Source organism: Ruegeria sp. BG7 (genome assembly GCF_056535685.1).
Map to the genome: position 1 here is coordinate 2,444,769 of NZ_JBQFIU010000001.1, position 902,742 is coordinate 3,347,510.

The following is a 902,742-nucleotide window of genomic DNA, read 5'->3' on the forward strand; positions in this document are numbered from 1 at the left end:
ACGTAAGGGCCATGACTGGATCGGTCAGGATGTGGGCACGGCCATGGGTGGTCAGGCGCTGGGCGTCACCGTCACCGATGACCCGCTAGAGGCGTTTGCGCAAGCGCAGGCGGTGATCGATTTCACCGCGCCCGAAGCGACTTTGGAATTTGCCGCTCTGGCTGCGCAGGCGCGCTGTGTTCATGTCATCGGCACCACGGGCATGTCCGACGAACAAATCGCGGCACTTGAACCGGCATCACGCCACGCCGTGATCGTGCGGGCGGGCAATATGAGCCTTGGTGTAAACCTGCTGGTGCAACTGACAAAGAAAGTCGCTGCCGCATTGGATGAAGATTTCGATATCGAGATCATCGAAGGCCACCACCACCACAAGGTCGACGCGCCCTCGGGCACAGCGTTGATGCTGGGTGAGGCGGCCGCGGAAGGGCGCGGCGTCAATCTGGCGGATGTGTCTGATCGAGGCCGTGATGGCATCACCGGTGCGCGCAAGCGGGGTGATATCGGCTTCCACGCCATTCGCGGCGGCGATATCGTTGGTGAACATGATGTGCTGTTCGCTGCCCCTGGAGAACGCATCGTCCTGCGCCATTTGGCCTCGGACCGCGCGATCTTTGCCCGCGGCGCGCTGAAGGCGGCGCTGTGGGGGCAGGGCAAAGCGCCGGGTCAGTATGACATGGTGGATGTGCTGGGTTTGTAGGCCCTTAGACGGATCGCCTTAAGGCGCTAAGGTCAGATCATGCGGATCCTGAAATCGCGTGTGGCAATCGGATTGTTGTTGGCAGTGTTCTATCTGACGCTGCTGCCGTTTGTGCTGCATGGCTTTGGTATGATCAGCATTGGGCTGTCGCATGATGCGCCTGCGCAAAGCTATTTGTTTGCAGACGGTCAGAGCGTCGGCAACGCGGCGATGATTCTACATATCTTTGCCGGAACGGTGTTGGTAATACTGGTGCCGCTGCAACTGGTCCGCGCCCTTCGGCAACGCTTCAACTGGTTTCACCGCGCCTTGGGTGTTGTGCTGATTGCGCTGGCTCTGATCACCGGGCTGGCCGGGATGACCTATATTCCCCTGCGTGGAACAATCGGTGGTCCAGTCATGACTGCCGGCTTTTTCCTGTATGGCCTGTGCCTGTTTGCCTCGGCGCTGATGTTGGCGCGCATGGCGCTCAGCAATGATCGCGCGGGGCACTGGGCCTGGGGGCTGCGGCTGTTCTGGCTGGCGCTGGGATCATGGCTTTACCGGGTGCATTACACGCTGTGGTATCTGCTGACCGGCGGATTGGGGTCAGAGCCCGACTTCTCGGGCCCTTTCGATCTGGTTCAGAACTTTGCGTTCTTTGTGCCCTATTTGCTGGCCGCGCAGATCTGGATCATGCGCAAACGGTCAGAGCATCAAGGGGCTTTGGTTACAGGTCCTTGATCCTGTCTTCGCGCAATGGGCAGGCCAGGTACACACCGAACTCTTTCCCGATATCAGCGCTGACTCGTGCGTGAACCGCACCCTGTCGGTCTAGGAATCTTTGGTCATCTTCGACCGGGAATATCCCCTCGTGCCAGATGCCCGGATGGATATAGAGGCCACGCGAGCCGTCGCACCAGAACGCCACCACCTTGTCGGGCGTCAGGTTGTCACCGGGCAGAGCGGCGGGGACAATGAAAGGCTTGTTGTCCAGAGGCCAAAACATCTGTCCGCCATCGGGGTGATAGTTCATGTGCCAGAGCAATACCTGATCACGGGGCGCGGTTTGCCGATCCGTCTGCGCGGTTTGCGGATCCGTGGACCAGCCAAGAACGTAATGCCCTTTGACGGCTTCGTTCTCGCCATACAGCACGTCGCCTCGCCAGTCACATTTGAACGTGCCTTCGACCCAGCCGCCTTCGTCGCCGGTGCCTTCGTCTATGGGGCGCCAACCTTGTTGCGGCCAGCGGACGATCTCGATTTCAAACGTCTCGGGGTCATCGACCAGACAGCCATAGCCTTTGACCGTCTCTTCCGTTGCGCGGATCAGAGGAACTTCGTGCCAGGGTAACGAGGGCTTGGAACTGGCCTCGAAGATGTATTCAGGTGCAGTCATGACGTGCCCAGATGTTTGTCGACCATGCGCTGCACCATGGGTGCAAAATGAGCGAAATCGGGGGTCTCCATATCCGCGCGTTTACCGGCCTCATCCAGATAGCGAACCTGAATGATCTCTTTCAGGTTTGGGTTGGATTCGAATGCGGTAACCTCTTCTTCGCTCATCGGGCCGCCCTGCAGTTCCAGCGTATGAACCGAGGCGGCAGACAAGCGCTGGAAATACTCGGGCTTGGTGGCGCAGAGATACCGTTTGGCCGCCACGTGATAGCGGCAGCAATCGGTGATGACCGAGGGGAAGAACTGTTCCAGCACCTCGGCCCCTGCATCCTCGTGATGGCGGTCTTCGGTATCGTCGGGGTGATAGGTGCCAAATTCGGAGGTGAAATGGCCAATGTCGTGCAGCAACGCGCCGACGATGATTTCTTCAGGCTGGCCGTTCTGCTCGGCGATGGTGGCCCCTTGCAGCATGTGTTGGGCCATGGTGACAGGTTCGCCCAAATATTCCTCATCGCCGCGGCGCTCGAAAATATCACCGATGAACTCTACGATATTGTCGCGGTTTAACGTCGAGAAATCGGGTTTCATTCAGCGGCCTCCGGGTGCGTTATTTCCATCGCGGCGAGTGTGGACAGCAAGCCGTCCTTGTCAGCATAGCATCCCTGCAACCAGCGTGAGCCCGCGCCGGAATAGCCCAGCCGCGCATGCAAGACGCGGGTGTTGTCGACGATGAAGCTTTCGCCGGGTTCAAGCTTGAACGACACGCCCATAGCCGGGTCGTCGATGATCTCGCCGAATTGACGGTAGGCGGCATAATACGCTTCCATCTGTTCGAAGGGGATGTCCACAAACGGCGCAGTTGAGCGGTTGTTGAAACGGACGCCGATCAACTCTCCGTCCGGAGACAGTTCGATCATCGGACGGCGCGACTGCAGCCAAACCCCGTCTGAACCCTTGTATTCGAACCGCGCCGGGTAGCCGGCCAACAGGGCAAAGCCTTCGGGATTCTGCACACGCAGCTTTTCGGCCGCGCGGAAACCATCGACTACGATCGAATCTCCGCCTTCGGCAGAATTCTCAAGGCAATAAAGGATTTGCAGCGTTGGCACCGGATCGCGATACGGGTTGTCGGTATGCGCCTGCAAGCCAAGTCCGGTATAGGCAAGGTTGGTCGGGTTCACCTCATTCCGCACTTCGAAATAGGGTCCATAGTTCGTCTCGCGTACATAGCCGAACAAATCAGCCACTTTCAGCAGCGATTCAGGTTCGGTCGGGCCACCTGTTAACTTGGCAAACCCGAATTCCGCGACGGCTGCCAGCCAATCACGCTTGGCGGTCGGGCTGACGTGAACTTCATTCCAGTCGCCGCTGGGTGCATTGATGCCGCTTTCCCACGTGGTGATGCCCGGGGCGATGCGACCAAACGCGTTTTCCTGATCGCGGTCATAGATGTGGTCTGCCAACCATTCGGCGGGGAAGACCACGGTCTTTTCCTCGGGCTGGAACGTGATCTTCAGATCGCCAGAAACAACCTCGGCCGCGCTGATTGAGACGTCGGACGGAATGTCGCCGATCGTGATCAGGCGCTGACCGTTTCCGGGTGAGCGGGTCTCAGGATCAAGCGCGTTGTCGCGCAACCAGATCGCGTGAAAGCGGGCTTCGGCTCCGGTGTCGAATGCGACGGTCACGACCGAAGCGTCATAAGTGGCGGTGCGCAGCATTGGGGGGTCTCCTGTTCGGCGCGAGCTTTGGTTGAGCAGATACGCCGTTCATGGCATTACGACAATTAATCCTTATTTCGGCTGAGGCTTGGAAAAACTTATGGCTAAGAAAAAGATCGGACTGCCGCCGCTGGACTGGTTGCGCGTGTTCGAAGCTGCGGGGCGTTTGGGTGGATTCTCGGCTGCGGCCAAAGAGTTTGGTTTGACTCAGGCCGCTGTAAGCCAAAGGATCGGTAATCTCGAGGCATGGCTGGGCCGGTCTTTGTTCGTGCGCGAAGCGCGGGGCGTGTCGCTGACGGTGGAAGGCGAGAGCTATTTGCCTTTGGTGCAAGACAGCTTGCAGGCGTTAGAGCGCAATACCGAGGATCTGTTCGGAAAGTCCCCACGAGAGCTGCGCGTCGCCGGATTGTCGTCCAACATTCACGCGCTTGTCCTGCCGGCCTTGCCAGCGTTTCAAAAACTGCGGCCCGAGGTTCGGGTGCTGACCGATTCAGGGGCACGCCGGTCGACTTTGGATGAAGAGCGGACCTGGCTGCAAATCCGATATGGCCGTGGCATTTGGGCCGGGCGCGATGCGGCCTTGATCGCGCATGAGGTTCTTGTGCCTATGGCGGCACCGGGAATCGAGTGGGGTGCGCCTTTGATCGATTTGCGCGGAGAACGCCCCGGATGGCGGGAATGGGCCCAGAAATGCAATCAGGAGGATGCACCGCCGTCCCAAATCAGTTTTGATTCGATGGAACACGCGATCTCGGCAGCGCGGCGCGGGCTGGGAGTGGTGCTGGGATCGGTTCCTCTGGCTTTCGCCGACCTTCAAGAGGGCCGGTTGCGCAGGATGGGCCTGCCGGAGTTGCAAACCAAAGACGGGTATTGGCTAACCTGGCCCGAAGATCGGGCGAAGTCCAAAAAACAACGCGCATTGATCGAAGACTTTTTACAGGCGCTGCGCGGCTGAGCGCTTAGAAATCGATGGCGATGCCCTTCTTTTCCCAATCGCCATAGCGGGCCGGGTCCGGTCCATCGCGACCGCCCAATTCCTTGGGCAACGCCTTGGCCTCAGCCTCGGCTTTGCGCCGGCGTTCTTCCGCTTCGGCCAGTGCGCGTTGGGCGGCTGGGGGCAGGTCTTTGCGGTCGTCACTCATGACATCGGGTTCCTTTCCGTGCTGTGTCTTGATATACGCCCGCGTCCGCCATTGGCAATGCGGGCGCAAGTCACAGTAAGGCGGTACCATGGCAAACAGCGCAACAGCAGCACGGCGCAGCGCAATCTTTCTTCTCGATCAGGTTCTGGGTGAGGGTCGCCTGTTGTCCGAATGTCTTGCCGCAGGTGCATTGGACCGGCTGGGGCCTGAAGATCGCGCGCGTGCTCAACGGTTGGCGTTGGAGACCTTGCGCGGGCTGGAACGCGCCGACAGGTTGCTGGACAATCACTTGAACCGCACGCCTGCTCTGACAGTCCATAACGCGCTCAGGCTGGGCGCAGTCGAGCTGTGTAACGGTGAAGCGGCGCATGGTGTGGTGAATTCCATGGTCGAGATCATTAGCCGTTCGCGCAAGCATGGGCGTCTGAAGGGCCTGGTGAATGCGGTTCTGCGCAAGGTGGCCGCCGAAGGCCCTGAAGCCTGGCCCAAAATGCGTGTCCCGCGTTTGCCGGAATGGCTTCGTGATCCCTTGATCATGGCGTGGGGCGCGGGTGCCGTGGCTGGAATGGAACAGGCGCATTTCACAGGCGCACCGCTTGATCTGACTTTGAAGCCAGGGTCGAATGGTCCCGCGGGCGACGTGCTGCCGACAGGCTCAATTCGTCTGCAGGATGCCGGTCAGGTTTCGGCCCTGCCGGGATACAAAGCCGGGGACTGGTGGGTGCAGGATGCGGCGGCGGCCTTGCCGGTTCGCGTCCTGGCTCCGAAGGCAGGTGAGAACGTGCTGGATCTTTGCGCTGCTCCCGGCGGCAAAACGATGCAACTGGCTGCAGCGGGAGCGGACGTTACGGCCTTGGATGTTTCAGAAGCTCGGACGGAGCGGGTGCGCGAAAACCTTGCACGGACGGGTCTGACAGCGCAGGTCATTGTCGGCGATGCGCTGGAACATGAAGGACAGTATGACGCGATTCTGCTGGACGCACCGTGTTCGGCAACAGGTACGATACGGCGGCACCCGGATTTGCCCTTCGCCAAGGATGGGTCTGAATTTGGCGGCTTGATCGAGCTTCAGACGCAGATGCTGGCCTATGCATGGGGTTTGCTGAAACCCGGCGGGCGTCTGGTTTATTGCACCTGTTCTTTGTTGCCGGACGAAGGGGAAGTGCAGATCGAAGAGGCGTTGGAGATGTATCCCGACATGAGCGTGGATCGCGACGCAGTGAACATATCAGGTGTTGATACGGATTGGATAACAGAAGAAGGCGGCCTGCGACTACGGCCTGATTATTGGCCGGATCGCGGTGGCATGGACGGGTTCTACATCGCCTGTCTGACCAAATCCGCCTAAGCGCACGCTTTTCGATGACTTGACGATCGGCGCGGTCTATCGTTGGGTCTCAAGCGCCAGCAGAGCGCAAGGGGCAGAGTAACACACGTCATGTCGAACTCGGACACCATGACCAGTCGGTGGATGCGGTTTCAGAACCGTTTCTACGCGCGCCTGAGCCAGCGGCAAAAGGCGGTCACGGGGTTTGTCGCGCAACCGGATCCGCGCACTGTGGGCTCGTTTGCGCGTGGTCGGCAACTGGTTGCCGGAAACCTTTTGTTCGCCGGGTATCTGGTCGAGGCGGAAGACACCGGGTTGTGGGACGTCGCGGCCCCCAGCGCGGGCTTTGACGACGAACGCCATGGTTTTGCCTGGTTGGACGATCTGGCTGCGGTTGGAGACATGCGCGCACGTGAAAAGGCGCAGCGCTGGGTTTTTGGCTGGATCGAAGCGCATGGTCGTGGCCAAGGTCCCGGCTGGGTGCCTGATCTGACCGGTCGGCGCGTCATGCGCTGGATCAACCACGCGATTTTTCTGTTGCGTGGGGCAGATGACAGGCAAAGCAAGTTGTTCTTCCGCTCGCTGGCGCAACAGACATGGTTTCTGTCCAAACGCTGGCAGGCGGCGACCCCCGGCCTGCCCCGATTTGAAGCTTTGGCGGGTCTGGTTCAGGCCGGCTTGGCGTTGGAAGGGTTGGAGCATATGGCCGATCCGGCGTTGCGGGCGCTTGCCAGCGAATGTGATCGGCAGGTGGACGCGCAGGGTGGTATTCCAACGCGCAACCCAGAGGAGTTGCTGGAAGTTTTCACACTGCTGAGTTGGACGACGGCGGCGCTGAATGATCTGGGGCGCGGAGCGCCTGTCGCGCAGGTCAATGCAATCAAGCGGATCGCGCCGACCCTGCGCAGCTTGCGCCACGCGGATGGTGCTTTGGCGCGGTTCCACGGTGGTGGGCGCGGAGTCGAGGGGCGTCTGGAACAGGCCCTTGCCCAAAGCGGCGTCAAGCACAAGGCGGCGACCGAATTGCCGATGGGCTATGCGCGCCTGTCTGCCGCGCGCACCACGGTAATCGTTGATTCCAGCGCGCCGCCCACTGGTGCGGCCTCGTTCAATGCACATGCCTCTACGCTGGCGTTCGAGTTGACCTCGGGGCGGCGTCCGTTGATCGTGAATTGCGGGTCTGGGGCCAGCTTCGGGTTGGAATGGCGACGCGCTGGGCGGGCAACGCCCTCGCATTCGACATTGTGCCTGGATGGGTTTTCCAGCGCGCGGTTGGCCAATCCATTGCCGGGCCGCGAAAGTCAGGCGTTGGTGGATGCGCCACAGGACGTGCCAGTTGATTTCGAGGACGCGTTTGAAGGCATCCGCTTCATGGCCGGTCATGACGGATATGCCAAAGTGTTCGGCCTGACCCATGCCCGGACTTTTGAGTTGCGCTTCGATGGCCGCGAGCTTGCGGTCGAAGATATTCTGCTGACCGCAACCGACAAGGCGAAGCGCCAATTCGACAAGGCGATGGACGCCTCAGCGCTCAAGGGGATCGGGTACGATATCCGTTTTCATCTGCATCCTGACGTGGATGCGGCGCTGGATTTAGGCGGGGCGGCTGTGTCTATGGCGCTCAAAAGCGGCGAGATTTGGGTTTTCCGTCATGATGGCATTGGAAAATTGTCCGTCGAGCCAAGCGTTTACCTTGAAAAAGGGCGATTAAAGCCACGCGCGACAAAACAGATCGTTCTATCCGGGCGCGCAATGGAGTATGCGACGCGCATCCGGTGGACGTTAAGCAAGGCACAGGACACAGCCTATGCCGTGCGCGATACGCACCGGGACGAGCCAGAATTCGACTGACGCCAAAAGGACCTTTGGACCCATGACCGATCTTCACCCCGTGCGCCGCGCGCTGCTTTCCGTATCCGACAAAACCGGGCTGATCGAGCTGGGCAAGGCGCTGGCCGAGCGCGGGGTCGAACTGCTGTCGACCGGCGGCACGGCCAAGACGCTGCGCGATGCCGGGCTTGCGGTGAAGGACGTAAGCGAAGTCACCGGCTTCCCTGAGATGATGGATGGTCGGGTCAAGACTCTGCACCCGATGGTGCATGGTGGGCTGCTGGCGTTGCGCGACAACGACACTCATGTCGCTGCGATGACCGAGCACGGGATTGGCGCGATCGATCTGCTTGTCGTGAACCTTTATCCGTTTGAGGCTACCGTCGCCAAAGGAGCCGATTATGATGAATGTGTCGAGAACATCGACATTGGTGGCCCCGCGATGATCCGCGCGGCGGCCAAGAACCATGCCTTTGTGAACGTTGTGGTTGATGTTGAGGATTACGAAAAATTGCTGGGCGACATGGATCAGCACAACGGTGCAACTTGCCCGAAATTCCGGCGTAAGCTGGCACAGAAAGCCTATGCCCGTACAGCTGCTTACGACACCGCCGTGTCCAACTGGTTGGCTGACGCGCTGGAACTTGAAGCACCTAAACGCCGTGCCTTTGCAGGCGAATTGAAGCAGACCCTGCGCTATGGCGAGAACAGCCATCAACAGGCTGCCTTCTATACGGACGGGACCAACCGCCCGGGTGTGGCCACTGCCGTGCAGCATCAGGGCAAGGAACTCAGCTACAACAACATCAATGACACCGATGCGGCGTTTGAGCTGGTTGCTGAATTCGACCCTGCTCAGGGCGCGGCTTGTGCTATTATCAAACATGCCAACCCTTGTGGGGTGGCCACGGGCGCTACGCTGCTTGAGGCATACAAGGCCGCGTTCGACTGCGACCGCACCTCGGCCTTTGGTGGGATCGTGGCATTGAACCAGCCGCTGGATGCGGAAACCGCGCAAGAGATCACCGGGATTTTCACCGAGGTCGTGATTGCCCCCGGAGCATCTGACGAAGCCAAGGCAATCTTTGCGGCCAAAAAGAACCTCCGCCTGCTGACGACCGACGGTCTGCCAGACGTGACCGCCGGTGGTAAAACCGTTCGTCAGGTAGCTGGTGGCTTGCTGGTTCAGGACAAGGATAACGGGTTTGTCGGCATGGATGATCTGACGGTCGTCACCAAGAAAGCCCCGACGGACGAACAGATGCGCGATCTGCTTTTTGCCTGGAAAGTGGCCAAACACGTCAAGTCCAACGCCATTGTCTACGTCAAAGATGGTGCAACCGTGGGCGTGGGTGCGGGTCAGATGAGCCGGGTGGATTCGGCCCTGATCGCCGCCAAGAAAGCCGAACGGATGGCGGATGTGCTAGGCCTGCCTCAGCCGCTGACCATCGGATCTGCTGTCGCCTCTGACGCCTTCTTTCCTTTCCCCGACGGTCTGATGGAAGCCGCCGAGGCCGGTGCAACCTGCGTCATTCAACCCGGTGGCTCCATGCGCGACGACGAGGTGATTGCTGCTGCGGATGAGGCCGGTCTGGCCATGGTCTTCACCGGCATGCGGCATTTCCGTCACTGATGCGGTCTGGCCTGCTTCTCTGGGCGGCGATTGCCGCCTTTGCGATCGACCAGATCAGCAAGTATCTGGTCGTGCATGTCATGCGCGCGGCCGAACAACCCGGTGGTATCGACGTTCTGCCCCCGCTGCTGGTTTTCAAATACGGCGAGAATCGCGGTATCAATTTCGGTCTGTTTCAGGGGAATTCCGACGCCGCGCGTTGGGTGCTGATCGGTATCTCGATTGCGATCTGTGTTGGCGTTCTCATCTGGCTCAGCCGTACAGCCGCATCAAAACTCATGCTCTTTTGCGCAGGTCTGTTGATAGGCGGTGCGCTTGGAAACGTGGTGGACCGGCTGTTATACGGCTATGTGCTGGATTTCCTGAACATGTCATGTTGCGGCATCAACAACCCGTTTGTGTTCAACCTTGCTGATGTGTTCATATTTGCAGGCGCTTTGGGGTTGGTTCTGTTCGACAGCAAAAAGCCCTCGTGACGCGCGGAATTATATGAGATAAAAGCGCCAGAAACAGGTTGGAGAAACCAATGCGGATGCCGCGCGCCATATTTGTTCTGACTGTTGTCGCAGCGGTTGCGGCATGTTCGAATCCCGGTCTGCGGGATCTGGCGCCTCCGGGGCAGGGTCCGGATGAGTTTTCGGTCTTGCCGGTCAAACCGCTGACGCAGCCTCAGGATTATGCGTTTTTGCCTGCACCCACACCGGGCGGTGGCAACCTGACAGATCCGAACCCCAATGCCGAGGCCGTTGCCGCACTAGGTGGAAACCCTGCCGCGTTGAACCCAAATGCGGCGGTACCGTCGTCCGACGCAGCACTGGTCACAGCCTCCAGCCGGTATGGCGTCGCGCCTGATGCCCGCCAGGTTGTCGAAGCCGAAGATGCCGCGTTCCGCAAGCGCCGTGGTCGTTGGACCGGATTGCGCCTGTTCCCGGTGGATCGCTACGGTCAGGTCTATGAACGGCAATCGATCAATCCGTACGCGGAAACCGATGCAGCCCGTAGTGCCGGTATTGAAACGCCGTCCTCTCCTCCGAATGAATAATTCTTAACTTTCCGTCATCGGGCTTGAACCCGGGCCGCACCACCGTAGTTTCAATACCAGAAACGAAACGGAGGATGCCCCATGGTTCGGGCCCTAGCCCTGTCGGCTGCCCTTATCGCTGCCACCCCGGTCTTGGCCGAGGGCGGAAAAGAAGCGGTTACCACATTCACTTTGGACAACGGCATGGATGTCGTCGTCGTCGAAGACCACCGTGCACCAGTTGTGCAACACATGGTCTGGTATCGCGCCGGATCTGCGGATGAACCGGTGGGGACATCCGGGATTGCGCACTTCCTGGAACACCTGCTGTTCAAGGGCACCGATACGCTTGCTCCGGGCGAGTTTTCGGCCACAGTTGCGGCCAATGGTGGCAATGACAATGCGTTCACCTCATACGACTACACCGCGTATTTCCAGCGCGTCGCGACTGATCGGCTTGAGTTGATGATGCAAATGGAATCCGATCGGATGCGGAACCTTCGCCTGAGCGAAGAGGATATCCTGACCGAGCGTGATGTGATCCTTGAAGAGCGTAACCAAAGGACCGAGAACAACCCGCGCTCTTTGTTTGGGGAACAGATGAACGCTGCGCAATACCTCAACCACAGCTACGGCGTGCCGATCATTGGCTGGAAGCACGAGATGGAAGAGCTGGACATGGAAGATGCATTGTCATTCTACCAAACTCATTACGCGCCCAACAACGCCATCCTGGTGGTCACAGGCGATGTCGAACCTGATGAGGTCCGCGCGCTTGCCGAACAGTATTACGGTGTGATCCCGGCCAACCCGGACTTGCCCGAGCGGATGCGGGCGCAAGAACCACCTCAAACGGCCGAACGGCGACTGACTTACAAAGATCCGCGTGTAGCGCAGCCCTATGTGCAGCGCAGTTATCTGGCCCCCGAACGCGATCCGGGTGAACAGGAGAAGGCGGCGGCCCTGTTCCTGTTGGCCGAACTTCTGGGTGGCAGCACCACGTCTTATCTGAACGAAAAACTCCAGTTCGATCAGCAAAAGGCCGTCTATGCAGGCGCATTCTACCGCGGTGTCTCGCTGGATGACACGACCTTCGATTTGCTGGTTGTTCCGGCGCAGGGTGTGTCACTGCAAGAGGCCGAAGATGCCATGGATCAGGCGGTCGCTGATTTTATCGCTGAAGGTGTGAAAGAAGACGATCTGAACCGCATCAAGATGCAACTGCGCGCGTCCCAGATTTATGCCCGCGACAATGTTGATGGGATCGGCAACCGGTATGGCCGCGCCCTGACCAGCGGTTTGACGGTCGAGGATGTGCAGGCTTGGCCCGACATTCTTCAGGCCGTGACCGGAGAAGAGATCATCGCCGCTGCCCGCGAAGTCCTGCAACCAGAAACATCTGTCACGGGATGGCTGATGCGTGATGATGAGGTGACGCAATGAAACGGTTTCTTGCAACTCTGATCGCCTGCGTGGTTGCTCTGCCGGCCCTGGCTGAGATCGAGATCAAAGAGGTGACTTCACCTGGCGGGATCAAGGCCTGGTTGGTCGAAGACCACGCGATCCCCTTCACTGCGTTGGAATTGCGGTTCCGTGGCGGGACGTCGCTGGACGATCCGGACAAGCGCGGTGCTGTGAATTTGATGAGCGGCCTGATCGAAGAAGGCGCGGGCGAAATGGACGCCCAGACCTATGCCCGCGAACTGGAAGCTCTGGCCGCGTCTTTCTCGTATGATGCGGGTGATGATACTGTGTCAATCTCGGCGCGATTTCTGACCGAAAACCGGGATGAGGTGGTCGACCTTTTGCACACCACGTTGCACGAACCGCGTTTCGATCAGGATGCGATTGAGCGCGTGCGCGCGCAAATCCTTTCTGGATTGCGCTCGGATCAGACCGACCCGAATGAGATTGCTGGCCTGAACTTTGCTCAGATGGCCTATGGCGACCATCCTTATGGGTCTGAAGGGAAGGGCACGATCGAAAGCGTCTCGGCCCTGACGCGGGATGACGTGGTGGCCGCGTATGACAGCGTCTTTGCCAGGGACCGCCTGTATGTCGGGGCGGTGGGCGACATTACGGCGGAAGAACTGGGCACGTTGCTGGACAAATTACTCGCCGATTTACCGGAATCCGGGAAACCCATTCCTGACAAAGCCGATGTGTCCATTCCGGGTGGCGTCAGCGTCGTCGAGTTCGACACGCCGCAATCCGTGGCCCTGTTTGGTCATGCCGGGATTGATCGGGATGACCCGGATTTCTTCGCTGCGTTTGTCTTGAATCACATTCTTGGCGGGGGCGGGTTTGAAAGCCGTCTGATGCAGGAGGTGCGTGAAAAACGTGGTCTGACATATGGGATCGGAACCTATCTGGTGCCCAAGGATCTGGCATCTGTCTATCTTGGGTCAGTTTCGTCGGCCAATGACCGCATTGCCGAGGCGGTTGAGGTGATCCGTGACGAATGGGCCAGGGCCGCGACCGAAGGCGTAACCCAGAAAGAGCTGGATGATGCCAAGACTTATCTGACTGGTGCATATCCGCTTCGGTTTGATGGCAACGGGCGGATTGCCGGGATCATGGTCGGGATGCAGATGGAAGACCTGCCAATCGACTATATCGCAACCCGCAACGACAAGGTGAATGCCGTAACGCTGGAAGACGTGAACCGCGTTGCGTCCGAATTGCTGGACCCGGACGGGCTGCATTTTACCATCGTCGGAAAACCTGTCGGTCTTGAAACCACGAACTGAGCATGAGGGGGTGAGCGTGTCTCACCCCCTCATGCTGCGCAGCATCTCACCCATCATCTGTCCAAACTTGCCCGAACCGCGTTGATACAACGCGCCATCCACGGCCAGAACCGTGCCGCTGATATAGCTGGCCAGATCCGAGCAGAGGAACAGGCAGGCATTGGCCACGTCCTGAGGTTGACCCCAGCGGCCCAACGGTACATCGCGGCGCAGCGCTTCACCGGCGTCCGGGGTGGGGGCCAGACGTTTTGCGCCTTCGGTGCCTTCGATGAATCCCGGCACGACCGAGTTCACGCGAATCCCTTCAACACCCCATTCCATCGACAGCGTCCGGGTAATCTGATCGACACCTGCCTTCGCGGCACAGACATGGGCTTGGCCTTCATAAGGCAGGTAAGATTGCGGGGCCGAGATGTTGATGATGCTGGCACCGGGGCGTTTCAGGTAAGGGTAGGCCCCTTTCATCACGTGGATCGTGCCCATCAGGTCAATGTCGATCACCGTTTTGAACGCGTTGACTGACATCTCGGATGCCAGCGCCGGGAAGTTCCCCGCAGCGCCGGACACCAGCACGTCGAAATCGCCATAGGCGTTGTGAAACTGTTTCAGACCAGCGGCGACAGCATCCGGATCACGCACGTCAAAGGCCGCCCCGATGGCGTCCTGTGCGCCTGCGGCTTTCAGCGCGGCCACAGTGTCGTCCACCTTTTCCCGTGACCGGCTGGCGACGGCCAGTTTGGCACCCGAGGCCGCAAAGGCCTCGGCAATGCCTCGATTGATACCGCTGGTTCCGCCAACGACGATGACGGTTTTTCCTGCAAAGTCCATATGGGCCTCCCGTGATGCGCGGGGGCCCTACTCGCCGTAGGGCACCCAGATGTTTTTCACCTCGGTCGCAGCCTGAAGGAAGCGGCGGGAATGATCCATGCTCCAGTCAAATGCCGTTGCGTTATTGACCCAGGTCCGTTTCAGGTTCCCGGCCGAGACCGCTTCGACCTCTTTCGAAAGGTCAGTGGACGAGAAGGACCAGACCGCGTCCACGTTCAGATGCGAGGCCAGAGGTTTCGCCAGTTCCGCGTGGCTGCCGGTCAGTATGTTGACCACGCCTGCGGGGACGTCCGAGGTCTCAAGAATCTGGTAGAAATCGGTTGCTGCCAGCGGGTAGGGCTCGGATGCCGCCAGAACCACCCGGTTACCCATCGCAATCGCAGGCGCCATCGCCGAGACCAGACCCAGCAGAGGCGCTTCATCGGCACAAAGCGCGCCGATAACACCCACAGGTTCCTTCATGGCAATGGCCACACCCCGGATCGGGACGCCATGTACCTGACCGTCATATTTGTCGGCCCAGGCAGCTGCGTTGAACAAGCGTTGGATCGAGGTTTCGACCTCTTTCGCGCCATCCTTCTTGCCGGTCATGGTGTCGATGCGCGCGGCGAATTCACTCGCACGGGCCGAGAGGTTCTCGCCGATGTAATACAGAATCTGTGCCCGCAGATGGCCGGTGGTCTTGGACCAGCCTTTCGCACCTGCCGCGGCCTCGACCGCGTTGCGCACGTCTTTGCGATTGGCCAGACCCACGTGGCCAAGCAGACCGGACTTGCCCCAAACGGGTTTAGAATAGCCACCGTCGGGCCGCGCCTGCTTGCCACCGACATACATCTTGGCAGTTCGGTCAATCGGATCGACCGGAGCCCCTTCGCCGATTGTAGCTTCGACCTTTGCCAGAGGTTTGGCCTTGCCTTTGGACTTGGTGTAAGCCGTCAGACCTTCCCAGCCGCCTTCGCGGCCAAAGCCACTTTCGCGCACGCCGCCAAAGCCTGCGGCGGCGTCGAACAGGTTGGTGGCATTCACCCAAACCACACCTGCAACCAACTTGGGCGCGATATCCAGCGCAAGGTTCACATTCTCAGTCCAGACTGTCGCGGCCAGCCCGTAACGGGTGTTGTTGGCCAGTTCGACCGCTTCAGCCGGGGTGCGGAAGGTCGAGGAGACCAGCACCGGGCCGAAGATTTCCTCTTGCATCAGCGGGTCGGATGTCTCGAGCCCCGAGATCAGCGTTGGCGGGTAGTAGCAGCCATTTGCGGGCAGTTCACAGGCGGCCTGATGCACGTGACCCGCCGTATTGCTTTCGACCATGCCCTTGATGGTCTGCAACTGAACCGGATCCACAACCGCGCCCACGTCGATGCATTTGTCCAGAGGATTACCCACCCGCAAACCATCCATCCGCGCGCGCAGCTTCTCGTGGAACCGATCTGCAATGCCTTCCTGCACCAGCAGGCGAGACCCCGCGCAGCAGACCTGACCCTGATTGAACCAGATCGCATCGACCAGACCCTCGATGGCACTGTCAATATCGGCATCGTCGAACACGATGTAAGCGGACTTGCCGCCCAGTTCCAACGTCAGTTCCTTGCCTGAGCCAGCCGTTGCTTCGCGAATACGCCGACCCACGACGGTCGAGCCGGTAAAGGCGATCTTGTCCACGTCGGCGTTCACGATCATCTCGCCCACCGCGCCGTCGCCGGTCACGATGTTGACGACACCCTTCGGCAGCCCGGCTTGCGAGCAGATATCTGCAAACAACAACGCAGTCAGCGAGGTGTACTCGGCCGGTTTCAGAACCACCGTATTCCCCATCGCCAGCGCAGGTGCGATTTTCCAGGCCAGCATCAACAGTGGGAAATTCCACGGGATGATCTGACCACAAACGCCCAAAGCCTGCGCATCGGGCAACTCGGCCTCCATCAACTGCGCCATGCCTGCGTGGTAGTAGAAATGCCGCTGCGCCAGAGGGATGTCGATGTCCCGCGATTCACGTATCGGTTTGCCGTTGTCCATGCTTTCCAGCACCGCAAACAGGCGTGCGTGTTTCTGCAAAAGCCGTGCAATGGCATAGAGATACCGCGCACGACCCGCACCGCCTAGCTTCTCCCATTTCGGTTGCGCTTTGCGGGCAGCGGCCACGGCGGCGTCCACATCGGCCTGTTTCGCCTGCGTCAGTTTAGCCAGCACCTCTCCGGTCGCCGGGTTGCGGCTTTCAAACCCTTTGCCGGGTTTGGTAAAGCCGCCATCGATATAGTGACCGAACTTGTCGCCCTGATCGACCAGCCAGGCCAGCGCCTCGGCAGCGCTTTCTGGGGCGGGGCCATAGTCCATGGTCTCGAAGATTTCTTTGACTGTCATAACTTCATCTTTTCCCAAATACTCACTGTCCAGACATTTCAGCAGGCTCAGCCCATCGAATGTCTGTATCCAGCCGAGTAAGCCCCAGTCACATAGTGTTCCAACTGCCGCTCGATGTCGCCCAGCAGAGAAGAGGCACCGAAGCGGAACAGGTCGGGTTCCAGCCAGCGATCGCCCAACTCATCCTTGATCAGCGACAAGTACACCAGCGCGTCCTTGGCTTTTGAAATACCACCGGCGGGCTTGTACCCAACGCGATACCCGGTGCGATCATAGAAATCCCGAATGGCGCGGATCATGACCAGCGAAACGGGTAGGGTTGCGTTGACGCTTTCCTTGCCGGTTGAAGTCTTGATGAAATCCGCGCCAGCCATCATGCAGACCAGCGAGGCGCGGGCGACGTTACGCAAGCTGCCCAGCTCTCCGGTTGCCAGAATGGCTTTGACATGGGCATCGCCGCAGGCCACGCGGAAGGCTTTCATCTCATCATACAACGCCTGCCAGTCCCCTGACAGCACATGACGGCGCGAAATGACGATGTCGATCTCTTCGGCACCGGCTTTCACGCTTTCCTCAATCTCGGCCACGCGCAGGTGGAACGGCGACAGGCCGGCCGGGAAGCCAGTGGATACCGCAGCGACCGGAATGCCGGTGCCTTTCAGGGCATCCACCGCGGTTTCTATCATGTCGTGATAGACGCAGACGGCACCCGTGGTAATCTGCGGCATATCCAGCGCCTGCAAGACGGAACTCGCAACCGGCTGCCGCGCCTTCGCGCAAAGGCGGCGCACGCGGCCTACTGTGTCATCGCCTGACAGCGTGGTCAGGTCGATCATCGTAACCGCCTTCAGCAGCCACGCCGCCTGATAGTCCTTTTTGACCGACCGCCGACCGGGAAGGGTCGCAGCCCGGCGCTCAATGGCCGAGGTATTGGCTTGAACGGCGCGGACCCAGTCAAGATCAAGATCCACTCCCGGATTTCGGGGTTCGGTTACTTGCGGCAGATGCGCGGTGCGCACGGGGCTTTCTGAGCTCTGCGTATCCATAGTCACGTCCTTTGGGAGGTTTGCGACAAATTCGCACGGCAGACCGGGGAATGGAAGGTGTTGGATGTATTTGAATGGCAATTTTTTGACCATTTGGACAAAAAGAGCGTGCTTTCTTGCGAATAATTCGCATTAGCGTTGACTTAGTTGCGAATGGTTCTCATATTCAGTCTCAACAGGACGCAAAACTGAGGTCGAAGATGATTCGTCGGAGTTTTCTTGCAGCGTTGGCGTTGGCCCTTTCGATGCCAATCGCCGCTTGGGCTGAAGCGCCACTCAAAGTGGTCGCGACAACAGGCATGATCGCGGATGCAGCGCGCCAGGTGGGCGGTGATCAGGTTGAGGTCACAGGTCTGATGGGGCCGGGCGTTGACCCTCATGCCTATCGACAGACCCGCAGCGACATCGTTGCCATGACCCGCGCTGACCTGATCCTTTGGCACGGTTTGTATCTGGAAGCACAGATGGAAGATTTCTTCCACGATCTCGAACGCAAACGCGCTGTGGTCGCAGTGGCCGAAGGGGTCGATAAATCCAAACTGCGTGCCCATGACGATTACGCAGATAAATACGACCCGCATTTGTGGATGTCGCCCGTGCTTTGGCGCGAAGTTGTGCTAGAGGTTCAGGATGCCTTGACCGACGTTCGTCCCGAAGCGGCAGGCGTGTTTGCAGCCAATGCACAGGCCCATCTGGCCGATATTGACCGTTTGGCGGCTTATGCCGAGGATGTCCTGTCTTCGGTGCCCGAGAACAGCAGAGTACTGCTTACCGCCCACGACGCATTTGGCTATTTCGGTCAGAGCTACGGGTTCGAGGTTCTGGGCATTCAGGGCATCTCGACCCAGTCCGAGGCGGGTTTGAACCGGATCAGCGAATTGGTTGACCTGCTGGTTGACCGCCAAATCACGGCTGTCTTTGTCGAAAGCTCGGTCTCGGATCGCTCAATTCGCGCATTGATCGAAGGGGCAGCGGCCAAGGGGCACAAAGTGACCATCGGTGGTGAGCTTTTTTCGGATGCGATGGGCGCAGAAGGCACCTATGAGGGTACCTATATCGGGATGCTGGATCACAACATCACAGTCATTGGCGGTGCGTTGAACGGCGACGCCCCCGGTCGAGGCATGGACGGCAAACTGTCTGCGGGGTTTTGAATAATGCTGGGTCTGGTCAGCAATGACGGTGTGACGCTTGAGGATCGCGGGCTGGGCGACAGCCCGCTTGCGGTGCGAGGCCTGACCGTTTCCTACGGACAAAAGCCTGCTGTGTTTTCGGTTGATATGACCGTCCAGCCCGGTGCCATGACTGCCATCATTGGCCCAAACGGTGCGGGCAAGTCCACGCTTCTCAAGGCGGCGCTGGGAATCGTCACCCCCTTATCCGGTCAGGTGACGGTATTTGGACGGCCGCTGGAGGCGCAGCGCGCGCGTATTGCCTATGTTCCGCAACGGGCCAGCGTGGATTGGGATTTCCCAACGCGCGTGATTGATGTTGTGCTGATGGGTCTGTCGCGCGAGCTTGGGCTTCTGGGGCGCGTACGTGCCCGCCACAAGGCATGTGCGATGGACTGTTTGAACCGTGTCGGGATGCGGGACTTCGCGGACCGTCAGATCGGCCAGTTGTCCGGCGGCCAGCAGCAGCGCGTGTTTCTGGCTCGTGCTTTGGCGCAAGGCGCGGATCTGTACTTGCTGGATGAACCTTTCGCCGGGGTGGATGCCGCCACCGAGAAGGCCATCATCGCGGTGCTGAAATCTCTGAAAGAAGCCGGCAAGACGGTTGTGGTGGTGCATCACGATCTGGCGACCGTGACCGACTACTTCGACCACGTTTTCCTGATCAATACCCGCAAAGTGGCCGAAGGGCCGGTGTCCGAGGCGTTCACTGCGGAAACGTTGCAAGCGGCCTATGGCGGGCGTTTGGCAACTGCGCAGATCGATCAGATATCGCGCGCGCTGGGATAACACATGATTTGGGACGCTCTGACCCTGCAGCTTGGCTATAACGCCACGCTGGTCGCAGTTGGTGCGACGTTGCTGGGTGTATCGGCCGGTGTGACAGGGACATTCCTGTTCCTACGCAAACGTGCGCTGGTCAGCGATGCCATCAGTCATGCAACTCTGCCGGGCGTCTGTCTGGCCTTTATGGTCTTGGTCGCGCTGGGCGGGGATGGGCGCAATCTGCTGGGCTTGCTGGCAGGGTCTGCAATTTCAGCGTGGGTTGGGCTTCTTTGCATGAACTGGTTGACACGGCGCACCCGACTTGCCGAAGACGCAGCAATCGGTGCAGTTCTGTCTGTCTTTTTTGGCTTTGGGATCGTTCTACTGACGATCATTCAAACCATGGGCGTCGGGCGTCAGGCAGGTTTGGAGGGTTTCCTGTTAGGCTCGACCGCCGGAATGCTGTGGGCAGATGCCATGATCATCGCCATCGGTGGTGCGGCGACGCTGCTTCTGGTTCTGATCCTGCGTCGCCCCATGACCCTTGTCGCCTTTGACCCGGAATATGCTGCCACCCGTGGCTTGCCGATCCATCGCATCGATCTTGCGATGATGGGGCTGGTCATGGCGGTCACTGTGGTCGGCCTGAAAATTGTGGGCTTGATCCTGATTGTGGCGCTTCTGATCATTCCGGCAGTCACAGCGCGGTTCTGGTCCGAGCGTTCCGAGCACGTCGTCCTGCTTGCGGGGCTTGCCGGAGGTCTGGCCGGGTACATCGGTGCTGCCGTTTCCGCTTCTGCCCCCAACTTGCCGACTGGACCGATCATCGTGCTGGTCAGCTTTGCATTCTTCGTCCTGTCCTTGTTCTGCGCCCCAAAGCGCGGGGTTCTGGCGGCGGTGTTGCGGCATCTGCGCTTCCAGCGCCGGGTGCATATCCGCCAGGGTCTGTTGGCGCTGGCGCAGGGGCAGAAGATTTATGAACCGCTTACACTGCGCCTGCTGCGTCGTGCGGGTCTGGTCCGGCCAGACGGGGTCGTCACGGACACTGGCAAGGCGCGGGCGGCCAAGGCGCTGCGCGATGAAAAACGCTGGGAAATCGTCCGCGCGGATCAGGCGCATGAGGCGACAGCTGCGCTCTATGACGGGCTGCGGGACATCGAGACCGTTCTGACCCGTGATCAGATCGCTGAAATCGACCGTCAAATCGGTGGGCCGCAAGGAGTGCCGGCATGAGTGGTGAGGAGTTCGTCCCACTGTCGCTGACGCCACTGCTGATTGGCACATTTGCGGCCATCGCCTGCGCCTTGCCCGGCAACTTTCTGGTGCTGCGCAAACAAGCGCTGATTGGCGACGCGATCAGCCATGTGGTGCTGCCGGGTATCGTGGTGGCGTTCCTGTTGACCGGGGCGATATCGACCTGGCCAATGATGCTGGGCGCTGCAGGGGCGGCGATTGTGGCTGTGGTTCTGATCGAAGCCATTCGCCGACTGGGTCAGATCGAACCCGGTGCTGCCATGGGTGTTGTCTTTACCACAATGTTTGCGGCGGGTGTTTTGCTGCTTGAGCAAACAGATACCTCGACTGTGCATCTGGACGTTGAACATGCGCTTTACGGCAATCTGGAAAGCCTGATCTGGCTGGACGCAACAGGTTGGGGATCGTTGCTGGATGTCGACGCTCTTGCGGGTCTGCCACCTGAACTGCCTCGGATTGCTTTAACTCTGGTGGGCGTGTCTGTGTTCACCTGGCTGTTCTGGCGACCGCTAAAGATTTCCACCTTCGATGAAGGATTTGCGCGCACGATCGGCATTCGCACGGGTGCTCTGAGCATGGCATTGGTGATAACAGCGGCCATCGCGGCGGTGGCGGCATTTGACGCGGTGGGCTCGATCATCGTGATCGCCATGTTCATCTGCCCTCCGGCGGCGGCGCGGATGCTAACTAACCGGCTCGAGGCGCAGATTGTATGGAGCATAGTGTTCGCCACGGCCTCGGCAGTGTCGGGCTATGTATTGGCTGGGTACGGCCCCTTGTGGTTGGGCGGGTCGGATGCAGTCAGCGCGGCTGGCATGATTGCCACGATGTCTGGTCTGATACTTGCCGCAGCCGCCATGTTCGGACCGTGCCGCACGCGTATCGGGGCGCACACTTCTGCGTGATCGGGCATGTTCCCGCCGCACCTGTCCGCACGTCATCGGCCAATCTCTGCCCAGATGCCCAAATGATGAATCTTAAGCAGCATTTAATACCGGCACATGTTACACGCCGTCCATTCATTAGCTGAATCACACCACTCACTTGGTACGTCCGGGTGGACCTGAGCGCTAAGCCGTTCACGGCCATCCGGACACCCCCTCTCTGATCAAAAGACCTGCGTAAACCAGTGGCAGAATCGCGCAAGGCTGTGCTAGGTCTAGGGGTATGGCGCAGGCAAACCCCAATATCAGCGAAAATCGCCCGGTAATTCGGCAACTGGATGACGCTGCAATCAACAGGATTGCAGCCGGTGAGGTGGTGGAACGTCCGGCCTCTGCCGTGAAGGAACTGGTCGAGAACGCAATCGATGCAGGAGCCACGCGGATCGCCATCGATATTGCGGATGGGGGCAAGACTCTGATCCGCGTCACAGATGACGGCTGCGGTATTTCGGCAGATGATCTGCCGCTGGCGTTGTCCCGCCATGCCACGTCAAAGATTGACGGATCGGACCTGCTGAACATCCATACCTTTGGGTTTCGCGGAGAGGCGCTGCCTTCTTTGGGTGCGGTCGGGCGTCTGACCATCTCCAGCCGCGTACCGGGTGCCGAGGCGGCGCAGATCCACGTTGCGGGCGGCAAGATGGGCGCGGTCAAACCCGCCGCCCTGCGCGCGGGCACAGTCGTCGAACTGCGCGATCTGTTCTTTGCCACGCCCGCCCGGCTGAAGTTTATGCGCACCGACCGGGCCGAGACGCAAGCCATCACCGATACGGTGAAACGGCTGGCCATGGCCGAGCCATCCGTAACCTTCACGCTGCGCGATGTGTCCGGTGGCGGTGAAGGTCGTGTGACCTTCCGCGCGGATCGCGAGAACGGAGATCTCTTCGATGCGCTCCACGCCCGCCTGGCCCGCGTGATCGGGCGCGAGTTTGCCGAGAATGCGCTGCAAATCGACGCCACGCGCGAAGGCATCCGGCTTTATGGCTATGCTGCCTTGCCGACCTATTCGCGCGGTGCTGCGGTGGCGCAGTATCTTTTTGTTAATGGCCGCCCTGTGCGTGACAAGATGCTGACTGGCGCTTTGCGGGCCGCCTATTTCGATTTCCTTAGCCGGGATCGGCATCCGGCGGCGGCTTTGTTCATCGACTGTGACCCGACGCTGGTGGATGTGAACGTTCATCCCGCCAAATCCGAGGTACGGTTCCGCGACCCCGGCGTTGCGCGCGGTCTGATTGTGTCCAGCCTGCGCCATGCTCTGGCCGAGGCCGGGCATCGGGCATCCTCGACCGTGGCCAATGCGACCCTGGGGGCGATGCGGCCCGAACCTGCGCAATCTGCCCCGGCCCGTGTGTATCAGATGGATCGACCTTCGCCAGCAGCGCGGCAGGCGGCGTATCGGGCGCAATCTCCGGGCTTTGCTGAACTGGCTCAGGATTACAGCGGCAGCATTGTCGAGCCCACCCCGGTTTCGCCGATTGCCGAGACAGAAGAACCTCAACCGCAGGACCTGCCATTGGGGGCTGCGCGGGGGCAGGTGCACGAGAATTACATTATCGCGCAAACCGCTGACGGTATGGTGATCGTGGATCAACACGCCGCACATGAACGGCTGGTTTATGAAAAGCTCAAAAACCAGATGGCGGAAAACGGCGTTGCGGCGCAGGCGCTTCTGATCCCGGAAATCGTGGAGCTGTCTGAAGGCGATTGTGCGCGTCTGATGGCCGTAGCTGATAACCTGACGCGCTTTGGTCTGACCATCGAACCCTTCGGCGGCGGGGCCATCGCTGTGCGTGAAACTCCTGCCATTTTGGGCGAGGTCGATGCCCGCGCGATGATCCTGGATATCCTTGATGAGTTGGCTGATCAGGGCGAAAGCCAGATGGTTCAGGCAAAGATCGAGGCAATCCTCAGCCGGGTGGCCTGCCACGGCTCTGTCCGCTCGGGTCGCCGGATGCGCGCCGAAGAGATGAACGCCCTGCTGCGCGAGATGGAGGCAACGCCGCATTCCGGTCAGTGCAACCATGGGCGGCCGACTTACGTGGAATTGAAGCTCAGCGATATCGAGCGGTTGTTCGGGCGCAGTTGATCCGTCGTTCAGAACCTATTAAGAAGATCGAAACAAAACGAGAACATAAAGACTGACATGATCCAGATTGCAGGCACCCAAATCCCTTTGAATGACCCGGTTCTTCTGACCGGTGGCGGGGTTGTCCTGCTGATCCTGCTGCTTTTGTTCCTGTCGCTGCGGGCGGCCAATCGCTCGGCCCGGATGGCAGAACCTCTGGCGCGGCAGATGGCGCATCTGGGACAGCATGTGCAGCAACTGGGGCAGGGGCAGGAACAATTGCGCGGCGGTCTTCAGCATGTCTCGGACACGCAGGCCAATGCGCAGGTGCAAGTGATCCAAACGGTTGAAGCGCGCCTGTCCTCGGTTCAGCAGCAGATGAATGACCGGCTGGCGGACAACGCGATGAAGTCTGCACGCGCGCTGGCCGAAATGCAGGAGCGGATGAAAGAATCGCTGCATGGGTCATCGAAACAGACCGCGACATCCCTGACCCAATTGCAGGAGCGTCTGGCCGCGATCGACAAAGCGCAGGACAATATCACCAAACTGTCTGGTGACGTTCTCAGTCTGCAGGATATCCTGTCGAACAAGCAGACGCGTGGAGCGTTTGGCGAAATCCAGCTGACGGACATTGTCTCAAAGGCACTGCCAAGGGACAGTTTCCAGTTGCAGGCTACCCTGTCGAATGGGCGTCGTGCGGACTGCCTTATCCATCTGCCGAACCCGCCCGGCCCCATCGTGATCGACAGCAAATTCCCGCTGGAGGCGTATGAAGCGCTGATCGGCGCAACCAATGACGCTGAGCTGAAAGCGGCGTTGCAGATGTTCCGCAGCACAGTGCGTAAACATATCAACGACATTGCCGAGAAGTACATCCTGGACGGTGAAACCGCCGATGGTGCGCTGATGTTCCTGCCGTCCGAGGCCGTTTACGCCGAGCTTCACGCAAAGTTCCCTGAGCTGGTTCAGGAAAGTTTCAGCAAGCGCGTGTGGATCGTTTCACCCACCACCTGTATGGCGACGCTGAACACGATGCGCGCGATCCTGAAAGATGCCCGGATGCGCGAACAGGCAGGTGCGATCCGCAAAGAATTGGGACTGCTGCACAAGGATGTGGAGCGTTTGGGTGATCGTGTGACCAATCTTGATCGTCATTTTGGTCAGGCGGCCAAGGATATCTCGGAAATCAAGATCAGTGCGGAGAAAGCTGGCCGACGGGCGCAGCGTCTGGACAATTTCGATTTCGAAGAAATCGCACCTGATGCCGCGTCAGACGTTGTGCCTTTGGCGCGTCACGAAGGTTGAGACTTACTGGATTGACAAGTCCAGGTTATACCCGACGGTTTTGCCGGTATCTCGGTCATTGCCCATCAGATAGACACGGATTGTATAGTCTCCGTCCTCTGGCAGGTTAATCCGGGCGGTGTTGCCGTCAATCGATCCATTGTAGATCGCGACCCCATCACTGCCCGGGGGCAGGATATTGAAATAGACCACGCCGTTCCCATTGGTGTCACTGACCTGAAGGTCGGCAAACATCTCCTGACCGGCTTTTGCACCCAACACATAGTCGAAGTATTCGTCGCCAGTGACAGCCCCGTTGACCATGGTGCCATAATTGCCGGACTGAAATTGCACCTCTGCGGTCATCTGGGCAAACGCCGCAGGCGCGAAACAAAGCAGAAGGGCCGACAAAAGAAGTTTTCCTGTCATATCTGTTTCCTTTCAAGCTTCGCTTTGGCCGGAACCCACCAGCAGTCAGATGCGCAGGAAGGGCTGAAACAAACGCGGCATAAGCTTGTTGAATTTCAACGGTGCATCTGTGACTGCAAGACAAATGCAGTCTTCCGAGATATCCGCGACAGGTGTGTGTTCCAGATCCTCGTCAGCGATCTCAACATCGCCGCGTGCAAAGTGATCCACCTCGTCCGAAAACGCACCCTGCAAAACCATAGTCAGTTCCATGCCCTGATGACCGTGATCCGGGACCGCAGCACCGGCCGGGATGAACAACAACCGTGCCGTGGCCTCTTTGGTGGTCGGCAGAATGGCCTGCTTCACACCCATTCCAATGGATTTCCAGCGGATGTCCGCGACGGTTCCGCCCACATAGTCCTGCAAAGGGGTAGGCAGCACGGCGCAGCCCGGTCGCGCGGGCTTGGGGGTCGGCGCACCCTGCGCAATCAAGGCCATGGTCGCCGCGAGTGAGGCGTTAGACATGGCGACCGAGCCTGCCTGATCATCCAGAACCTGCCCGCCAACGGCGTCAAAGCTCTCGGCCCGTGCGCGGCAATGGTCACACAGGGAAAGATGGGTTGCGACCATCAGATCGAACGCCTCGGGCAGAGTTCCTGCGGCATATGCCATCAGCAGGTCATCTGTCAGGTGATGTTTAATCGACTTGCTCATCTTACTCATCTCAGTTCATCGCGTGGCGCAAGCGGTCCAGCGCCAGCCTAATACGTGACTTGATCGTTCCCAGGGGCAACCCGGTCTGAGACGCAATTTCGCGGTGACTCAGGTCGCCGAAATACGCCTTTTCGATCAGCTCTCTCTGCGCCTCGGGCAACGCCAACATGGCGGTGCGCAGCTGCGCGGTTTCCTGTTGCAGCGCGATCACGTCGTCCTGTTCAGGCTCGGCCTCGGGTCCCCATCCCAGTTCCTCGGGTTCGGGGCGGCGTTGCTTGCGCAGAACGTCGATGCGCTTGTTCCGAGCAATCGTGAAAACCCACGTGGCTACGGTGGCCCGTGTTGGATCGAACAAATGGGCCTTGTGCCACAAGGTCGCCATCACCTCTTGTGCGCATTCTTCGGCCATGGTGGCATCAGACCCTGATTTTATCAGGAACGCCTTGATGCGTGGCGCGAAGTGTTGGAACAGCTCGGCAAAGGCCGACTGGTCCTGCGCATCCCGGATGCGTTTGACGTGTTCCACCCACTCGGTTCTGGTGTCGCAACTGGCTTTCGTTCCGTTCACCTGTCTACCCTTGATGCGTTTCTTCCCGCGCCAAGGCTGAGGGGCGGCTGTGTCAGCCGCAGGTTCGTCCAAGGTCGCAGTATTGATCTCGGTAAACATAACCACATTACGGGCCGCGCCCCAAGCCGGATCACTTTATCGGGACATTATGATCCAACTCGCGCTATTTTCCGTAACACTACTATACAAATACGGCGGAAAACGATGCTGTTTTAAGCGGTTATGGGCAGGTCTGAAAACACACGATGGCAAAAGAAATAGATCATATCGCGGGCCACACTTATCACGGGCGCAAGGGCGGGATAGAAAACGCGTTTCGGTATTCGGTCGATTACATCCTGTTCGACCCCGAGGCCAAGTTGACAACACCCCTTTTGTTTTCACGTGACCGCGCAAACCTCGCCAATTGGCGTACGCGCGATCATGGCGGCGCGCCCAGTCAGGGCGAAGGTGCCGCGTGGGTGCGTACCCGCCTTGACGAGATGGCCGTGCCGCAACCGGCGCGGATAATGTTGCTGACACAGCCACGGGTTCTGGGGCATGTGTTCAACCCTGTCAGCTTTTGGTTCTGCTTTGACGGGAACGACCGACTCTATGCGGTGGTGGCCGAAGTGACGAACACCTTTGGGACACGTCACAGCTATCTATGCCACAAGCCTGGCTTTGCGGTCATCGAGCCATCGGATCGGGTGGTGGCGGACAAGCTGATGCATGTTTCGCCATTCCAGAAGATCGAAGGAAGCTATACGTTTCGGTTTGATTTCCGCCCTGACAGGGTTGGTGTTTGGATCGACTATACTCGACCTGACGGTGGGTTGATCGCCACCTTGACAGGGCCCCGTCAACCGCTGACCAATCGGGTGATCCTGTGGTCCTTGCTGCGGCGTCCGTTTGGGGCCCGGCGGACATTTACTCTGATTGTTTGGCAAGCGTTCAAACTGTGGCTGAAAAAGGCAACCTTCCGCCCGTTCCGCTCCCAGCCTGTCCCCGATCAGCCAATGTCGCGCGTTCGGGACTGACCCGCAGTTTGCGTAAGATCAAAGACTCAGGCCCCTGTCGATGATTGTGATGGTTTGACAACCGCGAACAACAGGAGCTGAGGACATGTTGGAAATTTCGGCAAGGAAAGTTGCCCAGGTGGCCATGATGGGCCGCGAACTGAACCGGGCCGAGGGCGAGCTGCGGGCGTTCATTGATCGCATGGGCGAAGACGAGCAGGCCGAACTGGTCGCCATCATGTGGATCGGTCGCGAAAGCTTTTTCGCCGAAGATTTGGCCGAAGCCATCGCCACCGCCAAGTCCGAAGCCTCGACTCCCTGCGCCGACTACCTGATTGGAACCCCACACTTGTCGGATCACCTGGAGAACGGGTTGGATGCTTTGGGCATTTCGGCTGAGGATGTTGAGAACGACCTGATGTAGTTCGTTTTCCAAGCCAAATACGAGGATGGCGGTTTTGCCGCCATCTGGGCTTTATCTATGATTGAGATACACTTTGCTGGCGTAAATTGCGGACACGCCTCGGCATAACTCATCCTCCGCATGCTTTCTCCGGCCCAGACTTAAACAAACCTTAATGATGCGCTTTGATAACGTTAAGGCGGCGTCCCCAAATTTGATGTCACCAAGACAACGCAAATCAAGTTTAGGAGGACAAAGACATGGTACATACCCAAGCAGTAAACACCCAGAACGGCCTTCTCGATGGTCTGTTTTCGAAGTACGCCGACAAAAAGGTCGAGCACTTCCGTCGCCGAATTCTTGCAAAAACTGTGCGTGATCTTGAGGCGCTGGATGATCAACAACTTGCCGATATCGGGGTTCAGCGGGACCAGATCAATCGATGCGCGTATGAGAGTGTTTACCACAACAAACCCTACCGCCAGTGATGGAGCGTTTGCCCTGAGTTAACACATCCCCAGGTCTATGTTTGTGAGGTTATCCGTATGTTTGACGTTATCCCGCCCACCAATCAGCCGGCACCGGCTGCCAGTGCATTGCTGTTGTTCGACCGTGCCATGCGTATCCGATCGATCAGCTCCGACATTGTTCGTGCGGCACAGCATCTCAATGCGCTGACGGATCATCAATTGTCCGAGCTTGGCATCAATCGAAGCGACATCGAAGACACGATTGAGCGGTACATCTGAAGGCCCGAAAGGGAATGCAAGTCATGCCTAGCCAAGAACTATGAAAGCCATTCCAGCAAAACTGGGATGGCTTTCACCTTTCAATCAGGCCAAGTGATCGACGATCTGCAAATGTTGTGCCAGCGTGTCGATCTCTCCCATCCAACCCTGTACAAGCTTCGGATCGCTGGGCGCGGCGTGAACGCCCGCCGGGATCGCGCGATTCAGAACCGCTTCGACGGCCAGAGACACCGGGATCGACACCAGACGCGCCATCGCGGTGCCGCGTGCATCCCCCCAGGCATCCATGACATAGGTCTTGTTCCAGACCTCAATGCCGTCTTTTTCCGCCTTCAGACCAACGCACAGCACAACGCGGTCTGGTTCGCCCTCATCATAGGCGTTTTCGTCCCAGAACTGGTCCGACATCACTTTCAGGCGGGCGTCGCCTTCGGGCCCGGAAAGAGTTTCGATCTCGGTGAACACGTCCGACCATGCTTCGGCCCAGCCGTTCAGACGCAGAGTGCCGCGGACGAATTCCTTGACCGGCCAGTGATCCTCGAAATGGTACTGCGCCATGAACGGGATCGAGTCGCGGTTCGGGTAAACCTCGAAGCTTTCCGGTGTGGGCAGCGGAGCGATATAGCTGCTGATGGCGTCCCACGGACGGGCAACATCCAGCGGGGCATAGTCGCGGATTGACTTCGAGGGCGAGCGCAGCGCTTTCAGAACACCCAGAGGTGACCAGCTGAACTTGTAGCGGAACGGGTTGGGCGTTTTCGGGATCCCGCCGCAATACGAGATAAAGCTCAGGTGGTTTTCAGGATCGAACGCATCTGAAGCGCGATAGTCGTCGACCAACGCATGTGCCATCAGGTGATCGATGCCCGGATCCAGTCCAACCTCGTTGACCAGCGCGACACCAGCCTCACGTGCCTTGTCGTCCAGCGCGCGCATCTCGGGCGCGATGTAAGAAGATGAGACGAAGTTGGCCTGTTTCGAGATCGCCAGCTCTGCCAGCGGAACATGCCAGTCGCCCGGCAGCATCGAGACGATCACGTCGCCCTTGCCCAGCACCTCTCCCAGGGCGTCGATGTCGAAGGCCCGGATGTCGTCGGTCAGGTCTCCGACCTCAGCCTTGGCTTTTTCGATGGTTCGGTTCCAGACGGTGACCTTGTGCCCGCCTTCGATCAGGCGGCGCAGGCCGGGAATGGCCGACAGGCCGGTGCCACACCAGTGAATCGTCATCGTTCAGATCCCTTCAATATGCGTTTTGTAGGTTGCTTCTGCCCGACCCCAGACGCCGCTGTCCAGATCGGTCAGAGTCAACAAGGACGGCAGCAGTTGCGCGGCATAGTCTTCCGAGCTTTCGACCGGCAGCATGGACGGCAGATTGTCGATGGCCATCACGTCCATCACCGGATCATTCGCCACGCGAAGGGCAGGCGCGTCCCATGTAGTTGCGCGGTCGTAGACCGGCACCGGGTTGTAATCGCTGTCCGGGTCGCAGGCGACGTCGCCTATGGCGGTCAGCTTTCGCGGTTCGGTCAGCGCCTCACGCGGAACAAAAACCGGCGTGCCGGGACGCGCGAAAATGCAATTCAGAAACAGATCGTGGTCCAGAATCTCAGGGAACGGCCCGCCGCTGGCGGTCTCGGCCATGTCCCATTTGGTAACGGCAACACCCATGGCTTCGCACAGATCGGCAGCGCCGGTGCCAACGCGGCCCAAGGCGCCGATGACAATGGCGGTTGGTCGTTCGGCCCCTGTGGCGTCCAGTTCTGCCAGCAAATCGGCATTCAGCGCGTCCTTACCGGCATAAATCCCAACAGGAGGGCATTGCTCGCCCCGTTGCTGCGCAGCCCAGGTTTTCAGCGTGACTGCCGCACCGGCATACCCGGCCCAATAGCCAAAGGCCGCAACCCGGCGACCATCTTCATCCACCAGATATTCCAGATCATACAGCGTGCCGCCCCCGGCCTTGAACCGTTCCAGCAAAGCGCGGCCGGAATGCTGGCCCTTGTAGGCATGTCCGAACATGATGTGGCGGTGGGGCAGGGGCGTGCCATCTTCGGGCAACTCTTTGAGGCCGAAAATGATCGCGTCCGCCGGGGCGTCGGGCCACGTGTTTTCAGGTGCGATCTCGCAGCCTGCGTCCTTGTAGCCGTCGATTGGAATGGCGCGGACATGGCTTTCCTCGACCGTCACGCGGATGCCAGCCGCGATCAGCGCTGCGGCCCCTTCGGGGGTCAGCCCAACCCGTTCCTCGTTCGGGCGCTGTTCTGCCCGGACCCAGAGATGTGTCATCGTAATTCCTTTTGTCAGAGCATTCCGGCGGCACGGACCGCCTGAACCGAAGGCCGCGCCTCCATCGCCTCGCGGAAGGCAAGAATTTTGGGAAAGGCCGAGACATCGACGCCATCGCCTTCCAGCCAGCTGCAAACCACATAAAGATAGGCATCTGCCAGCGAGAATGCCTCACCCAGAACAAACGGCCCACGCAGGCCGTTTGAACAGATGTATTCACAGGATGCTGTCATTGTTTGTGGGACCTTGTCCTTCATGTCTTTCCAGCTGGGCTTCTTGTCCGCCCATCGCGCTCCGCGCACCTTGTGCGCGTGGTTCACGTGCATGGTCGACGCAAGATAGAACATCACTTCACGCATGCGCGCGGCCATGACTGGATCAGCAGGGACTAAATCTGCCGACGGCGCTTGGGCAGCGATAAATTCCAGCAACGCTCCGGTTTCGGTCAGGATGCCACCGTCAACCACTAGCGCCGGAACCCGACCTTTGGGGTTGATCTGACGGTAAGCCGGTTTGGTCTGCTCGCCCCCGGCGAAATCCAGTTGGATCGCCTCATACTCCAACCCTGCCTCTTCCAGAGCAATCACAACAGCGACCGAGATCGTGCGAGGGGCAAAATAAAGCTGCATGGGGTATCTCCGATCTGACTACAGGTGGGTTTGCGCGAATTGCCGGTCGGGTGCCTCAAGATGCGGGACAGCATTGAACAGAACCGGACTCAGCTGGGTGCCAATCGGGTGCAGACGATGCATCGACGTGTTCATGATGGCAAGGGCTACCCGCGCCATCGATGGAATATCCAACCCCATCGCCTGCCGTACCACCATCGAGATCAGCCCGCCCGAGGTGACAACAATGGCGGGTCCGCCTTCGGTTCCGATTTCACTCAGCGCATCACGAACACGGGTCTCGAACTCTTCGAAGGTTTCGGGCGTGTTCTTGATGTCGCCATTGGCCCAGGCGGCAAAGGTCTTGGGCAGATGTTCGACAAACCCCTCGCGATCCGTTGGGATTGCAATGCCGTGCTGTTCTTCGAGCAATTGTGCCAGTGTGAAATACTCGATCTCATTCAATCGTGCATCACGGATAGGGTCAGACAGCCCCATGCTTTGGGCGGTTTCTGCATGGCGAGTCAGAGTGCCGCAATAAACACGGGTATAGTGGCTGCGCGTGTCGCGCAGATGTGCGCCCAGCCAACGAGCTTGCTGATGCCCCAAGTCGCTAAGCCTGTCGTAACTTACTTCGTCGCGCGCTGCGGTATTGGCCTGCCCGTGCCGCACCAATGTGATATGTGACATGTTGGTCCCTCTTGCGCAGACGTCTTAGGGCAGGTTCCACCCCGGGACCAGAGGGGTTTCACCTGCCACAGAAAAAATCCTCGCCGCAGTTTTATTTGTGGCTATGGTCTGCCCACGGAAAATTCGGAGGGTGTCATGCCAGTCAATCACGAACGGTTCTTGGCGGATTTGCACAAGCTGCGTGAATTTGGGGCGTCGGGTGTCGGCAAGGGCGTAGTCCGGCCGGCCTATTCACAAGCGGACATCGACGCGCGCAATTGGCTTGCTGAGCGTATGGTGGACGCCGGGCTGACACCACATTTCGACCCGGTCGGAAATCTGTTCGGGTTGACCGAAGGTTCCTCGTTGCTGATGGGGTCGCATTCCGACAGCCAGCCCGAAGGTGGCTGGCTGGACGGCGCGCTGGGCGTCATCGCCGCGCTTGAAATCGCGCGTTCCAGCGACCGGCCAATCTCGGTTGTCAGCTTTCAGGACGAAGAAGGCCGGTTTGGTGTAACCACAGGCTCGGCCGTTTGGTCAGGCGGCCTGCCATTGGATCAGGCAGATGGTTTGAAAGATGGCGCGGGCGTCAGTTTTGGGGCCGCGCGGTCTTCGATGTCCGAATTGTCTGGTGCTTTTGTGGACCCGTCCCGGTTCAACGGCTTTATCGAGATGCATATCGAACAAGGCCCGTCCCTGGACGCGGCAGGCGAGCAGATTGGCGTCGTCACCGATATTGTCGGTATCCGTGATATGTTGATCACTTTTGAGGGTCAGCAGAACCATGCAGGCACAACGCCGATGCACCTGCGCCGGGATGCGTTTCAGGCGCTGTCCTTGTTCAACACCCGTCTCAATGAACGCTTCCGCAATGTGGTAACGCCACAGACTGTCTGGACCATCGGGCGTGTCGATGTGCATCCCAATGCCTCGTCTATCGTTCCGGGTCGGGTTCGGTTCTCGATGCAATGGCGCGATGGCGACGCGGATCGGCTGGTTCGGATGGAAGAGATCATTCGCGCAACAGCTCAGGAAGTCGCTGAAGAACAAGGGATGGCATTGGATTATGGCCCGATGCTGGGGCTCGAGCCTGTTGCCATGGACCAGACATTGCGGGAAGCGCTTGAAAGTGGTGCGCGGCAAGTGGCGCCGGAGAAATGGCGCAAGATGCCGTCGGGCGCATTACACGACGCGACGAACGTGTCCCGCCTGATGCCGGTTGCCATGCTGTTTGTGCCTTCGATCAACGGAATCAGCCATGATTTCGCTGAAGATACCGCAGAATGTGATCTGCTTGCTGGTCTCAATGTGTTGGATGTCGCCGTACAGGCGCTTGGTGGGTGACGATGTAAGGTGAAGTAAAAAATGATTACTTATCAATATCTTAAATCCGTACAGAATAGGGCCGCGCCCGAAAAGTGAGCAGCATCAGATGTCGAGACGGAAACGGTCAGATAAGGAGTGTTGCCTAAGGGAAAAAAGTTTCCTATAGGAACATCAATGTGCATACGCCTGTATGCAGACGTGTCGCAAAGGCAGTGTTTAAGGCGCAAGCTGACTGGAATCGTTGCAATCTTTTCAGCTTGGGGCAGACTGACGAGGCGGCACTCTAAACGCTAGATACGGAAAGTACCCGCCATGACCGATATTAGACGCACGCCCTTGTACGATTTGCACGTTGAGTTGGGTGGTAAGATGGTTGATTTTGCGGGTTGGGAGATGCCTGTCCAGTATCCGATGGGGATTATGGGAGAGCATAAGCAGTGTCGTGAGAAGGCGGCGTTGTTTGATGTATCTCACATGGGTCAGGTGATTTTGCGCGGTGAGAATGTGGGTGAGAAGCTAGAAGCTTTGTGCCCTCAGGCTTATGCGACGCTGAAGGAAGGCAAGGCGCGGTACGGGTTCTTTACGAACGCCGATGGCGGGATCATGGATGACCTGATCGTGTCGAATGCGGGCGATCATTACTTTGTGGTGGTGAACGCGGCGCTGCGGCATCAGGACATTCCGCATATGCAGGCCAATCTGGACGGCGTCGAAGTGACCGAGATCTTCGACCGCGCGCTGGTGGCGGTGCAGGGTCCCAAGGCCGAGGATGTGGTGGGGGAACTTTGCCCCGCTGCCCGCGATCTGAAGTTCATGGAAACCACCGTGGCCGATATCAACGGCGTTGAATGCCGCATCTCGCGTCTGGGCTATACCGGCGAGGATGGCTACGAGATCTCGATCCCCGAGGACAAGGCGATCGAGATCAGCAAGGCGTTCCTGGCCCATGAAGATTGCGAACCGGCGGGTCTGGGCGCGCGCGACAGCCTGCGGCTCGAGGCGGGGCTGTGCCTCTATGGCAATGACATTGATCAGAGCACCTCGCCCATCGAAGCATCCTTGGGCTGGGCCATTCAGAAACGCCGCAAGGAAGAAGGCGGCTTTCCGGGCGCGGATCGCGTGCAAAAGGAACTGGCCGAGGGCGCAGCCCGCAAGCTGGTGGGCATCAAGCCCGAAGGTCGCGCACCGGCGCGTCAGGGCGTCGAGGTGCAATGCCTTGAGGGCAACACGATTGGTCAGATCACCTCGGGCAGCTTTGGCCCCACGGTGGGTGGCCCGGTTGCGATGGGTTATGTGAGCAAAGGCCATGGCGCGCCCGGTGAGAAGGTGAACCTGATCATCCGGGGCAAGGCGCAACCGGCCGAGATCGTGGCGCTGCCCTTCGTCACACAGAATTACAAGCGTTGAAGTCAGGAGAGAGACAAGATGGCAACCTATTATTCCGAAGAACATGAATGGCTGACCGTTGAGGGCGACACCGCCACGCTGGGCATCACCAAACACGCGGCTGAACAGCTGGGTGAGGTGGTGTTTGTCGAGCAGCAGGAAGTGGGCGACGAGTTCGAGAAAGACGGCGAGATCGGCGTGATCGAATCCGTCAAGGCGGCCTCGGAACTTTACGCTCCGGTCGATGGTGAGATCGTCGAAGTGAACGAAGCGCTGGCCGACAACCCCGGCGCGCTGAACGACGACCCCGAGGGCGAAGCCTGGATCTACAAGGTCAAGATTGCGGACGCGTCGCAGCTTGAAGACCTGATGGACGAGGCCGGATACAAAGCCTTCATCGGGTGACCCAAACCCGGAGCCCCGTCTTTGGGGCTCCCCCGCTTCATCTTTTTCCAAATACTCCCGCCGGAGGCTCCCGCAGTCTCCGCCGGCCCTGACCTATCCGTGAGGAGCGCAAAGATGGCCTTCAAACTGACCGACTACGAAGCCTATGACTTCGCCAATCGCCGCCACATTGGCCCAAGCCCAACCGAGATGCGCGACATGCTCAAGGTGATCGGCTTCAAGACGCTGGACGAACTGATCGACGCCACCGTCCCGCCCGCGATCCGGCAGAAAGAGCCGCTGGACTGGGGTCCGGCGATGACGGAACGTGATGCTCTGTTCCACATGAAAGAGGTGGCGAGCAAGAACAAGGTTCTGACCTCGCTGATCGGTCAGGGCTATTACGGCACCACCACACCCGCGCCGATCCTGCGCAACATTCTGGAAAACCCGGCCTGGTACACCGCCTACACGCCGTACCAGCCCGAGATCAGCCAGGGTCGTCTTGAGGCGCTGTTGAACTTCCAGACCATGGTCTCTGACCTGACCGGGCTGGACGTGGCCAACGCCTCCTTGCTGGACGAAGCCACAGCGGCTGCCGAAGCCATGGCCATGGCCAAGCGTGGCGGGCGGTCCAAGGCCAACAACGCGGCCTTCTTTGTCGACAAGAATTGCCACCCGCAGACCATCGCGGTCATTAAGACGCGCGCCGAGCCTCTGGGCATCGACGTGCAGGTGGGTGATCCCGACGGCCTGGATGCGGGCGCGGTCTTTGGTGCGATCTTCCAATACCCGGGCACCCATGGTCACGTGCGCGACTTCACATCGGAAATCGCCGCGCTGCACGAACATAAAGCCATTGCCATCGTCGCCGCCGACATCCTGTCGCTGGCGCTGCTGAAGTCCCCGGGTGAGATGGGCGCGGACATCGCCATCGGCTCGACCCAGCGCTTTGGCGTTCCGATGGGTTATGGCGGCCCGCACGCCGCCTATATGGCAACCACCGACAAGCTGAAGCGCTCGATGCCGGGCCGGATCATCGGTGTCAGCATCGACAGCCGTGGCAACAAGGCCTATCGCCTGTCGCTGCAAACCCGCGAGCAGCATATCCGCCGTGAGAAGGCGAACTCGAACGTCTGCACCGCGCAGGCGCTGCTGGCGGTCATTGCCTCGATGTATGCCGTGTACCATGGCCCCGACGGCATCAAGGCCATCGCGCAATCGGTGCACCGCAAGACCTCGCGCCTGGCCGCTGGTCTGGAAGAGGCGGGCTTTGCCGTTGAGCCGGAGGTGTTCTTCGACACCATCACGGTTGAGGTTGGCCACCTGCAGAAGACCGTCATGGAGGCTGCCGTGGCGCGCGGTGTCAACCTGCGCAAGGTTGGCGAGACCAAGGTCGGCATCAGCCTGGACGAACAGACCCGCCCCGAGACCATCGAGGCCGTCTGGGGTGCCTTTGGCATCGACCGCACCGATGACAGCTCGAACAAGCAGTACCGCCTGCCGGACTATGCGCTGCGGGAAAGCGAATACCTGACCCACCCGATCTTCCACAAGAACCGGGCCGAGGCCGAGATCACGCGTTATATGCGCCGTCTGGCCGACCGCGATCTGGCGCTGGACCGGGCGATGATCCCGCTGGGCTCGTGCACCATGAAGCTGAACGCCACGATCGAGATGATCCCGGTCACCTGGCCCGAGTTTGGCAATCTGCACCCGTTCTGCCCCGAAGATCAGGCGCAGGGCTATCACGAGATGATCGCCGATCTGAACGACAAGCTGTGCCAGATCACCGGCTATGACGCGATCTCCCAGCAGCCCAACTCGGGCGCGCAGGGCGAATATGCGGGCCTTCTGACCATCCGCAACTACCACTTCGCGCGCGGCGAAGGGCAGCGCAATGTCTGCCTGATCCCAACCTCGGCGCATGGCACCAACCCGGCTTCGGCCCAGATGGTGGGCTGGCAGGTTGTGCCGGTTCTGGCGGATGAGAACGGCAATATCGATGTGGCCGACTTCCGCGCCAAGGCGGAAAAGCATTCGGACAACCTGGCCGCCTGCATGATCACCTACCCGTCGACCCATGGCGTGTTCGAGACCACCGTGCAGGAGGTCTGCCAGATCACCCATGATCACGGCGGTCAGGTCTATATCGACGGCGCCAACATGAACGCCATGGTGGGTCTGTCGCGTCCGGGGGATATTGGCGGTGACGTCAGCCACCTGAACCTGCACAAAACCTTCTGCATTCCGCATGGCGGTGGCGGCCCCGGCATGGGTCCGATCGGCGTCAAGGCGCACCTGGAAGAGCACCTGCCGGGCCACCCGGAATACGGCACCGCCGTGGGTCCGGTCTCGGCAGCGCCCTTCGGCTCGCCCTCGATCCTGCCGGTCAGCTGGGCTTATGTGCTGCTGATGGGCGGCGCGGGTCTGACGCAGGCGACCAAAGTGGCGATCCTGAACGCCAACTACATCGCTGCGCGCCTGAAGGACGCCTATCCGATCCTCTACACCTCGGAAACGGGGCGTGTGGCGCATGAATGCATCCTCGACACCCGTCCGCTGGACGAAGCGGCGCATGTCACCGTCGACGATGTGGCCAAGCGTCTGGTCGATTCAGGCTTCCACGCGCCGACCATGAGCTGGCCGGTGGCGGGCACCCTGATGGTGGAACCCACGGAATCGGAACCCATGGCCGAACTGGATCGTTTCTGCGATGCCATGCTGTCCATCCGGGCGGAAGCGCAGGACATCATCGACGGCAAGATCGACGCGGAGAACAACCCGCTGAAAAACGCCCCCCACACGGTGCGCGATCTGGTCGGCGACTGGGACCGCCCCTACACCCGTGAACAGGCCTGCTTCCCTCCGGGCTCCATGGGCGTCGACAAATACTGGTCCCCCGTCAACCGCGTCGACAACGCATATGGCGACAGAAACCTCGTCTGCACATGCCCCCCAATGGAAGAATATCTCGACGCAGCCGAGTAAACCCAAAACAAAACCCCGCCAAATCAATGGCGGGGTTTTCGCCAATCGGAAACAAGCGTTCCGATGTGATGCCTCTTCAAATGTCGTTTTTGCCCGGCCAAGCGTCTTTTCTGCTTGCTGCAGCTGCAAAGCCCCCATAGCTCTGTCCGTGGGACACCCCTCCCCAACGAGGGGCGTGTATCTGGAAGGGTAATACAGATGACGATTGAACAACCGGCAACGCGGCCGGGAAATCCGCGTTTTTCCTCGGGCCCTTGTGCCAAACCCCCCACATTTGAGCTGTCCAAGCTGGCCGATGCTGCGCTGGGTCGTTCTCACCGCGCTGCTGTTGGCAAGGATAAGCTGAAAGCTGCCATCGAAGGCACGCGTGAGGTGCTGGGCATTCCTGCGGATTACAAGATCGGCATCGTTCCTGCCTCGGACACCGGCGCTGTTGAGATGGCGCTGTGGTCGCTGCTAGGTGAGCGCAAGGTCGAGATGCTGGCTTGGGAGAGCTTTGGTGCGGGCTGGGTGACGGATGTGGTTAAGCAGCTAAAGATCGATGCCGAGGTTAAAACCGCCGATTACGGGAATATCGTCGATCTTGATTCGGTCGATTTCGCCAATGACGTCGTGTTTACGTGGAACGGCACCACCTCTGGCGTGCGGGTTCCCAACGGCGACTGGATCGCAGATGACCGTCAGGGTCTGACAATCTGCGATGCCACCTCGGCGGCCTTTGCAATGGACCTGCCCTGGGACAAGCTGGATGTGACCACCTTTAGCTGGCAAAAGGTTCTGGGCGGCGAAGCAGCGCATGGGATGTTGATCCTGAGCCCTCGTGCCGTTGAACGGCTGGAAAGCTACACCCCAGCATGGCCGCTGCCCAAGATTTTCCGTCTGACCAAAGGCGGAAAGCTGATCGACGGTATCTTTACCGGTGCCACGATCAACACGCCTTCTATGTTGGCGGTCGAGGATTACCTGTTTGCGCTGGACTGGGCGCGCTCGGTCGGTGGCTTGCAGGGTTTGATTGCTCGTGCGGACGCAAATGCCAATGCGGTTCATGTGTTCTGTGCACAAAATGACTGGATTGCCAATCTGGCCGAAGACGCGGCGACGCGGTCGAACACATCCGTGTGCCTGAAGTTCACCGACGCGCGCATTCAGGACGGAGCCAGCTTCGCCAAGGCTGTGGCCAAACGGCTTGAGGTTGAGAATATCGCGCTGGACATCGGGGCCTATCGCGACGCGCCTGCGGGTCTGCGTATCTGGTGCGGCGGTACGGTTGAGACCTCGGATATCGAGGCGATGTTGCCTTGGTTGGCCTGGGCCTTCGAGGCCGAGATCGCAGCGCAAACCGAAGCTGCCTGACCTTTTTTGCCGGGCCGGTTCAGGCCCGGACCTTCCATACAATTCAAGGACCAGAGATATGGCCCCTAAAGTACTCGTATCTGACAAGCTCAGCGAAACCGCCGTGCAGATTTTCCGCGATCGCGGCATCGATGTGGATTTCATGCCCGATCTGGGCAAGGACAAAGACAAGCTGGCCGAGGTGATCGGTCAGTATGACGGTCTTGCCATTCGTTCCGCCACCAAGGTCACACCGACCATTCTGGAGAAAGCCGACAAGCTGAAGGTCATTGGCCGCGCTGGTATCGGCACGGACAATATCGACAAGGATGCGGCCTCAAAAAAAGGCGTGATTGTGATGAACACGCCGTTCGGCAACATGATCACGACCGCAGAACATGCGATTGCGATGATGTTTGCCGTGGCGCGGCAAATCCCTGAGGCCTCTACCTCGACCCATGCGGGCAAGTGGGAAAAATCCAAGTTCATGGGGATCGAGCTGACCAACAAGACGCTCGGCGTAATTGGTGCTGGCAACATTGGTGGTATCGTCTGCGAGCGCGCATTGGGCCTGAAGATGAAGGTCGTCGCCTATGACCCCTATCTGGGCGAAGAGAAAGCTGCGCAAATGGGCGTGGAAAAAGTCGAGCTGGACGAGTTGCTGTCGCGCGCCGACTTCATCACTTTGCACGTGCCGCTGACCGACCAGACCCGCAATATTCTGAGCCGCGAGAACCTTGCCAAAACCAAGAAAGGCGTGCGCATCATCAACTGTGCCCGTGGTGGATTGGTTGATGAAGACGCTTTGGCCGAAGCGCTGCAATCCGGTCACGTGGCCGGGGCGGCTTTTGACGTGTTCAGTGAGGAACCCGCCAAGGAAAACGCGCTGTTCAATCTGCCCAACGTGGTCTGCACGCCCCACCTTGGTGCGGCTACGACCGAAGCGCAGGAAAACGTGGCGTTGCAGGTGGCCGAGCAGATCTCGAACTACCTGCTGACCGGTGCTGTGGAAAATGCGTTGAACATGCCCAGCGTGACGGCGGAAGAGGCGAAAGTCATGGGCCCGTGGATCAAGCTGGCCGGTCATCTGGGCAGCTTCATCGGCCAGATGACGGATGAGCCGGTCAAGGCGATCAACATCCTCTACGATGGTGTGGCTGCTGAAATGAACCTTGCCGCGTTGAACTGCGCCGTAGTCGCGGGGATCATGAAGAAGTTCAATCCCGAGGTGAATATGGTTTCAGCCCCGGTTGTCGCCAAGGAACGCGGGATCAAAATCTCGACCACCAATCAGGACAAATCGGGCGCGTTTGAGGGCTACATCAAAGTCACCGTTGTAACCGATAAGCGCGAACGTTCGATCGGGGGCACCGTGTTCAGCGACGGCAAGCCGCGCTTTATCCAGATCAAGGGCATCAATATCGATGCCGAGATCGGCGCTCATATGCTGTACACGACCAACGAAGACGTTCCGGGTATCATTGGTGCGCTGGGTCAGACTATGGGTGAGAACAACGTTAACATCGCGAACTTTACCCTTGGTCGGTCCGAGGCAGGCGGTGAAGCCATTGCGCTGCTTTACGTGGACGAACCGGTTCCGGCCGAGGCACGCGCCAAGCTGGCGGAAACGGGCTTGTTCACGCAGATCAAACCATTGGTGTTTGATGTCGCCTGACGTGGCCTGTTGAGTTTGAGAAACAGTTCAGGACCCGGTTTTGAAAAGATCCGGGTCCTTTGTTCGCTGAAATCGTGTTCTGAGGCACAAGCGAGCTGAACCTTACCGGCGGAGGATGTCAATGACACAGCCTGTCTATGTAATCGGCGATTTGCACGGGCAGGTGGCCGAGCTAGAGCGCGCACTTTCTCTGATCCAACATGATGGTGGCCCGGATGCTCAGGTGGTGTTTTTAGGGGATTATGTGGATCGCGGCCCCGATAGTCGGGGCTTGATTGATCACCTGATCACCGGGCGTGATGCGGGTCGGAACTGGATCACCCTGCTGGGCAATCACGACCGTATGTTCGCCTGGTTCATGGAAGACATCCCGCGCCACGATCCGCATCTACTTGTGGGGTATCACTGGCTACATGACCGGTTGGGCGGAATCGAGACACTACGTAGTTACGGAGTGGAGTTTGAAGGTCAAATACGGTTGGAAGACTTGCACCGGATGGCAAAGGGGGCAGTGCCGAAATCGCACCTGACCTTCCTGCGCGATCTGGTGTTGATGCACCAAACGCCCGAACTTGCTTTTGTTCATGCGGGCATTCGCCCGGGCGTGCCGCTCAATGAACAACGGGCAAGTGATCTGGTCTGGATCAGGCAGGAATTTCACAACCATCGAGGTACGCATCCCAAGCTGATCGTGCATGGTCACACGCCAGTGGATCAGGCGAAGCATTATGGAAATCGCGTCAACCTGGATACAGGCGCGGGCTATGGGCGTCCGGTGGGTGTGGCCGTGTTTGAGGGGCAGACCTGTTGGGAACTGACTGAACAAGGACGCAGTCTTTTGATCCCTTAGTTCGCCGCACACGCGCAAGGTATTGGAGAATGAATATGTATGTCGCAACTTTGCTGACCAATCCTGCAGCGCCTTCGCTGGACAGTGCCCTGCCCGAGTCGTTGCGCAATGCGTGGGGTGGTGGGGATGTTATCTGGCTCAGCCCGGATGAGGCGGTAGAGTTTGAACTGAGCGACATGCCCGACAATCGCTGGGACGTCTGGGCGGACTTGCAGGGCATGGGTGTCGACCTGATCGTGCAACCTGCAGAAGGACGGCGCAAAAAGATGCTGCTGGCCGATATGGACAGCACGATGATCCAGCAAGAATGCATCGATGAACTGGCGGATGAAGCGGGTGTAGGTGAGCGGGTCAAGTACATCACTGCCCGCGCCATGAACGGAGAGCTGGATTTCGAAGGGGCGCTGATCGAACGGGTCGGTTTGCTCAAGGATCTAGATGAAAGCGTCATTGGAAAAGTTTTGGCCGAACGGATCACCCTCATGCCGGGTGGTAAGGCATTGCTGGCCACGATGCGGTCGAACGGTGCCTATGCTGCGTTGGTATCGGGCGGGTTCACAGCCTTTACGGCACGGGTGGCAGAGTTGCTGGAGTTTGATGAAAACCGGGCCAATACGCTGTTGGCTGAAGACGGGAAACTGACGGGCGATGTTGCGCGTCCGATTTTAGGGCGTCAGGCCAAGATCGAAGCACTTGAACAGATCTCAACCCGGCTTGGGCTGTCTGAGAAAGACGTGATGGCAGTGGGCGACGGGGCAAATGACCTTGGAATGCTGGGCCGGGCAGGAACCGGAGTTGCCCTTCATGCCAAGCCTTCGGTTGCCGCCCAATGCGACGTGCGCGTGAATCACGGTGACCTGACGGCGCTGCTTTATCTGCAAGGTTACAGCCGCGCTGACTTTGCAGACGAATAACCGAGGCTATCTTTTATTTAACATTTATGTTAAATAGGGGTCATGAGAACGCTTCTGACCGCCTTTTCAGCACTGTCTGACGCCACCCGATTCTCGATTGTTGAACAATTGATGGAACAGGGTGAACTGCCTGCCGGTGACCTGATCGAAGGGCGAGGTGTCTCGGGGGCTGCGATCTCGCGCCATTTAAAGGTCTTGCGTGAAGCTGGTTTGGTGCAGCAGCGCGTCCAGGGCACACAGCGGATGTATTCTGTCCGTCCCGAAGGGCTGCGGATGATCGCCGATTGGACCATATCCAAACGTCAATTCTGGGAAAGCAGCCTCGATCGTCTGAGTGACATTATCGAAAGGGAGAATTCATGGCCGACCTGAAACTGGAGCGGGACTTCCCCGTCAGCCCTGAAGATTTGTTTGCATGGATCAGCGACGGCAGCAGGTTGTTGCAGTGGTGGGGTCCCGAAGGAATGCACGTGCCCGAACACAATCTGGATTTTTCACGAACAGGCCCATGGTATTCGGTTATGGAAAACAGCGAGGGACAGCAATACAAGGTTTCAGGCCATGTGACCCATGTCGATCCACCCAAATCAGTGGGCTTCACATGGGGCTGGCATGATGATCAGGACCAGCGTGGCAACGAAAGCCACGTGACCTTGTCGGTTGCGGAGACAAGCACCGGATCACGACTGACACTGGACCACAAAGAACTGGCCGATGCCGAAGCGGCGGCCAACCACAATCAGGGTTGGACATCTTCGCTGCGTAAACTCGAAGCACTTTGCAAATAGGTTTTCATCAGGGAGGAGCGACATGCCCCAATTTTTGTTTGTCTATCATGGGGGTCACACCCCAACCGACCCCGTCGAGATTGAGGCGACCATGGCCGCCTGGGGTGCCTGGTTTCAGGACATGGGTGAGGCGCTGGAGATCCCCGGCAACCCGGTGGGACAATCCTATACCGTCAGCAGCAGCGGGGTCGTTGACAACGGCGGTGCGAACCCGGCCTCGGGCTTTACGGTGATCAAGGCCGACAGCATCGACGTAGCGACAGCGATGGCCAAGGGCTGTCCGATGGTCGTCAACGGTTCAGGCTCGGTCGAAGTGGCCGAGGTGCATGAGATCGAGATGTGAGGACCTTAGCCGGGGAAGCCCGGCGCAGGTTTGATCACACCGCATTCCAGCCCGCGACGGCTGTATTGTGTGGCGTTCATGAATTTGCGGGTGTCCGGGTGATCGGCCTCCAGCACACCAAGGCTGACTAGAATGGCAGCAATCGCGCATTCGCTGGCGCGGGTGGTGCCGTCGGTGATCTTCAGCGCAACGCCCATGCGTTTTTCCGGGATTATGGCCACAAAGACGGCCTCGGCCCCGGTCTTGATGGCGACGCGGCCGTTCATTGCGCGCATCAGTTCGGTGCAGGCGCGGGTCTCACCGGCCACCAGTTCGGGGTGCTTGACCATGGCCGCAACCAGTTGTGCCGCAGCATCGCTGGACCGGTCCGAGCGGTCTGCCGCGCTGGCAAACCACGCCATCGACCGTGCCAACCCCGCAAGTGAGGTCGCGAAATTCGGAGCAGAACACCCGTCGATGCCATAGCCGGGACTGGTTTCACCGGTTGTCTCTTCGACGGCTGACAGGCACGCCTGTTGTACAGGGTGGTCAATTTCCAGATATTCCGGTCCTGCGCCCATATGCTGACCCAGTGTCAGAAATCCGCAGTGTTTGCCCGAGCAATTGTTGTGGATCTGGCAAGGCGTATCATCAGCCAGAATCAGCCGGTCCCGCGCAGCGGTGTCCGCCGGTTCCTGTGGGCCGCAGCGCAGATCATGCTCGGTCAGCCCCAGGTGATCCAGCCATGCTGTTACCCGATCGGTGTGGATCGCGGCACCGTTATGTGAGGCGCAAGCGAGTGCAAGATGTTCGCTGTTCAACCCGTATTTCGCCGCTGCGCCCGATGTCACCAAAGGAAGCGCTTGGATCATCTTGGCCGAAGACCGTGGATAGACCACAGCCTTTGGATCGCCCCAGCTGCGCACGATCTCACCCGTGTCATCACAAATGACCGCGTGACCCAGATGCAGGCTTTCCAGCAAAGACCCACGCCACAGTTCTGTCATTGGTACGGGTTGCGTCATCTGGACCTCCGAAATTATGCGCAAAATTCTGCCAATCGCCCTTTCGCCTGTGGCGAAATCTGCGTTAGTGTGTGTATGTCGGCAATCATCGGAATGCGCAACGGAATAGACGGGCCAGAAGGGTTCGCAGCCATGTCCGATGGGTTTGAGGTATGGGTCGAGCTAGGAGGCTGGACAAATGGGATCAATGCTCGTTCGTGTGATTGCGGGCCTGTCTTTGGCAGGGACGGTCACGACAACTGCAATCGCTCAGCAGGCAAGCAGCACCAACCGTGTTGCCGTGAAGACGGATTGGAGCGTCTTTGTCGAAGAAGACCCAACAGAATGCTGGAGCGTTGCAACCCCGGATGAAACCGTCAATACGCGCGGCGGTCGCGTGGTGTCCGTGCGGCGTAGTGACATTTTGCTGTTCGTGGTGTTCCGCCCCGGTGAGGACGTAAATGGAACAGTGTCGTTTACGGGTGGGTATCCGTTTGCGGCGGGTTCGACCGTCAACGTCAAGATCGACGACGCCGAATTCGAATTCATAACCGATGGCGAATGGGCCTGGCCTTCGACACAAGGGCAGGAACCCAAAGTGATCGAAGCGATGAAGCGCGGGAACGAGGCTGTTCTAACGGCGCGCTCGGAACGCGGGACGCAGACGAAAGACACGTTCTCGTTGCTGGGCTTTACTGCGGCAATTGACGATGCGAAGCAACGCTGCACCAATTAAGTCAGCGTATTTCGGTGCAGGCCCCGTCGGTATGGCGGGGCTTTTCTTTTTTATGCTGTCCGGCGCGCCAGCATTACGCTACGTCCGCGCCCGCACTTGATCCGTATCAAAGTAAGCTCTCGCTCTTTTTGAACTAATTAGTTCAGAGGAAACGAAGGAGTTGCCCCGATGCTGAACAAATTTCTTGCTGCGCTCATGATGATCTCGGCCATGGTGCTAAGCGCTTGTGAAAACACAGGTGAGACATACCCGGTGACTGGCGAACAGTGCGGTCCGGAAGACCCGGTTAAGACTCTGGATGCCGAAGATTGCTACATTCCGCCGGCAGGTGTCTGATCGGGCTTTGATCTGCACGGATTGAAACAAGCCGAAGGCCGCAGTGACACCGTTACTGCGGCTTTTCTGTGCAGGTCCGCCAATTGTCACGAATCCTTTTGATCTTTGCGCAGGTTCCTATATAGAGGCGCATCCCAAGCCAGAATCCTTCGAGATACGCCTCAGAGAGCCCAAAATGTCGCCCAAAGCGCCGATCACTCAAGATGTCCTGACCCTCCCTCGCAAGCTGCCTGAGGGCAAGATCAACCTTGTCGGGCTGACCCGCGACCAGTTGCGTGCCGTTCTGATCGAACATGGCACGCCGGAAAAGCAGGCAAAGATGCGCACCGGTCAGATCTGGCAGTGGATCTATCAATGGGGTGTGCGCGACTTTGCCGAGATGACCAATCTGGCCAAAGCCTACCGCGCGCAACTGGCCGAGCATTTCGTGATCGAAATCCCCGAAGTTGTGACCCGCCAGGTGTCCGAGGACGGCACCCGCAAATATCTTTGCCGTATTGCTGGCGGGCATGAGGTTGAGGTCGTCTATATCCCCGAAGAAGATCGCGGCACGCTCTGTATCTCGTCTCAGGTCGGGTGCACGCTGACTTGTTCGTTCTGCCACACGGGCACGCAGAAACTGGTGCGCAATCTGACAGCGGCCGAGATCGTCGGTCAGGTCATGATGGCCCGCGATGACCTTGACGAATGGCCCACCCCCGGCGCGCCCAAGGATGAAACGCGCCTGCTGTCGAACATCGTTCTGATGGGTATGGGCGAGCCGCTTTACAATTTCGAAAACGTCCGCGACGCGATGAAAATCGCGATGGACCCAGAGGGGATTTCCCTGTCGCGCCGCCGTATCACGCTGTCGACGTCGGGCGTGGTGCCCGAGATCGCGCGCACGGCTGAGGAAATCGGCTGTTTGCTGGCGATCTCATTCCATGCCACCACGGATGAGACCCGCGACGTGCTGGTGCCGATCAACAAGCGTTGGAACATTGAAGAATTGCTGCAGGCGCTGGCCAGCTATCCCAATGCGTCGAACTCGGAACGGATTACCTTTGAATACGTGATGCTGGATGGCGTCAACGACAGTGATGAGGATGCACACCGCCTGATCGATCACATCAAGCGTCACAACATCCCGGCCAAGATCAACCTGATCCCGTTCAACGAATGGCCCGGCGCGCCGTATAAGCGCAGCTCGAATAATCGCATCCGGGCTTTTGCGAATATTATCTACCATGCGGGCTATGCATCGCCCATTCGCAAGACGCGTGGCGAGGATATCATGGCAGCCTGTGGGCAACTGAAATCGGCCACGGAACGCGCCCGCAAATCCCGCAAACAGATCGAGGCCGAAACAGGGTTGAGCCAATAAGGTTTTCCTTCTCGGGCCCGGATTGATCAGATCACGTAACAGGTGATTTCAACTGCGGTCTGCACGCCATAAGTGTGCCTGTAAACTTAATGTTTCAGGTGCTGAAACCACATGCATAATTTGCTATGTTTCCCATGCCCGCCACTGGCATGTGCTTTTTCAAATCGATGCACAAGTCGGTGAACTGACCGGGCCGAAGCTGGCAAGTTATTGCGGTGCCGCTAGACTTACGAATGCGCTGTCAAGCGGTGCACAGGCGAACTGATTTTCAGGTGGGCCACTATTATGAACCAAAGTTTTTCAAGGATTATCCGGAGCGGAACCGCTGTGCTTGTATTGGCAACAGGCTCTGGCTTGGCTTTTGCTGACAGTGAAAACGCTCATATCGCAATTGAAAACCCTGCTGAGCTGAGCAAGGAAGAGGCATTAAGGCATTACAAGTCGCTCAATCGTCGAATGGCGCGCGGCTATGCAGCGGCGCAACTGGACCTGATCCTGAACTACCAAAGCTGGCCGCTGTTCAACGATGCACCCTATATTTCAGCAACTCATGGCCAGCGGTTTGTGAACAGTTATGCCAACCGCATGGCTCATAACTATGCGACTTTGCTGGAAGGCGAGGAACTGCCAATGGGTTCGGTTCTGGCCAAAGATAGCATGACGGTGACGGATGAAGGCCACATTCACCCCGGCGCTATGTTCATAATGGAGAAACTGGCAAACGGGGCGAACCCGGATACAGCGGATTGGCGTTATATCATGGTTCTGCCAGACGGCTCGGTTTTTGGCGACACTTTGGGTGATCGCGCCGGTGAAGTGGCCTATTGCCATGTCTGCCACGAACAGGTGGCGGATCGCGACTATACGTTTTACGTGCCGGAGGAGTATCGCAAGAGCGAATGACCGGATCAGGCCGGTTCGCCCGGTAGCTTCAATTCCGTCGCCTCGCGGCGGCTGAGTTGTTCGCCTTGTTTGCGTTTTGACAGAACTTCTCGAGCCAGCGCATATTTCTCATCCTGCCAGAAGATCAGGCACCCGTTGCACCCCTTGCCACAGCAGCCTTCGGTGCCGATACGGTTGGTCTTGAACCGGCGTTCATTTCCATCCTCGCCGATCTTTTCAACCAGTTCGTCGCGACGACGGGCGTAAGCCGTCGGGTTGTCGCGGCCCGTGGCTTCCAGCCCTTGAACCAGTTTGTCGAAACGAATGCGGCTCCAGTGTTCATCGGTCAGGGCGCGTTCCTTGCGCAGAACCGAGTAAACCGGGAAGCGCGCGCGCAGATCGTCAATGTCTTCGTGATCGAACAGGGTGAAAGGCAGCCGGATGGCTGTCTTCGTGCTGCCATGCACCACATCCAGCCGCTTGCCGTCAGACGCGCGTTCGAAATCGTAGACCCGCAGCAGAACCGTATCGCGTGAGATAGGCGAGACAAAATCCAACACGTCGCCCGGTTCCAGCTTGTTCTTCACCTCGACCAGAAAGGCGTCTTCAGTCACTTCGGTGACGATCCCCGCATACTCCCACTGCGCGATCGAAGCGGTGTGTTCATAGTCATGCGCGAAGTTGGTCAGACGTCCTTCGTGGAAGGCGAGAGTGTAGCCTCGGTTTCCGACGGTTTCCAGTTCGCGCATATAGGGCTTCGGGTCCCAGTTCTCGGGGTCGGCGTTGTAGTCATCGATGGCCATCCGATACGCCCGTGCAACGATGGCGGCGTAATACTCCGACTTGCCGCGCCCTTCGACCTTGAGGCTGTCGACACCGATCTTCAGGTATTCATCCAGCTTCGGCATGATACACAGATCGCGCGAGTTCAGGATGTATGACCCCCGGTCATCCTCTTCGATGGGCATCAAGTCACCGGGGCGGCAACCTTCTTCCAGCAGGAATTCAAACAGGTCGGCGTTTTCATCGGTGATGCGCAGTTCCTGATGTGTGCCGTCCTTCAGGCGCAGCTTCAGGCCATAGTTCCAGCGGCAGGAATTGGCGCAATTGCCCTGGTTAGCCCCGCGTTCCGCCATGAAATTCGACAGCAGGCAACGACCGGAATAGGTCATGCACATGGCGCCGTGCACGAAAGCCTCAAGCTTGATGTCAGGGCACTTCTCGCGGATTTCTGCAAGTTCGGGGTACGAGACTTCGCGCGCCAGAACCACCAGTTCTGCGCCCTGGTCCTGCCAGAACTTCACCGACAGCCAGGAACAGATATTGGCCTGGGTCGAGATATGCAGCGGCAGTTCGGGTGCGCGTTCGCGGACATATTGGAACACACCCGGATCAGCAATGATCAGCCCGTCGGGCTGCACCTTGCGCACCGTGTCGATATATTCATCCAGTTTCGGGATGTCTTTGTTGTGCGAAAACAGGTTCAGCGTCAGATAGGCGCGTCGGCCATGGCTATGGCAGAACTCAATTCCTTCGATCACCTCGTCCAGCGAGAACTCGGATTTCGTGCGCAACGACATATCGGGTGTGCCCAGATACACCGCGTCTGCGCCGTAAAGGATGGCGAGCTTCAACTTGCGCAGATTGCCCGCAGGCATCAGCAATTCGGATCGGGACTGGGTCATTTGGCCACCTGGCAAAGGATCAAGGCGGCCTTCTACGCCATATAGGCCGAGTCCAAAACCCCGTTATCTGCGACGGAATCGCGCTGTGCCGATCACTTCAACCAGTTGCTGACGCACCGGTTCGGGTTGAGCCTCGACCGCGTTCAGAACCTCGCGCAGTTCGGCCCGCAGCCCGTGCATCTGATCAATCAGTGAGATCATCATCGACAGCGCATCCGCCTCCATGTCGTACTGTTCGTGCAACTCGCAGGCCAGTTCCAGACGGGCGACGTCGATACTGTGATAGATCAGCCCTTGGTCTGATTGTTCGGGGATCACAATCTCTGCCGCCAGATACTCGGTCAGTCGGTCCGAGGTCAGTCGGGCGACGGTTTCGATCAGTTCCTTCTCGGTCAAGGTCATGACGGCATTCCTTTCCGCGGGTCGTAGCTGTGCGTCTCGCGCCAGGTCTCCATGAACTGTTTCAGATCGTCATCGATTGTGTCGGGCATCGAGACGGTCAGTTCGATCAACTGATCCCCACGCTCGGACGAGCCGCGTTTTTTGACACCCTTGCCCCGCAATCGCAGGGTTTTACCACTGCTTGTGCCTGCCGGGACGCTGACATTCACGCCGCCATCAATCGTAGGGGCCGGTACTTTGCCACCCAGAATCGCCTCATCAATGGTGATGGGCAGCTTGATGTGAATGTCGTCGCCCTGACGATCAAACACCGGATGACTGGCCACCGAAACAGTTACCAGAGCATCGCCTGGAGGGCCTTCACCATATCCCGGTGCCCCTTTGCCCCGCAGGCGGATGGTTTGGCCATCGGTTATACCTGCGGGGATTTTGACTTCGATCCGGTCGCCGTCTGGCAAGGTCAGTTTCTGGCTGGCACCGAATACGGCATCCAGAAAGCTGATCTGCAGCGAATAGTTCAGGTTGTGCCCCGGCGCGTGAAACTCATGGCCGCGCTGGCCGCCAAACCCACCACGGCCCCTCATGAACTCGGCGAAGATGTCGGACATGTCGTCCGGGTCTGCCTGACGTCCGCGATAGGGGTTTCCAGCGGCTTCAGCATATTCACGGTAGTACTGTTGTTGCGGGCGTTCCTGACCCGAGGCGTCAATCTCACCATTGTCATACCGGGCACGGGTTTCCGGGTCTTTCAGCAAGTCATATGCAGCTGCAGCGGCTTTGAACTTTGCCTCAGCCTCTGCATCGCCGGGCTTCAGGTCCGGATGGCATTCCTTGGCAATGCGCCGATAGGCTTTCTTGATCTCGGCGGCGCTGGCGTCTTTGGCCACGCCAAGAACGGAATAGGGATCGTCGCTCATCTCACACTCATGGCTCAGGGACAGGTCTGATCTTGATGAATGTGTTCTACCATGCGATTTCAACGGGTCAAAAGGAAGAGGCGATTGAATTGCCTCGTAAAATCCTGCAGGTCTGTTAACATCTGCATGTTTCTAATTGTTGATTGACGGAGATCGTCACATGTCGCGTAGAATTAAATCGGCTTTGGCCTTGCTGGCAGGGAATGCCATTGGGTTGTTGCTTGCCTCGCTGATACTGTCAGGATTTGCGATCAAGCCGATCTCTTTCATCGTCGTTGTAATCGTCTTCACCGTCGTGCAGCTGATTGCCGAACCCCTGATCCTGAAGCTGGGTGAAAAGAAAGCGCCTGCGCTGAAGGGCGGGATTGCTTTGATCGTGACCTTTGTGGGCCTGTTGGTGACTGATCTGATAACCGCTGGGCTGACCGTAGGTGGAGTTGCGAACCTGTTGGGAGCAACGCTGTTGGTCTGGCTGGGGGCGCTGATCGCCAGCGTTGTGCTGCCGATCTACGTGTTCAAAGAACTGCGCGAAGCCAAGAAGTAATCATAGCGCGTTCAAGCTGGCCTCGATGGCTTGCCACAGTTCTTCTACAGGTTCGCATCCGACGGACAGGCGGATGAAGGCGGGATCGACATCGTCGCCCCATCGCGCGCGACGTTCGGCTGAACTGTGGACGCCCCCGAAAGAAGTGGCGGAGCGCAGAAGAGGGCAATCGTTAATGAAGGCTTCGGCTTTCTCTTCACTTTCCAGTGTCAGGGACAGCAGAAACCCAAAGCGTGCCGTCTGTGCCTGCGCCAGCTTGTGGGATGGATCGCCCGGCAGACCTGGATAGCGGACCTGTTTCACTGCGGGGTGTGCCGCCAATTGTTCCGCTAATACCTGTGCCGAGCTACACATGCGGTCGAAGCGTACATCCAGCGTTTCCAGCCCGCGATGCAGCAGCCACGCCTCATGCGGTCCGGGGATTGATCCGGACACTTTTCGCCATTCCTCGACCCGTTCCATGATATCGTTGTTGCGGCAGGCCACATGGCCCATCAGCATGTCGGAATGCCCGCCCATCGCCTTGGTATCTGACGAGACAACCACATCAATGCCCAGTTCCAGTGGGCGTTGACCCAGCGGGGTCATCGTCGTGTTGTCGGCAATTGTCACTCCCCCGGCGGCGCGCACCTGTTCGGCAACCACTGCCAGATCGATCATATCCAAACCGGGGTTCGAGGGGCTTTCTACAAAGACAACATCGAACCCACCAAAACCGCCGTTGGTAAAGGCGACAGTGGGTCGTTCCTCAACGGTCACGTCCAGACGTGAAAGGAAACGATTGGCCAGCAGGCGTGTCACGTAGTACCCGTCCGACGGGATCAGCAGGCGTGATCCGGCCTTGAGGGTCGCGAACAACGCTGCCGAGATCGCTGCCATCCCCGAAGGGAATGTCAGGCAGGGTGCGTCCTCCAGATGGGCCAGAACATGTTCCAGATGCTCCCAGGTTGGGTTGTCGACGCGGCCATAAGTCCGCAAACCTTCTGTCACGCCGGGCAGGTGGTACATGCTGCTTTGGGTCAGCGGCAGGGTTACCGGCTCACCGGCGTTCAACGCGTTGCCGCGCAGGTGCAGCATCTCTCCGGTTTTAGAAGCCATAGCTCAGCGCCCCGGAATTTCGTCGCGGGGCGGGGCGGGTTCCCAGTTCTCGATGATCTCGACCGCCTCTTGCGCAGTGTCGACAAAGCGGAACAGGTCGAGGTCTTCGTCCGAGATGGTGCCGGCATCGGCCAGCGCTTCCCAATTGATGACCTTTTCCCAGAATTCGCGGCCAAACAGCAGGAAGGGCACGCGGTCCATCCGCCCGGTCTGGATCAGGGTCAGGGATTCGAACAGTTCATCCATGGTGCCAAAACCGCCGGGGAAGATGGTGATGGCGCGGGCGCGCATCAGGAAATGCATCTTGCGAATGGCAAAGTAATGGAAGTTGAAGCTGAGGTCCGGCGTCACATAGAGGTTCGGCGCCTGTTCATGCGGCAGCACGATATTCAAGCCGATCGAACACCCACCCGCGTCCTGCGCGCCACGGTTTCCGGCCTCCATCACACCGGGACCACCGCCGGTGACGATGACGTTCTCACGGCATCCGGTTTCGTTTGACTTTTCGGTCATTAGCCGCGAGAACTCACGCGCCTCATCGTAATATTGTGACAACCCGGCCAAAGTCTCTGTTCGAGCGGTGTGTTTCTGCGACGGTTCCGGAATGCGCGCGCCGCCGAACATCACAATGGTCGAGGTGATGTCGCGCTCGGTCATGATCATCTCGGGCTTCAGCAATTCCAGTTGCAGACGCACCGGGCGCAATTCGTCCCGGCACAGGAATTCGTCATCGGCAAAGGCAAGGCGATAGGCAGGTGAACGCGTCTGCGGCGTGTCCGGAACCTCACTCGCGGTCGAGCGGTCGGTCTGCGCGTCGCGGAACGGGTTGTGGCGGTCTTCTCTCATAGGTGATCGATCCCTGCTTGCGTGTTTGACAAACAGCTATAGGGTTCGCGATCAGAGCGCCAGTCACGGAAAGACAAGAATGAATTGGAAAAGTGAAATTTCAAAAGCCCGCGACCGTATCGCCGGATATGCACAAGTGACCCCAGTGATGGAAAGCCGCATTCCGGGCTATCCGATCGAGCTGAAGCTGGAGCACATGCAGCACACTGGCAGTTTCAAGGCGCGGGGGGCGTTCAACACGCTGCTCAGCATGGAGATGTCACAAGCCGGTTTGGTTGCGGCGTCTGGTGGCAATCATGGTGCGGCGGCGGCGTATGCCGCGCAGGCGTTGGGCTATCCCGCCAAGATATTCGTGCCAGAACTGGCAGGCCCGTCGAAAATAGCGTTGATCCGGCAAACCGGCGCGGATTTGAGCGTTGTATCTGGTGAATATGCCAACGCGCTGACCGCGGCGCAGGAACATGAGGCGGCTACCGGTGCCATGCAAATCCACGCCTATGACGCACCGGCTACAGTGGCAGGGCAAGGGACTTGTTTTGCCGAATGGGATGCTCAGGGGTTGCAGGCCGATACGGTTCTGGTTGCTGTCGGTGGCGGCGGTCTGATTGCCGGTGCGCTGGCGTGGTTTGACGGCGCGCGCAAGGTTGTGGCGGTCGAACCTGAAACCTCTTGCGCCTTGAACGCTGCCTTACAGGCGGGTGAGCCGGTGGATGTCTCGGTCTCGGGAATTGCAGCCAATGCGTTGGGCGCGCGGCGGATCGGACAGATCTGTTTCGATCTGGCGCAGGGGATGAGCTCGGTTCTGGTGTCGGACGACGCGATTGCGGATGCGCAAAAGGCGCTTTGGCAAAGCCATCGTATTCTGGTGGAGCCTGCGGGTGCAACGGCGTTAGCGGCGTTGACGTCAGGAGTTTACCAACCCGAACCGGGCGAACGTGTTGCTGTGTTGGTATGTGGTGCGAATATTGCGCCAGATCCGCTTGCCGGGTGAATTATCGGCTTGTGAACGGGTAGGGTGAATTTTATCTATAATCCATGTCCGCTACGATTTCCGACACGATCTATCAAAGCCTGAGCCAGCAAATCATCACCGGAGAGCTTGAGGCCGGGGAAAAGCTGCGGCAGGACCATATTGCCCGCCAGTTTGACACCAGCCATGTCCCGGTGCGTGAAGCCTTGTTGCGGCTCGAAGCGCATGGGTTGGCCCGGCATGAGCCTCGCCGCGGGATGCGCGTCACTGCGCTGGACCCGGCAGAAGTGCGTGAGGTGATCGAAATGCGCGTGGCGCTGGAAACCCTGGCGTTGCAGCAATCGGTGCAGAACATGTCTCCGGTCGCATTGGACAAGATCGATCACGCACGCATCGCCTGTGATGAGGCGCAAACGATGCCGCAATGGGAAGCTTTGAACCGAGCCTTCCATCGCGCCATTTTGACGCCGTGCGGCTTGCCCCGGCTTTTACACGCCATCGACGATCTGCATATCGCAAGCGCCCGTCATCTGTTTGCGCATTGGCGGTCAAAATGGGTGCAACAGGTGGACAAGGATCATGCGGCACTTGTTCAGGCCCTCAAGCGCAAGGACCTAAGCACTGCAAAAGGTATCCTGACCCGCCATATCCGCCGCGCCAGCTGATTCCAGACCTTTCAGACGCAAAATGACCTGTGTTCGTCGCATTGCGCCATGGGTTCCACTTGCGTATAGGCCAAACCGACACGAACAGATTCTGTAGGGAGACGCCCCATGTCCAACGCGCAACTGGAAGCCGCCATCGAAACCGCCTGGGAGGCGCGCGACACAATCACGCCCGCCACCACCGGCGAACAGCGTGAAGCGATCGAGGATACGCTGAACGCGCTGGACAGCGGGTCGCTGCGCGTTGCGGAAAAGCTTGAGAATGGCGACTGGCATGTGAACCAGTGGGCCAAGAAAGCGGTTCTGTTGGGCTTCCGCATCAAGGATATGGAAATCCAGTCCGGTGGTCCGCAGGCTGGCGGCTGGTGGGACAAGGTGGACAGCAAGTTCGCCGGTTGGGACGCAAGCCAATGGCAAGCAGCCGGGTTCCGCGCCGTTCCGAACTGCGTTGTCCGCAAGTCTGCTTATATCGCGCCTGGCGCCGTTCTGATGCCGTCTTTTGTGAACCTGGGCGCTTATGTCGACGAAGGCACCATGGTTGATACATGGGCCACGGTCGGATCCTGCGCGCAGATTGGCAAAAACGTTCATCTGTCCGGTGGTGTCGGCATTGGCGGCGTGCTGGAACCGATGCAAGCTGGCCCGACCATCATCGAGGACAACTGCTTTATCGGCGCACGTTCGGAAGTGGTCGAAGGTTGCATCGTCCGCGAAGGTTCTGTTCTGGGAATGGGCGTGTTCATCGGTAAATCCACCAAGATCGTGGACCGTGAAACCGGAGAAGTCACCTATGGCGAAGTACCGCCCTATTCGGTGGTCGTTGCCGGTTCGATGCCTTCGAAGAATAACATCAGCCTGTACTGCGCCGTGATCGTGAAGCGAGTGGACGAAAAGACCCGCTCAAAAACAGGCATCAACGAGCTGCTGCGCGACTAAAACCGCCAAAACATCAATGAAGGGCTGTCGCTTTTGCAGCAGCCCTTTTTTTGTGATTCAGACTTTGATCGGATAGCGGTCCGGTTCTTCAAAAACGTCGATCACCCGAGTACCCGCCTTGATCTTACCGCCATGTTCGACCCCCGATGGGATCGAATAGCTGTCGCCCGGGCGGTATGTTTTGGTCTCTGCACCGATAGTCAGTTCAACTTCGCCTTCAATTACCGTTCCCCATTGGGCTTTGTGGGAATGTGCAGGCAGTTCGAAGTCCTTGAGAAACGTGAAAAACGCGACCAATCCTGCATCCGACCGTATCACGGCGGTTTGAACGACGTCTTCTGGGAACGGCACATCGAGGCTGGGAAATGCTGTGATGAAATCGGGATAGGTCATGAAATTGTCCTGTTTTGTCATGGTTCGGCTGTTTCCCGGCACTATGGACGCCAGATTGCCTGTCTGCAATTCCGGGCTTCTTGACCGTCGGCGGGCACGCAGCTATGGCCCTGCGCATGGAAAAGCAAAAGAAACCTTCGCGTCAGCAAGTTTATACTCTTCTGGTCCAGATCGGCCGCAAGGATGGTGACGGGCTGCCCGAAGGGGCGACCGGCGCGGCGTTGATCTGCTATGCCAGTGGCGTCGACGAGGCCGAGGCCGTGCGCGAAACGGTAGCGATACTGAAGCAGGCCGACACGGCACCGTTGGACGTCACCGGGTATGGCACACTCGCCGAACGCGAGGCGCAGGGGCACGATATCGAACCGGACGAACGTGCCCTAATGCAGCGCGCGCTGGACGAAAATGCTGTAATCGTTGCGCAGATGACGCCGTTTTTTGGAGACGAGGCAGAAGCCTAGTTCCGCATCCCGAACCATTTGCGGTAAATTTCGTCATAGGTTCCGTCTTCGCGCAGTGCCAGCAGGGCCTGATTGACATCCTCGACCAGCGGCGAGCCTGTCGGGAAGGCGATACCGTAATTCTCGCGCAGGAAGATGCCACCCGTCATAGACGCGATCCGCCGTCCCTCATGCGAGGCGAAATAGGACAGGACAGGCGCGTCAAACACGACGGCGTCAAGTTCCTCGGCCTTGAAGGCGTCCAGCATCTGCTCCAGTCCGGGATAGCCGGTGAACTCGATCTCGCGCCGGTTTAGAAAACTTGCCGCGGTCGAGTTGGAAATGGTGCCGACATTTTTGCCATAGAGATCGTTGACCGAGTTCACGCTGCCGGTAATCGCGTCCACCGTCATGACCGAGGTGATGCGTGCGGTAAAAACCGATACGATGAACAATGACGATACAACCAGCACAACCCCCAACATTCGCCCAAACGGGGTACGGGGCATACGTTCCTCGAAACCGCCATTCACAACCAGGTTCAGCGCCCACCAGAACGATGGAAACCAGGCTTCGTTCAGTTTGCGGTCGAAATAGGGTTGGGCACGGCGCTCAAAGCTCCACATCAACATGCCGCCGCCAAGGAGAATGGCGAAGGCCAGACCGATAGCGATGAAGAGTTCTTTGGACAGCAGTGCCTGTACCAAGGAAGGCTGGCGAACTGCGTCTGACGGCACCATGATCTGCAGCCCGGCCTCAAAGATCGGCTGGCTGAAATCCATTTGTGTTTCACGCATCGCCGTGATCGAGATATTGGCGATTGCAAGGTCAGCAGACCCGTCCTGCACAGCGCCCAGCATATCTGCAAAGGCATCCACGCGGTTGACGGTGTAATCCCAATTCAGGGACTCAGCCAGTGCAGCCAGCAAGTCCATCGAGAAACCCGTTTCGGCCCCGTCTTCGACATAGGAAAACGGAGGGCGGGTCACGGTTGTGACAGAAAGGGACTGTGCCAGGCTCTGCTGTGCGATGACGGCGAAAGTCAGGCAGATCAGAGCGTATAAAGCGCGCTTCATATTCAATTCACCTGTTTCGCGGCCCTGTAACGCGATTGTGCGGCGCACGGCAAGGTGGTCGCTGGGTAAATTGTCATATGGGGTTGGGGTATCGCTTTGACACCTTTGCATTCAGGTGATCGATTTTTTTGCCATTTGGGGTTGGAAAACCGGCCAATTCGTTGAATCTGTGCGCGAACCCGCAAAAGACGTAGCTTCTGAGGCCCCTGCATGACCGACCCTGTTCAATTGACAGCTGACCTGATCCGTTGCCCATCGGTCACACCTGAAGAGGGCGGCGCGCTTGAATTGCTTGGGTCGGTTCTGTCGGATGCGGGCTTTGAGTGCACGCGCGCCGACCGTGGGGGCATCAGTAACTTGTTCGCTCGGTGGGGCCAGAAAGGCCATGCGCGCAGCTTTGGGTTCAACGGCCATACCGATGTTGTTCCGATAGGCGACGAAGCGGCCTGGACGATGCCGCCTTTCGGAGCCGAGGTGCGGGATGGTGTGATGTACGGGCGCGGCACTACCGATATGAAATCAGGCGTTGCGGCCTTTGCCGCCGCTGCGGTGGATTTCGTGCGCGACACGCCGCCGGACGGGGCCATCATCCTGACGATCACGGGTGATGAAGAAGGTGATGCGCTGGACGGTACCACTGCTTTACTCGACTACATGAGCAGCGCGGATGAGCGCATGTCGGTCTGTCTGGTCGGTGAGCCAACATGCCCGAACACGATGGGCGAGATGATGAAGATCGGCCGTCGCGGCTCGATGACGGCATGGTTCACGATAACCGGAGTGCAGGGGCATTCGGCCTATCCGCATCGGGCCAGGAACCCTTTACCTGCGATTGCGCGGCTGATGGATCGGCTGGCAAGTCACGAGCTGGATCAGGGCACGGACCACTTCGACGCCTCTACATTGGCAGTTGTTACGATCGACACCGGGAACGCTGCCACCAACGTGATCCCAGCCCGGTGCAGCGGCGCGGTGAATATCCGTTTCAACGATTTGCATTCCGGTGCAAGCCTAAGCGATTGGTTGCGAGCAGAGGCCGATCAGGTGGCTGCCGAGTACGGCGTTGAGATGGATGTAAAAATCAAGATTTCCGGCGAAAGCTTTCTGACCCCGCCGGGGCCACTGTCTGATCTGGTGGCCAAAGCGGTCGAAGCGGAAACCGGTGTTACGCCCGAGTTGTCGACAACAGGGGGCACATCGGATGCGCGTTTCGTCAAAAACCACTGCCCGGTGGTCGAGTTCGGGCTGGTCGGGCGCACCATGCACCAGGTGGATGAATGCGTTGAGGTGGCCCAGATCGAGCAGCTCAAGGCGATCTATACGCGCATCCTGACGGACTATTTTGCCTAAGCCATGCAGCGCACATTGGTGATCATGGTGAAAGAGCCGCGTCCGGGTCGTGTGAAAACACGGCTGGGGCGTGATATCGGCATGGTTGGTGCGGCCTGGTGGTTCCGGCATCAGACCCGGACTTTGATCCTTCGGCTGCGTGATCCGCGTTGGCAAATCGTCCTTGCCGTGGCGCCAGATGCCGAGGGTCTGACCAGCCGTATCTGGCCAGCTGACCTGCCGCGCGCGGGACAGGGGCGTGGTGATCTTGGACAGCGCATGGGTCGCATGCTGCGGGGCATGCCTAAAGGTCCGGTTTGCCTGATTGGTGCCGATATTCCGGGGATTACGCGCAGACATATTGCCGGTGCTTTTGACGCGCTAGGGCGATCTCAAATGGTGTTCGGCCCTGCACCGGATGGGGGGTACTGGCTGGTTGGTGCGCAACGCTATGCGGCCTTGCCGGTAGGTCTGTTTCGCAATGTGCGCTGGTCGACAGAACACGCTTTGTCGGACACGTTGGCCACGGTTCCCGGCGCGCGGGTTTCGTTGCTGGATCACCTGCGCGATGTGGATACATTAGCCGATCTGAAAGCCTGAAGTTTTTTGATCATGACGCGGTCGCAAACGCGTGATAGGCCGAAGATATGACTCGCATCCCCACCAAGCAGGAGGTCCTTGACTGGATCTCGGCGAACCCAACCCTAACGTCGAAACGCGATATCGCCAAGGCCTTTGGCATCAAGGGCGCGGATCGGATCGATCTCAAGCGCATTCTCAAAGAGCTTGAGGCAGAAGGGCATCTGGAAAAGCGCAAGCGCAGCTATCGTGACCCGGATCGCCTGCCGCCCGTCAGCGTGTTGCAGGTGAAGGCCCCGAATGAAGATGGTGATCTGTTCGCGCGTCCCCTGGAATGGCATGGCGAAGGTGTCGAGCCCATCGTTCTGCTGATCACCCGCGCAAGCGATCCGGCATTGGGTGAAGGCGACCGAATTCTGGCCCGCCTGACTGTGGTGCATGAAGAAGATCACAATTACGAGGCCCGCCTGATCCGCCGCATCGGTACTAATCCGCGCAAGATCGTCGGTATCTTCCGCAAGGGGGCCGAGGGCGGGCGGATTGTGCCCATCGACAAGGCAAGCTCTTCTGAATGGCTGGTGCCTGAAGGCGCGGTTTTGGGCGCCAAAGACGGCGAGTTGGTCGAAGCTGAACAGGCGGGACCTAAAAACCGCATGGGTCTGCCGCGGGCGCGCATTGTTGAACGCTTGGGTGATCCGACCGCGCCCAAGGCGGTGTCACTGATCGCGATTCATCAGCATGGCATCCCGGACGATTTCCCCGACAAAGTGATCGATGAGGCTGACAAGGCCAAGCCTGTTGGTTTGAAAGGCCGCGAAGACCTGCGGGACATGCCGCTGCTGACCATCGACCCCTCGGACGCGCGGGATCATGACGATGCATGCTATGCCCATACCGACGACGATCCCAAGAACCCCGGCGGGCACGTGATCTGGGTCGCCATTGCCGATGTCGCCGCCTATGTGCAGCCCGGAACGGCCCTGGATCGTGAGGCGCGAAAGCGGGGCAACTCCAGCTATTTCCCGGATCGTGTTGTGCCGATGCTGCCGGATCGCTTGTCGGGCGATTTGTGTTCCCTGCACGAAGGGGTGCCCCGCGCCTGTATCGCTGTGCGAATGCAGATCGATGCGGATGGGAACAAGATTGGGCACAGGTTTGTGCGTGGTCTGATGCGGTCGGCTGCGTCTCTGAACTATACCGAGGTGCAGGAGGCCATCGACGGCAACCCGAATGACCGTACCGGCCCGTTGCTGGAAACGGTTCTGAAACCGCTCTACGCCGCTTATACTGCTTTGAAGAAGGCGCGGGCTGTGCGGCAGCCCTTGGAGCTGGATCTGCCCGAGCGTAAAATCGTGCTGTCCGAAACCGGGGAAGTGACGAGCGTGGCGTTCCGCGACCGGCTGGACGCCCATAAGCTGATCGAGGAGTTCATGATCCTCGCCAATGTCGCCGCTGCTGAAACCCTGATTGCCAAGCGCCGCCCGCTGCTGTTCCGTGTGCACGAGGAACCCGCGCCTGAGAAGTTGGAAAGCTTGCGGGAAACAGCACAGGCGGCGGGTTTGAACCTGGCCAAGGGGCAGGTATTGCAGACCCGGCATCTGAACGCATTGCTGAACGCAGCTGCGGGGACAGAGGACGCGGAACTCATTAACCTGACCACTCTGCGGTCGATGGCGCAGGCTTATTATAATCCTGAGAACTTCGGGCATTTCGGGTTGGCGCTGCGCAACTATGCACATTTCACCTCACCTATCCGCCGCTATGCCGACCTGATCGTACATCGCGCTCTGATCTCGGCCCATGGCTGGGGCAAGGACGGGCTGACCGAGGATGAAATCATGCGCTTGGACGAGACAGCCACGCACATCTCGGACACTGAGCGCCGCTCGATGATGGCCGAGCGGGACACAACTGACCGCTATCTGGCAGCCTATCTAAGCGAGCGGGTGGGCAATGAGTTCTCTGGTCGGATCAGCGGCATCGCCCGGTTCGGGGCCTTCGTGAAGATGGACGAGACCGGCGCGGACGGGCTGGTGCCAGTGCGTTCGCTTGGGCGTGAGTTCTTTCATTTCGATCGAGAGGCCGGGACGCTGATGGGATCGGATACCGGTCTGATCATCGCCATCGGCCAGCGCGTCACAGTACGGTTGACAGAGGCGACGCCTGTAACCGGTGGTCTGGAACTGGAACTCTTGTCGATCGACGATCAGGCGCTGCCGCGCGGACGGGGTCATTCCAAGCGGGCGACCCGCCGAAAGGCTGTCAGCACCAAGCGTAAAAAAGACAAGATCAAGCGCAAGGTGGAACGCAAGCGCCGTCAGAGGTGATAGGTCAGCGCCCGGGCGATCAGCCACCCGTGGCGGTTCGGATCTATCTGATGCGGGTCGTCGAACAGAACGGCGCGGGTTCCGTCAATGCGATCTTCATTCGGGAAGGCTGAAGTGAAGTCACCCATCAATCGGCTTTGACAATGCACAAACAGTGCAAAATTGGCCGCCTTGTGTGCCCCCAGTCGGATCGTTGATCCTTTGGGCGCCAGGTACGCAGGTTGGCCCCAGCGCAGCTCCTCTCGCAGCGGGTTGGCGGCGGGCAGAGTTGTTGCCGTGTCAATGATCAGGTCACGCAGCGCAAGGGCCCCTGCGCGCGCGGGCGGTGCCAGGGCCTCGAATGCTGCGGCGACTTTGGGGTTATCAAAAGGTTTCAAACGGGTATCGCCTGTTCCATCCGGTCCACGTAACTGTTCAACACATTATCCTGTTTGATGCGCCGGGTCAGCGGGGTATCCGCAGGCGTTGCGCGCATTGCAGCTAGCATTGGACCGACGCTCATGTCCGCAGACGTCGGCTGATCCCCCAGCAGGAAGGAGGATTGCCAAAGATAGGCCGAGATCGCCTCGAGATCGCGTTCAACCCTGTCCAACCGTTCGGACAGCGAAAACCGCCCAATCCCTTGAGACGTGATCCCCTTCAGAACAGACTTTCGGATTGCGTTGGACGCCGGCTTGCGGATCAGGGCCGGTATCCCGGTAAAGAAGGTTTCACGCAGGATCGGCCATACGTCGTCATTGCCCCAACGATCCAGAACGATGTGAAAATACAGATGTTCTTCGGCCATCCTGACCAAAGCGCGGGATTGCGCTTTTTCAACATCTGTAAGCCCATGATCGAAATCCGCACCCTGGTCTTGTTCCAGCCAGTCACGGATCAGGTCACTGTCGGGGATCAACCGATCGGGCGTGCGCAGAACGGGTAGTTTCTGGTGCGGCATCTTTCGGGGATCAAGCATGTCAGAGCGCTGCCATTTCTGGCCGGAATGTTGCAGCATTAAAGCCGTTTTGACGCAGAACGGGCTGGCACTGAACAGGCCGAAGGCAGAAGGATAGGTGAGAAGGGTCAGCATCACTTTGCTCCGTCTAAGGGGATGCTTGATACCTAGTCGGCACTGATGACAGTTACTGACATCAGGTTTAAGCTAGGGTGTATCATGTCTCGCACAGCACGACTGTTCCAATTGATGCAGGCCCTGCGTTCTGGCCCGTCGCCGAAAACCTCGGCGCAACTGGCGCAGGATCTGGATGTGTCTGCCCGGACGATCCATCGCGATATCGATGCGCTACGTGGTCTGGGGGCCGTTATCGACGGCGAAGCGGGGTTTGGGTTTACCCTGATCGAGGATGCAACATTGCCCCCGCTGGGTTTCACCGATGATGAGCTTGAGGCGCTGGTTCTGGGCCTGCGCGAAGTACAGGTTATTGGTGACCCGGCCTTGGCGGATGCCGCCAGTGCCGCACTGCGAAAGTTGCAGGGCCGCTTGCCACCGCGTCAGTCGCACAGGCTGAGTCACGCAATTCTGGCGGCCACCCGATTTAATCGTCCTCCGGCACCGACGATAGACGCTTCAACCCTGCGGCAGGCAGCCTGGGACGAGCGCACGGTAGAGTTTTCGTATACCGACGCAAAGGGAGAGGCCACGCGTCGGCGCGTGGATCCGCTTAGCATCGTCTATATGGACCGCTCGAATGTGTTGCTCAGCTGGTGCCATCTGAGGCAGGATTTTCGCGTTTTTCGCCTGGACCGGATGCAGGATATGTGCGTGACGGATCAAAGCTTTAGGCCAAACCGGGTGCCGATGCTGCGCGATGTGCTGGCCCGCATCCGCGCCGACCGGGAAGCACAAGACTGCGAGACAGGTGCCTGAGCGCTTTGTGATTTGCCGATTTTGCGCTACCTTAGGGTTGAGCAGTAATCAGGAAAAATCGGTATGCATAAATGCGTAGGCGGCGTCATGACCGTCGCATTATGGGCATCCATGGTGCAGGCGGACACAACAGACACTGGAAAATGGTCGGGCAGTGATGCTCTTGGCGAAACGATACAGCTGGCTTCGGCAGACTTGGCTGTTTCGCTTCGACCCGTTCCGCGACCATCGATCGAGGCGCTGCAGGTTTCTGCAGCAGCGGCAGCACGGTTTCAGGTCTGGCTGAGCGCGTTTCAGGATAGGGCGCGGCAGCAGGGAATATCGCAACGGACGCTGTCTCAGGTGTTTTCGGATATAACCTTTGACGAAGACATCATCGCGCGGGATCGAAATCAGGCCGAATTCTCGAAGCCGATTTGGGCTTATTTGGATTCGGCGGTTTCGGACACGCGATTGTCAAACGGGCGAGCCGCCATGCAACGGCACCGGCAAGTGCTGAAGCGGATTGAGGCTGAATATGGTGTCGAGAAAGAGGTTGTAACGGCAATCTGGGGGCTGGAAACCTCGTTTGGGTCTTATCGTGGCAGTAGCCGCACGCTCAGGTCTCTGGCGACACTGGCCTTTGACGCAAGGCGTGCTCAGTTCTTCGAAACCCAGTTGATCGCTGCCCTGCAGATCGTGCAGGCAGGTGATGTCAGCGCTGCGAACATGTTAGGCAGCTGGGCGGGTGCGATGGGCCACACGCAATTCATGCCGACCTCGTATCTGGATCATGCGGTCGACTTTGACGGAGATGGCCGCCGCGACATCTGGTCAGACGATCCAACGGATGCATTGGCCTCGGCGGCGTCGTATCTGGCACAGCACGGTTGGACCAAGGGGCAACCTTGGGGGGTTGAGGTGCGATTGCCCGCAGGCTTTGACTACGCTTCGGCCCGGCGAGACTTCACCCGGATGCCGTCCGAATGGGCTGCACAGGGTGTTGTGGGAACCGATGGCAACGCTGTTCCAGACCACGGTCAGGCGGCGATCCTGCTTCCGGCCGGAGGGCAGGGCGTTGCCTTGATGATCTTTGACAATTTCAGCGTGATCGAAGCGTATAACGGGGCAGACGCCTATGTGATCGGTATCGGGCATCTGTCTGACCGGCTTGCCGGAGGCGTGTCGTTTCAATCCAACTGGCCGCGCGCGGACAGAGTGTTGAGTTTTTCCGAGAAAAAGGAACTGCAAACCCGCCTGACCGAAGCCGGGTTCGACACAAAGGGCATTGATGGGCGTACCGGACCAAATACTATCAACGCCGTGCGAGCCTATCAGCTGGCACAGGGGTTGCGCCCGGACGGGTATCCGACTGTGAAACTGTTGGATCGGTTGAGGTGACCGAGTAGCGGGCCGTCTATGTTTGCTTGAGCCGGGTGTGCGCGACGCAACTGCGTTAAGCCAATTCTTCAACCAGCCTGTTGTAGGCAGTGTCCTCAGGCGTTGTGTCAAACGGTGTCGAAAACCATTCCCGATCAATTGCAAGCCTATGGACAGGCACGAGCTGACGGGCGATGTCAGACGGCGTCGTTTGATCCGTCGTTCCGGTTTCCCAATCGTGAAGCGCAGTTGAGTATCGAACAACGGCGCCGCTGTTCGGCAATTCGATCAAGCCGCCTTCCGCAAAGAACTTGAGCCCGTCGCCCATTTCTTCACCGACGATCGTCAGCTTGTGCCCAAGCCGATACCTGAGGATCGCGACAAAGACGATTGCTGCAGAAAAGGTGAATTTGTCCACCAACACCGCACATCCGCACCGCTGGGTACTTTCGGTGATTGCATCGATCAGAGGCATGGTTGCCAAAAAGTCGCCCCCGGTGTTGCTCCGAACATCGATGACAAGGAAATTGTCGCGGCGGGCCCGAACCTGTGTGGCGGCTTTATCGATTGCTTCGGCAAGCGCGCTTTCACTGGGATCGAAGAAACTTGGCAGCTTCAAAGCGAGACCATTTTCAGAACAGTCGTGGATTTCCACGAACCCTTTGTCATTCCTTAGGGGATCGACTTTGCCGTGTTCGTTCCGTGGATACATTTCTGACGCCAGAACAGTATCGCCGTTCGCCACACTTACTGAGTGTCTGCGCCCGTCAGCGCCTTGAAGGTGATACTGTGTCTCATGGTCGAATGGTGCGAAACCCAGTTCGGCCAACGCTGCTGGCCAGGCAAATATCAAAGGTCCAATTACACGCTTTCGTTGCGGTGTTCCTGACAGAAGAGAGGCTGCCGCGCGTTCGATCTTTTCTACAGGTGTACCGTTAACGCCGAGCAGCTTACTGGGCGCAAGTTCCGCAAATGGCGCTGAGGATTTGGTTAGAAAAACCGATCTCCCAAAGCTCACAAATCGCAGCGGCAGGACTGAGATCGCGTCGTTCGGGATCAGGCGCGTGTGGCCGTTGCCGGAAAGGGCCAAGAGGCGCATTGCCGACAGCAAGAACGGCTCTCGCGCATTCCGAGTCGCGTGCTTCCGCGCAGCTTCGATATTGGCGTCGATCTTTCCTGGATCGACCGTCGCAAAGCTTGGGTCGGTTCGTTTCACGACGTCCAGAATGGATTCGAAGTCTTGGCTCAGCGACACAAAGGATCCTAACGTCCCGGGAAAAAGGAATGTCTAACAAGGGCTAAACTGGACAGTATCATCTGGCCAAGCCCAAAAACAAAAGGCGGCCATTCCAGCCGCCTTTACCGTGTTCCCGACCGCGCCGATTAAGACGCCGCTTTCATTAAACCCTGTGCAATAATCTCGGCCTGCGCTTCATCCAATGACTTGTGGATCCGCACAAACATCTCATCGATGTCTGCCGGAGTCAGGATCAGGGGCGGTGAGATAATCATCCGGTCGCCGACATGACGCATGATCAGGTTATTGGCAAAACAACGGTCGCGGCAGATATAGCCCACGGTGCCCGGTTCGGATGCGAACTTGGCGCGGCTGGCCTTGTCTGGGGTCAACGCGATCGACGCCATCATGCCAACGATTTTCGCCTCACCCACCAGCGGATGATCAGCCAGCGCCTCCCATTTCTGTTTCAGATAGGGCGCTGCTACGTCGCGGACATGCTCGACGATTTTCTCTTCTTCGAGGATGCGTAGGTTCTCCAGCGCCACAGCAGCGGCGACAGGGTGGCCGGAATAGGTGTAACCGTGGTTGAACTCGGTGCCGCCGATCACTTGGGCGATCTCGTCATTCACGATGGACCCGCCGATCGGCGCGTAGCCCGAGCTAAGCCCTTTGGCGATGGTCATGATATGCGGCTTGATTCCAACGGTTTGCGAACCGAACCAATTGCCGGTACGGCCAAATCCGCAGATGACCTCATCCGCGATCAACAGGATGTCGTACTTGTCACAGATGCGTTGGATTTCCGGCCAATACGTATCCGGCGCAACGATCACGCCGCCTGCGCCCTGCACGGGTTCGGCGATAAAGGCTGCAACGCGGTCTTCGCCTAGTTCCAGAATAGCCTCTTCCAGCTCGCGAGCACGGGCCAGTCCGAAGTCTTCGGGCGACATGTCACCACCTTCGGCCCACCAATTGGGTTGGTTGATGTGGTGAATGTTCGGGATCGGGATGCCACCTTGCGCATGCATCCCTGCCATGCCGCCCAGCGAAGCAGACCCCACGGAAGACCCGTGATAAGCGTTGTGGCGGCTGATGATGATGTTCTTGTCCGGCTGGCCCTTTTCGGCCCAATAGGTGCGCACCAGACGAATATTTGTATCGTTAGCCTCGGACCCGCCCGCAGCAAAGAAGACGTGGTTCAGATCGCCCGGTGCCAGCTCGGCAATTTTTGCGGCCAGCGCAATGGCCGGAACATGGGTCGTTTTGAAAAACGTGTTGTAATAGGGCAGTTCACGCATCTGACGCGCGGCAACTTCTGCCAGTTCATCGCGACCGTACCCGATATTGACGCACCACAAACCTGCCATGGCGTCCAAAATCTCTTCACCCTCACTATCGGTCAGGTAAACCCCTTTGGCACGGGTAATCACACGCGCACCTTCCTGACCCAGCGCGCCATTGGCGGAAAACGGATGGAGGTGATGCGCTGCATCCAGCGCCTGCAACTCGGCGGTCGGCATATGGTTGGTGATGGTGGACATCAGAGATTCTCCCACAAAAGCAGTTGGGGATCACAATATGATCAAATTTTACACTGTCAATCGAATCGGAGGGAATTAGGCGGAATTGAGGGACTCCGAGATCAGCTCCATACCTTGCTCAATGTCCTGAGCCGTTGCTTTTGCCGCCATTTCAGCGTCGCCGTTACGCAATGCAGTGATGATATCTTTGTGCCGGTCAGGAAGGCTCTGTGTGCCAAAGCGACCGCAAACAACCCGCAAAGACGGGCCAAAGCGCAACCACAGCCGTTCGGCAAGATCAATGAGGATAGCGGCATTGGCGTGGGAGTAGAGTGTTTCATGAAACGTTTGGTTCAAACGCAGATATCCGCCAACGTCGCCATCTGCGATCATGCGATCCAAATGCTTGTCGATGCGTTCCAGATGATCAATGTTTTCCGCCTGCAAATTGCCAGTTGCGCGTCTGGAAAGCTCTGATTCTATTGAAATTCTGGCAAAAATCATCTGCTCGATATCGGCGGCGCTCAAAAGCGGAACGCTGACGCGGCGGTTGCCCTGAAACACCAGTGCCCCATCCGAGATCAAACGTCGGATCGCTTCGCGTACCGGGGTCATTCCAACACCCAGCGAATCAGTCAAACCTTGGATTGTGACGGGCTGCCCCGGGACCAGTTCCCCAAACAGGATCTGATATCTGAGGGTTTGATAAACCTGCTCATGTGCGGGTTGTTTTCCGCTGTCGGTTGGAGTTGCAGATGCCTTATTTTTGATCAAATCCAATTGGTTCATCCTATTTCGACTAACCCTGACTTGTCAGGTGACAGACCTCGTGAAACCATACGCTGGATCAGGGGAAAACGCAAAACTTGATCAAATCCAAAAAAACGGGAAAATAGCCGTACACTTGCAGGGAGAAGAATATGACAATCAAAACGCTGACCATGACAGCGGTCATCGCATTGGGGACTTCGGCGGCTTTCGCTGAAGAGGTGCGTGTCTACAACTGGTCCGACTACATCGACGAAGAGCTTCTGAGCAAATTCGAGGAAGAAACTGGTCTGACCCTCATCTACGACGTGTTTGACAGCAACGAGGTTCTGGAAACCAAGATGCTGGCTGGTGGTTCGGGCTATGACGTGGTGGTGCCTTCTGGCACGTTCCTTCAACGTCAAATTCAGGCAGGGGCGTTTCAGGAACTGGATGCGGCCAAACTGTCGAATGCGGGCAACCTTTGGGACGTTATTCAAGAGCGAACTGCAGGGTATGACCCAAACAACGCCTATTCGATTAACTATATGTGGGGCACCACGGGTATTGGTGTGAATGTCGACAAGGTCAAGGAAGCCTTGGGCGACGATGTGGCACTGAACAGCATGGATCTGGTTTTGAAGCCAGAGAACATGGAAAAACTGGCGTCGTGTGGTGTTCATTTCCTTGATGCGCCAGCCGAAATGATACCGATGACCTTGCAGTATATCGGTGAAGACCCGGACAGCCACGATCCGGATGTGATCAAGAAAGCCGAAGACGTTCTGATGGGCGTTCGTCCGCACATCCAAAAGTTCCACAGTTCGGAATACATCAACGCGCTGGCGAATGGCGACATTTGCGTTGCCGTGGGTTGGTCTGGTGACATCCTGCAGGCGCGAGACCGCGCAGCCGAAGCCGAGAACGGTGTAAACATCGAATATCATCCGTTCGCGGAAGGATCGCTGATGTGGTTTGACCAAATGGCGATCCCGGCGGATGCACCGAATCCGGAAGGCGCGCATAAGTTCCTGAATTTCATCCTGGATGCCAACAACATGGCTGCCGCGTCCAATTACGTCTACTACGCCAATGGCAACAAAGCCTCGCAGGAATTCCTTGAGGAAGACGTGATTGGTGATCCGGCAATCTATCCGGATGATACGACAATGCAAAACCTGTACATCACGACGCCTTACCCTGCGAAAACGCAGCGTGTCGTGACCCGCCTTTGGACCAAGATCAAGTCAGGTACCTGATCCGGTTTCACGGCGCGGGGCGGTCGAATGACGGCCCCGCACACAAAATGTCCAAACTGACTATGCGGGGGCTGCCTTGAATTCTGACGTCTTTGCGCCGTGGGATGACCCACAGGCGAAACCCTTGATCCAGTTTCAGAACGTGACCAAGCGCTTCGGCGAGTTCACGGCGATCGACAATCTGTCACTGGATATATTCGAGCGTGAATTCTTTGCCCTGCTTGGTCCGTCGGGATGCGGCAAGACAACGATGATGCGGATGCTTGCCGGGTTCGAAACCCCAACCGAAGGTCATATCCTGTTGGGCGGTCAGGATATTGACCCTATTCCACCCAACAAGCGCGCTGTGAACATGATGTTCCAGTCATATGCTCTTTTCCCGCATCTCAGCGTCTGGGAAAACATCGCGTTTGGTCTGCGTCGGGACAATATGCCGAAACACGACCTTGAAGAACGGGTTGAAGAAATGCTGCGCCTGACCCGATTGGAGCAGTTTGCCCGCCGTAAGCCGCATCAGATTTCAGGTGGACAACGACAGCGCGTTGCTTTGGCGCGCTCTTTGGCGAAGGCTCCAAAACTTCTGCTGTTGGATGAACCGCTGGGCGCGCTCGACAAGAAACTGCGCCAAGATACGCAGTTCGAATTGATGGATATTCAAGAGAAAACCGGCACCACATTTGTGATCGTCACCCACGATCAGGAAGAGGCCATGACAGTCGCCAGCCGAGTGGCGGTGATGGATCAGGGACAATTGATGCAGGTTGCTACGCCCGACCGGATCTACGAGAACCCGGCCTCGGTTTATGTTGCTGATTTCATTGGGGATGTGAATATTATCGAAGGCCGTGCAGCCCCATCGGGTGAGGATACTTATCAGATTGATTGGGCCGAAGGTCAGGCTCCTATAACGGCGTCATCATCAACGGGCTTCTCAAACGGTCAGTCCTGTCATCTGGCTATCCGCCCCGAGAAGGTGACCATCTCAGCCGAGAGGCCAGCCGATGCGGTCAACGCTGTTCAGGGCAAGGTTCATGACATTGCCTATCTGGGCAATCTGTCCACCTATCATGTGGAATTGGCAAACGGCACAATCATCAAGGCGCAGACGGCCAACACCCGCCGAATCTCGCGCCGTTCGTTCACTTGGGAAGACCCGGTCTGGCTGTCGTGGACAGCGACGGCTGCGGTTTTGCTGGCGAACTGATGCGCCGCGCCGTTCTAATCGCCATCCCTTATGTCTGGTTGCTGGCACTGTTTCTGGTGCCATTCTTCATCGTTCTGAAGATATCGCTGTCAGACACCGCACTTGCCATCCCGCCTTATACTCCGACGCTAGACCTGTCCGCCGGTTGGGCGGGGATCAAAGAGTTTTTCAGCGAACTGGATTTTGAGAACTATGTCTGGCTGACTGAGGATGATTTGTATTGGAAAGCCTACCTGTCCAGCGTCAAGATCGCTTTGATCTCGACCTTCTTTACATTGCTGGTCGGCTATCCCATCGCCTATGGCATGGCCCGCGCGCCTCAGGAATGGCGGCCAACGCTTATGATGCTGGTGATCCTGCCCTTCTGGACCTCATTCCTGATCCGAGTTTACGCGTGGATGGGTATCCTTTCGAACGAAGGGTATCTGAATCAAATCTTGCTGTTGACGGGTCTCATTTCGACGCCGCTGACGATCCTGAATACCTCGACCGCTGTCTATATTGGCATCGTTTACACCTATCTGCCCTTCATGATTCTGCCGATCTATTCGGCGTTGGAACGTTTGGATGGGTCGCTGATTGAGGCGGCCGAAGATCTGGGCTGTTCGCGTTTGCAAGCCTTCTGGCTGGTGACCATTCCACTGTCCAAACCCGGCATCATTGCAGGTTGCTTCCTTGTAATGATCCCGGTGATCGGTGAGTTCGTGATCCCCTCGCTTCTGGGCGGTTCGGGCACGCTGATGATTGGCAAGGTGTTGTGGGAAGAGTTCTTCTCGAACCGTGACTGGCCGGTGGCCAGTGCAGTGGCGATTATCTTGCTACTGATCTTGGTGGTTCCCATCGTGCTGTTCCAGCGCAACCAGCAGAAACAGGCGGAGAGTGACGGATGAACAGGTTAAGCTGGTTCAATACTGTTTCGCTGACGCTGGGATTTGCGTTCCTTTACATCCCGATGATCATCCTGATCGTTTTCAGCTTCAACGAAAGCAAACTGGTTACGGTCTGGGCCGGGTTTTCCACCAAGTGGTACGGAGAGCTTCTACAGAACGAGGCGTTTTTGGATGCCGCCTGGGTCACAGTCCGGGTAGCGGTTTTTTCGTCAACACTGGCAACCATTTTGGGAACGGCTGCTGCATATGTGCTGGTCCGCAGCGGGCGTTTTTTTGGTCGGACGCTGTTTTCTGGCATGATCTACGCGCCGCTGGTGATGCCCGAAGTGATCACCGGCCTTTCGTTGTTGCTGCTGTTTATCGGCATCGGTCTGGATCGAGGAATTCTGACCATCGTTCTGGCGCACACCACCTTCTCAATGTGTTTCGTGTCGGTGGTTGTATCCTCGCGTCTCATCACATTTGACCGGTCATTGGAAGAAGCAGCGCTTGATCTCGGATGCTCACCCGCGCAAGCTTTCCGCCTTGTCACACTGCCGATCATCGCACCGGCGGTGATTTCGGGCTGGTTGCTTGCCTTCACCTTGTCGCTGGATGATCTGGTGATTGCGTCTTTCACATCAGGGCCGTCTGCGACGACCTTGCCGATCAAAATTTTCTCGGCCGTGCGTCTTGGTGTAAGCCCGGAAATCAACGCGCTGTCCACGATCATGATTGCTGTGGTGACGGTTGGGGTCATCACGGCCTCGCTTGTAACCAAACGAGCAATGGTTCGTCAGCGGCAGGACGAATTAGCCGCTGCGCGCACCGAATGAAGCGGATTTTTCCGAACTACGCGTACAGCAACGCACCACGCGACGGGTGTTGGTGGGATGAAACGGTTTCCGGCCCCGATTGGCCAGAGGTTCAGGAAGACCTGCAAGTAGATGTCGCCGTGATCGGCGGTGGTTTTACGGGGATTTCTGCGGCCTTGCATTTGGCTGAAACCACTTCGGTTGCGGTATTCGAAGCTGGCCCTCCGGGATGGGGTGCGTCCGGACGCAATGGCGGCTTTTGCTGCTTGGGTGGCTCAAAACTGAACGATGCCGCGATGGCACGACGGCATGGTCGCGCCGAGGCGCTGGCCTATGAAACAGCCGAAGCAGATGCCGTGCAGTTGGTCGCCGATCTTCTGGCGCGGTATCACATTGATGCGGACACGCATTCGAACGGTGAAACCCAACTTGCGCATTCAAAACACGCGATGGATGTGTTGCGCCAAAAGTCAGACAAGACCGGGATAGTGCACGAGGCCAAAGACTTGCCCGCGCTGGGAATGGAGGGGGCATTTTACGGGGGGTACACGATGCCCGTCGGATTTGGGTTGAACCCACGGAAGTACCTTTTCGGGATCGCACGCGCCGCCAAGACCAAAGGTGCACATCTGTTTCAGAACAGCCCGGTTTTGGGTGTCAATAAAACCGCTTCGGGGTTTGCATTGCGAACCCCAGGAGGGCAGGTCAATGCGCAAGTTGTTTTGGTTTGTACCAACGGGTATTCCAGCGAAGATATCCCGGATTGGATGTCAGGGCGTTACCTGCCAGCACAATCGACCGTTATGGTCACGCGACCGCTCAGCCAGACCGAGCAATTGGAACAGGGCTGGACCTCGGCCCAGATGTGCTATGATACGCGTAATCTTCTGCATTATTTCCGCTTGATGCCGGACGGGCGATTTCTGTTTGGTATGAGGGGTGGGTTGCGCTCTTCTGCCCGTTCAGAGGCATCAATCCGGGCAAAGGTTCAGCAGGATTTCAAAAAGATGTTTCCCGCCTGGTCGAAGGTCGAAGCCACGCATATGTGGTCCGGCTTGGTGTGTATGTCGCGTGCGTTGACGCCCTATGTTGGACCTGTACAGGGGCAACCGGGTATGTTTGCCGGCTTTGCTTATCACGGAAATGGCGTTGCCATGGGAACCTACAGCGGACGGGCGCTGGCCAGGTTGGCCCTGGGGCAGAGTGCCGGTTTGCCTGCAGCTATGTGCCAAACGCCTGAAAAATTCCCACTGGGGCGCTGGCGTCGCGCGCTCATGCCGCCAGCCTATGCCCTGATGGGCCTTGCGGATCTTAGATAAAGGCGAAAGTCACAGGGCCGCTGCTTCCAGCTTCAGTCCTTCGGCATAATCGGGCGCGCCGTTTTCCGCGCGCCACAGGCAATAGGTGGCCATGCGCCACGCATACCAAGGTTTTAAGCGCAGGTAACGGTCCGCAATTTCCGGATCGCCGTAGGCGTTCAGAAACTGCTCTTCTTCGAACTTTGCCAAAGCGGCCCCTCGGTACAGGCGTTGCATGGCCGGAGAAAGAAACAGTGCCAAATCCTCGGTTGGATCACCAAGGGCAGGGCATTGCCAGTCGATCAGTGTCAGGTTTGTTCCTGCAACCAGGATGTTCCCAGCTACCGGGTCGCCATGAATCAGGCACGTCTTTTTCGCAGGCGCCACCGTTTCCATGGGTTGCTGTTCCAACAATTTGTGCCGCGTCTCGGATGAGCAGCCCTGCAGAATACGAACCCCATGCGCCCTGAGGTCCTCACTGCCGTTGCATCCGGCTGGGGCTGAAAAAGAAAGCGTGAGGTCGTGTAACCTGCGCAGCAACGCACCAACCTTGTCGGCTCCTTCCTGCCAGGGTGTTCCAGGGGCATGGTCATAGAAGACCCAATGCGCATCTTTGTACCGTCCTGAGTCGCGCAACCTTGGTACGAACCCTTCTGGCCCGAGGGTTTTGAGGCATTGCGCCTCTAACTCTGGGTCATTGCGAAACAAGGGGTTGCGAAGGGCCGTGTTGTACAGCTTCAATACCTTGTCGCCGCTGTCTTCCAAAACCTTCCATACCCGATTGGTGCGCCCGCCATAGAGTGTTTCAAATCGCGCGCGCGCGCTGACCAACCCCTGAGCGCAGAGGTGGTCAACCAGATCGCGAGGAGGGGCAGGCGTTTCAGGCAGGGGTCTTGTCACTTCTTTTGGCGAGTCAATTTGCCAAGCTTTGGACGCTCCAGCGCCCTAGATCAAGCGCCAGTTCGGACGGCGTTTACGTCGCTTGCTGAAATCACTTCCCCGCCGCTAAGGGTTAGAAGCACTGTATTACCGCCAACCTGAGCCTCTATGACGCGGTTGTAGGCTTCGACTGGTGTTTGGGTCAGCAGCTCTCCATTTTTGAAGCTTTCCAGCGCCGCTGTGTAGTTGCCGGTGCTCATTGGATTTCCCGAAGAGGTAACGCCGGCCCACACAAATTCGGATTGAGCAGGGGGTACAGTTACTTTGTCGAGCACGGTCCCGTTTTCGTCACGTATCACCAGCTTGGCTGTATCAGCTTGTGGATCAGCCTGGGCAAACAAGGTCTTGGGCTGTCCGTCAAAGTGAAAGGCGGAAGTTGATCGGACGTCCATACCGACCCAGCTTGCAAGGTCACTAAGGTTCACACTGCCCAGCGTGCTTGCCAACGATGACAGATGATCATTGGTCTGAACTTGCTGCTCGACCATCGAGAACTGGGCCAGTTGCGACGCGTATTGTGTCGAGTCCATCGGCTCAAGCGGATCCTGATTCTGGGCTTGCGCTGTGAGCATCATCAAAAAGGTTTCGAAATCCGATGTAATCGCGGACGTCTGTGCGTTGTTTGCAGACGGCTGAGAGCTTGCTGCCTGCGCCGTATTCACTGGGGTGATCATGTGTCAAAACCTCATATCGATGCCCCGGCTTGGGACTAAAATTTGTGGTAGAGAGTCGGTTTGAACATCCGAATCGCCTTTTATCGGTTCAAAGACGGATCCCGACTCGGTCTTGTTGGTGTTAGCCCAGCCCGTGTCCGCGTCGGAGGCTGTACCCAGATCAAAGCTCAACGCACCGTATCCCAGTTTCTGAAACTCTTCCGTAAGTAAGGAAATGTGACGTCGCATCAGCTCCAGGGTTTCTGGGCGTTCCAAGGCAATGGTCATGTGCAGCCCGTCATCGCGCCCGTTCAGAACAATGGAAACACGCCCCAATTCTTCGGGGTTCAATGCAATTTCAGTTATCCCGGCCCCCGGACGCGTCTGAATGGTCGCCGCCAACTGCCCGGCGATTGCACGGGCGAGCTCGGCGCGAGCTGACGCAGACGGCGCAGAAAGCTGCGGCGTTGTTTCTCTCGGAGCAAGTTGGAGCGGTTCGTCCTTGGCGAAAACTGTTGGCTCAGCTTCCTGAACAAGGGTGTTCTGTTCATTTTCGGCAAGCGTTGCCATCAGTTGAAGCTGTGCAACGGGTGGCGCGCGATCTGGTATTGCTGGTTTGGACGTTGCGGGTGTGACTTCTGTTGGTTGTACAGGGTCAGTGTTTTGAAAGTTGGGACCGATGTCCGGCACGCTTAATTTGCCGTTTGCTTTGGTCATTTGCTCGATAGGTCGGCCATTCTCGGCTACCTTCACAGGTATCCGCTGTTGGGCCACAGCAGTGTGAACCAATCCTGCATCAGATCGCGCTGCTGTGGGTGCAACAGGATCGGCGATGTTATGCTGGCCCGGGGACGTAGAAATGTGCGGTTGCTCAGGCAGCTCACTGCCAGAAATACGCCGAACGCCCGCCTTTAGCAGAGTGCTTGGATGCTGATCTCCTTCAGGAATGAACATCCTGTCGGCACGTTTTGTTGAGTTGCCCGCCAGAGTCGCAACAAGTTGCGGTTCCGCAATCGGGGCAGCTTGGGGCTCTGTTTGATCTGCTGATTCTGTTTCAGTTCCCGAGTCTTGCATTTCAGGAGCAGTAACCAGCAGCTCGGGTTCAGGCGGCTCATCGCCGCCCGTTTCTTGCCCAAGAATGTCTTCAAAGCTTGTCACTTCACCGTTCTGGCCAGCCTCATTGCGCGTCGAGGCGGGTTTGGCAACGGCTGTCGACGTCGTCGTGGGCAGCATAACTGGGTTGGGCATTTTGCTCCGGCTCCGTGTGATTGCTCTGCACTCTGCCGGTAGGAAGTTACGTTTATTTTAACTGCTTTCGCCTTTGATCAAGAAAGTTCGAAGCAAATTTCGGAGAAAACAATGCAGGTTTCCAAGAGCCTCTCAACGGGTCCGGCACCTTTGACTCACACCCGCCTCAAAAACGCAGCCATTGAGTTGGAGGCGGCTTTTTTAAGTGAAATGCTTAAATCAGCTGGGCTGGCGCAGACACGACAGAGTTTCGGCGGCGGGGTCGGCGAAGACCAGTTTGGATCGCTTCTTGTTCAGCACCAGGCGCAACAACTGGCTCAGTCCGGGGGCGTAGGGTTGTCTGAAATCCTGCTCAAGTCACTGATGGAGAAAGCCGATGACATTTGAAGCCGACATGACGCTGATCAAATCACTGGAAGAAGTTCTGGATCTTGAGCGCGCGGCTCTTGTGCAAGGGGATCTCGATCGTCTGGCCCATATGGTGCCGGAAAAAGAGAAACTGATCGGTGCAATCAACGATCTTCAAGTGCAGGACAGTGACGCGTTGATTCGCGTCCAGCGCAAGGTCGAGCGGAATCAGGCGTTGCTGAACAGTGCAGCCGACGGCATTCGGGCGGTTGCCACCCGTATGGCCGAACTGCGGCGTGTTCGACAGGAATTCAGCACCTATGGCGCCGACGGTCAACGCAGTCAATTTGCAGTTCGCAGCACTGTGAAGTTGGAAAAGAGGGCATAGGCAGAAGTTTGATTCAAATCCGAAATTATGGGTTCTGAGGTTTTAGCATTCCGTTAGGGGGTCTGGTTCAAAAGTGGTGCTGCACCTGGAAACGGCAGGTGGCGCGAACGGCCAAGTGGCGCGTCGCACAGGTCAGAAAGACACCAAAGCCCGCAGGTCTTGTGGGGTGAACATGGGCAAAATGGCCCAAACGGAAAAGGATGAAAGCTATGTCCAGCATTCTGACAAACAATGGCGCGATGGTTGCGCTGCAAACGCTGAAGTCTGTGAACAAGAACCTGGCGATGACCCAGAACGCGATTTCGACCGGCAAAGACGTCGCGACGGCCAAGGATAACTCGGCGGTTTGGGCGATTTCGAAAGTGATGGAATCGGATGTCAAAGGTTTCAACGCCATCAAGGACAGCTTGGCGTTGGGTGAATCGACAGTCGCCGTTGCACGGAACGCGTCTGAAACCGTCACAGATCTGTTGACGCAGATGAAAAGCAAGATTGTCGCCGCGCAGGAAGACAACGTTGATCGGGGTAAAATCAACGATGACGTGACAGCATTGAAAGAGCAGATCGCATCGGTTGTCAGCGCCGCCCAGTTCAACGGCCTGAACCTGGTTGATGGATCAGCAGGCTCAGCCTCGATTCTGGCGTCGTTGGATCGCGACAATACCGGTGCAGTTACGGCATCTTCCATCTCGGTATCCGGGCAGAACCTGTCCACTGGCGGCTACGCCACAAAACAGGTCTTTGATGGGTCAACCGGTGCGTCGACCGGCAATGACCGTGTTGGCGCAACCATTGACAACGGTGCGACCGCTGCGACCGCGTTGGTGACCGATGAATCTAGCGGTGCCTTTGCCGCCGGGGACAAGGTTGTCGTCGCAATCAATGATCAGGTTGTCTCGTACACTGTGTCCGCAGAGGACGCTGCGGCGACAACCACTGGTGACCTTGTCGCAGTGGGGCTGAAGTCAAAGATTGAAGAACTTGGAATTACTGGCCTGACGGTCGACTATGATTCTGGTACGGCCGGAACCTTGTCAGTGACCAACGGCACTGGTTCTGACCTCTCGTTCTCTGCTCAGTTCGTGAACGCGGGTGCTGGTGGTCTTGGCGCTCTGGCCGGTATTGATGTGTCGACAGGTGCGGGGGCGACCGCTGCATTGGCTGCAGTCGAGTCGCTGATCGACACGTCGATTGACGCATCGGCCGCGTTTGGTTCGGCGCAAGGCCGAATTGAGACCCAGAAAGAGTTCATTTCGAACCTGTCTGACTCGTTCAAGTCCGGTATCGGCTCGCTTGTCGATGCAGATATGGAAGAGACCTCGGCTCGTCTGCAGGCGCTTCAGGTACAGCAGCAGCTGGCAACTCAGTCGCTGTCGATCGCCAACCAGGCCCCGCAGTCGATCCTGTCGCTGTTCCGCTAATCAAAAAAGCAGGCCGGGGCACGATGTTTGTGCCCCGGCCCTGATCGCCTGACGGCGACCCTTTGGAAGGATTTCAAGTGACACTGCAAACCCTCGCTCAACACAGCTATGCGCAAACCGCCACGCCAACGCGGACGCCTCGCGATACCGAATATGAAGCTATCTCCAGAATCACGCGGCGTCTCAAGGCTGCAACAGCACGCAAAGCGACGGATTTCTCGGCGTTTGCGCAGGCGGTGCATGAGAATCGGCGGCTTTGGGGGGTGCTGGCAACAGGCGTTGCGGATTCCGCAAACGCGTTGCCGAACGATCTGCGGGCGCGCATATTCTACCTTGCCGAGTTTACCGAACAACACAGCAGTCGTGTATTGGGAGATGGGGCAGCGGTTGAACCATTGTTGGAAATCAACACGGCTGTCTTGCGCGGCCTGCGTCAGATGAGGGCAACTTAATGAGTGGACTGGTCCTGAAACTTGCCCCGAAAGAAAGAGTGCTGATCAACGGCGTGGTTATCGAAAACGGGGATCGCCGCAGCAGGTTTTCAATCATGACGCCGCAGGCCAATGTCCTGCGTTTAAAGGATGCGATCCATCCGGACGAAGCCAACACGCCGGTGCGTCGCGTTTGTTATGCGGCACAATTGGTTTTGTCCGGTGACATGGAACCGGAACACGCCCGGCAGCAACTGCTGCGCCGTGTAGAGGAGTTGAGTCAGGTCTTTACGGATGCAGACAGCCGCCGCGTTCTGTCTGAGGCTACCGACGCGCCGGTGGCCGAGCACTATTACAAATGCCTCAAATCCCTCCGTTCGCTTCTGCCAAGAGAAGAGCGCTTGATGGCGTATCAGCAATGACCTTTCAGCCTGTTGTCCCTTCCGGAGGAATCGTTGGCTGGCGATTTCTTCAACGCACTTACGAAGGCCAGTTTCAAAGCTTTTCCTCGTCAGCGGCGAATGATCGAGAGACGAAATATTTCATGGAAAACATTGGCAAAGTTCAATCAGCAGAAGACCTGGTATCGGATCGCAGGCTGTTGCAGGTCGCTTTGGGTGCGTTCGGACTGGAAGGCGATTTGGATAACAGGTTTTTTGTTCATAAGATCCTTGAAGATGGCACGCAGGCTGACGACGCTTTGTCAAATCGCCTTGCAGACAAGCGGTATCGCGAGTTTTCAGACGCTTTCGGGTTCGGCCCGGGGGCTGCCAGGAAAACGGCGCTTAGAACAAATATGGAAGAAATTGCGCAGGCCAATTTGTCTGCTCGGTTCGAAATCGCCGTAGGCGCTTCGGATGAGACGATGCGTATCGCGCTTTATGCTCAGCGGGAACTCGCAGACCTGGCAAACAGCACGTCCAGCGCGGATACTAAGTGGTTCGATCTGATGGGATTGCCGCCCTTGCGCAGCATGATGGAGACAGCGCTTGGGTTGCCTCCGTCCTTTGCTCAGCTGGACATTGACGCGCAATTGGTCGAATTCAAAGACAGGTTGTTTCAATTGACCGGATCGGAAGATCTGGCGCAGTTCTCGGATCAGAACGCTATCACGGAACTGACCGACACCTATCTGGCCCGCAGCCAGATTGCACAGCTTCAGAACACGATTTCACCGGCACAGACTGCGTTGATCCTGCTTGGGGCTGTGTGAACGGAACGTTCCGCCTGAGGTCGGATTGCGTCTGATGTTGGGCTGGATCACCGGACGCCAGATGAATTGTCAGAGCACAAGTATCAGCCTTAGCCGTCGAGTATAGCATCCGCCGCAGTGCGCAAGGCGTAAGATACGACTGGTTGAGACACATTGTGTAACGCTACCGCACCCAGCGGCAAAGCGTTGGAGCATGCTGGTTCAATGTCTTCGGACACAACAATCCGATGCCCTTTTGTTTTGCCAAATTCACCCAAACGCGCGGCTATATTTGCGGCTTGACCGATAACCGTGAAATCCAGGCGCTCGCGCGACCCCACGTTGCCATAAGTCACGCGCCCGTAAGCCACGCCGATTGAACAGTCGCAATGTGCATCAGAGCCGTCTTTTCGCAGTTCACCCAACGTTTCCACGATTTGAATTGCCGAACGTTGTGCATTCACCCGAGCGGTCGTGGCGTCCTCTTCCGAAACTGGAAAGACGGCCAAAACAGCGTCGCCGATGAACTTCAGAACTTCTCCTCCGTTGTCGTGCACGATGCCCGACACCGTTTCAAAGAACGCATTCAGCACATTGATGTAAGCGGCTCGGCCCAGTTTCTCTTCAAGGCTAGTCGAGTTGCGGAGATCGCAGAACATGATCGCCGCGTCGATTTCATCCCCATCGCCGCGCCGGATCTCTCCGCCCAAAACGCGGGCGCCTGTGCGTTTGCCGACATATGTTTCCAGCAAAACCTGCGCGTTTTCACGTTGCATGAAAACTTCGTAGAACCGAGCGATCACCGCAGAACACTCGAACACCAGGCCCAGGTTTTCCGTGGTAAATCCATCCGGATGATCACAGGTCAGCGTCAGAACATTTGTCCGCCCATCGGAAAATGGCAGCGGCATGGCGACATAATCGGTCGCGCCTTTGGCCCGTAAATCCTCCATGATCGGGAAGCTGTTATGCGGGTTGTCATCGTTCAGCCGTTGCCGCACGCCGCCAAGACCGTTCGAAACATGGCGCAGTGGGCTGTTGATAAAGGCCGGATGATCATAGATTTCGTAGGTGGGTGCTCGGGTCAGAATCTCTCCTTCGCCTTTTTCCCAGATATAATGCTTGCCCACGATCAAGGGGTGTAGGGACCATGCCAAAATACTCAGACGCTGGATCGCGATACCGTGCTCCAGCATTTTTTCAGCTAGTGCTTCGGTAAAGCTCTCTGGTGTCGTCGCTGTCGACGCACCGCGCATCAGCCAATCAATCAGAGGCCCGCTGATGTTGCCATCATCAACTTCACGCAGGCGGTTGTCGCCTAAATCTATCCGTGTATACGCGCCAGCTGTAAAACCGATGCAGCCTTGTATTGCTTTGCTTTCCGGCAAAGTGTCTTCGTAGGCCCAGACGGAATTGGCCAGCGTTTCACCTGGCAGGCTGATGTCGTGATAGGTGGCGGTGCCCTTGAACGGGCAGAAGGTTTGCAGTTCGGTTTCTGCGCTCAAATCTACACATACGTCCGAACGCGGCACGTAAACCGTGGGCGGCAAGCGCGTTTCATACATAACCTTGGCATTTGTGCTTTCAGCCAAAAGGACGTCATCGCGGTAAATCGCAATCCTGCCGCTCAGAGGCTCGACAGAGATTCCGTAACCGGTCATCTTTGGTGCGGCGTGGACGTTCATAAGCGACCTCCCTTGCCTTTGGTATATACAGAATGGGCGTTCCCATCGCACTTTCCAAGAGGCTGAAATGGGATTTTACCGAATGCGAGCGTGGGCTGCCACGTGATCAAACCATCTGAATGACGTCTTTTTCTATGGACAGCATATAGCCTTTCTTGGCGATATTCTTGACCAGAAGTTCGCTGACCATTTGATTTCCAAGCGCGTCGCGCAGCCGTTTGATCCGCGTTGCGCCTGCGGCTTCGTCGCAGTCGGCAGCGTCGCGACCGGAAATCATTCCTTCGATCTGGGCACCGGACAGAACCTCGTCATCCAGCCGTGATTCCGCCAGAACGGACAGGGTTTCCATGGCGGCGGGCGTCAGTTTGAAATCCATATTGTTGAGGTAAACGGTGTTTTCCTCACGGCTGATCAGCAGGGATGTCACCTGAATGCCGGTGCGTTCGATCTGTGCCATGCGTCGATTCATCAGAACCAGCATCACCAGAAAGACCAGTGCCGAGATCATCATCGCGCTGGCGAAAACCAGCAATACGTAGATGACCATCCGGTAACTGGACAAGGTGTCGGCAAAGGCTGTGCCCGATTGGGCCAAGATCTCAAGTAACCGGATTTCTGTTTGCGAGGTCAGGTCAGCCTCGACAAACAAACGCTCGACACGCGCGTTAAACGCATTTGCATCTGGCAAGGTCCAGAACAGAAAAATGGCGGCCGTAATCAGAATAAGAACGATGGCAGCGATGCCCAGCACAACCAGCCGGACGCCCGACCGGCGCGCATCAGAAACGGAGATAGAATTGTCCGGCATTGCCCTTCCTCTGATCCAACCCTTCTGGTCCAAAAACGGACTGAACCTCAAGCAGGGTCCAGCCTGACGCGCTCAGGCGCTGGGCGATTTCTGCTCGGGCCTGACCCTTATCGCAGTTCGAGACTTGAATAACCCCGTAATGCAAACGCAGAGGGTTGTCCTTTTTCGCCTTGTAATCCGCATAGCAATCCGCTGCAGACGCAGCAGAGCCAAGCGATATCAGGGCCACAAAGGTCAGAGAAGAGCGGAGCTGTTTCATAGGCCGCATCCTGCGCATGAGTTGCCGCGATATTCAATAACCTAAGGGGTTTGCGGGATCTGATATCCGATAACACCGGGCCGTTATTGCTTGGCAGGAACGGCTGCCCCCAGTGTCAGGGCAATCAGGACGCGGTCTGTCACACGGTCGCTCAAACAATCAGAAGGACACGCCTCATGCATAAGAAATTCATCGCTTTGATCATTGCGACCGCGGTTGCCATTACCGGCGTCTCGGCCTCTCAGGCGCGGGCAGCGGATGCAAAGGACATTCTGGGTGGTCTGGCGGCTATTGCGATCATCGGGGCCGGAGTTCACTACTATAACAAGGAAAAGGATAAGAACCGGGCGGCACGCCATCAAACGTATACTCCGAAACCTTACAAGCCCCAGCCGGTGCGCCCATTGCCGCCGCGCGTAGCCCGGTACGATCTGCCCCAGCGCTGCTTGCGTACGTATAACAGCTATTCACAGGACCATTTGTTGCTTGGTCCGAAGTGCCTCAAGAAACACTACAAACATGCCAATAGCCTGCCCCAAGAGTGCAAGGTTGGTTTCTGGAATGGCAAAAAGGTCAAGCGGGCATACGAACCTGCGTGCCTGCGCCAGAAGGGATACCGCGTCGTTTACCAGTAACATCGGTTGAGCAGGAGCGGTGCCAAAGAAGTGCCGCGTTGGAGAGGGCAGTGTGGGCTGCCCTCTCTTTTTACTTGCGGTGCTGCGTGAAACGCGGTTTTCCGATGGCATGACAAAGCCAGATTTCGAACTTGAGCAAGCGCTGCTGGAGCGGGGCCATATCCGTATCGCCGGAGTGGATGAAGTCGGGCGCGGCCCTTTGGCCGGACCGGTTGTTGCCGCCGCCGTGATTCTGAACGCAGAGGATATTCCCGAGGGGTTGAATGACTCTAAGAAGCTAACTGCAAAACGTCGGGCTGCACTGGACGCAGAGATTCGCGCCAGCGCCAAGTTTGCTGTCGCAGAGGCCACGGTTGCCGAGATTGATGAGATCAACATCTTGCGGGCCTCGCATCTGGCGATGCTGCGCGCGGTCGAGGCACTGACACCGGCCCCCGATTTCCTGCTGATCGACGGAAATATGATTCCGCGTGGTATGAAGATCCCGTCGCAGGCTGTTGTAAAGGGCGATGCCCGTTCGGTGTCGATTGCAGCTGCTTCGATCCTTGCAAAAAACTGGCGCGATCAGGTGATGGTGGATTTGGCGCAACAGCATCCGGGTTATGGATGGGAAACCAACGCCGGTTATCCGTCAAAACAACACAAAGAAGCGCTGCAAAATCTTGGCGTGACCCCACACCATAGACGTTCGTTCAAGCCGGTGCACAATATCTTGTATCAAGAGTAAATCGTAAGCTGCTGATTCAAAAAAGAAATTGACGGCGAATCGTCTTTGACTCATCCTTGTCTCAACCAAATGAGCGCAAAAGCGCCGTGGATACTTGAGGCAGTGATATGACAACGACCACCAAAAAGGGCGCAAAAGCGCTCCCTTTAAACACGATTCTATCCGGGGACTGCATCGAAGTGATGAACAGTCTGCCCGAGGCGTCGGTTGACCTGATTTTTGCGGATCCGCCCTATAATCTGCAGTTGAAAGGCCAGTTGCACCGCCCGGATAACTCTCAGGTGGATGCGGTTGATGATCACTGGGATCAGTTTTCCAGCTTTGGGGCTTATGACCAGTTCACCCGCGAATGGCTGAAGGCGGCGCACCGACTGCTGAAGCCCAACGGCGCGATCTGGGTTATTGGGTCTTATCACAACATTTTCCGTGTGGGTTCGGCCCTGCAGGACGCGGGGTACTGGATTTTGAACGACGTTGTATGGCGCAAGTCGAACCCGATGCCGAATTTCCGGGGTAAACGCTTTACCAACGCGCATGAGACGATGATCTGGGCCAGCAAGCGCGAAGGTGCAAAATACACCTTCAACTATGAAGCTTTGAAAGCGCTGAACGAAGGCGTGCAAATGCGCAGTGACTGGGTGCTGCCGATCTGCACCGGGCATGAGCGTCTGAAGGATGAAAACGGCGACAAAGCGCATCCAACACAAAAGCCAGAGTCCTTGTTGCACCGCGTATTGATTGGCTCGACCAATCCGGGCGATGTGATTTTGGATCCGTTCTTTGGCACAGGTACAACCGGTGCAGTCGCCAAAATGCTAGGTCGCGAGTTCATCGGTATCGAGCGCGAGGAAAGCTATCGCAAAGTGGCCGAGAAACGCATCGCCAAGGTGCGCAAGTTCGACCGCGAGGCGCTGGAAGTCAGCGCCAGCAAACGTGCCGAACCGCGCGTACCCTTTGGCCAACTGGTCGAACGTGGGATGCTGAGACCCGGCGAAGAGCTGTATTCCATGAACCAGCGCCACAAGGCCAAAGTGCGCGCCGATGGCACGCTGGTCGGTCAAAACGTCAAAGGCTCGATCCATCAGGTTGGCGCGCATCTGGAAAACGCCCCTTCCTGCAACGGCTGGACATACTGGTGCTTCAAGCGTGATGGAAAAACCGTACCCATCGACGTTCTGCGTCAGCAGATCCGGGCCGAGATGAACTGATTTCAAGAACACCGCCGGTGCCTGTGGCCTGACACTAGGCACTAAGCCTTGCCCCGCCGATCCTACGGCGGGGTCTTTTGTTTTGGCATCAACAGTGATTGCATGACAATGACCCTGACACTGCAAGAAAGATCACGGCCATGACCGAGACGACCGCGCAGCCCCGCCGCAGCCTGTTTTTTACACAGCCTGATACATACGATCTGGATAACAAATATACCGAGGCCGCGTTAGAACGGCATAAGCGCGAAGGGTTGGAACTGGCCGTGCGTGCCCGTTGGGTGGCGATGGCGCTGACTGGCGTTCTTCTGATTTTCCTGAACCCGCAGTGGGAGGTGCTTTGGTATCACTTCATCCTGCTTTTGATCTGCGCGAACGGTTGGCTGATCCGTCGGGCCGGTCGCGTTGGGCAATCCCGTGCCGAGCTGTTTTTGATCTTCGTCGATCTGCTGATCATGACGCTTGGAATGATCGTACCTAACCCGTTCAGCGATGATGTCCGGCCGCTGGCGATGCAATATCGGTTCGATAACTTCCAATATTTCTTCATCATTCTCGCTGCTGGGACTCTGGCCTATTCTTGGCGCACGGTGATTGCCATCGGCTCCTGGACCGCGATGATGTGGACGGCGGGCTGGATCATTGCCTGGTGGGTGGCGACACCCATTCCGGGGATCAGCGAAAAGGTTGCAACGGCATTGCAGGGCTATCCGGACGTTGCCGAATTGTTGGACCCCAACAGCTTCATGGCCCCGCAGCGTATCCAGCAGGTCATCGTTTTTGTCATGGTTGCAGTGACATTGGGTATCTCGATGCGGCGACTGAACCAGCTGCTGATGAGCAACGCCGGTTTGGAACGGGAACGGGCCAATCTGTCGCGATATTTCTCACCCAACGTGGTGGATGAACTCAGCCAGAATGACGAACCGCTGAAACAGGTCCGTAAAGAGAATGTGGCGGTCTTGTTCATCGACATCGTGGGTTTCACAAAATACGCCGCTGGCCGTGATCCTTATGAGGTCATCGAGGTGCTGCGGGGCTTCCACGCCCGAATGGAGACCGAGGTGTTCCGGCACCACGGAACCCTGGACAAGTATCTGGGTGACGGGCTGATGGCGACCTTTGGCACGCCGGTGCCGACGCCCTTGGATGCAAGCAATGCGCTGGGCTGCGCGCGCGCGATGGTGAAGGTGATCGACCGCTGGAATCTGGATCGTCGGCGTGCGGGAGAATCCGAAATCCAAGTTGGTATTGGGGTGCACTATGGCTCGGTCGTTTTGGGGGACATCGGCGCCAACCGGCTGGAGTTCGCAGTGATCGGTGATGCGGTTAATGTGGCGGCCAAGCTGGAAGCGCTGACGCGCGAGTTTCAGGCAAACATAGTTGTCAGCGATGCTGTGCGGGAACGGGTAGCCGAAGAAAATCCCACTGTGCCAGATGCGATGGAAGGTTTCACTGCACATCGCGATCAATCTGTCCGCGGGGTAGAGGCTCCGATGAATATCTGGGTGATGAAGAACTGAAACCCTCCCGCCCATCAGAACAGCATCGAAGATGCCGTGCTGACAGTTGGGCCAGACAGCGCGCAGACGCGCGCTGCGGTCACGCTTTGGGCATCTGGTTCATAGCCTTGTTATAAGGGTGCCAATCCGTAATTTCGGGATAGTAGTGACGTCTCCATTCCCGAACACGCGGGTTCATCACCCGCCGCCAAAGCGGAGGGATCATCGCCGCAACGGTCATCACCGGATAGCCATACGGCAATTGTGGGGCTGAGTCTGGTCTGTGATGTTGCAACAGGGGAAACCGACGGTTGGGTTTGTAGTGATGGTCGGAATGGCGCTGCAGATTGATCAGCAACCAATTTGACGCTTTATGCGCCGCATTCCAGGAATGACGCGGCAAGACGTGTTCGTACCGACCGTCGCCCAGGTATTTACGAGTTAGGCCGTAGTGTTCGACGTAGTTGACCAGCTCAAGCTGCCAGATCGCAACTCCGGCTTGCAGCAGAAACAGGGCCAAACCAGCCCACCCTCCGATCAGCGCAGCCAGCGCCAGCATCGCGCCTTGCAGGGCCCAGTATCGCCAAAACGGGTTGGAGCGATCCGTCCATGGCCGGTCTTTACGGGCCAGCTTGTCGCGTTCGGCGTTGAAGGCTGACAAAAAGCATTGCCACAGAACGCGGGGATAAAAGCGGTGGAACCCTTCGTTGTACCGCGCCGTCACCGGATCGCGCGGTGTGCCCACGTAACGGTGATGGACCAGCAGATGTTCGGACCGGAAATGAGAATACAGCACCATGGCCAAAAGGATGTCACCCAGCCATCGTTCGCCCCTACTTTTCTGGTGCATAAGCTCGTGGCTGTAGTTGATCCCGATTGTACCGGACAGGACGCCCATACCGAAAAACAGACCGATTTTTGCGGGCGTCGACAGATGGTTGGTGTGGGTTGCATACCAGATCAGGCCAAAGAGCGTCAGGAATTGAAGCGGCACCCAAAGCTTTGTCAGTAGGATGTACCAGTGCAACACATCATCAGATGTCTCCGGATCCGCATTCTGCTCGTTCAGGCCGGTGATCCGGTCCAGAACCGCAAACGCCCACCAAGTCGAAAGAGGGATCAACAGGACCCACCAGCCTCCGGCAATTGCGGTGAACCAGATTAGCGGGATCAATAGCAGAGACACCCAGAAAGGGGATGCGGACTGCCAGCGGGACAGTGTGCCTGTTGCGATCATCTTCTCTGCTCCGACTTTTTCGAACATAACCTAGCCGCGACCCAATGGATTGCACAGCGGTCTTATTGTTGTCTCCACAGATCATAGGCTTTGCGCATCACCGTGGGCAGATCGCTGGGCTTGAAACTATGCTTGTCCAACACTGTCAGGTGCTCGGGGACGTTGTCATCTTCGATATCGGCGGACCAAACCCTGAGTATCAAATGGAAATGCGTGAAGGTATGGCGAACTTCAGCCGGCAGGATCGCCCAATCTGCCGGGAACGGGGCGCTTTCGGCTGGCGCATCGTTCCACTCTGATCCGGGCCAGCCCAGCATTCCGCCCAGAAGGCCCTTATCCGGCCGACGCTCCAAAACCATGGCCCCGTCTGCCTTACGCGCAATATAGACGTGGCCATAACGGGTGGGTTTGGGCCTTTTCGGCGTTTTTCGGGGAAGGTCGGCCTGGGTTCCTGCGATGCGGGCCTGACAGGGGTCACGCAACGGACATATGCCGCAGGCCGGAGATTTCGGCGTGCAGATCGTGGCCCCCAAATCCATAACAGCCTGAGCATAATCCCCGGGTCGCGTGGTCGGCGTCAGGGTCTCGGCCTTTTCTTTCAGCAAAGATTTGGACCCTGGCAAAGGGTCGTGAATGTCATAAAACCGGGCCATGACCCGTTCGACATTGCCGTCCAGCACTGTTTCGGGCTGATCAAATGCAATGGCCGAGATCGCAGCGGCGGTATACGGGCCGATGCCGGGCAGTTTCAGCAATGCATCATAGGTGTCAGGAAACTGGCCATCGTGGTCTTGGGCCACAGCACGGGCGCATTTCAGCAGGTTACGGGCACGGGCATAATACCCAAGCCCAGCCCATTCCCCCATCACCTGTTCATCCGGCGCAGCGGCCAGCGCCTGAACCGTTGGCCAGCGGGTAGTGAAACGCAGGAAGTAATCGCGCACGGCCGCCACGGTGGTCTGCTGCAACATCACTTCGGATAGCCAGACCCGATAGGGGTCAGGGCGCACCCCTACGGCCCGATCCGCGGGGCTGACGCGCCATGGCATGTCGCGCGCGTGGCGGTCATACCACTCCAAAAGCGCGGCGCTGACGGTGAATTCAGGGGAATCACGCAAGTTTTATTCATCTCCTTGTCGGGTTTCGCTGGCACCCGATGGTCTGCCTATTACAATAGCGGTGTAGGAGTGGGAAACCAGATGCAACGCAGACGTTCCTCGACCCGCGGGTTCAAACGCACCGCGTCTTTGCTGAATGATCAGATCCGGCGCGCCGGTGAAAGCCGGGGCTTTGCTGTGTCGCGGTTGTTGACCCATTGGGCCGAGATTGTAGGTCAGGACACCGCTGCCATCGCGCGCCCGGTCAATGTGGGCTATGGTAAGGGCGGCTTTGGTGCGACCCTGACCGTGCTGACCACCGGCCCGCAGGCACCGATGCTGGAAATGCAGAAGGAACAACTGCGCGGTAAGGTCAATGCGGTTTACGGATACAACGCCATCAGCCGCATCCGCATCACCCAGACCGCCCCGACCGGATTTGCCGAGGGGCAAGCCAGTTTCGACCACAAGCCGAAGCAGGCAAAACCCCAGATTGCACCTGACGTTGCCGCCGAAGCAGATAAAGTGTCACGCGACGTGAATGATGAAGATTTGCGCGCGGCTCTTGAACGTCTTGCATGCAACGTTTTATCCAAACAGAAACGCTGAGAAAGGGCTGAGAATGAGCCGTATTGCAACCGTAATCTGTGCGGCCGTCGCCGTCGCCGCTGGCGGCTATTGGCTGTCGCTGTCAAATTCCAATTCGTCCAACCTGTTGGTGGGCACTGCCGAGGCGCAGGAGGCGGATATTGATACCTCGACCATCATCGAAATGGTGCAGGGTGCCGAAGACGCACCGGTCGAGATCATCGAATATGCCTCTTACACCTGCCCGCATTGTGCGAATTTTCATCAGGGCGCGTATAAGCAGCTTAAGAAAGACTTTATCGATACCGGAAAGGTAAAATTCACCTATCGTGAGGTGTATTTTGACCGTTACGGTTTGTGGGCGTCGATGGTTGCGCGTTGCGCGGGACCGGAGAAGTTTTTTGGCCTCACCGACGTGATCTACGAGAAGCAGTCCGAGTGGACACGCGCGGGCGGTCCGGCTGAGATCGTTGACGAGCTGCGCAAGATCGGTCGTTTGGCCGGGATCGACGGCGACCAGCTTGAAGCGTGCCTGCAAGACGGCACCAAAGCGCGTACGCTTGCTGCATGGTATCAGGAAAACGCTGAGCGCGACGGCATTCAGTCGACCCCGTCCTTCATTGTGAACGGCAAGAAGGTCGACAATCAATCCTACGCGGATTTCAAGAAGCTGATCGAAGCCGAGCTTGGCAGCTGATCTTCTTCCGGTCGACCCCAATGGGGTCGGCCGAACCTACTTAGGTGACGGGGCTACGGTTAGCAGCATTTCTTTCACCTTTTCGCCTTGCGGTATCTGCAGCCGGACCGGCAGCGTGATCACTTTGCTACGGAAAGCACGGGGCAGGCGCACAGCGTCTTTTTCGGTCGTAATCATCTGAGCCCCTAACATACGTGCTTCGTTTTCCAGCCGGGTCATCAGGGCCTGGGTCAGGGGCTGGTGATCGTCCAATGCTTCGGCCCGCACCAGCTCGACACCCAGACGGCGCAGGGTCTGAAAGAATTTTTCGGGATAGCCGATACCTGCAAAGGCCAGTGCGCGGGTCCCTGTCCAATCCATGCCGGTCTGCAAAGGTTCAATGTCTCCGGCGACATGCGGAACGGTTAGATGGGTGCTCCATTGCGAAGAAAACGCCTTCTGCGCGGCCTTATCGCCTAGTGACAGCACCAGATCGGCGCGTTGCAAGCCAACGTTCACAGGTTCGCGTAAAGGACCGGCGGGCAAGCAAAGCCCATTTCCAAATCCGCGTTGAGCATCGACAACGATGATGGAAAAATCTTTGGTGACCGAAGGGTTTTGAAACCCATCGTCCAGCACGATCACCGTCGCGCCCGCAGCCGCAGCCGCCCGAGCACCAGCAGCCCGGTCCTTGGCGACCCAAACCTCACCAAACATTGCCAGCAACAGCGGCTCATCTCCGACCTCGGAGGCGGTGTGTTTGGCAGGATCGACCAGCACCGGGCCTTCCAGCGACCCCCCATGCCCACGCGTGACGACATGTGGCTCGTGCCATGCATTTCTAAGCTGTTCGAGGGTCCAGATCACCGTAGGTGTCTTGCCAGTCCCACCGGCATTGAGGTTGCCGATACAGATCACCGGCACGCCCGGCTGTTCACCGACCTTTGAAGCGACCCTGCGGGCCGTGGCAGCGGCATAAAGATGACCGAACGGTGCCAGCAGACGCGCCCTGAAGTCCAGATGATCCGGCGCGGTGTTCCAAAAATCAGGTGCCCGCATGTTCCGCACTCCGCTGATCCAGAATATCCTGCACCATTTCGATCAGGGCATCTGCTTGTGGTGCGCCTTCGGTTATCATCTGCCATCCCGCCAATGCCATGCCTGCCGCAAGATCCGGTGCCAGAAGTTCGATCAGAGCATCCCCCAGTTCGGTTGCTGTCTTGACCTGTTTGGCAGCACCAGCCTGCCGCAGCTGAGAATACAAAGCGTCGTGGCGATGAACAAACGGCCCGTAAATAATAGCAGATCCCAATGCAATCGACTCAGAGGGATCACGACCGCCCGCGCCACGCTCCAGCGAACTGGCCATAAAAGTGACGGTGGACACGCGACACCACAGGCCCAGGTTTTCTGGGTCCGATGTCAGTATTACCTGCGTGGTATCTTCAATCTCTTCTCCGGCGTCCCAATTGACGCAGCGCAGGTCCATAGTTTCAAGCCGCCGTTTCAGCGGCCCGACCTCTAGTTCATCAGCCACGTGCAACACAAGGACAAGCCGGTGCAGCATGCGAAGGGCCTGCCGGTGTGCGGTCAGAACTGAGATAAATTCTTTGTCCTGAACCCAGGCCGCCAGCCAGACGGGTCGCCCGGCAAGGGTGTGATTGGTTTCAATCAGCTCGTCCTCGGGCCATGGCCTGGGGTTGGGGCTGATGCGCAGGGGAGGCGATTCATGGACTTTGGCGGATGGAATGCCCAGTCGGCGGATCTGGCGCGCTGTTTCTGGCGATGCAGTCATGACGTGTTGAAAACAGTCAAACGTCGCCCGCGTGATATCCGGCAACCAGCGTGCGCTTCGGGCTAAGGTAACGCTGAACTGAGCATCGAACAGAACCAGTGGGATGTTGTGTTCATCGGCTCGGGTCAGAATGTTCGGCATCAGATCACCGCCCACCCAAAGCCCCATAGACGGACGCCAGTGGTCCAGGAAGCCGCGCACAGCACCGCTTTGGTCCTGAGACAGGTTGACCAGCAGGAAATCATGTTGCGGCCAGCTGTCCAAATCTGTGTCAGGAGGTGTTGTCAGGACGAAGTTCAGATCGGATCGAACTTGCAGCATCCGGTGGCAAAAATCGTTCACCGCGCGCAAACGACCCGGAGTGGCCACATGGACCCAGAGAAGCTCGCCTTCGGGACGTGGCAGGTTGGTATGTTGCCCGACGCTGTTGCGCATTCCCCATGACAGAACCCGGTAGGCCGCAAGGCTTAAAGATCGCGGTTTGCTCATGCTCCGATCCCGGGTCCGGTTGGATCCAGCCGTTTTGACAGCTCTTCGTGAAGCGTCGCATTCGCAGCGATAACACCGTTCAGCCTGGGGTGGGCATTGTTGAACACCAAGGGCTGCCCCGCCCGATCGGAACAGATACCGCCTGCCTCGCGGATGATCAGATCACCGGCGGCGATATCCCATTCCCAGCTGGGGCGCAGGGTCAGCATCGCATCGAACCGTCCCTGCGCGACCAGAGCCATGCGATAGGCCAGCGACGGTCGATAGGCGCGTTCGAAATGGGGCACATGCCCATCGCGCCAATGCCGCGTATCGAGATTTGGTTTGGCAGCCAGAATTTCCGAGCGCTGCAAGTCTGCAATGGCCGAGGTGGTGATCGTCTCACCATTCAGCGTAGCGCCCTTTCCTTGGGCGGCGGCATACAGCAGATCCCGCATCGGAAGGTAAACCACAGCAGCCGTCACCCGACCTTCATCGGCGACGGCAATGGAATGCGCCCAAGTGCGTGCGCCTTCGGCAAAGCTGCGGGTGCCGTCAATCGGATCGATGATGAAGGCACTGCGGCACTCCAGCCGTTCTGCCGTATCCTCAGATTCTTCGCTCAACCAACCATACCCTGGCCGAGCGGCGCGCAGCCGCTCCTCGAGCATCGCATTGACCGCCAGATCGGCCTCGGTCACCGGACCGGCGCCATCGGGTTTATCCCAGCGCTGCGCCTGCGTCCCGGAATACCGTGTGGCGATCTTGCCGGCCTCAAGCGCTGCGTCAATCAGCAGGGACAGGTCAGTTGCCGGCAAGTGTCATTCCTTCGATCAGCAACGACGGAACCACGCGCGACAGATATGGGCGGGCGTCATTGGCCGGAACAATCCGGCGCAGCATGTCGCGCAGGTTACCTGCGATGGTGCATTCATTGACCGGATGCGTGATTTCGCCGTTTTCCACCCAGAACCCAGAGGCCCCACGGGAATAGTCACCGGTGTTGGGGTTGATCGTCGATCCGATCATGGATGTGACCAGCAAGCCGGTGCCCATATCCCGCAACAGATCAGCGCGGGTTTGGTCGCCTTGCGTCAGGCTGAGGTTCCAGTTGCTGGGCGACGGCGGGCCGGACACGCCGCGCGCGGCGTTACCTGTCGACACCATGTCCAGCTTGCGGGCGCTGGACAGGTCCAGCGTCCAGCCGGTGAGGACACCGTTTTCTACAATCGCTCGACGCTGTGTCGGCAAGCCCTCGGCATCAAAAGGGCGCGAGCCCGAGATCCGCGGGCGATGGGGGTCTTCGATGATGGACAGGTGCGCGGGCAGAACCTCTTGACCCAGACAATCCTTCAGCCAGGACGCACCCCGCGCAATAGCCGCGCCATTACTGGCGGCCAGCATATGGCCGATAAGAGACGACGAGATGCGTTCATCAAACAACACTGGGAAACTGCCGGTTTCGGGCTTGCGTGCGCCAACCTGTTGTACGGCGCGTTCGCCTGCCGTGCGCCCGATTTCGTCGGCGCTGCGCAGATCGGACTGAAACGTCCGACTGTCGCCGTCGTAATCCCGTTCCATCCCGGTGCCTTCGCCCGAAATCGCAACGCAAGACACAGACCGGCTGCTGCGTTCGTATCCGCCGGCAAACCCATTTGTGGCTGCCAGATGCACGCGGTGGGTTCCATAGCTTGCCGCCGCATCTGAGACCTGAGTGACACCCGGCACAGCCATTGCTGCGGCTTCGGCTGTCAGAGCATCCTGCATCAGGGTTTCGGCGGATGGGGCGGGGGTTGGGTCCAGCATCTCAAGCGATTGCACATCCCAGTCACTTACCAACTGGTCACTTTCTGCCAGCCCGGAAAAGGGATCTTCAGGGGCTTCTTTGGCCATGGCCACAGCGCGTTCAGCCATTGCGTGCAGGGTTTCCGGGCGGCTGTCGGAACTGGATACGATGGCAGACCGTTTACCCAGAAAAACCCGCAGCCCCAGATCTGTGCCTTCCGAGCGTTCCGCATGTTCCAGTGCGCCGCTGCGCACCTCAACCGCGACCGAGGAGCCGTCAAGCACGATGGCATCTGCTGCCTCCGCGCCTGCCTTGCGGGCCACATCAAGCAATTGCTGGCTGATTTCTTCTGGTGTGCGGGTCATGTGGCCTCCGGATTTATGTCCAACGACCTAGCCTTGGACCGCCCGTGTCGCAAGACCCGTGACCGGATTGTGTGATGAGGATTTTGAAGAACCCACCCGGTTACAGTGATTTTGGGTGGAAAACGTAAGAAAGGGCTGCAAGGTATGCAGCCCTTTTCCCAACTTTACTTAAGGCGCTGACCATTTGCCAGAATCTGGCCATCTTCGGTAAATTCGATGGTCGAGTTCAGTGTGTCGGGTTGTTCGCCCGGAACTGCCATCAGACCCATCATCATCCGGGCGCCCAAGGCGTCATTGTCCGAAATGATGCCCATGCCGATCAGGGTGTCGATCAACTGGTTGGCGCCGACAAGCTGAAGGTTCGCAACGCCGCTTGGGCTGGGCAGACCGTCAAATTCTTCGGTGTTCGAATTGTCGAACGCGAAATCGCCATCACCTGTCAGTTTCGCACCGACCAAAGACACCAGAAGCTCGTTGATTTTCAGAGAATGCAGCTCTCCCGGAGCTTCGTCTGACTCGATGTCGATTTCCGGATCAAAGATGTTCATCAGAACCTTTGCCGTTCCGGTTGCATCCAGGGCAATCGTTGCCGGATCACGCGGCAGCGCACCTGCGGGGTCGAAAATGCCCCACAGCACGTCTGACATCGTGAAATCGGTCAGATTGAATCCCAACCCAAACGGCTGAACCTCGTCCGATTGCTGAACCGGGAACTCAAAGTTGAGCCCGGCCTTGGCCATTGAGATCTCAATCGGGAAGGGCAGGTCTGCGGTCGTCACCGCAAGTTTCGTGCTGTTTTGGTCGATATCATAGACCAGTTTCTGAGAGTCGATGGTAGCGGCAAAGCGTCCGCCTTCCGACGTACTGTTCATCGAGAACGCCTGACCTTCGCTGGTGCCGCTCAAGTCGGTGCTGCCCGAAGCGTAGGTAAAGATGCCGTCGAAGGCAAAACCGGCCTCGTAGAAGGACTGCGGATCCGAAAGGTCAATGTCTTTCGGAAACACGTTTTCGCCCTCGAACGCCAGTTGGTCCAGCTGACCATTGATCAATCCGGTTTCGCCACTTTCAGGATCCTGAAAATTCATGTTGTAGGTCAGGCTGGCTGCGTTGAACGTCTGGGTGAGATCGCGGTTTTCTGCAATCTGCATGCGTGAGCTGCCTGTCAGATCATTCGCCTCAACCGCCAGGTTAAAGACATCATCCGGGACCGCTTCGCCCTCGACCTCGATCGAGTCCAATACTACACCCAGCGTATCGGCGGTGTAGTCATAGGTCATGTCTTCGGGAGAGCCCGAAACCACCATGTTCAACTGTTTGTGAGTGTAGTTCACAGTCGCCGAAAAGTCGCCTTCCTCAGCCTGACCCGTGACGACCATTGGAAAGTTTTCCGGCACACCGACAGTCACTGTTCCGTCACCGTTTTCCGTCAGCGTCATCTCTGGCATGACCATTTGGAATTGCCCGTCCTCTTCGGGCAGTGCCAATGAAAGTGTCATGTTCGAAATGGTGGTTACGCCACCTGTCGAGCTTTCGTCGCCCGTGACGGTGTATCCCATCGAGGTGAAATAGCCTTGCCAATTGGCCCAGACATCATCAGCCGTCAGGTCGGCAAACGCACCCTGAATGGCTAAGGCATAGGCCAAAGCTGCACCGCAACTGCGGCGTAAGAAAACGGACATAAGGTAACCCTTCTTGATCAATTTGTGGCGCATGGTCGGGTTTGTGGCGGGTATCGTCAAGGGGGCAAGGGCTGGACCCTTTCCCCGTTTCCGCGCTACGGCTGTAGCCGACAGCAATTGCAGCGCGCGAGGAGGGGCAGATGCAGGGTAAAACGGTACTCATTACAGGGGCCAGCCGGGGAATCGGGGCCGAAGCGGGGCGCGTTTTTGCCGCGGCCGGGGCAAATGTCGCCTTGGTGGCACGTAGCCACGACCAGATCGACGCTTTGGCTGCTGCGCTGGGCGATCAGGCCATCGCGTTGGCGTGTGATGTCAGCGATTTTGCTCAGGTCGAACAGGCTGTGGCCACGTGCGTGGATCATTTCGGTGGGTTGGATGTTTTAATTGGTAATGCCGGTGTGATCGATCCGATCTTTCATCTCTCGAACGCGGATGTAGAGGCTTGGAGCAAGGCGATCGACATCAACCTTAAAGGTGTCTTTTACGGAATGCGCGCCGCGCTGCCGATCATGCGGGCCGCTGGCGGGGGAAGCATTCTGACCATCTCGTCCGGGGCGGCATCAAATCCGGTTGAAGCTTGGAGCCACTACTGCGCCTCCAAGGCCGGGGCTAAAATACTGACGGAATGTCTACATCTGGAAGAGGCCCATAACGGCATTCGCGCTATGGGCTTGTCACCGGGAACTGTGGCCACGGATATGCAGCGGTCGATCAAGGCCAGCGGCATCAATCCGGTCAGTCAACTGGATTGGGATGTGCACATTCCCGCAGACTGGCCCGCGCGGGCGCTGCTCTGGATGTGTTCCGATGATGCGGATGAGTTTTTGGGCACCGAAATCTCGCTGCGGTTGGAAGACATCCGCAAACGGGTTGGGCTGATATGATCGATCTGACCAAAGAGGATGGTCTTTGGATCACCAAGATCAACAACCCGGACAAAGCCAACGCTCTGACCGGGGCGATGCTGGCGGAACTGGCTGAGATCGTCGAAGCTGCGACTGAGGCAAAGGCGTTGATCCTGACAGGTGCAGGCAAGGTGTTCAGTGCCGGTGCCGATCTTGATGAGGCGCGCGCCGGTCTGGCCACGTCGGATGTCTGGGAGCGTCTGTCTGGCGCTATTGCGGCTTTGCCCTGCCTGACCGTTGCAGCGTTGAACGGAACCCTGGCTGGTGGGGCCAACGGGATGGCCCTGGCCTGCGATCTGCGTATCGCGGTGCCTTCGGCCAAATTCTTTTATCCTGTGATGAAACTGGGATTTCTGCCGCAACCCTCCGATCCCAAAAGGCTGGCGGCTTTGGTCGGACCGGCGCGCGCAAAGCTGATTCTGATGGCGGGTCAAAAGATCACCGCGCAAGAGGCTTATGCGTTTGGATTGGTAGACCGGATTGTCGAGGCTGATCACCTGATGCAAACCGCACGCGATCTGGTGGCCGATAGCGTCAACGCCGACCCAAAGATTGCCGCCGGAATCGCTAGGTTGTGTTCATGAGGACCTCTGCCCTGCGTCTGCGGGTCGATGATCCGCGCCAGTTGGCGGCCTTTTATCGAGACATTTTGGGCATGTCCGTCAGGGAAGAAGGCGCAAACGTTCGTGTAGGTTATGCGGGCGAGGATGCAGACCTTCTGTTGCTGCCCGACGGCGGTGGATACACGCATGACCGGGGCCAGCGTTATTGGAAAATCGGCATAACCGTACCGGATGTTGATCTTGCTGCGACCCATCTGCGCGCGCGGGGTGTTCCGGTAAGCGATCCGAACCAGTTCCTGGATATCGGCTACATGTGTCATCTGGCCGACCCTGAAGGCTTTGTCATCGAGCTGCTGCAACATGATTTCGAAGGCAACCGGCCTTTGCACGCTGCTGATCCCGATGAGCCGTTCGCGCAGGCGCGGATCGGTCAGATCACTTTGCGGACCGGGGACATCGCGGCTGAAGACGAGTTTTGGCGCGGGCAAGGCATGTCGTTGTTATCCATGCAAGACGTTGCGCCATACGGATTTGACCTGCATTTCTATGCCTTCACGCAGGAAACGCCTCCAAATCCCGATCTATGGTCGGTTGAAAACCGGGAATGGCTGTGGAAACGGCCCTATACAACGCTGGAATTTCAGCACGTTGCGGGGGCTCAGTTCGGGCCTGTGCCAGATTATCAGGGCATTGAAATCGAAGGCGTGCCTGAACCTCTGACTGACGCCTTTGGTGATCCGATCCTGCCGGGTTGATCACCGTCCGCGCCGTTTGCCTGGAACCTTTGACCGAAAGCCGGGTGGGCGTTTGCGAACCCAGTTCAGGAACTTTTCCAGCCTTGGATGCGCGCGCAGGGCTTCGACTGTGTTGAAATTGCGTGCCAGTTCGGCCTCGGTCAGGGTGGCGTGGACCTCTTTATGGCAGATCTGATGCAAAAGAACGGTTGGTCCGCCCTTGCCTCCTTTGAGTTTTGGGATCAGATGATGCAGGCTGCCGCCTCCGTCGGGGATCGGGCGGTCGCAGAGCGGGCAGATCGGATCGCTGTTCGTCATGATGGTTAGAAACTTGCGCCTGAAAGCGGCGAAGGCAAGAGGGTGTGAATGGCGCAGGCAGTGGTGATCGGAGCAGGCCCCGCCGGGTTGATGGCCGCTGAACAACTGGCCGCTGCAGGGCATTCCGTGCTGGTGGCCGAGGCCAAACCGTCAGTCGCGCGTAAGTTCCTGATGGCTGGAAAATCCGGGCTGAACCTGACCAAAGATGAGCCGTTCGGTACCTTGATCCGCGCATACGGCGAGGCTGCGGATTGGTTGAATCCGATGATTTCTGCTTTCGATTCCGAGGCAGTACAGCGCTGGGCGCGTGACTTGGGTCAGCCCTTGTTTACGGGTTCAACAGGCCGGGTTTTTCCCGAGGTTATGAAAGCCTCTCCCTTGTTGCGGGCCTGGCTGGCCCGGTTAAGCGATGCAAAGGTTGAGGTCAAAACCCGCTGGCGCTGGACAGGTTGGGAAGGCGAGGCGCTGATATTTAACACACCCGACGGGCCGCGCAGTATTTCACCAGATGCCACCGTACTGGCGCTGGGTGGGGCAAGCTGGGCACGCCTTGGCTCGGATGGTCAGTGGTCAGAGGCTCTTGCGAGCAGAGGTGTGGCTCTGGCTCCTTTCGAGCCTGCGAATTCTGCCCTGTCCGTGGATTGGAGCGACCATATGCGGCCGCATTTTGGGGCCGCGTTGAAATCGGTCCGTTGGATAGCAGGCGATTCTGAAAGTCGCGGGGAAGCCGCAATTTCTGCAAAGGGGCTGGAGGGCGGCGGGCTGTATTCGCTCACCCCAACCTTGCGTGCCGGACAGCCGTTGTTTGTGGATTTGGTGCCCGATCTGGATCAGCAGACCCTTGAGGCGCGCTATGGCGCGAAACGGTCGAAGGTTACAATGTCCCAATGGCTTAGAAAGTCGCTGAACCTATCGCCTCAGAAGGTTGCGTTGTTTCATGAGATGGTGAAACGCAGCGGCACAGGTCAACCAGATCAGATTGCAGTGTTAAAGAAACTGCCCATCCTGCACGCTGGTCTGCGCCCGATAGACGAAGCAATCTCGACAGCAGGGGGCGTAAAAAGGGCGTCATTGGATGACGGGCTGATGCTGACCGCGTTGCCGGGTGTGTTCTGCGCCGGAGAGATGTTGGACTGGGAGGCCCCGACAGGGGGTTATTTGCTGACAGCCTGCCTGGCTACGGGGCGTCGGGCTGGTCTGGCAGCCGCAGATTGGCTGGAAAAGACCCGGTAGTTCAACGTGATCGCGCCAGCATCGCAAGGCGGATCATGGCGCGTTCCACCAGGGCCATAGCGGGTGCCGTTTGACCCGCAGACCGAAGCGATAGATCCGTGTCGGTCAGAACCGTCAGCGCAGTTTCCAGCTTGGGTGCACCCCATCCCTGCGCCTGTCGCAGAATACGGTCCCGCCGCTTGCCATAAACCGGCGGGCGCAGCTTTCCGATACCTTGTGCCGCGCCGCCCGGATCCGAGGCGCAGGCATAAAGCGTGCGAAAATGGCGGGTGGCCCCAATGCACAATGTCACGCCATTTGTCCCTTGCGCCTGCAAGCGCCGGATCAATGGTCCGATATCGCCCGCGCGGCCTTCGGCCACTACGTTCAAAACATCGTCCAAAGCAGCCTCGGTCGAGCGCGGGGCGCAAGCTTCGACGTCTTCGATGGTCAGTTCTGAACTGTCCCCGCGCTTGTAAAGCGACAGTTTCTCAACGGTTTGGGCGAAATCGCCAGGGCTGAGGCTGACGGCCAGCTCGCTGATGGCAGACATGACATCGCGGGGTATGTTCTTCAGGCCCGATTCGGTCAGAATCCGTTCCACCTCGGCGCGGGATGGCGGGTCGTCATAGATGCCTACCGCATAAGCCGCCGGATGTGCTTCGAACGCTTTGCGAATTTTCGAACTGGGTTTCAGCTGCCCGGCCGTGACGATGATCTGGGCGTCTCCGGGGGCCCAATCCTCAAGCGCAGCCAGTATCGAAGGTGCTGCGGTTTCGGTGGCCTCTTCGACAAATACCGCGCGGGGACCGGGAAAGAACCCAACGGCCTTGACGGCATCCAGCAACAACGCGGGATCGCCGCGCAGGTCGCTGCCGGGCAGGCGTGTCAGGCGCATTTCCTCTTCGGCACCGGGGCCAAGCAAAGCTGCCAGAACCTGCTGACGCTTGAGCGCGACCCGCATGGAATCTGCGCCATAGATCAGCAACCCGGTCTTGTCCGCGTCCGGCTTGGAGAAATATCCATCAGCCTCGCGCGGGCTCAGCTTCATGTGGCCAGATCCGGTGTTGCATTCAGTCGGTTCACGATCTGGCTCGACAGAATAACCATCAGGCGGTCTTTGGCGTCGCGCTCATCAGCCAGTGTGGAAACGGTTGAACCTGCGGCGGAGTAAGACACAAAGTCGGAGGCCGTGCCCGAGGCTACGATTTGTCCGGTTTCGTTGGACCGCAGCGTATACTGGGCCCGCCCGTCAATCGTGTACCGTTGCGTTTCATTCGTCGTGGTGATCGCGGCCCCACGCGTCACGGTCGTGACCCGCACGTCCAGTTTGTACGCGCTGACCGCACCGGCGCTGCGACCCAGTTGCTGTTCCAGATTCTGGACCAGAAGATAGCTGTCGACATTGTTCGGCTCGGACACAGCAACTTTGCCGTAGAGTTGCGAACCCGTTCCCCCGGGTGCGTAGACCGGTTGGAAGCCACAGGCCGCACCAAGGAAACAGGCGGCCAGCGGCATCAGCAAAAGGGTCCTGCGGTTAAACAACGACATTCACGATCCGACCTGGAACTACGATCACTTTCTTGGGCGCGTTACCATCCAGCGCCTTTTGCACAGCTTCGGTGCTGAGCGCGATTTTTTCAACCTCGTCCTTGGCCAGATCCTTGGAGACGCTGATTTCCGCACGACGCTTGCCATTGATTTGAATCGGCAGGGTGACGGTGTCGTCGACCAACATCGCCTCATCGGCGACAGGCCACGCTGCGGTGGCCACCAGACCTTCGCCACCTAGCAGCTGCCAAAGCTCTTCAGACAGGTGCGGGGTCATCGGCGACATCAGTTGCGCCAGCGTTTTGGCTGCTTCGCGTTTGGCCGCGGTGCCAGCTTTGGACTTGGCCAGCGTGTTGGTGAAGGCATACAGCTTGGCGATCGATGCGTTGAAGCCAAAGGATTCGACGCCACCCGACACGTCGTGGATCGCCTTGTGCATTTCGCGCAGCAGGGCTTCGTCCTCGGCATTGGCCGGAACGTCCGACTCGGCGATTTCCGACGCGATGCGATGCACACGGCTGAGGTGCTTGAATGCAGCCTCAGCGCCCGATGCGGTCCATTCCACGTCCCGCTCGGGCGGCGAATCGGACAGCACGAACCAGCGCGCGGTGTCGGCACCGAAGGCCGAGATGATGCTGACCGGGTCCACCACGTTCTTCTTGGATTTCGACATCTTGGCCGAAGGGATAATCTCGACCTCAGTGCCATCAGCCAGCTTGCCGTCAGTCACATCCTCGGGCAGGTGATAGACGGGGCGGCCGTTTGCATCGCGAGTCTGGTAGATCTCATGCGTCACCATGCCTTGGGTGAACAGCGCATCGAACGGCTCGATAGCCTTTTTCGGCAGGTGACCGGTTGTGTTCATCGCGCGTGCAAAGAATCGGGAATAGAGCAGGTGCAGAATCGCGTGCTCGATGCCGCCGATATACTGATCGACATTCATCCAGTATTCAGCTTCGGCCAGATCGGTGGGCGTTTCGGCGCGCGGCGCAGTGAAACGGGCGAAATACCAAGACGAATCGACAAAGGTGTCCATCGTATCGGTTTCGCGCTTGGCCGGAGCCCCACATTTCGGGCAGGCACAGTCGCGCCAGGTCGGGTGGCGGTCCAACGGGTTGCCCGGTTTGTCGAATGTCACATCGTCGGGCAGGCGGACTGGCAGGTTTTCTTTCTTCTCGGGCACGACACCGCAGCTGTCGCAGTGCACAACTGGAATCGGGCAGCCCCAATAGCGCTGGCGGCTAAGGCCCCAGTCACGCAGGCGGTATTTGGTGACGCCAGCGCCCCAACCGGCCTTTTCAGCGAAATCGACAGTAGCATTGATGGCCTCGTCGCCCGTTGCTTCGGTCAGGCCCGCGAAATGGTTCACCCAGCGGACTTTTTCGGTTTTTGGCGGAACGAAAGCGATTTTGTCGACCGGCGTGTCGTCGTCCAGAGCAAAGAACGTATCGACCACCGGCAGACCGTATTTGCGGCAGAAATCAAGATCGCGCTGGTCGTGCGCCGGGCAGGCAAAGATTGCGCCGGTGCCGTAGTCCATCAGGATGAAGTTCGCGATCCAAACCGGCAGTTCCCAGTTCGGGTCCAGCGGGTGCTTGACGCGAATACCGGTGTCATAGCCCAGCTTTTCTGCCGTCTCGATGGCCTCTTCGGTGGTACCACCTTTGCGGCATTCGGCAACAAATTCAGCAACTTCTGGGTTTTCGGCCTCGAGCTGCTTGGCAATCGGATGATCCGGCGAGATACCAACAAAAGACGCGCCCAGCAGCGTGTCGGGACGAGTCGTGTAAACCGTGATTGGGTCGCCACCATCGGTGCGTTCAAACCCGAATTGCAGGCCGCGCGACTTGCCGATCCAGTTTTCCTGCATCAGGCGCACTTTGGCGGGCCAGTTGTCCAATGTATCCAGCGCGTCGAGCAATTCTTCTGAATAGTCCGAAATCTTGAAGAACCATTGGGTCAGTTCGCGACGCTCGACCAACGCGCCCGAACGCCAACCGCGTCCGTTTTCCACCTGTTCATTGGCCAGAACGGTCATATCGACCGGGTCCCAGTTCACCACGGCGTTTTTGCGGTAAACCAGCCCGGCTTCGAGCATATCCAGAAACAACGCCTGCTGCTGGCCGTAATATTCAGGGTCGCAGGTGGCGAATTCACGAGACCAGTCGATGGACAGGCCCAAAGGCTTCATCTGCCCGCGCATGTCGGCGATGTTGCCGTAAGTCCAGTCTTTGGGGTGGCCACCAATGGCCATCGCGGCGTTTTCCGCAGGCATCCCGAAGGCGTCCCAGCCCATCGGGTGCAGCACGTTATGTCCTGTCGCCAGCTTGTGACGCGCAATCACGTCACCCATGGTGTAGTTGCGCACATGCCCCATATGGATTCGGCCCGAGGGGTAGGGGAACATCTCAAGCACATAATACTTTGGCTTGTCCGCCTTGTGGTTGGCGGTGAAGATTCCGGCCTTGTCCCAGGCCTCTTGCCATTTTGCTTCGATTTCGTTGGCCGAGTAGCGCGACATCGTGCGGTCCTTCGTGAATGAAAACGCCGGGTAGGAACCCGGCGTGGTATTAGTGTGATTTTCGGCGGGTTGCTAGAACTTGTTGTCCGCGATGCGTAGCTGGCGGGCACGAGACAGAATCGCATCCTCGACTGCACGCGTCGTCGCCGCGCTGACCGGAGAGCCTCCGCTGGATTGCAGGGCAACCGACAATGACCGTGCCGCAAGGGCCGGGTCGCTGATGTGAACCGTGGCCCTATAAGAGCGTCCTCCACCCGGTGGTGTGCCGTAACCCGTTACGATCACACCGGTAAATGGATCGACCTCTTGAACCGGCAGGAAGTTCAGCACATCAAGTGAAGCCGCCCACAGGTAGCGGTTCACATTTGTCACCTGCTCGGCTGTGCTGCGGTCGAAAATATCCCAAATCGTCGAGCGGTTAGGGTCATTCAACTCTCGCTCGTCGGAATTTCCGCCTGCGAGATTGGGCGTATAAGTCGTCGTGGCGCTTTGATTCTGCCCGCATGCCGAAATAGTGGCGGTCAGCATGATCAATCCCAAAATCGTCGGCAGGCGCATTGTAAACAGGTCCTGTTTCACTTGTTGTGCAGTATTCAAGGGATACTCCTAGCCAAGGACCCCCGCTGCAACAAGCCTATTCTTGCGAAATCCCGGTAGGTGGCTGGTCTTGGGGGGAAATGGACTGTGGCATCCTTGCACCAATTTGCCCCCAATGACACCGCAGCGTTTATGCCAAGCTTGCGCAAAGGGGGCAAAAAGAGCGAAACGGTGTCCGTGCTGAGACATATGCCGAGGCATGTGTCGAGTAGATAACTCTTTTTGAAACCGAGGGAAACAAGATGAAAAAAGTTCTCTTCGCAACTACGGCGCTGATCGCGACCGCAGGCGTTGCAGCAGCTGAAGTTAAATTCAGCGGTTACGGCCGTTTTGGTCTGGGCTACGTTGAAGATCGTTCCGGTACCGTTCCGAACATCTCCACTTCGGGTGGCGTTGTTACCACCATCAACTCCGCAGTTGTTGACACCGACGACGCAATCCTGGTTTCGCGTTTCCGTCTGAACATCGACGGCATCGTAGAAACTGACGGTGGCGTTCGTTTCGAAGGTCGTGTTCGTCTGCAAGCTGACGAAGACAGCAGCACCGGTGAAGCAAACTCGGCCGGCCTGAACGGCGCACGCTTCTCGGTCATCTTCGGCGGTCTGCGTGTTGACGCGGGCAACGTTGCAGGTGCCTTCGACAACTTGGCAAACTACTATGGCAACGAAGTAGGTCTGGAACTGTTCGCAGGCCAGTACTCGGGTGTTAACTACAGCTTCCTGGGTTACTCGTCGACCGGTTCGGGTTCGAACGCTGTGTTCTTCCAGTACTCGGTTGGTGACTTCGCATTCGGCGCGTCGTACGACCAAGGCACCATTGGTCTGAACGGTGTTGCAACCGACGTTGACCGTTGGGACATCAGCGCGACCTACACCTTTAACAACATCACCGCCGCTGTGGCCTATGGTCAGACCGACGCTGGTATTTCTGGTGTTAGCGATCCGAGCCTGACCGTTCTGACCCTGGGTGCAGAATTCGGTGACTTCTCGGGTACTCTGTTCGTTGCAGACGACGCAACCGAGGTCGCAGCAACTGACGGCACCGCATGGGGTCTGTCGGCAGCCTACAACCTGGGCGCTGCAACCACCCTGCTGTTCACCTACGGTGACGGTAACGCTGATGCCGACCTGCAGCAGGTTGCCATTGGTGCGACCTACGACCTGGGTGGCGGTGCATCGCTGCGCGGTGGTATCGGTGTAAACGACTGCGACATCTGCGCAGACTCGACCATCGTTGCTGACTTCGGTGCTCAGTTCAACTTCTAAGCTGATCTGAACCGTAAGGTTTGAGGGCGGGTCTTCGGACTCGCCCTTTTCTTTTGTGCCGACTTGGTGTTTTTCTGCGCCAAATACAGATTGAGGATCCCATGTCGCTGCAAGACATCACCGCACGTATCGCCAAAGCAGAATCCAAATCCGAGCGTCCGGTTGGTTCAGTGAAACTGATCGCTGTGTCCAAAGTGCAGCCGAATGAACGCGTGCAGGCAGTTCTGGAACAGGGCCACAGGTGTTTCGGAGAGAACCGGGTGCAAGAGGCCGCCGGCAAATGGCCCGCCTTCAAAGAGCAGTTCGAAGGAACTGATCTGCACCTTATCGGCCCGTTGCAAACCAACAAGGCCCGGCAGGCGATGGAACTGTGCGATGCGATTCATTCGGTGGATCGTCCCAAACTGGCCAAAACACTGGCCCGCTTGGCGCAAGAGATGGGAACCTGCCCTGATCTGTTCATTCAGGTCAATACAGGTGAAGAGGAACAAAAGGCCGGTATTCTTCCCGCCGACGCGGATAAGTTCATTGCTGATTGCAAAGCGCTCGATCTTCCTGTGTGTGGATTGATGTGCATTCCCCCTGTCGACGAAGAACCCTCTTTGCATTTTGCGCTTCTGGCCAAGATTGCTGCACGCAACGGTCTGGAGGGGTTGTCGATGGGGATGAGTGGCGATTTCGAGCAAGCCATTGCCTTGGGTGCAACCCATGTGCGTGTTGGTTCGGCCATTTTCGGCGAACGGGTCAAACCTCAGGAATAATCAGGCGGGTTCCCGGGGCAACGCGATCAGCGATCCAATGCAGGTGATCTCGGCGAAAGGCGACACACCCTTCGGTCGGAAATCCGGGGCGGCGCCATTGATGCAAAAAGATGGCTGACCCTTTCCCAGGGACGGCATTAGGCCAGTTCCAGTCCGTCAAAAGAACCAGATCGTAAAGCGGGTCGGCTCGTTGCAGTTTTTCGTGGCTAAAGGCATAAGGCGCGGCCACCATGTGGTTGTAGTTGGTGTCAGATACGTCATCCGACCATAAATCCTGAGGGCCAATCGGGTGCGCCCAGTACGTTGGGCGCGCAATCCTGTCCGCGCGGTAGAGCATCCCGACAATCCGGTGATGCCCGGTGGGGGTGGCACCATCGCCTTCACGCTTGAACTTGCTCACTCCGCCCTTGCCAATGGTGCAAGGGAAAACCCTGCCCAGAAACCGAACGCCACGCGGGGTCAGCACAAGATCGCTGGGGGTCAAAGCAAATGCCCCGATTTCGCGGCTTTTGTCGCCAGATACCCCCGGTTATGAGCCGTTTCACCCACTTTCAAAGGCACGCGTTCGGTTACAGCGATCCCTGTCCGCTCCATCATGGCGATCTTGGCGGGGTTGTTTGTCAAAAGACGAACTGAATTGAACCCCAGTGACTTCAGAATGTCCGAACCAAGCCGGAAATCGCGCTCATCGTCCTCAAAGCCAAGCCTGTGGTTTGCTTCGACCGTGTCAAAGCCTTGATCCTGAAGGAAATAGGCCCGCATTTTGTTGGCCAACCCAATGCCGCGACCTTCCTGATTGAGATACAGCAGAACACCAGCGCCTTCAGATCCCATCTGTGCCAATGCTCCGCGTAACTGCGGACCGCAGTCGCATTTCAAACTGCCCATCAGGTCGCCGGTAAAACAGGCCGAGTGCAAACGGGCCAGTACCGGCTTGTCCCGATCTGGACGGCCGATTTCGACGGCATAATGTTCTTCGCCACCGTCTTCGGGGCGGAAGATGTGCAGGCGACCGGCCTCGGACACTTCCATTGGCAGGCGCGCGGCAACCACTTCGTGCAATGCGCTGCGATCTGCCAGATGTGGTGCCGCGCGCGTGTGATCGATGCATGTCAGGCCGTGCGTGGCAGCAAAGGAACGCCCGTCTTCGATGGAAACAACCACAGCTGCAGGAAGGATACGCGCGGATTTTGCCAGCGCGATTGCGATACGGTGCAGATTGGCATTGCCCTGCCGCTCGGTCATCAACGGACCTTTCATCGGCGCGTTCAAGTCGTCCGAAGGATCTGCCACCGCCTGAACCCAGGTAATATCCGCATCTGCGGGAACCAAAACCCGCGCGAGATCTCCGTCATAGGCGCGTGCCTTTAGCGTCTCGGCCCGCCGTCCGGTTATGGCCACAACCGGCGTTCCCAATGCCTTCAGATCGGCCAGACGCTGCGGGCTGAGCGTTTCCGCAGACACAGCAAGTACGCTGTAGCCACTGTCATCGGTAAGGGCCACGGGAACACCCATACGCAGATCAGCCCGTGCGCGGGCCAGCAATTCAGAAATATCGGGGGTGAGGCTCATCTAGGTTACCCTACAACGTTCAGCCCTTTTCCTATCTCTTACGAAAGGAAATGTGAAACATTTCTGCAAACTCTGACACGAAGGCGTGAAACGATTGCAGTAAAGCTTGTTGAATTCGTATTCCACACGCAAGTGATGGAAAAGCGTTTGGAGGACCGGGAAATGGCTCAGCTCAAGAAAATCCTGTTGGTGGACGATGACGAGGATCTGCGCGAGGCGCTCAGCGAGCAACTTGTAATGACCGAGGATTTCGATGTGTTCGAAGCCTCTGACGGGACCTCGGCGATGGAACGTGCGCGTGAGGCGATCTATGACCTTGTCATTCTGGATGTCGGCCTGCCTGATACCGACGGGCGCGAGTTGTGCCGCCTGATGCGCAAACAAGGCGTTAAAAGCCCCATCCTGATGCTGACCGGTCATGACAGCGATGCCGATACCATCCTTGGGCTGGATGCAGGTGCGAACGACTATGTCTCCAAACCTTTCAAATTCCCGGTTCTTCTGGCCCGCATCCGTGCCCAGCTGCGCCAGCATGAGCAGTCAGAAGATGCCGTCTTTGTGCTTGGCCCCTATACGTTCAAACCGGCGATGAAGATGTTGATCACCGAAGATGACCGCAAAATTCGCCTGACCGAAAAGGAAACGAACATTCTCAAGTTCCTGTACCGCTCGACCGACGGCGTCGTGGCGCGGGACGTGCTGCTGCACGAGGTCTGGGGTTATAACGCCGGTGTGACGACCCACACGCTGGAAACCCACATCTACCGTCTGCGTCAGAAAATCGAGCCCGATCCGTCCAATGCGCGCCTTTTGGTCACAGAATCGGGTGGATATCGGCTGGTGTCTTAACTGGGTGTGGATTGACTTGGATCAAAGTGATACCCTGTACTCATAATTAGGTTACTCCCAACCCGCGCATGTCTGGGTTATGACATGCACCTCCCTGTTGGACTGCCGGGCCGAATGGCCCGGCTTTTTTTGTGGGGTGGTTGGCAAGATGGCTGCTTAGAGCCCAAAGCGGTCACCTGTTTTAACGTTGACCATATATTTTGTTTCTGGTCTTTAAATTGCTGTTTGGTAGTTTTTTTTGGTCAAAATGAAGCAAAGCTCGCCTTCGTATTTCCTCTTTGATTGTGGAGGGCAGAACACCGGAAAAACTGCGCACAAGATTTCTTCTCGTCCTAAGTTTCACCTGCTTCTTCAAGCTTATCCAAAAATTTGTAGTCTGTTGGCGGATCGTCGCAAATACCTGGTCCACACTCCAACAGAGCTGAGCCTGCGTTGGCAACTCCCAAAGATAAGATCAACATGAACGCCGTTTTGGCCAACTTGCTTCCACCGAACCGCTCCGATGCCCTGACGTCCGCAGCCAGATCGTATTGCTTTTCAAAGACAAGCATCACCGCGGTCCCGAGTATTATCAATCCGAAGGCTATGCCGGCCCAAGTGTAAAAATGCAGACCAAGAACCGGAGCCCCATAGTGCCCAGTGCCGGGCACAATATGTAGTAGGATTTGGCGGATCGAAACGCTGATGCCAAATATTGCTGCCACAAGGACTATTCCGTAATTCCGTGCACGCGTACCCCACAAGAGATTTAGCCCGAGCCCAAATCCCACTGCCACGAAACCGACACGCTGCAGTAAACACAACGGACAAGGTAGTTCGTAGAGAACAAGTTGAAAATAGAATGCGAGAACCAACACTAGGCAAACAGCCAGAACACCAAGCGCGTTCATATTTCGGGCAAATTCAGGTGACATGGAACAATCTCACAATTGGATTGAAAGCGGCGTTGTTGCATGAAATTTTAGCCAATAAACGCTCGCCAAAAGCGTTACTGCGAAGAGTGCGTATGAAAGGCGAACGAGTTTGTAGTAAGCGAGCCCCAAGGCGCATGTGAACAACGCAAATAGTAATGCAATCATATTGATCCCTTTGACTTTTTGGCCTTGTCGATACTAGCAGGCACTGAGGACACCGTTTTCTTTTTCGAAAATAGGTTCTGAGCTCCAGAACAAATCTCGCATAATCTTCCGCCTTGTTTGAGATATTGTCCCCTTTGGGGTTTTGCTCTAAGCCTCAGGATTCTCCGAAGAACTCCCGAGCTTGGCGAGTTCGTCCCAAACGCCTTCAGGGATGGGCCACTCTGCCCATTCCATTGCCTGTTGAACATGCTGAGGCCATGTCACTCCGCAAACCGTCGAAGTAATGTCGTCGTTTTTTAAAGAGTATTGCAACGCGACCGCTCCGACTGGGACATCGTAATGCCCGCATACCTCTTCAACAGCACGTATTGGCGCAAGTACTTCATCATCTGCAGGTCGATAGACATAAAAGCGATGGATCGCGCTGCCTCGGGCCAGTGCACCTCCGGAATACGGTGCTGCGTTCAATATCGAAACGCCTCGTGATTTCGCGAGCTTCATTAGAGGTGCCGCGTTATCGTTCACCACAGTATGCCTGTTGTGTGTCAGGACCACGTCAAAATCCCAAATCTCCAAAATTGGCATCATCAAGTCGATACGTCCCGCCGCGATTCCGACCGCCTTGGCCAGACCTTCCTCCTTGATACGGAACAACTCTTCAATCGCGCCACCCCGCCCTTTGACCTCAGATAGGTCACTTGCATATTCGAAATCATGGACGTGGAGTATATCAACGCTGTCGACGCTTAAGGCCGTAAGACTTTCCTCGAATGATCTACGTGCCTGAGAACCATCAAAAGCACCGGTTTCCATGTCCCGGTCGATTTTGGTGGAAAGCACTCGCCCTTCCGACCACCCACCAAGCTCACGAATGACTTGACCTATGCGCTCTTCACTTCGTCCCATGGCATAGCAACGGGAAGTGTCCAGGAACGCATTTGGCTGCGAAAGAATTGCCCGAATTGTATCAATCGCGCGGTCTTCCTCAACTTCATACCCATAGATTTCCGGAATACTCCCCAACCCCGTCGATCCAAACCCGATGCGAGGAACCCGTACCCCAGTCTTGCCAATTTCGCCTAGCTCTGCCATGCCAACCTCCCAATTGGTTCAGGACATTCATAGATGTTGCGCCAGTAGTTTATTGAAAACAAGTCAGGCTTGTTGCTGGAGTTACTCTCAGGCCTCAACGCAATCGTTCAAGCCGAAAATTCACAAAGCTTTTTCGCGAATGGCAGAAATGTCCGCGTTGCCGACTTTGGAAGACCTGATGGGCCACGAAACAATGCGAATGACCGTTTTGAGCCCAAAGCGGACTACTAGATATCCGATCTCAGTAGGTGGCAAAAGAACCAGACTGTCGTTAGCAACCTTCGAGATGCAGCATTCGGATCGACAGCAAGTTCACGGCAAAAATATTAGAGTTTTCACCTGAAAATTTCCACTATTTGTTCTAGAGAGAAGTAACTGGACCACTTGCCAAGTTACGTTCAAGGCGACCTAATAGATTTCCAAAAAAATCCGCAGGACGACTCTCAACCTTTTTATGGAGCTTGTGAATGAATCAGGGTTCAAATGATAAAGGTCCCGCTCCAGGTTTCTGGGGGCTCACTTTCTGGTATCAGTTGGTCGTCCTTGTGTTCTTGACAATAGCGTCGTTAGTCCTCGCTTCGTCTGTACTGGTTCCCCTGTTTTTTGCGGCTCTCCTGTTCGTTCTCCTCACAGCGACTGCAGATCGCATTGGTAGATTCAAGATATTTGGAAAGACTGTCCCGAAGTGGTTTGCGCATTTGGCCGCAATTTCAATTGTGTTAATCGGCCTCTCGCTTGTTCTGTCGATACTATCCAGTCAAGCCGGTGAGGTTTCGGAAGCTTTTCCGCGCTACGAGGAACGGTTTTCCAGCATAGTAGCAAAGCTGGTTTCACTTGTTGGGCAAGACAACTATGCAGCCGCGGTAAAGGCTTTGGAACAAATCAACCTGGCTGGGTTCGCGACAGGAGTGATCGGGTCTGCTGGGGCGTTCCTAAGCGCTTTTTTCCTGGTGCTGCTCTATGTGCCATTCATGTTGGTTGAACGCGTTCCAATGCGCGCCAAAATCAAGCTCGCAATCAAAGACAGGGAAGCCGCTGAAAAAGTTCGTCGTGTTCTTGAGAGCACGTCGGACAGCATTCAAAAATATGTTGGCATCAAAACGCTGGTGAGTGCACTAACTGGCTTGGGCAGTTATACCGTGATGGCATCCGTCGGCCTGGACTTCTCTGAAACCTGGGCGGTTCTTGCGTTTTTGTTGAATTTTATCCCGACAGTCGGCTCTATCGTCGGCGTCGCGCTTCCTTCCATTGTCGCACTGGTACAGTTTGAAGAAGTCGTGCCCTTTCTTGTGGTTCTGATTGGTTGTGGCGCGGTTCAATTCTCTATCGGCAATATCCTGGAGCCAATGCTACTTGGGAAAAGCCTGAATTTATCGCCATTCATGGTCATTTTGGCGCTCACTTTTTGGACTGCGATCTGGGGCATTGCCGGAGCGTTGATGAGCGTCCCGATCACCGTGTGCATCATGATTGTGCTTTCGAATATCCCGTCAACGCAGCCAATCGCGATACTGATGTCCGGTGATGGGAAGATAAACGACACTGACGCAGTGAACAGCTAAGCGCGAGAGACGTTCGCCAAAATGGATGGCGGCTTTTTACCTGACTCTATCGGCGAGTGTATGTGCCAGCCCCGAATAAAACGTTGGAAACACCGTGCGAAGTCTGAGTTTAAGGAGAGACCCGCACTACTTACCGCTTGGGAAAACGAAGTTCAGCGCTTTTGGTTTAATTGAAACCTCAAAGCGTTGATCAATCATCGGTTCGCCGTCCAAATTCATATGAAACGGCTGGGAGGTTTCCAAAACCATAGATCTCAGACGAGAGCGTTGCACAACACCCTCTTCGGGGTCCGAAAAATCCGGTAGCCTGCCAAAGGGCAGGTTTTCTGGCATCAATCGCTCCGTGGAGAGCACGCTTAAATCGAGCAACCCATCGGAGATGTTCGCTTCTGGTGCCACGTCAAAACCGCCACCTGCATAGCGGCTGTTCGCAATCGCTATTGCGGAAATGGAAACGTCGTACGGGTCTTTTTCATCAATTGAGATCTTTGCTGGAACAGATTTTGCATCAGATAGGCGAGCAAGCCCAAACAGTGTGTACGCGAGGCCGCCGAGCCTTTTCTTCATTTCCTTGGGTGTCGTTGCAGTGATCATCGCTCCAAAACCGCCGCTTGCAACATTCACAAATGGACTGCCGTTTATGTATCCGACATCAATTGGTTGCGCGTCTTCCGATGCTGCAACTCGAACAGATGTTGCCAAGTCCAAACCCTTATCACCATACGACCGGGCGAAATCATTTGCTGTCCCCAACGGAACAAGACCTAGCGAGACAGGCGACCTTGACTTCAACTTCAAAACAGCATCCGCGACCGAGTTCAAAGTGCCGTCACCGCCGCCCGCGATCACCCTGGTTACGCCATCGCTTACGGCTTCTCGAAGGGTCTTCCTCAAGTCTTTTCCTGACCAAGGAATACAAACCCTAATGCCAAGCTCTTTTTCCAATGGGCGGACAGCTGAACGCAGTTCGGGTCTTGCTGCGGACTTCCTATTGAGAACTAGCAGGGTACGTTTGGCCATAGTTCCAGCATAAAGCTCTAACAAGTTGGAGCAACCGCCTTAACATTTCTTAATGCAGGGGCGCTCCGGCAATTGAAACTTTATTTGCGCTAGCCAACCCCTAAATGACAGTAGTCAGCTTTGTCCGCAACTCGGACGTAGGTTCTTTTCAAATCAAAGTCCAGTTCCTGCATAAGCGGTCAGTGGGGCGTCAAAGTATACGTTGCCGCGTGCAGACCGGTATTGAGCGTCCGGTTTGAGCCGCTTTGTGGACATCCGACAAAAGTGTTCAGATGACCGCGTTGAGCCCAAAGCGGTCGCAGCTTCTGCGCACGAAACTTGAACAGATGGCGCTAGAGTAGGTTTGGCTCTTTTGAAGCATCAAGGCGACTTACCCGTTTTTGTATCTGTAGCATTGCTTCGAGCTCGGGGATACCCATGCCATTATCGATGAAGGGCCGTTGTCGCCGCAGCCAACCTGAATGTCCAGCCAACAGTGGCGCATCTTGAACGGGGTACAATAAGTGCTTGGAGTAATTATAGAAGTTGTGAAGATCGTCTTCGCGATGTGCTACTTTGGCGGTCCCGCTCCTCAGATCCTTGGCGAACGAAACTGGATTAGTATAGGTGTTTAACCATGCACCGGTAGCCACGCTGCTGATCTGAAAAACTGGTTTAGAGAAAAAGCATCTCAAAAAGACAGTTTTTGAGTCCGTTACGGACAAGCCATCGACATGCTGCGCAAGCCTCCACGATGGGAAGCGCGCGTGCTGATCGGGAGTTACGAAGTGCACATTGGGGAGATGGGAGAAGCGTTTCAGAATTGTGTTCTCTTCTCCTGCACCGAATTTAGTCGGATGATCGGAAACCAATAGGTTAAAATCACTAAGGTGTTTCACCAACAAATCTACGAAATCCTCGTTTTTTGTCCTTAGGTCAACGGTTTGTAGCAACCGTGAACCAAGTTTTCTGGTGCTGTAACGAGCAATTGAGGTTGATGCGCCAAAGTGGATGCACTACCGGCTGGCTTAGCGGTCACACATGTTTCAGTTCCAGACATGCGGAAACTTAACAATCATTGACAATCTCTTCATTGACCAAACAATAAATGACGGAGCATGCGAACCAAAAAAATTACTCATTAGTGTGCGGTACAACAATTCAGTGTTGGGCAGTCACGAAGTGGCTCTATAAGTTTTAGGCTGTTTTGTCCGCAGAGCTGCCTTTGTAGAAGCCTGCAGCCAATTACTACTTCGAGCCCATACCTACCAAATGCTGCAAACACCATGAACGGCAGCAACTCGCACAAAGCGTTCATCGGCATCAAAGCGTTATCGAAGACGTTTCAGTGAACCGCTACAATCGCTAAGAATGTATTGTGAGCTGTGTTGCTGGGATTATTGGCAACCAAAGTACTGACGCTTTGTGAATAGAAGTCGGCAAAAAATTTTGCTGAATCCTACTAGGGCGAAAATAATGGTTTTGTTGAGGTTAAACATGGCGCTGTTCTAACTTCTGTATAAAACTTGTTTAGCGCCATTTTGGAGCATGACGGAACAGGCATTCAGCTGAAGCATGGAAATGAACTCATCCGGCTTGTGCCCCTGTTCAGCCATTGAGCCAGGACCGCACACGACGGTTGGAATGCCCAGGCTGGAAAGAACGCCTGCCTCCGTGCCAAAGGCCACATGGGTCGTGTCGCCGCCGCACCAGGACCGCGCGAGCGAGACCACCGGGTCGGATGCTGCCATAGACAGGCCGGGATATCCCGCCAAAGCCTGAAGCGAGATTTGCGCGGCAGGCGGAAACTCAGCCGTGACCGCCTCTGCCGCCTGCCGAAGCTGCACTTCGATCTCCTCCGGGTCATCTTCGGCCAGATGTCTGAACTCACAGAGAAGCGTAGCTTTGTCGGGGACGAAGTTCAGCGCTGTTCCGCCGGACAGCTGACCGACATGGAATGTCGTGTAAGGCACGTCATAGGCCGCGTTGCGGGCTCCGGTATCGCGCGCGACCTTCTGCATGCCTCGCATCTTGCCAACAAAATCGACTGCCACATGCAGCGCGTTGACAAAAGTCGGTGCCAGCGCGGAATGACCGACCTCTCCCCGAATGTCCGCACGATAAGCGCGCTTGCCTTTGTGACCAATGGCCACCTGCATCTCGGTCGGCTCACCAACGATGGCCAGTCGCGGACGTCCCAGCAGCGGCGGCAGACGGTCCTTCATCCGCGTAATCCCGACGCAGCCAATCTCTTCGTCGTAGGACACTAAAAGCTTCAACGGCGCTTTCAGGTCTCGGGCGTGCACCGCATCTGCGACGGCCAGCATCTCTGCCAGAAACCCTTTCATATCGGTCGTGCCGCGCCCGAAAAGCCGCTCGCCTTGTCGGGTCAGCTTGAAGGGCGGGACGCTCCAGTCTTGACCTGTAACTGGCACCACATCGGAATGCGCCGACAGCAGCAGGCCGCCGTCAACCGATGGCCCGATCTCGGCAAAAAGGCCCGCTTTCTCCTCCTCCGCATCAACAATGCGCTGCACCCGGAACCCGCGAGAGCGCAGAAAATCCTCGACATAGACGATCATGGCAAGGTTCGAGCGATCGCTGACCGTGTTAAAAGCGACCAATCGCTCTAGCACCTCCAGTGACAGCGTCACGTCAGCGCCTCCCCACTAATGGCGTCGAACGCGCCGGAGCGTACCTGATCCCGCGCATAGTCGATAAACGCCTGCACCGTGCGGGATTTCTCCGCGCCATGCGTGGTCAAAAGGCCCATGCGCAGCGACCGGACGGGCCCCGAGATCGGCACGCAGACCAGCGGGCTGCCATCCGGTGATATATCGCTTTGCGGCCGCACATTCGCGATGGAGTAACCGAAAGCATTGCCCACCATCGACCGCATCACCGCCATGTCACGCGTCCGCTCCACGATGCGGGGCTGTTGTACTGTCGCCGAGAACAGCGACAAGAAGTAATCCGCGCTGATCGGCAGATCGAGCAGGACCATCGGCAACTCCGCCAAATCGGCAATCGACACGGACGCGCGTTCGGCCAGCTCATGCCCAGCATGCAACAAGGCAAACGGAGTGAGACGTACAAGCCCGATGAAGTTCAGATCCGTCGGGATATCCATGTCATAGGTCAGCGCGATATCGATTTCGGAGCGCTGCAAGGCGTGCAAGATTTCCGCTTGGTTCAATTCCTTCTGGACGACCCTGACATCGGGGTAACCGCTTTCAAACCCGCGTCTGAGCCGTGGCAACACGAGTTGCGCGAAGGTCAGTAAACACCCCACCGCCAATGGGCCCCGCGCAACGCCGGAGATGTCAGCGGCTATGTTCGCGATCTCGCGCGCGCCATTCAGGACTTGGCGCGCTTGGTCAGACACCCTCTGCCCGCCTTGGGTGAGCGAAAGGCCCTGAGCGTGCTGACGCACAAAAAGCAAAATGCCCAGTTCGTCCTCAAGCTGGGTGATAGCTGAAGAGATTGATGGCGGCGACACATTCAACCGGTCCGCCGCCCGCGCAATGCTGCCGGTTTCGCCAACGGCGACAAGATACTCTAACTGCCTGAGGGTCAGCCGCGACATGTCAGCGCTCCGGAAGGGTCGCTGGATGAGCGGGTGTCGAGACAGCGCACCCCGTCAAGCCGCGCTAAGGGCAGCATCTTGCCGGGCAAGCCATATCTGAAAGTCCCGGATAGTGCCTTCATAGTCATCCCCGGCCAGCGGACCTTCGATTGCATGGGCAGAATGCAGCGAGACCTGCATGCGCTCAAGCTTTTCCCGGTCCTCCCGATTGACCTCTTCCCAAAGCGCGATGCGCTGCTGGATCGTATCATGATCCAGATTGTCGCGATAAACGGACATGGTCCATTTGACGCGGATCAGGTTGGCGTGGATCGGGAAGATCGACAACGACACCAGCAGACTTGCGGCCTGGCTGGCGACTTGGGTCGGGAACTTGGCAAAAAGGGAAGACCTTTTGCGTTCCGCCTCACTCAGCCCCGGGGCCCCGTCCCCGCGCGGTGTAATGTTGTCGGGGTAATTTGCGGCATAAGACGTATAGCCATCCCCGCTTATCAGCTTGCGGGACAGCCCTGACGGCGTATAGCCATGAAGCGTTTGCGGATGGACCACGCTCAGGTGATAGCCCTCCATGAAGTTCTCAACGAGGCATTTCCAGTTGGTTTGCCAGTCTTCCTCGGCCACATGAACGAGGCGGAAGTCCGCCGTCTCGTAAGGCGCCAGCATGTCGTCGAGTTCGGCGTGCTCAAAAGGTTCCGCGCTTGCGTCAAGGTTCACGTAGATGAAGCCGTTCCAAAGCTGCACCGTGTGTTCCGGCAGCTTGCAGGACTTGGCATCGAATCCGGCATTTTCCATTCGCGGCGCGCGCAGCAGGCCGCCATCACGCCCATACGCCCATGCGTGATACGAGCAGACAAACCGCTTCGTGTTGCCACGCCCCTCCGCCAGCGGCATACCGCGGTGGCGGCAGACATTGGCCAGCACCCGAACGGCGCTGTCATCGCCGCGCACCACGAGCAACGGTTCATTTAAAATCTGCGCGGTAAAGAAGTCACCTGGCTCCGGGACTTCATCAACCCGGCCCAGACAATGCCAGCCGCTGCGCAAAACAGTGCGCGCCTCATGCTCGAACTGGTCCTGCGACGTGTAAAAGCCTCCGGGCATTCCCATAGGCCGGTCCGGAGGCAAAGCAGCCAGTGTTTGAAGTTTATCTCGCAGATAGGTCATACCATCCTCCTGTGTGCTGCTGTTCATGCGTCGCCCGGAACCCCGTAGGAAGGCGCCGCGCCGGGGTCCAGCGCGCGCCGCACGTAATCGTCCAGTTGCGGCTTGTACATATCCCAGGAGGTGGCCATCGCATCGATCGGGCACTGCTCCGTCCAGTCGCAGCGCAGATCGGCCACGGGCCACGCGACCTGATCAACCAGCAGCATGCCAGCAGAGTGCACCGGACCAGCCTCACCGCCTGCGTCGAGGCCTGCGCGCATCGCAGCAATCAGGCGGTCGCCCAGATGTCCGATCGAAGCCTCAAAAGCAGCAACGATTGCAGCCGGTACACCGTCATGGGCCAGCAGGTTACCGCCAGAGGCGACATTGATCCCCTGGGCCTCGTTCCAGTTGCCCAGAACGTTTTTTCCAGAATGAATGGCCGTGCTCCCGGCTGCATCAATTGCCAAGAGCTGTCGGTACTCGATATGCGCAGCTTCGCTTGTGACTGTATGTACCGCATCGGCTGCCGACGCGCCCTGTTCCATCAGATCCAGCGTCACCGGCCCAAGACGCGGGTCGGTCACGTTCTGGCTGGCAACGGCCCCAACGCCCGCGCGCGCATAGGCACAGCGCGCCGCCACGGCGGGCGAGGAGGAGGAAATTGCCATGCCAAACATCCCGGTTTTGGCGCAACGGGCCACGAGTGAAAAAGTCATTGCGCCTAATCCGGGATCACAGCGGTAGCATCAATCTCCACCAACCATTCGGGGCGCGCAAGCGCCTGCACGACAAGCCCCGTGGACACCGGATGCACGCCTTTAATGTATTCGCCCATCGTGCGATAGACCGCCTCGCGGTTCCGCACATCGGTGATGTAGACGACAACCTTGACCAGATGCGCCATCTCGCCACCGGCCTCTTCGATCAACTGCTGGATGTTTTGCATCACCTTGTGGGTCTGCTCCCTTGGGTCATGGCTGTCGATGTTCTTGGCGTCGTCCAGATTCTGCGGGCATTGCCCCCGCATCCAGACGGTGCGCCCGCCGCGTGTGACAACCGCCTGACAGAGATCGTTGTCGAGCGACTGTTCGGGATAGGTATCGGCGGCATTGAAACACCGGATTCGCTCATGAGCCATGTTGCGCCGCGCTCCCTGCATCAATCTTTGCCATCAGATATTGAGCGAAATCGTAATTGGGACGCTCCAGATGGCTGAGGTGTCCGGGCGTGGCGGCATCCGAGCACAGCCCGTTATAGACCTTCTCTGTGCATCCCCGATCCTCGACATTTACATCATCCAGCAGCGCTTTAAGCGCTGTGAAGTTCTCTTGTGCGTTCGGGTCATCAGCAAAATCGTTCGACATGCCGCCGCCAAAACGAATATGTACCTGACCAGGGCCTTTGGGGTGCAGAGACAGATACCAGAAATAGCCCGGTGTCAGCGTGATCATCAAGCTGGGATAGAGCGCCAGAAGGTAGGTCGTGCGCCGCTCATCGCCGTGGAGCCGGTCATTCTCCGGATGCGCCATCGCAATGCGCAACGATTCATCTTTTAGGATCGTATGATAATTGAACGCTGCATGGCCCGGCGGACAGATCATATCCTCTAACCGCGACAGGCCGCCAATCGTCCCGGCATGGCACACCGGCAGATGGTAGCTCTCCATGAAGTTTTCGGCTAGCACCTTCCAGTTCGTGTCCCAGACATGCTCTTCGTAAAACGCTTCCGAGTAGTTGGCCATGTCATAGCCTTCAATCATGCGGGCCACTTCGGACAGTTGCTCCGCCACTGGGGCGGCCTCGGGATCAAGGCAGACAAACACCCAACCCAGCCACTCTTCGCAGCGCACCTGCGGCAGCGCGTAGTGGTCTTTGCAAAACCCCTCGTTCTGGGCCATCGCAGGCGCGCCACGCAACTTGCCGTCAAGGTTGTACGTCCAGGCATGATAGGGGCACACGATCGTCTTGGCATTGCCACGCCCGTGCAAAAGCGTGGACATGCGGTGTAGGCAGACATTGCTCATGGCGCGCAATTCACCGTCGCGATCCCGAAGCACGACGATCGGCTGATCCGCCAATTCGCACGCGACGTAATCCCCCGGTGCCGCCAACGCGTCGGCGCGCCCTACGCAATACCAATCCTTGTGAAAGATATATTCGAGCTCTGCATCGACAAAGCTCTCCTCGGTATAAACCTCTGTTGGCATAGCGCGCGCGCGCTCAAACGGGACCGAGGTATTTTTCCTCAGGGCATCTATTGGATCCACATGGTCTTTCGGCATGAACACACTCCTGATCTGAGCCGTTGGCCAACGCTCCGCGCATAATTTAACGGCTGTGGCGGCAAACAAAGAACAAGTCCAGCTTATCGATGATTAGACAAAAACTAATCGACATAAGGCAAGAGAAAATCAATGTCTGTCCAGGGCGCATGGCGGGACAAGGTCAGCGCCCTAAGAGTGTTCAATGTGCGAAGGGTCTGTAGCATGGAAAAGTTCGACGCTGTTGTTATTGGCGCTGGCCAGGCGGGCATAGCAACCAGCGAACACCTGCGCGCTCAAGGCATTGAGCATGTCGTCTTGGAGCGCGGCCGTATCGCCGAGCGCTGGCGATCCGAAAGATGGGACTCGCTGGTTGCGAACGGTCCTGCCTGGCACGACCGTTTCCCCGGCATGGCTTTCAGCTGCGAAAGCGACAGCTTTCCTGACAAGGAAAGCGTCGCCCGTTACTTTGAAGATTATGCTCAGCTGATCGACGCGCCCGTGCGCACCGGTGTCACGGTGGAAAAAGCCCGCCCCCATGCTGATCGGCCGGGATTTCTGATCGAGACGTCGAGGGGTACACTCGAAGCACGCCACCTCGTCAGCGCCACGGGCCCATTCCAGAAACCCGCCATCCCGCAAATCATTCCGCAGACCACGGACGTCACGCAAATGCACTCGACCGCCTACCGAAACCCCGGCGCCTTGCCGGACGGCGCGGTTCTAGTAATCGGCGGCGGATCGTCTGGCTCGCAGATTGCAGCAGAGCTGCACGAGGCCGGGCGCAAGGTCTTCTTCTCCATCGGCCCGCACGACCGGCCGCCGCGCAGGTACCGTGGCCGCGACAATGTTTGGTGGCTGGGTGTGCTGGGCATTTGGAACCTCGACACTCCGGCACCCGGCACCGAACACGTAACAATCGCCGTCAGCGGTGCGCAAGGCGGAAAAACGGTAGATTTCAGGCACCTTGCAGACCGTGGGATCACGCTTTTGGGCATGTCTTCAGGGTATGAGAACGGTATCTTGCAGATTGCTGACGATCTCAAAACCAACCTCGACGCGGGTGACGAGAACATGCTGTCCTTGCTGAAGGCGGCAGACGCCTACGTGGCACGAACAGGGATGGATTTGCCGGAAGAGCCGGAGGCGTGGACTATTCCAAACGATCCGGATTGTGTCATCAACCCAATCCGTGAACTCAACCTCGCGGATCACGGCATTGGAACAATTATTTGGGCCACCGGTTTTCAGTTCGACTATGGGTGGCTCGAAGCCGACACGTTGGATGAACGGGGCCGCCCGATCCATCAACGCGGTGTCTCGCCGGTTCCCGGGCTATATTTTGTGGGATTGCCCTGGCAATCGCGCCGCGGGTCCTCGTTCATTTGGGGTGTTTGGCACGATGCAAAGTTCATCGTCGATCAAATCGCTATTCAAGAAAACTACTTGGCTTACCGGCCGGCACCTTTGTAATTTTTCGTCGATCCGGTAGAGAAGTTCTATCCTCTCGCAAACATCGACAAAAAACTAGCTGAGCCGCAACCAAGATTTCAGCCAGCTTCGTTACCATTTGAATTGGCAATGCGCCTGAACCGGAGATCTGCACGTGTTATCGGAACGGCAGGTTTGTCCGCATAGCGGTCATTCGTTGACCTGGCTTTTGGGGCCTTTTCCCATGGCACCCCGTCCCACACCACGCTAACCTCCGCCCAACCGCGACAGAGGATTCCCCCATGCCCTTCACCCTTGCCACCTGGAACATCAACTCGGTCCGCCTGCGCGAGCCCATCGTGCTGAAGCTACTTCAGGACGAAGCGCCGGATGTTTTGTGCCTGCAGGAATGTAAATCGCCTGTCGAAAAGATCCCGACGGAAGGGTTTGCCGAGCTGGGCTATACCCACATGGTTGCGCGCGGTCAGAAGGGCTATAACGGCGTCGCGATCCTGTCGCGCCTACCGATGGAGGAGGTGGGCGACAAGGATTTCGCCGGTTTGGGCCACGCGCGCCACATCGCCGGACGGTTGGAAAACGGTGTTACCATCCACAACTTCTATGTCCCGGCAGGTGGTGACGTGCCGGATCGGGATGTGAATGAGAAGTTCGGCCAGAAACTCGATTACCTCACCGACATGCGCGACTGGTTCCATGCGGAGAAGCCTCAGAAATCCATTCTGGTCGGCGACCTGAACATCGCCCCGCGTGAAGATGATGTCTGGTCGCATAAACAACTGCTCAAGGTTGTCTCGCACACACCGATCGAAGTTGAACATCTGGCTGAAACACAGGACGCAGGTGGTTGGGTCGACATTACGCGGCAGGATATTCCCGAGGGGCAGCTTTATAGCTGGTGGTCGTATCGCGCACGCGACTGGGATGCAGCGGATAAAGGGCGACGGCTGGATCATGTCTGGGCCACGCCGGATATTTCCAACGCAGGCCATTCCAGCCGCATCCTGCGGGACGCGCGCGGGTGGGAAAAGCCCAGCGATCATGCTCCGGTCTTTGCGACCTTTGACGTCTGAGATGTAACTCTGCCCTTGGTTTCTGCTGCAAGCGATTGCATATAGGGCGCAAGTTCGAACGAGAGAGTGATTGCCATGGACCTTCTGAACGGCGCAGACGCCCCAGCCACCGATCTGATCAAAGACGGGAGCGAGGCCACTTTCATGGCCGACGTGGTCGAAGCTTCGCAGGAAACACCCGTTATCGTTGATTTCTGGGCACCTTGGTGTGGTCCGTGCAAAACTTTGGGTCCAATGCTGGAAGAGGCCGTAACTGCCGCAAAAGGCGCGGTGAAGATGGTCAAGATCAACGTGGATGAGGCGCAGATGATCGCCTCGCAAATGCGGATCCAGTCGATTCCAACCGTTTACGCCTTTTTCAAGGGCCAACCGGTCGATGGGTTTCAGGGCGCACTGCCGGGGTCCGAGATCAAGGCGTTTGTCGACCGTGTAATCGAAGCGGCTGGCGGTGAAAGCCCAGGCGGTCAGCTGGATGATGCCGTGCAAGCCGCCGAGGAAATGCTGACCGAAGGCGCGGCTGCAGACGCGGCGCAGACCTTTTCAGCCATTCTGGGTGAAGACCCCAACCACGCGGCGGCCTATGGCGGCTTGGTGCGTGCGCATATCGCCACCGGCGATCTGGAACAGGCCGAGGCGATCCTGAATGGCGCCCCGGCCGAGATTTCGACATCCGCCGAGCTGGAGGCTGCTCATGCACAGCTAGAGCTGGCCAAGCAGGCCGCGGATGCAGGCCCTGTTGCTGAACTGACGGCTGCTGTTGAGGCTGATCCTGAAAACCAACAAGCCCGGTTTGATCTGGCCCAGGCCCTGCACGCAAACGGTGAAGTGGAGGAGGCAGTGTCGCAACTGCTGGAGCTGTTCCGCCGGGACCGTGAGTGGAATGACGGCGCAGCTAAGGCGCAGCTATTTACCATTTTTGATGCGCTCAAACCCAATGATCCGATCGTTCTGAACGGGCGTCGCAAACTCAGCTCGATGATATTTGCCTAATCTCTGATCAGAGCTAGAATTGGGTACATGATGCATCCCGCCGACCTGCCGGATACGGTATCCGTTTTTCCTTTGCCCGGGGCACTGCTGTTGCCTCGGTCGCCGTTGCCTCTGCATATCTTCGAGCCGCGCTATCTACAGATGCTGGACGATGCGCTGAAAACCAAGGAAAGACTGATCGCAATGGTTCAGCCGAACCCTTCGATCAGTGACGAGAAAAAGCTGCACCGCATTGGATGTGCAGGGCGTGTAACGCAGTTTTCCGAAACAGAAGACGGTCGCTATCTGATCACTTTGACCGGAGTGTCCCGCTTCCGCATTGTGTCAGAGTTGGACGCGTTCACACCCTATCGCCGGTGTGCTGTCTCGTGGGATGGATTCGATCGCGATCTTGGTAAGGCCGAGAAAGACGACGGGTTCAATCGCACAAAATTCCTGACCCTTTTGGAACGCTTCTTTTTGTCCAGGCAATTGTCGACCGATTGGGAGTCTATGAAAGACGCAGAGGATGAGTTGCTTGTGAACTCATTGTCCATGCTTTTGGATTTCGATCCCGAAGAAAAACAAGCTCTTTTGGAGGCCCCCTGCCTGCGCACCCGGCGTGAGACCTTGGTGACGCTGATTGAATTCGCCATGCGCGGCGGATCGAATGAGGAAAAACTACAATGACCGACTCTGACCACGCTTTTGATCGGCATATGCTCGAAGCGTTGATCTGCCCGCAGACCCACACCACTCTGCACTATGACGCGGAAAAACAAGAGCTTGTGTCAAAAGCTGCCGGGCTGGCCTTTCCCATTCGCAACGGGATCCCGGTCATACTGATCGATGAGGCGCGGCAGCTCGACTAAATTGCTCGTCCTTGCAACAATTTGGGCAGATCTCCGGTCAACCCGGCGGCCTCTCGCACAAAGCCACGGCGCAATCCGGGCAATGACCCGACAATGCCCATTCCAATATCTCGACCGAGACGCAGCAAGGGATTGTCGTTGGAAAACAGCTTGTTGAAGACATCCGTCGCCATCGCAAGCGAGGCGGTGTCAAAGCGACGCCATTCCTGATAACGCTCTAGCACCATGACCGAGCCGATATCCTCACCGCGCCGCCCGGCGAGTGTCACAACCTCAGCCAAAGCCCCGACATCGCGCAGGCCGGCATTTAGGCCCTGACCGGCAATGGGGTGCATCCCGTGGGCGGCGTCCCCAACCAGTGCCATGCGGTCGCCGATGAAGGAATTGGCGATGGTCAGGTTCAGCGGGTATGTGAAACGGTCGCCTGCCAAGCGTATCTCACCTAGAAAATCGCCGAAACGCGGGCGTAGCACTTGCAGATAATCTTCTTCAGACATGGCGTTGATCCGTGCCGCAGTCTCGGTACGCTCGCTCCAGACGATAGAGCTGCGGTTTCCGGTCAGCGGCAGAATCGCAAGCGGACCGGGGGGCATGAAGAACTGATGTGCAATACCATTGTGCGGCAGATCATGTTCGATGGCACAGACCAGCGCGGTCTGACCATAATCCCAACCGGTGCGTTTGATGCCCGCCCGTGACGCGGTGCCACTGCGGCGGCCGTCGCACCCAACCAGCAGGCTGCCGCCCACGGTTGTGCCGTCGTCCAACGTTAAGGTCACCCCAGTGGCGTCGCTCTGTTGGGATACAACTGTCTTGCCGCTTATCTGGGTGATGCGCGGCTCCTCGGCCATCGCGTCCAGAAAAGCGCGGCGCAGATGGCGGTCTTCGACCATATACCCCATCGGGCCTTCTTCGATCTCGGCATGGTCGAAATGCATAAAAAAGGGTGAGGGGCCTGCGCCCGCGTGACCGTCTGTGACCTTGATTTCCAGCATTGGTTGGGCGTGCTCAGCCACGTGCGCCCACACTCCTGTCGCATCCAGCAAGCGTTGTGAGGCCAAAGCCAACGCATAGGCACGGCCGTCAAAGGCGGCGTTCTTCCGGACCTTTTCGGCCAACGCATCGATCACCGTGACTGAGTGACCTGTTTGTGCCAGTGCCAGCGCCAAAGCGGGGCCGTTCAGCCCGCCGCCCACGATCAGAATATCAGATGCCTGTGTCATGCCATGCAATATGCGCGCCCTTTCGGGATTGTCCATGTGCAGTCCTGTCGCTACCGTCGCCCAAAGCTGAAAATTCCGGAGGGGCAAGATGCAGGATTGGTTGACCATGACCGCGTGTGATTTGGGCCGTGGCATTGGGATGGGTCAGATTGACCCGGTTGAACTGACGGAAACCTACCTGTCTGCCATCGACTCTCATCCGCATCGGGACCGCATCTATGCCCGTGTCACCCATGAGCGCGCCCGGTCCGAGGCTGAAGCAGCCCAGCAGCGCGCCAAACTGGGCCTGCGCCGGTCCTTGCTGGACGGCGTTCCGGTCAGTTGGAAAGATCTGTTCGATACGGCGGGGACAGTGACCGAGGCGGGTTCGGCGCTGCTAAAGGATCGTGTGCCGGATGCGGATGCGCTGGTGTTGCGCAATGCGACTCAGATGGGCACCGTCTGTCTGGGCAAAACACATATGAGCGAGTTGGCCTTCTCTGGTCTTGGCCTCAACCCGATCACTGAAACACCGCCCTGCATTAACGATGAATCTGCAGTGCCCGGAGGGTCGTCTTCAGGGGCGGCCGCCTCGGTCGCTTGGGGTTTGGCCGCTTGTGGCATTGGCTCGGACACCGGCGGGTCGGTACGGATCCCGTCGGCTTGGAATGATCTGGTCGGTCTGAAAACCACTGCCGGACGTTTGAGCCTGGAGGGTGTGGTGCCGCTCTGCCTGCGGTTTGACACGGTCGGGCCGCTGGCGCGGTCGGTTGAGGACGCCGCGCAAATGTTGGCTTTGCTCGAAGGTGGAACGCCAGCCGATCTGCGCGGTGCGTCGCTGAAAGGCCGACGCTTTGCCGATTTGCAGAACATCGCCAAAGACGATCTGCGCGACACGCCGCGTAAGGCATACGAGGAAGCGCTTGCAAAACTCGCAGACGCCGGGGCTGAAATCGTGCCGTTGGAAGTGCCCGCACTGAACGAGGCCATGACCCTGACCAGCACCATCTACACAACCGAGGCCTATGGGCTGTGGCGCGACGTGATCGAGGCAAACCCCGAAGCGATGTACCCAGAGATCCTTGAACGGTTCCGTATTGGTATGGGGTTCTCTGGCCCCGACTACGTGGCCGCCTGGTCCAAGCTCAAGGCTTGCCGCACAGCATGGGATGCAGCAACCGCCGGGTTTGACGCGGTTCTGGCCCCTACGGCCCCGATTCTGCCGCCTAATCTGGAGCGCTTGATGAGCGACCACGACTACTACGTGACCGAGAATCTACTGGCCCTACGCAACACGCGGATTGGCAATCTGATGGGTCTTGCAGCGCTGAGCCTACCCACCGGAACCCCCAGTTGCGGGTTGATGATGTTGGGTTATCCCGGCTCGGAAGAGGCCCTTTTGCGGTTGGGTTCAGCAGCGGAAGCGGTACTGGCCTGAATGCCACAATCCCCTGATTCGGAACCTCTTTGTCTGGACGAAGAGGGGCCCGGGCTGTAATCTGCCAAAAAAACGGGGCGTAAATGACCCCGATATTGAGGCAGTATTATGGATTTCCCCGAGCGGTTTTCGAACCTACCGGCTTATGCATTCCCGCGTCTGCGCGCCCTGTTGGATCATCACCAGCCGGGCGGTGACGTCGTTCACATGACGATTGGTGCACCCACGCATGATTTTCCGGCATGGGTGACAGATGTCATAATGGAAAACGCCTCTGGGTTTCAGGGCTATCCGCCGAACGAAGGTTCGGAAGACCTGCGTGGTGCGATCACGGATTGGATTCATCACCGCTATGGCGTTCAGATGGACCCGGATGCCAACGTGATGGCGCTGAACGGGACCCGTGAGGGGTTGTATAACGCCGCTATGGCGCTGTGCCCGGAACAAAAGAACGGCCAGCAACCGATCATCCTGTGCCCGAATCCGTTTTATCAGGTCTACATGGTCGCTTCGCTTTCGGTAGGCGCGCAGCCCTATTTTGTGCCTGCAACCGCCGCAACCGGTCATCTGCCAGATTATGCCGGTCTACCGGCTGAGGTGCTGAATCGCACCGCTGTGGCCTATATCTGCTCACCTGCCAACCCGCAGGGGGCCGTCGCCTCGCGCGATTACTGGGCTGAATTGATCCGTTTGGCCGAGCAATACGATTTCCGCATCTTCGCCGACGAATGTTATTCCGAGATTTACCGGGACACGGCCCCAACAGGTATTCTGACCGTCGCACAAGAACTGGGCGCTGATCCTGAACGGATCACGCTGTTCAACTCGCTTTCCAAACGCTCGAACCTGGCCGGGTTACGGTCGGGGCTGATCGCGGGCGGGCCGGAGACGATCAAACAGGTCAAGCAATTGCGCACTTATGCCGGGTCGCCTTTGCCGTTGCCCTTGCAGGCCGCTGCGGCAAAGGTCTGGGCAGATGAAGAACACGTCCGTGAAAACCGCGCGCTCTATCAGGAAAAATACGCCATCGCGGATGAGGTGTTCGCGGGCGTGCAGGGATACATGTCGCCAAAGGCCGGGTTCTTTTTGTGGCTGCCGGTCGACAACGGCGAAGACACCGCATTGAAGGTCTGGAAGGACACCGGGGTTCGGGTCCTGCCGGGCGCATATCTTTCACAAGGTGATCCGGGGAACAACCCGGGCAAAGGCTTTATCCGGGTTGCATTGGTAGCCCCAAAAACAGAGTTGCAGCGTGGTCTGATCACACTCCGCGACTGCATCTATTCGTGAGGTACGAGGGCAAAATGGCATCATATAACGCGCGCAATCGCGATCCATTGTTGGACAGCACCACGCAAGCCGCCTTGGAGCGACGCAGCAAGGAACTGATCGGCATCGCCCTTATCCTGCTGGGTTTGGCTGCGGCCGCGATGATCTGGTCCTACACCCCCGATGATCCGAACTGGATGGTTTCGACCGACGCGCCGGTGCAGAACTGGATGGGGCGAATAGGCGCATCGATCGCTGCGCCCCTTTTCATGATCGTGGGCTGGGGCAGCTGGGGTGTTGCGCTCGTGCTGATTGGTTGGGGTTTGCGTTTCGCGGGTCATTTCGGTGAAGACCGCGCCATTGCCCGGTTGATCTTTGCCCCAATCTGGATCGCCGTTGTCTCGGTTTACGCTGCGACCCTTGTTCCCGGTGCCGAATGGCGCGCGACGCACAGCTATGGTCTGGGAGGTCTGTTCGGCGACACGGTCATGGGCGCGTTGTTGACGCTTTTGCCGATCTCTTCGCATTTTCTGGTCAAGCTGATGTCTCTTGCCATGGCGGTCGGAATGATCGCGCTGGGCATCTTTGTTCTCGGCTTTACTAAAGCCGACGTGAAACGCGGCTTCCGTGCGTTCCTTTTGGGTTTGGTGATGGCCTACGACCTGCTGATGAATCTGCTGGGCCGTGGTGCCTCGGCGACTGCGCGGGCTGCGCGGGATCGACAGGCGCAATGGAAAGAACACCGCGCCGCGCGGGTGGAACCAGTTTTGAATGATGATATCGCCTTCGGTGATCCCGTCTTTGAAGAACTGGAAGAAGAGCCCGAACCTGCGCCCAAAACCGGCCTTTTGGCGCGCATGCCGTCGTTGATCCGCCGCCCGGAACCGCTGCCTGAGCCTGAATTGGTCGATCCAGAACCGATTCCGGGCTTTGACGAAATGCCCGGCGAAGATCGCATCCGCTCAAAAATCTCGGCTGCTGTGCGCAATCGCAAAGTTGCAACTGGCGAGATGACGCCCGAACCGGACCCGAGCCTGCCTTTGACCAAAGGCCGAGGCCGTCGACCCGACCCGCTGATCCTGAATGCGCATCAGCCGGATGAATTGCCGGCCGAGCCACCGGTGACCACCAGCGGGTTGCCGCCCGAACCTCCGATGACAGCAGGAGCCGCACCCGAGTGGCATGATCCGGCCCCGGTCGAGTATGCGCCCGAGATCCAGCAAGACCAATACGCGCCTATGGCGGATCTGGACGATGAGCCACTTGTCGAGGACATGGAAGACTCTGTGCCGCAGTCGCGCCCTGCGACGAAGATCCCAGTGGCGGAGCCGCGCAAGCCCGTGGTCGCACAGCCCGTGCGCCGCACACCGCCGCCGTCGCGCCGTGCGCAGGCCGAGGCGCAACCGGCACTGTCTTTTGAGGATAAGCATTCGGATTTCGAGCTGCCTCCGCTGGGGCTGTTGTCGAACCCGGCCAGCATTCAGCGCCATCATCTGAGTGATGAGGCGTTGGAAGAAAACGCGCGGATGCTGGAAAACGTTTTGGATGACTACGGCGTCAAGGGCGAGATCGTTAGCGTGCGCCCCGGTCCTGTGGTCACCATGTACGAATTGGAACCGGCTCCGGGTTTGAAAGCCAGCCGGGTGATTGGTCTGGCGGATGACATTGCGCGTTCAATGTCGGCGCTGTCGGCACGGGTTTCGACCTTGCCGGGCCGTTCGGTCATCGGCATCGAACTGCCTAACGAAAACCGTGAGATGGTGGTGCTGCGCGAAATCCTCGCCAGCCGTGATTTTGGCGATGGCAATCATGCACTGCCGCTGGCGCTGGGCAAGGACATCGGTGGCGAATCCGTCGTGGCCAACCTGGCCAAGATGCCTCACCTGCTGATTGCAGGTACGACCGGCTCGGGTAAGTCGGTGGCGATCAACACCATGATCCTGTCTCTGCTGTACAAACTGTCGCCGGATGAATGCCGCCTGATCATGATCGATCCGAAAATGCTGGAATTGTCGGTGTATGATGGCATCCCACATCTGCTGTCCCCTGTCGTCACCGACCCGAAAAAGGCGGTTGTGGCTCTGAAGTGGGTCGTGGGTGAGATGGAAGACCGCTATCGCAAGATGTCCAAAATGGGCGTCCGCAACATCGCGGGCTACAATGGCCGCGTGAAGGACGCGTTGGACAAAGGCGAGATGTTCAGCCGCACGGTGCAGACCGGGTTTGATGATGAAACCGGCGAGCCCACCTTTGAGACCGAAGAATTCGCCCCCGAAGCGATGCCCTATATCGTTGTCATCGTCGACGAGATGGCTGACTTGATGATGGTCGCGGGCAAGGAAATCGAAGCCTGCATCCAGCGACTGGCGCAGATGGCACGGGCCTCGGGCATTCACTTGATCATGGCGACGCAACGCCCCTCGGTCGACGTGATTACCGGCACGATCAAGGCGAACTTCCCGACGCGGATCTCGTTCCAGGTGACCTCGAAAGTCGATAGCCGCACGATTTTGGGCGAAATGGGTGCCGAGCAGCTGCTGGGGCAGGGCGATATGCTGTATATGGCGGGCGGGGCCAAGATTACTCGATGCCACGGTCCCTTTGTGTCGGACGAGGAGGTCGAGGAAATCGTCAACCACCTGAAACAGTTCGGCCCACCCGACTACATGAGCGGTGTGGTCGATGGCCCAGCCGAGGAAAAGGCTGAAAACATCGATGCCGTTCTGGGTCTGAACACCGGGGGTAACACGAACGGCGAGGATGCCCTGTACGATCAGGCGGTGGCGATTGTGATCAAGGATCGCAAATGCTCGACCTCGTATATCCAGCGGAAACTTGCCATCGGCTACAACAAGGCGGCGCGCCTGGTTGAGCAGATGGAGGACGAAGGCGTTGTTTCTGCGGCAAATCACGTCGGTAAGCGGGAAATCCTCGTCCCCGAGCAGTAAGATATTTAATAACAAGGGCAGAAGGCCTATCTGTACGGCATGAAACAGATTGCTTTTGCCCTTGCTTTGACACTGGCCGCACCTGCCGCATGGGCGGCGGATAAGTTGCCGCTTTCGCAGATTTCCAATTACCTGAACGGATTGAAAACGGTTGAGACGACCTTCACGCAAGTGAACGACGATGGATCGCTGAGCACCGGTAAGCTGTGGATGCAGCGCCCGGGCAAGATGCGGTTTGAATATGATCCACCCAACAGTGCAGTGGTACTTGCGCGTTCCGGCAGTGTTCAGATTTTCGATCCGAAATCAAATCAACCGCCCGAGCAATACCCGCTGAAGCGGACGCCCCTGTCCATCGTACTGGCGCGGAACGTGAACTTGGGGCAGGCTAATATGGTTGTGGGGCACAGTTTTGACGGCACCGCCACTGTGGTCACGGCGCAAGACCCTAAGAACCCAGAAGCAGGGCGGATTGATCTGATGTTCACAGACGATCCGGTCGAGCTGCGTAAATGGGTGATTCACGACAATGCTGGGGGTCAGACAACTGTTCTTCTGGGTGCTCTGACCGAAGGCGGGCGCCTCGATCAGGACTTGTTCTCGAACAGAAAAAGGGTCGGGTCAGGCAATCGCTGACCCGATCAAGCTTTGTCAGTACCGGCAGTTGGCCAACTGCGCCTGGTATAATTGCGCGCGCGCATCCACGTCACTAGCCACGTTCAACAACCAGGACTTGCTGTTGTAACTTCCACGCGCGAAGCCGGTATGGCCTTCGTGATAAGCGAGATATTGATTGCGTGTATCTGCCGGGTGAATACCGTTACGTTCGTAACTTTTATTCATGTACCAGCCGATAAAATCCGACGCGTCGCGAATCCGATCCCGCTTGGCGCGGCGTTTTCCGGTTTCACGTTGGTATTGCTCCCACGTACCGTCAAGCGCTTGGCCATAGCCATAAGCACTGCTTTGTCGGCCCATCGGGATGACGCCCAGAACGTATCTGTGCGGGGTGCGCGCATCGTGGCGATAGCGGCTTTCCTGATAGATCGTGGCCATCTGAACGTGCACGGGAACACCCCATTTACGTTCGGTGTTCTTGAAAGCCCTGATATAGTCGGGTTTTTCGCGCGCAATGCTGCACGCGTCATTCAATTTGCTGGGCGGCTGTTTCGAGCCGCCCCCACAGGATGCCAAAAGCAGCACCCCGAAGAGTACGATAAGAATTCTGCTCATGTGCCTCATGCCTTTTTTTGCACATTCTAGCGCAGATTGAGCGATTATGAAATCACAATCGTTACAAAACGATAGCCAGGATGGCAGGCAGTGCCGCAACGGAAAGAACGGTCGATACCATCACCATACCGGCAACGGCATCTGCGTCGGCGCCAAACCGTTCCGCCAACAGGTATGACGTCACCGCAACGGGTGTGCACATCTGCAGCACCAGAACGCCAAAGGCGATGGTGTCGAGATCGAAAAGAACACCGATCCCCCATCCCAGAGTAAAACAAACGGCCAGCTTCAACGCCGATAGCCAAATAGCGTGCCCGATACTGCGCGAAGTCAGGCGGGCGATTGCCACACCCACTGTCACCAACATCAATGGGACTGCCATCTGCCCCAACAGGTCAAGCGTGTTGGTCAGGAAGGTGGGTGTTTGCCACCCTTGCCACAGGAAAATGGCCCCCAAAATGGTGGCCCATGCCATCGGCTGGCGCAAAACTTGCCCCCACGCGCCTTTCCCGGCAACCAGATAGATTCCGTAAGTAAAGGAAAATAAGGCAGTAACAGACAGGAAGATTACCGCATATCCCAATCCGACCTGACCAAAGGCAAAGATACACAAGGGCAGACCAAGATTGCCGGTATTCCCGAATATCAACGGTGACAGATATGTCCGTTGGTTCAGGTGCAACACCCGAACGATCACCCAGAACACCCCGGCCAGCAAAAGATTTGCAATCAGAGTTGCCATCGTGAAGCGCGAAAGGTCTCCGCCCGGAATTTCAGTTTGCATCAGAGCCACAAAGATCAGGCTGGGCATTGCCAGGGTCGTCGCAAACCGGGTTACGAACTGAAGGCGGTACTCGAATCCCAGCTTTACCCAGGCAAAACCAATCCCTGACAACAGAAAGACCGGCGCCACAATTTCGAACACTGTTAGTATTAGGTTCACAGACTGTTTCCCTGAGTTTCACATCAATGATTGGCTTTTCCGGCCAGAAACGGGTAGTAAATGCTTTGGGGGCTGAAACAATGCTAAAGACACGTGCAAAATACGGCTTAGGCCAGGTGGTTCGTCATAAAAAACACCCTTTTCGAGGGGTGATTTTTGACGTGGACCCAGAATTTTCGAACACCGAGGAATGGTATCAGGCCATTCCCGAAGACAGCCGCCCGCGGAAAGAGCAACCGTTTTATCACCTGTTGGCTGAGAACGACCAATCCTTCTATGTTGCTTATGTTTCAGAACAAAATCTGGTTGCGGACTATTCTGGTGAGCCTGTTGAGCACCCCGATATTCCCAATATGTTCGGCCCGTTCGAAGACGGCTCGTACCCATTGCATTTCCATCTGAACTAAAGTCGTCCAACCGCGAAGGTCCGCGTTGGTTGGCTCTAGTATCCAAGGGCGCAACCGTCCTTGCGCGGGTCGCTGGCACCCTCCAAAATACCGTCTTCTCGGATTCGGATCGCTTGCGCCCCACCAAGTGGAGTTTCCGGCACTTCGATAGTATGCCCAATTTCTGACAATTGTTTCGCTACATCATCGGGGTAGCCGCGTTCCAGTTTCAGAACCGATCCGTCGAAAAACGCGCGTGGGGCGTTGATGCTCTCTTGTAGCTCAAGGCCGAAATCCCTGAGGTTTGACACAAAACGCGCGTGGCCGGTGGGCTGGTACGCTCCGCCCATCACACCAAAGGGCATCATGACACGGTCGTTTTCGGTCAGCATCCCTGGAATGATCGTGTGCATCGGGCGCTTACCTCCAGCCAACTCGTTTGGATGGCCAGGGTCCAGCGTGAAGCCAGCGCCTCGGTTCTGGAGCAAAATGCCGTACTTCTCCGAGGCGATCCCTGATCCGAAACTATGGAAAATCGAATAGATCATCGAAACCGCCATCTGGTAGCGATCCACAACGGTGATGTAGACGGTGTCCTTGTGAATGGCTTCGGTCAGTGGTGCTGCCGCAGGCATGGCACGTTTCGGATCTATAAGCGCGGCCAGTTTGGCGGCCAGTTCAGGGTCAAGGAAACGCTCTGCACGCGCCATGTGGTCAGGATCCGCGATAAACCGGTTGCGCGCATCATAGGCCAGCTTGGTGGCCTCAGCCTCGATATGCACCCTCTCAGCGCCAAAGGGGTCCATGTTGGCCACGTCAAAATGCTTCAGAATATTGAGCAAAAGAATTGCGGTCGCGCCCTGACCGTTTGGCGGATGTTCGACCAGATCGACCCCTTGATAGGCGCCCTGCATTGGCTGCGTTTCTGTGTATTTCGTGTTTTGAAAATCCTCAGCGGTGTGAACTCCACCCCGAATGGAAAGGGCAGCAATCATGTCCTCGGCAATATCGCCGGAATAAAACGCGTCACGCCCTTCTTTGGCGATCCGACGCAACACTTCGGCCTGACCCGGCGCGCGAAAAATCTGCCCGACTGAGGGGGCTTGCCCGTCGATCAGATAGTGGTCTCGGGCTGGGCCTTGCAAGGTAGCCGCTCCGATCTTCCAATCAAACGCAACGCGGGGTGCAACCGGAACGCCTGCCTCCGCATAGTGAATTGCTGGGGTCAGGATCGCGTCCAACCCCAAGCGCCCTTCCGTTTCTGCCAAATGACAGAAAGCGTCCACGGCACCGGGAATCGTCACTGCATCCGGCCCGTTCAAAGGCACAGATGACACGCCTTGATCGCGCAAAGGCTGTGCCTGCGCGGCAGCCGGAGATCGGCCCGAGCCGTTCAGGGCACGTATTTGATGTTCGCCCGCGCGGTTGAAAAGAACAAAACAATCGCCACCCAAACCGGTCATCTGCGGTTCGCAGATGCCCAACAGGACCGCACCGGCAATCGCTGCGTCCATTGCGTTGCCACCCTGCTCAAGAATGCCGATTGCCGCATTGGCCGCCAGCGGGTGAGAGGTTGCGCACATCCCCTGCGTTGCAAACACTTCTGACCGGCCCGGTTTATGCAAATCCCGCATGGCGAATTCTCTCTCTTTTGAACAAGGGAAAGCTATTCACTGATTGGGGATTGTCCAGAGATTTCAGGGGGAGAAGTTCCTCGGCGCCTTTCACTGGGTGGGGGCTGTGATAATTGGCGCCGAGGGAAGCTATCTGAGCTACGAGTCACTGTATGGCGGTTGTTTGAGGCGCGACAATGTTTCGAAAATGGCGTTATTGTGACCAATTGGGCCTGATTAGGCGTTTTTGCCGAAGTTAAACCTCAGGGACAGCCGGTTGCACCCATCCCGGTGTTCATATCGAATGTCACTGGTAAGCTGATGAATCAGGAACCAGCCAAACCCCCCTTCCGGCAGATCTTGTGTTGTTTCCGCCAGCGGTGCGGGTGTTCCGTCCGGCATTTGTAAACCAGGAAGCGGGTGCCCGGTGTCAGAGATCAGGATGTCCAGCCGATCCCGATCCAGCCGACACGTAACCTGAACATTGGCCGGTGCAATGCCCTTGTATGCGTGTTCCACCACATTGTTGATTGCTTCAGCCAATGCAATCTTAACATCGTCCGATTTATGAGGTGGCAATCCATGGTTTGCCAGACCACTACTAAGCTGCGCGATACCTGCACTTGCTTCTGTGTCTGTGGCCGGGAAGCTTAGTTCCAGACAGGTCTTGTTACAAATTGGCTCCACGCCCATCCACTCCTGCCTTGGTTACGCGTCTGGCGAGGACAGCGCGTCGTCCAGTGTCGCAAACAACCGAAAGACCGTATCCATGCGTGTCAAGCGAAAGACTTTCTCAACCACGGGCTGCGGTCCGGCCAAATCCAGCCTCCTGTCTTTGCCCAATTGTTTCATCGACGCGACAATTGCGCCCAAACCGCTGGAATCAATGAATTCGACGCTGGACAAATCCAGGACAACCCGAATTGCGCCGGTTTCGGTTTCCGACCGCATGTCTTCCTTGAACTGAATGGCCATCGCGGCATCAATCCGATTGGAATGAACGGTGATGATCTGTGTTGCGCCGCTTGATGTGCTGGTCAACCCCATAGTCCGGCACCCTCCAATCAAAAAATTGAGTCGTAGAAATACGCTAGACGCCAATTCTTACCATTCGGTATTCAAGGGCCGTGAAGCAGGAGGAAAACCCGGATGAAAGACGTTGTGATTGCAGGGGCCGCAAGAACGCCAATGGGGGGCTTTCAGGGCATGTTTGACGGAGTTGCCGCGGCTGACCTTGGCGGTGAAGCGATCCGGGCTGCGTTAAGCCAGGCGCGGGCGCAGACCGTTGATGAAGTGCTGATGGGATGTGTGTTGCCAGCAGGTCAGGGTCAAGCCCCTGCGCGTCAGGCTGGTTTTGCTGCTGGGTTAGGGGAAGAGGTCCCGGCAACCACTCTGAACAAGATGTGCGGTTCGGGCATGAAAGCGGCGATGATGGCCTTTGACCAGATTGCGTTGGGTCACGCGGATACAATGGTTGCAGGCGGAATGGAGAGTATGACGAATGCCCCTTACCTGCTGCCCAAAATGCGTGGTGGTGCCCGAATAGGTCATGGTCAGGTGGTCGATCACATGTTCCTCGACGGGCTCGAGGACGCTTATGAGAAAGGCCGCCTGATGGGAACCTTTGCCGAAGACTGTGCTGAAGCCTATCAGTTTACGCGCGAAGCTCAGGATGAGTATGCGCTCCAATCTCTGTCCAATGCCCTTGCGGCGCAGGAAAACGGCGCATTTGAACATGAGGTTGCGCCTGTCACAGTTCGCACGCGAAAAGGTGAGGTTGTGCAGGACACAGACGAACAACCAAAATCCGCCCGCCCTGAAAAGATACCCACCTTGAAGCCCGCGTTTCGTAAGGATGGCACCGTGACGGCTGCCAACTCGTCGTCGATTTCTGACGGTGCTGCTGCGCTTGTTCTGGCTTCGGCCGAAGCTGCCAAAGCCCAAGGGCTGGCGGTGCGCGCCCGTATTTTGGGTCATGCCAGTCACGCGCAAGCGCCCGGACTGTTCACCACTGCGCCGGTTCCGGCCGCACAGAAACTCTTGTCCAGCATCGGTTGGAACAAGGAGGATGTTGATCTTTGGGAGGTCAATGAAGCCTTTGCAGTTGTGCCGATGGCGTTCATGCACGAGATGGGTCTGCCGCGCGACAAAGTGAACGTGAATGGCGGGGCCTGTGCGTTGGGCCATCCTATTGGTGCCTCGGGTGCGCGCATCATGGTGACACTGTTGAACGCGTTGGAAAAGCGAGACCTCAAACGCGGTGTCGCGGCCATCTGCATCGGCGGCGGTGAAGGCACTGCAATTGCGATCGAACGCGTTTGACCCTTCATCTTTTTCCAAATACTCCGGGGGTGCGGGGGTAGCGCCCCCGCGCGGCCCCAATGGATTAGACACGATGAAAACCGATTATGAAACTCTGGCCAAAACCATCGCGGCGTTGACCGAAGGCGAAACGGATCAGGTCGCTTTGATGGCCACGGTTGCGTGCGAAGTGCATCATTCCGATGACCGCTTTGACTGGACCGGATTCTACCGTGTTGTGGAACCCGGTCTGTTGAAAATCGGCCCTTACCAAGGCGGGCATGGGTGCCTTGTCATTCCGTTCGAACGCGGCGTTTGTGGTGCTGCCGCCCGGACGGGTGAAGTGCAGCTCGTCCCAGACGTGGACGCTTTCCCAGGCCATATTGCGTGCGCATCTTCAACCCGGTCCGAACTGGTGTTGCCCGTCCACAATGCTGCCGGTGAAGTGATTGCGGTTTTTGACATCGACAGCGATCAACCGGATGCATTTTCAGTCGATGACGCAGAATACCTGTCGGGGATTCTGTCCAGGACCTTCGCTCAGGTTTAACCAAAGCAGGGCAGGCTTGCGCCTGACTATAGTGCGCCGTGTTTCGGTTTTGCCCGGTACCCGTTAAAATGCCACCGTCCCCAACAGGTTGGAGCAGGCATGGGCCTAGACCAATTCCTCACACGACGCCTTTCGGTTTTTCACTGGAGAGATGAACTCCGGGACCCTTTGTTGCGTGAAAGTCTGGAAGACGAGCTCATCACGATTTTGACCCCAAATGTGCTTAGATCCCTGCCGCCGTCCATGCAGGTGCAGGACCGGGGCATATCTCATTGGATCAATGATCGTTGCGCAGAAAGTGATGTTTTGGTGGTTCGCCAAAGACATGACCGTCATCTGATCGGCCTGATGATACTGGCACTGGATTCTGCCCATAAATCTGTGCAGACGGTCCATCTAGGCTACCTGATTTCTGAAACGGCATGGGGCAAAGGCTATGCCTCAGAGCTTTTGGACGGATTTGTCGCCGCGTGTACTTCGGGCCCAGCCGTTCGCTTGGTCGCGGGGGTTGGACGCGACAACCCGGCCTCTGCCCGCGTTTTGCAAAAATCGGGTTTTACACCCTACCGCGACGACTCGACTGTGGAAACAGAGATTTACGTCCGCGAAATCGGCGCACCGATGGTGCCTTAAGTCCACGAACCGTTCCGTGACAGTGTTCTCCACACAAACTGACAACGTGCATCGCACTTGGCGCAGGTGACCAGATGAAAAAATGCTTGGAAATTTCATCAATTTGCCCCATCGTGAAAAACAGATGTAAAATTTCACGAGATTCGGAGCAACTGTGTGAACAGCCAAGCCCCACAAAGCGCGACATTGGGTGCTGATTTAAGGGCCTTGCGCAAAGCGCGCGGGTTGACCCTGACCGAGATCGCGACCCGCCTTGATCGTTCGGTCGGTTGGCTCAGTCAGGTTGAACGGGACATGTCCGATCCTTCGATCTCGGATCTGCGTCAGATTGCTGAATGCCTTGGCGTGCCGATGTCGATGCTGTTTGCCCATGCAGCGGTTCCGGTTGAGGAAAAGGGTTATGTCGTTCGTGCGGGCACACGTCGTCCCATGGGGTCGGGTGAAGAAGGGTTGATAGAGGAACTGCTTTCGCCTGATCTGACCGATGATTTTGAAATGGTACATTCCACGTTCGAGCCCAACTCGAAGATGCAGACCCCAGCCCATCGCCCGACACAGGAAGTCGGCTACATGATCTCGGGCCGATTGGATCTGACCATCGGGTCGCGGGCTTTCACTGTCGGTCCGGGTGACAGCTTTCGGATCAAACACGAACCTTATCAATGGTCTAACCCCTATGATGAGCCCGCAGTAGCCATCTGGGTCATCGCGCCACCGGTGTACTGATGAGCTTTGAGGCCTGGACCATATTCGCGTTGTTCTGGGTGGTGTTCGTAACCGCCCCAGGCCCGAACGCGGTCAACTGCATCTCAAACGGGATGAGCTTACCGTTTCCCAAAGCAATGCTTGGGGTGCTGGCAATCGTGACGCAAGCCAGCGCGTTCCTGATCCTGTCGGCGCTGGGCATCACCGCACTGATCGCGGCGTCACCGACCGGGTTCTTCGTGGCCAAACTTGTGGGGGCCGCTTTCCTGATTTGGGTCGGCATCCGAGGCTGGATGAACGCTACGAAACCAGCGCCAGCCTCTGAACGCCCTGCGCGGCATGTCTATTTTCACGCGCTGGCGGTGGCGACGATAAATCCCAAAAGCGTGGCAGGGTACCTGGCGGCCTTTTCGCAATTCGTGCAGCCCGACGTGCCGATCTGGCAGCAGATGGGAGTCATCATGCCCACGGCGCTGATCATCACCACGCTCAGTTATACCGGCTTCACCCTACTGGGCGCGCTCATGGGCAAGGCCGCACTAGGGGCTGTGTTCAACATCTGGGTTCGCCGTGTGATGGCGACCTGTTTCATCATCTATGGCGTGTTGCTGGGGGCCAGCTCCACGCCCGCAGCAAGGGGGTAATTGTATGCACACGGGTTCCTGCCTGTGCGGCGCGGTCGCGTTTACCATCGACGGAGAGCTGTCGCCGCCCTCGGCATGCCATTGCGGCCAGTGCCGCAAGCAGTCGGGCCACATCTGGTCCTCGACCTCGACCCATGAGGACAACCTGAGCTTTACCGCCAGCGACACGCTGCGTTGGTTCCGTGCGTCAGATACCGCGCGGCGTGGCTTTTGCAGTGTATGTGGCTCTTTCCTGTTCTGGCAGCACAATGCCGAAGACACGATTTCGATTTCCATGGGTGCGCTCAGCGAACCTACGGGCCTGAAACTCTCAAAGCACATCTTTGTCGCTGACAAAGGTGACTACTACGACATCTCAGACGATCTGCCCCAGCGGGCACAGTAACAGAGGATCAAAACACATGAGTGATTTTCCAACCAAAGCCCGTGTTGTCATCATCGGTGGCGGCGTCGTGGGCTGCTCGTCCCTTTATCATCTGGCCAAGAAGGGCTGGACCGACTGCGTTCTGCTGGAAAAGAACGAGCTGACTGCTGGCTCGACTTGGCACGCGGCGGGCAACGTGCCGACCTTCTCGACCTCATGGGCGATCATGAACATGCAGCGCTACTCGACCGAGCTGTATTCGCGCTTGGCCGAAGAAGTTGACTATCCGATGAACTACCACGTTTCGGGTTCCATTCGTCTGGCGCATAGCAAAGAGCGGATGCAAGAGTTCGAGCGCGCCATGTCCATGGGCCGCTATCAGGGCATCCCGATGGAGATGTGGACCCCGGAACAGGCCAAGGAGCATTATCCGTTCCTTGAGACGCATGACCTTGAGGGCGTGTTGTACGATCCGACCGATGGCGATATCGACCCGGCGCAGCTGACGCAGGCGTTGGCCAAAGGCGCGCGCGATCTGGGCCAGAAGATCATCCGTTTCTGCCCGGGCACCGATGTGACACAGCATGACGATGGCAGCTGGACCGTGCATACGGAAAAGGGCGACATCGCCTGTGACTATGTGGTGAACGCCGCCGGCTACTATGCGCAGCGCGTGGGCGAGATGTTCAAGCCATTCGGCGGCCGCACCGTTCCCGCGATGGTCATGAGCCATCAATACCTGCTGACCGACGAGGTGCCCGAGGTTGAGGCGTGGTCGAAAGAGCATGGCGGCAAGCTGCCGCTGCTGCGCGACGTCGATGTCTCCTACTATCTGCGGCAAGAGAAGAACGGCTTCAACCTCGGCCCCTATGAGCCCAACTGCAAGGGCCACTGGATGACCGAAGACGATCCGATGCCCGAGGATTTCAGCTTCCAGCTTTGGAATGACGATCTGGACCGGATTGAGGATATCGTCACCGACGCCATGGAGCGGGTGCCGCTGATGGCAACCTCGGGCGTTGGACGTGTAATCAACGGTCCGATCCCCTACGCGCCTGATGGCCTGCCGCTGATCGGTCCGATGCCCGGTGTGAAAAACGCTTTTGAGGCACACAGTTTTACCTTTGGCATCGCGCAGGGCGGTGGCGCGGGCAAGGTGCTGGCGGAATGGATCGTTGACGGCGCGACCGAATGGGATATGTGGGCCGTCGATCCACGCCGCTACACCGATTACACCGATCAGGACTATTGCAACCAGAAAGGCATGGAAGTCTACGGCAACGAATACGCCATGCATTTCCCGCACCACGAATGGCCTGCCGCGCGTGACAAAAAGCTGTCGCCGGTTCATGATAAGGTCAAAGCGCTGGGCGGCGTGATGGGCGTTTACAACGGTTGGGAACGCGCCAACTGGTTCGCGCAGCCGGGTGATGACACCACGCTTGAGGCAACGCATACCTGGGGCCGTTCCGGCCCGTGGGAGCAGCGGATCAAAGAAGAATGCGAGGCGGTGCGCGACCATTGCGGCGTGCTTGACCTGCCAGGGTTCTCGCGTTTCATGGTCAAAGGCGAAGGCGCTGCCGAGGCACTGCGTGGCCTAGTAGCTGGTGGATTGCCTAAAGTGGGCCGTATCAATCTGGTCTACATCTCGGATGACCGCGGCCGCATCCTGACAGAGATGTCCTGTCTGCGCCTGGGCGAAGATGAATTCGTCATGATCACTGCCGCGACCGCGCAATGGCATGACCGGGATATTCTGGTGAATGCAATGCCCGCCAGCGTATCGGTTGAGGACGTCACCACAACCCGCGACACACTGATCGTCACCGGCCCGAAATCGCGTGAGATCCTGTCGGGTTTGACCGACGCCGATCTGTCCTCGGGCTGGCTGACCCATCAGGCCGCAACCGTGGCTGGCCAACCGGCCCACCTGATCCGCGTTTCTTTTGCTGGTGAGTTGGGGTGGGAAGTACACGCACTCAACGCGGATATGCCTGCGATCTACGACGCGATCCTCGGTGCAGGGGCCAAGCCGTTCGGCATGTACGCCCTGAACTCGCTGCGCATCGAGAAAGGTTACCGCGCGTGGAAAGGCGACTTGTCGACCGATTACTCGCTGCTCGAAGGGGGGCTGGAGCGGTTCGTCAAACTGGACAAGCCGCAGGACTTCCCCGGCAAGGCCGCGATCCTGAGCGAGAAGCAGCAAGGCGTGAAGAAGTCGTTCGTCACCCTGACTGTTGAGGCTGGTGATTGCGACGCGCCTTACATGTCCTGCATCTGGCAGGGCGATGAGATCGTCGGTGAGACGACGTCGGGTGCATGGGGGTACCGTGTCGGCAAATCCATCGCTCTGGGCATGATCAAGGCTGAGCTTGCGAACCCGGGTACCGAGCTTGAGGTCGAAATCTACGGCCAAAAGTGCCGCGCTGTGGTAGAGCAGGATCAACCGCTTTGGGATCCCGAGAACGAGCGGTTGCGCGCTTAACCTCTTGCGGAGACCGCCATGAGCAAACGATACGCCAAACTGGGGCCCGGCGAGGGCCCCAACTATGACTGGGAAAACGATCATACCTTCGTGAAGGTGTCAGGTCAGGACACAGACGGCGCATACACGCTTATGGAAGACAACTTGAAGGCCAGCTTTGCGCTTGGCCTTCATCGCCATGATACGCACGCCGAAACCTTCTATTTTCTGGAAGGTGAAGTTGACTTCTATGTCGACGGCGACTGGCATCGATGCGGGCAGGGCACCACGATGCATGTGCCACCCGGAGTACCGCACGCGTGCCGCGTTGCAGGTGATGCGCCAGCCAAGATGCTCATGATCTTTCAGCCCTCGGGGTTTGATGGGTTCCTTGCTGAACTTGCAAAGATGACCGAGGCAGACTTTGCGGACGAGGCCAAGATGGCCGAGGTCAATGCGCGCTACGACATTGTTCCCATGGGTCCTGTCCCGCCGCATCCGGATGATGAGGTCTGAGATGGCTATTCCAAAAACCATGTCTGGTGTCTATCTGACGGGTCACGGTGGACCCGAAGTCTTGGAGTGGCGCGAAGATATTCCGGTGCCAAAGCCCGGTCCCGGGCAGGTCCTTGTTCGGGTTGCCGCTGCCGGTGTGAACAACACTGATATCAATACGCGGGTTGGCTGGTATTCGTCGGATGTGACCGGCGCTACGGATGCTGTGGATCAGGACGTCGAAGCCGGCGGGTGGGGTGGCGCCCTACGTTTCCCACGCATTCAGGGTGGGGATCTGTGCGGCATCATCGAGGCAGTGGGCGATAGGGTCCATTTCAGTCCAGGCCAACGCGTGACCTGCCCGATCAACCTGCCGCGTCCGCGTCCCGGTCAGCCTCAGGGCTTTATTGCATTGGGGTCCGAGATCGACGGGGCGTTTGCCCAATACTGTCTGGTAGAGGCGGATGACCTGTACGACGTCAGCGCATCCCCTTTGTCCGACGTTGAAATTGCAGCCATCCCCTGCGCATTTGGGACCGCTGAAAACCTGCTGACCCGCGCAGGGGTCACATCAGGCCAAAAGGTCCTGATCACTGGCGCGTCTGGTGGTGTTGGGATGGCCGCTGTGCAGCTTGCTGCGTTGCGTGGGGCCACTGTCTGGGGCGTGACGGGGTCCGCAAAGGCTGAGGTCGTGAAATCCCAAGGTGCCGCAGGAACCTTCGAGCGTGATGAACCGTTGCCGCATGACATGTTCGACGTGGTGATTGATGTGGTTGGTGGGCCCGCGTGGGCATCGTTGATCCTGTCGCTGAAACCCGGTGGGCATTACGCCGTATCAGGCGCAATTGCCGGCCCGATGGTGCAGGCGGATCTTAGGGATATCTACTTGCGCGACATAACCATTCATGGCTGTACGCATCAGACACCCGAAGTATTTGGCCGCCTTGTCGAATTGATGAATGCCGGGCGCATCCGGCCATTGATCTCGCGCACCTATCCGTTAAGGGACATCGCACTGGCGCAATCGGATTTTCAATCCAAGACCTTTCCGGGCAAGCTGGTGCTGATCCCCTGAGGAGCAATGACATGACAGATATCACCCTCTTGGATGGTTCAATCGGCCAGGAATTGGTCAAACGCAGCGGGGATACGCCAACAGCGCTTTGGTCAACTCGGGTCATGATTGATCGCCCCGAGCTGGTGCGCGAAGTACACGAAGAGTATTTCAGGTGCGGCGCGACAATAGCGACAACGAATACCTATGCGGTTCACCGGTCCCGATTGCGGTTCGAAGACATCGAAGATCAGTTGGAACCCCTCGTTGATGCGGCCTTGTCACAAGCACAAGCCGCGTGCATTGGAACAAAGGGGCGCGTCGCGGGTTCTCTGGGGCCTTTGTTGGCCACATACAGGCCCGACCTGAAGCCCGACCCAATCGATGCGGGCGAAAAATTTGCGGAACTGGTAAGCCTTATGGCGGATCGGGTGGATCTGTTTCTCATCGAGACGGTGTCCTCTGTGCTTGAAGCCGAAGGCGCGCTGCGGGGAACATCGGGATGTGGCAAGCCGGTTTGGTTGTCTCTTTCCGTCAACGATGACGACGGCACCCGTCTCAGGTCGGGTGAGCCCCTGGCGGACATAGCGCCGTTGGTCAAAACGTACGCGCCGGATGCGCTGTTGATCAATTGCTCGCGCCCCGAAGCGATCCCAGCAGCGTTGGACATCCTGTCCAGCATGTCCTTGCCATTTGGGGCCTATGCAAATGGGTTCACGCATATCTCGGCCGGGTTTCTTGAAGATGCGCCAACAGTTGATGCGCTGGAACAACGCCATGATCTTGGGCCCCATGCATACGCGGATCACGTCATGGCATGGATTGATCAGGGGGCAACGATTGTCGGCGGATGCTGTGAAATCGGACCGGAGCACATCGAAACGCTCGCCACCCGGTTGCGGGCAGCCGGACACAACATCGTCTGAGCACGAAGATGACAGGTGAGACGGCGCAAAAAGGCTTGAAGCAAAAGATCCGGCATTTCGACATTCTTGTCGCGCCGGGGTTTGTGTTGCTTGAACTCGCCTCGCTTGTGGATGTTCTGCGGGTGGCAAACCGGGTCTGTGCCTCGCCGCCTTTCACCTATACCTACCGGTCTTTGCGCGGTGGCGATATTGCCAGCAGCAGTGACGCTTTTGTTTCGACCTCAACGGTACCATCGCAACCTACGGCTGACTATTTGTTCGTCATCGGCAACACGGACCCGGATCAGCCAGACCTGTCGTTGGGCCGTATTGTGTCGGACTATACTTTCCGTGGCGCACAGGTCTTTTTGCTGTCTGAAGCGGCCAGTCGTTACATAAAAGAACAGGGCACGGAAGATTTGGCAACCCATTGGGAAAATGCCTCGTTCCTGCGTGAACGCGGTGCCCGGTTCGAGGCGAAGCTTTTGATCGCGACCGAGATCGGACCCGTAGTGACCTGTGCCGGTATGAGCGCCACGGCAGACATTGCACTGTCGGTTATCGGGCGACACATCTCGGGGCCAGCCAAAATGACGGTCGCCGATATCATGCTGCATGAGCAGATTCGCGATTTCTCATCCATGCAGCCGTTTTCCGGGGCAAAAACCACAGCCACCGGCGACGCCAAGCTGGATCAGTGCATTAAGCTGATGCAAGAGAATATTGAGGAACCCTTGCCAATCCGCCAGATTGTCGAGGACTTGAACCTGTCAAATCGGTCACTGGAACGTAAGTTCAAATCCTTCTTCGGCACAACTCCCAACGGGTTCTATCGCGAAATGCGTTTGGCCAAGGCCAATAACCTTCTGATGAACACAACAATGAGCGTACGCGAGATTGGGATGGCTTGCGGATTTCCCAACGGGTTTTCATCTGTTTACAAAAGCTTTTTCGGGGTCACGCCATTTGTCATGAGACGGGACAGGCGTCAGACCACACAAAGATGATTTTCTCTGACATCGCGACGCTTTTGATGCATTTCTTGTCGATCCTTCGTGGCATTCTACCCCAAACCAAACACTAGCGGAGTCGTCACAATGGTTGATCTTCCCAGCAAGGCCCGAGTGGTCATTATTGGCGGCGGCGTCATCGGATGCTCGGTCGCCTATCACCTGACCAAAAAGGGCTGGAAAGATGTCGTGCTGCTTGAACGTAAACAGCTGACCAGTGGCACAACCTGGCACGCGGCCGGTCTGATCGCGCAGTTGCGGGCCACAGCAAACATGACCAAGCTGGCGAAGTACAGCCAGGAGCTTTACGGTTCTTTGGAAGAAGAAACCGGTGTTGCCACCGGGTTCAAACGCTGCGGTTCTATCACCGTCGCCCTGACCGAAGAGCGCAAGGAAGAGATCTACCGTCAGGCGGCCATGGCCCGCGCCTTTGGCGTTGAGGTCGACGAAATTTCAAATGAGCGGGTGCAAGAACTGTACCCACACATCAATCTCGACGGTATCAAAGGGGCCGTTTACCTGCCGCTGGACGGGCAGGGCGATCCCGCCAATATCGCTCTGGCGCTGGCTAAGGGTGCGCGCCAGCGCGGCGCTGTTGTGAAGGAACGGGTTAAAGTCACAGACATCGTCAAGCAGGGCCGTACTGTCACCGGGGTGGATTGGGTCGCGGATGACGGCAGTGCCTCGGGCCACATCGAATGCGACATGGTGGTGAACTGCGCCGGGATGTGGGGTCATGAGGTTGGCCGCATGGCGGGCACCAACGTGCCGCTTCATGCGTGCGAGCATTTCTATATCGTGACCGAAAATATCGATGGTCTGACCCAACTGCCAGTGCTGCGCGTGCCTGACGAATGCGCGTATTACAAAGAAGATGCAGGTAAAATCCTGCTGGGTGCGTTCGAACCCAACGCTAAACCCTGGGCAATGGACGGCATCCCGGACACGTTCGAATTCGATCAACTCCCCGAAGATTTCGATCATTTTGAGCCGATCCTCGAAGCCGCATGTGAACGGATGCCGATGCTGGCCGAAGCCGGTATTCACACTTTCTTCAACGGCCCGGAATCGTTCACTCCGGACGACGCTTACCATCTGGGTCTGGCGCCTGAGATGGATAATGTATGGGTCGCCGCCGGGTTCAATTCGATCGGCATCCAATCCGCCGGTGGTGCGGGCATGGCGCTGGCTGAATGGATGGACACAGGCGAGAAACCCTTTGACCTTGGCGACGTAGACGTCAGCCGGATGCAGCCGTTTCAGGGTAACAAAAAGTACCTCTTCGAACGCTCGAAAGAGACGCTGGGGCTGCTCTATGCAGACCACTTCCCCTATCGCCAAAAAGCCACTGCGCGCGGCGTGCGCCGGACGCCGTTCCACCACCACCTTCTGGAACAGGGGGCCGTCATGGGCGAGCTGGCCGGCTGGGAACGCGCCAACTGGTTCGCGAATGAAGGACAGGAACGGGAATACCAGTACAGCTGGAAGCGCCAGAACTGGATCGAAAACTCGGCTGCTGAACACCGCGCGGTGCGCGAGAATGTCGGCATGTATGACATGTCGTCTTTCGGCAAGATCCGAGTCGAAGGTCCCGATGCCGAGAAGTTCATGAATTATATCGGCGGCGGCGACTACTCGGTACCTACTGGCAAGATCGTCTACACGCAGTTTCTGAACCGCACAGGCGGGATTGAGGCGGACGTCACCGTTACGCGCCAGACCGAAACCGCTTATCTGGTTGTGACCCCCGCTGCGACCCGTCTGGCAGATCAAACATGGATGATGCGCAACGCGGGCAATTTCAATGTGGTGATCACGGATGTCACGGCGGGTGAAGGTGTTCTGGCTGTCATGGGGCCCAACTCGCGCGCTTTGCTCGAGAAAGTATCGCCCAACGATTTCACCAACGCGGCCAACCCCTTCGGCACTGCGCAGGAGATCGAGATCGGTATGGGCCTGGCGCGTGCTCATCGCGTCACCTATGTGGGCGAGCTTGGATGGGAGATCTATGTCTCTGCGGACATGGCAGGCCATGTATTCGAAACCTTCCTTGAGGCCGGGCAGGATATGGGGCTGAAGCTGTGCGGTATGCACATGATGGACAGCTGCAGGATCGAAAAAGGCTTTCGCCATTTTGGCCATGACATCACCTGCGAGGATCACGTGGTTGATGCGGGCTTGGGCTTTGCCGTCAAGGTCGACAAAGGCAGCGACTTCATAGGACGGGAAGCGGTGATTGCGCGCAAGGAAAGCGGCCCTAAAAACCGGCTGGTGCAGTTCAAGTTGACTGACGCTGAGCCGTTGCTGTTCCACAACGAGCCGATTGTCCGCGATGGCGAATATGTGGGTTACCTGAGTTCAGGCAACTATGGCCACACGTTGGGCGGTGCCATTGGTCTGGGCTATGTCCCGTGCGAAGGCGAAAAGGCTGCGGACGTTCTGGCATCTTCTTACGAGATCGATGTCTGTGGGGTGAAGGTTAAAGCGGAAGCTTCGCTCAAGCCGATGTACGACCCGAAATCAGAGCGTGTGAAAGTCTGACATGCGAGAGGGGGGCTCTGCCCCCGCCGCCCGTTCCGGGCGACTCCCCCGAGGTATTTAGGGCCAGATGAATGAGGGATCCCTTGTTCATCTGGCTAAAATACCTCGGAGCGCGAGGCAGCGCCTCGCTGCGCCAACATGAGTTTCAACGCGGCATCCGAGATCGACCCATCACTATTCGTTATGTGTTACTTCAACGTTTTCAGAGTTTTCAAGCTGATGTGAACTGCCGTAAATGTGTCCGGTATCAACCGGAGATTTGCTGTGGCCGACACGCCCATTCCCTCTCAGAATTCCGACACACCTAAGGGTCTGGCGCTGGCGGTAACCGCATATGTCCTTTGGGGATTTTTGCCGCTCTACCTGAAAGCGCTGGACCATATTGGCCCAGTCGAAGTCGTGGCCCATCGCATCATCTGGTCTGTTCCGGTGGCCGGGTTGTTGTTGGTCATTTTGGGGCGCACTCGCGACCTCAAGGCAGCGCTCGGAAATCCGAAGATGCTGGGAATGGCGGCTTTGACAGCTGCTTTGATTACTGTGAACTGGGCGATTTATGTTTGGGCGATCTCAACCGGTCATGCTTTGGATGCCGCGCTTGGATATTACATCAACCCGCTGTTCAGCATTGCACTTGGCGCGATTTTGCTGCGTGAGCCACTGACACGCATGCAGCTGATTGCCGTGGGTCTGGCCTCATTAGGTGTTTTGGTTCTGGTGTTTGAGGCCGGCCGTTTGCCATGGGCTGCGCTTGGCCTGATGGTCAGTTGGGGGTTCTATGCGTTTTTCAAACGATCCCTGCCAATCGGACCAAATCAAGGGTTCCTGCTTGAGGTGCTGATCCTTTTGATCCCGGCTTTGGTCTACGTCACATTTTTGGGCGTGCAGGGTACGGGGCACTTTGGCGTGGGACTGTCAGATACTTTGCTGTTGTCCTGCGCCGGAGTCGTGACGGCTGTGCCTCTGCTGGTTTATGCAAACGGGGCCAAGTTGGTTCGGTTGTCAACGATGGGTATCCTGCAATACATCGCACCAACCATGATTTTCGTGACAGCAATCACTGTGTTTGGCGAAAAGATCGACACCGGTCGGATGATCGCTTTCCCGCTGATCTGGGCGGCGTTGATTGTTTATTCGATCCCGATGATCCGGCAAACGCGGGCTCAGGCCTGACGCAACAGCTGTGCCGCGGCATCTGCCCAAAGGGCGTAGGCGTGTGGACTGGGATGATAGCCGTCCGGGGCAGCAAGCGCCGGGTCATCCGGCAGATCGAGTTTCAGATGCCGGACATGGGGGTAGGCCGACACAACCTGCTGCAGCGCCTGATCCAGCCGGGCCGCCTGACGGCCGAGGACCCAGGCCAAAGGATGGGACAAGGCTGGGAACCTGTTCATCTGTGGAACGCCGGTTACGACAATGCGTCGTGCTCCCAGATCGTTGGACAGAGCAGTGATAAGCTGCGTTTGGCGGTATGCAAATTGTCGGGATGTAACGGCACGGGTCACATCATTGACGCCTAAGGCCGTGACAACTGCGTCGAACTCCCCCTGCAGGCTTTTCAGGCGGTAGAGTGTGTCCAGTGTTGTGTGCCCCGTGGTTGCTTCCAATTGCCACTCGACCGAATAATGTTTGGCCAGCCGGTCAACCAGCTGCCCTGACAGAGCCTGCGCTTGGGTTCCGGCCCCAACACCAGCCGCCGAGCTGTCGCCACAGATGAGCAGGCGCAGGCGTGGTCCGCGACCTGATCGGCCATTCCGCGGGCCCGTCGGCTCTGGCAACATCTGAGCGTTGCGCCGGACTGAAAGCCCCTGCGCTGCCAGAACCGGCAGCAGGGGAATGCGCAGGACCTGATCGGCTGCAATCAAACCGCGCATGGTCAGCTCAGGGCGTCTTTGAACTTGAGAAACCGTGCATCGGTCATCACGCGCGCCATCATCGCCTCTCGTAGTGCACCCACTGTCTTATAGGGGCGCATCGCGACCTCGAAGGTTTGAATCAAACCGTCGTCGTTTAGCGTGATCAGATCCACCCCGATCCCGTCAAGATCCCCGACCTTGCACTGGAATTCCAACGCCCAGTCTTTTCCCTCGCCCATGATGCGGCGATAGCGGAAGTCTGAAAACACCTGACCAACATGTCCCAGAACGGCGGCCACCGGCGCGCGCCCGGTCCAGGTGCTGTAGTAGGTTGGCGGCAGGAACCGGACATCCTCGGCCAGAAGCGCGTGGATCAGGGCTTCATCGCCGTTGGCGACAACCTCTTGCATTCGTTCGATGGTCGGGTGCATGTCGTTTCCTCCTGTGTCGAAGGTCTCTGAACATTGCCCAACAGGCAAGGACGACGTTGCGGGAGGGGGCGGGCTGCGATAGGCAGGCCCGCATGAGTGAGACCTATGACCCCCCTCAAACCCCGCTGGATGTATTGCACGAAGACGCGCAGTTGATCGTGGTGAACAAACCGTCTGGCCTGCTTTCGGTGCCAGGGCGTGGTGAACATCTGGCGGATTGTCTTCTGACGCGGGTGCAGGCTGCGTTTCCTCAGGCATTGCTGGTGCATCGGCTGGACCGGGATACATCCGGTGTCATGGTTTTTGCCCAAACGCCCCATGCACAGCGCAATCTGAGTGTGCAGTTCGAACAGCGTCAGACGCGCAAAACCTACGTCGCTCGTGTCTGGGGGCGCTTGGAGCCAAAGACCGGCACAGTGGACCTGCCTTTGATTGTGGACTGGCCCAACCGGCCCCGACAAATGGTCTGCAAAGACACCGGAAAGCCCGCGCTCACCGATTGGCGCGTTGTAAAACATGAGGGCGACACAACGCGAGTGCGCCTGTTTCCCAAAACCGGACGGTCTCATCAGTTGCGGGTTCATATGCAGGCGTTGGGTCATCCAATTCTGGGCGACCCGTTTTATGCAACAGGTCCGGCGGCGGATTTTCCAAGGCTGATGCTGCATTCGGAAGAACTGCGCCTGAAACACCCAGAAGGCGGGGTTTCGATGAAATTTCGTGCCGGGGCCGATTTTTGACGAATTCGCATCCCAGTTGGCGGCTAATTGCCGATCTCACTGGATTGTTGCTTGAGACCCAACACCCTGGCCGTGATATACTGAGGAAAACCAAACGCACCTGACAAACGGGTGTTGGAGCAGAAGGTGATGTCATGACGATTTCCAAGTTTATTCTGGCCACGGGGCTGAGTTCAGTCCTTGTTCTTTCGGCCTGTACAGATCCCGGCACATTGTCGGCGCAAAGCGATCCGAACCAGAACGCCAAACAGGGTGCCGTTTTGGGGGGTCTTGTCGGGGCGGGCATTGGCGCGATCGCCAATAACTCGAACCCGGGTCTGGGCGCGTTGGCAGGGGCCGCAATTGGCGCAGCCGGTGGTGGCCTGATCGGCAACCAGTTGGACAAACAGGCGGCTGAGCTGCGTCAGCAATTGGCAAATGACGGAATCACCATCGTCAATGCGGGTGATCGTCTGATCGTGACGGTCCCAAATGATATTACCTTTGACACTGACAGCTCGACCGTGCGCCCGGGATTGCGGTCCGATCTGGTGAAAGTGGGCCAGAATCTGGTCAATTACCCCAACTCGAACGTGCAGATCATTGGTCACACGGACAGCGACGGTGACGCGGGTTACAATCAAGGGCTGTCTGAGCGTCGCGCAAACGCAGTTGCGGATATCCTGCAGGCCAATGGTGTCAGCTTTAATCGCATCACGACAATTGGTCAGGGCGAAAACAATCCCGTCGCCTCGAACCTGACACCGGAAGGCAAGGCTCAGAACCGACGGGTTGAAATCGTTGTTGTGCCCAGTGGAAACGCGTAACGCGGATTAAGCATTATGCACGGGGTCGCCATTGGCGGCCCCGTTTGCGCATTGACTGTGCGTCAAATGGGGTTTGGAACAGATCAAACTCGGGCTAGTTTTCAGAAAATCACTGAAACGGAGTCCCCCTAGATGTCTCAACCCACACTCCTCGGCTTGTCTGGATCCCTGCGTCAGGATGCAACCAACCGCAAGCTTTTGCGGGAAGCGGCCCGGTTGTTTGCTTCGGCCAACTTTGTCGAAGCAGACCTGAACCTGCCCCTTTATGACGGAGATCTGGAAGAGGGTGAGGGCGTTCCGGCAGCGGTGCAGTCTTTGGCGGACCAAATCGCACAGTCAGATGCGGTTATCATCTCGACGCCGGAATACAACAAAGGTCCATCGGGCGTTTTGAAGAACGCGCTGGATTGGGTCAGCCGCACACAGGGCAATCCGTGGGCCGACAAACCGGTTGCCGTTATGTCGGCGGCGGCAGGTCGCGCTGGCGGTGAGCGCGCGCAGATGATCCTGCGGTCGTTTATGGTGCCCTTCCAGCCGCGCATTCTGCAGGGGCCTGAAATCCATCTGGCAGACAGTTCGAACGCGTTCGACGAACACGGAAAACTGACCTCTGACCGGTATGAAAAGTCACTGCATAAACTGATGCAGAAACTGCGGGCCGAGGCCGGTTTTTGAAACTGGCCCGCGTATTAGGCATGGCACGTTCGGGCTGACGAGCCTCAAAGGATGGTGTTGGGTCTATGCGCCCATCTCGTAGAGCGCATCGATTACAATGAGGCGTCGGGCCGGAAATCTTCGGGAATTTCATCCCGGCCTTCCAACATCAGATCAGCCATGACCTCGGCGATCTTGGGGGCCATGCCAAAACCGATTTTGAAACCTCCATTGGCGATAAACTGACCCTTGTGCAGTGGATGCGCACCTAACATTGGTGCGCGGCTTTTGCTGCGGGGGCGGACACCGGCCCAGCGCTCTATTACCTCGGCCCCGTGCAGCAGCGGCAGGGCGCGCGTTGCGCGATCGATCACATCGTCCAGAGCGCTGTCTGTGCTGGTCGGATCGTCATATTCCCGTTCCGACGTTGACCCGATGGCAAGTGTTCCGTCCGCGTGGGGTACGATATGTATCACATCGGCAAAGAGCTGAGGGACCTCTCCGGCGTCAAAGCGCAACAGGGCAGCTTGCCCTTTGACGCCGTTTCCGACGGTCTTGCCATAGGCATCGTTGAGCTCTTGTAACCCGGCAAGGCCAGTTGCGTGCACAACCTGTCCTTGGTTTTCAGCGTTATTGACAACGTGAACGCCCATAACCTCAAGGGCGGCCACAAGCGCAGCGCAGGCTCGTCGAGGGTGCATCCGCGCGGTCAGAGTATCCCGGATGACAAATCCGGTGGGGCTGGGCGGACACCATGTACCAGCCTGTGCGGTGGTGATCACGCGCCATTCGGCTTGACCTTGCCAAAGTTTATCTGCCGTACCTTCGCGCTGCCGCGCCAGGTCAAGGCTGCGGGCATCCGGGATGGGCTGAAGGCGACCCAACCGACCATAACCGGGGGAAACGCCGCCGGTTTCTTCGATTTGCCGCCAAAAAGGTTCAGCCATGATCAGACTGTCGAACTGAAAGGCTTTCTTGGCGTTCCAGTTTTCCGGCACATGCGGGGCCAATGCACCGACCAGACCGCCGCTGGACCCGGCACCGGGCCCGAACGGATCGACAACCTGCACCTTTGCGCCGCGTCGGGCACAGACCCACGCGATGGACAGGCCGAAAATCCCTGCGCCGCGCACCGTCACATCGACCATTGCCAATTCCCTTTTCCTTGTTCAGTGTCGCGCCGCTTAGCTACAGGATTCCGAGATGGCAGACCAGCGTGCCAAATTGACGTGGACGGAGGATCAGATACCGGTCTCGGATCGTTTCGACGATCCCTATTATTCTTTGCAGAACGGGCTAGAAGAGACGCGCCACGTGTTCCTGGCTGGCAACGATCTACCTGCGCGATTCACACCTGGTTTTCACATCGCCGAACTTGGTTTTGGAACTGGGTTGAACCTGCTGACGGTATGGTCTGAGTGGGAGAAATCCGGCCAAACCGGACCTTTGCGGTTTACCAGTTTCGAAGCTTTCCCAATGGCCACGGAAGATATGCATCATGCGCTGAAGGCGTTTCCCGAGTTGAAACCGTGGAGCAGCCGGTTTCTCGCACACTGGACGGGTCGCGAATGCATGCTCGAAACTCTTCAGTTCGAGGTGATCATTGGTGATGCGCGTGAGACTTTGCCAAAATGGGCCGGAAAGGCGGATGCCTGGTTTCTTGACGGGTTTTCGCCCGCCAAGAACCCGGAACTGTGGGGGGCGGACCTGATGCAAGAGGTTGCAATCCACACCGCGGCAGAGGGGACAGCCGCCACCTATACCGCCGCTGGTTTTGTACGTCGGGGGTTGGAGGATGCTGGTTTCAACGTGATGCGCACGTCCGGCTATGGCCGCAAGCGACATATGACACGGGCAATCAAAGCATGACGCAGAAGAACAATATCGGTGCAGGCATCGCCCTGATGGTGGGTGCCACGATTGTGTTTGCCTTGCAGGACGGTATCTCGCGGCATCTGGCCGGGACCTACAACACCTACATGGTCGTGATGGTCCGCTATTGGTTCTTCGCGGCGTTTGTCATTGCACTGGCGGCACGATCACCCGGTGGGTTGAGGGCAGCCACGCAGACAAATCAGTTGGGTCTGCAAATAACCCGTGGTGTGTTGCTGGCGGCCGAGATCTGTGTCGCCGTCTTTGGGTTCACCATACTCGGTTTGATCGACAGCATGGCTGTCTTCATCTGCTATCCATTGCTTGTTGCCGCGCTAAGCGGGCCGGTATTGGGCGAGCAGGTCGGGTGGCGCCGGTGGAGCGCGATCGGGGTGGGGTGCATTGGCGTTCTGATCATTTTGCAACCAGGTGCGGGCGTATTTAACCCTTGGGCGATCATTCCCCTCATCTCGGCCCTGATGTTTGCAGTCTACGCCCTGCTGACCCGCTATGCCGCCCGGCAGGACAGCACAGCCACCAGTTTTTTCTGGACAGGTGTCGCCGGCTCCGTCGCAATGACTCTGGTCGGAATTTGGTTCTGGGAGCCGATGGTGCCTGCTGACTGGGGCTGGATGGCGCTACTGTGCGTCAGCGGCGCGTCTGGTCACTGGTTGCTGATCAAGTGCTATGAGATGGCCGAGGCGAGCGCGGTGCAACCCTTCGCCTATTTCCATCTGGTCTGGAGCGCGATGCTGGGTATTTCAGTCTTTGGCGAAACGCTGCGCCCTGAAGTTGTGGCAGGCGCAGCGATTGTTGTGGCCGCAGGGCTGTTCACCTTATGGCGCGAACGCCGCCAGAGATGATCCGATCAGTTCTTGTGAGAACGGGATCGGAAGCGCGGGCTGTCCCAGTCGCGCGCGGTAGACAGGCAGGCTTTCGGTCACGCGCATCACGTAGTTGCGGGTTTCGCTGAAAGGTATCGTCTCGATCCAGTCAACGATATCAACTTCGCCGGTGCGCGGGTCTCCAAAACGCTCCATCCACGAGATTGGGCGCCTGGGTCCCGCGTTATACCCGGCGGCCATCATCACCACGTTGCCGTTGAAATCAGCTGCCAGACCCGAAAGATAGTTGGCCCCCAGCTTGGCGTTGTACTGCCAATCCGTGGTAAGCCGTCCCGTCTGGTGGCCACTGAGAATGCCTAACTCACCCGCGACCAGCTTGGCCGTCGCAGGCATCACCTGCATCAGACCGCGCGCGCCCGCGCCACTAATAACGACAGGATCAAACTCGCTTTCGCGCCGCGCAATCGCCAGCGTCATTTCCTTGGCCATCGGTAGGCGCATGTCTGCGACCGGATGCACCGGGTAGTAGGCTGCGGGCAACACCGTGCCCGTGGTTGCCGCCCGCTTGGCGATCATCACCGCCAGGTGTGGCTGTTTCAGCTCGATGACCAGGTCACCAAGTTGATTGGCCTGCACCGGATCAAGGCTTTCGACCAGATGTGTCAGGAACCTCTCGGAGAGGTTGCCCTCTCCGGCCTTCAACAGCAGCAAGCCTGCTTCCAAAACACTGGACTCAGCGAACTCTGCCTGCCGCCAATGCGGTGCGCGGCGTGGATTGGCCAGCTCTGCATCAAACGGCCTGCCGATCCGTTCCGCAGCAAGCAAGCCATAGAACGAAGTCTGGTAATCCGCCCCCATCGCATAAGCGTCATATGCTTTGTCCGCATCACCCTGCGCTGCATACGCGCGTCCAAGCCAGTAACCACCACGCCCTTTCGAAATTGGTGATTTAACCGCGTCGGAAAAATTCTGGAAATGCCTTACGGCGGTTGCAGGGTCATTCAGCTTGCGCAGGGCCAGAAACCCCGCCAGCCACTCCAGATCGGCATAGCCATAGCCCATTTCAGGGGTCATGTGGTGATTGGCGGCCACGTCATATGCGCGTGCAGATCGTCCAGACCGCATCTCAAGCCGTGCCAGGCGGCGGCGCCCTTCGGCCCATTTGTCAGGCTCGCCCAACGCATCCGGCCCTGTTGAACGCGCCAGCATCAGGTCTATGGCGCTGTCGTCCAATTCCTTCTTGTCCCGCCAGACAAAACGGTCAAAGGCAAGCCCGGGCGCATCCATCAGAGATTTCGGGACTGCTGCCACCTTGCCGTCCACACCCGGCTGACGCTTTTGCAATGCGATTCGCGCCTCGGCCAGCTTGCGTTGGTCAGCACTGACCAGCGGCAGCATTTGGCCCGCGCTGACCAGATGACCATCCCACAACATCCGGTCCAGCCGCGCCGCGTGATGTGGTTTCAACAGCTTCGCAAAGTTTTCCAGATACGTCTTTTGTAACCCCGAACCCATCGGCATGGTCCGCCACGCCGTGACAATATCCGCTTCGGCGTCCCCCACGCGTCCTTTTGCTTTTAAGGCGATTGCATAGTTCAGCGCGCCCTCAGCCGTCTGAGGAGGCATGTCAGTGTAGAATTTCAAAACCCTATCCGGGTCAGCGCCGGTAAAGACGGGCTCGCTCTTGCGGCGCAACCATGCCATTCCGGGCCAGTCCGGACGGCGTTCGAGAAACACCAGCACATCGCCCGAGCTGCCGAATCCCTCGCGCAGCCAGTGCCAGACGATGACGTCTCGGGAAACAGAGCCGCGTTGGCCTGAAACCCTCAACGCGGCATTCCAGTCGCCCTTTCGCATTTCATAAAGCCCGGCGCGCAAATCACCAGCGGCATCCGCCCGCGCAAGCTGCGGTGCCGTCACTGAATACACAATCACAGCAATCAAAAGTGCCAGAATGCGTGTCATACCTTGCATTTCCCAACCAACCGAGGATAGAGCCTGTGAGGATAAACCGTGCGTCGCCGGGATCAACTCACAAAGCTGGAAACGTGAGGGACCGAGGCGTAAAAACCGCAAAATGCACCTTAAAGGAGCGTGTCATGTTCAAAGGCTCAATGCCAGCCCTCGTCACCCCGTTCACCAACGGCGAGTTGGACCTGAAGACGCTCAAACACCTTGTGGAGTGGCAGATTGCCGAAGGCTCGACCGGGCTGGTGCCGGTTGGAACCACGGGCGAAAGTCCCACGCTCAGCCACGATGAGCATGAAACGGTTATCGAAGAGGTCGTGAAAACAGCGGCGGGTCGCGTTCCGGTCATCGCCGGTGCCGGATCGAACAATACGGTCGAAGCCGTTCGTTTTGTGCAATTCGCCAAAAAGGTCGGCGCGGATGCAGCGCTGGTTGTCACCCCGTACTACAACAAGCCAACCCAACGCGGCCTGATCGCGCATTTCCAGGCTCTTCACGAAGCTGCGGATATTCCGATCATCATTTACAATATCCCCGGACGGTCCGTTGTTGACATGACACCGGCCACTATGGGTGAGCTTTCCAAGCTGCCACGCATCGTTGGGGTTAAGGACGCAACGGGCGATCTGGCCCGTGTCAGCCAACAGCGCGCGACCTGCGGCGCGGATTTCTGCCAACTGTCTGGTGAAGACGCGACTGCGCTTGGATTCAACGCCCATGGCGGCGTTGGCTGCATCTCGGTCACGGCAAACGTGGCACCCAAATTGTGCGCCGAATTCCAACAGGCCACACTGGCCGGAGACTATGCAAAAGCGCTGGACTATCAGGATAAGCTGATGCCTCTGCACGAGGCCATCTTTATCGAACCGGGTCTTGTCGGTGCCAAATACGCGCTCAGCAAACTGGGCCTTTGCAGCACCGAAGTGCGCTCACCTCTCACCGAGCTTGAGGACGGCACCAAGGCTGCAATCGAGGCCGCAATGGCGCATGCCGGTCTGATCTAAGTCGGACCCGAAATGACAAAAGGGCGGCCTCAAATCCCGAGCGCCGCCCTTTTCATTTGCCGGATCCAATCTTCATCTGGCTAAAATACCTCGGGGAGATGCGCGGTACGCGCAGCGGGGGCAGAGCCCCCTTCTCACCGTTTCCCGTAGTAAAGCCCAACAACATGCTCTGCCTGCGCAAAGAACAACCAGCGCGACGTTGCTACGCCCGCCAGATGCGACGCCACCGCCAGCAAGGCAAAGAGGTGCTTGATCACGACGCCCGAGACCGGGATCAGGATCAGCAGCAAAGGCAACACAAACGCCAGAACAAAGGAAATGATCCGCAGTTTCTGCACGTGTTTGCGCCCAACCACGTGGACGAATTCGCGCAACAGATAGTTGGTGCCCGTATGCGGCGGCTCGAAGGCGCGCACATCACCGCGGGCGCCCAGCCCAGTGGCGGTGCTCAGCGAAGTGCCGGATCGCGCGAATGCGCCGTCGCCCTTGGCCCAGTAAGCAAGCTGTACTGCCCCGGCAATGGCAAGCAACCAGGGGGCCAGAGTTTCAGCCCCGGACAACAGGGCACCTCCGGCCAAGCTGAAGGACAGGAACAGGATTGGCGTCAGTTCCATGTTCCAGCGCGGGATGGTCTTGAGCTGGGTGTAGATCATCGAGGTGGTAAACACGGTCGCAAGACTGAAAAACGCGCCGAGCCAACCCAGAACTGTCCAATGGCTGCCCAGAAAAACTGCGCCGAATGCATAAAGCCCCATGACCACCAGGGCCGCCACGGCACAGACCCCTTCTCGGCTGAGCCAGCTCGATTTCCATTGGCTGAACGCCTTCCAGGCGCGTTCGGGGTGGCCCAAATGGAAGGTTGAGGCCAGCAAACCACCCACTGCCAGCGCATATGCGATGACGTAAAATACGAATGCCACAAAGCCTGTCACCGCAGGCTGGCCAAGCCCGAGGAAAAACAGCAAGCCGAATCCCAACCCGGACAAAGTGGTGAAGATAATAACGGACGGTGCGGGATGCATCAGAGTTTCTCCAACGTCTTGTCGAGCCAGCCGAGGAACCCCTTGGGTTCTTCAGCGACCGGTGCCAGCAGGGGGGCCAAAATGTCGATCTGGTCCTCAACCGTGTCCTTGGGGCGTGGCGGCAGGTATTTATTGACGGGTTTGGTGCCCATTTCAGGCATCAGGTCCATACCGCCCCGATCTGCGACGAGTTTGCTGACATCGCTGTCAGGGTCGCCCAAATCGCCAAAGTGCCGCGCGCCGGCCGGGCAGGTGCGCACGCATGAGGGCACACGATCTACCTCGGGCAGGTTTTCGTTGTAGATACGGTCGACACAGAGAGTACATTTTTTCATGACGCCTTCTGCTGCATCCAGCTCCCGGGCACCGTATGGACAGGACCAGGCGCAAAGACCGCAGCCAATACAGTCGCTTTCATTAACCAACACGATACCGTCTTCGATGCGTTTATAGCTGGCGCCGGTTGGGCAGACAGTGACACAGGGAGCATCTTCGCAATGCAGGCAAGATTTCGGGAAGTGTATCAGTTGAGCGTGACCCTGTTCCGGCTGTACCTCATAGGAATGTACGCGGTTCAAGAAGGTGCCGGACGGGTTGCCACCGTAGGCGTCTTGGTCCGACAGAGGCGCGCCGTAGTTTTCCGTGTTCCATCCTTTGCAAGAGATCACGCAGGCGTGGCAACCGACACAGGTGTCCAGGTCGATGACCAGACCCATTTTACGTTCGGTGGATTGGGGGAGCTGGGTCATGTCAAGGAACCTCGGCAGTTATGGGCGGGGGAGGGGGCCAGCCCCCTCTTGAGCCTTTGGCTCAATTCACCCCCGAGATATTTTTGGCCAGATGAAGAACGGATCCGGGTCATTTGCCGACCTTCCATGCGATATCTTTCGGGCCGGTGCCAACGGGCGATTTGATCGGCTCAAATTCGGGTTGGCTTTCGGTATCTGTCGGAGGGGCGGCTTTTTCGATTTTGACCTTGAGGTCGAACCATGCAGCCTGACCAGTCACCGGGTCAGAGTTGGCCCACCGCATCCCGTCGCCTTTGGGCGGCAGCAGTTCGTGGATCAGGTGGTTGAGGAGGAAGCCTTTGGTGGCTTCTGGCGCGTCCTCTTGCAGAGCCCACGCGCCTTTTCGTTTACCAATGGCGTTCCAGGTCCAGACGGTGTTGTCGTTCAGTGCGGCCATTTCCATGACGGGCACGGTGATTTCTCCGTGCGGAGAGGTGACCTTGGCCCAATCGCCATCGCTCAGCCCATGTTCCCGCATCAGTTTGGTTGGGACGTAGAGCGGGTTGCGTCCGTGCAGCTGGCGCAGCCAGGCGTTCTGAGTGCCCCAGCTGTGGTACATCGCCATCGGGCGCTGGGTCAGTGCGTTGACTGTAAAGCCTTCGTTGCCCTGCTGGTCGGGTTCATACCAGATCGGCAGCGGGTCCATCGTGTTTTTGATCCGCTGGCGCAGGTGATCCGGCGGCTGGCGGTCACCCTGCCCTTCTGCGGCCAGTTGGAACTTGCGCATAGGCTCGGAATAAAGTTGGAACAGGTATGGCTGCGGGCTGTCATAGAGCCCCATGCCAACAGCCCATTCCTGATAGGCCGCGTTCCAGGGTTTGTAGTAATCCGCGCCTTCGGGGATGTGCGCGACGTAGAAACCACCGTTTTCGATATAGCGGTTCAGCTGGTCGGGATTGACCTCTCCACGCCCTTCCATGTCGCCGTTTTCACCGCGGAACCCGGCAAGCGGGCCGATACCCGGCTTGCGCTGGTGGTTCACGATATAGTCGGCGTAGTCTTTCCACTTGGGCGTCCCGTCTTCGTTGGTGAAGCCCGGCAGGCTCATGCGATTGGCGAGTTCGATCAGAACCGACTGGAAGCCGCGCACGTCGCGGTCAGGCTCAATCACCGGCCAGCGGATCGCGTCGGCGGCGGCGTCGGCCTCGCAAATCGGGCGGTCAAGCAGCGAGATACAGTCGTGCCGTTCCAGATAGGTGGTGTCAGGCAGGATCAGGTCAGCATAAGCCACCATTTCCGAGGAGTAGGCGTCGGAATAAATGATATGTGGTATGACGTATTTGCCGTCTTCGTTGCGCGCCGTCAGCATCTCCATCACACCTTTGGTGTTCATGGAGGAGTTCCACGACATGTTCGCCATGTACATGAACAGCGTGTCGATCTTGTAAGGATCACCAGCTGCGGCATTCGAGATCACCATGTGCATCAGCCCGTGGGCGGACATTGGGTTTTCCCAGGTAAAGGCTTTGTCGATACGCTGCGCCGTGCCGCAATCGTCAATCAGTAGGTCCTCTGGCCCACGTGGGAAGCCTAGGTGGGGCCCTTCCAGCGGGCGACCAGGACGGCGGTCGCCGTGGGGGGTGGGGTGCGCCTCGACCGGTTTGGGGTAGGGCGGTTTGAAGCGGAAGCCGCCGGGGACCTCGACCGTGCCCAATAGGATTTGCAGCACATGCAGTGAGCGACACGTTTGAAACCCGTTGGCGTGGGCCGAGATACCACGCATGGCGTGGAAGCTGACCGGGCGGCCAATCATTTTGGAGTGTGTCTCGCCCCGGAAGTCGGTCCATTCTTGATCCAGCTCGATGGCTTCGTCAAAGGCAACACGGGCGATTTCCGCCGCGATGGCGCGGATGCGTTTGGCCGGGATGCCGCAGCGCTCGGCCACAGCTTCGGGGGCGTGGTCGTCGCTCAGGTATTTCTCGGCCATCAGGTGGAAGACGGGTCGATGCGTGACGCCGTCTTTTTCATAGGTTGCCGCCAAGTCTGGGCGGACGCCGGGTTTGTTGAACGCGGTGGGTTCGCCGGTCGCACGATCTATCACTAGCGGCTTGCCGTCGGCGTCGCGCAGGAACAGGCCCTTTTCAGGCCCCTCCGCAGCATTCACCAGCACTGGCGCGTTGGTGTAGCGGCTAAGATAATCGAGATCGATTTTTCCTGCTTTCATCAGCACGTGGATCAGAGACAGAATGAACAGACCATCCGTGCCCGGCGTAATCCCGACCCAGTCGTCTGCCACGGCGTTATAGCCGGATCGGATCGGGTTCACACCGATCACCCGCGCGCCGCGTGCCTTGATTTTGCCGATACCCATCTTGATTGGGTTGCTGTCGTGATCTTCGGCCACACCAAACAGCATGAACAGCTTTGTATGATCCCAATCGGGCTGGCCGAACTCCCAGAAAGCGCCACCCATGGTGTAGATGCCGCCCGCAGCCATGTTAACCGAACAGAACCCGCCATGGGCTGCATAGTTCGGGGTGCCGAAGTTTTGCGCCCAGAAGGACGTGAAGCTTTGACTTTGGTCTCGGCCAGTAAAGAAGGCAAGTTTTTGCGGGGCGGTCTCGTGCAGTTCATTCAGCCAGCCAACGGCGGTGCTGATCGCTTCATCCCACTCGATTTCGCGAAACTCGCCCGAGCCGCGCGGGCCGACCCGGCGCAGCGGTTTGCGCAGGCGTGACGGGGCATTGACCTGCATGATCCCGGCGCTGCCCTTGGCGCACAAAACACCTTTGTTTACAGGGTGGTCGCGGTTGCCTTCGATATAGGCAACCTTGCCATCTTTCATGTGTACGTTGATGCCGCAACGGCAGGCGCACATATAGCACGTGGTCTTGCGAACCTCGTCCGAAACCTTCGGAGACGTATCAAGGATCGGCTGCTGATGGGTCATTGGCGGGTCCTGTCGGTTATGTCGGGATGAATGTGTCAGTTTCTTCCCGATTTGAGAACACTGTTCCGAGAAACGGTGTGAAAGAGTGCATTACGTTTTGCTGGCTTGCAGGGCGGTCACGGCGATCATTTGGGTTACATCTTCGGCGCTACAGCCGCGCGACAGGTCGTTGGCCGGCTGGGCCAGTCCCTGAAGCACGGGGCCAATTGCGGTATAGCCACCCAGCCGTTGGGTGATCTTGTAGCCGATATTGCCCGCGTCGAGATTTGGGAAAATCATTACGTTGGCTTGACCGGCGACGGATGAACCGGGGGATTTGCGGTCGCCCACCGAAGGGACAAAAGCGGCGTCAAACTGCAACTCTCCGTCGACAGACAGATCAGGTGCTGTCTGACGCAAGGTGTCAGTGGCTTCGATCACCTTGTCCACGTCCGTGTGTTTGGCGCTGCCTTTGGTCGAAAAGCTGAGCATCGCGATCTTGGGTTCGACCTGCAGAAGAGTTTTTGCCGAAGCGGCCGAGGCGATGGCGATTTTGCTCAACTCAGAGGCAGACGGGTTGATGACCAGACCGCAGTCTGAATAAAGCATCGCCCGCGCACCGGGTTGGGCGTTTTCAGGCGGGTACATCAGAAAAAAAGACGACACCATTCCGGCATCTGGGGCCATTCCGATCACTTGGATAGCCGCGCGGACGATGTCGCCGGTTATGTGAACCGCGCCGCCTACCGTGCCGGTGGCGCGCCCGCTGCGTACCAGCATGGCGGCGTAGACTGGCGCTGATTCAACGGCAGCGCGGGCTTTGGTCAGATCCACGCCCTTGTGCTGACGAAGTCCGAAGAACGTCTGAGCAAACTCCTCGGTCAGGTTCGAGTTCACGGGGTCATGCACAGCGACGCCCGGTGAAGGCACCGCCCCTTGATCTTTCAGGGCGGCTTCGACTTCGGCTTGCGGGCCGACCAGGATTACGTCGGCCAGATCGGCCTTGTGGGCGGCAAGCGCCCCCGCAACAACACGGGGATCACTGCCTTCGCATAAAGAAATAACAGGGCGGATGGCCGGAGCGTTCTGCCGCAACAGCTCAATGGGTGTCAGGGTCATTCGCTCCGGCCTCGTCCTTTGTTTATACGGCTTGCTCGCGCATGTCGTCAGCCGAAACGCCCGCAACTGCGACAGGCTTTTTCATCGCGTCGCGGCGGAAGGGTTCACCCAGTTCCTGATTGATCATAGCTTCGATCAGGGTGGTGATGCCGTTCTTCTGATCCTCGATCGCCTGGTTCAACGCTGCGGTCAATTCGTCCTGCGTGCGGGCGATAACACCCTTCAGGCCGCAGGCATTTGCGATACCGGCGTATGACACTTTGGTGTCCAGCTCGGTCCCGACGAAGTTGTCATCGAACCACAGGGTCGAGTTGCGCTTTTCCGCGCCCCACTGGTAGTTGCGGAAGACGATCTGAGTTACGGCGGGCCATTCTTCGCGGCCAATTGCAGTCAGTTCGTTCACGGCGATACCAAAGGCACCGTCACCGGCGAAGCCGACAACCGGAACGTCCGGCTGGCCGATTTTCGCACCCACGATGGCGGGCAGGCCATAGCCGCAGGGGCCGAACAGGCCGGGGGCCAGATATTTGCGGCCTTCCTCGAAGGACGGATAGGCGTTGCCGATCGCGCAGTTGTTGCCGATGTCGGACGAGATGATCGCCTCTTTCGGCAGCGCGGACTGGATTGCGCGCCATGCCATGCGAGGGCTCATCCAATCGGGCTTGGCGGCACGTGCACGTTCGTTCCAGCTGGTGCCCGGATCGTCATCTTCGTGATCCATGCTCGAAAGCTGCTGCGCCCAAGCGGATTTCTTTTGCGCGATCTTGGCTTTGCGGTCCGCGCGGCCCTCGTCACCCGCGGTGTCCGACAGCTGGGCCAGAATCCCGTTTGCGACCTTGGCCGCATCACCGACGATGCCGACGCTGACTTTCTTGGTCAGACCGATGCGGTCGGGGTTGATGTCGACCTGGATGATTTTGGCATTGGCAGGCCAGTATTCCATGCCGTATCCGGGCAGGGTCGAGAACGGGTTCAGACGGGTGCCCAGGCACAGAACCACATCTGCCTCGCTGATCAGCTCCATCCCAGCTTTCGAACCGTTATAGCCCAGCGGACCGGCGAACAGTGGGTGCGAACCGGGGAAGGCGTCATTGTGCTGGTAGCCAACGCAGACCGGCGCATCCAGACGCTCGGCCAGGGCTTTCGACGCGTCGATACCGCCTTCGGCCAGAACCACACCGGCACCGTTCAGAATTACAGGGTTTTTGGCGTTCGACAGCAACTCGGCCGCCTGCGACACAGCGGTTTCACCGCCCGAGGGGCGCTCGAATTCAACAATAGCAGGCAGATCAACGTCGATAACTTGGGTCCACATATCGCGGGGGATGTTCAGCTGAGCCGGACCGCTGGCGCGTTTGGCCTGCATGATCACGCGGTTCAGAACCTCGCAGACGCGGGACGGGTCACGAACCTCTTCCTGATAGGCAACCATGTCTTCGAACAGCTTCATCTGCTCGACTTCCTGGAACCCACCCTGTCCGATGGTTTTGTTCGCCGCCTGCGGGGTAACCAGCAGCAGCGGGGTGTGGTTCCAGTAGGCGGTTTTGACAGCGGTCACGAAGTTGGTGATGCCAGGGCCGTTTTGCGCGATCATCATCGACATCTTGCCGGTGGCCCGGGTATAGCCATCGGCCATCATGCCGGCGCTGCCTTCATGGGCGCAGTCCCAGAACATGATTCCAGCTTTTGGGAACAGATCCGAGATCGGCATCATCGCCGAGCCAATGATACCGAACGCATGTTCGATCCCGTGCATCTGCAGAACCTTAACAAAGGCTTCTTCGGTCGTCATCTTCATGTGAGTGCTCTCCAAACAAGTGGGTGAAGCCGGGCAAAGAGCCCGGGGTTTGATACGGTTTTGGCGTATGGGTGCGGCTGGCGTTAGGGCCAAAACGAAACCCAAATTAGGTCCAGATGCCGCTCAGGTAGTTCGAATGGCGTCTGCAATCAATTTTACACCTGGTGCAATGCGGTCGGTCGAAATGGAGGAGTAACCGAGGCGGTAGTAATTCTGTGGCCTGTTCGGACCAGAGAAAAACGGGGCACCAGGTTCAATGTGAACGCCCTGGGTCTGCAACCTCAATGCCAGTTGGGTTGTGTCGATATGCTCGGGCGCAGACATCCACATTGATGAGCCGCCAATCACGCCGCGCCCGGCCACGGTCAGCCCGCTTTCTTCTATGGCGGAATCCATTGCATCGCGCCGTTCTTGCAGGGCATTTGACATGCGCCGGATTTGCGCGTCGTAATGGCCCAGTGAAAGGAAATACGCGGCCGTGCGCTGAATGTGCCCGGGTGGGTGGCGCAGAACCAATGACCGAAGCGCGCGTGCCTCTCGGATAAAGGGCTCAGAGCCAACCATGTATCCAAGCCGCAGACCGGGGAACAGCGACTTGGAAAAACTGCCGACGTAAATCACACGTCCATCCCGATCCATAGACTTGAGTGCCGGAGACGGCGCACCCCGAAAGGCCATTTCGAACTCGTAGTCATCCTCGACAACCATTGCATCCAATTCGCGTGCTCGATCCAGCAGTTGATCGCGGCGCGCGATAGGCATTGTTGCCGTCGTCGGGCTTTGATGGCTGGGGGTGGTAAAGATAACGTCGGCGTCGTCTGGGATCGTCTCGGGTGGCAGTCCGTTCTGATCGACGCTCAAGGGCGTTACCGCGCAGTCCCAATGGTTCAGCAGGCTCCGCAGCGCGTAATAGCAGGGGTCTTCGATCACTGCAGATCGATTGTGGGTCAGCAAAATACGCGACGCCAGCCAGAGTGCGTTCTGCGCGCCCAAAGTGATCAGAATCTCTTCGGGGCGGGCTGCAATGCCGCGTCTGGGCAGAGTGTGGCGGGCGATGAACTCGACCAGAAGCGGGTCATCCTGATCCACGTAATCCCCGGTTAGCGAATCGAAGTCCTTGTGTCCCAACGCGCGCACGGCGCACAAGCGCCAGTTGGCGTGATCAAACAATGACCGGTCGGCCTGACCGTAGATGAACGGATAGCGGTATTCGCGCCAGTCGCTGGGTTTTGGCAGAACGTCACTGTCCAGAAAGCGACGGGCCAACGCTTTGTCCCAGTCAACGGATTCTGTGCCGCGCTGGACAGGCGAGTACTTCGGTGGAACGGGCGCGTTATGCGAAACATAGTACCCAGATCGCCCCTTGGCCGTCAGGTAATCATCCGCCAGCAATTCGGTATAGGCCAACGTGACGGTGATCCGGCTGACGCCCAGATGTGCAGCCAGTTTTCGCGATGATGGCAGTTTCTCTCCAACATGAAAGCGGCCCGACAGAATGCCCTCGGCAATCATCTGCTGGATTTGGGCCTGCAGCGTGCCCTGACCGTTGAGTTCTAGAAAGAATGTATCGACCGAAATCCCCATGCCTGCTTATAGGTTGGACTTAAAGGGCGTGCAATCTGGACTTACGCAATCTGGGCGTATTTCAACGACCCGGTTGACTGGGAAACATTATTAAACTAAATAACCAGAAATCTAGTTTAATGGAGGCGACTCATGTGGGAAGCTGCTGCTGCCGGATTTTCTGCGATGGGCTCGGAGGCCCGGCTGAAAGTCCTCAAGACCTTGGTTCGGGCTGGTGAGGCCGGTTTGACGGTTGGCGAGATTCAAAACCGGACGGGCATTGCTCCGTCGACTTTGGCGCATCACCTGCGGTTTCTTGCGGCCGGTGGTGTGGTTGAACAGGAAAAGATTGGTCGGACCACGATCAACCGAGCTTGTTATGACGAATTGAGAAACCTGGCGCAGTTCATTCTCAGCGAATGCTGCGCCGATGAAGTTGGAAAGGCCGCGAACGATGGCTGAGTTGACACAAAACCCGCGCGTGACGGCCAAGGGGGTGCTGGACCTGATCAAGACGCCTTGGGCGCTGATCGTCGTGATCCTTGTCGCGGTAGCCGTTCTGGACCCCGGCAATCTGCGTGAGGTGGTAACGTTTGCCGCAAAGGCTTTAGCCCATACAGGGCAATACATCCTGTTTGCCGTGCTGTTGCTGTCGTACCTAAAGGCGACCGGAGCAGAAGTGATGGTGGCGCGCGCCTTTGAGGGGCGCGAGACCCGAATGATCTTTCTGGCCGCGTTGTTCGGTGGATTGGCTCCGTTCTGTTCCTGTGAGGTCATTCCCTTTATCGCGGGCCTTCTGGCGCTTGGCGCGCCGCTGTCTGCGGTCATGGCGTTCTGGCTCAGCTCACCCTTGATCGACCCGCCGACGCTTTTGATTACGGCTGGCGCGCTGGGGTGGCCTTTTGCCATCGGCAAAGCGGTCGCGGCGGTCGCACTTGGCCTGTTCGGAGGCTTCGCGGTTCGGCTGCTGATGCGCCAGGGTGCGTTTGCCCAACCGTTGCGCGCGTACAAACCCGCCGGGTGCTGCGGATGTGGGCCGAAACTGGACGACAAGCCGGTCTGGAAATTCTGGCAGGAGCCCGAGCGCCGCGCTCGGTTCCGCTCGGAATTCGTGCACAACGGTTTGTTCCTGTTGAAATGGCTGGCTCTGGCCTATGTACTCGAAGCCCTGTTGGTCAACTACGTGCCTGCCGACCTGATCGCTGGCGCGGTGGGTGGAGAAGGTGTGCTGCCCATCGTTGTCGCTGCCTTAGTGGGTATGCCTGCTTATCTGAACTCCTACGTGGCACCACCGCTGTTGGCTGGATTGATGGAACAAGGAATGACTGCGGGTGCCGCCATGTCTTTCATGGTCGCTGGTGCCGTCAGTTCCATCCCGGCAATGGCCGCCGTCTGGTCGCTGGTCAAACCCCGTGTGTTTGCAACCTATTTGGGCCTTGGTGTGGGCGGAGCAATTATCGCGGGCATCATCTTTCAGATGGTGTGACTAAAAAAGCCACCCGGTGTCAGCGTCGGGTGGCTTTGCGTCTAGGTGTTAGCCAATTAACTGCCTTCGCACAGGCTTGGCAGTTTGAACCGGTACCGCGCCTCACCAGATTCGACATAAACGCGTTTCTCGATGCAAGCTGTGGTGCCTACGGTCTGGGAAATGGGCGACTCGGTCGACGTGATTGAAGTTGCCGAACCATCGGGCAGCCGGACCGAGGCGATAACACCGTTCCTGAGATCACCATTGACCGGGGTCGCCGACAGCACTGGAACGGTCAGGAAAGCTTCGTGCTCGTGTTTGCCCTCATCCCCCAGCAGATAGAGGGTTGTGACGATGGCAATCATCACAGCGCCACCGGCCAATCCAAGACCCCATGTTTTCACAAAGGCATAGATCGAAACGGCGCGGTGCGGGCCAAAGATCGCTGATAGAATGCTTAGCATGACAAGTCCGTCAAAAAAGTCCCAGCCGTTCCGACCGGGGCTGATTCTACGTTACGGGCGAAGATCGTCTTCGTCTTCGTCATCCGCCCCGCCTTTGGGCAGATTGAAGAAGCTGTCGGCGTCGATGATCGCCTCTTCGTCTTTTTCTTCTGCTGGCTCGTCGGACAGCGAGAAGGTTTCGAGCCCTTCGATGGCCGTCGGGATTTTCGGCGCGGCATCCATTTCCAGAGACTGTTCCGTCGAGACCAGTTTGCGACGCTCATCATCGCTCATCACACCGCCTTCGGCCGCTTTCTTTGCGGCTGCTTTCTGAACGGCTGTGTCCAGCTCGGACTGCTTGCAAAGGCCCAGAGCAACCGGATCGATGGGTTGCATGTTGGTGATGTTCCAGTGGGTACGCTCGCGGATCGACTGGATTGTCGGTTTCGTGGTGCCCACCAGCTTGGCAATCTGGCCATCGCTGAGTTCGGGGTGGAACTTGACCAGCCACAGGATCGAGTTCGGACGGTCCTGACGCTTGGACAGCGGGGTGTAACGCGGACCACGGCGTTTTTCTTCGCCAGCGGCCGAAGGATTGAACTTGAGCTTCAGCTTGTGAAGCGGGTTGTTCTGCGCCGCGTCGATTTCGTCCTGGGTCAATTGGTTGTTGGCAATCGGGTCAAAGCCTTTGACGCCTGCAGCCACATCACCATCAGCGATGCCCTGCACTTCCAACTCGTGCATTCCTACGAAATCCGCGATCTGCTTGAAGCTGATCGTGGTGTTGTCCACCAGCCATACGGCGGTTGCCTTGGCCATAAGCGGTTTTGCCATCAGCCCGTCTCCTATACATACATCTGTCCCGTCGCCGGAATTCGGCGGCCCCGGGGATTTGGGGCAGGTTTCCGTTGTCGGGGAACTTGGGGCCTATATAGTCGCGGCACGGCAAGAAGGGAAGAGGCGAATGCGCCAAGGTATTTCAGGGCTGGTATTGTGGATCTTCAGCGCGGTTGCCGCGCTGGCCGAAGGCGAAAAGGCCGGAGAGTTCGATTACTATGTTTTGTCGCTCAGCTGGTCGCCCAACTGGTGTGCCCGCGAAGGCGACGCGCGCGGGTCCGATCAGTGCGATGCGCGGCATGACCACGGTTGGATTTTGCATGGCCTGTGGCCACAGTTCCATCAAGGCTGGCCGTCGTATTGCAGAACGCCCGAAGCACCGCCGACCCGACGCATGACGCGTGAAATGGAAGATATTCAGGGCAGTGCGGGCTTGGCCTGGCACCAGTGGAAGAAACACGGCACCTGTTCCGGGCTGTCGGCAGCCGACTATTTCGCGCTGTCCCGGCGCACCTATGACGCGGTTGAGCGCCCGGAGGTCTTCCGCAAGCTGGACGCATCCGTGAAGTTACCCGCCGAAGTGGTCGAAGAAGCGTTTCTGAAGGCCAATCCCGAACTAGAGCGCGATATGATCACCGTCACGTGCAAGCAAGGCTATATCGAAGAAGTCCGCCTGTGCCTGTCACGCGACCTTGACCCCGTGCCTTGTAGCCGCGACGTGATCCGCGACTGCACCGCCAAGGACGCATTGTTCGATCCGATTCGTTAAAGCTTCTTGTTCTGGCAGTCGCGGGCATAGTCCAGTGCTTTGGCGGTTCCTTTGAGGTCGATGGCCATGACCACCTCCCCAGCCGGATTGTAGACGGTCATTGTCTTGTTCTGGGCGATTGCGTCGACGAAGCTTCGGTCGGTGAAGAAGACAGTCGCGCCCGGCACGTCGCGCTCGTTGAACCCGATGGCCGTGGCATCATAGCTTTTGCCGTCCAGATCAAAGCGGATCGAATAGCTCTCACCCTGTTTAATGTCGCCCCACGCCTTGTTGTAGACCGCGAAATAGCCGCGATTACCCAGCGCGTCATAGCCCAGCCGCACGACCGAGAGGTCCTGGTACACCGTCTGGATCAGGCATCCGTTACCAAGCGCGGGGTCCATCATGATGTTCCAGCCTTCGACGAAGCCCTTGTCGACAAGTTCCTGCGACAGGGCGGCAGTTGCGGTGAAGGTGGCGAAGGTGAGGGCGAGAAGGCGGGTCATAACGTATTCCAATCAAAGGGATCAAGTCTGAGGCATTCTACTACGCGCGTACGGAAGGCAAAGGCCCTTTTGCTTTTTAGCGACCTTTTTGACTCCGGGTCTTGATCCATGCGCAAGGGTGAACCCTGCTATGATGGCTTGGGAAGCAACTTGAAAACCGATCGCTGACCAATAGTTTTACGACTCAGCAGTTTAAGGAGCATTAGATGTCTCAGTTTCCAAGGACTTTTTCACATATCGGGTTGTCTGTTCCAAACGTGGACGAAGCCGTAAAGTTCTATTCCGAGGTCTTGGGGTTTTACGTCATCATGCCGCCCACGGACGTGGTGGAGGATGGCTCGGACATTGGGGTCATGTGCACGGATGTTTTCGGCCCGGACTGGAGGAAATTGCGTATCGCACATCTCGCGACAGCGGACCGGATTGGAATTGAACTTTTTGAGTTTGACGGGAATTACGCGCCCGAAAACAACATCGATTTCCGCAGAAATGGAACGTTTCACTTTTGCATTCAGGACCCCGATGTCGAAGGTCTGGTCGAGAAGATTGTGCAGGCTGGTGGAAAACAGCGCATGCCGATCCGGCACTATTACCCCGGAGAAAAGCCTTACCGCATGGTCTATGTTGAAGACCCATTTGGTATCGTATTCGAACTCTACAGCCACTCGTATGAGCTGACCTACTCGTCTGGTGCTTACACCTGAAGCCTGCGAGCATGCTTTGATAAGCGTTGGGGCGACAATGCAGTTGTCGCCCTGGTCCAATACGGCCCGCTATATTTCCTTTCGCGCCCTTAGCGCGGCGGTGATCGTCCCGTCATCCAGATAATCCAATTCTCCGCCAATCGGCACGCCCTGCGCTAGTGAGGTCAGGCGAACCTGTCCTTCCAACTGATCAGCAATGTAATGCGCCGTGGTCTGGCCATCGACGGTGGCATTCAGCGCAAGGATGATCTCGGTAATCCCCTCGGCCATCACTCGGTCTTTGAGGCGGGGAATGCGCAACTCGTCCGGGCCAACCCCGTCCAGCGCCGACAGCGTGCCACCCAGAACGTGATAGCGGCCTTTGAAGACGCCCGCGCGCTCCATCGCCCAGAGGTCGGCCACGTCTTCGACCACGCAGAGCTCTCCGGTTGCACGGTCTTCGCTGTTGCAGATGTCACAGATATCGGTGGTGCCCACGTTCCCGCAGTTCAGGCATTCGCGGGCGGTCACGGCGACTTGCTGCATGGCATCAGACAAAGGTGTCAGCAGCAAAGCGCGTTTTCGGATCAGGTGCAGCACAGCGCGACGGGCCGAACGCGGGCCGAGGCCGGGCAGTTTGGCCATCAGGTCGATCAGGTTGTCGATGTCGCTGTTCGAACTCATGGCCTGTCCTGTCTTGCGCCGGAGGGAGCCTCCGGCGGGAGTATTTCAAAAAAGATGAAGCTCAGAACGGCAGCTTGATGTCTGCGGGCAAGCCCATGCTTTCGGTCAGTTTGGCCATTTCTTCCTGCGAACGTTCAGCGGCTTTGGTTTGGGCATCCTTGATGGCCGCCAGGATCAGGTCTTCGACCACTTCCTTGTCGTCACCGTTGAAGATCGACGGATCAATATCCAGACCTTTCAGTTCGCCTTTGGCGGTTGCAGTCGCCTTGACCAGTCCAGCCCCGGATTCACCGACAACCATCATGTTGTTCAGCTCTTCCTGCATTTCGGTCATCTTGGTTTGCAGGTCCTGCGCGGATTTCATCATCTTGGCCATGTCACCCAGACCGCCAAGCCCGCCGAGTCCTTTCAGCATAGTATTCTCCTGTATCTCTGCTTGGGTTCTAAATACGGGCCGCAGCCGCGTGGCACAAGGGTTCCCGCGTTTGACGGTGAGGTCTTTGGAAACGCGCCTCCCTTTGTCGCGCAGTGGCAGGTTGCGCGTTATGTGAAGGCAAGGATTGGGTTTGCCGCACGGGCTTTGCCGAGACTTAGATTTTGGAACCGGGTGATCACGGTAACCTCAATAGACGCGTCACCGGCTCAATCCTCTTCGAACGGGTCCCACTCATCCTCGACTTCGGGCAGCGCCTCGGTCTCGACTTGGGCGGCGCGCTGTTCCGGTGTCTCGATCTTTGTGATCCTGGCCCTGGGAAATTGAGCCAGTACAGCCTGAACCAGCGGGTGTTGTTCGGCTTCGGCTTTCAAAGCCAGTTCGGCCTTGTCCCGAATTTCAGCAATTGTCGGCGCATCCCCGTTCGAGACGATCGAGACAGCCCACCGGTTTCCGGTCCAGCGTTGCAGGGCCGAACCCAGCCTGGGCGCAAGGTCTGTCGGTGCCTGCGTGGCTGGGGTGAATTCGATCCGACCGGGTTGGTAAGATACAAGCCGCACTCCGTTTTCCACTTCGACCAGAAGCTTCACGTCGCGGTTGGCGCGGATCAGTTCGACCACGTGCTCAAAGGTCGGGTAACGGGCCAGGGCGGTCTGAACATCCAGAGCCAACGCGGCAACGGGAGCGCCGCTTGAGCCGCGTGGGGCCGAGGCGTATGTGGATGCGGGGGTGGCGCTGGCCTGCGCGGGTGTTGCACCCTGCCGAGACATCGAGGTGCCGCCGCCAGGTCCACCTGCCGGAGGCGCTGGAGTGTCCTGCAGCCGCTTGACCAGTTCTTCAGGGCTGGGCAGATCAGCAACGTGGGTCAGGCGAATAACGGCCATCTCAGCGGCCATCATCGCGTTTGGCGCGGCTGAAACTTCTTCGAGCGCTTTCAGCAACATCTGCCACATCCGGGTCAAAACGCGCATCGGCAGGGCCTCTGCCATGTGCTGGCCACGGCTCCGTTCGTCAGGCGAAACGGTTGGGTCTTCGGCGGCGTCGGGCGTAATTTTGACGACGGACACCCAATGGGTGATTTCGGCCAGATCGCGTAAGACGGCCAGTGGGTCTGCGCCCTCAGCGTATTGCCCGCTGAGTTCCGTCAGCGCACCCGCCGCGTTGCCCCGCAGGATCATGTCCATCAGGTCCAGAACGCGGCCACGGTCCGCAAGGCCCAGCATTGCGCGGACCTGCTCGGCAGTGGTTTCACCCGCCCCGTGCGAAATCGCCTGATCCAGCAGCGAGGTTGCATCCCGTGCCGATCCTTCCGCGGCACGTGTGATCAGCGCCAGCGCGTCATCGGCGATTTGGGCATCTTCGGCGGTTGCGATCTTTTGCAGAAGCCCGATCATATCTTCGGGCTCGATCCGGCGCAGATCAAAGCGCTGACAGCGGGACAGAACCGTGACCGGCACTTTGCGGATTTCGGTTGTTGCGAAGATAAACTTCACATGTTCAGGCGGTTCCTCGAGCGTCTTGAGCAGCGCGTTGAAAGCGCTGGTCGAGAGCATGTGGACCTCGTCGATGATGTAGATCTTGTAACGCGCGCTGGCGGCGCGATAGCGGACACTGTCGATTATTTCGCGAATGTCATTCACACCGGTTCGGCTGGCGGCGTCCATCTCCATCACATCGACATGGCGGCCTTCCATGATCGCCACGCAATGTTCGCATTGCCCGCAAGGCTCGGTCGTCGGGCCGCCATTGCCGTCGGGGCCGATGCAGTTCATACCCTTGGCGATGATCCGCGCGGTGGTGGTTTTGCCGGTGCCGCGAATGCCGGTCATGATGAAAGCCTGCGCAATCCGGTCCGCTTCGAATGCGTTTTTCAGGGTGCGCACCATGGCGTCCTGACCCACCAGATCGGCAAAGGTTTCCGGGCGATATTTGCGGGCGAGAACCTGATAGGCGGGGCTGGGCGTGTCGGTCATGTTTTCTCGGTCGGATTCGGTGCTTCGGCTCAGCGTAGTGGCCGCTGCCTTCCGCGTCCACTGCGAGGCGCGATGATTTTTGATTTAGATTCCGACCGGATTCGCACTAAGCTGTTCCAACAAAATTTAAGACTCATTTTTGTAAAGAGTTCCTGGTGGAGGACACACGTTCATGTCGCAGCTGGTTATCTATGCCCTGCAAGTCGCAGGAGGAACGCTGGCCCTGACGTCTATACCCGGACATGGCGGGGACTATGAGACGGATCTGGATACGATTGCCGCGTGGAAGCCGGGGATTGTCATTTCAATGACAACGGATGTCGAGATGCTTCAGCACGGGGCGCAGGATTTTGGCAGCGATATTCAAAGCCGCGCCAGCCGGTGGGTGCATCTGCCGATCGAAGACTTTGGCGCACCAACGGCGGCGGTTGAAGAGGCGTGGCCAGAAGTTAGCGCCGCCGCCCGGCATGCCCTGGCTGGAGGAGGCCGAGTGCTGGTGCATTGTCGGGGCGGCTGTGGCAGGTCGGGGATGGTTGTCCTGCGTCTGATGGTCGAGTGCGGCGAACGGGCTGACAAGGCGCTGGAGCGTCTGCGCTCGCTGCGCCCCTGTGCTGTGGAAACAGACGCGCAGCTGGCTTGGGCGGCCCGGGTTTCCCCGGCGCAGGTGGTGTGACCTCAGGCCGAAAGCTGTTCGGGTGCGTGTACGGTTTTCCGGGGCCGTAGCGTTGCAACCTCGATCATCGCGCAGGGTGGGTTTGCAATGATGCCAGATGGCAGAGTGCGGAACGTGTTTCCAAAAATCAGATCAGCATAGAGGTTCAGGTCCTCAATTGCTGCGTTGGGCTGCGTGTCACAAAACACGCGAACACTGTCTGATTGTGCCTGGAAAATTGCCTGACACCCTTTTGTGCAATGTGAAAGCTCACTACTACCGTCAAACTCGAAGTCGTCGCCTGTGGCAGCCGAAGCTTGTGTCATGGCCTCGGAGATCGAGCGCGCCAGCCGCGCCAGGGCGGGGCAGGTTTTGCCCGTCCGCTGACATACCGTTGCGCTGTATTCATGCGTCTTTGTCTTCCAGATCATCCTGCGCCCTCCGCGCGTGGTGGACAGAAGGATCGGGTCAGGTGGGACAGCGAAGTGCAGTCAGGACCTGCCCGGACACCCCGCCCGAGTTTCGGTTTCAGTTTCGATGGCAGGTCTCCTGACTTGCGGGTCATGGCTTTGCCGACCTTCCCAGCCCTCGGGGCCAGTGGCGTTTCGGCTTTGCTCACCGCTTACAGTTGCGGGGGCAGTCGCGGCATTGGTTAGCGTCCGGATGACCAGACGGAACCGCACCGTGTTCCCTTTTCATCCCGACCCCTTGTGGGGGACAGGAACCATCACACAATCGCTAGCGTCTGATCCGGTTCCGAGTCAAGCGGATCTTTGTCCCCGACGTTTGGTCATGCTGGATGGGTAAAAACTTCCCGCGTAGAGTTTCAATTATTGAAGTAAGAAACTTTGTCTTCGGCGCAGGGTCAGGGATCATGTTGGATACAGAACAGACGGTTTTGACCGAAGAGTTCCTCTTTCCGTCCGGGTCATCAACCCTTTCAGCGCGCTTGTACCGACCGTTGTCGGAACCCGGCACAGTGGTTGTGCTGAACAGTGCCACAGGCGTGCCACGCGACTATTATCGCCACTTCGCACGTTGGCTGGCCGCTGAGCGCGGCATGGCGTGCCTAACCTATGATTACCGGGACTTCGGGCACTCTTTGACCGGCCGCATGAAGGATGCACGTGCGACAATGGCCGATTGGGCCTTGATCGATATGCCGGCGGCGCGGGCGGATATGCGCAGGCGTTTTCCCGGTGCACAACAATGGACGATTGGTCATTCTGTAGGTGCCATGCTGGGACCCGTACAGCCCGATATCGACAAAATCGACCGGATGATTTGTGTGTGTTCTGGGCTTGTGACCCTGAACGATCACCCATGGCCCTACCGTGGATTGGCCGGGGTGTTCTGGTATGGGCACGCCCCATTGCTGGTCAAAGCGCTTGGGTATTTACCCGGAAAGGCAATCGGTTTTGGTGCGGATTTGCCGGCATCGGTCTACTGGCAATGGCGTAAATGGTGCACCGCTCCTTCGAGTTACATGCCCGAGATCGGAGCCGGGTTGCCTGATGCGCGTTGGACAGAAACTGAAAAACCGGTGGATCTGTTTACTTTTGAAGATGACCAGATGGTCCCACCCGAGGCGGTATGGCGGCTTGCCGATCTCTATGGCCCCAAGGCCAAACGACATCTGCTGAAACCTGCTGAATTTGGGTTATCTGAAGTTGGGCATATTGGGGCTTTTGCTCGTCGTAACGCGGCCCTTTGGCCACGCTTTGTCGACATCTGAACACGTTTTGGGTGAGACCGCGTATCACCCATTAGGCATGTGAGGGGAAAGTGAGAGGTTGGACATCGACCCAAGCGGGGCTCGTTGTGGCTGCTTCCTTCCGGACCTGACCAGGTTGGCGAGGCGCTCGCCCGCGCCAACCTCTCGACTCTGGATATAGGGAAGGCGAGGGCAAAAGACAACCCGTCAGAACGTCAGACGGATCCGCTCGAATCCGGCTTCATCAGGACTTAGCATTTGGGCGTTGAACATGCGCAGCTCATCCATGTGTTCAAGGGCACCGGGACCTGTTCGAAGCAAGGCATTTACGCCCGTTTGAGCTGTCAGTGTAAACGGATAGGGGTGCCGCGATATTGGATCGGGCGGAAGGCGACGAGATAGGTAATCCCGCGTCAGTTCTTTGATGTCGAGCGGCGGTAGGTTGATGCGTTGGGCCGCAGAGGCGGCAGGAAAATGTCCGCCTCCGCTGGCGCGGTAATTGTTGCTGGCCAGGACGAATCTTTGCGCAGGTTGAACAGGTTGGCCACCGAATGTCAGATTGCGAATTCGCCTGTTGTCAGGGTCGACCAACCGACCGTCATTGTCGAAGCGCGCAGGTTGCGATGGATCGATTTGATAGGACAGGCCGAAGATGACGTCAAAATTGTAACCGGCACGTTCGGGGTTTACTAAGTCCGCTTCTATATCAGGTGACAGCTGGTTGAGCACGCTTGCCGACATTTCCAGCCAATCCAGCACGTCGGCACCGTTGATCTGTAATGCGCGCAGTTCATTGGGAAACGGATACAGGTCTGTAACGTGACGCAGGCATATTTCCCCCGCCGGGACATCTGTAAAATGCCGTGGGCCAGCGCGCCCAGCGCTTTTCCCAGGCGCCACGGCTGACAAAAGAGGTAACTCTTCCAAAGCGGAACCGTGCAGGAAAGGGCGCAAAGCGGCAGCCTGCGCAGCAGCAACCAGAGCCAAGCCGCGATCCGGTGCGCAAAAACTGAAATAGCTGTGCATGGATTCTGATACGCGCGCGACGGGTTTGGCAACCGCGCTGCGTGTCTGACGATGGGCGTCGGCGAACAGACGCACCATATCCTGGTCTTCCTCGACCGCGATTCCGCTCGCGCAAACCGGGCGCAGGTCCACGCGACATTCTTCAATGCTGAACCCGGCATTCGGTCGCGGAGAAACTACAAGATCAATGACACCAAGATAAGATCCAGCCGACCCGGCCATGACAACCGGGGTCTGATGCACCAGCCCGTTTGCGTGATCGAGATATTGGGCGTTGGTATCGGTGCGACTCGGAAGGGTCAGATGCGTATGCCCGGCGACAATGGCGTCGATTCCGTCGATGGCGGCCAAGGGAATTATGGCATTCTCCATCCCTTCCACCGGCTCTTTTTGGCCCAGGCCGGAATGCGCTAGAGCAACGATAAGGTCACATCCTTCAGCGCGCAGCCGTTTTGACAGTTCGCATGCCGTCGAAATAATTTCCTCGGCAGTGACTTCTCCGTTCAAGTGATGTTCTTCCCAGCGGGTGGTTTGAGGCGGAAGAACGGATATCAAGCCGATGCGAAGGGGCATATCTTTGCCACCCAAAAGCACGGTGCGGTCCAGTATCGCGAATCTCTGCCATGCTTGCAGGCTACCCGATCGATGCAGGTTGCTGCACAGGACAGGGCAAGGGGCTTGCGAGATGATATTGTCCAATACCGGCAGCCCAAAACCAAAATCATGGTTGCCGAGACCTATGGCGTCGTACTCCAGCGCCGCAAAGGCTTGCATGACCGGATGCGGCACGTCGCTCTGGGCCGCCCACTCGCCCAACGGCGTGCCCTGAATTGCATCCCCATTGTCCACCAACAGAACCAAAGCATCCCCTGCTTCTTGGCGGGCTTTGCGGATCAGGCTGGCGGTGCGCGTCAATCCTAGCGTCGGGTCAGGAGTATCCGTGTAATAGTCAAAACCTGTCAGGTTCATATGCAGGTCGGTTGTTGCCAGAATACGCACATGCCCACGGTTTTTTTCGGAGGGCACCTGCGTCGAAGGGTTTTGCTTCACTTTGAATGGTCTGCTTTTGAATAGGGTTATTGATTAATTCTTACAAAGCGTAACCTAAATGATTTTTCCGGGGCCGCCATGCGGCTTTTCAGCGGCAGACATGCGTGTTGCGCGTGTTTGAATTGCCATTGCAACACGGTCTGAGACATGGCAGCCCTGTGCCAGGGACCAAAAGGAATTCCAATGAAAAACGCAGAGCAGGTGACCTTTGGCGGCTCGGGTCTGGATCGGGCGGCCCATATGCGCGGAAATGCCGAAACGTTGACGGCGGCGCAAAGCCACCCGGCGGCGGCGTGCATGATGATCTGGCGCGGTAAAGTTCTGGTTACGGGCCAAGGGCTGGATCAGCTTGCTCTGCTTCCAATGACGCACTCGCTGGTCAGCGCGGGACCAGGCGGGGTCATTGAGGCTCCTGTTTTTTTGGGCCTTTCCGCTGAAGACACGCCATTGTTCGCGGTGGATATCTCGGCCTGGACCGCAGAAGGTCTGGACCTGACCGGTCTGGGAGAGTTCGTGGACAAATCCGAGCAGCAGCACCCGGATTTGCCAGAGGGATACGTGTTTGCTGAATTGCGTCGGATCATGACGCGACTTTCGCCGCGCGATGCCGAATTGGCGGCAACGGCCAAAGCCGTTATCGGCTGGCACGAAACGCATCGGTTTTGCGCACGCTGTGGGGCTGCCAGCGAGATGTCTCAGGGCGGGTGGCAACGCAGTTGCCCGTCATGCGGCGGGCAACATTTCCCGCGCACCGACCCGGTTGTGATCATGCTGATCACATATGGTGACAGCGTGCTGATGGGCCGGTCTCCGGGCTGGCCCGAGGGTATGTTTTCGCTATTGGCGGGATTTGTCGAACCCGGAGAAACGCTGGAAGCTGCGGTGCGCCGCGAGGTGATGGAAGAGGCGGGCGTTCCGGTCGGAGACGTATCCTATCTGTCCAGTCAACCCTGGCCATTCCCGGCTTCGCTGATGTTTGGCTGCGCGGGCGAGGCACTGGCGCATGACATCGTGATTGATCCCGTTGAGATTGAAGAGGCGATGTGGGTCAGCAAATCCGAGATGATGCAGGCATTTGCCGGTGATCATCCAAGCCTTTTGCCCGCCCGCAAGGGTGCAATTGCACATTTTCTGCTTGAGAACTGGCTTGCGGATACGCTGGACTGACGAAATATTGGCGCGGCCATAAACATCAAAGGGTATCATGCAGTTTTCAGCCCGTGAGGATATCGAAGCCCCCATTAACGCAGTGTTCGACATGGTGTCGGATTTCGGACGGTTCGAACGTATGGCCATGCGCCGGGGAATCGACGTACGGCGCTTGGGGTCCGAAGCGGTCTTTGTTACCGGGACTGAGTGGCAGACAGAGTTCAAGCTGCGGGGCAAGCTGCGCCAAATGTCGGTGGTGATGACGGATTTTGACCGACCTTCGCAAATGCGATTTGAAGCCTCCAGCAAGGGCATGACCGGTCTGACCAGTGTTGATTTTCTGGCCCTGTCGCCGCGCAGAACGCGCCTGAGCCTTGAGATGTCACTGGCGGCCAAAACCCTGCCTGCACGTCTGTTGTTGCAATCGGTGAAACTGGGTCAGTCCCGATTCCGCAAACAATTGCAATCCCGGCTGAGTGAGTTTGCGCGCGAGTTGGAGCAGCGGCATCTGCACGGTGCCTAGAAAACGCCGGTGCGCTGTTTCACAACGCGATTGAGCAGAAGAGGCAGGTTGCCAAGTCGAACACCCAAACGCATTAGCGAGATGATCGCTTGCTACGTGGCTAGGCGCAGCAACCTGCGCCAATCTGAGTTCGCCCAACCTAAGGAAGAGTAGCCTATCCGCGGGGCTGCGCTGCCGGATAGACGCCCAGGATTTCCACATTGGTTGTGAAGTGTTCCAACTCGTCCATGGCCAACCGAACGTTCCGGTCATCCGGATGACCAACGATATCTGCATAAAACTGCGTCGCAGTGAACGACCCGTCAACCATGTAGCTTTCCAGCTTGGTCATGTTGATGCCGTTGGTGGCAAAGCCGCCCATCGCCTTGTACAGCGCCGCAGGGATGTTGCGGACCTGAAACACAAAGCTGGTGATCATTCCATGTTCTCCGCGACGCGCCAGGTCGGCCTGTCGAGACATCACAAGGAAACGGGTCGTGTTGTCGTCGCTGTCCTCAATGTGGCGGGCCAGCACATTCAGGTTGTAGATCTCACCAGCCAACTCACTGGCCAGCGCCGCAGAGTGCAGGTCGCCCACCTCAGCCACTTCGCGCGCCGCGCGTGCGTTGTCGGGGCTGACACGTCCGCGAATGTTGTGCTGTTTCAGAAATCCTGCGCATTGCGGCAGCAGCACCAGATGGGAATGTGCCTCGGTAATGTCTTCCAGTTTTGCGCCGGGGACGCCCAACAGGTTTATATGTACCCGCACAAATGCTTCGTCGATGATATGCAAGCCGCTATGAGGCAACAGCCGGTGAATATCGGCGACTCGTCCGTAGGTCGTGTTTTCGACCGGCAGCATCGCCAGATCCGCCGCACCTGAACGAACCGATTCGATCACATCTTCGAAAGTCCGGCAAGGCAGGGCCTCCATTTCGGGCCGTGCGTTCCGACATGCTTCGTGGCTATAGGCGCCTGGTTCGCCCTGAAATGCGATGCGATTGGTCATTTGGTCGATTCCATGCAACAAGTTCGCGATTTGGTCGTTTCGTCGCGGTGTCTATACCTTGCCTCTCGCAAGGGGAAGCCTTAGACAGCAGCCCAGACAGCTGAAATGGACTCGCGATCAATGTTCGACACGATGACAGTTACCAAGGCCGCCGCAGGCCTGTTCGGCACTTTCCTGGTGCTGCTTCTGGCCAAATGGGGGGCGGATGTCCTCTATTCTTCCGGTGGCCATGGCCACGCTGAGGCCGCCTACATTATCGAAACCGAAAGCTCGGGCGAAAGCGCTGATGGTGAAGAAGTGGTCTTTGAAGACCTGCTGGCCGCCGCTGACGTCGAAAAAGGTGCAAGAGTGTTCCGCAAATGCACTGCCTGCCACAAGCTGGAAGACGGCGCAAACGGTACTGGCCCGTACCTGTACGCTGTTGTGGACCGTCCTGTTGCGTCGGCTAAAGGCTTTACAGGCTACTCGGCCAGCATGCAGGCGCATGGCGGCAACTGGACGCCTGAAGCTCTGGATGCCTTCCTGGAACGCCCAAGCGCCTACATCTCGGGCACATCGATGAGCTTTGCGGGTCTGAAAAAGCCGCAGGATCGCGCAGATGTGATTGCTTACCTGCAGACAATCGGCAACTGATTGCCCGTCAGATCAAAGATTTCCAAGGCCGCTGCCCTGTGCAGCGGCTTTTTTTGTCTGAAGGAAACTTCACAAAGCGCTCACGCATTCTAAACTTGAAACTGTTAGCGTTGGCACTTTAGCTAGCGGTTACGACATTGGTGAAGACACTGACCGAGAGGACGAGCCACATGAAATCCCTGATGCCCGCTGCGCGTGATCTTAAATTACGGCCCTGGGCTGCGGCGATATGCATTTCGGCTGCGGTCATCGCCAGTTCTGCCGGATTGGCGTTTGCAACCGGATTGCCCGACGATGATACAGTGACGGTCAGCCATGGCCTGTCTGTTTTCGGTGATCTGAAATACGGCCCGGATTTCACTCATTTCGACTATGTGAATCCTGATGCACCCAAAGGGGGCGAGATTTCGACCTGGGCCTTTGGGACGTTTGACAGCCTTACGCCCTTTATTCTCAAGGGTAACCCCGGCGCGCTTGCTTCCGTTTTTTACGATACTCTGATGAGTGGCAGCCTGGATGAGCCAGACGCGATGTACGGATCTGTTGCGGAAACCGCAGAATACCCCGAAAGCAGAGAGTGGGTGATTTTCAACATGCGCCCCGAAGCCCGGTTTCGAGATGGCTCGCCACTGACTGCCGAAGACGTCGTGTTTACGTTTGAAACTCTGCGCGACAAGGGACGCCCGTCTTACAAATTGCTGTTCAAGGATTTTGTAGGCGCTGAGGTATTGGATACCCACAAAGTCAAGTTCACCTTCAAACCCGACGGTGCCTTGCGCGAAGCCTATCTGACCGCCGCGGGTCTGCCGATCCTGTCAAAGGCTTACTACGAAACTGTTGATTTTGAAGAAACAAGCCTTGAAGCACCAATGGGATCTGGTGCCTATGAGCTTGAAAGTGTCGAGCCGGGACGGTCAATCACATATAAGCGGCGTGATGACTATTGGGCCAAGGACTTGCCGGTGAACGTCGGACAAAATAACTTCGACCGTATCAAGGTCGAGTATTTCGCAGACTACACGACCGCGTTTGAGGCCTTCAAAGCAGGTGCATACACCTATCGCGAGGAGTTCCTTTCGCGCCTATGGGCAACGGGGTATGATTTTCCTGCGATCGACAAAGGCTGGGTGAAAGTCGAAACCTTGCCAGACGGTCGACCAGCAGGCACCCAAGGGTTCTGGTTCAACCTGCGGCGCGAAAAATTCAGCGACCCACGTGTGCGTGAGGCGATAGGTCTGGCCTTCAACTTCGAATGGTCGAACCAAAGTCTTTTCCACGGGCTTTACACTCGGACAGATAGTTTCTGGGAAAACTCGGGCATGCAGGCCGAAGGGATGCCCACTGAAAAAGAACTTGAACTGCTTGAACCTCTGCGTGGGCAGGTGCCAGACAGCGTTTTCACGGATCCCGCTTTTGCACCCGCCGAGTCCAACCCGGCCAATGCCGGTGATCGTCGTGCCTTACGTCGTGCGTCAAAGCTGTTGGACGAGGCCGGATGGGCCGTAGGTGACGATGGGAAACGCCGCAATGCGGACGGCGAAGTGCTGAGCGTTGAGTTTTTGAACGACAGCCCGTCCTTTGACCGGATCATCCTGCCGTTCGTCGACAACCTGGAACGTTTGGGTATCGATGCCACGGCGCAACGTGTTGACGCGGCTCAGGCCACTCAACGCCAGAAAAAGTTCGAATACGATGTGGTTGTTCAGCGTTATGCCATGTCCCAGACACCTGGAACCGAGTTGCGCGGTATTTTCGGGTCAGACTCAGCTGACATAGAAGGGTCGAACAATATTGCTGGTCTGAAGGACGAAGCCGTAGACCAGCTGATCCAGAATATCGAAGCGGCCACCACCCGCGAAGACCTGAATGCTGCGGTCCGGGCGTTGGACCGCGTCCTACGGGCCAAACACATCTGGATACCGCAATGGTACAAGCCGGTGCACAACATCGCATATTTTGACATGTACGAGCGGCCCTACACAGACAACCCGCCGCCCAGCGGGTTGGGTGAACTGTCGATCTGGTGGTACAACCCGGAAAAAGCAGCGGCTTTGAAAGCGGAAGGCGCTTTGCAATAAAATGGGCGCCTACATTCTTCGACGTCTGCTGCTGGTCATCCCGACCCTGCTTGGCATCATGGTTGTAAACTTTGTTCTGGTGCAATTTGTGCCGGGCGGACCAATCGAACAAATTGTTGCGCAGGCTCAGGGGCAGGGCGACGTGTTCTCGGGATTTGCTGGAGGCGGTGAAGCCGGCGCGGACACCTCGGGGCCTGCTGGGGACAACGACTATATCGGCGCACGCGGCCTGCCGCCCGAGTTCATTGCTGAGCTGGAAAAAGAATTCGGATTCGACAAACCGCCTCTGGAACGTTTTCTGATTATGATGGGCAACTATCTGACCCTGGATTTCGGGCAGAGCTATTTCCGTTCGATCAGCGTAATTGATCTGGTGCTTGAAAAGATGCCGGTCTCAATTTCGCTTGGTTTGTGGTCGACCCTGATTGCTTATCTGGTTTCTATTCCACTGGGCATCCGCAAAGCGATAAAAGATGGATCACAGTTCGATACCTGGACCAGCGGGGCGATCATCGTGGCCTATGCGATCCCGGGCTTTCTGTTTGCGATCCTCCTGCTGGTGCTGTTCGCGGGTGGGTCTTACTGGCAGATCTTCCCGCTGCGCGGATTGACCTCCGACAACTGGGAGAGCCTCAGCCTCTTCGGCAAGATTGCGGATTATTTCTGGCATATTGCGTTGCCGACAATTGCGCTCACGATCTCGGCCTTTGCGACGCTGACGCTTCTGACCAAGAACTCGTTTCTGGATGAAATCAAAAAGCAATATGTCATGACGGCCCGTGCCAAAGGACTGAGCGAACGCAAAGTTCTTTATGGCCATGTCTTTAGAAACGCGATGCTGATCGTGATTGCCGGTTTTCCGGCGGTGTTTATAGGCGTGTTCTTCGGTGGTTCGATCATTATCGAGACCATCTTTTCGCTGGACGGTCTGGGCCGTCTGGGGTTCGAGGCTGCCGTGGCGCGGGACTACCCGGTGATTTTTGGCACCTTGTTCATCTTCGGCCTGATGGGGCTGGTTGTGGGGATCATCAGCGATCTGATGTATGTGTTGGTCGATCCGCGCATCGACTTCGAAAAGCGGGAGGGGTAAATGGCACTCTCTCCTCTGAATCAGCGCCGCTGGAGCAACTTCTGCCGCAACAGGCGCGCGTTCTGGTCGCTCATCATATTCTCGGTTCTGTTTGGCCTGTCCTTGTGCGCCGAGTTCATCGCAAATGACAAACCCATCCTCGTGAAGTACCGGGGTGATTTCTATACGCCCATCTTCAATTTCTATGCAGAAACCGAATTTGGTGGGGACTTCCAGACGGAAGCCATTTATCGCGATCCCGAGGTTCAATGCTTGATCGATAGCGGCGGACTGGAAGAGTGTTTCGACGATCCCGAAGGCATCATTGAACAAATCGACGCCGGGACTTTCCAGGCGGAAGGGTTCGAGCGCGGCTGGGCGCTTTGGCCGTTGATCCCATACTCCTTCAACACATCGGTAGATCGACCTGGGGCCGCGCCCCTACCGCCCAACGGTCAGAACTTGCTGGGCACGGATGACACCAAACGCGACGTGTTGGCTCGGGTGATATATGGTTTCCGCTTGTCGATCCTGTTCACACTGCTTGTGACCGGTGCCGCCAGCCTGATCGGCATTTTTGCTGGTGCCATTCAAGGGTTTTTCGGCGGTTGGCTGGATCTGATATTTCAGCGGATCATCGAGATCTGGTCAGCGACGCCTTCGTTATATGTGATCATCATCATGTTCGCTGTCCTGGGCCGAAGTTTCTGGCTGTTGGTTGCGTTGATGATCTTGTTCAGTTGGACCGGATTGGTCGGCGTGGTGCGCGCCGAGTTTCTGCGGGCGCGGAACCTTGAATATGTGCGCGCTGCACGGGCGCTGGGCGTCGGCAACATGACCATCATGTTCCGCCATATGCTGCCCAATGCAATGGTGGCCACTCTGACGTTCATGCCATTCATTGTCACAGGAACCATCGGCGGCCTGGCCTCGTTGGATTATCTGGGCTTTGGTTTGCCGTCTTCGGCACCGTCTTTGGGAGAGCTGACCTTGCAGGCAAAACAGAACCTGCAAGCCCCGTGGCTGGCTTTCACTGCCTTTTTCACCTTTGCCATCATGCTGTCGCTGCTGGTCTTCATTTTCGAAGGCGTGCGGGATGCGTTTGATCCTAGAAAGACCTTCTCATGAGCTTGCTGGATGTGAACAACCTCAAGGTCTCGTTTCGGCAGGACGGTCAGGTCAGTGCCGCAGTCAAAGGCGTTTCCTTCACAGTAGATCGGGGTGAAACCGTTGCATTGGTGGGCGAATCCGGCTCAGGCAAATCCGTAACGGCTTTGTCGACGGTGTCACTGCTGGGTGACAGTGCACTGGTCGAAGGATCGGTGACCTATGATGGGCAAGAGATGATCGGTGCGTCCGAGCAGCATCTTATGGATGTCCGTGGCAATGACATCAGCTTCATCTTTCAGGAGCCGATGACCTCGCTGAACCCGCTGCACACGATTCAGAAGCAAATGGCGGAATCGCTGGCGCTGCATCAGGGTGTGACCGGCGACGCGGCTCGAGGTCGGATTTTGGAGCTGCTGACCAAGGTTGGTATCCGCGACCCCGAAGACAGGTTGGACAGTTATCCGCACCAGTTGTCTGGTGGGCAACGGCAGCGGGTGATGATCGCAATGGCGCTGGCCAACAAGCCGGACATCCTGATAGCCGACGAACCGACAACGGCGTTGGACGTGACCATTCAGGCGCAGATACTCGAGTTGTTGGCCGAATTGCAGAAATCCGAGAATATGGGGATGCTGTTCATCACCCACGATCTGGGAATCGTACGCCGGATTGCCGACCGTGTTTGTGTGATGAAGGATGGTGAGATTGTCGAAACCGGTGTCACGCAGGACATCTTTGACAACCCACAGCATCCCTATACCCGGAAACTCTTGGCCGCGGAACCTTCGGGTCAGCCCGAACCGGTTGCCTCAGACGCGGAAGAGGTCGCGCGCACCGATCACCTGAAGGTCTGGTTCCCAATCCAGCGCGGATTTCTGAAGCGTACCGTTGGCTATGTGAAGGCTGTGAATGACGCCACGTTTAGCGTGCGCGCAGGTGAGACTTTGGGAATCGTCGGCGAAAGCGGCTCTGGCAAGACCACGCTGGCGCTTGCGATCATGCGCCTCATTGCGTCCGAGGGCGGCATAACCTTCCGCGATCAGGATGTGCGAAGATGGTCTACCCGCGAATTGCGCAGGTTGCGCAAGGATATGCAGATCGTGTTTCAAGACCCGTTCGGCAGCCTCAGCCCACGCATGACCTGTCAGCAGATCATTGCGGAAGGTCTGGCCATTCACAACATTGACCCTCACCGCGCCCCGCGTGAGCTGGTTGCTGAGGTGATGACCGAAGTGGGGCTGGATCCTGCGGCGATGGACCGGTATCCGCACGAGTTCTCAGGCGGACAGCGCCAGCGTATCGCAATTGCGCGTGCGATGGTTTTGCGGCCCAAACTGCTGGTACTGGACGAGCCGACCAGCGCGCTGGACATGACGGTGCAGGTTCAGATCGTTGATCTGCTGCGCGATCTGCAGAAGAAATACGGGTTGGCCTATCTGTTCATCAGCCACGACCTGAAAGTCGTACGGGCGATGTCGCACAACGTGATCGTTATGCGGAATGGGGATGTGGTGGAAATGGGTGCGGCCGAGGCTTTGTTCGAAAACGCCCAGACCGACTATACCCGCGAGCTGATTGCAGCGGCGGGCTGAGATCAGCCCGCCTTTCTCAGCCTATCAAGCGCTTGCCTTCTCTTTGGTCGCCGCTTTCGGCACTGGCCCGCGCAGTTCTTCGTAGTGATCAAAGGTCAACTTGACCCACCCGGTTCCGCGCGTGGCACTGGCAAGAGTGCGATGCAGTTCATCCTCGGTCACGGCGGGGATCTGGGCGTTGAAGATCTCCCATCCCGACGCATTTGGGTTGCCCTCAAATCCCAGAACTTGCCCTTGCAGCGAACTGATCGTCGGCACGAGATCGCCAACAAAGTCCGATGGCAGGTGAATCTCTGCGGTCAGAATCGGTTGCAGAACCACCGGTTTGGCCTGAGGCAGCGCTTCGCGTACCGCGTTTTTGCCTGCGGTGCGGAACGCATAGTCCGAACTGTCCACATTATGGTGTTTGCCGTCGCTGAGGGTCACTTTGACGTCCACAACCGGAAATCCCTCGGGGCCTTGTTCCAGCGCGTCCTTGGCACCGTGTTCCACCGACGGAATATAGTTCTTGGGTACTGCACCGCCTTTAACCACCTCTTCGAACTGGAACCCCGATCCGCGTGGCAGGGGTGCGACCGAAATCACCACATCGGCAAACTGTCCTGCCCCGCCGGATTGTTTGCGATGACGGTGGCGATGTTCGACGGGTGCGCGGATGGTCTCGCGATAGGCGGTTTCGACCTGATCCGCTTCAATCTCGATCCCAAAATCCTCAGCCAGCTTGGCGGTTACGCGACGCATGTGCTGTGGACCTTGTGATCCAAGAATCGAATGGCCGCTCAACTCATCTTGCTGCAGGTGCAGGCCGGGGTCGATCTCGGCCAGTCGGCTTAGGGCGTTGGACAGGCGCACATCGTCCCGCTCATGCGCGGGTGAGACGATCTGACGATGCGCAACCGGGTGGGAGGACGCCCATTCCGGCAGCTCTGTCGCAGAAGAGCTGTCGTAGATATAGCCAGGGTTGAGGTGGTCGGATTTCACCGCCAGCCCAATCTGCCCGGCCTCCAGTGTCGCGATTTGGGTTTTGGCATCCAGCGTTGTCAGGTTTCCTACGGTTTCACCGCCCAACGCCTCGTGCGCTTGTACACCGTCCCCAAGGCCGCGCAGAACGACAATCTTTCCGATGTGCTTTTTGACATCTGCAAAGCCGGCAATTGCGCGGGCGCTGTCTGCAGCCTCGTCGCGTCCTGCGGCGATATCAAATTCAGGCGCTTCGTGTCGCAGTGCTTTCATCAGGCGAGTCAGCCCGTTGCCATGGCTCGCTGCACCCAAGCACGCGGGGATCAACTGGTGATTTTGCAGGACCTGCGCGGCAAGATCATACACTTCGTCATTTGGCGGCTGTTTGTCCTCGATCAGCTGTTCCAACAGATGGTCATCGAAATCGGACAGGGTTTCCAGCAACTCGGTTCGTGCTTCCTGCTCTCGATCTTCCACGGATTGCGGCAGTTCGATCAGGGCCGAGGGTTGGCCTTCCTGATATTTCCAGGCCCGTTCCGAGATCAGATCGACCGCGCCGATGATCGTGTCTCCTTCGCGGATCGGAACCTGACGCAAGGCGATATGATGGGTGCAATATGTTTGCAGGGCCGCGATGATGTCGCGGATGCGGCCATTGGGATTGTCCATCCGGTTGATGAAAAGGAAACAGGGGATGCCCGCTTCTTCGACCAGTCGCAGGTAGGGCGCGCATAGAACAGCGGCATTCGGGTCGGGTGGCACGACCACCACGGCGGCGTCCGATATGGCCATTGCAGGCCCGACATAGGCCAGTGCATCACCGCCGCCATCCACGTCGATCGCGCACCAGGGCTCGTCCAGGTAAGAAAAACCGTGCAAATGCACGGTTCCGGAAACATCGAATGTTGTGGGGCGCCCGTCGAGGCGGCTGATGGCCTCGACCAGGGTAGATTTGCCCGATTGGCTGGGCCCGAGGACGGTGAAGACGCGCATGAGTGTTGTCCCTCTTTCAGGTTGCAGAATGGCTGCACGAAAGGGGCATCCGCCGCATTTGCGTCGGCAAGGACTGTCTGTATTTTGCCCGCCTCAGGGTGCAGGGCGAAACTTCACCCCACAGCACGAGTGTGGGAAAAACCGCAGGCGTGCGTCAAGCCCCCGTTGCGTTTTGTGGTCTGCGGGCCAGAAATTGCCCGCAGCGAAGAGGTCAGATTGCCGAGCTGTGCCCGGCTTTGCTCAGGTCATACACGTCAAAACTGCGGGCGATCATCCGGGTTAACGCGCGCGCTTCGGGCGGGATGAAAAGCCCGTCATCAGTGATCCGCAGAAGCCCGTCGAAATCGGCGTTGGCGGAGTGATACATATCATTCAGCGTGGCGGCCGAGACGTCGTGGTCGCGCAGGATTTCAGCGCTGTTGATCTGGAAATCACACATCAGCGCTTCGATCAGACGTGCGCGCAGAATGTCCTGGCCTTTGAACAGATGTCCACGGGCTGTTGAAAACTGTCCGTCACGGACGGCTTTTGTGTGCGCCGAGGTGGCCGAGGCGTTCTGCGCATAGCCTTGCGGAAAGCGCGAGATCGAACTGGCCCCGACCCCGATCAGAACGTCTGCCTGATCGTCGGTGTATCCCTGGAAGTTCCGCTTCAAGCGCCCCGCGCGCAAGGCATGGGTCAGCCCGTCATCCTGTGTAGCGAAATGGTCGATGCCAATTTCGGCGTAGTTGTCCCACAGGAACAGACGACGGGCGGTATCGAACAGCTCGAGCCGTTGTTCCGGCGTGGGTAGCGCGTCGGAAGGGATCATCTGTTGGCGCTTCGCCATCCAGGGCACATGCGCGTAGCCATACAAAGCCACGCGATCCGGGCTGAGCGAAAGAAGCTTCTGCACGCTTTCGGTCATCCGGGCCTTTGTCTGATGCGGCAGGCCATAAAGGATATCTGCGTTCAAACTGGTGATGCCACGTTCACGGATCATGTCGATGGCGTCGCGGGTGGTGTCGTAGCTTTGAATACGACCGATGGTTTTCTGAATTTCGTTGTCGAAATCCTGCACCCCGATCGAGGCACGGTTCATACCTGCGTCCGCCAACGCATCCAGACGGGCTTCATCAATTTCGTTGGGATCAATCTCGACCGAAAATTCGGCATCAGATCCCATGGGTACGATACCCAGAATATGCTGCGCCAATTCGCGCATCAGCTGCGCGTTCAGCAAGGTCGGCGTGCCGCCACCCCAATGCAGGCGCGACAGCACCACGCCTTCGGGCAGGCGGGCTGCAAGCAGGTCCAACTCGGCCTTCAGAACGTCCACATAGGCAATAACCGGGTTGTCGGTTTGGGTTCCTTGTGTTCGGCAGGCACAGAACCAACACAGCCTGCGGCAGAACGGAACATGGATGTACAGGGAAATGGCACTGCCGGGTTTGATCCCCGAAATCCAGTCGCCAAACATGTCTGCTCCCACATCATTGCTAAAGTGGGGGGCGGTGGGGTAGCTTGTGTAACGCGGTACTTTCGCGTCAAAAAGTCCAAGCTTTGCCAATTGTGGTTTCACTATCATGGCGATACCCTTATGGCACCGACAACTTGGCTGCTTTGATGGAGATCAAGTAGGAACGCGCATGACAGTAAAAGCACAGTTTGATCATTCCAATTGCGAAGACTGCCCGATTCGACACCGAGCAGTCTGCGCCCGTTGCGATGCCGATGAGCTGGAAGAGCTTGAAAGCATTAAGTATTACCGCAGCTTCGAGGCGGGACAAACGATCATCTGGTCCGGCGACCAGATGAATTTTGTAGGCTCGGTCGTGGCCGGGATCGCGTCATTGACACAGACTATGGAAGACGGGCGTACACAGATGGTGGGTTTGCTGTTGCCCAGTGACTTTGTCGGCCGACCCGGGCGTGAGGCTGCGCCCTACGATGTGCAGGCGACCACGGATGTCGTCATGTGCTGCTTCCGCAAGAAGCCCTTCGAAGAATTGATGGCGACGACACCGCATATTGCGCATCGTCTGTTGCAGATGACTCTGGACGAGCTTGACGCTGCCCGCGAATGGATGCTGGTGCTTGGACGCAAGACTGCACGGGAAAAGATCGCGAGCCTATTGTCGATCATCGCACGCAGGGATGCGTCGATCAGTCAGAAAGGTCTGGCGGGACCGATTGTGTTTGACCTTCCCCTGACACGCGAAGCCATGGCGGATTACCTGGGTCTGACGCTTGAAACTGTCAGCCGCCAGATCTCGGCCTTGAAAAAGGAAGGCGTGATCACGCTGGAAGGTAAGCGCCACGTGACCATTCCCGACATGGGCCGTCTGATGGAAGAGGCCGGTGACGATTCGGACGGTGGCTTTTTGGTCTGATCCCGGTTTTTGTGCTGCAATACAGTGGCCGCAGTCTTTGGACTGCGGCTAGAAACAACTCAGGAGCTTAGCATGGTTTTCGGCAGTGTCTTGGCAATGCTTTTCATCGGCGCGATCGCCGGGTGGCTGTCAGGCAAGATCATGGAAGGCCGTGGATTTGGCCTTGTGGGTAACATCATCGTTGGAATCGTCGGGGCGTTTTTGGCGGGCATGATTTTCCCGGCGCTTGGCTTTTCGGTGGGCGGAGGGTTCTTTTCATCGATCTTCTTTGCGACCGTTGGGGCCGTGATTTTGCTGTTCGTGATCGGCCTTATCCGCAAAGCATGAAAAAAGCCGCCGTTTCGGGCGGCTTTTTTCAATTTAGACAAAGTTCAATGCGCCAGAAACACTGGGACGGAAGACTGTTCCAGCATATTACGTGTTGCCCCGCCGAGTATGGCCTCGCGGAAGCGCGAATGCCCATAGGCACCCATCACGATCATGTCCGATTCCGTATCTGATGCATGGCGGTTTAGAATGTCCGACACGCGCGTCATGGTCTTGCTCAGGACATCGATTTCACATTTGACCCCGTGTCGGGCCAACATCTGAGATAGCATCCCACCAGGATCCGACCGGTCAGGGCCGTGGCGCGGCGGATCAATGACGACGATGCGGGCCAGTTCCGCCTTTTTCAGGAAGGGCAGAGCGCGCCGGATGGCACACATCGCCTCGACGCTTTCGTTCCAGGCTATCATCACATTGCGCGGCGCTTTCAGGGGTGGGGTGTCATCAGGTACCACCAGAACCGGGCAATGGCCTTCGAACATAGCCGCTTCAATAATCGGCTCGGCCTCGGCTCCACGGTCTTTGCCGTAAGGATGCGGCAAGATCACCAAATCTGAAAACCGCGCCCGATGTGCAACATGTCGCCCTATGTCGGCAATCTGCGCCACACCGTGTTCGGCGGACCAGCGAACACCGGATTTACCCAGATAATCCTGGGCAAATGTCAGCAACTCTTGTGCCTCGGCATTGGCCCGGCTGAGTGTTTCCTGAACGATCAATGCGTTGGCTCCGGCGTAATAGTAACCGGTCTGGCTGCGATCGACACCGAGGCACAGCGCTTCGGCATGGGCATCCTGCGAATCCGCCAGCGCCACCATCTGCGCCAGTGCGGTCTGAGCTGTCTGCGTTTCGGTCATGACAGTGAGAAGGGATTTGTACGCCATTTCGACCTCTTAGTTCGGGCATATGGTCTCATGCGACCGGTTGGCCTCTTTCATCCTCAATGCGTGTCACAGAAAACGGGGAACTGTCTTGATACAGATCAAAGCAACATCGGCTGTCGTGCTTCAGAACGGCAGCCAGTCAAATAGGTTTCGCGTGTCAAAAGAATCAAAATCGCGCGAAGCACGGCAAAGGGACGCAATATGTCGAATTACATCAAGCTGATCGTGCTTGGTCTGGTCGTGGTGTTTGCCGCCATCGGATCAAATTATGCACGCGATTTGGCGTATCAGGTGCATGCGATTCTGGTGATGCTTATCGCCGGTGGATTGTTCATCTGGACGCTTCGAAACACTGAAGAGCCAGATATTCTTGTCGATCGCTCGGGCGAATACATGGATGACGTGATCCGCTACGGCGTGATCGCAACCGCCTTTTGGGGTGTGGTAGGGTTCCTGGCGGGAACCTTTATTGCGTTCCAGCTGGCGTTTCCGGTGCTCAACTTCGAGTGGGCGCAAGGGTATTTGAACTTTGGGCGTTTGCGTCCGCTGCACACCTCGGCGGTGATTTTTGCATTTGGCGGTAACGCGCTGATCGCAACGTCGTTCTACGTGGTGCAGCGCACCAGCGCCGCGCGTCTGTGGGGCGGCAACCTCGCATGGTTCGTGTTCTGGGGCTACCAGCTGTTCATCGTACTGGCCGCGACCGGCTATATCCTGGGCGGTACACAGTCCAAGGAATATGCCGAACCTGAATGGTATGTTGACCTGTGGCTGACCGTTGTTTGGGTTGCTTACCTTGCTGTCTATCTGGGCACGATCATCAAACGGAAAGAACCCCACATCTATGTGGCGAACTGGTTCTATCTGGCGTTCATCGTGACCGTTGCCATGCTGCACCTGGTCAACAACATGACCATTCCGGTCAGCATCTGGGGTTCGAAGTCGGTTATCGTCTGGTCTGGTGTTCAAGATGCCATGATCCAGTGGTGGTACGGTCACAACGCCGTGGGCTTCTTCCTGACTGCGGGCTTCCTGGGCATGATGTACTATTTCATCCCGAAACAGGCCGAGCGTCCGGTCTTCTCGTACAAGCTGTCGATCATCCACTTCTGGGCACTGATCTTCCTGTACATCTGGGCTGGTCCGCACCACCTGCACTATACCGCGTTGCCTGACTGGGCCTCGACGCTGGGCATGGTGTTCTCGGTGATCCTGTGGATGCCGTCCTGGGGTGGTATGATCAACGGCCTGATGACCCTGTCGGGTGCATGGGACAAGCTGCGCACCGACCCTGTGATCCGGATGATGGTGATCTCAGTTGGCTTCTACGGCATGTCCACCTTTGAAGGCCCGATGATGTCGATCCGCGCGGTCAACTCGCTCAGCCACTACACCGACTGGACCATTGGTCACGTGCACTCGGGCGCGCTGGGCTGGAACGGCATGATCACCTTTGGTGCGCTGTACTTCCTAGTACCTGTCCTGTGGAAGCGTGAGCGTCTGTACTCGCTGCAAATGGTCAGCTGGCACTTCTGGCTCGCCACCATCGGCATCGTGCTCTACGCCGCGTCGATGTGGGTCACCGGTATCATGGAAGGCCTGATGTGGCGTGAAGTGGATGCCAACGGCTTCCTGGTGAACTCGTTCGCCGACACCGTGGCTGCCAAATTCCCGATGTATGTGGTGCGTGCGCTGGGCGGTGTCCTGTTCGTCGCTGGCTCGGTCATCATGTGCTACAACCTGTGGATGACTGTGCGGAAAGCGCCGGCCAAAGAGGCCAGCCTGACCGTCGCGGTCCCGGCTGAATAAGGAGGGCCGGAGCAATGGCAATTCTCGACAAACATAAGATCCTCGAGACCAACGCGACCCTCCTGCTGATCTTCAGCTTTCTGGTCGTAACCATCGGTGGCATCGTTCAGATCACCCCGCTGTTCTACCTTGAGAACACCATCGAAAAGGTGGAGGGCATGCGCCCTTACACCCCACTCGAAATGGCGGGTCGTGAGATCTATCTGCGCGAAGGCTGCTATGTCTGCCACAGCCAGATGATCCGCCCGATGCGGGATGAGGTTGAGCGCTATGGCCACTACTCGCTGGCGGCTGAGTCGATGTATGACCACCCGTTCCAGTGGGGGTCTAAGCGTACCGGGCCTGATCTGGCCCGCGTCGGTGGCCGCTACTCGGACGACTGGCATGTACGCCACCTGCGCGATGCACAGTCGGTGGTGCCGGAATCGGTGATGCCTAAATACGGCTTCCTCGAAACCCGTAAGATCGACGGCGAGTATATTGGTGACATCATGGCCGCCAACGCTTTGGTGGGAACGCCTTATACCGAGGACATGCTGGAGAACGCCGTGGCCGATTTCCGCGCGCAGGCCGATCCGGACAGCGACTATGACGGGTTGCTGGAACGCTATGGCGATAAAGTCAACGTGCGCAACTTCGACGGCCAGTCTGATCTGACCGAGGCCGATGCGCTGATCGCTTATCTTCAAATGCTGGGCACGCTGGTCGATTTCTCGACCTTCACCCCGGACGCAAGCCGCTAAGGAGGGTGTGATGGAAGAATATACACTCCTACGGCAGTTCGCGGATAGCTGGATGCTGCTTGTGTTGTTCGTCTTCTTTATCGGCATCATCATCTGGGTGTTCCGCCCCGGTGCCAGCAAAGAATACAACGACACCGCCAACATCCCGTTCCGGCATCAAGACAAACCCGCCACATCCAAGGAGGCGCGGCAATGAGCAAGACACCTGAAAAACAGCCGGGTGATCCAAACACAACCGGCCATTCCTGGGATGGAATCGAGGAATTTGACAACCCGATGCCGCGCTGGTGGCTATGGACCTTCTATGCGACCATCTTCTGGGGTCTGATCTATACGATCATGTACCCGGCATGGCCGCTGGTTCAATCTGCAACAGCAGGTGTTCTGGGATGGTCCTCGCGTGAGCTGGTTCAGCAGGAGCTGGTTTCGTTCGAAGAGGCAAACGCCCCTTGGAATGCCAAGCTGGTCGAGACACCGCTCGAGGATATCTCGAAGGACCCCGAGTTGCAGCAATACGCCGTGAACTCTGGCGGGGCCGTATTCCGCACCTGGTGCGCACAGTGCCACGGTTCCGGTGCTCAAGGCGCGCCCGGCTTCCCCAACCTGTTGGACGATGCATGGCTGTGGGGCGGTTCGCTTGAAGATATCGAGTACACCGTTGCCTATGGTATCCGGAACGAAGAAAGCGACGATGCGCGCTATTCTGAAATGCCGGCCTTTGGTGAGATCCTCGAAAGCGAAGAGATCACACAGGTTGTCCAATATGTCATGTCGCTGACCAATGCGCAGACGGACGATGCGGCGGCGCAAGCGGGCAAGGTTGTTTTTGAGGACAACTGTGCTGCCTGCCACGGCGATAACGGCCAGGGCGACGTCTTTCAGGGCGCTCCGAACCTGACCGACGCGATCTGGCTTTACGGTGGCAGCGAAGAGGCTCTGACCGAAACAGTCACATACAGCCGCTTTGGCGTAATGCCTCCGTGGGAAAACCGCCTGACCGACGCGCAGATCCGCGCCGTGACGGCCTATGTCCACCAGTTGGGTGGTGGTCAGTAAACTATAAGGAACACCTTCGGGCAGTTCGCTGCCCGAAGGCTGTGGCACCGGCTGTTCCATCTGTTCGCGCGTTTCCTGAACAGCCGGTGCCCACTTTTACCACGTTCTGCCAGTTTCGTTGAGTTGTCTGTAGTGATGCGGGCAGCTTTGACGCGTCCAGGCGGGCGTAGTCTTGGGCTGCGACAATTGGCCGGTATGTGACCTGCGGCTAACCCGCGACACAGCAGCTTTCGCGACAATCGCGGTTTTTCTGCTAAAATAAGTGAAAAAGCGGGCAAAACATCTCTGCTCCGACACACTCAGGGTCGGCTGATTTGCAAAAGATGTGTGTTCGATGCGCGTTTTGACCCATGTCAAAGTTCGCTTGCCCGTGATCTGGAACAAGTCGCCTTCAGAAGACCCATTTGTGGAGCCAGCCAGTGAGCGATTCCGATCCCGCCCCCAGCCTTTACGCAGCCAGAGAGCCGATCTTTCCAAGACGTGTCTCAGGGCCGTTTCGGAACCTGAAATGGATCATCCTGATCGTGACACTGGGCATCTACTATGTGACACCCTGGATCAGATGGGATCGCGGGCCAAGCCTGCCGGATCAGGCAGTTTTGCTGGATTTGGCGAACCGTCGGTTCTATTTCTTCTGGATCGAAATATGGCCCCACGAATTCTACTTTGTCGCTGGCCTGCTGATTATGGCCGGTCTGGGCCTGTTCCTGTTCACTTCGGCCCTTGGGCGCGTCTGGTGTGGCTATGCCTGCCCGCAAACAGTTTGGACCGATTTGTTCATTCTGGTTGAACGTTGGATCGAAGGGGATCGAAACGCCCGTCTGCGCCTGCACCGTCAGGAAAAGCTCGATTTTCGCAAGGTCCGGCTTCGGGCCACGAAATGGACCGTCTGGTTCCTGATCGGTCTGGCAACGGGTGGGGCCTGGGTATTCTATTTTGCAGACGCCCCGACGCTTTTGGTGGATCTGGTCACAGGCAACGCGCATCCAGTCGCCTATACGACGATGCTGATCCTGACGGGCACCACGTTCTTCTTTGGTGGTTTCGCCCGCGAGCAAATCTGCATCTACGCCTGCCCTTGGCCACGCATTCAGGCGGCGATGATGGACGAGGACACGCTGGTTGTCGGCTACCGCGAATGGCGCGGCGAACCACGGGGAAAAGGCAAGCGGACAGCGGATTCCGAGTTGGGGGATTGCATCGACTGCATGGCCTGCGTGAATGTCTGCCCGGTTGGGATCGACATTCGTGACGGTCAGCAGCTGGAATGCATCACCTGCGCCCTGTGTATTGATGCCTGTGATGATATGATGGCCAAGATCGGTAAGCCGCGCGGGCTGATCGACTACATGGCCCTCAGCGATGAAACGCGCGAGCGGTCTGGGCAGCCGCCGAAAAGTGTGTGGACGCATATATTCCGCGCTCGCACGATCCTATACACGGCCCTGTGGTCGCTGGTTGGTTTTGCGTTGCTGTTTGCTTTGTTCATCCGCTCGGATATTGACCTGACCGTTGCTCCGGTTCGTAACCCGACATTTGTCACGCTGTCCGATGGCACAATTCGCAACACCTATGACGTGCGGTTGCGCAACAAGCATGGCGAAGATCGTTTGTTCACTCTGTCTCTGACCGGGGATCCGGCCATGCGGCTGGAAATCGAAGGCACGAACCTGCACACTGTGAATGTTCCGGCAGATACGGCACAATTAACCCGTGTGTATATCATCTCGTCCCGCGACTCGGGCCCAGCCGGAGCGGATTCAACGCCGGTCCGCATCTGGGTTGAAGACCTGAGCAGCGGTGAGCGGGCCTATAAGGACACCACGTTTAACGGACGGGGGAATTGATCATGGCGGAACGGAAATTCACCGGAAAGCACGCTTTGGCGGTATTCATCGGCGCTTTTGGCGTGATCATCACCGTAAATCTTGTGCTGGCTTACAGCGCGGTCAAAACCTTTCCGGGGCTTGAGGTTAAGAATTCATACGTGGCCAGTCAGGAGTTCAACGAACGTCTGAAAGAACAGCAAGCACTGGGGTGGACCGTACGGGCTGAAACCAAAGGCGGGTTGCTGATCCTGCACATCACTGACGAAAGCGGCGCACCTGTTCAGGTCAGCGAGTTGCAGGCTGTTGTGGGCCGTGCGACCCATGTGCGCGAGGATTTCGTGCCGGATTTCACCTTTGACGGAACAGCCTACGCCACGCCAGCTACGTTGGGCGAGGGCAATTGGAACATTCGTCTGGTGGCGCGGGACAGTGATGGCGCCGAGTTTTCGCAGCGCGTTCCGCTGTATGTGAAGGGGTAAGCGATGACCGCGCAGCTTTCTTCCGGCACCGCAGCCTGCCCGGGCTGCCTTGCGGCCCCGGCGGAGCCCGCCCGGCCGATTCCGGAGGATGTGCAGATTGCCCTGTCTTTGCCGGGCATTCACTGCTCGGCCTGTATTGCAACGGTCGAGCGGGAACTGAACGCGCATCCCGGCGTCGAAGATGCACGGGTGAACCTGACCCTGAAACGCGCGATGATCAAAGCAGCGCCTGAAACGCGCGCTGTCGATCTGATCCCAGTGCTTGAGAAAGCCGGTTTTGAAGCGCACGAGCTTGATCCGGGTGCCTTGTCGGCCACTCAGACGGACAAGGCAGGGCGCGACTTGCTGATGCGCCTGGCGGTGGCCGGGTTTGCCTCCATGAACGTCATGCTGTTGTCGGTTTCGGTCTGGTCCGGGGCCACTGACGCCACGCGGGACATGTTCCACTGGATTTCTGCCGCGATTGCTCTGCCTGCCATCGCGTTTTCAGCCCAGCCCTTCTTTTCCAATGCGTTGAGCGCCTTGCGGGTGCGCCGCCTGAACATGGATGTGCCCATTGTGTTGGCGATCTTGTTGGCGCTGGTCACATCGCTTTGGGAAACCGCGTTGAGTGGCGAGCACGCCTATTTCGATGCGGCCCTGACCCTCACCTTCTTCCTGCTGGCGGGACGTTATCTGGATTACCGCACCCGTGCCGCAGCCCGTTCCGCCGCCGAAGAACTAACCGCGCTTGAGGTGCCGCGCGCGATCCGTTTGGTGGATGGCGTAGAACATGAAATCGCAGTTGCTGATCTGAAAGTTGGCGATTTGATCCTTGTGCGCCCCGGCGGTCGGATGCCTGTGGATGGTGAGATCGTGTCTGGCCAGTCCGAACTCGACCGCTCGCTACTGACCGGGGAAACGGTGCCTGTATTTGCCGAAATCGGCCAGTTGGTCAGTGCGGGTGAGGTCAACCTGACTGGTCCCTTGACCCTGCGCGCAACAGCAGTGGGCGAGGATACGTCGCTGCACCGTATGGCGGATCTGGTGGCCATCGCTGAATCCGGTCGTTCGCGCTATACCTCTTTGGCTGACAAGGCGGCCAAGCTTTATGCGCCGGGCGTTCACATCCTATCAGCGCTCAGCTTTCTGGGCTGGTACATTTATTCCGGCGATATCCGCACGGCGTTGAATATCGCGGCGGCGGTTCTGATTATCACCTGCCCATGTGCTCTGGGTTTGGCCGTTCCAGCGGTGACAACGGCGGCGTCTGGCCGGTTATTCCGCAAAGGTATGTTGATCAAACATGCAACCGCATTGGAACGTCTGTCCGAGGCAGACACGGTGGTGTTCGACAAAACGGGCACTCTGACATCAGGTGCGCCGGAACTGGTCAATCTTGGGGAACATGCCCGCGCAAAAGTCGAAGTCGCTCTGGCGCTGGCCGAGGCGTCGGCACATCCTTTGTCTGTGGCTTTGGCGAAAGCCGCGCGTGAGGCCGGGATCAAGCCTGCCAGCGTGCGGGGCGTCGTTGAGGTTCCGGGTTACGGCACCGAAGGTGATTACCGTGGTCAACGTGTGCGTTTGGGCCGGGCCGCTTGGGTCGGGGCCGAGCAGGGCAGTGAAACCTCAGCCTGGCTGTCGATTGGTGATCACGCACCTGTGGCGTTCCGCTTCTCGGACGCGTTGCGCCCGGGTGCGGCCGAGGCGGTCGACGCTTTGCGTTCCGCTGGCAAGCATGTGGTCCTGATGTCCGGCGACTCGCAGGGGGCTGTGTGCACACTGGCTGAAAAGCTGGGGATCACCGACTGGATTGCCGAGGCATTGCCGCAGGACAAGGCGCAGCGCATTCAGGATCTCAGCGATCAGGGTCACTATGTCCTGATGGTGGGCGACGGTCTGAATGACACAGCGGCCTTGGCGGCGGCGCATGTTTCGATCTCACCGGCATCGGCGTTGGATGCCGCACGGGTGGCGTCGGACATTGTGTTGTTGGGCAATGACCTGAGCCCCATCGCGGATGCGTGCGACACGGCGGTCAAAGCGACAAAACGCATTCGCGAAAACTTCCGCATAGCGACAGTTTACAACGTGATTGCCGTTCCTTTGGCGGTGATTGGGCTTGCAACTCCATTGATCGCAGCTTTGGCGATGTCGACCTCTTCGATCACCGTGTCGCTCAACGCTCTGCGGCTGAGGTAAACCAGATGGAAGTTCTTGCCTATCTCATACCGATTTCTTTGTTGCTGGGCGGCGTTGGTTTGGTCGCCTTTATCTATACTGTTCGTTCAAACCAGTACGAAGACCCCGAAGGCGATGCGCGCCGGATCCTGAGCGATGAATGGGACGACAAACCCAAACCCTGACCGCGTTGGGCAGAGTTGATCCAACTGCCCTTGAAATTGCCGCAATGCCCGGTTATGTCCATGCCACCCGCTAGCAGAGAGAACACGCCAAATGGCCACCACCAACCCGATTCAGTTCATTCAGCAAGTCCGTGCCGAAGTGTCCAAGGTCGTCTGGCCGACCCGGCGCGAGGTGCTGTTGACCACGGTTATGGTTTTCATCATGGCGGCGCTTACGGCTGTATTCTTTGCGTTGGTCGATCTGGGCATCCGGGGTGGTCTTCAGCTGATCCTAGGCGCGTTCAGCTAAGCGCCGAAACGCTGCAGCCCTCTTGCACTGCGGGCAATGTCAGAGTAGTTGACGCAGGACTATTCGGAATGGGCGTGTGGCGATTCGGGCTGCGCGCCGCTTTTTATTCCGGATGACGTGATAAGATTTCAATGACGGGCGTATCCGGCACATCCGATACCCCGAAGACAGACAAGGACGACAGGTTCATGGCGAAACGGTGGTACTCGGTCAGCGTTCTTTCGAATTTCGAAAAGAAGATCGCAGAACAGATCCGCACGTCGGTGGTTGAGCAGGGCCTTGAGGACGATATCGACGAAGTACTGGTGCCCACCGAAGAGGTGATCGAAGTGCGCCGCGGCAAGAAGGTCACAACCGAGCGCCGCTTTATGCCCGGCTACGTGCTGGTGCATATGGAAATGTCGGATCAGGGCTATCACCTGATCAATTCGATCAACCGCGTCACCGGTTTCCTTGGCCCGCAAGGCCGCCCGATGCCGATGCGCGATGCCGAAGTGAACCAGATCCTCAACCGCGTTCAGGAAGGCGAAGAAGCGCCGAAACTGATGATCACCTTCGAGGTGGGCGAAAAGGTCAAGGTCAACGACGGCCCGTTCGAGGATTTCGACGGCATGGTCGAAGGCGTGGACGACGAAGCTCAGAAGTTGAAAGTCTCGGTTTCGATTTTTGGTCGCGAGACACCGGTCGAACTGGACTTCACGCAGGTAACAAAGCAGAGCTAATTGCTCTCCACTTGTATTAGACGCCGCGGTGCTTCGAGCAGCGCGGCGTTTGTTGTTTTGACGCCCCAGTCTTCCAACCAGAACAAAGAGAGGTTCGACAGGCAAGGTTTAGTCTGCGCTAGGGTCGACCCGGTATAAGTTCTTGTTGTTGAAGCACTGTCAGAATGTCGAGGATTGTCGAAGGGCTGACGTCAACTGAGCCTTCAAGGAAAACGCCAACACCACCTTCTGCGATCTCGCGCGGGCCGCCTTTGTCGTAGGCTGGGTCAAGTGACGCAAGCTCTGCCGGGAGTTCCGGGCACAAAGGAGTGTCGTTCAGTGCAAGATCCACTGCTGCCAACATCAACTCCTTCACAGAGTCTAAAGTGTCATCTTCCAGCAGTTGCTCTCGCTGTTCTTCGGGGGCCGTTAGAGTAAGATCAATAAGCTTGAAATAGGCGCAGTTGTCCCGCACTTCGACAGTCGCTTCGGTGGACAAGCTGGCCAGGATCGATCTTTTTTCTTCACCGCGTTCAAAGTTGCGTTCACCGGTGCGGCTGCATTCAAAGATCGTGATGGTCACATCGCCATCCAAATCTATTGTTTGGTCTTCGGCCTTAAAGCTCAAATCATCTAGTCGGACCTGCAGGCCACAATTGTCGACGATTGCATTGTCAGCCAACCGCTCGGGCACAACCTTTTGAACTTCGCGCAGGTCGAGAAGGGCACCGACCCCTATCCGAGTGGGCGCAGCGGCGGTGAGATTCAGATCAAGTGTATATGGCAATTCTGTATCGCGAACGGGCAGTGTCGCATCGATGACAAAGTCCACTTGCTGCGCGTCGGGTACGCGGGCGTCCAGAAAAGATGCCAAAAAGGCGGGGAGGATAAACCAAAGTCTCATTCAGCAAACTCCAACACGCCAAGTTCTTTCAGACCTGCAAGGACTTTCACAATTGTCTCAGCACTTACATCCGCTGATCCGACAACAGCGGCGCCCAATCCTCCGGGTGCGATTTCGCGCGTTCCGCCAGATTCGTAATTCGGATCAAGAACAGAGAATTCTTCGGGCAGTGGCGGACAAACCGGATTGGCCGCCAAAAACTCTCCACCCTTTTCAAGGACCGCTTCGTTGATGCGGTTTGTCAGGCCGAAAAAGTTGGTGACAGCACCGATAAATCCGCGCGGGCTGAGATCGGCACTTTCGATGCTGAATGTAAGGCATTGACCCTTCACTTCTGCCTTGGCGACAGCGACCGCATCCACCGTGGCCCCGAAATACCGAAAGCCCGCTTCTTCATTCCGCTTGCATCGTGTGAACTGAGCACGAGCTGACCCCTCAACCTTTACAGTTTCGCCTATGGCAGTAACGTCTCGAACCTCAAGATAGATTTGACGCTTACAACTTTCTTCCAGGGGGCCCGTCAAAATCTGGGGCGCCTTTTCCTGCAATCCGCGCAAATCCATGAACGCGCGCAATCGCAGTCGGGTTGGGCTGGATTCCTCTAGACCACCGTAGACGGTGAAGGGAACGGGAATATCGCGCAGAGGAACTTCTTTGGTCAATTTTACCTGAAAGCGACCGGCATAGGTAGCGGGATCAATGCCTGCCGTGTTGCGTGAGGAAGCGTTTTGGGATGCTTCTGATTGGGCAACTGTCTCGGATACTGTGCCCTGATCTTGTGCTTTGCTGCCGCACCCCGGCAACACAGCAAAAAGAGCACAAATCAGTAGTCCCTTGCCTCGTCGAGATGATGCCATCCCAGACCGCCCCTTCTTTAACTAAGTTGCCCTAAGATAACCGTCGGCGGTTCGTACGCAACTTTTGTATTCAAATTAGGTAACTTCTAAGCCGCTCCAGTCTGTCGCAACGTTTGGTTTGGCTAGTGCAGGTATGGTTCAGGAATACGGCGGGATCCTCTTGCCAACGTCACCTTTCCGCTATAAATGCCGCCTCTATCGTCTTCGGGCGAGATTCTCTCGTGGGAGGGTGCTGGGATCGCGATCCCGGTCCGAACCACGCAACATAATCTGGGTGGGACGCGTCCTGCCTAAGTTGAAAGGAAAACCAAATGGCCAAGAAGCTTGCTGGTACAATGAAGCTGCAGGTTCCTGCAGGTCAGGCGAACCCGTCGCCGCCAGTTGGTCCGGCGCTGGGTCAGCGCGGTATCAACATCATGGAATTCTGCAAGGCGTTCAACGCCAAGACAGCAGACATGGAGCCCGGCGCTCCTTGCCCGACCGTGATCACCTATTATCAGGACAAGTCCTTCACCATGGACATCAAGACGCCGCCCGCGTCTTACTACCTGAAAAAAGCAGCTGGTCTGAAGCCGGTCGGCAAGCGTAACCGCCCCCGTGGCGCGGAAAACCCAGGTCGTGAGACCGTGGCAACCGTGACCTCGAAGCAGGTTCGCGAAATCGCCGAAGCCAAAATGAAAGATCTGAACGCCAACGACGTCGAAGGCGCAATGCAGATCATCCTGGGCTCGGCCCGCTCTATGGGCATCGAGGTGAAGTAAGATGGCAAAACTCGGTAAACGTACCCGCGCTGCGCGCGAAGCTGTCGCCGGCAAGGAAAACCTGTCGGTTGAAGAAGCTGTTGCCCTGGTCAAAGGCAACGCAACCTCGAAATTCGACGAGACCATCGAAATCGCGATGAACCTGGGCGTTGACACTCGTCACGCAGACCAGATGGTTCGCGGCGTTGTTGGCCTGCCGAACGGCACCGGTAAAGCGATGCGCGTTGCTGTGTTCGCTCGCGGCCCCAAGGCTGACGAAGCGAAAGAAGCTGGCGCAGATATCGTTGGCGCAGAGGACCTGATGGAAACCATTCAGGGCGGCACCATCGAATTCGATCGCTGCATTGCCACCCCGGACATGATGCCGATCGTCGGTCGTCTGGGTAAAGTTCTGGGCCCCCGTAACCTGATGCCGAACCCCAAAGTTGGCACCGTGACCATGGACGTGAAAGCGGCCGTGGAAGCAGCCAAGGGCGGTGAAGTTCAGTTCAAGGCGGAAAAAGGCGGCGTTGTGCACGCTGGCGTTGGCAAAGCGTCGTTTGACGAAGCCAAGCTGGTTGAAAACGTTCGCGCTTTTGTCTCGGCTGTTGCCAAGGCCAAGCCGTCGGGCGCCAAAGGCACCTACATGAAGAAAATCGCGCTGAGCTCGACCATGGGCCCGGGCGTGACACTGGATGTTGCGGAAGCTTCGGGCGAATAAGCCCCGGCATTCAGCTTAGAAGAATTGATCCCGGGTGGTGCGAACTGCCCGGGATTTTTCTTGTGTCTTTTTAGGTCCAATCCATGCCTTCACAGAAGGGCCAACTTTTTGCAGCAAATTTAGAAACTTCACACGCTCGGCCTTTTATGCAAACCATACTGGTGCAAGGGTAAAGTTAGGTTTTGAGTTGGTAGCCCAAAAACTGCCGTAATTCTCGAATAACGAACGTAGAAATTCTATTTCAGCCAGACGGGATCGTGGGCCTGTCAGGTGGCATTCTTGGAGAATACAATGTGTGGATATTGCGCACGCAGATTGAACCCTGACCTTATCGAGCAAATGAAGGGTGAACTGCCGGACACTGTTGCGACCACAGTCACTGCAAACACACCTGGAAGCCCGGCTTTGGTCAACGCGATCGCAGCGGTTGCGAGTGGTAGTTTGCAAATCGTGGATACAGGGGTTTCATTCCGTTCTACTGACGATGCGTTGTCTGCGGGTGTTGGCGCGCGCGATGACGCGTTCGTTTTTGCGGCTGCCGTGTCAGCGGATGAAGGTGGTTCATTGGCCAGTTGGATGGGGCGCGGTCTTCCCAATTTGGCCGAGCGGGAAATTCCATCGATGTCCTTGCAGCCCACAGATACTCCTGAACCCGAGTTTTGGGCGTTCACTTTGGCCTCATCATTCGAAGATTGGCTCTCTTGATCCGGGAATGATCAAAAGGTTATTGAAAGACGTTACCGCAGCGACATCTTTTTGTGACTATCCGTTTACGCACCTGATCGGCGCCGAGAGAACTTAGTCAGTCAAAATCACTTTCCATTCGTTCTGCTTGAGACCCTGGAAATTTCTGAGGGTCATCATAAGCATTTGAGTTTGAATTGGGTTCCCAAGCGGTGTTGAGGAAGGCTAGGCACTTTTGGCCGTGATCGCCGAATCCGGAAGCAATGTTGAGATGAAACTTACCCGCTTCGATGAATGTGAAAGTACGCTTGCGATTGACGCAAATTTACCCCTTGGAAACCCCGCCTATCTGCCCTAAGTAGACCTGCGGAATAAAGCGTGCGATTCGTCGTGCGCTTTCTTTCGTTTCGTCCAAGACGGTGGGTGGGTCCATTCGGTCCCTTAATTCCCTGCCTGAGACGGGTAAGACCAAAGAATTCTGAGGGTCCCACCCTCGGGCGCATTTTGGCCAATCCCGTAATAACGGACCTGAACGCCGGAGCGAAAGCTGCGGCAAATATGAGCCGGGGTGAGGTATCGCCCCAAACTTGGAGAGAACTGTGGATAGAGCCCAGAAAGAGAAAGTGGTCGAGGAACTCGGCCAAATCTTCGAAAGCTCTGGCGTCGTAGTGGTTGCTCACTACGCCGGTCTGACAGTTGCCGAGATGCAGGATCTTCGCGCACGTGCTCGTGACGCGGGTGGTTCCGTGCGTGTTGCCAAAAACAGGCTCGCCAAAATCGCCCTTGAGGGTAAGCCGTGTGAAAGCATGGCCGACCTGCTGACAGGGATGACCGTTCTGACCTATTCCGAGGACCCTGTGGCAGCAGCCAAGGTGGCCGAGGACTTCGCCAAGGATAACAAGAATTTTGAGATCCTCGGCGGTGCAATGGGTGAGAACGCTCTGGACCGCAAAGGCGTCGAAACAGTTTCGAAAATGCCGTCTCGCGAGGAGCTTATTGCTTCGATCGTGGGCTGCATTGGCGCACCTGCTTCGAACATCGCCGGCGCGATTGGCGCACCTGCAAGCAACATCGCAAGCATCCTTTCCACCATCGAAGAGAAGGCGGAAGCTGCGTAAGCGGTTGGCACTGAATGATCTGCGTGGGGCATATGCCCTGACGTTGGAACACACACTGTAAAACGGAAAGAGCTAATACAATGGCTGATCTGAAAGCACTCGCAGAAAGCATCGTGGGTCTGACCCTGCTGGAAGCACAAGAACTGAAAACCATCCTCAAAGACGAATACGGCATCGAGCCCGCAGCTGGCGGCGCCGTAATGGTTGCAGCAGGCGGCGACGCCGGCGGTGCAGCTGAGGAAGAAAAAACCGAATTCGACGTCGTTCTGAAGAACGCCGGCGCATCGAAAATCAACGTCATCAAAGAAGTTCGCGGCATCACCGGCCTGGGCCTGAAAGAAGCCAAGGAACTGGTCGAAGCCGGCGGCAAGATCAAAGAAGGCGTGGACAAAGCAGAAGCAGAAGACGTCAAAGCCAAGCTGGAAGCAGCTGGCGCCGAAGTCGAGCTGGCCTAAGCTTAGTCTCAGGTGCATCGCTGATGCGCCGAAAAATTTGGCTGGGTCCGGAGAAATCCGGGTCCAGCCGAACCTGTCTTAGAAAGGGCCTCAAAATGTGGGGCGTTTTCTAAGACACGGTTTTCGGATCGGGAGGCCGCCTTCGGGACGGTGGCCATGAATTGATCCGGACGTGTTGTCTCGATTGTGCAAGATGCCGGGGCCCGACGGTGTCTTTGCCCGCTGAGAACATCGAAAGGTGACATCTGACATGGCTCAAACGTTCCTTGGCCAGAAACGTCTTCGTAAATACTACGGCAAAATCCGCGAAGTGCTGGAGATGCCGAACCTTATTGAGGTACAGAAATCTTCTTATGATCTTTTCCTGCGCTCCGGCGATGCAGAGCAGCCAACAGACGGCGAAGGCATCAAGGGTGTGTTCCAGTCGGTTTTCCCGATCAAGGATTTCAACGAAACCTCCGTTCTGGAGTTCGTGAAATACGATCTGGAAAAACCCAAATATGACGTCGAAGAGTGTATGCAGCGCGACATGACCTACAGCGCGCCGCTGAAGGTCACTCTGCGACTGATCGTGTTTGATGTCGACGAGGACACCGGCGCGAAATCGGTAAAAGACATCAAGGAACAGGATGTCTTCATGGGCGATATGCCCTTGATGACACCGAATGGCACTTTTGTCGTGAACGGGACCGAGCGTGTGATCGTATCCCAAATGCACCGCTCGCCCGGTGTGTTCTTTGACCACGACAAGGGCAAGACCCATTCCTCGGGCAAGCTGCTGTTTGCCTGCCGCATCATCCCGTATCGCGGCAGCTGGCTGGACTTTGAGTTCGACGCCAAGGACATCGTGTTCGCCCGTATCGACCGTCGCCGTAAGCTGCCTGTGACAACCCTGCTTTATGCGTTGGGTCTGGACCAGGAAGCGATCATGGACGCGTATTACAACACCGTGTCCTACAAGCTGGACAAGAAGAAGGGCTGGGTCACGCCATTCTTCCCCGAGCGTGTGCGTGGTACACGCCCGACCTATGATCTGGTCGACGCCAAATCCGGTGAAGTGATTGCTGAGGCCGGCAAGAAAGTCACCCCGCGCGCGGTCAAGAAGCTGATCGACGAAGGCACCGTCACCGACCTGCTGGTTCCGTTCGATCACATCGTTGGCAAATTTGTCGCCAAGGACATCATCAACGAAGAAAACGGCGCGATCTATGTCGAAGCCGGTGATGAGCTGACCCTGGAATACGACAAAGACGGCGACCTGATTGGCGGCACCGTGAAAGAGCTGATCGATGCGGGCATCACCGACATCCCGGTTCTGGACATCGACAACGTCAATGTTGGTCCGTACATGCGCAATACCATGGCTCAGGACAAGAACATGAGCCGCGAAACCGCGCTGATGGACATCTACCGCGTCATGCGTCCGGGCGAGCCGCCCACCGTCGAAGCTGCGTCGGCCCTGTTCGACACGCTGTTCTTCGACAGCGAGCGTTATGACCTGTCCGCCGTTGGCCGTGTGAAAATGAACATGCGTCTGGCTCTGGACGCGCCGGACACCCTGCGCACTCTGCGCCGCGAAGACATCGTGGCCTGCATCAAGGCGCTGGTGGAACTGCGTGACGGCAAAGGCGACGTGGACGATATCGACCACCTCGGCAACCGCCGTGTACGTTCGGTCGGCGAACTGATGGAAAACCAGTACCGCGTTGGCCTGCTGCGCATGGAGCGCGCGATCAAAGAGCGTATGTCGTCGGTTGAAATCGACACCGTCATGCCTCAGGACCTGATCAACGCGAAACCTGCTGCGGCTGCTGTCCGCGAATTCTTCGGTTCGTCGCAGCTGTCGCAGTTCATGGACCAGACCAACCCGCTGTCGGAAGTCACCCACAAACGCCGTCTCTCGGCGCTTGGCCCCGGTGGTCTGACACGTGAGCGTGCGGGCTTTGAGGTTCGCGACGTACACCCGACCCACTATGGTCGGATGTGCCCGATTGAAACGCCGGAAGGTCCGAACATCGGTCTGATCAACTCGCTGGCCACCTTTGCTCGCGTGAACAAGTATGGCTTCATCGAAACACCGTATCGCGTCGTCAAAGACGCCGAGGTGACCGATGAGGTTCACTACATGTCCGCGACCGAGGAAATGCGTCACACCGTGGCGCAGGCGAACGCGACCTTGGATGCCGATGGCAAGTTCATCAATGATCTGGTTTCGACCCGTCAGGCCGGTGACTACACCCTCGCACCGCGCGAGAATGTGGACCTGATCGACGTGTCGCCGAAACAGCTGGTATCGGTTGCTGCATCGCTGATCCCGTTCCTTGAAAATGACGACGCCAACCGCGCTCTGATGGGCTCGAACATGCAACGTCAGGCGGTTCCGCTGCTGCGGGCCGAAGCACCGCTGGTCGGTACCGGTATCGAGGAAAAGGTTGCGATCGACTCGGGTGCTGCGATTCAGGCGAAACGCGCCGGTATCATCGACCAGGTCGATGCCCAGCGTATCGTTATCCGCGCCACCGAGGATTTGGAACTGGGCGACGCTGGCGTTGACATCTATCGTCTGCGCAAGTTCCAGCGCTCGAACCAGAACACCTGCATCAACCAGCGTCCGCTGATCAAGGTAGGTGACACCGTCCAGAAGGGCGAGGTCATCGCCGACGGTCCGTCGACCGATATGGGTGAACTGGCTCTGGGTAAGAACGTGGTCGTCGCGTTCATGCCGTGGAACGGTTACAACTACGAAGACTCGATCCTGATCAGCGAACGTATCGCGCGTGATGACGTCTTTACCTCGGTCCATATCGAGGAATTCGAAGTCGCCGCCCGTGACACCAAGCTCGGCCCGGAAGAGATCACCCGCGACATCCCGAACGTTGGTGAAGAAGCGCTGCGCAACCTCGACGAGGCGGGCATCGTTTACATCGGCGCAGATGTTGAACCGGGCGATATTCTGGTCGGCAAGATCACTCCGAAGGGCGAAAGCCCGATGACCCCGGAAGAAAAGCTGCTGCGCGCCATCTTTGGTGAAAAAGCATCTGACGTGCGCGACACCTCGCTGCGCGTGAAGCCGGGCGATTACGGTACGGTCGTGGAAGTCCGCGTCTTCAACCGCCACGGCGTCGAGAAAGACGAGCGTGCGCTGCAGATCGAGCGTGAGGAAGTCGAACGTCTGGCCCGTGACCGGGACGACGAGCTGGCGATCCTGGACCGCAACATCTATGCACGTCTGCAAGGCCTGATCCTTGGCAAAACCGCTGTCAAAGGCCCGAAAGGCGTCAAGGCAGGGTCGGTTATCACCGAGGACCTGCTGGAAACCCTGACCCGTGGTCAGTGGTGGCAGCTGGCGCTGGAAGGTGAGCAGGACGCACAGATCGTTGAGGCTCTGAACGAGCAGTACGAAGTGCAGAAACGCGCTCTGGACGCCCGTTTCGAAGACAAGGTCGAGAAGGTCCGTCGTGGCGACGATCTGCCGCCGGGTGTGATGAAGATGGTCAAAGTCTTCATCGCCGTGAAGCGCAAGCTGCAGCCGGGCGACAAGATGGCCGGTCGTCATGGGAACAAAGGTGTGATCTCCAAGGTTGTTCCGATGGAAGACATGCCGTTCCTGGCCGATGGTACGCCGGTTGATTTCTGTCTGAACCCGCTGGGTGTGCCTTCGCGTATGAACGTCGGTCAGATCCTTGAAACCCATATGGGTTGGGCCGCGCGCGGTCTGGGTCTGAACATCGATGAGGCTCTGGGTGAATATCGCCGGTCCGGCGACCTGACCCCGGTGCGCGAAGCGATGAAGCTGGCCTATGGCGAGAATGTCTACGAAGAAGGCATCACCGGTCTGGACGAGGATGGCCTGATCGAGGCTGCGGGCAACGTGACCCGCGGTGTTCCGATCGCAACCCCGGTCTTTGACGGTGCCAAAGAGGCTGACGTCAACGACGCGCTGGTGCGTGCGGGCTTCTCGGAAAGCGGTCAGTCGGTTCTGTTCGACGGTCGTACCGGCGAGCAATTTGCACGTCCGGTCACCGTGGGCATCAAGTACCTGCTGAAACTGCACCATCTTGTGGACGACAAGATCCACGCGCGTTCGACCGGGCCGTACAGCCTGGTGACCCAGCAGCCGCTGGGTGGTAAGGCGCAGTTCGGTGGTCAGCGCTTTGGTGAGATGGAAGTCTGGGCTCTGGAAGCTTACGGCGCCGCCTACACCCTGCAGGAGATGCTCACCGTGAAATCGGATGACGTCGCCGGCCGGACCAAGGTCTATGAGTCGATCGTCAAGGGCGAGGATAACTTTGAAGCGGGCGTACCGGAATCGTTCAACGTTCTGGTGAAAGAAGTCCGTGGTCTCGGCCTGAATATGGAACTCCTGGATGCGGAGGTTGAGGAGTAAGGGCGCTGCCCTTTCTCCCGTCCCCCCTTCCGCAAGATTTGAGGTAACAAATGAACCAGGAAATCACCAACAACCCGTTCAACCCGCTGACGCCCCCGAAGGTCTTTGACGAGATCAAAGTCTCGCTGGCGTCGCCCGAGCGGATCCTGTCTTGGTCCTATGGCGAGATCAAGAAACCCGAAACCATCAACTACCGGACGTTCAAGCCTGAACGTGACGGCCTGTTCTGCGCGCGTATCTTTGGCCCGATCAAAGATTACGAATGTCTGTGCGGCAAATATAAGCGGATGAAGTATCGCGGCGTTGTCTGCGAGAAATGCGGTGTGGAAGTCACCCTGCAGAAAGTCCGCCGCGAGCGTATGGGCCACATCGAACTGGCCGCGCCTGTTGCGCATATCTGGTTCCTGAAATCGCTGCCGTCCCGCATCGGTCTGATGCTGGACATGACGCTGCGCGATCTGGAACGCGTTCTGTACTTTGAAAACTACGTCGTCATCGAGCCTGGTCTGACTGACCTGACCTACGGCCAGATGCTGACCGAAGAAGAGTACATGGATGCGCAGGATGCTTATGGCATGGACGCGTTCACTGCCAATATCGGTGCCGAAGCAATCCGTGAGATGCTGGCCCAGATCGATCTGGAAGCCGAAGCCGAGCAGCTGCGCGCTGATCTGGCCGAAGCAACAGGCGAGCTGAAGCCCAAGAAGATCATCAAGCGTCTGAAGGTTGTTGAATCCTTCCTCGAGTCGGGCAACCGGCCCGAGTGGATGGTGATGACCGTGATCCCGGTCATTCCGCCGGAACTGCGTCCGCTGGTTCCGCTGGATGGTGGCCGTTTTGCGACCTCGGATCTGAACGATCTGTATCGCCGCGTCATCAACCGGAACAACCGTCTGAAGCGTCTGATTGAGCTGCGTGCGCCTGACATCATCGTCCGCAACGAAAAGCGGATGCTGCAGGAATCCGTGGATGCTCTGTTCGACAACGGCCGTCGCGGTCGCGTGATTACCGGTGCCAACAAGCGTCCGCTGAAATCGCTGTCGGACATGCTGAAAGGCAAGCAGGGCCGCTTCCGTCAGAACCTTCTGGGTAAACGTGTCGACTTCTCGGGCCGTTCGGTCATCGTGACCGGGCCCGAACTGAAGCTGCACCAGTGTGGTCTGCCCAAGAAGATGGCGCTGGAACTGTTCAAGCCGTTCATCTACTCACGCCTTGAAGCCAAGGGTCTGTCTTCGACCGTGAAACAGGCGAAGAAACTGGTCGAGAAAGAGCGTCCCGAAGTGTGGGATATCCTCGACGAGGTGATCCGCGAACACCCTGTCATGCTGAACCGTGCGCCGACGCTGCACCGTCTTGGCATTCAGGCGTTCGAGCCGGTCCTGATCGAAGGTAAAGCCATTCAGCTGCACCCGCTGGTCTGTTCGGCCTTTAACGCTGACTTCGACGGGGACCAAATGGCCGTTCACGTCCCGCTGAGCCTTGAGGCGCAGCTGGAAGCCCGTGTTCTGATGATGTCGACGAACAACGTTCTGTCGCCTGCAAACGGCGCACCGATCATCGTTCCGTCGCAGGATATGATCCTGGGTCTGTACTATGTGACCCTGGAACGTGAAGGCATGCCGGGCGAAGGCAAGGTCTTTGGCTCGATCGAAGAAGTTCAGCACGCGCTGGACGCGGGTGAGGTGCATCTGCACTCGAAAATCACCGCGCGGATCACGCAGATCGACGACGAAGGCAACGAAGTTCAGAAGCGCTATGAAACCACTCCGGGCCGTCTGCGTCTGGGTGCCTTGCTGCCGATGAACAACAAAGCGCCGTTCGAGCTGGTCAACCGCCTGCTGCGGAAGAAAGAAGTGCAGCAGGTGATCGACACCGTCTACCGTTACTGCGGTCAGAAAGAGTCGGTTATCTTCTGTGACCAGATCATGTCGATGGGCTTCAAAGAAGCGTTCAAGGCTGGCATCTCGTTCGGTAAGGACGACATGGTCATTCCGGGTGACAAGTGGGGCATCGTTGATGACACCCGCGGTCAGGTGAAAGACTTTGAACAGCAGTACATGGACGGCCTGATTACTCAGGGTGAAAAGTACAACAAAGTTGTCGATGCCTGGTCGAAGTGTAACGACCGCGTCACCGAGGCTATGATGTCGACGATCTCGTCGTCGGATCGGGCAGAGGACGGATCCGAGCAGGAGCCGAACTCGGTCTACATGATGGCCCACTCGGGTGCGCGTGGCTCGGTCACTCAGATGAAACAGCTGGGCGGTATGCGCGGTCTGATGGCCAAGCCGAACGGTGACATCATCGAAACGCCGATCATCTCGAACTTTAAAGAAGGTCTGACCGTTCTCGAGTACTTCAACTCGACCCACGGTGCCCGTAAGGGTCTGTCGGATACCGCTCTGAAGACGGCGAACTCGGGTTACCTGACCCGTCGTCTGGTTGACGTGGCACAAGACTGTATCGTTCGTGAGATCGACTGTGGCACCGAGCGTGCGATCACTGCCGAAGCAGCCGTAAACGACGGTGAGGTTGTCGCCTCGCTGGCCGAACGTGTGCTGGGCCGTGTCGCTGCTGACGATGTTCTGCGTCCAGGCACAGATGAGGTGATCGTCGCAGCAGGTCAGCTGATCGACGAACGTATGGCAGATACGATTGATGAAGCTGGTGTTCAGTCGATGCGCATCCGCTCGCCTCTGACCTGTGAGTCCGAGGAAGGCGTCTGTGCAACCTGCTACGGTCGTGACCTTGCACGCGGTACCATGGTGAACACCGGTGAAGCTGTTGGCATCATTGCCGCCCAGTCGATCGGTGAACCCGGTACACAGCTGACCATGCGGACCTTCCACATCGGTGGTGTTGCGCAAGGTGGTCAGCAGTCGTTCCAGGAAGCCAACCAGGAAGGTGTTGTCGCGTTCGAGAACCCGCAAATCCTGGTCAATGCCGCAGGCGAAAGCCTGGTCATGGGCCGTAACATGAAGCTGGTGATCAACGACGAGCACGGCGAAGAGCGTGCCAGCTTCAAGCTGGGCTACGGTTCCAAGCTGTTCGTCAAAGACGGCACCAAAGTGGCCCGTGGCGACAAGCTGTTCGAGTGGGATCCCTACACCCTGCCGATCATCGCCGAGAAAGCCGGTACCGCGAAATACGTTGACCTGGTTTCGGGCCTTGCTGTCCGCGACGAGACCGACGAAGCAACCGGCATGACCCAGAAGATCGTGATCGACTGGCGCGCGGCCCCCAAAGGCAGCGACCTCAAGCCCGAGATCATTCTGGTCGGTGAAGATGGCGAACCGGTCCGCAACGACGCGGGCAACCCGGTTCACTATCCGATGTCGGTGGATGCGATCCTGTCGGTCGAAGACGGCCAGAAGATCGAGGCTGGTGACGTTGTTGCGCGTATCCCGCGTGAAGGTGCCAAGACCAAGGACATCACCGGTGGTCTGCCGCGTGTGGCCGAACTGTTCGAAGCGCGTCGTCCGAAAGATCACGCGATCATCGCTGAAGCCGATGGTTACGTGCGCTTTGGCCGCGACTACAAGAACAAGCGTCGCATCAGCATCGAACCGGCGGACGAGTCCATGGAGACCATCGAGTACATGGTGCCCAAGGGCAAGCACATCCCGGTCGCCGAAGGGGACTTCATCCAGAAGGGTGAATACCTGATGGACGGTAACCCGGCTCCGCATGACATCCTGTCCATCATGGGTGTCGAAGCGCTGGCGGATTACATGATCGACGAGGTGCAGGACGTCTATCGTCTGCAGGGCGTGAAGATCAACGACAAGCACATCGAGGTCATCGTGCGCCAGATGCTGCAGAAGTGGGAGATCCTGGATTCAGGCGACACCACCCTGCTGAAAGGCGAACATGTCGACAAGCAGGAGTTCGACGCAGCCAACGAGAAGACCCTCTCGCGTGGTGGTCGTCCGGCACAGGGCGAGCCGATCCTGTTGGGGATCACCAAAGCCTCGCTGCAGACACGTTCGTTCATCTCGGCGGCGTCGTTCCAGGAAACCACCCGCGTGCTGACCGAAGCTTCGGTTCAGGGCAAGAAGGACAAGCTGGTTGGCCTGAAAGAGAACGTCATCGTTGGTCGTCTGATCCCTGCCGGTACCGGTGGAGCAACTCAGGCTGTCCGCCACATCGCGCAGTCGCGTGACAACGTGGTCATCGAAGCCCGCCGGGAAGAGGCCGAAGCCGCCGCTGCTCTGGCTGCACCGACCTTCGACGACGACATGGTTGGCGATGAGCTGGACGTTCTGGTGGAAACACCGGAAAGCCGCGAGTAAGCTCGACAGCATAAATTTGAAAAAGGCCCTGCAAAACGCGGGGCCTTTCTTTTGTGGAAGACTGTCAAGTGCCAGCTCAATATTGTTAGTGCTCGATCTGCCATCTAGTGGCTGTTTTGAGCCCAAAGCAGAAGCCCAATGATTTGAACCTGCGCCAGTTGTGCATTCAAAGCCGAACGCCACATTTAATCGAAATCCAACCCTACGTCTCCGCTCGGGTCGAAGGGAAGACTTGGCAATTGCTCAATGAAGTCCAACAATCCGAAAGGCAGGTTATTCAGTGCTTCGGGCGGATTGCTTAGCGCCAAGGTCTCAGGCCTTGCGTTTTCAATCCCGGTGTAGGCGGGGCCATACGCACGGGGCAAATGGGGGTATCTTGCAATCCACTGCTCGTGCCGCGCTCGCATACGACGGAATGGCTCCTTGAAGTGAAAACCGCCAACCACAATGGGATTAACTTCGCGGTGGTCATTCAAAAGGTCGAAGACTGAAGTGATGCCAGCGGACGCTTGTGAGGGGTCAGACGAAATCCAGTGCATCTTGTAGTGATCTTTCACACTCGCTCCGAGGTTTGGACCGGAATAGATCATTACGCTGTCTCGGCGGCTAAAGCTGTCGCCATTGATCAGCAAAGAAGTTTGATCGACGCCATCAATCACACGGTCTTTGGGAACGAATTCCAACGCGCCGCCGATGCGTGCAAATGTCGTGAATAGATCCGTGACATGGATGATGTCTCCGACAATCTGCCCTTCTTCGATCATCCCGGGCCACCAAGCTTGAGCAGCAACGCGGACGCCGCCTTCGAGAAAGTCACCTTTGCCACCTCGGAATGGTCCTTCCCCAAGGCCTGCCCCAGCAGGCGGATTATGGGTCATAGGACCGTTGTCCGACATGGCGATAACAAGTGTGTTCTCGGCTATGCCCAACTCATTGAGAAGCGAAATTAACTGTCCGACGTCCGGATCAAGGTATTTGTGATAAGCCTCTCCGACCAGACCACGTTGTAGTGTTTCTTTGTTTGGGTCTGGCAAAAAGCTTATCCACATGGGCCACCATGCAGCATAGAAAGGGTTTCCTTCCTCGGCGTTTCTGCGAATGAAATCAAACGTTCGATCCCGCGCTTCGCCGTCAAATGCGCGGTAGCACTCGTTTGTCGTGCCGCACCATTCTCGCGTTGGACCACCCTTTGTGCCTTCTACGTAAAAGACATAGCCATCCTGAAGAAACTCTTTGTCTTTCTGATACGGGTTCTCGGGCAGAAGCTCGGTTTTCAACCCTACGACTGCGTTGGCGGCTTCGGCTTCGATGTTCCAAAGACTCGTCGATTGGTTGTAGAGCGCGGTGAACGCTTCGTCGTATCCTTGATTATGCGGATAGGCCTCTTCGATATCGCCAAGGTGCGTTTTGCCAAAAAATCCAGTCGCATATCCGGCATCGCTCAAGACTTCCGCAATCGTGATATTCTCAGCCGCAATTCCTTCGTACTCTATAGGAAAACCGACTGAAAACATGCTGGACCGCACAGCATATTGACCCGTCCAAGCTGCGGCTCTTGTAGGTGTACACGCGGGCTCCGTATACATACGCGTGAACAGCATACCCTCTTCGGCCATCTGATTGAGGTTCGGCGTCTCGTATCCACGGATTTGTTGCATGGCTGGGATGCCGACTGCGCCGAGTGGCTGGTCGTCCCACATTAAGTGGATGAGGTTAGGAGGAGAATCGTATTTCTCCCTCAACTCGGCGAGTTTTGCGTCAAGTTGTTGGTCTTCTATCTGCCACACTGAGCCGTTTTGAGCTTCCAGAATAAAATACTCGGCATCATGAACAATTCTTTGATCTTGAGCGGCGACTTGTGACGCATATCCAAATGCCAGCGCCAATCCCAACTTCCATGTGAGGGGCTTGCTGCATGTCTCTGATTGCACCTTCACCTCTACCTCCACTTGCCTGGGCAACTCTCTAGTCGACTGGAAAACAACTCCATGCATATATCAAGTTAAATTGATGTGACACTTAATCCCATCCTACTGGAATTGATGCAATGTGCATTTAGCCCGCGTTGCAGCCATAGATCGTTCGCACGTCAATTTCATTCGTTTGCATCGTACGCGGCGGAGTTAGGATCAAAACAGTGCCGTTAACCGGCCTGTGTAGGCCTTTTGTTTTTCCTGCCTGTCAGGATTCAAAAAACCAAGTTCCGATTTCGGTTAGCCCAGGTCAAAGTGCGCGCGGTTCATGTTACTGTCGCAGGACAGCACGACATTTTGATCCAACCCAGTATTTGTGCACGATGGCTCGTTCTTGCGGTCATACAATCTCTAGTTTAGCTCTGGCTTGAGATTTTAATTTGATTTTGAATTGGCTCATGGGCACAGAAAACAACTCTTTCGAAGATCGCGTTGCGCGGATCAAACAGCGCTCGGATGAGAACGCAAGGAATGCACCTCGGCCCAGAACCGAGAGCATCTGGCAACGTCTGGCCTATCCCGGTGCGTTTTTGGGGGCCTTACTGCTGGGAATCTGTGCCGTGTTTCTGACCCGTTACATTCAATACCAATCCGTTGGTATTCCGGTTCAGCGGCAAGTTGATACGCAGGATTTCGTCAGCCTCGGACTTGCGGGCGGGGCTTGCATCATGGTGATGCTTTTTCTGAAAGGTAAACTGCGAGAGTTCGCAGGCGCGCTTACGGTTGGCGCGTTGCTGACGACGTTCACCTTTCACAATCTTATTTGGAAGTACCCAGACTTTTTCGAGCAGACCTACGGAAAAGATTGGGTGGATTTCGTCAAAGATACAACCGAGCCGTCCAGTTTAAATCTGTTTGGGACCATTGTCCCCTTCGGCTGACATCCGGCTGACGGGCAAAAGCGATATTGACATCCGAAGCTATAGTTTGGCCAATACCGGCGTTTGCCAGCCCGGAGCCCAGCCAACATGACCCCGAATACCAAAGGTGCCTTGCTGATGATGGGCAGCATGGCCGCGTTTACCCTGAACGATACGCTGGTGAAGATCGCGCTGCAGGAGCTGCCCCTTTTTCAGTTGGTGGCCCTAAGAGGTGCCTTGGCTGTTGTTCTGGTCTATCTGCTTGCCCGTTCACTTGGGGCCCTGCATCTGAATTTTTCGCGTCACGACAAATGGCTTGTAGCGTTGCGCAGCCTGACTGAACTGGCTGCCACGTTCTTTTTCCTGACGGCGTTGAAGAGCATGCCGCTTGCCAACGTAACGGCTATTCTGCAAGCGCTGCCGCTGACGGTAACGCTGGGCGCCGCGTTGGTTTTTTCCGAACAGGTTGGCTGGCGGCGTACCCTGGCGATTTTGGTGGGATTCATTGGCATGGTGTTAATCGTCCGGCCGGGCCCGGACGGCTTCAGCGTCTATTCTGTCTACGCGCTGATCGCCGTGGCATCGATAACCGTGCGGGATCTCGTCACCCGTCGTATGTCTGCCGACGTGCCGTCGATGGTTGTGACATTGGCAACCTCAGGCTCTATCGCAATTGCTGCGGCGGTTGCCTCGGTGTTTGAAGGGTGGGTTCCGGTTTCGGCCGCAGCGGGATCATTGGTCGCCGCCGCCGCTATTTTTGTGCTGATGGGCTACCTGTTCAGTGTCATGGTCATGCGTCAGGGCGATGTTGGGTTTGTCGCGCCGTTTCGGTATTCCAGTCTGCTTTGGGCGCTGGGGCTGGGTTGGGTCGTATTTGATGAATGGCCCGACACGGTGACAATGCTGGGTGCTACGTTGATTGTAGGCGCTGGTTTGTTCACCTTGTTCCGCGAGCGTGCCCGTCAAGGCACAGAGTGAACCCGCCTGACATGGCTCTGATCAATGGCAAAACGTGATTGAAACTCGGCCTCCTGAAGCTGTGATAGGGGGCTGAGTTCGGCCGTTGTGCTTCTGGTTTTGGGAGAGTCATTGAACCGGTTCAAGCCGCGGACCCACATCGGCTTATCCGGGCGCGTAATCACCGGCATGGCCCGATTGATCCTGTTGTGGGTAAAGTTCATGATCGATTTGCGGTTGCCGCCTTGCGCAAACATTCCAAGTCCGGCTGTCATCAACGGACGATGTACGCGCTTGGCTTGAATGCCCGCAGCATCTGCGCGCGCCAGGTAGCCACAGTTGAAATCAATTGCAACCATGGCTCGGTTTTGAAACAGCCCGGCATTGTCAATTACAGTTCCACGCAGCCGTTCGACGAAATCCACTGCCACCGCATCATCGTCATCATGGCGAAATTGCAGGCAGGGCAGGTCGAGGTTTTGACGCGCGGCATTCATAACCTCTTGCATGACCTTTCTGTGCCGGCCTGGAGGTCTGGCGGCGATTTGCACCTGTTTCAGGTCGGCGGTCAGATCATGCAAGCGATCAAAGGCTGGCTTGGGCAAGCACTCACCAACAACGATCAGAAGATGAAAGTCTTGATCGGTTTGCTGTTTCAGTCCGGGCAGGGCGATGGTTTCAAACAACCGGAATCGTTCGTCCAGCCGTTCAGATTGATACAGAAACTGCCGCCGTTCTTCGACAGTGGAGTGCATGGTCTGAAACCCACCAATGGCGGGATAAGAAAAGCGGCAAAGACCGAGGACCTGCATCTGCTCAAACCCGCACAGGTGTAGTTTCGAACTCTTTAGGGTCGATCGCGAAACGTGTCCGCAATTCTTCCGCCTGTTCTGGATTAAGCGGCAACAGCTCACGCGTGTCTTTTCGGGCATGGTCCGAGTCGTTGAACCCGTGCAGCATACGCATCCACATCGGCGCGTCGGGGTAGCTAACCACCGGCATGAACCGCGCCAGTCTGTTGTGTAAACGGTCAAAAATTGTCCGTTTACTTCCGCCCTGAATATACATGCCCAAGCCAACGCCCAGAAGCGTCCGATAAACCTGCGCGACGTGTATTTGATGTTTGTTGCATCGTGCGACGTAACCGTGGTTGTAGTCGATCGCGACTGACTCGCTTTGCTGCATTAGCCCTGCGTTTTCGCGCGTTGCAGAGCGGAGCTTTTCTATGAAGTCGACCGAGACCGCGTCATCGTCGTCATGCCGAAACTGTAGGCAGGGTTTGTGTGGGTCTGTCCGGGCGGTGTTTAGGGTCTCTCTCATCACCTGCTTATGATCGGCTGGATCTTTTTCAATGATACGGACCTGTTTGATCCCGGCGACCAGATCCCGCAACCGATCAGAATAGGGTTGCGGCAGGCAAGTTTCCGTTATCACCAACAGCTCAAAACGTTCATCCGTTTGGACGCGAAAACCGGACAGGGTAACGGTTTCAAATAAGCGAAAGCGTTCTTCCATTCTGTCGGGTGCATAGAGAAACTGCCTGTGCTCCTCGATTGTCTTGTGGCTCAGCCGAAAGCCGCCAATAGCGGGATAGGAAAAACGGCACAGGCCAATCACTTGCATCTGTCGTCCATCGGCTGGTATTCAGCGCAACTATGCCCCCGCTGTACACCGGTCGCAACAGGGATAAGGGTGACTTTGCGGCCAGTCAGTTAAGCCCCAAACCGCACTAGGTCGCGGTCGTCGGGATAGTGCTGTTGACACTTGGGCCGACTCCCCCTATTACGCGCGTCATCTCGGTGCCGGGGGCCGCCCCGTAGCCGATTCCAGTAATGAGCTGGTCAAGGCCCGGACAATTTTACAGTTCGCGCCCTCTGAGAAACAACCGCGACGTTCACCTCGGAATGGGAACGCTCGTGGGTTTTGCGCTTGTGGACGCACGAACGCAGCGAATTTAGCCGCACGCAACGCGCGTGCATGTCATGTGTGTTGCAAAACGGGGAAAGAACCGGAATGCCAACTATTCAACAGCTGATCCGCAAACCGCGGCAGCCCAAAGTAAAACGCTCGAAGTCCATGCACCTGGAGCAGTGCCCGCAGAAGCGCGGCGTCTGCACCCGCGTGTACACCACCACACCGAAGAAGCCGAACTCGGCTATGCGTAAGGTTGCCAAGGTGCGCCTGACCAACGGGTTCGAGGTCATCTCTTACATCCCCGGTGAAAGCCACAACCTGCAGGAACACTCGGTTGTTCTGATCCGTGGCGGCCGTGTGAAAGACCTTCCCGGTGTGCGTTACCACATCCTGCGCGGTGTTCTGGATACTCAGGGCGTCAAAGACCGTAAGCAACGTCGTTCGAAATACGGCGCGAAGCGTCCCAAGTAAGAAGGAGAGGCTGATATGTCACGTCGTCACGCCGCCGAAAAACGCGAAGTCCTGCCTGACGCCAAATTTGGCGACAAGGTACTGACCAAATTCATGAACAACCTGATGATCGACGGCAAGAAGTCGGTCGCAGAGCGCATCGTTTACAACGCGTTTGACCGCGTTGAGAACAAGGTAAAGCGCGCTCCTGTCGAAGTGTTCCACGAAGCACTCGACAACATCAAACCGTCGGTCGAGGTTCGCTCGCGCCGGGTTGGTGGTGCAACCTATCAGGTTCCGGTCGAAGTGCGCCCTGAGCGCCGCGAAGCACTGGCCATCCGCTGGCTGATCACTGCTGCGCGTGGCCGCAACGAAAACACCATGGAAGAACGCCTCGCCGGTGAACTGCTGGACGCTGTACAGTCCCGCGGTACTGCCGTGAAGAAGCGCGAAGACACCCACAAGATGGCCGAGGCGAACAAAGCCTTCAGCCACTACCGTTGGTAATTCAGAGGCTTATCAAAAATGGCACGCGAATATCCGCTCGAACTGTACCGTAACTTCGGTATCATGGCGCACATCGACGCAGGTAAGACCACCTGCTCGGAGCGTATCCTGTATTACACTGGTAAATCCCACAACATCGGTGAGGTGCACGATGGTGCAGCCACCATGGACTGGATGGAGCAGGAGCAGGAACGCGGCATCACCATCACCTCGGCTGCGACCACCACCTTCTGGGAACGCACCGAAGACGGTCAGACCGCCGATACCCCAAAGCACCGCCTGAACATCATCGACACCCCCGGCCACGTAGACTTCACCATCGAAGTTGAACGTTCGCTGGCGGTTCTCGATGGTGCCGTCTGCGTTCTGGACGCAAACGCCGGTGTTGAACCCCAGACCGAAACCGTGTGGCGTCAGGCTGACCGCTACAAGGTTCCGCGTATGGTTTTCGTCAACAAAATGGACAAGATTGGCGCAGACTTCTTCAACTGCGTTCGCATGATCGAAGACCGCACCGGCGCTCGCGCTGTTCCGGTTGGTATCCCGATCGGCGCCGAGTCCGAGCTGGAAGGTCTGATCGACCTTGTCACCATGGAAGAGTGGCTGTGGCAGGGCGAAGATCTGGGCGCAAGCTGGATCAAAGCTCCGATCCGCGACAGCCTGAAAGACATGGCTGACGAATGGCGCGGCAAGATGATCGAAGCGGCTGTCGAAATGGACGACGACGCGATGATGGAATACCTGGAAGGCAACGAGCCCGACGTTCCGACCCTGCGCGCCCTGCTGCGCAAAGGTACTCTGGACATCGCGTTTGTTCCGGTTCTGGGTGGTTCGGCGTTCAAGAACAAAGGCGTTCAGCCACTGCTCAACGCTGTGATCGACTATCTGCCCAGCCCGCTGGACGTTGTTGATTACATGGGCTTTAAGCCCGGCGACGAGGAAGAAGTTCGTGACATCGCACGTCGTGCCGATGACGCAATGGCGTTCTCGGGTCTGGCGTTCAAAATCATGAACGACCCCTTTGTTGGCTCGTTGACCTTTACCCGGATCTACTCGGGCACCATGAACAAGGGTGATTCGATCCTGAACTCGACCAAAGGTAAGAAAGAGCGCATCGGTCGTATGATGATGATGCACTCGAACAACCGGGAAGAGATCGAAGAAGCGTTTGCAGGCGACATCATCGCGCTGGCGGGTCTGAAAGACACCACCACTGGTGACACCCTGTGTGACGCGAAGGATCCGGTGGTTCTGGAAACCATGACCTTCCCCGATCCGGTGATCGAGATCGCGGTTGAGCCCAAAACCAAGGGCGACCAGGAAAAGATGTCTCAGGGTCTGGCCCGTTTGGCCGCCGAAGACCCGTCCTTCCGTGTGGAAACTGATCTGGAATCCGGTCAGACCATCATGAAAGGCATGGGCGAACTTCACCTGGATATCCTGGTTGACCGTCTGAAGCGCGAGTTCAAGGTTGAAGCGAACATTGGTGCACCGCAGGTGGCCTATCGTGAAACCATCTCGATGCCGGTCGAGCACACCTACACCCACAAGAAACAGTCGGGTGGTTCGGGTCAATTCGGTGAGGTCAAGCTCGAGATCACTCCGACCGAGCCGGGCGAAGGTTATTCGTTCGAAAGCCGCATCGTTGGTGGTGCCGTTCCGAAGGAATACATCCCGGGTGTCGAAAAAGGCATCCAGTCGGTTATGGACAGCGGCCCGCTGGCTGGCTTCCCCGTGATCGACTTCAAGGTTGCCCTGTTGGACGGTAAGTTCCACGACGTTGACTCGAGCGTTCTGGCGTTCGAAATCGCGGCCCGTATGTGTATGCGTGAAGGCATGCGCAAAGCTGGCGCGAAACTGCTGGAACCGATCATGAAGGTCGAAGTGATCACCCCGGAAGAATACACCGGCGGCATCATCGGCGACCTGACCTCGCGTCGTGGCCAGGTGTCTGGTCAGGAACCGCGCGGCAACGCAATCGCGATCGACGCGTTCGTTCCGCTGGCGAACATGTTCGGCTACATCAACACTCTGCGTTCGATGTCGTCGGGCCGTGCCCAGTTCACCATGCAGTTCGACCACTACGATCCGGTTCCGCAGAACATCTCGGACGAGATCCAGGCGAAATACGCATAAGCGAAGATTTGAGGGAGCTCCGGTCAGGGGCTCCCTTCATTACCGAAAAAGGAGGCCATCATGGCAAAGGAAAAGTTTGAGCGTACAAAACCGCACGTCAACATCGGCACGATTGGCCACGTTGACCATGGTAAAACGACGCTGACCGCAGCAATCACCAAGTATTTCGGTGACTTCAAAGCGTATGACCAGATTGACGGTGCGCCGGAAGAAAAAGCGCGCGGCATCACCATCTCGACCGCCCACGTGGAATACGAGACCGACAACCGCCACTATGCGCACGTTGACTGCCCCGGCCACGCCGACTACGTCAAGAACATGATCACCGGTGCTGCCCAGATGGACGGCGCGATCCTGGTTGTGAACGCCGCTGACGGCCCGATGCCGCAAACGCGTGAGCACATCCTGCTGGGCCGCCAGGTTGGCATCCCGAAGATGGTCGTGTTCATGAACAAAGTTGACCAGGTTGACGACGAAGAGCTGCTGGAACTGGTGGAAATGGAAATCCGCGAGCTGCTGTCTTCGTATGAATACCCCGGCGACGATATTCCGATCATTGCAGGTTCGGCTCTGGCCGCGATGGAAGGCAACAACCCGGAAATCGGCGAAGAGAAGATCAAGGAACTGATGGCGGCTGTTGATGACTACATCGACACCCCTGAGCGTGCTGTTGACCAGCCGTTCCTGATGCCGATCGAAGACGTGTTCTCGATCTCGGGCCGTGGTACCGTTGTGACCGGCCGTGTTGAGCGTGGCGTGATCAACGTTGGCGACGAGATCGAAATCGTCGGCATCCGCGACACTTCGAAAACCACCTGCACCGGCGTTGAAATGTTCCGCAAGCTGCTGGACCGCGGTGAAGCAGGCGACAACATCGGCGCGCTGCTGCGTGGTGTTGACCGTGACGGCGTTGAGCGTGGCCAGGTTCTGTGTAAGCCGGGTTCGGTTACACCGCACACCAAGTTCGAAGCCGAAGCCTACATCCTGACCAAGGAAGAAGGCGGTCGTCACACCCCGTTCTTCGCGAACTACCGTCCGCAGTTCTACTTCCGTACAACTGACGTGACCGGCACCGTGACCCTGGCCGAAGGCACCGAGATGGTCATGCCTGGCGACAACGTGTCGTTCGGCGTTGAGCTGATCGCACCGATCGCGATGGAGCAGGGCCTGCGCTTCGCGATCCGCGAAGGCGGCCGCACCGTCGGCGCCGGCGTTGTGTCGAAAATCATCGAGTAAGGCGCGCTTGTCGCGCCTGGTTGCGGCAGGCGATTTTCCTCAGGAAAATCTGCCGGGAGCAACTCGGTAAAGAACTAAAGAAGGCCGTCCAACAGGGGGCGGCCTTTTTCGTTTCTACCATTTCAAGCGCATACATCTTGTACCAACCGGGCGATCAAATAAGTCAGGAACATTCGTCGAAAAATCTAGCGAATGAACCAACGGAAACTGCCCAGAATAGGTGACTTGTGCCAAAACTCAGGGCAAATCAGAAACAGCGCAATACTCGCTACTTCGCGGAGCACTGTTAACCAGCAGCTCGAACGCAAGGCCCTTGCCACATTGTCGACGGTGGTACAGTGTTCTTCAGATTTGAACGCGCACTCTGCTAACAGGGTCGGAAACTGCGATGATTGCACATCTTGAACATGTATTCCTGAATGTTTTCAATATCATTCTACCCGTTCTGATCTGTGCAGGCATTGGTTACTGTCTGGCTCTGTTCAAAGTGCCCTTCGACAACAAAGTGATAAACGGGCTGATATCGCGTGTCGGCTTTCCCACGCTTGTCATTTCGCATCTTTCAACGGCGCAGATCGATGCGAACACCTTTCTGACGGTGATGGCCGCAGCCGCGACAATCGTCGCTGGTTTCGCCGCGTTGAGTTTTATTGTCCTCAGAGTGTTAGGATACTCTGTGCCCGTTTTCCTCGGCCCGTTAATGTACGGAAACATCGGGGGCATAGGGTTGCCGGTCACGTTGCTGGCCTTTGGCGGAGAAGGGTTGGCCTATGCAATGGGCTTTGTCGTGGTCATTCTTCTTTGCATGTTTTCCATCGGAATATGGATTCCATCCGGTTCTATTTCGATAAAAAGGCTGATCACTTCTCCGGTAATATACGCGGCGATCATCGCTTTGGGCGTTGTTTTCACCGGATTCAGCCTGCCGCAACCAATAGAGTCGAGTTTCAATATCTTGGGTGGTTTAACGATCCCGCTGCTCCTTTTGACGATGGGGCATACCTTGGCTTCTTTTCAGATAAGAGATGTGCGGCAAGCGGGTGTGTTGACCATTGTTCATTTAGGCATCGCAGTTGTCGTGGCCTTGTTTGCGACTTGGTTATTTGGCTTCACTGGTACTGAGCGCGGCGTCGTTATCCTGTGCTGCTTGATGCCTTCGTCCGTCGCGAACTATCTTTTCGCAGACCAGTACCAGCCCGACAGAGCACCTGACGTGGCGGGATTTATCCTCTTGTCAACCCTGACGACGCTGCTGGTTCTGCCATTGGCGTTGACATATTGGGTTTAATTCTGGGCGCGGGGGTCTAAGCGCACAGTGAGTGATCTGTTCAAGAGAGTTTGTCCTTACGGATTTTATGTAGAATGCACCTAGGTGTTTCGGTTTTCTGATCCGGTTTTGTGAGGCGTCCAGTTTGCACAGAAACCCCCTTGCCAAACCCGACCAATCCCACTAATACGCGCGAGTTCTCAACAAGAACATCAAGGCGGGGTGATTCCCGCCTTTTGGGTTCGAAGAGGGTTGGCGATGCGCGTCTGTCCTCCTCTCAACCTCAACGCCTGAAAAAAGGCTGTATCTATGCAAAGCCAAAACATCCGTATTCGGCTGAAGGCATTTGACTATCGCGTTCTGGATGCCAGCACGCAAGAGATCGTCAACACTGCCAAGCGGACCGGCGCGAACGTGCGCGGCCCGATCCCGCTGCCGAACAAGATTGAGAAGTTCACGGTTCTCCGTGGCCCTCACGTTGACAAGAAATCCCGCGACCAGTTCGAGATCCGCACGCACAAGCGTCTCTTGGACATCGTTGATCCGACCCCCCAGACCGTTGACGCGCTGATGAAGCTCGACCTCGCTGCTGGTGTGGACGTCGAGATCAAGCTGCAGTCGTAAGATCGGAGGGTATAGATTATGCGCTCTGGTATTATCGCAAAAAAAGTTGGCATGACCCGCCTGTTCATGGAAGACGGCAAGCAGATCCCTGTGACCGTGCTTCACCTGGACAACCTGCAGGTTGTAGCACAGCGTACCGCTGACAAAGATGGCTACACTGCCGTTCAGCTGGGCGCCGGTGCTGCCAAGGCAAAACGTACCTCGAAAGCCATGCGCGGTCACTACGCCGCTGCCAAGGTTGAGCCCAAGCGTAAGCTGGCTGAGTTCCGCGTCTCTGAAGATGGCCTGATCGAAGTAGGCGCCGAGATTTCGGCAGAACACTTCCTGGAAGGTCAGAAAGTTGACGTTTCGGGTACCTCGATCGGTAAAGGCTTTGCCGGTGCAATGAAGCGCCACAACTTCGGTGGTCTGCGCGCCTCGCACGGTGTTTCGATCAGCCACCGTTCGCACGGTTCGACCGGTCAGTGTCAGGATCCGGGCAAGGTGTTCAAAGGCAAGAAGATGGCCGGTCACATGGGTGCTGCCCGTGTAACCACCCAGAACCTGGAAGTTGTCAAAACCGACGCCGACCGGAACCTGGTCTTCATCAAAGGCGCCGTTCCCGGACCGAAATCAGGCTGGGTCACCGTCAAGGACGCCGTGAAGAAGAAAGCACCGGAAGGCCTGCCTTTCCCGGCTGCTGTGAAATCGGCTGCAACCGAAGCACCTGCGGAAGAAGCTCCCGCGGAAGGTGGTGAAGCATGAAACTTGATGTAATCAAACTGGACGGCGGCAAAGCCGGCGACATCGAGCTGAACGCCGATCTGTTCGGTCTCGAGCCTCGTGCGGACATCCTGCACCGTGTGGTCCGTTGGCAGCGCAACAACGCGCAGGCCGGCACCCACAAGGTCAAGACCCGCTCGGAAACCAGCTACTCGACCAAGAAGATCTATCGCCAGAAGGGCACCGGTGGCGCACGCCATGGTGACCGCAACGCGCCGATCTTCCGCAAGGGTGGTATCTACAAGGGCCCGACCCCTCGTTCGCACGGCCACGACCTGCCGAAGAAGTTCCGCAAGCTTGGCCTGCGCCACGCTCTGTCGGCCAAAGCCAAAGCAGGTGAACTGGTTGTGATCGAGAACGCCGAAGCCGAAGGCAAGACCGCCGCACTGGCCAAACAGGTTGCAAACCTGGGCTGGAAACGCGCTTTGGTCATCGACGGCGCGACCGTGAACGAAGGTTTCCTGAAGGCGTCGCGCAACATCGAAGGTCTGGATATCCTGCCGTCGATGGGTGCAAACGTTTATGACATCCTCAAGCGTGACACCCTGGTGCTCACCAAAGCGGCTGTCGAAGCACTGGAGGCTCGTCTGAAATGAGCGCGAAGGCAGAACACTACGACGTGATCCGCAAGCCGATCATCACCGAAAAGTCGACCATGGCGTCCGAAAACGGCGCGGTTGTCTTTGAAGTGGCGATCGACAGCAATAAGCCGCAGATCAAAGAGGCCGTTGAGGCGCTGTTTGGTGTGAAGGTCAAAGCGGTGAACACCACCGTGACCAAAGGCAAGGTCAAGCGGTTCCGCGGCCAGCTGGGTCGCCGGAAAGACGTCAAAAAAGCATATGTGACCCTGGAAGAGGGCAACACAATCGATGTGAGCACCGGTCTTTGATCCGACGCTTACTGCGACTATTTACGGCCTCGGCGGTTCAACCCGCCGGGGCCGATTTCGTTTCGGACCCTGAAATTGAGCGGGCGCAGGTGCTGGAACGGATGCGGGCATTCAGCACCGAACCTTATTTCCAGATTGCTGACGAGCATTTGGGGCTTTTGTCGGTTTTCGATGATCTGAAATACGACCGGGCGGATGTGGACATGATCTCTCCGGCGATGCGTCGCCATGTCGTCGGCAAGCTTGGCCCGCTGGGGTTCCGTCAGACCTCCGGCACGGTGTTGGAGCACGTCAAAGCGGACATGCGCGTACATGTTCCAAAGTTCCATGCCCTTGGCGCGTCGCCCTTCGACATCACGCGCTATACGGACAAGCGGGCTCAGGACTATTGTCTGCTGACCCCGACGCAGGTGGCTTGCCAGTTCGTCGACCACTATGCGTTGGACGATGCCGTGCAGCGGATCGAAACGCTTGTTAAGAAGCATCCGATCAACCTGCTCAAACTGGCGGATTATCTGGAAGGCAAACCCAAGCACCGCGCGTTTCGTGAGGTGCTGGGCCATATCAAGCTCAAGCAGCGGATTGCAGTGGAGTCAGAACCACTCTGCCGTAGGCGGTCTTTGGGGTAGGGTGTCAGCAGGCCGCGGATCGGCGAAACGCATAGTGCGGGACGCCTACGGTTGGAAAGCGACATAGAGCCGGATTTTAGCTTCGTACAGCGTCATTGCGATCTACAAGGATTTTCCCCTGCTGTGGCGCGTCTTCTAGCCATTCTGAGAGCCAATGCATGAAGCAAAAAAGGCGCCCTTTGGCGCCTTTGTGTCTTGCTTCCGGTTGTTCGAATTTACGAACAGTAGACATGCTTGTGTGCGATATCCGCGATGTCACAACGACGGATGCCGATGTCATCGAGTTCCCGGTTGCTCAAACGTTGCAGCTCGGAAAACGTGCGCTGGTACTCGGCAGCACGGGCACGCGCGGCTTTCACGCGTTCGATCATGTCCGTAATCCGTGCAGTAAAGTTCAAGCCTGAATGTGTCAGTGCAGCAGTTGTCATCTTTTTGTTCCTTTCTCAAATCAAGGCGTATTCCTTGACGTTTCCTTTTTGTGTTCCTTGTTTGGACAAGGCTGAGATAAGGTCGAAAGTTATCGCTAACAACGGAAGTTTCGGTCTAGCCGATATGCACCAAGGGAATAACAACTGGGCGACATGTACGTGACCGTGTGCAGCGCAAAACCTGAGTGTTTCCGCTCGATGTACCCAGAGTGACTTTTTCGTTGCTGGGGTGAATTGACTCTAGCTGCTTAGACTCGACGCAGCCTGAACAATTCGTCTTTCTCCCAAGGGAATCGGATGGTGGTATTGCGCCCCGTCTTCTGAAAAGACCAGCCTTTGAATTTTTCGAAAGGACTCAAGGTATTCTGCGTAGCTCGTTACATCTACTGCCTTGGGCGCGGGCAGGATGTCTCCGAGGGGGCCGTAATAACCAAGCACACTGATCTCCATCTCGGCCTTGCTGTGACCCAGCTGTGCTTCTGCTGCGATATTTGGAATTGACACCTGCGCCCCCAACTCAAACCGGTCGGCATTGACCTCAAGGCGCACAGAAACCCCGACCTCGTATTCTTCACCATCAGTGTCGAGCAAAACGGTAAATGACTTTGCTTCCTGAAAGACGCCGACCCGTTTACCCTTAAACTCGATCCCCAGAAGGCGAGGGAAAAGGGTGGATCGGCCCTCAGCGTCCCAGAAATAAGATCTCGCAACAGTTATGTGCCGGTCCAGCTTTAACCCGTTGGATGCGTTCGCTCCTTGCGTCGTTCGGATGAGTTTTTCTGCTTTTTGATACTTTTCGTCACCGATTCTAAGAATCTCGGATTCGGCAGGTTCGGACACTGTGTCGGTCATCAAAAAACCCCCTGACTATGTGGCCCTAAAGTCTAGCCAAAAAGCCGCAAAAGTCGAGGATTCCCCCGCCCTCAGGTGTTTCTGGGCCTGTGGGCGCATGCCTTTGGACTCGGTGTTGTGGTCCTGCAGATTGGTGTTGGCTGGGCGTCCAGGTATCAATGACAAAAAAAACGCCCCTGAATGAAGTCAGGGGCGTTCTTTGAAATTCTCGAAGGTTTCGGGCTTAGCCGCGCTCTTCGACGATCTCGACCAGATGCGGGATCTTGCGGATCATGCCACGAACCGAAGGAGTATCTTCCAGCTCACGGGTTTTGTGCATCTTGTTCAGACCCAGACCGATCAGGGTTGCGCGCTGTTCGGCGGGGCGACGGATCGGGGAACCGATCTGTTTGACGACGATGGTTTTTGCCATGGGTCGCTCTCCTTATGCTTCTGCTTCAGCAGCAGCAGGTGCTTCGTCCCGCTTGGGCAGGATGTCGGCAACTTTTTTGCCACGACGTGCGGCAACCGAACGCGGGCTCTGCTCTTTCTGCAGGCCGTTGATGGTGGCGCGGATCATGTTGTACGGGTTCTGCGAGCCCAGCGACTTGGACACAACGTCCTTGACGCCCAGCATTTCGAACACGGCACGCATCGGACCACCGGCGATGATACCAGTACCTTCAGGTGCGGTGCGCATAACCACTTTACCGGCGCCGTGACGGCCTTCGATGTCGTGGTGCAGGGTCCGACCTTCGCGCAGCTGCACGCGGATCATTTGACGCTTGGCTTGTTCGGTCGCCTTACGGATGGCCTCAGGTACTTCTTTCGCTTTACCTTTGCCAAAGCCGACGCGGCCTTTCTGATCGCCGACAACCACCAGAGCGGCGAAGCCAAAGCGCTTACCACCTTTTACGGTTTTCGACACGCGGTTGATTGCGACCAGACGATCTGCAAATTCCGGTGCCTCTTCACGGTCGCGGCCACGGCCCCGACGGTTTTCACGTTCTGCCATTTGGCATCCCTTTTCTCATGTGGCGCTTGTGACGCCGTTTACTTCAATCCAAGTGAGCCCCGACTGTTGCCGAGGCCCCCGGATCATCGGGGCAGCCGCAAAGCTGCCCACAAGTCTTAGATCTTCAGACCACCTTCACGCGCAGCGTCGGCGACAGCCTTCACTTTGCCGTGGAACAGGAAGCCACCACGATCGAAATAGGCCTCTTCGACGCCTGCCTTCTTGGCACGCTCGGCGATGGCCGCGCCCACTTTGGTGGCCGCTTCGACGTTGTTCTTGCCAACAACACCCAGATCTTTTTCCAGGGTCGAGGCCGAAGCCAGGGTCACGCCACGAACGTCGTCGATCAGCTGAACGCTGATGTTCTTGTTCGAACGGTGAACCGACAAGCGTACACGGCCGGCGTTGACTTTGCGAAGTTTGTTCCGAACGCGCAGGCGGCGCTTCAGAAACAGGGTTCTTTTGCTGTTTGCCATTGTTTGCGTCCTTACTTCTTCTTGCCTTCCTTGCGGAAGATGAACTCGCCCTTATAGCGGATGCCCTTGCCTTTGTACGGCTCGGGACGGCGCCACTCGCGGATTTTGGCCGCGGTTTCGCCCACCAGCTGCTGGTCGATACCTTCCACAACGATTTCGGTCTGCTTCGGTGCGGTGATGGTGACACCTTCCGGAGCAGTGAAATCAACATCGTGGCTGTAGCCCAAGTTCAGCTTCAGGGTGTTGCCCTGCATCTGAGCCCGGTAACCAACACCCTGGATCTCCAGCTCTTTTTTGAAGCCTGTGGTCACACCGGTTACCAGGTTGGCAACCATGGTGCGGCTCATGCCCCACTGCTGGCGGGCACGCTTGGACATGCCACGGGGGTCGATCTTGACCACGTTGTCTTCAACCGACAGCGTTACGTCGTCGGTGGCGGTGAAGCTGCGGGTGCCTTTCGGACCTTTCACTTCGATGGTCTGGCCGGACACAGAGGCGGTAACGCCGCTGGGCAGCTCGACCGGTTTTTTACCAATACGAGACATTGCAGACCTCCTTAGAAGACGGTGCAGAGCACTTCGCCGCCAACATTGTTGGAGCGAGCGTTTGCGTCCGACATCACACCTTTCGGAGTGCTGACAATCGACACGCCCAGACCCTGACGGACCTGCGGGATGTCATTGACGCCCATGTATACGCGACGACCGGGTTTCGAGACCCGCTTCAGTTCGCGAATAACAGGGGTGCCTTCGTAGTATTTCAGGCTGATTTCGATGGCCGGATGACCGTTTGCACCGGTCGTCTTTTCATAGCCACGGATGTAGCCTTCGTCCGCCAGCACGTCCAGAACCCAACCGCGCAGCTTGGAAGCCGGGGTGGAAACGGTGGACTTGCCGCGCATTTGCGCGTTGCGGATACGGGTGAGCATATCGCCGATAGGATCATTCATATCTATGTCTCCCTTACCAGCTCGATTTCACCATGCCGGGGATCTGACCAGCAGAACCCAGCTCGCGCAGCGCGATACGGCTGACCTTCAGCTTACGGTAGTAAGCGTGGGGACGACCGGTCAGCTGACAACGGTTGTGAAGACGTGTAGCCGAGCTGTTGCGCGGCAGTTTCGCCAGTTTCAGACGCGCTTTGAAACGCTCTTCCATCGGGCGGCTCTCGTCATTCGCGATTTCTTTCAGCTCGGCACGCTTTGCGGCATATTTGGCCACCAGGCGTTCGCGCTTTTTCTCGCGTTCGATCATTGCTTTTTTAGCCATGTCTCAATCCTCCCGGCGCTTACGCGTTGAAAGGCATGTTGAATGCTTTCAACAGGCTCTTCGCTTCAGCGTCGGTTTTCGCTGTGGTGGTGATTACGATGTCCAGGCCCCAGACTTCGTCGACTTTGTCGAAGTCGATTTCCGGGAACACGATGTGCTCTTTCATGCCCATGGCAAAGTTGCCACGACCATCGAAAGACGGCTTAACACCGCGGAAGTCACGAACGCGCGGCAGCGCGATGGTGATCAGACGATCCAGGAATTCGTACATCCGGTCACCGCGCAGGGTCACTTTCGCACCCAGCGGCATGTCTTCACGGACGCGGAAACCCGCGATCGACTTCTTCGCCTTGGTTGCAACGGCCTGTTGACCAGCAATCGCCGTCAGATCTTCGACAGCAGCTTTTGCTTTCTTCGAGTCTTTGACCGCCTCAGCACCACAACCGATGTTAAGAACGATTTTTTCCAGCTTGGGCAGCTGCATGTCGTTCTTATAGCCGAACTCTTCTTTCAGAGCGGCACGGATGGTTTCAGCGTACTGTGCTTTCAGACGCGGGGTGTAGGTTGCGTTATCAAGCATCAATCACGTCCCCTGTGGTCTTGGCGAAGCGGACCTTCTTGTCACCTTCCATGCGGAAGCCAACGCGGGTTGCTTTGCCGTTCTTGTCCAGCAGCGCCAGGTTCGACAGCTCGATCGGGTTTGCCTGAGGCAGGCGACCACCTTGTGAGGTTTGCGACTGACGGGTGTGGCGGATGGCGATGTTGATGCCATCGACAACAGCTTTACCGGCTTTCGGGTCAACCGAGGAAATGGTTCCCTCTTTTCCCTTGTCCTTGCCGGCCAGCACGACGACCTTGTCGCCTTTGCGGAGTTTAGCAGCCATGATTACAGCACCTCCGGAGCCAGCGAGATGATTTTCATGAAGTTCTTGCCGCGCAGTTCGCGAACAACGGGGCCAAAGATACGGGTACCGACTGGCTCGTTGTTGTTGTTCAGGATGACGGCGGCGTTGCGATCAAAACGGATCGCGGTGCCGTCTTCGCGACGGACTTCTTTGGCGGTGCGTACGACGACGGCCTTACGGACGTCACCTTTCTTTACGCGGCCGCGCGGGATGGCTTCCTTCACCGAGACGACAATGATGTCGCCAACGGAGGCGTATTTACGCTTGGAACCACCCAGGACCTTGATGCACTGAACTCGGCGTGCGCCGGAGTTGTCAGCAACATCCAGATTGGTCTGCATCTGGATCATGTGGTTTCTCCCGACCTGTGGGGGCTGGTCTGATTAGATCCCCCAGGGTTTCGACAAATGAAAAATCCCGGAAGCTTACGCTTCCAGAACTTCCCAACGTTTCGTCTTCGATTTCGGCGCGCATTCGATGATGCGTACGGTGTCGCCGACCTTGAAGGCGTTCTTTTCGTCGTGAGCCCGGTATTTCTTGGACTTACGAACGGTTTTCTGCAGCAGCGGGTGCTTGAAACGGCGTTCAACCGAAACAGTCACGGTCTGCTCATTGGCGTCGCTGGTTACGATTCCGGACAGGATACGCTTGGGCATAGGATTACTCCTCCGATGCCGCGGCAGCGGCCTTTTCGTTCAGAATGGTTTTGACGCGGGCAGCATTGCGGCGGGCCGCTTTGATACCAGCTGTATTTTCCAGCTGACCGGTTGCCTGTTGAAAGCGCAGGTTAAAGCTTTCTTTCTTCAGGTTGGCCAGTTCCTCGCGGAGCTGGTCCGGGGTCTTGTCACGCAGTTCTTGGGCGTTCATCGCCTTTTTCCTTTGCTCAAAACACCAGAAGGCCCCCTTGCAGGGTCACCTTGGACCTGGTGGATGAATGATAGACATGCGAATCCCCCGACTCGGCCGGGGGACTTGCAGGATGCCGCCGTATAAGGGTTTAGGGGGTGGGTGGCAAGGGAAAGTTTGGAGAGAATCTATCGGGTCAAAAAACTGATTGATCGCTACAAATCTTTACACGCATCCAAAACCTGAAAGAACACGTAAAACGTTCCGCCCATTGTTGCTGCCCAAACAACCAATTCAAGCGTTGTGAGGTCGCCTAACCCCCGCAATCCGACCATCTTTAAGGTGCTCTCTCGAAAATTCCAGCCTGTTCGATAGAGCGTCAATAGGAACAACACCAAAGCGCCACTCCAGAATACCGGAGTCGCAACTTCCATTGCATGCCTGATACAGGGGTCAATCCCACTTGTAGTTGAAGCTGACACTGATCCGCTCGTCCTCGGCCATATTCATCGGCACTTCGTGGCGCAGCCAGCTTTCCCACAGTAGGACGTCGCCTACCTGTGGCTTCATATAGATGAACGGCTGCAAATCCCGCCGTCCGCCTTTTAGACGCGTCGGCGCGGCCATCATGCGGCCCGAGCGCGGATCTTCCAGCTTCAACGCGCTCGCCCCTTCGGGCATCGCCACATAGGTCGTGCCTGAAATGACGCTGTGCGGGTGCAGGTGGCTGGAGTGCATACCACCTTCGGGCAGGATGTTGATCCACAGATCCTCCAGCTTCAGCTCTCCTTCGCCGAGATCAAACTCCAGATCCTTGGCAAAGGCCGCCACGTGTTGATCCAGCACTCTCACCAGATCGGCAAAGATCGGGAACCGCCAGGGCAGGTCCGTCAGCGAGGCATAGCTGGTATAGCCGGAATAGCCGTTTTCTTCGCACCAATCCTGTCCGGCCTCGTCATCTTCGGCGATGACAAGGCAAGAATTTTCAAGCTCCTCCGCGTCGATTTTGGGACCAAACTCGGACAAAGCTGCGCGATAGAGACGGGTAACGAAGAGTGATTCAATCTGTGCCATGCGCCCTCTCTTAGACCAGTGATGCGGGGAAGGCGATGGCGGAATTGCGAGGCTCTGCCTCGCGCTCCGAGATATTTTTGGCCAGATGAAGCAGGGATCCATTTTTCATCTGGCTGAAAATACCTCGGGGGAGGCGCGGCTTGCCGCGGCGGGGGCAGCGCCCCAACATAAAACCCCCGCCGGTGTCCCGACGGGGGGTCAATCTTTTAACGAACAGGGCCTGAGCCCCAATCGCTTACCAGTCTTCGCGAACCACTACGCGGGTCTTGATCGGCAGCTTCATCGCAGCCAGGCGCAGGGCCTCGCGGGCGATGTCGTCATTGACGCCGTCGATCTCGAACATCACGCGACCGGGCTTGACCTTGCAAACCCAGCGGTCCACCGAACCCTTACCTTTACCCATACGAACTTCGATCGGCTTTGCAGTGACCGGAGTGTCGGGGAAGATACGGATCCAGACACGACCCTGACGTTTCATGTGACGGGTCATGGCACGACGTGCAGCTTCGATCTGACGCGCGGTGACGCGTTCAGGCTGCAGAGCTTTCAGACCGTAAGTGCCAAAGTTCAGATCAGAGCCGCCTTTGGCTTCACCCTTGATCCGGCCTTTGTGCATCTTGCGGAATTTTGTACGCTTTGGTTGAAGCATCTCAATTCCCCCTTAGCGACGGCCGCCTGCACCGCGAGGTGCCGGACCATCCTGGAGTTCCTGTGCTTTACGGTCACGTGCCTGCGGATCGTGCTCCATGATCTCACCTTTGAAGATCCAGACCTTGATCCCGATGATCCCGTAAGGAGTCATCGCTTCGGCATGTGCGTAATCGATGTCGGCACGCAGGGTGTGCAGAGGCACGCGGCCTTCGCGGTACCACTCGGTCCGTGCGATTTCGGCACCACCCAGACGACCAGCGACGTTCACCCGGATACCCAGGGCGCCCATGCGCATGGCGTTCTGAACGGCACGCTTCATCGCGCGGCGGAACGAGACACGGCGTTCCAGCTGCTGAGCGATCGACTCGGCAACCAGTTGACCGTCGAGTTCCGGCTTGCGCACTTCGACGATGTTCAGGTGCAGTTCGCTGTCGGTCATCTTGGCCAGCTTCTTGCGCAGAACTTCGATGTCCGCACCTTTCTTGCCGATGATGACACCCGGACGTGCGGTGTGGATCGTGACGCGGCACTTCTTGTGCGGACGTTCGATGATCACACGTGCAACACCGGCCTGCTTGCACTCTTTGTTGATGAACTCACGGATCTTGATGTCTTCGAGCAGAAGATCACCGTAGTCCTTGGTATCAGCGTACCAGCGGCTGTCCCAGGTGCGGTTGACCTGAAGGCGCATGCCGATCGGATTGACTTTATGTCCCATTAGGCTTGCTCCTCAACTTGACGCACCTTGATGGTGATCTCCGAGAACGGCTTCATGATCTTGCCGAAACGGCCACGGGCACGCGGGCGACCGCGCTTCATGACCAGGTTCTTGCCAACCCATGCTTCGGCGACGATCAGCTCGTCAACGTCCAGGTTGTGGTTGTTTTCGGCATTCGCGATTGCGGACTGCAGGCACTTCTTGACGTCCTGCGCGACACGCTTGTTGCTGAAAGTCAGGTCGGTCAGAGCCTTCTCAACTTTCTTGCCGCGGATCATTTGCGCAACCAGGTTCAGTTTCTGCGGGCTGGTGCGAAGCATGCGCGTTTTCGCCATTGCTTCGTTTTCAGCCACGCGGCGGGGGTTCTTTTCCTTGCCCATGACTTACTTCCGCTTCGCTTTTTTGTCTGCGGCGTGGCCATAATAGGTACGGGTCGGCGAGTATTCACCGAACTTCTGACCAATCATGTCTTCCGAGACGTTGACGGGAATGTGCTTCTGGCCGTTGTACACACCAAAGGTCAGACCCACGAACTGGGGCAGAATGGTGGAACGACGCGACCAGATTTTGATGACTTCGTTGCGGCCCGACTCGCGCGCTGCTTCGGCTTTTTTCAGCACGTAAGCATCGACGAAAGGACCCTTCCAAACAGAGCGAGACATAGATTAACGTCCCTTCTTCTTGGCGTGCCGCGAGCGGATGATCAGCTTCTGGGACGCTTTGTTCTTGTTGCGGGTACGCTTACCCTTGGTGTCCTTACCCCACGGCGTAACCGGTGTACGGCCACCCGAGGTACGACCTTCACCACCACCGTGCGGGTGATCGATCGGGTTCATTGCAACACCGCGAACCGACGGGCGCACGCCTTTGTGGCGCATGCGACCGGCTTTACCGAGGTTCTGGTTCGAGTTGTCGGGGTTGGACACGGCACCGACGGTGGCCATGCATTCCTGACGGACCATGCGCAGCTCGCCCGAGCTCAGACGGATCTGAGCGTAGCCGCCATCGCGACCAACGAACTGAGCGTAAGTACCAGCCGCACGTGCGATCTGACCGCCTTTGCCAGGCTTCATCTCGATGTTGTGGACAATGGTACCAATGGGCATGCCCGAGAACGGCATTGCGTTGCCCGGCTTGATGTCGGCCTTGGCGGATGCCACGACTTTGTCACCAACAGCCAGACGCTGCGGAGCCAGGATATATGCCTGCTCGCCGTCTTCGTATTTTACCAGTGCGATGAATGCGGTCCGGTTCGGGTCATATTCGATCCGCTCGACGGTTGCCGCGACATCAAATTTGTTCCGTTTGAAGTCAACGATCCGGTAGAGACGCTTTGCGCCACCGCCGCGGCGGCGTGAAGTGATCCGTCCGGTGTTGTTCCGGCCGCCCGATTTGGTCAAACCCTCAGTGAGAGACTTGACCGGACGTCCTTTCCAAAGCTCCGAACGGTCGATCAGCACCAGCCCGCGCTGGCCCGGCGTCGTCGGCTTGTACGACTTGAGTGCCATGCTTTCTGTCTTCCGTTTAGCAAGTGCAGGGAGTTCCCCCGCTATGTGATAGGCCCCCGTAGGTGCCAAGGGTATAGGGCCCCGAAGGTCCCCGGTTACAAATATCAGAGGCCCCGGAACGAATCCGAGGCCGCAAGATTGGGAGCATTTAACAGGGTTGGGGGTGGGTGTCTATAGGGCGATAGATTTTCTGGTTTCACGTTTTTGCGTCTGTACAATGCCTCTATGGCAACTCTAGACTCGTGTAGCTTCGCCAACCTAGTATCGAACATATTCGACGAATGAAGGCTAAAGAAAGCGGACTTCGTGAGTTACCCTTTCCACCGCGTCGTCTTTGGCAGCAGAAATCGTTTCCATCACCAAAGTAGTGAGTTCAAATCTGTTTGACGGGAGTTTCCTACTTCAAAAAATATCAGCGTTAGAATAGCAGCCGGAGAATAAAGCGAGGCGCTAAGACATGACTGAATTCATTTTGAGCAACGTGACAGTTTATTCATCAATTTGTCAGGATGCATTTCGCAACATTGAGGATGATCACATTGAGCTTCAGCGAATGATGCCTGATGGAGTAGTAATAACGAGGAAGACACTTGATCTAAGCCAACGTAGTTTCAAGAACGCGTTGATACTAATCGTGTTTTCAGGGATGTGGTTGGAGGCAATTCTGCACCTGCTAATTGTCGAACACCACAGTAAGACAAAGTACAACCAGAATGATAAAGCCACCTATGAGGAAAAAATGAAGTTGCTGGGGGTTGGAGATGACGAACTATACAATTCTCTGAAGTGGTTTAGGGATTTGCGCCGCGAGGTGGTGCACGAAAAAGCATACTTTGACAGAAAAAATGTGCGTATTGCGCAAGACGAAGCTCAGAAAGCCCATGCGCTGATGGGTAAGGTGTATAGTTGTCTTGTCCAAGCCAAAATTTTGGACAGTCACTTAGAAAACCATCCGACTGCCTAGCTATACAATGACGTTTCAACCCACTAAAAAGATTGGCTATCTTTCACGAGCAGGCTCAGGAGGGCGTTAAACCGGTTCCCATTGAGCCGCGACCAAGCGCGGGACTAGGCCGAAGGCCGCTGCGCCAGCGACTGCCCGTCCCGGCGGGCTGGTGCTTTGAGGACGTTTACGCCTAACTATGAGGTCTGATGTATCTGGCACCATAAAGCGCGCTGATCAACCGTTGCCGCGCCATCCTACGGGCAGTCGCTGGCGCGGCTTATCGATCGGTCGGAACGATCAGGGTCTGGGTCAGGTTGCCCCTCACCCATAGAGCGACCGCGCCTCGGCGAAGGACAGCAGGCGGCGGCTTTGCTCATCCCACAGATGCAGCCGCGCGTTGGCGAGGCTTTCGCGGATGGTCATTCGGTTGCTGTTGGCCAGCTCATCATGATCGCGCAGCACTTCGGGCAGGCGATAGAACGGAATGCGGCTGTACAGGTGATGCACGTGGTGGATGCCGATATTGGCGGTGAACCACTGCAAGACCGACGGCAATATATAATTAGAGCTTCCGTGCAGTGCCGCTTCGTGCAGCTGCCAGTTCTCATCTGACTCCCAATGTGTGTCCTCGAACTGGTGCTGCACGTAGAACAGCCATACTCCGGCCGCTGCGGCAATCAGGGTTGAGGGCAGGAAGATCAGCAGCATCGGCATCACGCCGCCAAAATAATAGACCGTCAATAATATGACCAGAATGGCGACATTGGTGGCCATCGCACTGACCCAGAACCTGACGCTGTCGGTCAGCCCCAGCGGAAGGCGGTTCTGAAACAGAAACAGATAGCCGGGGCCAAACACAAACAGGGTGATCGGATTCCGATAGACGCGATACCAGAACCGGTTCATTGGCGTTTTGGCTTGATACTCGGCCACAGTCAGGGTGTGGATATCGCCCATCCCGCGCTTGCCCAGATTGCCCGAGCTGTTGTGATGCGTGGAATGCGTGCGACGCCAGACATCATAAGGCGTCAGTGTCAGAACGCCGATCCCGCGCCCGACCCAGTCACTGAGGGCCCGGTTCTTAAAGAACGCGCCGTGCCCGCAATCATGCTGGATGGCAAACAGGCGCAGCAGAAAGGCCGCATTTAGCACGGAAATCGCGAAGGCCAGCCAATAGCTGATCGACAGCGACATCCAGGACAATGCCCAAAGCGCGAAGAATGGAACAATGCTGACGCACAGCTCGAACGAGCTGCGCAGTTCGTCCGGTTCGCGATATTTGGCAAGAGTTGTGACCCAGTCACGTGCGGCGGTTTTCTCCGGCTTGTCCCGAAGCGAGTGAGAAGGGTGAGTCATGCGCCTGCCAGTCTGGTGTTTTCAGGCATCCCGATAGACTACCACCCCGGCATGGCAAGTGGTTTCTGTCAAAACCGCTGCAATTCGTAGTCAAATAACGGTCAGAATGCAGTGAGCTTGTCATTTAGGTATCATCTGGAAACCTCATACAGGGGCTTGTGACCGTACCGCAGGCCAGACGGCAATCTGCAGGCTTGCCAAGCCCCGCCATCGGGCCTATACGCCTGCGGTGGCTTTCCGCCATGAGAATCAAAACCAAGAAATGCCGTGTTTGGCCCATCACGCTTCGGGGGTCATATCCGGCTTAGGAGAAGCGAAATGAAACTGAACGAATTGCGCGACAATCCTGGCGCCGCACCGAAACGCACGCGCGTTGGCCGTGGTCCGGGTTCCGGCAAAGGTAAAATGGGTGGCCGTGGTATCAAAGGCCAGAAATCCCGCTCGGGTGTGGCCATCAATGGCTACGAAGGCGGTCAGATGCCATTGTACCAGCGTCTGCCAAAGCGTGGCTTCAGCAAGCCGAACCGCAAAGCATTCGCCGTTGTTAACCTGGGCCTGATCCAGAAGTTTGTCGAAGCCGGCAAGCTGGATGCTTCGGCTGCGATCACCGAAGACGCTCTGGTTGCGTCCGGTCTGGTCCGCCGCAAGCTGGACGGTATCCGCGTTCTGGCCAAAGGCGAAATCAGTGCCAAAGTGAACCTGGAAGTAACCGGTGCTTCGAAATCTGCCGTTGAGGCAGTTGAAAAAGCGGGCGGTTCACTGAAGGTCACAAAAGCTGCTGCGGCAGAGTAATCGCTTGTGAGCGGGCCAAGACCCGCTTACATAGACCTCAGAGTTTTCCAAGACGCCGTCCGAGCCGGAAAACGGTTCCGGGCGGCGTTTGCATAAGAGAGACCGATTTATGGTATCAGCAGCAGAACAAATGGCAGCCAATACAAGCTGGGCTGCTTTGGGCAAAGCCACCGATCTGCGCAACCGCATCCTGTTCACGCTGGGTTTGCTGATCGTCTATCGTCTGGGCACCTTTATTCCGGTGCCGGGGATCGACGGGCAAGCGCTGCGCGAATTCATGGAACAGGCGGGGCAAGGCATCGGCGGCATGGTTTCGATGTTCACCGGCGGAGCGCTGGGGCGGATGGGTATCTTTGCCCTCGGCATCATGCCCTATATTTCGGCCTCGATCATCGTGCAGCTGCTGACATCCATGGTTCCCGCGCTTGAGCAACTCAAGAAAGAGGGCGAACAGGGCCGCAAGAAAATCAACCAGTACACCCGCTTCGGCACCGTGGCTCTGGCCACTGTGCAGGCTTATGGTCTGGCGGTCTCGCTGGAAGCAGGGGATCTGGCGACCGATCCGGGCATGTTCTTCCGTATGTCGACCATGATTACCCTGGTCGGCGGCACCATGTTCCTGATGTGGTTGGGTGAACAGATCACCGCGCGCGGTATCGGCAATGGTATCTCTTTGATCATCTTCGTCGGCATCATCGCCGAGGTTCCCGCCGCGCTGGCGCAGTTCTTTGCCTCGGGACGTTCGGGCGCCATCAGCCCCGCAGTGATCGTTGGCGTGATCGTCATGGTCATCGCTGTGATCACTTTTGTGGTCTTTATGGAACGTGCGTTGCGCAAGGTTCACATTCAGTATCCGCGTCGTCAGGCCGGTATGAAAGTCTACGAAGGCGGCTCCAGCCACCTGCCGGTCAAAGTGAACCCGGCGGGCGTGATCCCTGCGATCTTTGCCAGCTCGTTGCTGCTGCTGCCGGTAACGATCTCAACCTTCTCGGCAGGTGCTGCGAACGGACCGATCATGTCGTGGATGCTGGCCAATTTCGGCCCCGGACAGCCGCTGTATCTGTTGTTCTTCGCTTCGATGATCGTGTTCTTTGCGTATTTCTATACGTTCAACGTGTCGTTCAAGCCCGATGACGTGGCGGACAACCTGAAAAAGCAAAACGGTTTTGTGCCGGGTATCCGTCCGGGTAAAAAGACCGCCGAGTATCTGGAATACGTGGTCAACCGTGTTCTGGTTCTGGGCTCGGCCTATCTGGCGGCGGTCTGCCTGTTGCCCGAGATTCTGCGAAACCAGTTCGCTATCCCGTTCTATTTCGGCGGCACCTCGGTTCTGATTATTGTCTCTGTAACCATGGATACAATCCAACAGGTTCAGAGCCATCTGCTGGCGCATCAATACGAAGGGCTGATTGAAAAGTCCCAACTGCGCGGTAAGAGCAAGAAACGCGGCAGGAAGGGACCCGCTCGTCGATGAACATCATTCTTTTGGGCCCCCCGGGGGCAGGCAAGGGCACGCAAGCGCAGCATCTGGTTGAAACCCGCGGCATGGTGCAACTGAGCACCGGCGACATGTTGCGCGAAGCCAAGACCAGCGGAACGGAGATGGGCCAGAAAGTTGCCGAGATCATGGACTCGGGCCAACTGGTCACCGACGAGATCGTGATCGGCCTGATCGAAGAAAAGCTGACGACCGAAAAGGGTGCAGGCTTTATCTTTGATGGCTTCCCGCGCACACTGGCGCAGGCTGACGCTTTGGCGGCTTTGCTGACCAAGATGGGCCAGTCGCTGCACACGGTGATCGAAATGCGCGTCGACGACGAGGTTCTGGTGCAGCGCATCGTTGGCCGCGCTGAAGAGGCGCGCGCGGCGGGCAAGCCGGTGCGGGCGGACGACAACGAAGACAGCGTTCGTATTCGCCTGATGGAGTACTACAAAAAGACTTCTCCGTTGATTGGGTATTATCATGCCAAGGGCGACCTGCGCCCGGTCAATGGTCTGGCCAGCATCGAAGAAGTCACCGCCTCGATCGAGGCGATTCTCGGCTGACTTCAGGTTGGGGCTTGACGCCCCTTCCAAAAGCCCATATCGACCCCCATCCCTTTAGGGAATCAAGACCGCACGCGGGATTCGTCCCAAATGCCCCGACCACCTCGAATAATGCTGAACCCTCTGGCCACACTGCCAAGGTAAAGCGTTGTGAAAAAAGGTTCTGGAGTTACGGAACCGCAACGAAAAGGAAAGTGACACGTGGCACGTATTGCCGGCGTAAACATCCCGACTGCCAAGCGGGTACCTATCGCCCTCACATATATCACCGGAATCGGCAACACCTCGGCCAAAGCGATCTGCGAAGCCGTGGGCATTGAAGCGACCCGTCGCGTCAACGAACTGTCCGACGCCGAAGTTCTGAAAATCCGTGAATACATCGACGAAAACTTCACCGTCGAAGGTGACCTGCGTCGTGAAGTTCAGATGAACGTCAAGCGCCTGATGGACCTGGGCTGCTACCGCGGTCTGCGTCACCGCCGCAACCTGCCGGTTCGCGGTCAGCGCACCCACACCAACGCTCGTACCCGCAAAGGCCCCGCAAAGGCCATCGCTGGTAAGAAGAAATAAGGGAGGGTCTGACTGATGGCACGTGACAAGACTCGCGTTAAGCGCAAAGAGCGTAAGAACATCGCATCGGGCGTTGCCCATGTGAATTCGACCTTCAACAACACTAAGATCCTGATCTCGGACGTGCAGGGCAACGCCATTTCGTGGTCGTCTGCCGGTACCATGGGCTTCAAGGGATCGCGGAAATCGACCCCCTACGCCGCTCAGATGGCTGCAGAAGATGCAGGCAAAAAGGCGCAGGAACACGGCGTCAAGACGCTGGAAGTCGAAGTTCAGGGCCCCGGTTCGGGTCGTGAATCGGCTCTGCGCGCGCTGGCTGCCGTGGGCTTCAACATCACGTCGATCCGCGACGTGACCCCGATTGCTCACAACGGCTGCCGCCCGCCGAAGCGTCGCCGCGTCTAAGCGATTTTGAATTGAGCTGGGGCTGTGTTCGTGCACGGCCCCAGCACGTCATTTTGAACCTCGGGCGTCTGCACCTTGTTGGTCATGGGGCGCGGACAGGAATGGAGGGATTACATGATCCACAAGAATTGGGCAGAATTGATCAAGCCGACCCAGCTGGAAGCCAAGCCGGGCAACGATCCCGCACGTCAGGCGACCCTGGTTGCCGAACCGCTGGAGCGTGGCTTTGGTCTGACCCTGGGCAACGCCCTGCGCCGCGTTCTGATGAGCTCGCTGCAAGGTGCGGCCATCACCAGCGTTCAGATCGACAACGTCCTGCACGAGTTTTCCTCGGTCGCAGGTGTTCGTGAAGACGTTACCGATATCATTCTGAACCTCAAGCAGGTTGCCCTGCGCATGGAAGTCGAAGGCCCCAAGCGCCTGTCGATCAATGCCAAAGGCCCGGCAATTGTCACTGCAGGTGACATCAGCGAAAGCGCTGGCATCGAGGTTCTGAACCGCGATCACGTCATCTGTCACCTGGACGATGGCGCCGATCTGTTCATGGAACTGACCGTCAACACCGGCAAAGGCTATGTTTCGGCTGAGAAGAACAAGCCCGAGGATGCACCTATCGGCCTGATCCCGATCGACGCGATCTATTCGCCGGTCAAAAAGGTTGCCTACGACGTTCAGCCGACCCGTGAAGGTCAGGTTCTGGACTATGACAAGCTGACCCTGAAGATCGAAACCGATGGTTCGATCACACCGGAAGACGCGTTGGCCTTTGCTGCTCGCATCCTGCAGGATCAGCTGTCGATCTTCGTCAACTTCGACGAGCCGGAATCGGCAAGCCGTCAGGACGAGGACGATGGTCTGGAGTTCAACCCGCTGCTGCTGAAGAAAGTGGACGAGCTGGAACTGTCGGTCCGTTCGGCAAACTGCCTGAAGAACGACAACATCGTTTACATCGGCGATCTGATCCAGAAAACCGAAGCCGAGATGCTGCGCACCCCGAACTTCGGCCGCAAATCGCTGAACGAGATCAAAGAAGTGCTGTCCGGCATGGGTCTGCACCTCGGCATGGATGTCGAGGATTGGCCGCCCGACAACATCGAAGATCTGGCTAAGAAATTCGAAGACGCGTTCTAAACGCGTCTTCCCCAATGCCCGGGTTTCCGGGGACGACATGGGCACTTCCGCCCCAAGGAGAGCCGGTGACACGCATCGCCGGCCAGACAAAGCAAAACGCAAGATAGGAATTGAAAAATGCGTCACGCACGTGGTTACCGCCGCCTGAACCGTACTCATGAGCACCGTAAAGCTCTGTTTGCGAACATGGCTGGCTCGCTCATCGAGCATGAGCAAATCAAGACAACTCTGCCCAAGGCAAAAGAACTGCGCCCGATCATCGAAAAGCTGGTCACTCTGGGCAAGCGCGGCGACCTGCACGCCCGCCGTCAGGCCGCGGCACAGCTGAAAGAAGACAAAGACGTCGCGAAGCTGTTCGAAGTTCTGGGCCCCCGCTACGCCGAGCGTCAGGGCGGTTATGTCCGCATCCTGAAAGCTGGCTTCCGTTATGGCGACATGGCCCCGATGGCGATCATCGAATTCGTTGATCGTGACATCGACGCCAAAGGCGCGGCAGACAAAGCCCGCGTTGCCGCCGAAGAGGCCGCAGACGAAGAATAAGAAAGCCCGGCTTTCTGATTTTTTAGCCCCCGCGTCCCTGACGCGGGGGTTTTGTTGTTTTTAGAATCGAGGCGCATGTTCCGAGATTTGTTGCCAGAATCATGAACTTGGGCGATCCTCAAAGAAATTGAAGGATCGCAATATGTTTAGATATCTGATTTTTGCGCCCCTATTTTGCGCAAGCACTGCGCTTTTCGCGCAGGAAACAACGGATGAAACGACCGAGGCGGCGTCGCAAGAAACAACTGATCTTCTGACCGACGCAGAACTGCAAACTCTGGTCGCGCCGGTTGCCTTGTATCCGGATACTCTGCTCATCCAGATACTTGTCGCCTCGACCCAGCCGCTAGAGATTGTGAAGGCCGAGCGTTTTCTGATCGACAACGCAGACCGAGATCCGGCGGAGCTTGAGCCTGAAATCGAGGCCATGGGTTGGGACCCGTCCGTCAGCGTGCTTGCAACAGCGTTCCCCGAAGTCGTTGGGCAAATGGCGACGCATGTCGACTGGACCGAAACAATGGGAACAGCAATGCTGGCCCAGTCTGACGATGTGATGGATGCTGTCCAGGTGATGCGGGATCAGGCAATCGACAGCGGTGCACTGGTGTCCGGCCCGGAACAAACGGTTGAGGTTGAAGAGGATGAAACTGTCGTCATCACACCGACCAACACGGAAACCGTTTATGTTCCGCAATACGATCCTGCGACCGTCTATACCGGGCCATCAACAGGTAACGTGGTGGGGGCCGCTCTGCTGACCTTTGGCACCGTGGCTTTGATTGACGAGATTTTCGACGATGACGATGATTGGTATGGTTATTGGGGGTGTCGAAACTGCGGTGGCTGGGGCGGTGGCCCGATCTACAGAAACCCGAATATCGACATAGACGTCGATGGTAACGTCAATATCGGCAACAACATTAATCGCACAGATGTTGAATGGAAGCCTGATACGAACCGTCAGCAACAAGCGCGGAAAAAAATCGCCGATCATAAACGCACTGGCGGCGGTGCCGGAACATTGCCCGTTGACCGGCCAAATGGCCGCACAGATGAGCTGCGCTCAAAGCTCAGCCGAGAATCCGGGGCTGCCGACATAAGTCGGGACGGCTCGGGCGCTGCGGCGTTGGCGGCCGGGGCGGGCGCCGGGGCGATTGCAGGTGGTGCACTGGCCAACCGCGGCAATGACAAGCAACTGCCCAAGGTCAATCGGGGGAATGTCGACACTGACAGAGCCGCCGCGAAACAGAAGGCTGTGGACAGAACCAAGCAATCCTCTGGTGCCGCCAAGAAACCGGTTAAAAGCAATGCGAAGACCGCGAAGAAACCCCAGGCCCAAAAGGCTGCAATTCAGCAGAAAAAACCTGCGGCCAAAGGGAAAGCCATGCAAAAGAAAGCGTCCGGCAAGAGAACCCACAGCGCGTCAAAACGCGGGCACGCGGCCAAGGGAAAGCGGAGGAGATAAGATGCGGAATTTCATAGTTTCTTCTGCCATTCTTTTGATCACGGCGAGCACAGCGGCATCCGAGGGTGCCCGATACAACAGCCCGCAAGCGGCTTTGGATGCGTTTGTCGGTGCTCTGAAGTCGGATGATCGGGACCAGTTGCTGGACGTGTTTGGGGCTGAAGCCGAAGACTTGCTTGCAACCGGCGACCCAGAAGAAGACCGCGCCAGACGAGAGGAAGTGCTTGGCATGTATGCCGAGGGCTATCGTTTCCAGCCGGACGAGGACGGTGTTGTCGTCTTGCTGGGGGAAGACAGCTGGCCCTTCCCAATCCCGATTTCTCGGGCCGGTGAGGAATGGCACTTTGACCTCGAAGCGGGCATCGAAGAGGTTTCGGCCCGCGAGATCGGGTTGAATGAGCTAGAAGTGCTGGAATTGCTTGATGCTTATGTCGATCTTCAGGCCGCGTTCCGTTTGGCCGACCATAATGGCGACGGCGTGATGGAATTCGCGCGCAACATCATTTCCGATCCGGGTGTGAAAGATGGTCTGTTCTGGCCCGAGGAAGACAGCTTTGTCGGCGCGGCGCTCGCACGAGCGGTGGCATCTGGGTGGAGTGATGGAGAAGAGGATTACGAACCTGAACCCTTCCTGGGTTATTACTATACGATCCTTCAGGGACAGGGGCCCAATGCTCCGGGTGGTGCGTATTCGTACTTTGTTGGGGATCATTTTGTAGCAGGTCATGCGCTGTTGGCTGTTCCTTCCGAGTATGGCGAGACCGGAATTCACTCGTTTCTTGTTGGTGAGAACGGGATCATTTTTGAGGCGGACTTGGGTCCTGACACGCTGGAACGCGCGGAGGGCATCCTAGAATATGACCCAGGCCCTGACTGGGCCCCTGCCGAGTAGAACCCGAACCGTTCGAGCTAGCACACCGAATTGGTGTCGTGTTTTTACAAGTTTCGGTGACTTCAGGTGATGACCTGTGCTTTCTCACAAGCGAACATGCGCAAAGCGTGAGGGGAGGAAGCGATGACCGTGTTTTCTGATATACCGGCGCAAATCTCCGGCCCATCTGTTTGGACCGGACGGGAAATGGCAGCGCGGCAGAATGAATGGCTGTTGCATCTGAGTCCAGAGGATGTCGCAGACCTTGAGCAAGCCGCGCGCCACTATCTAAGCTTGGGGCAGGATATCGGCGAAATCACCAAAACAGATTTTCCGCTGCGCCGGTTCGACGGCCATCTTGAGACTCTAAGAGACACGCTGATCAACGGTATTGGGTTCGAAGTGATCCGGGGCCTGCCGGTCGAGACTTATTCTCAGGAAATGGCCGCCGCGATCTTCTGCGGGGTGGGTGCCCATTTGGGATCGGCACGATCCCAAAATGCGCAGGGGCATATTCTGGGTCATGTCCGGGATATTGGTGCGGACGCAAGTGACCCGAACACGCGGATCTATCAGACCCACGAGCGCCAGACATTTCACACAGACAGTGCCGATATCGTGGGGCTTTTGTGTCTTCGGGACGCCAAAGAGGGCGGGGATTCACTGCTGGTCAGCGCTGAAGCCATCTATAACCGGATGCGCAACGAATGCCCGGACCTGCTGGAGCGATTGTTCGACCCGATAGCAACCGACCGGCGCGGTGAAGTGCCGGAAGGCATGCAGCCCTTTATGACTATTCCGCCCTTCAACTGGCATGATGGCAAGCTGACCGTATTCTATCAGCGACAGTACATCGACAGCGCGCAGCGGTTTCCCGAAGCCATGCGCCTGACCCCAGAGCATGTCGCTGCTTTGGACAAGTTCGACTCCTTGTCGAACGACTCAGATCTATATCTGACCATGCGGTTGCAACCAGGCGACATGCAATTTGTCTACAACCATTCTCAGTTACACGACCGGACGGGTTTTGTGGACTGGCCTGATCCGGCCAAGCGTCGGCATCTTTTTCGCCTATGGCTCTCACCCGACGGAGACCGGGAGTTACCTGACGTTTTCAAGCAGCGCTACGGGTCGATCGAAGTGGGCAATCGGGGTGGGATCATTACAAAAGGGACCCGCCTGCACGCGCCACTGGATTGAGCACGCCGGACAGGTGCTTGCATTAGCGCGCCCGTAGTCGCATATCCTACGCAGCTTTTGAGGTAGAGGTATCCATGCTTCGCGCGACACTAATCGCTTTGACCTGTGCAGTTTCCACATTTGCGACGGCTGAAACACGTGTGCCGCAGTCGCAAGCCGAGATTTCGCTGGGCTTTGCTCCTGTGGTAAAAAAAGCCTCTCCTGCGGTCGTGAATATCTATGCCAAGATCGTGCGGCAGGGGCGCGCCAGCCCGTTCTTTTCGGACCCGTTTTTCAAAGACTTCTTTGGCCGCGGCTTTGGCACGCCACAGCCGCGTGTTCAAAACTCGTTGGGTTCTGGGGTGATCCTGTCCGATGACGGCTATGTCGTGTCCAACTATCACGTGGTTGGGTCCGCAACAGAGATTCGGGTCGTCACCACGGACCGACGCGAGTTTTCGGCCACTGTTGTTTTGGGCCATGAACAAAGCGATATTGCGATCCTGCGTTTGGACGAGGCCGAAAACCTGCCTTTCCTAAGCCTGCGGGATTCCGATCAGGTTGAGGTGGGCGAACTGGCCCTGGCCATTGGGAACCCCTTTGGTGTGGGGCAAACCGTGTCCTCGGGTATCATCTCGGGTCTGGCGCGCACGGGAACGGCAACGGGCAACGGTCGCGGGTATTTCATTCAGACGGATGCGGCGATCAACCCGGGTAATTCCGGCGGCGCATTGATCGACGTGAATGGTGATCTGATCGGGATCAACACGTCGATCCTGACGCGGTCAGGTGGTTCCAACGGTATCGGCTTTGCCATCCCGGCAAATTTGGTGGCCGAGTTCCTGAAACAGGCGCAGCAAGGCAATGACAGCTTTGTCAGCCCTTGGGCGGGAATGTCGGGTCAGCACATGAGCGCGGATATCGCGGAATCTTTGGGGCTGGTTATCCCGCTGGGCGTTGTGATCTCGGACCTGCATGACCTCAGCCCGCTGCGCGAGGCGGGGCTGAAGGTGGGCGATGTTGTCACCCATGTAGACGGGGACGAGGTGAACTCCCCCGCTGAAATGAAGTTCCGCATGTCTATTGCGGGTGTGGGGGGAAGCTCGGTTCTGACGCGGCTGCGCGGCGACCAAAGCGATGAGGTCGAGGTGGCCTTGATCAAAGCACCTGAAACACCCGCTGCCGAAGAAACCGCGCTGGACGATACGACAGTTTTGCCGGGTTTGATCGTGTCTCGGATCAATCCGGCGGTGATCACCAAGCTGGGCCTGCCCCTGTCCCTGACCGGCGTTGTTGTGGTTGATCCGGGCCCTTATGGCGCGCGGGCCGGGTTACGACCCGGCGATGTGATCGAGACAATCAACGCGGTTGATATTCAGCGCCCTGGTGACGTTGAACGCGCGATGACGAACCCGGGACGCCGCGTGCAGATGGGTCTTCAACGCGAGGGCCGGTCCGTGTCCTTGCGATTCCGGCTGTAACGTATGAGCGATCTGTTCGACACCGGGCCAACCGAACCCGTCGATGCCCCGCACCGCCCTTTGGCAGATCGATTGCGGCCCCAATCACTGGGCGACGTCATCGGTCAGGAGCAGGTGCTGGGGCCGGAAGCTCCGCTGGGTGTGATGCTGGCAGCGGGCAGTCTGTCCAGCCTGATCTTCTGGGGTCCGCCCGGGGTAGGAAAGACGACCATAGCGCGGCTTTTGGCGCAGGAAACCGATCTGCATTTTGTCCAGATCAGTGCGATCTTCACGGGTGTACCTGACCTGAAGAAGGTCTTCGAGGCCGCAAAGATTCGCCGTCAAAACGGGCAGGGGACGCTGTTGTTCGTGGACGAGATCCACCGTTTCAACAAGGCGCAGCAAGACGGGTTTCTACCCCATATGGAAGACGGCACCATCCTGTTGGTCGGTGCCACAACCGAAAACCCGTCATTTGAACTGAATGCAGCTGTGCTAAGCCGGTCGCAGGTTCTGGTACTGGAACGCCTCAGCCTTGCCGACCTTGAGCGCCTGACGCAGCGCGCCGAGAAAGAGCTGGACCGCGCATTGCCTTTGACCCCAGCTGCGCGCGATGCGTTGCAGGAAATGGCCGATGGTGATGGGCGGGCGTTGCTGAACCTGATCGAACAAGTCTCGGCCTGGAAAGTGGACGCGCCGCTGGATCCCGATGCATTGTCGACGCGGCTGATGCGGCGGGCTGCGAAATACGACAAGTCGGGTGATGAGCATTACAACTTGATCTCGGCCCTGCATAAATCGGTACGTGGGTCTGACCCGGATGCTGCGCTGTACTGGTTCGCACGAATGCTAACCGGCGGCGAAGACCCGCGCTATCTGGCACGTCGGATCACGCGGATGGCGGTTGAGGATATCGGTCTGGCGGACCCTCAGGCGCAGGCCATTTGCCTCCAATCTTGGGAAACGTATGAACGGCTGGGGTCTCCCGAAGGGGAATTAGCGCTGGCGCAAGCCCTAGTTTACTTGGCGCTGGCTCCAAAATCCAACGGGGCTTATGTCGGCTACAAAGCGGCCATGCGACTGGCCAAACAATCCGGCAGCGAGCCACCGCCCAAACATATCCTGAACGCGCCTACTTCGCTGATGAAGGATCAGGGATATGGTGCGGGTTATTCTTATGACCATGACGCCGAGGATGGGTTTTCCGGTCAGAACTACTTCCCGGAAGCCATGAAACGCCCGGTCCTCTATCAACCGGTCGAACGCGGGTTCGAACGAGAGCTGAAAAAGCGCCTCGACTACTTTGCCAAGCTTCGGACACAGCGCAACAATTAGTTACGCAGGGTCAGTAATGGACATGCCGCCGCGTCACAGGCGACAGGTTCGCAATTGAACGCTTCCCTAGGGTCAATACCAGCAAGGGAGGACGGGAAATGCCGGTTTCAATTGAAAAGACCCAAGACGTCTGGACCATCATCCACGACAGGCCGGATGCACGAAATGCCGTTGATACGGAACACGCCGTGGCTCTGGTTGACGCGTTCCTAAGTTTTGAGGCCAGTTCTGCCAAAGCCGCAGTGTTCTGGGGCAAAGGCGGTAATTTCTGCGCAGGCTGGGATCTGAAACTCGCCGCCTCGCTGGCCGATCCTGAACTGCGTGAGGCTTATTTCGACAAGCATGCCTTTCCAATAGGTTCAGCCACTTCGACGCTAGGGCCGATGGGACCGTCCCGTTTGGAGCTTTCGAAACCTGTCATCGGTGCGATTGAGGGTGCCGCCGTGGCCGGTGGAATGGAGCTTGCCCTTTGGTGCGACATCCGTGTGATGGCGGAAACGGCATATCTGGGTGTTTATTGCCGCCGCTGGGGGATTACCCTGATGGATGGCGGCTCGGTCCGGTTGCCGCGTTTGGTGGGGCAAGGCAAAGCGCTGGAGATCGCGTTGACGGGTCGGAAAGTCGAGGCTGAGGAGTGTTATCGGATCGGGCTGGCGGAAAAAATTGTCCCGCAAGGTGAGGCGCGTTCTGTAGCTGAAGAAATGGCCCATGAAATCGCACGTTTTCCGCAAGAGGCTGTGCGGGCTGACCGCCGTTCGATCATCGAAACGCGGGGTATGCCGGTGCGCGAGGCGCTCAAGTTGGAGTGGGCCAACGGATTGGAGGCGATCCGTCGCGAAGGAACCTCGGGCGCGGGGCGTTTCCGGGACGGGGCGGGGCGACACGGGGATTTCTCGAACATCTGATCGCAACAGCCAGATACCTTGACTCTTGGTGCATTGCGCGCGACAGACGCCCATGATTTCTGGGACACGGACAAAGGCGCAATCCGGGCGGCTCACCCGCGCGGTGCAAGGGTTAATGGCATGAGTGGCGTACAGATGATTACAGTCGCTGAAGGGGATGGCGACCAGCGCGTTGACCGCTGGTTGCGCCGTCTGTTTCCGCATGTCAGTCAGGGCCGCATTGAAAAGATGTGCCGCAAGGGTGAACTGCGTGTCGATGGCAGCCGCGCCAAAGCCTCGACCCGGCTGGAGGTCGGGCAAGTGGTGCGTGTGCCGCCTTTGCCTGACGCGGATCATAAACCGGCTGAGGTCAAACATCGTATCTCGGATGCCGATGCCAAGATGATTCAGTCCTGTGTGATCTACCGCGATGATCACATTCTGGCGCTCAACAAGCCGCAGGGCCTGCCGGTTCAGGGCGGTAGCGGGCAGACCCGCCATGTCGACAGCCTGTCCGAAGCACTGCGGTTCGGTTATGAGGAGAACCCGCGTCTGGTCCATCGCCTGGACAAAGATACGTCAGGTGTTCTGCTGCTGGCCCGCACGCGTGAGGCCGCCAAGGGTCTGACGGCCGCTTTCCGTCACCGCGACACACGCAAGATCTATTGGGCGCTGGTTGCCGGTGTTCCGACGCCATATTTGGGTGAGATCAAGACGGGCCTTGTCAAAGCACCGGGTCATGGCAAGCACGGCGAAGGCGAAAAGATGATCCCCGTGCATATGAACGAAATCGATAGCACGCCGGGCGCCAAACGCGCGCATACGCATTACGCTACTCTCTACCGTGTCGCCGGACGGGCTGCATGGGTCGCGATGGAGCCGATCACCGGGCGGACGCACCAGCTGCGGGCCCATATGGCGGCCATCGGGCATCCGATTATCGGGGATGGTAAATACGGCGGCTCGGGTCAGGAAAACCTTGGCGACGGCTGGGGCGCGCAACTTGGCGGGATCATTAGTAAAAAGCTTCACCTGCATGCGCGACGTCTGTCCTTTCAACACCCAATGACCCGCAAGCCTGTGACAGTCACGGCACCTTTGCCGGATCATATGAAGCACAGCTGGGATACGTTCGGGTGGACCGAAGATCTGGCTGCTGACGATCCGTTTGAGGATCTGCAATGAGCGCACCCTTACGGCTGGTTCTGTTCGATGTCGACGGCACATTGGTCGACAGTCAGGGCAGTATCGTTCACTCCATGGCAACCAGCTTTCAGGCTGCTTCGGTGCCTGTCCCGTCGCGCGACGCGATCCTTTCGATTGTTGGTCTGTCCTTGCCACACGCCATTGCGCGACTGGCACCGGATCAACCATCCTTGGTCCAGAGTGATCTGGTTGAAGGGTACAAAGAGGCTTACCACGCACATCGGCTTGACCTAGGGGCGGCCAGTTCGCCGCTTTATCCCGGCGCGCGTGAGGCGATTGAAGCATTGCACGCCGTACCCGAAGTGCTTTTGGGCGTCGCGACGGGAAAATCTCAGCGCGGTCTTGATGCGTTGATCGAGGCGCACGGGTTGGAGGCTTACTTCGTCACACGTCAGGTTGCAGATCATCACCCCTCCAAGCCGCACCCGTCGATGGTGCAAACCGCCTTGTCTGAAACCGGTGTTGATCCGGATTGCGCAGTGATGATTGGTGACACGAGCTTTGACATGGATATGGCTGCCGCGGCGGGTGTGCGCGGAATTGGGGTGACCTGGGGATACCATGATCGCTCGGCTTTGGCTTCGGCGACTTGCGTGATCGAGACATTTGACCAGTTGCCCACGGCGCTGGCTGGAATATGGAACTAGGAAATGAGCGACTGGAAACCAAAACGCTTTTGGAAAGAAAGTGCCGTTGTTGAAACTGATGGCGGGTTTACGGTTGAATTGGACGGTCGGCGCGTCAAAACACCTGCCAAAGAAGGTTTGGTCCTGCCGACCCGCACCATGGCCGACGCCGTTGCTGCTGAATGGGACGCACAGGACAAAGAGGTTGATCCAGCCTCAATGCCGTTCACCCGTTCCGCCAATGCTGCAATCGACAAAGTGCGCATTCAACACGCCGAGGTGGCGGACATGCTTGCCGATTATGGTGATTCAGATCTGCTGTGTTACCGGGCAACGCACCCGCAAGAGCTGCAAAACCGCCAAAGCGCCGAATGGGACCCCGCCCTTGACTGGGCCGCGGCAACCTTGTCGGCGCGTCTGGTGCCGGTCGCTGGGGTGCTGCACAAACCGCAAGCTGACCCTGCTCTTGAGACACTGCGTGCGCGCGTTCATGCGTTGGATTCGTTTCAACTGGCGGCTTTCCACGACTTGGTCAGCTTGTCAGGGTCATTGATTCTCGGGTTTGCCACGGCCATGGATTGGCGCGAACCGGACGAGATATGGCGCATTTCGCGACTGGACGAAACGTGGCAGATCGAACAATGGGGTCATGATGACGAGGCCCATGCGGTTGCCGAAACCAAAAGGATCGCGTTTTTACACGCAAAACGCTTCTTTGATATGTCGGTTTGAGCCTTATTTCCTGATATTTGGGCAAATGTTAAAAGACCTTGGTGCATGAACCATCGATTTCGATGATCGGCCCCTTGACGTTTGTTTATGAATACGCCCAAACTCAGTCCCACTAAAGGGGAGACGCCTTTGGGGTAACCTTTCCGGCATCCACTTGCCGGGCAGAGCCGCCTCGTAAGAGGTGGAAAATCAGGAAGAGGTAAAAATGAAAAAATCCGTAATCTTGGGCGCGGCAACGATTGCCGGTCTTGCAGCTGGCGCAGCCGCGGCAGGGACCGTTGACGACGTTAAAGCGCGCGGCAAGCTGAACTGTGGTGTGACCACCGGTCTGGTTGGCTTTGCTGCACCCGACGCAAATGGTGAATGGCAAGGCTTTGACGTGTCGTTGTGCCGTGCTGTTGCTGCTGCTGTTCTGGGCGATGCAAACGCTGTTGAGTTTGTTCCCACCACCGGTAAGACACGCTTTACCGCGCTGGCTTCTGGCGAAATCGACATGCTGGCCCGTAACACAACCTGGACCTTCAGCCGCGACGTCGACCTGAAGTTCGAATTCACCGGCGTGAACTACTATGATGGTCAGGGCTTCATGGTTCCCAAGGCGCTGGGCGTCAGCTCGGCGAAGGAACTGGACGGCGCAACCGTCTGCATCCAGACCGGTACCACCACCGAGCTGAACCTGGCGGACTTCTTCCGCTCGAACAACATCAGCTATGAGCCGGTTCCGATTGAAACCAACGCCGAAGCGCAGCAGCAGTATCTGGCCGGCGCATGTGACGTTTACACCACCGACGCATCTGGCCTGGCCGCAACCCGCGCCACGTTTGAAGCACCGGACGAGCACGTTCTGCTGCCCGAAATCATCTCGAAAGAGCCTCTGGGCCCGCTGGTTCGTCACGGCGACCACGAGTGGGGTGACGTTGTGCGCTGGACTCTGAACGCGCTGATCACTGCAGAAGAACTGGGTGTGACCTCGGCCAACATCGATGAGCTGAGCGCCGGCACCGACAACCCGGAAATCAACCGCCTGCTGGGTACCGAAGGTACTCTGGGTGAGATGCTGGGTCTGGACGCTGACTGGGCGGCCAAAGCCATCAAAGCGGGTGGCAACTATGGTGAAGTATTCGCCAAAAACATCGGTGAAGAGACACCGATTGGTCTGGCACGCGGTCTGAACGCACAGTGGACCGAAGGCGGCCTGCTGTACTCGCCGCCGTTCCGCTAAAACCTACGGAGAAGGGCGCAGGGCAACCTGCGCCCTCTTCACATCAAAGAGCTGCGGGAACATGCAGAGCGGGGACAAACCCGCCAAGACAAATAAAACCGCACGCTACGGGGATTTCAAAATATGTCGACTATGACTGATCCACCGAAAGCTGACTTTCGGTTGTCCATGCTCATTAACGACACCCGCTATCGCTCCCTGACGTTTCAGGTGATCGCGGCGATCGTTATTGCGCTTTCCATCTGGTATCTCGGTAATAACCTGATCCAGAACCTCCGGGCCGCTGGGCTCAACATTTCCTACTCTTTCCTAGGCGACCCATCCGGGTATGACATCAACCAGCGTCTGGTTGAATACGACAGCCAGTCCAGCCATGGGCGTGCTGCGGTTGTTGGTATTCTCAACACGCTGTTGGTCGCCTTTCTGGCGTGTATTACGGCTACGGTGTTCGGCGTTATCGCGGGTGTTCTGAGGCTTTCGAACAACTGGCTGGTGTCCAAATTGATGGCCGTCTATGTCGAGATCTTCCGGAATATTCCGGTTCTGATCTGGATCATCATCATCTTCACCATCATGACTGCCGTGTTGCCGGGACCGCGCGCGTTCCGGGGTGACAATGCAACATCCAGCATGTTGTTCGATGCTTTCGCCTTTACCAACAGGGGTGTCTATATTCCGCGCCCTGTGTTCGCAAACGGGCTATTTGGCGCGACCATTCTGAACTGGTTGATGGTCATCGTTGTTCTGATCGGCTCGTGGTTCGCGTCGCGAGAGATCGAAAAACGGGCTACTTTAAAACAAGAAGCAACAGGTGAACGCCCGAAAACGTTCTTGGTCAAGCTGGCTGTTTGGCTGGTGCCTTTTGCTCTGTTGATGCTGATCATGGGCCTGACCTGGGATATTCCCGCTTTGAAAGGCTTCAACTTCAGTGGTGGCATCAAGGTTGGCGGTCCGCTGATTGCGCTGTGGTTTGCCCTGTCTATCTACACTGGCGCATTTATCGCAGAGAACGTGCGCGCGGGTATTCAGGCGATCAGCAAAGGCCAAACCGAGGCTGCGGCCGCGTTGGGCCTGCGTCCAGGGCGGATTATGAACCTTGTTGTTCTGCCTCAGGCGCTGCGGGTCATCATTCCGCCGCTGATTTCGCAATATCTGAACATCACCAAAAACTCGTCGTTGGCAATTGCCGTTGGCTATGCGGATATCACCGCGACCCTAGGCGGCATCACACTGAACCAGACCGGTCGCGCGATCGAGTGTGTTCTGCTGCTGATGTTGTTCTACCTCACAGCTTCGTTGCTGATTTCGATGGGGATGAACATCTACAACGCCTCCGTTAAGTTGAAGGAGCGCTGAGCCATGAGTGATCAAACAACAAACCCGATCGCCTTTGTGGCCGAAGGCACTATCCCGCCTTCACCGCCACCGGCAAATGAAGTCGGAGTGGTCAAATGGCTGCGCGAGAACCTCTTCTCGGGCGTGACAAACACCATCCTGACGGTGTTGTCGTTGGTGCTGATCTACATTCTGTTGAAAAACACGTTGCCGTGGATTTTGAACGGGGTGTGGAATGCCAACTCTTTGGCGGAATGTCGTGAAATCCTGGACGGCAAGACCGGTGCCTGTTTCGCGGTTCTGACGGAACGCTGGCCTCAGCTGATCTATGGCTTCAAATACCCTGCCGAAGCTTATTGGAGACCGAACCTGGCTTTTGTGCTGATGCTGGTCGCCCTTGCTCCGGTGTTGTTCTTTGACTTGCCACGCAAGATGCTGCTGTTCACTGCGGTCTATCCGTTTGTGGCCTTCTGGCTGATTTGGGGGGGCACGATCTTGGTTCCTCTGGTGGCACTGGTAGGTTTCATCGCTGCGGGTGCTGTGTTCCAGAAGCTGGGCAACAACAGCTTCGCTGCCGGGTTCTTTGGCGCCATCGTGACTGCGCTGGTCATTTGGAACGTCGGCGGAGCACTGATCCCCGAAGACGCATCCGAGAATGCATGGCTCATAGCGGTCCCCAGCCGTGATCTGGGTGGCTTCATGCTGAACATGATGCTGGGCGTGACCTGTGTGTCTCTGTCCGTGCCGCTGGGCATCGCGCTGGCCTTGGGTCGTCAGTCGAACATGCCGCTGATCAAATGGGTCTGCGTTATCTTCATCGAATTCATCCGTGGCGTGCCTTTGATCACGCTGCTGTTTGTGGCTTCGGTGATGCTGGCGTATTTCTTCCCGCCTGACAGCACAGTCGACCTGTTCCTGCGTGTTGTGATCATGATCACCATGTTCTCAGCCGCCTATATCGCCGAGGTGATCCGCGGCGGTCTGGCAGCGCTTCCGCGTGGACAATACGAAGCAGCAGACAGTCTGGGTCTGGATTACCCGCAGGCGATGCGGCTGATCATCCTACCGCAGGCTCTGAAGATCTCGATCCCCGGGATCGTGAACGTGGCCGTGGGCCTGTTCAAGGACACCACACTGGTATCGGTCATCTCGATGTTCGATCTGGTGGGCATGATCCGGGGTCCCATCCTGGCGTCGACCGAATGGAACGGCGTCTATTGGGAGCTTCTGGGCTTTGCCGCGCTTCTGTTCTTCGTCGTCTGTTACGGCATCTCTCAATATTCTCAGTGGCTCGAGCGTCGCCTTGCCACAGATCATCGTTAAGGAGTTCAACACATGTCTGAACTTGCAATTGACCGCGAAATCGACCGCTCCAAAATGCAGGTGAGCGACGAGGTCGCCATCGAAATCAACGGCATGAATAAGTGGTACGGCTCGTTCCACGTGCTGCGCGACATCAATCTGACCGTCAATCAGGGCGAGCGGATTGTTATCGCGGGCCCGTCGGGTTCGGGTAAATCCACGCTGATCCGCTGCCTGAACGCGCTGGAAGAACACCAGCAGGGCAAGATCGTCGTGGACGGGATCGAGCTGTCGAATGACCTGAAAAAACATCGACAAGATCCGGTCTGAGGTTGGCATGGTGTTTCAGCACTTCAACCTGTTCCCGCATCTGACCATTCTGGAAAACTGTACGCTGGCCCCGATCTGGGTGCGCAAGACGCCCAAGAAAGAGGCTGAAGAGCGCGCGATGCACTTCCTTGAGAAGGTGAAGATCCCCGATCAGGCGTTGAAGTACCCCGGTCAGTTGTCAGGTGGTCAGCAGCAGCGTGTGGCGATTGCCCGTTCGCTGTGCATGATGCCGCGGATCATGTTGTTCGACGAACCAACATCGGCGCTGGACCCCGAGATGATCAAAGAGGTGCTCGACACCATGATCGAACTGGCCGAAGAAGGCATGACCATGCTGTGTGTGACCCACGAGATGGGATTTGCCCGTCAGGTTGCCAACCGCGTGATCTTTATGGATGCCGGTCAGATTGTGGAACAGAACGAACCGGAAGAGTTCTTCAACAACCCACAGAGCGAACGGACCAAGCTGTTCCTCAGCCAGATTCTGGGTCACTAAGCGACCTGAAACCAAAAGGAAGGCGGGGTGTTGCCCCGCCTTTTACTATTCCGGCAATTCGCGCGGAATGACGAAGCCAAGAACCGTCCCGCTGTGCCTTTGAAGTTCGGTCCAACTGCCGACGTCAAATTCCATGACGGTTGTCGCGCAGGTTGGATAATCCGGAAACCGCGGATGTTTCGGGGCATCCTGAACCAACTGCTGCGCGAACTGGGCAATCCCCGGATTGTGTCCCAGCATCAAAACGGTTTGACCCTTTGCTTCGAACAACTGGCGAAACATCAGTTCGGGGCTCGCCAGATAAAGCGCATCCTGAAAGCGGACATGCTCAGCTGTCATGCCCATCCTGTCCCAGGTTTCACGAGTTCGGGCCGAGGTCGAACTCAGTACTTCGTCCGGCACCCATCCATGAACGCGCAGCCATTTGGCAATTGCGGGGGCTGACTTGCGCCCGCGCTTGTTCAGTGGACGCGCATGGTCGTCCAGCATCGGGTTGTCCCAACTGGATTTGGCGTGGCGTGTCAGGATCAATGTGCGGGTCATGACGGGTGGAACGACCTCATGTGATGGGCGGACTGTTCTGATGTGCGCGCCGCTCCTGCGCTAAGAGGGCAGGCAAGCCGGGCAAGACATCCGCCGGTCATGCAGGTCTGCCCTTGGGACGTATCCAAATGGCTGTGGCAGGCCGAAACGTCATAGAACTCTTGCGCGTTCAGGGCTCCGACGGGGCAGGTTCGCGTACAGGGCGCGTCGCAAGTGGTGCAAGGGGATTGCCCGGTTGTGTTCGGGATGTCGAATTCGTCGGTAAAATGCAGTGCACCGCGATACGAGATCATCATGCCAACGGTATCGTGCACCAATGCACCCACCGGGCTGCTGAAGGTCCGCCCCGATTTCAGGGCCCAGTCGATGAAAGGGGCATAAGGCGGCCCGCCAAAAGGGAAATAGACTTCGGCGCCAAGTTTCTGGGCCATTCCGCCAATCACTCTGGTCGACCAACGGTCAACCGGGTCAGGGGCACCCCACTCGGGGGATGCCTTCAAGGCTCGCCAAAAGTCCCCTCCGGCCCCCAAAAGGACCAGCGTGCCTGTATCAAGCTGTTTGGCGTCTGTCCTACGGGGATGCAGAGCCCCCATGACAATCAGCCCCTCACCATGAGCCGCTTCAACGATGTGGTCATAGGATACTGCATTTTGGTCAGAGGAAGGCTGCGCAAGATTGGACATGTTTTTCCCTTCCTCAAACGGGTCAGTCCGGCCGTATCAGCGATCCGGCCCCGTGTTCCGTGAACAGCTCAAGCAATACAGCATTCGGCGCGCGCCCGTCCAAGATCACCACGGCCCGGACGCCGCTGTGCAAGGCATCCAGAGCAGTTTCAGTTTTGGGGATCATGCCGCCTGCAATCGTGCCCTCGCGGGTCATTTCGCGAATTTGCCCGGCCTTCAGTTCGGTCACAACATCTCCGGCGGCATTCTTGACGCCTGAGACATCGGTCAGCAGCAGCAGACGGTCTGCTTTCAGGGCCGAAGCAATTGCGCCTGCCGCCGTATCGCCATTGACGTTGAATGTTTCACCATTGCGACCTGCGCCCAACGGAGCAATCACCGGGATTACGTCATGCGAGAACAGGTCTTGCAGGATTTTGGGGTTCATTTCGGCAGGGGTGCCAACAAACCCCAGCGATGCGTCGGTTTGGTCACAAACCATCAGATTTGCATCCTTGCCAGACAGGCCAACTGCCGAGCCGCCCTGATCGTTGATCGCCTGGACAATGCGCTTGTTTACCAACCCGGACAAAACCATCTCGACCACTTCAACGGTGGCCGTATCTGTTACACGCTTGCCGTTCACGAATTCGGACTGGATATCCAGCTTGTCCAGCATCGAGTTGATCATCGGACCGCCCCCATGCACAACAACGGGGTTAACCCCAACCTGACGCATCAGAACCACGTCGCGGGCAAAGCTTTCCATCGCCTCATCGCTGCCCATCGCGTGACCGCCCAGCTTGATGACGACAATGGCCCCGTCGTAGCGCTGTAGATAGGGCAGAGCGCTGTTGAGTGTGGCTGCGGTGGCGATCCAGTCCCGGTTCATATCTCTTGTCTTCATGGCTAAAGTCCCTTTGGAGACCTGTGTTAGGGCCTTTGTCCGGCCCTGCCAAGTGTGAAGCTATTCCAGATGCGCAATGATGGACCGCAGGGTTGCGATACCGTCGCCTTTCTCGGAAGACGTCAGCACAATTTCCGGGAATGCTGCGGGGTGTTTGGACAGGGCGGCGCGTGTTTGGTCCAGCACCTTTTCGCGTTCCTTGGCCTTGACCTTGTCCGACTTGGTCAGAACGCATTGAAAGGTCACGGCGCTGGTGTCCAGCAGCTTCATGATCTCGGCATCAACCGGTTTCACACCGTGGCGCGCATCGATCAGTACAAAGGCACGACGCAGGGTCTGGCGACCACTGAGATACTGTTTCAGCAACTTCTGCCACTTCTCCACCACTTTCAGCGGGGCGTTGGCGTAGCCATAGCCGGGTAGGTCCACCAGATAAAGCTCGGGGCCTTGGGTGAAAAAGTTGATCTCTTGCGTGCGACCGGGCGTGTTCGAGGCGCGCGCCAAACCCTTGGTGCCGGTCAACGCGTTGATCAGGCTGGACTTGCCGACATTTGACCGGCCTGCAAAACAGACCTCAAGCCGATCGGGGGCGGGCAGGCCGTTCATGGCGACCACGCCTTTGACAAATTCAGAAGGGCCCGCAAACAGCTTGCGCCCGCGTTCTTTGGAAAAATCATCCGGCTCTTCAGCCAGTGGAAACGGAAGCGATGTCATAGCACGCGCACCTCATCATTCAGGCGGACTTCACCACCCTGAATGACTTCGGCGTAAACACCGAAATCCTGATGGCCCCAATTGCTCAGCGCACCCAGAGTATCCGCGTCTCGCGTGCCTGTGTCAGGGTTGGCGGTGGTGGCCATGCAGCGGGTAATGCGTTCGCGGATACGGAACACGGCCTGCCCAATGCGGATGTCGCGACCCAGCCAGTCAAACTCTTCCCACAAGGGCAGACCGTCAAACCAGATGTTCCCGCGCCAGCGGATGGTGGACAGCGATTGTCCTAGCTTTTGCTCGACCGCGCGGTGGGATGCCATATTGCACAGGCTGATGGATGGGAAATCGCTATCCGTCATGCCACGTCCTGGAACCCGGACAATTCGGGCGGATGCTGCGCGGTCCGCTGGCATCAACGGCTTCACCCAATCCAGAAAAACCTCTTGTTCGGTATCCGGCGCAAATTGCAGATCAGGCCGGTTGGGGTGGCGGAGTGTCACTTGCTCTCCGTGCAACTCGGCCGAGATAGCCGCCAGTTCGGGGGCCTTTGCAACGCGGCTGAAATTCGAACACGGGGCCCAGTCCGAACCATCTGTCTTGGCCGCCTCATGAGCCACCGCCCAAACGCGATCCCCGGGCATGGTCTGCCCGGGGATGACTGTGACTTGGCTCAGCGCTTCTCGTCCATGGCTTTTGATCGGGTGACGCCAGAGGTTTGAGACTGTGCCGCTCATTTGTTGTCCGTCTTCGGCGTTTTCTTGAAGCCGGACTTTATGTTCCCGAACACGTCCGGGGTATAGCCCTGACTGCGCATGATCAGATATTGCTGCGTGAACGTGATCGTGTTGTTCGCAATCCAGTAGACAACCAGACCGCTGGCGAAACCGCCCAGCATGAACATGAAGACCCAAGGCATCCAGGCAAAGATCATCGCTTGTGTAGCGTCGGTTGGTGCCGGGTTCAGCTTTTGCTGCAGCCACATCGAGATACCCAGCAAGAGCGGCAGAATACCGATGAAGATCAGCGCCATGAAGCTTTCGGGCGCGGGTGCGGCCCAGGGCAGCCAGCCAAAGAAGTTGAAGATCGAGGTCGGATCCGGCGCGCTCAGATCCTGGAACGGGCCGAACCAGGGGGCCTGACGCAGTTCGATCGTGACAAAGATCACCTTATACAGCGAGAAGAAGATCGGGATCTGCAACAGGATCGGCAAACAGCCCGCTGCCGGGTTCACCTTTTCCTTCTTGTACAGTTCCATCATGCCTTGCTGCATCTTCTGACGGTCGTCGCCAGCGGCCTCTTTCAGGGCCTCCATCTGCGGCTGCAGTTCCTTCATCTTCGCCATTGAGACGTAGGACTTGAACGCCAGCGGGAACAGGATCGCCTTGATGATCAGCGTCAGGCCGATGATCGACCAACCCATGTTGCCAATCAGCACGTTGATGTTGTGCAGCAGCCAAAAGATTGGTTTGGTCAGGAAGAAGAACCAGCCCCAATCAATGCTGTCGATGAATTTCTGAACACCTTCAGACTGGTATTCCTGAATGGCTTCCCATTCTTTTGCACCGGCAAATAGGCGTGTTGAGACCTGCTCGGTCGCACCCGGCGCTACGGTCAGCGTCGGCAGAACCGTTTCTGTCTGATAGATTTTGCGGCGCGAGTCATATTTGGCCGCCGCTTTGAATGCGGATCCCGGGTCGGGGATCAGAGTGGTCATCCAGTAGTGATCGGTAAATCCGATCCAGCCGTTTTCCTTGACCTGATAAACCTCGGCCTGCGCGCGCTCGTTAGGATCGATGTCGAAATCACGTACGTCGCCATAGTCCACTTCTGTAAGGGTGCCGTCAGCCATGCCGATAACACCCTCATGCAGAATGAAGAAGTTTTTCAGACCAGGCAGATCACCGTCTTCGCCGATGCCGTGGCGCGCCAGGATGCCATAAGGGGCCATTCCAACCTCGGCCTCGGTGGCATTTTCGACCGACTGCGTAACGCTGAACATATAGTTCTCATCCACCGAAATGGTGCGGCGGAAGGTCAGACCGTTACCATTGTCCCAAACAAGCGTCACAGGGCTGTCAACGCCAAGGGTCTCGCCCTGCTCAACGGACCAGATGGTGTTGGGGCCGGGAACGTCCGAGCCACTTAGGCCAGCACCGGGGGCCCAGCCGTACAGGGCATAATAAGCTGACTCGGTCCCCACCGGCGACAGCAGTTCGACAATTGGAGAATCGTCTGCCAGAGAGACCTTGTAGTCCTTCAGCGACAGCTCATCGATGCGCCCACCAGCCAGTGAAAGGCTGCCGGTCAGGCGCGGCGTGTCGATGTTGATCCGTGGCGCCTGGGCCTCGGGCTCTGCTTCCGTAGCGGCCGCAGTTGCTTCTCCTACAGTGCCCGTATCAGCAGCGCTTGGAGCCTGAACCTCATTGCCTTCGGCGCTGGTAATTTCAGCCTGTTCCGGTGCTGGTGTCGGTTCCGGCGGAGGGAACAGCACAAACCAGACCAGGATCACGAGAAAGCTGAGCGCAGTTGCGAGGATGAGGTTCTTGTTCTGATCGTCCATCGGGGACAGCCACCTTGAGCAGTGAAAGACACCCGCAGGGTTCAACAGAGTGCGGGCCCAAAGGTCAAGCGGAATCGCCCGTCATTTCGTCACGTACTGGTCTTCTTTGCCTCAATTCAGTGTTCATTAACCTGTTTCCCGTCCAATTTTGGGCACACCATCCAATTTGTTGCGATATGAAGTGATCCAGCCCTTGGTTTTTTCGAAAGGCATGGGCTTGCCAATGCCAAAGCCCTGAACGTGATCGCAACCCAATTGCGCCATGAGTGCATGCTCGTCCGGGGTTTCGACGCCTTCGGCCAGCGTTTCCAGATTCAAGCGTTCAGCCATGGTCAGAATGGCGCTGGCAAGCTGCTGTTGGCTGGGGTCTTGATCGGCTTTAGTGACAAAGGACCGGTCGATCTTTATGCGCGACACGTGAAACCGCTTGATGGACGCGATCGATGCATGGCCGGTTCCAAAATCATCCAAATCAATGCAGCACCCCATTGCAGCCAATCCGGTGACGTTACGGGTGATGACATCGTCTGGTCGACGAGAGAAAACGGTTTCAAGCACTTCGACAGCCAGCCTGTCGGGCGTCAGGTCGAATTGATCCAGCTCCCATTTCAAGCGGTCGATCAGGTCCGGGTCTCGCAATTCATCGGAAGAGAAATTGACCTCGATACGCGGTACATGAAAACTGGACTGATCTCAGTTGCGCATAGCTGAAAAAGCATAATACCGCACGGTCTGCCCCAACCGACCCATCAGATCGGCGTGTTCGGCAAACGGCAGAAAGACCTTAGGCCCCAGAATCCCCTTTTGGGGATGCTCCCACCGGGCCAACGCTTCGAAACCGGTAACGCGCCCGTTATCGGTCGAAATTTGTGGCTGAAACCATGGGCGAATTTCGCCGCTGTCCAAGGCGGTTTCAAATTCTTTGCGCAGATTGGTGCGCACCAGAGCGCGCCGCCGGGTCGCGGAAGAAAAGGCGCGTATCGTGGATGGCCCGTCTTGCTGTGCCTCAAGCAAGGCATTGTTTGCAGCGTCACGCCAGTCAATGGCCAATCCTTCAGGGAAGCTACTGCTCAAGCAGATCCCGATGGAACATGACATATAAACGCCTGTACCATTTAGCATGATAGGTTCTTCAATGGCCGATTGCATTCGGCCTGACATCTGGATGCAGGTCTCAAGGTCCAGTTGTCGCTTAGGGCGCAGGACCACCTTCATCTTGTTTTCGCCAATTTGCGTTGCACAGTCGCTGGTGCGGATCATGGACATGACACGTGCATAAAATTGCTGCGCGACATGGTTCGCGGCGGCCTGCCCGTGAAGATCGAGCAACGCGGTGTAATCATCCAGAACCACGGCAAAACACGCGGAGTCTTCACCCGTGCGACGGGTTTCGGCAAACACCTCGTTCAGCGCGGATGCAAAGTGATCGTTTGACAAAAGTCCAGTCGCAGACCTGCGTCGAGGACTGGACCGGGTGTTCGAAAACGCCCCGATCCCGGCGACGGCCAGAGGCAGGCCCAATGCCATCGAAACCAAGGCGCGCTCGCCCCCAAGCCAGAATGCGCCCAGACTGAGTGCCGGAACAAACGCAAGCGCAGCTGGGCCGTTCAGAATGGGTTTCAATGATTGAATGAAACGGTCGAAGGTAGAGTGGTTCCGCATCGTGCTTTTTGGCCTTGGGCATGAATGACACGCCACCGAGCCTAAGAAACCAGTCTGAGTCAGTCGTTAACGCAGCTGCGGAATTCCATCCGAGATAGTATTTTTTTCGTCAGAATTTGTTGAAAGGTTAAGGAAATCAAACAGTTTTGCGTCTAAAAGATGCGAAGGACGCGCATTTGTTAACGCGCGGAACATGACCTGACGCCGACCGGGACTGTTCTTTTCCCATTGATCAAGAATCTGTTTCACCTGCTGGCGCTGCAGCCCGTCCTGACTGCCGCACAGGTCGCAGGGAATGATGGGGTATTGCATTGCGTTGGCGAATTTCTCGCAATCGGCTTCCGCGACATGGGCTAGCGGGCGGAAGACGAACAGATCGCCCTCTTCATTCACCAGCTTTGGCGGCATGGTGGCCAAGCGGCCGCCATGGAAGAGGTTCATGAAGAACGTCTCAAGAATGTCGTCGCGATGATGGCCCAGTACGACGGCAGAACACCCTTCTTCCCGCGCGATGCGATACAAGTTGCCGCGGCGCAGGCGTGAACACAGCGCGCAATAGGTTCGGCCTTGCGGGACCTTGTCCATCACAACGGAATAAGTGTCCTGATACTCGATCCGGTGTGGCACACCCATGCGATCCAAAAACTCTGGCAGGACTGTCGCGGGAAACCCGGGTTGGCCTTGATCCAGATTGCATGCCAGCAGATCGACGGGCAGCAAGCCGCGCCATTTGAGTTCATAAAGAACGGCCAGCAGCGTGTAACTGTCCTTGCCGCCTGAAAGGCAGATCAACCAGCGCGGGGGTTTGCCGTCTTTGTCATGTGCGGACGGATCCACCATCCCGTATTGCTCGATCGCTTCACGGGTTTGGCGCACGATGCGTTTGCGCAGCTTCTTGAACTCGGTGGTCGAAGGCGCGCCAGCAAACAGCGGGTGGATATCGTCTGCATCATCAAACATGCGCTGCCCCTACAGCAGATGGCGCAACCGGGCAAGATGGTCACTGAACGCCGGGTCTAGTCCTTGTCAGTCGAGGTATCGGAGTCGGGGACCGGATCATAACCGTCGCCACCCCACGGATGACAGCGCCCGATCCGACGCGCGGCCAGCCATGTCCCTTTGATCGCACCGTGTTTCTCCAGCGCTTCAAGGGCATAGGCTGAACATGTTGGCTGGTAACGGCAGTTAAACCCAACCCAGGGGCTGAAGATCAGCCGGTATGCCCGAACGGGCAGGGCGACGATATGGGACAGAAGGGTCATTTGCCCGAAGCGTGTACCTTGCGCAATGCATAGCGCAAGTCGCCTAACAGTGCGTCGTAGGGGCGGTTGGCCGTGACTTCGGCGCGGCCGATCAGAACGTAATCCCAGCCATCGCGGCCCGCCTCGGGCAAAATGGCCCGCGCGGCTTCGCGCAGGCGGCGCTTTGCACGGTTGCGCGCGACTGCGTTGCCCACTTTCTTCGAGCAGGTGAAACCAACGCGAATGCCGCAGGTTTCGTCGGGCGCACGCTTACGGGCCTGCACCATCATGGAAGATGTGCCTTGCCGCAGCGCTCGTGCTGCTTTCAGGAAGTCTGATCGATTTTTGAGAACAGTCAAAGAGACCGGCGCACAAACGGACGCCGCCGGGGGCATGTTCCCGGGGTGGTGTTTACCATCCACAGGGGCCTCCGGCGGCGTCATGTTCATAACCTGATCGGTGAGCGGTTTACGCGCTCAGCGATTTGCGGCCGCGTGCGCGGCGTGCGTTCAGGATCTTGCGGCCGGCCTTGGTGGCCATGCGCGCGCGGAAACCGTGGCGGCGTTTGCGAACCAGGTTCGAAGGCTGATAGGTGCGTTTCATCGCTCCGTCTCCAATCTATAGCGGTCGGGTGCGGCGCGGATTCGCCTGGCCCTAGTGTTCGAAGCCCGTCCTCTACTGCTAAGCGGGGGGTAAGTCAAACCCCAACAACCGGGTTTTCGCGCCTTTTGCAACAATTCTGTAACCGCAAAGGCGAAAAGATTTCAAAACACCCAAATATCGAAGGAATCTCTCACATTCGGGGCCACAAAGATCAAGGCCCCGTGATCCCCCTGTTGCTGGACCGCCCGGCAGCGCATCTTGAGCACAAGATGAAGCAGAAAGAACCGGAAAACCTTATGTCCGAAACAAGCCAGGCGCCACGCAGCGGGTTTGCGCGCCATATTCCATTGCTGGTTATCCTTGGTGTTGCCGTCGCGGGGTTTTTCACGCTTGGCGACTATCTGAGCTTTGAAACCCTGCGGGACAATCGCGAGGCTTTGCTGGCTTGGCGGGACGGTCACTATTGGGTCATGGTGGCTGCTTTTGTTGCCATTTACATCGTCATTGTGGCGTTTTCGTTGCCGGGGGCGGCGGTGGCGTCGATGACGGGTGGGTTCCTGTTTGGTCTGTTTGCGGGCACGGTTTTCAACGTTGTAGCAGCAACTATCGGAGCCTCGGCGATTTTCCTGGCTGCACGCTGGGGGTTGGGTGAGTCGCTAACCGCCCGGTTGGAATCTTCGGAAGGGACGGTCAAGAAACTGAAAGACGGTCTGCGCGAGAACGAGATCTCGGTCCTGTTCCTGTTGCGGCTGGTTCCGGTTGTTCCGTTCTTTGTGGCCAATCTGGTGCCTGCTTTGGTTGGCGTAAAGTTCCGCAACTTCCTGATCACCACGGCGCTGGGTATTATTCCGGGCGGGATAGTCTACACGTGGATTGGTGTGGGGCTTGGCGGTGTGTTCGACCGCGGTGAAACCCCGGATGTGTCGTTATTGTGGGAGCCGTTCGTAATCGGGCCAATTATCGGCTTGTGCGTTCTGGCCGCTTTGCCCATCGTTATCAAAGCCTTGCGTGCAAATAAGGACAGCTGAGCCATGACCGAATTGAAAACAGACCTCCTGGTCATTGGGGCCGGGTCCGGCGGGCTGTCAGTTGCAGCTGGGGCCAGCCAGATGGGTGCGGATGTCGTTCTGTTGGAAGGGCATAAGATGGGGGGCGATTGTCTGAATTTCGGCTGCGTCCCGTCCAAAGCGCTGATTGCAAGCGGGAAGGTTGCTTATGGTCAGGCGCATTCCGCAGCATTCGGGGTCGCGGATGCGGCTCCTCAGATCGATTATGCGGCGGCCAAGGATCATGTGCATAACGTCATCGCCCAGATCGAACCGATGGACAGCCAAGAGCGGTTCGAAGGATTTGGCGTCAAGGTGATCCGCGAATACGGCACCTTTATCTCTTCCAACCAAGTGCAGGCGGGGGATTACCTGATCTCTGCGCGCCGAATCGTGATTGCGACCGGATCTTCGCCCTTGGTGCCGCCAATCCCGGGGTTGGACACGGTTCCTTACTATACGAATGAAACCATTTTCGACCTGCGCGAGCGACCGGATCACCTGCTGATCATCGGCGGCGGCCCGATTGGTGTGGAAATGGCGCAGGCCCATCGACGTCTCGGCAGTCAGGTCACGGTCATCGAAGGTCAGAAGGCGTTGGGCAAAGACGACCCCGAAGCCGCGGCGGTGGTGCTGGAAGCGCTGCGTGACGAAGGCGTCGACATCCGCGAAGACGCCATGGTGGCGCAGATCCGAGGCAGCGAAGGCACAGTAGAGGTCGTGACCGAGAACGGTGAGATTCACCGGGGCACCCATCTTTTGATTGCGGCCGGACGTAAGGCCAATGTTGAACGCCTGAATCTGGAAGTGGCAGGAATTGAGCGCACCCGGACCGGCATTAAAACTGATGAGGCCCTGAGGACGACAAACCGCAAGGTCTATGCGATCGGTGATGTCGCGGGTGGGCTGCAGTTCACCCACGTGGCCGGGTACCACGCGGGTATCATTATTCGCTCGGGGTTGTTTGGCCTGCCGTCCAAAGCCAAAACCGCGCATATCCCCTGGGCGACCTATACCGATCCGGAACTGGCGCAGGTTGGTATGACCGAAGCACAGGCCCGCGACCAACATGGTGACAGGTTGGAAGTTGCCCGCTTTGACTATCACCACAACGACCGGGCGATATCCGAACGCAAAACAAAGGGCTTCATCAAAGTCATGGTTGTTAAAGGCCGACCTGTCGGGGCCACAATTGTGGGCCATCAAGCAGGCGAGTTGATCAACTTGTGGTCGCTGGCTTTGGCCAATAACCTGAAGATGGGGCAGATCGCCGCTATGGTTTCGCCTTATCCGACGATCGGAGAGCTTAACAAACGCGTGGCGGGTGCTTATTTCACGCCAAGGCTGTTTGAGAATCAGACAGTTAAACGAGTGGTCAGGTTCGTCCAGCGCTGGATTCCCTGACCTGAGGAGGGGCGCATTTTGAATTCGCTGTCGGGCCGATTTCTGATCCTGACGACGGTCTTCGTCATGTTGGCCGAAATCCTGATTTTTGTCCCGTCTATCGCTCGGTTCCGCGAGGATTTCCTGCTGAACCGTCTGGAGCGCGCCCAGATTGCCTCATTGGCGTTGTTGGCAGACGATATGCTGGCCGAGGATCTCGAGGCGGAACTGCTGGCGAATGCCGGTGTATATAACGTCGTGTTGCGTCGTGACGAAGTTCGGCAGCTTATGTTGTCTTCGCCGATTCCGGAATCGATCACCCAGACATACGATCTGCGCGATGCCAGTCCTTGGGTTTTGATCCGTGACGCCATGAGCCGGATTTTCAAGCCCGAAAACGAGATCATTCGAGTTATTGGCGAACCCGTCAAAGGCGCAGGGCTTTTGATTGAGGTCACCACGGACAGCGCCCCATTGCGCATGGCGATGGTGGATTACGGCCTGCGTATCCTCGGCCTTTCCTTTGTCATTTCGATAATCACTGCTTCGTTGCTTTTCCTGGCTGTGCGGGTGGTGCTTGTACGGCCAATCAAAAGCGTAGTGGGATATATGCAGCGCTACGCCAGCGCGCCCGAAGACGCGCGGGGCATTATCTCGCCAAACTCGAAAGTGACGGAACTGCGCGAGGCAGAAGAGGCGCTGAAAATGCTGCAGACGGATCTGACACAGGCGTTGCGACAGCGTGAAAGACTGGCGCAACTGGGTGGGGCGGTTGCCAAAGTCAGTCACGATCTGCGCAATATCTTAACGTCGGCACAGCTGTTCACCGACAGGATCGAATCCAGCGACGATCCCTTGGTTCGTCGGATGGCTCCGAAACTGGTGAACTCCATCACCCGCGCTGTGTCGCTGTGCGAAAGCACGCTGGCCTTTGGGCGCGCGGAAGAACCCGCGCCCACCTTGACGATGGTTCCTGTACGGGCGCTTGCTGCTGACGTTGCAGCCAGTGAGCAGCTTGCCGTCGCCGATGCCTGCGTTGAAATCGTAAACGAAGTGCCAGATGACCTGATTGTCCGCGCAGACCCCGAACAATTGTTCCGAGTCATCATGAACCTCGTGCGCAACGCCCGTCAGGCACTGGTCGCATCTGCCAAACCCGGGCGAGTAACAATTGCTGGCTGCGAATATGGAGACACCTGGTGCATTGAAATCAGCGATACAGGCCCGGGTCTTCCACCAAAAGCGCGCGAAAACCTGTTTACACCATTCCAGGGCGGAGTTCGAAAGGGCGGTTCGGGTTTGGGACTGGCAATTTCGCAGGAACTTGTGCGCGGACATGGTGGAGACCTGAGTTTGAAACACACCGGACCCGAAGGAACAGTGTTCGAAATAAGCCTTCCACGTGGCGACATGACTTTTTGAAAAATTTTTGAAGAATCGACTTGCACGTCCCACGCACCGGGTCTAAACACCGCTTCACCAACGCGGACCGATAGCTCAGCTGGATAGAGTACTTGACTACGAATCAAGGGGTCGGGGGTTCGAATCCTCCTCGGTCCGCCACTGGTTTACCTTTGACAATAAAGCCTTAAACGGTGCGGCCCACTTGATGATTTCGTGCGCGCTTTACTCAAGGCAACTTTGAGGCAACCGTTCTGGGTGAAAAAGGGTGTTTTCACCCCAATCCATACGGTCCACCCACCTGTAAGTCGCCGAACACTGCCCATGCCTGGTGACGGGCGTTTACGAGTGCTATGTCATCCTCGGGAATGCTGTCCTTGAAATTGGAGTAGGCCATTCGGTCGCCCAAGTTCATCAGCACGGTCATGAGTGGTTGCGTGGAATGAACGCCCGGAAACGATAGTCACCGCTCGGTGTTTCGATCACCTCGCCGTCCATACCATAGTCGCGTAGAAGTTCGGCGTCCTAAGCGCGGCGGAACCGCAGACAGACGCGAGAACCGATGTTCGGCCCGCTGGTTTTGCCGTATTCATCCTTTGCAACGGCAGAGAAAAAGCCCGAACCCTCGGGCGTCGAGAATGCTACCCACATATGCAGGTCTTCCTAATTTTTTGGAAAAGGGCGCCTTGCTTATCAAATACAATATAGGGCCGTCAACTCGAGGGGGCTTACGTGCGCGGGCGCATGGCCTGCAGGCACAAACCCAAACCTCTGCACCTAGCAGTAGCTTCGTGATGGTTGGAGACTATTCGTTGTCATCCAGTTTTGCCTCAATCACCTTCTGTTGAGCCAATCTCTCTGGAAGGCGGTCGCTGATGTCTTTGAGCCGCTGTGTTGGACTGACGCTCATGCCTACAGTTCCGCTGTGGGTGTGCGTGATGCTAACGCCATCAGCGCGTCCGAATGCTCGGTCCTGAGCTAGGGCCAGCAAGGCAATTTGTTCTTTGCCCGAAAGTTTTCCTGACACAAATTCACCATTCTCATCTCGGCGATTGAAGAGTTCGTTCATCGACAACAGATCGTTCATGCGTTTTACAGCGATCTCGCCGTTCGACTGGATCAACTTTCTTGTCTCGGGGTCCAGCTTGGGTCGCCCGCCGGGATTGCCAGAATGACCGGGCTTGAAGAGTGGTGTTGGCATAGTGAACTCCTCTGTTCTCAGAAAGCGAATGCACCAAGCAATAACTATCTATTTTATATACTATAATTCGGTTTGAGTTGCGAATACTTGTGCAATTTGCTGCGGGGCTGGGCGGTAGTCATGTCAGAACTACGGTCACAGCGAATTTTTGGTTAGCGTCTGCTATCGCGGAAAGCGGCCAGCAAATCAGTAAGAACTGGAAGTTCGGTTTTTTTGACTGAATGACCGCTTAGCGGCGATTAGCCAACAACTATCAAAAACAGTCGGATGACGTTGTTACGGATCGCTTGGCTATGTACCGAGCTGCGCTCAGAGATCTTGGTGTGACGGAAAAGCAATGAACGGGCAGGTGGATCAACAACCGCGTTGAGAACTTACACCTCCCGTTCAGGCGACGAGAACGCACGATGCAAAGATTTAGGCGTATGCGAAGTTTACGGAAATTCGCCGTCGTCCATTCATCCGTCTACAACCACTTCAACCAAGAGCGTTCTCTCATCAGCCGAGAAACCTTCAGGTTGACACGAGCCGCCGCTCTAAAAGAATGGGCGAAATTGGCGCGGCATAAAGGGCAGCTCTACTGGTCTATCTCAGACTGGTTCGAATTTGTCTGACAACACTGTACGGCGGGTTCGAAGTTGTATGTTGGCACAACATCTTCAGCGTATCACAAACGGGTTAGACATTGGCTCTTCTGAAGTATTTAGCCAAACAGTTTTTGTTCGTGTGTAATCGTGAATAGATTCAACACCAGCCTCTCTGCCATAGCCAGATTGATTATAACCACCAAAGGGCGCAATTGGTGACACAGCACGATAGGTGTTGATCCAACAAATTCCCGATTTCAAACGGGACGCAATGCGATGGGCGCGGGCGACATTTTCAGTGAAAACACCAGATCCAAGCCCGAACGGCGTGTCGTTGGCCAGGGCAATCGCTTCGTCTTCCGTATCAAAAGGAAGCAATGTCATCACAGGTCCGAACATTTCAACCTTGAGCGTCTCTGTTTCAGCGCTCGTGCATTCAACAAGTGTCGGGGCCATGTAATTTCCTGGCCGGTCCAGCGGCGCTCCACCAAAACGGATGCGTGCGCCTTGTTCTGTTGCCTTTGCTAGTGTGGCCTGAATTTTGGAAACCTGGGCATAAGTACAGAGCGGGCCAATATGTGTGATTTGTTCCAAAGGGTCCCCAATAACGATACCCTTCATTTTCTCTTCAATCCTTTCGGCCAGGGCTTCCAGCACTGGACGATGTATCAACCCGCGCGACCCGGCCACGCAGCTTTGGCCTGAGGCTCCAAAATTTCCTGCAATCAGGCCGTTGGCCGCGCCATCCAGATTGGCATCATCGAAAACGATGATCGGAGATTTACCGCCTAACTCCAAAGTGGTTACAGCAAAATTCTCAGCCGAATTGCGCACGACGTGACGCGCTGTTTCCGGTCCTCCGGTGAATGCGATCCGGTCCACCTCGGGATGCCGCGTGAGGGGGACCGAACAATTTTCGGCATCACCAGTAATAACGGAGATAACACCGGGCGGAAATCCTGCTTCATCGATTAGTCGCGCAAACTCCAGGATCGGAGCGGGCGCAATTTCTGATGCTTTCAGCACGACCGAACAACCTGCCGCAAGCGCAGGTCCTAGTTTTGTTGCAGTTAGAAACATTTGGGCATTCCAGGGCACGATTGCGACCACTACGCCTATGGGTTCGCGCTTTGTAAAGACATGCATATCCGGTTTGTCTATCGGAAGGACCGCACCTTCGATCTTGTCTGCGAGGCCGGCATAGTATCGATAATAATCGCCGACATAAGCTGTCTGACCCGCGGTCTCGACCAGTAGCTTTCCGCTATCCTTCGTTTCGAACTCGCCCAAGTGTTTAGCGTTCCGTTCGATCAGTTCCGCAAGCTTTAGCAACAGCCTGCCACGTGAGGTTTGCGTCATGTCGCGCCACGCTGGGTCTTCAAGCGAACGACGCGCCGCAGAAATGGCACGGTCCACGTCTTCCGCGGACGCGCAAGCGAAACTCGACCATTCCTCACCGGTTGCAGGGTTTTGCGATTTCATCACTTGCCCACGCGATCCTTCTACCCATTCGCCATCAATATAGAGCTGAAAGTGTGGTTTCTGATGCATGATCAACCCTCACTGAAACTTTGGCATTACATCGTCGATGAAACGGGCCAGCGAATCGCGCTTGCGCTCGAAGCTCATACCGCTGTCGATCCAGTACGAGAACTCATCATATCCAAGGTCCTCATAGCGTCTCAGGCGGTCCGTGACATCATTTGCGGTCCCGAAAGTTAGATCACGAGCCAGGTTTTCCGGGACCATCATCGTGTTGGCCGCCATCTCTTCTTCCGTCAATTCTTGGATCAAGCCCTGTTGGACTGGCCGTTTGTTTTGGAACCATGCTCCGAAATAATTATAAAAGCGTGACAATTCCTTTGCAGCCTGATCCAGATCAGTTTCGTTGCTGCCAACATAGGTGTGGTGCAGTAGCATGATCTTGGGGCGAGAGCCCTGATAATCTGCACAGGCATATTCAAATCGACCCATTAGCGTTTCTATTTCCTCCATGCCCTGCCACAGCGGTGTAACCTGGATATTAAAGCCGTTCTGAACACCGAACTCATGGCTGTTTGGATCCCGTGCGGCGATCCAGATGGGCGGTCCTCCGGGTTGTACGGGCTTGGGTGCCGAGGTGGTTGCAGGAAATTCGAAGAACTCTCCGTCATGCGCACAATCTCCTTCCCATAGCTTGGGCAAAAGCGGCGCGATCTCGCGCATACGCTGGCCGGCATCCCATGCATCCATTCCGGGCATCATCCGTTCGTACTCATAGGAATAGGCACCGCGCGCGATCCCTAGTTCGATACGGCCGCCGGTCATGAGATCAGCAGCCGCCGCTTCCCCAGCTAGCTTGATCGGGTGCCAGAAGGGCGCAATCACTGTACCGGTGCCAAGCCGTATTTTTTTGGTGTGATGCGCGATATCCACTAAGGACATCAGCGGGTTCGGCGCGATGGTAAAGTCCATGCCGTGGTGCTCGCCGGTCCAGACAGCACGCATTCCGGCCTCATCGGCCATCTTGCACAGCTCAATGAACTCTTCATACAGCTTCTCATGGGATTGATCGGGGCTCAGCCGCTCAATGTGTGCAAAAAGAGAAAACTCCATCATTCAGTTCCTTTCCGAGAGGCCGTGCGTGTCGCCCTGCAGCGCGCTGCCAAGATAAAGTGAGAAGTCGCGGGTCCGGCTTTCCAGTGCATAGCGAGCCATCATTGTCGCGATCGGTTGCGTAGCGTAAGAAAGGGTTGCCAAATCCTTGATTGCGACCACATCGAGATCGCCGGGCCGCGCAATATCTGGTGCTTTGGCCAGTGTATATACATGATGCGTTGTGGGATCGTCATAGACCGAGTAGATAACGCCCAGATGTGCGTCGACTCCACAAGCGTGTAGCTCTCGCCGGAGGCTGTCCCGCAGTTGCCGCCGATCTGAAAGCGTGACTTGGGGCGGTCTGAAGCCAGCCTCGGTTTTCTCCAGTAATACACGTCCTTCATGTTCGATGATAGCACCGCAGACGACCTTTAGCCCCGTGGGTTCAAGAGCACCGCGTTCCAGACCAAGACTGAAATACCGTCCGTTTGCAAAGCCGAGTGCCGGGATTTCGGTGTAGTTATACGCCTCGACTTGCCCGATCAAAACGCAATGGTCGCCTGCCTCAACCACCTTATGGGTCTTGCAGGAAAACGTCGCGACTGCGTCGGTAATCAGTGGAATGCCGCGCGTGTCGAGGGTGTGTTCTACTTTGGCAAATCGATCACCTTTGAAACCGGCGAATGTGTTGGACACATCCTCTTGCCCCTCGGCCAGAATATTCACAGCAAAACGATTACAGGTCGAGAATTCGTGATATGATGACAGGCTTTTGCCGGGGCAAACCAAGAGGAGTGGCGGATCTAGCGAAACCGATGTAAAAGAATTTGCCGTGAAGCCTAGAACCATGCCAGAGGTATTGCGCATGGTCACAACTGTTACGCCTGTCATGAAACCGCCAAATGCGCGTCGGAGTTCACGGGGGTCGAGTTCGGTCATGGTTGTATCTCGCTCAGTAAGCTGGAAATGGCGGTGTTGACATGAATTGCATGTGTCATCGGCAACATATGGGCCGCGCCGTCAATGATCTGCGCACAGCCGTTTGGGGCGACTTCCGCCATAGTGCGAGACATGTCAGGCGTGGAGTTCGGCTCTAGACTGCCAGTCAGAAAAAGCGCTGGAAATCTAATCTTCCCCAACGCCTCTCGCCGAGGACTTTGGCTTTGGGCAAAAACTGAATACGCCAGCTTGTAGGCCGCTGGATCCATGGCTGTTAGCCATTCATAGCAGGCATCGCGTTCGGGCGAAGCAACATCGCCGAACCATCGGTGCAACGTGTCGGTTGGATCGACCTGTGTTTTGCCGTCCAATTTTGCAGCCCGATCCTGTACCGCTTGCGCTGCTTTTGCACTGCGCTCAAAAACAGCGTTCAAAGCCACGACACCTCGGACCTGATCCGTTGCCTTGGCGGCAAGATCCAGAGCGATCATAGCGCCCATGGAGTGACCCACCACAATGACCGGCCCATTCAAACAGTCCAGAACACTCTGGACCGCATCCCGGTAGTCCGACAGCTTACCGTTGGAGGTGTTAAGCGGGCTTTCTCCATGACCAGGCATGTCCGGAGCGGTCAAGCGACCTGCAGAGGCCAGCCCGTCCAACTGGGCCCCCCATGCTTCAGCGCGTAGGCCGACGCCGTGCAGCAACAGAACATCCGGTCCTGAGCCAGATTGAGTTGCGGCCAGCCCGCCGATCTCAGAGCGCGGCCGGGTTGTCCACGTCATGGTCCAATTCCTGAAGGTCTTGATAACGATCACCAATGCGGTGATGCGGTCTGCCTGAGGTAGCCGCCCCCAAGACGATAACGATCTCGTCATCGCGCGGCGCATCAGAGATTGAAAACTGTATGGTTAGGTAGTGTGAACGGCGCCCGACATCGTTCTTGTCCATCAATGGCACCATGATCGGCGCATTCGCCGGACCACGTGTATTCGTGAACGCCAGATAGGATTTAGCGCCAACCGCCTGTCTGTAGTGATTGCCGAAGCGCAGAGTATGAATGAGCCCCGAAGCGTGCTCGACCTCGCCATTCAGCCCGACGACTGCCGCCTTACCATAGGCTTCGATCGCGTTACTACTTCCGGCTAACGCAATCATGCGGTCTGAAATCATCTTTCCAAGAATGGGTCCGTAGACCTGGATTTCCGGCTTAAGGTCTTCGACGTATCGACCAGCCCATGGGTTGGTGACTATTGCGGCCACTGCAAACATGCGCCAGGGGGGATCCGCTGGCCGGAATCCTTCAACAAGAACCTCTTCGTCGTAGGTAACAAACTTGCGTATCTCTGGCTGCATCATACCCCTCCTGTCGCGCTGGTTGAGGTTAGAAACGAGCGTGATTTTTGACAAATGATTGAATTATGTGCTTTCACATTAAAAAGACTAATGGCCAACTTGACCAATGAGCAAATCACTTCCGCCTCTAACCTGGTTCCGCTCCTTTGAGGCCGCTGCGCGCACACTGAGTTTTACGATAGCGGCGGAAGAAATCGGTCTGACACAATCGGCCGTTAGTCAGCAGGTAAAATCTCTTGAGATGCGATTGGGGACAGCGCTTTTTACGCGGCATCCGCGCAGTCTGGCCCTGACAGATGCCGGGCGAAAACTGTTGCCCGAGGTTGGCAGGGCACTTGAGGTACTTGCCGCGGCTGCTGGAAGGGCCGATGCTAGCGCACCAGGTGATGTTCTGACGGTCGCAACATCAGTCAGCATCGCACAATGGGTCATCGCTCCAAATCTTGCAGACTTTGCCAGGCGCCATCCCGATATTCGCGTGCGCCTGTTAAGTGCAATCTGGCCTGACGATTTCCATGCGACTCAGGCTGACGTTCAAATCCGGTTCGGTTCAGAAAAGCAGGTAGGGCAAGATTCCGAGCGCTTGATACCGGACAGCCTGGTTGCTTTTAAGGCGCCGACGCTTGCCGGAGACCCGTTTGATCTTCCGCTTATTGAGGCAGTCGGAACGTCAAGCGGTTGGAACACTTGGTTCGAGAAGCAGGGCGAGCGGCGCCAGCCAACCGTTTTCGTCGATACATTCGGTATGGCGCTTCAGCTTGCCGCTCATGGTAGCGGTGTCGCTCTGGTTAGCGAATTGCTGGCAAAACATGCGATTGCATCCGGTTCGGTCGAACGCGCGCATAGCTTATCTGTCAAATGCAACGAGGGGTATTTTCTTTCCTCCGATGACACCAATCCTGCGGCCACATTGTTTCATAACTGGTTGCTTGAACAGTTCAACGATTGATCAAATTTCCACAACCAATCGACGGTGCAACTATCACGGTTTCACAGACATTTTTCGAGGCCGATGGCACAAACACTCTGCAGGTCCGCTTTCCTTGATCAGGATCGACTCGGTTATCGCAAGGCCCCAATCGTCCATCCAAAGTCCGGGCATAAAGTGGAACGTCATGCCTGCTTCCAGGATCGTATTGTCTTCGTCGCGCAGCGAAATTGTGCGTTCACCCCAGTCCGGAGGATAACTGAGGCCGATAGGATAGCCACAGCGCGCACCGCGTTCGATCCCTTCACGTTCAAGCGGTGCCGCAAGCGCCTTGGCAATATCGCTTGCGCGATTACCGGGCCTAGCGGCCTCTAGGCCTTTCTCCAACCCTTCAACCAAAGCTGCCTCGGCCTTTTTGACGTGATCGGGCGGTTGGCCCAGAAATACCGATCGGCAGAAAGGTGCATGATAGCGGCGATAGCACCCTGACAGCTCAAAGAAGGTACATTCGCCCGACCTGAACACATCTCCATTCCATGTCAAATGCGGCGCAGCAGCTTCGGATCCTGACGGTAAAAGTGGCACGATGGCTGCGTAGTCTCCCCAGTCATCACCGACGCCCGTTATCGCATCGTGATATATCTGCGCGACCAGTTCATTCTTACGCAGCCCGGGTACAACGCGTTCAAGCACACCGTCAGTCACGAATTCTGAAATTCGGGCCGCCTTGCGCATCAGGGCGATTTCTTCGTTGGATTTCACGACCCGTTCCCAGTTAACCAAGGCCGTTGCATCGATCAGGGTTGCCCCGGGCAGTTCCGTTTTCAGAGTAATATGGGCTTTGGCCGAGTAGTAATAATTATCCAGTTCCACCCCAATTCGGCTTTGGCCATGTCCGCATTCTTCAATAAGCTTGGCTAGGTCCTGCATTGGATGCTGCGTGGTCGACTGCACGAAGTGATCTGCGTATCCGAAAACCCGATCGTCCCCCATCCACACGGTGCGCAGCGCACCGTTTGCATCCTGCCGGCGCCCCCACCAGATCGGGTCCGCGTCAAGAAAAATCAACGCACCCTGGTGAACGTAGAAAGACCAGCCCTCATATCCAGTGAGCCATCCGATGTTCGAAGGGTCTTCGATAAAAAGGCAGTCAATTCCTTTTGCGTCCATCGCCTTTCGGGTCTTGGCAAGACGACGGTCATATTCCGCCCGGCTGAAGGCTGGATCAGAGTGGGTCATTGGCGCCTCCGGTCAACAAAAGACTTTGGTTGACAGAACCCTACCGATCCGCTCACGTCAACGAGCGAGAATTCGGGGGCTGCATGAAAACCGATATCAATCCGCACCGAAAGGTGCGAAGCACCGGGCCATTCAGGCTGCGTCATTTCAACTTTTCAGCCTGCATGCGGCGCATTATCGCTGAGGTCGCCGGATGAGGGGGTTCGAGCCAGCAGAATTCGCAGCGCGTACCGAACGCGTACAGGTGATGATGAATGCCGTGGGCCTGTCGGCGCTGCTGCTGACCACGGAAACCGATGTGCGTTACTTTACCGGATACCTGACCAGATTCTGGCAAAGCCCGACCCGTCCTTGGTTCCTGATCCTGCCTGCGGTCGGTAAACCGGTTGCAGTTATCCCCTCGATCGGCGCCTCGTTGATGGGGCAAACCTGGATCGACGACATCCGAACGTGGAGTTCGCCCGACCTTCAGGATGACGGCGTCTCGCTTTTGACGGATGCCCTGACGGAAATGACGCCCCCCAAAGGCCGTATCGGAATGCCCGATGGTCACGAGACGCACGCGCGTATGCCAATGTCGGATATTGAACGCCTGCGAAACAGGCTCGGTTCGCGCCACATCACCGGAGACCACGGTATTTTGCGCGAACTGCGCATGGTGAAGTCCGAGGCGGAAATTGCCAAAATTGAAACCGCGTGCGGCATTGCCGGTCGAGCCTTCGCCCGAGTTCCTGAGATTGCTCGGGATGGCGTGCCCTTGGATCAAGTATTTCGCCGTTTCCAGATACTCTGTCTGGAAGAAGGTGCCGACTGGGTGCCGTATCTCGCAGGTGGGGCAGAGCAGGGCGGTTATTCTGACGTGATTTCGCCGGCGTCGTCGTCCCCCTTGAAGGCTGGCGACGTACTGATGCTTGATACCGGCTTGGTCTGGGATGGGTATTTCAGCGACTTCGACCGCAACTGGTCGGTTGGCCGACCAAATCCCGACGTGCGATCTGCTTACGCCAGGCTGATCGAAGCGTCAGACGCCGCATTCGAAATTGCGCGACCCGGCGCAACCGCTGCAGACTTGTTTCATTCCATGAATGCGGTACTGACCAAAGACTCTGAAGGCACGGATGCCGGCCGATTGGGTCACGGGTTGGGGATGTCACTGACCGAATGGCCGTCCCTGATCTCGACGGATCAGACCGTTCTTAAACCTGGTATGGTGCTGACCTTGGAGCCGGGCATCGCAGTCGGGGAAAAGATCCTGGTTCACGAGGAAAACATCGTCGTTACTACCGGTGCTCCTCGCTTTATTAGCCCGCGCATTGGTCCGGAGATGATCGAGCTATGACCCAAATTCCCTACACGCTTGATGAAGATGACCCGCAAATTTATCCACTAGGTTTGATTGTTCTGCAGGTCGACGAAACGATTGAGCCAGAACTCAGCGCGTATTTCTCAGATCAGAAAAACCCGCTTTATGTTACACGCATACCCAGTGGGATTGAGGTAACAACTGAAAGCCTTTCCGAAATGGAGAAAGCCCTGCCAGCGGCGGCAGGGTTGTTGCCAAGCGTGCGGCCCTTTCGAGTGGTCGGATATGGCTGTACATCGGCCAGTTCGGTCATCGGATCAGAACGTGTGGCTGAACTTGTCAAGCAAGCGTGCAAAACAGACGAAGTTACAAACCCTATGCGCGCTGCGACTGCTTGCGCTGCTGACATAGGTGTTTCGAAATTCGCTTTGCTTTCTCCTTACATCGAGGAGGTCAACGCACCGCTGCGCACCGCGTTCTTGGAAAACGGTATAACTATGGACGTTTTTGGGACATTTGGGCAAGCCGAAGAGGCAAAGGTTGCGCGTATTTCAGTACAGTCTGTGATCGACGCTGCTACAGACTTGGGATCTGATCCGTCAGTTGAAGCGGTATTCCTTAGCTGCACCAACCTTCGGACTTTTGACGCAATCCCAGAGATTCGTGAGCGAATTGGCAAGCCTGTTCTATCAAGTAATCAAAGCCTTGCATGGCATATGCGTCGCCTCAATGTTGCTGATTGAAGTAGCAAACATGAAATGAAAAAGCGAAAAAACGTCATCTAATGTTGCCAAGCGCCCACTGCATCGTCTTAACTGATGACTACAGATCAATGAAATCCGAACTCATCGGATAATCAATTGACGCAACAGGGGGTCTTGTGACCGACACGAATAACGATGCCGCGTTTGTTGAATTTCAACGCGTTCAAAAGTCTTATGATGGCGAGAATCTCGTCGTTAAAGACCTTAATCTGGCAATGCCAAAGGGTGAGTTCCTAACGATGCTCGGGCCGTCCGGCTCGGGCAAAACAACCTGTCTGATGATGCTTGCCGGCTTTGAAACAGCCACTCATGGCGAAATCCTGTTGGATGGGAAGCCTATCAACAATATCCCGCCGCACAAACGTGGCATTGGTATGGTGTTTCAGAACTACGCTCTGTTTCCGCATATGACAGTTGCCGAAAACCTTTCTTTCCCCTTGGAAGTCCGCAAACTGGGCAAGTCTGAACGGGAGGAAAAGGTTCAACGCGCTCTGGATATGGTTCAGATGGGCGCTTTTGGGGGGCGCCGTCCCGCTCAGCTTTCCGGTGGCCAACAGCAGCGGATTGCGCTGGCCCGTGCGCTGGTGTTCGAACCCGAATTGGTTCTGATGGACGAACCGCTGGGCGCGCTGGACAAGCAGTTGCGCGAGCACATGCAGTTCGAGATCACACGCTTGGCGCACGAATTGGGTATCACCACCGTATACGTGACCCACGACCAGACCGAAGCGCTGACCATGTCTGACCGGGTCGCCGTTTTTGACGACGGTCGTATTCAACAGCTTGCTCCGCCTGATCAGCTCTATGAAGAACCGGAAAACAGCTTTGTTGCTCAGTTCATCGGGGAAAACAACACCTTGGAAGGTGCCGTAAAATCGATTGATGGTGACACGTGCCTTGTGCAACTGGATGATGGATCTGAGATTGACGCGGTGCCTATCAATGTTCACGCGCCGGGTGAAAGGACCAAAGTGTCAATCCGGCCTGAGCGTGTGGAATTCAACAAAGATCGCCTGCATGCCGATGCTCACACGCTGAAGGCTACGGTCAAAGAGTTCATATACATGGGCGATGTGTTCCGTTTCCGCATGTCCGTTGCGGGGAATGATGAGTTCATCGTTAAAACCCGGAACGCACCAGACGCAATTCGCCTGACCCCCGGTCAGGAGATCGAGATCGGCTGGCTGGCTCAGGATTGTCGTGCGCTCGACGCATAGACCAAGCTGCGCGAAACAAGCACAGCTCAATCAGAGGGACCGGCTGATGAAGACCCGTGCATCAGCTGACCACACACATAAACGGGACCAACTGGGAGTAATCTACACATGAAAGCAACTAAAACCCTTCTGACAACGGCCGCCGTCGCCATTGCGGCGGGTGGTGTTTCTGCCGAGGAAATGACCATCGTTTCCTGGGGCGGCGCCTATTCCAAATCGCAACTCAAGGCCTATCACGAGCCCTATTCGGAAAAGACAGGCGTCACCATTCTGAATGATGACAGCTCGGCCGAAGCTGTGGCCAAGCTGCGCGCGATGAACGAAGCGGGCAACATCACGTGGGATGTGGTCGACGTTGTGGCAGCGGATGCGATCCGTCTGTGCGATGAAGGTTTGGCAATGGAAATCGACCCCGATACCATGCTGGCACCTGCACCCGATGGCACCTCGGCCGCGGATGATTTCGGCGATCTTCTGGTGAGCGACTGCTTTATCCCGCAGATTGTGTATTCGACCACGTTCGGCTATCGCACCGATCTGGTTGGTGACACCCCGCCGACCGAGATCTGCGCGGTGTTCGACCTCGAGAACTATCCGGGCAAGCGCTCGCTCGAAAAGCGTCCGATCAACAACATGGAATGGGCTCTGCTTTGCGACGGCGTCGCCAAGGATGACGTCTATGACGTGCTGGCCACACCTGAAGGTCAGGACCAGGCCTTGGCCAAGCTCGACACGATCAAGGACAGCGTCGTCTGGTGGTCCGCAGGTGCCGATACACCGCAGTTGCTGGCCGATGGCGAAGTCATCATGGGCTCGACCTATAACGGTCGACTGTTCAGTGTGATCGAAGAGCAGAAGCAGCCTGTCGCCATGTTGTGGGACGCGCAAGTGTTCGATCTGGACGGTTGGATCATTCCGGCTGGCCTGAGCGAAGAGCGTCAGCAGCGCGCTCTGGACTACATCATGTTCGCGACAGACACGCAGCGTCTGGCCGACCAGGCCAAGTACATCTCTTATGGCCCAGCTCGTGCTTCGTCCGCTCCGCTGGTTGGACAACACGCGGAACTGGGTATCGACATGGCACCACATATGCCGACCGATCCGGAAAACGCTAAGAACACTTTCCTGTATAACTACGAGTTCTGGGCGGACTACCGCGACGACATCGACGCCAAATTCCAGGCGTGGTTGGCACAATAAAAGCCTAATTTCATAAAATAGCCGGGGGCGGTGCGCCGCCCTTGGTCAACAAAACCCAAGGGGCTTATATGACCGACGCAACCCAAAATGCGGGGCCGATGCTGGCGGCTGACGGAACGCCGCTCAAGCAATCGCTGGCGCGCTCGCTTCGGCGGCAAAAACTGCGGGCGCTGATGTTGGTTGCCCCGTTGCTGCTGTTTGTTCTGTTCTCGTTCATCGTTCCGATAGCGTCGATGCTGTTCCGCTCGGTGGAAAACGGCATTGTGCAGGAAACGCTGCCCCTGACCGTCGAGGCCTTGCAAAGCTGGGATGAAAACAGCGGCGAATTGCCGGACGAGGCCGTCTATGACGCCTTTGTCCAGGATATGGTCGTGGCTGTCGACAACAAGACACATACCCGACTGGGCTCGCGTCTGAACTACGAAGAGACAGGCATGTCTTCGATGTTCCGCCGCTCGGGTCGAAAAATGGGCAAGCTGGACCCCGAAACAGATGGGCCGTTCAAGGATCAAGTGATCGAAATCCACGAGGGTTGGGGGGACCCGCAGACTTGGGCGGTGATCAAGACGCACTCGCCCGCTGTGACGAATGGATACTTCCTGAACGCGGTCGATATGCGCCGCACACCCGAAGGCGCGCAGGCGCAGCCCGAGGACAAGCAGATCCTGATCAAGCTGTTCGGACGCACCTTGTTCATGTCGCTGGTGATCACCGCGTCCTGTATCTTGTTAGCCTATCCGGTCAGTTACCTGCTAGCGACCCTGCCAATGCGGGTGTCAAACCTGCTGATGATCCTTGTTTTGTTACCTTTCTGGACCTCGCTGCTGGTGCGAACCTCGGCGTGGAAGGTCATGTTGCAACAACAGGGTGTAATCAACGAAACGCTAGTCTGGCTTGGCTTGGTGGCCGATGACGCCCGACTTGTCATCATCAACAACCAGATCGGTACGATCATCGCGATGACGCATATCCTTCTGCCCTTCATGATCCTGCCGATGTATTCGGTGATGCAGACGATCCCCGAATCTTACACCCGCGCCGCGAAATCTATGGGCGCGACGAACTGGACGACCTTCTGGCGCATCTATTTCCCGCAATCCATTCCAGGCATCGGCGCGGGGTCGATCCTCGTGTTCATTCTGGCCATCGGCTATTACATCACACCCGAGATTGTGGGCGGCACAAAAGGTGTCTTCATCTCGAACCGGATTGCGTATCACATCTCGTCCTCGCTGAACTGGGGGCTTGCGGCTGCGCTGGGCACGATCCTGTTGGCCGTCGTGCTGTTGCTATACTGGTGTTACGACAAAATCGTTGGCATTGATAACGTGAAGCTGGGATAATCGACATGGCCGCACTTACTCCGATTTCCCGCAAACCGATGTCCATGGTCCTGCCAAGCGTCGCGTTGGCAGGGGCTTTTGCCGGTGTTTTCGTTGGCGCAGGAAACGGTTCGATCTTTCTGGGCATTATTGGCGGAGCCGCCATTATCGCGGCGCTGGCCTGGATCTACATCGCTGTTCTGAAGAATGAGAACCTGGCCCGCTGGATCACCATCCTCGGCTTCGGCGTAGCCGGAATTCTGTTTTCGGGCCCGATGGGTGGCGTTCTGGGCCTGCTGGGCGGCTGGTTCTTCGCGTGGTTCATATTCTGGCTTTATGAGGGCCGCTATCGCCGCAAACTGCTGCCATATCTGACAGCGAAACAGGTTTTCTATCACTACCTGTTTCGCGTGATCTGTGGTGCGATCTTCGTCTTCCTGATCACGCCGATTCTGGTGGTGTTGCCATTGTCTTTCAATGCGCAAGATTTCTTTACCTTCACGCCCGAGATGCTGAGGCTTGATCCGGAAGGCTATTCGTTGAAGCATTACCGAGATTTCTTCACCAATAACGAATGGCAACGCAGCTTCAAGAACTCGCTGATCATCGCGCCGATTGCGACGGTTATTTCGGTAACGTTGGGAACGCTGGCCGCGATCGGGCTCAGCCAGTCTCACGTTCCCGGACGCCGCGCAATCATGGGAATTCTGATTTCGCCGATGATTGTGCCGCTGATCATCTCGGCGACGGGTATGTTCTTTTTCTACAGTGATATCGGGCGTTTCCTCGAAGGTACACTGGGCATGAACAAGAACTTCGTAGGCTATCTGAAAGTTATCCTGGCCCACGCAGTGCTGGGTATCCCCTTTGTGATCATTACCGTGACGGCGACACTGGTCGGCTTTGATCGATCTCTGACACGGGCGGCGGCTAATATGGGCGCAGGGCCTGTGCGGACCTTCTTCAAGATACAGATGCCATTGATATTGCCGGGCGTTATCTCGGGTGGCCTGTTCGCCTTCATCACATCATTCGACGAAGTAGTTGTGGTGCTGTTTGTCGGCTCCGCCTCGCAAAAGACGTTGCCGTGGCAGATGTTCACCGGCCTGCGGGAGCAGATCAGTCCAACCATTCTGGCGGTCGCGACAATCCTTGTGGTCCTGTCCATCGCCCTGCTGACGACGGTCGAACTGTTGCGACGTAGATCGGAGCGTCTGCGGGGTCTTTCGCCCGCTTGACGCAGCAAACCGTCTGATCTAACGATTCACCTGTTCATCTCTGCTGCGATGGCGTCGCGGCGACGAATGAGGTGATCGGCTCTCGGACCCCGAGGCCGCCTGTCCTGAACGCCGGGACATGTGGCCGGGAAATGCACGCCCGGCATAGATGAGAGACCAAGGATGACTGACATTTCTAACCGACCTCAGTTCTTCACCTGTCACAATGGCGACAAGGCCCCGTTGCCGTTCAGCAAAGCCGAGTATGACCGCCGTCTTGGCAAGCTGCGCGCCATCATGGCCAAGCGGGATATTCCGGTGGTGTTGCTGACATCGATGCAGAATATCGCGTATTATTCGGGCTTTCTATACTGTGCGTTCGGGCGCCCTTATGGCTGTGTTGTAACCCAAGACAACTGCACCACCGTTTCCGCCAATATTGATGCCGGGCAACCCTGGCGCCGGTCGGTTGAAGACAACGTGATTTATACTGACTGGAAACGCGACAACTACTGGCGGGCAGTTGCGAGCCTGATCGGGAATGCGAAACGGATCGGCGTCGAAGGCGACCACATAACGCTGGCGGCGCGCGACACGGCGCTGAACATGCTGGGCGAGCCAGAGTTGGTTGACATCGCCGCCGACACCATGGGCACGCGTATGATCAAGTCCGCGGAAGAAATCGAATTGATCAAGGGTGGAGCGCGCACTGCCGATGTGGGTGGCGCTGCGATCCATGCCGCAATCCGCGAGGGCGCAACCGAAATCGAAATTGCGATGGCCGGCCGAGACGCGATGGAAGTGGAAATCGCGCTGGCCTACCCGGATGCGGAATACCGTGACACATGGGTTTGGTTCCAATCGGGTTTGAACACCGACGGCGCGCATAACCCGGTCACCAAACGCGCGTTGCAAAAAGGCGATATCCTGTCACTGAACACCTTTCCGATGATCTCGAGCTATTATACGGCCCTGGAGCGGACCCTGTTCCTGGGCGAGCCGGATGCCGACAGTCTGCGCCTGTGGAAGGCCAATGTGGCCGCGCATGAACTTGGCCTGAGCCTGATCAAACCCGGCGCCACTTGTTCCGGTATCACCGCCGAGATCAACCGGTTCTTTGCCGACGAAGGCCTGCTTCAATATCGTTCCTTCGGCTACGGGCACTCGTTTGGTGTTCTGAGCCACTACTATGGTCGCGAGGCCGGTCTCGAACTTCGCGAAGACATCGATACAGTGCTGGAACCCGGCATGGTGGTCTCGATTGAGCCGATGCTGTGGATACCCGAAGGCCAGCCAGGTGCAGGCGGTTACAGGGAACACGATATTCTGGTTGTGGGCGAAGACGGAGCCGAAAACATCACCGGCTTTCCCTACGGGCCGGGGCACAACGTTATCGACGCCTGAGGTTTGGGGTGGCGCTTCGGCTCCACCCGCTTTTCATGTGCGTCGGGCACGTTCGTGAAAAATGAAACCCAGAAAATTCAGCAGAAGCTGCGCCGCCAGAATCTGAGTGCTTTCAGTGGGATCGTAGGCGGGGGCCACCTCGACCAGATCGATGCCGACCACGTCACCCCTTTTTGCCAGTCCCTGAAGGATTTCCAGAACGTCATAGTACAAAAAGCCTCCGTGGCTCGGAGTTCCGGTTCCTGGCGCGATCGAGGGGCAAAACGCATCGATATCGATTGTAACATAGTACCGTTTGCCTTTGGGAATGCGGTCAAGAACAGCCTCTGTTCCCAATCTGCGAACCTGCCGCACCGACAGGATGTCCGATCCGCGCGCACGCGCGTCGTCATACCCTTCCTTAGCGGTGGACGATACATTTCGAATGCCCAATTGGGTCATCCCTGAAACATAGTCTTTCTCGATCGCGCGGCGCATGGGATTTCCGTGCCCGTTGGTGACGCCATGACGTTCATCTACAAAGTCCAAATGCGCATCGATTTGAACAACGTGTATCGGGCCGTTTTCAGAGCAGTCGCTTTTAAATGCGGAAATGCAGGGGATGTTGACCGAGTGATCACCGCCAATCACCAGCGGAAGTGCCCCGGCCTTGAGAATTTTTTGCACGCCAAAGGCTATGTTCTTGTGGCTCGTCTCGGTCTTGGTGTGGACTATGTCCGCATCGCCCAGGTCGACGATCCGAACCGAGCTGTCCAGATAGGTCGCGTCGTCCTCATGATCATAGGCGCCAGCATGGCCAAAGCTGAAAAGGGTCGATGCCTCTCGCACGGCCCGAGGGCCAAAACGGGCGCCTGGGCGCCATTGGGTTCCAAAGTCGAACGGTGCGCCGAGCACGCAAACGTCGGCGTCAATTTTGTTCCAGTTTTCGACATATGGAGATTTGCCAAAAGTCGAGATTCCTACGAAGGGTAAATTTAGCCGCCCAGACGCATATCCATGACCTTGCACTTGCATTCCTTTCACTGGAAGTGTCCCTTCCACTGCATGTGAACATAAGTAAGTACTGAATTGGAAGGTCTTGTAAGATGAACTTTGCTTGATAGAGGGAGGACGGTTGCGTAGCTTTTGCCCATGACCAGACCCGCCTCCTTCAAGTACTTCAAAGCCAGCCCCGAGATCATCCACCTAGCAGTAATGCTGTACTTCCGTTTCCCACTCTCGCTTCGGATTGTGAAAGCTTTCAAAGATGAACAGGTGGATGCCCTTACCCAGTTCGCTGAAAGTATGCGCCTTAGTCAAGGGACATATTTCGATACGGGTCCTTACTCCGGCCGCCGCCAACGCAACTATCGACCTGAACAACCAAGAAGGGAAGATCGCACGCGGTTCTGACGCTGCGCGAGGGCGCTTTCGACCGAGCTGTGCGTGGGTATGAAATCTTAGACCTCAAACGTCTGCGATGAAGCGCAAAGCTGCCATTTGGGCTAATTGCAGCGAAGGTCTGGGCCGAGCCCAAAATGCACTATGCTGCGCGACGCGCGAAGGTCGGCTGTGTTGCATCCCTTCGCCAGATCGCGCCGGAATTGAACGCGGGGCGGCAAATGGCACGCGACCACCGTGCGGAATATAAAAATGGCGAAAAACAGTGCTGAGGCGGTTGCGGCCTAGAGATTACCCGTTCCGATTGTTACCCATCGCGTTCGACACGTTTGATTGGCATATTCCGGTCGTCTTTGCAGTTCCATCATCACGACATGAGAACCTACGACATTGATACCTTTGTTGCCCATCGGTGCGCCAGCTTCGGAAACGAGCGTTTCATAAAGCGAAAGGTTTTCTTTCTTTAGGACCAAACCAGTGTCTTCACGCCATGCGAACCAGAAATCATCTTCGGGATCGGTTTCTAGCGCAAGCCCGTGAACTGTTGTTTCTGTGGTAAAGAACGGCCATGCGTCTCCAGGTAGTAGCGACCGTCCGTTTCTGAACTTTGGGACAATATCGGGTATGAAATATGGCCTGTTCAGGTCGATCACGGCTTGCTTGCCGATATTCATACCGTTCGGAAGCTGAACGCAGCGTGTTGGAACACCCCAAGAGAAGGCGATTGCAAAAATTGCAACACATGTTCCGGTAACGAAAAGGACGCGGAATTTATCCATAGGCACTTCGCGCAGGGTCTAGGTAGATTTGTCCTCTCAAGGTTCCCGACCAATCGTCAGTTATTGAATACGGTTCACCAGTTTGAATCCCGAGCCGTTGAGGACCACGCGGTGGAAGGCCGGTGCGCCCCCGAAGGTAGTTATCTAGCGGCCTGTGTATGTTCTCAAAAATCGTCTCTCCTGGATCAATGACTTCAACACCTATATCAGCCGGATCAGCAAATTCGTCCCTCAAATAGAACTCAATTGAGCCTTCAACGGCCAGCACACCATGCTGTTCTTCGACGTTCACTGAAAATTCCCCGCCGATCACTGTATCACCAATACTGAAAACGACACCTGTCATGCCATAGGTGTTGTAAAACGTATCAGAGAAACTGCCATCGCGCTTCTCGCGAGCTGCCCTCTCAACTTGGTCTTTCAGGTTTTTATCCACCAAAGCCATGTATTGACTGACGATTGCGGAAAGGTGGCCGGTCTCGCGTACAGTGACGCCTCGACCATTGCCACGGTAATAGTGGTTCACAAAATCACTACTGCTCCAAGCGGCACCACTACCTGAGACACCCTGCAAGGCAATTTCCATAAACTCGGAAACCTCGGCGAAATATGGTTCCGCCGTGCAACGGCAACCGTAGTCTTCCCCAGGGTGTCCGCCTTCTGGTGGATTGTCCCATGAAAAAATCTGGCCTTCGCGTTCGGCATGTGCTGACCGAACCTTACCATCGCGACGCGTTCGCCAGATGTAGTGGGTGGCAGGTTTGGCGTTCTTCGTCTCAAAACGGATTGGCGTGCCCTTGCGCAGATATTGCACAAAGGCTTCTCGATATTCTTGGGGTTCAATCAGGGTCACATCGCACACTAGGCCTTTTGTTCGGCACACAATTGTGCCGTTCAGCATTTTAGAAATGGTTAACCATGAGTGCGCTTATCAGCCTGAATAAATGCGCTAGTCGCCACCATAGCTCTAAAGCTCCTTCGATAGTCAATGGCTGGAAAGAACCTGCTTTTGTGGGCTAGTGTTGTTTACTTCGATGAAGCAGACCTTTGAGGTGAACAATTGAAAGGCAGAAAAGTCCCGCATAGTAGTCGTTCAGGACTTTTCAGCAAACGTATGCATAAAGCTCAAAACGGACATGGATGAGCGATTAGCTTGCCGCTGTCTGAGGTTTTGTATTCGGAAAATCAAAAAAATTTCGGTGGTGGGCTTCGGTTGGCAGCTGTGGCGTTTCTCAGGAAATTTAAAAAAATTTTTTCGGAGGGGTGACAGGCTGTGGGTAGGCCCAGCTCCACTGGACCCGGTGTATTTGTCGGGGTGGGGGGGCATTTTCGGGATTTTCTCTGGCCTGATAAAACCCAGAACCGTGGCCTGCCTCTCGATCGAATAAAAACCTCGCTGCATTCTGGTACCAGGTCGATCTCTTTGTGCACCCCGATCGCTATTGGTTTGGGGTTTCGAGGGCCTGCGCGGTTTGCTTGCATCGCTCATGACGGTTCTTGACACCGCCCCAATCGGCGCGCGGCGCATCCACGGGCGCGCGCGCTACAGAAAGGCAGCAGAACAAAGAAAACTTGAGGTTTCTCATAAGGGGACATGCGTGTGTGTTTTAGTAGGTCCATTTCCCCGTAAGAGAGTTGAATATTTTCTGAATTTTCTGCCTTTGTTGCTTTCTAATCGCGCACAGCGCCCCTGAGAAAATCGGTTAACGCTCTTTCTTGGCTCGGCAAATCACCGATAATCACCTGTCGGTCACTGTTGGATTCAGAAACCTCCAAATCGAATGCACCACAGGTACGAAGTTGGTTCCAGAGGGCCTTTCCGTATGGAACGTTGTATCGCTCGTTGCCGTGACAGCGCGCCCATTCTTCATAAACCTCGCGAACTCTCCGCCTAGAAACCGTGAATGAGTGCCCCTCCCAGCCCGTTCCGATTGGGTTATCTTCGCCGTTTGCTTTCGAGAACGATGCCCGCCCAAAATCGTTGGGTAGTTCGCCATCTTCGACGATGCTGGCCCACCACCGCTGCGGCCCCGTGAGTGACCTAGCGCGCTGTTCCAAGGTCGCTTCCGTGATCACGCGGTCAGCCATTGGGTTGAAGCCGGACACGTCGCGGTCGAGCATTTTTTGCAGAAAGTGCGCCGCACCGTCGCCGCGAATGTGGTCGTGCAGAGGCTTGAAGTATTCAGTGTCGTCTTTCCGATGGTCTGCGACCTCGCAGACCATCACGCGGCGGTCGTCCACGTCGATTTGGATTGCATGGTCCCGGTTGGTTGCGGCCACGATGCCCATCGATGAGGCCACAGAAAAGCTGTCTATGCCTTTCGGCTCAATTGCGATGGTTCCTCCCGTCACGCGGCGTTTAAGCTTCTGCGCCGCCCGTTTATCGCCCGCGAACAACGCCTCATCAGCGAACACATAGCAGGCGTTTGCGAGGTGCTTGTTGAACTTGCCGGTCAGTTGCTCCGCGTCATCGACCAGCAGCCCGTGCTGCCCGAAAATCCGCATCATCAGGTCTTCGAGAATGATGCCTTTCCCGGTTCCCTGCCCAGACCGGAACACCAGCATCGTACCCATCACACGGGTCGGGTTTGGGACTTTGAGCGCGAACCAGTCCATAACGTACTCATATAATTCCACGTCGCCTGCGCACAGCACGTCAAAAATGTGGTCGAGGATGATCTGGCAGTCACCATGCTTCGGTACGACGCCGAACCCCTGTCAGAGGTTCAGTACGTCCTCGGATACCGTGCCGGTAGGGTCGAGGGCGACCGACAGGTACGTAGGCCGGTCCAAGCTTTCGAGCCACAGGCGGCTCGCAGGTTCGTTTTCGTTGCCGACCCTTATGAACTCGTTTTCCATCAGCAACGCGAAATCGGCGCGGGTCATCAGGTTCAACACTTTCCGGGTATCGCCGTCCGCGTTGAACGCTTCCTCGGCCCAATACCCCACACGGACTTTCCCGCCCTGGCGGAGAACGAAGTATTCGCCGTCAGCGAACAGTTCGGCCAGCTGCTCGCCTACGCTGGTTCCGTCTCGCGCCGTTATCATGTGTTTGAGAGACTTTTCCAGCGTACCCTTCCGAACGCCTTTCTTTTTTTAACTTGAGCCACAGTTTGTGGAGTGCCGCGTCGCGGTCCACGGCAGAATCCAATTCAGCGATGTCAGCGAGTTTCGCCTGTAGTCGCTCCTTTTTCATATCTTCAAATCCATCATTTTTGCGCGGCGTTCGGCACGGGTTCCGGACCTCGAAATATGTCCGACCGCGCCCTGCCGAGCTTGTCCTCCATCACTGCAACCACCGGACCAAGCGTGGTAGGTTTTTTTCAAATTCGGTTGGATCGACCTCTTCGGGGAGCGATTCTTGAATAAAGAAGGTTCGTATTCCCGCGTTTTCGTTGAGGTGTTCGGAAGGGCCTCCTTCGAGATGTGTCAATACGAGGTCGTTTATAAGGGATGAAACATCTACTTCTTTGAGGATTCTATTTAGGGCCAGGAGTTGTTCTTTGGCTATGTCCAGTCTGCTTTGAGGAAGCAACGCAGTTAAAGTGAGTAGTGCAATGCTGGTTGCTACAATATAGAAGTGTATTTTTCTCAAGTGATTTAGCATAGAATTGTAAATCTATTGACCCTGCGGCGCATAGTTATGTTTGGCGATTCTAGGGTAGGTGAACTTATTTTCAAAGCGATGTTTGCAAAATGCGTCGTGGCATTCGCACGCGCTACCAAAAGTACGTACGACCTGACAGGTGGGGAAAGAGTTTGCGACGGAACTTTCTGTGACTCTCGAAGTGGAAACTCTGCTGTTGTAGCGAACGACCGCTTCCTCGCCCTAACTTCGGATTGGAGTTGTCCGATTTGAGCTGCTTGCAGTCATTGTAGAGCAAAGCTCAGATGCCCGCTTTGTCCCGCGAGGCTGCCTTTTGTATTCGTTCCACTGAAGGGTCATCACTCAACCAGAGATCGCTTCACATAAAACCACTTCAGTGACGTTCGTGGGTCGTTGTTCCGGAGTGTTCATCTGTTGGCTGCTTGCGCCTCGACTTTTTTTGGCAGATACCCACGCGGCCTTCTGAGGTGTTTGCCCTATGCCCAAAGCCAGATTTTAAGTTAAGCTGACCCAAGCCGCATTCCTTGAAGAGCTTTGCACGCATGCGGCGACAAACTTAACCCCATTGAGCCCGTCATGAATCGTTGGATAAACAACGGACGCGGCAGGTGAACTCCCATTTCGGAAAGCTTGGATGGCTTCAGCAGCCTCCCCATAGATATTCGCGAACCCCTCCAGGTACCCCTCAGGATGTCCTGGCGGAACTCTACTTAACCGATTGGCAGCATCACCAGCCCCGGCGCCATTTCGCGTGATCAGACGCTTGGGCTCGTTGTAGGGCGTGAACCAAAGGTAATTGGGATCTTCCTGAGACCACTCTAGCCCACCTTTTTCACCGTAGATCCGCAAACGAAGTGCGTTTTCATTGCCGGGAGCCACCTGAGAAGACCACAACATACCCCGGGCTCCGCCCTCGAAGCGAAGCAAGACGTGGGCGTTGTCATCGACTTTGCGCCCCGGCACAAAGGCCTGCAAGTCTGCTGCCAGGCTTTCCGCCGTCAGCCCGGTTACAAAGCACGCAAGGTTGTATGCGTGGGTTCCGATGTCACCGGTTGATCCACCCGCGCCCGAGCGTTCGGGGTCGGTTCGCCATTCCGCCTGTTTGAAATCCTGCTGCTCGGTCAGCCAATCCTGCGGGTATTCAACCTGAACCACGCGGATCTTGCCAATATCGCCGTTGGCAACCATTTCACGCGCCTGCCGAACCATCGGATAGCCCGTGTAATTGTGGGTCAAAATGAATAGGGCGTTCGCGTTTTCCGCTGCTTTGACCAGCTTCTTTGCATCGGCAAGGGTCGAGGTGAGTGGCTTGTCACAAATGACATGTATACCGCGTTTCAGGAACTCACGCGCGGCGGCATAGTGGACGTGATTTGGCGTGACGATTGAGACCGCCTCGATCCCAGATTTCAGCCGGGCTTCCCTTATCGCCATTTGTTTATAGTCTTCATAGACCCGTTCGAGCCCCAATGCCTGACCACTTTCAAGAGATTTCTCTGGCGTCGAGGACAAGGCACCGGCAACCAGTTCGAACTTGTCGTCCAGTCGCGCGGCTATGCGATGAACACCGCCTATGAAGGCGTCGTTTCCACCGCCAACCATGCCAAGGCGAATGCGACCCGAGGTTTCTTCACTGCGTCCTGTGACCATCACTCAATCCCCAGCATTTTACGATTGGCGGCTTCGTCTGCACCACCGTCGGCGAAATCATCAAAGGCTTTCTCGGTCACACGGATGATGTGATCTGACACAAACTGAGCGCCTTCACGCGCTCCATCCTCGGGGTGTTTGAGACAGCATTCCCATTCGACCACAGCCCACCCATCAAAGTCATTCGCAGCCATTTTCGAGAAGACGGCACCGAAATCTACTTGGCCATCACCAAGCGACCGGAACCGCCCAGCCCGATCAACCCAGCTTTGATATCCCGAGTAAACACCCTGCCTCCCGGTCGGGTTGAACTCGGCATCTTTGACATGGAACATCCGGATCCGATCTTTGTAGATGTCAATATTGTCCAAATAGTCGAGGCATTGCAGCACGTAGTGCGACGGGTCGTATAGCATGCAGGCCCGTGGGTGATTGCCCGTCCGTTCCAGAAACATCTCGTATGTCACACCATCGTGGAGGTCTTCTCCGGGGTGGATTTCGTAGCAGACATCGACACCGCATTCATCGGCGTGATTCAGGATGGGCACCCAACGGCGCGCAAGTTCATCAAATGCCGTTTCAATCAAGCCCGCAGGGCGCTGCGGCCAAGGATAGACATAGGGCCATGCCAGCGCGCCTGAGAATGTCGCATGTGCCGAAATGCCCAAATTTTTCGAAGCGGACAGCGCCTTTTTGACCTGGTCCACTGCCCATTCTTGACGGGCCTTTGGGTTTCCTCTGACGCTTTCGGCCGCGAAGCCATCAAACGCACTGTCATAGGCAGGGTGAACGGCCACAAGCTGGCCCTGAAGGTGCGTGGACAGTTCAGTGACTTCGACACCATTTTCTCTGGCTTTGCCTTTGAAATCATCGCAATAATCAGTACTGGTCGCGGCCTGCTCGAGGTCGAATAACCGGCCATCCCAACTGGGGACTTGAACACCCTTGTATCCGCAATCAGCCGCCCATTTGGTGATCGTGTCCCACGAATTGAACGGCGCTTCGTCCCCCGCAAATTGCGCAAGAAACAAAGCTGGACCTTTGATCGTTTTCATAAAACTTCCTCCCCAAAACCTAAGCCTCTATGGCGGTATATTTTCCTTCAGATAGATATCGATACGGATACGTTCCTGGGCTTTGTTGAATGGCACTTTATCCGAAGTTGCCCGCAAAAGACGGACGGCAGAACGAACAATGTGCCCAGTGTCTTGCGAGATTAAAGCATCAAATGTGCCAAGCCTAAGCGCCTCACGACTGAGCGGCGTAAGCTCATGAGCTATGATCACCAGATCCTTGCTGAGTTTGTTCTCTGAAAGAAATTGAATCAGGCCTGCGTTGCCCGCTGCTGACGAGTATATTCCGACCAGATCCGGATAGGTTTCAAAGATTTCGGGCATCATCTTGTAAATCAGATCCGGGTCATCGCGGCCCTCGACAGATGCGACGACTTGGAGGTGTGGAAATTCCTCAGCTACAACTAGGTCAAAGCCCTGGCGACGTTCGAGGTGGTCACGCGCCAAACGGGATCCTGTAAGAACCAAGACCTTGCCTTCGCGATGGACAAACCTCCCCATCAATTGAGCGGCGGTTCGTCCTGCCGAAACGTTGTCAATTCCTACAAAATGGTCTCGCTCAGAGCTGGGCAAGTCAGACACCAACGCAACCACAGGAACGCCTTTGTCCCTGAGCCGTTTTACCGCATCGCGAACAGAAGGCGTTTCGGGCCCAAAAACAGCAACCCCATCAACTTCTGAACTGTCGACAGCATTCAAAATATTGACAATATCTTGCGGCTCAAACGGAGCGACTTTCCTTATCGCAATACGAGTCCGCTCGATAAATTGGTCGCGGGATTGTTCTGCGATCTGACTGCTGATTGCCTCCACAAACTCGTTGTCCGTGTCCGGCAGAACAAAGAGGAAGTTGTAAACTCGGTTTCGTGCAAGGTTTGCCGCAGCGGTGTCACGCACATACCCCAGCTCATCAATTGCCTTTTGCACCTTCTGTACGGTTACGGCCCGCACGCCGGGACGTCTGTTCAAGACCCGGTCAACAGTCGCTAGGCTAACACCCGCAACGCGCGCGATGTCATTAACGGTTGGCTTTTTCACCAATTCTAATCTTTGTTTTTGGTCTTCCACGTGTTCTTCAGCCCTCAATCTCCCGCGCTAAGCCTTCAAACAACAAAGCAACAGCCTCAGCGCCGGGATCGTTATGTCCAACAAGGTTTTCTTCGGGAACATAAGCTGCACGGCCTGCCTTCGCACGACGAATATTCGCGGTGTTGTTCGCACCTTCGCGGGCAGCCTGGGCCGCATGTTTCAGACCAGATGGCAGTGCAGTAAGTGCCGGTGCTAGGGCGTCAATCATTGTCCTGTCACCGACCTTGGCGCCCCCAACCTGGCTGACGCGATTCAGTCCTTCAACCAGAGACTTCGATACCGAAGCCCCGCTCGCACAGGCATCTCCGGCTGCGTTGAAGAAAATTGCAAGTATCACGCCGGAAGAACCACCCATGGTTTGGCTTAACTCATTACCCAACGCCGGAAACAGTTGTGTCAAATCGGCAAGCGGCATGCGGTCAAGACTTCCTTGCAATGCTCTTGCGGCAGTCGCCAATGTGCTTCCTGTATCGCCATCCCCGGACTTTGCGTCCAGCTCGTTCAGGCTCTTCTCTGCGTTAATAAGCAGCTCAGACAGCCGGGTGATCGTTTCCCTTGTGGTGGGATTGTGCGAAGGGATTGGATCGATCGGGGTCAGGCCATCAGGCAATGGTGCAACTTTGATCGGGTCGATGGAATTCACCCCGGGCCAAGCGGCCAGATCAACAGACGTTTCAAGGGCTGACAAATCGTCCTGATCCACGGGCAGAATGGATACCGAAAACCCGTGCATATCCAGCGATGTCATCATTGGTGCCGGGCCAATGATATGATGGGCAATACCAGTCTCGAACAAGGCATGCGTGAGGACGGCCATTTCCAGTGGAGTTGTAGAGCCCAGGTTGTTGACCAAGGCTACACAATCCCCGGACCCAACCCGTTGCTTCAGCTTCTCAACTACTGTGGACATAGCCGATACGGCATTTGAGAACTCGACTTGCTGTACACCAGGTTCGCCATGGATGCCCAATCCAAGCTCTGCTTTGCCAGGGGCAATCCGGTCTTCTTTTGGAGAACCCGGAACGGTACAGGTGTCCAAGCTCATTCCGATGCTGACAACCTTTGCTATGGTGTTTCTTGCTGCGGTGGCAACGGTATCTAGGTCAGCACCGCTTTCAGCAAGCGCTCCGGCTATTTTGTGAACGAACAACGTACCCGCCACGCCACGTGGTTGCGGAAGGTCGGGCAGGGCGATGTCATCATCGACAACGACCATTTCAACCTTGCGGCCCAATGCGCGGGCGCGTTCCGCTGCCAGTCCAAAATTCAATCGATCTCCAGTGTAATTCTTGACGATAAGCAGGCACCCTGCCTCACCTGTGACCGCAAGAATACCTGCCAGAACCGCCTCGACCGACGGGGAGGCGAAAACTTCGCCGCAGACCGCGGCTGTCAACATACCGGCACCAACGAAACCCGCGTGGGCGGGCTCGTGACCAGACCCACCGCCAGAAACCAGGGCGACTTTCGATTTGTCCCAATCTGACCGGTAGACAACCTTGATATGCGGGTAGCCGTCCAATCGGGTCAGTCGCCCTCCTGATGACGCGAGGAGACCGTCTATCGCTTCTGTCACCAGGGTTTCTTTTGTGTTGAGGAACTGGGCCATGCTTTTGCTCCTTAATTCACGCGCGCGCCGGACGCGTCAAAATACAACGGGTTGTTGGGGCGGATTTTTATAATCTTTCCAGATGGGTAGTCCTTATGGACATCGATCAGGGTCACCACCGAGTGACCATTCAGATCCAGATGCAGCCGTGTTTGGTCTCCCAGATGCTCGGCGCGTATCACGCGCGCCTCGCTGCCTTCGCCTTCGATGATGTTTTCTGGGCGCAGGCCAATCTGCGGACCTTTGTGATCGCCCCCAAACAAATCGGACGGTAGGATGTTGATCCGTGGCAGACCCAACCTGCTGGCCACGTAAACACTGCCGGGATTTTCATAGATGTCGCGAGGGGTGCCATACTGAACCAGCTTGCCGTTTTCCAAAACGCCGATATGTGTCGCCATTGTCATGGCTTCGACCTGATCATGCGTCACGTACAGTAAGGTCGACCCCAGATCGGCCTGAATCCTTTTAAGCTCGACCCGCAAATCCGCCCGGAGCTTGGCGTCCAGAGAGCTGAGCGGTTCGTCCATCAGGAATATCTGGGGGTCACGCACAAGCGCCCGTCCAATTGAAACGCGCTGCATTTCGCCACCAGACAGTTCAGTCGCTTTGTTGTCCAGCTTGTGCGGAATTTGCAGGATCTCAGCGACTTCGTTAACCTTCCTCGTGATCTCATCCTCTGGTGTCTTCAGGATCGGCGACCGCAAAGGGAAAGACAGGTTCTCGCGCACCGTCATATGCGGGTACAGCGAGTATTGCTGGAAGACCATCGCCACATCGCGCTGGGCAGGTGTATCTATACCGACGTCACGCCCGGCAATGCGTACTGTTCCAGAGTCCAGTTTCTCAAGCCCGGATATCAATCTCAGCGTCGTCGTTTTTCCCGCACCTGTCGGACCCAACAACACCACAAAGGCGCCGTTGGGGATCGTCATTGAGATATCATCCACCGCTTTAAGATTGCCGAATGATTTCGAGATATTCTCCAAAACGACTTCAGCCATTGCTTAGCACCTCGTCGTTCAGGGCGGACCTCAACGCGCGCCCGGTTGATTTTTCAAATAGGGTTACCGCGTGAGAGCGGAACTCCAATCCCACCGTCTCGCCGGGATTTACGACGTCGCGGGCATCAATCCGGGCTTTCAGCTCTCCGTTCGGGCTTTGCAGCGTCACGATCTGGGTGGTTCCCAAGTATTCTGCGGCCAGGACCTTGGCCCGGTATGCGCTCGTATCCGATAGAAAAACATGTTCGGGGCGAACGCCAAAAACCAAGTCACCTTCCGCCCCTTCCATCAGTTTGGGTACGGCTTCGTCGTGACCATTCAGTCGCACCATTTCCGAATCGGGCGCGACCTTTCCCTGAAAAGGCAGGAAGTTCATCGAAGGAGACCCGATAAAATCTGCAACGAACATTGTGGCTGGTTTGTCGTAGATTTCCTGAGGTGTGCCGAATTGCTCGATCACAGCGTTGTTCATCACTACGATCTTATCGCCCATTTGCATGGCTTCTAACTGATCGTGTGTGACGTAAACAGTGGTTGCGCCCATACGGTCATGAAGCGCGCGCAATTCTTCGGCCATATGCTCCCGAAACTCGGCATCCAAGGCGCCCAGCGGTTCGTCCATCATAAACGCTTTGGGTTCGCGAACGATCGCGCGACCCAGCGCCACGCGCTGCCTGTCGCCGCCTGACAACCCTCCTACGGGGCTGTCGAGGATGTCCTTGATCCCCAGAATTCCCGCGACTTCCTCTACTTTGGCTTTGACGGCGCCACGCGGCATGCCCTGCGATATCAGGGGGTAGCTTATATTCTTGCGTACGTTCATATGCGGATACAGCGCGAACATCTGGAACACGAAGGCAATGTCACGCTCTGATGGCGGTCGCTGGCTAATCTCTTCACCGTCCAGATAGATTTCGCCCGACGTTGGAAGCTCCAACCCCGCGATCATCCGCAGCGTCGTCGTCTTTCCGCAGCCAGATGGCCCTAGCAACATGAAAAACTCACCGTCTTCAATCGTGAACGAGCTTTCGCGGACAGCCGTGAAATCGCCGAACATCTTCTTTACGTTTTTGACTACGATCTGGGCCATTTCTACTCCGGGAAATGGCTGACGATGATGAACATGACGGTTCCGATCAGCGTGACGATGAAAGAGTAGGTGAAGGCCCAAAGGACAAAGGGTTGCATCAGCATGAAGACACCCAGTGCAATAAGGATGGTTGCGACCATCTCCCATGGGCCGCGGCGGAGCCGTAGTAATCCGGTAAGAAATTCGCTCATTTGCGTACGGCTCCGAATGTGATCCCGCGCAGCAAATGTTTGCGCATCAGGATGGTGAAAATCATGACAGGGATCAGGAAGATCGTCGCGCCAGCCGCTACAGCAGGCCAGTCCAAGCCGCCAATACCGATGATGGTCGGGATGAAGGGCGGTGCAGTCTGCGCGTTTGCGGATGTTAGCAGTACGGCAAACGCGTATTCATTCCAGGCGAAGATCAAGCAGAAGATTGCAGTTGAGGCTATGCCTGTGGCGGCTTGCGGCAGCACCACTTTGTAAAACGCCTGAAACCTCGTGTAGCCATCTATGAGGGCGGCTTCTTCGTATTCGCGTGGGATTTCGTCGATGAATCCTTTCAGCAGCCAGACCGCCAGCGAAATGTTCACGCCCGTGTACAACAGGATCATCCCAAGATGCGTGTCGCTCAGCCCAAGGTTTCTGAACATCAGGAAGATTGGGATGGCGACGGCAACCGGGGGCATCATCCTCGTACTAAGAATGAAGAACAAAAGATCGTCCTTGAGTGGAACTTTGAACCTGCTGAACGCATAAGCGGCCAGCGTGCCTAGGAAGATACTCAAGAAAGTCGAGCCAAATCCGATGATAACCGAATTCATAAAGCGCTCACCGAACTTCGATGGTCCTACAATCACCATGTCATATTGGCGCACGATCTCATCGGCCCAGTTCTGCGGGGGATTAGCTTCCAAAAACTCCTGCGTTTGCCGTGTGCGCGTGGTGAAGAGATTGACGTAGCCTTCAAGCGTTGGGTCAAAAACTACTTTGGGCGGATAGCTAATCGCGTCGGCGGGCGATTTGAAACCGGTCAGCAAGATCCACACCAGCGGGATCATCGTGATCAGCGCATAAGTTATGACCAAAAAGCCTGCGATCCACTTGGACCGGTTCGAAGGTTCGGTGACGGAAAAACTGCTCATCTCTGTTTCACCTTGTTCAGGGCTTTGACGTAGATCGACGCAAGGCCGAACACGGTGACGAAAAGGATGATCGCATAGGCCGAGGCATAGCCGGTGCGCCACTTCTCAAACGCCTCCCGCTTGAGATTGATTGAGGTGAGTTCCGTTACAGAGCCGGGCCCTCCGCCGGTCAGCTGAACCACCAGATCGAACATCTTGAAGTTCTCGATCCCTCGAAACAGCACTGCGAGCATCAGGAATGGCAGCACCATCGGGATAGTGATCGTGAAGAACTGCCGCAGCTTGCTGGCCCTGTCGATCTCAGCCGCCTCGTAGATGTAATCGGGAATGCTGCGCAGCCCGGCCAAACAGATTAACATCACGAAGGGGGTCCACATCCAGGTGTCGACAATCACTATGGCCCAGGGCGCCAGTGTTACCGACCCGAGCATCTCAAAGCTCGACGGGTCTTTGCCTGTGAACCATGACACGATGTAGTTAAACAGCCCGATTTGAGGTTGATACAAGAACTTCCAGAAGTTCCCGACGACTGCAGGAGACAGCATCATCGGCAGCACGATAATCGTGGTCCAAAGATCGTTGCCCTTAAATTTCTTGTTGATCAACCAGGCCAGAGTAAACCCGATCAAGACCTGGAAAAAGATCGTCCAGAACAGGAAGTGCGCCGTCGCCTGCATATTTAGCCAGGTGTCCGAGTCTGTCAGAATACGCTCGTAATTCCTGAGCCCCACATCTTTGACTTCGCGCCCGATCCGGTTGGCCTTGTAGTTGGTAAAGCTCAGTTGGATGGTCCAGATCAACGGAAAGATGTTGATCGCCAGCAATAGGAAAATCGTTGGGGAGATGAATATCCAGGCGATCGCGCGGTCGGATAAACCTCGGATTTTTCGCGCAACTCGCTCGGGCGTTGCCTCCGCAACGCGATCTACGGTCCGGTCAGACATCTCTTTGCCAGTTCTTGTTGGTTTAGGACTCACGGGTGAAGGTGGAGCGGGATTGCGCCCGCTCCTGCCTGTGTCCGGACTACAGTTTACCTTCGTCTTCGAAGACTTCCGTCCAATCTTCGATCAGAAGATCAAGCGCTTCTTGAGCGGTACCTTGGTCTGCGACCACGTAGTCGTGGATGCGTTTCTGCATGGCCAGCAGGAGTTCCGCATAGGCAGGCTCTTGCCAGAAATCCTGAACTCCAGCCATTGCTTCAAGGAAGTCACCGGCAAACGGTTGGCTGTCCACGAAACCAGGATCTTCCAGCACAGAGTTATGAGCCGAGTAGCCGCCGAGCTCCCACCATTTGGCCTGCACTTCTGGCTGTGCGAACCACTTGATGTATTCAAGGGCGGCGTCCTGTTTGTCAGAGTAGCTGACAACAGAAATGCCTTGTCCGCCAAGCGTTGAACCTGCCTGGTTTTGTGGTGGGTTTACAAAGAAGTCGATCTTGTCACCGCCGGTATTGGGGTCGGCATAGAGACCTGGGAAGAACGCAAACCAGTTCATCGCCATGGCGACCTGACCGGACTTAAAGGCATCCAGGCTCTCACCCATGTAAGAGTTGGTATATCCCGGAGGTGTCGCCGTTTTGTAGAATTCCTTGTAGAACTCCAGAGCTTCAACAGCTTCCGGTGAGTTTACAGCTCCTTCCATGTCATATGAGCCCGGGGTGTTTTCGTATTTGAAACCCCATGGATACAGCGCTCCGGTCACACCCATGGTGATCCCTTCCGAGCCGCGCTCGGTAAAGATTGCTGCACCGTAGACAGTCTTGCCGTCGATTTCACGACCCTGAAAGAACTGGGCGATCTGCAACAACTCTTTCTGAGACTGAGGTTCACGTAGGTCCTGACCAGTCGCCTCCTTGTATGCAGCTTGGATTTCGGGGTTTTCAAACCAGTCCTTGCGATAGAACCAGCCGTTTGCATCGCCCATCGCAGGCAGCGCGTAGTAGTTTGGTGTACCTTTGGGCCAGGTCGAGTAAGCGTAAACAGTGGCCGGTGCGAAATCGTCCATGCTGATGCCTTCAGCATCGAAGAAGTCGTTCAGCTGGACATAATGACCATTCTCAGCGCCGCCGCCGATCCATTGGCTGTCACCGATCAGTAGGTCGCAGAGCTTACCCCCAGAGTTCAGCTCGTTCAGCATACGGTCCGCAAAATTTGGCCACGGAACAAATTCGAAGTTCATCGTGTGGCCGGATTCTGCTTCGAATTCTTTTGATAGTTCGACAAGCGCGTTGGCCGGGTCCCATGCAGCCCAACATAGCGTCAGATCTTCAGCATTTGCCTTGGTAGAAAGAGTAGTAGCGGCAAGGACTATTGCGCTGGCCGAGGCCAGTTTTGTGTAAGTCATCCATTCCTCCCTTTTTGCGCCGTCAATCGAGGATGTGCGAATCGCGGCATACCTCCAAGGCTATTTGAGGTACGCACCTCAAGTCCAGAAATTTTTGAGGTTCGTACCTCAAATGAGCAGGGAATTTCGTTGATCTTGTCGTCTTAACCTATGATTTTAATAGAAATTGTTTGTTTTCTTTGATGCGCATCTATTTTCAGCAGCAAGGTTTTAAATTGCCATATCGACAAAAACTGGCGCGGCCCACTTTGGCGGCCATCATGGTACCAACACGTTTAGCGAACCCGCTGCTGAAGCACTCACAGATTATTTGGTCGATACCTAGGAGAATTGGAGATAGCTTCAAACAGCACGCACCACCCGGGATCGTGCATAACTCGTTTGGTCAGTTGCAAACTTATGAAAACTCTCTCTATCCTCAGATTGAACCGCTACCCAATAAAAGGCTTGAGCGCCGAGCCCATGCAAACTGTAACGCTGCGTGCAGGAGATGGCATTCCAGGTGACCGTCTGTTCGGATTTGCTCGATACAACTCCGGTTTCGACTTGCAGAACCCGCAGCCGCTCCCGAAAGAACGATTTGTCGTTTTGCTGAATGAGGCTGCATTGGCAGGTATTCAGACGAATTTTGATATTGAGACTCAAGTTCTTGCGATCAAAGCAAACGGCAAAACACGTAGCTTTAAAATGTTAGCAGCAGAAGATCGGAGAAATGCGTCAAATTTCCTTTCTTCCGAGATCGGCTTAAGAGATCCCGAACCGCCAAATTTCGTTTCGTCTGCTCCTCATCGGTTTACAGATGTTTCCGTCGTATCATCTAAAATGATGAATGCGATATCCGTTTTAAATCTGGCGTCTGTTGAGAAATTGGGTGAACAACTTAGTGCGGAAATCCACCCAGCACGCTTCCGGGCGAATATTGAGATAGACGGCTTACCCCCGTTTTCTGAGCTGGACGCAGTTGGTTCAGTTCTTAGATTTGGCGATGTCGAGTTAAAGATACTTTCACGTACGAAAAGGTGTGCGGCCACTGATGTGAACCCGGATACGGCCGAGCGGGACTTGAGGATACCCTATCTAATTCGGAAGTTGATGGGACATACGGACATGGGTGTCTATGTCGAGGTGGCTAAAGGCGGAACGCTGAGCGTCGGCCAAACTGGGGAAATGTTAAGTTAATTGTTACTCACCCCGCCAACTCCGACACAAGAACAGTTTAGGAGCATTCGTTGGTTTATTTTTACAAACCCACAACCGGACGCGATCCGTGGTAGATCGCGTATCAAGCAGCTTTGAAGTGTACTAAAGCTTACTTTCAAAATCCAATTTAGGACTGCTCCTCCGATCCGCCATGCCCTCCCAAAACGTCAACTCGACGCTGACCAAAGCATCCTAGCACAATATGCTGCGCTTGCTCCAAGGTCGGCTGTGAGCCCATTTTGACGAATTCTGCGCCTCGTACAAAAGGCCGTAGTCCGTGGAAACCAGAACTTCTACTACAAACGGTAAGAATGGCTTTTTTTGCGATTGGCTCTGGGTTTTAAATTAGATCTCGAAATAATTTTTTAAATTTACAGAGCAACCGGAAACTTAAGCGTAATGCTCGCTCCTCTTTCGACTCGGTTGATTAAGACTGATCCCCCGTGGCGCTGCGCAACTGCAAAGACGATAGACAGCCCTAATCCGCTACCTTCGGAATACTCCAACTGCGAAAACCGACTAAATGCTGCTTCGCTATGGTCGGGCGAAAGGCCCGCTCCGTCATCGGCCACGGTCAAATTTACGTGTTCGTCGACACAGCGCAGCACAACTGAAATACGGCTCAACTTAGGGCCACCGTGTTTGATTGCGTTGTCCAACAGGTTCTTTATAGCCTCAATTAGGAATATCCGATCACCGGATACCGTGACCGCCGTCTCAGGTATCGTGACATCAAACTCGATACCTTTTGCAAGAATTTGAACGCCCATATCCATGCAGGCCTCTTCGACAACCGAGCGGAAATCAATATCAGACATATGATCTTGGTGCGTCGGCTGCCTGAGCCTTTCAAGTGACAACAGCTGTTCGGCCACTGTTGCTGAGTTTTTTGCCGCTACCACAAGCTCTGAGATGCGTTTTTCTCGATCGTCGTCCGTTTTCGCGTTCTGCAGCGCTTCGGCCATCGATTGCACGGCTGCCGCCGGATTTCGCAGCTGATGTGCTGCTTCGGATATAAACACCTGATGGGCATTTATACTTTTTTCAACCTGCCCAAACAGCCGGTTCAAGGTTCTGACAACACCTTGAACTTCGACCGGGACAGGTCGCTTGATTTCACTGAGATCATCCGGTGAACGCAGGTCGATCGCGTCCTGCAAATCCAACAAGGGCCTCAGGCCGCGAGCGACCCCGAACCATACCACAATGGCGAGAGTGGCCAGCAGAATTCCCATCAGAATTCCTGCGCGTAATGACAGTTCATTGGCGAACGCGTTGCGATCCGCCATTCGTTGCCAAACTGTGACCGTCGCATCTCCGATAAGATTTTCTAAAGTCACCCGTTCTGTCATTTTCAGAACGCGCACCGGTTCCTCACGGTAGAGTGCCTCGAAAAAAAACGGCTCGTACGCGTCTTGGACAAACGGGGTCGAGGACGCAGGAGGATACGCATAGCCTGTCACGTAGATGCCACCCGGACCCGTTACATGATAGAATATCTCCCCACCGGACGCATCGCGGATCAAGCTGCGTGTTGTGGGCGACAGAGCGTCACCGCCTGAGATCGCAACATCTCGCGAAATTGCAAGACCAGCAGATAGGAGGCTGTCGTCAAACAACTCCTGGGCTGTTTTCTGCGCGATCATGAAGCGCCAAAGTCCAAGCAGAACCGCAAGTAGCACCAAGGGGGTTAGGATAAGAATAAAAAGCCTTAGCCTGAGCGAGCCGTGATTGATCACTTCTGCACCTCAAGCAGGTATCCCAGGCCACGGGCTGTTTTTATTCTAATACCCAAATTCTGAAGACGTTTTCTCAGCCGCGACACATGAGGCTCGACGGCTGAGGCCTCGACATCGGCCCCTACGCCATAGACATAATCTGTAAGCTGGCCCTTGGGAACAATTCTGCCCCTGCGTTCCAACAAGCATTCAAGTACTGCAATTTCCCGCCGCGGAATATCCAAAACCTCGCCCTGTACACTGACCTGACGCGCAGCGCGGTCGAAATCTAACTTGCCAACGCTCTCTTTTGCTTCGTAGTCGAGATCTTTGCGTCGAGAAAGCGCTCGGATACGTGCTTCCAACTCGTCCATTTCGAATGGCTTAACCAGATAATCATCGGCTCCCATGTCCAACCCCGAAACCCGGTCGCTTGTTTCGGCACGCGCAGTAAGCAGGATCACTGGTACACCGTCGCCACGGTTGCGAAGAGATTTCAGGATCTCCAGCCCTGACTGTCCGGGTAAATTGATATCCAGAACAACCAAATCGGCGCCTTCTTGCGCAAGATACACGTCAGCCTCTTCGCCATCCGCAAGCACTTCTGCTGCATGACCACGGTCACGCAGGCGGTAAGCGATGGCATTGGCGAGGGTCTCGTTGTCTTCGACGATGACGATCCGCATCGGGTCTCCTGCAAGTTTCGCGCAAGGTTGGCGCTCCATGATTGCCAGATGGGAGGGGGAATCAACCCCACAGTTCTATTTACGATCACGGTGGCGCAGAGGGCGCTGGCGTGGTTGTCTGGTCAACAGGGAGGAACCAATGGCCATTTCCAACTTCACCCGTCGCGCCGTCGTGGGGCTGATCGCCGCCGCCGGAATCGCCGCACCTGCCGCTGCCGAGGTCGATTTCTCGGGCAAGACTGTTGAATGGGTGATCCCGTTCTCGGAAACGGGCGGGTCTGCCAAATGGGCCAATTTCTTTGCGCCGCTTCTTTCCGAAGCATTACCGGGTCAACCGACTGTTGTCGTGAAATTCATGCCGGGCGCTGGTTCGACCAAAGGCGCAAACTGGTTCCAAGAACAAAGCCATGACGATGGCACGCTGCTGTTTGGTACCTCTGGCTCTACCCAGTTCCCATATCTGCTAAGCGATCCACGCGTTCGCTATGAATACAATGACTGGATTCCGGTCATGGCGTCGGGAACAGGTGGTGTTGCCTATCTGAACGCCGAAGACGGAGCAAAGTTCGATGGCTCCGCCAATGCGCTGAAAGACACCAACTTCATCTACGGTTCGCAGGGTGCGACGCGTCTTGACCTTGTACCGCTGTTGGCCTGGCAAATGCTTGGCATGAATGTCGAGCCGGTCTTCGGCATCAAGGGTCGCGGAGACGGTCGTCTGATGTTCGAACGGGGCGAAGCCAATATCGATTATCAGACTTCGTCCGGCTATCTGGGTGGTTCCGCCCCGCTGGTTGAATCCGGTCAGGCTGTGCCGATGATGACATGGGGCGCACTGGACGCCGATGGCAACATCGTTCGTGACCCGACCTTCCCGGACATTCCGACCTTCAAAGAGGTCTGCGAGGCGACCGATGGCTGCGAAACAAGCGGTGAGGCATGGGATGCGTGGAAAGCGTTCTTTGTAGCCGGGTTCCCGGTCCAGAAGCTGGCCTTCCTGCCCGGTGATACACCTCAGGAAGTAGTCGACGCATACACCGCTGCGTTCCAGGCTGTGACCGAGCGCGGCGACTTTGCTGACATTTCCTCGAAGCGCGTGGGTAAGTATCCGGTGTTTGTAGGTGACGGTTCCAAGTCGGCGCTGCAAACCGCGACAAACGTCGACGACAACGCCAAGGCCTATGTCCTGAACTGGCTGAAAGAAGCCTACGGTGTCGAGCTGAACTAAGCCGACCATTCACAGCGCGTGCCCAAAGCAAAGGGCGCGCGCTTTTTGAACCCTACCAAAATTGAATGAAAGGCGGCCGCTATGGAGGTTTTCGCCACCGCTCTTCCTGCGCTCAGTGACGCGTGGGGTCTGATCCTGCAACCCATCGTACTGGGGTATCTTATCCTCGGCGTCGTAATGGGGCTGGCCGTGGGCGTTTTTCCCGGGCTAGGAGGCATTGCCGGATTGTCCCTGCTGTTGCCTTTCATGTTTGGAATGGACCCGATCCTTGGGCTAGCGCTGATGATCGGTATGGTCGCCGTTGTTCCGACCTCTGACACCTTCGCGTCGGTTCTAATGGGCATCCCCGGCAGCTCTGCCTCGCAGGCCACCGTGCTGGACGGCTTCCCAATGGCTAAAAATGGCGAAGCAGCCCGCGCGTTGTCGGCCGCCTTCGCCTCATCGCTGTTTGGTGGGCTTGTCGGTGCAACTTTCCTGACCATGTTCATTCTGGTCGCGCGGCCCATCGTACTGGCCTTCGGATTGCCCGAGATGCTGATGATCACCATCCTGGGCCTGTCGATGGTTGCCATTCTGGCGGGGCGCATCCCATTGAAAGGTGTTGCTGCAGCCGGATTGGGGCTGATGGTCGGCACCATCGGAGAGGCCGACGCGGGCGGCTCCTTGCGTATGGCGACCTATGACATTCCCTATCTAACGGACGGTCTGAAACTGGTCATCGTGGGTTTGGGCATCTTTGCCGTTCCCGAAATCGTCTCACTGCTGCGGCAGGATCGATCTATCGCCAAAGGTGCCTCGCTGGGTGCCGGTTGGTTTGATGGGGTCAAAGACTGGGCCGCAAACATATGGCTTTCGGTTCGCTGTTCGATAATCGGGGTGGTCGTTGGCGTCATTCCCGGCCTCGGTGGCTCGGTCGTAGACTGGATTGCTTATGGCCACTCGGTGCAATCCACGAAAGACAAAAGCAAATTCGGCAAAGGCGAAGTGCGCGGTGTCATTGGGCCGGAAAGCTCGAACAACGCCAAGGAAGGCGGCGGGCTGGTGCCGACGCTGCTGTTCGGCATCCCGGGCTCCGGCTCGATGGCGATCTTCATCGGCGCGGTGGCTCTGTTGGGGTCGGGTGATATCGAAGTCGGTCCGAGCATGCTCAAGGACAACCTCGACATCACCTACTCGATCGTCTGGCTGCTGGCGCTGGCCAACGTGGTCGGCACCATCCTATGCATCGCAGCCTCGGGCGGGATCGCCAAGCTGACCACGATCCGTTTCACCTATCTGGCCCCGTTCCTTTTCATGTTGATTAGTTTCGCGGCCTTCCAGTCCGGACAAAACTTCGAAGACCTTCTGGCCCTATTCGTGATTGGCCTGATCGGCATCTTTCTGCGCCGTTTCGACTGGTCGCGCCCGGCCTTTCTGATTGGGTTCGTGCTGTCGAACCCGGTTGAGAAGTTCACCAACCAAGCTTTCCAGATCGCCTCATTCAGGTTCCGAAAGAGCTTTGCTGAAGGCATGGAGTATGTCTTCAGCCCCATCGTAATCGTTCTGATCATCGTCACTGTGGTGTCCGTAATTCTTGGCATTCGGCAGGCCAAAATGATCATGTCCGAGGGTGAAGTCCAATCTGGTAGCAAGCGCGCGCCGCTGGTCTTCCTGCTGGTGATCATGGCTTATCTGATCGTGGCGTTGATCAATGCCAACATGATCCCTGACTACAATATGACTGATAAGATCATCCCACTGGTGATCGGCGGCGTGTCTTTGTTCTGCTGCGTGATCCTGTTGATCCAGATGATGCGGCGACCCGAGGGGGACGCGATCTTTGCTGACAAGGAGCTTGCTGGCGAGGACGCGAACGCGCCGCATGGACTTTGGTCAACGCTCGCGTGGTTTGCAAGTCTGATCGCGGCCACTTGGGTTGTGGGCTTCATCCTCGCCCTGATCGGGTTCCTGATCGCATTCTTCCGCATTCGCGCCGGGTCCAGCTGGCAGATGACCCTGATCCTGACCGCTTGCGGAGTCGGTTTCATGTGCTTCATGGCCGGGGCGTTGAACAGGGATTTCCCTCCGGGTCTGCTGCAAGACATGGTGACCCTGCCTTGGCCACTCAAGTAGGCGCACCACGATTACCCGGCCTGCCAATCTGGCGGTCCGGGCAGCGCTGAAATCAGAAATTTCAACGGTTCGTAAAGGAGGGTTCGAGATGACCCAGACAGCAATCCCGTATATTTTCATGCGCGGCGGCACTTCTCGCGGGCCTTACTTTCGTCGTTCTGATCTGCCAGAGGATTTAGAGACGTTGGCCGACGTGTTGGCTGCTGCCCTTGGGGCGGGTCAAGCGATTAACATCGATGGAATCGGTGGCGGTACAGCGGTGACGACTAAAGTTGCGATGCTTTCAGTCAGCGAGGATGACTGGGCCGATATCGATTATTTCTTCGCGCAGGTTTCGGTTGAGGAGAAATTGGTCGATTTTAAACCCACCTGTGGAAACATCCTTTCCGGAGTCGCTCCGGCTGCGATCGAGATGGGGTTGTTTAAGCCACAGGGCGATGAGACAGAAATTCGCATTCGCGCTGTAAACACGGGTGCGCGGGTCATCGCCCGAGTGCAGACCCCAGGTGGTGAACTGGCCTATGAGGGCGATGCGGAAATTGCTGGCGTTCCTGGCCAATCTGCGCCTGTGCAACTGAGTTTCATGGGTGTTGTAGGCTCGGCAACAGGCGCATTTCTACCTACTGGAAACCTGCGCGAAACAGTGCAGGGGATCGATTTGACCTGCATGGATGTTGCCATGCCAATGGTCATAGCGCAGGCCACAGAATTTGGCCTGACAGGGTATGAAAGCGCCGAAGAACTGGATGCCAACCGCGATTTCTTTGATCGTATGGAAGCGGTGCGGATCGAAGCCGGAAAGTTGATGGGTATGGGGGATGTATCAAAATCAGTGACCCCAAAATTCGGCCTCTTTGCGCCAGCCAAGGAAGGTGGAACCATTGCGGTTCGGTATTGTATGCCGTGGAAGACCCATCCAACAATGGCGGTCACCGGTGCGCAGTGTATGGCATCCTGCGCTTTGACGCCCGGCACGGTGGCTGACGGGCTATTGGATCGCCCCGATGCAAGCCCGGCGGAAGTTATATTGGAACACGCCTCGGGCAAGATCGACGTTTTGGTGGAATTCTCACATAATGGCGGGTTTAACGTAAACTCTGCCGGTTTGGTGCGGACGGCGCGAAAGCTGGCGGATGGACATGTCTATGTACCAGAATCTGTGTGGAACGGGAGTTGATATGGTAAACTCTATTTAGTATACTATGGTATACATTATGAGGGTGCCACGATGGACGACTATTCTGAATGTCTTGATATCGCGCGTCAGGAACTCAGGCTGGCGTGGTCGGCTCTGCGGAGGGACATCGCAGACTACCCGACGCCGATTGCCGGATGTGATGAGCAATTCAACTATTTGCTGGATCAACGCGAAAGGGTTCGCAACGCGCTTGAAGCACTGGACACATGTCATTTCGTGCCGACGCCAAGAAAACTGAGCACCGAGCAGGGTATAGAAAGTCGATGAAAGTGCACGTTCTGGATGATTGGTTTGACACGCTGCAGTGCCTGCCCTGTTTTGAAAAGCTTTCTGACCACGACGTGAAGATCTGGACAGATCATGTCGAGGATACCGACGAGTTGGCCGCACGCTTGCAGGAGGCCGAGGCGCTGGTTTTGTTTCGCGAACGCACCAAGATCACCCGCGATCTAGTTGAAAAACTCCCAAACCTGAAATTGATCAGCCAGCGCAGTGTCTACCCGCATGTAGATGTGCAGGCATGCTCGGATAACGGAGTGCTGCTTTGTTCGAACATGCATGGCGGGACGCCCTCCTATGCCGCAGCCGAACTGACATGGGCGCTGATCATGGCCGGGATGCGTGATTTGCCGGCTCAAATGGCTTCGGTCAAAGCGGGGCATTGGCAGGCCGGAGTTGGCAAAACCCTTAGGGGGCGGCAACTGGGGCTGTATGGATATGGCCGTATCGCTCGTGCGGTTGCCGGCTATGCCGAGGCATTCGGAATGAATGTTGTCTGGTGGTCCTCGGATGAAGGCCGGGCGCGCGCGAAGGCAGATGGTGTTCAGGTCGCTGAAAGCCGCGAGGCATTCTTTGCGCTAAGCGATGTAGTCTCGGTTCATGTGCGTCTGAAGTCAGACACTCACGGTATTATCACAGCGTCTGATTTCGCGCAGATGCGATCGGGGGCGCTGTTTGTAAACACATCCCGTGCAGGTCTTATCGTGAAGGATGCATTGCTTGAGGCTTTGAATGCCGGGCATCCCGGCAAGGCCGCAATTGATGTCTTTGACACAGAGCCACTTACCGACCCGAATGACCCGTTGCTTTCACATCCAAACCTGATTGCGACGCCGCATATTGGTTTTGTGACCGAGGATGAATTCGACCTGCAATTCTCTGACATTTTCGATCAGGTGAACGCCTATTCTGAAAACGCTCCCGTTCACATGATCAACCCCGAGGTTTGGACTAGCGCAAAATAAGGTTGGCGGCGATGGGCGCAAAGATGATTACCGGCAAAACTCTTGTCAGACTGTAAGTGATCACAAATCTAAGATTCGCCCCTGATACGTTGGTGATAATTCGCCTCAACAAATACCCACTTTGCCTAGCAAGCCGACATCGGTCCAATTGCAGAGAATGCTCGCGAAGTCCGCATTGCAGTCCTTCGCCGAACGGGTTTCGAATGGTACGATACTGCAAACACTTTATGATTAGTCAGATCAAAAGAAACTGCTAGCAGCGCTAAAGCGGTTTTATGCGAAGCGATCTCTGGTTGAGTTATGGCCGTTCTGTGGAACGATTATGAAAGGCTGCCTCGCGGACGAAGCAGACATCCGTTCTCCTGCGGCGACTACTACATTTCTAGCCGTGAACGAAGTGCACGCTCGCAAAGTGACGGCGCCAGTCCGCCACTTCGGCGGCGATATCGTCGCCCTTAAGACCGCGCGCAATTAGAGAAGCCAGTCTGTCGGCGTGATGCGACGTCATACCCCATCTTACCAACTCGGGTGTACCGATGCGCAGTCCATTCATGTCACCTTCGATTTCCGGCACCGGCAGGCCAATACCGCACGCCAGGAACCCGGCTTTGCGCAGGGTCTTGGATGCAGCCTGTCCACCGCCAAACCTTTCTGCCAGAACGGCGAACTGGTGAGATGCAGTAAAGCCCTCGCGACCTGCAAAAACTGGAACACCTTGCGCATCGAGACTCTCGGCCATTGCGCGGGACATTGCGATCATCTCGGCAGCGTAGTCCCGTCCGTAGTCGCGCCAATCAAGCATTGTCACGGCAAGTGCGGCTGACTTTGCGGCATCGAAATTTGCCGTCATGCCTGGGAATGCAATGGCATCCAGAGCCTTTGCGATCTCCGCATCGTTTGTAACGATCAGACCACCGGCCGGGCCGCCGAGGCTCTTATACGTGCTCATCGTCATGAAATGTGCGCCCTCGACCAACGGGTTGCGCCAGGCTTTTCCTGCGATGATCCCGCATTGGTGCGCGGCGTCAAACATCACTTTGGCACCGACTTCATCTGCAACGGCACGTACTTCTTTGACCGGGTGCTCAAAAAGGTTGAGACTGCCGCCTATCGTGATCAATTTGGGACGCTCCTTGCGCGCAAGCGTGCGGAGTTGGTCGAGATCAACGGTGTAGCCATCGGCATCGGTTGGTGCATCTATGGTTCGCAAACCAAACAGCCCGGCGCATCCTGCGATGTGATGCGTTACGTGCCCACCGATCGAGGCCGGTGGTGCGATGATCGTATCGCCAGCTTGGCAAGTGGTCATGAAACCATAGAGGTTCGCAATTGCACCGGAAGGTACGCGGATTTCTGCGAACTTTGCGTCGAAAACTTCCGCGCAAAGCTCCGCAGAGATGACCTCCATCTCTTCGATAGCTTCAAGACCCATCTCGTATTTTTCGCCCGGGTATCCAAGCGACGGGCGGGACCCAATTCCCGAAGACAGCAATGCTTCAGCTCTCGGGTTCATCACGTTGGTCGCAGGATTCAGGTTGAAGCATTCTTGCTCGTGGATTTCCCGGTTTCGGTGGGCTAAATGCTCAATCCGATCCAGCAGCGCCTTGGACGAGGTGCGTGACGTTTCGGTCGCGATCTTCTGGACCAGTGCTTCGCTGTCGGCTGGCACCCAGTTTCTCATTTCTATTGTCATCGCATTTCCCCTCTTGGCTGCACCCAGATTGGACAGATCGGAATGACAAGGCAAACCATTTTTGCTATTTCTGGGCGTAGAAAAACTAAGGCTGAGTTCTATGGCTGTTGCACCACGTCGTCCCAAGGGGCCACACCTTAATGCTCTGCGTGCCTTCGAGGCTGCGGCGAGGCTGGAAAGCTTCGTTTCCGCGGCCGAAGAGTTGGGCGTTACGGCCGGCGCGGTATCACAACATATAAAAGCTTTGGAAGTCTGGGCTGGCACTACCCTGTTTGAAAGAGGTGCCCACGGCGTTTCATTGTCCTCCTCTGGTCGCAAGCTAGCAGCAGAGTTCACACATGCCTTTGATCTTCTCGCGGCGGCGACGCAAAGTCTCCGAAACCTGGCCCCCAACCCTGATATCCACATTGCCGCTTTGCCCTCAATTGCGCAGCTATGGTTACCATCGCGATTGGGCAAACTGCGTGAGAAGCGTCCCGACCTGAATGTTTCGGTGACAGCATTGGAGAGCCCTCCCAGCCTATCGAGAGAACTATATGATCTGTCGGTCTTCTTTTCCGTCCCGGCTGGAACACCGGATCAGATTGTGCTGGCGAAAGACGAAATCCTTCCCGTTTGTTCACCGAAAATGGCAGATGTTCTCGATCTAGAGGCCGTGCAATTGCTGCACGATCAGACGTGGGAAGAAGACTGGTCTTTGTGGTCAGAGGCGACGGGTGTTTCAGTTGGTGATCCCCAAAAGGGGCCGCGATATTCGCTATACGCCCTTGCCGTAGAAGAAGCGAAGTCCGGCGCGGGTGTGCTTATGGGGCACAGTTGCCTGGTTGAGCAGGCGCTTCAGACTGGGCAACTCAAGAAAGTTTCATCTGAGAGTATCGGAACAGGTCGGGTGTTGGCCCTAGAGCTTCCACATAGATCGAGACGCCATCCTGAGATTGATGAAGTCGTTAGTCTACTTCGAGAGGAAGGATGGCACTCAGACGGATGAGGCTTGCTGAGATGGCGAGTGTGTCCGCGCTGGGCTTGAACCGCTCCACTGCTACGGTGCGATCTTGGGTCAGATCTGGATTGGCGAACGGCAAGTACCGCCCGCCAACATAGTTCAAACGTCGATTTGCTCGGCGATGTTCAACGCATCTTCAGGTTCGACACCAAGATATCTTATGGCGCTGTCAACCCTTGTGTGTCCGAGCGGCATTTGAACAGCCCTGAGATTTACGGTTTTGATTTCGATCTCCGCCGCCTTGGTCCGGCGCGGCGAATGGGTGCCGTAGCCGCTGGGTTCCCACCCAATCGCAGCGACTCTATCCCGCACAAGTCGGCCATATTGGCGAGTTGAGATATGTGGGCGGTCATGAAACCGCCTGGGAAAAATTAAACTGCGGCCTATCCTTTCCGGCGACTTGATCCCTGCGGAATTGGTGTCCCGCGTGTTGGGTGCCTTTTGGTTCGAGGTTTCAGAGATAGTCCTTCCCCAAAAAAGAGCCCGGCAAGAAGCCGGGCGAGATTGTGTCTGGGATCACCACACAGAAAGATCGTAGTTTAGGTGCAAGCTCAGACTTAGCTTAACGGGATATCTGCGATTAGCGATTTACGTGTATCTGCAAGCCGGGTCTTTACCAGTTCGCGCACGGCATCGTAGATCGTTGTGCTCAGCGACAGGTTTTGTGCGGCCAGCCAGTAATCGAGCTCATTTTTACCCCAGGCAACAAAGAGAATATTCTGCTTTTGATCCTTGTAAGTGAAGTTGAAGGCCCCAAGCGCAATGTTGATCACATCTCCGGCCGCCTCAGCGGCTCCAATCTGGAAATTGCCACCCTTCGTTTGCGAAGTTTCTAGGTCGAACAGTTTGATCTTTCCATCATCATTCGACAAACCGCGCAGGGCCTCGATCGCACTTTTGACAATCTCAAACTGATTTCCCGTTGCGACCTGGGCTAGAGTGGAAAGGATCACTTTGTCAAAGCTGCCACTCCCCTGCATTTTTTGACTGGTGGTAAAGGGTGCTTCTTCGCGGACCCAGCCAAGTAGGCTCAGTATCTCCATATACCGGGCAAACCATGCCTCGCGCTGATTGACCGGATCAAACTGACTGTCCGCAGCACGCTGCGCAAACAACGTTGACAGCAGTACGTCCTCTTTCTGGCCCGGCGTCAGGTTTTCGACAAAGGAAATGACGCTGGACGCGCTGACAGCGGCCGCAAGGGTTTGCTGCTTTTCTGCAAGCTCAGAACTGGGGTCAAAGGCGTTAGAGGACCGGACAACCGGATCGGAAAAAGCCGAGCTTGCGGTTTTGGACCGTCTTCCACGCATCGGGGCTAGTTCAAGGCTGTTCAGCATGGCCAGACGCTCGGTCAGGTTCCGCGGCCCTGCGGGTGCCATCAAGGTTGCGGCGGGCAATGCGCTGTTGCGGAAGGCGGGCGGCCAGGTGGCATTGGTCCCACGCGTGTCGACATGGGTAAAGCTGTTATAGCGCCCAATCCCGCCTTTGAACAAATGCTCACGGTCGCGCAACACACGCAGCGCTTGCGCCACATCCGGGGCCGACATGCCCCGAACCTGAAAATCAAGCGCGGTGAACTTCATGTGCTGGCTGCCGCTGGCGCCACCTATGCACGCGTTATAGGCCGGTCCCCGATAGGCATTGGTTATCACGATGGGTTTGCCCAGACGTTCGCGCAGATGTTCCAGCACTCGGGCCGTTTCCGCGATATTGGTCCACAGCGCACGCGGCGGGTAGGTGTTCTTGCCCTGACAGTTGCCGCCGGGGGTGCTGTGGGCGCCGCCCAAAATCAGAAACTCGTCAGTGGAAAAATGCCTGAGGCCAAGGGACCGTATGAAGGCGTCGAAGTCGGCATAGTCAGCCCAGGTCAGCGCCGCTTGCGAATCCCGGAACCCCGCGCCGCGATGTTTGGCGGACAGGATTGCGTCTGCCTGTGCCTGATCAATCTGATCCGCTTCTTCACCGTCGCCTTCGGTTTCATCCTCGACCATGGGGGCTGGTACGGTCGGGGTGTGTATGGCACTTGCGGCCCCTCCGGGACGCAGGGTAAAGGGTCTGTCGCCAGTAAAGTCTGGGTCGGATACCAGCTTTTCAAACAGTTGTGGCGTCTGGCTGGGGCTGCCGATTTCGGCGTCTATTTCGGCCCGGAATGCACGGTAATCCCCCGGGAATCGTCCGTTGTTCCAGACTTTTAACAAGGCACCGGTAAATGCGCCATATTGCGCGCCGTCCATTGCAAACTGCTCATCCTTGCAGGCCCCCAGATTGAGAACCGAGGCCTTGACCGGCGTCGACAGTGGATTTGTCATCACGCTTTCTTTGAGGGCCGAGTAAGATCGCGATGCCTCGCGATAGACAGCCTCATGCGCGCGCCAGACCCGGTCTTCGACGTTGAGAGGCATCGCGCGCACCCCAAGCGGTGCATTGATCTGACGTCCGAACAACATGGAGGGACCCGCCGGGCCGAACCTGACCATCGATCCCGAGTGGCAGGTGTCGGGCACCATCAGAACCCGCACGCCCGCCCGGAATTCCGACCACAGCATGTAAAGCTCGTCATCGGCCAATTGGAAATCGTACAGGCACAGCGTTTCATCCATCTTGATGTCGCCATCATGATCTTCGTCCTGATTGAAATCGGGCAGGCGGCCGCCGTGGCCCGAAACCGTCATCAGGAACATGTCGCCGCCTTTCAGGTCACGCGCCGCGCGGCGGATCTGTTCGATCACGTTTTCCCGCGTCGCATCCGAGGTCAGCAGGCGGGTCGGGGTAAAGCCTTCGGCGGTTGCAAGCGTCTCCATCGCTTGCGCATCGGCTTCGCAGGCGGTCAATCGGCCGTCCCACCCGTCATAGTGATCGGGATCGACCGTATTCAGCCCGACATGCAGCGACATACCGTTTGGCTGGCCTCCGGCAATGACCGGCGGAGCGGCCATTGCCCGTGACAGTTCCGACGCCCTGCCAAACGGGCCGCTGATGACCATTGACGGGCCGCTGCGGGAATTGGCAAGAACCTCGATCTCGCGGCGGAATTTCTTTGCCACATCGCCATAGCCTTCGTCGGTCGGATGCAGGCCGTCATGCCAGCGGTGATCGCCCACTACGCCCCTGCAATCCAGATAGGTGACATGCGGCATCGCGTTTGCAAGCCGCCGCAGGCGGCGGTTGAAATTGTCCATCATCCGCGCCGCTATGGCTTTTTGCAAAGACCTGCTGCGGATGCCCCGGCTTTCCATCGGTTTGCCCAGCCAGCGGTCCTTGTTCGGCACCGGATAGTCGTAGCCGTGGCACAGTATCGAGACATGGGGGAATTTGGTCTGCACCTCACGGAACATGCGGCCGTAATGGTGCAGGGCATCGTCCAACAGGCGGTGGAAGGAAGGCAGCAGATAGTCTTCTGGCTGTAGTGCTGGATCGAACTCTTCCAGATGAGAGGCAAGCGCGCCACCGGCAACCAGATCGTTGCCACCGCCGGACAATAGCAGGATTTCCGCCCCTGTTGCCCGAAGGGCCGAGACATATTCACGTTTGTCCGCCATTCGCTTGAGCAAGTCGCCTGCTGCGCCCAGCGAAAACACGGCGTAGTCGTCCATAAGGTGATCAATCGTATCTTTCAGTAAAAGCGGGTACTGAAACCAGCTATCTCCTTCTGAAACGATGATCGGTCCGTCATACCCCTTTGACAGCGCCTTGCGGAACCGGGATTGCCGACGAAGGCGGGCGAACCAGTTGGCAGAATTCATCAAGGCCGCCGTGCGTTGGTCCGCATCGGCACCGCGCGGGGTCTGAACGGTGGACGGGTTGATCTTGAGCTGCGGCGCAAAAGCGCCCGAGGCATCCTGATCCACGGTGAAATACTGGGCCAGTTCGCTTTCTTCAATCGACGGGTCGGCCATTTTCGCCATAAGTTGTTCAACGGATATTTTTGCCATTCTCAGCGTCCTCCATGCTGATGCACCGGGTTACTTGCGTCGGTCCCGGATGGTTTTAAAAATGCTTTCAGTGATTGTGGGGTCCCGCATCAGGTCCGATTGCGTAACCGGATCACCGGATTCCGATTGCTTCGATATGCGGTTGAGTTGGAAAATTGCCGATTGGGCCGGAAAATCCCGATTGCCCGCAATGTCGGCCGCACCCAGAAAATCGCGATGCTGACCCCGCTGAACAGTACCGGTTTCCGACAGGACGTAGTTGGGATCTTCGAAGGCGTGCGCCACCAGATGCAGCAGCGGCTTGCTGTAACGGCCAAAGTGCAGGGTTTTCTCAAGGCTCGGGGCGGGCACGTAAATCCGACCCCGGATGCCTGACAGTTGCTTGTCCGACAAATCGACTCGCGGTGTGACGATTGGGGTTTGCGACCGGCTGGGTGATCGGTCCTTCCCGGTTTGCTCGCCATTCATCGCCTCAAGGCAAGGTGTCAGGTACCGGCTGGCGCGCCGAAGGCCGATGACCGGGTGAACCAGATGCAACGTATCGAACAGGGTCGTGGCATCGTGGTTTGAAAGAAGCTGCCGTTTGGCCGGTCTTTTCTTGTCCTCGGCAATCAACAATAGCATCTCGTGCACGACCAACGCGCCAGCGCCTTCACAGACCAAATGAATTTCGCACTGCGTTTGGTCCTTCAATGCAATCAGATCGCGCAGAAAGCAGGTTACATAGCCCGGCCAGTCATCGTCGGTTTGCGGTGGCTCGGTCGGGTGTTCGGTTGGGCCGCGCAGGGTTTTCTTTGCGCTGGTTTCGATTTCGCGCCAAAAAGCCCGGCCAATGCCGCGCACGCGCTCTTCGATCAGCGCATCCAGATGCTGGGCGCGCTCCCCGGCCTGCTGCGCGCAATCGTCAAAGAGAACGTCAAAAACCTCTAGCGAGGTTTCCGCGAAGCTATTGCACCAGAAAACGGAATAAGGATACAGTTCAAGGTCCTTGATTGCGCGTTTGCGCGACACAGCGGCATCAAAGGCGGGTTTTATCCCCTCCAGACTGCCGGGTATCCAGACCAGCACACCCTTGTAGGGCTGTTCCGACTTCGCAAGTTTTTTCCGTTTGGATTTCAGCGTGTCTTTCAGATAGGCGCAGGTTTTCGCCCAGCCAGAAGGAAACGAGGGATAGGATCCTGTCGATACATGCAGACCATCGTCCAGATGCATGAAATGGCCGACCAGTTCGAAGCAGGGTGTCGAACCGGATTGAATGGGTTGGTACAGCCGGTTTAACCCTTGTTCGCCGATAGAGACGTCAAAGGCCTTTGGTGCAGGCACACCAAGCCGCAGAACCCAAGCGTCAATGATGTTTTTTGCCCAATCGGCATAAGACCAAAGTGCGATGCCCGCTTGTCCACGGTACCCGCCCCAGTCCGAACCCCAGGAATTCAAAACATGAAACCCGTTGCTGTCATATCCTGTCAGAACCACCGCATGATATCCAATCAGGCCTTCTTTGGGGGGCCAAGGGATGATGCCTCCGTTGGCTGCTGTCACATTCAGCCACCCGTCATGGATTTGGGTCGAGACCAATACAGCCTCGGCCTGGTTGAGCGCCGAATGATAGTGGTTGAGCGATGATGCGAGGCGAAAATAGGCTCCTAACCCGATTTCACGCGCCTTTTTCGCCTGGGCGACAGACGGGTAGTAGGTTTGATTGTCTTTGCTTTGCGGGAAATAGCTTGTGCTTTGCCACCTGCTTTCTTCAGTGGCTTGAGTGTCCATGGGCCAGTCCAGACAGGCACCGTGATGGTAAAACCCCTTTATGGCAGAACGGAGCGAGCGTATGCCCGCGACTTCCTGCTGCTCGTTGTTGTCTGGGTAACGGTCATGGAAATAGGCCATCCTGTACAGCATGTCCGCGCTGGCGATATCCGTACGAAGTGTATCCCTTTTCTGCTCCAACTTGGTCTGTCCGTCAGGGCGGCGCAGCAATTGCAAACAGCGTTGAATGTCGATCAGAGCGGCCAGCGAATATCCGACGCAACGCTGTGTGTGCTTTTGATTGCGGACGCCAAAGATCGGCTGCCTCAAATCCGTGCCGGGGATGGGATCCGTTAGTTTGTGGTCAAGTGACACACTGTCCAAAAGGATGGACAGGCCAGGCACAAACAGTTGATCCCTCAAATCGACCCAGTCCTTGCGGACACCGCGCGCTGTAACAAACTTTTTGTCTATAGCACCAGACACAACTCTTTCTCCGATCATCTGAATGCAGAACGAGGACCTTGGCGGTCCGGGAAAATTCATTATCCCTACGAGGCAGCAGGGTTTTTATTCAAAACAGCCTGATAGATAGCGATAAATCTGCCGTTCTATTCCTCGGGATTCACGTCGCCGGTTGGTATGCTGTTAATTCTGAACAATGTTTCAAGGTATTGAGATTGCCGTCTTTCCCCGAACCGCCCGTTGAACATCTGTGCAATCGTGCCGTCGGTGAACATGGAATATAGCGCCAGCGTGAAATCCTCGGGGAAGCCGCTGTTTTCGTTGGAAAGAACTAAGGCATAGGGTTCGTAAGTCCCCTGGGAGGATCGCGTTTCATCTGCGGGGCAGTCATTGTCCGAGTTGTTGGCGCGATAGGCGTCGACCGACGCTCGAACCAGATCGACATCTCCGAAATAACGGTAAATCTTGCCGTTGCAGAACGCCTCGGTGGCCGAGGTATGGGATTCAAAAGCCTGTGTGCAAATGCCGATGGACGAAGGCGCCAATTCGGCGGCCTTGACAACTGACGGTCCGATGGTCGACCCGTCGAGGTATCCCCAAATTTCGAACTCAGGCTGTACCGGGTCCGGCTCCGGCCAGATTTGCGGAGGCCAAACTTTGCGCTTCTGATCTTCAGTAGAGTCTGGCAGCTCCAGATCAGTTGCCATGGCATTCAGGATAGCATCGCAGGCGGTTTTCCAGTCTATGCTTGGCTTTCTGCCAAACAACGACTTATCGGGTCTGCGCAGCCATTCCAAGCCGGTGGGGTTTTCACGCTTGTCACAAAAGACAGGGTCCAACCCCGGAAACTGAACGCATCGACGTTCCAGTTCTTTTGCAAGCTTTTCTCGAAAGACCCTTCTGGGATACCCCAGCTGAAAATACGACCCGTTTGCCAGATAAAGGATGGGTGAAAAAACAAACCGGTGCAGGCCTTCTCCTGTTTGTTCGTCATCTATTTCCGTGAAAGTCTGCATCCGTTTCAGGTTTACGGTGGTCGGATCGCATAACAGATCCACTGTCCCAATCTCGGCGGTGCATGAATCGTAATTTTCGTTCTCATTTGTGCAGTAACTGCCATTGGACAAAAGGTCCGACCGCTGCCCGGCCGAGATTGGCACCGTGTCGAACGGGCGATCTGAACGCACGAGCGCCTCAACACAGATGTCCCAGAAAAGCCCGCGGTACTTTTGGCTCTTTTTGTCTTTCCAGATAAAGGGCGGTACATCGGTGCGCGCACCCATGATGATGCTTCGATCCTCGTTTACAATGGTCTCAGGCTGGGTATCTTGTCCGACTGCAAGCGCAGGCAAGCAGATCAGGCTCAGCAGGGTGATCCGGGCAGTGGCTTTCATTTCTCAGCCCTCGCAACGTCAGAAGATATGCCGTCTGCGGTTTCTTTCGGGGCACGATAGAATGCACGACGGGTAAGAACCTCGGACAGGCAGAACATCACCAAAGCGGCCAGAACAACGGTATAAAGCGTCGCCCAGATCATCAGCCCGGCGTCAATGTGGTCGAACGGTCGCGGATAATCCTGAGACGCTGCCAGAAACGACAGATAGCGCATGACAGGGGTTATGATTAGCATCATGATCACACCAATTGCGACCCAGGCTAGACTGTTCAGAAACGACAGTTCACGCCAGGTTTTGGCATTCGATTTCAGCTGGTCGCTAGAGGGAAGCCCCTTCCGCTGTCTCTGCTCGTACCGCCCGGCATCCGTCCACAATCGTTGCCTGGCATCCAAAAGCACGATCACAAGCACCGCCAGACAGGCAGCCCGGAAGGAAATCGGGCCCATGTATTCAAACCGCCAGCGGATCGAGGTCATGAACTCTTCGAATGTCATGCGCCAGGCTTCTGCTTCGGTGGTTCGGGTTTCCGTGAGCCATATCTGCACGGCGATGTTCAATGCCGTAGAAACCAGGAAAGCAATCAAAAATAGGCTCAAGGCCTGCGGCAGCCATCGCGTCCAGTGGTTGGGATAGCGCATGTTTTCCCACTTTCTCTGGCCGTCCTCAGCGACCGAAGTCATGCGGACCCAGCGAATGGTGATCGCAACGATTGTAGCGATGCAGTAGGTGTTGAATGCATTGATCGAATACAGCCTGATTCTCCAATAGGTATCGCTGCTGAGCAAGCCCCAAGTCAGGTTGAATTCCGCTCGTCCCGGCCACAGTGCGGCCCAAGCGACCGTCCAGATCAGCACAATTGTCAGCGTCCAGAACAGCGCCAGATTGTTACCACGACGCTGCATCAGTGGTTCGGTCTTGTTTTTGTAAAGGACGTCTACGAATTGCCTCAATCTGGCCCGAGCGCGGCGCTGGCTTTCGGTCGGGGCAGGGCGCTGATCATAGGGTTGAATGACGTCCTGTTCGTCGTAAAGGGCGATCAGCACGCAGAAATCGCTGGCCAACTCATCAGCGGCGGTGGCCACGGCATCCCATCCTTCATGTGAAATATCGGGGCTGTTCGCGGCGCTGAACAACTCGTTCTTTCGGCGGCGCAGTTCATTTTCGATTTCCTCAAAACGGTTTTTGTCACCAGCTCCGGTAGTCCGCAGCTTTTCATCCAAAAACCAGGCCGACGCCACAAGGATGACTTCGATATTCAGAATGAAATCATCCAGATTGCCCAGAAAGGGCTTGGCCTTATTGTGCAGATCCATAACCCTTTTGCGTTCGGGTTCTGAAATCAGATATTCGCTGGAGTTGTCCTCTTCACCGTCCGTGAAAAACCGCAAAACCTTGGCGTTTGACCGCAATGCGTCCGAGGTATCGATGACCCAAGTCGGAATTCCTGCAACGCGATGCGCAAACATGCGCAACCATTCATCCACGCGAACCAGCGCCTTAATTGATGGCGCCAGCCCAACCATGACCAGGGCCAGCCCCATGGATACTTCGGGTGCGATATTAATGCCTGAACTAGTGTCCACAGGATCGGAGCTCACAGCGGGTTTAAGACTTTCTATCCAGAATTCGACGGCTGAAGTTCCCATCGGCGCAAAACCCGTCGTCAGTTCGGCTGGGGTATCTGACGCAGGGGACGTGCTTGTGGACGCTTCGGTTGGCAACGTGCTGGCCCCGATCTCGGGCAATAGGCTTTGACCGCCGATCAGAGGCAACAGGACCTCGGCATAGGCACACAGGATCAGATACAGGATGATCAGAGAAAGCGTGTAGATGAAATAGGCATATGTAACCTGCCGACGCGCGCGCAGTTTATCCGGCGTCAGGAACGAGACCAGCCGATCTAAGCGCTTGCCGGTCTCGTACGAAATCCGGTTAAAACGTTCATGGGAAAACGCGATAATTATGCCGACGCCAAAAATCAGCGCGACAATGTCGTGCATACCGTCCGTAGACATGATGTTACGTCGCTATCTTATCGGCACGATTCGCGTGAAGGATCGCACCCAACCTGAGAATGCACCGCAGATGGGGATGCCGCAAACAGCGAAGCGAGCAAAACAACAATTACCAAAGTTAATTTCACAGCAGCAACTCCGTTAAGTCGGAGAAATAAATATTGTTTAATTTAGCTAATAATGCTGATTCTTTCAACTTTTGATTGCGTGCCGCGAATTTTAACCAGATTGGAGTCAGTTTGTTTCACCTCGATGGGTTTTATTTTATAGTGTTTTCAAATGGCTAAAAAGGCATACGCTTTGCGGCAATTGGGGTCGATTTGGCAATGGGATAGATCGCCCGGGTTATTTATCCCAGGAATCAATGCATCCGCATGGTGTAAATCCTGCTGATATGGTCGTCACTTATGGAGTTGAATTGGTTTGCGCATGGCGTTCGCAATTGCCTATCAGGTCAGACCATCGAAAATAGCAGCAAATAGGCATCGCGGCGTTTCGTTTAACCTGATTTCCCGTTTTGGAAAATCAGGGCTGATTTGCAGACCAGAAAGCGCTTTCCCCCTAACAGACAGGGGCGTTGGGCTTGTTGAAATCCCGCTGGCCCACAAACAGAAGCGGCTGGGCAATGCGCCGCCACCAATTGTAAACATTTAACTCTGTTGGGCGAAGTCTTACCAAGCGGGGCAAACCAGCACTTCGCTGCGTGTGCAAAACCGGACCAGGTTGCCTGCAAGAGATTAGCCCAAAGATCGCATCGCTATCTTTATAACGAGCAATAAGGAACTTTAGGAGGGAACACCGCTGCTGTCGTAGACATTCCTTTGAGAGACGTCCACGGTCGCGATTCAACCCGTTCTAGTACGTCTTACTCTGGCAACCCAGCTTCACGCAGGTCGTTCAGCACGCGTTCCAAATCAGAAGCGACGACATATTTTCCTTCATAATTGTGAAGAACGTCCCGCAGGGAATATTCAGGATCGAAATTGATGAGTTGCCCGACCGCTTTTCTCGCCTCGTCTCGATCGCCCCGGCACATCTGGATAATTGCCAGCACACGATAGGCCATTGGAGGTATCTCGGACATGCCGTTCATGGTCTCGAGCGCATCGTCGCAATTTCGTGTGTGCCATTGTACCCAGGCAAGGTTCCATTTGATCCAGTCCTCATGGAGTGGGTCCAGGCGGACGACGCGCAGCATTAGTTGTTCGGCCTCTTCTGCTCGCCCGCCATAGGTCAGTGCTTCGGCAAGTGCTGCCATCGCGCTTGTGTCGTTGGGATTTAGTTCCAGTGCCTTTCGAAAGCGCGCCACCGACTTGTCCAGCGCACCTTCCTGAATATGCATGTAGGCCATCGCCGTATGCGCGTCATAATACTCCGGCGCGACCTGAACGGCTTTGCGCGCGTAGCGCCGTGCGGCATCCAGCTCAACAATCGGGTCCTCGTCCGTCCATCTCCAGCGGTATCTGTTGATATGAACAAACGTCAGCCCGACATACCCGTAGGGCTGCGTCGGATCAGCCTCGATCGCAGCCAGATTGGCCAGACGTGCTTTTTCATTGCCCTCAGGGGTAAAGGAAAAGAGATGTTGACGTGCCTTCCAATTCAAAAGCAAGGCGGTCAACTTCGCTTCGTCGGACTTGATCGCTTTCTGACCTTCGAAGTTGATGACTCGTTGTGCAACGGTCGCGACTGTTTTTTGCACGATCTCGTCCTGCATCGCAAAGACATCGCCAAGGTCGCTGTTGTAGACATTTGACCAAAGGCTGCGACCTTCAACGGCATCAATCAGCTGAACGGTGACGCGCAGCTGATCGCCGCTTTTTTGCTGACTGCCCTCCAGCAAGTAACGAACGCCAAGCGCACGGGATATTTGGCTGACATCAGTGGTGCTGTCGCGAAAGCTGAAGCTCGAGTTTCGGGCGATGACGAAGAGTTCGGAATAGCGGGACAAGTCCACGATAATGCCTTCAGCGATGGCATCGCTGAGGTAGTTGGCATCTGGGCCGACGCTAAGGTCTTGAAATGCCAGAACTGCAATGGATGGCTTGGAAGGCAAGGGCAGTTCTTCTGACGCAGTGTTCCGCCCCCACCCCAGACCCCAGACTGCACCAAGGGCCAGAACCATGACGCCAATGAGGCTGAAGACAGCAAGCCTAGGCCGATCGATGCGCGTGGCCGTTCGGCTCGCGGTTTCCGGCTGAAGCTCATCAGAAGAAATGGAGGTCGGAACCAATCTGTAGCCTTTCTTGGGAATGGTCCGGACGATCCTGTGATCGGCATCGTTCAGGGTCCTGCGGATGTCAGCGATACACTGCGAAAGGCTGTCGTCCGTAACCGCGGTCTTGGCCCAGATGTTCTCAATCAAATCGTCCTTTGAAACCGTCTCGCTCATTCGATCAATGAGGTAGGCCAGAACTTCGGAACTTTGACGACGCAGGTGAACCGGATTCCCGCGTCCATCTAGCAACTCCCCAGCCTCGACGGAAAACACAAAGGCTCCCAACTGTACCTTTCCTGATGATTTCAGATCTTTTTCAGGTCTTTCTCCAGACATTTCAGCCGCCTCCATGGCTCCATCAGCCTGCGAAGACTCTCACCCTGAGGCAAGAAATTTCTCATGCTTCTCAATTTTTGGAAAGGAAACACCATGACATCGATTGCCAGATTCTCAGTCACCGCCGCTGCCTTGCTTTGCGCGACGACAGCCTGGTCGGCGGATTTTCAGGTCAAACGCTCCCTTGAACTCCCGTCCTCAACACCAGGGGTTTGGCATATGATCGGCGACTTCTGCGATATTGATGATTGGCACCCCAATGTATCAGCATGTTCCCTGAAGGTCATGGATGGGTCGCTGGTTCGTGTCTTGAAGATGGATACCGGCGACCAGGTGACCCAAAAACGCATCGCACAAGAGGAAGGCCTTTCTTATACTTACGCGACGGTCAATGCCTCTTTGCCGATCGAGAGATATACGGCAACGTTGTCGATTCAGCCCGGGGAAAAGCTGCTCATTGAGTGGATTGCGAATTTCTCCTCCGATGATCCTGCGATGGAAAACGTTGTTGTAGACGAGGTCGAAACGGGATTGTCGGCGATAGGGAGCATGGTTGCGTCGCGCTGACATTGGAGGCGCAGGCTACAAGAGGAGTCAGGCGGAAGATGACAGAATTCCGACGCCTGACATTGCTAAGTGAATTTGTTTGACCAGATGGCAATTATGATCTGTTTCAAGAGCTGTATTGAAGGTTTGCCGAAGTCCGGACGCAATTTGGCCCGCAGCACGCAGTCTCGGTCCGTGAATTGCCCCCCTCGGCTTGCGGCGCCCTGCACGAACGGTGCCTTTTCACATTGCGGCGCGGCGCGAGTTTTCATGCGGTCGCAGAAAGATTTGTGCCGCTTGTGCACAGAGCAAAAGTCCAAGGCTTTTGCTTTGGGTCCGAAACAGACGTTCTACGCGCGCAGGATCAATGTTCGCGGCCGGAAAGATGTAAGTGATGGTGCGTGAGCTTCGCAGAGGAGCTGACCACTCACCCAGAGATCACGCCACATAACATCGGTTCAGAGATGTTCGCGGCTTGTTGCAACACCGTCAATCATCCCGCGGCTGCGAAACCTGCCTTGCGAGGCTCGGCTCAGCGGCAACCGCACTGCGCCGTGATGCCAGTGGAATAGACAGTGCGCTATTCTCAGGTGGTAATATTCACCTCGCAAGCCAAACCACCTAATCTTCTGGAAGTTCCGAGTTCCAGCTTCCCACCATAGGCCGCCAATAAATCAACAGAAATTGACAGGCCCAAACCAGTTCCCATTACAGAGGTGTCTAAGCGGCTGCCAGAACGAATGGCTTCATCTCGGGCGCTCTCCGGAATACCGGGCCCGTCATCTTCAACGCAAAGTTCGATACCGTTGTCTGTACGCCTTGCAGTAATTTGGAAAGTCGTACGGCTCCACTTAAGGGCATTGTCGAGGAGGTTTCCGATCACTTCCTCAATATCCTGAGGGTCCATGCGGACGTGAAGACCAGCCTCGCAATCCGAAACAAGCGTCTTCCCGTCGCGCTCTGCCATGACCGAGAACAGTCGGGACAGTCGTTCGACCGAATTCGACAAGTCTGTCCTCGAATGCGTTAGCTCTCCGGTGTTTGTTGCGCGCATACGCGCGAGTGAACGGCCAAGTTGCGCGTCAATTCGGGCAAGGGCTTCTTCCGCAGGCTCTGTTTCTACGCCAGCATCTGACAACTCCGACAGCTCGTTTCGTAGGATGGTTGCCGGTGTTTTGAGGGCATGCGCCAAATCCGCAGCTTGCTTTCTTGAGCCGGAGACAATTTCGCGATTTCGATGCAGCAATTGATTGAGATCCTCCACAAGAGGGGAAACCTCACTCGGATAGTCTTCAGGAACCAGATCATCGCCCTGATCCCAACGATGAGCTACATCGGCGCGCAATTTTCTGAGGGGACCGACAATAGCGGACATCAACAAAAGAGAACTGGCCACTCCGATCAAACCCACCAAACCGAAGACCGGTAACAAGTTTCTTTGTGCGGCGCTGCGTTCGTTGATCAACTCGCTTCTGCTTTCGGCGACAGTTACACCCCACTCCGTTCCGTCTTCGAATGTGATCTTTTGATAGGCGCTGCGTAGGGCTTCACCATCTGGACCCGAGGTGTTCCAAATTATTGTTTCGCCACTTGCGCGCGGTGGTTCGGCGATCGTTTCATCGAAAAGCGAGGCAGAAGTATAGATAGCCCCGTTACTGTCCGTTACCTGCCAATACCGTCCCGAGTAGGGCGTGCTATAGGCCGGGTCGAAGATCAACTCGCGCAAGGTTTCTGGGTCATCCGTCGCGACGCTGAGACCAACGACAAGCTGGGTATGGCGGTCCTGCAACGCTCCGTCGAACTGATCCAGAACGCGCGTATTGATGTAGGAAAATACCACCAGCGTGCCGACGCCTACTGACAAAGCACCCGAGGCGATACCTCCGAGTAAGGCCCGTTGGCGCAGCGATAGCATCAGGTAGGATCAATCATGTAACCGCGCCCTCTGACCGTGGTGATCAGATCGGAACCCAGTTTCTTTCGAAGGCGCGTGACGAATACGGCAATGGTGTTGGAATCCCTGTCACCATCATATTCGTAGATGTGTTCGGACAATTCTGTGCGCGACACCATGCGGCCAATGTTATGCGCCAGATAGGTCAGAACCGCGATTTCTTGCGCGGTCAGATCGACCGGTATGCCTCCTACACTGACCCGACCGTTTCGTGTATCCAGTGAAACATCCCCCATTTCTATCACGGGGTTCAACTGGCCGCTTTGTCGCCGCAAAATTGCGCGGACCCGTGCCGCCAATTCCGGCATGTGAAACGGCTTGGTCATATAATCATCCGCACCCGCATCCAGGCCGTCGACACGTTCGCTCCAGCCATCTCTGGCTGTCAGGATTAAGACCGGAGTTTTGACGCCAGCACTGCGCCATTCACGTAATACCGATATACCGTCACGCTCAGGCAGGCCGATGTCGAGGATGATCATGTCGTAAGGCTCAGTTGCCCCCAAATGCAGGGCATCCGAACCATTGTTGGCCACGTCCACGACGTGGCCTTCCGCACCCAAAAGCTTTTTGACTTGCTCGCATAGTTGGGGTTCGTCTTCAGCAAGTAGGATTCGCATATCAGAAGGTTACAGCCAATTCGGGCTCAACATCACTCTATTTTTTGCCGCCACCATTACCGCCGCCATTACCACCGCCGTTGCCGCCACCATTACCGCCGCCATTACCACCGCCGTTGCCGCCACCATTACCGCCGCTGTTGCCGCCGCCATTACCACCGCCGTTGCCGCCGCCATTACCACCGGCGTTGCCACCACCGTTACCACCGCTGTTGCCGCCACCGTTACCACCGCCGTTGCCGCCGCCGTTACCACCACCGTTGCCGCCGCCATTACCACCACCGTTGCCGCCACCATTACCACCGCCGTTACCACCCGCGTTGCCACGGTTTCCGCTGTTGCCACGGTTGGCAGAGGCGTTCTGACTGGTGTTGCTATTGGTATTGGTGGAATTTGAGCGCGCGGCCTTGGAAATCTCGCGCCCCACGCTTGAGCGGTTCGAGACGACAGTGCCAGTCCTCGCGTTTACAATGACACTCACGATCTTCCCGCCCGGCTTTTTGACCAGAATGCGGTAATATATTTCGTCCGTTTTAAAAGCACGTGCGTCGACCGGGGTTCCACCGAATGTTTTTTCCACGCCTTTTATGACACGCTTCAGCCGGATTGCGCTTCCAGATAACGTTGCCTTGCGCAGCTCAGCTTGTTTGAGTTCGCGTGCGTCTGCCTCCGCCTGTCCTGCGGACATGGCGGTCAAAAAAGCCGCAACCAACAAAAACACTTCGGCCTGCATAGGTCTCTCACACTCTTTCCAACAAGACTACATGGCCGGAGGTGAACCGATGATGAACAACCAGTTAGCGCTGCGTTCAAGCCCCCTCAAGTCAAATGCTGGTAACGAGCGGCGATTCGAATTCGCTTCGACCCGATTGAACGCGACGGCCAGCTTCAGCGAACCGCTGTCGCAACGCCTGAGGAGATTGACATGAAAACAACCACTTGCGGATTAATCAGAGCCTCCACAATTGCCATTGCTTTGCTGGGATCAACGGCCATAGTTGCCACTGTCGCAACTCCTGATTTTGCTTATGCCAAGGAAGGTAAGGGAAATGGTGGTGGAAATGGCAACGGCGGCGGTAAAGGTGGCGGCAACGGCGGTGGCAAAGGTGGCGGCAATGGCGGCGGCAATGGAAACGGCGCCAAAGGGGACAGCGGAGATAGCAGCTCGGCCGGAAACAGTAGCCGCGGGAAAGGAGCCGACAAGAACCGCAGTGGTTCAAAGGCCGGGAAATCCGGGCATGGCACTTCAAAGTCTCAGTCGGCTCAGTCCGGTCAAAGAAAAGGTGGCGGATTTTCACTGAAAGGCCTGTTCAGTGGCAAAGGGAACGCGCGCAAATCGACGTCCACTTCGAATAAAACCACAACAACCCGAACACAAAACAGCAAGACCGCCCACCGGTCCAAGACTGTCGAAGAGTCTATACGTCCAGTTACCCGTCCCAGGGGCAATCGTATTGCGGAAGAACTTGAAGCGCATCCATCTGAACTCGGCGCGCTGAATGCAGCAAACGCAAGTCCAACTGCGCTGGCCAATGCCTCTCCGAATTCCCGAGTTGGTAAAATTGCCGCTTATCGGGATACGGTGCTAGCCGGGGAACCGCTGCGTGAGGACCTGGCAGAAGCGTTGGAGGAACTTGAAGGTTTGGAACCGCCGGAGCGGACCTTAACCGAGATCGAGAATGATCTGGAAGGCGCATTGCGTGATGTTCAGGACAATCGGGACAAAGTTGAAGAGCTTGAACAGGCACTGGAAGACGCTGGCGGCATGGACCCGGACATCGAAGCTGAGCTGGAAGAGGCAAAGGCTGACCTGGATAGCTCCATTGATGCCGCCGAAGAACTGAATGACGAAAAACAAGCGGCCATCGATTACAACGATGCCGTCGAAGACGTGGAAGATCTGACAGAACGCGTCGAAGAGCAAAACCTGGCTGAACGAGAAGCCCTGGAAGCTGCGGCGAACAAGCCCGTCACGGATACAGTTGAAGAGAAAGTCAAATCGCTTTTGGACCTGTAGTCCAAAGCGCGACAAGAACGCGATCACTGTGGGATGCAGTGAAAGACGGGTCAGGCGCTTTCGGGAATTCGAAGCGCCTGACCCAAGTTGGTTGGTCCATCAACGTTGGCTCCTGAACATCGTGGTGTTGAGCAAAAAGTAATCCCGCCCCAAGCCGGGGCGGGATGTAGATTACAATTCCCTATTTTAGGACAAATATCGAGAATTGTTCGTGGGTCTGCTTACTTGCCTTCAGACGTTGCTATGCGCCTCGGATAGCCGTTTGTTTTTTATGATCTCTGTCAGTGCATTTTCGATAGGAGGGAAGCGACCATTGCTCGATTTCATCGTGGTTTGCAGACGCTCTTCAGCAGATTTACCGGAGGTCCGCATCGCAGCTGTTGTGCTGCGGTCTTCAGTCACAAAGGCAGGCTTGATCATGCTATTCCCCATGTTTCCACCAAACGAATTGCGTTTCGTTTGATTTGACCTGATTACAATGACTCAGATTGGTTGAACGCACAGAGAATACATTGTTCATGTTCTGTTAATGTTGTTCACGAAACAAAAACAAAAGAATTTTTATTGAGTGACATTTCTATTGCACGATTCCGATTTTGTGGTTTGGAAGGTCGGTTTATGAAAACATCGTGCCAAGTGAACCACCGTTTCGTAGTAAATGACGCTGGTCGTTGCCAATGCGCTAAAGCCCGACGGAGAGGTTAGCCGCGATATGAAGCTAAGGCTGGCAAGAAAAGGAAAACGCCTAAGGAATTATGGCGTCGTTATTCATCATGCTGACCGCACAGATTGCGAGTGTGAGTATTAACGCTTAACCTCATAAGCTTAGACAAGTTGTCGATACATACACAAAAATGCAGTCATTTCTTATGAAATCTAAATCCGGAAATAGCGCACCGCGATTGGCCAAGATATCAGTTCCACTCGTGCCGCGTGACCAAGCCAAACGATACCGGTTTGGGAATTACATTTGCGATGCGCATGTTCGTATCAACAATCCTAGCTGATATAGCCTGGGGAGAAACGGCTAATATGTGCTTGCCGGAGATTTTTTGCCAGGTGGGCAGAGAGACATACGAGCTTTTTGTGATAACTGCGGTCTGTCACTAAAGTTGCAAGTGCCCTTAGCTTAAAGGGCACTCGAGTCACCAGCCATTTTCTCTTTGCCGTGCACCTTTTCCCTGAACCGCTGCGCAATGATGTAGAGGGACGGGATAACAAATATACCGACAAGGGCGGCGGTGATCATCCCTCCGAAAACCGGCGTACCGACGCCGCGACGGGCGAGCATTGAGGCTCCATCTGCCACCACAAGCGGATATAGCCCCGCGATGAAGGCAAAGCTGGTCATCATGACCGCCCGGAAACGCGCGCGGGCACCCTGAATGGCAGCATCCACTGCGCTCAGACCAGTCCGATAACGGTCCATTGCAAATTCAACGATCAAAATTGCGTTCTTTGCAGCAAGCGCAATCAGAACAACCAGTCCGATCTGGGCGTAAAGGTTGTTCTGGAGACCCAGCAACAACAGCGCGCCCAATGCACCGCAGACTGCAAAGGTGACTGAGAACAGAACCGCAAGCGGTATCGTCCAGCTCTCGTACAGCGCGACAAGAAAGAGGTAGGCAAACAGCAATGCAAGCCCCAGAACGATGGGTGTTTTCCCAGCTGCCTCAATCTCTTGCTGCGCTGTGCCTGTCCAATCGTAGCTATACCCCTCGGGCAGGGTTTTGGCGGCAATTTCCTGCATCGCGGCGATGGCCTCGCCCGTTGACGTACCAGGTGCTGGCCCGCCGTTGATGGTGACAGCCTGAAAGTTGTTGTAGCGGGTCACCATTTGCGGACCCAATACAAGGTCTACATCGGCCACGGCGCGTACAGGTACCATATCTCCGTCGCTGTTTCGTACATGAATGCGGGCAATATCCCCGACATTCGCCCGGTATTTCTCATCAGCTTGCAGATTGACCTGCCACGTCCGGCCAAAGAGGTTCATGTCGTTCACATGATATCCGCCCAGCGTAACCTGCAAGGCCCGGAACAGGTCATCCACATCCACACCAAGTGTCTGTAGCTTTTTACGATCGAGGTCGAGGTTCAGCTTCGGCGATTGTGCAGAGAATGTCGTGTAGACACCGGCCAGTCGGGGATCTGCGTTGGCGGTTGTGACCAGTCCTTTAGCTGCCGCGCTGAGATCCTGAACACTGCCACCATGCAGGTCCAGAAGCTCGAATTCAAACCCGGCACCCGTGCCAAGGCCAAGGATCGGCGGCAGGTTGAACGGAAAGGCGATGGCGTCTTCCAAACCAGCGAATTCGCGCCGAACATGTCTGATCGAGGCTTTGACGGACAAGGCAGGATCAGTGCGGTCTTCGAACGGTTGCATGATTGCAATGCCAAATCCGCTGTTCGATTTGTTCAGGCCATCGACAAAGCTGAAGCCCGTGACCGTCATGACATCCTGCACCCCGGGTGCCGCTTTCATGATGGTTTCGACGTCTTCCATCACTTTGGTTGTACGGTTGATCGAAGACCCTTCGGGTAGCGCCACCTCAACAAAAAAAGCCCCTTGGTCTTCGACCGGCAGAAAGCCTGAAGGTGCGGTTTTGAACAGCCAGCCTGCGCCGAAAAGGGCAAAGCCAAGCAGCAGCACAGCCAGAATTGCGCGACGGGCCAGAATTGTGACCACATAAGCATACCCCTCGCGCGCGTTGTCGATACGGCGCGAGATCCAGGCGAGCGGGCCACGTTTGGGGCCGCTTTCCGGACGCAACAGTACAGCACACAAGGCGGGGCTCAGCGTCAGTGCGTTCAGTGCAGAAATCAGCATCGAGAATGATACGGCAACCGCGAATTGCTGAAACATCGTTCCTGTAATGCCGGGTATGAAAGCAACGGGCACAAACACCGACAGCAGCACACAGGTTATCGCCAGAATTGGGGCAGTAATCTGTTTCATGGCTTCGCCAGTGGCGTCGGCCACGGACATCTCGGGGTTTTCACCCATAACCTTTTCGACGTTTTCGATCACGACGATCGCATCGTCCACAACGATGCCGATCGCAAGCACCAGCGCCAACAATGAAACTGTATTGAGCGAGAACCCAAGTGCCAGAATGAATGTCAGGGCACCCACAAGCGAAACCGGTACGGCGATAAGCGGGATCAGGGCCATCCTCAGGCTGCCCAAAAACAAAAAGACAACGATAACGACCAGGCCAAACGCCTGTATCAGTGTTTTCACAACTTCATCGATACTCGCCCGGACAAAGGTAACCGAATTGTAGGGAACGCTCCATTTGACCCCATCGGGGAAGGCGCTTTGCAGCCCTGTCAGCGCATCGTTGATGCCCTTTGAAGTGTCCAAGGCATTTGCCCCCGGCTCAAGGTAGACACCGATCATCGCTGCTAGTTTGTTGTCAAAGGAGGCAAAGGAATCCCGTGTTTTTGCGCCAAGCTCGACCCGTGCGATATCGCTGACAAGAACGAAGGAACCGTCTGGAAGGGCACGCACGACAACATTCTCGAATTCATCAATGCTGCTCAATCGACCCTGAGTCTGGATATTCAGCTGAAAGGTCGGATCATTTGCCATAGGCTGCGCGCCGACACGTCCCACCGCGGCCTGAACATTCTGAGCATCAAGCGCCGCGATCACATCGTCAACCGTCACGGAAAGACTGGTCATTTTGTCGATGTCGAGCCAGATCCGCATCGAATAATCCAACGCCCCGAAGAGGGTGGCATCCCCCACGCCGGGTGACCTTTTGATGCTGTCGAGCACGTTGATTGTCGCGAAATTCGACAGGAAAAGATCGTCATTCTTCGGATCGTCCGACGTTATGGCGACGACCTGCAGCAACGCCGACGATTTCTTTTTGGTGTTTACACCTGCGCGCGTTACTTCTTCGGGCAATGCGGACATCGCCAAACTGACACGGTTTTGCACGTTGACCGCGTTGATATCGGGATCGGTCCCAGGCTCGAATGTGACCTGCAGGTTATAGCTGCCATCCGCACCGCTTGTGGATTTCATATAGAGCATGTCGCTGACGCCGATCACCTGTTCTTCGATGATCTGGGCAACCGTCGACTCGACAACTTCGGCTCCGGCTCCGGGGTAACTGGTTGTTACCTGAACCTGAGGCGGAACAATGTCGGGAAGTTGTTCCACCGGCAGCTGCGTAATTGAAATCAGACCAGCCAGCGTGATCACGACCGAAATGACGATTGCAAACCGGGGGCGGCGGATAAACAGTTGTGAGATCATGAGATCAGTTTCCACCATCCGTTGATGAGGTGTTTTTGGGTGTCGAAACACTCACCTCGACACCGGCGTGGACCTTCTGCAGGCCATCGGTGATGACCTGATCGCCTTCGCTTAGACCACTTGAAACGACAGCTTCGGTCCCTTCGACCCGATCCAGTTGAATTTGCGTTTTCTTGGCTTTTGCGTCGCTTCCGACCGTGAACACAAAGTAACCAGACTGATCTTTTTGCAAGGCTTTGGCAGGGATCACCAGCGATTTTTCCTGTGAAGGATCGGTAACGACGACCCGCACCAGTTGGTTATCTATCAGTGCCCCATCCGGATTTGGAAAAGACCCACGGACCAGAACAGAATCCGTTCCAGATTGCACCTCGGTATCAATCACGTCGATGCTGCCCGTTTGTCCATAGGTCGTGCCATCGGCAAGAACGAGCTGCAGGTTCAGTGGTTCGGAGGCCGACGCTTTGGCGCGGCGCGAGCGAAATTCAAGCAATTCCGCTTCGGTCACCGGAAAGGTTACATGAATGGGGTCGACACTGGACAGCGACAGCAGTGCTCCGCCTTCGGGGCTGACAAATGCTCCAACGGAAAGATCTGTCAGTCCTACACGGCCGTCAAAGGGCGCGGCTATCTTGGTGTAAGACAGGTTAAGCTGAGCGTTCTGCAGGCTGCCTTGCAATTCAAGAATTTGCCCATCCGCCTGGCCTTGCTGCGCCTCTGCTTTCTGAACGACCGCTTGCGGAGTGTCACCTTTGGCAAGGAGCTTTTGTTGCCGATCAAGCTCGATATCGGCAAGCTTTTTTGCCGCCTGTGCAGCTTGGATCTGACCCTGAATTTCTGTGACCGCTGCCTCGTAAGAATCCGGTTCGATCTCGATCAGGACATCCGCTGCTTTGACGGCTGAGCCGTCCTTGAAATTGATTGATTTCACAAACCCTGGCACCCGCGCAATCAGGTCGACACGATTCACCGCTTCGACCCGGCCAGTGAAGATCTCGGTCAGCGACACCGGTTTCAATTGTGTCGCCGTCACGGAAACTTTAGGCTTCGTTTCGCTGTCCTGCGCAATCACATGAGAGGGATACAGACCGATGTGTAGAATCATTGCGGCGGTTAACAGCCTTAATAACATGGATCATCCTATAGAAGAGTTGCGTCTGTGGGCTCGTTGAAGCCACGGTAACGAAATGCAGTAGAAAATCCAGCAATTGAAACAAAGCATTTTGCCTCGCAACTCAACCGCTTGGATGCCTTTACCAATTAAGCAAAGTGGCTGGGTTTCAAATTACTTTTGCTAATATGTTGAGACCGTTGCGCAACCTATGAGTTCAACAGGTCTTTGATCCTGCGGGTGTTGATCAAGTATTCTCTAATGAGATTTCCGAGAGCGCAGGTAAACCTTCGAGCATTTCCACGGCATGAAAGCCTGAAACAAGATGCCTCGACCAGATTGGTTTTTTTGATTTCAATCAGTTATATTTGAACGTGATCATTTGAAGGCGGGGTGGGACAGGTGAACAGTTCTATTTCTGACGAGGCGATGGCGAGGCTCCCATTATGGGTGACACCTCCGGGGGAGACAGACGGTTTTCTTATCGTTGTTGGGTTGGTTCTCGTCATGGTGCTGCTGGGTTTTGGTGCACTCTACTTTACCGTACAGGCCATTCCCGACCGCATGGCAGCAGGTGCTCATAAGGTCCAAATGCAGTTGGTCGGTGTGCTTGGGTTGATCTCTCTCTTCACCCTGAACAACGCCTTTTGGATCGCGGCAATTCTGATCGCCGCCGTGCCGTTGCATGAAATCTTTCCACTTAAGACCGAAGTAGACGTCTCGGAGAGCGACGATGCTTGAGTTGGTCTTCTCTGCGCTGATCACAATCGTCCCGGATTATTTGTATCGCCGTTACAAACAGGGCAAGCGGTGGGGCCGCGAAATAACCCTGTTCAACGTCTGGTATGAGTTGCGGTGGGGTTTGACCGCCTGTGCAATACTGGCTGTGACGCTGATCACGGTGATCTTCTATTTCCATCCCTCAACGCGGAATGTCTCTGCTGCGTTTCGCACGGTTACCATTCTGTCGGATCGCGCGGGGCGGGTCGCGGAAGTCTACGTTGCCAATAATGACGACGTGAATGCTGGTGAGGCCATTTTCCGATTGGACACCACACGGCAGGAGGCAGCAGCGGAAACGGCTCAGCGTCGTATTGAAGAGATTGAGGCGGCATTGGGCCTGACTGCAACGGAAGTCGCGAGCGCTACCGCGCAGGTCGAGGCAACAGAGGCCGATCTTGCTCAGGCAACGAGCGATTTGGAGCGGCGTCTGGAGCTTGCAGAACGAAACAACACCGTTGTCAGTGAGCAAGAACTGGAACGTTTGCAAACAGCAGTATCCGGTGCGGAGAGTCAGCGCGCGTCCGCTATTGCCGCGCTGGATGGCGCCAAATTGCGCCAGACCACTCTTTTGCCTGCCCAGCTTGAAACTGCACGTGCGGTTTTGAGAGAGGCCGAGAACGAGATATCAAAATCCACCGTGTTTGCCGAGGTGGACGGAACGGTAACGCAGTTTCTCCTAAAGCCCGGTGACATCGTTAATCCAATTCTACGCCCTGCCGGAATTTTGGTGCCCGAGGTCACGGGGCAGGGGCGTTTTATTGCGGCTTTCGGTCAGATTTCTGCCAGTGTGCTAAAGCCGGGTATGCTGGTGGAAATTACCTGTGCGTCTAAACCGTTAACAATAGTCCCAATGGTTGTGGACGACGTGCAGGACGCGATTGCTGCAGGGCAATTCCGACCGGGGGATGCGTTGCTGGATCAGCAGGATCGAGCGCGACCCGGTACAGTTACAGCGTTCCTAGCACCAGTTTTCCCACAGCATCTTGAGAGCATTCCGCCCGGTAGCGCGTGCGTTGGAGTTGCTTATACGAGCCGAGCAAAGGAAATCGACGCCGGTGAGATCACGGGCCTGTCTGCTTTCATCGCAAGGATTGTGGATGGCATGGGTATAGCAAATGCAATTGTCTTGCGTGCACAGGCCATTCTGCTCCCGGTTAAGACATTGGTATTCAACTAGGCCCTGAAAGGCGGAGAGGTAGAGTTTCGCTATGGGTTGCGACGCCATCTATATTTGCACGTTTCTGTCGGTTTTCATTTACGACCTGATCTACCTGTCACCGATACTTGTGTTTTTATTGGTGCTGGTTTGCATGCTAGGGGTATCGATTGGTCGGATCGAAGGCTGGTCCACGGGATCGAGCCTCTACCATGCCTTCATTAACGCAACTACGGTTGGCTACGGCGACATTAAGCCGGAAAAGTCCGCGAGCCGGGCTTTGGCTGTTATGAACGCATTTGTTGGGCTGATCTTTGTCGGAATTATTGTCGGCATAGGCGTCCATGCCGTTGAGACCGCGATGACAGCTGAGTTCTAACTTAAAAAGCTGAATCAGTCAGTTGAGATTGCTCAACCGTGCATTGCGGTTAGCCTAAGGTAGCGAGAAGCTACAGTCTTCTACTGGTGCGGCAGGTTGCGGCTGGCTTGCATTTGCTGAACTTCGTCGGGCCAAGTGGAGCGTATGTAGGCCAGCACGTCCCATATGCCTTCGTCATTCAGGGTGCTTTCAAAGCCGGGCATGCCACTGTTAAAGTCTTTAACACCGCGTGCTGCCAACGCTTCTGCCCCACCTAGTTTGGTGTACTCGAACAGTAGCTGGTTATCATGGTGCCATGTGTGCCCTGTCACGTCATGTGGTGGAGCAGGCAACACTCCGTCATCGTCGGGTGTCTGCCAGTTGGGTTGGCCTTCCAGATTAACTCCATGGCATGAGGCGCAGTGCTCAGCATAGAGTTCATGCCCATTCGCAAGGTCTCTATCTAACAACTCATGGTCTGCAGCGACGCTGGTACCAATGCAGCATATAGCAAGTGCGGAAAGGTGTTTTTTCATCTCTGCCTACCTTAACTCGGAAGCGTTAGTACGCTCGTGAGTGTGGCTGTTGTCGCCAAAACCACTAATACGACTATTGCCTCCACCTCGATAGATCGGGCGAGGTGTCGCGCTGCTTTAGCATCTCCGCTTTGCATGGACGGAACAAATCGGAGCTTGTTCGCTGCGGCGAGTATCAACAAAAGCCCCACCAGCAACACTTTGAACAACAGTGCCTGCCCGTAGCCAGTGAACAAGAGCCCTTGGAGATTGCCAACAAGCAACCAAGCCATCCAGAGACCTGCCACGATCAAAGTCGGAACAATCAATGCAGCAGCTTGTCCAAACCTGTGCCCCAGTCCAGCAGCATCTGTCAGATGTTCAGGCATGAGAGCCAAACTCCGCAGCGGGCTAAATATGCCCACCCAGAAGGCTACACATAGCAGGTGCAATAGCAGCAAGAGCTGGATGCCAACACTCTCTTGTTCGGGTACGTGCCCGATCTGTGCAAAGGACCACAAAGCCACTGTGCCACCCAACAGTGCGATCCATTGACCAAAGCGAGGAATAGACAGCCCCACAAGGATCAACACTGCGCCGATAAGGCGGTAGACAAAGGCGTCTCCCACGGATGTCTGCCAAAGCAGACCAAGCATTTCTGGATCGACCATGCCGTCAACTCCGCCTGTTAAGGCGGCTCCACGAAGCAGGAAACCAACAACCGTTGCGGCGAGAGCAAGCCACGCTAAGGCTCTAGCTTGGCGTTTTATCCCGAGGCTTATCGGTGCGACAAAGCCGGAATAGAGGTAACTAACAATCACAAGCCCGGTGGACCCCGCAAAGCCGATGTAGAGCCCTAGCTTTGCGAGGATCGAGGCAATACCCCAAATGTCTGGCATGCTCATTCCACGGTAAAGGAAAACTCACCCTGCATCGCATGGCCGTCTTCACCTAAACCACGCCATTCGATGACATAGGTGCCCGTTCCATTGCTCGGCAGTGGGATCGTGAACTCCTGACCAAAATTTGTCTGGTCGCCCAAATCCAGGCTTACGGCCAAGTGTTCTTCATGGGCCATCTGTATCCGTGTCAACCGGATATCCTTAGAGAAGTTGAGGCCAATTTCAGCGGGCACAGTGGTTATTGTGGCTCCGTCGGCAGGAGTTGTTTCTTCGATCTTGGAATGCGCGAGTACGCCGCTGGGAAGGGCAGCCATGAGTGCGAGTGTTATGAACTTTTTCATGGTCCTGTCCTCAATTTATCCCGTTGGCACGTTGAATTTCACGAATGTACGCGATCACCATGGCAACGTCACCTCGCGTCAGACCTTCCACGGGCGGCATGTCGCCAAACTGCCAATGGTGGCTTCTCACACCTTGTGAAACTGCCCTCTGAAAGGCTTCATCCGCGTGGTGGCTGGGTTCGTAGATCTTGTGGATCAGAGGCGGTCCTGCGCCTTCCACACCGACCGCATTGACACCATGGCAAGAGGCGCAGGAGACCTCAAAGACACGCTGGCCGATTTCAGCGTTACCCTCGATGGGCGGCATCTGAATTGCGACCATAGCATCGCCTTCAAGTGGTTCCTGTGGTGCGGCCTCTTCGATTGAACCGGGCCGAAGAGTTGTGAAAGCGGCGACAGCAGCGACGGTGCATAGGCCTATTGTTAAGTATCTTTTTTTCATAGATTGGTCCTGACATTCTGTAAGCTGGTAACGCTGCGAGACATTGCGAACAGCCGCACGTGCTTGTCGCTTACGTCCGCAAGGATTTACGCTGCTTCAAACGTCAGGGGGCCTGTACGGGCTATCTGGTTCATTCAGCTTGGCTTGGGCACTATCCTGGAGCTCTAGGTCAATATCACGTTGAACTTGAGCGGGTTCACTGTCTTGAGGGAGCACTACAGTTGCCTGGCAAATAAAGGGATTGCACTCGTCGGTTCCAGAACTCTCCGGGTCATGATGATGACTGTGAGCCGAGACCTCACCGCTGCTCGTTACCAACGCAGAGTGTTCAGAATGTTGCCTATGTTCCTCACAGTGAAGGCCAACGCAACCATTTGATACCGCGTGAGCAACGCCAGCTATGCCGGTCAGGATGACCAGAAAGCTAACCAAAAGCACAAATGGGTATCGCCGGATGACCATGGTGCTGGACGCTACTGCACAGAAGCGTTCATGACAACGCCCAGCACTTCTTGCTAAGGGTTCTAGGTGTAGCGCTTGGTTTTGTGCAGGGTTTTGGTGGAGCCTAGGGGAGTCGAACCCCTGACCTCTTGCATGCCATGCAAGCGCTCTCCCAACTGAGCTAAGGCCCCATCATGGTACCGTCGACACGGTGAGCGGACGTTTATGAGACAGACGCGCCGAGTGCAAGTCCAAAAATGGAAATCACAGCAACTTTCCGTGCCGGCCTAAAGTCAAATGAAAAAGGCGACCCTTGGGGCCGCCTTCTGCTTGATCAGTTGTCGTCTTCCGAGGACATGTCGGTGATGTCGTCCAAAGATACGTCATCGCTATTGTCATCATCGTCGTCCAGCAGATCGTCATCCAGTTCGACATCGACATTATCGTCATCGTCCAGAACCAGATCTTCTTCCGACGCGTTTTCACGCGCTTTGACCGAAGCTGCATCTTCTGCATCCGCCGCGATCATGCGGCTTTTGGATGTTTCAAGCTCCACTATCTCGCCAGTGTAGGGGCTGATGATCGGGTCCTTGTTCAGGTCGTAAAACCGCTTACCGGTTGTCGGGCAAACGCGCTTTACGCCCCATTCTTCCTTGGGCATGTCAATTCCCCTTGATATCAGGTGAGTCGTCTAAATGATTCAGTCCACGTGCCACAGCTGGCGGGTACTGTCAAAGTCTTTGCGCAGGAGGTGTCGCGATATGGGAGAGCACGCATTGCCAGGGACGCCGCCGGTACCATTGAGGCTGCGCAAATCGGCCCGGGCGCGGCGTATCAGTTTGCGTATTTCCCAACTGGATGGGCGGGTTACGTTGACTTACCCGATCGGAGTACCTGAAACAGAGGCCCTTAGTTTTGCACGCACCAAGGAAGAGTGGATCCGGCAGCATTTGCAGGATCGGCCGGATATGGCCCGGGTTCAGTTTGGGCAAACGATCCCAATTGAAGGCATTGATCGGCGAATCGTTCCGGCAACTGGTCGTCGCGTGTTGCTTCAGGCACATGAAGTCGAGGTTCCTGAAGGTGCCGAGGCGCGGCGATTGGCCCGGTTTCTCAAGGAGCTGGCCCGAGACCGTTTGTCCGGTGCGTGTGATGACTATGCTGCGATGCTTGGACGCCCGTATACAACGCTCAGCCTGCGCGACACGCGGTCCCGCTGGGGATCCTGCAGCTCGCACGGTGGCTTGATGTTCTCGTGGCGTCTTATACTGGCACCGCCTGAAGTGTTGCATTACGTGGCGGCCCATGAAGTGGCGCATTTGGCTGAGATGAATCATTCGCGCGCGTTTTGGGAACAGGTCGAGAAGATCTTTGGCCCGTATCAGAAACCTCGCCGCTGGTTGCGCGATAATGGTGCCGAATTGCATCGCTACAGGTTTGACGCTGATCCGAGTTGACCTTGCGCCATTTTGTGATCACATAAGTGGATGATAAGCGCGCGCTCTTCCGAAACCCAAACTGCCACACATGACCGGGTGTACCGGGCTCTGCGATCCAGAATCATGCATGGTGAGATGGCACCGGGTCAGGCTCTGACCTTGCGCGGCATTGGGAAGGAGTTCGGCGTCTCGATGACGCCAGCGCGCGAGGCGGTACGCCGTCTGGCTGCTGAAGGTGCGCTGTTCCTGTCGACCTCGGGCCGCGTTTCGACCCCTGAGCTGACAAATGACCGGATCGAGGAGTTGGCGGCGTTGCGTGCGCTGCTAGAGGTCGAGTTGGCCAGCCGGGCATTGCCTCGCGCGCATATCGCACTGATTGATAGGTTGCAGAGCATCAATATGACCGTTGCTGAAATGGTGACCAAGCGGGATGCGGTTGGCTATATTCGGTCGAATCTGGAGTTTCACCGCACATTGTATCTGCGCGCACAAGCGCCTGCGATGCTGGCCATTGCTGAAACGGTCTGGTTGCAATTGGGACCAACAATGCGGGCGTTGTATGGGCGTCTACGGCGGACCGAGCCCCCGCATTATCACAAGCTGATCATTGCTGCGCTAAAGGCCGGGGACGAGCCCGGTTTGCGGCTGGCGGTACGCTCGGATGTAACGCAGGGGTTGCGTTTGCTGGTAAGCTGAGCGGCTTCCCGCCGACATCACAATGCTGCCCATTCACGGCATCACGCTTCTGGCTTGTGGGGTTCTGCTGAGGTACGCTTGTGCCAAATCACAAACAAGAGCAGACCCCAACCATGATTACACGCCGTGCCTTTTCTATTTGCCTTGGATCATCGCTATTGGCTGCCTGTTCGGGCGGCAGTGCTCCGTCAAGCGCCCCTGCATCGCGCATGCGGGCGGTTCCAAACGCTGGTTGGGACGCCTGGGTTGCCGGGTTCAAGACCCGCGCGTCTTCGCAAGGAATTTCACAGACCACACTTGATCAGGCATTCCGCGGGGCAGGGTATCTGCCCGACGTAATCGAACGCGACCGCAACCAGGTCGAATTCAAGCGCTCGCTCGAGGATTATCTAGCCATTGCTGCATCGGATGAACGGATTGAAACCGGTCAAAAGATGCTTCGACAGTATAACGGTACCCTGTCGCAGATCGAAGCGCAGTATGGCGTGGACAAGGAAGTTGTCGTGGCCGTGTGGGGTCTGGAAAGTCGCTATGGTGCGCGTCGCGGCGATGTGCCCGTGATCTCAGCCACTTCGACGCTGGCCTATGACGGACGGCGCGGCGCGTTTTTTGAAAAGCAACTGGTCGCGGCGCTGCGCATTCTGCAAGAGGGCGACACAACACCCGCTAACATGACTGGCAGCTGGGCCGGGGCAATGGGGCATACGCAGTTCATTCCGACCTCATACCTTGCCTATGCGGTGGATTTCACCGGTGACGGGCGGCGCGATATCTGGTCCGAAGATCCGACGGACTCGCTGGCTTCTACGGCGTCGTATCTGGCGCGCGCCGGTTGGGTGCGGGGTCAACCTTGGGGTGGAGAAGCTGGGACCGTGTCCGGCACACCCGTCGCTGTGTTGCAACCTCAGACACCGGGGCCTCGTATTGCTGTGTTCCGCAATTTTCAAGTGATCAAGCGCTATAACAACTCGGACAGCTACGCGATTGGTGTGGGCCATCTGGCAGACAGGATCGCAGGTGGCGCGCCGTTTCAGGCCTCGTTCGGACCGGACGCAAATGGTCTGACGTTGGAGGACCGTAAAGAGTTGCAACGCCAGCTGACATCCGCCGGGTATGACACCAAAGGCGCAGATGGGGTGATCGGCAAGAATACCACATCCGCCATCAGCGCTTATCAAAGCGCAAATGGCTTGCCTGTCACGGGTGAACCTTCGATTGGTTTGCTGCGCCGCTTGGGCGGCTGACGGTTACGCCGCCAGCCCTTTTGAACCGATATCCAGGAATTTCTGACGGCGGTCCTGAATCAGGGCCGCTGCATCTTTGCCGTCCAGCTCTTGCAGCATGGCGGTGATGGCCGAGCGTACGGCTTCCACGGCTGCCGGGCGGTTGCGATGCGCGCCGCCTTTAGGCTCGGTGATGATCCGGTCGCACACGCCCAGCTTATAAAGGTCCTGCGCGGTCAGACGCAGCGCTTCGGCCGCTTCGCGCATCTTTTCTGCGTCTTTCCACAAGATCGATGCGCAGCCTTCGGGCGAGATCACCGAATAGACCGAGTGTTCCAACATTGCGACGCGGTTTGCTGTCGCAAAGGCCACAGCGCCGCCTGACCCACCTTCACCAATGATGACCGAGACCAAAGGCACGCCGATCTTCAGGCACATCTCAGTCGAACGCGCGATGGCTTCTGACTGGCCACGTTCCTCGGCCCCTTTGCCGGGGTAGGCGCCGGCAGTATCGATCAAGGTGATGACCGGCAGTCCAAAACGTCCGGCCATCTCCATCAGGCGAACGGCCTTGCGATACCCTTCTGGTCGGGCCATGCCAAAATTACGCTCAATCCGCGATTTGGTGTCCGAGCCTTTTTCGTGTCCAATCACCATCACCGGCTGATCGTTGAATCGTGCCAGGCCACCAATCACGGCCAGATCGTCGGCGAAGTTGCGGTCTCCTGCCAGCGGTGTGAATTCAGTGAACAGCGCATCCACATAGTCGTTGCAATGCGGACGTTCCGGATGACGCGCCACCTGGCATTTCCGCCAGGGGGTCAGATCGGCATAAAGCTCGTCCAGCAACTTGGAGGCTTTGGTGTCCAAAGCGGCCGCTTCTTCGGCCACGTCCATTTCTTCGTTTGCGCGGGCCAGCGCGCGCAGCTCTTCAGCTTTGCCTTCGATCTCGGCCAGCGGTTTTTCGAAATCCAGATACTGGGTCATGACGCCTCTCAACGCGGAAGTTCTTTGCTATATGACCTGACGTTCGCCGGGATGCAACTCAGCAAGATTTGTGGGCTCGGGATATGCGACTACGGATTGGCAGCAAGAAGGAACGACACGGATGCCCACCAGCTATGAAGACCGCGTGTTGCGCGTACTGGCGTATATCCATGACAACCCCGCCGGGGACTTGTCTTTGGATGCGCTTGCTGACGTGGCGGCGATGTCACGGTTTCACTGGCACCGGGTGTTTCGCGCCCTGACCGGCGAAACCTGTGCACAGGCGGTGCGCCGTGTGCGCTTGCACCGTGCGGCCACATGGCTGGTACAGTCAGATAAAGCGATTTCTGATATCGCGTTATCTGTCGGGTATCCCAATCCAAGTTCCTTTGCGCGCGCCTTTTCCGAGGCTTATGGCAGCAGTCCCGCTGCCTTTCGCAAGGCGGGTCAATTTCTTCCCGCTCATCCTGATTTCAAAACCGGAGGATATCCGATGCATCCTGTTACCACACGTACTGAACCCGCCCGCCGTGTTGTCGCGCTGCCGCATAAAGGGGCCTATTCCGAGATCGGCAAAAGCTTTGAAGCGTTTGGGGCCATGTGCGAATCCCGTCAGCTATGGCCGCAGATTGGGCCTGTGCTTGCGTTGTATTTTGATAGCCCCGATGACGTGCCAGAAGATCAACTGCGCAGCTATGCAGGGGCTGAGTTCCGGGGTGAAAACACCCCTGAAGGCCTGGACGAACTATCGATTCCGGGCGGCAAGACGGCTGTGCTGACCTACAAAGGGCCATATTCAGGGATCGCGGCGGCCTATCACAGCCTGTTCGGCAATTGGCTGCCGGAGTCTGGTGAAGAACCTGCGGATCAACCTTGCTACGAGATTTACCTCAACGATCCGCGCGATACAGCGCCCGAGGATTTGCTGACCGAGATCTGCTTACCTTTGAAGTGATCTACGACGATTCGGCAGGGTTCGTTCGGGACCCTGTCGGTTTCTCTTTATCGAAGTTGCGGGCATTTAACACCGAAACAGAAAAGCGCGGCAAAGGGGCTTCCTTAAGGCTTGTACCGTTAATCAGTCGACTGACCCCAAGCCTCCGGTCTTACGATGATCCGCCGCGCGGATACGATCCAGCAGGGTTTGGTTCCATTCCGGATTTTCTTCAGGTGAGGCCAGTGGATAGACCTGATCAACTTCCAGCAGAAACGTCGCGCGCATCGGCATCAGGCCATCCACGACCACCATCTGCTCTTCTGTGGGTGCAATCGACAGCACCCCAGTCAAACGTACCGGTTCATGGTAGTAGGTCGGTGCCCAGTCGCCGTTCAGCAGCACGCGGATCATCTGGTTTGGCGGTGGCGGGGGCCTGTGGCTACACATTCCTGGCTCGGGCACCAGATAAGCGACAGGATGACCATCTGCATCTGGTGGCGCGGGAATCGCAAAACCGTCCAGTGTGATGGTTTGACCATCATGCAATGGGTTGCCGGCTGTTCCCGCAACTGTGCGCCTCTGGATGACAGCCTCGCGCTGGTTCAGCATCCAGTCGACGTCTATCTGATCTTGGGCCAGCGCGGTTTCTGTCTCGTTCAGCAACTCTTGCCATTTGGCGCGTTCTTCGGCGCTGCCGGCATTCTGTTGCAACCTGACCCGTAAGCGTACGGCAAACTGTAGGTCGTCCATCTGTTCGGCGCTGAGGTCGCGAAAAGGGTCTTCAAACACCTGCGCGGAGGGGGCGGGAAGGTCAGACCATTCAAGCGCAATTCCGGATGCCGCGACCGAGGGTTGCGTTGCAAAGGCCAGCGCGGCCATTATTGCATACCTGAGCCAGTTCCGCATGCACCTTCTCCAAAACGATCATCGTTAGAATAGATTTAGGCCATTCCAGCGCAGTCTTGTAGGTCGCTTCGGTTTTTGTGATGTCGCTTGCCGCGCGCGCGTGGATCAGCTTTTTCCGGAGTCTCGGGTATCAATTGGATACTTGCTGGAAACATCTATGCAATTCGGCTTGCAAAGGGAATTTGTCATGAAGCCTTTGACGCTGCAGCAAAACTTTGGGTGCACTTCACAGGGTTGTGATTCACATATGCAACATTCTCGTGAATGCTGCAATTCCGTCTCTTTTCCGCCGAAATTTGTGCTGATAAGCGTTGGATTAGTGTTGGGGTGGTAAAAAGTGCGAGTGGGCAGATGAGAGCCGGTGCAAACGGTCAAATAGCCATTTCATGGAAGCAGACAGAGCTTGATGAGCTCGAAGCGCCGCCTTGGGCGTTTCTGGTCGTTGGAGCAGCGTGGTCCTGGCGGGGTCAGGCCGTTTTCCTGAATAATGACGTCGAGCAGGCAATTGAGCGATCCGGCAGTGCAGGTGCGATTACATCTGTGACAAAGGATCGGTTCGCAGTTGTTCGTGATGTTACCGGAGAGGTGTGCGGCTCAGTCGTGTTGACCAACGGTGCACAGCGGTTCAGAGCGGATCTGGTCGTACAAGAGGGCGAAATTGACCCGACATTTGTGTTTGTCGACGGATGTCCGCCACGGGATCAGGCATTTTGGGTCAGCGAAGTAAATGACTTCGCTGCATCAACATTTGCTCAGCCTACTTATGACTCGACAGTTGTAAGCTTTCCACGTCAGGCCGCATCGCGGCAGACCTAAGCCCAATCGCTACCCGGCTTTCCGCTGGCGGGTTACGGGCCGCACTCTTTCGATGCGTTTGCACTTAGCTACATCCCTTTCTGATTTCGCTTATTGACTCTGTGAACTCTGCGGATATAAGCGCGGCTTCATTGGTGTTGGTGGCCCCCGCAAGGGGATGCCTGTCATGGGGGAAACCTCAAGAGGACAACGCCCTTCATAGTGGCCCTTTAGGGCTTCGTTCAAGACGAAGGAGATCAGCCGTGACCAAACGCACGTCTGCCAAGTACAAAATCGACCGCCGGATGGGCGAAAACATCTGGGGTCGTCCGAAATCCCCGATCAACCGTCGTGAATACGGCCCCGGCCAGCACGGCCAGCGCCGCAAGGGCAAACTGTCGGACTTCGGTCTGCAGCTGCGCGCCAAGCAGAAGCTGAAAGGCTACTATGGCGACCTGACCGAGAAGCAGTTCCGCCGCATTTATGCCGAAGCCGAGCGTGTCAAAGGCGACACCGGTGAAAACCTGATCGGTCTGCTGGAGCGCCGCCTGGACGCCGTTGTCTACCGCGCCAAGTTCGTTCCGACCGTTTTTGCTGCACGTCAATTCGTGAACCACGGCCACGTCAAAGTGAACGGTAAGCGGGTTAACATCCCCAGCTACCGCGTCAAAGAAGGCGACGTGATCGAAGTGCGTGACAAGTCCAAGCAACTGGCCATCGTTTTGGAAGCTGCTGCTCTGGCCGAGCGTGACGTGCCCGATTACATCGACGCTGACCACTCGAAAATGACCGCGACTTTCGTCCGCGCACCGGGCCTGAGCGATGTGCCTTATCCGGTGATGATGGAACCGAACCTGGTCGTCGAATTCTACGCGAAGAACTAATCTTCGCCGACACCAAGAATTTCGAGGCCGCGCAAGTTGCGCGGCCTTTTTTATGCCGCGCTTTGCGCTCCAAGGTCTTGCCGTGGAGAAACTCCAAATTTGCGGGAGTACTCGCGGCTGAATTGGGTCGGGCTTTCATACCCCACGTCAAAGGCCGCTTGCGAAACACTGAGCGATCCATGAGACAGTAGGCGGCGCGCCTCCAGCAATCTGAGTTCTTTTTGGTATTGCAGTGGTGATCTGGCGGTCACCTCTTTGAAATGCGTGTGAAAGGCGGAAACGCTCATGCCGGCAATTTGCGCAAGCTCGGACACGGGCAGTGAGGTTTTGAAATCCGTTTGGATAACGTCAATGACCCGCGCGATCCGGCTGGCTGCACTGTCACGCCATAGCATTTGCCGCAGCATTCCGCCGTGATCGGCCTGTAGCAACCTGTAATGGATCTCACGGCTGATCATCGGGGCCAGAACCTTTGCCTCGATCGGGCTCTGGCTGGCACGAAACAGGCGGGTCATAGCATCGATCAGATCTGGTGAGGCTTGGGATGCCGCCAGGCTATGCGCCGCTTCAATTTTTCCGGGAGTGGATCCGACCTCATCATATAGGCTGCGCAAGGTGGACAGATCGAGTGAAAGAACGAGGCCGACATAGGGTGCCTGACGGCTGGCTTCAGTTACGGCTGCCATGACGGGAACTGAATGGCTGACGATCAGGGAGTCCCCGGCTCCGAAATGGATAAGCCGATTGCCAATACGTGTTTCTTTCTGCCCTTGTAGAACCAGGCAGACAATAGGTTCATAAACCTGCGCGTCGATGGACTTGGTTTTAACGTCGTGCAGAAGCGCAAAGCCTTCGAGCGCAGTCGGGTAAAATGGCGCGTCTTCTGCTTCTTTTGCCACAAAATTGCAGATTTCCGTGATCAGTTCGGATTGACTCAGTTTGGTCTTTCTCATGTGCTTAGTATATTTAGCGGAAAACTTGGCGGCCAGTAGAATTCCGAAAAGCTGGAGAATTAGGCAAGTAATGCGGAGAATTTGGCAGGCGCGGAATGGAAGAACAGCATATGTCTCGGGCAGGCTAATCACTTCGGAGAAAGATCATGGCACAGACCATCCTCATCACCGGCGCGTCGTCTGGTATCGGCAAAGTCACGGCTCTACGGTTTCAAAAGCAAGGTTGGAACGTCATTGCCACCATGCGCAGCCCGGAAAAGGAAACCGAGCTATCGCAACTGGAAAACGTTCTGGTTACGCGTCTGGACGTAACCGACGAAGCCTCAATCACAGCGGCCGTTGCAGAAGGGATCGCGCGGTTCGGCCAGATCGATGTTCTGCTGAACAATGCGGGGTATGGGGCCTATGGGCCGTTGGAGGCGTTCCCGTTGGACCGCATTCGTCGGCAATTCGACACCAACGTCATCGGTCTGCTGGCCGTAACCAAAGCGGTATTGCCGCATATGCGGGCGAACGGCTCTGGCTGCATTGTGAACATTTCTTCCATCGGCGGTCAGATCACCTTCCCGCTTGGGGCGCTGTATCACGGCACGAAGTTCGCAGTCGAAGGTCTATCAGAGTCGCTGCACTACGAACTCGCTGCGGCTGGCATCAAGGTCAAGATTGTCGAGCCCGGGCTGATCGCCACAGATTTCGGCGGCCGCTCGTTTGATTTCGTTAATGATGAAAGTATGACGGAATACCAGCCGGTGGTTCAGGCCCTGTTCGGCACCTGGGGCTCTGAAGAGATGGCATCGCGCACCTCACCACCCAGCGTTGTGGCCGACGTGATCTGGGAAGCGGTGACCGATGGGACTGACACCTTGCGGTATCGCGCGGGCGAAGATGCGGTCGAATATCTCGACAACCGTAAGGCGCTGGACGATGCAACCTTCATCGGTGGAATGAAAACGATGCTCGGGCTGGCCTGAGGTCTAGATCGGCAGCGGTCGCCCTTCGGCGATCGCTTCCATCGCGAAATACGAGGTCACACTGTCCAGTTCGACCTTTTCGATCAGGCGTTGGTAGACCTTGTCGTAAGACGCCATATCTTCAGTGACGACTTTCAACTGGTAATCGTAATCGCCGCCAATACGGTGAAAATCCACGACTTCTGGGATTGTCAGAACATGGCTGCGAAACGCCTGAAGCCATTCGGCCGAATGATGCCGCGTGCGCAGCATGACAAAGACCACTAAGCTCAGCCCTAGTTTCTCGCGCGCGATACGAGCGGTGGATCCAATCAGGACGCCATCTTCGTTGAGGGCCTTCAATCGCCGCCAGCAGGCATTTTGAGAAAGACCAACGCGATCTGCCAATTCCCGTTGGGATAGGGTGGCGTCCTTTTGCAGTTCTTTCAGAATGCGCGTGTCAATTTGATCTAATTTTGAACCCATACTTGATCATATGACACAAAAGTTTCGAAATCTACGCAAAGATAGGTGAAGTTTCCCCGGTGCGAATAAATCACATTGGTTGGGCAGTTAGGAGCCCATGCCATGACCCTGTCCAAATTTCGTGCGGATCTTTGTTCGACCACTCACAATTCCAACCTGCGCGATGGGTTGATCGGAGAAAATGTTCTGATCCCGGGTCTGCTTGGGGACGTACCGCTTGTCTATGCGGATTACGTCGCTTCGGGCCGTGCATTGCGCCAAGTGGAAGACTATGTCGCGCAGCATGTGTTGCCGTTCTACGCGAACAGCCATACCGAGGCCTCCTACTGCGGTTCTTACATGACACGTCTGCGTCGCGAGGCGCGCAATGAGATAGCCCGCCTTATTGGTGCGAGGGGAGAAGACGCGGTGATCTTCACCGGGTCCGGTGCCACGGCGGGGCTCAACCGGTTGGTCAGTTTGATGGGAGTGGAAGAGGCTGACCAGCCGGTTGTTTTAATCGGACCTTACGAACACCATTCAAACATTCTGCCATGGCGCGAGAGCAAGGCGCAGGTCATCGAAATCCCTGAAGACGAAAGTGGGGGTGTGGATTTGCAAGCGCTGGAATCTGCTCTTGAGGCTCATGCAGATGCCGATCTGTTAATCGGGTCATTCTCAGCGGCGTCTAACGTGACCGGCATCATAACCGACCCTGATCCCGTAACGCGCTTGCTCAAGGCACATGGGGCTTTGGCCGTTTGGGACTATGCCGGCGGTGGGCCGTATCTGCCGATGGATATGGGGCCAGCTGATGCCCGTAAGGATGCGATTGTGGTGTCGCCACACAAGTTCCCGGGTGGTCCGGGCGCATCGGGTGTTTTGGTCGTAAACCAAACTGCTGCGCAGCGGGATTGCCCAAGCTGGCCCGGTGGCGGCACCGTCAGTTTTGTATCACCCTGGCGCCACGATTACAGCGCCGATCTGTCAACGCGGGAAGAGGCCGGAACGCCGAATGTGATCGGAGACATCCGTGCGGCGCTGGCGTTCATCGTGAAGGATGTGATTGGAACAAAGGAAATTGCCGAGCGCGAGGCGCAGTTCAACCAGATGGCTCTGGAAGGTTGGCAGGACAACCCGCACCTGACTTTGCTTGGGGTCGATAACCCGCATCGCTTGCCGATCTTCTCGTTCCTTGTTCGCGACAATGCTGGACAACCGGTGCATCAGCAGCTGTTCACCCGGATGCTCAGCGACATCTATGGGATTCAGGCGCGCGGTGGCTGTGCCTGCGCAGGGCCATACGCGCATCGCTTGCTGGGTATTGATCGTAAAGCTTCAGAGGCGTTGCACGCGGCCTTGTCTGCGGGGGAAGAGATGAAGAAGCCCGGCTGGGTACGGCTGAATTTCTCGTATCTGATGAGCGAGGAAACGGTTCAGTTCATCATCGACAGCGTTAATGACCTGTCCCGTCGGACCGAAGAATTTGCGCCGTATTACGATGCCGACCCGGCGACCGCGCGCTTCAAAGCCGCATGATGGAATTGCCGCTTTTCTCAACCCGTTGAGACAGGTATGAGAGGCCCATTCAACGGAGCCTCTCAATGACCAAGATCACCCCACAACCCGGCATTATGGACATCGCGCTGTATCAGGGCGGCCAGTCGCATGTGGCCGGGGTGGAGCACGTGATCAAGCTGAGCTCGAACGAAAACCCGTTTGGGCCAAGCCCCAAGGCGATTGAGGCGGTACGCGACAGCGCCGCAACTTTGCACCGCTATCCAAGCACGGATCATGCAAGCCTGCGCGCGGCCATCGGCGCGCGCCACGGGCTGGATCCGGCGCGGATCATCTGCGGGGTCGGCAGCGACGAGGTGCTGCAATTCATCGCTCAGGCCTATGCGGGGCCGGGGGATGAGGTGGTATATACCGAGCACGGGTTTTCGATGTACCCAATCATCGCCCGCATGGCGGGCGCGACGCCGGTCATGGTGGCCGAGCGCGACCGCAAGGTGGATGTGGATGCCATTTTGTCGGCAGTGACAGGGCAGACGCGGATCGTGTTTGTTACCAACCCGGGCAATCCGACCTCGACCATGATCTCGAATGACGAACTGGAACGGCTTGCACAGGGGCTGCCTGACACATGCCTGATGGTTCTGGACGGGGCCTATGCCGAGTTTGTGGATGGGTTCGACGGCGGTGCATCGCTTGTGGACGCCTATGAGAATGTCATCATGACCCGGACTTTTTCCAAAGTTTACGGGCTGGGTGGAATGCGGGTTGGCTGGGGCTATGCGCACCAATCAATTATCGATGTGCTGAACCGGGTGCGCCAGCCATTCAACCTGTCACTCACTGCTTTGGCTGCGGCTGAGGCTGCGGTGAACGATGTCGAGTTTCTGTCCTTTTGCCAATCGGAGAACGCACGTCTGCGTGTGTGGTTGGCAGAGGAACTTGCCAAGATCGACGTGCCCTCTGACCCGTCCTGCACCAATTTCATCCTTGCACGGTTTGCTGATCAGGCCGAGGCAGAAGCCTGCGACGACTACCTCAAAACGCAGGGTTTGATTGTCCGCCGGGTTGCGGGCTACAACCTGCCGAACGCCTTGCGGATCACCGTCGGCGACGAAGAAGCCTGCCGCCGAGTGGTTGCGGCGATCACTGCATTTAAGAAGGGCGCAGCATGAGCCAGATTTACGACCGTGTTGCGCTGATCGGGCTGGGCCTGATTGCTTCGTCCATGTTCTGGGCCATCAAAAGGGCAGGGCTGGCCGGTGAAGTCACAGGCTATGCCCGGTCCGAGGCCACGCGGGACACTGCGCGCAGGATCGGACTTTGCGACCGCGTGTGCGATACCGTGCAAGAGGCAGTTGAGGGCGCCGATCTGGTTGTACTCTGTGTCCCGGTCGGGGCGATGGGGGCTGTCGCAGAAGAAATTGCACCCGTTTTGAAACCCGGCGCGACAGTATCGGATGTCGGATCGGTCAAGCGCCACGTGATCGACGCTGTGCAGCCGCACATCCCCGAAGCCGTGCATTTTATCCCGGCACACCCGTTGGCAGGGACCGAACATTCCGGCCCGGAATCTGGCTTTGCAGAACTATTTGACAACCGCTGGTGTCTGCTGGTCCCGGTCGAGAACTCGAACCCCGAGGCGATTGCCCGCCTACGTGCGTTGTGGGAAGGCATGGGGTCAAATGTCGATGAGATGGACGCCGATCACCATGATCTGGTGTTGGCCGTGACCTCTCATGCGCCGCACCTGATTGCCTATACAATGGTTGGTGTTGCAGACGATCTGCGACGCGTAACCGACAGTGAAGTCATCAAATATTCGGCCGCTGGTTTCCGGGACTTCACCCGCATCGCAGCATCCGACCCGACCATGTGGCGGGATGTTTTCCTGTCCAACAAGGATGCGACGCTGGAAATTCTGGGCCGCTTCACCGAAGAGCTGTTTGCTCTGCAACGGGCCATCCGGACCGGCGACGGAGAGCATTTGTTTGACTACTTCACCCGCACCCGTGCTATTCGTCGCGGCATTATCGATGCGGGGCAGGACACGGATGCTCCGGACTTCGGACGAGGGAAAGCGGGTTCATGAAGCTAGGCTGGAGGCACGTTCTGATCGGGGTTTTGGCCGCTGCGGCTATGACGTCACGGGCTGCGCCTTTGGAACAATCCCTTGTGCCTTTGACGCGCCCGGCGTCGGACCAGACCGCATTGACAGCCGCTTCTCAACCCACAGTGCGGCCGATGCCTCGCCCGATCGCGCCGCAGGTCACAGCCGCCGCAATACGCCCGTCGGATGTGCCGCTCAGACCCTTGATGCGCCCCAAATGGCTGGAACAAGAGGTGCTGTTCAAAAAGCGCAAGCTGCGGAAAAGCTCAGTTTGCGGTGACATCGCAATTCAGGGCAAACCCGTGGGTCGGGTCGGCAAAAAAAGCTCAGCTTGTGGCGTTAAAGATGCAGTTCAGATCACTTCGGTTTCGGGCGTCGTGCTCAGCCGTCCTTCGACAATGGATTGCGGCACCGCGATTGCGCTGAACAAATGGGTCGACAAAACGGTCAAGCCTACCTTCAAGCGTCGTGGCCCTGTGATCGAATTGCAAGTGGCTGCCCATTACGCTTGTCGGACGCGTAACAATCGAAAAGGCGCGCGGATTTCTGAGCATGGCAAGGGGCGCGCGATCGATATATCTGGGTTCAAAATGGCAGATGGAGAGGTAGTGACCGTTCTGAACGGTTGGCGCAAGAACCCCTCGCAGAAACAACTCAAGAAAATCTGGCGCGGCGCGTGTGGGCCATTTGGCACCGTTCTGGGTCCCAATTCAGACCGCTATCACCGGGATCATTTCCATCTGGACACGGCCCGCTATCGCAGCGGACCTTATTGTCGCTAACGCAGGATCAGGCGAGGGGCAGGTCCCAAGGGCAAAGGTCCAAGTGCCACAAACCCGTCGCGGAAGTTTAACCGCAAGTCCAGTGCATTCGGGTTCCCACCTAGCCCAGCCATAAAGTTGAGCGCGCGCGTAACCGGATCGACGGCCTGATCCGGCAGGGCACCCGCTGCATTTGCCATGGCGATCATGTCCCGCCAATTTTCCGCTTTGACCGCTATCTCTCCTGTTGGGATTCCTTGCGCATCCACATCCAGTGCACCGGTCGCAAACAACCTGAGCCCACCCCACTTGGCCTCGGCGAGCTTTAGATCGATCCTGACCGGCTGAGGACGACCCTGTTCCAGCGCAGACCGGTCCCAGGGCTTGTCGAATGCTGCCACCATATCCAATTCCAGCGTATCGAAGGACTGCGGCAGCGAAGTGGCGGTTTCCATAAGGTTGCGCAGGTCATCACCGGGCGTGAAGCCATCCACGCGAACAACCATGCTATAAGCCTCGGGCGTTGCGGTTTGTTCCATCAGCAGTTCCAGCGTTCCGCCTGCGGCCAACGCCTGCGCGTTCTCGGTGATGGACCAGGGGCCTGCTGTCAGTGCCATTTTTTCCAAAACCAGCGCAACGCCGGGCCGCAATTGCAAGTGCGCCTGCAGCGCGTCTGCCTCGATCGTTGCGGTCTGGTCAAAGTAAGACAGGCGCTGCGGTGTATCGGCAAAGCGCAGGATCTGACGTCCGGGCCAGATCGCGGGGCTTTCAAATTCAACCCAATCTGCGCTCCAGGCGGTGCCCGTTACTGGGTCGGCAAGGGCTGGATTGTTCAACCGTGTCGTGTGGTGGGTCGGATAACCCGCCGTGGCAGCGTCCGAGAAGTCCGCTTGCCAGCCCAGCTCTTGCTGCTGATCAAACCAACCGGTGATGGCATTGCGCAACCCATATCCGGCAATGAACCAATATGCGCTCCACAGAACGGCGATAAAGATGAACACTCGTAATAGACGACGCATGAGCTTTGGCCCTTTTTCCTGCCTCGGATTTGATGTTTATAGGCCGAAACAGGCAAGGACCAGTGCAATGACGATGTGGGTATTCGGATATGGATCGCTGCTGTGGAATCCGGGCTTCCCGGTGGCGCGCAGCGAACGCGCAACGTTGCACGGTTTTGCCCGATCCTTTTGCATGAGTTCCATCCACCATCGCGGGACCGAAGAAAAACCGGGTCTGGTGCTGGCGCTGGACGAGCAGGCAAACGCAAATTGTACCGGTCTAGCCCTGGCGGTTGAGGCTGGTCACGAAGACCGCACCCTGCACGAGTTGCGCGAACGAGAGTTGATTTCGTCGGCCTATGTCGAGCGGAAGCTGGATGTGCATCTGGAAACCGGAGACATCGTCAATGCCGTCACCTATGTGATCGATGCCGACCACGTACAGTATTGTGGTGGGATGCCGTTAGAGGAACAGGCCCAGATTATTGCCCACGCGATTGGTGGGCGCGGTCCCAACGACGAATACCTGTACAATACCGCCGAACATCTGGCCGAGATCGGTCTGCGCGACCCCGATCTTGAGTGGTTGGCGCAACGGGTGCGCAGCATCACCGCATAAACTCTTGGCGTCACCCGCGGAATTTCGCTAGATTCGCCGCAGAGCAGGCAAAGACCGGGAACCACGCGCATGGCGCAGGCACATCAGGGCGCGAGACCCCATTTCTCGCATCCAACACGACAAATCTTGTTGATGTTGATGGCAATCGGCCTGTCCGGGCTGGGTGTATTTCTGGCGCTGCCTTACGTGCTGCCGGTATTCTTCGCCAACCCGTATCTGAACGGATTTATCCTGCTGGTCTTCCTGATCGGCGTTTTTGCGTGTTTTTATCAGGTGACACAGCTGATTGGGTCCGTCCGCTGGATCGAGGCTTTTGTCGGTGGCGTGGTACGCGAAGACGCCCGCACACCGCAACTGCTGGCCCCCTTGGCGTCACTTCTGCGCGAACGGGGTGCGCGGTCTCAGATCAGTTCTACTTCGACCAGATCCATTCTGGATTCCGTGGCTGAGAGGGTCGAGGAAGAGCGGGAAATTACCCGCTATATCACCAACGTTCTGATCTACTTGGGTCTTTTGGGCACATTCTTTGGTTTAGCGACAACCGTTCCAGCCATTGTCGACACCATCCGCAGCTTGAACCCGCAGGAGGGTGAAGAAGGTCTGGCCGTCTTCAACCGACTGATGACCGGGCTCGAGGCGCAGTTGCAGGGCATGGGCGTGGCGTTTGGTTCGTCTCTGCTAGGTCTGGCCGGGTCTTTGATCGTTGGTCTGTTGGAAGTCTTTGCGGGTCACGGGCAAAACCGATTCTATCGCGAGCTTGAGGAATGGTTGTCATCGATCACCCGCGTTGGATTTGCCAGCGGCGAAGACGGCGGTGCCGAGATCGCCGTACTGACACCTGTTCTGGATGCCATGTCCGAACAGATGGACGCGTTGCAGGATCTGTTTTCCGCTCAGGAAAGTGAGAGGGCGGAGGTTTCCGCCAAGCTTGGGCAACTGGTTGATGTGATCGGTGAGATGAACAATCGCCAAGCCAATAGCGAAAGTGTCACTTCGGCTTTGGAGCGCGTCGCCCTTGGGCAGGACGCGCTTTTGGATCACATGCGCGATCATGGTGCAGGTGAAGGCATCGATGCCGAAAGCCGTATGCGCTTGCGTTCGATGGATGTGCAATTGCTGCGGATTCTCGAAGAGATTTCAGCGGGTCGACAGGAAAGTATGAACGAGTTCCGCAAGGACATCGAACTTTTGGTCAAGGCCCTGACTCTGCCGCGCGGTGCGGTGCGCACCACGCCGGAAGGAGAATAATCCATGGCGCTGTCCCGCCGCACCGGTCAACGGTTCCAGGGCTCGGTCTGGCCCGGATTCGTGGATGCGATGACGGGGCTGTTGATGGTGCTGACCTTTGTCCTGACCATCTTCATGGTGATCCAGTTTGTTCTGCGCGAAACCATCTCGGGTCAGGAAGACGAACTGACCACGTTGGCCGACGAAGTTGCGGCGCTTGCTGGTGCTCTGGGTTTGGAAGAGCGTGAGAACAGCCGTCTGCAGGCCCGCCTCGGGGCGCTCAACACAACCTTATCGCAAGCCGAGGACGATTTGGCCCAAGCGCAATCGCTGATCGCATCGCTGACCACCGAACGCGACCGGCAGGCCGCGGCGCTAGACCAAGCTCAGACGCGGATCACCGATTTCGAAGCACAGGTTGCTGCTTTGCTGGCTGAACAGGAACAGGCGCTGGGCAATATTGCGGCGCTTGAGACACAGCGCGAGCAATTGCTGTCCGAGCAGGAGGCATTGAACCTCGCTCTGGTCCAAAGCCGTGAAGAAATTGATGCGCAGACCGAAGCCGCCCGACTGGCTGCTGCGCGTCGCGAAGCGCTGGAAGCTTTGGTCGCGGATCTGGAACAAAGCGGTGAGGAACGTGCAGCGCAAATCACGACCCTTGAACAGCAACTGAGCGACGAAGAAGCCGCCCGCCTGGCCGAAGCTGCCGCCGCCGAGGCGTTGCGAAATCGGCTGCAAGACGCGGATGCTGAGCTGACGGCCATGACCCTTGCATTGGAAGCGCAACGCCAAGAGGCCGAAGACACACTGACACTGCTGGCCGCCGCTCAAGCTGCGCAGGCCGAGTTGCAGCGCAGGTTCGGCGATCTGGATCCGGACGCGTTGAAGGCTCAGCTTGAAGCCGCGTTGCAGGCGCAGACGCAAGCGCAAGCTGATGCTGACGAACAACGCACTCTGGCTGAACAACGTCAGGCTCTTCTGGCATTGGCCGAGTCGACATTGTCTGATGAAAAAGAAATCTCGGCCGAGGCACAACGCGAGGCGGCCTTGTTGAACCAACAAATCGCCGCCCTGCGCGGGCAGTTGGGGTCGTTACAGGCCTTGCTCGACGATTTTGAAGAGCGGAATGAGGCCGCAGAGATTCAGATCCAAACTTTGGGGCAGGATCTGAACGCCGCGCTGGCCCGTGCCGCATCTGAAGAACGCCGCCGTCGCCTGTTGGAAGAAGCCGAACGCCTGCGCCTTGAGGCCGAAGCCGAAGCACTGGCCGGTCAGAATGAAGAACTGGCCGCGCAGGCGGAAGACCTTCAACGCTATCGTTCAGAATTCTTTGGTCGCCTGCGGGATGTCCTTGGAGATCAGGAAGGCGTACGGATCGAAGGCGACCGGTTTGTCTTCTCGTCCGAAGTTCTGTTCCCGACGGGTTCGGCCGTGCTGTCCACCGAAGGACGCCTGGAGGTTGCCAAAGTCGCAAACATCCTGCGCAGCGTTGCGGCTGAGATTCCGACCGGATTGAATTGGGTGATCCGCGTTGATGGCCACACCGACAACGTCCCGCTTGCTGGCAGTGGCCGATACCGCGACAACTGGGAGCTCAGCCAGGGTCGTGCGCTTTCGGTGGTACGTTACATGGTCGACGCGCTGGGCATCCCGCCAAACCGTTTGGCCGCCAATGGGTTTGGCGAGTTTCAGCCGGTCAATCCGGCTGATACACCCGAAGCCCGCGCGCAGAACCGCCGGATCGAATTAAAACTGACCGAGCGGTAATCCGGCCAATCTGTGACTTAGACGGGCCTGTCTTAACGGGATTTCATCTTATGGCCGATGAAAATTGGCGCATGAACCCTATATCAAACCATAGGTTGATTGGAGTTGTGCGTGACAAACAAGGCGACAGATGTACACTTAGCGGTCCGTAACGCCCTGCGAGCCCCTTATCAGCGCGTAGCCTTGTGCCAAACCCCACAAGGAAACAGATTTTGGCTGAAACGCATCGAACGCTTCGCGCCCCATCTCTGGCTGGTGAAGGGCAAACCCGAACAAGCCTTCGACAGAGATCGATCTTCTCACCGGTTCCTGTGGAACTACGGTGCACCGGTCCCCAGAATTGTGGCGGAAGGCAAAGGGTACTTCGCTGTCCAAGATGCCGGAGCCAGCCTGACAAAGGTTTGCGCTGACAAATCAGTTACGAGCACTGAAAAACTTAGAGCCTGTCGTGCTGCCGGTCAGGCGCTGGCAAGGCTGCATGCGATGGATCTGACCCATGGGCGTCCGGCGTTTCGGGATATGTGTTGGGACGGGCGTCAAATGCGCTTTATCGATTTTGAGTATTTTACGCCCACCAAAGCCGGTCGGCTTCGCAAAGCCCGCGATCTGGGTATTGCGATCCTGTCATCTCTGGCACAGGGCGGTATGGGCTTATACTACGCCTATAGTGTGCTGTCCGCTTACGTTGCGCCGCGGGGCAGGAAACCAAAAGCGCTGCCGGTGCCCTATCCTGTGCCGGTGCGAAACAGTCACCCGCGTATTCGGTGACGAATGTGACAGTTCGCGTTACTGTCGTCCAAACTTAAAGCTTTGATCCGGTGTGCCCATGAAACACCGAGGCACCACTGGATAATCCTCGGTCAGGAAATAGGCATAGGTTCCGCTGGGATACTCGGCTGATACGGTGAAAGCGCCGTTGCATTGGTCCAAATTGCCGTGACCCTGAACATAGGTATAGTCTTCGTTGAACGTGCCGTCGTATCGCCCGTTCGGCTGGGAACCTCCGGGCCTGTTTCCGGACTTCAGGCGATAGGACGATTTCATTTCAGTTACTTTGCCATCGATTTTTCCAGTCATCGCATAGATCGGAAAACCATCAGCGGCGTATCCTATCAGGGGTGAATGATCTGAAGGGGACCACCCCAACAGTTCGATCAGCCCGGTCGGCACACCGTGGTAATGGTACTTTCCGTTCGGCTGAACATGTGCGTAATTTGCATCTAAACCCAGCGCAATAGCACCGCCCAACGCGTTGTAGGACCACCCCGATCCCGGGTCACCATGCCAGAACTCGGCAGCCAGTGGGTCGAACACGACCCCGTTGAGAGAGACGCCAAAATTCCACCCCATGCGCAGGGGCGTGAAGGTTCCATTGGCAGTAGGGTTCGCCGGAAGCTTGAGCTTGACCTTCTGTGTTTCAATTTGGTGTGGATTGCCCCGATTTGGAAACTGGCCAACCAGATGATCCGGAATTCCGTTGCCTGTCACTTTGATCTTGCTGCCTTTCTCTTTCACCGAGGCAATGTTTTCCCCGGGATCAACAGTTGCAGGTACCAATCGTAGAGGTTCAGTTGCCGTCTCGTCGTGATAGCGGAACCTGTGTTGTGCTGTTGCAATTGCCGCTACGGCAGACAGGGCAAAGGCAGCGCCCCAGATAACTGAAATCTTGCTCATGAACCAAACCCTGTTTTTGCGTTCGTTATTGAGAGTTTCACGCAGCAAGACCGAAGTTCCGTCGAACTTTAAGGGAATAATAGAAAAAAGCCCGACGATTTGGATCGCCGGGCTTTTTAAACACATTATTTTCGGGTCAATCTGCCGTCAGCAGCGGAGGCTTGTCACCGGGGATGCGCGGCTGATCCGGTCCCAGAATCTCCAGATCCAGGTCGCCCTTTTTGACCGAGACACGAACCACGCCACCCTTGGCCAGCTTGCCAAACAGCAGCTCTTCGGCCAGAGGTTTCTTGATGTGTTCCTGAATGACACGGCCCAGCGGACGCGCACCCATCTTGTCGTCGTACCCTTTGTCGGCCAGCCATTCGGCGGCTTTGGGTGTCAGATCAATAGTCACGCCGCGATCCAGCAATTGAGCCTCAAGCTGCAAGACGAACTTCTCGACCACTTGCAAGATGACCTCTTTCGGCAGCGGTGCGAACGAGATCACTGCATCCAGACGGTTGCGGAATTCCGGCGTGAACATGCGTTCGATCGCTGCGGTGTCTTCGCCTTCGCGACGGTCGCGACCAAAACCGATGGCTGCCTTGGCCTGTTCCTGCGCGCCCGCGTTCGAGGTCATGATCAGCACCACGTTGCGGAAGTTCACCGTGCGTCCGTTGTGATCCGTCAGCTCGCCATGGTCCATGACTTGCAACAGGATGTTGAATACATCCGGGTGTGCTTTCTCGATCTCATCCAGCAGCAATACACAATGTGGATGCTGGTCGACACCGTCGGTCAGAAGACCACCCTGATCGAACCCGACATAGCCCGGAGGTGCACCAATCAAGCGGCTGACTGCGTGTTTCTCCATGTATTCCGACATGTCAAAGCGCAGCAGTTCAACACCCAGCGTATCCGCCAGCTGCTTCGCAACCTCGGTCTTACCCACACCGGTCGGACCCGCGAACAGGTAGTTGCCGATGGGTTTCTCAGGTTCGCGCAAACCGGCACGAGCCAGTTTGATCGCGCTGGACAATGCTTCGATGGCTAGATCCTGGCCAAAAACCACGCGCTTCAGCGAGGCTTCGAGGTCCTTCAACACTTCAGCATCGTCCTTGGTGACGTTCTTTGGCGGGATACGGGCGATTTTGGCAACAACGGCCTCGATCTCTTTCACGCCAATGGTCTTGCGACGCTTGCTTTCAGCCAGCAAATGTTGTGCGGCACCGGCTTCATCGATGACGTCGATCGCCTTATCCGGAAGCTTGCGGTCATTGATGTAACGCGCAGACAATTCCACTGCGGTTTTGATCGCGTCAGCGGTGTACTTGATCGCGTGATGCTCTTCAAAATAGGGCTTCAGACCCCGCAGGATTTTCACGCTGTCTTCGACCGAAGGCTCATTCACGTCGATCTTCTGGAACCGTCGGCTCAGCGCGCGGTCTTTTTCGAAGTGCTGACGGAATTCCTTGTACGTGGTCGATCCCATGGTGCGCAGCTTGCCACCCTGAAGCGCAGGCTTCAGCAGGTTCGAGGCATCCATCGCCCCGCCTGATGTTGCACCTGCACCAATCACGGTGTGGATCTCGTCAATGAACAGAACCGCGTCGGGATGATCTTCCAGCTCGGTGACAACGGCTTTAAGCCGTTCTTCGAAATCACCGCGATACCGCGTACCGGCCAGCAACGCGCCCATATCCAGCGAGTAGATCGTGGTGTTGGCAAGAACATCAGGTGCCTCTCCTGCCACGATTTTGTGCGCAAGACCTTCGGCGATGGCGGTTTTACCCACGCCCGGATCGCCAACCAGAAGAGGGTTGTTCTTGCGGCGGCGGCACAGCACCTGGATACAGCGTTCTACCTCTGCCGAGCGTCCGATCAGCGGATCAACGTCCCCTGCTCGGGATTTCGCGTTCAGGTCGACGCAGTATTTCCCAAGCGCGCTTTCTTTCTGCTCGGCCTCGCCAGATGTTGTCTGAGCGTCTTCTTCCACCTGATCTGCGCCCGAAACCGAGCGGCTTTCGCCATAAGCAGGGTCCTTGGCCACGCCATGGGCGATGAAATTGACCGCGTCGTAGCGGGTCATGTCCTGTTCTTGCAGGAAATAGGCGGCATTGCTTTCGCGTTCGGCGAAAATGGCGACCAGTACGTTGGCGCCGGTCACTTCGGTCCGGCCCGAGCTTTGTACATGGATCGCAGCGCGTTGAATCACGCGTTGGAACGCGGCCGTTGGAACGGCTTCTGATCCGTCGATATCCGTGACTAGATTCGAAAGATCCTCGTCAATGAATTCCACCAGAGTGCTGCGCAAATCGTCCAGATCGACGCTGCACGCTTTCATGACGCGCACCGCATCGGGTTCTTCCAGAAGCGCCAGCAGCAGATGCTCTAGCGTTGCAAATTCATGACGCCGTTCATTCGCAGCCGCCAAGGCCGCGTGGATGGCTTGTTCCAGTGTGCTCGAGAATGAAGGCACGCGGGTGCTCCTCTGTCTTGGGTCAGAAGGGGGCGGGCTTGCGGCCGGAACCCCATCCCAACCATGTCCTCATACTATTAGAGTTTGGTTGATCGGCGTCCGGCTTCAAGGGTTTTCTTTCACTTGACAGTCACATTTGTTGTGACCGTGGCCGTGAAGAGGGTCAAATAGGCATCAGAACCGGTCTTTTCTACCCCGGATCTCCGCAAATACGGCCTCGGGCCTCGCGCCTGTCATGCCTAAATGGGCTTGAATCGCCGGGTCAGCCGCCCTCAGGAACGGGTTTGTGGCCTTTTCCAATGCCAGAATCGACGGAACCGTGGCTTCTCCGGCTGCTCGCGCCCGGTCAATGTCAGCGATGCGCGCCTTTAGGTCCGGGTTGTCCGGATCGACGGTAATCGCGAATTTTGCGTTGGATTGTGTATATTCGTGTCCCGAACATACCAGTGTGTCCTCGGGAAGAGCGGCCAGTTTACTCAAAGATGCCCACATTTGTTCCGGCGTGCCCTCGAACAAACGACCGCAGCCCAGCGCCATGAGACTGTCGGCGGTGAATACCGCGGCACTTTGAGGCATGTAGTATGCGACATGCCCCACTGTGTGGCCGGATACATCCAGAACCTGAACTGGTTCCCCCCCGATTTCAAAGCTGTCGCCCTCGGTCACCTGTAGATCCAGTGGTGGCAAGCGATGGGCATCCGCCGCGGCTCCGATAACCTGTGCAGGGTGTTTTTCCAAAATGCCTGCCAGCCCGTCGACGTGATCCCAGTGGTGATGAGTCAAAAGCACATGAGATAAGGTCCATCCACGCGCCTCCAGCGCCTTTAAAATCGGTGCGGCCTCGGGGGCGTCGATCAGCGCGGTTTGGCCACTTGCGGCGTCGTGGGCCAGAAAGGCGTAATTGTCGCTCAGGCATGGGATTGTAACGATCTCAAGAGGCATGGCTTTTTGCCCTTTCATTGCTAGACTGCGCCCAGCTAAGCCGATTGACCGGATGTCCGCAATGCATCTTGATGTGCAGGATCTGAGGAACTTTTACTACCGCAGCACGTTGGGGCGTGCAGCGCAGGCGGCCATTCGCGGGCGCCTGATTGAACTTTGGCCCGAGGCCAAAGGTCAGACAGTGGCCGGATTCGGCTTTGCTGTGCCGTTGTTGCGCCCGTACTTGGCAGATGCGCGCCGCGTCATCGGGCTGATGCCTGGACCTCAGGGCGTAATGCCCTGGCCTGCAGGGATGCCGAATGTCTCTGTTCTGACCGAAGAAACGCTTTGGCCAATTGAAACCGGTCATGTGGACAAGCTTGTTGTGATGCATGGGCTGGAAACGTCAGAGAGGCCGAACCAGTTGCTGGATGAATGCTGGCGTGTTTTGGGACCCGGAGGTCGGGCCGTGTTCATCGTTCCCAACCGGGGTGGTCTGTGGTCGCGTACTGACAAGACACCATTTGGCTTCGGGCGTCCTTACACAGCCACGCAGCTGGAAAACCAACTTAAGGCGCATCACTTTTTGCCCGAGGCGCACTGTTCGGCGTTGTACCGGCCACCGTCGTTCCGCCGCTTTTGGCTGAAATCCGGAAGTTTGATCGAAAAAACCGGACAAAGAATTCCCACTGTGATGGCAGGCGGTGTGCTGATGGTTGAGGTCAGCAAGCACATACGCCCCCCCAGCGGAAGCGTGACCAAAGATGCAGTCAAAAAGCCGATTAAGGCACTGGACGGCTTGTTGAAGCCTGCGTGACAATCACGGGCTTTCCGACGCGGCAATAATGCGGGAAAAAAGTCACAGGAATCGCAAAAACCTGCATATTCGTAACATTTTTCAACTGAGCCAACGGGTTCAAACGGTCGCACTTGAGCTAAGTGCATGAAAAGTAACGTTTTGTGGATAAATATGTTACCGCTATAGCGTATTGCTTGGTTCGAACACCTCTGCTACATCCCCGGTGATTTTGATCCCCGCCCTTTATGGACGGGGTTTCTTCACGCCCCCGGGTAGCTGCCGCACGCGAATTCGGGGCCTCAAATATCGGAAGGGTGGACGTGTCCGAACCAGCTTCGATTTCCACGGGCATTGCCGAGCGCTATGCTACGGCGATCTTCGAGATCGCAAAAGAGAACAAAGACCTCGCAGGTCTGGAATCTGGCATCAATGATCTTGCAGCAGCACTGGGCGACAGCGCAGAGTTGCGCGACCTGATCGCCTCGCCGCTGGTTTCCCGCGCCGAGCAGGAAGGTGCAATCACCGCTATTGCCGACAAAATGGGTCTGAACGCGATTCTGCGGAATTCGCTGGGCCTGATGGCGCAGAAGCGCCGCCTATTTGTTGTGCCGCAGCTGGTTCAGGTTCTGCGCGACATGCTGGCTGACGAGCGTGGCGAAGTGACGGCCGATGTTGCCTCGGCCAAGGCGCTGACCAAAACACAACTGGAAAAACTGTCCAAGACGCTGTCCGAGCGTGTGGGCAAGACCGTGACTATCAATGCGACCGTGGATGAAAGCCTCATCGGCGGTCTTGTCGTTAAAGTGGGCTCGAAGATGATCGATAGCTCGATCCGTTCGAAGCTGAACTCCCTACAGAATGCAATGAAAGAGGTCGGATAAATGGGAATCCAAGCTGCAGAGATTTCTGCAATCCTGAAGGACCAGATCAAGAATTTTGGTCAGGAAGCCGAAGTGGCCGAAATCGGCCGCGTGCTGAGCGTCGGTGACGGGATTGCCCGTGTATACGGCCTGGACAACGTGCAAGCGGGTGAGATGGTCGAATTCCCCGGTGGCATCATGGGCATGGCCCTGAACCTGGAAAGCGACAACGTTGGTGTCGTTATCTTCGGTTCTGACCGTGACATCAAAGAAGGTGACACTGTTAAGCGCACCAACTCGATCGTGGACGTTCCGATTGGTGACGAGCTGCTGGGTCGCGTTGTTGACGGTCTGGGCAACCCGCTGGACGGAAAAGGTCCGATCAACGCGTCCAAGCGTGGCGTTGCAGACGTCAAAGCCCCCGGCATCATCCCGCGTAAATCGGTGCACGAGCCGATGGCAACCGGTCTGAAATCAGTTGACGCGATGATCCCGATTGGCCGTGGCCAGCGGGAACTGATCATTGGTGACCGTCAGACTGGTAAAACCGCCGTTGCTCTGGACACCATCCTGAACCAGAAAGTTTACAACGACGCAGCAGGCGACGACGAGTCGAAGAAACTGTACTGCGTTTATGTCGCGATTGGTCAGAAGCGTTCGACCGTTGCGCAGCTGGTGAAGAAACTGGAAGAGTCCGGCGCGATTGAATATTCGATCGTTGTGGCCGCGACCGCGTCCGACCCGGCACCGATGCAGTTCCTGGCACCTTACGCCGCGACCGCGATGGCTGAATACTTCCGTGACAACGGCCGCCACGCGCTGATCATCTATGATGACCTGTCGAAGCAGGCTGTGTCCTATCGTCAGATGTCCCTGCTGCTGCGTCGTCCGCCCGGACGTGAAGCGTATCCGGGTGACGTTTTCTACCTCCATTCGCGCCTGCTGGAACGTTCGGCGAAGCTGAACGAAGATTTCGGCGCAGGCTCGCTGACTGCTCTGCCGGTTATCGAAACTCAGGGTGGTGACGTTTCGGCGTTTATTCCGACCAACGTGATCTCGATCACCGACGGTCAGATCTTCCTTGAAACCGAACTGTTCTATCAGGGCATCCGTCCTGCTGTGAACACCGGTCTGTCGGTTTCTCGTGTGGGTTCGTCGGCCCAGACCAACGCGATGAAATCGGTTGCTGGCCCGGTTAAGCTGGAACTGGCTCAGTACCGCGAAATGGCGGCCTTTGCCCAGTTTGGTTCGGACCTCGACGCCGCAACTCAGCAGCTGCTGAACCGTGGTGCGCGTCTGACCGAGCTGATGAAACAGCCCCAGTACTCGCCGCTGACCAACGCGGAAATCGTCTGCGTCATCTTCGCAGGTACCAACGGTTACCTCGACAAGATCGAAGTCTCGGATGTTGGCCGCTATGAAGCCGGTCTTCTGGCACACCTGCGTGGCAAACATGCGGACCTGCTGAAGTGGCTCACCGACGAAGATCCGAAGATCAAAGGTGATGCGTCCGACAAGATCAAGGCAGCGATCGACGAATACGCCGCAACCTTCGCTTGATAGGAGGTTCCGATGCCTAGTCTGAAGGACCTTAAAAACAGGATCGAGTCGGTCAAATCGACCCGCAAGATCACCAAGGCCATGCAGATGGTCGCGGCTGCAAAACTGCGCCGCGCCCAGGAATCTGCCGAAGCCTCGCGCCCCTATGCCGAACGGTTCAATGCCGTGATGGCGGGGCTGGCGGCTTCGGTCGGGGGCAGCGACAGCGCCCCCAAGCTGCTCCGTGGTACGGGCAGTGATGATGTCCATCTGCTGGTTGTGATGACAGCTGAACGCGGCCTGTGTGGCGGCTTCAACGCGAACATCGCCAAGCTTGCCCGCGCCAAAGCGGAAGAGCTGCGCGGCAAAGGCAAGACGGTCAAAGTTCTGACCGTCGGCAAAAAAGGCCGCGACGCGCTCAAGCGTGACTTGGGCGATCTGTTCGTCGGACATGTGGATCTGAGCGAGGTCAAGCGTCTGGGTTATTCCAACGCGCAAGACATCGCGAAGGAGATCCTGTCTCGTTTCGACGGGGGTGAGTTCGACGTTGCCACGATCTTCTACTCGAAGTTCGTCAACGTTGTGACCCAGATCCCGACGGCACAGCAAGTCATTCCCGCGTCGTTCGAAGACGAAGCGGCGGGTGACGACAGCGGTGCAATTTTCGACTACGAGCCCAGCGAAGAGGCCATCCTGGCCGACTTGCTGCCCAAGGGGGTTGCGACCGCGATCTTCTCGGCTCTGCTCGAAAACGGAGCGTCTGAACAGGGTGCACGGATGTCCGCGATGGACAACGCGACACGCAACGCGGGTGAGATGATCGACAAGCTGACGATCCAGTTCAACCGCTCGCGTCAGGCCGTGATCACCAACGAGCTGATTGAAATTATTTCCGGCGCCGAAGCGCTGTAAGAAAACCGGAGACGAAACATGGCGAATGCAAAAGGCAAAGTCACACAGATCATCGGGGCCGTCGTCGACGTGCAGTTCGATGACGCGCTGCCTGAAATTCTGAACGCGCTGGAAACCACCAACAACGGCAAGCGCCTGGTGTTGGAAGTTGCTCAGCACCTGGGTGAAAACACCGTACGTACCATCGCGATGGACGCGACCGAAGGTCTGGTCCGCGGCGAGGAAGTAACCGACACCGGCGCGCCGATCTCGGTTCCGGTTGGTAACGCCACCCTGGGCCGTATCCTGAACGTTGTCGGCGAGCCGATCGACGAGAAGGGCCCGGTTGAAGCATCTGAGGCCCGCGCGATCCACCAGCCTGCACCGACCTTCGACGAACAGTCGACTGAATCGGAAGTTCTGGTGACCGGCATCAAGGTTGTTGACCTGCTGGCCCCTTACGCCAAAGGCGGTAAGATCGGCCTGTTCGGCGGCGCCGGCGTTGGTAAAACCGTTCTGATCATGGAACTGATCAACAACATCGCAAAAGTGCACTCGGGCTTCTCGGTGTTCGCGGGTGTTGGTGAACGGACCCGTGAAGGGAACGACCTGTACCACGAGATGATCGAATCGAACGTTATCAAGCCGGACAACCTGTCGGAAAGCCAAGTGGCCCTGGTTTACGGTCAGATGAACGAACCTCCGGGTGCGCGTGCACGTGTTGCTCTGACCGGTCTGACCCTGGCCGAGCAGTTCCGTGACCAGTCCGGTACCGACGTTCTGTTCTTCGTCGACAACATCTTCCGCTTCACACAGGCGGGTTCCGAGGTTTCGGCTCTGCTGGGTCGTATTCCTTCGGCGGTGGGCTACCAGCCGACATTGGCGACCGACATGGGCGCGCTGCAGGAACGCATCACCTCGACCAAGTCGGGTTCGATCACCTCGGTGCAAGCGATCTACGTGCCTGCGGACGACCTTACCGACCCTGCGCCGGCAACCTCGTTCGCTCACTTGGACGCGACCACCGTTCTGAACCGTGCGATCTCGGAAAAGGGTATCTACCCTGCGGTTGACCCGCTCGACTCGACCTCGCGCCTGCTCGACCCGGCCATCGTTGGTGACGAGCACTACGCGGTTGCGACTGACGTTCAGCAGATCCTCCAGCGCTACAAGTCGCTGCAGGACATCATCGCCATCCTCGGCATGGACGAACTGTCGGAAGAAGACAAACTGACCGTGGCCCGTGCCCGTAAGATCGAACGCTTCCTGTCGCAGCCGTTCGACGTGGCCGAAGTCTTCACCGGTTCGCCCGGCGTTCAGGTTCCTCTGGATGTCACCATCGCGTCGTTCAAAGCGGTTGTCGCTGGCGAATACGATCACCTGCCCGAAGCGGCCTTCCTGATGGTTGGCGGCATCGAAGAAGTGATCGCCAAAGCCGAGAAGATGGCCGCAGAAGCCGCCTAAGGAGTATCCCTGATGGCAAACACGATGCAATTCGACCTCGTCAGCCCCGAGCGGAGCCTTGCTTCGCTCAGCGCGACGGCGGTCCAGATTCCCGGCGCGGACGGGGACATGACGGCGATGCCCGATCATGCCCCTACCATCACCACGCTGCGCCCCGGTCTGCTGAAGGTTGAGGCACCCGAAGGGTCCAGCGAATACCTGGTCACCGGCGGGTTTGCCCAGATCAACGGCGACAGCCTTTCGGTTCTGGCCGAAAAGGCCATTCCGGTGTCAGAAGTGACCCGCGCGCATCTGGACGAGCTGATCGAAGACGCCCGCGCTTCGCATGAGGCGGCCAAGGGTGGCGATGATCAGACCATCGTCGACGATACCGCCAAGCTTCTGGCGGATATGGAAGCGCTTGGGACGCATATGAGCCTGTAATCGGCTCTATAGTCAAAGATTTGAACGGCCTCGCATTTGCGGGGCCGTTTTTTTGTCGTGCTTTTGCCGAATTGCCGGGATAACTTGCGGGAATTCAAGAATAATGATGACAAAATGAAAAAGTTCCTAACCCATCCTATTGGCATTGATCAGGGCGAAGATGTGCTGTTTTCGGAATTTGCCGAAGGCGGTGAGATGTGGACGGGGCAGGGCCCTCGCGAGCGTCGCACGCCCATTCAATTCAAAGAACCGTTTCGGACCCCGCCAATTGTTCAGATCGGAATTTCGCTTTGGGATGTCGACACATCGTCAGCGCTGCGTGCCGAAGTGCAGGCTGAAAACATTACCACCGAAGGGTTCGAAGCAGTGTTTCGCACATGGTCCGACACGCGTATTGCCCGCATCCGGGCAAGTTGGACCGCGATAGGAGAGGTCGCGCACCCGGATGACTGGAATATCTCCTGATCCGGGTTCAGACCATCGCGCTTTAAGGAAGCGCGGTCGTCAGTCGCCCTGTGCTTCGATCATATCCACACGTGTGGCGTGGCGGCCGCCTTCGAACTCGGCCCCCAAAAACGCATCCACGATGTCCAGTGCCTGACCTTCGCCCACAACGCGCGCCCCGATGGACAGCATGTTGGCGTTGTTGTGCTGGCGGATCATCCGGGCCGAAAAGGCGTCTGAACAAACGCCGCAGCGAATGCCCGGCACTTTGTTTGCCGCCATCATGATACCCTGACCGGTACCGCACAGGATGATGCCCAAACCGCAATCACCGGATGCAACAGCCTGGGCTGCGGCTTTGCCGTGCTTGGGGTAATGGGTGCTTTCAGGAGTTGCCGGGCCGATATCGACCACCTCCCAGCCTTGTTGGGCGATGTGTTTCGCCACGGCCTGACGCAGATCGATCGCGGCGTGATCACTGGACAGAACAATGCGTTTGTTTGCGGACATCGGAGGTCACTTTCCTCTTTCGCGGATCCAAGCTCATGCCAGCGAAAGCAAGGCAGAGCAGATCAGTTTTTAAAAAGCAAAAGGGCGGCTTGTTTTGGCCGCCCCCTAGAGCTCAATCCATCTGGTACATGGACTCGTAGATCGGGGTCAGCGTTTTATCTTCAAACAGCGAAGACACGCTGGTGCCGTTCCAGATGTTCAGGATCGCCTGGGTGAAGATCGGCGCGGTTGGTACGATGCGAATGTTCTTGGCTTTGGCAACTTCTTTGGTCGGTTGAATCGTGTCCGTCAGAACCAGCGATTTCATCACTGAATTGGTGACGCGTTCAACCGCAGGGCCGCTCATGACGCCATGCGTGATGTAGGAGTGAACCTCTTTCGCGCCGTTATCCAACAGCACCTGCGCCGCTTTGCACAGCGTTCCGGCGGTGTCGCACATGTCGTCCACGATCAGGCAGATCTTGTCCTTCACGTCGCCGATCACGGTCATCTCGGCCACTTCGCCTGCTTTTTCGCGGCGCTTGTCGACAATAGACAGCGGTGCACTGATCCGCTTGGCCAGCTCACGTGCGCGGGCGACGCCGCCCACGTCGGGCGAAACAACCATGATCTCGTCCAAGTTGTCCTTGAACTGATGTTTCACATCCAGCGCGAAGATTGGCGAGGCATAGAGGTTGTCCACCGGGATATCAAAGAACCCCTGAATCTGCGCGGCGTGCAGGTCCATGGTCAGAACACGTTCAATACCGGCACCGGTCAGCATGTTCGCCACCAGTTTGGCGCTGATTGGTGTGCGGGCCTTGGTGCGGCGGTCCTGGCGGGCATAGCCGAAATAGGGGATTACAGCGGTGATCCGCTGCGCTGACGAACGGCGCAACGCATCGGCGATGATCAGCAGTTCCATCAGGTTGTCATTCGCCGGGTTCGACGTTGGCTGGACGATGAACATATCCTCGCCCCGGACGTTTTCGAACACTTCGACAAAGATCTCGCCGTCATTGAACCGCTCGACCCGCGCATCGACCAGACCCTGGTCGACGCCGCGATACAGGCTCATGCGGCGGGCAATGGATTCGGCAAGCGGAAGATTGGCGTTCCCAGCGATAAGCTTGGGTTCGTGGAGTGTCGGCATCGGCTGAGGTCCCCGGGCAGCTTTGGCAATGTGACAGATTCGTGATGTTGACACCGCTTAGCACGGGTCTAACGTCCCGCAAAGGCAACGCAGCGGAGAAAGTGAACATGACCCAGATTGACTACTATTTTGCGACAATTTCGCCCTACACCTATCTGGCCGGAAACCGGCTGGAAGAGATCGCGGCGAAACATGGTGCGACTATCAACTACAAACCACTGGACATCATGGCCTTATTTTCGCGCACAGGGGGCACCCCGCCGAAAGACCGCCACACCTCGCGCATTGAATACCGTGCACAGGACTTGCTGCGTCAAGCCAAACGTCTCGGGGTGGAATTTAATCTGAAACCGGCGCATTGGCCAACCAATATGGCGCCGTCTTCATATGCGGTTATCGCTGCGACCAAGGACGGTTCAGGGGATGTGGGCAAGTTGTGCCAATTGATCCTGCGCGCTTGCTGGGCCGAAGAGAAAGACGTGGCCCAGGATGACGTGATCCGCGATTGCCTGGCAAATGCAGGATTTGATCCGGAATTGGCAAATAGCGGGTTGCTTGTTGGGGCGGAAACCTACGCTGCCAATCTGGAAGAGGCCGTGGAACAAGGAGCCTTTGGTGCACCATTCTACATCACGCCGGACGGGCAACGGTTCTGGGGACAGGATAGTCTGGATGATCTGGACCAGCATCTGGCTGAGACGAAGGGATGACAGCTTCGGCTGTCTCACCACAATCCGTCTTCGTCAGGCGGTTGGGAGAGGGCGCGCGCAAATTGCTCGCCCTCCATTGTACCATTGCGCATTCCGGGGCGTGGTCGGGATTGGCCAAGGCGTTGGACGGTAAAGTCTCTTTGGTCGCGCCAGATATGTTGTCTCATGGGCGCAGTCCAGATTGGGACGGGCAGGGGAACTTCTTTGATCACGTCACCAATAACGCTGCGGCTGAACTGACGGGGCAGATGGACGTCGTTGGCCATTCTTTTGGGGCGATTATTGCACTGAGACTGGCCTTGGAGCATCCCGAACGCGTCCGAAGCCTGACATTGATCGAACCCGTCTTTTTTGCCATAGCACACCGGGACGCGCCGGATTTGTTCGATCAGCATGAGAAAGATATTGAGCCGATAAACAGCGCCTTTAATGAGGGCGAAAACGCTCTGGCCGCACGTTTGTTCAACCGGATGTGGAGCACTGGCATCAGCCCGAAATGGCCCGATTTACCCGAACGGACGCGCGCTAACATGGTGCGTGGGATACATGCCGTTCCAGCCGTGCACTCGGTGCTTTATGATGATCAGGCCGGTTTGCTCAAAGCCGAGACGCTGGAACGTGCCGCCATGCCGACCCTGATCCTGAGCGGATCAGAAACCCATCCCGTAATCCCCGCCATCTGCGCGGGTTTGGAGCATCGCCTGCCGCAAGCGCACCATGCGGTGGTTCCGGGCGCAGGGCACATGCTGCCCATTTCGCACCCTCATGAAACAGCGGCGCTGCTTCAAGCGTTCTGGCAATCCAGTCCTACAGAAGATTGAGAAACTGATCGATCTGGGATGTTCCAATAGACCAGTCGCAGACCAACCGGCACGCCAGGCTTTCACCGTCATCCTCACCCTCCAGCTCATCCCCCCAAAGGTGATAGATCGCACCGGCGTTATGCAGTTGCTTGTGCTTGGCGCGCGAGAAAGAGGCAAAGACCATGTTGGCTTGCGGTTCATGCAGGAATTCAGCGCCCTTGGCGCGCAACCCGTCGGCAAGACGGGCGCAGTTGGCGTTGGCCTGACGCGCCAGTTTCAACCACAGATCATCTTCAAGGTAGGCGGCCATCTGCGCTGACAGATAACGGTGTTTCGAGAACAGATGCGCCCCGCGCTTGCGTCGCAGTTCAAATTCCCAAGCCTTGCTTTCATCGAAAAACACAACCGCTTCGACCCCCATCAGGCCATTTTTTGTGCCGCCAAAGCTGACAGCATCCACGCCCGATTTCCAGGTCATCTCAGCCGGGGAGCAATTCAACGCGACCAGCGCATTGGTAAAACGCGCACCGTCCAGATGCACCGGAAGGCCGTATTCCTTTGCCACCCCGCACAGTGCCTGCAGTTCCTCCAACGAATAGACTGATCCGCGCTCAGTGACCTGAGTGATCGACACAGGCCCGCGTTGCGGTCCATGCACACCGCGTGTTTCTTCACCCAGGATCGATCCGCGTAATGCTTCGGGTGTCATCTTGTCACCGCCAGGCACAAGGGTCAGCTTGGCACCGCTGTAAAATTCAGGCGCGTTGCACTCATCCTCGTGGATATGGGCAACCGGAGAGCAGAAGACCGACTCCCACGGGTTCGACAGCGTCGCAAGAGCCAGAGAGTTCGCCGCGGTCCCGGTGGCCACAAGATACACAGCAGCGCCCGGTGCTTCGAAAATGCTGCGAATGCGGTCGCGCACCTCGTTCATCAGCGCGTCAGCACCATAGGCCATCTGATAGCCCTGATTGGCCTCGGCCAGTTTTGCCATGACCTGAGGGTGTACCGGGCCGGAATTGTCAGAGGCGAAATACATCAGGATGGCTCCTCAATAATATAGTCTTCCCACTCTTCCATGGGGGTTTCGAACTCGGACACTGTACGTCCCTGAACCGACATGCCTGCCGCGTGCACGCTGTCGGGCGTACCAGATATCAAAGGATGCCAGTCGTAAAGGGGCTTGCCTTCCCACAACAGGCGATAGGCGCAGGTTTGCGGCAGCCAATAGGCATGTTCGTCTATGTTGTCGGGGGTCATCACAATACATTCGGGCACGAACTGGTGCCGGATATCGTATTGCGTACAGCGGCAGCTTTCATCGTCCAGCAGCCGGCAGGCGACACAGGTCAGTGCAACCTCGCCGGTGTCTTCGTCTTCCAGCTTGTTCAGGCAGCACTTGCCGCAGCCATCACACAACGCTTCCCATTCGCGCTGGTTCATCTTCCGCAGAGGTTTGCGTTCCCAAAAACGGGCGGGCAGGCCGGTGCGCTCGATCGGATCCGTGCTCATAAGGCGGCCAGAATGCCGCGGGCTTTTTCGCAATCTGCATCCATCTGGGCAATCAGCCCGTCCAGCCCATCAAAGGTAAGTTCTGGGCGCAGGAAATCGATCAGGCCGACAGACAGGGTTGCGCCATAAAGATCGCCGGAAAAGTCGAAAAGGAAGGTTTCGATATTGGGCACTTCACCCTGAAACATTGGTCGAACTCCAATCGAGGCCGCACCGTGGTAACTGCCCTGATGCGGGCCATCCAGTACGTCGACCAGAACGGCGTAGACACCAAATTTCGGCAGGTGAAGACCTTCAATGGACATGTTTGCAGTGGGAAACCCCAGCTCGCGCCCACGCTGTTCACCGCCGACAACTTCGCCTTCGATCCTGTGCCAATGGCCCAGCATCGCCGCTGCATCACGCGGGCGGCCTTCGCTTAACGCGGTCCGAATTGCAGTTGACGAGACCACGTTCTCGGACCGCTCCATCAGTGGGGCGATCGTCACGCCAAACCCCATCTCTTTCCCAAATCGGACCAGGTCATCGGCTGAACCGCTGCGGCCTTTGCCAAAGCAGAAATCAGCCCCCACCACCACATGCGAAAGGCCCAGCCCGTCACAAATCACGGTGCGCGCGAACTCTTCCGGTGAAAGCCCGGCCAGCGCTGCATTGAAGGGCAGCTCGTAGAGCTTTTCTACACCCAGTTTTTCCAGCCGGTGCGCTCGTGCATTACCGCGCATCAGGCGGAACGGAGGCGAATCCGGCGCAAAGTATTCGCGCGGATGCGGTTCAAAGGTCATGACACCCAGCGGCGCGTCAGGAGCTGCTTGGCGGGCCATTTCGATGACCGACCGATGCCCCACATGTACGCCGTCAAAGTTGCCGATCGCTACGCTGGCGCCGCGATCTTCTGGCTCGACAAACTGGAAATCCCGGATGATGTGCATAAGCGATTGCGTAGCGTCGCGTCGCGATGAGTTCAAGCGGCAGTTTGAATTCTGCAAATGCCTCGGTCTGAATTCCCCCGAACCCAACAAAACGCCCAACAACAACGCCAAAGCATCCACCACATGGCATTATGCGCAAAGCCAACTGCTTGATTCAAAAAAATACCTGCGTGTAGACTGAACATCCGGATCTCAGGATGCGCTGCGACCCGGTTCAAGCCCGGCCAGGTTCAATAGAACCCAGCACAGGAGGCAGACCATGTATCGATTGCGACTGTTCGCGATTCGCCATGCCCGCACATTCGAGTGGATTTACAAGTGCGTCGAACGCGGCATGGTCGCGATGGATCCGCTTTTTGCAAAGATCGGCTACAACCGCGTCGAACGCCCCATAGCGTTGGTCGAAAAGGGCGTCAAAACCCTGTTGTTCGACTGCAAGATGTGCGGTCAATGCGTGTTGTCATCGACCGGCATGTCCTGCCCGATGAACTGCCCAAAGCAGTTGCGAAATGGTCCGTGTGGTGGCGTGCGTCCAGGCGAGTTCTGCGAAGTGAAGCCTGATATGAAATGCGTGTGGGCCTTGGCTTGGGACGGAGCCAGCCGCATGCGGCACGGGGGTGAAAAGATAAAGGAAGTTCTGCCGCCAGTGGAGCACACGTTGAAAGGCTCGTCGTCTTGGTTGCGGGTCAGCCGCGAGATTGCCGCGCAAGAACGCGAGGCCCGCGATGCCGCGCGTGTAACCCTTGCCGAAGCCTTCCCGGAGGCACGTGAAAACGAACCTTCCTCAGCGCCGCTGGCCACCGAGCCGCCCAATGCAATGAACCGGGAACTGAAGAAATGAACGACCCACATCGCAACGCGGTAGAGCCAATCGGCTATGTTCCTGTTCCTGACGGGTATGTATCGCACAGTCGATTGGAAAGGGTCTTGCGCTCGGGTCGGTTTGCGGTGACGGCCGAGTTGAACCCACCCGACAGCGCTGACCCCGAGGATGTTTTTCAGGCCGCGCAGCCGCTTGGAGAGGTTGCTGACGCAATAAACGCAACCGATGCTTCGGGCGCGAATTGCCATATGTCTTCGATTGGAATTTGCGCATTGCTGACGCGAGCTGGTTATTCTCCGGTGTATCAGATTTCCTGCCGGGACCGGAATCGCATTGCCATTCAGGGCGATGTGCTTGGGGCCGCAGCGCTGGGCGTGAGCAATGTTCTGTGTCTGACCGGTGATGGCGTTGGCGTGGGGGATCAACCGGGGGCAAAGCCGGTATTCGACTTTGATTCCTTAACCTTGCTGCGAACAATCCGAACCATGCGCGATCAGGGAAAATTCCTCTCGGGCCGCAAGATCACACGTCCCCCTCAGCTGTTCTTAGGTGCGGCAGAGAACCCTTGCATCCCGCCTTATGACTGGCGTCCTGATCGTCTGGCGAAGAAGGTTGAAGCAGGGGCCGAATATATCCAGACCAACTATATCTACGACATTCCACTTTTTGAGAAATTCATGGATCGGGTGCGGGATGTCGGTCTGGACAAGAAAGTCTTCATAATCGCTGGCGTGGGGCCGATAGCTTCGGCGCGCGCGGCGCGTTGGATGCGCAGCAATGTGCCCGGAATTCACATCCCGGACCAGGTTATTGAGCGGATGGAGAAGGCCGAAAAACCTGCTGAAGAAGGCAAAAAAATCTGTATCGAGCTGATCCAGCAGATCCGCGAGATCGCTGGCGTCTCGGGCGTTCATGTGATGGCCTACAGACGCGAACACGTGGTGTCAGAAATCATTCTGGAATCCGGTGCTTTGAAAGGGCGCAGGCGCGCGCGCCCTTCTTCAGGACTTCGTGCAGAAAGCTAGATTTGGTAAGTTCCAAAACGAAAAGGCACCCGTCAGTGGGTGCCTTTCATTGATTTGAGTTGGCGCGCAGATCAGTCGAACTTGCGCGACGGTGCCAGGACCATGGCCTCTCCGATCAGAACCTTCTTGCCTTCGACCGAGCAATGGCAATCCAGCTTGACCCGGCGCTTGGAAAAATCAATGTCGACAACCTTCACTTCGGCGTAAACCATGTCGCCGGGGCGCACAGGTGCCAGAAACTTAAGCGACTGACCCATGTAGACAGTACCATGGCCGGGCAGTTGTTCGCCAATCACCGCCGAGATCAGACCCGCTGTCAGCATCCCGTGGGCGATACGGCCTTCAAAGATCGTGTCGCGGGCATAATCGTCATCCAGATGCACCGGATTACGGTCGGTTGAAACCTGCGCGAACATCTCGATGTCTTCGTCCGTCACCACTTTGCGCAGGTAGCGGGACATGCCCATTTCGATGTCTTCAATACAGATCGTTCCGCGTGGAAGATTGTCCAACATGTTGCCCTCACTCGAAATCGGCCGTGAAAGAAAAAACCATCTTTAGGCCAAGGTTGGCAACTTTATTACTTCGCAACTGCAGAAAATCAAGTCTTTTCTGATTACCGCAAGCGACCGATTGTAAAGGTCGGGTTGATCTTTTCCCTTTTGATATAATCGGTTAGCGATTCATGATGCGGGTGGTGCGACGTTTTTGTCTCGGCTGCGGCCAGACCACCTGAAATAAACAGGGAATCAATGCCCTCTCCCATGCCGCCCAGAATGTCTGTATGGGGTCCGTCGCCGATTACCAGAATGTCACCATCTGGAATATCATGCCCCAGCTCCTGCAACCTGCGGCGGGCCAGATCATAAATCGGCGGATGCGGTTTGCCGAAATACAGGCTTTCACCACCCATTTCGGTATAGAGCTTTGCCAACGCCCCCGCGCACCATTCCCGCACCTCTCCTCGGTCAACAACAATGTCGGGATTAGCGCAAAGCAGTTTCATTCCCATCTGCTTGGCATAGAGGAAGTCGGGTCGGTTCACGTCCGGGTCGGCCATTGGATCGAACGGGCCACAGCAAACAATGCCTTCGGCCTCTTTAAGCGGCACACGTTCGATATGAACGGGGTGATGCAAAAGCTTCAAAGGCTCGAAAAAGCCTGCATCTCGCTGCCATTCACCCATGAAGTAAACCTTGTGTCCGACAGCGCCCCGGAACATCGCTGAGCGCGCGGAATCTCCGCTGGTCGCAATGGTGTCATAGGCATCGGCGGGCACATTGAACTGACCCAACTGTTCAGCCACGCCTGCCCGAGGCTTCGGTGAGTTCGTCACAAGTACAACAACCCCGCCTTTTGCACGATAGGTCTGCAATGCCGCAACGGCTTCGGGGAATGCAGTGATGCCGTTGTGCACACAGCCCCAAAGGTCGACAAACAGCGCCTTATAGCGGTCAGAGATCTCGGCAAGCGAGGAAACGATCTGGGTCATTGGGGCCTCTGTAAGTAAATTCGCGGTTGCGACAGCTATGGCAAAGCTGAGACCCAAACACCATCCCGCATTCCCTTTTGCGCCGAGGATTTGGTGAATCTACTAGTCGTCTTCAGTAACGTCCGTAACATCCGGGGCCTGCTGGACGTTTTCAGTTCCCAAAATGATCTGTGCTCCAATTCGGGTCTGGTACCGAATAACGGCCAGATATCCGGGCCCGAGTTCCTTCTGCAATACATAAACAAGGGGGGGATCACGCAGGTTTTCAGGCAGCAACCCCGCAACGGAAGAAACTTTGAACTGAGCTTCAACGGGCAGGTCGACGATCAGCCAGACCTCGACCCGTTTGCGCTGGGCGTTGACATCTACCCGAATGATTTCAACTGAAACTGGATCGGCCCATTCTCTGATGGCTTCGGCCAGTTGGGCCTCGGTGCGCGTTTCAAGATATCGATTGTATGTGGACTTCCCGAGTTGCAGCACCACGACGACCAGGAATGCCAGCGCAACAAACACGCTTGCTGTAAAATTCAGTTTGCGCTTGCCCTTGCTGAAAACCACGGACCGTGCCGCATAGACCAAATAAACGGCACAGGCCGAAAGAATAATTGCGCCAAGATTTGTTGCGAACAACAAGCCCGCCTCGTAGGCCTCGGCAGGCTCGCCAAAATACAACAAAATACCTGCTGCTGAGAGAGGCGGCACCAGAGAAACGCCAATGGCTGCGCCGGGCAAAAGGCTCAGCTCGGATTTGTTGATTTGAACATAGGCCCCGGCAACGCCAGCGGCGAGCGCGACGATCAGGTCTTCGGTTCCGGGGTCTGTACGTGCAAGAACCTGATCGGGGATCAAAATACCGCGTGGGACGTCTGCGACATAGACCATAAACCATGCCATCAGCACACAGGCACATGCCGCCAAGCATACCGTTAGGGCCAGAGCGACTGCGCGTTTCAGCCACCCCATGACCATCGCGGCAGCCACCCCCAGAATTGGCGTCATAAGGGGCGCGACAAGCATGGCTGCAATCACGACGGCCCCGGAATTGCGCAGCAATCCCATGGTGGCAATCACAACAGACAGGGTCAGCAGCATCGCAAAGCGTCGCCAATATGCGGCTTTGTCTGTCCCCTCAAATCGAAGGATGCCCTTGGTCGTACTGAGGCTGCGAATAACGATGGTGTGTGCCTGACCTATTTTGAGTTCTGTACCCAAAGACAGATTAACAATCGTTACCGTTTCCGCAAATGGCCGAACAGAAAGAAAAAAGGCGCCCGATTGGGCGCCTTCTTTTTGGCTTCAGGTGCCGATCAAACCTTCAGGTTTGGAATGATCTGTTTTTTACGGCTCATGATGCCCGGCAGAACAACGGCATCGCCATCAACGACGGCACCAAAGCTTTTCTCGGCAACAGATTTGACCAGATCGTTCGGAACCAGCAGCGTGGCCTCTTCGTTCAGAATGTCGACGACGAACAGAAGAACCTGGTCGATACCGTCTTCAGCGGCCACGTCAACCATCGATGCAGCCAGGCTGGCTTTGCGATCCAGCACAACGCCGGGGGCTGTTGTTTCCAGAACCGAGACGCGGAACTTGGTGCCATCGACCTCGTATTCCTTGCTGTCCATGCGGATCAGCTCGGCGTCAGAAAAGGACGAGACGTCTGATTTCGCGGCAAACATGTCGGCTGCATAGGCCGAGATATCCAGCTCCAGCTCAGCGGCCAGCTTTTCCGCCACCGCACGGTCATGCGCTGTGGTTGTAGGCGAGCGGAATTCCAGCGTGTCCGACAGAATGCAGGTCAGGGCTGCGCCCTTGATGGCGTCGGGCATCTTGGCAGCTTCGTCGCCCATGAGGTCGACCATGATGGTCGCGGTGCAGGCCAGTGGACGCACGGTGATGTCGATCGGACCTTTAGTTTCCAGACCACCAACCAGCTTGTGGTGGTCGATGATGGCGCGGATATCAGCGTCGTTGATGCTGGCGGGCAGTTCTGCCGGGTTGTTGGTGTCGACGATGACAACGGGAGTGTCCGCAGCCAGATCTTCGATGATGCGTGGCTTGGGCAGGTCCCAGTTTTCAAGCATAAAGGCCGCTTCGGTGTTGGGCTCACCCAGCAGAACCGGCTCGGTCTGTTCACCTTTGATCTCGTTCAAATACCACGACCACAGGATCGGCGAGCCGGTGGAGTCGGTATCAGGGGATTTGTGGCCAAATACTAGCGTTGTCATGTCAGCGTCCTGCGGATTGGAAATTTGCGCGCCTTATAGGGCGAGCAAACGCGGTTGTCACGACACAGTCGATAATGTGCGACCGTTGGTCTGAAAATGGCCCAGCGGTTCAGAATTCCGCCCGCGTCAGGCTGTATCCTGCCTGCTCTAACTGGTTCAGCAGACCATGTTCATCGCTAAAGTGGCCGACGCCTACCGCAATGACGGCAGTTTGATCTTTGATCTCAAGAATATGCGTCATCCAATTGGCATTGCGTTCAATCAACAACTGCTGTTCGAACTCTGCCCATTCGGCATCAAATTCTGCTTCGGTCAGACCTGAAAGCTCTTGCCCCAGCATTCTGCCCAATACAAAGACTTCCGCGTGTTTTTCTTCGAAATACAAACTCGCCATGGTGGCGATCTGGTCTTCGATGTTTTGGAAGGTTCCAGCCATCCGAGCGAGTGATTGAGCCTGTTCTTCGATCGAGTAAGCGTCGAACATGGTCATCAGGTCTTCGATGCTTTCCAGCGAGTATTGCGGGATACCGTGCTCTTTTGCCAACTGCGTCAGACGCGCGTCCAATCCGTTGGTTCCGTTGGGATCCTGTATGATGCAAGCCGGCAAAGCCAAAGTCATACTCAGGAACCATGGGCGCATCTTGGCGCCCATCCAGCTGGGAATGCCGCGATCAGCCATCTCTGATGAAAGAGTGGCCCAATCCTCTTCGGAAATCAGATCCACAAGTGTGGGCCCCGATGTGATCAGGACAGGGCTTGGGTCAGCTGCAAGTTTCCGCTCCCAATCTTTCATTTCCTCCTGAAGGATTTCGAAATAGAACGCATCAGCCTGCGTGAGCGTTGGAGTCAGACGCTCGACGATTGCGTCCATCTGCGGGTAGTTCAGGTGCATGGTGCCCACAAGATGCAGCACAGTGTCGTCTTTGGTTGCAATCCAATGATTGCCTTCGGGATACAGAATTTCTGCTAAAGCGTCCTGCAGGTCGGCTTGGACCGCAGGGGACAAATCGCCTCTCAGGTCGCGTCCCTCGCAGCCAGCCTGCACTATGGCGGGCCACAAAAGGCCGAGGAAGAAAAGAAGCACGCGCATCGTTGAATTTCCTTTGAAAGCAGAGTTGCTGCAACACTGTACTGGCGGATGGGATGTTGCAAGTTCGATTGCGTTTTTCGATCAGCGGGCTGGTAATCCACCGCAGTTTGCGTAGCATAAACACATGACCCGCGAGCAGGACCTCTATCCCCCGATCAAAGCACTGTTGGAGCGCCAGGGGTACACCGTAAAGGGCGAGGTTGGGGCGGCTGATGTTGTTGCGGTGCGCGAGGGTGAGGAACCCGTGATCGTCGAACTGAAACTAAGGTTCACGCTGTCGCTGTTCCACCAGGCGATCACGCGGCTGAAATTGACAGATCAGGTTTATGTGGCTGTTCGCAAGCCCACGGGTCGAAGCGCGCGACGGGCGCTTAAAGATAATCTGGCGCTGTGTCGACGTTTGGGCCTGGGCCTGATCACAGTGCGCGCTGACAATGCGGTCGAAGTACAGTGCGATCCCGGCCCCTATGCACCGCGCAAGAACAAAGGCAGGACCACGCGGCTGCTGCGTGAATTCGACCGGTTGGAAGGGGACCCGAACGCGGGCGGCGCCACGCGGCATGGGATTGTGACCGCCTATCGACAAGACGCGCTGAAATGCGCGGCCTTTCTGGCCGAACATGGCGCAACCAAAGGTGCAGAGGTTGCCAAATCGGCGGGCGTTCCGGCTGCGACCCGGCTTATGCGAGAAAACCACTACGGGTGGTTTGAGAAGGTTGAAAAAGGCGTCTACGGCCTTACTTCTCAGGGAAGCGAAGGGCTGAAGCACTGGGCTTACAGCTGGGAACAGCAGGACTGATCCGATCCGCGAAAAAAATCCCTCACAACTTGTTGACTCGGGGTTTTAGACTCCCTAGCTATGCGTCGTTATCACTCACATACCCTGAGTGCTAACGCCCCGTCGGAAGACGAGGGGAGGATTAACAACTTTGAGCCCAAGGAGCTGCAAAGATGGCATTGAAACCGCTTCATGACCGTGTGCTGGTTCGCCGTACCGAAAGCGAAGAGAAAACCGCAGGCGGCCTGATCATTCCTGACAGCGCAAAAGAAAAGCCCAGCGAAGGCGAAGTCGTCGCAACCGGCGAAGGCGCGCGCAAGGACAGCGGCGAACTGATCGCGATGGCGGTCAAAGCTGGCGACAAGATCCTGTTCGGCAAATGGTCGGGCACTGAGGTTCAGGTCGACGGCGAAGAGCTGCTGATGATGAAAGAAAGCGACATCATGGGGATCATCGAGTAAGCCAAAGCGCTTTCTCTGATCTTCATTACAAACTTATTTCTCAAGGAGAAACGACATGGCTGCAAAGGACGTCAAATTCGACACCGATGCCCGTAACCGCATGCTGGCAGGTGTGAACATCCTGGCCGATGCTGTTAAAGTGACCCTGGGCCCCAAAGGCCGCAACGTGGTTCTGGACAAATCCTTCGGCGCACCGCGCATCACCAAAGACGGTGTTTCGGTTGCCAAGGAAATCGAACTGGAAGACAAGTTCGAAAACATGGGCGCGCAGATGGTGAAAGAAGTCGCCAGCCGCACCAATGACGAAGCCGGTGACGGCACCACCACCGCGACCGTTCTGGCCCAAGCCATCGTTCGCGAAGGTCTGAAGCAGGTTGCAGCGGGCCTGAACCCGATGGACCTGAAGCGCGGCATCGACCTGGCAACCTCGAAGGTTGTTGAAGGCATCAAGTCGGCCTCGCGCGAAGTCAAAGACTCGGCAGAAGTTGCTCAGGTTGGCACCATCTCGGCCAACGGCGAAGCAGAAATCGGCCAGCAGATCGCAGATGCGATGCAGAAGGTTGGTAACGAAGGCGTTATCACCGTCGAAGAAAACAAAGGTCTGGAAACCGAGACCGATGTTGTCGAAGGTATGCAGTTCGACCGTGGCTACCTGTCGCCTTACTTCGTGACAAACGCAGACAAGATGATCGCAGAACTCGATGACTGCATGATCCTGCTGCACGAAAAGAAACTGTCCTCGCTGCAGCCGATGGTTCCGCTGCTGGAGCAGGTGATCCAGTCGCAGAAACCGCTGCTGATCATCGCGGAAGACGTTGAAGGCGAAGCGCTGGCAACTCTGGTTGTCAACAAACTGCGCGGCGGCCTGAAAATTGCTGCTGTCAAAGCACCGGGCTTCGGCGATCGCCGTAAAGCCATGCTGCAGGACATCGCGATCCTGACCGGCGGTCAGGTCATCAGCGAAGACCTGGGCATGAAGCTCGAGTCCGTCACCATGGACATGCTGGGCACCGCCAAGAAGATCGAAATCACCAAAGACGAAACCACCATCGTCGACGGTGCTGGCGAGAAAGCAGAGATCGAAGCCCGCGTTGGCCAGATCCGCACTCAGATCGAAGAAACCACCAGCGACTACGACCGTGAGAAGCTGCAAGAGCGCGTTGCCAAACTGGCAGGCGGTGTTGCCGTTATCCGCGTCGGCGGCATGACCGAAGTTGAAGTGAAAGAGCGTAAGGACCGTGTGGACGATGCTCTGAACGCAACACGCGCTGCCGTTCAGGAAGGCGTTGTTGTGGGTGGCGGTGTTGCTCTGGTTCAGGCCGGTAAAGCACTGGACGCTCTGGAAGGTGCAAACGCTGATCAGAACGCAGGCATCAACATCGTTCGCAAAGCCATCGAAGCGCCGCTGCGCCAGATCGCCGAGAACGCAGGTGTTGACGGTGCGGTTGTTGCGGGCAAAGTCCGTGAGTCTTCGGATGCTGCATTCGGCTTCAACGCGCAAACCGAAGAATATGGCGACATGTTCTCGTTCGGTGTCATCGACCCGGCCAAAGTTGTCCGCACCGCTCTGGAAGATGCGGCATCGGTTGCTGGCCTGCTGGTCACCACCGAAGCTATGGTTGCTGACAAGCCTCAGAAAGACGCACCTGCTGCAGGCGGCATGCCCGACATGGGCGGCATGGGCGGCATGATGTAACCACGTCGAATTCGCTGCGGCGAATTCTGACGGCCCCGACAGGTGATTGGCCGAATGGCCGAGCTACCGAGAGGGGGTGCCATAGTGCTTGTTTCGGGGTCGCCTTCGGGCGGCCCCGTTTTTGTTGCCAATAGCCGCTATGCGGCTATGCCTCCGGCGGGAGTATTTTGGAAAAGATGAAGAACGGGCCGCATGTCCAAGGATTGTGAGTGTCCATATCGCTTGCAACCGGATATGCGGGTTCCATGCAACTGTTTGTTCTGACCGCCCTGACCATGTGCGCCTTTGCGGCGAATTCCATCCTGAACCGGTTGGCTATCGACAGCGGCGCCAGTGATCCGGCCGGTTTCGCGGTTATGCGGGTGCTGGCGGGCGCGCTGGTTTTGACCGCGTTGGTTTTGGCGCGTGGCAGGCACTTGCCTTTGCACAACCGTCGGCGGGTCATTGGGGCGGGATCACTGTCTCTGTACATGATCGGGTTTTCCCTGGCGTACCTGACACTGGATGCAGGTCTTGGTGCGTTGGTTTTGTTTGCCGTGGTGCAAATCACGATGTTTGCCTTCACTGCCGTCAAGGGTACGCTTCCAACCCGGCAACAGTTGGTGGGCGCGGCCATGGCCTTGGCTGGGTTGGCCTATGTCCTTTGGCCATCGGGTACGGTGCGGGTTGACCCGGCGGGCACCGCCCTGATGATTGCCGCAGGTGTCGGATGGGCTGCTTATTCTTTGGCAGGGCGATCTGAACCAGATGCTTTAAAGGGCACGGCTGCAAATTTCCTTATCGCTTTGCCTGTGACCGGATTAACGCTGCTGATCACAGGGGCAGAATGGAACATGACTGGTATGGGCTATGTGCTGGCAGTTGTGTCCGGGGGTATTACGTCAGGGTTGGGTTACGCTTTGTGGTATCGCGTACTGCCGAACCTTGCACCAACAGTGGCGGCCGTGGTTCAACTCAGCGTACCTGTCATTGCGATCCTGGGGGGTGTTGTGCTGCTTGGTGAAACGGCCAGCGCCCGGCTGGTCTTTGGCACGGCGGTGGTTCTGGGCGGTATTGCGCTGGCCGTGCTGCAACGTCAGTGGAGCTAGGGCTTTCATCGGCGTCTCATAGGCTTTATCTGGCGCGTATGAGACTATTGATTGCCCTGCTGTTTTTCATTTTCCCTGCTGCCGCCAGCGCGAAATGCGTGATCCTTTTGCATGGGCTGGCGCGGACCGAGGCTTCGTTTGCCGTGATGGAGGAGTTGTTCGAGGCACATGGCTATAAGGTCGTGCGCCCCGGGTACCCATCGACCGAAATTGGCATTCCGGAACTTGCTGAACAGACCCTGCCTGATGCTTTCGCTGCTTGCGGAGAGGATAAAGTCAATGTCGTTGCGCATTCCATGGGCGGCATCCTGCTGCGGTATTGGCTCAAGGATCATCACCCCGCCAACATGGGCCGCGCTGTCATGCTTGGCCCTCCGAACCAAGGCAGCCAGCTGGTTGACGAGCTCAGCGCGTGGGAGGTGTTCGGGTATCTGAACGGCCCAGCAGGGCTGCAACTGAGCACAGGGCCCGAAGGCATCCCTCGTCGTCTGCCACCGGTGGATTTCGAACTGGGTGTTATCGCAGGAAGTGAATCTCTGAACCTTGTGTTTTCCTCGATTATCGATGGTCCCGACGATGGCAAGGTTTCGATTGAAAGCACCAAGGTCGAAGGTATGACCGATCATCTTATCTTACCGGTGACGCATACTTTCATGATGAACAACCCGCAGGTCATGGCACAGGCACTGCATTTCATCGAATTCGGTCGGTTTGATCCGCAGATCACTTGGCTCGATGGCGTGATGGACATAATAGACGAGATCTGTATCGGGCAGGACTGCCCAGACCCGGACTCGGAGCGTTCACGATGACTGCTTTGAACCTGACATTGACCGGGGCAGAGGTTCTGTTGCCGGGTGAGGGTTTGGCTCGTGCTGATCTGACCATAGCAGAAGGTGCGATACAGGCAGAACCAACCGGGCGCCGGGTTGATCTGAGCGGCTATCTTGTCTTGCCCGGCATTATCGATCTGCACGGGGACGGGTTCGAACGCCATATCGCCCCGCGTCGCGGTGCGATGAAGCAGATGAACGAAGGCATTCTTTCGGTCGAGGCCGAGTTAGCTGCAAACGGCATTACCACCGCAGTGCTGGCTCAGTTTTACAGCTGGGAAGGCGGCGTGCGAGGACCGGACTTTGCGGCGCAGGTGTTTCAGGCCATTGCCGCCGTAAAAGACAGCACCGTGACGGACCTGATCCCTCAACTGCGGTTTGAGACCAATATGTTGGAGGACTATGCCGGATTGGCCCGTCGCATCGCTGATTGGCAGGTGCCTTATGTAGTGTTCAATGATCATCTGCCGCATGATCGCTTGGCGCAGGGTAAAAAGCCTCCACGCCTGACCGGGCAGGCGCTGAAGGCCGGGCGCAATCCAGATGCGCATTTTGAGATGTTGCTCAGCATGCATGCACGTCGAAACGAGGTGCCAGCGGCGGTCGAGGCGCTGTGTGCTGACCTAGGGGAGATGGGCGTACGTCTGGGCAGCCATGATGACGCCACCGCTGAAGCAAGGGAATGGTGGCACGATCAAGGTGTCCGTATTGCCGAATTCCCGGAAACGCTTGAGGCTGCCGAGGCGGCACGTTCAGCCGGGGATCACATCATCCTTGGTTCACCCAACGTGGCGCGGGGTGGATCGCATAAAGGAAACGCCAATGCGGTTGAGTTGATCGCCATGGGGCTCTGCGATGCGTTGGCGTCGGACTACCACTACCCCAGCCCGCGCCGGGCTGCATTGATGCTGTTCAAAACCGGTTTGCTTGATTTCGAAGGCGCGTGGAGCCTGATTTCTTCGGGTCCGGCCAAAGTGCTGGATCTGCCGGACCGGGGCACACTTACCCCCGGCAAACGGGGTGATTTGGTCATTCTCGATGCGGCTACCCACCGGGTCGCAGCGACCATGGCCGGTGGGCGTATCAGCCACATGTCAGGGGACATTGCGGCACGCTTTCTGAACGCAACGATGCCGTAGATAAAGTATTACTTTATCGCTTAATCCTGTTGAAATGCCCCATCTTGCGTCCGGCTTTGACCTCGGCTTTGCCGTATAGATGAAGTGCTACGTCCTGCTCGCGGGCCAGCTCGGGCACGCGATCCATGTCGTTGCCGATCAGGTTCTCCATCACCACATCCGAATAACGCTGCCCGTCGCCCAGAGGCCAGCCCGCCACGGCGCGAATATGCTGTTCGAACTGATCAACAGCACAGCCATTCTGCGTCCAATGGCCCGAGTTGTGCACGCGCGGTGCAATCTCGTTCACTATCAAACCAGCGGGCGTGACGAACAGTTCTACCCCCATGACACCCACATACTCCAACGCATTCAGGATGTTGGCCGCCAGCAGGATTGCATCTGTGCGCTGGGCAGGGGACAGGCGGGCAGGGATCGTGGTGGTGTGCAGGATGCCGTCGCGATGTACATTCTCGCCCGGATCGAAACAGGCCACCTGGCCGTCCAGCCCCCGTGCTGCGATGATCGACACCTCGTGTGAGAAGTCCACGAACCCTTCCAGAATAGCAGGCGCGCCCGCCATGTCGGCCAAAGCAGCCTCGGCGTCCTCGGGGCTGCGCAACCGCGCCTGCCCCTTTCCGTCATAGCCAAAGCGGCGTGTTTTCAGGATCGCAGGTGTCCCGATTTGTTCGATTGCCGTGTTCAGGCTGTCCAGATTGGAAACATCCGCAAACGGGGCCGTTTTCAGGCCCAAGTCTTGCAGGAAATTCTTCTCGGTCAAACGATCCTGACTGACCCGCAGCGCTTCGCGCCCCGGGCGGATCGGGCGGTGGGATTCCAAAATGTCCAGCGCCTCGGTCGGGATGTTTTCGAACTCATAGGTGATGACATCCACCGCGTCGGCAAATGCTTTCAAGGCATCGATGTCGTCGTAAGCTGCCGTCGTGACACGATCCGCGACTTGCCCGGCGGGCGGGTTTGCGCCCGGTTCATAGATATGTGTGACAAAGCCTAGCCTTGACGCCGCCACTGACAGCATCCGGCCCAGTTGACCGCCCCCAAGAATTCCGATCACCGCGCCTTGGGCAAGCATTTCTGCCATCTTCAACTCTCCAAACGTTTGCCAATTGCACTCAACGCCGAACGCAGCGCGTCATGCGCGCCCTGATCCCTCAGGGCGTCTGTCATCTGCAAGCTCAATGTGCCCTCTGTCGCAAGCGCGTCACGCTCCTGCGCCAGCCGACCTGCGTTGCCTTTTTCCATCGTGGCCAGGAAGCCTGACATCAACTGGGTCGTATAGAACTCGGCCTTATCGGCATCACCAGTTACATCGCCCAGCCATTTGGTGCCTGTGGCCATCAGATCCAAAATGCCGGGAACCATGGCGCAAATGGCGAAATGTGCGTTCAGCGCGAATTCATCCGCAACCTTGACCACAGGGTTCTCGGGCTCAAAAAGATCGGCCAACAACCGATCGTTGCCAAAAGCAGCCATCGGGCAGCCGCCGGTATCCAGAAAGCCCAGTGGAATGGTCTGAACGAAATCTGCCGCCGGCGCGCAAAGCCGAGCAAGTTGCTCGGCGGAAACCGCAGCCATAACAGAAACGATCTGCTGGCCCGCGCGAAAGGTTAGTGGGGTCAGAACCTCAGCGGCGATATGCGGGCGCAGGCACAGGAACACAATGTCCGAGGCATCAATCACCTCCTGGGGAGCAGCGACCGTAACGCCCAGCTCGGCTTTCAAGGCAGATGAAACATCGGTATTACGCTCGGTCACGCAGATTTCATGTCCTTTGGCAGCCATCAACCGCGCGATAGGGGCGGCGATATGACCTGTGCCGATGATGCCGATGCGGCTCATCCCTGCGGTTCCTCAGGGATTGAGGCCGACAACGCCTCGCGCCAGTTGTCCAGCCGTTCGGCCAAAGCCACGTCTTGCAGAGCCAGAATACCCGCTGCCATCAGGCCGGCGTTGGCTCCTCCAGCGGACCCGATTGCCATGGTCGCAACGGGAAAACCCTTGGGCATTTGCACGATGGAATACAGCGAATCCACGCCTGACAGGGCGCGGGTCTGTACGGGAACTCCGATCACCGGCACCCGCGTTTTCGATGCCATCATGCCAGGCAGATGCGCAGCGCCGCCAGCGCCCGCGATGATCACGTGCAATCCACGCGATACGGCGGTCTTGCCATAGTCCCACAGCCGGTCTGGTGTGCGGTGGGCCGATACGATGCGCGCTTCGTAAGCGACGCCCAGTTCGTCCAGAATATCTGCGGCTTCTTTCATCGTGGGCCAGTCAGATTGGCTGCCCATGATGATCCCGACTTTCACTTCGCTCATCCGCTTTCATCCCTGCGCTCAGAAAGAGCGCGCACTATAGCCAAATCCGGTTCTCTGGCAATGCGCTACAGGGTGTTCAGGCAATGATATCGGGGGTCAGGCGGTCTTCGATGATGCGGATGATGTCTTTCAGACGCAGTTTCTCTTTTTTCAGTCGTCGTAGCGTCAACTGATCCGCAGTTCCCCGGTCATGCAGCGCTTCAATCGCTTCGTCCAGATCGCGGTGCTGACGGCGGAAAACTTCCAGTTCAACCCGCAGAACTTCATCAGTTTTCATAGAAAGATCAGTGGGCGCGTTCATTGGCGACTCGGGGTTGTTGTGGTGCTTGCCCAACAAGATAGTGTGTCAGACGTTATCGCGCCAGACCTTGTGGACATCCTGGTTTCTTCCCATATTCTATTACATGCGGTTGCCAGAAAGGGGCTGCACACCACGTCGCTTTGACAAAGAAGGACGAAAATACGTGTCGAAACTTACTCTTGGCTCATACCCGCATCTTTTGGGGTTCGAGCAACTGGAACGCCTTCTGGAACGGTCTGCAAAGGCTGGCAACGAAGGATACCCGCCCTATAACATCGAACAGACTTCGGACTTTTCCTATCGCATCACTCTTGCGGTTGCAGGGTTCGCCGAAGAGGATTTGTCGATCACGATCGAGGATCGCCAACTGGTGATCCGGGGCCGTCAACGCGACGACAGCGAGGGGCGTATATTCCTGCATCGCGGCATTGCGGCGCGCCAGTTTCAGCGCATGTTCGTGCTGGCTGACGGTGTCGAAGTGGGCGAGGCGATCATGGAAAACGGTCTGCTGCATGTGGATCTGACCCGCGCCGTGCCGGAAGCTGTGGTGCAGACCATCAACATACGCAAGGGGTAAGAGCAATGAATACACCGATAGAACTCAACACCGAAGGCGACCGTATCGTTTATGTCAAAACCGTCGAGGTTGCCGATCTGCCGCGTGATCTGCGCGATCAGGCAGGGGATTTGGACCAGCTTTACGCTGTACATGATTCCGATGGGCAGCAACTGGCGCTGGTGGCCGACCGCAAGCTGGCTTTTGTGCTGGCCCGTCAGCATGACTTGTCCCCGGTGGCCGTTCACTGAACGGCCTCTCTGCGCCTATTGGGGCGTGACAATTCCCGCAACACAAGCGACACATACGAACTGGCGGGCTATGCCGCTTTCACCTGTCACCGGGATATAATCGCATGAGCTGGTTCGAATTCGATTGGGTAGACGCCTTCAGTGACCGCGCCTTTGGTGGCAATGGATGTGCCGTGGTTCATGACGGTGCACATCTGCCCGAGCAGGTGTGCATGGCCTATGTGCGCGAAACCTCTCTGGTCGAATGCACCTTTTCCGGCCCATCCGACGTGGCCGATATCCGCGTACGGTACTTTCTGGCCAGCCGGGAAATTCCCTTTGCCGGGCATCCAACAATTGCCACTGTCGCTGCCATGCGGTCGCGTGGGATGATTGAAGGCGAAAGCCTGACGCTGGAAACCGGGGCAGGGGTCGTCTCGATTCGGTTGACAGGTGATGAGATCGAAATGACCCAGGTCGCACCTCAATTTGGTGCACATGTTCCGGTGGATCTGGTGGCTTCGACTATCGGCCTTCCTGAAAGCGCTATAATCTCTCCGCCTCAGTTTGTTTCAACCGGTCTGCCGTTCTGCATCACCGTTCTGCGCGACCATGAGGCCTTGCGCGCGGCTCAACTGGTCGAGGGTCCTTTGAGAAAAGTAGCCGAGGCCGCCGGATTTTCGGGTTCGGATATGGCTGAACCCTTTCTGGTCACGCTGGAAGGAGCCACCGATGCAGGTGATACGTTCTCGCGTCTGTTGCTCGCCCCTCCCAGCCCGCCCGAAGACCCGTTCACTGGGTCTGCTACGGGCGCCATGGCGGCGTATCTTTGGAAATATGGATTGATGTCCAAAGACAGTTTCGTCGCGGAACAGGGCCACGACATGGGACGTCCCGGACAGGCCACTGTCACGCGTGTTGGCCCGACAGATGGAATGACCGGGATCAAGGTCGCTGGACGAGGACACGTATTGATGCGCGGGCAGGTCGATCTGCCGACGAACGAATAGACAAGGACCGGGATTTCGCAATTTTGAGCGGAACGTCTGACAAACAGAACTTCCGCTGAACTGGCCGCGCATGGCCACGCCGCGATGTGAAATCGCACAATATACTGTCTTTATACTGTCTTTACCGCCTTGGCGCAGGTCGCATCCAGTCCAATGGCTTGATTGGCGCGGACCGAGAGTCGATCCCGTGTCGGGCGCAAAGCGCATCGAGATATGATCCCGGAACCGGTAGTCCGGCCAGTTGGGTTGCCAACAGCTTTTTCTGATGACCGTAGACATGGACCGAATGCGTAACTTCGCCCTCGATCTCGACCAGCGCCACGTTCGGGTCATGCAGTTTCCAAAGCTCGGCAGGTGCCAGCGGATAGAGGGTCTCGGCCGCCATCGCGTACTTGTCTTCACCGGTTTGGCGCAAGAAATGCCCAAAGGCTTTTGGGCCAGAGCTGCCCCAGGGCAGGCTTTCTATACCCCAGCTTTCACCGTTTGCGATACGCTCACGATTATGCCGTCTTGCACGCCGACCACGCCATGGTTGGGTTGGGTTTGCCGACATCACGAAATCCTGCATCAGCCCAAGCGTTTGGGAGTTATTGGGCAAGCGTAGAACCCCGGTTGGAAAGTCGTCGGCTTTGGAACGCGCGAACACCCAATCAGACGAAAAGTCGAAGGCTTTCACGCAATATGCGTCGAGATCGACCCAGATGACCTCGCTTTGCTGAATCAGATGCAATCTGAAGATGTCTGAAAATACGGCTACGCCCTGTCGGTCGCCGGGTTGCAGGGGAAAGGGCGGGGGCCAGAAGACGTCGCTGGCGGGGCGCGTCTGGACACCTGCGGGGATGCCTTGTGTCTCGTGCGGGAGATACAGAACAAACGCATGCCCTTGGTCCAGAAAGGATCGAATGCAGATCTGCTCCAGCCAGGTCAGATCGGACCCGAACCAGAAACTGGCAATGGTTGGCAAAGTGCGAGTCATAGTTCGTGTCTACCCGGCATCCCGCCACACAGCACCAACCCGGGCAGCGCTTGTCAATCAGGACAAACAAAAAAGGCCCCCGTAAACCGGAGGCCGAATTGTCTTGGTGCGCTGGCGTCAGTTTGCAGCGATCAACCCCATGCTTTCCAGCTTCAGCAGAACCTGATGGGCACAGTTATCGACGTCGACATTCTCTGTCTCGACGGACAACTCTGGGTTCTGGGGCACGTCATAGGGGTCAGAGATGCCGGTGAACTCTTTGATCTTGCCCTCGCGCGCCAGTTTGTAGAGGCCCTTGCGGTCACGGCGTTCGCATTCCTCAATCGAGGTCGCAACATGTACTTCACAGAAGGCACCGAACTGTTCGATCTCTTCCCGAACCGCCCGGCGTGTGGTGGCGTATGGGGCGATCGGTGCACAGATGGCGATACCACCGTTTTTGGTGATCTCGGATGCCACATAGCCAATGCGGCGGATGTTCAGGTCGCGGTGCTCTTTCGAGAAACCCAGTTCTGACGACAGGTTCTTACGCACGATGTCTCCATCCAGCAGCGTCACGGGACGGCCACCCATTTCCATCAGCTTGACCATGAGCGCGTTGGCGATGGTCGACTTGCCCGAGCCTGAGAAGCCGGTGAAGAACACGGTAAAGCCCTGTTGGCTGCGTGGCGGCTTGGTTTTGCGCAGTTCGGCCACAACCTCTGGGAACGAGAACCATTCCGGGATTTCCAAACCCTCGGCCAGACGGCGGCGCAGTTCTGTGCCGCTGATGTTCAGGATGGTGACATCATCCTTATCGAGAATCTCGTCATTCGGCTCGTATTGAGCGCGTTCCTGCACATAAACCATGTGTTTGAAATCAACCATCTCGACGCCAATTTCATCTTGGTATTGGCGGAACAAGTCCTGCGCGTCATAGGGGCCATAGAAATCTTCCCCGGCTGAATTCTTGCCCGGACCGGCATGGTCGCGCCCGACAATGAAGTGCGTGCAACCGTGGTTGGCGCGGATCAGACCGTGCCAGACCGCCTCGCGCGGGCCCGCCATGCGCATCGCCAGGTTCAACAACGACATCGAGGTGGTCGAGGCTGGGTACTTGTCCAGAACCGCCTCATAGCAACGGACACGGGTGAAGTGATCCACGTCTCCGGGCTTGGTCATGCCGACCACAGGGTGGATCAGCAGGTTGGCCTGTGCTTCCTTCGCGGCGCGGAAGGTCAGTTCCTGATGCGCACGGTGCAGCGGGTTGCGGGTTTGGAAAGCCACGATGCGGCGCCAGCCCAGTTTGCGGAAATAGGCGCGCAGTTCGTTCGGTGTATCGCGGCGGGCGCGGAAGTCATAGTGAACGGGCTGTTGAATACCCGTCACCGGACCGCCCAGATAGACCTTGCCAGCCACGTTGTGCAGATAGTTGACTGCGGGGTGCGCGTCGTCGTCTGCGCCGAATACCTTCTCGGCCTCGCGCGCCTTGTCCGGCGTCCAGCGGTCGGTCACGGTCATGGTGGCAAGGATCACGCCTTCCTGATCGCGCAGGGCGATGTCCTGACCCAGCTCGATGCTGCCTGCAAACTCTTCGCTGACATCCAGCGTGATCGGCATCGGCCAGAGCGCACCATCGGCCAGGCGCATATTCTCGACCACACCGTCATAGTCAGCCTCGGTCAGGAACCCTTTCAGAGGGTTGAACCCGCCATTCATCAGCAGTTCCAGATCGCAGATCTGGCGCGGGCTCAGGTCATGGCTGGTCAGATCCGCCGCCTCAACCTTAAGTTTCTGAGCGGACTCATAGGACACATAAAGCTCGGGGATCGGGGCCAGATTGCTTAACATCGTCATTGGAATACTCTTATCGCAGTGTTGATTAGCCAGTGGGTATCAGGCGTTTTCTGGGCATTTGCACTGACTGTTGGGCAAAGTCCACCGGCGTCAATGAAACAAAGGAGGATATGCGCTGATTTTTTCCGAATTGGAAGGAATTTCTAACTTGGAAGCACGCCGTGTGACATGGTTCTTCGGAATGGAATGAATTCCCTCAGGCAGAGTATGACTGTTCCTGTTTTTGTCCATTTGGCTCTAGTTGCGAGGCGCGCATCACTGGCAGGGCGGGAATCGGCTCTGAGACACCGCGCAGTTCGAAAGCTCTGATCTCTGCTTGTGCCACATCCACACCTGCGGCGCGCAGCAATTCGTCAGAAACCAGCAGTTCGACACCCAGCGCTTTGGTTTCGCTTTCCAGGCGGCTGGCCACATTGACTGCATCACCGATGATTGTTTTTGCGGCGTGGCCTTGCGCACCGATTTCACCCACGACCAGATCGCCAAGATGCAATCCCATACCGATGCGTATTCCGGGGCTTCCTTCAGCCTCAAGCTGTTGGTTGAACAGATCCAGCGCCCGGCTGATCGCGATCGCCGCATTTAACCCGGCGCGGGCCGAGGTTGCCGCATCGCGTTTTTCAAAAACCGCCAGCAGCCCGTCGCCCATATATTTGTCCACGATGCCGCCTTCGTCTGTAATGGCGGGCACCACCGCATCAAAAAACCGGTTCAGTAAAAACACGATGTCATAGGGCAGCTGCCCCGTTGTGCGGGCGGTAAAGCCTCGCATATCCAGAAACAGAACCGCCAATTGACGTTCCTCTCCCTGGCTGGCGTGTCCACGAATGCGTCCTCCATCTGGTCGGAAGACACGGAAAACGGTGGTCGGCTCTGTGGGGCGGATCTGGCAGGCCAGACGAGTCTGGGGCGATGCGCCAACCGCAGCCAGACTGCGCGCCTCGACCTCGCTGGGAGGCGGTAACGCGTTGCCGCCGTCTTCGACTATGACGCGGCATGTTGTGCAGCGTCCTTTGCCACCGCAGAGGGCCGCATGGGGGACGCCGTTGGCCTGGGAAATCTCAAGCAATGTCATGCCCTTTTCCGCGACCACTTCGGGCCCTCGGGCATAGGAAACACGTACGGAATGCCTGCGCCGCCAGAGTTTGCGTCCAATGAAAACCAGACCTGTTGCGCCAAGTGCCAGCCAAAAGGCCATCAGGGCATTGTCCTTGACGCTGAACAGCATTTGAAAAGCTTCGGGAGATGGCCAGTTGTAGTGCTCGATATACTGTTCGCGCAGAAACTCGTCTGCAAAGTCGGCCCAGATGCGGCGCCCTTCGGTCAGCAGGCCAGCCAGTGCGAACAGTGGAACAAAGACCGCGACGCCGATCAGATAGGGTACGGCACGCGACCACCATTTGGTCAGTCGCAGCCACATATGCAGGCCGATGCATCCATGCACCCATACGATCAGAAGCAGCGCGCTTTGCATCCAGACCGCAATGCTGGGCCACATCAGGATGATAATGTATCCCATCTCGTCATTGACGTCATAAACCTCATGCGCGACCCGTGTGTGAATAATGTGCGAGATCAGTTGCAAAGGGATCAGCAGGCCCAGCACTACTTGAAGAGCTGTGCTGAATGGCATGCGCAATGTCCTGCGCTGCGCGATAGACACGAGGGCCAGACCGGCATGCACGAACAGCGCAGCATAGAGAAGCACGCTCATGGCGTCGTGGCGCGTCACCTCTTTCCGGCCGTCCTGCATACCGTGCAGATAATCGGTATGAAACAGGCCCAGGCCGATGTTGATGAAGTGAAAAAACGCAAAGACAAACAGGATCAGGCCGCTGCCGATCCGAAGTCGGGTTGCCCACCCGCCGCGCCAAAGAGCGTTGTTCAAAAGCTCACCCGTTTTTCGCCTGTCTTTCGACAATCCTGATACGGCACTGTGACAGGGTCAAGGCGGCAGGGTGCGGTCCCCAACCCGTGTCGGGGACCAAAGATCGCAATTATTCGTTTTCGGCCAGGAAACGTTCGGCATCCAGCGCGGCCATGCAACCCATGCCGGCGCTTGTGACGGCCTGACGGTAAACGTGGTCTGTCAGATCACCTGCCGCGAATACACCCGGAACCGACGTTTCAGTTGTGCCCGGCTTGGTAACGACATAGCCGCCCATATGGGTTTCCAGCGTGCCCTTGATCAGCTCGTTCGCCGGGGCGTGACCGATGGCAACAAAAACACCTTTGCACGGAATCTCTGTGATCTCGCCGGTTTTGACATGTTTGACGCGCACGCCTTCCACACCCAAAGGCGCGTCAGTGCCGATCACTTCGTCCAACTCGTGGAACCACAACGGTTCGATCTTTTCGTTTTTCATCAGCCGGTCTTGCAGGATCTTTTCCGCCCGCAACTCATCGCGGCGGTGGATCAAAGTGACCTTGCTGGCGAAGTTGGTTAGGAACAGGGCCTCTTCCACAGCAGTGTTGCCGCCGCCGATCACCACGATTTCCTGCCCGCGATAGAAGAACCCGTCACAAGTGGCGCAGGCCGAGACGCCAAAGCCTTTGAATTTCTCTTCGGACGGTAGGCCAAGCCATTTGGCGCGCGCACCAGTGGCCAGGATAACTGCATCTGCGGTGTATGTTGTGCCGCTGTCGCCTTTGGCGGTGAAGGGGCGTTGGCTGAGGTCCAGATCGCTGATGATGTCGCCGATCACTTCACAACCCATCGCCTTTGCATGGTCCTGCATGCGCACCATCAGGTCAGGGCCTTGAACCTCGGTATCGCCGGGCCAGTTTTCGACTTCGGTCGTCGTGGTCAATTGGCCGCCGGGCTCGATCCCCTGAACCAGAATAGGCTCCAGCATGGCACGGCTTGCATAAACCCCTGCGGTGTATCCTGCGGGCCCTGACCCGATGATCAGAACCTTGGTGTGTCGTGTGTCGGCCATGCTAACCCCGCTCGAATTGCTTGAATTGGGCCGTTAGCCCGTTGCCCCGATATAGCGCCCGACCGACCCGGCTTAAACCCCCATCCTGATCATGGCCCTGTGCACTGCACTGGAAGGAATTGAGTGATTTGAAAACAAAGAAAATTGCGCATGTGCGAAACATTATTGCGCGTGCCTAGGGGGCTGATATAAGAACCGCAAAAATCAGGAGCATTTTATGGTCACGACTCGGCTGGATGAAATTGATCGCAAGATTCTGGCGGAATTGCAGGCAGACGGTCGCATGACCAATGTCGAACTGGCCAAAAGGGTTGGCATCTCGGCTCCACCATGCTTGCGCCGGGTGCGCACACTGGAAGAATCCGGCTATATCACCGGCTATCATGCCGAGGTCAATTCACGTGAGCTTGGATTCGAAGTGCAGGTGTTTGCCATGGTCGGGCTGGACAGCCAGGCCGAAACCGAACTGCGCGCGTTCGAGGAACGCTGCCGCGAATGGCCGCTGGTTCGGGAATGCCACATGCTAAATGGCGAAGTGGACTTCATCCTGAAATGCGTCGCACCCGATCTTAGCAGTTTCCAACAGTTTTTGACCGGCGAACTGCTGACCACGCCGAACGTGGCCAGCGTCAAGACTTCGCTGGTTATCCGCGGCGCAAAAGACGAGCCAGGCGTGCCGTTCGACGTCCTGGAAGACCGTATGAACCGGATGGCGTAACGCCGACACGTTTCGGATGTGCGGTGTTTGGTGGCAGCATCGCAGCCACCGCAAGGGATAGAACCCAACTTAGTACCAGCTGCATGATGCCCCCCCATAATGCAGTACCTATTATCACACTCAGGCTGACATCGCGTCGATCTCACCATCTCCGGCGCGCGGCATCAGCAGCGGACCAAAATCGTTGAGCGACTCGATGTGAGCGAACAGGTTCAGATAAATCGACCGCAACGAATGGCTGATCATGCGAACCGCGTTCACACCTGGGTGATATGTCTCGAACTGTAAACCATCTACACGAATAACGGAATGCCGTTTGAGGCAAATGTGAAACAGTTCGACTGGTGTTGGTGGCATTGTTTCAATCACACCCATCCCATCCTGAAATTCAGAGACCGGTGTCAGAATCGGTTCACCCCCATGCAGGTGCCGCAAATGCCCCGGAGACCCGACGATTCGCGCCGCAGGTCCGGCAATTACGCCCGACATCGGCTTTTGCATCCCAAACGTGTCAGCCATGATCCGAGTCAGCGGGCGGGTCCGCCCACGTGAATCCTCACGCCCCGGGATCAGAGTGACAGACCCCTTCCACAATACAGTTTGCGAACTGCCATCCTGCGTCAGAACCGTGTCGCCTGGCATCAGGTCCTCGATCGCAATCGGTCCGTGTTCCGTTTCAACCAGCGATCCGCGCGAAAAGGCGCAAAAGGCGTCTTCAAACATCGGCAGAGCGGGTGCGATGTGACGGGTTTGAGCCACGTCTCCGTTTGGCAGCAGGCTGCTGACTTCGTAGCGGCGCAGTTGCGCCTTGGGTTTTGCGACCGGTCGCGGTGCTTCCCGCAACATGGCCGACGTTTCGATGGCATTTCTGGCCGCACGGGCCAATGAATTAGGAATAGTCATAAATATTCCGTCCCCTCAAATGTCCGAACAGGCCTGGCGTACCCCCGTACAGGCCCACCTGACGAACAGGTTCTTTGTCTTGAAACGAATGGAAGACCCTTGGACGGTGACCGTTCTGGCCCCGCATGACGACAAAATCTCGCTTTCCAATGGTCAACACATAGACCCCCCAGACAAACTCGTACTTCACGGGCGGCAATTGCCCGCACACACACAAACTCCTGAAAAAAGCCGTAAATTTTTACTTACGACTTACGCGACATCGGGCCGGAGCCTGCCCGTTGCACGTTTACCCCGTATTTAGACCGGCAGCTTGGTCTTGGGGTTCTCCTGCTTCATCGCCGGGCCGCAATATGGCTGGCAACCCTGGCAGAATGGCTTGATACCCGTTTCCACGGCATTTCCAGCTTATGGTCCCGAGTGGCGGCTACCATGGCCTTGAGAAAGCGGGATTTGGGTTTCATGTTTCTGGTCCTGCATTGCGCGGGAAGGTATTTCCCGCATCCTTCATGAACCTTTTGTGACGGCGATTTGCGGCACGGATAAGGCTTAACAGGGATGTTTTGCAGACAAGAAATAAATATGCACAGTCCTTTCACTCAACGAGCCAGCGTTCAAAACACGAACGTCAGATACCCATCTGATAGCTGGCAAAACTCGTCACGAATCTTGAGTCCGGTAAACACAAAAAATGTGGCGGAAAAGTGGCGAGGTGCCTAAATCTGGACCTGAATCACAATCTTATGACCGAGATCAGCCTGCCGTAATCGGCCTCGTTCCTGTGCGTTGCACGGCGATAGGAATAGAACCGATCCGGGTCGGAATAGGTACAATGTCGGGTCCACTCTGACTGCCCAACGCCAGCCTGCCGCAGCCTGTGCAGGCCAAAAGAAGGCAGGTCGAATTGCAGCCGGTCATCCTGTCCGTTTGCAAAGAACCGCGTGTTTTCTGGAGAATCGGCGATGAATGCGTCCAGAAATTCGGGGCCCACTTCATAGGCGCGTTGCGAAATGCTGGGGCCGATCACGGCACGGATGTCGTTTCGATTGGCACCAAGCGCTTCCATGGCATCCAGCGTGGCTTCTAACACACCGTCCAACGCACCGCGCCAGCCCGCATGGGCAGCACCGATTACCTGAGCATTTGGGTCCGCAAACAGAACTGGCTGACAATCCGCAGTGAGAATCGTCAACGCGAGGCCAGGGGTCGCGGTGACGATGGCATCCGCCTTGGGCCGTTCGCCCTGAACCGGGCCTTCAACTGTCAGAACTGTCGGAGAATGGACCTGATGCACACCGATCATCGCCTCGGGTGTAACCTCCATTGCGTCCGCCACCCGCTTGCGGTTCAACGCTACGACCTCAGTTTGGTCGGACGAGCCATAGCCGCAATTCAAACCGCCAAAGATGCCGGACGAAGCCCCGCCGCGACGGGTAAAGAACCCATGACGCAATGGCGACAGCAAGTCTGAGGTCAGAATTTCCAGTGTCATGGCTCTAATCCTGGCGGTGGGGCGGCATAGGCCGGGAAAAGGCCCATCACTTTGAACAGATTTCCCATTTCATCCGGGTGCGTCAACCGGCGATGCGCGGCAATCAATACATCCAGCTCAGAACCGCTCAGCGCCTTGGACAATGCCTGCGCGCGCGCCGTGATGCCAAGCCGCTCCAGAAACACGCCCTGAGGTGTCACGCGAGTATGGCGACACCCACAGGCGCGGGTTGAAGCGGCCAAAGGCTCAAAATCCACATGTGCCGTCAGATCGGCCTGACCCGGTGCCGCCAGAGGATCAGTGCGTTCGTGGTTTTGAAGGGCCTGCAACGTGTCGCCCAGCGAATGCCAGTCGCCATAATCGACGATCAGAGCCGCACCACCATGGCTGGCGATCCGGCCAGCAATCACGGTCAGAATAGGAATCGCTGCCGCACATAGCTCGATCAGATCACCGTCTTTAGTGTCCGCAAGCCTGTCCTTCAGCGCTGCTTGTGGTCCGATTGGGCCCCGCCCAAACAGCAGCGCGCCGTCCCGCTCACCCACCAAGCGTTCACTCCACCCGTCGCCATCACGCAGAAACTGACGAATAGGCAGGGCATCAAAGAATTCGTTTGCCACCAAGAACAGAGGCTGGTCCGGCAGGTCTGCGACGCTGTTTATCCAGGTCGGCGCGTAATCCTTCAGGGTCTCGGCCTGCAACTGTTTCAACACCGGTGAGACCTCGACCAGTGTCACTCTTGCGGCATCGTGGAGCCCGGGTACACCCCGCGTCGCGCGTAGAATGTCGGCCATAAGTGTGCCGCGCCCCGGACCCAGCTCGCACAAGGTAAACGGCGTAGGCTTTCCCTGATCCATCCAGCATTGCGCCAAGGACAGCCCGATCAGTTCTCCAAACATCTGGCTGATCTCGGGCGCGGTGGTGAAATCCCCCTTGGTCCCGAGTGGATCGCGGGTTGTGTAGTAGCCCAGCGTGGGGTGCAACAGGCATTCGGCCATGTAGTCTGCAACGCTCATCGGCCCATCCTGCCGGATGCGGGCGACCAGATGATCGGTCAGGGTCATGTCGCTCGCCGCGCGCGCAGGGCGAACCAAAGGCCAATCGCGATCATCGGCAATGACAGGATTTGACCCATGGTCAGGCCATAACCGCCCACATGCCAGGCCAGCCCCAGCGGGTTGCCGGGTGACACGAACTGAGCATCCGGTTGACGGAAGAACTCGACAATAAAACGCGACGCGCCATATCCCGCCAGAAACAGGCCCATGATCATGCCCGGTTTTTTAAAGGCCCCTCTGCGATAGACCAGCCACAGCAGCAATGTGCCCAACAACACGCCCTCAAGCGCGGCTTCATACAGTTGTGACGGGTGCCTTGCGCACATTCCCGCAACCACGCCGGGACAATCCTGTGCGGCGAAGCCGGGGAAAATCACGGCCCAAGGTAGCTCACTTGGTCGGCCCCACAGTTCTGCATTGACGAAGTTGGCCAGCCGCCCCAACAGCAGGCCGGGCGGAACGGTGTAGGCGACCAGATCGCCCAGCGACAGAGCGGGGATCTGATGTCGGCGGGCAAACAGGTAGGACGCAAGGATAACGCCCAGCAGGCCGCCATGAAACGCCATGCCGCCTTGCCAGACTTTCAGAATCTCTAACGGGTTCGATAAGTAATAGGCTGGCTGATAAAACAGGACAAAGCCAAGCCTGCCACCCAGAATCACGCCCAGAATGATCCAGGTGACCAGATCCTCCAGCTGATCCGGTTTCATCGGAGGGGAATCCGCGGGCCATAGGGCAGGACGCCGCAGCGCCACAACGGCAAGTCGCCAGGCGATCAGAATTCCGGCAATATAGGCCAGCGCATACCACCTTAACGCGAACTCCATCCCGAACAATGAGATCGAGAACAATTCGGGCGACAGATCGGGGAAGTTCAGAACAGCCTGCATGTGCGTCTCATTGCCCGGGGTTTGCAGGGCAAGTCAACCTTGAGCCTGCGCCATTCTTTGCCCATATACAGATAAACCGTGAGACCGGAGTGTACACATGCAGACCCGCAACAAGATCCTGGACGACGTGTCCCAACTGATGACCAACGCCATGGGCGTGGCGCAAGGCGCGCGGGAAGAGGCCGAGAACGCGATGAAGTCGATGATCGACCGCTGGCTGGCCGACCGCGATTTCGTTACCCGCGAAGAATTCGACGCTGTCCGCGCCATGGCCCAGAAAGCGCGCGAAGAAAATGCAGCGCTCGAAGCCCGCATTGCTGCGCTCGAGGCGAAACTGGACAAATAACGCCCGGGCTTTCCCGTTTTCAAGTTGTTTGGACAAAGCTTAAAGCCGCGCAATCCAGCCCGGATTGTGCGGTGATGTGTATTTTGACGCGTCGCAGAATTTAATCAAGACAAAGCTGGTGCGACTGCCAATATTTTGATCGCCGTTGCCGACTGTCCACAACTTATTGCTGTTATCCCCAAGAAATAGGGTTGCCAGAACTCACGCCACATCGCACCATATTTAGTACAGGCCCACGGGGGAAGCCCGGCTTGTAGAGCAGGCAACTAGCGCTGGGGCGCTGCCAGCCCCAAAATGCTAGAGATTAGTGAGGTGGCATTATGGCCCTTTCCGAGCAGTATCTCGAAGAAGACATTCATCCGATCGACATTGTTGAACATCTGGCCGAACATCACGACTGGGATTTTGATCGCATTGGGGACGATCAGATTGCCATGGCCGTCGAAGGCCAGTGGCGGACCTATTCGATCACTCTGGCCTGGTCCAACTATGACGAAACGCTGCGCATGGTGTGCTCGTTCGAAATGGAGCCGCCGGCCGAGCGTGAAATGCAGCTCTATGAGTTGCTCAACAAGATGAATGACCAGTGCTGGGCAGGCGCCTTTACCTATTGGGCAAACCAAAAGCTGATGGTCTACCGCTATGGGCTGGTCCTTGCAGGGGGACAGACAGCCAGCGCGGATCAGATCAACACGATGATCACCGCCGCTGTCATGAGCGCCGAGCGGTATTATCCGGCGATCCAACTGGTGACTTGGGGTAATCGAGAGCCAGAAGAAGCCATGCAAGTGGCCATTGCAGAGGCCTACGGCCGGGCGTAAAGCTTTGCCCCAAACCGATATGTAACGCGGGAGGGGCAAATGGACATGACGCGTGTGGCCGAACAGGGGCTTGTGCTTCTGGGGTGCGGAAAGATGGGGTCCGCAATGCTGGCGGGATGGCTGGAACACGGCCTTCCGCCAGCGTCCGTTTGGGTGATCGATCCGTACCCGTCAGACTGGTTGAAAGCGCAGGGTGTCAACATCAACACCCCACTGCCCGAAGCGCCCGCCGTGGTACTTGTCGCCGTCAAACCGCAAATGATGGGCGAGGCATTGCCAGCCATTCAGGCGCTGGACGGTGGTAAAAGCCTGTTTGTCTCGGTAGCCGCAGGCACATCGATTGCCACATTTGAAACCGTTCTGGGCAACGACACTCCGATCATTCGCGCGATGCCCAACACGCCTGCAGCGATCCGCCAGGGTATCACGGCACTGATCGGCAACAACCAAGCCTCAGGAGATGATCTGACACTGGCTGAAAGCCTGCTGTCGGCGGTGGGCGAGACCGTTCGTCTGGACAATGAAGCGCAGATGGACGCCGTGACCGGCCTCAGCGGCTCTGGCCCGGCTTATGTTTTCCACCTGATCGAAACTCTGGCCGCAGCGGGTGAGGCGCAGGGTTTGCCTGCAGAACTGGCGATGAAACTGGCCAAGTCCACGGTCGCGGGGGCCGGTGCGTTGGCCATGGCGGCTGAGGATGATCCAACGCAACTGCGCATCAATGTGACCTCTCCAAACGGTACCACGCAGGCCGCGCTTGAAGTTTTAATGCATGATGAGCAGGGGTTCCCCGACTTGCTTCACCGTGCCGTCAAAGCCGCAACTGACCGATCCAAGGAGCTGTCACGTGAGTGAGATTTCATTCGACGACTTTCTCAAGGTCGACATCCGTGTGGGCGAGGTGATCCGCGCCGAACCCTATCCCGAGGCCCGCAAGCCCGCGATCAAGATGTGGATCGACTTTGGTGACGAAATTGGCGAGCGCAAAACCTCGGCTCAGATCACGGCACATTACGATCCGTCGGCTCTGGTGGGCAAGCAGGTCATGGCCGTTGTCAATTTTCCACCGCGCCAGATCGGCAAGTTCATGTCCGAAGTTCTGGTGCTGGGCCTGCCCGATGAAAACGGCGAGATCGTTCTGATCGGACCGGATGGCAAAGTTCCAACTGGTGGACGGATGCACTGATGAAACTGCTGATCACGCGCCCAATGACACCGGCGGTCGAGGCCCGCGCCCGTACCGAGTTCGACGTAGAGATACGTGAAAACACTCTGCCCTTGTCGCGGCTGGAGATGCTGTCTGCTTTGACGAAATTCGACGTTGTTGTGCCAACACTGGGCGATTTGTTCTCGGCGCAGGTTTTTGCAGATGCGGGTACAGTGCGCTGCAAGCTGTTGGCCAATTTCGGCGTTGGCTACAATCATATCGACGTCGAAGCCGCGCGCGCAAAAGGGGTCGAGGTGACGAACACGCCTGGCGCTGTAACCGACGCGACGGCAGATATCGCTATGACCCTGCTGCTGACCACGGCGCGTCGCGCAGGCGAAGGCGAGCGGCTGGTCCGATCGGGCCAGTGGCAGGGGTGGCACCCGACGCAGATGCTGGGACATCACGTTACCGGCAAGCGCGTCGGCATTGTTGGGATGGGCCGCATCGGGCAGGCCATTGCCCGGCGTTGTCATTTCGGGTTCGGAATGCGGGTGGCATACCAGTCCCGCAGCGCAAAGGACTTGGACTTTCCGGCAGAGTTCATCCCCGATTTGCAGGCTCTGGCCGCCTCGGTCGACTTCCTTGTGCTGGCGGTTCCTGGCGGGGCCGACACTCGCCATCTGGTCAACTCTCAGGTCCTTGAAGCGATGCGCGCTTCGGCCATCCTGGTCAACATTGCGCGGGGCGAGGTCGTGGACGAAATGGCCCTGATCTCGGCGCTTCGATCCGGTCAGATTGCAGGGGCGGGGCTGGACGTCTACGAGTTTGAACCCAAAGTACCCCAGGCCCTCTGCGATATGGAAAACGTCACCTTGCTGCCCCATCTGGGTACGGCCACCGAAGAAGTCCGCAGCAGCATGGGGCACATGGCGCTGGACAACGTCGCGGCCTTTGTCGCAGGCAGGGCGCTGCCCAATCCGGTTTAGTCGCCCATCGCCTCACGCCAGTGCTTGCGGCAGAGCGAGACATAGGTCTCGTTGCCGCCGATCTGTACCTGAGCACCCTCGGTGATGGCATTCCCGTTTTCGTCCTGACGAATCACCATTGTGGCCTTGCGGCCGCATTTGCAGATTGTGCGCACCTCGCGCATCTCGTCTGCAAGGGCCAGCAAGGCGGCTGATCCGGGGAACAGTTTTCCCTGAAAATCCACCCTTAACCCATAGGCCAAAACTGGCACTTTCAGATCATCGACTGCGCGTGCCAACTGCCAGACCTGTTCTTCGGACAGGAACTGGGCCTCGTCGATGAACACGCACGCCACCACGCCTTCGTTCAGGCGATTCTGAATCATAGTGAATACATCGTCGTCAGGAGTGAAGGTGTCGGCTTGCTCCGAGATGCCGATACGCGAGGCTATCCGACCGGCACCCGCACGCCCGTCAATAGCAGCAGTCATCAGATAGGTCTGCATCCCGCGCTCGCGATAGTTGTGCGAGGCTTGCAGCAACACGGTCGATTTGCCCGCGTTCATGGTCGAATAGTTGAAATACAGCTTTGCCATGGCGCGGGTCTAAATCGCTTGGTGGAAAGGAACAAGACAGCAATCAATTTGATGGAGCGACGTCGCCGTTGTTTCTGCAGAGGCCGAGCTACGCTCTAGGGGATGGAACCCCCGCATCTGCAACAGCGACGCCGTCGGCCAACATGTGGCCAAAACGCAGCGAGGCCAAACAATACCACCTCGCAATCACTCATTACCGGCTTGAACTGCCGCCACTCACTCACAAAATCCCCCGCTTATCTGAGGGATAGTCAATGTATGACATTTCAATTATGACTCAGTTATGGGAAATTTCCCGACGCTTTCCCCCGTTTGGACATCGGGCGGGCGTTTGCAGGTAACAAAGGTAAAAAAATGGCAGATATCGGGGCCTATCTGAAGAAGCACACTGAAGCATTGGTCAAGGACGTCGGAATCGAGGCGGCATGTGAAATTACGGGGAAATCGAAGGCCACATTAGGGCGATATTACTCCGACAATGCTGAACATGCGGACAGATTCATGCCTGTGGATGCAGTGGCTCGCCTTGAAAATGCAGCGTCTTATCCGCATGTGACATCTGCTTTGGCTGACCTGAAGAACATCACTCTTTCATATGGTGATCGCAACTCGGATGAACCGCGCACAGGTGGTGTAAATTCGGATGTGATCGCGCTCAGCCAGCGGTTTGCGATGCTGATGACAGAATATCAGGCTGCTATCGAAGACGGAATAATTACCGTGAACGAGGCCAAACGGCTGCTGAAAGAAACCAGTCTGTTGCAACAGGTCCTGATCGAGATGAAGCTGCATCTCGAAGAAGAAAGCGTCAGCTGAGCCTATCGTCTTAGGTGAGTTCTCGCGCACTGGCTGAAAACCGCCGGTTGCTTTGGCATCATGGCGTGACACTGATTTTCGGTCAAAACATGGTCCCACATGGTGCAGCGTGCCTCAATTCAGTCACGCCCATGCGATAGAAGTCTGGCGCAGACAGTGCTGTCGAGGATCAAAAAGCATGCAGACATTGCAAAAGCGTTATAGCAGTTGCGCCGACCCGGTGGTTCGGTGGGCTTTCCTGTGCGCCTTTGCGATGCTGGTGGTCCTAATGACGCTCAGCGGCCACTACGAAGGGTCTGACGATGTGATGCGTTGGGTTGGTGTGCGCGACCTTTTGGCGGGGCAGGGCTGGTTTGACCCCTATCAGCATCGGTTGGGACCCGACGACGGCACCTTGATGCATTGGTCGCGTTTGGTCGATGCCCCGATTGCCGGGCTCTATAGTGTGCTGAGCGCGGTCATTGCTCCGGAAATCGCCTTTCAGATCACGGCCTTTGCTTGGCCTGCGCTGTTGGCCTCGCTAACCCTTTGGGCTTTTGCAGTAACAGGCGGTGTGTTGGGTGGACGTGAGGGCGCTATCTCGGCTTTGGTTATCGGAGTTCTGACACTCGAACACTCTCGCAAGTTCGATTATTTCTCGTTCGATCATCACAACCTTCAGATCCTTCTCTTTGCAGCGGCGCTTGCATTTTTTGTTCTGCGAAAAGACAGGTCTTATGCTGCAGGGCTGCTAGGCGTTTGCCTGGGGCTTTCAGTGTCCGTCGGTACCGAGTCGATCCTTCAGGTCGCCCTTGTCGCTGTTTTCTGCGCCATCGACTGGATTGCCAATGGTGCCTCTTCCCGTAAGCGCACAATGACCTTCGCGACTGCGTTGACAGCGACACTTGCGCTGACCAGCTTTGTCACAACCGGTCGAGAAGGGTTTTTCTACCCGAGCTGTGACGCACTGACCCTGAGCGTGGCCCTGCCCGCAAGTGTTGCCGCGCTTGGGCTATTGGCTGCAGCTTGGATCGGCTCTGGCTGGTCGGTTCCGGGTCGGTTCGGGGCCTGCATGGCGCTTGCTGTGGTGACACTTGCCGTTGCGTTTGCGTTTGCCCCCCATTGTCTCAGCAATCCAATTGACGCTCTGCCCCAGGATATGCGGGATTACTGGTTGAGCCAGGTGGCTGAGGCTCAGAATATCTCGGTCGTGCTCGAGCGACACAGAGGTGAAGCCGTGGCTTTGATCGCCATGTCCATTCTTTCGATGGGCGCGGCACTTGCCTTCGCCGCAAGATCGCAGGCCAGATTGGACTACACCTTGTTTTTGGTCCTGATTGCTGCCGGATTCGTCGTGTTCCTCTACCAGACCCGGATGATGACCTTCCTGAGCGTTTCGCTTGTTGCGGTTCAGGCACAGATTCTCCGCGTGCTTTATGTGTCTTACGCGCGGGATCGCCGAATGGCTGCCGGTCTGGCGATGGTGGCGTTTGTAATCAGCGCCTCGCCCAAAGTGGGCATTAGTTTGGAAAAACAGATCGGCGCGCTTTCTCAACCCTCGTTCACCGCTTCGGCTGCCGCTGTTGGACAGGATGCGTCAGAATCAGGGGCATCTTGCCGTACACAGCACGCTTACGCGGCTTTGCAAAGTCTGCCCAGCGGCATGATTCTGGTTGATTTCGACTTCGCCGCGCATGTGTTGCGATTTACGGACCATTCGGTTCTGGGCGGAAACTACCATCGGAATCAGGCCGGAATTCTGGCGCAAATTGACCTGTTCCGGGTCGAAGCCTCGCAAGCCGCGCCGCGCTTGGCTGAGCTGGGTGTCGACTACGTTATGCTCTGCACGTCAGCGCCAAGGGCTGAATTCTGGGCATGGGCGTCGGAAGGGCATGGCCTACAAACTCGGCTGGTCGAAGGCGAGGTGCCTGATTACCTCAGCAGTATTCAGGGCGCACCCGGCGCTGCGTTCCAGATTTTCAAGGTGACGGCCGAAAATTAGGCGTTGTTCAGGCGTGGCGCTTTACGATCACTGAGCCCACCGAATACCCGGCCCCGAAAGAACAGATCAAACCCAGATCGCCCTCTTGCAGGTCATCCGAATACTTCGAAAATGCGATAATCGACCCAGCGGATGAGGTGTTGGCATAATCCTGAAGGATGTTGGGTTGTTCATCCGCCTCTGGCGTGCGGCCCAGAACCTTTTTACCGATGAAATCGTTCATGGTTTTGTTAGCCTGATGCAACCAAAGGCGTTTCAGGTCGGTGTTCCCGACCCCTTCGGCTTCCATGTGATCACTGATGTGTTTGCTGACCATCGGCAGCACTTCCTTGAACACTTTTCGACCGTTTTGCATGAATTGCATGTCGCGTCGATCAATCATCCCATCCGGACGCGAGCGGCGCAGGAATCCGTTGTTGTTGCGGATATTGTTCGAAAACGTAGTCGCGCAGCGCGTTGACAGGATTTCGAAATGCGGGCCTTTGGCTTCTTCGATCCGTTCGATCAGGGTCGCCGTCGCCACGTCGCCAAAGATGAAGTGACAGTCTCTGTCCCGCCACTCCAGATGGCCCGAACAGATTTCGGGATTGACCACCAGCGCTGCGCGTACCGATCCGGACCGCACCATGTCCGCCGCTGCCTGTATGCCGAACGTTGCCGAAGAACAGGCGACATTCATGTCAAAGCCGAAACCATCGATGCCGAGTTCCTGCTGTATTTCGATTGCTATCGCTGGATAGGCACGCTCGTGGTTTGAGGCGGCGCAAATCACCAGGTCGACATCCGCGGCCGTACGCCCGGCTTGTGCCAGCGCTTTCTTGCAGGCATCAACCGCCATCTCGGTCATAATCCCGGGTTCTTCATCGCTACGTTGGCGCAGGGCTGGATGCATGACGTCGGGGTCCAGCACACCAGCCTTGTCCATCACAAAACGATTCTCGATCCCCGATGCCTTGACGATGAACTCTTCCGAGGAATGCTGCATCGGCTCGATCTGACCGGACGCGATGGCCTCGGCGTTCTTTTCGTTTTGTTTGTCGGCATAGGCGTTGAACGCTTGGACCAGTTCGGCATTGGTGATGACGTTCTGAGGCGTAAAGACACCGGTACCGGTGATGGCGGGGGTATACATGGCGAGCCCTGAATGTTTCGGATCTGCCCAAAATGCAGTCATGGTGTGATTTGATCAAGGTATGTTGACTTAAGGGAATGTGTTCACAAGTCTAACTTCATATCTTGAATAGTTCAGAATTCGAAGTATATGGCCCCCAGACTCGCGCGGAGACTACTTATGCAAGATGACACCAGCGTCCGGCTAAATCGCCTCAGCCACGAGATTCAGGCGATCATGGGGGTGTATGCCCTATACTGGAAGCTTGAAGAAACCTTTGACTGTATCGAAACAGATCTGACCCATCCAGAATGCCACATGTTGATCAAACTGGATCAGCCGAAACGCATGGGGGTGCTGGCCGCCGATATGCTGAGCGTCCCGTCCACAATCACTGCCACAGCCGACGCTTTGGAAAAGGCTGGCTATCTGACCCGCGAACGCGACCCCGAAGACCGCCGGGCCTGGCTTTTGGTGCTGACCGAAAAAGGTGAAGAGGCACGCAACATGCTGGTCAATGAGGCCGGAGGACTTTTCCACAGAGCCTCTGGTCTGAACAAAGAAGAAACTGCCGAATTCGCGCGCCTGGCGCGCAAAATCCGTGACAACGTTTTGAAAACGGGAATACCCGAGGGATTGAAGAAATGAAACTCCTGACCTCTATCGGCCTTGCTCTGGCCGTTCTGGCAAGCCCCATTGCCGCGCAAGACACTCCGAAACCAGTAAAGCTTATGCAGGTGCACGAAACGGCGCCGGGCTTTACCCGCCAGTTCTTTGGTCGCGTCGCCGCACGTCAAACCGTCGATCTGGCTTTTCAGGTTGCAGGCCAGATCGTCGAGATGCCTGTCAACGAAGGGTTTGTGATCCCGAAAGACGGCCTGATCGCACGTTTGGATCAGGAACCGTTTGAACTGCGTCTGAATCGGGCGCGGTTACAAAAGGAACAGGCAGATCGCACCGTTGCGCGCCTCTCACGTCTGCGGGGTACAGCGGCTAGCCAGGTGGCCGTCGATGATGCTGAGACCGAGGCGCAATTGGCTGCGATTGCCCTGCGCGATGCGGAATATGATCTGGAACATGCGACACTGACCGCACCTTTTGATGCGCTGGTCTCCAGCCGTGCGGTCGAGGCCTTCACCACCGTCTCGTCGGGTTCCCCCATCGTTCGCATTCACGACATGTCCGAATTGCGTATCGAGGTAGACGTTCCAGAAATCTTGTTCCAACGCTCGAACCAGAACGAAGACATCGCGATCACCGCAAAGTTCCCGGTTAGTGAAGAGGTCTTCCCGCTGGAGATTCGCGAATTCGACGCGGAAACCTCGAGCGTCGGACAGACTTTCCGCATCCAGTTCGGCCTGACACCACCCGAGGGCCTGCAGATCCTCCCTGGCTCGTCGGTCACCGTAAACGTTCATGTAAAGGACGAACGTAAAGGTATTGTCGTCCCGGCAACGGCTATTGTCGTTGATGCCACCGGTGAGCTGAGCGTCATGGTGTTCTCGCCGACCGGCGCTGATGAAGGCTCCGTTCGCCGTGTACCTGTGACCATCGAACCCACGCAAACCGGCGATATACGGGTTCTAACTGGACTTTCTGATGGTGACGAAGTTGTCGTCGCCGGAGGTGCTGTGTTGACCGACGGCCAAGCGGTGCGCCGGTTTACAGGTTTTGCGAATTAAGGGGCTGACGGATGAACATCGCTCGTGGCTCAATTGATCGGCCTCTGTATACTTGGCTGATCATCCTCATTGCCCTGTTTGGCGGCATCTGGGGTTTCCTGTCCTTGGGCCGGTTGGAAGACCCGGCCTTCACAATCAAAAACGCGGTTATCGTAACACAATACCCTGGCGCTACGGCGGAGCAGGTGGCGCTTGAGGTATCCGAGCCGCTTGAATCTGCCATTCAGCAGATGGGTGAAGTTGACGTTATCACCTCGGTCAACCAGCCCGGACAGTCTCTGATCGAGGTTGAGATCAAATCAACTTACGATGGAAGCGAATTGCCCGACATCTGGACCCGGCTCAGGGCCAAGGTGCGCGATGCCGCGCGTGGGCTGCCTTCCGGTGTTGGCCAACCTTACGTAAATGATGGTTTCGGCGACGTGTTTGGCCTGTTCTACGCCGTCACTGCCGAAGGGTTTTCCGACGCTGAAAAACATGAGCTGGCAACATTCCTTCGGCGCGAGCTGTTGGCCGTAAACGGTGTGGCGGACGTTGAGGTGCAGGGTCTGCCGAACGAGGCCATCTTTGTGGAACCGGATTTGGCGATCTCGGTCAACCAGAACGTGCCACTTCAGGCGATCAACGAAGCCATCGCCAATGCGGATTCGGTGAATTCCTCGGGTTCATTGCGTTCGGACAGCGACAGGACAACCATACTGACCGCCGAAGGCTCGGACAGCGTATCAGCCATTGCAGGTCTTTCGGTTGGCTCGCAGGGGCAGGTGATCAACCTGTTTGACATGTCCAACGTATATCGTGCCCGCCAGAACGACCCTGACATCATGATAAGATACAATGGGACCGAAGCCTTCACACTCGGCATAGCCGGGCTGTCCACGGAAAATATCGTTGAAGTGGGCAAACGGGTTGATGCCAAATTCGAAGACCTGAACACGGCCATTCCCTTTGGCGTCGATATCTTGCCGATCTATCAGCAGCACGTGGTGGTCGAGAAGGCTTCGAACGACTTTCTTGTAAATCTTGCCATGTCCGTGGCCATTGTGGTTGCTGTTTTGGGTATCTTCATGGGGTGGCGAGCCGCCATCGTAGTTGGCTCGACCCTGCTGCTTACCGTGGTTGGTACGCTCCTGTTCATGTCGTTATTCTCGATCGAGATGGAGCGAATTTCGCTTGGGGCCCTGATTATTGCCATGGGGATGTTGGTGGACAACGCTATCGTGGTAGCCGAGGGGATGCAGATCGCGATGTTGCGGGGCAAGTCCTCGCGCGATGCCGCCGAAGATGTGGCTTCGAAAACTCAAATCCCGCTGCTGGGGGCCACCGTAATCGGTATCATGGCCTTTGCAGGCATCGGTCTCAGCCCTGATGCAACAGGTGAGTTCCTGTTCTCGCTGTTTGCGGTGATCGGTATTTCTTTGCTGCTGAGCTGGGTGTTGGCCATCACCGTCACGCCGTTGTTGGGCCACTGCTTCTTCAAGCAAGGCAAAGAAGGTGAGATCGACGCCTACGGAGGCATACTGTTCCGCATCTATGGCGCGATCTTGCATTTTGCACTGCGGTTCCGGTGGCTGGTCGTTGCGGGCCTCATTGCCGTGACTGTTGCGTGCTACGCCGGGTTTGGACTTATGAAGCAGCAGTTCTTCCCCAATTCGAACACGCCTTTGTTCTTTGTGCATTACAAACTGCCGCAAGGCACGCCGATTGCACGTACGGCGCAGGACATGGCGGTGTTCGAGGACTGGCTGGCCGAACGTGAGGATGTGGTTTCGGTCACAACTTTCGTGGGGCAGGGTGCAACGCGATTCATGCTGACCTATTCGGCAGAAAAGCCGAACCCAAGCTACGGACACATGATTATCCGCACCGAAAGCCTTGAAGACATACCGGCTTTACAGGCGGATCTTGAGGCGTTCGGATCTGTTCAGTTTCCCGAAGGTGAGTTTGGAACCAAACGCCTGATCTTTGGTCCTGGCGGCGGTGATCCGATCCAGGCTCGGTTCTCGGGGAGTGATCCGGTTGTCCTGCGTCAGCTTGCGGACGAGGCGGTGCAGCGTATGGCTGCAGCATCGCCGAACGCGCTGCTTGTCCACCACGACTGGCGTGAACAGGAGCTGGCAGTACAACCGATCTATGCCACCGAACGTGCGCAAACTGCCGGCGTCACGCGTGAAGACATCGCCGCGACACTGCAATTCTCGACCGACGGCATCACCGGTGGCGTGCTGCGTGAACGTGATCGTCAGATCCCGATCATTCTGCGCCGCCCGGCCGATGGCGATTATTCGATTGTCGATCAGGTGGTTTATTCGGATCAGACCGAGCGGTTTGTCCCAATCGAACAGATGGTTGATGGGTTCGAGTACAAGTCGCTCAACACACTTGTTCACCGCCGCGACCGTGTTCTGACGATCACCGTCGGAGCAGACATTCCGCCCGATCTGACGGCGGCTCAGGTCCATGCCGAAGTCCGCGACGCCATCGAAGCCATCGAACTGCCCCCGGGCTACAAGATGGAATGGGGTGGAGAGTTCGAAGACTCGCGCGATGCGCAGGAAAGCTTGGGCAAGCAATTGCCGCTGAGCCTGCTGATCATGGTGCTGATCTCGGTCCTGCTGTTCAATGCGATCCGTCAGCCGATCATCATCTGGCTGCTGGTGCCGATGTCAGTGAACGGCGTGGTCATCGGCCTGCTGGGAACAGGGCTGCCGTTCACGTTTACTGCGCTGCTGGGTCTACTCAGCCTGTCAGGTATGTTGATCAAAAACGGCATCGTTCTGGTCGAAGAGATCGACCTTGTCCGCGCCGCAGGCAAACCTCTGCGTGAGTCTATTGTCGAAGCTTCGGTCTCTCGTTTGCGTCCTGTGATGCTGGCGGCAATCACGACCATTCTGGGTATGGCACCATTGCTGACAGACGCATTCTTTGTCTCGATGGCCGTGACGATCATGGGCGGGCTGGCCTTTGCCACCATTCTGACAATGGTCGCAGCACCCGTCTTCTACCTGCTGTTTTTCAAGCGGGATGAAAGACGCGAGGCGCAAGCAGCTTGAAGTCAAGGTGCAACCGGGTCCGGCTGAACTCCCAGACCCGGTTGCATCAAATTAATGGAACAAACGGCACATCACAGGCGGCCAGAATTGTGAGTGCAGCGAGAACCAGAATTGTGCGCATTATTCGTACTCCTGAGTTCTGCAAAAAATGCGCGCCCGCTGATTTTTGGTCAACGGGCGCGTATCTTTAGGATCTTGAATGAGCCGATTGTAGCTCAGGCGACGTGGATCACCCCTGCAGCGACTTCACCTCTACATCCCCTTCGGCCTGCGCCTTGATCGCTAGCGCGGCGGCGTTGGCTCCGGCGGCGGTGGTGAAGTAGGGGATTTTGTCATACAGCGCGATTGAGCGGATGGCCTTGCTGTCTTCGACCGCCTGCGCGCCTTCGGTAGTGTTCATCACCAACTGCACCTGACCGTCTTTCAGCATGTCCACCACATCCGGGCGGCCTTCGTAGACCTTGTTCACAACCTCACAGGCAACGCCTTGTTCGTCCAGCCAGCTTTGTGTGCCGCGGGTCGCCACAAGCGTAAAGCCCTGGTCCACAAGAACCTGCGCCGCTTCCAGCATTGCGTTCCCTTTGTCGGCATCCTTGATGGAAATGAACGCCCGCCCCGAGGACGGCAGCACCATCCCCGCGCCCATCTGCGCCTTCAGGAAGGCGCGCGGGAAGTCGCGGTCCCAGCCCATGACTTCACCGGTCGAACGCATTTCCGGGCCCAAAATGGTGTCAACGCCAGGGAAACGAGCGAAGGGCATCACAGCCTCTTTCACCGAGAACCACGGCATATCCGGGTCGGCCAATGTCATCTGGTCCGCGATCTTGGTGTCCTGTCCTTCCTTGTAGGCAGGGCGCATCGGGAAGTTCGACAGTTTCTCGCCCGCCATCACCCGCGCGGCGATCGAGGCAATCGCGCTGTCGGTCGCCTTGGCCACGAATGGCACGGTGCGTGAGGCGCGCGGGTTCACTTCGATCAGATAGATCTCATCTTCCTTGATCGCGAACTGCACGTTCATCAGGCCAACAACGTTCAACGCTTTGGCCAGCTTGAACGCCTGATCCTTGATCTGGTCGATAATCTCTGCGGACAGCGAATAGGGCGGCAGCGAGCAGGCCGAGTCGCCCGAGTGAACGCCAGCCTCTTCGATATGCTGCATGATGCCCGCGACGTGGACGTCAGTTCCATCGCACAGCGCGTCGACGTCCAGTTCCACGGCACCGGCCAGATAGCTGTCGAGCAGGACGGGGCTGTCGCCCGAAACCACAACGGCCTCGTTGATATAGCGCCGCAGCTGATCCATATCGCGCACGATTTCCATTGCGCGGCCGCCCAGCACGTAAGAGGGGCGAATGACCAGCGGGAAGCCGATTTCTTCAGCGATCTCAAGCGCCTGTTCGTCGGTAGACGCGATGCCGTTCTTGGGCTGCTTCAGGCCCAGTTCGTTGACCAGCGCCTGGAACCGTTCGCGGTCTTCGGCCAGGTCTATGGCGTCCGGGGTGGTTCCGAGGATCGGAATGCCTTCGGCCTCAAGCGCGTTGGCAAGTTTCAGTGGTGTTTGGCCGCCGAACTGAACGATGACGCCGTGAAGCGTGCCGTTTTCCTGCTCTTTCGTCAGGATTTCCATGACGTGCTCAAACGTCAGAGGCTCGAAATACAGACGATCCGAGGTGTCATAGTCTGTCGAGACCGTCTCGGGGTTGCAGTTGACCATGATGGTTTCATACCCAGCTTCAGTCAACGCGAAACAGGCGTGGCAGCAGCAGTAATCGAACTCGATGCCCTGACCGATCCGGTTCGGGCCGCCGCCAAGAATGACGACCTTTTTTCGGTCTGACGGGCGGGCTTCGCACTCAACTTCACCCATCATCGGGGCCTCATAGGTCGAGTACATATAGGGTGTCTGCGCCTCGAATTCGGCGGCACAAGTGTCGATGCGTTTGAACACGGCTGAAACGCCCAGATTGCGGCGGGCGCGGCGGACGTTGTCTTCTTCACGGCCGGTCAGGTTGCCCAAACGAGCATCGGTGAAGCCCAGCATTTTCAGCTTGCGGATACCGTCTTCGGTCATCGGCAGGCCGTCCTTGCGAACCTGACGCTCGGCCTCGATGATCTCGCGGATGCGGGCCAGAAACCACGGGTCGAACTTGGTGACGCCAAAGATCTCGTCATCGGTCAGACCATGACGCATCGCTTGCGCGATGGTGCGCAGGCGGTCAGGTGTCTGTTGGCTGATCGCCTTGATCACGGCAGCCTTGTCGTCGGCTTCGTCCCACACGCCCACGTTCAGGCCGGGGATTTCGATCTCATCAAAGCCTGTCAGACCCGACTCCATCGAAGCCAGCGCTTTCTGCATCGATTCGTGGATGGTGCGGCCAATAGACATGGCTTCGCCCACCGATTTCATCGCGGTGGTCAGGTAGGGCTCAGAGCCGGGGAATTTCTCGAACGCGAATTTCGGGATCTTGGTGACGACATAGTCGATGGTCGGTTCAAACGACGCGGGAGTGACCTTGGTGATGTCGTTGTCCAACTCGTCCAGCGTATAGCCTACCGCCAACTTTGCGGCGATCTTCGCAATCGGGAAACCGGTTGCTTTGGAAGCCAATGCCGAAGACCGCGACACGCGCGGGTTCATCTCGATCACGACCATACGGCCGTCATCTGGGTTGATCGCCCACTGCACGTTCGAGCCACCGGTCTCGACCCCAATCTCGCGCAGAACGGCGATCGAGCCGTTGCGCATGATCTGGTATTCTTTGTCGGTCAGCGTCAGGGCAGGGGCCACGGTGATCGAGTCACCCGTATGCACGCCCATCGGATCAACGTTTTCGATGGAACAAACGATGATGGCGTTGTCAGCAGTGTCGCGGACCACCTCCATCTCATACTCTTTCCAGCCCAGAAGGCTTTCATCGACAAGGATCTGGTTGACGGGCGAGGCATCCATGCCCGAACGACAGAAGTGGATGTAATCTTCGCGGTTATACGCCACGCCACCGCCGGTGCCACCCAAGGTAAAGGCGGGGCGGATGATGGCGGGCAGGCCAATCTCTTCCAGTTCGTCCAGCGCCATCTGCACGCCAGCATCCAGATCAGTGGAACCGTCTTCACGTTTGGGCGCGGTCACGATGGTCGCCTTGGGGTTTTCCAGTCCCAGCCGGTCCATCGCCTCACGGAACAGGGCGCGGTCTTCGGCCATTTCGATGGCGTCGCGCTTAGCGCCGATCATCTCGACACCAAACTTGTCCAGCACACCCATCTCTTCCAGTGCGAGCGACGTGTTCAGGCCGGTTTGGCCGCCCATTGTGGGGAGCAGGGCGTCGGGGCGTTCTTTCTCGATGATCTTGGCGACAACTTCGGGTGTGATCGGCTCGATATAAGTGGCATCCGCGAGACCGGGATCCGTCATGATCGTGGCGGGGTTCGAGTTCACCAGAATGACCCGGTAGCCTTCCTCGCGCAGCGCCTTACAGGCTTGAGCACCGGAATAGTCGAATTCGCAAGCCTGTCCGATAACAATGGGACCCGCCCCGATGATCATGATCGACTGAATGTCGGTTCTCTTCGGCATGGTCTGGCCCCTTCGATTTTGCATGAGTCGCGGGCACCGCCCAAGCGCCCAAATTGTCGTGCGTTATAGGGACCGCGCGAAAAGGTTCAAGGGGTATCGGAAACAGAAGCGAAATTGCCGCTTTCCCCCCTTTCCCTTGGCAGAGTATTCTCTATATCGCCCGACACGGCAAATGAGGATGCAATTGCGTATTCGTTTCGATCAAGGACCGGCCGGGCGTGGAACCCGGTTCGAGCGTCCGTCTCAAATCATCCGCGCGGATGTTGCGGAAGAGGTGCCCCAGGCTTTGGCGGCGCTTGATGACGTGCGCGCAGGTGGTTCCTGGGTGGCGGGGTATGCGAGTTACGAGCTTGGTTATGCGCTGGAACCCCGGTTGCTGAACCTGTTGCCCAAGGATCGCCGTCTGCCCTTGTTGTGTTTTGGGGTATACGACGCGCCGGATCGTGTTGCCCTGCCAGCAGCAGCAGGAGAGGTCAACACTTTTGAACCCCGTTGGGACGAGGCACGTTATACGCAGGCGTTTCAGGCCGTACACGATGCTATCGGTGCTGGCGACATTTACCAAGCCAACTTGACCTTTCCGATCGATCTGACGGTCTCGGGCGACAGTGAAACGCTGTATGCAGCGCTTGCTGCAGGGCAACCGGTTGGCCACGGAGCGTTAGTGCAACAGGACGGATTGCCCGATTTGCTTAGCCGGTCGCCCGAACTGTTCTTTCGCACAGATGAGGCGGGCAAGATCGAAACCCGCCCAATGAAGGGCACCCAACCGCGCAGCGACGACCCGGAAGAAGACGCGCAGCGCCGGGCCTTTCTGACCACGGACGAAAAGAATCGCGCCGAGAACCTGATGATCGTTGATCTGTTGCGCAACGATATCAGCCGTGTGGCTTTGCCCGGATCTGTTCACGTGCCCGAGCTGTTCAAGGTCGAGACCTACGCCACTGTGCACCAGATGGTTTCGCTGGTGCGTGCTCAGTTGCACAAATATGTAGGGCTGGGTGAGATTCTGACAGCGCTGTTTCCATGCGGTTCGATCACAGGCGCACCCAAGATTCGCGCGATGGAAATTCTGGCCGACCTGGAACCCTGGCCGCGTGACATCTATTGTGGGACTATCGGGTGGGCCGCGCCGGATGGCCGGTCCGAGTTCAATGTGGCCATTCGTACCCTGATGCGAGAGGATGATCACGCCACGCTGAATGTGGGTGGTGGTCTCGTTTGGGACAGCACCGCCCCTTCAGAATACGAGGAGGCGCTATGGAAAGCCCGCTTTGCCCGTCAAATGAGCCTGATTTCCGCGTAATCGAAACACTGGCTTTCCGGCCGGATCAGGGGTTTGTGCGGCAGGACCGCCATCTGGCGCGTATGGCCCGCACGGCACGGGTTTTCGATCTTCCGTTCAACTTGGATGCCGCAAGTGAGACCTTGGCTGCTGCCGAAGGGGATGCGCCACTACGCTGCCGACTGACGCTGGGTTCGAGCGGCGCATTCGAACTGACGACTGGCGACTTGGCTGAAAACCCGCCGATTTGGCGCGTGGCCGTGTCCAAAGAATGTCTGGCATCGAATGACCTGTGGTTGCGGCACAAGACCACCCACCGTGCGCTGTATGACAAGGCACGTGCCTCGCTTCCGGAAAACACAGACGAGCTGTTGTTCCAAAACGAACTTGGCGAGCTGTGCGAAGGCACCATCACCAACCTGTTTGCTGAAATGACCGATGGTCGGTTTCTGACACCTGCGCTGTCCTGCGGGTTGTTGCCGGGTATTTTGCGTGAAGAGCTGCTGGATAAAGAAACAGTGACCGAGGCCGTGCTGACCTTGACCGATCTACAGAACGCGCGGACTGTGTATATGGGCAATTCATTGCGCGGGTTGATCCGGGTGGAGCTGATAGATACGTGACCAAAGAAAGCACTTTGATCGGCCCGCCTGTGGCGCTGTTGCGGCTGCGGCTGGAGTTTGGGCTGTTCTATATCGGACTGCCACTGCTGATTGCTGTACTCTTTCCGCCTAACTGGATGTTTCCGGCGCTGTTCGCGTTGACCGGGCTTGGCATTGTTTTGCTGCATCAGACACCGGGCTTTCAATGGTCCGAACTGCGGTATGAGTGGGCCAACTGGTCCTTTCGAGAAGTACTGCTGTTCACGGTTGTTATGGCCGTCTTCTGTACCGGCCTGATCCAGATCACGCGCCCGGATGCGGCGTTTTTCCTGGCTGTTCACCGACCCGAGATGCTGGTCTTTATCTGGATTGGCTATCCGCTTTTGTCAGCCCTGCCGCAAGAGCTGCTGTTCCGTCCTTTGTTTTTCCGCCGCTATCACGCGATCCTGCCAGACGGACGCGCGGCCTATTTGCTGAATGCGGCCATATTCTCGTTCGCGCATCTGATGTACTGGAGCTGGATCGTCGCCGTGATGACCTTTGCGGGCGGGCTGCTGTTCACGTGGGCGTACCGGCGGCGCGGGTCGTTCTTTTTTGCAGTGCTGTTGCACGCAATCGCGGGCAATATCATCTTTGCAGTGGGGCTGGGTGTCTATTTCTACTCGGGCAACGTGCAAAGGCCGTTTTGACGGGGCGACGCGCCTTGACTTTCCGGGCCTGACAGGGTGTATCGGCGCGACGAATTCTGCGCCCGAAGGGATATGATCCATGCACGCCTATCGCAGCCACACCTGCGCCGCTCTGACCGCCGCCAATGTCGGTGAAACTGTCCGCCTGTCCGGCTGGGTGCATCGGGTCCGAGATCACGGTGGCGTGTTGTTTATCGACCTGCGGGACCATTTCGGCGTGACGCAGGTACTGTGCGACGGCGACAGTGCTGCTTTTGCCGAGTTGGAGAAAGTCCGGTCCGAGTGGTGTATTCGCATCGATGGCACTGTAAAAGCTCGCGATGCCGACTTGGTGAACCCGAAGCTGCCGACCGGCGAGGTTGAGGTCTATGTGCGTGAGCTGGAAGTGTTGGGTGCCGCCGACGAACTGCCGCTGATGGTGTTCGGCGATCAGGAATACCCAGAGGAAACGCGCCTGCGCTATCGCTATCTGGACCTGCGCCGCGAAGCGATGCAGCAGAACATGACTCTGCGGTCGGACGTTGTTGCATCCATGCGTAAACGCATGTGGGATCAAGGCTTCCGCGAGTATCAAACGCCGATCATCACAGCGTCGTCACCCGAAGGCGCACGCGACTTTCTGGTGCCCTCGCGCCTGCATCCCGGTAAATTCTACGCTTTGCCGCAAGCGCCTCAGCAGTTCAAGCAGCTGATCATGGTGTCTGGCTTCGACAAGTATTTCCAGATCGCGCCCTGTTTCCGTGACGAAGACCCGCGTGCTGACCGATCGCCCACTGATTTCTACCAGCTTGACCTTGAGATGTCCTTTGTCGAGCAGCAGGATGTGTTCGACACGATCCAGCCTGTTCTGACCGGCGTGTTTGAAGAATTCGGCGGTGGCCGCAAGGTCGATCAGGAGTGGCCGCAGATTTCCTACAAGGACGCGGCCCTGTGGTACGGTACCGACAAGCCCGACCTGCGGAACCCTATCAAAATGCAAGTGGTCTCGGACCACTTCCGCGGGTCTGGTTTTGCAATCTTCGCAAAACTGTTGGAGCAGGACGGCACCGAAATCCGCGCCATCCCCGCACCAACCGGCGGCAGCCGCAAATTCTGTGACCGCATGAATGCGTTCGCCCAGAAAGAGGGTCTGCCGGGGATGGGGTATATCTTCTGGCGCGATCAGGGCGAGGGCATGGAAGCTGCTGGTCCTCTGGCCAAGAACATCGGCCCCGAGCGCACAGAAGCGATCCGTCAGCAACTGGGTCTAGGCGTGGGCGATGCCGCGTTCTTCCTGGGCGGCAAGCCGAAAGCTTTCGAAAAGGTCGCTGGCAAGGCCCGCGACGTGATCGGCGCGGAACTGAACCTCACCGAGAAAGACCGCTTTGCCTTTGCCTGGATCGTGGATTTCCCGATTTATGAGCAGGACGAAGAAACTGGCGCGATCGATTTCGAGCACAACCCGTTCTCGATGCCGCAGGGTGGCATGGAGGCACTTCAGGGTAACCCACTGGACGTGCGCGGATACCAGTATGACTTGGCCTGTAACGGGTATGAGCTGGTCTCGGGCGCGATCCGGAACCACAAGCCTGAGATCATGCTGAAAGCCTTTGAACTGGCGGGGTATGGCGAGGATGAGGTCAAGTCCCGCTTCGGCGCTCTGTTTAGCGCCTTCCACTATGGCGCACCGCCGCACGGGGGCTGCGCGGCAGGCATCGACCGGATTGTTATGCTGTTGGCCGATGAGGCCAATATCCGCGAAGTCATGATGTTCCCGATGAACCAGCGTGCCGAAGATCTGATGATGGATGCGCCCTCTGATCCAACTTCGGATCAGTTGATGGAGCTTGGTCTGCGCATCATCCCTCAGGACTAAGAACAATCGCCCGCATTAAGCGGGCGATTTTCATTTGGCGGCAGGAAACGTTCGGCGTATCAGTCCAGCGGGTTTTCCAGATGATCCCGATTGACCCGAATACTGCGTGCTGTCTGGCGCGTCTGACGATAAGCCCAGACACACAGAAGTGTTGCGGTAATGAAATAAGCCGTAATCATTTCAAATCGCTTCCCGCCGTTCCAATCGGTTCTGCACCATCCCAGCGACTTGCGCTGCCTGTGCTGTGAGCGGTGCCCCGCTTGCGCGTGACAGAGCCAGTTTGCGCGCGGCTTCGGTCAGCGGTTTATCTCCTGCCTCTCGTGCGACGCCTTGAAGGAACTGGGCGGCATAATCAAGGGTGTGTTGATCGTTGGGTCCGGTCAGGAAATCAGCGATATGGGCCATGTCATCCTGATAGGCCAACGGGTCCGGTTGGATGACCTCGTCCCGGATTGCATGTAACCCGCTTGGACGCCGATCCTCGGGCAACCGCTCCAGAATGGATTTCTGAAAGTAGGACATTGATTTTAGCGGCTTGGCCAAAAATCCATCCGCCCCGGCAGCCAGTGCTTGACTTTCGTTGGTATCATCGCCTGACAGGCCCATGATGACGCTGATACGGGGCGTTGCCTCGGACAGTTTGGCGATCAGGTCGGCCCCGGATCCATCTGGCAGACCCATATCGATCAATATGACCGAGGGGCGATAGATCTGCAGGTGCCGTCGGGCCGACTTTAGACAATCCGCGCGGCGAATACGTGCGCCGCTGTGTAGACACATAAGTCGGATTGCGTCGCACGCGTATCGGCTGTCTTCAACAACCAAAATGGTCTGACCCAGCAAGGGCCGCGTTGCAGTGGGCGTGACGGTGGTGGTGGCAAGTAGGCCCGAATCGTCCATGGCAGCTCTCCTATCCAGCAGATGCCTCACGCTAGGAACTTCTGGCTAACACGACGTTAACGCGCGATTTGGCGCACTTGTCCTTTGGCCTTACAGCCCCCATAACCCATGAAACGCAGGACATCAGGAGTGAGATATGATTGGACGTCTGAACCACGTCGCCATTGCCGTGCCGGATCTTGAAGCAGCTTCGGCGCAATATCGCAATGCGCTGGGCGCCAAGGTCGGTGCACCGCAGGACGAACCGGATCACGGCGTCACGGTTGTGTTCATTGAACTGCCCAACACTAAAATCGAGCTTCTGTATCCGTTAGGTGATGACAGCCCGATCAACGGCTTCCTGGAAAAGAACCCGTCGGGCGGCATTCATCACGTATGCTATGAAGTTGAGGACATTATCGCCGCCCGGGATCATCTGAAGGAAACCGGTGCTCGCGTTCTTGGCTCGGGCGAGCCCAAGATCGGGGCTCATGGCAAGCCGGTTTTGTTCCTGCATCCAAAGGACTTCAACGGCTGCCTTGTCGAGCTTGAGCAGGTATAACCCCCCAGCGCCGGAGGGCTTGAAATGACCATCACTGCCGCACTTGTACTGTTCGCCGTCATCTGGTTTCTGACACTGCTGATCGTGCTGCCCGTTCGCATTAAAACACAAGGCGATCTGGGCGATATCGTTCCGGGCACTCATGCTGGTGCCCCGGAAGTGCATCACATGAAGAAAAAGATGTGGATCACGACCGGTATTTCCGTGGTTTTGTGGGCCATCATTGCCGGTATTATTTTATCGGGACTGATCTCGGTCCGGGATTTCGACTGGTTGAACCAGCTGGAACCCCGCTGACCTAATGTCAGGCCCGTGGGCCTGACACTGCGTGATAAATGTGGGTGAACGTGGCTGCACCTATAATTGGAATCGCCAGATTGACCAGCGGCACCGACAGCGGAACTGCCATCAAGGTACCCGCCACCCAGATCATTGTTGAATGCTTGGCGCGCAACTTTCGCGCGCCGTCACGCCCGACCCGGCGCATGGCTGCCAACGTAAAATATTCCCGCCCCAGCAAGAAACCGTTCATCGCCCAGAAGATAAAGGGCGCCAGCGGGGTGAAAATCGCATAGAGAATGAACGCCAGCAGGTTGGCGACAATCAGCACGCCAAGAAAGCTGAGACCGTCCATAAGTGCTTCGGACACTGGGATGCGCCGCGCGGGTGGCAAGGTTGGAAAATGCTTGTCCTCAACTGCCTGGGCCACTTCATCCAGAAAGATCGACGTGATGGCCGAGGCCACAGGCACCATCAGGAAAACCGGCAATATCAGGACCAGCACGATTCCGGAATAGTTCAGAACGTCATTCAGCCAGGGGACAGCACCGATGAAGGGCAGGGAAATCTCACTGCCTGACAACCAGTTGATCAACCAGATTGCCCCGGCACTGGCAGCGATCAGGAGCAGGATCGTCAATCCGACACCCCGTAATAAGACCCCCCGGAATTTTGGGTCTCCGATCTGGCCAAGTGCGTTGAAAAAGGCGTTCAGGATTGTCATTCGCTGAGCCATTCCGTCAAGGTCGCCACATCAGGTCGGGGGCGCTCGGGCGGGGCCGATCCTTCGGTCGCGATATGGATCAACCCGGCCACGCTTTCGTTGTCTGCCAGTCCAAGCGCCTGGGTGCAGAAGTCGCGGTCATGGGTTTGCCAGCCCGATAGCCAGTTTGCGCCCCATCCTGCCGCCAGCGCAGCATTCAGCAGGGCCAGACAGACAGCTCCGGCAGAATAGGTTTGCTCAATTGCGGGGATCTTTTCGGACGGTTTTTGCACTTCGATCACCGCAACCGCCAAGTGCCCCATGTCGAACTGGCTGCGCGCTTTGGCGATGTCCTCGGGGCTTTTCCCCAGCTTTTGACCACATGCTTCGGTCAAATCTGCCAAACGCGGCATGGCACCCTTTTCCAAAACGATGAAGCGCCAAGGCTCTAACTTGCCATGATCGGGGCTGCGTGCAGCAGCGGTGAGCAAGGGCAGCAATTCGTCCCGTGTTGGGGCCGGAGCAATCAATGTCTTGGCGGGGCGGGACCGGCGCGACAGTAAAAACTCCAGAGCGGCGGGGCTTTTCAGGGACATATGTTAACTTCCTTTACATCACGACTCTGTATCTTGGTTGGCAACCCGCCCGATTCAAGGGTGTGCCGATACATTGCGTGGATCATTTTCATTCCGACGCCTGTCATGCAAGGTTTTGAAGAAAAAGGGGTGACAATGGCGAAATCCAAACTGCGTGATCTGCCCGATCTCAGCGCGCTGGCAACGCCCGGGAGGGTATTCAGCGTCAAGGTGACGCCCAAGGCAGCGCGGGATCGAGTGATCTGTGAAAAAGATCAGATCAAAATGTTTGTCACGGCCCCGCCCCAGAACGGTAAGGCCAATCATGCAGTTCTGAGTTTGCTCGCCAAGTGTCTTGGAGTTGCCCCTTCGACGCTGACGCTGAAACAGGGGCAGACCGCGCGAAACAAGGTGTTTCTCTATGACCCCTGAGGTCCGGTTTCCCGTATCTGATAAACGCCTTCGGGCAGGTCCAGCGCGGCAGCCAGATCGCGTACCTGTTCCGGCGACAGCGTGATCTTCTGAACCTGTTCTGTGCGTGGATCCAGCTGCTCTAGCGTAACGCATTCGGCGAAATTGTTGATCACGACATCTTCCTGCAAAGGTTTTTCACCTTCGTCCACAAGCGTAATGACCGTCGAGTCGAATTCATGCTCAATCGAAAACATGTGTCCACAGTGCAAGTCGCCGAGACGCAATGCAAGCCGTTCCTTGCCAGCGGCGCGGTGGCATCAGCTGACGGGGCGTACTATGTTGAAATGGCGGCCCGATTGGCCCAAAGGATGTAACATGCGCAGATGCTTTGTTTTACCGCTGTTCCTGCTGTTGTCGGCCTGTGCACAAGGTGTCTTCAGTGTACAATCGCCCGAGGACTGGCTGGGTGATGCGTCGGGTGCCGAACCGACGGCGCAGACCTTTCAGCAGGTTAGCCAGGCTGTTGGTGCGGAAGCACGAAAACAATGTCTTAAACAACCCAGACGCCAGAATTGTGAGTTCAGGATCCTGGTTGATCTAAACCCGCGAGCACCGGCAAACGCGTATCAGACTTTGGACGAAAACGGGCAGCCGGTGATTGTTTTCACGCGGTCTATGATCCGGTCCGCGCAAAACGCGGATGAGCTTGCCTTTGTCATGGGTCATGAAGCGGCCCATCATGTGTTGAGGCACATTGCCCGGCAAAGTGAAAACGCCAGCGCCAGCGCCGCAGAATTCGGCAGGCGAGAACAGTTGCGCGGCGGTGATGCAGCCGCCATAGAAGAGGCGCAAAAGCTGGGGGCCAAGGTTGGTGTTCAGGCTTACCTGAAGGATTTCGAGCTGGAGGCAGACCAGTTGGGTACGATCATCACCTACAATGCTGGATACAACCCGTTGGTTGGGGCGAAGTTTTTTGAGCGGATTCCGGATCCTGGCGACAAGTTTCTGGGAACCCACCCGCCCAATGAGCAGCGCGTTCAGATCGTGCTTGAAACCGCAGCACAGTTGGGTTTGACACAGTGAGCGGCCTTGTGCGTCTTGGGGTGATCCTGACAGACCGCGGTTCGAAATATGCGGTATCCGGGGCGGCAGTTGCTTCGCGGGCCGAGATCGACAGTGTTCTGAATGATCTGAAATCGGACAAAACCTATGCCAAGGCGACCCACAACACGTGGGCCGCGACTCTGCCGACCGGCGCGCTTAAGGCGGATGATGGGGAAAGCGGGGCGGGTATGGTGATCCTGCGCATGATCGAACGGGCGGAATTGCAGAACCATGTGATCATTGTCACCCGTTGGTATGGCGGCAAGAAACTGGGCGGCGACCGGTTTCGCAGGGTTCAGGATGCGACCCGCGCCTATCTGGATCACATCGGCGTCCAATCTTGACCTGTGTCAATGTTTGAAGGTGCAAATTCGCTACCTTTTTGCCAAAGCGCGAAAGGGAAAGGAAAACACTATGCCCACCCGAGAGACCCTGCGACTGCACGCCGGTTTGGTGGACGATATGGCCAGCATGCTGGACATTGATCTTGAAGAAGCGGCCATTGGCGGTTCGGTTTCAGTGGATCAGATTTCCGAGGCAGTTCTACGGTGCACCGACTGCCCGAACCCACAGCATTGTCAGGCTATGTTGAGCCAGGCGGCAACCGCACAGCGGGCGCCTGAGTATTGCCGGAACCAGGAATTACTCCATAAATTAATGCCTTAACCTAAAGGTTTGCCATGCCACGTCTAGGCAACATCATGACCCATTTGCGGCTTGTGCTGCGAATGGGGCAAGCCACCGGCACTGATCTGGCCGGGGCATACCGCAAAGGTCATTTGAATCACGAAGAATGGGCCGAGATCGTACAACAATGCCGGGGTTGCGCCTGGGCTCATGACTGCCCGGAATGGCTGGAGCAGAGGGGCCAGATCGATGAAGCGCCAAGCAGCTGCCCCAACCGAGAGCGATTCGCGGCACTTAAGGCGCAACAGCTGGAGAACGTGTGATGGCACAGGTCCCGCTGGGCGAAATTGAAAAGCATTTCTGGCTAACGCGGTCTGTCTCGCGATGTATGGGCATTTCATTGACCGAGGTGATGGCGGACGGTCGTTTGACACCAGAGGGCTATGCAGAATTGGTCACACGGTGTCGGGCTTCAAGTTGTGACGGCCAATGCGCTTTGTGGCTGGCTGATCAACAGGCATTGGTCGAAAAGGCCCCGGATTTTTGCGCAAATGCCGAGACCCTGAATGGTCTGAAGACCTGATCACAATTTACTATGGCTGCCATCGCATAGCGGTTGCTTTGCGCTATGTTTGCAAGCGCAGAAAAATACTTTTTTACTGGCATCTGCCGTATATTTTATTGGTTCAAATGCGCTGTCTTTGTGGGACCCGTCGCAAAACGGCTGTCGCGCAGATTTTCCACATGAGCACCAAAAATAGGTCTTCCCTTCGACAACCTCGACCGGAATCGGCGATTTTTGGGCAATGTTTGGCGCGTCTGACATGTGGCTTCTCCGTCTTTGGCTGATGTCGTGACAACAGTGTAGAGCAGTACTGCCAAAAAGGTAGCTTCGAAGCGGTAAATGCCCTTTCCCAAAGCTAAAACCGGCATGGAATCGCTTTGACTCACAAAGACGTGATCGATTCAGTTGCCAGATCGAAGCTCAGCCCGTATTCTGGATGTGGCCCCGAAAAGTTGGGCAATATCAGAAAAGTAATAGAGGATTGACGGACATGAAACTGAAACTCGCTGCCGTTGGCGCATTTGCCCTGATTCTGACTGCTTGCGCGCAGCAGGAAGAACCGACACCTGTTTATGTACAGCCCAGCTATGACAAAGCCGGCACACCCAGCTGTCCGGGCGGCTATGAGCTGGCGACAACCGAAGCAGGCCAGACTGTCTGTAACCCGGTTACTCAGTAAGCTTTTTGCAGGCGGTCCTGGATGGGGCCGCCTGTACCATTGCTCGATAGATGGCCGCCTTTGAGGCGGTTTTTTTATTGCAGGTAGTCAGTGTGTGCCGTTCAGCGGTTCAATATTTCCTGAAGCCGTATTTGTGCTTGAACCTCAATGAGTTGAACTTATGCCGTTTGATTTGCCCGTAGGGCACACGACCGATCACGCGCCGTTTCGGTGGGTAAAAGCGATAAGTTTTGTGGTGCTTTTTGTGGTGCACCTTCGGCTGTTTGACATGTGCTTTGGATTTTGGCGCAAGATAATAGCGCTTGATCTTGAGGTGGCCGGTCTTGAGAAAGCTAAGCTGCTTATCGCTGACCGCGATCAACCCGTTTGGGCCGCCCGTCGCCGTTTGCGCGGAAGAGGGCACTGCTAGACATAACGTGGCAATCAGGAACACCACGCTGTTCAGGCCGATTTTGACCTTTCCAGACATGAAACCCTCCGTGTATGGATTTCAGTCTAAGATCGCGTCTTTAGGTGCGTTGGACCAATAAACTCGCTTCACGCTTTGCCCATCTGTGGTGAAACAGGCAGGCGGAACAGTTCTAAGCGAGCTTACCCCAAAGATCGTATTCTCCGGCCTCGTCCACCTCAACCGTTACGATGTCGCCAGGATTAAGTGCTTCGAACCCTTCATCAATGAACAGGTTGCCGTCAATCTCGGGCGCGTCCGCTTTGGTGCGGCAGGTGGCGGCTTCGTCATCGACCTCATCCACGATGACCTGCAAGGTCTGGCCGACTTTTGCCGCCAGTTTGGCTTCGGAAATCGCTTGGGCCTTTTCCATGAAGCGATCCCAGCGCTCTTGCTTGACCTCGGCCGGGACGTGATCGGGCAGGTCGTTCGACCGCGCGCCATCCACGTTTTCGTACTGAAAGCAGCCGACGCGATCCAGCTGCGCTTCGTCCATCCAGTCCAGCAAAGTTTGGAACTCGGCCTCGGTCTCTCCCGGATAACCGACAATAAAGGTCGATCGCAGGGTGATGTCCGGGCAGATGTCACGCCAGGCCCGGATTTCGTCCAATGTTTTGGCTGCGGCGGCCGGGCGGGCCATACGTTTCAAAACGTCGGGGTGCGCGTGCTGGAAGGGAATATCCAGATAGGGCAGCACATTGCAGCCCGCATCCGCCATCAGTGGGATCAGCTCGCGCACATGCGGGTAGGGGTAGACATAGTGCAGGCGCACCCACGCCTCCAACTGTCCCAACTCCCGCGCCAGATCGGTGATATGGCTGCGTACGTCGCGGTTTTTCCACGGGTTCACATCATATTTTCGGTCCAGCCCATAGGCCGATGTGTCCTGCGAGATCACCAGCAGCTCGCGCACGCCGTTATCGACCAGCTTTTCAGCCTCACGCAAAACCGCATGGGCCGGGCGGCTGGCCAGTTTCCCGCGCATATCTGGGATGATGCAGAACTTGCACTTGTGATTACAGCCTTCCGAGATCTTCAGATAGCTGTAATGGCGCGGGGTCAATTGCACGCTGCCGGCAGGCAGCAGATCGACAAACGGATCGGGTGAGGGCGGCACGGCGACGTGTACCGCATCCAATACTTGTTCGTATTGATGCGGTCCGGTGACGGCCATGATGCGGGGGTGATGTTCCCGGATGTAATCCGGTTCCGCCCCCAGACAGCCGGTTACAATGACCTTGCCGTTTTCCACCAGTGCCTCTCCGATTGCGTCCAGCGATTCCGCCTTGGCGCTGTCCAGAAACCCGCAGGTGTTCACAATGACGGCATCGGCCCCGGCATAATCGGGCGAAATGCCGTATCCTTCAGCGCGAAGCCGGGTCAGGATGCGTTCGCTGTCCACCAACGCCTTGGGGCAACCCAGCGACACCATGCCGATGGTCGGCTGGTCGGAACGGGGCGTCTCGGTGATCCGGGCGGCGGGCGCCAGGTCGGGGCGGAGGTTTGGCGGGTTCGTTGTCATGGCGCGGCGTATAGTGGGGAACGCTTCCCCTTGCAAATGTGACGTGTGATTTGAATGATCACGGCAAAGATAAGCCAAAAGGCGGAGAGCAGATCATGAAGTGGCTGATGCGCATTCTATTTGTTGTTGTGGCTGTTGTCGGGCTGGTCATTGGCGCGCTTTTACTGATGCCCGGGGACAAGCTGGGCGCGATTTTGGCCGAGCAGGTGAAGGCGCAAACCGGGCGTGATTTGACATTGAGCGGGGACGTACGCTTGTCCTTCTGGCCCGTGCTGGGAATGGAAACCGGCCCGGTACGTTTTGGCAATGCAAGCTGGGCAGGGTCCGAGCCAATGCTGAGTGCAGACAGTCTTGCCGTCGGTGTGGACGCTGCTGCGCTGTGGAATGGGGATCTGCGTATCAAACGCGTGTTTGCTGAAAACCCGATATTGCGTCTGGAGCAATCACAGGGGCGAACGAACTGGCAATTTGGCGCCCCGACTTCTACCCCACCTGCCGAAACCTCTGGGGCCGCTGTGCCTGCGGAAACAACGCGTGAGGTCACCCTGGACCAACTGGAGCTGACAAACGCGCAGCTGATTTTCGTCGAGAATGGTATCACACAGATGGATTTTTCTGGTGTGACACTGGCCGCAAGCTGGCCCGAGGTCACATCTCCCATGATCATGCAAGCCACAATGGCTGTGCCTGGCGGAACCGTTGAAGTTGACTTGAAAATCCCGGACCTGCCTGCCTTTTCCAATGGCGACGTCACGGCGCTGGAACTGTCTTTGGCTGCGCCAGGGGGTGAGATCGGTTTCGATGGGCGTGTCAATCTGGCCGGTGAAATGGACGGTATAACAAGGGTCGAGGCTCGGGACAGCGAAAAGATGTTTGCAGCTTTTGGTCAGGCCGGTGTGCACATCCCGCCGGGTTTGGGTAAAAAGGCCAACATCGCCGCCCATATGACCTATACGCAGGACGGGCGCATATCGTTACGGGATATGACCGCGCAACTGGATGACAACCGATTTCTGGGTGAGGCAGATATTACCATTTCGGACCCACCACAGATCGTAGCCAGGTTGGATGCGGGTGATCTGGATCTTTCGCGAATCTCAGAATCAGGTGCAGCGCCGAGCGGTGTATCTCAGCCGAGTACCTCAGCAGTAGACGGGTGGTCGCAAGACCCAAGTGACGCCTCCGCTCTGGCACTGGCGAACGGTAAAATCCGCCTGACGGCAAACTCGATCGCTGTGCCGGGAATGGAATTTGGCAAAAGCGATCTGACCTTGTCTCTGGATCGCTCTCGGGCGGTTCTGGAAATGCATCCGGCCACGCTGTTTGCAGGTCAGTTGAACGGGCAGGTGGTCGCCAACAATCGCAATGGCCTGTCTGTCGGCGGCAAAATCTCGGCCAGCGGTATCGATCTGAAACAGGCGTTGACCACGATGGCCGGTGTTGAACGCTTGTCGGGCATGGCTGCGGGCAGTCTGGAGTTTCTGGGCGTTGGCCAGTCTGAGGATCAAATCATGCGTTCGCTCAGCGGCAAGGGAAACCTGGATGTCGGGTCAGGAGTGATTTCCGGTTTCGATCTGGATCGTCTGATGGGGCGAGGGACCGGATCGGGTGGAACGACCGTATTCAACAGCCTGACCGGCAGCTTCACCATGGATCAGGGCGTGCTGACCAACAATGATCTGCTCATGTCGCTGGAAAACTTCCGTGCGGATGGCACGGGAACCGTGGGACTAGGCGCGCGCGATATTGACTATCTCTTCACACCCGTGGCGCTGCGGGCCAACTCCGGTAAGGGCATATCTGTTCCGGTGCGCATCGTCGGCCCGTGGAGCAATCCGTCGATCAAGCCGGATCTGACCAAAGTCATCGAGGCGGCAGCTGACGTGAAGGTCAAGGAGCTGGAAGACGACGCCAAGCAGAAGGTTTTTGAGAAGGTCGGGAACGAGCTGGATACGACCATCACCGACAGCGACCAGATCGAAGATGCGCTGAAGAAAAAGCTGGAAGATGAGGCAAAAAAAGGTCTGCTCAAGCTGTTCGGCGGCAACTGAGTGCGGCGCTTGGGGCGAGGACACGCCCCAAGCCTTTACGGTCAGATGGTCTGGTCGTAGTCGCCAACACCAGGTTCAGTGCGGATCACAGCATCGATGTCGGCAAAGATCGCGCGCATTTCAGCTTCGCTTTCGCTGCTCTCGCACACAACCACCAGATTAGGGGTGTTGGACGAGGCCCGAACCAGCCCCCAACTGCCGTTGTCCAGAATGACTCGCGCGCCGTTGACGGTGACAACCTCTTTGATTGCGCGCCCAGCAAAGGTTTCGCCCGCATCGCCTTTGGCGACCAGCTTGTCGACCAAGCGCTGAAGGATATCGTACTTCTCGGTATCTGCGGCGTAAGGTGACATGGTTGGGGTCGACCAGGTCTTGGGCAGCGCCTTGCGCAGGTCCGACATGCTTTGATCCGGGTTGCGGTCCATAAGTTTGCAGATCTCGACCGCCACGCGCATTCCGCAGTCATATCCACGACCCACAGGCTCGGCCAGGAAGTAGTGGCCAGACTTTTCGAACCCGGCCAAAGCGCCAATTTCCTTAACGCGCCGTTTCATGTGGCTATGGCCAGTCTTCCAGTAATCCGCCTTGACGTCCAATGCCTGCAATTCGGGATCACTGGCAAACAAGCCGGTGGATTTCACATCCGCGACAAAAGTTGATCCGGGATACAGCTTGGCCAGATCACGGGCCATGATCACGCCCACCTTGTCGGCGAAAATCTCTTCGCCTTCGTCATCAACCACGCCGCAGCGGTCGCCGTCCCCGTCAAATCCAAGCGCCAGATCAGCGCCGCTGGATTTCACCGTGGCGGACATGTCATGCAACATCTCCATCGCTTCGGGGTTCGGGTTGTAGTTTGGGAAGCTATAATCCAGCCGGTTGTGGCTGGGCACGACCTCGACCCCGATCCGCTCGAAAATCTCGGGCGCAAAGGCTGAGGCAGTGCCATTGCCAGTGGCACAGACCACCTTCAGCGGGCGGGACATTTTGAAATCACCGACGAGGTCATCGATGTAAGCTTCCTTCACGCCTTCGACGAATTCGCATGATCCGCCTTCGTGCTGTTGACCTTCACCGTTCAGCACGATGTCACGCAACTCCGACATCTCGTCCGGGCCGTGGGTCAGTGGGCGATCAAAGCCCATTTTCACGCCGGTCCAGCCATTGGGGTTGTGGCTGGCCGTGACCATCGCAACAGCAGGCACATCCAGATGAAACTGCGCGAAATAAGCCATAGGGCTGAGCGCGGGGCCAATATCTTTCACGCGGATACCGGCCTGCATCAGACCAAGGATCAACGCGTTTTTGATGGCCAGCGAATAATCGCGGTAGTCGTTGCCAACGGCGATCACGGGTTCAATCCCACGTCTGCGCATCTGGGTGCCCAGACCCAGTCCAAGCGCGGTCATGCCGGGCAGGTTGATCTCTTCGGGGTATTTCCAGCGCGCGTCATACTCGCGAAACCCGGTGGGCTTGATCATCGCGTCGCGCAGAAAACTCCAGGTGTTGGGTGTCACCTCGGGGAGGGGTTTGGTCATAACAAGTCTCAATCGTTAAATTTGAATAGGATTCGCTTTGGCAAGCGCATCAAAACGCATCAATGTGTCAACAAGTTGGGGCATTTGGTCCAATGGGATCATGTTCGGGCCGTCAGAAGGCGCTTTGTCAGGTTCTTGATGCGTTTCAATAAAAACTGCGCCAATTCCCAATGAAACAGCCGCCCGGGCCATCACGGGCGCGAACTCGCGCTGTCCGCCGGACGAACCACCTTTGCCACCGGGTTGCTGGACTGAATGGGTCGCATCCATAACGACCGGATAGCCGGTTTTTGCCATTTGGGGCAGGCCGCGCATGTCAGCGACCAAAGTGTTGTATCCAAAAGATGTGCCACGTTCGGTCAGCAGGATGTTCTGGTTTCCAGTGCTTTCAACCTTGTCGACGATATTTGTCATTTCCCATGGGGCCAGGAATTGACCTTTCTTGACGTTGACGGCCTTGCCGGTATTGCCAGCGGCCAGCAGCATGTCTGTCTGTCGGCACAGAAAGGCAGGGATTTGCAGAACATCCACAGCTTCGGCTGCGAGGGCGCAGTGTGCCTCGGTATGGACATCGGTCAGGACCGGGATGCCCATCGTTTTGCGAATGTCATCCAGAACCTGCAGGCCCGCATCGATTCCCATGCCACGCTTGCCCGACAGCGATGTCCGGTTCGCTTTGTCGTAAGACGCCTTGAACACATATTGCGCACCGGCTGCGTCGCAGGCTTCTTTCATCTTGCCCGCAATCATTTGCGCATGGTCTGCTGTTTCCAGCTGGCAGGGGCCAGCGATGACAGTCAGCGGAAGGTCGTTGCCGACCGTCAGGTCGGAGATTTTTACATGTTTCATGGGTCTTATGAGGATACCTGTTCACGAAGGACCGACGCAGTAAGCGAGATCATGAGGTAGATACCAGCAAATAACAGGAATGCCAAAATCGTATTTTCAAACTTGCGCGGATAGCTGGGTTCCTGACTGGGAATAGGGTTCACCGAAACAGTCAGATACCGAACCTGCCGGTTGGCCTCGGACCGGGTTGTTTCCATTTGCTGCATTGCCGTTTGCAGCATCATATCCCGAGCCGCCAGATCGGCCTGGGCAATTTGTATGCGCACGCTTAGCCGGGCCAGCGAATTTTCGCCGGCAGATGCGTCCTGCATTTGGGCATTCAAATCTTCCAGCACCTTTTCCAGCCGGGCGATGTCAGCCTGAACACCATCTACTTTGGCTTTGTTCGGACGCAGATTGTCCTGCAAAGCCGCTAGCTCCAGCTCTTTGTCCTGAACCAGTATCTCGATCTCGTTGATGCGACTTCGCAGGCTGGCGATTACGTTTTCCGGATCCAGCACAGCGCCCTGCAACTGAAGTTCAATCAGCTCTTCCTGCGCCTGTTTGCGCGCCTCTTGAGCCGCCTCAAAGCTTTCAACCGCATCACGCATCTGGTCTTCACGTTTTTTACCGGAAAGCGCGTTCACCCTGTTTTCGGCGTACGAGATCAGACGCTCCGAGAACTCGGTCGAGGTCTGTGGATCCGGGGCCGCGACCTCCATCCGAATAACCCCTTCGGTTGGATCGTAGCCGATGGTGATCATCCGGTTGAACAGTTTGTACGCGTCCTCAAGTGACGCATCGGCGGCCAGCCTTTGAACCGGGTCGATCCAGTCCTGTTTGAAGACGTCCGAAAATCCTGCATCCTGATCCAGCAACAGCAGCGCCTCTTTCGATTCTAGAAAGGACTGCACGGAGATCGAGTCCTGCGTTGTGGCAAACTGAGTTCCCGCCAGCAAACCGCCAACACTGCCCGGTCCACCGTCTGCCTGCAGGATCAAAAACTCTGAATCGCTGGCATACATCGGGGTGGCGATGCGGTAGAAATAGAAACCCACGATAAAGGTCGGCAGAAACACAAAGACGGCCAGCCGCGCAAACAAGGCAAACAGTTTGCGCCTGCGTCTGCGTGCAATGTCTTTCTGGATTTCCCCGATCTCAAGGTTGCGTCGTTCAGCAGGGCTCAGCTCGGGTCCTGGTAAATTGGACTTTTTCGCACCCACAGCCTGCGGAAGTTTGATACTGACCTTGTCCTTGGTGTTGTTCTCTTCGTCGTTGGCCGAGGGCCTGGCGGCAGCAAGATCCAGAAGATTGGTGCGCTGGAACGGGTCAATGCCCTTTTGACGCAACAAACGCACCGCATCATAATCCGAGGTCGCAGCCAGCCCATGTTTCTGCGCCAACCGTCGCGCAATACGCAATTGGCGTCCCGTCAAACCTTCACGTTTGATGTCGTCCAACTGTGTTCCTGGCTGCGCCTGATCCGCAGCGGGTTGGCCTTGCGTTGCGTTGCGAATGCGCGAAATTGCGTCGGCCCGCGCTTCGGCGGAACCGTCGGCCTGCTGGTTGCGGCGCCAGTTGTACTTTCTAACCTTGGGATTCGAAGTCATATAACTGCTTAGCCTCTTCCAAGGATTCAAACATGTACAATTGCCCGTCCAAAAGGACGGCGGCTTGTTGGGCAAACTTTTCTAACACGGACGGGCTGTGTGATACGATGACCAGAGTTGTGGTGCGCAGTCTCTCTTTCAGGATCGAGCCGGCTTTTTCGTTGAACTCGACATCCGTTGATGCGGGCATCCCTTCGTCGATCAGATACATGTCGAAATCCAGCGCCAACATCAAAGCGAAGGTGAACCGGGAACGCATCCCCGAGGAATAGGTCGCCAGCGGTTGATCGAAATATTCGCCCAGACCACAAAGCCATTTGCAATAGGCTTCGATATAATCCGGGTCCATCCCATAGATCTTGGCGATGTAGCGCGCATTCTCAAGAGCGGACAGCTTTCCCGACACACCACCTGTGAACCCCATGGGGAAAGAGACGCGACATTCGCGTCGGATCACGCCCTCGTCTGGTTTTTCCAAACCAGCCATCATATTGATTAGCGTGGTTTTTCCAGTGCCGTTCGGGGCCAGAACCCCCAGTGACGTGCCCAGCTCGACCCGGAACGAGACCTGATCCAGAATCACCTTGCGGCGGGTTCCGGTCCAAAAGGACTTGCTGACATTGTCGAACTCTAACATTCGGGGCCTGCTGCTCGTGTTCCGTTGTGTTGCCGTTCTTTGGGACGGCCGGAGAAGGTTATTTTTACCGTTCCATGTTGGCTACATTATGTCGAATTATGAAACAAATGATCAATGCGTTGAGGTAAAACCTGTGACAACCTGATTGGCGGTGTGTCCGGCGGGCCTTATGTTCCCCGTCGTGACGCGTGGGCCAGAAGAGGTTTTGACATTAGATGGACAGTTTAGCCGACGAAATTCGGGCCTGTCGCCTGTGCGCAGACAGGTTTTCACAGACAGCAACGGCGCATGAACCACGCCCGGTAGTTTGGTTTCGTTCAGGCACACCAGTTCTGATCGCAGGGCAGGCGCCGGGTGCACGCGTGCATGAGTCGGGGCGGCCGTTCACCGACCCTTCGGGTGACAGATTGAGGCATTGGTTGGGGATTGATGAGACGATCTTTTATGACCGCGACCGCGTGTCGATTGTACCCATGGCGTTCTGCTTTCCCGGTTATGATGCCCGCAGCGCCGACCTTCCGCCGCCCGCCCTGTGCCGAAACACCTGGCATGATCGGGTGATGAGCGTTCTGGGCCAGGTGCCGTTGACCGTCCTGGTCGGGGGGCATGCGCATAAGTACCACCTTGGCGTACGCGGTTCGGTCACAAGCACCGTCCAAAGCTGGCAGGACCATGCGCCGCGGGTCTTTGCCTTGCCTCATCCGTCCTGGCGCAATACGGCATGGTTAAAGAAAAACCCGTGGTTCGAGGCCGAGCTTTTACCGGTTCTGCGCGCGCGGGTCCAAGAGGTGTTGAATGACTGAACCCACGGCGTTGGACGCAGCACATGCCGCGATGCAGGCAGATCCGCAAAACGATTCCGCCCGATTGCGATTTTTTGAGCGGCTGGCCGACAGCGAGCTGTTCCTGATGCTGACCGAGGAAGCGCAGGACGAGAATATCTCGCCCGAATTATTCGACGTTGCGGACGGGCGCTTTGTGCTGGCTTTTGACCGAGAGGAACGGTTGGCGCAGTTCGCAGGTCGGCCCGTACCTTACGTGGCGCTTTCGGGGCGGGTGCTTTCCGGGATGCTGGCAGGGCAGGGGATCGGGCTGGGCCTGAATCTGGAAACTGCGCCATCCTCGATGCTGGTTCCAGCAGAAGCATTGGGTTGGTTGGCCGAAACGCTGCAAAACAGTCCAAAAGAGGTCGAGGAAAAACTGGCTGAGTTCATGCCGCCGTCTGGTTTGCCTGATAATTTGCTGACCGCTTTGGATACCAAACTGGCAACCGCAGGCGGGTTGGCCACTGCGGCCTATTTGGTAGCCACCAAGTCAGAAGCTGGCGCGCAGGGACATTTGTTGGGTTTTGTCGATGTTCTCGATGGGGCAGAGCCCGCGCTTGCCAAGGCCGCGTCCGAAGCGTTGACCTTTTCCGGGATCGAGGCGGGCGCGATGGATGTCGGTTTTTTCGCCGCCAGCGAGCCTGCTGCTGCGTTGTTGGCCAAGGTTGGACTTCGCTTTGATCTGCCCGAGCCCAAAAGCGTCAAGCAGGTAAGAGAGGCCCCCGGCAGTAACCCGGACAATCCGCCAATTCTGAAATAAATGTCTAAACGCATACACGCGGCGCAGACCGCACCGCGTGTTGTTGTGCTAGCGGGATTAGTTATTCCGCCGCTGGTTCCAGTTTGTCCTGCGTGCGGGTCTCGAAATCGCTGGCATCGTGGCGCTCGTGCAGCTGCGTGTGCGGCTCGCCAAAAGCACGGTTGACCATACGCCCGCGCTGAACCGCCGGACGGGCGTCAATTTCTTTGGCCCAACGCATGACGTTCTTGTACGATTCAACGTCCAGAAACTCGGCGGCGCTGTAAAGACGGCCCAATACCAGTTGGCCATACCAAGGCCAGATCGCCATGTCGGCAATCGTGTACTCGTCACCAGCAATATAGGTCTTGTCCGCCAATTCCCGATCCAGAACGTCCAGCTGCCGCTTGGTCTCCATCGCAAAGCGGTTGATCGGGTATTCCCATTTCTCGGGCGCGTAGGCGTAGAAATGGCCGAACCCGCCGCCCAGATATGGCGCGCTGCCCATTTGCCAGAACACCCAGTTCATCACCTCAGTGCGCTCAGGGCCCGACGCAGGAAGGAACGCGCCGAACTTTTCAGCCAGGTGAAACAGGATCGAAGCGCTTTCGAACACGCGCGTGGGTGTATCCCCGGACCGGTCCCAAAGGGCCGGGATTTTCGAATTTGGGTTGGCTCCGACAAAGCCTGAGCTGAACTGATCGCCCTCGCCGATATTGACCAGCCAGGCATTGTATTCAGCACCTTCGTGACCCAGCGCCAACAGTTCTTCCAGCATGACCGTAACCTTCACGCCATTGGGTGTGGCCAGTGAGTACAGTTGCAGTGGGTGGCGTCCGACCGGCAGGTCTTTGTCGTGGGTCGCTCCGGCAATCGGCCGGTTGATATTGGCGAACTGGCCGCCGCTTTTGCTGTCCCAGGTCCAGACCGCTGGGGGGGTGTACGGGGATTGGTCGCTCATCTCTTGCCTTTCTTGCCGTTATCAGGGCTGTCTTAAAGCTAATATTGCAAACCGCCGAGTCCAACCCGCTGCTGTTGGCTTATTCTGTAACAATCTCCGTCCAAACTCTCACGTTTTCTCGTGCCGGGTCACAGCGGCGTTAGGGGGACTACGAACTGCACGGGAATCGCATATTGTCTTGTCAGACCTGCCACAACGGCATCACGGACACAGTTGACCCGAAAAGGATAGACCACATGAAACGCTTTGCATTGACCTTCGCTGCGGCCATGGCTCTGGCGGTTCCGGCATTTGCCGGGCCTCAATATGTTGATGGCACCGGCTTTGCTGTCTCGGGCTACGACGTGGTTGCATATCGCAGCCTTGATCAGGTTCCGGTCGGCCAATCGCAGCCCGAAGCCGTGCGCGGAAAAGCCGACATTACTGCGGAATACAACGGTGCAACCTGGGCTTTTGCGACCGAAGAAAACCGCGACACGTTCCTGGAAAATCCGGCCTTCTATGCGCCGCAATATGATGGCCACTGTGCTTATGGCGTGTCAAAAGGCGGTAAGGTTCCGGCCAACCCCAACTTGTGGCGCATTGTCGATGACAAGCTGTACCTGAACATCACCGATGTGGTTGTTGGCTTTTGGGAAGAAGATGTGCCCGGCAACATCAACATCGCTGAAGGCAACTGGCCGGGCATCGAGTCCTCGGACGCATCGACAAGTGTGATCCCGAAATTCACTTCGGAAGGCCCGGTCACAAACTGATCGACGCCTTGGATTGAAAAATTCAAAGCCCAGCTGATCTGGCCGGGCTTTTTTGCATTCAGCCCGCCAGCCAGAATTGATCGCGGATGTCCTGATCGGCATCAAACCGGATCTTCACGCTCTTGGCGCCAGGAAATTTGCGTTCGCAAATCGTGTCCGGGATCACCACCTCTCCGGCACCGGTGTCCTTGGACTGAAAGCTCAGAATCTCTGCCTCGGTATGCCGCGCACCGCTCAGGACTGTTGTTGGCAAGGCCACACGATTTGCACCGTGATGCACGGGTGTGGTGACGAAATAGGTCAAATGCCGCCCGTAACAGCCTACCGCATCTGGAACATGGTCCGAAATGCACGCTTCGGGTACGTCAAACGCATCTGCTGGGCTGTGCTCATGAGACAAGACTTCCTCAGGGCTCAGCATTGCTTTGCAGGCGGCGATGTCTTCCTGCGGCAACTCAATGATCCGCTTTTTCAAACGCGGACGACGCGGTTGAGCCTGGCCAGCTTTGCCACCGCCCTTTTTCGTCAATCCTTCGTTGCGTAAGAAATCATAGGCGGCCTTGGCGCGCGAAAACCCGGAACTGTCCCCATCCCGGTGATCGGGATGCGAATGAAAGGCGATCTGCCGCCACGCCTCTCTGATTTCATTGGAACTGGCAGATGGGGGTAATCCCAAATCTGCAAGGGCATCAGTGCGCGCCCGCACTTTATCTACAGGTTCCATACTCAAAACACTCGCTACAAACTATACGCCCCCAGTGTCGCCCAGGTCATAGTTTTGTCAAATTCCGGGGTGGATTTGCGAGGGTGCAGACAACAATCGCGATCTTGCGATTCAATTGTCCTGTAAAACTGCAATTTTGCGAATATGAGTGTGAAACAGTTCACACAAAATAGAACGAAAGTCGCCCGAGGTGAGCCTAACCCGAGCGAATCGTTGAGTTTTTCCGACTTAGGCGACGTTTTCCAGTTCAACGCGCGGTGTGATGCCAAGCGCAAAGCACACATCACGGGTCAATTCCGGGCGGTTCAGTGTGTAGAAATGCAGCTTGTCCACGCCGCCTTCGATCAGATCTGAACACAGCTCGGTGCAGATCGCGGTTGCCAGCAGATCCTCGCGTCCGTCGCGTACTGCCTTTTCGAAAGCCTGTTCCACCCAGACTGGAATATGTGTGCCGCAGCGCTTGGCGAAATTGCGGGCACCTGCCCAGTTCTCGATCGGCAGAATGCCGGGCACAATCGGCTTGTCGATGCCCGCTTTGGCGCAGGCGTCACGGAACCGGAAAAAGGTTTCTGCCTCGAAGAAGAACTGCGTCAGGGCTTCGTCCGCGCCCGCGTCAAGCTTGGCCTTTAGCCAATCCACATCCGCAGCCAAATCGGCAGCTTCGGGGTGTTTGTCAGGATAGGCACCGACGCGAATACTGAACATCTCGGTTTCGGCCAGCGCTTCAATCAGCTCGACCGAGCTGGCGAACCCGTCGGGGTGCGGTACGAACTTGTCCTGACCCTTTGGCGGGTCGCCGCGCAGGGCAACGATGTCTTGCACACCGGTGCGTGCGAATGTGTCGGCGATCTCCAACGTTTCCTGCCGTGAGGCATCGACGCAGGTCAAATGTGCAGCGACGTTCAGGCCCGACGACTTATGAAGGGTCGAAACTGCGTCACGTGTCAGCTCGCGCGTTGTGCCACCAGCGCCATAGGTAACGGACACGAAGCGAGGGTCCAGGGGGGCCAAAGTCTGAACCGTGTCCCAAAGACGGAATGAGGCTTCCAGAGTTTTGGGCGGAAAGAACTCAAAGGAAATTTCAGGTTTGGACATAACGGCCTCGCTGGATCAACTGAGCCTCTTGTGCCATGGCAGGCAATGTGAGACAAACTCATATTATTCAACAACAACATGAATGCTGTTCGAAATGCACATTGAATTCCGGCACCTGCGTACCATCAAAGCGATCCACGAATGCGGCGGGCTGGCGCGTGCAGCAGACCAGTTGAACATCACTCAGTCTGCGTTAAGCCACCAGATCAAAGGATTAGAGGATCAGGCGGGGGTCGAGCTTTTTCTGCGTCGCTCCAAGCCCATGAAACTGTCGGCCGCCGGATTGCGTTTGCTGCGACTTGCGGAACAGATCCTACCGCAGGTCGAGGCTGCTCAGCATGAATTTTCTTCGCTGCGGGATGGGCGTACCGGGCGGATGCATATCGCAATCGAATGCCATGCCTGTTTCGAATGGCTTTTCCCGGTACTTGAGGCTTTCAGGAAGTCCTGGGGCGATGTCGATGTGGATATCCGCCCCGGCCTGGCCTTTGATGCCCTTCCGGCCTTGCAGAAAGAAGAGGTTGATCTAGTAGTGTCGTCCGACCCCGAAGACCTGCCGGGTGTCGAGTTTGTGGAGCTGTTCGACTACAACGCCGTCTTTGTGGCCGCCTCGACCCATCCACTGGCCGAGAAAGAATATATCGAGGCAGAGGATTTTCGCGGTCAAACCCTGATCACGTATCCGGTGGAGCGTACGCGTCTGGATGTGTTCAGCCAGTTGCTGATCCCTGCTCGGGTTGAACCCGCCGCGATCCGGCAGGTCGAGTTGACCGCTGTTATTCTGCTTTTGGTCGCGTCTAACCGGGGGATTTCAGTCTTGCCGGATTGGGTCGTGCGCGAGGTCAAGTACAATTCGGACTACGTGACCCGGCCCCTGACGAAAGAAGGGATCACGCGACGCCTGTACGCTGCGATCCGGTCGGAGGATCTTGAGAAACCTTATGTGCAGGAACTGGTGAAACTGGCCCGGGAAGAAGCCCGCAAGCTGCAATCCCAGTAACGGCGTTTCCTGCGGGTCCGTTATGCGTATCATTCCTCTTGGCAATGGCGCATTGCGGCAGTATACGCGCGGTTTGACCGGACAGGAGCCTTTTGACAATGGTTGGCAGTGCAAATCTCAACATCATGATCAAAGCCGCGCGCAAAGCGGGGCGTTCTTTGGTCAAAGATTTCCGTGAAGTCGAGAATTTGCAGGTGTCGATGAAAGGCGCGGGGGACTTCGTTTCCAAAGCTGATATCGCCGCCGAGGCCATCCTGAAAGAAGAGTTGCTGGGCGCACGCCCTACCTATGGGTGGTTGGCCGAAGAGGGTGGCGCCATTGACGGCGAAGACCCGACCCGTCGTTGGATCGTCGATCCGCTGGATGGCACCACCAACTTTCTGCACGGCCTGCCGCATTGGGCGATCTCGATCGCGCTGGAACACAAGGGTAAGATTGTTGCCGGTGTGATCTATGACGCCGCCAAGGACGAGATGTTCTTTGCGGAAAAAGGCGAGGGCGCATGGATGAATGATATGCGTATTCGCGTGTCAGGCCGTCACCGCATGATTGAATCGGTCTTTGCGACTGGCCTGCCTTTTGGCGGTCGTTCGGACCTGCCAGCGACTCTGCAGGATCTGGCACGTCTCATGCCCGCTTGCGCTGGTGTACGCCGCTGGGGTGCCGCTGCGCTTGATATGGCGTATGTCGCCGCTGGCCGGTACGAAGGTTTCTGGGAACGCCGCCTGAACGCCTGGGATCTTGCGGCCGGTATCATCATCGTGAAAGAGGCAGGCGGCTTCGTGCAGGCACTGAACCCCGAAGGCAATGTGCTGGAGGACGGTGAAGTGATCTGTTCTAACGAACCGATCTTTGATCAGTTCTCTAAGGTTATCCGGGGCTAAACAGTTCTCAGGTTACTTGCGCGGAACACGTGGAATACGTGACTGCGAAAGCTTGTATTTCGCTTCCGGGTGGGGCGGGTGGCCATGGGTGCGGTCCCAAAACTGCACCCCTCCGCGCCGCAGCCAAAGCGGTATGCACAGGATCAGGCCCACAGCAAACCCTCCGGTATGGGCCCAATAGGCAATGCCGCCTTCGTCGGGGTTGCTGGTGACGCTGCCAAAGAACTGAATCGCCAGCCAGACCCCCAGCATGATGAAGGCCGGAATTGTGAAGACCCTGAAATAGACAATCAGGATCAGCAGGATATCCACCCGCGCTTTCGGGAACAGCAACAGATACCCACCCATCACACCTGCAATTGCGCCCGAGGCGCCGACGGTCGGCACCTGAGAGTCCGGCCCGATGATGATGTGAATGAGGCCAGCGCCAATCCCGGCTGCCAGATAGAACAGCAAGAAGGGCAGGTGTCCCATCTCGTCTTCCAGGTTGTCACCGAAAATCCAAAGGAAAAGCATGTTTCCGGCCAGATGCATCCAGCCGCCGTGCAGGAACATGGACGTCACCAGTGTTTCCAGCCCGAACCCATCGCTGACCCGCGCCGGGATGATGGCGTAGTCGAAGAACAGCCTGCCGATCCGCGGCCCGTCATCCATGATCCCCACATAGCTGAGGAAGATCAGGATGTTGGCCGCCATCAGAGCATAGACAACATAAGGCGTGCGCCCCGAAGGGTTATGGTCACGGATCGGAAACATGGTGAGACGCTGGGCTTTTACGCGCCCAGCGTCAAGGCAAGCTTATGCCGCACCTCCCAACAACGCAGCGTTTCCGCCCGCTGCTGTCGTGTCGACGCAGACATGACGCTCACCCAGAACCCGCGCACGGTCAGGCTTGCCGGGGATCAGGGGCAGAATCGGGCCGTCGCGGCGCGCCAGATGCTGCTCAATCTGCCGGGCGGTCTCGTCATCCCCCCACCACAGTACACCTGAGATGCCGGTCAGGTTTTCCAACCTGTGCAGGTCCAGCATCCCGGTCGCCTGAATGGCCGTGCCACCCAGCGCCTGAACAGTCTCAGCCTGCAAAGCTGCGGCAGTCTCTCCGGGCCCCATACACAGCAATGGCGGGCGAGGGTATTCACTCAGGCGGTTCGATTCTCCGGTTGGACCGGGCAAGGATTGGGTTTTGACTGGCGCTGGTTGCCCTTGAGGGGCTGGCAGGTCTGCCACGGTGCTCCAAGTATCCGCCGTATTTTGACGATCCGGCGCGCGGAAGCGGGCCATGTAGTTCGGCCCGCCCGCCTTGGGGCCGGTGCCCGACAGACCTTCGCCACCAAAGGGTTGCGAACCGACGATGGCCCCAATCTGGTTGCGGTTCACATAAATGTTGCCGGCATGGATCGCCTCGGTCACATGCTGGACCCGGTCGTCGATGCGCGTATGTAGGCCAAAGGTCAGGCCATATCCAGTGGCGTTTATATCGGCGATGACCTTGTCAATGTCCTGCGCCTTGAACCGGGCCACGTGCAGTACGGGGCCAAAAATCTCGCGTTCCAGCGCGGCAATGCCAGAAACCTCGATCAGTGTTGGGGCAACAAAAGTGCCTTCGGGCGGCAGCGGAAGCTCTTTCAGAACCCGCCCTTCGCCGCGCGCCTTGGCCACGTGATCTGCGATGCCTTGACGGGCCTGTTCGTCGATGACCGGGCCGCAATCGGTTGAGATGAGCCAGGGATCTCCAATGCTCAGCGCGTCCATTGCGCCTTTGAGCATGATCAGAACGTCGTCGGCGATGTCTTCCTGCAGATACAGACACCGCAGGGCCGAACAACGTTGGCCCGCCGACTGGAAGGCACTTTCAATGATCGACTGCACGGCCTGTTCGGGCAGGGCGGTGCTATCGACGATCATAGCGTTCAGGCCGCCGGTTTCCGCGATCAGCGGCGTGCCGGGGCGCATGTTCCCGGCCATTGCGGCCCTGATTTTGAGCGCGGTGGCCGTAGACCCCGTGAAAGCCACGCCCGAGACGCGTTCGTCTGACGTCAGCGACGCGCCCACGGCAGGCCCGCCTGGCAGCAATTGCAACGCATCGCGCGGCACGCCTGCCTCATGCATCAGCTGAATGGCGCGATGTGCAACCAATGGCGTCTGAGGCGCAGGTTTGGCCAAAACCGCGTTTCCGGTGGCCAGCGCCGCTGCGATCTGCCCTGAGAAAATGGCCAGAGGGAAGTTCCAGGGGCTGATGCAGGTAAAGATTCCGGCAGACTTGGCCGCAGGAATATTGGCTGCGTAATACCGCAGGAAGTCCACCGCCTCGCGAAGTTCCGCCACCGCGTCAGGCAGGGATTTCCCGGCTTCGCGAGCAAGAAGCGCGAAAAGCTCGCCATAGTTCGCTTCATAAAGATCGGCAGCAGCGTTCAGAACGCGCGAACGCTCAGCAGCCGGTGCGTCCCAGGGGTTGGCCGAGGCCAGGGCCAGCTCTGCATCCGCCGCGCTGGCTGGCGCAACGGACCCGGGCCGGTCCTGCGGATTGGCCGGGTTGGTAACAGGTTCTTCGGCCTCTGGCTTGGCCTTGTCGGCCAACAAAGGTTGAGCAAACCAATGATGCGCACGGAACCCATCCCGCGCTGCTTCGATCCGATCCAGAGTGGGCGTGTGGTGCAGATCAAACCCTTTGGAATTGGGGCGCTCTGGTTGAAACAGCTCGGGCCCTGTCGGTAGGGCGGGCGGCGGCGTCTGTACGGTGATAAACGGGTCTGCGGCGACCTCTTCCGGCGGCACGTTTTCATCGACGATCTGGTTCACGAAAGAAGAGTTTGCCCCGTTTTCCAGCAGGCGTCGTACCAGATAGGCCAGCAAGTCGCGATGCGCCCCGACCGGCGCATAGATGCGGCACCGGGTGTTCTGCTTGCCCATCACGATCTGATGCAGAGTCTCGCCCATACCATGCAGGCGCTGGAACTCGTAAGGTTGATCGTCGGCCATATGCAGGATGGCGCTGACCGTATGGGCGTTGTGGGTCGCAAATTGCGGATAGATCCGGTCGGTCATGTTCAGCAGTTTGCGGGCATTGGCGATGTAGGAAACATCGGTTGCCGCCTTGTGGGTGAAGACCGGAAACCCATCCACCCCTTCGACCTGCGCACGTTTGATTTCTGTGTCCCAATAGGCGCCTTTGACCAGACGCACCATCAGCTTGCGGTCGTGGCGCTGCGCCATATCGTAAAGCGTATCGAGAACCAGACCGGCGCGCGGCCCGTAGGCCTGCACCACGATACCGAACCCGTGCCACCCGGCGAGGGCTGGATCAGACATGACTGCCTCTATGACTTGCAGCGATAGCGAAAGGCGGTCTGCCTCTTCGGCATCGACGTTCAGACCCATGCCAGCGGCTTTGGCCAGCAATGCCAGAGCCCGCAGGCGCGGGACCAACTCGTCCATGACACGCTGCTCCTGCGCCAGCTCATAGCGAGGATGCAGGGCGGACAGCTTGACCGAGATGCCGGGATTGGCGCGGATGTCGTCATGGATGCAGGCCTCGGCAATGGCCGAAATGGCGCGCGAATAGGACAGGTGATAGCGCGCGGCGTCCGCCTCGGTGCGTGCGGCTTCGCCCAGCATGTCATAGGAATAGGTATAGCCGTTATCCTCCATCCCCCGCGCACGTTTCATGGCGGACTGAATGGTTTCACCCAAAACGAATTGCCGCCCCATTTCTTTCATCGCACGCGCCACGGCGGTACGGATCACGGGCTCGCCCAAGCGCTTGATTGCACCGCGCAGCGCACCGACCGGAGAGGCCTGGCCTTCGTCCAGCACCTTGCCGGTCAGCATCAGCGCCCAGGTCGATGCGTTCACCAGCGATGATGAGGATTGCCCCAGATGTTTGCCCCAATCGGATGGCGCGATCTTATCTTCGATCAACGCATCGATCGTATCGGCATCGGGTACGCGCAGCAGTGCTTCGGCCAGACACATTAGGGCGATGCCTTCGTCGGTGGACAGGCCATATTCGGCCAAAAATACCTCCATCAAGCCGGGTGAGGTGCTGGACCGGATGTCGCGAACCAGCTGCGCGGCAGCAGCACAGATGGCGTTGCGATCTGTGTTTGTCAGGTTGGCCTGAGTGATCAGGGTATCAAGAACAGCCGACTGATCGGCATAGGTTGGGGTGTCAATGAGTGTACGCAGGCTGTGTGACATGGGTCCTCCGGTCTTTGTGATAATATAAGTCGGATGAAACGGGACAACGGACTGAGTTTGACCTATCAACAGGCGAGTGTTCCGAATTTACGGTGAAAGGCAGTGTAAATGAACTTCCCTGATCTGGACCGCTTCGACCGGTCGATTCTGAAAATTTTGGCTGAGGATGGCCGTGTTTCGGTTGCTGATCTTGCGCGCGAGATCGGTTTGTCGAAATCACCGACGCAAGCGCGGCTAAAGCGGCTCGAGGCGAGTGGCGTGATAAAAGGGTATCGGGCAATGCTTGACCCGATCAGATTGGGTCTGGATCACGTGGCCTTTGTCGAGGTGCGTATGACAGACACGCGAGAAAAGGCACTGGCCGAGTTCAATGCCGCCGTTCGCCGGATCGCAGAAGTCGAGCAGGCCCATATGATTGCGTCAAACTTCGACTATCTTTTGAAGGTTCGAACCGGATCCATGTCAGAATACCGCGCGGTGCTGGCAGAAAAGATTTCGTCTCTGCCACATGTGGCGAGCACATCCACCTTTGTGGCGATGGAGGCGGTTAAGGAAACCGGCATGTTGGGCGCATTGGACGTGACGGGCTGACCGCCCACAAATCATCAGCGCGACAATATCCGACGCTTTTCAGCCATGGCTTCGCGGCGTTGCTGTTCGATTCCCAGTTTGAAGGAATCTTCAACGAAATCGATGTGTGCAAACGCAGCCTGTTCCGCACGCTCTTCATCGCTGTCGATCACGGCCTGACCCAATTCAAGATGCTGTTCCAGCAATTTCTTGCCAGACCCGTCAATCGACTTCAAAAAGCTGCGGTTGTAGAAGACGCCTTGCTTGGTCAATTCATAGATGGACGCCATCATATGGATAAGAGTTGCATTCTGGCTGGCATCAACAATGGCTGAATGCAGCGCGAAATCTGCCTCGCGCGAGGCCACGGCATCATTTTCTTCCCAGGCGCGTTGGTTTTCGGCCAGAATCTCGGCAATTCGTTCCTTGTCCGCCTTGGTCGCGCGTCGGGCGGCCAGGCGGGCGGCAAACCCTTCTTGCTCGCGACGGTATTCAAGATAGTCAAAAAACGCGGGCTCGTGCCGTTCATAAAGTGAGAGCAAAGCCGGTAGCATCGCCTGCCCTGTCAGGGCAGCCACAAATGTACCTTCTCCGTGCTGAGTGGTCACCAAGCCGCGCTCTTCCAGCGCGGCCAGCGCTTCGCGCAGTTTCGGGCGCGACACGCGCAGCATCTCTGCCAGATCACGCTCGGAAGGCAGCTTGCGCCCCTGTTTAAGAATGCCCGATGCGATCAGATCTTCGATTTGTGAGACAACAGCGTCAGCCAGCGATTCGTGTCCGACCGGTTCAAAAATCGCCTTGGTGCTCATGGGTTTTGCCTCATATGAAATGCGAAGATCATATTACTGGTAAATAAATATAACCATATCGCGGTAAATTTCAAGAAAACACGGTTCGCTGGATTCTTAGGCATAATTGCCAGAATTGATTGGGGAAATTGCAGGATTTTCAAATCTGAACCAAAACCGCAACGCGCTGAGGAACCGCGCGGACACGCTGTAAGTGAAAGCAGCTTGATATCCAGTGGTAAACAAAATTGTTGACTGGATCGTCATGGTAAAGTTAGTTTACCACCGGAGCGGCGCTGGAAGAGCCTGCGCCAATGATCGGGCCGAAACCCCGACCAACCCTGGAGGAGATCTCATGAAGAAGACCCTGACGAGCTTGGCCGTGGCGGCCAGCATTATGGCCGCGCCTGCGGTTGCCGCAGACAAACTGCTGTTGAAAACGCCGATTGCGTTCTCGACCGAATTGCCGGGCTTGGGCTCGCCGATCCCGCGTGTTGCAGAACAGCTTGACGTGATGTCGGGCGGCACGCTGAAGATGAAAGTGTACGAGCCGGGCAAGCTGGTTCCGCCGTTCGAGATTTTGGACGCGGTATCCACTGGCAAGATCAACTCGGGCTACACCACAGCTGGATATTGGGCCGGTAAAATCCCGGCTGCGCCGCTGTTTTCGGCTGTGCCTTTCGGCCCCGAAGCGGGTGAATACATGGCGTGGCTCTATTACGGCAACGGCATGACCCTGTATCAGGAAATGTATGATCAGGCCGGTTACAACGTAAAAGTTCTGCCTTGCGCGATCATCGCACCCGAAACCTCGGGTTGGTTCGCGACCGAGATCAATTCGCCCGAAGACCTGAACGGTCTGAAGATGCGTTTCTTTGGTCTGGGCGGCAAAGTCATGCAGAAGCTGGGTGTTGCAACGTCGCTGCTGCCGGGTGGTGAGATATTCCCCGCGCTGGAAAAAGGCGCGATTGACGCGACTGAATTTTCGATGCCCGCCATTGATGCGCGCCTGGGCTTCCATAAACTGGTCAAGTTCAACTATTTCCCCGGCTGGCACCAGCAGGCGACTGTTTTCGAACTGCTGATCAACAAAGACGTCTGGAATGAAACCAGCGACCAGCACAAGGCGATCATCGAAAGCGCCTGCAAGGCGTCGATGGCAGACAGCTTTGCCGAAGGTGAAGCGATCCAGCATGCTGCGCTAATCGACAACGTTGAAAACAACGGTGTCACCATCAAACAGTGGTCGCCCGAGATGCTGGACACCTTCCGTGCCACCTGGGATGAGGTTGCCGCTGAAGAAGCCGCAAACGATGCTTTCTTTGCCCAAGTCCTGGCGGACATGAACGAATTCCGCGACGGCTATAACCTCTGGAAGACCAACGCGTTCCTCCCACGTCAGTAAACTCTCCCTAACTGACGTAACCGGGGCGGCGGAGTCCGCCGCTCCGAACTCTCCCAAAAACGGAATTTCTAACCCTTCACCGTCCCGCGCGCCGGGGTGCTGAGCGAGGAATGACCATGGCCAACGAAAAATATACAAATGATCCGGTCGAAGCCTATGAAGGCATCCTGGAACATCCAGATACCGACCGTCAGAAGATCGCCGTCGCCATCGACACGGGCGTCAAGGCGGTGGGACATGTGGTCATGTGGGCGAATATCCTGCTGATGGCCGCGATCTTCAGCCAGGTTTCGCTGCGCTACCTGTTCAGCCAGAACTATCCCAAGCTGGACGAGATCCAGTGGCATTTCTACGGCGTCGTCACGATGATCGGCATCTCATATGCCTTGATCACCGACAGCCATGTCCGCGTTGACGTCCTGCATATGCAGCTGTCCCGCCGGGCGCAGCGGATCATCGAAGTGATCGGCATCCTGACTCTGTTGACCCCTTTCATCTATTTGATGGTCGACCAGGGGTATGACTATTTCTACGAAAGCTTCCGCGTCAATGAACGCTCGGACAGCCCAACTGGTCTGCCTGCGCGCTGGGCGTTCAAGGCTGTCATTCCGATCAGTTTCATCCTGCTCGCACTGGCTGCACTCGCACGGTTGATCCACGATGGGCACGCGCTGCTTTACGGGCCGGCCTCGGAACGGGAAGGCGCGCCGCTGCGTCGTATCCTACTGGTTCTGGCCGTGTTTGCTGCCGTCTGCGTCGGCCTGACCTTCCTTGTCGAAACGACCGAGGAAAAGCTGGTCATCGCGATGTTCCTGACCTTCATTGCGCTGCTGTTCACTGGCTATCCGGTGGCATGGGTGCTGGCGGGTGTCGGTGTGGCCTATTGCGGTCTGGCTTACCTGTTCGACAACGATCTTATGCTGTGGACGGGTCTTGAGAGCACCTTTACAGGGCTTGATTACCTGACCCTGGGTGCTGTGGTGAACCGGGTCTATGCCACCATGTCCAACGCGGTTCTGGTCGCCCTGCCGATGTTCATCTTCATGGGCCTGATGCTGGACGAATCCGGTGTGGCCGAGCGTCTGATGTCCTCGATGCAGCGCCTGTTCGGCACCGTGCGCGGAGGTCTGGCGATCACCGTGACTCTGATTGGGATCATTCTGGCGGCCTCTACAGGCATTATCGGAGCCTCGGTGGTTCTGTTGGGCGTGCTGTCGTTGCCGTCGATGATGCAGCAGAAGTATCAACCGACGTTGGCTGCTGGCGTGGTTTCAGCGTCCGGTACGCTGGGTATCCTGATCCCACCCTCGATCATGCTGGTGATCATGGCCGATCAGATGGCCCTGTCTGTCGGGGATCTGTTCATGGCGGCTGTTTTCCCCGGCGTGATCATCGGTGGACTGTACCTGACCTATATCTTCCTACTAGCCTTGATCAAACGTGACGCAGCCCCTGTGCCTGAAGGTGCGAAAGCCCCCGACTGGGCCGCTGTCAAGGACGTTCTGATCGCCGTCATCCCGACGCTGATGCTGATCCTCGCCGTGCTAGGTTCGATCTTTGCGGGTCTGACCACGCCGACCGAAGCCTCGGGCATCGGTGCGCTGGGCGCGACACTGCTGGCGCTGGGCTATCGTAAGCTGACTTTCGCCAAGCTGTGGAACGTGCTGGTGTCGACTTTCAACACCACTGCGTACATCTTCGCGATCTTCCTTGGCGCGACCGTATTCTCCTACGTCCTGCGTGAATTGGGCGGGGACGAGTTGATCGAACATGTGGTGCAATCCACCGGTTTCGGAGCCAACGGGACGATCCTGTTCATCCTGTTCATCGTGTTCTTGCTGGGCTTCGTTCTGGACTGGATCGAGATCACGCTGATCGTGTTGCCTCTGATGCGCCCCATCGTGAACGGGTTGGGCATCGACATCCCCGGCTTTGGCGTACTGGATGAACCGGCGTTGGTGTGGTTCGTGATCCTGGTCGCGGTAACGCTGCAAACCAGCTTCCTGACCCCGCCGGTTGGCTTCGCCCTGTTCTACCTGAAAGGCGTCTGCCCGCCCGAGATCAAGCTGACCCACATCTACAAAGGCATCATCCCCTTTGTGCTTTTGCAGCTGACCGGTCTGGCGTTAGTCTTCCTCTGGCCGACGCTCGCCACCTGGTTGCCCTCGGTCGCTTACTAAGGAGCCTGCCCGATGCGTCTGAGCCAATGTCATAACTTCCACGATTTCCGGCGGCTGGCCAAGCAGCGGCTGCCGGGCCCCATCTTCAACTACATCGATGGTGGCGCGGATGATGAGGTGACGTATCGGGAAAACACCAATGCGTTTGACCGGTGTGATCTGTTGCCGTCGGTCCTGCGCGGAGTGTCAGACGTGGATATGTCGGTCACGGTGATGGGGCAAAAGCTGGACATGCCCGTCTATTGCTCGCCCACTGCCTTGCAGCGCCTGTTCCACCATCAGGGCGAACGCGCTGTCGCGGCGGCGGCTGAGAAATACGGGACGATGTTTGGTGTTTCTTCGCTGGGGACCGTGTCGCTGGAGGAGCTTCGGAAAAAGCATAAGAACCCGCAGGTCTATCAGTTCTATTTCCACAAGGATCGGGGCCTGAACGCCGCCATGATGCAGCGCGCGAAAGAGGCGGGTGTCGAGGTCATGATGCTGACCGTCGACAGCATCACCGGAGGCAATCGTGAGCGTGACTTGCGCACAGGGTTCTCGATCCCGTTCCGGCTGACGCTAGGCGGAATGATCCAGTTCGCGATCAAGCCGATGTGGGGGATCAACTACGTCACACACGAGAAATTCCGCCTGCCGCAACTGGAAGAACACGTGGATATGGGTGGCGGCGCCAGCTCGATCGGCGGCTACTTTACCGACATGCTCGACCCGTCGATGAACTGGGATGACGTGGCACAGATGGTGCGCGACTGGGACGGTCAGTTCTGCCTTAAGGGCATCATGACCGTCGAAGATGCTAAACGCGCGGCTGAGATCGGATGCACCGGCATCATCCTGTCGAACCACGGTGGTCGCCAGTTGGACGGCTCACGCACGCCCTTTGACCAACTGGCTGAGATCGTCGATGCCGTCGGCGACAAGCTGGATGTGATGATGGACAGCGGCATCCAACGCGGTACCCATGTGCTGAAGGCGCTGTCGATTGGGGCCAAGGCCGTGGGTGTCGGGCGGCACTATCTCTACCCGTTGGCCGCCGCCGGGCAGGCGGGTGTCGAGCGCGCGCTTGGCCTGATGCGGGCCGAGATTGAGCGCGACATGAAACTGATGGGCGTCACCAGCGTCGACCAGTTGAGCCGCGAGAATATCCGTTTCCGCAACGCCTGAACCCAAATTGGGGGCCGAGATGACCAATGACGAGTTGATCAAGCACTTCCGTTCTATCGTCGGATCACGCCACGTCTTGACTGGCGAACGCGCGACCGAGCGGTTTCGGCGTGGCTTCCGCTCGGGCGAAGGTGAGGCGCTATGTATCATTCAGCCCGGTACCCTGCTGGAACAGTGGAAAATCCTGCAAGCCTGCGTTGCCTCGGACAAGATTGTCATCATGCAGGCGGCCAATACCGGCTTGACCGAAGGCTCGACACCGTCGGGCAGCTATGACCGCGATGTCGTTCTGATCAACACCCGCCGGATGGATACACTGGTCCCGTTGAACAATGGCGAGCAAATCGTCAGCTTTCCCGGTGCCACCCTTTTCGCGTTGGAAAAACTGCTGGCTCCGTTGGGGCGCGAGCCGCATTCAGTGATCGGATCCTCGTGCATCGGTGCATCGATTGTGGGTGGGGTCTGCAATAACTCGGGCGGGTCTTTGGTCGAGCGTGGGCCGGTTTACACCGAACTGTCCGTGTACGCCCGGATATCCGAGCAGGGCGAGCTGGAACTGGTCAACCATCTGGGCATTGATTTGGGCGATACGCCCGAGGAAATCCTGGCAAGCCTCGACGCTGGCATGTTCGACCGCAACCCCGGTGCCACAAACAAGCGCGCCTCAGCCAGCGATTATGCGCAGATCGTGCGGGATGTGGACGCAGAAACGCCTGCGCGCTTCAACGCAGACAAGGCCAAATTGTTCGAATCCGCTGGCTCTGCCGGTAAACTGGCGGTCTTTGCCGTACGTCTTGATACCTTCAAGAAAAATGACGCGGAAAAAGTGTTCTATATCGGAACAAACAACCCCGATGATCTGGCCGCTTTGCGCCGTCATATCCTGTCCAGGTTCAAGTCCCTTCCTGTTTCGGCCGAATATATGCAGCGTGAGGTGTTCGACATCACTGCCAAATACGGCAAGGACACGGTTGTGATGATCGACAAACTGGGTACGGATCGCTTGCCGTTCTTCTTTGCGATGAAAGGCGCGGTCGATGCACGTCTTCGGCGGATCCCGTTACTAGATAATTTCACCGACCGTTTCATGCAAATGGCCGTGGCGCTATGGCCACGTGTTCTGCCCAAGCGGGTGGTTGAGTTCCGTGACAAGTACGAACATCACCTGATCCTGAAGATGAAAGATGACGGTATAGCAGAGGCTGCTGCGTGGTTGCCGAATTTCTTGGAAGACCGCGACGCCGGATTTTTTGAATGCGACGCCCGCGAGGCCAAGATTGCCGGTTTGCACCGCTTCGCAGCAGCCGGAGCCGCCGTGCGTTACATGGCTCTGCATAACTCGGAAGTAGAAGACATTATCGCGTTGGACGTGGCGCTGCGCCGCAACGATCAGGACTGGCTTGAAAAACTCCCGCCCGAAATCGAGAGCCAGCTGGTGCACAAACTCTACTATGGCCACTTCATGTGCCACGTCATGCATCAGGACTACATCGTCAAAAAGGGCGCGGACCCCAAGGCGTTGAAGGCGGCGATGCTTAAGCTGTTCGACGAACGCGGTGCGGAATATCCGGCCGAGCACAATGTGGGCCATTTGTACCCGGCCAAACCTGATCTGGCGGCGCATTACAAATGTTGCGACCCAACCAACTCGTTCAATCCCGGCATTGGAAAGATGTCGAAGGCGAAACACTATCACTAAGTGAACATCGTTACGTCTTTTGACGCTTGTGAAAGGCTTCGAGAAGGCTGGTGCCGCTGTCGAAAAACGCGGTTTCTCCCACAATGTCGGTCACGCCATATCGATCCAACTCGGCCTTTACGTCGTGCTCAACCAGCGTGAATACCAGCTGGATGTCGTTTTCCTTCAGGACCCCGGCCATGTTGCGCAAGGCGTATCCGGCGGTGAAATCGACCTCATCTATGGCTGACGCGTCAAGGCAGAACCATTCAGGTTTGGCGTCCGGGCCTTGCGCAATGGCGGTGACTTCATCGGTAAAACGCTGCGTGTTTGCGTAATACATGCCGTGCGAAAACCGATAGATCACGAGGCCGGGCTCGAACTGGTTAGGCGGGGCCAGATCTTTTGAATGCCAGCCACCGGACTGGGTTTTGACAATCACAGCGTTCTTTGGGTGATACCCTCTGCGGGTGTGATCGACCAGCGACAGGACCATTGCAAAGATGATGCCTTGTTCCACGCCGACCACGACAACCACAGCTGCCGTCGCAGTGGCCACCCAGAACTCGGATCGGGCTTGTTTGTAAATCGTTGTCAGACCACGCAGATCGATCAGTTTCAACCCGATCAGGAAGACGATAGCGGATAAGGCGGCATTCGGCAGATAGGCAAGCGGTTTGGTCAGAAACAGGATCACAAGCAGGACTATGGCAACCGTGGTCAGTTGCGTCACCTGACTACGGCCACCCGCGCTGGCGACCATTTCGGTTTTGGTGGGGCTGCCGTTGACCACAAATGTGCCGGTGAATGCCGCTCCGAAATTGGCAAGCCCAAGCCCGATCAGGTCTGTGTTCTCGCTGAACCTCTCGTCATATCGGGCCGCGTACGCGCGCGAGGTCGCAGCGCTTTGGGCCAGAATGACAACGAAGATGGACAGTGCAGTGGGCAGGAGTTGTTTGAACAGGGTCCAACTCCAATCCACCTCGGGGATCGAGATCGATGGCAAGCCGCCGGGCACTGTTCCCAGCAGGGCAATTCCCACCGTTTCGAAGGAAAAGGCCCAACTGCATAAGATCACCCCCACGATCGCGATCAAAGGTCCTGGTACTTTTCGCGACAACATTGTGCAGGCAAGCACAATACCAAGAACGGCCGCCGATACACAAACGGTTGGCCAACTGACCTGAGCCAAATTGTTGAAAACATCGGTCAGTCGCGCAAGCGTGCCGTGCCCCGTGGCCTCGATCCCCAATAGACCGGGTATTTCACCCGTGGCGACCTGAATGCCTACGCCGGTCAGGAAACCAACAAGAACGGTACGAGACAGGAAATCGGCCAGGAATCCCAGTCCGATGATCCGCGCGCCAATCAAAAACACGGCTGCCATCAATGCCAGAAGCGATGCCAAAGCCAAATACTCGGACGAGCCTGTAACCGCCATGCCCGCAAGGGCCGAGGCGGTAATGGCTGCCGTTGCCGAATCGGCCCCGACCACCAGGTGCCGTGATGAGCCGAATAGGGCGAACAGGGCCATGGGAATCAGGATCGTATACAGCCCGGTGACGACCGGCGTACCCGCAATTTTGGTGTAACCCATAACTTCGGGTATCGCGAGGCAGGCGAATGTAAGCCCTGCAAGCATCTCGGCAGGAAGGCGTGATCGGTCCAAAGGCAAGACACCTTGCAGAACCGGCAAAGCCGACAGTTTGCGATTTCTGCCCGGTTTTTCCATGGGTTACCTTTCGCCCGATTTGTCCTTCATTTCTACCTTTCATACCACCAGAGCGCCGGGTCGGAATGAATGCAAGGGAAGAGGGATAAATCGAGATGGCTTTGCAGCCGTTCTCGACAGGTTTTCAGGGAATTTTACACAACTACGGGAAACCCCCAATTTCGCGCGGGGCCTATCAAGGGTAAACATGACCTACCGTACTTACCACACAAACACACGGTAATTACTTTCCCCGATGAGGGGCTGGTCACACCCCCTCGGCCGGCCCCTCTTAACTTTTTGGAGACGTGAAGACGCCGGCCGTTTTCGAAAAACGAATGCGCTCAGTTGGTGGCCAGTGTTGTCACATGAGCGGGCAAGTCGGTAGCAGCCTCATAAGCAATATCATGCGGAATGTCCTGTACGGGGGATTTTCGATATCCTTCCGTGAACAGAAGAAACGGGACTTTTGCCCTGACAGCGGTTTCAGCGTCAACCTCGCTGTCTCCTACAAAAATACGTGGACCTGAGCCGTTAAGGGCGTCGAAGCTTGCAAACAGATGTTGGGGGTCTGGTTTCCGTGTCTGCAGACTGTCGCCACCAAGCACGACGTCGAAGAATTGCGACAGGTTCAACGCCTCCAGCACATGCCGCGCCGGGGCTTCGGGCTTGTTGGTGCACACGCCCAGAACGCAGCCCATCTGTTGCAAACGTTCCAACGCGGCGGGAACTCCGGGATAGGGAACGGTCGTTTCACTGGCGGCGGCGTTATAGTGCTTGAGAGTCAATTGCGCCAATTCCGCGTGACGATCCATCGACAGACCGCAGTGGCGGATCACGCGTTCGACCAGTTTGGGCAGACCATTTCCAACGAATCCCTTGATGATCTCGAAGGACAGGGGATCCTGCCCGGTGTCATCCAGCATTCGGTTTGTCGCCGCAGCCAAATCACCCAGGCTGTCCACCAGCGTTCCATCCAGATCAAATACAACAGTTGCGGTCATGTTTTTCCTGCCTTTTCCCCTCTGCCCACAGAGGTAACCCGCCCTTTTTCCGGGCGCAATCACTTGTGGTGAAACGACACTTGACAATCCTTACTAAAATAATCAGATTAAGCCGCAGGAACAGAAAGCCAGCCCATTCGGGGTCAGCCAGATCACATGAAACGCAACTGAATTGGCACTAAGCCGACACGCTCTGGAGATGTCCCGATGAACGTTCAGAACCCGACCCCAACCCAAGGTTACGCTGTCTCGATGCTTCCCGCGCACAAGGCCGAAGACCTGACAAAAGGCGGCAACCTGGCACATATCGAATTAGGCGACCAACTCTACACCCTGCGCATTACCCGCGCGGGCAAACTGATCCTGACGAAATGAGCGCTGGCAAAACGCGCGGCGGCGCTGCGGTAGGTCGCCTTGCTGACTTGGACCTCGTTGAGGCGGGGGCGGTCATGTATCTGCGCATGTGGAGCGCGGGTGAAGGTGCAAGGGCCGATGCTGCCAGTGACTTTCAGATCGCTTTGGGGGCAGAGAGCGGGCAGGCCGCGATGCTAACACTGGATCGCCTGTGTTCACTTTGCGCAAATTACGGTCGTCGTCCCTTGATCCGGCATGGGTTGGGATGTGCGTGTCTTGGCGCGGACGAAAACTGTTTCGCTCAGATGATTTCAGCCGCCTCTGAAGGGGCGCGTGAAGACGCAATGATGATGGCGTCATTAATTGTGCGGCCGGATTTTGCGCCCGCACTGGCCGCGTTATCCGAAGAGTTGGGTCTGGCTCTCAGGCGTATGACGGCTGGGTTCCGGATCCCGACAACGGGACACCATACCCCCTCGGCCGTTCTCCACTGATCCCCGGTTCAGGACGGCTTAACCCCGGCATTGCGCCGGGGTTATTTTGTTCAGCAGCACCCACATCCGGCATGATGATGATCGTGATCGCAAACCGAAGCAGGGGTGTAATCGCCCACCTCTGACAGCACGTCTCGCAACGCCCAAAGGATCATGTCCACATCTTCGGCCTCAATGGTCAGCGGCGGGCGGATCTTCAGGATGTTGTCCTTTGGTCCTTCGCTACCGATCAGAATACGATGGTCGCGCATCCGGTTTTTGACATAGCTGCAAATCTCGGTTGCTTCTGACCCGTCAGGGTTAATCAGTTCCACACCAAGGAACAGCCCCAAGCCCCGCACGTCGCCAACACAGCCAAAGTCGTTTTCGATCTGACGCAACCCGGTCATCAGACGGTCTCCCATCAGGTGGGCATTGTCTTGCAGAGCTTCGTCGTCGACGATGTCCAGCACCTCTTTGCCGATCCTGCAGGACAGGGTCGAGCCGCCGAAGGTGGAAAAGAACTCGATCCCGTTGTTGAAGCTTTCTGCGATTTCTTTGGTCGTTACCAGCACGCCCAGAGGGTGCCCGTTGCCGATCGGCTTGCCCATGACAACAATGTCAGGTAGCGCGACCTGGTGTTCAAAACCAAAGTAGTACTCGCCCAGACGACCAAGACCTGTCTGCACCTCATCGGCGATGCAGACACCACCTGCGGCGCGGATTTTTTCATAAACCGCAGGCAGATAGCCCTTGGGTGGAATGATCTGTCCTCCGACCGAGGGGAAGGTCTCGGCGATGAACCCGGCGACGCCTTGCCCGCGCTCGTTCAAGGCCGTGATTGCCGGATCTACAAGATCGGCAAATTTCTGGGCCCGATCCGCATCGTCGCGCTTGAACGAACCACGGTAGTCATCCGCAACCTCAACCAGTTCAACCCAGTCGGCTTTGCCGACGCCACCCGGTTTGTTGAACTTGTAAGCCGAGATCGCCACGGCCGCGTTTGTATTCCCGTGATAGCCATGATCCGGTGTCACTATCCCTTTCGCTCCGGTATGGGCACGGGCCAGCCGCAGAGCGAGCTCATTGGCCTCGGTTCCGGAATTGACGAAAAAGCAGACCTCGAAATGATCCGGCAGCTTTGACAGGATTTTGTCGGCAAAAGCGGTCTGGGCTGGATGCAGATAGCGGGTGTTCGAATTCATCCGCCTCAGCTGGTCCGCTGCCACGGCCTGAATACGCGGATGCGCATGACCAACATGCGGGACGTTGTTATAGGCGTCCAGATAAGGGCGGCCCCATTCGTCGAACAGGTGGTGTTTCCACCCACGTACCAGCATGACCGGATCGTCATAGGTCAGAGACAGGTTACCACCAAAATGATCGCGTCGCCCTTGCTGGATCACCTGCTTGTCTGTGGGTTGGTAAAACACTTTGTCATCCGGCAGGTTCAGCAAGGCGGCGGGGTTCGGACAGACCGCATGCCACAGCTCCATCTCGTCAGGATCGCCAACACCGGGCCAGTCCGCCTCCATGCCAACTGTTGTCAGGGCCAACTGGAAATGCACATGAGGGGCCCATCCGCCATTCTGGCTGGCATCGCCCAGTCGGGCAAACGCTGCCCCCTGCGCCACCGGATCGCCGGGTTTCAGCCGGTCACAGCATTCTGGATCCAGATGACCATAGAGCGTGTAGAACGGATCACCTTCGGGCGTTTCGTGATGCAGGATGATCACCCCGCCATAGTCGAGGTGGCTGTTGCGGTTCTCAACCACTTCCACTCGTCCGCTCATCGGCGCATGCAGCACCGTGCCCGCAGGCGCAAACACATCCACGGCCAAATGCACCGTCCGCCGGTCCGAGGCTTTCCACGGGCCCTTGCGGAACCCCGGTTCGGCATAGATCAGGCGGGGCTCGTTGTAATAGCCCAGCCACAGATCTTGCCCATATTCTTCGCCAACCCGCGCGGCCTCGGACAAAGGCATTTGGAACGGGTTCTGCGGCCAGACACAGTTTTCAACCGACAGTGAGCCCATGGGCACATCGCTCAGATCCTGATCGAACATCTGTGCGAACTGACCGCGATGCTCCTGTAGATAGGCATGGACCCGTTCGGCCCCATCGACCACCGGCAATCCACAAGCCGCCCGCAAACGCGCCGACATGAGGCCACCATTGACCGAGGTGTTCTCAAGAAACCGCCATGCAGGCGCTTGAGAGATTGTCACATAAGGATCATCCGGGGTCTCGGCGGCCATCAGGGTCGAGTTGACAACAGACACGGCAAGCCGCATCCGCAACAACGGCCAGATCAAATCCACCTCATCCTCGCGCAGCCGGTTGGCCGCGTGATACCCTTTCACCAACGCAGCCAACGCCCGTTCCGGCTTGGGATGGTCCAACACGATATAGGCCCCGGCAATCGCCAGATCGCAGACTCGCGGCGCCGCGCACATGTCACCCAGATCAATCAGCCCCGAGATCCGCCGCCGTTCGCTCAACTCCCCTTCGACCAGAATGTTATAGTCATTGGCATCATTGTGAATGGCCTGCTTGGGCAGATCCGCAAGGGTGCCGGAAATCGCGGCAAACCCGTCGCAGATTTCCTTTAGCAAGGCTCGCCGCGAAGGATCTGAAATCGCGCCCAGCTTTTCCGCAATCCAATCCGCCTGCATCAGGTCCCATTTGAATCCGGCCCGATGCAACCCCTCATGCTGGAACCTTTCCAGGGCCCGGTCAGTTGCCCCCAACACGCGCCCCAGTTTCAGGATCAGTTCTTCGGATTTTGGTGCCGCCTTCGCATAGCATTGTCCCGGCAGGCATTCCAGCAACCAGGCCAGCCTCGGCTGGGCCTCAGAATCGGCAATCTCGGGCAAAAGAGCGCCATTCAAATCGGGAAACACCTTGGGAAAAGGCAAACCCGGTGCTTCCGACGCAATATGAGCCAGCGCCTGTATCTGCAGATCCACCAGATCCGCCTCACAGCCCGCACGCATAACCTTCAGCACATAATCCTGCCCATTGGTGGCCTGCACCAGAAAGTTCAGGTCATATTCACCGTCCAGCCGAGTCAACCGTGCGTCCAACCCCCAATGCTGACGCAGCGCATCCGCCCAGAACTTCACCAATTCGCTCATGTCGTTCTCCGTCCCGTCACGCGCGGGATCCTTTTCATCTGGCTAAAAATACCTTCGGGGGTGAATTGGCCCACCGGGCCAAGAGGGGGCAGACAGCCCCCTGATCCCTCAATCCAAAGCGCGCAGGCGTTTGAACAGCGACGACGTATCCCAGCGCCCGCCGCCAAGTTTCTGCACATCCTTATAAAACTGGTCGACCAAAGCCGTCAGAGGCAAAGAAGCCCCGTTGGAATTGGCCTCATCCAGACAAATCCCCAAATCCTTGCGCATCCAGTCCACAGCAAAGCCGTAATCGAAGTGATCGTCCAGCATCGCCTCGTGCCGGTTCACCATCTGCCAGCTTCCAGCCGCGCCCTGACTGATCACCTCGACCACAGAGCGCCCGTCCAAGCCGGCCTTTTCCGCAAAATGCAGCGCTTCGCTGAGGCCCTGTACGACACCGGCGATGGCAATTTGATTGCACATCTTGGTCATCTGGCCCGTGCCGCTCTCTCCGATACGGCGGCAGATCTTTGAGTAAACCTGCATCAGGGGTTCCGCTGCATCATAGGCATCCTGATCGCCGCCACACATGATCGACAGGACCCCGTTTTCCGCCCCGGCCTGACCACCCGAGATCGGGGCGTCGACAAAGGCACACCCTTGCGCTGCTGCTGCCGCATAAAGCTCTAATGTGACAACTTTGGAAACCGTTGTGTGATCAACAAAGATGGCCCCATCCGACATGCCATGAAACGCGCCGTTCTCGCCTGTGCAGACCATGCGCAGATCGTCATCGTTGCCGACACAGGCCATGACAAACTCTGCATCTTTGACGGCATCTCTCGGAGTAATTGCCATGGCACCGCCATGCTGAGCCACCCAGGCTTCAGCCTTGGCGGTGGTGCGGTTGTAGACGGTGACGTCATGACCTGCGGCCTTCAGAAATCCGGCCATGGGATAGCCCATGACACCAAGGCCAAGGAACGCGACTTTTGCCATTTTGTGATCCTCTCGGCTGTTCGACCGTTGTCTGGGGCCGAAATCTTCGACGAAGACAAAGCAAAGCTGCGCCCAAAGGGCAACCCCAAGTCAGCCTTTCCCACCCAGATCCTGTAATATGGGACAATCAGGCCGGTCATCCCCGGCGCAGGCGTCAACCAAATGACTCAGCGTGTCGCGCATGGCGTTCAGGTCCGCGATCTTGGCCTCGATCTGCGCCAGATGATCCCGCGCAACCTGTTTTACATCAGCGCTGGCGCGGGTTTCATCCTCGTACAGCGCCAACAGAGTCCTGCAATCCTCGATGGTAAACCCAAGCGCGCGGGCGCGGCCCAGAAAGTTCAGTTTATGCACGTCCTGATCGCGAAACCGGCGATACCCGTTGTCGTCGCGCAGAGGCTTTATCAGGTCGATGTCCTCATAATACCGGATCGTCTTGGCGGGCAGGCCAGTGCGGGCAGAGACATCTCCAATATTCATGCGTGCACCTCGTTGGTTTCCAAGGTCGAGGTTTCCGGCACGCTGGCGCGGACGCGACGCAGACGCAGAGCATTCGAGACCACAAAAACGCTGGACAGCGCCATCGCGCCAGCTGCCAAAGCAGGCGACAACAGATGACCGCCAAACGGATACAGCGCGCCAGCCGCCACCGGGATCAGCAGGACATTGTAACCAAACGCCCATCCGAGGTTCTGGCGAATGTTTCGCATTGTGCGACGGCTGATCTCGGTCGCGTTTGCAACGCCGCGCAGATCGCCCGACATCAGAACCACGTCGGCCGTTTCAATGGCCACATCCGTACCTGTCCCAATGGCGATGCCGATATCCGCAGATGCAAGCGCCGGGGCATCGTTGATCCCGTCGCCAACAAAAGCCAGCGTTCCGAAATTATCCCGCAAAGCCGTGATCGCATCTACCTTGCCGTCCGGCAACACCTCGGCAGTGACGTGATCGATCCCCAACCGATCAGCCAGCGCCTGTGCCGTCCGCGCGTTGTCTCCGGTGATCATGGCCACAGTTAGCCCCATCTGGTGCAACCTCTGCAGCGCTTCTTCGGTGCCGGTCTTGATCGGGTCGGACACAGAAATCGTCGCAGCGGCCTGCCCATCAAGAGCAACGAATAGCGGCGTTGCCCCTTCAGAGGCGCGCTCTTCGGCCTCGTCCGCCAAACGGCCAAGATCAATCCCCCGGTTTTCCATCAGGCTGTAAGACCCGACCAACACTTCTCGACCTTCAACGAGGCCCTGTACACCCAGTCCGGTGATTGATTGGACATTCGACGCCTCGGGCAGAGCAGAAGGGCCGGCCCGAGTGATAGCTGATGCAATTGGATGCTCCGACTGTGCTTCTAGGGACGCAGCGAGCCGCACAACCTCATCCCGGTCAAACCCGTTCGTCGTCATCACGCTTTCCAACTCGGGACGTCCGAGTGTCAGAGTTCCGGTTTTATCCAGCGCGACAATGCGTGCTTGTTGAAGCTGCTGCAATGCATCGCCTTTGCGGAACAATACCCCCAGTTCTGCTGCACGCCCCGTGCCCACCATGATAGAAGTGGGCGTCGCCAGTCCCATCGCACAAGGGCAAGCAATGATCAGGACCGAAACACCTGCCACAAGCGCCAGCGGTAGAGCGGGGCTGGGACCGAAAACCAACCAGAGTATGACGGTGACCACAGCGACGAGAATGACAGCAGGGACAAAACGATAGGTGATCTGGTCGACCAGCCCTTGAATGGGCAATTTGGCCCCCTGTGCTTGCTGCACCATGCGGATAACCTGAGCCAGGACCGTGTCGTCCCCAACGCGCGCGGCGCGTACCCGCAAGGCGCCGGTCCCGTTCACCGTGCCGCCAACAACAGAGGCCCCTTGCGATTTTCCGACCGGCACAGGCTCGCCAGTGATCATGCTTTCGTCGACGTAAGATGTGCCCTCAAGCACTTCGGCGTCCACTGGCATCCGTTCGCCTGGACGAACGCGCAAAATGTCTCCCACAACTATTTCAGCAATAGGACGGTCCTCTGTTCGGCCATCCACTTCGACCCTTGCGGTCTTGGGCTGCAAGCCTACCAGCTTCCGGATTGCGGCGCCGGTTCTGCCTTTGGCGCGCGCCTCCATGAGTCGGCCCAGAAGGATCAATACAACGATGACTGCTGCGGCTTCGAAATAGACATTCGCGGTGCCTTGCGGCAGCACACCCGGGGCGAATGTGGCCACCACGGAATAGAGATAGGCCGCCCCGGTCCCAAGCGCGACCAGCGCATTCATGTCTGGCGTGCCGCGTAACAGGGATGGGATGCCCTTGCGGTAAAACACCCGTCCCGGACCGATCAACAGGGCCGAGGTCAGAGCAAACTGGATAAGCTGACTGGTCTGCGCACCGATGGTGGCGTGTACCCAGTGATGGAATGCGGGGATCATGTGCCCACCCATCTCAAGAATAAACACGGGCAGCGCGAGGACGGCGGCAAGCATCGTGGTGCGGACCAAACTGCGAATTTCGTCATCTTCGCGGCTTTCAGGTTCATGGGCGTTTTGAAGGCGCGCGGGGTATCCGATTCCGGTGATGACCTGTGCCAACTGCTCTGGCGTGGTTGTCCCCGCCGCGTATGTCACTGTGGCGGTTTGAGTTGCGAGATTGACCTGCGCGTCGATCACACCCGGGTTGGCTGCCAGCGCGCGTTCGATCTTGGCCACGCACGAGGCGCAATTCATCCCGTCGACATTCAGATCAACGCATTTGGTTTCAGCAGGATACCCTGCTGCGTCCAGCGCCGCAGTCAGAGCCGTAACCGGCCCGTCAAACGCCACTTGCGCTGATTTGGTTGCAAAGTTGACTGAGGCCGCATCGACACCTGGCACATCGCGCAGGGCGGCTTCGACACGGCCCACACAGGACGCGCAGCCCATGCCGGTGATTTTTAGCTCTGTGAGTGTTTTATGTGCCATGCGACTCGTTCCGCAGCTTGCCTTGCCCTCCAAATGAGGGTTCCAGTCACGGGAAGGTCAAGGGGTCATGGCAAAAATCTATTCTGCTGGCCCGCGTATGTTGAGCTCCATCATGCGTTGATACAGGCGCGGTGAGAGGCTGTTCAGCCACCAAGACAAACGCGCCACACGTCCAACCGGAATCATCGGCTGCGATTTGTCCAATCCTCGCAGGATTGCTTTGGCGGCGGCCTCAGGGCTCATCTCGTCCATACCGTCCTTTGCCGATCCGGGTCTTGCCGTTCCATCGGCCTGCTCTTGTGCGTTGCCCGGGTTGGTGGCCACGAAGGACGGCGCGGCGATCTGAACCTGAACGCCATGAGGTGCTTCTTCGGAACGGAGCGATTTGAAAAAACCCTCAAGCGCGTGTTTCGAGGCCGCATAGGCCGTTCGGTGATAGAGCGGCGCAAACCCTGCCACGGACGAAATCGCAAGATGCGTTCCCTGTGATACCCGAACCGCTTGCAGAAACGCGCGGGCCATTTCAACGGCCGCAAAGTAGTTAATTTCGAACACCATTCGGTGGCTGGCGGCGTCGGACTGATCAAACCCCCGAATTTGCGTGACCCCGGCGTTGTAGATGACCAGATCGATACTCTCGCTGGATTCGATCACCCTTTGGGTTGCGTCAGCAAGCTGTTCGGGGTCTGTCAGATCGCAACCAATTGGCAACTGGTTTGGCCGGGTGTCCAAGCCTGAGACGTCAAGGTCCAGCAACACGACCCGCCAACAGCGGGCTTGGAGGGCTTGGCTCAAGGCCCGCCCCAAACCGCCCGCCCCACCTGATATGACAGCTGTCTTCATAGCCCGGCCTGCTTTCGCCAGAACGCGAACACCTCGGCGCTGGTTTTTTCGGGCGTATAGCCGAATTCTGATTTTAGCGCGGAATTGTCCAAAACCGGTCGATATTGCAGAAACCGCACCTGTTCCGGCCCATAGCGAGACAAGCCAAGCGGGCGTGCCACGGCTAAAGCCGCCCTCAGCGCCCAAGCGGGAAGACGCAGAACCGATTTCCCCATGGCATCGGCCAGATCGGTGACACCCATCGCTCCGTCCCCGGCGACATTGAAGATACCGGGTGGCCCGTCTGTCGCTGCGCGCCGCAGGATGCGGGCCAGATCGTGTGTCCAGATAAAGACAAAAGGACTTTCACTGCCGGTTACGGCCAGCAGGCGGGGCTTGTGAAACAGGGCGGTGATCTGGTTTTCAGTGCCAGCCCCCAACACCGTCCCCACGCGCAGGACCACTTGTTCAAGATCAGGGGCAGTATTGCGGGCTTCCGCCAACAATTCCTCGACCTGTCTCTTGTGGTCGGAATAAGGGAATTCCGGATTGCCCCGCAGCGGGTCACGCTCGCGCAGCGGAATGCGGTTGTCCGCATGATACCCATACGCAGCCCCGGATGATGTGACCACCAGTCTGCGTACGCCGTTGGCAATCGCTGCATTCACCACCTTGCGCGTTCCTTCGACGTCAACAGCGTATGCTGCGCGGCGTCCAGTCTTGGGCGGGGGCGTCACGATTGAGGCCATATGCACGATGACATCCGGCTTCACCTTGGTGATCACGCGGGCAGGGGCATCGCTTGTCACGTCCATGGGCAGGAAGGCGATACATTCAGGCAAAGACTCCGGGCGCTTGAGGTCGGTGGCAAAGACCTCATGCCCTTCAAGTTCCGGCAATAGTGCTTGCCCGACCATGCCGGCGGCGCCTGTGATCAGAATACGGGTCATCGCGCGGCCTCGGTTCGGGCCATGATCGACGCAAGCGCAATGCCCGATATCGCGTGCCAGATGCCCCAGAACGCGGCCACAACGGCCATGCCGCCCAGCCCGTGGAAAAAGGCGAAGATCAAGACCAGTCCAAGCCCTGAATTCTGAATGCCGGTCTCTATGGTGATTGCGCGACGATCAAAGGGGGACAGCCGGGTCAGAGTGGCCACGACCCAACCGCCCCCCAGTGCCAGGGCGTTGTGAAGGATCACAAGCCCGGCGACAGCCCCGGCAAAGCTGAGGAAGAATCCCCAGTTGGCGGCCAAGGCAAGCAAGATGAAAGCCGCGAAGATACCCATCGACAAGTATTGCAGCGGTGCGCGTAAACGTGCGGTCAGGGCGGGACGACGCTGATTCAGTGTGATGCCCAGAACAAGGGGCAGGATCAGCATAAAGCCGACGAGAATGGCGATTTGCACCGGATCGATCTGGGTTTGCTGCAGGATCGCACGGGTCGGTGGATACAGCCCGCCCCAAAGCGCGATGTTGAAAGGCGTCATGAAGATTGCGCCAATAGTGGCAAACGCTGTCATCGACACAGACAGCGCTGCATTGCCGCCCGCGCGATGTGTTATGAAGTTCGAGATGTTGCCGCCCGGACAAGCTGCCACAAGGATCAGCCCTAACGCTATGGACGCACGCGGCTCTGTGACCCAGACCAGCGCAAAGGTCAGTGCGGGCAGGACCACAAACTGAGATACCAGCCCGACAGTCACAGGTTTTGGCGCGCGTCTCAGGCGATCAAAATCCCGAGGCGTCAGGTCGATCGCGATCGAGAACATCACAATGGCCAGAATAGAGTTCAGCAACGTCAGCGACGCCGGGCTGAAATTCAGCGTGACTTCGTCGATACCACTCATGCGGCGGCTTTCCGCAGCCGGTCGATCCAGCCAGTGACGGCTTTTCTATAGGTGGCCTTGTCAACGTAGTAAGCCATGCGGGGCAGGTCGATATAGTTCATGCCTCCGGTGGCGCGCCTGTAGTCTTTTTGTTTTTCGGTTTTCAGATCGGCCGCCGCCGGGCAACCGCTTTGAAGACCCTTGATATAGCGCGCCACCATCTCGGCCTGTTCGTGTCTCCCCTGCCAGCCAAGACCCGTGGCCTCGACCATGCCCAGCACAAACAGATCGTCGCGTTCGGGGTGTATGGTGTTCAGGTACAGATGCGGTGCATCGCCCTGCCAGTTCAGCAGGTCCTTGTTGACAAACGGATAGTGCAGCTTGTATCCGGTGGCAGCGAGGATCATGTCATAGTCTTCGCTGGAACCGTCTTTGAAGTGAACGGTGTGACCCTCCAGCCGGTCGATATCGGGGCGAATGCGCAAATCGCCATGACCCGCGTGATACAGGACCAGTGAATTCACCACAGGATGGCTTTCGTAAAGCTGATAATCGGGTTTGGGAAAGCCGTATTTTTGGGGATTTCCGACGAACCAGCTGAGGATCAGGCTGTCGACCTTTCGCTTTAGCCACATGGGCAGGCGGATCTTGCCACCCATCGTGTCAGCAGGTTTGCCAAAGACATATTTCGGGACGAAATAGTATCCGCGCCGCATCGACAGGTCGCAGCGTTTTGCATGGTGGATCGCATCCACCGCAATGTCGCAACCGGAGTTGCCTGCACCCACAACCAATACTCGCTTGCCTTCGAACTGGCTGGGATACCTGTAGTGCGAGGCATGGATCAATTCGCCGTCGAAGGTTCCGGGAAATTCAGGCATGTTCGGTTCCGACAAGGTGCCGTTTGCTATCATAACACCTTCGAAGTCGGCCTGATGGTCACCTTCGGCATCCCTCCAACTGACACGCCAACCATCCCCCGAGTTGCCCAGCGGCGTGATCTGGGTGACTTCTGTGTTAAACCTATAGTCCTTACGCAACCCGAAATGATCTGCAAAAGCACGGAAATAGTCGCGCATCGCCCGGTGAGAAGGGTACTCGGCCACGGCCTCATCCATCGGGAAGTCTTCGAACTCGGTCATGCGCTTGGACGAGATCAGATGCGCTGTCTCATACATGGTTGATCTGGGGGCATCGATGTCCCAAAGACCGCCCACATCCGAATGCAGCTCGAACCCTTGAAATGCGATGCCCTGTTCTTTCAGCACCTTGGCCGCGGCCAATCCCATCGGTCCCGCCCCGATCAGGGCGAATGCGTCGCGCGTTTCTGTCATGAACCCTCCCGAAGTTCGTGAGGCTTAACTTGAACGAACGACCAAAATAAGGCAAGGTGAAAATCATGAGTCTAAAAAACATAGAAAAACCAAGGCAAAGAGCGCCATCCAAGCGGTCCTTGGAGACGCGCGCGCGGATCATGGATGCTGCGGAATTGATCTTTGCCGAACGGGGATTCGAAGGTGCCTCGATCCGCGATATTGCCGCTTTGGCGGGTGTGCAGATTGGCCTTGTACACCATCACGGCGGCGGGAAAGAGGAGCTTTTCTATCGTACCGTCGCCCGCCGCGCGGATAAACTGGCGCAGTTACGAGTCGACAAACTGAACAAAGCCAGGGCCGAGGGGCCGCTGACATTGCGCAGCATTCTGGACAGTTTTATCCGTCCCTATGTAGAGCTGGCTGAAACGGGTGGTCCGGGCTGGATGGCCTATGGCCGACTGGTTGCGCATGTGTCCGTCGATCCACGGTGGAGCGACATTGCCGCCGAGTGTTTCGATCCGACGGCCCAGCAATTTATAGCAGAGATTGCTGCGCTTTATCCTGATGTTGATCCGGCGGTGCTGGCCAGTGGTCAGGTGTATTCGGTTTCGGCCATGTTGGCGCATCTCAACAGCGGTTGGCGCGTCAGGGCGCTGTCGCAGGGCGGTGAACAGCCTGACATAGAGCCGCTGGTCGAGTTTTGCGCCGCAGGCATTGCAGCAATGGTCCAAGCCGGTCGAGACTGATCGCCTTTCAATCCTGCTGCAGGTGATCAAATAGCATTGTGCTGAATACGGAAGGCGATGTGCGCACGGCGCTGGGTGACGCGAAAAACCCAAACATCAGGATCAGCAATATCAAGGCCGCCGCTGCAAGACACACGACCGAGAGTTGAACGACTGAACGAACCATTGCGCAAAATCCTTTCCTGTAATTCGTAAACCCGGGTCGCCCAACGCGTTAGCTGGACTTTGCCAATTCCTGCTTCAGCCGCTCATTCTCGGCCTGCAGCTGGGCCAGCTGTTGTCCAAGAGTGTTCAGATGGGGGCGCAGCTCGGCTTCGGTGAAGCGAGGGGTGATGTGACGCGGGCAGTTCCAGTCCAGTGCCTCGATACGGATGATTGCTGCCCGTTCCGCCGGGGCCTCGGCCCCTTTGGGATATAAACTGGCTGCAGCGGCTTCGCCTTCAGTAAATTCGACACGTCCCAGGATCTTCAGGCGGCGCTGGTTGGCGTAATCCATCAGGATCATCGCGATCCGATCATTCCCATCCAGATTGCCGCGCGAGATATACTGCTTGTTGCCAGAAAAATCCGCATAGCCGATGGTCTGCGGCCCCAGTACTTTCAAAAACCCAACAGGACCACCGCGATACTGCACATAGGGCCAGCCGGTTTCAGACACCGTCGATTGGTAGAACCCGTCACGTGCCTGAATGAACTCTTTCTCGGGCTCGCCGATCAAGTGGCCCTGCTGTGGCCCACTTTCGATGAACTTGGCATAGGTTTTTGCCGACCCCATACGCTCTTGATGGGCGCGGACGGCAGGGGTGAAGGCGCGTTCGGAAAAGGCACGGGGCATGATAATTCCTTTCAAAGACCCAAGTCTGACAGTCCGGGATGATCTTCGGGGCGTTCGCCTTGCGGCCAGTGAAACAGACGGTCATCTTCGTTGATCGGAAGATCGTTCAGCGAGGCGTGGCGGTGGGACATGCGCCCGTCTTCGGCATATTCCCAGTTCTCGTTACCATAAGAGCGGAACCACTGGCCGCTGTCGTCTCGCCATTCATAGGCATAGCGTACGGCAATGCGATGTCCGGCAAAGGCCCAGAGTTCCTTGATCAGGCGATAGTCCAGTTCCTTGCGCCATTTGCGCGTCAGGAAGGCGTGGATGTCGGCATGGCCAGTCAAAAACTCGGCCCGGTTTCGCCATTGACTGTCCTCGGTGTAGGCGGGCGTCACCCGGTCGGGGTCGCGACTGTTCCAGGCGTTTTCTGCCATCCGCACTTTCTGAGTCGCGGTTTCAAGCGTGAAAGGAGGCAGAGGAGGGCGAGACATGGGGCAAGGACTTTCAGGTGAGTGATGCGGCCAGAAGGGCCATGGTCAGAAGGAACGGAACGTACTGAGGTGGGAAAATGCTGGCGCGACGTTTCATCGGTCAAATCCTCTGGTGTACAGATCGGTTAATTTTCGACTTCAAAGTGTACCGATCTGTTAACTTATGCAAGGGCAAACTTTAAAAAATTTCAGATTGAGACTGTCTGGTCAAATAAAGCAATTTAAAATCAATCACTTGATTTGGTGTTATTGTACTTCGCGTTTCGGGTTAATATGTACAGAACGGTACACTATGGAGCCGAATCATGCGCCCAAACAAACGGGACGAACTGGTGAGCAAGGCCCTGAAGGTCTTTTATCGCGATGGGTTCCACGCGACCGGCATGGACAAGCTGGTGGTGGAAACGGGTGTGTCCAAAACGTCGATGTACAAGCACTTCCGCACCAAGGAAGAGCTGATCCTTGCGGCTCTGCGTTTGCGGGACGAAAGCTTTCGTGATTGGTTTCTAAAGCGAATTGACGAGATGGCGGAAACGCCAGCCGAGCAAATCCTCGCCAGTTTCGATGCGCTGAAAGAATGGTTCGAAGAAGATGAGTTCCGGGGGTGCATGTTCATCAAGGCAGGCGCTGAATTCCAGGACCCGGATCACCCGATCCATGTACAGGCTGCCGAACACAAGCAATTCCTGCTGGACCATTTCACTTCGGTTGCCGAGCAAGCCGGTGCTTCAGACCCGCATAAACTGGCCTGTCAGATCGTACTGTTGCAAGAAGGGGCTATTGTCTCGGCCGTTCTGCTTCAACAATGCGATCCGGCGCAAGACGCCAAGGATGCAGCGGCAAATCTGCTGGATGCGGCATTATCCTGAACCTGCTCAAGAAAAAATGGTTCTTTCAGTTTTGGGCATGAGACGTTGCGTTGTTCGACGGCAGGACGCGGCGTCACATGCATTGGCGTGAATCAGGCGGAACGCTAGGCTTACTGGAAAGATTGTCTGGAGAGCGTTCGATGCCACTTTTCACTTCCACCGCAGCGTGGGTCACCGACGAACACCGCATGTTTGCGGATATGGCAGGCCGGTTCATGGATGATGAACTGACGCCCAATATCGAAACCTGGGTCGAAAACGGCGTGGTGGATCGCGGCTTTTGGCGCAAGGCGGGTGAAACCGGGCTGATGGCGGGTGCAATCCCCGAAGAGTATGGTGGTGTCGGCGGCGGCATGGGGTTCGATGCAATCACCGCCTACGAACAGGGCGCGCGTGGCGATGCCGGGTGGGGCTATGGCATTCAGTCGATTGTGACGCATTACCTCACCGCCTACGGCAGCGAAGATCAAAAGCACAAATGGCTGCCGAAACTTGCTTCGGGCGAAATGGTCGGTGCTTTGGCGATGACGGAACCCAGCACCGGGTCAGACGTACAGGCGGTTCAGACGACGGCCGAGAAAGACGGAAACTCGTATCGGCTGAACGGCTCGAAAATCTTCATCACAAATGGGCAGTCCGCCGATCTGATCATTGTGGCAGCCAAGACAGACAAATCCGAAGGCGCGCGTGGTGTGTCTTTGATCGTGGTCGAAACCGAAGGGGCCGATGGTTTTCGCCGGGGGCGGAACCTTAAAAAACTGGGCATGAAGGGCAACGATACGGCCGAGTTGTTCTTTGAAGACGTCAAGGTGCCAATGACGAACCTGCTTGGGGCCGAAGAAGGGCAGGGCTTTTACCAGCTTATGAAGCAACTGCCGTGGGAACGGCTGAACATCGCGATCATGGCGCTGGGCGCGATTGATTTCGCTATCGCTGAAACGGTCAAATACGTGCAGGAGCGTAAAGCCTTTGGACAGCGGGTGATGGACTTCCAAAACACCCGGTTCAAGCTGGCGGAATGCAAGACCAAAGCCGAGGTTCTGCGCAGCTTCATCAACGATTGTGTTGCCAAGCTGGAAGCCGGCGAGCTGGACGCCGCCACCGCTTCGATGGCCAAATATTGGGGTTCAGAGGTGCAGAACGAGATCATGCATGAATGTCTGCAGCTGTTCGGCGGCTATGGCTTCATGATGGAATACCCGATTGCGCGTCTATATGCGGATGCGCGGGTACAGATGATCTACGGCGGCACCAATGAAGTGATGAAAGAGTTGATCGCACGCTCGATCGACGTTTGAAGGTTTCCGGGCGGCGTCCCGCCCGTTTGCGTCATTTCTCAAAAAAAGACCTCTTCGGTGCGTATGCATCAAGAGGTCTTTTTCGTTCCGATTGCGCCTGAACGAGTCCGCTTGCAAAGCGTTGTTTTCGGTAAGATGATCCGCGCAAAAGACTCAGAGGCCAGATGTGAACGATCCCGAAAATGCTCTTTGGCGCAGCACCTGCTCCGAGACGGTCTCAGCCCTACCCCTGAACGCAGACACCGAAGTTGATCTGGCGGTCATTGGGGGCGGATATACCGGATGCTCAGCGGCATTGACGGCAGCCCGCAGTGGCGCGTCGGTATGTCTGCTTGAGGCACAAGAGATCGGCTTTGGCGGATCGGGTCGCAATGTCGGTTTGGCCAATGCTGGCCTCTGGCTTCCGCCTGAAGAAATCCGTGCTCATATCGGAAATGCGGCGGGTGACCGCCTTATTGATCTGCTGGCCCAAGCGCCCTCAGACGTGTTCGCGTTGATCGAGAAGCACGGCATCGCCTGTGAACCTGTGCGCAACGGAACCTTGCATTGCGCGCATTCCGCCGCCGGACTGAAAGACCTGCAAACGCGTCACGCACAGCTGAGCGCGTCAGGTGCACCGGTTGAACTGCTGTCGGTGGATCAGGCGCGGGAAAGAACCGGTAGCGATGCCTTCCATGGGGCGTTGTTCGACCCTCGTGCCGGAACCATACAGCCGCTGGCTTATGTGGTCGGATTGGCGCGAGCGGCGGCGCAGACCGGGGCGCAGATACATGGGCAAAGCCCGGTGCAGACCATGCGCCATGAAAACGGCCAATGGGTGCTTAATACACCGAAAGGGGTGGTGCGGGCCAAGTCCCTCATTCAGGCGACCAACGCCTATCATCTTGGTTTGCCAAATACCGCGCCCGCCTATGTGCCGGTTTATTATTTCCAATACGCGACCGCTCCGCTGTCGCATAACTTGCGCGCTAGTATTCTGCCGCAAGAAGAAGGGTGCTGGGACACTGGTTTGATCATGACCTCTTTCCGCCTGGATCAGGCGGGCCGCATGATTATTGGCGGCATGGGCGACCTTGGCAATGCAGGTCGGAGCGCACACACCGCCTGGGTCCGACGCAAACTGGCAGAGCTTTACCCTCAACTCGCCGACCAGCCGTTTGAGCAGGGATGGCACGGCCGGATCGCCATGACTTCGGACCATATCCCGAAGATCACGCAGATCGGCCCGAACGCTTTGGCCGCCCACGGGTATTCCGGTCGCGGCATCGGACCCGGCACGGTGTTTGGTCGCATGATGGCCGAAAGCCTTCTTGCCGAAGACCCGTCGCGTTTACCGATGCCCGCCGTGCCCGAGCATCGCGAAAGCTGGACACGCGTGCGCCGCGCTTTTTTCGAATCCGGCGCAGCATTGACACATCTGGTAAAGGCACGGTTCTGAGGTCAGACAGACCGGGTGATGCCGCCATCCACCCGGATATTCTGTCCAGTGATGTAGCCGCCCCCTTCAGATGCCAACAGGGCCACGACCGAAGCGATCTCGTCATAGCTGTGCCCATAGCGCCCCATTGGAATGCGACTGCGGAACTCCTCTTTCTCGGGCAGACTGTCAATGAAACCCGGAAGAACGTTGTTCATGCGGATGTTCTCGGCGGCATATTTGTCCGAGAACAGCTTGGTGAATGCGGCCAAACCAGCCCGTAACACGCCCGAGGTTGGAAATACCGGGTCAGGTTCGAATGCGGCAAAGGTTGAGATATTGATGATCGACCCACCACCCTGCGCCTGCATGATCGGCGTGACCAGTCGGGTCGGACGGACCGCGTTCAGGAAATAGACATCCATGCCGGTGTGCCAATCCTCATCCGTCAGCTCAAGGATCGGGGCGCGGGGGCCGTGACCAGCGGAATTGACCAGTACGTCAATACGCCCCCAATGGGCCATCGCGGCATCGACAAGCTTTTGCAAATCCTCGGTGGACTGGTTCGAGCCGGTCACACCGACGCCACCCAGCTCTTGGGCCAAGGCTTCGCCTTTGCCAGAGGCCGACAAAATACCAACCTTGAACCCATCTGCTGCCAGTCTGCGTGCGGAATCTGCACCCATGCCGCTGCCGCCGGCTGTGATAAGAGCTACTTTTTCCATCTGACATCTCCGTTTTCATTTGATCCCAAGATGGCGATCAAGGCCCGGTTTGACTAATCAGTTATGTTGGCTCTATGCTGTAGAAAATCTACAGGACTATGTCATGGCAGCCCTTCCTCCTCTGAATGCCTTGCGAGCCTTTGAAGCCTCTGCGCGACATTTGAATTTTCGACTGGCCGCCGAAGAACTGGGCGTGACGCAAGGCGCGGTTGCACAACAAGTGAGGGGTCTAGAGGCCAGGCTGGGTAATGTTCTGTTCGACCGCTTGCCGCGTGGTTTGCGGCTGACTGAAGCCGGACGCAAGTTTCATGCGCCTTTACGAAGGGCCTTCAGGTTAATTGAAGAGGCTGTAGAGGAGTTATCGCCGGACCGTCAGGTCATATTGTCGGTCACGCCTAGCTTTGCCTCAAAATGGCTGGTGCCACGACTATCGGATTTCATCGACTCGTATCCGGACATCTCGGTTCAGGTGGACGCGCGCGAACGTCTGGCGGATTTCAAATCGGATGGCGTGGATCTGGCGGTCAGGCAGGGCAGGGCGCCCTTTGGGTCCGACCTGGATGCCGTGCCGTTGTTCTCAACAGAATTCGTCCCGGTGTGCAGCCCATCCATTGCCGGGCAAGTGACCCATCCCTCTGATTTGCTTGGGCAAGTATTGCTCAATGACACTCACGGGTTGTGGCCTTTGTTTCTTGATAGGGTGGGCGTAAGCGGCAAGCCACGGACGATGAGCTTCAGCCAGACCGGTCTTGCGATTGATGCCGCACTGTCCGGGCAAGGGATCGCACTTGCCAATGCGCCGCTGGTCGCGTCCGAACTTGCAACGGGCCGTCTTGTCCAGCCACTTGAGGATGTCTTGATCGAAGATCTGGGGTTTTACATTGTCGCGCCGCGCAAGCCTCGGCAGCCGCAAATGGTTGAGATCATGCGCAACTGGTTGTTGTCTCAGGTCTGAAGGGTGGCTGCGATGGCTTCGATCCGGGCGCGCAGCCAACGGTGTGCGGGGTCATTTGCGGATCGCTGATGCCAGACCATGTAGATGGACACAGGCGGGCATTTGAAAGGCAGCGGCGCGCAATCCAGCGCGGCAAGCGGCCCCTGTTTCATCAGTGCTGTATCGGTCGAGATCAGATCGCTGCCCCGCACAAAAGCGGGGATTGCATTGAAATGCGGCAAGGTCACAACGGCGGGTCTGATCTGGCTTTGATCGACGCCGCGCATGACAGCGCGGGCGTTGCGGCCATCGGCAAAGCGCACTTCGACGTGATCGCTGTCGCAATATGCCTGCCAACTGTCCGGCGGATTGCGTTGTGCGGCGTCGTAGAACATCATCAGCGGGCTGGTAATCAGGCGTTTCTGAAAGATATCCGGCCCATCGGGTGGCAGTGGGGTCAGCATCAACTGGCATCGGTCACTGCGCAGCAGGTCAGGATCTGGAACGCCCGAGGGGATGAATTCCAACTTCAGACGCACTTTTTCGGCGCGGGTTTCGCGAAGGAGTTGCGGAAAGATCAACTCACGCGGCATGTCGTTGGTGGCGATGCGTATGTCGATCTGTTCGAACAAGGGGTTGAACGGTCTGCCCTCGGTCAGTGCGCGCATTCCGTCCAACACCCTTTGGGCCGGGTCTTTCAGGGACAGGGCGCGCTCGGTCGGAATCAGGCCCTGACCGGAACGGACAAACAGCGGATCACCCAACACCTGCCGCAACTTGGCCAAAGTATGGCTGATCGCGGATTGCGTGACGCCCAGTCGGTCCGCAGCTTTCGAGACCGAGCTTTCCTCGAGTATGGTCAAAAATGTGCGCAGGACTTTGCCGTCGAGGTCTGTGAAATCGATTTTGCTCATACCGTTTATGATTATGCATGAATGGTTTTGCTGTCCATGTCGGGATAGGAGATGGTAAGCAACAGGAGGCGCATAATGGGAATCCGCTTTTTCTCGGATAAAAACCGGCCCGTTCACATGGGGCGTTACCCGCTGGAGCGTTTGGCCCGGACGGACGAAGGGCCGGACCTGTCGCTTGTTCCTTCGATGGCTGAACTGAGTTTTCACCGACCGGAACATCCAGGCAGCATCGTCAACGCGATGGGCGAATTTCAGGCGATGATGGACGCCATTCGCGACGGGCTGGTGAACCCGGTTGCGTCAGAGATACCTTCCGACCCGCAGGAACGTGCCAACCATCTGAAAGCGTTTGGGTATTTCAACGATGCGTCAATGATGGGCTGCGGGCCTTTGCCGTCGGCTGCTTTGCTGGCGCAGCCGCGCCGCAACCCGGATATTGACCGGCTTGCCCATACGTTGCGTACACGCCAGACCAAGACTCTGGCCTCGGGGATCGACGTCATCATGGCGGATCTGAAAGACAGTATGGAGGCTGCGCCCAAGCCGATCGACAGCCACCGGAACAGCATCGTGTTTCTGTACGAATTCAATCGCGACCCAGACCCATCAGAACCCGGCGCAGACTGGATCACAGATGCGCAGGATCATCGCGCCTGTCTGCTGGCCACCGAAAATGCCGTGGTCATCGCCAACTATATCCGTCTGCTGGGTTTTGACGCGCGGGCGCACAGCGTGATGTCGTCAGAAGTTGATTTGGGCAAGTTGGCCGTGGCCGCCGGGCTGGCCTCGGTCGAAGACGGGGAATTGATTGCTCCGTGGCTGGGGACACGATTTGGCCTTGCTGCAGTAACGACCGAGATGCCCATTGCCCATGACCGACCGCTCAAGCCCATGGCGCAACAGCCCTGGTTTCACACACAAGGGCCGGCATGGTGGCTGGGAACTGGCTTTGCCAAAAATGCCCTGAACCGTGATCCGTATTCCAAACGGCGCTATGTGGACGGGGCGCATCCGTTCGAGAAACTCAAACGGGTCGAGACGCCGACCACGTATATCGACGAAGAAAATGTCGCCCGTGTACCCAAACGTGCCGACATGTTTGCCCGTGCTCAGTTCGGCGATATGGGCAAGTCGCTGCAGGACGCTGCGAAAGGCGGGTACTACGTTCGCAAGGCCGCGCCCAGCTTCGCGCAACGCCGCGCGTTGGGGGCCTTTGTGTTGTTACAGGATGGTGAAAGCGCTGAGGCTGCAAAACCAATGGATGCCGCTCGGAATGCGGCGAATATAAAAGCGGCGACCTATTTCTTCGGGGTCGATGCGGTGGGCCTTAGCCGCTGCCCGGAATGGGCGTGGTATTCTCATGATGCGACGGGTGAAAAAATCGAACCGCCCCATGATCAGGCGATCAGCATGATCATCGATCAGGGCTATGAAACGATGGAAGGCGCCAGCGGTGATGACTGGATCAGCGTTGCCCAGTCCATGCGTGCCTATCTGCGCTTTTCGCTGCTGGGCGGCGTGATTGCACAGCAAATCCGCAACCTTGGCTATAAGGCCAAAGCGCATACGGTGATGGATGGCGAGGTGCTGCAACCTCCGTTGCTGTTGCTATCTGGTCTGGGTGAGGTCAGTCGGATCGGAGAAGTGATCCTGAACCCTTATCTCGGCCCGCGACTGAAGTCCGGTGCTGTGACCACCGATATGCCGATGGAACACGACAAACCGATTGATTTCGGCCTGCAGAGCTTTTGCGAGTCTTGCAACAAGTGCGCGCGGGAATGTCCGTCGGGCGCGATCACGGCCGGGCCGAAGCTGATGTTCAACGGCTATGAAATCTGGAAATCCGACAGTCAGAAATGCGCCACCTATCGTGTGACAACACCAGGAGGGGCGATGTGCGGGCGGTGCATGAAGACCTGCCCTTGGAACCTTGAAGGCATCTTCAAGGAACGGCCGTTCCGCTGGGCCGCGATGAACATCCCCTCTGCCGCGCCCGCACTGGCCAAGCTGGACGATGCGGTCGGCAATGGCGGTCTGAATGACATCAAGAAATGGTGGTGGGATATCGAGCTTCAGCCGGACGGGTCCTATCGCCCCACAACGCACCCTTTGAATCGGCGTGATCTGCAAACGGATCTGAACCTGAAATACGAAGATCAGACGCTGGCCGTCTATCCCGCCTATCTGGCCCCACACCCGTGGCCCTATCCCTTTGCCATGGATCGCGAGGCTGGGATTGCGGCCTACGAGGCCATGGTGACAGCCGATGAATACAAGTCCCGCAAGGCCAGCGGGGATATGTCGGTCATCCACCGCTATCAGATCGCCGGTGACGCACCGGTGATGCGAGTTGCCGTGACCAAGGTCGATAAGATGACCGCCGATGTAACGAAGTATGAATTCTCAACGCTGGACGGTGCGCCCCTGCCGGGATGGGCGGCGGGCGCACATCTGGACGTATTGGTCGCGCCGGAATTCTTGCGGCAATATTCCATGTCCGGCAACCCGTCAGAAAGGTCGACCTATCAGATCGGTGTGTTGCGCGAAGACAAAGGGCGCGGTGGTTCGGCGCTTTTGCATCGTATCTTCAACGAGGGGCGCAAGGTTTTCATCTCAAAACCGATCAACCATTTCGAACTGGATGAAACGGCAACCAAGACCTTCCTGATGGGCGGTGGTATCGGCATCACTCCGATGATCGCCTTTGCCCATCGCCTGCACGCCTTGGGTCGAGAGTTCGAGTTGCATTACTCGGCTAGAACGCGGGGCGGGGCTGGGTATCTGGATGATCTGGCCGCGATGCCCTGGGCAGATCGCGTGCATTATCATTTCTCAGATGAAGATACCCGCGCCGATCTGGATGCGATCCTGTCTGGCTATCAGGACGGATGGCATGTCTACACCTGCGGACCGGATCGCTACATGGACGGGGTGATACAAGCGGCTGAGCGCCAAGGTTTCCCGGAAGAGACTCGACATCTAGAGTACTTCTCGGTTCCCGAAACGCCCGAATACGAAAACCACCCTTTTGAAATCAAGCTTACCCGTTCGGGGAAAACGCTGTCCGTGCCGGCAGAAAAGGACGCCGCTCAGGTCTTGAATGAAGCTGGGTTTCACGTGGATGTGAAATGTGCTGACGGCATCTGCGGCGTGTGCAAATGCGGTGTCGTTTCAGGTACGGTCGAGCATCGGGATTTCGTTTTGTCCAAGAAACAGCGCGAAGGCGCGATGATCCTGTGCCAAAGCCGAGCGGCGGAACCCGACGGCGTGATTGAAATCGATCTCTGAACCCTTCCTAAATGCGACATCTGGAACTTGAATTTTGGTCGCTCGGCCCATGGACGCCGGACGAGGGGTGAATTAACGTCGCCCCGAACCCAGATATCCCTGATCAACAGGTACGAGGTAGCTTCATGGATTATCACAGCCCCGCCAGCTTTGCCGAAGCTTCGGCTCTGGCCGCAAATGCGACGGGTATTACACGGTTTCTGGCGGGTGGCACCGATGTTTTGGTGCAGTTGCGCTCGGAATTGGTGACGCCCGATACGCTGATCGACATCAAGAAAATCAACGGTGTACACGACATCACCCGCAATGCCGATGGCAGCTGGACGCTGGGCGTGGCCGCAACGGGGGCCGAGATGAGCGAGCATCCTGATCTGGGCAAGGACTGGCCCGGCGTGGTTGAGGCGATGGACCTGATCGGATCCACCCAGGTGCAGGGGCGCGCGACTTTGACCGGCAATTTGTGCAACGGGTCTCCGGCGGCTGATTCCGTGCCAGCGATGGTTGCAGCGGGTGTGACGGTCACGGTCACCGGCCCGGAGGGCACCCGAGAGGTTGCAGTCGAGGATATCCCAACTGGCCCTGGCAAGACCTCACTGACGAAGGGTGAGGTCATCTCGGCCGTCCATATTCCTGCTCGGGGTAACAACGCGGGTGATGCCTATCTTCGATTCATCCCGCGTACGGAAATGGACATCGCCGTGGTTGGCGTCGGTGTCAGCTTGCGTCTGGACGGAGACACCATCACCGAAGCTCGGGTGTCTTTGGGGGCGGTTGCCCCCACGGTTCTGCTGGTGGAAGATTGCGCGAAAGCCCTGATCGGCAGCACGCTGGACGATGCCGCGCTGGATGCGCTGGCTGCCGCCGCCTCTGCCGCCTGCAATCCGATCGACGACAAACGCGGCACGATCGCATTCCGAACCGAGGTGGCTGGCGTTCTGGCCAAGCGCGCCGCGAAAATCGCCTATACCCGCGCAAAGGGAGAAAACGCATGAGCAAGCTCCACGTATCCACTACCGTGAACGGGGACACGGTTGAATACCTTTGTGACCCGCGCGAAACTTTGCTGGATTGTCTGCGCGACAAGCTGAACCTGACCGGCGCGAAAGAGGGCTGCGGCACCGGGGATTGCGGTGCGTGTTCCGTCACCGTTGATGGCCGTCTGGTCTGTTCTTGCCTGATGCTGGGCGTCGAGGCCGAGGGTAGGCAAATCGAAACCGTCGAAGGCATTGCAGACGGCGACGTTCTGCATCCGCTGCAAAAGAAGATGATCGAATACGCTGCTTTGCAGTGTGGTATCTGTACTCCGGGTATTCTGGTGGCGGCCAAGTCGCTGCTGGAGAAAAACCCGAACCCGACCGAAGAGGAAACCCGGTATTGGCTGGCAGGCAACCTGTGCCGCTGCACCGGGTATGACAAGATCATTCGCGCCGTGATGGATACGGCGGCTGAGATGCGGGAGGCGTCGTAATGGCTCTGGACGATCGTAAATCAGGTTTCACATTTGTGGGCACTCGCCCAAACCGCCCTGACGGTCTGGACAAGGTTACAGGCCGTGCCAAGTTCGGCGCGGATATTTCGGCACCTGGAATGTTGCACGGCGCTGTTCTGCGCTCTCCTCACGCCCATGCACGGATTGTGAAGATCGATACGTCAAAGGCCGAGGCTCATAAGGATGTCAAAGCCGTTGTGACCCGTGCGGATTTTGCGGACGTGCCCTTCAAGCCGGGGCTGGAAGGCGAGTTCTGGAATGTTCTGGAAAACGTCATGGCTGGTGAGAAGGCGCTTTATGACGGTCACGCGGTAGCTGCCGTGGCGGCGACATCTGCGCTGGCGGCCCGTGATGCGCTCAAGCTGATCGAGGTCGAATACGAAGTACTGCCCCATGTCACCGACGTGGACAAGGCAATGGCTTCGGACGCACCTATCATCCGCGAAGGCGCGGCAGACTATTCCGTACCCGAAGGGATGCACCCCAACGTGGTCCGCTACCATGAAAGCGGTCACGGCGATGTCGAGGCCGGATTTGCCGAGGCCGATCTGGTGATCGAAGACAGCTTTGTGACCGAGGCGACCCACCAGGGTTATATCGAACCGCACGCCTGTCTGGGCATGTTGGGTAATGACGGCAAGGGCGAACTGTGGTGCACAACGCAAGGCCACTGGATTGCGCAGAAAACCTGTGCCGCGTTGCTGGGCATCGAAACCTCGCAACTGCGTGTCACCGCGTCTGAAATTGGCGGGGGGTTTGGTGGCAAAACCACAGTTTTCATTGAACCTGTTGCACTGGCGCTGAGCCGCAAGGCCAATCGTCCGGTTAAGATCGTCATGACGCGATCCGAGGTATTCCGAGCAACCGGTCCGACGTCTTCCGCATCGATGGACGTAAAGATCGGGATGAAGAAGGACGGTACGATTTCGGCAGCACAAGGCGTGTTCCGCCTGCAGGGTGGGGCGTTCCCCGGCGCACCGGGCGACATGACCGCCATGTGCGCCTTTGCGCCTTATAACCTGACCAACGTCAAGCAAATTGGCTATGACGTGATGTCGAACCGGCCCAAGCAGGCGGCCTACCGGGCACCGGGTGCGCCGATGGGGGCGTTTGCGGTTGAATCGGTCATCGATGAGCTGTGCAACAAGCTGGGTCTCGACCCCGTCGACGTGCGCCTGAAAAACGCCGCCCATGAAGGGACTAAGGCCAGCTATGGCCCGACCTATGAACGCATCGGTCTGGTGGAAACGCTTGAGGCTGCCAAGGCGCATCCGCATTACGCAGCACCGCTGAAACCGGGGCAGGGGCGGGGGATTTCCTGCGGGTTCTGGTTCAACCATGGTGGTGAGACCAGCGTATCTTTGGCCCTGTCTGAGGATGGCTCGGCCCAGCTGATGGTCGGAACGCCTGACATTGGCGGGTCGCGCGCGTCGATGGCGCTGATGGCGGCCGAGGTTCTGGGCATTGCCTATGAGAACATCCGTGTCACCGTCGCCGACACCGCGACACTGGGTTACAACGACGTGAGCCACGGCTCGCGCGTGACCTATGCCTCGGGTCTGGCCACGATCAAAGCCGCAAAACATGCGGTCGAGAAACTATGCGAACGCGCGGCGGCCAAGTGGGGCATCCCGGTTGATGCGGTGAAATGGGAAGACGGTTGCGCGGTGCCTTCAGGCCCCAATGCAGGCGATTTCGATCCGATGCCGCTGGCCGACATCACTGCGGATATGGGGTCAACCGGCGGCCCGATCTCGGGTCACTTTGAAGCCACCCCGGAAGGTGCGGGCGTGTCTTTTGGCACTCATATTGTCGATGCCGAAGTCGATCCTGAAACCGGCAAGACCTCTATCACCCGTTACACGGTCATTCAGGACGCCGGTAAAGCGATCCACCCGACCTATGTTGAGGGTCAATTCCAGGGTGGAGCCGCACAAGGCATCGGTTGGGCGCTGAACGAGGAATACATTTATGGCGAGGACGGGCGCTTGCAGAACTCGATCTTCCTCGACTATCGCATTCCCGTTGCCAGCGACCTGCCGATGATTGACACGGTGATTGTCGAAGTGCCCAACCCCGGCCACCCGTTTGGTGTGCGCGGCGTGGGTGAGACAGGCATCGTGCCGCCATTGGCTGCTATTGCGAACGCTGTGTCCAACGCGGCTGGCGTGCGGTTGAAGCAACTGCCCATGTCACCACCGCGCATTCTGGCTGCGCTCAAGGACAATGGTTGAGGTCCACCTTTGGTCCGGCCTCCGGTCATTGACCGGGGGCCAACAGGTGGTGGAGGTCGAGGCCAAAACCACCGGCGAACTTTTGCGGGCGTTGGTTCAGGCCCACCCGCAATTGCAAGCCCCCATCGATGCGGGGGTCTCTATCGCGATTGACGGGCGCGTCATTGCCACCGGGCTTACGGAACCAATCCCCGAGGGCAGCGAAGTCTATCTGATGCAACGCCTTAGGGGCGGTTAGACATCAGGCGACCAAGGCTCACGCCCCACCATTCGGTCGGCTTCTGCCGTGATGTCATTCATGTGCTGCTCAAGGCTCAGGCGCAGGGCCTCAAACTCTTCTTCACTGGCTTTGCGTGGCACCGTTTCGGTCCATTCGCGGCACAAAAATACCCCTTCGTTGCGCCAGGGGCGTGGCATCAGCAGGCGGTCCCATGTACCGGCCTCGCGCCCGTGTTTCGCAGAAAAGGTGATGCCAAATACCCGTTTGCCCGATGTACGCGCCCAGACCAGAGGTACAGTCGACAGCACTCGTTCAGGCCCGCGCGGCCCATCCGCAGCAATGCCGATGGAAATACCCTGCTTCATCTTACCAAGCACTTCACGCGACAGGGCCACGTGCCGCTTGTGGCTGGACATGGCGATTGTGTCCATACCGAACTGTTCCTGCACCCGGCCCACCATGCTGCCGGCGCGGGCTGCGGACGTGATCGAACAGATCCTGCCTTTGTCCAGTGGAAAGAAATACGGGGACTGCGCCAACCGCTGGTGCCACAGGACAACAATGACCGGCTCGCCCTGTTCAGCCAGTTGGTCCAGTTCTTCATACCCGATGCGTTGCCAGCGCGTGTTGCGGTTAACCCATCTAATATAGCTGGCGATCCGTCGTGCCACCCAGTTCAGCACAACTTCGCTGTCTGCGATCTTCTTGCGGAGGTTCACACGGGCTTCCTTTTGCTGACCGGACCTTGTCTTAGCGCACTGCACATTTTGCGCAACTTGTTTGTCGGATCAGATAGTGGTGTGGAATCTGAAAAAGCCTCTTGAGTCCGCCGCGCGGCTGGCATATCTGGGTGCTCACCACAGGGGTATAGCTCAGTTGGTAGAGCGACGGTCTCCAAAACCGTAGGTCGCGGGTTCGAACCCTGCTGCCCCTGCCATTAAAATCAATCACTTAGCAACATATGACCGGATCGCGAGTCCGCAGATCGGTCCACAGCGACAGTATTAAATCAACGTAATTTGTTGAACATGGACACCTTACGTTCTTTGAGTCGGTCGGTGACATGCAGGTAAGTATCGGTCGTCAGTTGGGCAGTTGAGTGCCGCAGATGGTCCTGAACTTCTTTGATCGAAGCACCCTGTTCCAGCATGTAAGTGCCAGAACCGTGACGGAACGAATAGAGCGTCAGAGACAGGCCAACGGCCCGAATTGCGACTCGGACCTTGCGGGCTAGGCTGGTTGGCCTGATGGGCAACAGACCATCGGCACCGGGCCACACATAGCCTTCCGGGTTCCACCCCAGACCCTTGTCACCCTTCGCGGCCAGATACGCTTTGCGCAGCCTTTCCAGATCGGCAATGGCCGGGTCGGGCAAAGCCAGGACCGCAGTCGATCCTTCGGTTTTGGTTTCGTGACGGACAAGGTAATCGTCGCCCGCCTCAGACGCGACTTTGTTGATGTTCAGTGTCCCGGCGTTCAGGTCAATGTCATCCCAAGTGATCGCGATCACTTCACCCGGTCGGCACCCGGTGAAGAACAGCAGGCGCACATAGACCGCCAGATCAAAACGGTCCATGCAGCCTTCCAGATGGTCGGTGATGGCATCCACATCTTCGAAGGTGGCAAAGGCCGCTTCAGTGCGCGGCACGTGGGGCGCGATGGCCTTGGCGGATGGATCGTCGCGGATCACATCGTCGCGCCATGCCTGCCGCAGTGCCTTCTTCAGAACAGCCCATGTGTTTTTGATCGTGCGCGGTGCCAGACCATCCGCCCGAAGACCCTGCACCAGCTTGTCGAAGGTCTTGGCCGATACGTCACGCATCCGCACAGACCCGACATGGCGGTTGATCACTTCCACATGCTGTTTGTCCCGCGCGATGGTTTTGGGTGCTGGCCGCTTGCCTTTGTAGGTGTCGGGCCGGTTGTTTGCCCAATGCACCAGAAAGTCGGCCACGCTGCTGGTGGCATCTGCCGAGATTTGCACCCGGCGTTCATCCAGTTCCCGTTCGTCCGCGATGGCCTGTGCTTCGCGCTTGCTGTCCGCCTTGACGGTGAAGGACCGTTCGACCATTGCGCCACCTTTGGCCGGGTCGGGCGCACGGTAGCGGGCTTTCCAGACGCCCGGTGATTTCTGCTTAATTGATGCCATGTCACACCCCCTCAGTATGCCGTGCGCGGTGCGCTGCGGCTTTACACCGACCGCTGCAATAGCTTGCCGACCGGGTGCGCTGGATGCGGTGCCACGCGCCACAGTGGTCGCATTGCATGAACTTCCACCCGTCACGCACGGCCATCAGCATTTCATTGGCCAAGTGAGCCCGCACGGTCAGAGGCGTGGCGATATAAAGCATGTCCTTGGGATCGACCGAGAGGTGCAGTTCTTGGCTTTGGATGACCGCGTTCATCAGGGTCGGCACGATGCGCTGTGCATGTTCCTGAAACCGGGCGATCTGGTCGGGATCTTTCAACCCACCATCAGCGGCCAGTTCTGGAAACGAAGCGGCGACCATCTGACAGGTCTTGGTCACTTCGGGCCAATCGTTGAATTGCGGAATGAACGGCGCGTCTTTCAGCGGTTCATCCAAGTTCCGACCGGGCGGGCCGAATGCGGAATCAAGATCCATCCGGTCCGTTGCGATTCGCGCAAACAGTCCCGGTATCGCCTGATCCGTCCTTGTTTCTACAAACTTCATTGTCAGTTCCTTTAGTAATTCTATGAACAGTATGTACAGAACGGTAATTGGATTGGCAAGACCGTAGGTCAAATCATGTAACGGTAAAGATTCTTATTGACGGTTAGAACTTTGGTAATTCAGGTTTGATCCATCGACACTGATGGAAAGGAACCGAAGCAATGCAGTTGAGCGATATTCACCCTGACAAGACGTATTCGATCCGCGAGGCGCACGAAGTCACCAACGAACCGAAACACGCAATCCGCCGCCTGATCGCTGACGGATACCTGCCCGCGTACAAACAGCCCGGTCAGCGGGTCCATCGCATCAAGGGCCGTGACGTTCTCGCATTGGCCAATGGCGAGTTGGCCGCGTGATGGGTGTTAGCCAGCAGGGGATCGGCACCCTGGCCGACCGGCTTTTTGCCGCGTTGGACGAAGTGGAAACGGTGGCCAATACGACCCGCTACCCGGAATTGCTTGATTGCGTCGAAGGGCTGAAGACGAATGTTGAATTTGTCTGTTCTGCCCTGACCGATCTGGCCGAAGGCGAAGACGGATCAGGCGATCCGGTGCCGCTCTATTACCCACCAATGTAACCCGAAAGGAAGATCTATGCGGATCGACCGAACCACCGCATGGGAACGGATCGACGCGTGGCAAACGTGTTTGTTTGAAGCCGTGGCGGACCAGAACGCCCGCCGCGTGTCCATCTATGCCGCCGCAATCGACACCCTTTCGACACTGCTGACCGGGGGCGATGCGGTTCTGGAACTGGATGCGGACGACGCACACACAATCAACCAAGCAGAAGGAACTGACAGATGAAAAATTTCAACAGAATTGAGGCCGTCGCAAAGGTGACGGACCTGATGAAGAACATGATCGTGGAAGGCCGTTTGGCCCGCGCACAGGCGTGCTGCTACGTGCTGACGATCCTGATGAACGACGCGGATCGTATCCCGTCACTGATCGACACAGAGGCGCAGGAAATCTTGCAGGAAGCCGGTGTTATCGAACTGGGTGAAGCCGCCTAATGCAAAACACCCGATCCAAACGGACCGGGTGCTGAACGAAACCGGGGGCGTTGTCAGTTAGCGCAGGCAAACCCCCAACATCATCTGGAATGTGAAATGAGTCTTACATCAAACAACCGTACCCGCAAAGACCCGGCTTGGTTTGCCGCTGACCGCAAGTTTTTTGAACGCCACCCTGATCGCGAGTTCCGCTTCAGACGGGCCAGACGGGACGAATTGCCCGAAGGCATCCAGCCCTTGCCGGAAGGGTATCTATGGGGCGTGGTGGTCCAGTGCTTGGCGCGGGGGCCGAATGGCGACCAGATGCGGACGCGCCATTTCAACCAGTACCCGGAAATCCTGATCCGTTACGCACACACATTTGACGACTTCCATCTGGACATGGTGCCGAGTGGCGGGGCGATCCTGATGCCCGATCAGGTGCGGGCGACAATGCAATGATGCGTATCACCCGGTGGCAGATCGCGTGCGAGACGCGCGACGATCAGGTGACGACACCGCGCGAAGTGTTCGACCGTCTCGGGCTGCAATATCGATATTGGGGTCCGCGCATGTCGCACCAGATCAGCCGCCATCTGAAAGGTCTGGGGTTTATGCGGGCCGGGACGATCAAGCGCGGTCGATACCGGGGCGGGGGTGCCTATCACCGTTTGCCACCCGGCGTGCCGTACACCGACCCAAACCTGCCACCACCGCCAGCACCGCGCAGACTCCGACCGCTCAAATAAACAGCCCGGTCACCGCATGGGGCAGGACCGGGCCAACTGAAACCTTCACACTCAGAAGGACAACTAAAGATGCCCAACGATAACACAGGATTCTGCGTCACGGTAGTTACCAAGGCCAACAATGGTCTGATGACGAAGACCATTGCGATGAACGGTGATGGACGCCCGCACAGTGACGGTAGCGCGTGCGGAATGGCCGAAGGGTCGGCGCAGGTCGTTCGTTTGGGTTCATTGGGGGCGTTGGCGGACCTGATCAACGGATTGGACCGAACGCAGGCGATCACATTAGGTGTGGTTAAAGACGATCCGGTCACCGGAACGATCTGGTCCGTTCGAACCGCTGCGGAACTGAAGAAATGGGGCATCCCTGGCTTCATTGCCCGATCACAGGAATACTTCGAACACCAGACCGGACCCGGCATTATGCTGATCGACTATGATCAGAAGGGTATGCCGGAACACGTGCGTGAAGCGATCCGGCACCAAGGCGCATTGCGGGCGATCTTGGGCCAAATACCGGGCGTGGATAGCGGTCTGCCTTACGTGTACCGCAAAAGCACATCAGCGGCACTCAGCAACATGCAGACGGGCGAACAATACGACGGCAGCGGTGGGTTTCATCTGTACGTGCCGGTATGGGATGCCACCGACATTCCCCGCGCGTTGAAGGTTCTGCACAAGCGCATGTGGCTGGCCGGGTATGGTTGGCACGCGGTCGAAAAGCGGGGCCGTTTGTTTGTCCGGTCATTGGTGGATGTGATGGTTGGCGGGCCGGAACGTCTGATCTTTGAGGGACCGCCGATGGTGTCACCACCCTTGGTTCAGGATCAGGCGCAGCGGATGGCTGTGGTTCACGATGACCAGATGACCGAAGCCTTTGAACCGTTGGACACCAGACGGGAATTGCCAGACCTGACGCCCGAAGAAGAAGCTCGGTTTAGTGAGTTGGTGCGTGCGTCACGCGACAGCTTGGCGGACGCCGCACAGGCCGCGCGTGAGGACTTTGTGCAGGATGAAGTCCAACGGACCGGACGACCCGTAGAAGCGGTGCGTGCGGACGTGGAACTGGCCGACGGGGGCCGGTTGCCTCTGGATCACGTTCTGTACTTTGACGACCGGGACATTGGCGCGAAGACGGTGCGCGAAGTGGTGGACAATCTGGCCGCGTATGTCGGCAAGACGTTGGGCGATCCGCTGGACCCGGATGACGGTCGCGGCAAGGCAATGGTCATGTCGGGCGGTGCGGTGCGGTCCCATGCACACGGGGGCGGGCGTTGGCAGATGGACTTCACACCCGAAGCCGTTGCGGCCCACATGATGGCCGCAGGCGGGCCGGTGGTAGCCAAGATGCCACCCGGCGTCGTCCCGGTCGAAATCGACCCGGTCGTGGACAAGGTGGCCGAACTGATCCGGGGCGATCAGGTGGACATGTCGCACCGTACTGTCATCAACCCCCATGATCTGGAACACACCGCGCGTCTGATCGTTGCCGGGTACTTCACAGATGGTGACCGGCGCACATTGACCCACTGGCGGGGCGACTTCTATCGGTGGATAGGCACGCATTGGGAAGTGATGGCCGAAGATGACATTAAAGACGTGCTGTTCCACTTCTTCAGCAAGATCGTTTGTTACGAGAAAGAGACGCAGGACGGGATCACACGCCACAAAGTCAGCCCGACCAAAGTGCTGGTGTCGAACTATGTCGCGGCACTGCGGGCGGTCACGAAGCGATCCGCAGCCATTGAACCGGGATGGAACAAACCAGAGCCAGGGACATGGCGATCCGTTCAGAATGGCATCCTTGATCTGGATACCGGCAAGCTGGTCGCACACACACCCGACTTCTTCAATCACACATGGATCGACGCCGCGTGGCAGGCCGATGCGGTATGGACCGGTACACGGGCCGAAGCGTTCTTTAACGAAGCGTTGGACACGCCCGATCAGATCGGGTCGATGCAGGAGATTTACGGATACCTACTGTCCGGTGCGACTTGGCTTCAAAAGGGCTTCATGTTCGTGGGTGAGAAACGGACCGGCAAAGGCACCAACATCAAGTTGCTGAAGGCACTGGAAGGCAATCTGGTTTATTCGATCCGGTCCAGCTTGCTGTCCAATCAATTCGTCATGGAAGGCGCGGTGGGTAAAAGCCTGATGGTGGTACCCGACGTGCGCTTGAGCAAGGACTCGGACTTCAGTGCAATTGGTGAATTGATCCTGACCGTAACCGGTGAAGACGATGTGGACGTGCAGCGCAAGAACAAGCCCGTGTGGACCGGCAAGACGACCGTGCGTCTGATCCTTATGTCAAACAGCATTCCGTTGCTGCGCGATCCCGACGGTGTGCTGGCCAGCCGGTTCATCTATCTGACCTTCCCCAATTCGTTCTATGGACGTGAAGACCCGGAACTATTCGACGCGTTGCTGGCCGAACGGTCCGCGATCCTGTGTTGGGCTGTAGAAGGCTGGCAGCGTGTCCGATCCCAGAAGCGTTTCACCGTGACGGACATTAACGCTCAGTTGCAGGCCGATGCGGAAATGAGAATGGACCCGGTTGGTCAATTCGTTGCGGATCGATTGGTCGTGACCGGTGATCAGAATGACTTTGTCACCATCGATATGCTGTTCGGTGTGTTCCAAGCGTTCATCGATGGGCGTGATGTGGGGATTTGGACCAAAGACGGTTTCATAAAAACACTGAAAACCAAACCAATCAAAATCCAGCCCGGTAAAATTCACAACGGTATTACGCGTGTTTATCGGGGCGTAAAATTAAAGATCGAACCGTTTCCGGTTTAAACGGGACAGCCGGGACACCTTTTTTCAATTACTACGCGTAAGGAAAAAAATGAGAGTCATATATATGTGTGTGACCAATAAGTGTCCGAAAGCTGTCCCTGCTGTCCCGGCGATCAATCACCAAATCATCTAGCTGGAAATCTATAACAATGGCGCAGAAGAAAACGCATCCGTTCTACAGCAGCAAAGCGTGGAAGAAGCTGCGGACACTGGCAAAACGTCGTGACAATTACAGGTGTACGAACTGCAACGCTGATGTGCGTCGTCCTGGCTCTGCAATCGTGGATCACATCAAACCACGCAGCACGCATCCTGATCTTGCGCTGTTCCTTCCGAACCTTCGAACACTGTGCCGGTCATGTGACAACGCGAGGCACCGGGAAAAGGGTCGGCGTAGGGATACCCCCACCATCGGACCTGATGGCTTCCCCGTCGGTAGTGATTGGTCATCCGTCTGCAACGGCAACGATGATGATGACAACGACACGTGATCGATCGATTGCGATCCTGTTGGTCCAAGTTGTGACGCACGAACAGTGACGCACACACCATCCATCCCCATCACTATCGTTCGATCACATCACATCGTTGTTCGATCACTGATCGATGACGTGACGATGACGGATCGTTGACGGTCGGTCGTGTGATCAAGCTGGGGCGGGGCCGACTCAAGCATCGATAGGGGGTTGATCACCGGCGTGGGTCCAAAAGAAGGCCCGTTAATTTCAGTTTTGACCGGGGTTCACGCAAAAATCTTGCAACGGATGGCAATTTGACGCCACAATACTACCGTCTGAACACACCGATTCAGGATGATTTACGCGCAATCAGACAGGATTTGCACGAATGCCCCGTAAACAGCACAAAACACGCAATGACAGCCTGACCGGCTTACGACAGGCCGCACAGGCCGATGAACCCGCCAGCGTAGCCGTGCCGGATGTGGCCGGATTGGAAGTGTTGAATGATCTGGGCAAGCGTACGTTTGCGAACCTCTATCGATCCGCACCGGACAAATGGACCGAAGCCGATCTGAACATGATCGTTGAACTGGCGTTCGTGACGCAGCAGATGGCCGACAATCGTATTCTCTGCATGATGACACCCGCCATCGTGACGCACGTGAACGGATCGTCTGGACGCAGCCCGATCCACGCACACCAGCAGGAAATGAGCCGACAGATGCAGGCACTAGCCCGCGATTTGGGATTGCGCTGCAAGGATGGTATCGCCTTGGCGGCATCCGCGACCAAACCCCCAACGACTGCTGAGCCAGAGCCAGGGAGTGGCAACGTTCAATCGTTCGAAGATTTCATGCGAGAAGCGACCGGGGGGTAATGTGGTTCACCTACCATCGGACATTACCGAAACCGAAATGGTTCGCGCAAACGGTGGCCAGCCTTTGAAGTGGCCGAACGATCCACTTCACCAGATTGCCTATTGCCTGTGGTTGCGTCACAACCTGAAAGCTTTCGTTGATACTGAACGGATCGGCAATGCGGTCATGATTGGTAGCTTCGGCAACCAGGACAACGCGCACCGGATGCATGAATGTGGTCGCAAGCTGGCACACATGAACGGCATACACCTATACCATGGTTGGCCGACTGGTCTTTCCGGTGTGATGAAGCTAATCCTGAGCGATCCAAAAGATTGGCCCTGCCCGGTTGCGAATTACAAGCTATGAACAAGCTCAATCTTACGCCAAAGTGTATTCGCTGTTTGGAACAGGAAATGTCACGTGAGCCAGTACAAAAATACAGGCGGTGGGCACCAATTAGAAAGGGATCGGATCAACGCAAGCGCCGCCATTTGGCTCAGGGCGATCGGGAAATTCTTTGAGCAGCCTGCTCAAAGCCACATTTGCTTCACTTGGCTTAGGCTTTTTTCTTTCGATCTTGAGTTGCGGCTGGGAATGAACGCGTTCTGCTACACTCTCAACGTTCGGGCGTGTAAAAGCAAGAGGCGTCTCGCCGAGTTCAACGAAATACCCGCTCCTCTTCAGGCCGTTTTCGACTGTTCCATAAAGCGGCGTAAAGGCTTCTTCGGCAAGGAAAGACTGGCGACCGAACACCGTGTGGTAACGGCAGTTGTTGAAAAGCGTCTGCCAATCCTGAGGATAACAGGCCTGCAGTTGTTGGGGATCTTGCCAAAAGGTCCAGCACTTCACGCCGTAGCTGCGCAGCAGGGTCACCGAAGTGAGTAGAAAATCCATTGACCCCAATTGCGCAGCCTCATCGATGAGAAATAGTGTTTCGCGTTTGACTTCATTGGCCTGTCGAATGCGCCAGCCAATCAAAGCCTCCATCCAGACACGGACGATCGCGGAATGGCTGCGTAAATAGGCAGGTGGTAGAACTAGATAAATGGTTACGCCACTTTCACCATTCAGTTTTTCTAAGGGAAAGCTCGTGGCGCTGGTTGCCTTTCGAACGGCTTCACCCCTGAAGACTTCGGTGTGACTTCGGGCGGATGCTAGAATACAGGCCACAGTTTTGTCTGCTTGTGTCGGTAGGGAATGGGCTCCGCTTGAAACCAGATTTGTTTTGGATCGCGCCATATCGCGGATGGTGAGGCTGAAATCTTTCAGGCTTTGGTTCAGCAGGTAATTGACTTCGTGCAGGTTTCGCAGCGCCCTTGGGCTTTCATATTGTGTGTAGAGTAGCAGTTGGGCGACCAGATTTCGCGCGCTGATATCCCAAAACGGATCCAGATCGCTCACCCTGTTGATGACGGATGTCGCGAGACTTTGGGCATCTTCCAGTGTTGGCTCCTTGCCCAAAACCAGATCCATCGGGTTCAGGCTTTCTGTTTCAAGGCCGGTAATCTCGAAGGGGTCCAAGATGATTGCGTTTTGCCCCATGGCCTGCCGCGCGCCAGCCGTTGCTTTAGCCAATTCACCCTTCGGGTCAAAGGCCACGACGGACCCGGGGTAATCCAGCAAGGTGGGGATGGCCAATGTCCAGGTTTTACCGGAGCCCGTTGGCGCAAAGCTGATAAGGTGGCCGTCTGCTCCGGTGCGGATTTCCTGTCTTGTCGGGTTATTGGGCTTGCAGTTGGAAAACCCCGTCGTCTGGTGTTGCGGCGTGGTGAAACCTAACCGAATGCCAAAAGGATTGTGCTTGCCGGAAAAACTATCCACTGGGGCTCCTTTTTTTGCGGGTGGAGCAAGGGAAATGAGTGTTTCCAATGTCTGGCGCAATCAATTTGACGCCTGTTATTTTGACATGCTGTGCTTCTTGGATGTTTCGGCAATGTGCAGACGCAAGGCAACAAGAGCGCGTTCAGCCTCTTCTATCTCGGCCTGAATTCTCAGGGCTTCTTGATGGTCAACCCGATGATCAGCGAGTGCGAGATGCATGGCGCGCATCACTTCTGTCGCTTCAAGAACGATCCGGTTGGTGGCGCGGTACAGGTTTTCTTCGTCGTCGTGCCCACTGGTTTCGATACGGTCGCCTGCGACAAAGTTAGTTTCTTCGAGGAAATAACCCACAAGCCGTGCGTCAGGCATGGCCGAAAGCAAGTCCTTTATTTCATTCGCCGAAAACAACGTCCGGTTACGCAGACGGGCATAAAAGGCATCGTATTCCAGCCCCATATTCCGCGCGACCTCTTTTGAGCTGAATTTGGCTTCGGTCGTCAAAATCCGGTGAACAAGTGAAGCAAAATCATTTCCGCGCATGTGTCCCCCAGATCCGACCCTTTTCTAACAAGGTGCACTGGATAGGCGTCGGAGTCTATTAGGCGTTGGGGAGCCGATTGTTCGGATAAAGAACACTGTTCACTTGCCAAGCCGTAGCGGTTAGCTGTTTCACAAGTCACTTTCTTATGGGGCAAGACATGAGCATAACTGTTCGAAGGGATGAGTTTTCTCTGCAGCTTACGCACAGCGATTCAAAGTTCTTTTTTGTTAGAATTGAAAGCCTTGAAACACAGGCCCAATGTGTGACTTTCACTGACTTCATTTTGCCTGAAGGAAAAGCTCAGCTTGGTCATCAGGCCCTTGAATACCTATGGCAAGAGTTCCCGCGAATATACTCGGTTGCCACATGGAAATTCTTGGACATCTATCCCAGAGGCGAAGACGTTGACGCCACCTTGCAAAAAGAAAACGTTGTTCGGCGTTTCGACGAACTTGTGGACTTGCTCACACCATTCTTTCAAGCGCGGGGACTGAAGTTGAGCAACCCGATCCTTAACCAAACGCATGGCAAGTTCGAAGCGGTGTTTGAGCTACAAAACCCCCCAAAAACAGGGCCTTTCAGTTAAGTTGTTTCCCACGAACACGTGTGACTAGTCGAAGCCACCCTCAGCAAGCCTTTTTAAAAACAGAGGCGCTTCAGATTGCTGCACAAAGTAGATACTGTCCCAGGGTCCATCTTTTCCATCGGCTTCGGTTTGTGTTTTCCAACGAAGTATATCGACGAACTCCCTCAACATGCGTCGTAATAGCCGTCTTCGGCCCGAGGGTACTCTGAATTTTAACTCATTATCTTTGGCGATTTTGACGCGAGGAACGTTAGCCAGCGCATATACAGTCCGGGGGATATCCACGACTATATTCGGACACTGTTCTAAGAAAAGCGCACCGAAACCAAGTTTCTGAGCAGCAGCCTTGGTGTCGAGCTCAAGGATTGATGCACTCATTAAGCTTAGGTCATGCTTCTTCAAATCGTCTTCCAAATCCATTCGGGCGTTTTTGAAGTCCCTGTGTTTTACAATGTCTGGAATTACAACGACATACGCGCTCAACCGTGTTTCGTGTGTGCTAGTGTTCCCTTCACCAAGGTCACGAGATACATTGACTCTGGTCGACAAGAATCCAGTTGCGGGGTCCGCAAAGCGCAAGACGCTATTCATAAAATAACCGATTGCAATACTTGCAGGACCGGAGATGTTCACGATTGGAAGCCCAGAAAAGTACTTTGAGAAACTGCTCTCGCTGAACTCAATTCCATCCGGGCTTTCATAGGCTGCCAAAAGCTTATTCCGCAGTTCTTGGTGGCTCGCTTCTTTTTTGTCGAATTTATCGTCAAAATTGAAGTTCAGAATCGCTCGCTGCTGCATAAGATAAAACGGCAGTGTTTCTCCATTGGTAACCAAAATATAAGGAATGCCCAAAGCGTTAACCGCGCCCAGCTCGTAGATGACACTGGCGCTCTCTTCACTTACGTCAACAACAACAACATCCGAACTCTCTATGCCATTGATGACCGCAGCCACGATATCCCCCCTAAGGGCTTCATCAGGCGTTATTGCGACAATATCATCCACATCTTCGAGGCGCCCCATCTCGACCAAGTTCTCGCGTATCCCCTCTATAATTTTTGCGAGTTGGGTCGTGTTGTTTCGATGGACGAACTGAGTGTTTTCGCTGTGATAGACACCTTTAGGCGCCATACTGCCTAAGATAAATACGCGAAGTTCCTGACGCATGATGAATTCTCCAGAAGAAAAGTACTGATTCCAACACGTAGATTATGTTATTTTCGACAAAGACGACAAAAGTTGCTGATATGGATACCAATAATTCGCTTTAGTTTGATAGTTTGATTAAAGAGGGCGACGGTGAATACCTTAAAACCTAAATTTAACACCGACATTGGCGCGGATCAAAAGGTCGATCAACCCTACTTTAAGAGCCAGTTCCCTCTAGTTAGCGAGTTTCTTGTTTGGCCGGAACTCATCCGGGCCTTCCAAACGCCAGAAGCCGAAGCGATTAAGCTAAAGCAAAAAGTGCGAAAGAATGGTGTGCGCGCTATTCTGTTTGCTCTGACGGGTTTGATAGTCGCAACCGCGAAGACAGTGTTCGACTTCTCTCCACTAAGCACAGATGGAATGGACTTTGACGACATTGCTTCGGTGATTTCGCTTATCCTACTAGTTATCGCTGTTTTTTTCGGAAAGGGTATTTTGTTTGGAAAAAACAGGGACGTCTGGCTTAGGAATAGACTGCGGGCGGAGCGACTTCGCCAGTTTCACTTCCAATTCATAATGCTGAACTCGAGAGCTGTGGCGACGAGGTCATATGCGGTAAGGCGTGAACTGCTAGAAGCACGCCAGAAACAACTCGAAAAGACAATTAAGCGATTGAATGAAAATGGTTACAAGCAATCAGTTTTAGACGACGCGGAGTTATCAGAGTGTTTTCTTGCGGAACGCGTGTCCGGTATCCAAGAGGACGCCGATACCGAAGCATTTGAACAGCTCAAAAAAGCACTTACGGAACTAAGGTTTGAGCACCAGCGCGGTTATGCCCTACACCAGCTAGAAAAGAGCGGGTCCGGGCTTTCTTTACGTGGTTCAATTGCCGACCGTGCCAGAGGCGTCAATAACCTTGAGTTTATTGCGACGTTGCTCTTGTTATCGCTTCAACTATTAGCAGTTCTTCTGACTATCGTGATGGCTCAAGATGCTCCTTTTTCCCAAACCTTTGCCTTTGCAGCGAGTGTCGCCGCAATTATTGTTGTTGCATTGAAGTCCTACGAAGAGGGCTTGCACCTACCACAGGACTTGGCGCGAAATCGAATCTACGCGGCTGGGTGCTCAAAACTGCAGAAAGAGTTTCAAGCACCTTCAATAACTGACAGCGAGCAGGCTCTGGATGATGTGCTTAGACGTATGGAAGAGCTTGCTTATTTCGAGACCCGCGAGTTTGTCATTGCCCACTCTGAGAGCAGGTTCTCACTTTAGGCGTCGAGGTTACTTTGAAAAAAATCCGTTCCGCGAGCATTCAAAATCTTCGAAAAGTAATATTAAGAGTGTATCCACTGCTTCAGCGGTGACGCCTTTAAACGGGTCCCAAAAATTGACGGTATACGCGTGGGCACAAGTCATTGATGCGGTTTTGATCCCTTGTAAGCAAACTTAGTGAGACTACAACACTTGCACCGATAAATCCGACCCTTGTCACGATTGCTTGAACAACCAGTGTTGGGTCAAAACTTGATTCCGTGGCGGCTTTGGGCTCAACGCGGCTTTTCCGCAACCGAAACTAGAGAGAGGTCAGCTTTGCGGGTCCGACCGCTCACCTTCGCCGTCCCGCACAATCCGCATTTGGTCGGCTGCGAATGGTTGGAGTAGTTCGAAGGTGCCTTCGGGGGCTTCCATTCATCCATTGCTCATATGAGTCCGGTTGCAGGATTACGGGCATTCTTTGTGGGTGTATTAGCTAAACAATTTCGTTCGCAGAAGTCGTGATGACGGTGAGCCACGGCACAGTTATTTAGGGTTGAAGGTTTGCTTGCGAAACTCGCGTTCAGCGCCTATCGTCATATTCTTATTCTGCAATAATATTATGGGAGAGATTCTATGAAATCGCTGACCAAGACTTTTGTTGTGGCTGCTGTTCTTGCATGTGGAGCAACAATCGGACATGCCAAAGACAAGAACATTCTGCCGAAAGACAATGCGGAATTTGTAAATTATGGCGAGGAATCTGGCTGGAACATCTTTGTGGACAAGAGCCGAAATACTTGCCTGATTGAAAGGATGGATGAGAATACCAACGTTGTGCAAATGGGTCTGACGCCAGACAAGGATTTCGGCTACATGGGTGTTTTCACCAAGGCTGACATCGAGTTTAAGGATGACAAGGTAGAGCTGCTCATGGACAACAAATTGTACTATGGAGATACAACAGCAGCGCCGCCCAATTTGGCAGACGGGTACAAGGGCGGTTATCTCCTTGCTAACAATCCTGACTTCGTCACAGACGTGATGGAACGCGAAACGATGATTGTGATGCCGGAGTCCAACTTTGCCTTCGAAATTAGTCTTGCTGGCACAAAAAAGGCGATAGAAGCGGCGCGTGCATGCAACGCTTCTCTGACAAACTAGGGTCAGGACTCATAACCAGAAGATGACGGTAGCAGCGATGCAGATTGCCGACAGGAACAGCTCACCGCATCGATCATAGCGGGTCGCGATACGACGCCAGTCTTTCAACCGTGCGAACAGGTTCTCAACGCGGTGCCGTTTGCGATACATGCAAGGGTCATGGCTGGCAGGGTCCCTTCGTCCTCGATGCGCTGGAATGCACGCAGCGATGCCGCGTTCGGCCAGTGCCTCTCGGAACCAGTCTGCGTCATACCCTTTGTCCCCCAGCAGAATCTTGGCGGGTGGCAAGCTGCCGAGCAAGGCCAGCGCACCTTTGGCATCGCTCATTTGTCCAGCTGAGAGAAAGAACGTCAGAGGTCGCCCGCGCCCGTCGCAGACCGTGTTCAGCTTGCTGTTCAAACCACCTTTGGTTCGACCGATGGCTCGTGTTCGAGCCCCCCTTTTGAAAGGCTTGCCGCTGTTCGGTGCGCTTTCAGGTGGGTACTGTCGATCATGATGGTTTTGCCGTCCGGTCCCGGTTGCGCCAGTTCCCGGAAGATACGAGCGAATACACCAAGGCGGGACCACCTGACAAACCGATTGTATAGTGTCTTGTGCGGCCCATACTCAGCCGGTGCATCCCGCCATCGCAGCCCATTGCGGATGACATGACTGATACCACTGAGAACCTTGCGGTCGTCGGAACGCGCTACCCCGCGCGGTTTGGGGAACAGGTGCTGGATGCGTTTCAGGTTCTGTAGGTCGAGCCAGAACAAGTGCGACATGGACAATCCTCCTGTCGCTCTTGAATCATGATGGCGTCACCGATGGAACCGGCTCATACAATGTCCGCTCAGAACAGCGAACCGGTCATCCGACGAAAAGCCTCAGATGACGGCTCCGAGCCCAAAGGAGACTTAGGTGATGAGTGCAGCAATTTTCGTTTAGGGCGTATAGTGGATATTAGTTGCATCTGTGGTAAAATCCACTCCTGATTTTCAGAGTGGGCATTCACTGCTAAGCGTTTGTGCTTCGAAATTGGCTGCTCAAGGCTTAGCTGCCTGCGGAAGCGGCATAGCGCTTGGGCTGCGGCTGATGACCACGATTGCAGATCAGGTACGTAGGATTATCGGCCGTTCTTTTTTCAACGCGCAACGAGAGTTGTCGCCCGTTGGAAGTGCAAATGGGACTGCAGCTTAAGAACCGGTAGCTCTTTTTCGCAAGAAATGGCGCATTAACTGAGAACTTATGCCTGCTATACTTCGAACACCACTCCGTCGATCTTGCAAAAACTCCCGGTAGGGATTCAGTCACAGGCTGCCGTTACAATCATTTCAACTTTCAAAACACTTCGGGCAAGCTTGGACTCTCCGCAGGCACGGGCTGGAGCGTGGCCTTCAGGCACCCAGGCGTCCCAGACGTCATTCATTTCGGAAAAGTCCTTCATGTCAGCTAGCCAGATTTCGCATTTCAGAATACGGGTTTTGTCGCTGCCAGCTTTGGTCAACAGGTCTTCAACCTTCGTTAGGATGTCGCGTGTTTGTTCGGCAACTGTAGGTGCGTCTGAGGTTTGACCGCATAGGTATGCGACGCCGTTGTGCTTGACGATACGGCTCATGCGCTGGCCGGTTTCGATCCGGGTGATAGTCATGTTTTGTGTCTTTCCAGTAGGGGAATTTTGGTGTCGTGATAGGTGGGTTCAGGATAGGCCGCTTACCAATTCGTTTTCGTATCCGAAGAGTGCAGGCAACCCGCCCGTATGCAGCATGACAACTTTTTGGCCGGGTTGAATTACTCCTTCACGCACCAAGTGCAACAACCCTGCGAAGGTTTTCGCAGTATAGACGGGGTCAAGGAAAATTCCTTCGCTGCGCGCCATCTTTTCCAAGGCTGATCGTGTCATTCCACTTAGCTTGCCGTAACCTGGGGAAAGCGCGCAATCTGAAACGTTGATCCTATCCAGCAAAGGTGCTGCGTCTATGTCCAGTAAATCCGCCAGCTTATGCAGCACAGTATCCATTCGAGCCTTTTGTTTGTCGCGATCCCGGCGCACGCAGACGCCAAACACAGAAGAGGTATTCCCCGCCAACGTCAGTCCTGTCAACAAGCCTCCATGTGTTGCGCCGCTGCCCGAGGGAACGACGACCGCATCGAAATCCGACATCTGCTGGCACAGTTCATTTCCGGCGACGACATAGCCCAAGGCACCCAACGGCGGATGGTCCAATCCCAGGTGAATGACATAAGGTTTGCGACCCTCAGCCTTCAGTTCGTCGGCACGCGCGTGCAATGCGGCGTCGGCACCGGATTCGTCCTCACCCTCGGGATAGCTCATATGTTCGGCGCCCAGAATTTTTGCTAGCAGCACATTTCCGGAGGTGTAGTACTCTTTGCCCATATCTGGGACACGCTCTTCCAGTTGCAGGACGGATTGCATGCCCAGTTTTGCTGCGGCGGCTGCAGAAGAACGAACAAAGTTGGACTGAACTGCGCCGGTGATCAAAATGGTATCCGCACCTTCCTGAAGAGCATCACCAAAATAGAACTCGAGCTGCCGCGTTTTGTTTCCACCAAACCCAAGCCCGGTCAGGTCATCGCGTTTCAGCCAAAGGTCGATGCCCAATTCCGAAGACAATCTGTCCAACCGTTCCAAAGGAGTTGGACCTGACATGAAGTGGGCACGAGGAAATCTGTCCAGTCTGTTGAATTGTGTCATCGTCTGCCCTTTGAGTTCACACAATCGTAAATGCGCGATGAAAGAGAACGCCGCAAGCTATCAGAGAAACCACGCGGATAGCAGTTGTGACCAAGCTCTGCGGCAAATGGGCCCCAACTGCACGACCCAAAAGGCTACCGATCAGTGTGAGTACGACAAAGCCCCATAGCTGCGGGCCATAGGCAAAGGCTTGCGTCTCGGACAGGCAGTGCAACAGGAAGGCGACTCCGTACGCCAGCAGCGCAATGGGTTGAACCAACCTGGCAACCTCTTTGGCTGGGTTGCCTTTCGCAATCAATCCGAAAACCAGTAAAGGGCCGGGCGTCGCTGCCCAAACAGTCGCCAGCCCGGACAAGCCGGAAACGGTCGAAAACCCTACTGTTCCAATTGAGCGACGTAAGGGTAGCAAGGTCGTCAAAAGCCCGATCAGCAACAGGCTGGCCGTGAGAGCAAGGACAAACGCCTCGCTCAGCCAAGGGTGTACGAGAAGGCCCGCGACCACTCCGACGAGGCATCCGATGATGGCCGTGCGAATGGTCTGACGGTCGGTCTTCAGCACCTGGCGGTCTGTCGCAACCGCGGAAACGACGGTGTTCAGTAGCAGTAGTACTGGAACGGCTGTCGACGTACCAAGCAGGATCATCATTGGCGGTCCAGCAAGGATGCTGAAACCGATGCCAACGCCGACTTGCAGCATTGCTCCCAGGCCTATGGCAACCATCAGGATGGTTAGGTCAACGGACACTTAAACCCTCCAAGCCCCGCGCTAAACTGCTGTTCCTCTAGGCCCAAGGCATGATGCCAACATAGGATTTGCGTGTCGCCACGGTATGCGCCATCTGCGCCAGTGTCGTCAAATCGAAGACCGGAAGTTGCAACTCGTCCTGAAGGCGCGCCGCATAAGGCGGCAAATCGGTGCATTCCAACACCAGCGACCGTATGTCCGGCGCCTGAAGTTTAAGTCGCCGCGCCGCCTCAAGGACTTCAGCTTCAACTAGATCGGTGTCCATGCGGGTGCGCGTGTTTTGCAGGATCACCTCGGAAAATTCGCTGGTGTCCTGCAAACCTTGCACCGAGACGGGAATGCCTGCCGCACCGACTCCTTCGAAATGCTTCGGCGTCAGAGCAGTTGCATCTGCGGTCAACACGCCCACCGGGGCATTCGCCCCGGTCATGTGAAAGGCCAGAGGAACCTGTATCAAGCTGGATGCAAAGACAGGTACGGAAACAGCCGCAGCCAATTCCTTTTGAAACAAAGCCAGAAATCCGCAGCTTCCAGTAATTGCCCGAACGCCCTCGGCCTCAAGCCGTTGCGCGCCCTTAATAAAAGGCGCCAGCAGCTCGGGCGTCGGGTTGTTTAGCAGGGTCGGGACGGTGATGCCGTTGATCATTTCGTAAAGAACAGGAAACGGAAGGCTAGACGGATTCTTGATGTGCCCAGGCGGTTTGGGGAAATAGCTTTCAAGGCACAGAACCCCGATCGAAGCCCCGCAGATGTTTTGGCCGCCTTCATAAATTGGCATGGTGCTCAGGTCCTTTCGAATAGGGGATTTAGAAACGGGCCAGCGAGAATGGGTCCAGGTTAACATTCGGGCTGCATCCCGAAACCAGATCCGCCACAAGCTCTCCGGTTTTTGGCGCCATCATCAGCCCGTAATGAGAATGGCCGAACGCCGTAAAAAGCCCGTGCTTTCCGTTCAGCGGCCCAATCGCTGGCAGACTATCGGGAAAAGAGGGGCGCCGACCCATCCAGAACTTTGCCTCGCCAGTATTGAGGTCCGGCACCAAAGACTTTGCCTGATCGGTGAGTATCATTTCCTTTCGCGGATCGGCTGGCGCATCGACACTGCCAAACTCGGCTGTGCCAGCAACCCTCAGACCGCCCTGCATTGAACTTGCGACGACCTTTGCGTCCACATCCATGACAGAGTTGTTCAGCACAGCAGAAGGAGCCGGAAATTCAACGTGGTAACCCCGCTCGGCCACCAACGGTACTGGTATGCCAAGGGGTTTGAGCAAGTCGGCAGACCACACTCCGGCCGCGAGGACAATATTGCGCGCGTGCAGCGTGTCATGTGACGTGGCAAGCTGCCAAATGCCGTCTTCGCTGTGGCTCAGCTTGATGACTTCGGACCGCACAAACTCAGCCCCTTGCGCACGTGCTTTTTCGGCCAATACAGCGCCCAAACGCCCGGGAGACGTTGCGCGAGCCTGACCTTTGATCACAATCGCAGCCTTGAGGTCTTTTGACAGCGCCGGTTCCAGGCGCCGCAATTCGACGTCATCGACACGCTCCAATTCACCGCCTTTTTCCCGGCGGATCAGATAGCCAAGATCATTCAGGTTGGCCTGTTCAGGATTGCGGAACGCGTGGATATAGTAACTGTCCGCGATCAACGCATCATGCCCGGTGCCCTGCAGGTGCCGACGATACAGATCAATGGACGGGCGGCATAAAAGCTCCATCGCATCCGAGGCTTCGCGAACCGACTTTTCGCCGGACTTACCCAAAAACTGCAGCCCCCACGGGATCATCTTCGGCCAGAACGACGCCCGGACTGAAAGCGCGCTTTTCGGGTCCAACAGCATTTGCGGCAGCTTTTTCCAAATGCCCGGAACTGCCTGCGGAATGATCGACCAGGGCGACACCACACCTGCATTGCCGAACGAGGTTTCTTGCCCCGGCTCACCCCGGTCGATTAGCCGAACCGGGATGCCTCGGTCTTGCAGCGACAGGGCGCAACAGATACCGACGATCCCGGCGCCGATGATAGTGACTTGTTCTGCCATCGTATCAGGCCGGAGAATGACTGCGGTTGCGGCCGATCAGTTGGGTGACAATGACCGGCGAGGCCACAGCCAGCGCGATCAAGTCAGCCGTCAGGCTGGGTGCGACAAAGATAACCCCCGCGATGGCCATCAGGATACGCGATGCGAAGTTCAGCGGTTTCAACCAGTATCCGACCACGGCTGCGGACAGGGCGATGACCCCGGCGATGCAACTGGTGGCGGTATAGGTGAATTCCCACAGGTTGAAACCTGTTGAGGACACGAACAATAGGACCGGCGCATAGACGAAGGCCATTGGCGCGATCACCTTGCCCAATCCTAGCGTAAAGGCGGACAACCCTGTTCGGAACGGGTTGGAGTTCGCAATGGCTGCCGCCGCATAGGCCGAGGTACAGACCGGAGGCGTGATCTCGGACACCACTCCGTAGTAGAGCACGAACAAGTGGCTCGCGATCGGCGGGACACCCAGCTGCGCCAGCGCGGGCTGTGCGACCGAGACCAGCATGATGTATAGTGCGGTGGTCGGGATGCCTGCACCCATCAGGATGCAGACGATGGCAATGAAGACCAGCGAGATGAACAGTTGCAGGTCTTCCATCGAAAACAGCTGCCAGCTGCCGAACGAGATCATATTGTACAGGTCTGCAGCCAGATTGCCTGCGCCTTGAGTGACCATGAACCCGATGCGAAATCCAATGCCGGTTGTATTGATAACACCGACGACGATACCGACGGCCGCAGCAGCGGCGCCCACGGCCAGAGAGTATTTCACTCCCAACTCAACCGCTTGCAGCATTTCGGGTACTTCGATGCGTTTTTGTGGGTTCAGCGTTGCGATCACCGACAAGGCACACAGGATCGCCGTCATCGTCAGATCAAACCCTCCATCTGAAAATTTCCACAGTACGAAGGCCAGGAACGCCGCGGCATAGATCAGCGTGGGCGGTTGTTTGATGCGCGACATGCCAGCGATCACCGCCAGAGAAATGCCGCAAAAGGCGGACATGAACGGCGTATATCCCGTGAACAGCACGACCAGCAGACCGATCAGAGGTACAATGTTGGCCCAACCTTCAGCCCAGACGGCCTTGAGCTGCGGCAGTTGTTCTTTCGCCAAGCCTTGCAGGTTCAGCTTGCGTGCCATCAGGTGCACCACGGCAAAGACGCCGACATAGTGAAGGATCGCGGGGAAGATCGCGGCGATGACGATGGTGGTGTAGGGCACCTCAAGGAACTCGGCCATGATGAAGGCCGCTGCCCCCATGATCGGCGGCGTGATTTGCCCTCCGGCTGACGATGCGGCTTCGACGCCGCCCGCAAAATGGCCGGGGTACCCAAGGCGCTTCATGTTGGGAATGGTCAGCGCGCCGGTCGAAACGGTGTTGGCCACCGAAGAGCCCGAGATCGTGCCGAAGAACGCCGAGGATACCACCGACACTTTTGCCGGCCCGCCGGTATAGCGGCCCGCCAAAATGGTTGCGTTGTCGATGAAGAGTTGTCCCAATCCGGTGCGCTGCGCGATCACGCCGAACAGGACGAAATGGAACACGATGGTCGAGACGACCCAGAGGGTGACGCCATAGATGCCTTCCTGCGGGAAATACATCGACGACACGAAGGTTTTGAAGTTCACACCTGGATGCTGCAGCAAGCCGGGAAAGTACGGACCCAACAGAGCGTATGAGATAAACACACAAATAATCAGTGGCAGCACCCAACCCAGCGTGCGGCGGGCGATGTCCAGAACCAATAGGATGATGACTACGCCCAAAACCACGTCAAAGGTGTTCGGGTTGCCCATTCGGAATGTCTGTTCCTCGATCCCCAGAAACGGAATGCCGCGCCAGGCGACCCCAACATACAGCGCTGCAATGATCCCCAGCGCCATGAAGACCAAGTCGTAAAGAGGGATGTTGCCGATACGGAACCGGCTGACCTTGAGCGCATAGAGGTTTTTGGAGCCAATTATCGGAATTGTCGCGTAGACCAGAATGAACAGTAGCGCCAGATAGATACCCATGTGCCAATGGTCGGCTGGCAGGCCGAAACCGGCTGTGAAGAATTCGTAGAACGCAAGGATCAGGGCAACAACGCGCAGTACCTTGCCTGCGGTGGGCGTGACTTGCCGTACGGCGGCGCCTTCGTCGAACTGTTCTTCGATGGCGGCCAGTTCCTCGGCCGTCAGTTCGTGGTCATCAAGTTTCTGGGTCTCGGACATGATGGCCCCCCGATTTCGCATAATTCCAGAGTGCGGTGCCCCGAGCAGGGGCACCGACGACAAGTGTCAGTAAGCTAAATTTACTGAAGCAGACCGGCTTCTTTATAGAATTTCTCGGCCCCAGGATGCAGAGGTACACCCAGCGCCTCGACACCATCCAGCGCCGTGTCGGGAGTGATCTGCTTGCCTTTGGCGTGACCATTGTCCAGCAGCTTGCGGGTATTGTCGTTCCACAGCGCCTTGGTCAGGCCGTAGACCAGTTCGTCAGACAATTCCGAAGACACAACCAGCATTGCACTGACCGCCGGGGTCTTGGTTTCACCGTCGATACCTTCATAAACGCCACCTGGGATGGCCGAGGGGATGTATGCCGGGATGATCTCGTTGATCTTCGCCATGTCTTCGTCGCTGAAGGAATGCAGATTCATGCCCTTAGTTGACGATAGCTGCACCATTGCCGCAACAGGCCAGCCTGCAGCGTAGAAATAGGCATCCAATTGACCGTCAGCCAGACGCTCGGCGCTTTGGCTGTTGTTCAGCTCGGCCTCATCCATGTTGTCACGGTTGACGCCCCAAGCATCCAGCATCTGCAGCACGGCAACCTGTGTACCGGAACCGGCTTGCGCGATGCCGACGCGCTTGCCTTCAAGATCGCTCAGATCGTTGATTGTCTCACCGGCAGGCAGAACCAAGTGGAGGTCTTCGGGGAACAGGTTGGCCACGATGCGAAGATTGGGGTGAGGTTTGCCCTCGAACTTGCCCTCACCCAGATACATCGAGCGGGTGACGTCAGCTGCGGCCAGGCCGGCCTCAAGCTCTCCGTTCTGAACGGCGGCGTTGTTGAACACCGACGCGGTGGTGGATTGAGCGATAGCAATCAGGCCCGGTACGCCGCACTGGCCGCCTTCTTCGCAGGGGCGCGAACCCGGCGGGGCGGAGATTCCATTTGCGATGGTGCCGCCGATGGGGAAGTAAGTTCCGCCTGCGCCGCCCGTACCGATGCGGAAAAAAGTTGGGTCTTGCGCCAATGCAGGGGCGGCAAGCGCGCCTGCCAGAGCCAGTCCCGTCAAACATTTCACAAATTTCATCATCATCTCCCTTGTTGGATCGTCGGATTCGGTTTGGCCGAATTTCGATCCTGCAAGCGTAGTAGCAATTTTCATAAATACAAATTTGTTATATTTCATAAAACTAAGGTTTGGCTTATACATCGACCATGAACCTTATGCAGTTGACCGTTTTTCGCGAGGTGATGGAGACCGGCTCTATCTCTCAAACAGCCAAGAAACTGAACCGCACCCAGCCTGCGATCAGTTTGGCCTTGAAGAACCTTGAAAAGACCCTTGGCCTGACACTGTTCGAGCGTAAGGGACGGCGATTGGTCCCGGTTCCCGAAGCGCATTACCTTTTGGCCGAAACAACTGGTATTCTGGACCGCCTAGCGACGATTTCCAGTACAATGGAAGGGTTGATTAAAGGGCATTCCGGTAGTCTGAATATCGCTACAATGCCGGGCCCATCCGCTTTCCTGTTCCCGCGTTTCATCAGCCAATCTGTCGGCGAAAACCCCGAGATACGTATCACATTGTCTACACGCAGTTCGCCTCAGATTATAGAGCTTGCGGGCACGCAGAATATTGATTTCGGCTTTGCAGACTTCGATCATTCAACTGGGAAAGAGCCTCAGTATTCAACAGAACTGATCCGGGCAGATTGTTTTTGTGCCGTTGATCGTGACAGCCCGCTTGCTTCACGCAGGACCGTATCCATTTCCGATCTCGACGGAGCGCCTATGGGGGGATTACATGCCACGCACCCGTTCCAGCGTAAAATTCGACAAGAGTTTCAAGATGTTTCAGCTGACTACAATCCAACAGTGACCTGTCAATACTTTCTGCCGCTGATACCCTTTGTGAGCTCAGGTCAGTGTTATTCAATCGTGGATCCGTTGACCGTAGCGACTGAACAAGAACTAAACCTGTCCAACGGAAAAGTTGCGTTCGTGCCCTTCGAAAAGCCGCTCAGATATGAATATGCGCTCCTTGAGCCCGATCACCGACCACCGTCTCAACTGGCTTTAAAGATCAAAGCGGGCTGGAAAGCCGAAGTGTTAAAGATGTTGGCAGAGGTGAAAGCCAACCCTCGTGCAATTGGGATGGATTAAGCCGGAAGCGAACAAAGCTGAATAACACTGTTTTACAAACAGAAAACTGATGGGAAGGAGGGTTCATTTGGATCGACTTGCGACGAGTAGGTGTATATCGGCTAGGTGACCGGAACCTCAAGTTTCTTGGACCGGACCGAAGGTTCGCTTAGTCCGCATTGCAGAAATTTAATGGAATTCACTGAACGTCTGCATCGAGCCCAAACCTGACATTCCAAAATTCAAATTTGATTGTCATAGATCAAAGCGCCGAAACTTCATTTGCCGCAGTTTTCTCCAATTCTAAAGCAATTGGGAGGAGATTGCTTATGACGACCCGACGTGACTTCATGAAATCAGTTCCCGCTGTGGGCGCAGCATTTGCAGTAGCGCCAACGTTCCTTTCAGAGGAAGGTTCCGCGCAAGCTCAGAGCGTCGCACCTGCCGAGGGGCACTTTCATCCAAAAGGCAAAGCACCGTCCGAGCACACTTTGAAAATCCTAGCCGAAGCGCGGGATGCGCTGCCATTCTCAGATACCCGCGATTTCGACGAGCAGGCTCGTGGTTTTATCGCGGCAATGCCCGAAGACGAAATAATGGCGGATGCGGGCAACATTGCTTGGGACATGGCGAGCTTCCGCTTTTTCGACGAGGACAAGGACTGGCCGAGCATTCACCCTTCTTTGCAACGTGTCTCACGGCTCAATCAGAACTATGGCCTCTATGAGGTGGTACCAGGCATATATCAGGTGCGCGGATTGGATTTATCCGATGTTTCCTTCGTACGTGGGGATAACGGATGGATTGTCATCGATCCGCTTCTCACGACTGAGCCTGCTCGCGCAGCGTGGAACCTTTTTCAAGAACATGTCGGTGATGGCCTTCCAGTCACAGCCGTTATCTATTCGCATTCACATGGAGATCACTGGGGTGGCGTCCGCGGGATAGTTGACGAAGCCGACGTACGCGCGGGCAAGGTAGAAATTATCGCGCCCCGCGACTTCATGCAGTTCACAATTTCTGAAAACGTCTACGCTGGTAACGCGATGAACCGCCGCTTGTCCTACCAGTATGGACAACAGCTTCCTATTAACCCGTTTGGCTTTGCCGGTCAGGGTCTAGGTCATCGCGTTTCGCTGGGCGCTCTTGGGCTGATCGCACCGACAAAGATCATCGAAGAAGACATCGAATACATCGACGTCGATGGCGTGCGAATGGTCTTCCAAAACACACCGGGCACTGAAGCGCCTTCCAATATGAATACGTACATTCCTGATATGAAGGCCCTCTGGATGGCCGAGAATATTACCGGCACATTGCACAACATTTACACCCTACGCGGCGCGCCGGTGCGTGATCCGCTGCGCTGGTCTAAGTACATCTCGCGTGCGTTGCACCTATTTGGCGAAGAAGCAGAGGTGATGTTCCAATCGCACCATTGGCCTCGATGGGGCAACGACCGCATTCAAGAGATCATGCGGGCGCAGCGCGACATGTACGCGCATTTCAATAATCAGGTGCTGCACTTTGCCAATCAGGGCGTAACGATCAACCAGATCCAAAACGTATACGAGATGCCCAAGAGCTTGCAGAACGAATGGCATTGCCGCGGCTATCACGGCTCGCCCGAGCACAACAGCCGAGGGGTAATCCAGCGGTACCTCGGGTTTTGGGATGCCAATCCCGCGACACTTATCCCGCCGTCTCCGGAAGACTCAGCGCCGCTCTATGTCGATATGATGGGCGGATCGGACAAGATCATGGCCAAAGGGCAGGAACTTTTTGGTGCGGGCGAGTACAAGATGGCTGTCGAAATCCTGAACAGGCTTTTCCTGGCTGAAAATGATAATCAGCTAGCCCGTGATCTCTTGGCAGATTGCTATGAACAGCTTGGCTACCAACAAGAAAATCCCGGATTGCGGAACAGCTTCTTGTCAGGTGCTTATGAACTGCGCTCCGGCATCTCAGATGCGCCGGTGCTTAGCTCGACAAGCCCCGACGTAATCCGCGCAATGTCCACAGAGCTGTTCCTGAACTACCTCGGCATCAAGATGGACAGCCGCAAAGCCGAAGGCATGCGGTTCACCATCAACTTGGTAACACCGGACAATGGGGAGAAGTTCATCATCGAACTGGAAAATGCCACCTTGACCAATATCGAGGGGTATCAAGCGAACGATCCAGACCTGACGCTTGTGATCAATCGCTCAGACCTCGAAATGACAATGATGGGTGCGGTAGAGCTGGAGCAGCAGATTGCAGATGGCACTGCTAAGATTGAAGGCGATGCCAACGTTCTCTCACAGCTTGCCTCAACCATGGTAGACTTTGACCCATTGTTCGAGATCTTGCCAGGTACCGCGGCTGGGGAGGCCCAAGTCGTGGCGTCCAATGCGTATGAGGCTGTTCCCGGCGCGACAATCCCCGAATAACTCAGCTTAAGGCAAGGTGTACTATGTCACCTTGCCTCAGTTTCCCTGTCTTTTGCTAATGACTAGATTGCCAACGGCAGCTAAGTCCGCGTTGCCGACTTTGGAAGACCTGATGGGCCACGAAACAATGCGAATGACCGCTTTGAGCCCAAAGAGGACATCGGCCGCCTGGTAACTCTGCATCAATTACCGGAGCGGTGGGCTGTCAAACCAGGGGTTCGAATGAGAAGACTTCCACGCCGTCGTCGAAACCGCGCAAGGTGTGTGATCCCAACGTGCTGGGTGTTTCGGTGACAAGTTCGGCAAACTCGCTCGTTGCAAGAATGGGTGCATCAACGGACCGGGTCAGCCCCTCCAACCTGCTGACCATTGCGACGGAAGTCCCGGTCACCGTGAAGTCCAGCCTGCTTTCAGTTCCCACGTTGCCGTAGATCGCCGCTCCCATGTGCAGGCCGATTCCAAAATCCGTTCGATTCTCTGGCTCAATTTCCTCGCGCCTTTGAAACGCTTCCCGTGCCGCCGACAGGGCTGCCTCGCACATGTCCTCCGGTAGCCGCCGATGACCATCAAACGGGAAAATCGCGAGCAATCCATCACCGACGAACTTCAGCACCTCACCACCATGGTCGTGTACCGCACCCGCGACACAGTCAAAGTACCGGTTGACCGCGGCCACGTAGTCACCCGGTGACAGGCGTTGGCTCAGGGCCGTAGAGCCGTGCATGTCGCTGAACAGAAGTGCACAATCGATCTCGCGGACATCGCCACGCGATATTTGGCCGTTCAAGACGGATCGGCCTGAAATCCTGCCCAGGTAGGCCTCCATCAGTTCAGCCGCCAGGAACTGCTCGGTGAAGACGTGGACGGTGCCAAACAGTGGTATCGACAGTCGCGTGAGGCCGTCGATTTCCCGCTGTGTAAAGCCGGAGCGCCTTTTTGTCGCGAAGGACACCGAAGCGCCCAGTACCCACTGAGTGCCGCTTTCGAAGGTAATGCTCCGTTTGCCAAACGGAACGGAAAATACCAGGTAATCGGTGATGCCCGATGCAGCCAGCTTCTGGTAAATCGGATATTTGTCACGGGTTGACGGATCGGTCAGATTGGCACGCAGCACCGGCATCATTTCCATCTCGCCGACTAGCCCGTCGGCCAGATCCCAGATATCACTTTGAAAGAACTTAGTGGCTATTTTGGCGGTCAGCTTAGTGTTTTCGCCAAACGGTGCCTTGTCAAAAAGGTCATCGGTCACTGAACTCCGTGGCATGACGGTCCAGTCTATGCGGTCCGTTGATGCATCCCAAGTTGCATCGACCAGTCCGATGACGGGATGCATCATGAGACGGCCCAGCGAAACCCGCGCGACTGGCACACCGCCGTCGATCAGCCTGTGACTGAGATGCTCAACCAGGCCACCAACATCGCCGTCGAAAAAGGCCAGCTTTTGCAACCAGTCTGCAATACGGTCGAAAACATCGGACATGACGCACTCCTCAACCCGCACTTTGTAATAGACGACCGCGCATGTCATTTGAATTGTTGAGCGGCCCATGTGGCCGCTTTGTCCGCAACCCGGTCATAGCCGTGTTTTCTAACTGTGTCTGCTCTAGATCAAAGCAGCCGTTGACGCTCCGACCTGTTAATAGGTCCAGAGCCTAATTATTTGAATTTTCTAAAGGCTGCTCAAGTTTTGGGTGACCTTTTTTTGTTGTTCGCTAGTGATGATAAATAATTTGCGTCCCGGCCTGCAGTATTCCAGACTGCCTCACCACTATTCTCGTCAGCAGCCTATGGACGCTGCCATTGTGGTTCATGGCCAGCTTCCTTCGGTTTGCACTGTTGCTGTGGTGATCGGTCCGCAAACGAGTCCTCAATTAGTACGCAAACACTTATGACACGGTGAACATAACGAGCTGATTTAGTGTCCAGAACGTACAGAGCGCACGAAATATGGTGTTCCGTGCGTTCTCCAAAACCGTAGGTCGCGGGTTCGAACCCTGCTGCCCCTGCCATTTTTATTCCAAGCGAGAACCTGACCGGGGTGTGTATGCAGCCCACGCGAGTTCTGTGCACGTGACCTAAGTATAGACACCGTCGGCGGTCTGGGGCGAGTTTCAGAACTTTTCCGCAGAGTTTGAAGTCAATCCGATTTCTCGGGCTGGGACACGGCCCCCAGTTTCTGAGCCCAAAGTTGCCGATAATCCTGAAACAAATCAGTTCTTTTCATATGAAGTGCCGCCAAGGCACACGCGGCCCACATCGCGATATCGTATTCCGCGTCGCTCTTCTTCAATATATGGGCGTGTAGTGCCGCAGCTTCTGGTGTTGAAGGTTTATGCATGGGCGTCAATGCTCCGCTAGCAGTCAAAACCGTTTCGCAAAAGGACGTGGCAAGCGAATTGGCCACCTCCGCATAGAACATTATGCAGTGGCCATGTGAACGCGCAGCAAATATGTCGTTCATCTCCAGTTAACTTTGCGACAGCGCTTCAGCCCCAAAGAGAGGTTGGGCAACCGAGTGATCAGACCACCAATGCCTGATCTCCGATATTGGTCTTTTGCCGGGTTGGCATCGTTTTTGCCGGATGACCGTCGATCGTCAGGGCGAGGTCCTTATAAAACCCGTTGCTGTCGAACCACCAGCGATGAGATTTCATCAACTTGCGTTGACCTTTGGGAACCTCTCGCAAATATTGATGGTCGCAAAAAACATCCCAATGACCTTTCGAGGTCAGTTTGGGCATCCCGATGCGCCCCGCCCGCTGACGCCCGCCATGTACAATCCCCCCGGCCAGGGCCAGAACCTGGTCTTTGCCGCTGTAATAGTTGGTGAACCGCTTGCTGCGCTTCTTCAGAACCAGATCACCCCAGGCGCCTTTTTCTAACCACTTTTCATCGACATCACCAGACGCGAACACGACCTGATCCGCCGACCAGACCTTGTTTCCCGGTCCGGCGGCATCCCCGAAGTCCGAGAATGCGCGCAGGACAACCAAAGCCCCCATGGAATGCGCGATGAGGTGTACTTTAGGGCGAGGAGACATTCCCAGTAGCGGCAAAATCCCGTCCCCGACCAGATGTGGGGCTACAGCCTTGGCATCGTTACGATCCGAGTCGTAGGCGTGAACCGATCCGTCGCTGGGCCAGTCAAAGGCGACGACCGCCCCCTTATACCCGTCGGCCCTGAGATTGCTTTCAATTTTTGCCAGCCGGTCCAGCATACTCTTCTGGCTTGTATTGAACCCGTGGACATAGATCAGGACGTCAGTGTCTCCGCCTTCCTGGCGGACCAGATCCAGCCATTTGGCTTTTTTGATGATGCTGCCTTTGCGAATTTTACCCCCCGGGCTTTGTTGGGTGATGTGTACGTATCTGGTCTTTGCGGCAGGCTTTAAGGTGAATTTCTTCTTTTGTGCATTGTATGTACGGCGGGAAAAAAACAGGGCCATGCTTCAAACTCCATTCCAAGTAATCTGTGAAATCTGCCACGAAGTGTCATTTTTTCAAAATTCCTCGCCTTTCCAAAAGAAGGACAGTTGTCGCTGACAGTAAATTGCAACACGCGTATCCCGCGATGCAGGCTGCCGATCCCTGTTCCCTCTGCCGACGGAATGCCCTAGTGTCCGCTGCAATTACACAAACACATGCACGAGGGCCCATGTCGCGTTTTGACGGATATTTCCTGCGGCAATTGCTGATACTGTTCGGCTTTTTCACCCTTGTGCTGGTGGGCGTATTCTGGATCACCCGCTCTGTCAGCCTGTTCGACCGTGTGATCAGCGGTGGGCAATCGGCAATGGTCTTTCTCGAATTTACCGCACTGACGTTGCCAACTCTGATCCGCACGGTCATGCCCATGGCAGTGTTCGCCGCTGCCGTTTACGCCACCAACCGTCTTAGCCGCGAAAGTGAATTGGCGGTAATGCTTGCCACAGGCTCCAGCCCACGCAGGTTGGCGCGTGCCGTTGTGCTGTTTGGGGCGATTACCGGGCTTATGATGGCGGCCATCAGTGTTTTCCTGCGTCCTGCCTCGGTCGAGCAGTTGGAAATCCGACAGGCCGAAGTCGCGGGGGATGTGACGGCCCAGCTGTTGAACGAAGGCGAATTTCTGCACCCCGCTGAAGGTGTCACCGTATATATCGGTCAGATTGATCTGGACGGTACACTGCATGAGGTATTCGTTTCGGACCGACGTGACCCGGAAAACGCCGGCAGCTATTCCAGTGCCACAGCTTATCTGGTCAACAATGACACGGGCATTCATCTTGTTATGGTCGACGGCATAGCACTGCGCCTGACCAAAGAGGGGAGGCGGTTGTCTTCGACCCTGTTTCAGGATGCGTCTTATGACATATCAGAGTTAACCAACTCCAGCCCGATGGCCCAACGCAGCCTGGAAGCCATTCCAACGCATGAGCTTATCCAAAACCGGGCTGAGATTTCCGCCGCCGAAGGGTATAGCGAAGGCAAGTTGGTCGAAGAACTGCACCAGCGGTTTTCCTGGATTGCTATCTGTGTCGCCGTTGCCTTGGCTGGGTATTCAACACTGATGCTGGGCAGTTTTTCCCGGTTCGGGCTTTGGCCGCAAATCCTGGGTGCGTTCACCATTCTGGTGCTGCTTGAAGGTGTTCGCGGTTTTGTTTCACCGGTCGTCATAGATGATCCCAAGCTTTGGATTCTGCTCTATCTGCCCGCCATAATGGGGGTGTTGATTTCGGGCGTCTTCCTGCTGATTGCGGGGCGTCCTATTCTGCGCAAGCAAGCGCGTTCAGACAAAGTGATGTCGACACCCGCTTAGGCGCGCAGATCCGCCAGACAACTGCGAAGTTCGTCAAACTCGGGCTGTTCACTGCGCGTAACCAGATACATCGGCAATGGCAAGGCGACGCTGTTTTTGACTAGTTCCAGTTCGCCTGAGATGAGGTGGTCCGAAATGACGTAGTCAGGGAAATAGCCACATCCCCCACGCTTCAGGACATATCGCAGCGCCATCATGCAATTGCCCAGAAACAGCGTTTGCCCGGACGCTCGTCGTGCGGCGGATCTCACGTGATCCTGATAAACCTCGCCCAGCTCAAGGTTGACGAAAACCAGGTCATCGTCGGCGTTGTCTTTCTTCGGCGTTTGTACCAATGACAAAACCTCAGGCTCCAATTCGCGCCATGTGACACGCCGGTCCGTAGGTTTTTCATGGGTGACGGTTGCATCTAACACATGAGTTGCCACCGCTTCGACCATGTCGAGATCGTGATCGTAGTTCAGCGTCAACAACAGTTTGTCAAAACGCTGTTCAAAGCGCACTGCGAGGTCCACCAGCAATGGGTCCCAAATGCTGAGTTGCCCCCCCAAGCGCAGCGCCGGGCGGCTCTGGGCCTGCATCGGTAAATCGTGCGAAGCAAAGGCCCACAAAGAGAGCATCTGTTCCGCATAAGGTTTGAATTGCCGGCCGAATTCAGTCAGAGCCGTACCCCCGGCACCCCGTGTGAACAACGGCCTGCCGGTTTCTTCTTCGATCAGGCGAATGCGCGCGCTGACAGCTGTCTGAGTGACGTTCAACTTACGGGCCGCCGCGTGGAAACCACCGGTTTCGGCAACACAGAGAAATGTCTCAAGAGCTTTGGTTTGCATATTGAAAGTATTTTTTCATCAAACCGATAAAATCAATTCATTTTTTTGAACAGCAAAGCTGCGGTATTTGTTAGGTCAGGAAACACGTCGGAGGATCAGCCATGCTGGACAAAAGCCACAAACCCACCTGGACCAGTTTTGAAGAGGCGACCAAGGCCGACTGGGACGCCGTTATGGAGTATGAAGAGGCCTATAATGCCGCTTTGCCTGACCGCATCCTAGACGCTATTCGGTCGTTGGATGAGGAATGGACACCCTATCCCGTGAACCGCTATCAACACAGCCTGCAGGCCGCGACGCGCGCGTATGAAGACGGAGCAGATGAAGAAGTGGTGGTCGCGGCCCTGATCCATGACACCGGCGATATTCTGTCGCCCTACAACCATGGTGAGCTGTCAGCAGCGATGATGAAGCCCTATGTCAGCGAGCGGACCTACTGGATTCTCAAACATCACTGCGTGTTTCAGGGGTATTACTACAACCACCACCTTGGCGGTGATCGCAACGCGCGCGATAAATACCGCGACAGCCCCTATTGGGAGGACTGCCGCTATTTCTGTCACGAATACGATCAGAAAGCGTTCGACCCGGATTATCCGACCAAACCGCTGGAGTTTTTCGAGCCCATGCTGCGCCGTGTCCTGAACAAAGGCGAAGGGCATATGGAGTTGAACGAAACGTCCGAGGGTTAACAGGCAGCCATCAGGCGATAGACGATCTGCGCGGCGGTAAAGTCCCAGGCGGCATTGCCGTCCGGGGCCAGTTCGACCACGTCGAAGCCCACGCATCTGCGGCCTTTCAAAGCGTGTTCGACCAGGCGCAAGGCTTGGTAGTACCCCAAACCTCCAGGCACGGGCGTTCCTGTCGCGGGCATCTGGGACGGGTCAAGGCCGTCGACGTCAAAGCTGACATAAACCAGTTCGGGGAAATCCTCGGGCAGGTCGACGGCGTGGATGTTTCCGGTGACCAGTTCCTCGGCATCCACGTGAAAGACGTGGTTCTTCAGACGGCTCTTGGCCTCTTCGGTGGAAAAGGCACGGACGCCGAACTGAGCCAGCCGGACGCCTTCTTCGGCCAGCAGGTGCATGACTGAGGCGTGGGAGTGCCTTTCACCCTGATAGGCGTTGCGCAGGTCGGCGTGGGCGTCGATCTGGACGATTCCGATTGGCTGACCCAAAGCGCGCGCTACACCCATGACTGCGCCGTAGCTGAGCGAATGCTCTCCACCCAAGGTCACAGGCACTTTGCCCGCACGAACAGCAGCTTCGGTGCACTGGGCGAGGCGTTCCATGACATCGGGCAGGGGGCCGTCGCAGTTCAGTGGTTCTTCGGTGAAGATGCCCTCGACACAAGGTTCGGCATGGCCAGTGATGCGTTCCAACTCGTTGCTGGCCTCGATGATCGCTTCGGGGCCTTTGGCAGTACCCGAGCCGTAGGACACAGTGCGTTCCAGCGGCACCGGTATAACGCGAAATCGGGCATCTTCGGTGCGCTCGGCTTCGGTCAGTTCACTGTCGAGGAAAATGCTCATGAGAGGCGGTCCTTAAAGTCGTCATAGCCGAACTGCTTGATGATTTTCAGTTCGTCCTTTTCGCTGTTCCACAGGGCGATGGTGGGCAGGGGAACACCGTTGAAAGTATTGGTCTTGACCATGGAATAATGGGCCTGATCGAGAAAAGCGAACCGCTGGCCGATTTCCAGCGGTTTGTCCCATGTGTAGTCCCCGATCACGTCACCGGCCAGACAAGACGGACCACCCAGCCGGTAGGTATGACCTGCCTCGGCCTCGTCCATCAGAGCGGGGCGATAGGGCGCTTCGATCACATCGGGCATGTGGCAGGTGGCCGAGATATCGGTGATCGCAAGGTTCATGCCGTTTGTCGGAAGGTCGAGGATTTCTCCGACCAGAATACCGGCATCCAGCGCGACGGCCTCGCCAGGTTCAAGATAGACATCCACATCGTAGGTCTTGCGAATGTCCTTGATGAATTTCACCAGACCCTCTCGGTCATAGTCGTCACGCGTGATGTGATGACCGCCACCGAAGTTGAGCCATTTGAGCTGACCCAGAAAGGGTTTGAGTTTGGGTTCAACGGCCTCCCACGTTCGTTGCAGTGGCCCAAATCCCTGTTCGCAGAGGGTGTGCATGTGCAGCCCACCCACACCGGTCATGGTTTCGGCGGTTAGTTGGCTGACCGGTGTGCCAAGACGTGAACATGGGGCGCAGGGATCGTATTTTGGAATCTCGCCTTCGGAGTGTTCCGGGTTGATCCGCAGACCGACTTGAACGCCCGCAGCCTGCGCCTTGGAGAGGAACCGATCTTTCTGAGCCGGAGAGTTGAAGATGATGTGGTCGGACAGTGACAGGATTTCGTCGATATCGCTGTCCTTGTACCCGGCGCAGAAGGTTGCGACCTCGCCACCGTATTCTTCGCGGCCCAGACGGGCCTCATAGATGCCGGACGCGCAGGTGCCGCCGAGGTGCTGGCGCACCAGTGGGGCCAGCGAGAACATCGAAAACGCCTTGAGCGCGCTAAGAACATGCGCGCCAGATTGCTTGCCAATGTCGGAGAGGATGGTCAGGTTGCGCTCGACGGCTTTTTCGTCGACCACAAAGCAGGGCGTGGGGACGCGGGTGAGGTCGAATTTGCGGAACGCGCCGGCGTCTCCGGCTTGTGTGGTCATCATGTCGGACATAACCGGCGTCTCCGTGTTGTGGAGAGGCCGGGGGCGCTGCCCCCGGACCCCCGGAGTATTTAGGAAAAGATGAAGTTAAAACTCGACCGGGCCGTCGAGTTCGTGGACCTGCCATGGCAGACCGTGGGTGTTCAGCATGTCCATGAAATCATCCGGGTCCAGCTGTTCCATGTTCCAAACACCCGGCTCGGACCAATTGCCTTTCAGCACCTGCGCCGCGCCGATCATCGCAGGGACGCCGGTGGTGTAGCTGACAGCTTGGGAGCCGACTTCGGCATAGCATTCCTCGTGGTCGCAGATGTTGTAGATGTAGTAGGTCTTTTCGCCCGAGCCATCCTTGGCTTGTCCCGTGGCGATGTCGCCAATGCAGGCTTTGCCTTTGGTCTCGGCGCCCAGATCGCCGGGATCGGGCAGCAGGGTTTTCAGGAACTGGATCGGAATGATTTCCTTGCCGTCATGCATCACCGGGTCGATGCGGGTCATGCCGACGTTTTCCAGCACTTTTGCGTGGGTAATGTAGGCGTCGCCAAAGGTCATCCAGAAGCGGGCGCGCTCGATCTCGGGGAAGTGGGTCGACAACGATTCCAGTTCCTCGTGATACATCAGGTACATGTTTTTGGGGCCGATGGCGGGGAAGTCAAACTCGACCTTGTGAGTCATGGCGGGGGAGTGTTTCCACTCGCCACCTTCCCAGTGGCGGACCTCGGCCAATACTTCACGCAGGTTAATCTCTGGGTTGAAGTTGGTGGCGAATTCCTGATCGTTCGATCCGCCATTGGCATCCAGCACGTCAATCTGGCGGATTGTGTCCAGTTTGTGTTTCTTGAGCCATTTGGCAAACACGCTGGTCACGCCCGGATCAAAGCCTGAACCGAGGATGGCGGTCAGGCCAGCCTCTTTGAAGCGTTCCTGATAGGCCCATTGCCAGTGGTATTCGAACTTGGCCTCATCCTCGGGCTCGTAGTTCGCGGTGTCGAGGTAGTGGATGCCAGCCTCAAGACACGCGTCCATCAGCACCAGATCCTGATAGGGCAGGGCGAGGTTCACGAGGATTTCCGCGCCGGTGTCCTTGATCAGTTTGACCGTGTCTTCGACTTTGTAGGCGTCCAGTTCAGCGGTTGCGATATCAACGCCCACACGCTCTTTCACTGCTTTTGCGATGGCGTCGCATTTCGATTTCGTGCGGCTGGCCAGAGTGATTTCGGTGAAGATGTCCGAGTTCATCGCCATCTTGTGCACTGCTGCGTGGGATACGCCGCCTGCGCCAACAACCAGTGTTTTGCCACTAAGTGAACCCATGGGGGTGATCTCCTCTCATAGGGGGTTATTCGTAATACGTGTAGCCGTTGATCGAGTCGCGATAGGCGCTCATCAGGGTTTTGCGGTCTTTGGCTTTCAGAGTACCGGTCGAGATTGCCTCGTCCACCATTTTGCGGAACGCGGCGACGCAATCGGTCGGGTCGAATTCGACATAAGACAGGACCTGGCTGATGGTGTCGCCCTCTTGTTCGTGCAGCAGGTCAAAGCCGCCATCGGCGCGCAGGTCGATGGTGACGACGTTGGTGTCGCCGAACAAGTTGTGCAGATCGCCCAGTGTTTCCTGGTAGGCGCCGACGAAGAAAACTCCCATGAAATATTCGTCGTCTTCAGGCAGCGAATGCACCGGCAGGCTGGGTGAGACGCCGTCGGCCAGGATGAAGCGGTCGATCTTGCCGTCGCTGTCACAAGTAATGTCGGACAGGACTGCGCGGCGGTCGGGTGTCTGGTTCAGGCCCTGAAGCGGTACGATGGGATGGAGTTGGTCGATGGCCCAGACGTCTGGAAGGGATTGGAAGAGCGAGAAGTTGCAGTGGTAGATATCGGCGACTTTCTCAAGCTGCTCGTCCACATCCGTGTCCAGTTCGTCAGAAGCGGCCAGCGCCTTGAGGCGGGCCATCAGCGACAGGTAGATACGTTCGGCACGTGCCATCTGCCGCAGGTCGACATAGCCGCGGCGAAACAGGGCGCGCAATTCGTTGCGGTAGAAGGTGGCGTCGTTCCAACACTCCTGCAGGCGATCGCTGGACAAATAGCCATGCACGGCGGCGAGGTCTGAGACCAGATGGTGATCGTCCGCTTCGACCTCGGGGCCGTTGGGCGCGTCGTAGAGGGTGCTTTCGAGCACGTTGAACACAAGCATCGAGGACGTCGCAACAACCGCACGCCCGCTTTCGGTGACCAGCGTGGGGTGGGCAATCTCGGCCTCATCCATCGCGTAGGCCACGGTTTCGACGACGTTTGCGCAGTATTCTTCGACCGTGTAGTTGATCGAGTTTTCGGCGGCCTTTTTCTCACCGGTGTAGTCCACGCCCATACCTCCGCCCAGGTCGAGATGGGTCAGGGGCACGCCCTCACGGGTCAACTCGGTGTAGTATCGGCAGGCTTCGCCCACAGCACGGCGGACATCGTTGACGTCCTGCACCTGGCTGCCCAGATGCGAGTGTTGCAGCTTCAAACAGTGCAACAACCCGGCTTCTTTTAGCTTGTCCACCGTAGCGACCAGTTGATCCGTATTCATGCCAAAGGCAGACCGGTCACCCGAGCTTTCTTCCCATTTGCCGCTGATCTGGTTAGTCAGTTTGACCCGGACACCGATCAGGGGTTCGATACCCAGTTCGTTGTAGACCTTGATCACCGTGTCTGCCTCTTTCGGGCTTTCCAAAACGATGACTGTGTTGAAACCAATCTTACGAGACAGGATCGCCAGCTGGATGAACTCGGCATCCTTGACACCGTTGCAGACGATCAGCGCCTCAGACGCCAGTCGATGCGCAAGGGCTACCACCAGTTCAGGCTTGGACCCGGCCTCGAGGCCATAGTTGTACTTCTTACCGAACTCGACGATCCGGTCGACCACCTGCGCCTGCTGGTTTACCTTGATCGGGAAGACACCGCGATAGGAACCCGTGTACCCCACGCGTGCGATGGCATCGTGGAAACTTTCGTTCAGATGCGCGATTTCATTTTCCAGATAAGAAGTTACCCGCAGAACCATCGGTGCTTTGATGCCCCGGTCATCCAGATCGCTCAGGATGCCCGGCAGGCTGATTGCTTCAGCCTCGGGCGCCATTGGATTGCGCAGACCGATCTCGCCCTGTTTCGTCACCTCAATGAGGCCTTTGCCCCATTTCTCAACCCCGTAGATAGAATGCGGTGCGTCGGGCGTCTGTTTCAATCAAGTCGGTCCTTAACGTAGGGGTGCCAGTTTCGCGCCCGCCAATACGGCAGCAGTTTGATTCTTCCAAGTGTAAACTATGTGACAGTGAAAACCGAGTTTTACGCGATGCGGCGGATCGGGATCAAATGATTGTCCCACTGGCACTTCTTATGGGCGCGGATCGCAGGCGAAGTATCGTTCAATACGCCAAACAGGCCAGTTCCGGTGGTAAAGACCAACCCGTCTGTGCTTGCGCCCAAGCCGCACACATCCTCTAACGCAAAGGCGTTCGTCAAGGCCCCTCTGGCTGTGTCGAACTGATGCAATGTGTTGCCGCGCGGGCAAGTGATGGCAATGGTCGCACCATCGGATGCAAAGGCGATGCTGCCCGCATAGCCTTGCAGCGCGCTTTGATCCTTGTCGGGGGCCGTCAGCAGACGAGGATTTTCACCCCGACGGTGCAGGCCCAGCAGGGGCGGATGCTCGGCGCTGCTGCCTTGCCACTGCATCGCAAAACCTACCAGCCCGTCTTGCCGAACGGCCAGATGCCGGATCGAGTTCTTGTGTAAATTTTGAGGCAGCGAAACCTGATCCAAAACAGTGCCGGACAGGCTGAGATAGGTCAGGTTAGGGGCCATTACCGGCAGGTTCAGCTTTGTACGCCCGGTTTCGGGATGTGTTTCGATCCCACCATTGGCGATCACAAGAGTTTGCCCATCGGGCATCAAACGTATGTCGTGCGGACCGATGCCGCCAGAGGAGAATTCACCTATACGTTCATAGCTTTCCGCATCCCAGATGCTGATGCGGCCTGCCCCGGCCTCATAGTCATTCTCGGTCGCGAAAAAAACCGTGCCGTCCGCCGAGAAGGTGCCGTGGCCATAGAAATGGCGACCTTCTGGGGCGGTAAGCTGTGCCATCTGCGCGCCGGTGGCGCAGTCAACGACTATGGCAAATGTTCCGGGGCGGCGGGCAAAGGCGACAGCCTGCGCCTTGAACGGGTGCGCTGCGGCTGCGTGTCCGCGAGCGGGCAGGGGCACAGTAAACAGGGTTTCGCCTTGTTCATCCAAACCCGCCAACCGGTACGAGCCATCGGGAAAAAGCCCTGCGGCCAGAAAGTCAGGAGCACCGACACTCGCCCATCCCTGGATCGGAGACAGGGTTGTCGCGGCCAGGCCGGCCAGAAAATGGCGTCGTGAGGGCACAGATCAATCCCCGTCCAGCGAATTGAAACCTGCGCTGATCCCAAGAGTTGGACCCAGTTCGGTGGAGGCAATACCGCGGATATCCCGAATGGATAGTTGCAGGGCCTCGATGCGAAACCGGGCCTGTGGGTCAGCGACACCGGCCAGCGCGGGATCGTCAATGGATTGGGCGTTCTCGATTGCGCGCGCAAAGGCGGCGTCCAGATCGGCTGCGATTTCGGGATAATCGAAGGACAAACGCGCCGCCAGATCGCGCAGGGCATTCAGCGAAAGTTCCACGTGACGCAAGGAGCGCTCGGATCGGCGGGCTTCGGCCCGGTTGGGACGCGGCCGGTCGAATGTGCCCAAGGGGCGGCCCAGTCGTGTATCGGCAGTAAACTCAAGCCCTGCAGACAGGGCTTTGAACAGCTCTTGCAAGGCTTCGTCCTGTGTCCGATACGGGCTGTTGTCTCCGGGCTGGGTCAGGCTGGGCGCGTAGCTTTGCCAGCCTTCTGTTATGGCTTGGGCGTTGGCGTCTATGTCCGCCGTGATCGCCTGAATAAGATCGCAGCGGTATTCTGCACTGCCCTGAACGGCAAACTTGGGATCGTACAACATCCGCTCCAACGCAAAGAACCCGCGCCCCGCGATGGACGTCTCGGAATAAGCTTCGGGGCTTTGCACTGCTTCATCCTCGGTCGCGATATGCTGTGACAACGCCTTCGCGGTGAACCCTTTCGTATCAGGCCAGAAAGCCAGCGCAAATGCGCGGTCATCGACCTCGGTTGGGCCAAATCTCAGATGGCTGGCGGAAATCCAGCTGTCAAAGGCGTCATCATATGCGGCACGCAAGGCGGGCGAGGTCGGGGTGCAATCTACCAAGGCGGCACTGACGAGTGCGCCGGTTGTCTCGGGTAACTTGTCGAAGCGGGGCAGGATATGCGTTTCGGTCACATCCATCAGGATTGGCGCGCGATCCTGCGCCTGTGCAGCGACGGGTATGATCAAAGCAGCGATGAGGGGCAGATAACGCATGGGTCAAAGGCTTTCCAGAAAACGGATCAAGGCATCGCGGTCTGACTTGGGCATCGAAACAACGGTGTCGCGCGCAGCCTGTGCCTCACCGCCATGCCACAAGATCGCCTCTAGCAGATTACGCGCCCGTCCGTCATGCAGGAATTGTGTGTGGCCCGATACGCGCTGGGTCAGACCAATGCCCCACAAAGGCGGCGTGCGCCATTCGCGACCCGTTGCACGGGCCTCGGGTCGGTTGTCTGCCAGACCGTCGCCCATGTCATGCAGCAGCAGGTCGGTATAGGGCCAGATCAGCTGAAAACTGTGCTCGGGCCGGTCTTCCATGCGATGGGTGACATGCGACGGTGTATGGCAGGACGCGCAGCCCGTGGCGTGGAACACTTCTTTCCCACGCAGCACTTCGGGGCTGTTTACATCCCGGCGACCGGGCACGCCCAGATTGCGGCTGTAGAAGGCGACCAGATCCATGCCTTGCTGATCAATCTCGAATCCGCGTACGTCACTGTCGCCATGTGGAGCTTCAACGCAGTTCAGTTGCAACTTGGTGCAATCGCCTTGCGGGGCAGGATAAAGCGGGCTGGAAATTCCAATATCTCCGGCAAATGCCGCAGCCGATTGTTCCATGATTGTCGGCATTCCCGCCTTGTGCCCGAACCGACCCATCATTGGTGCCCCATATTCGACGGACCAGACGATATTTGGGCGCCCTGAAATACCATCGCCATCTATGTCGTCAGGATCAGCCTGTGCCAACAGATCTTGAACCGGGATCGCCTCTAACAGACCTAGCCCGATCATCTGAGGTGCGACCCGAGGGCTCAGCATCGCATCGGGGTGCAACGGCCCATAGCCCAGATTTGCAGCTCCATAGGTCGGGTGGCGCAGTGATGCGGTTTCACCCTCTGATAACTCTACAGGGATTTCCTTGTACGCGATATCCAGTCGGTATTCTGCCGGATGCCCTGCCAACGCAAAGTCCTGCATCTGTCCGCCATAGTTGGGATCCGGCAGGGTTGCGATGTAGTCTTCGATCTCGGCAGGACCATCTTCTGGCGCTCCGGGGATCGAGATCCGAAGGAACATGGAAATCGCCTTGTCTTCAGGTCCGTTCGGCGTATGCCCGCGTCCATCCTTGATATGGCAGCGTTGGCAGGATCGCGCGTTGAACAGGGGCCCCAACCCGTCAGAGGCCAGCGTGGAGGAAGGCGAGGAGACCCAGATTTTTTTGAACAAACCATTGCCGACTTTAAAGTCTAGCTCCTGATCGAAACTCAGATTGTCAGAGGGCTGCGAAAACGCATCTGCGTTATTGCGCACGCGTACAGTCGCGGCTCCGGCAGCGAGCTCTTCAAACGGCTGCGGCGCGCCGAAGTCCTGCGGTGGGGCTGTGACGACGGCGATTCGGGCGCGTTCATCCGTGGTTCGGGGGGTGATGTTCAGATGCAGATCCTTCAGATCCGCAGACTGGGCAGGGGCGGCCGCAAAAGCGGCCACCATCAAGGCAAAAAGGCTACTCGCCTTCGTCCATTTTTGACGCGTTGAGGTGCGCATAATTTACTTCGCCGATCCTTTCGTACAGGTCGAGCTGCGTTTCGAGGAAGTCGATATGACCTTCTTCATCCGCTATCAATCCTTCGAACAGCGACATTGAGACATAGTCGCCCACTTCGCGGCAGTGATCGCGTGCCTCGGCATAAAGCGCGCGCGCGTCCAGTTCGGCAGCAAGGTCACATTCCAGTGTTTCCTTGGGCGTTTGCCCAATGCGCAGCGGGTCCAGTTTCTGCAGGTTGGGGTGGCCTTCCAAAAAGATGATCCGCTCGATCAGCTTGTCCGCGTGCTGCATTTCTTCGATGCTTTCCTCGCGGCTTTTCTTGGCCATATGGCCAAGGCCCCAATCCTCTTGTAGCCGGTAATGCAACCAGTACTGACTGACTGCGGTCAGCTCATGCCGCAGAGATTTGTTGAGGTATTCGATGACCTTTGGATCGCCCTTCATCTGCTTTCTCCTGAGTTACTGCTGCGCGTAAGGCACGCAGTTGTGTGGGGACTTCCAGATTATCGCTTGCCCGCATTGTGTCTAGGAAAAGAGGCATGCACCCGCCACAATCCGCCGACTTTCCAAGGGCATGGTAGATTTTTCCGGGGGTAATAATGGTCTGTGGATCCGCCGTGCGCATCCAGTCGATGGCGGCACGAATATCATGATCAGAGATGTTGGTGCAGTGGCAAACAATCATTGTCGCTGGCTCGGGTTTTTTCAGGCGATCAGGTCGGGATACGGGCCAGGAGGCTGATCTTCCCGGCCCGCTCGGGGGTTATTGGAAAACGGCGTTGGGGTTATCCAGGCTGTCGGACCCTTCAAACGCGATCCCGTCCAGTTCAAGTGCTGTTACGATGCGTTCGATGGTTTTGGTTTGGTCGACCAGACCGTTGACGCCACCCATGATCAGGGCCTCGCCACCTTCATTGCCGCGCTCCAGCATCTGGTCATAAGCAAACCCTGCTTCCGCAGTCGATTTGATCTTGCCCAAGGCTTGCATGGTTGCGGCCAGTTTCGCCTTCATCTCGGTGTCCAGCGCCGGGTCGGTTGCGATAACCAGATCCGACAAGGACGCGCCCGAAACCGGGGTGCCGTCGATGCGAGTGTAACTGCCCAGATAGACGTTCTGAATGCCCAGACCATCATAGTAATGGCTGTTATGTGTATTGTCCGAGAAGCAGTCATGCTCTTCTTCGGGATCGTTCAGCATAAGCCCCAGACGCATCCGTTCACCGGCCTGCTCGCCATAAGACAGTGACCCCATGCCGGTCAGGATTGCACTGACGCCTGCGGCCTCGTTCTCCATCAGGGCGGCACGGGCTGCTCCGCCTTCCTTCCACTGATCTGCCATCCAGGCCAGGTCACTGACCAACAGGTTGGTCGCAGCACTCAGATATTGGGCGCGACGGTCACAATTGCCGCCAGTGCAGTCATCGCCCTGCACATAGTCGGTGGCCGGGCGGTTGCCTGCACCTGCGCCGTGGCCGTTCATGTCCTGCCCCCACAACAGGAACTCGATCGCGTGATAGCCTGTGGCCACGTTGGCTTCGATTCCATCTGCCTCGTGCAGCGTTTCGCTCAACAGTTCGGGGGTGATTTCGCCGGCGTCAATGGACGCGCCTGACAACTCGAAACTCGGGTTGGCGATGACGTTCAATACGGCAAATTCGTTCTCGTCAGTGGCACCGCCATAGGCTGCGTCGACATAATCGATCAGACCTTCGTCCAGCGGCCACGCATTCACTTTGCCTTCCCAATCATCAACGATGGCGTTGCCAAAGCGGTAAACCTCGGTCTGTTGATAGGGCACGCGTGCAGCGATCCAGGCGGCGCGGGCTGCGTTCAGTGTGGCCTCCGAAGGATCTGCGATCAGCGCATCAACGGCTGTTTGGAGGCGTTTGGCTGCGATCAGGCTGTCATCAAATTTTGCTTCAGCAATATTGGCGTAGTTTTCCAGTACATCTGCCTTGGCGGGCGCGTCACCGGCGAACGCGGCGGTCGCTGCGCAAAGTGTCAGAGCGCTGGCGGCTAAAAACAACTTGTTCATGGAATTGGTACTTTCTTGTCTGATTGTGCGGGAATGGCCCGCTCGCATTGCACCTGAATAACTGAGTGAATTACTCAGTAAAGTCAACCTGACTTTTATTGTCGGAAATAAATTCTAAGCGCAGCGCAGCTAAACTCCCCATATCTGGTGGGGTCGGAACAGGCCGTTGCAATTGCACCGCGGTTGATTCGCGCTAGAATCGGCGTTGTGATTCTGTTTGTGGCGGTTTGGTTAATGAAGTGTGCAGTCCTGGCCATGTTCCTGTTTCCTGCAGCTCTTGCAGCGCAAGCAACGCAGGTGACAACGCCGCATCAACATGGCACAGGTCAGTTGGACGTCGTCCTGACTGAGACAGGTTTTTCATTAAAACTCAGTGTGCCCAGCATGGACATCGTGGGATTTGAAGCTCCGGTGTCCAATGATGACGAACGTACGCAAGTCGCTATCGCGATTTCTGAATTGTCCGAGCCATTGGACCTGTTTGTTGTCCCGGAAGAAGCAGGATGTTTCACCGCATCCGCTAATGTGATCCTGACACACGAGATCGCGGATCAGGTCGATGCGGCCTCTGGAAAATCTTCCAGTGAAAGTCACGCAGAGTTTCAGGCAGACTATGTTGTCCAATGTCAGGACATGGGCTTGCTGGACCGAATTGAATTTGCCTATTTCGAAAAATTCAGTGGGACGGAAAAACTCTCAGTCCGTGTCGAAGCGGGCGGGGAGACGCAAACCCATGAAGCGACCCGCGTAAAGCGCAGCATAAACTTGCCGTAAGTCGGACGACTGCTGCATTTAGTGCGTGTTCGGGGGCTTCGGGATAGTGGTTAAGACTAGTCTTTAGCACAAACGCCGTACATTTTCCCTTGGTAAAATTGGGCCTGAAACTGACGGGCGGCTTTGGTCTATAGCCTATGCCCAAAATCCTACAACACGCTCCACTAGCCAATAAGATGCGATTGCACCAATCGCGTAGCTGACAATCGTATCAGCCAAGCCCTTTTGTTCGGTTTGGATGCTGCCTGCCGCAGGAATAAGCCGTATGAACACAACGCCAAGCGTCAAGACAACACCGACAAACAGCAATTGGCCAATCTCGACGCCGATATTGAAGCCAAGGAGTGCCACAAAAATATCGCCTTGAGGCAGACCAATCTCGCTAAGAGCACCTGCAAAGCCCAGACCGTGCAACAGCCCGAACGAGAATGACACGATCCAGGGCCATCGTTCAGACAGGCGCAGTGTGTCGTGGTTTCGCTTGGCGATTTCGACCGCCAGAAACACGATCGACAATGCAATGACGGCTTCAACTGGCGGAGCAGGCACGTGAAGCAACCCAAGCGACGCCAAGGCCAGTGTGATGCTATGGGCAACTGTAAATGCGGTGATAGCTCCGATCAGACGCCAGACGTCCCGGATCAGAAAAAGCAGGGCGAAAACGAATAACAGGTGATCGAACCCTTCAAGGATATGTTCAGTCCCCAATTCCACATAGGTCACCAGCACCGACAGGCGAGTGGTTTCGGCAGGGATGAGGAAGGTGGTCTCGGTCGGCGTCAGGCGTGCGCTGGTCGCGAGCGACTCCAATAGGTGCACCCGTACCAAAACATCCGTTTGCGTGTGTTCAAGGCCGGGAATTGCAAGGTTCGCCCCAGCGATCCCGCCGCCGCAAGTGGTCTCCCAACTCGACACCCAGGCCGCGCCATCGAAATACGGGGCGGGGGGATGGGCAACTTCGCATTGCTCGGGCAAGCTGACGTCAATCGCCATCGGTTGTCCCTGCACATCCGGTTTTCGCCAGAATATGCGATAGCTTTCTGGGCCGGTTTCGGTGATCTCAAGATAGCCCGGTTCAAGAGCGTGGGCATGTAAAGCTGTCGCCTGAAAGATGGTCAGCACGCCAAGACCCAGAATGAACGCAATGTGGCGCAGCATCAGTTGACCGCCCGCTGGTCATTATTGACAGTGATTTGGTACTTGCCCTGCAATCCCTGCACGAACGCGTCTCTGACCTCTGACTGGTTAATTTCCCGCCACTTGGCCAGCACTTTGTCTTCAACATCTGCCAGATCGGGAAGTTCGGCTGGCGTTCTGTCAGTCACCCGCACCAGGTGCAGCCCATAGCCGGATTGTACCGGACCTGCCCAAAGGCCATCCGGAAGCGGTTCCAGCGCTGTCGCAAATCCAGTTCCGAACACGCCGTCTATACGAACAGTCGGAGCGAGCGGTACTTCTGAGGGCAGGAGGGTCAGATTCCTCAACCCCTCAGGCTTGCGTCCATCATTCAGCGCGATCAAAGTGGTTTCGGCCTGCGCAGCAAATGCGGGATCAAGAACCACCTGTTCAAACGCAATCTGAGACGGAGTGCGAAACTCCTCCGAATGGGCGCGATATACCTCCTGCAGATCCTCTTGTGTTGGCGATGCCGCACCTGCGGCCGAAGTTGCAATAAACTCCATCTTCTGACGCAGGCGATTGCGGACGATCGGGTCTTGTTCGTCCATACGCAAGGCGCGCGCCTCGCGCACCAGGACTTCTTCAAGGACCAGATTGGTAATCAGCGCATCCAACTCTTCGCCGTCGGGCTTGCGCCTCCAAATGGCTTCAAACTGCCGTTCCAAAGCTTCGATATCGGTTTGGGTGATATCAATCGCTTCGGAGTCAGGTTCGTTGCTTCCGACCAGTGCGAACAGCACGAAGATTCCCGCACCCATCAGAAGGAAATGAAGAAACGGTTCTCGAAGAACGCGGTATGCCATTGAGTTGTACCTCTTGGCCAATATCGTTGATGAACTCTGAGTATCTTTCCGTCATCTAAACATAAAAATAAATCGATATGTGCTGTGAATTGGGATTCGGACTTCGCGCGCACAGAGAAAGTAGCGCTTTTTCGCTGGCGACACCGGCGTTTGGAAGGCGTATCAGACCAAAGCGTATGTCGAATGCCGGGCCAGCCTGCTTTCCCTAAATGGCGCTTGAAACACAAAGCGGCCGGAATGATGGTGGGAAGAACGCAAGAACAGCTGTGATTTTTCTTCAAAATCAGCTTTTTGTGTTGAGGGATTTGGTGGCGGAGGTCCGTTTGGGCACAAACCCCACACAACAACTCTCTGTAAAAAACGGGTTCCGCGATCCGCAAGGCGAAAGGGACATGGTTGAATCTCGCGGTGACCTTCAGGTCAAAGGCGGGATCTTGGACGTCGTCGAACGTCATTTTTCCCGGCGGTACCGATGTAACTGAGGCCGCTTTGTAGAATTCCAAACGTGATGAACGGCAGGAATGAGCCAAAGGGGGCAGAGCGGCACCAACGTGGATCTTGGCGAAAGTCAGCTCCGAGCACATTGGGCCGCGTCGAACTTGCTTTAGATGCCTGTAATCAGAAGGTGTTTACTCGGGGTTTGTTTGACGAACTCGTTTTCTATCCAGCGAAGAACGCGCCGTTGCCCACCAAATGCCACCATCTCAATCGCTTCTTGGAAACTAACCCACCGGTAATCACTGTGCTCATGATTCAGTACCACCGTCGCTGAAGCAGCCACGAATGCGACAAATACGGGCGCCACGGTAATTGCATCGCGATCTGGTTCATAAAATTGCTCGCATATATCGGCTGAATACAGAGCGTTAGGCTTCAATCCTGTCTCTTCGAAAAGCTCTCGCACAGCCGTTTGCCAGGCCGATTCACCATCTTCGATACCTCCTGCCACTTGGCACCACTCGCCTATCAGTGACTGTGTTCTTTTTAAGAGTAGAACTTCATATCGCGTATCTATTTCTCGAACAGCTACAAGCGATACAAGGAACGACCTGATCGGAATTTCTGCCACGAGCCAGTCTCCGTACCCAGTGATTTGCAGTCCTGTGTAGGCGATTTACGTTACATGGCATAGTTTCGCTTTGTCTCGCGTTTTGGTAATTTGTATCGGCCGGCGGTTGTTGTTTAGCTTCCCGTATAGCCGTCTGACGTCCGCACCAATAGGACAGTTTGGGTCGATTTGATAAGAGAGGGTTTCTGGCTCGTCGTGACTGCCAAAGGGGTTTGACCCGGACGAGTTGCGGCTACATTCCAGAGAGCCCGGCATTAGTATTCAGCAAAAACTGGCGGAAAATTGGGCTGCTAGCCGCCCCAATGCCGCGAGCGTTTTCCCCAACCGCAGCGGCCTCAACGACCGGAGGAATCAAGCCGCGTTTGTCTTGGTTGACTAAGTAACGGCGAACCCTAGACACCAGTTCTTCCCGAACCTCAGGCGGGAACGCGCCATCAATGAAAATCGCTTCAAAGTCGATGACAGCGCAAATTGAAAGAGCGGCCTTGGCCAATTCTTGCGCCGTGGTGCCAATCCACGGCTCGACATAGCGAGAGATGCTGCTCCAATCTTGCGGCTTCTCCCATAGAATCCCCGGGTCGACACCCGCTTCGATCAATCGGTCCTCAAGCAAAAACAGCGACGCCGTGTCGATCAGTTGCTGGCTCTCACCCAATGGGCCCGTCGTGCGCATGGCGCCCAATGCACCGGCATTGCCTTGGTTGCCTTCGAACACGGTGCCGTTCAACGCAACACCGCCGCCGATCATTGAGCCAATAAAGAAGTAGAAGTAGTCACGATATTCTGCCCCACGCCCATAGAGATGTTCTGCGTGACATGCGGCTGTTGCGTCGTTGACCACAAAAACCGGCAGATCGCTGAACTTGGCAACCTCGGAAAAGAAGTTCACGTTTCTCCAGGACCGGAATTTTTTTGCGGCAAGCCCAGACAGATCGTGCCATTTCCAAAGTTCGAATGGGGTCCCGATCCCGATCCCACAAACACGATCACGAAGCCTCTGAGGCTCGTGGGACAAAAGCGTGTCCAAACCAGTTTCCAAAAACCCGAAAATGACCTCTGGTAGCGGATAGTCATAAGTCGTGGAAAGCTGGCGGCGTGGTGTACCTGTAAAGTCGATCAAGAGCAGGTCGGCGCTACGCCGCCCGATCTTCATCCCAACCGACAAGATACCTTCTGGGTTCAATTCCATTGGGATCGAGGGCTTTCCAACTTTCCCGCGCAGTGGGGTTCCACGCTTAAGAATCGCATCCTTTTCAAGCTTGCGCAGAATAATTGATACAGTTTGAGGAGACAGGCCCGTCAATCGCGCGACGTCGGCGCCAGCGGTGGGGCCATGTCGTTGTAAAACTGTCAAAATCAGACGTTCGTTGTGATCGCGAACCCCGCTTTGACTTACCCCGCCGGTCAGTGTTTTGAGCGCCTCTTTCTCCATATTTCTGAACATAACCACCTTGTTTTCTTATGAAAAGACGTCTGGGTAAATTAATAAATAAACTTTATTTATTTATTGACAGGAAGGCTAGAATCACTTTTTCTTGAAAAAGACCTTCATTAGAGGATGAGGGCGAGCCTCGTTGGCGGGCCATGCGGGGCAACAACAATTTTCTGGGAGGACAACATGAAAAATCTATTCAAGATTGCCGCGTCTGCTACCGCGCTTACAGTGGCTGCGGCATCTGCTCACGCGGCCGGAGAAACCGTTTGCCTGATCACTAAGACAGATACCAATCCATTCTTTGTAAAGATGAAAGAAGGCGCAACGGCCAAAGCTGAAGAGCTTGGAATGACCCTTAAGGCGTTTGCAGGTAAGGTGGACGGCGACCATGAAACGCAGGTGCAAGCCATTGAAACCTGCATTCTCGACGGCGCAAAAGGCATCCTGCTTACTGCGTCGGACACAAGCTCGATTGTCCCCGCGGTTCAGCAGGCGCGAGATGCCGGTCTTTTGGTGATCGCGTTGGACACACCGCTAAGCCCGATTGACTCTGCCGATGCTACATTTGCCACGGACAACTACAAGGCAGGCCTGCTTATTGGACAGTGGGCGAAGGCCAAGATGGGCGATGCAGCCGCGGATGCAAAGATTGCAACGCTTGATCTGAACGTTAGCCAGCCCACCGTAGACGTCTTGCGCAATCAGGGTTTCCTCGACGGCTTCGGGGTGGAATTGGCAGATCCCAACGTCATCGGAGACGAAACCGACGCACGACTGGTTGGCAGTGACGTGACGGACGGCAACGAAGAAGGCGGGCGTCGCGCGATGGAGAACCTGCTGGCCAAGGACTCGTCCATCAACGTTGTGCACACGATCAACGAACCGGCAGCAGCCGGTGCCTACGAGGCGCTCAAATCCATTGGACGCGAAAATGATGTATTGATCGTCTCGGTCGATGGCGGCTGCCCCGGGGTCCAGAATGTGGAAGCTGGCGTTATCGGGGCCACCAGCCAACAATATCCGCTGTTGATGGCGTCACTTGGCGTTGAAGCTATCAAGAAATGGGCCGACGAAGGCGTGAAGCCGGAAAACACTCCTGGCAAGGACTTCTACGATACGGGCGTTGCTCTGATCACCGATCAACCGGTTGATGGGGTGGAATCCATTTCAGTCGCAGAAGGTCTGGAGCTCTGCTGGGGCTAAGCAAAAACCTTATGGATGAGGCGCACCTGAGCGCCTCATCATTCCATTCACCATAAAACTGAAACTTCCTGTAAGCTGACCTCGTGGGACAACGCGATCCACGAAAAGGGGGAGAGATGTCCGAAGCAAACCAAGGCACCCAGGAATTCGAAACTGCGGCCAGTCGAACAGAAACTGTTGCAGAGTTCGAAGACCATCGGCGCGGCGTTCTGGGGAAGTTGCAGCATCTTCTCCACGTCAACCCATCTTTCGTGCCCTTGATCGTTCTGGTCGGTGCAATCCTGATCTTCGGGCTGCTTTTGGGCTCCAAGTTTTTCTCGCCATTTGCGATGACCCTGATCCTGCAGCAGGTCCAGATTGTCGGCATTGTGGCGGCAGCACAGAGCCTTGTCATTCTGACCGCAGGCATCGACCTGAGCGTCGGTGCGATCATGGTGTTCTCGTCCGTGATCATGGGGCAGTTCACCTTTCGATATGGTATCCCCGTGCCCGTTGCAGTGTTTTGCGGCCTCGCCGTTGGCACCGCAATCGGAGCGATCAACGGCTGGCTTGTCAGTCGCGTTAAACTGCCCCCGTTCATCGTGACGCTGGGCATGTGGCAAATCGTTCTGGCCACCAATTTCTTGTATTCCGCAAACGAAACCATCCGCAGTCAGGATATTGAGGCCAACGCCCCCTTCCTGCAATTCTTTGGCACCAAGTTCAGCATCGGCGGCGCCACATTCACTGTTGGCGTGATGTTCATGCTAATCCTGATTTTCGTGCTTGCCTACGCGCTGAAACACACCGCCTGGGGCAGGCATGTCTACGCGGTCGGAGATGACCCCGAGGCCGCCGAGCTGTCCGGTGTCAACGTCCACAGAACCCTTATGTCCGTCTACATGCTGTCTGGTCTAATCTGCGCATTCGCGGGTTGGGCTCTGATCGGGCGCATCGGATCTGTTTCGCCAACGTCCGGCCAATTGGCCAACATTGAAAGTATCACAGCGGTTGTGATCGGCGGCATCTCTCTGTTCGGTGGGCGGGGCTCGATTCTGGGGTCGCTGTTCGGAGCGCTGATCGTCGGTGTGTTCACTCTTGGATTGAGGCTGTTGGGTGCAGATGCGCAGTGGACCTTCCTGCTCATCGGTCTTCTCATCATCGCAGCGGTCGCCGTTGACCAGTGGATCAGAAAGGTATCGGGCTAATGTCAGACGCAACTCCAGTCGTCCAAGGACGTGGGATCGTGAAGCGCTATGGCCACGTGACCGCCATCGATCACTCCGATTTTGAACTGCGGCAAGGAGAAATTCTGGCGGTGATCGGGGACAACGGCGCGGGCAAGTCGTCCATTGTAAAGGCAATCTGCGGCGCCACGATCCCGGATGAAGGCGAGATTCTGATTGAAGGAAAGAAGGTAAACTTTACCTCTCCAATCGACGCCCGGAATATGGGTATCGAAATCGTCTATCAGCAACTTGCCATGTCTCCTGCCCTGTCGATTGCGGACAACATGTTCATGGGGCGAGAGATCCGCAAACCGGGTTTCATGGGCAAGTACATGCGTCAGCTCGACCGCCCCGCCATGGAGAAGTTCGCACGGGACAAACTGACCGAGCTTGGCCTGATGACCGTCCAGTCGATCAATCAGGCGGTTGAGACGCTGTCCGGTGGCCAGCGACAGGGCGTGGCCGTTGCGCGCGCAGCGGCCTTTGCGACCAAGTTCATCATCATGGACGAACCGACGGCTGCGTTGGGCGTGAAAGAGAGCCGCAAAGTACTTGAACTGATCCAAGATGTGCGGGCTCGCGGCATTCCGATCATCCTGATCAGTCACAACATGCCGCATGTCTTCGAGGTCGCTGACCGAATTCACGTGCACCGGCTGGGCAAAAGACTCTGCACGATTGACCCCAAGGATTACACGATGTCTGACGCTGTGGCCTTTATGACCGGAGCCAAGGAACCACCAAAAGAAGACGCCGCGTGATCGAGCAGGATGCAAGAAGGCGCGTGTGCGACTTGATCACCTCCCGGAGGCAGGTTGGGGTTCGGACGATTGTCGCAATCGCCAGCCCCCCTGCATCAGGAAAATCGACCCTGGCGGAAACCGTTGTGCTATTACTGAACGCATAACAGAGCTCGACGGTTCCGTTGGCTATCCGCGCTGTTCAGGGTCTTGCGGCCTCAACGGTTAATCGTGCTGAAAAACCAGACGCCAAGGCGCAGGGTAACATCAGATACCTGGTTTCTGAAATCGTTGTGTCTCCGATGGAAAACGACGTTATTCCGATTGAGGTTAAGGGACGCATAAGCGCCTTCGTCTCGAACCAAGAATCTAGAGTGGGGGGGGTGATGGTAGCGGAGGAGGGACTTGAACCCCCGACACGCGGATTATGATTCCGCTGCTCTAACCAACTGAGCTACTCCGCCTTGAGTGAGAGGCGATTTAAGCGAGGGGCAGGGGAGGGTCAAGAGGGAAATCACCCTAACCGGGGATTTCTTTCACGGCTTCGGGCACCGTATTCTGCATGGACGTTCGAGGGACTGTCGTCGCCTCTACCATCCTGCGGACGAACGCAGCGCATGTTTCCGGTTCTGTAATCAGAATCATATGACCCAGCCCGTCCAGTTCTTCGTAACTCAGGCCATATTTGATCATCGGAGGGCCGTGAAACGCCGGAGACAGGAGCGCGTCCTGACGACCGTAGAGGATACCCCCCGGCACAGACAGCTCGGGATACCTGGCCACCTGTGCATCGCAGCTGGCATCCAATCCTATGACATCCTGCGAGGCGGTGACAAATGCTGAAGGGCGCAGCCCAAGCGCGCCACCTGCACGGTCCAGAAAATCATCCGGTGGGGTTTCCGGCCCAAAGGCCACGCCCAAACTGTGTGGTGCTGTTTTTGAGGCCATGGGCACCGCGATCGTGTTTGCGATCAGGCTGCGCAGCCATTCTGTCCGGATTTCGAGCGGTTTGAAGATCACCGGCGTTTCGGGCAGCCTGTGCGTCAGCGGGGCCAACAAAGCCAGGCCGGACACCCGCTGGGGATGATCCAAAGCCAGTGCCAGTGACACCGCGCCTCCCAGCGAGTGTCCCACCAGTACGGCTTGATCCACGCCTTTGGTCTCCAGAAATTCGGCAATCATTGCGGCTTGTTGCGGTAAATGTGCCAGTTCTGCCTTGTCTCGTGTCGAGTACCCGCATCCAGGCCGATCCAGCGCTATGACGTGATATTCCTCTGACAGTTGATCCACCAGCGCATACGTGAAGTGCTGTAACTGCCCGGCGAGGCCGTGAATCATGACAATGGTTTGTGCGTTGGGATCGCCTTTTTCCACAAAGTGAATGCTGCCGCCCTGAACGGGCACAATCTGACCCAGCTGTGGCACGGTTTTCAGACCCTGACGCATTATCCGTCGGGTCCACAAAGCCATAGCCAGAAGAAAGGCGAGAAAGGCTGCGATCAGGCTTAAAACAATTGTCATTTAGCTGTCTCCGGTCCCGACGGGATTGTATTGCTCCAACCCCGACTGTGCCATGCGTTTTTGATATTCGCCAACGGTGCCCGGCCAAAGAGTTGTGTTTTTACCGTCAGCATCAATGTACCACGAGGTGCACCCGCCGGACTGCCAGACGCTGTCGGTGTGACGATCAGCCATTTCCTGCGTAAAGCCCGCCTGTTTCGTTTCGTTAGGTGTGATTGCGGAAAACCCTTTGCGCTTCATCTCGCTTAGGAGCCGGCCGATGTGCTCGACCTGCGCCTCGATCATCAGCACGACCGAGTTGTGGCCCAAACCTGTATGCGGACCCAGCAAAACAAAGAAATTGGGAAATCCTGCGACCGATGTGCCCAGATGAGCGTTCATGCCGTTTGCCCATGCCTTGCGCAGTGTCAGTCCGTCAGAGCCCGTGATGTCCAGCCGCTCAACCACATTGGTCACGTGAAAGCCGGTGCCCCAGATCAGCACATCAGCCCGGACCTCAGTACCGTTCACTGCAATGATTTTATCCCCGTCGATACGGGCTACGCCCTGCGGGACAACGCTGACATTGTCGCGGGCGAGCGTCGGGTACCAGTCATTCGAGCTGAGAATGCGTTTGCAGCCGATCTGGTAGTCGGGTGTCAGAACGCGCCGTTCCTCTGGGTCGGTGATCGCGGTTTCCAGCGATTTTCGCCACATCTTCAGAGCAAAATTCATCGCCCGCTCTTCGCCCCGGAACACGCGGTGACGGAACTCAAAAAACATGAAAATCAGCTTGCGTCTGATACGTGGTAACAATGGAATGCGGGCGTATAGCTTGCGTACCCACGGCGCGATCGGGCCATCCGGGCGCGGCATCACGTATGGCGCGCTGCGCTGAAAGATGGTGACATGGCGTGCGAGTTTGGCGACCTCAGGCACGAATTGCACAGCCGACGCCCCGGTGCCGACAACTGCAACCTCTTTGTCTGTCAGATCCACTTGGTGGTCCCATTGGGCCGAGTGAAAACTGGGGCCGGGAAAACTTTCTGCGCCCGGAAGATTCGGAATACTCGGATGATGCAAGGCCCCAATTGCAGAGACCAGAAACCGGGCCGACCATAGATCCCCATCAACGGTTTCAACGTGCCAGCGGCCGCCATCCCATCTGGCCGACTTCAGTTCACGCCCGAAATGGCACAGATCATAAAGCCCCTCTTGTCGCGCGACGTCTTTTAGGTAGGCCTGAATTTCGGCACCCCCGGCATAAGCACGGCTCCAGTGCGGGTTCGGATGGGTGGCCATGGAATAAAGGTGCGAGGGCACATCACAGGCCACGCCGGGATAGGTATTTTCGCGCCACGTGCCGCCGATATCATCGGCCTTTTCCAGAATCGCAATATCGGAGAGGCCACGTTTGCGGGCCTCAAGCGCCATGGTCAGCCCTGAAAAACCGGCGCCGATGATCAGCATTTCCGTCATGTGGTGCATTTCTGCGCCCCTCCTGAAACAACCATACGGGTACGTGTTGCAGATGTATGCACCTGTTTGACAGTGAAGCAGGTTACTTAACGAAAGGTAACCAAAGGTTCACTTGCGCTGCGTGCGCACGATAATCCCGGGATATGGCCCGTGTCGCTTCCTGCAAGCACATATCGCAATCAGAGAGGTGACGGCTCCGCGAATCCGCCAGTTTGTGTGAAAATTGGAGGATTGCCCTTTGACTACTCGCACAGCTGCGCGGTCCGGTGGACGCTCTGCCCGCCGCGCCCAACGTACCGCTCCGAACTTTGCCATGCTGCCGGGCCTGACCCGAGGCATTCCCGTTTGCGAAGTCATGGACGGAAGCCAGGTCGAACGGATCGACAACGCCGCAATGGACATTCTGGAAAATGTCGGCGTTCAATTCCGCGACCCCATCGCGCTGGAAGATTGGAAGAAAGCCGGTGCCAAGGTTGTCGGAGAGTTGGTCTATCTGGACCGCAACATGGTGCGCGAGCTGATCTCGACCATTCCAACGCAGTTCACCTATCATGCGCGCGACCCGCAAAAGAACCTTGCGCTGGGTGGCAAGCATTCGATCTTTGTTCCGATGACCGGCGCGCCTTTCCTGCGCGATCTGGATGACGTGCGGCGGAACCCGACGCTGGATGATCTGGCGATGTTCCATAAGCTTTCGCACATGATGCCTGCGCTGCACAGCTCGGCTCACCATATTGTCGAGCCTTATGATCACCCTATCAGCCAGCGGCATCTGCGCATCACCTATTCGTCGATGAAGTACTCGGACAAGACATTCATGGGCATGACCACCTCGCCCAAGAATGCCGAGGATGTGATGGATATGTGCGATATCCTGTTCGGTGAAGGCTTTATCGACGACCATCCTGTCACCACCGGCAACTGCAACGGCAACAGCCCTCTGGTGTGGGATGAAACCATGCTGGGCGCGATGCGTGCCTTTAGCCGACGCAACCAGCCGGTTTTGTGCTCGCCCTTCGTTTTGGGTGGTGCGAACACACCCGCGTCGGTGCCCGCGACCGTAGCGCAGCTGACAGCCGAGGCGTTGTCGGCGCTGGCCTACACACAGGTGATCCGCAAGGGTGCACCTGCGATCTGGGGGCACTACTTGTCGACCGTGTCGATGAAATCCGGTGCGCCCATGGCGGGCACACCTGAAATCAGCTTGATGAATTTCATGATCGGTCAGATGGCGCGGTATTATGACGTGCCGTGGCGCACTTCGAACACGCTGGGCGGGGCTAAGACGTTTGACGCGCAAGCGGGATACGAATCCGCCACAACGCTCAGCGCTGTTATCCACGCCGGAGCCAACTATATCTGGCATTCGGCAGGCTGGAATGAGGCGGGCATGCACTGTTCGGTCGCCAAGTTCGTGGTGGATGCGGAACAATGCGCAATGGCTTACCGCATGGCGGAAGGTCCGAAATGGCACGATTTCGAACAGGCGCTTGCGGCGGTTCCGGATGTAGGCCCTGGTGGTCACTACCTTGGCCATCCGCACACGCAGGACAATTTCCAGACGGCGTTCTTTATGCCTGAACTCTTTGACAACAACTCGATCGAACAATGGGTGGCTGAGGGCGAAGTGGAAATCACAGAACGCGCCTTGAAGCACGCGCGAAAACTGCTGGCCGAGTACCAAGAGCCAAAACTGGACGAAGCCAAAAACGAGGCGCTTCTCGACTATATCGCGCGCCGCGAAAGGGAAATCCCGGCGGCGGATGAGTTGAACCAGAACTACTGATACAATCTCCCCGTACTGGCCCGCCCGCAATCCGGGTGGGCCCTTTTTTCGTTCAGGACAAGCCGAGAAACATGAAGATCGCCGAACTCCATATCTACAGCCACGACCTGCCGGTTAAAAACGGACCCTACACTATGGCCAACGCACAGGTTTGGTCGCTGGATACCACACTGGTCAAAGTTGTTGCAGATAATGGTCTGGTGGGTTGGGGCGAGACCTGCCCGGTTGGCCCGACATATGCTGAGGCGCACGCAAAAGGCGCCCGCGCTGCATTGCTCGAAATGGCCCCCGGCCTGATCGGAACCGAAGCACTTCCGCTAACCTTGCATCGCCAGATGGATGGGCTGCTGAACGGGCACGCTTATGCCAAAGCAGCAATCGATATCGCAGTTCATGATGTGTTGGGCAAACATCTGGGCGTTCCTGTCTGCGATCTGCTGGGCGGAGCAACCACAGACACGGTGCCGTCCTATTATGCCACTGGCGTTGGTTCGCCGGACGATATTGCCCGTCTGGCCGCCGAAAAGATGGCCGAAGGCTACCCGCGTTTACAGATCAAGGTCGGGGGCCGCCCGGTTGAGATCGACATCGAAACCATCCGCAAGGTCTGGGAGGTTTTCAAAGGGTCGGGTACGCGTCTGGCGGTAGACGGCAATCGGGGCTGGACCACGCGCGACGCTTTGCGCGTCAGCCGCGAATGCCCTGAAATTCCGTTCATCATGGAACAGCCCTGCAACACCATTGAGGATTTGCAGAAGATCCGGCCTCAGGTCACGCACGGCATTTACATGGACGAAAACAGCACCAGTCTGAACACTGTGATCTCGGCAGCAGGGATCGGTCTGGTCGATGGGTTCGGGATGAAAGTCACTCGGATCGGCGGGTTGAACCCCATGCGCGCTTTCCGCGATATTTGCGAAGCCCGAAACCTTCCGCACACCTGCGATGACAGCTGGGGTGGGGATATCATCGCCGCGGCCTGCACTCATGTCGGTGCAACGGTTCGGCCCGATCTGCTGGAAGGCGTCTGGCTTGCCGCGCCTTATATCGAAGGCAACTATGATCCTGAAAATGGCATCCAGATCAAAGGCGGACATATTGCGTTACCAAACGGGCCGGGGCTGGGTGTGGTGCCTGATGAAGGTCAATTCGGCACCCCTGTTGCGTCGTTCTAACTGTGGATGATCTCATGAACCTGAATGGAAAATCGGCTTTGGTCACTGGTGCGGCAGGAGGCATCGGGGCGTCAATCGTTGAGCGTTTGCGCGAAGCTGGTGCGCGGGTCGCGGTTGCGGACCGGTCGGTCGATGGCATTGAGGCCGAAGCGCATCTGCCCGGCGATCTGCTTGATCCAGACTATGCCGACCAATTGCCTAGGGCGGCGGCGGCTGCGCTGGGCGGGCTCGATATCGTGATCAACAACGCAGGTGTCATCACACGCGGGTCTGTCACTGACACGTCGGATGCGGATTGGTCGTTGTCACTGGGCGTCAATGTCGAAGCCCCGTTTCGTATCTGTCGCGCGGCGATCCCGATCATGGCTGAAACAGGAGGGGGCGCTATCGTTAACACCGCGTCTTGTTGGGGGCTGCGCCCCGGTCCCAATCACGCCGTTTATTGCATGACCAAAGCGGCCATTGCGTCCCTGACCCAATGTATGGGTATGGACCATGCCCATCAGGGTATCCGCATCAACGCTGTATGCCCGAATGAGGTGAATACGCCTATGCTGCGCTCGGGTTTTGAAAGGCGCGGCTTTGATCCCGATACAGCCGTGGCCGAGCTGGGCCAAACCGTGCCGCTGGGCCGCATCGCCGAGCCCGAGGATATTGCAGACGTCATCATGTTCCTCGTCTCGGACGCGTCGCGTTATGTTTGCGGTACGCTGGTTGAGATCAACGGAGGGAAGCCCGTTTCATGAAGCGGTTCGAGGGAAAAGTGGCGCTGGTCACAGGCGGGCGCAGCGGTATCGGTCAGGCCATTGCCCGTCGGTTGCGGGATGAAGGCGCGCAGGTCTTTACCGCGCAACGAGGAGAAGACAGCGAGTTTCAAGGCATCGCAGCGGATTTCACCGACCCCGCCAGCCCTGCACAGGTAGTCAGTGAAGTGATTTCCGATGCTGGGCGCCTGGATGTGTTGGTCAACAACGCGGGTATGATGCAGGAAGCCTTGGTCGAAGACATGAGCCTTGAGGATTGGCATCGCAATCTGACGGTCAACCTGACCGCACCTTTCCTGATGATCAAAGCCGCGCTGCCGCATCTGCGTCAAACCCGTGGCAGCATCGTCAACACCGGGTCTATTGAAGGTTTGGGCAGCAATCCCGGTCACGCGGCTTATTGCGCGTCCAAAGCGGGTCTGCATGGTCTGACCCGCGCCGTCGCCGTGGATCACGGGGCTGAAGGTATTCGCTGCAATGCCGTGGCACCCGGATGGATCGATACCGATCTGAACGAGGATTTCATTGAATCCATGCCCGATCCCGCTGCATTTCGTCGTGACGTTGCCAAAATCCACCCTGTGGCCCGGACCGGGCAACCCGAAGAGGTTGCAGCGCTCGTCGCCTTTCTGGCGTCAGCAGATGCGGGTTTTATCACCGGGCAGGTTTACACGGTGGATGGCGGGCGTATGGCCAAGCTCAGCTTGCCCTGACGCCGACACATCATTCCTTGCCGGATCGCCATTCTTTCCAGAACAGGTAGCTGTTCGCCCCAAGCGAGGCGAATGGCTCGGGCGGTAATCTGGGAAGGTCCGGCTGCGCTAGAAAGTGATCTGCGATTTCCGACCCGCCCTGCATCACCAGTTCCGCGATACCCATGCCCTGCAGGGTTCCTCGGGCGATGCCCAGGCCATTCTGACAGCAGGCCGAAAATACGCCGTTTTCAAGCTCCCCAAACGCTGCGGACCCATTTCGGCTAAGGCAGAGCATTCCGGCCCAGCGGTGCTCCATCTTGACGTCTGGCAGGTGCGGGAAACGTTCCTTGAACTTGCGGTCATGTACCCGGACAGCATTGCGCATCCGCGTCGTAGTGGTCTCAAGTGTCGGGTGAAAGCTGGAACCGGTGCGGATTAGGATGCGATCACCGTAGCTGCCGGAAATGCGTCGCACCGATGTGCCCATCGGATCGGCCGGTGTTACCGACCAGCGCGATTGACCGCCCAGCGTCTTGATCTGTGCCTCAGTCAACGGGGCCGAGATTGAGGCGTAAAGGCAGATATGCATCAATTGTCGTTGGTAGAAGCCAAAGCTTTCAAGATGGCCGTTATTGGCCAAAATGATCCGCCCGGTGCTGACCCTGGCCTTGGCGGTGTTGACCACCCAGCCTACGCCCTGCTTTTCGAAACTGGTGACGGGCGAGTTCTCGAACACGTCAATCCGTTCAGCCAATTGGGCTGAAAGCGCCCGCACATAGGCTGCGGGCTGGATCATCACTGTACCCGGCGCGTAAAGCCCCGAGGTGTAATGCGGGCTGCCCGTGATCTCTTGCATCTGTTGCTGGTCATAGAGCGTATGCGGCTCGCCCAGTTTCGTCAGGTGCTGAGCGAATTCGCGGTTATGCGCGTCGCCCGCCCTGGTGGCAGCGGCATTGTACTTACCGCAAGGGTCGAACATCTCTTGCGGCAGAGCACGTTCCGAGGCCGCGTCGGTCGCAAAAGCTATGGCCTTGCGGTTCAACGCAATGGCAGCACGATCCGCCTCTAACGCATCGCCCGCATAGTTGTCCGAGGCCAGATCATGGGGCAGGTCGATCATGAAGCCCGAATTCCGCCCCGCAGAGCCATCCGCAAATCGGCCCGCTTCCAGCAGAACGATCTTGAGTGACGGATCCAGTTGATGCAGACGCCGCGCGGTGCTGAGCCCGGCAAACCCACCGCCGACAATGGTGATTTCGGCGGTCAGGTCCTTGTCCAGCTCCGGCAGAGGTGTCTGAGGCGGCAGGATGGCATTCCATCCCGCCGGACCTGTCTGCCGGGGTAGTCTTTTGGCCTCGAACCGCGTCAATCCACGGCCTCGTCTGCGTCATCGGCCAGATCGATCCAGATGGTTTTCAACTGGGTGTACTGATCATGGGCGTGGACCGAATTGTCGCGACCGCCAAAGCCAGACTGCTTGTAGCCGCCAAATGGCGTGGTGATGTCGCCTTCGCCAAAGCTGTTGACCGTCACAGTGCCAGCCCGAATGGCCCGCGCACCGCGTATGGCACGCTTGGCGTTGGCCGTGAAGATCGAGGCACACAGGCCATAGTCCGTGTCATTGGCGATCTTGATGGCTTCGTCAAAGCCCGATACTTCGATCACTGACAAGACCGGGCCAAATATCTCCTCTCGCGCCAGCGTGGCGTCATTGCCAGGTACTTCGACCACCGTAGCCTCGACAAAGCCTTTGTTTGCTTTACCGCCGATCACCACGTTCTCGGCCTGATCCAGATAACCGCAGACCTTGTTGTAATGCCCTTCGCTGACCAGCGCGCCCATGCGGGTTTCCGGGTCCAGAGGGTCGCCGATATTCCACTGTTTGGCATGATGCGCGATGCGCTCCAGCAACTCTGCCTTTACATCCTTGTGCACGATCAGACGCGACGAGGCCGAGCAGTTCTCGCCCATATTCCAGAACGCGCCGTTCACCACGTGCGCGGCCACACGGTCGAGGTTCTCAGCATCATCCATAACGATGGCTGGGTTCTTGCCGCCCATCTCCAGCACCACCTCTTTGGCGTTACTATCTGCGGAATAGGTCAGGAACCGTTTGCCGGTCACGGTCGAGCCGGTGAAGGAGACCATGTCAATTTCCATGTGCCGCCCTATGGGTTCACCGACCTCTGCGCCGCCACCCGGAACGATGTTCAGAACGCCGCACGGCAACCCAGCCTCCATCGCCAGCTCGGCCATACGCAGGGCGGTCAGCGTTGTCTCAGCCGCTGGTTTCACTACGACCGAGCAACCTGCCGCTAGAGCAGGCCCGATTTTCCACGCCAGCATCAGCAGCGGGAAGTTCCAGGGCAGCACCAGGCCGACAACGCCAATTGGTTCGCGCACCACCATGGCGATGTGATCGTCGCTGGCGGGCGAGACTTGATCGTAAATCTTGTCAATCGCCTCGGCGTGCCATTTCAGGCAGTGGATCGTCTCGGGCACGTCCACGGTTTCGCAATCAAAGATGGTCTTGCCGCTGTCGATGCTTTCCATCACCGCCAACTCGCGCGCATTGCGGGTCATCAGCTTGCACAACCGGATCAGCACATCCTTGCGTTCGCTCGGATGCAGCTTGGACCAACGGCCATCGTCAAACGCCTCACGCGCCTTTTCGACAGCAAAGTCCACATCCGCCGCGCCGCAAGACGCGATATCCGCCAGTTTGCCACCAGTGGCTGGGTTCACTGTCTCAAAGGTCTCACCCGAAATCGCGGGACGGAATGCACCGTCGATGAAAGCGCCTGTGGGCAGCGTCAAGCCTGCGGCGATGGATTTGTATTCGTCCTGTGTCAGCAGATCCATGTCTCTTACCCTTCAGCCACAATGTCAGCGATTGTCTTCTTGAGCACACGCGTCACCTGTTCCAACGCGCGTTTGTCGTCTTTGTTCAGACCCTTCAGCGGAGGCCGCATGGCGCCCGCATCGATCCCGTTCATAGTCACGCCATGCTTGATGGTCTGGATGAACTTTCCACCCTGTTCCAGTACCCGCATCAGCGGCATCATCGCGGACATGATGCGGCGGCCCTTGGCAAAGTCGCCCTCAATCACGCAGGCATTGTAAAGCGCCACATGCTCGGCAGGCAGGAAGTTCGACCCGCCACAGACCCAGAACGGTGCGCCCCAGGCGAAGAACTCTAGCGCCTGGTCGTCCATTCCGCAGCCCAGCTGGATGTGAGGATAGTCCCGCGCCAACAGGTGCACCCTGTTAATATCGCCCGAGCTTTCCTTGATGCCGCAGAAGTTTCGGCTGCGGCCTACACGGTCAAGGAACTCCTCTCCCATCATCGTGCCGGTGCGGTGGGGATAGTTGTAAAGCATTACGGGCAGATCGGCGGCCTTGTCGATGGCTAACGCGTTCAGCGCATTTTCCCGGTCGGTCGGCACCGAGTAGGGCGGGCTGGCCAGCAGGATCGCATCTGCGCCAATCTCACGTGCGCCCGATGCCAAAGCAATCGAGTCCGACGTTAGCATCGCGCCTGTGCCAACCACCAACGGCAGTCTGCCGTTCAGCTTCTCATGAGTGAATTTGGCCAGCTCCAGCCGTTCTTCCACGGTCTGGGCATAGTTTTCACCGGTCGATCCGCCGGAGATCAGACCATGCACGCCGTTCTCGATCAGGTATTCGATCACGTCGGACAGGGCGTCCCAGTTTACGCTGCTATCGTCGTGATAGGGCGTGACCACAGGGGTATAGATACCCTCAAACTTGAAAATCGGGTTCATTCCGTCCTCATGCAGGTTTCGAAAGGGGCGGGACGCCCATTGGGACATCCAGCGCGTCAGGCATCACGAACATTTCAATTTGATCGCGTGACAGGTTCCAGTGATCTTCGGCTAGCTTCGCGGCAGCGGCTTCATCTCGCGCCTCGATAGCCGCTATGATCGCGTCATGCTGTTGGCTGGCAAGAGACAGGTTTTCCGACATTTCACCGCTTTGCGGGCGATAAAACGTCATACCGATCCTTGCGTGATCGATCAGCAGCCGGTTGAACGACGGCAGAAGGTAGACATTACCGGACATTTCGCCGGTCACATCGTGAAAACGGTTGTTGGCAAGTGCTCGGTCTTCGCCAGAGCCCTTGCGCAGCGCCGTTTTGAACGCTTGCTGTGCGTCTTTAAGGGCTTCGATTTGCGCAGGGCTAGCGTTCACCGCCGCCAGACGCAGGATTGCGCCGTACACCATTGGGGCAGCAAGAAAGAAATCACGCAGCGTGGTGTACGACATCTCGGATACCCGCGCGCTGCGGTTTGTTCGCAGGTCAAGATAGCCTTCTCCGGCCAATTGCCTGAAGACCTCGCGCAGCGGTGTGCGTGACAGACCAAATTCGTCGGACAAATGCGCTTCGTCCAGATCTGTGCCTGGCTGCAGGCGCAGCGTTAGGATGGATGATTTCAGATGCTCTTGTAATGCGGCTTTACGCGATTTGGCTTCGTCTTTCATTCCCTGAATCCGTTCTTTCTGCGCTGCGCTCGAATCGTGTGCGGTGGTTGTTGTGTATTCCAGAAAAATACAACTTGTACACAAAAAAAATTCGTGCAGCATGGGCGCCTGCAAAATAGACTCACATTTGGGTGCTGACCCAAATTCAAAACGGTACAGCTTATGCCACAAACGCGGCACATCACATTTGTCTTGGTTGAAGAGTTCTCGCACCTCGCGTTCTCATGCGCGGTCGAACCGCTGCGCATTGCAAACCTTGTAAGCGGCGAAGACCTTTATAGCTGGAACTTCGTGTCCGAGCAGGGCGAACAAGCTGTGTGTTCCAACGGGTCAGTCACATTGGTGCATTCCGGACTGGAAAGCCTGACCAAATGTGACCAGCTTTTTGTTCTGTCGGGTATCCATATGCGCAAGCATGTCACGCGCCCTTTGCTGGCTACCCTGCGGCGCGAACGCGCCCGCGGCACGCCGATCGGGGCTCTTTGCTCGGGTGCCTGGGTGTTGGCCGAGGCCGGCTTTCTTGACGGTATGCAGGCTGCGATCCACTGGGAATACCACGACGCTTTCATGGAAGCTTTTCCCGAAGTTAATCTGGTCCGCAGCGTGTTTGTGGCTGACGAAAAGCACATTACCGCGTCCGGCGGTACTGCAACGGCAGACTTGATGCTTCACCTGATCGAGCGTGACCATGGCGAAGAGCTGGCAATCGATGTGGCCGATCAGATGGTTTACAATGCGGTGCGCAATGCAACGGCGAAACAGCGGGTATCGCTGCAATCGCGCAATGGCATGCGTAACGCGCATCTCGCCAAGGCGATCAACATCATGCAGGACAGTATAGAAACCCCCGTCTCACCGTCCTTCATTGCCGAAGAGCTTGGAATTTCCACTCGGCAGCTTGAACGCTTGTTCGGCAAGTATCTGAATACGTCACCCAAGAAGTATTTTATGGAGATGCGGTTGGAGCGGGCTCAGAAGCTGCTGCTGCAAACCGAGGCCTCGGTTACCGAGATCGCCATCGCGTGCGGGTTCGAAAATCCCGGTCACTTTTCGCGTGTGTACCGGTCCAGCTTTGGCGTCACACCGCACGCGCAGCGCAACAAGATCGACTGAGTACCGTTTGCGTAAGAATTCTGCTGTCTGATACGGCAGGGGATGCCGCACTTACCCGGTCCAAAAAGGGACCAGAGCGGGCATCCCCCTAACCCTGCCGAGATACCCCCTCATTAAAACCGGACTAGTCAACAGATCGACAGGATGATGCAGTAATAGATAGCGATATTGGCATAACTATCACCAGAACTTGTCATCGATGAGTTTCTTGTGCCCACATTCCTTAATCTTTGCCTTATTTTCGATCTTCGGGTCTCTCACGAGAGGTCGAGAGCCCGCAGGAAAACACAGGTTTCACCGCGCTCAATCACTCGTAAAAACCCTTTTGAACAATGGTGTGAATACGGTCTTTGCAAAAACTCAAGGCCGGAGCGATTTCGTTGGTCAAGACAAACAGCATGGGGAAGAAGGTCAAAAGACGAGCCCGAAAATCCGCGTGGTGCAGGCTATCGGCATTCCTTGGTATATCGGAAGAAAACATAGAGACACTTAACTTTTTAACCAACTTCTTCGCAGACCCGGTCGCTGAGATCGTCGGTGCAGAACGACAAACATTCCGCTGGTTGGTCCGATTTGACTGGTCCGGATTTACCTGACAGCACCGTTTCCTAAATAGTTGGCCAGACAACAGACAATGCCGCTTTTAGCCAGCACAAGCTAGTACTTCGGAATGAAAAGTTTTCTTTGCTTCAACGTACTTCAGCTATTTAAAACGGTAAAGGTGGTCTAAGCTTGTGTTTCTCATCACAAGCCAGTTTTGTAGCCGGTGCAGCAATCATAGCCTGCAGTGGTCTTACGATACGTTTGGCGTTGCAAATGAGCGAACGATTTCTTCCGCTAGCCAGCTTTCCACTTTTCTTTGGAATTCAGCAATTGTCCGAAGGCTTATTGTGGGTTTCCATTGATAACCCGTCGGCGAACCCTTCTTCGGCAGCTGCGTTGACGTTTCTCTTCTTTGCCTATTTCTTTTGGCCGTTTTGAGTTCCACTGTCCGCGGCTTCGATTGAAAGTGACCGGCGTCGCAGGCTCATATTCCAAGGGATTTGCGGAATTGGTTTTTGCCTTGGCTTGTTGCTTTACTTGCCAGTGTTGTTGTCACCAGCAAACCTAGATATTGGCCTAGCGCAACACTCCATTCAGGATGAAAACATAGAAACGTTCCCTTCCGAAACTACGAGGAACTTTGCACGTGTTTTCTACGCTTTGGTGATCTGCGTTCCGCTTGTGGGATCGAGCGATAAAGGCTTACGAGGTTTTGGGTATTTAATTGTCGTTTCCGTTGCTTTGGGGTTCTTCTTTGCTTCTCATGCCTTCACGTCAATCTCGTGCTTCGTTGCGGCAGGTTTGTCTGCCTACATCTACTTCGTTCTAAAGTTTCACTATTGGGAGGTAGACCGCTTAGGTGGGGCTGCCAAAGGTTGAGGGACATTTTGAAAAATGCGTTTAAGTGCGGGCAGGGGGTTTCGCTGGAAAGCCGTCATCCGACAGTTTTTGTCAGATGACCGGGTTGAGCCCGTCTCAGACTTTGGTGTCCGGCGCAGCATTCGACGGGATGGGCGGAAAGCGGTCTTTCGCTGCACGTGCAATGGAAACCTTTCTTCGGGGGAAAGCGGATGTTGGATTTCGTCCAATGCACGGGGTGTTGCATTTAGACGCCAGGGAATTCGCCAATACCAGCAGTCGGCTTTCCAAGAACATGCTGTTTTTTCTGTCTCAAATCTGAGCGTCCCGAAATCTCACAATTTGAATTTTCCGGGGAAAAGTCCGCACAAGAAACGTCTGATAAGATCAACAGAGCGTCGTCGTGAAAAACCCTGCATATCTGTTAGGTAATTGACCCACATACCTTCCAGCAAAGCCAGCGTTCCGGCGGTGGCATCGTCCACCAAGTTTGGGTCACGCTCGTTTTTTTGAGCTATCTCCTTAAACGCAAGCCGCAAGGTCTCGACGAGTTTTTGATCTTGGGTGCTGCTGTAGCGGGCAATACCTGGGTGTGAGCTCGCGATGCCGCGGAATGCATGCCAGATTTTCGTACTTCTTGGATTGAGCAGAGCTTCGGATAGGTCCGCCTCGATCACGGCCATCACACGGTCTTCGGGCGATGCATCCGAACCCAGGTCGGTCAATTTGTCCATTTCGGCATAATATTGAGCACTGAAATGCTGGGCTGCTGCCGTCAGCAAATTGTCCTTCCCGCCGAAATGCAAATGGATCATTCCGCGCGATAAACCAGAACGCTCGCAGATGCGGCTGACCGTCGTATCGGTGACTCCAATATCCGCGATAGAGTCCAGAGTCGCCTTGATCAGAAGTTGCTTATTGGCATCCGGAGCACGTTTCGAGCCACGTTTTCTTCCTCTGACGTTTTCCACTTTATTCAATAATTCCATCCTCTTGATGGCATCCCTCAAGTCTATCTCACAGGAAGATTGACACGAAAGACCGTTCTGGCGCAACATTTAATGGACGATCGTCCATTAGTGACTCGTGAAAATCCGGAAAGGAGGTTGGGTAATCTTTCGTAGCGAAGCATCCCGGGGCTATACCCTCAGCGCACCAGCCACGGCTTATGTGGGTTTTCTGGTGACGGCTCCATTGTTGATCCTGATCGCCTATTCGTTCTGGACGCAATCTTACGTAACGCTCGATAAGACGCCGACACTAAAAAATTATAGCGACGCGTTTGCAGATCCTCTGGTCCGACACTTGATGCTAAGGTCGATCTGGATTGCCGGAGCAGTAACAGCAGTTACCGTCGCACTGGCATATCCCATCGCTTATTTCATCGCGATGAAGGCCCGGAAAAAGACCATCTGGCTTCTGCTCATCACCATTCCATTCTGGTCTAGCTACCTCCTGCGCGTTTTTGCCTGGAAACTCATTCTAGGGTTCAATGGAGTGATGAACTCCGCACTGTTGATGCTTGGCTTGATTGACGAACCGCTGGACTTCCTTCTCTACAATGAATTTGCAGTCGTGCTGACGCTTGCTCATGCCTGGGCGCCATTTGCGATCCTGCCGATCTATGTCTCATTGCAGAAGATCGATCCAAGTTTACTAGAAGCCGCCACCGACCTCGGTAACAGCCCTTTTCAACGCTTCATGCGGGTGACGCTGCCACTAACCATCCCAGGGATTATTGCTGCTTGTCTGATCATATTTATCCCCACGGTAGGTGACTATGTGACCCCGGCACTTGTTGGAGGGTCGGACGGGAAGATGATCGCCAACCTAATTCAGGTGCAGTTCGGGGCCGCCAACAACTGGCCACTCGGCGCCACCCTTTCACTGATCGCGATGCTATCGGTTGGCTTTGTCGCTATAGTGTTTGTAATTACCGCCACCCGGCTAGGGAGGCGTATAAGATGAGACGCCCTTCGACCCTGACAGCCTACGCTTTTCTGTATTTGGTTTTTCTTTACCTGCCCGTCCTTTTTCTGCCCTTGTTTTCATTCAATAGCGGCACAATAGTTGCCTTTCCGATCAAGGGCTGGACGCTGGACTGGTATCGGAAGCTGGGCGAACAGGATACCTTGATCCAGGCCCTTTGGAATTCGCTTGGCGTCGGCACCGTCGTGGCACTTCTGTCTACCGCAATGGGGTTGTTCGCCGCTCGCGCCTTTGTTCGGTACCGTTTTCGGGGTCAGCGTGCTGCCGAAGGTCTGGTGATGCTGCCTTTGGTTATTCCCGGCATTATAGTTGCTTCTTCAATGCTGGTTCTGTTTCTGTTTGTCGGACTCAAGCCGTCTTTGCTGACCGTCGTTCTGGGCCATACATTTCTTGCACTGCCGTTTTCCGTCTCGATCCTGAAGTCTGCGTTCGATGACTTCGATGCGTCGCTGGAGGAAGCATCTTACGATCTGGGCGTCGGCGTGTTCGACACCTTCCGCCGCGTGACGCTTCCGGTCGTTTCCCCGGGTATCGTAGCCAGTTTGTTGGTCACTTTCACAGTCAGCTTCGACGAATTCGTCCTCGCCTTTTTCCTGTCCGGCAACCAACCAACCTTGCCAGTATACATCTGGAGCCAGATTCGCTTCCCCGCCAAGCTTCCAAACGTTTTGGCCCTAGGCTCTATCCTGCTGCTTACATCGGTCCTGCTTTTGGTGCTGGCTGAGTATTTCCGGCGCCGCTCATCCGCATCAGAGGTCAGATGACAGACAAAAACATCATAGAACTCAGGGGCGTCGAAAAGCGCTATGGTACATTCCTGGCGGCTAGCGGGATCAATCTCGATCTTAAAGAAGGCGAGTTTTTCTCACTCCTCGGCCCATCGGGATGTGGCAAAACCACGGTATTGAGGATGATCGCGGGATTCCAAGAGCCGACCAAAGGCACTGTGCTGATCGACGGTCAGGATATGGATGGTGTGCCTGCCAATAACCGGCCGACCAACATGGTATTTCAGAGCTATGCTATCTTCCCGCACCTGAATGTCGGGAACAACGTGGCCTATGGATTACGCGGTAAGGCCCCCAAAGCCGAAATCGACCAGCGCGTAGCCGAAGCCTTGGAAATGGTCGAGTTGGGGGGGCTTGAGGATCGCGGCGCAAGTGAGTTGTCAGGCGGGCAACGGCAAAGGGTGGCGCTCGCCCGCGCGCTGATCATGCGACCCAAAGTATTGTTGCTGGATGAGCCCTTGTCGGCCTTGGACAAGAAGCTGCGCGAGCAGATGCAATTTGAAATGCGCCATCTGCAGCAATCGCTGGGTATTACCTTTGTGATGGTCACACACGACCAATACGAGGCGATGACAATGTCTGACCGCATAGGCGTGATGTTCAATGGGCGCCTCAAGCAGGTGGATACGCCAACAACGCTTTACGCCCGGCCTTGCGATCAGCAGGTCGCCAGTTTCATCGGTGAGATGAACATTCTGCCTGCCCAGTTGCTAAAGGAAAATGGCGATACGCTTTCAATCCACGCGAAGGCCTTTGGCCAAATGGAAATTGGAAGAAACCCCAACGTTGCAACCAGCGCCCGAGATATGAACATCGGTATTCGACCCGAACAATTAGAAATCACCGCTGATAAACCCGAAGACTATCCATCAACCGTTCAGGGCAAAGTCAGCAATGTGGCCTTTTATGGCGAGAACATTCACTACCACATTCAGGTTGAGGAAGCCGACGCGCCGATCGCGGTCTCGGTTCCGAACTACTTTCACACGGTTGATTTCAATCGCGGCGACGCAGTTTGGCTGGGAGTCCAAAGCGCCAGCGTGATCGATCTTGGCACAGACACAGAATAAGACAATGGGAGGAAAAAATGAAACTTCAGGGAATTGCGGCTTTCGCATGTGCGACGGCGATAAGTGCAGGAAGCGCCAGCGCCGGTGGAGCTGATCTGACGGTTTTTGACTGGTCGGGATATGAAGACCCGGGCTTCTTTGCCAGCTACATGGAAAAATACGGGAATGAGGCACCGAGCTATTCCTATTTCGGAAGCCAGGAAGAAGCCTTTACCAAGCTGAGTTCCGGTTTTACTGCTGATCTGGCACATCCTTGTTCCGACGCGGTCAGAAAATGGGTCGCAGCAGATCTGATTCAGCCGCTGGATGAAAGCAAACTGACCAATTGGGCCGATGTACTGCCCGAGATCAAGGAGGTCGACGCCATCGTTCTGGACGGCCAGCTTTACATGTTGCCGTTCGAATGGGGGAACACGGGCATTATCTATCGCACCGACAAGATCTCGGGCGACGATATCTCACTACAATTGCTGGCCGACCCGGCCTATGCCGGTAAGATCGCTATCCCGGATGCCGCATCATCTGCGTATGCGTTAGCGGCGCTGGCTACTGGAAATGCTGACGACTACACCAACTTGAGCGACGAGCAGTTCAAGGAAGCGTCTGACTTCCTGCGCTCGATCCACCCGAACATGCGCTTTTACTGGTCCGACGCAGGTCAGTTTGACCAGGCTATGACCAGCGGCGAGATCGAATTGGGTTGGGCCTGGAACCAGTCAGAACTAAACCTGATCTGGAATGAGGTGCCGGCCGCGATGATGCGAGACGTCGACAAGGGTATCGCGACCTGGGCGTGCGGCTATGTGCATCTGAAATCATCCACGACACCGGTCGATCAGGTCTATGATCTGTTGAACGCGCTTACCGACCCGGCCAGCGGTCAGTACATCATCGACAACTGGGGCTACCCGCATTCCAACGCAAAAGCGTTCGAAGTTGCCGATCAGGCCAACATCGAAGCCTATGGTTTCTCCGATCCAAAAAGCTTCTTCGAGGGCAGTTTGTTCTTTGATGCGGTGAACCCCGAGCTTGAGGCAAAAATGCTGGCGGAGTTTGAACGGATCAAAGCCGGCTTCTGATTCAACAATATCTCCGGGGCCAACCAGCCCCGGAACACAAACACAGGAAAACGCGTGAACATGTCAGACGCGAACCCATATGCTATGCTCTTGGAACCGGTTCAGATCGGGCCAGTCACTGCCAGGAACCGCTTCTATCAGGTGCCTCATTGCACCGGGTTGGGGCACCTCCGACCAAGGGCGGATGCTGCCGTTCGTGGAATGAAGGCCGAAGGCGGGTGGGCGGTGGTTTCCAATCAGGAGACCGAGATTCACCCGACTTCTGACCTTTCTCCTTACGCCGAAGGGCGGCTATGGGACGCGCGCGATGTGCCCGCGTTGCGGCTGATGACAGACGCAGTACATGCACATGGTGCACTGGCGGCTATCCAGCTGGTTCATAACGGCAATCATGCGCAAAACCTGCTAACCCGCGCCCCGGTTCTTGCGCCTTCCGAAATGTCCGTCGACACGACACACCCCAAGCAGGCGCAGGCTATGGATAAGGCCGACATTCGGGAATTCCGCCGTTGGCACCGCGAGGCCGCCTTGCGCGCGAAAGATGCCGGGTTTGACATCATTTATGTGTATGCCGGGCACAACATGACATTGGCGCAGCATTTCATGCTGCCACATATGAACCAGCGTAGCGATGAATATGGTGGGTCGCTCGAAAATCGCGTGCGTCTGACACGTGAACTGCTGGAAGACACTCACGAAGCCGTGGGCGACAGCTGCGCTGTGGCGTTACGTTTTGCTATTGATGAGATGATGGGTACCGGGGGCATGCAGGCAGCAGAAGAAGGCCGCGCCATTGTCGAGCTCTTGGCTGATCTTCCTGACCTATGGGATGTGAATGTGGCTGACTGGTCCAATGACAGTGCCACGACTCGTTTTCAGCCAGAGGACGGATATCAGAACGCGTTTCTGTCCCACGTTAAGCAGATCACCCGCAAACCTGTGGTTGGTGTCGGTCGCCTGACGTCGCCTGACATGATGTTGTCGATGGTCCATAAGGGAATTGTCGACCTTATCGGAGCCGCGCGACCTTCCATAGCGGACCCGTTCATTCCGAAAAAGATTGAGAAGGGTCGCATTGACGAAATCCGCGAATGTATCGGCTGCAATATCTGCGTCTCATCCGACAATCTGGGCATCCCGATCCGCTGCACTCAAAACCCCACCATGGGTGAGGAATGGCGGCGCGGTTGGCACCCCGAGATCATCGCGCCGAAAAAGAGCAACGCGGACACTTTGGTTGTTGGCGGTGGCCCTGCCGGTCTTGAATGCGCCATGCAGTTGGCAAGGCGAGGATATCAGGTGACGTTGGCCGAGGCGTCAGCCGAATTGGGCGGGCGGGTTACGAAGGAAAGCAAACTTCCCGGCCTCGCAGCTTGGTCCCGCGTCGTCGACTATCGTCTGCATGATTTAAAGCAACGCGGCAACGTTCAGCTGTTCACTGACAGCAGGCTTAATGGCGATCAAGTGGCAGAGCTGGGCGTCGAACACGTCTTTGTGGCCACCGGCAGCCTTTGGCGAACCGACGGCATGGGCCGTAACACCCAGCGCCATGTGCCACAGATCGAGCAAAGCGCCAATGTGCTGACGCCTGATGACATCATGAATGGTGTTCTACCGCCGGATGGCCCGGTCATGATCTATGATGACGATCATATCTATCTGGCAGGAGTGATCGCCGAAAAACTTGCGACTGCAGGATACCAGGTGGTCTTTGTCACGCCGGAGAGTTTGGTTTCAGCTTACTCCATCAATACTTTGGAGCAGCCTCGCATTCAGGCCCGTCTGATGGAGCTTGGTATCGACATTCGTTGTAATCAGGTGCTGACGGCGGTTCAAGGTGACATGGCCCGCATCGGTTGTGCCTTTACTGGTCGCGAAATGGATATTCCATGTGCCTCGACAATTCTGGTCACTGAACGTCAGCGTGAGACGACGCTATATGACAGCTTGCGCGGGCTCAGGTTGAAAACCGTCGAACTTATTGGCGATGCCGCTTCTCCAGGGCTGATCGTCGACGCAGTCTTCGCGGGCCACCGCGCGGCCCGTGATTTTGAACGCCCCAAGGCAGAAGCAGATCAGGATTGGTTTCGCCGCGAGATAATCGATTTGGAGGAAACGAGATGAACAGCCGACCTTTTGAGTTGGATGCGCTAATAGCCTCGCACCAGTACGGCCACGCCCTGCCGCGCGAATTCTATACCTCCCAAGACATCTATAACTATGACATCGCCCGGGTCTGGAACCGCAACTGGCTTTGGGCAGGGCATGTCAGTCAAATCCCAAGCCTCGGTGACTACTTCCTGTTCGACTATGGCCCGGAGAGCATTATCATTGTTCGCGACCGCGATGGCGATATTCGTGCTCATTTGAATGTCTGCCGCCATCGCGGATCTCGCGTCTGCACTGAACAGTCCGGCAACGCCCGCGTTCTTGTTTGCCCCTACCACGCATGGACATATGAGCTATCAGGAAAACTTCGTGCAAGTCACAATATGGGGGAACAATTCGACCCGTCAAAGTTTGGGCTTCTTCCCGTTCAGGTGAGTGTCTTCAAGGGCCTGATCTTTGTCTGTGCCGATGCAAACACCCCATTACTTGATCCTGTCCTCAGCAAACTTGAGCCACTCGTCGAACCCTATGGCCTGAACGATTTGAAAGTAGCGCATACCGCGTCATTTCCTGTTCCCGCGAATTGGAAACTAGCGGTTGAGAACTACCTTGAATGCTACCACTGCGGGCCAGCGCACAAAGAGTATTCTCGCTCCCATAGCTTGAAATCACCGCAAGACATGGCTGGTTTGGTCGAGCCGCTAAAGGCTAGGGCTGTAGTAGCCGGGCTGTCACCCAATGAATTGACTCTTGTCGGCGACGCTGCGCTGACCCCATTTACCAGCGGGTACTATCGTCGCTATCCGCTTTACCAAGGCTACAAAACCGGCAGCCAATCGGGCGAGGCACTTGCACCATTGCTTGGAACGCTCAAAGGCTTCGACGGTGGCGCAACTGACTTTGATATTGGTCCATTGAATTGGTTCCTGATTTATTCGGATCACATGGTCGGCTACCGCTTCATTCCACGAGGCTTACAGGAAACCGACATTCAGGTGGTCTGGCTGGTTCGCGCTGACGCCGAAGAAGGCGAAGACTACGACAAAGAAGACCTGACCTGGCTTTGGCATGTCACATCTTTGGATGACGAACGCATCATTCGCCACAACCAGTCCGGCGTAAATTCTCAATACTTCCAACCGGGCCCCTTGGGCGAGATGGAAACCTCGATCCAGGACTTCTACGATTTCTATTTCAACATGATCAGCCCGGAACCAGAACAAAGGATGTCCGGTCATGGCTGAGGCAAAATCACGCCGTCGCGGCGGCGGCGGACGCGCCGCGCGCATAAAGGTTCAACAGGCTACCACGGGCAATGAGGCCGTACGTGGAGGCCTAAGTGGCGGCCGCTATAAACCGCTGACCCAAGCAGATATGGAGAACATCCATCAAGCGGCCTTAACCGTTCTGGAAAACACGGGCGTTACCGACCATTTCCCGGAATTGCTTGATCTGGTGCTTCCCAAAGGCGCAGTTTTGAATGACCTCAATAGGTTGTGCTTCCCCCGCGCCCTTATGGAAGACATCCTGGCGGCTGCCGCCAGAGAGTTTTATGTCTATGCCCGCGGTGAGCGTGAAGGCAAAGACGACATGCATTGCTCGGCCGAGAGTGTCTATTTCGCCAACTCTGGCACCGCCGTCACAACCTTCGATTCCGAGACCAAGTCCTATCGTCCATCGGTTCTGCGCGACGTTTATGATTTCACCCGACTAGTGGACCGCTTGGACAACATCCATATGCTGGGCGACACAGTTTTGGCTACCGATGTGACCGATGATTTCGCTCACGATATGAACACCATATATGCAATGCTCGCAGGCAGCCAAAAGCCTGCCTGTCTGACCTTTCGCGACCGCAGCCATATCCCGCATGCCATCCGCATGTTTGATTTGGCTCAGGGTGGCGAAGGGGCTTTCATGAAGAAGCCAAGCGTCATTTTTGGCGGCTGTCCAATGGTTTCGCCGCTGCGGATCGGCAAGGAAAACATGGAGATCCTGATTGATACCGCCAAACTTGGCCTCACCGTCGATCTGGCTGTGCCTCCGCAAGCCGGGGCCACAGCCCCCGCGACGCTTGCGGGAACGTTGGTACAAACCGTGGCCGAAACGCTGGCCTGCGTTGCCATCGTAAACCTCATCACTCCAGGCTGTCCGGTTTGCTTTGCCGCCTGGCCCTTCATCACTGATTTGCGCAGCGGCTCGTTCACCGGTGGCAGCGGCGAACAAGCCCTGATCGGCGCGGCTGCCATTCAAATGGGCAACTTCTATGGTCTGCCCACATCCGTTGGCGCAGGCATGACCGATGCCAAATTGCCCGACGCGCAATACGGGTTAGAAAAGGCGCTGACCTTCACGCTTGCTGCTCATGCCGGTGCCAATCGCCTTTGCGAGTTTGGCGGTATGATCGGTAGCCTCATGGGATGTAGTTTTGAAAGTATGGTCATTGATGACGAAGCGGGTGGAATGATCCTGCGGTCGTTGCGCGGGATAGAGGTCACGGATGAAACCATGGCTGTGGATGTGATCCACGATTGCGCCATCGACCCCGGCCATTTCCTCGGCAACCCGCACACGCTGAACTATATGAACAGCGAATTCGTCTATCCGCGACTTATGGATCGTGAGCGTACAGACACATGGGAAAACGAAGGCAAAACAGATTTGCTGGACCGCGCCCGTGACAAAGCCAACTCTATTCTAAACAGTCATTTCCCCAACTATTTCGGCGCTTTGGACACCCAGGTGCGTGAAGAATTTCCCATTGTAATGAGCGCGAAAAGCATGACCCATCATGGATAACTCTTATGCCAAACAATGGGACAACGATCACTTCCTGCACCCGTGGGAAGGGATGGAAGCTTTAGGCAAAAATAGCCGCACTTTTGTCGAAAGTGCCAGCGGCATCCATGTAGTGAACGAAAAGGGTGAACCCTTGATCGACGGACCGGGAGGTATGTGGTGCACCCAGATCGGTTATGGGCGCGAAGAGATGGCCGAGGCCATGGCTGAGCAAGCTAGGAGTCTTGCCTATTTCTCGCCTTTCAACAACACCAACTCGACTGCTGCGCGGTTCGCGCGCGAAATAGCCAAACGAGCGCCTGGAGATTTGAACAATGTCTTCTTTACCACGGGCGGCTCCACTGCGGTGGATACGGCTATCCGATTTGTCCATTTTAGAAACAACCTTTTGGGTCGACCCGAGAAAAAGAAAATCATTTCAAGGCAAAAAGCCTATCATGGAAGCACCTACTTGGCGGCCAGCGTCAGTGGAAAAGAGCGTGACCGGCTTTGGCTCGACAAAGCCGATGACCTCGCACATTTCCTGCCAGACGTGAATCCGCTCTACCGTTCACCTGGTCAAAGCGAAGAGAGCTTTCTGAAGGAGAAAGTTTCCGATCTTGAAAACGCCATTTTGGCGCTTGGCCCGGAAAATGTTGCCGCTTTTATCGCCGAACCGGTTCTGGCATCTGGTGGCGTGATCGTGCCGCCAAAAGGATATCACCAAGGCTGCCTAAACATCTGCAAGAAGTATGATGTTCTATACATCTCCGACGAAGTGGTGACAGCTTTTGGGCGATTGGGCCATTGGTTTTCGTCAGAGGCTGTTTTCGGCATTCAGCCGGACATACTAACTTGTGCTAAAGGAATGACATCTGGGTACGCGCCGATGGGTGCCGCGATTATCTCTGACCGATTGATCGCCGACGTTTCGGGAAAAGATGCTAACTTCTCAAATGGTTACACCTATTCTGGTCATCCAGTTAGCGCGGCTGCGGGTTTGAAGGGCATTGAGATCATTGAGCGGGAAAAACTTCTCGAACACGTTCAAAAGGTCGCTCCGGTTTTTCAGGATCAGCTGCACCATTTGCGACAGATTGACATCGTTGCCGATGTGCGTGGGATGGGGTTGATGGGATGCGTACAATGCTCAGTCGATGGTGATCCCAAGAGCGATCTGGGATGCGACTACGAGATTGGCGGCCAGATCGATATAGAATGCCAAAAACGTGGGTTATTAGTTCGACCTATTATCAACATGTGTGTTCTTCCACCGCCCCTTATCATCAGCGAAAGTGAAATTGAGCAGATGTTTTCTATCTTGCGCAAAGGGCTTGAAGCGACACGAACGTGGCTTGGCGGAATTCAGTGAACAATGAAGAGCTTGCGCCACTGTTGCGGATGTCCGCAGACCGGTATGCCACTGCAGCATTTGAATTCCGTCCTAAATGTCCGCAATGGGCCGGTTAGTCTTGGTAGTTATTTAGCCGAGTAGCAGAAGCTGCAGCCGCCAATGACCTCAAGTTCCAAATGTTCTCGGGTTTTAGCAATTATAAGATTGGTCACTCTGTTTCTGACGACCTTGCCCATAAATTGATATCTTCTTCCGAACTGATTTCATCGATCTTTTTCAACTCGTCAGAACTGAAGTCGAGATTATTTACAACGCCTGCGCAGTCGACGATCTGTTCCGGCCGGGACGCGCCGATAAGTGCGGTCGTCACGCGCCCACCTCTGAGCACCCAGGCCAGAGCCATTTGCGCCAGAGTCTGACCACGAGCTTCGGCCATATCGTTCAGAGCACGGACACTTGCCAGAGATCGCTCGTTAATCATGCCATCGAGTAGCGACTTTCCTTGTGTGGCACGGCTGCCATCCGGAATATCGCGCAGGTATTTCGACGTAAGAATGCCTTGTGCTAGCGGCGTGAATGCAATCGATCCTACCCCAAGATCGTCGAGGGTATCGAGCAAACCGTCCCGCTCCACCCAACGGTTGAGCAAGTTGTAAGAAGGCTGGTGAATCAAACAGGGCGTCCCAAGGTCGTTTAGAATTTTCACCGCCTCGCGCGTGCGTTGGGAGTTGTAGCTTGAGATACCTGCATAGAGCGCGCGACCCGACCGTACGATATGATCCAAAGCGCCCATCGTCTCTTCAAGCGGGGTGTCGGGGTCAAAGCGGTGGGAATAAAAGATGTCGATATAATCAAGCCCCATGCGCGCGAGTGATTGGTCACAGGACGCAATCATGTACTTGCGCGACCCCCATTCTCCGTAAGGTCCTGGCCACATGTCGTAGCCTGCTTTGGAGGAAATGATCAGCTCATCCCTGTAACCCGCGAAATCCGTTTTGAGGATCTCGCCAAATGCCTCTTCGGCTGAACCGGGTGGTGGACCGTAGTTGTTTGCCAGATCAAAGTGAGTGATACCATGGTCGAACGCTGCACGACACATGGCGCGCTTGTTTTCGTGCGGTGAGTCTGCGCCGAAATTGTGCCACAGCCCCAAGCTGACAACAGGGAGTTTTATACCGGACCGCCCACATCGCCGATACACCATCCGCTCGTAGCGGTCCAGCTCCGGGGTGTACGGCATGGGTTTTGGCTTTGGCGGTCGTTGAGCTTTGGTCATGCGCACATAATCAATGGATTGTCGGGCCTGTCAAACGGATCAACTCGGGTAAGTTCGACACGAGTTTCAGCGCGCCCAGGATGGGGGCTTATGGTTAGTCTAACTCCAGCACCAATGTCTTACGATTTGATCGATTGCATTCGGTACCGTCACATAGACGCAGCGAAAGTCCGCAAAGCGGGCCGCAACCGCAGCATCAATATGGCGGGTTGGATGTCGGCTCTGGGCCGCCCGCGAGAGCGACCCGTGAGCGTTAAATCTCAATGGCTTCGGCGATGGCCAAGGCATCCTCGAGTTCGACGCCGAGATATTGGACTGTACTATCCATCTTAGTATGGCCAAGAGGAAGCTGAACAGCGCGAAGGTTTCCGGTTTTCTTGTAGATCTGAGTGACCTTGGTTCTCCTCATTGAATGGGTGCCGTAGGCGCTTGCCTCGAGACCGATCGACGTGACCCAGTCGCGTACAATCCGCGCATATTGACGCGTCGAGATGTGCAATCGCTCGTGAAATCGGCCGGGCCAAAGGTACTCCGAGCCGACCATCAGCTCGTCTTCCATCCACTTCTCAACAGAGGCACGAGTGCCCTCTGATATCTCAAAGCGCACGGGTTTCTGCGTCTTGCTTTGAAGTACTGAAGCCCGTTCCTTGATCTGACCCGATGACATGACATCGGCCACCTTCATCTTCACCAGATCGCAGCCGCGGAGCTTACTGTCGATTGCCATGTTGAAGAGCGCAAGATCGCGATGGTTTTCAGAAAGCTCGAGGCGCACTCGGATTGCCCAGACATGTTTAGGTTTCAGAGGGCGTTTTTGACCGACGATGCGACCTTTGTTCCAAGCGGGGCGAAGTGCACGAATGGCAGGTAAGTTTGGGGTTTCCATGGCTGATCCTCCGATCCGCCATGCCCGCCCACAACGACAACCCGACGTTGACACGATACAATATCACAGGATGCTTCATGCTGCTCGAATGACAGTGAAGCGCAGGACGCTGACTTTGCAAAGTCTTGTGTACAGGTTGCAACGGAAGTCTATTTTCTCAGTATTCCGGGCCTATGTACGGGTCCAGATCAAAAAATTTTCTTTGTGTACGAAGCGCTGGTGAGCTCTGAAACGCTTCAAGATCTCTTGGTCATTTGGCGCATTTTCCAGGAGGTCATTCGAAGAATAAGACGTTGAGGGTATCCAAAAGGGGGAAGAATTGCGGTTTTAGTTTCCGGAACGGGTTTCTATCTGTTCCCAGCACCAACTGATCACGAATGATAGCCCTCCGACTACAAAGACTATCATCGCCGCCGCTTCTATTCGGAAGACCGCAAACTCAATCGTTGGGGCTGTCACCAAAAGTGTGGCAATCGTAAAGAACATCGCTGTCCATAGCGTGTTACCACCTATTCTGTGCACGCCTATGACAGCGGAGGCAAACCCGAAGATCAATAAGACTTGATGAGACAATCCGCTGAACTCGAAACATAGGGCGGCCAAAGACCCAAGCGCCACGCCAACACCAAACCGCAATGCAGCATCAGGCACTTTTTGAAGTGGAGCCAAGACGCGGAATACGAACAGCAACGAAAGCCAATAGGATTTTTGGTTTCCGATTACGTGAGCGAGAAACGACGTCAAACTCATGCCGACAATTAAGAATAGCCAAACAGAAATTGCTTCCTTGAAAGACATGGGAGGTCGTATTGCTGATCCCGCCAAGTTAAGCCGAACGCTGAGCAAACTACCGACTGTTGCCGCGGCTAGAAAAACCAAAACATGAACGGCAATACGCTCGTCGGGTGGGATCAGTAAGTACAAGAGCAATCCGTTCAATGCAGGAACTGTCGCAAATCCACCGTTCTTGTACCCGTCAAAAGCAGCCCAACTGATCAAGACAAAACCACACAGAAAGGCGATCCACTGAAGCGGGAAGAGTGTGCATACCAGTATGCTCACCAGCACCATAAAAAACGTTCTGGCGTTAGAAACAAGACTAGAAAAGACAGACCCCAAAAAACCAGCTGAAAAACCCGCGACTGCCGCGATACCACCAAACGCAACGACCTGACCGCCAAGCAGTACGACGAGTACGGCTGTTGTACAAATTGCCAACGCCGTACTCCAAGAGAGTAATCCTCCATCGAACTTGGTTGGCACCCTTGTTCCTCCACTAAACGGCTTTTCGTCGTGAGCTAACTGTAGCCCGTACGAAGGATAATTTTTTAAACTTTCTCGGTGTTTTCGCCGACCTGAACAGGCGCTGCCTGGTTGAAAGACATGCCCCTGCCGGGCACTTTAGTGGGTCACAAAACGGGGGCAGGACACGCTTCAGTCAATGATGCAACTTGGATTCGATTTTGCACATGCTGCTCTTCCCACCAAAGGCTACATCTGTGCAGTAAGTCTAAGGTTTTGCCGATGTGGCTGCGCAAATTATCTTTTTTTTATGCCGGGTCTAATTAGCTTTGGCTCGGTGCGAGGGTCGGTTTTTAAATCCACGGCTTCAAATCAAAGAGTTGGCGACCAACGGGGATGTTCGTCGTCAACGACGAAAGCGTGCGTGTGCGTCCGTTCCCCTCGCAAGTGCGGGTGGTCCAGTGGAAGATTTTCGTGAGTGTGCGTAAGCGTTTCAGGGTCGTCATGAGGCCAAAGGCGCAGGGCGCAAAAAATGCCAATGGCACCAGTCAATGCAAGAACGAGCAACGCTTCAACGGTACCGTGCGAGGTCATCAGCCATCCCGACAAAGGGTAGGCGACCAGCCAGCAACCGTGGCTAAGTGCGAATTGCGCGGCGAACAAGGCGGGGCGGTCGGCTTCGTGAGACGATCGTCGCAACAAGCGGCCAGAGGGTGTTAGTACCGCAGAATAGCCGATGCCAACAAGGAGCCACGCCCCGAGTAGGATGGGCCATGATATGCCGAAACTCATCACCAGTATCGCCAGTACCATAAGTGTAGCAATCGCCATGGTAGCTCCCGCAATCATCACAGGGCGATCAGCTATGCGATCAAGCAGGAGCGGTAAGACAAGGGCGGACAACATGGAACCTGCCCCAAATGCAAACATGGTCCAGGCCAACGCGCTTTCTGACAGGCCTAACGTGCCGCGTACCAGCACAACCGAATTCACAAGCACCATAGCCCCAGCAGCGGCAGCAGTGAGGTTCAAAGCGAACAATCCGCGCAATACGCCGTGTAGCCAGCTGGGTGTCCCAGAATGCTGCGCGCGGAACTGACGAAAATGATCTTGCCGTATTCGCTTTGCTTCATGTGCGCCGCCGCCGCGCGTGCCAAAAGCCAGCTTTGGTTCACGTTGGCGTCCATCACTGCATTGAAGGTCTCTGGCGCCATTTCGTTGATCGGCGCGACTTTGTTCATGCCGGACGCGACAACGAGAATATCGAGCTTACCAAAATTATTTACTGCTTCTTCTACCAGCGCACCGCAGGATGCCTCGTTGGACGGGCGCGTATTCACCGCAACGACGGTTGCACCAAGCGCCTTGCACTCTTTGGCAATCTCGTCGAGCGCTTCTTGATTGCCCGCAGCCAGAACCAGATTGCACCCAGCGCCAGCCAGAACGCGCGCAGCGACCATGCCAAACGCGCCGGATGCTCCGGTGATCAGTGCGACGTTGTCTTTTACGTCAAACATCTTGAGTGGATCAGACATTCTTTTCGTCCTTAGTTTTCTGGTGGATACGGAATGACCACCAGCATTTTGCAGGTGTGGTTGGCGCGGTTTTCAATTTTACGCACTTCGCCCGGTGCGATCGTGCAGCTATCCATCGGCCCAAGAAGGATTTCGGTGCCGTCAACGATGACGGTCATCTCGCCCTCCAGTACGACGTAGACTTTCTCAAAAGGTGTGGAGTCCGGCCCAGCACCACCGCCCGGTAGGAACTGGCTGAAGCCAATCCACTGATTTGTCGGCCCGCCTTCCTCAAAGCCTTGCAAGCGAAGACCATGACACCCAAAATGGTTCGGTGCTTCGTAGGGTTGGGCGTCTTGAAAGCGCTTCAGATGCATGTCCGTCTCCGCTCAAGGTTATTGGCGGCCACCGGCGAACCGGCGACCGGTCCGTGAGTGTTCAGAAATCTTCGCCAGCTTCGATGCGGTAAGACTGGTTCTTGTCGATCATCGCAACCAATCGGATAATGCAGCCGTCGCCACGGTCCCAATTCCAAGGGAAGAACGCGAAGGTACACCGCTTGCCGGTCACCGCATCCAAATCACCACCGACGTTTTCGATGCCGAGAATGCCCTTTGAAAAAAGCATGTTGTGAACCGGCTCCCACTCTGGGAAGTCAACCTCCCAAGGGGTTCCGCCTGACCACTCGAGGTACTCTTTCTCAAGATGAGGCAAGATCGGACCGTTTCTTTGCGGACCGATGGCAGTCGCCAACGGGTGATCGTTCGCTTGGGTGTCGTGCCCAACGACTTTCACACCTTTTTCGATCATCCACTCAGCAGCGGAAGGCACGAGACCCGGGCAATAAGCAAAGTAGTCACCGTCTTCATACTGCTTGTGCCAACCGGTGTTGATGATCAGCACGTCGCCTTTGCGAATTGCATGACCACAGGCCTTTTCCAGATCATCTCCTGTGATTTGCTCCCATTTCTTTTTGGGCACGGAAACCACCAGGCCAGAGCCGAAAAAATGGGGGAGCGGAACCTCGTCGATGAACGGCGTTCCCTGAACGACGTGCGCTGGTGCATCAATATGAGTGGTTACGTGCATCGTCGTGGTAATCGTCTGAGACAACACGCCGGACTTGACCATGTAGTGCTTTCGGTCGATCTGGACGTCTTTGAAATAGGGCCAGTTGGGGCACTGAAACCCGTATCTGTGGCTAAGGTTGAAAAACTCAATCCCCATGTCATTGTCGGTGTTTGCCTGAAACTCAATGCCGCGAATTTCGACCATTGGGCATATCTCCTCTGTTCGCCGGCAATGCGGCGGCGTTCGCATTTCAATTGTCTGGGTGGCCTCCCCACCTGTCCCGTATGATGATGCATACGCACCGCATTATGGTCAACCAAAAACTCACTATACGGTTGACTTGCACCGCATTGTGATACAACACTAGAAACCGCCAGGCATTCGGAGCTACGATGCCAAGACAGAACGAGGTAGGATAAATGTCTGAAAAAGAAAATAAAGGTGGCATTCAGGTCATTTCCAGAGCGGCCTCTATTTTGCGCGTTCTAAAAGAAAGCCAATCCGGCATGAGTTTGGGAAAAATAGCCGAGCGGGTTGACCTGCCCCGCTCTACGGTACAGAGAATCACAAGTGCACTTGCGGAAGAAAAACTTGTCATCGCAGATGCAAATGGGGGTGGTTTGAGGCTCGGTCCTGAATTAAGCGCTCTCGCGGGCGCTGCGCAGTATAGCATCGTCGAACACTGCCGGTTGCTTTTGACGGAACTGACCCAAAAGACTGGGGAAACCACAGACCTCGCAGTCATGCGCGGCATCGGCATGGTCTTCTTAGATCAGGTCCCGGGCGTATACCGTTTGACGACTGTTTCGCAAGTTGGCGAAGTCTTTCCCTTGACCACCACAGCAAACGGCAAGGCCTGTCTGGCCAGACTTTCCAACCAGGAAGTAATCAAACTGGTTCAAAATGAGTGGGATCGAAATGGTATTCAAAGAAGTTTGGATGAGTTTCTTTCTGAAATAGACGCGGTCCGCAAACAGGGGTTGGCCTATGACTTAGACGAACACTCAGTTGGTGTGTCCGCAATCGGGTTTTCATTTTTCGATTGGGTCGGGGATTTGCACGCGATCTCAGTTCCAGTACCGTCGACCCGGTTTCCAAGACAACGCGACACCATCGAACAAGCTCTGCTTGAAACAGCCTCAAATATCCACCAAACCTTCCAATGAGTACATTAAAGCGACTTCAGCAAGATAGAGGCTCGCGTTATTTCAAGTTTTAGGTCTGCGATCGACTCGAAGAAACACTTAGCGTTCGACTGAACGACTTGTTGCTTCGTCCGCATAACTGACTTAGTAGATTACACCAATTACTTCAGATAGGTGTTGAACCACTCAATTGTGCGGTCCCAGGCTAGGTTTGCCATTTCCTCATCATAGCGTGGCGTACTGTCGTTATGAAAACCGTGGTTGGCGTTTTCATAAATATATGCCTCATAAACTTTTTCGTTTGATCGTAGAGCGGCCTCAAAATCTGGCCAGCCTGCGTTGATGCGCTCGTCAAGCTCTCCCATCTGAATCAGCAGCGGTGCCTGAATTTTGGCTACATCTTCAGATGCTGGCTGGCGACCATAGAACGGCACGCCAGCGGCCAGTTCCGGATAGGCAACAGCAATAGCACTGACTACGCCGCCGCCATAGCAGAAACCCACTGCGCCGACCTTTCCGGTGCTGTCACCTCGGTTCAAAAGGTATTCAAATCCATTGAAGAAGTCGTTCATCAACTCGACCCGGTCCACTGTCTTTTGCAACTCGCGCCCATCTGCGTCGTTGCCTGGGTACCCGCCCACGGACGTTAGGCCGTCCGGAGCCAGAGCCATGAAGCCGGCTTTCGCCAATCTGCGCGCTACATCTTCGATATAGGGATTAAGGCCACGGTTTTCGTGAATGACCAGCACAGCTGGCAGAGGTTTCTCTTCGCCTGCGGGCCGGACAAGGTAGCCCCGCACGTCACCGGTGCCATTTGGCGAGGGGTAGGTGATGTAGTCTGCATGGATGTCGGGATCGTTGAATGACACCTGCTCGGCCAATGCATAATTTGGGCTGAGCATGTTCAGCAGCGCGACCGCCGATAGGCCGCCGACTGTAAACTTACCAGCGCGATCCAGAAACTGGCGTTTAGTGATTTTTCCGTGCGCGTAAAAGTCGTAAAGATCTAGAAGCTCTTGGTCGAAGTCTTTTGCCGTCATGCGGGTCATTGTGACTCTCCTGATGAATTGGCAGTTCTTAAGTTGAGGTTATTGGATGCTTTGGAGTTTCCGGCGGGTCTGCTACAACACACCCACTTGCAGTTCCTTTTGAGAATACTGATCGCGCAGCACGTTCTTTTGAACCTTTCCCATTGTATTTCGAGGCAGGCCCGAGACGATTTCGTAGCTGCGGGGATGTTTAAAGCGTGAAAGCTTGTCTTTGACCGTCTCGGCCAACTTCTTCATGTCAAGTTGTGCACCGGGGTCGGCAACCAGAACGGCGATAATCGCCTCGCCGAAATCGCTATCGGGAACTCCAAAAACTGCTGATTCCAAAACGCCATTGAAGTCGTTCAAGATGTCTTCGATTTCTTTGGGATACACGTTGTAACCACCAGTAATGATCAGGTCTTTTGACCGACCGACAATCGACAGGTAGCCTTCTTCACTGTACCGGCCCAGATCTCCGGTGATGAAAAACTCATTCTCTCGAAGCTCCTCGGCGGTTTTTTCGGGCATCCGCCAATAGCCTTTAAAAACATTGGGTCCGCGCACTTCGATCATTCCCACCTCGCCCTGGGGCAGCGATTCCCCGGTTTCAGGGTTGGTCACGATCACCTCGGTGCCGGGTAGCGCCATGCCAACCGTTCCCGCGCGGCGCTCACCACTATACGGATTAGAGGTGTTCATGTTCGTCTCGGTCATACCGTAGCGCTCAAGGATGCGGTGGCCGGTCCGCGCTTCGAACGCCACATGGGTTTCCGCCAGCAGCGGAGCTGAGCCGGAAATGAACAGACGCATGTTCCCCGTGACCTCATTGGTGAAACCTTCGTCCGCCAGCAATCTGGTATAAAAAGTGGGGACGCCCATCAGAAGGGTCGAGCGAGGCAATTCATCCAAGATCACACCAACATCGAATCTTTCCATTAACCGAACCTTGGCCCCGGCGAGAAGCGATGTGTTCATCGCCACGAATAACCCATGCGTGTGAAAAATCGGCAACGCGTGAACTAAGCGGTCAACGTTCGTGATGCCCCACAAATCAACAAGCGTTTGAGCATTCGACAGCAAGTTCCGATGGCTGAGCATCGCGCCCTTCGACCGGCCCGTGGTGCCTGATGTATAGAGAAGCGCCGCGAGATCCTCTGCCCCGCGATCCAAAGTTTCGAAAACACAGGGCTGTTCGTCCGCCGCGTGGCTTAAACTTGAATCTTCGCCGCCAAGGGTCAGCAGGTTAGCGCCGCAACGGGCTGCCAATTGTTCGAGTTCTGCTTTGTCTTTGGTGTCACAGACGATCAATGCAGGTTGTGCGTCAGAGATGAAGTAGTCCAACTCTGCCAACGTATAAGCAGTGTTGAGCGGCATGTAGACAGCACCTGCCTGAACTGAAGCAGCGTAGAGCGCAATCGTATCGGCCAGTTTAGGAGCCTGTACTACGATGCGATCACCGGGTGAAACTCCGCTTTTTTTCAACACGTGCGCGATCTGCGCGGCACGCCTATGGAACGCGTCATAAGATACTACCCGGCCATCATCGAGTTGCAGGAACGGAGCCTCGTTGCCCTCATGCTGGGCAAACAGGCTGTCGTATAGAGTGTTGGTCACGCGGTATTTTCCCTTGGCTTGGTCGCAAGCGCAGCGGTTGAGGCCGCGCGAACAGAACGCGAGGCTTCGATCGTCGCATGTGTCGCGAACTCTTCGTGATGACGTTCTGTTTTGTTTAAATCGTACAGGTAGTTCACCATCGCACCGCCGGATTGTGATCGTCCGTTCGGTGACAAATCGGCTTCTGCGTGCAACTCGTGCAACTCGGCACCGTTTCCGAGGTGAAAGCGGGCCACAGGATCTAGCGGCATCCCGTCTTCGCGCTTGGCAAACATCAAGTATCGCGCAGCCATCCCGCGTACGACTTGTGGCGTGGCTTTGTCTGCCAGCATGGCCTGAGCTGCATGGCCGTATTCCGAGTTTTCGGTTTTCCCGGTCAGCCAACGCTTGAGCCCCGGTATAGGCGACAAGGTTACAAAGGTGTTAAGCTGCTGAAGCTCTCGCGACAGCTCAGTTACAACCTGTTTGATCAACAGATTGCCAAAGCTGATACCGGTTAAACCTTTTTGGCAATTCGAGATAGAGTAGAACGCCGCGACTTTCGCTTGCTCGGCTTCGATTGGTTCTCGATCTTCAGAAAGTAGTGTGTCTATCGCATTCGGGATTTCAGCGGTCAGAGCGACCTCAACAAATATCAGTGGCTCGTCTGGCATCGATGGATGGAAGAATGCAAAACAACGACGATCAGGCGGATAGAGTCTGCGCCGCAAATCATCCAGATCGTTGATTTGGTGCACCGCCTCATACGCAACGATTTTGTCCAGAACGCGAGCAGGAGTGTCCCAGCTGATTTGCTTGAGGACAAGAAAACCTCGGTTGAACCAACTGCGTAACAAATGAACGAAATCGATATCTGTTCGCTTAAATTCTGGATTGGTTTCGAGAAAGCGCAGCAGGTCAACACGCATGGCCACAATTTCTTGCGTCGCACCAGTAGGTTGGTTCAAGCGTCGCAGCAATTCTTGACGCCGTGGCTCTGCCACCTCGTTTAGCCTTTGATAAAGGTCGACACTTCGATCACTGGCGTAGAGGCGCGCTAATTCGAAAAGCTGATCCGCGTCCAGCTCTAGATGGTCATTCAAATAGGCAAAAAAGTTTAGTTTCTCCGGATCACCCAGGGTTTGATAGCGATCAAGGATCGTAGACGCGAGCGTGAAACCGGAAACTTCACCTTCTGCGGACAATAGCGCCTCACAAAGTTCTACAATGGATCGTTTGTCATCCCTGCCGCGCCTTTTGCCAGGACGGTCCAGCAATTGGTTTAATAGGTCACCCAGAAACCAATTCCGCTGCATTTCAGGGCTCCATCTGGCTGCTGAGGTATTCGCCTGTCCGACGATAGTGATCAATCAGGTGCCGGGTTGCGCTGTCTACGTCGTGATTTAATGCGGCGTCCAGGATCTGCTGATGCTCGGCGGCTATGTCCCGCTTTTTGTAGCTTGAACCTCCGGCCGCCAAATAACGGTAGCGAATGTTAAGATCGTAAAGTTGCGAGCAATACCGCAGCAGCAACGGCAGTTTCGAATTGTCCAGCAATGCCATATGAAACGCCTTGTGAGCGTCTTCGAAATCGCGCGCCCCATTTTGGCTGGCCTTTTTCATATGATGGTGACGCAAAACAAGCCTGTCCTCCCAGGCGGCATCCGCGTTTGCGATCGAGGCACGCAGCGCAGTTTCCTCAAGGTTGCAGCGCAGCAGAAGGATTTCTTCGAAGTTACACTTGCTGACCGGCGCAGCCCGAAACCCGCGTTGGTCGATCCGCTCGACCAACATGTCCGATGTCAAAAGGCTTAGTGCTTCGCGAACAGGGCTGGCGCCGGTTTCCAGCAGCCCGCGAAGTTGTTCAATCTTGAGCTTTTGTCCAGGAGGCAGCTCGCCGGTCAGGATCATTTTGCGCAGCCTTCGATACGCACCATGGGTGGCTGAAGTCTCCTTGACCTCTGTATCAAGCATGGCGTCCATATCTGACGGTTCCTTTTTCGCGGCAAAATCTCTGGAGTGCTTTTAGCTAAGTGCACTCATTCCAGTTGACAGGCCAACTGAAAGGTTCAGCGAGCCTTCGTTTATCATCCATCTGCGCAGAACAAAGCTGCGTGCCCCGCTTTTGTGCATTGGGTCCTCCTCGGCCAGTTTTCGGGCGACTTCAAGACTGTCAGCGCGGTAGATGATCAGACCCATACCTTGCATATGCTCTCCTGTTTCATCCGACATTGGTCCGGCAAAAGCGAGCTTCCCCGAACGTTCAAGTTGCGCCTGATATGCCAAGTGATCTGGAAGCGAAGCCTTTACATCTTCCGGGGCTTTGGCCGGGGTGCTGTGTGCAACGTAAAGTTCCAAAGCAAGAGCGCCACGGCTTTTTGCTTCTGATTTATAGTCTGACCAGGCAACCATCGGCGCTCTCCAAAATATCGATATTATTTGACATATGGCAAAATAGTCGGCAAAAATCAAGCGAACTGACATGGATGGTGAGAATGAAATACTTGGTGGGTGAGACTTCGGAAGGCACAGCGGTTTTTGCCGTAGACGGAGAAAACGCAGTGAATCTAACGTCTTTGGACCCTGCCGTTGGTCCCGATCTGATGGGGCTGATCTGCACGCCTGGACTGGTCGATTCGCTTTCTGAAAAAATCGTCGCTTCAGAAAGCGTTCCTGTCTCCTCTGTTACACCAGCGCTGCCCGTAGCATCGCCCGGCACGATCATTTGCATGGGATTGAATTATACGGACCACATCAAAGAGGGAGGGTATGACATCCCAAAGTATCCTGCTCTGTTCATGCGCGGGAAAAACTCGATCATGGCCGCCGGTCAGCCGATGGTGCGCCCGTCCTGCTCGGAACAACTGGATTACGAGGCAGAGCTGATGCTGATCGTCGGAAAGGGCGGTCGCCATATTTCGGAAAAGAACGCATTGGATCATGTGTTCGGCTATACCGTGTTCAACGACGGGTCTGTAAGAAACTACCAGCGCAAGACGCACCAATGGACGCCGGGAAAGAACTTTGATGACACTGGTGCGGTCGGTCCGTTTACCGTGACACCAGACGAGCTGCCTGAAGGGGCGTCCGGCCTTAAAATCGAAAGCCGTGTGGGCGACGAAATCCTTCAAAGCTCGAACACTGCCAACATGATTTGGGGCGTTCGTCAGGTCATTGCGACGATTTCCGAGTACACTACTCTGGAGCCCGGAGATCTTATTGCGCTGGGTACACCGCCGGGTGTTGGGCACGCTAAGAAGCCAAACCCTAGATGGTTGAAGCCGGGCGAAACCGTCGAAATCGAGATTGAGGGCATCGGCGTCTGCGCCAGCCCGATTGTCGACGAAAAAGAAGCAAAATCGAAGGTGGCCGCAGCATGAGCGCGCCAACCGGGGCAGAGCTGGAGGCACTTCGCGCCAAGGCACAGCAAGATCATCGTGATCTGCGCGAGCGCATTCCGCGTTTGTCGGACGATGCAATTGCCTTGATCCTGCGCGAGTCTAGGTCCCACTATGCGTGGACCGACCAGCCAGTTTCTGACGATCTGCTTGAAGAGATTTACGACATCACGATCAACGGCGCGACCAGCATGAATACGTTGCCCGCGCGCTTCGTTTTTGTGAAAAGCCCCGAAGGAAAAGAGCTACTTGCAAAGTCGCTAAAGCCGAAGAACGTGCCAAAAATGATGGATGCGCCGGTCACGGCGATAATTGCCTATGACATGGACTTCTGGAAGGAATTGCCTTTTCTCTTCCCGCACGAAGATCGTCGGCCATTGTTCGAAAACAATCCCGATTACGTGGCCGACACGGCGTTTCGTAATGGCACGCTTCAGGGCGCTTATTTCATGATTGCGGCCCGCGCTGTCGGGTTGGACGTCGGCGCCATGTCAGGATTTTCGAACAAGGTCGTCGACGAAGAGTTCTTTGCGGGTACGACGCTCAAGTCCAACTTTTTGTGCAACCTGGGTTACGCAGATGAAACCGGATTGTTTCACAAGCTGCCGCGCTTTCCATTCGAAAAGGTGTGCTCTTATGCTTGAGGAGGTGATGCTGTGGCCATGAAAGTGAAACCTGTCGTCACTTACCGTACAACAGCTCAGTGCCCGACTCATGCGCGGACTGAAATACCTATTCGCGATCTTGATGTTGTTGTCGATGAACCCGTCGAACGCGGCGGGACAAATCTTGGTCCGTCTCCGACCGAAACCGCAATGGCAGCCCTGATCGCCTGTACAAACGTCATCGGGCACAAGAACGCGCATCGCTTGGGAATTGATCTTGGCACAGTGACAATTGACGCGAAATGCAGGTTGGATCGGCGTGGTGTTCTAATGGAAGAGGAGATTGATGTTCCGTTTCCGGAAATTGAACTCACCGTGAATTGTGAAACACCCGCCAGTCAGGAGGAGTTGACACGCGTGGGTGAGGAAACGGCCAAATATTGCGCCATTGCAAAACTGTTCGAAGCGGCAGGCACTGACCTGACCGTCAACTGGGTCAAAACAAATAGCTAAAAGTCAAAAGACCCGACTTTCTGGGAGGAGAGAAATGAAAAACTGGACCAAACGCAGCCTTGTTGCGGCTGCTGTGGCAAGCGTCATGGCGATGCCTGTTAAGGCGGAAGAGACCATTTCAGCCGTTGTGATTGATGGGTACCCAGATCGGGCCCTGTGGGTGAAGGAATTCACCAACTTCTTTATTCCGGAAGTGGACAAGCGGCTGGCTGAGTCCGGCAACTACAAGATGAACTGGCAAGAGAACTACGGCGGTTCGATCGTCAAGCCGAAGGGTGTTTTGGAAGGTGTCCAACTTGGCCTTGGCGATATTGGGATTGTCACAACGATCTTCCATTCTTCAAAACTTCCCAGTCAGGGTATTTCGGGCTCGACACCATTCGTTGCGTCGGATGCCCGCGCAGTGGCCAAGGCGGTTGACGAGATCGCGCGAGAATATCCGGCTATGCAGAATGAGTTTGCTGCGCAAAATCAGGTTTATCTGGCGACGGGCGTTGTGCTCGACACATATCAGATGTTCTGCTCAGAGCCGGTTGAGAAAGTTGCAGATCTTGAAGGACGCAAGATCGCGGGTGCCGGCCTGAATTTACGCTATCTCGAGGGGATCAAGGACGCGGCGGGCGTACGCGGAGGCCTCACTGATTTCTACAACATGGTTCAAACCGGCCTTGTCGATTGCGTGATGATTTGGCCGGAAGCTTCCAAGACGTTCAAGATCGTAGAAGTGGCCCCTTACATGTTGAAGGCAGACCTTGGCGCGGTGAATACAAAAACAGTTACAGTTAACGCCGATTACTGGGCAAATCTGCCAGACGAGGTCAAAGACGTACTCCAGGCCGTGGCTATCGACTACCGTGACCACGTGGCAGGTATTGCAATGGATCGAGCCGCTGCGTCACGAGATGCATTTGTAGAAGCTGGCGGATCGATCATTGAAATCTCGGACGAAGACCGCGCTGCGTGGGCAAATGCGATGCCCAATGTTGCGCAGGAATGGGCTGAAACGCTGAATGAGAACGGCGAGCAGGGCACAGATATGCTGGCCGCTTATCTCGGCAAGCTTCAGGATGCCGGTTTCACTGGTGTGCGGGACTGGACGGCCGAATAATCGTTCGGCGACCCGAGAAAGGGGCCAGACATGCTGAAGACCGCAGTTGCCGTCCTTTCGCGGGTCGCCAATTCGCTTGCAATAACTGCCAACGCCCTGGGCACGCTCGTCGTCCTAGCGTTGGTGGTCATTCTCAATGTCGACGTCGTTGCGCGCGGGCTGTTTTCGGCTCCGCTTCGAGGCACTTACGAAATGGTGCAGTTTTCGGTCGTGATGATTGTTTTTCTGCAATTGCCCGACGTGGTCAGGGTGGACCGGCTGACACGTTCGGACGGGTTCCTGAACCTGATACACCACCGCCGCCCCGGTCTGACAGCCAACCTCAGACGCATTATTAACGCCATCTCGGCGATCTTCATGGCCTTGATCGCTTATGTGACCTTCCCTGAATTTCTTCATATGTGGGAGACGCAAGACTATTTCGGAGTTCCGGGTCTTTTCACACTGCCATGGTGGCCGGTCAAACTGGTCATCGCGTGCGGTACTGCGCTTGCCTGCGTGATTTTCCTGCTCAAGGTCGTCACGGCGCAGGACCGCCCGCAACTTATTCGCACACCTGAACATGACGAGGCCGCAGAATGACGCCGATTGAGATTGGCCTGATCTCGGTCGTTGCTATCGTCTTTCTGATTTACGCGGGCGTCTACATCCCGATTGCTCTGGGCGTGGTCTCGTTCGTGTCGATCTGGCTGATGCGGGACAACTTCACGCTTGCGCTCAACCTGCTGAAAGTGGCGGTCGGCGACAGTGCGATGGAATACAGCTTTGCGACCATTCCCTTGTTTACCTTCATGGGACTCATCGTTTCAAAGGCTGGGTTGGGCAAGGACATTTACGAAGTCATGACCATGCGGTTTCGCAAGGTCAAAGGCGGAATTGGAATGGCAACCGTTGGGGCCAATGCCGTTTTTGCTGCCGTAACTGGGTCTTCAATTGCATCCGCATCCGTGTTCACCAAAGTCTCGGTCCCGCAAATGATTGCGCAGGCCTACAACCCCCGCTTTGCTGTTGGCGTAGTGGCCGGGTCCTCGGTTTTGGGCATGATTATCCCGCCTTCTGCGATGCTGATTATCTATTCCTTCGTCGCGGAACAGTCCGTAGGAGATATGTTTCTGGCTGGGGTTATTCCTGGGATTATGCTGGCAATCGCATATGTCGGCGCGATCTGGGTCATGGGGCGTTTCACACCATCTTTCGTTGGAGGCCGCGTCGTCGAAGACACCGAGTGGATGTCAGGGCGCGAGATCGCATCTAAAACCCTGCCGACATTGTTCATCATCACCGTGGTGCTCGGCGGCATTTACACGGGGTGGCTAACTGCTGTCGAGGCAGGGGCAGCCGGGGCTCTGGTCGCGCTGGTTATCGCCGTTGCGCGCAAATCCATGACGCCCAGAGCCTTCTGGGATGCGTTGCTGGAGACCGGCCATATCACAGCGGCGATCCTGTTCCTGATCACAGCAGCGTCAATCTACAGCCGCATGCTGGGACTCGCCGGGCTACCCAACCAGTTGCAGGAATTGCTCGCTGGGAATTCGGCGTCCTTCTGGTCGATCATGCTGCTCTACGTTCTCTTGATGCTTTTTCTGGGAACTTTGCTCGATACAGCGTCCATTATTCTGATCGTCGTCCCGCTGTTCCTGCCCATGGCCGAAGCCCTGGACATGTCGTTGATTTGGTTTGGCATTATCACTGTGGTCGGCGCCGAAATCGGGCTTTTGACCCCGCCTTTGGGCATATCTTGCTTCGTCATCAAATCGACGATCAACGATGACCGAATATCGCTCAAGGATGTGTTCATGGGCGCACTTCCCTTTGCGTTCGTGATGCTGATCGTTCTGTTTATTCTGATCGAGTTCCCGATCCTCAGCCTTGCCCTGATTTAAGGAGGCACAGATGCGCTCTGTCACCAAAGATAATATCACCAACGTTTTCATGGGATACCTGTCCAAGGACACCGGTCCGCGGATGCGCGAAATCATGGGGTCACTTGTCAAACACCTTCATGACTTCGCGCGCGAAACCAACCTGACGCATGACGAATGGCGCGCTGGGATTGCGTTTCTCGAGGGCTGTGCCGCTGTGGAAACCGAGGACCGGCACGAGTTTGTGCTGGCGTCGGACGTCCTGGGCCTGTCTTCTTTGGTGGACATGCTGCATTCAAGTCCAGACGCAACAAGTTCGTCGGTGTTGGGCCCGTTTCATGTATCCGGCGCACCTCCGCTGCCCATGGGTGGGGATATGAAACGACACTACGGCGGGCCGGTTCTGCTTGCTGAAGGCATCATTCGAGACACAGCGGGCAATCCAATTGCAGGAGCAGAACTCGACATCTGGCAAACGGCACCCAACGGCCTCTACGCCAGTCAGGATGAAGAACAGGACACCTACTCTTTCCACGGGTTGATGACAGTTGGTGACGATGGCAGATACGCGTTCACCACAGTAAAGCCAGTTGAATACACTGTGCCGTCTGACGGGCCAGTTGGCGATATTCTGCGTGCTTGTGGTCGCCATCCGTGGAGGCCCTCACACCTGCACTTTATCGTCAAAGCCCCCGGCTATCGCTCACTCGTGACCGAGATTTTTCCGGACGACGATCCCTATCTGGATCAGGATACGGTCTTTGGTGTTCGAGACGATCTGGTGATGACGTATGTTGAACGACCAGCTTCGGAATTTCCCGATGACATGGCACTTTCTGGTAGGATCACTGAACCTTACCTGCACGTGAATTTCGACGTCACGCTTGCTCGGGACTGAACGCTATGGAGGATGCTTGAAGTGCTAAAATACATATTCATTGTATGTGCAGCGCTAGTCAGCGGAGTGGCCATCGCCGATGAGCGACCGATTTTCGATGCACATATTCACTACAGCCATGATGCCGTGAAACTGGTTCCGCCCGAACAAGTGGCCAAAATCCTGCGGGATGCAGGCGTGCGGAAAGCCCTGGTTTCCAGCTCGGACGATAGCGGAACGCAACTGCTTTTGGCTGCAGCGCCGGACATCGTTGTTCCGGCACTTCGTCCCTATCGTCGTCGCGGTGAGATCAACACCTGGATGCACGACGAAACAGTAATCGATTATCTGGAAGCAAATCTGTCGAAGAACGCCTACGAAGCCATCGGCGAGTTTCACGCCTATGGGGACGATATCAAAACGCCGGTTATCCAGCGTATGATCGCACTGGCGAAGGAACGGAACTTAATTCTGCACCATCACGGTGATCGCGACGCGGTTGACCTGATCTTCGAAACCTGGCCGGAGGCTCGGGTATTGTGGGCACATTCTGGCTTTGACGATCCGGGAAAGGTTGTCGACGCTTTAAATGCGTATCCCCGGCTTTGGGCCGATCTGGCGTTCCGTTCCGACATGGTCTCGCGGGGTCGTGTCGATCCGGATTGGCAAGCTGCGTTCGAAGCGCATCCTGATCGGTTTATGGTCGGTACCGATACATTTGCGCCGGAGCGCTGGTATTACGTTGGCCCGCATGCAGATTTTTCGCGCGCTTGGCTGGATTTGCTTCCAGACCAGATAGCGGACAACATTGCCTATGCCAACGCAGAACGATTGCTGGCGACAAAATGATCCGCTGGCTCGTCTGGTTTCTGGTATCTTCCGGCGCTGCCGTCGCTTGTGAGGCGACCGGGCAACGGATGGGTTCGGAAATTCAGAACGCGCCTGCTGTGCATGTGACTGTCAACGAAATTCCGTTGGCTCAACCGTTTTCAATACTCCTCACTGTGTGCAGCGAAATTGCCGTGAGTGATATGCGCGTCGATGCAATCATGCCTGCTCACCAACACGGGATGAACTACCTTCCAGTCGTCACTGCAAAAGGCGACGGTGTGTTCCGTGTTGATGATATGCTGTTTCACATGCCGGGAATGTGGGAGCTTCAAGTGGACGTCGAATACAACGGGCAATCGGTATCCTACACCTTTGACATTGCGCTGAAATGAAGTTGTGGGTGACAGCTGCGCTAGTCTTACTGACGAGTTCGGTGCGTGCAGAAGTCCTATTGTCAGAAGACGAAATCCAACAAACGCTGTCCTTTGGGCCGTGGCCACCATCATTCCAACCTGATCCAAGCAACAGGGTTTCAAACGATCCCCGAGCGATTGCGCTGGGAAGAGCCTTGTTCAATGATCCCGTGCTGTCGGTCGACGGCGCATTTGCTTGTGCAAGTTGTCATGATCCTGAACAGGCATTTACCACGCAGGAGGCGCGGGCGAATGGGCGCGTTCTGTTGGACAGGAACTCACCATCACTGCGAAACCTGGCTGGTCTCCGCTGGTACGGATGGGTAGGCAAGAGCGACAGTCTTTGGGCGGCCAGTCTGCATCCGATCATCGAAGCTGAAGAGATGGCGCATACCAAAGCAAGCCTAAAGACAGCCATCTCCGAGAGTGCCTACCTTGATGACTTTGAAGCTATTTATGGCGTCATGCAAGATCAAGACCCAGAGCTTGTTCTTGTGAATACAGCAAAAGCTCTTTCGGCTTACTTGGAGAACTTGGTTACCGAACGGACGCAGTTTGACGATTTTCGCGATGCCTTAGAGCGTCGAGATTTTCCAGCGGCTGCGTACTATCCCGAAGCAGCCCAGCGAGGTCTTCAGCTGTTTTTAGGGCGCGGGAATTGCGCGTTCTGCCATAATGGCCCGAGATTTTCCAACAACGAATTCCACGACGCGGGCGTGCCATATTTTCTGAGTGAAACCGAAGTCGACGATGGCCGGTTCGGAGGGCTGAACTTTTTGCTCTCCAGCCCTTACACATTGGACGGATACTGGACTGACGATCCGGAAAAGCAAGGCGCGTGGGCGGTCCGAAATGTACGCAGGAGCCATTCCGATTTTGGAACCTTTCGTACTCCCAGCCTTCGAGGTGTGGCCGAAACCGCCCCCTACATGCATGACGGCAGCCTGGATGATCTGGACGCCGTGGTCCGACACTATAACGAAATTGATATAGAAAGGCTTCACGCCGATGGCGAAGCCATACTCTCTGAACTGAATTTATCCGAGCAGGAGATTGCAGACCTGGTTAAGTTTTTGGAGACTCTGTCCGGCGTTACGCGGCCTTGAGATACTCCAATGCAGCCTGAGTACCGCCTGTAGTGTGCGGCACGCCGCTTTTGGCGAGTCCCATTTCTACGCCTGAGAGTGTGCCCATCAACATCAGGTCGTTGAAATCGCCCAAGTGACCTATTCGGAATACCTTGTCGGCTACTTTGGATAGACCATTTCCGAGTGAGATATCATAGTGCTCCAGCGCCGTCGCACGAAAGGCATCAGCAGAATGTCCCTCAGGCACTTTGACAGCGGTCAGTACGCCTGACTCCTGACCTTGGCGGGCACACAATACCTCAAGCCCCCATGCTTGCACGGCAGCTCGAGTCGCGGCTCCGTGGCGGGCATGACGAGCGAATACGTTCTCCAGCCCCTCCTCGTGCAACATATCGATGGCCTCATTCAATCCATAGATAAGATTGGTGCCAGGGGTATAAGGGAAGAACCCTTTCTGGTTCGGCTCGACCATATCCTGCCAATTCCAATAGCTGCGTGGCATGGTCACGGATTTTGAATGTTCCAGAGCACGATCGCTCACAGCGTTGAAGCTGAGACCCGGCGGTAGCATCATCCCTTTTTGCGAACCGGAGACACAGACATCTACGCCCCATTCGTCGAACCTAAGATCGATCGATGCAAGGCCAGAGATTGAATCAACCAAAAGAAGGGCAGGGTGTTTCGCCGTGTCTATTGCCCTGCGCACTTCCTCAATAGGCGAGACTGACCCGGTAGAAGTTTCATTGTGGACGACGCATACCGCCTTGATCTCGTGCTGACTGTCCGCGCGCAAGCGGTCTTCTATCTGATTGGGGTCCGCACCGCCACGCCAATCCCCTTCAATCAACTCTGGCTGTAACCCAATTTTTTCAGCCAAGTTGCACCACATGAATGCGAAATGTCCTGTTTCGTACATGAGAACATTTCCGCCCGGCGACACTGTGTTCACAAGCGCAGCTTCCCACGCGCCTGTACCGGATGAAGGGTAGATAAAGACGTTTTGTTCTGTCTTGAAAATTGTTTTCATCCCAGCGAGGGCTTTGTGGCCTACTTCTGCAAAATCTGGCCCCCGGTGATCGATGGTCTGCATGCTTATGGCCTTCAGGATGCGTTCCGGCACGGCAGTTGGCCCTGGGATTTGCAAAAAATGTCTGCCCGCCTGGCGCATCTGAACTGATCCTTCCGCTGGCGCCGAAACAGTGGCGCAATTACCTATTGGCAAAAGTTAATTATGAATTCATTATTCAGTCAACGGTGAAGTGAAGCTTCTAATTGGCTAGTTGGGAAGGGAAGGCGAACCCGATGCTTGAGAATGGATCGTTGCATCGCCGACTGATGTCTGACGTCCAAGGCGAGGTGATGGCTGACCCGGCATCACGCGCACGATACTCGACTGACGCTTCGATCTATCAGATGACGCCGGACGCCGTGGTCATTCCCCGAAACAAAGAGGACGTGCAGGCCGTGATGTCTGTAGCGCGCGACGAAGGATGCTCCGTTCTTCCGCGCGGCGGCGGCACATCGCAATGTGGGCAAACGGTCAATCAAAGCGTTGTCTTAGACAACACCAAGCACTTGAATCGTGTTCTTGACGTGGACGTTGAGAACCGTGTCGCGCGTGTTCAGCCCGGCGTTGTTCTGGATCAGTTGAACCAGTCACTAAAGCAATATGGCTTATGGTTTCCCGTAGACCCCTCGACCGCGTCGCGTTGCACGCTTGGAGGAATGGCCGCCAACAACTCTTCTGGTGGAAAATCCCTGCGCTACGGGATCATGCGCGATAACGTCCGTGCAATAAGTGCAATCCTCAGCGATGGTACGGAAGCACGGTTCAGCGCCGATACGACGGCATCTGGCGATTATGCCGATCTTGTTGGGGACATGCGTGCTCTGGGGCGTCGCGAGGCTGCGGAAATTGACGCCCGGTTTCCCAATCTCCAGCGTCGTGTGGGCGGGTATAACATCGATGCGCTTGTCGGCAACGACGTCAACATGTCTCATTTGCTGGTGGGGTCAGAAGGCACTCTGGCCTATTTCGCTGAATTGGAACTGAACCTTGCTCACTTGCCGGGCGAGAAAGTTGTCGGCGTGTGTCATTTCCCGACGTTCCGTGCTGCGATGGAGGCAACACAGCACCTCGTGACGCTCAAGCCGCAGGCGGTGGAATTGATCGACGACACCATGATTGCATTGGGGGGAGATATCCCATTGTTCCGCAGTACGATTGAGGCGTTTGTAGAAGGCAGCCCTGAAGCGTTGTTGTTAGTGGAATTTGCTGAGGGTAGCGCTGACGCCAATGCTGCAAAGCTGGTCGAGCTATCGCAACTGATGGGAGATCTCGGGTTTGATTTCAGCGGGACTGAAAACCGTTGGGGCGGGGTTGTATCAGTTACTGATACCAAACTGCAAAACTCGATCGCCGAATACCGAAAATCCGGGTTGAACGTTATGATGTCGATGAAGGAGGCCGGCAAACCGATCTCTTTTGTGGAAGATTGCGCCGTCCCGTTGCCTGATCTCGCCGATTATACCGCTGGCCTGACCGAAATTTTTACCCGGCACGGCACAAAAGGGACATGGTACGCGCATGCCTCAGTCGGGTGTCTCCATGTTCGTCCTGTCCTGAACATGCGGCAGGACAAAGACGTTCGGACAATGAGGGCGATTGCCGAAGAGACCTTTGATTTAGTCAAGAGATACAAAGGGTCTCATTCAGGCGAACACGGTGATGGGATCGTGCGATCAGAGTTTCATGAAAAGATGTTCGGCCCTCGTATCGTTTCCGCGTTTGAACAGGTTAAGGCCCGGTTTGACCCTGCCGGGCTAATGAACCCCGGCAAAATCGTGCACGCGCCTGCCATGGATGATCGCCTCCTATTTCGCTACAGCCCGGACTACTCAGTTCCTGAATTCGAAACGGCGCTGGATTGGTCCGCTTGGCTGGGTGCCGGAGGAGGATTTCAGGGTGCCGTCGAGATGTGCAACAACAACGGTGCGTGTCGCAAGCTCAAGGGCGGAGTAATGTGTCCTTCCTTCCGTGCGACGAGAAACGAGCGTGATGCCACACGTGGGCGAGCAAACACGTTGCGTTTTGCCATCAGCGGGCAGTTGCCGGGTGGTTTAACTTCAGACGCAATGCAGGACACGATGGAATACTGCGTGTCTTGCAAGGCTTGTGCGCGTGAATGCCCGACTGGCGTCGATATGGCCCGCATGAAGATCGAAGTACTTTCAGCAAAGCGCAAAAAAGACGGGCTGACATTGGCTGATAAGTTAATAGCTTATCTGCCGAGATATGCGCCAAAAGCTGCAAAAGTCGCGTGGTTATTGAATGCTCGGAACAAAATTGGGCCCTTGCGTACGCTGTTGGAGAAACCAACTGGAATTTCGGCGCGACGTGACCTGCCAGTGTGGTCCTCCGACCCGTTCCGGGATGTCGAGGCCCAAGACATAGATCCGCAGGTGCTTCTGTTTGCTGATGTGTTCAACCGATATTTCGAGCCAGACAATCTGCGCGCCGCTGTCCGGGTTCTGCGTGCGCTAGGGCTTCGGGTTGCCATAGCAAGAGATGACCAAACAGGAAGGCCGCTGGATTGCGGGCGCACTCTTTTGGCTGAGGGTTGCGTGGAAGAGGCGCGTCACGAGGCACAGCGTGTGATTGACGCGACGCGAGAAGCAGCTGCACAGGGCATACCGGTAGTCGGTCTCGAACCTTCTTCTATCCTCACATTCCGGGACGAATATTTGGCTCTTTGTCCGGGGCGGGATGCGGAGTTGCTATCCAAAGCCTCTCATACCTTTGAGGAGTTTCTGGCCAAACAGCCGGATCTGCCTCTAAAATCGGTAGATCGCCCCATTTATGTGCATGGTCATTGCCACCAGAAAGCACACGATGCCGTTACACCGATGCTCAACTTACTTAAGCGTATTCCCGCATCACAGGTTCACATGATCGAAAGCAGTTGTTGTGGTATGGCCGGGGCGTTTGGATACGCGCCCGGTACTATTGATGTCTCGATCAAGATGGCAGAGCTCGACCTGTTTCCAGCTTTAGAGGCGGCGCCTACGGATGCAATTGTTGTTGCGGATGGAACATCATGCCGCCACCAAATCGCCGAAGGTACGCAGCGCCAAGCGATGCACGTCGCGCGCCTGCTGGATATGGTCCTTGAATATTAGGATGTGGATATGAACCTGATGGATAGCATTAATCGCCCGACCCTACATGAAGAGTTGGTCGAACGCTTGCGCAATCTTGTCGTCGAAGACGTTTTGAAGCCGGGTGAGAAAGTGCCCGAGAAACAGCTTTGCGACTCATTGGGTGTTTCCCGGACACCATTGCGAGAGGCCCTAAAGGTTCTAGCATCCGAAGGCTTTGTGGTGCTTCAAGCCAACCGGGGTGCCCGTGTCGCGAGTGTTACGAGGGAAGAATTGGAAAACACGTTTCCAGTGCTCGCAGCGCTTGAGCAACTGGCGGGGGAACTAGCGTGTCAGCAAATGGACGTTGCGGAAATTCAACGGATTGAAAGTAGCCACAAGGATATGCTGAGCGCGTACGAAGTGCGTGATCGACAGGCGTACTTTAAAGCCAATCAAGACATCCATCAGGCACTTATAAAGGGCGCGCGAAACGACATACTGGAAAACCACCACAAGCTTTTGGCCGCGCGGGTCCGCCGTGCACGTTTTTTGGCCAACTTGTCGGACGAGCGTTGGGCACAGGCAATTGACGAACATGAAACCATGATGGAGTTGCTCAAGGCCCGAGATGCAGATGGGCTTGGTAAGGCAATGAAACTTCACATGATGAACAAACTTTCGGCGCTTGTAAAAGCGCTGAAGCCAGAAGTGACGCCTCGCTAAACCCTGGTCAATAGTGCGGTCCGGCTTCCCTCAGATATGCCGCTAGTCAGTGTTAACATCAGGAAACGGGGGAGTCAGTCCACAGTCCAGGGCGAGATTGTTGAGGTCTCGGCAAAGAGCGGGGTTGAGGCTTACACCGTCTTTGCGACGGGCCTCAGCTGCAGCCGTTTTTCCGTCTCCGGGCAGGCGTACCGGGTCATGACCGGGCAGGGGGGCGGATGCGCGCATTTCAGAGAAGACGCGGGCTGCGTTAGAAGCAAAGTCATTGCCCATCCCAAAGGCTGCCGGATTGATCGCCATAACGAACTGGCCGGTGTTTGTGGATGAAGTAGTGTCCGAGGTGAAATTGACCACGTCAGAGCCGAATGCTGCGCCATTCAGCACCCCGGCCATCAGCCCGATAGCCACGGAAAGGCCGAAACCCTTCGGACCTCCGATCGGCAAAAGAAACCCTTCTGATTTGCGGGCAGGGTCCGTTAACGGATTGCCATCACGCCCAACCATCCAACCTTCGGGCATAGGTTCGCCTTGCTGCAACAGGGTTTTGATCTTACCCATCGCGGCAACGGTCGTCGCCATATCAAACACAAACGGGTCCGGGCCATCGGCAGGGGCAGAGAATGCGATGGGATTGGTGCCAAGAAGCAAGTCGCTTCCGCCATAGGGCGGTACGTGGTTTGCACTGCCCACCGCCGCGGCCATGCCAAGCAACCCAGCCTCGGCTTGCGGGCGCACATAAAGTGCCAGCGGTCCTGCATGATTGCCGCGCCGAACACCAACCCATCCGATGCCGACCTCTTTCGCCTTTTCTATTGCAAGATCTCGCGCCACCGTCATAGCCAAATGCCCAAGGCCGTCATCGCCGTCAATCAACGCGGTTGCGACTGTCTGATGTATGACGGCAACGTTTGGCGTGGCGTTGCACCCGCCTCCGGCCAATCGGGCAAGGTACTGGCGCAGGCGAAAGACCCCGTGGGTGGAATATCCGAATATGTCGGCCTCAACCATCGTCGAGGCCACCTGATCCGCATCCGCTTTTGGCACACCTCGAGTTTCGAGCGCGCTCGCCACAAACTCACGTAAGGTCTGGCAGTTTATTTTCAAAGGCTCAGAAGTCATCTCTGCCAACCTGCTCTTTATGCCAGAACACTAGTTTGCGCTGGGTCCAAACCACTGTTGCAAAAACGGCCAGGCCGACGAGGCTGAGATACAGGATCAACGAGAAAACGCGCGGAGTATTGAGCTGCGAGGCTGCCACACGGATCAACTCACCAAATCCCTTCCCGCCGCCCAGGAACTCTCCTGTAATCGCGCCCGCCATAACCCCGACTGCTCCGATCTTAAGGCCGGTGAATATCTGCGGCAGACCGGTTGGCAGCTTCATCTTGATCAAAGTCTGCATCCGGCTGGCGCCCATCGTCTTGAACAACATGCGCGCGTTTTCGTCGGCGGCGTGAAGTCCGGCCGCGGTACCAACGACAATCGGAAATGTTGCGATAAAGGCGGCAAGTGCCACCTTGGATTCAATGCCAAAGCCCAACCAAGCTACGAAGAGAGGAGCGAACGCGACTTTTGGCATCGTATCGATTGACACCAAGTAAGGCATTACTGCCTTCTCCCCAAAGGCCGTTTCGCCAACCAGAACGCCCAGCGAAAACCCGATCGCGATTGCCAGCGCAAAGCCATAGATGACTTCCTTTATGGTGATCCACAGCGCCCCAAGCATATACCCGCCGGTCATAAGGTTTTGCCCTACGAAGATCATATCTTTGAGGGTTTCCATTGGCGTCGGCAGAATGATCGGAGAGACCAGCTTGAGGCTAGTCACAATTTGCCAGGTACCAACGAAGACCACGAAAACAAAGGTCATCGCCAGCCAGCGAGGGACCGAGTCGATAAAGTGAACTTTCTGCTCCCATACAGTGTCTTCTGAGGAGTCAGCTTCTTTTACGGAAGGTGAGTAGTTCTGAACTTCGCTCACATTTCTTCTCCCTTATCCAGGAGGCTGCGAATGTAGTCTACGATAGCGCCGAATTTGGGTGTCGTCATCATATCGAGTGTTCGTGGGCGTGGCAGGTCGACTTCAACGATTTCAGCAATCCTGCCTGGGCGCGGCTTCAAGACGACGATTTCGTCAGACAAGATAACAGCTTCCTGAATGGAGTGCGTCACAAGAAAAGCAGTCGCATCCTGTTCCCGGCAAATCCGCTGCAACTCCATATTCATCATGTCGCGCGACAATTCATCGAGGGCGCTGAAGGGTTCGTCCATCAAAAGTACGGCTGGTTCAGTGATCAGCATACGGCATATCGAAGCGCGCTGCGCCATGCCGCCCGACAACTCGTTCGGATATACGTTTTCGAATCCTTGCAAACCAACGATGTCTAAAAGCTCGTGGGCCTTGGCCATAGCTTGCTTGGCCGCCGCTTTTCCATCGCGGATCTCAATTGGCAAGACGATGTTTTCCACCGCTGTTTTCCAGGGGAAAAGCGTCGCTTGCTGAAACATCATACCGATGTCCCGGCGGGTCCCAGTGACTGGTTGCCCCTGAAGGATTACACGCCCTTTGGTGGGCGGGATCAGACCCGCCATGATCTTTAGTAGCGTTGACTTGCCGCACCCGCTGGACCCGATGACAGATGTGAAGCTTCCTTTCCGAAGCGTCAGATTGATGTCCTCGAGAGCGACAACAAGATTGCGTGCATAAGTCTTGCTTACATGGGTCAACTCATAGACCGGCGTGCCCAAAGGCGCGCCGGAAAACTCATGTGTGACTACAGCGTTCATTTGCTGACAGCCGCGTTGCCGATGGCAGCAAACTCGTTGGTCCAAGCAGCGCTCAGGTCATCCAGCGGCCCTGGGATTTCGCCCCCTGCAACAAGTGCGTCTTGCCATTCCTGCCAAACTTCGGCGGGGTACCATCCCAGGCCATTGCTCGGATCCGCCGCAATAGTTTTCGAGCGTACGGCATCGAACAGTGCTGACTGGAACTCCTTGTCCTCGCCTTCCTGCGGGTTGCCATCCGCCAAATGCTTCAAAACAGCTTCACGGTTGGCATCATCCAGTGCAAATGCATGACCACGTGCGAACGCGCGGCTCCAAGCTTCGACCAATTCACGGTCGTTGGCGATTGTGTCAGCCATTGTGGCGATGCCGTTACCGAAGAAACGCCCGAACTCCGCAGGCGTGATGTCACGCACCGCCATTCCGCGCTGGTTCAGAATTGCCGTGTCAGCCGTCGAGGCAGAGTAAGCGTCGATTTCGCCGTTTAGGAAAGCCGCGGTCGCCGGGCCACCGTCGCCGACGGTAAGGAAGGTAAAGTCTTCACCCTCTTTCATGCCTGCTCCGGTCATCACGTTACGTGCAAAGCCGACTTCTGCGCCATCGGCCGTACCTGTTCCGATAACTTTACCTCGAAGCTCTTCAACACTTTGGATGTCAGAGTCTTCTGGCACGGCTATGCCAAAGTTGCTGCGTGCCGCAACGTTGTAGATGTGTACGGCATCTACATCCCGCGACCGTGCGGCAATTAAGGGGCCAGGACCGGGGCGACCGAAGTGAGCCTGTCCGGCGGACAATGCTTGAAGCACGGCTCCTGAGCCGTTGATTGCCTCGACGGTCACATCCAACCCTTCATCAGCGAAATAACCTTCGCCGATGGCGACAAAAACCGGAAATGAATTGATTGCCGAAGGGCTTGGCTGCACGAAGGTAATTTTACGCAAGTCCTGCGCAAAGCCCTGTGTTCCTAGTGCTCCTGCTACCGGAACCGCCGAAAGCAAGGACGCTGTGAAAGTCCTTCTGTTCATCATTTTAGTCTTCCTCCCTTGCATGGTTGGCAACCCGCAGATTCAGCTATGCAGGAGCCACTTAAACGACGCGCACGGTATTCCTGAGCGTGCCGATTTCTGAAATTTCACAAACCACAGTGTCCCCGTCTTTCAGGAACTGTGGTGGGTCCATGGCGTATCCGACACCAGACGGTGTGCCGGTCGCGATTACGTCGCCAGGTTCCAGGGTCATACCTTCTGAAAGGGATGCGATCAGCGTTGGAATGTCGAAAATCATGTCCGACGTCGATCCGTTTTGGCGCTGTTCGCCGTTGACTGTTAATCCGATTGATAGAGCGTGCGGATCACTGATTGTATCAGCGGTCACTATGAAGGGGCCCAATGGGCAAGACCCATCTAAACCTTTGCCTTTGAAATACTGCCCACCATGTCGGCGTTGAATGTCGCGTGCGGTGATGTCATTGAGGATCGTATAGCCGTATACATGGTCGTATGCGTCAGCCTTGGCTATGTTTCGCCCCGGTTTTCCAATCACAACTGCCAGTTCAACTTCATAGTCAATGGCATGTGAGACCGAGGGGAATATCAGAATGTCTGCCTCTGGCGCCACAATCGATGTCGGCGGTTTTGTGAAGAAGACCGGATGCTCTGTTACGCCAATTTTTTGGTTTTGGGCACGTTCGCCCTCGGCGATGTGTTCAGCATAATTGCGCCCGACACAGAAAACGTTCTTACGCGGGGAAGGAATTGGTGCCAAAAACGGCGCGTCATCCGGGACCAGTGCGTCGTTTAGATTACCCGTTTCGGCCGATGAAACGAGGGTTTTCAAAACGCCGAGCGTTTCTTTTCCGCCTGCGATCAGATGCTGCATTGAACCTGCGTTCAGCGCTTCGCCAAGCACTTGCGCTGCGCGCAAAACGTCCAACTTGCCGCCATCGTTTAGTATTGCCACGCAAACGGCGTGGCCCTCTACGGAAACAGTTGCTAACCGCACTCGGCACTCCTCCCTCGTGCTTGTGTCAAGACGTGGTCACGGATCCTGTCCGGCGACTCGTTTCTTGCTTTCCTCTTGCCCTTGAGTTTTTTCCGACTTGGCGTTTCAATCAATCAACCAATCGCCAAATTGGGTGGAGATATGAGTGCACCAACCGAACTCGCGCACCGTGTACGCGACCTGATTAACAATGCCGGATACAGGCATAACGACAGGCTCCCACCTGAACGTGAGCTGTGTTCAAAACTTGGGACCACTCGCAATCAGTTGCGAAGAGCGTTGGCAGAGCTGGAGGCCCAGGGGCTGATCTGGCGACATGTGGGGCGGGGAACATTTGTTGGTTCCAGGCCGGTTCTCAACCTCACCGATGTAACTTATTTGGGCAACCAAATTAAACCTGAGCAGGTTGTATCTGTTAGATTTACTATCGAGCCGCAGCTTAGCCGCCTCGCAGCGCTCCATTCCACACGTTCCGATCGTGAGCAAATGAGGCTATGCGCGGACAAATGTCGTACCGCAGAGGATTGGCGCACGTACGAAGCTTGGGACAATAATTTGCATTACGCTATAGCCCGCTCCACTCGTAACCAGCTCTTTTTATACTTCTTTGAGACTTTGAATTCGGTTCGAAGATCGATTGTTTGGGGGCAGCCACGCGAAACTTTAAAGCCCGCAGAAAACTATTCCAGCTTTAGCGAACATGATGTGATCGTGTCTGCCATAGCAAAGGGCGACTGTGAGCTTGCGGCCAGTGCCATGGTGGATCACCTGAAATCGGTTTATTCGCGGGTGCTGCCTACGAGCATCCAGTCCGACAGCTGAAGTAGCGCTGGCGCCCAACCAATTCGGGAAATGGTCGGGGCAGATTGTAGCCGTTGGTCTTGCAAAACAGCCTGAATTTTGGCGATGACTTGGTAAGCCGCCGCGTCCGTTTGAATGTGGCGTGGCATCGATCGGAAGGTATCTGACCGTTCGGAAATCCGATCTTTGGTAGTCAAGCGTTCAGGAGGAAAGCGATGTCCGATCATGTAATTCCCGCGCCGCAGGTGCATGTCATACCCGTATCGGGGGGCGGCACGTTCCCGGTCCGGCGTGTCTACTGCATTGGGCGAAACTACGCGGCGCATGCAATTGAAATGGGCCATGACCCGAACCGGGAACCTCCATTTTTCTTTCAAAAGAACCCAAACAATTTGGACCCTTCAGGGGAATTCCCGTACCCTCCGCACAGTTCCGACGTGCACCACGAAGCAGAAATGCTTGTTGCGCTCAAGTCCGGCGGCACGAATATCTCGGTGGACGATGCATTGGATCATGTCTTTGGGTACGGCCTTTCGCTTGATATGACCCGTCGCGACCTGCAAGGGCAGATGAAAAAGATGGGCCGCCCGTGGGAAATTGGGAAAGCGTTTGAGCGCTCGGCGCCATGCGGACCAATTCACAAGGCATCAGAGGTCGGGCATCTCGACAGAGGTCCGATTACTCTGACGGTGAATGGTGAAGTTCGGCAAGAAGGCGACTTGAACCAGATGATTTGGAAAGTCCCCGAGATGATCTCGTATCTGAGCGACTACTTCGAGCTTGCGGCCGGGGACGTTATCCTTTCAGGGACACCTTCTGGTGTTGGTCCCGTTAACCGAGGGGATGTTATGGTCTTGGCCGTCGACAAGCTGGGCAGCCTGAAAGTACGCGTGACTTAGAACCTGCTGCGACGACCTAACATTGCGAAAGAAACCGATGCTTGTGTAAACGGACAACAGATGCCCCATTTAGTCGCTGAATTGATTGCACACCATGCAGACACGGCAAATGCCATTGGCGCCCCTGGCCAGCCTTGGTTGAGCTACCTTGGTTTGCGCGAGCATTGCGCGAAGGTCAAAGAGGATCTGCATCAGATCGGAATTGGGCGCGGCGACAGGGTGGCAATTGTGTTGCCTAACGGACCAGAGATGGCGACGGCATTCATATCCGTCGCCCAAGTGGCGACGACGGCGCCTTTAAACCCTTCTTATACTGCCGAAGAATATGTGTTCTATCTCAGAGACTTGAAAGCCAAGGCTCTTGTAGTAAGCGAAAACGAATGTGGCCCAGCCGTGCAAGCGGCGACTGAATTGGGTGTGGCCGTCTTGCGGATTTCTAGCGATAGTTCTCGTCCAGCTGGACAGTTTTCCGTTTTGGCCTGTGACCCAATTGGAGTGGCTGATACATCAGCGCCGGGTGAAGATGACGTCGCCCTGATACTCCATACATCAGGAACAACGTCGCGCCCCAAGATCGTTCCTTTGACGCAGGCCAATATCTACTCGTCGGCACGGAACGTGGCTTCGTCTTTGAAGCTGACAATCGATGATCGTTGTCTAAGCATCATGCCGCTGTTCCATATCCATGGACTGATCGCAGCAGTCGCGGCTTCTTTAGGCGCCGGATCGCAAATTAGCTGCGCCTCTGGGTTTAACGCTCTTAGCTTTTTTTCACAGGTCGCTGAGGTTGATCCGACATGGTACACGGCGGTTCCGACAATGCACCAAGCTATTCTCGCCCGAGCCGCCCGAAACCAATCAGTCATTGAGCAATCGCGCTTGCGTTTCTTGCGGTCGTCTTCCGCGTCGTTGCCCGCGCCGGTCATGGAAGAGTTGGTGGCGACATTCAATGCGCCTGTCATCGAGGCCTACGGTATGACTGAGGCCACGCATCAAATGTGTTGCAACCCGCTTCCTCCACAAAAGCAAAAGCCCGGATACGTCGGAGTAGCAGCGGGCCCTGAAGTCAGAATTGCAGACGAAACGGAAAATGTATTGATCGCTTCGCGGGATGTCGGAGAAATCGTTATCAGCGGTCCGAACGTGACCCCTGGGTATGAGAGCAACCCGCAGGTAAATGCAGACAATTTCTTTGAAGCGGATGGAAAACTCTGGTTTCGCACCGGTGATCAAGGGTCGTTCGACGAAGAGGATTATCTGCGACTGACTGGACGCCTTAAGGAGCTTATCAATCGCGGTGGAGAAAAAATCAGTCCACTTGAAGTTGACGCCGTGCTTCTAAGCCATCCGGATGTTGCTCAGGCAGTTTGTTTTGCCGTTCCCCACGAGAAACTGGGCGAAGATATAGCGGCGGCGGTGGTGCTCTCAGAAGGAGCGACGATTGCAGGTCAGGACGTCCGGGATTTTGTTGGCGCACGGCTCGCAAAATTCAAGGTGCCGACTTCAGTGGTTATTCTCGAAGAGATACCAAAAGGTGCGACTGGTAAGATACAAAGGATTGGGCTGGCCGCTAAATTGGGACTGGCAAAGGCTTAGACACATGAAAGTTTGCATCTTTGGTGCCGGAGCTATCGGAGGTTACGTTGCCGCGAAGCTCGCGCAGACTGACGTCGACGTCAGTGTCGTTGCACGTGGCCCACATCTGGTTGCAATGCAAGAAAAAGGGCTGACTCTCCAAGAGGATGGGCAGGAACCAATCAACGTGCCAATACGCGCCTCGGACAATGCCGCCGATCTCGGCCCCCAAGACTATGTCTTTATCACACTGAAAGCGCATTCCGTTCCAGCAGTTGTGGACTCGATCCAGCCACTGATTGGGGATGAAACGACAATAGTGAGCGGAGTGAACGGTGTACCCTGGTGGTATTTCCACAAGCTGGGCGGTCCCTTCGAGGGGACGAGATTGTCATCTGTAGACCCGGGAGACGCGCAATGGAACGGTTTCGGACCGGATCGTGTGCTTGGGTGTGTTGTTTATCCGGCCGCGGAAGTCATTGCTCCGGGATCAATCAAGCATGTCGAAGGCAATCGTTTTTCTTTGGGTGAGCCCGATGGCACTAAATCAGACCGTGCCTCCAACCTTTCGGCTGCATTGTCCACCGCCGGGTTGCGCGCGCCCGTAAGACCGAGAATACGGGACGAAATTTGGCTGAAGCTATGGGGCAACTTGTCGTTCAACCCGATTTCCGCACTTACCCACTCAACACTTGATGTCTTGTGTACTGATGAAGGTTCACGCTCCGTGGCACGTGGAATGATGCTAGAGGCTCAGGAAATCGGTGAAAAACTGGGGGTTAGGTTCCCGATTGATGTCGAAAAGCGCATTGACGGAGGAGCGGCTGTCGGAGCACACAAGACCTCAATGTGGCAGGATTTGGAGCTGAACCGACCTATGGAAATTGATGCCTTGGTCACTTCAGTACAGGAATTGGGGCAACTGACCGGGATCGCAACACCCACAATCGACACTGTTGCATCACTGATAAAACTGAGGGCAAAGGTCGCGGGTCTTTACTAAGATTCTGCTGGCGATCATCTGAAGAGATCAGTTCTGGGCGGGCGGGGAGCTGAATAGCGATCCGGCGCTACAAAACACAGTTCTTTCAAACGTCTTGTCAGAAGAACTTTGCTTGGGCGGAGCAGCAGTGTTGCTTGCTTTCGCTCATGACTAGACCTGCAACTTTCAAACTCTTAAAACCAATCTAGAGATCATCCGCCTTTCGGTGATGCTGTATATCCGTATTGCCGGCAAATAGGTCAGTTACGCGGGTGCCTGTGTGCACACGCCCTCGCCGCCCCCCAACCAAATGATAGTAGTCAGCAGCGAAAATGGCGTTAAGACGCGCGGACCATTTGAAGTAGTCACCGTAGTTGGCCGATTAAGCGTAGAGAGTACGCTTGTCGAGGTTCCATTCATTGACGGAAGTTCGCAATTGGAGATTGCTTATTCGCTGTCGGCCGACCAAGTCTCGACATTCTAGACCTCCGCGAACATCGCATTGCTCCTTTGTGGCAAAACGGTATGCTAAAGGTCAACAAATTGCAGAGTTTGGTGGGTCATGCCCATCGCTTTAGTTCCGAATGAATGTCTGCTTCGTCCGCACCTCGGACGTAGTTCCGTCTTGAGTGAACGCCCCCTGTCGGGCTGAAGCGGGCATTTGTCCCGAGCCCCTAATTCGACGGCCCTCAAAGAACAGCTAGAGCCTTACTTCAGAGAGGATGGTCCTTTGAAAATCATGCCCCGCAAAATCGGCGAGCCTCACTGGCACGCGCACGGCTTACTGAGGGGGTAGGCAGGGGGCGGGTTCGTCAGGTGGGTGCAGCCTGTTATCGAATGCTCAGGCCAATCGGCGCAACGTAGCCATCGGCTGAGGAAACCTGCGCGATGGTCGCCATGTGGTCGCCATTCCCCTGTGGGGCCAGGTCGACTATCCTCTAAGTCTTTGATTTTATGGTGCTGCTGGAGAGAATTGAACTCTCGACCTCTCCCTTACCAAGGGAGTGCTCTACCTCTGAGCTACAGCAGCGCTGTGGGCGGGTGATTAGACTCAAACGAAACGCGGCGCAAGGGTGTCTGGACGGTTTTTTTCGCCTCCTGTAGAGAAAGATCATGACAGATAAAAATTCACCCAAAAAACAAGGCAAATCCGGGGAAGCGCGGGAAGAGCGTTTGAAGGCGGCGCTTAAGGCGAATATGGCGCGGCGCAAGGCGCAGGCCAAGGCGCGAGCGGCCTCGGGGGACAAAGCCGATAAGGACGAGGGATAAGAGCAGATGGATTCGATTCTTGTAACGGGCAACGGCCCGCTGAACGGGCAAATTCCGATCGCGGGGGCCAAGAACGCGTGCCTGACGCTGATGCCCGCAACTTTGCTAAGCGAAGAACCGCTGACGCTGACCAATGCGCCGCGACTGAGCGACATCAAAACCATGACCGCCTTGCTGCAATCGCTGGGGGCCGAAGTGTCTTCACTGCAGGACGGGCAGGTGATCGCAATGTCGAGCCACAGCCTGACTAGTCAGACAGCTGACTATGACATCGTGCGCAAGATGCGCGCGTCGAACCTGGTGCTTGGCCCATTGTTGGCGCGCTTTGGTCAGGCGGTTGTCTCGCTGCCCGGTGGGTGCGCGATTGGGGCGCGTCCTATGGACCTGCATGTCGAAGGGCTTGAGGCGTTGGGTGCAGAGATCGAACTGAAAGACGGGTATCTGCACGCCAAGGTACCGGGCGGGTTGAAAGGCGCGGTGCATGAGATGCGCTTTGCCTCGGTTGGGGCAACTGAAAACATCGTCATGGCTGCGACGCTGGCCAAGGGAACCACTGTTCTGAAGAATGCCGCGCGCGAACCTGAGATCGTGGATCTGGTCGAATGCTTGCGCAAGATGGGGGCCCAGATTTCGGGCGAGGGGACCTCGACCATTGAAATCCAGGGTGTCGACCGGTTGCATGGTGCCACGCATCAGGTCGTTACGGACCGGATCGAACTGGGTACCTATATGCTGGCACCGGCGATTTGCGGCGGTGAGGTTGAGTTGCTGGGCGGGCGCATGTCTCTGGTCGAATCCTTTGCCGAGAAGCTGGACGCAGCAGGAGTCAGCGTCGCGGAAACCGAAAAGGGACTGAAAGTGGCGCGCAAGAATGGTCGCGTTCAGGCCGTGGATGTGGTGACAGAGCCGTTTCCGGGCTTCCCGACGGACCTTCAGGCGCAGATGATGGCGCTGATGTGCACTGCTGAAGGAACTTCGGTGCTGGAAGAACGCATTTTCGAAAACCGATTCATGCACGCACCCGAACTGGTGCGCATGGGCGCGAATATCGAGGTGCATGGTGGCACAGCCACAGTTACCGGTGTTGAAAGCCTGAAAGGTGCGCCTGTTATGGCAACGGACCTGCGCGCCTCGGTCTCGCTGATTCTGGCGGGGCTGGCGGCAGAAGGTGAAACAACGGTCAGCCGGGTCTATCATCTGGACCGCGGATATGAGCATGTGGTGCGCAAGCTGGAAGGCGTGGGTGCAAAAATCGAACGGATCAAAGGCCAATGACAGACGCAAGTTTTGAAGACGGGCGCGAGGCCCCGCTGAATCTGGGAGCTGAGGACAGCGACGACCTTCAGGTGATTTCGACCCTGGCGCAGGACGCGGTTTTCCCGGTGACCGAGATGAAATGGCAGCCGTCGCAGCGCCGTTTTGGCCTGTTGCTGAACCGCTTTCGCTGGGAAGACAAAGACGCGGCCACCCGCCGTGATCGCCCGTTCGAGCGGGTGCAATCCGTGCTGGTCTTTGATTCGGTACTTTCCGTGGCCAGCCAAGGCGTTGATCGAAGGGATACTGACATGATCATGTCCCTTCTCTCGGTCGATTTCGAAGCGGGTGAAGATGGCGCTGGTCAAATCTTGCTGACATTGGCGGGCGACGGTGTGATCCGTCTTAAGGTCGAAGCCGTCGACGTGACCCTCAAGGACGTAACCCGCCCCTATCAGGCCCCGTCGGGTCAGGCCCCGCAGCACCCCGAATAGATGCAGAACAAGCGCGGTATCTCTCAGGCGTTTTCCAAACCGTCAGGAGGCGTCGCGCTGCGTCCGGCCACTGTGTTCGACGTGTTCGACATCAGCCAGGTGCTGATCCGGTCGATCACGCAGCTTTGTGTGGCCGACCACAATAACGATCCTGACCATCTGAAAAAATGGACAACAAACAAGGATCCGGAAACCATCCGGGGTTGGTTCAAATCAGGGTCGCAGATCTGGGTGGCCGAGCATGAAGGGCAGGTGGCTGCCGTCGGAGGTTTGTTCGAGACCGGGAAGATCACTTTGCTTTACGTTGATCCGGGTCATGTGGGCAGCGGGGTTGGGGCCGCTCTGCTCAGTCAGTTGGAACAGCAACTGGCTGCGTGCGGTTGCACCGAAACGCATCTTGACGCGACCCGGACGGCACGGGAGTTTTATCTACGCCATGGGTGGGAAGATACCGGACGGTGCAGTGACCGCCAGGATTTGTCCTGCTTGGCCATGCGCAAATCGCTGCACCCCGACGACTGAGGGTTGAGGCCGCGCGCAGCGGGCGATATGTCCCATGGCGCAACGCCCGGAGTGCCTGATCATGCCCGTTTTCCTCGACACCACATCGCCCGATTTTGAGGGTGCCTTCCAAACGCTGCTGTCAGCAAAGCGCGAAGACAGCCCGGATGTGGACGCAGTCGTGGCTCAGATCATCGATGATGTTCGCAACCGCGGTGACGCGGCGGTCATCGAGTTGACTGCTAAATTTGACCGGTTAGAGCTGACACCTGAAACACTGGCATTCAGCGCGCAAGAAATCTCAGACGCGGTGGCTGAGGTCGGGGCGGAAGATCGTACGGCGCTGGAACTTGCCGCAGCCCGCATCCGATCTTACCACGAAAAGCAGATGCCCACCGATTACAGCTGGACGGATGAAGCCGGAGCCACGTTGGGTTGGCGTTGGTCTGCGGTCTCTGCTGCAGGGCTGTACGTGCCGGGTGGACTGGCCTCCTATCCGTCGTCGGTGTTGATGAACGCCATTCCGGCTAAAGTGGCGGGCGTGGAGCGGCTGGCCATTGTGGTGCCTACGCCGGATGGGCAGGTAAATCCACTGGTTTTGCTGGCCGCACAATTGGCGGGCGTGGACGAGATCTATCGCATCGGCGGCGCGCAGGCCGTTGCAGCGCTGGCCTATGGCACCGACACCATCGTGCCGGTCGATAAAATCACCGGCCCAGGCAATGCCTTTGTCGCAGTCGCCAAACGGCGCGTCTTTGGCAAGGTCGGCATCGACATGATTGCGGGACCGTCGGAAATTCTGGTGATTGCCGACAAGGATAACGAACCCGACTGGATCGCGCTGGATTTGCTCAGCCAGGCCGAACATGACGAAAGCGCGCAATCCATCCTGATCACCGATGATGCCACTTTCGGTCAACGCGTGGCTGAGGCGGTCGAAAAACGCCTCGAAACTCTGCAACGTCGCGCTATCGCTGGTGCCAGTTGGCGCGACTTTGGTGCAGTCATCACTGTGCGTGATCTGGATGAGGCGGCGGCCCTGTCGAACCGTATTGCGCCTGAACATCTGGAACTGTGCGTCGCAGATCCGGTGACGTTGAGCGAAAAAACCATCCACGCCGGGGCGATTTTTCTGGGTCAATACACGCCCGAAGCCATCGGCGACTATGTCGGCGGCCCAAATCACGTGCTGCCGACTGCCCGGTCTGCTCGGTTCTCATCGGGTCTCAGCGTGATGGACTTTCTCAAACGCACCACACTTAGCCAGGTGACCCCCGAAGCGCTGCGCGCCATCGGACCGGCCGCCGAACAACTGGCCCATTCAGAAAGCCTTGAGGCGCATGGCTTGTCGGTTACGGCCCGGCTGAACCGCTTGAATAGGTTGAATTGACGCAAAGACCGGGCCCATATGGCGTTTCTGTGCGTTGCTACGCGAATTTCGTTGTTATAGGTCTGTGCTGACACAAGGATTGTAGCTGTAAAGATGACCCGCATCTCGCATATCGAACTGGATGACCGAAACCTGCCCCCGCCGACGCCGGAGATCGAGCAGGAGCGCAAGGTTGCCATCTATGATTTGCTGGAAGAGAACAGTTTCTCTCTGCCCAAACGCGATGACCGCGTTGTGCCCGACGGACCCTATCGCTTGCAATTGTCGATCCGCGACAAGCGGTTGGTTTTTGACGTTGCAACAGAGGAAGAGCAGAAGGCGGCGGAATTTCATCTGTCGCTCGGCCCCTTTCGGCAAGTGGTCAAAGACTATTTCCAGATCTGCGAAAGCTATTTCGACGCGGTAAAATCGCTGCCCCCCAGCCAGATCGAAACCATCGACATGGCCCGGCGCGGCATCCACAACGAAGGCAGCCGCGTCTTGCAGGAAAGGTTAGAGGGCAAAGCCGACGTAGACACCGACACCGCCCGCCGCCTCTTCACGCTTATCTGCGTTTTGCATTTCGGAGGCTAACGGGTGACGCCTCTGCCGCAGTCGATCCTGTTCTGTTGCGACCACAACTCGGTTCGGTCCCCGATGGCCGAGGGCATCATGAAGAAATTCTACGGCACCGGCACTTACGTGCAGTCTGCCGGAGTTCATAACGATCTTGATATTGACGGTTTCTGTATTTCTGTATGCCACGAAATCGGGGTCGAGTTGTCCCGCCACCGCACCCGATCCTTCGACGAGATGGAAGAGTGGGGCGACGACCTCAGTTCGTTCGATCTGATTGTCGCCTTGTCACCAGCCAGTCAGCGCAAAGCGCTGGAACTGACCCGGATTTTTCATCTGGATGTCGATTACTGGCCAATAATGGACCCTACCGGGATGGGTGAGACGCGAGAAACCAAGCTACACCACTACCGACAGACCCGCGATCAGATCATCAAGCATCTGAAGGACCGCTGGGGCGAACCAACGGAGTGACCCATGAACCAGACCGTTCAAACCTATTTCGAGGCATTCAACGCCGGTGATGTTGATGGCATGTTGGCCTGTTTGTCCGACGACGTGGCCCATCATGTGAACGAGGGCCAAATCCGTGTGGGCAAGGAAAAGTTTGCGGCCTTCTGCGCCCATATGAATCGCTGCTACAAAGAGAACCTGACCGATATCGTCGTATTCGACGCCCAGGGTGGCACCCGCGCTGCGGCCGAATTCACCGTGAACGGCACCTATCTGCAAACCGACGAGGGCCTGCCCGAAGCGCACGGCCAGACCTATCGCCTGCCTGCCGGATCATTCTTTGATCTGAAAGACGGAAAGATCACCCGCGTCACAACTTTCTACAATCTGGCGGACTGGACCAAACAGGTCTCGAATGGCTGAGGTCAGCGCAGTCCGCCCCCTGACCGGAGCGGCGCTTGAGGCTGCTCTGGACGATGTCGCCCGTCTGCGGATCAAGGTCTTTCACGACTGGCCTTATCTCTATGATGGCGACCTTGAATACGAGCGGAAATACCTTCAGTCCTACCGGGACAGCGATCAGGCCATCGTGGTGGGTGCTTTCGACGGCGACCGCCTGATCGGCGCGTCAACCGGTGCCCCCCTGACGGATCACGCCGAAGATTTCGCCGCAGCGTTTGAAGGCACAGGCCTTGAGTTGGGCGACATCTTCTATTGCGCAGAGTCGGTACTGTTACCGGAGTATCGTGGGCAAGGTGTCGGCCACAAATTCTTTGACGAACGTGAAGCCCATGCTCGCCGTCTTGGGTTCTCCAAAGCTGCATTCTGCGGAGTGCAACGCCCGGACGACCACCCGATGAGACCTGCACAATACCGCCCGCTCGACACCTTCTGGCGCGCGCGCGGTTACACGCCTCTACCCGGCGTCATTGCACAGTTTTCCTGGAAAGACATCGGAGAAGACGGCGAGACGCTCAAACCGCTACAGTTCTGGATCAGGGATCTGTAGACACCATCTACGGTGCGCGCCTGCGGCTTAAGAAACCGTATTTCACGGCCCAAGCCCGAAGCGACAGGCGTTTACGCTTGTCTTGTTTCACTGCTTTCTTGGATTGCTGACCGCCTTTGCGGTTGAACTCATAGACGTCAATGACACGCTCGGCGCATCCGCAGGCCTCGCCCATCCCAACCTTGGCGAAATAGAACTTGTCGAATTCTTCCTGTTTTTGCATCACCAGCCTCCTTCGTACATTCAAGCACGTCAGACCGCAGATGCCAATTCACGTTCCCGTCTGTGTAGGACTTAGAGCAGGTCCCGGGCAGAGCATGCCCGGGCATTTGTTTTCAGTGCCCTAAGATCGGGTCAAACTCACTTTCAGGGTCAAGGACCGGATCCAGAACAAGCACCAACCGCGTCTCGCCCGTGCCTTCAATCGGAGGCGAGCGGTGCAGAAAACCGGAGTCTGGTTGTGCGGGCCAGAGCGTGCCACGTAACAGAATTGGTGCGCCGGTTGGGGTTGTGAAAACGCGCGATGGGTCTGCGCCACCTGTCGAGACCCCATATTGCGTTCCCGTTCCCTTATAGGTGCAGACAAGGCGCGCGGTCACGGCATCGATGTGGAACCTGCGGCATGCATTGGTCGTTATCACGTCCAACCGCAGCCGCAGCCATTTCGCGTTCATCAGACCGGCAAAGATATCAGACAGCGCTGCAATGTCGTCCACCAGCCGGGCGCGCTCTGCACCCGGTGGGGTGCCGCGCGCGTCGCATACTTCAGAAACAGCCTCGCGCACCAACTCGGGGCGCAGGATCACGCGGGTCTTGGGCAGTTGTTCGGGATCAAGCCCATTTAGCCAAGATTGAAAACCTTGCAACGGTTGTCTGTTCCATATGGCTGCAGCGCAGCTGGGCTGATGAATGGCTGAAAGACTGTCCGGCGTGGTGCAAATCTCGATCCCCATGGCCGCGTCTTGGGCGATGTTCTGAACAATGCTCATGCCGCAGCCTCGGCACGGCGCCAGATCGGGAAGGGGTCTGGCAGCTTTGGCAGGTCTTCAAGACGGCTTGCAGCGACAGTGGGCAGCAGTGCTGTATCCAATCGGGCTTTCAGTCTAGGCCAGTCGATGCCGCTGCCGATGAATACGATCTCTTGTCGGCGATCGCCCCAGGGTTCTTGCCAATGGGCCTGCATATAAGCGCGTGCGCTTTCATGATCAGGGCGGCGGTCTTCGGGCACTGTTGCCCACCAAGTGCCCAGAGGCTGCACGGACGACAACGCGCCTGCCAGTGAAAACTCGGCCACCCAGTCCGGGCGCGTGGCGATCCAGAAATGACCCTTGGCCCGGATCACACCGGGCAGATCGCCGTTCAAGATTTCAAGGATCTTTTCGGGGATAAAGGGCTGCCGCGCACGGTAGACATAACTGGTAACGCCATATTCTTCGGTTTCCGGCACGTGATCGGCAAATCCATACAGCTCTTTAGCCCACATTGGGTGCTCATGCGCCTTTTCGAAGTCGAACAGCCCGGTATCCAGAATTTCGTCTGCGGCAACATCTGAGTGGTTGGTTTCAATAATCTTAGCATCCGCGTTCAAACTGCGGATGATCTTGCGCGCAGCATCCACGCGGTCCGGCCCGGCGTCGGCAACCTTGTTCAAAATGACCACATCGGCAAATTCGATCTGATCGGTCAGCAGGTGTACCAACGTGCGTTCATCTTCTTCCCCCATGGTCTCGCCCCGGTCGCGCAGGAAATCATGGCTTGAGAAGTCATTGAGCAGATTGACTGCGTCGACAACCGTCACCATCGTGTCCAGACGTGAAACATCAGACAGGCTTTCGCCAAGCTCATCGCGGAAATCGAAAGTTGCCGCAACGGGCAGTGGCTCGGAGATACCGGTGGATTCGATCAACAGGTAATCAAACCGCCCTTCTGATGCCAGCCTGCGCACCTCGTCCAGCAAGTCGTCCCGAAGCGTGCAGCAGATGCAGCCGTTCGACATTTCGACCAACGTCTCGTCTGTGCGGGAAAGCTCGGTATCGGCGCGAACAAGATCGGCATCGATATTCACTTCGGACATGTCGTTGACAATCACGGCCACCCGTCGGCCATCGCGATTGTTCAGTACGCGGTTCAAGAGGGTTGTTTTGCCCGCGCCCAGAAAGCCGGACAGAACAGTGACCGGAAGTCGGGTTTCAGTCATGGGGTGCGCTCCTGTGTTTTTTAGCCCGAATCGGGGGCAGACGGGTGTTTGCCTTCGCCCGTTATAAATTGCCGGCTATGTAATGTTATTACATTATTAATGACAAGCCGGTTTTTGATGGGTTATCGTTTGATTGCTGAACCAGCGTCTCGCAAAACCTCCACAGCGCTTGGGTGCGGGCCAGAAGGACGGTGCGGAAACAAATGCCCTGTACATGCCGCGCCGTCCTCTTCTAGTGTCGCGGCAACTGAGTCTTAGTAGATGCCAAATCATGAAAATCGCCACTGCCGCTTACGACCTCAGCTGGCTCGACAGTTGGGCACAGTATGAAGACAAATTGGACCGCTGGGTCGCCGAAGCCGCAGGGCAGGGGGCTGAACTTCTGGTTTTCCCTGAATACGGAGCCATGGAGCTTTCGACCCTCGATGGGGTCGAGGTGGCAGGCGATCTGGAACGCTCGATCCATTCAGTGTCTGACCGAATGGGGGATGTGCAAACCCTGCACAGCCGCCTTGCGAAGACATACAACACATACATTCTGGGCGCTTCCGCCCCGGTTATGGATGGCCACGGTCGTCCAGTGAACCGCGCCGCGTTCTATGCGCCAGATGGCGCTTGCGACCATCAGGACAAACAGATCATGACCCGGTTCGAGCGTGAAGATTGGGACATTGCCCACGGTGGTCCGCTGAAGCTGTTCAACACCGCGCTGGGCAAGATCGGGGTGCTCATCTGTTATGACAGCGAGTTCCCTTTGTTGGGCCGCGCCCTCAGCGAGGCGGATCTGATCCTTGTTCCGTCTTGCACCGAAGCCCTTTCCGGTTATTGGCGTGTCCGCATCGGAGCGATGTCAAGAGCATTGGAAAACCAATGTGTTACAGTGATGGCTTCGCTGGTCGGAAATAACGAATGGTCCGAGACCGTGGACAAAAACACTGGTACGGGCGGCATATTCGGCCCGCCGGACAAGGGCTTTCCAGCCACAGGGGTGCTGGCCGAAGGCGTGCTGAACCAACCCGGCTGGACCTATGCCGAGGTCGAATTGGAAGCAATTGCACATGTCCGTGCGGACGGCCATGTGCTGAACCGCACTCATTGGCAGGAACAAGCCCCCCGAGTCGAATCGGTCACAATATCCAGCCTTTAGGTGATTCCGCCCTTGAAATAAGGGCGAAATAGGCTCATTTAAGCGCACATCCCCGCGGATTCTGCGGGTGCAACGTAATGATGGAGACAACATGGCCAAGGAAGATACGCTCGAATTTCCCGGTGTCGTGAAGGAACTCCTGCCTAATGCGACGTTTCGGGTCGAGCTGGAAAACGGCCATGAGATCATCGCACATACGGCAGGTAAGATGCGCAAGAACCGCATCCGCGTTCTGGCCGGCGACAAAGTCCAGGTCGAAATGACCCCGTACGATCTGACCAAAGGTCGGATCAACTACCGTTTCAAGTAACGCCTGCCGCAATGGCGTTTATTTTAGGATCGGGCAGCCCGAGACGGCTGGACCTGCTGTCCCAGCTTGGTGTGCAGCCCGATGCCATCCGCCCCCCTGACATCGACGAAACACCGCTGAAAGGCGAGCTTCCGGTTCCCTATTGCAGCCGTATCACACGCGAAAAAGTGCAGGCGGTACAAGCGGATAGAGATGACATCACGTTGTGCGCAGACACCACCGTCGCTTTGGGGCGTCGCATTCTGGGTAAACCCGAAGATGCAGGCCAAGCCGCCGAATTTCTGCACGCGTTGTCCGGTCGCCGTCACCGGGTCATAACCTCGGTCGCGATACGGCGTGGGGAGCGAATATTGCAGCGTGACGTCGTCTCGCAGGTGAAGGTCAAGCGCCTGTCGGATGTCGAAATCAACGCATATCTGGCGACAGGGGACTGGCAGGGCAAAGCGGGTGCCTATGCCATTCAAGGCCCCGCAGGCGCGTTCATTCCCTGGATTTCGGGCTCGTTCACCGGCATTGTCGGTCTGCCCCTGTCCGAAACCGCCGCTCTGCTGCAGGGTATCGGCTATCCATTATATCGCGAGGCATCATGAAGGGCCGCACTATCGTTCTGGACCATATCGAGGACCGCGAAGCCGCGGCCCTTATGGTTGACGGCAAGCTTGATGACTTCCTGATTGCAGCGGACGCGCCTACGCCCGGTACGATCTATCGCGCCCGTGCCGACCGCCCGGTCAAAGGGCAGGGGGGCATGTTTCTGACAACCCCGGATGGGCCTGCCTTCTTGCGACAAGTCAAAGGGTTGGCCCCCGGCACCATGCTTCTGGTGCAGGTGAGTGGTTATGGCGAACCAGGCAAAGCCATTCCGGTGAGCAACCGGATCCTGTTTAAAAGCCGCTATGCCATTGTCACGCCCGAAGCGCCGGGCCTGAACATTTCGCGCAGCATCAGGGATGAAGAAGTCCGTGACCAGTTGCTGGAAATTGCACATGAACAGATGGGTGACAGCCGTTACGGCCTGATCCTTCGCTCCTGCTGCGTGGGTGCGGATGCGGATGACATTGCCGAAGACATCTCGTCCATGTTGGCGCAAGCGGACCAGGTGATGAATGACGATGGCACCGAACCAGAGATTCTGAGTGAAGGCGACAGCCCTCACATACTGGCCTGGCGGGACTGGACAGACCCGGCCGAGGTTGTCACGCGGGCCGGAGGCTTCGAAACTCACGGTGTGCTGGACGCGTTAGATGTTGCGCATGGTGTTTCCGAACCTTTGCCGGGTGGCGGATATCTTTATATCGAACCTACACGCGCATTGGTTGCAGTGGATGTGAATACCGGCGCGGACACATCCTTGGCGGCTGGGACCAAAGCCAACTTTGCCTGTGCCAAACTGTTGCCCCGCGCCTTGCGCGTGCGTGGATTGGCAGGGCAGATCACCCTGGATCTGGCACCGATGCCCAAAAAAGACCGGCGTGGTTTCGAATCCGCTCTGCGCGCTGCTTTCAAGTCGGATCCGGACGAGACGATTCTGGCAGGCTGGACCCCGCTGGGACATTTCGAACTGCAACGCAAACGCAGCCGTTTGCCGCTGGCGGAGATCCTGAAATGAGCTGCCCGATCTGCGGAGAAGACACGGTGCAGAAGTTCCGTCCTTTCTGCTCAAAACGCTGCGCAGACATTGATTTGGCCAAGTGGCTGAACGGTTCTTACGCAGTCCCTTCGCAGCGCGAAGACGACCTTGAAGCAGACGCTGAAGCCCAAGACCTTATGCCGAAACGACCGCACTGAAAAAATGTAAAAAAGCCTCTGGACACTGCCGGTGGCAAGTCATAGAACGCCTCCACCCAACGACGAATGTCGTTCCCGTGCCCGGGTAGCTCAGGGGTAGAGCAGTGGATTGAAAATCCTCGTGTCGGTGGTTCGATTCCGCCCCCGGGCACCACAATATCTTCCTGTTGTTTCCGAAACCGTTTGATACTAGCTTGTTTTTTCTGGGTATTGCCGTGATTTTTGTCCGGCAGCGTCCTGGGCAGTCCAGCTGAATGTACCCCGATAGGGGGTATCAAACTGGGGTACCGTTTCGATCGAAAAATGAGGTACCCCCATGACGGTTCTAAGTGACGCAAAGATTCGAGCGCTGAAGTCGAAGGACAAACCTTTCAAGACAGCCGACTTTGACGGGCTTTTCCTACTCACAAAGCCAAATGGATCAAAGCTTTGGCGCTTTAAATATCGCTGGTTGGGTAAGGAGAAACTGTTGGCTTTGGGTAAATACCCGGATGTCTCTTTGAAGCAGGCCAGATCTAAGCGCGATGAGGCTCGATCATTGCTAGCGGACCACCAGGACCCGTCTGCAGTATTTAAAAGGAAGAAGGCAGAACAGGAAGCTGAACATTATGCTACCTTTATGCGGTTGGCATCGGATCTTTTGGAGAAAAAACGCAAAGAAGGAAAGGCGCAGGCAACCCTCGCCAAAACAAGTTGGCTTCACGACATGCTGTGCGCGGAAATTGGGTCGACGCCTATAGCGCAGATAACTGCTCGCGATGTTCTGGTGCCGCTAAAGAAAGCTGAAGCTAAAGGAACATACGAAACAGCATTGCGTATGCGATCAGCTGCTGGAGCGGTGTTTAGGTTTGCGATTTCACAGGGTCTAATTGACAATGATCCAACTTTTGGCCTGAAAGACGCGCTTGTGCGACCCAAACCAAATCACCGCGCGGCAATCCTTGACCCTAAAGGTGTAGGGGCTCTCTTAAACGCCATCGATGGGTTTGAAGGCCAGCCAACAACTAGGATAGCGCTCCAACTATTATCACTCACTGCTCTAAGGCCTGGTGAGCTTCGCATGGCTGAATGGTCTGAATTAGACGAAAACGGCGCTGTTTGGATTGTGCCGGAGCATCGCGCAAAGATGCGACGCCCTCATACGGTGCCACTTTCCTCCCAGGCGCAGTCCAAACTTGCTGAATTGAAGCGCTTGACTGGTTGGGGAACTTACCTTTTTCCGTCTGTCCGGACATCCAAACGATGTATGAGCGACAACACCCTAAACGCTGCTCTTAGAAGAATGGGTTATGGAAAAGAAGAAATGTCGGCACATGGTTTCCGTGCGATATTCTCGACCCTGGCTAATGAAGCAGGATCTTGGCATCCAGACGCCATCGAGCGAGCACTTGCGCACGTCGAAGGCAATGAGATTCGTCGCGCCTACGCTCGTGGAAAACACTGGGATGAGAGAGTTAAGCTGTCTCAGTGGTGGGCAGATTACTTGGATGAGTTGCAATGCGCTTCAAAAGCCTAAGTTTCAAGCGTATCGCGGTCAACATAACTTATTTTGAGAGTGAGTAGGCAGTTTAGTCTTCGATACTTCGCAACTTGGTGGTTCAGATGGAAGTGCTTTCCTCTGGACAAAACTGCGCAGCTCGCACGTTTTCTTACCCAAAATCTGTAACAAACTAATTGGGTATTCAGAGAGCCGAGCTTAGGAACGCTTATCTGGTTTAGAAAGTTGTTTATTAGATCTGAGTTCTAACTTCCACGTCTTGGAGTTCTTGGCTTCTTCAATTTTGGTTTCCAAAATGTCGCTAGGTATCTCGCCATTGAATAACCTCTTCAACCGATCTGGCTCAGGCGGCCTTTTGAGGCCCTGTCGCTCCTTGGTTGCACAGGTATCAGCATACGCTGATATTGCTTTGTCTAGGGTTCGCTGGGAAGCAACTTCAATTTCGCTTTCCACGATGTCGATGAACTCTTCACTCGACGTAACATAACGGATTGACTTTGGGAGGCCAGGACGTGAACGACCAAGCACATCAGAACTGGCACACTGCGCGATATAACCATTTAGAGTTCGACGAGCCGCCTTCTGTGAATGGGTGACTTTGTTCCTAAACTGTTTATGAAACTGATGACCTGATTTATCGAGTAAGGGCTTAAGCCTTGGTTCGGAAGGATCCAGTTTGGGCCATGGAACGTCATAAATTTTACAGCACGCGCATGACAACGCGAAATCATGAAGGAAGTCGTTGCCGGCTATCTTCTTGGCGGACCGTTTTATTGTTTTAGTGTTCTTCTTTGCTTTGTTTCTAGGTTGTCCGACAGTTTCAAGTGGGTCATAGCTCCAGCCTCGGTTGCCTGGGTAGATTATCGTGCTTCCGCCTAGATAGCCGCCTCTGCCCACTTTGGCCCCCCTCGGAAATTCTCAGAACTCTCCACGAGCGTAGGGTGAAAAAGGCGATAGAATCAATGCCGCACCACGCAAAGCTCGTTCCGTTCTTAAGGGAGCGCTGATCTTTTCTAGACTTTCGGTCAAATTATCCATGCTTTCGGGCGGAGTGTATCGCACTTTTTTAGGAGAATTGAGACATCGTGGATTAAGGTTCCTGGTTTCAAGTTGTTGACCGGCGGTACGACTTCATCGCTCGGCTGGTTACGTTCTGCGATGTAAGAGTAGATAGTAAGAATAGAAGGAGTCGACCAAGGGGTGTCCGCAGATCAGATAGAATGCAAGGCTCGATGATTGTCTTCTTCGGGCCTACACACGACTTTGCCTGCTTCAGTTGCTTGTAGTGCTAAGTTGTGATTTCAGGCTCAATTAATCGTTAAGTTTCCGAGCGGCCTGCCTCGCTTCGTATTGCTTCCACAGCCCCATATGTCCGTTTTGTCTGGCGTTTGCGAGCCATAGCATTTTTCGAGCATCAGGCATTTCCATTGATCTATATTTCCCGCCAGAGAATTTCGGCCAATCTATCGCTAGGCCAAGCTTGACCATTTCTGCGGATAGGTCACGACCATCCTCAAGATAGCACTTTGCAACAGTCCGTCCGTGGGTGTCTTGCTCGGTCACTTCGGCCCTAATTTTTTGACCTTTGCAGAGTGAAACGAGTGCCCATTTTGCCTTCTTTCCATAGGGGTGATCCATCTCAGGAGCATCTACGCCGAACAGACGGATCTGGGTTTTCTTTATTACCAATGTATCGCCATCTACTACGTACGCTGAACCCGTTATTATGGATACTTCGGGTTTGGGTAACTTGTGGGCAGCATCAAAGCGCTGTGACTGCGAAGTGCGCCGTCCTTGGTTTGTGGTTAATCTTGTTTTCTCATGCACACCTGACTGGCTCGGACGAGTCGTTGTGTCGCCAGGCCTGTTGCTGCGAACTGTCAAATACACCGCACCAGCCAAAACCAAACCCAAAATTATCAAGATTTCCACGAACCAGGCCCCCAAAAGTTAATTCAATCAATATTGTCACACCGGATCAGGATCGACCCAAGCACACGCCGGGGTTGATTTGCTAGGGACACCTTATATTCAATCGGAGAGATGTGACTGATTTGCTTCGCTGAGCGATCTCACGCCTAGGACTGCGAGACAGTTGATCTCTACTTACTTAGTTCCCCAGAATAACAACCTGAATTTCAGGTAGTTGGTATTCTTTGCCAATACTAGAACTACGGGCGCAAGTTGGCGGGAACTCACAGAAGAATGGCAGTTCCGCGCAAGCAATCGCTTCGTAGCGCCCAGATATGCAACCCAGGGTGAAATGTCTTAATGAATGATTAAGTGACGAACTATCGCGTGATGAGTGTGGAGCAAGATGTAATATGACGGAGAATAAGGATCGCTTGACGGCGGAGGAAGCAAAGGGACTTCGGACTGCCAAAGAACTAGAAGGTCATCTAGCGTGGTTAGACACGTTCACGCCCGCAGCCTTAGGTGTTCTGGCCATTGCATCTGGTATTTACACCTATCTCGGCGTGTCTTCATTGCTCGAAGATAACGGTGCCGTTTCTTTCTTCGCAGCCGTTGCGTACTCAATCGCCGTGTCTGTCGGTATCTTCGTGTTTTGGAGCTACATGCTCCGTCTGCTGCCTTCAATGCGTACGGCTAGCGGTTTCATTGGCCTTACGATCTCGACGATTGTTGGCTCTGTCGCCATCATCGCCATGTCTAGCTGGCTGAACGCAGCCGCACTCGCAGGCTCGGCGGCGGTCGAACAACACTTGGAAAACACTGTCCGTGACTACCAAGCAGCTCTAGAGCAAGCCCACGACATAGCCCTCAGTGGCCAAGCGTTGGGTCGCGAGGTGGAACGCGCCCGCCAGAGTTTTGAAGAACTGGCTGAACTCGAGCAGTCTGGAGACCTCTCAGGTACCGCCGGTCGGGGTGCCGTGTTTCGTGTGCTGACACAAAAAGCTGAGGAGTTGCGAAACCTTGAGGAGCAGATCGCGGCGCAGCAAGAACCTATCGAGGAAGCCTTCCAGCAAGGCAACGAAATCCTCGCAAAGATGCGCGAGCTTACTGTAGCCCCCGGTCCAGTGGATCGCCGTTCGGTTCAGTTCTCCGAGGAAAGCGTGAAGCTGGCGGGTGTTATCTCGCGCCTCAACCAGTACAGCGTGGCACCACTTGTTGCTCGTGCTGCTGAGGACCTGCCATCCTCGGTCGTACTGCCAGAGCTTGATGGGCGCAGTTCCGACGTACGAGACGCTCAATCGTCCACAATCAACTCCGTTTTGAACGCGCTGGACCAACGCAGCAAGACACTCAAGAACGCTGCTGACGAGGTGTTGGACATGGAGCCGCCCATCGAGACGGCATATAACCCGATTTCCAGCGCCGATGCGGTGATCAAGTACGCCCACAACTTCGTACCTTCTTGGGCTGGAGCTATAGCCATCGACTTGTTGCCCGCCGTGTTGGTGTTTGTGCTGGCTATCACACAAGCCGCAATCCGAAGTGGTAAAGATGGTATGAGCATCGAAGATACTCTGACGCTTTCTGACCTTAGAGCCGCAATGAATGCCATGAAAGACGTAGAGGCGACTATGGGCGTGGCAGACGCAGCTATCCTCAACCGCGCCACTCCACAAAAGGATGAAACGTGATGAACTTACTAAGTCGTCTAGATCCTCGTTCTGGGCTGCGCTACGTACTGATCCTGCAGCTCGCGATTGCGGGCGTTCTAATAGCGTCGGACGTTTTTGGTGTAATGCCCAGCCCGTTCAAGGAGCGCGTTGAACTCCCGACTGGACCAATAACTCCCGGCGATCAACGTCGAGAGTATCGCACTGATCGTAGCGATCCGTCGCTTTTACCGCAGGATGGACCTCTGGAAGTACCCGTGCCAGAGGCTTTTCCAAACCGGTTGGACTTCTCAGTTCAGGAAGTCGAAGGATTAGGGAGGATACTTCTTCTTAGCGGCCAGATAGAGGTGGACGACTCGGCACGTTTCGCTTCGTATCTGTCCGACATGCAGGAGAAGCCCGACCTTGTGGCTCTCCACAGCCCAGGAGGAGTGGTTTCTGAGGCACTGTCCATTGGTAAGCAGGTAAGAGGTGCTGAGCTTTCTACAGCCGTTCTCGCTGGCTCGATGTGCGTATCGTCATGTCCCTACGTCCTTGCAGGCGGTGAGGAACGCATCGTCTCTCTTCGCGGCATTGTAGGTATGCATCAGCACTACTACGACCAGCCTCGCTTAATACCTGTCGTCTTCGCGGTAGAAGGCATCCAGAAGGGGCAAGGAGAGACGATGCAGCACCTGATTGACCTGGGTGTGAACCCGTCAATGATGCTGTTCTCACTGAACACTCCACCCGAGGAAATTTATGCGCTTATCGAGGAAGAACTATTGGATACACGCATAGCGACCCAAATTATCGATTAACACGAGACACCGAGGACTTCGCCTTGTTCAAGAAGCTAACCATTGCATTGGCATTTTTCGCAACTACTGCGGCCGCTGGTGGCCTCCAAGTACGCGACGCAGACACGATCGTTGTCGATGGCACTCCCGTCCGCCTGAACGGTGTGGATGCACCTGAACTTGGTACTCGTTCTGGTCAGGATGCTAAACGCTGGATGGTGAACTTCCTGCGCGGCAAGAACATCGAGTGCAAGCTTAATGGTGAGCGCACCTATGATCGCTGGGTAGGTGTTTGTTACGCGGACGGACAAGACATTGGTGCTGCCGTGATTGCTGCGGGGCATGCGCTGGATTGCGCGAGGTACTCGGGTGGGCGATACAGGCACTTGGAAACCCCGGCAGCAAAATCGCGTTTGAAGCGGGCTGGTTATTGTAGGTAGCGTGCAAAGGCAACGTGGAAATTGCCCATTAGAGTATAGCCCTAAACGTTGTTGCCGTAGCTGAAACTGATCTTCTCGGGCAAGAACGTGCAATAACCGAGTTGCGGACAAAGCACTAGTTCGCTGCGGTCGCGCCAAGGTCGGCTGTGACGATTTGGAAATGCCAAAAACGGTCGTTTTCGTTAGTGATTGAAACGTATGAGATTAGACACTCCTCCAAGCCAATCTTGCCTTCATGTATCGGATATTGTGCACTTGATTTCGACAAATCCATACCCGGTTGGTCCGCCTGGACTTGTTAGAAGCCTAGTTCCGGTGGCCGAGACCAGGGAGTCACCGTATTGCGCACAAATTTCTTCGGCAAATGCCTGGTTAGCTCTGGTACTATTGGCACTAAACCAAATCGATGAACGTGTGAACTCGGAGTCGCTATACTGTGCTTGACAGTTGTCTCCGAGGCATCCGTAGAAAACTACCACCTCTCCTGGGAGGTATTGAGCCCACAGACCTTTTCCAGGGTCTTGGCAAATCAGATTTTTCCCTTGGAAAAGAATGGGGGCTCCGTAGAAACCTCCACCGGTTTCAGGCAGCGCACAATTTGCCGATGCGTCAACGCAATACCAAGGCTCATCTGGGCTTACCCTTGTTCGGCTCGTTGCTGGTCTCAGTGAAGGTCCAGGCAGGCAGTACCCTGACATACAATCGGTGGCACGATTACATTCGACTCCATCTGTCAGCAACGCAGATGTGTCGTCTTTGGCGGCCCGTAAAGACTCGCATCTTGCCTTTTCAAACGCTGCGCGGCTCATGCAGTTCTGGTGGCGTGCTTTTGCTTCCATTACCAGCACTTGGTATCGCGCTATGCAGGCAGGATCATCAACACTTATACCGGGAAAAATTTTCATTCTGCAGCTGGGCTTAGGCGGCTCTTCAAGTACGCATTGGATTGGATTGCATGGTTCAAATTCTTGAGCGCTTCCTGTGCTAGAGACCAAAGCTGTACAAATCGCCGCGAACAAAAGCCATATCACTCGTAGCATTTTGCCATCTCCTTCGAGATACCTTGCATCCTAGTACCGGCGTCATCCGCCGCGGTGGCTTCTTGTTTGGCGATATTCTCCAGCATTGCATAAATTTCTGCTTCGTGGGGCGGCAGGCTGGAGTGAGCTTTGGCTAGGATCAACACCTCGTTCTGAATAAGTTGTGCGGTATGTAGGCGCTCACGCTGGAAGTTGGACTCGCGATTCATTTCAGCTTGTTGGACCAATAGGCATTCCATAAGTGAAAGGTTCTTTTGTGTCGCAAAGGTCGCATACATGAAACCTATCGCCCCAAAGAAGAAAAGTACCGTAGTGAACAGTTCCTTTTGGCGGAGCAAAAATGCAAAAATCTCTGATTTCTCTTTGTCAGTTGCTTGGTCACCATTGTCCTTTTCGCTCACGGGCTCAGACGTAGAGTCTGGAGGCGTCGTTCCAGAAAGAGGGGCGTCTTCGCTGGCAGTTGGTTTAGAGGCGGTGATCTGTTCTTTCGTCGCGCTCTCACCGGTGGGCGGGGTCGGACTAACTTCCTGTGAAACGTCAACCTTATCCGCCTGATCAACACCACTAGACTCGGAACGCGTCTCGTCGGCTGTTTGGCCTTCTGCTTTCACTTCGGACTTTGGTCCCTCACCCATCGTCATTTTTCGTGGCTCCCCGTGCGGTAATCAGCCTGGTTCTCTCAAAGGCCCGACGATCAAAAAACATCTGGCTTGATGCTCCCAATTCTAAGAGAACATAGGCAAAAACGGTCGTTTTTGTCACGACCTACTGCACCGCGTAAAACCAAACTTTAGATATGGACGAAAACCCTTGGCAAAACCAGCATTGATTTTGATACGTTTTTGGCAGTGCCCTGAAGAGCGGACGTTAGAGCGAAGCGATGCATTCGTCATTTTGGGCTCTGTGCCGTCATCTGACGGTTTTTGCCGGATGACCGTTGTTCCACGCTTAGCAGACAATGGCATGGCCGATTCAATCTATTTTGGCTTCGTGATTCAGCAGCGACAGGAGGACTGTCCATGTCGCATCTGTTCTGGCTCGACCAAGAGCGTCGCAACCGCATCAAGCACATGTTCCCAAAGCCACATGGTGTTGCTCGTGCTGACGACCGAAAGGTTCTCAGTGGCATCATCCATGTCATTCGCAATGGTCTGCGTTGGCGTGATGCTCCGTCCGACTATGGGCCGCATAAGACGCTATACAACCGATGGGCCCGTTGGTCTCACATGGGCGTCTTTACACGCATCCTGACCGAAGTGGCCGCTCAAGGCGATGCAACAGGTGCACTAAAGATTGATGCGACCCACCTGAAGACCCATAGAACAGCGTCCAGCATGGGGCTTAAAAAAGGGGGCGTGGTCGCCTGATTGGCCGCACCAAGGGTGGGTTGAACTCGAAACTCCATGCCGTTACCGATGCGGTGGGTCGTCCCATCCAACTATTTCTGACTGCTGGGAATGTCAGCGATTACATCGGCGCACGGGCGCTCTTACCCTCACTGCCTTCTGCCGATTGGATGCTGGCGGATCGCGGCTATGACGCCGATTGGTTCCGTGAGGGCGTGAAGGAAAAGAGCATCACACGCTGCATCCCATCGTGGCGGAACCGCAAAAACGCCATCCAACATGACACCAAGGTTTATCGAAGCCGTCACAAGATTGAGAACATGTTTGGACGGTTGAAAGACTGGCGCAGGTTCGCGACACGTTGCGACAGATGCCCTATAACCTTTCTATCTGCCATCGCCCTCGCGGCAGCAGTGTTGTTTTGGTTATGAGTCCAGAGCCTAGGAACACTGGGTGACTGTGTCTTGCAGTTAGCTCAAAGTTTGTCTTTCAGTCAGTTTCTTGATGTTCGGTTTTATTGTCAGCAATCGCACTCACAGCAACCGTCGTCCATTGGATGTGAAACCTGACCCTAGAAGCGGAGTTTTCTTATTGATTCGCGCAGCAACCTTGGTTTGGTTAGCCGCATGCCTGTGAAACGATGCAATTCACCACAACCTATAGTATAGTTGTATAGATTTATTTGTGAGTCTATTTGCAACAACATGCAACCCGTTTGCAACAAACTGACATAGTGCGATTTTCTACTTAAGATGTAGCGTCCGATTGCGCGGCAAAATATTGAGAAAAAAACACTTTTATGAGGCATTGAAATATTGGCAAAGTCTTTTTGTGGCCGAGTTGATCCACCAAATCATAGGCCGTTAGCGACATAGGCGTTGCAACTTTTGGGCGCCTTTTGATTGCATAGGGCTTGAAAGGAAACACTATGAACAAAACTATCGAGCGCGTTTTGAGGCGAAAGGAAGTTGAGGCGGTTACTGGTCTCTCTCGCTCAACAATTTACGCGATGATTGCGGAGGGTGAGTTCCCGCAGTCAATCAAACTTGGAAAGCGAGCTGTGGGTTGGACAGAAACGAGCATAGAGTTGTGGCTTGATGCTCGCCGTTTTACCGAGATCGAACCATGATCCAGTGGGTAAAAAGTGTACTATTTAGCAGTCAGTCGTTGCGTCTAAGTTTTTGCCACCCGCTGACTGGAAATCCGTCAAGTTTCAACCTTCGAGGCGGATGCAAATGAGCTACGTGGCGACTGAAGCAGTTCTAAAAAAGAAAGTTGGTTCTCCCACACGAAAAGCAGTGTTGTTGTACATGGCGGGTTGCGCAAGCGATGACGGCTCGGGGGTTTGGGCAAGCAAGAAAACTATTGCTGCAGACCTGGAAATGGGAAAGCGAACAGTCCAAAAGTGCATAGAGGATTTAGTTGGCGCTGGACTTATCGCACACGTTGGTAAGCGACCTTGCGCCAACGGTTACACAATCGAGTATCGACTGAACCTTAATGCAATCTCCACCTTGGAGCCAACTCGTGCACTGGCTGCACGAATGCAAAAAGAACATCTGACACGTGCAAGAGATGCCGGTCAAGAAGTGCAGGAGGTACCCCCAAATATCCCTAGAACCTTAAGTGAACCGTCAGAAGAACCCCCTTTAGTCCCCCGAGAACAAAAATCGACACGGGCTACCTCGCTGCCGGACAGTTGGGTGCCCTCTAAGAAAAACGTTCAAGACGCAGCAGATCGCAGTTTCACTGAGAAGGAGATTGAGTATGAAGCCGATCGTTTCCGTGATTACCACCTCGCAAAGGGAACCAAGTTCAAAGACTGGGATGCTGGCTGGAGAACATGGCTCAGCAATTCAAGAAAATTTGGAAACCAGCGCATGGCTTTCACGCCAGACACCTCACGACGTCGACACGGCAGCGGTGTCGCGAGCGTTGTCGCAAGGCGTCGAGCTGAACGTAGTGTATGAAGGCCGCTACCCCAGAGGCCAAAATGGCGAAAGCCTGGGCTCATTCTCAGTGGCAACCTCCTGCACGGCTGTCGGTACAAATGAAAAGCGAGCTAAAGCAAAGCAAGATCTTTTGAAGTTCTTAACGCCGGCTTGCCAGGAACAAATCGAGGAATGGATTGCGGAGTTGTCAGTGATAACGGCTGGACCAGGGCGCAACGGTTTTGAAGCTGAGCTGATGGTCTCGGCTTACGCAAGGCGCCTTTTGGAGTTTCCCGCGGACGTTGTCCACTACGTTCTAGTGACAAAATCTTGGAAATGGTTTCCAACTTGGAATGAACTTGAACAAGTTTGCAAAATCAAAAGTTCGCCGCGTTTGCTTATGATGCAGGAGCTTTCGCGACAGCAGCCGGATCCCGCTCCTGTTCGAAAGTCACCATCAGAAGAGGAAAAAGCGGCTATTCAAAAACTCGTGGATGAAACCTTCCCACGGCGAGCCAGGGGGTTTCTCAAAAAAAAGCCGTAGTTATTGCTACCACAGGAGCCGTGAAAGGGGGGCTTCCGGGCGATAACAAGATGTCAGAAACCCCAGAGCACTACCTACGTCATGGGGTTTGCTGACTATGTTAACAAATGTTGAGGTTTCATGATGGGGCGCCCGTCAAATTTTGAGCGAAAAATACGAGCACGCTTTAAACGCAACTCCATAGATTGGCGGTCGCTTCTGTCACGCTGGCGGCCTTGCCCCGCAGAGTCCCACAAACATCAGAACTACCAGAGGGACTGCTCTCAGTGCTCCGGAGTAAACTGCAAGCGGATGGCTGAATTGGGTTTGAATGATGACGGGGAACCACTGCCTAAGTCAGAGCGCCCACAATGCGGAGCAAAGACTCGAGCTGGAGGCCAGTGTCATGCCCGTGTAGTACCCGGAAAACGGCGATGCAGGCTTCATGGTGGTCTCAGTACTGGGCCGAAGGGAAAAATGCTCTAAAATCGCCTGACTAATGTTTCACAGTATGCACAACACTCTTTCCGTCAATCGATTGGTTTCATGTGCTGCGTTTCCGTATTCTGATGCAGGTTTGGAAAAGAGGTGGATTACCGGATGCCTCCAATACAAAGGACACAGTGAATATGGCGGCATCGTTACCTAAAGGTTATGCGGCTTGATAACATGTTTTTGCTGAAGTACGAATTGTTGTGTGATTAATTTGAAATTAAAAAGAAAATAGAATGAAGATAATAGGATCTGATGAGGCAGGTCTAAATAATGATGTTCTCGACGAAGTTTCAGACTTGCTAATGCGCAGCGAAGCATTTCGCGAACTTTCGGAAAGTCAAGAAGTATACTGCCCTTTTGAAGCTTTGGGTGTGGCTCGACAAGAAATCCGCCATTCCAATTTTCTTGCTGACATTATCGATCCGCTGGGACGTCACGGTTTCGGGGACCTGCTTTTGAAGAGCTTCATTGAAACGTTACTTGGTCAAGCAGCAGAAAAGGAATTGCGCTTAGCAATCCATCTTGAGGATCTGTCAGGCGCCGTCATTTTGAGGGAATGGAAGCGCATCGACCTTTTAGTACGCATTCCAAGCGCGGTGGCGGACAACGACTTAGTTTTGGTAATAGAAGTAAAAGTCGAAGCGAACGAAAGCGCGGGGCAACTCGCGAACTATGAAGATCAGGTTGCTAGAAGGTGGCCGGACGCAAAGATCCTTTACTACTTTCTAACTCCTGACCACACAGCTTCTACTCGCAATGAATGGACCGATGTGGGATTTGCTAGTGTGCTCGACAGTTTCGAAGATGCTCTGAAACAGGCAAGCGGTCATGCAAAAGCACGTTCGCTCGTCGAAGCTTACATCTCAATGATGAGGAATAGGTACGTGGAGAACCCAAAACTCGAGGAACTTGCCAGGAAGATCTGGTCACAGCACGGACCCGCGCTTGAGTTTCTGATGGAGCACCAACCTAATCCAGCCTCGGAGCTTCTGGACGCTGTCGGCGGAGACATTCTTCTACGAAAGGTGAACGAAAGCCTTCAAGACTCTGGCCTCGATCTCTCTCTAGTCGTTGATAGCAAATCCAGCCGATTGGTACGCCTTGCCGTGCCTGAGTGGGATGCGCTGGACGGTATTCTTAAGGGGGAGCGCTGGGTATCATCTAATCGAGTATGCCTTTTCGAAATAGAGGTTACGCCCTACAGTTTCGGCGGCCGCTTTGTCGTTGGGCGCGGACCTAAAGAGACGCGTCTCTCCGTTATTGATGCAATCGACAAGGCAAAAATCAATGTGAAGCGCTCAACGACAATTACACCCGACTTCACCAGAATTTGCTCGAAGTCAATTCGAAGCAAGAAAGAGATGCAGCGCTTGATGAAGGACGGAGTCGATGATGACGATATCGAAAAGTTGAGTGATGACGTCGCCAACTATTTGGTTAGCTACATCGGACCTTTTAACTCAGCTCTCAAAGAAAACTTATCTTTGCAAAAGGGGGTGTAAAGTTGAAATTCATTGAAACAGTTGAGCTAGATTCTTGATGATACAATCTGGTTACCAGCGCTATCGGCGGCCAGTTCCAGATAAGTCGAAGATGATACGACGAACCCGAGGTTTTCACCAAGCTCAAAAGGAAAAATTTCTGGCCTTGCTTCCAGCGATCCAAGTCTAATCGGCCGTCCTGCAGCCTCTAAAACAACCCTTATCATCCAGCGAACTAAATCTGGCCCATCTATTAATACGGCATTCTTTCGCGTGAGAATCTTCCCGTTGCTACTACGATCGAGCATTGCCCAGTCGGACATGGATTGAAGGACCATGTTGGTCATCCTTCTCGTCCCTTCGCGTTCGCCGTAGATTTCTGCCATCCGGCGATGTACCTCGGCGGTAGTGCACTCGCCTTGGAGCGAGGTCAATCGGCCAACGATTTCAGCCACTTTGGCAAAGAAAGGGTATGTCACAATAGCCATACCCCACGTGAGAGTGGCCGGTGACATTGATGGCATGGATTGGAAAAGCTCCACTGCGTGTTCAGCTAAAGGCTCCAGATCCTTGCGCGGCTCCAACCAGAGGCGGTTCAGTACGGTTCTGGTCTTTTTCTTGGCAGAAAGTCCTGAGTGAGCCTCATCCAGGAGAACATCAAGATCGTCGAGCTCAGCGAGACCAGTTCTGACTTCCAGCGCTTTTTTTGCCCATTCAAGGCGAATGAAACGGTCAAATCCTATCTTAGGCGCTGTTGGTCGCATGTTCGTCTTTCTTCATATTTATTTTCACAAACGGCACAATCAGTTCCTCTAACGCCATCCCTCCATGAGCGACAACCATGTTTCCTTTGGGCACAAACGCGCCGCGTTCATTCGCGTAAACGGGCAAAAAGTCGGGCGGGAGTCCTGGACCGCTGAATCGAAATGTATCGATCTCTTGTGGAACAGACGCCGCGAGGTCCTCGCTGCGATATACTCTAACGCGCTCTCCCTTCATCTCGGATACAACACCCTGGCTAAGCCGTCCAATGCCCAAAGCATCAACATTTCCATGATCAGCAGTCAGGTAGATATGGTAACCGTGCCTGCTGAGCATTAGAAACAGTTTTTCAATGAAGCCGGTATCGCACCACTCGCGAATTTGGCCAGCAATCCCGCGTTTCCCAAGCATTGCTCCATGGACAATTTCATCGACCATATCAACGACAAGGCCAGCGACCTTGGTCGTCGGCTTTGAAAGTGCGTCCTCGAGTAGTGCCAATTGGTCGGAACGTTTTAGGCCCTTCTGGTAAACGACTTCGGGCTTCCGGAGGCCGTTTTCTTGCCAGAACTTCGCCCAGAGAGACGGTTCTTGCGCAGTCGAATCCATTGAGCCTTGAAACTCCCGTGGCTTAAGGCCGGAAAAGAGCGCTTGGCGAGAGATTGACGTCAGTGTCGGCAGCCACGCAAAGCAGCCACCCTCGTCGGCGGATAAGTCGGGAAGCTTGGTCGACAGGTGCTCCCTGATCTGGGCCCACTGGTCCAATGCCAAACCATCAAAGACAAGAAGAGCAATTCGATCTTCGCCAAATCCCCTGCGCATCGCGAGATAGCGCGGCACGTGATGTACCATCACTGGCGCTTTTGCGACGGGTAGGGAGGGCAAGTCTGCAAAATGCTGAAGCACCCAATCCTTGAGGCGGGCATCGGCTTCTCTTTGCAAGCTCAGAAGTTGCCCCTGCAGGTTATCTGCGTCCGCCGCTTTCAGTTCGTTGAAGCGGTAGATGAGTTCTCCAAGGCGGCGCGCCGCCTCTAACCAATCTCGATGCGAAGCCCCCTCCGAGGGTAGACTCGCCGCGATCCTTTTCGCTCCCGCCGACACCAAATGCGAAAGTGCCTGTGGGTCATCAATCAGACCAACCTGTATCCAATCGGGAATGTGCTCAGGACGCACACTTGCCTCAATCGGCTGAAGGGCTCCCTCGAGGAACATGGTATCTATGATCACCCTTACGTCGGGGTGATCAAAGGGTACGTCAAACGGATGGCCTTCGACCGGCTCCTGATCCCTGTCGCGGGCACCAGGTTCAACACCATATTGTGCGACGAAATGCGCCCAAGATTCCTGTATGGCGCGGACCATAAAGGGCTTTGAGGTGAGCAGTTCACTAATCGGAAGACATCCAAGAGATGTGTCCTGAAGGACGGTTGCGACATGGTCTGCAAATAGGCTGGGAAGGCCCGCGCCGCGATAGTGAAGCCGCAGAGCTTCTTGCCAGAAATCCTCCGGCCGGTTCAGAAGATAGGGGCTGAGCCCAAAGATGTGCGTGAGGATAAAATTCTTGGTCTCCCCCTCACCGAGCAGCTGCGTCGCATGCTTCTGGAAGGCTTGGAACAGCCCTTCGTGGTGCTCAGATTCTAGCTTGCGGACTACACCATAATTCAGGTTGGGGAAGAGATCGGCCAAGCTCAGACTGACTTGCCGCGCCGCCCTGATGTAGTCCCAAGGGAGGGAATTGATGTCCGCGCCCCGCCACTGCAGGATAAGGGCCTTCGCGGAGCCTTTTTCACCCACATCCCATGCGGATCGATAACGCTCTTCATATTCGGTTCTAAACGAAACAGAATCTTCGAACGGGAGAACCTCAAAATCGCGTTCGCGAAGCTCGAGCAGAATGGTTTCATCCAAGAGCAGGCCATCCGGATCCAAGGCGATCCAGAAGCGAGATAGATCTGCGGGAAACTCCCGCAGGATACGATCAGCCCAAATACTCATCGTGCACCAACCACTGTTTCGCCAATTCGCAACACGAGGAGGGCATTGAGACCGGGCGAGTAAGATGCGGCAGCATCGAGCTGCGCCATACGAGCTTCATGTTCTCTCTGCAGCCGCTTCCGTCGATAATCACGAACTGTCTGAAGCCCCACTCTGCCAATCGCCTGGTGTCGTGCTTCGAAAGCGTAGAGTGCGCGTTCGCGTTCTTCCTCGATCCGAGCCTTGTGCTCTGTCACAAGATCAGAGAACACTCGTTCTCCTTGCGTGACCGCCGCCCCTTTCGATCTCTCGAACCAGTCGCGCGGCGCCTCGATCTGAGGCGCACCAATCGGTTCGATCTGCTCCGTTAGCAACACGTCCCAAATGCGTTTTGCCGTCGGTTGGAAGGCGCGCCCTTCATCATTGACGAAAACGGATAGGAAGCGGCGGCGGCTGAAATCGTCAGCTGCCAGACTGACTTCCCAAAGCGACCAAACGCCTTTCACACTATCAGGCAGGCCTGTTATGCGGACGGCGGGTACGGGTTGACCAGCGATGCAACGCGGAAGATCGGCAATCAAAGCCTGCGCTCTTGGATCTTCCAGCGTGACCCACTCAACTTCGGGCCGGTCTCCCGCGGTGCGCGCATCAAAACACACCGAAGATGACTCTGTGCCATCGGCCCACCGTATCCGCCAGGTATCGCCTTCCTTCTTGGCTTCTCCCCCTCGCGCAGGGAGTCCAGTTGTAATTGCCCGCTCCAGCCAAAACTGTGCCGGATGATCTCGCCACTTGCGCGCATCATCAGCTTCCAGTTCATGGCCATCGGCGAGCAGATCACTATTCTTCCGGTTCGCTGCCAACGACGATCGAAGCTGCGTGAGAACGGCATCGCATTCTGTTTCGATCGACGCGGGGTCTTGGATCCCCTGGACAAAAAGCTCGTCGAACAGCGGCTCCGCCTCCACCGAATCCATCACATCGGCAACTTTATCCACGCCGAACTCCTCTGCGATCACAGCGAGCTTTGTTTCGAGAACTTCGCGAACCCGATGCTCGACGGTGTCTTCGAGTACGAAATTGATGGCTCGCACAATATGCGGTTGCCCGATGCGATCCACGCGCCCAATACGCTGCTCGACCCTCATCGGGTTCCACGGCATGTCGAAGTTGATGATGACATGGCAGAATTGAAGATTGAGGCCCTCGCCGCCAGCGTCCGTCGAGATCAGAATACGCACATCCTTGGAGAATGCCCGCTGCGCGCGGCCACGCGCCGCAAGGTCCAAGCCCCCATTGAGCGTTGCAACCGAGAACCCCCTGCTTTCGAGAAATTCCGCGAGCATGGCCTGGGTCGGAACAAACTCGGTGAAAACCAGAACCTTGAGTTCAGGATCGTTTTCCTCCTGCTGAATCTTGTAGATCTGCTCAAGGAGTGCCTCGGCTTTTGCGTCTGTTCCTTGCGCCTCTGTCTCACGAGCGAGGAACAAAAGTGCCTCAACGTCTTTTCGCTCGTCATCTAAGGCATCGAAGGCCACGGCGATATCGATCTGGTCATCACCCGTTAGCTCATGCCAGTCTCCGACACCTTCGGTGGAAAAGAGCTGAAGCTGTCGCTGGTCGTCGTCCAGGGCGAGGAGTCGCTTTTCCAAGGTTGCACGGATGGCTGCGGTGCTGGACGTCACCAAACGCTGCATAAGGATCATCAAGAAGCCGATGTGCCGCTGCTTCGATGCCATGGCTTGGTTATAGCCGTGGCGAACATACTCAGTGATCGCTTCGTACAACCCTTGCTGTGCTTTGTGTCGGTCTAGCCAAGCGACAGCCTGAATGCGGGTCATTCGTGGCTTGAACAGAGGCTTGCCTTCAGCATCGATCGCAAGCCTCTTCTCTGTCCGCACAACGAACGGGCGCACGCGGTCGCTCGAGACGCTGTTCTCATCGGGGAAAGAGTCTCGATCCAGCAGTTGCATCAGACGGTGGAATTGATCCGTTTTGCCTTGGTGGGGCGTTGCCGACAGAAGGAGAAGGTACGGGGCAGCCTCGGCAAGTGCCGCGCCCAACTTGTAACGTGCAACCTGATCCGTGCTGCCTCCCATTCGGTGAGCCTCGTCGATGATCACAAGGTCCCAGTTGGCCGAAATCAGGTCTTCGAACCGTTCACGGTTGTAGGTGTTGAGTTGCTCCGCGCTCCATCCGCGCCGCCCTTCGAGTGGCTTCACCGAATCCAGCGAACAGATCGCCTGATCGTGCAGCCGCCAGAGGTTCTCCTCGTCATCTCGAAACTGCCGGTAAGCGGAGAGCTCTGACGGCTCGATGAACTGGAAGTTCTCACCAAAATGCAGGCGCATCTCGGCCTGCCATTGCCGCACCAGACCCTTGGGCGCGACGACTAGGATCCGCTTTGCCATGCCGCGCAGCTTTAGCTCCCGGAGGATCAGACCGGCTTCGATGGTCTTGCCTAGCCCTACTTCATCCGCAAGCAGATAACGGATCCGATCCCGGCTCATGGCGCGGTTCAGGGCATAGAGCTGATGCGGCAATGGGACGACGCTCGACTGGATCGGCGCCAAAAGCAGGTTGTCTTCCAGCGCATCCAGGAGTTTTGCCGCGGCGGCCGTGTGCAGGATCTGGTCGACTGTCGGTCGGACAGCGTCGAGCGGCCCAAGCTCCCGAGACCTGGCACGGACAACGGCATCCTTGCCCGGGAGCCAGACGCGGTATGAGGTTTCGCCCCAAATCTCCTCCCGGTCCACGACACGGCAGGGTGCGGCATGTCGTTCATGCCAGCACCACGCGCCAATGCCGAAGTCTTGGGAGGCATGCGTCACGCATCAGCCTCCGTACGGGTCAGCGCCTGGTCGTACCAGAGCAGGAGCTTTTCATCCTCTTGCAGCGTCTCGTCCGGCAGCTTCTCGGCTATGCCAATGATCGTTTTGTAGTCCTTCGCAGCCCAGGCCGTCTTGAAACCGGCGCGCAATACCTCGAGGCGCGACTCCTTGAGCTGGCGCTTGTTCGCGGTCTTGTAGGCTTCGAACTCCTTCAGCAGCGACCGTTCGCGTTTCTGTTCCAGATCCTTCGCCTTGTTGGGATCGGGCACATACCAGCGGTCCTTCGCCTTGGCCTTCAGGCGCGGGTCTTCTTTCTCAAGACCCCGGAGATCCTTGAAGTTGGACGAGAGATAGCTGTGGATCTGGCTCGGCACGTCGCCGTTGCCGTCGAAGCGCAGGAAGTTGTCTTCCAAAAGATCCGTTAACTCGGGCTTTGCTTCATGTTTGCGCCATCCGGCCCCCATTTGGCTCACAAATTCTGGATGAATGTCTCGATAAGTTGACGGCTTCTTCCTCAAGAAGGAAGTAATCCAGTCGATAGCTGATTTTTCGTCCGAAACAAAAAGTTCTTGCTGAGGTCGTTCATCGTATCGTGCACGAATTCGATCGTAGTCAGAAACTTGCTCAGATAGGAAAAACATCTCATCACGCTCAATGTAGCGTTCCCGCACGCCCTCAAAAAATTCCTGCGCTGATAGGGGTACCAATGTGTTATTCCTAATGAACCATGCAACCATTCGATCGTAGAGGATACGGTCACTGCGTTCTGCAACAAAAGAAAGTCTAGAGCCGCCAGAAGTCGCGATAGGAATGTGTTTCAAGTGATGATCGATAAACTCCCAAGCGCTTTGAGAAGTTGAACCATGCTCAGCAATCGCTCTCTCAATGAAGCTATCTGGCTTGTATGCGGATATAATAAGATCCTGAACAACAGCGCCAGGCCGAATATCCGCGAGAATTGTTGTCGAACCCTTGTCGAGCTTTCCTACCTGAGCAACAACAAACCCAGCCTCTGAAAGGCCAGTCTGAATGAGGTTCCAAACACTCGCTTTGGTGTTATGAAACTCAACAGTTATCCATCGCCCTGGCTTAAGAACACGATAGTATTCTTTAAAGGCGTCTCGCATTAAGCCGCCATAGTCGGCGAATAACTTGTTCTTGGTTTCATCTATAACCGCTTCTTCCTTTGGAGCCGTTCGAACCTTCAGCCAACCTTCAAGAATCAAGTTCATTTCGCTATAGATTATGTTCGCGCCAAATGGTGGATCGGTGTAGATATAGTCAATGACATTCGAAGGGATCTTATCAAGGTTTGTGGCGGATTGAGTGCTTACTAGACAAGTGCTCCCTGACAAGGGTTTTGCTGCCTCTGCTTGAAGGAGCTTCTTCATCTTTCTTTCTAGGGAATCATACACGTTCTTTTCCATTCGAACGATTGGCATGTAAAGGTTTCCTGACATGCCGCCGCCGCCGCCAAAATAGCCTTGACGTTCAGAAATAACCGTAAAAATAGATGTCAAACATGAAAGTGAGGCATTTCTAACTTCGACGTTCCCATGTTCAGAAACTCTTTGCCAGAGGTCTGCGAATATGATCCTGTTGCGATCAGAAAGAAACTTGCTCACGTCTGTAATTGCTTTGTCACCCAGTTGAGCAAGCTTTGCGGAGTAGCCTGTTGGATCAACTTCGTCATTGGGGATCCAATATTCGTTCCTTAATTCCGAAATCTTCTTCACAACTTCCAGATCGTGAGAATTTGGTGGTCGATTTACCCGATTTCTACCTGTTCCTGCGTTAACCCAAGCAAGCGCTTTTTTCTTGCCGGCTGAGGTAATAACTCGCTCGACTTTTCGAACATTTAAATCAGCGTTGCACGAAGGACAGGAAAATGACTTTAGTGTTTCAACCTTGTTTCCATGATGCTTAACACCGTGTGGAAAAAAGGGGAACTCAAACACACACTCCGGGCATGTGAATACGTCTGTCCAAACGTAGTAATTGGCAACCAACGTTTTGTTATGCTCTTTCGTTTCATACAACCATCCAAGGTGTTCCCTAGAATCTGATATCACCTCTTTTAAGAATGCCACTACTGCATAATCCGGATTGCTGTAGGTATTAATCGCCGACACAAACCCGGCGATTGGCGCCAAATCAATCACAATTGAATTTCGACCAACTTCTCGTGCAGCAACACCAGTCATGCCTGAACCGCAAAATGCGTCAAGAACAAGTTCGCCTGGTCTCGTGTAGTGTTCAATAAGCTTGCGGATTACTGCTGGCGGAACTTTGGTATGGTATGGGTGAAAGGAATAAACAGGATGACGACTGTCAGCAATAAGATCGCCAGCGTATGGTTTGCTTGACACTGGTTCCGTGTTGGCAACCTCCACGCAATCAATAAAGTTGTCCATGAAAGGGTTTGGACATGCCGTGTAAAAAGGCGGATTTGACAGGCAGATTATTTCTTCATCAGAAGCATTCGGGAAGTCGCTCCTAGAGCGAAACTCTGGTTCCTCGAGAAACTCACGGAGCTTTTGCTTGAAAAATTTCAGACGCTCTTCGTCTGAGTTGAATGTTTGCCCTAGAACGGTCACAGGGCCTTTTCCGTTGTGTGAATTGAGATCTAGAAGGTCGGTCATTTTTTCTCTCTTAGATATGGTTAGGGCGATCACTCGACCACGAAGCGCAGCTTGGTGGTGTCCTTGCCCTTGCAGCGGTCGGTCAAGAACGCCTCGAACCGCTTACGCAGGTCTTCGGGTGTCGCGGGCGATCCGCCCTGAAGCAGGGCCTGCCGGATGTCGCGGCCCGACACGACGACCTTGTCGAGGCCGGACAGTGCCTCTTGCACGGCGCTGATGAACTCGGGTGTGACGGGATCGGGCAATGACTTGCTGTCGACAAAGCCGGTGACGATCTTGCGCGAACCTTCCTTCAGCAACTCAAAGTTGGACTGGATGATCGGATCCTCGAGGTTGTCGAGAAGCGTCTGCACCCATCCGTCCAACAGTTGATCGAGCTCATCATCGAGCTGTTTGAGCACATTGGCCGCGGGCAGCATGTCGCCCTGCTCATTCGCCGGGCGGAAGTTGCAGTGCGGGCAAACCGGGCTGGCCGCCAGTTCGGAGTCGATCAGCGAAGCGCAGCTCTTCAGCTTGTCGAGCTTCTCTTCGAACGTGGTGAGCTGGCTTGTCGGCATCAGCGAGATATTCGCCAGAGCCCGCATAGCGACGAGCCGATAATCTTTGCGCAGCGCGGTCTTTGTCTTGTCCTCGGACACTCCGAGACGCGCCTTGCTGTGCAGGCTGACATACGCTGTCACATAGTCCTTTTTGAGCTTGGTCAGTGTCTGCCGGTGTTCGGATCCAATCTGTCCAGTTCGACTCGTCGACAATGCATCGAGGACCTGCTTGCGCGTATCCTGAGCCTGCTTCACCCATGCGTGGTCAGACGGCAGCACCATCTCGGCCTGACCAAGGTAGCTTGCCGTGTTCCCGAGCTCGCCGATCAGGCTGATGAGCCCTTCGACGGAGTTCAGAACCTCAAGGTTCTTCTTCTGGGCTGCGATATCATCCGACCCAATGCGCAGGTTCTTGAGCTTGCCGACCGTGTTGTAGGGCGACAGGCTTTCCGAGAAGGCCTTGAGCTCGTCGAGCTTTGATCTCCAGTCGCGGATTTCTTCCTCGCGCAGGAGAGGCTGGCCCCAGAAGCTAAGCCGGTTTGCCATGTCGGTGGAGGCTGCAAGCACACGTTTTGTGAGCTTGCTGACTTCCTCCTGAAGCGCCTTGACTGGCTCGTCCGAGCCTTGAGTGGCCTGCTGCGCGAGACCCGGCGGCAACTCCAGCATCTCGAAGAGAGACCGGAGCACTGCAACGTTGATTTCCTTCGGTGCTTCAACATGCTTGAACTGTTTCAACTCATCGAGCGGACGATCCGCGAGAAGTCCGATCTTGCCGGAGTCAATTTTGTCCCCGGTAATTGCCAGGACAATGTCACCGGAATAGACCAGTGACCCAAGCACTGTGACCAATAGGTCAGTCTCGAGCCGGTATTTATCAGGGCCGAAGTACTCGATATCCGCATTACCAACAAGCAACTCACTACGGTTAAGCACTTGCCCATGACCTTTGGCCTTCAGCCGCGCGAGAACCTCCTGCGCGTATCGAGATTGAACCGGATCAATGCGATCACCATCGAGCATTTCGAGGCCATCCAGGACGATCACAGCGTCTTTCGTTCGGTTGCTGCCAGTTAGGGCACGAAGCGCGTTGCCAATGAGCTGTTTTCGGTTGGACTCCGTCACGAGCGCCGAGAATGTTGGGTATTCGGGGGAAACATCGGCGAACCGGCTGCTTAGCGCGATCCCCGCGATCACGTTGACGACGTCGCGGAAGTTGATGCGCTCGTCTGGCCCCAAACGCGCTTTGTCCCTGAGTGAAATACCTTTGGTCCAGTCACGTAGTGTCTTGGACTTGCCTTGGAACGTGACCTCGAATGCCTCCAGCTGTTTTTCCTGCAGCCATTTGCTCATTTCGCGCAGCGCATCGCGAGCGCGGTCAAGATACACGCCTTTCGCTCCACCACTTGCCGTGGAGGCCAGTTCCTGGGCGGCGGCGTAGAAGCTCAGCAATCGCTTGATGGTTTCGTCTGGTGCTGTAAGACGGAAGAAGACCTCGTCGGGCTTCTGCTCATCACGGAAACGCGGGGGATCGAAGGGCTGGATGAAGTACAAATAGAAATCCCGCTCTGGCTGAGCGGTCGGCCGGTCGTTCGGCGCGCCAAAGAACAAATAGCCAATCCGTTCGACGCGACGCTCCTGCCACTCGATCTGGTATTGCCAAATCTGGTGTCCCGTCACGTAACTGGACTCGTCCGTGCGCTCCATGAGTTGGCGAACCGCGCCGTAGTAAGCGCGATCGAGCGCATCCTCAGAAAGAGCCTCGGCCCGCTTCTCGATTTGCGCGTCGTAATCGACGTCCTTTTTTAGGTCTAGATAGTATTGCTCGGTGTCTGGCGCTTTGGAGATGAACTGACCATTTACCGTCTTGAGCGTCTCTCGAAGTGTGGTCTGGACCGCAGTGAGGAGATCGTCGGACGGATCGCCACCCATGTCTTCAATACCCGGCTGAAACAGGCACAACGTGTCGCGCAGTTCCTCGGCAGTTGGTCCGACAGGAACATAGATGTCCCCACCTGTCGTCAGGCGATGGACAGAAAGACCGTCAATGATGCGAAGCGCCATCGGCTTATAAGCAGCACGAGTGAACGCCTTGGAGACCCTCTCCGCCAACACTTCTGAAACCTTGAGCACAGGTCCGATATTCGGATCTGAACGCAGAACGGAGTTCGCTACGACAGTGTCCCAAAACTTGTCGAAGCCGATCAAACCAGGCCGATCTGAAGGAACTTCATCGTCCAGGATTGCCTGGATCTGATCACGCAAGGTTACCAGGGCGCCCCGCTTCTCGGTGAATACCAGGCGCTCAAACGTCCCGATGTAGTCTGGGTGTACTGGGAACAAACGCACATACTCTTCCATCCGCTCATTCATTGAGCCATAGAATTTCGAGAATGGCGCAAGGTAAGCACGGATCTTATCCTGCTGGTCAGCCGACTTCTTCAAGAGGCGTTCCGCGACAACGAAACTGACATCTTGTCTTGCCAGCAAAACTTGAGTGAATCGGTCCTTCACCCTCCGCAGACTATCCGCCACATGTTGAAAGCGGCTACTATCGAAGATCGCTTCCTGAACGCCTGCAACGAAACGGAACCGGAGATGTTTGTTAACTTCTCCGATCTCGCGGAGGAAGGACAAGTCGAGCACCAGTTCGTGATCCTTGCGCGACCGCAGGTATTCGAGGAACTCATCGACAACGAGGAGAACTCCTTGATCGGGGTGAACGTCCGCAAAAGCCGACATCATCTCTTCGAACGCGGCCTTGTTATTGATGACCTTGTCGGCAGGCGGGAACGCATATGTCACGCCGTGCTTTTCTAGGAACACCTCAAGCTGTTGGGTGATGATGTCGCGCAATGACATCTGACTTGAAATCTCAATCCGATGCACTTTGAAGCGGCCCGCAATTGCCTTTGCAGCCTCGGCCACTTTGGGGTGCTGTATCATTGGTAGATATGCATCATCCTCAGCGACAATTGACAGGACCGACATCAAATGCGACTTACCAGTGCCGTAGTTCCCGACCACCAAGACGCCTTTGTGGTCCACAGCCTCATCGAAGGACAGCTGCGGGATCATGAGCTTGGCGATGCGTTCGGCCATGTCATCTGAGATGACATAGGTGGACACAAGCTTCTTGGCTTCACCAGGACGATCCGCGTCGAGAAGCTGAATAACCGACTCAATAGGTTCAAATTGAATGAGATCGCCGTAACGCATTGCCATCTCGAGATTTCCTTTCAATCTACTCTGAACGGAACTACGCCATCACAGCTGTAGTCCCGGTATTCAGGGTGTCCTGTCTTTGCATAGGACAGTCTGTTGTTCGTAAGTGCTCCAGGCCAAGCCGCAACGACGCGTTGCGCCTGAGAATGCCGTCGGAGCAAATCCAGTGGACTGAGTTTCAACTTCTTATCGAATAGGAGTTCGAGATTGTCCATGAGCAGGAGATCTTCGCGGGAGTACTCACCGGCCAACCCCTTCAGAAGATCCGCAGCGTGAAGATGCCTTCTGGGGCTTGGAACTGTGAGCAGTTCGCGCCCTAGTGCCGCACCGACTTTTAGGATTTGCTGCTGCCGACGATTGGCCAATTGGCATAGCAAATCGCTTTTTCCTGAGTTGGGTGCGCCAATCAACAACAGAAGCTTGCTGTTTACCACTACAAGATCGTCGACAACACGTTCAAGAGACGAGATCATTAAACTTGGCCTCCAGTTGCTGAAAGCGAACCGAATAGGTCGATGCTTTGCTCACTATCACTTTAAGTCGGTTCAACAAACTGTGTCTTCCCGCCGTTTACCCACTACTAGGTGGAGCTCTGCGAACTTAAGGCGCTGATTGGATCTCCTGTGAATTTCTGATGTGTTGTAATACAACTCGTGTCCCGTATTTTTCGCGCTTTTAAATTTTGCGCACCCACTTAGGGCGTACGACAACTTTAGGTAGCGTCGAAGTGATTATCAATCGAGTTTCAAGGATAAAGTAAGTAAAACATCGCAGTCACTTATACGGTATACATACACATGAAGAGCGGGGCCAAGGTTGGAGAAGACTTCTCACGTGACCCCGAGGCGAAGTCAACGTTGGGGAGTACTTGCGCCAGAGTACCAAAACCAATCAGTCGCGGTCGGCAATCCTCGTCTGCTCTGCTAGACAGGCGTTTCCTATGTCGAGGCAGGACACCGGCGGCGCCGTCATTGCTGCGGGCCATGCCCTTAACCGCGCAAATTAATGCGGCGGTCGGTACAGGCAGTTCGAATTACCTGCGGAAAAGTCGACGCTGAAAAGGGCGCACTGCCGATGACGAAAGCAAATTGGAGCCTACACGGTACAATTTGACTCCTTTTTTCTGCCGTAAGTCGCAAAAGTTGTTTGGTACTTCGAAGTGTGCAAAACTTGGCTACCATTTCTTAGTTTATTTGGTGTGAAGATGCGAATTTTCTTGTTTTGTTTTGCTTTCTGTATTGTTGGTGTGAACGGTGCCGCCCAACAAGCCAGCCAAAGTATTGTTATCGCAACCGATTTACCGAAGACGGCCGCAACAAGCGCTTATCTGGAAGTCCTGGCGCAGGGACTGATCGAAGCTGGTTTTGGTTCGGACGCGCCGAGTGAACCAGTAACCTTGGAACGTGGAGAAGTCAGGAAGTTTGTGGATAGTACAATGGGCTCCTTTGGTCTTACAAGCCTTCAGCGAAGTACCTCTGAAGGGGATGTGGCTGCAGCGCTGCTCACATCGCCTGGTGCGTTCCCTAGTCTGAACGACACACGTGAAGCTTCAAAAGGAATAATTGGCGATATAGCCAGAGAGGAAATTGCAGGAGAAAGCTCCTTTGCATTGCGGTTATGGCCCTATTCAAGTTCCGCACTCATAAGCGGTCAGGCGTTTTCTTCTATAAAGGAATTGGAAGGTAAGAAGATTGCCACAGTAGATTTTCAAACCAATGACTTTTTGAAAGCAATGGGGGCACAACCAACTCAAATCGGGTTCTCCGAAGTTTATCAAGCATTGGAGACGGGCATCGCAGATGGTGCGGTTCTTTCTCGGCAGTGGCTCAGCCCGCAAAGAATGACTTTCTTTGAGGGTGGTACAGTTCTTACTGATCACAAAGTTGATCTAAGTGCCACTTTCGTAAATTCCGACTGGTGGGTGAGCTTGACTGCATTGCAACAGAGAACTGTTTTTGAAGTGCTTGAAAGTGCTGAGTTTGCAGCAGCTCAACAAATTCAGAATGAGTTAGACGAGGTTGGTGAGCTAGTCTCTAAGTATGGCATTTTTGAAACCTCATGGTCAGCGATCGCACCTGAGTTGCTTCGAGAAGCTGTTTCGTCGAGCATAAGGACCACCAGCAAATCCGACCCCGAAGGAATACTTCAGTTTCGCGATGAAATTGAGGCGCTAAGTGATTCCGATGAAGAAACCGAAAGCCGCGAGCCGGAAGAGGAAGAAGAGGGGGCGATCCAATCACCAGCGAAGATTTTATTTGCCACTGACCGTCGTTTCGACTCAGGCGCTAGTCCACTGGTAAACCAATTCTCCAATTCAGAAAGCCTCAACGAAGAGATTTACTGTGGCGAGTTAATGCCGGTGAACGCGGGAAAGATAGGACAAGTAAGCGGCGTAGTATCACTGATGCCTGGAAGATCAATAATTCGAAATGAAGACTGCCATGGCTATATTGCTTCCCTAATAGGCGCAGGTGGTGGCGACCTTATCGTCTTTGTTCATGGTTACAACAATACTTTTGATGATGCCCTTAGTACCGCCTTAGCATTTGCAAGAGATGCCAAACTGAAAAGCAACTTGCTTGTGTGGAGTTGGCCATCCGGAGGCGGTCTAGCTAGCTATGGATATGACTCCGATAGTCTTGAGTGGAGCCAGCCCCATTATATCGAGCTTATAGTAAACCTAGTGAACGACCCGCGCATTGAACGCGTGGACTATTTGGCGCACAGTATGGGAACTCAACTAGTCTCGAAATTCATGCGAGACAATTGGCCCGGAAATGATGCAGCAATTGTTTTGGCCGCCCCGGACCTCGCGCGCCGTATTCTGTCTCAAAGTGTAAATGCAACAGATGGCTCGGTCACAACAGTGTTGGCTACTGAAGCCGACGGCGCCCTTTGGTGGTCGAACCGTGTTCATGCCCGACCTCGCGCCGGTCGAGCAAAACCGATTTTTGTTTTGGATGGCATGGATACAATTGACCTAACCGCGTTCGACAAAGGCATTACGGGCGACTTGAATCATCGGCACGCATTTACAGTGAAGGAAGTAGTGGGCGACCTATCTAAATTGTTTGGTGGAGAGTGGCGGGCTGCACAAAGAGGATTAATCCCATTACCCGCACCAGGATCGACCTTGCACTACTACAAGATCGAACCCGGCGTACGTTGATTTCGATGGTGCTGGACTTTAGAGCTGTAACAGCCGAACCCGGATATTTGTGTATTCGATAGACCCTTTTCGCGCAAAACGCGCATGGGGGTATCTCTAGGGGTACCGTGCAAAAAAGCTGAAAGTCTTATTTATTATTTTCAATGTACTACGTTGATTTTTATATTCCGCCCCCGGCACCATTTTGCAATCAGCTATGCAAAACTTGTCGGCAGGTGCTTTTCCGCAGACTGAGCAGTCTCATGACGTTCCGACAATCAACTGCACGCCGACGCTAACTGGTATCACCTGCGTTTTTCAGAAAACTGGCCAGTCGTGTGTTGTGCTGTTTGACGGCAACGGCGGCGGCTTTGGAAAAGTCTGACCAAGGCCAGTTCTGGGGGTCAATGGATTTGGACAGTTGCGAAAACAGCGGATTGTCTGCGTCGTCCGTCGTCTCGGCGATTTGGACCGAAACGCGATAGTCCGAGGTGTCATCACACTCGTTATACATACGCAGCGAGGCAAGGTTGGCGTCGTCGTCGATCAACACAATCGCGCCTCCGATGAGCGGTTTGACCTCAGGGCTGTCCACGACCCATCCACCGCTGTTGTAGGCGGCGAAACTTGGGGCAAAGAAATGCTCCAACGGCATGATTGCTTCAAAAGGCTTGTGAGTGTGCCCAAAAACAAGTGCCACGTTTGACGGAGCTGTCTCGCCAAATTCCGATCTGATTTGTTCTTGAACCGGAACCTGCATGAACCGCTTGACGCCTGCGCCATCGTCGCTGAGCAACGTGTCAGTCTGCCCGCGTTCAAAATAGTCAGCGACCAACGCGCCAACCATTTCGCCGACGCCCTTGGCAAGTGTTTTCCCGGTCGCTCCGCCCTTTTTCAGAACCAGATTTCGGGCCGCACTGCCCAGCAGTGATCCAATCGCCTTGGGGCTGTTTTCAGTGTTGTAAACGTTTTCCTCATCGACACCGATGTGGCCGGAACGGCCAAGAACGGACCAGACAAAGTCAATCCAGGCAAAGTTCTGAGCTTCCCAGGCTTCCATTGTCTCAGGCGGTGTTGTTTTCGGGTAGAGGAGGTCCGCAAACTCGCTGACCATCAGATATGCCTCTTCGATAAAGTGCCCGTGGCTGACCACAATAAGCTTGTCACCGGATGTGATGGCGTAATTGGGATAAACGGTTTTGATCTTGACGTCTGCAAGCCAGGGAAGACTGTGTGCGATTGCATTGACAAAATAGCTGGGAACACCGTCGGGTTCGCGCATCGGAGTGATGTGCGGTGGGCGGGGCAGGGGGGTGCTCCAATCGGCTGAGCTCAGACAATCCGCATATTGTCGCTCTCGGCAGGTTTCCCAAAGATGATGGTCATGATTGCCGGGGATGAACACAATCTCGGAATCGAAAAGCCGGGCGGCGGGATCATCCGGCATGGTCAACTCAAGAAAGTGGCGAAAGGCCATCGCAGCCACGTTTTCCATACTGAAGGCCAGATCGAGAATATCCCCGTTCAAAATGAGCGTCGGCAGGCGATCACCTGAATTGTCGTTTATGAGGTGCCTCAGGCAGTTCGCCAAGTGTATCAGAACATCGCTGGGGTGCATCGGATCAACACTGCCGTCCGTCGCGTTCAGGCGCGTCAAAATGCTGTTATCCGCCCCAAAATGCATATCTGAAAGACAGACATATCTGATGTCGCCCATAATCCACCCAAAACATGTTTAAACTACGATTTATTGCGTCGCATCGATGTTTTGACACGAAGTCTGACTATTCCGTTGACTTATCACAAAACTTGACCGCGCGACACCTTTGCGTGTTTGTTTGAACAATAGCTGGATTTTGACCAGAATGTTTTTTCATTTTTGCGCGCAGGTGACTTTATGGCGAAGACCTCCGCTGGTACTCAAAACGACTCTGGGCTTAGCGGTGAGCGTCGGCGCCTTGTTCTTGCGTTTGTCGATGTTGTGGGCTCAACCGAATTAAGCACCAGGATGGATTCCGAAGATTTCGCTGACTTGATGCTGGCGTTTCAAAAGTTCGGAAGCCGGACATTCGAGAAATTTGGTGGAAAAATTGCCCATTATCTGGGCGATGGTCTTCTTGTCTATTTTGGATATCCACAGGCGCAGGAAAACGATGCCGAACGGGCCGTGCGCGCGGCTTTTGAGATGCTGCAAGGATTGGGTCAAGTTGGCCAGCCCCGGCTTAAATCGCCACTACAAGCGCGCGTGGGTATCCACGCCGGGCCTGTGATCGTGGGGCAAAGCAGCGACGGTTTGGGCGATATCCTATTAGGCGAAACGGTGAATGTTGCTGCCCGTATCCAATCAGCCGCATCGCCCGGAACGATCTTTACAAGCGAATCTGCACTGCATCTTCTGAAAGGAAAATTCGCGTCCCGACCGCAACCCCCGGCCCGGTTAAAGGGGCTTGTGAATGAAGTTGTTCTTCATCAATTGCGCCAATCCACGCCAGCGAAGCGATCAGTGGCGCGGCCCCTCAGCACGCTGGTGGGACGAGAGGAAGAGCTATCCACGCTGACCTCAGAATTCGAGGCTGTGCTTAGCGGCACACGGTCCAGTGTTAGCCTTGTGGCTGACCCGGGCGTGGGCAAGAGCACGTTGATCGACACGTTTCAGGCTGGTCTGTCCGAAACGCCGCATACCTGGCTAGAGGCGAGATGTGATGTTTTGCAAACCGGCGCGGCTTTGCATCCGTTCATCGAGTTGGGGTTGAAAAGCCTTGGAATAGCCGACCCACAGAATACCGAAGACGCTGCGTTTCGACTGAACGAGGGGTTGGCAGCTTGGGATGAAAGGCCGGAAAATGCGTTTCCCGTCATCGCCAATTTTTTGGGACTCCGGGTGCCAGAGTTATCGGTTTTGGCCAGTGAAAGCCCTGAAAGCCTGCGCAAACTGACGCTGGAAACACTGGTTCTCTGGATCGAATTTCTGTCCAATCAACGCCCCGTTGTTTTGGTATGCGAGGATCTGCATTGGAGCGATGCAACAACGATCGACTTGCTAAATCTGATGTTGCAGAGGGAAACGCCGGCAAAGCTGTTGTGCCTTGTCACGTCGCGGAACGCCAAAGACGGTATCGACAAAAAACTGATTGGTCGCGTGATCGAGCTGTCGACACTTGCAAATTCAGAGGCGCACCAGCTTATTCGCTCGATTGACGCTGCGCAGCGTCTGAACACCGAAGACATTCAGCAATTGATTGAGCGGGCGCAGGGTGTGCCGCTGTTTCTGGAAGAACTGACGCGGCAAGCGCTGCGTGACGAGGTCGGGCACCAATCTCTCATTCCTACGTCGCTCGACGGCCTTGTCATGCAACAGCTTGATCGCTTGCCCAAGAGCGCCAAAGGCACTGCACAAGTTGCTGCGGTTTTGGGGCAGGCTTTTGATCAGACGCTGCTTGCGGCGGTGTCTGAACTTGATGCCGAAGGTTTGGATGCATCAATTGATGTTTTGCTGGATGCTGATCTGATCCGGCGTCATGCGGGTCAACCGGGCAGCTACTTCTTCCGCCATGCTCTGACACGCGACGGCGCTTATGGCACGTTGCTGCGGCAAAGACGCAAGACCCTTCACGCAGCGACGGCGGATCAGTTGATGACGCAATTCAGCGGGCAGGGTGACATGAACCCGTCTGTCGTCGCCTATCACCTTCTGGCGTCCGAACAATTCACGCCAGCCGCTGAATGGTTCAAAAAAGCGGGGCGGAGTGCCGCGAAGCAGGCTGCGGTAGAGGATGCCGCGACACTGTACAGACGTGCGCTGGAAGCGTTGGAGGGTGCTTCGGAAACGCCCGAGCGCCACAACTCAGAACTGTCGCTGCAGATACTGTTGGGCAACGCATTGATGGGTGTGCGCGGATTTGGATCTGATGAAATCGTCCCGGTTTGGGAGCGCGCCTTGAGCATTGCGGAAACGCTGAAGGATTACGATGAGCGGTCATCGGCGCTCAATGGTCTGGCCGCATATTGGATTGGCAAAGGCGATTGCGCCAAAGCCTGCGATTTTGCACTTCAGATATTGTCGTGGTCAGAACCTGCCAACCATCGCATTGGTATGCTTCGGGCGCATTCATCGCTTGCGAATGCGAAGTTCCAAATTGGCGATGTGCAAGATGCGCTAGATCATGCCGAAACAGCGGTTTCGCTGTATCAACCTGATGACTTTGCAAACGTAACGTATGGCGTTGGAACCGATCAGGGCGTTGTGGCCTATGGGGCTGCAGCGGCGTCGCATTGGTGGTTGGGGGACGCGCAAACCGGACTGAGACGGGCCCGCCAGGGTGTCGCTCTTGCCGAGGGGCTTGAATCCGCCCTGAGCCTTGCTGCAGCTCGGTCTTATCTGGCGCTTATTCACCATTACCGCGGGGATGAGGAGCTCGCATACGAGGTTGCTGACGAAACAGTGATGTTCTGCGCCAACCTTGGGATACCGTTTTGGCAAGGGTTGTGCCTACTGCTGCGCGCGGGTCAAAAAGTCGATCAGCCTGCAAAACGTCTGCAAGACATAGAAGCGGGGCTTGGTATTCTGTCGGGCAGCGGCAGCCAATCTGCTGTGGGCTTGGGTTTTTCCATTATGGCCAGCGCGCAGGCAGATCAAGGCAACCCCGAGATCGCGTTGGGTGTGTTGCAAACGGGCAGCCAGATGTCGGCGATGCTGGGTCAGCATTTCTGGGACGCTGAACTAAAACGATTGTTGGGAGAGGTTCAGGCAACAATGGGCGACCGCACAGCAGCGGTTGAAAGCGTGTCCGAAGCCGTGGACTTGGCACGCGGCAACCACGCCCGCTCGTTGGAATTGCGCGCGTTATTGACATTGGACGATGTGCTTGGGTCCGAGGATCGGACCACCCGAAATCGATTGGCGACTGTCCTAAAAGCACTTGAGCCTGGGACTGACACTGTGGATGCGCAAAAGGCATCCCGTGTCCTCGCTTCTGTGAATTCCTGAAGTCAATTTGTGGAGCTTTTCAAATGTCAGAACAGATCGTGTATTGCTCGGGGCCGATGTTCAGCGTCGGGGATCTTTGGGAGCAGCAGAACATTGCCGCCGTGCTAGAGGCCGGGGGGTTCACAACCTATTTACCGCAGCGTGACGGGCTTGAAGTGGGCAAGTTAATGGCGCTGCTTCTTGACCCCCAGATTTCTTCGCAGGAAGGACAAATCGCGCTCTCGATCGTGCGCAAAGTCACTTATTCGCTGGATATTTATCAGTTAATCGGTCGGTGCACATGTCTGGTTTTTAACATGGATGGGCGTGTGCCTGACGGGGGCAGTCTTGTTGAATCCTCTATTGCCTATGCGGCTGGAAAACCAATCGTGATCTACAAAACCACACCGATCACAATGCTGGCCGGGACCGACAACCCCATGATCGAGGGGCTGTCTACCAGTTGGACCTATGTCCATGACACAGTCGACATCGTTCCGGCCCTGCAGGCCCGTATCGCGGTGCAATCCGATGCGGACTATGTGTATACCCCGCCATCGGTCGTTGGCCTTGTACTTGAGGTTGGTTCAAGCGTCGCAGACAAGAACTCGAAACTTCGGCAAATCCTCGCGGCGATTGCTGCTGCACCAACGGGGCCGGATGCGTTGAAAGAAGCCAAAGCACTTTTGGAATGGGCCAAGACGGACAAGGCTTTTCAAGCGGCTTTCGGGTCTGGTCAAACAAGTTTCCTGGGCGCTGACGGGCAGCACAAACTTGTCAGCCTCTAACCAGCGAAATCTCTCGGCTATTGGCCCCGTTTGAGATCGGGCGTCAGGTTAAGTGACCAATGCCCTTTGATCATCCATACCCATTGAAACCAGCAGTGGTTCTTCGCGCTGCCTGTTCTGGAAAGATGCCTTATCGCTCAGCCCGTCCCAGTTGCTGAGGATCAGGGATTGTGCCACGGCACCGCCCAGCGTGGTGCCCGGACCAGTGACAATAAACAGGTCAGGCGCGAACTCACGTGCGGCCTGCGCTATTGCGTGGGTGAAGTTGTAGGTCTCCGTGACCTGATGACCCAGCGTATACTCCCACAAAGCGTTGGTGTCGCAAGCCTCCGGCCACCAAATCTGGCCTCGACCGTCGATCATTGGCAGACTGGGCTGTTGGAAAAGATCTGCGCCCAACTGCGCGCGACCCTGTGCGGCCACGGGGGCTTGAAGGTGTGAATGAAAGCCCGCGTGATTGGCAAGGCGCAGGGGGAAGCGGTCCTGTACCACCGGTACGGCTTTTTCGAACGCGGCCAGCCCGGCCTCATCCCCGGCCAGCACAAGCATTCCACCCAGATCAATTGACAGAGTCAGCATCGCGCCCGTTCCGTTGATCTGATCGACCAGAGCCAAAAGCTTGGCCTTGCGGGCTGGATCTGGGTGCCAATCCGCGTTCAGGAATGGATAAACCAGTTGCCCGCCGATCATGTTGCCCTGCATCAGCGTGCCCATTGTGTTGACGACCTCGAACCCACCTTCGGCGCTCAGCGCACCCGCGCAGGCCAGGGCCGAATACCAGCCCATTGAATTCCCTGTCACCGCCACCACGTCGATCTTGTTGCGGTTGATGGCACGGAAATCGCCCAGTGTAGCGGCATAGATCAGGGCCGAGGCGTTGTCGCCACGGGTATGTTTCACGACAGAATATCGCGCCGTACCGTCCAACTCGGTCAGGGTTTCTTGCCCCTGTGCGCTACGCATCTGGTCGAACCGCGCCAGCAACGCGTTATCCGAAAACTGCCGCCCCAGCACTCCCAGTTCGGGTTTGTTATACGTACCCCTCCCAGGGCAGATGACAACGGCGGTCTGTTTTTCTTGGATCATACCTCGGTCTCCATCAGGCGCCGCGCCGCGGCCTCGATGCTGTCTTTGGACGGCATTGTGGCGGCATAGGCCGGGCCGGTTGCGATGAAGCTGTCTTCGGCCGTGATGCGGGCCAGTGGCACAGTTGCCGTTTCGTGGAAATGGGCCATCAGGGCCTCGGCCACACCGCCATGATGGCGGGTTTCGTCAACGATCAGAATACGTTTGGCCCCGGCGACCGCTTGGGTCAGCGCATCTTTTGGCAAGGGCGACAGCCACCTCAGGTCAACGATCCGGGGGTTGATACCGTCCGCCTGCAACGCCTTTTGCGCTTGGTGGCTGAGATAGACGCCATTGCCAAAAGTCACGATGGCCAGATCGTCCCCGCCACCTTCTACGCCGACCTCCCCTAACTCGATGCGCTCGGAAGGGTCGGGATAGGTTTGCATCCACCCACCATCGCCCGTTTCATGCAGATCGCGCATCGGATAGAGCGCGATGGGCTCAAGGAAGACAACGAGCCGCTGTTCTTCGCGCACCAGACGGACACATTCCCGTAGCATCCGCGCGGCATCCGCGCCGTTCGACGGGCAGGCCAGAATCAGGCCCGGAATGTCGCGCAAAACGGCAACTGAGTTATCGTTGTGGAAATGCCCGCCAAAGCCTTTCTGGTATCCCAGCCCGGCAATACGCACGACCATCGGGTTGGTGTATTGACCGTTCGAGAAGAAGGGCAGGGTGGCCGCCTCGCCACGCAATTGGTCTTCGGCGTTGTGCAGATAGGCCAGAAACTGGATTTCCGGCATCGGAACAAAGCCATTTTGCGCCATACCGATGGCCAGACCCAGGATCGATTGTTCGTCCAGCAAAGTGTCGATCATCCGGTCGGGGCCGAAACGTGCCTGCAGTTTTTGCGTCACACCATAGACACCGCCCTTGCGCCCGACATCTTCTCCCATCATCACGACCTCGCCGTGTTCCAGCATCAGATCGGTCAGGGTCCAGTTGATCAGGCGCGACATGATCTGAGGTTCAGATTGCGCCTTGAGATCGCTGCCGAACACCTCGGCTCTTTGTTCTGGGCTTGGGCCATTGGTCGGCGCACAGGGGCGTACGGGTGGTATCAGGCTGGCCATAACGTCGCTTGCTGTTTTCAGACGCGGACGGGTGACGGCTTTGTCTGCGACACGGGCGACGCGCGCGCAAGTATCGGTATAGACGCGCAAGGCGTCCTCGGACTGCATCGCTCCGGATTGTTCCAGCAGGCGGACGGAATGCAGCAGGGGATCGTTGGCCTCCTCTGCCTCAACTTCTGACTTCGGCAAATAGGTTGTTGGCATATCTGCCCCGGCATGACCGTAAAGACGCACAGTGCGCACATGAAGGAAGGCGGGTTTGCGACGGCGGCGCACATAGTCGGCCGCCTCTTGCGCGACGCGGAATGTGTCGAACAGATCAAGCCCGTTGCAACTGAAGTATTTCAGTCCCGGCCGATTCTGGAAGGTTGCCGCGATCCAGCCCTGAGGCGTCTTGGTCGAAATACCGATGCCATTGTCTTCACAGCAAAACAGCAGAGGCAGCGGCACCGACTGGAACGACGTCCATTGCGCAGTGTTGAATGCCCCTTGCGCGGTTGAATGGTTGGCCGAGGCATCGCCAAAGGAACAATAGACAATCGCATCATCCGGCATGTCAGCATGTTCGGGGCGATGGCGGCGGGCCGCGCCAATAGCATAAGCCGCGCCCACCGCTTTGGGCAGGTGGCTGGCAATGGTTGAGGTCTGCGGAGGGATGCTCAACGCCTTGGACCCCAGTACCTTGTGCCGCCCGCCGCTGATCGGATCTTCAGAGGATGAGGCGAAGGACAGCAGAATATCCCAGGTTGGGCTTTGCCCCGGCACCTGATCAGAGCGGGCGATCTGAAAGGCAGCATCGCGATAATGCAGAAAGGCCGGATCGGTCGGACGCAAGGCGGCGGCAACAGCCGCCATGCCTTCGTGCCCGGAAGAGCCGATCGTGTAAAACCCCTGACCGGCTTTCTGCATCGCGCGGCTTTGCCGATCCAGCGCTCGGCTGAGGCATTGTGCACGATACAGCCCCACGGCTTCGGTCTGGGTCAAAGGGCCAGCAGGGGCGTTACCTGCGGGGAAATCCTGCGCCGCCACGCGACGCAGGAAGTTTTCGTGCACAATGGCTGCGCGATCCATATCGAATGTCCTTAGGCGAAGGCTTGCAGGCCCGTTTGCGCGCGCCCCAAAATCAACGCGTGTACGTCGTGGGTTCCTTCATAGGTGTTCACCGTTTCCAGATTCACCATGTGCCGGATGACGTGAAAATCCTGACTGATACCGTTGCCGCCATGCATGTCACGGGCGTGGCGCGCGATCTCAAGCGCCTTGCCGCAATTGTTGCGCTTGATCAGGCTGATCATTTCGGGTGCGGCGCGGGCTTCGTCCATCAGGCGACCCACGCGAAGGGCGGCCTGCAGGCCAAGCGCAATTTCGGTTTGCATGTTGGCAAGTTTCAACTGGAACAGCTGGGTCTGCGCCAAAGGCCGCCCGAATTGCTTGCGATCCATCCCGTATTGATGGGCGGCGTACCAGCACGCTTCGGCTGCGCCCATAGTGCCCCAGGCAATGCCATACCGCGCGCGGTTCAAACAGCCGAAAGGCCCTTTGAGCCCCTCGACATTAGGCAACAACGCATCTTCTGAGACTTCGACATTGTTCATCACAATCTCACCGGTGATCGAGGCTCGCAGTGACAGTTTGCCTTCGATCTTGGGCGCAGACAGTCCCGCCATGCCCTTGTCCAGAACAAAGCCTTTGATCTTGCCATCATGTGCCTCGGACTTGGCCCAGACCACAAACACATCCGCAATCGGCGCGTTCGAGATCCACATTTTCGAGCCGTTCAGCACATACCCGCCTTCGGTCTTTTTCGCGACGGTCTTCATCCCGCCAGGGTCCGAACCTGCGTCGGGTTCAGTCAGGCCAAAACACCCAATGAACTCGCCGCTGGCCAGTTTCGGCAGGTATTTCTGGCGTTGTTCGTCGGTGCCGTAGGCATAGATCGGATACATCACCAGGCTGGACTGAACCGACATCATCGAGCGGTAACCGCTGTCGACACGCTCAACTTCACGCGCCACAAGGCCATAGGTCACGTAGCTGGACCCGATGCCGCCGAAATCTTCGGGGATGGTGGTGCCCAGCAGCCCCATCTCACCCATTTCGCGGAATATACCGGGGTCGGTTTCTTCCTTGGCAAAGGCATCGGTGACGCGCGGCAACAGTTTATCCTGCGCATAAGCACGCGCGGCGTCGCGCACCATGCGCTCGTCTTCGGCCAATTGATCTTCCAGCAAGAAGGGGTCTTCCCAGGTGAAGGGGCCAAGCTGCGGGCGGGATTGTGGTTTCATGAGAGTTTCCTTTCTACAGCTGATTTAAGGCGTTCAAGACCAGCTACAATTGTATCTTGGGCGTAAGCGAAGCTCAGCCGGAAATGTCCGGGCAAGCCAAAAGCACGACCGGGGACAAGGGCGACACCGGCATCTTCCAAGGCCCAGCCGCAAAAGTCCGCATCATTTTTGAAGGGTCCGCCGCGATCTGCAAGCAATTCCGCGCAAGAGGGGAAGGCATAAAAGGCCCCGTCTGGCGCGTCACAACGCAATCCAGGAACTGCGTTCAGCCCGGCAACCACAAGATCACGGCGTTGGGCGAACAGGTCGCGGCGTTCTTCCAGTAAGCTTGGGTCACAGGTGATGGCCGCCAAAGAGGCCCATTGCGAAATCGAACACGCGCCCGAGGTCACCTGACCTTGCACTGCCACCATCGCCTTGATCAATTCGGCCGGTCCGATCCCCCACCCGATGCGCCAGCCAGTCATGGACCAAGCCTTGGCCACGCCATTGACGACCAACATACGTTCGGTAAGTTCTGGTGCGGCTTCGGCTACCGAGGTGAAAGGGACAAAGCTGAGGTGCTGATAGATTTCATCCGCCAGAACCCAAATCTGCGGGTGCCGTGCCAAAACGGCGGACAGCGCGGCGATTTCATCTTGCGAATAGATGGCCCCGGACGGGTTCGACGGTGTGTTGAGCATCAGCCAGCGGGTACGGGGCGTGATCGCGGCCTCAAGCTGTTCAGGCAGTAGCTTGAAACCCTGTTGTATCGGGCAGGGCAGGACAATCGGCGTTCCGCCCGCCATGCGAACAATATCGGAATAGCTGGTCCAATAGGGCGCGGGCATGATCACCTCGTCGCCGGGGTTGAGGCTGGCCAGCATGGCGTTAGCAATCACCTGTTTTGCACCGGTCGACACGATGACCTGTGCCATCTCGACCCTTGCCTGCCGGGCGATCTCGCTACGCAGGTCGGGAATACCCGTTGTCGGCGGGTATTTTGTCTTTCCGTCTTGCGCTGCGGCGTAGGCCGCCTCGACCACATATGGCGGCGTGGGCAAATCCGGCTCACCCGTTGACAGTGCCACAATATCACGACCATCCGCTCGCAGACGGGCAGCCGCCTCGGAAATCTGTACGATCTCGGAGAGTTCGATCCCGTTTAGCCGGTCTGCACGCTGGAACAACATGGCATTTCCTTTGATATTCAGCACGAAACTAGTGTCAAATTTACTTGAGAAAAATACCTTAATGGGTATCTTTTCTGTGACTAATGCTCATGAGTTTTATGCCCAGGATCAACGCTCTTCCGTCTCTTGCCCTGATGCGCAGTTTTGAAGCCGCCGCGCGTCATGAAAGCTATACCATGGCGGCAGAGGAACTGGGCGTTACGCAGGGCGCGGTCAGTCGTCAGGTGCGCGAGTTGGAGGCGGCGATTGGTGTCACGCTGTTTCGGCGGGTGGGGCGCGCGGTGCGCCTTTCCAAGGCAGGACGCGCGTTGCGCGAGGAACTGGCCGGAGATCTTGAACGTCTCAGCGGCACGATCAACCGCGCCATTGCAGCCGGCGATGGTGCAACGCTGCTGACCATGGCTGTACTGCCTACCTTTGCGTCGCGATGGCTGGTGCCGCGCCTGGCCGATTTCAAAGCGTCACATCCCGAGATAGTACTGGACCTGCATTCCTATACGACGCCATTTAGCTTGGAAGAACGGCGCGTGGACGTTGCCATTCACTTTGGTCACGAAGACTGGCCGGGTGCCACGCTGCGCAAGCTGTTCCCGGAACATCTGGTCGTCACGGCTGCGCCTGCACTGGTGGGCAGCGCTGGGCTGGAGGAAAAACAAGATGTGTTCGATCTTCCGCTGTTGCATCTCACGTCTCGGTCCCAGCAATGGTCAGATTATCATGCGAGTCTGGGGTTGGATGCGCGTGCCGTGTTCCCAGGTATGCGTTTTGATCAGTTTTCGATGCTGATCGAGGGGGCCGTGGCCGGGATGGGGGCTGCGATCCTGCCGACTTATCTGATCGAGGCCGAGTTGGCCTCGGGAACGCTTGTCGAGATTGGTCAGATCGCGAACATGTCGGGCAGCGCGTATTACGTCGCTTTTCCAACAGGGCAGAAAAATGAAGCGGTTCAGCTCTTTTCGGACTGGTTGATCAAACAGTCGAAGCAACGGCGATCAGCCGGGTAGCTATGAGGATTAAAAAAGGCCGGACCGGGTTTGCCCTCCCGATGCGGCCACCTTGTTTTGATTTCTAAGGCTGCTGTTTTGTTAGTTGCACAGGTCCTAGATGTCGAACTTTACACCCTGCGCAAGCGGCAGTTCCGCTGAGTAGTTCACGGTGTTAGTTTGCCGACGCATATAGGCTTTCCAGGCGTCCGAGCCGCTTTCACGCCCACCGCCAGTTTCCTTTTCACCGCCGAACGCGCCGCCGATCTCGGCCCCTGATGGCCCGATATTGACGTTGGCGATGCCGCAATCGGATCCAGCCGCGGTCAGGAACTGCTCGGCCTCGCGCATATTCAGAGTGAACACGCAAGAAGACAGCCCCTGTGGCACATCGTTTTGCAGCTCGATAGCCTCGTTGAAATCCTCATAGCCCAGGACGTAAAGGATCGGCGCAAATGTTTCGGTCTTCACAGTATCGGACTGCCCGGGCATCTCGACGATCGCGGGTTCCATATAGACGCCGCCGGGGACACCTTCGGTCACGCGGTTGCCGCCGAACACCTCGCCACCTTCACCCTCTGCCGCCTTCAGCGCCGCTGTCATGGCTGCGCCCGAGGCTTCATCCACCAAAGGCCCGACCAGCGTGCCTTCGGCCATCGGGTCGCCGATGGGCAAGCCGGAATAAGCTTTCTTGAGGCGAGCCACCAATTCGTTCTTGATCGAGTTGTGAACGATCAGGCGGCGTAAGGTTGTGCAGCGCTGACCCGCGGTGCCAACTGCCGAAAACACAATGGCACGCACGGCCATTTCCAGATCTGCCGAGGGGCCAACGATCATCGCATTGTTACCACCCAGTTCCAGAATGCACTTGCCAAAGCGCGCCGCCACGATGGGTGCCACAGCGCGCCCCATACGCGTCGAACCGGTCGCCGAAATCACAGGTACATATTCGCTTGATACCAGAGCCTCACCCAAAGCCGCGCCGCCGATCACGGTCTGCAACAGACCGTCAGGTGCGTCGCCAAAACGGGTCAGAGCACGTTCAAAGATCTTCTGGCACGCCATTGCAGTCAGCGGTGTCTTCTCGGACGGTTTCCAGATCACCGGATCACCACAGACAATCGCCAGCGCTGCGTTCCACGACCAGACTGCAACCGGGAAGTTGAAGGCCGAGATGACGCCGACCGGCCCGGCAGGGTGCCAGGTTTCCATCATCCGGTGGCCCGGACGCTCGGACGCGATGGTCAGACCGTAAAGCTGCCGCGACAAACCAACAGCAAAGTCGCAAATATCGATCATCTCTTGCACTTCGCCCAGACCTTCGGACGTGATCTTGCCGGCCTCCCAGCTCACAAGTGCTCCAAGATCGTCTTTGGCTGCGCGCAGTTCTTCACCCAGCAGCCGGATCAACTCGCCCCGCTGCGGTGCGGGCACCACGCGCCAGGCTTTGAACGCAGCTTGCGACCGGGCGATGATCGAGTTCATCTCAGCGGCGGGCGTCTCATGTACGTCGGCCAATACACGACCATCGATCGGAGACGTCACCTGCAAGGTGCCGTCGGTCAATTCAGCCACAGTCAGGTCCAGTTTCGAAAGTGTGGTTTCTGCTGTCATTACAACGTCTTTCATGTCTCAAGCCGCTTTGTTTTGAGGGGTTGCATCACCAGCGCGATAGAGCGCGCCAAATTCAGTGTTCAGGAAGTCGGGCAGCTTCACCTGCTCTTGCCGGACAAAGCCTTTCGAAGGCAGCGCACCCGTGCGCATCAGGTCGACAACGCCCAGAACGCCTGCGGCTGTCGTGACCTGAATGGCGCTCCAGGTCTGGCCGCTGATGTCACGGGCAAAGCTTTTGTTGATCAATGATTTCTCACGCAGCGCGCCGTCGATCATGCCCTTGGCTGTGCAGTAGACCAGAACAACGTCCTGATCGGTACGGGGCAGGGCGGATTCGAAAATCTCTTTCAGCAGATCGCGGCGACGTTCCAGCCCCAAATCATGCAACAGCAGTTTCAGAATGTCACAATGACCCGGGTAACGGATCGACCGATACGAGACCGACCGCGCCTTACCTTCCAGCGTTTCGGGCAATGTGCCCAGCCCGCCTGAAGTATTGAAACATTCGTATTCCACGCCGTCATGTCCCAGAACCTCATAGTCTTCCAGCGGCGCGGTTTTAACCCGTTGGCCGTTCACGATGGCATCGCAGGGGTTACAATACTCGTTGATCAGCCCGTCAGTTGACCAGGTCAGGTTGTATTTCAACGCGTTGGTCGGATAGAGCGGCAGCGCACCGACCCGCATATGCAGGCTGTCGATTTCGTCAAATTCGGCGGCCAGGGAAGCGCCCGCGATACCAACAAAGCCCGGCGCCAACCCGCATTGCGGCATGAACGCGGTCTGGCTGCCCTCGGCCAATGCGCGCACAGCGTTCGTGGCGGCCACATCCTCGGTCAGATCAAAGTAATGCGCGCCTGCTTTTTGGGCCGCCTCGGCAATCTTTGGTGTCAAAAAGAAGGGTGCTGCCGAAATGACGGCATCAAAACCGTTCAGACCTTCGGCCAAACTATGTGTGTCGCTGGCGTCGACCTGCTTGGTGGGAACACCAAGCTTTGCAACTTCGGCCAGTGATTTCAGGTCGTGATCCGCGACAGACACGGTGTAATTTGGCGATGCTTTCAGCAGGGTCGCGATCATCTGCCCGATTTTGCCTGCGCCTACGATACACACATTCCAGGACATTACTGTCTTTGCCTCCCAATTTATGCCTCACTTAACGATGGTTCGCAGGCTGTTCGGGTGGCAGGGTGAAATGTGACGAAACGTACAGGTATTCTGTCGTTATGACGGATAACTCGGAGTTATGACGGATCAGAGGCTGGCATCTGGGGCGCTAACTGAAACGGTGATCGAAGGTTACAACACGCGAATATCTGACATGGTGCGGATGGCTGCCATGTCCTGCGCATAAAGCTCTGTAAACGCGTCAAATATATCCGTGCTCCACCCGGGCAAATCCAACTCTTCCTCAACCTGCTCGGGGCGCGCTTGATCCTCGAGGACTTGCGCCAATTCTTCGCGTTGGCCTTGCAAATCCAAGGGTGTGCGCTGCCCAAGGATCTCCTGCACTTGTCTTTGCCCTGCATCGGTCAAAAGCGACGTCAAAAAGGAGTACTCATCGGGAAGGGGTGTCTCGCTGGGCAGCCCTGTCATAGCCCGGACAATATCACCCCAGATCAGAGGTAGATTTTCGTTTTCCCATACGGTCAGTTTAAACTGAGGCGCAAGTTCGCGCAGGTCTTCGATCATGCTGAGCCAACTGAGGCAACTGAGGTCGGTGCTGGCCAGAATATCTCGCCGGTGGTCTTCGTGAATGGACATCAGCGTTTTGGGAATAAAAAGTCCGGGGTTCACCAGGCCGATAAACAGCTCAAGCTGCGCGCCTTCCAAAAGGGTCTCGGTAAAGGCTGCCCGCCGTCCCGCAAAAGGATAAATCTGACCATGTTGCAATGCAGTCCGTCGGGGCCCAAAGAACTTGTCGCTCGACAAAATTACACGCTCCAGGTTGACGTCTTGTGGAAAAAGAGGGGCCAGACTGTCCCGCGTTTCTTCGATCGATGTCCCATGGATCAGTGCATCCGACATGATCTTGACGAAATGACGGGACATGCGCGGGCCCATCGGAGCAGTCTTCATCTCTGCCAACATCTGTCTGTTTGCAACAAGCGACGACAAAATGTGGCCTTCATCGGCAAAGGCTGCACCGGCATGAATGATTACCCGCATGTCGTCTTCCGTACCCCCAGCCAATGTGCCCAGCCTTGCACATGTCCTTTACTTTACCAGACGTATGCGGTGTTTTTGCCTGTGTGGTTTTTGCACTTTCTCAGGAAAACGGACAATACCCTAGTTCAAGTTGAAAATGAGGCTTGCAGTCCCCCGCCAGAGGAAGTAATCGACTGCCAAAGCCCCTATAGCTCAGCTGGTAGAGCAACTGATTTGTAATCAGTAGGTCCGCGGTTCGAGTCCGTGTGGGGGCACCACTTTAAATCATAAAAAATATTAAATTTCATCGTGTTAAAGCGCATTCGCTGGATTCGAAGGTGACATGCAAGGTGACGCTATGCATCTAGTCATCGCTGAATTTGGAGCGACTTTGATCTCAGCGAAGTACGTTACTCAGAAGAAAGTGGGTGGTGTTTACTACTTTCTTAGGGGAGTTTAGGAAGATATGCGTCGCACCTCTCGGTTGTTGCCGGCGGCGCAAGGCGTTCAAAATGTCGAGAAGTCGAGCGACGTGCAGCCGCTTTGGGCTGGGTGTCGCGACCAACACGAATTGCAGAGAAACTTTGTTGATCTACTCGCTCTTCGTCTGGGATGGCAACTCGCCAAAGAACATCCTGTAGTCGCGTGCGAACTGTCCCATGTGCCAAAATCCGTGCCGGTTGGCAGCGTCGGTTATTGTGCCCTCTGAGTGCCCTGCAAGAAGGTCTTCACGAACTCGGTTCAACCGAAGCCGCAAATAGTATGACTTGGGGCCTTGTCCGAACTGTTCTTTGAACGCGCGATCCAGTGTTCGCCAGGACGCCCCGCTTTCCTTGCATATCTCTTCTATCGATTTTGGCTCTTCCAGATTGACGAACATGAGGTCGATTGCACGGCCAAGAACGCGCCGTCGGGTATCGACCTGACTTTTGTCGAAATGTGCTTCGTTGTCAGTCAGGATGTTCAGGGCGTCAAGCATCAGAGTTCCCTCAGTCTCTTGAGACCATCGCGCATCGGTACAGGTAAGCAAGTGGGATACACGACGCTCCAACTGCATTAGGCTGGCTAAGCCTTCTTTTGAGCTCAATTTTCGAGCATCCGGTTTGTCGCCATCCAGGTGAAATCCACAGGTCTCAGCCAACTTTTCCAGCCGCCGGGTTTCAAACGAAACAACATTGCCCGTAAATCCGGCCGTAGAAACACCATCAAACCCGTCGCTATCTCCAAAAGACAAGAATGCGCTATCGGTTACGTCCTTTGTTTGCCATCTTTCGACAGCACCCTGTGATGGAATGCCAAATGTTATCCATCCGCTTGGAGATACACCCCGCTGGTGTACACGTTGATTCATCGCGATGTTCAAAGCGGACACCGAGTGCCCTGAGCGCACTTTTATTCTCGTAGACAATCGACCTGGGTCAAGCTGTCGAAAGTCGATCTCCCAAGGTGTAAAGTCACCGATCATATTGGGATGGTCAAAATCCAGCGCGATTGCCGGTGCCACCCCTTCCCATCTGGGGGGGGCAGTATTCTGCAAATTTGGCGAATTTTTGATGTGGTCCATTTACAGAGCCTGACAGTTTACCGGTAATGTAGCTAATTCGATAGGCGAGGTGTCAAGTGACTGGGGGGTCCTCAAACGATACGACTATGGGTCGCCCGCGGCTTGCTGAAGCCGATGCGCGGTCAGAGCGGGTCGTGACGTTCCTTACGCCACCTGAGCACCAACGCCTTTTGGAGTTGGCGCAGAGATCAAAGCAATCGCTCTCGGCCACGTGCCACGCACTGATTGTTCAGGCCATGGAATCCATGAGTACTCAAGGGGGATCTAAGAGTGACTAACGTTACACAGAAGATTGGTATCGCTGCCTGTATGCTTACAGTGCTAAGTGCGGTGCCAGCGGTCGCACAACAAGACGCAATTGTGCATGATGGCGAGTATGAGTTCCTGCGCGCTCAATTTGGCGAACAATGGGATGCGCAGGACACCGAGATTGAAGCGAGGTTGGCGGAAATCCGGGACGCCAACGGCGGCAAGCCACCGAACTTTCTGTACATCCTTATCGATGACATCAGCTTCGGCCAGATGGGCGAGCGCAAGATGAACTACGTGATGGGGATAGAAACCCCGAATATCAATGATTTTGCCAGCGAAGGCATGTCGTTGATGCGTATGTACACCGAGCCCTCTTGCACTCCAACGCGTACGGCCATGTTGACCGGACGCCATCCGATCAGGGCCGGTGTGGAAGAAGTGAAAGTTGCTTTGGTCGGGGAAGGGCTGCCTGCCAGCGAAGTGACGCTGCCGGAAATCCTGAAACAGGCGGGTTACAATACAACCCACGTCGGAAAGTGGCACCAGGGCGATATCGAGGAGGCCTACCCGCACAATCAAGGCTTCGACTGGGCGGCTTTCCCGTTGCATCAACAGGTTCAGCTAAGCCTGATGACGCGCGAAGCGATGCAAGCGAATAATATGCTGGGATACCATGCGTCCGGACAGAACAATGCGTTTCTATTGGATGAGCGGTTCAAACCCTACGGTTTGGTAACGGGCGTCGAGGCGGAAGCAGGCGGGCCAGCGCGCGAGGTCGAAATGGCTGTGGGTGAAGAATGGACTCAAGCCAAGTATGAAGAGATGAACGAACGCTATCAGGCACAGGCGATCGAGCAGCTTGAGCGCGTTGCAACCCTGGATGAACCGTTTTTTCTCCAATACTGGCCGCTGTATCCGCTGAACTTTGCCTATCCTGATCAAGCACTGTCGCGTAACGGAGGGTTTCACGCGGACAAGTTGCAGCTTCTGGACGGCTGGATAGGTGAGGTCCTCGCCGCGCTGGAACAAACCGGCGAGGCGGACAACACCATAGTCATGATCATGGCTGATAACGGGTTGATGTACCATTACGAAGGGACATCCGGCTTGAACCAGCTGATATACCGGGGGGGCAAAACCCAACACCTCGAAGGGGGGGTGCGCACTGATGCGTTCATTCGCTGGCCCGGTGTGATTGAAGCTGACAGCGCTGCTGGTGACATTTTTCACGTCTCGGATATCTACACCACAATCGCGCGTATCGCGGGCGCTACGGACTATATCCCGCGTGACCGGGTGATCGATGGCATCGACCAGACAGCATTGCTGCTGGAAGGTGAAGGCAATGGGCGCAGAGACTACGTTTATGTGTACGAAGGTCCGGTCCTGCGCTCGGTCGTAAAGCAGGAGTTCAAGATGCACCTGCCGGCACCAGGCGCACCCGGAGCCGCAGCACCCACTTACAACATCTATCGCGACCCGCGCGAGCAGCATCCGCTTGTGGGGTACTCGCTTTGGGCCGGCGCGTCGTTTCAGGACATGATCAAGCGCCACCAGAAGATGATCGCCAAGTATCCGAACTCTGAGATCGGCAAAGACATCCCTTACGGCGGTATCGAAAACCTGCGCCCCGAAAGCGAAGAAGCACGACAGGTCTTCATGAGCTGGCAAGAGTGAAGCCCCAAGGGCGCGCGGGGCTGTCCACGCGCGCCTCAAAGGTAACGAAAGTGCATCGCGATGAGTAGCCAGCACATCAACAGGTCAATGTCATGATTGAAAGAACCACACCAACCCAAAGACAACATCTGGCCGTCACAAGCGTTGCCCTTTTTTAGGCTGGTCAGCAAATGGGAATGCGCAAGACGCGGACTGGGATTTCACAGGCTACCTATACCTCTGGGGCCCGGCACTGAGCGGCGAAACAACAACCGGTCGCAGCATTGACATCAGCTTCAGCGAAATACTCGACAATCTCGATTTCGCATAGATGGGCGCGGTCGAGGCGCGGCGTGGCAAATTGTTGGTTTTTTGCGGACACGTTGTATCTGGATCTGAGTGATGACCAGGACGCCGCCGTGGGTCCAGGCATTCCAGCCAATGCGGATGCCGAAGTGCGCGGGACAGTATTTTCCGACTCTGTTGGCTATGATCTTGTCGACAGCACTGACACGCAGGTCGCCGTTTTTGGCGGGTTTTGAGCCAACCAATGTCAGACCTCGTCGATCTACGCGGGGCAAAGACATCAAAGACCTAAGTCCTACACGGCAATGGAGAGAGACATGAACCTGGTTAGATCAATTGGCGTTACCCTCCTTCTGATGACGGTTGGCACATTTCCCGTTATCGCGGATGAGGAGCGGGCTGTTCCCCTGGAAGGTGTCCTCAACACCCGAGACCTCGGTGGCTTGAAAACGGAGGACGGTCGCGTTGTACGTGCGGGGCAACTCATCAGATCCGGCGAGATAGACGAGATCAGTGAGCGCAGCAAACAGCGCCTGGACGACATGGGGGTCAGCGCAATTGTTGATCTCAGAACCACATCCGAAGCGACGGCCCACCCGGCGCAATGGCCAGAAGGGGAGGGACCCAAACGCCATAATTTCCCTGTGATGGAAAGTGAAAGTCAGATGATTGAAGACATGCGCGCAAGCATAAAGTCAGGGACGGCCACCGCGGAGGGAACAGATGCCTTGTTTGCCGGTGCCTTTGGTTACATCGCAACGGATTATACAGACGAATACCGCGATCTGTTCGACGTTTTGCTTGGCCAGCCGGAAGGGGAGGCAGTTCTATTTCATTGCTCCGGCGGGAAGGATCGCACCGGTGTCGCGACCGCGCTTGTCCTGACCGCGCTTGGTGTCACAAAGGAAGACATTCAAGCCGATTTCATGATGAGCAACGTGCTTAAAGATGCTGACAACAAGGCCGAACAGATCGCGGCGGAAGTCAATGCGGCTTACGGCACAAATATGACGGCAGCAGCCGTCTGGCCTTCGCTCGGGGTTCGGGATTCCTATCTCGACGAGTTCTACAACAGCGTTGAAAAGAGCTATGGTTCGGTCGAAGGCTACCTTCGCGAAGGTCTTGGTCTTACAGATGAGGACTTGGACTCTCTACGAAACAGATACCTTCAATGAGGCTACCCTCTCCTCCCGCAAGTAGAGAGGGTCCGCCCCAAAGATTCCCCCAGGGCTGTTAACAAGTGGCTCGGGTGGTGGGGGCATAAACGGGGGCATTTCCCGGAGCGTTTAGCCCCAAGTGCCTGTCGTCGTTCCATGTTCTGATGAACTGGCTGGGGTGGTAGGATTTTTTGTCAACATGTTGAAAATTAACAAAATAAAGGAAATGGGGTCAATGGGTAGTGTTCGGAAATTGGTTTAAGTCCAGTATTGTGCCTCACTTTTCTGCTTTTGACTTTGTGTTTGCACTTTGTATGTCCGGAACGGACCGAGCGAGTAGCCTTAGATTGGAGGTACGGCACGTACGGTGACCAACTGCCTGGCCGCCATCCTTTCGCGATGTATCATATACAGCCCCGCACTGATGATGATCGCAATGCCAAGCAGGCTAAGCGTGTTCGGGAAATCATTGAAGACAAGATAGCCGAACAAGGTTGCGACCGGCAGCTCAAAATACTGCAGCGGTGCCAGCGTGACGGAAGGTGCAAAAGACAGCGCATAGGTCATCATCATGTGGCTCACCGTCGCGAAAAAGCCAGCGCCCAAAAGCCACAACAACGCGATATCTGTCGGCCAAACGGGATCAAACAAATCAGAGCCGGAACCTTGCGCAACAATTAGAGCTGGAATGCAAACCAGGCTGGCGATCAGGCCGGTGTGGAATTGCAGGGTCACAGGGTGCACCCGACGCGACAACCCCCGGGTTAAAAGAATGTAGAAAGCGAAGGCAACTGCCGTGCCAAGCGGAATAATAGCAACAGCGCCGAAAGCTGCGAAACTTGGCTGGATGACGAACAACACCCCGACAAACCCCACAAGCGCCGCGCCAACGCGACGCGGGCCAACGGCTTCTCCAAGATAGAACTTGCCGACCAACAAGACGATGAAAGGGGCAACGAACACGATTGCCAGCGCATCGGCAAGGGGCATCACCCGGATCGCGGCAATGAAGCAAAATGTTGCGAACACCAGCAGCAATGAGCGGAAAACCATCACCATCACCTGATCTTTCGCCACGCGCAACGACAGTCCCATTATCCAGATGAAAGGCGCCATTAGCACACATTGCACCACAAACCGAGCAGCCGTAATCTGCCCAACCGGCACACTGGTCGACGCGAGTTTCGCAGACACATCCAGCAAAGGAGCGGTTAGACAAAACCCCAGCATCAGCGCAACGCCAACAAGGGTGCGATCCGGAGATTGAGGTATGGGTTCGGCAGAGGTCATCGTTTCATTTAGAGATGTTGCCAAATGCTTGTCTGTTCTCAATACGACGACAGGCAAAAGTCCCGCAATCCACGAGTTCGGGTTGAATTGGATGTAGCGCTCGTGGCGAATTTCTCCTCTGAAGGGCCGCACAGCCGCGTCAGGTGGCCGGGCCAAAGGGCAGCTAAGGGCCGTTCACAAACTTCTCGATTTAGACTTAGAATTTTGAGATTTTCACTGCCAAGTCGACCTGAAGACGTCGAAGCACGCAATCAGCATGCCGCCTTACATAGCCTGTAACGTGTGGGTGAGGCCGTTTCGGATGTGATCCTCCAACAGTTTCTTGGCCGTGTCGGCGTCTCTGGCCAGCGCGGCATCGAACATGCCCTTGTGCTCCTTGACCGCCTCTTCGCCGCGATAAGTCAGCACAAGCATCTGATACCGCAGGTACTTGTCGTAGATGATTGAATGCAGAGACAGAAGGTTCTTGGAGTTACAGGCTGCGATCATCGCTTGGTGAAACTCCCAATCATATCGTTTCCAGGTTTCTTTCTCGGACTCGTCGCCTTTGAGAAGCTGCTGTTCCATCAGATGCAGTTTGTGGTGTGCGGCAACAAGGTTGCCTTCCCAGTCTGTGTCGCCATTCGCGATGGACAACTCCAACGCGTGGCATTCCAACAAGACTCGCAGCTCTGATATCTCGGTCAGGTCTTCTCGTGAAACCGGTGTGACCAGGAACCCCCGTTGCTCAGGAGCTTCAACAAATCCGTCGCTGGCGAGCCTGTTCAGCGTTTCACGAAGTGTCGAAAGGCTTGCCGAGTAGCGTTCCTTCAAGGCGTCCAGCTTCAGTTTGGAGCCGGGCTGCAACTCCCCGAAGATGATGTCCCGCTTGATTCGCTGATAGGTGCTTGCACCTATCGTAGACGGCTGTTTCGCCATGCGTTTCACCCGATATTATCAGTTTCCTCGTTCAATTAGCATTTTTCAGAGACATCAGCAATCCAAACTGATGTATGGTAAAAATAAAAATATCATACATTATTGCGGAATCGCGAAAACCCCAATACGGTCGTGGCCAAGTTGGGCAAAGCAGCCCGATCGCAATCATCGGTTTCGGGATTCGCCGGGCCCTCCGGAAGGAAGCAAAGTGTCTAAGAACTTTCGCATTGCCATTGTCGGCATTGGTCTTGTTGGACGCCGCCACGCGGACGCTATCCGAGCGTTGCGCCATGTTGATCTCGTCGCGGTGGTCGACCCCAGCGATGAAGGTCGTGCTTACGCCGTTGAGCACGGGGTCGCATGTTACGAGACCCTTGAGGAAATGTTTGTAAATCAGACGCCGGACGGAGCTGTCCTTGCGACCCCGACCACGCTTCATGTTGAACAAGGCCTCACGTGTGTTCGACATGGTTGTCCTCTTCTTGTCGAAAAGCCGATCGCCGTGGAAGCCACCGCTGCACTTGAGCTTGTTGAAGCAGCGGAGAAGGCCAATGTGCCACTGATGGTCGGACACCATCGTCGACACAATCCTCTGATCCGGTCGGCTAAGGAAGCCATTGTCGATGGGAAGATTGGAGATGTGCGCGCTGTCCATGCGAATTGCTGGTTTTATAAGCCAGACGAGTATTTTGATGCTGCGCCCTGGAGAAAGAAACCCGGTGCAGGGCCCATCTCGGTCAATCTTGTCCACGATGTGGATCTGCTGCGGTACCTGGCCGGAGAAGTCTTGACCGTTCAGGCTCAGTCGGCTGTATCCAAGCGCGGTTACGACAACGAAGATGTTGCCGGTGCTCTGTTGACGTTCGAAAGCGGGGCGATTGGAACCATAAGTGTGTCCGACAGCATCGTCGCTCCATGGAGCTGGGAGATGACGTCTCAGGAATATCCAATCTATCCTTCAACCACTGAGAGTAGCTACATGATAGGTGGCTCTCATGGTTCGTTGTCCGTTCCCGATCTTCGATTGTGGAGTTACCAGGGTGAGCAAAGGGACTGGTGGACGCCAATCTCATCAACCGCGCTGAAGAAGGGGGCGTCTGACCCTCTGGTCAATCAGCTTAGGCACTTTGTTGAAGTAGCTCGACACGAAGCAGAGCCGATTGTGTCTGGATGGGAAGGTTTAGAAACACTTCAAGTTATTGAAGCTATTCAGAATTCCTGCAGAACAGGTGAAACAGTCAGGATAAGAAACCTTCAGGAAACGCAGCAACAGAGATTGCAAGTAATGAAAAATATCTGATATTTTGTAAAACATCTTGCAAAATGTCCAAAATAGGTCAAAACTCTGAATCGCAAAAAAGAAGCATCATGATGTCTCAGGGAGGAGCAAAGTGATTACCAAACTTACCCGCCGGGCTGCTGTATCAGCCCTGGTTGCAACCGGTGTTCTGTTTAGCGCAACAAGTGGTGCGCTGGCGGAAGACAAAGTGCAACTTCGCCTCGCAACATCAGGATCGGAGACCGATCAACGCTCGGTCGCTATGGCCGAGGTTTTCGCGCCCATGGTCGCTGATTTCGCAAGCTACGAGCCCAGCTATAATGGAACCATCTTCGCCCAAGGAACCGAGTTGGACGCCATCAGCCGGGGTAACCTGGAAATGTCGATCACCTCGGCGCAAGAACTGGCACAGTTCTTCCCCGAGTTTTCGATATTTACAGCAGGCTATGTCCATCAGGACGCCGCGCATCAGGTGGCTGTCTTCAACGATCCCTTGATGGATGCCTTCAAGCAAAAGGCCGAAGAAGAACTGGGCGTCAAACTGCTGTCGGTCATGTATTTGGGCCGTCGTCAGGTGAACCTGCGCCAACCCAAGGATGAACTGACCGTCAGCACCCCGGCTGATCTGGAGGGTGTGAACCTGCGGATGCCGGGCACCGATGCGTGGCAGTTCCTTGGCAAAGCGCTGGGTGCCGCCCCGACACCAATGGCGTTCTCAGAGGTTTATACAGCTCTGTCGACCGGCGCCGTTGACGGTCAGGACAACCCGCTGCCGACCGTGGTTGATGCCAAGTTTTACGAAGTGACCAATCAGATCATCCTGACATCGCACTTGGTCGACTTGAACTATATCGCCATTGGCAAAGAAGTTTGGGACGGGTTGACGCCGGAACAACAAGCCAAGGTTCAGGAAGCTGCGGACGCAGCAGCGGAATCAGGCCGTCAGAAGCAACTTCAGAAAGAAGAGGATCTGGTCAGTTTCCTGAAAGAGCAGGGGATGGAAATCTACGAACCTGATCTGGCAGCCTTCCGCAATCAGGTACAGTCCATGTATCTGGATAGCGAATTTGCGGGTTCCTGGCCGGATGGTGTTCTGGACCAGATCAACGCGCTGGGCAACTGAATCCAGTAAATCGAGGGAGGGAGAACCACTATGAAAGCCTTTGTCAAGGGGTTCTCCCGACTGACCGAAGCGATTGCCGGCGGGATGCTGGCGGCAATCTTCCTGATCTTCCTTCTGCAAATTCTCTTGCGGTATTTCTTTACCCCCGCCGGTTGGACGCTTGAACTGATCGGCATCCTCTGGGTCTGGGTGATTTTTTTTAGCTGCGCCTTCATCGTGCGTGAGAGGGATCACGTGAAGTTCGACATCATCTACCTTTCGGTGCCGATGCGCGTGCGGCAGGTCTTTGCGATGCTGGCGGCCGCAGCGATTGTGGTTGGGATGCTCTACAGCTTCCTTCCGACATGGGACTACATCGACTGGATGAAAATCCGCAAAACCTCGACCGTGCGAAACCCGTTCTCGGGTGAGAAGATACCGCTGCGCACCGTGTTCTCAATTTATGCGGTGTTCATGCTGGTCGTGGCTGCGCGGTATGGATGGCTGTTCTTTGACATCCTGCGTAATGGCCCACCTAAGACCGAGTTGGAACTGGTCGTTGGGTACAACGTGGTTGACGATCATCCCCGCGTCGACGGTGAATACGACGAGGAAGCAGACAAATGAGTTTTGAACTTCTTTCCTGCCTGCTCGCTCTCTTTCTTCTGGCAGGCATCGGGACACCTATCGGCTATTCCATCCTCTTGGCCTCATTGGTGTACCTTGGCACGGCCGGATTGGACGTCGCCCTCGCGGGTGAGAAGATCCTGCAAGGCTTCTACAAAAGCACGATTCTGCTTGCCGTGCCTTTGTTTATCGTCGCCGCTAATATAATGAACGCTGGGTCGATCACAGACCGCTTGCTGAACTTCTGCGTCGCTGCGGTCGGTCGGTTCAAGGGCGGCCTCGGGCACGTCAACGTGGTTGCGTCGTTGATTTTCTCCGGCATGTCCGGCTCTGCCGTCGCGGATGCTGCCGGGATCGGCAAGATCATCATTGAGATGATGACCAAGGACGGCCGCTACAGCCGAGGCTACGCAGCTGCAATCACGGCGGCGTCGGCAACGATCGGCCCTATTATTCCGCCCTCGATTCCAATGGTTTTGTACGCGCTTGTTTCCAAGGCCTCTATCGGGTCGCTGTTCCTGGCAGGGATTCTGCCGGGCCTGATCATGGGCGTCGTCCTCATGGCGATGAACTACTATCTTGCCGGCAAGCGGAACTTTGCATTGGAAGAACCTGTTCCACTGCGCGAATTGCCTGCAAAAACCGCCAACGCGTTCCCGGCACTGCTGATGCCAGCAATTCTGCTCTACGGTATATATGGAGGCGTCACTACGCCGACCGAGGCCGCCGCAGTTGCTGCATTCTACGCCCTGCTACTGGCAGCGTTGTTCTACCGCGCACTGACCTTCCGTGGCCTTTACCAAGTGTTCGTCGACAGCGCGCGTTCTTCTGCCGCCGTCGGGGTGGTCATTGGTGGCGCGTTCATTCTGAACTTCATCGTCATTCAGGAGCAAATTCCTCAGTCGATCTCAGCCTTACTGGAAGGTTCGGATGTCAGCCCGATTGTGTTCCTGATCCTGGTTAACCTGCTGATCCTCGCGCTGGGATGCGTGTTAGACGCAACAACGATCATCCTGGTGATTGTGCCCCTGTTCATTCCAACCTGCGAAGCGCTTGGGATTGATCTGGTGCATTTCGGAGTGCTGGTCGTCGTGAACTCGATGATCGGTCTGATCACGCCGCCCTACGGCATTCTACTCTTTGTGATCAACGCCGTGACGGACATTCCGCTGCGAGAAATCATCTCGGAAATCTGGGCTTTCCTCGCGGTTCTCATCTTCGCCTTGGTGATCATGATGCTGATGCCGGATCTAGTCCTGTGGTTGCCGCGTTTGTTTGGATATCAAGGATAATGTGCCTCTCGGTTTCGACAACGTCGATCCCCGGTGATCTGGCTGAAAAGCTGAGTGCTATCGCTGACGCGGGATTCGGGGGTGTCGAATTACACGAACCGGATTTGACCGCTTTTGACGGATCGCCATCGCAAGTCCGCAAAATTGCATCGGACCTCGGCTTGAAGATTTGCCTGCTGCAACCCTTCCATAATCTTGAAGGCCAGCCCGATGTCGGACGTGAGCGCGCTTTTGATCGACTGAAGCGCAAACTCGACCTGATGAGCGAGTTGGGCACGGAATTGCTGCTTATCGGGTCTGCCTTCGAGGTCGATGTCGCCGCGACCGAAGAACAGGTAATCGCAGATCTTAGCGAGGCGGCCCAGATCGCTAAAGAAATGGGGATGCGTCTGGCCTATTTGGGTTTACCATGGTCGGATCTTAGTCACTCGGATGAACAGGCGTTAGGCGTCGTTGATGCTGTCGACAGCCCTAATCTGGGGTTGGCTTTGAATTCCTTCTTCTCGCTTGCCGACGGATCCAAACCAGCCCGCCTTCGGGACATTCCCGGAGAGCGGCTGTTCCATGTGCAACTGTCCGATGCACCCCGGCTTGAGATGGATATACGTCGGCTCAAACGGCACTTTGGACTTCTGCCGGGGCTTGGGTCGCTGAACCTTGCGGGCTTCGTTCGCGTTTTGTCCCGCGCCGGATACAAAGGGCCTTGGTCGGTTGCACGCGTCAACGAAGCAGCTCCTCAACCTGGTGGCCGAACACTGGCCCGAGACAGCTACAGGTCTCTGGTGAACCTCCTGGATGAGGTATCACGGACCGAGCCGGGAACCGATTTCGGCATCCCGGAACTGCCGGAACGCGTCTATGCATCAGGCTTTGAGTTCGTCGAATTTACAGCTGATGAAGTAAGCGGCGCGCAACTGGCAGATATGCTGTCAGCAATGTGTTTTCGAATGGAGCGAAAGCATGTGAGCAAGTCCGTCGAGCTGTGGCGGCAGGGCGCGATAAACATCGTCGTGAATACCGAAAAGGAAGGATTTGCCCATTCGGCGTTTCTGGGCCACGGCCCCTCCGTTTGTGATATGGGGTTGCGTGTCAAAGATGCGGATCAGACGGTTCAGCGAGCGACCGCGTTGGGCGCGCCGAATTTCGCACAGCCTGTAGGGGCCGGGGAACTGGATATCCCGGCTATTCGGGGCGTTGGTGGCAATGTTGTCCATTTCATAGATGAGAAATCCGATCTGCATCGGGTTTGGGACATCGAGTTCGAGCCGGTTGCGAAAACCAAAGCCACCCAACCTGCCGGTCTGCGTTGTATCGACCATCTGGCACAGACGATGCGTCACGATGAGATGCAAAGCTGGCTGCTCTACTACATTTCGACTTTTGAGATGGCAAAATCCCCGATCGTGAACGTTGCCGACCCGTCGGGTGTTGTGCAAAGCCAAGCCATCGAAAGCCCCGAAGGCGAAGTGCGTTTAAACCTGAATGGTGCAGTTGGGCGTCGAACACTGGCGGCTTCATTCCTTGAAGACGGATTTGATGCCGGTGTTCAGCACATCGCCTTCCAGTCGGACGACATATTTGAAACCTCAGCCCAATTACGGAAGTCCGGTTTTCCCAGCCTGTCCATCCCAGAAAACTACTACGCTGATCTGCAAGCGACATTCGGATTAGATGACGAATTGGTTGCCCAACTGCGCCGAGGCAACATTCTTTACGATCGGGCAGCGGGTTCCGAGTATTTTCAGATATACAGCCGCCCCATCTTTAACGGCTTCTTCTTCGAAATTGTTGAACGCCGCATGGGTTATGCCGGTTACGGTGCGCGTAACGCGCCCATTCGCCTCGCCGCACAAAGCAAAACCCAGACGTTCAAAGAGGTGAAGACTCAATGACTGTGCTGGATGAAAACATGACGATGGATGAGCGCGCCGTTCGCCAATGGTGGCGTACCTCCATCATCGACATGAAGCCCGGTCAGATCGCGTTTCGTGGCAACGCCATAGAGGACCTGATCGGGAACGTATCTTTCCCGCAAATGATCTGGCTGATGGTGCGGGATGATCTGCCCAGCGACGCACAAGCGCGCCTGTTCGAAGCTGCTTTGGTCGCAGGCGTGGATCACGGCCCACAGGCTCCCTCAATCGCGGCTGCGCGTATGGCCGCCACCTGCGGGGTAGGTCTCAATAATGCGATGGCGACCGCGGTGAACATGCTGGGCGACGTGCACGGCGGGGCAGGAGAGCAGTGTGCAGAGCTGTACTATGATATCAAAGTCCGCATGGATGCGGGAGCTTCGCTGAATGACGCTGTTCGGGATGGCTTGGACAGCTGGCGCGAGACCTACGGCAAGATCGTATCGGGCTTTGGTCACAGGTTTCACAAGCCCGTTGACCCACGCGCACCACGATTGATGCAACTTGTTCGAGATGCGGCGGCAGAAGGCACAGTTTCTGGCCGGTTTGCCGATATCGGAGAAGAGGTTCAAGCCGAACTCGGTCGTCAACGAGGCGGTCGGCCAATTGCCATGAATATTGACGGCGCGACAGCTGTGATCTTCTGCGAACTTGGCTTTCCTGCGCCCTTGTCGCGGGGGCTGTTTTGCCTGTCCCGCTCGGTCGGAATACTCGCCCACGCTTGGGAACAGATGAACCAGGGTGGCCGCAACAAAGGGCCGATGCCCCCGAATTACTTACCCCTCTACGAAGACAGGAATGATGACACGTGAGACATCGAAATCCTTCCGGGTCGGCCTTATCGGCTGTGGTCGTATCAGTGATATTTATCTAAAGACACTATCCAAATTCTCAAACGTTGAGGTCGTGGCTTGCGCAAGCCTTGATCCTTCGGAAAGCCGCGTCAAAGCGGATCAATACGGTGTCGCCAAGGCCTGCACGCCAGATGAAGTGTTTGACGATCCGACGATTGACTGCGTTCTGAACCTGACAATTCCCGCGGCGCATGCGGAAATCAGTTTGCGCGGGTTAGAGGCGGGCAAGCACGTCTATTCCGAGAAGCCGTTGGTTATGAATCGAACGGATGGTAAGGCGATCCTGCACATGGCCTCTGAAAAGGGGTTACTGGTCGGTTGCGCGCCCGACACGTTTTTGGGCGGTCGCTGGCAGACCGTTCGGCGCTTGATCGACGAGGGTGCCATTGGCAAACCGACAGGGGTTTTTGCCCATGTCGGCACCCACGGGACAGAACGCCACCATCCCAATCCGGATTTCTACTATAAGGCGGGTGGTGGGCCCTTGCTGGACCTTGGGCCGTACTACCTGACCGCCATGATCTGCTGCCTTGGTCCCGTTGACCGGGTCGCCGGAATGGCGCGATGCACGTTTGACAAAAGGATGATCGAAAACGGCCCTCGCAACGGCGAATGGATGAACGTCGAGGTCGACACGCACTCCCTTAGCCTGCTGCAGTTCTCCTCCGGAGCTATAGGGTCGATGACCATGAGCTTTGACGTCTGGGACAGCGAAACGCCGCGGTTCGAGATCTACGGAGAAAACGGCACCATCAGCATTCCTGATCCAGACCCGGTTCATGGTGCCAATATCTTTCAAGGGGATGTCTGGCTGAAAACGCAGGAGACCTCACGCTGGTCTCATCAGCCTCGTCCAACCGGTCGCGAAGACTGGCAGGTGGTCGAAAACAAACACGGGTTCAATGAAGACAGCCGCGGGCTCGGCCTTTTGGATCTGGCCCTGGCGGCGCAAGAAGGACGCCAACCCCGTGCAAGTGGAGCGCTTGCCTACCATGTTTTTGAAGTCATGGACGCAATTGAACGGGCACCAAGATTCGGCGCCTATCAGACTATAGAAAGCCGGTGCGAAGCGCCGATGCCTCTGCCTGTCGATTTCCTCAACGATGAGAGGAAGGAGCTGGTCTATGCCTATTCAGACTCTTGACTTTGCCCAGCCATTTTTTCGCGTCCAGCACATCACTGATGAAGACAGAGTATCTGTCGAGGGTCGCGCCATTGTTCTGAATCTCGGGGAGAGGGGCCTCTCTGTCGAGGATCAAACCGTTGCACCGCTTTCCTCCGTGATCGTGCAAGACAGCACGCTTGGCGGCGTGGAACGCGCAGTCATTGTCCACGGTTTCGACTTCCATGCCGATGAAAACGAGTTGTTCGCATGGGTGAAAGACACCTGGCCATCCGCTTTTGATGTTCGCCAAGAGGAGCGTTTGCGCGGTGTCAGCCACTACATGTCGCCAAAGGTCTTCGTGGGTAACGTTGGGCTGACCATGTACCATTCCGGTTCGGTCCCATTGAATGTCGGATTGCACAAGGATCATCCTTTCTGCCCGGTACCGGGGTTTCGCGAAGTGCATACGCAAATCGTAGGCTTTGGCAAAATGCAGCAATGCCGCGAACGGGACGTTGAAACTCTTTACCTGGAAGAATTCATGGCCCCCGGCACGACGCACAGGCCGATGTATGACGCTGAAGGCAACTATCCCTGGCATCAGTACGAGACGATTACCCCCAGCATTTTCATGGCGGTGGAAATGCTGCCGGAAGGCGTACGGGTCCCGGAAATGGAGATTCAGAATGGCTGAGAGACTATTGCCCGAAGACCTGAACTTTGACGGCCCTTTCCCCCAGTTGTCTCGCCGTTTGCGGCTGGGCGTTGTTGGCGGTGGGCGTATCTCGGTCACGCAGGCAACGGCGGCCCGGATGACCGACCGGTGGGAGGTCGCTGCAGGTGCGCTCAGTTCCGACGCTGCGCGCAGCAAGGTGCGTGGGGCCGATTGGTATCTGCCGGCCGACCGGTGCTACGCGTCCTTCGACGAGATGGCAAAGGCCGAGGCGGCACGCCCGGATGGTGTGGACGCGGTGATGATCACCACCCCGAACCACGTTCACTTCGACGCGGCCAAAGCCTTTCTGGAGGCGGGCATTGACGTGCTGTGCGACAAGCCCCTGACCAATGAAGTCGCCGAGGCAGAGGGGCTTGAGGAGATCACCGCGCGCGCGGGACAGGTCTTTGCCGTCGGATATGCGATGTCGTGCTTTCCAGTTATCCGGCAAGCCAAACAAATCGTGGCGGAAGGAGGCATCGGTAAAATCAACCAAATCCACGTCGAGTTCATGCAAGACTGGATGACGCCCGATGATGTGGCTGATGCGCCCCACGTCAAATGGCGGCTGGACCCAAAGATTTCTGGCCCGACCAGCTGTGTCGGCGATATTGGAACCCATGCCGCGCATTTGGCCAGTTTTGTCTCGGGCCTGCCCTTGACCAACCTACGGGCCGAGTTCCATGTCTGCGGCGCGCCCAAGCCTTTGGAAGACACGGTGTTCATGCTCACCCGTTATCAAAACAAAGTTCCCGGAACCTTGATGGCGACACGCCTTGCCCCCGGGAATCGGGGAGGGTTGCGTTTGCGCATATTCGGGAACGAAGGAGGTCTCGAGTGGGATCTGGAGAATTCGGAGCAGCTGAAGTTCAATCGGTTCGGTGAGCCGGATCGTATCATCAGCCGAGGTCACGGGCATGGCATCGGCCCCGGCGCAGAACGTCTGATCCGTACCGCGCGCGGCTTCCCTGAAGGGATTATCGAAGCCTGGGCCAACCTCTATACGGAATTTGCCATGGCCGTAGCCGCGCGTCGGGATGGGGTCGCCGTTCCGGCCAATTGGCTGGCGTATCCCGGTGTCGGTCAAGGCGCGGATGGCGTCCGATTCATAGATGCCTCTGTGCGCTCTCACCAGTCCGGAGGCGACTGGGTCACCGTCTAAAGCCGCGCCAGCACAAAGATAAAACACGCCCGGGCTATTGCTCGGGCGTTTTCATTTTCTGCTCAGTATTAAAAGTTGATATTTTTAAAAATATCAGATATTTTTTACTACGTGTGATGAATTTGAGATTCGCAGACACGTGGAGCTGTCGTTCATGGTGAAACCCGAAGAGGCTGGCGCAGGCCCCTCTCTCTATTCCTTGGCGCATCTGACGCTGATTGGCTGTACGCCGCCCGAGTTGGTCTATATCGCCGCGCGGGCAGGCTATGACGCTGTCAGCCCTCGGTTCATTCCGATGCATGTGCCCGGAGAGTTCACTCAATCCCCGATCGACAAGGCGCAGGTGCAGGCCACCAAAGCTGCTCTTTTCACCACTGGTCTAAAGGTTCTGGATATCGAGATTGCGCGTATCACCGAAGATGTTGACCCACGCAGTTTTGAGCCTTCTCTGGAGATCGGCGGGGAACTGGGCGCCAAACGCATGATCATGAGCGCGTGGACCAACACCCGCGATGATCGTGACTTTCTGATCGACGTCTATTCCGAAACCTGCGAACTGGCGGCGCCCTACGGGCTAACAGTGGACTTGGAATTCCCAAGCTTCTCTCGCTTGCGCACTCTGGATGAGGCCCTGGATATTGTCCGCGCCTCTGATCAACCGAATGGCGGTATTCTGGTCGATACGCTTTATCTGCACCTCAGTCGCGTTGATCTCGGAGAGCTTCTGCACGTCCCCTCGGAGTTGTTTCACTTCCTGCATATCTCCGATTGCCTGCCCGGCATCGCCGATACGCGCGAGGGCATGATCCAGTTGGCGCGCGATGCGCGGCTCTATCCCGGCGAAGGTTGGATCGATTTCACCGGCATCATCGAACGGATGCCGCCCGTCGACTATTCCATCGAACTGCCCAACCAAAGCCGCGTTGCCGAGTTGGGATATGAAGAACACGCGCGTCGCTGTCTCAGCCACGCCAAGCGAACATTCGGCGAGGCGCGGTCACAGCGTCGTGTGCCCGATGCTGCAATTCTAAAACACCAAGAGGATCATCATGGGCAAAGAGCTCACTGAAAACGACCGCAACATGGCGGCCGATATGCTGGCACGCGCCCGCGCTGCTATGGCCGAGATCGAGGATTGGGATCAGGACAAGCTGGACCGTCTATCTCAGGCCATTGCGTGGTATGCTGGGAACGAGAAGACCTTCACGCGTCTGGCCCAGCAAGGCGTGGACGAAAGCGGTATCGGAGATCGCGAAGGGCGCCCTGCGAAGCGATTTAAGATTCACATGGTGCTGCGTGATGTTCTGCGCACGCCCTCGACGGGGATCGTCGAAGTCGACGAAGAAAAGGGGCTCGTGAAATACGCCAAACCTGCGGGTGTGATCGCATCCTTGATTCCCATGACCAACCCTGCGATGACGCCACCGGTGACCGGCGTGTCCGCCGCGAACGCCCGGAATGCGGTCATCTTCAGCCCGCACCCGCGAACCGCCCATACCACCTTTGAGATGGTCGAGGTCATGCGCGCAGCCTGCCGTGCCGCCGGTGCCCCCGAAGACCTATTCCAGTCGATCCGCAAACCATCGATCCCGTTAACACAGCACCTCATGGAGATTTGTGACCTGACTCTGGCAACGGGTGGCAAGCCGATGGTCAAAGCGGCCTACAGTTCTGGGCGCCCGGCCTATGGCGTTGGCGCGGGCAATTCGTCCATCGTCATCGATGAAACCGCCGATCTGGACATCGCCGCGCAGAACACTCGCATTTCAAAGACCTCCGACTTTGGGTCGGGCTGCTCGGCCGACGGCAACATCATCATCCAGCGCTCAGTTTACGACGATATGCTCAAGGCGCTTCAAGCCGAGGGCGGCTACCTGTGTTCGGATGAAGAGAAGGCCATGCTCGAAGCGGCCATGTGGGACGAAAAGGGAAACCGTACGTTTCCGACCATCGCCTGTCCGCCGCAGCAAACGGCCAAGGTCGCCGGTTTCAGCATTCCCGAAGATCGCAAGTTTCTGATGGTTGAAAATCAGGGGCAAATTGGCCCGCAGCACAAGTTCTCCAAGGAAAAGCTGACCACATTGATGGCGCTTTATCACTTTGACACGTTCGATGACGCGCTGGAAACGGTCAGCCTGATCTACAACACCGGGGGTAAAGGCCATTCCTGCGGGATTTATAGCCACAATGATGATCACATCGATCGGCTCGCGCGTTTGGCCCCGGTCAGCCGCATGATGGTGCGGCAGCCGCAATCCAAGGCCAACGCGGGTGCCTGGACTAATGGCATGCCTATGACCAGCAGCTTGGGTTGCGGCATCTGGGGCGGCAACATCACCAATGAAAACGTCACCATGAAACATATGATGAACTACACTTGGGTCAGCCGCCCGATCCCTGAGGATCGCCCCTCGGAGCCGGACCTGTTCGGTGAGTTCTACGGACAGGAGGTCGCGTGATGGACGGGGCAAAACTGGAAGGCAAAACCGTCGCTGAACATATCATCGACTTTCTCGAACGTCGTGAGGTCAAACATGTGTTCGGCCTGTGCGGACATACGAATATCGCGGTTCTGGCCGCTTTGGCCGAAAGCCCGATTGATTTCGTCACGGTGCGGCACGAACAGATCGCCAGCCACGCGGCAGACGCTTACGCCCGCGTGACGGGCAAGGCCTCGGTGGTGTTGTCACACCTCTCCCCAGGTTTGACAAACTGTGCCACCGGGGTCGCCAATGCCGCGCTGGACTGTATCCCGATGGTTGTGATCGCAGGCGACATTCCTACGCATTACTACGGCAAACATCCGCATCAGGAGGTGAATCTGCACGCAGACGCGGCCCAGTGGGAGATTTACCGCCCTTTTGTCAAACGTGCCTGGCGGGTGGATCGCGCAGACCTGATGGCCGAAATCTTGGAAAAGGCGTTTCATCTCGCTGAAAGCGGCCAGCCCGGGCCGGTACTGGTCAATGTCCCCATGGACGTCTTTTCGGAGGTGATCCCCTCGGACAGTTTCGACCGTATCCGCGACAACACGCGCGCGTTCAAGAAACCATCGATTGACGACGAGACAGCGCGTGAGATCGTCGAAGTGTTGGCGAAGGCCGAAAACCCGGTTGCCTATGTCGGAGGTGGTATTCTTCTGGCACAGGCCAGCGAGGAGTTGCGAGAATTTGTTGAACATATGGGTCTGCCAGTCGCGCATTCCCTGATGGGTAAAGGCGCGCTGCGAGACGACCATCCGCTTGTGCTGGGAATGACCGGGTTTTGGGGCACCGAGTTGGTCAACCAGTCTTGCCTGAATGCGGATTACATCTTTGCGGTGGGAACCCGGTTCAAAGAGGCCGATTGTTCCAGCTGGTATCCCGGATACACATTCAACATTCCCGGTTCGAAGGTCATTCACATCGACATTGAGCCGCAGGAGATCGGTCGGAACTATCCCACCGAGATCGGCGTCGTTGCTGACGCCAATGCCGCTTTGCGCGTCCTCAACCGGGTCGCCCGCGAGATGTATCCGGACGGTTTCAAACGCCCCGCTCTGGAACAGAAGATCGCCGACTTCCGAACGGATTTCAAAGCGCACAACGTGGAAATGGCGACCTCATCGGCCTTTCCAATGATGCCCGAGCGTATTCTGGCAGACACCCGCAAGGCACTGCCCGAGGATGCCATCATCACCACGGACGTCGGGTGGAACAAGAACGGTGTCGGGCAACAGTTCGATATCCTGACGCCCGGTTCAATACTTACCCCAGGCGGGTTCGCCACGATGGGCTTTGGCCCCCCCGGCGCGATCGGCGCGAAACTGGCAGCGCCAGATCGCGTGGTGATCAGTCTGGTCGGCGATGGTGGCTTCGGTCAAAACCCGTCGATGCTCGCAACGGCCGTCGAACTCGATCTGGGCATCATCTGGCTGGTTATGAACAACAACGCCTTCGGAACAATCGCCGGCCTTCAAAAAGCGCACTACGGATTGACCTATGGAACCACGTTCCCCGGATCAGCCGCCGCGCCCGCAAACGGACCGGGCTATGCCGACATAGCGCGAGCCTACGGCGCGGAAGGGCACAGGCTCAGTGCTGCCGACGAACTGTTGCCCGCACTGGAAGCGGCAATCGCCAGTGGCAAACCAACCGTGCTCGATGTGCCAATGATCAACAACCCAACACCAACGACCGGACATTGGAACATTTTGGACATATACTCGCCGGACAAAGACATATCTCACGTCGCGACTTGACGAAACTGGGCGCGTTCAGGCGCGTCCCGTTTCTTGTGCGAATGCACATCCGTGCTCGAGGAAATACCCGTCTTAGTGTTGCAAAGGTTGCCATGGCAAACCGAAGGTTAGTCGCGGTCTGACATCAATTGGCGTTGGCTGAAAGAAAGACAGAAAGAAAACCTGAGGCGAACCTCTTCATTGAACATGTCTATCCAAATTCAAAAAAGCTTTGTATTTTGGCTGATCCAGCGCACATGCACTGGATCAGTAAGTGTACTGTTATGCCAGTTGGGCAAGGTTGCCTGACCGGAAGGCAAAGGGCCTGGGCGCGATTGACGGAGCACGGTTCAAGCACTGCGACCTAATTGACGACATGCTGGGATCCGAACTCGAGGTTTTCGTGCTGTTAAAAGACAGATGAGAGGTGCTTACTCGTCACCGAACAAAATTCATTCTTTGTTCGATAATAGGTCTTCGAGATTGTCATATGGCGCGGTGTCCCTAAACTGTTTCACGAGTTCAGCGTCGTTTGAACGGTCCCGCTCGCACGTTTTCAGTAGCCGCCATAGGTGAAGAAGAAGAATGATTGTCGCTCCCGCGGCCGCAATATTGAAGGCGATTTCCCACGTTGTCATTTTGATGTTCCCACAATTGATAAGTTGCATTCCCGTAACCGCAGAACCTGCCATGACACTTGACGAAAACCGGAACCTGTGGGTCTGAGCCCAACTTGCCACTGAAAGATCATGTCTCAGGATGACCTGAAAAACCTATTGCACTCTATCAGCCGGCCGACGCCGGAAGAAGAAGCATTTTTCGCCAAACGTCGCTCCCTTGGTCTCGGTGTCGGGCTCGATGAGCATGGGAAAATAGTCTATCCGAAAAAGCTCGTATTCATCGACTTCGAGGCATCCTCGTTTAGCCCTGAAAGCTGGCCGATCGAACTTGGTATTGCGTGGATCGAACAGCAAGACGTCGTTGTCGAAAGCAAGCTCATACAGCCAGATCCTGACTGGTTGCTCGATGATTGGTCAGAGAAAAGCGCTGCCGTACAAAATATTCCTTTCAGCGCCTTGAAGACGGCGGAACCCGCGGAAGATGTAGCACGCTGGTTGAAAGAAATTGTAGGCGATAACGTCCTTGTCAGCGACGCTCCTGAGCTCGACCAACGCTGGCTTGACTGTCTTCTCGCAACGCTCGGTGAACGTGCGAGGCAGATCGATGACTTTGACCGGATCGTCTGGGTCTCGTTTTCTCAGGAAGACGGCGTTGTTGCACCCGGTGCGATCGAGCAAGTCTACGAAACGCGAGCGGAGCGTCCAACAACACATCGAGCAGGCGCAGATGCCGCAAATATGGCCCACGCGTATAGATCCGGGTTACCTCGGCTTTCTTCCCCCGACTTTCTCGAGCCAATGTCCGAAGAGGATCTGCAGCGCTGGGAAGGTGGAGCGGAGGACAATAACTGAGTACGCCGAGGGAAGCATATCCTCACCGCACCAGTTACAGCTCAGTCTGTAGATGCTCCGACCCGTCTTGGCTGGCAAGTCTTATATCCGAGGCTTGGCGGACCGGGCATTGCGAGCGGTGCACTTGCACGGTTTCAAAGCGACAGGCAAAGAAACTGGTTTGGGACCTGGTTTGATAGTTTTTTTGGCAGGCGTTTTCGGAAATAGAAAATACGGCCGCGGCGCATGAGGTAGGGGCCCGCATAATAACGGGGTTTGCGCGACCGCGCGCCGGGTCGATTTCTTGCTGGCGGTGTCACAGCATGTGTCACAGTTTCCGAATGCTGTGACACATTGAATTTTCCGGAGGCTCTGTCGCCCCTTATTTTCCTGGCTTTTCTGGAAAAGGTGGCTGGGGTGGTAGGATTCGAATCTACGATACACGGTACCAAAAACCGGTCCATTGTGCTCATGTAGTTGTTTCTATTGCACAAAAATCAACAGGTGCGGCACAAGTGTCCAATGCGCGTGGACACTATGGACACCAAACTGGACACCTACTTGCCCCGGTTGTTGAGCCAATCGACCGCAGCATCCGCGTGCTGGGGCAGGGCGTGCGTGTATGTGTCCAAGGTCTGTTTGTTGCTAGCATGTCCCATGCGTTCCGAGACGACCGCGACCGGCACCTGATGGGCCAGCATTTCCGACGCCATGCCGTGACGCCTGCTGTAGCTGCCCGTCGTCAGGCCGTGCTTGTCCGCCATCCGTTTGATGACCTGACCCGCCTGTCGGACCGTCCAAAGCTGTGCGGACTGCGACGGAAAGACCAGCCCGTCTTTCGGCCAGATGCCGCCCGAAGCTAGGTGCAGTTCTGCGTGGTGCGCCTTCAGTTTCCGCAGCGATGCGATGGTCCGCTGTGACAGCGCGACCCGGCGAACGGACACATCATTCTTCGGCGTTTCTTTGATCTGGTAATGGTTGGCACTGATGCGTTCCTGCGCCCGCCATATGTCGATGACACCCGCATCCAGATCAACCGCATCCCACATCAGCGCGAGAACTTCACCCGGTCGTGCGCCACTGTCCGCGATGGTTTCGACATAGGTCGCGGCAATGGGTTTCCCGGCTAACCAAAAGTGATCGGCAAGGGTGTAGCTGTCATCCAGCGATGCGACCTTGGCCCGCTTCTTGGTGATCTTTGGGCGCGTGGCATCGATCCACGGTTCACCCGAAATCAGTTTCCACTTTCGCGCCTGACGAAGCGCGGTGCGCAACACGTCATAGAAGTGACGCCGCATGAAATCCGAAACGCCATCGGTCACCATCTGGGCAACCATTGCGTCGATCACCTGCCCGGTCACTTTGTCCAATGGCTTGTCGCCAATGTATTCGAGAACCCGCGCGACCCGCTGTTCATTCGTCCTGGCTGTGGTGACGGACGTGTGCGCCCGCACGTGCAGCAACCACTTGTCGGTGATGAAACCCCGCAGTGTTGTCTTGCGGCCTTCTGTGGCCGTTGGTGCGGCCCGTTCGGTCGCTTCGATGTGGTTGGCTTCGGCCACGGCTGCGCGTTTGCCACCGGACCCGGTGAACATCTTCGACCGTTTGGACCGCTTACCCGTCACCGGGTCGGTGACGGTCCACCGCATGAGCCATTGGCCCGGTTTCTTTTCAGTTGCTGTTGCCATTAGCTTGCATCGACAGCGACACGTGACTGATTGTTCGTTGATTGATTGTGATCTGATGTGACGCACGCACAGTTACGCACACACCATCCATCCCCATCACTATCTTCACGCAATGCAACGATGATGACTGATCACTGATCGATGACGTGACGATGTATATACGTTTGATGGACGGTAGCTGATCGATCTAGGGCGGGGGTCGAGTGAAGCATCGATAGGGAGTTCGTCACCGGCGTGGGTCCAAAACTTTTCGTACTAATTTCAGATTTGACCGGGGTTCACGCAAAAATCTTGCAACAGATAGTAATTTGACGCCACAACAATACCGTTGGAACACACTGATTCAGGATGATTTACGCGCAATTAGACAGGATTTGCACGAATGCCCCGTAAACAGCACAAGACACGCAATGACAGCCTGACCGGCTTACGACAGGCCGCACAGGCCGACGAACCCGCCAGCGTGGCTGTGCCGGATGTGGCCGGATTGGAAGTGTTGAACGATCTGGGCAAGCGTACGTTTGCGAACCTCTATCGATCCGCACCGGACAAATGGACCGAAGCCGATCTGAACATGACCGTTGAACTGGCGTTCGTGACGCAGCAGATGGCCGACAACCGCATCCTGTGCATGATGACACCCGCCATCGTGACGCACGTGAACGGATCGTCAGGACGCAGCCCGATCCACGCACATCAGCAGGAACTAAGCCGACAGATGCAGGCACTGGCCCGCGATCTGGGTTTGCGCACCAAGGATGGTATCGCCTTGGCGGCATCATCGGTCAAAGCACCCGACACAGCCAGCGCCAGCCCCGACACACCCGACAATGTGACCAGCTTCGAAGACTTCCTGAATAACGCGATCAACGGGGGGTAATGTGGTCCACTTACCGTCGGACATCACCGAAAGCGAAATGATCCTAGCCAACGGTGGCAAGCCGCTCGAATGGCCGAACGATCCGTTGCAACGGATCGCCTATGTGCTTTGGCTTCGGTCGAACCTTCAGACCTTCGTTGAACAGGAACGGATGGACCAAGCGTTACTGATTGGATCACACGGCAACCAAGACACCGCCCACAAAGTTCACACGGCTTTGCGCACGCTGGCCAAGATCAACGGCTATCACATCCACCACGGCTGGCCGACCGGGTTGGAAGGCATCATCAAACTGATCAAGACCGACCCGCAAGACTGGCCAGCCACGCCGCAGAAATACGGGTTGATCTGATGACCAAGCGCAAACGTGAGAGACAAGCCAATGCGAAGACATCACCTAAACCACATCAGCGCGGATGGCCGCTCAGAGCGGCGAACCGGTCATCCGACGAAAAGCCTCAGATGACGGCAGTGAGCCCAAAGCAGTCAATCGTTTGACTTTTTTGAGCATTTCACAAAACTCACCGTGTATCACAATTGGGTGTACTCTCGCTTATCAAGTAAGAGGAGAAAGCTGATGGCAACACTGGGCCCGACACTTGCGGCACTATACGCTCAGCGTGCATTTATTATTAAGTTGTCACTGGGAGCCTTGGCTTATGTGTTAGTGGTGGGCGACGCACAGGCCCAAAGCGCACAGGGTTGCGTAGAATTGGGCTCTCCTCGGATAGAATATTCATCCGGATCTGAAAGCACTCGCGTTAATCAAACAATCTCAACGACGGAACGCACGTGTCTGCCGATCCCAAACGGACCCATAACAGGACTTACAATTGGTAACTCCTCTATCACGTCCTCTGGTGAAATTGAGTTGTATGTCCCGGGCCAGAATACCGTTCCAAGCAATGCTTCAGTTTTAACTCTCCTAAACGTTGATGTTGCGGCAGGTAGCGGAGACTTTGTTTCTCGTGAGGCCTTGGCTACGAACATCAACGGGAAGCTTAGAGTGAACCTCATTGGAACTTCGATTGGTTCCGGCAGATCAATGACGTTCGTTCCGTTCAACGGCGCGAATATCGACCCCACTGAAGTTTACTTCCAGTCAGACCGACCGTTAACCTACGACAACCTTACCGTTATAGGGGCTACCGAAGTGGTTTTCGGGGCGTACTATATCCAAACCCGGGTTGCCGAGGCTTCTGATTTCACACTGACGAATAGTTCGATTTCTTCAACCAGTGACATGGCGATAGCGGCAGGCACGACTGTTCGGCTCGATGCAGCAAGCAGTTTGAACTCCGTAAACTTTGAGAATTTTGGCACGCTGGCCGGAACGGGAACCGTGAACGCATTTAACTTCACAGTTAAGAACGGAGGGGTGCTTTCGCCGGGCTTTTCAATTGGTACGCTTAACAATAGTGGCGGTATCGCATTTGAAACTGGGTCAAGGATCTTAAGTGAAGTCGATCCGACGGCAGGTCAGAAAGCCGATTTGGTGTCATCCAGCGGGCCCGTTACAGGGATTAACCGCGCCACTATACAAGTCGAAGCCGCTCGTCCCGGCCTGACTGCGCAGGACTATGCTGCTGGCAACGACTACACGGTTTTTCAAGCCTCGCGTTTCGATGGAAACTCCCCAACTCTTGTTGCCGGAGGATCTCTGCCCGCCCTATCCAGTCTGAGTATCTCAAACACGCCAACCGCGGACGGTAGAATCGACATAGCGTTTTCGACCCTCCCCGTTTCGAGTTTACCACAACATCCATCAGTTGTTGGATCTCCCAATGCAAGCAACCTTGCTGGTGCGGTGGCTAACACCACAAACACGTCACCTGGAACTAATCTGACCAATGGCTCAACCTTGGGTAATACCGTTAACACGCTTACCAATTCAGGTTTGTCTGGATTTAATCGTGTGCACGCAGAGCCCTATTCCTCCAATTTGACCGTTGGGCTTGAGCAACTTGACCTGATAACAAACACTGTGCTGAGCCATGCTGACTGCCGCAAGTATCAAGCGGTTGGCTTCAGCAATGCGGATCAACCCGTTGCAGAAGGCGACATCGACTCGGCCCAGAGCCCGAGCGGCGCAATAGACTGCTCTGATCGGCGCTGGTGGATCGACACGGCCTATGTGAGCGGGGACGTTGATGGAAGCAATGGCCTTGGGACATTCGACTATTCGCTGGGCACGATTTTGGTCGGAGCGGATGTCGCAAGCACCGATAGAGGTGTGGTCGGCGTGTACGCAGGTTTTGGGACATCCTCCATGGATGAACACGATCAAGTCGATCAGGACTTTTCGACCGACAGCTATCATGTGGGCGTCTATGGGCGCACAACAACCGGAACTTGGGAGTTCTCCGGGCTGGTCGGTTACATGTTCGGTGAAAGCGACGCCAAGCGAAATAACCCTTCTGTTGATGGCTTTACGGGAGGCGAGGCAAAGTCTGATTTGGACCAAGAGGGCATCCATGCCGGTATCCAGGCACGGAAGCTGTTTAACCTGAACAGCGGTGCAAGGGTTTCTACGGTTTTTGGATTGAACTACGGGCGTATCCAACAAGGCTCAGGCACAGAGACGGGCGGTGGTGATTTCAATTACTCGATTGAAAAAGCGAACGCAGAATCGCTGGTCGCTTCTATTGGAATTGACTACCAACGCGACTTCTTGACAGAGAATGGTTTGTTAACCCCAATCGCCTTCGCCCGGTATGAATATGACTTCTTTGCCAACAAAGACAGTGAGCACGAAATCACAGTCACAAGTCCATTGTTCGGAACATTTACACAAGTCGGACAGAATCGAGGAGCAAATGGCTTCGCTCTCGGGCTTGGCCTGGGCTACCAGATTTCTGAGCTGGCCAGACTAACGGCAGGATATGGTTATTCAGTTCGATCCAATGGCCAAGAACATGGCCTAGGTGCAAACTTAAGTGTTCGGTTTTGATTTGGCAGTACGGTTGTTTCAAATTTAGGAATCACACACGCCGACCATCGTTGTTGGGCCTTTACAAACGGACCCAGCGGACGTCCGCTTTGTCCGCAAAGTAGACGTTCACGCAAGTTGCAGCGAAAGACTGCATTGAGCCCAAAGCCGACATTCTCCAGAGCGGGCTTTACAGCGAGCCAAGCCATAACGGTTCAGCAGCGGGAGTTTCGCAGCGGCAACATTCTCAGGATTCGCTGGTGAAAGTCGGCCATTAGAACGGGTAGTCCACCTTTTCCTCGGAGCAACAAAAACAAAGCGAATACAATGAGCCTCGTTCTCAGATCAACTGACGTTTCCTGCAACTAGCGACGCGTCTTAAATAATGCCACAACAAGCTCACTTCGGTGTTTCGCCAAAGTAACCTCCAAAAAATGCGATCATTGCCAACAACACACCAACCAGTATCACGATCACAAGCAGTGCACCGCTACCTTTGGCAAAATATCCCAATGAAACTAGACCAACCACGAAGATGCCGACTAGAAAATAGAGTACTGTATTGTCCATCTTTACCCCCAAATGATTCGTCTACACTCAACAAATACATGCTCCACAAAAAACGATCCAAAGACCGCTAAAAAAGGTGACGTCAAACGGCTTTCGGTGACTGTCGAATGCCACTCAGCGTGGCGAACAAGACTGGGACCAGGATCATTGTGAGCATCGTACCCACCGTCAAACCGCCCATGATCGTGACAGCAAGACCCACCCAGAACACGTCCGGCAGCAGCGGTATCACACCCAGAACTGTCGTGGCCGCGGCCAGTACCACGGGGCGAAGCCGTGAGGCCCCTGCATTCAAAACCGCGTCATAGCCCGGCTGACCTTCGGCCAAGTTATCGTTGATCTGGTCGATCAGAACGATTGCGTTTTTGATCATCATGCCCGCCAGGCTCATGCCCCCCAGCAGTGCTACGAACCCAAAAGGTGTATTCGTGAGCAGCAAGCTCGGAACAATGCCTATCAGCACAAACGGCACGGTCAGGAAAATGACCAGCGGTCTGCGGTATGAGTTGAATAGTCCGACGACGATAAGCGCCATGATCGAAAACGCAGGTATCATCCCCGGAATCAAGGACGCTTGCGCAGACACCGTGTCTTCGTATTCTCCGCCCCATTCCATGCTATAGCCCGGCGGCAAGTCAGCCTCCAAAGCGTCAAAACCAGCGAGAACTGCAGCGCGATAGCTGGGCAGAGTGACACTGTCGATCGGATTGGCCTGAACGGTCAAAACACGGCGCCGGTCGCGGCGATTGATCGTGGGGTCCTCGGGTTGGATATTCACACCGCGAACAACCTGCGCCAGTGGAACAGGCTCGACAGAAAACGGTGACTGCAGTTGCAGCAGTTCAAAGTTATCCACGGCAGCCACGTCGTCCGCGCCAGGTCGAACAATGATGGGCAACAACTCGTCACCTTCGCGGTAGAGGCCGACCGAGCGTCCGTCGAATGCACGCTTTGTCGTATTTCCAAGATCTTCGTATGTGATGCCGGTCCATCGTGCCCGATCCTGGTCATAGTCGGGGACTGTTTTCAGGACACGGTTGCGCCAATCGGTGCGTGCTACCTTTGTCCATGGGTGCTGATCCAGTATCGCGACGGCTCTGTCGCCAATTTCGCGTAAAGTCTCAGGATCGGCATCCGCTGGGCCGATGATGCGGTTTTCGAACGCCCAAGTATTGCTGGGCCCCACACCGAATTGACGTGTGAAGGAGGTCGCCTCGGGCATATTGGCTGCAATCCAAAGCGAGATCTCTTTGGTCATCTCTGGAATGTCGCGATAATCCTCAACGTTCACGATGACTTGCGCGTAGGACGGGTTTGTTCCTTCAGGGTCGACCGGCAAGTAGAAACGCGGCGGGCCAGCGCCGATAAAGCTTGCGATACCGGTCACGCGATCATCCATTTCCACCTGCGCTTCGATCCGCGTGATGGCTTCGGAAACCGCTTCGATCCGGGTTCCTTCAGGGGCGTAATAGTCGATCATGTACTTGGTCATCGAAGAGGTCGGGAAGAACAACTGTGTAACGGTCCCAAACCCGATCCCGGCAATAACCAGCGCAGCGACGGCCACTCCGATCGTCAGATAGCGAACCCGGATCGCGGCGGCCAGAAAGCGGCGGTATACGGCGTATAGACCGGTGTCAAAGGTCTCTTTGGCTCCACCCTTTGGGTCCGGCAGCATGGCCACGCACTGTAAAGGCGTGACTGTCATCGATAACAACCAACTGACCAACAACGCAATACCGACCACAGAAAACAGCGTCCGGCAGTATTCTCCCGCGCTCTCAACGGAGGCAAAGATTGGGTAGAACGCCATAACCGCAACAAATGTTGCACCAAGCAGAGACATAGCGGGGCGCGTGGCAGCGTCGATAGCGGCTTTCGCCCGGTCCATTCCCTGTGACATTCGAACCATGGCGCCATCTGCAACCACGATCGAGTTATCGACCATCATACCAAGCGCAATGATCAACGCGCCCAAGGACATGCGCTGAAGATCTATTCCTAGCATCGCGAGCGGGATAAAGGTGGCAAGTATCGTCAGGATCAATCCGCTACCTATTATGATGCCCATGCGAACACCCATCGCCAGGGTCAAAACGACCAGAACAATCGCGACAGCTTGTCCAAGGCTGACTAAGAAGCTGCTGACTGCCAGATTCACGTCGTCAGATTGCCAATGAACCCGTTCTACCTCGATACCTACCGGCAGGCCTGCGATCAGTTCCGTTACTCTGGCGTCTACGGCCTCACCAACGCTGACAACGTTGACACCAGACTGGAAGGATATCGCCAAACCAATAGACGGAAGGCCGTTATAACGCATCATGGTCGTCGGTGGATCAGCATAGCCTTCCTGGACCTCAACGATTTCACCAAGCCTTAGTAACTCTGGTCCACGGCGCTGGCCGCTTTGAGCTTGGTCCAGACCGCTTGGCCGAACAACCAAATCAGCGATGTCTTTCGGGCTGGTGAATGTGCCGCTTGGCGCAATGCGCATGCGATAGTCGCCGATATTTACGCGGCCTGCATCCACAATCGCGTTTTGGGTTTGCAAGGTATTGAGGATGGTCTGAGCCGAAACACCCAATGCTGCCAAGGCTTCTTCCCGTGTCTCCAAATAGATGACCCTATCGCGATCCCCCCAAAGATCGACTCGGCCAACGCCGTCGATCAACGAAAGCTCTCGTTTGAAGTCTTCGGCAAAATCGTCAAGCTCGCGGGCGGAGAAGCCATCAGACGTCATCGCCAGAAGTAGACCGAAAACATCACCGAAATCATCATTGATCGCAGGACGACCAGCGCCTGGTGGAAGGTCTGTTTCAACGTCTCTGACTTTGCGACGCAACGTGTCCCAGATCTGCGGTAGTTGATCCGACCAATAGTTCGGGCGGATCTCGACTTTGATTGTCGACACACCCGCCCTGCTTTCGCTCGAGATGTAGTCAATCTCTTTGATCTCTTGGAGTTTTAGTTCGATCCGTTCGGTAACCTCCTGCTCAACTTCGGCTGGGCTGGCACCAGGATAGAGGGTGGTCACAACAGCCGTCTTGATTGTAAATTCGGGGTCTTCCAACTGCCCAAGGCTAAAGAACGCTGAAATGCCGCCCAACGTGAGCATGACGACCGTGAACCAAACAAATTTGGCGTTTCGGATAGAAAAAGCCGCCAAACCCATTAGTCCGTGTCCTCAGAAAGCAGCGAAACTTTCTGACCTTCTCGCAGAGAGTTTGCCCCGGCAGTGACAACCACGTCACCAAATTCCAGCCCCTCGCTAACGGCCACCCCTTGCGACCGTGGAGTGCCAAGCGAAACCTTCCTTGCCGTTACGGTTTCTGAGCCGGTATCAAACACCCAGACATGCGGATCGGTTTCCCCTTCAGGCACGAAAACCGCGCTGGCAGGAACCATGATCGCATCGAATGGTTCGTGCCCTTCCTTTGGTTTTCCGCGAACGCGCCCCGCCATACCCGGAAGAACAATTGCGTCTTCGGGTTGCTCCATTATCAATGTGACAGGGAATGTTCGCGTCGTCGCCGAAGCCTCTGATCCAATCTCACTAATTTCTGCGGGTAGAACAACGTCCCCCAAAGCGTCAAAAGTGACGGTTATGTCTTCAATGTGCGGGATCAGGGCAATGTATCGTTCGGGGATATCGATCACCACTTCGATGTGCTCGGCATCCAGAATGCGCAGCACTGGGGTTTGTGCTGCGACTTCTTCAAAATCTTCAATGTATTTGGCGACAACACGACCATCGAACGGTGCGGCCAAGCTTGTATAGGTTAAATCCAGAGTGGCTCTGTCTAGTGCGCCTTGGACGGAATTGATTGCCGCCTGAGCTGACGTTTCGCCTGCAACAAACCTGTCTAGTGTCGCCTGAGCGGCAACGTCTTTTTCAACCAACGATCGCTGCCGATCTGTTTGCAACTTGGCGTTTTCGAACGTCGCCTGTGCGCTCTCAAGTTCAGCAGTAAGCCGATCGACTTCGGCCTGGTACGGGGCTGGGTCCAGGGCCGCGATGACAGCACCTTTCGTCACAAGGTCGCCAACTTGAACGTCGACACCGACAACACTGCCCGGCACGCGAAACGCCAACGACACTTCGCGTGCGGCTCTCGCCGTACCGACAAAATATCGGTCATGCAAACTGGATAGGTCAGAAATCTCGGTGCCTCTGACAGGTCGTATTAGTGATTGGGTCGCTTCTTCTTCTTTCTCCCAGCAACCGGCAAGCAACACGAAGGCTAAAAGCCAAACCGATAATCTCTTCATATCCCCCTCCAGTGCCGCACGCGTTCCCATCTTCGTTTCTTTGAAGGTGCCCTAACTTGCGGATTTTGCGCCTAAAGCTGCTACAATTGTACGCGCTTACCAATCAAAGTCAAAAATCAGAATTTGTTTAGGGGTGGTGGAGAGAAACACGAGTAACTCTTGACAAACTGACAAGACAACTTCGCAGTACGACGTCGCCTCGATGCTGCTGTTTGTCCTATCGGCAGCACAGAAGGCTGGTTTTCGAGGTAGTGTAGCTGCAAGCGTGCAGAGGTTACACCGCGATTGAGCAAAGCCACGGCCGTCGTCCCGGCTAACGTGTGGAGCGGAAATGTCCGCTTTTGACGAACCGCTGTCATGCCTACTTTTGAGCCAATGGTGGCATTGTCCCGCAAAGCAGACTTTGGCGCTTCATAAGGTTGGGTCTGATAAGCAATCCTAAGCGGACATCCGACAAGAATGCTTAGATTAACGCTTCGAGCCCTCTGCTCCCAATTTTCGAGAGCCCCACGTTCAGACGTTGGGTTTTGTTGATTGGAACCTGGGGCAAATACTACCTTGTTACGCCATGTCGGTTCGCAAACAGCTCTGTCGCATAACGTTTGTCGCAAAAAATCTGTTAGCGTTGCCTGGTCCTTGCAGGTCTTTGCTGCGTCGTTAAAGTCTAAGCGATGAACGTTGGAAAGCTGAGTAGTTATATCACAAAGCGCATGCGGATGTCGCATGTCTATCAACCTGTAATGCTTCTTGAACTTTTAAGGAATGGCGGCGAGGCAAGTGTCGAACAGATCGCAAGAGCATTAGTTTCGCACGACCGCTCGCAAATCGAATACTACCAAATCCGTTCGAAGAACATGGTAGGAAAGGTGCTAACTAAAAACGGCATCGTTGAACCTGTGAAAACTAGCGGCCGGATCATAGGATATCGCTTGAAGGATGTACGCGAGATAAGTGCGGACGACCAAACAACACTGATTTCTGCATGTGAAGAAAAGATTGCCGATTACATTGAGCGGCGAGGAGACAATATTTGGCGGCATCGTTTTAACGCAAAAGGGTATGTGCCTGGCTCGATCCGGTATGAAGTTCTAAAACGTGCCAAGTACCGATGTGAGCTTTGCGGCGCGTCCGCCGAAGATGTTGCGTTGCATGTCGATCACATCATCCCTCGCAACAAAGGTGGTCAAGACGACCTAAGCAACTTTCAGGCGCTTTGCGTCACATGTAACACGAACAAACGTGATCAGGACGACACCGACTTTCGCGATGTTTCCAGAGCTTTTGCACACCGCCAAGAAGGGTGTATCTTTTGCGAGGTACAGGCTGGTCGAGTGATCTCTGAAAACGAGTTATGTTACGCAATCCGGGATGGATTTCCGGTTACGCCATTGCACACATTGGTTATCCCGAAGCGACACGTGTCTGACTACTTTGATCTTTTTCAACCAGAGCTAAATGCGATACGTCGAATGCTAGAAGAGCTACGGTCGGAAATCCAAAGTGAAGACCAGTCCGTTTCTGGGTTCAATGTTGGCGTAAACGCCGGAGAAGCCGCGGGACAAACGGTCTTTCATTGTCACGTACATCTAATTCCACGGAGACGGGGAGACGTGGCCAACCCTCGGGGAGGTGTGCGGGGTGTAGTTCCCGAAAGACAATCATATTGAACAAATTGTTCATACAGCCATCGACCTCACAGCGTTAATGATTTCAAGTTGGATATCTATTGCACTGACGCCTTCGAGCACTTCACCATTACTTTTTAGCCTACGTCCATTGAACCTATTCAGAACGGTTTGTTCGACTTCGAGCGCAGCTTCAGCTGTCGGCAATGGATGCTTGAAGGCCAGTTTCCAGCTTAGTCCCGAGATTTCCGGCAAGATTTTGTGATTATAGTCATCTAAGCGTTTTAGTGGGTCCGACGAAAACCCCACCTTTAGGACACTTTTGTTCGATAACTCTAGCACATAGACAAAATATACGTCTGCCTTTGTTGCAGCTGTAGTATACTCACCCGAATGAGGGGCGGGGCCTGGTCGGTAGTGCTTGTGCACATCGATTGTTCGGTCAGTCTTTGGTTCTGCAGCCTCGTGAAGTGACATGTCATTATTTGTCAACAAGGCAACCAGTCGATCTGATACCACTGCGCCCACGTTGCCTCGGGGTTTATAGCCGTCGATTGTGGGCATGCCCTTATCGGAAAAAAAAGCAGATAGGTTTTGCATTCGAAACTCGACAGAACCTTTGGAACGATCTTTGAGCGCTCCGTCTCTCAGGCTTCGGTTAAACTCTGATTTGCTATACTTGACGCCGTTTTGTTCACATCTCAACATCTCAAGGTAAGCCTGTAGGCAAGCACCTAGCTCGTCATCGGACCAGTATTCATCACTGATAGCGACGGATACTTCACCCAGCGCGTGTTCCAGCGTTGATAATGCGTCGTTAAGTTCTGTGACAGACGGCCAGCTGCTTATGCAGTTTGAGCCGCCAAATTTCTCTAGGAACTCGACGGCGTAATCTAACCGATCGTTCGTGGGTATCTCTTCACTTCGCGCTCTCAAACGTGACAACAAACCATTCGGGTTTTGCGCTTCAAAGAGGGCCACTACTTTACGACCGCCCTTTTCAGGTCGAACTTTGGCATATCTTGTCGCATCCAAGAAAACGTCAGGATCACGCCGCTGCTCAGAGGACTTTCCGTGGGTAAAATCGAAATTTGGTATAATATCAGACATTTGCCGCACACTCTTTTGTTCTAGTTCGCATTTAGTCCGTGAGCACGGCTGCCAAGTTTGGTTTTCCAAGCGCTTTCGCGGTTAATGATTTCAGAAGCAGACATGTCTGGAGAAGCAATTTCTAGGATAGAGATCGCGTAATTGGTTCTTTTTCTTACCAGTAGCAACTTGTTTCCCCCATGACCGTTGACGGCGTATGATGTCCACCTTCCCATGAAACCACCATCACCATATGCGGAACCAACATACTGTTCTCCAGTTTCGGGACAGACCAGGAGGTATACCCCGTTCACTGACGCCAAAGCGTTTTGCCAACTAGATGGAAGCGCTAGTAGCTCCTCGACAGTTGAGGTGAACTCTCCGAAACCAGGGAACGCTTCATCTTCAGCAGTCGCTCGCAGCTCGACTATGGGTTTTGGTCTTCGTTCGGCCCATTGGGACCAGCTTCTGGTGGCTGCGCCCCAATCAATAATAAGACGCCCGACCAAGTCCTCGACGACATCAATGCGCGCCAAGTCATACCGCCGATGGTCCAAATCCTGGCCATAGTCTTCCTCGAAAGGCGTCCAAAGGGATGGATTTCTGTCTGGGTTATCGCTTGCTGTCCAGCTATCGACGACATAGTGGGCGCCTACGAAAAGTGCGCCAGTCGATCCTTGAGGGACAAATTGAACGGCTATTTCCGCTCCATTGTAGGGGGATAAGCTATCATCTCTCTGATAACTAACAAAATGATCGAAATTGGCCGATCCACGACGCCAAGCAGCTAAGGCCCTATAATCGTGTCGGACATACCTGGTGCGCGACAGTACAAAGCCCCGTTTGCTCAATAGTTCATTGAGAGTGAAATCATAGGGTTTCATGTGTCCAATTTCCGTGATGCCATTTGTTGTTGCTTTTAGGTTTGGGAACCAGCGTCGACACCCTTTCTGCTGTCCAGAGGCTTGGATTTGTTTCGCAGCTGATTTTACACGCGTGAGTTTTTTCCATTGTCAATAAACGGGGTCAGCGGCATCAATATCTGACTTCATCGTGGAAATGGCTTTCACTACGGAATTTGAAGAAACCAAAGCCGCCAATCGATCAGAGGCGTCCAGCAACTCCGGTACTTTCACTTCCAGTCCATTTGATCTTGCGTCGTTCGCCACTTGGCGAATTGCATACAATCTCAGAAGCGCCATTGCTGTTTCAGCAACGTTGCAGTGGACGTCAAAGGGGTCTTCGCCAGCTCCTACCGCGTCATCTACGATCTTATAAACGGCGTGTGCAATCGGTTGTTTTATTGGGTAAAAATTCTCTCTCACCTTAAAGCCTCCTTACTAGGTATAACTAACTGCCTTGGCAGCGAGGAACTGCTTTGGCTTGCCTGGTTTGAATTTGGGAGGCCAAGCTTCCGAGACGAAGTTGTTTTCGGCCAAAGTCTTTCGCCATTTTGCCAAATGTCCTGCGTGTCGGCAGTTGATAGAAACGAACAAGAAATTGGCGTCTCAAAGCTATCGTTTGCCACCGTGACAAGAGATCCTATAGCGGTCCTGCCGACTTGTTTGTGTGGATGTTCGTTAACGAGGGGGTACACGGTTGGATCTAAGGGGTGAGCCCGCTGCCAAGTCTTAATCTATTGGCTTGTTGGCTCACCTCGCTTTCGGAGATACTGTAAGCAATGTATTGCGTACACTAGATTTGCGAGGCTGGTAAAAATTCTTCCCGTACAGGGGTTTTTGTCTGAAGCGGCAGTGGCGCCAGCCCCAAAAACTATTTCACTACCCTGTACCCCCTAAAAACGGGGTGTTTGGTGGATTTCAGGGGCCGGTGGTATGTGTTTATTTGTTTGGTGCGGGAATTATTTAAACATTTCCGTCAGGAAAGGCCTTGTAGTAGTTTCCGCACTTTGGACACCTCGGCTGTGAGCCTCTGTTTCTTAGAATTAAGCGGAAAAACTTGCCCAGATCGACTTCACAAGCGGGGCAATAAGGCAGCCCAGATGGCTTACCTTCAACCTTGTCATACTTAAAACCCTCTATGGTGATCAATGATCCTTTGAACTTTGCTTGCTCGGTCAGTTCTTTGATTTTCTGGTCACGCTCTTTCAGTTCCATGTACGCGTCACTGAGAGCCATCTTTACGTCAGCGAGGTTTCCGTAAAGGTCCGCCATTTGCGCCTTGAGCTCGTTCTTGTCATAGGCGTGGTTGGTGTCCCGAATTGCTTTGATTATCTCTAGGGACCCAGTAAGTGCGGATATGGTGGCTGCAATGTCTACCAAGTCAAATCTCCATTGATATATTAACTTGATACTTAAACAGTTTTAGCCTGTGAGCAATGCATAGAAGCGGTTTACGGCAGCCCCCATGGGCAGTTGAAAAACCCCTGTCCGGTACAACCCATCCCCGGACACCCCCTTTCACCCCCACAAACCCCTAAAAACGGGGTGTTTGGTAGTTGAACAGGTGGTTAGGTGGGGGCGGGGTAAAATTGTGTTAACCAAGAACCTTCAATTTGTGTTAGGTTGTCCAACCATTCTTGGATGTCTTGTTCCCGCCAACCAACCATGCGCACACTGAGTTTGACCCGCTTGGGAAAGTCACCTGACTTCATCAAACGGTAGATAGAAGCACGAGATAAACCCGTGCGTTCTATTACTTCGGTTATGCGTAAAATACGTCCCATGGACCGAATAAAATACAGATAAGTTTGAACTGGTCAAAGGGAAATAAGATACTGATTTGTGCTACGCAAGTGATTGAGTATAGGGCGAAAATTAGGGGGGGTATGATCAGGGATGATTAACCCTCCAACCAGTCCGCCCAATTCTGCATCATTTCAGTCCGTTGCCGGATATACTTTGCCCTGTCATAAGCCCGACCATGAACCACTCGTGGCATGTGAGATAATTGGTGTTCTACGAATTGATCCGCGTACTCCAATTCTTCGGTAATTAATGTCCGTCCGGTGGCGCGCACACCATGAAGGTTAATCTCTGTTGCAGGCAGTCCCAAAAACCGCAGGTAATTGACAGGCGCATTTTCACTGATTTGACCGTTGTGGGATGTACCGGGAAAGACCCAGCGCGGATGCCAGCCTTCGAGATCTTGGATATATAACTGTGCCTGTTTCGGTAGTGGGACTATCAACTCGGTTTCGGTCTTGGTGATGTAGTTGGACCATTGACCATCCCTAATGTGGTCCCATTCCATACGTCGTAATTCACTGGATCTTTGCAGGGTCCAGAACGCCATCAAACAGACACCCTTGATAGATTTGTTACCGTCACTTTCCTTGAGAATACGGTAAATCTCACGTACTCTTTCGGGGTCGGTTGGGGCAGGGTGATGTCTGGTTCTTGGAGCGGGTTTTAGAACACCTCGCAAATGAACGGTAGGATCTTGGTCACAGTAACCTTCTCCAATCCCGAACCGCATAACCTGACTGATAATGGATTTGCACCGTTTGACAGTTTCCCCGACACCACGACTTTCAATCCGTCTTAGGCAGTCCAGTACAAGACGAGTGTTGATGTCCTGAATAGGATAAGAACCAAGCACAGGGTAGATGTCCTTCTCTAGTCGGTGCCGGACCCTTTTGGTGACGGACAACACCCAACGTGAACTATTCATGTCGTGCCACCGATCTCCGATCTCCTGGAATGTGGCAACCGACCTTTGGGATGGGACACCACTTGCTAACTGTGCCTGTGCCTCTCGATGTAATTCCCTTGCTTGCGCCAGTGAAATGTCTGGATACTTGCCGAAGGTTTTTAACTGCTCTTTGCCATGTAAACGGTATTTCCACTTCCATGACATGCCACCTGCCGGGGTGACGATCAGGTGAAGTCCACCACCATCCCAGAGCTTCTGGATCTTCTTCGTCGGTTTGATGCTGCGCAATTTTGTCGCAGTTAGTCTGTTCATATTGACCCCCAATTTAACCCCCAGATGTGTGAGATGTTGTGAGACGTTTTGGGGCACTAATGGGGGTTAGATCACATCTAACTTACTCTAAATTAAGGTGATGTGATACACTATGGGACGATAAAAAACTGTGGTAAGGTACCCACCGCCCGCACCGCTCTAATCCTATGCAACCATCCGTTTTATTGCAGGTGCATTTGAACCGGTTACTCTGGCTGGACCTAAACTGGATACCCGAGATCTTGAATCAACTTCCAAATGTCCTTGTTTGCCACGGACAGCTGATCAACGACCCGTTCAATTTCACGTAAGGCATCGTCGTCCACTGTATCTTCGCGTCCAAGTTTGATGTCGGTTTTACGATCCGCGATCCGCATCAGAATGGTCTTTGGATTGCCGCTTTCGGGGTCGAAGGAATAGATACAGTGATTGTATTTGTTGCGGATGCCTGACAGTTTGGTCAGCCGCTGTGTATGTGCAAGGATCGGGTCGCGGATTTGAGGCGACCGCCCATCCATCTTGGCCAGCCGTTCGACCAGATCAATTCGGGCGCGGGTGGTGTTCAGAGTCAGAAAGATTATGACCGAGACGTCTTTGGATGCCCCCGTCAGACCTGCTATCAGGTGGATCAACAGGCTTTCCGTATTGGTCCACATGTAGTTCAACCTGCCAACCAATAAAATCAGGCGGTCGAACCGGGTTTCGAATGTGTCAGTCAAGGGCAGACTGTTGCGCCGCGTGAGGCGCGACCTCAAAATAGAAATGCGCCGCAGCGGTTCGGTTGCTGACGCCAATTTTGCCCACCACATTGTGCATGTGCAGTTTGACTGTATGTTCCGTGATCCCCAACGTGGCTGCAATAAGCTTGTTGCTTTTGCCTTGCGAAACAAGTTGCAGCACCTGTTTTTCACGACGGGTCAGTTTCGAATAGCGTGCATGTCTGTCGACACCATTTGGAGCAGCCGGCGGCGCTTGGATAGCAGCCGGGGCGGGGCTTTGAGATGGGGTGTGAACGCAGTCAGCCAGAAAACTTGGTAAATACAACTCTTCATGCATCAGCAACCTTAAGATCGCGCGCCATGCATCAGGTGCAACATTCATTGGCAGAAAGCCGATCTCACCCAATTGCGCTCGGTCCCACCCCTGAAACAAGCGGCGGGCCAAGTCTTCTTTGCGATAAGCAAACGCCAAACAACCAGCCCCGATTGAGCTGGTATAGGCATTGGGGCGAGACAGGAGATCTTCAAGCATCATTTGGTCGACAACAATAATCTTGTTATCGGTCGGCGTGTGCGCACGCATCGCATCAAGGGTCTCGAAGCGTTCTGCATGCACGCCAAATTCGGTCTGCACGCTTCTGAGTGTTTGATTGGAATAGAACAGTTCTTTCCCAACAAAGATTATCGATAAATCTTCTGAACAACTATCCAGACTGGCAGTTTCATTCTGAAAAGACTTACTCATTATTGCCCCCTACAAAACAGGCGTAACCGGAAATTGGTGCTTAATTAAATTAGAACCAGGGTAAAAAACGTTAACTAATCAAGGAATTATACTCTTTTTATTATACCTCAAGTCTTGAATCTCTACAACCTGACGATGCGCGACCGATCGTTAAGATATAGAACTATTGATTAGGTTTTAATGCCTTCTTTTGTGTAAGTAGCGGAAACAATTGTGTTTATTTTTTGACTATATCCAAGTCTAGAACTTCGACTATGAGCCAGCGCTGTCTTGGGCGCTTTGCTAAAATAACGTTAATAGTCAAATACTTGAGGAAAGTTATACTTTCAATCAGCTAGGCGCGAGCTGATGTCGCTGCGAACATGGCCAAGCTTCAATTTCAGAAGCGACTATCCCTGACGTGATCGCCCTCAGCGTATTTCAGCATTAATTTGGAGGGTCACGTTTTCGGCTTAGCCGGGAAAGGAGGTGGCCTCGAATAAGTAAATGTACACCGCATTCAGCGCTTGTTTCGCTGCGTGTGGCTTTTTGTTTCAACCGCGCCTGATACCGCTTTGTAGATGAATGGCGGTCTGGCGTTCCAGAAATGGGATTTTGTTATGAGACGTAATGTAAATAATACCAACGTGACGACCGTCGATGAAATTAACGTCGAAAATCTGGATGCTCCGGTCAATGTTGAAATTCCTGTAGAAGAAGCCTTTGTCGAGGCTGATCTGACAGCGCAACAGCAGCAGCAAGACCAGAATGTCGACAACTCGAACGATCAGGGTCAGGGCCAAGACCAAGGCCAAGGACAGGATCAGGGTCAAGACCAAGGCCAGGATCAGGGTCAAGACCAAGGTCAAGGTCAGGATCAAGGTCAGGGACAAGACCAGTCGCAGACACTGGATGCCGGTGACGACAGCAACGACAACTCGAACAACAACGCCATTAATATCGACTTTGGTGGTGGTGAGTGGATACCGCGCGACGATGATCAGGTTGATTTGGATCTTGGGGATTCCGCGACGGTTGGCGACGTGATCACCGCAGGTCGTGATCTGACCTATGATCCCGGCGATGACATGAACCTGGACATCTCAATGGATGGTGCCGGTACGGCGATGTCATCAGTCAACAATCAGGTTGCCAGCCTGAGTGATGACGACACGCTGGAATCAGCGAGCGTTGCCAACAATTCAGGCTTCTACCAGAACGGCGATGCAAATGGTGGGACAGCCACGGCTGCTGAAGGTATTCGCGCGAATGCAGATGGCGGAACCTCGGGTGACGGCGGAACCACAGTAGGTGGTTCGGCAAACTCATCAACGCTTGGCAGCCACGCGTGGGCGGCAGGTGGTGACACCGGCAGCGCCGATGCGGACTCGGCAGGCGGAGACGGTGGGTCTTCGGGTGACGCGTCCAACGCAAGTATGGGCATGGGCACTTCCGATGCCAGCTCGACCGGCGACAGCTCGGGTGGCAACGGGGGCGATGCAGATGGTTCGGCCTCTTCGGACAACGATGGCACCACAAGCGTGGACGGTGATGGAACCGGCGGCGCCGGTGGCAGCGCGGATTCGTTCGGCTTGGGTCTTGGTCTGGGTCTGTCCGGTGCAAGCTCGTCGGGTAACGCCGACGGCGGAGACAGCGATTCCGACTCGACCGGAACCGGTACCGGTACTGCAGACAACGCAACGGATGCGTCCGGATCGGACGGCGGTGACGGTAATGCTGCGACCGAAGGTTCAGCTTCGAACAGCAGCGATAGCGACACCGAAGCCAATGACGCCTCTGCAGGCGACAACACAGCGGATGGCACTGCAGACAGCGGTGCGGACAGTTCGGCTGATGGTGACGGCGGTGACGGAACTGGCGGCGACGGCACGGGCGGTGACGGAACCGGCGGCGACGGAACCGGTGGTGACGGAACCGGCGGTGACGGCGAAGGTGGTTTTGCTGCGTTGCTTGAAGCTGCAATCATGGAGCTGCAGGAAGAGCTTGGCATGATTGATGCCGAACCCGGTGAAGGTGGTGACGGAACCGGCGGCGACGGAACTGGCGGAGATGGTGACGGCGGTGACGGAACGGCTGGCGACGGCTCGGGCGGCGATGGTTCCGGCGGAACCGCAGACGCAACGTCTGACGCCCAGGGCGTTGGTGACCAGTCGGCAAGTGGCCCTGATATCGACCAAAGCCCAGGCGATGTGAACGGTTCAGCCAGCAACTCGCAAGCCACAGATGGCAGCGGCGGTGATGGCGGTTCGAATACAGCCGACGGCGCGGCAGATGCGATGGGCTCTGGCACATCTGCAGCTGACGGTGACGGCGGCGCAGGTGGCAGCACCACTCCGACGTCTACATCCAGCGGCAACGGTGCCGGATCTGCCGATGCAGCCAATACCGCAGGCGGCGGCGGTGCAGCGGATGTCTTCGGAGACGCGGACACAAACGGTGCAGCGGACAGCCTGGCCGAAGCGATTGCCGGTTACGGCGGTGCGGGTAGTTCCGACAACGACTCGACCTCGACCGGTTCCGGTGATGCGACGGGTTCGGCTGACTCGGGTAACGGTGGTGCCGGTGGCGCGTCTGCTGCAAACGGCGGAACCAGCGGAGCCTCGATGGGCAGCGCAACCTCGGGTGACACCATGGGTGGCACCATCACGGGCGGCAGCGCAGCCGGAGCCTATTCGGGTGACGGTGGCGCAGGTGGCACGGGCGGCAACTGGGGCGCAAACAATGGTGGCGATGGCATCGTGACCGGCGAATCCTACGCCTCGGCTGCGGCGGTTGTCGATACTTCGGCCTTCAACCAATCGATCGTCATGGGTGCCAACGTGCTTGGTAACTCGGTCGATACGACCATGGTTGGCGGCTCGATGACGTCCTCGTACGCAAGCGACGACACCGACACCTAAGTCAAACAAGCGGGGCCCGCATTTTCGGGCCTCGTCTCATTCTACAAAACTGCCGGGGCCGTAAAACGCGGCCCCGGCCCAACAGAACCCAGACCGGAAATTTGTGCTGGCAGGGGTGAAAAGGAAAACCGACATGGCCCTAGACAGTATTTCTGAAACGATAGCGCATTTTGTTGGAACTTTTGAGCTTACGATCGAACAGTCCCGGTTGCGGGATCAATACGAAGAATTCACTGCTCTGAGGCGCAAAGCCGAAATCGAAGGGCTGGAAGATCCGGCCTCGATCCACATCAAGGCAGACCTTGATATTCCTGCGGGCGAGTACAAAGCTTTGCCCTATACTTTCCAACCCTCTGACCCCGAATTGCCGCTGCCGAACGCGCCTACCGTGCCGGTGTCCGAAGCGATGATTGTTATCGATGGTTCCGCAGAACCTGTGCGGTATGTGCCGGAAAATGAAATAAGCGATTCAGGCCCGTCTTCGTTTGTCCAACTGATCATTCTGCCGCCTGAAACAGTGCCTTTGGGTTCGGCTGTGACCGTTACGGTACAAAGCGTCTACATGCGCGATAACGATGTCGTCGGCGACGGCGACTTCCGGGATCCTGAGGTTCTGATGGCCCAGGGCGAGCAGATGATGGACATGGCTCTGTCGCTTCACGCCATTGCTGCGCCATCATTTTCACTCACGGACTACCAATCGACAGAAATGCTCGAGGCGCTGGCCGAACAGATGGCAAACCCGGTGATCGCGGACATTGAAGGCGTGATTGTGCACCAGTTCCATGGCGACGATGCGTTGGGTGTGATCGTAAACGGCGAATACGTCACGGAGGCTCCGGAATGGAAGGATCTGCTTCCCGAATATCATCAGCCTGATGACACTGAAAACACGGCTGAGCTGCCGTATCCCGATGAATGGGATCAGTCAAAGGACCCGGAATTTGATGACGGGCACCTGGTTGTGACCGGTGGCAACGTTGCGATCAACGCCATGTCGGCCACTGTGGCTTGGGTGGATGCCCCGATCATAGCTGTAGGAGGGCAGGCGGTCAGCCTGACGGCCATTAGTCAGGTCGCTGTTGTTTCCGACTGGGATCAAGGTGCTCCGGGAACGGGAAGTGGTACGAATATCGTGCAGACTTCGCAAATCGAGGTCGAGTCCAAAACAGCACCTTGGCTTGGTGCAACATCAGGCGCTGCGGCAGCGGCGCCGATTGTTATCGTAGACCATGTTCAGGGTGATCTGGTCGTCGCGAATTTCATCAAGCAGGATATCGATGCCACAGATATCGACCAAATCGAGACCGAAATTTCGGCTTCGTCGACCGTGTATGCGATGGGCGACAACGAGATGTACAACGTCTCGGACCTTATTCAGTTGGGCAATTACTATGATGTGATCATCATCGACGGAAACATGGTTTCTGTGGACGTTGTGAACCAGACGCTCGTTTTGGTGGATGACGATGTGATCAGCGGCGGCATGGACCCGTCAATGGATGAAGGCGAAGCCGGGGGCGACGAAAACCTGGTCATGAACGAAGCCACTGTCAAAACGGTTGGGGACGATACCTATCAGGACATGTCCCAGGAGATGTCCGACACTATGGCGCTGGCCGATGACGACATTGCCGCGCTTGAAGACGCTTTGTTGAATGATCCCAATTTCGCCGGGATGGAGCAGATCCGTGTTCTCAAGATCGACGGAGATCTGGTGCAGGTGAACGTCGTTGAACAGACCACCGTGATGCAGGATCAGGATGACATTGAGCTATCCGGCCCCGAAGCGCCGCAGACCGAAGTGGTCGCTGGCAGCAACGCCCTGTTGAACAGCGCAAGTGTGACCAAGATGGGTGTGGATTCGACAATCATGGCCGCAAACGGAGCATATTCGGATCTGCTTTTGCATCAGGCCAGTCTGCTGGATATGCCCACGAATGAAGACATAACGGCAATGACCAATGAAGCCATCGCCGCCATAATGAGCGATATGAGTGTCGCGCAGCCGGATGCTGCGTTGGCCTTGACCACTCCGGCAACAGATACCACGACCAACGACGACGGCCTGCAATCCGTGCTGGCCTGATTTTCCTGTTTTTTTACCGAGTGACCAAAAGGTTAGTAGATGTCGATCGTATTCACGTCGCGCCGCCCTTACTTATCCAGCCCCCTGGACAGACAGGGCGGAGGAAGGCCGCAAAGCCAAAGTCTGGGTGCAAGGGTGAAACCCGCGCCCGAAAGGCCCAAAATCGCACCGCGTCTGCATCTGACAGAGCAGATGCGCGTACCAAACCCAGATGAAAAACAGTCAGAGAAACCTGAGAAACTGAAACACGCCGAGGACCAACACCACTCACAGGAACAACGGCGCGCTGATCCTCCCCATCGGCGCGTGCAGCCGCAGCCCGCACAAGACAAAGACCCAACGGGTGGCGGCAATGGGGTGGCCGATGCTGACGGCCCCGATCAGGTAACCGCCGAGGAAACGACTGCGCGTAAGACCCCCTCTGCGCGCGCAGCCGGCGAAAACCGCATGGGCACCACGATCGAGGCCAAGGCGAACCAGCCACTGCCGCAAAATCAGACCGGCGGCGGTGATGGCAAGGGGCCACCCCAAACTTTTCACAAGCGCACCCCGCCCGAGGATTTTCAGCGTACCTTGCAGGTGTCGATCCGCGCGATCTGGCGCAACCTTGCTTTTGTGCTGGTTCTGACTTGCGCCACCAACATCCTGATCCTGGCGATCCCGATTTACCTGTTTCAGATCAGTGATCGCGTTCTGACCAGCCGGTCATTGGACACATTGATCATGCTGACCGCAATCGTTGCAGGCGCGGTGATCTTTCAATCGGCCTTTGACGCGGTGCGCCGGTTCATGCTGATGCGCACCGGGGTTGAAGTGGCAGCCCGCTTGGGCGCACCTGTGCTCAGCGCGGCGGCCCATGCGTCTCTGCATGGCAACGGGCGCGAATACCAGACATTAGGCGATTTGCAGCAACTGCGTGGTTTTCTGGTGTCGGGTACTCTGATCTCATTCTTGGATGTCCCTTTCGCGCCTTTGTTTATCCTGATGATTTTCCTGGTGCATCCGCAGTTGGGCATGATCGTCGTCGTGACCGCGCTACTGTTGATGACGATTGCCTTGATCAACCAGAAAATGACAGCCAAACCCTTTGCCGAGGCCAACAAGGCGCAGTCGCTGGCGAACCAGCATCTGGATTCGATGTCGCGCAACAGTCAGATCATCAACGCGCTGGCCATGATCCCCGAAGCCGTGCGGATCTGGGGCAGGGACACCGCTCAGTCTTTGACTTGGCAGGTGCGCGCACAGGACCGCAATGTGATCTTCGCCGCGGTTTCGCGCGCTGTCAGGCTGCTGACCCAAATCGGTATTCTGGGCTGGGGCGCCTATCTGGCCTTGCAAGGAGAGATCACCGGCGGAATGGTGATTGCCGCCTCGATCATTGCAGGTCGTGCCTTTGCGCCCATCGAAGGTTCGATTGAAGGCTGGAACAGCTATTTGCTGACACGTGGGGCCTACAGCCGGATCAAAGCGCTGCTGTCGACCTCGGCCTTGCAATACGAAAAACTGCGCCTGCCGCGCCCCGAGGGCCGTTTGGATGTTGAACGCCTGCTGTATGTGCCCGGTGGGACCAAACGGGTGGTTTTGAACGGGATCACATTCTCGCTGACACCCGGTGAAACGTTGGCCATTATCGGCAACTCCGGTGCGGGGAAGACGACGCTGGGGAAAACACTGGTGGGGTCTATCCTGCCGACTTCGGGCAGTGTGCGGCTGGACCTGATGGATATTCGCAACTGGGATCCACGCCAGTTTGGGGAAAGCATCGGCTACCTGCCGCAGGATGTCCAACTGTTCCCCGGCACGATCAAGGACAACATTGGTCGGATGCGGGCCGATGCGACCGACGAACAGATCCACGATGCTGCCGTTTTGGCCGATGTTCACAACATGATCGCGACCCTGCCGCAAGGGTATGAGACGGTGGTCGCCGCAGATGGCGCGCCTTTGTCCGGTGGGCAAAAGCAACGCATAGCGCTGGCGCGGGCGTTCTTCGGCAACCCGAGATTGGTTGTGCTGGATGAGCCAAACTCGAACCTCGATGTGGCTGGTGACAAAGCGCTGGCCCGGGCGATTGAACAGGCGCGCGAAAGCAAGATCACCGTGGTCGTTATCACGCAGAAACCGACGTTGTTGAACGTGGTCGACAAGATCATGCTGCTGACCGATGGGCGCGTGGCCCTGTTCGGGCAGCGCGATCAGGTTCTGCAACAGATCAACGCGCCGCGCAAACAAACTGGAATTGAAGGCCAGCAGGGGGGCTGACCATGAATGACCTCGTACCTGTGAAGAATTCTGCCGATGAACCTCAGCTTTGGTATGCCGAGGTTCCGCGCTCGATCAACCGGCTGATTGCCATCGGGCTGATCATGCTTCTGGTGTGCTTTGGCGGTTTTGGGGTCTGGTCCTTCAGCGCCCCTTTGGCGGCAGCGGTGATTGCACAGGGCAGCTTTGTGGCCACCGGTCGCAACAAGATCGTTCAGCATCTTGAAGGCGGCATCATTGAAGATATCAAGGTGGTCGAAGGTCAGTCGGTTCAGGCCGGGCAAGTGCTGATGACGTTGGACCAAACCTCGGCACAAGCTAATGAGCGCGAGTTGTTCATCCGCAAACTGCGCCTGCAAGCCATGACCCAACGGCTGCTGGCCGAATACGGTGAACGCGACCGACTTGTCTTTTCCCCTGATCTTGTCGAGGCATCCGATGATGTCGAGGTCATGGCTATTCTCGACGGGCAAAAGCTCAGTTTTGACGTGTCGCGCAAGACGTTGCTGAATGATGTCGCATTGCTTGAGCGGAACATGGAAGCGTTGAAAATCCGGTCCAGCGGCTTTGAGGCTCAGTTGGACAGCATGATGCGGCGCGCCGAGATTTTGCAGGAAGAATACGAGGCCAAGAGCCAACTTTACGAAAAGGGGTTGGTCCGCAAGGGTGAGCTCAACACGATCCGTCGCGTTCAGGCCGAGGCCGAAGGACAACAGGCGCGCTTGCAGGCCGAAGCCGCCGAGATCAACCAGATGCTGTTGAAATACGAAGAGCAGATCATGCGCACCCGATCTGCCTATCGTGAAGCTGCGCTGGATGAGTTGGGCGTGATCGAAGCCGATCTGGAAAGCGTGCGTGAAAAATCTCGTCAGGCCCGCAGCGTTCTGGACCGAGCGGTTGTCCGGGCCCCAGTTACCGGTACAGTCGTGCGGCTGCACTACCACACGCCGGGCGGTGTTATTGAAACTGGCGAACCCATTGCCGAGATCCTGCCTGCCGATGCCCCCCTGATCATCGAAGCGCAGATTCCTCGTACGGAAATCGACAGCGTGATTACAGGGCAGACGGCCTCGGTGCGTCTGATCGCGTTGAACCAACGCACGACCCCGGTTTTGTATGGAGAGGTTTTCTATATTTCTGCTGACGCTTTGCCTGAACAGACCACAGGCAGCCCTCAAGAAGTGTATCTGGCACGTATTTCCCTTACTCCGGATGAACTGCAACGTGTCAGCGGCTTTATCCCAACGCCCGGGATGCCCGCAGAAATCATGATCCAGACTGAAGAGAGGACCTTTGCCGCCTATATCGCGAAACCAGTGTCAGACAGCATGTCTCGTGCGTTTCGTGAGCATTGAGGTCACGGCTACACCTTCCAATTTTTGCATGTTACCCTTTGCCGGAACAGGTGAAGGAGTACACACATGCCGGTAACGGTCAAAGACATGATGGCGGCCGCCAATGCGGTGGTTGCGCGGATTGATACAGCGCAGGCGAAGACCATTCTAGAGCAGGGCGGGCTGCTTCTGGACATTCGGGATGCGGCGGAATTACAAGCCACCGGCCGTGCCGCCGGGGCACATCATATCCCGCGCGGAATGCTGGAGTTCCGGGCAGATGACACGCTGCAATCCCATGACCCGGAATTGCGCAAAGACCGTCCCATCATTTTACATTGCGCTTCGGGTGGGCGTGCAGCGTTGGCTGGCAAGCTGCTGAAAGACATGGGATATCAGCAGGTCTACAACCTTGGCGGTTTGGTGGATTGGGTGAACGGGGGCGGCGAACTTGTCAGCGCCTGACATATGGGCGTTTCGCATCTGACCCAAATCAAAGCAAAACACATTAGAATCGTGTGATGTTTAGCCGGAAGTCACCAAAAGGAAATCCGGCCATGTTTCGCCTTGCCGCTATGCTGTATTCACTGATCGCAACTGCCCTGTCGGGCTCGGCTGCGATCGCCGTTTTGTCTGCCGGTATGGTTTCGGTCAGCGCGATTGTTGGTGCCGCAGCAGCAGGGGCCGTGCTTGCTGCGCCCGCGTCTTGGATGGTCGCCAAGCGGCTGTATCAGGGCGCATGATCAAGCGTTCAGAAACGTTCTGACGGCCGCTTCAAATTCGCGCGGTTTCTCGGCGTGCAGCCAATGACCGGCTCCGGGAATTTTGGCAAACCGTGCGTTGGGAAACAGCGCGCGGATTTTGTCACGATGCTCTGGCAGAACATATTCTGATGCACCACCTGACAAAAACAGAGCGGACCCGTTCCATGAGGCATCCAAGTTGGGAAAGCCCATGATGTTGGGCATTTGGTCCGCCAATACATCCAGATTCAGCAGCCAGCGTTTGCCATTGATGTCCAGGGATTGCGTAAAGAAACTCTGCAGTGCTTTTTCAACACCCAGTTCAGCCAGTTGCTGCTCTGCGTCTGACCGGCGTTCGATGCGTGAAAAATCCACTGCCCGCATGGCCTCGATGAACTGGATCTGACTATGCGTGTATTTCACTGGCGCAATGTCTGCGACCACCAGCTTGTTCACCAATGACCCGTGTTGCAGCGCCAACGTCATCGCAGCCTTGCCGCCCATCGAATGCCCCAGCACATCGGCCTTGCCGCCGTACTGTTCGATGACTTCGGCGATATCCTGCGCCAGATGCGGATAGTCATGCTGCGGGTCCAACATGCTGCGCGCGTGATTGCGCATATCCACCGCCACGACCTGCCGTTCGTCCGAAAGCCGTTTGGCAATCACACCCCAGTTGCGGGCGGATCCATACAGGCCATGTGCAATGATAAGCGGCGGAAGGGCAGTCGGTTCGCCATGTATTATTGTATTCAACATGTCCCGAGTGATACCCGCACGCGCTGCGGACGACTAGCCCCATTGTAGGTCTTTGAGCCAAAGGCTAGATTGCCGCGTTAGGAGGTCCCATGTCGCAGGACACAGACATTCAAACCCGGATTGCCGAGACCGTAGCCTTGCTGCGCGCCAAGCTTGGCGTGCGGGACAAAACGCTTGAGGCGTCGATCCGAAAAGCCAAGCGACGCCTGCCGCGACGTGTCTACAAGCAAGCCATGGTGTTGGCACGGTCCGAGGCGATGGCTGCGCATCCCAAGCTGAGGCAGGTACTGGACACACCCAAGCTGATCCGCGCGTCAGATGTCGTGCAAGGACATCTCAGCGCGATCAATCTGGCCGACCGCAGATGGGGCTGGTTTTTGGGAATGCTGGGTGGGTTGGCCTTTAACTTGCTGGCACTGACGACACTGCTGCTGGTTTTTCTGTGGTGGCGTGGCTTGATCTGACCTTGGGTTCCGGACTATGCGCAAGGATCTGAACGTGGTTCAATCTCTGAGGGCGCAATGGCAACCAAAGCACAAATCCGGCGAGAGCAGTTGCGCGAAAAACTGGTTAAGGCGGCCGAGATACGCATCGATCAAAACAGTCTAAGCGACCTTCGTGCACGCGATTTGGCCAAAGATGCTGGATGCGCATTGGGTGCCATATACAACGTGTTTGAAGATCTGAACGCGATTGTCATGGCTGTAAACGGGCGTACGTTCAAACGTCTTGGGCAAGCTGTCGGAACGTCTTTTGACGGCAGTGAGCCACCGGTGCAACGCCTGATTGTCATGAGCACGGCTTACCTGCATTTCGCCGACGATAACGCCAACCTGTGGCGGGCTTTGTTTGATCTGCAGATGCCGAATGATGGCTCGGTACCCGATTGGTATCGCAGCGCGTTGAAAGACCTGTTTTCCTTTATTGCCGAACCTGTCAGCGAGTTGTTCCCCGAATTGGATCGGAGCGAGATGGATTTGATGACACGGGCGCTGTTCTCATCGGTGCACGGAATCGTCACCCTTGGTTTAGAGAACCGTATCTCGCGCGTGCCGCCTGAACAGATTGAACGCATGATCGCGCAGGTTCTTTCACGAATTGGAAACAAATAGTGTTCTTGAACACCGTTCATAAAAATACTTGAACGCTGTTCATGAAATTGCTATTTCCGAGTTATGAACGATGTTCATGAATTTGGAGGATCACATGTTCAATACATTGAAGACCCTGATGAATGGTGCAAATGCCCGGGCCGAAGACAGGCTGCGCGATAGTTTTTCAATTGAGCTGATTGACCAGAAAATCCGGGAGGCCGACCAAAACCTTAAGGCCGCCAAGTTGACGCTTGCCAGCCTGATCCAGAAGCAACGCGGTGAAACCCGCCAAATCGAAACCTTGCAGGCCCGCATCCAGGACTTGATGGATAGGACCCGTCAGGCGCTGGCAGATGATCAGCAGGACCTTGTTCAAAGCGCGGCGCAGGCGGTTGCGGATTTGGAAAACGAATTGGCGTTGCGCCAGCAAACCGTCGACCGGCTTGAGGCGCGTATCTTGCAACTGCGCCACTCGGTGCAGACGGCCAACCGCCGCATTCTGGATCTCAAACAAGGCGCGATCTCGGCGCGAGCGGTGAAACGAGAGCAGGGGCTGCAAAAGCGGCTGAACCGTCACTTGGGTGGCACCAGCCCGGCGGAAGAAGCAGAAGAGCTGATCGCCCGAGTGATGTCTCAGGATGACCCGTTCGAACAATCCGAAATCCTGCGCGAGATCGATGCGGGCTTGGATCACAGCACCGTGGCCCAACGGATGGAAGAGGCCGGGTATGGCCCCAAAACCCGCTCTAGCGCAGCGGAAGTTCTGAGCCGCCTTAAGGCTCAATCCTGAAACTGACGAACCCGTATTTTGACTAAGGAGACTTCAAATGACCAATCGTGGTGAAAACAACTTGATCCTGATGCTGAACGGTGCTGGCGTGGCTGTGGCTTACCTGTTGCTGGGCATCTCTTTGTACTTGTCTACCGACGTGCCGCTGGCGACCAAGGGTTACTGGGGTATGGGCATTGTTTTGCTGACACTCAGCCTGATCAATGTTGTGAAATACCGCTTTGACAGCCGCTCGGCTGAGGATCGCATCAACAGGATCGAAGAGGCGCGAAACGAGAAGCTGCTTGAAGATGCTTTGAAAGAGGCCGAGGGCGAGGTCTGATCCCACCCGTTCCGGCCGTTGCGTTTGGCCCGAGCCTTAGTAAGAAAAACGGCGCCTCAGAGGCGCCGTTATCATTTGTGTTTTATAGATTACAAGTTCGGATAGATTGGGAAGCGGGCGCAGAGGTCTGCGACCTCGGCTTTGACCTTGGCTTCGACAGCGCCGTTGCCGTCTTCGCCGTTGGCCGCCAGGCCGTCGACCACTTCGATGATCCAATCGGCGATCTGGCGGAACTCGACCTCGCCAAAGCCGCGGGTGGTGCCTGCGGGCGAACCCAGACGAATGCCCGAGGTAACGGTCGGCTTTTCGGGGTCAAACGGTACGCCGTTCTTGTTGCAGGTGATATGCGCCCGCCCCAGAGCCTTCTCGGTTGCATTGCCCTTCACGCCTTTAGGGCGCAGGTCGACCAGCACCACATGGGTGTCGGTGCCGTGGGTCACCGTGTCCAGACCGCCCTTGATCAGCTGGTCCGACAGCGCTTGTGCGTTGGTAATGACCTGCTGGATATAGGTTTTGAACTCGGGCCGCAGGGCTTCGCCAAAGGCCACGGCCTTACCGGCGATCACATGCATCAGCGGGCCACCCTGAATGCCGGGGAAGATCGCCGAATTCACTTTCTTAGCGATATCTTCATCATTGGTCAGGATCATACCCCCACGCGGTCCACGCAAGGTCTTGTGGGTCGTCGTGGTCGCCACATGCGCATGCGGGAAGGGGCTGGGGTGCTCACCCGCCGCAACCAGACCGGCGAAATGCGCCATGTCTACGTGCAGATAGGCACCCACCATGTCGGCGATCTGGCGCATGCGGGCAAAGTCGATCTGGCGCGGGATAGCCGAGCCGCCGGCGATGATCAGCTTGGGCTGGTGCTCTTTCGCCAGCGCCTCGACCTGATCATAGTCCAGCATGTTGTCTTCTTTGCGGACGCCGTATTGCACCGCGTTGAACCACTTGCCCGACTGGTTCGGGCGCGCGCCGTGGGTCAGGTGACCACCGGCATCCAGGCTCATGCCCAGAATGGTGTCACCGGGCTGGATCAGCGCCTGGAACACACCCTGGTTGGCCTGAGAGCCCGAGTTCGGCTGCACGTTCGCAAAGCCGCAGCCAAACAGTTCCTTGGCCCGGTCGATGGCCAGGTTCTCGGCAATATCGACAAACTGGCAACCGCCATAGTAGCGCCGACCGGGATAACCTTCGGCGTATTTGTTGGTCATCACCGAGCCCTGCGCTTCCATCACGGCGGCAGAGACGATGTTCTCGGATGCGATCAGCTCGATCTCGTCGCGCTGACGGCCCAGCTCGGACGTGATCGAGCCAAAAAGCTCAGGGTCACGATCCGACAGGGACTGGGTGAAAAATCCGGTGTCACGAAGGTTGGCGTTCATGGGCGCTCCACATGGCTGGGTAAAAACTTGCGGATTTCCTATCGGAAACGCTGCATCTTCAAAAGCTGTAAAGCGACGATTTGGTCCGCTGGGGCGTCAAGACTGGCCTATTGGGGAAAGGTATGTTTGTTTCGGAACCAAATGTGTAGCACCGGAAACCGGAAAACATGAAAAAGAGAATCGCCTTTCTTGCCAGTGATGTCAAAGTGGCGCAGACGGCCCGGGATATTCTGGTTGCCAAACACGGAAACGCGGCACCGCGGGATGCTGATGTTGTTGTCGCTTTGGGCGGGGACGGCTTCATGTTGCGCACCCTGCACAACATGCAGCATCTTGATACACCGGTTTACGGCATGAACCGGGGCACGATCGGATTCCTGATGAACGAATATCACGAAGACGACCTTATGGCACGTCTCGAGGATGCCGAGGAAGAAGTAATCAACCCGCTTTTGATGCGGGCAATGGATCAATCCGGCACGCTGCACGAGGCGCTTGCCATTAACGAAGTGTCGCTGTTGCGGGCAGGGCCACAGGCGGCAAGGCTGAAGATCAGCGTCGATGGCCGCGTACGGATGCCGGAACTGGTCTGCGATGGGGCTCTGTTGTCAACACCAGCCGGATCGACAGCCTATAATTATTCCGCGCACGGACCGATCCTGCCCATCGGATCGGATGTTTTGGCGTTGACGGCGATTGCCGCTTTTCGCCCCCGCCGTTGGCGCGGTGCGCTGTTGCCCAAGATCGCAAAGGTTCGGTTCGATGTTCTGGATGCAGATAAACGCCCGGTTATGGCGGATGCCGATTCCATCTCATTCCCGGAAATTGATTGGGTTGAAATCAGGTCTGAACCGGCCATCGCCCACCGTATTCTGTTTGACCCCGGCCACGGCCTTGAAGAACGCCTAATTTCTGAACAATTCACATGAATTTGAGCCGCCGCGCATTTTTTTCTGGCTTATGTGAACCAGTTCACAGGGAATTTATCGCGAATTGGCTAGGGTGAATTCACCCGGAGAACACGCCAAGGTGGGAGTGAGTGGCCACCTGGACGGCGTTTTCGAATGATTGTGCAAATTTTGCGCTGGCGAGAGTGGGTGGTGCTACGCTCGTCATCAGATTTCCGGGCTTATTTAAGCAGTCGGACCCTGGGCACAATGACCCAGGGTCTATTTTTTTTGCATTCGCCTACGTCGTGTCCATTTGTTCCCAAAGCGCGGTGCACATTTGACCCACGCGGGCTTCGATTGCTGCGGCGGCATCTACCGCCAGATCTTCGCGCCAACGATTGGCGGCAATCTGAACGTTGATTGGCTGAGGTCCCTTGGGCAAATCTGCCAGCCGCGCGGGCACGCAGGCTGCTGGTAGCCCCAAAAAGTTCATCGCATATGAATATACAGCACAACCCAGAACCTCATGAACACCTTCAGCCCCTTCAGTATCGCGGTCGGGCTTGAAAAAGGGCTGCGGCAGGAACGGCGACAGAACCAGCGGATAGTCTTGCAAGAACAGCGACCATTCACGCGCATAGTGGCTGCGTTTGGCCAACATTTTTACCAGATCGGTTTCAACGATGGGCGGAAATTCCTGAAAGTAGACGTCGAAAATCTCTCGAATGGTTTGCGATCCCGCTGCTTCGATATCCGATTTCATCAAGGTCAGAACTTCGCCCATCAAGGTCCGATAGCCGATCCTGCCACATTCAAACACGTCTGGTGGATCAACCTCATCCACGGCATAGCCAGCATCGACCAGAGCGTCCCGTGCCGTATCAAGCGCCTTTTCGACCTCGGGATGCAGGGCATATCCAAAGGTATTTTTCGTGAACGCCACCTTGATGGGGCCGTCGGGGGCTTCACCGCGCCAAGGCATTGGCACATGGAAAGGGTCACGCGCGTCGGCCGCGATCACGCTGGGCATCGACAGGTGCAAATCCGCAGCTGAGCGTGTGATCAGGCCCTGAACGGACATCGACTGGGCCAACAGACCTCGTTCAACTTTTTGACTGGGGTTCCAGGCCGGGACACGCCCCAGCCCAGGTTTCACGGTGACTGCTCCGTTGGCTGCTGCGGGAAAGCGCAGACTGCCGCCGATATCATTGCCATGAGCCAACGCTCCGACACCTGCCATCACTGCAGCGCCCGCCCCACCCGAAGACCCGCCGGGTGAGATATGCCGCCCCCAAGGGTTATGCGTGCGCCCATATAGCGGGTTGTCTGTGTCGGCCCGAAACGAAAACTCTGGCGTATTGGTCCGCCCGATGACAACGGCCCCGGCTTTTAGCAAATTGCTGACGACCGGCGCGTCATCCGGGGCGATCACATCTTTCAATGCCACAACGCCATTGGTGGTGGCGTGCCCTTTTTGGTCGACATTCACTTTGATCGTAACCGGTACACCATGCAGGGGCCCGGTCGGTTGACCGTTTGCACGGGCGCGATCCAGAGATTGCGCGCGTTCCAAGGCTTCGGTGCGTAGATCTTCTACAACAGCGTTCAGGTCTTGGTTGACCGCATCCATCCGGTCAATCGAAGCTTGAACAGCCTCAGTCGCACTCAGGTCACCGCGACGTGTCAGGTTGGTCATATCTGTAGCGCTGAGACGCCAAATGTCAGAGTGTGTCATGGGCCCTCACTGTTTACAGCGAGAGTAGGGAGCCTGATCCAGGATGCAAGTGCAGACGCTAAAAGGGCGGCCTGAGCCGCCCCCAGGTTACTTGGCGTAACCGATTGTTTGTAAGGCGTCCTTGATTTCATCAAGGATGACCGGATCGTCGATCGTGGCGGGCATTTTATAGTCCTGGTTGTCAGCAATAGAGACCATGGTGCCGCGCAGGATCTTACCCGAGCGTGTCTTGGGCAGCCTGTCTACAACAACGGCCAGCTTGAACGCTGCAACAGGGCCGATCTTTTCGCGCACCATCTTGACCACTTCCTGAACCACATCGCCGTGATCCCGGTCTGCGCCCGCGTTCAGGCACAGGAACCCGACCGGCATCTGACCCTTCAACTGATCCGTTACGCCGATCACCGCACATTCGGCCACGTCGGGGTGGGCGGCCAGCACCTCTTCCATCCCGCCGGTCGACAGGCGGTGGCCTGCCACGTTGATGACGTCATCCGTACGCGCCATGATATAAAGGTATCCGTCCTCATCGATCATGCCCGCATCACCGGTTTCGTAGTATCCGGGGAAGTGCTCCAGATAGGACTTCTTGAACCGTGCCTCTGCGTTCCAAAGGGTGGGCAACGTGCCCGGAGGAAGCGGTAGTTTGACCGCGATAGCCCCTAATTCTCCGGCTTTCATTGGGTGGCCGCCTTCGTCCAGAATTTGCACGTCATAGCCCGGCATTGGTTTGGCGGGTGATCCCAGCTTGACCGGCAGTTCTTCGATACCCAACGGATTGCCAGCGATGGCCCAACCCGTTTCAGTTTGCCACCAGTGGTCGATCACCGGAACCTTCAGTGCGTCTTGCGCCCAGATGATGGTGTCGGGATCAGCGCGTTCACCGGCAAGGTAAAGAGCGCGCAGATGGGACAGATCGTACTTGGCGATCATCTCCCCTTTTGGGTCTTCTCGTTTTACGGCGCGGATCGCTGTCGGGGCTGTGAAAAAGCTTTTGACCTTATGCTCTGAGATCACGCGCCAGAAGGTGCCAGCGTCGGGGGTGCCAACCGGTTTACCTTCGAACACAATGGTTGTGTTGCCATGGATGAGCGGTGCGTAGCAGATGTATGAATGGCCCACGACCCAGCCCACATCGGATGCGGCCCAGAACACGTCGCCCGGATCGACGTTATAGATGTTCTTCATTGACCAGTTCAGCGCCACCAGATGTCCGGCAGTGGGGCGCACGACACCCTTGGGCGCGCCCGTAGTGCCAGAGGTGTAAAGGATATAGGCCGGATCATTGCCATCTACCGGCACACACTCGGCCGGTTCAACACCATATTGGAAGCCGTGCCAGTTGAAATCGCGCCCTTCGACCAGCTGGGCAACCTCTTGTTCACGCTGGAAAATAACGCAGAATTCAGGTTTGTGTTCGGCCAGGTCGATCGCGCCGTCGAGCAATGGCTTGTAGTGCACGACACGACCCGGTTCCATCCCGCAAGATGCGGCGATGATCGCCTTAGGTTTGGCGTCATCAATCCGAACGGCCAATTCGTTGCTGGCAAACCCGCCGAACACGACGGAATGCACTGCACCCAAACGGGCGCAGGCCAGCATCGCCTCAAGCGCTTCGGGGATCATCGGCATATAGATGATGACGCGATCGCCTTTCTCGACGCCTTTGGCTCGCAGTGCACCGGCAAGGTTGGCCACGCGGTTGCGCAGTTCAACATATGAAATCTCGCGCTTGGTGTGAGTGATGGGGCTGTCATAGATGATGGCAGTTTGTTCGCCACGACCGTTTTCCACGTGGCGGTCCACAGCGTTCCAGCATGTGTTGACCCGCGCATCACTGAACCATTCATACAGTGGCGCATTTTCGTCGAACAACGCTTTGCTGGGCTCTTTCACCCAGTCAATCCCCTTGGCAGCGTCCATCCAGAACGCTTCGGGGTCAGTTTTCCAGCTGTCATAAACGTCCTGATACGCCATCTCGTCCTCCTCACAACGACTTGGACATTGTGTTAGGACCCAGAAAACTTTCGGGCAAGCGTATCAAATGACGACGCGTCAGTTTATCGCAAAATATTTGCAGGAACCCGCTGAGGGGGCTGCAAAGTTTTGCAAACCCCTTTTTCAATATCGGGAATTCGATATTTTTCAGCCCATTTTGCAAAACTGCAAACTACTTGCTGCAAAAAACAGACTGGGTCACGACTCACCCTAACGCGTAAGGTCCGGTCGGTGCGCGGCCTTCAGAAAATCGGGCTATGCGTGAACTGCAATAGCAGAGCGGCGGCAAACTTTTGGTAAACCGCACCCTATACTGGGGCGCGGTTTTGGTTTTCTTGCTGAGTTTGCTCAGCCGTAATGCGCAACCGGGGTGCCTGCTATGGCAGCCATATTCAACAATCCACGCGCCGTGATCGAAGGCGTGACAATATGAGCCTTGTTGCCCATGCCCATAAGAATGGGGCCAACTTCGATCCCGTCCGCCTTCATCTTGAGGATATTGCGCACCCCGCTGGCGGCATCCGCATGAGCAAAAATCAACACATTTGCCGCGCCCTGCAGTCGTGATCCCGGAAAGATGCGGGCCCTTAGGTCCGCATCCAAGGCGGCATCCAGATTCATTTCACCCTCGTAAACGAAATCACGCGGCTGTTGATCCAGAATGCTCAGCGCCGCGCGCAGCCGTTTGCCGGACCCTTCGGCTTGGTTTCCGAATTGCGACTGCGAGCAGAAGGCAATCTTTGGTTCGATCCCGAACCGGCGCACATGCCGCGCGGCACCAATTGTGGTTTCGGCCAATTCCTCGGGCTTGGGCAGTTGACGAACATGGGTGTCGGCGATGAACAAGGGCCCGTCCTCCAAAATCATCAGAGACAAAGCGCCATGCGGACGTAGGTCGCCTTCGTCCAACACCTGTTCCACGTAGTTCAGATGCCAGCGATATTCGCCGAATGTGCCACAGATCATGCTGTCAGCCTCACCGCGATGGACCATGATTGCGCCAATCGCTGTGGTGTTGGTGCGCATGATCGCCTTGGCCAAATCCGGTGTGACTCCGCGGCGTTGCATGATCTGATGGTACGAGTTCCAATAATCGTAATACCGCGGGTCGTTTTCCGGGTTCACGATCTGGCAATCCGTTCCAGGGCGGATGTTCAGGCCGAGCCGTTCACAGCGCGCTTCGATCACTTCTGGGCGCCCGATCAGGATTGGTGTTTCAGTTGTCTCTTCCAAGATGGCTTGTGCGGCCCGTAGCACCCGTTCGTCCTCACCCTCGGCAAAGACGATTCGGCGGGAGGCAGCTGCTGCAGCCTCGAACACGGGGCGCATCAGAAGGGCAGACTTGAAGACGGTTTGGTTCAGCTTTTCCTTATAGGCTTCCAGATCCTCGATTGGCCTCTTGGCGACGCCGCTATCCATGGCCGCCTTTGCCACAGACGAGGAAACCACACCAACCAGACGAGGGTCGAAAGGTTTGGGGATCAGGTAATCTGGACCAAATGTCAGCTGTTCACCTTTGTAAGCTGCGGCAGCCTCGGCACTTGTTGTCGCGCGCGCCATTTCGGCGATACCGTCGACACAAGCAATCTGCATCTCATCATTGATCTCGGTTGCACCTACATCCAGTGCACCTCGGAAGATAAAGGGAAAACACAGTACGTTATTGACCTGATTGGGAAAATCGCTGCGCCCTGTGGCGATGATCGCATCCGGCGCAACCTCGCACGCGGCCTGAGGCAGGATTTCCGGCGTTGGGTTGGCCAGCGCAAAAATAATCGGGCGGCTGGCCATTTTCGCAACCATTTCGGGTTTCAGGACATTCGGGCCGCTGAGGCCCAGAAACAGGTCTGCTTCTCCGATTACGTCATCCAATGTCCGCAGATCCGAGTTCTGGGCGAACTGGGATTTCTGCGGGTTCATGTCCTCGGCACGACCTTCATAGACAAGCCCGTGGATGTCACAAAGCCAGATATTCTCGCGCTTAACGCCCAGTTTCACCAGCATGTTCAGGCAGGCAATTCCTGCGGCCCCGCCGCCGGTTGAAACGACCTTGATGTCGCCAAATGATTTTCCTGCCACATGCAAGGCGTTCTTTGCGGCCGCCCCCACGACAATGGCGGTGCCATGCTGGTCATCATGGAACACCGGAATGTTCATACGTTCGCGGCACAATTTCTCGACTATGAAGCAGTCGGGGGCCTTAATATCCTCAAGATTGATCGCGCCAAATGTCGGTTCCAGCGCGCAAACGATGTCCGCCAGTTTTTCGGGGTCGGGTTGGTCGACTTCGATATCAAAGCAATCGATGCCTGCGAACTTTTTGAACAGGACGGCCTTGCCCTCCATCACCGGTTTCGAGGCAAGCGCTCCGATATTCCCCAGCCCGAGAACAGCAGTGCCGTTGGACACCACCGCAACAAGATTTCCACGTGCGGTGTAACGCTCGGCATTTGCGGCATCGGCTTTGATTTCAAGACAGGCCTCAGCCACGCCGGGCGAATAGGCCCGAGCCAGATCGCGCCCGTTGGCCATTGGCTTTGTGGCCTTGATCTCAAGCTTTCCGGGCTTCGGATGTGCGTGATATTCAAGCGCAGCCTGTCTCAAACTGGGGGTGTCAGGCATCGGTTTTTCTTCTCCCTAAAAAATATAATTTAACCTTAAACTATTTCTTCAGGCTTGGCTACGTTGCGTCACTTCGGCGAGTTGTCGCAACTGTGAGGCGTCTGCGGATTGAATTTTGTCGCAAAACATTTACATACGGGCAACTTTGCGATTCAATGACCACACAGGCAAGAAGCAGCAGTAATGACAATCAAGCTAAGTGATCAAGCCGAGGGCTTCTCGTCCGGCTTTTCTGCACATGCTGGCTATTCTCGGCTGGCGTTGAGGGGCGTGGTGGCATTGGCGTGCGCTCTCGTTGGCGTTGTTCTCGTCTGGCCCGAGTTCGCAGCGACGTTTAATCAGGAAGGTGGCCCGATCGAAACACTCTCTGCCGCTGGTTTGTTTGTCGCAGGTCTTGCTGCGCTGTGGCGCTATCGTGGTATCTCGCGTGCATATATTGGCCTGACCTGCCTTTTGCTGGCCGAGCGCGAATTAGAGGCTGACATCTATTCCGAGGGTAGTCTACCGTTCACGATCCTTCACGGTTTAGACGTTTTTTTAGATGTCACCTGGGTCAGGGTTGCTTTGGTCATCCTTGTGCTCGGTGGTGCCGTCTGGCACGGCATTCCGACAGGTTGGCGCGCGTTCAAACAACGCAACCTTTCCTTAATGGTGTTTATCGCGGCGGGGTCTGCTGCTGTCATCGCCCAACTTCTGGAAGAGTTTTCGGGATTATATGCTGGTGCTTTGTCAGACCTCATGATGGTGCGCCTTTTTGTGCTGGAAGAAACGCTCGAGATGTTCTTTTCGATTGGCATTTTGGTCGCTGTTCTGATCGGATGGCCCAAAGCACAATCCAACGGAACACCCAATGACCAAGACAGCCGGGCCATCGCAGACATACGCTGAATTTCGCCAGCCCACGCAGGAGTTGCGTGACGACATCCCCTTTTACACAAAGACATTAGGGATGAAGATGGACATGATCTATCCTGCAGACGATCCGCGAATAGCGGTGTTCTCAGGTCATGGGTTGCGCTTGCGCATCGAAAAGGATGCACCCGAAAGCGCCGGAACGCTGCGTATCCTGACCGATGACCCCGAAGGTTTCGCCAATGGTGAACGCGTTCTTGTTGCGCCCAACGGCACCCGTGTTGAAATCGAAGAGCGTAACCCCCCGTTAGTAATGCCTGTAACGGTTCATTCCTTTGTGGTGCGCAGGCTCAAGGATCAGGCACCTTGGATCATTGGCCGCGCAGGGATGCACTACCGCGATCTGGTGCCAGACCGCTTGGGTGGATCGATCATCGCCAGCCATATTCGTATCCCCGACGGTGGCCCGGTGCCTGACATGGTACATTTTCACAAGGTTGGGTTTCAGCTGATCTTCTGCATCCACGGATGGGTTGATGTCGTCTATGAAGATCAAGGTGAGAAAATGCGCCTGACCGCTGGCGATTGCTTTATCCAGCCGCCGGAAATTCGTCATCGCGTGCTGGAAGCATCCGATAACGTTCAGGTCATTGAGATCGGTGTGCCGGCAGAACATGTCACGGAAATCGACCATGACATGCAGCTCCCAACCCCGCATTTTCGTCCCGATCGGGAATGGCAGGGACAACGCTTTGTCTACAATCAGGCGAAGGATGCCGAATGGGCGCCTTTCCGTTTGCCAGGTTACATCTGCCGCGACACAACGATTGCCGAAAACACCAAGGGTGTCGCCGGGGTTCAGGTCGTGCGCAAAGGGCAGGGTGATCCGGAATGGGCCAGTCATGACACCGATATCCATTTTACCTTTGTGATGGACGGCCAAGTGACGCTGGAAGGCGAAGACCGCGAGCCATACCGGCTGGAGCAAGGCGACGCATTCGTCATTCCACCGGGCATGCGTACGCGCCTGTCCACGCCGTCGGACGATGTCGAATTGCTGGAAGTCACCTTGCCCGGTACCTTCACCACTGCGCTTGGGTGACTGAAAAACAAGGGAAGGGGGGCTTCTATTCCCCCACCTTTTTCCGGTAGGGTCCAATTTTCTGACCAGATGATCAAAAATAGGGAATCGCCATGTCGCTGAAAGACGCTGCTTTGTCCGTCCGGGAAAACGCCTATGCGCCTTATTCGAACTTCAAGGTCGGCGCGGCGCTGCGGTCTTCCTCGGGTCAGGTTTATTCCGGTTGCAACGTCGAGAACGTCGCATACCCCGAAGGCACGTGCGCTGAGGCTGGCGCGATTGCCGCGATGGTCGCCGCGGGCGAGCAGGAACTGACCGAAGTTTATGTGGTCGCCTCTAGCCCGCAACCCGTGCCGCCTTGCGGTGGGTGCCGACAGAAACTGGCCGAGTTCGGCAAGCGCGATGTGAAAGTCACTTTGGCGACCGTGGAAGGTGCCGAGTTCGAAACCACCATCGGAGAATTGCTGCCGGGCGCGTTCGATGCGTCCCACATGGAGGATGTCTGAACGCATGGACGCCCGTTCGATCATTGCAAAACTGCGCAAGCAGCAGGTGCCGGGGCGCGAGGAACTGATCTGGTTCGCGCAAGGTCTAGCCGATGGCAGCGTCAGTGACGCGCAGGCCGGGGCCTTTGCCATGGCTGTCTGCATGGGGGGATTGGGCTCGCAGGGGCGTGCGGATCTGACGGTTGCGATGCGCGATAGCGGTGAGGTTCTCACTTGGGACGTGGACGGGCCTGTGATTGATAAACACTCGACCGGCGGGGTCGGGGATAGCGTCAGTCTGGTACTTGCCCCGGCGCTTGCGGAATGCGGGGCTTATATTCCGATGATCTCGGGCCGTGGCTTGGGGCACACTGGTGGCACGTTGGACAAGCTTGAGGCGATACCGGGTGTCAGCACACAGATCGGGCAGGATCGCCTTGCGCAGATCTTGCGCGAAACCGGTGCGGCCATCGTGGGCGCAACAGGTCAGATCGCTCCGGCGGACAAGCGACTTTATGCGGTGCGCGACGTGACCGCGACGGTCGAAAGCCTGGATCTGATCACCGCATCAATCCTGTCCAAAAAGCTGGCTGCCAGCCCGGATGCGTTGGTTTTGGACGTCAAGGTCGGCAGCGGTGCCTTCATGAAAACGATGGAGGAAGCGAACAAGCTGGCCTCTGCATTGACTCAGACCGCGAACGCGGCCGGGTGCCGGACATCAGCCGTCATAACGGACATGAATCAGCCATTGGCACCGGCGCTTGGCAATGCGTTGGAAATTGCCGAAGTCATGAAGGTCCTGACGGGATCGCAATCTTCACCGTTGGCAGACATCTCTGCCGAGTTGGGCGGGGTATTGCTGAAGGATGCAGCAATGTGCGCGTCGGTTGAGGAGGGGCGAGAAAAAATCGCCGAAATCATTCGTGACGGGCGCGCTGCGGAGCGGTTTGGTCGCATGATGGCTGCGGTCGGCGGCCCCGTACAGTTCGTCGAGACCTGGGCCCGGTTCCTGCCAGAAGCAAGTGTCATCCAAGAAGTCTCTGCCCCGAAGGACGGCTATATTGCGGCTATCAACGGTGAGGCGCTGGGTCTTGCCGTGGTGGCGCTGGGCGGTGGTCGTCAGGTCGAAAGCGACCAGATCGACCCGGCTGTTGGGATTTCCGGCATTCTCCGGCTGGGGGATCGTGTGTCCAAAGGGGCACCCATCGCTGTAATCCATTCGGCGCGGGAGGACGCTGCGCGGCGCGCCGCTGAAAGCGTGCTTGACGCGATCACGATCAGCGATACTGCTCCGACATTGCCTGCTCTGATCCACGAAAGGATCAGCTTATGAGCCGTGCCTTTCTCGTGGTGATGGATTCCGTCGGGATTGGCGGAGCGCCGGATGCCAACCGTTTTTTCAACAGCAACGTTCCGGATACCGGCGCGAATACAGTGGGCCACATCGCGCAGGCTTGTGCCGAGGGGCGCGCGGAAGAGGGTCGTTCAGGTGCTTTGAACCTGCCGCATCTCGACGCATTGGGTCTGGGTGCGGCTGTGCGCTTGGCGTCCGGGGACACAACCCCGGGATTGAACGCAGAACCCACGGGCCTTTGGGGCTGCGCGCGAGAGCATTCGCCCGGCAAGGACACACCTTCGGGCCATTGGGAATTGGCGGGCCTACCGGTGCCATGGGATTGGCATTACTTTCCAGACACGGTTCCAGCCTTTCCAGCGGACCTGAGCCGTGCTGCGGCTGAGGCAGCGGGGACCGACGGCGTCCTTGGGGATTGTCATGCGTCGGGCACTGCGATCATCGCCGAGTTGGGTGCCGAGCACATGCGGACCGGTTGGCCGATCTGCTACACCTCTGCCGACAGCGTGTTTCAAATCGCTGCCCACGAAGAAAGCTTCGGACTAGACCGGCTGCTGGACATGTGCCGCACGCTTGCGCCGCGATTGCATGAGATGAAAGTGGGTCGTGTTATTGCGCGCCCCTTTATCGGCACGCCAGAGACGGGCTTTGAACGCACGACCAATCGCAAGGATTTCGCCATTTTGCCGCCCGCACCAGTGCTGACCAATTGGGCGCAGAATGCGGGACGGAAGGTGCACGCCGTGGGCAAGATCGGCGACATCTTTTCGATGCAGGGCATCGACACGCTGTGCAAAGGATCGGACGCCGAATTAATGCAGCACCTGTCTGATCTTGTGGATGAGGCGGAAGAAGGCAGTTTAAACTTTGCTAATTTTGTCGAATTCGACAGCCTTTACGGCCATCGCCGCGACATCAGCGGTTATGCCCGCGCTTTGGAATGGTTCGACCGCGAGATCGGAAAGATTCTGGCAAAGCTCCGCCCCGGCGACCTATTGTTGCTGACTGCTGATCATGGCAATGACCCCAGCTGGACCGGAACGGATCACACGCGTGAACAGGTGCCGGTTTTGATAGCAGGGCAAAGTGCGGGGCAAATCGGGCAAGTGGACTTTGCCGACATAGCCGCCAGCATTGCCCATCACCTGAACATTCCGGCGCAAGGGCCGGGTAGGAATTTTTTATGAGCGTCGCCGACCTTCCAAAAATCGAACTGCACCTGCATCACGAAGGCGCAGCGCCCCCCGCCTTCATCCGCCAGCTCGCGCATGAAAAACGCGTGGACCTGAGCGGCATCTTCAAGCCGGACGGATCGTATGATTTCCGCGACTTCGCGCATTTCCTGAGCGTGTATGAAGCTGCTTGCGAAGTCCTGAAAACGCCCGAAGACTTCCGGCGGCTCACTTTGGCCATTCTGGAAGAAAGCGCTGAGAATGGTGTGGTCTATTCTGAGACTTTTCTGAGCCCTGATTTCTGTGGCGGCGGCGATCTGAACGCGTGGCGCGATTATCTGAACGCCATTCAGGATGCCGCAGATGAGGCCGAGCGCAAATTCGGTATCACTCTGCGTGGCGTCATCACCTGTGTGCGCCATTTCGGTCCCGAACAGGCCAAGCGCAGCGCCCATTGTGCAGCTGAGACCGCGGGCGACTGGATCACCGGATTTGGCATGGGTGGGAACGAATCCATTGGTGCGCAAGGCGATTTCAAATGGGCCTTCGATTGCGCGCGCGAAGCCGGTCTGCGTTTGACCACTCATGCGGGTGAGTTCGGCGGCCCTGACAGCGTACGTGATGCCATCCGCGATCTGGGGGTCGAGCGCATTGGTCACGGCGTCCGCGCCGTTGAAGACCCGGACCTTGTTCGCGAGCTTGTCGACCGCGACATAACCCTCGAGGTCTGCCCGGGATCGAACGTGGTTCTTGGCCTTTTCCCTGATTTCGCGGCCCACCCGATAGCGCGCTTGCGCGACGCGGGCGTGAAGGTCACGGTATCCACAGACGACCCGCCATTTTTTCACACGACCATGCGGCGGGAATATGAGATGTTGAACGCAGCTTTCGGCTGGGAGGCCGAGGATTTTGCGGCACTGAATGAGACGGCCCTAAATGCGGCTTTCTGCGATGAAGACACCCGCGCGCGGGTCAAGAAAAGACTGGAGACATCATGAGCGAACATCTGACCGTCGTCGATCACCCGTTGGTTCAACACAAACTGACGCTCATGCGGGACAAGGGCACTTCAACGGCTGAGTTTCGGCAGTTGCTGCGCGAAATTACGCTTTTGTTGGCCTACGAGGTCACGCGCGAAATCCCGTTGACCACGCGCCATATCGAAACGCCGATGGAAGAGATGGACGCCCCCATTCTGGCGGGTAAGAAGATGGCCTTGGTGTCTATCTTGCGTGCCGGCAACGGGATGTTGGATGGCGTTCTAGAACTGGTGCCTTCAGCACGTGTCGGTTTCGTGGGTCTATACCGAGACGAAGAAACGCTGAAACCCGTTCAGTACTATTTCAAGGCACCCGAAGGGCTGAAAGACCGACTGGTCATTGCTGTTGACCCGATGCTGGCCACCGGCAACAGCTCTGCCGCCGCCATTGATCTGCTGAAAGAGGCGGGCGCGACGGATATCCGCTTCCTTTGCCTGCTGGCGGCACCCGAAGGTGTGGCGCGCATGAAAGAAGCGCACCCTGACGTGCATATTGTCACCGCCGCTTTGGACCGTGAGCTTAACTCGAAAGGCTATATTATGCCGGGTCTGGGCGATGCGGGTGACCGTATGTTTGGCACCAAGTAAGTCCGATTATTCGCCACAAATGTTCTGAAGCCGGACCCAGTCGCGGTCCGGCAAAACCTGTTCCAGGGTGCGACCTGCCATCGGGTCCGCCTCGATCAGTCCCAAGACAGTTTCACCTGTTATATCTCGGGCATATGCATAAGGCGTCGAGGGCAGCGCGGCTTGTGCAAAGACCGCCAAAAGCTGGTCATCCAAAAGCGAAGGCCGAGGGTCTGACACAACCTGTTCTGTGTAGCTGTCGATGATGGCAGGCGTCAGTCCGCCGGTTGTCAGCAAACGGAAGGCCGACGATGCACCGGTTCGATCCAGAAGATCATCAAGCGGGTCCGTCTGTTCCATGCGGGCACGTTCCGCAATGACATAACCCGCGGCGACGGCAGGGTCCTCATAGTCTTCCACCAACGATTTGTTCAACACAACCGTGCCGCCGGGAAGGCTCAGACTATCCTGAACGCCCGCGGGTAGGATAATGATCTGGCGTACACCAGTCCGCTTGGCCAGCCGATCCAGCGAAGCCTGCGCATCGACCGAAGAACAGGCGCGCCCGGAAACACGTTCAATTCTGTGCAGAATGGTTTCCCCGATCTCTTGTCGCTTGACCTGAGGTACAACCGAGACGACGTGGCCTTGCAGCGCAGCAGGCAGCCAAAACAGCAACAGGGCCAGAACAGCGGCAACGACGCCCCCAACACTCAACCACCGCAGACGACCGGGATGCGGGCGTGCGCGATCAATGGCGCGCTGCAAACGGTCGATGGCGTCCAGCATCGTGGTCTCGGTTTCGGCCAGTTCCAGCGTTTCGTCCGGGTCGCCGTCGGGGTGGAAGATGGCCGGAAAAGAGCCCGGATTCTGTCGTTCCAAGGCTGCCAAAGACCAATGGGTCAATGCCCTGTCATTAAAGTCAGAAATCGTCAGAGTGGCTTCGCCGATCGACACCACGACCTCTCGCCGTTGTTCATCGGGCGAGGGGCGCCACAGACCGGTGGCTTCGATCCGCTGGTACTTTTTCAGGGCCGTCATCTTGATGGGGTCTGCTCAGATTTGTTTTGCCACAGCTTAGCATGGGGCATTCGTTAGGCGCAAACCTGTTGCGCAGTCATTCCGAAATGTGCTGGATACCGAACAGGATTGGAACCGCCGATCTTTGATCGCAATTGGGGCGTTTACATGCAGGATCATCCAACAACTTCACCGGTGTTGGCCTCTGGCTTGATGGTCGGTGCCATGGCGGTCATTGGTGTGATCGACAATGTGGTGGTTCTGTTGGCTGAAACGGTTGGCTTGTGGCAGTTCCACCTGACTCGCGCTCTGCTGATGTTTCCGCTCATTGTTGGCCTGTCTGTTCTGGGATTGGGTGGGCTGCGCCCGCGTCGTTGGGGGGCTGTCATTTTGCGCAGCCTTCTGATCACGACGGCCATGCTGTGTTACTTCGCCTCGTTGTCAATGATGCCAATTGCAGAAGCGTTGGCGGGATTGTTCACGTCGCCGATCTTCGTGTTGCTGATCTCGGCGCTTGCGCTCAAGCAGACGATTGGCCCCTGGCGCATTCTGGCTGTTCTGATGGGTTTTACCGGTATTCTCTTGGTGCTTCAGCCAAACCCGACTGACTTTGACGCGCGCACGCTTCTGCCGGTTGCGGCAGGGTTTTTCTATGCGCTGAGTTCGATCCTGACACGTTCGATGTGCTCTGAAGAAAGCACAGTGGCAATGTTGGCGGCAATGGTTACCACGCTGGCCATTGCCGGAGCGATTGGTGTTATCGCCTTCACGGTTGTTCCCGTTGAAACCCCTGACGGACCGGATGGATTTGTCACGCGTGGCTGGGTTTGGGCGTTCGGACCCGCGATGCTTTGGATAGGCATCCAGGCTGTGGGTTCAACAATCGCTGTCTATATGCTGATCAAGGCGTATCAGGTTGGCGAGCCGTCGTATGTTGCGGTCTTCGAATATTCAGTCATGATTTTTGGTCCGCTCTTTGCCTTTGTCGCGCTTGGGCAGACCATCGGTGCCCTGCAAGTTTCGGGAATAGTCTTGATAGCGGCGGCAGGGGCATTGCTTGGATGGCGGGCCAGACGCTCTTCGTCGTTGCAAAAGGTGGCCTGACGCTTCCAACGCACTGAAGGGCCGGGATTCGAACAAAGATTGCCCGCTTTTCGTTTCAGATTTCGCGATAAAGCCCGTTTATTCGGTGAGAGTGTTTACGAAAAAACCGGAACATAAGGCAAAATTAGCCCAAATTGGGCGTAATTATGTCGGAAATAAGACGACCTTCATCTTTGGTGCTACCACTGAGACATATCAATTGGTGCCAAAGGGGGTTCGGCACGTGTCTGAAGTTACGAGTATTTCTGTTTATCTGAATCAAACGCCTGACGGTGATCCAACCAACCTGAACCAAGCGGTGAATGCACGCCGCGGAGGATTTCTGAAAGGCACGAAAGTTGCAACCACCAGTGGTTGGAAACCCGTCGAACGGATCGCTGTTGGCGATCTTATCCGCACGTTGGATCACGGCTTCAAAGGGGTGCGCCGCATTTCAACCAACGTTGTGGTTATCCCTGCAGACGAGCGGCGGGACGAATATCTGCCTGTTTTTGTACCGGCCCGCGCCGCGTTTAACGGACGGCCTGTCTGGCTGATGCCCGAACAGGGCATGGCGTTGACCCTGTCCAAAATCGATGCCGAAAGAGACGGGGTGTCAGTGGTGCCCGCGCGTGTGCTGAGTGGCGCAGGTCGTCTGATGTCACAAGCACCGGGATCTTCTTTTGAAGTCTGTTCGCTGTTTTTCGACGAGGATCAGGTGATCTTTGTCGAAGGCGGCTTACAAGCCTATTGCCCCTCGGGTCGTTTTTCGATGCGCGGGTCGCTGCATAGGCAAAGCTACGAGGTGGCAGACGACGTGGCCGCTGCGGACTTGGCCAACTCCATTGCAATCAAGGGTGATATGTCAGCCCTTGCAAACCCATTGGGTGCACTGCCTGCACCCATTCCACAGGATCCGATATTCCCGATCCGCCCGCCATCTGGGGTCAGGCGGCCGGGTCGACCGGGGCGTCCGAACGCTCCGGTTCTGTTCCTGCGGCCCGAATGGCAGATCTAACCAAACACTGACAAGAACGATGCAGGCGCGTGGTTTCACGCGCCTGCATCATTGTTTCAGGCGGCTTTTGCTTCAGGATTGAAGCGGCCATAGAAGCTCTGACCTTTTTCGGCCATTTCACGCAGCAGCGATGGGCAGGCAAAGCGCTCGCCATAAGCTTCGGTCAATTGATCGCAGCGTTCGGCCGCATAGGGCGTGCCGATGATATCCAGCCAGCTCAGCGGACCACCCGACCATGGGGCAAAGCCCCAGCCCAGAATCGCGCCGACGTCGCCTTCGCGGATGTCTTCCAGAACGCCTTCTTCCAATGCGCGTACCGCTTCCAGAACTTGTGCAAACATCAGACGTTCCTGCACTTCGATCAGGTCCGGTTGGTCTTTGGCGTGCGGGTACTTGTCTTGCAGACCCTTCCAGTACTCGACGCGCTTGCCCTTGTCGTCATAGTCGAAGAAGCCCGCATTGGCCTTGCGACCCAGACGGCCCTGTTCCTCCATCCAGAAGATCAGATCGTCTGAGGGGCTTTCGGGATAGGCGTCGCCCATGGCCGCCTTGGTGGCGCGGGCGATCTTGGCCCCGAGATCAATCGAAGTTTCATCGGTCAGCTGGATCGGGCCGACCGGGAAGCCAAGCTGACGCGCGGCGTTGTCGATCAGGATAGGGCTGACGCCCTCGGTGATCATGCGCGCACCTTCGTTGATATAGGGGATGATGCAGCGGTTGGCATAGAAGAAGCGCGCATCGTTGACCACGATCGGCGTTTTGCGGATCTGACGGACATAATCCAGCGCCTTCGCCACTGCGCGATCCCCGGTTTCCTTGCCCTTGATGATTTCGACCAGGAACATCTTCTCAACTGGCGAGAAGAAGTGGATACCGATGAACTGCTCGGGCCGGACCGAGGCTTTTGCCAGATCGGTGATCGGCAGGGTCGAGGTGTTCGAAGCAAAAATGCAATCCTCGGGGATGATCGCCTCTACCTTCTTGGTCATCTCGGCCTTCACGCCCGGATCTTCGAACACGGCTTCGATGATCAGGTCGCAACCTTTCAATTGTTCCAGATCGGGGGTGGCAGTGATGCGTGCCAGCAGGGCTTCTTTCTTCTCAGTTGTGGCTTTGCCACGCTTGATGCCCTTGTCCATATAGCTTTCGCTGTACGCCTTGCCCTTGTCGGCGGCTTCCTGATCACGGTCGATCAGAACAACCTCCATCCCGGCCTGAGCCGAGACAAGAGCGATACCGGCACCCATCATGCCCGCGCCCAGTACGCCGACCTTCTTAACGCGCTGATCTGGTACATCCTTGGGACGCACAGCACCTTTCTCCAACGCTTCTTTGTTCAGGAACAGCGAACGGATCATGGCCGATGAGGACGGGTTCATCAGGACATTGGTGAACCAACGCGCCTCGATTTTTAGGGCGGTGTCGAAGTCAACCAGCGCGCCTTCATAGATCGAACTCAGCAGAGCCTTGGCCGCCGGGAATGCACCTTGTGTCTTGCCGTTGACCATCGCGCTTGCACCCACGAAGGTCATGAAGCCTGCAGGATGATAGGGCGCGCCGCCGGGCATCTTATAGCCTTTCGCGTCCCAAGGCTTGACCAGATCGGCATCCTTGGCGTTCAGAACCCATTCCTTCGCCGCCGCAACCGGGTCATCTGAAACTGCGTCGATCAGCTGTGCACCCTTAGCCTTCTTCGGGTCCATCATTTTGCCTTCCAGCAGCACTGGAGCGGCGGCCATCGCGCCAACCATGCGGCTGTAGCGCATTGTGCCGCCGCCACCCGGGAAGATACCCAGCAGAATTTCGGGCAGACCGATCTTGGATTTCGGGTTGTCGGTCATCACGCGGTGATGGCAGGCAAGGGCGATCTCGGTCCCGATCCCGGCGCATGTGCCGTTGATTGCGCAGGCAATCGGCTTGCCGCCCTTCTTGGTCTTGGGGTCCATACCTGCCAATTCCAGCTTGCGCAGAATGTGATGGCCACCCATGACGAAATCGAACAGCGCTTGCGCCGGTTCTTCACCCGCCTCCTGGCGAATGGTGGCCAGCGTATTCAGGTCCATGCCGCCTGCAAACGAACCTTCTTTGCCCGAGGTGATGACGATCCCCTTGATCTCATCATCGTTCAGGGCCTGATTGATCAGATGGCTGACCTCCTGAAACGCCTCGCGGGTCAGCACGTTCATGGATTTGCCCTGGGCGTCCCAGGTTACAAAGGCGACGCCGTCCGCGTCTTTGCTCAGAGTGAAATCAGTCATTGTCATCTCCAATCTGGTCAGCCGTCAGCGGGCTGCCGTCTTTCCGGGTGAAAGAGAATCCGTTCTCATCATCCTTCACCATCATGTCTAAGTCGCTGTAAAAACAGGTCTCTGTCGGGGTCCGAGTGCCCACCACCAGAAAGGTCGCAGGCGCATCGGTCTTGTTCACAAGGTGATGGCCGTTGGTTTCACCAGCGGGCCACGCGGCGCAATCACCGGGCTGCATCTCATGCTCTCCATCGTCGTCGATCAGCACGCATGTACCGCTGAGCATGATGGCAAACTCGTCCTGCTCCATATGATAATGACGCAGCGAGGACAGAGCCTGCGGCTCAAGCCGCACGATGTTGACCCCGAATTGGGTCAGCCCACCCGCATCTCCAACGCCTTGGTTGAAACGGCCTCCGACCGCCTCAGCCAGCTTGCCGGGATAGGACGAGCCACCCTTGAACGGGATCTGAGAGAGATCCAGCTTGGGCATCAGACCCGCTCGATAATCGTTGCCGCACCCATGCCGGACGCGATGCAGAGCGTGGCCAGACCGGTTTCCTTGTCCTGACGCTCAAGCTCATCCAGCAGAGTGCCGATGATCATCGCGCCAGTTGCGCCCAGAGGGTGCCCCATCGCGATCGAGCCGCCGTTTACGTTCACAAGGGCCGGATCAACATCAAACGCCTGCTGGAACCGCAGCACAACCGACGCGAAGGCTTCGTTCACTTCGAACAGGTCCAGATCACTGATCTTCATGCCGTTGTCGGCCAGGATCTTTTCGGTCACCGGAACCGGGCCGGTCAGCATGATGGTCGGGTCGGTGCCGATCTTGGCGGTTGCCTTGATACGGGCGCGCGGCTTGAGACCGTATTTTTCACCGAATTCCTTGTTGCCGATCAGAACAGCTGCCGCACCGTCCACGATGCCCGAACTGTTGCCCGCGTGGTGGATGTGGTTGATCCGTTCCAGATGCGGGTACTTGATCATCGCCACCTTGTCGAAGCCCGGCATCTGCTCGCCCATCATCTGAAAGGATGGGTTCAACGCGCCGAGGCTCTGCATGTCAGTGCCAGGGCGCATATATTCGTCGCGATCCAGAATGGTCAGACCGTTCTGGTCCTTGATGGTGATGACCGATTTCTCGAACCGGTTGTCTTCCCAGGCCTCTGCCGCGCGTCGTTGAGATTCAACGGCCAGCGCGTCTGCGTCGTCGCGGCTAAAGCCATACTCCGTAGCGATAATATCCGCTGAAATACCCTGCGGAACGAAATAGGTCTCCATCGCCAGCGAAGGATCAACTGCAATCGCCGCGCCGTCGCTGCCCATAGCCACACGGCCCATCATCTCAACACCGCCAGCGATATAAGCTTCGCCAGCGCCGCCTTTGACTTGGTTCGCCGCCAGGTTCACGGCTTCCATGCCCGAGGCACAGAAACGGTTGATCGCCAGACCGGGGATCGACTGATCCAGGTCCGAGGCCAGAACCGCCGAGCGCGCCAAACATCCGCCTTGTTCCATCACTTGTGTGACGTTGCCCCAGATCACATCCTCGACGGCGTGGCCTTCAAGGTTATTGCGTTCTTTCATCGCGTTCAGGGTCAGGGCGGACAGGCGCACCGAGGTAACCTCGTGCAGGCTGCCATCCTTGCGGCCCTTGCCGCGCGGGGTGCGCAGGGCGTCATAAATGTAAGCTTCTGTCATGGGTCTTCTCCTTAAGCTCGATCCGACGGGTTGCCGGGCATCAGGTCATAGGGGTGTTTCCAGCCGGGCTGCTCGGATAACCGGGTCAGCCAGGCGTCAATATGGGGCCAGTCGGCGCGGTCAAAGCCGAATGGTTCGGGGTAATAGAGATAGCCGCAGCAACTGAGATCGGCGTTCGTCACGCCGTCGCCAACGATCCAGTCGCGACCCTCCAAATGGGCGTTCAACACTTGGTAAGCTGCCTTCAGGCGCCCTTGATTGAAAGCAATCACATCGGGATTGCGATGCTGTTCCGGGAGGAAGTTGATCAGAAAACGCGTCAAGCCTGCCATCGAACTAAGCTTGTGATTGTCCCACAGGACCCAGCGGAAAATGTCGTAATTTTCTTCGCGATCCTTGCCGCCGAACTTGCCCGATTTTTCAGTCACATAAGCTTGAATGGCGCCAGATTGGCTGGTGCGGAAATCACCGTCGATCAGGACAGGCGCTTCACCCATCTCATTGACCTCGGCACGAAACTCAGGTGTGCGCGTTTGACCGTTGAAGAAGTCGACAAAGACGGGCTCCCAATCTAACTCGGACATTTCCAGCGCCAAAGCAGCCTTGTAGCTGTTTCCGCTTTCTCCAAAGCAATGAAGTTTGATGCTCATGCGATCGCCCCTCCCAAGGCGCAATTGGCTAGGCCGGATTTGAGTATTTTTGAAAAGATGAAGGTCTGTCAGTTACCTTTGATCAACCATCTTCGAATTCAATGGTCCCGCGGTACAGGCTGGAGAGCCGATGACCGCAAAAGGTGAAGTCGTCCCTGTCCTGATGGCGAGTGCGCCCTGTGGCAGGGACGCGTCGCCGCTTCATCTTTTCACAAATACTCCCGCCGGAGGCATCCGGCATTTAGGCTAGCGTTGTCATTGTAAGTTCATCGCATTGGCTCATCTTTTCCGTGCCTCAAGCTCAGAGTTGAAGATACGCAAGCGGTGGGTCAGGTTTTCCTCATCAATCACACTGTTGAAATTTTCGAACAAAAAAGACAAAGCCTCACCTTCGTCCAGACCAGCCTCTCGCGCGAACGCTTTGAGCTTGCGATACCCGTCCTCAGTCATGGCGACAGGAAAGCGACGTGTCAGGCGAAAACGCTTTGGCATTTGGGTCCTCCGGTGGTCTGGGTCCGGGCAGGGTTGCCCGAACCCACACTGAGATCAGAAGTTCGCCGCGTCCAGTGCCATTACCGTGTCCGCACCCGTCTGGATGCGCGCCAGATGCATCCTGGTCGCGGGCAAGCGGCGTGCCATGTAGAAGCGGCCGGTGTTGATCTTGGTCTCGTAGAACTCTTTGTCCGATGCACCACCGTCCAGAGCATCTTGTGCCGCTCTCGCCATCTGCGCCCACATCAGGCCCAGGCAAACATGGCCGAACATGTGCATAAAGTCGTACGAACCAGACAGCGCGTTGTTCGGGTTCTTCATGCCTTCCTGCATGAAGTACATGCCAGCTGCCTGCAGATCTTTTGACGCGGCTTTCAGCGGCTCGATGAACGCCTTGTCATACGCTTCGTCCTTGCCGCCGTTTTCCTTGCAGAAGGTTTTGACCATCTCAAAGAACGCCATGACGTGCTTGCCACCGTCCTGCGCCAGTTTCCGGCCAACAAGGTCAAGCGCCTGAACGCCATTTGCGCCTTCGTAGATCATCGCGATACGGGCGTCGCGGGTGTATTGCGACATGCCCCATTCTTCGATGTAGCCATGGCCGCCATAAACCTGTTGCGCCTGCACGGTCATGTCATAGCCCTGATCCGTCAGGAAACCCTTGATGACCGGCGTCAGCAGCGAGATCAGACCATCCGCGTCTTTGTCACCCGAGCGATGCGACTTGTCGAGCATCGTCGCGCCCCAAAGGATGAACGCGCGCGCGCCCTCGGTAAAACTTTTCTGATCCATCAGGTTGCGGCGGATGTCAGGGTGTACGATCAATGGATCGGCAGGGCCGTCCGGGTTCTTCACGCCGGTCACATCGCGGCCCTGAAGGCGGTCCTTGGCATATTCCAGAGCGTTTTGGAACGCGGCCTCGGCCTGTGCCAGACCTTGCATCCCCACACCAAGACGCGCTTCGTTCATCATGGTGAACATGGCGCGCATGCCTTTGTGTTCTTCGCCCAAAAGCCAACCGGTGGCCTCGTCATAGTTCATGACGCAGGTCGAGTTGCCGTGGATGCCCATTTTCTCTTCAATCTTGCCGACCGAGACGCCGTTGCGCTCACCCGGTGTGCCGTCTTCGTTGACGATGTACTTCGGCACGATGAACAGCGACACGCCCTTGATGCCATCAGGGCCACCGGGGATCTTGGCCAGCACCAGGTGGATGATGTTGTCGGCCATGTCGTGATCACCGGACGAGATAAAGATCTTCTGGCCAGAAATCTTATAGCTGCCATCGCCCTGCGGTTCCGCTTTGGTGCGCATCAGGCCCAGATCGGTGCCGCAATGCGGCTCGGTCAGGTTCATGGTCCCGGTCCATTCACAGCTGACCATGTTCGGCAGGTACTTGTTCTTTTGCTCGTCAGTCCCGTGCGCCAGAATCGCAGAGGCCGCGCCATGCGTCAGACCCTGGTACATGGTAAATGCCTGGTTAGACCCCGAGAACATCTCGCCCACGGCGGTGCCCAGTACATAGGGCATGTTCTGGCCGCCATACTCTTCCGGCATGTCGAGGCCAGTCCAGCCACCTTCTTTCATCTGCTCGAAGGCGTCTTTGAAACCGGTAGGAGTGTACACAATACCGTTTTCCAACCGGCACCCTTCGGTGTCCCCTACGACATTCAACGGATGCAGGACGTTGGTGGCTACCTTGCCAGCCTCTTCCAGAACCGCGCCGGTAAACTCGGCTTCCAGTTCGCTATAGCCGGGAATATCCGACTGAGAGATTTTCAGAACGTCGTGCAGGATGAACTGCGTGTCTTTGGTTGGCGCGTTGTAAACGGGCATGTGAAGCTCCCTTAATTCATATGTCCGGATGGCGGGGCGAGGTTACTCGGCCGCCTTCTTTTCCTGTTTCATCGAGGCGATGACTTTCTCGCCCCAGCGCAACTGCTCTTTCAGATCGTCGATGGCTTGCGTCAGCTCGCGGCGGCGTTCTTCCATGTCCGCCAGACGTTCCAACGCGATTTCATATGTGCGGGTCATCTGAGTGACCTGCTGGTCGCCCACATGGTACAGATCCAGAAGTTGTCGGATCTCTTCCAGGCTGAAGCCAAAGCGTTTCCCGCGCAGGATCAGTTTCAGCCGCGCCCGGTCACGTTTGGTGAACAGACGTTTTTGGCCTTCGCGGATCGGGAACAAAAGTTCCTTGGCCTCGTAGAACCGCAAAGTGCGTGGCGTGACATCGTAAGTCTCGCACATCTCGCGGATTGTCATCACATCTTCGGTCATTCGTCATACTCTCGTCACTGGCGTCATGAGACATGAGTTGCGCAGTTGCTTTGAGCTTTACAACACGTGAGTGACGTTTACGTAATTCAGACGCTGCGTCACTTCAAAGTTGACGTAACATCCAAACGCGTAAACGGGCTTTCGCGTAATTTTCTTGCCCTAAGGTCAAGCCTGAGCCCCAGCTTTTGCGTGCAAAAAAGCTGTGCGCACACGCGTGAGGTGTGTCGCAAGACAGAGTGTACAGGAAAGAATTCCGAAGCGAAGGAAGACCTACTTCAGGGACTTTGCTGTTTGGTCGCGCAGGCGCTTCAGTTCGTCCATGGCTTCGTCAAGTTGCTCGCGTTGCTGCTCAAGCTCGCTCATTTGGCGGTCCGCCATCTCAACAAAAGTAGCCATTTGAGCTTCGTTGCCCTGATCCTCATAGATCAAAAGCCATTGGCGAATCTCTTCCAGCGGGAATCCAAACTTGCGGCCACGCATGATCAACTTCATCCGGGCGCATTCCCGCGCGCCGTAAAATCGGGACCGGCCTTCGCGATCTGGTTGCAGAAGTTCGATGTATTCGTAATAGCGCAGGGTGCGCGGTGTTACATCGAACTCGGCGCACATCTCTTTGAATGACAAACGGTTGTTGGACATTCCTAGTCTCCTTGCCAGCAACCTAGGCGGTCCCGATCCCAAGCGCAACAGGTGGGCTTGCCCTTTGCCGAAACAGCGGCTCATAAAGGAAGGGACGAGAACAGGACAAATGCCAATGGTCGACAAGACAGTACTAGCCCGCCAATTTATCGAGGCGATCCCTCATGCGCGGGCCCTGAACCTGACGCTGACCCATATTGGCGAGGGCGAAGCAGAGATCACGCTGCCATACAACGAAGATCTGATCGGAGACCCGCGCACCGGCGTGATCCACGGCGGGGCAATCTCGACCATTTTGGATACGTGCTGCGGTGCTGCGGTGATGAGCCACCCATCGGCACCCGGGGGGACTGCAACCATAGACTTGCGGATCGACTATATGCGCGCGGCAACGCCGGGTCAGACAATCACGGCACGCGCGACCTGCTATCACATCACGCGGAACGTGGCGTTTGTGCGGGCGACTGCCGTTGACAATGACACAGACCTGCCTGTGGCAACCGCTGCCGGGTCCTTTACGGTTGAGGGGAAGTAACATGGCAAGACCGCGGCCTGAACCGATGCAGGTGGTCAAACAACGGCGCGATGCGGCATTGCGCGCGCTGGTTGATGGCGTACCCTATATCCGCTTTCTCGATATCAACTTCGACCGGCGTGGGGATGAACTGACCGGTGTGTTGAATTTCGACGACAAACTGATCGGCAACCCGTTTTTGCCTGCGATTCACGGCGGCGTCACGGCCGCCTTTCTCGAAGTGACCGCTGTCATCACTCTCAGTTGGGAACACATGTTCCCGCGCATCGAGAGTGGTGAGATCGATGGTGAGGCCATCGTGACCGACCCGGACATCCGCTTTCCCAAGACAATCGACTTTACCGTTGATTACCTGCGCTCGGGCCTGCCGCGTGATGCTTACGCAAGGGCTTTTGTCAGCAGGTCGGGGCGGCGTTATGCTTCGGTCCGGGTGGAAGCCTGGCAGGACAATCATGCGAAACTGTTTGCGCAGGCATCAGGGCATTTCCTGATGCCTCAACCCCCCAGAGACAAGAGCTGACGATGCAGGACGCGTCGGCGCCCATCACGCACAGACGGGTGCTGAAGATCGCAGTCCCGATCGTGCTGTCGAACGCGACCGTGCCCATTCTTGGCGCGGTAGACACGGGCGTAGTCGGTCAAATGGGGCAGGCCGCACCTATCGGTGCCGTGGGTATGGGCGCGGTTATACTGGCTTCGATCTACTGGATCTTCGGGTTTCTGCGCATGGGCACGACTGGCCTGGCTGCGCAGGCGCGCGGGGCAGGTGACATCGCTGAAACAAGGGCTTTGCTGATTCGAGGGCTTCTGCTGGGCGCGGCAGCGGGCGTGGTCTTTGTCCTCGCGCAGGCGGCAGTCTTTGCTGGGGCATTTGCCCTGTCGCCTGCCAGCCCCGAGGTTGAGTCACTGACGCGCGCCTACCTTGAGATTCGCATCTGGGGTGCTCCGGCCACGATTGCGCTGTATGCCGTGACCGGATGGCTGATCGCCGTTGAACGCACACGTGGCGTTTTCATTCTGCAAATCTGGATGAACGGGCTGAATATCATTCTGGACCTTTGGTTTGTTCTGGGGCTGGGATGGGGCGTCGAGGGTGTCGCTGTGGCCACCCTGATTGCCGAGTGGACAGGTTTAGCGCTGGGCTTGTGGCTGTGCCGGGATGGATTCGAAGGCAAAATCTGGCGTGACCGGGCTCGGATCTTCGATGCCGCGCGCCTGCGTCGAATGATGCAGGTCAACGGTGACATCATGATCCGTTCCGTCCTTTTAACAGGCTCGTTCACGACCTTTTTGTTTGTCGGCGCGGATCTGGGCGACGTGACCCTGGCCGCCAATCAGGTTCTTCTGCAATTCCTTGAGATCACAGCCTTCGCCCTGGACGGGTTCGCCTTTTCGGCCGAGGCTTTGGTCGGTGGCGCAGTTGGTGCGCGGGATCGGCACCAGCTGCGACGCGCCAGTATCATGGCATCGCAATGGGGGCTTGGTGGAGCCATATTACTGGGGGCTGTGTTCTTCCTGGCTGGCCCGGCCCTGATTGATCTGATGTCAACCTCGCCCGAGGTGCGTTTGGCCAGCCGCGACTACCTGTTCTGGGCGGCATTGGCCCCGATTATTGGTGTGGCCAGTTGGATGTTCGATGGCATCTACATTGGTGCCACCTGGACCCGGGCCATGCGCAACGCAATGATTCAATCCGTGGCGATCTATGTAATCGCGCTGTTCATTTTAGTGCCGAGCCTCGGAAATCACGGTCTGTGGGCCGCGCTTATGGTTCTGAACATCGCGCGGGGTGTGACGATGGGCTGGCGCTATCCCAAGCTGGAAGCGCAAGTGGCTTAGAGCAGTGTCAGCAGGTTCTCAGGTGGACGCCCGATGGCGGCTTTGTCCCCGGCAATGGCAAGGGGGCGTTCGATCAGGATCGCGTTTTCCGCCATGGCGCGGATCAAGTCGTCATCTGATGCGGTCTTTGTCAGCCCCAATTCCTTGAACCGTTTTTCACCGGTGCGCACCATATCAATCACAGGCAATCCCAGTGAAACGTGCGCGGCCCGTACTTCGTCTGCTGAGGGCACATCTTCAAGGTATTTTCGCAGTTTGATCTTTGCGCCATTTCCCTCTAACAGCACCAGCCCGGCGCGGGATTTGGAACAGCGGGGGTTGTGCCAGTATTCGATCACAGCCAGTCCTCTCGTTTGCTGCCCACGGCCTGGGCAACGCTGTCAAAGCCATCGCGGGCCAGCAATTGATCCAGCCCATGCGCGATATCAGCAGCAAGTGAGATCCCACCGTAAACCATGGCGGTATAGAACTGTACAGCAAACGCCCCGGCGCAGATCTTGGCGTAAGCTTGCTCGGCATTGCTGATGCCGCCGACGCCGATCAGCGGGATTGCTCCATCGGTCAACTGGCTCAGCTTCGCCAGCACACGGGTGGATTTTTCGAACAAAGGCGCGCCAGACAATCCTCCGGTTTCCCCTTTATGCGCGCTAAGCAACCCGTCGCGCGACAGGGTGGTGTTGGTGGCAATCACCGCATCCACGCGGGTTTCGCGAGCGACCTCAGCAATGTCCTGCAATTCCGGTTCAGTCAGATCAGGCGCAATTTTCAGAAAGATCGGAAGCGGGCGGGGCAGAGCATGGCGTGTTTCGATCACACCATTCAACAGCGCGGTCAGCGCGGCCTTGCCCTGCAAATCGCGCAGTTTTTCCGTGTTCGGTGACGATACGTTTACGGTGGCAAAATCCAGATGTGCCGCGCAATGGGCCAGAACTTTCGCAAAATCACCAGCGCGGTCTTCGCTGTCTTTATTGGCCCCAAGGTTCAGGCCGATCACTGCGTCTTTGGGGCGCTCTGCCAGCCGTTTGGCCATCACCTCCATGCCTTCGTTGTTGAAACCAAAGCGGTTGATGGCTGCCTTGTCCTCGGTCAGACGAAACAGGCGTGGTTTGGGGTTTCCCGGCTGCGGAAGGGGCGTGACGGCGCCCACCTCAATAAAGCCAAACCCGGCGCGCGATAGGGGGGCGAGAACCTCGCCATTTTTGTCAAAACCAGCGGCCAGACCGACTGGGTTGGGCAGATCCAACCCCGCCACTTTGGTTTTCAGGCGCGGTGTCGTCACCGGTCCCGGCGCGGGTGTCAGCCCGGACTTCAACGCCATGATCGACATGCCATGCGCAGCTTCGGGATCCATGCGGTGCAGGGCGCTCAGCCCCAGTTTTTCAATCAGCTTCATCCGAAGGCCTTTCCGCTTTCCCCGGATCCACACCGGATCAGGCGCGAGGTTTCGACTGCAGCCTGACGGTGGATGACCGCGGCCCGGTACACTGGGTCTGTCACCATTTCAAGGAACGCGTGCGCGGTCGGATAGCGGGCGATAAAGACGGCATCCCAGACCTCATCAACCGGTCCGATGAGAGTTGTTTCAAACACCCCACGCCACAAAATACTTGCCCCGATACGCGCAATAATCGGGGCGGTTTCAGCACCGTATTTCTGATAGGCTTCTGCACCTGTCAGCCCCGCGCCTGCCAATTCATGCGACGCGGGATACTGTGCTACGGCCCGGAATTTAACCAGATTGAGCATTTCGATCGGCTGATTGCGATCCAGCGCTTTGAATGCTTCGAACTGATCCCGATCCGGGTCGATAAAGGATGTCATTCCATGTCCTCGGGGAACTGGTGCACAGCACCGTCAAATGGCAGAGGGCGCGACCAGACAACGTCGCCAAGCCGGATCTGGCGATAGAGATGCGGGAACAGGGCACCGTCCCGAGAAACTTCCCATTTCAGATCGTCGCCCATGGCGTCGGCATTACAGGCCAGTAACGTCAGATCATCCACACCTGCGAAGTGTTTCGCCGCCGTCTCAGCAGCTTGTTCAGCCGTTGAAAAATGGACAAAGCCATCGGTGACATCAATTGGGGCGCCATCTGTTGCGCCCTTGTCTTGCAGGGCGGCCCATTCATCGGCCCGGAAAATTTTGTAAATCAGCATATCGATCTGATGCCCCGCGCGGCGTTCGGAATCAAGCCGGATTTCCTCTTTGACTCTCGCTCTCCATAAGCGCACGATCTTTGAAAATATAAACAGGGAGATTCAGTATGTTGACCCGATTCTTGGCGTCTGCTGCAATTCTTGGCCTAACTGCCGGTATGGCGGCGGCCGAATATAAGTTAACCATTCTGCACACCAACGACATTCACAGCCGCATCGAGTCGATCAATAAATACGACTCAACTTGCGACGCTGAGGATGAAGCGGAAGGCAAATGTTTTGGCGGGGTTGCGCGCCTCAAGACGATCGTTGATTCCCGTCGTGATGCGCTGGCGGATCAGAATGTTCTGCTGCTGGACGCAGGCGATCCTTTCCAAGGGTCGTTGTTCTACACCACTTACAAGGGCGCAGCAGAAGCCGAGTTTATGGAAGCGATCGGCTATGACGTCATGGCCGTGGGGAACCACGAATTCGACGACGGCCCTGAAGGTTTGGCATCGTTCATTGAAACGGTCAGCTTCCCGGTGATTTCAGGCAATCTGGACCTGTCATCGTCGGCCGAGCTAAACGGCAAGGTTGAAAACCATGTTGTGCTTGATATCGGCGGCCAGAAAGTCGGTATCATCTCGGCGCTCGCCACGGATACGGTTGAGACGTCCAGCCCCGGCAAGGACGTTGTGTTTCAGGACGAGATCGAAAGCCTGAAGGCGGATGTGGCGGCACTGCAGGATGAAGGCGTCAACATCATCATCGCCTTGAACCATGTGGGTCTGGCCAAGGATCTTGAGATCGCAGCGCAGGTTCCGGGCCTCGATCTGGTGGTCGGTGGTCATTCGCATACTCTGTTGTCGAACACGCAGGAGGGCGCGGCCGGGTCGTATCCGATGATGGTTGGTGACGTGCCGGTGGTTCAGGCTTACGCGTATTCAAAATACCTGGGCGAGATCACCCTGACCTTTGACGACGACGGCAATCTGATTGCAGCCGAGGGCGAACCCATTCTTCTGGACGCCTCGGTCACGCCTGACGCTGACATCGCTGCCCGCGTGGCCGAAATGGGTGCGCCGATTGAAGAGATGAAGCAACGCGTTGTTGCAAACTCAGGCGCAGCAATTCAGGGCGACAGGTCGATCTGCCGTGTGCAGGAATGTGAAATGGGTAACCTTGTGGCCGACGCGATGCTGGCCCGTGTCGCCGATCAGGGGGCGCAGATTGCAATTGCCAACTCAGGTGGCCTGCGTGCGTCTATCGACGAGGGTGATGTAACCATGGGCGAAGTGCTGACGGTTCTGCCGTTCCAGAACACGCTGTCCACTTTTGAGATCACCGGCCAGACCGTCATCGACGCGTTGGAAAATGGAGTCAGTCAGGTTGAAGAGGTAAAAGGCCGCTTTCCGCAAGTTGCGGGCCTGAGCTTTACCTGGGATCCTAGCGTGGCCCCGAACGAAGGCCGCATCAGCGAAGTCATGGTGGCCGAAGGTGACGGATTTGTTCCGATTGATCCGAACAAGACTTACCTTGTTGTGACCAACAACTATGTGCGCAACGGTGGCGATGGTTATTCGATGTTCGAAGGTGACGACAAGAATGCCTATGACTTCGGCCCCGATCTGGCCGATGTCACAGCCGAATATCTAGCGGAAAACGCGCCGTATCAGCCCTATCTGGACGGGCGTATCAAGCAGAAGTAAATTCTGCCACCTGAAACAAGAAAGCCGCATCCGGGTGATGCGGCTTTTTCTGTTTCACGGCCTGTCAGCTGAAATCGTATTCCGGCCAAAGCGATGGGTCCAAGTCGTCCAGCATAGGGCGCAAATGTTCGGAGACGCTCTGCCATCCACCAATGGATTTGGTTGAGATTTTATTGCGAACCTGATCGATGCTAGCTGTTCTGACCTGTTTGGTGTTTTGCTCGGGTCGCATCATGGCCTCGCTCCATTCAATGCCGCAAAACGCGGCGACCTGTTTGCTGTAGGTCTCCGGGTCGGCCACCAGCTTCTCATAAGGAATGGTCAGGATGTTTTCGCCAAACACGGACTGCCAATGCGCCATGTACTGGCGGTACAAGTTCGCCGAATGAGCAATCGACCGCAGATTTGACGCATAGCGCATCCCGCCTGCAGGAAAGCGGCGAATCCACTTGGACAAGCCGACATCGCGGGGATCTCGCAGCATGTTGATTATCTTGGCATTTGGGAACGCGGCCAGCAGGAACCCCACTCGCTGAAAATTGTGGGGCATCTTGTCGACAAAGGCGACCGAATCCGCGGGGATTGGCGGCATTAGCTTACGGAATTCCTGCGCAAATTCGGTTGCCTTCGCGGCGGTGAAAGCGTTTTTACCGTTCTCGAAGTCTTGGGATAAGTCCGCGCCCAGCATTAACTCGCCACACCCAGCAATATGTGGCGCAGAACTAAGCATCATTTCCATCAGTGTGGTACCAGACCGCGGCTGCCCAAGTACAAAGATCGGTACCGGTGAATCGTTGTTGTCAGAGGTTTGAATGTCTTCGCCGAGCGGGAACAGGCTTGTGATATTGCGAAGTTTTTTCTCTTCTGCAGCAAAGTTATATGGATTGCCGTCGTGCTGAATCGCATTGGCGTAAGCAAATTGCGACAGCGCCGCTTCCAGACCATCGGTTTGGGAAATCAGATGCGCTTTGGCGAACTCAAGCTCCACCAGCACGTTCTCGTTACTGGCGATAGCGATCTCAACTGCGTCCATCAGGTTCACCGCATCCTCCTTGCCGACCATTGTCGACAATTGCAGCAATGTCGGGGCGTGCTCAGGATTTTCCTCAAGGATACGGTGTAGAATCTCGGTAGATGCTTCTTTATCGCCGCTTTGGTGCAGATTTACGGATTTCTGGAAGGAGATCTTAATATTGTTCGGGTCCAGTTCATAGGCACGCGCAATATCACGGGAGTTTTCATCGACAAATCCAATCTTGGAATAGGCTCGGGCCCGCTTGGTCAACAAATCAGCATTGTCGGGGTCATTGGCCAGCTTGTTGGTTGCGTGTTCAATGATCGAACGCCACGATGTACCTTTGAGGTGTATCTCATCCAGAACTCGGTTCAGTTCCTTGTTGTTGGGGAACTGTTCCAATTTTTGTTCGGTGTATTCCAGCGCTTTGGGAAACTGGCCGATCTGCATCAGAGCGTTGGCGAGGTTTTCCACGAATTGCGGATCATCCGGTTTCATCCGCGAGGCTTCGACGAAATGCGGAATGGATTTCTTGTATTGTTTCATCTCGGTCAGAACAAAACCGGCGATGGCGTGAAAGTCCGAGTCCTTGGGGAATTTCTTGACGCCTAGCTGCGCCTTTTTCAAAGCCTGTGGCAACTTTTCTGCTTCCAGAAGGGAAATCGCTTTGCTCTTGAGGGATTGAGTCGTTTGGTTTTTCATGTGACCCGTAAGATCCTGCGCCTGTATCAAGAATGTATCGATGGTTCATTACCCATGTGTGGACGGTTTGCAATAACTCTTCCCAATGACGCCATGGCGCAGCTGTTTTCTGCACGGCCGGCAAATACGCTGCCAGCAGTTCCAAACTTCAATGTTTGTCCGACAAATCAGGTACATGTGGTGCGCAGCGGTGAAACAGGCCGCCATCTGGACGGTTTGCGTTGGGGATTTCTGCCACACTGGTACAAATCTGAAACGGCTGGCCCGTTGTTGATCAATGCGCGGTCCGAGACTTTGGCGAAAAAACCAGCCTTTCGTGAAGCCTGCCGGTCGCGCCGCTGCCTGATCGCGGCCACCGGGTTCTACGAATGGACGAAAACCGATCAGGGCACCCGACTGCCGTGGTACATCCATCGCAAGGATGGAGCCCCGATTGCCTTCGCGGGCGTCTGGCAGGATTGGGGACCACAGGAAAGCCGACAAGGCACCTGCGCTATCGTGACCACAGGTGCAAATGAAAATCTCAAGACAATACACCACCGGATGCCCTTGATCCTTGAGCCTGAAGACTGGCCATTGTGGCTGGGCGAGTCGGGGAAAGGTGCCGCACGGTTGATGCAGCCGGGTGACGAGGGCGTGCTGGCCTACCACCGCGTCGACCCGACGGTGAATTCCAACCGGGCCAGCGGACCCGAACTGATTGAACCTTTCGACGGCTAAGGGCGCATGACCTTTTCTTTCGAAACTCGGCAAGCTAGACCACTGGTATGGCTTTGAAATTCCCTGATCTGACCAAGCTTCACGCGCACAACTTTGATACGGTTATCGACGTGCGCAGCCCGGCCGAGTATGCCGAGGATCATTTGCCGGGTGCTATAAATCTACCGGTTCTGAACAACGAAGAGCGCGCTCGGGTTGGGACCATCTATGTTCAGGAAAGCCCGTTTTTGGCGCGCAAACTGGGGGCCGCGCTTGTGTTCCGCAATGCGGCCAATCACATCGAACAGCGCCTCAGCCATCACGCGGGTAGTTGGAGACCATTGGTCTATTGCTGGCGCGGTGGTCAACGTTCTGGTTCGTTCACCTGGATGTTGCAGCAAATCGGTTGGCGCGCTGACGTGGTCGAAGGCGGCTATCGCACGTACCGCCGGTTGGTGAATGCGTATTTGTACGACGATCCACTACCGCATCGATTGATCGCCCTGGATGGCTATACCGGAACGGCCAAGACGGATCTGTTGGCTCTGTTGCAAAGGTGTGGCGTTCAGGTTCTGGACCTTGAGGCATTGGCCAATCACCGGGGATCTTTGCTGGGGGAAAGGCCAGGCGGACAGCCCGCGCAAAAGGCGTTTGAATCGGCATTGTCCAGCGCGCTGTGCGCAATGGATCCAGCGCGCCCTGTTGTGGTCGAAGCGGAATCTTCGAAAATCGGCAGTCTGATCCTGCCGCCCAGCCTTTGGACCGCGCTATGCGCGGCCCCCAGGGTGCAAATCACAGCACCGATTGAAGCGCGCGCCGCCTATCTGGTGAGGGCCTATGACGACATCCTGTCTGACAGTGATCGTTTGCGGGATCGGCTTTCTCCGCTGCGTTTTCATCGCGGACATGACGTTGTCGATGGGTGGATGCACCTGATCGATGCGGATGAAAAACACGCGCTGACACAGGCGTTGATGGAACAGCACTATGATCCGGCCTACACCAAATCACGGCGGTCGCGGTCCGTACAGGTACTGGCCAACATCAACATTGCGACATTGGACGATGACGGCCTTGCAACGGCAGCGTCTCAAATCGAAAGCCTGTTGAATCAGCTTTGAAGGCGCATGCCCGGAGTATCAGTCAATTCGCCAATGATTACGGCGGGGTACCCTGCGGCCTTCAAGTCCTGAATCAGTGCATCGGCCGCTGCCGCATCGACAGCCGCCAGCAAACCCCCAGCCGTTTGCGGATCGAACAACAAAGCGGCTTTGCCTTCGGCGGGCAGGCCCATGGCAATAGCCCGGTTGTCGGCAAAGATCGTTGACCGCATACCTTGTTCAGACAGCTCCAGCGCACCATCCATCACCTCAATCGCGTCCAGATCAAGCACGGCACCGCAGCCTGAGGCGTCGCAGATACCTTGCAGGTGTCCGGCTAATCCAAACCCGGTCACATCCGTCATCGCATGGGCTTTGGCCATAATACGTGCCGCCTCTCCCTGCGGTTGGGTCATCTGCTGGTAGGCCGCTGCGACCCAGGCTCCGTCCGCTAGACCGGCCATTTCCGCAGCCATCATAACGCCGCTGCCCAAGGGCTTGGTCAGGATCAGACGGTCCCCCGGTTGCCCACCCGCCAATGTTACAGGAGGCGTTTCACAAAGGCCGGTTATCGTAAAGCCGATGGTCATCTCGTCGCCCATGGAACTGTGCCCACCCACGATCTCGGCCCCGGCCTCTTTCATCACCTTGCCTGCGACTGCCATGATTTCTGCCATGGTGCGGCCTTGAAGACTGGCGGACATACGAGGCAGGATGATCGTCGCCGTTGCGGCCTGAGGCGTTGCTCCCATGGCCCAGATATCCCCCAAGGCGTGCACAGCAGCAATGCGCGCCATAAGGGCGGGATCATTGGTGAAAGCCCGCAGGTGATCCGAGGTCATGACTTGCTGAACGCCACCCGCCTGTAACAAAGCCGCATCATCGCCGGGCAGGGGGGTGATGTCTGATCGGACAGGCGCGGGTTGCAATTTCAGAGCGGTCTGCAACGCGTCGCGCCCGACTTTGGCCCCGCATCCTCCGCACATTAGTTTTTCCCCAAGCGTCTCATCCAGCCCAAAGGCCCGGTCGCGTGGTAATGCTGGAAGCTTCATCTGCGGCAGGTTTCGAAACCTATTCATGAAGGTTTGGTCAATGTGGTTCTTCCATTTCCACATGATCGGACCGCTGAAGGATGTCCCCAAACGTTCACCAAGCGCGGATTTGCCGCCCAAAGAAATCAGTTTGAGGTAATCCTTCTGCGGGACATACCTGCGAATCCGTCCCGCCCCCAGCGCGGCACGCAGATTATCAAAAAGAACGGGCGCTTCGCGCACCGCGTAAACGCCTGCCTTGGGGCGCGGATTATCCGACAGGTGGGCGCAATCTCCGGCTGCAAAAACAGCGGGGTCGCTGGATTGAAGATGGCCGTTCACCCGGATGTACCCGTCCTGCAGATCCAGCCCGGTATGTGCGATCCAGTCATAAGGGCGCGCCCCGGCGGCTCCGGTGACGAAATCTGCAGGTATTGCGCGGCCGTCCTTCAGTTCCACGCGATCCGCGTCGATCCGGGTGATCACTGCGTTTTCGATGACGTCCACACCCAGATCCTGCATGGCGCGGCGGATCGTGGCCGCCGCCTTGGGTTTGGTGGCCGTCAGGATCGAGGCATTATCGATCAGCGTGATCCGCGCCGCGCGCCCCTTTGCTTTGAGAGCATGGGCCATGGCCATGACCAATTCGGCCCCGGCAACGCCCCCGCCGATCACCGCGACTGACGCAGGGCCATCGTGATTAAGGTAGTCAGCCCACCGCGCAGCAAATCGGCCCAGAGGTTTGGCTGGAATGGCATGTTCGGCAAAGCCCGGCAGAGCGGGCATGTCCGAAGTGATCCCGACATTGACCGACGCCACATCAAACCCGACCGGCGGGTGTCCGGGAACATGCACCTGATGTGCGTCGGTATCGATCCCCTCAACCGCACCCAGAATGACACGAGCGCCTGCGAAGCGCGCGAGTTTCACCAGATCAATGTCCAATTCCCGGCGATCATAATGTCCGGCGACAAATCCGGGTAGCATCCCGGAATATGGCGCGGTTGGACCGGGGTTGATCACTGTCACCCGTGCCCCGGGCAGGGGGTTCATCCCCCATTTCCGCAAAAGCAACGCATGGGTGTGACCTCCGCCAACAAGAACCAGATCGCGGGTTAAAGGTAGCGGAGGTGAGTGCATTGGGTTAATTCGCGCTATGGTCCGGGACGTCCTCGACCTGCTCGACCGCGTGAGTGGCCCAAAGCTCATCCTCACCCGCATCCGGCAAATCGCTGGGCTTTTCATGACGATGAATGTGCCATTTGGCAATGAACAGGGCCGTGATCGGTGCCGTCAGGAACAAGAAAAGCGTGATCAGAAGCTCATGCAATGACAGTTTGCCTTCCAGCAGGACGGAATGCGTGATCGAGGCCAGAAGCACACCGCCCACGCCCAACGTCGTCGCCTTGGTCGGCGCGTGCAGGCGGGACATAGGGTCTTTTAGCTTGATCATGCCGAAGGAACCGACAAAACCGAAGATGCCCGACATGATCAGGAAAACGGCGATCAGAATTTCGACGAGTAATGTCATGCCGCCCTCACTCGATAATGTTGCCGCGCAACATGAAGCGCGCGTAAGCCACAGTTGAGACGAAGCCGAGCATGGCAATGATCATGGCAGCTTCGAAAAAGATTTCGGTGCCCTGATCCAGACCATACAGGATCATCAGGGCGATGGTGTTGATCACCATCGTATCCAGCGCAAGAACGCGGGTACCAACGCCGTCTGCGGTGATGATCCGCCAAAGGCACATCATGATGGCGGCTCCGAAGCAGGCAAAGGCAAACAAGATGGCATATTCCAAAATCATTCGAAAATCTCCTTCAGCCTGCGCTCATAACGCTGCTTGATCTGATCGCGCACCTCTTCAGGGTTGGGGGCGTCAAGACAATGCACCAAAAGGTTATGCCCTTGCGCCGACAGATCGCAGCTGACGGTGCCTGGGGTCATGGTTATGGTGCCCGCCAGAACGGTGATCGCCTCTGGCGTGCGCAGTTCCAACGGGACACAGACCCAGTTGGGTTGGCGGTCGGCATCGCGTTTGAACAGGATAATTCGGGCAACGGTGATGTTTGCAATCACAATGTCCCAAAGCACGACCAGCATGTACTCTGCCACCATCGGCCAATTGCGCAGCTTGGGACGATCCGGCCAGTAGGGCTGCGTAATAAAGGGGATGATGATCCCCAAAATCAGACCAAACACCAAAGAGTTCAAAGACCCGTTATTGGCCAGCAGCACCCAGACGAGCGTCAGCAGAAAAGTCAGATGAGGGTGCGGAAAAATCCGGTGTAGCAGTTTCATCATTCTTCCCTTCCCAATACGGCAGAGATGTAGTTTTCGGGCGCAAACAGCTGAGCTGCGGTCTTGCTTGTGTATTCAAGGGCCGGACCTGCAAACAGGGTCAGCAGGATCAAACCCGCCACCAGTCCAAACACGGCTGTGATCGCAAGGCCGAGTTGCGGTTCTGGGGCGACCGGTGCTGGGACCTCTTCGCCCTGGACAGGCTCTTCGATGGTGACGACCTGCGTGTCGTGGCTTTTCCAGAAGATCAACGTTCCCGCGCGCGCCAGCCCAACGATGGTGACAAAAGATCCGATCAGAATAACAGCCCAGACCGCTGTTGCATCCGATGCATCGCGGGACGCGTCCAGAACCAGCAGTTTGCCGATGAAGCCCGAAAGCGGGGGCATACCTGCCATTGCGATGGCTCCGACAAAGAACAGGGCCGAGATCAGGCCGCTCTGTGGCATCGGTGTTGTGGGTGCGATGGCACCGCCGCGACGTTCCATCACCAGATCCGCCACCAGGAATAACAGCGCAGTCGCAAGCGTCGAGTGGAACACGTAGTAGAGTGCAGCCGCCGTCGCATCTGGCGTGAATTGCGAGATTGCGATCAGCAGCGTACCCATCGAAGCGATGGCGCAAAATGCCACCATGCGGGCTATGTGCTGTGATCCCAATATGCCGACGGCCCCAACGGCCAAGGTCAAAAGCGCGGCAGGTTGCAGCCAATCGCCCACCAAACCTTGCGTCGCTTCGACCTCGGGTCCGAAGGCCAGCGTATACATGCGAATGATCGAGTAAGCACCAACTTTGGTCATGATGGCGAACAAGGCAGCCACGGGTAATGGCGCATTGGCGTAGCTGGCAGGAAGCCAGAAATGCAGCGGCAAAACCGCAGCTTTAATGCAGAAGACCAGCAATAGAAGCACTGCGCCAACCCGCAAAAGGGCGGTGTCCTCGGCGGGGATTTCGGCAACGCGCACAGCGATGTCTGCCATGTTCAGCGTACCGGTGACGCCATAGATTGTCCCCAAGGCAAACAGAAACAGGGTCGAGCCCAAGAGGTTGTAAGCCACATACTGCACGCCCGATTTCAATCGAACCGAACCGCCGCCATGGGTCATCAGCCCGTAGGAGGCGATCAGCAGAACTTCGAAGAACACAAACAGGTTGAACGCGTCGCCGGTCAGGAAAGCTCCGCAAACGCCCATAAGCTGGAAATGGAGCAGTGCGTGGAAATGTTTCCCGCGCTCGTCCCAGCCCGACGCTATGGCATAAAGCACAATGGGTAAGGCCAGCAGCGCGGTCAGCAGAACCATCATGGCTGAGAGCCGATCCAACACCATGACAATACCGAAAGGTGCAGGCCAATTGCCCAACTCGTAGACCAGAATTTCACCACCCGACGCTTGCGCGGTGATGGTCAGGGCAATGCCCAGCAGGGCAATGACACCGGCGACCGAGAAGATGCGCTGCAGGTCCAGATGATACCGCAGGACCATGATGATGAACGGGGCCAGGATCGCGGGAAGGACGATCGGCGCAACGATCCAGTGGTTCATGCGTCTTCTCCCGGGGCGTCCACGCTGTCCTGCGGGCTCATGTCTATATGGTCATCCTTTGAAGACAGGTAGGCCGAAAGGGCAATCATCACGATCACGGCCGTCATCCCGAACGAGATCACGATGGCTGTCAGCACCAGCGCCTGTGGCAGCGGGTCGGTATAGGGCACGTCTTCGTATTTGTTCAGAACGGCTGGCGCATTCAGCGCGAGGCGCCCGGTGGCAAACAAGAAGACGTTCACCGCGTAGGTGATCAGGGACAGGCCAAGAATGACTGGGAATGTCCGGCGACGCAGGATCAGGAAAATCCCGGCGGCGGTCATAATGCCTACGGCAGAGGCTACGAGCGCTTCCATCAGGCCTGCTCCTTCTCTTTATCTTCGTCTTGAGGGGCATCCCGCAGTGGGTTGATATCCATTGGGAATTCCTGCGCCATACCCGGCCGCCACGCAAAGCGCGACAGGCTGTCCAGCGCGAGCATCACCGCCCCAAGAACGGCGAGGAAAACGCCCACGTCAAACAGCATGGCCGTGGCCCATTCGAACTCTTCCAGCGGTGGCCAGTTGATGTAACCGAAATCGCTGGTCAGGAAGGGACGTTCGTTGAACCAGGCCCCCAGGCCGGTCGCGGCTGCAATCAGAACACCCCAGCCGATGGTGCCGTGATAGTAGAACCTTTGTCGTTCGATGGCCCACGTATATCCGCTGGCCATGTATTGCATCAGAAAGGCAATTGCGACGACAAGACCAGCGATGAAACCGCCGCCGGGTTGGTTGTGACCCCGGAAGAAAATGTAGGCGCCAACCATCAGGGCGATGGGCATCATCACACGCGTCGCAACCACCATCATCAGCGGATGAGAATCCCCCGATTGCGGCCAATGCGGTTTTCGGTTCAGAAGATAGCCGCGCACATTCGTGCTCAGAACCGCTTCGGTCAAGGCAAAGATGATCAGAGCCGCGATGCCCAGAACGATGATCTCGCCAAAGGTATCAAAGCCCCGGAAGTCGACCAGAATAACGTTCACCACGTTGGTGCCACCACCGCCCTTGTACGAATTCGCCAGATGGAAGTCCGAGATTGTCGGGAAGGCAAAGTCCCGCAGCATGATCGCGTAAATCAGCGCTCCGGTCCCGATACCCGCGACAACAGAAATCGCAGCATCTCGCCACCGTCGTGCGGCTGAACTGTCCCACGGCGTTTCCGTGGGCAGGAAGTTCAGCGACAGAAGCAGCAGGATCATTGTCACCACCTCGACCGAGATCTGGGTCAGAGCCAGATCCGGTGCAGACAGATAGTTGAAGGCGACCGACACGATCAGGCCGACGACGCCGATCAGGACAAGCGACAACAAACGGTTGCGGTGGAACCACATGATCCCCAAGGTCGCGCCAACCAGACAAATCCAGCCGATGATCGGGATGATCTGCGCAGGCAGCGGAACACGTGTTTCAACGCCAATCGTTCCTGTCGAATAGGCGTAGTAGCCCAGACCGACGGTAAAGGCGACGAAGATGATCGCGTAGCGGCTGAGGACACCGTTGTGCAGCTCATCCGTGATCCATTGGCTGAGGCGGGTGAAGGCGTTGATGATCGCTTCGAAAATGACCTTCGCCTCAGGGCGGGGCAGGGCGTTCCATAGCTGCTCACCGCGTTTGTGCATCGACAGCAGGAACAGGCCACCCAGCGTCGCGACAATCGACATGTACAGTGCCGGCACAAAACCGTGCCACAGCTTCAGCGAGTAGTAGGGCAGCTTTTCTCCGCCGATCACCGCGCTGGACACCACGGCGACCAAGGGGCCGACGATCGCAGCCGAATAGAGGCCGATCAGAATGACCAGCACGACCAGGAAGGCTGGTGCAATCCACAGACCGACGGGTGGATCATGCGGATGCGCAGGGTAGTCGTCGCGCTGCGGGCCGAGGAACACGTGGCTCACGAAACGGAAGGAATAGGCTGCAGAAAACAGCGATGCCAGCAAGGCCAATCCCGGCACCAGATAATGCGAGTTCAGCCATGTCGTGTGGACGGTCTCCTCCAGCATCATCTCTTTCGACAGGAACCCATTTAGCGGCGGCAGGCCCGCCATCGACAGGGCCGCGATGGTGCCGATTGTAAAGGTGATCGGCATCAGATGCCGCAATCCGCCCAATCGCTTGACGTCACGGGTGCCGGTTTCATGGTCAACGATCCCGGCGGTCATGAATAGGGCGGCTTTGAAGGTCGCGTGGTTGATGATGTGAAACACGGCGGCGACAGCTGCGAACTTGGTGCCAAAACCCAGCAGCATGGTGATCAGGCCCAGATGAGAAACGGTCGAAAACGCAAGCAGCGCCTTTAAGTCATCCTTGAACAGAGCAATCACCGCGCCCAACAGCATGGTCACCAGACCAGTGGTGGCGACAATATAGAACCATGCATCCGTCCCGGCCAAAACCGGCCACATCCGCGCCATCAGAAACAGACCGGCTTTAACCATTGTGGCTGAGTGCAGATAGGCCGAAACCGGCGTGGGTGCCGCCATCGCGTGCGGCAACCAGAAATGGAACGGGAACTGGGCCGATTTTGTGAAGGCGCCCAACAGGATCAGGATCAGCGCGGGCAGGTAGTAGGGCGAAGCCTGGATCAGTTCTTTGTTTTGCAGAATGACGCTCAGATCATATGACCCCACGATGTTTCCCAGGATCAGCATCCCGGCAATCATCGCCAACCCGCCGCCACCCGTAACGGCCAGCGCCATACGCGCGCCTTGGCGACCTTCGGGCAGGTGTTTCCAATAGCCGATCAGCAGGAATGAGCTGAGTGACGTAAGCTCCCAGAAAATAAGCAAAAGCAGGATGTTGTCTGACAGAACGATCCCGACCATCGCGCCCTGAAACAGCAGCAGATAGGTATAGAACTGCCCCATCGGATCTTCGCGCGAGAGGTAGAACCGCGCGTACAGGATGATCAGCAGACCGATGCCCAAAATCAGCAGGGCAAACAAAAACCCTAGTCCGTCCAGCATAAAGTTCGCGTTTAAACCAAGTCCCGGAATCCAATCGAACCGTGCAGTAACAACTTCGCCGCGCATGACCGAAGGGATGTGGATCAAAAGCCCCATCAGGGCGAGAAACGTCGTCAATGCCGCTGCGGATGCAGCCGCGTTTCTGCCTGCACGGATCAGAAGAGCAGGGAACACAGCACCAAGGAAAGGAAGGGCCGCGATAAGGAATAGGGACAAGTGCGATACTCCGGTCTGAGCGGTCAGGATGAAGCCAATTTTGTAAGGATATTTTCTTGACTGTCCAGATATTGTAACTTCTTCACAAAATTCTACTGAAACACTCAACTATACTGCAGCTCTGCGAAAAAATGACGCGATCTTGATCTTGTTCAGGGGTTTAGTGGGCTCCGTTTTCCTCCATCTGTGCTAGATCAACGGGTAGCAAACAGGAGGCATCGCGTGGCCGAACAAGTGAACCGAACCCGCAGATGGGTGTTGATCGGCGGTGGTGCCGCGGTCGCTGCCGGGTTTGCGATCCGGGAATATCGCTTGATCCCGGAAGATCATGGCGGTGGCCGGATCAGTGTAGCTGCAGCTCATGAACAAGCCCGCGAAGGGCACATCCTGCTTGTCGATATTCGAACGCCGCGCGAATGGCGCGCTTCGGGCGTTGGTGAGGGTGCTACTCCGCTTGATATGCGGCGTGAAGATTTCATCGAAGCGCTCTCGCAACTGACTGACGGTAACAAATCGGCACCCGTCGCGCTGATTTGTGCGCGTGGTGTACGCTCGGCACGATTGAGCAATCAGCTCATCGCGGCCGGTTTCGCCAATATCATTGATGTGCCCGAGGGCATGCTGGGCTCGGCGGCTGGGCCGGGTTGGGTTCGGGCCGGACTGCCGGTTCGTCGATATAATGAGGATGCAGGATGATCCGAACACTCAGTCTAACGGCATTTCTTGCCGCAACCGGGCAGGCGGCATTGGCCGGGTGCGCCGGTCAGGATGCTGTATGCGAAACGCCAATGGGCACCTATCACCTCGAATTGCCTGATGCGGATAATCCTCCGATGGTTCTATTCCTGCACGGCTACGGTGGCAGCGGATCGGGCACGATGCGCAATCGCGCGATGGTCGAACCTTTGCTGGAACGTGGCTATGCGGTTATGGCACCTGAGGGTCTGGAACGACCTGATCGGGGCGGCACCAAAAGCTGGAATTTCTATCCCGGGTTTGGCGAACGGGACGAAACTGCCTTTCTGACTGAGGTTGTGCAAGATGCCGCCGACCGGTTCGGCGTCGATCCCGACCGCGTCCTGCTGGGTGGATTTTCGGCAGGGGGCTTCATGGTCAACTATCTGGCCTGTGAGGCCCCTGATACGTTTTCTGCCTACGTTCCCGTCTCGGGCGGGTTCTGGCGTCCGCATCCCGAGGCTTGCGAGGGTCCGATCCGCATGTTCCACACCCATGGCTGGACGGATAATGTGGTGCCCTTGGAAGGTCGCTTGTTGGGTGGCGGGCGTTTCCAGCAGGGTGACATTTTCGCCGGGCTTGAAATCTGGCGAGAAGCAAATGGTTGTGTCGATCATAAACCAAGCAGTTTCACGGTGACTGATGACTTCATGCGCCGTCGCTGGACGGGTTGCACCGAAGGCAGCGCGTTGGAGTTTGCGCTGTTCCCCGCGGGGCACAATGTACCTGCCGGTTGGGCAGACATGATCGTTGATTGGTACGAGGGGTTACCCGGCAGTTGATCATTCCGCCGGGGTCATGCTGCCTTTACCTTCGACCAGCCGCTTGAGTTCATCGCGATAACGGCGGGCCGAGCGCGTGATAGCGGGCTCGCTGAAATCCTCACGCATCCCGACCATCCTGCGTGCAGCGCCCGCTGACACACCGCTGAGGGCCGACAACGGAATTGCAAGTGCCAGGCTAATCGCAATCGGGGCCAGCCAGATCGAAACCAGACCGGACAGGATACCCACGCTCAGCGCTATGCCACTGATCGTTTCCAGCGCATGGCACAAAACCAGAGTGCCCAACCCATAGCTGCCGCCATCACGGGCTTGCGGAGACCAGCCGCGTTGGATGCCAAAGGCGGTGCGGAAGACTGCGATCATCTGTTGCACCATCAGGATCGGAGCATAGAGGATGGACAGCAGAACCTCGGCCAGGAACGACGTCAGAAACTTGCGCGCGCCGCCAAAGTCGGAATAGCGCACACCGCTCAGCGGCAGGGCCAGAACACCAAGGACCTTGGGCGCAAGCAACATGGCGTACATGACCAGAATGATCAGCACGTGCCGGGTCTCCGACATCTCGGGCCATTGCGGGAACAAAGGATTGTCAGGGCTGAAGTAATGCAGGACAGATGCGTCCTGACCCTGACCAATCAACGCCCACATCAACAGCAGGGCGAACCACAAAGGTGACATCAGGTATCCAACCGCACCGTGAAACATGTGAAAACGCGATACGGCACGGAACCCGGTCGATCCAAGCAGTTTCAGGTGTTGCAAATTGCCCTGACACCAGCGGCGGTCCCGCATGGCATGATCGATGAGGGTGGGTGGTGTTTCTTCGTATGATCCGCGAATGCGTGGCAAAAAGCGCACCGCCCAACCGGCGCGGCGCAGCAATCCAGCCTCGACAAAATCGTGGCTCATGATCAGCTTGTCCTGACCGCTGAATGACCGCAGCTTGGGCAGACCGGCGCTGGTGGCAAAAGCCTTGGTGCGGATAATTGCGTTATGGCCCCAATAATTGCCTTCTTGCCCGCACCAACGCGCCAGACCTTCAGCAAAGGCGATGCCATAGACGCCGTTTGCGAATTGCTGCATCCGGGCAAAGACGGACTGTGCGCCTATGAGTTGCGGATAGCTTTGGATCAGACCCGCGCTGGGATCACGCGCGAGCGCATCGGTCAGTCGATAGATCGCGCGCCCGGTCATCAAACTGTCGGCATCCAGCACCAACATCGCATCCCAATCCGCGCCCCAGCGGCTGACCCAGTCGGCGATATTTCCCACCTTGCGATCGGTGTTTTGATCGCGGCGGCGATAGTACAATTCCAGCCCCGGTGCCAAAGTGGTACGCAGGGCCTCGACACTGGCCTGTTCCTGCGCCGCTATTTCGGGGTCCCGTGTATCGGAAAGGATGAACATGGCATAGTGGTGCTGTCCGCCACGGGTCTGCAAATCTTCCAGCATGGTGCGGGCATTGCCCAGCACGTTCCACGGCACCTCGTTGTGAACCGGGGTCAGCAAGGCCACGCGCAATGGCTGCGCGCTGTGGCTTTTCTGAGGGCGATCCTGCCGCGACAGGGACACCATACCCAAAAGAACCGTGCAAACCGTAAACGAGATCCAGAAGAAATTGAACGAGATCAGCGCCAACAGGATGGCTTCGATCAGGTTGATGCCTTCAGCGCTGAACCAATCGCTCATCACCCAGAGCAGGACCAGCGTTGCCGCCATTGCCGGGGAAAACGCCAGTGCGCGCCAGAACCCAGCCGACGAGCCGCGCTTGCCGGAAGGTGCATCCGCATCGCGGAACCGCGCGCCGAAGTTCTGCGCGGGCATCGCCAAAGGGGCTTCTGGCGGCATGATATGCAGATCGCGGCTCATGTGGTCCAACGGTAAAGCCAGACCTCAGAGGCGGGCTGTTTGTCTTTCAGAAGCTGCGCGCGCAACTCGACATGGTTGCGGTCTCCGGGGTGGAACGAAAAGGCCAGACGCAGGCCACCGGTATCGGGATTGCGTTGCAGAACACCTTCCGAGGTTTCGGCATGGGGCGAGTCAACAAAGATCGAGATCGCGTCGATGTCCTCGAACAGTTCACTGGCTTCAAAGTCAATGACAGCCAGACGGCCCTCGCCGAACGTGTTGTCCCCCATCGCGGTGTTGATGACCCGCGGCATCGGCGTGCGCTGAGGTTCTTCACCCCAGATCAGACGATAGGACATATCGACCTGACTGCCCGCCGCATAAGGCTCAGCCGGGCGCCAATAGGCGACGATATTGTCATAGATTTCCTGATCAGCGGGGATTTCCACCAGCGTCACAGTGCCTTTGCCCCAATCCTGATTGGGTTCGACCCATAAACCGGGGCGCTTGTGATAATTCGCTTCCAGATCGGCATAGTCCGAAAACTCGCGCTTGCGCTGCATCAGGCCAAAACCGCGCGGGTTTGTATCAACAAAAGACGAAATCTGCAGGCGGGTCGGGTTGGCCAGTGGCCGCCACAATACCTCACCCGCGCCATTGCGGATCAGCAATCCGTCACTGTCATGCACAGCTGGGCGGAAATCGTCGAACCGGCTGTGGTTGGTTTGGTCGAACAGGAACATCGACGTGCCCGGCGCAATTCCGACATGGGGCAGCTCTTCGCGCGGGAACAGCGTGGCCTCAACATCCATGACGCAATCTGCACCTGCTGTGACGTTGAACCGATAGGCCCCGGTCACGCTGGGGCTGTCCATCAAGGCATGCACAACCATATTGCGCTGGCCGGGTTCGGGGCGCTCCAGCCAAAAGCGGATAAACTCGGGGAATTCCTCGCCATCGGGATCGCCGGTCTTCAGGGCCAGACCTCGGGCGGACAGGCCGTATACCTCGTGCAAGCCAATGGCGCGGAAATAGCTTGCGCCTTGCCAGACGCAGAATTCATCCGTCTTGCCGGGGCGGTGCATTTCGGTCCGCAGGCGCAGTCCAGAAAAACCCAGCGTATCGTCGATGGGCAATTGCGGGACATCTTCGGACTTGTCGAACATCGCAAGGTCGAAAGCGACTGGCGTGGTCATGCCGTTTTCAACCGTTTCGACCTTTACGGTACGGGGGAAGTACAAGCCAGGAGTGAAGAAATCCACGTTGAACGGGGTTTCGGTCTCGTACCAAAGCGCGCGGTCCAGCCGGAACCGGATCGAGCGGTATTGCTGATAGGTCAGATCCTGCCATTCCTGGGGAACCATATCGCGTTCCGCATAGGGACGGCTGGCCAGATCACGCGCCATCTCGATCACATAGTTACGATCAAAAGGTACTTCGCCGCCCGTCGCATAGGCGGACGGGGCAAAAGCCAAAGCGGTCGTCGAAACGAGGAATGCGCGACGGGTAAAGTTCATTTCTTGGTCTTCCAGGGTTGTGACTTGAACCAAGCTGCCAAATAGGCAACGCCGATGATCATCGCAAAGCCAATCATGTTGGCGACAAAGACACTGGCAACATCTCGCCCAGATTGGTCCAGAGCAACGCCGATCAGGCGGGCTGCGGCCATGGAAAACACAAAGACTGCAAGGGATTGCTGGCCGACCTTCGTGATAACCGCCAGCAGAAGTTGCCAGACACGCGCGCCCACACTGTGCCCCGTAGCAATCAGGCGGTGGCCATGCTCGCCCGCAGCAACCCAACCCAAATAAGCCAGCGACAAGAAGTGGACGTAGCGCAGCAGACCAAATTCGGTTTTTCCACGCAGGTCTTCAGTCAGAGGCCAGCCCTTGCGAATTACTGCACCAAGATCGGGCGCGGCGGTGTTGATCCAGGTAAAGACCTTCCACGACCCGAACGGAGCCGATAGGACGACAAAGGCAATTGCCACCCAGATCAGGGTTTTCGAAACGGGTGGGGCGGGAATCCAGCCGCGCATGAAGGCGAACCCAGTGAAGAACAGCAATTGCCAACCGAACGGGTTAAAGAACCATTGACGGTCCGACCATGGCTCGGCCGGTAATGCCAATGCGCCGGTCTGAGCAATAAACCAGATGCTGACCGATACTGCTGCCATCAGCCAGAAGCTGACCCGATACAGCGCCATGTAAAGCGGCATCAGTGCCAGAACCACAAGATACATCGGCAGGATGTCAAAGTAGTTCGGCACGTAGGTCAGTGTGAAAATCCCAACCATCTGCGAGGCTGGATCGTTGAAAAAATGCTGCAGGTTCAGGGACGAGATATAGGTTTTCTCGAACGCACCGGACTGGTCCAGCGCAGCCATGGTCATGGCCACAAAGAAGAACAGACAGATATGCGCCCAGTAAACTTGCCAGATGCGGAACGCCACACGTGCTGTTCCCATCCACCAGCCCTTGCGCAAAAACGCGCCGCCAAAAGCAATGGCAGAGGCCATGCCAGAACAGAACACGAAAATTTCTGTCGCGTCGGAATAACCGAACCGCGCTGGAATCCATTTGGCCCAGGGATCGTTTGGGATATGGGCGATGAGGATGATGAACATCGCAATACCACGGTAGAAGTCCAACCGCGGATCGCGCGTACGGGAAGGGGCCGCGGCAGGGGCCGCAGCTGGTGCAAAATCAGAAGCGGGCGATATGGTCGCCATACGTTTTCTGTCCTTCTAGATCGTCTTGTTATTCGGCGGGGACGCTTTGCACGTCGCCGCTATCGCGGGCCGCATCAATCAGGGCGCGGCGTGCGATGGCATAATTGTCTTCGCCTCCGGCACGCTTGGCACGACGGTCGTCCAGAATACGCTCGACCGCGTCCAGACGTCCGGCGCGCAGACCGGAATCGATGGTAATGCGTTCAAATACATCACGTTGCGCGTGGCTGCCACCGGCCAATTGCATCGATCCTCGCGCCGCCAGCAGGTGATCGAAGGCGGTGCCATAATGGCCGTCTCCGAAGGCTTCCAACCCCATGGCTGCGGCAACACCGGGATCAGCCATTCGGCGGGTGGTGTCGTCTTTTGCGTGGGCTGCGTCACGGTTCATGCGGCTCAGCATCTTGGAGGTTGCATCGGCACGATTGTCGCCGGTCAGAGCCAACAGGTAATGCAGGTCCGCGAAGATCAGGCAGCCATCTTCGGTGCGCGCAGCACTCAGATCGGCCAGTTCTTCCCAGCGGTTGCCGACATCCACGCCCTCAAGCTCAAGCCGGGACAGAAGCGAGGTTGCGTTCGAAATGTCGCGGTAATCGTCGGTCTTGTCCTTGCGAATATGGGCGTCATACAGCTCCATCACCTGATCAACCTGACCCAGATCCAGATGCATCAGGGCTTTGTGCCACCAGACGTGATAGCGGAAATTGTTACAGTGCGCCCAGGCATCTTCGCGCCCTGCAAGCCAATCCAAACCCAGCTGCGCGTTGCCGGTCATCTCATGAACATGGGCCACCGCGTGCAGGCCCCAGGCGTCGTCCGACACCATCCACAGCGCCTGACGGCCTGCGATTTCGGCCTTTTCATAGGCGCCGGTTTCCTCCAGCGCGAAAGAGTGACAGCCCAGCAGATAGCCACGGCCCGGATGGTCGGGTTCGTAGGCTGGCATCACACGTTCGATCGACCGGCGCATACCTTCGGCATCGCCCAGAACAAATCGTGTTGCATGGCTCAGTTTCATCGCCAGCGTGTCCTGCGGATCATCACGCAGGACCGCTTCGAATTTCTGCACCGCCTGCGTTTGTTGTCCCGCCAAAAACAGCGCCAAAGCGTCCACGTACAAGCGCTCGCGGGCTGAGATCGGCTGACGTTCCATCGCGGTATTGGCCGCTGCCAGGGCTTCAACCGCGACAGCCATCATCTCGCGTCTGCCCAGCAGCGCCATGAACAGACCTTTGACTGCGTGACCCAGCGCAAAATCAGGTTCAAGCTCAAGCGCTTTGCCCAGATGTTGGGGCGTGACGGCAGCATGCGCCATGAACCCAAGCAGAACACCATTCCAGGCGTCGACCGCAGCCGGCTGGCTCAGAGTGTTCATCTGTCCAAAAACATCTTGTTTCATACTTGGGTCCAATCTGATTGCGGTACTTCACTCTGTTCGATGTAACAGAGTGTGAGAGAGGGACGTAACAGTATCGACCCTGCTCTCGAATTGGTGAAATGCCGTGTGCGAAAAAGGCGAAAAAAACCGCCGATTCAAGAGCATGTTTCAGCGAGTTGCCGCCTAAATGTGCAAGTATTTCAATCCTCGAACGGGTTTTCGGCGCTCAGAACTGCTTCAGTATCCGCTCCACACACCGGGGGCGCACTGCGATATGTTACAGGCGTGCGTGACAGATTGAGCGGATTTCCGATCAGACTGACAGGGCCCGGCTGGGCTTGCATGTCGATCTTCATGTGCCGTGCGGCGACTTGTTCGGTGTTGAAAACCTGATCAAGCGTCTGCACCGGGCCGACCGGAACTTTCAGAGCCTCAAGACCCGAGATGACCTCTTTTGTGTCCAGGGCCTGCATCGAGGGTCGCAAGATGGCGTTCAGCGCGTCCCTATGTTCAAGGCGCGATGGGTTGGTCGCAAAGCGAGGGTCTTCGGCCAGTTCGGATCTTCCTAAAAAGCTACAGAACTTTTTGAATTGTCCGTCATTCCCAACGGCCAGAATCACATGGCCGTCTGCGGTTTCATAAACCTCATAGGGCACGATATTTGGATGTCCGTTGCCGCGCCGCTGGGGAACATTGCCCGAGGTCAGGTAGTTAACACCTTCGTTGATCAGCCACGCAATCTGCGCGTCAACAAGCGCCAGATCGATCTGCTGACCTTCACCGGTCAGGTCTCGGTGGCGCAGCGCGGCCAGAATCCCGACACTCGCATACATGCCACACATTACATCTGCGATACCAACGCCCACCTTCATCGGTGCGCCCTCTGGATCGCCAGTCAGCGACATGATCCCGCCGTAGCCTTGTGCCATCAGGTCGTAACCGGGTTTGCTGGCGTTCGGTCCGGTTTGTCCATAGCCCGAGATCGAGCAGTAGACCAATCCGGGAAACTCTTTCGACAACGTGTCGTAGTCCAGGCCGTATTTGGCCAACCCGCCGGGTTTGAAGTTCTCGATCAGGATATCCGCGTGTGAGGCCAGCCGACGGATTTCGGCCTGACCCTCAGCGGTAGCGATATCCAGCGCGACGGATTTCTTGTTGCGGTTGGCGGACATGAAATAGGCGCTCAGGTCCGAGCGGTTGCCCTCGGCATCTGTCACATAGGGCGGACCCCATTGCCTTGTGTCGTCGCCGCCTGTGCCGGGGTTTTCGATCTTGATAACGCTTGCGCCCAGATCGCCCAACAATTGCGTGCATGTGGGTCCTGCTAGAATCCGGCTAAGATCCAGAACTTTGACGCCCTTCAAGGGGCCTTCAGATGCGGCCATCATAGCCTCCACGCTCAATCTCTGCCGCGATGACAGTAAAAGTGTCTGCCTTTACAGCAGCTTCCAACGCTGCGCGCAATTCTGTCCGGTTTCGAACGGTATGGCTATGTCCACCAAAGGCCCGACCCATGGCAGCGAAGTCGTGGTGACCAAAGTCGACGCCTTTGTTTCCCATTTGTCTTTGACGCTGTTTCAGTTCGATCAGCGCAAGACTTGCGTCGACAAAGACCAAAAAGATCGGATTGCCGCCCATCTCGGCTGCGGTCGACAATTCCCCGGCCACCATCAGAAAACCGGCATCGCCTGAAAAGCTGATGACCGGGCGCTGAGGCTCTGCCAGTTTCAGGCCGATCGCCATTGGAACCGCACATCCCATGGTGCACAGCGCCGAAGACTGGATAAGTCCCCGCTCCTCGCTGCAATTCCACATCTGACTCAGCAAAATACGATGTGCTCCGCTATCTGCGGTTGCCAGAGTTTCAGGGGGCAATACTGCCCGCGTTTCAGCAATAACCGCCGCCGGTCCCCAATCTTCGTCATTCGGGAAGGCCTTTGCCAAAGCGGCTTTGACTTGCCCGGGCTCGCCGTCCGGCCACGTGGCGCGCGCCGGATTGCCCTTGGCGATGGCTTCCAATGTCTCGCCTGTATCGGCCACCAGATTCAGCCCCGCCTGATGCATGTAGTGATCATTGACCACGGCAGAGATATCGATAACGCGTTTGTCTGCGGGGTCCCAAATCTCGCGCCAGCCGGGGCGCATTTCGATTGGGTCATAGCCCAAACACAGCACCAGATCCGACTGTTCGATCAGAGGCACCAGATGCTTGTCCGCCAGCGGCGACAGACCGGCACCGCCCAGACACAAGGGGTGATCTTCAGGGACCACGCCTTTGGCTTTGTAGGTGGTCACAAACGGGATGCCGAAATGTTCCAAAAATGCCTGCACGACGCTGCGCGAGTCGTCATACAGAACATCCAGACCGACTACGGCAATGGGACGTTCGGCCTCTGCCACCCAGCGGCGGGCCTTTTCCAAACACTCGCCCCCGGGGCTGACAGGCGCGATCTTGGTCAAGCGGCGGCGTTTCACCCCGGTCACTGGCGTGTCGGCGACTGAGATCGGAACATCGATATGAACCGGGCCGGGGCGCGGCTGCATCGCCAGCGAGACCGCCTTGTCCGCAATGACATCCGCGCCTTTGGCCGTCAGTGTGAAGGTGCCCTTGGTGATCGAGCGATAGACCTGCGCGTGATCCATGACCTGATGTGTGTAGGTCAACGCTTCATCCGCATCGACACACCCTGTCAGCACGATCATCGGCACACGGTCCTGCAATGCGTTGGCCACCACGTTGATGCCATTCATCGCGCCGGGGCCAAGTGTTGCCACCAATATCGCAGGCGCGCCGTCGCGGTGATGTACGGCCTCAGCCATGAAACCGGCGGAGTTCTCGTGTTTGGTCAGGTGAAAGGTGATACCTGCCTTTTCCAGCGCGTCGACCAATGTCAGAACTTCGCCCCCCGGCATCCCAAAGGCGTGGCGGCACCCTGCTTCGTACAGGCGTTGGGCCAGAAGATCCGCGGCGCGGGGCGAGGGGTCCTGCATAAGTCATGCTCCGAAAAAACCGTTTCAAAGCAGATTGCGGAGGACGCCCCCGGACGCAAGGCGGTTCACGCCAGTGTGACTATTTGACTGCGTCTTGGGCGACAGATTGAAACTTTGTGTCAAGTTCTGCGGCGATGTCCGCCAATGCTTGCCCCCCTTCTGATGCGTAAGGGGCAAAGACAAAGCTGGGGGTTTTGTAGGACAGAGTGGCAGAGCCGTCCTCGTTTTCCGTGACATAAAAGCGGATGGGCGCTTCGATCATCGCATGGGTTGAGGTTTCAAGCACCCGCACCGCGTAGTCGTTGTTGAAAGCTCCGATCACCCGGTTGCCTGGAATGGTGATACCACGCGCGGCCGCTGCCTTGGTGGGGCCAGCCTGCGTCACGACGATCAACCCGTTTTCCTTGATGGCGGCTTTGGTGTCGTCAACCAGCTCGGAATAGGGTTTGTCTGTCGGGTAGACGGCCCAGCCTTCCGGCGCGTCCTGCGACCAGACGGGCGAAGCGATCAGGCAGAGCAGGGGAATAAAGGCTTTCATGATCACGTCTCCGATAGAATGCTGAGACTTTTGTGCCAGACTTAGGCGCGCTGCGCGGTCACAAACGCGTGTTCATCGCGTGCAGTCAAACACTGCGCTTCTTCAGCACATAGATGTCCATGATCCAGCCATGATCTGCTCGTGCTTTGGCACGCGTATCCAGGATCTGTTGGGCGACCAGATCCAGCGGACCGTTGATCAGCAGCTCTTCTTTCATACCCACATACGCGCCCCACCAGATGTCGAATTCCGCCATCTCAAGGGATTGAAACGAGCATTCTCCATCTAACATAACCGCTACTTTTGAGCCGGTTGCGGGCCACCCTTCATCTCTAATGCGGCGGCCTGTTGTGACGACATAAGGCGCACCCAGATCATTGATCGGGATCGCATGGGCCGCGGTCAGCGCTTGCAAGGCAGTAATGCCGGGGATCACTTTCGTGTTGGGTTTGGGGTCCAGCCGTGCAGCGATGCGCAGCGAGCTGTCGTAGAGCGACGGGTCCCCCCAAATCAGCAAGACCACATGTTGTGCCGTTGGGTGGGTATCCATAGCCTCTTGCCAGCGCAGGGCAATGGCATCGTGCCATTCGTCAACTCCGCGCAAATAGCCATCGTCCGCGCGGCGTTTCGGGATATCGAAATATGCGATCTGGGGCGTGGTATCGGTGACTTCTGCAATGATTTCCTCGCGTAGCCCAGCCAGATCGGCTTTATTCTCTCCCTTTCGCGGGATCAGAATCAGATCCGCCGCCCGGATCGCCTGCGCCCCTTGAAAGGTCACATGATCGGGGTTTCCCGTGCCGATGCCGATCAGGCTCAAGTCAATCATCTTCGAACTCCGCCAGCGGGCCATACAGGATCAACGCCGGAGCTTTGCCAATCTCAGATTTCAACTGATCCGCCAACGCGCCGATGGTAGCGCGCTGCAGCTTTTGATCCGGGGTCGACACGGATTCAGCCATCAACGCCGGAGTGTCCAGTGGCAGGCCATGGGCGTTCAACGCTTCAACCAGCAGCGGGAAGGTGCGCTTGCCCATGAACACAACGGTGGTCGCTTGAGAATCCGCCAAAGCAGTCAGGTTCAGATCGTCCGGAAGTTCACCGCTGACGTCGTGACCGGTGACAAATTGCACCCGCCGCGCGGTCAACCGGCGCGTCAGTGGAATGCCTGCCGCCGCTGCTGCTGCGATGGCAGAGGGGATGCCGGGAATGATTTCATAAGCGATTCCAGCTTCACGCAGGGCCACAAGCTCTTCTTCCAGACGTCCGAACATGCCGCCATCGCCAGACTTCAGCCGCACAACGTGCTGGCCGGTCTGGGCATAATCTACCAACAACCGGCTGACATGGTCCTGTTTGGGCGAGGGGCGACCAGCCCGCTTGCCGACACCCACAAGATCCGCATCCTCGCGCGCGTGGCTCAAAATGGGCCCGCTGCTTAGATCGTCGAAAAGAATGGCATCCGCTTTTTGCATCCGGTCCACGGCCTTCAGCGTCAGCAGTTCCGGATCACCGGGGCCCGAGCCGATGAAAGAGACAAAGCCGCTCATGCCGAGGCCTCTGCGATCAGGTGAAAGAAAGTGCCGGTGACGTTGCCGCGCACCGAGCCCGTCTGCGGGCCTTCTGCGCCTTCGGCATCAAACACACGCGCAAGCGGGGCATCAGGTTGGTCCACAATCGAAGAATAGTGGAATTCGTGCCCGCGCAGTGCAGCGCCTTCAGCAAAACCGGGCATCTGTGCCAGCAATTCAGCCTTGCGGTAACCAAGGTTGAACTTGCGCTTTTGATACGACGTCACCAGTCCCAGCAAACCCGCCATTTCATGCCGTGCGCCATCCTTGTCGATCAGCGCTGTCCCAAGCGCCATATAGCCCCCGCATTCCCCATGAACCGGCTTGGTCTCGGCATGTTTGCGCAGACCCGTCAGGAATGTGTTCGCTGCCGCCAGCGTTCCGGCGTGCAACTCAGGGTATCCACCGGGCAGCCAAATCAGATCGGCATTCGTCGCCGGGGCTTCATTTGCCAGTGGCGAGAAAGGCAGGATTTCGGCCCCAGCCGCGCGCCAGCCTTCCAGCAGGTGCGGATAGGTGAACGAAAAGGCCGCATCCCGAGCCAGAGCAATCCGCTGAGCAGGAGGGCGCGGCAGCGCGGCTGACGATGGCCCGCCGGGGCCTGTGGAAGCCGCCCGCTTGATCGCCTCAAGATCAACATGTTCGCGCAGAAACGCCGCATAGCCAACGATTGCGCTTTCCAGATCCGGATGCTCAACGGCCTGGATCAGACCCAAATGCCGTTCGGGTAGGGTCAGGTCACCCCGGCGCGGCAACACGCCCAGCACCGGCAATCCTGCGCGTTCCATGCCCAGTCGGGTCAAACGCTCGTGCCGGGGGCTGGCGCAGCGGTTCAGGATCACTCCGGCAAAGGGCAGATCGGGGTTGTACATCTTGAACCCCAACGCCGTGGCTGCCGCCGATTGCGCTTGACCGCCGACGTCCAGAACCAGAACCACAGGCCACCCCATGCGCGCAGCGGTTTCAGCACTTGACCCGTGGCCCAGTTCTCCGGGTTTGGCGACACCATCGAACAGCCCCATCGAACCTTCGGCCACAACGATATCCGCGCCCTCGGCCTGCGCTGAAATCGCGCTCAGCAAAGGATCGCCCATCGCCCAGCTGTCCAGGTTGAACGAGGCACGGCCCGCTGCCGCCCGATGGAACGCAGGATCAATGTAATCCGGCCCGCTTTTGAACGGTTGCACGGTCAGACCATCCTCAGCCAGCGCCCGCAACAGGCCCAGCATCACCGTTGTCTTGCCGGTGCCCGACGACGGGGCCGAGATCAGAACGCCTGGGGGATTAGTCATCGCCATGGCTCCAGCTGGACCACGGGCTATCCGCGCTTTGAGGGCGGTAGCGGCGGTCATAGGTCTTGGAATACAGGCAGCTTTCGTCAAAGCCTTCGCCCGCCAGCGCCGGGCCGACCATGATCAATGCAGTGCGTGAGATTTTCTCGTCCAGCGCGTCTTTGAGTGTTTCCAACGTGGCTCGAATGATCTGCTCGTCCGGCCAGCTGGCGCGGTAAACTACGGCTACCGGGCAATCTGCTCCATAGGCTGGTGTCAGATCGGCGATCACCTTGTCCAGATTGCCGATCGACAAGTGAATGGCCAGCGTCGCCCCTGTGCGCGCGAAGTTTTCCAGCGTCTCGCCTTCGGGCATCGAGGATGCTCGTCCCGGCGTCCGGGTCAGCACCACGGATTGCGCCAGACCCGGCAACGTCAGCTCCGTACCCAGCGCAGCAGCGGCAGCGGCAAACGACGGCACGCCCGGTGTGACGCTGACCGGGATGCCCATCTCTTTCAGGCGGCGGATTTGCTCACCCATAGCCGACCAGACCGACAGATCACCCGAATGCAGGCGCGCCACATCCTGACCCACTTTATGGGCCGCGTCGATCTCGGCCATGATCTGATCCAGATCCATGGGCGCGGTGTTGATGATCTTTGCGCCCTCGGGACAGTGGCTCAGGATCTCTTCGGGCACCAGTGAACCAGCATAAAGGCACACGGGGCAGGATGCGATGATATCGCGCCCGCGCAGCGTCAACAGGTCGGCAGCGCCCGGTCCGGCGCCGATGAAATGAACGGTCATGTTTGTCCTCCGATGGCTATGGCGCAGGTCGCCAGCCGGTCGTCTGAAATCTGTCTGGGTGAGAGCAGCCGCGCGCCCAAGCCAAATAGCTTTTCGGCGGCGGCCAATGCGGATGCTTCGGCCACGCTTCCGGTGCCATAGGTGGCACGGCTGCGGGTCGAGCAGGTGAGTGTGCGTTGCCCGGCCAAATCGGCTGCGGCAATGAAATGCACGGGCAGAGACACCTCTTCTGCAAAAGATGTCAGTGCTGAATGGCCTTCCTTGTCGGTTACAGTCGCCAAGGCTGCCACATCATGGTTCGCAGTCGCCGCGTTAAATGCTTCACGCAAGCTATCTTCTGTTGCAGCAGAGGAGAAACCGAGGCCAGCAACGATCATAGCGTTACGCTCCACTGCACCACCGGATAGGCGGATTTCCAGCCGCGCCTCTGTCCCAGCGGGGCGGAATGTGCCAGTTCTATCCGAAGCAGGTCACCGCCCAAGTCTTCGTGCCAACGTGCCAGCAGGGCCTCGCTTTCCAATGTGACAGCGTTGGCTACAAGGCGCGTGCCTTTGGGAAGCGCATCGCGCAGCCACGCCAGCAGATTGGCGCTCAATCCTCCGCCGATGAAAACGACATCCGGCAGGTCGACACCGGACAGCGCTTTTGGTGCGGTTCCGTGTACTACATTCAATCGATCTTGCCCCAACGTATCTGCATTTCGGCGGATTCGCTCAGCCCGGTCGGCACGGGGCTCAATACACGTCGCGGAAAGGGTCGGATCACACATCAGCCATTCGATGCTTATTGAACCTGTGCCGCCACCGATATCCCACAGATGTTCGCCCCGTTGCGGGGCAAGCGCTGAGAGGGTCAGCGCTCGGATGGGACGTTTGGTGATCTGCCCGTCGGTTTCAAAGATGTCATCGGGTTTGCCAGACGCTTTGGACAGCGCAGGACCTGCGCCGGTGACGTCCAGGCCAACGCAGACGGGGTGGTCGAACGTGCCAAGAAGGGCCTCGGTCAGAGTGACGGTTTGAGAGTTTTCGCGCGGGCCGCCCAAAGCCTGCATCACGTGCAGGGAAGAATCTGCAAAACCGGTTTCAGTCAGGTATGTTGCCAGTTCCGCCACAGCCTTTCCGTCGCGCAACAACAGAATCGCGCGCAGACCCGGGGCCAGATGGGGGCGCAGCCGGGTCAGCGGCGCGGCGTGCAGGCCAAAGGTCAAAGTGCTTTCCAAGGGCCAGCCGAGCCGGGCAGCGGCCAGCGAAAAGGTGGATTGGCCGGGCAGGGCGGTCCATTCACCGGCATCGAAGTTGCGCGCAATGACAGACCCCGCGCCAAACCAGAACGGATCGCCCGAGGCCAGAACTACAGTTTGCTTTCCGCGCAGCCCTTGCAGGATCGGCAAACCATCCGAGAAGGGCACCGGCCATTCAATGCGTTCCGCCCCGGTTTCGGGCAGCAGTGACAGGTGGCGTGGTGGCCCCATGATCACTTCGGCCCGGTCCAGCACTTGACGGCTTGTTGGCGACAGGCCATCAAGCCCATCTTCGCCCAGCCCCAGAACTGTCAGCCACGGAGCATCAGACATGACCAACCTCCTGATCCCCGATGTGCTGATCCTTGGCGGCACGACCGAGGCCAACGCCTTGGCTAAAACCTTTTCGGAACAACGGATTACGGCCGTCTATTCCTACGCGGGACGAGTGGAAGCGCCACGCCCGCAGCCTTTGCCAGTACGTGTTGGCGGTTACGGCGGGTCGGAAGGTCTGGCAGATTACATCCGCGACAACGCCATCACTCATGTCGTGGACGCAACCCATCCGTTTGCGGCCCAGATGAGCCGGAATGCGATCGAGGCGTGTCGGGCAACGCAGACGCCCCTGGCCGCGCTGACCCGCGCGGCGTGGACGCCGCAGACCGGCGATAACTGGCATCACGTCCCTGACATCGCGGCGGCTGTCGATGCACTGTCCGGGGACGCACAGCGGGTTTTCCTGGCCGTTGGCCGTATGCATCTTGAGGATTTTGCAGCCCAGCCCCAGCACATTTATCTGCTGCGTCTGGTGGATGACACCGACAGCTTGCCCTTGCCGAATGCCGAAGTTGTCGTTGCCAGAGGGCCCTTTACCGAAGCCGACGATCGCGAGCTGATGCAGCGCCATGGGACGCAGCTTGTTGTCTCCAAGAACGCAGGAGGCACCGGTGCGCGGGCCAAGCTGGACGCGGCGCGCGCATTGGGCCTGCCTGTGCTGATGATCGACCGCCCGGTTCTGCCACAACGGACCGAGCTTACGACTGTCGCTCAGGTTTTGGACTGGCTGTCTCATCCCTGATCCTCATCAGGGGTGAAGCGAGGGGTGTACACGATTGGTGCGCCTTTGCGCTCGATCACGCGGGTGCGGGACGAACCCACAATGACCACTGTCTGCATATCCGCCATCTCGGGTGTGGCTTCGGCAAGCGTCGAAATCCGGATCGCCTCGTCCGCCCGCGAAACCGCGCGAGCGAACATAATCAGGCGCTCGGGCTCACATTCGTCGCGCAGGATTTCGAGTGTTTTTACAAACCCTTCCGGGCGAGACTTTGAGCGTGGGTTGTAGAAGGCCATCGAAAAATCGGCCTGTGCCGCCAGACGCAACCGCTTTTCGATTAATGACCAGGGTTTCAAGTTGTCGCTGAGGTTGATGGCGCAGAAATCATGCCCCATGGGCGCACCCGCCCGCGCAGATGCGGCCAGCATCGCGGTGATACCCGGCAGTACATCGATCTGAAGATCGCGCCATTCTGCAGGGCCGCTCTCCAGCGCCTCAAAGACGGCTGCGGCCATGGCAAACACACCGGGGTCGCCCGAGGATACGACAACAACTTTCTTGCCCTCAGCTGCCATTTGCAATGCATGTTGAGAGCGGTCGATTTCGACCCGGTTATCACTTGCGTGCAAGGTCAGGCCGGGGCGTTCGGCCACACGGGCCACATACGGGATGTAACCTACCACATCGGTGGCCTCTTCCAGCGCCGCAGTAACTTCTGGTGTCACCAGTGCCTCATCACCCGGTCCCAACCCTGCAATCTTGACCCAACCGCTCATGGCCGCCGTCCCTGGCCATGCACCACGATGATCGAGAAATACGGGGTGATCTTTTCGCAAGCCTCCGACAGTTTTGTCACCGTCTGGTTCGGCATTTGCGCGTATTCGACGATCCACGCCCGGTCATAAAGACCTGAGGTTTTCAAGGCCCGCTTCACCTTGTCGATGTTCCGCCCGATCTTCATCACAACCAGCGCATCGGTCTGCGCCATACGCTCGGCCAAAGTGTCTTCCGGCAAGGTGCCAACCAGCACGGTCAGTACGTCATCACCCCATGTGATCGGGTCACCTGTCGCGGTCCACGCACCGGACATGCCGGTGATTGCAGGCACAACCTCCACCGGAGCTTCATGGCGCAACCGGTTGTAAAGATGCATGAACGAGCCATAGAAGAACGGATCGCCTTCGCACAAAACCACAACGTCCTCGCCCTGTTCGGACAGTGTTTTCAGATGGGCAGTGCAATCCTCGTAGAACGCGGCCAGCAATTCATTGTAACGTGGGTCCGTGACGGGGATCTCGGTGGTTACGGGATATTCCATCGGAAATTCCACCGCACCTTCAGGGATCATTCCGTTGACGATCTTGCGGGCCTGACCGCTGCGGCCTGGCTTACGGAAGAAAGCCACGTGCTTGGCGTTGCGCAACAGGCGATCCGCCCGGACGCTCATCAGGTCCGGGTCGCCGGGGCCAAGCCCCACGCCATATATCGTGCCCATGCTCATTCTGCCCGGCTTGCGATGGCGTTGACGGCTGCCACGGTGATGGCGCTGCCGCCCAGACGACCTTTGACAATGCAGGACGGCACCGGTTGTGCCTCCCACAGGGCATCCTTGGATTCTACCGCGCCGACAAAGCCCACGGGGCAGCCAATGATCGCGGCGGGGCGCGGGCAATCAGGGTCTTCCAACATGTTCAGAAGGTGAAACAGGGCCGTCGGTGCGTTGCCGATGGCGACCAGCGCGCCTTCCAGATGCGGCCGCCACAGTTCCAGCGCAGCAGCAGAGCGGGTGTTGCTCATCTCGGCGGCCAAAGGGCGCACGCGTTCATCGTGCAGGGTGCAGATCACTTCGTTATCGGCGGGCAGCCGGAAGCGGGTCACACCTTCGCTGACCATACGCGCATCACACAGGATCGGTGCACCGTTTTCCAAGGCCGTGCGGGCAGCCGTCACAAAACCAGGCGAGAAATGGACGAACTCTTCCAGCCCGACCATGCCCGCGGCGTGGATCATCCGGACGGCGACCTGCTCTTCATCGGCATCAAAACGGGCCAGATCAGCCTCGGACCGGATGGTGGCAAAGCTTTCCTTGTAGATCGCCGCGCCATCGGTTTCGTATGTGTAGGGCATCAGGTGAAGTCCATAGTCATGAGTGTTTCGGGGTCGAGCCCGCGCTGGCAGGGCTCATCCCCTGCGCGGCCCTGTTTTACAAGATCAAATCGTCCGTTTGCGCCCACCAATGTGATGTCGGCAGGCCCCATCCGGGCACAGCCCTTGGCACAGCCCGAGACATGCAGGCGTCCGGGTATGCGCGCAGCCAAGGCACGGGCGATGTCGCGGGTTTCCACCTGCGCCTGCGGGCAGAACGGTGCGCCGGGGCAGGCGTCGGTGGTCATCAGCGGGTCAGAGGCGTCCGTGACAAACTCTGTTGCGGGTATCGCCGCCCCGCCTTCCAGCAGGATCAGCCGCCACGGCGTGACACGCAGGGCAGCCGCGCCGCTGTCGTCAATCAGATCATAAAGTTTGCGCGCAGGCAGCGATCCAAAAGCTGCGCCGTACAGCGCGCCCAGATCACATGGGCCAGGTTGCAGTTTTGAGCCGACGGGACCCGGCGCATGCCCTTGCCATTCCTGCGGCAACGAGTCGATGACCCGCGCCATGCGGCGAGTTTCGGACGTGTATGTCTTTGAAAACCACATGGCTAACGCGATCGCATGATCAATGGCGTCGGCCTCGGTCACGGGCCGCCCGGTTTCGCAGCCATCGGCGCGCAGGATTAGGCCGTCAACGCCTGTTTCCAGACGAATATCCGCTGAATCCGCGTTCAAAAGCCGCGCGGGTCCGGTGTCGATGGCAAAACCGAACTTGGCGGGCAGGGCAGGCAACTCTGCCAACCGGTCGATCAGTTCCTGGGTGAGGCGCGCAGTCAAATCACCGGCCTGATACAGCGGTGTGACCAGAATATTGCGTCGCACCTCGATGCCGGGTTCCGCATCCAGAAGGTTCAGCGCTGCAACCTCCTTAAGCAGCGGCTGATGGTCATAGTCCTCCACGCCCCGCAATTGCAGATTGGCACGGTTGGTCAAGTCGATCGACCCGTTGCCAAACCGATCTGCAAGGTCGCACAGACCCAATGCCTGATCCGCTGTCAGACGCGCCAGCCGGGGCCGGACCCGCACGACCAACCCGTCGCCGGACATCATTGGACGATGGGCACCGGGGCACCAACCCTGCACGATAGGAGCGCTCATGTCAGGCCCTCCAGATCCGCCCGGATCGAGTTTCGACGGGTGTTCCAAAGCCCGGCCTCAAGCAACGCGCGGAACCGGTCCTGCATTGCTTGATGGGCCAGGGGATTGGCCTCTTGCAGGAAGGTGTCCACTTCTTCGTTGCCCAAAGTGGCATCGTGGTAAAGATCGAACAGATGTGGTGCGACCGTCCCGGACAGATGGGCGAAGGATGCCATGTGATCAAGCGTCGCCGCGATTTCAGCCGCGCCCCGGAAGCCATGCCGCTGCATCCCTGCGATCCAGTTGGGATTTGCGGCGCGGGCGTGAACGACACGGCTGATCTCTTCCGGCAGGGTTCGGGCGCGGGGGGTTTCGGGGTTTGTGTTGTCCAGATGGTAAAGCTGCACGCTACCTCCGGTGATTTTCTTGGCTGCCGCAAATCCGGCCTCATGCGTGGCATAGTCATTGGCCAGCAGCAGATCGGTTTCGGTCAGATCCTGCAGGTGAACAAAGCTGTCAGCATTGGCCACGCGCTGGGTGATGCCGTCTTTGTCCTGCGCGATGTGTTCGCCTTCCAGCGCGAAAGAACTGGCTTCCAGCCAAGCCTCACCCGCCTGGGCGCGCGCTTCGTCGGTGTAGACTTCGGACAATTGGGTCATGTTGACGCCATAACTCCCGGGCGCCGGGCCGTAGACGCGGGCGGTAGGGGGCAGGCCTGCATAGGGGTTCCAGTCCGGGGCTTCGTCACGCGCAGACAGAGCACGAACGGCTTGGCCGTATAGCGCCGAAAGGGTCGGGAACACATCCCGGAACAGGCCCGACACGCGCAGGGTGACGTCCAGACGCGGGCGGCTGAGATCGGTAATCGGCAGGACTTCGACGCCCGACACCCGTTCGGAACCCTTGTCCCAAACGGGTTTGACGCCCAGTAGATGCAGCGCCATGGCAAATTCTTCACCCGCGGTGCGCATGGTGGCCGAGCCCCACAGGTCTACAATCAGCCCTTTGGGGTAATCGCCTTCTTCCTGCAGATGGCGGCGCACAAGTTCTTCAGCCAGTTTGACGCCCTGCGCATATGCTGCGCGGGTCGGGACCGAGCGTGGGTCGGTTGTATAAAGGTTTCGCCCGGTCGGCAGCACGTCCGACCGCCCACGATAGGGAGAGCCGGATGGACCAGCCTCGATCCGTTTGCCCGCGAGCGCGTCGATCAGAGCACTTCGTTCGGCATGGGCCGAAGCCGTTGGGTCGAAATTGCCTGTCACTTCGGGCATGCGACCAAAGATATGTAGCCCGTCGCCGAATTGGCTTTCCTTGATGTCACAGACAAAGCGGTCGATCCGGGTGATCGCCTCGGCTGCGCAGGTGGCTTGATCGAGGCCAAGATCGTTTTCCAGCCCGATGGCCTGCGCTTCGTCACGGATATCTTCTTGCAAACGGTCGCGGCGCTTGGGGTCTAACCCGTCTGCGTTCGAGAACTCATCCAGCAGCGATTCCAACCGCACCATTCTGTCCGGTGTCCCGCTTTCCTTCATCGGTGGTGGGATATGGCCCAGGGTGACGGCCCCGATCCGACGCTTGGCCTGCGCGGCTTCGCCGGGGTCGTTGACGATAAAGGGGTAGATCACTGGCAGGTCGCGGATTAGCGCTTCGGGCCAGCAATCGGCAGACAGGGCCACAGATTTACCCGGCAACCATTCCAGAGTGCCATGCGCACCGATATGGATCAGCGCGTCCGCACCAAGACCTTTGCGCAACCACAGATAAAAGGCGACATAGCTGTGACGGGGCGTGCGCGACAAGTCGTGATAATCGTCATCGCGCAGTTCCGGTGTACCGCGTTCGGGTTGCAACGCGACCAGAGCTTGACCACGGCGCAGTGCTGTGAAGTGGAACGCGCCTACTGCAAAGGCCGGATCGTCTTCGCATTTGCCCCAAACCGTTTGAAGGTCGGCTTGCAATTGCTCGGGCAGATCGGTCAGCGCGTGCAAATATTCTTCCAGCGGCCAAGAAATGCGGGCGTCCAACAGTGTTTCAGCAATCGGCTCTTCTGGCGTGGTGTCATAGCCTTCGTTCTGGAGATCGGACAGCATCGCCTCGGCAGATGCCAGCGCGTCCAGGCCCACCGCTTGGGCCATCTGCCAGTCTTTGCCGGGATAGGTCGACAGCACTAACGCTGGGATCTGATCCGCCTTCGGTTTGTCGTTCAGGCGCAGCCAACCTGACACCCGATCGATAATGGCTTCGATCCGTTCGGCCTCGGCCCGGTGGGCAAAGCGGGAGTATTCCAGATGAGGATCGCGTTTACCCGGTTCCTTGAATGAAGCGATGCCCGCCGAAATCCGCCCGTCTACCTCGGGCAAGACAACATGCATGGCAAGGTCGGCAGGTGAGAGACCGCGTTCCGCCTCAGCCCAGGCTTTGCGGCGCGAGGTGGCCAGAGCGACCTGAAACACCGGCACATTGGCGGCATCCAGCGGAGACGTGCCCGACGCGCCTTTGCCCGAAAAGGACGTTGCGTTGATGATGGCAGCGGGGGTCAACGCCCCAAGCGTCTCGCGCAACCAATCGGCAGCAGTTGGCGCTTTGAGCGAAGGCGCGAACAGGCCCACTGCCGCAAATCCGCGCGCACGCAAACTGCGGATCAGAGCTGCGACTGGGGCAGTGTCGGCCGACGTCAGATATGCGCGGTAAAACGTGACGACGATACGTTTTGCGTCGCCTTCGAACGCGGTATCCGTTGGGATTACACCACGATCCGGGCACCATGCGCCGCATTCAGGCAGAGTCTTTGCGCCCATCACCGGCCCGGCATAAAGCCCTGCTGCCAAGGCCATCTGGGCCAATGCGGCTTGCGCTGCGACCTCTCCACCTGTGTCGCACAGATGGGCCAGACGGCGCAGCGTTGAAACGGGCAGGGTGGAATAGTCATCCAGCCGCGTATCTTCGCGCCCATCCGCGGGCAGAACGGCAAGCGCGATACCCTTGGCCTGCGCCAGCGCCAGAACCTGTTGCAAGCCGTAGGACCAGTAAGGCACGCCGCCAATCAGGCGGATCAGAATGCCCTTGGCGCCGTCCAACGTCTGCTCGACATAAGTGTCGACGGACAGAGGGTGTTTGAGGGCGGTCAAATTGGCCAGTCGAAGCGTTGGCATTCGACCCTCGGTTCCGCCGCCACGATGCCAGCCCGCCGCGAAAGCGCCGAGGTCGCTGTCCGAGAAGGACAAAACAACCAGATCCGCCGGGCTTTGGCCCAGATCGGTTGGGGTCTCGGTTTCCTCGAGCCCGTGGCTTTCGCGGAAGACGACGTGCATGGTTTACTCGGCAGCCTCGGTGACGCCCGCGAGGATCGCGTGGATTTCGGCCTCTTTGATGTCGTCATGCTCGGCGATAACGACCAGACGCGAACGGCGCTCTTCGCCTGGTTCCCATGGGCGGTCATATTGATGACGGACGCGCGCGCCCACGGCCTGAACCAGCAGGCGCATGGGTTTGCCCTTTACTGCCGCATAACCTTTGACCCGCAGGATGTTCAGCTCGGTCGCCAGACGTTCGATCTTGGCGACCAGATCGGCTGGATCGGTTTGTTCCGGCAACTCGACGATGATGCTTTCGAAGTCGTCATGTTCGTGATCGTGGTGACCGTCGTGATGCGACGGACGCGCATCCATGTCGTCCTCGGCTGCAGCTTCCAGTCCCAGTACAACGCGGACATCCACGACGCCCTCGGCGACTTCGACAACAGGCAGGGGGCGAGGGGCTTCGGCGGCGATCACTTCTTTGGCCTTGGCCACACCTTCGGGCCCTGCAAGATCAGGCTTGGTCAACAGGATGATGTCGGCGCAAGAGATCTGATCCTCAAACACCTCGGACAGGGGCGTTTCGTGATCGATCGAGTCGTCGGCGAGGCGCTGGGCATCGACAGCTTCGACATTCGGGGCAAAGCGACCGGCGGCGACGGCCTCGGCATCGGCCAGAGCGATCACGCCATCGACAGTGATCTTTGAGCGGATATCCGGCCAGTCGAACGCTTTCAGCAGCGGCTTGGGCAGGGCGAGGCCAGAGGTTTCGATCAGGATATGCTCGGGGCGCGGTTCCAGCGCCATCAGCGCCTCGATGGTCGGGATGAAGTCATCCGCGACGGTGCAGCAGATGCAGCCGTTTGCCAGCTCCATGATGTTTTCCGCAGGGCAATCCGGGATGGCGCAGGATTTCAGGATATCGCCATCCACGCCCACATCGCCAAACTCGTTGACGACAACAGCCAGACGTTTGCCCTGCGGGTTCTGCATCAGGTGTTTGACCAGCGTGGTTTTGCCCGAGCCCAGAAAGCCGGTGATCACGGTGACGGGAAGTTTTTCGAGATTCGACATGTCAGGCTCCAATCGGGGGAATGCGCGAAGCGCAGTTTTTGCGGAAATGTTCAGGGCGCTCGCGCCATTTCACCAGGCCATCTTCGGTGGCCAGATACTTGGTTGCGCCGTCGACGATTACATCGACATGGTCCACTTCGTTCAGGTTTTCGTAAACGAAGGTCCAGCGATCGGGGCCACCGCGCAGCACGATAGAACAGCCCTGATCGCAGTTCGAAAGGCATTCGACAGGTTTCAGGGTGATGCCTTCAGGCAGTTCGGCTTGTTCCAATGCCTGGTGCAGCAAAGTGCCGGGGCGTTGCGCATCGTCTTCGATGGGCAGCCCGCGGCGGCAGGTCGTGCAGACCAGCAGTTCGACCGGTGTGGTCTCAGTCATGTCTCTCATCCCCCCAAATCCTCTTCGCGGGGGACGGGGTTTCAAGCGGGCCACGTGTTGCAACATGGACCCGATACCGGAACACCCCGCCCGGTTTCAACTTCGGGTGTTGGCAGGTCTCCCGGCTTGCGGATGTCAGAGGCCCGGTACGTCAGGGTCCTCTGTCGGATGTCCCGCCTTCCCGGCCTAGGCCAGTGGCATTGGGCACCCTCTCCGGTCACGGTCGCGGGGGCGGCTGCGTTTGGCGGAAGATCCGTTGACGCATTCCCTTTTCATCGGCTCTTGCCGACACCAACGAATGGGTCATGCGGCACTGCTGGCCCGCTTGTCAAGCGCGTTGCGCGTAACATCAGGAGGCGGGTGTGAAAAGCGACCTGTGGTTGTCGTTGGGCGGCATGAATGGTCAGATAAATCCGTGATCGCATGACAGGTACAAGCCAGCAGGGAGAGGCGACATATGAAAGTAGGATTCATCGGGTTGGGAAACGTTGGCGGCAAGCTTTCGGGATCCTTGCTGCGGAACGGTATTGATCTGACGGTACATGATCTGAACGCGGATCTGGTGGCCGCGTTTGTCGCCCTTGGCGCAAAGGCAGCCGAAGGCCCGGCACAGTTGATGCGCGATTGCGATGCGGTCATCACCTGCTTGCCATCGCCTGCGGCGTCAGATGCGGTCATGCAAAAGATGCTGCCCGAAGTGGGCCCCGGCAAAATCTGGATGGAGATGTCGACAACCGATGAGGCCGAGGTCAAGCGTTTGGGGGCCGAGGTGATCGAACGCGGAGGCGCGGCAGTGGACTGCCCGGTTTCGGGCGGGTGCCATCGGGCGGCCACCGGCAATATCTCGATCTTCGCGGGATGTGACCGTGCGACTTTTGAGCGGATTCTGCCGTTTCTGACCACCATGGGACGGCGTGTTTTGCACACGGGTGAATTGGGCTCTGCCTCGGTTTTGAAGGTGCTGACCAACTATCTGGCCACAGCCAACCTGATCACTTGCGCCGAAGCGCTGGTCACGGCAAAGGCGGCGGGCATGGATCTCAACACGACATATGAGGCGATAAAAATCTCGTCCGGTACGTCCTTTGTGCATGAAACGGAAAGTCAGGTCATACTGAATGGTTCGCGCGACATCTCCTTCACTATGGACTTGGTGAAAAAGGACATTGGTCTGTTTCAAGAGGTAGCGGACCGCGCCGGGGTGCCTCTGGAAATGAATCCGGTCATGATCAAGATTTTTGAAGATGGCATTGCCCGGTATGGCGATCGCGAGCTGTCGCCGAATATCATCAAACGTCTGGAAGAGGCGACTGGTTTGGACATCACAGCCCCCGGTTTCCCGCCGGAGATGGAAGATGATGAACCGGAAGAGCCGGGGTATGAGGTTGTCCCGCAAGGCCGGGGCTCGGCGTAGAGGTTCAAGCTAACCTTTCCAACGAAATGTAATCGGCAATCGGGGTGGGCCAGCCCAGAAATCCGGCCCCGATTGCCGCGCTAGTACATAACGTTGATCATCACCAATGAAACGACAAGGAACAGCGCGGTCATGATGCCGCCTGAACGGACGAAATCCATGACCTTGTACCCTGCCGGACCCATGATCAGCGCATTGACCTGATGGGTCGGGATGATGAAGCTGTTCGAGGTGGAAATGGCAACGGTCAGCGCAAAGACTGCAGGGTTGCCTCCGGCAGCCACTGCAATGGACACAGCCAGCGGTACGAGCAGAACGGTGGCGCCAACATTCGACATGACCAATGAAAACGCCGTTGCCAGAACAGCAATGCCCGCTTGAAGCGACCAAAGCGGCCAGCCGTCGAGAATGACCATGATCTGCTGTGCGATCCATGCGGCTGTGCCGGTATTTTGCACCGCCTGTCCCAAAGGTATGAGGCAGGCAAGCAGGAAAACAGTGTTCCATCCAACGGCACGGTAAGCCTCATCCACGCTGAGAACGCGGCTCAGCATCATGCCAGCTGCCCCTGTGAGAAGACAAAGCGAAAGGCGTACGTCGGTAAACAGGATCAGGCATATTGAAATAGCGAAAAAAGCAAGCGCCCACCCGACTTTCTGAGGTCTCAATTCCTCCTGCGGGAAATCGCTTGTGACCACAACGAAATCCGGATCGCGGGTGATCCGCATCAGATTGTCCCACCGCGTGTGTGCGACCAGCATGTCACCAGCATGAAACTTTTCCAGCCCGATCTGAGTGGACTGATGATCATCGGTCTCTACGTGGCTGAGCGTTTCTTCCCCTCTGTGAATAGCCAGAAGCGACATACCGTATGTCTTGCGGAACAAAAGCTCGCGCGGGCATTTGCCGATCAATTTACTGTCGGGGGTAACGACAACTTCGGCGACACCGGCGTTGGTGGGTGCGAACTCCTCAACAAAAACATCCAGATCGGGAAGAACTGTTAAGCCGAATTTCTTCGCAAAAACCTCTACCTCGCCACGCCGTCCGACAATCGCCAGCCGACAAGGGGCTGCGATTTCAGCGGTCAGAACCTGAACCATTGACGTTTTGCCACGATAGAAAGTTGAAATGATGTACAGGTGGTTCTCATGGTTGATATCGGCCAGGATCTGCCCGACCAGCGGGCTGTCTGCAGGCACAACAACTTCGAACACATCTGCCTTTAGCCCGTAGACCCGCTGCAAATACTCTTGTGTGCCCTGACCGGTGCCCGTATTGTCGGCCCCTTCCTGCACAGGAAGAACCCAGCGTCCCAGCAGCAGAAAGTACCCGATGCCTGTCAGGATCAGCACCGCCCCAATCGGTGTTACCGAGAACAGCCCGAACGGCTGCATTTTCTGATTGTCCGGCAAGCCGTCATTGGCCGTTTGGATCAGGTCGTTGAGCAAGATCAGCGGTGAGGACCCCACCATCGTCATCGTCCCCCCCAGGATCGCGCAGAACCCCATCGGCATAAGCAGGCGCGACAGCGGTATGCCCGATCTCGTCGATATCCGGCTGACAACTGGCAGGAACAAGGCCGCAGCGCCAACGTTTTGCATGAAGGAAGAAATGACGCCAACAGTTCCCGAGATGATCGGCAGCACGCGGCTTTCCGATTTGCCGCCGTACTTCAGAATAACGGCCGCAACTTTGTTCATGATGCCGGTTTTGTCCAATCCAGCACCAACGATCATGACCGCAATGATCGAAATGACCGCGTTTGACGCAAACCCATCAAACAGACGCGGCACATCCGCCAGATTTTCTAGGCCGGGTGCGTAGCTTAGCAAGCCGACAAGAACCAAAACCAGTATGGCGGAAAGGTCGATTCTGACGACCTCGGACACAAATAGGAAAACTGTGAAGGCGAGAAGGGCGCAAACGACCCCCATCTCGAAGGTAAAGGCTATGTGTTCCACTAGACGTCCAGAACTTATTACTTATTCTGAAATAAACCTTTAGTTCATCCCGCATTCATTGTCATGAAATTTCGATTACGACCCAAATTTTGACATAATGTTACTCACGCGACTATGTGCATTTAGGCCCCCGCCCATTGCATCTCACTTCAAATACTTGGGTCGTTGCCTCATCGCATGCCTCAGGGCATCAATTCTTGTTTGTTTGGGTTGCGGTTTTAATGAAACCCATATGCCAGGACAATCACGCAAAATGCTACGTTCACAAGCTTCGAAAACTCAATGCTAACGTGGAAACAAGATGTTGTGGAGGCGAGTACCGGAATCGAACCGGTGTACACGGATTTGCAATCCGCTGCGTCACCACTCCGCCAACTCGCCTTTTCAAGTAAAATCAAATACTTGTCGTGGTGTGCGTGGGGTTTTAGCAGCTTTCCAGGAGGGCGTCCAGTGGATTGCGTGCAAATTTGGCGACAAGAATGAATTTCGCATGAGCTGGCGCCGGATTATTTCGACACCTTGGCTGGGTTGCGGCAACAGGGCCGTTGCTGGTCGGGTCAGGATGTGGCACAAGCCGGACATCTATGGGAATGAGACGAGATATCCAATGACAGATTTCGCAACCCGGCGCCGCACAATGGTTGATACACAGGTCCGACCCTCTGATGTCACCAAATTCCCGATCATCGAAGCAATGTTGAGCGTGCCACGCGAAAATTTTGTTCCAGATGCTCAGCGTGAAGCTGCCTATGTCGACGGTCTGATCGATATGGGCGAGGGGCGCGCTATGATTGAGCCGCGGACACTGGCCAAGATGCTGGATGCGTTGAACATTTCGAATGATGAGATGGTTCTCGATATCGCGCCGGCCATGGGGTATTCCATGGCGGTGGCCGCGCGCATGGCGCAGTTGGTCGTTGGAGTGGAAAGTAACGAGGCACTGGCGGCTGAGGCGCAAAGCCTTCTGGCCGAAGCAGATGTTGATAATGCCATCATTCATGTGGGTCCGCTGGAGCAGGGTGTTGCCGAACATGGCCCGTACGACGTGATCATGGTGCAGGGCGGTGTCGAGCAAATCCCCGAAGGTTTGCTGGATCAACTCAAGGAGCACGGCCGAATCGCGTGCTTGTTTGTCGACGGCAACTTGGGGACGGTGCGGATTGGTCGGAAGTCTGGCGGTCAGGTCAGCTGGCGCGACGCATTCAACGCCAGCGCGCCGGTCTTGGAGAGTTTTTCGGCTGAGTGTGCATTTTCGCTATAGTCCGCCGATAGATTTTCCTTCCGCCTTGATTAGTTGAAAACAAGGCCGCAAACTGCCTGCAGGGCAGTGTAATTTCGTTTTGAGAGGATTTCGGTATGCGTGGTTCAGCGACAGGCAGGCTGGTCAAGGCATTCGCAGTGACCGCAGGGCTTGCCATGAGCGTAATGCCAGGGCGTGCAGCGTGGGCTGATAACATAACAGACGCCTTCATCGGTGCGTATAATACAAGCGGTTTGCTGGAGCAGAACCGGGCACTTTTGCGGGCTGCGGATGAAGATGTGGCCATTGCGTTGTCGGCGTTGCGGCCGATCATCAACTGGACGGTGCAGGTTAGCCAGGATTATACCCGCAGTCGGACCAGCAATGTGGTCACAACCAATGAACCGTCGCGGTTTTTTACGGGTCTGACCCTGGGTCAGCTTCTGTATGACGGTGGGGCTTCGATTCTGGGCAAGCAATCTGCGCAGGAAACCGTGTTGTCGACGCGACAAACTCTGATCGACATCGAGCAACAGGTTCTGATCCGTGCGGCAAATGCCTATCTGGGCGTGTTGCTGCAGGAAGAAACCGTGGGGATCCGCCAAAACAACGTCGAGGTTTCGGCCGAAGAACTCAGAGCATCGAATGATCGCTTTGAGGTTGGCGAGGTCACACGCACGGACGTTGCTTTGTCCGAAGCGCAGTTGGCGAACTCGCAGGCGGATTTGGCGGTCGCGCGTGGTGAGCTGAGCATCGCGCAGGCAGAATATGTAAACGCGGTCGGGAAGGCACCGGGGCGTACAGCGGGACAGCCGAGTCTGCCCAACCTGCCGCGGTCCGAGGCTGAGGCCGTCAGTCTGGCGCAGCGCAACCATCCCGCGATTCTGTCAGCGCAGCATCAGGTGCGCGCTTTTGATCTGATCGTGCAACAGCAGCGGGCCAATCTTGGTCCGAATGTAAGCCTGAACGCTGACGCGGGTGTGACGGAAAGCTATGACAACGACGACTATATCAACGATGCGACTATCTCGCTGAACTTCAACCAGCCCATTTATGCAGGTGGTCGGTTGGCTGCGAATATACGTCGCGCAATGGCGACTCGGGATGCGTCACGCGCGAACCTGTTGAATGTCCAAAAAAACATCACGCAGGGCGTGACTGACCGTTATGCGGCGTTCCAGGCGGCCAGCGCCAGCCTCAGGGCATCGACTGAACGGGTTCGTGCCTCGCAAGTGGCGTTTGACGGGATTCGCGAAGAGGCAACACTGGGCGCGCGGACAACTTTGGATGTGCTGAACGCTCAGCAGGATTTGCTGGATGCGCAATTGGCCGAAGTTGCTTCACGCACTGAACGCTCGCGCGCGGCATACCAATTGTTGCAGGCTCAGGGTCTGCTGACGGCTGAACGTCTGGGTTTGGCTGTGCAGATTTACGATCCAACCTTGTATTACAACCTGGTCAAAAAGGCACCGGCACAGGTCAGCAAACAGAGCAAAGATCTGGATCGCGTCCTCAAAGCGTTGCGTCGGGACTGATCGGCCATACTATTTGTTGTGAGGTTGGGATTGTTTGGCTACACTCGATCCAAGGATAGAGCGGTAGAGAACAATGACTGATAACGTCGTAAAAGCAGGGATCGAAGACGTTCTGTCTTCGGTCAAACGTCTGGTAAGCGAAGACAACCGCGATAAATCCGTCTCGGATCAACAGCCTGTATCGAGAAAGCCGGGGCGGCTGGTTCTGACGGATGCTTTGCGTGTCAGCACGCCCAAGCAGACCAATGGGGTTCCCACCCAGACCGACTCAGACCTCAAGATGTCCGACTCGGCGAAACCCATGTTGCTGCGGGCCTGCGATATTGTGCAGGCCGGTAAGCCGGCCAACGCCGCAGAGGACGCGGCCGATGCGCCTAAACCTACTCAGTCTGCGGATGCCGCAACAAGCTTAAGCGCTAAGATCGAAGCGTTGGAAGCTGCCATTGCACAAACAGAAGATCAATGGGAACCGGATGGCGACAGCGAAGATGCTTACTCGGGCACACCGTCGCAGTCTTTGCCGTGGAACGTAGAAGCAGAATTTGCCGCAGCCGAGGCCGTCGGTTCCATTGACATTGAGCAAGCTGACGCGTCCGACGATGAGGGCGACGCACACGTTCAAGCTGAGTTCATCCGCGCGCCGAGGACCGAGACCGAGGTGATCGCAGAGCCTGCAGTCGATGACAGAAGTATCGACATGGATGAAGAGGATCTGCGCGCCCTGATCGCAGAAGTTGTCCGGCAAGAGCTGCAGGGCACGATGGGCGAGCGGATCACGCGGAATGTGCGCAAGATGGTCCGGCGCGAGATTGCACGTGCCCTAGCCGCAAAAGATCTGGAGTAACGCCTAGCTGCGCCTAGGGGGCTGGGAGAGGCTCAGCAGCAGATCAAGATTCATATGGCGTTCCAAATGATCTGCCAAGTCATCCAGAACCTGTTCGACGCCATCCTCATAAGCGACGTTCGAGGTCACGCCCAGCGTTGAAAGGTAACGCGCGCGGAACGTGTCAGACGAAAAGATACCGTGCAAATAGCTGCCCTTGATCCGTCCGTTGGCGCTGGCGGCACCTTCTGGTTTGCCTTCGACCTCCAGCCATGCACGGTCACAATCAGGTCCTTCAGTGTGTCCCATATGGATTTCATACCCGCTGACCGGATCGCGGTCGGGCAGGGCATGGGCCGAGCGTAAAATGACTTGCTTTTGTCCGCCCATCACAGTGTCGACATCCAGCAACCCCAAGCCTTCGACCTTGCCGGGTCTGCCGTCGACGCCATACGGGTCAGAAATGGTTCTTCCCAGCATTTGATAGCCGCCGCACAGGCCCAGAACGTGCCCGCCACGCCGCACGTGGCCGTAAAGGTCGATGTCCCAACCCTGCGCTCGAAAATAGGCCAGATCCCCGATGGTGGATTTGCTGCCCGGCAGCAGAACCAGATCGGCATCACCGGGCAGGGGGCGTCCGGCTGGGATGATCTCGACACTCACGTCTGGTTCAGCGGACAGCGGATCAAGGTCGTCAAAATTGGCCATCCGTTCCAGCTGAGGCACAACCACCTTGCACGTGCCGCCGGTATGAGAGCGAATGTCCATCATATCCTCAGCAGGCAGTTTCCACGCGTCATGGAACCAGGGCACGACACCCAAGCAGGGCCAACCAGTGCGGGCGGCGATGTCGTCACGCCCTTCCTCAAACAAAGACACGTCCCCTTTGAACCGGTTGACAGCAAAACCCCGGATCTGCGCCAGATCGCCACCGTCCAGCACAGCCTGTGTGCCAACGATCTGTGCGATCACGCCGCCACGATGAATATCACCGACCAGAACCACGGGAATACCTGCGGCGCAGGCAAAACCCATATTGGCGATGTCACCCTTGCGTAGATTGGTCTCAGCCGGGCTGCCCGCACCTTCGATCAGCACCAGATCCGCATCCGCACAAAGCCGGTCAAAGCTTTCCAGCGCGGCCCCCAGCAGCTTGGACTTATCCTTACGGTAGTCCCCGGCCTTCATCGTACCCGCGCGCTGCCCTTGAACGATGATCTGAGCACCGGTGTCCGTCTCGGGCTTCAGCAGAATGGGGTTCATATCTGTGTGGGTCGCCCGCTTCGCTGCACGGGCCTGAAGCGCCTGCGCGCGGCCAATCTCGCCCCCGTTTTCGGTGACGGCCGCATTGTTTGACATGTTTTGTGGCTTGAACGGAGCAACCCGCATACCCCGGCGCGTAAAGGCGCGCGCAAGCCCGGCCACAAGAACCGATTTTCCGACATTGCTGCCAGTGCCTTGAATCATGATGGCGCGAACCATGGGTTGTCTCCTATATGTCGAGGCGCAGATGACTTGATTTGAGCCGGAAGGGAAAGACCTGGATGAACACACCAGCGCATCTTTTGATCGGGGCCGCCGCTTTTGCCCGACCGCCGCAGGGCCGTATCTTGTTGGCTGCAATGCTGGGGGCAGTGCTGCCGGATTTGTCCCTGTATCTCATGGTGGGAGTGTCGTTGTTTGTATTGGGCATTCCGGAACAAGTGGTCTTCGGGCAACTGTACTATTCGCGGGCCTGGCAAACCGTCTTTGCGATCGACAACTCCTTTATCCTTTGGGGGATTGCACAGTTGCTGGCAGTTTGGCGTGGCTGGCACGCCGTGGCTGTCGGAGCAGCGGCAGGTTTGTTGCACCTAGCGACAGATTTTGTGCTGCATGCGGGCGACGGGAGACCTCAATTCTGGCCTTTGAGCGATTGGGTGTTTCACAGCCCGGTCAGCTATTGGGACAGCAGCCATCACGCATTATGGGTGGCTCCGGTTTCTGCCGCAGTTTGTCTTGCTGCGTATGTCGCACTGTGGCAGCGCGGTCTGTCTGTCTGGGGCAAGTCCATGTTTGGCGTCATGCTGCTGGCCGAAGTTTGGGTGGCACGGCAGTGGTTGTTGTTTTTCTAGCCTTTTGGACATCGCGGCAGAGCATAGAAAAACGCGCTCTGGCGGACAGAGCGCGTTTTTTCTGTTCGAACTCGCTTAAGTTCAGGCGGCTTCTGCGTGCTGAGCGGCGTTGCGGCGCTCGCTTTCTTCACGGGACAGTGCGACCGAGGTCCGTACACCGCGACCAACGAACTCCATCAGTCCGCTGACAACCCGCTCGTTCGGGTCAATACCCGCGCAGGACAGAACTTCACGCCCATCGCGCGAACGTGCCCAGCGGGCGATTTGTTCGGGGCCATTGCCGTATTTCTTGTCATCGGCGATAGCGTCATCGAGTGCAGCCAACACAACGGCCGCGAAAAGTTTGCGCGCACGATTGCCTTGCTCGTTGTTAAAGGCAGTGCCGTCAACGAAATCTCTCATCTCGTCTTCCTTGTTGTTCTTGCTCTTGCATTTTCGGCGTGAGGGTCCTTATGACCTATTAGGTGCGATTCGGATACAGCTAAAATGCATAGTTGCGTTGCGTCACTTGCATGGCTTGCTGCAAGTGCAGCACTAGGTGTCGTTGTCTTGTCAGGTGTGATCCCGCCAGATATAGGGACCGCAACTGATGCATCAACCGTTTGTGAAGGATTTATGTAATGCCCAAGATAAATGGGAACGAAATTCGCCCCGGCAATGTGCTTGAGCATAACGACGGCCTGTGGGCAGCGGTCAAGGTTGACCACGTAAAACCGGGCAAGGGTGGGGCGTTTGCTCAGGTCGAACTGCGCAACCTGCGCAATGGCTCAAAACTCAACGAGCGCTTCCGGTCTGCGGACAAGGTCGAGCGTGTTCGCCTTGAGCAGAAAGATCAGCAATTCCTGTACGAATCCGATGGGATGTTGGTGTTCATGGATGCAGAAACCTACGAACAGATTGAATTGCCGGCAGATTTGCTGGGCGAACGTCGCCCGTTCCTTCAGGATGGCATGACCATTGTCGTTGAATTCTACGAAAGCGAGGCGCTGAACGCGACGCTGCCGCAGAAAGTGACCTGCCAAATTGTCGAGACCGAGCCGGTCGTCAAAGGCCAGACCGCTGCAAACTCGTTCAAGCCTGCGGTGCTGGACAATGGCGTGAAAGTCATGGTGCCTCCTTTCATCGGTCAGGACGAAATGATCGTCGTGAACACCGAAACGATGGAATATTCCGAACGTGCGTGACGTTCCGTCACTTTGTGAAAGAGACCGCGCAGGCACCCGCCGCGCGGTTTTTTTACGCGTTAGGGCGGTAACGATACCGTGTTGGGTCGGGGCCAAACAGTTCCAGCATTAGTTCATACTTGATGCGATTGGCGCTGACCTGGCGATAAAAAGCGATCAGAAATGCGGTCGGCCCCTGAATTCGGCTAAGGCCACTGGTGGCGGCCACAACGGTGCCCACATCCGTTTTCCCCTGTAACACCAGATAACCGCCCAGCATCAGAATACCGACGGTACCGGCCCCATTGATCACGCTCAGCAGGAATTTGGCCGACAGTTTCCACAGGAACATACGTCGCCGTGTGTGATAAATTTCGTCAAACATGGTGTTGATGTCCCGCTCGACCGCTTCGATATCCTCGGTCGTCAGCCGGTCTGTGGCGCCGCGCAGGATGCGGACGCGCTCTGCCACGAAAGTGTTCACTTTGCGTTGTGACACCAGAACGATAATGATCTGCGGCACAATCATCGAGAAGGCGATCAGCCCGAGCCCGGGTTGCGTGGATGAAATATAGCCGATCACGCTGATCAACGTTCCAATCTGAACCACCGGATCCGAGAAAGCGCCGCCCGCAAACTTTCCCAACTCTTCAGCCTCGGCGGAAATGGCCGTGGTCATGGTGCCTTTGCGCAGGTCCGCGCCCGTTTCCTTCAGATCGGTTGAACGCCATAGCAGGCGCTGCCGGATCAGTCGGATCATGTCTTCACCCAAAGTGCCAGCCCGGTATCCAAGGATCCATTTCAGCCCAAGGCTCAGCAGGATAACGGCCATCATACCAATACCCAATTGGATCAGCTTTTCAGTGCCGACATCATCTGCCGTCAGGTGGTTGACGATGTCGCGCTGAAACTCCAGCGGAACGGCGGCAAGCGCCGCAATGGCGATGGACAGCACGATAAGGATGATCTGCCGCCCGGCACTGGCCCGCCAGATCGCGGAATATAGTCGAAACATGGGTGTATCCGGTTTGACCTGTTTCCCTCAGTTTGGCAGGGCTGGGGAACAGGTTCAAACTTGGCGATGTGTGTCGACGAGGGGGTCGTGCTGATTAGGCAACAAGCAGCGCTTAGTCGGTCAGTCGCACCGTGGCCTCGCCCGCCTGCATTTCGCCGCCAGCGCGGTCAAAACGCAGATAGGCAATCGCGTGGCCCCCGGACTGAGTGAACAGGGTGCCTGCCGTTTTGCCATTAGCTGTGATCTCGGTCCCCACGGGCGCGGTGCCGTCGATAACAACGCGGCGCAGGCCCTTGCGCAATTCGGTCTTGTGCTTCATGCGCGCGGTCACTTCCTGACCTACATAACAGCCCTTCTTGAAATCCACGCCGTTCAGCGCTTCGAACCCAGATTCGAGGATATAGCTGTCCTGGGTCAGCTCAGTACCCGCTTCGGGAATACAGTGTTGCACACGCAGTGCATCGAAATCGGTGCCATCATCCTGTTCGGGTGCCGCAGAATACATGCGCCAGCCCATGTCAGGGTGCCGCGGGTCGGGCAGGGCACTCTCGGGCGAGGAGCCGGTTCCGCGCTGCAGGTTCATATCGGTGCTTTCGATGGCCACGTCTGCTCGCAGTTTGTACATGTTCAGACGTTTGATCAGATCATCGGCAAGGTGCTCGGCCGCGTCCAGCAGAACGCCATCGCCATCGCGCTTGAGGAAAAAGTCGGCCAGATACTTGCCTTGCGGCGTCAACAGCGCGGCATATACCAGCCCGTCATCCAAACCCTGAATGTCATTGGTGATCAGGTCCTGCAAAAAACTTTCGGTGTCCGAGCCGGTCAGGCGCAGGATGCGGCGGGTGGGCATGGCTTGGTCCTCGTCATTTCCCTTGGCCTCGTGATATAGGAAGATCCGCCGCCAAGACCAGAGGGTATCAGACGTGCCAGCCCCGATCTCTGTTGTTATTCCGACCCTAAACGCTGCCGATGCCTTGCCCGAGTGCCTTGGCGCATTGATGGAAGGACTGCATGCCGGGCTGATCCGGGACCTGATCATCAGCGATGGCGGATCTAACGACCTAACACTAGAGATCGCGGAAGAGGCCGGAGCAAGGGTTGTCACAGGCACGCCGTCACGCGGCGGGCAATTGCGCCGAGGGTGCGCAGAGCCCAATGGAGATTGGTTGCTGATCCTGCATGCTGACACTGTATTGGAAAACGGCTGGAGCGAGGCGGTAAGCGCCCATCTATCCAGCAACGGACCTGCGGCCTTTCGATTGGCGTTTAAAGCGCGGGGTATTGCGCCGGGATGGGTCTCGGGCTGGGCCAATCTGCGCAGCCGGGTGTTCGGGCTGCCATATGGGGATCAGGGGCTTTTGGTGCCGCGTGATGTCTACCATGCCGCAGGCGGTTTTCCAGACCAACCCTTGATGGAAGACGTCGCCCTAGCGCGTCGATTGCCCCGGATCACACTTCTGGATGCGCGGGCCTTTACAAGCGCGGAGCGGTATGAGCAGGCGGGCTGGATTCGGCGGGGTAGTCGGAACCTGTGGACTCTGCTGCGTTACTTTCTGGGGACGGATCCGCAGGTGTTGGCACAGGCGTATCGGCGATAAGTGTCGTACGTAGCTCGACCAGCGATTTCCCCAACCGGAACGGGGCTGCAAAGCTGACAAGGCACAAAGCTACGATTTGCAGAACCAGAATGTGGGCGTTGGCCTGCAAATATTCCCACTCGTCTTTCAATTTACCGACCTGATCGATCAGATCATCATAACTTTGGGCCAGAATCAGGTAGTCCCCGGCAATGGCCGGTACTTTCCGGCGCATATTGTCGATGGCGGTTTGCGTTTCGTCGTCCAGCGAGGTGAAGACCAGAAACTGGTCAATATCGAAGGCGTCAGCCTGCGCGGCAGCGCTGCGCATTTCATCCATGTCATCATTGGCTTGACGTCCGAACAGGAAATGCAGGCCTTGTAATGGGGCGACCTCATTGGTGACGGCAATGAACAACGGCAGTTCAGAATTGCTGGCGGTTGAAGCCGACAGGAACTCGACTTTGTCGCATAAAACAGCCGTATCCGGGTCAAAGGCTGGATCACAAAAGCGCAGGCGAAACCGTGCCGCGTCGCGATCAAAGGCCAGAGTGGCCGCATAGGCCACGTCGATCTGACGATCCAGCCGAGAGCTGTCGGAGGTGTAAAGCCCGGCCATAACCGCAACTAACGCCCCGATGCCGCCCAGAACGACCCAAACCAGGTCGGCCAGTTTCCACGCCCGATGCCCGGCTGGTTTGCGGAACAGAAACGCCGTACCGATCGACCCTATCACAAAAAACAGGATCAGCAGGGGCAGTTGGTTGTCGGTTACAAAGCTCATAGTCCCGATCTTAGGACCTGACCTGCGTCCTGCAACAGGGATCACGGGCTGTTGTAACATCTTACCGGATGTTCATACTGATCGCAGAGCCACAGGAGATTTCGATGCCAAAAGAAATTGTTCTGATTCATGGGGCGTTTGCCGGACCCTGGTGCATGCAGGATTACGCAACTTTCTTTCGGGATCGGGGCTGGACCGTACATACACCAGCCTTGCGTCACCATGGCGGTGATCCGAAAGCAGACCCTGACCCCGGGCTGACTGAGACAAGCGTGTTGGATTATACCAATGACATAGCGGAATTTGTGCAGGGCTTGGGCAGCAAGCCGGTTCTGCTGGGCCACGCCATCGCGGGTGTGGTTGCGCAACAGGTGGCCGCGCGCGGTCTTGCCAGTGCTATTGTGTTGATTAACCCCAATGCACCCTGGGGCACTTTGCCGGAAACCGACGACGAACGCGCCGTGCCGCGGGCGTTGATGGAAGGTGGGGCCTTCTGGAAACAGCCCATGCGTGTCGAATTCGACCTGATGGCGCCATTTGCGCTTAATAAAATGGACGAGGCTCAACAGCATGCTGTGTTCGATCAACTGGGGGCCGAAAGTGGGCGCGTGATGTTCGAAATGTTCTTTTGGATGTTCGACGACGATCACGCGATAAAGGTCGATTTCGAAAAGGTCGACTGCCCGGTTCTAGTCGTTTCCGGTGCAGAAGACCGGGCGGTTAACCCCGATACCTGCCGCGCCTTGGCAGAGCGGTACGGGGAACGTGGGACCTTTTTGCTGGTTCAGGACCACGCGCATTTTCTGTTTATGGAGCCCGGCTGGCAGGGGCCGGCAGAGCAAATCGAAAGCTGGCTTGGTCAGCAGCCGGTTTGAATCCGGGTTGACAAAAATCGCCGTTTTGGCCGAGATCGCGCCAAGTGAATAGGGCCACTGACCCTTTTTGCGCATAATATCTGCGGGAAAGGTCCGGGCATGACCCTGTTTGTCATCCTTATCATTCTGTCTGCGGCACTTCTGCATGCGGTTTGGAACGCCATCGTCAAGACAGCGGCGGATCGCACGACGATGTTGGGCCTTGTTGCTTTGGGCCACGTGTTGCCAGCAGCCGTGATGGTGATGGTCCTGCCATTGCCCAGTGCTGAAAGCTTTATCTACATCCTAATCTCGACCGTTGTGCATTTCGGGTATTACTTCATGCTGGGCAAAGCCTATCAGCATGGCGATCTGAGTGTGGTCTACCCCATTGCGCGGGGCATCGTTCCGGCGCTGGTTTCGCTTTGGGCGATGGTTCTGGTGGGCGAGGTGCTGCCATTGCAGGCATGGGGTGGCATTGCACTGATTGCATTTGGCATTCAGCTGAGCAGCTGGAAAGCGCTGCGCTCGGGGGTCGGACGCAGTGCGCTTGGCTTTGCGCTGGGCACCGGGTTCTGCATTTCGATCTACTCGGTTGTGGATGGGATCGGCGTTCGGCTGTCTGGCAATACGCTCAGCTATTGGGCCTGGGGGGCTTTCCTGCATCTGTTCATTGCAGGCTTTGTCGGAATTAAGAAACGCGATACCCTCAAATACTTGCCAACCAAGGTCTGGATGACAGGCATTCTGGGCGGGCTGGTTTCGATGACCGCCTATGGGCTGGTGCTGTATGCTAAGAACTTTGCACCACTGGGCGCGGTCTCGGCGCTGCGGGAAACCTCAGTCATCTTTGCTGCGCTGATCGGGTTCATCTTCCTGAAGGAAGGCAACTGGATACGACGGCTGGGGGCCGCCGTACTTATGGCCGCTGGGGTTGCTTTGATTGGACTCGCTGTCTGATCAGGGGCGCAGCGCTTAGTTATTGGTCGAGAATGTGCTCTGCGGTCTCCATTTCAGGGTCCCGTCGTTGTCGCGGTGGCAGCGCAGCAGGCGTTCCTGAACCGTGGTAATCGTCGAAGTCACAGTATTATCGCCAACCATCAGAACAAAGGCATCCTCGGAATAAGCCATACCATCATAATAGCAAAACCGGGTCTCGGCCCCGTCGGGGATTGGCGAAGCCAAGCTTAACGTCTGCTGCGCCATGGCTTGCGTGGCCAGCAGGGTCAGGGCCAGCCCGAAGGTTAGTGCTTTCATGTCGTCCTCCCGTCTTAAATTCGTAGTCGGTAAAAGAAATTGGACGCCCGGACCTCAAGCCATTGTTGTTATGTTGCGGTAAGTGTGAACGAGATCAAAGGTTTAGGCAACGAGAAATTGCCATCGCCCCTGCGTGCCAGCCCGTTAATGCCCAGCTGCAGACCTGAGCAATCCTGGCCAATTGGGGGAAAGCAGCCCTTTGTTCAGTGGGACTCGGCTTCTGACTGTAGCTCTCTGAAATAGCTGATTGTGGACGCCAACCCTTCTTTCAACTGCACCTTGGGTTCCCAGTTGAGCACGCTCCGCGCCAGAGTGATGTCGGGCTGGCGTTGCTTGGGGTCGTCCTGTGGCAGGTCCTTGAAACTGATCGGTGTGTCGGTGCCCACAAGCGCCTGCACTTCGCTGGCCAGTTCATTCATCGAGAATTCGTTAGGGTTGCCCAGATTGACCGGGCCGGTGACGTCTTTGTCGGTCTCCATCAACCGGATGAACCCTTCGATCAGATCATCCACATAACAGAATGACCGGGTCTGCGTGCCGTCGCCAAAGATCGTGATCGGCTCACCCGTCAGCGCCTGCATGATGAAGTTCGACACAACGCGCCCGTCGGCGGGGTGCATTCTGGGGCCGTAGGTGTTGAAGATGCGGGCCACCTTGATCTCTAACCCCATCTGCCGGTGATAGTCGAAGAACAACGTCTCGGCGCAGCGCTTGCCCTCGTCATAGCAGGATCGCGGACCAACCGGGTTGACGTTGCCCCAATAATCTTCGGTCTGCGGATGAATGGTCGGATCGCCATACACCTCAGAGGTCGAGGCCTGAAAGATTTTGCATTTCAGACGTTTCGCCAGACCCAGCATGTTGATCGCGCCATGCACGCTGGTCTTGGTCGTCTGCACCGGATCGTGCTGGTAATGCACGGGTGAGGCCGGGCAGGCGAGGTTATAGATCTCGTCCACTTCCACAAACAGAGGGAAGGTCACATCATGGCGCATGAACTCGAACCGCGGGTTGTTGTGCAGATGGTCAATGTTGCGCTTGGTGCCGGTGAACAGGTTGTCGACGCACAAAACCTCATGCCCCTGATCCAGAAGCCGGTCGCACAGATGCGAGCCCAAAAAACCGGCCCCACCGGTTACGAGAACACGTTTTCGACTGTCATAAAGGCGGGCCATTGCAAATCCTTAATCGTTAAATCCAAGCCAGCTTGTCACAAGGAAGCCGGGTCTTGGTTTGATTAGTAAACCGAAGATGTTTGGATTGCAGTAGATTTTGGTTTTTTGAGGGCGCGTGTGGTGTTGGTGTGTCTTCTATCTAGCCATCGCATGAGGCAAAGCATCAAGCACGCGCCCGACCCGCCCACATGGGCGGGCGCGAGGGTTGTGTTGAGGTCGGATGGATGTTTACGCCGATCTCGATGTGGGAATTTGACGGGCGCAAGTAACCTATCGGCGCTGGCTAGTACTTAGTGAACTTAAGCCCAGTGATTTCCGTAAGAATAATGGGTTCACCATCTTTCGGCTTAGTCGCTAGTGTGGCGTTCAAGTCTTCCATCCGCTCGCCTGGCGCCATTTCAGAAATCCCGGTCCACTCGTATCTTGGGCCGTGAGGATTGAGTTTTGATACTATGTCGTCGGTTCTATGACGCTCGGGTCCGCGTTGTGACAACACCAAGAGTTTTTCATTTTCCTTTATGTTCTGCTCCCAGAGCACATTCTGGTTTTGGAACGCTCCTTCGGTGCCGCTAATTTCCGGAGATGCGATGATGAGAATAAGTTCCACCATTTGGGTCCTTTGCGGTGCTCGAACACAATGCAAGTTGCCGCTTGCAATAGAATGCTGGGCCTTCAATAGGTTGTTTTGAAACCGGACAAACGCGATTGGCGCAAATCTGTTAAGTGAAATATTCGTTGGTCTTCGCCACCTACTCGGCGAGTACCGCATTCCAATAAAGTTCTTTTTCCAGTATTCATCGGTAAACCCAAAGTGGCAAACACCTCCCTCGTGGAAGGAACCTTTCGCAATTCCACCAAGGCTTTTGGAAATAAGGTAAACGTTTCCTCGGTGAACTGTAATTGAATAAACAGAACTGAAACGTTCAGTCTCCGTCCCGATATAGAAGCGAAATTTTTTCTTTTTCGCCATTGGCGTTTCTTAATTTCAAGTTTTTGGGAAACGACTGTTAAAGTCGGTGACCAAGATAGCCTCGAAAAACTCCAATTGGTTAGTCACAAAACCTATCAGTTGGCAATTTCTTTGACGGCTTTACCAAACTCAAACATCCAGCTCCTCCACAAACCGCGCGTTCTCCTGAATGTATTGGAACCGCAGTTCGGGCTTCTTACCCATCAGACGCTCGACAAGGTCGCCGGTTTCGCCGGGTTCGTCCTCGTCGATGGTGACCCGGATCAATTTCCGGGATTTGGGGTCCATCGTGGTCTCTTTCAGGTCCTTGGCGTCCATCTCGCCCAGACCCTTAAAGCGGGACACGTCGATCTTGCCCTTGCCACCCAGACCTTTCTCAAGCCATTCGTCGCGCTCGGCCTCATCCAGACAGTAAACGCGCTTGGCCCCTTGGGTCAGGCGATACAGAGGCGGGCAGGCCAGATACAAGTGGCCCGCGTCGATCATCGGCCGCATCTGGGTGAAGAAGAACGTCATCAGCAGCGAGGCGATATGCGCCCCGTCCACATCCGCGTCGGTCATGATGATGACCTTGTCATAGCGCAGGTCGTCGACATTGAACTTGGTGCCAAGGCCGACACCCAGCGCTTGGGTCAGATCGTTGATTTCGGCATTGGTGCCAAGTTTCGAACTGGCCGCGCCCAGCACGTTCAGGATTTTGCCGCGCAGGGGCAGCAGGGCCTGCGTTTTGCGGTCCCGGCCCATTTTTGCAGACCCGCCCGCAGAATCGCCTTCGACGATGAATAATTCCGTGCCGTCCCGTGTTGAACTACTACAGTCCACCAGCTTGCCGGGGAGACGAAGTTTCTTAGTGGCGGACTTGCGTTGTGTTTCCTTCTCGGCCCGTCGGCGCAGGCGTTCCTCAGCCCGCAGTATGAGGAAGTCCAGGATCGCGCCGGCGGATTTCGTATCCGCGGCCAACCAGTTGTCGAAATGGTCGCGGACCGAGTTTTCGACCAGCCGTTGCGCCTCGACCGTGGCCAGGCGGTCTTTGGTCTGGCCGACGAATTCCGGCTCGCGGATGAAACAGCTGACCAGCGCGCAGCCGCCGGTGATCAGGTCATCGCGGGTGATCTGAGCGGCCTTCTTGTTGTTGATCAGCTCTCCATAGGCTTTGATCCCTTTGAGAACAGCGGCCCAGAAGCCCGCGACGTGCGTGCCGCCTTCGGGGGTGGGGACGGTGTTACAGTAGGACTGGATGAACCCATCGCGCGAGGGCGTCCAGTTGATCGCCCATTCGACCTTGCCGGGGGTTCCGAATTTTTCGTTGAAATCCACGGTGCCTGCAAAGGGTTGCTCGGCATAGGTGGACGAGCCGTTCATCGTCTCTTTCAGGTAATCCGAAAGGCCGCCGGGAAAGTGGAAGGTGGCCTCGGTCGGGGTTTCTCCGTCATCGATGGCGGATTTCCAACGGATTTCCACGCCCGAGAACAGGTAGGCTTTGGAGCGGATGGATTTGAACAGCCGCGCGGGTTTGAACTTGTGGTGGCCGAAGATGTCCGCATCCGCGTGAAAGGTGACGGTCGTGCCGCGCCGGTTGGGGGCCGCGCCAACCTTTTCCACGGGACCCAGAGGGATACCGCGCGAGAACCGCTGTTCGAACAGCGTTTTGTCGCGCGCCACCTGCACGACCATCGAATCCGAAAGCGCGTTCACCACCGACGCACCCACGCCATGCAGACCGCCCGAGGTCTGATACGCCTTGCCCGAGAACTTGCCGCCCGCGTGCAGGGTACACAGGATGACCTCGAGCGCGGATTTGTCGGGGAACTTGGGGTGCGGATCGATCGGAATGCCGCGCCCGTTGTCGCGTACGGTCAGGGCGTAATCTGCGTGCAGCTCGACCTCTATCCGGTTGGCATGGCCCGCGACTGCCTCGTCCATCGAGTTGTCGAGGATTTCAGCCACCATATGGTGCAGCGCGCGTTCATCCGTGCCGCCGATATACATGCCGGGGCGTTTGCGGACCGGTTCCAGACCTTCGAGCACCTCGATTGAGGAGGCGTCATAGGTATTGGTCGCTTCGGGCGTCAACAGATCGTCGGGCATATGGGCTGCTCTTGTTTTTGAGTTTCCCCCATTATGGCAGGTGATGTGGTCCGGGGGAAGAGGGGCGCGAGGTGTTGTGGAAGGTTTGGGCCTCACGCAAGCCCTCGTTGCCGTACCGAATGCCGCTAATGGCCGCGCTATCATGTTCGTAACGCGTTGTTCTGGCGAAGCTCAGTCCAGGTATGAGGATCTCAGAAGGGCTTTCTGACTACGGTCAACGCGATCTGCAAAGGATGGGCGCGCTGAGTCCAAAGTGCTTGACGCTGCGCCTTGCATCAATATCTGCTCTCAAGACCTGACTTAATGCGCGTCAAAATCAACCTGAGTTTCGTCTTGCCTTCGCAGCGCAGCGCTTTTCAATCATTTTGGTTGAGGCTCAGCGAGCGGCATCAGCGGTCCACCGGGACTGGCTAGTTGTGCCATGGTGCGAAGCATCAAGGATCAACTGGCTTGAGATAACCCGAATGTACGTAGCCAACATACCCAAGCCGGGTTCTGACCCGCCACCATTCACCATCAACACCCAATCGCTCAACGACTGTTCGTTCTGGAAGGGTTCCTGTTTTCTTGCCCCCCGGTGATGCCCTAAAATTCAGAACGTCCGGATGAACACCGGAAACGCGAAACTTGGGTAGTTTTTCGGCTTCTGACATGTCGTCCGAAGCTGGAACCCCGCCGTCCCCGAGGAGTGAGGCAACATTGGCGCGCATTTCATTGCCAATATCGCGATATCCTCGAAGGTCAGAGTTAAACGATAAACGCGTAATATCCCATTTTCCGTTCTGTGGGATATTCAGGTTTGGTTCCACTTCCGCGTGCGTCAACACCTTGGTGGGCGTGATGAGAATGTCGTATTTCTCAGCAAGATCGGCGATGACTTCGAAACTTTTGTTCCACTGTGTTGTGGTCATTGGAGCCGTGGATTCTTTGTAGTCTCTTTCTCGGTTGACGCCTGCCATGCAGCATAACGAGACACCTATGGAGGCACTGTTGGCGCCCGCAGTGTGACGCGCATAGTCGCTGGGTAAGGGGCGCGCGTTTTTGACAATCGATTTACCGCGCACAAGATCACCGTTTCCCTCGATCAGAATGTGGTAGGCTTTTTTGTCTGTTGAGTTCGCTGAATTCCCGCCACCAGTCCAATGCAGATGTATTCTCTCCATTTTTACATTTGGCATCCATGAAGTTGGAACAACTCTCGGCATTTGAGTTCTCCTTTTTTAAAAACTTATGTTTGAATATCATTTGATCTTATCAAAAAGACGGCCAATTCCCAAATCGGGCGCAAGCGGGGTTAGTACTTCTTACTTCGCAGTTGATTCAGAGAGATTTCATCTCGCAACCTGCCCAAAGCGCTCTTAGTCTCTCGATAATAAGCAAACACCATAACAGGACCCCAAATGAGCTGGATCAAAACCATCCCCTTCGCTGAGGCCACGGGCAAGCTGAAGAAACTCTATGACCGAGTCACCGGGCCAGACAACAATGTGGATAACATCATGATGGCGCACAGCCTGCGGCCGCATTCGATGGAAGGCCACATGGCGATCTACAAGGCAGTCCTGCATCATTCGGGCAACAAGATCCCTAAATGGTTCCTTGAGGTGTTGGGCGTGTGGGTCAGTTCTCTGAACCGGTGCGGGTATTGCGTTGAACATCATTTTGCCGGCTTGCAGCGGTTGCTTGGCGATGAGGCGCGGGGCAAAGCGATCCGGGCGGCGATTGAGGCGCGCGATCCGGCCGCCGCTCCGTTGGATGCAGCGCAGCTGGCTGCCATGATCTATGCCCGTAAACTGACCGAAACGCCGGGGGATATGGTTGAGGCGGATGTGATCGCCCTGCGCGAGGCCGGATGGGACGACGGAGAGATCCTAGAGATCAATCAGGTCTGTTCGTACTTCTCTTATGCAAACCGGACAGTGCTGGGGTTGGGATGTTCAACCGATGGCGACGAATTGGGTTTGTCGCCGAACAATTCTGACAACCCCGACGATTGGGGCCATCGTTAATGGACCTGACAGGTCAGGCCGTTTGAATCCATTCCTGAATGGCATGTGCAACGTCCTGCGGTTTTTGGTGATGCAGCCAGTGGTCAGTGCCAGGGATCGTGATGCGGGTCAGATTGGGCGCGAAGGTTTCCAAGCCTTCAGTTGCCTCGGGCAAAAGGGCTTTGTCATCCGGTCCCCAAAGCAACAGATGCGGACATCGGACATGCAGCCGATCCAGCGGCAGATCCGGCAGGTCTGTTGCGGGAAGCCCTGGCTGCGCGACAACCAACGGAGAGGCGCGATACCAGTTCAACATCGCCTCTAACCGTCCGGGTCGCGCCCATTCGGTCCGGTATTCGGCCATGCGGCTCTCGGTCAGCCAATCCAGTCCCATGCCGTGGCGAAAGAACCTTTCGAGCAATGCAAAGTTGTTCTCGGACAGTTTTTGTGCCGCATCGGGCGCCCGCAGTTGGTTGATGTATTGTGAGGCTTCTGATTGCGCACCGCCTGCGGCCATGGCGCGTTGAAACGGAACCGGATGCACGCCGTTTGCAATGATAAGCCGGTCAACAAGATCAGGGCGGAACATGGCAAGGCCATAGGCCACCGATGCACCCCAATCATGACCCAGAACAGCAAAAGGTGCACTGTGGCTCTGAATCAAAGCGGCCATGTCGGACACTAGTTGAGATAAGGCGTAGCTCTGCATCCCTTCAGGGCACCAGCTTTGGCCATATCCACGTTGGTCCGGAGCAATGCAGTAAAAGCGATCCGCCAGATAAGGGGCGAGATCTGCCCACGCACCGCCGTATTCCGGGAAACCATGCAGCATCAAAAGCGGTGGCGCATCAGGTTCGCCCCATGTTCGGAGGCAAAAGGACTGACCATTCAGATCGGCAAATGACGTGTGCATCGGAACCTCTGATCCAGAGTGGAATTTATGGGTTTTTGAGGCATCAATTTGACACCAATCAAAGCGGATTTTCGACGTTTCTGCTAGCCCTCATTCAGGACAGTTGAAAAAGGATAAGATGTATGGAAGCCATTGCTCCGGTCGAAGCAAAATCCCCTCAGATCAAAGTCGTAGAGGCCAAGGCGGCAAACGCGGCAGAGCCAAGCCCCGAGAAGATCCGGCAGGCGTTCGAAAGCGGAAAATACCCCTATGGCCGCAAGATGGCGCGGTCGACCTATGAGGCGCAGAAGGCAAGCCTACAGGCGGAGCTTTTGAAGGTTCAGCTGTGGGCGCAGGATACGGGGCAACGGTTCGTTCTGCTGTTCGAAGGCCGTGATGCCGCTGGCAAGGGTGGCACGATCAAACGGTTCATGGAGCATTTGAACCCGCGACAGGCCCGTGTGGTTGCACTGAATAAACCGACCTGGGAAGAGAAGGGGCAATGGTATTACCAGCGCTATGTTCAGGAACTGCCAACCGTTGGCGAAATGGTGTTCTATGACCGGTCCTGGTACAACCGCGCAGGCGTCGAACGGGTGATGGGGTTCTGTTCGCCCAACGAGTATCTGGAATTCATGCGTCAGACGCCGGAACTGGAACGGATGCTGGTGCGCTCGGGTATTCAGCTGTACAAGTATTGGTTCTCGGTCACGCAGGAAGAGCAGCAGCGCCGCTTCAAAAGCCGCGAGACCGACCCACTGAAGCAGTGGAAGCTGTCACCGATCGACAAGGCCAGCCTTAGCAAATGGGACGACTATACCGAGGCGAAAGAGGCGATGTTCTTCTATACTGACACCGCAGACGCGCCATGGACGATCATCAAGTCGAATGACAAGAAACGTGCGCGCCTGAATTGTATGCGTCATTTCTTGTCGACGCTGGATTACCCGGGCAAGGACTTGAACGTCGTAGGGGACCCTGATCCATTGATCGTTGGACAAGCCCACCACGTCATCCACCGGTCCGAGCATATTCTGGGCGCAACACTGCATCCGGATGCCCGCTAATCCTCAACGCGCCCGTTTTTAATGGTGAGGCGGGCGCCATAGTCTCATAGTGAAATTTTGCTGATCCGCTCTTGTCCCGCGCCAAGCCCGCGCATATGGCTGGTGCAATGACAAAAGTGATGACATACCCCGCCCATTTTCGGGCGATTGCCGTGCTTGGCTTGCCGCTGGTCGGTGGCCATCTGGCGCAGTTTGCCATCGGTTTGACCGATACCATCATGTTGGGTTGGTACGGGGTCGAGGCACTTGCTGCCGTCACGTTGGCCAGCAGCTATTACTTTGTGCTGTTTTTGTTTGGGGCCGGGTTCGGCTGGGCGGTCATGCCGATGGTTGCCACAGCTGCGGCGGAAGGGGACGAAACCAGTATTCGACGCTCGACCCGCATGGGGCTTTGGCTGTCTTTGCTGTACGCAGTAGTGGTCATGCCGTTGCTGTGGTGGTCTTATCCAATCCTGATCGCCATGAAGCAGGAGCCACAGGTTGCTGAAACAGCATCAGAATATCTGCGTGTAGCTGGTTGGGGGTTGTTTCCGGCCCTTATCGTGATGGTGCTCAAATCCTACCTTGCGGCCTTGGAGCGCACGCAAATCGTTCTGTGGATTACAGTCGCGGCGGCATTTGTGAACGCGGTGACCAACTATGCGCTGATCTTCGGCAATTGGGGCGCACCGGAATTGGGTGTGATGGGTGCAGCAATCGCCTCAATCGCGACGCAGGTCGTTTCGCTGATCGCTGTCGTCATCTACGTGGTTCGAACGCTGCCGGAGCACAGCCTTTTTCAGCGTTTCTGGCGACCGGATTGGGAGATGTTCGTCAGTGTTTGGAAGCTCGGGGTTCCCATTGGCCTGACCACGTTGGCCGAGGTGTCTTTGTTTGCGACATCAGCTGTGATGATGGGCTGGTTGGGACAGGTTCCACTGGCGGCGCATGGGATCGCGCTGAACCTCGCTTCGGCCACGTTCATGGTGCATTTGGGGCTGTCAAATGCGGCCACTATCCGAGCCGGTAATGCGCTGGGACGTCGGGATCGCGCGCATCTGGAGAAAGGCGCAATTGCGGTGACAGGCATGTCTCTGGTTATGTCTGTGTTCACAGTCATCCTGTTTCTGACCTGTGCCGAACCACTGATTTCCCTGTTCATGGAGGCAGACGATCCACAGCGCGGACAAATCCTGGCCATTGGAACCGGGTTGCTTGCCATGGCGGCGTTGTTTCAGTTGGTGGACGGTGCGCAGGTCATCGCGCTGGGCCTGTTGCGCGGGTTGCAGGATGCCAAGATTCCCATGGTCATGGCAGCGCTCAGCTATTGGGTCGTGGGTATCCCGGCGTCGTACTATTTCGGTTTCGTCCGGCAGATGGATGGCATTGGAATCTGGCTGGGGCTCGTGCTTGGCTTGGCATTTGCTGCCGTACTGCTCATGGCCCGGTTCTGGATGCATTCGGTGCGGCAAATGCCAGCGGCGGCTGAGCCTGCTTAGTCTTTACTCAGCCGATCTGCTTTTTTCCGAACCAGAACGGTGCGCAGGTCATGCATCGCCATCAGCAGCCTGTCAGTCACATCCTCAAGCTGGGCGTCGGTTGCCTTGGACTGAACCCATTGAGTAGTCAGGTTCAGATGATCGACGGCACGGTGAATGTCGTCTATGTCGCGCTGCGCCAGCAGTGCCCGGCGCTCTTCCATCCAAAGGTGGATTTCGGCCTGATCCCGCTCTGAAAGGGTCCGCTGTCCTTGCGGTTTGACGTCACCATTGCGGATGTTGATGACCGCGATCTGGTCCATCTCAATCCGCCGTTGGCGATTTTCCGTATCGACCCGAAACACTGCAGCCCCGTTTTCACGGATGCGAAAGTAATATTCGGGAAGATCGGCAGACATGGTCACCTCAGTGATGCACAGAAACGCTGAATGCGGCTGCAAGCCTCGGACAGCGCCGCATCGGACGTAGCGTAGCTGACCCGGAAATTCGGCGAAAGTCCAAAGGCAGCGCCGAAGACAACGGCAACATCTGCCTCTTCCAACAGGGCAGTAGCAAAAGCTTCGTCCGTGTCGATGACCGTTCCGGCAGGAGTTGTTTTACCAATCAGCCCGGCGATTGAAGGGTAAACATAAAACGCACCCTCCGGCGTCGGGCAGGTGATGCCGTCGATCTCGTTCAGCATGCGCACAACCAGATCGCGGCGGCGTTTGAACATCTCGTTATTCGGGGCCAGAAATTCCTGCGTGCCGTTCAACGCCTCAACTGCGGCCCACTGGCTGACCGTACACGGGTTCGAGGTGGATTGAGACTGGATTTTGCGCATTGCCGCGATGATCTCGACCGGACCCGCTGCATAGCCAATGCGCCAGCCGGTCATGGCGTACGCTTTGGAAACCCCATTGCAGGTGAGTGTACGGTCATACAAGCCTGGTTCCACTTCGGCAGGCGTGCAAAACTCGAATCCGTCATAGGCGAGGTGCTCGTACATGTCGTCCGACATGATCCAGACATGCGGATGGCGCATCAGGACGTCGGTCAGCGCTTTCAACTCGTCCCGGCTATAACCGGCACCCGTCGGGTTTGAGGGTGAGTTGAAGATGAACCATTTTGTCTTTGGGGTAATCGCAGCTTCAAGCTGTTCTGCGGTAAGCTTGAAATTGTTCTCCAGCGTTGTCGCAACCATAATCGGCGTACCGCCCGCAAGCGTCACCATGTCCGGGTAGCTCACCCAATAGGGCGCTGGGATGATGACCTCGTCGCCGTGGTTCATTGTCGCCATCAGGGCGTTGTACAGCGTTTGTTTGCCGCCGGTTCCGACCGAAATCTGAGCAGGGGTGTAGTCCAGGCCATGATCGCGCTTCATCTTGGCGCAGGCCGCTTGTTTGAGCTCGGGAATGCCGTCTGGCGCGGTGTACTTGGTTTTTCCTGCCGCAATAGCTGCAACAGCGGCATCTTTGATGTTCTGAGGCGTGTCGAAATCCGGTTCTCCCGCGCTCAGGCGAATGACATCGCGACCGGCGGCCTGCAGTTCAGCTGCCTTGGCTGTCATGGCGATGGTGGGCGAAGGTTTGACGCGTGACAGTGTCGCAGACAGGAAACTCATGGTCGGCCTCGGTTTGTATGTTCAACCTGACTGTCATAGGGTGCGCCCGAAAGACGTTCAAGCCGTATAGAAACTCTGAGTTGGAGATCCGAATGACTGATGAAAACGACTGGTATGGTCCGGATTCTGCAACATTTGGGGACCGTCTGGCTGGCGCGCGTGAAGCCGCCGGAATGACCCAGGCGCAATTGGCGCGACGCCTCGGTGTCAAAAAGGCGACCGTTGCTGATTGGGAAAACGACCTGTCCGAGCCGCGCGCAAACCGCCTTTCGATGATAGCCGGGATGGTCAACGTTTCGATCATGTGGCTTTTGACTGGCGAAGGCGAAGGAATGGACGCACCGGTGGACGAGGGCGAAGGCGGAGTGGAGTTATCAACCGCCGTCGCTGAGTTGCGCGCCATTCGCGGTGAAATGCGCGCCTGCGCCGAGCGCGCGGCGCGGCTTGAAAAGAAAATGCGTCTGATGTTGGAGCAACGACATTGAGCGAACAGCGGGATGTGCGTATCAAGCGTATGAAAATGCGCTCGATGCGGCGTGGGATCAAAGAGATGGATATTATTCTTTCCGCTTATGCGGATCGTAATCTCGCGGATATGGATGACGCCGGATTGGATATCTATGACGCGCTGCTTCATGAAAATGATCAGGATCTCTATCAATGGGTGACCGGGCAGGTTCAGCCCCCCAGCCAGTTTGCCGATCTCGTTTCGGACATCGCACAAACGTTTCAAAAATAAAGACAACTCAAGCTTAACCGATTTTTCGGATTTTCGGTTCATCGTGTCTCAAACAGCACGACTGAATCGGAGGGTCGGATGAGTATGGAAATGAAGGTCTCCGGACCGGAAACCAAGGGGTTAATGACCAGCTACCTTGAGGCGCTGGCCCTTGTGGAGCGGTTGCACCGGTTGCTGCTGGACGTCATCAAGGATGAGTTTGAACGCGTCGGCGTGTTGGAAATCAACGCTGTGCAGGCGCTTTTGTTGTTCAACATCGGTGATCATGAGGTCACAGCCGGTGAACTGAAAAGCCGTGGCTACTATCAGGGCAGCAATGTCAGCTACAACCTCAAGAAACTGGTTGAGATGGGATACATGCACCACCAACGGTGTGAGATCGATCGCCGATCAGTGCGCGTGCGCCTGACGCCGCAAGGCCGAGAGATCCGGGATATCGTCTCGGATTTGTTTGCCCGCCACGCCGAAGGCTTGCAGGGACGGGGCGTGCTGGAACTGGATGGCATCAAGGATATCACAACCTCGCTGCGCCGCGTGGAACGGTACTGGACCGATCAGATACGGTATATCTATTGATCAGGGGCGTGCATCTGACAGAACGAGGCTGTCCAACTCTCGGATCAATTTGCGGGTCATGGCCTCTGCGTAGGCCTCAAACCCCAGCGCGACTTCAACGAACGCGTTTGGGCCGGAAATAACCCAGGCATTGTAATACGCCGACAATTCCCCAACTTGCACATAGCGCCGGTCACCTGAACTTGGATCATCCGCACCGATTACAAGCCCGTTGATTGTAATGCCGCTGCCGCGCAACGCTGTTCTGACATCTCTGGGATGGGGCCCAAGGTTGTGTTTGCCATCACCTGATAGATCCAAAGTTCGCCGCCAACACGTCTTTTGCTGATTCAACAATTCAGCACCAAAAGCCATCGCCGCCCCCACCGCCGTTCCTTCTGCGGTTGATCGCCTCGATGTCTGGATGAGACGCGTACTGATGGCGTTCAGATCGGCCGAGGTTTGGATATCGGTCCAGTTGAGCAGAACCCTCTCGTGCCCTGGTTCTGTCCATTCATAGACTGCTAACCTCATGGATGTTGAGCCATTGGCCACCATCAGTTGACTGACCTCAGGATCGCGCAGAGCAGCGGCCAGGCCCTCCAGTTGCAATCTGTATTCACCGCTATCGACAGATGCCGACACATCCAGACCCAAAGCCAAGGCATGGCGACATTGCGCAAGGGCAGGCCCTGACAGCAGGAAGAGCAGAATGACCAGCAAGCGCGACTTCATTGGTCGTACACCTGTACTGCACCAATTTGTAGCCCGCTCAGTTCCCGTTCAAGTTTTCTGCGCATCGCGCGTTCGAAGTCTTCAAAACCTTGTGCGACTTCCAGAAAAGCGCCCGGGCCATGCAGGACGTTGTTTTCGAAAAAGGGGATGAGAAAAAGTTCCCCTTCAAAATCAGCGGCGTTTATCACCAGACCATTAACGACGATGTCATGACTAAAGAACCGCTGATATGCGATCTGTGGTCCATAACCGTCGTTGTTGGACCCGTCTCCTGAAAGATCGATGGTGCGAAACAGACACGAAGGCGCGGTTTGGAACAGTTCGGCCCCAAACCGTAAGGCGTGGCCCATAGCCGTGGCAGAGCCTTCATTGGACCGGATCGACTGACTTATCCGGGTCGCCGCAGCCACCAGATCTCCGTGATTTTCGATCAAGCGCCAGTTTTGGATAACGTGCTGGGTACTTTGCCCGCTCCATTCATAAACGGCCAACGCAACAGGTAGCGGAGATGAGAAGAATGCTTCTTGCACTTCAGGTGCCAGCAGTGCCGCGGCCAGTCCTTGTCGCTGCAAAAGGTCTTCCGCGTCGTCGACCGAAACCGAAATGTCCATCGCAAGCGCAAGGGCTAAACGGCATTGTTCAGCCCGCAAAGGGCTGGCCAACAGGGCCAGCCCCAACTTTATGATCCAACGGATCACCAGTGGCCGGTGCTCTCCATGCTGACCCAGGGCTCGGCTGGTTCCAGCGCGTCGCCATTTTGAAGCAACTCGACCGAGATGTTGTCCGGAGAACGGACAAAGGCCATGCGACCGTCGCGTGGTGGGCGATTGATGGTCACGCCGTTGTCCTGCAAATGCTGGCAAACCTCGTAGATGTTGTCGACACCGTATGCCAGATGGCCAAAATGGCGGCTGTCGCTGGGTAACTTGTCATCGCCATCCCAGTTGTACGTCAGTTCGATTGGGGCGTCTTCCTGCCCCGGAGGCGCCATGAAGATCAGCGAGAATCGCCCGGCCTCGCTGTCATATCGGCGTGTTTCCTTTAATCCCAGCAGTTCATAAAACGCCATGGACTTTTCCAGGTCTTTCACGCGGATCATAGTGTGTAGATATGTCAGCGCCATTTTGGCCATCCTTCATTGATTTGGTTTGCCAGCAACTTAGCGCACTGGTTTGGCCTGTCGAGGGCACCGTGCAGCCCAAATTGAAATTAGAGCAGGTTGCGGCATATATCGCGGTTCCGATGGCGGGGTTAGCGATATATAGTAGGGGGCGACTCATTGCCAGAAAGGAAGATTTGATGCCGCTGTCCGCTGACCAACAGGCCGAGATCGAGGCGCAACGCGCGCAATCGCATCCCACACGTCGCGTCGTTTCAGCGGGAATGGAAGACCATCTGTACACCGCGCATCAGGTTCTGGATCACGGTTTTGTCCGCGTGATCGACTATATGGGCGATGACGCCGCGATCTGTCAGGCGGCTCGTGTGTCTTATGGCAAAGGCACAAAGTCGGTTCAGAACGACGAAGGGTTGATCCGGTATCTGATGCGGCACTGGCACTCGACCCCGTTTGAGATGTGCGAAGTCAAACTGCATGTGAAACTGCCGGTTTTCGTGGCCCGCCAATGGATTCGGCACCGGACGGCAAATGTGAACGAATACTCCGCCCGGTACTCTATTCTGGATCGTGAGTTTTACATCCCCGCACCCGAACATGTGGCGGCGCAGTCAGAGGTGAACAATCAGGGCCGTGGATCAACGCTGGAAGGTGAAGAAGCCGCGCGTGTTTTGGAGATACTGAAGGCCGACAGTACCCGCTGCTATGACAATTACGAAGCCCTGATCAGCCAGGACGGGCAACAGGGGTTGGCGCGTGAGTTGGCCCGGATGAACCTTCCCGCCAATATCTATACGCAATGGTACTGGAAGGTTGACCTGCACAACCTGTTCCATTTCCTGCGCTTGCGCGCGGACCCTCATGCGCAATACGAAATCCGCGTATATGCCGATGCGATGTGCAAGATTGTCGCCGACTGGGTGCCGTTTGCTTACAAAGCCTTCGAGGATTACCGGTTAGGCGCAGTCAACCTTTCTGCTCAGATGGTAGAGAGCCTTCGGAACATGCTGGCGGGCGAGACGGTCACGCAGGAAAACTCGGGCATGACCGCCCGCGAATGGCGCGAGTTTGAAGAGATCATCCGCAAGTAACGGCTGTCAACGCATAGCGATTGTCTATACATTCTGTCATGGAACCGTTACATTGGTTCCATGATGCGTATTTTGAAACCCGCTTTACTGTGTCTTGTATCAGGCATGGCTTTGCCCGTGCAGGCGCAGTCACCTATCGCTGAAATTCTGTGTGAACCCACACCCAGGTTGCACCAAAAGCTCAAGGGACAGTTCCGCTCCGAGCGCGTGGCCACCGGTATTCGTGGACCTGAGCAAATCATGGAGGTCTGGTCTAACCCACGCGGCGACTGGACGATGGTCGTGACCTACGCAACCGGGACGTCCTGCATCGTTGCCATGGGCGACAACTGGACTGCTCATGACAAGCCGAAGCCCGCGCGAGGGTAATGGAACAAATCCGGTGGGGGGCGGGTGACGGCCGGAAATTGGCCGCCATCCTAAGATGTTTCAACCCCGCGCAGTGCGGGGGTGTCGTTACAACGGCTTTAAATCAGCTGCCATTTGGCGGCCATCGCGTCCGTCCTGCAACTCGTACGAGACTTTTTGGTTGTCTGCGAGTCCGGTGAGGCCGGACCGTTCTACGGCCGAGATATGAACAAACACATCTTTGCCCCCTTCATCAGGGGCAATAAATCCATAGCCTTTAGTGGTATTGAACCATTTCACGGTGCCGGTTGGCATGTCCCGTGTCTCCTTCTACTTACGCATTGTCCCACAAATTGGTGGGGGCTGTGGTCAGCGTCATCGTAAACCCCACTGTTTCGCGTTTGCAGAACAGTCCAATTTACATGTTTCGCCTTTTTCAACATTGCACGGTGAAGTAAAAAATCAAGAATAACTGCCAAAAACTGGCGTGATTGCACAAAATCGAAGCACGAGCAGGAGTATCCAAGAAATGAAACTTTATGGGCTAAAGACCTGTGACACCTGTCGTAAGGCGCTGAAATCTTTGCCAGATGCGGTCTTTTTCGACGTCAGAAGTGACGGCGTACCGGAGCCGGTGCTGTCGCAAGCTTTTGCTGAGTTCGGCAATGCTCTGCTCAACACAAGATCAACCACCTGGCGCGGTTTGGATGAGAGCCAGCGCGCTAAAGCACCGCTGGAGCTTTTGAAAGAACACCCAACCCTGATGAAGCGCCCGTTGATCGAAGCTGACGGTAAGTTGCTGTTGGGGTGGACCGCTGAAACGCGGGGTCAGCTTGGCATTTCCTAAACGGGTGCTTATCTGCCAATGGTCAAGAATGAGGATTATCTATGCGCAATGCCGCAATGATTTTGGGCGTTATTGCCGGACTGATCGGCATGATCGTCGGGTTCTTCGGGTATGCCAGGGTGGTTGTGGTTGACCATGTTGGCGAGATAGATGGCGTTCTGAGCCAAGTCGACAACCCCGGCCTGATCCAGGCCCTTTCGATCGTCGCGCCTTTGTTGGCGATTGCCGGTGGCGCTATGGCGCCTGCGCGGGCTCTGATCGGTGGGGTTTTGTTGCTGATCTCAGCAGGGGCAATGTATTACGCGTTTGGGTTTGGTGTCTTTACCATGTTCCCGATTGCCTTCGCCGGTGTGGCGGGCGTGCTTGGGCTGGCGGCAGGAAAACCGGATCAGCCCAAGGCGCATTTCTAGATCACTTTAGGTGCAGGATCCGGTCAACCGAGAGCGGGCCTGAACCATGAATGACAATCACCGCCAGCAGGAATGTCCAGATTGTTCGGTCGTCCAGCAAGGTTGGGGCGTTGGTGAAATAGCTGCCCAGTTCAGCACCGTGACCAGTCACGTCCACAATGGTCTGGACCCAGACAAACCCAATCATACCCAAGGCGGCAAATCGCGACAGCAGACCGATGACGATCAAGGCTGGCAGCAGAAATTCGGCCCATGTGCCTGCGACGGCCACAGCCCAATGGAAGATGCCCAGTTGCGAGCTGTCATAGCTGACGGCTTCCATCGCCTTGGGGAAAATTTGCACGTAGGCCCCATCTGACGGGCGCAGAAACCCAAAGATCCCGCTGCCCAGCTTGGTTGTTGCCGAGTTCCAGTAGTACACAAGCAACGTCGCGGCAAAAACCAGCCGGGCCAAGCTTGGTGTGAGCCAGCCGGAGGTCACGCCCAACCGTCCCAGGGTGTTGTTGTGCAATGAGATCAGCGCAGTCATGTCTTCGGCCTTTCGATAGTCACAGAGGTTATTGCACTGCCTTGTAAAAGCAGTGCCAGAGTGGTTCCGAGGTCAAATTCGGGGGTTTCAGCGGCGGTTTTCTCAAACGCCGATCCGATCGTGTCCCCATTTTGCATATGCGTGATCCAGTTCGCCCCGCCCACTGGCAGCAAGTGAGGCTCAGGGTCGTATTCGGCGCGCGTGATCAACACATCCTCAGCTTGCGGTTGAGGTTTCGGGGCGTCAGCCACAGAGTTAAAACGCCAGATCGCATGAATGGGCCATTTCGACCGGATCACTTGCATGGACGGGGCAAACTGCAACCGGGCTTGCATGACCTGTTCGGGGTCTACGGCCAATGCCTCGGCCGGTGCAGGTTGGCTGTCGGCTGCGTGATAAGACCGGCGCAGCGCCAGTTCCAACCGGGCTATGTCGGGCAGGTAGCCAAGATGCGAAAGTTGCTGCATCCCCGCCAGAAAATCGGGAAACGCCTCACCGTAGAACATCATAAGCGGTGAGGATGGCGGATGCTGGCGCAAGAAAATCCCGGCCAGCCCGTCCATATTCTGAGTACCCAACAGTTTAGCGATCACAGGGAACGCCTGATGCATCGCTTCGGTCAGAGAAACGGCAACGTTGTTGCGATAGACACTGAACCTGCGACCAGCCGGTTGCGCGTCGGCGTCCAGCAAACCGGATGGAACCGGCGCGGAAGCATCCATCATGGCGGCGCGAAACTCGGACTGAGATACGCTCATGCCGGTACCCGGTCCAGTGCGGTCTGAGCGCGAACTGCTTCTTCGCGTAACACCGGCCAGTCGGGTACATCGGTGTCCCACTCGACCAGCAGCGGCTTGGGGCCCGACCGTTCCAGAACATAGTCGAGCAGGGCCCAGACCGGATCGACCACTTCGCGCCCATGGCTGTCGATCAGCAACGGATGGCCGTGATCATCTTCGTCCTCATCATGGCCTCCAAGATGGATTTCACCCACCTTTTCAAGTGGGTAGGCGTCGATATAGCCTTGGGGCGAGAAGTCGAGGTTGGTGGCCGAAACAAAGACGTTGTTCACGTCCAGCAGCAAGCCACAGCCAGTACGTTTGGCAATCTCTTGCAGGAAATCGGGTTCCGACCAGGTGCTTTCCTCAAAGGCCAAATAGCTGGATGGGTTTTCAAGCAGCATCTGCTGTCCAACGGTGTCCTGCACCTGATCTATGTGCTCGCAGACTCGCGTCAGCGTCTTGTCCGTGTAAGGAAGCGGCAGCAGGTCGTTGTAAAAATGGCTGTCATGAGTAGACCAGGCCAGATGTTCGGAAAAGCTCGCGGGTTTCAACCAGCCGATCAAGTGTTTCAGCCGGGCAAGGTGGTCTGGGTCCAAGGGGCCTTCGCCACCTATGGACAGTCCAACGCCATGGACTGAAATCGGAAAATGTTCGGACAGGTGGCGCAGCTGTGCCAAGGGGCGCCCACCATCGCCCATATAGTTCTCGGCGTGAATTTCCAGCCATGCAACAGGCTGCGCGTGTTCAAGTATCTGAGCGAAGTGTTGCGGCTTGTACCCCACACCCGGCGCTGTGGGCAGGCGATTCGAGCGGAGCGCATCATCCAACATGGGTCAGTTCCTTGATCACGAAAGGGAAGGGGCGGGCGATCTGGCCCGCCCCTCTGAATTCGTTTGGTCGACCTTATGCCGGCAGGTCGCGATCCAGTGCTTCCAGCGAACCTTTCCGCGGGGTGCCGTCTGCTTCGGCTGGCAGTTCGATGTCCGCACATGTTCCGGCGTCAACCAGGGTCCATGCGTTGCCCTGATAGTCAACGGTCGAGGTGCCCGCGCATGTGGTGCCGGGGCCTGCGGCGCAGTCGTTCTGACCGGCCAGCGATACGCCATAGCATTTTTCTTTGGCTTGCGCGGTTGCTGTGGTTGCAGCGCCCGATACGGCGGCTGCGACTGCGGTTGCGATAACCAGGGACTTAGCTGTGTTCGACATCTCGGTAATCCTCTTGATGACAGGGTATGTCTGCTTGTGACACTGACAAAACTAGTGGCTTGTCGGCCAGAGTTGAATTCACGAGCCCGTGTCTCACAAGCGCGTCAGGGGGCGGCACGCCCTCTTGAAGCCTAATACATTGTTTTTGATGAATAAAGAGTGAAATGTTACAATCCGGCCCCGTTTCAAGGGCCGGATTTACAGCGATATGCCGCTGATTGTTACAGCAGATCTGGTGGTGTTGCGGCGTGCGAAAGCTCATTTGTTACAACATCAAGCGGTTGAACCTGCGTCTGTTTTTCACCCAGACGCCGGACGCTGACGGTGCGTTCATCAACTTCGCGGTGACCAACAGCCAGAATCACCGGCACTTTGCCAACCGAGTGCTCGCGGACCTTGTAGTTGATCTTCTCGTTGCGAATATCTGCTTCGGCCCGCACACCGGCGGCCCGCAGGGTTTCAACAACTTCGGCAACATAGGCGTCGGCCTCGGACGTGATCGAGGCGACCACGACCTGACGCGGGGCCAGCCAGAAAGGCAGCTTGCCTGCGTGTTCCTCGATCAGAATGCCGATGAAACGTTCGAACGAACCCAAAGTTGCCCGGTGCAGCATCACAGGGCGGTGTTTGCCGCCGTCGGCTCCGATATAAGTCGCATCCAGACGTTCAGGCAGAACAAAGTCCACCTGATGCGTTCCGCACTGCCAGTCACGGCCGATTGCATCGGTCAGAACAAATTCAAGCTTCGGGCCGTAGAACGCGCCTTCACCGGGGTTGAGTTCCGGTTCGATCCCCGCCGCACGGGTCGCGCTGAGCAGGGCAGCTTCGGCCTTGTCCCAAACCTCATCCGATCCAGAGCGCTTTTCGGGCCTATCCGAAAATTTGACCGAGAAGTTTTCGAACCCGAGGTCTTTGTAGATTTCGGAAAGGAAGCGAATGAATTCGGCAGTCTCGGATTCAATCTGATCCTCGGTGCAGAAGATGTGACCATCATCCTGCGTAAAGCCGCGCACGCGCATGATGCCGTGCAGGGCACCTGACGGCTCATAACGGTTGCACGATCCGAATTCTGCCATCCGCAGCGGCAGGTCGCGATAAGACTTCAGACCCTGGTTGAATATCTGTACGTGGCAAGGGCAGTTCATCGGCTTCAGAGCGTTGATCGCCTTTTCACGCGCATGTTCCTCGTCCACTTCGACGATAAACATGTTTTCCTGATATTTGTCCCAGTGCCCCGAAGCTTCCCACAGTTTGCGGTCAACGACCTGAGGGGTGTTGACTTCGACATAGCCGCCCTTGCGCTGCTGGCGGCGCATGTAGTCCTGCAATTGCGTGTAGACGGTCCAACCGTTGGGATGCCAGAAGATCTGGCCGGGGGCCTCTTCCTGCATGTGGAACAGGTCCATTTCACGACCAAGCTTGCGGTGGTCGCGTTTGGCAGCCTCTTCCAACATGTGCAGGTGGGCTTTCAGCTTTTCTTTACCTGTGAAGGCCACGCCATAGATGCGCTGCAACATCGCGCGGTCACTGTCGCCACGCCAATAGGCGCCAGCGATTGACATCAGCTTGAACGCGTCGCCCGGCACCTGGCCGGTGTGTTGCAGGTGCGGGCCACGGCATAGGTCCTGCCAATGGCCGTGCCAGTACATGCGCAGCGGTTCGTCGCCAGGGATGGATTCGATCAACTCGACCTTATAGGGCTCATTGTTGGCCTTATAAAATTCGATCGCGCGGTCACGGTCCCAAACCTCGGTGGTCACGGGATCGCGCTTGTTGATGATCTCTTTCATCTTTTTCTCGATCAGGCCAAGATCTTCGGGCGTGAACGGTTCCGCTCGGTCAAAGTCATAGTACCAGCCGTTTTCGATCACGGGGCCAATGGTGACCTTGGTGGCGGGCCAGATTTCCTGAACGGCGCGCGCCATGATGTGAGCCAGATCGTGACGGATCAGCTCATTGGCTTGTTCTTCATCCTTCATGGTGTGGATGGCGATCTGGGCGTCAGCTTCAATGGGCCATTGCAGATCCCAGTGTTGGCCATCTACCGTGGCCGAGATGGCCTTTTTGGCCAATGAAGTTGAAATATCTGCAGCCACCTGCGCAGGTGTAACGCCTGCGTCATAGTTGCGTGCATTGCCATCGGGAAAGGTGAGAGAGACGGATTTTGAATCCAGGGCCATATCGGCTCTCCTCGTCGGTTTGGCGCCCACTGAACGCCCGGTTGCGGGTTATTTGCGTTCGGCTCGTTTGGCAGGTGGTTGATCCTGTGTCAAGGGCAGGAGCGAGGGGCCAGCCCCTCGCGCACCCCGAGGTATTTTGAGCCAGATGAAGAGGGATCCGGGAATTGCACTTGGGTACGTGGCGTGCATGATGCTGCGAAAGGAAAGAGGATTTCATGGCAGCAACAAATTTTCTGGAGACGGCGCAAAGCCGCCGGTTGGCCTATCACAAAAGTGAGGGTGCGGGCCCGACCATCGTTTTCCTGGGCGGGCTGATGTCAGATATGGAAGGCACCAAGGCGGTTCATCTGGAGGCCTGGGCACAGGCGCGAGGGCAGGCCTTCTTGCGGTTTGACTATTCGGGGCACGGTGAAAGCTCGGAAGCGTTTACCGATGGGTGTATCGGCAATTGGCACGAAGATACTGTAGCGGCCGTGACGGCGTTGACTGATGGGCCGTTGATTGTTGTGGGATCCTCCATGGGTGGGTGGCAGGCGTTGTTGTTGGCTAAAGCGATGCCGGACCGGATTGCGGGCATGGTCACAATTGCTGCTGCGCCGGACTTCACAGAAGACGGCTACTGGGCGGCATTCAGCGATGAACAAAAGGCGATGCTGGATAAAGTTGGTCACGTGGAACTGCCTTCTGACTATATGGAACCCTACATCATCACCAAACAAATGATCGAAGACGGGCGGCAGCGGTTGGTTCTTCGGGATCCGCTTCATCTGCCCTTCCCGGTGCGTTTTCTTCAGGGAACGGCGGATACGGCGGTGTCGACGGAAACCGCAGTGCGGCTATTGGATCACGCGACCGGGCCGAATATGCGCCTTTTGCTGGTCAAAGATGCGGATCATCGCTTTTCGGACGGCCCCTGTCTTGGGCTGATTGAAGACGCGGTGCTGGATGTGGTGGGAGGCGTCTGATGCAGCGTTTGGGCTGGTTGCTTGGGCGGTTTCTGTTGGCGCTGATTGTCTTCGGCGGCCTAATCTATTGGTTTGGGCCGCGTGAGGAGATGGATTTGCACCCAACATTCGACTCTCGCAAGTTTGGTGAAGGTGTTCAGGTCTATTTCGAAAGCACTGAATCAGCCTTTGGCGATATTGTTCCGGGCGTTGAGAAGCGTGTGGACTGGCAGAAAGGTTTCAAGGAGCAGCGCACACCTTACTCTGTGCTCTATATCCATGGGTTTTCCGCAAGTTCCGAAGAAATCCGTCCGGTGCCTGATCTGGTCGCCGATGCGCTTGGGGCAAACCTTGTCTACACGCGCCTGCAGGGTCATGGCCGAGATGGATCTGCCATGGCGGAAGGCACGGCCTCAGGTTGGATGCAGGACACTGCCGAAGGGTTGGCTGCGGCACGGGCGGTTGGCGACAAGGTGATCGTTATCTCAACCTCTACCGGTGGTACTTTGACAGCGGCTGCAGCGCTTGACGCGGATCTTAGCAAAGATGTTGCCGCAATGGTCTTTGTGTCGCCGAATTTCGGCGTGAATACAACCGCGGCATGGGTGCCGACGCTGCCATGGGCCCGGGATTGGTTGCCGATCCTTATGGGGCCAGAGCGTGATGTGTCCGGGCCGGATCCAGAGAAGAACACGTATTGGTCCGCCGTCTATCCTTGGGAAGCCGTCGTTCCGATGTCCGTTCTGGTTGATGTCGTTTATGCGTTGGATTTTTCCGAAGCTCTGGTGCCAGCCTTGTTTTGGTTTTCGGACGATGATCAGGTTGTGCGTCCCGACAAGACACATAAAGTCGCCGAGGCCTGGGGCGCATCAGCAACGGTCGAGTTGGTCACAATGGGGCCAGGAGACGATCCCGCATCACATGTCATTGCCGGGCGGCTGATGTCGCCGGGGCAGACCGATGCCGCCGTTGAGGGTATCCTGACTTGGTTGAAAGAACTGGGGATAGAGTAAAGCCCAACCGGAATTGAGGAGGCAAAATGCGAAAGCCGGGCAGCATGTGGAGTCTAGAGACCTTGGGTCGCGTTCGCTTGTCCCGGCATTTCTTCATGCGCGATTTTCTGTATTCGGAGATCGGCAATTTCCACCAAAAACAGAATATTCCCGACAATCCGGACCTGGCGATCGAGACGGGGCGTGCGTTTTGCGAAACACTGCTGGACCCGTTGGAGGAAACCTTTGGCCGTGTCGCCGTGCGATCAGGGTACAGGTCGCCGTCTTTGAACCGGTTCGGCAATGAAAACCGGCTGAACTGCGCCCGCAATGACAACCCGCTGGAATGCCATATCTGGGATCGAGGCGAAGGCGATGCGCGGATTGCAGGAGCTTCTATCGTGATCCCTTGGTTTGCGGATCAATACGCACAAGGGCGGGACTGGCGCGATCTGGCGTGGTGGATACATGATCACTTGACCTATTCCGAGATTTGGTTTTTTCCCAAGCTTTGTGCATTCAATTTGGTGTGGCGGCCCAAACCGCTACGCAGGATTGACAGCTATATCGACCCGCGGGGCTGTCTTTTGAAGCCGGGGGCCGAACCCGATGAAGACAGGGCCAAACGTCAACGCCGGTACGCGGATTTCCCTGCGTTTCGCGCAATCGCCTATCCATAAGGTTTCCCTTGCCCGATTGTGGCAAACCTTTCATCCTGACAGAAAAGGGAAGGGCTCGGAAAACCGAGTAAATGGAGGCCCCGCGTGATCGAGCCGCTGGTGTTCTTGCCTGGGTTGATGTGTGATGCCCGACTGTTTCGCCCTCAGATCGAGCTGTTGTCGCGTGCGCGGTCTGTGACTGTCGCACCTGTGTCTGGCGGCGAGCGCATTGAAGAAATCGCATCGGGGTTACTCGACCAACTGCCGCTTCGTTTTGCGCTTGCCGGGCACAGTATGGGTGGCGTGGTGGCCTTGGAACTTGTGCGCAGGGCGCCGGAACGGATTTCTCGGCTGTGTCTGATGGCCACCGATGCGCAGGCTGATACGCCGCAAATGGCGGCCAGTCGGGAAGATTTGATCATTGGTGCGCAAGGCGGTCGTCTGGAAGAGATGATGCGCAAACTTGTAGGATCCGACGCCTTGGCGCCGGGGCCTCGGCGCATCCCCATCCTGAACGATCTTTTGGCGATGGCAGAGGGGCTGGGGGCCGAAGTGTTCGTGCGCCAGATGCGAGCCTTGCAACGACGACCTGATCAGCAAGCAGCATTACGGAAAATCAAGGTGCCGACACTGGTGCTATGCGGCGCACATGACACTCTTGCACCCGTCAGACGACATTCGTTTATGGCTGATTTGATACCGGAGGCCGAAATGCTTGTTCTTCAAAACGCAGGTCATCTTTTGACCCTTGAAGCGCCTGACCACGTGAACGAAGCCCTGCAAACCTGGCTGAATGCTCAGCTTCGGTTCGACTATGGATAGAGCGCTGCGCGTTCGTTTTTCGTTATCAGCAAGGGCGTCGCAACGGGTTCGCCGGATTTCGGGTCGAAGAAAGGTGTGTTCTTCCAGCGCCCGGAAAGGCGCGAAGCTGCAACGCGACGTATCAGACCGAAGGCCGCAAACCTGATTTTCTCGTGTTTCTGTTTTCCATCGGGTTGGGGCACAAATCCGCGGGTTGTGACGGGACCCAGGATCGAAATGTCATCGGTGATCCTGCGAACCAGAAATCCACCAAAAGGAAAACTTGCGCGTGGTGGCGTTGTTGCCAGCGGGGCATTGCAGCAACTGGCGTACCATCGCAGCATCCCGTTGGGGCCAAGCTTCATTGCGGCCAAAAATTGACTGCCGGTAGAGATTTCGATCTCTTCCGGTGCCATCTGCAGTATGTCGACAGGTCCGGGGGCTGGGTCCGGTTGTTTGAAATACAGCTGTGCGGCGCGGCAATCGTGGCAAAAACAGGAGACATGAGTCCCTTGCCGAACGCCCCTTGCGGAAATGTGCCCTTGCAACTTTCCGCACTGGCAGGAATAGGCGAGGCCGCTATGCGCAGGCTCGCTCATTCCGTTTTACGCGACTTTGTTGGTGTTGGCAGCGCGGCGACGTGGCTTGCGGCTGTTTTCATTCATGAAATCAATCACAAGCGGGCGGATGTTGTCACGCCAGCTGCGGCCTGCGAAGATGCCGTAATGACCTGCGCCGGGTTCCACATGGCTTGCCTTCTTGCTGTCGGGCAGGCCGGTGCACAGATCAAGCGCGGCGATGCACTGACCGGGTGCTGAAATATCGTCATTTGCCCCTTCGACAGTTTTCACTGCCACATCCGTGATCTTGGACATGTCCACCTTGTGACCGGCGACGACAAACTCGTTCCGCGCAATCTCGCGGTTCTTGAAGACACGCTCGACAGTCGAAAGATAAAACTCGGCGGTCATGTCCATGACGGCCAGATATTCATCATAGAACCGGTTGTGGGCGTCCATGTCCGAGGCTTCGTCCCGGATAACGCGTTGAATTTGATCCGAAAAAGCCTTGGAATGGCGTTCGGCGTTCATCGACATGAAAGATGCAAGCTGTAACAGGCCGGGATAGACCATGCGACCGACGCCTTTGTATTTGAAGCCGACACGCTGGATCATCGTTTCTTCCAACTGACCCATGGTGACGCGCCGTCCGAAATCGGTCACGTCGGTGGGGGTCGCATCCGGGTCGACCGGGCCGCCGATCAAGGTCAAGGTGCTGGGTTGTGCTTTGGGTTCCACTTCGGCCAGGTAGGCTGTGGCCGCAAGGGTCAGAGGGGCCGGTTGACAGACTGCAACAACATGCGTTTCTGGGCCCAACTCTTTCATAAAATCGACAAGATAGAGGGTGTAATCCTCGACATCGAACTTGCCCGCAGACACAGGGATATCGCGCGCATTATGCCAGTCGGTGATGTAGACTTCGCAATTGACCAGAAGGCTTTTGACGGTCGAACGCAGCAGCGTTGCGTAGTGGCCCGACATGGGCGCGACCAGCAGCACCTTGCGCGGCTGTTCTTCGCGGCCGTTGACGCGGAAATGGACCAGATCGCCGAATGGGCGTTCCAGAACAGTTGTAATCTCAACCAGGTGGTCCTTGCCGTCTTCACAAGTGAAGGTGCGAATACCCCAGTCAGGTTTCACAACCATGCGCTGGAAAGTACGCTCAGTCACCTCACCCCAGGCGGCCATCCAGTTGAAAGCCGGGTTGGGCACCATCGAAAACATTGGGTAAGAGGCCATCGCGCTGGCTGTTGCCCCAAGCCATTGGTTGGTGTTGCGCATGGTTTCCATAAGGTCGTAGGTCATCATGTAGCGCATAAATGGGGCCTCCTGAGTGTCAGCCTGAGAGTTCGGACCATTCGTCGCTTTGCCCCCCAGCACCCACGACGTTATTCTGCATAGCAGCGAGGTTAGGGGGGAATTGTTAAAATGACAACTAGCGAAGACCAAATGCCAGACGTATCAGACGAACACATTGAACGCCTTAAAGAAAATATGGACAAGGTCGAGCAGCTCTCGAAGCGATTGATTGAGGTCATGGCTACTAAAAAGCCGCATACCCCCGCACTGGATGGCCCGAATCAAGAGCTTTTCGCACGAGCAGCAACGGCATATTGGGCCGAAGCTTGGCAAAATCCCGCCAAACTGTTGGAACAGCAAATAGAATTCTGGGGAAAGTCTGTTCTGAACTTTGCCGAAGCGCAGCAGGCATTGACCCAAGGTGAAGTGGAAGACGAAAACCCCGCCCCCGGAGACAAGCGTTTCTCGAACCCTCTATGGGAAACCAACCCCTATTTCCGTCTGATCCGACAGCAATACCAAACCAACGCGCAGGCCATCGCGCAAGCTGTCGCTTCGGTCGACGATCTGGATGCCAAGGACAAGCAGCGCTTGCAGTACTTTTCGCAGCAGATCATCGACATGATGGCCCCCACCAATTTTCTGGCAACAAACCCTGATGCCCTGCAAAAGGCGGTTGAGACCGAAGGCCAATCCTTGATTCAGGGATTGGAAAACCTTGTTTCCGACTTGGAGGCCAATGATGGCGAGCTGGTTGTAAAGCTTGCGGATGAAAATGCGTTCGAGGTTGGCGGAAACCTGGCAACCACACCGGGAGACGTGGTGTTCCGCAACCGGATGATGGAGCTGATCCAATACAAGCCTGCAACGGAATCCGTGTACGAGACGCCGATCGTCCTGTTTCCGCCCTGGATCAACAAGTTCTATATTCTGGACCTCAAAGCGCAAAACAGCCTGATCAAATGGATCACCGATCAAGGCTACACCTTGTTCGTCGTCAGTTGGGTTAATCCAGACGAAAGTTATGCCGAAACCGGCATGGAAGATTACATTCAGGACGGCTTTTTGACGGCAATCGACGTCGCCAAGAAGATCTGCAAGGTCAAGCAAGTCAACGCGGTCGGCTATTGCATCGCGGGCACGACGCTCAGCCTCACCTTGTCGTTGTTGAAACAGCGCGGTGACAAGTCGGTCAAATCGGCCACGCTGTTTACGGCGTTGACGGATTTCTCTGATCAGGGTGAGTTCACGCCTTTCCTGCAGAACGACTTCATCGACGGTATTGAGGAAGAAGTGAACAAGGAAGGTGTCCTTCGCTCGTGGATCATGGCGCGTACCATGTCGTTCCTTCGGTCGCGCGACCTGGTCTATGGGCCGGCCATTCGCAGCTATATGATGGGAGAGGTGCCTCCGGCGTTTGATCTGCTGTACTGGAACGGCGATGGTGCGAACCTTCCTGCCAAAATGGCTGTGCAGTATTTGCGTGGCCTGTGTCAGCGCAATGAATTCGCAACAAACGGTTTTGAGTTGATGGGCCACAAGCTGACGTTAAACGACGTAGATGTGCCCTTGATGGCCATTACCTGCGAGACCGATCATATCGCTGCCTGGAAAGACTGTTATCGCGGTGTCCAAAAGATGGGCTCACGGTCGAAGACTTTCGTGGTTTCAGAGTCGGGTCATATCGCCGGTATTGTGAACCCGCCGAGCAAGAAGAAATATGGGCACTACACCAATCCGGACTTGAAAGCGGACTCTGATACTTGGCTGAAAGAAGCAGATTTTCACCAAGGATCGTGGTGGCCCATGTGGGACGCTTGGCTGAAGAAACGGTCGGGGAAACAGGTGCCAGCACGCGATGCAGGCGATTCGGACCATCCAAGTCTTGCACCCGCTCCGGGGACCTACGTTTTGGCAAATCCAAACGCCTGATTTCATTTTGAAACTTAATTTTTTCTGCGCTGCAGCAAGAAAAAACTTGCAATGCTGCGGCGCAGCAATCATATTGTCCTCAAGCTGATGAAGCCCGGGGTGGGCCCGGACCGGCTAAAAGGATTAGGACAATGGCAAAGACCCAAGACTTTAGCGCGATCATGAAAGACATGATGGGCGCATTCCCGGTGGACACCACCGCAATGGAAGACGCATTCAAATCGACCGCTTCGCTGAACGAAAAGCTGTCGGGTGTTGCTCTGGAAGCTGCTGAGAAATCGGCTGAGATCTCGAACAAATGGACCAAAGAAACTCTGGCCAAACTGACCGAGATGTCGAAAGCAAAAGCAGAACCTGCTGACTACGCAAAAGCGGCAACCGATTTTGCAAGCGCGTCGGCTGAAGTTGCAGCTGAAAACCTGGCTGCTTTCGCTGAAATCGCGAAAAAAGTTCAGACCGAAACCGTCGAGCTGCTGATGGCTGCTGGTAAAGACGCTGCAGAAGAAGCAACTGCTGCTGTCAAAAAAGCAACCAACGACGTGACCACTGCTGCTAAGAAAGCCGCAGCGGCTAAGTAAGAACGTTCGCGAAGCGCACCCAATCCTCCCATGAGGTGCAATCGCGTTGGGCAGGTCGATTGACCTGCCCTTTCTTTTTGTGCTGCAGTCGCATAACGTGTGCTGCAACGCATCATCCTTGGGGAGGGTACCCGGTGTCGGACCAAGAAAAACCGCTGCTGATCAAGCGCTATGCCAGCCGTCGGCTGTATAACACCGAGACCAGCGACTACGTGACGCTCGAAGATATTGCGGGCTTTATCCGCGACGGGCGTGAGGTGCAGATCATTGACCTGAAAACCGGAGATGACCTGACGCGGCAGTATCTGCTGCAAATCATTGCTGAACATGAAAGCCGGGGTGAGAATGTGCTGCCGGTGAACGTGCTGAACGATCTGGTCCGCAGCTATATGGTGCCGGGCGGGGGTATGATGCCGCAATTCCTGCAGAGCTCGTTCGAGATGCTGCGCGAAAGCCAAAGCAAGATGATGGAGAACATGAGCGCCATGAACCCGATGTCTCAGATGCCGGGCTTCGACGCGCTGCAAGCGCAGCAACAAGCGTTCTTGAAAGCCATGACCGGGGGCTTGTCCGGCGGATGGTCTGCGCCTGACGCGGAAGAGGAAAAGGCCGAGCCGAAAGAGGATCTGGATGATATCAAGAAACAGCTGGCAGAGCTTCAGCAGAAGCTATCCAAGCTGAACTGATATCGAAAAGAAAAGGCCCGCAGTTAAGCGGGCCTGTTTTTTAGGTGCCATAGACCGGCATCGGGCCGGTCACTTCACCCACCGAGGCCAAAATAATATCCGCGATCACATCCAGTTCCTCGCGCGTCAGTCGCACGGGAAGGCGGACGTCGCAGGCTTTCATCAGCATGGCGCGGGTTTGCGGCAGTTCGAATGTTTCAGGAAGGAACTGCCAGTTCCAGAAGGCGCGGGCATTGTCCTCGCTCAGACCAAAGACCTGAACTTTTACGCCGCGTGCCTCGGATGCGGCGGCAAACGCGCGAATCTCGGCCTCGTCCATCCCAACAAGATTGAACTGGATCGAGTCGGGTGCACGCCGTTCAGGTGCCAGCGGTGCGGGAACATCGATATAGGGTGAGGTGTTCAGGCGTTCAGCCACATAGTCGTGGTTCGCCAGACCGTCGCGCACACGGCGCGCAAGTTCCGGGATCTGAGGGCGGATTACTGCCGCGCTCAGATTGCTGAGACGCAGGTTATACAGGGGCAGTTTGTTCTGCCAACGGGCAAACGCCTCTTCCAACTCGGGCGAGTTATCGCCGTGCGGGGTTTTGTGCTTCTTCCAGTTATGCTCATACGCGCCGGACATGATGACAGCGCGGGCCACCAGATCGGCATCGTCTGTGACCAGAATGCCGCCTTCGCCTGCGTTGATCATCTTGTAGGATTGGAACGAGAAACAACCGACCTTGCCGATCGTACCAATATTGCGGCCATGCCACGTGGTGCCCAGCGAATGCGCAGCGTCTTCGATCACTGGAATGCCGCGCGCGTCGCACAGGTCCATTATTGCGTCCATGTCGGATGTATGTCCGCGCATATGGCTGATGATCACGGCCTGTACGCCGTTCAGCTTGACTTTGAAATCAGCCATGTCGATGCGATAGTTTTCGCCCACTTCGCAGAGTACGGGGATGCAATCTGCGTGAACGACGGATGACGGCACTGCTGCGAAGGTAAAGCCTGGGATCAGAACGCGAGCGTCGCGGGGTAAATCCAGCGCCTTGAGCGACAGGAACAGCGCAGCCGAGCAGGACGATACAGCAAGCGCGTATTTCGAGCCCAGCAATTCCGCGAACTCAGCTTCCAGCAAGGCCACCGGGGCGTCTTGCGGTGCGGTATAGCGGAACAGATCGCCTGATTGCATCAAGGCGCCGATGGCTTCGCGGGCTGCTGCGGGGATGGGTTCGGCGTCATGGACGTTTGGTGGAAGCGTCATATTTGGATTTCCCGAATTCTATCTTTGGGAAAGATAAAGGTAATCACATGGTAATCCAAGCCCTCAATCACAGGGTTGGCAAAAATTCACCAATCTGTCGTAATTTACGTGGATCAGATCCCAAGCCGGTCGCGCAGCGCGAACCAGGTCATCGCAAGCACCAACAGCGGGTTGCGCAGCGCAGGTCCGCCGGGGAAGGGCAGGGCAGGCACGCGCGCCATTGTGTCGAACCCTTCAGCCTGTCCTTGAATGGCCAATGCCATGAGCTGCCCGGCGTGGGTCGCGGTGCCGACACCATGACCGGAATAGCCCGAAGCGGACAGGATGTTCGGCGCGACGCGGGCCAAATAGGGCATCCGCCGCATGGTGATAGCCAGCGTTCCCCCCCAAGCATAGTCGATTTTGACGTCACGCAGGTGGGGGAAAATCTCGGCCATGGGTTTGCGAACCTTGGCGGCAATGTCCGAAGGGAAACGGTAGCCATAGCTTTCGCCGCCCCCAAACAACAGTCGACCATCCGCACTTAGGCGGAAGTAATTTACCACAAACTTGGTGTCCGCAACCGCGACATCCTGTGTCAAAACCCGCGCCGCATCGCTGCCCAAAGGTTCGGTGGCGGCAATGAAGTTGTTGATCGGCATGACCCGAGAGGCAACAGAGCGATTGAGGTCGCCCAGATAGCCGTTGCACGCCAGGATCACATGCTCGGCCCGAACAGTACCGTTAGAGGTACGGATCACCGCAGGCCGGGAGTCATCAATCCCTGTGACCTCGGTGCTTTCAAAAATCCGCACACCCGCTTTTGCCGCCGCGTGCGCCAACCCCAAGGCATAGTTCAAGGGATGCAGGTGCGCCGCGCCCATATCCAGATAGCCGCCTTTGTAAGCTGGGGACGGGCAGAGCGCGCGGCCTGCGTTTTCGTCCAACAGCTCAATCTGATCATAGCCGTACCGGTCAGACAGGTGACCGGCATGGTCGTGCAGTTCTTTCTGCTCTGAGGTGCTTAGCCCCAAAACCGCGACGCCGGGTTTCAGGTCACATGCGATCTGGTGTTTGGTGATCAGAGACTTGACCAAATCCTTGGCGTCTTCGGCCAGACTCCACAGTTTGGCGGCATCTTCATCGCCAACAAGGCTTTCGAGATCCTCTTGATCCATCCGTTGTGCGCTGCCCAACTGACCACCGTTGCGGCCGGATGCGCCAAAGCCGACGCGGTGGGCCTCAAGCAATACGACGTCGAACCCGGCTTCGGCAAGATGCAATGCTGCGGACAGGCCGGTATAGCCACCACCAACAACACACACATCTGCTTTGACGTCTTCTGACAGTGCGGGGAAACGATCCGTCGGGTTTGACGTCGCAGCGTACCAACTGGCAGGGTATTCGCCCTTGCGGTCATTAGAATAAAGCAGGTTCACGGCGCGTCTCAGACGTTGACCAAAAGATGTTCGCGTTCCCACGGAGAGATGACCTGCAGGAATTCCTCGTACTCGGCCCGTTTTACAATGCCGTAGACGCGGGCGAATTCAGGTCCAAGGACCTCGTGCAGGGCAGTGGCCCCGTCAAACAGATCCAGCGCTTCCCCCATGATCTGAGGAATATCCCCTTCGCCTTCATAAGCGTCGCCATAGAATTGGCGGCGGGGGCGTTCCTGTTCGACCAGTCCCAGATAGCCGCAGGCCAGTGACAACGCGATGCCCAGATACGGGTTGCAGTCCATTCCGGCGATGCGGTTTTCGACACGGCGCGCCGCCGGGCTGGATAGGGGCACGCGGATACCGGTTGTACGGTTGTCGCGGGCCCATTCCAGATTGATCGGCGCGGCGTGGTCTTTCACATAGCGACGGTACGAATTCACATATGGTGCCATCACCGCCAGACCAGCAGGCAAGTGGTTCTGCAAGCCTGCGATGAAATGGTAAAACGCGTCCGTCTCACCGCCTTGCGGACCGGAGAAGATGTTCTCACCGGTTTCCATGTCGATGATCGAATGGTGGATGTGCATGGCCGATCCGGGCTCTTCCTCGATCGGTTTGGCCATGAACGTCGCGAAACAGTTGTGGCGCAGCGCGGCTTCGCGGATCAGGCGTTTGAAATAGAACACCTCATCCGCCAGCTTGATTGGATTGCCGTGACGCAGGTTAATCTCCAACTGTCCGGCTCCGCCTTCCTGCGTGATGCCGTCGATCTCGAACCCCTGGTGTTCAGCGAAATCATAGATGTCGTCGATCACCGGGCCGAACTCGTCCACCGCAGTCATGGAATAGGCCTGTCGCGCCGCGGCTGGGCGACCAGAGCGCCCCATCATCGGCTTAATGCCCTGTGCCGGGTCGACATTGGGGGCGACTAAGAAAAACTCCATCTCGGGCGCGACAACAGGTTTCCAGCCCTTGTCGTGATAAAGCTGTACAACACGCTTCAGGACGTTACGCGGGCTGTACGGGATAGGGTTGTCCTCTCGGTCATAGGCGTCGTGGATCACCTGCAGCGTCCAGTCTCCGGTCCAGGGCGCGGCGGAGGTGGTCGAGAAATCGGGCTTGAGGATCATGTCCCGCTCGATAAAGCCATCTTCACCCGCAGCTTCACCCCAGCCACCAGTGATGGTCTGGTAGAATATGCTGTCGGGTAGGTGGAAATACGACTGCTTTGCAAACTTTGAGGCAGGCACCGCCTTGCCCCGCGCAATACCCGGCAGGTCTGAGATGATGCACTCAACCTCGTCCAGCCTTTGCCCATGGAAATACGCTTTGGCGGCGTCCGGCAGTTTATCGGTCCAATCAGCCATCAGGCTCTCTCTTTCTTTAGAAACTCGGCCATCTGGCGCGCGATTCTGGCATTGTCATCAGGTGCAGTTTCACGGTTTGCGGCGGCTTGCATAAGGGTGTCGGGAACCACGCCTTTGCCCCGTGTTCGCATCAGGCCCGAAACGAAGCCGTTGGAAAACTCTGGATGCGCCTGAACGGTCCAGATTGTGTCCCCATAAGCCAGCATTGCGTTTTCACAGAATGCATTCCGTCCCAGAACACGCGCCTGTTCAGGAAGGTCTACAACCTGATCCTGATGCCAGGCATTCAGCCAGACCTTATCCCCGTTATAGTCGTATTCGGTGCGCCCTACGGCCCATCCGCCCGAGAATTTTTCGACCTTACCGCCAAGGGCCTGCGCGATGATCTGGTGACCAAAACACACACCAATAAGGGGTTTGCCGCTTTGGTGGATCTCTCGGACCAGCGCTTCCAGCGGTGCAATCCAAGGCAGGTCTTCATAAGCGCCATGGCGCGAGCCGGTGATGACCCAACCGTCTGCGTCATCAGCATCCTTCGGGAAAATGCCGTCCACCACAGCGAAGGTTTCGAAATCAAACCCGTGCCCATCAAGAAGTTTGGGAAACAGAGCATCGTAATCCCCGAATTCACCCTGCAGCACATCGGGGGTGTGGCCGGTTTGTAATATGCCGATTTTCATGCGTCACCAAATTTGATCAAATTCATACTAGCCGAGTCCATACAAGGCGGCAAGAGGGTCAAACCGCCTCAAGATAGCTCAGCCAGTGTGCCTCTAGTGGGATGCTCGAAAACCGTTTGACTTCCTGTCGTTTGGTCATGGCCAGATACCGGATCAGATCGGCAGGGAACAGGCGTGCGATCATGGGGTCTGCTTCAAATCGGTCGATTGCCGTTGACCAGTCGGGCATCAGCTGCGGCAAGTCTGTCAGATCATAGGCATTTCCGGAAATCGGAGCAGGCGGTTGCAGCCCGTCTTCGATACCAACCAGTGCCGCCCCCAGAACCGCAGTCAGCATGAGGTAGGGGTTGATGTCCCCTCCTGCGACGCGGTGCTCGATACGGCGCGCGGATGGGTTTCCACCGGGAATACGAATGGCGGCAGTTCTGTTCTCGTAGGCCCAGCACGCCCCCGTCGGCGCATGAGCGCCCGGCACAAGCCGGGTGTAAGAGTTGCCGTGCGGCGCAAAGATCAGCGTACTTCCCGGCATGGCCGCAACACAGCCTGCAACGGCAGACTTCAGAGCCTGAGTGCCTTCTGATCCACCGTTGTCGAACACGTTGCGCCCGTCTTGATCCAGAACCGAGAAATGCACATGCATCCCGTTGCCTGCATCATCGGCATAGGGTTTCGACATGAAGGTGGCGGCAAATCCATGTTTGCGGGCCAACCCACGCGTCAAGGTCTTGAAAAGCCACGTATCGTCAGCGCATCGCATAGCGCCTTGGTGGTTCAGGTTGATCTCAAACTGGCCGATGCCGCTTTCTGAGATAGCCGTCTGCGCAGGGATCCCCATATCAGCACAGCCGTCGTACAGGTCGGTGAAAAATTCCTCGAACGCGTCCATTTCAGCAACCGACAGAACGGCTTCGTCCGACATACGACGTCCGGTAATTGGGTTTATCGGAGGTTGCGGTTGCGGGCCAGATGCATCCACCAGAGTAAACTCCAGCTCGGTTGCTGCCATGACCGACCAGCCGCGTTGCGCATAACGGTCCAGCGTGGCTGACAACGCGTGGCGTGGATCTCCGGCAAATGGAACACCTTCATCATCATAAAGGCTCATTGGCACCAGGGCTGTTTCACTCTCAAGCCATGGTACAGGGACCGCGCCGCGTTCGGTCGGACGCAACACGCCATCAGCATCACCGGTTTCAAAGACAAGCGGGCTGCCGTCGATGTCGGCGCCCCATAGATCGACGTTCAATGCTGAAAACGGCATTCGAACTGCGCCTTTGTCCAATTTGTCCGCATAGGCAGGGGGAACGCGCTTGCCACGCATCTGGCCATTCAAGTCACATGCGGCAACGCGAAAATTGTGCAGGGCGCTCAGGTCCATAGGGGGCTCCGTCGGTGCTGGTTCCCCGTGATGTACTTCAATGAACCTGTTTTGTCACCAAATTTGATCAAATTTTAGATCAGGAGACCAAGGCCAAGCCCCGCGCTGGTGTGACCCGGCGCGGGGCAAAGCTATTTATGCAAAACTAACGCCGTTCTCTTCCATCGGCAGTTGCGCAACAAGAACGCCCGACAAGGCGTGGATCGCGTTGGCCAGCGCCGGCGCCGAAGGCGGAGTGCCGGGTTCGCCAACACCAGTCGGTGCCTCGGCGGACGGCATGATATGCACGTCGATCGCGGCAATATCGCCAATGCGAAGCGGTTCATAGTCAGGGAAATTACTCTGATCTACCGCTCCGCTGGTCAGTGTGATCTGGTCACGCATCACATGGCCAATGCCGTATCCAATGCCACCTTCCATCTGGGCGCGCACAGTATCGGGGTTCACGGCAATGCCACAATCCACGGCGCAAGTGACCTTTTCGATCTTGATGCCGCTTTCCGGATCGCCCGAAATCTCGACCACTTCAGCTGCGTAAGACCCAAAAGACTTGTGAACCGCAACACCTAATGCCCGGCCCTCACGACGGGTTCCCCAGCCAGCCTTTTCCGCAGCCAGCTTCAACACGGCCGCCTTGCGCTGCTGGTCAGGATTGCTGCTGTCGGACAAATGAGCCAAGCGGAACTCTACCGGATCGCGTCCCGCGCTCTGAGCGGCAAGATCCATCATGGTTTCCATGACATAGGCCGTGTGGGTGTGCCCCACAGACCGCCACCACAGAAGCGAGGTTGCTTTTGGTGTGTCCGTTAACCCCAAGGCCATACCGGGAATTGCATAAGGGCTGTCCGCGATACCTTCGATCGAGCTGTGATCAATGCCGTCATGAACCAATACCGCTTCGAAGGGTGTACCTTTCATGATGGACTGGCCTGCGACCTGGTGCTGCCATCCGACGATGTCGCCTTGACCGTCCAGTCCAATCCGAACCTTGTGGCCGAACGCCGGGCGGTAATAGCCGCTGCGGATATCATCTTCACGTGTCCAAACCAGCTTCACCGGGCGGGCGCGATCTGTGAGCACAAAGGCCAACGCCGCCTCGACCTGATAATCTGCGTCCGGTGTTGCGCGGCGCCCAAAAGAACCACCGGCCAACAGGGTGTTGATCTGGATTTTCTCGGGCGGCAATTCAAAGACTGCGGCCAGGGCGAAATGTACGATGGTAGGAATCTGCGCCGCGTCGTGCAGCACAATCGTACCGTCCTCTGCCTGTTCGATGGTGCAGTTCATCGGTTCCATCGGTGCATGTGCCAGCAGCGGGAAGTAGAACGTTTTCTCCAGAACTGTGTCGGCACCGTCGATCTTTGCTGCAACTTCGGTCGCGTCCGCCCCGTTGACGTTGTACTGAGGCGCAGCGTCCAAAGCGGCGCGGATCTCTTCCTCAATTTGCTGAGAACTGCGGGTTTCGGCAGCGGAAACATCCCATTCAACCTCAAGCGCTTCACGCGCCTGAATAGCCGCCCATGTGTTTTCGGCATAGACAGCCACACCGGCCTGGTTCGGCAGGGTCGCTGCGTTGATGAAACCTTTGACTTGCTGTGACCCGCTGTCGTCAAAACTCTTGACCGTTCCACCGCGAGCGTCTGGACGTTTGATCATCGCAACCATTTGGTTGGGCAGGTGCAGGTCCATGCCGTAAATGGCCTGGCCATTGCCTTTGATCGCCGAATCCTTACGGCGCACGGCTTCGTTGCCGATCAGGCGAAACTCTGACGGGTCTTTAAGCTGCGGTTCGGCTGGCGCTTCGAGTTGTGCAGCCGCTGCAACAAATTCGGCAATCGGTGCCGACTTGTCGCCTGCTTTGACGATGCCCTCTTCGATGGTCACACCCGATGCATCCACGCTCCAAGCCTGAGCGGCGGCGTTGATCAGCATTTCGCGCGCTGCGGCTCCGGCCTGACGGTATTGTTGCCAAGAGTTTGCCATGGCGGTCGACCCGCCGGTGCCTTGTGCCTGACCGAACGCCATATTGGCGTAAACCTGTGCATTGGACGGCGCAAATTCATACGCGATTTGGTCCATGCGCAGGCCGATTTCCTCGGCAATCAAAGTGGGCAGGCCGGTCGCTGGTCCTTGGCCCATCTCAAAGTGCTTAACGATAGCTGTTACTGTGCCATCGGCGTCAATTTTCACGAACGGATTGAACTGTGCGCTTTCCGTTGTTGTGGCAGCAAGCGAGCCATCAGGACGAGCGCCAACCAGCAGGACGGCACCAGCAGCGGCAGCACCTTTCAGAAATCCACGGCGGGAAGTGTTGATGGTCATGAATCAGGCCTCCAGGATTTCAGACGCGCGCTGAATACCGGCGCGGATGCGTTGATAGGTGGCGCAGCGGCACGCGTTGCCAGCCATGTAATCGTCGATCTCTTCCGCAGAGGGGTCGGGATTTTCCGAAAGCAGCCCCACCGCTGACATCACCTGACCCGATTGGCAATAGCCGCATTGAACCACATCCAGCTCGACCCATGCCTGTTGAACAGCAGCACCGATATTGTCGTCGCCAACCGCTTCGATTGTGGTTATTTCGGCGTCTTCGACGTCTTCGATGTAAGTCTGGCACGAGCGGACAGGCTCGCCATTCAAATGCACGGTGCACGCGCCGCACGACGCAACGCCACATCCGAATTTGGTTCCGGTCAGCTTCAACTCGTCCCGGATCACCCACAGCAAGGGCGTGCCGGGTTCGGCATCAACCTCATGGGTCTTGCCGTTTAGTTTCAAAGTTAAGGACATTGGGGCCTCTCCTGTTAGCGCTGGTTCCCAGAGTGGTAAACTGGCGGGTTTACTAGTGGCACAGATTTGCGCCCTTGTAAACTCTTGCGTTTACCTAGGGTTTGACCGCTCCCCGTCAATGGGTCTATAGCTCTGATATGAACGAATGCAGCACACCGAATGCGTCCAAGTACGCACAGATCATCGAAGCTGCTGTGGCCGAATTCCAGGAAAAGGGTTTTGCTGCGGCCAGTATGGATCGAATTTCAGCTCGGGCAGAAGTGTCCAAGCGTACGCTGTATAAGTATTTCGAAAGCAAGGACAATCTTTTTCGCTCTATCGTTGTTGAGCTGTCCAGCCGTTTTGCCGAAGTTCTGGAAATCCGGTATGAAAAAGGCCGCGATATTCGTGAGCAATTGACTGAACTGGCCTGGGCCGAGGGGCGGATTCTGATGCATCCCGACGTGATCGCCATGGCGCGGATGGTGGTCAGCGAAACTTTGCGCAACCCTGAACTTGCGGCGAAGGTTCAAGGGAAACTGGACAAGACCCAGACCTTTATTGCGATGTTGAAGGATGCGGCCGAGGACGGGCAGTTGCAGGTCGATGATCCCGAACGCGCGGGGATCGAGTTTGTCGGTCTGATAAAGGCGCGTGCTTTTTGGCCGCTGATGTTCACGGGTGGAACGCTTAGCGAATCGGAAATGGCGCAAACGATCGAAAACAGTGTCGAGATGATGATCAGCAGGTACGGCGTTTCTTTTGCCTCAAACCGTGATTGATCTGACGTATTTTTACGAGGGCAGGGGTTTCTGTCCACAAGTCTGTTTTCCGCCTCACACTGCCCATCTTGAGGGCTTGCGTTGCGATACGGTGCTTAAACCCAATTTGTTTGCCATAAAGTCATGTGCCAGCGGTGATTTTGCTAAAGGTTCTCCAGCAGTTTGAGGCATTTTCGAGCGATAGGGTTCTGTTGCCCGTAGCGGGTCAGCCTGGCATAAATAATCGTCTCTCTTGAATACCAGTCATCGGGCATTTCAACCAGATCACCACGGTCCAGATAGGCATCGACAAAGCTGCGCCACCCAAGGCCAAGCCCCTCACCGGAAGCAGCGGCTTCCAACAAATAGACATAGCTATCGAACTCTTCCGAAATCGGCCAATTGGCATAGTCGGGATGCGCGCTTTGCCAGTCGGACCAGTCCATCCAACCATAGTTTTCCTTTTGAAGCTTCAAAAGCGGTGGCGGTTCGCACTTGCCCCGCAATGCGTCTTTCGCTCTGGCAACATTTTCGGGCGTTCCAACGGGCTTAATTTCTTCCTTGCAAACAACGACATGTTCGTGCTCCGGCGGTGATGCAGAGTATTCAAAAACGATATCACCGCCTGTCTCAACAGCAGCCTGAACCAGATTGTACGCCGATGTCATAAAACGTAGCTCGACATTGCGACCCAACGCCTGCCGGAGTTTTCCGAAGCGTGGCATGAGCAACAGATGCGACACCGAATGCGAACACACCAGTGTGACCCGATTTTCGACGCGCTCAAGATCCCGAACCGCGTTTTGTAATGCGTCAAATCCCTGAACGACTCCGGCATAGAACAAGCTTCCTTTAGCCGTCAGGCAAATCGGTGTTCTGTCCCTGTGAAAAAGATCCGCCCCAAAACGAATTTCCAGATTGCGGATGTGACGGCTGATTGCAGGCTGAGAGGTATTAAGTTCTTCGGCTGCTCGCGCAAACCCCTGTAACCGCGCCACCGCCTCAAACGCAATCAGAGAACTTGTTGATGGCAGGTTATACATACGGGACGTCATATCAATTTCGATATGATTAGAGGCACAAAAAAGCAATAGGAAAATTAGGCGAAACAGGTCTAACTCTCGGCTAGAATTCTCCAATGGAAAAGAAGAGCGATGAACACCTACGTAAAGCCGCCCAAGTGGGAAAACCCCAAGGTTAAACTGTTCCCGCATCAGGTGGGCTTCACTTGCCCTCCGCATGACTTTGATGCAGCCCCGTCGGACTTCCTGCGCATGGCTCCGCGCAGTGTGGGCGTTCACGGGCGTATGCTTCACGTGCCGGACTACGCCCATCGCCTTGATCAGCGTAAAAAGAACTTTGGCCTGCTGGAAGAATACATGGAATGTATGGCCAACAACGGCGCTGACGTCTGCGGGCAGGTCGGTTCGAACTGGGTGCACGCCAGTGGTCTGGGTGTTGAGGGCATCCGCCAACATATCGAAATGCTGAGCGACAAGTACGAAACGCCGTTTCACATGTCTGGTTATTCGATGGTCGAGGCGCTGCGGGATCAGAATGTCGAAAAGGTTGCGCTCAACGCCTGCTATCACAGGGACACATGGTATCAAGGAACTGTAGGATTTCTGAAAGAAGCCGGGTTCGACGTGGTCTGGGCCGGCAACTTCTTTGATCAGGGTTGGTTCGACAGCCAAGAGGCGGTCGATGATTGCATTTGGTGTTTTGACGAAGAGCTGATTTACAAGTCCTTCGATTATACCGCCGACAAAGCCCCCAATGTGGATGCCTATCTGATCAACGGGATGAGCAATTACCGCCGTCCGTCTGACGGAATTGCGCAACGTCCGGTTCACTATGAGGTCGAGTTGGAAGAACGCCTCGGCAAGCCGGTCATCGGCCATGACACTGCGCTCTACTGGCGCATCTTCAAAACCCTGGGCCTGGCCCCGGAAACCCAGCAGGGCAGCCTGCTCTCCTCACTGAAAGACTGAAGCGAATGCACAAGATTGTAGCTCTTTGGGCGATACCCCGCTCTACCTCGACCGCGTTTGAATGGATGATGCGCCAGCGTGGCGATCTGGATTGCCTGCACGAACCTTTCGGCGAAGCCTGGTACCAAGGTGAAGACCCAATGTGGCCGCGCTACAAAGAGGGTGAGGTCACGACCCCCGGCCTCACTCTGGAAAGCGTGTGGGACGATATCAAAGCCCGTGCCGAAAAAGGCCCGGTCTTCATCAAAGACTTCCCGCATTATATCAACCACATGTGGGATCCTGAGTTTCTGTCGCATTTCATCCATGCGTTCCTGATCCGCGACCCGGCAAAGACGATTTCGTCCATGTACAACAAATGGCCGGATTTCGATGAGCTGGAGGTTGGCTTCCCCGAGCAGCGGGCGCTGTTCGACCTGCTGACGGCGCTGAACGACGGCAAGACCCCCCCGGTTGTTGACAGTGACGACTTGCTGGAAAACCCCCATGACATGACCAAGGCGTTCTGCGACTCCGTTGGCATTCCCTTCATCCCAGAGGCGCTAACCTGGGAAGCGGGCGGCGACCCGTCCGAGCACAGTTGGTGGGATGGCGGCTCGTTCCACGCCAATCTGGCGCAATCCACCGGCCTGACGCCGCAAAAACGTAAATATATCGAAGTGGCAGATGCTCCGGAACGTGTGCGTCGCGTCCATCGTCGGATGAAGCCCCACTACGATCACCTCTATAAGCATCGCATCCGGGTGTCGGAAACCGTTTGAAAGTCTTTGGAAAATGAACAAGCAAGTGAAAACTGAGGCGGCTCCGCGCCCTGCAAAAGTCATGCCCTATGGCCCGATCCCTGAGCTTTAGGTACTTGTGTGACAAAGGGATTGACCGGTATCATGTAACGGCGCTGCATTATCACGGTCTAGGATGTCCGGGGCCCACCGATGTCCGGACGGCATTGGCGAGAGTTGCAAAAACCGTGTCAGAAACAGGGTCAATCCTTGGGCCCGGTGCTTAGCAGCTATCCGTCTGCTGTTCGCGCCTTCTGGATGTGCTACACCCCAAGGACACTCGAATCGAGATCCTTGGACAATTTGCGGAAACACAGCAAAACCCAAGGGGCTTGTACACAAAGAAGTTCAAAGCTGTGTGGAGCTAGCGCTTTGAAAAATAAATCACAAAAAGCAGCGCGTTTAAGCGTGGCGCCCATGATGGATTGGACCGATCGACATTGTCGGTTTTTTCATCGTCTGCTTAGCGCCGAGACTTTGCTTTTTACCGAGATGGTGACGGCCCCGGCACTTGTGCGGGGAGGCGCGATGCATCTGCTGGAGTATTCCCAAGACGAACATCCCGTGGCTTTGCAATTGGGCGGGTCAGACCCGGAAGAGCTGGCGCAAGCGGCGCGGCTGGGGGCCGAGGCCGGGTACGATGAGATCAACCTCAATTGCGGTTGCCCGTCGGACCGGGTGCAATCGGGCACCTTTGGCGCGGTTCTGATGAAGGATCCGGGCCGCGTCGCCGATTGCGTGTCTGCAATGCGCGCAGCGGTGGACATAGACGTGACCGTCAAGTGCCGCATCGGGGTGGACGACCAAAACCCCGAGGAGGTTTTGCCTGCGTTTCTGGATCAGATCCGCAGCGCGGGCTGTCAAAGGGTGACTATCCACGCGCGCAAGGCCTGGTTGCAAGGGCTCAGCCCCAAAGAAAACCGGGACATTCCGCCTTTGGATTATGATTTGGTGCACCGGGTGAAGGCGGCGTTTCCCGACCTTCATATCTCAATAAACGGTGGCATCAATTCGTTGGACGAGGCGAAGGTTCATTTGGACGCAGGTCTGGACGGGGTGATGATCGGACGTGCCGCCTATCACCAACCAGGAGACATCCTGTCTGAGGCCGACCCGCGTATCTTTGGTGTTGGAGACGCGCGGGATCCGATTGCGATCGTTCAACAAATGGTGCCCTATGTCGATCAGCACCTTGCCAAAGGTGGACGCTTGCACCAGATCACGCGTCATATGCTCGGTCTTTTTGCCGGTCGCCCCGGCGCCCGCGCGTGGCGGCGTGCATTGTCCGAAGGGGCCGTTCACAAAGAGGCCGGGCCAAAAGTGATGTTGCAGGCGCTGAACCACGTTGCGCCGATGGCAGAGGCGTAACAAGCAGGGGGAACAATGCCCGAAACGATGTTGCTGGCCCAGATGTTGGGCCTTTTGCTTGTGATCGGGGCGCTTGCAGGCGTTCTGGCCGGGTTGCTGGGAGTCGGCGGAGGTATCGTCCTTGTCCCCGCGTTCTTTTATGCGTTCCAAACCCTTGGCTATGGCGGCCCGCAACTGATGCAGCTGTGTTTGGCGACGTCGCTTGCCACGATCATTGTGACATCGGTTCGCTCGGTTATGGCGCATAACAAAAAGGGAGCCGTGGATTGGGATATATTGCGTGGCTGGGGCCCGGGTATCGTCATCGGTGCGGTCATCGGTGTTCTGGTTGCCTCTGCCCTGCGGACCGAGGCCCTGCAGGCCCTGTTTGGCGTTCTGGGTATGGTGATTGGCGCGTATCTTGGGCTGGGCCGTTCTCAATGGCGGCTGGGCGATGTCATGCCGGGGGGGATCAAAAGGGCAATACTGTCGCCCATGGTAGGCTGTCTTTCGGTTCTGATGGGGATCGGGGGTGGCAGTTTTGGTGTTCCGCTGATGAGCCTTTATAACACCCCGATCCACCGTGCGGTCGCAACAGCGGCAGGCTTTGGTGTGATCATCGCGGTGCCGTCGGTCGTCGGCTTTCTGTTTCTTGAGATCGCGCCCGAACACCGCCCTCCGCTGACCATCGGGGCGGTCAATCTTGTGGCCTTTGCCGTTGTTGTTGCGATGACGATGATCACTGCACCCTGGGGTGTGAAACTGGCGCACGCGATGGATCCGAAACCCTTAAAACGGGTCTTCGCCGTGTTTCTGACGCTGGTGGCGCTGAACATGCTGCGGAAGGCAATTGGCCTATGAGTGATTTTTGGGCCAAGGGTTGGGTAAAGTTTGCCTATGACCCATCACTGGCCGAGTGGGTCAGCCATGCGTTGCCCGCAGCCCGTGCCTCGACTTCAGACCCGGCTCATGCGGAATGGTTAGACTGTGAAGGGACATGGTTCATCGGCGTAGATGCGCTGCCCAATGACACGCAGGGCAGGGTTGGTCAGTCTGCGCCTCTGGCTGGGCAGGCGGTGTCGTTTATTCGCGAACGTTATGGCGATTTACCCCTGCACAAAGGGCAGGTGTCGATCATTTATCCGGGCTACCCGCGCCCGCGTCGTGGTGAGAATGAGGCCGCGACCCGATATCGCCGGAACCGGGATGCGGCCCATGTGGATGGTTTGCGTCCGATGGGACCAGATCGTCGCCGACGCGTGGATGAGCCTCATGCGTGGATATTGGGCATTCCCCTGACCGAGGCCAGCCCAGATGCATCGCCTATGGTGTTGTGGGAAGGCAGCCACCACATTCTGGGCGCTGCGTTCAGGGATGCGCTGAATGGCACGTCAAACGAGACGCTGCACGAAGTTGATGTAACCGACATCTACCAGGCCGCGCGTCACGAGGTGTTCGAGACTTGTCCACGGATTGAATTGCCCGCCAAGCCCGGCGAAGCCTATCTGTTGCATCGCCATTGTTTGCACGGTGTTGCACCTTGGGCCGACGCGGCGACGGCAGGGCCAGATGGACGGATGATTGCCTATTTCCGCCCCGAATGCGCCGGGGGTGTAGCCGAATGGATCGAATCTGCCTAACCTCCTGTCACTATTTGGCTTTGGAGGTTTTGACGGATGATTACGGTCCATACGAATTCAGATGGCGCACTGATTGAAGTCGAATTGTCGGGGCAGGTTACTAGCGCCGACTACACCAACACTCTGGTCCCCGCGATTGAAGCCGCGCTGGCCGAGCATGACTCGGTGCGTCTGCTGGCCATCGTGCAGCCCGAGTTCAAAGGATATGATCTGGGTGCGGCCTGGTCTGACACGAAGCTGGGTCTAAGTCATTGGCGTGGCTTTGACCGGATCGCCGTAGTTGCCGATCAGGGATGGGTGCAGACCAGTATTCGACTGGCAGCCCCGATCTTGCCGTGCCCTGTGCAATTATTTGACCTGGCCGATCTGGAAGCAGCCCGCCGTTGGATGCGCGAGTCGCTGGGATCGATACACCTGACAGATCTGGGCGGGCCTTGTGTGCAGATCAGTCTGTTGGGCAAGCTGGACCCCGAGGAGTACAAGCAGGCAGAGCGTGATCTGGACGTATTGCTTCAGAATCGCGCCGGTTTTCGCCTGTTGATTGACCTGCGGGAATTTGACGGCTGGCAGGGGTTGTCTGCCCTGGCTGCGCATTTTCGGTTGGCCAGCCGCCATATCGGTCTGTTGGACCGGGCGGCCATTGTAGGGGACAAAAGCTGGCAGCATATGGCCCAGAAGGTTGCCAGTCATGTTCTGGGCACGCGCACTCAGTTCTTCTCGTCTGAAGAGTTCGACAACGCTAAAAACTGGCTGGCGACAGGTTAGTTTCTGGCGGGATTCAAAAGATGGCGGTCAACTTTTGACCGCTTTTTTTGCCCGCAAACTCCGTAGCGATTCGCAATCCACAGGCGGTTTTTCCGGGATCGCGCGGATTATTCGCCTTTTGCCACGTCGGCTGAGCCAAATTGTGACGTTAGGGAATTTTGCGTCATTTTAGGTTTTTATTGATCGACGCGTCAAAAAAGATCAGAACCCGCGTGTTTTCCCCCTAATTTTTTCGGGAAACACCTTTAGCCACGCCTTGTCGCTGCGGGTCACCACTCACGTAGAACAGTCACGTTCAAGAGCTTGAACCCTCGGAGCTCGAATTCGACCCGCAGCGACATTGTTTTTTAAAGCGGGAATTCTGAAATGGCACTTAAAGGTCTGATAGGAAGATTTCTTAACCGCAGCACGTCGGACAACCGGCGCGTGACACAAAAACGCGAAGCTGTTCGGCACGACAAGGCGACGCGATCAGAGATGACTGTTTTGTTCCGCAAGGAATTGCGCAAACCGATCCCGGTCAGGGGCGGGCACGCTCAAACCAAAGCGCGAAAAAAAGTGGGCTGATAGCTCAGGAGCCGTTCAGTCGGGCTGCTCGTCCGCCGCGCCGTTTGGCAAGCCGTGGTTTGCGCGAGGGCAGATCATCCATGATGTCGGCACGTTCAGAGCTGTCCATTTTGGACCAGCGCGTGATTTCGTCGATCGTGCGATAGCAGCCCGTGCAGATGCGTTCGGTCGGATGAACAACGCAGATCTGGACGCAAGGGCTTTCGACCTCATTCCGTTTCCACACCATATTCGTCATTGACGGTCTCCGACCTGGTTACAAAAAGCGCAGCCTGTCCAGCGCCCCTTGCAAGATATAACCGGCAGCAACGTGATCAATAACCTGTCCGCGACGTTTTCGTGTCGTATCCGCCTCAAGCAGTGCTTTTTCTGCCGCAACCGTGCTGAGCCGCTCGTCCCAGAAACCGATTGGCAGATCCGTCAAACGTGACAAGTTTCGCGCAAAAGCCCGCGTTGACTGGCAACGTGGGCCTTCGGACCCATCCATGTTTTTTGGCAATCCCAACAGTATGCCGCCGATCTCACGGTCGGTCACGATCTCAATCAGACGAGCGGAATCCAACGTGAATTTCTTGCGCCTAACAGTTTCCAACGGACTTGCCACGCCGCGCATCCGGTCAGAGACGGCAACACCGATTGTCTTTTCGCCAAGATCGAGACCCATCAATGCGGTCATCGGCGACAACGCCGCAGCGAACTCTTCAAAGACGTCATGGATCATTGGGCAATCCCGGCCTGCAACGCGGCTGCGTCAAGGATTTCAAGCGCTTCGGAATTCCCGGCAAAGACTTGCATGGCCTCTTTGTGAATGTCGATGGCCCGTTGGCCCTGTCCCAGAACGCCCAATGCTGCAATCAGGCGAGCCCACTCTTCGGGCGCGCCGCCTTCGGTTGCCAGTCGGTCAGACAGTTGGTTCACCATCCCCTGAATCATCTCTTGCCGTTCTTCAGGGGTCAATTCGGCGGCGGCATTCACGTCGTCCTGGCTTGGACCTGGCGCTGCACTCAGGTCGGGTGCATTGAAGACACCTGCACGGAAAGCAAGCTCATCCAGTTGCGCCCGAATGGCCCCGGCCCAGGGCGTGCCGCTTGGGGCGTCCTGCAAGGTTTGCACCCACATGCGATAGGCCAGATCGGGCCGTCCGACCTGCGCCAGCATTTGCCCCCAATAATACCGGGCGGGCCCGTGGCGTGGATTTCGGTTCAATGCCTCTGTCAGGGCTTGTTCCGCTTCGGGCGATACATAGCCGCCAGCCGCAAGGATCATCATTTCGGCAAGATCGGCATAGGCGTCCGCAGTTGCCGCATCACCGGACAGTTCGATTACCTTTTGCTGTGCGGTGTATCCTGCCTTGAAATTACCTGCATTTGTTTCGTGTTGTGCCAACAGCATCTGGCCCTGCAGATCATTTGGACGGTTGGCGACAGTATCTCGCAGTTGTTTCAGCAGCGCCGCATAGCTTTCGTCCAGCTGTGCAGGCTGGGGCGGAGTCGCCAGTTGCTCGGCGGCGTTTTGGGGTGGTCGGTTGGCCCGGACATCTTCGGCAAGCTCCAACCGAGCCGTCAGTGGCATGTCCGGCAAACCGACGGCACCGGTCCGATCATACAGCGCCATCGCTCCACCGATCAGGATCAGCGCGATCACCACCACCGACACGATGGACACAGCCCGCGACGGGCCAGACGCGGCACCGCCCTTTTTCAAATTCTCGTCCGCAGCCAGAATGCGACGAGAGATTTCGGTGCGAACCCGTTCGGCGTCTGCCTCGCCAATCACGCCGCGCGCAAGGTCTTTATCAACCCCCGCCAATTGTTCGCGGTATACCTCAAGGTCATATGCGGCTGCAGGCTTTTCCGCGCGGCGGTTGCGCAGCAAGGTAAAGCAAAGGAAAGCCGCAATCAGAAGCGCGACAATGAAAATCAGAACCCAGAACGTCATGGTCCCTCCGAAGATGCTGTCCTGACTTAGACCTACGCGCCGCCCGACAAAAGGGACAAATGGCCGCGAATGAACGACATGTCGCAATAGTGCGATATTGCGGCGTTGCACGGCACGGGTAAACTGCACCTACACGGCATATCTGCGCCCAATCACCGAACCGGATGGATTCGCACATGAAACATTATTCAGCCTTTGCTGTGGCGCGGGAAGCTCTGCGCTATCACACCGGATGGGAACGCGCCTGGCGTTCACCCGAACCCAAGAAGAAATATGACGTCATCATCATCGGTGCAGGCGGGCACGGTCTGGCGACCGCGTATTACCTTGGCAAGAACTACGGCATTCAGAATGTCGCAGTGATCGAAAAAGGCTGGCTGGGCGGCGGTAACACCGGTCGCAACACCACGATCATTCGGTCCAACTATCTGCAAGATCCGTCGGCGGCGCTGTATGAAAAGGCGCGGGGCCTCTACGAGGACCTGAGCCAGGACCTGAACTACAATATCATGTTCAGCCCGCGTGGCGTGATGATGCTGGCGCAGACACAGCACGAGATTCGCGGTTATCAACGCACGGCCCATGCCAACGCTTTGCAGGGCGTGAAAACTGAATGGATTACGCCCGAGCGCGTCAAGGAACTGGTGCCGATCATTAATCTGGACGGTCCGCGCTATCCGGTTCTGGGCGCGTTGTGGCAGGAACGCGGCGGCACCGCGCGTCACGATGCTGTGGCCTGGGGCTATGCCCGTGCCTGTTCTGCCATGGGGATGGACATCATTCAGCAATGTGAAGTCACCGGCGTCCGATCGGATAACGGCCGAGTGGTTGGCGTCGACACCACCAAAGGCGCCATCGATTGTGACAAGCTGGGCATCGTCGTTGCCGGCCATTCCGGTCAACTGGCCGAAATGGCGGGTTTCCGTTTGCCGCTTGAAGCGATTGCATTGCAGGCACTGGTGTCGGAACCGATCAAACCCTGCATGGATGTGGTTGTGATGGCGAACACCGTGCACGGCTATATGTCTCAGTCCGACAAGGGTGAGATGGTGATCGGTGGCGGCACCGACGGGTTCAACAACTACACACAACGCGGATCGTTCCATCACATCGAGGAAACCGTCCGCGCTTTGGTCGAGACCTTCCCCATGATCTCGCGCCTGAAAATGCTGCGTCAATGGGGTGGGATCGTGGATATGACCGGCGACCGGTCCCCGATTTTGTCCAAGACACCGCTAGGTGGCTGTTTCATCAACTGTGGTTGGGGGACAGGCGGCTTCAAGGCGATCCCGGGGTCCGGCTGGGGCATGGCACAGCTGATGGCCACCGGCCATTCGCCGCTAACCGAATCCTTTACTCTCGACCGCTTCAAAGAGGGCCGCTTCATCGACGAAAGCGTCGCTGCTGGGGTGGCGCACTAAAGCGTCTGCCCAGGGTTGCCAAACAACAGAATTCAGGTCGGCTTCCGCGCCGGCCAACCGCCAAAAGGATGACAACATGCTGATCCTGAACTGCCCATACTGCGGCGTCGATGCCGAAGAAACCGAACTGACAGCCGGTGGCGAAGCGCATCTGAAGCGCTATGGCCCCGGTTCGTCGGATGATGAATTCCACGACTACCTGTTTATGCGTGAAAACCCCAAAGGTGTTCACTTTGAACGCTGGCGCCATGCCAACGGCTGTGGCAAGTGGTTCCACACCGCGCGCTGCACACAAACGCTCGAAGTTTTCGGCACCTATCCGGCCCAGACCACCGAGCCGCCGCAAGAGATCAAGGACGCCATCACCGCCAAGCGCCCCGGATGGTCATGGAGAGAGTTCTCCGTATGATTCACGTTTTCAAAAATACTCCCGCCGGAGGCTCTGACGCCTCCACCTGCGAAAGGTCCGCACCATGAGCACCCGTCTCGCAAAACAGGGCCGGCTGATTGACCGGTCGAAAAAGGTCACATTTACGTTCAACGGCACTGCGATGCAGGGCTATGAAGGCGATACGCTCGCCTCGGCGCTGCTGGCCAATGATCAGATGATGATGGGCCGTTCCTTCAAGTACCACCGGCCGCGTGGCGTTGTCGCCAGCGGTGCGGAAGAGCCGAACGCTTTGGTTGGTCTGGGGCAGGGCAATCGTTTCGAACCGAACCAGCGCGCGACAACAACCGAGTTGTTCAACGGTCTGAACGCAATCTCTCAGAACCACTGGCCGAACCTCGAGTTCGACATCGGTGCAGTGAACACGGCGTTGGCGCGGTTCCTGCCCGCCGGTTTCTATTACAAGACGTTCATCCATCCGAAACCGTTCTGGAAACACGTCTACGAGCCCTTCATCCGCCAATCTGCCGGTCTGGGCAAAGCGCCTGACAAAGACAGCCGCGACGCGGACACCTATGAACACTTCTATGCCTTCACCGATGTTTTGGTGATCGGCGGTGGTATCGCCGGGCTGCAGGCCGCCAAAACGGCTGCGCAATCCGGTGCCAAGGTTCTGCTGATCGAGCAGACGGCGCATTGGGGTGGTCGCGCTCCGGTTGACGGTGGTACGGTGAATGGCGAGCCTGTGGATAAGTTCGTGGAACAATTAGTTTCCGAACTCGAAACAATGGGCAACGTTACCATGCGTGCGCGCTGCATGGGTGCGGGCGTCTATGACCACGGTTATGTACTGGGATATGAGCGTCTGACAGACCACACTCCGGGCATTCAAGGTCCGCGCCATCGGTTGTGGCGTATCCGCGCAAAGCAGGTTGTCACCGCCACCGGCGCAATTGAGCGTCCGTTGTCATTCGCGGGCAACGATGTGCCGGGCGTGATGCTGGCATCTGCGATGCGCGACTATGTTGTGAACTGGGGTGTAACACCCGGTGAGCGCGTAATTGTTGCCACCAACAACGACGACGCCTATCGCACCGCGATCTTGTTGAAACAGGCCGGTGTTGATGTTCTGCGCGTGGTTGACGCCCGTGCATCTGCTGGCCCTCTGGCGCAAGAGGCGCGGGACCTTGGTATCCGCGTTGATCCCGGCAAGGCCATCGCGAAGGTCAAAGGCGGTAAACGCGTCAAAAAGGTTGCCATCTGTAACCAAGAGGGTGTCGGCGGCGCGCGCGAAGAGATCGAAGCCGATGCGGTCGCCATGTCAGGCGGCTGGTCTCCGGTTGTGCATATGTGGTCACATTGCGGTGGCAAACTGATCTGGGACGAGGCGCACGCGCATTTCCGCCCCGATCCTGATCGCCCACCGTTGGGTGCTGATGGTGAAGGCTTTGTTCTTGCTACTGGCAGCTCGAATGGTCCGTTGGCTCTGGCAGATGTTCTGAAAGACGCAGACGCAGCAGGCAAAGCAGCGGGCAAGGCCGTTGGTCATACGCCCAAACGCACCAAAGCCCCGGTTGGTGAAACCACTGCCGAGGCACCGATGGAAGCTGTTTGGCTGATGCCTGCCAATGCTGAAATCCAGCTGCGCGCTAAATCGTGGCTCGACTTCCAGAACGACGTCAAAGTCTCGGACGTTCAGCTGGCGGCGCGCGAAGGGTATGAAAGCGTCGAGCACACCAAGCGTTACACCACGCTGGGCATGGCGACCGATCAGGGTAAGCTGAGCAATATCAACGGCTTGGCGATCCTTGCTGATGCACTTGAATCAGAGATTCCCAAAGTCGGCACCACCACCTTCCGTCCGCCCTATACGCCCATTTCGATGGGTGCGATCGGGGGCGAGGCGCGCGGTGAAGTGTTCCAACCGATCCGTCAGACTCCGATGCACAACTGGCATGACAAGAACGGTGCCGATTGGGAACCTGTCGGCCACTGGCGCCGGACATATGCCTATGTTCGTCCCGGTGAGTCCGTGCATGACGCAGTGAACCGCGAGGTGAAGAACACCCGCGAAAACCTCGGATTGCTGGACGCATCGACACTGGGAAAACTGATCGTCAAAGGGCCTGATGCAGGCAAGTTCCTCGACATGATGTACACCAACATGATGTCCACGCTGAAGGTCGGCAAATGCCGCTATGGCCTGATGTGTTCGGAAAACGGCTTCCTGATCGACGACGGCGTTGTCGCCCGGATCGACGATGACACCTGGCTGTGCCACACCACCACCGGCGGGGCCGAGCGCATCCATGGTCACATGGAAGAATGGCTGCAGACCGAATGGTGGGATTGGAAAGTCTACGTCGCCAATGTGACCGAGCAATATGCGCAAGTCGCCGTGGTCGGACCGAACGCGCGCAAGGTGCTTGAGAAGCTGGGCGGCATGGATGTCAGCAAAGAGGCGCTGCCATTCATGGAATGGCGCGATGGCAAGATCGGTGACTTCGATTGCCGTGCCTATCGCATCTCGTTCTCGGGTGAGCTGTCCTATGAGATCGCTGTTCCCGCATCTCAAGGTCAGGCGTTCTGGGATGCCTTGATGGCGGCAGGTAAAGAGTTCGGAGTGATGCCGTACGGCACCGAATGTCTGCACATCCTGCGGGCCGAAAAGGGCTTTATCATGATCGGCGACGAGACCGACGGCACCGTGATCCCGCAGGATCTGGGGCTGCACTGGGCGTTGTCGAAAAAGAAAGAAGACTACTTGGGCAAACGCGCCCATTCGCGCAGCCATATGACCGATCCAGAGCGCTGGAAACTGGTCGGTCTTGAGACTGTGGATGGTTCTGTCATTCCCGACGGTGCTTATGCGGTGGGCGAAGGCGTCAACGCCAACGGTCAGCGCAACATGATCGGGCGCGTGACCTCGACCTATTACTCGGCCAATCTGGGCAAAGGCATCGCCATGGGCTTGATCAAGCACGGCCCGGATCGCATGGGTGAGATTGTCGAGTTCCCGGGCACCGACGGTAAAACCTACAAAGCCAAGATCGTGGACCCGATCTTCTTCGACAAGGACGGGGAGAAGCAGAATGTCTGAACCCATCAGCGCACTGAACCACGCCAGTTATGACGGGATCGCCAAGATCGCGGAATGTGGCCTGCAAGGCATGATCACCCTGCGCGGTGATCTGTCCGACAAGGTTCTGGCCAAAGCCGTCAAGGATGCAACCGGGCAGAAAGTGCCGGGTCAGCGCGAGGCTTTGGTCAAGGGCGACACCGGCGTGGCTTGGATGTCTACCGATGAATTGCTGGTGCTGGTGCCTTACGCCGAGGCCGAGGCCAAATTGGCCGCAATGACCAACGCGCTCAGCGGCACGCATGCTCTGGCGGTCAACGTCTCGGATGCGCGTGCGGTATTCAGCATCACGGGTGCCAGCGCGCGTGAAGTATTGGGCAAGCTGGCCCCGGTTGAGCTGTCGGCAGAAGCCTTCCAACCCGGCCAAATCCGTCGCTCGCGTCTGGCGCAGGTGGCTGGCGCATTCTGGATGGACGACGATCAGACCTTCCGCGTTGTGTGCTTCCGCTCCGCTGCGGACTACGTCTTTAAATTGCTGAAGGTTGCCGCGCAGCCGGGCAGTGAGGTTGGCGTTTATTGATAGAAAGTTAAAAGCCCCGGATCATACGGGGCTTTTCTCAGCTTTGGACACTACAAGTGCCAACACCGTATGGTTTGTTCGCAAAGTTACCATGCAAAAAGGCCATGCGCACAGTAACGGACTTATCGGAAGGTTCGAGGTTGGCCTGATAGCGAACACGAACGTTTCCGCCTGCGGCCATGGTTTGATCTAAGTTCCAGACAACACGATAACCTTTCGCGCCTCGATCTTTAAATTGTGCCGCTTCCCATTCCTGGTAAGAGCTGGCTGCCTGTGCCGACGCTTGGGCTGTATCAATCTTGAACCCGTACTCTGGCGCGATCCAGCCGTGGGCGTCCTGTTTTGTCATCTTACATACATAAGTAACGGTTTCGGCCGCTGCGGTTTGTGCAAATGCAAGCGCGGCAATCGTCAATAAAAATCTTTTCATTTCATCCAGTTATTTTTGGTTTCGGATGAGTGCAAACAATCCAGCACACCCAGAAGATGCAAGATCAATTCGTTGAAGTTTTTAGAATACCGGCCCCGGTGTTCCTTTATTGCAAGAGGATTGTGCGGTACCGGTTTAACCCCTCTGGCTTCAAAATCTCCGCCGGTTTCAGCGGTTGCATCTTGTCATCCGAGAGAGAGGGGTAGAAATCCAACGCCTCCAACAACCCAGCCACCCGGTCATGTCGTTCAGCCTCGGGCAGCAAAGGAGCGTGCAGCGACAAAAACAGGGCAGGGCGATGTTCTTTGAGCCACGGTGCGAGGGTTGGTAAGACAAAGAACTCTGCCCCCTCAATATCCATCTTAACCAACGACACGCCGGACAGATCATTTACGGCCGCGAACTGGTCCCACGCGATGGTCAATGCATCAGACCCATGCGCCCCGTCGTGCAGAAGCGAACTTGTGGAATCCCCCGGCTCGCCCCGAACCGAGGCCATACGCGCCACGCCAAACTGGTCCGACAGGGCGACGCCAAACGCCGAGACGTTTTGAACGTCATTCAGATCCAGATTCCAGGCCAGATGCCGGTACGCGGTGGGGTCGGGTTCGAAGCACCACACATGCCGTGCGTTTCGTGCGCCGTACAGGACTGTGGGACCGATCCAAGCCCCGATGTCCAGATAGTCGCTGTCGGGCGACAGGAACCGGTCCAGCACCGCAAAGGTTTCTGGTTCCCAATGGCCCGCAGACGCCTTGCGCCAGAATTTGGAATGATACGGGTCCAGGTGAAAGGGCTCTCCGTTCAGGGTACCTGCATAGTATCCGCGGGCGCGGTAAAACATCTTGCGCGCCTGTGTCAGCATCGCGGACCTCCGGGTTTTATTGTCTCGCCCCTTGACCTGCGGCGGCTGCCACAGCATTTAACCGATGGGAACCGCAACTTTAATTTAACAGGGGGCCGACATGGCTTTTGAACTTCCTGATCTTCCTTATGCACATGACGCGCTGGCAGCCAAGGGTATGTCCGCGGAAACGTTGGAATATCACCACGACCTGCACCACAAAGCCTATGTCGACAACGGCAACAAGCTGATCGCCGGCACCGAATGGGACGGCAAGTCGCTGGAAGAGATCATCGTTGGCACCTATGACGCAAACGCAGTGGCGCAAAACGGTATCTTCAACAACATCAGCCAGCTTTGGAACCACAACCAGTTCTGGGAAATGATGGGCCCTGGCGACAACGCGATGCCCGGTGAACTGGAAAAAGCGCTGACCGAAAGCTTTGGCTCGGTTGACGAATTCAAATCGCAGTTCAGCGCGGCCGGTGCCGGTCAGTTCGGTTCGGGCTGGGCGTGGCTGGTCAAGAACGCGGACGGTTCGCTGGCCGTGACCAAAACCGAGAATGGCGTGAACCCGCTGTGCTTTGGCCAAACCGCACTGCTGGGCTGTGACGTGTGGGAGCACTCGTACTACATCGACTTCCGCAACAAGCGCCCGGCATACCTGTCGAACTTCCTCGACAATCTGGTGAACTGGGAAAACGTCGCATCGCGGATGTAATGAATTGAACCGACGTCGGTTTATAAAGGGCCTGCTGGCGGTGACGCTTGCAGGTCTCATCACGTCAGCCTACGGGTTTTTCATTGAACCCGCAGTGCGGCTGCGCGTGCGTAAATGGCGCGTGCGTCGGGACGATTGGACGGCGCCACCGCTCAGGATCGCGGTGCTGTCGGATTTGCACGTGGGTGAGCCCTATGTTGGTCTGGATCGCATAAGGCAGGTTGTGCGCCGTACAAACGCATTGGCACCCGATGTTGTCCTGCTGCTGGGCGATTTCTTCGCAAGCCACAAAGGGGTCTCTGAAACCGTCGAGATGCAGGATCTGGCACCTGTATTGGCGGGGCTAGAGGCAAAGAACGGTGTCTTTACCGTGCTGGGCAATCACGACTGGTGGGATGACAAGCCAGCACAGCGTCGTGGGGCGGGGCCCAATCGCTATACCGAGACTCTGCAACAGAACGGCATTTCGGTTTTGTCTAACACCGCCGTGAAACTCGAAGCCCCCGGCATCTGGCTGGCAGGGCTTGAGGATCAACTGGCGATCTGGCGAAACGGTAAACCGAAGGGGCTGGACGATCTGGAAGGAACTTTGGCGCAGATCACCGACGATGCTCCGGTTGTAATGATGGCACATGAGCCGGATGTTTTCCCTAAGGTGCCAGACCGGGTGGCCCTGACCCTTTCGGGGCATACGCATGGCGGCCAAGTGCGCCTGTTTGGGTGGTCGCCCGTGGTGCCGTCGAAGTTTGGCAACCGGTTCGCTTATGGCCATGTGCGCGAAGGTGCGCGTGATCTGGTGGTGTCGGGGGGGATCGGATGTTCCATCCTGCCGGTGCGTTTCGGCGTGACGCCCGAAATCACCGTCGTAGAGATGTCGGCCTAAAGGAATGATGAGCCGCCGGTGAAATCCCGCCGACGGGCTTCTTTTCGGCACAACCGCATCTTGTTTGCCGTTCTGCAATGCACATCTTTGTAGGGCGGAGGGAGAGAACCGCACACCAATTTAAACAACGACCGGGCTGCGCACCGCTGGTGCGTCAACCAAACCGTATGTCCGGCAGGTCGAGGGATACCCAGAGAACAACCTTAACAGGAGATCGCAATGGTCGCACTTACACAGGGAACTTGGGTTATTGTTGCAGATGGAGAGAAAGCGCTGGTGATGGAGAATATCACCGATGCTGACGATCCCAATCTTGTCGTCGTCGCTGTCGAGGAACAGGACAACCCAGCCTCAAAGCCGACTGACCGCGCCGGTCGCCGGAACGATGGCGGGCCAAAGCAGAAATCGGCCCTTGAGGATCCAACGTGGAAGACCCATGCAAAGTCCCTGTTTGTGCAGGATCTGGCGAATTTGTTAAATCGCAAAGGGCTGAAAGGCGCTTATGACCGGTTGGTACTTGTGGCCAGCCCTCATGTTCTGGGTCTGCTGCGCCGCCGTTTGCACAGCGAAGTGCTGGGCAAGGTCGTGGCCGAGGTCAACAAGACCCTGACCAATCACCCCTTGCACAAGGTCGAGCAGGTTGTGCGCCACAGCCTGCAACCCAAGGCCCGACTGGCCTGATCAACAAGTCGGGCGGTTTTGCCGCCCGCACCGTTTCTGGTGTCAGTTTAGCTTGTTCCGCAAGGCGGCCATGGCCACGTCGGCATCTTCTACCCATGTGATGAAATCTGCCAGCGACCCGTCGGCAAAGCCTTGTCCGATCACCTGACCCAGCAGCGTCTGCAGCGCATCCCAATAGCCATTCACGTTCACCACGACGATGGGCTTGTCGTGCAGTCCCAACTGACGCCAAGTGAGGGCTTCGAACAATTCATCCAATGAGCCCGGCCCTCCGGGCAGAACGACCACCGCGTCGGCGTTCATGATCATGACCTTCTTGCGCTCGTGCATCGTCTCGGTGATCACGAAATGGGTCAGATCGGTCTTTCCGACCTCACGCTGAACTAAATGCACCGGAATGACGCCAAAGGTTTCACCACCGGCATTTTGCGCGGCACGGGCCACTTCGCCCATCAATCCCACATCCCCGGCGCCATAAACCAGCCGCCAGCCTTCCTGCGCCAGCAGCGTGCCGAAGTGCTTAGCAGTTTCAGAATAAGACTTCTCGGCACCATTGCGTGACCCGCAATACACACACACTGATTTCTGAGACATGAAAGAAGGGCTCCGGGTTGTGTCAGAGGTTTTGACCCGTGATAGCGGGATTGATAGATTGCCTCAACTGTCCGCCGGAAAGCTTTTGAACGAAAAGCTTTTGTAGGGCGGAGTGAAAGGAAAAGAATGAACGCCAATTCGGGAAACGAAAGCTCGGGCAATTTCATCTGGGGGGTGATTGCAGGGCTTGTTGCAGTATTGGGTGCAGGTGGCTTGTACCTGTCGGGCGTCTTCACCAACGCACCGGAACCTGACGCAAACACACCGCAGGAAACTGCTTCCGTTCCAGCAATCTCAGAGCCAGCAGATGAGGCCCCGAAAGCAGCAAAAGAGGCGGATGAAGTTACTGTCGCAGAGCCGTCCAATCCGGATACTGCGTCGTCAGAAGAAACACCCGCACCTGCTGAAGACCTGGCGGAGCAAGCGGAAGAACCTGCTGAAACGGAAGCCGCCGAAGTTGCAGAGGAAGTGGCTGCGCCTGCGCCTGCGCCCGTCGCGCCTCCCGTCCTGGATCAGATTTTTGTAGAAACTGACGGCACCGCGCTTCTTTCGGGTGACGCAGAACCCGGCAGTCAGATAGAAGTTCTGCTGAACGGCGAAGTCGCACATTCTTTTACCGTGGATGGCAGCGGTCAGTTTGCTGAATTTGTGACGATCCCCTTCAGCGACACCGCGCAGGGACTTGTGTTGCAAAGCACGGACGGGGCGCAAGCAACGCGATCCGACGACTATCTGATTGCCGCCTTGCCCAAGCCAATCAAAGAAGAACCTGTTGCCGAGACGACGCCCGAAGCCCAGCAGAGCGCATCTGAGGACGCGCAGGAGCAGGTGGCCACAGTCGACGAGACCCAGCCCGATGCTGACGCTGCGGCAGACGTCTCGGAACCTGAAACGTCAGAGCCCGGGGCTGCGACAGTTGAAACTGCTGAACTGACCGATGAAGCCCCACAGCAGGATCAGCAGGTCGCCGTGCTGCGATCTGGCGAAGAGGGCGTTGAGCTGGTGCAGCCCCCGGTCGTGCGGGATACCCCACCCGAGCAGGTCGCACTGGACACGATCGGATATTCCGAAACGGGCGATGTGCAGCTGACAGGGCGCGTTCAGGATGGGACCGCCATTCGGTTGTACCTGAACAATCGTCTGGTCGCGGACCTTGCCCCGGAACAAGATGGATCCTGGCGCAGCGATCTGGAGGGAATTGACCCAGGCGTCTACACGCTCCGGGTAGATGCGGTAAACACGGACGGGACGGTCCTTAGCCGGGTCGAAACTCCGTTCAAACGCGAACCACTTGACGTTCTTCAGGCCGCAACGGGCACGGCTCAGGCAGATACGCCTCAAGCGACCCCTGCAATCCGGTCTGTCACGGTGCAGCAGGGCGACACGCTATGGGCCATCTCACGTGATCGATTTGGCGACGGGGTCTTATATGTGCGGCTGTTCGAAGCCAATCGTGACTTGATCCGCGATCCGGATCTGATCTATCCCGGGCAAATCTTTACAATCCCGGAATAATCAGCCCTTCTGGCCTTTTATGGGCAGAGGTCTAACTCTGACCGCAGACAAGGCACGTGATGAGACGCACATCTCCTAGGACTTCAGATGACATGGTGTCGGATGACGAACGCAGCTCGGGCTGGCGGACGATCCGCAAGGTTGCCCCCTATCTCTGGCCCGACGACGAGCCGTGGGTAAAGCGTCGCGTCGTCATAGCCATGGGTATGCTTGTTCTGGCCAAGCTGATCGCGGTTTATACGCCCATTCTGTACAAAGGCGCTGTTGACGCGCTGGCGGGCGAGGGTGTGCCGCCATTGGCGCTGGGCGCAGTTGGATTGACAGTGGCGTACGGCGTGGCGCGAATGATGACGGTGGGCTTTCAGCAATTGCGGGATGCCGCCTTTGCCCCCGTCGGACAACGCGCCTTAAGGGCGCTGGCGCTTGAGACGTTTCAACACATCCACAACCTATCGATGCGCTATCACGTGACGCGTCGCACTGGCGGGCTGAGCCGTATCATCGAACGGGGCGTCAAAGGGGTTGAGTTCCTGCTGCGGTTCCTGCTGTTCTCGATCGGGCCGCTTATTCTGGAGCTGCTGCTGGTCGCCATCATCCTGATGTGGCTGTTCAATGTCTGGTACCTGGTTGTCGTTGCCGTCACCATTGGTCTGTACATCTGGTTTACTTTTGCCGTGACCGAATGGCGCGTGAAGCTGCGGCGTGAGATGAACGATCAGGACACCGAGGCCAACCAGCGCGCCATCGACAGCTTGCTAAACTTTGAAACCGTCAAGTATTTCAACGCCGAAACCCGCGAGGCTGAACGGTACGACGTGTCGATGAAGGCCTATGCAGCGGCTGCGCTGAAGACGGCCTATTCATTGGCATTTCTGAACTTCGGACAATCCTTCCTGATCACCTGCGGCCTGATTGGTGTGATGGTTCTGGCCGCAATCGGGGTACAAAACGGCAACCTAACTGTGGGCGATTTTGTCATGGTCAACGCCTACATGATCCAGATTACCGTGCCGCTGAACTTTCTTGGTACGGTCTATCGGGAAATCCGGCAATCCTTGGTCGATATGGGGCAAATGTTCGACCTGCTTGAACAACCCGCCGAAGTCACAGACAAGGCCTGCGCGCCGAATCTGAAGGTAAACGGCGGCGAAGTCACGCTTGAGGACGTGCATTTTGGCTATGATCCCGAGCGTGAAATCCTCAAGGGCGTGTCCCTGACTGTCCCGGCTGGGAAAACCGTGGCCATTGTGGGGGCGACAGGGTCGGGTAAATCGACCATCGGGCGGCTCTTGTTCCGGTTCTACGACGTGACCAAAGGGGCGCTGAAGATCGATGGTCAGGACATTCGCGACGTGACCCAGACCAGCCTGCATGCCGCCATCGGTGTCGTCCCGCAAGACACGGTGCTGTTTAATGACACGATCCGCTACAACATTGCCTATGGCCGCGACGGTGCCACCATGGACGAGGTCGAAGCAGCGGCCAAGGCGGCGCAGATTCACGATTTTATTGCCTCATTGCCCGAAGGGTATGACACCAAGGTAGGCGAGCGTGGCCTGAAGCTTTCCGGTGGCGAAAAGCAACGTGTCGGAATAGCACGCACCTTGCTGAAGAACCCACCGATCCTGCTGTTGGACGAGGCGACCTCGGCGCTGGATACGGATACTGAGCAGGACATCAAAGATGCCCTGGCCCGAGCAGGTGAGGGGCGGACGGTGATCACCATCGCGCATCGTCTGAGCACCATCGCCGAGGCCGATCAGATTGTGGTTCTGGAGGCCGGAGAGATCATCGAACAGGGTTCGCATGATCAACTTCTGGCAAGGTCGGGTCGGTACGCTCAACTTTGGAACCGCCAGCAATCGGACGGTGAAGCGGCCTGAGGCTCTTTGAACATCGCGATATTTGATAGGCTGCGATGAGTGAAAAAGGTGGCTTCAATGATTGCCAGAATGAAAAAACGGCTGCTGCCGATTTTGATTGCGGTTTGTCTTCCTGTTGCCGTCGCAGCGGATCCCATCGTTGGGGTCTGGAAAACCGAGCCGGATCGAAAGAACCTGACCTCACACATCAAAATCTCGGCTTGTGGAGATAAATTCTGCGGCCAGATCCTTTCGGCCTATGACGCCTCGGGCAAAGAAGTCCAAACGCCAAACATTGGTAAAAAGCTGTTCTGGGATGTTGCCAGCGAAGGCAGTGGAAAATATGGCGGCGGAGAATTCTGGGTTCCGCTGATCAACGTAGACGCCGTGCCGCAAATGACATTGCAGGGTGACACGTTGTTGGTCAAAGGGTGCGAGCATGAGATTTGCGCGCATCAGACGTGGTCTCGTTTGTGATATCGGTCAAATGAAAAAGGACCGGAAAATCCGGTCCTTTGCTTTACTCAGCGGCCTTCAGTGGCGGTCCCGAAGGATGATCCGGCCGATCCGATCCGCTGTCCTGCTCCGGCCGTCCTGATTGCGATTCATCCTCCCACACAATCTCGGTTGCCTGCATTTGACGGGCAGAGCGGCCAATCGCCATATCCTGCGCAATCTGGCTAGACCTGCCAGCGGTCACGCGCGCCAGCAAACGGCTGAGCCACACCGCATAGGTTGTCACCCAAACCCGCAACGCCAGAAGCGATGGCGTCACGATCAGGGTCAGAACAGTGGCAATACCCAGACCAAATACCACCGCCGTCGCCAACTGCTTCCACCACAGGGCAGTGGGGCTGTCGATGGAATAGCCGCCATTGATAAAGTCCAGCGACAGTCCGAACATCATGGGCGTCAGACCTGCCATTGTCGTGAGGGTGGTCAGCAGAACCGGACGAATGCGCGATTCTGCGGTTCGAATGATCGCTTCGATCCGGGGCATGTACGTGCTGTATTCTTGATAGGTATCGATCAGAACGATGTTGTTGTTCACCACGATCCCCGCCAAAGCCACGATGCCTGTACCTGTCATGATGATCGAGAACGGCTGTTCCATCACGATCATGCCGATCAGAACCCCGGTGGTGGACAGAACAACCGCCAAAAGCACCAGCACCGAATTGTAGAACGAATTGAACTGGGCCAGTAGGATCACGAACATAAGCCCCAGCGCGCCCATGAAGGCGTTTACCAGGAAAGCGCCTGATTCTGCCTGTTCTTCCTGATCGCCCGTCCATTCCCAACTGATCGAATTGGAAAACGGACCCGTTTCAAGCCATTCGGTCAGAACCGCAATCCGTTCATTTGGGTTGATCAACGCGAACTGTGCGTCTCCGCTTTCAACCGTGCTGATGAGTTGATCCACGCTATCGGCGCCGGTCAATTGAACCAACTCGTAGGACTTTCCGCCCCCGCTGTTGAGGACCGTGCCGTTGGGGGTATAGCCTTCGGCAGCTTCCCGAACCACGGCAAGACGGACGAGTTCACCGTCGGGGCCTTCGGTCGTAACCTTGCTCAAACCTGGTTCAACGTCGGCTTTGACGTCATAGTACCGCTGCTGATCCACCCGGTTTATCTCGGCCAGTTTGGCCACGGGCTTACGACTTACGAAATTCGACAGTGGCACCAAACCGTCCGGGGTACGAACCTTGAGTGTGTCCAAAGTCGATAGCACGCGATCTTCTTCTGGCAGGCGGACGCGAATTTCAATCTCTTCATCATTGCTGTCCGGGCGCATCTCGCCCAGCAGAATGCCGCGTGTCACCAACTGCACCATGGCCCCAACCGTGGCCACGTCAGCTCCGAACCGACCGGCCTTGGCGACATCCACATCGATTTGCCAGTCGATGCCGGGCAGGGGCAAGGTGTCTTCGATCTTGATTAACCCTGGCGTGGTGTCGAACACCTCGCGCGCGTTGAGCGTCGCCGAGGTCAGATCCTCCCGCCCGTCACCCTTGATACGCAGATGCACGGGCTTGGCGGAGGCCGGGCCTTGTTCCAATGGCAGGATCTCGACAACGATGCCGGGGATCTCCGCCAGTTGCGCGTTGAGTTCATCAATGACGAAGTCGCCGTCAAATTCAGGCGCAACAAAGTGACGATCAAACAGGCCCCACAGAACAGATTCCGAGACGTTGGGACGGTCTTCCCAAGGAATGATCTCGAACTGAACACGGCCCACTGTATCGGCAGGTTCCTGAGCGCCCCCGTTGTTCTGGTTCAGGCCGCCTTCGCCCGCGAAAGAAAACACGTTGATCACGGCCGGGTGGGCCGCGATGACATCTTCTGCCGCCAAAACCATGCCATCTTTTTCCGCAAGCGAGATGTTCCCCCGCGCGCGGACATAGGCGGTGGCTTGTTCCGGTTCGCTTTCCACGAAAAATTCGACGCCTCTGGATTCCTGCGGGAACCAGACGAAGGCAACGGTGTAGACGGCAAAGAACACTGCGGCCAACGACACGATGGGCATGATCGGATTGCCGACAAGAAAGCGAACCACATGACCAAACGGCGTGTGTTCGTCGGCTGTATGAACGCGCTCTTCCACTTTGCGTTCGATCCTGGCCGCGCTCAGGGTCACGGATCCTGCAAAGGCCCCGAACAGGAACAGAAGCGCACCAGCGATTGAACCGCCGGGTAGCAGGTAATCCGGGTTCAGGGTCTGCATCGCGCCCAGAAAGATCATGTACAGCGAAGGAGGCACCAGCACAGCCCGCAGCCACCAAGGCGTACGCGCGCGCAACCAGATCGACGAGCGGTCGAAGACGCGGCTTAGCCGCCCTGACACACCGCCCATGACCGGCAGGTAAATCAGCGCCACGATCAGCGACGCCGACAGAACAAAGATCAGAGTAACGGGCAGCATTCCCATGAACTCACCCGGTACGCCGGGCCAGAACAGCATGGGCAGGAAGGCGCAAAGCGTTGTCGCAGTCGACGACACAATGGGCCAGAACATGCGCTGCGCCGCCTCAACATAGGCGTGCATTGGCCCGACGCCCTGCTTGATGCGTTTATCGGCATATTCCACGACGACGATGGCACCGTCCACCAGCATACCAACCGCCAGAATAAGACCGAACATCACGATATTCGAAATGCTGACGCCCATGACCGCAAGGAAGGCAAAGCACAGAAGGAATGAGGTGGGGATCGCGAAACCCACCAACAGTGCAGCCCGCGTGCCCAGCGAGGCCAGCACCACGATCATCACCAGTGCAATCGCGGTCAGAACCGAGCCTTCCAACTGGCTGACCATTGAACCCACTATGCGGCTCTGGTCGTTGGACGTGCCCAGATCGACGGCGGCCTGAAGTTCAGGTGGCCACTTTGTTTTGGCTTGCTCGATGGTCTCTTTGACCTGAGCAACTGTATCGATCAGGTTGAAGCCCTTACGCTTTACCACTTGCAGGGCAACAGTTGGTTCACCGTTGAACCGGGCCGTGCCGGCGCGGTCTTCGAAGGTGTAATTGATCTGCGCCAACTCACCCAAAGTTACAACCCGGTCGCCATTGACCTTGATCGGCAAGCCATAAACGTCCTGCGCGGTCTTGAACGATGACGGGATCTTGACCGAGAATGTACCCTGCGCGGTTTCAACCTCACCCGCTGCAATCAACTGGTTGTTGTTCCGAACCACATTGATCAGCTCATCTGCGGTGACGTTGTATGCCTCAAGCCGTAAGGGATCGATGACAACCTCGAGCATCTCGTCGCGATTACCTGCTATGCCAGCCTCAAGTACCGAATCCAGTGCCTCAAGCTCGTCCTGTAAGTCTTTGGCAACGCGGGCCATCGTGCGTTCAGGAACTGCGCCGGTCAGGTTAACGATGACGATGGGGAATTCGGAAAAGTTGATCTCGGTCAGCGAATACTGTTCCGCGCCTTCAGGGAAATCCGCTTGCGCCGAATTCATCGCGTCGCGGACGTCGGCCATGATCGCGGTTTTGTCCCAGCCGAAATCAAACTCCAGCGCGACCCCCGCATAGCCTTCGGCGGCGGTCGACGTCATTTCCTTGAGGCCATCGAGATCCGCCAGTTCGGTCTCCATCGGCTTGATCAGAAGATTTTCGGAGTCTTCCGCTGAAATGCCGGGAAACTGTACCGAGACGAACAGGGCAGGGATTTCAATATCCGGCTCACCCTCTTTCGGCAATGAGACATAGGCAAACCCGCCAATAACCAGCGAGATGGCGATAAACGCCAGGACCATGCGGGCTCGATGCGCGGCCCATGCGACAACACCCGTCATCGTGATGCTTCCCGATAGGTGGGTTTCACAGTGACGCCGCGGGTCACAAACTCTTGCCCGACCACGATGATGTCAGCCGTTTCCGGCAGCCCGCCGATCCAGACACCTTCTGCAGTGTCGCGCAGAATTTGGACGGGCTTGAAGTCGACAATGTTGCCTGCGCCTACCGTGCGAACCCCCAATTGACCCTCATTGCTGAGCGTCAGCGCGGACTGCGGCAGCAGATGCGCCTTGGCGCCTTCGGCGGCGATTTGAATGGTTGCGGTCTGGCCGTCACGGATGGTTAGATCCGGGTTGGGGACAGTGATCTCTACCTCGAATGTCCGCGTTGTCTCATCGGCCGAACGGCTTAGGAACGTCACCCGCCCATTAAGTTGCCGCCCGGTGACCAACGTCGCGGATGCTTCGGAGCCGACAACCACGCGGTTGACCTCGGTCTCGGGCACAAAGCCCACCAGCTTGATCGGATCCAGCTGAATGACGGTCGCGCAGAGCGATCCGGGCTGCATCAGGCTGCCCAGTTCTGCGGTGTCGCTTTCCAGCAGGCCCTTGAAAGGCGAGGTGATGATCACGCGACCGGCCTCGCGCTGTGCGGCCTCAACGGCTGCGGCTGCGGCTTCAATCCCGGCACGGGTGGCTTCCAAACCGGCCTCGGCCGACTTTACCCCGGCTTTGGCGGTACTCATCGCGGCTTCGCTGGAAATCCGGCGGGTTTCCGACGCAAAGCCGGTTTCCGCCAATTTGCGTGACGCGGTCAGATTGATCTCGGCCTCGGCCACCAGCGCATGGGCTTCCTGCAGGCGGGCTTCGGCTTCGGGAATACGGCTTTCGGACTCAAGCTTGCCGGCCATCGCTTCGGCCAGTTGGGCGGGGCGCGTGCCGGGATCAAGTTCACACAGAATGTCCCCGGCTTCGACAAAAGCACCTTTGCGCTTGGGTTCAGAGATCACGGTCGACGTCGTTTCCGACAGAACCTCGACCTGCCGGTTTGCTTTGGTCTGACCGCGCAACAAGACCGCGCTGTCGATCTCGCGGGCCTGCGAACGCAGGGCGACAACACCCACCGCCGCGATTTCAGAAGTCTCGGTTGCCGCGGCTTCACTTTGCGCGGTTTCTTCGCCCTCACCACGTCCGGCGAAGGCAAACAGCGCATCACGCTCGAACACAAGAAAATACAAAGCAACAATGACCAGAATGGCGTTGATGAATGAAATCAAACGCATACGGGGATTCTCCTAGAATTCTTTGCCCAAGAACACGAGACGTTCATGCCTTGAAATGGGGCTTTGCCTATGTCTTTTCTACACTGAACTGAATAGTTTGGTTCACTTTTTTTCGCAAGAGTGATGCCTGAGGGTGAAAATGTACAAATTCGGACCCTTGGCTTGGCGTTGGTGCCGGGGTATGACATGGCGCACCAAGACAAGACATACAGCCCAGGGGGCAGGGAATGAGCGACACAGACAGTTTCATTGATGAGGTCACGGAAGAGGTACGCCGCGACCGGATGTATCTGCTGTTGCGCCGCTGGGGCTGGGTCGGTGTGGTTGCCGTTGTGCTGATCGTCGGCGGTGCGGCCTTTAATGAATATCGCAAATCCCGGGATGCGGCGCAGGCACAGGATCTGGGCGACTCGATTCTTGCTGCTCTGACCCAGAATGAATCCGATGGGCGGGCCTCTGAGTTGCAGAGCATTGAGACGGTATCGCCCGGCGGTGACGCGGTATTGAACATGTTGCTTGCAACCGCGCAGATTAACGCCGGATCGCGCGAAGATGCGGTCAACAGCCTGAATGCAATTGCAGTTCAGGGCGATCTGCCCGAGATCTACCGTGCCATCGCAAGCTTTAAAGCCTTATTGCTGCAAAGCGACACGTTACCCGCAGCAGATCGTCGGCAGCAGTTCGAAGCGCTTGCGGCACCTGGCGCCCCGCTGCGTCTGCTTGCGGAAGAGCAACTGGCATTGATCGACGTGTCCGAGGGCAATGTCGAGGCGGCGCTGGATCGTTTGCAGGCGCTGCGGCAGGATGCCGAGGTTGGTATTGACCTGCAACAGCGTGCAGCGCAACTGATTGTCGCGCTGGGCGGCGAACCAGAACCGCTGGTAGCGCAACAAGGCTGATCGGGCGGTGAATAAAGACATTTTGACAGGCGAGTTCGGAATATCATGGTAACTAGACTATTCTCCCGCGTGGGACTGCCGGTCGCGGCGCTGGCTTTGACCGCATTGGCCGCCTGTGAAGAACCCGAGCCCATTCTCCCCGGAGAGCGCGAAGACATCCGGCCGTTGTCAGATTTGGAGACAGTCGAAAAAAGCGGCTCTCAGCCGATCAGCCTTCCATCACAGCAGGCGAATGCCAGCTGGTCGCAAAGTCCGGGAACGCCCGCGTACCGTACAACAAATGCGGCACTGCGCGCGACGCCGCAGCGGATCTGGTCCACTTCGATCGGTCAGGGTGACTCGCGCAAGCAACGCATCACCGCCGAGCCAGTTGTGGCGGGAGGGTTGATCTATACGCTGGATGCCGGAGCAATCGTTTCAGCCGTAACGCCTCAGGGGCAGGTTGCATGGGAGACGGATTTGATCCCCTCAAGTGACGGGGATTCCGATGCTACAGGTGGCGGCATGGCCTATGCGGACGGCGTTCTGTACGTCTCGTCTGGCTATGGTCGCCTGACTGCGCTTGATGCAAAAACGGGTGCTGTTCGGTGGCAGAAACGTTTGCAAGCCACCGGAAGCGGTGCACCGCTTGTCAACGACGGTCTGCTCTATTTGGTGGCCGGGGATGAAACCGGATGGACCATCGCAACCAAGGATGGCCGTATCGCCTGGCAAATCGAAAGCACGCCCAGCGTGGGTAATGTGCTTGGTGCACCTGCGCCTGTGATCGCCTCGGATTTGGCGGTATTTGCTTTTGGTTCTGGCGACGTTGCTGCCACGTTCCGTCGGGGTGGCATTCGCCGTTGGAACGCATCGGTTGCCGGTGGGCGCCGAGGACGGGCCGCCGCGCAAATCGTTGATGTGACCGGTGGTCCTATGGTGTCCGGGGACACGATCTATATCGGCAACCATTCGGGCCGGACTGTCGCCTTTGACGTTGCAACGGGCGAACGTCGTTGGACAGCTGACGAAGGGGCCGTGGACGCCGTATGGCCTGCTGGCAACAGCATTTTCCTGATCAGCGACCGCAGCCAGTTGGTGCGTCTGAACGCGGCAGATGGCTCGGTTGTCTGGGCGCAGGATCTTCCGGGCTTTGTGAAAGACAAACGTGGTCGTCGTGGCCCGATCTTTGCGCATTACGGTCCGATCCTCGCCGGTGGCCGTATTGTGATTGCGTCCAATGACGGATATCTGCGGTTCTTCAATCCGGTCGACGGAACGCTGGTACATCAGGTCGAAGTACCCGGAGGCGCCACAACGGCGCCGGTTGTGGCGGGTCAAACACTGTATGTCGTTTCGACCAAGGGTGATCTACACGCTTTCCGTTGACGGAAAGATGCGTTAAAGGGCGCATCTTGAGTCTTGAAAGTTGAGTATCATGTCGCTGACCCTCGCTATCGTGGGGCGCCCGAATGTGGGCAAATCCACTCTGTTCAATCGCCTAGTGGGCAAACGTCTGGCCTTGGTAGACGACCAACCCGGCGTGACACGCGACCTGCGCGAAGGCGAAGGGCGTCTGGGCGATCTGCGCTTTACCGTGATCGACACGGCGGGTCTTGAGGACGCAACCGATGACAGCCTTCAGGGGCGGATGCGCCGCCTGACCGAACGCGCGGTGGACATGGCCGATGTGTGCCTGTTCATGATCGATGCGCGCACAGGGCTGACCCCAACGGACGAGATGTTCGCCGAGATTCTTCGCAAGCGCTCGAAGCATGTGATTTTGGCAGCCAACAAAGCCGAAGGTTCTGCTGCGGACGCGGGGGTTCTGGAAGCTTATAATCTGGGTCTGGGTGAACCCGTGCGCCTGTCTGGCGAACACGGCGAGGGCATGACGGACCTTTACGCCCAGCTTATGCCTCTGGCAGATGCGGCCGAAGAAACACAGGCCGAAGAAGCCCCGGAAACCGATATTGAACTGGATGAAGAGGGCGAAGGTGAAACGCCTCTGATCACCTCTGCCAAGCCGCTGCAAGTGGCTGTCGTCGGGCGACCGAACGCGGGCAAATCGACTTTGATCAACAAGATCATCGGTGAAGATCGCCTGCTGACTGGACCCGAGGCAGGGATCACCCGCGATGCGATCAGTCTGCGGATTGATTGGGCCGATCCGGATGGCGAAAGCACGCCTATGCGTATTTTCGATACAGCAGGGATGCGTAAAAAGGCGAAGGTGCAGGAAAAGCTGGAAAAGCTGTCGGTCTCGGACGGTCTGCGCGCCGTGAAATTCGCCGAGGTTGTCGTGGTCTTGCTGGACGCGGCCATCCCGTTTGAACAACAGGACCTGCGCATCGCCGATCTGGCCGAGCGCGAGGGCCGGGCCGTAGTCGTTGCAGTCAACAAATGGGACGTTGAAGAAAACAAGCAGGAAAAACTGCGCGAACTCAAAGAGTCTTTTGACCGCCTGCTGCCGCAATTGCGCGGCGCGCCTTTGATCACTGTGTCTGCCAAGACTGGCCGAGGCCTCGAAAGACTGCGCGCAGCGATCCTGCGTGCCCATGACATTTGGAACCGCCGGGTGCCGACCGCTGCACTGAACCGCTGGCTGACTGCGATGATGGAGCAGCACCCGCCTCCAGCGCCACAAGGACGTCGGATCAAGCTGCGCTACATGACGCAGGCCAAAACGCGCCCGCCGGGCTTTGTTGTGATGTGCTCGCACCCCGACAAGATGCCAGCCAGCTACACACGCTATCTGGTCAACGGATTGCGTGAAGATTTCGACATGCCGGGCACCCCGATCCGATTGACCTTGCGCGGACAGGGGGACAAGAACCCATACAAAGGACGCCGCAAGAAAAACGCAGGCGCGCTGGCCAAGCATCTAAAGGGGCGGAGCTAAGCAAGTATGCTAAAGCTGGGGGACTTGTTGTCATGTCCCGAAGGTCGCGTTTAGTTGTTGAGGCTTTTGTTCACGAAAAGCCTATTAGCCTCAGCCGCTTCAGCCAGTCCTTCGCCTGAACCGTTACCGTTCTCAATTGCTGTGGCCAACGCAGTCGCGGCCGTTCCGCTTGAAAAGATTGAAGCTATGCGTGTTGTGCCGCCAAAAAGGCCGTTTTCGGCATCAGCGTTGTTGTAAGTCAGGTCAAAAGTCGAGACCAAGCTGACAGCTTCGTCCGTCGGTCTGCCGTTGTTGTTGCGCGCTTTCGGAGGCACCAGTGTTGTAACCCGCCGTTGTACACCCGCGTTCACTTCCACGGGCAGAGCTTTCGCCGGATCCGAGCGTAGGGCGATATTTACCCCGCTGCGTTCACCGTAGACCAAAGCGCGATCCTGAATGTCTGTGCAGTTTGATAGAGACAGGGTGCAGATGGACAGAACACCGAGTGTGATAGCTGGGCGGGTCAATTTAGCCATTGGTGTCTGCTCCTTCGTTTGAACCGCTTCCGTTTCCGTTTTCATTTTCTTTGTCTTCACCACAGGTCGCCAGCCTCGCGGTGCCACTAGTTTCACTTCCACTTCCCAACTTGGCGGCCAGCTTGTTCGCCGCTTCACCAGTGGAAATCACATCTGAATATCGGGTCAGGAAGATGCTTTTGGTTTCCATTCGTGTGCAACCAAACACAGCCATCGCTTCACGTGTTTCACCGGATGCATCCGGTTCGATCACAGGCACCAGGGCCGTAAAGTCGCGGTCGAACCCGATGACCACCTGACCTTGCTGGCGGTTGGCGCTGACGGCTGCATTGACTCCAACGACCGTATCATGCGCGACGTAGAGTTGATCGCCGCAAGCGCTTAAGCTGCACAACCCCAAAATGGGAACCAAGTGTTTCAAGTCTGCGTCTCCTTCTTGCATAAGGTTTCGTCGAGCAACGCAACTCTGGTTACAGACAGATCCTGCAGATCCAGATGAAGGCTACGGGCAATTTGGTCGTCTTGAGAAAACTCCGCCAAGACAGCAGCTTGGTGCCGGCCAATGGTCAGCCCGTTCCACCTGCGGCCAAATGCGATCTCAAGCCCCCTGGTGTCTGTGATAGAGGCAGCGAGCGTTTGGCTCTCGATCAAGGATTTTCGGTTTAAGTCAATTTTCTGTTGATCGAGGCATGTACCGTCAAACACCAAGACTTCGTGATAGGTGCCAAGGCTTAGGATTACGTTGCCTTGTAACGTTGCGAAATGCAGCCCACGACCATGCAATTCATGAACGACCGTTGAACTTGTTTCGATGACAGCTGAGGATGAAGTGCCCAACCCATTGTAGGAGCAAGCTGTAAGCGCCAAGCTGGCGAAGGGGGCCAGCCGAGCAACAAGGCAGAGTTTATGTAGCGAAAAAATCAATCAATTAGCCTTAAAAAATCATTTAATATACTGCAGGTAAGCTTCCCATACGTCAACTCAGGGCATTGACAGTACGTTTTTTACTCTCAACGAGGGGTCGCCAAGGCGACGCAGAGCCGGGCCTTTTCGTCAGACCTGTTGGTAAGAACAAAGCAGCATCGTCCAACGGAAACTTGTGGTTGAGCGCGTAACTGCGCCAATTTTCAGCATTTTCGGCGCAAAGACGTGACAGCGCCTTTTCGGCACGCTAGCATTCGCTTGCGTGCATTTGTTTTTGTTTGCGCGGCTTGCACCTGTTCAACCAGGTCATATTTTTAGTTCAAATTTAACAGGCCATCGTGGGAGAGGGCTGGATGGATCTGAGGGAATATACGCGGCAATACGCTGTTCAGGACAACAGGCTTGCAGCGCTGAGCTATTTTGGAACTTTCGCGGTGTATTTTGCATCGCTGGCGCTGGCGATCGGATATGTGGATCGCTGGTATGTTATGGTTCCTGCGGGTGTGGTCTTTGCCTTCTCGGCGGTGCGGCTTTATGTGTTGCAACATGATTGCGGCCATCATTCGCTGTTCGAGACGCGACAGCAGAATGAATGGGCGGGGCATGGGTTGTCACCGTTTACCTTTGCCCCATTTGAGGTGATGAAGCAGAACCACAATCTGCACCACGCGGGGATCGGCAATCTTGAACATCGCGAGACCGGCGAAATTCACACAATGACCCTGCGCGAATGGAACGAGGCCGATTGGAGCAAACGCCTTTTCTATCGGCTTTATCGCAACCCGTTTGTCCTGGTGCCGGTGGGGGCATTGTTCACCTATTTCATCCGGTATCGCTGGCCCAAGAACACCATGCGGTTCGGATTGAAAGGCGTGTTGCTGCACAATCTTTCGATCGTTGTTTTTCTGGGGCTGCTTTATTTGATTGCCGGCAGTACCGGCATTCTGGTCTGGCTTGTTTTCTCACTTCTGGGTGGGATGCTGGGTGTGTTCCTTGTCTATCTTCAGCACAACTTCGAGGACACGTACTGGGATCGTCGCCCGGATCTGGATCCGCAACTTGCGGCGCTGCAAGGCTCTTCCGCATTGGATTTTGGCTGGTGGTTCGACACCGCAGTGGCCTGCATCACCTTGCACGACATTCACCATTTCAACGCACGCATTCCATCTTATCGTCTGCGTGCCTGCCATTACAATTTGCCACCCGAGTATACTCCGCGTCGGATCAAGTTCCCCGAGGCGGTCGCAGCGCTGAACCTCAAGCTTTGGGATGAGGACGCCAAACGTTTGGTGCCGTTCCCAAAGAAAGGGCGTACGGCGGACTTGGCCCATAGTTAAACAGAGTCGCGCGGTTTGGACCCGCGGCTTGAAGTAGCGTATATCTTGTGTATATACGTTAATGCAGGGAGAAAGAGAAAGGATCCGGAATGACCGCAGTGACCGATGTTAAAGGTGTGGGCGAAGCGCTTGCCACGGCTTTGTCCACCAACGGCTTTAAGACAGCCGAGGCGATTGCCAAGGCCAAGCCCGAAGATCTGGTCAAGGTTCCCCGGATTGGTCTGGCGCGTGCTGCGGTGCTCATAGCTGCTGCAAAAGAGGCTACTTCTTCAAAAACCGCTGCCGCTAAACCCGCACCCACGAAACCCGCTGCGCGCCGGGCTCCGGCTCGTAAACCTGCTGCTCAAAAACCTGCGGCGCGTAAGCCTGCGGTACGACGCCCGGCCGCCCGCAAGACCGTTGCAGCCGCCGCCGCCGAGAAACGCGCCGAAGAGGCGGCGAAGAAGGCAGCAGAAGAAAAAGCAGCCGCTGAAGCCGCCGAGGCTAAAGCCCGCAAAAAGGCCAAGGCCAAAGCCAAGGCTGAAAAAGCCGCCAAGAAGCGTGCCGAAATGGAAGCCGCGTTTTCCAAGGCCAAGGACAAGGTGAAAGCCAAGTCCAAAAAGGGCAAGAAGTCCAAGAAGGACGACAAAAAGAAAGACGCCGGGAAAAAGGGCGACAAAAAAGACGGTAAGCAGAAAGACAAGAAAAAGGATAAGAAAAAGGCGAAGAAATAAGTCTTCTCCGCCTTTTCATCATATGCGACCGACGCCTTATGGGGCGTCGGTTTTCTTATGCCAATGTGCCGTCCAGTTGCAGCGTCAGTTTGCCACCCAGATAAGGGCTGAGAGCTTGCGGAAGGGTTACACTGCCGTCTGCGTTCTGGCCGTTTTCCAACACAGCAATCAGGCAGCGCCCAACGGCCAGACCCGAGCCGTTCAGCGTATGAACGTATTCCGGTTTTCCACCACCTTCGGGACGGAATCGGGCGTTCATGCGGCGTGCCTGAAACGCTCCGGTGGTCGAGACCGAGCTGATCTCACGATACGTGTTCTGACCGGGCAGCCATGCTTCGATGTCGAATGTACGGCGTGCACCAAAACCCATATCTCCGGTGCAAAGAACAACGGTGCGGTAGGGAATGCCCAATTGCTCCAGCAGGTCCTCGGCGCAGCGCAGCATGCGCTTTTGTTCGTCATCCGACTTGTCGGGATGCGTGACCGAGACCATTTCAACCTTTTCGAACTGGTGCTGACGCAGCATGCCTGACGTGTCCTTGCCCGCGCTACCGGCTTCGGAGCGAAAGCAAGCTGTGTGCGCCGTCATGCGGATGGGCAGGGCAGCTTCATCCAGAATGTCACCTGCGACCGAATAGGTCAGTGTCACCTCAGACGTCGGGATAAGCCACCAGCCGTTGGTTGTCTGATAGCTGTCATCACCGAATTTTGGCAGCTTGTCTGTCCCGTACATCGCCTCATCGCGAACCAAAACCGGGGTCTGCATCTCGGTCAGCCCGTTCTTGTCGATATGAGTATCCAGCATGAACTGAGCCAGCGCGCGATGGATGCGCGCGACGCCCTTTGACAGGTTAACAAAGCGGCTGCCGCTGGTCTTGGCGGCCGTTTCAAAATCCATCGCGGCGGCAACGGCTGGGATTTCGAAATGCTCTTTCGGGGCAAAGGCGAACGTGCGCGGGGTGCCCCAACGATTCACCTCGACATTGTCGTCCTCATCCGCACCTTGAGGCACGTCATCGGCAGGCAGATTGGCGATGCGGGCCAGTTGATCGGTCAACAGCGCGTCGAGATCCTTTGCCTCGGTCTGCATCTGGGCGATCTCGGCCTTCTTTTGGGCGACAAGCGCGCGAAGGCGTTCGAACTCTACCTCGTCACCGCGACCTTTGGCTGCACCGACCTCTTTGCTGGCTTTGTTCTGTTCAGCCTGCGCGGTCTCGGCGGCCAGAATCTTGGCCCGGCGACTTTCGTCCAGCCGCAGCAGGTCTGACGACACCGGCGCGTCCCCACGGCGCGCAAGGGCGGCGTCGAAGGCGGCAGGGTTTTCGCGAATGGCGCGGATGTCGTGCATGTCTCAGATCCTTAAATGCGTGAATCACTGAAAACGCTTATGCACCATCTGTCGGGCAGGGTGTAGCACCGGTTACGACTTATCGTCCCCGTCGTGGATTTCATGCGCCAAGTGCCCATCCCATTCTTCTGTCGGGATCTTTGGTTCCGGCGGGTCGGCCATGTAAGACGGCGTCATGATCTGCACGTTATTCTCGTTGAATACGGCCACAATGTTGCGATGCAGGTCCGAGCGGATTTTCGGAATGATACTGCCGCGCGTTGTGTAGCCGTTGATCTGATAGTTGATCGCGTAGTCGGCCAGCGCGGTCCACAACACGAATGGTTCGGGCTTGGCCTTGATGCCTTTTGTGCGATTGGCAGCCTCGATCAGCATCGCCTCGACCTTTTCGGGCGGCTCTTCATACCCGATGCCGACCGTTGTGTGCAGCAACAGCCCGCTGCCATCGGTCTTCTTTGAAAAATTCACTACGTCTGAATTCATCAGTTGCGCATTTGGAATCGAGATCAATTCGTTCTTGATCGACTTCAAATGCGTTTCCATGAGTTTGATCTGCACCACGTCTCCGATGTGATCTCCGATCTGGATCCGGTCGCCGATTGAGGTGGATCTTCGGTAAATTACGAACAATCCCGCCAGCATGTTGGACACGACCGAGTTAGCGCCCAGCGACAGCATTGCACCGACCAGAATGGTCAGCCCCTGAAACGCCGCCGAGTCCGAGCCGGGGATGTAGGGGACAGCAAAAACCAGCGCGATCAGAATCACGATGACACGGGCGATATTGAATGTCGGGTTGACCCAGTGTTTCTCGAAATCGCCCATATCGAACGAGCCCGCTTCAACCGCATCGAAGAACACGCGCATCCCTTTGATTACGTACATCGTGACCCATGTGATCAGGCCCAGCATAATCATGTTGGGTATGTAGCTGAGGATGCCTTTGAAGATCAGAAGGACAGGTTCTGTCAGGTAAGTAAGAAGAAGCTGCGCGAAATAGCGTGTTTCGGCAAAAGCCAACAGCACAAAGGATAGATAGTAGTAGAAACCCAGAAAGAAGATAATCAGTAGGATGAAATTCAATCCGTACCGGATCAGGGCTGCGATCGCTTCAGCTTGGACGCTTTTGGCAGTCGCCGTCTCAACATCCTTCAAATATCGCTTTACCAGTTTCAGGGTACGCCGCCTTATCCGCCGATGCAGCCATAGGATCAGCGCCACGAAAGCGACAAAACCAAGTGTCCATCCCGCAGCCTCAATTGCCCCTGACACCCGCGCCTGGTCCGTGCGGTTGGCACGATAGGCGAGGATGGCTTCTTCGATAGCCTGACCATGAAGGAAGCTGAGAACATCCAGCTCCATCTGATCCAATTCGGCGTCTGCAACGGTCACGATTGACACGATCACACCGTCGGCGCGGATGCGAACGCCCAGATCGGTTTCTTCAAAAGCGATGTCGACCGCAGGACTTTCTGAGGCTTCGGCAACCTCAATGATCTTGTCCTGAACGCCTTCCGCCCGTTCCGGCGCGGGCAGGGCACTGGACCCACGCAGGAAGAACAACATTTCGCCGTCCACTATGACAGGCGCTTTGAAACTGTCCGCTTCTTCTGCTTCGGGTTCAGCGATTTCAGAGGGTGTTTCTTGCGCCTGCGCCGGGCGGGAAAGCGTCAAACCCACAGATATGGTGATCAGCAAATAACATAGCAAAAGGAAAGGCTTGAATGGCAGTGTCATATGTCCCCCTTCAGTCAAACTATAACCGGATTTGCATATGTTCCTAGGACATATCTGCAACGCTTTGTCCTTAGTTGATGGGTCGTAGTCTTTTTCAAGTGAGACACATCAACGCCTTTGCTTGCAAACAGGCATCTCAAAGCATAGGTTCCGGCCAAATTTGCGGAACGGTACCGCAAGATCTGAACAAAGGAATATCCCATGGAAGGTGGCGCAATCGCCCAGTTTCTCCCGCTGATCCTGATTTTCGCGATCATGTATTTCCTGCTGATCCGTCCGCAGCAGAAGAAAATGAAAGAACACCAGGCCATGGTCGAAGCCGTGCGCCGGGGTGATCAGGTGATTACTCAGGGTGGGGTGATTGGCAAAGTCTCCAAGGTCAAGGAAGGTGAGAACGAGATCGAGGTCGAGATCGCCGAGGGTGTCAAGATCCGCGTGGTCAAGTCGACCATCGCTCAGGTTCTGAACAAGACCGAACCTGCGAAGTAAGTTCGCGCGACAATCCCTTGAAAAGGCAGGGTAATGCTGCAAATTGATACCTGGAAGCGGGTTCTGATCTGGCTGGTCTGCGTGACCGGCTTGCTCATGGCCCTGCCAAACGCGTTCTACACGCGGGTCGAACAATCCAACGACGCAAAAGTTGCCATCGAGTTGGGCAACGACACGCCCGAGATGCAAGCTCAGGCGGCGGAATGGCCCACATGGCTGCCGTCATCTTTGGTTAACTTGGGTCTGGATCTGCGCGGCGGGGCGCATCTTTTGGCTGAAGTTCGGGTGCAGGACGTTTACGAATCCCGGATGGAGGCCATGTGGCCCGAAATCCGGGATGCCCTGCGTGACGAACGTGCGACGGTCGGCACAATCCGCCGTCAGGACTCGGCCCCAGATGAGATTCGTGTTCGGATCAGCCAGCCCGAAGGGATCTCCCGCGCGTTGGAAGTGGTGCGCGGACTGGCCCGTCAGGTGCAAACCCTGACCGGTGTCGGAGCCACGGATATTGAGGCCCGCGCAGACGGCGACACTATTTTGGTTCAACTGTCCGATGCGGAAAAGCTGGCGTCGGACGACCGGACCGTGCGTCAGTCGCTTGAAATCATCCGCCGCCGGATTGACGAGGTGGGTACACGCGAACCCACCATTCAGCGCCAGGGGTCGGATCGTATCCTGATCCAGGTGCCGGGCATCGGCAGTGCCGGAGAGCTCAAGGAAATCATCGGAACCACGGCTCAGTTGACCTTTAATCCTGTCGCTGGACGTGGAAGTGACCCGGACGCCTCTGTCGGGATCGGTGAAGAGGTTGTGCCTTCGATTGACGAAAACGGCGTGTTTTACACCATTGAATCCGCTCCGGTTGTGACGGGTGAGGAACTGGTGGATGCACAGCCTTCGTTTGATCAGAATGGACGCCCTGCGGTCAGCTTCCGGTTCAATACCTCGGGTGCGCGCAAGTTTGGCGACTATACTCGCGACAATATCGGCGCGCCTTTTGCCATTGTGCTGGATGACGAGGTGATTTCCGCCCCTGTGATCCAAAGCCATATCCCGGGCGGGTCTGGTATCATCACCGGCAACTTCAGCGTCGAGGAAAGCACCAACCTGGCCATCCTGCTTAGGGCGGGCGCGTTGCCTGCCGGGCTGGAGTTCCTGGAAGAGCGCACGATCGGTCCCGAACTGGGGCAAGACAGTATTGATGCAGGTAAAGTTGCCACCATCGTGGCATTTGCGGCTGTGCTGGTTTTCATGGGCCTCAGCTATGGGCTGTTTGGCATTTTTGCTAACATCGCCCTGATCATCAACGTGGGCCTGCTGTTCGGATTGCTGTCCCTGATCGGAGCCACGCTGACCCTTCCGGGTATCGCTGGCATCGTTCTGACAGTCGGTATGGCGGTGGATGCCAATGTGCTGATCTTTGAGCGGATCCGAGAGGAACTGAAGTCTGCCAAAGGCCCGGCGCGGGCTATTGAGCTGGGTTATGAAAAGGCGCTGTCGGCCATTTTGGACGCCAACGTCACCACATTCATCACTGCAACCATCCTGTTTGCCATGGGCAGTGGTCCGGTGCGCGGCTTTGCGATTACGCTGGGGCTGGGCATTTTGACCTCAGTCTTTACCGCGATCTTCGTGACGCGCCTGATGGTCGTCATGTGGTTCGAACGCCGCCGTCCGAAAATGATCGAGGTTTGACATGAGACTGAAACTCGTACCCCAGAACACCTCGTTCGATTTCTTCAGCCGCTGGAAAATCTGGCTGGGCATCTCGGGCCTGATGATGGTTGTGGCGTTTGCTTCTTTCATGTTGCAGGGCTTGAACTTCGGTATCGACTTCCGTGGCGGTACAACGATCCGTACGGAAAGCGTGCAGCCGATAGATGTGGGGCTCTACCGCGACGCGATTGCGCCTTTGGAGCTGGGTGATGTGACGATCACCGAGATTTTCGATCCGACCTTCGGCCCGGACGAAAACGTCGCCATGATCCGAATTCAGGCGCAGGCGGATGCAGAAGCGGTTGAGGCCGCCACGATCACCGCCGTCGAGGGCGCACTGCAAACCGTTGTGCCTGACATTCAGTTTGTCTCGGTGGAGTCGGTCGGACCAAAGGTATCTGGTGAGTTGATCCAGACTGCGGTTATTGCCGTTGCGCTGGCTATCGGCGCGGTGCTTGTGTACATCTGGCTGCGCTTCGAATGGCAATTTGCGCTGGGGGCCGTGGCTGCCCTTGTGCACGACGTGATCCTGACCATCGGCATCTTCTCGGAACTGCAAATCCGGTTCGATCTGGCGATTATCGCGGCGCTTTTGACCATCGTGGGCTATTCGCTGAACGACACGGTGGTTGTGTTCGACCGCGTGCGGGAAAACCTGCGCAAATATAAGAAAAAGGATCTCAAAGAGGTTCTGAACATCTCGATCAACGAAACCCTCAGCCGTACGGTCATGACCTCGGTCACCACTCTGTTGGCGCTGATCTCGCTTTATGTGCTGGGTGGGGACGTAATCCGAGGGTTCGTCTTTGCGATGATCTGGGGTGTTATCGTCGGAACCTATTCGTCGGTCTTTGTGGCCTCGACAATCCTGTTGTGGCTGGGGGTCAAGCGCGACTGGTCCAAACCGTCGAATACGGCGGGTAACCAGTTTGCCAACATTGATGCCTGACGCATTACAGCAGGCCCTGGCATTGCCGGGCCTGAACTGGCTGATCCTGACCATCGGAGCCGCGGGCCTTGTCCGCGGCTTCACCGGGTTTGGGACAGCGATGATCTTTGTCCCGGTCGCCACTCAGTTCCTGCCAATTGCAGATGTGGTGTTTCTGATGGCAGCGACAGGTATTGTTTCGACCTGTGCGCTGGCACCGCAGGCTTGGCGTGAATGTGACAAATCCGAAATCAGCACTTTGGGTATTGCGGCAGCCATTACCGTACCGCTGGGGCTGTGGATTATGGCGCAGGTGGACACGATCATTCTGCGCTGGATTGCTTGCGGTATCATCGGCCTGACCCTGTTTGCTGTCATAACCGGATGGCGTTGGGAAGGACGGCTGGGCCTGCCCGGTCGACTTGCCATCGGAGGCAGCGCTGGGGTGGTTGGCGGAATGACTGGCCTGACCGGCCCGGTTGTCATTGTCTTCTATTTGGCAAGTTCAACGAACGTGCGTAAAATTCGCGCCAATACGATCATCTTCCTAGCATTGCTAGATATTGCGATTGTCTTCAACATCCTGATCAGAGGCGCGGCGGATATGTCGATCCTGTGGATTGTCCTTTTGCTGGGGGTGCCCTATCTGATCACCACGCTTATCGGTAAAGCCGTGTTTGATCCCAAACTGGAACGCATCTATCGCGTGGCGGCTTATTCGGTCATTTTGATCGCGGTGGTGTCCGGACTGCCGATCCTGGATTGACGGAGGAACGACATGCGTCTGAACCAAGTGACCTTTAGCGATGCAAAACCAGTGGACGGTTACGGCCCCGGGTTCTTTCGTATTGGCGGAGAGGTGTTCGAAGGTGCCGTTCTGACCGGCCCGGCAGGGCCTGTGGGCTGGAGCGGCTATGACGATGTTCAATCGCTTCTGAACCTCGCCGATGATATCGACGTCTTGTTTATTGGCACTGGCAAAGATGTGTCTCACATTCCGCAAACTCTGCGTGCCGATCTGGAGAACGCCGGAATCGGTGTCGAAATCATGAACTCACCTGCCGCCTGCCGCACCTATAACGTGCTACTTTCGGAAGGCCGTCGGATCGCGCTTGCGTTGATACCTGTTTGACAGGCTCCCTGTTTCGGCATCGGGACTCGGCAATGTCGCTGCGACCCTGCGGCAAATCTTGCCTTTTGCCCCTGCAAACAATCCGCTAAGCGGGTTTCATGACTCTGACTGTATCCGACTTGTCGATCACGCGTGGGGGCATTCCAGTGCTGGAAGGTCTCAGCTTTCAACTGCCGCCCGGTAAGGCATTGATCTTGCGCGGGCCGAACGGGATCGGCAAAACGACCCTTCTGCGCACTTTGGCGGGCTTGCAGCCACCCCTTGAAGGAACCATCGAAGGTGCTGAAGATCAAATTGCCTATGCGGCGCATTCGGACGGGTTGAAACCGACACTGACGGTGACCGAGAACTTGACCTTCTGGGCCTCGGTCTTTGGGACAAGCGGTATACAAGACGCATTGGATGCGTTTGATCTGAACGAGTTGGCCGATCGCCATGCCGGTAATCTATCAGCTGGTCAGAAGCGACGGCTGGGGCTTGCCCGGATGCTGGTGACTGGACGACCGATTTGGATGCTGGATGAGCCCACCGTGTCGCTGGACAAAAACGCGGTGCAGATGTTTGCCGATGCGGTGCGGGCCCATCTGGGACAGGGTGGGTCGGCCGTGATTGCGACCCATATCGATCTTGGCCTGGACGGAGAGGTTCTGGACGTGGGACCCAACAAAGCCAAACCCAAACCCATTGACGATTTCGACGGAGGCTTCCTGTGATCGCCCTTTTACTGCGCGACCTGAAACTGGCCTTCCGTGCAGGCGGCGGTTTTGGACTGGGACTGGCGTTTTTTCTGATCGTGACCGTGATGGTGCCGTTTGCTGTTGGGCCACAATCCTCGCTGCTTTCGACCATCGCACCCGGTGTTCTTTGGCTGGGGGCGTTGCTGGCCTGTTTGCTATCGCTCGACCGCTTGCTGGCCTTGGATTGGGAGGACGGGTCGTTGGACCTGTTGGCCACCGCGCCGCTGCCACTGGAATCGGTTGTGACCATCAAGGCTTTGGCGCATTGGCTGACCACAGGATTGCCTCTGGTTCTAGCCGCTCCGTTCCTGGGGGTATTGCTCAATCTTCCTGTGCCGGGTTTTTTCTGGCTGGTGATTTCACTGCTGATCGGCACCCCTGCGATGAGCGTGATCGGAACTTTTGGCGCAGCTTTGACCGTCGGCTTGAAGCGTGGCGGCTTGCTTTTATCACTGCTGGTGCTGCCGCTATACGTGCCCACATTGATTTTCGGGGCCGAGGTTGCGCGTCGCGGTGCAACGGGGATGGAAGTACAGACGCCTTTGCTCATGCTGGCAGGCATCACGGCGGCGACGATCGCGCTGTTGCCCTTTGCCAGCGCGGCAGTGTTGCGGATCAATCTGCGGTGAACCGTCTCAATATTGACCGAGGTCAATTGAGAACCACCCCAACTCGGACTAGATAGGGCCCATGTCTATCGCAGCCAAAGCCAATGCCCTCTGGGAATATGCCAACCCGCGCAAGTTTCTTGCAACCAGCGAGCGTGTCCTCCCGTTTTTCTGGATCACCTCGATTGCCTGCATCGTCGTTGGGCTGATCTGGGGCTTTTTCTTTACGCCGGACGATTACAAACAAGGGTCGACGGTCAAGATCATCTATCTGCATGTGCCTGCGGCACTGATGGCGATCAACTGCTGGCTTATGATGCTGGCGACGTCGTTGGTTTGGCTGGTACGACGTCACCATGTCAGTGCGCTGGCAGCGCGGGCGGCGGCACCGATTGGGATTGTGATGACCCTTATTGCTTTGCTGACAGGCGCGATCTGGGGGCAGCCGATGTGGGGCACCTGGTGGGCCTGGGATCCGCGACTGACCTCGTTTTTGATCCTGTTCCTGTTCTACCTGGGATATGTCGCCCTGTGGGAAGCGATTGAAGACCCGGATACGGCGGCCGACCTGACCTCGGTCCTGTGCCTTGTGGGGTCTGTTTTTGCGATCCTCAGCCGTTATGCGGTGAACTTCTGGAATCAGGGGCTTCATCAGGGCGCATCTGTCATGCGCGCAGCAGCAGTGACCGGGACAGACACCGAAGAAAAGGTCAGCAACATTTTCTTCTATCCGCTGCTGGTCTGCATCATCGGCTTTGTTTTGCTGTTCATCGCATTGGTGCTGTACCGTACCGGAACCGAAATTCGCGCGCGTCGGATCAAGGCGCTGATGGCGCGGGAAAGGGTGGGCGGATGATTCCCGATCTTGGAAAATATGCTGATGCGGTTCTGTCGTCTTATGCCGTGTCTATCGTTCTTCTGGTGGCGTTGGTTGCGTTCAGTGTGATGCGTGGACGCAAGGTGCGCAAAGATATGGAACACGTCGAACAAAGGATGTCGCGCAATGGCTAAGATTTCGCCCTTGATGATCGCTCCGCCGCTGATTTTTGGTGCCTTTGCCGTATTGGCCGGAATCGGCATGTTCCGCGACGATCCAAACGCTCTGCCATCCGCGCGGGAAGGGCAGCCCGCCCCACCGGTGGTCCTAAGCGAGTTTCCTGGCAAAACCCCATTCGATGACGCAACCCTGCGCGACGGAGAGGTCAAGCTGGTCAACTATTGGGCCAGTTGGTGCGCCCCTTGCCGGGCCGAACACCCCAATCTGGACGCTTTGGCGAAAGAAGGCATTCCGGTCTATGGTATCAACTACAAGGACCAGTTGGCCAACGCAGACGCATTTCTGACCGAGCTAGGCGATCCTTACACCGCGATGGGACGCGACGAGCAAGGCCGCATGGCGTTGGATTGGGGCCTTTACGGCGTGCCTGAAACCTATGTGATTGACGGTGATGGCACCATCATCCTGCGCTTTGCCGGGCCTATTACGCAGCGTGTGATCGAAAGCACGATCCGCCCTGCGTTGGAAAAAGCTGCGGGCGGATAACGCCCTCATTTTGCATCAGCTAGAATTACAACCGATAGCCTCCGGTGACGCCCAAGACTTCACCGGTTACGAACCCCGCTTCGTCCGAGGCAAGAAACCGCACGACTTTGGCGATGTCTTCCGGTACGCCAACCCGGCCAAGGGCGGTGTCTTTGACAAACAACTCCGTCAGATCGTCAGAGCGTGGAGCCTCGGGGATGTTGATCGCGCCCGGGGCAATCGCATTGACGCGGATACCCTGCGAGCCCAGCTCCTTGGCCATGGCACGGGTCCACAGGTTAAGCGCAGCTTTGCTGGCCCCATAGGTCGCGGCATCGCGCGGTGGGAGGGTTGCGTTCATGGACGAGATGTTCACGATGGATGCCCCGGCTTGCAGATGGGGCAGGGCGGCGGTCAGAAGGGCCACGGGTGCAAGCAAATTCAGGTCAAGGATGTCTCTGTGATCCTGGAAATTGAACGCCTCTTTAGGCGTTGGGCGGACAAGCCCGGCATTGTTCACAATAACATCCAGCCGTCCGAACTGTGCGATGACCTGATCAATCACGCGAGTGGGCTGATCTTGCTGCGTCAGGTCTGAGCGTATCGCCAGAACGTCGCCGTCCAACACATCCAAATCGGGGGCGCTGTTTAACCACGTAAACGCAATTTTGTGATCTCGACCAAGGTTTTCGACGATTGCCCGGCCAATCCCTCGGGCGCCGCCGGTTATCAATGCAACTTTGTCCATAGGCACACCAAATCTGTAAAGTGGATTTGTTTCAACGCTTAATCTGGTCGCCTTGGAAATGCGTCAGCTGCGCAGCAGAATCCAGATCATCGCCGCGATGAACGCAAAGGTTACCAGGTTCATCAGAGTATCTGTGAGATCACCGATCAGCATTGTTTTGACCCTCCTCTCTCAGGCCACGGAATAAGCAGACCATCAGAAGAACTGAAATGAAGACAAAGGGCAAAGCACCCAGTGAAATCAGAATTTTGACCGAGTCCACAGAACCTGAAAGGATCATCGCAACGCTTAATAGTCCTAGTAACGCCCCCCAGATCAGGCGTACGCGGGGGGGCGGGTTCTCGTCGCCACCGGTCGAGAAGGTGCCCAGAACAAATGCCGCGCTGACAACGCTGGTCACAATGAACAGGAACGCAGCCAGTACCGTTGCAAGCGTTGTCATCAGGGACAGCGGCAGCCGGTCGAGCAGGGCAAAGGTCACGCGTTCAATGTTTGTCTGCGTATAGGCCAGAAGTTCGCCTGCGCCGTTGAGTGCCTCGAACAGGCCAATGCCGCCAAAAGCGCCGAACCAGAGGATTGAGAACAGGGTGGGGGCGAACAGTACCCCGATTACGAACTCTCGTATCGTTCGACCACGAGAGATGCGCGCCACGAAGACGCCCACAAAAGGCCCCCACGCGATCCACCAGACCATGTAGGTGAGGGTCCAGTCGCTGAACCATCTGGTGACGTCGTCCCCAAAAAACGTGAAGGTTTGAAAGCCGCGTGGGATGACATTGGTGACATAGTCGCCAAACCCCTGAACCACAGTATTCAAAAGGTATTCGGTTGGGCCAAGAATGATGGTGTAGGCCACGAGGCCGATCGCAATCAGCATGGCAGCGTTAGATAAGCGCGCCATGCCTTGCCCCAGATCGATCAAGAGTGCTGGGATATACGCTCCGACCATTGCCAGAAACACGACGGTAATCAAAAATGCTCCGACCGTTTCCCGGCCTCCCAACACCGCAATTCCATCTGCGACCTGAAAGACGCCCATGGCCATTGAGCCACCCACGCCAATGGCAATCGCAATGATCGCCATGAAGTCTGAAAGCCATCCGACACGTTCGGCCCAGCGTTCACCGGGAAACAGGCTTATGATCGGTGCGCTGACCATCATCCCAGTGCCGCGCCGGAAGCTGAAATAGGCGATGGTTAGGGCAGTTGATCCGTATATGGCCCAAGCGTGCAAACCCCAATGGAAGTTGGTCGCCAGCATGGCCTGCTGAGCAGCAATGTAATCCGGCGCCATGCCTGAGATGAAATTGAAGTGGGTTAATGGTTCGGCCACCGCCCAGAACAAAAGACCGACCCCCATCCCGGCTGAGAACAACATCGAAATCCATGTGGCGGTCGAGAATTCTGGTTCTTCGTCATCGCGACCAAGGCGAATGTTCCCGTATTTCGAGAACGCCAGAACCAGACACCCGATCAACATGCCCGAGGCGGCAAGCATCACAAACCATCCCCGGCTGTGGAAGGTCTGTTGGACAATACCACTGGCCCAGGTCACCAAACTCTGGATGTCGACAACCCCCCATATCCCGATCACGGCAATGACACTGAGGGAACAAACCAGCAGGGCGTTTGGTTTTTGCATGGCGTGTGGCTTCCGTGAATGACCTTGCCCAACAGTTTCAGGTTTTCGAATGAATGACCAGATAACAAAGAACCCCCGACGCTAAGCCGGGGGTTTTAATCGCTCGCAACGCTATCGGTTTACGATGCCTTTGCAAGATTGCGCAGCACATAGTGCAACACGCCACCGTTTTCGATGTATTCAATCTCGGGCGCGGTATCGATGCGGCATTTCAGGGTGATGGCTTTTTCACTTCCGTCGCCATAAACGATTGTGCAGGGCACCTCTTGCAGGGGCTCAACCGAATCCAATCCGTGGATTGAGACGGTTTCATCTCCTTTCAGGCCAAGCGTCTTGCGTGTGTCACCCCCCGTAAATTCAAACGGAATGACGCCCATTCCAACCAGGTTTGACCGGTGTATACGCTCAAAGCTTTCGGCGATGACGGCTTTCACACCCAGCAGCGCAGTGCCTTTGGCTGCCCAGTCGCGGCTTGAGCCCGCGCCGTACTGCTCGCCACCAAACACCACCAACGGCGTGCCGTTCGCCTGATAGGCCATCGACGCGTCGTAGATCGAGGTCTGTTCGCCATCCGGACCCTTGGTGTAACCGCCTTCGACGCCCTCCAGCATCTCGTTTTTGATGCGGATATTGGCGAAGGTGCCGCGCATCATGACCTCGTGGTTGCCACGACGCGAGCCGTAAGAGTTGAACTCACGCGGTTGCACCTGCCGTTCGATCAGATACTGGCCAGCGGGCGAGGTCGTCGCAAATGACCCGGCAGGCGAGATATGGTCGGTTGTGACCATGTCGCCCAGAATTGCCAGCACCTTGGCCCCTTCGATATTCGAGATTGTGCCCGGTTCAGCACCCATGCCCTGAAAGTAAGGCGGGTTTTGAATGTAGGTCGAGGTCGGCGGCCAGTTGTAGGTTTCCTGTTGTGGAACTTCGACCCCGCGCCATTTCTCGTCGCCCTTAAACACGTCGGCGTATTTTGATTGGAACGCCTCGCGGGTCACAGTGGCCTCGACCAGTTCAGCGATTTCACTCTGGGTCGGCCAGATGTCTTTCATGAAGACGTCATTGCCGTCCTTGTCCTGACCGATCGGTTCCGAAGTCAGGTCGATATCCATCGTGCCAGCCAGGGCATAAACCACCACCAGCGGCGGCGAAGCCAGATAGTTGGCGCGGACGTCCGGTGAAATACGCCCCTCGAAGTTGCGATTGCCCGACAAAACCGACGTGGCGACCAGATCGCCCTCGGCAATTGCCTCGGAAATTTCTTTCTGGATCGGGCCCGAGTTCCCAATGCAGGTGGTACAGCCATAACCAACAAGGTTGAACCCGATGGCGTCCAGATGCTGTTGCAGACCGGCGGCCTCGAGGTATTCAGACACGACCTGCGAACCGGGGGCCAGAGACGTCTTGACCCAGGGTTGACGGTTCAGACCCAGTTCATGTGCTTTCTTCGCCACCAAACCAGCGCCGATCATCACATAAGGGTTCGAGGTGTTGGTGCAGGAGGTGATCGAAGCGATCACGACCTTACCCGACTCCATGCCGTATTCTTCGCCTTTGACTTCGACCTGTTTGCCCATCGGGCGTTTGAAGGTCTCGGCCATTTCCTTGGTAAAGGCCGCTTTGGCGTCGGTCAGGGCAACATAGTCCTGCGGGCGCTTCGGGCCCGAGATCGCCGGAACGATCGTGCCCATGTCCAGCGTCAGGGTATCGGTGTAGATCGGAGCGTAGTCCGCGTCGCGCCAGAGGCCGTTTTCCTTGGCATAGGCTTCGACCAGCGCCAGACGGTCCTCGTCGCGCCCGGTATTGCGCATGTAACGAAGGGTCTCGCCGTCGATGGGGAAGAAGCCGCAGGTCGCGCCGTACTCTGGTGCCATGTTGGCGATGGTCGCACGATCGGCCAGCGGCAGGCGGTCCAGGCCTTCGCCGTAGAACTCGACGAACTTACCAACAACGCCCTTTTCGCGCAGCATTTCTACGACCTTGAGAACAAGGTCTGTACCGGTGGTGCCTTCGACCATCGAACCCGTCAGTTCAAAACCAACGACTTCGGGTATCAGCATCGAGATCGGCTGACCCAGCATCGCGGCCTCGGCTTCGATGCCGCCAACGCCCCAGCCCAGAACGGCCATGCCGTTGACCATGGTGGTGTGGCTGTCGGTGCCGACCAACGTATCAGGATAAGCGACCTCATCCCCGTTTTGGTCTGTGTCCGACCAGACAGTCTGCGCAAGATATTCCAGATTCACCTGATGGCAGATACCGGTTCCGGGGGGCACGACACGGAAATTGTTGAACGCCGACTGGCCCCATTTCAGGAACTGGTATCGTTCCATATTGCGTTCGTATTCGCGGTCCACGTTCATCTGAAATGCGCGCGGATTGCCGAATTCGTCAATCATGACCGAGTGGTCGATGACCAGATCAACCGGGTTCAGCGGATTGATTTTCTGTGCATCGCCGCCCAGTCCTTTGATGCCGTCGCGCATCGCCGCAAGATCCACAACCGCCGGAACGCCGGTGAAATCCTGCATTAGCACGCGGGCAGGGCGGTACGCTATCTCACGCGGGTTCTTCCCACCGTTCACGCCCCATTCGGCGAATGCTTTGATGTCTTCGACAGAGACGGAAAAGCCGTCATCTTCGAACCGCAGCATGTTTTCCAGCACGACTTTCAGTGCCGCTGGAAGTTTCGAGAAATCACCCAGACCGGCCTCTTGGGCGGCGGGGATGGAATAATATGAAATGGATTTGCCGTTCACGCTTAGGCTGCGGCGTGTCTTGGCAGTGTCCTGTCCGACTCTGATGGGCATCAGTGGCCTCCCTCTCAAATGACTTGGGCAATGGGATTCGCTGTCTGTTATCTGTATCACCAAACCCCTTCGTTCAAGGAAGAACAAGAACAAAGGGAGCAATTTTGTATACCATCGCACACATTGATGAGGCAAATGTGCACCTGCGCCTCAAGAAACCTTGATTGGTCGTTGAACAGCGAAGCAGCTATTGCTGAATCCCAACCGCCGAAATCGAGAGTTCTTATGTTCAGACCCGCCATTTTGACTGCCCTGATGTCCTGTTTTCTGGCTGCATCTGTCGCGGCCGAGGATGATCCTGTGGTGGTTGAATTGTTTACGTCACAAGGCTGTTCGTCTTGTCCCCCGGCGGACCGGCTGATGCATGAACTGGCCAAGCGAGACGACGTCATCGGCTTGGCGCTGCACGTGGACTATTGGGACTACATTGGGTGGAAGGATGAATACGCTGACCCGGACCACACCACACGGCAGCGCGCCTATGCCCGGGAAGGCGGGCGCTCGATGATCTATACGCCGCAGATGGTGATCAACGGGCAGCATGACATTGTCGGTGCGCAATCTCGTGAGCTCGACCGCCTGATCAATGCGCATCTTAAGGCGGTGCCCGAGGCGTCGGTGAGCGCAACCCGGACAGCGGATGAAGTGACTGTGGAAGTCATGCCGGTAGAATTGCCGGAGGGCGAGACCTATGACATTCGTGTCGTCCAGTATTCGCCCATGCGCCATGCCTCGATCCGTCGTGGAGAGCTGGCCGGGCACGACTTGGACTATGCCAATGTGGTGGAAACCTGGCAGATCGCCGGGCAATGGGATGGCGTCGCACCACAAACCTTCTCAGCTCAACTTGGATCGGATCTTCCGGCGGTTGTTTTGGTTCAACGCGCAGGCCACGGCCCTGTTGTTGCGGCAACGCGTGTGAAGTGATCAAGGCATCTCGTCCGGGGCAATGCCAAGCCCGTTCCAGTGCTTCCAGCGGCGGTGAATCCAGAACCATTGCCCCATATGCTGGCGGACCATCTTCTCTAGGTCATCATTGGTGAACTGGGTCATGGTTTTCGGGTCCGTATGTGGAACCGGATCGTGCAGAATGATCTCAAAATCTATTCCGTTGGGTTGACGCACAGCGTAGCAAGGGATGAGTTCCGCCTTGTATTTCATCGCGAGTTCAGCGTTCAACACAGAGGTCACGGCGGGTTTGTCGAAAAACATCAGTTCTTCGCCCCCCATGGCGTGAAGGTCAGACACGATGGCAATGATGCCACCCTTTTTCAGCGTGCGCACCATTTCAACCATCCCCCGACGTCCTTGCTCGAACATGGGGGCGCCGGTCTTGTAGAAGGCTTCTACGTAAGCGTCGTTGAAATAAGGGTTTGCCATCCTGCGATACAGGCAGCCTATCGGCTGACCGCTGTATTTTTGCAGGGCAATGCGCGCGGCCAGATAGTGG

General features: G+C 56.6%; 867 protein-coding genes, 8 tRNA genes, 1 other RNA gene, 9 pseudogenes and 2 riboswitches (2 of these 887 running past the window's edge). Of the genes and pseudogenes, 465 read left to right on the top strand and 420 right to left on the bottom strand.

Annotated elements, in window-relative coordinates; genetic code table 11:
- A protein-coding gene (gene dapB, locus ACR3EH_RS12125) for a 4-hydroxy-tetrahydrodipicolinate reductase (protein WP_171093266.1) crosses the window boundary here: on the top strand, positions 1–700 show its 3' portion. The gene continues 110 nt to the left of window position 1, outside the view; only the last 700 of its 810 coding nucleotides appear in the window; the start codon falls outside the window, past its left edge; it ends in the stop codon at positions 698–700.
- A gap of 39 nt (positions 701–739) precedes the next feature.
- The gene (locus tag ACR3EH_RS12130; protein WP_171675842.1) at positions 740–1,423 is read left to right on the top strand and encodes a DUF2306 domain-containing protein; all 684 of its coding nucleotides are present in this window, start codon (positions 740–742) and stop codon (positions 1,421–1,423) included.
- Here ACR3EH_RS12130 and ACR3EH_RS12135 read toward each other — a convergent pair.
- Genes ACR3EH_RS12135 through tmpA form a run of 3 tightly spaced genes read right to left on the bottom strand, consistent with a single transcriptional unit; the run spans position 1,410 to position 3,798 of the window.
- Positions 1,410–2,078 (bottom strand): ureidoglycolate lyase, encoded by a 669-nt coding sequence (locus ACR3EH_RS12135; RefSeq protein ID WP_171184310.1) that lies wholly within the window; start codon positions 2,076–2,078, stop codon positions 1,410–1,412. The two genes, ACR3EH_RS12130 and ACR3EH_RS12135, sit on opposite strands and share 14 nt — an antisense overlap.
- A complete protein-coding gene (tmpB, locus tag ACR3EH_RS12140) occupies positions 2,075–2,665 on the bottom strand; it encodes a (R)-1-hydroxy-2-trimethylaminoethylphosphonate oxygenase (protein ID WP_171184307.1) in 591 nt (196 codons plus the stop codon). Before tmpB ends, ACR3EH_RS12135 begins: the two co-directional genes overlap by 4 nt.
- Complete coding sequence (tmpA, locus tag ACR3EH_RS12145; RefSeq protein WP_171648307.1) at positions 2,662–3,798, bottom strand: 2-trimethylaminoethylphosphonate dioxygenase; 1,137 nt, start codon at positions 3,796–3,798, stop codon at positions 2,662–2,664. The genes tmpB and tmpA overlap by 4 nt, the downstream gene beginning before the upstream one ends.
- Before the next feature lie 100 nt (positions 3,799–3,898).
- Between tmpA and ACR3EH_RS12150 the strand changes: the two genes are divergently transcribed.
- Complete coding sequence (locus ACR3EH_RS12150) at positions 3,899–4,753, top strand: LysR family transcriptional regulator (RefSeq protein WP_171184303.1); 855 nt, start codon at positions 3,899–3,901, stop codon at positions 4,751–4,753.
- A gap of 4 nt (positions 4,754–4,757) precedes the next feature.
- Here ACR3EH_RS12150 and ACR3EH_RS12155 read toward each other — a convergent pair whose 3' ends face one another.
- Positions 4,758–4,940 carry a DUF1674 domain-containing protein gene (locus ACR3EH_RS12155; RefSeq protein WP_171093279.1) on the bottom strand — a complete coding sequence of 61 codons (183 nt, stop codon included), beginning with the start codon at positions 4,938–4,940 and terminating at the stop codon, positions 4,758–4,760.
- An 88-nt stretch (positions 4,941–5,028) separates the two neighbouring features.
- Between ACR3EH_RS12155 and ACR3EH_RS12160 the strand changes: the two genes are divergently transcribed.
- The 7 genes from ACR3EH_RS12160 (at position 5,029) to ACR3EH_RS12190 (ending at position 13,501) form a co-directional block, all read left to right on the top strand.
- Positions 5,029–6,288: an RsmB/NOP family class I SAM-dependent RNA methyltransferase gene (locus ACR3EH_RS12160; RefSeq protein ID WP_171184301.1), complete on the top strand. Its 1,260-nt coding sequence runs from the start codon at positions 5,029–5,031 to the stop codon at positions 6,286–6,288.
- Between the two features lie 90 nt (positions 6,289–6,378).
- Entirely contained in the window at positions 6,379–8,118 is a 1,740-nt protein-coding gene (locus ACR3EH_RS12165) for a heparinase II/III family protein (protein WP_171184299.1), read from the top strand.
- 22 nt (positions 8,119–8,140) lie between these two features.
- A complete protein-coding gene (gene purH / locus ACR3EH_RS12170; protein WP_171184297.1) occupies positions 8,141–9,730 on the top strand; it encodes a bifunctional phosphoribosylaminoimidazolecarboxamide formyltransferase/IMP cyclohydrolase in 1,590 nt (529 codons plus the stop codon).
- The gene (gene lspA, locus ACR3EH_RS12175) at positions 9,730–10,206 is read left to right on the top strand and encodes a signal peptidase II (RefSeq protein WP_171675844.1); all 477 of its coding nucleotides are present in this window, start codon (positions 9,730–9,732) and stop codon (positions 10,204–10,206) included. The genes purH and lspA overlap by 1 nt, the downstream gene beginning before the upstream one ends.
- A gap of 50 nt (positions 10,207–10,256) precedes the next feature.
- Complete coding sequence (locus ACR3EH_RS12180; RefSeq protein ID WP_171093288.1) at positions 10,257–10,772, top strand: DUF3035 domain-containing protein; 516 nt, start codon at positions 10,257–10,259, stop codon at positions 10,770–10,772.
- An 81-nt stretch (positions 10,773–10,853) separates the two neighbouring features.
- Positions 10,854–12,194 carry a M16 family metallopeptidase gene (locus tag ACR3EH_RS12185; protein WP_171184295.1) on the top strand — a complete coding sequence of 447 codons (1,341 nt, stop codon included), beginning with the start codon at positions 10,854–10,856 and terminating at the stop codon, positions 12,192–12,194.
- Positions 12,191–13,501 carry a M16 family metallopeptidase gene (locus ACR3EH_RS12190; protein ID WP_171184293.1) on the top strand — a complete coding sequence of 437 codons (1,311 nt, stop codon included), beginning with the start codon at positions 12,191–12,193 and terminating at the stop codon, positions 13,499–13,501. Before ACR3EH_RS12185 ends, ACR3EH_RS12190 begins: the two co-directional genes overlap by 4 nt.
- Positions 13,502–13,522: 21 nt before the next feature.
- On the opposite strand, the gene ACR3EH_RS12195 is transcribed toward ACR3EH_RS12190, so the two are convergent.
- Genes ACR3EH_RS12195 through deoC form a run of 3 tightly spaced genes read right to left on the bottom strand, consistent with a single transcriptional unit; the run spans position 13,523 to position 17,736 of the window.
- Positions 13,523–14,329 (bottom strand): SDR family oxidoreductase, encoded by an 807-nt coding sequence (locus ACR3EH_RS12195; RefSeq protein ID WP_171184291.1) that lies wholly within the window; start codon positions 14,327–14,329, stop codon positions 13,523–13,525.
- 27 nt (positions 14,330–14,356) lie between these two features.
- The gene (locus ACR3EH_RS12200; RefSeq protein WP_171675846.1) at positions 14,357–16,690 is read right to left on the bottom strand and encodes an aldehyde dehydrogenase family protein; all 2,334 of its coding nucleotides are present in this window, start codon (positions 16,688–16,690) and stop codon (positions 14,357–14,359) included.
- Between the two features lie 47 nt (positions 16,691–16,737).
- Complete coding sequence (deoC, locus tag ACR3EH_RS12205) at positions 16,738–17,736, bottom strand: deoxyribose-phosphate aldolase (RefSeq protein WP_171184287.1); 999 nt, start codon at positions 17,734–17,736, stop codon at positions 16,738–16,740.
- A gap of 200 nt (positions 17,737–17,936) precedes the next feature.
- On the opposite strand from deoC, the gene ACR3EH_RS12210 reads away from it, so the two are divergent.
- From ACR3EH_RS12210 to ACR3EH_RS12235, 6 genes are all read left to right on the top strand, one after another.
- The gene (locus tag ACR3EH_RS12210) at positions 17,937–18,890 is read left to right on the top strand and encodes a metal ABC transporter solute-binding protein, Zn/Mn family (protein ID WP_171184285.1); all 954 of its coding nucleotides are present in this window, start codon (positions 17,937–17,939) and stop codon (positions 18,888–18,890) included.
- A gap of 3 nt (positions 18,891–18,893) precedes the next feature.
- Positions 18,894–19,697 (top strand): metal ABC transporter ATP-binding protein, encoded by an 804-nt coding sequence (locus ACR3EH_RS12215; RefSeq protein WP_171648321.1) that lies wholly within the window; start codon positions 18,894–18,896, stop codon positions 19,695–19,697.
- 3 nt (positions 19,698–19,700) lie between these two features.
- Positions 19,701–20,906 carry a metal ABC transporter permease gene (locus tag ACR3EH_RS12220; RefSeq protein ID WP_171675848.1) on the top strand — a complete coding sequence of 402 codons (1,206 nt, stop codon included), beginning with the start codon at positions 19,701–19,703 and terminating at the stop codon, positions 20,904–20,906.
- A complete protein-coding gene (locus ACR3EH_RS12225) occupies positions 20,903–21,832 on the top strand; it encodes a metal ABC transporter permease (protein WP_171184278.1) in 930 nt (309 codons plus the stop codon). The genes ACR3EH_RS12220 and ACR3EH_RS12225 overlap by 4 nt, the downstream gene beginning before the upstream one ends.
- A gap of 262 nt (positions 21,833–22,094) precedes the next feature.
- The gene (gene mutL / locus ACR3EH_RS12230; protein WP_171184276.1) at positions 22,095–23,957 is read left to right on the top strand and encodes a DNA mismatch repair endonuclease MutL; all 1,863 of its coding nucleotides are present in this window, start codon (positions 22,095–22,097) and stop codon (positions 23,955–23,957) included.
- Positions 23,958–24,014: 57 nt separating this feature from the next.
- Positions 24,015–25,244 carry a DNA recombination protein RmuC gene (locus ACR3EH_RS12235; protein WP_171184274.1) on the top strand — a complete coding sequence of 410 codons (1,230 nt, stop codon included), beginning with the start codon at positions 24,015–24,017 and terminating at the stop codon, positions 25,242–25,244.
- A 3-nt stretch (positions 25,245–25,247) separates the two neighbouring features.
- Here ACR3EH_RS12235 and ACR3EH_RS12240 read toward each other — a convergent pair whose 3' ends face one another.
- The 3 genes from ACR3EH_RS12240 to ACR3EH_RS12250 are packed head-to-tail and all read right to left on the bottom strand — an operon-like array spanning position 25,248 to position 27,015.
- Positions 25,248–25,652 (bottom strand): hypothetical protein, encoded by a 405-nt coding sequence (locus ACR3EH_RS12240; RefSeq protein WP_171093313.1) that lies wholly within the window; start codon positions 25,650–25,652, stop codon positions 25,248–25,250.
- Positions 25,653–25,697: 45 nt separating this feature from the next.
- Positions 25,698–26,348 carry a ChrR family anti-sigma-E factor gene (locus tag ACR3EH_RS12245; RefSeq protein WP_171184272.1) on the bottom strand — a complete coding sequence of 217 codons (651 nt, stop codon included), beginning with the start codon at positions 26,346–26,348 and terminating at the stop codon, positions 25,698–25,700.
- Between the two features lie 10 nt (positions 26,349–26,358).
- Positions 26,359–27,015, bottom strand: a complete 657-nt coding sequence (locus tag ACR3EH_RS12250; RefSeq protein ID WP_171648325.1) for a sigma-70 family RNA polymerase sigma factor — start codon at positions 27,013–27,015, stop codon at positions 26,359–26,361.
- Positions 27,016–27,161: 146 nt separating this feature from the next.
- Between ACR3EH_RS12250 and ACR3EH_RS12255 the strand changes: the two genes are divergently transcribed.
- The 4 genes from ACR3EH_RS12255 to ACR3EH_RS12270 all read left to right on the top strand — a co-directional run bounded on the left by ACR3EH_RS12255 (position 27,162) and on the right by ACR3EH_RS12270 (position 29,066).
- Positions 27,162–27,935: a DUF1365 domain-containing protein gene (locus ACR3EH_RS12255; RefSeq protein ID WP_171184268.1), complete on the top strand. Its 774-nt coding sequence runs from the start codon at positions 27,162–27,164 to the stop codon at positions 27,933–27,935.
- A gap of 85 nt (positions 27,936–28,020) precedes the next feature.
- Positions 28,021–28,338, top strand: coding sequence for a DUF3775 domain-containing protein (locus ACR3EH_RS12260; RefSeq protein WP_171093320.1), 318 nt, complete (start codon positions 28,021–28,023; stop codon positions 28,336–28,338).
- Positions 28,339–28,577: 239 nt separating this feature from the next.
- Positions 28,578–28,805: a DUF1127 domain-containing protein gene (locus ACR3EH_RS12265; protein WP_171093323.1), complete on the top strand. Its 228-nt coding sequence runs from the start codon at positions 28,578–28,580 to the stop codon at positions 28,803–28,805.
- Between the two features lie 57 nt (positions 28,806–28,862).
- Positions 28,863–29,066, top strand: a complete 204-nt coding sequence (locus tag ACR3EH_RS12270; RefSeq protein ID WP_171093325.1) for a DUF1127 domain-containing protein — start codon at positions 28,863–28,865, stop codon at positions 29,064–29,066.
- A gap of 84 nt (positions 29,067–29,150) precedes the next feature.
- Here the strand turns inward: ACR3EH_RS12270 and ACR3EH_RS12275 are convergent, their stop codons facing one another.
- From ACR3EH_RS12275 to ACR3EH_RS12290, 4 genes are read right to left on the bottom strand one after another with little or no spacing between them, the layout of a single operon-like run.
- Positions 29,151–30,293 (bottom strand): saccharopine dehydrogenase family protein, encoded by a 1,143-nt coding sequence (locus ACR3EH_RS12275; RefSeq protein ID WP_171675850.1) that lies wholly within the window; start codon positions 30,291–30,293, stop codon positions 29,151–29,153.
- 3 nt (positions 30,294–30,296) lie between these two features.
- The gene (locus ACR3EH_RS12280; RefSeq protein ID WP_171184264.1) at positions 30,297–31,352 is read right to left on the bottom strand and encodes a saccharopine dehydrogenase; all 1,056 of its coding nucleotides are present in this window, start codon (positions 31,350–31,352) and stop codon (positions 30,297–30,299) included.
- Positions 31,353–31,366: 14 nt separating this feature from the next.
- Positions 31,367–31,981 (bottom strand): glutathione S-transferase family protein, encoded by a 615-nt coding sequence (locus tag ACR3EH_RS12285; protein ID WP_171648329.1) that lies wholly within the window; start codon positions 31,979–31,981, stop codon positions 31,367–31,369.
- A gap of 18 nt (positions 31,982–31,999) precedes the next feature.
- Positions 32,000–32,650 (bottom strand): histidine phosphatase family protein, encoded by a 651-nt coding sequence (locus ACR3EH_RS12290; protein WP_171184261.1) that lies wholly within the window; start codon positions 32,648–32,650, stop codon positions 32,000–32,002.
- A 135-nt stretch (positions 32,651–32,785) separates the two neighbouring features.
- Here ACR3EH_RS12290 and ACR3EH_RS12295 point away from each other — a divergent pair, with 135 nt between their 5' ends.
- From ACR3EH_RS12295 to ACR3EH_RS12345, 11 genes are all read left to right on the top strand, one after another.
- A complete protein-coding gene (locus ACR3EH_RS12295) occupies positions 32,786–33,973 on the top strand; it encodes a Zn-dependent hydrolase (protein WP_171184258.1) in 1,188 nt (395 codons plus the stop codon).
- 294 nt (positions 33,974–34,267) lie between these two features.
- Positions 34,268–35,362: a glycine cleavage system aminomethyltransferase GcvT gene (gcvT, locus tag ACR3EH_RS12300; protein ID WP_171096794.1), complete on the top strand. Its 1,095-nt coding sequence runs from the start codon at positions 34,268–34,270 to the stop codon at positions 35,360–35,362.
- An 18-nt stretch (positions 35,363–35,380) separates the two neighbouring features.
- Positions 35,381–35,746 (top strand): glycine cleavage system protein GcvH, encoded by a 366-nt coding sequence (gene gcvH, locus ACR3EH_RS12305; protein WP_171096793.1) that lies wholly within the window; start codon positions 35,381–35,383, stop codon positions 35,744–35,746.
- 114 nt (positions 35,747–35,860) lie between these two features.
- Entirely contained in the window at positions 35,861–38,716 is a 2,856-nt protein-coding gene (gcvP, locus tag ACR3EH_RS12310; RefSeq protein WP_171189202.1) for an aminomethyl-transferring glycine dehydrogenase, read from the top strand.
- A gap of 198 nt (positions 38,717–38,914) precedes the next feature.
- Positions 38,915–40,069, top strand: coding sequence for a phosphoserine transaminase (locus tag ACR3EH_RS12315; RefSeq protein ID WP_171648333.1), 1,155 nt, complete (start codon positions 38,915–38,917; stop codon positions 40,067–40,069).
- A 58-nt stretch (positions 40,070–40,127) separates the two neighbouring features.
- Positions 40,128–41,723: a phosphoglycerate dehydrogenase gene (gene serA, locus ACR3EH_RS12320; RefSeq protein WP_171095699.1), complete on the top strand. Its 1,596-nt coding sequence runs from the start codon at positions 40,128–40,130 to the stop codon at positions 41,721–41,723.
- A gap of 121 nt (positions 41,724–41,844) precedes the next feature.
- Positions 41,845–42,573: a metallophosphoesterase gene (locus ACR3EH_RS12325; protein ID WP_171648335.1), complete on the top strand. Its 729-nt coding sequence runs from the start codon at positions 41,845–41,847 to the stop codon at positions 42,571–42,573.
- Between the two features lie 35 nt (positions 42,574–42,608).
- Positions 42,609–43,487: a phosphoserine phosphatase SerB gene (serB, locus tag ACR3EH_RS12330; protein WP_171676600.1), complete on the top strand. Its 879-nt coding sequence runs from the start codon at positions 42,609–42,611 to the stop codon at positions 43,485–43,487.
- Positions 43,488–43,529: 42 nt separating this feature from the next.
- Entirely contained in the window at positions 43,530–43,859 is a 330-nt protein-coding gene (locus tag ACR3EH_RS12335) for an ArsR/SmtB family transcription factor (RefSeq protein WP_171188532.1), read from the top strand.
- Complete coding sequence (locus tag ACR3EH_RS12340; protein ID WP_171188534.1) at positions 43,847–44,275, top strand: SRPBCC family protein; 429 nt, start codon at positions 43,847–43,849, stop codon at positions 44,273–44,275. The genes ACR3EH_RS12335 and ACR3EH_RS12340 overlap by 13 nt, the downstream gene beginning before the upstream one ends.
- A 22-nt stretch (positions 44,276–44,297) precedes the next feature.
- Positions 44,298–44,618, top strand: a complete 321-nt coding sequence (locus ACR3EH_RS12345; RefSeq protein ID WP_171188536.1) for a YciI family protein — start codon at positions 44,298–44,300, stop codon at positions 44,616–44,618.
- 5 nt (positions 44,619–44,623) lie between these two features.
- Here ACR3EH_RS12345 and ACR3EH_RS12350 read toward each other — a convergent pair whose 3' ends face one another.
- Positions 44,624–45,622: an asparaginase gene (locus ACR3EH_RS12350; RefSeq protein WP_171648337.1), complete on the bottom strand. Its 999-nt coding sequence runs from the start codon at positions 45,620–45,622 to the stop codon at positions 44,624–44,626.
- Positions 45,623–45,800: 178 nt separating this feature from the next.
- Here ACR3EH_RS12350 and ACR3EH_RS12355 point away from each other — a divergent pair, with 178 nt between their 5' ends.
- The 4 genes from ACR3EH_RS12355 to ACR3EH_RS12370 all read left to right on the top strand — a co-directional run bounded on the left by ACR3EH_RS12355 (position 45,801) and on the right by ACR3EH_RS12370 (position 48,939).
- The gene (locus ACR3EH_RS12355; RefSeq protein ID WP_171188541.1) at positions 45,801–46,337 is read left to right on the top strand and encodes an invasion associated locus B family protein; all 537 of its coding nucleotides are present in this window, start codon (positions 45,801–45,803) and stop codon (positions 46,335–46,337) included.
- Between the two features lie 168 nt (positions 46,338–46,505).
- Entirely contained in the window at positions 46,506–46,673 is a 168-nt protein-coding gene (locus ACR3EH_RS12360) for a hypothetical protein (RefSeq protein WP_171180394.1), read from the top strand.
- A 175-nt stretch (positions 46,674–46,848) separates the two neighbouring features.
- Complete coding sequence (gene rlmN, locus ACR3EH_RS12365) at positions 46,849–48,036, top strand: dual-specificity RNA methyltransferase RlmN (protein ID WP_171095715.1); 1,188 nt, start codon at positions 46,849–46,851, stop codon at positions 48,034–48,036.
- Positions 48,037–48,363: 327 nt separating this feature from the next.
- The gene (locus tag ACR3EH_RS12370; protein WP_371732093.1) at positions 48,364–48,939 is read left to right on the top strand and encodes a cytochrome P460 family protein; all 576 of its coding nucleotides are present in this window, start codon (positions 48,364–48,366) and stop codon (positions 48,937–48,939) included.
- A 5-nt stretch (positions 48,940–48,944) separates the two neighbouring features.
- Here ACR3EH_RS12370 and ACR3EH_RS12375 read toward each other — a convergent pair whose 3' ends face one another.
- The 3 genes from ACR3EH_RS12375 to ACR3EH_RS12385 all read right to left on the bottom strand — a co-directional run bounded on the left by ACR3EH_RS12375 (position 48,945) and on the right by ACR3EH_RS12385 (position 51,922).
- The gene (locus ACR3EH_RS12375) at positions 48,945–50,603 is read right to left on the bottom strand and encodes a U32 family peptidase (RefSeq protein ID WP_171188546.1); all 1,659 of its coding nucleotides are present in this window, start codon (positions 50,601–50,603) and stop codon (positions 48,945–48,947) included.
- Between the two features lie 63 nt (positions 50,604–50,666).
- Positions 50,667–51,005: a hypothetical protein gene (locus tag ACR3EH_RS12380; RefSeq protein WP_152459322.1), complete on the bottom strand. Its 339-nt coding sequence runs from the start codon at positions 51,003–51,005 to the stop codon at positions 50,667–50,669.
- Positions 51,002–51,922: a DnaJ C-terminal domain-containing protein gene (locus ACR3EH_RS12385; RefSeq protein ID WP_171188548.1), complete on the bottom strand. Its 921-nt coding sequence runs from the start codon at positions 51,920–51,922 to the stop codon at positions 51,002–51,004. Before ACR3EH_RS12385 ends, ACR3EH_RS12380 begins: the two co-directional genes overlap by 4 nt.
- A gap of 160 nt (positions 51,923–52,082) precedes the next feature.
- On the opposite strand from ACR3EH_RS12385, the gene ACR3EH_RS12390 reads away from it, so the two are divergent.
- Entirely contained in the window at positions 52,083–52,466 is a 384-nt protein-coding gene (locus tag ACR3EH_RS12390; protein ID WP_171095725.1) for a hypothetical protein, read from the top strand.
- On the opposite strand, the gene ACR3EH_RS12395 is transcribed toward ACR3EH_RS12390, so the two are convergent.
- Both ACR3EH_RS12395 and ACR3EH_RS12400 read right to left on the bottom strand, forming a co-directional pair.
- Positions 52,467–53,564, bottom strand: a complete 1,098-nt coding sequence (locus ACR3EH_RS12395; RefSeq protein WP_171188550.1) for a cystathionine gamma-lyase — start codon at positions 53,562–53,564, stop codon at positions 52,467–52,469.
- Positions 53,565–53,567: 3 nt separating this feature from the next.
- Complete coding sequence (locus tag ACR3EH_RS12400; RefSeq protein WP_171188552.1) at positions 53,568–54,410, bottom strand: LOG family protein; 843 nt, start codon at positions 54,408–54,410, stop codon at positions 53,568–53,570.
- Positions 54,411–54,489: 79 nt separating this feature from the next.
- On the opposite strand from ACR3EH_RS12400, the gene ACR3EH_RS12405 reads away from it, so the two are divergent.
- From ACR3EH_RS12405 to dapD, 3 genes are all read left to right on the top strand, one after another.
- Entirely contained in the window at positions 54,490–55,401 is a 912-nt protein-coding gene (locus ACR3EH_RS12405; RefSeq protein WP_171676602.1) for a threonine/serine dehydratase, read from the top strand.
- Positions 55,402–55,445: 44 nt separating this feature from the next.
- The gene (locus tag ACR3EH_RS12410) at positions 55,446–56,045 is read left to right on the top strand and encodes a GntR family transcriptional regulator (RefSeq protein ID WP_171188556.1); all 600 of its coding nucleotides are present in this window, start codon (positions 55,446–55,448) and stop codon (positions 56,043–56,045) included.
- 108 nt (positions 56,046–56,153) lie between these two features.
- Positions 56,154–56,981 carry a 2,3,4,5-tetrahydropyridine-2,6-dicarboxylate N-succinyltransferase gene (dapD, locus tag ACR3EH_RS12415; protein ID WP_171188558.1) on the top strand — a complete coding sequence of 276 codons (828 nt, stop codon included), beginning with the start codon at positions 56,154–56,156 and terminating at the stop codon, positions 56,979–56,981.
- 57 nt (positions 56,982–57,038) lie between these two features.
- On the opposite strand, the gene ACR3EH_RS12420 is transcribed toward dapD, so the two are convergent.
- A complete protein-coding gene (locus ACR3EH_RS12420) occupies positions 57,039–57,374 on the bottom strand; it encodes a cupin domain-containing protein (RefSeq protein ID WP_171648341.1) in 336 nt (111 codons plus the stop codon).
- 104 nt (positions 57,375–57,478) lie between these two features.
- Between ACR3EH_RS12420 and ACR3EH_RS12425 the strand changes: the two genes are divergently transcribed.
- The gene (locus ACR3EH_RS12425) at positions 57,479–57,835 is read left to right on the top strand and encodes a hypothetical protein (RefSeq protein ID WP_253284805.1); all 357 of its coding nucleotides are present in this window, start codon (positions 57,479–57,481) and stop codon (positions 57,833–57,835) included.
- Here ACR3EH_RS12425 and ACR3EH_RS12430 read toward each other — a convergent pair.
- Positions 57,832–58,890, bottom strand: a complete 1,059-nt coding sequence (locus ACR3EH_RS12430; RefSeq protein WP_171095742.1) for a transporter substrate-binding domain-containing protein — start codon at positions 58,888–58,890, stop codon at positions 57,832–57,834. The two genes, ACR3EH_RS12425 and ACR3EH_RS12430, sit on opposite strands and share 4 nt — an antisense overlap.
- 210 nt (positions 58,891–59,100) lie before the next feature.
- On the opposite strand from ACR3EH_RS12430, the gene dapE reads away from it, so the two are divergent.
- The 3 genes from dapE to rnr are packed head-to-tail and all read left to right on the top strand — an operon-like array spanning position 59,101 to position 63,125.
- Positions 59,101–60,240 (top strand): succinyl-diaminopimelate desuccinylase, encoded by a 1,140-nt coding sequence (dapE, locus tag ACR3EH_RS12435; RefSeq protein ID WP_171648343.1) that lies wholly within the window; start codon positions 59,101–59,103, stop codon positions 60,238–60,240.
- 3 nt (positions 60,241–60,243) lie between these two features.
- Complete coding sequence (locus ACR3EH_RS12440; protein WP_171648345.1) at positions 60,244–60,819, top strand: TIGR04282 family arsenosugar biosynthesis glycosyltransferase; 576 nt, start codon at positions 60,244–60,246, stop codon at positions 60,817–60,819.
- Positions 60,820–60,866: 47 nt separating this feature from the next.
- Positions 60,867–63,125 carry a ribonuclease R gene (gene rnr / locus ACR3EH_RS12445; protein ID WP_171676604.1) on the top strand — a complete coding sequence of 753 codons (2,259 nt, stop codon included), beginning with the start codon at positions 60,867–60,869 and terminating at the stop codon, positions 63,123–63,125.
- Here the strand turns inward: rnr and ACR3EH_RS12450 are convergent.
- Entirely contained in the window at positions 63,116–63,502 is a 387-nt protein-coding gene (locus ACR3EH_RS12450; RefSeq protein WP_171188569.1) for a DUF1801 domain-containing protein, read from the bottom strand. The genes rnr and ACR3EH_RS12450 overlap by 10 nt on opposite strands.
- Complete coding sequence (locus ACR3EH_RS12455; RefSeq protein WP_171188571.1) at positions 63,499–64,197, bottom strand: glutathione S-transferase family protein; 699 nt, start codon at positions 64,195–64,197, stop codon at positions 63,499–63,501. The genes ACR3EH_RS12450 and ACR3EH_RS12455 overlap by 4 nt, the downstream gene beginning before the upstream one ends.
- Before the next feature lie 84 nt (positions 64,198–64,281).
- Here ACR3EH_RS12455 and ACR3EH_RS12460 point away from each other — a divergent pair, with 84 nt between their 5' ends.
- Together ACR3EH_RS12460 and ACR3EH_RS12465 are read left to right on the top strand one after the other, a co-directional pair.
- Entirely contained in the window at positions 64,282–64,995 is a 714-nt protein-coding gene (locus tag ACR3EH_RS12460; RefSeq protein ID WP_171095754.1) for a helix-turn-helix transcriptional regulator, read from the top strand.
- Between the two features lie 87 nt (positions 64,996–65,082).
- Complete coding sequence (locus ACR3EH_RS12465) at positions 65,083–66,375, top strand: lytic murein transglycosylase (protein WP_253762197.1); 1,293 nt, start codon at positions 65,083–65,085, stop codon at positions 66,373–66,375.
- A 55-nt stretch (positions 66,376–66,430) separates the two neighbouring features.
- Here ACR3EH_RS12465 and ACR3EH_RS12470 read toward each other — a convergent pair whose 3' ends face one another.
- The 3 genes from ACR3EH_RS12470 to ACR3EH_RS12480 form a co-directional block, all read right to left on the bottom strand.
- Positions 66,431–67,609 carry a S41 family peptidase gene (locus tag ACR3EH_RS12470; protein ID WP_171188575.1) on the bottom strand — a complete coding sequence of 393 codons (1,179 nt, stop codon included), beginning with the start codon at positions 67,607–67,609 and terminating at the stop codon, positions 66,431–66,433.
- Positions 67,610–67,737: 128 nt separating this feature from the next.
- The gene (locus ACR3EH_RS12475) at positions 67,738–69,135 is read right to left on the bottom strand and encodes an aspartate aminotransferase family protein (protein ID WP_171188577.1); all 1,398 of its coding nucleotides are present in this window, start codon (positions 69,133–69,135) and stop codon (positions 67,738–67,740) included.
- Between the two features lie 75 nt (positions 69,136–69,210).
- Positions 69,211–69,903 carry a GntR family transcriptional regulator gene (locus ACR3EH_RS12480; RefSeq protein ID WP_171188579.1) on the bottom strand — a complete coding sequence of 231 codons (693 nt, stop codon included), beginning with the start codon at positions 69,901–69,903 and terminating at the stop codon, positions 69,211–69,213.
- A 131-nt stretch (positions 69,904–70,034) separates the two neighbouring features.
- Here ACR3EH_RS12480 and ACR3EH_RS12485 point away from each other — a divergent pair, with 131 nt between their 5' ends.
- The 5 genes from ACR3EH_RS12485 (at position 70,035) to ACR3EH_RS12505 (ending at position 75,327) form a co-directional block, all read left to right on the top strand.
- Positions 70,035–71,120 carry a polyamine ABC transporter substrate-binding protein gene (locus ACR3EH_RS12485; RefSeq protein ID WP_171095764.1) on the top strand — a complete coding sequence of 362 codons (1,086 nt, stop codon included), beginning with the start codon at positions 70,035–70,037 and terminating at the stop codon, positions 71,118–71,120.
- A gap of 76 nt (positions 71,121–71,196) precedes the next feature.
- Entirely contained in the window at positions 71,197–72,324 is a 1,128-nt protein-coding gene (locus tag ACR3EH_RS12490; protein ID WP_171095765.1) for an ABC transporter ATP-binding protein, read from the top strand.
- Complete coding sequence (locus ACR3EH_RS12495; RefSeq protein WP_171676606.1) at positions 72,324–73,214, top strand: ABC transporter permease subunit; 891 nt, start codon at positions 72,324–72,326, stop codon at positions 73,212–73,214. Before ACR3EH_RS12490 ends, ACR3EH_RS12495 begins: the two co-directional genes overlap by 1 nt.
- Entirely contained in the window at positions 73,211–74,029 is an 819-nt protein-coding gene (locus ACR3EH_RS12500) for an ABC transporter permease (protein ID WP_171095769.1), read from the top strand. Before ACR3EH_RS12495 ends, ACR3EH_RS12500 begins: the two co-directional genes overlap by 4 nt.
- The gene (locus ACR3EH_RS12505) at positions 74,026–75,327 is read left to right on the top strand and encodes an NAD(P)/FAD-dependent oxidoreductase (RefSeq protein ID WP_171188583.1); all 1,302 of its coding nucleotides are present in this window, start codon (positions 74,026–74,028) and stop codon (positions 75,325–75,327) included. Before ACR3EH_RS12500 ends, ACR3EH_RS12505 begins: the two co-directional genes overlap by 4 nt.
- A 9-nt stretch (positions 75,328–75,336) precedes the next feature.
- On the opposite strand, the gene ACR3EH_RS12510 is transcribed toward ACR3EH_RS12505, so the two are convergent.
- From ACR3EH_RS12510 to ACR3EH_RS12520, 3 genes are read right to left on the bottom strand one after another with little or no spacing between them, the layout of a single operon-like run.
- Positions 75,337–76,206, bottom strand: a complete 870-nt coding sequence (locus ACR3EH_RS12510) for a phosphotransferase family protein (RefSeq protein ID WP_371732092.1) — start codon at positions 76,204–76,206, stop codon at positions 75,337–75,339.
- A 50-nt stretch (positions 76,207–76,256) separates the two neighbouring features.
- Positions 76,257–76,919: a flagellar hook capping FlgD N-terminal domain-containing protein gene (locus ACR3EH_RS12515; protein ID WP_171188585.1), complete on the bottom strand. Its 663-nt coding sequence runs from the start codon at positions 76,917–76,919 to the stop codon at positions 76,257–76,259.
- A gap of 3 nt (positions 76,920–76,922) precedes the next feature.
- Entirely contained in the window at positions 76,923–78,146 is a 1,224-nt protein-coding gene (locus ACR3EH_RS12520; RefSeq protein WP_171188587.1) for a flagellar hook-length control protein FliK, read from the bottom strand.
- Positions 78,147–78,257: 111 nt separating this feature from the next.
- Here ACR3EH_RS12520 and ACR3EH_RS12525 point away from each other — a divergent pair, with 111 nt between their 5' ends.
- The 6 genes from ACR3EH_RS12525 (at position 78,258) to ACR3EH_RS12550 (ending at position 81,947) form a co-directional block, all read left to right on the top strand.
- Positions 78,258–78,533 carry a rod-binding protein gene (locus ACR3EH_RS12525; RefSeq protein WP_171188589.1) on the top strand — a complete coding sequence of 92 codons (276 nt, stop codon included), beginning with the start codon at positions 78,258–78,260 and terminating at the stop codon, positions 78,531–78,533.
- Complete coding sequence (locus ACR3EH_RS12530; protein ID WP_171188591.1) at positions 78,523–78,882, top strand: flagellar export chaperone FlgN; 360 nt, start codon at positions 78,523–78,525, stop codon at positions 78,880–78,882. The genes ACR3EH_RS12525 and ACR3EH_RS12530 overlap by 11 nt, the downstream gene beginning before the upstream one ends.
- Before the next feature lie 209 nt (positions 78,883–79,091).
- On the top strand, positions 79,092–80,303 hold the full coding sequence (locus ACR3EH_RS12535) for a flagellin (protein ID WP_171188593.1): 1,212 nt from the start codon (positions 79,092–79,094) through the stop codon (positions 80,301–80,303).
- A gap of 77 nt (positions 80,304–80,380) precedes the next feature.
- Positions 80,381–80,755: a flagellar biosynthesis regulator FlaF gene (gene flaF, locus ACR3EH_RS12540; RefSeq protein WP_171188594.1), complete on the top strand. Its 375-nt coding sequence runs from the start codon at positions 80,381–80,383 to the stop codon at positions 80,753–80,755.
- Positions 80,755–81,156 carry a flagellar biosynthesis repressor FlbT gene (gene flbT, locus ACR3EH_RS12545; RefSeq protein WP_171676608.1) on the top strand — a complete coding sequence of 134 codons (402 nt, stop codon included), beginning with the start codon at positions 80,755–80,757 and terminating at the stop codon, positions 81,154–81,156. The genes flaF and flbT overlap by 1 nt, the downstream gene beginning before the upstream one ends.
- The gene (locus ACR3EH_RS12550) at positions 81,153–81,947 is read left to right on the top strand and encodes a DUF1217 domain-containing protein (protein ID WP_171188598.1); all 795 of its coding nucleotides are present in this window, start codon (positions 81,153–81,155) and stop codon (positions 81,945–81,947) included. The genes flbT and ACR3EH_RS12550 overlap by 4 nt, the downstream gene beginning before the upstream one ends.
- A gap of 89 nt (positions 81,948–82,036) precedes the next feature.
- Here ACR3EH_RS12550 and ACR3EH_RS12555 read toward each other — a convergent pair whose 3' ends face one another.
- From ACR3EH_RS12555 to ACR3EH_RS12565, 3 genes are all read right to left on the bottom strand, one after another.
- Positions 82,037–83,611, bottom strand: coding sequence for a DUF427 domain-containing protein (locus ACR3EH_RS12555; RefSeq protein WP_171648353.1), 1,575 nt, complete (start codon positions 83,609–83,611; stop codon positions 82,037–82,039).
- 106 nt (positions 83,612–83,717) lie between these two features.
- The gene (locus ACR3EH_RS12560) at positions 83,718–84,419 is read right to left on the bottom strand and encodes a winged helix-turn-helix domain-containing protein (RefSeq protein ID WP_171095792.1); all 702 of its coding nucleotides are present in this window, start codon (positions 84,417–84,419) and stop codon (positions 83,718–83,720) included.
- Entirely contained in the window at positions 84,391–84,678 is a 288-nt protein-coding gene (locus ACR3EH_RS12565; protein WP_171188601.1) for a hypothetical protein, read from the bottom strand. Before ACR3EH_RS12565 ends, ACR3EH_RS12560 begins: the two co-directional genes overlap by 29 nt.
- A 176-nt stretch (positions 84,679–84,854) precedes the next feature.
- Here ACR3EH_RS12565 and ACR3EH_RS12570 point away from each other — a divergent pair, with 176 nt between their 5' ends.
- From ACR3EH_RS12570 to ACR3EH_RS12585, 4 genes are all read left to right on the top strand, one after another.
- Entirely contained in the window at positions 84,855–85,313 is a 459-nt protein-coding gene (locus ACR3EH_RS12570; RefSeq protein WP_171676610.1) for a hypothetical protein, read from the top strand.
- Positions 85,314–85,422: 109 nt separating this feature from the next.
- A complete protein-coding gene (locus tag ACR3EH_RS12575) occupies positions 85,423–86,040 on the top strand; it encodes a ribonuclease HII (protein ID WP_171676622.1) in 618 nt (205 codons plus the stop codon).
- Between the two features lie 107 nt (positions 86,041–86,147).
- Positions 86,148–87,248, top strand: coding sequence for a site-specific DNA-methyltransferase (locus ACR3EH_RS12580; protein ID WP_171188606.1), 1,101 nt, complete (start codon positions 86,148–86,150; stop codon positions 87,246–87,248).
- Between the two features lie 140 nt (positions 87,249–87,388).
- Complete coding sequence (locus ACR3EH_RS12585) at positions 87,389–88,771, top strand: adenylate/guanylate cyclase domain-containing protein (RefSeq protein WP_171095801.1); 1,383 nt, start codon at positions 87,389–87,391, stop codon at positions 88,769–88,771.
- 79 nt (positions 88,772–88,850) lie between these two features.
- Here ACR3EH_RS12585 and ACR3EH_RS12590 read toward each other — a convergent pair whose 3' ends face one another.
- Together ACR3EH_RS12590 and mutY are read right to left on the bottom strand one after the other, a co-directional pair.
- Complete coding sequence (locus ACR3EH_RS12590) at positions 88,851–89,987, bottom strand: alkane 1-monooxygenase (protein ID WP_171095803.1); 1,137 nt, start codon at positions 89,985–89,987, stop codon at positions 88,851–88,853.
- A gap of 62 nt (positions 89,988–90,049) precedes the next feature.
- Positions 90,050–91,105, bottom strand: coding sequence for an A/G-specific adenine glycosylase (mutY, locus tag ACR3EH_RS12595; RefSeq protein WP_171188608.1), 1,056 nt, complete (start codon positions 91,103–91,105; stop codon positions 90,050–90,052).
- Positions 91,106–91,186: 81 nt separating this feature from the next.
- On the opposite strand from mutY, the gene ACR3EH_RS12600 reads away from it, so the two are divergent.
- Both ACR3EH_RS12600 and ACR3EH_RS12605 read left to right on the top strand, forming a co-directional pair.
- Positions 91,187–91,693 carry a DUF721 domain-containing protein gene (locus ACR3EH_RS12600; RefSeq protein ID WP_171188610.1) on the top strand — a complete coding sequence of 169 codons (507 nt, stop codon included), beginning with the start codon at positions 91,187–91,189 and terminating at the stop codon, positions 91,691–91,693.
- A 13-nt stretch (positions 91,694–91,706) separates the two neighbouring features.
- Entirely contained in the window at positions 91,707–92,369 is a 663-nt protein-coding gene (locus ACR3EH_RS12605) for a DsbA family protein (protein WP_171095810.1), read from the top strand.
- Positions 92,370–92,405: 36 nt separating this feature from the next.
- Here the strand turns inward: ACR3EH_RS12605 and lpxK are convergent, their stop codons facing one another.
- The 5 genes from lpxK to ACR3EH_RS12630 all read right to left on the bottom strand — a co-directional run bounded on the left by lpxK (position 92,406) and on the right by ACR3EH_RS12630 (position 98,441).
- Entirely contained in the window at positions 92,406–93,407 is a 1,002-nt protein-coding gene (lpxK, locus tag ACR3EH_RS12610) for a tetraacyldisaccharide 4'-kinase (protein ID WP_171676612.1), read from the bottom strand.
- Positions 93,394–94,632, bottom strand: coding sequence for a 3-deoxy-D-manno-octulosonic acid transferase (locus ACR3EH_RS12615; RefSeq protein WP_171676614.1), 1,239 nt, complete (start codon positions 94,630–94,632; stop codon positions 93,394–93,396). The genes lpxK and ACR3EH_RS12615 overlap by 14 nt, the downstream gene beginning before the upstream one ends.
- Positions 94,629–95,429 carry an inositol monophosphatase family protein gene (locus ACR3EH_RS12620; RefSeq protein ID WP_171676616.1) on the bottom strand — a complete coding sequence of 267 codons (801 nt, stop codon included), beginning with the start codon at positions 95,427–95,429 and terminating at the stop codon, positions 94,629–94,631. Before ACR3EH_RS12620 ends, ACR3EH_RS12615 begins: the two co-directional genes overlap by 4 nt.
- Positions 95,416–96,762, bottom strand: a complete 1,347-nt coding sequence (locus ACR3EH_RS12625; RefSeq protein ID WP_171188615.1) for a TldD/PmbA family protein — start codon at positions 96,760–96,762, stop codon at positions 95,416–95,418. The genes ACR3EH_RS12620 and ACR3EH_RS12625 overlap by 14 nt, the downstream gene beginning before the upstream one ends.
- A gap of 164 nt (positions 96,763–96,926) precedes the next feature.
- Complete coding sequence (locus tag ACR3EH_RS12630; protein WP_171188616.1) at positions 96,927–98,441, bottom strand: DUF2125 domain-containing protein; 1,515 nt, start codon at positions 98,439–98,441, stop codon at positions 96,927–96,929.
- A 140-nt stretch (positions 98,442–98,581) separates the two neighbouring features.
- On the opposite strand from ACR3EH_RS12630, the gene ACR3EH_RS12635 reads away from it, so the two are divergent.
- The 3 genes from ACR3EH_RS12635 to ACR3EH_RS12645 are packed head-to-tail and all read left to right on the top strand — an operon-like array spanning position 98,582 to position 100,664.
- Complete coding sequence (locus tag ACR3EH_RS12635) at positions 98,582–99,325, top strand: SDR family oxidoreductase (RefSeq protein ID WP_171648364.1); 744 nt, start codon at positions 98,582–98,584, stop codon at positions 99,323–99,325.
- Positions 99,322–99,930 (top strand): enoyl-CoA hydratase/isomerase family protein, encoded by a 609-nt coding sequence (locus ACR3EH_RS12640; RefSeq protein ID WP_171188618.1) that lies wholly within the window; start codon positions 99,322–99,324, stop codon positions 99,928–99,930. Before ACR3EH_RS12635 ends, ACR3EH_RS12640 begins: the two co-directional genes overlap by 4 nt.
- Positions 99,927–100,664 (top strand): VOC family protein, encoded by a 738-nt coding sequence (locus tag ACR3EH_RS12645; RefSeq protein WP_171676618.1) that lies wholly within the window; start codon positions 99,927–99,929, stop codon positions 100,662–100,664. Before ACR3EH_RS12640 ends, ACR3EH_RS12645 begins: the two co-directional genes overlap by 4 nt.
- On the opposite strand, the gene ACR3EH_RS12650 is transcribed toward ACR3EH_RS12645, so the two are convergent.
- Positions 100,665–100,961 carry an HNH endonuclease gene (locus ACR3EH_RS12650; protein WP_171188621.1) on the bottom strand — a complete coding sequence of 99 codons (297 nt, stop codon included), beginning with the start codon at positions 100,959–100,961 and terminating at the stop codon, positions 100,665–100,667.
- A gap of 48 nt (positions 100,962–101,009) precedes the next feature.
- On the opposite strand from ACR3EH_RS12650, the gene ACR3EH_RS12655 reads away from it, so the two are divergent.
- Positions 101,010–102,194 (top strand): TIGR03862 family flavoprotein, encoded by a 1,185-nt coding sequence (locus ACR3EH_RS12655; protein ID WP_171188623.1) that lies wholly within the window; start codon positions 101,010–101,012, stop codon positions 102,192–102,194.
- 1 nt (position 102,195) lies between these two features.
- Here the strand turns inward: ACR3EH_RS12655 and holA are convergent, their stop codons facing one another.
- The 4 genes from holA to ACR3EH_RS12675 all read right to left on the bottom strand — a co-directional run bounded on the left by holA (position 102,196) and on the right by ACR3EH_RS12675 (position 106,803).
- Complete coding sequence (holA, locus tag ACR3EH_RS12660; protein WP_171676620.1) at positions 102,196–103,224, bottom strand: DNA polymerase III subunit delta; 1,029 nt, start codon at positions 103,222–103,224, stop codon at positions 102,196–102,198.
- Positions 103,221–103,724: an LPS assembly lipoprotein LptE gene (gene lptE / locus ACR3EH_RS12665; RefSeq protein ID WP_171095832.1), complete on the bottom strand. Its 504-nt coding sequence runs from the start codon at positions 103,722–103,724 to the stop codon at positions 103,221–103,223. Before lptE ends, holA begins: the two co-directional genes overlap by 4 nt.
- Positions 103,711–106,245, bottom strand: a complete 2,535-nt coding sequence (gene leuS / locus ACR3EH_RS12670; RefSeq protein WP_171188627.1) for a leucine--tRNA ligase — start codon at positions 106,243–106,245, stop codon at positions 103,711–103,713. Before leuS ends, lptE begins: the two co-directional genes overlap by 14 nt.
- Positions 106,246–106,317: 72 nt before the next feature.
- A complete protein-coding gene (locus ACR3EH_RS12675; RefSeq protein ID WP_171188751.1) occupies positions 106,318–106,803 on the bottom strand; it encodes a DUF3576 domain-containing protein in 486 nt (161 codons plus the stop codon).
- Between the two features lie 281 nt (positions 106,804–107,084).
- Here ACR3EH_RS12675 and ACR3EH_RS12680 point away from each other — a divergent pair, with 281 nt between their 5' ends.
- A complete protein-coding gene (locus ACR3EH_RS12680) occupies positions 107,085–108,107 on the top strand; it encodes a porin (protein ID WP_171188629.1) in 1,023 nt (340 codons plus the stop codon).
- A 101-nt stretch (positions 108,108–108,208) separates the two neighbouring features.
- Complete coding sequence (locus ACR3EH_RS12685; protein ID WP_171188631.1) at positions 108,209–108,868, top strand: YggS family pyridoxal phosphate-dependent enzyme; 660 nt, start codon at positions 108,209–108,211, stop codon at positions 108,866–108,868.
- Here ACR3EH_RS12685 and ACR3EH_RS12690 read toward each other — a convergent pair.
- Both ACR3EH_RS12690 and ribA read right to left on the bottom strand, forming a co-directional pair.
- On the bottom strand, positions 108,852–109,352 hold the full coding sequence (locus tag ACR3EH_RS12690) for a L,D-transpeptidase family protein (protein ID WP_171188633.1): 501 nt from the start codon (positions 109,350–109,352) through the stop codon (positions 108,852–108,854). The two genes, ACR3EH_RS12685 and ACR3EH_RS12690, sit on opposite strands and share 17 nt — an antisense overlap.
- A complete protein-coding gene (gene ribA, locus ACR3EH_RS12695) occupies positions 109,349–110,440 on the bottom strand; it encodes a GTP cyclohydrolase II (RefSeq protein WP_171188635.1) in 1,092 nt (363 codons plus the stop codon). The genes ACR3EH_RS12690 and ribA overlap by 4 nt, the downstream gene beginning before the upstream one ends.
- Positions 110,441–110,602: 162 nt before the next feature.
- On the opposite strand from ribA, the gene ACR3EH_RS12700 reads away from it, so the two are divergent.
- Positions 110,603–111,289, top strand: a complete 687-nt coding sequence (locus ACR3EH_RS12700) for a response regulator transcription factor (RefSeq protein WP_171096035.1) — start codon at positions 110,603–110,605, stop codon at positions 111,287–111,289.
- 332 nt (positions 111,290–111,621) lie between these two features.
- On the opposite strand, the gene ACR3EH_RS12705 is transcribed toward ACR3EH_RS12700, so the two are convergent.
- The 3 genes from ACR3EH_RS12705 to ACR3EH_RS12715 form a co-directional block, all read right to left on the bottom strand.
- The gene (locus ACR3EH_RS12705; protein WP_171186583.1) at positions 111,622–112,203 is read right to left on the bottom strand and encodes a disulfide bond formation protein B; all 582 of its coding nucleotides are present in this window, start codon (positions 112,201–112,203) and stop codon (positions 111,622–111,624) included.
- Between the two features lie 9 nt (positions 112,204–112,212).
- Positions 112,213–112,368 carry a DUF5993 family protein gene (locus ACR3EH_RS12710; RefSeq protein WP_253284635.1) on the bottom strand — a complete coding sequence of 52 codons (156 nt, stop codon included), beginning with the start codon at positions 112,366–112,368 and terminating at the stop codon, positions 112,213–112,215.
- Between the two features lie 147 nt (positions 112,369–112,515).
- The gene (locus ACR3EH_RS12715) at positions 112,516–113,460 is read right to left on the bottom strand and encodes an aldo/keto reductase (protein WP_480634833.1); all 945 of its coding nucleotides are present in this window, start codon (positions 113,458–113,460) and stop codon (positions 112,516–112,518) included.
- Positions 113,461–113,927: 467 nt separating this feature from the next.
- Between ACR3EH_RS12715 and ACR3EH_RS12720 the strand changes: the two genes are divergently transcribed.
- Positions 113,928–115,022: an AI-2E family transporter gene (locus ACR3EH_RS12720; protein ID WP_171186579.1), complete on the top strand. Its 1,095-nt coding sequence runs from the start codon at positions 113,928–113,930 to the stop codon at positions 115,020–115,022.
- A 126-nt stretch (positions 115,023–115,148) separates the two neighbouring features.
- Here ACR3EH_RS12720 and ACR3EH_RS12725 read toward each other — a convergent pair whose 3' ends face one another.
- The 8 genes from ACR3EH_RS12725 to ACR3EH_RS12760 form a co-directional block, all read right to left on the bottom strand.
- Positions 115,149–116,042: a YegS/Rv2252/BmrU family lipid kinase gene (locus ACR3EH_RS12725; protein WP_171676448.1), complete on the bottom strand. Its 894-nt coding sequence runs from the start codon at positions 116,040–116,042 to the stop codon at positions 115,149–115,151.
- A 332-nt stretch (positions 116,043–116,374) separates the two neighbouring features.
- On the bottom strand, positions 116,375–116,920 hold the full coding sequence (locus ACR3EH_RS12730) for a hypothetical protein (RefSeq protein WP_171676446.1): 546 nt from the start codon (positions 116,918–116,920) through the stop codon (positions 116,375–116,377).
- A gap of 609 nt (positions 116,921–117,529) precedes the next feature.
- Positions 117,530–118,675 (bottom strand): acetylornithine deacetylase, encoded by a 1,146-nt coding sequence (argE, locus tag ACR3EH_RS12735; RefSeq protein WP_171186573.1) that lies wholly within the window; start codon positions 118,673–118,675, stop codon positions 117,530–117,532.
- Positions 118,672–119,607, bottom strand: a complete 936-nt coding sequence (locus tag ACR3EH_RS12740) for a LysR family transcriptional regulator (RefSeq protein WP_171186571.1) — start codon at positions 119,605–119,607, stop codon at positions 118,672–118,674. The genes argE and ACR3EH_RS12740 overlap by 4 nt, the downstream gene beginning before the upstream one ends.
- A gap of 54 nt (positions 119,608–119,661) precedes the next feature.
- Positions 119,662–120,771, bottom strand: coding sequence for an aromatic ring-hydroxylating oxygenase subunit alpha (locus tag ACR3EH_RS12745; RefSeq protein ID WP_171186569.1), 1,110 nt, complete (start codon positions 120,769–120,771; stop codon positions 119,662–119,664).
- A 23-nt stretch (positions 120,772–120,794) separates the two neighbouring features.
- Positions 120,795–121,469, bottom strand: a complete 675-nt coding sequence (locus ACR3EH_RS12750) for a DUF1028 domain-containing protein (RefSeq protein WP_171186567.1) — start codon at positions 121,467–121,469, stop codon at positions 120,795–120,797.
- 5 nt (positions 121,470–121,474) lie between these two features.
- Positions 121,475–121,891, bottom strand: coding sequence for a RidA family protein (locus ACR3EH_RS12755; protein ID WP_171186565.1), 417 nt, complete (start codon positions 121,889–121,891; stop codon positions 121,475–121,477).
- Positions 121,881–123,035, bottom strand: a complete 1,155-nt coding sequence (locus ACR3EH_RS12760) for an aromatic ring-hydroxylating oxygenase subunit alpha (protein ID WP_171186563.1) — start codon at positions 123,033–123,035, stop codon at positions 121,881–121,883. The genes ACR3EH_RS12755 and ACR3EH_RS12760 overlap by 11 nt, the downstream gene beginning before the upstream one ends.
- Before the next feature lie 204 nt (positions 123,036–123,239).
- Here ACR3EH_RS12760 and ACR3EH_RS12765 point away from each other — a divergent pair, with 204 nt between their 5' ends.
- From ACR3EH_RS12765 to ACR3EH_RS12785, 5 genes are all read left to right on the top strand, one after another.
- On the top strand, positions 123,240–124,487 hold the full coding sequence (locus ACR3EH_RS12765; RefSeq protein ID WP_171186560.1) for a flavin-containing monooxygenase: 1,248 nt from the start codon (positions 123,240–123,242) through the stop codon (positions 124,485–124,487).
- 260 nt (positions 124,488–124,747) lie between these two features.
- Positions 124,748–125,536, top strand: coding sequence for an exodeoxyribonuclease III (locus tag ACR3EH_RS12770; protein WP_171188640.1), 789 nt, complete (start codon positions 124,748–124,750; stop codon positions 125,534–125,536).
- A gap of 75 nt (positions 125,537–125,611) precedes the next feature.
- A complete protein-coding gene (gene trxA, locus ACR3EH_RS12775) occupies positions 125,612–126,526 on the top strand; it encodes a thioredoxin (RefSeq protein WP_171188642.1) in 915 nt (304 codons plus the stop codon).
- Between the two features lie 27 nt (positions 126,527–126,553).
- Complete coding sequence (locus ACR3EH_RS12780; protein WP_171188645.1) at positions 126,554–127,195, top strand: LON peptidase substrate-binding domain-containing protein; 642 nt, start codon at positions 126,554–126,556, stop codon at positions 127,193–127,195.
- On the top strand, positions 127,192–127,377 hold the full coding sequence (locus tag ACR3EH_RS12785) for a Trm112 family protein (RefSeq protein WP_171676444.1): 186 nt from the start codon (positions 127,192–127,194) through the stop codon (positions 127,375–127,377). The genes ACR3EH_RS12780 and ACR3EH_RS12785 overlap by 4 nt, the downstream gene beginning before the upstream one ends.
- Here ACR3EH_RS12785 and ACR3EH_RS12790 read toward each other — a convergent pair.
- Positions 127,374–128,636, bottom strand: a complete 1,263-nt coding sequence (locus tag ACR3EH_RS12790) for an FAD-dependent monooxygenase (RefSeq protein ID WP_253746734.1) — start codon at positions 128,634–128,636, stop codon at positions 127,374–127,376. The two genes, ACR3EH_RS12785 and ACR3EH_RS12790, sit on opposite strands and share 4 nt — an antisense overlap.
- Positions 128,637–128,688: 52 nt before the next feature.
- Between ACR3EH_RS12790 and ACR3EH_RS12795 the strand changes: the two genes are divergently transcribed.
- The 4 genes from ACR3EH_RS12795 (at position 128,689) to ACR3EH_RS12810 (ending at position 134,870) form a co-directional block, all read left to right on the top strand.
- Entirely contained in the window at positions 128,689–130,017 is a 1,329-nt protein-coding gene (locus ACR3EH_RS12795) for an amidase (protein ID WP_171188647.1), read from the top strand.
- Positions 130,018–130,125: 108 nt separating this feature from the next.
- Complete coding sequence (locus ACR3EH_RS12800; RefSeq protein WP_171188649.1) at positions 130,126–131,307, top strand: aminotransferase class I/II-fold pyridoxal phosphate-dependent enzyme; 1,182 nt, start codon at positions 130,126–130,128, stop codon at positions 131,305–131,307.
- A gap of 14 nt (positions 131,308–131,321) precedes the next feature.
- Entirely contained in the window at positions 131,322–134,234 is a 2,913-nt protein-coding gene (locus ACR3EH_RS12805) for a DNA translocase FtsK (RefSeq protein WP_171188651.1), read from the top strand.
- Between the two features lie 39 nt (positions 134,235–134,273).
- Positions 134,274–134,870 (top strand): LolA family protein, encoded by a 597-nt coding sequence (locus ACR3EH_RS12810; protein WP_171095863.1) that lies wholly within the window; start codon positions 134,274–134,276, stop codon positions 134,868–134,870.
- A gap of 15 nt (positions 134,871–134,885) precedes the next feature.
- Here the strand turns inward: ACR3EH_RS12810 and ACR3EH_RS12815 are convergent, their stop codons facing one another.
- Positions 134,886–135,467, bottom strand: a complete 582-nt coding sequence (locus ACR3EH_RS12815) for a transglycosylase SLT domain-containing protein (RefSeq protein ID WP_171095865.1) — start codon at positions 135,465–135,467, stop codon at positions 134,886–134,888.
- A gap of 61 nt (positions 135,468–135,528) precedes the next feature.
- On the bottom strand, positions 135,529–136,410 hold the full coding sequence (locus ACR3EH_RS12820) for an AEC family transporter (RefSeq protein WP_171188654.1): 882 nt from the start codon (positions 136,408–136,410) through the stop codon (positions 135,529–135,531).
- 80 nt (positions 136,411–136,490) lie between these two features.
- Between ACR3EH_RS12820 and hspQ the strand changes: the two genes are divergently transcribed.
- A complete protein-coding gene (gene hspQ, locus ACR3EH_RS12825) occupies positions 136,491–136,817 on the top strand; it encodes a heat shock protein HspQ (protein WP_117872061.1) in 327 nt (108 codons plus the stop codon).
- A gap of 35 nt (positions 136,818–136,852) precedes the next feature.
- Here hspQ and ACR3EH_RS12830 read toward each other — a convergent pair whose 3' ends face one another.
- The 3 genes from ACR3EH_RS12830 to ACR3EH_RS12840 form a co-directional block, all read right to left on the bottom strand.
- A complete protein-coding gene (locus ACR3EH_RS12830; RefSeq protein ID WP_171648374.1) occupies positions 136,853–138,430 on the bottom strand; it encodes a gamma-glutamyltransferase family protein in 1,578 nt (525 codons plus the stop codon).
- A gap of 216 nt (positions 138,431–138,646) precedes the next feature.
- Positions 138,647–139,096 carry an ATP-binding protein gene (locus ACR3EH_RS12835; RefSeq protein ID WP_371732090.1) on the bottom strand — a complete coding sequence of 150 codons (450 nt, stop codon included), beginning with the start codon at positions 139,094–139,096 and terminating at the stop codon, positions 138,647–138,649.
- A 21-nt stretch (positions 139,097–139,117) separates the two neighbouring features.
- The gene (locus ACR3EH_RS12840; protein WP_171648378.1) at positions 139,118–139,456 is read right to left on the bottom strand and encodes an STAS domain-containing protein; all 339 of its coding nucleotides are present in this window, start codon (positions 139,454–139,456) and stop codon (positions 139,118–139,120) included.
- Between the two features lie 102 nt (positions 139,457–139,558).
- On the opposite strand from ACR3EH_RS12840, the gene ACR3EH_RS12845 reads away from it, so the two are divergent.
- The 13 genes from ACR3EH_RS12845 to rarD all read left to right on the top strand — a co-directional run bounded on the left by ACR3EH_RS12845 (position 139,559) and on the right by rarD (position 153,245).
- Positions 139,559–140,731 carry a thiolase family protein gene (locus ACR3EH_RS12845; RefSeq protein WP_171648380.1) on the top strand — a complete coding sequence of 391 codons (1,173 nt, stop codon included), beginning with the start codon at positions 139,559–139,561 and terminating at the stop codon, positions 140,729–140,731.
- Between the two features lie 73 nt (positions 140,732–140,804).
- Positions 140,805–141,260: a GAF domain-containing protein gene (locus ACR3EH_RS12850; protein WP_171648382.1), complete on the top strand. Its 456-nt coding sequence runs from the start codon at positions 140,805–140,807 to the stop codon at positions 141,258–141,260.
- Positions 141,261–141,359: 99 nt separating this feature from the next.
- Positions 141,360–141,893 (top strand): GNAT family N-acetyltransferase, encoded by a 534-nt coding sequence (locus ACR3EH_RS12855; RefSeq protein ID WP_171648384.1) that lies wholly within the window; start codon positions 141,360–141,362, stop codon positions 141,891–141,893.
- 156 nt (positions 141,894–142,049) lie between these two features.
- Positions 142,050–142,619: a helix-turn-helix domain-containing protein gene (locus tag ACR3EH_RS12860; RefSeq protein WP_171095880.1), complete on the top strand. Its 570-nt coding sequence runs from the start codon at positions 142,050–142,052 to the stop codon at positions 142,617–142,619.
- Positions 142,619–143,242, top strand: coding sequence for a LysE family translocator (locus ACR3EH_RS12865; RefSeq protein ID WP_171676442.1), 624 nt, complete (start codon positions 142,619–142,621; stop codon positions 143,240–143,242). The genes ACR3EH_RS12860 and ACR3EH_RS12865 overlap by 1 nt, the downstream gene beginning before the upstream one ends.
- A gap of 4 nt (positions 143,243–143,246) precedes the next feature.
- Positions 143,247–143,627 carry a GFA family protein gene (locus tag ACR3EH_RS12870; protein ID WP_171188666.1) on the top strand — a complete coding sequence of 127 codons (381 nt, stop codon included), beginning with the start codon at positions 143,247–143,249 and terminating at the stop codon, positions 143,625–143,627.
- A gap of 16 nt (positions 143,628–143,643) precedes the next feature.
- On the top strand, positions 143,644–146,091 hold the full coding sequence (locus ACR3EH_RS12875; protein ID WP_171676440.1) for a GcvT family protein: 2,448 nt from the start codon (positions 143,644–143,646) through the stop codon (positions 146,089–146,091).
- An 18-nt stretch (positions 146,092–146,109) separates the two neighbouring features.
- A complete protein-coding gene (locus tag ACR3EH_RS12880; protein WP_171188668.1) occupies positions 146,110–146,586 on the top strand; it encodes a cupin domain-containing protein in 477 nt (158 codons plus the stop codon).
- Position 146,587: 1 nt separating this feature from the next.
- On the top strand, positions 146,588–147,640 hold the full coding sequence (locus ACR3EH_RS12885) for an alcohol dehydrogenase family protein (RefSeq protein WP_171188669.1): 1,053 nt from the start codon (positions 146,588–146,590) through the stop codon (positions 147,638–147,640).
- A gap of 11 nt (positions 147,641–147,651) precedes the next feature.
- On the top strand, positions 147,652–148,545 hold the full coding sequence (locus ACR3EH_RS12890) for a homocysteine S-methyltransferase family protein (RefSeq protein WP_171188670.1): 894 nt from the start codon (positions 147,652–147,654) through the stop codon (positions 148,543–148,545).
- Positions 148,546–148,553: 8 nt separating this feature from the next.
- Positions 148,554–149,531, top strand: a complete 978-nt coding sequence (locus ACR3EH_RS12895) for a GlxA family transcriptional regulator (protein WP_171676438.1) — start codon at positions 148,554–148,556, stop codon at positions 149,529–149,531.
- 90 nt (positions 149,532–149,621) lie between these two features.
- Entirely contained in the window at positions 149,622–152,075 is a 2,454-nt protein-coding gene (locus tag ACR3EH_RS12900; RefSeq protein ID WP_171188674.1) for a GcvT family protein, read from the top strand.
- Positions 152,076–152,339: 264 nt separating this feature from the next.
- Positions 152,340–153,245, top strand: coding sequence for an EamA family transporter RarD (rarD, locus tag ACR3EH_RS12905; protein WP_171188676.1), 906 nt, complete (start codon positions 152,340–152,342; stop codon positions 153,243–153,245).
- Here rarD and ACR3EH_RS12910 read toward each other — a convergent pair.
- Positions 153,236–153,946, bottom strand: a complete 711-nt coding sequence (locus ACR3EH_RS12910; protein WP_171188678.1) for an SGNH/GDSL hydrolase family protein — start codon at positions 153,944–153,946, stop codon at positions 153,236–153,238. The genes rarD and ACR3EH_RS12910 overlap by 10 nt on opposite strands.
- A gap of 2 nt (positions 153,947–153,948) precedes the next feature.
- On the bottom strand, positions 153,949–154,359 hold the full coding sequence (locus ACR3EH_RS12915) for a nuclear transport factor 2 family protein (RefSeq protein WP_171188680.1): 411 nt from the start codon (positions 154,357–154,359) through the stop codon (positions 153,949–153,951).
- A 92-nt stretch (positions 154,360–154,451) separates the two neighbouring features.
- Here ACR3EH_RS12915 and ACR3EH_RS12920 point away from each other — a divergent pair, with 92 nt between their 5' ends.
- The 3 genes from ACR3EH_RS12920 to ACR3EH_RS12930 all read left to right on the top strand — a co-directional run bounded on the left by ACR3EH_RS12920 (position 154,452) and on the right by ACR3EH_RS12930 (position 156,580).
- Complete coding sequence (locus ACR3EH_RS12920) at positions 154,452–155,099, top strand: RluA family pseudouridine synthase (RefSeq protein ID WP_171188681.1); 648 nt, start codon at positions 154,452–154,454, stop codon at positions 155,097–155,099.
- A gap of 134 nt (positions 155,100–155,233) precedes the next feature.
- Positions 155,234–155,905 carry a YiaD family glycine zipper/OmpA-like lipoprotein gene (locus ACR3EH_RS12925; RefSeq protein ID WP_171188683.1) on the top strand — a complete coding sequence of 224 codons (672 nt, stop codon included), beginning with the start codon at positions 155,234–155,236 and terminating at the stop codon, positions 155,903–155,905.
- 132 nt (positions 155,906–156,037) lie between these two features.
- On the top strand, positions 156,038–156,580 hold the full coding sequence (locus ACR3EH_RS12930) for an NADPH-dependent FMN reductase (protein ID WP_171188685.1): 543 nt from the start codon (positions 156,038–156,040) through the stop codon (positions 156,578–156,580).
- Between the two features lie 92 nt (positions 156,581–156,672).
- Here ACR3EH_RS12930 and ACR3EH_RS12935 read toward each other — a convergent pair whose 3' ends face one another.
- Complete coding sequence (locus ACR3EH_RS12935; RefSeq protein WP_171648390.1) at positions 156,673–157,707, bottom strand: NAD(P)/FAD-dependent oxidoreductase; 1,035 nt, start codon at positions 157,705–157,707, stop codon at positions 156,673–156,675.
- A gap of 55 nt (positions 157,708–157,762) precedes the next feature.
- On the opposite strand from ACR3EH_RS12935, the gene mnmC2 reads away from it, so the two are divergent.
- The gene (mnmC2, locus tag ACR3EH_RS12940; protein ID WP_171188688.1) at positions 157,763–158,428 is read left to right on the top strand and encodes a tRNA (5-methylaminomethyl-2-thiouridine)(34)-methyltransferase MnmC2; all 666 of its coding nucleotides are present in this window, start codon (positions 157,763–157,765) and stop codon (positions 158,426–158,428) included.
- On the top strand, positions 158,425–159,294 hold the full coding sequence (locus tag ACR3EH_RS12945; protein ID WP_171095913.1) for a DMT family transporter: 870 nt from the start codon (positions 158,425–158,427) through the stop codon (positions 159,292–159,294). The genes mnmC2 and ACR3EH_RS12945 overlap by 4 nt, the downstream gene beginning before the upstream one ends.
- On the opposite strand, the gene ACR3EH_RS12950 is transcribed toward ACR3EH_RS12945, so the two are convergent.
- Complete coding sequence (locus ACR3EH_RS12950) at positions 159,268–161,241, bottom strand: lytic transglycosylase domain-containing protein (RefSeq protein ID WP_171188690.1); 1,974 nt, start codon at positions 161,239–161,241, stop codon at positions 159,268–159,270. The genes ACR3EH_RS12945 and ACR3EH_RS12950 overlap by 27 nt on opposite strands.
- Positions 161,242–161,375: 134 nt before the next feature.
- Between ACR3EH_RS12950 and dapA the strand changes: the two genes are divergently transcribed.
- Positions 161,376–162,248: a 4-hydroxy-tetrahydrodipicolinate synthase gene (gene dapA, locus ACR3EH_RS12955; RefSeq protein ID WP_171095918.1), complete on the top strand. Its 873-nt coding sequence runs from the start codon at positions 161,376–161,378 to the stop codon at positions 162,246–162,248.
- Between the two features lie 134 nt (positions 162,249–162,382).
- On the opposite strand, the gene ACR3EH_RS12960 is transcribed toward dapA, so the two are convergent.
- From ACR3EH_RS12960 to pdxR, 6 genes are all read right to left on the bottom strand, one after another.
- Complete coding sequence (locus ACR3EH_RS12960; protein ID WP_171188693.1) at positions 162,383–163,270, bottom strand: dimethyl sulfoxide reductase anchor subunit family protein; 888 nt, start codon at positions 163,268–163,270, stop codon at positions 162,383–162,385.
- Complete coding sequence (locus ACR3EH_RS12965; protein ID WP_171095922.1) at positions 163,270–164,019, bottom strand: 4Fe-4S dicluster domain-containing protein; 750 nt, start codon at positions 164,017–164,019, stop codon at positions 163,270–163,272. The genes ACR3EH_RS12960 and ACR3EH_RS12965 overlap by 1 nt, the downstream gene beginning before the upstream one ends.
- A 109-nt stretch (positions 164,020–164,128) precedes the next feature.
- A complete protein-coding gene (locus tag ACR3EH_RS12970; RefSeq protein WP_171676436.1) occupies positions 164,129–166,948 on the bottom strand; it encodes a molybdopterin oxidoreductase family protein in 2,820 nt (939 codons plus the stop codon).
- Between the two features lie 90 nt (positions 166,949–167,038).
- A complete protein-coding gene (gene pta, locus ACR3EH_RS12975; protein WP_171188697.1) occupies positions 167,039–168,046 on the bottom strand; it encodes a phosphate acetyltransferase in 1,008 nt (335 codons plus the stop codon).
- A 22-nt stretch (positions 168,047–168,068) separates the two neighbouring features.
- A complete protein-coding gene (xsc, locus tag ACR3EH_RS12980; protein ID WP_171188699.1) occupies positions 168,069–169,844 on the bottom strand; it encodes a sulfoacetaldehyde acetyltransferase in 1,776 nt (591 codons plus the stop codon).
- Between the two features lie 123 nt (positions 169,845–169,967).
- The gene (gene pdxR / locus ACR3EH_RS12985) at positions 169,968–171,428 is read right to left on the bottom strand and encodes a MocR-like pyridoxine biosynthesis transcription factor PdxR (RefSeq protein WP_171676434.1); all 1,461 of its coding nucleotides are present in this window, start codon (positions 171,426–171,428) and stop codon (positions 169,968–169,970) included.
- A gap of 132 nt (positions 171,429–171,560) precedes the next feature.
- On the opposite strand from pdxR, the gene ACR3EH_RS12990 reads away from it, so the two are divergent.
- Positions 171,561–171,869, top strand: coding sequence for an ArsR/SmtB family transcription factor (locus ACR3EH_RS12990; RefSeq protein ID WP_171095930.1), 309 nt, complete (start codon positions 171,561–171,563; stop codon positions 171,867–171,869).
- A complete protein-coding gene (locus ACR3EH_RS12995; protein WP_171188702.1) occupies positions 171,862–172,893 on the top strand; it encodes a permease in 1,032 nt (343 codons plus the stop codon). Before ACR3EH_RS12990 ends, ACR3EH_RS12995 begins: the two co-directional genes overlap by 8 nt.
- A 56-nt stretch (positions 172,894–172,949) precedes the next feature.
- Here the strand turns inward: ACR3EH_RS12995 and ACR3EH_RS13000 are convergent, their stop codons facing one another.
- Entirely contained in the window at positions 172,950–173,339 is a 390-nt protein-coding gene (locus ACR3EH_RS13000) for a hypothetical protein (protein ID WP_171188704.1), read from the bottom strand.
- Between the two features lie 51 nt (positions 173,340–173,390).
- On the bottom strand, positions 173,391–174,152 hold the full coding sequence (locus ACR3EH_RS13005) for a DUF1013 domain-containing protein (RefSeq protein WP_171095938.1): 762 nt from the start codon (positions 174,150–174,152) through the stop codon (positions 173,391–173,393).
- Between the two features lie 130 nt (positions 174,153–174,282).
- Between ACR3EH_RS13005 and ACR3EH_RS13010 the strand changes: the two genes are divergently transcribed.
- The gene (locus tag ACR3EH_RS13010) at positions 174,283–174,924 is read left to right on the top strand and encodes a ribonuclease T2 family protein (protein WP_171188706.1); all 642 of its coding nucleotides are present in this window, start codon (positions 174,283–174,285) and stop codon (positions 174,922–174,924) included.
- Here the strand turns inward: ACR3EH_RS13010 and ACR3EH_RS13015 are convergent.
- Positions 174,921–175,409, bottom strand: a complete 489-nt coding sequence (locus tag ACR3EH_RS13015) for a hypothetical protein (RefSeq protein WP_171188708.1) — start codon at positions 175,407–175,409, stop codon at positions 174,921–174,923. The genes ACR3EH_RS13010 and ACR3EH_RS13015 overlap by 4 nt on opposite strands.
- Positions 175,410–175,615: 206 nt before the next feature.
- Between ACR3EH_RS13015 and ACR3EH_RS13020 the strand changes: the two genes are divergently transcribed.
- Positions 175,616–176,113 (top strand): lactoylglutathione lyase family protein, encoded by a 498-nt coding sequence (locus ACR3EH_RS13020; RefSeq protein ID WP_171188710.1) that lies wholly within the window; start codon positions 175,616–175,618, stop codon positions 176,111–176,113.
- 69 nt (positions 176,114–176,182) lie between these two features.
- Here the strand turns inward: ACR3EH_RS13020 and recR are convergent, their stop codons facing one another.
- From recR to ACR3EH_RS13035, 3 genes are all read right to left on the bottom strand, one after another.
- Positions 176,183–176,776 carry a recombination mediator RecR gene (gene recR / locus ACR3EH_RS13025; protein ID WP_171188712.1) on the bottom strand — a complete coding sequence of 198 codons (594 nt, stop codon included), beginning with the start codon at positions 176,774–176,776 and terminating at the stop codon, positions 176,183–176,185.
- A 61-nt stretch (positions 176,777–176,837) separates the two neighbouring features.
- Positions 176,838–177,191 carry a YbaB/EbfC family nucleoid-associated protein gene (locus ACR3EH_RS13030; protein ID WP_170347293.1) on the bottom strand — a complete coding sequence of 118 codons (354 nt, stop codon included), beginning with the start codon at positions 177,189–177,191 and terminating at the stop codon, positions 176,838–176,840.
- A 227-nt stretch (positions 177,192–177,418) separates the two neighbouring features.
- A complete protein-coding gene (locus tag ACR3EH_RS13035; protein ID WP_171188713.1) occupies positions 177,419–179,182 on the bottom strand; it encodes a DNA polymerase III subunit gamma/tau in 1,764 nt (587 codons plus the stop codon).
- Between the two features lie 172 nt (positions 179,183–179,354).
- Here ACR3EH_RS13035 and ACR3EH_RS13040 point away from each other — a divergent pair, with 172 nt between their 5' ends.
- Positions 179,355–179,855: a protein-tyrosine phosphatase family protein gene (locus ACR3EH_RS13040; RefSeq protein WP_171095953.1), complete on the top strand. Its 501-nt coding sequence runs from the start codon at positions 179,355–179,357 to the stop codon at positions 179,853–179,855.
- Positions 179,856–179,857: 2 nt separating this feature from the next.
- Here ACR3EH_RS13040 and ACR3EH_RS13045 read toward each other — a convergent pair whose 3' ends face one another.
- Positions 179,858–180,265, bottom strand: coding sequence for a hypothetical protein (locus tag ACR3EH_RS13045; RefSeq protein ID WP_171188715.1), 408 nt, complete (start codon positions 180,263–180,265; stop codon positions 179,858–179,860).
- 91 nt (positions 180,266–180,356) lie between these two features.
- Positions 180,357–180,577, bottom strand: a riboswitch (cobalamin riboswitch).
- A 131-nt stretch (positions 180,578–180,708) separates the two neighbouring features.
- On the opposite strand from ACR3EH_RS13045, the gene ACR3EH_RS13050 reads away from it, so the two are divergent.
- A complete protein-coding gene (locus ACR3EH_RS13050) occupies positions 180,709–181,569 on the top strand; it encodes an alpha/beta hydrolase family protein (protein ID WP_171676432.1) in 861 nt (286 codons plus the stop codon).
- Positions 181,570–181,617: 48 nt separating this feature from the next.
- Here the strand turns inward: ACR3EH_RS13050 and ffs are convergent.
- Both ffs and ACR3EH_RS13060 read right to left on the bottom strand, forming a co-directional pair.
- Positions 181,618–181,716, bottom strand: an RNA gene (ffs, locus tag ACR3EH_RS13055) — signal recognition particle sRNA small type.
- Between the two features lie 39 nt (positions 181,717–181,755).
- Entirely contained in the window at positions 181,756–183,624 is a 1,869-nt protein-coding gene (locus tag ACR3EH_RS13060) for a bifunctional 2',3'-cyclic-nucleotide 2'-phosphodiesterase/3'-nucleotidase (RefSeq protein ID WP_371810742.1), read from the bottom strand.
- A 183-nt stretch (positions 183,625–183,807) separates the two neighbouring features.
- Here ACR3EH_RS13060 and nudC point away from each other — a divergent pair, with 183 nt between their 5' ends.
- Positions 183,808–184,791: an NAD(+) diphosphatase gene (nudC, locus tag ACR3EH_RS13065; RefSeq protein ID WP_171188717.1), complete on the top strand. Its 984-nt coding sequence runs from the start codon at positions 183,808–183,810 to the stop codon at positions 184,789–184,791.
- Positions 184,792–184,828: 37 nt separating this feature from the next.
- Entirely contained in the window at positions 184,829–185,296 is a 468-nt protein-coding gene (locus ACR3EH_RS13070) for an SRPBCC family protein (protein ID WP_171188719.1), read from the top strand.
- Positions 185,297–185,450: 154 nt separating this feature from the next.
- Here the strand turns inward: ACR3EH_RS13070 and ACR3EH_RS13075 are convergent, their stop codons facing one another.
- A complete protein-coding gene (locus tag ACR3EH_RS13075) occupies positions 185,451–186,284 on the bottom strand; it encodes a prephenate dehydratase (protein ID WP_171188721.1) in 834 nt (277 codons plus the stop codon).
- A 120-nt stretch (positions 186,285–186,404) separates the two neighbouring features.
- Here ACR3EH_RS13075 and ACR3EH_RS13080 point away from each other — a divergent pair, with 120 nt between their 5' ends.
- The 5 genes from ACR3EH_RS13080 (at position 186,405) to ACR3EH_RS13100 (ending at position 192,766) form a co-directional block, all read left to right on the top strand.
- Positions 186,405–186,917: a c-type cytochrome gene (locus ACR3EH_RS13080; RefSeq protein WP_171096040.1), complete on the top strand. Its 513-nt coding sequence runs from the start codon at positions 186,405–186,407 to the stop codon at positions 186,915–186,917.
- Between the two features lie 170 nt (positions 186,918–187,087).
- Complete coding sequence (locus ACR3EH_RS13085) at positions 187,088–188,995, top strand: extracellular solute-binding protein (RefSeq protein WP_253762168.1); 1,908 nt, start codon at positions 187,088–187,090, stop codon at positions 188,993–188,995.
- Position 188,996: 1 nt separating this feature from the next.
- Complete coding sequence (locus ACR3EH_RS13090) at positions 188,997–190,085, top strand: microcin C ABC transporter permease YejB (protein ID WP_171188723.1); 1,089 nt, start codon at positions 188,997–188,999, stop codon at positions 190,083–190,085.
- Positions 190,086–191,192 carry an ABC transporter permease gene (locus tag ACR3EH_RS13095; protein WP_171095968.1) on the top strand — a complete coding sequence of 369 codons (1,107 nt, stop codon included), beginning with the start codon at positions 190,086–190,088 and terminating at the stop codon, positions 191,190–191,192.
- Complete coding sequence (locus ACR3EH_RS13100) at positions 191,189–192,766, top strand: ABC transporter ATP-binding protein (RefSeq protein WP_171188725.1); 1,578 nt, start codon at positions 191,189–191,191, stop codon at positions 192,764–192,766. The genes ACR3EH_RS13095 and ACR3EH_RS13100 overlap by 4 nt, the downstream gene beginning before the upstream one ends.
- Positions 192,767–192,790: 24 nt before the next feature.
- On the opposite strand, the gene ACR3EH_RS13105 is transcribed toward ACR3EH_RS13100, so the two are convergent.
- Positions 192,791–194,719, bottom strand: coding sequence for an elongation factor G (locus ACR3EH_RS13105; RefSeq protein WP_171188727.1), 1,929 nt, complete (start codon positions 194,717–194,719; stop codon positions 192,791–192,793).
- A gap of 211 nt (positions 194,720–194,930) precedes the next feature.
- Positions 194,931–196,286 carry an oxygen-independent coproporphyrinogen III oxidase gene (gene hemN / locus ACR3EH_RS13110; protein ID WP_171676430.1) on the bottom strand — a complete coding sequence of 452 codons (1,356 nt, stop codon included), beginning with the start codon at positions 196,284–196,286 and terminating at the stop codon, positions 194,931–194,933.
- Between the two features lie 61 nt (positions 196,287–196,347).
- Here hemN and fnrL point away from each other — a divergent pair, with 61 nt between their 5' ends.
- Both fnrL and ACR3EH_RS13120 read left to right on the top strand, forming a co-directional pair.
- Positions 196,348–197,091 (top strand): transcriptional regulator FnrL, encoded by a 744-nt coding sequence (gene fnrL, locus ACR3EH_RS13115; protein WP_171095976.1) that lies wholly within the window; start codon positions 196,348–196,350, stop codon positions 197,089–197,091.
- 72 nt (positions 197,092–197,163) lie between these two features.
- The gene (locus ACR3EH_RS13120; protein WP_171095978.1) at positions 197,164–197,418 is read left to right on the top strand and encodes a GlsB/YeaQ/YmgE family stress response membrane protein; all 255 of its coding nucleotides are present in this window, start codon (positions 197,164–197,166) and stop codon (positions 197,416–197,418) included.
- Between the two features lie 44 nt (positions 197,419–197,462).
- Here ACR3EH_RS13120 and ACR3EH_RS13125 read toward each other — a convergent pair whose 3' ends face one another.
- Positions 197,463–198,302, bottom strand: coding sequence for a universal stress protein (locus tag ACR3EH_RS13125; RefSeq protein ID WP_171095981.1), 840 nt, complete (start codon positions 198,300–198,302; stop codon positions 197,463–197,465).
- Positions 198,303–198,503: 201 nt separating this feature from the next.
- Here ACR3EH_RS13125 and ccoN point away from each other — a divergent pair, with 201 nt between their 5' ends.
- From ccoN to nusG, 10 genes are all read left to right on the top strand, one after another.
- Complete coding sequence (ccoN, locus tag ACR3EH_RS13130; RefSeq protein ID WP_171095983.1) at positions 198,504–200,111, top strand: cytochrome-c oxidase, cbb3-type subunit I; 1,608 nt, start codon at positions 198,504–198,506, stop codon at positions 200,109–200,111.
- Between the two features lie 14 nt (positions 200,112–200,125).
- Positions 200,126–200,854 (top strand): cytochrome-c oxidase, cbb3-type subunit II, encoded by a 729-nt coding sequence (gene ccoO / locus ACR3EH_RS13135; RefSeq protein WP_171180111.1) that lies wholly within the window; start codon positions 200,126–200,128, stop codon positions 200,852–200,854.
- A 10-nt stretch (positions 200,855–200,864) separates the two neighbouring features.
- Positions 200,865–201,050 (top strand): cbb3-type cytochrome c oxidase subunit 3, encoded by a 186-nt coding sequence (locus ACR3EH_RS13140; protein WP_171095986.1) that lies wholly within the window; start codon positions 200,865–200,867, stop codon positions 201,048–201,050.
- A complete protein-coding gene (gene ccoP / locus ACR3EH_RS13145; protein WP_171095988.1) occupies positions 201,047–201,910 on the top strand; it encodes a cytochrome-c oxidase, cbb3-type subunit III in 864 nt (287 codons plus the stop codon). The genes ACR3EH_RS13140 and ccoP overlap by 4 nt, the downstream gene beginning before the upstream one ends.
- A gap of 419 nt (positions 201,911–202,329) precedes the next feature.
- Entirely contained in the window at positions 202,330–203,757 is a 1,428-nt protein-coding gene (gene ccoG, locus ACR3EH_RS13150) for a cytochrome c oxidase accessory protein CcoG (RefSeq protein ID WP_171095990.1), read from the top strand.
- 2 nt (positions 203,758–203,759) lie between these two features.
- On the top strand, positions 203,760–204,218 hold the full coding sequence (locus ACR3EH_RS13155; protein ID WP_171095992.1) for a FixH family protein: 459 nt from the start codon (positions 203,760–203,762) through the stop codon (positions 204,216–204,218).
- A gap of 3 nt (positions 204,219–204,221) precedes the next feature.
- Positions 204,222–206,399, top strand: a complete 2,178-nt coding sequence (locus tag ACR3EH_RS13160; RefSeq protein ID WP_171676428.1) for a heavy metal translocating P-type ATPase — start codon at positions 204,222–204,224, stop codon at positions 206,397–206,399.
- A gap of 5 nt (positions 206,400–206,404) precedes the next feature.
- A complete protein-coding gene (gene ccoS, locus ACR3EH_RS13165; RefSeq protein ID WP_074737762.1) occupies positions 206,405–206,563 on the top strand; it encodes a cbb3-type cytochrome oxidase assembly protein CcoS in 159 nt (52 codons plus the stop codon).
- 91 nt (positions 206,564–206,654) lie between these two features.
- Positions 206,655–206,852 (top strand): preprotein translocase subunit SecE, encoded by a 198-nt coding sequence (gene secE, locus ACR3EH_RS13170; RefSeq protein WP_050605011.1) that lies wholly within the window; start codon positions 206,655–206,657, stop codon positions 206,850–206,852.
- Between the two features lie 188 nt (positions 206,853–207,040).
- Positions 207,041–207,574 carry a transcription termination/antitermination protein NusG gene (nusG, locus tag ACR3EH_RS13175; protein WP_171096042.1) on the top strand — a complete coding sequence of 178 codons (534 nt, stop codon included), beginning with the start codon at positions 207,041–207,043 and terminating at the stop codon, positions 207,572–207,574.
- 118 nt (positions 207,575–207,692) lie between these two features.
- Here the strand turns inward: nusG and ACR3EH_RS13180 are convergent, their stop codons facing one another.
- Both ACR3EH_RS13180 and ACR3EH_RS13185 read right to left on the bottom strand, forming a co-directional pair.
- Complete coding sequence (locus tag ACR3EH_RS13180; protein ID WP_171648400.1) at positions 207,693–208,457, bottom strand: hypothetical protein; 765 nt, start codon at positions 208,455–208,457, stop codon at positions 207,693–207,695.
- Positions 208,454–209,314, bottom strand: a complete 861-nt coding sequence (locus ACR3EH_RS13185) for a hypothetical protein (protein WP_171095998.1) — start codon at positions 209,312–209,314, stop codon at positions 208,454–208,456. The genes ACR3EH_RS13180 and ACR3EH_RS13185 overlap by 4 nt, the downstream gene beginning before the upstream one ends.
- 311 nt (positions 209,315–209,625) lie before the next feature.
- Here ACR3EH_RS13185 and rplK point away from each other — a divergent pair, with 311 nt between their 5' ends.
- The 7 genes from rplK (at position 209,626) to rpoC (ending at position 221,711) form a co-directional block, all read left to right on the top strand.
- Positions 209,626–210,075: a 50S ribosomal protein L11 gene (gene rplK / locus ACR3EH_RS13190; RefSeq protein WP_010440985.1), complete on the top strand. Its 450-nt coding sequence runs from the start codon at positions 209,626–209,628 to the stop codon at positions 210,073–210,075.
- Position 210,076: 1 nt separating this feature from the next.
- On the top strand, positions 210,077–210,775 hold the full coding sequence (gene rplA, locus ACR3EH_RS13195) for a 50S ribosomal protein L1 (RefSeq protein WP_171180094.1): 699 nt from the start codon (positions 210,077–210,079) through the stop codon (positions 210,773–210,775).
- Positions 210,776–211,066: 291 nt separating this feature from the next.
- Positions 211,067–211,480 carry a hypothetical protein gene (locus tag ACR3EH_RS13200; RefSeq protein WP_171188734.1) on the top strand — a complete coding sequence of 138 codons (414 nt, stop codon included), beginning with the start codon at positions 211,067–211,069 and terminating at the stop codon, positions 211,478–211,480.
- Between the two features lie 578 nt (positions 211,481–212,058).
- Positions 212,059–212,577: a 50S ribosomal protein L10 gene (gene rplJ, locus ACR3EH_RS13205; protein ID WP_170387618.1), complete on the top strand. Its 519-nt coding sequence runs from the start codon at positions 212,059–212,061 to the stop codon at positions 212,575–212,577.
- An 80-nt stretch (positions 212,578–212,657) separates the two neighbouring features.
- On the top strand, positions 212,658–213,032 hold the full coding sequence (gene rplL, locus ACR3EH_RS13210) for a 50S ribosomal protein L7/L12 (protein ID WP_170446876.1): 375 nt from the start codon (positions 212,658–212,660) through the stop codon (positions 213,030–213,032).
- 250 nt (positions 213,033–213,282) lie between these two features.
- A complete protein-coding gene (gene rpoB / locus ACR3EH_RS13215) occupies positions 213,283–217,419 on the top strand; it encodes a DNA-directed RNA polymerase subunit beta (RefSeq protein ID WP_171096004.1) in 4,137 nt (1,378 codons plus the stop codon).
- A gap of 50 nt (positions 217,420–217,469) precedes the next feature.
- Complete coding sequence (gene rpoC, locus ACR3EH_RS13220) at positions 217,470–221,711, top strand: DNA-directed RNA polymerase subunit beta' (RefSeq protein ID WP_171236018.1); 4,242 nt, start codon at positions 217,470–217,472, stop codon at positions 221,709–221,711.
- Between the two features lie 185 nt (positions 221,712–221,896).
- Here rpoC and ACR3EH_RS13225 read toward each other — a convergent pair whose 3' ends face one another.
- Positions 221,897–223,705 (bottom strand): sulfatase-like hydrolase/transferase, encoded by a 1,809-nt coding sequence (locus ACR3EH_RS13225; protein ID WP_171676426.1) that lies wholly within the window; start codon positions 223,703–223,705, stop codon positions 221,897–221,899.
- A 377-nt stretch (positions 223,706–224,082) separates the two neighbouring features.
- Between ACR3EH_RS13225 and ACR3EH_RS13230 the strand changes: the two genes are divergently transcribed.
- Positions 224,083–224,565 (top strand): hypothetical protein, encoded by a 483-nt coding sequence (locus ACR3EH_RS13230; protein WP_171188740.1) that lies wholly within the window; start codon positions 224,083–224,085, stop codon positions 224,563–224,565.
- 87 nt (positions 224,566–224,652) lie between these two features.
- On the top strand, positions 224,653–225,522 hold the full coding sequence (locus tag ACR3EH_RS13235; RefSeq protein ID WP_171188742.1) for a DMT family transporter: 870 nt from the start codon (positions 224,653–224,655) through the stop codon (positions 225,520–225,522).
- On the opposite strand, the gene ACR3EH_RS13240 is transcribed toward ACR3EH_RS13235, so the two are convergent.
- On the bottom strand, positions 225,507–226,313 hold the full coding sequence (locus ACR3EH_RS13240; RefSeq protein ID WP_171648404.1) for a glycosyltransferase: 807 nt from the start codon (positions 226,311–226,313) through the stop codon (positions 225,507–225,509). The two genes, ACR3EH_RS13235 and ACR3EH_RS13240, sit on opposite strands and share 16 nt — an antisense overlap.
- A 4-nt stretch (positions 226,314–226,317) precedes the next feature.
- The gene (locus tag ACR3EH_RS13245; RefSeq protein WP_171188745.1) at positions 226,318–227,124 is read right to left on the bottom strand and encodes a putative rhamnosyl transferase; all 807 of its coding nucleotides are present in this window, start codon (positions 227,122–227,124) and stop codon (positions 226,318–226,320) included.
- Between the two features lie 390 nt (positions 227,125–227,514).
- On the opposite strand from ACR3EH_RS13245, the gene rpsL reads away from it, so the two are divergent.
- The 10 genes from rpsL to ACR3EH_RS13295 all read left to right on the top strand — a co-directional run bounded on the left by rpsL (position 227,515) and on the right by ACR3EH_RS13295 (position 235,915).
- Positions 227,515–227,886, top strand: coding sequence for a 30S ribosomal protein S12 (rpsL, locus tag ACR3EH_RS13250; RefSeq protein WP_005621086.1), 372 nt, complete (start codon positions 227,515–227,517; stop codon positions 227,884–227,886).
- A gap of 15 nt (positions 227,887–227,901) precedes the next feature.
- Positions 227,902–228,372 carry a 30S ribosomal protein S7 gene (gene rpsG / locus ACR3EH_RS13255; RefSeq protein ID WP_010441203.1) on the top strand — a complete coding sequence of 157 codons (471 nt, stop codon included), beginning with the start codon at positions 227,902–227,904 and terminating at the stop codon, positions 228,370–228,372.
- Positions 228,373–228,390: 18 nt separating this feature from the next.
- Positions 228,391–230,508, top strand: coding sequence for an elongation factor G (fusA, locus tag ACR3EH_RS13260; protein WP_171096025.1), 2,118 nt, complete (start codon positions 228,391–228,393; stop codon positions 230,506–230,508).
- A gap of 60 nt (positions 230,509–230,568) precedes the next feature.
- Complete coding sequence (tuf, locus tag ACR3EH_RS13265; protein WP_171182005.1) at positions 230,569–231,744, top strand: elongation factor Tu; 1,176 nt, start codon at positions 230,569–230,571, stop codon at positions 231,742–231,744.
- A gap of 487 nt (positions 231,745–232,231) precedes the next feature.
- Positions 232,232–233,032 carry an AEC family transporter gene (locus tag ACR3EH_RS13270; protein WP_480634834.1) on the top strand — a complete coding sequence of 267 codons (801 nt, stop codon included), beginning with the start codon at positions 232,232–232,234 and terminating at the stop codon, positions 233,030–233,032.
- 288 nt (positions 233,033–233,320) lie between these two features.
- Positions 233,321–233,635, top strand: a complete 315-nt coding sequence (gene rpsJ / locus ACR3EH_RS13275; RefSeq protein WP_008756422.1) for a 30S ribosomal protein S10 — start codon at positions 233,321–233,323, stop codon at positions 233,633–233,635.
- Positions 233,636–233,653: 18 nt separating this feature from the next.
- Positions 233,654–234,379 (top strand): 50S ribosomal protein L3, encoded by a 726-nt coding sequence (gene rplC, locus ACR3EH_RS13280; RefSeq protein ID WP_170574972.1) that lies wholly within the window; start codon positions 233,654–233,656, stop codon positions 234,377–234,379.
- Positions 234,376–234,993: a 50S ribosomal protein L4 gene (gene rplD / locus ACR3EH_RS13285; RefSeq protein WP_155148664.1), complete on the top strand. Its 618-nt coding sequence runs from the start codon at positions 234,376–234,378 to the stop codon at positions 234,991–234,993. The genes rplC and rplD overlap by 4 nt, the downstream gene beginning before the upstream one ends.
- Positions 234,990–235,286 carry a 50S ribosomal protein L23 gene (locus ACR3EH_RS13290; RefSeq protein ID WP_008757532.1) on the top strand — a complete coding sequence of 99 codons (297 nt, stop codon included), beginning with the start codon at positions 234,990–234,992 and terminating at the stop codon, positions 235,284–235,286. Before rplD ends, ACR3EH_RS13290 begins: the two co-directional genes overlap by 4 nt.
- Positions 235,283–235,915 carry a hypothetical protein gene (locus tag ACR3EH_RS13295; RefSeq protein ID WP_171648973.1) on the top strand — a complete coding sequence of 211 codons (633 nt, stop codon included), beginning with the start codon at positions 235,283–235,285 and terminating at the stop codon, positions 235,913–235,915. The genes ACR3EH_RS13290 and ACR3EH_RS13295 overlap by 4 nt, the downstream gene beginning before the upstream one ends.
- Positions 235,916–236,130: 215 nt before the next feature.
- Here the strand turns inward: ACR3EH_RS13295 and ACR3EH_RS13300 are convergent, their stop codons facing one another.
- From ACR3EH_RS13300 to rplB, 19 genes are all read right to left on the bottom strand, one after another.
- Entirely contained in the window at positions 236,131–236,343 is a 213-nt protein-coding gene (locus tag ACR3EH_RS13300; protein WP_171186667.1) for a DUF1127 domain-containing protein, read from the bottom strand.
- A gap of 240 nt (positions 236,344–236,583) precedes the next feature.
- The gene (locus ACR3EH_RS13305) at positions 236,584–237,195 is read right to left on the bottom strand and encodes a hypothetical protein (protein WP_171186665.1); all 612 of its coding nucleotides are present in this window, start codon (positions 237,193–237,195) and stop codon (positions 236,584–236,586) included.
- Positions 237,196–237,418: 223 nt separating this feature from the next.
- Positions 237,419–237,607: a 50S ribosomal protein L30 gene (rpmD, locus tag ACR3EH_RS13310; RefSeq protein ID WP_050605831.1), complete on the bottom strand. Its 189-nt coding sequence runs from the start codon at positions 237,605–237,607 to the stop codon at positions 237,419–237,421.
- A 12-nt stretch (positions 237,608–237,619) separates the two neighbouring features.
- Positions 237,620–238,189, bottom strand: a complete 570-nt coding sequence (gene rpsE / locus ACR3EH_RS13315; RefSeq protein WP_155148691.1) for a 30S ribosomal protein S5 — start codon at positions 238,187–238,189, stop codon at positions 237,620–237,622.
- Between the two features lie 116 nt (positions 238,190–238,305).
- Positions 238,306–238,665 carry a 50S ribosomal protein L18 gene (gene rplR / locus ACR3EH_RS13320; RefSeq protein WP_039523386.1) on the bottom strand — a complete coding sequence of 120 codons (360 nt, stop codon included), beginning with the start codon at positions 238,663–238,665 and terminating at the stop codon, positions 238,306–238,308.
- Between the two features lie 11 nt (positions 238,666–238,676).
- Positions 238,677–239,210, bottom strand: a complete 534-nt coding sequence (gene rplF, locus ACR3EH_RS13325; protein ID WP_170467582.1) for a 50S ribosomal protein L6 — start codon at positions 239,208–239,210, stop codon at positions 238,677–238,679.
- Positions 239,211–239,221: 11 nt separating this feature from the next.
- Positions 239,222–239,614 carry a 30S ribosomal protein S8 gene (gene rpsH, locus ACR3EH_RS13330; RefSeq protein ID WP_170373360.1) on the bottom strand — a complete coding sequence of 131 codons (393 nt, stop codon included), beginning with the start codon at positions 239,612–239,614 and terminating at the stop codon, positions 239,222–239,224.
- 13 nt (positions 239,615–239,627) lie between these two features.
- Entirely contained in the window at positions 239,628–239,933 is a 306-nt protein-coding gene (rpsN, locus tag ACR3EH_RS13335; RefSeq protein ID WP_068340744.1) for a 30S ribosomal protein S14, read from the bottom strand.
- Between the two features lie 19 nt (positions 239,934–239,952).
- Entirely contained in the window at positions 239,953–240,513 is a 561-nt protein-coding gene (rplE, locus tag ACR3EH_RS13340) for a 50S ribosomal protein L5 (protein WP_171092004.1), read from the bottom strand.
- Positions 240,506–240,817 carry a 50S ribosomal protein L24 gene (rplX, locus tag ACR3EH_RS13345; protein WP_171092002.1) on the bottom strand — a complete coding sequence of 104 codons (312 nt, stop codon included), beginning with the start codon at positions 240,815–240,817 and terminating at the stop codon, positions 240,506–240,508. The genes rplE and rplX overlap by 8 nt, the downstream gene beginning before the upstream one ends.
- A gap of 2 nt (positions 240,818–240,819) precedes the next feature.
- Positions 240,820–241,188, bottom strand: a complete 369-nt coding sequence (rplN, locus tag ACR3EH_RS13350) for a 50S ribosomal protein L14 (protein ID WP_008757934.1) — start codon at positions 241,186–241,188, stop codon at positions 240,820–240,822.
- A 75-nt stretch (positions 241,189–241,263) separates the two neighbouring features.
- Positions 241,264–241,494 carry a 30S ribosomal protein S17 gene (gene rpsQ, locus ACR3EH_RS13355; RefSeq protein WP_171092001.1) on the bottom strand — a complete coding sequence of 77 codons (231 nt, stop codon included), beginning with the start codon at positions 241,492–241,494 and terminating at the stop codon, positions 241,264–241,266.
- Positions 241,495–241,498: 4 nt separating this feature from the next.
- A complete protein-coding gene (gene rpmC, locus ACR3EH_RS13360; RefSeq protein ID WP_010437082.1) occupies positions 241,499–241,705 on the bottom strand; it encodes a 50S ribosomal protein L29 in 207 nt (68 codons plus the stop codon).
- A gap of 432 nt (positions 241,706–242,137) precedes the next feature.
- Positions 242,138–242,758 carry a 2OG-Fe(II) oxygenase family protein gene (locus tag ACR3EH_RS13365; RefSeq protein ID WP_171186661.1) on the bottom strand — a complete coding sequence of 207 codons (621 nt, stop codon included), beginning with the start codon at positions 242,756–242,758 and terminating at the stop codon, positions 242,138–242,140.
- 235 nt (positions 242,759–242,993) lie between these two features.
- Entirely contained in the window at positions 242,994–243,407 is a 414-nt protein-coding gene (gene rplP / locus ACR3EH_RS13370) for a 50S ribosomal protein L16 (protein ID WP_117872242.1), read from the bottom strand.
- Positions 243,408–243,419: 12 nt separating this feature from the next.
- Positions 243,420–244,127 (bottom strand): 30S ribosomal protein S3, encoded by a 708-nt coding sequence (rpsC, locus tag ACR3EH_RS13375; protein WP_171091997.1) that lies wholly within the window; start codon positions 244,125–244,127, stop codon positions 243,420–243,422.
- Complete coding sequence (gene rplV, locus ACR3EH_RS13380; protein ID WP_039538267.1) at positions 244,127–244,507, bottom strand: 50S ribosomal protein L22; 381 nt, start codon at positions 244,505–244,507, stop codon at positions 244,127–244,129. Before rplV ends, rpsC begins: the two co-directional genes overlap by 1 nt.
- 3 nt (positions 244,508–244,510) lie before the next feature.
- The gene (gene rpsS, locus ACR3EH_RS13385; RefSeq protein WP_005980699.1) at positions 244,511–244,789 is read right to left on the bottom strand and encodes a 30S ribosomal protein S19; all 279 of its coding nucleotides are present in this window, start codon (positions 244,787–244,789) and stop codon (positions 244,511–244,513) included.
- A 3-nt stretch (positions 244,790–244,792) separates the two neighbouring features.
- Complete coding sequence (gene rplB / locus ACR3EH_RS13390) at positions 244,793–245,635, bottom strand: 50S ribosomal protein L2 (protein ID WP_008757664.1); 843 nt, start codon at positions 245,633–245,635, stop codon at positions 244,793–244,795.
- Between the two features lie 457 nt (positions 245,636–246,092).
- Between rplB and ACR3EH_RS13395 the strand changes: the two genes are divergently transcribed.
- Positions 246,093–246,599: a hypothetical protein gene (locus ACR3EH_RS13395; RefSeq protein ID WP_171186659.1), complete on the top strand. Its 507-nt coding sequence runs from the start codon at positions 246,093–246,095 to the stop codon at positions 246,597–246,599.
- 303 nt (positions 246,600–246,902) lie between these two features.
- Here ACR3EH_RS13395 and ACR3EH_RS13400 read toward each other — a convergent pair whose 3' ends face one another.
- Positions 246,903–247,937 carry a fatty acid desaturase gene (locus ACR3EH_RS13400; RefSeq protein WP_171186657.1) on the bottom strand — a complete coding sequence of 345 codons (1,035 nt, stop codon included), beginning with the start codon at positions 247,935–247,937 and terminating at the stop codon, positions 246,903–246,905.
- A 318-nt stretch (positions 247,938–248,255) separates the two neighbouring features.
- On the opposite strand from ACR3EH_RS13400, the gene rplO reads away from it, so the two are divergent.
- The 20 genes and pseudogenes from rplO to ACR3EH_RS13500 all read left to right on the top strand — a co-directional run bounded on the left by rplO (position 248,256) and on the right by ACR3EH_RS13500 (position 267,864).
- On the top strand, positions 248,256–248,729 hold the full coding sequence (gene rplO, locus ACR3EH_RS13405) for a 50S ribosomal protein L15 (RefSeq protein WP_171091991.1): 474 nt from the start codon (positions 248,256–248,258) through the stop codon (positions 248,727–248,729).
- Positions 248,730–248,838: 109 nt separating this feature from the next.
- Entirely contained in the window at positions 248,839–250,203 is a 1,365-nt protein-coding gene (gene secY / locus ACR3EH_RS13410) for a preprotein translocase subunit SecY (protein WP_171091989.1), read from the top strand.
- Positions 250,200–250,775: an adenylate kinase gene (locus ACR3EH_RS13415; RefSeq protein ID WP_171091987.1), complete on the top strand. Its 576-nt coding sequence runs from the start codon at positions 250,200–250,202 to the stop codon at positions 250,773–250,775. The genes secY and ACR3EH_RS13415 overlap by 4 nt, the downstream gene beginning before the upstream one ends.
- Before the next feature lie 201 nt (positions 250,776–250,976).
- Positions 250,977–251,345 carry a 30S ribosomal protein S13 gene (rpsM, locus tag ACR3EH_RS13420; protein ID WP_170332212.1) on the top strand — a complete coding sequence of 123 codons (369 nt, stop codon included), beginning with the start codon at positions 250,977–250,979 and terminating at the stop codon, positions 251,343–251,345.
- A 15-nt stretch (positions 251,346–251,360) separates the two neighbouring features.
- Positions 251,361–251,750 carry a 30S ribosomal protein S11 gene (gene rpsK / locus ACR3EH_RS13425; RefSeq protein ID WP_008757289.1) on the top strand — a complete coding sequence of 130 codons (390 nt, stop codon included), beginning with the start codon at positions 251,361–251,363 and terminating at the stop codon, positions 251,748–251,750.
- A 114-nt stretch (positions 251,751–251,864) separates the two neighbouring features.
- Complete coding sequence (locus tag ACR3EH_RS13430) at positions 251,865–252,881, top strand: DNA-directed RNA polymerase subunit alpha (RefSeq protein WP_050605850.1); 1,017 nt, start codon at positions 251,865–251,867, stop codon at positions 252,879–252,881.
- Between the two features lie 117 nt (positions 252,882–252,998).
- The gene (gene rplQ, locus ACR3EH_RS13435; RefSeq protein WP_170387757.1) at positions 252,999–253,421 is read left to right on the top strand and encodes a 50S ribosomal protein L17; all 423 of its coding nucleotides are present in this window, start codon (positions 252,999–253,001) and stop codon (positions 253,419–253,421) included.
- 142 nt (positions 253,422–253,563) lie between these two features.
- The gene (locus ACR3EH_RS13440) at positions 253,564–254,886 is read left to right on the top strand and encodes a DUF3300 domain-containing protein (RefSeq protein ID WP_171186655.1); all 1,323 of its coding nucleotides are present in this window, start codon (positions 253,564–253,566) and stop codon (positions 254,884–254,886) included.
- A gap of 1 nt (position 254,887) precedes the next feature.
- Entirely contained in the window at positions 254,888–255,778 is an 891-nt protein-coding gene (locus tag ACR3EH_RS13445) for a DUF2950 family protein (protein WP_171675611.1), read from the top strand.
- A 123-nt stretch (positions 255,779–255,901) separates the two neighbouring features.
- Complete coding sequence (locus ACR3EH_RS13450) at positions 255,902–256,957, top strand: TauD/TfdA family dioxygenase (protein WP_171186651.1); 1,056 nt, start codon at positions 255,902–255,904, stop codon at positions 256,955–256,957.
- 74 nt (positions 256,958–257,031) lie between these two features.
- On the top strand, positions 257,032–258,417 hold the full coding sequence (locus tag ACR3EH_RS13455; RefSeq protein ID WP_171186649.1) for a trypsin-like peptidase domain-containing protein: 1,386 nt from the start codon (positions 257,032–257,034) through the stop codon (positions 258,415–258,417).
- A 3-nt stretch (positions 258,418–258,420) separates the two neighbouring features.
- Positions 258,421–259,731 (top strand): replication-associated recombination protein A, encoded by a 1,311-nt coding sequence (locus tag ACR3EH_RS13460; protein ID WP_171186647.1) that lies wholly within the window; start codon positions 258,421–258,423, stop codon positions 259,729–259,731.
- Positions 259,732–259,829: 98 nt separating this feature from the next.
- A complete protein-coding gene (locus ACR3EH_RS13465; protein ID WP_171186645.1) occupies positions 259,830–260,636 on the top strand; it encodes a crotonase/enoyl-CoA hydratase family protein in 807 nt (268 codons plus the stop codon).
- Positions 260,637–260,756: 120 nt separating this feature from the next.
- Positions 260,757–261,800 (top strand): RluA family pseudouridine synthase, encoded by a 1,044-nt coding sequence (locus tag ACR3EH_RS13470; protein ID WP_171186686.1) that lies wholly within the window; start codon positions 260,757–260,759, stop codon positions 261,798–261,800.
- Entirely contained in the window at positions 261,797–262,468 is a 672-nt protein-coding gene (locus ACR3EH_RS13475; RefSeq protein ID WP_171186643.1) for an HAD-IA family hydrolase, read from the top strand. The genes ACR3EH_RS13470 and ACR3EH_RS13475 overlap by 4 nt, the downstream gene beginning before the upstream one ends.
- A 3-nt stretch (positions 262,469–262,471) precedes the next feature.
- A complete protein-coding gene (locus ACR3EH_RS13480) occupies positions 262,472–263,179 on the top strand; it encodes an ATP12 family chaperone protein (protein WP_171186641.1) in 708 nt (235 codons plus the stop codon).
- A gap of 205 nt (positions 263,180–263,384) precedes the next feature.
- Complete coding sequence (locus ACR3EH_RS13485) at positions 263,385–264,401, top strand: amino acid ABC transporter substrate-binding protein (protein ID WP_171186639.1); 1,017 nt, start codon at positions 263,385–263,387, stop codon at positions 264,399–264,401.
- Positions 264,402–264,524: 123 nt separating this feature from the next.
- The gene (locus tag ACR3EH_RS13490) at positions 264,525–265,757 is read left to right on the top strand and encodes an amino acid ABC transporter permease (protein WP_171186637.1); all 1,233 of its coding nucleotides are present in this window, start codon (positions 264,525–264,527) and stop codon (positions 265,755–265,757) included.
- A 3-nt stretch (positions 265,758–265,760) separates the two neighbouring features.
- A complete protein-coding gene (locus tag ACR3EH_RS13495) occupies positions 265,761–267,059 on the top strand; it encodes an amino acid ABC transporter permease (RefSeq protein WP_171091965.1) in 1,299 nt (432 codons plus the stop codon).
- A gap of 12 nt (positions 267,060–267,071) precedes the next feature.
- Positions 267,072–267,864 (top strand): annotated as a pseudogene (locus tag ACR3EH_RS13500) (amino acid ABC transporter ATP-binding protein).
- A gap of 45 nt (positions 267,865–267,909) precedes the next feature.
- On the opposite strand, the gene ACR3EH_RS13505 reads toward ACR3EH_RS13500, so the two are convergent.
- From ACR3EH_RS13505 to rpmH, 11 genes and pseudogenes are all read right to left on the bottom strand, one after another.
- Entirely contained in the window at positions 267,910–268,407 is a 498-nt protein-coding gene (locus tag ACR3EH_RS13505) for a SixA phosphatase family protein (protein ID WP_171675613.1), read from the bottom strand.
- A complete protein-coding gene (locus ACR3EH_RS13510; RefSeq protein ID WP_171675615.1) occupies positions 268,404–269,090 on the bottom strand; it encodes a ferredoxin in 687 nt (228 codons plus the stop codon). The genes ACR3EH_RS13505 and ACR3EH_RS13510 overlap by 4 nt, the downstream gene beginning before the upstream one ends.
- 22 nt (positions 269,091–269,112) lie before the next feature.
- Positions 269,113–269,976 (bottom strand): acetylglutamate kinase, encoded by an 864-nt coding sequence (gene argB, locus ACR3EH_RS13515; RefSeq protein ID WP_171675617.1) that lies wholly within the window; start codon positions 269,974–269,976, stop codon positions 269,113–269,115.
- A gap of 60 nt (positions 269,977–270,036) precedes the next feature.
- A complete protein-coding gene (gene yihA, locus ACR3EH_RS13520) occupies positions 270,037–270,690 on the bottom strand; it encodes a ribosome biogenesis GTP-binding protein YihA/YsxC (RefSeq protein WP_171186628.1) in 654 nt (217 codons plus the stop codon).
- On the bottom strand, positions 270,687–271,424 hold the full coding sequence (locus ACR3EH_RS13525; protein ID WP_171675619.1) for an MOSC domain-containing protein: 738 nt from the start codon (positions 271,422–271,424) through the stop codon (positions 270,687–270,689). The genes yihA and ACR3EH_RS13525 overlap by 4 nt, the downstream gene beginning before the upstream one ends.
- Positions 271,421–273,250, bottom strand: a complete 1,830-nt coding sequence (yidC, locus tag ACR3EH_RS13530; RefSeq protein WP_171186624.1) for a membrane protein insertase YidC — start codon at positions 273,248–273,250, stop codon at positions 271,421–271,423. Before yidC ends, ACR3EH_RS13525 begins: the two co-directional genes overlap by 4 nt.
- Positions 273,251–273,376: 126 nt before the next feature.
- Positions 273,377–274,912 (bottom strand): annotated as a pseudogene (locus ACR3EH_RS13535) (putative bifunctional diguanylate cyclase/phosphodiesterase).
- 66 nt (positions 274,913–274,978) lie between these two features.
- A complete protein-coding gene (gene ttcA, locus ACR3EH_RS13540; protein ID WP_171186622.1) occupies positions 274,979–275,872 on the bottom strand; it encodes a tRNA 2-thiocytidine(32) synthetase TtcA in 894 nt (297 codons plus the stop codon).
- Positions 275,873–275,928: 56 nt separating this feature from the next.
- Positions 275,929–276,174: a membrane protein insertion efficiency factor YidD gene (yidD, locus tag ACR3EH_RS13545; RefSeq protein ID WP_171091944.1), complete on the bottom strand. Its 246-nt coding sequence runs from the start codon at positions 276,172–276,174 to the stop codon at positions 275,929–275,931.
- Positions 276,171–276,596, bottom strand: coding sequence for a ribonuclease P protein component (rnpA, locus tag ACR3EH_RS13550; RefSeq protein ID WP_171186620.1), 426 nt, complete (start codon positions 276,594–276,596; stop codon positions 276,171–276,173). Before rnpA ends, yidD begins: the two co-directional genes overlap by 4 nt.
- A 25-nt stretch (positions 276,597–276,621) precedes the next feature.
- Positions 276,622–276,756 carry a 50S ribosomal protein L34 gene (gene rpmH, locus ACR3EH_RS13555; protein WP_005980833.1) on the bottom strand — a complete coding sequence of 45 codons (135 nt, stop codon included), beginning with the start codon at positions 276,754–276,756 and terminating at the stop codon, positions 276,622–276,624.
- A gap of 296 nt (positions 276,757–277,052) precedes the next feature.
- On the opposite strand from rpmH, the gene ACR3EH_RS13560 reads away from it, so the two are divergent.
- The 4 genes from ACR3EH_RS13560 (at position 277,053) to ACR3EH_RS13575 (ending at position 280,748) form a co-directional block, all read left to right on the top strand.
- Entirely contained in the window at positions 277,053–277,784 is a 732-nt protein-coding gene (locus ACR3EH_RS13560) for a TVP38/TMEM64 family protein (RefSeq protein WP_171092033.1), read from the top strand.
- 3 nt (positions 277,785–277,787) lie between these two features.
- A complete protein-coding gene (locus ACR3EH_RS13565) occupies positions 277,788–279,206 on the top strand; it encodes a dihydrolipoyl dehydrogenase family protein (protein ID WP_171186618.1) in 1,419 nt (472 codons plus the stop codon).
- 15 nt (positions 279,207–279,221) lie between these two features.
- Positions 279,222–280,607, top strand: a complete 1,386-nt coding sequence (locus ACR3EH_RS13570; RefSeq protein ID WP_171675759.1) for a sensor histidine kinase — start codon at positions 279,222–279,224, stop codon at positions 280,605–280,607.
- Positions 280,608–280,671: 64 nt separating this feature from the next.
- Positions 280,672–280,748 (top strand) — tRNA-Arg (locus ACR3EH_RS13575).
- A 643-nt stretch (positions 280,749–281,391) separates the two neighbouring features.
- On the opposite strand, the gene ACR3EH_RS13580 is transcribed toward ACR3EH_RS13575, so the two are convergent.
- Positions 281,392–281,787, bottom strand: coding sequence for a hypothetical protein (locus ACR3EH_RS13580; protein WP_171186614.1), 396 nt, complete (start codon positions 281,785–281,787; stop codon positions 281,392–281,394).
- A 269-nt stretch (positions 281,788–282,056) separates the two neighbouring features.
- On the opposite strand from ACR3EH_RS13580, the pseudogene ACR3EH_RS13585 reads away from it, so the two are divergent.
- A pseudogene (locus tag ACR3EH_RS13585) lies at positions 282,057–282,401 on the top strand (DDE-type integrase/transposase/recombinase); the annotation flags it as partial.
- A gap of 45 nt (positions 282,402–282,446) precedes the next feature.
- Here ACR3EH_RS13585 and ACR3EH_RS13590 read toward each other — a convergent pair.
- The 5 genes from ACR3EH_RS13590 to ACR3EH_RS13610 are packed head-to-tail and all read right to left on the bottom strand — an operon-like array spanning position 282,447 to position 287,246.
- A complete protein-coding gene (locus ACR3EH_RS13590) occupies positions 282,447–283,925 on the bottom strand; it encodes an aldehyde dehydrogenase (protein WP_171186612.1) in 1,479 nt (492 codons plus the stop codon).
- A gap of 9 nt (positions 283,926–283,934) precedes the next feature.
- Entirely contained in the window at positions 283,935–284,969 is a 1,035-nt protein-coding gene (locus tag ACR3EH_RS13595; RefSeq protein ID WP_171186610.1) for an LLM class flavin-dependent oxidoreductase, read from the bottom strand.
- Between the two features lie 3 nt (positions 284,970–284,972).
- Positions 284,973–285,890 (bottom strand): flavin reductase family protein, encoded by a 918-nt coding sequence (locus ACR3EH_RS13600; RefSeq protein ID WP_171186607.1) that lies wholly within the window; start codon positions 285,888–285,890, stop codon positions 284,973–284,975.
- Positions 285,887–286,675 carry an alpha/beta fold hydrolase gene (locus tag ACR3EH_RS13605; RefSeq protein WP_171186605.1) on the bottom strand — a complete coding sequence of 263 codons (789 nt, stop codon included), beginning with the start codon at positions 286,673–286,675 and terminating at the stop codon, positions 285,887–285,889. Before ACR3EH_RS13605 ends, ACR3EH_RS13600 begins: the two co-directional genes overlap by 4 nt.
- A complete protein-coding gene (locus ACR3EH_RS13610; protein WP_171186603.1) occupies positions 286,647–287,246 on the bottom strand; it encodes an amino acid synthesis family protein in 600 nt (199 codons plus the stop codon). Before ACR3EH_RS13610 ends, ACR3EH_RS13605 begins: the two co-directional genes overlap by 29 nt.
- Positions 287,247–287,352: 106 nt before the next feature.
- On the opposite strand from ACR3EH_RS13610, the pseudogene ACR3EH_RS13615 reads away from it, so the two are divergent.
- Positions 287,353–287,541, top strand: a pseudogene (locus ACR3EH_RS13615) (LysR family transcriptional regulator); the annotation flags it as partial.
- 18 nt (positions 287,542–287,559) lie between these two features.
- On the top strand, positions 287,560–288,195 hold the full coding sequence (locus tag ACR3EH_RS13620) for a LysR substrate-binding domain-containing protein (protein ID WP_253746799.1): 636 nt from the start codon (positions 287,560–287,562) through the stop codon (positions 288,193–288,195).
- A 33-nt stretch (positions 288,196–288,228) separates the two neighbouring features.
- On the opposite strand, the gene ACR3EH_RS13625 is transcribed toward ACR3EH_RS13620, so the two are convergent.
- Positions 288,229–289,413: a M24 family metallopeptidase gene (locus tag ACR3EH_RS13625; protein WP_171675621.1), complete on the bottom strand. Its 1,185-nt coding sequence runs from the start codon at positions 289,411–289,413 to the stop codon at positions 288,229–288,231.
- A 193-nt stretch (positions 289,414–289,606) separates the two neighbouring features.
- On the opposite strand from ACR3EH_RS13625, the gene ACR3EH_RS13630 reads away from it, so the two are divergent.
- The 7 genes from ACR3EH_RS13630 to ACR3EH_RS13660 all read left to right on the top strand — a co-directional run bounded on the left by ACR3EH_RS13630 (position 289,607) and on the right by ACR3EH_RS13660 (position 297,840).
- Positions 289,607–290,752, top strand: a complete 1,146-nt coding sequence (locus ACR3EH_RS13630; protein ID WP_171675623.1) for a M24 family metallopeptidase — start codon at positions 289,607–289,609, stop codon at positions 290,750–290,752.
- On the top strand, positions 290,749–291,459 hold the full coding sequence (locus tag ACR3EH_RS13635; protein ID WP_171186595.1) for a maleate cis-trans isomerase family protein: 711 nt from the start codon (positions 290,749–290,751) through the stop codon (positions 291,457–291,459). The genes ACR3EH_RS13630 and ACR3EH_RS13635 overlap by 4 nt, the downstream gene beginning before the upstream one ends.
- Positions 291,460–291,596: 137 nt before the next feature.
- The gene (locus ACR3EH_RS13640) at positions 291,597–292,697 is read left to right on the top strand and encodes an ABC transporter ATP-binding protein (RefSeq protein ID WP_171186593.1); all 1,101 of its coding nucleotides are present in this window, start codon (positions 291,597–291,599) and stop codon (positions 292,695–292,697) included.
- A 108-nt stretch (positions 292,698–292,805) separates the two neighbouring features.
- A complete protein-coding gene (locus ACR3EH_RS13645; RefSeq protein ID WP_171186591.1) occupies positions 292,806–293,897 on the top strand; it encodes an extracellular solute-binding protein in 1,092 nt (363 codons plus the stop codon).
- Positions 293,898–293,965: 68 nt separating this feature from the next.
- Entirely contained in the window at positions 293,966–295,240 is a 1,275-nt protein-coding gene (locus tag ACR3EH_RS13650; protein WP_171186589.1) for an ABC transporter permease, read from the top strand.
- Between the two features lie 5 nt (positions 295,241–295,245).
- A complete protein-coding gene (locus ACR3EH_RS13655; protein ID WP_171186587.1) occupies positions 295,246–296,457 on the top strand; it encodes an ABC transporter permease in 1,212 nt (403 codons plus the stop codon).
- A gap of 162 nt (positions 296,458–296,619) precedes the next feature.
- Positions 296,620–297,840 (top strand): aminopeptidase P family protein, encoded by a 1,221-nt coding sequence (locus ACR3EH_RS13660; protein ID WP_171186584.1) that lies wholly within the window; start codon positions 296,620–296,622, stop codon positions 297,838–297,840.
- Positions 297,841–297,873: 33 nt separating this feature from the next.
- On the opposite strand, the gene speB (ACR3EH_RS13665) is transcribed toward ACR3EH_RS13660, so the two are convergent.
- Positions 297,874–298,848, bottom strand: a complete 975-nt coding sequence (gene speB / locus ACR3EH_RS13665; protein WP_171186683.1) for an agmatinase — start codon at positions 298,846–298,848, stop codon at positions 297,874–297,876.
- A 123-nt stretch (positions 298,849–298,971) separates the two neighbouring features.
- On the opposite strand from speB (ACR3EH_RS13665), the pseudogene ACR3EH_RS13670 reads away from it, so the two are divergent.
- Positions 298,972–299,094 (top strand): annotated as a pseudogene (locus tag ACR3EH_RS13670) (IS6 family transposase); the annotation flags it as partial.
- Between the two features lie 410 nt (positions 299,095–299,504).
- Here ACR3EH_RS13670 and ACR3EH_RS13675 read toward each other — a convergent pair.
- The 14 genes from ACR3EH_RS13675 to ACR3EH_RS13740 all read right to left on the bottom strand — a co-directional run bounded on the left by ACR3EH_RS13675 (position 299,505) and on the right by ACR3EH_RS13740 (position 314,590).
- Positions 299,505–299,999, bottom strand: coding sequence for a hypothetical protein (locus tag ACR3EH_RS13675; protein WP_171188637.1), 495 nt, complete (start codon positions 299,997–299,999; stop codon positions 299,505–299,507).
- A complete protein-coding gene (locus tag ACR3EH_RS13680; protein WP_216601638.1) occupies positions 299,992–300,852 on the bottom strand; it encodes a phage minor head protein in 861 nt (286 codons plus the stop codon). The genes ACR3EH_RS13675 and ACR3EH_RS13680 overlap by 8 nt, the downstream gene beginning before the upstream one ends.
- An 818-nt stretch (positions 300,853–301,670) precedes the next feature.
- A complete protein-coding gene (locus tag ACR3EH_RS13685; RefSeq protein WP_171186557.1) occupies positions 301,671–302,564 on the bottom strand; it encodes a primase-helicase family protein in 894 nt (297 codons plus the stop codon).
- 153 nt (positions 302,565–302,717) lie between these two features.
- Entirely contained in the window at positions 302,718–303,047 is a 330-nt protein-coding gene (locus ACR3EH_RS13690) for a hypothetical protein (protein ID WP_171186555.1), read from the bottom strand.
- 1,054 nt (positions 303,048–304,101) lie between these two features.
- A complete protein-coding gene (locus tag ACR3EH_RS13695) occupies positions 304,102–305,256 on the bottom strand; it encodes a Gfo/Idh/MocA family protein (RefSeq protein WP_171186553.1) in 1,155 nt (384 codons plus the stop codon).
- A complete protein-coding gene (locus ACR3EH_RS13700; RefSeq protein WP_171186551.1) occupies positions 305,256–306,311 on the bottom strand; it encodes a sugar phosphate isomerase/epimerase family protein in 1,056 nt (351 codons plus the stop codon). The genes ACR3EH_RS13695 and ACR3EH_RS13700 overlap by 1 nt, the downstream gene beginning before the upstream one ends.
- Positions 306,312–306,338: 27 nt before the next feature.
- The gene (locus ACR3EH_RS13705) at positions 306,339–307,397 is read right to left on the bottom strand and encodes a LacI family DNA-binding transcriptional regulator (RefSeq protein WP_171186549.1); all 1,059 of its coding nucleotides are present in this window, start codon (positions 307,395–307,397) and stop codon (positions 306,339–306,341) included.
- Positions 307,398–307,404: 7 nt separating this feature from the next.
- Positions 307,405–309,027, bottom strand: a complete 1,623-nt coding sequence (locus ACR3EH_RS13710; RefSeq protein ID WP_171186548.1) for a dihydroxyacetone kinase subunit DhaK — start codon at positions 309,025–309,027, stop codon at positions 307,405–307,407.
- Between the two features lie 11 nt (positions 309,028–309,038).
- Positions 309,039–310,031 (bottom strand): ABC transporter ATP-binding protein, encoded by a 993-nt coding sequence (locus tag ACR3EH_RS13715; RefSeq protein WP_171186546.1) that lies wholly within the window; start codon positions 310,029–310,031, stop codon positions 309,039–309,041.
- On the bottom strand, positions 310,024–311,121 hold the full coding sequence (locus ACR3EH_RS13720) for an ABC transporter ATP-binding protein (protein WP_171186545.1): 1,098 nt from the start codon (positions 311,119–311,121) through the stop codon (positions 310,024–310,026). Before ACR3EH_RS13720 ends, ACR3EH_RS13715 begins: the two co-directional genes overlap by 8 nt.
- 2 nt (positions 311,122–311,123) lie before the next feature.
- On the bottom strand, positions 311,124–311,312 hold the full coding sequence (locus ACR3EH_RS13725) for a hypothetical protein (protein ID WP_155150119.1): 189 nt from the start codon (positions 311,310–311,312) through the stop codon (positions 311,124–311,126).
- Positions 311,309–312,247, bottom strand: a complete 939-nt coding sequence (locus ACR3EH_RS13730) for a carbohydrate ABC transporter permease (protein ID WP_010442361.1) — start codon at positions 312,245–312,247, stop codon at positions 311,309–311,311. Before ACR3EH_RS13730 ends, ACR3EH_RS13725 begins: the two co-directional genes overlap by 4 nt.
- Complete coding sequence (locus ACR3EH_RS13735) at positions 312,244–313,191, bottom strand: carbohydrate ABC transporter permease (RefSeq protein WP_093965437.1); 948 nt, start codon at positions 313,189–313,191, stop codon at positions 312,244–312,246. Before ACR3EH_RS13735 ends, ACR3EH_RS13730 begins: the two co-directional genes overlap by 4 nt.
- Positions 313,192–313,270: 79 nt before the next feature.
- Positions 313,271–314,590, bottom strand: a complete 1,320-nt coding sequence (locus ACR3EH_RS13740; protein ID WP_171186543.1) for an ABC transporter substrate-binding protein — start codon at positions 314,588–314,590, stop codon at positions 313,271–313,273.
- Between the two features lie 399 nt (positions 314,591–314,989).
- Here ACR3EH_RS13740 and ACR3EH_RS13745 point away from each other — a divergent pair, with 399 nt between their 5' ends.
- Positions 314,990–315,769 carry an MOSC domain-containing protein gene (locus ACR3EH_RS13745; RefSeq protein WP_171186541.1) on the top strand — a complete coding sequence of 260 codons (780 nt, stop codon included), beginning with the start codon at positions 314,990–314,992 and terminating at the stop codon, positions 315,767–315,769.
- Between the two features lie 392 nt (positions 315,770–316,161).
- On the opposite strand, the gene ACR3EH_RS13750 is transcribed toward ACR3EH_RS13745, so the two are convergent.
- Positions 316,162–317,529, bottom strand: a complete 1,368-nt coding sequence (locus ACR3EH_RS13750) for a sensor histidine kinase (RefSeq protein WP_371810726.1) — start codon at positions 317,527–317,529, stop codon at positions 316,162–316,164.
- Positions 317,526–318,194: a response regulator transcription factor gene (locus ACR3EH_RS13755; RefSeq protein WP_171186539.1), complete on the bottom strand. Its 669-nt coding sequence runs from the start codon at positions 318,192–318,194 to the stop codon at positions 317,526–317,528. The genes ACR3EH_RS13750 and ACR3EH_RS13755 overlap by 4 nt, the downstream gene beginning before the upstream one ends.
- A gap of 139 nt (positions 318,195–318,333) precedes the next feature.
- Between ACR3EH_RS13755 and ACR3EH_RS13760 the strand changes: the two genes are divergently transcribed.
- The 5 genes from ACR3EH_RS13760 (at position 318,334) to ACR3EH_RS13780 (ending at position 323,976) form a co-directional block, all read left to right on the top strand.
- Positions 318,334–319,422, top strand: coding sequence for a type 2 periplasmic-binding domain-containing protein (locus tag ACR3EH_RS13760; protein WP_171096714.1), 1,089 nt, complete (start codon positions 318,334–318,336; stop codon positions 319,420–319,422).
- Between the two features lie 81 nt (positions 319,423–319,503).
- Positions 319,504–321,534, top strand: coding sequence for a tripartite tricarboxylate transporter permease (locus ACR3EH_RS13765; protein ID WP_171186537.1), 2,031 nt, complete (start codon positions 319,504–319,506; stop codon positions 321,532–321,534).
- 88 nt (positions 321,535–321,622) lie between these two features.
- Positions 321,623–322,711 carry a 4-oxalomesaconate tautomerase gene (locus ACR3EH_RS13770; protein WP_171675625.1) on the top strand — a complete coding sequence of 363 codons (1,089 nt, stop codon included), beginning with the start codon at positions 321,623–321,625 and terminating at the stop codon, positions 322,709–322,711.
- A 51-nt stretch (positions 322,712–322,762) separates the two neighbouring features.
- On the top strand, positions 322,763–322,999 hold the full coding sequence (locus tag ACR3EH_RS13775) for a hypothetical protein (protein ID WP_171186533.1): 237 nt from the start codon (positions 322,763–322,765) through the stop codon (positions 322,997–322,999).
- Complete coding sequence (locus ACR3EH_RS13780; RefSeq protein WP_171186531.1) at positions 322,996–323,976, top strand: D-2-hydroxyacid dehydrogenase family protein; 981 nt, start codon at positions 322,996–322,998, stop codon at positions 323,974–323,976. Before ACR3EH_RS13775 ends, ACR3EH_RS13780 begins: the two co-directional genes overlap by 4 nt.
- A 382-nt stretch (positions 323,977–324,358) precedes the next feature.
- Here the strand turns inward: ACR3EH_RS13780 and ACR3EH_RS13785 are convergent, their stop codons facing one another.
- Positions 324,359–325,669 (bottom strand): serine hydroxymethyltransferase, encoded by a 1,311-nt coding sequence (locus ACR3EH_RS13785; RefSeq protein ID WP_171675627.1) that lies wholly within the window; start codon positions 325,667–325,669, stop codon positions 324,359–324,361.
- 100 nt (positions 325,670–325,769) lie between these two features.
- On the opposite strand from ACR3EH_RS13785, the gene ACR3EH_RS13790 reads away from it, so the two are divergent.
- A complete protein-coding gene (locus ACR3EH_RS13790) occupies positions 325,770–326,657 on the top strand; it encodes a LysR family transcriptional regulator (RefSeq protein ID WP_171186527.1) in 888 nt (295 codons plus the stop codon).
- Positions 326,658–326,771: 114 nt separating this feature from the next.
- On the opposite strand, the pseudogene ACR3EH_RS13795 reads toward ACR3EH_RS13790, so the two are convergent.
- The 6 genes and pseudogenes from ACR3EH_RS13795 to ACR3EH_RS13820 form a co-directional block, all read right to left on the bottom strand.
- A pseudogene (locus tag ACR3EH_RS13795) lies at positions 326,772–327,104 on the bottom strand (site-specific integrase); the annotation flags it as partial.
- A 125-nt stretch (positions 327,105–327,229) separates the two neighbouring features.
- Positions 327,230–330,604 carry a D-Ala-D-Ala carboxypeptidase family metallohydrolase gene (locus tag ACR3EH_RS13800; RefSeq protein ID WP_171647751.1) on the bottom strand — a complete coding sequence of 1,125 codons (3,375 nt, stop codon included), beginning with the start codon at positions 330,602–330,604 and terminating at the stop codon, positions 327,230–327,232.
- A gap of 30 nt (positions 330,605–330,634) precedes the next feature.
- Positions 330,635–332,839 (bottom strand): C1 family peptidase, encoded by a 2,205-nt coding sequence (locus ACR3EH_RS13805; protein ID WP_171647753.1) that lies wholly within the window; start codon positions 332,837–332,839, stop codon positions 330,635–330,637.
- Positions 332,840–332,964: 125 nt separating this feature from the next.
- Positions 332,965–334,212 (bottom strand): type 2 periplasmic-binding domain-containing protein, encoded by a 1,248-nt coding sequence (locus ACR3EH_RS13810; RefSeq protein ID WP_171186522.1) that lies wholly within the window; start codon positions 334,210–334,212, stop codon positions 332,965–332,967.
- Positions 334,209–336,230, bottom strand: a complete 2,022-nt coding sequence (locus ACR3EH_RS13815; protein WP_171186520.1) for a hypothetical protein — start codon at positions 336,228–336,230, stop codon at positions 334,209–334,211. Before ACR3EH_RS13815 ends, ACR3EH_RS13810 begins: the two co-directional genes overlap by 4 nt.
- 865 nt (positions 336,231–337,095) lie before the next feature.
- On the bottom strand, positions 337,096–338,784 hold the full coding sequence (locus ACR3EH_RS13820) for a winged helix-turn-helix domain-containing tetratricopeptide repeat protein (protein WP_171675629.1): 1,689 nt from the start codon (positions 338,782–338,784) through the stop codon (positions 337,096–337,098).
- 93 nt (positions 338,785–338,877) lie between these two features.
- On the opposite strand from ACR3EH_RS13820, the gene ACR3EH_RS13825 reads away from it, so the two are divergent.
- On the top strand, positions 338,878–339,351 hold the full coding sequence (locus ACR3EH_RS13825) for an SRPBCC family protein (protein WP_171186516.1): 474 nt from the start codon (positions 338,878–338,880) through the stop codon (positions 339,349–339,351).
- A 565-nt stretch (positions 339,352–339,916) separates the two neighbouring features.
- Here the strand turns inward: ACR3EH_RS13825 and ACR3EH_RS13830 are convergent.
- The 3 genes from ACR3EH_RS13830 to ACR3EH_RS13840 are packed head-to-tail and all read right to left on the bottom strand — an operon-like array spanning position 339,917 to position 342,637.
- Positions 339,917–341,245 (bottom strand): ATP-binding protein, encoded by a 1,329-nt coding sequence (locus ACR3EH_RS13830; protein ID WP_171186514.1) that lies wholly within the window; start codon positions 341,243–341,245, stop codon positions 339,917–339,919.
- Positions 341,245–341,904 carry a response regulator transcription factor gene (locus tag ACR3EH_RS13835; RefSeq protein ID WP_171186512.1) on the bottom strand — a complete coding sequence of 220 codons (660 nt, stop codon included), beginning with the start codon at positions 341,902–341,904 and terminating at the stop codon, positions 341,245–341,247. The genes ACR3EH_RS13830 and ACR3EH_RS13835 overlap by 1 nt, the downstream gene beginning before the upstream one ends.
- 37 nt (positions 341,905–341,941) lie before the next feature.
- On the bottom strand, positions 341,942–342,637 hold the full coding sequence (locus ACR3EH_RS13840) for a PepSY domain-containing protein (protein ID WP_480634835.1): 696 nt from the start codon (positions 342,635–342,637) through the stop codon (positions 341,942–341,944).
- Between the two features lie 192 nt (positions 342,638–342,829).
- On the opposite strand from ACR3EH_RS13840, the gene ACR3EH_RS13845 reads away from it, so the two are divergent.
- Positions 342,830–343,921 carry a hypothetical protein gene (locus ACR3EH_RS13845; protein ID WP_171647757.1) on the top strand — a complete coding sequence of 364 codons (1,092 nt, stop codon included), beginning with the start codon at positions 342,830–342,832 and terminating at the stop codon, positions 343,919–343,921.
- A 231-nt stretch (positions 343,922–344,152) separates the two neighbouring features.
- Here the strand turns inward: ACR3EH_RS13845 and ACR3EH_RS13850 are convergent, their stop codons facing one another.
- The 3 genes from ACR3EH_RS13850 to ACR3EH_RS13860 all read right to left on the bottom strand — a co-directional run bounded on the left by ACR3EH_RS13850 (position 344,153) and on the right by ACR3EH_RS13860 (position 349,296).
- Entirely contained in the window at positions 344,153–344,341 is a 189-nt protein-coding gene (locus tag ACR3EH_RS13850) for a hypothetical protein (RefSeq protein ID WP_171186508.1), read from the bottom strand.
- 709 nt (positions 344,342–345,050) lie between these two features.
- Positions 345,051–348,191, bottom strand: a complete 3,141-nt coding sequence (locus tag ACR3EH_RS13855; RefSeq protein WP_171675632.1) for an efflux RND transporter permease subunit — start codon at positions 348,189–348,191, stop codon at positions 345,051–345,053.
- Positions 348,192–348,195: 4 nt separating this feature from the next.
- Positions 348,196–349,296 (bottom strand): efflux RND transporter periplasmic adaptor subunit, encoded by a 1,101-nt coding sequence (locus ACR3EH_RS13860; protein ID WP_171186504.1) that lies wholly within the window; start codon positions 349,294–349,296, stop codon positions 348,196–348,198.
- 408 nt (positions 349,297–349,704) lie between these two features.
- On the opposite strand from ACR3EH_RS13860, the gene ACR3EH_RS13865 reads away from it, so the two are divergent.
- From ACR3EH_RS13865 to ACR3EH_RS13875, 3 genes are read left to right on the top strand one after another with little or no spacing between them, the layout of a single operon-like run.
- Entirely contained in the window at positions 349,705–350,043 is a 339-nt protein-coding gene (locus ACR3EH_RS13865) for a hypothetical protein (RefSeq protein WP_171186502.1), read from the top strand.
- Positions 350,036–351,262 carry an HlyD family secretion protein gene (locus ACR3EH_RS13870; protein WP_171186500.1) on the top strand — a complete coding sequence of 409 codons (1,227 nt, stop codon included), beginning with the start codon at positions 350,036–350,038 and terminating at the stop codon, positions 351,260–351,262. Before ACR3EH_RS13865 ends, ACR3EH_RS13870 begins: the two co-directional genes overlap by 8 nt.
- 31 nt (positions 351,263–351,293) lie before the next feature.
- Positions 351,294–351,620, top strand: coding sequence for a potassium channel family protein (locus tag ACR3EH_RS13875; protein ID WP_171186498.1), 327 nt, complete (start codon positions 351,294–351,296; stop codon positions 351,618–351,620).
- Positions 351,621–351,700: 80 nt separating this feature from the next.
- Here the strand turns inward: ACR3EH_RS13875 and ACR3EH_RS13880 are convergent, their stop codons facing one another.
- From ACR3EH_RS13880 to ACR3EH_RS13905, 6 genes are all read right to left on the bottom strand, one after another.
- A complete protein-coding gene (locus ACR3EH_RS13880; protein ID WP_171675634.1) occupies positions 351,701–352,135 on the bottom strand; it encodes a c-type cytochrome in 435 nt (144 codons plus the stop codon).
- 11 nt (positions 352,136–352,146) lie between these two features.
- The gene (locus tag ACR3EH_RS13885) at positions 352,147–353,013 is read right to left on the bottom strand and encodes a copper resistance D family protein (RefSeq protein ID WP_171186494.1); all 867 of its coding nucleotides are present in this window, start codon (positions 353,011–353,013) and stop codon (positions 352,147–352,149) included.
- A gap of 2 nt (positions 353,014–353,015) precedes the next feature.
- Positions 353,016–353,357, bottom strand: coding sequence for a copper resistance CopC family protein (locus tag ACR3EH_RS13890; RefSeq protein WP_170787091.1), 342 nt, complete (start codon positions 353,355–353,357; stop codon positions 353,016–353,018).
- 10 nt (positions 353,358–353,367) lie between these two features.
- Entirely contained in the window at positions 353,368–353,799 is a 432-nt protein-coding gene (locus tag ACR3EH_RS13895; RefSeq protein WP_170787093.1) for a c-type cytochrome, read from the bottom strand.
- 556 nt (positions 353,800–354,355) lie between these two features.
- Positions 354,356–354,431 (bottom strand) — tRNA-Ala (locus ACR3EH_RS13900).
- A 143-nt stretch (positions 354,432–354,574) separates the two neighbouring features.
- Positions 354,575–354,901 (bottom strand): TIGR02300 family protein, encoded by a 327-nt coding sequence (locus ACR3EH_RS13905; RefSeq protein WP_171186475.1) that lies wholly within the window; start codon positions 354,899–354,901, stop codon positions 354,575–354,577.
- A 100-nt stretch (positions 354,902–355,001) separates the two neighbouring features.
- On the opposite strand from ACR3EH_RS13905, the gene ACR3EH_RS13910 reads away from it, so the two are divergent.
- The 3 genes from ACR3EH_RS13910 (at position 355,002) to ACR3EH_RS13920 (ending at position 357,619) form a co-directional block, all read left to right on the top strand.
- Positions 355,002–355,697: a M48 family metallopeptidase gene (locus ACR3EH_RS13910; RefSeq protein ID WP_253746610.1), complete on the top strand. Its 696-nt coding sequence runs from the start codon at positions 355,002–355,004 to the stop codon at positions 355,695–355,697.
- 30 nt (positions 355,698–355,727) lie between these two features.
- Positions 355,728–356,375, top strand: coding sequence for a GntR family transcriptional regulator (locus tag ACR3EH_RS13915; RefSeq protein WP_171091790.1), 648 nt, complete (start codon positions 355,728–355,730; stop codon positions 356,373–356,375).
- 113 nt (positions 356,376–356,488) lie between these two features.
- Complete coding sequence (locus ACR3EH_RS13920; RefSeq protein WP_171186471.1) at positions 356,489–357,619, top strand: lytic murein transglycosylase; 1,131 nt, start codon at positions 356,489–356,491, stop codon at positions 357,617–357,619.
- Between the two features lie 3 nt (positions 357,620–357,622).
- Here the strand turns inward: ACR3EH_RS13920 and ACR3EH_RS13925 are convergent, their stop codons facing one another.
- The gene (locus tag ACR3EH_RS13925; protein ID WP_171186468.1) at positions 357,623–358,585 is read right to left on the bottom strand and encodes an acetyl-CoA carboxylase carboxyltransferase subunit alpha; all 963 of its coding nucleotides are present in this window, start codon (positions 358,583–358,585) and stop codon (positions 357,623–357,625) included.
- 121 nt (positions 358,586–358,706) lie between these two features.
- Between ACR3EH_RS13925 and ACR3EH_RS13930 the strand changes: the two genes are divergently transcribed.
- Positions 358,707–359,540, top strand: coding sequence for an AraC family transcriptional regulator (locus ACR3EH_RS13930; protein WP_171186466.1), 834 nt, complete (start codon positions 358,707–358,709; stop codon positions 359,538–359,540).
- 123 nt (positions 359,541–359,663) lie between these two features.
- Here the strand turns inward: ACR3EH_RS13930 and ACR3EH_RS13935 are convergent, their stop codons facing one another.
- Positions 359,664–360,428 carry a DUF3299 domain-containing protein gene (locus tag ACR3EH_RS13935; protein ID WP_171186464.1) on the bottom strand — a complete coding sequence of 255 codons (765 nt, stop codon included), beginning with the start codon at positions 360,426–360,428 and terminating at the stop codon, positions 359,664–359,666.
- Positions 360,429–360,779: 351 nt separating this feature from the next.
- Here ACR3EH_RS13935 and ACR3EH_RS13940 point away from each other — a divergent pair, with 351 nt between their 5' ends.
- Entirely contained in the window at positions 360,780–361,244 is a 465-nt protein-coding gene (locus tag ACR3EH_RS13940) for a hypothetical protein (RefSeq protein ID WP_171186462.1), read from the top strand.
- A 242-nt stretch (positions 361,245–361,486) separates the two neighbouring features.
- Positions 361,487–362,107, top strand: coding sequence for a 30S ribosomal protein S4 (rpsD, locus tag ACR3EH_RS13945; RefSeq protein ID WP_171091779.1), 621 nt, complete (start codon positions 361,487–361,489; stop codon positions 362,105–362,107).
- A gap of 50 nt (positions 362,108–362,157) precedes the next feature.
- On the opposite strand, the gene ACR3EH_RS13950 is transcribed toward rpsD, so the two are convergent.
- A complete protein-coding gene (locus ACR3EH_RS13950; protein WP_216600453.1) occupies positions 362,158–363,060 on the bottom strand; it encodes an AraC family transcriptional regulator in 903 nt (300 codons plus the stop codon).
- A gap of 146 nt (positions 363,061–363,206) precedes the next feature.
- Here ACR3EH_RS13950 and ACR3EH_RS13955 point away from each other — a divergent pair, with 146 nt between their 5' ends.
- Entirely contained in the window at positions 363,207–364,031 is an 825-nt protein-coding gene (locus ACR3EH_RS13955) for an SDR family oxidoreductase (RefSeq protein WP_171186460.1), read from the top strand.
- Positions 364,032–364,034: 3 nt separating this feature from the next.
- On the opposite strand, the gene ACR3EH_RS13960 is transcribed toward ACR3EH_RS13955, so the two are convergent.
- Positions 364,035–364,496 carry an Lrp/AsnC family transcriptional regulator gene (locus ACR3EH_RS13960; RefSeq protein WP_171186458.1) on the bottom strand — a complete coding sequence of 154 codons (462 nt, stop codon included), beginning with the start codon at positions 364,494–364,496 and terminating at the stop codon, positions 364,035–364,037.
- A gap of 102 nt (positions 364,497–364,598) precedes the next feature.
- Between ACR3EH_RS13960 and ACR3EH_RS13965 the strand changes: the two genes are divergently transcribed.
- The 4 genes from ACR3EH_RS13965 to ACR3EH_RS13980 all read left to right on the top strand — a co-directional run bounded on the left by ACR3EH_RS13965 (position 364,599) and on the right by ACR3EH_RS13980 (position 368,882).
- Positions 364,599–366,014: an aminotransferase class V-fold PLP-dependent enzyme gene (locus tag ACR3EH_RS13965; RefSeq protein ID WP_171675636.1), complete on the top strand. Its 1,416-nt coding sequence runs from the start codon at positions 364,599–364,601 to the stop codon at positions 366,012–366,014.
- A 65-nt stretch (positions 366,015–366,079) separates the two neighbouring features.
- Positions 366,080–367,165 (top strand): histidinol-phosphate transaminase, encoded by a 1,086-nt coding sequence (gene hisC, locus ACR3EH_RS13970; RefSeq protein WP_171186454.1) that lies wholly within the window; start codon positions 366,080–366,082, stop codon positions 367,163–367,165.
- A complete protein-coding gene (locus tag ACR3EH_RS13975; RefSeq protein WP_171186452.1) occupies positions 367,162–368,082 on the top strand; it encodes a prephenate/arogenate dehydrogenase family protein in 921 nt (306 codons plus the stop codon). Before hisC ends, ACR3EH_RS13975 begins: the two co-directional genes overlap by 4 nt.
- Positions 368,079–368,882, top strand: coding sequence for an extensin-like domain-containing protein (locus ACR3EH_RS13980; protein WP_171186450.1), 804 nt, complete (start codon positions 368,079–368,081; stop codon positions 368,880–368,882). Before ACR3EH_RS13975 ends, ACR3EH_RS13980 begins: the two co-directional genes overlap by 4 nt.
- Here ACR3EH_RS13980 and ACR3EH_RS13985 read toward each other — a convergent pair.
- Positions 368,879–369,880: a DUF2125 domain-containing protein gene (locus ACR3EH_RS13985; RefSeq protein ID WP_171186448.1), complete on the bottom strand. Its 1,002-nt coding sequence runs from the start codon at positions 369,878–369,880 to the stop codon at positions 368,879–368,881. The genes ACR3EH_RS13980 and ACR3EH_RS13985 overlap by 4 nt on opposite strands.
- A gap of 67 nt (positions 369,881–369,947) precedes the next feature.
- Here ACR3EH_RS13985 and ACR3EH_RS13990 point away from each other — a divergent pair, with 67 nt between their 5' ends.
- From ACR3EH_RS13990 to ACR3EH_RS14005, 4 genes are all read left to right on the top strand, one after another.
- Entirely contained in the window at positions 369,948–370,478 is a 531-nt protein-coding gene (locus ACR3EH_RS13990) for a gamma-glutamylcyclotransferase (RefSeq protein WP_171186446.1), read from the top strand.
- A gap of 69 nt (positions 370,479–370,547) precedes the next feature.
- Positions 370,548–371,726 (top strand): biopolymer transporter ExbB, encoded by a 1,179-nt coding sequence (locus ACR3EH_RS13995; RefSeq protein WP_171186444.1) that lies wholly within the window; start codon positions 370,548–370,550, stop codon positions 371,724–371,726.
- Positions 371,727–371,729: 3 nt separating this feature from the next.
- The gene (locus ACR3EH_RS14000; protein WP_171675638.1) at positions 371,730–373,472 is read left to right on the top strand and encodes a peptidoglycan -binding protein; all 1,743 of its coding nucleotides are present in this window, start codon (positions 371,730–371,732) and stop codon (positions 373,470–373,472) included.
- Positions 373,473–373,583: 111 nt separating this feature from the next.
- On the top strand, positions 373,584–374,240 hold the full coding sequence (locus ACR3EH_RS14005; protein WP_171186441.1) for a phosphotransferase: 657 nt from the start codon (positions 373,584–373,586) through the stop codon (positions 374,238–374,240).
- A gap of 18 nt (positions 374,241–374,258) precedes the next feature.
- Here the strand turns inward: ACR3EH_RS14005 and ACR3EH_RS14010 are convergent, their stop codons facing one another.
- The 3 genes from ACR3EH_RS14010 to gloB all read right to left on the bottom strand — a co-directional run bounded on the left by ACR3EH_RS14010 (position 374,259) and on the right by gloB (position 378,549).
- Positions 374,259–375,146, bottom strand: a complete 888-nt coding sequence (locus tag ACR3EH_RS14010) for a YHYH protein (protein ID WP_171647765.1) — start codon at positions 375,144–375,146, stop codon at positions 374,259–374,261.
- Between the two features lie 136 nt (positions 375,147–375,282).
- Positions 375,283–377,607, bottom strand: a complete 2,325-nt coding sequence (clpA, locus tag ACR3EH_RS14015; protein WP_171091746.1) for an ATP-dependent Clp protease ATP-binding subunit ClpA — start codon at positions 377,605–377,607, stop codon at positions 375,283–375,285.
- A gap of 174 nt (positions 377,608–377,781) precedes the next feature.
- Positions 377,782–378,549, bottom strand: coding sequence for a hydroxyacylglutathione hydrolase (gene gloB / locus ACR3EH_RS14020; protein ID WP_171186437.1), 768 nt, complete (start codon positions 378,547–378,549; stop codon positions 377,782–377,784).
- A gap of 61 nt (positions 378,550–378,610) precedes the next feature.
- Between gloB and ACR3EH_RS14025 the strand changes: the two genes are divergently transcribed.
- From ACR3EH_RS14025 to ACR3EH_RS14055, 7 genes are all read left to right on the top strand, one after another.
- Positions 378,611–379,345 (top strand): class I SAM-dependent methyltransferase, encoded by a 735-nt coding sequence (locus ACR3EH_RS14025; protein WP_171091742.1) that lies wholly within the window; start codon positions 378,611–378,613, stop codon positions 379,343–379,345.
- Positions 379,346–379,647: 302 nt separating this feature from the next.
- Positions 379,648–380,208 (top strand): F0F1 ATP synthase subunit delta, encoded by a 561-nt coding sequence (locus ACR3EH_RS14030; RefSeq protein WP_171675640.1) that lies wholly within the window; start codon positions 379,648–379,650, stop codon positions 380,206–380,208.
- Positions 380,209–381,747 carry a F0F1 ATP synthase subunit alpha gene (atpA, locus tag ACR3EH_RS14035; protein ID WP_171091738.1) on the top strand — a complete coding sequence of 513 codons (1,539 nt, stop codon included), beginning with the start codon at positions 380,209–380,211 and terminating at the stop codon, positions 381,745–381,747.
- Positions 381,748–381,759: 12 nt separating this feature from the next.
- Entirely contained in the window at positions 381,760–382,638 is an 879-nt protein-coding gene (locus tag ACR3EH_RS14040) for a F0F1 ATP synthase subunit gamma (RefSeq protein ID WP_171186434.1), read from the top strand.
- 18 nt (positions 382,639–382,656) lie between these two features.
- On the top strand, positions 382,657–384,081 hold the full coding sequence (gene atpD, locus ACR3EH_RS14045; protein ID WP_171647766.1) for a F0F1 ATP synthase subunit beta: 1,425 nt from the start codon (positions 382,657–382,659) through the stop codon (positions 384,079–384,081).
- 12 nt (positions 384,082–384,093) lie between these two features.
- Positions 384,094–384,504, top strand: a complete 411-nt coding sequence (locus ACR3EH_RS14050) for a F0F1 ATP synthase subunit epsilon (protein ID WP_171647768.1) — start codon at positions 384,094–384,096, stop codon at positions 384,502–384,504.
- A gap of 114 nt (positions 384,505–384,618) precedes the next feature.
- Positions 384,619–384,969 carry an H-type lectin domain-containing protein gene (locus ACR3EH_RS14055; RefSeq protein WP_171091731.1) on the top strand — a complete coding sequence of 117 codons (351 nt, stop codon included), beginning with the start codon at positions 384,619–384,621 and terminating at the stop codon, positions 384,967–384,969.
- A gap of 39 nt (positions 384,970–385,008) precedes the next feature.
- Here the strand turns inward: ACR3EH_RS14055 and rpiB are convergent, their stop codons facing one another.
- Positions 385,009–385,458 (bottom strand): ribose 5-phosphate isomerase B, encoded by a 450-nt coding sequence (rpiB, locus tag ACR3EH_RS14060; protein ID WP_171186432.1) that lies wholly within the window; start codon positions 385,456–385,458, stop codon positions 385,009–385,011.
- Positions 385,459–385,570: 112 nt separating this feature from the next.
- Positions 385,571–386,590 (bottom strand): ribose-phosphate pyrophosphokinase, encoded by a 1,020-nt coding sequence (locus tag ACR3EH_RS14065; protein WP_171091728.1) that lies wholly within the window; start codon positions 386,588–386,590, stop codon positions 385,571–385,573.
- A 107-nt stretch (positions 386,591–386,697) separates the two neighbouring features.
- Between ACR3EH_RS14065 and ACR3EH_RS14070 the strand changes: the two genes are divergently transcribed.
- On the top strand, positions 386,698–387,300 hold the full coding sequence (locus ACR3EH_RS14070) for a 2-hydroxychromene-2-carboxylate isomerase (protein ID WP_171091726.1): 603 nt from the start codon (positions 386,698–386,700) through the stop codon (positions 387,298–387,300).
- Positions 387,297–388,121 carry an alpha/beta fold hydrolase gene (locus tag ACR3EH_RS14075; RefSeq protein WP_171647770.1) on the top strand — a complete coding sequence of 275 codons (825 nt, stop codon included), beginning with the start codon at positions 387,297–387,299 and terminating at the stop codon, positions 388,119–388,121. The genes ACR3EH_RS14070 and ACR3EH_RS14075 overlap by 4 nt, the downstream gene beginning before the upstream one ends.
- Here the strand turns inward: ACR3EH_RS14075 and ACR3EH_RS14080 are convergent.
- The 3 genes from ACR3EH_RS14080 to ACR3EH_RS14090 are packed head-to-tail and all read right to left on the bottom strand — an operon-like array spanning position 388,108 to position 390,544.
- On the bottom strand, positions 388,108–389,142 hold the full coding sequence (locus tag ACR3EH_RS14080) for a threonine aldolase family protein (RefSeq protein WP_171105590.1): 1,035 nt from the start codon (positions 389,140–389,142) through the stop codon (positions 388,108–388,110). The two genes, ACR3EH_RS14075 and ACR3EH_RS14080, sit on opposite strands and share 14 nt — an antisense overlap.
- Positions 389,142–389,615 (bottom strand): YcgN family cysteine cluster protein, encoded by a 474-nt coding sequence (locus ACR3EH_RS14085; RefSeq protein ID WP_171186428.1) that lies wholly within the window; start codon positions 389,613–389,615, stop codon positions 389,142–389,144. Before ACR3EH_RS14085 ends, ACR3EH_RS14080 begins: the two co-directional genes overlap by 1 nt.
- Positions 389,612–390,544, bottom strand: a complete 933-nt coding sequence (locus ACR3EH_RS14090; RefSeq protein ID WP_171186426.1) for a bifunctional riboflavin kinase/FAD synthetase — start codon at positions 390,542–390,544, stop codon at positions 389,612–389,614. The genes ACR3EH_RS14085 and ACR3EH_RS14090 overlap by 4 nt, the downstream gene beginning before the upstream one ends.
- Before the next feature lie 259 nt (positions 390,545–390,803).
- Here ACR3EH_RS14090 and ACR3EH_RS14095 point away from each other — a divergent pair, with 259 nt between their 5' ends.
- Entirely contained in the window at positions 390,804–391,385 is a 582-nt protein-coding gene (locus ACR3EH_RS14095; RefSeq protein WP_171186424.1) for a methylenetetrahydrofolate reductase C-terminal domain-containing protein, read from the top strand.
- A complete protein-coding gene (locus ACR3EH_RS14100) occupies positions 391,382–392,392 on the top strand; it encodes a methylenetetrahydrofolate reductase (RefSeq protein ID WP_171186422.1) in 1,011 nt (336 codons plus the stop codon). The genes ACR3EH_RS14095 and ACR3EH_RS14100 overlap by 4 nt, the downstream gene beginning before the upstream one ends.
- Positions 392,393–392,463: 71 nt before the next feature.
- On the opposite strand, the gene ACR3EH_RS14105 is transcribed toward ACR3EH_RS14100, so the two are convergent.
- The 5 genes from ACR3EH_RS14105 to ACR3EH_RS14125 all read right to left on the bottom strand — a co-directional run bounded on the left by ACR3EH_RS14105 (position 392,464) and on the right by ACR3EH_RS14125 (position 397,205).
- Positions 392,464–392,907: a MaoC family dehydratase gene (locus tag ACR3EH_RS14105; protein ID WP_171091711.1), complete on the bottom strand. Its 444-nt coding sequence runs from the start codon at positions 392,905–392,907 to the stop codon at positions 392,464–392,466.
- A gap of 101 nt (positions 392,908–393,008) precedes the next feature.
- Complete coding sequence (locus tag ACR3EH_RS14110; protein WP_171186421.1) at positions 393,009–393,884, bottom strand: TIGR01459 family HAD-type hydrolase; 876 nt, start codon at positions 393,882–393,884, stop codon at positions 393,009–393,011.
- A gap of 102 nt (positions 393,885–393,986) precedes the next feature.
- Entirely contained in the window at positions 393,987–395,099 is a 1,113-nt protein-coding gene (locus ACR3EH_RS14115; protein ID WP_171647772.1) for a DUF389 domain-containing protein, read from the bottom strand.
- Between the two features lie 95 nt (positions 395,100–395,194).
- On the bottom strand, positions 395,195–396,115 hold the full coding sequence (locus ACR3EH_RS14120; protein WP_171675642.1) for a manganese-dependent inorganic pyrophosphatase: 921 nt from the start codon (positions 396,113–396,115) through the stop codon (positions 395,195–395,197).
- A gap of 109 nt (positions 396,116–396,224) precedes the next feature.
- Entirely contained in the window at positions 396,225–397,205 is a 981-nt protein-coding gene (locus ACR3EH_RS14125) for a TraB/GumN family protein (protein ID WP_171186415.1), read from the bottom strand.
- A gap of 124 nt (positions 397,206–397,329) precedes the next feature.
- Between ACR3EH_RS14125 and ACR3EH_RS14130 the strand changes: the two genes are divergently transcribed.
- From ACR3EH_RS14130 to ACR3EH_RS14155, 6 genes are all read left to right on the top strand, one after another.
- Positions 397,330–398,004: a DUF2161 domain-containing phosphodiesterase gene (locus tag ACR3EH_RS14130; RefSeq protein ID WP_171186413.1), complete on the top strand. Its 675-nt coding sequence runs from the start codon at positions 397,330–397,332 to the stop codon at positions 398,002–398,004.
- Between the two features lie 152 nt (positions 398,005–398,156).
- Positions 398,157–398,444: a co-chaperone GroES gene (gene groES, locus ACR3EH_RS14135; RefSeq protein WP_170352338.1), complete on the top strand. Its 288-nt coding sequence runs from the start codon at positions 398,157–398,159 to the stop codon at positions 398,442–398,444.
- 55 nt (positions 398,445–398,499) lie between these two features.
- Entirely contained in the window at positions 398,500–400,140 is a 1,641-nt protein-coding gene (gene groL / locus ACR3EH_RS14140) for a chaperonin GroEL (protein WP_171186411.1), read from the top strand.
- A 245-nt stretch (positions 400,141–400,385) separates the two neighbouring features.
- Positions 400,386–401,228: a DMT family transporter gene (locus tag ACR3EH_RS14145; protein WP_171186677.1), complete on the top strand. Its 843-nt coding sequence runs from the start codon at positions 400,386–400,388 to the stop codon at positions 401,226–401,228.
- A 38-nt stretch (positions 401,229–401,266) separates the two neighbouring features.
- On the top strand, positions 401,267–402,040 hold the full coding sequence (locus tag ACR3EH_RS14150; protein WP_171091697.1) for an esterase/lipase family protein: 774 nt from the start codon (positions 401,267–401,269) through the stop codon (positions 402,038–402,040).
- Positions 402,037–403,200: an alpha-D-ribose 1-methylphosphonate 5-triphosphate diphosphatase gene (locus tag ACR3EH_RS14155; protein ID WP_171675644.1), complete on the top strand. Its 1,164-nt coding sequence runs from the start codon at positions 402,037–402,039 to the stop codon at positions 403,198–403,200. Before ACR3EH_RS14150 ends, ACR3EH_RS14155 begins: the two co-directional genes overlap by 4 nt.
- A gap of 13 nt (positions 403,201–403,213) precedes the next feature.
- Here the strand turns inward: ACR3EH_RS14155 and ACR3EH_RS14160 are convergent, their stop codons facing one another.
- The 4 genes from ACR3EH_RS14160 to ACR3EH_RS14175 form a co-directional block, all read right to left on the bottom strand.
- The gene (locus tag ACR3EH_RS14160) at positions 403,214–404,281 is read right to left on the bottom strand and encodes a 5-(carboxyamino)imidazole ribonucleotide synthase (protein ID WP_171186407.1); all 1,068 of its coding nucleotides are present in this window, start codon (positions 404,279–404,281) and stop codon (positions 403,214–403,216) included.
- A 2-nt stretch (positions 404,282–404,283) separates the two neighbouring features.
- Positions 404,284–405,039 carry an NAD(P)-binding domain-containing protein gene (locus tag ACR3EH_RS14165; protein WP_171186405.1) on the bottom strand — a complete coding sequence of 252 codons (756 nt, stop codon included), beginning with the start codon at positions 405,037–405,039 and terminating at the stop codon, positions 404,284–404,286.
- On the bottom strand, positions 405,036–405,521 hold the full coding sequence (gene purE, locus ACR3EH_RS14170; RefSeq protein ID WP_171186403.1) for a 5-(carboxyamino)imidazole ribonucleotide mutase: 486 nt from the start codon (positions 405,519–405,521) through the stop codon (positions 405,036–405,038). Before purE ends, ACR3EH_RS14165 begins: the two co-directional genes overlap by 4 nt.
- A gap of 76 nt (positions 405,522–405,597) precedes the next feature.
- The gene (locus ACR3EH_RS14175) at positions 405,598–405,822 is read right to left on the bottom strand and encodes a YdcH family protein (protein WP_050604880.1); all 225 of its coding nucleotides are present in this window, start codon (positions 405,820–405,822) and stop codon (positions 405,598–405,600) included.
- Positions 405,823–405,985: 163 nt separating this feature from the next.
- Between ACR3EH_RS14175 and ACR3EH_RS14180 the strand changes: the two genes are divergently transcribed.
- The 3 genes from ACR3EH_RS14180 (at position 405,986) to ACR3EH_RS14190 (ending at position 407,618) form a co-directional block, all read left to right on the top strand.
- Complete coding sequence (locus ACR3EH_RS14180; protein WP_171091687.1) at positions 405,986–406,399, top strand: Hsp20 family protein; 414 nt, start codon at positions 405,986–405,988, stop codon at positions 406,397–406,399.
- 5 nt (positions 406,400–406,404) lie between these two features.
- A complete protein-coding gene (locus tag ACR3EH_RS14185) occupies positions 406,405–406,629 on the top strand; it encodes a DUF1150 family protein (RefSeq protein WP_171186401.1) in 225 nt (74 codons plus the stop codon).
- A gap of 104 nt (positions 406,630–406,733) precedes the next feature.
- Positions 406,734–407,618: a PhzF family phenazine biosynthesis protein gene (locus ACR3EH_RS14190; RefSeq protein ID WP_171186399.1), complete on the top strand. Its 885-nt coding sequence runs from the start codon at positions 406,734–406,736 to the stop codon at positions 407,616–407,618.
- A 121-nt stretch (positions 407,619–407,739) separates the two neighbouring features.
- On the opposite strand, the gene ACR3EH_RS14195 is transcribed toward ACR3EH_RS14190, so the two are convergent.
- The 4 genes from ACR3EH_RS14195 to trxB form a co-directional block, all read right to left on the bottom strand.
- The gene (locus ACR3EH_RS14195; protein ID WP_171186397.1) at positions 407,740–408,594 is read right to left on the bottom strand and encodes a hypothetical protein; all 855 of its coding nucleotides are present in this window, start codon (positions 408,592–408,594) and stop codon (positions 407,740–407,742) included.
- A gap of 117 nt (positions 408,595–408,711) precedes the next feature.
- Positions 408,712–410,430: a bifunctional sulfate adenylyltransferase/adenylylsulfate kinase gene (locus ACR3EH_RS14200; protein WP_171186395.1), complete on the bottom strand. Its 1,719-nt coding sequence runs from the start codon at positions 410,428–410,430 to the stop codon at positions 408,712–408,714.
- A gap of 196 nt (positions 410,431–410,626) precedes the next feature.
- Positions 410,627–412,318: an adenylate/guanylate cyclase domain-containing protein gene (locus ACR3EH_RS14205; protein WP_171186393.1), complete on the bottom strand. Its 1,692-nt coding sequence runs from the start codon at positions 412,316–412,318 to the stop codon at positions 410,627–410,629.
- Positions 412,319–412,427: 109 nt separating this feature from the next.
- A complete protein-coding gene (gene trxB / locus ACR3EH_RS14210; protein ID WP_171186391.1) occupies positions 412,428–413,369 on the bottom strand; it encodes a thioredoxin-disulfide reductase in 942 nt (313 codons plus the stop codon).
- A 217-nt stretch (positions 413,370–413,586) separates the two neighbouring features.
- On the opposite strand from trxB, the gene ACR3EH_RS14215 reads away from it, so the two are divergent.
- Complete coding sequence (locus ACR3EH_RS14215) at positions 413,587–414,087, top strand: Lrp/AsnC family transcriptional regulator (protein WP_171091673.1); 501 nt, start codon at positions 413,587–413,589, stop codon at positions 414,085–414,087.
- 120 nt (positions 414,088–414,207) lie between these two features.
- On the opposite strand, the gene ACR3EH_RS14220 is transcribed toward ACR3EH_RS14215, so the two are convergent.
- From ACR3EH_RS14220 to lgt, 4 genes are all read right to left on the bottom strand, one after another.
- Positions 414,208–414,990: a Hint domain-containing protein gene (locus ACR3EH_RS14220; protein ID WP_171091671.1), complete on the bottom strand. Its 783-nt coding sequence runs from the start codon at positions 414,988–414,990 to the stop codon at positions 414,208–414,210.
- Between the two features lie 733 nt (positions 414,991–415,723).
- A complete protein-coding gene (pgeF, locus tag ACR3EH_RS14225; protein WP_171186389.1) occupies positions 415,724–416,482 on the bottom strand; it encodes a peptidoglycan editing factor PgeF in 759 nt (252 codons plus the stop codon).
- The gene (locus tag ACR3EH_RS14230) at positions 416,479–417,546 is read right to left on the bottom strand and encodes a class I SAM-dependent methyltransferase (protein ID WP_171186388.1); all 1,068 of its coding nucleotides are present in this window, start codon (positions 417,544–417,546) and stop codon (positions 416,479–416,481) included. The genes pgeF and ACR3EH_RS14230 overlap by 4 nt, the downstream gene beginning before the upstream one ends.
- On the bottom strand, positions 417,543–418,430 hold the full coding sequence (gene lgt / locus ACR3EH_RS14235; RefSeq protein ID WP_171186386.1) for a prolipoprotein diacylglyceryl transferase: 888 nt from the start codon (positions 418,428–418,430) through the stop codon (positions 417,543–417,545). The genes ACR3EH_RS14230 and lgt overlap by 4 nt, the downstream gene beginning before the upstream one ends.
- 97 nt (positions 418,431–418,527) lie before the next feature.
- Here lgt and ACR3EH_RS14240 point away from each other — a divergent pair, with 97 nt between their 5' ends.
- The 5 genes from ACR3EH_RS14240 (at position 418,528) to ACR3EH_RS14260 (ending at position 421,733) form a co-directional block, all read left to right on the top strand.
- The gene (locus ACR3EH_RS14240; protein ID WP_050604795.1) at positions 418,528–418,776 is read left to right on the top strand and encodes an accessory factor UbiK family protein; all 249 of its coding nucleotides are present in this window, start codon (positions 418,528–418,530) and stop codon (positions 418,774–418,776) included.
- A gap of 320 nt (positions 418,777–419,096) precedes the next feature.
- Entirely contained in the window at positions 419,097–419,597 is a 501-nt protein-coding gene (locus tag ACR3EH_RS14245) for a type III secretion system chaperone family protein (protein WP_171091662.1), read from the top strand.
- A 39-nt stretch (positions 419,598–419,636) separates the two neighbouring features.
- Entirely contained in the window at positions 419,637–420,452 is an 816-nt protein-coding gene (gene proC / locus ACR3EH_RS14250; protein WP_171675646.1) for a pyrroline-5-carboxylate reductase, read from the top strand.
- Complete coding sequence (locus ACR3EH_RS14255) at positions 420,445–420,783, top strand: tRNA-binding protein (protein WP_171186381.1); 339 nt, start codon at positions 420,445–420,447, stop codon at positions 420,781–420,783. Before proC ends, ACR3EH_RS14255 begins: the two co-directional genes overlap by 8 nt.
- Entirely contained in the window at positions 420,783–421,733 is a 951-nt protein-coding gene (locus ACR3EH_RS14260; protein ID WP_171186379.1) for a 2-hydroxyacid dehydrogenase, read from the top strand. The genes ACR3EH_RS14255 and ACR3EH_RS14260 overlap by 1 nt, the downstream gene beginning before the upstream one ends.
- On the opposite strand, the gene ACR3EH_RS14265 is transcribed toward ACR3EH_RS14260, so the two are convergent.
- A complete protein-coding gene (locus ACR3EH_RS14265) occupies positions 421,730–422,308 on the bottom strand; it encodes a thymidine kinase (protein ID WP_171186377.1) in 579 nt (192 codons plus the stop codon). The genes ACR3EH_RS14260 and ACR3EH_RS14265 overlap by 4 nt on opposite strands.
- A gap of 354 nt (positions 422,309–422,662) precedes the next feature.
- Between ACR3EH_RS14265 and ACR3EH_RS14270 the strand changes: the two genes are divergently transcribed.
- A complete protein-coding gene (locus ACR3EH_RS14270) occupies positions 422,663–423,124 on the top strand; it encodes a hypothetical protein (protein ID WP_171091651.1) in 462 nt (153 codons plus the stop codon).
- Positions 423,125–423,302: 178 nt separating this feature from the next.
- A complete protein-coding gene (locus tag ACR3EH_RS14275) occupies positions 423,303–425,105 on the top strand; it encodes a hypothetical protein (RefSeq protein WP_171647779.1) in 1,803 nt (600 codons plus the stop codon).
- Positions 425,106–425,112: 7 nt separating this feature from the next.
- Here ACR3EH_RS14275 and ACR3EH_RS14280 read toward each other — a convergent pair whose 3' ends face one another.
- Positions 425,113–426,237, bottom strand: coding sequence for a beta-ketoacyl-ACP synthase III (locus ACR3EH_RS14280; protein ID WP_171647869.1), 1,125 nt, complete (start codon positions 426,235–426,237; stop codon positions 425,113–425,115).
- Positions 426,238–426,396: 159 nt separating this feature from the next.
- On the opposite strand from ACR3EH_RS14280, the gene ACR3EH_RS14285 reads away from it, so the two are divergent.
- Genes ACR3EH_RS14285 through ACR3EH_RS14295 form a run of 3 tightly spaced genes read left to right on the top strand, consistent with a single transcriptional unit; the run spans position 426,397 to position 430,951 of the window.
- Positions 426,397–426,864 carry a MarR family winged helix-turn-helix transcriptional regulator gene (locus ACR3EH_RS14285; protein ID WP_171675647.1) on the top strand — a complete coding sequence of 156 codons (468 nt, stop codon included), beginning with the start codon at positions 426,397–426,399 and terminating at the stop codon, positions 426,862–426,864.
- A complete protein-coding gene (locus tag ACR3EH_RS14290; RefSeq protein WP_171091644.1) occupies positions 426,861–427,898 on the top strand; it encodes an efflux RND transporter periplasmic adaptor subunit in 1,038 nt (345 codons plus the stop codon). The genes ACR3EH_RS14285 and ACR3EH_RS14290 overlap by 4 nt, the downstream gene beginning before the upstream one ends.
- Positions 427,899–427,909: 11 nt before the next feature.
- A complete protein-coding gene (locus tag ACR3EH_RS14295; RefSeq protein WP_171186369.1) occupies positions 427,910–430,951 on the top strand; it encodes an efflux RND transporter permease subunit in 3,042 nt (1,013 codons plus the stop codon).
- A gap of 229 nt (positions 430,952–431,180) precedes the next feature.
- On the opposite strand, the gene carB is transcribed toward ACR3EH_RS14295, so the two are convergent.
- Entirely contained in the window at positions 431,181–434,525 is a 3,345-nt protein-coding gene (carB, locus tag ACR3EH_RS14300; protein WP_171186367.1) for a carbamoyl-phosphate synthase large subunit, read from the bottom strand.
- A gap of 178 nt (positions 434,526–434,703) precedes the next feature.
- Here carB and ACR3EH_RS14305 point away from each other — a divergent pair, with 178 nt between their 5' ends.
- From ACR3EH_RS14305 to aspS, 4 genes are all read left to right on the top strand, one after another.
- Positions 434,704–435,831, top strand: coding sequence for an aminodeoxychorismate synthase component I (locus ACR3EH_RS14305; protein ID WP_171186675.1), 1,128 nt, complete (start codon positions 434,704–434,706; stop codon positions 435,829–435,831).
- Positions 435,786–436,433: an aminotransferase class IV family protein gene (locus tag ACR3EH_RS14310; protein ID WP_171186365.1), complete on the top strand. Its 648-nt coding sequence runs from the start codon at positions 435,786–435,788 to the stop codon at positions 436,431–436,433. The genes ACR3EH_RS14305 and ACR3EH_RS14310 overlap by 46 nt, the downstream gene beginning before the upstream one ends.
- Positions 436,430–437,101 carry a CPBP family intramembrane glutamic endopeptidase gene (locus ACR3EH_RS14315; protein WP_371732086.1) on the top strand — a complete coding sequence of 224 codons (672 nt, stop codon included), beginning with the start codon at positions 436,430–436,432 and terminating at the stop codon, positions 437,099–437,101. The genes ACR3EH_RS14310 and ACR3EH_RS14315 overlap by 4 nt, the downstream gene beginning before the upstream one ends.
- A gap of 79 nt (positions 437,102–437,180) precedes the next feature.
- Positions 437,181–438,956 carry an aspartate--tRNA ligase gene (gene aspS, locus ACR3EH_RS14320; protein ID WP_171186363.1) on the top strand — a complete coding sequence of 592 codons (1,776 nt, stop codon included), beginning with the start codon at positions 437,181–437,183 and terminating at the stop codon, positions 438,954–438,956.
- A 180-nt stretch (positions 438,957–439,136) separates the two neighbouring features.
- Here the strand turns inward: aspS and ACR3EH_RS14325 are convergent, their stop codons facing one another.
- Positions 439,137–439,856 carry a response regulator gene (locus ACR3EH_RS14325; RefSeq protein WP_171186361.1) on the bottom strand — a complete coding sequence of 240 codons (720 nt, stop codon included), beginning with the start codon at positions 439,854–439,856 and terminating at the stop codon, positions 439,137–439,139.
- A gap of 136 nt (positions 439,857–439,992) precedes the next feature.
- On the opposite strand from ACR3EH_RS14325, the gene mce reads away from it, so the two are divergent.
- Complete coding sequence (gene mce, locus ACR3EH_RS14330; protein WP_170384716.1) at positions 439,993–440,397, top strand: methylmalonyl-CoA epimerase; 405 nt, start codon at positions 439,993–439,995, stop codon at positions 440,395–440,397.
- 24 nt (positions 440,398–440,421) lie between these two features.
- Positions 440,422–440,694: a DUF1467 family protein gene (locus tag ACR3EH_RS14335; RefSeq protein ID WP_171091626.1), complete on the top strand. Its 273-nt coding sequence runs from the start codon at positions 440,422–440,424 to the stop codon at positions 440,692–440,694.
- Between the two features lie 7 nt (positions 440,695–440,701).
- On the opposite strand, the gene ACR3EH_RS14340 is transcribed toward ACR3EH_RS14335, so the two are convergent.
- Together ACR3EH_RS14340 and ACR3EH_RS14345 are read right to left on the bottom strand one after the other, a co-directional pair.
- Complete coding sequence (locus ACR3EH_RS14340) at positions 440,702–441,400, bottom strand: EI24 domain-containing protein (protein ID WP_171186360.1); 699 nt, start codon at positions 441,398–441,400, stop codon at positions 440,702–440,704.
- Entirely contained in the window at positions 441,397–441,975 is a 579-nt protein-coding gene (locus tag ACR3EH_RS14345) for a nitroreductase family protein (protein ID WP_171186358.1), read from the bottom strand. Before ACR3EH_RS14345 ends, ACR3EH_RS14340 begins: the two co-directional genes overlap by 4 nt.
- A 135-nt stretch (positions 441,976–442,110) precedes the next feature.
- Between ACR3EH_RS14345 and ACR3EH_RS14350 the strand changes: the two genes are divergently transcribed.
- Positions 442,111–442,386 carry a DUF167 domain-containing protein gene (locus tag ACR3EH_RS14350; RefSeq protein ID WP_171675649.1) on the top strand — a complete coding sequence of 92 codons (276 nt, stop codon included), beginning with the start codon at positions 442,111–442,113 and terminating at the stop codon, positions 442,384–442,386.
- On the opposite strand, the gene ACR3EH_RS14355 is transcribed toward ACR3EH_RS14350, so the two are convergent.
- Positions 442,374–442,622 (bottom strand): hypothetical protein, encoded by a 249-nt coding sequence (locus tag ACR3EH_RS14355; protein WP_050604775.1) that lies wholly within the window; start codon positions 442,620–442,622, stop codon positions 442,374–442,376. The genes ACR3EH_RS14350 and ACR3EH_RS14355 overlap by 13 nt on opposite strands.
- A 121-nt stretch (positions 442,623–442,743) precedes the next feature.
- Here ACR3EH_RS14355 and ACR3EH_RS14360 point away from each other — a divergent pair, with 121 nt between their 5' ends.
- From ACR3EH_RS14360 to ACR3EH_RS14380, 5 genes are all read left to right on the top strand, one after another.
- The gene (locus tag ACR3EH_RS14360) at positions 442,744–443,451 is read left to right on the top strand and encodes a M48 family metallopeptidase (protein WP_171186354.1); all 708 of its coding nucleotides are present in this window, start codon (positions 442,744–442,746) and stop codon (positions 443,449–443,451) included.
- The gene (locus ACR3EH_RS14365; protein WP_171675651.1) at positions 443,448–443,816 is read left to right on the top strand and encodes a YigZ family protein; all 369 of its coding nucleotides are present in this window, start codon (positions 443,448–443,450) and stop codon (positions 443,814–443,816) included. Before ACR3EH_RS14360 ends, ACR3EH_RS14365 begins: the two co-directional genes overlap by 4 nt.
- 70 nt (positions 443,817–443,886) lie before the next feature.
- A complete protein-coding gene (locus ACR3EH_RS14370) occupies positions 443,887–444,138 on the top strand; it encodes a DUF6455 family protein (RefSeq protein WP_171092012.1) in 252 nt (83 codons plus the stop codon).
- A gap of 14 nt (positions 444,139–444,152) precedes the next feature.
- Positions 444,153–444,422, top strand: a complete 270-nt coding sequence (locus tag ACR3EH_RS14375) for a DUF6455 family protein (RefSeq protein WP_171091614.1) — start codon at positions 444,153–444,155, stop codon at positions 444,420–444,422.
- Entirely contained in the window at positions 444,422–444,682 is a 261-nt protein-coding gene (locus ACR3EH_RS14380; protein ID WP_171091612.1) for a DUF6455 family protein, read from the top strand. The genes ACR3EH_RS14375 and ACR3EH_RS14380 overlap by 1 nt, the downstream gene beginning before the upstream one ends.
- Here ACR3EH_RS14380 and ACR3EH_RS14385 read toward each other — a convergent pair whose 3' ends face one another.
- Positions 444,683–444,925, bottom strand: coding sequence for a CDGSH iron-sulfur domain-containing protein (locus tag ACR3EH_RS14385; RefSeq protein ID WP_171091611.1), 243 nt, complete (start codon positions 444,923–444,925; stop codon positions 444,683–444,685).
- 229 nt (positions 444,926–445,154) lie between these two features.
- On the opposite strand from ACR3EH_RS14385, the gene ACR3EH_RS14390 reads away from it, so the two are divergent.
- A complete protein-coding gene (locus tag ACR3EH_RS14390) occupies positions 445,155–445,343 on the top strand; it encodes a hypothetical protein (protein ID WP_170346096.1) in 189 nt (62 codons plus the stop codon).
- A 109-nt stretch (positions 445,344–445,452) separates the two neighbouring features.
- On the opposite strand, the gene ACR3EH_RS14395 is transcribed toward ACR3EH_RS14390, so the two are convergent.
- Entirely contained in the window at positions 445,453–445,812 is a 360-nt protein-coding gene (locus tag ACR3EH_RS14395) for a hypothetical protein (protein ID WP_171186350.1), read from the bottom strand.
- 112 nt (positions 445,813–445,924) lie between these two features.
- Entirely contained in the window at positions 445,925–447,313 is a 1,389-nt protein-coding gene (rimO, locus tag ACR3EH_RS14400; RefSeq protein ID WP_171675653.1) for a 30S ribosomal protein S12 methylthiotransferase RimO, read from the bottom strand.
- A gap of 95 nt (positions 447,314–447,408) precedes the next feature.
- Here rimO and ACR3EH_RS14405 point away from each other — a divergent pair, with 95 nt between their 5' ends.
- Positions 447,409–449,364 carry an AsmA family protein gene (locus tag ACR3EH_RS14405; protein ID WP_171186346.1) on the top strand — a complete coding sequence of 652 codons (1,956 nt, stop codon included), beginning with the start codon at positions 447,409–447,411 and terminating at the stop codon, positions 449,362–449,364.
- Positions 449,365–449,405: 41 nt separating this feature from the next.
- Here ACR3EH_RS14405 and ACR3EH_RS14410 read toward each other — a convergent pair whose 3' ends face one another.
- Genes ACR3EH_RS14410 through ACR3EH_RS14425 form a run of 4 tightly spaced genes read right to left on the bottom strand, consistent with a single transcriptional unit; the run spans position 449,406 to position 453,977 of the window.
- On the bottom strand, positions 449,406–450,902 hold the full coding sequence (locus tag ACR3EH_RS14410) for a phosphomannomutase/phosphoglucomutase (protein WP_171647798.1): 1,497 nt from the start codon (positions 450,900–450,902) through the stop codon (positions 449,406–449,408).
- Positions 450,903–450,917: 15 nt separating this feature from the next.
- Complete coding sequence (gene kdsA, locus ACR3EH_RS14415) at positions 450,918–451,751, bottom strand: 3-deoxy-8-phosphooctulonate synthase (RefSeq protein ID WP_171647800.1); 834 nt, start codon at positions 451,749–451,751, stop codon at positions 450,918–450,920.
- Positions 451,752–451,756: 5 nt separating this feature from the next.
- Positions 451,757–453,340, bottom strand: a complete 1,584-nt coding sequence (locus ACR3EH_RS14420) for a KpsE/RkpR family capsule polysaccharide export protein (protein ID WP_171186341.1) — start codon at positions 453,338–453,340, stop codon at positions 451,757–451,759.
- A complete protein-coding gene (locus ACR3EH_RS14425; RefSeq protein WP_171186339.1) occupies positions 453,318–453,977 on the bottom strand; it encodes an ABC transporter ATP-binding protein in 660 nt (219 codons plus the stop codon). The genes ACR3EH_RS14420 and ACR3EH_RS14425 overlap by 23 nt, the downstream gene beginning before the upstream one ends.
- Before the next feature lie 215 nt (positions 453,978–454,192).
- On the opposite strand from ACR3EH_RS14425, the gene ACR3EH_RS14430 reads away from it, so the two are divergent.
- Positions 454,193–454,780 (top strand): uracil-DNA glycosylase family protein, encoded by a 588-nt coding sequence (locus ACR3EH_RS14430; protein WP_171186337.1) that lies wholly within the window; start codon positions 454,193–454,195, stop codon positions 454,778–454,780.
- Entirely contained in the window at positions 454,773–455,561 is a 789-nt protein-coding gene (locus tag ACR3EH_RS14435) for an SseB family protein (RefSeq protein WP_171186335.1), read from the top strand. The genes ACR3EH_RS14430 and ACR3EH_RS14435 overlap by 8 nt, the downstream gene beginning before the upstream one ends.
- A gap of 61 nt (positions 455,562–455,622) precedes the next feature.
- Here ACR3EH_RS14435 and yghU read toward each other — a convergent pair whose 3' ends face one another.
- On the bottom strand, positions 455,623–456,501 hold the full coding sequence (gene yghU / locus ACR3EH_RS14440) for a glutathione-dependent disulfide-bond oxidoreductase (RefSeq protein ID WP_171186333.1): 879 nt from the start codon (positions 456,499–456,501) through the stop codon (positions 455,623–455,625).
- 236 nt (positions 456,502–456,737) lie between these two features.
- On the opposite strand from yghU, the gene ACR3EH_RS14445 reads away from it, so the two are divergent.
- Positions 456,738–457,256: a YHS domain-containing (seleno)protein gene (locus ACR3EH_RS14445; RefSeq protein WP_171091582.1), complete on the top strand. Its 519-nt coding sequence runs from the start codon at positions 456,738–456,740 to the stop codon at positions 457,254–457,256.
- A gap of 58 nt (positions 457,257–457,314) precedes the next feature.
- Here the strand turns inward: ACR3EH_RS14445 and ACR3EH_RS14450 are convergent, their stop codons facing one another.
- Together ACR3EH_RS14450 and metF are read right to left on the bottom strand one after the other, a co-directional pair.
- On the bottom strand, positions 457,315–457,980 hold the full coding sequence (locus ACR3EH_RS14450; protein WP_171091580.1) for a J domain-containing protein: 666 nt from the start codon (positions 457,978–457,980) through the stop codon (positions 457,315–457,317).
- A 228-nt stretch (positions 457,981–458,208) separates the two neighbouring features.
- Positions 458,209–459,075 (bottom strand): methylenetetrahydrofolate reductase [NAD(P)H], encoded by an 867-nt coding sequence (metF, locus tag ACR3EH_RS14455; protein WP_171186331.1) that lies wholly within the window; start codon positions 459,073–459,075, stop codon positions 458,209–458,211.
- A gap of 94 nt (positions 459,076–459,169) precedes the next feature.
- On the opposite strand from metF, the gene ACR3EH_RS14460 reads away from it, so the two are divergent.
- Together ACR3EH_RS14460 and ACR3EH_RS14465 are read left to right on the top strand one after the other, a co-directional pair.
- Positions 459,170–460,075 carry a LysR family transcriptional regulator gene (locus ACR3EH_RS14460; protein WP_171091577.1) on the top strand — a complete coding sequence of 302 codons (906 nt, stop codon included), beginning with the start codon at positions 459,170–459,172 and terminating at the stop codon, positions 460,073–460,075.
- A gap of 98 nt (positions 460,076–460,173) precedes the next feature.
- Complete coding sequence (locus ACR3EH_RS14465; protein ID WP_171186328.1) at positions 460,174–460,959, top strand: inositol monophosphatase family protein; 786 nt, start codon at positions 460,174–460,176, stop codon at positions 460,957–460,959.
- Between the two features lie 12 nt (positions 460,960–460,971).
- Here ACR3EH_RS14465 and ACR3EH_RS14470 read toward each other — a convergent pair whose 3' ends face one another.
- Positions 460,972–461,715, bottom strand: coding sequence for a rhomboid family intramembrane serine protease (locus tag ACR3EH_RS14470; protein WP_171186326.1), 744 nt, complete (start codon positions 461,713–461,715; stop codon positions 460,972–460,974).
- Between the two features lie 42 nt (positions 461,716–461,757).
- Positions 461,758–465,156, bottom strand: a complete 3,399-nt coding sequence (gene putA / locus ACR3EH_RS14475) for a bifunctional proline dehydrogenase/L-glutamate gamma-semialdehyde dehydrogenase PutA (protein WP_171675655.1) — start codon at positions 465,154–465,156, stop codon at positions 461,758–461,760.
- 108 nt (positions 465,157–465,264) lie between these two features.
- Here putA and ACR3EH_RS14480 point away from each other — a divergent pair, with 108 nt between their 5' ends.
- Positions 465,265–465,747, top strand: a complete 483-nt coding sequence (locus tag ACR3EH_RS14480) for an Lrp/AsnC family transcriptional regulator (RefSeq protein WP_171647808.1) — start codon at positions 465,265–465,267, stop codon at positions 465,745–465,747.
- A gap of 14 nt (positions 465,748–465,761) precedes the next feature.
- Here the strand turns inward: ACR3EH_RS14480 and ACR3EH_RS14485 are convergent, their stop codons facing one another.
- Positions 465,762–466,535 (bottom strand): FadR/GntR family transcriptional regulator, encoded by a 774-nt coding sequence (locus tag ACR3EH_RS14485; RefSeq protein WP_171186321.1) that lies wholly within the window; start codon positions 466,533–466,535, stop codon positions 465,762–465,764.
- A 334-nt stretch (positions 466,536–466,869) separates the two neighbouring features.
- On the opposite strand from ACR3EH_RS14485, the gene ACR3EH_RS14490 reads away from it, so the two are divergent.
- The 4 genes from ACR3EH_RS14490 to dld all read left to right on the top strand — a co-directional run bounded on the left by ACR3EH_RS14490 (position 466,870) and on the right by dld (position 472,962).
- The gene (locus ACR3EH_RS14490; protein ID WP_171176032.1) at positions 466,870–467,919 is read left to right on the top strand and encodes a TRAP transporter substrate-binding protein; all 1,050 of its coding nucleotides are present in this window, start codon (positions 466,870–466,872) and stop codon (positions 467,917–467,919) included.
- A gap of 116 nt (positions 467,920–468,035) precedes the next feature.
- Positions 468,036–470,099, top strand: a complete 2,064-nt coding sequence (locus ACR3EH_RS14495; RefSeq protein WP_171186319.1) for a TRAP transporter large permease subunit — start codon at positions 468,036–468,038, stop codon at positions 470,097–470,099.
- A 12-nt stretch (positions 470,100–470,111) separates the two neighbouring features.
- The gene (locus ACR3EH_RS14500; RefSeq protein WP_171091562.1) at positions 470,112–471,263 is read left to right on the top strand and encodes an alpha-hydroxy acid oxidase; all 1,152 of its coding nucleotides are present in this window, start codon (positions 470,112–470,114) and stop codon (positions 471,261–471,263) included.
- A 19-nt stretch (positions 471,264–471,282) separates the two neighbouring features.
- Positions 471,283–472,962, top strand: coding sequence for a D-lactate dehydrogenase (dld, locus tag ACR3EH_RS14505; protein WP_171186315.1), 1,680 nt, complete (start codon positions 471,283–471,285; stop codon positions 472,960–472,962).
- A gap of 10 nt (positions 472,963–472,972) precedes the next feature.
- Here dld and ACR3EH_RS14510 read toward each other — a convergent pair whose 3' ends face one another.
- Complete coding sequence (locus tag ACR3EH_RS14510; protein ID WP_171675657.1) at positions 472,973–474,673, bottom strand: SulP family inorganic anion transporter; 1,701 nt, start codon at positions 474,671–474,673, stop codon at positions 472,973–472,975.
- A 323-nt stretch (positions 474,674–474,996) separates the two neighbouring features.
- Positions 474,997–475,656: a phosphoglycolate phosphatase gene (gene gph / locus ACR3EH_RS14515; RefSeq protein ID WP_171186311.1), complete on the bottom strand. Its 660-nt coding sequence runs from the start codon at positions 475,654–475,656 to the stop codon at positions 474,997–474,999.
- Between the two features lie 207 nt (positions 475,657–475,863).
- Here gph and hemP point away from each other — a divergent pair, with 207 nt between their 5' ends.
- The gene (gene hemP, locus ACR3EH_RS14520) at positions 475,864–476,031 is read left to right on the top strand and encodes a hemin uptake protein HemP (protein WP_083445319.1); all 168 of its coding nucleotides are present in this window, start codon (positions 475,864–475,866) and stop codon (positions 476,029–476,031) included.
- The gene (locus ACR3EH_RS14525) at positions 476,028–476,504 is read left to right on the top strand and encodes a hypothetical protein (RefSeq protein ID WP_171186309.1); all 477 of its coding nucleotides are present in this window, start codon (positions 476,028–476,030) and stop codon (positions 476,502–476,504) included. The genes hemP and ACR3EH_RS14525 overlap by 4 nt, the downstream gene beginning before the upstream one ends.
- 50 nt (positions 476,505–476,554) lie before the next feature.
- Here ACR3EH_RS14525 and ACR3EH_RS14530 read toward each other — a convergent pair whose 3' ends face one another.
- The 8 genes and pseudogenes from ACR3EH_RS14530 to ACR3EH_RS14565 all read right to left on the bottom strand — a co-directional run bounded on the left by ACR3EH_RS14530 (position 476,555) and on the right by ACR3EH_RS14565 (position 487,530).
- Positions 476,555–479,620: an aminotransferase class III-fold pyridoxal phosphate-dependent enzyme gene (locus tag ACR3EH_RS14530; protein WP_171675659.1), complete on the bottom strand. Its 3,066-nt coding sequence runs from the start codon at positions 479,618–479,620 to the stop codon at positions 476,555–476,557.
- A gap of 108 nt (positions 479,621–479,728) precedes the next feature.
- Positions 479,729–480,613 (bottom strand): annotated as a pseudogene (locus ACR3EH_RS14535) (NAD(P)-dependent oxidoreductase); the annotation flags it as partial.
- Positions 480,614–480,691: 78 nt separating this feature from the next.
- Positions 480,692–481,081, bottom strand: coding sequence for a Cu(I)-responsive transcriptional regulator (gene cueR, locus ACR3EH_RS14540; RefSeq protein ID WP_171091548.1), 390 nt, complete (start codon positions 481,079–481,081; stop codon positions 480,692–480,694).
- Positions 481,078–483,546, bottom strand: a complete 2,469-nt coding sequence (locus ACR3EH_RS14545; protein WP_171186304.1) for a heavy metal translocating P-type ATPase — start codon at positions 483,544–483,546, stop codon at positions 481,078–481,080. Before ACR3EH_RS14545 ends, cueR begins: the two co-directional genes overlap by 4 nt.
- A 78-nt stretch (positions 483,547–483,624) precedes the next feature.
- Entirely contained in the window at positions 483,625–484,389 is a 765-nt protein-coding gene (locus tag ACR3EH_RS14550; RefSeq protein ID WP_171675661.1) for an SDR family NAD(P)-dependent oxidoreductase, read from the bottom strand.
- The gene (locus tag ACR3EH_RS14555) at positions 484,386–485,318 is read right to left on the bottom strand and encodes an SDR family oxidoreductase (RefSeq protein ID WP_171186300.1); all 933 of its coding nucleotides are present in this window, start codon (positions 485,316–485,318) and stop codon (positions 484,386–484,388) included. Before ACR3EH_RS14555 ends, ACR3EH_RS14550 begins: the two co-directional genes overlap by 4 nt.
- A complete protein-coding gene (locus ACR3EH_RS14560; protein ID WP_171675663.1) occupies positions 485,315–486,217 on the bottom strand; it encodes a bile acid:sodium symporter family protein in 903 nt (300 codons plus the stop codon). The genes ACR3EH_RS14555 and ACR3EH_RS14560 overlap by 4 nt, the downstream gene beginning before the upstream one ends.
- Positions 486,214–487,530 (bottom strand): flavin-containing monooxygenase, encoded by a 1,317-nt coding sequence (locus tag ACR3EH_RS14565; RefSeq protein ID WP_171675665.1) that lies wholly within the window; start codon positions 487,528–487,530, stop codon positions 486,214–486,216. Before ACR3EH_RS14565 ends, ACR3EH_RS14560 begins: the two co-directional genes overlap by 4 nt.
- A gap of 65 nt (positions 487,531–487,595) precedes the next feature.
- Between ACR3EH_RS14565 and ACR3EH_RS14570 the strand changes: the two genes are divergently transcribed.
- Positions 487,596–488,258: a TetR/AcrR family transcriptional regulator gene (locus tag ACR3EH_RS14570; RefSeq protein ID WP_171675667.1), complete on the top strand. Its 663-nt coding sequence runs from the start codon at positions 487,596–487,598 to the stop codon at positions 488,256–488,258.
- Between the two features lie 214 nt (positions 488,259–488,472).
- Here ACR3EH_RS14570 and ACR3EH_RS14575 read toward each other — a convergent pair whose 3' ends face one another.
- Both ACR3EH_RS14575 and ACR3EH_RS14580 read right to left on the bottom strand, forming a co-directional pair.
- A complete protein-coding gene (locus ACR3EH_RS14575; protein WP_171647822.1) occupies positions 488,473–489,093 on the bottom strand; it encodes a pyridoxamine 5'-phosphate oxidase family protein in 621 nt (206 codons plus the stop codon).
- 11 nt (positions 489,094–489,104) lie between these two features.
- Positions 489,105–489,569, bottom strand: coding sequence for a nuclear transport factor 2 family protein (locus ACR3EH_RS14580; protein WP_171186292.1), 465 nt, complete (start codon positions 489,567–489,569; stop codon positions 489,105–489,107).
- A gap of 305 nt (positions 489,570–489,874) precedes the next feature.
- On the opposite strand from ACR3EH_RS14580, the gene ACR3EH_RS14585 reads away from it, so the two are divergent.
- The 3 genes from ACR3EH_RS14585 (at position 489,875) to ACR3EH_RS14595 (ending at position 493,174) form a co-directional block, all read left to right on the top strand.
- A complete protein-coding gene (locus ACR3EH_RS14585; protein ID WP_171186290.1) occupies positions 489,875–490,438 on the top strand; it encodes a TetR/AcrR family transcriptional regulator in 564 nt (187 codons plus the stop codon).
- A 140-nt stretch (positions 490,439–490,578) separates the two neighbouring features.
- On the top strand, positions 490,579–491,736 hold the full coding sequence (locus tag ACR3EH_RS14590; protein ID WP_171186288.1) for an acyl-CoA dehydrogenase family protein: 1,158 nt from the start codon (positions 490,579–490,581) through the stop codon (positions 491,734–491,736).
- A gap of 166 nt (positions 491,737–491,902) precedes the next feature.
- Positions 491,903–493,174 (top strand): NAD(P)/FAD-dependent oxidoreductase, encoded by a 1,272-nt coding sequence (locus ACR3EH_RS14595; RefSeq protein WP_171186286.1) that lies wholly within the window; start codon positions 491,903–491,905, stop codon positions 493,172–493,174.
- Between the two features lie 2 nt (positions 493,175–493,176).
- Here the strand turns inward: ACR3EH_RS14595 and ACR3EH_RS14600 are convergent, their stop codons facing one another.
- Positions 493,177–493,878, bottom strand: coding sequence for an SDR family oxidoreductase (locus tag ACR3EH_RS14600; protein WP_171186283.1), 702 nt, complete (start codon positions 493,876–493,878; stop codon positions 493,177–493,179).
- A gap of 103 nt (positions 493,879–493,981) precedes the next feature.
- On the opposite strand from ACR3EH_RS14600, the gene ACR3EH_RS14605 reads away from it, so the two are divergent.
- Positions 493,982–494,833 (top strand): LysR substrate-binding domain-containing protein, encoded by an 852-nt coding sequence (locus ACR3EH_RS14605; RefSeq protein WP_171675669.1) that lies wholly within the window; start codon positions 493,982–493,984, stop codon positions 494,831–494,833.
- Here the strand turns inward: ACR3EH_RS14605 and ACR3EH_RS14610 are convergent.
- Positions 494,824–495,726, bottom strand: a complete 903-nt coding sequence (locus tag ACR3EH_RS14610) for a LysR family transcriptional regulator (protein WP_171186280.1) — start codon at positions 495,724–495,726, stop codon at positions 494,824–494,826. The two genes, ACR3EH_RS14605 and ACR3EH_RS14610, sit on opposite strands and share 10 nt — an antisense overlap.
- 75 nt (positions 495,727–495,801) lie before the next feature.
- Between ACR3EH_RS14610 and ACR3EH_RS14615 the strand changes: the two genes are divergently transcribed.
- The 5 genes from ACR3EH_RS14615 to ACR3EH_RS14635 all read left to right on the top strand — a co-directional run bounded on the left by ACR3EH_RS14615 (position 495,802) and on the right by ACR3EH_RS14635 (position 502,975).
- Positions 495,802–499,014: a reductive dehalogenase gene (locus ACR3EH_RS14615; protein WP_171675671.1), complete on the top strand. Its 3,213-nt coding sequence runs from the start codon at positions 495,802–495,804 to the stop codon at positions 499,012–499,014.
- Positions 499,015–499,139: 125 nt separating this feature from the next.
- Positions 499,140–500,006, top strand: a complete 867-nt coding sequence (locus ACR3EH_RS14620; RefSeq protein ID WP_171186276.1) for an FAD binding domain-containing protein — start codon at positions 499,140–499,142, stop codon at positions 500,004–500,006.
- Positions 500,003–500,482, top strand: coding sequence for a (2Fe-2S)-binding protein (locus ACR3EH_RS14625; RefSeq protein WP_171091513.1), 480 nt, complete (start codon positions 500,003–500,005; stop codon positions 500,480–500,482). The genes ACR3EH_RS14620 and ACR3EH_RS14625 overlap by 4 nt, the downstream gene beginning before the upstream one ends.
- Positions 500,482–502,737 (top strand): xanthine dehydrogenase family protein molybdopterin-binding subunit, encoded by a 2,256-nt coding sequence (locus tag ACR3EH_RS14630; protein ID WP_171186274.1) that lies wholly within the window; start codon positions 500,482–500,484, stop codon positions 502,735–502,737. The genes ACR3EH_RS14625 and ACR3EH_RS14630 overlap by 1 nt, the downstream gene beginning before the upstream one ends.
- On the top strand, positions 502,730–502,975 hold the full coding sequence (locus tag ACR3EH_RS14635) for a MoaD/ThiS family protein (protein WP_171105585.1): 246 nt from the start codon (positions 502,730–502,732) through the stop codon (positions 502,973–502,975). The genes ACR3EH_RS14630 and ACR3EH_RS14635 overlap by 8 nt, the downstream gene beginning before the upstream one ends.
- Here ACR3EH_RS14635 and ACR3EH_RS14640 read toward each other — a convergent pair.
- Positions 502,972–503,676 carry a lysophospholipid acyltransferase family protein gene (locus ACR3EH_RS14640; RefSeq protein ID WP_171186272.1) on the bottom strand — a complete coding sequence of 235 codons (705 nt, stop codon included), beginning with the start codon at positions 503,674–503,676 and terminating at the stop codon, positions 502,972–502,974. The two genes, ACR3EH_RS14635 and ACR3EH_RS14640, sit on opposite strands and share 4 nt — an antisense overlap.
- Positions 503,677–503,818: 142 nt before the next feature.
- On the opposite strand from ACR3EH_RS14640, the gene ACR3EH_RS14645 reads away from it, so the two are divergent.
- Positions 503,819–503,894 (top strand) — tRNA-Trp (locus ACR3EH_RS14645).
- 72 nt (positions 503,895–503,966) lie between these two features.
- Here ACR3EH_RS14645 and ACR3EH_RS14650 read toward each other — a convergent pair.
- Both ACR3EH_RS14650 and ACR3EH_RS14655 read right to left on the bottom strand, forming a co-directional pair.
- Positions 503,967–505,106: a tyrosine-type recombinase/integrase gene (locus ACR3EH_RS14650; protein ID WP_171091505.1), complete on the bottom strand. Its 1,140-nt coding sequence runs from the start codon at positions 505,104–505,106 to the stop codon at positions 503,967–503,969.
- A 1-nt stretch (position 505,107) separates the two neighbouring features.
- The gene (locus ACR3EH_RS14655) at positions 505,108–505,650 is read right to left on the bottom strand and encodes a hypothetical protein (RefSeq protein ID WP_171186270.1); all 543 of its coding nucleotides are present in this window, start codon (positions 505,648–505,650) and stop codon (positions 505,108–505,110) included.
- A 161-nt stretch (positions 505,651–505,811) separates the two neighbouring features.
- On the opposite strand from ACR3EH_RS14655, the gene ACR3EH_RS14660 reads away from it, so the two are divergent.
- From ACR3EH_RS14660 to ACR3EH_RS14705, 10 genes are all read left to right on the top strand, one after another.
- Positions 505,812–506,009, top strand: coding sequence for a helix-turn-helix domain-containing protein (locus ACR3EH_RS14660; protein WP_171186269.1), 198 nt, complete (start codon positions 505,812–505,814; stop codon positions 506,007–506,009).
- A complete protein-coding gene (locus ACR3EH_RS14665; RefSeq protein WP_171186267.1) occupies positions 506,006–506,230 on the top strand; it encodes a hypothetical protein in 225 nt (74 codons plus the stop codon). The genes ACR3EH_RS14660 and ACR3EH_RS14665 overlap by 4 nt, the downstream gene beginning before the upstream one ends.
- Before the next feature lie 16 nt (positions 506,231–506,246).
- Positions 506,247–506,459 carry a hypothetical protein gene (locus ACR3EH_RS14670; RefSeq protein ID WP_171186265.1) on the top strand — a complete coding sequence of 71 codons (213 nt, stop codon included), beginning with the start codon at positions 506,247–506,249 and terminating at the stop codon, positions 506,457–506,459.
- Positions 506,456–506,668: a hypothetical protein gene (locus ACR3EH_RS14675; protein WP_171186264.1), complete on the top strand. Its 213-nt coding sequence runs from the start codon at positions 506,456–506,458 to the stop codon at positions 506,666–506,668. Before ACR3EH_RS14670 ends, ACR3EH_RS14675 begins: the two co-directional genes overlap by 4 nt.
- Before the next feature lie 96 nt (positions 506,669–506,764).
- Positions 506,765–507,109 carry a hypothetical protein gene (locus tag ACR3EH_RS14680; RefSeq protein WP_171186262.1) on the top strand — a complete coding sequence of 115 codons (345 nt, stop codon included), beginning with the start codon at positions 506,765–506,767 and terminating at the stop codon, positions 507,107–507,109.
- The gene (locus tag ACR3EH_RS14685) at positions 507,106–507,396 is read left to right on the top strand and encodes a hypothetical protein (RefSeq protein WP_171675673.1); all 291 of its coding nucleotides are present in this window, start codon (positions 507,106–507,108) and stop codon (positions 507,394–507,396) included. The genes ACR3EH_RS14680 and ACR3EH_RS14685 overlap by 4 nt, the downstream gene beginning before the upstream one ends.
- 69 nt (positions 507,397–507,465) lie before the next feature.
- Positions 507,466–510,198, top strand: coding sequence for a phage/plasmid primase, P4 family (locus tag ACR3EH_RS14690; protein WP_171675675.1), 2,733 nt, complete (start codon positions 507,466–507,468; stop codon positions 510,196–510,198).
- A gap of 149 nt (positions 510,199–510,347) precedes the next feature.
- A complete protein-coding gene (locus tag ACR3EH_RS14695) occupies positions 510,348–510,689 on the top strand; it encodes an HNH endonuclease (RefSeq protein WP_171186257.1) in 342 nt (113 codons plus the stop codon).
- A 355-nt stretch (positions 510,690–511,044) separates the two neighbouring features.
- Complete coding sequence (locus ACR3EH_RS14700) at positions 511,045–511,536, top strand: hypothetical protein (RefSeq protein WP_171675677.1); 492 nt, start codon at positions 511,045–511,047, stop codon at positions 511,534–511,536.
- A gap of 1 nt (position 511,537) precedes the next feature.
- Positions 511,538–511,885 carry a hypothetical protein gene (locus ACR3EH_RS14705; RefSeq protein ID WP_171189192.1) on the top strand — a complete coding sequence of 116 codons (348 nt, stop codon included), beginning with the start codon at positions 511,538–511,540 and terminating at the stop codon, positions 511,883–511,885.
- A gap of 90 nt (positions 511,886–511,975) precedes the next feature.
- Here ACR3EH_RS14705 and ACR3EH_RS14710 read toward each other — a convergent pair whose 3' ends face one another.
- A complete protein-coding gene (locus ACR3EH_RS14710) occupies positions 511,976–513,400 on the bottom strand; it encodes a type IV secretory system conjugative DNA transfer family protein (protein WP_171189190.1) in 1,425 nt (474 codons plus the stop codon).
- A gap of 15 nt (positions 513,401–513,415) precedes the next feature.
- The gene (locus ACR3EH_RS14715) at positions 513,416–513,880 is read right to left on the bottom strand and encodes a phage regulatory CII family protein (protein ID WP_171189188.1); all 465 of its coding nucleotides are present in this window, start codon (positions 513,878–513,880) and stop codon (positions 513,416–513,418) included.
- A 158-nt stretch (positions 513,881–514,038) separates the two neighbouring features.
- On the opposite strand from ACR3EH_RS14715, the gene ACR3EH_RS14720 reads away from it, so the two are divergent.
- Complete coding sequence (locus tag ACR3EH_RS14720) at positions 514,039–514,467, top strand: hypothetical protein (RefSeq protein WP_171675681.1); 429 nt, start codon at positions 514,039–514,041, stop codon at positions 514,465–514,467.
- A 24-nt stretch (positions 514,468–514,491) separates the two neighbouring features.
- Here ACR3EH_RS14720 and ACR3EH_RS14725 read toward each other — a convergent pair whose 3' ends face one another.
- Entirely contained in the window at positions 514,492–515,634 is a 1,143-nt protein-coding gene (locus ACR3EH_RS14725) for an STING domain-containing protein (RefSeq protein WP_171189184.1), read from the bottom strand.
- A 132-nt stretch (positions 515,635–515,766) separates the two neighbouring features.
- Here ACR3EH_RS14725 and ACR3EH_RS14730 point away from each other — a divergent pair, with 132 nt between their 5' ends.
- Together ACR3EH_RS14730 and ACR3EH_RS14735 are read left to right on the top strand one after the other, a co-directional pair.
- Entirely contained in the window at positions 515,767–516,891 is a 1,125-nt protein-coding gene (locus ACR3EH_RS14730; RefSeq protein ID WP_171189182.1) for a hypothetical protein, read from the top strand.
- Between the two features lie 618 nt (positions 516,892–517,509).
- On the top strand, positions 517,510–518,037 hold the full coding sequence (locus tag ACR3EH_RS14735; RefSeq protein WP_170805414.1) for a hypothetical protein: 528 nt from the start codon (positions 517,510–517,512) through the stop codon (positions 518,035–518,037).
- 9 nt (positions 518,038–518,046) lie between these two features.
- Here ACR3EH_RS14735 and ACR3EH_RS14740 read toward each other — a convergent pair.
- From ACR3EH_RS14740 to ACR3EH_RS14775, 8 genes are all read right to left on the bottom strand, one after another.
- A protein-coding gene (locus tag ACR3EH_RS14740; RefSeq protein ID WP_171675683.1) for an IS5 family transposase occupies positions 518,047–518,801 on the bottom strand; the annotation gives its coding sequence in 2 pieces (ribosomal slippage) (positions 518,047–518,483 and positions 518,483–518,801; 756 coding nt in all).
- Between the two features lie 521 nt (positions 518,802–519,322).
- The gene (locus tag ACR3EH_RS14745) at positions 519,323–519,667 is read right to left on the bottom strand and encodes a RidA family protein (protein WP_171183770.1); all 345 of its coding nucleotides are present in this window, start codon (positions 519,665–519,667) and stop codon (positions 519,323–519,325) included.
- A 48-nt stretch (positions 519,668–519,715) separates the two neighbouring features.
- Complete coding sequence (locus ACR3EH_RS14750; protein WP_171183771.1) at positions 519,716–520,732, bottom strand: D-cysteine desulfhydrase family protein; 1,017 nt, start codon at positions 520,730–520,732, stop codon at positions 519,716–519,718.
- Positions 520,733–520,748: 16 nt separating this feature from the next.
- Positions 520,749–521,477, bottom strand: a complete 729-nt coding sequence (locus ACR3EH_RS14755; protein ID WP_171183773.1) for a TSUP family transporter — start codon at positions 521,475–521,477, stop codon at positions 520,749–520,751.
- A gap of 37 nt (positions 521,478–521,514) precedes the next feature.
- Positions 521,515–522,255 (bottom strand): aspartate/glutamate racemase family protein, encoded by a 741-nt coding sequence (locus ACR3EH_RS14760; RefSeq protein WP_171183775.1) that lies wholly within the window; start codon positions 522,253–522,255, stop codon positions 521,515–521,517.
- 28 nt (positions 522,256–522,283) lie between these two features.
- Complete coding sequence (locus ACR3EH_RS14765; RefSeq protein ID WP_171183777.1) at positions 522,284–523,522, bottom strand: NAD(P)/FAD-dependent oxidoreductase; 1,239 nt, start codon at positions 523,520–523,522, stop codon at positions 522,284–522,286.
- A gap of 4 nt (positions 523,523–523,526) precedes the next feature.
- On the bottom strand, positions 523,527–525,740 hold the full coding sequence (locus ACR3EH_RS14770) for a TRAP transporter permease (protein ID WP_171183779.1): 2,214 nt from the start codon (positions 525,738–525,740) through the stop codon (positions 523,527–523,529).
- An 80-nt stretch (positions 525,741–525,820) separates the two neighbouring features.
- On the bottom strand, positions 525,821–526,828 hold the full coding sequence (locus tag ACR3EH_RS14775; protein ID WP_170377124.1) for a TAXI family TRAP transporter solute-binding subunit: 1,008 nt from the start codon (positions 526,826–526,828) through the stop codon (positions 525,821–525,823).
- A 137-nt stretch (positions 526,829–526,965) separates the two neighbouring features.
- Between ACR3EH_RS14775 and ACR3EH_RS14780 the strand changes: the two genes are divergently transcribed.
- The gene (locus ACR3EH_RS14780) at positions 526,966–527,904 is read left to right on the top strand and encodes a LysR family transcriptional regulator (protein WP_253758642.1); all 939 of its coding nucleotides are present in this window, start codon (positions 526,966–526,968) and stop codon (positions 527,902–527,904) included.
- Positions 527,905–528,251: 347 nt separating this feature from the next.
- Positions 528,252–530,315 carry an alkyl/aryl-sulfatase gene (locus ACR3EH_RS14785; protein ID WP_371808680.1) on the top strand — a complete coding sequence of 688 codons (2,064 nt, stop codon included), beginning with the start codon at positions 528,252–528,254 and terminating at the stop codon, positions 530,313–530,315.
- 205 nt (positions 530,316–530,520) lie between these two features.
- On the opposite strand, the gene ACR3EH_RS14790 is transcribed toward ACR3EH_RS14785, so the two are convergent.
- From ACR3EH_RS14790 to ACR3EH_RS14800, 3 genes are all read right to left on the bottom strand, one after another.
- Positions 530,521–531,795: an adenylate/guanylate cyclase domain-containing protein gene (locus ACR3EH_RS14790; RefSeq protein WP_171675685.1), complete on the bottom strand. Its 1,275-nt coding sequence runs from the start codon at positions 531,793–531,795 to the stop codon at positions 530,521–530,523.
- A 657-nt stretch (positions 531,796–532,452) separates the two neighbouring features.
- On the bottom strand, positions 532,453–532,776 hold the full coding sequence (locus ACR3EH_RS14795; protein WP_171675687.1) for a hypothetical protein: 324 nt from the start codon (positions 532,774–532,776) through the stop codon (positions 532,453–532,455).
- 58 nt (positions 532,777–532,834) lie between these two features.
- Positions 532,835–533,761 (bottom strand): alpha/beta fold hydrolase, encoded by a 927-nt coding sequence (locus ACR3EH_RS14800; RefSeq protein WP_171188489.1) that lies wholly within the window; start codon positions 533,759–533,761, stop codon positions 532,835–532,837.
- A gap of 209 nt (positions 533,762–533,970) precedes the next feature.
- Between ACR3EH_RS14800 and lptF the strand changes: the two genes are divergently transcribed.
- Entirely contained in the window at positions 533,971–535,110 is a 1,140-nt protein-coding gene (gene lptF / locus ACR3EH_RS14805; RefSeq protein ID WP_171675689.1) for an LPS export ABC transporter permease LptF, read from the top strand.
- Here the strand turns inward: lptF and ACR3EH_RS14810 are convergent.
- On the bottom strand, positions 535,107–535,940 hold the full coding sequence (locus ACR3EH_RS14810) for a LysR family transcriptional regulator (RefSeq protein WP_171188485.1): 834 nt from the start codon (positions 535,938–535,940) through the stop codon (positions 535,107–535,109). The genes lptF and ACR3EH_RS14810 overlap by 4 nt on opposite strands.
- Before the next feature lie 101 nt (positions 535,941–536,041).
- On the opposite strand from ACR3EH_RS14810, the gene ACR3EH_RS14815 reads away from it, so the two are divergent.
- Entirely contained in the window at positions 536,042–536,632 is a 591-nt protein-coding gene (locus ACR3EH_RS14815) for an HD domain-containing protein (RefSeq protein ID WP_171188483.1), read from the top strand.
- On the opposite strand, the gene speB (ACR3EH_RS14820) is transcribed toward ACR3EH_RS14815, so the two are convergent.
- The 10 genes from speB (ACR3EH_RS14820) to ACR3EH_RS14865 form a co-directional block, all read right to left on the bottom strand.
- Complete coding sequence (gene speB / locus ACR3EH_RS14820; protein ID WP_171188480.1) at positions 536,629–537,471, bottom strand: agmatinase; 843 nt, start codon at positions 537,469–537,471, stop codon at positions 536,629–536,631. The two genes, ACR3EH_RS14815 and speB (ACR3EH_RS14820), sit on opposite strands and share 4 nt — an antisense overlap.
- Positions 537,468–538,637 (bottom strand): carboxynorspermidine decarboxylase, encoded by a 1,170-nt coding sequence (gene nspC, locus ACR3EH_RS14825; protein ID WP_171647830.1) that lies wholly within the window; start codon positions 538,635–538,637, stop codon positions 537,468–537,470. The genes speB (ACR3EH_RS14820) and nspC overlap by 4 nt, the downstream gene beginning before the upstream one ends.
- A 75-nt stretch (positions 538,638–538,712) precedes the next feature.
- A complete protein-coding gene (locus ACR3EH_RS14830; protein WP_171188476.1) occupies positions 538,713–539,936 on the bottom strand; it encodes a saccharopine dehydrogenase family protein in 1,224 nt (407 codons plus the stop codon).
- 25 nt (positions 539,937–539,961) lie between these two features.
- Positions 539,962–541,851, bottom strand: a complete 1,890-nt coding sequence (gene speA / locus ACR3EH_RS14835; RefSeq protein ID WP_171188474.1) for a biosynthetic arginine decarboxylase — start codon at positions 541,849–541,851, stop codon at positions 539,962–539,964.
- 101 nt (positions 541,852–541,952) lie between these two features.
- On the bottom strand, positions 541,953–543,038 hold the full coding sequence (locus ACR3EH_RS14840; RefSeq protein WP_171188472.1) for a DUF1513 domain-containing protein: 1,086 nt from the start codon (positions 543,036–543,038) through the stop codon (positions 541,953–541,955).
- A 3-nt stretch (positions 543,039–543,041) separates the two neighbouring features.
- The gene (locus ACR3EH_RS14845; RefSeq protein ID WP_171675691.1) at positions 543,042–544,052 is read right to left on the bottom strand and encodes an imelysin family protein; all 1,011 of its coding nucleotides are present in this window, start codon (positions 544,050–544,052) and stop codon (positions 543,042–543,044) included.
- Positions 544,053–544,055: 3 nt separating this feature from the next.
- The gene (locus ACR3EH_RS14850; protein WP_171188523.1) at positions 544,056–545,549 is read right to left on the bottom strand and encodes a di-heme oxidoreductase family protein; all 1,494 of its coding nucleotides are present in this window, start codon (positions 545,547–545,549) and stop codon (positions 544,056–544,058) included.
- Between the two features lie 13 nt (positions 545,550–545,562).
- Positions 545,563–546,048: a bacterioferritin gene (bfr, locus tag ACR3EH_RS14855; protein ID WP_171188468.1), complete on the bottom strand. Its 486-nt coding sequence runs from the start codon at positions 546,046–546,048 to the stop codon at positions 545,563–545,565.
- Positions 545,996–546,289, bottom strand: coding sequence for a (2Fe-2S)-binding protein (locus ACR3EH_RS14860; RefSeq protein WP_171188466.1), 294 nt, complete (start codon positions 546,287–546,289; stop codon positions 545,996–545,998). Before ACR3EH_RS14860 ends, bfr begins: the two co-directional genes overlap by 53 nt.
- Before the next feature lie 78 nt (positions 546,290–546,367).
- Positions 546,368–547,639 carry an imelysin family protein gene (locus ACR3EH_RS14865; protein WP_171188464.1) on the bottom strand — a complete coding sequence of 424 codons (1,272 nt, stop codon included), beginning with the start codon at positions 547,637–547,639 and terminating at the stop codon, positions 546,368–546,370.
- Between the two features lie 234 nt (positions 547,640–547,873).
- Between ACR3EH_RS14865 and ACR3EH_RS14870 the strand changes: the two genes are divergently transcribed.
- Positions 547,874–548,413 (top strand): ZrgA family zinc uptake protein, encoded by a 540-nt coding sequence (locus ACR3EH_RS14870; protein WP_171647840.1) that lies wholly within the window; start codon positions 547,874–547,876, stop codon positions 548,411–548,413.
- Between the two features lie 135 nt (positions 548,414–548,548).
- Here ACR3EH_RS14870 and ACR3EH_RS14875 read toward each other — a convergent pair whose 3' ends face one another.
- The 4 genes from ACR3EH_RS14875 to ACR3EH_RS14890 all read right to left on the bottom strand — a co-directional run bounded on the left by ACR3EH_RS14875 (position 548,549) and on the right by ACR3EH_RS14890 (position 552,896).
- Positions 548,549–549,571: a HupE/UreJ family protein gene (locus ACR3EH_RS14875; protein WP_171188460.1), complete on the bottom strand. Its 1,023-nt coding sequence runs from the start codon at positions 549,569–549,571 to the stop codon at positions 548,549–548,551.
- Positions 549,571–550,395 (bottom strand): peptidyl-prolyl cis-trans isomerase, encoded by an 825-nt coding sequence (locus ACR3EH_RS14880; protein WP_171188458.1) that lies wholly within the window; start codon positions 550,393–550,395, stop codon positions 549,571–549,573. Before ACR3EH_RS14880 ends, ACR3EH_RS14875 begins: the two co-directional genes overlap by 1 nt.
- 604 nt (positions 550,396–550,999) lie before the next feature.
- Complete coding sequence (locus ACR3EH_RS14885; RefSeq protein ID WP_171188456.1) at positions 551,000–551,464, bottom strand: NUDIX hydrolase; 465 nt, start codon at positions 551,462–551,464, stop codon at positions 551,000–551,002.
- Between the two features lie 232 nt (positions 551,465–551,696).
- Positions 551,697–552,896, bottom strand: a complete 1,200-nt coding sequence (locus ACR3EH_RS14890; RefSeq protein ID WP_171188521.1) for an ROK family transcriptional regulator — start codon at positions 552,894–552,896, stop codon at positions 551,697–551,699.
- 186 nt (positions 552,897–553,082) lie between these two features.
- On the opposite strand from ACR3EH_RS14890, the gene ACR3EH_RS14895 reads away from it, so the two are divergent.
- From ACR3EH_RS14895 to ACR3EH_RS14905, 3 genes are all read left to right on the top strand, one after another.
- Positions 553,083–554,102 carry a sugar ABC transporter substrate-binding protein gene (locus tag ACR3EH_RS14895; protein ID WP_171093906.1) on the top strand — a complete coding sequence of 340 codons (1,020 nt, stop codon included), beginning with the start codon at positions 553,083–553,085 and terminating at the stop codon, positions 554,100–554,102.
- Positions 554,103–554,218: 116 nt separating this feature from the next.
- A complete protein-coding gene (locus ACR3EH_RS14900) occupies positions 554,219–555,289 on the top strand; it encodes an ABC transporter permease (RefSeq protein WP_171188454.1) in 1,071 nt (356 codons plus the stop codon).
- Entirely contained in the window at positions 555,289–556,071 is a 783-nt protein-coding gene (locus ACR3EH_RS14905) for an ATP-binding cassette domain-containing protein (protein ID WP_171093903.1), read from the top strand. The genes ACR3EH_RS14900 and ACR3EH_RS14905 overlap by 1 nt, the downstream gene beginning before the upstream one ends.
- Positions 556,072–556,437: 366 nt before the next feature.
- On the opposite strand, the gene ACR3EH_RS14910 is transcribed toward ACR3EH_RS14905, so the two are convergent.
- The 3 genes from ACR3EH_RS14910 to ACR3EH_RS14920 form a co-directional block, all read right to left on the bottom strand.
- Positions 556,438–556,514: transfer RNA gene (locus tag ACR3EH_RS14910), tRNA-Met, on the bottom strand.
- 55 nt (positions 556,515–556,569) lie between these two features.
- Complete coding sequence (locus tag ACR3EH_RS14915; protein ID WP_171188452.1) at positions 556,570–557,571, bottom strand: alpha/beta fold hydrolase; 1,002 nt, start codon at positions 557,569–557,571, stop codon at positions 556,570–556,572.
- Positions 557,572–559,038 (bottom strand): flavin-containing monooxygenase, encoded by a 1,467-nt coding sequence (locus ACR3EH_RS14920; RefSeq protein WP_171647846.1) that lies wholly within the window; start codon positions 559,036–559,038, stop codon positions 557,572–557,574. It abuts the gene before it with no gap.
- 229 nt (positions 559,039–559,267) lie between these two features.
- Between ACR3EH_RS14920 and ACR3EH_RS14925 the strand changes: the two genes are divergently transcribed.
- From ACR3EH_RS14925 to ACR3EH_RS14940, 4 genes are all read left to right on the top strand, one after another.
- Positions 559,268–560,815, top strand: a complete 1,548-nt coding sequence (locus ACR3EH_RS14925) for a trimethylamine methyltransferase family protein (protein ID WP_171188448.1) — start codon at positions 559,268–559,270, stop codon at positions 560,813–560,815.
- A gap of 71 nt (positions 560,816–560,886) precedes the next feature.
- Entirely contained in the window at positions 560,887–561,990 is a 1,104-nt protein-coding gene (locus tag ACR3EH_RS14930; protein ID WP_171188446.1) for a mandelate racemase/muconate lactonizing enzyme family protein, read from the top strand.
- Positions 561,991–562,004: 14 nt separating this feature from the next.
- Entirely contained in the window at positions 562,005–562,736 is a 732-nt protein-coding gene (locus ACR3EH_RS14935; RefSeq protein WP_171188444.1) for an SDR family NAD(P)-dependent oxidoreductase, read from the top strand.
- Positions 562,733–563,467, top strand: a complete 735-nt coding sequence (locus tag ACR3EH_RS14940; protein ID WP_171188441.1) for an SDR family NAD(P)-dependent oxidoreductase — start codon at positions 562,733–562,735, stop codon at positions 563,465–563,467. Before ACR3EH_RS14935 ends, ACR3EH_RS14940 begins: the two co-directional genes overlap by 4 nt.
- Before the next feature lie 10 nt (positions 563,468–563,477).
- Here ACR3EH_RS14940 and ACR3EH_RS14945 read toward each other — a convergent pair whose 3' ends face one another.
- Genes ACR3EH_RS14945 through ACR3EH_RS14960 form a run of 4 tightly spaced genes read right to left on the bottom strand, consistent with a single transcriptional unit; the run spans position 563,478 to position 567,952 of the window.
- Positions 563,478–564,818: an NAD(P)/FAD-dependent oxidoreductase gene (locus tag ACR3EH_RS14945; RefSeq protein ID WP_171675693.1), complete on the bottom strand. Its 1,341-nt coding sequence runs from the start codon at positions 564,816–564,818 to the stop codon at positions 563,478–563,480.
- A complete protein-coding gene (locus ACR3EH_RS14950; RefSeq protein ID WP_171188438.1) occupies positions 564,815–566,311 on the bottom strand; it encodes an aldehyde dehydrogenase in 1,497 nt (498 codons plus the stop codon). The genes ACR3EH_RS14945 and ACR3EH_RS14950 overlap by 4 nt, the downstream gene beginning before the upstream one ends.
- Before the next feature lie 5 nt (positions 566,312–566,316).
- Complete coding sequence (locus tag ACR3EH_RS14955) at positions 566,317–567,234, bottom strand: dihydrodipicolinate synthase family protein (RefSeq protein ID WP_171188436.1); 918 nt, start codon at positions 567,232–567,234, stop codon at positions 566,317–566,319.
- Between the two features lie 7 nt (positions 567,235–567,241).
- On the bottom strand, positions 567,242–567,952 hold the full coding sequence (locus tag ACR3EH_RS14960) for a GntR family transcriptional regulator (RefSeq protein WP_171188433.1): 711 nt from the start codon (positions 567,950–567,952) through the stop codon (positions 567,242–567,244).
- A 162-nt stretch (positions 567,953–568,114) separates the two neighbouring features.
- On the opposite strand from ACR3EH_RS14960, the gene ACR3EH_RS14965 reads away from it, so the two are divergent.
- Together ACR3EH_RS14965 and ACR3EH_RS14970 are read left to right on the top strand one after the other, a co-directional pair.
- A complete protein-coding gene (locus ACR3EH_RS14965; RefSeq protein WP_171647848.1) occupies positions 568,115–569,065 on the top strand; it encodes a GlxA family transcriptional regulator in 951 nt (316 codons plus the stop codon).
- Between the two features lie 732 nt (positions 569,066–569,797).
- Positions 569,798–570,046 (top strand): DUF6629 family protein, encoded by a 249-nt coding sequence (locus ACR3EH_RS14970; protein ID WP_371732085.1) that lies wholly within the window; start codon positions 569,798–569,800, stop codon positions 570,044–570,046.
- Between the two features lie 755 nt (positions 570,047–570,801).
- On the opposite strand, the gene ACR3EH_RS14975 is transcribed toward ACR3EH_RS14970, so the two are convergent.
- Positions 570,802–571,476, bottom strand: coding sequence for a TetR family transcriptional regulator C-terminal domain-containing protein (locus ACR3EH_RS14975; RefSeq protein WP_170474750.1), 675 nt, complete (start codon positions 571,474–571,476; stop codon positions 570,802–570,804).
- A gap of 103 nt (positions 571,477–571,579) precedes the next feature.
- Here ACR3EH_RS14975 and ACR3EH_RS14980 point away from each other — a divergent pair, with 103 nt between their 5' ends.
- From ACR3EH_RS14980 to ACR3EH_RS15015, 8 genes are read left to right on the top strand one after another with little or no spacing between them, the layout of a single operon-like run.
- Complete coding sequence (locus tag ACR3EH_RS14980; protein ID WP_170474779.1) at positions 571,580–572,434, top strand: ABC transporter permease; 855 nt, start codon at positions 571,580–571,582, stop codon at positions 572,432–572,434.
- On the top strand, positions 572,431–573,219 hold the full coding sequence (locus tag ACR3EH_RS14985; RefSeq protein ID WP_170572151.1) for an ABC transporter permease: 789 nt from the start codon (positions 572,431–572,433) through the stop codon (positions 573,217–573,219). Before ACR3EH_RS14980 ends, ACR3EH_RS14985 begins: the two co-directional genes overlap by 4 nt.
- Positions 573,216–574,313: an ABC transporter ATP-binding protein gene (locus ACR3EH_RS14990; RefSeq protein ID WP_171188403.1), complete on the top strand. Its 1,098-nt coding sequence runs from the start codon at positions 573,216–573,218 to the stop codon at positions 574,311–574,313. The genes ACR3EH_RS14985 and ACR3EH_RS14990 overlap by 4 nt, the downstream gene beginning before the upstream one ends.
- A gap of 17 nt (positions 574,314–574,330) precedes the next feature.
- Positions 574,331–575,392 (top strand): extracellular solute-binding protein, encoded by a 1,062-nt coding sequence (locus tag ACR3EH_RS14995; protein ID WP_171188401.1) that lies wholly within the window; start codon positions 574,331–574,333, stop codon positions 575,390–575,392.
- A 60-nt stretch (positions 575,393–575,452) separates the two neighbouring features.
- On the top strand, positions 575,453–577,516 hold the full coding sequence (locus ACR3EH_RS15000) for an oxidoreductase (protein ID WP_171675696.1): 2,064 nt from the start codon (positions 575,453–575,455) through the stop codon (positions 577,514–577,516).
- Positions 577,513–578,745, top strand: a complete 1,233-nt coding sequence (locus ACR3EH_RS15005) for an aromatic ring-hydroxylating oxygenase subunit alpha (protein WP_171188398.1) — start codon at positions 577,513–577,515, stop codon at positions 578,743–578,745. Before ACR3EH_RS15000 ends, ACR3EH_RS15005 begins: the two co-directional genes overlap by 4 nt.
- Positions 578,738–580,300, top strand: coding sequence for a trimethylamine methyltransferase family protein (locus tag ACR3EH_RS15010; protein WP_171188396.1), 1,563 nt, complete (start codon positions 578,738–578,740; stop codon positions 580,298–580,300). The genes ACR3EH_RS15005 and ACR3EH_RS15010 overlap by 8 nt, the downstream gene beginning before the upstream one ends.
- The gene (locus ACR3EH_RS15015) at positions 580,293–581,651 is read left to right on the top strand and encodes an aminotransferase (RefSeq protein WP_171188394.1); all 1,359 of its coding nucleotides are present in this window, start codon (positions 580,293–580,295) and stop codon (positions 581,649–581,651) included. Before ACR3EH_RS15010 ends, ACR3EH_RS15015 begins: the two co-directional genes overlap by 8 nt.
- A 190-nt stretch (positions 581,652–581,841) precedes the next feature.
- Here ACR3EH_RS15015 and mgrA read toward each other — a convergent pair whose 3' ends face one another.
- The 7 genes from mgrA to ACR3EH_RS15050 all read right to left on the bottom strand — a co-directional run bounded on the left by mgrA (position 581,842) and on the right by ACR3EH_RS15050 (position 587,826).
- Entirely contained in the window at positions 581,842–582,873 is a 1,032-nt protein-coding gene (gene mgrA, locus ACR3EH_RS15020) for an L-glyceraldehyde 3-phosphate reductase (protein WP_171188392.1), read from the bottom strand.
- Between the two features lie 289 nt (positions 582,874–583,162).
- The gene (locus tag ACR3EH_RS15025) at positions 583,163–583,795 is read right to left on the bottom strand and encodes a tyrosine-type recombinase/integrase (RefSeq protein WP_171188390.1); all 633 of its coding nucleotides are present in this window, start codon (positions 583,793–583,795) and stop codon (positions 583,163–583,165) included.
- A 327-nt stretch (positions 583,796–584,122) separates the two neighbouring features.
- Positions 584,123–585,058, bottom strand: coding sequence for a hypothetical protein (locus ACR3EH_RS15030; RefSeq protein WP_480634836.1), 936 nt, complete (start codon positions 585,056–585,058; stop codon positions 584,123–584,125).
- 351 nt (positions 585,059–585,409) lie between these two features.
- On the bottom strand, positions 585,410–586,069 hold the full coding sequence (locus ACR3EH_RS15035; protein WP_371732083.1) for an MFS transporter: 660 nt from the start codon (positions 586,067–586,069) through the stop codon (positions 585,410–585,412).
- Complete coding sequence (locus ACR3EH_RS15040) at positions 586,066–586,572, bottom strand: SDR family NAD(P)-dependent oxidoreductase (RefSeq protein ID WP_171188386.1); 507 nt, start codon at positions 586,570–586,572, stop codon at positions 586,066–586,068. The genes ACR3EH_RS15035 and ACR3EH_RS15040 overlap by 4 nt, the downstream gene beginning before the upstream one ends.
- Positions 586,573–586,583: 11 nt before the next feature.
- Positions 586,584–586,928 (bottom strand): cupin domain-containing protein, encoded by a 345-nt coding sequence (locus ACR3EH_RS15045; protein ID WP_171188384.1) that lies wholly within the window; start codon positions 586,926–586,928, stop codon positions 586,584–586,586.
- A 61-nt stretch (positions 586,929–586,989) separates the two neighbouring features.
- Entirely contained in the window at positions 586,990–587,826 is an 837-nt protein-coding gene (locus tag ACR3EH_RS15050) for a cyclase family protein (RefSeq protein ID WP_216600514.1), read from the bottom strand.
- 215 nt (positions 587,827–588,041) lie between these two features.
- Between ACR3EH_RS15050 and ACR3EH_RS15055 the strand changes: the two genes are divergently transcribed.
- Positions 588,042–588,788 carry an IclR family transcriptional regulator gene (locus tag ACR3EH_RS15055; protein ID WP_171188382.1) on the top strand — a complete coding sequence of 249 codons (747 nt, stop codon included), beginning with the start codon at positions 588,042–588,044 and terminating at the stop codon, positions 588,786–588,788.
- Between the two features lie 140 nt (positions 588,789–588,928).
- Here the strand turns inward: ACR3EH_RS15055 and yghX are convergent, their stop codons facing one another.
- The 5 genes from yghX to ACR3EH_RS15080 form a co-directional block, all read right to left on the bottom strand.
- Positions 588,929–589,816 carry a YghX family hydrolase gene (gene yghX, locus ACR3EH_RS15060; RefSeq protein ID WP_171188379.1) on the bottom strand — a complete coding sequence of 296 codons (888 nt, stop codon included), beginning with the start codon at positions 589,814–589,816 and terminating at the stop codon, positions 588,929–588,931.
- Between the two features lie 72 nt (positions 589,817–589,888).
- Complete coding sequence (locus ACR3EH_RS15065) at positions 589,889–591,412, bottom strand: malonate--CoA ligase (RefSeq protein WP_171188377.1); 1,524 nt, start codon at positions 591,410–591,412, stop codon at positions 589,889–589,891.
- Positions 591,409–592,707, bottom strand: coding sequence for a malonyl-CoA decarboxylase (locus ACR3EH_RS15070; protein WP_171188375.1), 1,299 nt, complete (start codon positions 592,705–592,707; stop codon positions 591,409–591,411). Before ACR3EH_RS15070 ends, ACR3EH_RS15065 begins: the two co-directional genes overlap by 4 nt.
- 1 nt (position 592,708) lies before the next feature.
- Positions 592,709–593,374, bottom strand: a complete 666-nt coding sequence (locus ACR3EH_RS15075; protein ID WP_171648744.1) for a GntR family transcriptional regulator — start codon at positions 593,372–593,374, stop codon at positions 592,709–592,711.
- Positions 593,375–593,416: 42 nt separating this feature from the next.
- A complete protein-coding gene (locus ACR3EH_RS15080) occupies positions 593,417–593,803 on the bottom strand; it encodes a YciI family protein (protein WP_171188371.1) in 387 nt (128 codons plus the stop codon).
- Between the two features lie 83 nt (positions 593,804–593,886).
- Between ACR3EH_RS15080 and ACR3EH_RS15085 the strand changes: the two genes are divergently transcribed.
- From ACR3EH_RS15085 to ACR3EH_RS15130, 10 genes are read left to right on the top strand one after another with little or no spacing between them, the layout of a single operon-like run.
- Positions 593,887–594,771: a fumarylacetoacetate hydrolase family protein gene (locus tag ACR3EH_RS15085; RefSeq protein ID WP_171188369.1), complete on the top strand. Its 885-nt coding sequence runs from the start codon at positions 593,887–593,889 to the stop codon at positions 594,769–594,771.
- Positions 594,768–595,433, top strand: coding sequence for a malonic semialdehyde reductase (locus tag ACR3EH_RS15090; RefSeq protein WP_171188367.1), 666 nt, complete (start codon positions 594,768–594,770; stop codon positions 595,431–595,433). The genes ACR3EH_RS15085 and ACR3EH_RS15090 overlap by 4 nt, the downstream gene beginning before the upstream one ends.
- Positions 595,434–595,451: 18 nt before the next feature.
- Positions 595,452–595,907 (top strand): OsmC family protein, encoded by a 456-nt coding sequence (locus ACR3EH_RS15095; RefSeq protein WP_171675700.1) that lies wholly within the window; start codon positions 595,452–595,454, stop codon positions 595,905–595,907.
- A 34-nt stretch (positions 595,908–595,941) separates the two neighbouring features.
- Complete coding sequence (locus ACR3EH_RS15100) at positions 595,942–597,015, top strand: C4-dicarboxylate TRAP transporter substrate-binding protein (protein ID WP_171188363.1); 1,074 nt, start codon at positions 595,942–595,944, stop codon at positions 597,013–597,015.
- A 30-nt stretch (positions 597,016–597,045) separates the two neighbouring features.
- A complete protein-coding gene (locus tag ACR3EH_RS15105; protein ID WP_171188361.1) occupies positions 597,046–597,597 on the top strand; it encodes a TRAP transporter small permease subunit in 552 nt (183 codons plus the stop codon).
- Complete coding sequence (locus ACR3EH_RS15110; protein ID WP_171188359.1) at positions 597,594–598,898, top strand: TRAP transporter large permease; 1,305 nt, start codon at positions 597,594–597,596, stop codon at positions 598,896–598,898. The genes ACR3EH_RS15105 and ACR3EH_RS15110 overlap by 4 nt, the downstream gene beginning before the upstream one ends.
- A gap of 10 nt (positions 598,899–598,908) precedes the next feature.
- Complete coding sequence (locus ACR3EH_RS15115) at positions 598,909–599,775, top strand: dioxygenase family protein (RefSeq protein ID WP_171188358.1); 867 nt, start codon at positions 598,909–598,911, stop codon at positions 599,773–599,775.
- A gap of 12 nt (positions 599,776–599,787) precedes the next feature.
- Entirely contained in the window at positions 599,788–600,603 is an 816-nt protein-coding gene (locus ACR3EH_RS15120; protein WP_174839951.1) for an amidohydrolase family protein, read from the top strand.
- Positions 600,600–600,977: a hypothetical protein gene (locus ACR3EH_RS15125; protein ID WP_171188354.1), complete on the top strand. Its 378-nt coding sequence runs from the start codon at positions 600,600–600,602 to the stop codon at positions 600,975–600,977. The genes ACR3EH_RS15120 and ACR3EH_RS15125 overlap by 4 nt, the downstream gene beginning before the upstream one ends.
- Positions 600,974–602,104 (top strand): cytochrome-c peroxidase, encoded by a 1,131-nt coding sequence (locus tag ACR3EH_RS15130; protein WP_171675702.1) that lies wholly within the window; start codon positions 600,974–600,976, stop codon positions 602,102–602,104. The genes ACR3EH_RS15125 and ACR3EH_RS15130 overlap by 4 nt, the downstream gene beginning before the upstream one ends.
- Here the strand turns inward: ACR3EH_RS15130 and ACR3EH_RS15135 are convergent.
- On the bottom strand, positions 602,091–603,254 hold the full coding sequence (locus tag ACR3EH_RS15135; RefSeq protein WP_171675704.1) for a pyridoxal-phosphate-dependent aminotransferase family protein: 1,164 nt from the start codon (positions 603,252–603,254) through the stop codon (positions 602,091–602,093). The genes ACR3EH_RS15130 and ACR3EH_RS15135 overlap by 14 nt on opposite strands.
- 134 nt (positions 603,255–603,388) lie before the next feature.
- On the opposite strand from ACR3EH_RS15135, the gene ACR3EH_RS15140 reads away from it, so the two are divergent.
- Positions 603,389–606,265: an FAD-binding and (Fe-S)-binding domain-containing protein gene (locus tag ACR3EH_RS15140; RefSeq protein ID WP_171188351.1), complete on the top strand. Its 2,877-nt coding sequence runs from the start codon at positions 603,389–603,391 to the stop codon at positions 606,263–606,265.
- 9 nt (positions 606,266–606,274) lie between these two features.
- Complete coding sequence (locus tag ACR3EH_RS15145; RefSeq protein WP_216600513.1) at positions 606,275–606,949, top strand: GntR family transcriptional regulator; 675 nt, start codon at positions 606,275–606,277, stop codon at positions 606,947–606,949.
- Between the two features lie 42 nt (positions 606,950–606,991).
- Here ACR3EH_RS15145 and ACR3EH_RS15150 read toward each other — a convergent pair whose 3' ends face one another.
- Genes ACR3EH_RS15150 through ACR3EH_RS15170 form a run of 5 tightly spaced genes read right to left on the bottom strand, consistent with a single transcriptional unit; the run spans position 606,992 to position 611,734 of the window.
- A complete protein-coding gene (locus ACR3EH_RS15150; RefSeq protein WP_171188348.1) occupies positions 606,992–608,068 on the bottom strand; it encodes an Ldh family oxidoreductase in 1,077 nt (358 codons plus the stop codon).
- On the bottom strand, positions 608,058–608,930 hold the full coding sequence (locus tag ACR3EH_RS15155) for an ABC transporter permease (protein WP_170716461.1): 873 nt from the start codon (positions 608,928–608,930) through the stop codon (positions 608,058–608,060). The genes ACR3EH_RS15150 and ACR3EH_RS15155 overlap by 11 nt, the downstream gene beginning before the upstream one ends.
- The gene (locus ACR3EH_RS15160; RefSeq protein WP_170336353.1) at positions 608,927–609,736 is read right to left on the bottom strand and encodes an ABC transporter ATP-binding protein; all 810 of its coding nucleotides are present in this window, start codon (positions 609,734–609,736) and stop codon (positions 608,927–608,929) included. The genes ACR3EH_RS15155 and ACR3EH_RS15160 overlap by 4 nt, the downstream gene beginning before the upstream one ends.
- Entirely contained in the window at positions 609,733–610,761 is a 1,029-nt protein-coding gene (locus tag ACR3EH_RS15165) for an ABC transporter substrate-binding protein (RefSeq protein WP_170383461.1), read from the bottom strand. The genes ACR3EH_RS15160 and ACR3EH_RS15165 overlap by 4 nt, the downstream gene beginning before the upstream one ends.
- Positions 610,762–610,819: 58 nt before the next feature.
- Entirely contained in the window at positions 610,820–611,734 is a 915-nt protein-coding gene (locus ACR3EH_RS15170; protein WP_371732082.1) for a fumarylacetoacetate hydrolase family protein, read from the bottom strand.
- Positions 611,735–611,875: 141 nt separating this feature from the next.
- Between ACR3EH_RS15170 and ACR3EH_RS15175 the strand changes: the two genes are divergently transcribed.
- The 5 genes and pseudogenes from ACR3EH_RS15175 to ACR3EH_RS15195 form a co-directional block, all read left to right on the top strand.
- The gene (locus tag ACR3EH_RS15175) at positions 611,876–612,556 is read left to right on the top strand and encodes a FadR/GntR family transcriptional regulator (RefSeq protein WP_171188346.1); all 681 of its coding nucleotides are present in this window, start codon (positions 611,876–611,878) and stop codon (positions 612,554–612,556) included.
- A 194-nt stretch (positions 612,557–612,750) separates the two neighbouring features.
- Positions 612,751–613,434: a fumarylacetoacetate hydrolase family protein gene (locus ACR3EH_RS15180; protein ID WP_171188344.1), complete on the top strand. Its 684-nt coding sequence runs from the start codon at positions 612,751–612,753 to the stop codon at positions 613,432–613,434.
- 60 nt (positions 613,435–613,494) lie between these two features.
- Positions 613,495–615,030 (top strand): acyl--CoA ligase, encoded by a 1,536-nt coding sequence (locus ACR3EH_RS15185; RefSeq protein ID WP_171188342.1) that lies wholly within the window; start codon positions 613,495–613,497, stop codon positions 615,028–615,030.
- Positions 615,031–615,034: 4 nt separating this feature from the next.
- Positions 615,035–616,012: a 2-dehydropantoate 2-reductase gene (locus tag ACR3EH_RS15190; RefSeq protein ID WP_171675706.1), complete on the top strand. Its 978-nt coding sequence runs from the start codon at positions 615,035–615,037 to the stop codon at positions 616,010–616,012.
- Between the two features lie 250 nt (positions 616,013–616,262).
- Positions 616,263–616,475: pseudogene (locus ACR3EH_RS15195) on the top strand (DUF3299 domain-containing protein); the annotation flags it as partial.
- Positions 616,476–616,946: 471 nt separating this feature from the next.
- Here the strand turns inward: ACR3EH_RS15195 and ACR3EH_RS15200 are convergent.
- A tRNA-Thr gene (locus ACR3EH_RS15200) sits at positions 616,947–617,021 on the bottom strand.
- A gap of 83 nt (positions 617,022–617,104) precedes the next feature.
- Here ACR3EH_RS15200 and ACR3EH_RS15205 point away from each other — a divergent pair.
- The 9 genes from ACR3EH_RS15205 to ACR3EH_RS15245 all read left to right on the top strand — a co-directional run bounded on the left by ACR3EH_RS15205 (position 617,105) and on the right by ACR3EH_RS15245 (position 622,916).
- The gene (locus tag ACR3EH_RS15205) at positions 617,105–617,260 is read left to right on the top strand and encodes a hypothetical protein (protein ID WP_171188337.1); all 156 of its coding nucleotides are present in this window, start codon (positions 617,105–617,107) and stop codon (positions 617,258–617,260) included.
- 6 nt (positions 617,261–617,266) lie between these two features.
- Positions 617,267–618,535 (top strand): UDP-N-acetylglucosamine 1-carboxyvinyltransferase, encoded by a 1,269-nt coding sequence (murA, locus tag ACR3EH_RS15210; RefSeq protein ID WP_171188335.1) that lies wholly within the window; start codon positions 617,267–617,269, stop codon positions 618,533–618,535.
- Positions 618,532–619,008, top strand: coding sequence for a DUF2948 family protein (locus ACR3EH_RS15215; RefSeq protein ID WP_171188333.1), 477 nt, complete (start codon positions 618,532–618,534; stop codon positions 619,006–619,008). Before murA ends, ACR3EH_RS15215 begins: the two co-directional genes overlap by 4 nt.
- A complete protein-coding gene (locus tag ACR3EH_RS15220; protein ID WP_171188331.1) occupies positions 619,009–619,530 on the top strand; it encodes a GNAT family N-acetyltransferase in 522 nt (173 codons plus the stop codon). It begins immediately after the preceding gene.
- Positions 619,531–619,591: 61 nt separating this feature from the next.
- Positions 619,592–620,899, top strand: coding sequence for a histidinol dehydrogenase (gene hisD / locus ACR3EH_RS15225; protein ID WP_171675708.1), 1,308 nt, complete (start codon positions 619,592–619,594; stop codon positions 620,897–620,899).
- A 93-nt stretch (positions 620,900–620,992) separates the two neighbouring features.
- Positions 620,993–621,472 carry a UPF0262 family protein gene (locus ACR3EH_RS15230; protein WP_171175817.1) on the top strand — a complete coding sequence of 160 codons (480 nt, stop codon included), beginning with the start codon at positions 620,993–620,995 and terminating at the stop codon, positions 621,470–621,472.
- Between the two features lie 3 nt (positions 621,473–621,475).
- Complete coding sequence (locus ACR3EH_RS15235; RefSeq protein WP_171091313.1) at positions 621,476–621,928, top strand: arsenate reductase/protein-tyrosine-phosphatase family protein; 453 nt, start codon at positions 621,476–621,478, stop codon at positions 621,926–621,928.
- 3 nt (positions 621,929–621,931) lie between these two features.
- Positions 621,932–622,330 (top strand): ketosteroid isomerase-related protein, encoded by a 399-nt coding sequence (locus tag ACR3EH_RS15240; protein WP_171188328.1) that lies wholly within the window; start codon positions 621,932–621,934, stop codon positions 622,328–622,330.
- Entirely contained in the window at positions 622,323–622,916 is a 594-nt protein-coding gene (locus tag ACR3EH_RS15245; protein WP_171188326.1) for a GNAT family N-acetyltransferase, read from the top strand. Before ACR3EH_RS15240 ends, ACR3EH_RS15245 begins: the two co-directional genes overlap by 8 nt.
- 7 nt (positions 622,917–622,923) lie before the next feature.
- Here ACR3EH_RS15245 and ACR3EH_RS15250 read toward each other — a convergent pair whose 3' ends face one another.
- The 3 genes from ACR3EH_RS15250 to ACR3EH_RS15260 all read right to left on the bottom strand — a co-directional run bounded on the left by ACR3EH_RS15250 (position 622,924) and on the right by ACR3EH_RS15260 (position 625,113).
- Positions 622,924–623,139, bottom strand: coding sequence for a hypothetical protein (locus ACR3EH_RS15250; RefSeq protein WP_171188324.1), 216 nt, complete (start codon positions 623,137–623,139; stop codon positions 622,924–622,926).
- Positions 623,140–623,251: 112 nt separating this feature from the next.
- Complete coding sequence (locus ACR3EH_RS15255; protein ID WP_171188323.1) at positions 623,252–623,905, bottom strand: DUF1826 domain-containing protein; 654 nt, start codon at positions 623,903–623,905, stop codon at positions 623,252–623,254.
- Positions 623,902–625,113, bottom strand: a complete 1,212-nt coding sequence (locus ACR3EH_RS15260) for a GTP-binding protein (RefSeq protein ID WP_171188321.1) — start codon at positions 625,111–625,113, stop codon at positions 623,902–623,904. The genes ACR3EH_RS15255 and ACR3EH_RS15260 overlap by 4 nt, the downstream gene beginning before the upstream one ends.
- Positions 625,114–625,384: 271 nt before the next feature.
- On the opposite strand from ACR3EH_RS15260, the gene ACR3EH_RS15265 reads away from it, so the two are divergent.
- From ACR3EH_RS15265 to ACR3EH_RS15295, 7 genes are all read left to right on the top strand, one after another.
- A complete protein-coding gene (locus ACR3EH_RS15265; RefSeq protein WP_171188320.1) occupies positions 625,385–626,260 on the top strand; it encodes a carbon-nitrogen hydrolase family protein in 876 nt (291 codons plus the stop codon).
- 91 nt (positions 626,261–626,351) lie between these two features.
- Positions 626,352–626,570, top strand: coding sequence for a translation initiation factor IF-1 (infA, locus tag ACR3EH_RS15270; protein ID WP_005978431.1), 219 nt, complete (start codon positions 626,352–626,354; stop codon positions 626,568–626,570).
- Positions 626,571–626,581: 11 nt separating this feature from the next.
- A complete protein-coding gene (locus ACR3EH_RS15275) occupies positions 626,582–627,160 on the top strand; it encodes a Maf family protein (protein WP_171188318.1) in 579 nt (192 codons plus the stop codon).
- Entirely contained in the window at positions 627,157–628,179 is a 1,023-nt protein-coding gene (locus ACR3EH_RS15280) for a ribonuclease E/G (RefSeq protein WP_171675710.1), read from the top strand. Before ACR3EH_RS15275 ends, ACR3EH_RS15280 begins: the two co-directional genes overlap by 4 nt.
- Positions 628,176–628,358, top strand: coding sequence for a DNA gyrase inhibitor YacG (locus ACR3EH_RS15285; protein ID WP_171091294.1), 183 nt, complete (start codon positions 628,176–628,178; stop codon positions 628,356–628,358). The genes ACR3EH_RS15280 and ACR3EH_RS15285 overlap by 4 nt, the downstream gene beginning before the upstream one ends.
- A gap of 79 nt (positions 628,359–628,437) precedes the next feature.
- Positions 628,438–628,512, top strand: a tRNA-Phe gene (locus tag ACR3EH_RS15290).
- Between the two features lie 162 nt (positions 628,513–628,674).
- Entirely contained in the window at positions 628,675–629,874 is a 1,200-nt protein-coding gene (locus ACR3EH_RS15295; RefSeq protein WP_171675712.1) for a tyrosine-type recombinase/integrase, read from the top strand.
- 180 nt (positions 629,875–630,054) lie between these two features.
- Here ACR3EH_RS15295 and ACR3EH_RS15300 read toward each other — a convergent pair whose 3' ends face one another.
- Positions 630,055–630,753 (bottom strand): hypothetical protein, encoded by a 699-nt coding sequence (locus tag ACR3EH_RS15300; protein ID WP_171675714.1) that lies wholly within the window; start codon positions 630,751–630,753, stop codon positions 630,055–630,057.
- Positions 630,754–631,167: 414 nt separating this feature from the next.
- A complete protein-coding gene (locus tag ACR3EH_RS15305; RefSeq protein ID WP_171675716.1) occupies positions 631,168–631,788 on the bottom strand; it encodes a thermonuclease family protein in 621 nt (206 codons plus the stop codon).
- Between the two features lie 392 nt (positions 631,789–632,180).
- Between ACR3EH_RS15305 and ACR3EH_RS15310 the strand changes: the two genes are divergently transcribed.
- From ACR3EH_RS15310 to ACR3EH_RS15320, 3 genes are read left to right on the top strand one after another with little or no spacing between them, the layout of a single operon-like run.
- Positions 632,181–633,461 (top strand): hypothetical protein, encoded by a 1,281-nt coding sequence (locus tag ACR3EH_RS15310; RefSeq protein ID WP_152457318.1) that lies wholly within the window; start codon positions 632,181–632,183, stop codon positions 633,459–633,461.
- Positions 633,461–634,240, top strand: coding sequence for a COG3904 family protein (locus tag ACR3EH_RS15315; RefSeq protein WP_171675718.1), 780 nt, complete (start codon positions 633,461–633,463; stop codon positions 634,238–634,240). Before ACR3EH_RS15310 ends, ACR3EH_RS15315 begins: the two co-directional genes overlap by 1 nt.
- Before the next feature lie 23 nt (positions 634,241–634,263).
- Positions 634,264–634,659 (top strand): thermonuclease family protein, encoded by a 396-nt coding sequence (locus tag ACR3EH_RS15320; RefSeq protein WP_171675720.1) that lies wholly within the window; start codon positions 634,264–634,266, stop codon positions 634,657–634,659.
- A 1,027-nt stretch (positions 634,660–635,686) separates the two neighbouring features.
- Here the strand turns inward: ACR3EH_RS15320 and ACR3EH_RS15325 are convergent.
- Complete coding sequence (locus ACR3EH_RS15325; RefSeq protein ID WP_171675722.1) at positions 635,687–636,340, bottom strand: hypothetical protein; 654 nt, start codon at positions 636,338–636,340, stop codon at positions 635,687–635,689.
- Positions 636,341–636,718: 378 nt separating this feature from the next.
- Between ACR3EH_RS15325 and ACR3EH_RS15330 the strand changes: the two genes are divergently transcribed.
- The 6 genes and pseudogenes from ACR3EH_RS15330 (at position 636,719) to ACR3EH_RS15355 (ending at position 641,496) form a co-directional block, all read left to right on the top strand.
- Positions 636,719–637,476 (top strand): IS5 family transposase gene (locus ACR3EH_RS15330; protein ID WP_171675724.1). Its coding sequence is split into 2 segments (ribosomal slippage): positions 636,719–637,055 and positions 637,055–637,476, totalling 759 coding nucleotides; the frame shifts between segments, so codons are not numbered across the junction.
- Positions 637,477–637,973: 497 nt separating this feature from the next.
- Positions 637,974–638,174 (top strand): helix-turn-helix transcriptional regulator, encoded by a 201-nt coding sequence (locus ACR3EH_RS15335; RefSeq protein ID WP_171675726.1) that lies wholly within the window; start codon positions 637,974–637,976, stop codon positions 638,172–638,174.
- Positions 638,175–638,280: 106 nt separating this feature from the next.
- A pseudogene (locus tag ACR3EH_RS15340) lies at positions 638,281–638,472 on the top strand (helix-turn-helix domain-containing protein); the annotation flags it as partial.
- 340 nt (positions 638,473–638,812) lie between these two features.
- Positions 638,813–639,520, top strand: coding sequence for a hypothetical protein (locus tag ACR3EH_RS15345; RefSeq protein ID WP_253762039.1), 708 nt, complete (start codon positions 638,813–638,815; stop codon positions 639,518–639,520).
- A gap of 291 nt (positions 639,521–639,811) precedes the next feature.
- Complete coding sequence (locus ACR3EH_RS15350) at positions 639,812–639,985, top strand: HGGxSTG domain-containing protein (protein ID WP_305849652.1); 174 nt, start codon at positions 639,812–639,814, stop codon at positions 639,983–639,985.
- Positions 639,986–640,227: 242 nt separating this feature from the next.
- Positions 640,228–641,496, top strand: a complete 1,269-nt coding sequence (locus ACR3EH_RS15355) for a PDDEXK-like family protein (protein WP_171675731.1) — start codon at positions 640,228–640,230, stop codon at positions 641,494–641,496.
- 26 nt (positions 641,497–641,522) lie between these two features.
- Here ACR3EH_RS15355 and ACR3EH_RS15360 read toward each other — a convergent pair whose 3' ends face one another.
- The 6 genes from ACR3EH_RS15360 to brxF are packed head-to-tail and all read right to left on the bottom strand — an operon-like array spanning position 641,523 to position 653,918.
- Positions 641,523–642,239 carry a hypothetical protein gene (locus ACR3EH_RS15360; protein ID WP_171675733.1) on the bottom strand — a complete coding sequence of 239 codons (717 nt, stop codon included), beginning with the start codon at positions 642,237–642,239 and terminating at the stop codon, positions 641,523–641,525.
- Entirely contained in the window at positions 642,220–644,232 is a 2,013-nt protein-coding gene (pglZ, locus tag ACR3EH_RS15365) for a BREX-3 system phosphatase PglZ (protein ID WP_171675735.1), read from the bottom strand. Before pglZ ends, ACR3EH_RS15360 begins: the two co-directional genes overlap by 20 nt.
- The gene (locus ACR3EH_RS15370) at positions 644,229–647,042 is read right to left on the bottom strand and encodes a DEAD/DEAH box helicase (protein WP_171675737.1); all 2,814 of its coding nucleotides are present in this window, start codon (positions 647,040–647,042) and stop codon (positions 644,229–644,231) included. Before ACR3EH_RS15370 ends, pglZ begins: the two co-directional genes overlap by 4 nt.
- Positions 647,039–649,684: a DNA methyltransferase gene (locus ACR3EH_RS15375; RefSeq protein WP_171675739.1), complete on the bottom strand. Its 2,646-nt coding sequence runs from the start codon at positions 649,682–649,684 to the stop codon at positions 647,039–647,041. Before ACR3EH_RS15375 ends, ACR3EH_RS15370 begins: the two co-directional genes overlap by 4 nt.
- Positions 649,685–649,713: 29 nt before the next feature.
- Positions 649,714–653,445: a DUF6079 family protein gene (locus ACR3EH_RS15380; RefSeq protein ID WP_216601641.1), complete on the bottom strand. Its 3,732-nt coding sequence runs from the start codon at positions 653,443–653,445 to the stop codon at positions 649,714–649,716.
- Positions 653,446–653,459: 14 nt separating this feature from the next.
- Positions 653,460–653,918, bottom strand: a complete 459-nt coding sequence (gene brxF, locus ACR3EH_RS15385; RefSeq protein ID WP_039523651.1) for a BREX-3 system P-loop-containing protein BrxF — start codon at positions 653,916–653,918, stop codon at positions 653,460–653,462.
- 731 nt (positions 653,919–654,649) lie between these two features.
- Between brxF and ACR3EH_RS15390 the strand changes: the two genes are divergently transcribed.
- Positions 654,650–656,614, top strand: a complete 1,965-nt coding sequence (locus tag ACR3EH_RS15390) for an alpha/beta hydrolase (protein WP_171675741.1) — start codon at positions 654,650–654,652, stop codon at positions 656,612–656,614.
- Between the two features lie 274 nt (positions 656,615–656,888).
- Here the strand turns inward: ACR3EH_RS15390 and ACR3EH_RS15395 are convergent, their stop codons facing one another.
- Positions 656,889–658,310 (bottom strand): metallophosphoesterase, encoded by a 1,422-nt coding sequence (locus ACR3EH_RS15395; RefSeq protein ID WP_171188314.1) that lies wholly within the window; start codon positions 658,308–658,310, stop codon positions 656,889–656,891.
- A gap of 180 nt (positions 658,311–658,490) precedes the next feature.
- Between ACR3EH_RS15395 and ACR3EH_RS15400 the strand changes: the two genes are divergently transcribed.
- Together ACR3EH_RS15400 and ACR3EH_RS15405 are read left to right on the top strand one after the other, a co-directional pair.
- The gene (locus ACR3EH_RS15400; RefSeq protein ID WP_171675743.1) at positions 658,491–661,580 is read left to right on the top strand and encodes an ATP-binding protein; all 3,090 of its coding nucleotides are present in this window, start codon (positions 658,491–658,493) and stop codon (positions 661,578–661,580) included.
- A 23-nt stretch (positions 661,581–661,603) separates the two neighbouring features.
- A complete protein-coding gene (locus ACR3EH_RS15405) occupies positions 661,604–662,347 on the top strand; it encodes a nucleoside 2-deoxyribosyltransferase (RefSeq protein WP_171675745.1) in 744 nt (247 codons plus the stop codon).
- A 48-nt stretch (positions 662,348–662,395) separates the two neighbouring features.
- Here ACR3EH_RS15405 and ACR3EH_RS15410 read toward each other — a convergent pair whose 3' ends face one another.
- Genes ACR3EH_RS15410 through ACR3EH_RS15425 form a run of 4 tightly spaced genes read right to left on the bottom strand, consistent with a single transcriptional unit; the run spans position 662,396 to position 668,005 of the window.
- Entirely contained in the window at positions 662,396–663,433 is a 1,038-nt protein-coding gene (locus tag ACR3EH_RS15410) for an ACP S-malonyltransferase (protein WP_171188308.1), read from the bottom strand.
- Positions 663,430–665,619: a dehydrogenase E1 component subunit alpha/beta gene (locus tag ACR3EH_RS15415; RefSeq protein ID WP_171648728.1), complete on the bottom strand. Its 2,190-nt coding sequence runs from the start codon at positions 665,617–665,619 to the stop codon at positions 663,430–663,432. The genes ACR3EH_RS15410 and ACR3EH_RS15415 overlap by 4 nt, the downstream gene beginning before the upstream one ends.
- An 11-nt stretch (positions 665,620–665,630) precedes the next feature.
- Complete coding sequence (locus ACR3EH_RS15420; RefSeq protein WP_171188304.1) at positions 665,631–666,833, bottom strand: acyl-CoA dehydrogenase; 1,203 nt, start codon at positions 666,831–666,833, stop codon at positions 665,631–665,633.
- Entirely contained in the window at positions 666,830–668,005 is a 1,176-nt protein-coding gene (locus ACR3EH_RS15425) for a pyridoxal phosphate-dependent aminotransferase (protein ID WP_171675747.1), read from the bottom strand. The genes ACR3EH_RS15420 and ACR3EH_RS15425 overlap by 4 nt, the downstream gene beginning before the upstream one ends.
- A gap of 89 nt (positions 668,006–668,094) precedes the next feature.
- Here ACR3EH_RS15425 and ACR3EH_RS15430 point away from each other — a divergent pair, with 89 nt between their 5' ends.
- Complete coding sequence (locus tag ACR3EH_RS15430) at positions 668,095–669,009, top strand: LysR substrate-binding domain-containing protein (protein ID WP_171188300.1); 915 nt, start codon at positions 668,095–668,097, stop codon at positions 669,007–669,009.
- Between the two features lie 96 nt (positions 669,010–669,105).
- Here ACR3EH_RS15430 and amaB read toward each other — a convergent pair whose 3' ends face one another.
- The 3 genes from amaB to ACR3EH_RS15445 all read right to left on the bottom strand — a co-directional run bounded on the left by amaB (position 669,106) and on the right by ACR3EH_RS15445 (position 672,771).
- A complete protein-coding gene (gene amaB, locus ACR3EH_RS15435; RefSeq protein ID WP_371732081.1) occupies positions 669,106–670,602 on the bottom strand; it encodes an L-piperidine-6-carboxylate dehydrogenase in 1,497 nt (498 codons plus the stop codon).
- Between the two features lie 18 nt (positions 670,603–670,620).
- Positions 670,621–671,727 (bottom strand): saccharopine dehydrogenase family protein, encoded by a 1,107-nt coding sequence (locus ACR3EH_RS15440; protein ID WP_171188296.1) that lies wholly within the window; start codon positions 671,725–671,727, stop codon positions 670,621–670,623.
- Positions 671,728–671,901: 174 nt separating this feature from the next.
- The gene (locus tag ACR3EH_RS15445) at positions 671,902–672,771 is read right to left on the bottom strand and encodes a hypothetical protein (protein WP_171188294.1); all 870 of its coding nucleotides are present in this window, start codon (positions 672,769–672,771) and stop codon (positions 671,902–671,904) included.
- 181 nt (positions 672,772–672,952) lie between these two features.
- Here ACR3EH_RS15445 and ACR3EH_RS15450 point away from each other — a divergent pair.
- Positions 672,953–673,028: transfer RNA gene (locus ACR3EH_RS15450), tRNA-Thr, on the top strand.
- Between the two features lie 314 nt (positions 673,029–673,342).
- On the opposite strand, the gene ACR3EH_RS15455 is transcribed toward ACR3EH_RS15450, so the two are convergent.
- Entirely contained in the window at positions 673,343–674,314 is a 972-nt protein-coding gene (locus ACR3EH_RS15455) for a helix-turn-helix domain-containing protein (RefSeq protein WP_171675749.1), read from the bottom strand.
- A gap of 270 nt (positions 674,315–674,584) precedes the next feature.
- Here ACR3EH_RS15455 and ACR3EH_RS15460 point away from each other — a divergent pair, with 270 nt between their 5' ends.
- From ACR3EH_RS15460 to ACR3EH_RS15470, 3 genes are all read left to right on the top strand, one after another.
- Positions 674,585–676,243, top strand: a complete 1,659-nt coding sequence (locus tag ACR3EH_RS15460) for a sulfatase-like hydrolase/transferase (RefSeq protein WP_371732079.1) — start codon at positions 674,585–674,587, stop codon at positions 676,241–676,243.
- A 332-nt stretch (positions 676,244–676,575) separates the two neighbouring features.
- Positions 676,576–676,764, top strand: a complete 189-nt coding sequence (locus ACR3EH_RS15465; protein ID WP_171188274.1) for a hypothetical protein — start codon at positions 676,576–676,578, stop codon at positions 676,762–676,764.
- Between the two features lie 81 nt (positions 676,765–676,845).
- Positions 676,846–677,703 (top strand): tyrosine-protein phosphatase, encoded by an 858-nt coding sequence (locus ACR3EH_RS15470; RefSeq protein ID WP_171675751.1) that lies wholly within the window; start codon positions 676,846–676,848, stop codon positions 677,701–677,703.
- 324 nt (positions 677,704–678,027) lie between these two features.
- Here the strand turns inward: ACR3EH_RS15470 and ACR3EH_RS15475 are convergent, their stop codons facing one another.
- Both ACR3EH_RS15475 and ACR3EH_RS15480 read right to left on the bottom strand, forming a co-directional pair.
- The gene (locus ACR3EH_RS15475) at positions 678,028–678,975 is read right to left on the bottom strand and encodes a DMT family transporter (RefSeq protein ID WP_371732109.1); all 948 of its coding nucleotides are present in this window, start codon (positions 678,973–678,975) and stop codon (positions 678,028–678,030) included.
- Positions 678,976–679,239: 264 nt separating this feature from the next.
- Complete coding sequence (locus tag ACR3EH_RS15480; RefSeq protein ID WP_171188270.1) at positions 679,240–679,893, bottom strand: GntR family transcriptional regulator; 654 nt, start codon at positions 679,891–679,893, stop codon at positions 679,240–679,242.
- On the opposite strand from ACR3EH_RS15480, the gene ACR3EH_RS15485 reads away from it, so the two are divergent.
- The 13 genes from ACR3EH_RS15485 to ACR3EH_RS15545 all read left to right on the top strand — a co-directional run bounded on the left by ACR3EH_RS15485 (position 679,892) and on the right by ACR3EH_RS15545 (position 695,633).
- Complete coding sequence (locus ACR3EH_RS15485; protein WP_253762041.1) at positions 679,892–681,193, top strand: Gfo/Idh/MocA family protein; 1,302 nt, start codon at positions 679,892–679,894, stop codon at positions 681,191–681,193. The two genes, ACR3EH_RS15480 and ACR3EH_RS15485, sit on opposite strands and share 2 nt — an antisense overlap.
- A 91-nt stretch (positions 681,194–681,284) precedes the next feature.
- The gene (gene dctP / locus ACR3EH_RS15490; RefSeq protein WP_171188269.1) at positions 681,285–682,295 is read left to right on the top strand and encodes a TRAP transporter substrate-binding protein DctP; all 1,011 of its coding nucleotides are present in this window, start codon (positions 681,285–681,287) and stop codon (positions 682,293–682,295) included.
- A 30-nt stretch (positions 682,296–682,325) separates the two neighbouring features.
- Entirely contained in the window at positions 682,326–682,901 is a 576-nt protein-coding gene (locus ACR3EH_RS15495; protein WP_171188267.1) for a TRAP transporter small permease, read from the top strand.
- On the top strand, positions 682,898–684,193 hold the full coding sequence (locus ACR3EH_RS15500) for a TRAP transporter large permease (RefSeq protein WP_171188265.1): 1,296 nt from the start codon (positions 682,898–682,900) through the stop codon (positions 684,191–684,193). The genes ACR3EH_RS15495 and ACR3EH_RS15500 overlap by 4 nt, the downstream gene beginning before the upstream one ends.
- Entirely contained in the window at positions 684,193–686,085 is a 1,893-nt protein-coding gene (locus ACR3EH_RS15505) for a bifunctional sugar phosphate isomerase/epimerase/4-hydroxyphenylpyruvate dioxygenase family protein (RefSeq protein WP_171188264.1), read from the top strand. The genes ACR3EH_RS15500 and ACR3EH_RS15505 overlap by 1 nt, the downstream gene beginning before the upstream one ends.
- Positions 686,082–686,918, top strand: a complete 837-nt coding sequence (locus tag ACR3EH_RS15510; protein WP_253762043.1) for a citryl-CoA lyase — start codon at positions 686,082–686,084, stop codon at positions 686,916–686,918. Before ACR3EH_RS15505 ends, ACR3EH_RS15510 begins: the two co-directional genes overlap by 4 nt.
- Positions 686,908–688,104 carry a Gfo/Idh/MocA family protein gene (locus ACR3EH_RS15515; protein WP_253762045.1) on the top strand — a complete coding sequence of 399 codons (1,197 nt, stop codon included), beginning with the start codon at positions 686,908–686,910 and terminating at the stop codon, positions 688,102–688,104. Before ACR3EH_RS15510 ends, ACR3EH_RS15515 begins: the two co-directional genes overlap by 11 nt.
- The gene (locus ACR3EH_RS15520) at positions 688,085–688,759 is read left to right on the top strand and encodes a hypothetical protein (protein ID WP_171188262.1); all 675 of its coding nucleotides are present in this window, start codon (positions 688,085–688,087) and stop codon (positions 688,757–688,759) included. The genes ACR3EH_RS15515 and ACR3EH_RS15520 overlap by 20 nt, the downstream gene beginning before the upstream one ends.
- Positions 688,752–689,942, top strand: a complete 1,191-nt coding sequence (locus ACR3EH_RS15525; RefSeq protein ID WP_171188261.1) for a Gfo/Idh/MocA family protein — start codon at positions 688,752–688,754, stop codon at positions 689,940–689,942. Before ACR3EH_RS15520 ends, ACR3EH_RS15525 begins: the two co-directional genes overlap by 8 nt.
- A 154-nt stretch (positions 689,943–690,096) precedes the next feature.
- A complete protein-coding gene (locus tag ACR3EH_RS15530) occupies positions 690,097–691,011 on the top strand; it encodes a sugar phosphate isomerase/epimerase family protein (protein WP_171675755.1) in 915 nt (304 codons plus the stop codon).
- A complete protein-coding gene (locus tag ACR3EH_RS15535; protein ID WP_171188259.1) occupies positions 690,992–692,401 on the top strand; it encodes an aldehyde dehydrogenase family protein in 1,410 nt (469 codons plus the stop codon). The genes ACR3EH_RS15530 and ACR3EH_RS15535 overlap by 20 nt, the downstream gene beginning before the upstream one ends.
- The gene (locus tag ACR3EH_RS15540; RefSeq protein ID WP_171188257.1) at positions 692,401–694,182 is read left to right on the top strand and encodes a thiamine pyrophosphate-binding protein; all 1,782 of its coding nucleotides are present in this window, start codon (positions 692,401–692,403) and stop codon (positions 694,180–694,182) included. Before ACR3EH_RS15535 ends, ACR3EH_RS15540 begins: the two co-directional genes overlap by 1 nt.
- A 728-nt stretch (positions 694,183–694,910) precedes the next feature.
- Entirely contained in the window at positions 694,911–695,633 is a 723-nt protein-coding gene (locus ACR3EH_RS15545; RefSeq protein WP_171188254.1) for a hypothetical protein, read from the top strand.
- Positions 695,634–696,169: 536 nt separating this feature from the next.
- Here the strand turns inward: ACR3EH_RS15545 and ACR3EH_RS15550 are convergent.
- Positions 696,170–697,300, bottom strand: a complete 1,131-nt coding sequence (locus tag ACR3EH_RS15550; protein WP_171675757.1) for a site-specific integrase — start codon at positions 697,298–697,300, stop codon at positions 696,170–696,172.
- A gap of 382 nt (positions 697,301–697,682) precedes the next feature.
- Between ACR3EH_RS15550 and ACR3EH_RS15555 the strand changes: the two genes are divergently transcribed.
- The 3 genes from ACR3EH_RS15555 to ACR3EH_RS15565 all read left to right on the top strand — a co-directional run bounded on the left by ACR3EH_RS15555 (position 697,683) and on the right by ACR3EH_RS15565 (position 701,130).
- Positions 697,683–698,180 (top strand): hypothetical protein, encoded by a 498-nt coding sequence (locus ACR3EH_RS15555; protein ID WP_171188251.1) that lies wholly within the window; start codon positions 697,683–697,685, stop codon positions 698,178–698,180.
- Between the two features lies 1 nt (position 698,181).
- The gene (locus ACR3EH_RS15560) at positions 698,182–698,532 is read left to right on the top strand and encodes a hypothetical protein (protein WP_171188248.1); all 351 of its coding nucleotides are present in this window, start codon (positions 698,182–698,184) and stop codon (positions 698,530–698,532) included.
- Between the two features lie 225 nt (positions 698,533–698,757).
- Positions 698,758–701,130: an autotransporter family protein gene (locus ACR3EH_RS15565; RefSeq protein WP_480634837.1), complete on the top strand. Its 2,373-nt coding sequence runs from the start codon at positions 698,758–698,760 to the stop codon at positions 701,128–701,130.
- Positions 701,131–701,508: 378 nt separating this feature from the next.
- On the opposite strand, the gene ACR3EH_RS15570 is transcribed toward ACR3EH_RS15565, so the two are convergent.
- From ACR3EH_RS15570 to ACR3EH_RS15580, 3 genes are all read right to left on the bottom strand, one after another.
- Complete coding sequence (locus tag ACR3EH_RS15570; protein WP_170425586.1) at positions 701,509–701,679, bottom strand: hypothetical protein; 171 nt, start codon at positions 701,677–701,679, stop codon at positions 701,509–701,511.
- Positions 701,680–701,761: 82 nt separating this feature from the next.
- A complete protein-coding gene (locus ACR3EH_RS15575) occupies positions 701,762–704,854 on the bottom strand; it encodes an efflux RND transporter permease subunit (protein WP_171676877.1) in 3,093 nt (1,030 codons plus the stop codon).
- On the bottom strand, positions 704,854–705,951 hold the full coding sequence (locus ACR3EH_RS15580) for an efflux RND transporter periplasmic adaptor subunit (protein ID WP_171185199.1): 1,098 nt from the start codon (positions 705,949–705,951) through the stop codon (positions 704,854–704,856). Before ACR3EH_RS15580 ends, ACR3EH_RS15575 begins: the two co-directional genes overlap by 1 nt.
- 716 nt (positions 705,952–706,667) lie before the next feature.
- Here ACR3EH_RS15580 and ACR3EH_RS15585 point away from each other — a divergent pair.
- The gene (locus tag ACR3EH_RS15585; RefSeq protein ID WP_253762251.1) at positions 706,668–707,618 is read left to right on the top strand and encodes an HIT domain-containing protein; all 951 of its coding nucleotides are present in this window, start codon (positions 706,668–706,670) and stop codon (positions 707,616–707,618) included.
- Positions 707,619–707,627: 9 nt separating this feature from the next.
- Here the strand turns inward: ACR3EH_RS15585 and ACR3EH_RS15590 are convergent, their stop codons facing one another.
- From ACR3EH_RS15590 to ACR3EH_RS15625, 8 genes are all read right to left on the bottom strand, one after another.
- Positions 707,628–708,686 (bottom strand): GIY-YIG nuclease family protein, encoded by a 1,059-nt coding sequence (locus ACR3EH_RS15590; RefSeq protein ID WP_171676875.1) that lies wholly within the window; start codon positions 708,684–708,686, stop codon positions 707,628–707,630.
- Positions 708,687–708,706: 20 nt separating this feature from the next.
- Positions 708,707–709,549, bottom strand: a complete 843-nt coding sequence (locus tag ACR3EH_RS15595) for a GIY-YIG nuclease family protein (RefSeq protein ID WP_171676873.1) — start codon at positions 709,547–709,549, stop codon at positions 708,707–708,709.
- Between the two features lie 129 nt (positions 709,550–709,678).
- Positions 709,679–709,990, bottom strand: coding sequence for a hypothetical protein (locus ACR3EH_RS15600; RefSeq protein ID WP_171676871.1), 312 nt, complete (start codon positions 709,988–709,990; stop codon positions 709,679–709,681).
- A gap of 540 nt (positions 709,991–710,530) precedes the next feature.
- The gene (locus ACR3EH_RS15605) at positions 710,531–710,947 is read right to left on the bottom strand and encodes a hypothetical protein (protein WP_171676869.1); all 417 of its coding nucleotides are present in this window, start codon (positions 710,945–710,947) and stop codon (positions 710,531–710,533) included.
- 188 nt (positions 710,948–711,135) lie between these two features.
- Positions 711,136–711,351 carry a helix-turn-helix transcriptional regulator gene (locus ACR3EH_RS15610; protein WP_171676867.1) on the bottom strand — a complete coding sequence of 72 codons (216 nt, stop codon included), beginning with the start codon at positions 711,349–711,351 and terminating at the stop codon, positions 711,136–711,138.
- A gap of 116 nt (positions 711,352–711,467) precedes the next feature.
- Positions 711,468–712,592, bottom strand: coding sequence for a tyrosine-type recombinase/integrase (locus ACR3EH_RS15615; protein WP_171676865.1), 1,125 nt, complete (start codon positions 712,590–712,592; stop codon positions 711,468–711,470).
- 221 nt (positions 712,593–712,813) lie between these two features.
- Positions 712,814–713,311: a hypothetical protein gene (locus tag ACR3EH_RS15620; protein WP_171186706.1), complete on the bottom strand. Its 498-nt coding sequence runs from the start codon at positions 713,309–713,311 to the stop codon at positions 712,814–712,816.
- Positions 713,304–714,056, bottom strand: a complete 753-nt coding sequence (locus ACR3EH_RS15625; protein WP_171676863.1) for a helix-turn-helix transcriptional regulator — start codon at positions 714,054–714,056, stop codon at positions 713,304–713,306. The genes ACR3EH_RS15620 and ACR3EH_RS15625 overlap by 8 nt, the downstream gene beginning before the upstream one ends.
- A 599-nt stretch (positions 714,057–714,655) precedes the next feature.
- On the opposite strand from ACR3EH_RS15625, the gene ACR3EH_RS15630 reads away from it, so the two are divergent.
- From ACR3EH_RS15630 to ACR3EH_RS15655, 6 genes are all read left to right on the top strand, one after another.
- Positions 714,656–716,956 carry a hypothetical protein gene (locus tag ACR3EH_RS15630; RefSeq protein WP_171186703.1) on the top strand — a complete coding sequence of 767 codons (2,301 nt, stop codon included), beginning with the start codon at positions 714,656–714,658 and terminating at the stop codon, positions 716,954–716,956.
- Positions 716,957–717,089: 133 nt separating this feature from the next.
- Entirely contained in the window at positions 717,090–719,045 is a 1,956-nt protein-coding gene (locus ACR3EH_RS15635; protein ID WP_171186701.1) for a type I secretion protein, read from the top strand.
- 135 nt (positions 719,046–719,180) lie between these two features.
- Positions 719,181–721,307 carry a type I secretion system permease/ATPase gene (locus ACR3EH_RS15640; protein WP_480634838.1) on the top strand — a complete coding sequence of 709 codons (2,127 nt, stop codon included), beginning with the start codon at positions 719,181–719,183 and terminating at the stop codon, positions 721,305–721,307.
- 2 nt (positions 721,308–721,309) lie between these two features.
- Positions 721,310–722,662: an HlyD family type I secretion periplasmic adaptor subunit gene (locus ACR3EH_RS15645; RefSeq protein WP_171093958.1), complete on the top strand. Its 1,353-nt coding sequence runs from the start codon at positions 721,310–721,312 to the stop codon at positions 722,660–722,662.
- A 66-nt stretch (positions 722,663–722,728) separates the two neighbouring features.
- Positions 722,729–723,106, top strand: a complete 378-nt coding sequence (locus ACR3EH_RS15650; RefSeq protein WP_171647494.1) for a rhodanese-like domain-containing protein — start codon at positions 722,729–722,731, stop codon at positions 723,104–723,106.
- A 92-nt stretch (positions 723,107–723,198) separates the two neighbouring features.
- Positions 723,199–723,384: a hypothetical protein gene (locus tag ACR3EH_RS15655; protein WP_171676859.1), complete on the top strand. Its 186-nt coding sequence runs from the start codon at positions 723,199–723,201 to the stop codon at positions 723,382–723,384.
- Here ACR3EH_RS15655 and ACR3EH_RS15660 read toward each other — a convergent pair whose 3' ends face one another.
- A complete protein-coding gene (locus tag ACR3EH_RS15660; RefSeq protein ID WP_171676857.1) occupies positions 723,385–724,143 on the bottom strand; it encodes an alpha/beta fold hydrolase in 759 nt (252 codons plus the stop codon).
- Positions 724,144–724,232: 89 nt separating this feature from the next.
- Here ACR3EH_RS15660 and ACR3EH_RS15665 point away from each other — a divergent pair, with 89 nt between their 5' ends.
- From ACR3EH_RS15665 to ACR3EH_RS15680, 4 genes are all read left to right on the top strand, one after another.
- On the top strand, positions 724,233–724,607 hold the full coding sequence (locus tag ACR3EH_RS15665) for a hypothetical protein (protein ID WP_171093950.1): 375 nt from the start codon (positions 724,233–724,235) through the stop codon (positions 724,605–724,607).
- A gap of 57 nt (positions 724,608–724,664) precedes the next feature.
- Entirely contained in the window at positions 724,665–725,255 is a 591-nt protein-coding gene (locus ACR3EH_RS15670; RefSeq protein ID WP_171676855.1) for a TetR/AcrR family transcriptional regulator, read from the top strand.
- Between the two features lie 94 nt (positions 725,256–725,349).
- Entirely contained in the window at positions 725,350–726,027 is a 678-nt protein-coding gene (locus ACR3EH_RS15675; protein ID WP_171647488.1) for a PspA/IM30 family protein, read from the top strand.
- Between the two features lie 37 nt (positions 726,028–726,064).
- Complete coding sequence (locus ACR3EH_RS15680; protein WP_171093944.1) at positions 726,065–726,349, top strand: YiaA/YiaB family inner membrane protein; 285 nt, start codon at positions 726,065–726,067, stop codon at positions 726,347–726,349.
- Between the two features lie 89 nt (positions 726,350–726,438).
- On the opposite strand, the gene glyA is transcribed toward ACR3EH_RS15680, so the two are convergent.
- Positions 726,439–727,734, bottom strand: coding sequence for a serine hydroxymethyltransferase (gene glyA / locus ACR3EH_RS15685; protein WP_171644509.1), 1,296 nt, complete (start codon positions 727,732–727,734; stop codon positions 726,439–726,441).
- Between the two features lie 167 nt (positions 727,735–727,901).
- Here glyA and ACR3EH_RS15690 point away from each other — a divergent pair, with 167 nt between their 5' ends.
- Entirely contained in the window at positions 727,902–728,663 is a 762-nt protein-coding gene (locus tag ACR3EH_RS15690; RefSeq protein WP_171091113.1) for an NAD kinase, read from the top strand.
- Between the two features lie 259 nt (positions 728,664–728,922).
- On the opposite strand, the gene ACR3EH_RS15695 is transcribed toward ACR3EH_RS15690, so the two are convergent.
- The 3 genes from ACR3EH_RS15695 to ACR3EH_RS15705 all read right to left on the bottom strand — a co-directional run bounded on the left by ACR3EH_RS15695 (position 728,923) and on the right by ACR3EH_RS15705 (position 734,979).
- Complete coding sequence (locus ACR3EH_RS15695) at positions 728,923–730,359, bottom strand: amidase family protein (RefSeq protein WP_171186229.1); 1,437 nt, start codon at positions 730,357–730,359, stop codon at positions 728,923–728,925.
- An 87-nt stretch (positions 730,360–730,446) separates the two neighbouring features.
- On the bottom strand, positions 730,447–732,336 hold the full coding sequence (prpE, locus tag ACR3EH_RS15700; RefSeq protein ID WP_171186227.1) for a propionate-CoA ligase PrpE: 1,890 nt from the start codon (positions 732,334–732,336) through the stop codon (positions 730,447–730,449).
- A 369-nt stretch (positions 732,337–732,705) separates the two neighbouring features.
- Positions 732,706–734,979: an NADP-dependent malic enzyme gene (locus tag ACR3EH_RS15705; RefSeq protein ID WP_171186226.1), complete on the bottom strand. Its 2,274-nt coding sequence runs from the start codon at positions 734,977–734,979 to the stop codon at positions 732,706–732,708.
- 183 nt (positions 734,980–735,162) lie between these two features.
- On the opposite strand from ACR3EH_RS15705, the gene ACR3EH_RS15710 reads away from it, so the two are divergent.
- From ACR3EH_RS15710 to upp, 7 genes are all read left to right on the top strand, one after another.
- Complete coding sequence (locus tag ACR3EH_RS15710; protein WP_171186224.1) at positions 735,163–735,867, top strand: hypothetical protein; 705 nt, start codon at positions 735,163–735,165, stop codon at positions 735,865–735,867.
- Positions 735,830–736,933 (top strand): cupin domain-containing protein, encoded by a 1,104-nt coding sequence (locus tag ACR3EH_RS15715; protein ID WP_171186222.1) that lies wholly within the window; start codon positions 735,830–735,832, stop codon positions 736,931–736,933. The genes ACR3EH_RS15710 and ACR3EH_RS15715 overlap by 38 nt, the downstream gene beginning before the upstream one ends.
- 92 nt (positions 736,934–737,025) lie before the next feature.
- Entirely contained in the window at positions 737,026–737,418 is a 393-nt protein-coding gene (locus ACR3EH_RS15720; protein ID WP_171186207.1) for a cytidine deaminase, read from the top strand.
- 4 nt (positions 737,419–737,422) lie between these two features.
- The gene (locus ACR3EH_RS15725) at positions 737,423–738,730 is read left to right on the top strand and encodes a thymidine phosphorylase (protein WP_171676152.1); all 1,308 of its coding nucleotides are present in this window, start codon (positions 737,423–737,425) and stop codon (positions 738,728–738,730) included.
- Positions 738,727–739,938: a phosphopentomutase gene (locus ACR3EH_RS15730; protein ID WP_171186203.1), complete on the top strand. Its 1,212-nt coding sequence runs from the start codon at positions 738,727–738,729 to the stop codon at positions 739,936–739,938. Before ACR3EH_RS15725 ends, ACR3EH_RS15730 begins: the two co-directional genes overlap by 4 nt.
- A complete protein-coding gene (locus ACR3EH_RS15735; RefSeq protein WP_171186201.1) occupies positions 739,935–740,921 on the top strand; it encodes an adenosine deaminase in 987 nt (328 codons plus the stop codon). Before ACR3EH_RS15730 ends, ACR3EH_RS15735 begins: the two co-directional genes overlap by 4 nt.
- A complete protein-coding gene (gene upp, locus ACR3EH_RS15740; protein WP_171177569.1) occupies positions 740,918–741,550 on the top strand; it encodes a uracil phosphoribosyltransferase in 633 nt (210 codons plus the stop codon). Before ACR3EH_RS15735 ends, upp begins: the two co-directional genes overlap by 4 nt.
- A 6-nt stretch (positions 741,551–741,556) precedes the next feature.
- Here the strand turns inward: upp and ACR3EH_RS15745 are convergent, their stop codons facing one another.
- Complete coding sequence (locus ACR3EH_RS15745) at positions 741,557–742,570, bottom strand: hypothetical protein (protein ID WP_171186197.1); 1,014 nt, start codon at positions 742,568–742,570, stop codon at positions 741,557–741,559.
- 147 nt (positions 742,571–742,717) lie between these two features.
- Here ACR3EH_RS15745 and ACR3EH_RS15750 point away from each other — a divergent pair, with 147 nt between their 5' ends.
- Positions 742,718–743,653, top strand: a complete 936-nt coding sequence (locus ACR3EH_RS15750) for a DMT family transporter (RefSeq protein ID WP_171676150.1) — start codon at positions 742,718–742,720, stop codon at positions 743,651–743,653.
- A 223-nt stretch (positions 743,654–743,876) separates the two neighbouring features.
- Positions 743,877–744,650, top strand: a complete 774-nt coding sequence (locus tag ACR3EH_RS15755) for a Hint domain-containing protein (protein WP_371810734.1) — start codon at positions 743,877–743,879, stop codon at positions 744,648–744,650.
- 56 nt (positions 744,651–744,706) lie between these two features.
- On the opposite strand, the gene ACR3EH_RS15760 is transcribed toward ACR3EH_RS15755, so the two are convergent.
- The 8 genes from ACR3EH_RS15760 to ACR3EH_RS15795 all read right to left on the bottom strand — a co-directional run bounded on the left by ACR3EH_RS15760 (position 744,707) and on the right by ACR3EH_RS15795 (position 752,661).
- The gene (locus ACR3EH_RS15760; RefSeq protein ID WP_171676148.1) at positions 744,707–746,908 is read right to left on the bottom strand and encodes a 3-hydroxyacyl-CoA dehydrogenase NAD-binding domain-containing protein; all 2,202 of its coding nucleotides are present in this window, start codon (positions 746,906–746,908) and stop codon (positions 744,707–744,709) included.
- The gene (locus tag ACR3EH_RS15765; protein ID WP_171186191.1) at positions 746,901–747,389 is read right to left on the bottom strand and encodes a cupin domain-containing protein; all 489 of its coding nucleotides are present in this window, start codon (positions 747,387–747,389) and stop codon (positions 746,901–746,903) included. Before ACR3EH_RS15765 ends, ACR3EH_RS15760 begins: the two co-directional genes overlap by 8 nt.
- Positions 747,389–748,600: an acetyl-CoA C-acetyltransferase gene (locus ACR3EH_RS15770; RefSeq protein ID WP_171186189.1), complete on the bottom strand. Its 1,212-nt coding sequence runs from the start codon at positions 748,598–748,600 to the stop codon at positions 747,389–747,391. The genes ACR3EH_RS15765 and ACR3EH_RS15770 overlap by 1 nt, the downstream gene beginning before the upstream one ends.
- 11 nt (positions 748,601–748,611) lie before the next feature.
- Positions 748,612–749,250: a glutathione S-transferase family protein gene (locus ACR3EH_RS15775; RefSeq protein WP_171186187.1), complete on the bottom strand. Its 639-nt coding sequence runs from the start codon at positions 749,248–749,250 to the stop codon at positions 748,612–748,614.
- A gap of 279 nt (positions 749,251–749,529) precedes the next feature.
- On the bottom strand, positions 749,530–749,742 hold the full coding sequence (locus ACR3EH_RS15780; RefSeq protein WP_171091078.1) for a hypothetical protein: 213 nt from the start codon (positions 749,740–749,742) through the stop codon (positions 749,530–749,532).
- A gap of 54 nt (positions 749,743–749,796) precedes the next feature.
- The gene (locus tag ACR3EH_RS15785; RefSeq protein ID WP_171186185.1) at positions 749,797–751,578 is read right to left on the bottom strand and encodes an acyl-CoA dehydrogenase C-terminal domain-containing protein; all 1,782 of its coding nucleotides are present in this window, start codon (positions 751,576–751,578) and stop codon (positions 749,797–749,799) included.
- 42 nt (positions 751,579–751,620) lie between these two features.
- Positions 751,621–752,022 (bottom strand): MerR family transcriptional regulator, encoded by a 402-nt coding sequence (locus ACR3EH_RS15790; protein ID WP_171091075.1) that lies wholly within the window; start codon positions 752,020–752,022, stop codon positions 751,621–751,623.
- Between the two features lie 270 nt (positions 752,023–752,292).
- Positions 752,293–752,661 (bottom strand): MerR family transcriptional regulator, encoded by a 369-nt coding sequence (locus ACR3EH_RS15795; RefSeq protein WP_171186184.1) that lies wholly within the window; start codon positions 752,659–752,661, stop codon positions 752,293–752,295.
- A 115-nt stretch (positions 752,662–752,776) separates the two neighbouring features.
- Here ACR3EH_RS15795 and ACR3EH_RS15800 point away from each other — a divergent pair, with 115 nt between their 5' ends.
- The 3 genes from ACR3EH_RS15800 to ACR3EH_RS15810 are packed head-to-tail and all read left to right on the top strand — an operon-like array spanning position 752,777 to position 755,035.
- The gene (locus tag ACR3EH_RS15800; RefSeq protein WP_171091070.1) at positions 752,777–753,196 is read left to right on the top strand and encodes a PaaI family thioesterase; all 420 of its coding nucleotides are present in this window, start codon (positions 752,777–752,779) and stop codon (positions 753,194–753,196) included.
- 1 nt (position 753,197) lies between these two features.
- Positions 753,198–753,716, top strand: a complete 519-nt coding sequence (locus tag ACR3EH_RS15805) for a PaaI family thioesterase (RefSeq protein ID WP_171091068.1) — start codon at positions 753,198–753,200, stop codon at positions 753,714–753,716.
- Positions 753,717–753,718: 2 nt separating this feature from the next.
- A complete protein-coding gene (locus ACR3EH_RS15810) occupies positions 753,719–755,035 on the top strand; it encodes an MATE family efflux transporter (RefSeq protein WP_171186182.1) in 1,317 nt (438 codons plus the stop codon).
- Here ACR3EH_RS15810 and arsC read toward each other — a convergent pair.
- Genes arsC through ACR3EH_RS15830 form a run of 4 tightly spaced genes read right to left on the bottom strand, consistent with a single transcriptional unit; the run spans position 755,032 to position 757,191 of the window.
- Complete coding sequence (gene arsC, locus ACR3EH_RS15815; RefSeq protein ID WP_171186180.1) at positions 755,032–755,373, bottom strand: arsenate reductase (glutaredoxin); 342 nt, start codon at positions 755,371–755,373, stop codon at positions 755,032–755,034. The genes ACR3EH_RS15810 and arsC overlap by 4 nt on opposite strands.
- Positions 755,370–756,428, bottom strand: coding sequence for a quinone-dependent dihydroorotate dehydrogenase (locus tag ACR3EH_RS15820; protein WP_171186178.1), 1,059 nt, complete (start codon positions 756,426–756,428; stop codon positions 755,370–755,372). Before ACR3EH_RS15820 ends, arsC begins: the two co-directional genes overlap by 4 nt.
- Positions 756,425–756,856, bottom strand: coding sequence for a DUF1330 domain-containing protein (locus tag ACR3EH_RS15825; RefSeq protein WP_171091059.1), 432 nt, complete (start codon positions 756,854–756,856; stop codon positions 756,425–756,427). The genes ACR3EH_RS15820 and ACR3EH_RS15825 overlap by 4 nt, the downstream gene beginning before the upstream one ends.
- Entirely contained in the window at positions 756,853–757,191 is a 339-nt protein-coding gene (locus ACR3EH_RS15830) for a DUF952 domain-containing protein (protein WP_171091057.1), read from the bottom strand. Before ACR3EH_RS15830 ends, ACR3EH_RS15825 begins: the two co-directional genes overlap by 4 nt.
- Before the next feature lie 107 nt (positions 757,192–757,298).
- Here ACR3EH_RS15830 and ACR3EH_RS15835 point away from each other — a divergent pair, with 107 nt between their 5' ends.
- A complete protein-coding gene (locus tag ACR3EH_RS15835) occupies positions 757,299–758,882 on the top strand; it encodes a bifunctional metallophosphatase/5'-nucleotidase (RefSeq protein WP_171091055.1) in 1,584 nt (527 codons plus the stop codon).
- 64 nt (positions 758,883–758,946) lie between these two features.
- Here the strand turns inward: ACR3EH_RS15835 and ACR3EH_RS15840 are convergent, their stop codons facing one another.
- On the bottom strand, positions 758,947–760,599 hold the full coding sequence (locus tag ACR3EH_RS15840; RefSeq protein ID WP_171186176.1) for a tetratricopeptide repeat-containing sulfotransferase family protein: 1,653 nt from the start codon (positions 760,597–760,599) through the stop codon (positions 758,947–758,949).
- Positions 760,600–760,653: 54 nt separating this feature from the next.
- Here ACR3EH_RS15840 and ACR3EH_RS15845 point away from each other — a divergent pair, with 54 nt between their 5' ends.
- Both ACR3EH_RS15845 and mnmH read left to right on the top strand, forming a co-directional pair.
- Positions 760,654–761,319 (top strand): SOS response-associated peptidase, encoded by a 666-nt coding sequence (locus ACR3EH_RS15845; protein WP_171186251.1) that lies wholly within the window; start codon positions 760,654–760,656, stop codon positions 761,317–761,319.
- Positions 761,320–761,366: 47 nt separating this feature from the next.
- The gene (mnmH, locus tag ACR3EH_RS15850; protein ID WP_171186174.1) at positions 761,367–762,419 is read left to right on the top strand and encodes a tRNA 2-selenouridine(34) synthase MnmH; all 1,053 of its coding nucleotides are present in this window, start codon (positions 761,367–761,369) and stop codon (positions 762,417–762,419) included.
- Here the strand turns inward: mnmH and selD are convergent.
- Genes selD through ACR3EH_RS15885 form a run of 7 tightly spaced genes read right to left on the bottom strand, consistent with a single transcriptional unit; the run spans position 762,410 to position 770,504 of the window.
- Positions 762,410–764,569: a selenide, water dikinase SelD gene (selD, locus tag ACR3EH_RS15855; protein ID WP_171186172.1), complete on the bottom strand. Its 2,160-nt coding sequence runs from the start codon at positions 764,567–764,569 to the stop codon at positions 762,410–762,412. The two genes, mnmH and selD, sit on opposite strands and share 10 nt — an antisense overlap.
- A 4-nt stretch (positions 764,570–764,573) precedes the next feature.
- Positions 764,574–764,960 (bottom strand): Na+/H+ antiporter subunit G, encoded by a 387-nt coding sequence (locus ACR3EH_RS15860; RefSeq protein ID WP_171091048.1) that lies wholly within the window; start codon positions 764,958–764,960, stop codon positions 764,574–764,576.
- Between the two features lie 7 nt (positions 764,961–764,967).
- Positions 764,968–765,240 (bottom strand): K+/H+ antiporter subunit F, encoded by a 273-nt coding sequence (locus ACR3EH_RS15865; RefSeq protein ID WP_174825372.1) that lies wholly within the window; start codon positions 765,238–765,240, stop codon positions 764,968–764,970.
- Positions 765,237–765,734, bottom strand: coding sequence for a Na+/H+ antiporter subunit E (locus ACR3EH_RS15870; RefSeq protein ID WP_171091225.1), 498 nt, complete (start codon positions 765,732–765,734; stop codon positions 765,237–765,239). The genes ACR3EH_RS15865 and ACR3EH_RS15870 overlap by 4 nt, the downstream gene beginning before the upstream one ends.
- Positions 765,734–767,278: a monovalent cation/H+ antiporter subunit D gene (locus tag ACR3EH_RS15875; protein ID WP_171186170.1), complete on the bottom strand. Its 1,545-nt coding sequence runs from the start codon at positions 767,276–767,278 to the stop codon at positions 765,734–765,736. The genes ACR3EH_RS15870 and ACR3EH_RS15875 overlap by 1 nt, the downstream gene beginning before the upstream one ends.
- Complete coding sequence (locus ACR3EH_RS15880) at positions 767,275–767,634, bottom strand: Na+/H+ antiporter subunit C (protein WP_170751150.1); 360 nt, start codon at positions 767,632–767,634, stop codon at positions 767,275–767,277. The genes ACR3EH_RS15875 and ACR3EH_RS15880 overlap by 4 nt, the downstream gene beginning before the upstream one ends.
- Positions 767,634–770,504, bottom strand: a complete 2,871-nt coding sequence (locus tag ACR3EH_RS15885; protein WP_171676146.1) for a monovalent cation/H+ antiporter subunit A — start codon at positions 770,502–770,504, stop codon at positions 767,634–767,636. Before ACR3EH_RS15885 ends, ACR3EH_RS15880 begins: the two co-directional genes overlap by 1 nt.
- 222 nt (positions 770,505–770,726) lie before the next feature.
- Between ACR3EH_RS15885 and ACR3EH_RS15890 the strand changes: the two genes are divergently transcribed.
- Positions 770,727–771,200 carry a rhodanese-like domain-containing protein gene (locus ACR3EH_RS15890; RefSeq protein WP_171186165.1) on the top strand — a complete coding sequence of 158 codons (474 nt, stop codon included), beginning with the start codon at positions 770,727–770,729 and terminating at the stop codon, positions 771,198–771,200.
- Positions 771,197–772,021, top strand: a complete 825-nt coding sequence (locus tag ACR3EH_RS15895; protein ID WP_171186164.1) for a CE1 family esterase — start codon at positions 771,197–771,199, stop codon at positions 772,019–772,021. The genes ACR3EH_RS15890 and ACR3EH_RS15895 overlap by 4 nt, the downstream gene beginning before the upstream one ends.
- Here ACR3EH_RS15895 and mdoH read toward each other — a convergent pair whose 3' ends face one another.
- The 13 genes from mdoH to cbiE form a co-directional block, all read right to left on the bottom strand.
- Positions 772,022–773,893: a glucans biosynthesis glucosyltransferase MdoH gene (gene mdoH / locus ACR3EH_RS15900; protein ID WP_171676144.1), complete on the bottom strand. Its 1,872-nt coding sequence runs from the start codon at positions 773,891–773,893 to the stop codon at positions 772,022–772,024. It lies immediately after the preceding gene.
- Positions 773,890–775,389 carry an OpgD/OpgG family glucan biosynthesis protein gene (locus tag ACR3EH_RS15905; protein ID WP_171676142.1) on the bottom strand — a complete coding sequence of 500 codons (1,500 nt, stop codon included), beginning with the start codon at positions 775,387–775,389 and terminating at the stop codon, positions 773,890–773,892. Before ACR3EH_RS15905 ends, mdoH begins: the two co-directional genes overlap by 4 nt.
- Complete coding sequence (locus tag ACR3EH_RS15910; protein WP_171186158.1) at positions 775,386–776,603, bottom strand: OpgC family protein; 1,218 nt, start codon at positions 776,601–776,603, stop codon at positions 775,386–775,388. Before ACR3EH_RS15910 ends, ACR3EH_RS15905 begins: the two co-directional genes overlap by 4 nt.
- A gap of 28 nt (positions 776,604–776,631) precedes the next feature.
- Positions 776,632–778,002, bottom strand: coding sequence for a tetratricopeptide repeat protein (locus ACR3EH_RS15915; protein WP_171186156.1), 1,371 nt, complete (start codon positions 778,000–778,002; stop codon positions 776,632–776,634).
- Positions 778,003–778,181: 179 nt separating this feature from the next.
- On the bottom strand, positions 778,182–779,366 hold the full coding sequence (locus ACR3EH_RS15920) for a CaiB/BaiF CoA transferase family protein (RefSeq protein WP_171186154.1): 1,185 nt from the start codon (positions 779,364–779,366) through the stop codon (positions 778,182–778,184).
- On the bottom strand, positions 779,353–780,972 hold the full coding sequence (locus tag ACR3EH_RS15925; protein ID WP_171186152.1) for a thiamine pyrophosphate-binding protein: 1,620 nt from the start codon (positions 780,970–780,972) through the stop codon (positions 779,353–779,355). Before ACR3EH_RS15925 ends, ACR3EH_RS15920 begins: the two co-directional genes overlap by 14 nt.
- A gap of 79 nt (positions 780,973–781,051) precedes the next feature.
- Positions 781,052–781,510, bottom strand: coding sequence for a DUF302 domain-containing protein (locus ACR3EH_RS15930; protein WP_171186151.1), 459 nt, complete (start codon positions 781,508–781,510; stop codon positions 781,052–781,054).
- An 85-nt stretch (positions 781,511–781,595) separates the two neighbouring features.
- Positions 781,596–782,339 carry a precorrin-6A synthase (deacetylating) gene (gene cobF, locus ACR3EH_RS15935; RefSeq protein WP_171186149.1) on the bottom strand — a complete coding sequence of 248 codons (744 nt, stop codon included), beginning with the start codon at positions 782,337–782,339 and terminating at the stop codon, positions 781,596–781,598.
- Positions 782,332–783,060, bottom strand: coding sequence for a uroporphyrinogen-III C-methyltransferase (cobA, locus tag ACR3EH_RS15940; RefSeq protein ID WP_171186147.1), 729 nt, complete (start codon positions 783,058–783,060; stop codon positions 782,332–782,334). The genes cobF and cobA overlap by 8 nt, the downstream gene beginning before the upstream one ends.
- On the bottom strand, positions 783,057–784,379 hold the full coding sequence (locus tag ACR3EH_RS15945; protein WP_171186145.1) for a cobyrinic acid a,c-diamide synthase CobB: 1,323 nt from the start codon (positions 784,377–784,379) through the stop codon (positions 783,057–783,059). Before ACR3EH_RS15945 ends, cobA begins: the two co-directional genes overlap by 4 nt.
- Positions 784,366–785,160: a precorrin-4 C(11)-methyltransferase gene (gene cobM, locus ACR3EH_RS15950; protein WP_171091017.1), complete on the bottom strand. Its 795-nt coding sequence runs from the start codon at positions 785,158–785,160 to the stop codon at positions 784,366–784,368. Before cobM ends, ACR3EH_RS15945 begins: the two co-directional genes overlap by 14 nt.
- The gene (locus tag ACR3EH_RS15955) at positions 785,157–785,537 is read right to left on the bottom strand and encodes a cobalamin biosynthesis protein (protein ID WP_171091015.1); all 381 of its coding nucleotides are present in this window, start codon (positions 785,535–785,537) and stop codon (positions 785,157–785,159) included. Before ACR3EH_RS15955 ends, cobM begins: the two co-directional genes overlap by 4 nt.
- Positions 785,534–786,733: a precorrin-6y C5,15-methyltransferase (decarboxylating) subunit CbiE gene (gene cbiE / locus ACR3EH_RS15960; RefSeq protein WP_171186143.1), complete on the bottom strand. Its 1,200-nt coding sequence runs from the start codon at positions 786,731–786,733 to the stop codon at positions 785,534–785,536. The genes ACR3EH_RS15955 and cbiE overlap by 4 nt, the downstream gene beginning before the upstream one ends.
- Here cbiE and ACR3EH_RS15965 point away from each other — a divergent pair.
- Positions 786,732–787,478: a cobalt-precorrin-6A reductase gene (locus tag ACR3EH_RS15965; RefSeq protein WP_171186140.1), complete on the top strand. Its 747-nt coding sequence runs from the start codon at positions 786,732–786,734 to the stop codon at positions 787,476–787,478. The two genes, cbiE and ACR3EH_RS15965, sit on opposite strands and share 2 nt — an antisense overlap.
- On the opposite strand, the gene cobJ is transcribed toward ACR3EH_RS15965, so the two are convergent.
- From cobJ to ACR3EH_RS16000, 7 genes are read right to left on the bottom strand one after another with little or no spacing between them, the layout of a single operon-like run.
- Positions 787,469–788,233, bottom strand: coding sequence for a precorrin-3B C(17)-methyltransferase (cobJ, locus tag ACR3EH_RS15970; protein WP_171186139.1), 765 nt, complete (start codon positions 788,231–788,233; stop codon positions 787,469–787,471). The genes ACR3EH_RS15965 and cobJ overlap by 10 nt on opposite strands.
- Positions 788,230–788,958 (bottom strand): precorrin-2 C(20)-methyltransferase, encoded by a 729-nt coding sequence (locus ACR3EH_RS15975; protein WP_171186137.1) that lies wholly within the window; start codon positions 788,956–788,958, stop codon positions 788,230–788,232. Before ACR3EH_RS15975 ends, cobJ begins: the two co-directional genes overlap by 4 nt.
- Positions 788,955–789,584: a precorrin-8X methylmutase gene (locus ACR3EH_RS15980; RefSeq protein ID WP_171186135.1), complete on the bottom strand. Its 630-nt coding sequence runs from the start codon at positions 789,582–789,584 to the stop codon at positions 788,955–788,957. The genes ACR3EH_RS15975 and ACR3EH_RS15980 overlap by 4 nt, the downstream gene beginning before the upstream one ends.
- Entirely contained in the window at positions 789,584–790,705 is a 1,122-nt protein-coding gene (locus ACR3EH_RS15985; RefSeq protein WP_171676140.1) for a cobalamin biosynthesis protein CobG, read from the bottom strand. The genes ACR3EH_RS15980 and ACR3EH_RS15985 overlap by 1 nt, the downstream gene beginning before the upstream one ends.
- Positions 790,702–793,995, bottom strand: a complete 3,294-nt coding sequence (gene cobN / locus ACR3EH_RS15990; protein WP_171186131.1) for a cobaltochelatase subunit CobN — start codon at positions 793,993–793,995, stop codon at positions 790,702–790,704. The genes ACR3EH_RS15985 and cobN overlap by 4 nt, the downstream gene beginning before the upstream one ends.
- A gap of 3 nt (positions 793,996–793,998) precedes the next feature.
- On the bottom strand, positions 793,999–795,054 hold the full coding sequence (gene cobW, locus ACR3EH_RS15995; protein WP_171186129.1) for a cobalamin biosynthesis protein CobW: 1,056 nt from the start codon (positions 795,052–795,054) through the stop codon (positions 793,999–794,001).
- A 1-nt stretch (position 795,055) separates the two neighbouring features.
- Complete coding sequence (locus tag ACR3EH_RS16000; RefSeq protein ID WP_171090997.1) at positions 795,056–795,430, bottom strand: DUF1636 family protein; 375 nt, start codon at positions 795,428–795,430, stop codon at positions 795,056–795,058.
- 94 nt (positions 795,431–795,524) lie between these two features.
- A riboswitch (cobalamin riboswitch) is annotated at positions 795,525–795,741 on the bottom strand.
- Between the two features lie 146 nt (positions 795,742–795,887).
- Here ACR3EH_RS16000 and ACR3EH_RS16005 point away from each other — a divergent pair.
- Complete coding sequence (locus ACR3EH_RS16005) at positions 795,888–796,844, top strand: NAD(P)-dependent oxidoreductase (protein WP_171186127.1); 957 nt, start codon at positions 795,888–795,890, stop codon at positions 796,842–796,844.
- A gap of 80 nt (positions 796,845–796,924) precedes the next feature.
- Here ACR3EH_RS16005 and ACR3EH_RS16010 read toward each other — a convergent pair whose 3' ends face one another.
- Complete coding sequence (locus tag ACR3EH_RS16010; protein WP_171186249.1) at positions 796,925–798,781, bottom strand: SLC13 family permease; 1,857 nt, start codon at positions 798,779–798,781, stop codon at positions 796,925–796,927.
- A 334-nt stretch (positions 798,782–799,115) separates the two neighbouring features.
- Positions 799,116–799,189: transfer RNA gene (locus tag ACR3EH_RS16015), tRNA-Cys, on the bottom strand.
- 226 nt (positions 799,190–799,415) lie between these two features.
- Here ACR3EH_RS16015 and ACR3EH_RS16020 point away from each other — a divergent pair.
- The 3 genes from ACR3EH_RS16020 to ACR3EH_RS16030 all read left to right on the top strand — a co-directional run bounded on the left by ACR3EH_RS16020 (position 799,416) and on the right by ACR3EH_RS16030 (position 802,427).
- Complete coding sequence (locus ACR3EH_RS16020) at positions 799,416–800,069, top strand: protein-L-isoaspartate O-methyltransferase family protein (RefSeq protein WP_171186029.1); 654 nt, start codon at positions 799,416–799,418, stop codon at positions 800,067–800,069.
- Positions 800,070–800,164: 95 nt separating this feature from the next.
- Positions 800,165–801,583, top strand: coding sequence for a TolC family outer membrane protein (locus ACR3EH_RS16025; RefSeq protein ID WP_171186027.1), 1,419 nt, complete (start codon positions 800,165–800,167; stop codon positions 801,581–801,583).
- Between the two features lie 73 nt (positions 801,584–801,656).
- Positions 801,657–802,427 carry a hypothetical protein gene (locus ACR3EH_RS16030; protein WP_171186025.1) on the top strand — a complete coding sequence of 257 codons (771 nt, stop codon included), beginning with the start codon at positions 801,657–801,659 and terminating at the stop codon, positions 802,425–802,427.
- 3 nt (positions 802,428–802,430) lie between these two features.
- On the opposite strand, the gene ACR3EH_RS16035 is transcribed toward ACR3EH_RS16030, so the two are convergent.
- A complete protein-coding gene (locus ACR3EH_RS16035) occupies positions 802,431–803,888 on the bottom strand; it encodes a cobyric acid synthase (protein WP_171186023.1) in 1,458 nt (485 codons plus the stop codon).
- Positions 803,889–803,950: 62 nt separating this feature from the next.
- On the opposite strand from ACR3EH_RS16035, the gene ACR3EH_RS16040 reads away from it, so the two are divergent.
- Positions 803,951–804,520, top strand: a complete 570-nt coding sequence (locus ACR3EH_RS16040) for a cobalamin biosynthesis protein CobQ (protein WP_171186022.1) — start codon at positions 803,951–803,953, stop codon at positions 804,518–804,520.
- Between the two features lie 81 nt (positions 804,521–804,601).
- On the opposite strand, the gene ACR3EH_RS16045 is transcribed toward ACR3EH_RS16040, so the two are convergent.
- Entirely contained in the window at positions 804,602–804,922 is a 321-nt protein-coding gene (locus ACR3EH_RS16045) for a DUF6280 family protein (RefSeq protein ID WP_171090939.1), read from the bottom strand.
- Between the two features lie 218 nt (positions 804,923–805,140).
- On the opposite strand from ACR3EH_RS16045, the gene efp reads away from it, so the two are divergent.
- Complete coding sequence (gene efp, locus ACR3EH_RS16050) at positions 805,141–805,704, top strand: elongation factor P (RefSeq protein ID WP_170459112.1); 564 nt, start codon at positions 805,141–805,143, stop codon at positions 805,702–805,704.
- A 52-nt stretch (positions 805,705–805,756) separates the two neighbouring features.
- Here the strand turns inward: efp and ACR3EH_RS16055 are convergent, their stop codons facing one another.
- On the bottom strand, positions 805,757–806,698 hold the full coding sequence (locus ACR3EH_RS16055; protein WP_171186020.1) for an ABC transporter transmembrane domain-containing protein: 942 nt from the start codon (positions 806,696–806,698) through the stop codon (positions 805,757–805,759).
- 112 nt (positions 806,699–806,810) lie between these two features.
- Complete coding sequence (ygfZ, locus tag ACR3EH_RS16060) at positions 806,811–807,548, bottom strand: CAF17-like 4Fe-4S cluster assembly/insertion protein YgfZ (RefSeq protein ID WP_171186018.1); 738 nt, start codon at positions 807,546–807,548, stop codon at positions 806,811–806,813.
- A 73-nt stretch (positions 807,549–807,621) separates the two neighbouring features.
- On the opposite strand from ygfZ, the gene ACR3EH_RS16065 reads away from it, so the two are divergent.
- The 3 genes from ACR3EH_RS16065 to ACR3EH_RS16075 all read left to right on the top strand — a co-directional run bounded on the left by ACR3EH_RS16065 (position 807,622) and on the right by ACR3EH_RS16075 (position 810,873).
- Positions 807,622–808,296 carry a TIGR04283 family arsenosugar biosynthesis glycosyltransferase gene (locus ACR3EH_RS16065; protein WP_171186016.1) on the top strand — a complete coding sequence of 225 codons (675 nt, stop codon included), beginning with the start codon at positions 807,622–807,624 and terminating at the stop codon, positions 808,294–808,296.
- Positions 808,297–809,163: 867 nt separating this feature from the next.
- Positions 809,164–809,934, top strand: coding sequence for an alpha/beta hydrolase (locus tag ACR3EH_RS16070; RefSeq protein WP_171186015.1), 771 nt, complete (start codon positions 809,164–809,166; stop codon positions 809,932–809,934).
- A 99-nt stretch (positions 809,935–810,033) separates the two neighbouring features.
- Positions 810,034–810,873 carry a DMT family transporter gene (locus tag ACR3EH_RS16075; RefSeq protein WP_171186013.1) on the top strand — a complete coding sequence of 280 codons (840 nt, stop codon included), beginning with the start codon at positions 810,034–810,036 and terminating at the stop codon, positions 810,871–810,873.
- 15 nt (positions 810,874–810,888) lie between these two features.
- Here the strand turns inward: ACR3EH_RS16075 and ACR3EH_RS16080 are convergent, their stop codons facing one another.
- From ACR3EH_RS16080 to ACR3EH_RS16100, 5 genes are all read right to left on the bottom strand, one after another.
- A complete protein-coding gene (locus ACR3EH_RS16080; RefSeq protein WP_171186011.1) occupies positions 810,889–811,170 on the bottom strand; it encodes a DUF1496 domain-containing protein in 282 nt (93 codons plus the stop codon).
- A gap of 203 nt (positions 811,171–811,373) precedes the next feature.
- Positions 811,374–812,345 carry a UDP-glucuronic acid decarboxylase family protein gene (locus ACR3EH_RS16085; RefSeq protein ID WP_171186009.1) on the bottom strand — a complete coding sequence of 324 codons (972 nt, stop codon included), beginning with the start codon at positions 812,343–812,345 and terminating at the stop codon, positions 811,374–811,376.
- A gap of 283 nt (positions 812,346–812,628) precedes the next feature.
- The gene (locus tag ACR3EH_RS16090) at positions 812,629–813,315 is read right to left on the bottom strand and encodes a hypothetical protein (protein ID WP_171647669.1); all 687 of its coding nucleotides are present in this window, start codon (positions 813,313–813,315) and stop codon (positions 812,629–812,631) included.
- A gap of 129 nt (positions 813,316–813,444) precedes the next feature.
- A complete protein-coding gene (gene parE, locus ACR3EH_RS16095; protein WP_171186005.1) occupies positions 813,445–815,403 on the bottom strand; it encodes a DNA topoisomerase IV subunit B in 1,959 nt (652 codons plus the stop codon).
- Positions 815,404–815,837: 434 nt separating this feature from the next.
- Complete coding sequence (locus ACR3EH_RS16100; RefSeq protein ID WP_171186003.1) at positions 815,838–816,608, bottom strand: N-acetylmuramoyl-L-alanine amidase; 771 nt, start codon at positions 816,606–816,608, stop codon at positions 815,838–815,840.
- A gap of 195 nt (positions 816,609–816,803) precedes the next feature.
- Here ACR3EH_RS16100 and ACR3EH_RS16105 point away from each other — a divergent pair, with 195 nt between their 5' ends.
- Positions 816,804–817,412 carry a carboxymuconolactone decarboxylase family protein gene (locus ACR3EH_RS16105; RefSeq protein WP_171186001.1) on the top strand — a complete coding sequence of 203 codons (609 nt, stop codon included), beginning with the start codon at positions 816,804–816,806 and terminating at the stop codon, positions 817,410–817,412.
- Positions 817,413–817,425: 13 nt separating this feature from the next.
- Here the strand turns inward: ACR3EH_RS16105 and ACR3EH_RS16110 are convergent, their stop codons facing one another.
- Positions 817,426–818,304, bottom strand: coding sequence for an alpha/beta fold hydrolase (locus ACR3EH_RS16110; protein WP_171186000.1), 879 nt, complete (start codon positions 818,302–818,304; stop codon positions 817,426–817,428).
- Positions 818,305–818,426: 122 nt separating this feature from the next.
- Between ACR3EH_RS16110 and ppk2 the strand changes: the two genes are divergently transcribed.
- Together ppk2 and ACR3EH_RS16120 are read left to right on the top strand one after the other, a co-directional pair.
- Entirely contained in the window at positions 818,427–819,350 is a 924-nt protein-coding gene (gene ppk2, locus ACR3EH_RS16115; RefSeq protein ID WP_171090914.1) for a polyphosphate kinase 2, read from the top strand.
- A 107-nt stretch (positions 819,351–819,457) separates the two neighbouring features.
- Entirely contained in the window at positions 819,458–820,828 is a 1,371-nt protein-coding gene (locus tag ACR3EH_RS16120; protein ID WP_171090912.1) for an MATE family efflux transporter, read from the top strand.
- On the opposite strand, the gene ACR3EH_RS16125 is transcribed toward ACR3EH_RS16120, so the two are convergent.
- Together ACR3EH_RS16125 and ACR3EH_RS16130 are read right to left on the bottom strand one after the other, a co-directional pair.
- Positions 820,825–821,226: a hypothetical protein gene (locus tag ACR3EH_RS16125; protein ID WP_171185998.1), complete on the bottom strand. Its 402-nt coding sequence runs from the start codon at positions 821,224–821,226 to the stop codon at positions 820,825–820,827. The genes ACR3EH_RS16120 and ACR3EH_RS16125 overlap by 4 nt on opposite strands.
- A 2-nt stretch (positions 821,227–821,228) precedes the next feature.
- On the bottom strand, positions 821,229–822,431 hold the full coding sequence (locus ACR3EH_RS16130; protein WP_171185996.1) for a pyridoxal phosphate-dependent aminotransferase: 1,203 nt from the start codon (positions 822,429–822,431) through the stop codon (positions 821,229–821,231).
- 92 nt (positions 822,432–822,523) lie between these two features.
- Here ACR3EH_RS16130 and ACR3EH_RS16135 point away from each other — a divergent pair, with 92 nt between their 5' ends.
- The 3 genes from ACR3EH_RS16135 to ACR3EH_RS16145 all read left to right on the top strand — a co-directional run bounded on the left by ACR3EH_RS16135 (position 822,524) and on the right by ACR3EH_RS16145 (position 823,746).
- On the top strand, positions 822,524–822,916 hold the full coding sequence (locus ACR3EH_RS16135; RefSeq protein WP_171185995.1) for a helix-turn-helix domain-containing protein: 393 nt from the start codon (positions 822,524–822,526) through the stop codon (positions 822,914–822,916).
- Between the two features lie 29 nt (positions 822,917–822,945).
- Positions 822,946–823,170, top strand: a complete 225-nt coding sequence (locus ACR3EH_RS16140; protein ID WP_171091216.1) for a succinate dehydrogenase assembly factor 2 — start codon at positions 822,946–822,948, stop codon at positions 823,168–823,170.
- Positions 823,171–823,248: 78 nt separating this feature from the next.
- Positions 823,249–823,746, top strand: a complete 498-nt coding sequence (locus ACR3EH_RS16145) for a MarR family winged helix-turn-helix transcriptional regulator (RefSeq protein ID WP_371732032.1) — start codon at positions 823,249–823,251, stop codon at positions 823,744–823,746.
- Here ACR3EH_RS16145 and ACR3EH_RS16150 read toward each other — a convergent pair whose 3' ends face one another.
- The 3 genes from ACR3EH_RS16150 to ACR3EH_RS16160 are packed head-to-tail and all read right to left on the bottom strand — an operon-like array spanning position 823,747 to position 825,583.
- Positions 823,747–824,460: a DUF1194 domain-containing protein gene (locus ACR3EH_RS16150; RefSeq protein ID WP_171185993.1), complete on the bottom strand. Its 714-nt coding sequence runs from the start codon at positions 824,458–824,460 to the stop codon at positions 823,747–823,749.
- Positions 824,457–825,158 carry a DUF1194 domain-containing protein gene (locus tag ACR3EH_RS16155; protein WP_171185991.1) on the bottom strand — a complete coding sequence of 234 codons (702 nt, stop codon included), beginning with the start codon at positions 825,156–825,158 and terminating at the stop codon, positions 824,457–824,459. The genes ACR3EH_RS16150 and ACR3EH_RS16155 overlap by 4 nt, the downstream gene beginning before the upstream one ends.
- Positions 825,155–825,583 carry a VOC family protein gene (locus tag ACR3EH_RS16160; RefSeq protein WP_171185989.1) on the bottom strand — a complete coding sequence of 143 codons (429 nt, stop codon included), beginning with the start codon at positions 825,581–825,583 and terminating at the stop codon, positions 825,155–825,157. Before ACR3EH_RS16160 ends, ACR3EH_RS16155 begins: the two co-directional genes overlap by 4 nt.
- Positions 825,584–825,759: 176 nt before the next feature.
- Here ACR3EH_RS16160 and thyX point away from each other — a divergent pair, with 176 nt between their 5' ends.
- Together thyX and ACR3EH_RS16170 are read left to right on the top strand one after the other, a co-directional pair.
- Positions 825,760–826,668 carry an FAD-dependent thymidylate synthase gene (thyX, locus tag ACR3EH_RS16165; protein ID WP_171090900.1) on the top strand — a complete coding sequence of 303 codons (909 nt, stop codon included), beginning with the start codon at positions 825,760–825,762 and terminating at the stop codon, positions 826,666–826,668.
- Positions 826,669–826,740: 72 nt separating this feature from the next.
- A complete protein-coding gene (locus ACR3EH_RS16170; protein WP_371732034.1) occupies positions 826,741–827,037 on the top strand; it encodes a hypothetical protein in 297 nt (98 codons plus the stop codon).
- An 87-nt stretch (positions 827,038–827,124) separates the two neighbouring features.
- On the opposite strand, the gene ACR3EH_RS16175 is transcribed toward ACR3EH_RS16170, so the two are convergent.
- Positions 827,125–827,331: a cold-shock protein gene (locus ACR3EH_RS16175; protein ID WP_008758035.1), complete on the bottom strand. Its 207-nt coding sequence runs from the start codon at positions 827,329–827,331 to the stop codon at positions 827,125–827,127.
- 214 nt (positions 827,332–827,545) lie between these two features.
- On the opposite strand from ACR3EH_RS16175, the gene ACR3EH_RS16180 reads away from it, so the two are divergent.
- Both ACR3EH_RS16180 and ACR3EH_RS16185 read left to right on the top strand, forming a co-directional pair.
- Positions 827,546–827,863 (top strand): ArsC/Spx/MgsR family protein, encoded by a 318-nt coding sequence (locus ACR3EH_RS16180; RefSeq protein WP_171185988.1) that lies wholly within the window; start codon positions 827,546–827,548, stop codon positions 827,861–827,863.
- 41 nt (positions 827,864–827,904) lie between these two features.
- Positions 827,905–828,273, top strand: a complete 369-nt coding sequence (locus ACR3EH_RS16185) for a hypothetical protein (protein WP_171090895.1) — start codon at positions 827,905–827,907, stop codon at positions 828,271–828,273.
- A gap of 1 nt (position 828,274) precedes the next feature.
- Here ACR3EH_RS16185 and ACR3EH_RS16190 read toward each other — a convergent pair whose 3' ends face one another.
- The 5 genes from ACR3EH_RS16190 to thrS form a co-directional block, all read right to left on the bottom strand.
- On the bottom strand, positions 828,275–828,802 hold the full coding sequence (locus ACR3EH_RS16190) for a DoxX family protein (RefSeq protein WP_171185986.1): 528 nt from the start codon (positions 828,800–828,802) through the stop codon (positions 828,275–828,277).
- Positions 828,799–829,560: an HvfC/BufC N-terminal domain-containing protein gene (locus ACR3EH_RS16195; protein WP_171185984.1), complete on the bottom strand. Its 762-nt coding sequence runs from the start codon at positions 829,558–829,560 to the stop codon at positions 828,799–828,801. The genes ACR3EH_RS16190 and ACR3EH_RS16195 overlap by 4 nt, the downstream gene beginning before the upstream one ends.
- Positions 829,557–830,414: an MNIO family bufferin maturase gene (gene bufB / locus ACR3EH_RS16200; RefSeq protein WP_171185982.1), complete on the bottom strand. Its 858-nt coding sequence runs from the start codon at positions 830,412–830,414 to the stop codon at positions 829,557–829,559. The genes ACR3EH_RS16195 and bufB overlap by 4 nt, the downstream gene beginning before the upstream one ends.
- Positions 830,415–830,487: 73 nt before the next feature.
- Entirely contained in the window at positions 830,488–830,790 is a 303-nt protein-coding gene (locus ACR3EH_RS16205; protein WP_171090883.1) for a BufA1 family periplasmic bufferin-type metallophore, read from the bottom strand.
- Positions 830,791–831,011: 221 nt separating this feature from the next.
- A complete protein-coding gene (gene thrS, locus ACR3EH_RS16210) occupies positions 831,012–832,970 on the bottom strand; it encodes a threonine--tRNA ligase (protein ID WP_171676138.1) in 1,959 nt (652 codons plus the stop codon).
- A gap of 215 nt (positions 832,971–833,185) precedes the next feature.
- On the opposite strand from thrS, the gene ACR3EH_RS16215 reads away from it, so the two are divergent.
- The 4 genes from ACR3EH_RS16215 to ACR3EH_RS16230 all read left to right on the top strand — a co-directional run bounded on the left by ACR3EH_RS16215 (position 833,186) and on the right by ACR3EH_RS16230 (position 836,387).
- Positions 833,186–833,935 (top strand): alpha/beta fold hydrolase, encoded by a 750-nt coding sequence (locus tag ACR3EH_RS16215; protein WP_171676136.1) that lies wholly within the window; start codon positions 833,186–833,188, stop codon positions 833,933–833,935.
- Positions 833,935–834,927 carry an alpha/beta hydrolase gene (locus ACR3EH_RS16220; RefSeq protein ID WP_171676134.1) on the top strand — a complete coding sequence of 331 codons (993 nt, stop codon included), beginning with the start codon at positions 833,935–833,937 and terminating at the stop codon, positions 834,925–834,927. The genes ACR3EH_RS16215 and ACR3EH_RS16220 overlap by 1 nt, the downstream gene beginning before the upstream one ends.
- A 44-nt stretch (positions 834,928–834,971) precedes the next feature.
- Positions 834,972–835,586, top strand: coding sequence for a hypothetical protein (locus ACR3EH_RS16225; RefSeq protein WP_171186243.1), 615 nt, complete (start codon positions 834,972–834,974; stop codon positions 835,584–835,586).
- Between the two features lie 84 nt (positions 835,587–835,670).
- A complete protein-coding gene (locus ACR3EH_RS16230; protein ID WP_171185974.1) occupies positions 835,671–836,387 on the top strand; it encodes an alpha/beta fold hydrolase in 717 nt (238 codons plus the stop codon).
- Here ACR3EH_RS16230 and ACR3EH_RS16235 read toward each other — a convergent pair.
- Positions 836,378–836,965: a DUF6151 family protein gene (locus tag ACR3EH_RS16235; protein WP_171185972.1), complete on the bottom strand. Its 588-nt coding sequence runs from the start codon at positions 836,963–836,965 to the stop codon at positions 836,378–836,380. The genes ACR3EH_RS16230 and ACR3EH_RS16235 overlap by 10 nt on opposite strands.
- 6 nt (positions 836,966–836,971) lie before the next feature.
- Positions 836,972–838,243, bottom strand: coding sequence for a polyhydroxyalkanoate depolymerase (gene phaZ / locus ACR3EH_RS16240; RefSeq protein WP_171185969.1), 1,272 nt, complete (start codon positions 838,241–838,243; stop codon positions 836,972–836,974).
- A gap of 111 nt (positions 838,244–838,354) precedes the next feature.
- On the opposite strand from phaZ, the gene ACR3EH_RS16245 reads away from it, so the two are divergent.
- The 3 genes from ACR3EH_RS16245 to phaR all read left to right on the top strand — a co-directional run bounded on the left by ACR3EH_RS16245 (position 838,355) and on the right by phaR (position 841,421).
- Complete coding sequence (locus ACR3EH_RS16245; RefSeq protein WP_171185967.1) at positions 838,355–840,157, top strand: PHA/PHB synthase family protein; 1,803 nt, start codon at positions 838,355–838,357, stop codon at positions 840,155–840,157.
- 131 nt (positions 840,158–840,288) lie between these two features.
- A complete protein-coding gene (locus ACR3EH_RS16250) occupies positions 840,289–840,735 on the top strand; it encodes a phasin family protein (protein WP_171090867.1) in 447 nt (148 codons plus the stop codon).
- 134 nt (positions 840,736–840,869) lie between these two features.
- A complete protein-coding gene (gene phaR, locus ACR3EH_RS16255; RefSeq protein ID WP_171185965.1) occupies positions 840,870–841,421 on the top strand; it encodes a polyhydroxyalkanoate synthesis repressor PhaR in 552 nt (183 codons plus the stop codon).
- A gap of 40 nt (positions 841,422–841,461) precedes the next feature.
- Here phaR and ACR3EH_RS16260 read toward each other — a convergent pair whose 3' ends face one another.
- From ACR3EH_RS16260 to ACR3EH_RS16290, 7 genes are all read right to left on the bottom strand, one after another.
- Complete coding sequence (locus ACR3EH_RS16260) at positions 841,462–842,676, bottom strand: DegT/DnrJ/EryC1/StrS family aminotransferase (protein WP_171185963.1); 1,215 nt, start codon at positions 842,674–842,676, stop codon at positions 841,462–841,464.
- 113 nt (positions 842,677–842,789) lie between these two features.
- Positions 842,790–844,094 (bottom strand): NAD(P)/FAD-dependent oxidoreductase, encoded by a 1,305-nt coding sequence (locus ACR3EH_RS16265; RefSeq protein WP_171185961.1) that lies wholly within the window; start codon positions 844,092–844,094, stop codon positions 842,790–842,792.
- Positions 844,095–844,102: 8 nt separating this feature from the next.
- Entirely contained in the window at positions 844,103–845,461 is a 1,359-nt protein-coding gene (locus ACR3EH_RS16270; RefSeq protein ID WP_171090858.1) for a glutamine synthetase family protein, read from the bottom strand.
- The gene (locus tag ACR3EH_RS16275) at positions 845,461–846,141 is read right to left on the bottom strand and encodes a type 1 glutamine amidotransferase (RefSeq protein ID WP_171090856.1); all 681 of its coding nucleotides are present in this window, start codon (positions 846,139–846,141) and stop codon (positions 845,461–845,463) included. Before ACR3EH_RS16275 ends, ACR3EH_RS16270 begins: the two co-directional genes overlap by 1 nt.
- 58 nt (positions 846,142–846,199) lie before the next feature.
- Positions 846,200–847,519 carry a glutamine synthetase family protein gene (locus tag ACR3EH_RS16280; protein ID WP_171185959.1) on the bottom strand — a complete coding sequence of 440 codons (1,320 nt, stop codon included), beginning with the start codon at positions 847,517–847,519 and terminating at the stop codon, positions 846,200–846,202.
- 135 nt (positions 847,520–847,654) lie between these two features.
- A complete protein-coding gene (locus ACR3EH_RS16285; RefSeq protein ID WP_171647664.1) occupies positions 847,655–849,841 on the bottom strand; it encodes a xanthine dehydrogenase family protein molybdopterin-binding subunit in 2,187 nt (728 codons plus the stop codon).
- 3 nt (positions 849,842–849,844) lie between these two features.
- On the bottom strand, positions 849,845–850,309 hold the full coding sequence (locus ACR3EH_RS16290) for a (2Fe-2S)-binding protein (protein ID WP_171676132.1): 465 nt from the start codon (positions 850,307–850,309) through the stop codon (positions 849,845–849,847).
- A gap of 137 nt (positions 850,310–850,446) precedes the next feature.
- Here ACR3EH_RS16290 and ACR3EH_RS16295 point away from each other — a divergent pair, with 137 nt between their 5' ends.
- The gene (locus tag ACR3EH_RS16295; RefSeq protein WP_171185952.1) at positions 850,447–851,070 is read left to right on the top strand and encodes a TetR/AcrR family transcriptional regulator; all 624 of its coding nucleotides are present in this window, start codon (positions 850,447–850,449) and stop codon (positions 851,068–851,070) included.
- 143 nt (positions 851,071–851,213) lie between these two features.
- Here ACR3EH_RS16295 and ACR3EH_RS16300 read toward each other — a convergent pair whose 3' ends face one another.
- Positions 851,214–852,092, bottom strand: a complete 879-nt coding sequence (locus tag ACR3EH_RS16300; RefSeq protein WP_171185950.1) for a LysR family transcriptional regulator — start codon at positions 852,090–852,092, stop codon at positions 851,214–851,216.
- Positions 852,093–852,203: 111 nt separating this feature from the next.
- On the opposite strand from ACR3EH_RS16300, the gene ACR3EH_RS16305 reads away from it, so the two are divergent.
- From ACR3EH_RS16305 to ACR3EH_RS16330, 6 genes are all read left to right on the top strand, one after another.
- On the top strand, positions 852,204–853,040 hold the full coding sequence (locus ACR3EH_RS16305) for a hypothetical protein (RefSeq protein ID WP_171090845.1): 837 nt from the start codon (positions 852,204–852,206) through the stop codon (positions 853,038–853,040).
- A gap of 5 nt (positions 853,041–853,045) precedes the next feature.
- The gene (locus ACR3EH_RS16310) at positions 853,046–853,801 is read left to right on the top strand and encodes a sulfotransferase-like domain-containing protein (RefSeq protein WP_171185949.1); all 756 of its coding nucleotides are present in this window, start codon (positions 853,046–853,048) and stop codon (positions 853,799–853,801) included.
- A gap of 390 nt (positions 853,802–854,191) precedes the next feature.
- Positions 854,192–855,187 (top strand): tRNA dihydrouridine(20/20a) synthase DusA, encoded by a 996-nt coding sequence (gene dusA, locus ACR3EH_RS16315; protein ID WP_256368441.1) that lies wholly within the window; start codon positions 854,192–854,194, stop codon positions 855,185–855,187.
- Between the two features lie 15 nt (positions 855,188–855,202).
- On the top strand, positions 855,203–856,027 hold the full coding sequence (locus ACR3EH_RS16320; RefSeq protein WP_171185947.1) for a sulfite exporter TauE/SafE family protein: 825 nt from the start codon (positions 855,203–855,205) through the stop codon (positions 856,025–856,027).
- Complete coding sequence (locus tag ACR3EH_RS16325; RefSeq protein WP_171185945.1) at positions 856,024–856,806, top strand: hypothetical protein; 783 nt, start codon at positions 856,024–856,026, stop codon at positions 856,804–856,806. Before ACR3EH_RS16320 ends, ACR3EH_RS16325 begins: the two co-directional genes overlap by 4 nt.
- A gap of 36 nt (positions 856,807–856,842) precedes the next feature.
- Positions 856,843–857,571 (top strand): SpoIIAA family protein, encoded by a 729-nt coding sequence (locus tag ACR3EH_RS16330; RefSeq protein WP_171185943.1) that lies wholly within the window; start codon positions 856,843–856,845, stop codon positions 857,569–857,571.
- Between the two features lie 571 nt (positions 857,572–858,142).
- On the opposite strand, the gene ACR3EH_RS16335 is transcribed toward ACR3EH_RS16330, so the two are convergent.
- Genes ACR3EH_RS16335 through ccmI form a run of 3 tightly spaced genes read right to left on the bottom strand, consistent with a single transcriptional unit; the run spans position 858,143 to position 860,076 of the window.
- The gene (locus ACR3EH_RS16335) at positions 858,143–858,376 is read right to left on the bottom strand and encodes a DUF1289 domain-containing protein (RefSeq protein WP_171090831.1); all 234 of its coding nucleotides are present in this window, start codon (positions 858,374–858,376) and stop codon (positions 858,143–858,145) included.
- 18 nt (positions 858,377–858,394) lie between these two features.
- Complete coding sequence (gene ruvX, locus ACR3EH_RS16340) at positions 858,395–858,859, bottom strand: Holliday junction resolvase RuvX (protein ID WP_171090829.1); 465 nt, start codon at positions 858,857–858,859, stop codon at positions 858,395–858,397.
- The gene (gene ccmI / locus ACR3EH_RS16345) at positions 858,856–860,076 is read right to left on the bottom strand and encodes a c-type cytochrome biogenesis protein CcmI (RefSeq protein ID WP_171676130.1); all 1,221 of its coding nucleotides are present in this window, start codon (positions 860,074–860,076) and stop codon (positions 858,856–858,858) included. Before ccmI ends, ruvX begins: the two co-directional genes overlap by 4 nt.
- Positions 860,077–860,252: 176 nt before the next feature.
- Between ccmI and ACR3EH_RS16350 the strand changes: the two genes are divergently transcribed.
- The 4 genes from ACR3EH_RS16350 (at position 860,253) to ACR3EH_RS16365 (ending at position 865,544) form a co-directional block, all read left to right on the top strand.
- Positions 860,253–861,497, top strand: a complete 1,245-nt coding sequence (locus tag ACR3EH_RS16350; RefSeq protein ID WP_171185939.1) for a sarcosine oxidase subunit beta family protein — start codon at positions 860,253–860,255, stop codon at positions 861,495–861,497.
- A 76-nt stretch (positions 861,498–861,573) separates the two neighbouring features.
- Positions 861,574–861,906 (top strand): sarcosine oxidase subunit delta, encoded by a 333-nt coding sequence (locus ACR3EH_RS16355; RefSeq protein WP_171185937.1) that lies wholly within the window; start codon positions 861,574–861,576, stop codon positions 861,904–861,906.
- A gap of 64 nt (positions 861,907–861,970) precedes the next feature.
- Entirely contained in the window at positions 861,971–864,985 is a 3,015-nt protein-coding gene (locus tag ACR3EH_RS16360) for a sarcosine oxidase subunit alpha family protein (protein ID WP_171185935.1), read from the top strand.
- A complete protein-coding gene (locus ACR3EH_RS16365; protein WP_171185934.1) occupies positions 864,978–865,544 on the top strand; it encodes a sarcosine oxidase subunit gamma in 567 nt (188 codons plus the stop codon). Before ACR3EH_RS16360 ends, ACR3EH_RS16365 begins: the two co-directional genes overlap by 8 nt.
- 37 nt (positions 865,545–865,581) lie before the next feature.
- Here ACR3EH_RS16365 and ACR3EH_RS16370 read toward each other — a convergent pair whose 3' ends face one another.
- Positions 865,582–865,974 carry a hypothetical protein gene (locus tag ACR3EH_RS16370; RefSeq protein WP_171185932.1) on the bottom strand — a complete coding sequence of 131 codons (393 nt, stop codon included), beginning with the start codon at positions 865,972–865,974 and terminating at the stop codon, positions 865,582–865,584.
- 106 nt (positions 865,975–866,080) lie between these two features.
- On the bottom strand, positions 866,081–866,839 hold the full coding sequence (locus ACR3EH_RS16375) for an FkbM family methyltransferase (RefSeq protein WP_171185930.1): 759 nt from the start codon (positions 866,837–866,839) through the stop codon (positions 866,081–866,083).
- Positions 866,840–866,939: 100 nt separating this feature from the next.
- On the opposite strand from ACR3EH_RS16375, the gene ACR3EH_RS16380 reads away from it, so the two are divergent.
- From ACR3EH_RS16380 to ACR3EH_RS16390, 3 genes are all read left to right on the top strand, one after another.
- On the top strand, positions 866,940–867,539 hold the full coding sequence (locus ACR3EH_RS16380; RefSeq protein WP_170704218.1) for a superoxide dismutase: 600 nt from the start codon (positions 866,940–866,942) through the stop codon (positions 867,537–867,539).
- Positions 867,540–867,543: 4 nt separating this feature from the next.
- Positions 867,544–868,422, top strand: coding sequence for a metallophosphoesterase (locus tag ACR3EH_RS16385; protein WP_171185925.1), 879 nt, complete (start codon positions 867,544–867,546; stop codon positions 868,420–868,422).
- A 219-nt stretch (positions 868,423–868,641) separates the two neighbouring features.
- Positions 868,642–869,103: a host attachment family protein gene (locus ACR3EH_RS16390; protein ID WP_171090811.1), complete on the top strand. Its 462-nt coding sequence runs from the start codon at positions 868,642–868,644 to the stop codon at positions 869,101–869,103.
- Positions 869,104–869,145: 42 nt separating this feature from the next.
- Here ACR3EH_RS16390 and ACR3EH_RS16395 read toward each other — a convergent pair whose 3' ends face one another.
- Complete coding sequence (locus tag ACR3EH_RS16395; protein WP_171185923.1) at positions 869,146–869,697, bottom strand: LOG family protein; 552 nt, start codon at positions 869,695–869,697, stop codon at positions 869,146–869,148.
- Positions 869,698–869,823: 126 nt separating this feature from the next.
- On the opposite strand from ACR3EH_RS16395, the gene ACR3EH_RS16400 reads away from it, so the two are divergent.
- The 3 genes from ACR3EH_RS16400 to ACR3EH_RS16410 all read left to right on the top strand — a co-directional run bounded on the left by ACR3EH_RS16400 (position 869,824) and on the right by ACR3EH_RS16410 (position 873,551).
- Entirely contained in the window at positions 869,824–871,212 is a 1,389-nt protein-coding gene (locus tag ACR3EH_RS16400) for a LysM peptidoglycan-binding domain-containing protein (RefSeq protein WP_171185920.1), read from the top strand.
- A 92-nt stretch (positions 871,213–871,304) separates the two neighbouring features.
- The gene (locus ACR3EH_RS16405) at positions 871,305–873,095 is read left to right on the top strand and encodes an ABCB family ABC transporter ATP-binding protein/permease (RefSeq protein ID WP_216601660.1); all 1,791 of its coding nucleotides are present in this window, start codon (positions 871,305–871,307) and stop codon (positions 873,093–873,095) included.
- Between the two features lie 69 nt (positions 873,096–873,164).
- Positions 873,165–873,551, top strand: coding sequence for a DUF2147 domain-containing protein (locus tag ACR3EH_RS16410; protein WP_253746597.1), 387 nt, complete (start codon positions 873,165–873,167; stop codon positions 873,549–873,551).
- A gap of 43 nt (positions 873,552–873,594) precedes the next feature.
- Here ACR3EH_RS16410 and ACR3EH_RS16415 read toward each other — a convergent pair whose 3' ends face one another.
- Positions 873,595–877,383, bottom strand: a complete 3,789-nt coding sequence (locus ACR3EH_RS16415; protein WP_171185913.1) for an efflux RND transporter permease subunit — start codon at positions 877,381–877,383, stop codon at positions 873,595–873,597.
- The gene (locus ACR3EH_RS16420) at positions 877,380–878,606 is read right to left on the bottom strand and encodes an efflux RND transporter periplasmic adaptor subunit (protein WP_171676126.1); all 1,227 of its coding nucleotides are present in this window, start codon (positions 878,604–878,606) and stop codon (positions 877,380–877,382) included. Before ACR3EH_RS16420 ends, ACR3EH_RS16415 begins: the two co-directional genes overlap by 4 nt.
- Positions 878,607–878,833: 227 nt before the next feature.
- Here ACR3EH_RS16420 and ACR3EH_RS16425 point away from each other — a divergent pair, with 227 nt between their 5' ends.
- From ACR3EH_RS16425 to der, 3 genes are read left to right on the top strand one after another with little or no spacing between them, the layout of a single operon-like run.
- On the top strand, positions 878,834–879,505 hold the full coding sequence (locus ACR3EH_RS16425; RefSeq protein ID WP_171185911.1) for a hypothetical protein: 672 nt from the start codon (positions 878,834–878,836) through the stop codon (positions 879,503–879,505).
- A gap of 45 nt (positions 879,506–879,550) precedes the next feature.
- Positions 879,551–880,873: a PQQ-like beta-propeller repeat protein gene (locus ACR3EH_RS16430; protein ID WP_171185909.1), complete on the top strand. Its 1,323-nt coding sequence runs from the start codon at positions 879,551–879,553 to the stop codon at positions 880,871–880,873.
- A 49-nt stretch (positions 880,874–880,922) separates the two neighbouring features.
- On the top strand, positions 880,923–882,386 hold the full coding sequence (der, locus tag ACR3EH_RS16435; RefSeq protein ID WP_171676124.1) for a ribosome biogenesis GTPase Der: 1,464 nt from the start codon (positions 880,923–880,925) through the stop codon (positions 882,384–882,386).
- 50 nt (positions 882,387–882,436) lie between these two features.
- On the opposite strand, the gene ACR3EH_RS16440 is transcribed toward der, so the two are convergent.
- From ACR3EH_RS16440 to ACR3EH_RS16450, 3 genes are read right to left on the bottom strand one after another with little or no spacing between them, the layout of a single operon-like run.
- On the bottom strand, positions 882,437–882,901 hold the full coding sequence (locus ACR3EH_RS16440) for a hypothetical protein (RefSeq protein WP_171185905.1): 465 nt from the start codon (positions 882,899–882,901) through the stop codon (positions 882,437–882,439).
- Positions 882,894–883,322, bottom strand: coding sequence for a hypothetical protein (locus ACR3EH_RS16445; RefSeq protein WP_171185904.1), 429 nt, complete (start codon positions 883,320–883,322; stop codon positions 882,894–882,896). The genes ACR3EH_RS16440 and ACR3EH_RS16445 overlap by 8 nt, the downstream gene beginning before the upstream one ends.
- Entirely contained in the window at positions 883,319–883,825 is a 507-nt protein-coding gene (locus ACR3EH_RS16450; protein ID WP_171185901.1) for a hypothetical protein, read from the bottom strand. The genes ACR3EH_RS16445 and ACR3EH_RS16450 overlap by 4 nt, the downstream gene beginning before the upstream one ends.
- A 353-nt stretch (positions 883,826–884,178) precedes the next feature.
- On the opposite strand from ACR3EH_RS16450, the gene ACR3EH_RS16455 reads away from it, so the two are divergent.
- Together ACR3EH_RS16455 and ACR3EH_RS16460 are read left to right on the top strand one after the other, a co-directional pair.
- A complete protein-coding gene (locus ACR3EH_RS16455) occupies positions 884,179–885,162 on the top strand; it encodes a fatty acid desaturase (protein WP_171090790.1) in 984 nt (327 codons plus the stop codon).
- A gap of 89 nt (positions 885,163–885,251) precedes the next feature.
- Positions 885,252–885,875, top strand: coding sequence for a helix-hairpin-helix domain-containing protein (locus ACR3EH_RS16460; protein ID WP_171185900.1), 624 nt, complete (start codon positions 885,252–885,254; stop codon positions 885,873–885,875).
- Between the two features lie 55 nt (positions 885,876–885,930).
- Here ACR3EH_RS16460 and serS read toward each other — a convergent pair whose 3' ends face one another.
- Together serS and ACR3EH_RS16470 are read right to left on the bottom strand one after the other, a co-directional pair.
- On the bottom strand, positions 885,931–887,223 hold the full coding sequence (serS, locus tag ACR3EH_RS16465) for a serine--tRNA ligase (RefSeq protein ID WP_171676122.1): 1,293 nt from the start codon (positions 887,221–887,223) through the stop codon (positions 885,931–885,933).
- Positions 887,224–887,295: 72 nt separating this feature from the next.
- Positions 887,296–888,960, bottom strand: coding sequence for a mechanosensitive ion channel family protein (locus ACR3EH_RS16470; RefSeq protein WP_171676120.1), 1,665 nt, complete (start codon positions 888,958–888,960; stop codon positions 887,296–887,298).
- Positions 888,961–889,161: 201 nt separating this feature from the next.
- Here ACR3EH_RS16470 and yajC point away from each other — a divergent pair, with 201 nt between their 5' ends.
- The 10 genes from yajC to ACR3EH_RS16520 all read left to right on the top strand — a co-directional run bounded on the left by yajC (position 889,162) and on the right by ACR3EH_RS16520 (position 896,113).
- Positions 889,162–889,449: a preprotein translocase subunit YajC gene (yajC, locus tag ACR3EH_RS16475; RefSeq protein WP_171090782.1), complete on the top strand. Its 288-nt coding sequence runs from the start codon at positions 889,162–889,164 to the stop codon at positions 889,447–889,449.
- 33 nt (positions 889,450–889,482) lie between these two features.
- Positions 889,483–891,144: a protein translocase subunit SecD gene (gene secD / locus ACR3EH_RS16480; RefSeq protein WP_171185894.1), complete on the top strand. Its 1,662-nt coding sequence runs from the start codon at positions 889,483–889,485 to the stop codon at positions 891,142–891,144.
- 1 nt (position 891,145) lies between these two features.
- Entirely contained in the window at positions 891,146–892,114 is a 969-nt protein-coding gene (gene secF, locus ACR3EH_RS16485) for a protein translocase subunit SecF (protein ID WP_171185892.1), read from the top strand.
- Positions 892,107–892,859: a sulfite exporter TauE/SafE family protein gene (locus ACR3EH_RS16490; protein ID WP_171185890.1), complete on the top strand. Its 753-nt coding sequence runs from the start codon at positions 892,107–892,109 to the stop codon at positions 892,857–892,859. The genes secF and ACR3EH_RS16490 overlap by 8 nt, the downstream gene beginning before the upstream one ends.
- 12 nt (positions 892,860–892,871) lie before the next feature.
- Positions 892,872–893,225, top strand: a complete 354-nt coding sequence (locus ACR3EH_RS16495; RefSeq protein ID WP_171185889.1) for an Mth938-like domain-containing protein — start codon at positions 892,872–892,874, stop codon at positions 893,223–893,225.
- A 98-nt stretch (positions 893,226–893,323) separates the two neighbouring features.
- The gene (ccmA, locus tag ACR3EH_RS16500) at positions 893,324–893,938 is read left to right on the top strand and encodes a heme ABC exporter ATP-binding protein CcmA (protein ID WP_171647657.1); all 615 of its coding nucleotides are present in this window, start codon (positions 893,324–893,326) and stop codon (positions 893,936–893,938) included.
- Positions 893,935–894,591, top strand: coding sequence for a heme exporter protein CcmB (ccmB, locus tag ACR3EH_RS16505; protein ID WP_171185885.1), 657 nt, complete (start codon positions 893,935–893,937; stop codon positions 894,589–894,591). Before ccmA ends, ccmB begins: the two co-directional genes overlap by 4 nt.
- A 61-nt stretch (positions 894,592–894,652) precedes the next feature.
- Positions 894,653–895,426 carry a heme ABC transporter permease gene (locus ACR3EH_RS16510; RefSeq protein ID WP_171090769.1) on the top strand — a complete coding sequence of 258 codons (774 nt, stop codon included), beginning with the start codon at positions 894,653–894,655 and terminating at the stop codon, positions 895,424–895,426.
- Positions 895,423–895,581, top strand: a complete 159-nt coding sequence (ccmD, locus tag ACR3EH_RS16515; protein ID WP_171090767.1) for a heme exporter protein CcmD — start codon at positions 895,423–895,425, stop codon at positions 895,579–895,581. The genes ACR3EH_RS16510 and ccmD overlap by 4 nt, the downstream gene beginning before the upstream one ends.
- On the top strand, positions 895,574–896,113 hold the full coding sequence (locus tag ACR3EH_RS16520) for a DsbE family thiol:disulfide interchange protein (protein ID WP_171647654.1): 540 nt from the start codon (positions 895,574–895,576) through the stop codon (positions 896,111–896,113). Before ccmD ends, ACR3EH_RS16520 begins: the two co-directional genes overlap by 8 nt.
- A gap of 25 nt (positions 896,114–896,138) precedes the next feature.
- On the opposite strand, the gene ACR3EH_RS16525 is transcribed toward ACR3EH_RS16520, so the two are convergent.
- The 3 genes from ACR3EH_RS16525 to acnA all read right to left on the bottom strand — a co-directional run bounded on the left by ACR3EH_RS16525 (position 896,139) and on the right by acnA (position 901,292).
- Complete coding sequence (locus tag ACR3EH_RS16525) at positions 896,139–896,840, bottom strand: SDR family NAD(P)-dependent oxidoreductase (protein ID WP_171647653.1); 702 nt, start codon at positions 896,838–896,840, stop codon at positions 896,139–896,141.
- A gap of 139 nt (positions 896,841–896,979) precedes the next feature.
- A complete protein-coding gene (locus ACR3EH_RS16530; RefSeq protein WP_171647651.1) occupies positions 896,980–898,482 on the bottom strand; it encodes a BCCT family transporter in 1,503 nt (500 codons plus the stop codon).
- Between the two features lie 119 nt (positions 898,483–898,601).
- Positions 898,602–901,292 carry an aconitate hydratase AcnA gene (gene acnA / locus ACR3EH_RS16535; RefSeq protein WP_171185873.1) on the bottom strand — a complete coding sequence of 897 codons (2,691 nt, stop codon included), beginning with the start codon at positions 901,290–901,292 and terminating at the stop codon, positions 898,602–898,604.
- A 225-nt stretch (positions 901,293–901,517) separates the two neighbouring features.
- Between acnA and ACR3EH_RS16540 the strand changes: the two genes are divergently transcribed.
- Complete coding sequence (locus ACR3EH_RS16540; protein ID WP_171676118.1) at positions 901,518–902,219, top strand: DUF1223 domain-containing protein; 702 nt, start codon at positions 901,518–901,520, stop codon at positions 902,217–902,219.
- Here ACR3EH_RS16540 and ACR3EH_RS16545 read toward each other — a convergent pair whose 3' ends face one another.
- Positions 902,220–902,742: the 3' portion of a lysophospholipid acyltransferase family protein gene (locus tag ACR3EH_RS16545; RefSeq protein ID WP_171185869.1), read on the bottom strand. The gene runs 401 nt beyond the window's last position; the window shows 523 of its 924 coding nt (coding positions 402–924); its start codon lies beyond the right edge, outside the window; the stop codon is at positions 902,220–902,222.

What these genes read in the sequence shown, in the direction of transcription:
- ACR3EH_RS15530 (WP_171675755.1), top strand. Translation starts at nt 690,097, where the DNA reads ATGGTGAAACCCGAAGAGGCTGGCGCAGGCCCCTCTCTCTATTCCTTG.
- ACR3EH_RS13185 (WP_171095998.1), bottom strand. Translation starts at nt 209,314, where the DNA reads ATGGCATCATCTCGACGAGGCAAGGGACTACTGATTTGTGCTCTTTTT.
- ACR3EH_RS14150 (WP_171091697.1), top strand. Translation starts at nt 401,267, where the DNA reads ATGAGACTATTGATTGCCCTGCTGTTTTTCATTTTCCCTGCTGCCGCC.
- ACR3EH_RS14165 (WP_171186405.1), bottom strand. Translation starts at nt 405,039, where the DNA reads ATGAGCCGCATCGGCATCATCGGCACAGGTCATATCGCCGCCCCTATC.
- ACR3EH_RS15325 (WP_171675722.1), bottom strand. Translation starts at nt 636,340, where the DNA reads ATGACGATGGGTGAGGGACCAAAGTCCGAAGTGAAAGCAGAAGGCCAA.
- ACR3EH_RS15880 (WP_170751150.1), bottom strand. Translation starts at nt 767,634, where the DNA reads ATGGAAGCGCTCGTAGCCTCTGCCGTAGGCATTATGACCGCCGCCGGG.
- ACR3EH_RS16370 (WP_171185932.1), bottom strand. Translation starts at nt 865,974, where the DNA reads ATGAAAAGATTTTTATTGACGATTGCCGCGCTTGCATTTGCACAAACC.
- ACR3EH_RS15565 (WP_480634837.1), top strand. Translation starts at nt 698,758, where the DNA reads ATGGCAACACTGGGCCCGACACTTGCGGCACTATACGCTCAGCGTGCA.
- ACR3EH_RS13850 (WP_171186508.1), bottom strand. Translation starts at nt 344,341, where the DNA reads ATGATCAAGCCTGCCTTTGTGACTGAAGACCGCAGCACAACAGCTGCG.
- rpsG (WP_010441203.1), top strand. Translation starts at nt 227,902, where the DNA reads ATGTCACGTCGTCACGCCGCCGAAAAACGCGAAGTCCTGCCTGACGCC.
- ccoN (WP_171095983.1), top strand. Translation starts at nt 198,504, where the DNA reads ATGTCGAATTACATCAAGCTGATCGTGCTTGGTCTGGTCGTGGTGTTT.
- ACR3EH_RS13045 (WP_171188715.1), bottom strand. Translation starts at nt 180,265, where the DNA reads ATGATCTGGAAGACAAAGACGCATGAATACAGCGCAACGGTATGTCAG.
- ACR3EH_RS13160 (WP_171676428.1), top strand. Translation starts at nt 204,222, where the DNA reads ATGACCGCGCAGCTTTCTTCCGGCACCGCAGCCTGCCCGGGCTGCCTT.
- ACR3EH_RS15025 (WP_171188390.1), bottom strand. Translation starts at nt 583,795, where the DNA reads ATGGAAACCCCAAACTTACCTGCCATTCGTGCACTTCGCCCCGCTTGG.
- rplE (WP_171092004.1), bottom strand. Translation starts at nt 240,513, where the DNA reads ATGCTTGATAACGCAACCTACACCCCGCGTCTGAAAGCACAGTACGCT.
- ACR3EH_RS15575 (WP_171676877.1), bottom strand. Translation starts at nt 704,854, where the DNA reads ATGGGTTTGGCGGCTTTTTCTATCCGAAACGCCAAATTTGTTTGGTTC.
- ACR3EH_RS15185 (WP_171188342.1), top strand. Translation starts at nt 613,495, where the DNA reads ATGCCCCATTTAGTCGCTGAATTGATTGCACACCATGCAGACACGGCA.
- brxF (WP_039523651.1), bottom strand. Translation starts at nt 653,918, where the DNA reads ATGATCTCGTCTCTTGAACGTGTTGTCGACGATCTTGTAGTGGTAAAC.
- ACR3EH_RS15405 (WP_171675745.1), top strand. Translation starts at nt 661,604, where the DNA reads ATGTCAGAACAGATCGTGTATTGCTCGGGGCCGATGTTCAGCGTCGGG.
- ACR3EH_RS16405 (WP_216601660.1), top strand. Translation starts at nt 871,305, where the DNA reads ATGGTGTCGGATGACGAACGCAGCTCGGGCTGGCGGACGATCCGCAAG.
- ACR3EH_RS13950 (WP_216600453.1), bottom strand. Translation starts at nt 363,060, where the DNA reads ATGAGAAAGACCAAACTGAGTCAATCCGAACTGATCACGGAAATCTGC.
- ACR3EH_RS13235 (WP_171188742.1), top strand. Translation starts at nt 224,653, where the DNA reads ATGACCCCGAATACCAAAGGTGCCTTGCTGATGATGGGCAGCATGGCC.
- ACR3EH_RS14930 (WP_171188446.1), top strand. Translation starts at nt 560,887, where the DNA reads ATGAAGATCGCCGAACTCCATATCTACAGCCACGACCTGCCGGTTAAA.
- ACR3EH_RS15350 (WP_305849652.1), top strand. Translation starts at nt 639,812, where the DNA reads ATGGCTGAATTGGGTTTGAATGATGACGGGGAACCACTGCCTAAGTCA.
- ACR3EH_RS15080 (WP_171188371.1), bottom strand. Translation starts at nt 593,803, where the DNA reads ATGGTTGCCTGGTCAGACTATAAATCAGAAGCAAAAAGCCGTGGCGCT.
- ACR3EH_RS15360 (WP_171675733.1), bottom strand. Translation starts at nt 642,239, where the DNA reads ATGCGACCAACAGCGCCTAAGATAGGATTTGACCGTTTCATTCGCCTT.
- ACR3EH_RS12580 (WP_171188606.1), top strand. Translation starts at nt 86,148, where the DNA reads ATGACAACGACCACCAAAAAGGGCGCAAAAGCGCTCCCTTTAAACACG.
- rplX (WP_171092002.1), bottom strand. Translation starts at nt 240,817, where the DNA reads ATGGCTGCTAAACTCCGCAAAGGCGACAAGGTCGTCGTGCTGGCCGGC.
- ACR3EH_RS14800 (WP_171188489.1), bottom strand. Translation starts at nt 533,761, where the DNA reads ATGGCCCTGTTTTTTTCCCGCCGTACATACAATGCACAAAAGAAGAAA.
- ACR3EH_RS13770 (WP_171675625.1), top strand. Translation starts at nt 321,623, where the DNA reads ATGACCCAGACAGCAATCCCGTATATTTTCATGCGCGGCGGCACTTCT.
- tmpB (WP_171184307.1), bottom strand. Translation starts at nt 2,665, where the DNA reads ATGAAACCCGATTTCTCGACGTTAAACCGCGACAATATCGTAGAGTTC.
- ACR3EH_RS12625 (WP_171188615.1), bottom strand. Translation starts at nt 96,762, where the DNA reads ATGACCCGCACACCAGAAGAAATCAGCCAGCAATTGCTTGATGTGGCC.
- ACR3EH_RS16355 (WP_171185937.1), top strand. Translation starts at nt 861,574, where the DNA reads ATGCTGATCCTGAACTGCCCATACTGCGGCGTCGATGCCGAAGAAACC.
- ACR3EH_RS15595 (WP_171676873.1), bottom strand. Translation starts at nt 709,549, where the DNA reads ATGAAACCCTATGATTTCACTCTCAATGAACTATTGAGCAAACGGGGC.
- hemP (WP_083445319.1), top strand. Translation starts at nt 475,864, where the DNA reads ATGAACGTTCAGAACCCGACCCCAACCCAAGGTTACGCTGTCTCGATG.
- ACR3EH_RS16215 (WP_171676136.1), top strand. Translation starts at nt 833,186, where the DNA reads ATGGCAGCAACAAATTTTCTGGAGACGGCGCAAAGCCGCCGGTTGGCC.
- ACR3EH_RS12750 (WP_171186567.1), bottom strand. Translation starts at nt 121,469, where the DNA reads ATGACTTTTTCACTCGTGGCCCGTTGCGCCAAAACCGGGATGTTTGGC.
- rpsC (WP_171091997.1), bottom strand. Translation starts at nt 244,127, where the DNA reads ATGGGACATAAAGTCAATCCGATCGGCATGCGCCTTCAGGTCAACCGC.
- ACR3EH_RS12385 (WP_171188548.1), bottom strand. Translation starts at nt 51,922, where the DNA reads ATGAGCGACGATCCCTATTCCGTTCTTGGCGTGGCCAAAGACGCCAGC.
- ACR3EH_RS14175 (WP_050604880.1), bottom strand. Translation starts at nt 405,822, where the DNA reads ATGAACGCGCCCACTGATCTTTCTATGAAAACTGATGAAGTTCTGCGG.
- ACR3EH_RS16335 (WP_171090831.1), bottom strand. Translation starts at nt 858,376, where the DNA reads ATGACGAATATGGTGTGGAAACGGAATGAGGTCGAAAGCCCTTGCGTC.
- ACR3EH_RS14230 (WP_171186388.1), bottom strand. Translation starts at nt 417,546, where the DNA reads ATGACCCTGACCGATCATCTGGTCGCCCGCATCCGGCAGGATGGGCCG.
- rpsQ (WP_171092001.1), bottom strand. Translation starts at nt 241,494, where the DNA reads ATGCCCAAGCGTATCCTGTCCGGAATCGTAACCAGCGACGCCAATGAG.
- ACR3EH_RS13510 (WP_171675615.1), bottom strand. Translation starts at nt 269,090, where the DNA reads ATGTCCAATCTTGCGCAGCCTTCCTCTGACCAAAATGCAGTATCCTAT.
- ACR3EH_RS13790 (WP_171186527.1), top strand. Translation starts at nt 325,770, where the DNA reads ATGGCTGTTGCACCACGTCGTCCCAAGGGGCCACACCTTAATGCTCTG.
- thrS (WP_171676138.1), bottom strand. Translation starts at nt 832,970, where the DNA reads ATGGCCCTGGATTCAAAATCCGTCTCTCTCACCTTTCCCGATGGCAAT.
- groES (WP_170352338.1), top strand. Translation starts at nt 398,157, where the DNA reads ATGGCATTGAAACCGCTTCATGACCGTGTGCTGGTTCGCCGTACCGAA.
- ACR3EH_RS15175 (WP_171188346.1), top strand. Translation starts at nt 611,876, where the DNA reads ATGAGTGCACCAACCGAACTCGCGCACCGTGTACGCGACCTGATTAAC.
- ACR3EH_RS13485 (WP_171186639.1), top strand. Translation starts at nt 263,385, where the DNA reads ATGAAAAAATCCGTAATCTTGGGCGCGGCAACGATTGCCGGTCTTGCA.
- ACR3EH_RS14485 (WP_171186321.1), bottom strand. Translation starts at nt 466,535, where the DNA reads ATGAGCACCAAGGCGATTTTTGAACCGGTCGGACACGAATCGCTGGCT.
- ACR3EH_RS15905 (WP_171676142.1), bottom strand. Translation starts at nt 775,389, where the DNA reads ATGAACTTTACCCGTCGCGCATTCCTCGTTTCGACGACCGCTTTGGCT.
- ACR3EH_RS12655 (WP_171188623.1), top strand. Translation starts at nt 101,010, where the DNA reads ATGGCGCAGGCAGTGGTGATCGGAGCAGGCCCCGCCGGGTTGATGGCC.
- ACR3EH_RS12930 (WP_171188685.1), top strand. Translation starts at nt 156,038, where the DNA reads ATGTCTCAACCCACACTCCTCGGCTTGTCTGGATCCCTGCGTCAGGAT.
- rplD (WP_155148664.1), top strand. Translation starts at nt 234,376, where the DNA reads ATGAAACTTGATGTAATCAAACTGGACGGCGGCAAAGCCGGCGACATC.
- ACR3EH_RS16250 (WP_171090867.1), top strand. Translation starts at nt 840,289, where the DNA reads ATGGCAAAGACCCAAGACTTTAGCGCGATCATGAAAGACATGATGGGC.
- ACR3EH_RS12615 (WP_171676614.1), bottom strand. Translation starts at nt 94,632, where the DNA reads ATGAGCAAACCGCGATCTTTAAGCCTTGCGGCCTACCGGGTTCTGTCA.
- ACR3EH_RS12845 (WP_171648380.1), top strand. Translation starts at nt 139,559, where the DNA reads ATGAAAGACGTTGTGATTGCAGGGGCCGCAAGAACGCCAATGGGGGGC.
- ACR3EH_RS14295 (WP_171186369.1), top strand. Translation starts at nt 427,910, where the DNA reads ATGAACATCGCTCGTGGCTCAATTGATCGGCCTCTGTATACTTGGCTG.
- ACR3EH_RS14985 (WP_170572151.1), top strand. Translation starts at nt 572,431, where the DNA reads ATGAGACGCCCTTCGACCCTGACAGCCTACGCTTTTCTGTATTTGGTT.
- ACR3EH_RS13730 (WP_010442361.1), bottom strand. Translation starts at nt 312,247, where the DNA reads ATGAGCAGTTTTTCCGTCACCGAACCTTCGAACCGGTCCAAGTGGATC.
- ACR3EH_RS12830 (WP_171648374.1), bottom strand. Translation starts at nt 138,430, where the DNA reads ATGCGGGATTTGCATAAACCGGGCCGGTCAGAAGTGTTTGCAACGCAG.
- ACR3EH_RS12500 (WP_171095769.1), top strand. Translation starts at nt 73,211, where the DNA reads ATGAACAGGTTAAGCTGGTTCAATACTGTTTCGCTGACGCTGGGATTT.
- ACR3EH_RS14075 (WP_171647770.1), top strand. Translation starts at nt 387,297, where the DNA reads ATGACAGCTTCGGCTGTCTCACCACAATCCGTCTTCGTCAGGCGGTTG.
- mgrA (WP_171188392.1), bottom strand. Translation starts at nt 582,873, where the DNA reads ATGCCGTACACCCCGGAGCTGGACCGCTACGAGCGGATGGTGTATCGG.
- phaZ (WP_171185969.1), bottom strand. Translation starts at nt 838,243, where the DNA reads ATGCGCTACATGATGACCTACGACCTTATGGAAACCATGCGCAACACC.
- ACR3EH_RS14845 (WP_171675691.1), bottom strand. Translation starts at nt 544,052, where the DNA reads ATGCGTTATCTGCCCCTCATCGCTGCTTTGATCATACCCGTCGCTGCA.
- ACR3EH_RS13605 (WP_171186605.1), bottom strand. Translation starts at nt 286,675, where the DNA reads ATGACGTGGACAACCCGGCCGCGCTCTGAGATCGGCGGGCTGGCCGCA.
- ACR3EH_RS15535 (WP_171188259.1), top strand. Translation starts at nt 690,992, where the DNA reads ATGGGCAAAGAGCTCACTGAAAACGACCGCAACATGGCGGCCGATATG.
- ACR3EH_RS15395 (WP_171188314.1), bottom strand. Translation starts at nt 658,310, where the DNA reads ATGGGCGACATCAGATATGTCTGTCTTTCAGATATGCATTTTGGGGCG.
- ACR3EH_RS13600 (WP_171186607.1), bottom strand. Translation starts at nt 285,890, where the DNA reads ATGACCGAACTCGACCCCCGTGAACTCCGACGCGCATTTGGCGGTTTC.
- nudC (WP_171188717.1), top strand. Translation starts at nt 183,808, where the DNA reads ATGAAAAACGCAGAGCAGGTGACCTTTGGCGGCTCGGGTCTGGATCGG.
- ACR3EH_RS14720 (WP_171675681.1), top strand. Translation starts at nt 514,039, where the DNA reads ATGAGCATAACTGTTCGAAGGGATGAGTTTTCTCTGCAGCTTACGCAC.
- ACR3EH_RS13525 (WP_171675619.1), bottom strand. Translation starts at nt 271,424, where the DNA reads ATGAGCGGCACAGTCTCAAACCTCTGGCGTCACCCGATCAAAAGCCAT.
- ACR3EH_RS15785 (WP_171186185.1), bottom strand. Translation starts at nt 751,578, where the DNA reads ATGCCCGTTTACAACGCGCCAACCAAAGACACGCAGTTCATCCTGCAC.
- ACR3EH_RS12600 (WP_171188610.1), top strand. Translation starts at nt 91,187, where the DNA reads ATGCAACGCAGACGTTCCTCGACCCGCGGGTTCAAACGCACCGCGTCT.
- ACR3EH_RS14100 (WP_171186422.1), top strand. Translation starts at nt 391,382, where the DNA reads ATGAACGACCCACATCGCAACGCGGTAGAGCCAATCGGCTATGTTCCT.
- cobA (WP_171186147.1), bottom strand. Translation starts at nt 783,060, where the DNA reads ATGAGCGGCTTTGTCTCTTTCATCGGCTCGGGCCCCGGTGATCCGGAA.
- ACR3EH_RS13155 (WP_171095992.1), top strand. Translation starts at nt 203,760, where the DNA reads ATGGCGGAACGGAAATTCACCGGAAAGCACGCTTTGGCGGTATTCATC.
- ACR3EH_RS14880 (WP_171188458.1), bottom strand. Translation starts at nt 550,395, where the DNA reads ATGGCATACCGCGTTCTTCGAGAACCGTTTCTTCATTTCCTTCTGATG.
- ACR3EH_RS13180 (WP_171648400.1), bottom strand. Translation starts at nt 208,457, where the DNA reads ATGAGACTTTGGTTTATCCTCCCCGCCTTTTTGGCATCTTTTCTGGAC.
- ACR3EH_RS13940 (WP_171186462.1), top strand. Translation starts at nt 360,780, where the DNA reads ATGAGAGCCGGTGCAAACGGTCAAATAGCCATTTCATGGAAGCAGACA.
- ACR3EH_RS12875 (WP_171676440.1), top strand. Translation starts at nt 143,644, where the DNA reads ATGAGTGATTTTCCAACCAAAGCCCGTGTTGTCATCATCGGTGGCGGC.
- tmpA (WP_171648307.1), bottom strand. Translation starts at nt 3,798, where the DNA reads ATGCTGCGCACCGCCACTTATGACGCTTCGGTCGTGACCGTCGCATTC.
- ACR3EH_RS15835 (WP_171091055.1), top strand. Translation starts at nt 757,299, where the DNA reads ATGTTGACCCGATTCTTGGCGTCTGCTGCAATTCTTGGCCTAACTGCC.
- ACR3EH_RS15830 (WP_171091057.1), bottom strand. Translation starts at nt 757,191, where the DNA reads ATGCTGATTTACAAAATTTTCCGGGCCGATGAATGGGCCGCCCTGCAA.
- ACR3EH_RS12135 (WP_171184310.1), bottom strand. Translation starts at nt 2,078, where the DNA reads ATGACTGCACCTGAATACATCTTCGAGGCCAGTTCCAAGCCCTCGTTA.
- ACR3EH_RS16260 (WP_171185963.1), bottom strand. Translation starts at nt 842,676, where the DNA reads ATGACGCTTCCACCAAACGTCCATGACGCCGAACCCATCCCCGCAGCA.
- putA (WP_171675655.1), bottom strand. Translation starts at nt 465,156, where the DNA reads ATGTCACACAGCCTGCGTACACTCATTGACACCCCAACCTATGCCGAT.
- tuf (WP_171182005.1), top strand. Translation starts at nt 230,569, where the DNA reads ATGGCAAAGGAAAAGTTTGAGCGTACAAAACCGCACGTCAACATCGGC.
- ACR3EH_RS13645 (WP_171186591.1), top strand. Translation starts at nt 292,806, where the DNA reads ATGAAAGCAACTAAAACCCTTCTGACAACGGCCGCCGTCGCCATTGCG.
- ACR3EH_RS13870 (WP_171186500.1), top strand. Translation starts at nt 350,036, where the DNA reads ATGCTTGAGTTGGTCTTCTCTGCGCTGATCACAATCGTCCCGGATTAT.
- ACR3EH_RS14810 (WP_171188485.1), bottom strand. Translation starts at nt 535,940, where the DNA reads ATGCAAACCAAAGCTCTTGAGACATTTCTCTGTGTTGCCGAAACCGGT.
- ACR3EH_RS15795 (WP_171186184.1), bottom strand. Translation starts at nt 752,661, where the DNA reads ATGTCCAACAACCGTTTGTCATTCAAAGAGATGTGCGCCGAGTTCGAT.
- infA (WP_005978431.1), top strand. Translation starts at nt 626,352, where the DNA reads ATGGCCAAGGAAGATACGCTCGAATTTCCCGGTGTCGTGAAGGAACTC.
- ACR3EH_RS12150 (WP_171184303.1), top strand. Translation starts at nt 3,899, where the DNA reads ATGGCTAAGAAAAAGATCGGACTGCCGCCGCTGGACTGGTTGCGCGTG.
- nspC (WP_171647830.1), bottom strand. Translation starts at nt 538,637, where the DNA reads ATGTCCGACATGATGACCACACAAGCCGGAGACGCCGGCGCGTTCCGC.
- ACR3EH_RS15410 (WP_171188308.1), bottom strand. Translation starts at nt 663,433, where the DNA reads ATGATCCAAGAAAAACAGACCGCCGTTGTCATCTGCCCTGGGAGGGGT.
- ACR3EH_RS13200 (WP_171188734.1), top strand. Translation starts at nt 211,067, where the DNA reads ATGTGTGGATATTGCGCACGCAGATTGAACCCTGACCTTATCGAGCAA.
- gcvT (WP_171096794.1), top strand. Translation starts at nt 34,268, where the DNA reads ATGACCGATATTAGACGCACGCCCTTGTACGATTTGCACGTTGAGTTG.
- mdoH (WP_171676144.1), bottom strand. Translation starts at nt 773,893, where the DNA reads ATGAGCCGCGATCTGCATATCATGCCGCCAGAAGCCCCTTTGGCGATG.
- rnpA (WP_171186620.1), bottom strand. Translation starts at nt 276,596, where the DNA reads ATGACGCCGCCGGAGGCCCCTGTGGATGGTAAACACCACCCCGGGAAC.
- ACR3EH_RS12315 (WP_171648333.1), top strand. Translation starts at nt 38,915, where the DNA reads ATGACGATTGAACAACCGGCAACGCGGCCGGGAAATCCGCGTTTTTCC.
- ACR3EH_RS16245 (WP_171185967.1), top strand. Translation starts at nt 838,355, where the DNA reads ATGACAACTAGCGAAGACCAAATGCCAGACGTATCAGACGAACACATT.
- ACR3EH_RS16280 (WP_171185959.1), bottom strand. Translation starts at nt 847,519, where the DNA reads ATGGACCTGAGCGCCCTGCACAATTTTCGCGTTGCCGCATGTGACTTG.
- ACR3EH_RS14245 (WP_171091662.1), top strand. Translation starts at nt 419,097, where the DNA reads ATGGCCCTTTCCGAGCAGTATCTCGAAGAAGACATTCATCCGATCGAC.
- prpE (WP_171186227.1), bottom strand. Translation starts at nt 732,336, where the DNA reads ATGGCGTATCAGGACGTTTATGACAGCTGGAAAACTGACCCCGAAGCG.
- ACR3EH_RS13400 (WP_171186657.1), bottom strand. Translation starts at nt 247,937, where the DNA reads ATGACTCACCCTTCTCACTCGCTTCGGGACAAGCCGGAGAAAACCGCC.
- ACR3EH_RS14555 (WP_171186300.1), bottom strand. Translation starts at nt 485,318, where the DNA reads ATGACCCGTATTCTGATCACAGGCGCCGCCGGCATGGTCGGGCAAGCA.
- ACR3EH_RS15610 (WP_171676867.1), bottom strand. Translation starts at nt 711,351, where the DNA reads ATGGGACGTATTTTACGCATAACCGAAGTAATAGAACGCACGGGTTTA.
- dapA (WP_171095918.1), top strand. Translation starts at nt 161,376, where the DNA reads ATGTTCAAAGGCTCAATGCCAGCCCTCGTCACCCCGTTCACCAACGGC.
- ACR3EH_RS13030 (WP_170347293.1), bottom strand. Translation starts at nt 177,191, where the DNA reads ATGCTGAAAGGACTCGGCGGGCTTGGCGGTCTGGGTGACATGGCCAAG.
- ACR3EH_RS13815 (WP_171186520.1), bottom strand. Translation starts at nt 336,230, where the DNA reads ATGTCTACGGACGGTATGCACGACATTGTCGCGCTGATTTTTGGCGTC.
- ACR3EH_RS12260 (WP_171093320.1), top strand. Translation starts at nt 28,021, where the DNA reads ATGTTGGAAATTTCGGCAAGGAAAGTTGCCCAGGTGGCCATGATGGGC.
- ACR3EH_RS16040 (WP_171186022.1), top strand. Translation starts at nt 803,951, where the DNA reads ATGAACACACCAGCGCATCTTTTGATCGGGGCCGCCGCTTTTGCCCGA.
- ACR3EH_RS13710 (WP_171186548.1), bottom strand. Translation starts at nt 309,027, where the DNA reads ATGGCCCAGTTCCTCAACACAAAAGAAACCCTGGTGACAGAAGCGATA.
- ACR3EH_RS12515 (WP_171188585.1), bottom strand. Translation starts at nt 76,919, where the DNA reads ATGATCACCCCAGTGAATACGGCGCAGGCAGCAAGCTCTCAGCCGTCT.
- ACR3EH_RS14480 (WP_171647808.1), top strand. Translation starts at nt 465,265, where the DNA reads ATGAACTTCCCTGATCTGGACCGCTTCGACCGGTCGATTCTGAAAATT.
- ttcA (WP_171186622.1), bottom strand. Translation starts at nt 275,872, where the DNA reads ATGTTTGATGATGCAGACGATATCCACCCGCTGTTTGCTGGCGCGCCT.
- selD (WP_171186172.1), bottom strand. Translation starts at nt 764,569, where the DNA reads ATGCACTCACCTCCGCTACCTTTAACCCGCGATCTGGTTCTTGTTGGC.
- ACR3EH_RS12640 (WP_171188618.1), top strand. Translation starts at nt 99,322, where the DNA reads ATGATCGATCTGACCAAAGAGGATGGTCTTTGGATCACCAAGATCAAC.
- ACR3EH_RS15870 (WP_171091225.1), bottom strand. Translation starts at nt 765,734, where the DNA reads ATGAAACTGCTACACCGGATTTTTCCGCACCCTCATCTGACTTTTCTG.
- ACR3EH_RS15260 (WP_171188321.1), bottom strand. Translation starts at nt 625,113, where the DNA reads ATGACTGAAACCCGACTTCCGGTCACTGTTCTGTCCGGCTTTCTGGGC.
- mnmC2 (WP_171188688.1), top strand. Translation starts at nt 157,763, where the DNA reads ATGGCAGACCAGCGTGCCAAATTGACGTGGACGGAGGATCAGATACCG.
- ACR3EH_RS15590 (WP_171676875.1), bottom strand. Translation starts at nt 708,686, where the DNA reads ATGTCTGATATTATACCAAATTTCGATTTTACCCACGGAAAGTCCTCT.
- ACR3EH_RS12195 (WP_171184291.1), bottom strand. Translation starts at nt 14,329, where the DNA reads ATGGACTTTGCAGGAAAAACCGTCATCGTCGTTGGCGGAACCAGCGGT.
- ACR3EH_RS14570 (WP_171675667.1), top strand. Translation starts at nt 487,596, where the DNA reads ATGAGTCTAAAAAACATAGAAAAACCAAGGCAAAGAGCGCCATCCAAG.
- ACR3EH_RS15070 (WP_171188375.1), bottom strand. Translation starts at nt 592,707, where the DNA reads ATGCAGCGGAATTGGTTTCTGGGTGACCTATTAAACCAATTGCTGGAC.
- ACR3EH_RS15240 (WP_171188328.1), top strand. Translation starts at nt 621,932, where the DNA reads ATGAACCAGACCGTTCAAACCTATTTCGAGGCATTCAACGCCGGTGAT.
- ACR3EH_RS16145 (WP_371732032.1), top strand. Translation starts at nt 823,249, where the DNA reads ATGAGTATGGAAATGAAGGTCTCCGGACCGGAAACCAAGGGGTTAATG.
- ACR3EH_RS13830 (WP_171186514.1), bottom strand. Translation starts at nt 341,245, where the DNA reads ATGCTATCGCTGCGCCAACGGGCCTTACTCGGAGGTATCGCCTCGGGT.
- ACR3EH_RS14920 (WP_171647846.1), bottom strand. Translation starts at nt 559,038, where the DNA reads ATGCACCACATGACGGAAATGCTGATCATCGGCGCCGGTTTTTCAGGG.
- ACR3EH_RS13460 (WP_171186647.1), top strand. Translation starts at nt 258,421, where the DNA reads ATGAGCGATCTGTTCGACACCGGGCCAACCGAACCCGTCGATGCCCCG.
- ACR3EH_RS16010 (WP_171186249.1), bottom strand. Translation starts at nt 798,781, where the DNA reads ATGGGGGTCGTTTGCGCCCTTCTCGCCTTCACAGTTTTCCTATTTGTG.
- ACR3EH_RS15295 (WP_171675712.1), top strand. Translation starts at nt 628,675, where the DNA reads ATGACGGTTCTAAGTGACGCAAAGATTCGAGCGCTGAAGTCGAAGGAC.
- ACR3EH_RS16375 (WP_171185930.1), bottom strand. Translation starts at nt 866,839, where the DNA reads ATGCTGACACAGGCGCGCAAGATGTTTTACCGCGCCCGCGGATACTAT.
- ACR3EH_RS13040 (WP_171095953.1), top strand. Translation starts at nt 179,355, where the DNA reads ATGTCGCAGCTGGTTATCTATGCCCTGCAAGTCGCAGGAGGAACGCTG.
- ACR3EH_RS14960 (WP_171188433.1), bottom strand. Translation starts at nt 567,952, where the DNA reads ATGAAAGACGAAGCCAAATCGCGTAAAGCCGCATTACAAGAGCATCTG.
- ACR3EH_RS13305 (WP_171186665.1), bottom strand. Translation starts at nt 237,195, where the DNA reads ATGACCGACACAGTGTCCGAACCTGCCGAATCCGAGATTCTTAGAATC.
- ACR3EH_RS12375 (WP_171188546.1), bottom strand. Translation starts at nt 50,603, where the DNA reads ATGACCCAGTCCCGATCCGAATTGCTGATGCCTGCGGGCAATCTGCGC.
- ACR3EH_RS13635 (WP_171186595.1), top strand. Translation starts at nt 290,749, where the DNA reads ATGACCCAAATTCCCTACACGCTTGATGAAGATGACCCGCAAATTTAT.
- ACR3EH_RS12180 (WP_171093288.1), top strand. Translation starts at nt 10,257, where the DNA reads ATGCGGATGCCGCGCGCCATATTTGTTCTGACTGTTGTCGCAGCGGTT.
- ACR3EH_RS12915 (WP_171188680.1), bottom strand. Translation starts at nt 154,359, where the DNA reads ATGCACCCGACCATCGAACGAATGCAAGAGGTTGTCGCCAACGGCGAT.
- ACR3EH_RS13650 (WP_171186589.1), top strand. Translation starts at nt 293,966, where the DNA reads ATGACCGACGCAACCCAAAATGCGGGGCCGATGCTGGCGGCTGACGGA.
- ACR3EH_RS14290 (WP_171091644.1), top strand. Translation starts at nt 426,861, where the DNA reads ATGAAACTCCTGACCTCTATCGGCCTTGCTCTGGCCGTTCTGGCAAGC.
- ACR3EH_RS15230 (WP_171175817.1), top strand. Translation starts at nt 620,993, where the DNA reads ATGACCCGCATCTCGCATATCGAACTGGATGACCGAAACCTGCCCCCG.
- ACR3EH_RS13090 (WP_171188723.1), top strand. Translation starts at nt 188,997, where the DNA reads ATGGGCGCCTACATTCTTCGACGTCTGCTGCTGGTCATCCCGACCCTG.
- ACR3EH_RS16380 (WP_170704218.1), top strand. Translation starts at nt 866,940, where the DNA reads ATGGCTTTTGAACTTCCTGATCTTCCTTATGCACATGACGCGCTGGCA.
- ACR3EH_RS16275 (WP_171090856.1), bottom strand. Translation starts at nt 846,141, where the DNA reads ATGAAAATCGGCATATTACAAACCGGCCACACCCCCGATGTGCTGCAG.
- ACR3EH_RS16120 (WP_171090912.1), top strand. Translation starts at nt 819,458, where the DNA reads ATGACAAAAGTGATGACATACCCCGCCCATTTTCGGGCGATTGCCGTG.
- ACR3EH_RS16320 (WP_171185947.1), top strand. Translation starts at nt 855,203, where the DNA reads ATGCCCGAAACGATGTTGCTGGCCCAGATGTTGGGCCTTTTGCTTGTG.
- ACR3EH_RS12430 (WP_171095742.1), bottom strand. Translation starts at nt 58,890, where the DNA reads ATGAAGCGCGCTTTATACGCTCTGATCTGCCTGACTTTCGCCGTCATC.
- ACR3EH_RS15920 (WP_171186154.1), bottom strand. Translation starts at nt 779,366, where the DNA reads ATGGCCGCATCTGAAGGCCCCTTGAAGGGCGTCAAAGTTCTGGATCTT.
- ACR3EH_RS16025 (WP_171186027.1), top strand. Translation starts at nt 800,165, where the DNA reads ATGCGTGGTTCAGCGACAGGCAGGCTGGTCAAGGCATTCGCAGTGACC.
- ACR3EH_RS12630 (WP_171188616.1), bottom strand. Translation starts at nt 98,441, where the DNA reads ATGTCCGTTTTCTTACGCCGCAGTTGCGGTGCAGCTTTGGCCTATGCC.
- ACR3EH_RS14025 (WP_171091742.1), top strand. Translation starts at nt 378,611, where the DNA reads ATGCATCTTGATGTGCAGGATCTGAGGAACTTTTACTACCGCAGCACG.
- ACR3EH_RS15355 (WP_171675731.1), top strand. Translation starts at nt 640,228, where the DNA reads ATGAAGATAATAGGATCTGATGAGGCAGGTCTAAATAATGATGTTCTC.
- ACR3EH_RS12185 (WP_171184295.1), top strand. Translation starts at nt 10,854, where the DNA reads ATGGTTCGGGCCCTAGCCCTGTCGGCTGCCCTTATCGCTGCCACCCCG.
- ACR3EH_RS14525 (WP_171186309.1), top strand. Translation starts at nt 476,028, where the DNA reads ATGAGCGCTGGCAAAACGCGCGGCGGCGCTGCGGTAGGTCGCCTTGCT.
- ACR3EH_RS16045 (WP_171090939.1), bottom strand. Translation starts at nt 804,922, where the DNA reads ATGAGAGATTTCGTTGACGGCACTGCCTTTAACAACGAGCAAGGCAAT.
- hspQ (WP_117872061.1), top strand. Translation starts at nt 136,491, where the DNA reads ATGCTAAAGACACGTGCAAAATACGGCTTAGGCCAGGTGGTTCGTCAT.
- ACR3EH_RS15130 (WP_171675702.1), top strand. Translation starts at nt 600,974, where the DNA reads ATGAAGTTGTGGGTGACAGCTGCGCTAGTCTTACTGACGAGTTCGGTG.
- xsc (WP_171188699.1), bottom strand. Translation starts at nt 169,844, where the DNA reads ATGAAGATGACGACCGAAGAAGCCTTTGTTAAGGTTCTGCAGATGCAC.
- ACR3EH_RS12270 (WP_171093325.1), top strand. Translation starts at nt 28,863, where the DNA reads ATGTTTGACGTTATCCCGCCCACCAATCAGCCGGCACCGGCTGCCAGT.
- fusA (WP_171096025.1), top strand. Translation starts at nt 228,391, where the DNA reads ATGGCACGCGAATATCCGCTCGAACTGTACCGTAACTTCGGTATCATG.
- ACR3EH_RS13955 (WP_171186460.1), top strand. Translation starts at nt 363,207, where the DNA reads ATGGCACAGACCATCCTCATCACCGGCGCGTCGTCTGGTATCGGCAAA.
- ACR3EH_RS13430 (WP_050605850.1), top strand. Translation starts at nt 251,865, where the DNA reads ATGATCCACAAGAATTGGGCAGAATTGATCAAGCCGACCCAGCTGGAA.
- ACR3EH_RS13070 (WP_171188719.1), top strand. Translation starts at nt 184,829, where the DNA reads ATGCAGTTTTCAGCCCGTGAGGATATCGAAGCCCCCATTAACGCAGTG.
- proC (WP_171675646.1), top strand. Translation starts at nt 419,637, where the DNA reads ATGGACATGACGCGTGTGGCCGAACAGGGGCTTGTGCTTCTGGGGTGC.
- ACR3EH_RS12710 (WP_253284635.1), bottom strand. Translation starts at nt 112,368, where the DNA reads ATGATTGCATTACTATTTGCGTTGTTCACATGCGCCTTGGGGCTCGCT.
- ACR3EH_RS13225 (WP_171676426.1), bottom strand. Translation starts at nt 223,705, where the DNA reads ATGCATGGAGTTGTTTTCCAGTCGACTAGAGAGTTGCCCAGGCAAGTG.
- ACR3EH_RS12935 (WP_171648390.1), bottom strand. Translation starts at nt 157,707, where the DNA reads ATGGTCGATGTGACGGTGCGCGGCGCAGGGATTTTCGGCCTGTCCATC.
- ACR3EH_RS12880 (WP_171188668.1), top strand. Translation starts at nt 146,110, where the DNA reads ATGAGCAAACGATACGCCAAACTGGGGCCCGGCGAGGGCCCCAACTAT.
- ACR3EH_RS14965 (WP_171647848.1), top strand. Translation starts at nt 568,115, where the DNA reads ATGCCACAAACGCGGCACATCACATTTGTCTTGGTTGAAGAGTTCTCG.
- ACR3EH_RS13580 (WP_171186614.1), bottom strand. Translation starts at nt 281,787, where the DNA reads ATGCCAACACCACTCTTCAAGCCCGGTCATTCTGGCAATCCCGGCGGG.
- ACR3EH_RS13610 (WP_171186603.1), bottom strand. Translation starts at nt 287,246, where the DNA reads ATGCAGCCAGAGATACGCAAGTTTGTTACCTACGACGAAGAGGTTCTT.
- ACR3EH_RS16175 (WP_008758035.1), bottom strand. Translation starts at nt 827,331, where the DNA reads ATGCCAACCGGCACCGTGAAATGGTTCAATACCACTAAAGGCTATGGA.
- ACR3EH_RS14405 (WP_171186346.1), top strand. Translation starts at nt 447,409, where the DNA reads ATGAAGTGGCTGATGCGCATTCTATTTGTTGTTGTGGCTGTTGTCGGG.
- ACR3EH_RS14200 (WP_171186395.1), bottom strand. Translation starts at nt 410,430, where the DNA reads ATGACGATGTTAAGCAATCTGGCCCCGATCCCCGAGCTTTATGTGTCC.
- ACR3EH_RS14155 (WP_171675644.1), top strand. Translation starts at nt 402,037, where the DNA reads ATGACTGCTTTGAACCTGACATTGACCGGGGCAGAGGTTCTGTTGCCG.
- ACR3EH_RS16305 (WP_171090845.1), top strand. Translation starts at nt 852,204, where the DNA reads ATGAACACCTACGTAAAGCCGCCCAAGTGGGAAAACCCCAAGGTTAAA.
- ACR3EH_RS12200 (WP_171675846.1), bottom strand. Translation starts at nt 16,690, where the DNA reads ATGACAGTCAAAGAAATCTTCGAGACCATGGACTATGGCCCCGCCCCA.
- ACR3EH_RS12535 (WP_171188593.1), top strand. Translation starts at nt 79,092, where the DNA reads ATGTCCAGCATTCTGACAAACAATGGCGCGATGGTTGCGCTGCAAACG.
- ACR3EH_RS13915 (WP_171091790.1), top strand. Translation starts at nt 355,728, where the DNA reads ATGATAAGCGCGCGCTCTTCCGAAACCCAAACTGCCACACATGACCGG.
- ACR3EH_RS12765 (WP_171186560.1), top strand. Translation starts at nt 123,240, where the DNA reads ATGGAAAAGTTCGACGCTGTTGTTATTGGCGCTGGCCAGGCGGGCATA.
- ACR3EH_RS12870 (WP_171188666.1), top strand. Translation starts at nt 143,247, where the DNA reads ATGCACACGGGTTCCTGCCTGTGCGGCGCGGTCGCGTTTACCATCGAC.
- ACR3EH_RS13490 (WP_171186637.1), top strand. Translation starts at nt 264,525, where the DNA reads ATGTCGACTATGACTGATCCACCGAAAGCTGACTTTCGGTTGTCCATG.
- ACR3EH_RS13230 (WP_171188740.1), top strand. Translation starts at nt 224,083, where the DNA reads ATGGGCACAGAAAACAACTCTTTCGAAGATCGCGTTGCGCGGATCAAA.
- ACR3EH_RS14765 (WP_171183777.1), bottom strand. Translation starts at nt 523,522, where the DNA reads ATGGCAGAACAAGTCACTATCATCGGCGCCGGGATCGTCGGTATCTGT.
- ACR3EH_RS12455 (WP_171188571.1), bottom strand. Translation starts at nt 64,197, where the DNA reads ATGCTGACCCTTCTCACCTATCCTTCTGCCTTCGGCCTGTTCAGTGCC.
- ACR3EH_RS16520 (WP_171647654.1), top strand. Translation starts at nt 895,574, where the DNA reads ATGGCTAAGATTTCGCCCTTGATGATCGCTCCGCCGCTGATTTTTGGT.
- ACR3EH_RS16000 (WP_171090997.1), bottom strand. Translation starts at nt 795,430, where the DNA reads ATGACTGAGACCACACCGGTCGAACTGCTGGTCTGCACGACCTGCCGC.
- ACR3EH_RS16325 (WP_171185945.1), top strand. Translation starts at nt 856,024, where the DNA reads ATGAGTGATTTTTGGGCCAAGGGTTGGGTAAAGTTTGCCTATGACCCA.
- ACR3EH_RS13825 (WP_171186516.1), top strand. Translation starts at nt 338,878, where the DNA reads ATGACATCGATTGCCAGATTCTCAGTCACCGCCGCTGCCTTGCTTTGC.
- ACR3EH_RS15220 (WP_171188331.1), top strand. Translation starts at nt 619,009, where the DNA reads ATGCAGAACAAGCGCGGTATCTCTCAGGCGTTTTCCAAACCGTCAGGA.
- ACR3EH_RS14040 (WP_171186434.1), top strand. Translation starts at nt 381,760, where the DNA reads ATGCCTAGTCTGAAGGACCTTAAAAACAGGATCGAGTCGGTCAAATCG.
- ACR3EH_RS15820 (WP_171186178.1), bottom strand. Translation starts at nt 756,428, where the DNA reads ATGAAGCTGATTGAAAAACTGGGGCTGAGCGCCCTGCACCGCATGGAT.
- rlmN (WP_171095715.1), top strand. Translation starts at nt 46,849, where the DNA reads ATGTCGCCCAAAGCGCCGATCACTCAAGATGTCCTGACCCTCCCTCGC.
- ACR3EH_RS15980 (WP_171186135.1), bottom strand. Translation starts at nt 789,584, where the DNA reads ATGCCCTACACATACGAAACCGATGGCGCGGCGATCTACAAGGAAAGC.
- amaB (WP_371732081.1), bottom strand. Translation starts at nt 670,602, where the DNA reads ATGACAGCAGAAACCACACTTTCGAAACTGGACCTGACTGTGGCTGAA.
- ACR3EH_RS15810 (WP_171186182.1), top strand. Translation starts at nt 753,719, where the DNA reads ATGCAGGACGCGTCGGCGCCCATCACGCACAGACGGGTGCTGAAGATC.
- ACR3EH_RS15725 (WP_171676152.1), top strand. Translation starts at nt 737,423, where the DNA reads ATGGACGCCCGTTCGATCATTGCAAAACTGCGCAAGCAGCAGGTGCCG.
- ACR3EH_RS15745 (WP_171186197.1), bottom strand. Translation starts at nt 742,570, where the DNA reads ATGACGGCCCTGAAAAAGTACCAGCGGATCGAAGCCACCGGTCTGTGG.
- secE (WP_050605011.1), top strand. Translation starts at nt 206,655, where the DNA reads ATGGCCACCACCAACCCGATTCAGTTCATTCAGCAAGTCCGTGCCGAA.
- ACR3EH_RS15005 (WP_171188398.1), top strand. Translation starts at nt 577,513, where the DNA reads ATGAACAGCCGACCTTTTGAGTTGGATGCGCTAATAGCCTCGCACCAG.
- ACR3EH_RS12215 (WP_171648321.1), top strand. Translation starts at nt 18,894, where the DNA reads ATGCTGGGTCTGGTCAGCAATGACGGTGTGACGCTTGAGGATCGCGGG.
- ACR3EH_RS16310 (WP_171185949.1), top strand. Translation starts at nt 853,046, where the DNA reads ATGCACAAGATTGTAGCTCTTTGGGCGATACCCCGCTCTACCTCGACC.
- ACR3EH_RS15310 (WP_152457318.1), top strand. Translation starts at nt 632,181, where the DNA reads ATGACGGAGAATAAGGATCGCTTGACGGCGGAGGAAGCAAAGGGACTT.
- ACR3EH_RS15860 (WP_171091048.1), bottom strand. Translation starts at nt 764,960, where the DNA reads ATGACATTACTCGTCGAAATTCTGATCGCCGTTTTCCTGATCATGTCG.
- ACR3EH_RS14680 (WP_171186262.1), top strand. Translation starts at nt 506,765, where the DNA reads ATGAGTCTTACATCAAACAACCGTACCCGCAAAGACCCGGCTTGGTTT.
- ACR3EH_RS16090 (WP_171647669.1), bottom strand. Translation starts at nt 813,315, where the DNA reads ATGGCGAAAAAGAAAAAATTTCGCTTCTATATCGGGACGGAGACTGAA.
- ACR3EH_RS14590 (WP_171186288.1), top strand. Translation starts at nt 490,579, where the DNA reads ATGCCACTTTTCACTTCCACCGCAGCGTGGGTCACCGACGAACACCGC.
- ACR3EH_RS14325 (WP_171186361.1), bottom strand. Translation starts at nt 439,856, where the DNA reads ATGGACGATTCGGGCCTACTTGCCACCACCACCGTCACGCCCACTGCA.
- ACR3EH_RS15955 (WP_171091015.1), bottom strand. Translation starts at nt 785,537, where the DNA reads ATGATCGTTGCTGGCCTCGGTTTCTCCTCTGCTGCAACAGAAGATAGC.
- ACR3EH_RS14010 (WP_171647765.1), bottom strand. Translation starts at nt 375,146, where the DNA reads ATGAGCAAGATTTCAGTTATCTGGGGCGCTGCCTTTGCCCTGTCTGCC.
- ACR3EH_RS13120 (WP_171095978.1), top strand. Translation starts at nt 197,164, where the DNA reads ATGGTTTTCGGCAGTGTCTTGGCAATGCTTTTCATCGGCGCGATCGCC.
- ACR3EH_RS15800 (WP_171091070.1), top strand. Translation starts at nt 752,777, where the DNA reads ATGGTCGACAAGACAGTACTAGCCCGCCAATTTATCGAGGCGATCCCT.
- ACR3EH_RS16300 (WP_171185950.1), bottom strand. Translation starts at nt 852,092, where the DNA reads ATGTATAACCTGCCATCAACAAGTTCTCTGATTGCGTTTGAGGCGGTG.
- ACR3EH_RS13700 (WP_171186551.1), bottom strand. Translation starts at nt 306,311, where the DNA reads ATGAAAACGATCAAAGGTCCAGCTTTGTTTCTTGCGCAATTTGCGGGG.
- ACR3EH_RS13920 (WP_171186471.1), top strand. Translation starts at nt 356,489, where the DNA reads ATGATTACACGCCGTGCCTTTTCTATTTGCCTTGGATCATCGCTATTG.
- ACR3EH_RS14790 (WP_171675685.1), bottom strand. Translation starts at nt 531,795, where the DNA reads ATGTCCGATGTTTTCGACCGTATTGCAGACTGGTTGCAAAAGCTGGCC.
- ACR3EH_RS14055 (WP_171091731.1), top strand. Translation starts at nt 384,619, where the DNA reads ATGAAAAAGTTCCTAACCCATCCTATTGGCATTGATCAGGGCGAAGAT.
- ACR3EH_RS12440 (WP_171648345.1), top strand. Translation starts at nt 60,244, where the DNA reads ATGCAGCGCACATTGGTGATCATGGTGAAAGAGCCGCGTCCGGGTCGT.
- ACR3EH_RS14265 (WP_171186377.1), bottom strand. Translation starts at nt 422,308, where the DNA reads ATGGCAAAGCTGTATTTCAACTATTCGACCATGAACGCGGGCAAATCG.
- ACR3EH_RS15975 (WP_171186137.1), bottom strand. Translation starts at nt 788,958, where the DNA reads ATGAGCATGGGCACGATATATGGCGTGGGGCTTGGCCCCGGCGACCCG.
- ACR3EH_RS13860 (WP_171186504.1), bottom strand. Translation starts at nt 349,296, where the DNA reads ATGATTCTACACATCGGTCTGTATCCCTCTCATGTGATTGCGCAGGAC.
- ACR3EH_RS12950 (WP_171188690.1), bottom strand. Translation starts at nt 161,241, where the DNA reads ATGACACGCATTCTGGCACTTTTGATTGCTGTGATTGTGTATTCAGTG.
- ACR3EH_RS13835 (WP_171186512.1), bottom strand. Translation starts at nt 341,904, where the DNA reads ATGCGAATCCTACTTGCTGAAGACGAACCCCAACTATGCGAGCAAGTC.
- ACR3EH_RS12405 (WP_171676602.1), top strand. Translation starts at nt 54,490, where the DNA reads ATGAATTGGAAAAGTGAAATTTCAAAAGCCCGCGACCGTATCGCCGGA.
- rpmC (WP_010437082.1), bottom strand. Translation starts at nt 241,705, where the DNA reads ATGAACGCCCAAGAACTGCGTGACAAGACCCCGGACCAGCTCCGCGAG.
- ACR3EH_RS13080 (WP_171096040.1), top strand. Translation starts at nt 186,405, where the DNA reads ATGTTCGACACGATGACAGTTACCAAGGCCGCCGCAGGCCTGTTCGGC.
- ribA (WP_171188635.1), bottom strand. Translation starts at nt 110,440, where the DNA reads ATGAGCCTCACCCCCGATATTTCTGAATTGCTGGCCCGCGCACGGGCT.
- ACR3EH_RS12790 (WP_253746734.1), bottom strand. Translation starts at nt 128,636, where the DNA reads ATGGACAATCCCGAAAGGGCGCGCATATTGCATGGCATGACACAGGCA.
- flbT (WP_171676608.1), top strand. Translation starts at nt 80,755, where the DNA reads ATGAGTGGACTGGTCCTGAAACTTGCCCCGAAAGAAAGAGTGCTGATC.
- ACR3EH_RS16035 (WP_171186023.1), bottom strand. Translation starts at nt 803,888, where the DNA reads ATGGTTCGCGCCATCATGATTCAAGGCACTGGCAGCAATGTCGGAAAA.
- secF (WP_171185892.1), top strand. Translation starts at nt 891,146, where the DNA reads ATGAGACTGAAACTCGTACCCCAGAACACCTCGTTCGATTTCTTCAGC.
- rpsS (WP_005980699.1), bottom strand. Translation starts at nt 244,789, where the DNA reads ATGTCTCGCTCTGTTTGGAAGGGTCCTTTCGTCGATGCTTACGTGCTG.
- ACR3EH_RS12240 (WP_171093313.1), bottom strand. Translation starts at nt 25,652, where the DNA reads ATGACAGGAAAACTTCTTTTGTCGGCCCTTCTGCTTTGTTTCGCGCCT.
- ACR3EH_RS14610 (WP_171186280.1), bottom strand. Translation starts at nt 495,726, where the DNA reads ATGAGCAAAATCGATTTCACAGACCTCGACGGCAAAGTCCTGCGCACA.
- ACR3EH_RS14080 (WP_171105590.1), bottom strand. Translation starts at nt 389,142, where the DNA reads ATGTATTTCGCCTCTGACAATTCCGGCCCGGTACACCCTCAGGTCATG.
- ACR3EH_RS15710 (WP_171186224.1), top strand. Translation starts at nt 735,163, where the DNA reads ATGACAATCAAGCTAAGTGATCAAGCCGAGGGCTTCTCGTCCGGCTTT.
- lptF (WP_171675689.1), top strand. Translation starts at nt 533,971, where the DNA reads ATGTCGCGTTTTGACGGATATTTCCTGCGGCAATTGCTGATACTGTTC.
- ACR3EH_RS12850 (WP_171648382.1), top strand. Translation starts at nt 140,805, where the DNA reads ATGAAAACCGATTATGAAACTCTGGCCAAAACCATCGCGGCGTTGACC.
- secD (WP_171185894.1), top strand. Translation starts at nt 889,483, where the DNA reads ATGCTGCAAATTGATACCTGGAAGCGGGTTCTGATCTGGCTGGTCTGC.
- acnA (WP_171185873.1), bottom strand. Translation starts at nt 901,292, where the DNA reads ATGCCCATCAGAGTCGGACAGGACACTGCCAAGACACGCCGCAGCCTA.
- ACR3EH_RS14775 (WP_170377124.1), bottom strand. Translation starts at nt 526,828, where the DNA reads ATGAAATTTGTGAAATGTTTGACGGGACTGGCTCTGGCAGGCGCGCTT.
- ACR3EH_RS12675 (WP_171188751.1), bottom strand. Translation starts at nt 106,803, where the DNA reads ATGCGCCTGCCGACGATTTTGGGATTGATCATGCTGACCGCCACTATT.
- ACR3EH_RS14070 (WP_171091726.1), top strand. Translation starts at nt 386,698, where the DNA reads ATGACCCAGATTGACTACTATTTTGCGACAATTTCGCCCTACACCTAT.
- ACR3EH_RS12865 (WP_171676442.1), top strand. Translation starts at nt 142,619, where the DNA reads ATGAGCTTTGAGGCCTGGACCATATTCGCGTTGTTCTGGGTGGTGTTC.
- ACR3EH_RS14700 (WP_171675677.1), top strand. Translation starts at nt 511,045, where the DNA reads ATGCCCCGTAAACAGCACAAAACACGCAATGACAGCCTGACCGGCTTA.
- ACR3EH_RS15090 (WP_171188367.1), top strand. Translation starts at nt 594,768, where the DNA reads ATGAGCGCGCCAACCGGGGCAGAGCTGGAGGCACTTCGCGCCAAGGCA.
- ACR3EH_RS12505 (WP_171188583.1), top strand. Translation starts at nt 74,026, where the DNA reads ATGAAGCGGATTTTTCCGAACTACGCGTACAGCAACGCACCACGCGAC.
- ACR3EH_RS14090 (WP_171186426.1), bottom strand. Translation starts at nt 390,544, where the DNA reads ATGCACATCATCCGGGATTTCCAGTTTGTCGAGCCAGAAGATCGCGGC.
- ACR3EH_RS14915 (WP_171188452.1), bottom strand. Translation starts at nt 557,571, where the DNA reads ATGACAATTGTTTTAAGCCTGATCGCAGCCTTTCTCGCCTTTCTTCTG.
- ACR3EH_RS14195 (WP_171186397.1), bottom strand. Translation starts at nt 408,594, where the DNA reads ATGACTCGCACTTTGCCAACCATTGCCAGTTTCTGGTTCGGGTCCGAT.
- ACR3EH_RS12265 (WP_171093323.1), top strand. Translation starts at nt 28,578, where the DNA reads ATGGTACATACCCAAGCAGTAAACACCCAGAACGGCCTTCTCGATGGT.
- ACR3EH_RS13105 (WP_171188727.1), bottom strand. Translation starts at nt 194,719, where the DNA reads ATGCGCGTCTTCACCGTCCTCGGGCCCAGCCAATCGGGCAAATCTACC.
- ACR3EH_RS15570 (WP_170425586.1), bottom strand. Translation starts at nt 701,679, where the DNA reads ATGGACAATACAGTACTCTATTTTCTAGTCGGCATCTTCGTGGTTGGT.
- ACR3EH_RS14220 (WP_171091671.1), bottom strand. Translation starts at nt 414,990, where the DNA reads ATGACTATTCCTAATTCATTGGCCCGTGCGGCCAGAAATGCCATCGAA.
- ACR3EH_RS12920 (WP_171188681.1), top strand. Translation starts at nt 154,452, where the DNA reads ATGAGTGAGACCTATGACCCCCCTCAAACCCCGCTGGATGTATTGCAC.
- ACR3EH_RS15730 (WP_171186203.1), top strand. Translation starts at nt 738,727, where the DNA reads ATGAGCCGTGCCTTTCTCGTGGTGATGGATTCCGTCGGGATTGGCGGA.
- ccoS (WP_074737762.1), top strand. Translation starts at nt 206,405, where the DNA reads ATGGAAGTTCTTGCCTATCTCATACCGATTTCTTTGTTGCTGGGCGGC.
- ACR3EH_RS15390 (WP_171675741.1), top strand. Translation starts at nt 654,650, where the DNA reads ATGCGAATTTTCTTGTTTTGTTTTGCTTTCTGTATTGTTGGTGTGAAC.
- ACR3EH_RS12650 (WP_171188621.1), bottom strand. Translation starts at nt 100,961, where the DNA reads ATGACGAACAGCGATCCGATCTGCCCGCTCTGCGACCGCCCGATCCCC.
- ACR3EH_RS16105 (WP_171186001.1), top strand. Translation starts at nt 816,804, where the DNA reads ATGAGCTGGATCAAAACCATCCCCTTCGCTGAGGCCACGGGCAAGCTG.
- ACR3EH_RS12970 (WP_171676436.1), bottom strand. Translation starts at nt 166,948, where the DNA reads ATGACCCATCAGCAGCCGATCCTTGATACGTCTCCGAAGGTTTCGGAC.
- ACR3EH_RS15825 (WP_171091059.1), bottom strand. Translation starts at nt 756,856, where the DNA reads ATGACATCCTTTATCGACCCGGATCGGGATCAGTTCGAAGCATTCAAA.
- ACR3EH_RS12965 (WP_171095922.1), bottom strand. Translation starts at nt 164,019, where the DNA reads ATGACCCAGCTCCCCCAATCCACCGAACGTAAAATGGGTCTGGTCATC.
- gph (WP_171186311.1), bottom strand. Translation starts at nt 475,656, where the DNA reads ATGACCGCAACTGTTGTATTTGATCTGGATGGAACGCTGGTGGACAGC.
- ACR3EH_RS14870 (WP_171647840.1), top strand. Translation starts at nt 547,874, where the DNA reads ATGAAGTGTGCAGTCCTGGCCATGTTCCTGTTTCCTGCAGCTCTTGCA.
- ACR3EH_RS14065 (WP_171091728.1), bottom strand. Translation starts at nt 386,590, where the DNA reads ATGCCGACACTCCACGAACCCAAGCTTATCGCTGGGAACGCCAATCTT.
- ACR3EH_RS16085 (WP_171186009.1), bottom strand. Translation starts at nt 812,345, where the DNA reads ATGGCCCGCCTTTATGACAGTCGAAAACGTGTTCTCGTAACCGGTGGG.
- serS (WP_171676122.1), bottom strand. Translation starts at nt 887,223, where the DNA reads ATGCACGACATCCGCGCCATTCGCGAAAACCCTGCCGCCTTCGACGCC.
- ACR3EH_RS15255 (WP_171188323.1), bottom strand. Translation starts at nt 623,905, where the DNA reads ATGAGCATTGTTCAGAACATCGCCCAAGACGCGGCCATGGGGATCGAG.
- ACR3EH_RS12960 (WP_171188693.1), bottom strand. Translation starts at nt 163,270, where the DNA reads ATGCATCCCGCACCGTCCGTTATTATCTTCACCACTTTGTCCGGGTTG.
- ACR3EH_RS16350 (WP_171185939.1), top strand. Translation starts at nt 860,253, where the DNA reads ATGAAACATTATTCAGCCTTTGCTGTGGCGCGGGAAGCTCTGCGCTAT.
- ACR3EH_RS13935 (WP_171186464.1), bottom strand. Translation starts at nt 360,428, where the DNA reads ATGCGGAACTGGCTCAGGTATGCAATAATGGCCGCGCTGGCCTTTGCA.
- ACR3EH_RS15655 (WP_171676859.1), top strand. Translation starts at nt 723,199, where the DNA reads ATGTTTCGCCTTGCCGCTATGCTGTATTCACTGATCGCAACTGCCCTG.
- ACR3EH_RS12555 (WP_171648353.1), bottom strand. Translation starts at nt 83,611, where the DNA reads ATGAACGTCCACGCCGCACCAAAGATGACCGGTTACGGAATCTCTGTC.
- ygfZ (WP_171186018.1), bottom strand. Translation starts at nt 807,548, where the DNA reads ATGCCCACCCGCCGCATCCTGCGCCTGACCGGCTCGGACACCGAAAGT.
- ACR3EH_RS12900 (WP_171188674.1), top strand. Translation starts at nt 149,622, where the DNA reads ATGGTTGATCTTCCCAGCAAGGCCCGAGTGGTCATTATTGGCGGCGGC.
- rplQ (WP_170387757.1), top strand. Translation starts at nt 252,999, where the DNA reads ATGCGTCACGCACGTGGTTACCGCCGCCTGAACCGTACTCATGAGCAC.
- ACR3EH_RS15665 (WP_171093950.1), top strand. Translation starts at nt 724,233, where the DNA reads ATGTCGCAGGACACAGACATTCAAACCCGGATTGCCGAGACCGTAGCC.
- ACR3EH_RS12530 (WP_171188591.1), top strand. Translation starts at nt 78,523, where the DNA reads ATGACATTTGAAGCCGACATGACGCTGATCAAATCACTGGAAGAAGTT.
- ACR3EH_RS14655 (WP_171186270.1), bottom strand. Translation starts at nt 505,650, where the DNA reads ATGAAGTTTGTAGAAACAAGGACGGATCAGGCGATACCGGGACTGTTT.
- ACR3EH_RS12560 (WP_171095792.1), bottom strand. Translation starts at nt 84,419, where the DNA reads ATGCCGGACAATTCTATCTCCGTTTCTGATGCGCGCCGGTCGGGCGTC.
- ACR3EH_RS12400 (WP_171188552.1), bottom strand. Translation starts at nt 54,410, where the DNA reads ATGAGAGAAGACCGCCACAACCCGTTCCGCGACGCGCAGACCGACCGC.
- ACR3EH_RS15150 (WP_171188348.1), bottom strand. Translation starts at nt 608,068, where the DNA reads ATGACTTCTGAGCCTTTGAAAATAAACTGCCAGACCTTACGTGAGTTT.
- ACR3EH_RS14500 (WP_171091562.1), top strand. Translation starts at nt 470,112, where the DNA reads ATGCGTCTGAGCCAATGTCATAACTTCCACGATTTCCGGCGGCTGGCC.
- ACR3EH_RS16135 (WP_171185995.1), top strand. Translation starts at nt 822,524, where the DNA reads ATGACTGATGAAAACGACTGGTATGGTCCGGATTCTGCAACATTTGGG.
- ACR3EH_RS12225 (WP_171184278.1), top strand. Translation starts at nt 20,903, where the DNA reads ATGAGTGGTGAGGAGTTCGTCCCACTGTCGCTGACGCCACTGCTGATT.
- ACR3EH_RS15105 (WP_171188361.1), top strand. Translation starts at nt 597,046, where the DNA reads ATGCTGAAGACCGCAGTTGCCGTCCTTTCGCGGGTCGCCAATTCGCTT.
- ACR3EH_RS12325 (WP_171648335.1), top strand. Translation starts at nt 41,845, where the DNA reads ATGACACAGCCTGTCTATGTAATCGGCGATTTGCACGGGCAGGTGGCC.
- ACR3EH_RS15050 (WP_216600514.1), bottom strand. Translation starts at nt 587,826, where the DNA reads ATGGTCGAAATTCGCGGCATTGAGTTTCAGGCAAACACCGACAATGAC.
- ACR3EH_RS14395 (WP_171186350.1), bottom strand. Translation starts at nt 445,812, where the DNA reads ATGTCTGGAAAGGTCAAAATCGGCCTGAACAGCGTGGTGTTCCTGATT.
- ACR3EH_RS14375 (WP_171091614.1), top strand. Translation starts at nt 444,153, where the DNA reads ATGCCACGTCTAGGCAACATCATGACCCATTTGCGGCTTGTGCTGCGA.
- ACR3EH_RS15695 (WP_171186229.1), bottom strand. Translation starts at nt 730,359, where the DNA reads ATGACACACTCTGACATTTGGCGTCTCAGCGCTACAGATATGACCAAC.
- ACR3EH_RS15550 (WP_171675757.1), bottom strand. Translation starts at nt 697,300, where the DNA reads ATGGCAACAGCAACTGAAAAGAAACCGGGCCAATGGCTCATGCGGTGG.
- ACR3EH_RS14750 (WP_171183771.1), bottom strand. Translation starts at nt 520,732, where the DNA reads ATGACACAATTCAACAGACTGGACAGATTTCCTCGTGCCCACTTCATG.
- ACR3EH_RS12945 (WP_171095913.1), top strand. Translation starts at nt 158,425, where the DNA reads ATGACGCAGAAGAACAATATCGGTGCAGGCATCGCCCTGATGGTGGGT.
- ACR3EH_RS12220 (WP_171675848.1), top strand. Translation starts at nt 19,701, where the DNA reads ATGATTTGGGACGCTCTGACCCTGCAGCTTGGCTATAACGCCACGCTG.
- ACR3EH_RS12605 (WP_171095810.1), top strand. Translation starts at nt 91,707, where the DNA reads ATGAGCCGTATTGCAACCGTAATCTGTGCGGCCGTCGCCGTCGCCGCT.
- ACR3EH_RS14425 (WP_171186339.1), bottom strand. Translation starts at nt 453,977, where the DNA reads ATGTTAGAGTTCGACAATGTCAGCAAGTCCTTTTGGACCGGAACCCGC.
- ACR3EH_RS13000 (WP_171188704.1), bottom strand. Translation starts at nt 173,339, where the DNA reads ATGCTAAGCATTCTATCAGCGATCTTTGGCCCGCACCGCGCCGTTTCG.
- ACR3EH_RS14890 (WP_171188521.1), bottom strand. Translation starts at nt 552,896, where the DNA reads ATGGAGAAAGAGGCGCTCAAAACACTGACCGGCGGGGTAAGTCAAAGC.
- ACR3EH_RS14935 (WP_171188444.1), top strand. Translation starts at nt 562,005, where the DNA reads ATGAACCTGAATGGAAAATCGGCTTTGGTCACTGGTGCGGCAGGAGGC.
- yghX (WP_171188379.1), bottom strand. Translation starts at nt 589,816, where the DNA reads ATGACCCGCATGACGGCAAAAGACTTCGACCAAGAGCTTCTAGATCTT.
- ACR3EH_RS12380 (WP_152459322.1), bottom strand. Translation starts at nt 51,005, where the DNA reads ATGACCTTGACCGAGAAGGAACTGATCGAAACCGTCGCCCGACTGACC.
- ACR3EH_RS16525 (WP_171647653.1), bottom strand. Translation starts at nt 896,840, where the DNA reads ATGGACAAAGTTGCATTGATAACCGGCGGCGCCCGAGGGATTGGCCGG.
- ACR3EH_RS13960 (WP_171186458.1), bottom strand. Translation starts at nt 364,496, where the DNA reads ATGGGTTCAAAATTAGATCAAATTGACACGCGCATTCTGAAAGAACTG.
- aspS (WP_171186363.1), top strand. Translation starts at nt 437,181, where the DNA reads ATGCACGCCTATCGCAGCCACACCTGCGCCGCTCTGACCGCCGCCAAT.
- carB (WP_171186367.1), bottom strand. Translation starts at nt 434,525, where the DNA reads ATGCCGAAGAGAACCGACATTCAGTCGATCATGATCATCGGGGCGGGT.
- ACR3EH_RS12155 (WP_171093279.1), bottom strand. Translation starts at nt 4,940, where the DNA reads ATGAGTGACGACCGCAAAGACCTGCCCCCAGCCGCCCAACGCGCACTG.
- ACR3EH_RS13845 (WP_171647757.1), top strand. Translation starts at nt 342,830, where the DNA reads ATGAAAACAACCACTTGCGGATTAATCAGAGCCTCCACAATTGCCATT.
- ACR3EH_RS15055 (WP_171188382.1), top strand. Translation starts at nt 588,042, where the DNA reads ATGTCTGAAAAAGAAAATAAAGGTGGCATTCAGGTCATTTCCAGAGCG.
- ACR3EH_RS15165 (WP_170383461.1), bottom strand. Translation starts at nt 610,761, where the DNA reads ATGATGAACAGAAGGACTTTCACAGCGTCCTTGCTTTCGGCGGTTCCG.
- ACR3EH_RS13995 (WP_171186444.1), top strand. Translation starts at nt 370,548, where the DNA reads ATGGCGCAGGCACATCAGGGCGCGAGACCCCATTTCTCGCATCCAACA.
- ACR3EH_RS15505 (WP_171188264.1), top strand. Translation starts at nt 684,193, where the DNA reads ATGTGCCTCTCGGTTTCGACAACGTCGATCCCCGGTGATCTGGCTGAA.
- nusG (WP_171096042.1), top strand. Translation starts at nt 207,041, where the DNA reads ATGGCGAAACGGTGGTACTCGGTCAGCGTTCTTTCGAATTTCGAAAAG.
- ACR3EH_RS12285 (WP_171648329.1), bottom strand. Translation starts at nt 31,981, where the DNA reads ATGCAGCTTTATTTTGCCCCTCGCACGATCTCGGTCGCTGTTGTGATT.
- ACR3EH_RS14390 (WP_170346096.1), top strand. Translation starts at nt 445,155, where the DNA reads ATGAAACTGAAACTCGCTGCCGTTGGCGCATTTGCCCTGATTCTGACT.
- ACR3EH_RS13800 (WP_171647751.1), bottom strand. Translation starts at nt 330,604, where the DNA reads ATGGCAAAAATATCCGTTGAACAACTTATGGCGAAAATGGCCGACCCG.
- leuS (WP_171188627.1), bottom strand. Translation starts at nt 106,245, where the DNA reads ATGTCGCGCTACTCGGCCAACGAAATCGAAGCAAAATGGCAAGAGGCC.
- ACR3EH_RS16290 (WP_171676132.1), bottom strand. Translation starts at nt 850,309, where the DNA reads ATGTCCTTAACTTTGAAACTAAACGGCAAGACCCATGAGGTTGATGCC.
- ACR3EH_RS15180 (WP_171188344.1), top strand. Translation starts at nt 612,751, where the DNA reads ATGTCCGATCATGTAATTCCCGCGCCGCAGGTGCATGTCATACCCGTA.
- upp (WP_171177569.1), top strand. Translation starts at nt 740,918, where the DNA reads ATGAGCGAACATCTGACCGTCGTCGATCACCCGTTGGTTCAACACAAA.
- ACR3EH_RS14690 (WP_171675675.1), top strand. Translation starts at nt 507,466, where the DNA reads ATGCCCAACGATAACACAGGATTCTGCGTCACGGTAGTTACCAAGGCC.
- rpsE (WP_155148691.1), bottom strand. Translation starts at nt 238,189, where the DNA reads ATGGCAGAACGTGAAAACCGTCGGGGCCGTGGCCGCGACCGTGAAGAG.
- ACR3EH_RS12755 (WP_171186565.1), bottom strand. Translation starts at nt 121,891, where the DNA reads ATGGCTCATGAGCGAATCCGGTGTTTCAATGCCGCCGATACCTATCCC.
- secY (WP_171091989.1), top strand. Translation starts at nt 248,839, where the DNA reads ATGGTATCAGCAGCAGAACAAATGGCAGCCAATACAAGCTGGGCTGCT.
- ACR3EH_RS12575 (WP_171676622.1), top strand. Translation starts at nt 85,423, where the DNA reads ATGACAAAGCCAGATTTCGAACTTGAGCAAGCGCTGCTGGAGCGGGGC.
- ACR3EH_RS15660 (WP_171676857.1), bottom strand. Translation starts at nt 724,143, where the DNA reads ATGTTGAATACAATAATACATGGCGAACCGACTGCCCTTCCGCCGCTT.
- ACR3EH_RS16190 (WP_171185986.1), bottom strand. Translation starts at nt 828,802, where the DNA reads ATGACTGCGCTGATCTCATTGCACAACAACACCCTGGGACGGTTGGGC.
- ACR3EH_RS14240 (WP_050604795.1), top strand. Translation starts at nt 418,528, where the DNA reads ATGCAGACCCGCAACAAGATCCTGGACGACGTGTCCCAACTGATGACC.
- ACR3EH_RS16185 (WP_171090895.1), top strand. Translation starts at nt 827,905, where the DNA reads ATGCGCAATGCCGCAATGATTTTGGGCGTTATTGCCGGACTGATCGGC.
- ACR3EH_RS13780 (WP_171186531.1), top strand. Translation starts at nt 322,996, where the DNA reads ATGAAAGTGCACGTTCTGGATGATTGGTTTGACACGCTGCAGTGCCTG.
- ACR3EH_RS16030 (WP_171186025.1), top strand. Translation starts at nt 801,657, where the DNA reads ATGACTGATAACGTCGTAAAAGCAGGGATCGAAGACGTTCTGTCTTCG.
- rplK (WP_010440985.1), top strand. Translation starts at nt 209,626, where the DNA reads ATGGCCAAGAAGCTTGCTGGTACAATGAAGCTGCAGGTTCCTGCAGGT.
- ACR3EH_RS15930 (WP_171186151.1), bottom strand. Translation starts at nt 781,510, where the DNA reads ATGAAAGCCTTTATTCCCCTGCTCTGCCTGATCGCTTCGCCCGTCTGG.
- ACR3EH_RS12210 (WP_171184285.1), top strand. Translation starts at nt 17,937, where the DNA reads ATGATTCGTCGGAGTTTTCTTGCAGCGTTGGCGTTGGCCCTTTCGATG.
- ACR3EH_RS16365 (WP_171185934.1), top strand. Translation starts at nt 864,978, where the DNA reads ATGTCTGAACCCATCAGCGCACTGAACCACGCCAGTTATGACGGGATC.
- ACR3EH_RS15845 (WP_171186251.1), top strand. Translation starts at nt 760,654, where the DNA reads ATGTGTGGACGGTTTGCAATAACTCTTCCCAATGACGCCATGGCGCAG.
- ACR3EH_RS13005 (WP_171095938.1), bottom strand. Translation starts at nt 174,152, where the DNA reads ATGGCAAAACCGCTTATGGCCAAGGCAACCGCCGTATGGCTGGTGGAC.
- ACR3EH_RS15115 (WP_171188358.1), top strand. Translation starts at nt 598,909, where the DNA reads ATGCGCTCTGTCACCAAAGATAATATCACCAACGTTTTCATGGGATAC.
- ACR3EH_RS15545 (WP_171188254.1), top strand. Translation starts at nt 694,911, where the DNA reads ATGTCTCAGGATGACCTGAAAAACCTATTGCACTCTATCAGCCGGCCG.
- ACR3EH_RS14215 (WP_171091673.1), top strand. Translation starts at nt 413,587, where the DNA reads ATGGTCACGACTCGGCTGGATGAAATTGATCGCAAGATTCTGGCGGAA.
- ACR3EH_RS15485 (WP_253762041.1), top strand. Translation starts at nt 679,892, where the DNA reads ATGCGTTTCACCCGATATTATCAGTTTCCTCGTTCAATTAGCATTTTT.
- ACR3EH_RS13990 (WP_171186446.1), top strand. Translation starts at nt 369,948, where the DNA reads ATGACGATGTGGGTATTCGGATATGGATCGCTGCTGTGGAATCCGGGC.
- ACR3EH_RS13890 (WP_170787091.1), bottom strand. Translation starts at nt 353,357, where the DNA reads ATGAAAAAGTTCATAACACTCGCACTCATGGCTGCCCTTCCCAGCGGC.
- ACR3EH_RS16455 (WP_171090790.1), top strand. Translation starts at nt 884,179, where the DNA reads ATGGATCTGAGGGAATATACGCGGCAATACGCTGTTCAGGACAACAGG.
- ACR3EH_RS14585 (WP_171186290.1), top strand. Translation starts at nt 489,875, where the DNA reads ATGCGCCCAAACAAACGGGACGAACTGGTGAGCAAGGCCCTGAAGGTC.
- ccmI (WP_171676130.1), bottom strand. Translation starts at nt 860,076, where the DNA reads ATGACGTTCTGGGTTCTGATTTTCATTGTCGCGCTTCTGATTGCGGCT.
- ACR3EH_RS14940 (WP_171188441.1), top strand. Translation starts at nt 562,733, where the DNA reads ATGAAGCGGTTCGAGGGAAAAGTGGCGCTGGTCACAGGCGGGCGCAGC.
- mutL (WP_171184276.1), top strand. Translation starts at nt 22,095, where the DNA reads ATGGCGCAGGCAAACCCCAATATCAGCGAAAATCGCCCGGTAATTCGG.
- rpsK (WP_008757289.1), top strand. Translation starts at nt 251,361, where the DNA reads ATGGCACGTGACAAGACTCGCGTTAAGCGCAAAGAGCGTAAGAACATC.
- ACR3EH_RS13140 (WP_171095986.1), top strand. Translation starts at nt 200,865, where the DNA reads ATGGAAGAATATACACTCCTACGGCAGTTCGCGGATAGCTGGATGCTG.
- ACR3EH_RS12680 (WP_171188629.1), top strand. Translation starts at nt 107,085, where the DNA reads ATGAAAAAAGTTCTCTTCGCAACTACGGCGCTGATCGCGACCGCAGGC.
- ACR3EH_RS12235 (WP_171184274.1), top strand. Translation starts at nt 24,015, where the DNA reads ATGATCCAGATTGCAGGCACCCAAATCCCTTTGAATGACCCGGTTCTT.
- ACR3EH_RS12395 (WP_171188550.1), bottom strand. Translation starts at nt 53,564, where the DNA reads ATGGCTTCTAAAACCGGAGAGATGCTGCACCTGCGCGGCAACGCGTTG.
- ACR3EH_RS12810 (WP_171095863.1), top strand. Translation starts at nt 134,274, where the DNA reads ATGAAACAGATTGCTTTTGCCCTTGCTTTGACACTGGCCGCACCTGCC.
- ACR3EH_RS13810 (WP_171186522.1), bottom strand. Translation starts at nt 334,212, where the DNA reads ATGAAAGCCACTGCCCGGATCACCCTGCTGAGCCTGATCTGCTTGCCT.
- ACR3EH_RS15335 (WP_171675726.1), top strand. Translation starts at nt 637,974, where the DNA reads ATGAACAAAACTATCGAGCGCGTTTTGAGGCGAAAGGAAGTTGAGGCG.
- ACR3EH_RS12685 (WP_171188631.1), top strand. Translation starts at nt 108,209, where the DNA reads ATGTCGCTGCAAGACATCACCGCACGTATCGCCAAAGCAGAATCCAAA.
- yidD (WP_171091944.1), bottom strand. Translation starts at nt 276,174, where the DNA reads ATGACCCTTCTGTCCCATATCGTCGCCCTGCCCGTTCGGGCATACCGG.
- ACR3EH_RS15000 (WP_171675696.1), top strand. Translation starts at nt 575,453, where the DNA reads ATGTCAGACGCGAACCCATATGCTATGCTCTTGGAACCGGTTCAGATC.
- ACR3EH_RS14355 (WP_050604775.1), bottom strand. Translation starts at nt 442,622, where the DNA reads ATGTTTTCGATTGAGCATGAATTCGACTCGACGGTCATTACGCTTGTG.
- ACR3EH_RS12925 (WP_171188683.1), top strand. Translation starts at nt 155,234, where the DNA reads ATGACGATTTCCAAGTTTATTCTGGCCACGGGGCTGAGTTCAGTCCTT.
- ACR3EH_RS12700 (WP_171096035.1), top strand. Translation starts at nt 110,603, where the DNA reads ATGGCTCAGCTCAAGAAAATCCTGTTGGTGGACGATGACGAGGATCTG.
- ACR3EH_RS14105 (WP_171091711.1), bottom strand. Translation starts at nt 392,907, where the DNA reads ATGTTGGACAATCTTCCACGCGGAACGATCTGTATTGAAGACATCGAA.
- cbiE (WP_171186143.1), bottom strand. Translation starts at nt 786,733, where the DNA reads ATGTCTGATGCTCCGTGGCTGACAGTTCTGGGGCTGGGCGAAGATGGG.
- ACR3EH_RS15775 (WP_171186187.1), bottom strand. Translation starts at nt 749,250, where the DNA reads ATGAGCATCAAACTTCATTGCTTTGGAGAAAGCGGAAACAGCTACAAG.
- ACR3EH_RS12290 (WP_171184261.1), bottom strand. Translation starts at nt 32,650, where the DNA reads ATGTCACATATCACATTGGTGCGGCACGGGCAGGCCAATACCGCAGCG.
- ACR3EH_RS15510 (WP_253762043.1), top strand. Translation starts at nt 686,082, where the DNA reads ATGACTGTGCTGGATGAAAACATGACGATGGATGAGCGCGCCGTTCGC.
- pglZ (WP_171675735.1), bottom strand. Translation starts at nt 644,232, where the DNA reads ATGAGTATTTGGGCTGATCGTATCCTGCGGGAGTTTCCCGCAGATCTA.
- ACR3EH_RS14695 (WP_171186257.1), top strand. Translation starts at nt 510,348, where the DNA reads ATGGCGCAGAAGAAAACGCATCCGTTCTACAGCAGCAAAGCGTGGAAG.
- ACR3EH_RS16270 (WP_171090858.1), bottom strand. Translation starts at nt 845,461, where the DNA reads ATGGCTGATTGGACCGATAAACTGCCGGACGCCGCCAAAGCGTATTTC.
- ACR3EH_RS14345 (WP_171186358.1), bottom strand. Translation starts at nt 441,975, where the DNA reads ATGTCCCTGAAAAGCCCCGCCGCTCTGGAGTTTTTACTGTCGCGCCGG.
- gcvH (WP_171096793.1), top strand. Translation starts at nt 35,381, where the DNA reads ATGGCAACCTATTATTCCGAAGAACATGAATGGCTGACCGTTGAGGGC.
- holA (WP_171676620.1), bottom strand. Translation starts at nt 103,224, where the DNA reads ATGAAGCTGAGCCCGCGCGAGGCTGATGGATATTTCTCCAAGCCGGAC.
- ACR3EH_RS15615 (WP_171676865.1), bottom strand. Translation starts at nt 712,592, where the DNA reads ATGAACAGACTAACTGCGACAAAATTGCGCAGCATCAAACCGACGAAG.
- recR (WP_171188712.1), bottom strand. Translation starts at nt 176,776, where the DNA reads ATGAGTTCGAACAGCGACATCGACAACCTGATCGACCTGATGGCCAAA.
- ACR3EH_RS15440 (WP_171188296.1), bottom strand. Translation starts at nt 671,727, where the DNA reads ATGTCCTGGAATGTGTGTATCGTAGGCGCAGGCAAAATCGGGCAGATG.
- ACR3EH_RS14625 (WP_171091513.1), top strand. Translation starts at nt 500,003, where the DNA reads ATGAGCAAGCTCCACGTATCCACTACCGTGAACGGGGACACGGTTGAA.
- ACR3EH_RS12990 (WP_171095930.1), top strand. Translation starts at nt 171,561, where the DNA reads ATGTGGGAAGCTGCTGCTGCCGGATTTTCTGCGATGGGCTCGGAGGCC.
- ACR3EH_RS15780 (WP_171091078.1), bottom strand. Translation starts at nt 749,742, where the DNA reads ATGCCAAAGCGTTTTCGCCTGACACGTCGCTTTCCTGTCGCCATGACT.
- cobJ (WP_171186139.1), bottom strand. Translation starts at nt 788,233, where the DNA reads ATGAGCGGTTGGGTCAAGATTGCAGGGTTGGGACCGGGTGATGAGGCA.
- ACR3EH_RS12420 (WP_171648341.1), bottom strand. Translation starts at nt 57,374, where the DNA reads ATGACCTATCCCGATTTCATCACAGCATTTCCCAGCCTCGATGTGCCG.
- ACR3EH_RS15760 (WP_171676148.1), bottom strand. Translation starts at nt 746,908, where the DNA reads ATGACTGATTTCACTCTGAGCAAAGACGCGGACGGCGTCGCCTTTGTA.
- ACR3EH_RS13440 (WP_171186655.1), top strand. Translation starts at nt 253,564, where the DNA reads ATGTTTAGATATCTGATTTTTGCGCCCCTATTTTGCGCAAGCACTGCG.
- ACR3EH_RS15145 (WP_216600513.1), top strand. Translation starts at nt 606,275, where the DNA reads ATGAACCTGATGGATAGCATTAATCGCCCGACCCTACATGAAGAGTTG.
- ACR3EH_RS14275 (WP_171647779.1), top strand. Translation starts at nt 423,303, where the DNA reads ATGCAGACATTGCAAAAGCGTTATAGCAGTTGCGCCGACCCGGTGGTT.
- ACR3EH_RS12840 (WP_171648378.1), bottom strand. Translation starts at nt 139,456, where the DNA reads ATGGGGTTGACCAGCACATCAAGCGGCGCAACACAGATCATCACCGTT.
- murA (WP_171188335.1), top strand. Translation starts at nt 617,267, where the DNA reads ATGGATTCGATTCTTGTAACGGGCAACGGCCCGCTGAACGGGCAAATT.
- ccmA (WP_171647657.1), top strand. Translation starts at nt 893,324, where the DNA reads ATGACTCTGACTGTATCCGACTTGTCGATCACGCGTGGGGGCATTCCA.
- ACR3EH_RS16150 (WP_171185993.1), bottom strand. Translation starts at nt 824,460, where the DNA reads ATGAAGTCGCGCTTGCTGGTCATTCTGCTCTTCCTGCTGTCAGGGCCT.
- ACR3EH_RS12635 (WP_171648364.1), top strand. Translation starts at nt 98,582, where the DNA reads ATGCAGGGTAAAACGGTACTCATTACAGGGGCCAGCCGGGGAATCGGG.
- ACR3EH_RS15735 (WP_171186201.1), top strand. Translation starts at nt 739,935, where the DNA reads ATGAGCGTCGCCGACCTTCCAAAAATCGAACTGCACCTGCATCACGAA.
- ACR3EH_RS14465 (WP_171186328.1), top strand. Translation starts at nt 460,174, where the DNA reads ATGGTTGGCAGTGCAAATCTCAACATCATGATCAAAGCCGCGCGCAAA.
- ACR3EH_RS12425 (WP_253284805.1), top strand. Translation starts at nt 57,479, where the DNA reads ATGGCCCTGCGCATGGAAAAGCAAAAGAAACCTTCGCGTCAGCAAGTT.
- ACR3EH_RS12995 (WP_171188702.1), top strand. Translation starts at nt 171,862, where the DNA reads ATGGCTGAGTTGACACAAAACCCGCGCGTGACGGCCAAGGGGGTGCTG.
- yajC (WP_171090782.1), top strand. Translation starts at nt 889,162, where the DNA reads ATGGAAGGTGGCGCAATCGCCCAGTTTCTCCCGCTGATCCTGATTTTC.
- ACR3EH_RS12795 (WP_171188647.1), top strand. Translation starts at nt 128,689, where the DNA reads ATGCAGGATTGGTTGACCATGACCGCGTGTGATTTGGGCCGTGGCATT.
- ACR3EH_RS14575 (WP_171647822.1), bottom strand. Translation starts at nt 489,093, where the DNA reads ATGCCCCGTGCCTTTTCCGAACGCGCCTTCACCCCTGCCGTCCGCGCC.
- ACR3EH_RS15100 (WP_171188363.1), top strand. Translation starts at nt 595,942, where the DNA reads ATGAAAAACTGGACCAAACGCAGCCTTGTTGCGGCTGCTGTGGCAAGC.
- ACR3EH_RS15160 (WP_170336353.1), bottom strand. Translation starts at nt 609,736, where the DNA reads ATGAACGCTGTAGTCACACATGAGTTTTCCGGCGCGCCTTTGGGCACG.
- ACR3EH_RS12355 (WP_171188541.1), top strand. Translation starts at nt 45,801, where the DNA reads ATGGGATCAATGCTCGTTCGTGTGATTGCGGGCCTGTCTTTGGCAGGG.
- ACR3EH_RS14875 (WP_171188460.1), bottom strand. Translation starts at nt 549,571, where the DNA reads ATGCTGCGCCACATTGCGTTCATTCTGGGTCTTGGCGTGCTGACCATC.
- ACR3EH_RS15765 (WP_171186191.1), bottom strand. Translation starts at nt 747,389, where the DNA reads ATGCCCAAGCTGGATCTCTCTCAGATCCCGTTCAAGGGTGGCTCGTCC.
- cobF (WP_171186149.1), bottom strand. Translation starts at nt 782,339, where the DNA reads ATGATTGACTTGAGCCTGATCGGCATCGGCACGGGAAACCCCGATCAT.
- ACR3EH_RS14160 (WP_171186407.1), bottom strand. Translation starts at nt 404,281, where the DNA reads ATGGCAGAAATGCTTGCCCAAGGCGCGGTGATCGGAATTCTTGGGGGC.
- ACR3EH_RS14760 (WP_171183775.1), bottom strand. Translation starts at nt 522,255, where the DNA reads ATGCCAATTTATGAAGGCGGCCAAAACATCTGCGGGGCTTCGATCGGG.
- ruvX (WP_171090829.1), bottom strand. Translation starts at nt 858,859, where the DNA reads ATGATCCATGACGTCTTTGAAGAGTTCGCTGCGGCGTTGTCGCCGATG.
- ccoO (WP_171180111.1), top strand. Translation starts at nt 200,126, where the DNA reads ATGGCAATTCTCGACAAACATAAGATCCTCGAGACCAACGCGACCCTC.
- ACR3EH_RS13655 (WP_171186587.1), top strand. Translation starts at nt 295,246, where the DNA reads ATGGCCGCACTTACTCCGATTTCCCGCAAACCGATGTCCATGGTCCTG.
- ACR3EH_RS12390 (WP_171095725.1), top strand. Translation starts at nt 52,083, where the DNA reads ATGTCGCGTAGAATTAAATCGGCTTTGGCCTTGCTGGCAGGGAATGCC.
- ACR3EH_RS15250 (WP_171188324.1), bottom strand. Translation starts at nt 623,139, where the DNA reads ATGCAAAAACAGGAAGAATTCGACAAGTTCTATTTCGCCAAGGTTGGG.
- ACR3EH_RS15690 (WP_171091113.1), top strand. Translation starts at nt 727,902, where the DNA reads ATGAAAAAGAGAATCGCCTTTCTTGCCAGTGATGTCAAAGTGGCGCAG.
- ACR3EH_RS14560 (WP_171675663.1), bottom strand. Translation starts at nt 486,217, where the DNA reads ATGAGTGGTATCGACGAAGTCACGCTGAATTTCAGCCCGGCGTCGCTG.
- ACR3EH_RS13625 (WP_171675621.1), bottom strand. Translation starts at nt 289,413, where the DNA reads ATGACCCACTCTGATCCAGCCTTCAGCCGGGCGGAATATGACCGTCGT.
- ACR3EH_RS16330 (WP_171185943.1), top strand. Translation starts at nt 856,843, where the DNA reads ATGATTACGGTCCATACGAATTCAGATGGCGCACTGATTGAAGTCGAA.
- ACR3EH_RS16420 (WP_171676126.1), bottom strand. Translation starts at nt 878,606, where the DNA reads ATGCGTTTGATTTCATTCATCAACGCCATTCTGGTCATTGTTGCTTTG.
- ACR3EH_RS15245 (WP_171188326.1), top strand. Translation starts at nt 622,323, where the DNA reads ATGGCTGAGGTCAGCGCAGTCCGCCCCCTGACCGGAGCGGCGCTTGAG.
- ACR3EH_RS14410 (WP_171647798.1), bottom strand. Translation starts at nt 450,902, where the DNA reads ATGACCAAACCCCTCCCCGAGGTGACACCCAACACCTGGAGTTTTCTG.
- ACR3EH_RS15280 (WP_171675710.1), top strand. Translation starts at nt 627,157, where the DNA reads ATGAAGGGCCGCACTATCGTTCTGGACCATATCGAGGACCGCGAAGCC.
- ACR3EH_RS12410 (WP_171188556.1), top strand. Translation starts at nt 55,446, where the DNA reads ATGTCCGCTACGATTTCCGACACGATCTATCAAAGCCTGAGCCAGCAA.
- cueR (WP_171091548.1), bottom strand. Translation starts at nt 481,081, where the DNA reads ATGAATATTGGAGATGTCTCTGCCCGCACTGGCCTGCCCGCCAAGACG.
- ACR3EH_RS12855 (WP_171648384.1), top strand. Translation starts at nt 141,360, where the DNA reads ATGGGCCTAGACCAATTCCTCACACGACGCCTTTCGGTTTTTCACTGG.
- ACR3EH_RS15215 (WP_171188333.1), top strand. Translation starts at nt 618,532, where the DNA reads ATGACAGACGCAAGTTTTGAAGACGGGCGCGAGGCCCCGCTGAATCTG.
- ACR3EH_RS13505 (WP_171675613.1), bottom strand. Translation starts at nt 268,407, where the DNA reads ATGACCCGCACATTGATCCTGACACGCCACGCCAAATCCAGTTGGGAC.
- ACR3EH_RS14420 (WP_171186341.1), bottom strand. Translation starts at nt 453,340, where the DNA reads ATGACTTCGAATCCCAAGGTTAGAAAGTACAACTGGCGCCGCAACCAG.
- ACR3EH_RS14850 (WP_171188523.1), bottom strand. Translation starts at nt 545,549, where the DNA reads ATGGTGGCCGCTTTTGCGGCCGCCCCTGCCCAGTCTGCGGATCTGAAG.
- ACR3EH_RS14470 (WP_171186326.1), bottom strand. Translation starts at nt 461,715, where the DNA reads ATGTTTCCGATCCGTGACCATAACCCTTCGGGGCGCACGCCTTATGTT.
- ACR3EH_RS12585 (WP_171095801.1), top strand. Translation starts at nt 87,389, where the DNA reads ATGACCGAGACGACCGCGCAGCCCCGCCGCAGCCTGTTTTTTACACAG.
- argB (WP_171675617.1), bottom strand. Translation starts at nt 269,976, where the DNA reads ATGAAGACAAGAGATATGAACCGGGACTGGATCGCCACCGCAGCCACA.
- ACR3EH_RS14335 (WP_171091626.1), top strand. Translation starts at nt 440,422, where the DNA reads ATGACCATCACTGCCGCACTTGTACTGTTCGCCGTCATCTGGTTTCTG.
- ACR3EH_RS12705 (WP_171186583.1), bottom strand. Translation starts at nt 112,203, where the DNA reads ATGTCACCTGAATTTGCCCGAAATATGAACGCGCTTGGTGTTCTGGCT.
- ACR3EH_RS12565 (WP_171188601.1), bottom strand. Translation starts at nt 84,678, where the DNA reads ATGAAACAGCTCCGCTCTTCTCTGACCTTTGTGGCCCTGATATCGCTT.
- ACR3EH_RS12160 (WP_171184301.1), top strand. Translation starts at nt 5,029, where the DNA reads ATGGCAAACAGCGCAACAGCAGCACGGCGCAGCGCAATCTTTCTTCTC.
- ACR3EH_RS15910 (WP_171186158.1), bottom strand. Translation starts at nt 776,603, where the DNA reads ATGGCGACCATATCGCCCGCTTCTGATTTTGCACCAGCTGCGGCCCCT.
- gloB (WP_171186437.1), bottom strand. Translation starts at nt 378,549, where the DNA reads ATGCCTCTTGAGATCGTTACAATCCCATGCCTGAGCGACAATTACGCC.
- ACR3EH_RS14735 (WP_170805414.1), top strand. Translation starts at nt 517,510, where the DNA reads ATGAAATCGCTGACCAAGACTTTTGTTGTGGCTGCTGTTCTTGCATGT.
- ACR3EH_RS12465 (WP_253762197.1), top strand. Translation starts at nt 65,083, where the DNA reads ATGACCGTCGCATTATGGGCATCCATGGTGCAGGCGGACACAACAGAC.
- ACR3EH_RS15630 (WP_171186703.1), top strand. Translation starts at nt 714,656, where the DNA reads ATGAGACGTAATGTAAATAATACCAACGTGACGACCGTCGATGAAATT.
- ACR3EH_RS14360 (WP_171186354.1), top strand. Translation starts at nt 442,744, where the DNA reads ATGCGCAGATGCTTTGTTTTACCGCTGTTCCTGCTGTTGTCGGCCTGT.
- ACR3EH_RS15075 (WP_171648744.1), bottom strand. Translation starts at nt 593,374, where the DNA reads ATGGACGCCATGCTTGATACAGAGGTCAAGGAGACTTCAGCCACCCAT.
- ACR3EH_RS15455 (WP_171675749.1), bottom strand. Translation starts at nt 674,314, where the DNA reads ATGGACCACATCAAAAATTCGCCAAATTTGCAGAATACTGCCCCCCCC.
- ACR3EH_RS12350 (WP_171648337.1), bottom strand. Translation starts at nt 45,622, where the DNA reads ATGACGCAACCCGTACCAATGACAGAACTGTGGCGTGGGTCTTTGCTG.
- ACR3EH_RS14120 (WP_171675642.1), bottom strand. Translation starts at nt 396,115, where the DNA reads ATGACAACGCTAGTATTTGGCCACAAATCCCCTGATACCGACTCCACC.
- ACR3EH_RS12910 (WP_171188678.1), bottom strand. Translation starts at nt 153,946, where the DNA reads ATGCGCGGTTTGATTGCAGCCGATCAGGTCCTGCGCATTCCCCTGCTG.
- ACR3EH_RS15420 (WP_171188304.1), bottom strand. Translation starts at nt 666,833, where the DNA reads ATGAAACCACAATCCCGCCCGCAGCTTGGCCCCTTCACCTGGGAAGAC.
- atpD (WP_171647766.1), top strand. Translation starts at nt 382,657, where the DNA reads ATGGCGAATGCAAAAGGCAAAGTCACACAGATCATCGGGGCCGTCGTC.
- ACR3EH_RS14745 (WP_171183770.1), bottom strand. Translation starts at nt 519,667, where the DNA reads ATGACTATCACCCGGATCGAAACCGGCCAGCGCATGAGCCGTATCGTC.
- ACR3EH_RS16460 (WP_171185900.1), top strand. Translation starts at nt 885,252, where the DNA reads ATGACCGCAGTGACCGATGTTAAAGGTGTGGGCGAAGCGCTTGCCACG.
- ACR3EH_RS13725 (WP_155150119.1), bottom strand. Translation starts at nt 311,312, where the DNA reads ATGAGCGAATTTCTTACCGGATTACTACGGCTCCGCCGCGGCCCATGG.
- atpA (WP_171091738.1), top strand. Translation starts at nt 380,209, where the DNA reads ATGGGAATCCAAGCTGCAGAGATTTCTGCAATCCTGAAGGACCAGATC.
- ACR3EH_RS14460 (WP_171091577.1), top strand. Translation starts at nt 459,170, where the DNA reads ATGCACATTGAATTCCGGCACCTGCGTACCATCAAAGCGATCCACGAA.
- pgeF (WP_171186389.1), bottom strand. Translation starts at nt 416,482, where the DNA reads ATGACACTGGAAATTCTGACCTCAGACTTGCTGTCGCCATTGCGTCAT.
- rplP (WP_117872242.1), bottom strand. Translation starts at nt 243,407, where the DNA reads ATGCTTCAACCAAAGCGTACAAAATTCCGCAAGATGCACAAAGGCCGG.
- ACR3EH_RS12780 (WP_171188645.1), top strand. Translation starts at nt 126,554, where the DNA reads ATGATGCATCCCGCCGACCTGCCGGATACGGTATCCGTTTTTCCTTTG.
- ppk2 (WP_171090914.1), top strand. Translation starts at nt 818,427, where the DNA reads ATGGAAGCCATTGCTCCGGTCGAAGCAAAATCCCCTCAGATCAAAGTC.
- ACR3EH_RS13755 (WP_171186539.1), bottom strand. Translation starts at nt 318,194, where the DNA reads ATGCGGATCGTCATCGTCGAAGACAACGAGACCCTCGCCAATGCCATC.
- ACR3EH_RS13885 (WP_171186494.1), bottom strand. Translation starts at nt 353,013, where the DNA reads ATGCCAGACATTTGGGGTATTGCCTCGATCCTCGCAAAGCTAGGGCTC.
- ACR3EH_RS15375 (WP_171675739.1), bottom strand. Translation starts at nt 649,684, where the DNA reads ATGACCGACCTTCTAGATCTCAATTCACACAACGGAAAAGGCCCTGTG.
- ACR3EH_RS12815 (WP_171095865.1), bottom strand. Translation starts at nt 135,467, where the DNA reads ATGAGCAGAATTCTTATCGTACTCTTCGGGGTGCTGCTTTTGGCATCC.
- hisD (WP_171675708.1), top strand. Translation starts at nt 619,592, where the DNA reads ATGCCCGTTTTCCTCGACACCACATCGCCCGATTTTGAGGGTGCCTTC.
- ACR3EH_RS14770 (WP_171183779.1), bottom strand. Translation starts at nt 525,740, where the DNA reads ATGTCCGAGACCCAGAAACTTGATGACCACGAACTGACGGCCGAGGAA.
- ACR3EH_RS14305 (WP_171186675.1), top strand. Translation starts at nt 434,704, where the DNA reads ATGCAATTGCGTATTCGTTTCGATCAAGGACCGGCCGGGCGTGGAACC.
- ACR3EH_RS16055 (WP_171186020.1), bottom strand. Translation starts at nt 806,698, where the DNA reads ATGTTTCGACTATATTCCGCGATCTGGCGGGCCAGTGCCGGGCGGCAG.
- ACR3EH_RS15670 (WP_171676855.1), top strand. Translation starts at nt 724,665, where the DNA reads ATGGCAACCAAAGCACAAATCCGGCGAGAGCAGTTGCGCGAAAAACTG.
- ACR3EH_RS12190 (WP_171184293.1), top strand. Translation starts at nt 12,191, where the DNA reads ATGAAACGGTTTCTTGCAACTCTGATCGCCTGCGTGGTTGCTCTGCCG.
- ACR3EH_RS16080 (WP_171186011.1), bottom strand. Translation starts at nt 811,170, where the DNA reads ATGAAAGCACTAACCTTCGGGCTGGCCCTGACCCTGCTGGCCACGCAA.
- ACR3EH_RS13820 (WP_171675629.1), bottom strand. Translation starts at nt 338,784, where the DNA reads ATGTCTGGAGAAAGACCTGAAAAAGATCTGAAATCATCAGGAAAGGTA.
- ACR3EH_RS12805 (WP_171188651.1), top strand. Translation starts at nt 131,322, where the DNA reads ATGGCATCATATAACGCGCGCAATCGCGATCCATTGTTGGACAGCACC.
- ACR3EH_RS13020 (WP_171188710.1), top strand. Translation starts at nt 175,616, where the DNA reads ATGTCTCAGTTTCCAAGGACTTTTTCACATATCGGGTTGTCTGTTCCA.
- ACR3EH_RS12770 (WP_171188640.1), top strand. Translation starts at nt 124,748, where the DNA reads ATGCCCTTCACCCTTGCCACCTGGAACATCAACTCGGTCCGCCTGCGC.
- ACR3EH_RS15430 (WP_171188300.1), top strand. Translation starts at nt 668,095, where the DNA reads ATGAGTTTTATGCCCAGGATCAACGCTCTTCCGTCTCTTGCCCTGATG.
- ACR3EH_RS16490 (WP_171185890.1), top strand. Translation starts at nt 892,107, where the DNA reads ATGCCTGACGCATTACAGCAGGCCCTGGCATTGCCGGGCCTGAACTGG.
- ACR3EH_RS15095 (WP_171675700.1), top strand. Translation starts at nt 595,452, where the DNA reads ATGAAAGTGAAACCTGTCGTCACTTACCGTACAACAGCTCAGTGCCCG.
- ACR3EH_RS16205 (WP_171090883.1), bottom strand. Translation starts at nt 830,790, where the DNA reads ATGTCGAACACAGCTAAGTCCCTGGTTATCGCAACCGCAGTCGCAGCC.
- ACR3EH_RS15585 (WP_253762251.1), top strand. Translation starts at nt 706,668, where the DNA reads ATGTCGCATGTCTATCAACCTGTAATGCTTCTTGAACTTTTAAGGAAT.
- ACR3EH_RS12295 (WP_171184258.1), top strand. Translation starts at nt 32,786, where the DNA reads ATGCCAGTCAATCACGAACGGTTCTTGGCGGATTTGCACAAGCTGCGT.
- ACR3EH_RS14780 (WP_253758642.1), top strand. Translation starts at nt 526,966, where the DNA reads ATGCAGTTGACCGTTTTTCGCGAGGTGATGGAGACCGGCTCTATCTCT.
- rplA (WP_171180094.1), top strand. Translation starts at nt 210,077, where the DNA reads ATGGCAAAACTCGGTAAACGTACCCGCGCTGCGCGCGAAGCTGTCGCC.
- ACR3EH_RS15985 (WP_171676140.1), bottom strand. Translation starts at nt 790,705, where the DNA reads ATGAGCGCTCCTATCGTGCAGGGTTGGTGCCCCGGTGCCCATCGTCCA.
- ACR3EH_RS15580 (WP_171185199.1), bottom strand. Translation starts at nt 705,951, where the DNA reads ATGAAGAGATTATCGGTTTGGCTTTTAGCCTTCGTGTTGCTTGCCGGT.
- ACR3EH_RS14660 (WP_171186269.1), top strand. Translation starts at nt 505,812, where the DNA reads ATGCAGTTGAGCGATATTCACCCTGACAAGACGTATTCGATCCGCGAG.
- ACR3EH_RS13735 (WP_093965437.1), bottom strand. Translation starts at nt 313,191, where the DNA reads ATGTCTGACCGGACCGTAGATCGCGTTGCGGAGGCAACGCCCGAGCGA.
- ACR3EH_RS13895 (WP_170787093.1), bottom strand. Translation starts at nt 353,799, where the DNA reads ATGAAAAAAAGATACTTAACAATAGGCCTATGCACCGTCGCTGCTGTC.
- ACR3EH_RS15380 (WP_216601641.1), bottom strand. Translation starts at nt 653,445, where the DNA reads ATGGCAATGCGTTACGGCGATCTCATTCAATTTGAACCTATTGAGTCG.
- ACR3EH_RS13880 (WP_171675634.1), bottom strand. Translation starts at nt 352,135, where the DNA reads ATGAAAAAACACCTTTCCGCACTTGCTATATGCTGCATTGGTACCAGC.
- ACR3EH_RS16075 (WP_171186013.1), top strand. Translation starts at nt 810,034, where the DNA reads ATGACCCTGTTTGTCATCCTTATCATTCTGTCTGCGGCACTTCTGCAT.
- ACR3EH_RS16400 (WP_171185920.1), top strand. Translation starts at nt 869,824, where the DNA reads ATGAACGCCAATTCGGGAAACGAAAGCTCGGGCAATTTCATCTGGGGG.
- ACR3EH_RS16020 (WP_171186029.1), top strand. Translation starts at nt 799,416, where the DNA reads ATGACAGATTTCGCAACCCGGCGCCGCACAATGGTTGATACACAGGTC.
- ACR3EH_RS15805 (WP_171091068.1), top strand. Translation starts at nt 753,198, where the DNA reads ATGGCAAGACCGCGGCCTGAACCGATGCAGGTGGTCAAACAACGGCGC.
- ACR3EH_RS16100 (WP_171186003.1), bottom strand. Translation starts at nt 816,608, where the DNA reads ATGCCGAGAGTTGTTCCAACTTCATGGATGCCAAATGTAAAAATGGAG.
- ACR3EH_RS13565 (WP_171186618.1), top strand. Translation starts at nt 277,788, where the DNA reads ATGACCGAATTGAAAACAGACCTCCTGGTCATTGGGGCCGGGTCCGGC.
- ACR3EH_RS14385 (WP_171091611.1), bottom strand. Translation starts at nt 444,925, where the DNA reads ATGTCAGACGCGCCAAACATTGCCCAAAAATCGCCGATTCCGGTCGAG.
- ACR3EH_RS14125 (WP_171186415.1), bottom strand. Translation starts at nt 397,205, where the DNA reads ATGCGCGTGCTTCTTTTCTTCCTCGGCCTTTTGTGGCCCGCCATAGTG.
- ACR3EH_RS14490 (WP_171176032.1), top strand. Translation starts at nt 466,870, where the DNA reads ATGAAGAAGACCCTGACGAGCTTGGCCGTGGCGGCCAGCATTATGGCC.
- ACR3EH_RS14950 (WP_171188438.1), bottom strand. Translation starts at nt 566,311, where the DNA reads ATGGATCTGCTGACACAGGACGAATACAAATCCATCGCCGCAGGCTTG.
- ACR3EH_RS13395 (WP_171186659.1), top strand. Translation starts at nt 246,093, where the DNA reads ATGACTGAATTCATTTTGAGCAACGTGACAGTTTATTCATCAATTTGT.
- rpsJ (WP_008756422.1), top strand. Translation starts at nt 233,321, where the DNA reads ATGCAAAGCCAAAACATCCGTATTCGGCTGAAGGCATTTGACTATCGC.
- ACR3EH_RS15045 (WP_171188384.1), bottom strand. Translation starts at nt 586,928, where the DNA reads ATGCATCTGAAGCGCTTTCAAGACGCCCAACCCTACGAAGCACCGAAC.
- rplV (WP_039538267.1), bottom strand. Translation starts at nt 244,507, where the DNA reads ATGGGCAAGGAAAAGAACCCCCGCCGCGTGGCTGAAAACGAAGCAATG.
- ACR3EH_RS15040 (WP_171188386.1), bottom strand. Translation starts at nt 586,572, where the DNA reads ATGTCTGATCCACTCAAGATGTTTGACGTAAAAGACAACGTCGCACTG.
- bfr (WP_171188468.1), bottom strand. Translation starts at nt 546,048, where the DNA reads ATGAAGGGCGATCCAAAGGTCATCGAATACCTCAACAAATCTCTGCGG.
- cobW (WP_171186129.1), bottom strand. Translation starts at nt 795,054, where the DNA reads ATGTCGAATCTCGAAAAACTTCCCGTCACCGTGATCACCGGCTTTCTG.
- ACR3EH_RS13855 (WP_171675632.1), bottom strand. Translation starts at nt 348,191, where the DNA reads ATGATCTCACAACTGTTTATCCGCCGCCCCCGGTTTGCAATCGTCATT.
- ACR3EH_RS16540 (WP_171676118.1), top strand. Translation starts at nt 901,518, where the DNA reads ATGTTCAGACCCGCCATTTTGACTGCCCTGATGTCCTGTTTTCTGGCT.
- ACR3EH_RS15840 (WP_171186176.1), bottom strand. Translation starts at nt 760,599, where the DNA reads ATGAAAAACCAAACGACTCAATCCCTCAAGAGCAAAGCGATTTCCCTT.
- ACR3EH_RS15715 (WP_171186222.1), top strand. Translation starts at nt 735,830, where the DNA reads ATGACCAAGACAGCCGGGCCATCGCAGACATACGCTGAATTTCGCCAG.
- ACR3EH_RS12495 (WP_171676606.1), top strand. Translation starts at nt 72,324, where the DNA reads ATGCGCCGCGCCGTTCTAATCGCCATCCCTTATGTCTGGTTGCTGGCA.
- ACR3EH_RS12130 (WP_171675842.1), top strand. Translation starts at nt 740, where the DNA reads ATGCGGATCCTGAAATCGCGTGTGGCAATCGGATTGTTGTTGGCAGTG.
- ACR3EH_RS14445 (WP_171091582.1), top strand. Translation starts at nt 456,738, where the DNA reads ATGAAACGCTTTGCATTGACCTTCGCTGCGGCCATGGCTCTGGCGGTT.
- yihA (WP_171186628.1), bottom strand. Translation starts at nt 270,690, where the DNA reads ATGACATCGCTTCCGTTTCCACTGGCTGAAGAGCCGGATGATTTTTCC.
- ACR3EH_RS15110 (WP_171188359.1), top strand. Translation starts at nt 597,594, where the DNA reads ATGACGCCGATTGAGATTGGCCTGATCTCGGTCGTTGCTATCGTCTTT.
- ACR3EH_RS13985 (WP_171186448.1), bottom strand. Translation starts at nt 369,880, where the DNA reads ATGCGTCGTCTATTACGAGTGTTCATCTTTATCGCCGTTCTGTGGAGC.
- ACR3EH_RS14380 (WP_171091612.1), top strand. Translation starts at nt 444,422, where the DNA reads ATGGCACAGGTCCCGCTGGGCGAAATTGAAAAGCATTTCTGGCTAACG.
- metF (WP_171186331.1), bottom strand. Translation starts at nt 459,075, where the DNA reads ATGTCCAAACCTGAAATTTCCTTTGAGTTCTTTCCGCCCAAAACTCTG.
- ACR3EH_RS13495 (WP_171091965.1), top strand. Translation starts at nt 265,761, where the DNA reads ATGAGTGATCAAACAACAAACCCGATCGCCTTTGTGGCCGAAGGCACT.
- pdxR (WP_171676434.1), bottom strand. Translation starts at nt 171,428, where the DNA reads ATGGGGATTTCGGTCGATACATTCTTTCTAGAACTCAACGGTCAGGGC.
- cobM (WP_171091017.1), bottom strand. Translation starts at nt 785,160, where the DNA reads ATGACCGTTCATTTCATCGGCGCCGGACCGGGCGCTGCCGACCTGTTG.
- ACR3EH_RS16195 (WP_171185984.1), bottom strand. Translation starts at nt 829,560, where the DNA reads ATGAGCGTATCTCAGTCCGAGTTTCGCGCCGCCATGATGGATGCTTCC.
- ACR3EH_RS15625 (WP_171676863.1), bottom strand. Translation starts at nt 714,056, where the DNA reads ATGAGTAAGTCTTTTCAGAATGAAACTGCCAGTCTGGATAGTTGTTCA.
- ACR3EH_RS12570 (WP_171676610.1), top strand. Translation starts at nt 84,855, where the DNA reads ATGCATAAGAAATTCATCGCTTTGATCATTGCGACCGCGGTTGCCATT.
- serB (WP_171676600.1), top strand. Translation starts at nt 42,609, where the DNA reads ATGTATGTCGCAACTTTGCTGACCAATCCTGCAGCGCCTTCGCTGGAC.
- ACR3EH_RS13965 (WP_171675636.1), top strand. Translation starts at nt 364,599, where the DNA reads ATGACCCTGTCCAAATTTCGTGCGGATCTTTGTTCGACCACTCACAAT.
- rpoB (WP_171096004.1), top strand. Translation starts at nt 213,283, where the DNA reads ATGGCTCAAACGTTCCTTGGCCAGAAACGTCTTCGTAAATACTACGGC.
- ACR3EH_RS13015 (WP_171188708.1), bottom strand. Translation starts at nt 175,409, where the DNA reads ATGACCCGCCTTCTCGCCCTCACCTTCGCCACCTTCACCGCAACTGCC.
- ACR3EH_RS16005 (WP_171186127.1), top strand. Translation starts at nt 795,888, where the DNA reads ATGAAAGTAGGATTCATCGGGTTGGGAAACGTTGGCGGCAAGCTTTCG.
- rpmH (WP_005980833.1), bottom strand. Translation starts at nt 276,756, where the DNA reads ATGAAACGCACCTATCAGCCTTCGAACCTGGTTCGCAAACGCCGCCAC.
- ACR3EH_RS13930 (WP_171186466.1), top strand. Translation starts at nt 358,707, where the DNA reads ATGCCCACCAGCTATGAAGACCGCGTGTTGCGCGTACTGGCGTATATC.
- ccmD (WP_171090767.1), top strand. Translation starts at nt 895,423, where the DNA reads ATGATTCCCGATCTTGGAAAATATGCTGATGCGGTTCTGTCGTCTTAT.
- ACR3EH_RS14435 (WP_171186335.1), top strand. Translation starts at nt 454,773, where the DNA reads ATGACTGAACCCACGGCGTTGGACGCAGCACATGCCGCGATGCAGGCA.
- ACR3EH_RS12785 (WP_171676444.1), top strand. Translation starts at nt 127,192, where the DNA reads ATGACCGACTCTGACCACGCTTTTGATCGGCATATGCTCGAAGCGTTG.
- ACR3EH_RS15770 (WP_171186189.1), bottom strand. Translation starts at nt 748,600, where the DNA reads ATGACAGAAGCTTACATTTATGACGCCCTGCGCACCCCGCGCGGCAAG.
- ACR3EH_RS15425 (WP_171675747.1), bottom strand. Translation starts at nt 668,005, where the DNA reads ATGTTGTTCCAGCGTGCAGACCGGCTAAACGGGATCGAACTCTCCGAG.
- ACR3EH_RS13075 (WP_171188721.1), bottom strand. Translation starts at nt 186,284, where the DNA reads ATGACCAATCGCATCGCATTTCAGGGCGAACCAGGCGCCTATAGCCAC.
- ACR3EH_RS14145 (WP_171186677.1), top strand. Translation starts at nt 400,386, where the DNA reads ATGCAACTGTTTGTTCTGACCGCCCTGACCATGTGCGCCTTTGCGGCG.
- ACR3EH_RS16225 (WP_171186243.1), top strand. Translation starts at nt 834,972, where the DNA reads ATGTGGAGTCTAGAGACCTTGGGTCGCGTTCGCTTGTCCCGGCATTTC.
- ACR3EH_RS16140 (WP_171091216.1), top strand. Translation starts at nt 822,946, where the DNA reads ATGAAAATGCGCTCGATGCGGCGTGGGATCAAAGAGATGGATATTATT.
- ACR3EH_RS13475 (WP_171186643.1), top strand. Translation starts at nt 261,797, where the DNA reads ATGAGCGCACCCTTACGGCTGGTTCTGTTCGATGTCGACGGCACATTG.
- gcvP (WP_171189202.1), top strand. Translation starts at nt 35,861, where the DNA reads ATGGCCTTCAAACTGACCGACTACGAAGCCTATGACTTCGCCAATCGC.
- ACR3EH_RS14995 (WP_171188401.1), top strand. Translation starts at nt 574,331, where the DNA reads ATGAAACTTCAGGGAATTGCGGCTTTCGCATGTGCGACGGCGATAAGT.
- ACR3EH_RS13630 (WP_171675623.1), top strand. Translation starts at nt 289,607, where the DNA reads ATGAGGGGGTTCGAGCCAGCAGAATTCGCAGCGCGTACCGAACGCGTA.
- ACR3EH_RS14565 (WP_171675665.1), bottom strand. Translation starts at nt 487,530, where the DNA reads ATGACAGAAACGCGCGACGCATTCGCCCTGATCGGGGCGGGACCGATG.
- ACR3EH_RS13415 (WP_171091987.1), top strand. Translation starts at nt 250,200, where the DNA reads ATGAACATCATTCTTTTGGGCCCCCCGGGGGCAGGCAAGGGCACGCAA.
- ACR3EH_RS13085 (WP_253762168.1), top strand. Translation starts at nt 187,088, where the DNA reads ATGAAATCCCTGATGCCCGCTGCGCGTGATCTTAAATTACGGCCCTGG.
- ACR3EH_RS13470 (WP_171186686.1), top strand. Translation starts at nt 260,757, where the DNA reads ATGAGTGGCGTACAGATGATTACAGTCGCTGAAGGGGATGGCGACCAG.
- ACR3EH_RS13840 (WP_480634835.1), bottom strand. Translation starts at nt 342,637, where the DNA reads ATGCAGGCCGAAGTGTTTTTGTTGGTTGCGGCTTTTTTGACCGCCATG.
- ACR3EH_RS14580 (WP_171186292.1), bottom strand. Translation starts at nt 489,569, where the DNA reads ATGTCTCGCCCTCCTCTGCCTCCTTTCACGCTTGAAACCGCGACTCAG.
- ACR3EH_RS14600 (WP_171186283.1), bottom strand. Translation starts at nt 493,878, where the DNA reads ATGGAAAAAGTAGCTCTTATCACAGCCGGCGGCAGCGGCATGGGTGCA.
- ACR3EH_RS15500 (WP_171188265.1), top strand. Translation starts at nt 682,898, where the DNA reads ATGAGTTTTGAACTTCTTTCCTGCCTGCTCGCTCTCTTTCTTCTGGCA.
- glyA (WP_171644509.1), bottom strand. Translation starts at nt 727,734, where the DNA reads ATGAACGCCAACCTTCGTGACACCGGATTTTTCACCCAGTCCCTGTCG.
- ACR3EH_RS12745 (WP_171186569.1), bottom strand. Translation starts at nt 120,771, where the DNA reads ATGACCTATCTGCGAGATAAACTTCAAACACTGGCTGCTTTGCCTCCG.
- ACR3EH_RS14185 (WP_171186401.1), top strand. Translation starts at nt 406,405, where the DNA reads ATGAATACACCGATAGAACTCAACACCGAAGGCGACCGTATCGTTTAT.
- ACR3EH_RS16530 (WP_171647651.1), bottom strand. Translation starts at nt 898,482, where the DNA reads ATGCAAAAACCAAACGCCCTGCTGGTTTGTTCCCTCAGTGTCATTGCC.
- ACR3EH_RS15275 (WP_171188318.1), top strand. Translation starts at nt 626,582, where the DNA reads ATGGCGTTTATTTTAGGATCGGGCAGCCCGAGACGGCTGGACCTGCTG.
- ACR3EH_RS15265 (WP_171188320.1), top strand. Translation starts at nt 625,385, where the DNA reads ATGAAAATCGCCACTGCCGCTTACGACCTCAGCTGGCTCGACAGTTGG.
- serA (WP_171095699.1), top strand. Translation starts at nt 40,128, where the DNA reads ATGGCCCCTAAAGTACTCGTATCTGACAAGCTCAGCGAAACCGCCGTG.
- ACR3EH_RS13975 (WP_171186452.1), top strand. Translation starts at nt 367,162, where the DNA reads ATGAGCCAGATTTACGACCGTGTTGCGCTGATCGGGCTGGGCCTGATT.
- cobN (WP_171186131.1), bottom strand. Translation starts at nt 793,995, where the DNA reads ATGCACGTCGTCTTCCGCGAAAGCCACGGGCTCGAGGAAACCGAGACC.
- ACR3EH_RS13765 (WP_171186537.1), top strand. Translation starts at nt 319,504, where the DNA reads ATGGAGGTTTTCGCCACCGCTCTTCCTGCGCTCAGTGACGCGTGGGGT.
- ACR3EH_RS15520 (WP_171188262.1), top strand. Translation starts at nt 688,085, where the DNA reads ATGCCTATTCAGACTCTTGACTTTGCCCAGCCATTTTTTCGCGTCCAG.
- lgt (WP_171186386.1), bottom strand. Translation starts at nt 418,430, where the DNA reads ATGCAGGCTGTTCTGAACTTCCCCGATCTGTCGCCCGAATTGTTCTCG.
- bufB (WP_171185982.1), bottom strand. Translation starts at nt 830,414, where the DNA reads ATGTTGGATGATGCGCTCCGCTCGAATCGCCTGCCCACAGCGCCGGGT.
- ACR3EH_RS13480 (WP_171186641.1), top strand. Translation starts at nt 262,472, where the DNA reads ATGAGCGACTGGAAACCAAAACGCTTTTGGAAAGAAAGTGCCGTTGTT.
- ACR3EH_RS16425 (WP_171185911.1), top strand. Translation starts at nt 878,834, where the DNA reads ATGAGCGACACAGACAGTTTCATTGATGAGGTCACGGAAGAGGTACGC.
- ACR3EH_RS16125 (WP_171185998.1), bottom strand. Translation starts at nt 821,226, where the DNA reads ATGTCTGCCGATCTTCCCGAATATTACTTTCGCATCCGTGAAAACGGG.
- ACR3EH_RS14685 (WP_171675673.1), top strand. Translation starts at nt 507,106, where the DNA reads ATGATGCGTATCACCCGGTGGCAGATCGCGTGCGAGACGCGCGACGAT.
- ACR3EH_RS15865 (WP_174825372.1), bottom strand. Translation starts at nt 765,240, where the DNA reads ATGATTTTGGAATATGCCATCTTGTTTGCCTTTGCCTGCTTCGGAGCC.
- ACR3EH_RS12740 (WP_171186571.1), bottom strand. Translation starts at nt 119,607, where the DNA reads ATGTCGCGGCTGACCCTCAGGCAGTTAGAGTATCTTGTCGCCGTTGGC.
- ACR3EH_RS14430 (WP_171186337.1), top strand. Translation starts at nt 454,193, where the DNA reads ATGGACAGTTTAGCCGACGAAATTCGGGCCTGTCGCCTGTGCGCAGAC.
- ACR3EH_RS15515 (WP_253762045.1), top strand. Translation starts at nt 686,908, where the DNA reads ATGACACGTGAGACATCGAAATCCTTCCGGGTCGGCCTTATCGGCTGT.
- ACR3EH_RS14895 (WP_171093906.1), top strand. Translation starts at nt 553,083, where the DNA reads ATGAAAAATCTATTCAAGATTGCCGCGTCTGCTACCGCGCTTACAGTG.
- ACR3EH_RS13300 (WP_171186667.1), bottom strand. Translation starts at nt 236,343, where the DNA reads ATGACAACTGCTGCACTGACACATTCAGGCTTGAACTTTACTGCACGG.
- ACR3EH_RS15470 (WP_171675751.1), top strand. Translation starts at nt 676,846, where the DNA reads ATGAACCTGGTTAGATCAATTGGCGTTACCCTCCTTCTGATGACGGTT.
- ACR3EH_RS14860 (WP_171188466.1), bottom strand. Translation starts at nt 546,289, where the DNA reads ATGATTGTTTGCCACTGCACCAACATCTCTGATCATGATATTCGTGCC.
- trxB (WP_171186391.1), bottom strand. Translation starts at nt 413,369, where the DNA reads ATGGCCGACACACGACACACCAAGGTTCTGATCATCGGGTCAGGGCCC.
- ACR3EH_RS13465 (WP_171186645.1), top strand. Translation starts at nt 259,830, where the DNA reads ATGCCGGTTTCAATTGAAAAGACCCAAGACGTCTGGACCATCATCCAC.
- ACR3EH_RS14110 (WP_171186421.1), bottom strand. Translation starts at nt 393,884, where the DNA reads ATGACCCAGATCGTTTCCTCGCTTGCCGAGATCTCTGACCGCTATAAG.
- ACR3EH_RS15945 (WP_171186145.1), bottom strand. Translation starts at nt 784,379, where the DNA reads ATGGCGATGACTAATCCCCCAGGCGTTCTGATCTCGGCCCCGTCGTCG.
- ACR3EH_RS14865 (WP_171188464.1), bottom strand. Translation starts at nt 547,639, where the DNA reads ATGAACAAGTTGTTTTTAGCCGCCAGCGCTCTGACACTTTGCGCAGCG.
- ACR3EH_RS14650 (WP_171091505.1), bottom strand. Translation starts at nt 505,106, where the DNA reads ATGGCATCAATTAAGCAGAAATCACCGGGCGTCTGGAAAGCCCGCTAC.
- ACR3EH_RS15895 (WP_171186164.1), top strand. Translation starts at nt 771,197, where the DNA reads ATGATCCGAACACTCAGTCTAACGGCATTTCTTGCCGCAACCGGGCAG.
- ACR3EH_RS14280 (WP_171647869.1), bottom strand. Translation starts at nt 426,237, where the DNA reads ATGTATACCCCCGCCATCACCGGTACCGGTGTCTTTACGCCTCAGAAC.
- ACR3EH_RS15915 (WP_171186156.1), bottom strand. Translation starts at nt 778,002, where the DNA reads ATGAAACAAGATGTTTTTGGACAGATGAACACTCTGAGCCAGCCGGCT.
- ACR3EH_RS14635 (WP_171105585.1), top strand. Translation starts at nt 502,730, where the DNA reads ATGGTTGAGGTCCACCTTTGGTCCGGCCTCCGGTCATTGACCGGGGGC.
- ACR3EH_RS13910 (WP_253746610.1), top strand. Translation starts at nt 355,002, where the DNA reads ATGGGAGAGCACGCATTGCCAGGGACGCCGCCGGTACCATTGAGGCTG.
- ACR3EH_RS13695 (WP_171186553.1), bottom strand. Translation starts at nt 305,256, where the DNA reads ATGGTCACAGGACGCAGTGAAGAAACCTCGGGTCGCATTCGCCTTGGC.
- ACR3EH_RS14095 (WP_171186424.1), top strand. Translation starts at nt 390,804, where the DNA reads ATGTATCGATTGCGACTGTTCGCGATTCGCCATGCCCGCACATTCGAG.
- ACR3EH_RS15345 (WP_253762039.1), top strand. Translation starts at nt 638,813, where the DNA reads ATGAAGCCGATCGTTTCCGTGATTACCACCTCGCAAAGGGAACCAAGT.
- ACR3EH_RS12460 (WP_171095754.1), top strand. Translation starts at nt 64,282, where the DNA reads ATGTCTCGCACAGCACGACTGTTCCAATTGATGCAGGCCCTGCGTTCT.
- ACR3EH_RS15680 (WP_171093944.1), top strand. Translation starts at nt 726,065, where the DNA reads ATGACCAATCGTGGTGAAAACAACTTGATCCTGATGCTGAACGGTGCT.
- rnr (WP_171676604.1), top strand. Translation starts at nt 60,867, where the DNA reads ATGACTCGCATCCCCACCAAGCAGGAGGTCCTTGACTGGATCTCGGCG.
- ACR3EH_RS12345 (WP_171188536.1), top strand. Translation starts at nt 44,298, where the DNA reads ATGCCCCAATTTTTGTTTGTCTATCATGGGGGTCACACCCCAACCGAC.
- ACR3EH_RS14830 (WP_171188476.1), bottom strand. Translation starts at nt 539,936, where the DNA reads ATGGGTTCACTTAGTGGCAAAACACTGGTTGTTGGCGCAGGCGGCGTA.
- ACR3EH_RS13010 (WP_171188706.1), top strand. Translation starts at nt 174,283, where the DNA reads ATGCGCCAAGGTATTTCAGGGCTGGTATTGTGGATCTTCAGCGCGGTT.
- ACR3EH_RS12645 (WP_171676618.1), top strand. Translation starts at nt 99,927, where the DNA reads ATGAGGACCTCTGCCCTGCGTCTGCGGGTCGATGATCCGCGCCAGTTG.
- rpsH (WP_170373360.1), bottom strand. Translation starts at nt 239,614, where the DNA reads ATGAATGATCCTATCGGCGATATGCTCACCCGTATCCGCAACGCGCAA.
- ACR3EH_RS12340 (WP_171188534.1), top strand. Translation starts at nt 43,847, where the DNA reads ATGGCCGACCTGAAACTGGAGCGGGACTTCCCCGTCAGCCCTGAAGAT.
- ACR3EH_RS13445 (WP_171675611.1), top strand. Translation starts at nt 254,888, where the DNA reads ATGCGGAATTTCATAGTTTCTTCTGCCATTCTTTTGATCACGGCGAGC.
- ACR3EH_RS12475 (WP_171188577.1), bottom strand. Translation starts at nt 69,135, where the DNA reads ATGTCCACCATCACCAACCATATGCCGACCGCCGAGTTGCAGGCGCTG.
- ACR3EH_RS14725 (WP_171189184.1), bottom strand. Translation starts at nt 515,634, where the DNA reads ATGCGTCAGGAACTTCGCGTATTTATCTTAGGCAGTATGGCGCCTAAA.
- purH (WP_171184297.1), top strand. Translation starts at nt 8,141, where the DNA reads ATGACCGATCTTCACCCCGTGCGCCGCGCGCTGCTTTCCGTATCCGAC.
- ACR3EH_RS13290 (WP_008757532.1), top strand. Translation starts at nt 234,990, where the DNA reads ATGAGCGCGAAGGCAGAACACTACGACGTGATCCGCAAGCCGATCATC.
- ACR3EH_RS13720 (WP_171186545.1), bottom strand. Translation starts at nt 311,121, where the DNA reads ATGGCCCAGATCGTAGTCAAAAACGTAAAGAAGATGTTCGGCGATTTC.
- ACR3EH_RS15190 (WP_171675706.1), top strand. Translation starts at nt 615,035, where the DNA reads ATGAAAGTTTGCATCTTTGGTGCCGGAGCTATCGGAGGTTACGTTGCC.
- pta (WP_171188697.1), bottom strand. Translation starts at nt 168,046, where the DNA reads ATGACCCTGACACCCATTGAGCTGTTGCGGCAGAACGCTCCGGCCATC.
- ACR3EH_RS16360 (WP_171185935.1), top strand. Translation starts at nt 861,971, where the DNA reads ATGAGCACCCGTCTCGCAAAACAGGGCCGGCTGATTGACCGGTCGAAA.
- ACR3EH_RS13660 (WP_171186584.1), top strand. Translation starts at nt 296,620, where the DNA reads ATGACTGACATTTCTAACCGACCTCAGTTCTTCACCTGTCACAATGGC.
- ACR3EH_RS14000 (WP_171675638.1), top strand. Translation starts at nt 371,730, where the DNA reads ATGGCGCTGTCCCGCCGCACCGGTCAACGGTTCCAGGGCTCGGTCTGG.
- ACR3EH_RS12275 (WP_171675850.1), bottom strand. Translation starts at nt 30,293, where the DNA reads ATGACGATTCACTGGTGTGGCACCGGCCTGTCGGCCATTCCCGGCCTG.
- ACR3EH_RS14620 (WP_171186276.1), top strand. Translation starts at nt 499,140, where the DNA reads ATGGATTATCACAGCCCCGCCAGCTTTGCCGAAGCTTCGGCTCTGGCC.
- ACR3EH_RS12165 (WP_171184299.1), top strand. Translation starts at nt 6,379, where the DNA reads ATGTCGAACTCGGACACCATGACCAGTCGGTGGATGCGGTTTCAGAAC.
- ACR3EH_RS13365 (WP_171186661.1), bottom strand. Translation starts at nt 242,758, where the DNA reads ATGGCACAGATTGAATCACTCTTCGTTACCCGTCTCTATCGCGCAGCT.
- deoC (WP_171184287.1), bottom strand. Translation starts at nt 17,736, where the DNA reads ATGGATACGCAGAGCTCAGAAAGCCCCGTGCGCACCGCGCATCTGCCG.
- ACR3EH_RS13590 (WP_171186612.1), bottom strand. Translation starts at nt 283,925, where the DNA reads ATGCATCAGAAACCACACTTTCAGCTCTATATTGATGGCGAATGGGTA.
- ACR3EH_RS14550 (WP_171675661.1), bottom strand. Translation starts at nt 484,389, where the DNA reads ATGAAGACAGCTGTCATATCAGGTGGGGCGGGCGGTTTGGGGCGGGCC.
- ACR3EH_RS13125 (WP_171095981.1), bottom strand. Translation starts at nt 198,302, where the DNA reads ATGGCGTACAAATCCCTTCTCACTGTCATGACCGAAACGCAGACAGCT.
- ACR3EH_RS13905 (WP_171186475.1), bottom strand. Translation starts at nt 354,901, where the DNA reads ATGCCCAAGGAAGAATGGGGCGTAAAGCGCGTTTGCCCGACAACCGGT.
- ACR3EH_RS14715 (WP_171189188.1), bottom strand. Translation starts at nt 513,880, where the DNA reads ATGCGCGGAAATGATTTTGCTTCACTTGTTCACCGGATTTTGACGACC.
- ACR3EH_RS16395 (WP_171185923.1), bottom strand. Translation starts at nt 869,697, where the DNA reads ATGTCTCAGAAATCAGTGTGTGTGTATTGCGGGTCACGCAATGGTGCC.
- ACR3EH_RS12895 (WP_171676438.1), top strand. Translation starts at nt 148,554, where the DNA reads ATGACAGGTGAGACGGCGCAAAAAGGCTTGAAGCAAAAGATCCGGCAT.
- ACR3EH_RS15125 (WP_171188354.1), top strand. Translation starts at nt 600,600, where the DNA reads ATGATCCGCTGGCTCGTCTGGTTTCTGGTATCTTCCGGCGCTGCCGTC.
- ACR3EH_RS15475 (WP_371732109.1), bottom strand. Translation starts at nt 678,975, where the DNA reads ATGACCTCTGCCGAACCCATACCTCAATCTCCGGATCGCACCCTTGTT.
- ACR3EH_RS12720 (WP_171186579.1), top strand. Translation starts at nt 113,928, where the DNA reads ATGAATCAGGGTTCAAATGATAAAGGTCCCGCTCCAGGTTTCTGGGGG.
- ACR3EH_RS16410 (WP_253746597.1), top strand. Translation starts at nt 873,165, where the DNA reads ATGAAAAAACGGCTGCTGCCGATTTTGATTGCGGTTTGTCTTCCTGTT.
- ACR3EH_RS13450 (WP_171186651.1), top strand. Translation starts at nt 255,902, where the DNA reads ATGACCGTGTTTTCTGATATACCGGCGCAAATCTCCGGCCCATCTGTT.
- der (WP_171676124.1), top strand. Translation starts at nt 880,923, where the DNA reads ATGTCGCTGACCCTCGCTATCGTGGGGCGCCCGAATGTGGGCAAATCC.
- parE (WP_171186005.1), bottom strand. Translation starts at nt 815,403, where the DNA reads ATGCCCGACGATCTGTTGACGCCCGAAGCGACCAATACCTATGACGCC.
- ACR3EH_RS15285 (WP_171091294.1), top strand. Translation starts at nt 628,176, where the DNA reads ATGAGCTGCCCGATCTGCGGAGAAGACACGGTGCAGAAGTTCCGTCCT.
- ACR3EH_RS13560 (WP_171092033.1), top strand. Translation starts at nt 277,053, where the DNA reads ATGTCCGAAACAAGCCAGGCGCCACGCAGCGGGTTTGCGCGCCATATT.
- ACR3EH_RS13875 (WP_171186498.1), top strand. Translation starts at nt 351,294, where the DNA reads ATGGGTTGCGACGCCATCTATATTTGCACGTTTCTGTCGGTTTTCATT.
- ACR3EH_RS15205 (WP_171188337.1), top strand. Translation starts at nt 617,105, where the DNA reads ATGACAGATAAAAATTCACCCAAAAAACAAGGCAAATCCGGGGAAGCG.
- rplO (WP_171091991.1), top strand. Translation starts at nt 248,256, where the DNA reads ATGAAACTGAACGAATTGCGCGACAATCCTGGCGCCGCACCGAAACGC.
- lptE (WP_171095832.1), bottom strand. Translation starts at nt 103,724, where the DNA reads ATGTCGTTGTTTAACCGCAGGACCCTTTTGCTGATGCCGCTGGCCGCC.
- ACR3EH_RS14955 (WP_171188436.1), bottom strand. Translation starts at nt 567,234, where the DNA reads ATGAACCCGATTTTCAAGTTTGAGGGTATCTATACCCCTGTGGTCACG.
- ACR3EH_RS16235 (WP_171185972.1), bottom strand. Translation starts at nt 836,965, where the DNA reads ATGAGCGAGCCTGCGCATAGCGGCCTCGCCTATTCCTGCCAGTGCGGA.
- kdsA (WP_171647800.1), bottom strand. Translation starts at nt 451,751, where the DNA reads ATGAAACATGTAAAAATCTCCGACCTGACGGTCGGCAACGACCTTCCG.
- ACR3EH_RS14900 (WP_171188454.1), top strand. Translation starts at nt 554,219, where the DNA reads ATGTCCGAAGCAAACCAAGGCACCCAGGAATTCGAAACTGCGGCCAGT.
- ACR3EH_RS14340 (WP_171186360.1), bottom strand. Translation starts at nt 441,400, where the DNA reads ATGACAATCCTGAACGCCTTTTTCAACGCACTTGGCCAGATCGGAGAC.
- ACR3EH_RS15875 (WP_171186170.1), bottom strand. Translation starts at nt 767,278, where the DNA reads ATGAACCACTGGATCGTTGCGCCGATCGTCCTTCCCGCGATCCTGGCC.
- ACR3EH_RS12250 (WP_171648325.1), bottom strand. Translation starts at nt 27,015, where the DNA reads ATGTTTACCGAGATCAATACTGCGACCTTGGACGAACCTGCGGCTGAC.
- mnmH (WP_171186174.1), top strand. Translation starts at nt 761,367, where the DNA reads ATGGCTTTGAAATTCCCTGATCTGACCAAGCTTCACGCGCACAACTTT.
- ACR3EH_RS14260 (WP_171186379.1), top strand. Translation starts at nt 420,783, where the DNA reads ATGAAACTGCTGATCACGCGCCCAATGACACCGGCGGTCGAGGCCCGC.
- rpoC (WP_171236018.1), top strand. Translation starts at nt 217,470, where the DNA reads ATGAACCAGGAAATCACCAACAACCCGTTCAACCCGCTGACGCCCCCG.
- ACR3EH_RS12360 (WP_171180394.1), top strand. Translation starts at nt 46,506, where the DNA reads ATGCTGAACAAATTTCTTGCTGCGCTCATGATGATCTCGGCCATGGTG.
- ACR3EH_RS14630 (WP_171186274.1), top strand. Translation starts at nt 500,482, where the DNA reads ATGGCTCTGGACGATCGTAAATCAGGTTTCACATTTGTGGGCACTCGC.
- ACR3EH_RS13980 (WP_171186450.1), top strand. Translation starts at nt 368,079, where the DNA reads ATGAAGCTAGGCTGGAGGCACGTTCTGATCGGGGTTTTGGCCGCTGCG.
- ACR3EH_RS14285 (WP_171675647.1), top strand. Translation starts at nt 426,397, where the DNA reads ATGCAAGATGACACCAGCGTCCGGCTAAATCGCCTCAGCCACGAGATT.
- ACR3EH_RS13925 (WP_171186468.1), bottom strand. Translation starts at nt 358,585, where the DNA reads ATGACCCAGTATCTGGATTTCGAAAAACCGCTGGCCGAGATCGAAGGC.
- ACR3EH_RS13595 (WP_171186610.1), bottom strand. Translation starts at nt 284,969, where the DNA reads ATGGAGTTTTCTCTTTTTGCACACATTGAGCGGCTGAGCCCCGATCAA.
- ACR3EH_RS13245 (WP_171188745.1), bottom strand. Translation starts at nt 227,124, where the DNA reads ATGCAAGTGATTGGCCTGTGCCGTTTTTCCTATCCCGCTATTGGCGGC.
- rplN (WP_008757934.1), bottom strand. Translation starts at nt 241,188, where the DNA reads ATGATCCAGATGCAGACCAATCTGGATGTTGCTGACAACTCCGGCGCA.
- ACR3EH_RS15315 (WP_171675718.1), top strand. Translation starts at nt 633,461, where the DNA reads ATGAACTTACTAAGTCGTCTAGATCCTCGTTCTGGGCTGCGCTACGTA.
- fnrL (WP_171095976.1), top strand. Translation starts at nt 196,348, where the DNA reads ATGACAGTAAAAGCACAGTTTGATCATTCCAATTGCGAAGACTGCCCG.
- thyX (WP_171090900.1), top strand. Translation starts at nt 825,760, where the DNA reads ATGCCGCTGTCCGCTGACCAACAGGCCGAGATCGAGGCGCAACGCGCG.
- ACR3EH_RS16295 (WP_171185952.1), top strand. Translation starts at nt 850,447, where the DNA reads ATGAACGAATGCAGCACACCGAATGCGTCCAAGTACGCACAGATCATC.
- rpsN (WP_068340744.1), bottom strand. Translation starts at nt 239,933, where the DNA reads ATGGCTAAAAAAGCAATGATCGAACGCGAGAAAAAGCGCGAACGCCTG.
- ACR3EH_RS14675 (WP_171186264.1), top strand. Translation starts at nt 506,456, where the DNA reads ATGAAAAATTTCAACAGAATTGAGGCCGTCGCAAAGGTGACGGACCTG.
- ACR3EH_RS15010 (WP_171188396.1), top strand. Translation starts at nt 578,738, where the DNA reads ATGGCTGAGGCAAAATCACGCCGTCGCGGCGGCGGCGGACGCGCCGCG.
- ACR3EH_RS14795 (WP_171675687.1), bottom strand. Translation starts at nt 532,776, where the DNA reads ATGAACGACATATTTGCTGCGCGTTCACATGGCCACTGCATAATGTTC.
- ACR3EH_RS15480 (WP_171188270.1), bottom strand. Translation starts at nt 679,893, where the DNA reads ATGGCGAAACAGCCGTCTACGATAGGTGCAAGCACCTATCAGCGAATC.
- ACR3EH_RS13715 (WP_171186546.1), bottom strand. Translation starts at nt 310,031, where the DNA reads ATGGCTGAAGTCGTTTTGGAGAATATCTCGAAATCATTCGGCAATCTT.
- ACR3EH_RS13760 (WP_171096714.1), top strand. Translation starts at nt 318,334, where the DNA reads ATGGCCATTTCCAACTTCACCCGTCGCGCCGTCGTGGGGCTGATCGCC.
- ACR3EH_RS12255 (WP_171184268.1), top strand. Translation starts at nt 27,162, where the DNA reads ATGGCAAAAGAAATAGATCATATCGCGGGCCACACTTATCACGGGCGC.
- ACR3EH_RS12725 (WP_171676448.1), bottom strand. Translation starts at nt 116,042, where the DNA reads ATGGCCAAACGTACCCTGCTAGTTCTCAATAGGAAGTCCGCAGCAAGA.
- ACR3EH_RS14605 (WP_171675669.1), top strand. Translation starts at nt 493,982, where the DNA reads ATGGCAGCCCTTCCTCCTCTGAATGCCTTGCGAGCCTTTGAAGCCTCT.
- ACR3EH_RS16160 (WP_171185989.1), bottom strand. Translation starts at nt 825,583, where the DNA reads ATGGCGCTGACATATCTACACACTATGATCCGCGTGAAAGACCTGGAA.
- ACR3EH_RS15400 (WP_171675743.1), top strand. Translation starts at nt 658,491, where the DNA reads ATGGCGAAGACCTCCGCTGGTACTCAAAACGACTCTGGGCTTAGCGGT.
- ACR3EH_RS13685 (WP_171186557.1), bottom strand. Translation starts at nt 302,564, where the DNA reads ATGCTGGTGTTCCGGTCTGGGCAGGGAACCGGGAAAGGCATCATTCTC.
- ACR3EH_RS16070 (WP_171186015.1), top strand. Translation starts at nt 809,164, where the DNA reads ATGCCAAAAGAAATTGTTCTGATTCATGGGGCGTTTGCCGGACCCTGG.
- ACR3EH_RS15140 (WP_171188351.1), top strand. Translation starts at nt 603,389, where the DNA reads ATGCTTGAGAATGGATCGTTGCATCGCCGACTGATGTCTGACGTCCAA.
- ACR3EH_RS15925 (WP_171186152.1), bottom strand. Translation starts at nt 780,972, where the DNA reads ATGCAGGACCCCTCGCCCCGCGCCGCGGATCTTCTGGCCCAACGCCTG.
- ACR3EH_RS14510 (WP_171675657.1), bottom strand. Translation starts at nt 474,673, where the DNA reads ATGGAAAAACCGGGCAGAAATCGCAAACTGTCGGCTTTGCCGGTTCTG.
- ACR3EH_RS14670 (WP_171186265.1), top strand. Translation starts at nt 506,247, where the DNA reads ATGCGGATCGACCGAACCACCGCATGGGAACGGATCGACGCGTGGCAA.
- ACR3EH_RS15525 (WP_171188261.1), top strand. Translation starts at nt 688,752, where the DNA reads ATGGCTGAGAGACTATTGCCCGAAGACCTGAACTTTGACGGCCCTTTC.
- ACR3EH_RS16220 (WP_171676134.1), top strand. Translation starts at nt 833,935, where the DNA reads ATGCAGCGTTTGGGCTGGTTGCTTGGGCGGTTTCTGTTGGCGCTGATT.
- ACR3EH_RS14530 (WP_171675659.1), bottom strand. Translation starts at nt 479,620, where the DNA reads ATGAGCGAATTGGTGAAGTTCTGGGCGGATGCGCTGCGTCAGCATTGG.
- ACR3EH_RS12520 (WP_171188587.1), bottom strand. Translation starts at nt 78,146, where the DNA reads ATGCCCAACCCAGTTATGCTGCCCACGACGACGTCGACAGCCGTTGCC.
- ACR3EH_RS15720 (WP_171186207.1), top strand. Translation starts at nt 737,026, where the DNA reads ATGTCGCTGAAAGACGCTGCTTTGTCCGTCCGGGAAAACGCCTATGCG.
- ACR3EH_RS12485 (WP_171095764.1), top strand. Translation starts at nt 70,035, where the DNA reads ATGACAATCAAAACGCTGACCATGACAGCGGTCATCGCATTGGGGACT.
- ACR3EH_RS13455 (WP_171186649.1), top strand. Translation starts at nt 257,032, where the DNA reads ATGCTTCGCGCGACACTAATCGCTTTGACCTGTGCAGTTTCCACATTT.
- rplB (WP_008757664.1), bottom strand. Translation starts at nt 245,635, where the DNA reads ATGGCACTCAAGTCGTACAAGCCGACGACGCCGGGCCAGCGCGGGCTG.
- dapE (WP_171648343.1), top strand. Translation starts at nt 59,101, where the DNA reads ATGACCGACCCTGTTCAATTGACAGCTGACCTGATCCGTTGCCCATCG.
- ACR3EH_RS14050 (WP_171647768.1), top strand. Translation starts at nt 384,094, where the DNA reads ATGGCAAACACGATGCAATTCGACCTCGTCAGCCCCGAGCGGAGCCTT.
- ACR3EH_RS12890 (WP_171188670.1), top strand. Translation starts at nt 147,652, where the DNA reads ATGACAGATATCACCCTCTTGGATGGTTCAATCGGCCAGGAATTGGTC.
- ACR3EH_RS12885 (WP_171188669.1), top strand. Translation starts at nt 146,588, where the DNA reads ATGGCTATTCCAAAAACCATGTCTGGTGTCTATCTGACGGGTCACGGT.
- ACR3EH_RS16430 (WP_171185909.1), top strand. Translation starts at nt 879,551, where the DNA reads ATGGTAACTAGACTATTCTCCCGCGTGGGACTGCCGGTCGCGGCGCTG.
- lpxK (WP_171676612.1), bottom strand. Translation starts at nt 93,407, where the DNA reads ATGCGGGCACCTGATTTTTGGAACACCGCGCCGGATCATCTGGACTTC.
- groL (WP_171186411.1), top strand. Translation starts at nt 398,500, where the DNA reads ATGGCTGCAAAGGACGTCAAATTCGACACCGATGCCCGTAACCGCATG.
- ACR3EH_RS15645 (WP_171093958.1), top strand. Translation starts at nt 721,310, where the DNA reads ATGAATGACCTCGTACCTGTGAAGAATTCTGCCGATGAACCTCAGCTT.
- ACR3EH_RS12335 (WP_171188532.1), top strand. Translation starts at nt 43,530, where the DNA reads ATGAGAACGCTTCTGACCGCCTTTTCAGCACTGTCTGACGCCACCCGA.
- dld (WP_171186315.1), top strand. Translation starts at nt 471,283, where the DNA reads ATGACCAATGACGAGTTGATCAAGCACTTCCGTTCTATCGTCGGATCA.
- ACR3EH_RS15675 (WP_171647488.1), top strand. Translation starts at nt 725,350, where the DNA reads ATGTTCAATACATTGAAGACCCTGATGAATGGTGCAAATGCCCGGGCC.
- ACR3EH_RS14990 (WP_171188403.1), top strand. Translation starts at nt 573,216, where the DNA reads ATGACAGACAAAAACATCATAGAACTCAGGGGCGTCGAAAAGCGCTAT.
- ACR3EH_RS14370 (WP_171092012.1), top strand. Translation starts at nt 443,887, where the DNA reads ATGCCCACCCGAGAGACCCTGCGACTGCACGCCGGTTTGGTGGACGAT.
- ACR3EH_RS15540 (WP_171188257.1), top strand. Translation starts at nt 692,401, where the DNA reads ATGGACGGGGCAAAACTGGAAGGCAAAACCGTCGCTGAACATATCATC.
- ACR3EH_RS13035 (WP_171188713.1), bottom strand. Translation starts at nt 179,182, where the DNA reads ATGACCGACACGCCCAGCCCCGCCTATCAGGTTCTCGCCCGCAAATAT.
- ACR3EH_RS13740 (WP_171186543.1), bottom strand. Translation starts at nt 314,590, where the DNA reads ATGACTTACACAAAACTGGCCTCGGCCAGCGCAATAGTCCTTGCCGCT.
- ACR3EH_RS14310 (WP_171186365.1), top strand. Translation starts at nt 435,786, where the DNA reads ATGGAAAGCCCGCTTTGCCCGTCAAATGAGCCTGATTTCCGCGTAATC.
- rplR (WP_039523386.1), bottom strand. Translation starts at nt 238,665, where the DNA reads ATGGCAAACAGCAAAAGAACCCTGTTTCTGAAGCGCCGCCTGCGCGTT.
- ACR3EH_RS14545 (WP_171186304.1), bottom strand. Translation starts at nt 483,546, where the DNA reads ATGGCACATAAAACACTCACAGAGCTAAAAATCACCGGCATGGGCTGC.
- rpmD (WP_050605831.1), bottom strand. Translation starts at nt 237,607, where the DNA reads ATGGCAAAAACCATCGTCGTCAAACAGATCGGTTCCCCGATCCGTCGC.
- ACR3EH_RS15135 (WP_171675704.1), bottom strand. Translation starts at nt 603,254, where the DNA reads ATGCGCCAGGCGGGCAGACATTTTTTGCAAATCCCAGGGCCAACTGCC.
- ACR3EH_RS12550 (WP_171188598.1), top strand. Translation starts at nt 81,153, where the DNA reads ATGACCTTTCAGCCTGTTGTCCCTTCCGGAGGAATCGTTGGCTGGCGA.
- ACR3EH_RS13745 (WP_171186541.1), top strand. Translation starts at nt 314,990, where the DNA reads ATGAAAACTCTCTCTATCCTCAGATTGAACCGCTACCCAATAAAAGGC.
- ACR3EH_RS14495 (WP_171186319.1), top strand. Translation starts at nt 468,036, where the DNA reads ATGGCCAACGAAAAATATACAAATGATCCGGTCGAAGCCTATGAAGGC.
- ACR3EH_RS15495 (WP_171188267.1), top strand. Translation starts at nt 682,326, where the DNA reads ATGAAAGCCTTTGTCAAGGGGTTCTCCCGACTGACCGAAGCGATTGCC.
- ACR3EH_RS13675 (WP_171188637.1), bottom strand. Translation starts at nt 299,999, where the DNA reads ATGGATAAATTCCGCGTCCTTTTCGTTACCGGAACATGTGTTGCAATT.
- ACR3EH_RS12800 (WP_171188649.1), top strand. Translation starts at nt 130,126, where the DNA reads ATGGATTTCCCCGAGCGGTTTTCGAACCTACCGGCTTATGCATTCCCG.
- ACR3EH_RS15085 (WP_171188369.1), top strand. Translation starts at nt 593,887, where the DNA reads ATGAAATACTTGGTGGGTGAGACTTCGGAAGGCACAGCGGTTTTTGCC.
- ACR3EH_RS16180 (WP_171185988.1), top strand. Translation starts at nt 827,546, where the DNA reads ATGAAACTTTATGGGCTAAAGACCTGTGACACCTGTCGTAAGGCGCTG.
- ACR3EH_RS14350 (WP_171675649.1), top strand. Translation starts at nt 442,111, where the DNA reads ATGGCGAAATCCAAACTGCGTGATCTGCCCGATCTCAGCGCGCTGGCA.
- ACR3EH_RS14905 (WP_171093903.1), top strand. Translation starts at nt 555,289, where the DNA reads ATGTCAGACGCAACTCCAGTCGTCCAAGGACGTGGGATCGTGAAGCGC.
- ACR3EH_RS13690 (WP_171186555.1), bottom strand. Translation starts at nt 303,047, where the DNA reads ATGATAACGGCGCGAGACGGAACCAGCGTAGGCGAGCAGCTGGCCGAA.
- rpsL (WP_005621086.1), top strand. Translation starts at nt 227,515, where the DNA reads ATGCCAACTATTCAACAGCTGATCCGCAAACCGCGGCAGCCCAAAGTA.
- ACR3EH_RS12480 (WP_171188579.1), bottom strand. Translation starts at nt 69,903, where the DNA reads ATGAACCAATTGGATTTGATCAAAAATAAGGCATCTGCAACTCCAACC.
- ACR3EH_RS15555 (WP_171188251.1), top strand. Translation starts at nt 697,683, where the DNA reads ATGCCCCGTAAACAGCACAAGACACGCAATGACAGCCTGACCGGCTTA.
- ACR3EH_RS12590 (WP_171095803.1), bottom strand. Translation starts at nt 89,987, where the DNA reads ATGATCGCAACAGGCACACTGTCCCGCTGGCAGTCCGCATCCCCTTTC.
- ACR3EH_RS16495 (WP_171185889.1), top strand. Translation starts at nt 892,872, where the DNA reads ATGCGTCTGAACCAAGTGACCTTTAGCGATGCAAAACCAGTGGACGGT.
- hisC (WP_171186454.1), top strand. Translation starts at nt 366,080, where the DNA reads ATGACCAAGATCACCCCACAACCCGGCATTATGGACATCGCGCTGTAT.
- ACR3EH_RS15750 (WP_171676150.1), top strand. Translation starts at nt 742,718, where the DNA reads ATGCAGGATCATCCAACAACTTCACCGGTGTTGGCCTCTGGCTTGATG.
- yghU (WP_171186333.1), bottom strand. Translation starts at nt 456,501, where the DNA reads ATGAGCGACCAATCCCCGTACACCCCCCCAGCGGTCTGGACCTGGGAC.
- ACR3EH_RS13785 (WP_171675627.1), bottom strand. Translation starts at nt 325,669, where the DNA reads ATGACAATAGAAATGAGAAACTGGGTGCCAGCCGACAGCGAAGCACTG.
- ACR3EH_RS12760 (WP_171186563.1), bottom strand. Translation starts at nt 123,035, where the DNA reads ATGCCGAAAGACCATGTGGATCCAATAGATGCCCTGAGGAAAAATACC.
- trxA (WP_171188642.1), top strand. Translation starts at nt 125,612, where the DNA reads ATGGACCTTCTGAACGGCGCAGACGCCCCAGCCACCGATCTGATCAAA.
- ACR3EH_RS13095 (WP_171095968.1), top strand. Translation starts at nt 190,086, where the DNA reads ATGGCACTCTCTCCTCTGAATCAGCGCCGCTGGAGCAACTTCTGCCGC.
- ACR3EH_RS16440 (WP_171185905.1), bottom strand. Translation starts at nt 882,901, where the DNA reads ATGGCTAAATTGACCCGCCCAGCTATCACACTCGGTGTTCTGTCCATC.
- ACR3EH_RS15445 (WP_171188294.1), bottom strand. Translation starts at nt 672,771, where the DNA reads ATGCGGGTAATCATTCATGCCGGTGCAGCCTTTGCCGATGAAGGCCAC.
- efp (WP_170459112.1), top strand. Translation starts at nt 805,141, where the DNA reads ATGCCCAAGATAAATGGGAACGAAATTCGCCCCGGCAATGTGCTTGAG.
- rpiB (WP_171186432.1), bottom strand. Translation starts at nt 385,458, where the DNA reads ATGTCCGCAAACAAACGCATTGTTCTGTCCAGTGATCACGCCGCGATC.
- ACR3EH_RS15120 (WP_174839951.1), top strand. Translation starts at nt 599,788, where the DNA reads ATGCTTGAAGTGCTAAAATACATATTCATTGTATGTGCAGCGCTAGTC.
- ACR3EH_RS15015 (WP_171188394.1), top strand. Translation starts at nt 580,293, where the DNA reads ATGGATAACTCTTATGCCAAACAATGGGACAACGATCACTTCCTGCAC.
- ACR3EH_RS14450 (WP_171091580.1), bottom strand. Translation starts at nt 457,980, where the DNA reads ATGGAACCTGTAGATAAAGTGCGGGCGCGCACTGATGCCCTTGCAGAT.
- ACR3EH_RS12525 (WP_171188589.1), top strand. Translation starts at nt 78,258, where the DNA reads ATGCAGGTTTCCAAGAGCCTCTCAACGGGTCCGGCACCTTTGACTCAC.
- hemN (WP_171676430.1), bottom strand. Translation starts at nt 196,286, where the DNA reads ATGATAGTGAAACCACAATTGGCAAAGCTTGGACTTTTTGACGCGAAA.
- rplL (WP_170446876.1), top strand. Translation starts at nt 212,658, where the DNA reads ATGGCTGATCTGAAAGCACTCGCAGAAAGCATCGTGGGTCTGACCCTG.
- ACR3EH_RS16415 (WP_171185913.1), bottom strand. Translation starts at nt 877,383, where the DNA reads ATGACGGGTGTTGTCGCATGGGCCGCGCATCGAGCCCGCATGGTCCTG.
- ACR3EH_RS15790 (WP_171091075.1), bottom strand. Translation starts at nt 752,022, where the DNA reads ATGACCGAAGATGTGATGACAATCCGCGAGATGTGCGAGACTTACGAT.
- ACR3EH_RS13775 (WP_171186533.1), top strand. Translation starts at nt 322,763, where the DNA reads ATGGACGACTATTCTGAATGTCTTGATATCGCGCGTCAGGAACTCAGG.
- ACR3EH_RS16110 (WP_171186000.1), bottom strand. Translation starts at nt 818,304, where the DNA reads ATGCACACGTCATTTGCCGATCTGAATGGTCAGTCCTTTTGCCTCCGA.
- lspA (WP_171675844.1), top strand. Translation starts at nt 9,730, where the DNA reads ATGCGGTCTGGCCTGCTTCTCTGGGCGGCGATTGCCGCCTTTGCGATC.
- ACR3EH_RS15635 (WP_171186701.1), top strand. Translation starts at nt 717,090, where the DNA reads ATGGCCCTAGACAGTATTTCTGAAACGATAGCGCATTTTGTTGGAACT.
- yidC (WP_171186624.1), bottom strand. Translation starts at nt 273,250, where the DNA reads ATGGACGATCAGAACAAGAACCTCATCCTCGCAACTGCGCTCAGCTTT.
- ACR3EH_RS16390 (WP_171090811.1), top strand. Translation starts at nt 868,642, where the DNA reads ATGGTCGCACTTACACAGGGAACTTGGGTTATTGTTGCAGATGGAGAG.
- ACR3EH_RS13240 (WP_171648404.1), bottom strand. Translation starts at nt 226,313, where the DNA reads ATGCAGGTCCTCGGTCTTTGCCGCTTTTCTTATCCCGCCATTGGTGGG.
- ACR3EH_RS12715 (WP_480634833.1), bottom strand. Translation starts at nt 113,460, where the DNA reads ATGGCAGAGCTAGGCGAAATTGGCAAGACTGGGGTACGGGTTCCTCGC.
- ACR3EH_RS14815 (WP_171188483.1), top strand. Translation starts at nt 536,042, where the DNA reads ATGCTGGACAAAAGCCACAAACCCACCTGGACCAGTTTTGAAGAGGCG.
- ACR3EH_RS15705 (WP_171186226.1), bottom strand. Translation starts at nt 734,979, where the DNA reads ATGCCTGACACCCCCAGTTTGAGACAGGCTGCGCTTGAATATCACGCA.
- rplF (WP_170467582.1), bottom strand. Translation starts at nt 239,210, where the DNA reads ATGTCTCGTATTGGTAAAAAACCGGTCGAGCTGCCCAGCGGCGTTACC.
- ccoP (WP_171095988.1), top strand. Translation starts at nt 201,047, where the DNA reads ATGAGCAAGACACCTGAAAAACAGCCGGGTGATCCAAACACAACCGGC.
- ACR3EH_RS14615 (WP_171675671.1), top strand. Translation starts at nt 495,802, where the DNA reads ATGGGAATCCGCTTTTTCTCGGATAAAAACCGGCCCGTTCACATGGGG.
- mce (WP_170384716.1), top strand. Translation starts at nt 439,993, where the DNA reads ATGATTGGACGTCTGAACCACGTCGCCATTGCCGTGCCGGATCTTGAA.
- ACR3EH_RS12245 (WP_171184272.1), bottom strand. Translation starts at nt 26,348, where the DNA reads ATGAGCAAGTCGATTAAACATCACCTGACAGATGACCTGCTGATGGCA.
- ACR3EH_RS13100 (WP_171188725.1), top strand. Translation starts at nt 191,189, where the DNA reads ATGAGCTTGCTGGATGTGAACAACCTCAAGGTCTCGTTTCGGCAGGAC.
- ACR3EH_RS15965 (WP_171186140.1), top strand. Translation starts at nt 786,732, where the DNA reads ATGACCAACCTCCTGATCCCCGATGTGCTGATCCTTGGCGGCACGACC.
- purE (WP_171186403.1), bottom strand. Translation starts at nt 405,521, where the DNA reads ATGAGCGAAGTGAAAGTCGGGATCATCATGGGCAGCCAATCTGACTGG.
- speB (WP_171188480.1), bottom strand. Translation starts at nt 537,471, where the DNA reads ATGAGCATTTTCCTCGACAGTGAACTGACCGAAGCCGAGCGCACCGAA.
- ACR3EH_RS13050 (WP_171676432.1), top strand. Translation starts at nt 180,709, where the DNA reads ATGTTGGATACAGAACAGACGGTTTTGACCGAAGAGTTCCTCTTTCCG.
- dapD (WP_171188558.1), top strand. Translation starts at nt 56,154, where the DNA reads ATGTCCAACGCGCAACTGGAAGCCGCCATCGAAACCGCCTGGGAGGCG.
- ACR3EH_RS16470 (WP_171676120.1), bottom strand. Translation starts at nt 888,960, where the DNA reads ATGACACTGCCATTCAAGCCTTTCCTTTTGCTATGTTATTTGCTGATC.
- ACR3EH_RS12280 (WP_171184264.1), bottom strand. Translation starts at nt 31,352, where the DNA reads ATGACACATCTCTGGGTCCGGGCAGAACAGCGCCCGAACGAGGAACGG.
- ACR3EH_RS16510 (WP_171090769.1), top strand. Translation starts at nt 894,653, where the DNA reads ATGTCTATCGCAGCCAAAGCCAATGCCCTCTGGGAATATGCCAACCCG.
- ACR3EH_RS15650 (WP_171647494.1), top strand. Translation starts at nt 722,729, where the DNA reads ATGCCGGTAACGGTCAAAGACATGATGGCGGCCGCCAATGCGGTGGTT.
- ACR3EH_RS14085 (WP_171186428.1), bottom strand. Translation starts at nt 389,615, where the DNA reads ATGAGCACGGATCCGATCGAGCGCACCGGCCTGCCCGCCCGTTTTTGG.
- ACR3EH_RS16285 (WP_171647664.1), bottom strand. Translation starts at nt 849,841, where the DNA reads ATGACCATCAACACTTCCCGCCGTGGATTTCTGAAAGGTGCTGCCGCT.
- ACR3EH_RS16130 (WP_171185996.1), bottom strand. Translation starts at nt 822,431, where the DNA reads ATGAGTTTCCTGTCTGCGACACTGTCACGCGTCAAACCTTCGCCCACC.
- ACR3EH_RS14130 (WP_171186413.1), top strand. Translation starts at nt 397,330, where the DNA reads ATGACCCGCGAGCAGGACCTCTATCCCCCGATCAAAGCACTGTTGGAG.
- rimO (WP_171675653.1), bottom strand. Translation starts at nt 447,313, where the DNA reads ATGACAACGAACCCGCCAAACCTCCGCCCCGACCTGGCGCCCGCCGCC.
- ACR3EH_RS14190 (WP_171186399.1), top strand. Translation starts at nt 406,734, where the DNA reads ATGAGCTGGTTCGAATTCGATTGGGTAGACGCCTTCAGTGACCGCGCC.
- rplC (WP_170574972.1), top strand. Translation starts at nt 233,654, where the DNA reads ATGCGCTCTGGTATTATCGCAAAAAAAGTTGGCATGACCCGCCTGTTC.
- ACR3EH_RS14270 (WP_171091651.1), top strand. Translation starts at nt 422,663, where the DNA reads ATGGCAGATATCGGGGCCTATCTGAAGAAGCACACTGAAGCATTGGTC.
- ACR3EH_RS15415 (WP_171648728.1), bottom strand. Translation starts at nt 665,619, where the DNA reads ATGGATCGCGCAGCCATTGTGCACGAAAACTTCCTGCGTCGCGTGGCG.